The organism is Burkholderia cepacia complex sp. TUM26381 (assembly GCF_057439935.1).
This window is the reverse complement of sequence record NZ_CM172007.1, coordinates 1,591,891-2,510,259: the sequence shown is the minus strand read 5'-3', so window position 1 is coordinate 2,510,259 and position 918,369 is coordinate 1,591,891. Positions and strand designations below refer to the sequence as shown.

Sequence of the window (918,369 nt, the reverse complement as noted above, 5' to 3'; positions counted from 1 at the left end):
GCGCGATCAACAGCGAAGCCGTCAGCATCGAGCGTGACTCGCTGCCCGGCGTCTACCTCGCGTCGTCGCTGCGCGGTTCGGTCAACGAATCGTTCACGCTGCTGCAGCAGGCGACCTTCGTCGACACCGAGTCCGAAACCGTGCAGCGCGATCTCGCGAAGATCTCCGACGCGCTGAAGGACATCGAGTCGCTGTCGGTCGACTACCAGAGCACGACGTTCCGCGACGATGACCGGCAACGCTTCGCGACGTTCCGCGGCGCCTACGATCGCTACGTGCCGCTGCTGAACGAAGCCGTTCAGAAGAGCCGCGTGTCGCGCGAGGAGGCCGTCGCCGCGTACGCGAAAACGCTGCCCGCATGGACCGAGGTCGTGCGCAACGCGAACGTGCTGGTGCAGGAGAACCGCAAGTTCGCGGAACAGTCCGCGAAGATGATCCGCGAATCCGTGCAGGACACCGAAGTCGTGCTCGCGACCGCACTCGCGTTCGTGCTGCTGACCGCGCTCGGGCTGGGCTACGTGCTGTACCGTTCGGTCACCGTACCGATGGCGCGCCTTGTGGAAGTGCACGACGTGATGCGCACCGGCAACCTGACGCGCCGCCTCGACCTGCGCCGCCGCGACGAATTCGGCACGCTCGAGACGGGCTTCAACCGGATGGCCGACGAGCTGACCGAACTCGTCGCCCGCGCGCAGCAATCCTCGCTGCAGGTGACGACATCGGTGGCCGAGATCGCGGCGACGTCGCGCGAGCAGCAGGCGACCGCGAATGAAACGGCGGCGACGACGACGGAAATCGGCGCGACGTCGCGCGAGATCTTCGCGACGTCGCGCGACCTGCTGCGCACGATGAACGAGGTGGCCGGCGTGGCCGAGCAATCGGCGACGCTCGCGGGCGTGAGCCAGAGCGGGCTCACGCGGATGGGCGAGACGATGCGCAGCGTGATGGATGCGGCCGGCTCGGTGAACGCGAAGCTCGCGATCCTCAACGAGAAGGCGCTGAACATCAACCAGGTGGTCGCGACGATCACCAAGGTGGCCGACCAGACCAACCTGCTGTCGCTGAACGCGGCGATCGAGGCCGAGAAGGCCGGCGAGTACGGCCGCGGCTTCGCGGTCGTCGCGACCGAGATCCGCCGCCTGGCCGACCAGACGGCCGTCGCGACCTACGACATCGAGCAGACGGTGAAGGAAATCCAGTCGGCCGTGTCGGCGGGCGTGATGGGGATGGACAAGTTCTCCGAGGAAGTGCGTCGCGGGATGCTCGACGTGCAGCAGGTCGGCGGGCAGCTGTCGCAGATCATCGCCGAAGTGCAGACGCTCGCGCCGCGCTTCCAGATGGTCAACGAAGGGATGCAGACGCAGGCGAACGGCGCCGAGCAGATCACGCAGGCGCTGTCGCAGCTGTCGGAGGCTGCGCAGCAGACGGCCGAGTCGCTGCGCCAGTCGTCGCAGGCGATCGACGACCTGACGCTGGTGGCGAACCAGTTGCGTACCAGCGTGTCGCGATTCAAGGTCGACGCGTGACGCGCGCCGATCCGCAGGGCGGCGCCCATGCGCTGTTCCTGATGTTCGAGCTCGACGGCGAGCGTTACGCGCTCGACGCGGCCGGCATCGAGGAGGTGCTGCCGCTCGCCGTCACGAAAGCCGTGCCGGGCGCGCCCGACTGGATCGCCGGGCTGCTGATGCGCGGCGGCCAGCCGGTGCCGGTGATCGACGTGCCGATGCTGGCGCTCGGGCGGCGTGCGCATGCGCTGCGCTCGACGCGGCTCGTGATGGTCCGCTATCGCGCGGGCGAGGCCGACGGCGAGCGCACGCTCGGCCTGATCGTCGAACGCGCGACGCAGACGATGCGGATCGATCGCGCGGCGTTTCGCGCAAGCGGCGTCTCGACCGCACGCACGCGCTGGCTCGGGCTCGTCGCGAACACGCCTGACGGCGTCGTGCAGCAGGTGTCGGTGTCCGACCTGGTCGACGACGTTGCGCGCCTGTATCTGTTCGACGGCCTGCCGGGCCACGGGGAGGAGTCCGCATGAAAGAGTCCGAAGCGCGATTTCGCGGCTGGCTGCTGCGCGAGACCGGCATCGACCCCGATTCGCTCGGCAACGATTTTCTGACGCGGGCGCTGACGGATCGCGTGCACGCACTGCAGGCGGACGGCGAGCGCCTGCTGTCGGCGGCGCGGCCGCCCGTGACGCCGGAAGCGCTCGACGCGTACTGGCAGCAGCTCAACGCATCGGCCGACGAACGGCGCGCGCTGATCGAACTGTTCGTCGTCCCGGAGACATGGTTCTTCCGCGACCGCGAGGCCTTCGCGACGCTCGCGCGGCTGGCCGCGGAACGGCTTGCCGCGCTGCCCGGCCGTGTAATCCGCGTGCTGAGCGCGCCGTGCTCGACGGGCGAGGAGCCGTACTCGGCGGCGATGGCGTTGCTGGATGCCGGGCTCGACCCGGCCAGTTTCGCGATCGACGCGATCGACCTCAGCGCGCGCGCGATCGAGCAGGCGCGGCTCGGCTGCTACGGGCGCAATGCGTTCCGCGGGACCGCAACGGAGTTTCGTTCGCGCTACTTCACGCCAACCCGCGACGGCTGGCTGCTCGACGATCGCGTGCGCGCGTGCGTGCAGTTCAGTCATGCAAACCTTGTCGAACCGGTCGCGGATACGGGCATTCGCTACGATTTCGTGTTCTGCCGCAATGTGCTGATCTACTTCGACCGCGACGCGCAGGATCGCGTGATCCGCTCGCTCGACGAGCGTCTCGCCGACGACGGCACGCTGTTCGTCGGGCCGGCCGAAACGGGTGTCGCGATGCGGCACGGGATGCGCTCGGCGCGCGTGCCGCTGGCGTTCGCGTTCCAGCGCGAGCCGGCCGATGCGTGCGCGGCCCGGCCGGTCGCGCCGCTGTCGGCGGTGGCGCCGTACCGGTGTACGGAGCGCTTCACGGTCGCGCCGCTCGCGGCGACGCGCCCGGTGCTGGCCGTCGCGCCGCCGGCCTGGCTCGGCGACGTGGGTCAGCCGTTCGCAGCGCCGCTGCCGGCCGTGCGCACGGCCGCATTCGATGCGCGGGCCGACCTGTCGGTGGCGACGGCCGACCCGGCCGCACCGGTTGCCGAAGGCGTCGCGCCGACGCTGGAAGAGGCGCAGGCGCTCGCGAATGCGGGCGCGTTCGACGAGGCCGAGCGCGTGCTCGCGCAATTCTCGGCGCGCGTCGGGCCGCATGCCGATGCGTTCTACCTGAACGGATTGATTGCGGATGCGCGCGGGCGTGCCGCGGAAGCGGGCGACTTCTACCGGAAGGCGCTGTACCTGCGGCCCACGCATCACGAGGCGCTGACGCATCTTGCGACGCTGCTCGACGTCGGCGGCGATCGCGCGGGCGCGCAATGGCTGCTCGAGCGCGCGCGGCGCTCGGCCGGTTGACACGACGACGGGATAGGGACCGACACCGCGATGACCAGAGGAATTCATGAACCGCGACGCCGCTGCCACTGACGACACGACGATCGACGTCGACGATTGCTGGAACCGGATCGGCACGCGCGGCGACCGCTCGTGCAAGCGGTTGAACGACTGCCAGCGCTGCCTGAACTGTCCGGTCTACGCGTCTCACGCGGCGAAGCTGCTCGAGCGTCCGCTCGACGCCGCCGAGATGGCCGCCGCCACGCGCCGGATGAGCGCGTTCGACACGACACGCGCGGGCGACGACGACGGCGATACGCGCCACGCGGCGCTGGCGTTCCGCGTGGCCGACGAATGGCTGGCACTGCCGATCGGCGTGCTGCGCGAGATCGCGGGCACGCGTCCGATGCATTCGCTGCCGCATCGCCGCAATTCGGCCGTGCTCGGCGTGGTCAATATTCGCGGCACGCTGCGTATCGCGATCTCGATCGGCGCGCTGCTCGGCCTCGAGGCCGGCAAGCGCGGCAGCGACGACGGCCGTTTCACGCGGCTGCTGGTGGCCGCGCACCAGGGCGAACCGGTCGTGTTTCCGGTCGACGAGGTCGAGGGCGTGCTGCGCTTCGGCGCATCCGACTGGGTGCCCGTGCCGGCGACGGTCGGGCGCGCGAGCGCCGGCCTGTCGCGCGGCGTGCTGTCGTGGCGCGGCAAGTCGGTGGGCTTGCTCGACGACGATCGTCTGTTCGATGCCGTCACACGGAGCATGCGATGAGCGGCGATGACGACCTGAGCCACCTGTCGCTGCTCGAGCTGTATCGGGAAGAGACGCGCACGCAGACCCAGGCGCTGTCGGAGCGGCTGCTCGCGCTCGAATCGGGCGAGCCCGATTCCGTCGCGCTCGAAGCCTGCATGCGCGCCGCGCATTCGCTGAAGGGTGCCGCGCGCATCGTCGGCGTGCCGCTCGGCGTCGACATCGCGGGGCGGATGGAGGAGTGCTTCGTCGCTGCGCAGGCCGGCACGATCTCGCTGACGGCCACGCACGTCGATGTGCTGCTGGCCGGCGTCGATTTGCTGGTGCGCGTCGGCGATCCGCAGGCGCAGCCCGTCACGCCGACCGAGATCGACGTGTTCGCGGCCGCGCTGACGGGCGCCGACGGCGCACAGACCATGCAGGCGTCTTCGGCGGTGCCGCCGGTGCCGCCGCCGGTCATGTCGTATCGCGACCACGACGGCGCCGCGAACGAACCTGTCGGGGCCAGCGCGACCGTGCCGCCGCTCGCCGTGTCGGGCGCGGTGCCCGATCCGGCCCAGGCCGGCCGCGTGGCGGGCGCTGGCGCGATGCGCCGCGTGTGCGCCGATACGCTGAACCGGTTGCTGAGCCTGTCCGGCGAATCGCTGGTCGAATCGCGCTGGCTCAAGCCGTTCGCCGAATCGATGCTGCGCGTGAAGCGGGCGCAGCGCGATGCGGCCCGTTCGCTCGACCTGATGTACGAACAGTTCGCCGACGATCTCGACGCCGGCATGCTCGCGTCGATGAACGAAGTGCGGCACATGCTCAACGACCTGCAGCGTTCGCTCGCCGAGCGCATGGACGAGTTCGACCGGTTCGAGCGGCGCAGCACGCATATCGCCGAGCAGCTGTACGACGAGGCGCTGCAATGCCGGATGCGGCCGTTCGGCGATGCGACGCGCGCGTACCCGCGGATCGTCCGCGATCTCGCGCGCTCGCTCGGCAAGCAGGTGCGTTTCTCGATCGTCGGCGAAGGCACGCAGGTCGATCGCGACATCCTCGACCTGCTCGACGCGCCGCTCGGCCACCTGCTGCGCAACGCGATCGACCACGGCGTCGATTCGCCCGACGCGCGGCACGCGCGCGGCAAGCCGGCCGAGGCGAGCGTCACGCTCGAGGCGCGCCACAGCGCCGGCTCGCTGCTCGTCAGCGTGATCGACGACGGGCCGGGCGTCGACATGGACGCGCTGCGCGCAGCCGTCGTGCGCCAGCGCCTGACCGACGACGAGACGGCCGCGCGGCTGTCCGATCCCGAGCTGCTCGAATTCCTGCTGCTGCCGGGTTTTTCGATGCGCGACGCGGTGACCGACGTGTCGGGGCGCGGCGTCGGCCTCGATGCGGTGCAGGAGATGGTGCGCGGCGTGCGCGGCGCGGTGCGGATCTTCAACGAGCCGGGCGCGGGCATGCGTTTCGTGCTGCAACTGCCGCTCACGCTGTCGGTGATCCGCAGCCTGCTCGTCGAAGTCGGCGGCGAGCCGTACGCGTTTCCGCTCGCGCATGTGCGCCGCACGCTCGAGCTCGCGCATGACGACATCGACGTGCTCGAAGGGCAGCCGCATTTCCCGTTCGACGGCCGGCGCGCGGGGCTCGTCGCCGCGCACCAGCTGCTCGACGCGGGCGAGCCCGACGTCGCGCGCACCAGCACGGCGGTCGTGGTCGTCGGCGGCGAGCCCGAGCTGTACGGCGTCGCGGTCGACCGCTTCCTCGGCGAGCGGATGCTCGTCGTGCAGCCGCTCGACAGCCGCCTGCACAAGATCCAGAACATCGCGGCCGGCGCGTTGCTCGAGAACGGCGACCCGGTGCTGATCGTCGACGTCGAGGACCTGATCCGCTCGGTCGACAAGCTCGTGCGCGGCGGGCAGCTCGCACGGCTCACACGCGATCCGCAGCTTGCGCTGGCCGACCGGCGCCGCCGCGTGCTCGTCGTCGACGATTCGCTGACGGTGCGCGAGCTCGAACGCAAGCTGCTGGAAAAGCGCGGTTACGACGTGACGGTCGCGGTCGACGGGATGGAAGGCTGGAACGCGGTGCGCAGCGATGCGTTCGATCTGGTCGTGACCGACGTCGACATGCCGCGCATGGACGGGATCGAACTCGTCACGCTGATCAAGGGCGACCCGATGCTCAAGCGCGTGCCGGTGATGATCGTGTCGTACAAGGATCGCGACGAGGATCGCCGCCGCGGGCTCGATGCCGGCGCCGACTACTACCTCGCGAAGAGCAGCTTCCACGACGAGGCGCTGCTCGATGCCGTGCACGACCTGATCGGAGACTCGCGCGGATGAACATCGGCATCGTCAACGACTTGCCGCTGGCCGTGGAGGCGCTGCGCCGCGTGATTGCGCTGCGTGCCGACCACCGCGTGCTATGGGTCGCGACCGATGGCGACGAGGCGGTGGATTTCTGCGTCGCGCATCCGCCCGATGTCGTCCTGATGGATCTCGTGATGCCGAAGGTCGACGGCGTCGCCGCGACGCGCCGGATCATGGCGCGTGCGCCGTGCGCGATCCTGGTCGTGACGGCGAGCGTCAGCGCGAACACGTCGTCGGTCTACGAGGCGATGGGCGCCGGCGCGCTCGATGCGGTCGACACGCCGACGCTCGCGCTCGGGTTGTCGACCGACGCGTCGCCGCAAGCGCTGCTCGCGAAGATCGACCAGATCGGCCGGCTGCTCGAAAGCCGCACCGCGGCGCTGGTGCCGCCGGGGCCGACGCCCGCGCGCGGCCAGCCGACGCTCGTCGCAATCGGCGCGTCGGCGGGCGGGCCGACCGCGCTCACCGCGCTGCTGCGCGCGCTGCCGGAGGATTTTCCGGCCGCGATCGTGATCGTCCAGCACGTCGACCAGGCGTTTGCGTACGGCATGGCCGAATGGCTCGACGGCTATACGCGGCTGCCGGTGCGCGTCGCGCGGCAGGGCAGCGTGCCGCAGGCGGGCGAAGTGCTGCTCGCGGCGACCAACGATCACCTGACCCTGTCGCCGCGCGGCGTGCTCGGCTACACGCGGCATCCGGCCGAAACGCCGTACCGGCCGTCGATCGACGTGTTCTTCAACAGCGTCGCGGACGGCTGGCAGGGCGATGCGCTCGGCGTGCTGCTGACGGGCATGGGGCGCGACGGCGCGCTCGGCCTGAAGGCGATGCGTGCGAAGGGCTGCTACACGATTGCGCAGGACGAGGCGACCAGTGCCGTCTACGGGATGCCGAAGGCGGCCGCGGCGATCGGTGCGGCGTCGGCGATCCTGCCGCTCGAGCGGATCGCGCCCCACCTGATTTCGCGGATCGCGCTCGCGCCGCGCGACTGACGGCGCAGCGGGCGGGCGCCGGCGTTTCGCGGCGCCCCGGCGCGCGCATTGCGCGTGCTGCGCGGCGTCGCGTACAATGGCCGCCTGCGGAGATGGCATGCCTCCCTGCGGTCGTTCCCGGCGCGTTGCGCGCGCGGTGCGGCCCTCAACCGCCGGTTTGCCCGGCTGATGATGCCTGCGTGTTCCTGGGTCTTCAGGAGGTCGCAGGCCGTCCATGCGGTATTCTGCCGCCCAGGTTTTGATGTTCTGTCGAATCTGGAAATCATGTTTTTCACGACTTCTGCCGATCTTTTCGCGACCGTGCGCTATGTGTGCCGCTGGCTCGCGCTTTCAGCCCTGCTCGGCGCGCTGGCCGGCACGGCATCCGCGCTGTTCCTGATTGCGCTCGACTGGGCGACCGGCACGCGCGTCGCGCATCCGTGGCTGCTGTGGGGGCTGCCGGCCGCCGGTTTCGCCACCGGCTGGATCTATCATCGCTTCGGCCAGTCGGTCGCCCGCGGCAACAATCTGCTGATCGACGAGATTCACGACCCGAAGGCGCTCGTGCCGAAACGCATGGGGCCGCTCGTGCTCGTCGCGACCGTCGTCACGCACCTGTTCGGCGGCTCGGCCGGCCGCGAAGGCACGGCCGTGCAGATGGGCGGCGCGCTCGCCGATCGCATCACGCACGTGTTCCGTCTCGATCGCGAGCACCGGCGCGTGCTGCTGATGGGGGGCATCGCGGCCGGCTTCGCGTCGGTGTTCGGCACGCCGCTCGCGGGCGCCGTGTTCGGGCTCGAGGTGCTCGCGATCGGGCGCGTGCGGTACGACGCGCTGCTGACCTGCGTTGCGTCGGCGATCGTCGCGGACGTCGTGTGCCGCGCGTGGGGCGTGCATCACACGGCCTATGCGATCCCGTTCGTGCCGGCCGTGTCGGCGACGGGGCTGGCCGTGACGGTCGTCGCGGGCATCGCGTTCGGCGTGGCCGGGCGGCTGTTCGCATTCGCGACGCATGCGCTGACCGCGTGGTTCCGCCGCGTGATCCGCTATGCGCCGCTGCAGCCGGTGCTCGGCGGCCTGCTGGTCGCCGCGGCGGCCACCGTGCTGAACGTGCCGCAGTATCTCGGCCTCGGCATCCCGACGATCGAAGCCGCGTTTCACGGCCCGCTGCCGCTTTACGATTTCGCGGGCAAGTTCGCGTTCACGGTCGTCACGCTCGCATCGGGGTTCAAGGGCGGCGAAGTGACGCCGCTGTTCTACATCGGCGCGACGCTCGGCAACGCACTCGGCCAGCTGCTGGCGCTGCCGGTGCCCGTGCTCGCGGGGCTCGGCTTCGTCGCGGTGTTCGCAGGCGCCGCGAACACGCCGATCGCGTCGACGATCATGGCGATCGAACTGTTCGGCGCGGATATCGGCGTGTATGCGATCGTCGCGTGTGTCGTCGCGTACCTGTTTTCGGGGCACGCGGGGATTTACCGCGCGCAGCGCGTGGCGGTGGGGAAGGGGGCGCAGGCCGAGGCGGAGTGAGGCGGGCGCGGAAGGCGGATTCGTTGCGGCTTCTCCGGGAGCGCGATGCCTGCGATATCGGACGGGGAGCGTGTCGTTGCGGGTACATCTGATCGGACCGGGCGGCGCCGGCAAGACCACGGTCGGGGCGATTGTCGCGGCGCGCCTGAACTGGCGGTTCGTCGATGTGGATCAGTGCTTCCTGGCCGCGCACGGGAACATTGGCGATTTCATCCGCGATCGCGGCCATGCCGAGTATGCGTCGCACAACGTCCGGCTGTACGAGCAACTCGCACGCGGCATGTCGGCGCCCACGATCTGCGCGGTGTCGTCCGGTTTCATGCTGTATCCGGCCGATGTCGCGCCGGCCTATCCGGCACTTCGCCGCGGCATCGAGGAGGACGGATTCACCGCGCTCCTGCTGCCTTCGTTCGATCTCGAACGCTGCGTGAAACTGATCGTGGGCCGGCAAATGGCTCGGCCGTATCTGAATGCGAATGAAGCGGACGAGATGCGCAAGATCCGCGATCGGTTCCCTGCCTTCATGCGCCTGAACTGCAGGCGATTTGCGAGCGACGGCACACCTGGGCGCGTGGCGGCCGACATCGAACGCTTTATCGTGGCGTCGATGTCATCGGATGAAGACGATCCGTGTCCGGTCGCGGGCAAGTGGAACGGGCCCTGGCACGCCGGCATCCGTTACTGCTTCGGCAGGCGCGCAACATGGCGCGCCAGCAGTTCCTCGATATCGATGCCTTTTTCCGCCAGCAATGCGGTGACGACGCCGTTCAGTTCGCCGAGCGTTTCCTTGACCGATTCCCGGATCGTATCGACGACGACCTGGGTGCTGCGCTCGATCTCGATGTTGACCGTGTCGTTGACGCCCTTCGCATCGAAGGTCGTCGCGCGGCGCGTTTCGGGGATCAGCCAGACGTCGAACCAGCCTTCGTCGCGGTTGACGTCGGACACCGTCAGGCTGCAGCCGTTGATCGCGATATAGCCCTTCGCGAACACGTATCGCTTGAACGCTTCCGGCACGCCGATGCGCACCATCCGGTTGTGTTCGGACATCGCGATGTGCCGGATGGTCCCGGTGAAGTCGACATGGCCGGACAGCGGATGCCCGCCGATCTCCGCGCCGTCCTTCGCGGCCCGCTCCACGTTGATGTGCGCGCCCGTCGCGAGATCGGCCAGCGTCGTGATCCGCAGGCTCGGCAGCATCACGTCGAAGTCGATCAGCTCCGGCGAATGGATGGTCGTCACCGTCAGGCAGACGCCGTCGACCGACACGCTGGCGCCGATCTCGATGTCGTCGGTAAACCGCTCCGGGAATTCGATGCTGAAGGTTCTCAGTTCCCCGTGGTCGGCGATGGTCTTGATGGTGGCAACACCCTGGACAATTCCTGTAAACATGGTCGATCCCTAGTCGCAAATTTCCTGGTCGACATGATAAGGGATACCGGAAAAGGGCACGTCGTGGCGCGCGGCGTCAGGGCTGCGGGCGTGACGCGCGGACGTAAAAAAGGCCGTGCACCTGGCACGGCCTCGATCCGGATCCGTTTATCGACGCGTGCCGGCGGTGATGACCGCACCGCCGGCGCGTGCCGCGACGCACTTGCGTCAAGCCTCGGCCGGCTCCCCCAGCGGCCCGGCGTCATCGTTCGCCATGCGCCGCGGCGCATCCGCGAGCCCCTTCGCGAGCTCCAGCGCCTGCCGCTCGAACAGCCGGCGGTAGATGCCGCCGTCGATGCGGATCAGCGCGTCGTGGTTGCCTTCCTCGATCACCTTGCCGCGATCGAGCACGAGCAGCCGGTCGAGCGCGCGCACGGTCGACAGCCGGTGCGCGACCACGAGCGTCGTGCGGCCGACCATCAGCCGCTCCATTGCCTGCTGGATCAGCAGCTCGCTTTCGCTGTCGAGGCTCGACGTCGCTTCGTCGAGGATCAGGATCGGCGCATCGGCGAGGAACGCACGCGCGATCGCGACCCGCTGGCGCTCGCCGCCCGACAGCTTGATCCCGCGTTCGCCGACGAGCGTGTCATAGCCGTCCGGCAGCGCGACGATGAAGTCGTGCGCGCTGGCAAGACGCGCGGCGCGCTCGATGTCGGCGCGGCTCGCGTCGGGGCGCGCATAGGCGATGTTCTCCGCGAGCGTGCGGTGGAACAGCACGGGCTCCTGCTGGACGATCGCGATCTGGCTGCGCAGCGAATCCTGCTGCACGCGTGCGATGTCCTGGCCGTCGATCGTGATGCGGCCGCCCGACACGTCGTACAGGCGCTGGATCAGCTTGATGAACGTCGTCTTGCCCGACCCCGAGTGGCCGACGAGACCCACGCGCTCGCCGGGTGCGATCCGCATCGAGAAATCGTCGTACAGCGGCACCGGGTGGTTGCCGTAGCGGAACGTCACGTGCTCGAAGCGGATCTCGCCTTGCCCGATCCGGATGGCCGGTGCGTCGGGGCGATCGTCGATGCCGAGCGGCTGGCGCTCGAGCGCGACGAGTTCTTCCATGTCGTTCACCGAGCGCTGCAGGTTGCGGATGTGCATGCCGACGTCGCGCAGGTAACCCTGCAGCATGAAGAACATCGTCAGCGCGAACGCGATGTCGCCCACGCTCGCTTCGTCGTTCGCCCACAGCCGCAGCGCGACGCCGATCATCGCGGCCTGCATCGCGACGAGCATCGCGCCCTGCAACCCGCCGTTGAACGTGCCGCGCACCCACGTGCGGCGCGTGCGCTGCCGCCACTTGCCGATCACGCGCGCGAGCCGCGTTTCCTCGCGCGTTTCCGCGCCGAAGGCCTTGACCACGGCATTGCAGCTCACGGCGTCGGCGAGCGCGCCGCCCATGCGCGTATCCCACAGGTTGCCGAGCCGTGCGGCCGGCGCGACGATGCCGAGCGACACCGCGACCGTCACCGCGATGTACAGCAGCGAACCCGCGCCGACGACGAGCCCCATCACGGGCCAGTGCGAACCGAGCAGCACGGTGGCGCCGACCAGCATCGTGACCGACGGCAGCAGCGCGATCAGCACGGTGTCGTTGAGCAGGTCGAGCGCCCAGATCCCGCGCGTGATCTTGCGCACGGTCGAACCCGCGAAGCTGTTCGCGTGCCAGTCGGTCGAGAAACGCTGCACGCGGTGGAACGACGCGGCGGCGATCTCGCTCATCATCTTCAGCGTGAGCGTGATGATGTTCAGGTACACGCCCTGGCGCAGTATCGTCGCGCCGATGCCGAGCGCGGCGAGCGTGCCGAACGCGACGAGGGCCGCGTGCCAGGCGGCGGCGCGGTCGGTCAGGCCGGTCGACAGCGCGTCGATCAGGCGGCCGGCGAACAGCGGCGTGAGGACATCGGCGAGCGCGGCGAGCAGCGCGAAGCTCGCGACCGTGGCGGTGCGCGCCGGCTGCTTGCGCCAGTAGCGAATGGTGAAGCCGAAGACGGCCTGGAATGCGTGGCCGCCCAGATGGGTGGTTTTTCTGGTCATGTATCGTTGCCCGGCGCATCGCGCGACGGGACTTTCCGGTTCGGAGAACGTCGAAAACGCAACAGCCGGGCCGCGCGAAAGACGCGGGCGGAACGAAACGGGCTGTCGGGAAAAGCGCGGCTGACGGGTTAGCGGAAAACTCGGGAGCCTGCGCGGACGGCGGGCTGGATCAGCTGCGCCGTGGGACCACGTTCGGGAAGGTTGCTGGCATTCGGAACATCTGCACCTCCCTGAAGTGTGAACGGTTGAAAGGACGCCGAAAAGACGTGTAAAGATTCTATCAGCAGTGTCACGCGCGCTGCAACGTCTGACGAATGCGACGTTGCGGCGTCGATACGGTTAGTATTCAGGGTTTTGGCCCCTTTTCGCGTGCGTTCCGCCACGGCGGGTACGGGCCGGCGCGCGCATCGATTACACTTCGGCGTCCGCGGCGCGCGACGATGCGGCCCGTACAGATTTACTCCGAACCATTCCTGAGGAAACGATGAGCGACGTTCAGCAAGGCATCCTGGCTCCGATCGACACGGCAGCCCGATACCTCACTTTCACGATATCGAATGACGGCAATGTGGCAGCGGCGCTGGCCGCGCTGCGCGAGATCGTCGACGGGCGCGACACGGTCGTCGGTTTCGGACAGTCGCTGGCCGCGCACCTCGGGCGCCCGGTTCCGGGCCTGACCGGCTTCCCGGCGTTCGCGGTGAAGGACAGCACGCTGCCGGCGACGCCGGCCGACGTGTGGGTCTGGCTGCGCGCCGACGACCGCGGCGAGATCGTGCTGCGCGCACGGGCGATCGAACGCGCGCTCGCGCCGGCATTCGCGCTGCAGGATGCCGTCGACGGGTTCCGCTATTCGAACGATCGCGACCTGTCCGGCTATGAAGACGGCACCGAGAACCCGGAAGGCGACGACGCGGTGGCTGCGGCGGTCGTGACGGGGCAGGGCGCGGGGCTCGACGGCGCGAGCTTCGTCGCGGTGCAGCAATGGCTGCACGACTTCGACCAGATGGAACGCATTCCGTCGGGCGACATGGACAACATCATCGGGCGCCGCCGCTCGGACAACGAGGAACTCGACGATGCACCCGAGTTCGCGCACGTGAAGCGCACCGCGCAGGAAAGCTTCGAGCCCGAGGCGTTCATGCTGCGCCGTTCGTCGCCGTGGTCGGATGCGCGTCGCGCGGGCCTCTACTTCGTCGCGTTCGGCTGCTCGTTCCGCGCGTTCGACGTGCAGATGCGCCGGATGAGCGGTGCGGACGACGGGATCGTCGACGGCCTGTTCCGCTTCACGCGGCCGCTGACGGGCGCGTATTTCTGGTGCCCGCCGATGAAGGGCGGCAAGCTGGATCTGTCCGCGCTCGGCCTGTAAGCGCCACGCGGAATCGATGAACGGGCGGGTCGCGCATCATGCGCGGCCCGCCCGTTTTGCATGTCAGGCGGCGATCGCGTGCCGCCCGTCGCGTGCCGCCTGTATCAGTTCAACGTCGTTTCGATCCGCGTGCCGCGCTTGATGAACTGCGTCACCGGCGTCTTCTCGCAGATTTCCGCGAGACGCTGGCGTTGCGCGTCGTCGAGCGGGCCGTCGAGCGTGACGACGCGGCGCACGTATTGCACGCCTTCGCGATCCGCATGCAGCTCGGTGCGCACGGCGATGCGCACGGCCGGCCACGTCTTGCGCTGCATGACCATGCGCAGCGTCGCGGCCGTGCATTGCGCGAGCCCGGCCAGCACGAATTCGTACGGCGCGGGCCCGCGATCCTGGCCGCCTTCGCGCGGCGCTTCGTCGCCGGTCAGCGCGTGCGTGCCGGCCTGCAACTGGACGACGTAGTCGGGCGCGTCGGCCTCGAGGACGGCGGCGGCGTGGATGAGCGACATGACAAGTCTCCGGTGAGCAAGAAGGAAAGAGGGCGCCGCGTGGCGGCATGCAGCCGTCAGCATACCGTCCCGGGCGCGACGGCGCGCGCCGTGCCGCTATGCGTCGGTGATGCCGGCGCTGCTGCGGACGAGTGCGGCGACGCGTTCGCGCACCCACTGGTGCGCGCGATCGGTGTCGCGCGATTCGTGCCAGTACGCGAACAGTGGAAACGGCTTGAGCCGCAGCGGCAGCGGTTGCACGACGATCGGCAGCAGTGCGGCCATCCGCAGCGCATAGGTCTGCGGCAGCGTGACCAGCAGATCGCCGGCCGCGGCGATCTGGCATGCGGCGAAATAGTGCTGGCAGGTGAGCCGGATGTCGCGGAAGCGTCCGTCGTTGCCGAGCAGCACGTCGAGCGATTGCGGTTCGCCGAGCGACGACACCGCGATATGCTGCGCCGCGAAATAATCGCCGCGCCGCAGCGGGTCGCCCGCCAGCGGATGATCGCGGCGCAGCGCGACGACGAGCGAATCGTCGAGCAGGTGTTCGGTGGCGATGCGCGAGCCCGTCTGCACGCGACGGTCGACGACGAGATCGATGTTGCCCGACGCGAGTTCGCGCTCGATCTCGGATACCGCGACGCGGCGGCTCACGAGCCGCAGGCCCGGCGCTTCGTCGGCGAACGCGGCGACGATGCGCGGCAATGCAATCGATTCGAGCACGTCGCGAATGCCCACCGCGATGCTCAGGTCGAGCGTGGCGGGATCGAATGCCGACGGATCGCGCACGGCGCCTTGCAGGCCCTTCAGGTGCAACTGCACGTCCGCGATGATCGACCGCGTGCGCTCGGTCGGCACGACGCGGTTGCCCTGGCGCACGAACAGCGGATCGTCGAAATGCGCACGCAACCGGTTGAGCGCATGCGTGACGGCCGGCTGCGTGAGATGCAGCGCGCGGGCGGCCGCGCCGATGCCGCCGTGCACGTAGACGGCGTCGAGCACGCGAAACAGGTTCAGGTCGAGTCGATGATCGGCGGGCACGGCGCGCGGAGGGCGTGGTAAAGGACGGCTCGATTCTAAAGGATGCGCAGGCAACGGATGCGCTGGGGCCATCGCGTGCGTTCGATGCGTATCGATTCCGTATCGATTCCGTATCGAACCGATACGCGAGTGCCGCATTGCCCGATGCGCAATGCAATCGAACCCGGCCGTCATGACGCACGACAGCCGCAATAATCGACCGCATCGCGCACGCGATTCTGTGCTGGCATACCAGTGGCCGCCGACAGCCTGTAGTAATCCGCCATCATGCTGTCCACGTCGGCCATTTCGTGCCAAAGGCGCTACCCGTTCGGCTAAGATGCCGTCGCTTCATATTTCGGGATAGCCGTCCTGTCGCACGCATTCAAACCAAATATAAGCCTGACAGTTCGACGGTATTAGAAGAAGTCGAACAAGTCGGGGGCTTGGCCAGTGAATGCAGCAGATCAGCGGTGGGTCGTTATCTATTTGAGTACGGGGTTTTCGTTAGCCCAGGCCGCGCGCCTTGGCGAGGCCTTCAACCTGGCGAATCGCCTGCATGCGTACAGTGCGGATTACCAGTTGAAGTACGTATCCGAAAGCGGGGGACTGTTGCAGTCGTCGTCCGGCGTGAGAATCGCAGCGGATCCGCTCGGCGACGAGCACGGCCGTCGCGCGCTCGCGTTCTTTCATCTTCATGGCGATCGCGCGGCCGTCAACTGGGATGACGCGTTGCAGCGGCGCCTGACGGACATTCGTCATCATGCGCGGTGGATCGTCGACGCGATGGATCTGCCTGCGCTCGCGGCCACGCATCGGCCATCGGCGGCGCTCGACATGCGGCCGGGCCGGCGCCGTGCCGCCGCGACGATCGAACTGCAGGCCGGCGAGACCGACGTGTTTGCCGCCGCGCTCGACATGTTTCGCGCCGACCTCGGCGACAGCGCCGCGCAGGAGATCGCCAGCAACATGATGCGGCCGGTCGAGCAGCGCTATGCCCAGTCGATGTGGGCGTTCCGCGAACTGAGCGCGAGCCCGTCGATCCGGATGTCCGCGCAGCGGCTGCGCGCGCAGAGCGTGAACCGCATTTCGATCGCGAACGCTGCACAGGCGGCCGCGATGAGCGAGCGCAATTTCCTGCGGCGCTTCAAGAAGGAAATCGGCGTGACGCCGACCGAGTTCGTGCAGCACGTGCGGCTCGAGCGCGCGTGCCACATGCTGATCCATACGACGCTGCCGGCCGACAAGGTCGCGCGGCGCACCGGGTTCGGCAGCGGCGAGCGGCTCGCGAAGCTGTTTCGCCAGCGCCTCCTGATGTCGCCGACAGAATTTCGGCTGGCCGAACGGGACAGGATCCTGAATCACGGCACCATGCGGCCCGATGCGGACGACGGGCCTGCCCCGGCGTTTTGCGATGGCGACGGGGCGAGTTGCGACGCGTGTATCGACGCGCACGAGAAAACGGGACGGATACCCGTAAAATCGTCCTGTCGCGATCTCGATTCCCGGTTTCCATGCCCTTCCTCCCCACTACCGCCACCGCCCCTTTCTGCCCGTCGGAAGTAAAGGGCAGCATCACGATCGATGCCGCCGCGCCGCGCTGGCAGAAGCTCAAGCGCTTCTTCGGCCCCGGCCTGCTGGTCGCGATCGGCTACATGGATCCCGGCAACTGGGCGACCGACATTCAGGCCGGGTCGCAGTTCGGCTATTCGCTGCTGTGGGTCGTCGCGTTCTCGAGCCTCGCGGCGATCTTCCTGCAGATGCTCGCGGCACGGCTCGGCCTCGTCGCGGGCAAGGATCTCGCGCAGGCCAGCTATGACCGCTACGGCCGGTTCGGCCGCATCGTGCAGTGGATCACGGCCGAAGTGTCGATCATCGCGTGCGACATCGCGGAAGTGCTCGGTTGCGCGCTCGCGTTCAAGCTGCTGCTCGGCGTGCCGCTCGCGTGGGGCGTCGTGCTGACCGCGCTCGACACGGTGATCGTGCTCGGCCTGCAGGGCAAGGGCTTCCGGCAGATCGAGGCGATCGTGCTCGGGCTGATCGCGACGATGGCGTTCTGCTTCGTCGCGCAGGTGGCGATCACGCCGCCCGACTGGCACGCGGTGGTCGGCGGGCTCGTGCCGGGCGATCCGGGCCATGACCGCAAGGACGCGATCGTGCTCGCGCTGGGCATCGTCGGTGCGACGATCATGCCGCACAACCTGTACCTGCATTCGTCGGTCGTGCAGACGCGGCATGTGGTCGGCGGCGCGCGCGGCGTGATCCGCGACACGCTCGCGCTCGTGCGCATCGATACCTGCGTGTCGCTGTTCGTCGCGATGCTCGTCAATGCGGCGATCCTGGTCGTCGCCGGCGCGGCGTTCCACGCGACCGGCCAGCACAACGTGACCGACATCGAGCAGGCCTACAAGCTGATTACGCCGATCGCGGGCGGTGCGGCCGCGCTGCTGTTCGGCATCGCGCTGCTCGCGTCGGGGCAGAGCTCGACGCTGACCGGCACGATCGCCGGCCAGGTGATCATGGACGGCTTCCTGCATACGAAGATCCCGTGCTACCAGCGCCGGCTGATCACGCGCGGGCTCGCGCTCGTGCCGGCGCTGATCGGTGTGCTGTGGCTCGGCGACGGCTCGGTCGGGCAGCTGCTCGTGTGGAGCCAGGTGTTGCTGAGCCTGCAGCTGCCGTTCGCGATGTGGCCGCTGATCCGTTCGGTCAGCGATCGAAAGACGATGGGCGAACATGCGATCGGGCGCGGGATGCAGGTCGCCGCGTGGGCGCTGTTCGTCGTCATCGGCGGGACGAACCTGCTGTTGATTACCGGTGTCGCGGGCTGATACAGCCTGTCACAGGCGGACACAGACGCACGGCGCGCATGCGGTAAACTGCGCCCTTTCGATCGTCTGCGAAGTCCGTTATGTGGAGTGAAATCAGCAACATCGGCGATGCCGCGCTGACCTTGCCGATCGCGCTGACGTGCGCGGCATGGCTTGCGCTGACCGACTGGCGTCTCGCCGTCCGCTGGGGCGTGCTGCTCGCCGCCGGCATGGGCCTCGTCGGCGCAACGAAGATCCTGTATGCGGGGTGCGGCATCGAACTCCCGCAATTCGATTTCCGCGTGATCAGCGGCCATACGATGCTGTCGACGTCCGTGTGGACGGTCGCGCTGTCGATGCTGTGGCAGGCTTTCCTGCCGGGCAAGGCGCCGGGTATCGCGGCCGGGCTCGCGGTCGGCGCGGTCACGGCCGTCGCGCGCGTGTTCGATCACTCGCATACCGTCCCGGAAGTCGTCGTCGGCTGGATGCTCGGCGCGCTGGTCGCGCTGGTGTTCCTGCGCGGCTACGACGGCGCGCGGCAGCGCGCGTTCTCGCCGCGTGTCGCGGCGGTCTGCCTGCTGCTCGTGTCGGGCATCGCGTACGGGCACCGCGCGCCGTTCCAGCAGATGATCGACACGCATTCGCCGCAGCTCTGCGCGTTCGTGCGCGCACCGTCGGGCGACGGATTCTGACGGTTGCCGACGGCGGCGCGTTTGCGTCGCCTTCTGGCTGCCGGCAATCGTCCGGCGGTTGCACGACGCCATGCCCGTTCATCTTCCCGATGGCTTCCGCGCCTGCGCGGAACGCAACTTGCGTCATTTCCCCTGAAAAACGCTGCGCCAGCTGGCCGGCGTACCGGCCGGCGCATCGGCGCCGGTATGCGCAAGTCATGAACAGGGATGATGACCGGGCATAACGAATATTCATTTCATCGATTGGCGTCATTCGCGTACGCTGGCTGTCGTTCAACCGGGGCCGGCTGCCCGGCTTGCCCGGCGCGTGTCGCATTCATCTCGATATACTCGCGGAAATCGTAGCGTGCCTCGCAGCGCCGATGCATCGGCGAGCGGCCCGCGTCGGCGCGATACCTACGGACACACCCGTCGCGGCAACGTTGCGCGACGACGATTCACGACAGGAGCCAGTCACATGACAGTCGTTTCTTCGCGCCTCGCAGGCAAGTGCGCATACATCACGGGCGCCGCGGGCGGCCTCGGCCGCGCGATCGCGCGCCGGATGGTCGAGCAGGGCGCGCGCGTGTTCGTGACCGACATCGCCGAAGCGGCGGTGCTCGACGCGTTCGCGCAGGAACTCAACGCGGGCCACGCGACGCCGGTCGCGTTCGCCGCGACGCAGGACGTTCGCGACGAAGCGCGCTGGCAGGCGCTGCTCGCGCAGGCGGTCGACGCGATGGGCGGGCTGTCGGTGCTCGTCAACAACGCGGGCGTCGGCTCGATCGGCTCGCCCGCGCAGATCGAGCTGGACGAATGGCGGCGCGTGATGGCGATCAACGTCGAGAGCATCGTGCTCGGCTGCAAGCACGCGCTGTCCTATCTGGCTGAGAGCCACCCCGCGTCGATCATCAACATCTCGTCGGTCGCCGCGTTCAAGGTCGAGCCGGATTTCACCGCATACAACGCATCGAAGGCGGCGGTTGCGTCGCTGACGAAGTCGGTCGCGATCGACTGCGCGCGCCGCGAGATCGACGTGCGCTGCAACTCGATTCACCCGGCATTCATCCGCACGGGGATCGTCGAGCCGCTGTTCCAGTCGCTCGGCGAACGCGACGCGACGCGCAAGCTCGCGCGCGGCATTCCGCTGCGCCGGCTTGGCGAGCCGGACGACGTCGCGCATGCGGCCGTGTATCTCGCATCCGACGAGAGCCGCTTCGTGACGGCCGCCGAACTCGTGATCGACGGCGGCATGTGCGCGGTCTGACGCGCATCCCGAACCACAACGACCGGAGGAGAACATCATGTCCACACCCGTGAACCGCCAGCTGCTGCTGAAGACGCGCCCCGAAGGGCGGGTCGGCCGCGAACACTTTTCGCTCGTCGAGACGCCGGTGCCGGCGCTCGCGGACGGCGAGGTGCTCGTGCGCGTGCTGTACCTGTCGATGGACCCGACCAACCGCGTGTGGATGAGCGATGTGCCGCAGTACCTGCCGCCCGTCGCGATCGGCGACGTGATGCGCGCGCTCGGCATCGGGCGCGTGGTCGCATCGCGCCATGCGGGTTTCGCGGAAGGCGATCTCGTGCAGGGGCTCGTCGGCTGGCAGGACTATGCGGTCGTGCCGGCCGGACAGGTCGCGCAGCTCGTGAAGCTGCCCGTGCAGTCGGGCCTGCCGCTGCCGACGTTGCTCGGCGCGTGCGGGATGAGCGGGCTGACCGCGTACTACGGACTGACCGACATCACGCCGGTGCAGCCGGGCGAAACGCTCGTCGTGTCGGCGGCGGCCGGATCGGTCGGCTCGATCGCCGGGCAGATCGGCAAGATCCACGGCGCACGGGTGGTCGGCATCGCGGGCGGCGCGGACAAGTGCCGCTACCTGACCGAGACGCTCGGCTTCGACGCGGCCGTCGACTACAAGGCCGACGATTTCCGTCAGCAACTGAAGGCGGCCACCCCCGACGGCGTGCACGTGAACTTCGAGAACGTTGGCGGCGAGGTGATGCGTGCGGTGCTGTCGCGGATGGTGATCGGCGGCCGCGTCGCGTTGTGCGGCGTGATCTCGAACTACAACAGCGGCCGCGCGGCCGACGACTTCGGCGCGCTGATCTCGAAGCGGCTGACGATGCGCGGCTTCCTGATCCTCGACTACCGCAAGAGCCGCGAAGCCGTGCAGACGCTTTCCGGCTGGCTGCGCGACGGCCGGCTCAAGGCCGAGGAAACCGTCGCCGACGGCCTCGAAAATGCACCTGTCGTGCTGAATCGCCTGTTCGATGGCGACCACCGCGGCAAGCTCGTGCTGCGTGTCGATCCGGATGCGTGACGGGCATGCCACGCCGGTCGCGGGTTGCCGCGCGGTCGTGTCGGCGGCAGTGAGTACGATCCAGCGGGCTGCAATTTAGGACTTGTCCCATATATTGTCCGGGGCGCTCTCCCTACAGTGATTGCCAGCAAACAGGCGGTGTGACCGATGCGTCACGCCGCCTGTTTTTCTGGTGTTGCGACACAGGAGGGCGAGCATGCGAAACAAGGCGAAGAGGGCGGCACCGGTAACGGCAGACGTACGTGAGCGGGCGAGGCGGTGCGCAGATGCCGTGTGGACGGCAGCATTCGGACTCGGTGCGGTGCTGGCGATGCCGAATGCGATGGCGGCCGGACCGGCCGCGTCGGACGGCGTCGTACGGTTCACCGGCGCACTTGTCGATCGCTACGACGTGACACTCGATGCGCCGTCGGTCGCACGCCGTGACGCACCGGAGGGGGCCGGCAGCAATGCGACGGCCACGCTCCGGTTCGATGCGCATGGCCGGCGCTTGCCGGGTGCGCAGGTGACGCTGGTCGGGGCCGATGGTGTGCCGTTCGCGCCGGATGCCGGCGCGGGCATGCAGGCAACGTGGCGCGATGCGCGCGACGGGCGAAGCGTGCCGCTGGCGTCGGGCCGTGCCTATCGCGTGGGTCCGCATGGCGGCGTGATGACGGTTGCCGCGGATGAAGCAACGGGCGCCGTGGCGCCCGTCGTGATCAACATTCGTCATCCCTGACCGGCGATTGCCGCAGGTGTGCGGATTGCCGTCGGCCGGTGGCGCGGCACGCGGCCGCGCGGTGCGTCATTCGCCCTGTTCGGAGCGTGCGTAGATGTCCCAGCTCGCCATGAAGAGCGCTGCGACGAGCGGCCCGATCACGAAGCCGTTGATGCCGAACAGCGCCATCCCGCCGAGCGTCGAGATCAGCACGACCCAGTCGGGCATCTTCGTGTCCTTGCCGACGAGGATCGGGCGCAGCAGGTTGTCGACGAGGCCGATCACGCCGACGCAGAACGCGACGAGGATCACGCATTTCCAGACCGCGCCGATCATCAGGAAGTAGAGCGCGGCCGGCACCCACACGAGGCTCGCACCGATCGCTGGGAGCAGCGACAGGAACGCCATCAGCGCACCCCACAGCACGACGCCCTCGATCCCGAGGATCCAGAAGATCAGGGCGCCGAGCGCGCCCTGCACGAGCGCGACCGCGATGTTGCCCTTCACGGTCGCGCGTACGACCGTCGTGAATTTCGCGAGCAGCAGGTTCTTGTGTTCTTCGTCGAGCGGTATTGCGCGACGTACGCGGCGGCCGATCTCGCCGCCGTCGCGCAGCAGGAAGAACACCATGTACAGCATCACGCCGAAGCTCACGACGAACTGGAATGTGTTCTGGCCGATGCTGAGCGCCTGGGTGGCCGCGAACTGGCTGATCTGCGCGGCGCCGTCGGTCAGCTTCTTCTGGATGCCCGGGATGTTGGTCAGCCCGTACTTCTGCAGCAGGTGCTGGATCGACGACGGCAGCGCGTGAATGATGTCCTGGAAGTATTGCGAATAGTTCGGCTGCGCGGTCTTGATTTCCTGGTACACGTACGCGATTTCCTGCACGAGCGTCGCCGCGACGAACACGAGCGGCAGGATCACGATCAGGATGATCACCGACATCGTCACGAGCGCGGCCAGGTTGCGCCGCTTGCCGAAGCGCGCGGCGAGCCAGCGCTGCACGGGCTGGAACAGGATCGCGAGAATGGTGCCCCAGAACACCGCGCCGGAGAACGGCGCGAGGATCCAGCAGAGTCCGACGGTGACCGCGGCCAGCAGGAAATAGAAGAATTTTTGGTGATCGTGTCCGCTTTCCATGGATGGCGTTCGCGCAGATTGTTGCTTCGTTTGATTGAATTGCGTTGCCCGGGGCGCGATCGGCTCGCGAACGTCACGGGTTCGCGGCGGTACGCGGCGTGGGGCGGCCCGAACGGGAGTATGCCCGCAAAGGCCCCGCCATCATAGCCGCTGCGTGTGACCCATGCGAAAACGCCGCGGCCGGGGCCGCGGCGCTGCCGGGAAGCGGGCGCGGCGCACAGCCGCGCGCCGCATCGTCAGATGTTGAGCTTCGTGACCTTGGTGCCGTTCACCGACAGGTCGCCCATCAGGCCGGCGTTGGTCAGGACAAGCACCTCGACCGGGGCGGTGGCCGTGGTGGTGTCGACCGCGCCGTTCGCGCCGACCTTCACGACCGCGACCGATGCGTCGGCGCCGGCAGCCCAGCCTTCGGACTTGCGGAACGCGTCGAGCGCATCCTGCGTCATGAACAGGAACACGATCGCCTTCGATTGCGCGCCGGCCTGCAGGCCGACCGACAGCGACGACGTGTTGTAGTAGCCGACGGTGCTGCCGCCGACGCGCAGCGCGCCATTGCCGGACTGGCCGCCGACGATGAAGCCGGCCTGCAGCACGTTCGGGAACACGAGCGTGCCGCGCGATTTCGCGACGAGCTCACGCGAACCCGGCACCGTCGAATAGAGGCGCGACAGCGTGGCGTTCACGCTGGCGTCGATCGACTGGCGCTTCGACGCGCTGGTCGATGCGTTCTCGGGTTTGTCGGGCGTGGTCGTACAGCCGGCGAGCGCGAGGCTGCCGAGCATCACGGCAGCGGCGGCTTTCATGGCGAGGGATTTCTGCATGGCGGTTCTCCTTCGTTGTCTGATTGAGGACGGACGGTGCGGGCAGCGGGGCGGCCGGCCCCGTTCAACGGCGGGAAAGGAGCAGGCCCGCAACGAACGCGAGGCCCGCGACGACGCCGGCGGTTTGCCAGGGGTTGTCGTGCACGGCTTGCGATACGCGTTCGGCCGAATCGCGCAGCCGGGCGGCCGCGCTGCCCGACGCGTAGTCGAGCGCGCTGCGCGCTTCATCGAGCCGGGATTGCACACGCTTGCGCAGGGCGGCGATATCACCATCGCCATCGTTTTTCAGCAGATCTTCCAGTTCGTCGACCAGCCCGCGCAGATCGTCGGTCACGTCGGCATGCAGGTCGCGGGCGGCCGAGCGCGTCGTGCGCCCCACGCGCCGGCCGGTGCGACGGATGTCGGACAGGCCGCGGTCCAGCTTGTGTTCGATCGAGTCGGTAAGCGCCATGGTGTTTATCCTCCATTGATTCAAGGCAAGTTTGAAGATAAGACGAATCCCAGCAACTAATGTGATTCACTTGACCCGATTGAGTTTCGAGACAATTTTTCAATTTGTCGGCAGGATCGCCGCGAAGCCCCGTCGCGCGGGGCCGTGCGGCGGTTGAAAAAATTTCCCGATCGGGCGAAACGCGTACAACGGCCGGTGGTGCGAAGTGAATGTCCGGTAAATATGGCGTCGCCAGGGGTTTCAGGTAAATAGTGCCGTTGCAGGCGATGTGCTGATGCAAATGCACTAATCCACGGTGTATCGGCGAGCAGGGTTCGTGCCCGCGGCCGGTGCCGGGCCGCTGCCGCCCGGCGCAATGTCGATGACGACGGGATCGTGGTCCGACGAGCGGTATGCGTCGGGCGCGTAATAGGACAGCCGGTGCGCGGCCGTTTTGTAATCGGGCACCGGTTGCAGTGCAGCCGGTTCATCGGCATTGATGTGCCAGACATGCACGGCTTTGACACGCGCGGCGAGCGGTGGCGTGGCAAGCGCATGGTCGAGATTGCCGGCTTCACCGCGAAATACGTAGCTGTACGCAGCATCGCCGACGAAGCGGGCAACCAGGTTCGTGTAGCCGCGCGCTTCGAGCGTGCGGATCGGGTCTTCCTTCGCATAACTGTTCAGATCGCCGATCAGCAGCACGCCGTCGGCCGCGGCGCCCGTCGGAGACGTGGCGAGCCAGTCGGCGACACGCGCGGCTGCCCGCGTGCGCGCCGCATTCCAGCAACCCTGGCCGTCGGACTGGTCGAGGTCGGCCCCCTCCGCGCGAGGACAGTTCTTCGACTTCAGGTGATTGACCGCGACCGTGAGCGCACGCGTGCCGCCGATGCGCCGGAACGTCTGCGCGAGCGGAGGGCGGTGCCGGCCGCCGAGTGCGACGGTGGCGGGGCGCCCGACCGGTTCGACCGCGCGGCTGTCATACAGCAGCGCGACCGCGATCGCATCGCGCCCGAGCCGCGCGGTGCCGGGATCGACCGCGCGCCAGCCGTCGCCGAGTTGCGCGGCGAGACGCTGCACGGCGCTTGCGTCGCCGTAGCCGTTGTTCGCGATTTCCATCAGCCCGATCACGTCGGCCCGCAGTGCGCGCAAGGCTGCGACGATCTTCGCCTCCTGTCGGGCGAACGCGGCGGGTGTTTTCGCGCCGCGGCTGGTCGGTGCGCCGAATCCGCCGCCGTGGCCGTCGCCGCTGAAATAGTTGAACACGTTGAACGATGCGATGCGCACGTCGGCATCGGGATGCCGGGCCGGTGCCGCGGCACGCGGGTTCGCGGCGGCGTCGAACCTGGGCGTCTTGCCGGTAACCGGTTGCAGCCGCCACGTGCCGAAGCGCAGCTCGAGCACGCCTTCGACGCCGCGCACCGTGTAGCCCGCGCGTAGCGTGTTGGCGGCGCTCAGCGCGGGCGGCGGAAAGCGGACGGTCGCAGGGTGCGGGCGGAGCGAACCGTCGTCCAGCACGATGCGGTTGAGTGCATTGGCCGCTGCATGCACGGCCGCTTCGGCGGGTGGCGCGACGTGGGTCGGCGTGCGCAGCCGGCCGTTGCTGAGCACGACGCTGCCGTAGCGGCCGAGTTCGTAGGTATCGCTGACCGTCAGCGTTTGCGGCAGGCGCACGCGCATGGCTTCGTGCGCGGCCAGTACGGCCGGCGAGGCGAACGGCAGCGTGAGCGTTGCCGGGGTGACCGTCTGCCCGCGCGCGCAGACGGCAATGCCGCCCGACAGCGTGAATTGCGTGCGGCCGTATCGCTCGTCGACCTTGCCGGTGAGATGCACGAGATCGCCCGCCTTTGCGCGCGCGCCCGGCGCATACACGAACAGGCCTTCCGGGACGCCCGGCCTGCGCTGTCGCTGCGCGTCGGCCTGCTGGACGAAGAAGCCGCCGAGGCCGTCGGCGCTGCCGAACGCCGCGGTGACGACCGCTTCGATCGAGGTCGTCTGCCCGGCCAGCGGCGACGGGCCGCTGGCACGGCGGATCTCGGCAATCGCCGTGGTTGCGCCGCCGCAGCCCGCGCTGACCGGCAGCGCGGCGGCCGCCGGCCCGGCAAGGAGGGCAAGCGACAACGCAGTGGCAAGCAGCGGAAGCAGGCGTGACATGGGGCGGTCCACAGGAAGACAATTCGACGGTTCGGGCTCGCATCTTGAAGGCAAAATGTCAGGCTGCGGTCGAATTGGCCATCCGGCCAGTGTCGTTCGGCCAACGATGCCGGCAAGCCGCACCGCGGCTGTTACGCTCTCGCGTCGGGTGTCGCAGGCCGGGCGCCTGGTGAGTGCCGCCGCACCCCGTTCCCACAGGAGAAATCCATGTCTTACATGCTGTTGATTGTCGAACCGACCGAACAGCGCGCCGAGCGCACGCTCGACGAAGGTCAGGCGCTCTATGCGCGGATGGTCGATTTCGCCGAGTCGCTGAAGGCGCGCGGCGTGCTGCGCGGCGTCGAGTCGCTGGAGCGCTCCGAGCGCGGCACGCGCGTGCAGGTGCGCGACGGCGAGACGCGTTTGCTCGACGGCCCGTTCGCGGAGGCAAAGGAAATGGTCGGTGGCTTCTTCCTCGTCGACGTCGACACGCGCGAAGAAGCGATCGAGATCGCGCGTCAGTGCCCGGCCGCGCAATGGTGCACGGTCGAGGTTCGCGCGGTGGGGCCGTGCTTTCTGTGAGTGTCGCGGCTCGGTATTTACCCTGATTTGTCGTGGCGCGTGTCGAATCGGCGGTCTTCCGTCCGTCGTCCGGATAAGGCCCCGATGAACGGGCGCTGCCTTCCATCGACGACAAGGAGTGAACGATGCGATTCATGATCATGATCCGGGCGAACGCCGTCAGCGAATCCGACGCGTTGCCGGACAACCGGCTGGTCGAAGCCATGACCGTCTATCACGAGGAACTGGCCAAGGCCGGCGTGCTGCTCGACGCGAACGGGCTGCGGCCGAGCGCGCGCGGCTGGCGCGTGCGCTACACGGGCGGCAAGGGAACCGTGGTCGACGGCCCGTTCGCCGAAACGAAGGAACTGATCGCCGGCTATACGCTGATCCAGGTGCGTTCGCGTGACGAAGCGCTCGAGTGGACGCGGCGGTTCCCCGCGCCGTTCGGCGCCGAGATGGATTGCGAGATCGAGGTGCGTCCGCTGTTCGAGCTCGACGACCTCACGCCGAGCGACGCGGTCGAGCGGTTCCGCGACCTCCACGTCGGCCGCACCAACGCGTGAATGCCCACCTGAATCCAACCTCACCGGGAGCACCCGTCATGCACAAGATGGTTTTCATCAACTTGCCCGTGGCCGACCTGCCGCGCTCGAAGGCGTTCTACCAGGCGCTGGGCTTCGAGGTCGTGCCCGAATACACCAACGACCAGGCAGCCTGCATCAAGATCAGCGACACGATCTTCGCGATGCTGCTCGTGCGGCCGTTTTTCCAGTCCTTTACCGGCAAGACCATCATCGATCCTGCGACGCAGGTGCAGGTGCTGTCGTGCCTGTCATGCGAAAGCCGCGCCGAGGTCGACGCGATCGTCGCGAAGGCGCTGGCGGCCGGCGGGTCCGCGCCGCAAGCGCCGCGCGAGTATCCGAACATGTACGGCCACGGGTTCGACGATCCGGACGGCCACGCATGGGAGCTGATGGCCATGCCGCTGGATGCGTCCGCCCAGGGGCACGCGTCGTGACGCGTGAGGCGACTCACCGTGCGATCGAAGCGGTCTGGCGGATCGAGGCGCCGAAAATCATCGCGCGCGCTGCGCGCGTGGTGCGCGACGTCGGCGTGGCCGAGGAGCTGGCGCAGGACACGCTCGTCGCGGCGCTCGAGCACTGGCCCGTCGACGGCGTGCCCGACAACCCGGCCGCCTGGCTGATGACGGCCGTGAAGCGTCGCGCGCTCGATCGGGTCCGGCAGGAGTCGCTGCACGCGGCGAAGCGCGACCAGCTCGGCCACGAGATGGACGCGCTCGAAGCACATGTCGTCCCCGACATCGCCGATGCGCTGGCCGACGCGAGCGACGACGAGATCGGCGACGACCTGCTGCGGCTGATTTTCACGTCGTGCCACCCGGTGCTGTCGACCGATGCGCGCGTCGCGCTGACGCTGCGCCTGCTCGGCGGGCTGACGACGGGCGAGATCGCGCGCGCGTTCCTGACGCCGGAGCCGACGATCGCGCAGCGGATCGTGCGCGCGAAGCGCACGCTCGCGGCCGCGCACGTGCCGTTCGAGGTGCCGGCGGCCGATGCGCGGCCCGCGCGGCTCGCGTCGGTGCTCGAAGTGATCTACCTCGTGTTCAACGAAGGCCATGCGGCGACCGCCGGCGACGACTGGACGCGCCCGGCGCTGTGCGACGAGGCGCTGCGGCTCGGCCGCGTGCTGGCCGGGCTCGCGCCGGACGAAAGCGAAGTGCTCGGGCTCGTCGCGCTGATGGAACTGCAGACCTCGCGCATGCATGCGCGCACCGATGCGCAGGGCCGGCCCGTGCTGCTGCTCGACCAGGACCGCAGCCGCTGGGATCCGTTGCTGATCCGGCGCGGCCTCGCGGCGCTGGAGCGGGCGACGAAGCTCGGCGGCGTGCGCGGCCCGTATGCGCTGCAGGCCGCGCTGGCCGCCTGCCATGCGCGTGCGCGGCAGGCGTCGGATACCGACTGGGTGCAGATCGTCGCGCTGTATGACGCACTCGCCGAGGTCGCGCCGTCGCCGGTCGTCGAGCTGAATCGCGCGGTGGCGGTGGGGATGGCGTTCGGCCCGGCCGCGGCGCTCGAACTCGTCGACGTGCTGCGCGACGATCCTGCGCTCGCGCGCTATCACTGGCTGCCGAGCGTGCGCGGCGACCTGCTTGCGAAACTCGGCCGCGCCGACGAGGCCAAGCTCGAATTCCGCCGCGCGGCGGAACTGACGCGCAACGAGCGCGAACGCGAATTGCTGCTCAGGCGCGCGACGGACGCATGACGGACGCATGACGGACGCATGACGGGCGCATGACGGGCGCGGCGCGCGCAAGCGCGGCACCGTGCGCCGGACCCGTCTTCCCGATGATTCCCGCGGCCCGCGCCGGACACTATCGCGCGCATTGAAAAAGCCTATTGGGGGATGCGAACGCGAGCGCCTAGATTGGAGAGCACGATGCGCGCGCCCCGATGCACGCATCGTTCCCCACATATCTGATCGGCCCGGCTCTGCATGCGGCCGCGCCGACTCGAACGGAGGCGCAAATGGCTCAACTCAAGGGCAGCAAAACCGAAGAGAACCTGAAGGCCGCATTCGCGGGTGAATCGCAGGCGAACCGGCGCTATCTGTATTTCGCTTCGAAGGCCGACGTCGAAGGGCAGAACGACGTCGCCGCGCTGTTCCGCTCGACCGCCGAAGGCGAAACCGGCCATGCGCACGGCCATCTCGAATACCTGGAAGCCGTCGGCGATCCGGCCACGGGCTTGCCGTTCGGCTCGTCGCGGCTGAATCTCGAATCGGCGATCGCCGGCGAAACGCACGAATACACCGACATGTATCCGGGCATGGCGAAGACCGCGCGTGACGAAGGCTTCGACGAAATCGCGAACTGGTTCGAGACGCTCGCGAAGGCCGAACGCAGCCACGCGAACCGCTATACGAAGGCGCTGGACAGTCTCGTCGACTGACGGGCCGCCGCAGGCCGCACGGCATCGCCGTGCGATCGGCACGCGGCCGGCTGTTCGTTCATCGCTGCCCGCATCGCGCGGGCGGCGCGCTTGCGCACATGCGCGCCACGCTGGAGCGCCCCATGCCCCACAAGGAAGGCAGTCTCGAAGCCCCGACCCGGCATCCGCTCGACTGGCAGTCCGAAACGTTCTACGACCAGGCCGCGATCGACGCGGAAATGACGCGCGTGTTCGACATCTGCGCCGGCTGCCGGCGCTGCGTGTCGCTGTGCGGCGCGTTTCCGGCGCTGTTCGACCTGGTCGACGACACGCCGATGGGCGACATCGAGGAAGTGCCCAAGGAAGCGTTCGGCAAGGTCGTCGACCAGTGCTACCTGTGCGACCTCTGCTACATGACGAAATGCCCGTACGTGCCGCCGCACGCATGGAACGTCGACTTCCCGCACCTGATGCTGCGCGGCAAGGCCGCGCGCTACCGGCGCGGCGAGGTGGCGCTGCGCGACAAGGTGCTGTCGAATACCGATGCGCTCGGCCATTTCGCGGGCATTCCGATCGTCACGCAGACGGTCAACGCGGTGAACCGCACGCCGCCCGCGCGCCACGCGCTCGAAGCGGCGCTCGGCGTCGATCGCAACGCGTGGCTGCCGGAGTTCGCACCCCGCAAGTTCCGGCGTGCCGCGCAGCGTTCCGGCAACCCGCCCGTGCGCGACGGCGAACGCACGCCCGGCAAGGTCGCGATCTACGCGACGTGCTACGTGAACTTCAACGAGCCCGGCATCGGCCACGACCTGCTTGCGATCCTCGCGCACAACGACATTCCGTACGAGCTTGTCACGCGCGAAGCCTGCTGCGGGATGCCGTTGCTCGAGCAGGGCAACCTCGCCGGCGTCGCCGCGAAGAAGGCCGTGAACATGCCCGTGCTCGAACGCTATGCGCGCGAAGGGTATGCGTTGATCGGCGCGATTCCGAGCTGCGTGCTGATGTACAAGAGCGAGCTGCCGCTGATGTTCCCCGGCGACGAAGCGGTACGCGCGGTGGCCGATGCCTTCTGGGATCCGTTCGAATACGTGATTGCGCGGCATCGTGACGGGTTGCTGAAGACCGATTTCAAGACCGGTCTCGGCACCGTGTCGTATCACGTGCCGTGCCATGCGCGCGTGCAGAACATCGGCCGCAAGACCGCCGATGCGCTGTCGCTCGTGCCCGATACGCGCGTCAACGTGGTCGAGCGTTGTTCGGGCCACGCGGGCACGTTCGGCGTGAAGAAGGCATTCCATGCGGACGCAATGCGGATCGGCGCGCCCGTGTTCAAGGCGATGGCCGAGCCGCAACCGGATTTCGTGTCGTCCGACTGCGCGCTGGCCGGCCATCACATCGTGCAGGGCATCGACGAAAAGGGGCTGCCGCCTGCGCCGCTCGCGCATCCGCTGACGCTGTTGCGCCGCGCGTACGGCATCTGAGCCGATGCCGGCCACTCACGAGGACCTGCCATGACGCTGACCCGCGACTCCCTGCTGACGCTCGAGGCGTACGCGAAGATCCGCCGGACCGAACACGCGCGACTGGTCGCGTACAAGCGCCGCCGCGCGGTGGCGCTCGGCAATCACCTGCGCTTCCTGTTCGAGGACGAGACGACGATCCGCTATCAGATCCAGGAGATGCTGCACATCGAGAAAATTTTCGACGAGGCCGGCATCGAAGGGGAGCTCGAAGCGTATCTGCCGCTGGTGCCCGACGGCACCAACCTGAAGGCGACGATGCAGATCGAGTACGAGCACGAGATCGAACGGCGCGCGGCGCTCGCGCGGCTGATCGGTGTGGAAGATCGCGTGTACCTGCAGGTCGACGGGCATGCGAACGTCTACGCGATCGCCGACGAGGATCTCGAGCGTGACAATGCCGAGAAGACGTCGGCCGTGCATTTCGTGCGTTTCGAACTCGGCGCGCCGATGCGCGCGGCGCTCAAGGAGGGGGCGGCGCTGTCGATCGGCTGCGATCACCCGGCCTACACGATGCCGCCGCAGCGCGTCGAGGCGGACGTGGCCGCGTCGCTGGCCGGCGATCTGCGCTGACACGGCCGCCGCGCGTCCCGAACGCCGGTTTCCGCTTTTCCGTTCCGACCCGAAGCAGGATGTCCGCATGCGGCGCGGCGCTGCCGCGCGCTCATCGCCGCGAAGATGTAACAGGCGTGTCGAGTTTGCATGCGGGGACACACTGTGCATCGCGCGTCACCGTACTTTCATCACTCGCGGAGAAACAATTAAAAGATTGTGCACGGAGATAATTCGATTGAATCGATTTTGAATGATTTACCGATTCGTGAATATCTTGTTACGAATTTCGCCAGGATTTACCGATTTTAAGAAGCAATTCCGGGGATTGTTGCCGGCAAGGGTCGGATCAGGCTGTAACAGCTTATTTCAAGGCATTCTTCATACGCTGCAGAGCCCCGCCAGACGGGCCTTTGCAGCGACGGGCATAAAGATCTCGCAAAAAAATTCATGCGTAAATAGATTGCCTATCCATGGCAGGTTGTTTCAGTGCGTAACATTAAGTCATTGTCATATTGAGATAAACCCTGAGGGTGGTATGCTTCGTGCACAAAAATTCCCACATTGGAGTGAGACCGTGATTTGTGCGCCATTGCCGGGAATCGCGGCACCGTGAAAGTGCGGTGTCGGACCGGCATGCACAACACCGGATAACCATAATGTGCAACCTGGCTGCTCCGCGACGCGACGTGTCGCGACGGCGCCGCCAATCGCAGCCCGGCCTGGCTGCGTGGAGAGATCTACTATGTTCTTCGATGAGCTTAACGATGAAGAGTGGTTTCGTCTTTCAACGCTGATCGCCGATGAACCCATCCGGCTGAATCGTCGTGGGCGTCCACGTGCGGAGCCGCGCGTCGTTGCCAACGCCGTGCTCTGGATCCTGACGACGGGCGAAGCCTGGTCCAAGCTGCCCGGCCGCTATCCGTCCGGGCCGACGTGCCGCCGCCGCTATGAAGAGTGGCTCGCGAGCGGCACGCTGCTGCAGATGATCGACGTGCTGACCCAGTTCAGCGGGCGCGCGTTCGCGTACATTCCGCCGCCGCCGCTGCCGGTCGTTCCCGCGCACCGTGCGGAGCCCGTGCCCGACAACGACCGCTTGCGCGGCGTGTTCTGGCAGAACCCGGAATCGTGGCAATTGCCGGTTTCGCAGGCAAACGTTTGGGACGGCGAGGGCGCGTCGGTGAGCACGATGCCGGACGACCAGATGCTCGACGCGTCCGACGCGTCGTTCGTGGTGCCCGGTGCGCCGGCCACGGAACTGCGCCACGCGCATGCGTCGTCGGCGAGCTTCGCCGCGGCCGAACCGCAGACCGACGAGTATCGCGGCTATACGATCAGCGGCATTGCGCAACCCGTGCAGAACCTGATGTACCGCGCGTGGGCCGAAATTTCGCAGGACGAACGGCGCGTCGAACGCTCGGGCCTGATCGGTCCGCGCTTCACCGATGCCGAGGAAGCCGAGCAGTTCGCGCTCGACTGGGCGCGCCAATGGATCGATCGCCACGGGGCGAGCGACGAGCCGGCGCGCGAGCCGCAAGGCGAGGTGCTGGCCGGCTTGTCCGCATTGGCTCGCGCGGAATCGGACATCAAGCGCTTCATTGCCGAACGCCGCGCGGGCGCGTTGTCCGAAAGCCGCAACGATCCCGTGCAGGCGGAACGCCGCGAGTACGCGTACCGCGTAGGCTGATCGCCGTTTCAATGCAACGCGCGGGCCGTCGTGTGCCACGACGGCCGCGCGGAAGCGCCATCTCTCCAGGCCTGCCCAATCCGGGGGCGCCGCTGTCGAAGCGGCGCCCCCGGCTTTGCTGCGTCATTGCCGGCCGTAGGTATCGTCGAAGCGGACGATGTCGTCCTCGCCGAGATACGCGCCCGACTGCACTTCGATCAGTTCGAGCGGCATCTTGCCCGGGTTCTCCAGGCGGTGCGATACGCCGAGCGGAATGTACGTCGATTCGTTTTCGGACAGCAGGAACGTTTCGTCGCCGCGCGTGATGCGCGCGGTGCCGCGCACGACGATCCAGTGTTCGGCGCGGTGGTGGTGCATCTGCAGCGACAGTTGGGCGCCCGGCTTCACGACGATGCGTTTCACCTGGAAGCGCTCGCCCGTGTCGACGGAGTCGTAATGGCCCCACGGGCGGTGCACCTTGCGGTGATCGGTCGCTTCCGCGCCGCGTTGCGCCTTGATGCGCCCGACGATTTTCTTCACGTCCTGCACGCGCGACTTGTCGGCGACGAGCACGGCGTCGGGCGTTTCGACGACGACCAGGTTCTGCGTGCCGACGCAGGCGATGAGCCGGCTTTCCGAATGCGCGAAAGTCGATTCGGCGTCTTCGAACAGCACGTGGCCGCGGCCGACGTTTCCGGTATCGTCCTTCGGCGAGATCTGCCAGATCGCGTCCCACGAGCCGACGTCCGACCAGCCCGCGTCGAGCGGCACGACGACGCTCTCGCACAGTTGCGGCTGGCCCGCGAGCGGCTCCATCACCGCGTAGTCGATCGAGTTCGACGGCGAGGCGGCGAATGCGTCGCGATCGACGCGGAAGAAATCGCCGTCGGACTTGCCCAGTGCGACGGCCTGTTCGCAGGCCGCGTAGATCGCGGGTTCGAGATGCCGGATCGCCTTCAGCCAGACCGAGGCGCGGACGATGAAGATCCCGCTGTTCCACCAGTATTCGCCGGATGCGACGTACTGCTGAGCGAGTTCGAGATGCGGCTTCTCGACGAAACGGTCGAGGCGGCGGACGTCGAGGCTGCCCGTTGCGGCGTCGCCGAGCGGCGCGCCGACGCGGATGTAGCCGTAGCCCGTTTCCGCGTGCTTCGGCACGATGCCCATCGTCGCGATCTTGCCTTGCGCCGCGCAGTGCACGCCGGCCGCGACGGCCGCGTGAAAGCGCGGCAGGTCGGCGACCGCATGGTCGGCCGGCATCACGGTCATCACCGCATCGTTGCCGCCGGCGACGAGCCGCAGCGCGGCGAGCGTCAGCGCGGGCGCGGTGTCGCGGCCGAGCGGCTCGAGCATGATCGTCGCATCCTTGGCCGTCAGGCGCAGCTGTTCGGCGGTCGTGAAGCGGTGATCCTCGCCGCACACGATCACCACGTCGTCGTTCAGCGGATGGGCGGCCGCGAGGCCGTCGAGGCGCAGGGCGGTCGACTGCAGCAGCGAATGATCGCCGAGCAGGCCGATCAGCTGTTTCGGAAAACGTTCGCGCGACATCGGCCACAGGCGCGTGCCGGAACCGCCGGCAAGAATCACGGGCTGCACGGCGAGGCGCGTGCCGGCGGCGGGTGCGGCGGAAGAAGATTGGCGCGTTTCGGCGGCCACTGCCGGAGCATTCATGATGACACTCTCCACGGTTGAAGTCAGTGCCTGTCGTTGTAGCATGAAGTAAATCGACAATAAAACCGGATCCATTGGCGGATATTCGCCGCGCGTGCATCTGGGAAAATTTTCCTCGATAGCATCGGATGCCAATAAAAAAATAAAAAATAATTCCGTGCATCGACGGTCGGCGCCCGCCGGCAAAGGGTTCGCGGCGAACGTAAAGTTTCCGAAAAATTCTCGAATCCCGATCGATCCGGGAAAACGTGCCGATTTAATTAAAATAAATCGCGGCAAGAATTTCCGATTATTTTTCGAAATACTTGTGCGCTTGAGGGGCGATTTTCTTGCCGGTTCAATAGCGTCATGCAACGTTTGAATCGAATGTGCGGCACGGGTCGCATGAGGAGCTGTTCGGCAAACGCCTGTTCAAAGAGGAAGCAGACATGTTGAGCGTGCTGGCGAGAGTCATCGATATCGCGATGGTCGTGGCGGGAGCGCTGATCGCTGCCACGCTGCACGGCGGCAGCATCTGGCTCAACGACCTGCAGCGCACGACGGTGTTGTTCGACTGCCTGCTCGTCGTCGTGTCCTTCCCGGCCTTCGGCATTTACCAGTCGTGGCGCGGCAAGCGTCTCGTCGGGCTGATGGGGCGTGTCGTGTTCGCATGGCTCGCGGTCGAGCTCGCGGGCATCCTGATGAGCTTCAGCTTTCACCAGTCGGGCGACCTGTCGCGGCTGTGGCTGGGCTACTGGGCGCTCGTGACGATGACGCTGCTCGTCGGCTCGAAGGCCTGCGTGCACGTCGTGCTGCGGCAGTTGCGCCGTGGCGGCTACAACCTGAAGGCGGTCGCGATCGTCGGCGGCACGCCGGCGGCGCGGCGGCTGATCTCACAGATGCGGGCGCGTCCGGAAGCGGGCTTCAACCCGGTGTGCGTGTACGACGAAAGCGAGGCGCCGGGCGAAGTGGCGCTCGACGACGTGCGCATCGAGCGGCAGTTCGAATCGCTGGTGTGGCTGGTGCGCAGCCGCGCGATCAGCGAGCTGTGGCTCACGCTGCCGATCACTGAAGAGCGCCGGATTCATCAGATCGTGACGGTGTTCCGCCACGACTTCGTGAATATCCGCTTCATTCCGGACGTGCGCACGCTGTCGTTCTTCAACCAGGAAGTGGTCGAGGTGCTCGGCGTGCCGGCGATCAATCTCGCGGCGTCGCCGATCACCGACGTGCGGATCATGCCGAAGTTCGTGTTCGACCGGCTGTTCGCGCTGGCGGCGCTGGCGGCGCTCGCGCCGGTGATGGTGCTGATCGCGGGCCTGATCAAGCTGACGTCGCGCGGGCCGGTGTTCTTTCGCCAGAAGCGCAAGGGCATCGACGGGCACGAGTTCGAGATCTACAAGTTCCGCTCGATGAAAGTGCACCAGGAAGTGGCCGGGCAGGTCACGCAGGCGACGAAGAACGACACGCGCGTGACGCCGGTCGGCCGGTTCCTGCGCCGCACGAGCCTCGATGAGCTGCCGCAGTTCATCAACGTGCTGAAGGGCGAGATGTCGGTGGTCGGCCCGCGCCCGCATGCGCTCGCGCACGACGACATCTACAAGGATCTGGTCAAGGGCTACATGTTCCGCTACCGGATCAAGCCGGGCATCACCGGGTGGGCGCAGATCAACGGCTTTCGCGGCGAGACCGACCAGATCGAGAAGATGATGGGACGCGTGAAGCTCGATCTGTACTACATGCAGAACTGGTCGTTCTGGCTCGACATCAAGATCGTCGCGCTGACGCTCTGGAAAGGTTTCACCGGCAGCAACGCGTACTGACGGCGCGTCGCGCAGGCATTCCGGTTTTACGAATTTCGAATCATTGGTCACGAGGTCCGACACATCATGAATCTGACTATCATCGGCAGCGGTTACGTAGGTCTTGTCACCGGCGCCTGTCTCGCCGACATCGGGCACGACGTGTTCTGTCTCGACGTCGACCAGGCAAAGATCGACATCCTGAACAACGGCGGCGTGCCGATCCACGAGCCGGGCCTGAAGGAAGTCATCGCGCGCAACCGCTCGGCCGGCCGCCTGCGCTTCTCGACCGACGTCGAGGCGGCGGTCGCGCACGGCGACGTGCAGTTCATCGCGGTCGGCACGCCGCCCGACGAGGACGGCTCGGCCGACCTGCAGTACGTGCTCGCGGCGGCGCGCAACATTGGCCGCTACATGACAAGCTTCAAGGTGATCGTCGACAAGTCGACGGTGCCGGTCGGCACGGCCGAGCGCGTGCGCGCGGCGGTGGCCGAGGAGCTGGCGAAGCGCGGCGGCGACCAGATGTTCTCGGTCGTGTCGAATCCGGAATTCCTGAAGGAAGGCGCGGCGCTCGACGATTTCACGCGGCCGGACCGTATCGTGATCGGCTGTGACGACGACGTGCCGGGCGAGCGTGCCCGCGAGCTGATGAAGAAGCTCTACGCACCGTTCAACCGCAACCACGAACGCACGCTGTACATGGACGTGCGCTCGGCCGAGTTCACGAAATACGCGGCGAACGCGATGCTCGCGACGCGCATCTCGTTCATGAACGAGCTGGCGAATCTCGCCGACCGCTTCGGCGCGGACATCGAGGCCGTGCGCCGCGGGATCGGCTCCGATCCGCGCATCGGCTACCACTTCCTGTATGCCGGCTGCGGCTACGGCGGCTCGTGCTTCCCGAAGGACGTCGAGGCGCTGATCCGCACGGCCGACGAGCACGGCCAGTCGCTGCAGATCCTGAAGGCCGTGTCGTCGGTCAACGCGACGCAAAAGCGCGTGCTCGCCGACAAGATCGTCGCGCGCTTCGGCGAGGACCTGACGGGCCGCACGTTCGCGATCTGGGGCCTGGCGTTCAAGCCGAACACCGACGACATGCGCGAGGCGCCGAGCCGCGAGCTGATCGCCGAGCTGCTGTCGCGCGGCGCGCGCGTCGCGGCGTATGACCCGGTCGCGCAGCAGGAAGCGCGCCGCGTGATCGCACTCGATCTCGCCGATCACCCGAGCTGGCTCGAGCGCCTGACCTTCGTCGACGACGAGGCGCAGGCCGCGCGCGACGCCGACGCGCTCGTGATCGTCACCGAATGGAAGATCTTCAAGAGCCCCGACTTCGTTGCGCTCGGCCGCCTGTGGAAGGCGCCGGTGATCTTCGACGGCCGCAACCTGTACGAGCCGGAGACGGTGAGCGAGCAGGGCATCGAATACCACCCGATCGGCCGGCCGGGCTCGCGCCAGGCCGTCGCCGCCCGCGTGCCGGGCACCGCGCGCGCAAGCGCGTAACCCGTTTCCCGTCACTCGTTACGAGACACCATGTTCCGGAACATCCTGATCGTCTGCCACGCGAACGTCTGCCGCAGCCCGGCAGCGGAAATGCTGTTCAAGTCGCACGCCGCGTCGCGCGGCGGCCCGCGCCCGACGTTCCACTCGGCCGGCGTGCATGCGAATGACGGCGAGGGCATCGATCCGGTGATGCGGCAACTGCTCGCCGAGCGGGGCGTCGATGCGACGACCCACCGGTCGCGGCGGCTGTCGCGCCGGATCGTGCGCGACGCCGACCTGATTCTCGTCAGCGAGCGCGGACAGATTGCGGCCGTCGAAAAGGTCGATCCGTTCGCGCGCGGCAAGGTTCACCTGCTCGGCAAGTGGGAAGGGGCCGAGATTGCCGACCCGCACGGCGGCCCCGAAGCCGATTACCGCGAGAGCTACTCACTGATCGAACGCCTGGTTCAAGGATGGCTACAGAAACTATGCTGAAACGCCCGATGCGCCCAATGCGTCCGGTGGCGCTTGCCGTTGCGCTGACGACTTTCCTGTCAGCCTGTGCAACCGCTCCCGGCAACTACCTCGATTCGTCGAACCTGAAGGACGAAGGCCGGCAGGAAGCGGCCGAAACCTATCCGGTTCATTACATCGACGCCAAAGTGGTGATGGACCAGCTGCAGAAAGCGCAGGTCGACCATCCGCTGCCGCCTGGGCGCTATAGCGATCCGTCGCAGTACACGTATCGCGTCGGCCCGCAGGACATCCTCGGCGTCACCGTGTGGGATCACCCCGAGCTGACGACGCCGCAGGGCCAGTCGTTCTCGAGCGGCGGCAACACGACGCAATCGGTCGCGGGCGCGCTGCAGCAGCCGTATACGACGGCGCTGCCGGGCCAGGCCGATCCGTACGGCCAGACGGTCGGCGCCGACGGCACGATCTTCTTCCCGTTCGTCGGCCGCGTGCGCGTGGCGGGCAAGACGGTCGCGCAGATCCGCGAGCAGATGGCGTCCAGCCTGTCGCGCTACGTGAAGAATCCGCAGCTCGACGTGCGCGTGCTGTCGTTCCGCAGCCAGAAGGTGCAGGTGACGGGCGAAGTGAAGCAGCCGGGCCCGCTCGCGATGAGCGACGTGCCGCTGACACTCGTCGACGCGATCTCGCGCTCGGGCGGCTCGACCAACGAGGCCGACCTGCAGCGCGTGCGCCTGACGCGCGACGGCAAGCTCTACACGCTCGACGCGAACGGCGTGCTCGATCGCGGCGAGGTCAACAAGAACGTGATGCTGCAGGCGGGCGACATCGTCAACGTGCCGGACCGCAGCGACAGCCGCGTGTTCATCATGGGCGAGGTCAAGACGCCGGTCACGGTGCCGATGCTCAAGGGCAGGCTGACCATCGCCGACGCGCTGACGGCGGGCGGCGGCATCCTCGACACCGACGCGAACCCGCGCAAGATCTACGTGATGCGCGGGATGCGCGACAACCCGACGAAGCCTGAAGTGTTCCGTCTCGACATGACGCAGCCCGACGCGCTGATGCTGTCGAGCCGCTTCCCGCTTCAACCGCTCGACGTCGTGTACGTCAGCACGGCCAGCTCGGTGCAGTTCAACCGTGTGCTGCAGCAGGTGCTGCCGACGATCCAGACGATCTTCTACATGCGGCAAATCACACGCTGATAGCCCGCCGGGGCGGCGCCTCCGCCCCGGCACCACTCAAGCGGGAACGAATGGTGAACACGCAAGCGAAACACTCCTACGCGGATCTGACCGCGAAAACCGAGGAAGAGGACGTCGTCCTCGGCCAGTTGCTCCAGGTGATCATGGACGACATCTGGCTGCTGCTCGGCATCGCGGTGACGGTCATCGCACTCGCCGGCCTCTACTGCTTCATCGCCAAGCCGGTCTACCAGGCGGATGTGCACGTGCGCGTCGAGGGCAACGACAACACGTCGCAGGCGCTCACCCAGACGCAGACGGGCGCGATGATCAACAGCGGCCCGCAGCAGGCGCCGACCGATGCGGAAATCGAGATCATCAAGAGCCGCGGCGTCGTCGCGCCGGTCGTCGAGCAGTTCAAGCTGAACTTCTCGGTCGTGCCGAAGACGCTGCCGGTGATCGGCAGTCTCGCCGCGCGCCTCGCGACGACGGGCGAGCCGGCGCGGCCGTGGCTCGGCCTGAAATCGTATGCGTGGGGCGGCGAAGTCGCCGACGTCGACACGATCAACGTCGATCCCGTGCTCGAAGGCAAGAAGCTGACGCTGACGGCCGGCCCCAACGACACCTATTCGCTGGCCGACGAGAACGGGAAACGGCTGCTGTCGGGCCGCGTCGGCGAATCGGCACAGGGCGGCGGCGTGTCGCTGCTCGTGAAGCACCTCGTCGCGCGCCCCGGCACGCAGTTCACGGTGGTCCGCTACAACGATCTCGATGCGATCAGCGGGTTCCAGGCCGGCATCCAGGTGACCGAGCAGGGCAAGCAGACGGGTGTCGTGCAGATCTCGCTCGAAGGCAAGGACCCGGACCAGACCGCCGCGATCGCGAACGCGCTCGCGCAGTCGTACCTGAACCAGCACGTGGTCGCGAAGCAGGCCGAAGCGACCAAGATGCTCGACTTCCTGAAGGGCGAGGAACCGCGCCTGAAGGCCGACCTCGAACGCGCGGAAGCCGCGCTGACGCAGTACCAGCGCACGTCGGGCTCGATCAACGCGAGCGACGAGGCGAAGGTCTACCTTGAAGGCAGCGTGCAGTACGAACAGCAGATCGCCGCGCAGCGCCTGCAACTCGCGTCGCTCGCGCAGCGTTTCACCGATTCGCACCCGATGGTGATCGCCGCGAAGCAGCAGCTCGCGGAACTGCAGGGCGAGAAGGACAAGTTCAGCAACCGCTTCCGTAGCCTGCCGGCCACCGAAGTGAAGGCCGTCCAGCTCCAGCGCGACGCGAAGGTCGCCGAGGACATCTACGTGCTGCTGCTGAACCGCGTGCAGGAGCTGTCGGTGCAGAAGGCGGGCACGGGCGGCAACATCCACCTGATCGATTCGGCGCTGCGTCCGGGCGATCCGGTCAAGCCGAAGAAGGTGCTGATCCTGTCGGCAGCCGTGTTCCTGGGCCTGATTCTCGGCACGGGCGTCGTGTTCCTGCGCCGCAACATGTTCCAGGGCATCGAGGATCCGGACCGCATCGAGCGCGCGTTCAACCTGCCGCTGTACGGGCTGGTGCCGCAAAGCGCCGAGCAGGTGAAGCTCGACGCGGCGGCCGAGAAGGGCGGTGGCCGGGCACGGCCGATCCTCGCCAGCCTGCGTCCGAAGGATCTCAGCGTCGAGAGCCTGCGCAGCCTGCGCACCGCGATGCAGTTCGCGATGATGGATGCGAAGAACCGCGTGATCGTGCTGACGGGCCCGACGCCCGGCATCGGCAAGAGTTTCCTGACGGTCAACCTCGCGGTGCTGCTCGCCCATTCGGGCAAGCGCGTGCTGCTGATCGACGCCGACATGCGTCGCGGCTTGCTCGACCGCTACTTTGGCCTGACCGCGCAGCCGGGCTTGTCCGAGCTGCTGAGCGACCAGTCGGCGCTCGAGGATGCGGTGCGCGAAACGCCGGTGCAGGGCCTGTCGTTCATCGCGGCCGGCACGCGCCCGCCGAATCCGTCGGAACTGCTGATGTCGACGCGCCTGCCGCAATACCTCGAAGGGCTCGGCAAGCGCTACGACGTCGTGCTGATCGATTCGCCGCCGGTACTGGCGGTGACCGACGCGACCATCATCGGCCGCATGGCCGGCTCGGCGTTCCTCGTGCTGCGCTCGGGCATGCATACCGAAGGCGAGATCGCCGATGCGATCAAGCGCCTGCGCACCGCGGGCGTCGATCTGGAAGGCGGGATCTTCAACGGCGTGCCGCCGAAGGCGCGCGGCTACGGTCGCGGCTATGCGGCCGTGCACGAATACCTGAGCGCCTGATCCGCAACGCGCGTAACCGGGCGGGCAGCGCGTGCCGCCGGCCCGGCCGACTGGAGAACCATCGATGAAAATTTCCGTGCTCGTTCCGACCTACCGGCGTCCCGCCGACCTCGCGCGCTGCCTGTTGGCGCTGCAGCGGCAGCAGCGGCTGCCCGACGAGGTGATCGTCGTCGCGCGCCCGGAGGACGATGCCACGCATGAACGGCTCGCCGATCCGGCGGTCGGCGGCGCGCTGCCGCTGCGCATCGTGCCGGTCGACGTGACGGGGCAGGTCGCCGCACTGAACAAGGGGCTCGACTCGGTACACGGCGACGTCGTCGCGATCACCGACGACGATGCGGCGCCGCATCCCGACTGGCTCGCGCGCATCGAAGCCGCGTTCCTGTCCGACCCGCGTGTGGGCGCGGTCGGCGGCCGCGACTGGGTACACGAGAAGGGCCGCCTGCTCGACGAGTCGCGCGAGCTGGTCGGCCAGCTCACGCTGTCGGGCAAGATCATCGGCAATCATCACCTCGGTGTCGGCGGCGCGCGTGAAGTCGACACGCTGAAGGGCGCGAACATGAGCTACCGGCGCACGGCGATCGCCGGGCTGCACTTCGATACGCGGCTGCGCGGCGCGGGCGCACAGGCGCACAACGACACCGCGTTCAGCATGGAGGTGCAGCGTGCGGGCTGGAAGCTGCTGTACGACCCGGCGATCGCCGTCGATCATTTCCCGGCCGAGCGCTTCGACGACGACCGGCGCGATGCGGCATCGCTGAATGCGATCAGCAACGGCGCGTACAACCTGCAGCTGACGCTGCGCGAGCACCTGCCGCCGGTACGGCGCGAGATCGCGTGGTGGTGGTGGGCGCTGGTGGGCACGCGCGTCTACCCGGGCTTCGCGCACGTGCTGCTGTCGCTGCATACCGCACGGCGCGGCCGCGTGCTCGCGCACTGGCGCGCGGTGCGCCGCGGCGCGCGCGATGCGCGCCGCACGAACCTTGCCCCCCACCGTGCGGCGATGCCGCCGGTGACGTCTTGAACGGCTCGCGCGCATCGCGCACGGCCACGCCCGGAGGGCTCGAAATGAAACAATCCCCACGCTCACGCCGTTCGCATGGGGGGGCGCAGCCCCCCCGTCTCCGGAGGGCTTGTCCGTCCGACTGCCAGGCGGCCCGGCGGAGGCTGACATGACTGCAACGAACGTCCACGTCCACCTGTTTTACGGCGCCGATCCGCGTACCTACCGGAAAGGCGAGAACATCGGCTGCCTGTACGGCTATCACCATGCCGAATCCGACGAATTCCGGCTGACCTATTCGCAGGACGGCGGCGAGAACCGCGTCGCGAGCCTCGCGCGCCGTGCGCTGAAGGCGGCGCTCGGCTTCGATCTCGTGCATGCCTGGCGCAACCGCGCCGAACTGCTCAATACCGACGTGATCTGGACACACACGGAACAGGAGCACCTCGCCGCGTCGCTGATCCTGAAGCTCGCCGGCGCGCAGGGCAAGCGCCCGTTGCTGCTCGCGCAGAGCGTGTGGTTGTTCGACAAGTGGGGCAGCTTCGGCGGCCCGCGCCGCTGGCTGTACCGCAAGCTGCTCAAGCGCGCGGACGCGCTGACCACGCTCGCCCGCGACAACGCGGACCTGTGCCGCCGCTATCTCGGGCGCGAAGCCGAGTTCGTCTACTACGGGCTGAACACGCAGGATTTCCCGCCGACCGAGCCGCAGCAATGGAAGCCGAGCCGGCCGCTGCGGATCGCGGCGATCGGCAACGACCGCGATCGCGACTGGCGCACGTTCCTCGCCGCGTTCGGCGGCGACGAGCGTTACGACGTGCGGCTCGCGACGCGCCGCCGCGTGCCGCGCGAATGGCACGCGCCGAACGTGAAGATCGGCTCGGCGTCGGGGCTCGCGAAGCAGCACGAGCTGTATGCGTGGGCCGACGTGATCGTCGTGCCGCTGCGGCCGAATTTCCATGCGTCGGGCATCACCGTGATGCTCGAGGCGGCGGCCGTCGGCAAGCCGATGATCGTGTCCGACGTGGGCGGGCTCAGCGACTACTTCCCGCACGATACGGCCGCCTATGTGCCGGCGTTCGATGCGCAGGCGATGCGCCAGGCGGCCGACCGCTTCGTCGCCGATCCGGTTGCGGCGCTCGATTGTGCGCGGGCGGCTGCCGCGTGCCTGCGCGAACGCGACCTGACCACCCGGGCGTTCGCCGAGCAGCACGTGCGGATCACGCGCGACATGCTGCGCCGGCGCCGCACGCCGGCCGCGGCAGGCGTGACGATGCCGCTCGCGGATTCGCGTCCGTCGTCGCGTTGAGAGCGGATCGATGAGTACGATTACCGCCGAACGCGCCCCGTCGCGCAACCGCCGCTGGTTCGCCGAGCCGAAGCACTGGGCCGGGCAGGCCGGATTGTGGACGTTTACCGCAGCGCTGATCGCCATCCACCAGGGCAAGGTACTGACGCTCGCGTTTCCGGTGCTGGCCATCGCGGTCGGCATCTGGCTGTATTTCAAGAGCCCGGCGCGCTATGTCGGCTTCATGTGGTGGGTGTGGTTCCTGAGCCCGGAGGTGCGGCGTCTCGCCGACTGGTCGAAGGGCGCGTTCACGCCGACGAGCCTGATCCAGGTCGCGCCGCTCGCGGTGACGATGATCGCGGGCCTGGGGCTGCTCAGGCATTACCGCGCGCTCGCGCAGCGGCGCGGGATACCCGTGCTGCTGATGCTGTTCGGGCTCGCGTACGCCTATCTCGTCGGAATCGTGTCGAGCGGCGTGATGGCCGCGACCTACGACCTCGCGAACTGGGTGTACCCGGTGCTGATCGGCTTTCACATCATGGTCAACTCGCGCGACTATCCCGAGTACCGCGACGTGCTGCTGTCCACGTTCATGTGGGGCATGCTCGTGATGGGCGTGTACGGCGTCGTGCAGTACTTCGTGATGCCGCAGTGGGACGTGCTGTGGATGATCGGGTCGGACATGGGTTCGCAGGGCGAGCCGGTGCCGTACGGCGTGCGGGTATTCAGCACGATGAACTCGTCGGGGCCGTTCGCGTTCGCGATCATGGGCGCGCTGGTGTTCGTGTTCGCGGCGCCGCAGAAGATCCGCTGGTTCGCCGGGGCGGCCGGCTTCGTGTCGTTCGCGCTGTGTCTCGTGCGCTCGACGTGGGGCGGCTGGGTGATCGCGCTCGCGATCCAGCTGGCTCAGTCGAACAACCGCGTGCGGATGCGGATCCTCATCAGCGGCATCGTGCTGGTCGGGCTCTGCGTGCCGCTGCTGACCGTCGGGCCGGTGGCCGACCGTCTGGGCGCGCGTCTGCAGTCGATCACGAACCTGAAGGACGACCGGAGCTACGACGATCGCAACAAGTTCTACGCGACCTTCGCGCAGACCGCGTTCACCGACGTCGCCGGCGAAGGGATGGGCGCGACGGGGGCGTCGACGAAGCTGTCGAGCGACAGCGGCGAGCTCGGCAAGTACGGCAGCTTCGACAGCGGCGTGATGAACGTGCCGTTCGTGCTCGGCTGGCCCGGCACGCTGCTGTATCTCGCCGGCGTCGTGATGCTGTTCGGCCGCGCGCTGCGCGCGGCTTTCAAGCTGCGCAAGGACAAGTTCGTCGCCGCGTGCCTGAGCCTGTGCCTGTCGACCCTCGCGATGCTCGTGTTCACGAACTCGCTGATCGGCACGGGCGGCCTGCTGATGTTCACAGCCATTTTTTCGATACTTGCCGCGGCGCACTGGCAGAAGGCACAACGCCTGCTGGCCGCCGCGCGTTCACGGGGAGGCGACCATTGAGAATCGCGATCGTCACGCATGTCGTGCGACATAACGACGGGCAGGGCCGCGTCAATTACGAAATCGCGCGCGCGGCGCTGGCCGAGAACTACGAGGTCACGCTGGTCGCGTCGCATGTCGCGCCGGAGCTGCTGGCCGACCCGCGCGTGCGCTGGGTGCCGGTGAAGGTCGGCGGCTTCTGGCCGTCGAATCTCGTCAAGCAGCAGGTGTTCGCGCTGAAGAGCGCGGCCTGGCTGCGCGCGCACCGCGGCGAATACGACGTGCTGCACGTGAACGGCTTCATTTCATGGATCAAGGCCGACGTGAATACCGCGCACTTCGTGCACGGCGGCTGGTTCAAGAGTCCGTACTATCCGTTCGGCCCCACGAAGGGGGTGTGGTCGGCTTACCAGTATGTCTATACGCGCGTGAACACCGTGCTCGAGCGCTGGGCCTACCGGCGCTCGCGCGCGATTACCGCGGTGTCGCAGAAGGTGGCCGACGAGATCGCCGGGCTCGGGATCGACAGCCGCAAGATCAGCGTGATCTACAACGGCGTCGACGGCAGTGCGTTCGCGGGCGCGCAGGCCGATCGCGCGGCGTTCGAGCTGCCGGACGACGCGTTCCTGCTGCTGTTCGTCGGCGACCTGCGCACGCCGCGCAAGAACCTCGGCACCGTGCTGAAGGCGCTGACGAAGCTGCCGGCGAACGTGCATCTGGCGGTGGCCGGCTATCTGCCCGGCAGCCCTTATCCGGAAGAGGCGCGTGCGCTCGGCATCGATTCGCGCGTGCATTTCCTCGGTCTCGTGAAAAACATGCCGACGCTGATGCGTTCGGTCGACGCGTATGTCTTTCCGTCGCGCTACGAAGCGATGAGCCTGTCGCTGCTGGAGGCGATGGCGGCCGGGCTGCCGGTCGTCACCGCGCGCACGGCGGGCGGCGCGGAAATCATCACGCGCGAATGCGGGATCGTGCTGGAGGACCCGGACGATCCGGCCGCGCTCGCGCAGGCGATCGGCTCGCTCGCGGCCTCGCGCGGCACCTGCCGCGCGATGGGCGACGCGGCCCGCGAACTGATGACCCGTTTCGGCTGGGCGCACATGGGTGCCCAGTACGTCGCGCTCTACCGGCGCATCGGCCAACCCACGCAGCCGTCCGCCTTCGAGCGGGTCGAGCATGCAATCACGCAGGAGCAACCGTGATGTCTCAATCTTCCCGGCCGATCAAATCGTTGCAGATCGGCATGCACTGGTTCCCCGAACGCGCGGGCGGCCTCGACCGGATGTACTACTCGCTCGTCGGCGCGCTGCCGGGCGCGGGCGTCGAGGTGCGCGGGCTCGTTGCGGGCTCGCCGAAGGTCGCCGACGACACGGGCGGGGCGATCCAGGGCTTCGGTCCCGCATCGGAGCCGCTCGCGCGCCGGATGCTCGCCGCGCGGCGCGCGCTGCGCGAGGAGATCCGCAGCGAGCGGCCGGACGTGATTTCGTCGCACTTCGCGTTGTACACGTTCCCGGGGCTCGACGTGACGCGCGGGATTCCGCAGGTGTCGCACTTCCAGGGGCCGTGGGCCGACGAAAGCCAGGTCGAGGGCGCCGCATCGCTCGGGCAGCGCGCGAAGCGCTACCTCGAACAGGCCGTCTATACGCGCTCGTCGCGGCTGATCGTGCTGTCGCAGGCATTCGGCCAGATCCTGACGAACCGCTACGGGATCGATCCGTCGCGCGTACGCGTCATTCCCGGCTGTGTCGATACCGCGCAGTTCGACACGCCGCTCACGCCCGCCGAGGCGCGGCACAAGCTGCAGCTGCCGCAGGACCGGCCGATCGTGCTGGCCGTGCGCCGGCTCGTGCGGCGCATGGGGCTGGAGGACCTGATCGATGCGATCGGCCTCGTCCAGCACCGTCACCCGGACGTGCTGCTGCTGATCGCCGGCAAGGGCAAGATCGGCGAGGAGCTGCAGCAGCGCATCGACGATGCCGGGCTCCAGGACAACGTGAAGCTGCTCGGCTTCGTGCCCGACCATCATCTCGCGGCGCTGTACCGCGCGGCGACGATCAGCGTCGTGCCGACGGTCGCGCTCGAAGGCTTCGGGTTGATCACCGTCGAATCGCTCGCGTCCGGCACGCCCGTGCTGGTCACGCCGGTCGGCGGGTTGCCGGAGGCGGTTGCCGGGCTGTCCGACGATCTCGTGCTGCCGTCGACGGGCGCGGATGCGATTGCCGAAGGGCTCGGCGGCGCGCTGTCGGGCGCGATCGCGCTGCCCGACGAAGCCGCGTGCAAGCGGTATGCGCGCGATCATTTCGACAACGCGGTGATCGCGCGACGCGTCGCCGGCGTGTACGAAGAGGCGATCCAGGCGGCAGGCTGAGCGTCCGCGGCGCGTCCCTGGCGCGCCGAACCCGAAAGCCGGGCCGGCGCATGTTCGCGACCGGTTCGCGCGCCGGCCGCCCGACGAGGGCGGGCCGGCTTTTCCCGGTCGATCCACACCGATCCACACCGATCCACACGGCCGGCGCGCGTCACGCGCGCCGGAGCGTCACGGCCCATGCGCCGAACGCGGCCACGCTCACGACCGCGCCGAGCACGCAGACCCCCGTCCATCCGGCGCGTGCATACATCATCGTCGAGGCAATCGCGCCGAGCCCGCTGCCGACCGAGTAGAACAGCATGTAGCAGCCGACGAGGCGTGCATGCGCATCGGGCCGCGCGCCGAGAATCATGCTCTGGTTGACGACATGGACGGCTTGCCCGCCGACGTCCAGCAGCACGATGCCGACGATCAGCAGCGCAATCGACGTATTGCCGAACGCGAGCGGCAGCCACGAGCACGCGAGCAGCGCGAGCGCGGCGCCGGTCGTCGCTTCGCCGCGCCCGCGATCCGCGAGCCGGCCCGCGCGGGCCGCCGCCGCCGCACCCAGCGCGCCGACGAGGCCGAATGCGCCGATTTGCGTATGCGACATCGCGTGCGGCGGCGCGCTCAATGGCAGCACGAGCGCACTCCAGAAGATGCTGAACGCCGCGAACATCAGCAGCGCGATCGCACCGCGCACGTGCAGCACGCGTTCATGTCGCAGCAGCGACACCATCGAGCGCAGCAGCGCGACGTACCCGATGCGTTCGCGCGGCGCGTGCGTGTCGGGCAGCAGCCGCGACAACACCACGAGCATCGCGATCGTGAGCACGCCCGACACCAGGTAGACCGCACGCCAGCCCGCGATGTCGGTGACGATACCCGCCAGCGAGCGCGCGGCCAGCAGCCCGACCACGACACCGCCTTGCGCGGCGCCCACCACGCGGCCGCGTTCGCCTGCGCCCGCGAGGGCCGCCGAGCACGCGATCAGCCCTTGCGTCATCGCGGTGCCGAGCAGGCCGACGGCCACCATCCCCGCTAGCAGCGCAATGCGCGTCGACGACGCGGCCACGCCGATGCAGGCTGCCGTCAGCAGCAGAAGCTGCACGGCGATCAGGCGCTTGCGGTTCAGCAGGTCGCCGAGCGGCACGACGAACAGCAGCGCGAGCGCGCAGCCGAGTTGCGTCGCGGTGATGACGCCGCCGACGGCCGCCTGCGACACGCCGAAATCGCGCGCGATCGAATCGAGCAGCGGCTGCGCGTAGTACACGTTCGCGACGCTCGCCGCGCAGCAGGCGGCCAGCAATGCGACGCGTGCCGAAGACAGGCGGCCGTCTTCGGCCGGATGCGTTGCATGTGTCGGCCCGTTCGAAGCAACGGTGCCGGATTGACAGGAAGACGCCATGGGTTTCCTCACGCAAAGTAGTTGCAAAATGAAACTGGTGTGGAGTGTAGGAAAAGTAGTTTTAAAATGCAACCTGTTGTGCGGCGGGCGGCGGCTCGCGCACGGATGGCCGGCGCTGCCGCAAAGGCGGCCGGCACGATTGCGGAGAGGAACATGGCCAGGCAGAAAAGTCTTGCGGATTCGCCGTGCCCGGTGGCGCGGGCGACCGATATCGTCGGCGATCGCTGGGCGTTGCTGATCGTGCGCGATGCGTTCGACGGTGTGCGCCGCTTCGGCGATTTCCGCGCGAGCCTCGGCGTGGCGAGCAACATCCTGTCCGACCGGCTGAAGATGCTGGTGGACGCCGGCGTGTTCGACGTCGTGCCGGCGTCGGACGGCACCGCGTATCAGGAGTACGCGCTGACGAAAAAGGGCGACGGGCTGTTTCCGGTCATCGTGATGCTGCGGCAGTGGGGCGAAGCGAACCTGTTCGCGCGCGGCGAGCCGCATTCGGTGCTGGTCGATCGCAGCACGGGGCGCGCGATCCGCAAGCTTGCGCTGCGGCACGACGATGGTCGGCCTTTGAAGGCGGCCGAGACGGTCGTGAAGAAGATCGGCGCTGAAGCTGCGGTGGCGCGGCAGTGAGCGCGATGCGTGGCGGCCGGTCGGTCGGCTAGACTGTCGCGATCGTCGTCGACCGGAGTTGCTTCGCCATGACCCATCCGCTGGATTCCGCCGGTTATCGGCGGTTGCTCGATCTGCAGCGCCGTATTCACGACGCTTGCGAGCGAGAAGGCGCCGAGGACGGGCACGACCATTCGGATCCGGCGGAGCCGCTGTGGCTGACCGATTTCAACCATGTCGACGTCGCGCCGATGCGGGCCGGGCTGCATGTCCGGTATTTCGGCGAAGCGTGGGGCGAGCCGCTCGACCGGGTGCTGGCATGCCTGGCGGAACGGGAGGTCGCGAGCCTCGTGACCGATCTGGCGTTCAGCGGCCCCGACGAGGGGGCGAACGGCACGCGCGAATGGGATTTCGGTCCGCTGCTCGATTCGGATGCGCACTTTCCGATGCTGCGCTCGCTCTATGTGCGGCCCACCGAACCGGCCGATCACAACCTGTCGATGATCGTACGCCGCGGCCTCATCATGCAGGAGGGCGGCGAGATTGCCCGTTTCGTTGCGAAGGCGCCGTTCCTTGCCGAGCTGACGGTGCCGAATGCGCCCGATGCGCGCTTCTTCGACGTGCCGTTGCCGCACCTGGGCCGGCTGCGCATCGGTGGTAGCAGCGACACCCAGCAGTTCATCGACCGTCTTGCCGGCAGCGACAACCTGTCGTCGCTCGGCTGCCTCGACTTCTCCGAATCGACGGAACTGCATGCGGCGTGGAAGCACGAGCGCGGCGTCGGCAGCGTGACGTCGTTCGACGCTTACGAGCGTTTGCTGAGGAGCCCGGCCGGCCAGCGGCTCCATACGCTGCATCTGCGCAATACCTGTCTCGATCTCGAGGCGCTCGAAGCGCTGCAGGCGCTGCATCCGCGGCTGCAGTTCATGGTGATCCAGGCCAGCGGCGGCGGGTACGTGAGCCACTTCAAGCGCAACGTCTTTCCGTGGCGTCACCTGATCCAGCCCGATCCGGGCGACGCGTGACCGCCGGTGCTCAATCGGTCGCCGGCATCGCCCGATGCGCGCCCGAGGCGCCGCGATGCGCATCGGGCCGCACGCGTGTCGCGAGCAGCGCGGCGGCGACCAGCAGCGCGACCGACACGGCCGTTTCGATCCGTAGCCCGCTGACGACCTGCGATGCACCGCCACCGCCGGCAAGCGCGCCGAACGCCGCGACGCCCATCGCGCCGCCGGCCTGCCGCGCGGTATTCAGCACGGCCGACGCGATGCCGGCCCGTTCGGGCGCGACCGATGCGAGTACGGCGGTCGTCATCGCCGGCACCGCGAACCCCATGCCCGTCGGAATCAGCAGGAACGGCACGAGCAGCGCGGCAAGCGGTGTCGATGCGTCGACGAAATGCAGCGATCCGTAGCCGAGCGCGGCAACGAGCGCGCCCGCCAGCATCGGCGCGCGCGGGCCGTGACGCGCGACGACGCGCCCGCTCGCGAGATTCGCCAGCAGGAAGCCGCCCGTGAGCGGCAGGAACGCGAGACCCGCCTGCAGCGCCGATTCGCCGCGTGCGCGCTGCAGGTAGAGCGCGAGCACGAATACGGTGCCGTAGTAGGTGAGGTTCACGCAGATCCCGAACAGCACGGCCGCGCTGAACGTGCGATGGCGGAACAGCGACAGCGGCAGCATCGGCGTGGCCGTGCGCGACTCGACCGCGACGAACGCGAGCGCGGCCAGGGCCGCCAGCACGAAACCACCGGCCACGACCGGATGCGCGAAGCCGAGCGGCTGCCATTCGATGACCGCGCCGGTCAGCGCGGTCAGCATCGCGATCGCGATGAACTGGCCGCGCAGGTCGAGCGCACGGACCGGACGGGAAGGCACTGCCGGTTCGCGGCGCGCCGGCGCCCACGCGAACGCGGCCGCGAGCCCCGCCGCGCACAGCGGCAGGTTCACGAGGAAGATGCCGCGCCAGCCCCACGCGGCGATCAGCAGGCCGCCGACGACCGGGCCGGCCGCGATCGAGATCGACCCGGCGGCCGTCCACCAGCCGACTGCACGGGCGCGCAGGCGCGGGTCGTGCCGGCACGCGTCGTTGAGCAGCGCGAGCGAATTGGGCAGCATGGCCGCGGCGCCGACGCCCTGCAGCGCGCGGGCCGCGATCAGCATCGCGGGTGTGACGGCGGCGCCGCACGCAAGCGACGCGAGCGCGAACAGCACGAGGCCCGCGATGTACAGGCGGCGCGCGCCGAAGCGGTCGCCGAGCGCGCCGCCCGACAGCATCAGCACAGCGAACGCGAGCGTGTACGCATCGACGACCCACTGCAGGCCGGCCACCGGCAGGTGCAGGTCGGCCGCGAGATGCGCAAGCGCGATGTTGACGATCGTCACGTCGAGCTGCGTGACGACGAACCCGATGCTGACGGTTGCGACGACGCGTGCGAGCGTGGACGGGAAAGCGGGGGAGGGGGTGGTCGTATCCATGCACCCATCGTAGGACGCGACGGACGGGTGATGTTTCAGCGGGACGTGAAGCGTCGATACCTATGCCGACGCGGCTGCGTGTTCAGTGAGGCCGATGGGCTCAATGCCGTTCGCCGCGCCAGCGTCCGGGCGCGACGCCGAAGCGTTTCGTGAACGCATGCGTGAACGTGCTTTGGTCCGCGAAGCCGACCAGGCCGGCAATGTCGACGAGCGGGTGGCGGCCGTCGGCGAGCAGCACGACCGCCGCGTCGAGCCGCAGCCGCTGCAGGTAGCGATGGGGCGTTTCGCCGAACGCGTCGACGAACAGTTGATGAAACCGGCGCATCCCGTAGCCGCAATGCGCGGCAAGATCGGCGATACGCAGCGGCTCCGCGAGCCGCGCGCGCAGCCAGCGGTCGATGCGCGCGAAATCGAGGCCCGACGCGGGCGCGGCGATGCCGGCGTCGTCGAGCAGCGCGTCGCACAGGCGCGCGGCGGCCTGCCACTGGAAACGGTGCGCGGCGGCCTGCCGTGCGTCGCCGGCCGGCGCATCGTGTTGCGCGGCCGCCGCCGCGACCTGCGCGACGAGCGACGTGAGCGCCGGGTCGATCGCCACGGCGCGCGCGCGGTCGAACAGCCGTTGCGGCACCGCGAGCGACGTGGCGGGCAGGTCGATCACGAGCTGGCGATTGTCGCCGAGGCCCGCATAGTCGTGGCGCGCGCCGGCCGGTATCAGCCAGGCCGCGTGCCGGTCGATGCGCTGGCCGATTCCGTCCACCGCCATCACCATCGCGCCATCGACGCCGAGCACGACCTGGTGGAAGTCGTGCACGTCCGACGCTTCGCGCGTGTCGTAGCGGCGCAGCGCGATGGCGGGGGAGGCGATGCGTGGCATCGGACGGAAACGGCCGGGTGCGACGTCAGACGTCGAGCAGTTCGACTTCGAACACGAGCGTCGCGTTCGGCGGGATCACGCCGCCTGCGCCGCGCGGGCCGTAGCCGAGTTGCGGCGGAATCGTCAGGCGACGCACGCCGCCGACTTTCATGCCCTGCACGCCTTCGTCCCAGCCCTTGATGACCATGCCGCCGCCGAGCACGAACGCGAACGGGTCGTTGCGGTCCTTGCTCGAATCGAATTTCTGACCGTCGGTCAGCCAGCCCGTGTAGTGGACGCTGACGGTCTTGCCGGCTTGCGCTTCCGCGCCGGTGCCTTCGGTCAGGTCTTCGTATTTGAGGCCCGATTCGGTCGTGATGACAGACATGACTTCTCCTGAAAGAGGTTGCGTAAAACCGCTATTGTAGGCGAGCGCGCCGCGCGCCGTCGCAGGTGGCTTGCGGCTCGTCGCGCGCGTGCCGGAGCCGGCGGCGGGTTGCCGTGGCCGCGCTCGCTCGAAACGCCATTGGAACGCGCGTTTGAATTTTTCACGGGCTCCGCGATCGGGGTTGCACCGTTGCGGTGCGCCGCGCGTATGAATCGGCGCTACCGCTGCGATCCGCCACCTGTCGACCGCCCGCGGCGGATTCCGTCAAACGCCCGCCGCACGAGGCTGTCGGGCCGGCAGTGGGGCGCGACGCCGGGCGCCGCACATCGTCCGCCAGCCCGCCTGCGCGTTCGAATCGCGCCCTGTCCGGGCGCCGTTCGAGCGCCGTTTTTTGCGCCGTTTCGACCGTGCCCTGTTTGGAAGCGCGCATCTACCGCGCGGCTTGCATGCGCCGGCGCGGGCGGCCTATCTTTACATCTGTCGATGTCAAGATTTTGGCGGTGCGCGATGCGCCGCCCGGGCCCGCGCCGGCCGTGTCGGATGACGTGCCGGGCCGTCCGGAACCAGGAGAACCATGAACATGAAGTCAGCCGCTTCCGCCACCGCAGCCGGGATCATGCCGGTGCGCCGCGACCTGCGCTTCGACCTGCCGGTCGAACGCGCGAAGGACTGGCATGGACTCGGGTCGCATGTGACCCATTTCTTCAACGCGCTGTCGCTGCTGTTCCCGGCCGGCGAGCGTTTCTTCATGGATTCGGTGCGCAACTACCGCGACCGGATCGACGATCCCGTGCTGAAGCAGCAGGTGCTCGGCTTCATCGGCCAGGAGGCGATGCACACGCGCGAGCACATCGAATACAACGAGCTGATGCAGGCGAACCACCTGCCGGCGCGCAAGCTCGACAAGCGCGTGTGGGCGGTGCTCGGCTACATGAAGCGCAAGCTGCCGCATTCGGTGCAGCTCGCGCATACGGTCGCGGCGGAACACTACACGGCGATGCTCGCCGACTGGCTGCTGCGCGACCCGACGCGCCTCGAAGGCTCGGTCGAAGGCTACCGGCAGATGTGGATCTGGCACGCGCTCGAGGAAACCGAGCACAAGGCCGTGTCGTTTGACGTGTGGAATACCGCGATGAAACCGGGGCTGCGCCGCTATTTGATCCGCATCGGCGTGTATCTGCTGACGACGCTGACGTTCTGGCCGACCGTGTTCCTGATGCACGCGACGCTGCTGTGGCGCGATCGCGGTGCCGGCCATCACGTGCGCGGCATGCTGCGGATGATCGCGTTCCTGTACGGGCCGCGCCGCGGGCTGTTCCCGCGCATCGCCGGCGAATGGCTGAGCTTTTTCCGGCCGGGCTTCCATCCGTGGGACCACGACAATCACCATCATCTGGCGCGAGTCGACGCGCTGGCCGCCACATACGGCGAACACGCCGGCACGCCGGCCGGCCGCGGCCGCGCGAACGCACCGGCGCCGCTCGCATCGGGCCGCTGACACGATCCGCCGCGCGATCATGCGCGGCGTTGCGCGGAGCATGTTGCGTTCCCGCATCAACCGGCTTCGTCTGACGATTGACGGAAATCAACCGGAATCGGTTGCGCGGGTGCTCGCCTGTCCGGCCGACCGGCTGCACACGTGCGCACCGGCGCGCCGAATCTGCGTGCGTCACTTCATGCGCAAACGCTGCGCGCCAGCACCGGCGTGGCTTTGCGCGGCGGGCGCCTGCCCGCTCGGGTGTCAAGCCGCCCCGCCACCGGGATAACACCCATCTAGCCGCCGGCCGAACGCATCGATATACCGTTCATGAAAGCGTCCAACTCTCGTGCGATTCGTGCGCGGGGGGATTTTATTCGGACGGAAATACGGCCAATATGTCGGTTCGATCGTGGTCCGTCGTATGCGGCGGCGAGCCGGCGCACGATACCAACGCCAAGCGGGGAACAACGATGGTTGCAAGGTCACCCGACGCAAACGGGCAGGCAGCGCCCGAGATGACGGATGTCTCCGTCACCGCACCCGAGGCCGGGCGCAAGCTGTTCGTGATCATGCGCACGCCCGACGAGCCGTTGCTGGCGCAACTGCGCGGGCTTGGCTGGGAGATTGCGGTTGCAAAGACGGCCGGCGCCGCGCAGAACATGACGTCCGGCGTGAACGTCGCAGCCGGGCTGGTCGATTTCACCGGGTTCACGTCGCGCGACTATCCCGCGCTGAAGGCGTGCCTGAGCCAGCCGGCGATCGGCTGGATTTCCATCGCGCAGGCCGGCATCACGATCGGCCCCGCCGTGCGCGAACTGATCCGCAGCTATTGCTTCGACTACGTGACGCTGCCGCTGCCGTACGAATGGATTTCGCACGTGCTCGGCCATGCGCGCGGGATGGCCGCGCTCGATCGCGTCGACGGTGCCGCGTATGCGGCGTCCATCGGCGAACACGGGATGATCGGCAACTGCGAGGCGATGCAGCAGCTGTTCAGCACGATCCGCAAAGTCGCGAAGACCGACGCGAGCGTGTTCATCTCGGGCGAGTCGGGCACCGGCAAGGAACTGACGGCGCTCGCGATCCACGAGCGCTCCGTCCGCGGCAAGGGACCGTTCGTCGCGATCAATTGCGGCGCGATTCCGCATCACCTGCTGCAGTCAGAGCTGTTCGGCTATGAGCGCGGCGCGTTCACCGGCGCGAACCAGCGGCGCGCGGGCCGGATCGAATCGGCGAACGGCGGCACGCTGTTTCTCGACGAAATCGGCGACATGCCGGTCGAAAGCCAGGCGAGCCTGCTGCGCTTCCTGCAGGAGGGCAAGATCGAGCGGCTCGGCGGGCAGGAATCGATCGCGGTCGACGTGCGGATCATCTCGGCCACGCACGTCGATCTCGACGGCGCGGTCGAGGCCGCGCGCTTCCGTGCGGATCTCTATCACCGCCTGTGCGTGCTGCGCATCCACGAACCGCCGCTACGCGCGCGCGGCAAGGACATCGACATCCTTGCGCACTATGTGCTGCAGAAATTCAAGGCAGACAGCGGCCGCAAGATCAGCGGCTTCACGTCGGCCGCGCTCGATGCGATGCGGCGCTACGAGTGGCCCGGCAACGTGCGCGAGCTGATCAACCGCGTGCGGCGCGCGATCGTGATGGCCGAGAGCCGGCTGCTGACGCCGCACGATCTCGGGCTCGACACGCCCGGCGAAACCGAACCCGTGACGCTCGAACAGGCGAGGGCGCTTGCCGAACGCACCGCGATCGAAAACGCGCTGCTGCGCAACGACCACCGGATCAACAAGGCCGCCGCCGAACTCGGCATTTCACGCGTGACGCTCTACCGGATGATGATCGAGCACGGGCTGAACGACCACGACAACAACGGCGGGAACGGCGACAGCGGCGGGCACGACGGCGCGCCGTCCGGCGACGCCGGGCATCAGCGGGTCGGCTGAGCGGCGCGCGGTGCGTGCGAACCGGCTCAGCGATAGGTCCAGAGCCGGTGCAGCACGAACGTGACGGGCGGCACGCACAGCACGACCGCGACGATGCTCCATGCGCGGGCGAGCCCCAGCGCCTCGGTGCCGTGCGCCAGCAGCATCGTCACGACGAGGCCGGCCATCGCGACCGCGAGAAAGCGCACGAAGTTGCTCCACGTCACCGGCGACGAAAAACTCCACAGCGTATTGGCGAGATACGAGAACGCGGTCGAGCAGACGAACGCGGTTGCGTTCGCGACCACGGGCGTCGCGTCGAACAGCGCGAACATCGCGGCGGCGATCAGCGCATGCAGCGCGGTCGAGCCGAGGCCCGACACGCCGAAGCGGATCAGCCTGGCGCGTTCGGCGGCATAGAGGGTGCGGATCATCGTGGGCGGTCGTTCGGGCAGCGTGGCGTCGCGGGAAGCGGTGCCGCAGTATAGCCGCGCGAGCGGGCCGGCCCTGCGCCGGCCGCATGTAAAGCGCATGAAACGTTTCGCGCTGGCAACCGGGTGAATTTTCGCGGCGAACCGGGCCGGCCGGCTCGCTCCCCGTCGGTAAATTTTCCGCGCATCATTGTTCAGCCTTATCCCGCAAGGCCCGGCCGTCACGCGTCCGGCGAGCGCCGCGCATCGCATGTTTCAGTTTCGCAACTTCCGGCATTCCACACCCGCTCGAGCTGCCGGCCGGCCCGGCCGACCCCTTGTCCGGACGGGCTCGCGCGGAGCTGGCCCGCTCCTTGCGGAGAGTGTCGTGCGAGAGTCGACGACGCGAGGTCCGTCCGGTTCGGCGGCGAAGGCAGCCGGGTCCGGCCAGGACGCAGTCCGCGGGGATGCGGTGTCGGAGCGCGGTGCAGCGGCCGCGTGACGGCGAGCACGGCGCGTCGTCGCCCGATCGTCGGGGCACCGGCATGATCCGGTTGCCGGAACAAACATCACACTGCATACGGGGTAGAAAAATGAACGATCGCCACACGCCGCGGCTGGCAGGCCGCGATCGCAGTGATTCGGGACATCGCCGGTCGAACGTCGCACTTGCAGCCGGCCGGCATGCCTCGACAGGCCATCTCTCCGCGCCCGGTGCGAGGCGGATCCGGCTGGTTGCCGGTCATCCGCGCCGGGTCGGCACTTTCCTGCACGCCAACCCGATCCGCATGGGCATGTGTACACGGGCGCCGGTACCGCGACGCCCGATCTTCGCCTATTGACTCAAGCAGCACGACCTCCTTTCGCATTGCCCGTCGCTCCCGCGAGCGATTGATCTGCAATCCGAATGATGGTCGACACGTCGTGCCGCGGAGGCGATGCACGACGAGAAGGATTCGATGCGACGGCGAACCGCGCGATGCCGTTGCCATCCGGTTGAAGGGGAGGGGCGGTCGGACGCGCGCGACGGGAGCAGTACCCGTACGCGCGCGACGCCGTTTTTTCAACCGCCGTAGATGTCGAAGTCGAAGTACTTCGACGCGAGCCGCTTGTAGGTGCCGTCCTTCACCATGTCGACGATCGCGCGGTCGATCTTCGCCTTCAGGTCGGTGTCCTCCTGGCGCAGCCCGATGCCGGCGCCGATGCCGAGCACCTTCTCGTCGACGAGTTCGGGCCCGACGAACGTGTAGTTCGCACCGCGCGGCGATTTCAGGAACCCGATCGCGGCCTGCACTTCATCCTGCAGCGCCGCGTCGAGGCGGCCCGACGTCAGGTCCGCATACACGCCATCCTGGTTCTGGTACGACACGACGTTCGCGCCTTGCTTGCCCCAGTACGCCTTCGCATACGTTTCCTGCGTCGTGCCCTGCTCGACGCCGATCGATTTGCCCTTCAGCGATTCGGCCGTCGGCAGCAGCGGCGAGCCTTTCTTCACGACGAGCCGCGTCGGCTGGTTGTAGATCTTCGTCGTGAAGCCGATCTGCTGCGCACGCTGCGGCGTGATCGACATCGACGACAGCACCGCGTCGAACTTCTTCGCCTTCAGCGCCGGAATCATGCCGTCGAAATCGTTCTCGAGCCACACGCACTTCGCCTTCAGGCGTGCGCAGATCTCGTTGCCGAGGTCGATGTCGAAGCCGACGAGCTTGCCGTCGGGCGCCTTCGACTCGAACGGCGCGTAGCTGGCATCGGTGCCGAAGCGGATCGTGGTCCAGTCTTTCGCGACGGCGGGGCCTGCGGATACCGCGAGCAGGGCGATCGAAACAGCGGCAATCAGTCTCTTCATGGTGCGTTCCTTGGCGTGGTGCATCCGGTTTCTGTGCGACACGGTTTCCCGGACACGCGTCGCGTTCCGACGCGCTGTCCGCATGGCCATTAACGCAGAAAATAAAATCGGAGTCCAGAATGGACAAAAAATATCGTTTTGTCGGAGGCGTGGACCGATCGATGGGGGACGACCCTTGCAAAAATGCGAAAATGGACTAATCTTGTTAGTAAATTCATTTCGAGACTAACGATCATGTCACAGCCCGCCTACGATTCGCATTCCGCCCCGCCACAGGCTTCGGTCGCGCAGATGTCGGCGGCTGGCTTGCGCGCGTTTTTCAACATTGCGCGCGACTGGGAGCTGACGATCGACGAGCAGATCGTGCTGCTCGGGTCGCCCGGCCGTTCGACGTTCTTCAAGTGGAAGGCCACGCCGGAATCGGCGCGGCTGCCGCGCGATACGCTCGAGCGGCTGTCGCTGCTGCTCGGCATCTACAAGGCGCTGCAGATCCTGCTGCCGCAGCCGGCCGCGGCCGACGCGTGGGTCAGGCGGCCCAATGACGCGGCGCCGTTCGGCGGCAAGCGCGCGCTCGACCGGATGCTCGCCGGTAACGTCGGCGATCTGGTCGCCATCCGGCACTATCTCGACGCGATGCGGGGTGGCTGGGCGTGACGACACCGATCGAAACACGACAATGGCCCACGACCGCCGTCGACTGGGCCCCGGCCTACCGCGTGATCCCCACCCGTTTTCCAGCGATCAACCTGTTCGATCGCGTGGCGTCGGCAGACGATTTCGATGCGCTGTACGCGCTCGAATCGCTGACCAACGACCGCATCCGCGCCGAAGTCGGCACGCTCGGCCTCGTGCCGCCCGCCGAGCGCCGCTACGGGCAGGGCTGGGGGCCGATCATGGCCGCGTTCACGCACCTGAATCCGCTGGGCAGCCGCTTTTCCGACGGCAGCTACGGTGTGTTCTACTGCGCCCGCTCGCGCGACACGGCGATCGCCGAAACGCGCTATCACAGCGGGCTGTTCCTGGCCGCGACGAAGGAGCCGCCGATGCGCCAGCAGATGCGGCTCTATACCGTGCTCGCGCAGGGCGACGTGGCCGACGTGCGCGCGTGGCCGCAGCGCGATCCCGCCTTGTTGCATCCGCTCGACTACAGTGCGGGGCAGGCGCTCGGCCGCGCGGTGCGCAACGCGGGCGGTGCGGGGATCGTCTATCCGTCGGTGCGCGACCCGCGCGGCGAGTGCCTTGCCGCGTTCCGCACGACGTTGCTGCGCGACTGTCAGCACGCGGCCTATCTCGAATACAACTGGAACGGCTCGGCCGTCGATGCGGTGTTCGAACTGAACCAGGTCGGCTAGCGTTCGCGCGTTCGCGGGCGGTTGCGCGGCGAGGGCGCCAGCCGGTGCACCGGCGCGTCGGCGCATCAGGGTAGCGGCCAGTCGCCCGCGTGGCGCTCGCGCGCTTCGGCTTGCGTCATCGACCACGTGCTGCCGGTGCGCGGCTCGGCGAGCGTGAGCCGCCCGGACGGCGCGAACGCACCCGTATCGATGAACCATTGCGCGCCGATCCGCTGCGGCGCACGCACGGGCGTGTGCCCGGTGCAGGTCAGCGACAGCCCGGCCTGCCGCGCCGGATCGGCGAGCCCCTGAACGAGGTCGCGGCCCCAGATCAGCCGCTCGCGCACGTCGTGCGGATAGTTGCCCGCGTCGAGATCCGTGTCCGAGCCGAAGAATTCCGCATGCAGCACGTTGAAGCGGTCGGGGCCGTCGCCGATCACGCGCACCAGCGGCAGCGCATCGACGCGCGCCGCATGGGCGTGCAGCCGTTCGGGCGGCAGATCGGCGCCCCAGTCGCCGCCGATCCCGCGCCACGCATCGGGCGGCACCTTGCCGCGCGACACGAGGCTCAGCACCTCCTCGTGATTGCCGCGCACGACGTGGCACCACGGGCGGTCGAGCAGTTCGAGCGCGATTTCGGAGGCCGGGCCGCGATCGACGAGATCGCCGACCGAGAACAGGCGGTCGCGGGCCGGATCGAAGCGGATATCGTGCAGCAGCGCGCGCAGCACGTCCACGCAGCCGTGCAGGTCGCCGACGACGAAGTCGCGGCCGGACGTGTTCGCGGCGTGGCGGCAGAGGGGGGCGGTGGCAGTCATCCCCTTATCTTAGGCGCTCGTGCCCATCGCCACGTCACGATGGAATGGCGATAATCGGGGCGCGTTACCCGCCGGCACGGCACAGCGGGCCGTCCCGCGCGCCGGCCGAACCCTTTCCATCCGCTTTCGGAATGACACGATGACGTTTTATCCGCAGGTATTACGCAACCGGCCGCGCATGGTCGCGGCGTTCGTCGCCGGCGTGCTGTGCGCGGTGCTGCTGCCGTTTCCGATGCGTCCGGCCGTGCGGGCGCTGATCGGCTGGGATTGCGCGATCTGGCTGTATCTCGTGCTGATGTGGGTGCGCATGGTGACCGCGCATCATCACAAGGTGCGCGAAGTCGCGATCCGCGAAGACGAAAACGCGACGACCGTGCTGACCGTCGTGTGCTTCGCGACCGTCGCGAGCGTGGCCGCGATCGCGATCGAGCTCGCCACGGCCAAGAGCGTCGGCTTCAGCGCGGGGCTCAGCCACTACGCGATCACGGGCGCGACGCTGTTTGGCGCCTGGTTCCTGATCCCGACGATCTTCACGCTGCACTACGCGCGGCTCTATTACGGATCGCCATCCAACGACCGTGCGCTCCGCTTCCCCGACCGCAACCCCGAACCCGACTACTGGGATTTCCTGTATTTCGCGTTCACGCTCGCGGTCGCGTCGCAGACGGCCGACGTGTCGCTCGCGAACCGCTCCGCGCGGCGCTCGGTGCTCGCGCAGTCGATCCTGTCGTTCTACTTCAACATGGCCGTGCTCGGGCTGTCGATCAACGTGGCGGCAGGGTTGCTGAGCTGACGCCGGTTACTTGAGCAGGTCGTACGGGCCGCCGCGTTCCAGCGCCCGCTGGTACGCGGGCCGTGCGTGGATCGCGTCGAGGAAACGCGCGATCGCGGGATACCGGCTGCCGCCGCCGCGCGAGGTCGCGGCTTCGAGCGGAAAGCTCATCTGGATGTCGGCCGCGCTGAAGCCGTTGCCGACGAACCAGCCGGTGCGTTGCAGTGCGCTGTCGATATGACCGAGATGCAGCGCGATCTGCGGATCGACGAAACCCGACTGCAGTGTTTCAGCGATCTTGCGCGCGATCGGCCGCGCGAAGAACGGCATCGGCGCATGCGCGATCCGCAGCGCGACGAGCTTGAGCAGCAGCGGCGGCATCGCCGACCCTTCCGCGTAGTGCAGCCAGTACGTGTAATCGTGCCGCTCGGGTGAGCCGGGCGGCGGCGCGAGGCGCCCGTTGCCGTAGCGTTCGACCAGGTACTCGATGATCGCGCCCGATTCGGCGAACGTATGGCCGTCGTCGGTGACGACCGGCGACTTGCCGAGCGGATGGATCGCGCGCAACTCGGGCGGCGCGAGCATCGTTTTCGGATCGCGTTCGTAGCGCACGATCTCGTACGGCACATCCAGTTCTTCGAGCAGCCAGAGCACGCGCTGCGAGCGCGAGTTGTTCAGGTGATGGACGGTGAGCATGTCGAGGCCGGAAAGGGGCGGAAACGACATCATACCCAGCGCGTGTGGCGCGTACGCGAATCTAGTCCTGCGCCGCGCCGCGCCGCGCCGCGCCGAACCGCTACGCGCCCCGCACCGCGACCCACGCGCCCCAGAACAGGCTGGCGAAAAAGCGCAACGGCGCGTCGAAGCCCGCATCGCGCAGCAGCGCGAACACGGCTTCCTCGGAGGCGGGCGGATCGGCGCCCTGCAGGATCTTCGCGAGTTGCGCACGCACGGCGTCGGGCGTGGCGCCCTTCATGCGCCAGCGTTGCTGCCACGCATCGAGCAGGCGAGGGTGGTCCGCGTAGCGGCGATGGTTGCCGGCGAGCACGAGCGGCGCGCCGGGCTTCAGGCGCCGCGCGATCGCGTGCAGCAGTGCGGCCTTCGCTTCGTCGCCCGGCACGTGATGCAGCACGCCGATCAGCGTCGCGCCGTCGAACGCGGGGGTGTCGGGCAATGCGTCGACGCCGTCCTCGATGAACACCGTGCGCGCTCCGTGGCCGGCGGCCTCGACGTTCGAGTGCGCAAGCGCGAGCATCGGCGCAGACGGATCGACGGCCGTGAACTGCCAGCCCGGTTCGAGTGCGGCCGCGACGCAGATTTCCTGGCCCGTGCCGCCCGCACCTGTGACAAGGATCCGTGCATCGGTCACGCCGATCGCCGACGCGAGCATGCATGCGCTGAGTTCGTGGCACGCATCGTAGCCGGCGAGCGCGATGCGCGATTGCTCGGCATATTCTTGCGCGCGTGACGGATCGAATTTCGCGGCGCTGGCGGGAAGCGACATGGCGGGTTCCTTGGGTCGATGGCGGACGACGTGCCCGCGGGCATGACGCAGAGCGTAGGGGCGCGCGGCCGGCGCAACAAGGCGAGCGGTCATTCCGGTATGCCGACTACCCGACTCGCCGGCATGGGCCGGCGCACCCGATTCCCCGGGGTCGATTCGCATTTAAAAATGTCTGACCAGCCTGCATCGGGATGGCGAATCCGGCGCATACTCGGTTCTCTCCCCCCGCCTGGCCGTCGCATGCCGGGCCCCGATGCGCCGCGCCACGGGCGCGGCCATGCCGCTCGGCACGCACGAGGAGCGCATGATGTCCGATTGTCCGCACGATCCGTACGCGCAGCACTACATCCATTGCTTACCGTTTGGCGCGCAGCCCTGCGGCGCGCTCTCCACGACACCGCGCACGCATTTCCGCGTGTGGGCGCCGGGCAGTACACAGGTCCAACTCGAACTCGATTCCGGCTCCGACCCGACGCTCGTTCCGATGACGGCCGCCGGCCCGAACTGGTTCGAAGTCTTCGCCGACTGCGGCGCGGGCACGCGTTACCGCTATCGCCTCGACGACGCCGTGTCGATTCCCGATCCCGCGTCGCGCTCGCAACCCGACGGGCTCAACGGTCCGAGCGAGGTCGTCGATCCGCGCGCATTCACGTGGCGCAACACGTTTTGGCGCGGGCGCGCGTGGGAAGACATGGCGCTTTACGCGGTCCGTCCGCACGCGGTGGGCGGCTTCGACGGCGTGCGCCGCCGCTTGCCGCAGCTCGCACGTCTCGGCGTGACCGCGCTGGAATTGCTCGCGTCGCCGCACGACAGCCTGCCGTTCGCGCCGCTCGCGGCCGAAGGCGGCCCCGACGCGCTGAAGGCGCTGATCGACGACGCGCACGGCTACGGGCTCGCGGTGCTGCTGGAGCTCGACTACGCGCGCTTCGGCAGCGGCACCGATGCGCTGCGCCATTACGCGGTGCCGTTCTTCCATACGCGCGACGATCCGTTGCAGGCCGCGCCGCTGGCGCTCGATCATCCGGAAGTCTGCGATTTCTTCTGCGACAACGCGCTGTACTGGCTCGACGAATACCGGTGCGACGGGCTGCGCCTGCGCGAAGCCGACCGGATCGGCGTGTCGTGGCTGCGCGAGATCGCGGATCGCGTGCGCGCGGCCGTGCCGGCCGACCGCCTGATCCACCTCGTGCTCGGCAGCGAGCGGCATCCGGCGCATCTCGCCGATACCCATTTCGACGCGCAGTGGAACGGGTGCGGCGAACGTGCGCTGCACCGGCTGACGGGGCGCGATACGTCGGCCCACGAAGGCATTTCCACGCACCAGTCGATCCACACGCTCGCCCGCGCACTGACCGCGGCCGGCGCGGCATTTCAGCCGGCCGCGTCGGGAGAGGGCATGGCGGCCGACAGCGGGCTGGCGCTGACGTCGCTCGTGCTTTCCGATGGCGCGTGGCGCGACAGCGGCCCGGGCGATCAGGCGCAGGAGGCCGGCCTGGCCGCACTCGCGCTGTCGCTGCTCACGCCGCAGATCCCGCTGATCTTCGATGAAACCGCGCGCGACACCGATCGTGCGCATTTCGTGCAGTCGGCGCTCGCGGTGCGCGCGAAGCTGATCGCGCCGCGGCTGTCCGATTGCCGGCCGCAGGACGCGCATGCGCTGAAGGCGGACGGCGACGGCGATGCCGATGCGCTGCTCGCGTCCTGGCGGCTCGCCGACGACGAGACGCTGACGATTGCATTGAACCTGTCGCCCGATGCGCTGCGGTTCGACGCACCGGGAGGACGCGTCGTGTTCGAGACGCCGGCGCGCGCGCGCGATCGTGTCGATGAAGGGGAATTGCCGCCGTACTCGCTCGTTGCGTGGTTGACGGGTGACGTCAACCGCTATGCGCTGACGCACGATGCGCGACGCATCGATGACGGTTCGTGGCGCGGCATGCGTCCGAACCTGAACGCATGAGTAGATGACGGCGTGACGGTTGGAAGGCCGGGCGCATGCGCGCCCGGCTGTGCCGCAGGCAATCCCGGACTTACCAGAACCCGCGAATCCCCGCGATGCCGTGCGCGCCGTGGCGGCGCGCGTCGTCGAGATGCGTGCGCGTCATTCCGCCGAGCGCGAAGACGGGCATCGCGGCCTGGGCGGCCAGCGTATCGAACTGCGCCCAGCCGAGTGTCGGCGCACCGGGATGACTGAGCGTCGGCAGCACGGGCGACAGCGTGACGAAATCCGCGCCGGCGCGTGCGGCCAGCAGCAGGTCGTCTTGCGAATGGCAGGCGGCCGACACCCAACGGCCGGCTGGCAGCGGCCGCTGCGCGGCGGCGCGCAACGCGGTGCCGTCGAGATGCCAGCCGGCGCCGTCGAGCCGCATCACACCGGCGGCATCGATCGGGCCATTGAGCATCAGGTGGGCGCCGGCCGCGTCACAGCGCGCGAGCGCTGCGGCGGCAAGCGACGCGAACGCGGCCGCATCGAGCGATTTCACGCGCAGTTGCACGAGCGTTTCACCGCGCGCGAGCACGGCCGACAACCGGTCGAGGAATACCGCGCGATCGGCTGCCGACGCGGACGCCGGTTCGGGCGTGATCACGCAGCAGCGCGGCAGCATCGCGTTCATCGCGCGACGCAACGAGGGGCCGTCATTCGTCGGCCTCTTTCATGCCCTTCGGATAGACGCGCACGAGCACGATGCGCGGCCCGTTCATCTTCTTCACGACGACGTCGAAGCGGTCGAACGACACGCGTTGCCCTTCGGTCGGCAGGTCGCTGAGCGCCTGGATCACGAGGCCGCCGACCGATTCCGCGCGGCCTTCGTCGATGTCGATGCCGAGCGCCTGCTCGAGCGACACGACGGGCAGGCTGCCCTTGCCCATCAGTGTGCCGTCGTCGAGGCGGCTCCAGTCGGCATCGCCCTGGCGGAACTCGTCGTGGATCTGGCCGACCAGCGCGCCGAGCAGGTTGTCGAGCGTCAGGAAGCCGATCGGCTTCTCGCCCTTGTTGCCGACCAGCGCGAAGTGCGGGGCGCCCTTGCGGAAGCGGCGGAACAGGTCGAGCGCCGGGGTGTCGGGCTTCACGTACTGCACCGGGCGCACGTAGTCGGACAGGTCTTCGAGCGCGGCGCCCGCGTGACGCGCGAGCAGCAGGTCCTTCAGGTGGATCAGCCCGCTCACCTGTTCGCGCGACGCATCCTCGAACAGCGGATAGCGGCTGAAGCGGTGCCGCGCGACGATCTCCATGTTGTCGGGCAGCGGCAGGTCGCGTCGCAGGCCGATCATTTCATGGGCCGGCCGCATCAGGTCGGACACCGTCATCGACGAGAAATCGAGCGAATGCGCGAGCGTGTTCCACTCGTCGTTGCTGTACGTGCCGCGCGCCGGCTGCGCCGTGTTGCCGGCCGTGCTGCGGCGGCTGCGCAGGATCAGCTTCAGCTCGTCGGTCGAGTAGTGCGCGTCGCTGCCGTGGTCGGCCGACAGCCCTGCGAGCCGCAGCACCGCGTTGGCGCTGGAGTTGAGCACCCAGATCGCCGGATACATCGCCCAGTAGAACGCATACAGCGGCAGCGCGACCCACAGGCCGACCTTCTCCGACTGGCGGATCGCCATCGATTTCGGCGCCAGTTCGCCGACGACGATGTGCAGGAACGAGATCAGCGAGAACGCGAACACGAGCGAGATCAGGTGCACGACGCGTTCGGACTGCACGCCGATCAGGTCGAGCAGCGGGCCGATCAGTTGCGCGAACGCCGGCTCGCCGACCCAGCCGAGGCCGAGCGACGCGAGCGTGATGCCGAGCTGGCACGCGGAAAGATACGCGTCGAGCCGGCCGTGCACGATGCCGAGGATGCGCCCGCGCAGGCCATGCTTGCGGGCAAGGGTCTTGACGCGCGTCGCGCGCAGTTTGACGAGGCCGAATTCGGCTGCAACGAAGAACCCGTTGAGGGCCACCAGGAACAACGCGCCGATGAGCGCGAAGATCTGTAACAAAGAATCGCTCCGGTTATGACAGGCCCATCAGTATAGAGCCAGAAAGGAATTTGTAATGTATCGGGCGGCCGATTGCTTACACCGGCGCCTCGCAGGGAATGGAGAACGAGAGGGTGACGGCCGCGCCGTCGGCGAATGCGTCGTGCGTCAACGTGCCGCCGTGCGCGAGTGCGACGCGCTGGCACAGTGCGAGCGCCCAGGCGTTTCGTTTCGCGTCGCGCTGGCGCAACATCTCGCGCCGGGCGAACGCTTCGAACGCGTGCGGTAGCGCGGGATCGGCGAGCGCGTCGGCGTTCACGGTGCACGTGGCGCGCGCGCTGAACTGCACGCCGTCGCGTGCGCATGCGAAGGCGACGCGGCTGCCCGCGGCGCTCGCTTCGACGGCCGTCGTCAGCAGGGTCCAGAGCGCCTGGGCGACGCGTTCGCGGTCGACGACGAGCGTCGGTTCGCCGTCCGGCAGCGTCGCGTCGAGCGTGACGTGTCGTGCGTCGGCGAGCGCGAAACGGACGAGCGCGAGCGTGTCGTCGAGCAGCGCGCGCAACGCGAACGACCGTGGCGAGATCGCGAGCGTGCGCGTTTGCGCGCGCGGCGCGTCGAGCGCGTCGTCGATCAGCGCGACCTGCTGGTCGATGCCCGTGCGGATGCCCGCGAGCGCGCGCTGCAGGTTCGGGTCGGCGTGGGCGAGCTGGCGCTCGAGCACGTACGCCCAGCTGTGCATCGCGTTCAGCGGGCTGCGCAGGTCGTGCGACGCGGTGGAGAGCGCCTGGTCGCGCAGGAACAGGGCCGCCTGGGCAGCGTAGTGCGCTGCGCGTTCGCGCAGCAGGTCGGCGGCGGGATCGGCGGAAGTGGACGTCACGGAGCGGGCCTGTCGGAAGCGGTTGGCGTGGAAGTCACGCGAACCGCCATTATAGGGACGGTGCGTGTCACGCCGGCAGCGCGTCCTCGTCCTTTTTCCGGGCGTCGCCGTTCGGCAGCAACTGGCAGGCGAGCAGGCCGGCGAGCATCAGCGCGCAGCCGACGAGCGCGCGCAGCGTCAGCGTTTCGCCGAGCGCGGCCCAGCCGGCGATCGCCGCGAACACGCCTTCCATGCTGAAGATCACGGCCGCGTGCGCGGGCGCCGCGTCGCGTTGCGCGACCACCTGCAGCGTGTAGCCGACGCCCACTGACAACAGCCCGCCGTACAGCAGCGTCGGCAGCGCGCCGCGCAGCATCGCGACGCTGACCGGCTCGACGGCGAGGCCGACCGCGAGGCACGCGACACCGCACACGAGGAACTGCAGGAACGCGAGCACGAGCGGGTCGTGGCGCTTCGCGAGATGGCCGACGGCCATCACGTGCGCGGCGATGATGACGGCGCCCGCAAGCTGGAACCAGTCGCCGTAGAGCACCGAGAAGTGCTCGTCGATGCTGAGGAAATACAGGCCGATCGCTGCCAGCAATGCGCCGAACCACGTGCCCGCGCCGATCCGGTGGCGGGCGAACACGCCCATCAGCGGCACGATCACGACATACAGCGAGCTGATGAAGCCGGCATTGGCGACCCGCGTGTATTGCAGGCCGAACTGCTGCAGCGAAATCGACACCGCGAGCAGCCCGCCGAGCGCGAGACCCGGCAACAGCAGCGCCGGTTCGCGGCGGATCGCCGCGAGCTGCGCGCGCGACGCCGTATTCAGCATCAGCAGCGGCACCAGCACGAGCGCGCCGAGCAGGAAGCGCAGCCCGGTGAACAGGAACGGCCCGATCACGTCGAGACTCAGGCGTTGCGCGACGAAGGCCGAGCCCCAGATCGCGGCGGCGGCGAGCATCAGCAGGTTGGCGCGGACGTGCTTGCGGGCTTCGGGTTTCATCGGAATTCTTCAGGAGATTGCGGGCGACGGAACCCGCTAGTTTACGCCGAGATTGCAAGGCTGTCGGCAAACCTGCGCAGCGCGGCGGCGGCCCGGATGTCGCGTACGCGCGAATACAGCACGACCTGCGATTGCGGCAGCGGCGGCAGTCCGAATTTCGCACCGACGTCGACCAGCGTGCGCGGCGCGACACGCCGTGCGAGCGGGCAGACGGCGAGCCCTGCCGCGGCCGCGGCCGTGACCGCCGCGACCCCGCCGCCAATGAAGCGCTCGCGCCACGGCAGCCCTGCACGGTCGAGCGCGCGCAGCGCGGCGGCGCGCACGCCGCACGGGCCGGCGAGCACCGCGAGCGGCAGCGGCTCGCCCGCGCGCACCACCCAGTCGGGCGCGGCGAGCCAGGCCAGCGGCTCGGTAAACAGCAGCGTGCCGTCTTCGCGCGGCGGATCCTCGCCCGGTTCGTGCCGCACGATCACGGCATCGAGCCGGCGTTCGTCGTATTGCGCGAGCAGGCCGGTCGACGTTCCGAGATGCATTTCCAGCGACAGCCCGGGATCCTGCCGGTGCAGGCTCGTGAGCACGGCCGGCAGGTCGGGCACCGCGACGTGCTCGCTGACGCCGAGCGACAGGCGGTAAGTGCCCGCCGAGATCGCGCCGAGCGCGTGCTCGTGCGCATCGAGCAGCGCGCGGGCGGCCGGCAGGAAATTCTCGCCGTCCGCCGCCAGCTTGACGACGCGCGGCGTGCGCGCCAGCAGCGGTTTGCCGAGGTGGGCTTCCAGCCGCTTCAGCTTCAGGCTGACGGCCGATTGCGTGGTGCCGAGCGCATCGGCGGCGCGCGTGAAGCTGGCGAGATCGGCGACCAGCACGAACGCGCGGACAGCATCGAGATCGAGTACTTTCATTTCAAGTGTAAATGAATGAAATATCTATCAATGACTGTTCATTATAGATCGGCGGGCCTAACCTGACGCTGTGTTTCCGTTCTTCAACGTTACCCACCGACAGGAGCAGGACCATGCCATTCACCCGTATCGCCGTCCGCGAAGGCAAACCGGCCGCCTACCGCGCGGCACTCGTCGACGGCGTGCAACGTGCGCTGGTGCGCACGTTCAACGTGCCCGAGGACGACATCTTCATGGTCGTCACCGAGCATGCGGCCGAGAACTTCGTGTATGGCCGCCATTACCTCGACATCGAGCGCAGCGACGATCTCGTGATCATCCAGATCACCGCGAACAACACGCGCACGCTCGAGCAGAAGCGGGCGCTGTACCGGGCGATCGCCGACAACCTCGCGGAGCAGCCCGGCGTGCGGCAGCAGGACGTATTCATCAATCTTGTCGAGGTGCTGAAGGAGAACTGGTCGTTCGGCCATGGGCTCGCGCAATACGCCGTTTGACCTGCGACAGGCCGACAGGGCCAGACCGTCGCCGGCACGTTTTTGCGACGTGTACTATGGAAGCTGCTTCACGGGCGACGCCGGCGCGGATGATGCGCCGGCGATCCTTCATGTGCAGGAGCTTCCATGTCGCGTGTGCTGGAAATCGTGTTGTCGCTGTCGCTGGAAGGGTGGCCGGTCAAGGCTGCGAGTCGCACCCGCGGCACGCAGCGCGACTTCGGCGCCGAACTCGTGCGCGCGTGGCGGATCTGCCCGCAGGTGCGGATGCGTCGCGGCCATGAGCGCGTGACGATCGAGCCATGCCAGATCGAGGAGGCCGAAACGAGCCCCGGCGCGAGCTGGTGGACGTGGGTCGAGTCGAACGCGCACGGCAGGCGGGTCGTCGCGTCGCGTACGAAGGCGTTTGCGCCCGGCGTCACCGAGCGCGAACTGTTCGACGCGGAGCATGCGGGCATCGTCGTCGCGATGCCGTTACCCGTACCCGTGACGACGACCGCGGCCGATGCCGATGCACCGGCAGACGAAGTCAATGGCGTCGCGCCTGAGGCCGCCGAGCCTCCGGCTGCGGGTGCGCAGCCCGAAGCGTCGGCGCTGCGCCTCATGAGCGAACGGCGGCGCGGGCGGTGGGCCGACGACAGCGGCGTCGTGGTCGAGATGACGCTCGACGACATCACGCTGACCGGCGGCGGCGAGCCGCCGCGCCGCTACGTCGAGCTGCGCCTTGCCGCACCCGACTGGGAAACCGTCGCCGCACGCACGGCCGCGCTGCATGCGCTGTTCGCCGCGGCGCGCGAGCTGAGCGGCGCATGGCCCGCCTTCGTGCAACTGACGAGCGTGATCGACCGCGCCTGCGCGGGCGAGCCTGCGGCGGCCGGGCTGGTCAAGGCGCGACTCGTCGACCTGACCGGCATCCGCACGCAACGCGGCGCGTTGTTCGCGCTGGCCGGCGACATCACCGCGCAATGGCTCGGCAACGAGCGTGGTGTGCTCGACCACGACGATCCCGAATTCGTGCACCAGATGCGTGTCGCGCTGCGCCGCCTGCGCACGCTGATGCGCTTTTTCCCGCGCTTTGCCGACCGCGCATGGCAGGACACGCTCGGCGCCGACCTGCGCTGGGTCGCCGCGCTGCTTGGCACGGTGCGCGACTGGGACGTGTTTTCGACCGAAAGCCTCCCTGCGCTGATCGCGGCCGACGGCGGTGACGGCGACTGGGACGGCACGCTCGATGCCGCCCGCGCGCAGTCCATGGCCGCGCGCGTCGAGCTGCGGCAAGCGCTCCATTCGGCCCGCTATGCGCGGCTGACGCTCGGCTGGCTCGAATGGCTGGGCACGCTGGCGCTGCCGGCAGCCGAAGGCGACGACGCACCGTCGCTGCGGCGTCACGCAACCAAGCGCGTGCGTCGGCTGTTCGGCCATCTCTACGCGTCGCCGTCGCTCACGTCGCTCGATACGGCTGCGCGCCATCAGGTGCGGATCGACGCGAAGCGGCTGCGTTACGCACTCGAATTCTTCGCATCGCTGGCGTCGCGCCGCACGCGCAACGAGACGGTCAAGACGCTGACGCGCGTGCAGGGCGTGCTCGGCGAAGCGAACGACACGATGGTCGCACTGCATCACCTCGAGCAGCTGGCGGCGCCGCCGTACCAGCTCGGCTTCGTGCGCGGCTACGGCGCGGCGCTCGAACAGCGCGCCGCGCGCGACGCCGAGACGCTGCTCGCCAGCCTGCGTCCGCCGAAGCTCGACGGCAAGCCGGGCTGAGCGGCGCGCGCTGACTATAATGGCCGCCCGTTTCCCGAAGGCATGCCGATGACCGACGCACCGCATTCTTCCTCGTCCGCCGAACCGCTCGAACTGGGCGGCGAGCTATGGTTGCGCGCCGGCGAACAGACGCTCGGCGGCGCGACGCGCATCGCGCTGCTCGCGGCGATCGGCGACACCGGCTCGATCACGCGCGCGGCGAAGGCCGTCGGCCTCAGCTACAAGGCCGCGTGGGATGCAGTCGACACGATGAACAATCTCGCCGGCGAACCGCTCGTCGCACGTTCGACGGGCGGCAAGGGCGGCGGCGGCACGACGCTGACGCCGCGCGCGACCTCGCTGATCGCCGCATTCCGGACGATCGAGCGCGAGCATCGCCGCTTCATCGAGGCCGCGAGTGCGGCCGTTGCCGGCTTCGACGTCGACTGGGCGCTGATCGGCCGGATCGGGATGAAGACCAGCGCGCGCAACCAGTTGTTCGGCAAGGTCGCGTCGATCGTGCGCGGCACCGTCAACGACGAGGTGACGCTCGTGCTGCCGGGCGGGCAAGCGGTCGTCGCGGTGCTCACGCACGAAAGCGCCGATGCGCTCGGTTTGCAGGAAGGGGCGGACGCCTGCGCGCTGGTGAAGGCGTCGTGGGTCGTGCTGGCGGTGGACGATGCCGACCTGAAGGTGTCCGCGCGCAACCAGCTGAGGGGCAGCGTGGAAGCCGTGGCGGCGGGCGCGGTGAACAGCGAGGTGACGCTGGCGCTGGATGGCGGCGGGACGCTGACGGCCGTCGTGACCAACGACAGCGTTCAGGCGCTGCAACTCGACGCCGGCCGTCGGGCGATCGCGCTGTTCAAGGCGTCGAGCGTGATTCTCGCGGTGACGGGCTGACGCAGCAGGCAGGGCGGCGCGCGTCGACAATCGTGTGACGGACGGGGCGAAGCCGGCATCGCACAGCGCGTGCACGGCGCCGGCTTCGTTTCCGCTTTCAGCTTATGCCGCTACGCGCGGCTTCTCTCAGGCTCCAACGTGCCTGCCACGACCACGGCCTCGCGCGCTCAGGTGACGCGCGTCGGCCACTCGGCGTGCGGCGGGGTTGCCTGCACGCGTCCTTCGCTCAGCTGCACGACCTGGTCGCCGAATGCGGCGACGTCGTCGGGGTCGTGCGAGATCAGCACCATCGGGATATCGAGCCGCGCCTGCAGTTCGGCGAGCTCGTGGCGCATGCGCTGGCGCATCGCGCCGTCGAGCGCCGCGAACGGTTCGTCGAGCAGCAGGATCCGCGGTTGCGCGACCAGCGCGCGCGCCAGCGCGACGCGCTGTTTCTGCCCGCCCGACAGTTGCGACGGATACTGCCCTGCGAGCGTTTCCAGGTCGAACGCGCGCAGCCAGTACGCGACTTCCGGCGGCACTGTCTTCGCGCGCGGGTTGCGCAGCCCCGACGTGAGCCCGAACGCGATGTTCTGGCGCACGTTCAGGTGCGGAAACAGCGCGTAGTCCTGGAACAGGTACGCGACACGGCGGTCGCGGGTCGGCACGTCGATGTGGCGCGCGGCGTCGAACAGCGCTTCGCCGTTCAGCGTGATCGAGCCTTCGTCGGGCGACAGCAATCCGGCGATCGCCTGCAGCGTCATGCTCTTGCCCGCGCCGGACGGCCCGAACAGCACGACGCGCTGTGTCGTCGCGGTAAACGACATGTCGAGCGTGAAGCGGCGCTCGGCGTTCGCGTAGGTCTTGCGGATGTCGACGACGAGGCTCATGCGGGCCTCCGCCGAAGCCATCCGGCCGTGGAACGGAAAGAACGGAGCATGTGCTTCATGTCAGTTGGCTCCGCCGGGCGCGCGATGGCACGAGCCAGCCGGTCGCGAGCAGCACGAGCACGCAGGTGATCGACGTCACCAGCACGAGGAAGTTGGCCGTGTTGTCGTCGCCGGCCTGCACCGCCGCGTAGATCGCGACCGACAGCGTCTGCGTGCGGCCGGGCAGGTTGCCGGCGATCATCAGCGTCGCGCCGAATTCGCCGAGCGCGCGGGCAAACGCGAGCAGCGCGCCCGCGAGAATGCCGCGCGTGGCGAGCGGCAGCGTCACGCGGAAGAACACCGCGACTTCGCCGAGCCCGAGCGTGCGCGCCGCACGTTCCAGATGCGGATCGACGCCTTCGAATGCCGCACGCGCCGACTTCAGGATCAGCGGAAACGCGACGACCATCGACGCGATCACCGCGCCCTGCCACGTGAACACGAGCTCGATGCCGAGCCTGTCGAGCCACGCGCCGAACACGCCGCGCCGGCCGAGCAGCACGAGCAGGTAATAGCCGAGTACCGTCGGCGGCAGCACGAGCGGCAGCGTCAGGATGGAATCGACGACGTCGCGCAGCGGCGAGCGCCAGCGCGCGAGCACGAACGCGGCCGCGACGCCGAGCACGATGTCGAGCACGGTCGCCCAGCCGGCGACCTTCAGCGACAACAGCAGCGGTACCCAGGCGTCTTGCATCGCGATACGCTCACTTGCCAGCGGGCTTGAAGCCGAACGTCGACAGCACGGCCTGGCCCTGCGCCGACGCGACGAAGTCGATGAACGACTGTGCCTGCGCGGCGTGGCGGCTGTCCTTGACCACGGCGATCGGATAGGTGATGGCCGTCTTGGTCGGCACCGTCAGCGCAACTTTCACGCGGCCCGGCATGATCGCGGCGTCGGTGCCGAACACGAAGCCCGCGTCGACCTCGCCGCGCGCCACGTAGTCGAGGCTCTGGCGCACGTTGGCGGCCAGCACGCCCTTCGCGCTGACGGCATCCCACACGCCGGCCGCGCGCAGCGCGCCTTCGGTGTAGCGGCCGACCGGCACCGATGCCGGGTCGCCGTAGGCGATGCGCTTCACGCCGGGCGCGGTCAGGTCGTTCAGCGACGTCGGCGCGGCCGCATGGCCCTCCGCCGGCACGATCAGCACGAGCGAATTCGCCGCGAAATCGCGACGCGTGCCGGGCACGATCACCTTTTCGTCGGCCGCACGATCCATCGCCTTCTGGTCAGCCGACGCGAACACGTCGGCCGGCGCGCCCTTGGCGATCTGCTGCATCAGCACGTCCGATGCGCCGAAGTTGAACAGCACCTTGGTGTCCGGGTGCTGCTTCTCGTACGCTTCGCCGACGGCCTTGAATGCGTTCGTCAGGCTGGCGGCCGCCGACACGACCAGTTCGTCGGCGGCGGAAGCGGGCGCGCTGAATGCGATACCGGCAGCGGCAAGCGTGGCGATCGGCAGCAGACGGAGCAGGGTGCGGCGAAGCGGACGGACGGTTGAGCGCATGGTGGATTCGTTTTTGAATGGGTGGAAACCGTAATCGTAATATAGGGCGGGTTATAACGCTCGACATACCGTTCATGCGACGGCGCGCATGAAATGGTCAGACCTGAAAAGGTGCGGCCGGGCGGCCCGTCACGTACGGAGCGTGTGCGTCGACGATTCGGTGCGCTGCAGCGACGACGGCTGCGATGCGGGATGGTAGTTCGGGTTGGCTTTCCAGCGCGCGCGGACGAACGGGCGCTCGTGGCCCGACAGTTGCAGCGCGACCTTGGTGACCCAGCGATGCGACGGCACGGTGATGCCGTGCAGCGCGACGGTGACGATCGCGAGGCTCGCCACGACCGCCGGCACCGACCAGCGGTGCGGCACCGCGCGCCACGAGCCGGCGATGAACGCGAGCGCGGCGATCGCGCCGACGATGCAGCCGGTGATCGATTCGGACGGCGAATGCGCGTCGAGCGCGACGCGCGACACGCCAACCGCGATGCCGGCCGCGAGCCCGAGCGCGATCCCGGCGATGCGCACCGGCGTGCGCGTGCGGATCAGCGCGAGGAAGATCGCGACCGGATACACCGACGTCGACAGCATCGCATGGCCGCTGAACCCGGTGAAATCCCACGCGCGGATGCCGATGCCCCAGCCGAGGAACGCGATCTTCGTGAGCGCCACCACGCCGATCGCCGCCGCCAGCACGCCGAGCCATGCGGCCGCGCGCTGCCACGCGTAGCCGAGTGCAAGCCAGATGGCGATCGTGATCGCGAGCGGCAGGGTCAGGCCGGCGCCGCCGAACGCGGTGATCATGATCCACAGGTGAGACGACAGGTCGAACATCGGGAATGGGACGAACGAAGGCGGGGAGAATGCTTAAATCAACGCGCGAGCCGGAAAGAACGACTACAACGGATACAAGCGGCGAAACACCAGTATAGCGCCGCGTATGCATGAGGCCCGTTTTTTGCGCCGCCGGGAACTATCCGCATGCAGGAAAAATCCCAGAAACAATGTTATGGTGCATTGCACAAAGTCGAACGATGCATCCATTGCGGCGCCTTCATGGCGCCCCTATTTTTCCTGACTGCGAGCCCGATCGATGACCAAAAGTCTGACCAAGGTGTGGCTGGGCGGCATGAAACGCATGCTGTCTCCGGCCGCCAAGCGCGCGGCGCGCGATGCGCAGCGCATCACACGCGACGCACTCGAGGTTGCGGCCTCTCCGGCCGTATCCGATCTGTCCCCGCCACGCGAATCGCGCGTGCGTCCGCGTGCCGCCGCGTGGGCGGCGGGCGAGTGGACGCGCGGAGAACATCCGATGGCGCCCGCGCTCGGGCGTCTCGTCCAGAATCTCGCGTACGGCCTGTATGTGCCGCCGGGCCGCCGGCGCGGCGCGATGCCGCTCGTCGTGATGCTGCACGGCTGCCAGCAGTCCGTCGACGAATTCGTGCAGGGCACGCGGATGAATCTGCTGGCCGACAAACATGGTTTCGCGGTGCTGTATCCGGAGCAGTCGCTGCGCGCACACGCACATGGCTGCTGGCACTGGTATGAAGATACCGACCGCGCGGGCCGCGGCGAAGCGAACACGGTGGCGTCGCTGGTCGACGCGCTCGTCGACGCGCATGGTTTCGACGCGTCGCGTGTCTACGTCGCGGGGCTGTCGGCCGGCGCGGGCCTGGCGTCGCTTCTTGCACTGCACCATCCGGACCGCTTCGCAGCCGTGGCACTGCACTCGGGTCCCGCGTTCGGCGAGGCGAATTCCGGCATCGCCGCGATGGACGTGATGCGACGCGGCCTGCGGCAGAATCCGGCCGCGGTGGTCGATGCGCTGGTCGATGCGGCTGCGTATCCGGGCATGCCTGCGCTGATCGTCCAGGGTGACGGCGACCATGTCGTCGCGCCGAAGAATGCCGACCAGCTGACCGTGCAGTTCATGCGCCTGAACGGGCTGGCCGACGCCCGCGGCGCATTGCGCGGCGGCGAGCGCGTCGAGACGCGCGAAGCCGGTGCGCAGATCACCGACGTCTGCCGTGACGGCGAGCCGGTCGTACGGCTCTGTCATGTGAAAGGGCTCGATCACGCGTGGGCCGGCGGCGACGAAGCCGTGCCGTTTCATGCGGCGGTCGGCCCCGATGCAAGCGCGATGATCTGGGCTTTTTTCGAGGCGAATCAACGCACTGTGGCGAACGAACGACGCATCGGCTGATCGACGCTGGCCAAAGCCTAGGGTTTTCCCTATAATTCGGGAATACCCTAGTCAAAGAACCTTTGGATTGCGAGATCGACCATGTACCTGCTGAGCCACCTCTTCCTGATGCTGACCAAAAACGCTGAAAAGGCCTCGAAAGAGCGCGCCGAAGCGTACCTGGCCGATGCCACCGACATCTACGATCTCGAATTCCGCATGCGCAAGATCGATCGCGAAGCGGCGATGAACCGCCCGTACTCGATCGGCTCGCGCTAAGCAGCGCAGGCGGGCGCGCTAGCCCGCCGCTTCGGCGAATCGCGCAAAAGGGCGCGTGCGGCTACATGCCGCACGCGCCCTTTTCGCATGCGTGGTCCTGCGTCGCGTCAGATGACCGTCAGGCGTACCGGCACGTTGTTGCGCGTCGCGTTCGAATACGGGCACACGTGGTGGGCTTTTTCGACCAGCGCCTGCGCGTCGGCCTTGTCGAGCCCCGGCAGCGATACACGCAGCTCGACGTCGAGCCCGAAGCCGCCTGCGTCGTTCGGACCGATGCCCACTTCCGCCGTGACCTGCGTATCGGCCGGCAGTGCCTGCTTGTTCTGGCCGGCGACGAATTTCATCGCGCTCAGGAAACAGGCCGAGTAACCTGCGGCAAACAGCTGCTCCGGATTCGTGCCTTCCGCGCCCGTGCCGCCGAGTTCACGCGGCGCGGCCAGCTTCACTTCCAGCTTGTTGTCGGCGGATACTGCGCGGCCGTCGCGGCCGCCCGTGCTCGTGGCGCTGGTCTTGTACAGAATGTTCATCGTGCAGCTCCTGTCGGGAAAAGGGGAAAAGCGGTCCGGTCAAACGGGATGTCGCCGGCCACGAAGAAAATATAGAACACAAATCATTAGTGTGCAAATGAAATTTTGAAGAAAAAGCCCGGCGATGCCGGGCCGATCGGTCGGCGCGCGGGCTCAGCGTTCGTTGGCGGCCGACAGCGCGTCGCGCAACTGCTGGAGATCGGCGCGCAGCCTGACCAGGAATTCGGGTGTCTGCTGCATCGCGCAAAAGAGATCGGCGGGCACCGAGCGCGCGCGCTCCTTCAGCGCACGGCCTTCCGGCGTCACGCGCACGTTCACGACGCGTTCGTCGGCCGCGCTGCGCACGCGTTCGACGTATCCGAGCGCCTCCAGCCGCTTGAGCAGCGGCGTGACGGTGGCCGGATCGAGATCGAGCCGCGCGGCGATGTCCTTCACGGCGATGTCGTCGCGCTCCCACAGCACGAGCATCGCGAGATATTGGGGATAGGTCAGCGACAGCTTGTCGAGCAGCGGCTTGTACGCCTTCGTCATCGCGTGCGAAGTCGAGTAGAGCGCGAAGCACAGTTGCTCGTCGAGCGTCTGGGGCAGTGCGGGTGGGCGGTCCATGATTCCGGAGGCGCGACGGACGCGCGAACAATTTGTACGCAAATTATTTTGCGCGCAAAAGATCGGGTTGAACAGGGGCGCCCGGCGACGGGGCAGCCGGTGATCGATACGGGAAAAGGGGAGAGATCGGAAGCGCGCCGGGAGACGACCCGGCGCGGTGAACGACATGACGGCCGGCGACGCGCGCCGGCCGGAGAGGCGTCAGCGGCCCGACGTGGTGGTCGTCGCGCCCGGTTCCTGTATGCCGAAGCAGCCGCGATAGGTCGCGTAGAACGAGCAGTACAGCATCGTGACGATGATGATCGTCACCGGCATCATGATCGTCAGCGCATACGCGCCGGCGCCGAGCGCCTGCAGCAGCAGCGACAGCGCGAGCGATGTGCCGAGCGCGACGGCGAACCACAGCACGCCGTACACGACGAACGCGCCGCGATTGCGCCAGCAGCTGACGACGCTGAAGAACAGCGCCTTCGCGGGCGGGACGTCATGCCACGCGACCAGCACCGGTGCGAACCAGAACAGCATCGCGACCGGCAGATAGAGCAGCGTCGCGAAGAACAGCGCGCCGAGCGTGCCTTGCGCGGCAAGCGTCTCCGGCGTCGCGTTCGCTTCGTCGGCCGCGCCCATCATCACGTGGAACAGCGCGCCGCCGTCGACGAACGACGAAGCCGCGAACACCAGCACCATCGATGCGACGTAGATCACGCCGAGCACGAGCAGCCGCTGGGTCGCGACGGTGCCGTACGAGCGGAAGCCGTCGACGAGGATCGTCGGCATCACGGTCTTGCCGGCCACCGTGTCGCGGCACGCGGCCATGAAGCCGACCGCGATGCCGGGAATGAACACCAGCGGCAGCGCCGAGCCGATCACGGGCACCATCGACACCAGCGTAATGGCGAGCAGGTACGTGAAGAACAGCGTGATGAACGCGAGCGGATTCCGGCGGAACAGCCAGATGCCTTGACGGAACCAGACATAGCCCGTTTTCGCGGGCACTTCGATCAGTTGCATGCGGTGTGGATCTCGGGAAGCGCGGGCGTATGCGCGATACGCTCACGCAGGATGCGTTCGAAATGGCCGGGGTCGTGCGGCTTGAGCATCTCGGCCGCGCGCGGCAGGTAGAAGTCGTACAGGCGCGACACCCAGAAACGGTACGCGCCCGCGCGCAGCATGTCGCTCCAGTGGCGGCGTTCCTCGGCCGTGAACGGCCGGACCGTCTGGTACGCGCGCAGCAGCGCATCGGCGCGGGCGACGTCGAGCACGCCGGTCGCGAGGTCGACGCACCAGTCGTTGACGGTCACAGCGACGTCGAACAGCCACTTGTCGCAGCCCGCGAAATAGAAGTCGAAGAAGCCGCCGAGCCGCACCGCGTGGCCGGTGCCGGGTGCCGCGTGCGCGAACAGCACGTTGTCGCGGAACAGGTCGCAATGGCACGGACCGGCCGGCAGCGCGGCGTAGTCGTCCGACGCGAAGAAGGCCGCCTGGTGCGCGAGTTCGCCTTCGAGCAGCGTGCGTTGCGTGTCGGTGATGAACGGCACGATCGCCGGCACGTTCTCCTGCCACCACGGCAGGCTGCGCAGGTTCGGCTGGTTGTTCGGATAGTCGCGCCCCGCGAGGTGCAGGCGCGCGAGCATCTGCCCGACCTCGATGCAGTGTTCGACCCCCGGCGCGAGTTCGGCCGCGCCGTCGAGCTTCGTGACGATCGCGGCCGGCTTGCCGTGCAGCTCGCCGAACAGCGCGCCGTCGTCACGCGGAATCGGATCCGGCACGGGTACGCCGTGGCCGGCCAGGTGGCGCATCAGGTCGAGGTAGAACGGCAGCTGTTGCGCCGAGAGCTTTTCGAAGATCGTGAGGACGTATTCGCCGCGCGTCGTCGTCAGGAAGAAATTGCTGTTTTCGATACCGGACGGAATGCCGCGGAACGCAAGCACGTCGCCCAGTTCGTAGTGGCGCATCCATTGCGCGAGATCGGAGTCGGAAACAGCAGTGAAAACGGCCATGCGGAATGCGTCAGGTCAGGGTGTCGGCACGCGGGCGGCGTGCATCGCGACAGCAGGTGAAGGGGCGGCGCGGCGCGATCGGCGCGGCGCGCCACGGAATCAGTAGCGCAGGTTCAGCGACGGCAGGCGCGTGATCGGGATGCCCGCGTCGTGCGGCTTCGGCGACGTGTCGGGCGTCGAGCTCATCTGGTAGCGCGTGCCGAAGTTCGACTTCACGTCGATCTCGACCGGTTTGCCGCGGTCGCGATACTCGGTGACTTCGGTGCCGTTCTTGCTCTTTTCGTGGAAGCTCGGCGTGCGGCGGATGTCGGCGAAGTCCACTTTCGACGTGACTTCGGCGCCCGGCCGGTTGATCTTGCGGAGATCGGGCAGGCCGGCGGCCTCGTTGGCCTCGGCCCGGGCCTGCGCGTCGGCATCGGGCGTGCCGCCGGCGGCGTAAGCGGCGCTGGCGGCGGCAAACGCGGCGGCAGCGACGACGAGAATGAGCGGCTTCATGATGAGTCTCCAGTGAACCTAGCGATTTTAGCAAATACTGCGCGCCATCCGGCCCTGGCGTGCGCAGGGGCGGCCATGAGGGCGACCGGGTTCCGTGGTAATGTCGTCCGATCAGACGAGGTGATGAAAATGAAGAACGATTTGAGCCGCCGGCACCGAGTGCTGTCGCCCGAAAGCCCGTCGGTCGAGGCTTTCGACGATCCGATCGCCGCCGTTGCGCGGCTGTCCGCCATTTACGACACGAATACGGGGTTCCTGCGCGACGCCTTCGCGCGCTATCGCCGCCACGAACCGATCACCGAGCACGTGCGCGCGTGCTATCCGTTCGTGCGGATCCGCACCGACGTGAACACGCACGTCGATTCGCGCCGTTCGTACGGTTTCGTCGCAGGCCCCGGCGTATTCGAGACGACGGTCACGCGCCCCGATCTCTTCGCGAACTACTACCGCGAGCAGCTGCGCCTGCTGTCGAAGAACCATCATGTCAAGATCGAGATCGGCGTGTCGTCGCAACCGATTCCGATTCATTTCGCGTTTCCGGAAGGCATCCATCTCGAGGGCGAGCTCGATCGCGACCGCCTGCTCGCGATGCGCGACATCTTCGATACGCCCGACCTGTCGTACCTCGACGACCGCATCGTCAACGGCACGTTCGAGCCGGCGCCGGGCGAGCCGCATCCGCTCGCGCTGTTTACGGCCGCGCGCGTCGACTTCTCGCTGCACCGGCTGCGTCACTACACGGCGACGTCGCCCACGCACTTCCAGAACTATGTGCTCTACACGAACTACCAGTTCTACATCGACGAGTTCGTGAAGCTCGGCCGCACGGTGATGACGGAGAGCGACGACCCCGAGGTGCGTGCATACCGCAGCCAGTACAGCTCGTTTGTCGAGCCGGGCGATGTCGTCACGTACAACGCGAACCTCGGCAGCGAGCCGGCAGAGGGCGCCGCGCCGCCGCGCCTGCCGCAGATGCCCGCGTATCACCTGAAGCGCGCGGACGGCAGCGGGATCACGATGGTCAACATCGGCGTCGGTCCGTCGAACGCGAAGACGATCACCGATCACATCGCGGTGCTGCGCCCGCATGCGTGGGTGATGCTCGGCCACTGCGCGGGGCTGCGCAATACGCAGCGCCTGGGCGACTACGTGCTCGCACACGGTTACGTGCGTGAGGATCACGTGCTCGACGCCGACCTGCCGCTGTGGGTGCCGATCCCGGCGCTGGCCGAAGTGCAGCTTGCGCTCGAGCGCGGCGTGGCCGACGTCACGCGGCTGGAGGGGGTCGAACTGAAGCGCGTGATGCGTACGGGCACGGTCGCGAGCGTCGACAACCGCAACTGGGAGCTGCGCGACCATCGCGAGCCCGTGCAGCGGCTGTCGCAGAGCCGCGCGATCGCGCTCGACATGGAAAGCGCGACGATCGCCGCGAACGGCTTCCGCTTCCGCGTGCCGTACGGCACGCTGCTGTGCGTATCGGACAAGCCGCTGCACGGCGAGCTGAAGCTGCCGGGCATGGCCGACACGTTCTATCGCGGGCAGGTCGACCAGCATCTGCAGATCGGCGTGAAGGCGATGGAAATCCTGCGCACGAACGGGCTCGACAAGCTGCATAGCCGCAAGCTGCGGAGTTTTGCGGAAGTGGCGTTTCAGTGATAAGCCCTTGTTGTATAAGGCTCCCCGGCTAGGCTGGGGAGCCTTCGTGTCTAACGTGAGCATCGGTGTCTACCGGCCGAAGTACCAGTTTCCGAAGCGCCCGCGCCCGCTGCGAACATGAGCAGTCGACTGGTAGCAAAAAGCCGCCAGGCACTTCGGTGCCGGCGGCTTTTTTCGCCCATACTCATGCCCGTGCATGGCCGTGGCAGGTTTCCGCACCCTCAGAGTGGTCGGCCGCGCGGATGCGCGCCGTAGTTTCGCCGACATGCGGCATGCGCGTGAAGGGGCTGCTGACGCGCATGCAGCCTAGACGTGGCGGGTCTGGCCCCGGTGAGGCTCACGCAGGCCCGGCACGCGCAGTTGTGACCCCGCCCCACATGCCCGCAAAAACGAGTGGTTTTTTATGCACGCATGCACCGGCCGCTCGGGGCCGGCCGGCATGGACCGCGCGGCGATCGGCGGCCCGATTCCTCTATGCAATTTTATGCGCCTTGGTTATGTAGTTTCGGCGCTTTCAACGTTTCTCGGTGCGCTCGGTCACAGGCTGATGCCTGTCGCTTTAGGCGTCGTCTGTTTTTGTTGCGGCTCTAGCTGTGGCCCGTGTCCGGGACGCTTTTCTGGCTCCGTCTCGTTGTGTTGGCACTTCAATTTCACATGCCGCTTCAAACAAACGTTCGGCGTAGGCATATCCAATGCGTTTAAGGTGCGCTTCGGTGAAGTAGATCCATGTAAATAGAATTACTGTTGCGCCGAAAAGGGTAATTCCAGCTGCGGTCCCTGGTGTCAGAAGTTTTGATACCTGAATGTGAAGCGGCGTGAACTGTATGACCTGGCTTTGAAGAAGTCCGAAAAATATGCCAATTGAACTCGTGGAGAGGCCGATTGGTTTCATGGCAAGCATATTCCGGTGAAAGCCGTACGCAATATTTTCCTTCAATAAGAGAGAATATTTTATTCCGCGTGTCAGTTCCCGCAGGTGGCGAGTTACACCGCTATATAGTTGATCTGCTGAGGCTGGGTTGCGCGCTTCGTCTTCGGCGCTTGGTAGGGGAGTTTGTAGTTTTTCGCTGATAGCTTTGTGATAGCGAGACTTCGTGTAGTCGTCTAGATGGTGGTCGCGATGCCTCAAGATAATAGTTGTCGGCATCCCTCCCCATTTTTTGATTAACCTTTCTTCAAGTCTCTTCCCGAGCCCTCGTGCGCCGCTCGCCAAACCATATATTGCCCCGCAACTCGTTACGAGTGCGAGCAATGCCGTCAGAATTGGACTTCGCGGTCCAAGTATCCAGAGCAAAGGAATCAAGAGCGGTAGAACAGTGAGCAGGCCCGGGAAAACCCGGGCCGTGCGCTGGTACGGATCTCGAAGGTAGTCGATCAAGGAATCAATCGCCATGGCGGGATCAGTTCTCTTGTTCTTGAGGATATGCGACTTGCGGAATCGAAGTCCAACCTTCACGCGTGATTCCATTTGCGACGCAAATTGCGCGACCTTCAGTGGCGCCGAACCACCCACCTCGATGCATCATTGCACGGATTACGGATTTCCGCGGATGATGTTCATCCGCCTTTGCAGAACTACAGACCGCACTCCAATTGGTTTTCTCGGGAAGGCTTTCCAACCGTTGCCCCAGCCATCGGTCAAGCACATCCGTGCTGACGTTGTGCCTCCCACCATGGTGTGGAACTTGGAACACGTTAATTCCGGGCAATGTTAGTCCGACGTTCGGAGCATAGTCCGCAGCTTCGTTGAGGGCGTCTCTACCGGCGTCACCGGTCAGGAGTATGCGTTTGCCCTTAATTTCGGCGAATTGCACCACGCTCATTTCGTTTTCGTTGCTTGTACCTTCAGTCGGAAAGTATTCGTCACCCCAGGCGGCTTTAACGAAGTTTGCGACCGATTTTGCCGCTTTCATCATGCCGTCAAAAATATGGGCGAGTACGCCTTCGTCGACGTGCTCTGGCGTCTTATTCGATGTGACTACGAGATCTAAGTAACGCCCCAGAGTAGGTGCCAAGACCGTGAAGGGGCCGATACGCGCTCCTTGAAGAGGGTCTTGAATCGGGACGCCCTTTTCTATTGCCAAGTCTTCGAGCTCCGCAGTCGCGGAGTATACGGAGCGGAGTTTGCGTCGAAGCGCATCTACGGAGTTGTATGTCTCGAATCGAGGGAGGAGTTGGTCCGCATAGATCCACGGACGATTGATCCACAAGGTACCGACAGTGCATTCGGCGATTACTTTGCGAAGCCCGTTGGCGTGATCTTGATCGGGGTGCGTCAATACAACGTGATCGATGTGCGTCGCACCGTAGTGCGTCTTTATGTGTTCGATAACCTGGTCGCCGGTTTCGAGATAGCCCCCGTCGACGACATGAATTCCGGCAACTCCGTCGATCGAGTAGCGAAGGGTGATTGCATCTCCGCTTTTGCCGGTTTCGACGGCCAAAAAATCCAACTCGTAATAGTCAGCCATGATACCCCGTCCATCGTAATGTGGTCTTCTGATCTCGACCACATGCAAGACAAGTCAGTCGACCTGATAGGCACATAGTCGTATTGTATTTTTTGCGGTATCCGGACTCCGGATGCTGATTGATACCGCAACGTTACTAAAGCACCGGCATGTGTGGGTGTCAAGCGTTGGCAGGTACGTAGAAGTGCTAGGTCAGAGGATATAAATGCGCGGTCGTACCGACGCATTTCGGTCGCATTTCCATGCTGCATTTGAGCCCGAGTGGCAGGCGGAAGGATATGGTGGTAGACGTGTAGACGATCATACGGTTTGGCTTGCGGATATGACTCTGCAGCAAGTGGATGATTGGCGACATGAGTCGTCTAACTTGCTCCCAGATTGCTGCTGAAATCCACGTGAAATGGTGAGCCGTATTTCCGCAAAAAGTTTGAGAAAGTGACGGAACGCCTTGATTTAGTGTGATTTTGCGTCCGCAAACTGCGAAGCTTTGCGGAAGTGGCGTTCCAGTGAGGTGAACGCCGCCCCGGCTGCGGTGCGCATCGCGATGTGCGATGCGCGGCCAACCGGGGCGCGCGTGTCTTGTTCCTGCCACCCGCGACCGGCCGCGATCCGGTTGCGAACCGGCGTCAGCGCACCTCCCCGGCAACGGGTTCTCGCGACCCGTTCCGCTCCGTGTCCCGCATCGACTCGCGCGCCGCATCGACGACCCGGATCGCATCCGCGCGCCGCTTGGTCGCCAGCCGCCGTTCCCCGAGCGCACGCAGCGTCGCGCCGCCGAAATATTCCATGATGTCCGGCAGGCGGCGCACCGTGCCGCGACTCCCCCAGCAGCCATCGTCGATTTCCGTCGGAAAGACCCACACGCGCGTCGCGACGGCGTCGATCGGCACGCCTTCCGCGCGTGCGACGGCGGCGGTCACGTCGGCGATCAGCGCGGCGCGCGCGGCGTCCGTGTACTGTCCTTCCGGCACAGTCGGCACGATCCGGTAGATCGGCTCGGGCGCAATGGTGCCGGCGCGATACACGACCGCCGGCCGGTGAACGAAGATCCAGGTCACGTCGCGCACGCGCGGATCGTCGGGATCGAGTCCCTCGTGGCGGATCAGCGTCCCGGTCAGCGCGTTCATCAGTTGCGCTTCGGCGTGCGGCGCGAGCGCGCCTTCGGGGATAGTGATGTCGATCATCGGCATGACGGTGTCCTGGTTCGGTGGAGACGGCGTCGCTCCGGTTCCGGCGACGTGAATCCAGTGTATGAACCGCATGCCGATGCACGAAGTGGCGAAACTGCCATTCGACGATGCCATTCCCGACATCGCGTCCCGCGCCCGTTCCGGACGGCTAACGCGCGAATCGACGGCGATATTCGCCCGGCGAGATGCCGGTCTCGCGTTTGAACAGTTGCCGGAAACCACTGATGTCCGCGTAGCCGACGCGTTCGCACACCGCATCGATCGCGAGCTTCGTTTCCGCGAGCAGCCGTTTCGCAACTTCGATCCTGAGCGTCTGCAGATATCTGAGCGGCGGGGCGCCGACCGCATCCCGGAAGCGGCGATGCAGCGTGCGTTCGCTCATCGCGACATGGTCGCTCAGCCGCGCGAGGCTGAACGGTTCGCGCAGATGTTTTTCCATCCAGCGTTGCGCACGCGCGATGGCGGGATCGTCGTGTCCGCGGTGGCCCATCCGGTCGAGGTCGATGAACGAATCCTGCGAATCGCGGTTCATGTCGATCAGCATGAGTCTCGCGACGGACGCGGCCACGCGCGCATTCGCCAGCTTGTCGACGACCCGCAGCGCGAGATTCTGGTACGACGTGACGGCGCCGCCGCACAGAATGCCGTCCTGTTCGGTCAGCACGTCCGACGCGCGCAGCGCCACGTCCGGATAGCGGGCACGAAAGCTCGACGCTTTCGACCAGTGCGTCGTGGCGACGCGACCGTCGAGCAACCCGGCTTCCGCAAGCAGGAACGCGCCGGTGCAGTACGTCGCGATCAGCGTGCTGCGCGCGTGTTGTCGGCGCAATGCGTCGAACAGCGGGGCGAGCACCGCGGGCCGGTCGAGCAGACGGTCGAGGTCGGCGACGAACGGGCCCGTGAGCCAGATTGCGTCGGCGGCACTGCCGCCGTCGATCGCGCCGTCGACAGGAATGAGCTGGCCGGCGGCCGTGCGCACCGGGCGTCCGCCGATTGATTCGACACGCCAGCGGAACGGCGTTGTCATCCGGCCTTGCGGCGCTGCTGACGCGAGATGATTGGCCGCCGTGAAGATGTCGGTCGGTGCGGCGATACCGGACGCGAGGGCGTGGTCGACGGCCCAGATTCGGACGAGCGGCATGGATGGCGGGATTGGCATTGGACAAGGGCGATCCTACCACCCGGCGCCGTGCGGTCAGGCCTGCCGTTCATCCACGATATCGGCGGCCGGAAATCAAAAGGCCGCCCGGCGCCGAAGCGCGCGGACGGCCTTGCGTCGCGGGTGAAGGCGCGGTGTCGCTCAGCACTCGCCTTTCTTCGCGTGTCCCGGCGGGCAGTGATAGCCGCCATGACCACGATAGCGCTGGTGATCTTCCCATTCGCGGCGCTGCCAGTAGCGGTGGCCGTCCCAGTAGCGGTCGCCGTGCCAGCCGACGATGACTGCCGGCGCGGGGGCGACCATGACGGGCGCAGGCGCAACGACGACCGGCGCGGGCGTGCCGATGTTGACGTCGACGTTGACGGCGTGAGCGAGGCCGGACAGCGAGAGGCCGAGGCCGGCGAAGGCGAGGGCGATCAGCGAGCGTTGCATGTTCTTTTCCGTGATGTCGTTGTGAAGAGGCCGGCGCGACGCGATGGAAGCGAGGGGGCCGTTCCACCGGGGGAACGCCGCGCCGACACAATCAGTGTGCGGGCACATGACGGAAAAGGCGAGACGGGTTTATTACGGAGGGTTGCCGGCCGACAGAGGCAGGCTGCGGGTATGCGCCAGCGTCATTTGACAATGGTGGACCGCAGGTTCGGAAGGACACTCCGCATCGCACAGTGCGGGCTGCGCGGATTTGACATTCGGCGGCGCGCGGCCGCGAAGCCGGATTAACGGTGCGTTACAAAATGACGCGTGGCAGGCCGCCGAAGCGATACCTGCCGCACGTCAGGCAGCTCGCCGGCCGTCGGGCCGGCGCTCGCCACGGATGCGTTACAGATAGAACATCCGGTCTTCTTCGGGCCGCGGCGGATGATCGTCATCGTCCGAACCTTCCTCTTCGCCGCTGTCCTCGTAGAACGCGAGCACGGCGTCGAGCACCTGGTCGGGATCGTCGATCACCTGCATCAGGTCCATGTCTTCCGGATTGATCAGGCCCATCGGAATCAACTGGTCGCGGAACCATTGCAGCAGCCCCTGCCAGAACTCGCTGCCGACGAGGATGATCGGCACGAGGCGCGACTTCTTCGTCTGGATCAGCGTGAGCACTTCCGACAGCTCGTCGAGCGTGCCGAAGCCGCCCGGCATCACGATCACGGCATCCGAGTTCTTCACGAACGTGACCTTGCGCGTGAAGAAGTGGCGGAAGCGCAGCGAGATGTCCTGGTAGTGGTTGCCGGCCTGCTCGTGCGGCAGCTCGATGTTCAGGCCGACCGACGGCGCCTTGCCGGCGTGCGCACCCTTGTTCGCGGCTTCCATGATGCCGGGGCCGCCGCCGGAGATCACGGCGAAGCCGGCGTCGGACAGCTTGCGTGCGATCTGCGCGGCAAGCTTGTAGTGCGGCGTATCGGGTTTGAGGCGGGCAGAACCGTAGATGCTGACAGCCGGGCGGATCTCCGACAGGTACTCGGTCGCCTCGATAAACTCTGCCATAATCGTGAACATCTGCCACGATGCGCGCGCCTTCTTGGCCGTCGCGCGTTCTTGATCTGCGAGCGAACGCAGACTCGGAATCACTTTTCTCTTGTTCATAATGCCTGAAGAACGAAATCTGGAAGGTAAGACCCTGCTATTGGTTGATGGTTCGAGCTATCTCTATCGGGCTTACCATGCGATGCCTGATTTGCGTGGCCCTGGCGGGGAGCCGACCGGAGCGCTCTACGGAATCATCAACATGCTGCGCCGTATGCGCAAGGAAGTCAGTGCAGAGTATAGCGCTTGCGTGTTCGATGCAAAGGGCAAGACGTTCCGTGACGACCTTTATGCCGACTATAAGGCAAACCGTCCGTCGATGCCGCCCGACCTTGCCTTGCAGGTCGAACCGATCCACGGCGCCGTGCGCGCACTCGGCTGGCCGTTGCTGATGGTCGAAGGCGTCGAGGCCGACGACGTGATCGGCACGCTCGCGCGCGAAGCCGAACGGCACGGGATGAACGTGATCGTGTCGACCGGCGACAAGGATCTCGCGCAGCTCGTGACCGACCACGTCACGCTCGTCAACACGATGACCAACGAGACGCTCGACCGCGACGGCGTGATCGCGAAGTTCGGCGTGCCGCCCGAGCGCATCATCGACTACCTCGCACTGATCGGCGACACCGTCGACAACGTGCCGGGCGTCGAGAAGTGTGGGCCGAAGACGGCCGTGAAATGGCTCGCGCAATACGACAGCCTCGACGGCGTGATCGAGCACGCGGGCGAGATCAAGGGCGTGGTCGGCGACAACCTGCGCCGCGCGCTCGACTTCCTGCCGCTCGGCCGCACGCTCGTGACGGTCGAGACGGCCTGCGACCTCACCCCGCATCTCGAATCGATCGAAGCGTCGCTGAAGAGCGACGGCGAAGCGCGCGACCTGATGCGCGACATCTTCGCGCGCTACGGCTTCAAGACCTGGCTGCGCGAAGTCGACAGCGCACCCGCGGAAGGCGGCGGCGCCGATGCGCCGGAAGGCGAGCCGGCACCGGTGGTGGCGGCCGACATCGTGCGCGAATACGACACGATCCAGACCTGGGAGCAGTTCGACGCGTGGTTCGCGAAGATCGATGCGGCCGCACTGACCGCGTTCGACACGGAAACCACCGCGCTCGACCCGATGCTCGCGCGGCTCGTTGGCCTGTCGTTCTCGGTCGAGCCGGGCAAGGCGGCCTACCTGCCGGTCGGGCACCGCGGCCCCGACATGCCGGAGCAGCTGCCGATCGACGAGGTGCTCGCGCGCCTGAAACCGTGGCTCGAATCGGCCGATCGCAAGAAGGTCGGCCAGCACCTGAAGTACGACGCGCAGGTGCTCGCGAACTACGACATCGCGCTGAACGGCATCGAGCACGACACGCTGCTCGAATCGTACGTGGTCGAATCGCACCGCACGCACGACATGGACAGCCTCGCGCTGCGTCATCTGGGCGTCAAGACGATCAAGTACGAAGACGTCGCGGGCAAGGGCGCGAAGCAGATCGGTTTCGACGAAGTGGCGCTCACGCAGGCCGCCGAATACGCGGCCGAGGACGCGGACGTCACGTTGCAGCTTCATCACGCGTTGTATCCGCAAGTGGCGCGCGAACCGGGCCTCGAACGCGTGTACCGCGAGATCGAAATGCCGGTGTCGCTCGTGCTGCGCAAGATGGAACGCACGGGCGTGCTGATCGACGATGTGCGCCTGCAGGCGCAGAGCACCGAAATCGCGACGCGCCTGATCGAGCTCGAAGCACAGGCGTACGAACTGGCCGGCGGCGAATTCAATCTTGGCTCGCCGAAGCAGATCGGGCAGATCTTCTTCGAGAAGCTGCAGTTGCCGGTCGTGAAGAAGACGCCGAGCGGCGCGCCGTCCACCGACGAAGAGGTGCTGCAGAAGCTGGCGGAGGACTACCCGCTGCCGAAGCTGCTCCTCGAGCATCGGGGGCTGTCGAAGCTGAAGTCGACCTATACCGACAAGCTGCCGCGCATGGTGAACCCGTCGACGGGCCGCGTGCACACGAACTATGCGCAGGCCGTCGCGGTGACGGGCCGCCTCGCATCGAACGATCCGAATCTTCAGAACATTCCGGTGCGCACGGCCGAAGGCCGGCGCATCCGCGAGGCGTTCATCGCGTCGCCGGGCCACCGGATCGTGTCGGCCGATTATTCGCAGATCGAACTTCGGATCATGGCGCACATCTCGGGCGACGCGTCGCTGCTGCGCGCGTTCTCGCAGGGCGAGGACATCCACCGCGCGACGGCCGCCGAGGTGTTCGGCGTGACGCCGCTGGAGGTCAATTCCGACCAGCGCCGGATCGCGAAGGTGATCAACTTCGGGCTCATCTACGGGATGAGCGCGTTCGGCCTCGCGTCGAACCTCGGCATCACGCGCGACGCGGCGAAGCTCTATATCGACCGTTATTTCGCCCGCTATCCGGGCGTCGCGCAGTACATGGAAGACACGCGTTCGGTGGCAAAGGAGAAGGGCTACGTCGAAACCGTTTTCGGCCGCCGCCTGTGGCTGCCGGAGATCAACGGCGGCAACGGCCCGCGCCGCCAGGCGGCCGAGCGCGCGGCCATCAACGCGCCGATGCAGGGCACGGCGGCCGACCTGATCAAGCTGTCGATGATCGCGGTGGACGACTGGCTCACGCGCGACAAGCTCGCGTCGCGCATGATCATGCAGGTGCACGATGAACTGGTGCTCGAGGTGCCCGACGAGGAACTGTCGCTGGTGCGCGAGAAACTGCCGGAAATGATGTGCGGCGTCGCGAAGCTGAAGGTGCCGCTGGTCGCCGAAGTGGGCGCCGGCGCGAACTGGGAAGAGGCACACTGACGCACCCCCGTGCGGTTCGCGTTTCCCGCGGCATATTGTTGCAGGGATGCTGAATATCGAGATGGTTTGCTTGTGGTCAACGCGCAAGCTCCCGGACAATGCATGTCAGTCATGTCATTGACGCGGGGCGGCGCGTCCCGCGTTCCGGGACAGGACGCATCGAAGTGCTTCGAACTGCACATCGATGATGTCCGAACCGGTTAATCCACCGGGCGACGAGAATGCATCGCGTTTGCTTCGTCCGGCGGCAGCAGTTTCGAATCGCAAAGGGGAATCAGATGCATCGGATCATCATCGTAGGCGGAGGCGCGGGCGGCCTGGAACTGGCGACGCGGCTCGGCGACCAATACGGCGCGCGCGGCAAGCGTCCCGCGCGCGCGCTCGTCACGCTCGTCGACCGCAATCCGACCCACATCTGGAAACCGCTGCTGCACGAAGTCGCGGCCGGCAGCATGGATCCGTTCACGCAGGAGCTCGAATATGCGGCGCAGGCGCGCTGGCATGGCTTCGAGTTCCAGCAGGGCGGGCTGAACGGGCTCGACCGCACGGCGAAACGCATCGCGCTCGCACCGGTCAACGACAGCGACGGCGAGGAACTGCTGCCGGCGCGCGAGCTGGAATACGACACGCTCGTGATCGCGATCGGCAGCACGACACACTTCTTCGGCGTGCAGGGCGCGGCGGAAAACGCGATCGCGCTCGATACGGTGGGCGAGGCCGAGCGCTTCCGCAAGCGGCTGATCGCCGCGTGCATGCGCGCCGAGCACCAGAGCCCGGCGCCGGCCGCGCCGGGTGAAGCGGCAGAGCCGCGCATCCAGGTTGCGATCGTCGGCGGCGGCGCCACCGGCGTCGAGCTGTCCGCGGAGCTGCGCAACACCGCGCAGGTGTTGTCGGCCTACGGGCTGCACAAGCTCGATCCGCGCCACGACGTCGGCATCGTGCTGATCGAATCGGGGCCGCGGATCCTCCCGGCGTTGCCGGAGCGCGTGTCGTCTGCGACGGCCGAACTGCTCGAAAAGATCGGCGTGCGGCTGATGCTCGCCGAGCGCGTGACGGAGGTGGCGCCCGGGGCCGTCCACACGGCGAGCGGCAAGACGGTGCGTGCCGACCTGACGGTTTGGGCCGCCGGCATCAAGGCGCCGGCCGTGCTCGCGAATCTCGATGGGCTCCAGGTCAACAAGCTTGGCCAGCTCGACGTGCGCCGCACGCTGCAGACCTTCACCGACGACAACATCTTCGCGCTCGGCGATTGTGCGGCATGCGCATGGCCCGGCAACGAGCGCAACGTGCCGCCGCGCGCGCAGGCCGCGCACCAGCAGGCGAGCTTCCTGCTGAAGGCGATCGGCTGCCGGCTCGAAGGGCGTCCGCTGCCCGAATTCACGTATCGCGACCTGGGCTCGCTCGTGTCGCTCGGCCATTTCAGCGCGGTCGGCAACCTGATGGGCGGGCTGATCGGCGGCAACATGCTGATCGAAGGGTTGTTCGCACGCTTCATGTACATGTCGCTGTACCGGATGCACATCGCCGCGCTGCACGGCTATCCGCGGATGATGCTCGATACGGTCGCGCACTGGCTGCGGCGCACGACGCTGCCGCGCGTCAAACTGCACTGACCGCGCGTTCGCGCGTCGAGCGGGCGGGGAAGGCGCACGTCGTGCGTGTGCTGCGCCGGTTGTCTTTCGCGGTTGGCGGGGCGGTAGCGCGTGCGCTGACCCCGCGTTTTCCTTTTCGATTCGCAAGTATCCGGTCGCGCCACGACGATCGGCATGGGCTGTCGCGCCGTGTTTCGACAGGCCGCCGGCGGGCTTTTGCGTCGGGATCGAAGCGACCGGCGCAACGCGCCGTAATCGAGTCTTACACATCTGACAGTTGACGCGACAACGGATTATTGGGCATCGTGTCCGGGTTTCCGCTTGCGGCGGGGTGCCAACCGCCGCGACATCCGCGCCGCGCGCCGGTGCGATGCCCCGTCATACGTAACCGGAATCGTGACGGCGGCGCCCAATCGAGGAGTGCATTCATGTTGAAACCCGAAGTCGACAGCCTGGTCCCCCATATCCCGTTCTCGCGCCGCAAATTCATGCAGGCCGCGTTGGGCGGCACCTTCGCGGCGGCCGTGCTGCCCGTGTCCGCGCAGACGGTCACGACCGACAGCGCGGGGCTGGATGTCGACACCATCGAGATCCGCTCGGGCGACGCGAGCGTGCCGGCCTATCGCGCACAACCGGTCGACAAGACGAACCTGCCGGTCGTGATCGTGATTCACGAAATCTTTGCGGTGCATGCGCATATCGCCGATATCTGCCGCCGCTTTGCGAAGCTCGGTTATCTCGCGATCGCGCCCGACCTGTTCGCGCGGCAGGGCAACGTGTCGAAGTACCCGACGATCCAGGGGGGCGTCGACAACATCGTCAGCAAGGTGCCGGACCGGCAGGTCACGGAGGATCTCGATGCGACGGTCGCGTGGGCCGGCAAGAACGGCGGCGACCTGTCGCGTCTCGGCGTTGTCGGGTTCTGCTGGGGCGGCCGCCAGGCGTGGCTGTATGCGGAGCACAACCCGCACGTGCGGGCAGCCGTGGCGTGGTACGGGTTCGTGGAAGGCAAGACCGACGAGATGACGCCGTTCAACCCGGTCGATCATGCATCGTCGCTGAAGGTGCCCGTGCTCGGGCTCTATGGCGAAAAGGACGCGAACATCACGCAGGCGTCGCTCGCCGACATGCGCAAGGCGATCCAGGCGAGCGATTCGAAGCTCGCGCGCGAATCGGAGATCGTCGTGTATCCGGATGCCGGTCACGCATTCTTTGCCGATTACCGGCCGAGCTATGTGAAGGCCGATGCGGAGGAGAGCTGGAAGCGCGCGATCGCGTGGTTCCACAAGTACGGCGTGATGTAAACGACAAGCGGCGGCCCATGCCGCCGCTTTATCGCTGCTGCGCGGTGCTCGCGCTTACGGCGTCGGGCCGGTCGCGATCGGCCGCGACGGATCCGCGCTCCATTCGCTCCACGAGCCCGGGTACAGCGACGCGCCGTGCAGGCCCGCCACTTCCAGCGCCAGCGCGTTGTGGCACGCGGTGACGCCGGAGCCGCATTGCAGGATCACGCGGTTCGGTTCGGTGCCGGCCAGCACGGTGGAGAACGCTTCGCGCAATTCATGGCCGGTCTTGAAACGGCCGTCGGCGGTCAGGTTGTCCTTGAAGAAGCGGTTGCGCGCACCGGGGATATGACCGCCCACCCGATCGATCGTTTCGTTTTCGCCGCGGTAGCGGTCCGGTGCGCGCGCATCGATCACGACGCGCGTGGGCGATGCCACGTTCGCGAGCACGGCTGCAGCGTCGACCGTCGATTCGAGCGGCGCGGCTGCGCGGAAATCACCGGCGGCCGGTTGCGGCACGTCGGTCGTCAGCGGCTCGCCGGCCGCTTCCCAGGCCGGCAGGCCGCCGTCGAGCACGGCGACCGAATCGTGGCCGAGCCAGCGCAGCAACCACCACAGTCGCGCCGCAAAGGCGCCGCCTTGCGCGTCGTATGCAACGACCTGCTGGCCCTGCTTGAGACCGTGGCTGGCGAGCAACGTAGCGAGCGCGTCGCGGGTCGGCAGCGGATGGCGGCCGTTGGTGCCCGTCTTGCGGCCCGACAGGTCGCGGTCGAGATGAATATATTGTGCGCCGGGAATGTGGCCGGCCGCGTAGGCGGCTTCGCCCGCGCCGGGATCGGCGAGATCGAAGCGGCAATCGAACAGCGCGACGCTGCCGGGCGCCGCGGCCAGGCGCTCGGCGAGATTGGCGGCGGAGATGAGCGTGGTGTAATGAGTGTGTGGCATGACGACTCCCTGGAGTGCAAATGGCCTGACACTCCAAGTCTAAACAAAAAAAGACGGGCCGAAGCCCGTCTTTTCGTCTGCCGGATGCCGGGCGGCGTCAAAGCGCCGCACCGGTTGTCAGAGGTCGCCGAGGTGGCGGCGCAGGAACTCGTGGAAGTGCTGCATGCCGTCTTCCATCGGGCTCTGGTACGGGCCGACCTGCGACTCGCCGCGTGCCATCAGCGCACGGCGGCCTGCGTCCATCCGCATCGCGATTTCGTCGTCCTCGACGGCCGTTTCCATATAGGCGGCACGCTCGGCCTCGACGAATTCGCGTTCGAACAGCGCGATTTCCTCGGGGTAATAGAACTCGACGATGTTGGTCGTCTTTTGCGGCCCGCGCGGGATCAGCCACGACACGACGAGCACGTGCGGATACCACTCGATCATCAGGCCCGGGTAGTAGACCATCCAGATCGCGCCGAACTCCGGCGGCACGCCGTTGCGGAACTTCAGCACCTGTTCGTGCCATTTCTGGTAGGTCGCGCTACCGGGTTTCGCGAGGGCGTTGTGCACGCCGACCGTCTGCACGCTGTACCAGTCGCCGAACTCCCACTTGAGGTCGTCGCACGACACGAAGCTGCCGAGGCCCGGGTGGAACGGGACGACGTGGTAATCCTCGAGGTAGACCTCGATGAACGTCTTCCAGTTGTAATCGCACTCGTGCACTTCGACGTGATCGAAGTGGTACTCCGAGAAGTCGAAGTGATGCTTCGTGCCGAGGTTGGCGAGATCGCGCGCGACATGGCGGCCTTCGGCCTCGAACAGCAGCCCCTGCCAGTTCTGCAGCGGGCTCTTGCCGAGGTTCAGGCAGGGCTTGTCGGGGAAGTGCGGCGCACCCAGCAGTTCGCCTTCCAGGTCGTACGTCCAGCGGTGCAGCGGGCACACGATGTTCTGCGTGCGGCCGCGCCCGTTGAGCATGATCGCCTGCCGGTGACGGCAGACGTTCGACAGCAGTTCGATCTGGTTCGTCTGGTTGCGGACCAGCACGCGGCCTTCCTTCTCGGACGGCAGCGCAAAATAATCCCCCGCCTCGGGCACCATCAACTCGTGCCCGACGTAACGAGGTCCTTTCTTGAAGAGGGTTTCGATCTCGCGCTCGAGTAGCGCCTCATCGAAATATGCAGTGACTGGAAGCTGGCTGTGAGCCGACTTCAACTGAAGCGCATCGCTCAGATTGGACATTCCCACTCCCGGTGTTAGCGTGAAAGCAGTGAACAACCCAACCATCGAAAAATCGATTTAGGGAAACGGGGAATTATACCCGGTTCGTCTCGCAAGGCTAGGATTAAGTGCCTGATTTGTGTCAATTTTTTGTCGGGCAACCATCGGAAGGCGCACACTGTGTATCGAAGATGGGGCCGGAATTGTGTCCGGGTGCCCACGACGGCAGGTCGGAAAATTCTCTTTTGCCGTAGAATGTCCGACTTGTTTTGAAATTTGACACCCTCGTCCATGGCGAAAACCGCATCCCCAGGCGCCACGCCGCCCGGCAATGGTACCGAACCGTTACCGGACAATTACGAGACGGCGCTCGCGGAACTCGAGACGCTGGTTGCCCGGATGGAAGGCGGCGCGTTGAGCCTCGAGGATTCACTGGCGGCGTATCGCCGCGGTGCGACCCTCGTTGCGTTTTGCCAACAGCAGCTCGAGAAAGTGGAGCAGCAGGTTCGCGTGCTCGACGGCGCGACGCTGAAGCCGCTTTCGTCCGGAACGGCCGCCACGGACGGCGAAGACGACGATCTATGACATTCGAACAATGGATGCGGTCCGTGCTTGACCGCGTCGAAGACGCACTCGGCCATTATCTGCCCGCTGAAACCGCGATGCCCGCGAAACTTCACGAGGCGATGCGCTACGCAGTCCTCGGCGGCGGCAAACGCGTTCGTCCGCTGCTGTGCCATGCAGCAGGCGAGCTGACCGGTGCGACGGAAGCGGCGCGCAACGCGGCAGCGGCGGCGCTGGAGATGATCCACGTCTACTCGCTCGTGCACGACGACATGCCGTGCATGGACGACGACGCATTGCGTCGCGGCAAGCCGACCGTGCACGTGCAGTACGACGAGCCGACGGCACTGCTGGTTGGCGACGCCCTGCAGTCGCAGGCGTTCGTTGCGCTGACCGACGCCGATACGCTGTCGCCGGTGCAGCAGGCGGCGCTGGTGCGCGAGCTTGCGCTCGCGAGCGGCTCCGTCGGCATGGCCGGCGGGCAGGCGATCGATCTGGCGAGCGTCGGCCTGAAGCTGACGCGCGAACAGCTCGAGACGATGCACCGGATGAAGACGGGCGCATTGCTGCGCGCGGCCGTGCGGATGGGCGCGCTGGCCGGCGAGACGCCTTCGGCGGAAACGATGGCCGCGCTCGACGTGTACGCGGGGGCCGTGGGTCTGGCCTTCCAGGTCGTCGACGACATTCTCGACGTCACGACCGATTCGGCGACGCTTGGCAAGACGGCCGGCAAGGACGCGGCAAACGACAAGCCGACCTATGTATCGATCCTCGGCCTCGAGGCGTCGCGCGAGCTGGCAGCGCAGTTGCGCACCGAAGCGCACGACGCGCTGAAACCGTTCGGCGCACGCGCACAGCGTCTCGCCGAACTTGCCGACCTGGTAGTGAACCGGGTCAGCTGACGCGAAAGCCCGCCGCCGCGCACATGCTACGGTGCGTGCAACAGAATGCGGGCGCGTTTGATTTCCTACAATGGAACGACGATGTACGACTTGCTGAAAACCATCGACGACCCGGCGGATTTGCGCCGCCTCGATCGTCGCCAACTTCAACCGCTCGCGGATGAACTGCGCGCGTTCGTGCTCGACAGCGTGTCGAAGACGGGCGGCCATTTGTCGTCCAACCTCGGGACGGTCGAGCTGACGATCGCGTTGCACTACGTGTTCAACACGCCGAACGATCGCATCGTCTGGGATGTGGGTCACCAGACCTACCCGCACAAGATCCTGACGGGCCGCCGCGACCAGATGCATTCGCTGCGTCAGTACGACGGCATCTCGGGGTTCCCGCGCCGCAGCGAATCCGAATACGACACGTTCGGCACCGCGCACTCGAGCACGTCGATCTCGGCCGCGCTCGGCATGGCGATCGGCAGCCAGCTGAACGGCGACGACCGCTTCTCGATCGCCGTGATCGGCGACGGCGCGATGACGGCCGGCATGGCGTTCGAGGCGATGAACAACGCGGGCGTGTCGGAAGATGCGAAGGTGCTCGTGATCCTGAACGACAACGACATGTCGATTTCGCCGCCGGTCGGCGCGCTGAATCGCCATCTCGCCCGCCTGATGTCGGGCCGCTTCTATGCGGCGGCGCGTGCAGGCGTCGAGCGCGTGCTGAGCGTGGCGCCGCCGGTGCTCGAACTCGCGCGCAAGCTCGAGGAGCACGCGAAGGGCATGGTCGTGCCGGCCACGCTGTTCGAAGAATTCGGCTTCAACTACATCGGCCCGATCGACGGTCACGATCTCGATTCGCTGATCCCGACGCTGCAGAACATCCGCGAACTGCGCGGTCCGCAGTTCCTGCACGTGGTGACGAAGAAAGGCCAGGGCTACAAGCTCGCCGAAGCCGATCCCGTGCTCTATCACGGCCCCGGCAAGTTCAATCCGGCCGAAGGCATCAAGCCGTCGACCACGCCCGCGAAGAAGACGTACACGCAGGTGTTCGGCGAATGGCTGTGCGACGAAGCCGAGCGCGATACGCGCGTCGTCGGCATCACGCCCGCGATGCGCGAAGGCTCGGGCATGGTCGAGTTCGAGAAGCGTTTCAAGGATCGTTACTACGACGTCGGCATCGCCGAGCAGCACGCGGTGACGTTCGCGGGCGGCCTCGCGACCGAAGGGCTGAAGCCCGTCGTCGCGATCTACTCGACGTTCCTGCAACGTGGTTACGATCAGCTGATCCACGACGTCGCGCTGCAGAACCTGCCGGTCGTGTTCGCGATCGACCGCGCGGGCCTCGTCGGCGCGGACGGCGCGACGCATGCGGGCGCGTACGATCTCGCGTTCATGCGCTGCATCCCGAACATGACGATCATGGCCGCATCCGACGAGAACGAATGCCGCCAGATGCTGCACACGGCACTGCAACAGCCGAACCCGACCGCGGTGCGTTATCCGCGCGGCGCGGGCACGGGCGTGGCGACGGTGAAGGAATTCACCGAGATCCCGCTCGGCAAGGGTGAGGTGCGTCGCCAGTCGTCGCAGCCGGAAGGCAAGCGCGTCGCGATCCTCGCGTTCGGCACGATGGTCGCACCGTCGCTGGCTGCGGGCGACGAGCTCGACGCCACGGTCGCGAACATGCGTTTCGTGAAGCCGGTCGATACGGCGCTCGTGCGCGAGCTCGCCGAAACGCACGACTACCTCGTCACGGTCGAGGAAGGCTGCGTGATGGGTGGCGCGGGCTCGGCCTGCGTGGAAGCCCTGATGGAGAGTGGGGTTATCCGACCCGTACTACAATTGGGCCTCCCTGACCTGTTCATCGATCACGGCGACCCCGCGAAGCTGCTGTCGCAATGCGGCCTCGACGGCGCGGGCATCGCGAAATCGATTCGCGAACGCTTTCTGAACCCGGCGGCCGATGTCGCCGGTCAGGCAAAGCGCGTCGCATAAGCTGGCGCCGCCTGCGGGCGGTGCCGGTGCGACTGGCGCAACCGGTCTTCATTGATGCGGAAAACATGGGCCTGCGGGCCCATGTTGCTTTTCCGGCTGCCGCATGATGCGGCGTGCGCGTCGTCGAACGCGCGGCTTACAAGGATTGAACAAGATGAACCAGATGAATCCCGCCTTCGTGATGCCCGACGTGCAGAGCACGGTGGATACCCGTCAGATTCCGATTCAGCGCGTGGGCGTGAAGGCGGTGCGACATCCGTTGACGGTGAGTACCGAAAGCGGTGACGTACAGCCGACCGTCGGCGTCTGGAACCTCGATGTCCGCCTGCCCGCCGACCAGAAGGGCACGCACATGTCGCGTTTCGTCGCGTTGCTCGAAGAGAACCGCGCGCCGCTGACGGTCGAGCGCTTCCGCGCGATGCTCGCGTCGATGCTCGAGAAGCTCGAAGCCGAAGCCGGCCGCATCGAGGTCACGTTCCCGTACTTCGTGAACAAGACGGCGCCGGTGTCCGGCGTGCAGAGCTTGCTCGACTATGAGGTGACGCTCGCGGGCGAAAGCCGCAATGGCGACACGCGCCTGTTCCTGAAGGTGCTCGTGCCGGTGACGAGCCTGTGCCCGTGCTCGAAGAAGATCTCGCAGTACGGTGCGCACAACCAGCGTTCGCACGTGACGATCGATGCCGAGCTCGCGGCCGACCTGCCGGTCGAGGCGCTGATCCGCATCGCGGAAGAAGAGGCATCGTGCGAGCTGTGGGGCCTGCTGAAGCGTCCGGACGAGAAGTTCGTCACCGAGCGTGCATACGAGAACCCGAAGTTCGTCGAGGATCTCGTGCGCGACGTCGCGCAGCGTCTCGATGCGGACGAGCGCGTGGCCGCCTATGTGCTCGAAGCCGAGAATTTCGAGTCGATCCACAATCACAGCGCATATGCGCTGATCGAGCGGGACAAGCGCCAGGCGGCATAACGCTGCGTCTTTTTGCCGCGCCAATGAAAAAGGCCGCTCGAACGAGCGGCCTTTTTGTTGTCTTGCGTGCGGCGCTGCGTTGCGTGAATCAGCGTGCGAGCGACGCGAGATCCCAGCGCGGCTTCACCGTGAACGCGTAGTCCGCATTCGCCTGCTCGGGCCAGCGGCCGAGCCGCAGGGCGCCCGCGAGCGCGATCATCGCGCCGTTGTCGGTGCAGAGCGCGAGATCGGGGTAGTGCACGTCGAAGCCGCGCTTGGCCGCGGCGGCCGACAGTGCCGCGCGCAACTGGCGGTTCGCGCCGACGCCGCCTGCGACCACGAGGCGCTTGAGCTTCGTCTTCTTCAGCGCGGCGAGGGACTTCGCGACGAGCACGTCGACAGCCGCGTCGACGAAGCCGCGCGCGAGGTCGGCTTTCGCGCGGTCGAGCGCAACGCCCTCCAGCTTCGCTGCTTCGAACTTCTTCATCTGCGTGAGCACGGCGGTCTTCAGGCCGCTGAAGCTGAAGTCGAGATCGCCCGAATGCAGCATCGGGCGCGGCAGCACGACCGCGCCCGGCGTGCCCGTCTCGGCGAGCTTCGACACTTCCGGGCCGCCCGGGTAGCCGAGGCCGATCAGCTTCGCCGTCTTGTCGAACGCTTCACCGGCCGCGTCGTCGAGCGTTTCGCCGAGCGTCTCGTACGCGCCGACGTCGGTCACGCGCATCAGTTGCGTATGGCCGCCGGACACCAGCAGGGCGACGAACGGGAACGGCGGCGGTTCGTCGACGAGCAGCGGCGACAGCAGGTGGCCTTCGAGGTGGTGGATGCCGACGGTCGGCTTGTTCCACGCGAGCGCGAGCGCATTCGCGATGCTCGCGCCGACGAGCAGCGCGCCGGCGAGACCGGGGCCTTGCGTGAACGCGATTGCGTCGATGTCGTCGCGGCGCGTGCCGCTTTGCGCCATCACTTCCTCGAGCAGTGGCAGTGCGCGGCGGATGTGGTCGCGTGACGCGAGTTCGGGCACGACGCCGCCGTAGTCGCGGTGCATCGCGATCTGCGAATGGAGCGCGTGCGCGAGCAGGCCGCGCTGCGTGTCGTAGAGCGCGAGGCCGGTTTCGTCACAGGAGCTTTCGATGCCGAGAACGAGCATGGGTACGGGCAGGGCGCACCGTTTCGGGCGCGCCACAGGAAGGTCGACGTAACCGGAAAGTATAGCAGGCGAGGGCCGGCTGCCGCTGGCGGCGGCCCGGGGCCGATGCCGGGCAGGTACAATCCGCGCCATGGAAACTTATGACATCGCCGTGATCGGCGCGGGCGCCGCCGGGATGATGAGCGCCGCGGTCGCCGGGCAGCTCGGCCGCCGCGTCGTGCTGATCGATCACGCGCCGCGGCTCGCCGAGAAGATCCGCATTTCGGGCGGCGGCCGCTGCAACTTCACGAACCTGTACGCCGGCCCCGACAACTATCTGTCGTCGAACCCGCATTTCGCGCGCTCGGCACTGGCGCGCTATACGCCGCGCGACTTCCTCGGGCTCCTCAAGCGCCATCACGTGACCTGGCACGAAAAGCACAAGGGGCAGCTCTTTTGCGACCACGGCAGCGACGCGATCATCGACATGCTGAAGCACGAGTGCGACGCGGGCGGCATCGCGTGGCGCCGGCCGGTCGTCGTCGACGCGGTGCGCCATGCGCCGGCCGACGGCTTCGTGCTCGATACGCAGCAGGCGGGGGCGATCGGTGCGCGCGCACTGGTCATCGCGACGGGCGGATTGTCGATCCCCAAAATCGGCGCGACCGACTTCGGCTACCGGCTGGCGAAGCAGTTCGGCCACAAGCTCATCGATACGCGGCCCGCGCTCGTGCCGCTGACGTTCGCGCAGCAGGACTGGGAGCCATTCGCGGCGCTGTCGGGCGTGTCGCTCGAAGTGCGCGTGTCGACCGGCGACAAGAAGCGCGGCGGCGAATTCGTCGAGGATCTGCTGCTGACGCATCGCGGGCTGTCCGGGCCCGGCATCCTGCAGATCTCGAGCTACTGGCAGCCCGGCGACCCGATCCGCGTCGACCTGCTGCCGCAGCGCGATACGGTGGCCGACCTGCTCGACGCGAAGCGCACGTCGAAGCGCCAGATCGGTTCGCTGCTCGCCGACTGGGTGCCGTCGCGCCTCGCGCATGCGTGGCTCGACACGCACCGCGTCGCGGCCGACGCGCGGCTCGCGGACTTGCCCGACAAGACGCTGCGCCAGATCGGCGACGCGCTGTCCGGCTGGACGCTGACGCCGAACGGCACCGAGGGCTACAAGAAGGCCGAAGTGACGAAGGGCGGGGTCGATACGCGGGAGTTGTCGTCGGCGACGATGATGAGCGCACGCGTGCCGGGGCTGTTCTTCGTCGGCGAGGCGGTGGACGTGACGGGCTGGCTCGGCGGCTACAACTTCCAGTGGGCGTGGGCGTCCGGCACGGCGGCCGGGCAGGCCGCGGCGGAGTATGCACGCGGCGCCTGACGGGCCGGCCCCTGTAAGCGGGACCAGTCCCCGTGCCTTTGGACAATCCAATCGCTCTGCTATACTCGGTAGTCTTTCCCTGCAATCCTTTATTCGTGTCGGATCATGACGATCATTCGCGTTAAAGAGAACGAGCCGTTCGAAGTTGCAATGCGTCGCTTCAAGCGCACGATCGAGAAGAACGGTCTGCTGACCGAACTTCGTGCGCGCGAGTTTTACGAGAAGCCGACCGCGGAGCGCAAGCGCAAGAAGGCCGCTGCAGTGAAGCGTCATTACAAGCGGATTCGCAGTCAGACGTTGCCGAAGAAGCTGTACTGAACGATTGGGCGCCGCGCGGTTCGCTGAGCGGCGCACCGGCGACTCCGCGCGATCGGGTGCGATCGCGCAGCCGATCAGGCGGCGAGTCGCCGATGCCGGATTCGAGCAACCCGCTTGAGACACTGTCCCAAGCGGGTTTTTGTGTTGACGCCCATTCGCGGGCGTCGGATTCACGTTTCCATTCCGGGTGAAAGATGAGTTTGAAAGAGCAGATCAGCGAAGACATGAAGGCCGCAATGCGCGCGAAGGAAAGCGAGCGCCTGGCGACGATTCGCCTGCTGATGGCCGCGATCAAGCAGCGTGAGGTCGATGATCGGGTCACGCTCGACGACGCGGCCATCACGGCCGTGATCGACAAGATGATCAAGCAGCGCAAGGATTCGATCAGCCAGTTCGAGGCCGCCGGCCGCGACGATCTCGTCGCGAAGGAGCAGGCCGAGCTGACCGTGCTGGGCGGCTACATGCCCGCGCAACTGTCGGACGCCGAAGTGGCGGCCGAAGTCCAGGCAGCGGTCGCGCAAACCGGCGCAGCCGGCCCGCAGGACATGGGCAAGGTGATGGGCGTGCTGAAGGGCAAGCTCGCCGGCCGTGCCGACATGACGGCCGTTTCCGCGCAGGTCAAGGCCGCGCTCTCGAAGTAAAACCCGTTCCCGGCGCGCCCAGCGATGCGCGCGCCGGGCGTCGTTTCGTCTTTTTTCGCTCGATCCCACGGTGATTCCGCATTCGTTCCTGCAGGACTTGCTGAACCGCGTCGATATTGTCGACGTGGTGGGCCGGTACGTGCAGCTCAAGAAGGGCGGCGCCAACTTCATGGGGCTGTGCCCGTTCCATAACGAGAAGAGCCCGTCGTTTACCGTCAGTCCGACCAAGCAGTTCTATCACTGCTTCGGGTGCGGCGCGCACGGTACGGCGATCGGTTTCCTGATGGAACACGCGGGGCTCACGTTCCCGGAAGCCGTGCAGGAGCTCGCGCAGTCCGTCGGGCTGACCGTGCCGCACGAACCGTCGATGCGCGGTGGCGGCGGCGGTGGCGGTGGCGGCGATTATCCGGCGCCGGTGTCGAAATCGGTGGCGACCGCGCTGTCCGACGCGATGACGGCTGCATGCGACTACTACCGCAAGCAGTTGCGCGGCGCGACCGTCGCGATCCAGTACCTGAAGAACCGGGGCCTGACCGGCGAGATCGCCGCGCGCTTCGGTCTCGGCTATGCGCCGGACGGCTGGCAGAACCTCGAAACCGCGTTCCCGGACTATCGCGACGAGTCGCTCGTCGAGTCGGGGCTCGTGATCGTCAGCGAGAAAACCGACGCACAGGGCGTCGCGCGCCGCTACGACCGGTTCCGCGAGCGGATCATGTTCCCGATCCGCAATGTGAAGGGGCAGGTGATCGGGTTCGGCGGCCGTGTGCTCGGCAGCGGCGAGCCGAAGTACCTGAACTCGCCCGAAACGCCGCTGTTCAACAAGGGCAGCGAGCTGTACGGGCTGTTCGAGGCGCGGCTCGCGATTCGCGAGCGCAAGTACGTGCTGGTCGTCGAAGGCTACATGGACGTGGTCGCGCTTGCGCAGCTCGGGTTTCCGAATGCGGTCGCGACGCTCGGCACCGCGTGCACGCCGATTCACGTGCAGAAGCTGCTTCGCCAGACCGACACGGTCATTTTCAGTTTCGACGGCGATTCGGCCGGGCGGCGGGCGGCGCGGCGCGCGCTCGAGGCCTGCCTGCCGCATGCGGGCGACAATCGCACGATCCGGTTCCTTTTTCTGCCGACCGAGCATGATCCGGACAGCTATGTACGCGAGTTCGGCGCGGACGCGTTCTCCGAGCAGGTCGAGCGCGCGATGCCGCTGTCGCAATTTCTGTTGAACGAAGCAATTTCCGGCAAGGCGCTCGATCAGCCGGAAGGTCGCGCGAAGGCGCTGTTCGATGCGAAGCCGCTGCTGCAGGCGCTGCCTGCGAATGCGTTGCGTGCGCAGATCATGCACATGTTCGCGGACCGTCTCGATATCCCGTTCGAAGAGGTCGCGGGGCTGTCCGACGTCGATACGCGAATCGCGGCGCCGCCGCGCCAGGCGCCCGCGCGCAGCGAGCGGCGACGCGTGACGGACAGCGAAAAGCGTGCATTGCGTACGCTGGTGATGCATCCGCGCATCGCGTCGCAGCTCGACGACGAACAGATTGCGACCCTGCGGGCGTTGCCGCGCATCGGCGAATTGTTCGCGGAAGTCGTCGACCACGCGCGTGCGCTGGGCGACGGCGCGGAGTTCCGGCTGCTGTCGGATGTCCTGCGGACGTCCTCGAACGGGGCGACTTACGAGGAAATCTTCCGCGAAATTCTGGACTATGATGAAAACGTCCGCGACTTGCTGTTACAGAATCCGGAAGACGAGACGGTGCCCGAGCGGCAGCGTGAACAGGAACGGATCGCGGGGGAGGAACTGCAGGCGGCGGTGCTCAAGATGCGCTATGACGCCTGCTGCGACCGGCTTGACCGGCTGGCGCGGCAATCCACCTTCACACCCGAGGAATTGACCGAATTGACGGAATTGAACCAGCAGCGAACCGACATGAAACGTCGGCTCGGGCTGTAGGCGGCCGGGGCGCTTAGAGAGGGCTCCCCAGCGTGCTATAATATAAGGTTTCCAGCGGTTTGTTTTCTAAGCAGAGGCGAGAATCGCGATGGCAAAGACGACAGGCGGAAAGAAAGCAACAGGCAAGGGCTCGACGGAGCCGACCAAGAAGGTCACAGCGGCCAAGTCTGCTTCTTCCACCAGGACAACGTCTTCAGCCACGTCAGCCCCTGCAGGAAAGAAAACCGCGGCCGGCACTGCTCAGGCTGCGCCGGCGCCGGCAGCCAGAACACGGGCTGCCGCCAGACCCGACTCCGGGCCGGCCAAGCCGGCGGCGAAGCGGGCAAGTGCGAAAAGCGCAAGGGACACGACTGCCGACGCGGACGAAACGGCAGTACGTACTACTCATGCACCCACGGTTCAACCGGCTGTCGTCCAGCAGCCGCGAGTCGATATAGCCGGTACGGCGAACTCCATGACCAAAAAGCTGAACGAAGTATCCGTCGAAGACGACGCAAATCAGAGCGACGAGCAGCCCGCAGCCGCGGCTGCACCGGGCAAATCCAAGGTGCGCGATCGTCGCGCCAAGGAAAAGGCGCTGCTGAAGGAAGCGTTTGCGACGAGCACGCCGGGCACGGCCGAGGAGCTCGAAGAGCGCCGCGTGAAACTGCGCGCGCTGATCAAGCTCGGCAAGGAGCGCGGCTTCCTGACGTACGCCGAAATCAACGACCACCTGCCGGACAACTTCACCGAGACCGAAGCCCTCGAAGGCATCATCGGCACGTTCAACGACATGGGCGTGGCGGTTTACGAGCAGGCTCCGGACGCGGAAACGCTGCTCCTGAACGACAACGCGCCCGCCGCGTCGTCGGACGATGAAGTCGAAGAGGAAGCGGAAGTCGCGCTGTCCACCGTCGATTCGGAATTCGGCCGCACGACCGATCCGGTCCGGATGTACATGCGCGAAATGGGCACGGTCGAGCTGCTCACGCGCGAAGGCGAAATCGAGATCGCGAAGCGGATCGAGGACGGCCTGCGCCACATGGTGATGGCCATCTCCGCATGCCCGACGACGATCGCCGACATCCTCGCGATGGCCGAACGCGTCGCGAACGAAGAGATCCGCGTCGACGAGCTCGTCGACGGCCTGCTCGATCCGAATGCTTCGGACTCCGCCGACACCGACGGCTTCTCCGCGAAGGAAGCGGAAGCCATCGAGAACGAGAACGAGGAAGCCGAAGAGGAAGAGGAAGAAGAGGAAGAGGAGGAGGACGACGGTGCCGCCCAGGCATCGGCGAACGCCGCCCAGCTCGAAGCCCTCAAGCGTGCGTCGCTCGACAAGTTCTCGCAGATCAGCGAGTGGTTCGACAAGATGCGTCGCGCGTTCGAGAAGGAAGGCTACAAGTCGAAGGCCTACCTGAAGGCGCAGGAAACGATCCAGACCGAACTGATGACGATCCGCTTCACCGCGCGTACCGTCGAACGCCTGTGCGACACGCTTCGTGCGCAGGTGGACGAAGTGCGTCAGGTCGAGCGCCAGATCCTGCACATCGTCGTCGACAAGTGCGGCATGCCGCGTTCGGAATTCATCGCGCGCTTCCCGGGCAGCGAGACGGATCTCGACTGGTCCGAGAAGATCATGGCCGAAGGCCATTCGTACAGCGCGGTGCTGTCGCGTAACGTTCCGGCGATCCGCGAACAGCAGCAGCGCCTGCTCGACCTGCAGGCGCGTGTCGTGCTGCCGCTGAAGGACCTGAAGGAAACCAACCGCCAGATGGCGGCCGGCGAACTGAAGGCGCGCCAGGCGAAGCGCGAAATGACCGAGGCGAACCTGCGTCTCGTGATCTCGATTGCGAAGAAGTACACGAACCGCGGCCTGCAGTTCCTCGACCTGATCCAGGAAGGCAACATCGGCCTGATGAAGGCGGTGGACAAGTTCGAATACCGTCGTGGCTACAAGTTCTCGACCTACGCGACGTGGTGGATCCGTCAGGCCATCACGCGTTCGATCGCGGACCAGGCGCGCACGATCCGTATTCCGGTTCACATGATCGAAACGATCAACAAGATGAACCGCATCTCGCGGCAGATCCTGCAGGAAACCGGTCTCGAGCCGGATCCGGCAACGCTCGCCGAGAAGATGGAGATGCCGGAAGACAAGATCCGCAAGATCATGAAGATCGCGAAGGAGCCGATCTCGATGGAAACGCCGATCGGTGACGACGACGATTCCCATCTGGGCGACTTCATCGAGGACAACAACACGGTCGCGCCGGCGGATGCAGCGCTGCATGCCAGCATGCGCGACGTCGTGAAGGACGTGCTCGATTCGCTGACGCCGCGCGAGGCGAAGGTGCTGCGGATGCGTTTCGGTATCGAGATGAGCACCGACCACACGCTCGAGGAAGTCGGCAAGCAGTTCGACGTCACGCGCGAGCGGATCCGTCAGATCGAGGCCAAGGCGCTGCGCAAGCTGCGTCACCCGAGCCGTTCCGACAAGCTGAAGTCGTTCCTCGAAGGGAACTGATTTCCAGCGTCTCTCCTGCGAACGCCGCCGGCATCTGCGTGATGCCGGTGGCGTTTGTCCCCTTTGTTGTTACAATGCCGGCCCGGCTTCGTTGCCGGGGCGGCGTGTAGCACGCGTCGTATCTCATCAGGGCTTGTAGCTCAGCGGTTAGAGCAGTCGACTCATAATCGATTGGTCGCGGGTTCGAACCCCGCCGGGCCCACCATATTCCGTTCCAAGGTCAGCCGAGGAAAATTCCAAACCCGTGATGCCGCAAGGCTTCACGGGTTTTTTGTTTTTCAGGGTGTCCGGGTGGTTTCGTAGGCAGCCGGTATGCCTCTCACGCATCAGGCCATGCCGGTGTGGCATCACGCCGTCCGGTCCTATCGCTTAAGATCGACGACTGTCGGTAATCTCACGAACTCGACCAACTGGCTCCGCCCAACCGGACCCCGGCTCCATCAAGCCGATGCGTTGGCCCCAAGCCCTTCCTCCCGCAACAACTCAACGCTCCATGCCGGCTTACCTCGCGTCGATGCGACGATTGCATTCATTGCGTTTGAATTCTTCTCGTTAGGAAATATGTGATGCAGGCGAGTCGGAGCGAATCGGTTGATTCGATCAATTTCCTCGGAGACGTTTTGTTGCGGGTCCACGCGCTTTCGTGCGAAATTCCCGCCCCTTCCTTCATCGGCTCCGCGGTTTCACTTGTCAGTCAATCAATATCCTGTCGTTCCGCGTGGTGGGGGCTGGTTGGTCGTGGGGCCAATGAAGTCACACCGACGGTCTACAAGAAGGAATTGATCGGACTACCGGCGGACTTCGAGGAAAGGTGGCTTCTCATCTCGGCACAGGACGCATTCGCGATAGAAGTCGAACGCCGTATCGGGGAGGTTCATGCTTTTTCTACGGACGAGAACTACAGCGCTCCCGGGAAAACCGAGGAGGTCAGGGCTTTTTGCCGGGAATACGATCTGGCGCATGGCGTATCGGTATTGCTGAGTGAGCCGTTCACGAGGAATCATTTCTTTTGCACGCTGTACCGAGGGCAGGATGCGCAGCCGTTCGATGAAATCGACATGGCATATTTCGGGCAGATCATGAAGTACACACTGCAGATATGGCGAAAGAATCTTCAGCGCATGCTTTCCGTTCCAGCCGCAGACAACGTGCACTCGAGCGGGATTGCGGACAAGGACGGAAGAATTGTCGGCATAGGCGGAGGGCTGTGCGAGTTCATCTCCGTGAACTGGCCGACGTGGCGTGGCGGAACGCTGCCGCAAGAGTTCGTTCAGCTCTTCAACGACGCGCCTTGCCGTACGCGTCTGGGGGGAAGGGCGGTCGAGATCGGCTATTTCGGATCCTATCTGCATGTATCCCTTGCACCGGACGGGCATGGGTTCGTCCTGTCGCCCAAGGAGAGGGCGATTGCGCATCAGTTTGCTGCCGGTCGCTCGTACAAGGAAATTTCACGCGTGATCGGCCTGTCGCCCGCAACGGTCAGAACCTATTTGCAGCGTGTCTATGCGCACCTCGGGGTGAGCAACAAGGTCCAGTTGGGCAGGGTGCTCGCTCCGGATTCGGCAGATGGCCAGGTTGAGGGTTCCCAGCCATTCTGACCGCGGTACCCGCCCGCATGTCACCTGCCGACGCGTCCGAAGCCGCTGAATCCTGTCGCGGCGCGTCGCTTGACGCGGGGATGATCGCCGGTCATTGCTCGTTCCTCAACCGACCCTCGTGTATGCGAGTCACGATCGGAAAATGACGCTGGCGTCTCCGGCAAGGGTTGGATCTTTACCGGTCCGGCGTCATACCTGCTCGGACCATTTCCCCGATCGTTCCGGTTTTCTGCACGATGGGTAACTGCTGGGAATGCGCGTCTGCATTTGCAGAGTATCGAGTGCGGATCGTGCCATGGGAGAATACTTTCGGTTCGACAGCGGTTCAGGGGCAGCCGGCTCCGGCCAGCGACCGGATCCTGACCAGTTCGCCAGCATGCATTGGCGATGCAGGCCATGGTTCTCATCGCGACGGCGGCAGCATTGCGTTGTCCGAAAAAAACTGCTCATTGTCCGCTGTTACGCTTCCCCGGTTCAGGGCCGAATGTTCTAATTTTTGCATTGAGCAGGCAGTAGTCATTCGATACACGCGCGATCGATTGCGCGGAGGCTGGATGCGGTTCATGGAAGTTCTCGAGCCGTTGCATGTTGGCCTTTTTGCTTGACTGAGAAGGGCAATCGCATTGGTCAGAGTTCTAATGCCGATTAAAAAATTCGGATAACGAATTAACAGGAAACAAAAGATGCGCCGATTGTGAACGGCAGCGTTGCGACAGCGTTGTGGTTTGCGATGTCACGAAGCTGGCGTCGGGCATCGATTTCGTTGGAGAAGCATGTGTTGATCCGCGTCACCGAAGGGCGCGATGAACTCGGCGTATGACAGATACACGATGGACGACGAGTGAATGAAAGATGAAATGTCGGGTGCACGGCGTCATTGCATAGGGCACGGGAACGGAAAGAGAGGGTGGATGGATCACGTCGACACCATCGGATTCGATATCGAATGGCGGCCTCTCATCAATTATCTGAAGGAGAAGGGTGTCGCGATTCCCGATCTGTGGGGCGATTCCCGGTCGGCGGGGCGCTTGCCTAGCGGGCTGCTTTACGACTGGATTGCCCAGAACAGCATGTCGCCGCGGGAAGCGCTTCGCATCGGCGAGCACTATCGGCTGTCGGATTACGGCGTTGTCGGATTGGCTCTGAAGACTGCCGCCAACTTTGGAGAGGCGTTTCAAGTCGTCAGGACGTACATGCTGCCGCTTAACCAGAATATTCGTGGTGTGCGTGTCGACGCGTCCGATGCCGGTACCGTCGATGTCAGCATCGATTTGCGCGACAGCCCGGATTTACCCCCGGAACTGAGGCTTTTCAATGCCAATGTGGTTGCCGCGGCGTCATATGCGATCACCAGGAATTTGCTGCGCGACAAGATCGATTTGATTCGCCTGCGGCTTCCTGAAACGGCCGACGATCCGGGCCCGTATGAGGCGCATTTCGGTGTTCCGGTTCGGTTCGGTGGCCGGAGCATTGTTTTCACGTTACCGGGCGGTTGCTTCGATCAGGAGATACCGAGTGCAAACCGGGCGGTCTTTCAGGCAGCCATCGCGATGAGCGGAGAAGCGCTAGATACGATGCTCTCGCGGGAAGTGCGCGGATATCGCGAACGCATTCTCTCGTTGCTTGAATCCCTTCCCGATCAGTATCCGGACAGCAGTGATGTCGCCCGGCATCTTGGCATCAACGAGCGAACGCTGCGCCGGCGATTGACCGACGAAGGCTGCAGCTATCGCGAGGTCCTGGATATGGTGCGACAAAAAAGGGCCAAGCGCCTGCTGCTGGATAAGCGTTTGCGCATGGACGACATTGCCGAAAAGCTCGGTTACGCGGATACGTCGAGCTTCAGAAATGCGTTCCGCCGGTGGACCGGATGTAGCCCGAGTGATTTTCGGCGAGATGCCGGCGTCGTATAGCGTTCGGCGAGTCGAAGTTCGCGGTACCCGCGTATCGGCCGGTCGTGGCGCCGGGATCGCGCGGCGAGATATCTGGCCGACGGCTTTTGCGATCGATAGATCGCCGTGGAGCGGGGTGTGATTCCGTATCTGCGCGGATCGTCAGGGTCGTGATTCGGATGAGGGGGCGCAGAACCGAGCGATAGTCGGTCGATCTGCCGTGCGTGTCGAATTGAAGCGTCGAGGACGAAACGAGGTGGCCGCGTGATTTTGACGATGCCGAAGAAGAGGGCGGCAATTTTATCAAGAGATTCGAAAATAGAATCGTGGATTATTAAAAATCTGGAAGAGTCGGATTACGATTGCATATTTTTTATAAATTTCAACGATATATTAAGTTATGAGAACCCGGAAGATTTAAGCATTCTTGTAACTAGATTCGAGGATCTGGATTCCGTGTCGGGGCGGGTCTTGCTTCGCCGGAAAAATGGCGCGCTCGAAAAAACGCCGATTCTTTTCGTAACGTCGGGTGTGGAGAAATGGAAAATCGTGTCGATGCTGGACGCGGGTGCTGACGCATATATCGCGACCACCGCGTCACGTCCCGTTTTTCTGTCGTATGTCGATGCGCTCGTGAGGCGCGCGAGGGCGAGGAAGTCGCGTCCCAGCAGGGAAATTCACGGAGCGTACGAATTCGACCTGCTCAGCAAGAAGGTCCGGCGGCAGAGAACGAACATTCCGGTCAACGTGATGGAATTCCATATTTCTCTTTCGCTTTTTCGGAATCTCGGCGAGTCACTTTCGTTGAACTATCTCGAGGAAATGACTTGGGGCGTTTCGACCGGGGAAGCTCGCGGGAAGATAAGGACGCACGTGTCGAATCTGAAGAGGAAGCTCGACCTGACGCCGGAGAATGGCTACCTGCTCACCGCCGTGAGGGGATATGGGTATCGACTTGAATTGATTCCAGGTCGAGACCGGTTGTCGGGTAAATGCGACGAGGTTGAACTGGATTGGAGTACGTCCTGAACACTTCTTGAGGAGGTCAATGGCAGGAAAAGGCGCGTTGCGCCGTTGTACGAGCGCGAGGCGAAGATTCCGACGCCGGCATCGCAGCGTGATCCTGGCAGCGGACCAGCGCATACCCATCAACATCGATCTGAAAATTCCATGCTCTATCGTTATCGAAAGACATTCGGCTTGACGCTGATCGCGAGCCTGGCGTTGTCTGCCTGCGGCGGCGACGATGCGTCAGGCACCGGTGCCGCCGCGGGCAGCCGCGCCAACGGAAGCGACAGCACGGCGAAAATGGCTTGCCCATTCCAGGGCGCACTCGTTTTCGAGTGCGAGCCGCTTTTCAAATATCAATGGGCATTGAAGCAGCCAGGGAGCTATTTCGCGGACTTCCCGAACGTGGCCGACGGCGAGACGGACCTCGACATCGAGAGCGTATTTCGTGATGGGGTTTTGGGGCAGGGCGTCAATCTGCTGGTGCTGGACGACGGTATCGACATCGCACACGAAGATCTGGCGCCGAACGTCAAACGCTCGATGATGCATAACTTCTTCAACGATACGAACGACCCCACGCCAGACGATATCGAATCGGCTCACGGAACCCACGTCGCGGGAATAGCCGCAGCGGCAATGAATGGCAAAGGCATCGTGGGCGTTGCGCCGGATGTGAATCTGGGCGGTGCGCGCTTTCTCGGCTTCGACGATGACGTTTCGAATCAGGTCGCCGCTTACGGCGGCGTGTCGTGGTCGGAGAACGCTGACATCATCAATGCATCGTATGGGATCAATCCGCGGAGCCCGATTGAATACGATACCGACACGTCCAGCACGGAGGCCGTCCGGTCTTTTCCGGAGCGCCGTGACGGCAAGGGGCTCGTCATGCTCAAGGCGACGGGAAACGAATACACCGGAATTTATGATGAGGCGACCAGGACCACGCGCGATTGCCCGACGGTTGGAGGCAAGCGCGGCATGATTTCCTGCGAAAATCCGGCCAATGATCCGGAAGGACTCGAACCGGGCGTGATCATGGTGGCCTCCGCCAACGCGATGGGGAGAAAGGCAAGCGACTCGAATGCCGGCCCGGTCAACTGGATTACCGCTTTGGGAGGCGAAGACGGGGATAGTGGCGCGTACGGCGAGACAGTTCCTGGTCCGAAGATTTTCTCGACGGATTTGACAGGCTGTCACCGCGGTTACAGTCGCTACCGTTCTCCGGCTGACTCGAAGAACGAAGCGATGAACGACTTCGACACCGCCGGCAAGCGTGTCAACCTTCGCGAGAATCCTGACTGCAAGTACTCGAGCATGAATGGCACATCGGCGGCCACTCCGATGGTGTCAGGCATTGTGGCGTTGATGCTGTCGGTCAACCCGACGCTGACGTGGCGCGACGTCAGGGACATCCTGCGCACCACCGCGCGAAAGATCGATGCTGGTTATGGTTCGCGTGACGGACGTGACGCAAGGATCGATCTCGGCGACGGTAGCGCCTCGTACGACACCCGCTCGGACCTTGTCGACGGAGCGACCACCGCGCGTCTTGACTATGGCTGGCAGACGAATGGTGCCGGCAACGCATATTCGACATGGTACGGCTTCGGTCTGATCGACGCTGCGGCGGCGGTCCGGAAGGCGAGATCCTACACATCGCACGCCGCTGCCGATTTGACGATTCCTGGTTTCGCTCGGGCCTTTCCAGACGTCATGCAGATACGATACGGGCACGTTCAGAAGCTTGGCCAATTCAGCGTATCCGGCAACGACAACGTCGATCAGTTGCAGCTTCGCCTGACCGGGAGTGTCTGTATCGGCAGCATGGGTGTGTACGTCAAATCGCCGTCCGGTACGATTTCGACGCTTGCATTGCCGTATAACAGCTACTACACGAACAATGTTTCGGAGGTCAGCCACTACGGCCTCGGCAGCTACGCATTCTACGGTGAGCAATCCGCCGGAACCTGGGAAGTCTACGCGGTCAACGTAGTGCCTCAGCCCGAATGCAACAGCTCCCCCGGTAACCTCACGCGCCTGAGCAAACCGTTGTCCGTCGAATACCGCATCATCGCAGCTCGTTGAGAGACCCGGATCATGAGCCATCAATCTTTCATCAGGTACTGGATTTCAGGCGCGATGCTGTCGCTGCTCGCAACGCTGCATGTGAACGCGGCTGAATCGATCGCCGGCAAGCAATTGTCGCCGCAGGAGCTGGCGCAGTACGCGCATGCGCCGTCGGTGCGGCTGGATGGTCAGACCTTCAAGCATCTGAATGCGGGCGAAACTGCCAAATCCATGCGTGCCGGTTCGGCAGGCGATCGAGCGACGCTGCTTGTCAACGAGCGTGGCGTGGTGGGTGAGACCCGCAATGAACTGGTCGTCTCGCAAGTCGAACCGGATCGCGTGCGCGAGGTGGCCGGTCAGCTCGGCAAATCACCGGTGGCGACGGCCTACTTCGCGCCGGTGCGCATCAGCACGCTGCGCTTCGCATCGTTCGAGGACGCGGTCGAGGCACGGGCGAAGCTGATCAAGTTGCTGCCGCAGGCGAGAGTCAATTTGCCGATCCGATACGCGACATCGAAGGCGCGCTGATCGTGCAGAGGATGCTGTGCCGTGCGGTGGAGTATCCGGTATTTACCGAACAGCCCGCCGGATCTCGATGAGATATCGGTGTCAGGAACTACGTCTCGCGTGTCCGTTCGTGCTCTTTCCAGCAATCGGTGTGGATGATTTAATCGAGTCCGAACCGATTGAACGGAACAAGCCTGAAATCGGTAAGGAAGCGTTCAAACAAGTATCGTTTTCAATGCTGTCCATCAATTAATTCGTATTGCGAATCAAATTGATGACGTCGACGAACCTTTCAAGGTTCTGGTGCAGACGGCACTCGAATGGTTCGGGGTTTCGTTTGCGGATTGTCTGAATCGGCCCCGTCGCCTGGTTGGCGGTGGTGCCGGCGAGCGTTGTGCTTCCAGTTGTCAACCATGCAGTGATCAACTTAACCGGGGAAAAACATGAAGGCTCACTTGAAAGCTCTGCTTGCCGTCTCGTTCGCCGTGGCCGGCGGGCTTGCGCATGCGCAATCGAATCCGATCAACGGTACCGTCAATGCGCAGCTCGTGCTGACCAGCGGTTGCGCGATCAATGCCGGCAGCGGTTCGGTCAGCACGACCACCAATTTCGGTTCGCTCAACTTCGGCACGCAGCCGAGCGGCTTTACCGGGTCGTTGAATGCGCAAACGACCGGGACCGGAACGAGCACGACTCAGATAACCTGTTCGCCCGACGTGACCTCGGTGAAAGTCACGGTCGACGGCGGCAAGAACGCGGGGAAGGGGGCCAGCGTCGGAACGGGTACGCGCGCACTGGCGAACGGTACGTCTTACGTTCCGTACGAAGTCTATTCGGATAACGCGTTCAAGAATCAGTATGTGGCGAGTACCGCGCAGACCGTACCGTTGACTGCGGGCACGGCGCTCGCGCTGCCGATCTACGGTGTCGTGAACAAGACCAGCACGTCCGCTCTCGCGGCCGGTACGTATACCGACGTGCTGAACGTCACGGTCGGCTGGTAAGCGCACTCGCCAACCCTCTCCGGTCTTGCGGCGGCCGACGGTGCCGCAAGACGCGCATCTCACGACGGGATCGCTATGTGGCTCTGCAAAACCCGGGCTCTTCTGTTGAGTGCTGTCATGTTTCCGGTTACCGGCATGGCGGATACGCCGATACCGACGACGAAGACCTTCGCGATCAGCGCGCGGATCGTGTCGGGGTGTGGTGTGTCGGGCGGCGGTACCAGCGTCAATTTCGGGCTGCTGGACTTCGGCACCTATCCCGCCGTGTCGGCCGGGCAGGTCAATGCGGTCGCGACCGGTAGTGCACTGCAGATCCAGTGTTCGTCCGGCACGACGCTGAAGATCGCCGTCGACGGTGGACTCAATCCCTCGTCGGGCAATACGCAACGGAATCTGCAGGGACCGGGCGAAACGCTCATCGGTTATCAGCTCTATGCGGATGCCGCCCACACGCAAGCGCTCAACATCGGACAACCGGTATCGATGCCCGTGTCGGGCGTCGCGAGCTTGCCGATCTACGGCTCGCTCAGTCTGCCGGGCGGTTCCACGCCGGCCGGTACTTATACAGATACCGCCCAGGTCACGATCAGTTACTGAATCAGGATGGAATCCGAGATGAACGATCCGATTGCGACCGCTCGGCCGGGCCGCACGATGCGACGCGCGACCGCGATGGCGGTGTCGACGACGATCGCATGCACAGGCGCCGCTCATGCGGCCACGTCGGTGATGATCTGGCCGATCGATCCGGTGATCGAGAGCGACCAGCGCGCGAGTGCGTTGTGGCTCGAGAATCAGGATGTCAAGCCGGTCACGTTGCAGATTCGCGTGCTCGCGTGGCGCGAGGCCGACTGGAAGGAGCTTCATGCGGAGAATCAACGCCGCGTCGTGAGCAGCCCGCCGATGGCGACGGTGCTGCCCGGCAAGCGGCAGTTGATTCGCTTGACGAAGCTGGTCGATGTCGCGCCTGGAGCCGAGGACGCGTATCGGGTGCTCATCGACGAGATTCCCCAGGCCGAGGATTCCGGGGGGGAAGGCGGCAATACGTCGCTTGGCGTGCGGTTCCAGATGCATTACTCGATACCGCTGTTCGTCGACGGGAACGGCGTATGGACCAAGGAAGACCCGGACAAACGCCGCGATCCGGCCACGGCTTCGGCGCCGGTGCTCGGCTGGCATATCGCTCGCGAGGACGGCAAGCGCTGGCTCGTGGTGGCGAATCGCGGCGTCGTGCATGCGCGCATCACGCAGATTGCGTTCGAGTCGGGGGAACAGCGCACCGAGATCGAGCGGGGGCTGCTGGGCTACGTGTTGCCCGGTGCTCGGATGCGCTGGCCGTTGCCGCAGGACCTGAAGCTCGCCGCGCAGTCGAATCTGGTTGCCACGGTCAACGGCAAGACAGGCGTCGAAATGCGTCCGGATGACGCTGACATGCATCCGTAGTTTCACAGGTCGCTCGGAACGGACAATCACGATACTCGACGGGGGGCCGGTGCGAGATATTCGAGCAGGAAACGAGTGGATGCCGCGCATGCGTGGCACCGTATGGGTTACCGGGCTTGCATTCGCGGCGGCGGCGAGCGCGGCGCATGCGGGCGATGCGACGCTCGCGGAAAGCTACGCCACGGGACTGCCGCCGCCCACTCGGTTAGTTCGTAGCGGCACGCTGTTTCTCGAACTGGTGGTCAATCATCTGGCAACCGGACAGATCGTGCCGGTGCGCTATCTTGACGGGACCTATACGGTCCGGGCCGGAGACCTTGCGAAGGTTTCCGTCCGTACGGGAGCGTCCGCCGACGAAATGGTCGATCTCGCCAGGCTCGACGGCGTCGAGGTCGAATACGACGGCGCGGCACAGCGGTTGAACCTGACCGTGCCATCCGACTGGCTGCCGGAGCAGAGCGTGGGATCGGCGAGGGTGTACGACAGGACGCCTGCCGCGGTGAGTCGCGGCCTGCTGCTCAATTACGACGTCTACGCCAGTTCGCCGACGCGCGGCACGGGCTATACGTCGGCCTGGACCGAGCAGCGCCTGTTCGATCGCTGGGGCATCCTGACCAATACCGGCGTCTACCGGCGATCGTACGGTAGCGGCGCGGGCATGCGCGGCGACAATCGCTACCTGCGCTACGACACGACCTGGAGCTACTCCGATCAGAACCGGATGCTGACGTATACGGCGGGCGACCTTGTCACCGGGGCTCTTTCGTGGACCAGCGCCGTGCGTCTCGGCGGCATATCCGTGGCGCGCGACTTCAGCGTGCGTCCGGACATCGTGACGTATCCGCTGCCGCAGTTTTCGGGGCAGGCGGCCGTGCCGACTGCGGTCGATCTGTTCATCAACGGCAGCAAGGCGACGACCGGCCAGGTCAACCCGGGACCCTTCACGCTGAACAACGTGCCGTTCATCAACGGTGCGGGCGAGGCCACCGTCGTGACGACCGATGCGCTCGGACGTCAGGTTGCGACGACCATTCCGTTCTACGTCGCCAATACGCTGCTGAAGAAAGGATTGTCCGATTTCTCGTTGTCGGCGGGCGCCATGCGGCGCGACTACGGGATCAGCTCGCTTTCGTACGGCAAGTCTGCGGTGTCGGGAACCGTGCGTCATGGCCTGACGAACGCGCTGACGATCGAAGGGCACGTGGAAGGCGGCGAACGTTTCGCGCTCGGCGGCCTGGGTTTCGGTCTCGGCGTCGGCCGGCTCGGCGTCGCCAGTGTTGCCGCGAGCCAGAGCACGATGGGCGGAACGTCGGGGCAGCAATACGCGTTCGGTTACGGCTATTCGTCGCAACGCTTCAGCGTCTCATTGCAGCGAATCCAGCGAACCGGCGGATTCCGGGATCTGTCGGCATACGATCTGTCGGCGGGCCTCGTTTACCGACAGGTACGCAGCAGCACGCAGGCCACGGGCGCGCTGAATCTCGGTGCGATTGGCGGCGCGATCGGCGCGGGTTATTTCGACGTACGCGGCAGCGACGGCTCGCGCATGCGGATCGCGAACGTCTCGTACACGCGGCCGCTCTTTGACCGGGCGACGCTTTACGCATCGCTGAACCGAACGATGGGCAACCGCGGCATCGATGCACAGGTTCAGCTGATCGTGCCGCTCGGTGGCCGGGGCACGGTGAGCGTCAGCGCGTCGCGAGACGGCAACGACAACCGGAGCGAGCGCGTGCAGTACAGCCGCAGCGTGCCGAGCGATGGCGGCTTCGGCTGGAATCTCGCGTATGCCGGCGGCGGTTCCCGGTATCAGCAGGGCGACATGACGTGGCGCAATCGCTACTTCCAGGTGCAGGGCGGCGTCTACGGATACGGTTCGCGCGAGGGGTATACGCGCTGGGGCGACATGCAGGGATCGCTGGTCGTCATGGACGGTGCGGTGCTGCCGGCCAATCGCGTCGACGATTCGTTCGTGCTGGTCGACACCCAAGGGCAGAAAGGTATTCCGGTGCGCTACGAGAATCAGCGCATCGGCACGACGGACAACGGCGGCCATCTGCTGGTGCCGTGGGCGCCGTCCTACTACGGGGCAAAGTACGAGATCGACCCGCTTGGCCTGCCGGACGACATGCGGGTGTCGATGGTCGAACGGCGCGTCGCCGTGAGGCACCGTGCCGGCGCGCTTGTGACGTTTCCGATCGAACGTGTGGTGTCGGCCACCATCCTGCTGGTCGACGCGAATGGCAAACCGGTCAAGGTCGGCTCAACGGTGACGCACCGCGAGAGCGGGCAAACGTCGCTCGTCGGCTGGAACGGGGAAACCTATTTCGAAGGGCTCTCGAGCACCAATCATCTGAGCGTCGCATTGCCGGACGGCAAGCATTGCAGCGCGGCGTTTCCTCTTGATGTGAACGCCGCCGGGACGAGCCGTATCGGGCCACTGTCATGCAACGAGTCACTGTGAGGTCAATCCCATGAGATCGCTTCTCGGATTCATTCGACGTGCGGCATTCGTGGCGCTCATCGCGACGATTGCCCCGATACCCGCCTACGCGGACTGCACGACGGCCAATCCTTCGCCGGCGGCGTTCGGCTCGGTCACGTCGCTGAACCTGTCAAGCCAACAGCAATCCACGTCGTCGCCGAGCGCCGGGCTGTCGTGCGGTGGCGCGCTTTTTGCCTTTCTCGTGAGCGGAAATGCGATCAACGGAACGATCACGTCGGCCAACGGCGGCAAGCTGCGTGGTGCCGCCGGCGATGCAATCGCCTATACGATGTTCGCCGACAAGAATTACTCGCAGCCGTTGAACTTCGGGCAGCTCTATAACTGGGCCGATACCCAATTCGTGAGCTTTCTCGGTTTGGGCGGCGGTTCGAGCGTCGCGCTTCCGTTGTTTTTCCGAACCGCACTGGGAAGCAATGTTGCCGCCGGAACCTACACCGATACCTTAACGATTGCGTGGAACTGGCATGTCTGCAGTGGCGCCGGTTTCGGATCATTCTGCCTTGGATGGAACGACGGACAGAACACGGCGACGTTTCCGGTCACGCTGACGGTGACCAACGATTGCACGATCACCGCCCCCGACGTGAACTTCGGATCCGCGCCGACCGTAGCGAGTTTCGCGCAGGTCAACGGGAGTCTGTCGTTGACCTGCACGAAAGGCATGACCTATACCGTCGGCCTGAGCCCGGGCAGCCATGCCGCCGCGAACGGACGCAGGCAGATGACGAGCGGCACGAACGTCTTGCAGTACGACATCTATGCGGCCAATGGCGGCACGATCTGGGGGCAGGCAACGAATCGGGTCGGCAGCGGCGGGGCAGCGGACGGCACGGCGGTGCAGACATTTCCGTATGTCGCCCGAATTTACACCGATCAGTCGACCCCGCCGGTCGGTAGCTACACGGACAGCGTGATCGTCGATGTACGTTACTGATGGCCCGGACCTGGGTGGTTGACGTTACGTAACGCGCATTCGACTACATGCGCACGAATCGGGAGACGGGCGGAAGACTTCGGCCCGCGCCGTTCTTGCTGTCGACCCAGGGGGGCGAGCGGACTGACCGGGAGGCAACGCGGCGGGGCAGGGCTTCAACGACTTAATACGCTTGCCGGATATCGAAATGCGACATCGCTCGGATATCGCATCGATAGTCTATCGGGCAATTAAATAGTTCTTGGGATCCTTGTCTTTGAGCCACAAGGGCGTTCTCCCGCGGCCGCACCAGGTTTTGCCTGTTTCAGGGTCGCGGAACTTCGGGGTTAATTTAATACCATTTTTCGATTTATTCGCACCAAAGATTTCACGCGCGTTGATCTCGAATTCGATCACGAGCCGCCTTACTTCGTCGAGTACGGCAGCCCGTTCGCTCGATTTCACGGCATTTATCTGCCTTTCCAGCTCGGCTCGTTGCTCGATTAAATCGCGATATATGGACAAGTTGTTCTCCTGTTGAGGTGGTTGTTGATTTTCAGGCTATCGCATGATTTTTTTATGATGATGAATAAAAATTGAATGATGTGTTGATTTTTGTGCCAGGGGTGGATTTGACGATTGTTTATTATTGAATTGAATTGTTGTGGTAAATGTCGACTCGTGTCGATGATGGGTTAATCAGGAAGCGGAAACGTAAAGGCCACGCGCCGCGCACGAAAGGCGTGCCGACGTATCGCTATCTCGAGGCTTGGGCACGGCTGGATTGCTTCGCGAAGTCGTCCGAGGTTTCGCCACTACCGGGTAGTCGGCTGCTGCACGCGTGGCAATGAATGTGCGCGACTTTCGTGCAAGAAACGGAAGGTATGCCGCGTCGTGTCATGGCATGCCGAAAACCCGCGACGGCTTCATGCTTCGCGGGTTTTTCTTTGCGTGAGCGTACGTCCGGATCGGGAAAACACGGAGAGGGTGCCGCGCCGTCGGCAATCGAAGTATGCTGTAGCGCGACCGATACGCGCGACTACCGGACATCGGCCGCGCGCGGCGGATAACCGGCCAGCCCCGTGATTCATCCGGCGGCCAGAATAAACAACCTTCGCCCGCGAGTGGGGGGCGTCAATCATGACCATGCTGCGTTCGTGGGGTGCGATTCTTTCGTCGCTGGTGCTCGTTGCGTGCGCCAGCCTTCCGCCGCAGGCCGATCGTGTACCGACCCATGCGTTCACCGACACGGAAAGCACGCGGCTAGGCGCCGCGTTCCAGCAGCAGGCCAGCACGCATCCGGGGCAGGACGCGTTTCATGTGCTGACCGATCCGGTCGACGCGCTGGATGCGCGCGTGCTGCTTGCCGACCGCGCCGACCGTTCGCTGGACCTCCAGTACTACATCTGGCACGACGACCTGACCGGGCATGAACTGGCCGATGCGATCATTCGCGCGGCCGATCGCGGCGTTCGCGTGCGCGTGCTGCTCGACGATCTCGGCACGAACGCGGACGACCGCAAGCTGCTCGAGATCAGTTCGCACCCGAACATCGAGATCCGGCTGTTCAATCCGGTTGCCACGCGCCGGTTCAAGAAGATCGGCACGGTGTTCGAGTTCTCGCGTGTCAACCGGCGCATGCACAACAAGGCGATGATCGCGGACAACCAGGCGGCGATCGTCGGCGGCCGCAATATCGGCGACGAATACTTCGGTGCATCGACGATGCTGGAGTTCGGCGATATCGATGTCGTTGTCCACGGTCCGGCCGTGAAAGCCATCTCGACGGAATTCGACACGTTCTGGAATTCCCCGTATGCGTATCCGATCGACGCACTGGTCGGGCACGCAGCGGCACCGGGCGGGCTGGATCGCGAGCGCGAACGGTTGCGCGACTACCTGAGGACGATGGAAGACAATCCTTACGTGATCGAGGCCAGGCAGCGGCTCGACCGGATCGTTCACGGGCAGGGCACGGAACTGTCGTGGGGGCACGCGACGGTGCTGTACGACGATCCGTCGAAGATCGCGCATTCGCCGAAGGACAGCGACGGGCACCTGTTGCCGCAGTTGCGCGCCATCGTATTGCAGCCCGAACATGACCTGCTGATCGTGTCGCCGTATTTCGTGCCCGGCAAGGACTTCGTCGAGCGGCTGCGCGCGTATTCGGCGCGCGGCGTGCGCGTGACGGTGCTCACCAATTCGCTTGCGTCGACCGACGTGGCGGCCGTGCATGCCGGCTATCGGCGCTACCGGAGCGATCTCGTGGCGGCCGGCGTGCGGCTTTACGAACGGCGGCCGTCGGGCGACAAGAGCATTTCGAAGGACGTCATCATCGGGTCGTCGCGTGCGTCGCTGCATGCGAAGACCTACGTGTTCGACCACAAGCGCATTTTCATCGGATCGATGAATTTCGATCCGCGCTCGCTGAACCTCAATACCGAGATCGGCGTTTTCTGCGAGAGCCCGGCGATTGCGGCGCAGGTGGCGAACGATCTGGAATCGCGACTCGACCGGATCGCGTGGCGTGTCGAGCCGCGGACCGATCCGGCAGGGAAAGGGCGGCTCAAGTGGATTCAGACCGATTCGGACGGGAAGGTCACCGAGTTCGACCATGACCCCGAAGTGTCGACGGCGCGCCGGATGGAGGTGTGGTTTCTCGGGCTGTTTCCGATCGAATCGCAACTGTGAGCGGCGATGCGTCGTGTGACGCTCAGGGCCGCTTGCGTGCGTGCTGCTCGATGACGGTCGCGAACTGCATCGCCGCTGTCTCGATCGTCGCGTCGTTCAGCCCCGAATACCCGAGCACGAAGCCGTTGTAGCGGCGGCCGTCGCCGACGCCATAGCTGCTCAACGGCTGAAGCTGCAAGCCCTGCGCGGATGCGGCGCGGGCGATGTCGGTGTCGGTGTCGTGCAGCGCAATCGCGAGGTCCGCGGAAAGATGCATGCCGCCCGGGCTGGCCCGAATGCTCAGCGTGGTGCCGAGGTGGCGGGCGAGTGCCGCTTCGAGACTGCTCCGCCGGTCTGCGTAGAGTGCCCTCATCTTGCGCAGGTGCCGCGCAAACAGGCCGGTGTCGATGAATTCGGCCATCGCGAGTTGATCAGCCGAATGACCGCGATGGACGAGTTCGCGCAGCGTGCTGGTGAAGCGGTCGACCAGGATCGGCGGCACCACCATGAAGCCGAGCCGAAGGGCGGGAAACATCGTCTTGCTGAACGTGCCGAGATAGCAGACCGGCGCGTCGGCATGCAGGCCCTGGATCGCGGGCAGCGGCTGCCCGCCGTGGCGGAACTCGCTGTCGTAGTCGTCCTCGATGATCCACGCGCCGCACGTACGCGCGTGCTCGACGAGCGCCGCTCGCCGCCGGGGGCTCATCAGCGCGCCGAGCGGGTATTGATGCGAGGGCGTCGTATAGATCAGCCGGGGCGGTTGCGTGCGCCACTGTTCGCCGGTCGGCGCCATCCCTTCGTGATCGACGTCGATCGGCACGATATTCAGGCCGGTCGACTGGAATGCGGTACGGGCGCCGTTGTAGCAGGGGTTCTCGAGCCAGCCGAACTCGCCGGGATTCGCCAGCATGCGCGCGCACAATTCGAGGCTGCTTTGCGTGCCGTCGGTGATGAAGACCTGCCCGGTTTCGCAGCGCACGCCGCGCGAGACCCGGATATACGCGGCCACGGCGCGCCGCAATTCGGGCAGCCCTTCGACCGGGCCATACGCGAGCTGGGTGGGCTTGATGACTTTCCACGCGCGCTCGATGCAACGGCGCCACTGGGCAACGGGGAATTCGTCGAGTGAAGGGAGGCCGGGGACGAACGGCAGCATGCGTTCGGGTTCGGGGTGGGCGTTTTCGAGCCCGTGCACACGCTCGGACAGGCGAACCGGGGCCGGGCCGTTTTCGTGCGCGGCGCTCGGGCGGCCGCAACCGTCCCATAGCGTGATCGTGCCGTTACGCGTGGCGGCCACGAAGCCTTCCTCGGCAAGGCGCTCGTACGCATAGACCGCCGAATTGCGCGCGATACCCAGCTCCGCTGCGAGCACGCGTGTCGACGCGAGCCGCGTGCCGGGCGGAATGTGCCCGTCCAGCAGCATGTTGCGCAGGTTCCGGTAGAGGGCTTCCTGCTGGCTGTGCGTTGTCGTGCCGTCCTGTCGGGAAAACGATGAGATGAGCAGCGCGAGATCCATGGGCTGGTTCTAAAAAATATCCTTGAGCTGGTTCTTTTTAAGATTCGACGCGCATCGTATTGTTCACGTTCTCGCGGTGCAGGCCAGTACGCTGGCATTTCCGGTGGTCGTTTCGGTTCGCGGCCCACGCGTATTTTGATCGATTTGGCGAGCGGCTGTCGATAGGCCGATCGAGTGGTCGCTCAGGCGTGGATGCCGCACGATTCCGCTTCGATCCCGAATTCATGCAGTTCGCAGTACAAATATATGTTCGAGCGGATACCCGCGACTTGCCGAAATGCGGGCCGATCGATGCGCGCAAGGTCGTGCGAACAGGAAAACGAAACATGAAAGACCAGACCGTCCTCTCTCCCACATCCCGTACCACCATTCGCCGCCTGCCCGAACTGGCGAATCGCGATCGCGCGATGCTCTACCGCATCGTGGACGACGCGTACGTTTGCCACATCGCGTTCAGCGCCGGCGAGGACACGCATTGCATCCCGACCGCGCACTGGAGACGGGGCGACGACCTCTATATCCACGGGTCCAACGGCAGCAGGATGGTCAAGGCGCTGTCGGCGGGCGCACCGGCCTCCGTCGCCATCACGTTGCTGGACGGGCTGGTGTTGGCCAAGTCGGCCTTCAGTCATTCGATGAATTATCGATCCGCGGTGATCTACGGGCAGTTCGATGTGGTGGAGGGCAGTGCGGAGAAGCTCGAGGCGCTGGATGCCTTCATGGACAAGATCGCCGCGGGTCGCAAGCATGAAGCGCGGCCGGGCAATTCGAAGGAGCTCAACGCGACCAGCGTGCTGCGGATTGCTCTTGCGGAAGCGGCGGTGAAAGTCAGCGACTCGATGCCGTCCGACAAGGACGAAGATCTGGAGCTCGCTGTCTGGTCAGGGATCCTGCCGCTGAAGACGGCGCGCGGCACGCCCATTCATGCCGACGGCAACGTGCCCGTGCCGGACTACGTTCGCAACTGGGCAGATTGAATGGCGCGGCAGGGCCGAGAAGCGTTGACGCAGCAGGCGGCGCGCGTCGCGTGCGATACAAAAGGTGCGCGGCGCGATAGGCCGCGCCGTTTTCGCACCGCAGCGTGATCCGTGTCGTGCTGCCGTGGTGTGGCGTTGTCACTCCGGACGGTGTTCGCGCGACTCGTGCTGCGGCGGATGCGATTCCGCAGGGTGCGGATGCGGAGCGGGCGCGTGCTCGGGCGCCGGTTGCCGCGGCGGCGCGGCCGCGTGTTCCTGCGGGTGCGCTTCGTTGCGTGGTTGCGTCTCCTTGTGTTGTTGCTGCTCGGCCGCGTTACGTTGCTGCATTGCTTCGCGCTGTTGTTGCTGCGCCGCGTTGTGTTGCTGCATTTCCTCTCGTTGTTGCTGCTCCTGCCGTGCCGCGTCGTGCTGTTGCATCGCTTCGTGTTGCCGCTGCGCCTCGTTGCGCTGCTGTTGCTGAAGTTGCTGCTGCTGCACGGCCGCGCGATTTTCCGGCGCGGCGCGCTCCTGCTGCATCGCCTGCTGCCTCTCGTCGTGCATCGCGCCGGGCGGGTGCTGCGCCGGTGCGTCGGCATGCGGCTCATTCGCGCGGTGCTGCGCGAAGGCTTCCGGCGCCGGCCGCGCACCGGGGCGCGCGTCGTTCGCGGCGAAATGCGGCATCGTCATCGGCGCGGCGCCCGGGCGTTGCTCCATCGCCTGTCCGCGTATCGGCTCCGTACCCGGCTGCATCGTATTGCGTTCGATCGTCGTGTTGTTGGTGACGTTGCCGCCGTAATTGTTCGTGATGCGCGTGTTGCGGATGTTGGTGATGTTGTTGATCACGGTGGTCGACTTCGTCACGTACGTGGTGTGGTTGTACACCACGGCCGGGCGTTGCCAGCCGCCGTTCCAGCGCGGGCCGTCCGGATGCGGCGCGCCCCAGTTCATGCCCCATGCATGCCAGCCCCAGTCGTGGTGTCCGAAGATCGCGGCGCCGACGGCGATGCCGACGCCGAATGTGATCACGCCGGCCGCGACGATTTCGCCGGTGCTGTATGCGGGCGGCCGATACACATAACCGGGGTAGGCTGAAACCGGCTCGCCGTAGACGACGGTCGGGTTGTACGACGGGACGTAGACGACGTCGGGCTGCGCGGACTCGATCTCGATCGCCTGCTCGGGCGGCGGCACGATTGCCGGCCCGGCGTAGACCACGGGCGCGTCGGTGGCCGGCGTATAGCCGGCCGGCGCGGCCTGAGCGACTTGCGTGACCCGCATCTGGCCGCCGGAGCGGAGATGCCCGGACGTCTGCGCGCGCTGGCGCATCACCTGAATCGCGTTCATCACGTCGGTCGGATCGTTGTAGTACGCCTGGCCGAGCGACGTGGTCCAGGCCGGGTTCGACGCCATCTGCGCGAGCACCGCGGGGAACGCGGTCAACGCCTTGACGGACGGGTCCCACGGCTGCGTATCGGCGGCGGTCGCGAGCGCCGGCCCCTTCAGCGACGGATTCTGCGTCACCCAGGTATTGGCGCCCGTCACCTGGTCCGGATACGTTGCACCCGCCAGCACCAGTGCGACGAGCTTGTCGGGGAACAGCGCGATCGGCGCGACCATCTGGTAGAGCTGGTCGGCCGTCGGCGGCGTGTACGCGACCGGTGCCGACGCGGGCAGTGCCGCCGAGGCCGTGTTTGCGTCGCTGGCCGGTACGGCGGCGTTGCTGTCGCTGTTCTTGTTGCAGGCCGACAGGCCGAGCAGCGACACGATGATGGACGACGCGATCAGCGTTCTGACGGGGCGGTGATGTGCACGTGCGGTTTTCATGGTGTTGGTTCGGTGTGGTGCGGCGTTGTCGGGCACGCGGGCCGCGCGATCGGCATCAGCACTGTGCCGAGCCCATGTCCGCATGGCGGGTGTCCCGCGACGAATCGATATATTCAGTTAAACGCACGACACGCACGGAAGGTGTCAGCGGGTTGTGTAACAGTGTGTGTACCTTGCAGTCCGTAAGCGGGTGGGCGCCGGCCGGGTAAGCGATATGAAAGTTGCTTGCGCAACGATTGCAAGGTCGCGAGCGTATCGTCCCGGTGGCATGCTCCGCGAGATTACGCGGAATGCAGAAAACCCGCGACGGCTTTGCAGCCGTCGCGGGTTCTTGTTACGCGGGGGTATGCGGTTCCGGGCGCGCGAAGCGGCGCACGCCCGGAACCAGGCCGGTCAGCGGTCCATCAGCGCGCGAAATCCGACGTGCTCTGGATGAACGCGTTCAGCTTCGAGATGTTCACGCTGCCGAAGCCCGTCGTCGCGTCCCAGCCGGCCTTCGCCTTGTAGCCGTAGGTGCCGCTGCCGTTGTTGCCGGACGTGACGTCGTGCACCAGCGCCGCGTTGGACGGGAAGTACTTGTAGATGCTCGACGCGGGGAACCCGAGCGCATTGTTGTTGGCCGACTGCAGCCGCGCCCAGATGCCCGTGAAGATCGGCGCGGCGAGACTCGTGCCGCCTTCGTTGTTCAGGTAGCCCGAACCCCACAGCGTGTCGGACGTCTGGCCGTTCACGACGAGAATTGCGCCGGTGCGCAGGTCAGCGTCGAAGCCGACGTCGGGCAGTGCGCGCTTGGTCGACCCCGTGAGGCTCGACGACTGCCACGTCGGCGCGGCTTCGTACTTGCTGTACCCTCCGCCCGTCGACCACACGGTACCCGGCTGCCAGCTCGGATCGTTCCAGACGATCTCGCTGTTGTACGCGTTGGTCGACGAATTGGTGAACAGCGTCGTGCCGCCCACCGCGATCACGTACGGCGACGTGGCCGGTTCGCTCACAGTGTAGGTCGAACGCGACGGCGTGCCGCTCGCGCATTCGTACGCGCCGTGGTCGCCGGCGGAGACGGAGAAGGTTTGCCCCTGCGCGACCGCCTGCTTGAAGATGGTGTCGTCGGTGGCCTGCGAGCCGGTGCTGTTCGCGGACGATTCGCACACGCCGAGCGACACGTTGATCACCTTCGCGACGTTGTCGGTCACGGCCTTGTTGTAGGCGGCCGTGATCGCCGTGAGCGACATCGACGGCGCGGCGTAGAACACGACCTGCTTCACGCTGCCGCCGGCCGCGCCGACGATCGACTGGCTGTCGAGATTCCATTCGACGGTGCCGTCGGTGTCGGTGTACGAACTGCCGGCCGGGCCCGTCTTCACGATGCTGCTGCTGATCGAGCCGAGGCCGTTGTTCGCAGCGAACGTATTGAGGTCGCTCACCGTCTGCGACAGGTCGCCTTCGGAGATGATGCCGACCGTGGTCTGCGAGGCGGTCGGCGTGCCGTCGCCGCCGTAGATCGACGAGAACTCGGTCGGGTTGTGCGGCACGGCCGACGCGCCGGCCGGGATCGTCAGGTTGCTGGTGTTGCCTTGCGGCTTGCTGCCCGCGCCCGTATGCATCAGCTCGACGTTCTGCAGGCCGAGCACCGTACCGACGATGCCGCCGATCGCGTTCGGCACTTGCGCGGCATCGGTGTTCGCATAGACGCTGCGGCCGTTGCGCGTGAAGCGCTTGAGGGTCGTGCGGAACGCGGACTTGATGGTTGCCGCGGTGCCCGACGCGGACACCAGCAGCCGGTTCGGCGCGACCACGATATTCACGAAGCCTGCCTTGCGCAGGTGTGCGACGACGGATGCGACCTGCTGGTCGGTCGGCGCATATTGCGCGGCGAACTGCGCAGGCGTGAGGAACTGCCGGTAGTGCGGCGAGCCGGGCGTATGCAGGTCGCGCAGGTACTGGTCGAGCTGGGCTTCGTTGCGCAGGTTCAGCCCGAGCACGACGTCCACCGATTCGCCGGGCGCCATTTCGATGGCCGCAGCGGCAGCGGCGGCCGTGCTCGCGGCGGGCGCGCCGGCGGTGCCGGCTTCGTTTTGCTGCACGAGCGGCAGGAACCCCTTGGTGCGCGTTTCCGTCCAGCCGGCCGTGGGCGCGGCATGGGCGGTCGCCATGCCGAACGAAGCGGCGGCTGCGGCGGCGAATACGAGTTTCACGAGGCGAATGTGCTTTTGTTTCTTGTTTGCAACCTGATTCATTTGAATTACCCCTCCGGTTGAACATCGAACTGCACGAACAACAACGGTCGACAACGGTGCGGGTGATGCACCGCCGCTTTCTGCCGCATGCGTGCGGATGACACGGATGCGGCAGGGCCTTTCGCCCGATCCGGAAAGCGGTTTTTCTCCGGGGGCGAAATACGGAAAACGCGGTAACGGGGAGGCTGCGCCGCGCTGCGGGGCAGCCGTGCCGGACATGGCGCGGGCGGGATTGCTAGAGCAACAACTTCGTTGTCCTGCTCATTTGATTCGATCCTTCGGCCTGCTGCCGGATGGCAGCCGTCCAGTGAGAGGCATCGGAATGTTGCACGCGCCGGCGTGAAAACGTGTCATCCGGCGGTGAGCACGTCGGTGCAGCGGAAGCGAAAAAACGTGGAGCGGAATCGATTGCGTGGTGAGCAATTCGTCAGATTGCTTGCATCGGACGGTATCAAGAACGAAAGCGGGGTGTCAAACTTTTTTTGATTATATGAAACAAAATTAAATCGAATAAAGCGCAATGATTTTGAAAAGATCGGCGGCTATTTGTAATGTTCGAAACCGGCAAGGCAGGTAATGCCGAACGTGACTCGCCGATCCTTTCCGAGGCGTTTTGAAACGGGCAATCGCTATCGAGGAAATGCTCGAATGGCAGGGGCCCGTCGCGGGATGTCGAATTCGAGGACGGCATCGCCGCACAGCGACGCGAGATGGCGGACCTGTCCGCCGTGCGCTTCGACGACCGTGCGAACGACGCACACGCCGAGACCGGTTTCGTCGAACCGGCGCGTGCCCTGGTCTTCGATCCGGACGATCGCGCCCGCGGGCCGTTCTTTGACGGAGAGTTTCAGTTTGCCGGGGGTGGAGCGGCGCCGTACGTCGTCGAACAGCGCGAGCACGGCCTGCCGGATGCGTGCGCCGTCGCAGGCCAGGACGATCGTGTCGGCCTCCAGAGCGACGACGAACCCCGCTTCTCGAAGCGCGTCGCGTGCGGAATCGATGGCATGTTCGATCTCGCGGTCGAGTGCCGCCGGTTGCAGATCGAGTATCAGCGCAGCGGGTCGTTCGGCTAGCTGAAGATCGTCGACGAGCCGGAATAGCCCGTCGACATGATGCAGCAGCGCGTCGCGTGAAAGCGCATCGGCGCCGGCGGCGAGCGCCTTGATGGCATCGAGGCGGGTTTCGAGATCCGCGAGCGGCGTGCGCATGTCGTGGCGGATGGTGTCGTTGGCGGCGGCCGCATTGGATGAAGGGGCGTGTTTCAGTCGATGAGTCATCGCATTGAAGTGCTCGATGAAGCGCGACATGTCGGCCGGGCAGTCGTCGCGGGAAACTGCGCGCGCCGACGGATCGCCGGCGGCGATGCGGCCGGCGGAATCCGCAACCGCGTCGAGCGACCGGAGCGTGCGACGCATCAGCCTGACGAGGTCGAACGCGGCCGTCAGCAGGCAGACGAGCAGCGCCGTCGCGAGCACAAGGTAAGTGGACGCGCTGTGGATCATCGCGTCGGCCGTTGCGTCGTGCGGCAACGCGGCCGGCTTATGCAGCGCGTAGATGAAGAATGCAACGGTGCAGGCGATCAGCACGACGACGAGCGCGCCCGTGCCGATCGTCTGCCCGATATGCCGGCCGGGCCGCGCCGGCAGCGTCACTGCAAACCCCGCAGCCGGTAGCCGACGCCGCGCATCACTTCGGGCATGCCCGGCGCGCCGGCCTGTTCGAGCTTCTTGCGCAGCCTGCAGATGTGGCTGTCGACCGTGCGTTCCAGCGCGCTGACGTCGGCCATGCACGCATCGAGCAGTTCGCCGCGCGTGAACACGCGGCTCGGCGATCGCGCCATGTGCGCGAGCAGCCGGAACTCCGTCAGCGTCAGCGTGATCGGCACCTCGGCGGAACGCGTCCGCACGCGGGCCAGATAGCTGTCGGTGTCGATCTCCAGGTCGCCGACGCGCAGCACGCGTGTGGGCGGTGGCGCGGCCGACCGGCGCAGGATCGCGCGCAGCCGCGCGACGACCTCGGCCGGGTTGAACGGCTTGACGATGTAGTCGTCTGCGCCGGCATGCAGTGCCTGCAGCCGGTCGAGGTCGCGGTCGAATGCGGTGAGGACGACGACGGGCGTATTGCCGCGCTGCCGAAGCTCGGTGAGTACAGCCCAGCCGTTTTTCTGCGGCATCTTCACGTCGAGCAGGATCAGGTCGGGCTTCAGGCGCGGTTGTACATCGAGCACCGCCTGACCGTCGGCGACGCGGTAGGTGCGAAAGCCGTCGTGCTTCAGGTATGCATCGAGGATGTCCGAAATGTCGGGCTCGTCTTCTGCAATCAGTATCAGGGAATTCGTCATGGAGTTTGCCGTGCGATGTCGAACAATCGGGGCAGCCCGTTGCCGGGCCGGGTTGCACCGTACCGTCCCGCCGTCGTGCCGGACGGTACGGTGCCGTTCGTTCAGTCCTGCACCACGCTCTTCGACGCCGCGACGTCCTTGTCCGTCAGGCCGCCGCCGAGTGCCTTGTACAGCGCAACGGCGTTGCTGAGCTCGCTGCGGCGCAGGTCGAGCAGCGCCTGCCGTGCCGAATAGAGCTGCCGCTGCGAATCGAGCAGTTCCAGCCGTCCTTCGACGCCCGCGCGATAGCGCAGGTTCGACAGGTCGGTGCGGCGTTCGGCCGAGCCGACCACGCGCGTCTGCGCTTCGATCTGGCGGCCGAAGGTTTCGCGCCCGGCGAGACCGTCGGCCACTTCGCGGAACGCGGTCTGGATCGAGCGTTCGTACTCGGCGACGGCGCTGGACTTGCGCACTTCCGCGAGACGCAGTTCGGAACGCAGCCGGCCGCCCTGGAAGATCGGCACCGTGACCTGCGGCGCGAAGCTCCACGTGCGCTGTCCGCCGTCGAACAGGCTGCCCATCGCCGGGCTGAGGAAGCCGATCGACGACGTCAGCGACAGGCGCGGGAAGAACGCGGCGCGCGCGGCGCCGATATCGGCATTCGCAGCGACGAGATTCTGTTCGGCCTGCTGGAGATCCGGGCGGCGGAACAGCAGCTCGGACGGCAGGCCGGCCGGCAGTTGCGTCATCACGGGCTGCTGCTGAAGCGGCACCGGATCGGGCAGATCCTTCGGCAGCTCGGTGCCGACCAGCAGGCGCAGTGCGTTGCGTGCCTGCTCGACGGCGCGCGTGCGCGCTTCGAGATCGGCCGTGGCGCTCGCGACCTGGCCTTCGGCCTGTGCGATGTCGACGCCGCTCGCCTGATGCGCTTCCTTCAGGCGGCGCGCGAGATCGAGCGACTGCTGCCAGTCGGCGAGCGTGCGCTCGGACAACTGGCGTTGCTCCTGCGCGAGGCGTTCCGCGAAATAGGCATCCGCGACGCCGCCGACCAGCGAGATCTGCACCGCGCGGCGGCCATGATCGGTCGCGAGGTAGCGCGCGAAGGCCGCATCCGACATCGATTTCACGCGGCCGAACAGGTCGATCTCGAACGCGCTGATGCCGAGGTTCACGCCGTACTGGTTCTGCGTCGTGCCGAACAGCGGCGGACTCGACTGCGTGTCGTCCGACGTGCGCTGGCGCGTGAAGTTCGCACCGGCGCCGATCGACGGCAGGCGCGCGGAACGCTGGATGCCGTATTGCGCTTCGGCAGCTTCGACGTTCAGCGCCGCCAGGCGCAGGTCACGGTTGTGCTCGAGCGCCAGCTCGATCAGGCGCTGCAGGCGGCGATCGCCGAACATCGTGCGCCAGCCGAGATCGGCGGCGTTGGCCTTGAGGTCGGCGGCTGCGGCGGCCGTGTAGGCCGTCGGCACCGGCATCGAGGGTTTGACCAGCGTCGGCGCCAGCGAGCAGGCCGACAGGGCGAGGACGAGGGGAAGAATAAGCAATCGCATGGCATCAACCTTCCTGTCCGTGAGTCGGGGTGGCCGGCTGCTTGCGGGAAGCCCGCCATGCGCCGATGCGCTCCTGGATGCTCATCACGAACACAAAGAAAACAGGGACGAAGAAAATGGCCAGTACCGTGGCGGTCACCATGCCGCCGAACACGCCGGTACCGATCGCGTGCTGCGTTTCGGCGCTGGCGCCGGTCGCGATCATCAGCGGCACGACACCGAGGCCGAACGCGAGCGAGGTCATCAGGATCGGGCGCAGGCGCAGCTTCGACGCCTGCACGGCCGCTTCGATCAACCCCTTGCCTTCCTCGCGCAACTGCTTCGCGAACTCGACGATCAGGATCGCGTTCTTCGCGGACAGGCCGATCACGGTGATCATCCCGACCTTGAAGAACACGTCGTTCGGCATCCCGCGCAGCAGCACCGCACCGATCGCGCCGATCAGGCCGAGCGGCACCACCAGCATCACCGACAGCGGGATCGACCAGCTTTCGTACAGTGCGGCAAGCACCAGGAACACGACGATCATCGACAGCGCCATCAGCATCGGCGCCTGCGACGCCGACTGGCGTTCCTGCAGCGACTGGCCGGTCCACTCGACCGCGAAGCCCGGCGGCAGTTGCGCGGCGAGACGCTCCATCTCGGCCATCGCCGCACCGCTCGACTGGCCCGGGGCGGCGGTGCCCGAGATCCGCGCCGACGGATAGCCCTTGAAGCGCACCATCTGCAGCGGCGTCTCGGCCCACACCGGGCGCACCACCTCGGACATCGGCACCATGCCGCCGGCTGCGTTGCGCACGTACAGCTTCATCACGTTGTCGATCTGCATGCGCGCGGGTGCATCGGCCTGGATGATCACCTGCTGCATGCGGCCTGCGTTCGGGAAGTCGTTCACGTAGGTCGAACCCATTGCGGTCGACAGCGTGTCGCTGAGCGTCGTGAACGACACGCCGAGCGCCTGCGCCTTCGCGCGGTCGATCTCGAGGCGGATGCTCGTGCCGGCCGGCAGGCTGTCCGGATACACGCCGGTCACGACCTTGCTTTGCGCGGCGAGTTCGAGCAGCTTGGCTTCCGCCGCCTTGAGCGCGGCAGTGCCCTGGTTGGCGCGGTCTTCAAGGCGCATCGAGAAGCCCGAGCTGTTGCCGAGTTCGTCGATCGCCGGCGGCAGCAAGCTCATCACCGTGCCTTCGGTTACGCCGGCCATCGCCTGCTGCGCGAGCATGCCTTCCTCGATCGTCGACGAGCCGCCGCGGTTCTTCCAGTCCTTCATCACGGACCAGTTGATCGCCGCGTTCGGACCTTGGCCCGAGAAGCCGTAGCCGATCACGGAAATGCTCGACTGGATTGCCGGACGCGAAGCAAGATGCTTCTCCAGCGTCTTGACCACATCGTGCGTACGCTCGGCGGTAGCGTCTGCGGGCAGCAGAAAGCTGGTGATGAAGTAGCCCTGGTCCTCGTCCGGCAGGAACGACGATGGCAGGCTGCGGAAGCCGAACACCAGCGCGCCCGAAATCGCGACGAACACCAGCATCACGCGGCCCGTGCGGCCGACCAGGCGGCCGACGCGCGTCTCGTACCATTTCGTCAGGCGGTCGAAGCGGCGGTTGAACCAGCCGAAGAAGCCGCGCTTTTCGTGGTGGCCCGGTTCGAGCGGCTTGAGCATCGTTGCGCACAGGGCCGGCGTGAGCGTCAGCGCCAGCAGCGCCGAGAACAGGATCGACACGGCCATCGACATCGTGAACTGCTTGTAGATCACGCCGACCGAGCCGCTTGCCATCGCCATCGGCAGGAACACCGCGGTCAGCACCAGCGTGACGCCGACGATCGCGCCGGTGATCTCCTTCATCGCCTTCGACGTCGCGTCCTTCGGCGACAGTCCTTCCTCGGCCATCAGGCGTTCGACGTTCTCGACGACGACGATCGCATCGTCGACGATGATGCCGATCGCGAGCACCATGCCGAACATCGTCAGCACGTTGATCGAGAAACCGGTCAGCAGCATCACCGTGAACGTACCGAGCATCGCGACCGGCGCGACGATGGCCGGGATCAGCGTATAGCGCACGTTCTGCAGGAACAGGTACATCACGAGGAACACGAGCACCATCGCTTCGAGCAGCGTGTGCAGCACTTTCTCGATCGAGATCTTCACGAACGGCGACGTGTCGAGCGGGATCGAGTAGGTCATGCCCGATGGCATCGACTTGCTCAGTTCGGCCATGCGCGCACGGATCGCGTCCGCGGTCTTCACCGCGTTGGCGCCCGGTGCGAGCTGCACGCCGGCGAGGGTGGCCGGCTTGTTGTTCTCGCGGCTCACGAACGTGTAGTTCTGCGAGCCGAGCTCGACGCGCGCGACGTCGCCGAGCACGACCTTCGAGCCGTCCGCGTTCGCGCGCAGCACGACCTTCGCGAACTCTTCCGGCGTCGTGAGCTGGCCCTGCGCGGTGAGCGGCACGGTCACGCGCTGGCCCGGCAGCGCGGGCAGCGCACCAAGGCTGCCCGGTGCGATCTGGACGTTCTGCTGGCCGATCGCGGTCGTCAGGTCGCTCATCGACAGGCCGAAATTGATCAGCTTCTGCGGATCGACCCAGATGCGCATCGCGCGTTCGGAGCCGAACTGCAGCACACGCCCGACGCCGTCGACTCGCCGCAGCTCCTCGGACACGCTGCGCGCCATGTAGTCGGCGAGCGCGCTTTCGTCGAAGCGGCCGTTGTCGGAGCGCAGGCCGACGATCATCAGAAAGCCGGACGAAGCGGATTCGACGATCAGCCCGTTCTGGCGCACGGCCGCGGGCAGGCGCGGCTCGACCGACTTGATCTTGTTCTGCACGTCGACCTGCGCCAACTCCGGATTGGTGCCGGGCTTGAACGTCACGGTGATCTGCGCAGAGCCGGACGTATCGGCCGACGATTCGAAGTACAGCAGGTTCTTGACGCCGGACAGTTCGCGCTCGATGAGGCTCAGCACGCCGTCGTTCATCGTCTGCGGCGTGGCGCCGGGGTAGCTCGCGGTGATCGTGACGGACGGCGGCGCGACTGACGGATAGCGCGCGACCGGCAGTTGCGGGATCGCGATCAGCCCCGTCAGGATGATGAAGAGCGCGATCACCCAGGCAAACACCGGGCGTCGGATAAAGAATTCAGCCATGACTGGAGGCTCCTCGTGACTCAGTGCGCGGACGCGGTGGCGGCCGCGTCAGGCGACTTCCAGTCGGTCGCGGCGGCCGGCGCGCCGTCGATCAGGCGTTCCATGCCTTCGACGACGACCTTCTGGCCGGCCTGCAGGCCCGACTTGATGCGATAGCTGCGGTTCGTCAGTTCGCCGACTTCGACAGCCTTCAGATGCGCGGTACCCTTCGCGTCGAGCACCCATACCTGCGGCTTGCCGCCGGCGCGTACGACCGCCTGTTGCGGCACCATCACCGCGTTCGCGTAGTGCGCGCGCGGAATGCGGGCACGCACGTACATGCCCGGCAGCAGCTGGCGTTTCGGGTTGTCGACCAGCACGCGCAGCAGCACGTCGCCGGTGCCCGGATCGACGTTGACGCCCGAGAACAGCATGCGGCCCTTCACGTCGTAACGCGTGTCGTCGTCGCGCAGCACGTCGACCGGCAGGCCGTTGCTGTCCGACGTTCGCGGTTGCGCCGCAAGTGCGCCGCGCAACGATTCGAGCGACGCGGCGGGCTGGCGCACGTCCACGTAGACCTGGTCGATCTGCTGGATGCGCGCCATCGGCTGGCTGTCGCCGCTCGCCACCAGCGCGCCTTCGGTCACGAGCGCCTGGTCGATGCGGCCGGCGATCGGCGCTTCAACGGTCGCGAACTTCAAGTCGAGCTGGCGGCGCGCGAGCGTCGCGCGGGCCTGCGCCACGTCGGCAGCGGCCTGGTCGCGTTGCGAGACGGCGTCGTCGTACACCTGGCGACTGATCGCGTCGGCTTCGACGAGCGGCTTGAAGCGGGCCGTCTGCACCTTGGCGCGTTCGAGCGCGGCCTGCGCACGCTGCAGCGATGCCGCGGCCGTGTCCATTTCAGCCTTGAACGGGGCCGGATTGATCTGGAACAGCGGCTGGCCCATGCGTACTTCGGTGCCTTGTTCGAACAGGCGGCGCTGCACGATGCCGCTCACCTGCGGCCGGATCTCGGCCACCCGCACGGCCGCGACGCGGCCCGGCAGATCCTCGGTGACGTCGAGGGGCGTGGCTGCCACGGTCATGGCCGCAACCGGGGTGGCCGGTGCGGCGGCCTGCTGTTCGGAGGGCCCGCAGCCCGCCAGCATTGCCGCCACCAGCGCGCATACCGCGCTGTAGCAGCATCGTTTCTGATTTTTCATCGCGACTCCAGGAAACGCAGGCAGCCCACTGCCTGCTTTGACGGGGCGGAGTTTGCGTGGATTAGTTGGGGGCTTTTATGCGGAAAGATGGAGATTCGATGGAGCCGGCGAAAGGAATCGAAAAGAGGGTGTTAGCGAGCGCCGGAATGGTCGGACGAATGGGCGCGGCGCTGTATCATGCGCGCGGTGTCGTCGGCATTCCGCCTGTCGGCCCAGTCAACGAGGATCGACCGCGACGTGATCGATAACGACCCGCTCGGCAAGGACGTGCCGGTGGCGTGGCAGGCCAGGCTGGCCGGCTGCCGATGGACGCGACAGACGGACGGCCAGTCGGACGCCGTCGTGTTCCGGCTCGATGCGCGCGACGGCTCACGCCGGTTCGTGAAGACGGCGCCCGCGGGGCCGCTGGGCGAATTGCGCGACGAGGCGGCGCGGCTGCGCTGGCTGGCGAGCACGGGCCTGCCGGGCGCGCAGGTGCTCGACGTGGCGTCGGCGGCGGGGCGCGAGTGGATGCTGCTGAGCGCCGTGCGCGGCGACAACCTCGAAACGGCGCAGCTCGCGCCGGCCGAGAAGGTGGCGATCATGGCCGACGCGCTGCGTGCGCTGCATCGGCTCGATCCGGCCGCGTGCCCGTTCGATCACGGCGCCGCGCATCGCATCGAGCGGGCCCGCGCGCGGATGCATGCGGGGCTTGCCGACGAGGACAACCTCGACGACACGAATGCGGGCGTGCCGCTCGACGCACTGTTCGCGAGGCTTCTCGCGCACCGGCCGTCGACCGAGGACAGGGTCGTCACGCACGGCGACGCGTGCCTGCCCAACCTCATGGCCGACGACGGCCGCTTCTCCGGCTTCATCGACTGCGGACGCCTGGGGGTGGCCGATCGTTATCAGGATCTGGCGCTGGCGGCGCGCGATATCGAAGCGGATCTGGGCAGCGAATGGGTCGCGCGTTTCTTCACGCGGTACGGGATCGAACACCCCGATCCCGACCGGATTGCGTTCTATCGGCTGCTCGACGAGTTTTTCTGAGTGCGCAGGTGTTCACCGATGGTGAGCGAACGTCTTACTGCACCCTCTGCGTAACCACGTGCGCCCCGGAACTGCCGGCGGCCGGCTGATCGTTGTATGCCGAGAATCCATAGTTCAGCAGTTTGCCGGCGCCGACGATCCGGTCGTTCGCCGTGGGCGCCCCGAGCACGACCGCGAATACGCGTCGCGTCATCGGCGGAGATGCTTGCCGGCGCTTCGCAGTGGCCACGATGCAGTAGCCAGCCGCTTGCGTGTGGCCGGTCTTCATCCCGTCGACGGAAGGATCCTTTCCGAGCAGCCAGTTCTTGTTGCGCTTGCGGAATGAGCCGTACGAGAAATTCTGCTCGGACGAGAAGGTGTAGTACTCCGGAAAATCGTTCGTCAGGCGCAACGCCAGCACCGACAGGTCGCGTGCCGTCGTGGTGTTCCCCTGCGTCGTGATGCCGGACGGCGTCGTGTAGTGCGTGTGGTTCATCCCGAGCTGGTGCGCCATCGCGTTCATCTTCTGCTCGAACCCTTCGGGCGAGCCGCCGATGCGCTTCGCGAGCACCAGTGCCGCGTCGTTCGCGGACGCCGCGATGAGACCCAGGACGAGTTCCTTCACCGGGACATGCTGGCCGGGCACGAGATACATCCGTGCTTCATCGTTGCCGACCGAACCGATGTCGGCCGCGTCGACGGCCAGCTTCTCGTCCCATCGCACGGTGCCGTGCTTGAGCGCGTCGAGCACGAGATAGGCCGTCATCAGCTTGGTGAGCGAGGCGGGCTGGCGTTCGGCGTCGGCGTCATGTTCGACGAGCGTCTGGCCCGACTCGCCGTCGACGACGATCCACGATGCGGCGCGGACGTTGGGCGATGGGCTGGCGGCGGCGTGCCCCGTCGACATGGCGACACACGATGCGAAGGCTGCGACGAGCGTCGGCAGGCGGAGACGGAGTGAATGGTGATGCGACTTCAAGTTGCAACCTGTGTGGGGGGATGAATCGGTGTGCCGACGCGACACCATGAATCGATACTTGCTTCGGCCGGCTGGCCTCGATGTCGACTGTGGTGTTGACGATCGTCGTGCTTCGTCGGTCCGTATTTTACGAGATATGCATGCAGCGAGTCGTGGGCATTTCCGGACAAAAGTGCCTCGGCGATGCCGGTCACGAGCGTGAATAGGCGGCCGGCTCGGTTGGCGCCGCATTGTCCGGAACGAGGCCATCGAGTGGCCGGCCGATCTGCCTGCCGGCCGGCCGCGCTACTGCCTGGCACCGGCTTGCCGCAGCGCATCCGCGGCGTAAGTGTTGTCGTGCGTCAGCGCAAGCTGCAGCAGCGACTGTCCGCGCCGGTCGACATGGTTCGGATTTGCGCCATGCGCGACGAGCAGCGGAATCAGTTCGAAGCGATTGAAGAGCGTCGCGAACCCCAGCGCGGTTTCGCCGGCGCCGTTCGTCTGATCGATCGGGCAACGCGTGTCGAGCAGGCGCCGGGCGATGTCGGGCGCGTTCCTGAAGAGCGCACCCATCAGCGCCGTATTGCCGTGGCGATCGCCGATGCACGCGTTGGCGCCGGCCGACAGCAGGTAGTCGAGCGCGGCAGGCTGGCCGTCGTACGACGCGAGTATCACGGCCGTATAGCCGTGGCTGTCGGTGGCGTCGACGGGATAGCCGGCGTCGCGCAACGCGCGCAGGATATCGACGCGTCCGACGCGCGCAGCGTCGAACCAGTCGCCGTCGTAGCGGCGCAGTGCGGCGGGATCGGCCTTGCCGTACGTCGGCTGGTCGGGCAGGTGCGCGCAGCCGGCGATCGCGGCCAGCGCCACAGTCATTGCAGCCGCGCGGATCGCGCGTGTGAAGCGTTCTGAGCGCATGGGGGTGTCCTGATGAAGAAGTCAGGCCGACGTGCGCGGCACAACCGCGCACGTCGGCAGCGACCGGCGTCGCGGGATCAGTTCTCGCTCAGCTTCGCCGCGAGCGACTGCACCTGCTGGACATTTGCGTGAACGGCTTGCGCGAGACGCGTGCCGTAGTCCGCATCGGCCTTGTAGAAGTACGACAGCATCGCGTACTGGTTTTGCGCGTTCTTCACCTGGCCAAGATCGCCGGACAACGCAGTGACGAGATCGTCCTTGTCCTGCTGCGACAGGCCGCGGTAGTACTCGCCGGCCTGACGGAACAGCAGCTTCTTGTGGATCGCTTCCTGTTGCGTCGTGCCGTTGAGCGCCATGCGCACGGACTTGTACTGCGGATCCTGCGCAAGCTCGCGCTGTGTCGACGGCTCGTAGTTCACTTCGCCCTTGCGGTCGCCGGCATTCATCTTGCCGTCCTGGTTGTTGTTGACCACTGGCACGACAGGGCGGTTGACCGGCAGGTCCATGTAGTTCGCGCCGAGCCGGTACATCTGCGTGTCGGCGTACGCGAACAGACGATCCTGCAGCATCCGGTCTTCGGACGGCTCGATGCCCGGCACGAGCCGCGACGGTGCGAACGCCGATTCCTCGGTCGACTGGAAGTAGTTGTCGGGCACGCGATTGAGCGTCATCGTGCCGACCTTGCGTTCAGGTACGCCAGCCCAGACCTTCGTGTCGTCGAGTGCGTCGAAGTCGAAGCGGTTCAGGTCCTTCGGCGCGAGCACCTGCACATACAGATCCCATTTCGGGAAATCGCCTTGTTTGAGCGTGCCGTACAGGTCGTTCGTCATCATGTTCCAGTCGCGCCCGATCGAAGCGGCGATGTCCTGCGGACGCAGGCCATGCACGCCTTGCTGGCTCTTCCAGTGGAACTTCACGTAGTGCACGTCGCCTTGCGCGTTGACGAACTTGAACGCATGCACCGCGAAGCCGTCCATGTGGCGATACGAATCGGGCATGCCCGCGTTCGAGTACAGCATCGTCAGCATGTGGGTCGCTTCGGGCGTGTGCGCGAAGAAGTCGAACGCGAGGTTCGGATCCTGCACGCCGGTCACGGCGCTTGGCTTGTTCGCGTGAACGAAGTCGGGGAACTTGATGCCGTCGCGAATGAAGAACACGGGCAAGTTGATGCCGACCATGTCCCAGTTGCCCTGCTGCGTATAGAACTTCACCGCGAAGCCGCGCGGGTCGCGTGCCTGCTCGGGCGAGCCGCGATAGCCCATCACGGTGGAAAAGCGCACGAACACCGGTGTGCGGGTGCCCGGCGTGAAGACCTTCGCTTTCGTCAGGTCGGAGAGGTCGGCGCTCGGGACGAACTCGCCGAATGCGCCGGTGCCGCGCGCATGCACGACACGTTCCGGAATGCGCTCGCGGTCGAAGCGCTGCAGTTTTTCGATGAGCGCGGAGTCCTGCAGGAGCACGGGGCCGGCCGGGCCGGCCGTCTGCGAATTCTGGTTGTCGCCGATGGGTGCGCCGGTGTCGCGCGTGAGTTCGGCGGCATACGGAGAAGCGGAGAGGGCAACGCAGATGGCGGCAACTGCGTGCCGCAGCACGCGATTGGAGGATGAGGACATGACGATGGAACTCCTTGAATCCGATCGGTGGTGGGGAAGCCGACTGAATTAGAAGAGATCGTCAGGGGATTGGCTAATTGATATTCGATATGTCGTCGATAGCGGCGGAATCGACACGGCGAGAGCCCGTTCGTTGCGGACGAAACGAATCTGTATTGTTGCGTGCGCAATGAATGATTGCGGCACGCATGATGCGTCGATCGTGCATCATGCGCGCCGGCGCCGTCACGCGGCGTTCGTCTGCCAGCCGAGCCCGAGGCTCTTTTGCAGCGACACGTAGTCCTTGATCAGCTCGGCTTGCCCCGCAATCACGTTCTGTTGCGCGGACAGCGCTTCGCGTTGCGTATCGAGCAGGTCGATCATCGACGCGACGCCCGCGCGATAGCGCTGGTCCATCAGCGAGCGCGAACGCACGGCCGACGTTTGCACCTTCGTCAACGCGACGACGTGTTCGCGCTGATGCCCGTAACGCTGCAATGCGGTGTTGGCATCCTGCAATGCACCGAGCACGGCTTTCTGATAGTTGGCTTCCGCTTCGTCACGCGATGCTTCGGCTGCCCGCACTGCGCCGCGTGTGCGCCCGAAATCGAGGATGTTCCATTGCAGGTACGGCGCACCGACCCACGTGAAATTCTGCTTGCGGAACAGATGGCCGGGGTCCGTCGCGCTGAAGCCGAGATCGCCGAGCAGCGTCACCTTCGGGAAATAGTCGGCGACATGCTCGCCGATCTGCGCATTGCTCGAGGCGAGCCGGCGTTCGGCCGCGCGAATGTCGGGACGCTGTTTCAGCAGCGTGGCCGGATCGCCGATCGCGACGGTGCCGGGCAGCGTCGGCAGCGGGGCATCCGGTGTCGACAGCGCGGCGTCGAGCGCGCCCGGCGCGCGGCCCGTCAGGATCGCGAGCCGGTCGAGCGATTCGGTGACTTGCGCGTCGAGCGGGATCAGCGACGCACGCGTGTTTTCGACCTGCGTCGTCAGGCGTTCGAGGTCCGCATCGGCCGCGACGCCGCGCGCGCGGCGCTGCTGCGTGAGTTCGAGCATTTTCTGCTGCAACCCGGCGGTACGCTGCGACAGCGCGAGCCGTTGCTGCTGGTCGCGCAGGTCGACATACGCATTCGCGACTTCGGCCGCGATCGACACCTGCGTATCGGCGAGGTCCGCATCGACCGCTTCGGCCTGTGCGGACGCCGCTTCGACCGCGCGCCGCGTGCCGCCGAACAGGTCGATTTCCCAGGTTGCGTCGAAGCCCGCCGAATAGAGCTGCAACGGCCCCGAGCCGCCGAGCGACGGCGACGTGCCGCCCGACTGGTTCGAGCCGTTGGACGGCAGCAGTGAGCCGAGCGCGCTGACGTCCGGTTCGCGCATGCGGATGGCCGCGACGGTGGCCGACGATTTTGGCAGCTGCGCCGCGCGCTGTTGCGAGAGCTGCGCGCGCGCGGCGCGCAAGCGTGCCTGCGCGGCGTGCAGATCGGGGTTGTACACGAGCGCGGCAGTGATCAGGTCGTCGAGCTGGCGATCGTTCAACGCATGCCACCACGCGCTCGGCGCGGGCGCGGTGGCATCGATGCCGGCAGCCGGCGCGCGCACGAAGGCCGGTGCATCGGGTGCGGCGGGCGCGCCGGGGTAGTCGGGGCCGACCGTGCAGCCGGCGAGCAGGCACGCGGCCGCGCACAACGTGAGCACAGGGTGGCGGGGCAGGGAGAAGGGTTTCATCGCGTAAGACGGTTCAATGGCCGGACGACATCGGTTGCGGCCCGCGCGGCGTTCTCAGCAGCAGCGCGAGCGGCACGCAGGCGAGCAGCGCGAGGCCCAGCAGATAGAAGGTTTCGGAGTAGGTCATCACGACGGCCTGGATCTGGATCTGCTGCGCCAGTTGCCCGAGCGCGCGCATGTTCGAATACGCGAGGTCGCCGGTGTGTGCGAACCAGTTGGCCGCATAGGCGGACAATCGATCCTGCCCGATCAGCGAGTTCGCGGTCACCGATTCGCGGAGCGCGGCCGTATGGAAGGTCGTGCGCCGGTCGATCACGGTGCCGATGATCGCGAGCCCGATCGAGCCGCCGAGATTGCGCGCCATGTTGTAGAGCCCGGCCGCATCGCCCGAGTCTTCGCGTGCGACGGCCGCCATCGATGCCTGGTTGAGCGGCATCATCGCGAGCATCTGCGCGACGCCGCGGATCAGCTGCGACCACACGAAGTCATGGCCGACGCTCTGCGCGGTCAGGCTGATGTCGAGCATGCAGCTCAGGCAGAACAGCAGCAGCCCCGAGATCACGAGAATGCGGAAATCGACCTTGCCGAGCAGGCGCGGCAGGATCGGCATCACGAGAAAGGCAGGCAGCCCCGATAGCAGCATGATCGCGCCGGCCTGTTCCGCGTTGTAGCCGGCGACGATCGCGAGAAACTGAGGCAGCAGGTAGGACACGCCGTACAGCCCGGCGCCGACCGCGGACACGATCACGATCACGCTCGCGTAGCGCGGGTTGCGCATCAGCGACAGCCGCATGATCGGCCGCTTCGCGAAGCGCTGCGACAGCGCGATCAGGACCATTCCGGCAAACGACACGATGCTCAGCGTGACGATCATCTGCGATTCGAACCAGCGTTCGCGCTGGCCTTCCTCGAGCACGACGGTGAGCGAACTCAGGCCGATCGCGAGGCCGAGGATGCCGAGCCAGTCCGCGTTGAAGAACGAGTGCCATTGAGGTCGGTCCGACGGCAGCCCGAACACCAGCAACGCCATCAGCAGCAGGCACACGGGCAGGTTCAGGAAGAAGCACCAGCTCCAGTTCACGTTCTCCGCGAGCCAGCCGCCGAGCACGGGGCCGAACAGCGGCCCGAGCAGCACGATCAGGCCGAACAGCGTCATCCCGACCGGCAGTTGCGACAGCGGCAGCCGCGTGCGGATGATGGTCTGCGCGGTCGGAATCAGCGCGCCGCCCGTGAAGCCCTGGCCGATCCGGCCGGCGATCATCATCGGCAGCGAATGCGACCAGCCGCACATCATCGAGAACGCGATGAACAGCGCGGAGTTCGTCAGCAGGAAATTGCGCAGCCCGAACACACGCGTGAGCCATGCGGCGAGCGGGATCATCACGATTTCCGACATCAGGTAGCCGGTCGAGATCCACGTGCCTTCGGTGCCCGTCGCGCCAATTTCGCCCTGGATCTGCGGCAGCGCGGAGTTCGTGATCGAGATGTCGAGCGTCGCCATCAGTGCGCCGAGCGCGCCGGCAGCAACCGCGATCCAGTCGGTCACGCTCGCGCGGCCTTCGTGCGGCGGCGCGGGCATCGTGACGGGGGTGTCAGCCATGGCGCTTCTCGTCGCGGACCGAACGGGTATCGACGTCGACCGTCACGGACAGCCCCGGCAGCAGCATGCGTTGTGCGCGCGCATCGGCGGCAAGGCGGATGCGCACGGGCACGCGCTGGACGATCTTCGTGAAATTGCCGGTCGCGTTCTCGGGCGGCAGCAGCGCGAACTGCGCGCCGGTGCCGGGCGCGAAGCTGTCGACGACGCCGGACAGTGCGCCGTCCGGCAGCGCATCGACATGCAGTTCGACGGGCTGGCCGATGCGCATGTTGCCGATCTGCGTTTCCTTGAAGTTCGCGACGAGATAGATCGAGTCGACCGGCACGACGGTCAGCAGCCGCGTGCCGGGCTGCACGTACTGGCCGACGCGCACCGTGCGATCGCCGACGCGACCGGCGAGCGTGCTGCGGACGGTCGTGTTGTCGAGATCGAGTTGCGCCTGCGCGGCGCTGGCCTGCGCGGCCTCGAGCTGTGCGCGCGCCTGCTGGCGCTGCGCGGTGAACGACGCGATCTGCGTGCGCGCGGCGGCGATCGACGCGTTGTTCGCGGCCAGCGTCGCGGCTGCCTGGTCGCGCGTGCTCTTCAGGTCGGCGACGCGTTCGTGCGTTTCCGCGCCGGTCGCCGCGAGCGGTGCATAGCGCGTGTATTCGTCGCTCGCGTGCTGCGCGTTGATTCGCGACACCTTCGCCTGCGCATCGGCCTGTTCGAGATTCGCGTGCTGCTGGCTGATGTCGGCTTCTGCGCGCGCGATATCCGCGCGGCGGGCGTCGACGGTCGCGAGCGATTGCGCGAGCGCAACCTGGTACTGGCGCACGTCGAGCCGCACGAGCGGATCGCCGGCCTTCACGGGCTGGTTGTCGCGCACGTAGACATCGGTCACGTAGCCGGCGACTTTCGGCGCGGCAGTCATGCTGTCCGCCTGCAGGTACGCGTCGTTGGTGCTTTCGATGAAGCGGCCGACCGTCCACCAGCGGCCGAGCCAGACGGCGCCGCCGATGGCCGCGAGCACGGCGGCAATGAGCAGGATGCGCCGCTTTGTTCCGCCGTTCCCGTTGCGCGACGTTGTTCCGTTTTCCTGACGATCTGCTTTCTGTGGCGGGTCTTGCGGCGTCGACATGCTGAGTCCAATTTATTCCAAGTGGAAGAATTATTCCAGTTGATAAAATTGTGTCAAGTAGAATGTCGATCGAGCGAATGACGAGGAAGGCATGAACGAAGCGAAGAAGCTGCGCCGCACGTCGGCGGGCGGCTACGCGCGCGGCGACGAAACGCGCCAGCGGATCATCGAGGCGGCGATCGAGCTGTTCGGCGAACGCGGGTTCGCGGGCGCGTCGACGCGCGAGATCGCCGCGATGGCGGGGGTGAACGCGCCGGCGCTCCAGTACTACTTTGAGAACAAGGAAGGCGTGTACCGCGCGTGTGTCGAGACGATTGCCGAGAACGGCTGGGAAGTGTTCGCGCCGGCGGTCGGCCATGCGTGGGCGATGCTCGATGCGGACGCGGACGTCGACGTGCTGGTCGACGCGTTCATCGGGCTGCTGCGCGCGCTGTCGGACCGGATGTTTACCGCGCCGAAGACGATGAACCAGCGGATGTTCTTCGCGCGCGAGCAGGGCGGTCAGGAACCGGCGAGCGCGAGCGAAATCCTGATGACGCGCATGCGCAAGCCGCTGAACGACGTGAGCGCCGAACTGATCGGCCGCATCTCGGGGCGGCCGGGCGACGATCCTGTCACGCGGTTGCGCGCGCTGAGCCTGTTCGGGCAGCTCACGGTGTTCCATATCGCGCAGCGTTCGGCGCTGCAGTTGCTCGACTGGGAGGCTTTCGAGGGAGAACGCGCGGCGTTGCTGATCGAGACGATTACCGACCAGACGCGCGTGCTGCTCGAACAATGGCATGCGCAGCGCGATGTGCCGGCGGCCGGCTCGGAAACCGTGGCGAAGCGCGGGCAGGGTTCCGCCGCGTCGAAACGCACGGCGAAACCGGGGGCGGCAACGCCCGCGGCGAACAGCGCGGGGCGCGTGAAGAAACCCGCCGCGCGTTGAGCACGGCGCGTCACGCGCCTTGAATGGTCAGCCCGGCTTGTGCTCCCCGTTGCCGGGCGACGGCGGCCGGGCTGCCGTTGCCGGCGCGTTGCCGTTGTCGGTGGCGTGCTCGCCTTCACCATTGCCGGCAGGCCGGGATCCGTCCGCATAGGCCACCAGGCTGCGCTGCGGATTGGCGATCCGGATGCCGCGTTCGCGGAACGTCTCCGCGATCCGCCGGTTGAATTCGCGCTGCACGCTCCAGCGCGTCGCGTCCGTGCACTGCATCTGTCCGGCCAGCGCGAGCGCCGCGCCGTCGACCTGGTCGATGCCCCAGTAGCTGAAGTCCGACAGGATGCCGTCGTGGTACTTCGGATCGTCGCGCAATGCGGCGCCGATTTCCTTGAGCGTCGCAATCGCGCGATCGATGTCCTCGCCGTACGCGATGCTGACCTTGACGGCCGCGTTGCCGAGCCCGCGATTCGTGTTGTTGACGGTCGTCACCGAGCTGAACGGGATCGTGTACAGCGATCCGTCGCCCGCGCGCAGCCGCACGGTACGGATCGACAGGTATTCGACCGTGCCCGACACGCCGGCGAGCGTGACCCAGTCGCCGACCTGCATGGCGTTCTCCATCAGCAGGAAGATCCCGGTGATGAAGTCCTGCACGAGCTTCTGCGAGCCGAAACCGAGCGCGACGCCGAAGATGCTGGCGCCGGCCAGCAGCGGGCCGACGTTCACGCCGAGTTCGCTGAGGCCCGTCAGCACGACGACGAGCGCGATCATCACGAACAGCAGCGAACGCAGCATCGGTAGCAGCGTGCGCAGCCGCGCCGCGCGCACCAGGTTGCCTTCGCGCGTCCAGCGCTGCAGGCGGCGTTCGATCGCGATGTTGGCCGCTTCCCACACGACGAGCGCGACGATCGCCGCGATCGCGATCGTCACCAGCGCGGACGCGAGCCGGTGGCCGATCGTGCCCGTCTCGAACGCGCGGAAGACCGGTACGCCCCAGATCTGCAGCAGCAGCACGACGGTCACGATGCCGATCGCCCCCGACACGATCTGGCGCAGCAGCGGGTAATAGCGGTACGCGTGCAGATGGACGAGCGTGCGGTCTTCGTCGCGGCCCTGGAACAGCCGCGCGAGCGCGCCGAACACGACGATCGACACCATTCGCATCGCGATCATCACGGCGATCGAACGGCCGCCAAGAGTGATCAGCACGCGGTAGCCGTTGTGGACGTCGAGCGCCCAGACGAACCACAGGGCCATCACGATGAAGACCGATACGGGCGCCCAGGCATCCGCGAGCGCGTTGCCGACGACCGCGAAGGCCGGCCGGTCGGCGCCGGCGGCACGGATCCGTGCCGCGACCGGCTGGCGGCACTGGAGGATCAGCACCGAGATCATCAGGTGCCCGACGAGCGCGACGGCCTTCAGCAGCGCGACATGGCCGGCTTCGCTGAGGCCGAAGTTCGCGGCGATCTCGACGGCCGCCGTGCACGCGCCGACCACGATCGCGATCCGCGCGATCGAGCGTTGCGCGAAATCGGCCCATGCGTCGCTGATGTGCACGAGGCGCAACTGCCGCGCATCGGGCTGGAAGAACAGCCGGCTGACGATCGTGACGAGCCGGCAGATCACGTAGATGTCGATCAATGCTTCGAGTGCGGATTCGACCGGCGTGCCTGCGTCATCGATCAGCGACATCGTCAGGCTCGCTGCACCGACGAACACGAGCAGCGGCACCACGCGCAGCGCGAGGCTGACGAGCGCGCGCGGCATCCGGTGCAGCAGTGTGGTGTGCCGCCGCGCGTGGCCTCGTCCAGGCGACGCCGAGGGGGCTGCGTCCGGCGTGTCGGCGCCGGCAGCGTCGGGCGGGGGGGCGGTGTCTGCCGGCTCCGCGTCGTCCGCGTCCGGTGCGGCGGGATCGGATGCTGTTTGGCGCGATGCGTCGCCGCGCCGTGCGGCCACCGCGGCCAGCGCGCGTCGCAGCAGCCGCTTCGCGAGCCATTCGACGAAGAGCGCCGGCGCGAGCACGGCGAGCATGATCCAGATCGCGTGCGTGAGATTCGCGCGCTCGTCGGCGCGCACGAGCCTGTCATGCCACCAGCTTCCTACCGAACCGATATCGAGCAGCGAGCGTAGCGACTCCTTCAGTGCGCCGCCGATTTCGGTGGTCCAGCGCGATCCCTGGCGGACGAGCAGCGATGCGAGTCCGTTCGATGTGAGTGCGGTCGGGGCGGCGGCAGCCGATGCGCCGCTGGCGGCGGCCGCTTCGCTGGCCGCGACCGCAGGCGCACTCAAGGCGCCGACGGCTGCGATCGCGCGCAGCGTCGTTTCGACTTGCGCGCGATCGCGCGGGTTTTCGAGCACATTGAGTGCCTGCTGGGCCTGTTGCGGCGTCAGGGCGGGCGCGGTGCCGGAGGCGGCCGACGCCGCGGCCGGGGCGGGGGCGGCCGCATGGGCGGCCGAGACGAAGGCGGCAAGCAGCCAGCCGAGAAGGAAATGTCGCATGGAGTGGGCATGCGGGCGCGCATCGGCACGCGGCCCGCCAGGCTGAACGATGGACGGAAGTTAACATGATCGCGATCGGGACCGAATAGTTCCGTCGACGACGATTCGAATCGGGCATGCGCGAGGCGGCGCGGGCGTTGGCGGCGCGTTCGCGCAGGCAGGTGCCGGACGCAGGCGTGCGACCGACCGGAATGCGGGAGCAGCCTGCGTGCCCGGTCGTTAGGCGCCTGTAGCGCGTGTTGGCAGGCGCCGGCACCGGCACCGGCGCGCGGCGCATCGTTACGTGAGCGTTCGTCCGGTCACGATCGGCCTGTGTATCGCATCAAGTGGATTCGGATTCCTGATGAATCAGGCATTTTCGTCATGAAAGAACGGCAGCACGTGCTCCGCGATTTCTTCGATGACTTCCCGTACGGGCCGGTCCGATCCTGGGTTCAGCGTGACATGATGCGTACCCGCGGCACGCATGTCCCGCAGGATGTCGACCAACGCGCGGCGCCCGGTTGCGTAACCGAGCGGCAGCGCGGTGGCCGGCGCATCGGGGTCCGCGGCGAGATCGAGCCGCATCGACACGCCGAATGCACGAAAGTCCGGCGAAGCGAGCCGGTCGACCGCCGCGCGCCACATCGAATAGCGTGCGCGCTGCGTTTCCGGATCGCGGTGATACGTCATCCAGCCGATCGAATGCCGTGCGATCCAGTCGACGCTTTGTCCGCCCGAGCCGACGGCAAGCATCGGCACCGCGTCGTCGCCACGCGGCAGCAGCGTGAATTCGGGCGCATCGGGCGGCGCTTCGTCGGGCAATACGCGCGACGGCAGGCCGAGCGCGGCCGCGACGACGTCCCAGTGCGCGCGATAGCGGTCGCGCCGCGTTTCCGCGTCGACGCCGAACGCCGCGTATTCGGGCGGCCGGTCGCCGGAGCCGAGCCCGAGGATGAAGCGTCCGCCCGACAGCGTCGCGACCGACAGCGCGCCTTTCGCGATATGCAGCGGATGACGCAGCGGCAGCACGATCGCGCCGCTGGCGAGCACGATCCGGCGCGTGCGCGCCGCCAGTGCGCCGAGCAGCACCCACGGGTCGAGATGGCCGACCGGATCGGGATAGTCGGCGCTGTTCAGCGGCACGTCGCGAATCCACAGCGCACGAAAGCCGAGCGTATCGGCCAGCGCGGCGAGTTCGAGCTGTTCGTCGAAGTCGGCGACGATCTGGCCGCTGCGCAGCAGCGGAAGCGTGAGGCCGATCGACAGCCGCCCGGTGCAAAACACGCGATGCGTGACGTCGGGGCGGGCGGGAGCGAGGGGGGGCATGTCGGATCCTTTGGGGCGAGGCAGGGCGCACGTGTGGGGTGCCGTGTCGGAATGCTAGCGTGTTTGTGTCACGCGCGAGCGGGGCGGCCCGTGCCGTCCCCTCCGGTGCTACGTGACCCGCAGCGTCGTGCCGCGCAGCGCGAGCCCGAGGCGTGACGCCACGCGTTGCGACGCGCGGTTGTCGCGGTCGGTGCTGTAGAACAGCGTGCGCGTGCGAAGCGACGGCAACCGCGACCACGCGGCGGTAACGGCTGCCGCGAGGCCGCGCCCGCGGAACGCCGGGGCCGTTGCGAGACCGAGTTCGGCGCCGGTATCGGACAGCCGCGCGGCAAACGCGACCGACACGACTTCGCCGTCGACGACAGCCGCGCACCACGGCGCCCACAAATCGGCGATGCTGCACAAGCCCATCGAGCGCAGGCCGTCGGGCATTCCGTGCGCGGACAGCGATTGCCGCAATTGCCGGCCTGCGTCGCTGTTGCCGTCGACCAGCGCGACGTGCGCGCCGGTGTCGAATTCAAGCGCGTTCGGCAGCGCGTACACGAGGCCGATGTTCCAGTGCGAAACAGGCGCGAGCTGCGCGAGATAGCGTTCGAGATGCGCAGGCTGAACGCTGTCCGACAACGGCGGCTCGCTGTCGGCCATGCGCGTCAGTTCGTCCGCAAGGTCCGCAGACACGTCGGCGCGGACGCCCGCCAGCGTGCCGCATGCGCATCGGCCCAGCCAGAAGCGCGGCCCGGGCGAGCAGCCGGGATCGTTCTCGCGTTCGATTCGGCGATCCGGGCGCAGCCGGAACAGCGTCCGGTAGTCGATATCCAGCCAGTCGTTTGCGTCGGTCATGCGTCGGGTGGGGTCTCCGGTCAGGCGGCGAAGCGCCGCGCGCGCGAGGCAAGATCCGGCCCGCACATGCGCTCATGTGCGGGCGGCCATTGTGGGGCGATTGTAAGCCGGCCGGCGATGGCACGCAGATGCAACGCCGCGATCGCGGCCCGGGGCGTGAGTGAGCGCCGCGCAGGCAGGCACGACCGGACGTCCTCGACCGGACGCCACCCCCCCGCGTTTCAGTTTCGAAACGTTCACGCTTTCTGCTGGTGCGCGATTCGCGCCGGCAGCCGCGTATCCGCCCGCGCGGCCTTGCGGCGTGAAGCATGGTGCGCTCCTTGCATATCTGTAGGGGCCGTGAGCGCGATCGCGGGCGCAGTCGGCCCGGCAATCGCTTCAGTGGGTCGGACGTATCGAAGACGGGGACAAGAGAATGAAAAAAGACCGAAATGCAACATGTCGTGTTGCAAACATGAATCGCCGACCTGCCAGGGTGTTCGCTTCGCCGTTGATTGCGGCGACGTGAGCGGGCGGCTTTCCGTTCCATCCGAGCAATCGGGTTCGTTCTGAACGACGACGTGCATGCGTGACGCACGAGGCCGACCGGTCCCGGTCGGCCGTCGGGGATGAACCGCGAACGCGGGCGGATGGCCCCGGCCTGGATCCCGGATCGTCATGCCATGGCGCAACGCAAGTCGTCGCGCGGCGGATGCGTTCGCGCGCCGTGTATGGCATCGGCGTGACGCGTTCGAGGCGCCGGGGCGGATCGGCAAGCCGGTAACGCAGCGATGCGCGCGGCATCACGGAACACGCGTAGTCCGGGGAATGCGTCCTTCATGCTCGGCATGGCGGGCGCCGCAACGTTGTGCTGTCAGTTGATCCACTACCCCGATGGATCAATTGTTGAAGCGCCCGTCGCCGAGTGGCGATGGGCGTCTTTTTTTGTGCGCCGGTTTGCCGCGGGGGCGCCCGCCAGATCGCGCGGCGTTCTGTATCATGTGCTGGCGTGCCTGGCCGCCCGTGCGGGCGCACGGCCTGCCGGCGCACCCGATCACGCGTTGCCAACATGAACGATAAAGTCCTGCACGACCCCTCAACCGCTGGCGTCGATCCGGCCGCGCTCGATGCGCTGCACACGTTCGTCGAGCGTCATCCGCGCCTGCTCGTGCTGACCGGCGCGGGCATCAGCACCGATTCCGGCATTCCCGGCTATCGCGACCGCAACGGCCAATGGATGCGCTCGCCGCCGATCCAGCTCCACGAATTCCTCGGCTCCGATGCCGCGCGGCGGCGCTACTGGGCGCGCAGCATGATCGGCTGGCCCGTCGTCGGCCGCGCGCGGCCGAACGGATCGCATGTCGCGCTGGCGCGGCTCGGTGACGCGGGCCGGATCGAGCGCCTCGTCACGCAGAACGTCGACGGCCTGCATCAGCGCGCGGGCAGCGGCGACGTGATCGAGCTGCACGGCGGAATCAACGGCGTGACCTGCCTTGGATGCGGCGCGCATCACGCGCGGGCGACGATCCAGGCCGTGCTCGAAGCCGACAATCCCGAACTGCTGGGCGCGCAGGCCGAGCCGGCCGCGGACGGCGACGCGCACCTCGAATGGGCTGCGCTCGATTCGTTTCGCATTCCGGCGTGCCCCGAGTGCGGTGGACTGTTGAAGCCGGCGGTCGTGTTTTTCGGCGAGAACGTGCCGCGCGAGCGCGTCGCGCTGGCGTCGCAGGCGCTCGATGCGGCCGATGCGTTGCTCGTCGTCGGTTCGTCGCTGATGGTGTATTCCGGCTACCGCTTCTGCGTATGGGCGCAGGCGCAGCAGAAGCCGGTCGCCGCGCTCAATCTCGGCCATACGCGCGCCGATCCGATACTGACGCTGAAGGTCGAGGCGCCGTGCGCACCCGCGCTCGACGCGCTCACGGCGCGGCTGGGTCTGCGCGGCAACACACTGGAGCAGGCATCGTGACTGGCGCAAAACCTTCGCCCGATCCCGCCGCGCGGTTGCTGGCGCCCGCGGCCGAACGCAACCGCGAGCCGATCCTCGACGTGTTGCGCCGCGTGCTGCCGGCGAGCGGCAGCGTACTCGAAATCGCGAGCGGCACCGGCCAGCATGTCGTCCATTTCGCACACGCATTGCCGGATTTGCGCTGGCAGCCGAGCGACCCCGACGAACAGGCGCGGCACTCGATCGCCGCGTGGATCGCGCATACGGGCCTCGCGAACGTCGCCGGACCGCTGGCATTCGACGTGCGCGACGCATCGTGGCCGGTCGCGGCGCTCGACACGATCGTCTGCATCAACATGATTCACATCTCGCCGTGGGCCTGCACGGAAGCGCTGTTCGCGGGCGCATCGCGCCTGCTGCGGCCGGGCGGCGTGCTGTTCCTGTACGGCCCGTACCGTCGCGACGGCCGGCATACGGCGCCGTCGAACGAAGCCTTCGACCTGCAATTGCGCAGCCGCGACCCGTCGTGGGGCGTGCGCGATCTCGAGACCGTCGTCGCGCTCGGCCTCGATCGCGGGCTCGACTGCATCGAGATCGTCGAGATGCCGGCGAACAACCTGAGCGTCGTGTTCCGGCGGCTGCCGCACGCGGAGCAATGACACGCAAGCGCGCATCGCCGCCGGGTTTCCACTATCCTTTCGCCTGTGCGCGCGGCCCGGCTCGGGTCGCGCCCCGTTTTTTCCGGAGAATTGACTAATGGGCAAACAAGCAATCGGTGTGATCGGGCTCGCGGTGATGGGCCGCAATCTCGCACTCAATATCGAGAGCCGCGGTTACGCGGTGTCGGTGTACAACCGCAGCCGCGAGAAAACCGACGAACTGATCGCCGAATTCCCCGGCCGCAACCTGGTGCCGACCTACACGCTCGAGGCGTTCGTCGCGTCGCTCGAAACGCCGCGCCGGATCCTGATGATGGTGAAGGCCGGTGAAGCGACCGATGCGACGATCGCATCGCTCAAGCCGCTGCTCGAGAAGGGCGACGTACTGATCGACGGCGGCAATACGCATTTCACCGACACGATCCGCCGCAACCAGGAACTCGCGCAATCGGGCCTGCATTTCATCGGCACCGGCGTGTCGGGCGGCGAAGAGGGCGCGCTGCGCGGCCCGTCGATCATGCCCGGCGGCCAGCGCGACGCGTACGACCTCGTCGAGCCGATCCTCAAGCAGATCGCCGCGAAGGCGCCGTCGGACGGCGAGCCGTGCGTCGCATACATGGGCCCGGACGGTGCGGGCCACTACGTGAAGATGGTCCACAACGGCATCGAATACGGCGACATGCAGTTGATCGCCGAAAGCTACTCGGTGCTGAAGGACGTCGCGGGCCTGACCAACGACGAACTCGGCGCGGTGTACACCGAATGGAACCAGGGCGAGCTCGACAGCTACCTGATCGAGATCACGTCGAAGATCTTCGGCAAGAAGGATGAAGAGACCGGCAAGCATCTCGTCGACGTGATCCTCGATCGCGCCGCGCAGAAGGGCACCGGCAAGTGGACGAGCCAGAACGCGCTGGATCTCGGCGTGCCGCTGCCGCTCATCACCGAGTCGGTGTTCGCGCGCGTGCTGTCGTCGCTGAAGACCGAGCGCGTCGCGGCCAGCAAGATCCTGTCGGGCCCGGCCGCTGCGCCGTTCGACGGCGATCGCGCCGCGTTCGTCGAAGCGGTGCGCCGCGCGCTGTACCTGAGCAAGGTGATCTCGTACGCGCAGGGCTTCGCGCAACTGCGCACGGCGTCGGAAGAGTACGGCTGGAACCTCGATCTCGGGACGATCGCGAAGATCTTCCGCGCGGGCTGCATCATCCGCGCGCGCTTCCTGCAGAAGATCACGGACGCCTATGCAAAGGATCCGGCGCTCGCGAACCTGCTGCTCGACCCGTACTTCAAGGACATCGCCGCGAACTACCAGACGGCGCTGCGGGATGTCGTGGTCGCCGCGGTGAAGGCCGGCGTGCCGGTACCGGCGTTTGCGTCGGCAGTCGCGTACTTCGACAGCTACCGTTCCGAACGCCTGCCGGCGAACCTGGTGCAGGCGCAGCGCGACTTCTTCGGCGCGCACACGTTCGAGCGCACCGACAAGCCGGGCAGCTTCCACGCGAACTGGTCGTAACCGGCTCGTGGGGACAGCATTGTTGCGAAAATCTATTCTATGAATAGGGTTTCTCTATCCCGGATGCCGACATTGTTGGCTCCGGGGAAACAGTGTTTTCGTTCTTTCATGGTTTTCCCTAGGTGCTGCCGGGACTAAACTCTGTTCCATCGCTGCAGACATGGTGTGTGCGGCGGAGCAAAAAAATCCCGGAGGTAATCATGAAATCGCTGATCGCAACGTTCGCTGCAGCTGCTGTCCTCGCCGTTCCCGCCGTCTCGTTCGCCCAACAGAATGCGCCCGTCACCCGTGCACAGGTGAAGGCCGATCTCGTCGCCGTCCAGCAAGCCGGCTACAAGCTGGGCAGCGACCGCACGAACTACCCGGAAGGCATCCAGGCTGCTGAAGCGCGCCTGAACCCGCAACAAAACGTCGCCGCCGCCGACACGACCGGCTACGGCGCGCAACCGGCCGGTGCGCAAGAATCGGGCGCCCCGGCTGCTGCAAAGACCGGCTGGCAAGTCAAGCGTATCGCTGACGGCGCACCGGTCTACAAGGGTCGTTAATGATGCGGCCGCTCTGGCGGCCGGATCCGACCCCCGTAGTACAAACAGCCCGTCGTTCCGCATAGCGGAACGACGGGCTGTTTTCATGGGTGGCGCGCAACGCGCCGGCGCTCAGTGCAGCGAGCGTTTGCCGCGCCCGATATCGCGGAACAGCGCTTCGGCCGGTTCCAGCACCTGCAGCCACGTTTCGTCGTACCCGCTCAGCGTGTCGAGCGCATCGCGCAGCCGTTCGATCGCGAGGACCGGCAGCTCGACGCTGTGCCGCGTGGCGCCGGTCAGGTGCGTGACGCTCGCCAGCTGGACCAGCGCGTCCGCAGCTTCGGCGACGTCGGTCGCGAACAGCAAGTGCCGGTTGAGCAATTCGACCAGGCTGCTGGAACCGGCGAAATCGTCGGCGTCGAGCTGCACGGAGAGAAACGTCGCATTATTCATTGTCATGCTCCTCGTTGTCGTTGGCTTGTACGCTGCATCACCGAGTATAGGCGGCGATCGGAGCGGAGAATATGACGGGGCCGATACGGCGCGCGACGGCGGCCGGGCCGGCGAAAAAGCCGGCGGAAGCCCGCCGGGCGGCCCGCACGGCGGGCTGCGCAGCTTGCCCGCACCCCGGTGCGACGCCGCAAGATTGTTGCCGGATCGGGCAACTGTCGCGGCCTTGACCGCGACAAATGGTATCTTTGCCGATCGGGACGACGCGAAAAAGGGGCCGGTGAGCTCATTCGCGCTGACGTTCCGCTGTGGAAACTGACGGCCGCGAGAGCGGTCGGATACTGGTTGATCCGGCCGTTCGGCCGGACATCGTGCGTCGCGCGCCGGGGGGCGGTGGGCGGCGCAACGACGCAAATCCGGGAGGACCCTTGAGAGAAACTATTCCCATCCACGATGCGCTGACGCGCTGGCTGCCGCAGGCAGCGCTCGTTGCCGCGGCCATCGCGCTGACGGGCTGCACGATGACGCCGTGGACCGACAGCTGGCAGCCGGCACGCCAGTCGACCCCCACGTCGGTTGCGACGCCGGGCGTGATTGCCGGCTATTACCGCGTGAACCCGGGCGATACGCTGGCAGGCGTCGCGAACGCTTACGGGCAGCGCGTGCAGGACGTAGCCAGCTGGAACCACATGGCGCCTACCGACGCCGTGTCGCCCGGCCAGGTGCTGCGCGTCGCGCCGCCGCAGGCTGCGACCTCGCCCGGGCAGCCGCTGGCGGCGGCCCAGCCGGGCTCGCTCGCATGGCCGGCCACGGGTGTTGTCGCGACACCGTTCTCGGCCGGCAAGACGCGCGGCGTCGTGATCGCCGCCTCCGGGCCCGACCATTCGGTGCGGGCCGCTGCAAACGGGCGGGTGGTCTACGCCGGGTCCGGCGTCAAGGCTTACGGTCCGCTCGTGATCCTGAAGCACGACAACGGGCTCATCACGGCCTACGGGCACAACGGCAAGCTGCTCGTCAACGAAGGCGATGCGGTGCGCCAGGGCCAGCCGGTCGCCGAAATGGGCACCGACGCGAACGGTCGTTCGACGTTCGAGTTCGAAGTCCGCCAGAACGGCAAGGTCGTCGACCCGATGAACTTCCTGCCGCGCAACGGCGGCTGACGGCCTGCAGTATCCCGTGTGCGCCGGGCGGCGCACACGTTCTCGCTTTCATCCCTCCTTGAGTGTCGCGGTACCGGACTGTCTCGCGTGATTGCCGAGCCAGCGGATGCCCAATGCGAGCGCCGCCGCGCCGAGCGCGATCAGCGAACACTGGATCGCGACCGGCAGGTAGCCGTGTGGGCGCGGATCGACGAACGGGTAGGGATACCAGTTCTCCAGCGCGCCGCGCACGAGCGTATAGCCGAGATAGACGACCGGAAAACCGAGCCACACGAACGCGCTGCTTCGCGCGATCGGCCTGCGCGGCTCGACGTAGAGCCAGTCGCACAGCATCACGAGCGGCACGATCCGGTGCAGCACCCAGTTGTTGAACGCCGGCGTGACATGGCGCAGCGCATCGAGCCGCGCCAGCAGGAGTTCGTAGACGATCGCGGTGATCAGCACGTACAGCACGGCGGCGCCGCGCATCGATTCGTAGCGGGCCGAGCCGGGGCGCGCGATGCGCCAGAGCCCCGCAGCCAGCATCGCGGCCGCGTAGAGGCTGCTCAGTTGCGTGAAGTAGCTGAGATAGTTGCCGAGACGGAAGTCCGGCAGGTGCCAGTAGTCGGCGACGCTGTGCAGCGTGGTGGATACCGCGAGCAACGCGGCGGTCAGCCGGTAGGCCGCAACGAAGAACGCTTTGCTCATGATGCCCGCGCGCCGTCGCACCAAAACTTCATCGTGCCACAGCCGTTTGCGCGCGCGATGCGGACTTTCCATATGCGGGATGTCCACGGTGCGTGTCAACGATTCGTCGGATATTTGACCGTGCCGCGTAAAACCGGACGCCCGTGCGGCTACAATCGTGAAAGCTTTGCCAGGCGCAGGGCCTGGTTGCCATCTGCGCGCCTCCCCGCATACAACACGAGACGAAGCATGAGAAACATCCTCGCGAAACAGACGCGCTACAGCTCGCCCGCGATCTTCTTCCACTGGGCCATTTTCCTGCTGGTGGCGCTGGCCTACCTGGCCATCGAGATCCGCGGACCGAAAGGCAGCGACAGCCGGGTGTTCTGGATGAACGTGCACCTCACCGCGGGCACGTTCGTGCTCGTGCTGTCGGTGCTGCGCGTGTTGTGGCGGGTCGTCAGCCGCGTGCCCGAGGCCATTCCGCAGGCGGCGCTGCTGCGCTGGCTGTCGAAGCTCGCGCATGTCGCGCTCTATGTGTTCATCATCGCGCAGCCGCTGCTCGGCATCATGATGATCAACATGGGCGGCAAGCCGGTGTCGCTCGACTGGCTCGGCGTGTCGTTCACGCTGTTCGGCCCCGACAAGGCGCTGCGGCCGACGATCAAGGAAGCGCACGAGCTGATCGGCAACGCGTTCTACTTCGTGATCGGCCTGCATGCGCTGGCCGCGCTGTATCACCATTTCATCCGGCGCGACGACGTGCTGCGGCGCATGGCGCCGTAATCGCGGGATCCGGAAACGCCCGGCAGGCGGGGGCGCATGGTTGTGCTGACAACCATGCGCCCCCGGTCCGTTTACGGTCTGCCGTGCTGGTCATTGCGCTGAACATTCTGTAACATCTCGGCTGTTTTTACATTCCGCTTACTCGTCGCCGCGCATGCTGCACCGACATCGTCACCTGACTGCCTGGCTTGGCGTGCTCGCGATCTGGATCGCGATCGCGGCGCCGCTGGTGTCGCAGTGGCGCATCGCGCAGGCGGCCACACCCGACGCAACCGTCTGCAGTACAGAGCATGGTGCACATCGGTCGGTCGATGCGGGCAGCATGCACGATCACGCGCTGCATCTCGACGCGTGCGGCTACTGCGGCTTCTTCGCCCATAGCCCCGCGATCGGCGCGCCCGCCGCCGCGTCGTTCGGCTCCATTCCCGTCGTATCCGTTGCCGCCGCCGCGCCGCCTGTCGTCGCAGCGCGCGCCGACCGCTATCCGCGCGCGTATCCACGCGCACCGCCCGAGCGCGCCTGACGCGCTGTTATCCGTTCATACCACCGCCGATATCCGTGCGGCCCGTCGCGGCCGCGTGGAGGGCGTTACTCGGGCTTTCGATCATGACCAATTTCCAGTTGCGTGCGCCGCGGGCGTCACGCAATGCCTGTGCGCGGCGCGTGCCGCGCATGTTGAAACTTACCGTTCCTGCGCTGGCTGCCGGCGCGCTGGCAGCGAGTGCCGCGGCGGCCGAAACGGCGCGCGTGGACGCCACGCCCGTGAACGAGTCGGCCACGCTGCTGCCGCCCGTCGAAGTCGTCGCATCGCCGCTGTCGACGCCGCTCGTCGTCGTCACGGATCCGAAGGCGCCGCGCCAGCCGCTGCCTGCCAGCGACGGCGCGGATTACCTGAAGACGATCCCCGGCTTCACGTCGATCCGTAGCGGCGGCACGAACGGCGACCCCGTGCTGCGCGGGATGTTCGGTTCGCGGCTGAACATCCTGGCGAACGGGATGCCGACGCTCGGCGCGTGTCCGAACCGGATGGATGCGCCGACGTCGTACATCGCGCCGGAAAGCTATGACAAGGTCACCGTCGTGAAGGGGCCGCAGTCCGTGTTGTACGGTCCCGGCGCATCGGCCGGCACCGTGCTGTTCGAGCGCGTGACGCCGCGTTTCGAGCGCCCCGGCATGCGTTTCGACGGCAGCCTGGTCGGCGGGTCGTTCGGCCGCAATGACCAGAACATCGACCTGACGGCCGGCACGCCGGACGTCTATGGCCGCGTGACCGCGAACCACGCGCATTCGCAGGACTACAAGGACGGCAACGGCAACACGGTGCCGTCGCAGTGGGACAAGTGGAACGCTGACGCGGCGCTCGGCTGGACGCCTGACGACCACACGCGCGTCGAGTTGACCGCCGGCACCGGCGACGGCTATGCGCGTTACGCGGGGCGCGGGATGGACGGCGCGCATTTCCGCCGCGAGACGTTCGGGCTGTCGTTCGACAAGCGGCATCTCGGCGACGTGCTCGACCGGATCGAGGCACGCGTGTACTACAACGAAGCCGATCACGTGATGGACAACTACACGTTGCGGCAACCCGACCCGACCAGCAGCATGCCGATGCGAATGGCCGCCGATGTGCGCCGCCGCACGGTCGGCGCGCGTGCGGCCGCGACCTTCCGCTTCGGCGACGACTTCAAGTTTGTCACGGGTGTCGACGCGCAATCGAACCGGCTCGATTCGCGCTCGTCGATGGGGCAGCAGAACTATCGCGACCAGCCGTGGGATGCGCAGGCGACGATGTGGAATGCCGGCGTGTTCGGCGAGCTGACGTGGTACGCGAGCGAAGTGTCGCGCGTGATCGGCGGCGCGCGCATCGACTATGCGAGCGCCCGCGATAAGCGCGCGATGACGAGCGGGATGATGATGAGCAAGCCGAACCCGACCTTCGACGACGATCGTTCGCGCGTGTTGCCGAGCGGCTTCGTGCGCTACGAGCGCGATCTCGCGTCGCTGCCCGTCACGTGGTACGCGGGCATCGGCCACGCGGAGCGCTATCCCGACTACTGGGAGCTGTTCTCCGCGACGCGCGGGCCGGCCGGTTCGGTCAATGCGTTCTCGGCGGTGCAGCCGGAGAAGACCACGCAGCTCGACATCGGCGCGCAGTACAAGAGCGACCGGTTCGATGCCTGGGTGTCGGCGTACGCGGGCTATGTTCAGGACTTCATCCTGTTCAACTACGCGGCCGGCATGATGGGGCCGACCACGCAGGCGACCAACGTCAACGCGCAGATCATGGGGGGCGAAGCCGGCGTGTCGTGGCGGCCGGTTGCGCCGCTGCGCGTCGAGACATCGCTCGCGTACGCGTGGGGGCGCAACGTGGCGAGCGGCGATCCGCTGCCGCAGATGCCGCCGCTCGAGGCGCGCATCGGGCTCGAATACACGCGCGGCGCATGGTCGGCCGGCGGCCTGTGGCGAATCGTTGCGCCGCAGCATCGCTATGCACTGAATGAGGGCAACGTGGTCGGCAAGGACTTCGGCCCGAGCGCCGGTTTCGGCGTGCTGTCGCTGCATACGCAGTACAACGTGAGCAAGACCGTGCAGATCTCGGTCGGTGTCGACAACGTGCTGAACAAGGCCTACACCGAGCATCTGAACCTCGCCGGCAACGCAGGTTTCGGCTATCCGGCGAATGCGCCGGTGATGGAGCCGGGCCGGACCGCCTGGGTGCGCGTGAGCGCGAAGCTGTAGCCCGCAGCGCGTGTGCATTGCAGCATGCGTACGCGCGAACGCGGCCCCGCCCGAACGGGCGGGGCGCGTCAACCGATTAGAGAACCGTATCTAGTCGGGGCGCAAACGTTCGCGACTCGTGCTTCACTCCCGCATTCGACGCACACGGTGCTTGCGACGGTTGCGATGCATTGTGCGTGTCGATCCGGTTTCATTCTCACCGGCAGCACAATAATCAGGAGAACATGCATGGCCAGATCGATGCGTTCCAGGGTGGTGGCAGGGGCAGTAGCATGCGCGATGAGCGTCGCGCCGTTCGCGGGGACGACCGCGCTGATGACGCTCGCAACGACACACGCGGCGATGGCGGCGACCGCGCCCGCCGACAACTACGCGGCGACGCGCTATCCGATCATCCTCGTGCACGGGCTCACGGGCACCGACAAGTACGCCGGCGTGCTCGAGTACTGGTACGGTATCCAGGAGGATCTGCAGCAGCATGGCGCGACCGTCTACGTCGCGAACCTGTCGGGCTTCCAGAGCGACGACGGCCCGAACGGGCGCGGCGAACAGCTGCTCGCCTACGTGAAGACGGTACTCGCCGCGACGGGGGCGACCAAGGTCAATCTCGTCGGTCACAGCCAGGGCGGGCTGACGTCGCGCTATGTCGCGGCCGTCGCGCCCGATCTCGTCGCGTCGGTGACGACGATCGGCACGCCGCATCGCGGCTCCGAGTTCGCGGATTTCGTGCAGAGCGTGCTCGCGTACGATCCGACCGGGCTGTCGTCGACAGTGATCGCGGCGTTCGTCAATGTGTTCGGTATCCTGACGAGCAGCAGTCACAACACGAATCAGGATGCGCTCGCATCGCTGAAGACGCTGACGACTTCGCAGGCGGCGACCTACAACCAGAACTATCCGAGCGCGGGCCTTGGCGCACCGGGCAGTTGCCAGACCGGCGCGCCGACGGAAACGGTCGGCGGCAACACGCATCTGCTGTATTCGTGGGCCGGCACGGCGATCCAGCCGACGCTTTCGCTGTTCGGCGTGACGGGGGCGCAGGACACGAGCACCATTCCGCTCGTCGATCCCGCAAACGCGCTCGACCCGTCGACGCTCGCGCTGTTCGGCACCGGCACGGTGATGATCAACCGTGGCTCGGGCCAGAACGACGGGCTCGTGTCGAAGTGCAGCGCGCTGTACGGCAAGGTGCTGAGCACGAGCTACAAGTGGAACCATATCGACGAGATCAACCAACTGCTCGGCGTGCGCGGCGCGTATGCGGAAGATCCGGTCGCGGTGATCCGCACGCATGCGAACCGGCTGCAGCTCGCGGGCGTGTAATCGATGACGGCACGTGAAGGGCGCGCGCCGCTGGCGCGGCGCGCAGCAATCTATGGTGTCGTGGGGCTGGCGGCGGTCGCCGGCGTCGCGATGTTGAGCGGAGCGGCGTGGCATCGCGGCTCGGGTGCGGCGGGCGATTCGCCGGATGCGGCGGCGGTCGGTGGCGCGACGGCGGCACCGCCGCAGGCCGCCGTGCCGGCGAGTGCGGGCCTGCCGCCTTCGCTGGCCGGTTCCAGCGCGCCGCGGTTGCCGCTCGATGCAGGTGGCCATCTCGCGAAGTCGCGCGCGGTGCGCGATTTCTTCGACTACTGCCTGACCGCGCAGAGCGACCTGAGCGCGGCCGCGCTCGATGCATTTGTTGTGCGCGAGATCGCCGCGCAGCTCGACGGCACGGTCGCGCAGGTCGAGGCGCTCGACGTGTGGCACCGGTATCGCGCGTATCTCGACGCGCTCGCGAAATTGCGCGATGCCGGCGCGGTCGACAAGTCCGACCTCGGTGCATTGCAGCTTGCGCTCGATCAGCGCGCGTCGATCGCGTATCGCACGCTCGGCGACTGGAGTCAGCCGTTCTTCGGTGCGGAGCAGTGGCGGCAGCGTTACGATCTCGCACGCCTGAAGATCGCTCAGGATCGCTCATTGACCGATGCGCAGAAGGCCGAGCGGCTCGCGGCGCTGGAGCAGCAGATGCCGGCCGACGAACGCGCTGCGCAGGCGCGGGTTGAGCGGCAGCGCGCCGCGATCGACCAGATCGCGCAATTGCAGAAGAGCGGCGCGACACCCGATGCGATGCGCGCGCAACTGACGCAGACACTCGGCCCCGAGGCCGCCGCGCGCGTCGCGCAATTGCAGCAGGACGATGCATCGTGGCAGAGCCGTTATGCGGACTACGCGGCGCAGCGTGCGCAGATCGAATCGGCCGGCCTGTCGCCGCAGGATCGCGATGCGCAGATCGCCGCGCTGCGGCAGCGTGTGTTCACGAAGCCCGGCGAAGCCGTGCGCGCGGCTTCGCTCGATCGCGGAGCAGGTGGCTCGCAATGACGCGGGCGTTGCCGCGCGGGGCCGGCCTTATGCCGCGCGCGTGATGTCGCGCGGCAGATGCTGCTCGATGGTATCGCCGAGCGTGTCGAACGCGGGGCCGATGCCTTCGTGCGCGACGCACGCATAGCCGAGCAGCAGGCCCTGCCGCGCGGTGTCGAGGTTGCTGTAGTAGCTGGTGAGCGGGCGCACGATCACGCCCGCGTCGAATGCGCTCTGCGTGACCGCGCGATCGTCGCACGCATCGGGCAGGCCGAGCACGAGATGCAGGCCGGCCTCGTCGCCCATCACGGGCAGCGCATCGCCGAAGCGTGCGCGGATCGCGTCGATCATCAGCTGCCGGCGCTCGCCGTACAGCGTGCGCATCCGCCGGACGTGCGAAGTCAGGTGGCCGTCCATGATGAACTCGGCGAGCACCGCCTGCTGCATCAGCTGGCCTTCGCGGTACAGCTCCGACAACCCGGTGCGGAACGTATCGACCAGATGCTCGGGCACGACCATGTAGCCCATCCGGAGCCCCGGGAACAGCATCTTGCCGAGACTGCCGACGTAGATCACGCGGCCGCCGTCGTCGAGCCCCTGCAGCGACGCGAGCGGGCGGCTGCCGTAGCGGAACTCGCTGTCGTAATCGTCTTCGATGATCCAGCAGCGGTGCTGGCGCGCATATTCGAGCAGCATCCGGCGCCGCGCGAGGCTCATCACCATCCCGAGCGGGTACTGGTGCGATGGCGTGACGAGCACGAGCCGCGGCGGATGCTGCATGTCGTTGGCACGCGGGTCGAGCCCTTCCTGGTCGACCGGTACCGGCGCGAGCGTGAGGCCGGCCGCCTGCAGGACGCTGCGCACGCCCCAGTAGCACGGCTCCTCGACCCACGCGCGATCGCCGATGTCGGACAGCAGCCGCACCGCGAGATCAATTGACTGATGAATGCCCGTCGTGATGATCACCTGGTCCGGCGAGCATGTGACCGAACGCGCGACGCGCAGGTAATCGGCGAGCGCACGCCGCAATGGCCGGTAGCCGCCGCCCGGCGCATAGGTCAGCAACTCGGGGTTTGCTTCCTTCCACAGCCGCGCCTGCAGGCGGCTCCACGTGCGGCTCGGGAATTCCGACACGTCCGGCACGCCCGGCATGAACGCGCCCCACTGGCGTCGCGACACCCCCGCATGTTCGATCAGTTGCCGGCCGCGCGTCGACAGGCTGCCTTGCGCGTCCGGCAGCGGCAGATCGCCGGCGGCTGACGGCGCCGCCGCCGTGCCCGGCACGTGGATCGCCGCGGCGTCCGGCCGCGTGTCGGCCACGTAGGTGCCGCTGCCGGTCGTCGTCAGCACGTAGCCTTCGGCCGTCAGCTGGTCGTACACGTGCAGCACGGTATTCCGCGCGATCGACAGGTCGCCCGCGAGCGTGCGCGAGCTCGGCAGTTTCGTCCCTGGCCCCAATTCCCCGGTCAGGATGGCCTGCTGCATCAGTTGCAGCAACTGCCGGTACATCGGCTCCGGCGAGCTGCGGTCGAGGCGGGCGGAGAGCCAGTCGGCGACGATCACGGTATCCAAAGTGGTCCTACTTGGAATATTGAAATGGTTCCCTATTGTAGAACCGTGCGCGCCGTATAGTGGCTCGCATCTCAAAATCAATTGTCGCGAAGCAAGGGGACAGCCACGATGAAGTCCGATGATGTGATCGTCAGCTTTCGCGGCGTGCGGAAGACCTACGACGGCGAAACGCTGGTCGTCAAATCGCTCGACCTCGACATCCACCGAGGGGAATTCCTGACGCTGCTCGGGCCGTCCGGCTCGGGCAAGACCACCTGCCTGATGATGCTCGCCGGCTTCGAATTCCCGACCGGCGGCGAGATCCGCCTCGACGGCGAGCTGCTGAACAACGTGCCGCCGCACAAGCGCAACATCGGCATGGTGTTCCAGAACTACGCGCTGTTCCCGCACCTGACGGTCGAACAGAACGTCGCGTATCCGCTGACCGTGCGCAAGCTGCCGGCCGGCGAGCGTGCGGACCGCGTCGCGCATGCGCTGAAGATGGTGCAGATGGAGCGTTTCGCGAAACGCTATCCGGCGCAGTTGTCGGGCGGCCAGCAGCAGCGCATTGCCCTGGCGCGCGCACTCGTGTTCGAGCCGAAGCTGGTGCTGATGGACGAGCCGCTCGGCGCGCTCGACAAACAGTTGCGCGAACACATGCAGTACGAACTGAAGGCGCTGCACGAAAAGCTCGGCGTGACCTTCGTCTACGTGACGCACGACCAGGGCGAGGCGCTGACGATGTCGGACCGCGTCGCCGTGTTCGACAAGGGCATCGTGCAGCAGCTCGACACCGTCGATCGCCTGTACGAATCGCCATGCAACGAATTCGTCGCGAACTTTATCGGCGACAGCAACCGGCTGCGCGGCACCATCGCGCGCGTCGACGGCGATTTCTGCGAGTTCCGGCTCGACGACGGCACGAAGCTCGTCGGCCGCCATATTGGCGAAGCCGCCGAGGGCGCAGCGGCCGTCGCGTGCATCCGCCCCGAACGCATGAGCCTCGCTGTCAACGGCCACGCGAACGGCGCCGCCAACCGCCTGAGCGGCGAAGCACGCAGCCTCATCTATTTCGGCGATCACGTGCGCATGCGCTGCGCGCTGCCCGGCCAGGACGAATGCTTCGTGAAGGTGCCGCTCGGCACCGGTGCGCTCGACGCGTTCTCGCCCGGCGCACCCGTTTCGCTCGCATTCGCACCCGAACACCTGCGCGTGTTCGCGTAACCCCGGTTTCCCTGCTTTTCCGCCGCACGTCGTCAACAACAAAGCCCACTTCCACCACGAGAGGAGAGGAACCATCATGAAACGAGCAAGCTTTAACGCGCGCCGCACGGCACTCGCACTGGCGCTGATCGCGTTCGGTGCATCGGCATCGGCTGCGGAACTCACGGTCGTCAACTTCGGCGGCGCGAACGGCGACGCGCAGAAGGTCGCGTTCAACCAGCCGTTCGAGAAGGCGACCGGCAACAAGGTCACCGCCGTCGAGTACAACGGCGAGCAGGCGAAGGTGAAGGCGATGGTCGAGGCGAAGCACGTCAACTGGGACGTGGTCGAAGTCGAATCGGGCGACCTGAACCGCGGCTGCGACGAAGGGCTCTACGAGAAGCTCGACTGGTCGAAGATCGCGAAGAAGTCGGACCTGATTCCGGAATCGCCGCAAGTGTGCGGCGTGGGCTTCTTCGTGTGGTCGACGGCGCTGTCGTACAACGCGGACAAGCTGAAGTCGGCGCCGACCGGCTGGGCCGATTTCTGGAACGTGAAGAAATTCCCCGGCAAGCGCGGGATGCGCAAGGGCGCACGCTATAACCTCGAGTTCGCGCTGATGGCCGACGGCGTCGCGACGAAGGACGTCTACAAGGTGCTCGGCACGAAGGCGGGCCAGGACCGCGCGTTCAAGAAGCTCGACGAGCTGAAGCCGTACATCCAGTGGTGGGAAGCGGGCGCACAGCCGCCGCAGTTCCTCGTCGCCGGCGACGTCGTGATGTCGACCGCGTACAACGGCCGCATCGATGCCGCGCAGAAGGAAGGCAAGAACCTCAAGGTCGTGTGGAACGGCAGCATCTACGACCTCGACTACTGGGCGATTCCGAAGGGCTCACCGAACAAGGCGCTGGCCGAGCAGTACATCGCGTATTCGCTGACGCCGAAGCCGCAGCAGGCGTATGCGCAGCACATCGCGTACGGCCCGTCGAACATCGCGGCGATCAAGTCGCTCGACGCGAAGACGCTCGCGAACCTGCCGAACTCGCCGGCCAACGGCAAGAACGCGGTGCTGGAGGACATCGGTTTCTGGACCGATCACAGCGACGAGCTCGAGCAGCGCTTCGCCGCATGGGCAACGAAGTAACCGGTCAGGCATCCTGACAGGTGCCCTGATGCAACCGGCCGCGCGACGCGTCGAACGCGTCGCGCGGCATTCCGCCGGCGCGTGCCCGGCCGGAGAGAACCGTTGAATACGTTGACGATCGCACCTTCCTCGCCGTCGAACGCCGCGCTCAAGCGCGAGCTGAAGGCTGCCGAGGCCCGCAAGCGCACGATGGCGCTGCTGCTGGTCGCGCCGCTCGCGATTTTCCTGCTGCTGATTTTCGTCGTGCCGATCGGCACGCTGCTCACGCGTGCCGTGCAGAACCCCGAGATCGCGACCGCATTGCCGAACACGGTCGCCGCGCTGTCGGGCTGGGACCGCAAGGCGCCGCCGGCCGACGCCGCGTATGTCGCGCTCGCGGCCGACATGACGAAGGTGGCCGACAGCGAGGCGATGGGTGCGCTCGCGCGGCGCCTGAACACCGAGATTCCCGGCTATCGCTCGCTCGTCGCGAAGACGGCGCGCGCGATGCCGCTGAAGGGCGACAACGACGCGGCGCCGACGCCCGCGCAGACGCGCGTGAAATTCATCGACCTCGACTCGCGCTGGGGCGATGTCGCGTACTGGCAAGCGATCGCGAAGAACGGCAGCCAGGTGTCGCCGTTCTACCTGCTCGCCGCGCTCGACCACAAGCAGGACGGCTTCGGCCACATCGTGCAGGCCGATCCCGACCAGTCGATCTACCTCGCGATCTTCGGTCGCACGTTCGTGATCGGCATCGCCGTCACGCTCTTTGCGCTGCTCCTCGGTTATCCGCTTGCGTACTGGATCTCGACGCTGTCGGAGCGGCGCGCGAACCTCGTGATGATCCTCGTGCTGATTCCGTTCTGGACGTCGGTGCTCGTGCGCGTCGCCGCGTGGATCGTGCTGCTGCAGAGCGAAGGGTTGATCAACACGGCGCTGATCGGCAGCGGGCTGATCTCGCAGCCGCTGACGCTGCTGTTCAATCGCGTCGGCGTGTACATCTCGATGACGCACATCCTGCTGCCGTTCATGATCCTGCCGCTGTACAGCGTGATGAAGTCGATTCCGCCGACCTACCAGCGTGCGGCCGTGTCGCTCGGCAGCCATCCGTTCGCCGCGTTCTGGCGCGTGTACGTGCCGCAGACCTATCCGGGTGTCGGCGCGGGCGCGCTGCTCGTGTTCATCCTCGCGATCGGCTACTACATCACGCCCGCGCTGCTGGGCGGGCCGAATGACCAGATGGTCAGCTACTACGTCGCGTACTTCACGAACGTGACGATCAACTGGGGCATGGCGTGCGCGCTCGGCGGGCTGCTGCTTGCGGCGACGCTCGTGCTGTACGCGGTGTACGGGCGCTTCACGCGCACCAACGTGAGCCTCGGCTGAGCGTCCGGACCGGCACACGCAACGAAACGGGAAGGGGATTCCGATCATGAAACTCGCCAGGCCGCTGTTCGCGCCGCACATGTCGTTCGTCGAGCGCGCGTGGTACGTCGCATTGCGCGTGCTCGTCGTGCTGACGCTGCTGTACCTGATCCTGCCGGTGCTCGCGATCGTGCCGCTGTCGTTCTCGTCGAGCACGTTCCTCGTCTATCCGATCCCGGGCTTCTCGATGCGCTGGTACGAGAACCTGATCGCGTCGGACGAGTGGCGGATGGCCGCGAAGAACAGCTTCATCGTCGCGCCGTCGGCGACCGTCGTCGCGACCGTGCTCGGCACGCTCGCCGCGATCGGCCTCACGAAGGCCGACTTCCGCGGCAAGGGGCTGCTGATGGCCGTGCTGCTGTCGCCGATGATCGTACCGGTCGTGGTGGTGGGCGTCGGCATGTACCTGTTCTTCGCGCCGCTCGGGCTCGCGAACACCTATACGGGGCTGATTGCCGCGCACGCGGCGCTCGGCGTGCCGTTCGTCGTGACGACGGTCGCCGCGACGCTGCAGGGCTTCAACCAGAACCTCGTGCGTGCGAGCCTGTCGCTTGGCGCGAACCCGGTGTCGACTTTCTTCCGCGTGACGCTGCCGGTGATCGCGCCGGGCGTGATGTCGGGCGCGCTGTTCGCGTTCGCGACGTCGTTCGACGAAGTGGTCGTCACGCTGTTCCTCGCGGGCGCGGACCAGACGACGTTGCCGCGCCAGATGTTCACGGGTATCCGCGAGAACATCAGCCCGACGATCGCTGCGCTCGCCACGATCCTGATCGTCTTCTCGACGAGCCTGCTGCTGGCGCTCGAATGGCTGCGCGGGCGCAATGCACGGCGCGCGGTGAGCTGACACATCGAGTACGGCATTTGCTTTCATTTCGCTGACTGACGACGCGGCCGCCTGCACGTTCGATGCGGCTCTGCAACAATACGGGGCGCAGTGGCGTGCGCTCCGGGCGGTTCGGCCGGAACGCCGCCGCGAGTTCAATCCGCGACGCGGCGTCACGCGCCGCTCGTCAGCCGAGCCCGATCTTGTCCGAATTCGCTTCCCCCGCCGGCGCCCATGAGCCGGCCGTCAACTGGCGCGCGATGTCCGCGGTGCTGCTGGCCGTCGCGCTCGCGACGCTCGACACCGCGATCACGAACACCGCGCTGCCCGCGATCGCCACCGACCTGCATGCGTCGCCGGCCGCTTCCGTATGGATCATCAACGCGTATCAGCTTGCGATGGTCGCGACGCTGCTGCCGTTCGCGTCGCTCGGCGACATCGTCGGCCACAAGCGCGTGTACATCGCCGGGCTCGCGGTGTTCACGCTCGCATCGCTCGGCTGTTCGCTCGCGTCGACGCTGCCGATGCTGACGGCCGCGCGGATCGTGCAGGGTTTCGGCGCGAGCGCGATCATGAGCGTCAACGTCGCGCTGATCCGCGGGCTGTTTCCCGCGCACCGGCTCGGGCGCGGCGTCGGCTTCAACGCGCTCGTCGTCGGCGTGTCGTTCGCGGTGGGGCCGACGATCGCGTCGCTGATCCTGTCGGTTGCCGCGTGGCCGTGGCTGTTCGCTGTGAACGTGCCGCTCGGCGTATTCGCGCTTGCCGTGGCGATTCCGTCGCTGCCGCAGACGGCACGCGGCAAACATGCGTTCGACCCGGTTGCCGCGCTGTTCAACGTGATCACGTTTGCGTCGCTGATCTTCGCGCTCGGCGAATTCGCGCAGCGCGGGCCGCTTTCGATCGTGTTCGCGTCGGCCGCGGTTGCGCTCGCGTTCGGCTGGCTGCTGATCCGCCGCCAGGCCGGGCATCCGGCGCCGATGCTGCCGGTCGACCTGTTTCGCCGGCCCGTGTTCACGCTGTCCGCACTGACGGCCGTGTGCGCGTTCGCCGCGCAGGGGCTCGCGTTCGTGTCGCTGCCGTTCTATTTCGAAACCGTCCTGCATCGCAGCGCGGTCGAGACGGGCTTCCTGATGACGCCGTGGTCGGCGATCGTCGCGTTCGCCGCGCCGATCGCGGGCCGGTTGTCGGATCGTTATCCGCCCGGTCTGCTCGGCGCGATCGGGCTCGCGTTGCTGAGCGCCGGCATGGTGTCGCTTGCCGCGCTGCCGGTGTCGCCGAGCGTCGTCGACATCGGCTGGCGGATGATGCTGTGCGGGGCGGGCTTCGGCTTCTTCCAGTCGCCGAACCTGAAGGCGCTGATGTCGAGCGCGCCGCCCGAGCGCAGCGGCGGCGCGAGCGGGATCATCGCGACCGCGCGGCTGATCGGGCAGGCAACGGGAGCGGCGCTCGTCGCATTGTCGTTCGGGATCGCGGGGCGTCACGGGCCGACTCTTGCGTTGATGCTCGGTGCGGGGTTCGCCGGCGCGGCGAGCGTCGCGAGCGGGCTGCGGCTGTTTGCACCGTCGCATCGCAACGGTGCGCCGGCCACGTCGGCACGCGTGAAGGAGCGGGCGACGGAGTAGGGCGCGGGACGGTCACAAACCGGCGTGCGGCAAACGCCGCCGCGCGCCGGCCTTCATGCATCGCTCAGAACCCGCCCGACTTGATCAGCTGGTTGAGGTTCGCGATGTTCAGGCTGCCGAAGCCGGTCGTCAGATCCCAACCGGTGCCGGCGGTATAGCCATACCCCTGATAGCCGTTGTTGCCCGACACGACGTCATAGCGCACGAGCGACGGATGCGACGGCACGTCCGCATAGAAGTTGCCGGCCGGGAAACCGAGGCCCGTGCCGTTCGCCGCGAGCAGACGCGCCCAGAAACCCGTGAAGATCGGTGCGGCGAGGCTCGTGCCGCCGATCTGCTGCAACTGGCCGTAGTTGTAGATGTACGCCCCCGTGCTTTGCGCGGCGTCGAATGAAACGTCCGGCAACTGGCGGTTGCTGCCCGACTGCCACGACGGAGCCGGCAGGATCGTGCTGACGCCGCCGCCCGTCGCCCACAGCTTGCCGTTGCCGTCGAGCCCTTCGTTCCACACCGTCTCGTTCGAGAACGCGCCTGCCGACGTCGTGTAGAGCGTTGTGCCGCCGATCGCGAGGACGTGCGGCGACGAGGCCGGCCACGACACCGTGTAGTTCGAGCCGTCCGGGTAGCCGCGGTTGTTGCACTCGTACACGCCTTCGTCGCCCGACGACACCGAGAACGTCTGGCCTTGCGCCGCTGCCGTCGTGAAGATCTGCTCCTCGGCGTCGATCGTGCCGTCCGCGTTCGCGTCGGTTTCGCACCAGCCGAGCGACACGTTGATCACCTTCGCGGTGTTGTCCGACACCGCGCGGTTGAACGCCTGCGTGAGGCCCGTGTTGCCGGCGGCGTTGAGGTCCGCCATGTAGAACACGAGCTTGCCGACCTGACCGCCGGCCGAGCCGACGATCGACTGGCTGTCGAGATCCCATTCGCCCTGGCCGTCCTGGTCGTCGGTGTAGCTGCCGCCCGAGCCGTTGGTCTTGACGGTTTGCGTCGCGACCGCGCCATAGCCGTTGCTCGACGTGAACTGCTTCAGGTCCTGCAGCGTCTGCGACACGCCGCCGATCGTGATGATGCCGACGGTCACGCCGGCCGCGGTCGGCACGCCGGTCGCGTTGTAGAGGCCCGGGAATTCCTTCGGATAGTGGCCCGTCGCCGTGCCTGCCGCGAGCGCCTGCGGCTTGGCCACGTTGCCGATGCGCAGCATCGGCCGTGCGTGCGCGACGCTCTGCAGCCCGAGCACCGAGCCGACGACGTCGGCGAGGGCGCGCGGCACCTGCGCGGTCGACGCATTGGCGAAGCCCGAACGGCCCGCGTACTGGAAGTGCACGAGCGACGTATTGAAGGCCGTCTTCACCGTGCCGGCCGTGCCGCTGGCGGACACCAGCAGCCGGTTCGGCGCGACTTCGACGTTCACGAAGCCGCTCTTGTGCAGATAGTCGACGACCGACTTCACCTGCGCATCCGTCGGCGCGTAGTTGGCGAGGAACTGCTCGTGCGTCAGGTACTTGCGGTAATGCGCGCTGCCGGGCCGGTTCACGTCGCGCGCCAGTTGCTTGAGCTGCGCGGCGTTGCGCAGCTTCAGGCTGACGACGACGTTGGTCGTTTCACCGGCTGCCAGTTCGAGCGACGGCGCCGCACTGCGCGCCATCAACTGCGGGCCGGTCAGAAAGGCCTTCGTATGAGTATCGACCCAATCCGTCGCCGCATGCGCCGCGGCTGCGGCGAACACGAGCGGTGCCACGCACGCGAGGCGGCGGGGCGACGGAAGGGGAAGGGCAAACCAGGCGTTCCTTTTCATCGGGAGTCCTTTTTTAGGAGAGGCGACGTTACTGGAACCCCCGGCCCTTGTGGGGCCGCGAGCGGTGACGAGCGTAGGGCGTCGGTGCCGTTCGGGTAGCTGCCATTTTCCATAGCTGGTAGTTCTGACATCGTTGCGTGCGCACGCGCATGTCGCGTCGTGCGTGCAAGCGATGGCCGGTCCGGCGAACGGAACCGGTTCGCGGCACGGGGGCACGACGAGTCGCGACGTTCGCACGCACGAGTCATTCGTCGCGGCATCGGAACGTGCGCGATCGCGGAGCGGACCGACGCGCACATGCGTGGCGTTTGCGTGTCCGTTGCCACTCGCCGAGTCGCACTATGTGGTCAAGCGAAAGCACCTCGTCAGGAACGGATGCACGCATGCACAAAAACGGGGCCGGCTACACGCAAACGTTTCCCGAACTGTGGAACAGCGCGACGGGCAGTCTTGCAGGCGCCTTTCGGATCGCGTGCCGCGATTGCGGATTAGAGGAAACGCTCGAATTGGCCGACGCGCGCGAGCCGGCGTGACGTCCGCGCCACCCGCTCGCGATCGAATGACATCGTTCGCGAAATCCCGCCTTGACGTGCGCCGATCAGCGGATATCCTTCAATCCATAACCGGTTGGTTATGGATTTTGGACGACATGCAGAACGCTCACGACATGCTTTTCAGGACGCTTGCCGATCCGACGCGCCGCGCGCTATTCGAGCGGCTGTGCGCGGAGGGCGAGCTGACGGTCGCCGCACTGACGGCCCATGCGGGCGTCTCGCAGCCGGCCGTGTCGAAGCACCTCGGCGTACTGAAGCAGGCCGGTCTCGTGAACGACCGTCACGAAGGCCGGCAGACGCACTACAGCGCGCAGCCGCAGGCGCTGGCCCCGTTGATCGACTGGACGAGCCAGATGGCAGGCTTCTGGCAGAGCCGGTTCGATGCCCTCGAAGATTTGCTCAAAAGGATGGATCAGTAATGAACCAAGCCACGACCGAAACGCGCTCCGTCGTCGTCGACCGGGAGCTGCCGCATCCGCCGGAGAAGATCTGGCGCGCGCTCACGCAACCGCACCTGATCGAGGCGTGGCTGATGAAGAGCGACTTCGAGCCCGTCGCGGGGCGCGCATTCAGCTTTCGCGCGGACTGGGGCTCGGTCGACTGCACGGTGCTGACGATCGAGCCGCCGCGCACGCTCTCCTACACGTGGGCTGCGTACGGCCTCGACAGCGTCGTCACGTGGACGCTCACGCCGACGCCGGCCGGTACGCACCTGCGCATGGAGCAGGTCGGCTTCCGCGCGGATCAGGAGCAGGCGTACCGTGGTGCGCAGCACGGCTGGGTACGGTTCTTCGAGTCGCTCGAACAGGTGCTGGCGCGCCCGGACGAAGGCACGGAGGCGCGCGCATGAGCTCAACCGACCTCACGCCGTCGGAGCGCATCGACGCGCTGATTGCAGGCATCGCCGACTGGCGCGGCAAGACGATCGCCGACCTGCGCCAGACGATTCTCGCCGCGCAAGCGGGCATCGTCGAGGAATGGAAATGGATGGGCAGCCCCGTCTGGTCGTGCGACGGGATGATCGCGGTGGCGAACGCGCACAAGGGCAAGGTGAAAGTGACCTTCATGCACGGCGCGCAGCTGCCCGATCCCGAGAAGCTGTTCAACGACGGCCTGGAAGGCAATGCGCGGCGCGCGATCGATCTGTTCGAAGGCGACCGGATCGACAAGCAGGCGCTGAAGACGCTGGTGCGCGCGGCGATCGAATACAACCGCACGCATCTGAAGAAGAACGCGCGGGCGGGTGCCGGCGCGAAGGCGCGACGCAGCGATGCGGCGTGACGCGGCGCGGCGCCGTTACCGATCCTTGCGCCGGAACGTGAACACGGTTCCGCTACAGCAGTTGCTGTCCTGCAAGGAGACGTCGAAGGTCTTGTCGACGACGGCATAGCTGATGGTCGCGACGTCCAGGTGATCGTTGGGCAAAAAGCGACCCGACATCGCCGGGACGAAATCGATCTCGTCGCGCGCGAGCAGGTAGAGATGCTCGTCATGCACCGTCGTGGCGGGCGACAGGGCCGCGGTGTCGTCGTGGGGCCGGCCAAGCTCGTACTGCATGCCTGCGTCGCGGTACGGGATCGACAGCAGCACCTTGCCGTCGACGCTCAGGTGCGTCGCGAGCGCCCGGTCCACGGTGACGGTCATGCTGTCGAGCCGGTGCAGGTCCTCGCGTGTCAGGTTCACGTCCGAGAACTCGCGGCGCGCCATTGCGATGGCCGAAATGTTCGATTTCCATCGGCCTTTGTCGCGCCATGAATCCCACATCCCGTTGGCTCCGCCGAAGCCGGAGATGCTGTCGAGCACATACGTGCCGATCGCCTGCGTGAGAATCTCGCGTTTCGAGCCGATGACGATTTCCGACGTCTGGTGCGCGTCGACGGGCAAATGCCGGTCGCCGCGGGCCGATGCCCAGGTACCGTCGAGCGTGTCGTCGACCACCTTGCCCGTGAAGGTGCCGGTGCGCTGGCCGTCGCTTCCGGTCTCGTCCATCGTAAAGGCGCCCGCCGCATCGATGTTTCCGCTCAGCGACAGATCGATGCGCTTGCCTGCGTAGCGATAGCTTCCCGTCAGTCTTCCGTCGACATTCTTGAGATCCATCGTGAACGCATGGCGGCCGTCGATCCGGCCTGCAAAGCGCTTGTGGAAGTACTGACCGCCGGCCAGCGCCGTCGTGGCGGTCATCAAGGACAGAAGCACTGCGGCAAGTTGCAGGGCGGGACGGAGCATGGGGCGCAGCCGGGGTCGAGGGTGGTGCCATTGTGACACGGTGCCCTGCGTTGCAGCGCGGCTGTCCGTGTGCGTGGCGCGGCCAGTCGGCAGGGCGTCGATGCATCCGCGATGAACCAAAAAAAAGCCCGACCGAAGTCGGGCATCCAAATCGGCCGCAACCGCCGCGAGGCGGCTGCGACACCTGCAAAAGCAGGGCGCTTACGCTGCGAGCAGCGAGCGCAGCACGAACGGCAGGATACCGCCGTGCTTGTAGTAGTCGACTTCGATCGGCGTATCGATGCGCAGCAGCACCGGCACGCGTTGCGTTTCGCCGTTCTTGCGGTTGATCACGAGCGTGACGTCCTGCTGCGGCTTGAAGTCGTCGCCGAGGCCTTCGATGTCGTACGTCTCTTCACCGGTGATGCCGAGCGACTGGATGCTGTCCGCGCCCTTGAACTGCAGCGGCAGCACGCCCATGCCGACCAGGTTCGAGCGGTGGATCCGCTCGAAGCTGCGTGCGATCACGGCCTTCACGCCGAGCAGCTGCGTACCCTTCGCGGCCCAGTCGCGCGACGAGCCCGTGCCGTACTCTTCGCCCGCGAACACGACGGTCGGCGTGTCGGCGCCGACGTACTGCATCGCCGCGTCGTAGATCGACTGTTGTTCGCCGCTCGGCTGGTGGATCGTCAGGCCGCCTTCGACGCGCGTGCCGTCCGCCTTCGCCGGGATCATCAGGTTCTTGATCCGGACGTTCGCGAACGTGCCGCGCATCATCACGTCATGGTTGCCGCGGCGCGAGCCGTAGCTGTTGAAGTCGGCCTTCTGCACGCCGTTTTCCTTCAGCCACTTGCCTGCCGGCGAGTCTTCCTTGATCGAGCCTGCCGGGCTGATGTGGTCGGTCGTGACCGAGTCGCCGAAGATGCCCAGCGCGCGCGCGCCCTTGACCGTCGGGATCGACGCAGCCGGTTCCATCGAGAAGTCGCTGCCGAAGAACGGCGGCTCGGCGATGTACGTCGACTTCGGCCAGTCGTACACCTGGCCCGATTCGCCCTCGATCTTGCTCCAGAGGTCGCCCTTCTTGGTCAGCTTCGAGTAGTTGTCCTCGAACTTCTTCGGATCGAGCGCGAACTTGAGCAGCGCGTGGATTTCCTCGCTCGTCGGCCAGATGTCGCCGAGGTAGATGTCGCGGCCGCCCTTGCCCTTGCCGACCGGTTCCGTCATCAGGTCGCGCGTGATGTTGCCGGCGATCGCGTACGCGACGACCAGCGGCGGCGACGCGAGGAAGTTCGCGCGGATGTTCGGGTGGATACGCGCTTCGAAGTTGCGGTTGCCCGACAGCACGGCTGCCGCGACGATGTCGTTCTTCGTGATCGCTTCGTTCAGTTCCGGCGTGAGGTCGCCCGCGTTGCCGATACAGGTCGTGCAGCCGTAGGCCGCGACTTCGAAGCCGAGCTTCGACAGGTAGGGCAGCAGGCCCGTCTTCGTCAGGTACTCGGTGACGATGCGCGATCCCGGCGCGAGCGAGGTCTTGATCTTCGGATCGACCGTGAGGCCGGCTTCGACGGCCTTCTTCGCGAGCAGGCCGGCGGCCAGCAGCACGCTCGGGTTCGACGTGTTCGTGCACGACGTGATCGCGGCGATCAGGATGTCGCCGTTCTTCACGTCGACGCCGTTGCTCGTCGTGTACTGCGCGCCCAGGTCGTCCGCCTTCTTCGCGAAGCCGTTTTCCGCGACCGGCTTCGAGAACAGGTCGGTGAACGTCGACTTGACGTGACCGATCTCGATGCGGTCCTGCGGGCGCTTCGGGCCGGCCAGCGACGGGGCGACCGTCGTCAGATCCAGCGTCACGACCTTCGTGTAGTCGATGTCGCCGGCCTTCGGGATGCCGAACAGCTTCTGCGCCTTGAAGTAGTTTTCGAACGCAGCGATTTCGGCCTTCGTGCGGCCCGTGCCTTCGAAGTAGTCGATCGTCTTTTCGTCGACCGGGAAGAAGCCCATCGTTGCGCCGTATTCCGGCGCCATGTTGCCGATCGTCGCGCGGTCCGGCAGCGACAGCGACTTCGTGCCTTCGCCGAAGAATTCGACGAACTTGCCGACGACCTTCTCCTTGCGCAGCATTTCGGTGATCGTCAGCACCAGGTCGGTGGCCGTCACGCCTTCGCGCAGCTTGCCCTTCAGCTCGACGCCGACGACGTCCGGCGTCAGGAAGTACACCGGCTGGCCGAGCATGCCGGCTTCCGCCTCGATGCCGCCCACGCCCCAGCCGACCACGCCGATGCCGTTGATCATCGTCGTGTGGCTGTCCGTGCCGACGAGGGTGTCCGGGTAGTACACGGTGTCGCTGCCTTCGGCCTTCTTGTGGACGCCGCGCGCGAGGTATTCGAGGTTCACCTGGTGGACGATGCCGACGCCCGGCGGCACGACCTTGAACGTGTCGAATGCCTGCATGCCCCACTTCATGAACTGGTAGCGCTCGTTGTTGCGCTGGAATTCCAGTTTCATGTTCAGGTCGAGCGCGTCCTTCTGGCGGAAGTAGTCGATCTGGACCGAGTGGTCGACGACGAGATCGACCGGGACCAGCGGCTCGATCTTCTTCGGGTTCTTGCCCGTACGCTCGGCGACGCCGCGCATGGCCGCGATGTCGGCGAGCAGCGGCACGCCCGTGAAGTCCTGCAGCACGACGCGCGACACGACGAACGGAATCTCGTCGACGCGCTTTGCGGTCGGCTTCCAGTTCGCGAGCTGCTCGATGTGCTCTTCGGTGATTTTCTTGCCGTCGTAGTTGCGCAGCACGGACTCGAGCACGATACGGATCGACACCGGCAGGCGTTCGATCTTCGTCTTCAGCTCCTTGCCGAGCTGCGGCAGCGAGTAGAACTTGCCTTTGCCGGAACCGCTGTCGAATTCCTTGAGGGTCTTGTGGAGATTGTGGGCCATGGTGATTTTCCTGGGTTTAAGGCTAGGAAACTACGTGTCCTGTATCTGACGGCTATATCACATACAAGTCGACGTACTCATCGACCGGCATCGCTTCGAGCTTTGCCTGGTCCAGCGACACGTCGAGAATCGCTTGTTGCTGCTTTGCCGGGAAGCGGCGGGCGAGGTTGGTCCTGAACTTGTCGACCAGGAGCGGGATGCCGTCCGTGCGGCGCCGCCGATGGCCGAGCGGGTATTCGACCGCCACTTCGGCAAGCTTCGATCCGTCCGTGAACTCGATCGTCAGCGCATTCGCGATCGAGCGCTTGTCCGGATCGTGATAATCCTTCGTGAACTGCGGATCCTCGACGCATACGGTCTTCGCGCGCAGCGCGTCGATGCGGGGATCGGCGGCGGCCGAATCTTCGTAGTCGGCCGCGGTCAGCCGGCCGAATAGCAGCGGCACGGCGACCATGTACTGGATGCAGTGGTCGCGGTCGGCCGGATTGGCGAGCGGGCCCTGCTTGTCGATGATGCGGATCGCGGCCGCATGTGTGCGGATCGTGATCTTGCCGATGTCGTCGGTCGTGCGGCCGGCCGCGGCGAGCTGCGCGTGCAGCTGCAGCGCGGATTCGGCGGCCGTCTGCGCGTGGAACTCGGCGGGGAATGCGATCTTGAACAGCACGTTTTCCATCACGTACGTGCCGTACGGGCGCTGGAAGCGGAACGGCTTGCCGTCGAACAGCACGTCGTAGAAGCCCCAGGTTTTCGCGGTGAGTGCCGACGGGTAGCCCATTTCGCCCGTTTTCGCGATCAGCGCGAGGCGCACCGCGCGGGACGTGGCGTCGCCGGCCGCCCACGACTTGCGCGAACCGGTGTTCGGTGCGTGGCGATAGGTGCGCAGCGCGTGGCCGTCGACGAACGCGTTGGACACCGCGTTGATCAGCTCGTCGCGTGTGAGCCCGAGCAGCCGGCCGACGACTGCGGTCGACGCGACCTTCACGAGCAGCACGTGGTCGAGCCCGACCGCGTTGAATGAATTCTCGAGTGCGAGGCAGCCCTGGATCTCGTGGGCCTGGATCATCGCGACCAGGACGTCGCGCATCAGGAGCGGCTTCCGGCCGGCCGCGACGGCCGTGCGGGAGAGCCAGTCGGCCGTCGCCAGGATTCCGCCGAGGTTGTCGGACGGATGACCCCATTCGGCAGCGAGCCAGGTGTCGTTGAAGTCCAGCCAGCGGATCATCGCGCCGATGCCGAACGCGGCCTGGACGGGATCGAGCTGGAAGGACGTGCCGGGCACCTTCGCGCCGTTCGGCACGATCGTGCCGGGCACGACGGGGCCGAGCAGCTTGGTGCAGGCAGGGTAGGACAGCGCCTCGAGTCCACATCCGAGCGTGTCGATCAGGCAATGACGCGCCGTCTCCAGCGCGAGCGCGCTGTCGATGCCGGTGTTCAGCACGTAGTCGACGATATCGACGAGTACCGTATCCGGAGCAGGGCGGACGTTGGAGACCGGGGCGGACATCGAGGGGCCGAGGGGAACGCGCTTAGTTCGTTGCCGGCTTCAGCTCGTTCGATTGCGTCGGCGCTGCCGTGCCTTGTGCCATTTCCGGCGTCACGCATTCGTCCGCGAGGCGCTCGCCGCCGTTTGCGTCCGAGAACAGCATCGCCTTGGTCGGGATCACGACCAGCTTGAAGCCTGCTGCCGGATCGTAGAACGTGTCGGCGCCCGTCGTCGTGGCCTGACGCGGCAGCTTGTAGTTCTTCTTCGCCCAGTGAACCGTGACGACCTGGTCGCGCTTCATGTCGCCGGCGAGGTCGAACGACAGGCCTTCCTTACAGGCCCACTTGACCGCGCCGTCCGGTACCGGATCGACCTTGGCGGCTGCGCGTGCCTGCGCCTTCTTGCTGCGCGGGATGATGCGCTTGGCCGGCGCCGGGCGCTTGGCCGTTGCCTTCTTTGCGGTCGTCGTGGCCGTACCCTGGGCAAACGCGCTCGGAGCCGACACCAGCATCGTGGCGGACAAGGCGCCGATGGCGGTAGCGATCAGGAGTTTCTTCATGGAGTCAGAACCTTTCGATAATCAGTTGACAAGGGCCGGCAATCGAAGCTGCCGGCCGGTTTGAAACTGCACGCGCCCCGAAAGCGCGCAGCGGCCGCTATTTTCACCTATTTGGCCGCGCATATTTCAGGTTTTCGGGCTCCGTTACGTTTTTTGTCGTTTCGCAAACCTCTGACCGGTTTGCGCCCCGGCGAATGCATGAAACTCGTGTATCGGCGGGCGGCGCGCACTTACGGCGCGGGGCCTGCGGCGGCCGGGCCGAACAGCGGCGCGGCCTCGGCCGGTACGGGCTGGCCGGTGGCCCGCGCACGGCGCAGCACCGACCAGTAATAGCGATAACTCGCGCGATCGTGCAGCGTATCACCGTGGCGCGTCGGGCCCCAGTCGGCGGCCTGCGCGGCCAGCAGGATCTCGGCGGCCAGCGCGACTTCGTCGGTGCGCGGCGCGAATGCGTCGACGATCGGGCGGATCTGCGCGGGATGGATGCTCCACATCCGCGTGAACGCGAATTCGTCGCGCGCGCGGCGTGCATCGCCGGCCACGACGCGCATGTCGCGCACTTCGGTCGTCACGTTGTGCGACGGCGTCTTGCCGTGCGCGTGGCAGGCCGCGGCGATTTCCAGCTTCGCGCGGCGCACGAGCGGGTGTTCGAACTGGCCGGGCGAGCGCATCGCGGAATCGGGAATCGCGCCATGGTGCGCGGAGACGAAATCCATCAACCCGAAGCTCAGCGTGCCGACCGTCGGCAGCGCGGCGAGGGCCGCGGCTTGCGCCAGCGCGCTATGCGTCTCGACCAGCACGTCGACCGGAATCGGCTGCGCGATACCGAGCTCGCGGCGCGCACCTTCGATGAACGCGGTCATTTCCGCGGCATCGGCGGCGTTCGCGATCTTCGGGAGCGTGATGTAGGCCGGTGCGCGTGCGGCGCGCAGCACGATGCGGACATCGTCGCGCCAGTGCGGGTGGGAAAAGTCGTGGATCCGGACGCCGACGCGGCCGAAGCGGTTCTCGTCGCTGCCGAGCAGGTCGGCGACGAGCGCCGCGTGCGCGGCTTCCTGGCCGACGGCGGCGCCGTCCTCGCAGTCGAACGTGATGTCGAATACGGGACCCAGCTCGGCCTGTAGCGCGAGCGATTTGCGCATCAGCTTTTCGCTGCCCGCGTAATGATCGCAGCAGGGCAGGATCGCGGGCGGGGACGCCCCGTCGTACAGCACTTGTGCAGGAGTGAGCGCGGCCATCTCTTCGACGTCAGGGGAGCGTGTCAGCGTGGAGAAAATCGGATTCGGGCAGGTTCTGGGTCGGTACGCGGCGGGCGCGGGGCGGCAAAACGTGCGCGAATCGGATCGTTCGGCAAGGCCGGCGACAGGCCGGCCCGGACCGAAACCGGGTGGCCCGAGGGCCGCCCGGTCATGCGGGTGATGCTTAGTTCTTCAGCAGGTGGGCGACGCCATCGCGCTCTTCGAGCAGCTCGGCCAGCGTGCCGTCCATCTTCTCGCGCGAGAACGCGTCGATTTCCAGGCCTTCGATGCGCTTGTACTCGCCGTTTTCGCACACGACCGGCACACCGTAGATGATGTCTTCGGGGATGCCGTACGAGCCGTCCGACGGGATGCCCATCGTGACCCACTTGCCGTTCGTGCCGAGCACCCAGTCACGGACGTGGTCGATCGCCGCGTTCGCTGCCGACGCTGCCGACGACAGGCCGCGCGCTTCGATGATCGCCGCGCCGCGCTTGCCGACGGTCGGGATGAACGTGTCGCGGTTCCACACGTCGTCGTTGATCAGCTTCAGCAGCGATTCGCCTTCGGCGGTCGCGAAGCGGAAGTCCGGGTACATCGTCGGCGAGTGGTTGCCCCACACGGCGAGCTTTTCGATCGATGCGACCGGCTTGCCCGACTTGGCGGCGAGCTGCGACAGCGCGCGGTTGTGGTCGAGGCGCAGCATGGCCGTGAAGTTCTTCTTCGGCAGATCCGGTGCCGACTTCATTGCGATGTAGGCGTTGGTGTTCGCCGGGTTGCCGACGACCAGCACCTTCACGTCGCGGCTGGCGACTTCGTTCAGCGCAGCGCCCTGAACCGTGAAGATTTCAGCGTTTGCCGACAGCAGGTCCTTGCGCTCCATGCCCTTCGAGCGCGGACGTGCACCGACCAGCAGCGCGACGTCTGCATCCTTGAATGCGACCTTGGGATCGTCAGTGATCACGACGCCCGCGAGCAGCGGGAACGCGCAATCGTCGAGTTCCATCACGACGCCTTTGACGGCACCTTGGGCTTGCGGGAGGTCGAGCAGTTGCAGGATGACCGGCTGGTCCTTGCCGAGCAGGTCGCCGTTCGCGATGCGGAACAGCAGGGAGTAAGCGATTTGACCTGCGGCGCCGGTGACGGCAACGCGCTTTGCGGGCTTAGCCATTGAAAATCTCCAGGACGGGTGAAGCGTTGGACGCTAGCGAAAACGCCATTCTATGCGCGTTGTGCGTAGCGTTGCATTGAAGCAGGGCGGAGGACTCGCGATGGCAGACGCGGTGAACCTGGAGACGGCCGTGGCACGTAGCCGGGGACGCGCTGTTGCACCCGCGAACCCTTGCTCGACCCGGAGTGTAGGAGCCGTCACGCGCAAAGTCAAACGGTATCATATGTCTTATATAAGACAGATGTTTTGCGGAAATTGAGTGGACGAAAAAGTGCGGTTTGTGATGAAATGCGCGCCATGACATCGAACCAGGCGAATACCGCGAATCAGACCGGCGCAGGCAGCCCAGGGCAGCCGGGCGCGGGCGATCCCGCACCTTCGCCTGCGGCGCCGCCGTCGCCGACGTTCAGCCCGTTATACCAGCAGATTAAGTCATTGATCACGCAAAGTCTCGAAACCGGTGAATGGAAGCCGGGCGAGATCATCCCCAGCGAAGTGGAGCTCGCGGCCCGCTACAAGGTCAGCCAGGGCACCGTTCGCAAGGCGATCGACGAACTGGCCGCCGAAAACCTCGTGGTCCGGCGGCAGGGCAAGGGCACTTTTGTTGCAACGCACAACGAGGATCGCGCGCAGTTCCGCTTCCTGCGCCTGCTGGCCGACGACGGTGCCGAGCATCCGCACGTGAGCCGCCTGCTCGAATGCCGCCGCCTGCGTGCGCCGGCCGAGATCGCGCGGCAGCTCGACCTGAAGCCGGCCGATCCGGTCGTCCAGGTGCGCCGCCTGCTGGAGTTCGAGAACGAGGTGACGGTGCTGGACGAGATCTGGCTGCCGGGCGCGATGTTCCGCGGGCTCACGTTCGAGCGGCTGAGCGAGTACAAGGGGCCGCTCTACGCCATGTTCGAGACGGAGTTCGGCACGCGGATGATCCGCGCGACGGAGAAGATCCGCGCGGTCGCGGCCGAGCCGTCGGTGGCCGACCTGCTGCATGTGCCTGCGGGTTTTCCGTTGCTGTCGGTCGAGCGCGTGTCCTATACATACGGAGACCGGCCGGTGGAAGTGCGTCGCGGCTGGTATGTCACAACCGGGTACTACTATCAGAATGACTTGAGTTGACGTTGTTTCGGCTCAAGCCGAGTGCTTCGCGATTCCCACGCTCGCGAAGCACGTTTCGGGCCGCCTTTGTTCTTGTTCGCGCAACTATCCAGAGCAGACTTTCGCTGCAGCGCGATATAAAAAGGCGCTAAAATCGCGGATTAGTGTGACAACATAGTAGGGGTCTAGCATGACTGATGCAGTAAGAAAGCCGAGGCCGGAATACCGGAACATCGGATTCGGCGATATCACGATGAAATATCGCATGCCGCTGGCAGCGATATTGTCGATTCTCCATCGAGTCAGCGGCGCGCTGCTGTTCTTGTTCCTGCCGTTCCTGCTGTTCCTCTTCGACCAGAGCCTGACGTCCGAGCTCAGCTTCGAAGTCTTCAAGGCTTTCCTCTCCAACATCATCGTCAAGCTGATCGTCCTCGCACTGTCGTGGGCCTTCTTGCACCATTTCTGCGCCGGCATTCGCCACCTGCTGATGGACGTCAACCACGACGCCGTCACGAAGGAAGGCGGCAAGCGGACGGCAGTCGTCGTCTTTGTCGTCTCGATCGCCCTGACGATCGCCATGGCACTCAAACTGTTCGGAGCATTCTAAGAAAATGGCAGCCAATAACCGAATCGGCTCGAAGCGCCTCGTCGTCGGCGCTCACTACGGCCTGCGCGACTGGCTTGCGCAACGCATCACCGCCACGATCATGGCGGTCTACACGGTCATTCTGCTCGTCCTGTTCTTCGGCGCGCACGATTTCTCGTACGAAGGCTGGGCATCGATCTTCGCCGCGCAATGGATGAAGCTTGCCACCTTCGTGATGCTGCTTTCCCTCTTCTACCACGCATGGGTCGGCGTGCGAGACATCTGGATGGACTACGTGAAGCCCGTCGGTGTGCGCCTGCTGCTGCAATCGCTGACCATCGTCTGGCTGCTCGCATGTGCGGGCTACGCCGCGCAGATTCTCTGGAGAGTGTAAAGAATGGCTGCAATCAAATCTAATCTCCCGCGCCGCAAGTTCGACGTGGTGATCGTCGGCGCGGGCGGCTCCGGCTTGCGCGCAGCGCTGCAACTGTCGCGCGCGGGCCTGTCGGTCGGCGTGCTGTCGAAGGTGTTCCCGACGCGTTCGCACACGGTGGCCGCGCAGGGCGGTATCGGTGCATCGCTCGGCAACATGAGCGAAGACAACTGGCACTTCCACTTCTACGACACGATCAAGGGCTCCGACTGGCTCGGCGACCAGGACGCGATCGAATTCATGTGCCGTGAAGCGCCGAACGTCGTGTACGAACTCGAGCACTTCGGCATGCCGTTCGACCGTAACGCGGACGGCACGATCTACCAGCGCCCGTTCGGCGGCCACACCGCGAACTACGGCGAGAAGCCGGTCCAGCGCGCTTGCGCGGCCGCCGACCGTACCGGTCACGCGCTGCTGCACACGCTGTACCAGCAGAACGTCGAAGCGAAGACGCAGTTCTTCGTCGAATGGATGGCGCTCGACCTGATCCGCGACGCGGATGGCGACGTGCTCGGCGTGACGGCCCTCGAGATGGAGACGGGTGACGTCTACATCATGGAAGGCAAGACGACGCTGTTCGCGACGGGCGGCGCAGGCCGGATCTTCGCGGCGTCGACCAACGCGTTCATCAACACCGGCGACGGCCTCGGCATGGCTGCGCGTTCGGGCATCGCGCTGCAGGACATGGAGTTCTGGCAGTTCCACCCGACCGGCGTGGCCGGCGCGGGCGTGCTGATCACCGAAGGCGTGCGCGGCGAAGGCGGTATCCTGCGCAACGCGAACGGCGAGCGTTTCATGGAGCGCTACGCGCCGACGCTGAAGGATCTGGCGCCGCGTGACTTCGTGTCGCGTTCGATGGACCAGGAAATCAAGGAAGGTCGCGGCGTCGGTCCGAACAAGGATCACGTGCTGCTCGACCTGTCGCACATCGGCGCCGAGACGATCATGAAGCGTCTGCCGTCGATCCGCGAAATCGCGCTGAAGTTCGCGAACGTCGACGCGATCAAGGAACCGATCCCGGTCGTCCCGACGATCCACTACCAGATGGGCGGCATCCCGACCAACATCCACGGTCAGGTCGTCGGCACGTCGCGCGATCACAAGGAACCGGTCAACGGCTTCTACGCAGTGGGCGAGTGCTCGTGCGTGTCCGTGCACGGCGCGAACCGCCTCGGCACGAACTCGCTGCTGGACCTCGTGGTGTTCGGCCGCGCGGCCGGCAACCACATCGTCGAGCACGTGAAGAACCAGAAGGAACACAAGCCGCTGCCGGCCGATGCAGGCGAATTCTCGCTGGCGCGCCTCGCGAAGCTCGACAAGTCGACGTCGGGTGAGTACACGCAGGATGTCGCGAACGACATCCGCGCGACGATGCAGAAACACGCAGGCGTGTTCCGCACGTCGGCGCTGCTGAAGGAAGGCGTCGATCAGATGGCCGGCCTGGCTGCGCGCGTGGAAAACATCCACCTGAAGGACAAGTCGAAGGTGTTCAACACCGCGCGCGTCGAAGCGCTCGAGCTGGAGAACCTGATCGAAGTGGCCCGCGCCACGATGGTGTCGGCGGAAGCGCGCAAGGAAAGCCGCGGCGCGCACGCACACAGCGACTACGAACATCGCGACGACGAAAACTGGCTGCGCCACACGCTGTGGTACAGCGAAGGCGATCGCCTCGACTACAAGCCGGTTCAAATGAAGCCGCTGACGGTCGAATCCGTGCCGCCGAAGCCGCGCACGTTCTAAGCCGAGTCAAAGGAATCCGAAATGGCAAAACGCATTTTTGAAGTCTACCGCTACGATCCGGACAAGGACGCAGCGCCGCGCATGCAGACGTACGAGCTCGACATCCAGCATGAGCGCATGCTGCTCGACGCACTGGTGAAGCTGAAGGCACTGGACGAGACGCTGTCGTTCCGCCGTTCGTGCCGTGAAGGCGTGTGCGGTTCGGACGCGATGAACATCAACGGCAAGAACGGTCTCGCGTGTCTGACGAACCTGAACGACCTGCCGCAGAAGATCGTGCTGCGTCCGCTGCCGGGCCTGCCCGTCGTGCGCGACCTGATCGTCGACATGACGCACTTCTTCAACCAGTACCACTCGATCAAGCCGTACCTGATCAACGACGCGCCGCCGCCGGAGAAGGAACGCCTCCAGTCGCCGGAAGAGCGCGACGAGCTCGACGGCGTGTACGAGTGCATTCTGTGTGCGAGCTGCTCGACGTCGTGCCCGAGCTTCTGGTGGAACCCGGACAAGTTCGTCGGCCCGGCCGGCCTGCTGCAGGCTTACCGCTTCATCGCGGACAGCCGCGACACCGCCACCGGCGAGCGTCTCGACAACCTGGAAGACCCGTACCGTCTGTTCCGTTGCCACACGATCATGAACTGCGTCGACGTTTGCCCGAAGGGCCTGAACCCGACGAAGGCGATCGGCAAGATCAAGGAACTGATGGTCCGCCGCGCGGTTTAAGGCCGGGTGCAATGAGCGACGATTCGCATCAATCCGACCCGCACCGTCGCGCGCGCCTCCGCTGGCGCGCGCGGCGGGGTCTGCTGGAAAACGACATCATCTTCGAGCGTTTCTTCAGCAGATACGAGCATGACCTCACCGATGCAGACGTAGGCGCGTTGTCGCGCCTGCTCGATCTGAGCGACAACGACCTGATGGACTTGCTCCTCGCGCGCAAGGAACCAGAAGGCGACCTAGACAGCCCGGACATTCACCGGCTGTTGGAGATGCTGCGCAACGTGTAACGCCAAGGTGTGACACGCTGTGCCCGTTATCGAATCCCGTTTCTTTATTTCGATTGAGGATGTGCCATGACTCCGTCTGATGTTAAAGCCACGCTATCGTTCAGCGACAACTCGCCGAGCGTCGAACTGCCGATCTACAAGGGCACGATGGGCCCGGACGTAATCGACATCCGCAAGCTGTACGGCCAGACCGGCAAGTTCACGTATGACCCGGGCTTCATGTCGACGGCGGCTTGTAATTCGGCGATCACGTACATCGACGGCGACAAGGGCGAGCTGCTGTACCGCGGTTACCCGATCGACAACCTCGCGCAAAACGCGGACTTCCTCGAAAGCTGCTACCTGCTGCTGAAGGGTGAACTGCCGAACGCAGCGCAGAAGAAGGAATTCGTCGACACCGTCACGAAGCACACGATGGTGCACGAGCAGATGCACTTCTTCTTCCGTGGCTTCCGCCGCGACGCGCACCCGATGGCGATCCTGGTCGCCGCAGTCGGCGCGCTGTCCGCGTTCTACCACGACTCGCTCGACATCAACGATCCGCGTCACCGTGAAGTGTCGGCGATCCGCATGATCGCGAAGCTGCCGACGCTCGTCGCGATGGCGTACAAGTACAGCATCGGCCAGCCGTTCGTGTATCCGAAGAACTCGCTGTCGTACAGCGCGAACTTCATGCACATGATGTTCTCGAACCCGTGCGAAGAGTACAAGGTCAACGACGTGCTCGTCCGCGCACTCGACCGCATCCTGATCCTGCACGCCGACCACGAGCAGAACGCATCGACGTCGACCGTCCGTCTGGCCGGCTCGTCGGGCGCGAACCCGTTCGCGTGTATCGCTGCCGGTATCGCGTGTCTGTGGGGCCCGGCGCACGGTGGTGCGAACGAAGCCGCGCTGAACATGCTCGAGCAGATCGGTTCGCCGGACAACATCCCCGAATTCATCAAGCAGGTGAAGGACAAGAATTCGGGCGTGAAGCTGATGGGCTTCGGCCACCGCGTGTACAAGAACTACGATCCGCGTGCGAAGCTGATGCGCGAAACGTGCTACGAAGTGCTGAACGAACTGGGCCTGCACGACGACCCGCTGTTCAAGCTCGCGATGCAGCTCGAGAAGATCGCGCTGGAAGACGAATACTTCGTGTCGCGCAAGCTGTACCCGAACGTCGACTTCTACTCGGGCATCGTCCAGCGCGCGCTGGGCATCCCGACGTCGATGTTCACGTGTATCTTCGCGATGGCACGTACGGTCGGCTGGATCGCACAGTGGAACGAAATGATTGCCGATCCGGAACAGAAGATCGGCCGTCCGCGCCAGCTGTTCATCGGCGATTCGCCGCGCGAAGCGAAGCCGATCAGCGCACGTTAAGTCGTGTGCGGCGCGAACGGCCGGCAGGCCGCTCGCGTCGGGCGAAACGCAACGCCACGACACCCCGACGGGTCATCCCGTCGGGGTGTTTTCATTTGCGCGCCGGATCGGCGCGGCGCTCCAGCGATGGCGGACGTGTGTCGAGTGACGGCGCGTCGTCGTCGGGGGCATGACCGTGCTGCTCGAAGAACTGCCGGTACGCACCCGGCGTCATCCCGCGTGCGGCGAGGAACTGGCGGTTGAAGTTCGCGGCATTCGGAATGCCGCAGCGCGCGGCCACTGTCGCGATCGGCCAGTCGGTGCCAACCAGGTGGCGGCACGCGTGCGCGAGCCGCAACCGCTGCACGTAGCGGCCGACGCTTTCACCGAGGTGCCGGACGAACAGGCGCTGCAGCGTGCGTTCGGACATGTGCGCGGCAGCGGCGAGCGCGTCGATGCGCAGCGGTTCGTGAAAGCGCCGGTCGATCGCGTCGAGCACGCGGTCGAGGCGTTCGGCTTCGGGCGCGGCCGTATCGACGGAAGGTCTCGTGCCGTCAGGCCGGTCATACGCCTGCGCGGTGGCGAGCGGCTCGCCGCCGGCTTCCGCGAGATCGGCGAGTGTATCGAGCGCAGCCGCGAGCCGTGCGCGCGGTAATGGATCGAGCAATTGCGGCAGCCGCGCACGCATCGCGCGGGCGGCTGCCACGTCGAAACGCAGGCCCGGCGCCGCGCGTCGCAGCAGCGAGCGCAGCGGCGCGTATTCGGGGCAGCAATCGGCCAGCCGCCGCACCCAGTCGCCGTCGAACCAGACGACGAGCGCGACTTCGGGCGCCTCGCGATCGATCCGCGCGTTCGACGACCACGTATGCGGCAGGTTGGGCGGCACGAGCACGAGATCGTCGTCCGCGTAGCGCGCGACGTGATCGCCGATGAAGCGCTGGCCGCGGCTGTTGAGCGTCAACGTCAGTTCGTACTCGGGGTGGCGGTGCCATTCGAACGGGATGCGCGCGAGCTGGCGGTGATAGACGCGGATCGAACAGCCAGGCGCGAACGTCACGTGCTCGTACTGCGGTTTCATCGCGGCCTCCGATGGGGGTGGGCAGCGTGTCGTGGCATGATCGTGAGCGCGATCGTTACCACGGAGCGATGCCATGTTTTCACATGTCTGCGTGGGCGTCAGCGATACGACGCGCGCCTACGATTTCTACGCACCGCTGTTCGCGGCACTCGGGCTGCGCCTGAAATTCCGCGAGCCGGACGGGTGGTCGGGCTGGATGCCGGCCGATGCCGACCGGCCGCTGTTCTTCTTCGGCAAACCGCTCGACGGCCGCGCGCCCGAACCGGGCAATGGCCATACGATCGCGTTCGCTGCGCCGACCCGTGCGCACGTCGACCGCTGCCACGCGCTCGCGCTGCGGCATGGCGGCTCCTGCGAAGGGCCGCCGGGCCTGCGGCCGGACTATCACCGCGACTACTACGGCGCCTATTTCCGCGATCCGGACGGCAACAAGCTTTGCGTGGTCTGTCATCGTCCGGCGTAACGCGCGGTTGTCAGAATTGTATCGATAGTTGACCGGATAGTGGCAATGGCGGCCATGTGCCGGCCTTACGCTGACAGCACATCACGACACGCTTCAGCGAGGAGACCACGATGCAACTGACGATCGACGATCTGCCCGCCGCGATCCGGACGGCGAAACGGGCGCTGCGCGCCGACCTGCCCGGGTATGCGGCCACGTTCCGCGAACTGGCGGGCGACATCGCGCGGCAGGTCGACGCGATCCGCCGCGCGCAGGCGCACGGCCAAGACGTGATTCCGGTCGTGCCGTTCGCGGATATCGCGGGCGGGACGGTCGATCCGCGCGCGATTGCCGCGATCCGTACGCATGGCGCGGTCGTGATTCGCGGCGTGTTCGATGTACGGCAGGCGGACGACTGGAACGACGAGATTGGCGCGTATCTGGACGCGAACCGCTTTGCCGACCGGTTGAATGCGCGTGCGGAAGACCGCTATTTCGGCAATCTCGCATCGGGCAAGCCGCAGATCTACGGCGTTTACTGGTCGAAGCCGCAGGTGGCCGCGCGCCAGTCGCCGGCACTGACGCAGGCGCGTGTGTTCCTGAACCGTTTGTGGCGGCATGCGGACGCCACGTACACGCATTTCGATCCCGACCAGGTGCCTGCCTATGCGGACCGGATCCGCCGCCGGCCGCCCGGTTCGACGTCGCTCGGGCTGTCGCCGCACGTCGACGGCGGCTCCGTCGAGCGCTGGCTCGGTGCGAACTTCCGGCAGGTCTACCGTCACGTGCTGGCCGGCCGCTGGCGCGACTACGATCCGTTCGATGCGGCGTTCCGCGCTGACGTCGAGGAGATTCCGTCGCCGGCCGTGTGTTCGATGTTCCGCACGTTCCAGGGCTGGACCGCGCTGACGCCGCAGGGGCCCGGCGACGGCACGCTGCAGTTGATCCCGGTCGCGAACGCGATGGCGTACGTCGTGCTGCGCGCGCTGCAGGACGATGTCGCCGACGACGACCTGTGCGGCGCGCGTCCCGGCCGCGCGCTGTCGATCCGGCCCGAATGGCACGCGCTGCTGCTCGACGCGCTGGTGCCGATCCCGCACATGGAACCGGGCGACGCGGTGTTCTGGCACGGCGACGTCGTGCATGCGGTCGAGGATGCGCACCGCGGCAGCGGCGACAGCAACGTGATGTACATCGCGGCCGCACCGGGCTGTGCGAAGAACGCGGCGTACCTGCAGCGCCAGCGATCCGCGTTCCTGCGCGGCGAGAGCCCGCCCGATTTCCCGGCCGATCATTTCGAGGTCGAATTCGACGGGCGTGGCGAGGAGGGCGACCTGACGGCGCCCGGGCGCTCGCAGATGGGGTTCGGGCCGGGCGCGTAACGGCCCCGCCCACTGCGCAGACGGCCGTTCGCGATGCGACGAACGGCCGTCTGCCGAATCCGCTGCGTGCCGTGCGCAATTCGACGCAATCGGCTGTCAGCGCAGCCGAAATCGACACGAATTGCGCAATTTGGCTTCCGATAATGGTCCGGACACAACGCCGCTGGCCCGTGCGCCGCACGGGTGCGGCGCAGACCATGGAGGAGTCGATGCAATTCACGCAAGCGATCGTTCGCCGTCCCGCACCGTCCTGCGGCGCGGGCCTGACCACCGCCGAACTCGGCGCGCCCGACTACGACAAGACGCTCACGCAGTTCCACGCGTATTGCGACGCGCTGCGCGCACTCGGCGTCGAGCTGACCGAGCTGCCGCCGCTGGACGGATTCCCCGATTCGCATTTCGTCGAGGACGTTGCGGTCGTGACGCCTGAATTCGCGGTGATCACGCGCCCCGGCGCACCTGCACGGCGCGGCGAGACGGTGCATATCGAAGCGGCGCTCGCCGCGCACCGCGACCTGCTGCCGATGCAGGACGGCCGTCTCGACGGCGGCGACGTGATGCTGGTCGGCAAGCGCTTCTTCATCGGCCTGACGGGCCGCACCGATGCCGAAGGCATCGCCGCGTTCGACGCGCTGGTGTCACGCTATGGCTACTCGGTCGTCGCGGTGCCGGTCGGCGCCGGCCTGCACCTGAAGTCGGTCGTCAACGCGCTCGGCGACGACACGCTGCTCGTGACCGAGGCGCTGGCCGCGCATCCGGCATTCGCCGACTATCGCCGGATCGCGATCTCCGCTGCCGACGAATACGCGGGCAACACGCTGCGCGTGAACGGCACGCTGATCACGCCGGCCGGTTATCCGCGCGTCCATGACGCGATCGCGCCGCTCGGGTTGCCGCTGCACGTGATCGATACGAGCGAGTTCCGCAAGATGGACGGCGGCCTGACCTGCCTGTCGCTGCGGTTCTAGCCGATTGGCGCGCGGCCGCTTCGGCCGGATAATGTGGCCCCCGCGCGGAAATGGAGACGTTCCGCGCACCAGCCACGATCCGACCGGAGCGAACGCGGATGACCGACAAGAAGATGCAGCTCGACAAGATCGATCTCCGGATCCTCGACATCCTGCGTACCGACGGGCGGATTTCCTACCGGAAGCTGTCGGAGCGCGTGAACCTCACGCCGCGGCCCTGCCAGGCGCGCGTGGAGCGGCTCGAGGCGCTCGGCGTGATCGAAGGCTACCGCGCGGTGATCAAGGCGCCGCGCGCGACCAAGCCGATCGTCGTGATCGCGCAGATCGTGCTGGCCGACCACGGGCGTTCGCAGGCGCCGTTCGAGGACGAAATGCGCGCGAATCCGGCCGTGCTCGATTGCTGGCTCGTCAGCGGCACGTTCGATTTTCTGGTGCGGCTCGCGTGCGAGGATCTCGACGAGTACCGGCGCATCGCGAACGTGTGGCTGGAAAGCCCGCGATTCCGGATCGAGAAGATCGTGACGACGGCCGAACTGCAGGCAATCAAGCGCAGCGTCGTGTGAGACAACCGGCCGGACAGGGCCGGTTTCGAGGCGTATGACCCGGGCAATCGATTTGCATTCCGAATCGAATCGGCTGACCCGGATCCAATCAGGGTGAACACTATGGATGCTATGCAAGCGGCAGCGGAGACGGCCGCGCCGTCCGGGACGGCGCTCAAGCGCCGTCTGCAGGGCCGCCACATCGCGATGATCGCGATCGGCGGCTCGATCGGCACGGGGCTGTTCGTCGCGTCGGGAGCGTCGGTCGCGCAGGCGGGGCCGGGCGGTGCGATCGCCGCGTATCTCGCGATCGGGATCATGGTCTACTTCGTCGTCACCGGGCTCGGCGAGATGGCGGCGCTGATGCCGGTGTCGGGCTCGTTCGCGATCTACGGCGAGAAGTACGTCGACGAAGGCTTCGGCGTCGCGCTTGGCTGGACCTACTGGTACAGCTGGGCCGTGACGATCGCGATCGAACTGGTCGCCGCACAGATCGTGATGCGCTACTGGTTTCCGTCGGTGCCGGGCGTGTGGTGGGGCGCGGGCTTTCTCGTGCTGATCTTCCTGCTCAATACGCTGTCGGTGCGCGGCTTTGGTGAATCGGAATACTGGTTCTCGCTGATCAAGGTCGTCACCGTGATCGCGTTCATCGCGGCCGGGCTGCTGATCGCGGCCGGCGTGCTCGGCACCGGGCATCCGGTCGGCTGGCGCAACTTCACGACGGGCGACGCGCCGTTCGTCGGCGGCGTGCACGCGATGATGAGCGTCGCGCTGATCGCGGGCTTCTCGTTCCTCGGCACCGAGCTGGTCGGGATCACGGCCGGCGAATCGGAAAACCCGCGCAAGACGATCCCGCGCGCGGTGAAGCAGATCTTCTGGCGGATCATGCTGTTCTACGTGCTCGCGATCTTCGTGATCGGCCTGCTCGTGCCGTACACCGACCCGAACCTGCTGAAGAGCGACGTGACCGACATCGGCGTGAGCCCGTTCACGCTGGTGTTCAGCCACGCGGGCTTCCCGCTTGCCGCCGGTGCGATGAACCTGGTGATCCTGACGGCCGTGCTGTCGGCCGGCAATTCCGGCACCTATGCGGCGACGCGGATGCTGTACAACCTCGCAGCGGAAGGGCGCGCGCCGGCGATGTTCGCGACGCTGTCGCCGGGCGGCGTGCCGCGCAACGCGCTGTACGCGACGATGGCGGTCGGCGGGCTGTGCTTCCTCACGTCGCTGACCAACAACCAGAGTATCTATCTGTGGCTGCTGAATACGGTCGGCATCACGGGATTCATCGCGTGGCTCGGGATCGCGGTCTGCCATTACCGGTTCCGCAAGGGCTTCCTGAAGCAGGGCTACCGGCTCGACCAGCTGCCGTACCGCGCGAAGTGGTTCCCGTTCGGGCCGCTGTTCGCGATCGCGATCTGCATCGTGATTTCGCTCGGCCAGGATTACCAGGCGTTCTTCGCGGCCCGCATCGACTGGATGGAGGTGCTGTCGATCTACGTGTGGATTCCGCTGTTCGTCGCGATCTGGTGGGCGTATCGCCGCGTGCGCAAGAGCCGGCTCGTGCGCTATGAGGAGATGGACATCGGGCCGTGGCTGACGCGCTCGGTCGAGGCCGTCGACGCAGCGGCCGGGCAGCACGGGCAGTCGCACTGACTGCCCGCGGGCGACAGCGCTGTAACGGGAGCCGGCGGCATTGCGCGGCCGGCTTTGCTTCAGGCCCCCGGGCGGCGACGCGCGAATGGCGCGCTCAGCGCGCGGGCTTCAACTGCGCCTTCATGAAATCGACCCACGCGCGCACTTTCTGCGGCACGTGCCGTGTCGCGACGTACAGCGCATAGACGCTCTGTTGCGGAAACCGGTACGCGGGCAGCGCGTCGACCAGTGCACCGCTTTCGAGATCGTCGTGTACGAGCCATTCGGGCAGCAGCGCGACGCCACTGCCTTGCCGCGCGAGTTCACGCAAGACCGATGCGTTGTCGACGACGATGTGGGGCTTCGTGCGAGGCCGGAATGCATGCTCGCGGCCTGCGCGGTCGGTGAGTGCCCATTCGGCGATCCGCTCGAGCCGGCTGTGCCCGAGCTGCGGCAGGCGCGCCAGATCGTCAGGCGATGCCGGTTGCGGCACGCCGGCCCGCGCAGGCAGCCCGGGCGCCATCACGGGAAGCACGTCGTAGGTGGCGAGACAGATGCCGCGATAGGGCAGGTCGCGAAAATGCTCGTGGCGTCCGAGCCGGATCGCGACGTCGAAGCGGTCGCGCACGAGATCGGCCTGCGACGTATGCGTGTCGAGCCGCACGCGCAACGCGGGATGACGCGCGGTAAACGCATGCAGCGCCGGTGCGAGTACGCGTGCCGCATATTCGACCGTCGACGTCACGCGCAGGATGCCTTCCATCCCGCCATGTTCGCCGCGCGCGTCGTCGATCGCGCCTTCGGCTTCGTCGAGCACGCGCAGGCAGCGCTGGTAGAAGCGCTCGCCGGCATCGGTCAGCTCGACGCGCCGGGTCGTCCGCGTGAGCAGCGTGACGCCGAGCTCCGCCTCGAGCTGCTTGATGTTGAAGCTGACGGCCGCGCGGGCCTGGTTCAGTGCAGTCGCGGCGGCCGTGAACGAGCCGGCTTCGACGACGGCACGGAACACGACGAAACGATCGAGGCTCACCATGTCGAGTCGTGGGTCCTGTCTGTGCGTGGGATCGCTCGAAGGGTACCCGAATGTGCGGTCGCGTGCGGAGCGTCATGCATCGGGCTGCCCGGGCGCGCGCCGATTGTCAAAATTTTTCGACCGGACTGGTCGAATCCGGCCGCTTACGGATGCGGTTGCCGGCTTCTACACTGCGGCGTTTCGTGATGTCCCGGCCGCACCATGCCAGACCGTTCCAGAATTGCCGTCGTCTACCTGCTCGGATTCGCGATCGATCTCGCGAACATGTTCATGCTGAACGCCGCCTATCCGGCACTGCAGCGCGAACTGCACGCGTCGGTCGCGCAGCTCGCGTGGGTCGGCAACATGTACGTGCTCGGCCTGACCGTCGTGATTCCGTTCGGCACGTGGCTGGCGCGCCGCTGCGGCGAGCGTCGCGTATTCGTCGCGTCGTTGCTGTTGTTCGCGCTCGGCAGCGCCGCCGTCGGCGCGGCACCGTCAATTGAAGCGCTGCTGGCATCGCGGCTGGTCCAGGGGCTCGGCGGCGGGCTGCTGATTCCGGTCGGACAGACGATGGCCTATCGAGCGTATCCGCCGCACGCGCACGCTCGGCTCACGTCGATCGTGATGATGGTCGCGCTGCTCGTGCCGGCACTGTCGCCCGCGATCGGCGGTGCGATCGTCGATCGCGGGTCGTGGCGCGCGATTTTCTTCGCGATGGTGCCGGTTGCAGCCGCGACCTGCGCGCTTGCGTGTGCCTGGCTGCCGCGCGCCGGTGTACACGAGCGGCCGCCGCGTCTGGACTTGCCGGGGCTTGGCCTGAGCGCCGCGGCGCTCGTCGCGTTGCTGCTCGGGCTGACCGCGGCGGGGCAGCCCGGCGGCGCGGCCTTTCCGCTTGCGATGCTGGCGATCGCGGTGACCGCCGGTACCGGTTACGTGTGGCATGCGCGTCGTGCCGCGTCGCCGGTGCTCGACCTGAGCCTGCTCGCGCAGCCGTTGCTGCGCACCGGTGTCGCGGTCTATCTGTGTGTGCCGGGCATCTTCACGGGCGTCAATCTCGTCGCGTCGCTCTACCTGCAGAACGCGCTCGGGTTGAGCGCCGCGCATGCCGGCGCGCTGATGCTGCCGTGGGCAATCGCGGCGTTCTTCGCGATCGCGACGACACGCCGCTGTTTTCCTCGCCATGGCGCGAAGCCGCTGTTCGTGTGCGGGATCGCGATCGATTGTGGCGGCATCGCGCTGCTCGCGACGCCGTGGGCGAGCGTCGAGGCCGTGCGTATCGTGGCGTTCGTCGCGATGGGGTACGGCGCGAGCCTGTGCACGAGCACGTCGCAAAGCGCGGCGTTCACCGGGGTGCCGGCGGAGCGGATGGGCGACGCGAGTGCGCTGTGGAACATCAATCGCCAATTGAGCTTTTGCATCGGCGTGGCCGTGCTTGGCAGCGCGCTCAACGCGTTGCTGGCGTTCGATGCGGGCGGCCCGCCGCTCGCGCCGTACCGGTGGTGCTTCGGGCTGGCGGCGCTGCTGACGTTGCTGCCGCTCGGCCTGATCGCCCGGCTGCCCGGGCACCGCGCGCCGGTCGCGCAACCCGTTTCATCCCACTATTGAGAACCTGAGAGCCGTATGAATCTGCCGAATCCGTTTTTCAAGGAAGTCGTCGATACCGTCGCCGACATCGAATGCTGGCTGTCCGGCCGTGCGGGCCGCGAGCGGCTCGCGACGCTGATGGCGCGCTTTTCACCGGGATTTTCGATGATAACGATGTCGGGCACGGTGCTCGATTACGCAGGCGTCGATGCGCTGTTTTCACATGGGCACGGCGCGCGTCCCGGGCTGGTGATCGGCATCGACGAACTGCGCGCGCTTGCCGTGTGGTCCGACGGCGCGGCGATCGGCTATCGCGAGACGCAAACCGACGGAGAAGGGCGGCGCACGGTGCGGCGCTCGACGGCCATGCTCCGGCGCGAGGCCGATGGCTTGATCGCGTGGCGTCATCTGCACGAGACAGCGGTCGCCGCGTAAGCCCGAGCGCTCGCCGCGCCGCTATGCGTCCAGCTCCGGATAGTGCCGGAAGATCCCCATGTCGTTGAACGGGATGCGGCGTTCCGATTCGAGATAGCGCGCGACGGGCGGATGCTGCGCGACGCGATCATGCAGCGCAACGAGCGCCGGGATGTTCCGCTCCGCGCGCTTCATCGCTTTCGGAAACGCATAGCGCAGGCCCTCGACGATCTGGAATATCGACAGGTCCGCATAGCTCAGCGCACTGCCCGCGATATAGCCGCTCCTGTGCGGATTCTGTCCGAGCACGCGATCGAAGTAACCGAGGAATTTCGGTAGCCGGTTCTCGAGGAAATCGGCCGCGCGCTCGGCCGCTTCCGCCTTCTGGTCCTCGTAGTACAGGCCGCTGGCGATCGGGTGATGCGTGTCGTGGATCTCGGTGACGAAGTCGGCGGCGGTCAACTGGAGCTGGTGTACCCACAGGCGGCCGGCGTCGTCGTCGGGCGCGAGCCCGAGCCGTGCGCCGAGAAACAGCAGGATGTTCGCCGTTTGCCCGACGACCACGTCGCCGGCCTTCAGGAATGGCGGCGCGAACGGCACGCATTCGGCCTGCGTGCCGTTCATCATGCGCATCATTGCCGGTACGCCCATCCCGCGCCCCGACTCGCGCGCGACGTCGACGTAGTCGGCCTCGGCTGCCTCCAGCGCGAGCCGCACGTACTCGCCGCGACCCTGGATCTCGGGCCAGTAATAGAGTGCATATCGCATGCTGTCTTCCTGTTCGTTGAACCGGATGCTGCCGGCATCGTGACGACCGGGCGGCCGTGCGCCGCCCGTTGCGAATAGACAGTCTAGGCGATCGCGGGAAAAGCGCCGCGCGCATCGTGCGTCACGCGCGCTCGCCGCCTTCCGGGCCGTAGAAGAACACCCAGGTCGAGAAATCGTCGGAGAAGCCGACGAAGCGATGCGCCGCGCAGGCGGGGACGAATAGCGTGTCACCGGCCGCGACGTCGCATTCGCGGCCGTCGACGACGAAGCGCGACGTGCCGGTCGCGATCACGTAGACCTCGTCGCGCGAGTGCGGCGTCTGCAGGTCCTCGACGCGCGGCCGGTACAGCTCGACGTCGAGCGTGCCGTGGCGAAACAGTGTCGTGAACAGCGAGCCTTCGTCGTCGAGGCGCGCGAGCGATTCGTTCAGGCCGAGCTTCATCGTGGTGGGCTCCGGGTCCGGATCGTGGGGACGTGTGTTGCGCCATCGTAGCGCGGGTGTCGCGACATCGAAACCCCGTGCCTGTCGCGAGCGCTCCACCGGCGAAACAGGCAGGCGGTTCGCTCACCGTATGTGAAACAAAATCGTCCGCCGGCGAAACGGCGCGGCGATCAAGCGGATTCAGCCGGCGCTTTCACCGCAATTTAACCAACGCCGCCTAGGATCGCGCTTCGTCGATCGGTGGCGCACCGCGATTCCGGTTCGCGCGCGGTTGCCCGATTGCCTTTCCCCTTGACCCCTGCGAATGGCGTTGACCCTGCCTGTCCTCAGGCACGGTCGTCATTCGCATCATTGCGTATCGTGCTCATGAGTCAGCATTCCCCGGCTTCGTCCCGAAGAAAATTCCTCGCCGCCGCGCCAGCCGTCGCGGCGTCGTCACTACTGAGCGCATGCGGGGGCGACGACGTCACGCCGGCGCCGATCGCCGACAGCGCGCTCGCCGCGCAAATGTCCGCGAAACTGAACGCCCAGCTCGGCGATGCGGCGACGGTCAACGCGATCGTACCGGCGCTGACCGACGTCGGCTTCACGTGGGACCTGTCGACGGTGCCGGCCGCGCAGATCGGCGCGATCGTCGCATACAGCTTCGGCAACCGTCCGAACGCGGCGAGCGGCAACACGTCGAGCACTGGCGGCAACCAGTCGGCGCTGCCCGATCCGGGGCCCGTGAACGAAGCGCTCGCGGATGCCGTGTACCGCATCCGTCAGCTGAAGCCCGTCAAGGTCTATGCGCAGTGGGAAATCGCGCGTTTCCTCGTGTCGAAATACGGGATGGGCGCCGACGTGCTGTCGTCGGTCGAACCGGTGATCGCGAGCGACGGCTCGATCGTGTACCTGAGCACGGCGGGCGTCGCGGCCGTGGCCGTGTCACGCGCGGGTGGCGCGACGGCGATGGGCACCGTCGCGGTGGTCGGCCATCGCGATCACGCGAAGCGCTGCATCCAGACGTCGCAGCAGGCGGGCATGAAGGCGGCTGCGGTTGCCGAGGTGCCGCTGCCGACGACGTACGACCCGCAGTCGGGTCAGCCGTGGACGCGCAACCGCAGCCTCTACCTCGTGCACGACATGTATGCGCAGATGCTGACGCGCGCGATGACCGCGACGATGCAGGCGTACCCGAAGGGCTGATGCCTTCCGTTTCCCATTCGAATTCCGTGACCATGACGAACCGCCGCCATTTCCTGGCTTCCACTTCCTTGCTCGCCGCATCGTGCGCCGCCGCGGCGCCCGCTTTCGCGAGCGATGCCCCCGTTTCCGATGCGGAACTGCAGCGCCAGATGCTAGGCAAGCTGACGAACGAACTGAACGATCGCGCGACCGCCACCGACGAAACCGGCTATCTGCTCGACACGTTTTTCTCGTGGACGCCGCCGACCGTCGCCGTGGCCGCCATCAATACGATTGTCGCGTTCAGCTTTGGCAGTCGTGCCGGCGCATCGGCCGCCGCACCGGTGCCGGGTCCCGTCAACGAGGCGATTGCCGACGCCGTGTTCCAGCTTCGGCAGAAGGTCACGGCGCCGGTCTTCGCGCAGCAGGAGATCGCGAGCGTGCTCGCATCGAAATATGGCCTGACGGCCGGCGTGACGTCGATCGCGACACCTGCCGTGGCCGCCGGCAGCCCGATACCGACGCCCGACGGCGTCGCCGCCGCGATCGTCAAACAGGCCGGCTCGGCCTCGGCGCCCGGCAAGGTCGGCGTCGTCACGCATCTGGATCAGGCGTCGCTCGCCGTGCGCGTGTCGAATGCGGCGGGGATGCAGGCGGCGGTGCCGGCTGCCTTCGCGCTGCCGTCGCTCTACGATACGGCCGCGCAGATGCCGGCCATGCGGCGGCGCGATCTCTACCTGCTGAGCAACGCCGGCATGCAGCTCGCGATGCTGCGGCTCGACCTGATCAACCGCGAGTACCCGAACGGCTGACGCCGCCGGCCGCGGGGCACGGCGCGGGATCCGGGCGACGCGTTTGCGCGATCGCCGCCCGCCGGATCGTGCGTGCCCCGTTTTGCCGGGTAATGCCGATACAGGTATTGGCACTACCAGCCAAACCACTGTTTTTAATGGGTTTTTTCGCGTCCGGCCTGCGCCGCGACGCGCACTGCGTGGCATAATCGACTCCATCCGCAAGGCTTGTAGTCACAACGACCCCGCATACCCATGGCACAGACTCTCTACGACAAACTGTGGAACACCCACGTGGTCCACACCGAGGAAGACGGCACGACCCTGCTCTATATCGACCGTCAGCTGCTGCACGAAGTCACGAGCCCGCAGGCGTTTGAAGGGCTGAAGATCGCGCAGCGTCCGGTATGGCGCATCAGCGCGAACCTGGCCGTGTCGGACCACAACGTGCCGACGACGGACCGCAGCCACGGCATCGCCGATCCCGTCTCGAAGCTGCAGGTCGATACGCTCGACGCGAACTGCGATGCGTTCGGCATCACGCAGTTCAAGATGAACGACGTGCGCCAGGGCATCGTCCACATCATCGGGCCGGAGCAGGGCGCGACGCTGCCGGGCATGACGATCGTGTGCGGCGATTCGCACACGTCGACGCACGGCGCGTTCGGCGCGCTCGCGCACGGCATCGGCACGTCGGAAGTCGAACACGTGCTCGCCACCCAAACCTTGCTGCAGAAGAAGAGCAAGAACATGCTCGTGAAGGTCGAGGGCGCACTGCCGCGCGGCTGTACCGCGAAGGACATCGTGCTCGCGATCATCGGCAAGATCGGCACGGCAGGCGGCACGGGCTACGCAATCGAATTCGGCGGCTCGACGATCCGCGCGCTGACGATGGAAGGCCGCATGACCGTCTGCAACATGGCGATCGAAGCCGGCGCGCGCGCGGGCATGGTCGCCGTCGACGACACGACGATCGATTACCTGTTGGGCCGTCCGTTCGTGCCGACCGGCGCGGAATGGGACCAGGCCGTCGAATACTGGCGCCAGTTCAAGTCGGACGACGGCGCGCAGTTCGACCGCGTGGTCGAGCTGAATGCAGCCGAGATCGTCCCGCAGGTCACGTGGGGCACGTCGCCGGAAATGGTCACGTCGATCGACGGTCGCGTGCCCGATCCCGAGCGCGAGAAGGATCCGGTCAAGCGCGACGCGATGGAGCGCGCGCTGGCGTACATGGCGCTCGAGCCGAACACGCCGATCGAATCGATCAAGGTCGACAAGATCTTCATCGGCTCGTGCACGAACGCACGGATCGAAGATATCCGCGCGGCCGCGTACGTCGTGAAGAAGCTGAACCGTCGCATCGCATCGAACGTGCGGCTCGCGATGGTCGTGCCGGGTTCGGGCCTCGTGAAGGCGCAGGCCGAGCGCGAAGGGCTCGACAAGGTGTTCACGGACGCCGGCTTCGAATGGCGCGAACCGGGCTGCTCGATGTGCCTCGCGATGAACGCCGACCGGCTCGATCCGGGCGAGCGTTGCGCGTCGACGTCGAACCGCAACTTCGAGGGCCGGCAGGGCGCGGGCGGCCGCACGCACCTCGTGAGCCCCGCGATGGCGGCAGCCGCGGCGATCGAAGGCCACTTCGTCGACATTCGCCAGCTGGGGTAACGCGTGACGGTATCGAAGGTCATCGCGCGGCTGGTTGCCGCGCTGGCGCTGGCGGGGCTGGGCTTCGGCCTCGCGGGCTGCAATACCGTCCGAGGCTTCGGCGAGGACGTCAACGCCGCGGGCAACGCGCTTCAGCGCGCCGCGGACTGACACTGCCACCGAGAATTTGTCGATGTGTGCCGGCCGCGTGCCGGCCCTTCAACCGGATAGACGGATCATGGAAAAATTCACTGTACATACCGGCGTCGTGGCGCCGCTCGATCGCGAGAACGTGGACACCGACGCGATCATCCCGAAGCAGTTCCTGAAGTCGATCAAGCGCACGGGCTTCGGTCCGAATGCGTTCGACGAATGGCGTTACCTCGATCACGGCGAGCCGGGCCAGGACAACTCGAAGCGCCCGCTGAATCCCGACTTCGTGCTGAACCAGCCGCGTTACCAGGGCGCGTCGGTGCTGATCGCACGCAAGAACTTCGGTTGCGGCAGCTCGCGCGAGCACGCGCCATGGGCGCTGCAGCAGTACGGCTTCCGCGCGATCATCGCGCCGAGCTTCGCGGACATCTTCTTCAACAACTGCTACAAGAACGGTCTGCTGCCGATCGTGCTGACCGAGCAGCAGGTCGATCACCTGTTCAACGAGACGGTTGCGTTCAACGGCTTTCAACTGACGATCGACCTCGACGCACAGGTCGTGCGTTCAGGTGACGGCCGCGAGTATCCGTTCGAGATCGCCGCGTTCCGCAAGTACTGCCTGCTGAACGGCTTCGACGACATCGGCCTCACGCTGCGCCACGCGGACAAGATCCGCCAGTTCGAAGCCGAGCGGCTCGTCAAGCAGCCGTGGCTCAACACCAAGCTGGTCGGCTGATCGTGCCTTTCGGGCGGGCGCGCCGGCGGCGCGTTCGCCGGCCTGCCTCCATAACCACCTACCCAGTCAGGAATTTCGCATGAAGATTGCAGTGCTGCCCGGCGACGGCATCGGTCCGGAAATCGTCAATGAAGCCGTGAAGGTGCTGAACGCACTCGACGAGAAGTTCGAACTCGAACAGGCGCCGGTCGGCGGCGCGGGCTACGAGGCGAGCGGCCATCCGCTGCCCGACGCGACGCTGGCGCTCGCAAAGGAAGCCGACGCGATCCTGTTCGGCGCGGTCGGCGACTGGAAGTACGACTCGCTCGAGCGCGCGCTGCGCCCCGAGCAGGCGATCCTCGGGCTGCGCAAGCATCTCGAGCTGTTCGCGAACTTCCGCCCGGCGATCTGCTATCCGCAGCTCGTCGATGCGTCGCCGCTCAAAGCCGAGCTCGTCGCGGGCCTCGACATCCTGATCGTGCGCGAACTGAACGGCGACATCTACTTCGGCCAGCCGCGCGGCGTGCGCGCTGCACCGGACGGCCCGTTCGCGGGCGAGCGCGAAGGCTTCGACACGATGCGCTACTCGGAACCGGAAGTGCGCCGCATCGCGCACGTCGCGTTCCAGGCCGCCCGCAAGCGCGCGAAGAAGCTGCTGTCGGTCGACAAGGCGAACGTGCTCGAAACGTCGCAGTTCTGGCGCGACATCATGATCGACGTGTCGAAGGAATACGCGGACGTCGAGCTGTCGCACATGTACGTCGACAACGCGGCGATGCAGCTCGCGAAGGCGCCGAAGCAGTTCGACGTGATCGTCACGGGCAACATGTTCGGCGACATCCTGTCGGACGAAGCGTCGATGCTGACGGGTTCGATCGGCATGCTGCCGTCGGCGTCGCTCGACAAGAACAACAAGGGTCTGTACGAGCCGTCGCACGGTTCGGCGCCGGACATCGCGGGCAAGGGCATTGCCAACCCGCTCGCAACGATCCTGTCGGCTGCGATGATGCTGCGCTACTCGCTGAATCGTGCGGAGCAGGCCGATCGTATCGAGCGCGCGGTGAAAACGGTGCTCGAGCAGGGTTACCGTACGGGCGACATCGCCACGCCGGGCTGCCGGCAGGTCGGCACGACGGCGATGGGTGATGCGGTGGTCGCGGCGCTGTAACGCGATGCGGCACCGATAGTGTAGAAAGGGCGCGAACGGGCCGCGAAAATCGGCCGGTTCGCCCACGGTTGGCCGTTGTGCGGGCCACCGGCTTTGTGTAGACTCGAACGATGGCGCTGATTTCCCTGATCTCCCCGGTCCTGAAACTCCACGGCAACACTGCCCGTGCGGGTGCGCGCGCCATCGTCATCACGAAAACCATTACCACGAAAACGATCATTAAACGCTGATCGCCGTCGTGCCCGCCTGTTTCCCCGCGCGGTCACGCGGGGACGGAAATGGCGGGGAAGCTCCATTCAAAGCAAAGGGTTAGTCATGAACGTAGGTCTCGTAGGTTGGCGCGGCATGGTCGGCAGCGTCCTGATGCAGCGCATGCAGGAAGAGGGCGATTTCGACCTGATCGAACCGGTGTTTTTCAGCACCAGCAACACGGGCGGCAAAGCGCCGTCGTTCGCGAAAAACGAGACTACGCTCAAGGACGCGACCAACGTCGACGAGCTGAAGAAGTGCGACGTGATCATCACGTGCCAGGGCGGCGACTACACGAACGACGTGTTCCCGAAGCTGCGCGCGGCCGGCTGGAACGGCTACTGGATCGACGCGGCATCGTCGCTGCGGATGAAGGATGACGCGGTCATCATCCTCGATCCGGTCAACCTCGACGTGATCAAGGACGCGCTCGTCAAGGGCACGAAGAACTTCGTCGGCGGCAACTGCACGGTCAGCCTGATGCTGATGGCGCTCGGCGGCCTGTTCCGCGAGAACCTGGTCGACTGGATGACGGCGATGACCTACCAGGCCGCATCGGGCGCCGGCGCGCAGAACATGCGCGAGCTGCTGTCGCAGATGGGCGCGCTGAACGGCGCGGTGCAGGAACAGCTGGCCGACCCGGCTTCCGCGATCCTCGACATCGACCGCCGCGTGCTGGCCGCGATGAACAGCGATGCGATGCCGACGAGCCACTTCGGCGTGCCGCTGGCCGGCTCGCTGATTCCGTGGATCGACAAGGATCTCGGCAACGGGATGTCGAAGGAAGAGTGGAAGGGCGGCGCGGAAACCAACAAGATCCTCGGCAAGCCGGCGATGGGCGAGCCGGGTTCGATCCCGGTCGACGGGCTGTGCGTGCGGATCGGCGCAATGCGTTGCCACTCGCAGGCGCTGACGATCAAGCTGAAGAAGGACGTGCCGCTCGACGAGATCAACGGCATCCTCGCGTCGGCGAACGACTGGGTGAAGGTCGTGCCGAACGAGCGTGAAGCGTCGATGCGCGACCTGTCGCCGGCGAAGATCACGGGCACGCTGACGGTGCCGGTCGGCCGCCTGCGCAAGCTCGCGATGGGCGGCGAGTACCTGTCGGCGTTCACGGTCGGCGACCAGCTGCTGTGGGGCGCGGCCGAGCCGCTGCGCCGCATGCTGCGCATCCTGCTCGACAAGTAAGTACGCTGCCGGCCCGGCCTGCGGGCCGGGCGGCACATGACGACGCGCCGCGCCGGCCTCGAGATTCGAGGCTGGCGCGGCGCGTTTTCATGCGTGGATCAGCGCAGGTTCAGCAGCGTCTGGTCGACCGCCTGCTGGGTCTTGATCGTCTGCGCGTTGGCCTGGTAATTGCGCTGCGCAGTGATCAGGTTCACGAGCTCGGTCGTCAGGTTGACGTTCGAGTTTTCCTGCGCGCTGCCCTGCAGCGTGCCGTGATTCGTGCTGCCCGGCGCGGAGATCTGCGGGACGCCCGATGCGGCACTTTCCGCATACTGGTTGCCGCCGATGTTCACGAGCCCGTTCGGATTGTTGAAGTTCGCGAGCGCGATCAGGCCGAGCACCGCGCTCTGGCCGTTCGAGTAGTTGCCGGTCAGCTTGCCGTCGGTGCCGATCGAGAACGTCGTCAGCGTGCCGCTCGCGAAGCCATCCTGCGCGAGGTTGGTCACGCCGTCCTTGCCGCCGTACTGCGTGGTGCCGCCGAGGTCGAGCGTCAGGTTCTGCGGGTTCGCGCCGCCCGTCGTGTTCGGGATCGAGAACGCGAACTGGCCGAGGCTCGGCGTCGGCTGGCCGGTCGCGGCCGACGTCGTCGAGCTGATCCGGCCCGACGCGTCGAACGTGACGGTGCCGAGGTTGGTCGGCGTCTGGCCCTGCACGCCCGCGTAGGCCTGCCACGTGCCGGCAGCACTCTTCGCGAAGTACATCGTGACCTGCTGCGAGCCGCCGAGCGTGTCGTAGACCTGGATCGACGAGTTGTAGTTGTACGTGGTGTTGTCGCTCGCGTTGAACGGCGTCTTGGCCGGCACCTTGTCCTGCGAGTTCAGGTTGAACTGGCCGGTGATCTTGTTCGTCGCGCGCGGCGCGATGTTGTTGGTCGGCGCCTGCAGCGGCACGGTCTGCGCGGTGTTGATCACGCCGCCCGCGCCTGCCGCATAGCCCATCAGGTTGCGGCCTTGCGCGTCGACGATGGCGCCGTTCTTGTCGCGGTGGAACGTGCCGTCGCGCGAGTAGGTGGTCACGCCGTTGTTCGACATCTGGAAGAAGCCGTTGCCGTTGATGGCAACGTCGAGCGACGACTTCGTCGAATTGATCGACCCCTGGCTGAAATTCTGTTCCACCGATGCGAGGTGTGTGCCGATGCCGATCTGCGTGTTGACCGACGTCGCGACTGAATTCGCGTACATGTCGGCGAAGTGCGCGCGCCCCTGCTTGAAGCCAACCGTGTTTGCATTCGCGATGTTGTTGCCGATCACGTCGAGATTGCTCGACGCGCCGGCCAACCCGCTCAAACCCTGCTGATAGCCCATGTTCGATCCCCGTAACGAGCTGGTGAGTGAATGCAGTCGTGCGACTGCGCGATGACCCTCTGGCACTTCACGGCATCAGCCCGGCCGATCGTGCTCCCGCCTTTCCGGCATGTGCAGGCACGAAGGTCGAAATGTGCCGATTCCTGTTTGAAGACGATCCTAGCGACGGCAATTATTTGATCTGTGTAATTTTGTGTAATGTAATTGAATTGGTGAAGAAATGACCGCTTTTGTATGAGCAAAGGGTCGTGTGGTATCGGCTGAAAGCCTTATGGGGCGGGGGTTTGGCGGGGGAAATCTTCATTTCGCCGATAAGAGAGGAGAATTGCCTTCTTATCGGTGAATTGAAATGGATTGGAATGGAATTGGCGGCCGGTCGGGATTTTTTTGATTTCCGGCTGTTAATCCATTAACGGCAGGCGGCGCGAATTGTTGAGCGAACGCGTCCCGATTCTGCCGCCCTGGCCCTCCGGTCGATGTGCGGTGAACGCCGGCAAGCCGCGTCGTCCGGGCCGGCGGGCGATGCTGCCGCGACGGCTTCGGGCAATGGATGCGGGCGCGATCCGGCCGATCCGGTGCACAGGCTGCGGCATGCGGCATGCGGCATGCCGCGTGCGGACCGGGCGGCCCGCACGCCTGATCGCGCCGGTTGCACCTGCCGGCGAGGAATTCGGCCCGAACGTGAGCGCGTGAAGTAAACTACGCGGTTACGACGCACAGACCCGCCGAAAGCGTCGCGTTCCGCGCGACGCTTTTGCATTTCTGCGGCAACTTTATTGACGCTTCCAACCGCGAATCCGAGCCGCGCCCGCGCGCGGCGATAGAGCCAACGATGTCCCGAATTTCCTTGTTTCCGCGTCAGTCCCGTCTGTCGCGCGCCGTGCGTGGCGCGCTGGCGATCCTGGCGCTCGGCGCAGCTGCATCGGCCTGGGCGGCCGGCGCCGGCGAACTGCCGGCGTCCTCCGCTGCCGGCGCCACCGCACCGCTTACCGTGACGGTCCAGCCTGGCCAGTCGCTGAACGACATCGCGAAAGCGGCGACGCAATCGCACGATCCCGGCGTGCTCGCGCGCGCCGGTCGCGCACTGTTCGACGCCAATCCGCAGGCGTTCATGAAGCGCGACGCGAGCCGCCTGAAAGTCGGCGCGACGCTGACCGTGCCCGCGCTCGACGCGACCGGCGCGGCGCTCGTGCCGGCTGGCGCCTCCGCTGCCTCCGGTGCGGCGGCCGCTTCCGCACCCGCCGCCGCATCGGGCGGGGCGGCGCTCGCGCAGCATGGCGCATCCGCGCCGCATCCCGGCTCGGCCGTGCAGTCCGCGCCGCCGGTGCCGGCCGTGCATGCGGCGCCGGTGAGCGGTGCGAGTGTTGCGACGGCTGCGGGGGCGTCGGCTTCGATCGGCGCCTCGGCCGCGCATGGTGCCTCGGCCGTCGAAAGCACGCCGGCGGCGCCTGCCGCGGGTGCAAGCGGGCCGCATGTCTGGAGCGGTGCGATTCAGTCGGCGCCGTCGTCCGCGAGCGAGGCCGCGGTTCAGTCGATGCCGGGCAGCCAGGTTTCGGGTGTGCACGAACCGGCCGGCGCGGCGCCTGCCACGGGCGCGTCGCAACCGCGCCCGTCGAGCCTGCAGCAATTGCTGGCGCTGAAGAATCGTGTGCTGATGGAGTTGCAGAAGCACGGCATCGGCAAGCAGGCTACGACGACCGGCGTCGCGCCTGCGCCCGCGCCGGTGCCCGCCGCACCGCGTCCGGCCGCGAACGACACGGGTGCGCCGGCCGCTGCATCGACGGCAGGCGAAGCCGCGTCGGGTGCGGCTGCCAGCGCGCCGCAACCGGCATCGGCTTCTGCGCAGCCGGCCGCTCCTGTCGCCCCGGTTGCGACGCCCGCCCGCCGTACCGAGCAGATGGACTGGCGCCCGGCCGCCGTGGCCGGTGCAGCCGTGATCGTCCTCGCGGCCGGCTTTGCGTGGCGCAAGCGCCGGAAAGGCCGGCAATCGGGTGATGAGGGGGCGGCGGCTGCCGCTGTTGCAACGGGTGGCGGCGCGGCTGCGGAAGCCGCGCCGCCCGTCGAACGCGAACTGCCGATCCAGCCCGAAATGCCGGTCGCGCGCGACGCGGCTTCCGACATGAACCTCGCCGCGGCGACTGCCGCAGCAGCCGAGACGATCGAGCCGCTTGCGGCGGATGTATCGCCTGCGTCCGAAGTGACGACGCACGACGAGCCGCTCGGCTTGCCGTCTGCCCACGCTGCGGTATCGCCTGCGAACGAGGCGGTTTCGGCTTCGGCGCCGCATGACGCGGATCAGGCAGAACAAGCCGCTGCCGTGGACAAGCAGGCCGAGCAGGCCGAGCGGAGCGCCGTACCCGCCACGCCTTCCGTGACCGAAGCGCAGCACGCGACGCTGATGCAGAACGCGATCAGCGCGCTCAACAGTCTCGACATGCCGCTGCCGCCGCGCGCGATGGACGAACCGGCGTTGACGCCGGACGAGCTGTCCGCGCGGGCAGGGCAGTTCGACGCCGAGAAAATTGCAACTAACGGTCAATCCGCCCAGCACCTGCCGATTGGCTCGAACGATGCGGCCCTGGAACATCCGGCCGATCAGGACGACGAGTTCGACTGGGATCCGGACGCGGCGACGCCTGCCGGCCACGCGGGCAGCCCGCTCGCGACGTCGTCGCTGCCGCCGCTCGGCGGCGCGCAGTTCGGCGCGTTGAAGCTCGATTTCGATCTCGACCTGCCGTCCGCGCCGGGCGCCGCGCTGCCTGCGCTCACGCCGGACGAGCTCGCCCGCATTGCGCGCAACAAGCTCGATCTCGCGTCGGAGTACGTCGAACTGGGCGACCTGTCCGGCGCGCGGACGCTGCTGCAGGAAGTGGTCGACGCGAACGACACCGCGACGCGCGACGACGCGCGTGCGCTGCTCGCGAAACTGGCGGACGAGGCGTGAAGCGGATCGCGCTGGGTGTCCAGTACGACGGTGCGGCGTTTTGCGGCTGGCAGGCGCAGCCGCACGGCAAGACCGTACAGGACCGGCTCGAACATGCACTGGCCGAGTTCGCGCGGGTGCCGCTGCACACGACGGTGGCCGGGCGGACCGACACCGGCGTGCACGGGCTCGGGCAAGTCGTGCACTTCGACACCGACCTCGACCGTGAGGTGTTCTCGTGGGTGCGCGGCACCAACGCGTTCCTGCCGTCGACCGTGTCGGTGCAATGGGCGAAGCCGATGCCGGACACGTTCCACGCCCGGTTCTCGGCATTCGAGCGCACCTATTACTACGCGCTGTACGTGCATCCCGTGCGCTCGCCGATGCTGGCCGGTCGTGCGGGCTGGATCCACACGCCGCTCGACGACGATGCGATGCGCGCCGCCGCCGCGCACCTGATCGGCGAGCACGACTTCTCGTCGTTCCGGTCGTCGGAATGCCAGTCGAAGACACCGGTCAAACACCTGTATCGGATCGACGTGCGGCGCGACGGGCATTTCATCCATTTCCGCTTCCGCGCCAACGCGTTCCTGCATCACATGGTGCGCAACCTGATGGGCTGTCTCGTCGCGGTCGGGCGCGGCCGCTATCCGGCCGACTGGCTCGCCGACGTGCTGGCCGGGCGCGACCGCAATCTCGCGGCGCCCACTTTCATGGCCGACGGGCTGTACCTCGCCCACGTCGGCTACCCGGCGGAATTCGCCGTCCCGCCCGCGCAGCTCGGCAGCGTGCCGTGGAGCAGCGTCTGGGCCGATCTGGACCCTCAATCATGACGGATCACGCCGTGTCTTCCCCGACTTCCGCCGCGACCGGCCTGGCGCCGCGCACGCGCATCAAGCTGTGCGGGCTGTCGCGTCCCGAGGACGTGCTGCACGCGGCGGCGCTCGGCGCCGACGCGATCGGCCTCGTGTTCTATCCGAAGAGCCCGCGGGCGGTGACCATCGCGCAGGCGGCCGAGCTGGCGAGCCTCGCGCCGCCGTTCGTGTCGGTGGTCGGGCTGTTCGTGAATGCGACCGAAGCCGAGATCGAGGCCGTCGTGCGCGACGTGCCGCTGACGGTGCTGCAGTTCCACGGCGACGAGACACCCGGGCAGTGCGATGCGCTCGGTCGCGCGGCACGGCTGCCGTGGCTGCGCGCGGTGCGCGTCGGCCCCTCGACGCAGCCGTCCGATTTGGTAGAATCGGCTCTTCATTATTCGAAAGCGCGCGGCCTCCTGTTCGACACCCTGGTGCCGGATTACGGCGGTAGCGGCAAGGTCTTCGATTGGTCTCTTATTCCCGCAGAGCTCGCGCATCGGGCCGTTTTGAGTGGTGGCTTGAGCGCGCAAAACGTCGGTGATGCGATCCGCCAGCTGCGTCCGTTTGCTGTCGATGTCTCGAGTGGCATCGAAGTGGAGGGCGCAAAGGGCGTGAAGGACCACGCCCGGATGGCGGCGTTCGTACGCGCGGTGCGCGAAGCGGACGCCCGGTGATGCAAGCGGTGCGGCCCCGAAAACGGGGCGCGCCGACCGATCGAGAGAGACACCATGTACAACCTTCCTGATGATCGCGGCCATTTCGGCCCGTATGGCGGCGTGTTCGTCGCCGAGACGCTGATTCACCCGCTGGACGAACTGCGCGCGGCGTACGAAAAATTCCAGAACGACCCCGATTTCGTCGCCGAGTACGAGCGCGAACTGAAGTATTTCGTCGGCCGCCCGTCGCCGATCTATCACGCGCAGCGCTGGAGCGAGATGCTGGGCGGCGCGCAGATCTACCTGAAGCGCGAAGACCTGAACCACACGGGCGCGCACAAGATCAACAACGTGATCGGCCAGGCGCTGCTTGCGAAGCGCATGGGCAAGAAGCGCGTGATCGCGGAAACGGGCGCCGGCCAGCACGGCGTTGCAACCGCGACGATCTGCGCGCGCTTCGGGATGGAGTGCATCGTCTACATGGGCGCCGAGGACGTGCGCCGGCAGGCCGCGAACGTGTACCGGATGAAGCTGCTCGGCGCGACGGTCGTGCCGGTCGAGTCGGGCTCGCGCACGCTGAAGGATGCGCTGAACGAGGCGATGCGCGACTGGGTCACGAACATCGAAAGCACGTTCTACATCATCGGCACGGTGGCGGGCCCGCACCCGTACCCGATGATGGTGCGCGACTTCCAGCGCGTGATCGGCGACGAGTGCAAGGTGCAGATGCCTGAACTCGCGGGCCGGCAGCCCGACGCGGTGATCGCCTGCGTCGGCGGCGGCTCGAACGCAATGGGCATCTTCTATCCGTACATCGACGACACGTCGGTGCAGCTGATCGGCGTCGAAGCGGCCGGCGACGGCCTCGACACCGGCCATCACGCGGCATCGCTGATCGCCGGCAGCCCGGGCGTGCTGCACGGCAACCGCACGTACCTGCTGCAGGACGACAACGGCCAGATCATCGAGACGCATTCGGTGTCGGCAGGTCTCGACTATCCGGGCGTCGGCCCCGAACACGCATGGCTGAAGGACAGCGGCCGCGCGCAGTACGTGCCGATCACCGACGACGAAGCGCTGAAGGCATTCCACGATTGCTGCCGGATCGAAGGGATCATTCCCGCGCTCGAGTCGAGCCACGCGATCGCGTATGGCGTGAAGCTCGCGCCGACGTTGCCGAAGGACAAGATCCTGCTCGTCAACCTGTCGGGCCGTGGCGACAAGGACATGCACACGGTCGCCGAGCGATCGGGTATCGACCTCTGACCCCGACCGATGCGTGACCTGATCGAAGAACCGGGCGGCGGTGCCGCGAGCGAGGCGGAGGCGGTTCAGCCCGCCGTCGCGGTGCCGCGCGCGCTGCCGTCCGGGATCGAACTGCATAACCGCGATTTCCTGACCGATGCCGCGCACCTGCCGGATGCGTCGATCGACCTGATCGTCGCCGATCCGCCGTACGGGCTCGGCAAGGACTACGGCAACGACTCGGACAAGCGTTCGGGCGACGATTTCCTCGCGTGGACGCGCGAGTGGCTCGAGCTCGCGATTCCGAAGCTGAAGCCGAGCGGGTCGATGTACATCTTCTGCACGTGGCAGTACGCGCCGGAAATCTTCAGTTTCCTGAAGACGAAGCTCACGATGGTCAACGAGATCATCTGGGACCGGCGCGTGCCGAGCATGGGCGGCACGACGCGCCGTTTCACGTCGGTGCACGACAACATCGGCTTTTTCGCGGTTTCCAAGGCGTATTACTTCGATCTCGATCCGGTCCGCATCCCGTACGACGCCGATACGAAGAAGGCCCGCTCGCGCAAGCTGTTCGAGGGCAGCAAGTGGCTGGAGATGGGCTACAACCCGAAGGACGTCTGGTCGGTCTCGCGCCTGCACCGGCAGCACGCGGAGCGCGTCGATCATCCGACCCAGAAGCCGCTGGAAATCATCGAGCGGATGGTGCTCGCAAGCTGCCCGCCGGGCGGCCGCGTGCTCGATCCGTTCATGGGCAGCGGCACGACCGCGGTGGCCTGCGCACGGCAGGGGCGCAACTTCGTCGGCTACGAGATCAACGAAAGTTATTGTGCGATCGCGCACGAGCGCGTGAACGCGCTCGCTGCGCCGGCGTGCGCGTGAATCGCGCCGCCGCATCGCCGAACTCTAACTTTGTATGGGTCCGGAGTAAGCGCTGAAGCGCCAACTCCGGATCGACACAGGAAAATTGCCATGTCCCGTATTCAGCAAACCTTCGCCGCGCTCGCCGAACAAGGCCGTAAGGGCCTGATCCCGTTCATCACGGCCGGCGACCCCGATCCCGCGAAAACCGTCGAATTCATGCACGCGCTCGCCGCCGGCGGCGCGGACGTGATCGAACTCGGCGTGCCGTTCTCGGACCCGATGGCCGACGGCCCCGTGATCCAGCGCTCGTCGGAGCGCGCGCTCGCGCGCGGCGTCACGCTCAAGAGCGTGCTGGCCGACGTGAAGCGTTTTCGCGAGACCGACCCTAAAACCCCCGTCGTGCTGATGGGCTATGCGAACCCGATCGAACGGATGGGCGTCGACGCGTTCGCGGCCGAGGCGCACGCGGCCGGCGTCGACGGCGTGCTGGTCGTCGACTATCCGCCGGAAGAGGCGGGCGTATTCGCCGAAAAGATGCGTGCCGCGCAGATCGATCCGATCTTCCTGCTCGCGCCCACGTCGACCGACGAACGCATCGCCGACGTCGGCAAGATCGCGAGCGGCTACGTGTATTACGTGTCGCTCAAGGGGGTGACCGGCGCGGGAAATCTGGATGTTTCGAGCATTGCGGGTAAAATCCCGGCCATCAAGTCGCGCGTGCCGGTTCCGGTGGGCGTCGGCTTCGGTATCCGCGACGCCGAAACGGCGCGCGCGGTGGCCGAAGTGTCGGACGCCGTCGTGATCGGCAGCCGCCTCGTGCAGCTGCTCGAAAGCGCTGCGCCGGATGCTGCCGCCGCCGCGCTGAAGACCTTCATCGCCGAGCTGCGTGCCGCCCTGGACGGCGCGGGCAAGACGGCGCGATAAACACAACACAGGAAGCGGGCGGGCCAAGCGGCCCGTCCCGCCACGGAACAGGAAACCATACGATGAGCTGGCTCGACAAACTGTTGCCGCCGAAGATCAAGCAGACCGACCCGAAAAGCCGCAAGGGCATTCCGGAAGGCCTGTGGGTCAAGTGCCCGTCCTGCGAGGCCGTGCTGTACCGCAACGACGTGGATGCGAACCTGCACGTATGCCCGAAGTGCGATCACCACATGCGCATCGGCGCGCGTGAACGTCTCGACGGGCTGCTCGATCCGGAAGGCCGCTATGAAATCGGCCAGGAAATCGTGCCGGTCGACACGCTGAAGTTCAAGGACAGCCGCAAGTACCCCGATCGTCTGAAGGAAGCGATGGACGAGACGGGCGAGACCGACGCGATGGTCGTGATGGGCGGGGCGATCCACACGCTGCCCGTCGTCGCGGCCTGCTTCGAGTTCTCGTTCATGGGCGGCTCGATGGGTTCGGTCGTCGGCGAGCGCTTCGCGCGCGGCGCGCAGAACGCGCTGGAACAGCACGTGCCGTTCATCTGCTTCACCGCATCGGGCGGCGCACGGATGCAGGAAAGCCTGCTGTCGCTGCTGCAGATGGCCAAGACCACCGCGATGCTGACCAAGCTGGCCGAGGCGAAGCTGCCGTTCATCTCGGTGCTGACCGACCCGACGATGGGCGGCGTGTCGGCGAGCTTTGCGTTCCTCGGCGACGTCGTGATCGCCGAGCCGAAGGCGCTGATCGGCTTCGCCGGCCCGCGCGTGATCGAGCAGACGGTGCGTGAAAAGCTGCCGGAAGGCTTCCAGCGCGCCGAATTCCTGCTGAAGACGGGCGCGATCGACATGATCGTCGACCGCCGCAGGATGCGCGACGAAATCGCGCAATTGCTCGCGCTGCTGCAGCGACAGCCGGCCGACGCGCTGGCTTGACCGGCGCAAGGTTGTGAACTCTGCGCGTCGCCTGGCTTAAGCGTCAGGCGGCGCGCTTCGTTTTTTGGCGTAGTGGCGGTACCGATCCAGATTTGATCCGATGAGCACTTTTCCCACTCTCGACGCGTGGCTTTCGCATCTCGAACGCGCGCACCCGGTCGGCATCGACATGGGCCTGACCCGCATCGGGCAGGTCAAGGCGGCGCTGCAGCTTGAATTCGCATGCCCCGTCATCACCGTCGGCGGCACGAACGGCAAGGGCTCGACCTGTGCGTTCCTCGAGACGATCCTCGTGCGCGCGGGCTACAAGGTCGGCTGCCATACGTCGCCGCACCTGCTCGAATTCAACGAGCGCGCACGCGTGAACGGCCAGAACGTCACCGATGACGAACTGCTGCCGCATTTCGAGGCGGTCGAAGCCGCGCGCACGTCGCTGCCCGAGCCCGTGTCGCTCACGTATTTCGAATTCACGACGCTCGCGATCATGCACCTGTTCGCGTCGCGCGGGCTCGACGCGGTGATCCTCGAAGTCGGCCTCGGCGGCCGGCTCGATGCGGTCAACATCATCGATACCGATTGCGCGATCGTCACGAGCATCGACATCGACCACACCGAATACCTCGGCGACACGCGCGAGAAGATCGCGTTCGAGAAGGCCGGGATCTTCCGCGCGGGCAAGCCGGCAATCTGCGGCGATCCGGCCGCGCCGCAAACGCTGATCGATCACGCCGAAGCGATCGGCGCCGACCTGTGGCTGGTCGGCCGCGATTTCCGCTACGAGGCGCAGGCAGGCGCGGAGCGCCAGCAGTGGAGCTACCTCGGCCGCGAGAAGCGCTATCCGGCGCTCGCATACCCGGCGCTGCGCGGCGCGAATCAGCTGATCAATGCGTCGGCCGCGCTCGCCGCGCTCGAGGCGTTGCGCCCGGTGCTGCCGGTGTCCGCGCAGGACATCCGGCTCGGGCTCGCGAACGTCGAGCTGCCGGGGCGCTTCCAGGTGCTGCCCGGCAAGCCGGCGATCGTGCTCGACGTCGCGCACAACCCGCATGCGTCGGCCGTGCTCGAGCAGAACCTCGGCAACATGGGCTTCTTCCCGTACACGTACGCGGTGTTCGGCGCGATGCACGACAAGGACATCGACGGCGTGCTGCAGCACCTGAAGGGCGAGATCGACCACTGGTGCGTGACCGACCTGCCGCTGCCGCGCGCGGCCTCCGCGGAGCAGCTCGAAGCCGCGCTGCGCAAGGCAGGCGTGGAGGAGGGGCCCGATTCGAGCGTGACGCGTTACGCGTCGCCGGCAGAAGCGTTTCGCGATGCACTAAAAAGAGCATCCGAGAATGATAGAATCGTGGTTTTCGGCAGTTTCCATACGGTTGCCGGCGTGCTGGCCTACCGTAAATCGCAGCAACACTGACTGACGGGCAGTTTCGGACTCAGCCATTCATGGGAATTTTCTCGTTCGGCAAAAAAGACGACGACGCGCCCCTGCGGCGCGGCGGTCGCACCGGGACCTCCCGGAACGTGCGCACGGAGCGCACCACTGAACGCGTCGAGCGCCGCTCGCGCCGCACCGAGCGTCCGGAATCGGACGCGCTGCTCCTCGATCCGACCCTTCCAGAAAAGCAACGCGCACGCCGTCGCCTCGTGGGCGCGATCGCGCTCGTCGTGGCGGCCGTGATCGTGCTGCCGATGGTGCTCGATTCGCACCCGAAGCCGGTCACGGACGACATCGCGATCGACATCCCGAACCGGCCCGCGCACCAGGCGGTCGCGCCGCGCGACGATGATGCGTCCGACGTGCAGGCCGGCGTCGCGCATGACGAGCCGCCGGCATCCGACACGGCCGTTGTGGCCGCACCGGCACCTGTGCCGGCGCCCGCAGCCAAGCCGGCCGCGAAACCCGATACGACGACCACCGCGAGCGTGACGCCGCCGAAGCCCGCGCCGAAGCCGGCCGCCCCCGCGGCGAAACCGGCTGCGCCGAAACCCGCGCCCGCCACCGTCGCGAATGCCGACGCCGCGAGCCCGGACAGCGGCGACGCATCGTCGCCGGCCTCGCCGGCCGGTGCGCGCTTCGCGGTGCAGCTCGGGTCGTTCAAGGATGACGCGACGGCCCGTTCGTGGGCGACCAAATTGAAATCGGCGGGTGTGCCCGCATATGTCGAGCATCGCAAGCAGGCAGACGGCAGCACGGCTACACTGTTGCGTGCCGGCCCGTTCGCGGATCGCTCGGCGGCCTCCGCCGCGATCGCGAAGGTGCGCGAAGCCGGTCTGACGCAATAACGCACGATGCTGACGGCTTTCGACTACGCTGTATTGGCGGTGATCGTGTTGTCGGCGCTGCGCGGTGCGTGGCGCGGCTTCGTGTCGGAGATATTCGGGCTGATCGGCTGGATCGCGGCGATCGTGATCGCGGGCCGCTACGTCGGGCTGGTCGTGCCGTACATTCCGGCGAACTGGCCGGGCGGTGCGCTGACGCAATGGGTGATCGCCTTCGCGCTGCTCGTGATCGGCGTCGTGCTGGTCGCCGGTGTCGCAAACGCGTTGCTGTCGCGGATCGCGCAGGCGAGTGGCCTGGGCGGCGTCGACCGCTCGCTGGGCATGATGTTCGGGCTCGTCCGCGGCTGTGTGCTGGTGGTGCTGCTGGTCGCGGCGGCCGGGCTGACCGAACTGCCCAAACAGGATTTCTGGCGCAATGCGCTCTTGCGTCCTTTCGCCGAACAGGGCGTGCACGAGCTGAAGCAGCTCCTGCCCGACGGCATGGCCCAGTACGTACGCGTGTGACGACGCGGTCGGGCAGGACGGAACCGATTTTGTCATCTTGAAGGACATGCCATGTGCGGCATCGTAGGTGTTATCTCCCAATCCCCGGTCAATCAGCTGATCTATGACAGCCTGCTGCTGCTGCAGCATCGCGGTCAGGACGCGGCGGGCATCGCGACGGCGGACGGCAGCAATTTCCACATGTACAAGGCGAACGGCATGGTGCGCGACGTGTTCCGCACGCGCAACATGCGCAGCCTGCCCGGCACCTACGGCATCGGCCAGGTGCGCTACCCGACGGCCGGTTCGGCGTCGAGCGAAGCCGAGGCGCAGCCGTTCTACGTGAACGCGCCGTTCGGGATCATCCTCGCGCACAACGGCAACCTGACGAACTGGCAGCAACTGAAGGACGAGATGTTCCGGATCGACCGCCGGCACATCAACACCAATTCCGACAGCGAAGTGCTGCTGAACGTGTTCGCGCACGAACTGCAGCTGTCGACGACGGGCCTCGAGCTCGATCCGGCGTCGGTGTTCAAGGCGGTCTCGGGCGTGCATCGCCGCCTGCAGGGTTCGTACGCGATCGTGTCGCTGATCGCCGGCTACGGCCTGCTCGCGTTCCGCGATCCGTTCGGCATCCGCCCGCTGTGCATCGGCAAGCTCGAAACGGAACACGGCACCGAGTGGATGGTCGCGTCGGAGTCGGTGGCCGTCGAAGGCATCGGTTTCGAATTCGTGCGCGACGTGCAGCCGGGTGAAGCGATCTTCATCGATCCGGCCGGCAACTTCCACAGCCAGCAGTGCGCGGAGCAGCCGACGCTGAACCCGTGCATGTTCGAATACGTGTACCTCGCGCGTCCGGATTCGTGCCTCGACGGCGTGCCCGTCTACAACGTGCGCCTGCGCATGGGCGACTATCTCGCCGAGAAGATCAAGCGCGAGCTGCCGAACGTGCCGATCGACGTCGTGATGCCGATTCCCGATTCATCGCGCCCGGCCGCGATGCAGGTCGCCGCGAAGCTCGGCGTCGAGTATCGCGAGGGCTTCTTCAAGAACCGCTACGTCGGCCGTACGTTCATCATGCCGGGGCAGGCCGTGCGCAAGAAGTCGGTGCGCCAGAAGCTCAACGCGATGAGCATCGAGTTCAAGGACAAGAACGTCCTGATCGTCGACGACTCGATCGTGCGCGGCACGACCTCGCATGAAATCGTGCAGATGGCGCGCGATGCGGGCGCGAAGTCCGTGATCTTCGCGTCGGCCGCGCCGCCCGTGAAGTTCCCGAACGTGTACGGCATCGACATGCCGACGCGCGGCGAGCTGGTCGCACACGGCCGCACCGACGAAGAAGTCGCGAAGATGATCGGCGCCGATCACCTGATCTATCAGGACGTCGACGACCTGCGCCGCGCGGTGCGCGACATCAACCCGAAGCTCGAGCGCTTCGAGGCGTCGTGCTTCGACGGCAACTACATCACCGGCGACGTGACGCCCGAGTATCTCGATGCGATCGAGCGCGCGCGTCTCGCGCCGGCGTCGCAGGCCGATCGGGACACCGCCGGCGACACCGAGCGTTCGCAGATGAACCTGCAGTTGTCGGTCGAGTGACACCGGCGCACGCTTCTGGCGAAGCGTGATAGGATGTGGCCTTGCGTCGATTTGATATCAGCTTGCGGACGCGGGGCGACTTCCCAAAACAGCTAAAGCGAAGGCCGGCGACAGCCGGCCCGAGTCGATCGCTGTCGTACCGCACCGAAGCCCGCTGATGCAGACGCATAGCGGGCTTTTTGTTTTTGGGCCTGGTTTTGATCTGGCCTGCGCGACGCGCGTGGCCATCGGATACGGAAAACGGAACATGGACGACTCCCTCAACTTCGACACGCTTGCCGTGCGCGCAGGCACGCTGCGCAGCGACTTCAACGAGCACTCGGAAGCGCTGTTCCTCACGTCGAGCTTCTGCTTCTCGAGCGCGGCCGACGCGGCCGAGCGCTTCGCGAACTCGGAAGACTACTTCACCTATTCGCGCTTCACGAACCCGACCGTCACCATGTTCCAGGAGCGTCTCGCGGCGCTCGAGGGCGGCGAGGCGTGCATCGCGACGGCGTCGGGGATGGCCGCGATCATGTCGGTCGTGATGTCCGCGCTGCAGGCAGGCGACCACCTCGTCAGCTCGCGCAGCCTGTTCGGCTCGACGCTCGGGATGTTCTCGCAGATCTTCAGCAAGTTCGGGATCACGACGACCTTCGTCGACCCGACCGACCTGAACGCGTGGCAGGAAGCGGTGCGGCCGGAAACGAAGATGTTCTTCCTCGAGACGCCGTCGAACCCGCTGACCGAACTCGCCGACATCGAGGCGATCGGCAAGATCGCGAAGGCCGCGAACGCGCTGTTCGTCGTCGACAACTGTTTCTGCAGCCCGGTGCTGCAGCAGCCGCTGAAGCTCGGCGCGGATGTCGTGATGCACTCGGCGACGAAATTCCTCGACGGGCAGGGCCGCGTGCTCGGCGGCGCGCTGGTCGGCACGAAGGAATTCATCATGGGCAAGGTGTTCCCGTTCGTGCGCAGCGCGGGCCCGACACTGTCGGCCTTCAACGCGTGGGTGCTGCTGAAGGGGATGGAGACGCTGTCGCTGCGGGTCGAGAAGCAATCGGCGAATGCGCTGGAAATCGCGCGCTGGCTCGATTCGCATCCGGCCGTTGCGCGCGTGTTCTATCCGGGTCTCGAATCGCACCCGCAGCATGAGCTCGCGAAGCGCCAGCAGAAGGCGGGCGGCGCGATCGTGTCGTTCGAGCTGAAGGGCGACACGCCCGAGCAGCAGCGCGCGAACGCATGGCGCGTGATCGACGGCACGAAGCTCGTGTCGATCACCGGCAACCTCGGCGACACGCGCACGACGATCACGCATCCGGCCACCACGACGCACGGCCGTATCACGCCGGAAGCGCGCGCGGCAGCCGGAATCACCGAAGGGCTGATCCGCCTCGCGGTCGGCCTCGAGCACGCGAACGACGTCCGCAACGATCTCGCACGCGGTCTCGAAGGCTGAGCGCGCCGGCAGGCAGCCTTACAGCGATGCGACGGGGCGCGCCTGCACGGACGTCCTGTCGCCATCGGCGACATAGTCGCGCCGCACGCCTTCGCGCGTGCGCGATCCGTTCAGCGGGCGTGCGGATGCCGGCGGTGCGTCCGCCGGCAGGTCATTGCGCACCGCGCTCACCATCCATCGCAGCGTTTCATCGAGCGGCGTGACGGGCAGTTCGCCCACCGCGCGCCGCAGTTTGTCACGCGACCCGCTCAGGCTCTTCACCTCGTTGTGCCGCACGAAGCGCGGATCGATCGTCACGTCGATCACGTAGCCGGCGATGCGCGACAGGATCGCCAGCACTTCCTTCAGCGAATACGCGCGCTCCGAGCAGACGTTGAGTATCTCGCCGGCGGGCGCGGTTTCGATCAGCTTCAGGTACGCAGCCGTCACGTCGCGCACGTCGGAGAAATCGCGCCGCACGTCGAGATTGCCGAGCGAGATCCGCGGTTCGTTGCGCGCGTAGTGTGCGACGAGCTTCGGCAGCAGATACGCATCGCTCTGGCCGACACCCGTGTAGTTGAACGGCCGCGCAATCACGATCGGCAGCCGGTCGGCCCACAGCTTCGCCGCATATTCCATCGCGAGCTTGCTGATCGCGTAGTCGTTCGCGGGGGCGGGCGGGACGTTCTCGTCGAGCACGCCGGCCGTCGAGTTGCCGTAGATGTTCGCGCTGCTCGCGAGCAGCACGGCCGACGGGCGGCGGTCGAGACCCGCGAGCGCGGCCAGCAGGTTGCGCGTGCCGACGACGTTGACCGCGTAGGTTTGCGACGGTTCGTCGTGTGCGACGTGCGCTCGTGCGGCGAGATGCACGACCGCGTCGGGCTGGGCGTCGGCGGCCGCTGCGCGCACCGCGTCCGCGTCGAGCAGGTCGACCGGCAGCAGCGTGCAGTTCGCGAACACCGGATCGTCGGTGGGCGGCGAGCCGGGCGCGACCGTCCCCCAGACTTCGTAGCCGGCGGCTTCGAGATGCTGCGCCATGTAACGGCCGGTGAAACCCGTCAGGCCCGTGACGAATGCACGGCGCGGCGCGTGTTCGATATCAGAACGTGTCATGGTGTTGGTTCCGCGTCAGATCCGCCTCGACCATCATCTGGCAAAGCTGTTCGAGCGTCGTTTCCGGCGCCCAGCCGAGCTTGCTTTTGGCCTTGTCCGCGCAACCGATCAGCAGATCGACTTCCGCGGGGCGGTAGAACTTGGGATTCACTTCGACGAGCACATTGCCCGTCGCCACATCGAGGCCGCGCTCCTGCTCACCCTTGCCGGTCCACTCGATCTGATAGCCGGCCGCCGCGAACGCCATCCGCACGAAGTCGCGCACGGTCTCGGTCCGGTTGGTTGCCAGCACGTAGGTGTCGGGTTCGTCGACCTGCAGCATCCGCCACATCCCTTCGACGTACTCGAGTGCAAAGCCCCAGTCGCGTTTCGCGTCGAGATTGCCGAGCTCGAGGCGCGTCGCCTTGCCGAGCTTGATCTTCGCGACGGTGTCCGTGATCTTGCGGGTGACGAATTCGCGGCCGCGCAGCGGCGATTCGTGGTTGAACAGGATCCCGCTGCTGCCGAACAGGCCATACGACTCGCGGTAGTTCACGGTCATCCAGTGCGCGAACAGCTTCGCGACGCCGTACGGGCTGCGCGGATAGAACGAGGTCGTTTCCGTCTGCGGAATCGACTGCACCTTGCCGAACATCTCGGACGTCGATGCCTGGTAAAAGCGTGTCTTCGGGCTCACGACGCGGATCGCCTCGAGCAGGTGCAGCGGGCCGAGGCCCGTGACGTCCGCGGTCGTGGACGGTTGCTCGAACGACACGCCGACGAAGCTTTGCGCGGCCAGGTTGTACAACTCGTCGGGCTGCGTGCGTTCCAGCAGCCGCACGCTCGAGCCGGCGTCCGTCAGGTCATGTTCGACGAGCGTGAGGTTCGGGTGCGTGTTGACGCCGAGCTCGGCGATGCGCCACAGGTTGACCGAGCTGGTGCGGCGGTAAGTCCCCGTGACCTGGTAGCCCTTGTCGAGCAGCAGCTTGGTCAGGTAGGCGCCGTCCTGTCCCGTGATCCCCGTGATGATGGCCTTCTTGCGAGTTTGGGTCATGGCGTTGTCCTTGTCGAAATCGATAGATAGGGAAATTCAGGCAGTCGTGCTGGCGGCGGCCGGCAGCGTGCTGCGTGCGGGGCCGCGCGTCAGGCGTCGTTCGAAGCCGTACCAGCTCAGGGTTGCGTACGCGAGCGTGATCGCCAGTGCGAGCGCGGCCGTGACGAAGCGGTTCAGGTGCAGCGGCCAGAGCGCATACAGCACGCTCAGGTGAATCAGGTAGACGGTGTAGCTGACGGTGCCGACGTAGACGAGCATCGGGTTGGTCAGCACGCGTTGCACGAGGCCGCGGCCGCGCAGCGCGATCACGACGATCGACGTGCACAGCAGCAGCGAGATGCTGTAGAGCGCCGCGTTCGACAGCGGTGTGTTCGCGGCGCGAAAGCGCGGGAACGACAGGTGCAGCCAGCCGAGGATCGCGAGCGACACGAGCGCGCCGAGGATCGCGAGCGGATAGAACGGCTCCAGCGCGCGCCGGTCGCGGCGCAGCACGATCGCGAGCAGCGCGCCGGCCGCGAGCAGGTCCATCCGGAACGGCGTCAGGTAGTAGATCGGCCAGAACGAATCGAACCACGGCGTCGCGATCGCGCGCAGCACGGGTGCGGCGACGACCAGCGCGGCGGCGACCCACAGCAGCGCGCGCTCCGAGCACCACAGCACGACGAACGGCCAGAAAATATAAAACTGCTCCTCGACCGCGAGCGACCACAGCACGTTCAGGCTGTCGTGGCCGATGCTGCCGAGCGACAGCCCGATGTTGGTCGAGAAAAACGCGAACCACGGCCAGTGCGGCAGCCAGCTCGCGCCGAACAGGATCGTCGATACCACCAGCAGCAGCACGTACGGCGGCAGGATGCGGCGCACGCGGCGCGCGTAGAAGTGGCTGAAGTACGACTGCCCGCGCGCCTTGCGATCGAGCAGGATGCCGGTGATCAGCAGGCCGCTCAGCACGAAGAACAGGTCGACACCCATCCACAGCGGCGCCTTCAGCGCGTGCTGCAGGAACACGGCGCCCACCGCGATCGCGCGCAGCCCGTCGAGCTGCACGATGCGGCCGTGTTGCGGCGGGGCGAGGTCGGCGGGGCGCGAGCGGGCCGTCATCGCCCGGCTCCTGCGCGGCCTGTAGCCAATGCGTGTACGTATTGCATGCCTTTAAATGGGATATCGAATCGAAATTGATTCTAGGGAAAAGAAATCGGTAAAAAAACGCGCGTCATTTATCCGACGACAAACATTCAAATGTCGATTATTACGGTCATGAGATGAAAGGTTCGCGCCCGGGCACGTGCGACAGGCGGTGCGGAGCGGCATTTTCTACGTGACGGCGAGCGAAAGGCGGTCGTTATTGCCGTTTCCGGCTGCGATTTACTGCCTGTTCCGGTTCGATATTTCAGGCAGAAACATCCCCAAATATTTCCAAATTTCTTGTGATTATTTTTGCTTGTAACCTGCATCGCGACGTTTGAAACCTATTTAGCGACAGGGTGCGCCGGCGGCAATCCGCTGCGATACCGGTCGCGGTTGCATCAAGTCTGGAGAAGCGCATTGCGACGTCTGATTCTGGTTGGCATGACGGTATGCGCAGCGCTGCTGACGAGCGCTGCACCGGCCGAAACGGTGTTGCCCGCGACGACGTCGTGGATCGGCAACACGTTCGGCTATGGCGACGGCAGCTGGACGCAGATCGACATCCGCGCGATCGCGGTGACACCTGACGGCAAGGTGTATACGAATGCGCCGTGGGACGAGAGCGGGGCCGAGGCGAGCGTCTACCAGGACGGGAAGATGCTCGGCTTCGCCGGCGGCACGCACGGCTGGGGCAATCTCGGCGGCAACGCGATCGCCGTGAACAGCAAGTACGCGTATGTCGCGATCGGCGTCGGCAATGAGCGCGGCCACCTGCAATCCCCCGGCATCTGGCCGGACAAGGGCAAGCAGTGGTTCGGCATCTCGCGCCGCACGATCGGCGACATGAAGCAGCCCGCGCCGTTTCGCGCGTCGCCGCAGGTCGCGCCGGGCGGGCGCGCCGACGCGGGCCGCGCGCGGATGGCCGCGAGCTTCATGATGATGAACGAGGTGCCGGCCCCCGCTCGCCCGGAAGTCGGCGAGGCGAAGGCGGAAGTGGGCGGCCTCGCGGCCGACGACAAGACGCTGTTCGCGACGAATCCTTCGCGTGACGTCGTGGATGTCTACGACGCGGAGACGATGCAGCAGAAGGGGACGTGGAGCGCGCACGAGCCGGGCCGCATCGCGCTCGCCGGCGACGGCACGCTGTGGCTGCTGACCGATACGCTGAACGGGCCCGCGCATCTCGTGCACGTGCGAGCCGACGGCCGCAAGCTCGACGATGCGCCGGCGCTGCCGGAGGGCACCGATGCGGTGGACGTGGCGGTCGACGCGAAAGGGCGCGTGCTCGTCGCGGACAACGGGCTGCGCCAGCAGATCCTGATTTTCTCGAAAGGCGGCAAGGGCTATGCGCAGTCGGGCACGTTCGGCGAGCGCGGCGGCATCTTCGCGGGTCCCGTGCCGGGGCGGCCGGGGCCGCAGCGCTTCAACGGGCTGACGGGCGTCGGCGTCGACCGCGCGGGCAACATTTATGTGTCGATGAACGGCATCGGGCCGCGCCACGACATGATCGGCGCCGGGCTCGGCGCGGTACTCGAAAGCTATACGCCGGACGGCAAGCCGCGCTGGCAGGTGCAGGGGCTGCTGTTCGTCGATGGCGCGTGGCTCGACCCCGCGCGGCCGAACAGCGTGTACACGGGCAACAAGCGCTTCGAGCTCGACCTGTCGAAGCCGCCGGGCCAGGACTGGAAATACGTCGGCTTCCTGTCGAACCGCTTCAAGTATCCGGACGACCCGGTGTTCCACACCGACCAGTGGCCGGGCATGCCGATCGCGCGTCGTCTGGACGGCCGCACGTTCCTGTACCTGACCGACATGTACGCCGATCACCTGAAGATCTACCGCTTCGACGCGAAGCGCGACGGCGAGGTCGCGATTCCGTCGGGCCTGATCGCGGGCCGCGCGCGGCCGGTCGACAAGGTGCCGAACAAGCCGCCGGGCGGCGACTGGCTGTGGCGCGACGCGAACGGCAACGGCCGGATCGATCCCGACGAGGCCGAGATCAACACGACCGGCAAGGCGAAGGCGGGCGGCTGGGGCTGGTGGGTCGACACGAAGGGCGACATCTGGCGCACCAGCGACGTGCGCGGCATCCATCGCTTCCAGTACGGCGGCGTCGACAAGGCCGGCAACCCGATCTACGCGTATGACAAGGTCACGACCTACCCGATGCCGCAGCCGTTCACGCAGCTGCGCCGTTCGATCTACGAGCCGCAGACCGACACGCTGTACGTGACCGGCTACACGGCCGACGCGCCGCCGCAGCCGGGCATCAACAAGGAAGTGGGGCGCGTGCTGATCCGTTTCGACAAGTGGTCGACGGGCTCGCCGGTGATGCGCTACCAGGTGGCGCTGCCGTGGAAGCTCGATGCGAAGCCGATCTTCGACCTGATCGGGATCACGGTCGAGGGCCGTTACCTCTTCACCGTGGAGCCGGTCGGCAAGATCCACGTGTACGACAAGGACACCGGCAAGGAAGTGGGCGTGATGAGCCCGGGCACCGAGGTCGGCAAGGCATCCGGCTGGGTCGACGTGCCGTTCGGCATCAGCGCATTCCGGCGCGAGAACGGCGAATACCTCGTGTTCGTCGAGGAAGACGCGCGCGGCAAGGTGCTGATGTATCGCTGGAAACCGTGACGGGCGGCGCGCCGTCGTCGCCGTCGACGTCACTCAAGGCTTAAGCATGGACAAAGGCATACTCAAGAACGTTTCGATCAACTTCATCGGGCTGATCCTGCCGACCTTCGTGTCGCTGGTGACGGTGCCCGCCTATATCCACACGCTCGGCGTCGAGCGCTATGGCGTCGTCAGCCTCGTGTGGACGCTGATCGGCTATTTCGGGATCCTCGATCTCGGGATGAGCATGGCCGCGCAGAACCACATCTCGAAGGCGCTCGCGAGCGGCAACGCCGACGAAAGCGCGCGCGTGTTCTGGAGCGCGTTCTGGCTGAATCTCGGCACCGGCATCGTCGGCGGGCTGCTGATCTATTTCGGCGCGTTCATCTATACCGCGTACTTCACGAAGGTGTCGGCCGCGATGCAGCACGAGGTGTATCTCGCGCTGCCGTGGCTCGCGCTCGCGATTCCGCTCGCGAACGTGTCGTGGGTGTTCGCCGGCGCGATCAACGGCGCCGAGCGGTTCGGCGTGTTCAACACGAACCAGACGATCGGCACGTTCCTGTTCCAGCTGCTGCCGCTCGGCGCCGCGTGGTGGATCGCGCCGAACCTGCAGACGGTGCTCGCGGCGGCCGTCGTCGCGCGCCTGATCGCGGCGGTGATGCTCGGCCAGGCCAGCATCAAGGTGCTCGGGATCCGGCGCATCGACCCGCCGCAGTGGGGCACCGCGAAAGGGCTGTTCAACTTCGGCGGCTGGATGCTGATCGCGAGCACGACGAGCATGATCGCCGACACGCTCGACCGTGTGATGCTCGGCGCCGGCATGGGCGCGAAGTTCGTCACCTACTACACGGTGCCGCAGAACCTCGTCACGCGGCTGAACATGCTGCCGAACGCGCTCGTGCGCACGCTGTTCCCGCGCCTGTCGGCGGTCGGCCGCGACCATGCCGACACGCTCGCGCGCCAGTCGCTCGAATTCCTGAACGGCGTGTTCACGCCGGTTGGCATCGTCGCGATCTTCGCGCTCGCGCCGTTCCTCACGCTGTGGGTCGGCGCCGATCTCGCCGTGCATTCGGCGCCGGTCGGCCGCGTGCTGGTGGTCAGCGTGTGGCTCGTCGGCCAGGCGAGCGTCACGCGGATCCTGATCCAGTCGCAGGTCAATCCGGCCCGCGCGGCATTCGCCGGGCTGGTCGAGATGCCGTTCTTCGTCGGCGGCCTGTGGTTCGGCATTCATCACTTCGGGCTGATCGGCGCGGCGGTGGTCGTCGCGGCGCGCGCGCTCGTCGACTACGGCGTGCTGCTGTATCTGTCGGCGATCCGGATGCGCGCGATCGTGCTCGACATGCTCGCGCATCTCGCCTTCCTGCTCGCGAGCCTGTTTCTGGCGCAGGCATGGCCGGGGCTCGGCGAGTCGATCGGCATGTGCGCGGTCGTGCTGGTGCTGAACGTTGCGTGGTCGCTCACGATGACGCCGGGATTGCGCGCGCTCGTGCGCGACCTGTTTGTCCGTCTCAATGCGAGGAAAACCGTATGAATCGCGATCTGGCGGAACACGCCGTATTGAATCTCGCCACGGCCGATGCCGTCGTGGCCGAAGCCGGCGATGTCGCCACGCTGCGCCGGCCGGTGCCGGCCGAGCGGGCCGGCGCGCGGCAGCCGTCACGCGCGCTGCGCGTGGCGATCGTCCACGACTGGCTCGTCACCTATGCCGGGGCCGAGCGCGTGCTCGAACAGATCGTCGCGTGCTTTCCCGACGCCGACCTGTTCAGCCTCGTCGATTTTCTCGACGACCGCGCGTTCGTGCGCGGCAAGCCGGTGACGACGTCGTTCATCCAGAAACTGCCGTTCGCGCGCACCAAATACCGCAGTTACCTGCCGCTGATGCCGCTCGCGATCGAGCAGCTCGACGTGTCGGAGTACGACCTCGTGATCTCGAGCAGCCACGCGGTCGCGAAGGGCGTGCTGACGGGGCCGGACCAGGTGCACATCAGCTACGTGCATTCGCCGATCCGCTATGCATGGGACCTGCAGCACCAGTATCTGGAGCAGTCGAATCTCACGCACGGGCCGAAATCGCTGCTCGCGCGGATGATCCTGCATTACATCCGCAACTGGGACACGCGCACCGCGAATGCGGTGGACGGCTTCGTCGCGAATTCCGCGTTCATCGCGCGGCGCATCAAGAAGGTCTACCACCGCGACGCGGCGGTGATCTTCCCGCCGGTCGACGTCGACGCGTTTTCGCTGAACGCGGAGAAGGAGGATTTCTACCTGACCGCGTCGCGGATGGTGCCGTACAAGAAGATCGACCTGATCGTCGAAGCGTTTTCGCGCACGCCCGAGCGCAAGCTCGTCGTGATCGGCGACGGCCCCGAGATGCAGAAGATCCGCGCGAAGGCCGGCCCGAACGTCGAGATCATGGGCTACCAGCCGTTCGCGGTGCTGCACGACCGGATGCGGCGCGCGAAGGCGTTCGTGTTCGCGGCCGAGGAGGATTTCGGGATTTCAGTGGTCGAGGCGCAGGCGTGCGGCACGCCGGTGATCGCGTACGGCAAGGGCGGCGCGCTCGAGACCGTGCTCGATCCGCAATCGAACCTGAACCCGACCGGGCTGTTCTTCGACGAACAGACGCCGCACGCGGTTATCGCGGCAGTCGACGATTTCGAGCGGGCGCCGCAGCGTTTCACGCCAGTCGCCTGCCGCGCGAACGCGGCGCGGTTTTCCGCCGATACGTTCCGGCGGCGCTTCCTCGACTATGTGGAGGCGGCGCTGCCCGGCTCGACCGCGCAGCGCGGCGCGGCCGCACCGATGCCGGCCGCGCGCGGCCCGGCGACGCTCGTGCTCGACCAGAGCGGCGTGCTCGGCGGCGCCGAGCTGTCGCTGCTCGAGATCATGAAGCACATGCGCGCGAACGCCGACGTGCTGCTGTTCGACGACGGCCCGTTCCGCGCGGCGCTCGACGAGATCGGCGCGCGTGTCGACGTGGTCGAGCAGGGCGCGCTCGCGGGCGTGCGCAAGCAGGGCGGCGTGTCGCCCGGCGCGGTGAAGCAGCTTGTGCGGCTGGTGCGCGACGTCGCGCGCCGCGCGCGCCGCGCCGAGGTGATCTACGCGAACACGCAGCGTGCGATGGTGGTCGCCGCGCTCGCCGGGCGGCTCGCCCGCAAGCCGGTGGTCTGGCACCTGCGCGACATCGTCAGCACCGACCATTTCGGCAGCAAGCAGTTGCTGGCGATCAAGTACTGCGCGCGGCTCGGCGTCACGCGCGTGATCGCGAACTCCGACGCGTCCGCGCAGGCGTTCCGTGCGCTGACGGGCTTCACGCCGCAGCACGTCGACGTCGTGTTCAACGGTATTTCGGCCGAACCGTTCGATGCGCTGGACGGCGTCAGCCAGGCCTCGCTGCGCGCCCGCCTCGGGTTGCCGGGGGCGGCGTGGCTCGTCGGCTCGTTCAGCCGTCTCGCGCGCTGGAAGGGGCAGCACGTGCTGCTGGAAGCCGCCGCGCGGCATCCCGACATGCACGTGGTGCTGGTCGGCGCGCCGCTGTTCGGCGAGGACGACTATGCGGCGCAGCTGCACGAATACGTCGCGCGGCACGGGATGGACGAGCGCGTGCATTTCCTCGGGTTCCAGCGCGACGTGGCCGCCTGCATGACGGCGGTGGACGTCGTCGCACATACGTCGATCACGCCGGAGCCGTTCGGGCGCGTGATCGTCGAGGGAATGCTCGCGCGCCGGCCGGTTGTCGCGGCCCGCGCGGGCGGTGTCGTCGAGATCATCGAGGACGGCGACAACGGGCTGCTCTGCGAGCCGGGTGACGCCGCCGCGCTGGCCGACGCGCTGGCTACGCTGAAGCGCGACGGCGCGCTGCGCGAGCGGCTCGTCGCGAGCGGGCGCGCGACCGCGGTGCGCCGGTTCGGGACCGAAACCTACGTGGAGCGGGTCGAGAAGATCCTGTCGGATACGGCGAAAGCCGCGAAGGCCGCGAAGGCGAAGAAGTCGTAGCGGTAGCCGGCGCGCGCCGGCGGGAAACGGGCCCTCATGCGGTGTTGAGCCGCGTGGGGGCTTTGCTTTTCGGGGCGCGTGGCTTGCGGGCGAGTGGCGGGCGGGGTGGTTGGCAAGGCGCGGGAGAGGCGCGAGGTGCGAGGTGCGAGGTGCGAGGTGCGAGGTGCGAGGTGCGAGGTGCGAAATCGACCGGTCGCGTTTCGAGGGCGATCGTGAAGCGACATCCCGCGCGGGGGCAGTCATGCGGCGGAAACCGGCCAGAGGCAGCCCACGCGGGCCGTAGCGCGACCGGACCGCCGTAGGCTGCCCCATCCCGCGCAACCCGGCACGCAACCGCGTGCCGGCCATGAAAAAGCCCCCGCACGGCCCAATGCCGGACGGGGGCGTCGAAACCCGGCCAATTCCGTCAGACGGCCCGTTCGGGCGCCGGCGTGGCCACGCGGGCAGGGCGTGCGGGCTTGAAGCTGGCCGACCACAGCATCGCCGGCCGCTCGAACATCCGGTAGAACAGGTAGGCGACCGGGATCGCGGCGGCCATGAACGCGAACGACGGCCAGATCGACAGTTGCAGCTCGGAGTGGAACAGCACCGAGCCGAGGCAGACGAACAGCGGCAGGTGGACCAGGTACAGCGAATAGCTGAAGTCGCCGAACCAGCTCAGCACCCGCAGCGGCGGTGTCGGGCGCGGCGGGCGGGCGAGCGCGCGGTACAGGAAGCACGCGAAGCCGGCCGACCACAGCTGGAAGGCGCCGTACTGGCCGAAATGGAATGCGCCGCAGCCGGCGGCCAGCAGCACGGCGGCCGCGGCGTACCACGCGCGCGACGGTACGGTGGCCGCGCCGCGCGCCTGCTGCGCGCGCACATCGGCAATCCACGCGCCGATCGTCCAGGACAGCCAGTACGACGTGAAGAACTGCAGGTCGTGCCGTTCGAGCAGCCATGCCGACGCGACGTTGACGAGCGCGACCGCGGCCACCACGGCCGGCATGCCGATCCGGCGGCGCAGCGCGAACAGCAGCGGGTAGATCGCGTAGAACTGCACTTCGAGCGACAGCGTCCACAGTGCGCCGTTCGACCCGTACGTGTAGCCGGCCACGCCTTGCAGCGAGAACAGGTTCACGAGGAACGCGAGGAGGCCGACGTCGCGGATCTTGTGGCTGACGGGCTCGATTTGCAGGCTGACCGAGTCGAGCGCGAGCGTGAACAGCAGGGCGGCGAGCAGCACCGGGTAGATGCGCGCGAACCGGCGCACCCAGAAGTTGGGCGCGTCGAGACGGTACGCAGGATTGGCCGCGAGCTTGAGCGCCGCGTTGCGGTGGATGCAGTAGCCGCTGATCACGAAGAAGATCGGCACGCCGGCGGAGCCCCACGCGAACGGGAAGGTCAGGTAACCGGCGATCACGCCCGGGTTCAGTGCATGACCGTAAGCCTGATGGAAGCTCTGCATGCCGACCCAGACGATCTGGCGGCAGTGGAAATAGGCGACGAGCAGCGCCGCGAAACCGCGCATCGCGTCGATCACGTGTTCCTTGTGATCGGCGACGGGCGGCGCGGTCAGAGACGATCCGCTGAAAGCTTGCATGCGATTCGGTTCCTTGCGACGGATTGACGGGGAGTTTCATTCAATCGTAATGCGCAAGAATTCGATCAATGAATAAAAAAATCTCGCCGGGAAATATCGGTATTCCACATCATGGGTTTATCGCGATCCGAAAGCGGTTCCACGGGGGGCTTCAATTATTTGCCGATTTTTTTCTGATAGTTTGAAGCTCCAGATGATTGATGCAAGGAGCGGCAAGATGGACATGCATTGGATCGCGAGCGCTGCAGTACTGCTGGTCATGGCCGTGCTGTCGGCGTACCGCGAGGCGCTGAAGAACGAACCGATTCGGCCGGGCCTCGAGCGGGGCGGCGTGCCCTATATCGAGGAATTTGAATCGTAAGAATTTGTATCCGGAGAATCGGTAATTTGTTTCTGCGCCGGCATGCGATCCGGCAGTATCGACCGGATTGAAAGGATTATATTTTTTCCGGGATCATTGGGCATTCAGTCCATATCGAAAATGAGCGGAGTGGAATTGGCAGTGCCGTCGATTCTCGATATGCCGTTCGGAACACAATCGCGCCGGGTCGCTGGGCGACGCGGCGCAGTCAACGCAATCAGGATGCGAACATGTTGAAAGTCACCAAGGCCGTGTTCCCCGTTGCCGGTCTCGGCACGCGGTTCCTCCCGGCAACGAAGGCGAGCCCGAAGGAGATGTTGCCCGTCGTCGACAAGCCGCTGATTCAGTACGCGGTCGAGGAAGCGATCAACGCCGGTATCACCGAGATGATCTTCGTCACCGGGCGCAGCAAGCGCGCGATCGAAGATCACTTCGACAAGTCGTACGAGATCGAGGCCGAACTCGAGGCGCGCGGCAAGGAAAAGCTGCTGGAACTCGTGCGCGGCATCAAGCCGAGCAACGTCAACTGCTTCTACGTGCGCCAGCCGGAAGCGCTCGGTCTCGGCCATGCGGTGCTGTGCGCGGAGAAGCTCGTGCACGGCGAGCCGTTCGCGGTGATCCTCGCCGACGACCTGCTGCACGGCGAACAGCCGGTGCTCAAGCAACTCGTCGACGTGTTCGACCACTATCACAGCTCGGTGATCGGCGTCGAAACGATCGCACGCGAGGACAGCCGCTCGTACGGCGTCGTAGAAGGCCGTGAATGGGAAGAGGACGTCATCAAGCTGTCGGGCATCATCGAGAAGCCGGCGCCCGAGGACGCGCCGTCGAATCTCGGCGTGGTCGGCCGCTACGTGTTCATGCCGACGATCTTCGATCATCTGCGCAAGCTCAAGCCGGGCGCCGGTGGTGAACTGCAACTGACCGATGCGGTCCAGTCGCTGCTCGCGAACGAGCAGGTGCTCGCGTATCGCTACTTCGGCACGCGCTTCGACTGCGGCAGCAAGATCGGCTATCTCAAGGCAACCGTCGAGCTGGCGCTCCAGCATCCGGAAGTCAGCCGCGAATTCGAGGCGTACCTGCGTACCTGCTTGCCCGCGCTGGCTGCTGTCGCATAAGCAGCCGCGCGCTCCGTTGTTTCAGGTGGTGGTTGTTCCGTTGGCCCCGGCCGCTCAGGCGCCGGGGCTTTTTTGCATGTGCGGGCGCGCGATCCTGGTGCGTGCGTCCGGCGCGTCGTGCCGGATTCGGGTGGCGGGCGGTGCCGCGTGCGCAGCGGAGTGCGCCGGCGAAGTAGGGCGCCGCGCCTGAAACCGGTGCCGAAGCGTCCGTCCGGGCAAGCGGCTCGGCGAGTTCGCCGGCGCGATGCACGTCGATGCGCGCGCTGGATCCGGGTTCGCCGGAGGCGCGCGAGTACGCGGTGCGCATCGCCGGGATCGGCTCCCGGGCGTGACGGGGCGTGTTGTTTCCTTCCGCGCTCTTGTGCGTGTCCGCGCGACGCTCAGCGCGGCGACGCGCTCGGTTGCGCAGTGAAGTGCCGGGCGAGCATCGCGGCGATCGGCTTCTTGAAGTCGAGCAGCCGCTTTTCGAGATAGCGCCAGGACAAGTGCGCGAGCAGCACGGCCAGCGCGAATTGCAGCATTTCGGGCAGCGTGTCGCGGACGATTTCCGGCATCGGCACGTGCGCGAAGGACGCGGGCAGCACGCCGAAGCGCGTCGGAATCAGGTTGTGGAACAGGTAGAAGCCGTAGCTGATCGTGCCGAGATAGACGAGCGGGCCCCAGTCGAGCAGCGCGACGACGGGATGGTCGGGTTCGCTGACGATCCACAGCATCAGCGCGCCGAGCGACGCGGACAGGCCGAGATCCGCGAGCCCCGCGACTGCGTCCGGCAACGTCGTGCACGCGGGCAGCGCGAGGAAGAACACGACGCCTGCCGCGCCGAGCCAGCCGGGTGGAACACGGCGCACGGCGGCCGCGCCGCGGTCGGCAAGCGCCATCGCACCGACGCCGCCGAGCGCGATCAGTGCGAAATTCCACGGCGAAAACGCGTAGATCAGCACCGGCGACGCATCCGACAGGTAGAGCGCGAGATGCGCGACCGCGCACAGCGCGACGGCCGCGATACCGAGCGCGACGTGTCGCGCAGCAGGCACCGCGAGCAGCGCGAGCGGGGCGATCAGATAGAACTGCTGTTCAACGGCGAGGCTCCAGAAGTGCGAGGTGGAGCCCGGCCAGCCGTCCTTCACGACGCCGATCCAGTAATTCGACAGGAACGCCGCGTGCCACGCGAGCCCGAGGTTGACGCCGCGCTGGTAGAACAGCGCGTGCGCGATCGCGAGCGCGGCGAGCAGCAGGTAGTACACGGGAAAGATCCGCAGCGCGCGCTTCGCGAGGAACAGCGCGAACGCGTGGCGGCGCGTCATGGTGCCGCACTCGACGGCCTGGCGGTTGCGATGCAGCTCGCCGACGATCAGGAATCCGCTGATGAGGAAAAACGTCCACACACCAAGCTTGCCGACGTCGACGGCAAGGACGTGGCCCTTGTGGGACAGGAAAACGAGGATGACGGCGAGGGCTCGCAGGCCGTCGAGTCCTTTGACGTATCTGGCTTCGCGCATGGAGGCATCCGGGCATTGAGCGAGCCCAGTATAGGTGCGCAAATATCGAACGTAATTCGCGTTCGGGCTCGTTTGGACGTATACGTAAAGGCGTTTTTTGATGCTCGAGCGTCGATGAAGTCGGTCGTGTGCAACAAAACCTGCGGGAAACCCCGCGAAAACGCATAAAAGTACTGCACGAAGCGTCAAGGCGCTTGTAGAATCCGGCGTTGAAGCGCGCGCGTTGCACGCTTCGTGTATCCAACGACCACACCTGGTAGGAGAAACATGGCGACTTCCGCAAAAAAGGTGGCCAAGAAGGCTGCCGCACCGGCCACCAAGAAAGTGGCTGCCAAAAAGGCTGCGCCGGCGAAGAAAGTAGTGGCCAAGAAGGCTGTCGCGAAGGCAGCACCGGCTGCTCCGACGCCGCTGAAGGACAAGTTCACGAAGGCATCGCTCGCAACGCACATCGCTGAGCGCGCAGCTGTCGAAGTGAAGGCGGTCAAGGCAGTGCTCGTCGCACTCGAGAACGTCGTGCTGGGCTCGGTCCACAAGAAGGGCGCAGGCGAATTCACGCTGCCGGGTCTGCTGAAGATCACGGCGCAAGTCGTGCCGGCGAAGAAGAAGCGCTTCGGCAAGGATCCGTTCACGGGCGAAGAGCGCTGGTTCCCGGCGAAGCCGGCCAGCGTGCGCGTGAAGGCACGTGCGCTGAAGAAGCTGAAGGACGCGGCAGCGTAATGCTGCGCAACGGCTGCCGAATGCATGTCGGCAGCGGTTGCAGTGTCCTGCGATCCCCGTACGCGAAAGCGTGCGGGGATTTTTATTGCGCTGCGCAAATCGCGCGGCTGCGAATCTGCGGCGCGGCGGGGATGTGCAGCACGACGCACGATGCGCGATGCGCGACGCATCGCCGGTCGCAGCCGCACCTGCGTCATGCCGAACGGCGAATTGCAAACCGCGGTTGCTCGGGAGGCTGTCCCGCCGCAACCGTTGCACGCGTTGCTCCCGCGATACCCGTTGCGCGCGCATCGCAAGGCCCGCCGTCGTGACTGAATGCATCCCGGACGAAATCGCCGTACAGGTCGCGGCCGCACGCGCCGCGATCGAGCGGCATCTCGGCGCGACGCTGGAAGCCATCCACCTGTTCGGCTCGGCGCTCGACGGCGGATTGAAACCGCGCAGCGACATCGATTTGCTGGTGACGGCGGCGGCACGGCCCGCCGAAACAGTGCGACGTGCGTTGATGCGCGATCTGCTCGCTGCATCGGCGCCGCCCGGTTGTACCGGCGGCATGCGCGCGCTGGAGGTCACCGTCGTCGCACACGATGACGTGGTGCCGTGGCGCCATCCGGCGCGACGCGAACTGCAGTTCGGCGAATGGCTGCGCCGCGACCTCGAAGCCGGCATCGTCGAACCGGCGCGCGTCGATCACGATCTGGCGATTTTGCTGACGACGGCGCGACAGCACAGTGTCGCGTTGGCCGGGCCGTCCGCGGCCGTGTTGTTCGAGCCGGTGCCCGCACGCGATTTCGTCGCCGCGCTGCTCGCGACCGTTGCGCAGTGGGAGGCCGAACCGGACTGGCGCGGCGACGAGTGCAACGTGGTGCTTGCGCTCGCGCGCATCTGGTACAGCGCCGCGACCGGCAGGATCGCGCCCAAGGACGTTGCAGCGGCATGGGTGCTGGAGCGCTTGCCGCACGCGCACCGGCCGGTTGCGGCGGCTGCGCGCGACGCCTATCTCGGTGGCGAAGCGGGCGCGGCAATCCTGTCGGGCGAACCGCTTGCCGCATTCATCGGCTACGCACGGCGGACCGTCGAGGCGATGCTGTCGGCGTAGCCGCTTGCGTCGCGATGCACGCAGCCGGTGTGCGTGCCGGCTCGCCGGGAATCGTGAACGCTTGCGATGCGGCTGCACGCGCAAACCGTCGAGCCGGGTGGCCGTCGGCGCCCGGTGCGGCGTCACGCCGGCGCAGCCCGGCGCGTTTCGTCAGTCCGCCGTGCCTGCAAAGGCCGCCTTCAGCGCGGCGTCGTCGAACTTGATCATCTGCATCATCGCCGCTGCCACGCGCGCCGCCTTGACCGGGTCGCGGTCGGTCATCATCGGGATGAGCGCTTCCGGAACGATCTGCCACGACACGCCATAACGGTCCCTCAGCCAGCCGCAGGCGTCGGCCGTGCCGCCGTTGTCGAGCAGGGCGTTCCAGTAGCGGTCGAGTTCCGCCTGGTCGGCGCAACTGACCAGCAGCGAGATCGCGTGGTTGAACGACTCCGTGCGCGCGTGGCTCATCGCAAAGAACGGTTGCCCGAACAGTTCGAACTCGACCATCCGCGTGCCGTCGGTGCCCGGCACGGCGGTGACGCGCACGATGCGCGAATCGGGAAAGATGCCTGCATAGAAGGCCGCTGCTTCTTCGGCTTCCGTCGAATACCAGAGAAAAGGCGTGATCTTCTGAATCGTCATGACGAATCTCCTGTCTGTATGGGACCGGGGCAAATCATGTGCCGCCTTCGATACGACGGACGACGCCTGCCGAAATCGACACGCGGGGCAAACAATCGTCGTACCGGACGAGCCGGTCGACGCCGGCAGTGCGGATGGTAGTCGTCGTGCGGAGAAATGGCGAGCTGCCCGCGCTTCCGGAAACGGTGTTTCGGGTGCCTAGCAGCCGCCTGGTGCCGCTGGCGGCTGGCCGACGTATGCGGGGGCCGGTTTTTGCGCGGCGACCCGCGCAGGGCGTGCCGGCCTGTCTGCCGGGGGGACGAAAAAAAAGCCAGCCGCGGCCGAAACCGGGACTGGCTTTCCAGATCGGCGGCAAGGCGTCGGAGACGCCATGCACGCCGGAAACGTACTTCTTAGAACTTGTGGCGCAGGCCGAGAGCGACCAGCTCTTGCGACTTCGTGCCGGCGATGCCGTACGAGCCGATCGAAGCTTGCGCTGCCGACGTCGTGCCGTCTGCGTTCAGCTGCGTGCCGCTTGCGTGCTGATAGGCGCCGACCAGGTAGACGTCCGTGCGCTTCGACAGCGAGTAGTCCGCGCCCAGCGAAACCTGATGGTACTTGGCGTCCGTGTTGCCGCTAGCCTTCGTGTACGAGTAGCCGAGGCCCAGCAGCAGCGGCGGCGTGATCTGGTACGTCGCGAACGCGCGGCCCGTGTTGTACTTCTGGGTCGAGCTGAAGCCCGAGGCTGCATCCGGCTTGTACTGTGCGTTGCTGTAGCCGAGGCCGAGCGTCACCGGGCCGATCACGTACTGACCAGCAACTTGTGCGATCGCGATCGACTTCGCCGTCACGTAAGCTGCGTTGATCGGGCCGTCGACGATGTTGTCCGACGTCGTCGAGCCCCAGCCGCCGCGCAGGCCAGCGGTCGTCGGCGACGGGTTGTTCGCGTAGAAGTAGCCTGCAGCAACGCCGACCGGGCCGTTGTTGTATGCAGCCGCGACCGACCAGGTCTGGCCTGCGCCCGTCTTGCCTGCCACGCCGCCGAGGGCGTACATGCCTTCAGCCTGGAAGCCTGCGAACACCGGCGAGGTGTACTTGATCGCGTTGCTGACGCGCAGCGAGTTGTCGTTGTTGTCGACGTCGCCCGGCGTTGCGAACGTGCTGCCGAAGTAGTTGTCTGCCGTGACTGCCTGGACCAGGTCGACCAGCGGGTCGTACTGGCGGCCGAGCGTCAGCGTGCCGTACTGGTTGCTTTCGAGGCCGACGAATGCCTGACGGCCGAACATGCGACCGCCCTGGTTCAGGTGGCCGGTGCCCGGATCAAAACCGTTTTCCAACTGGAAGATCGCCTTCAGGCCACCGCCGAGGTCTTCTGCGCCTTTCAGGCCGAAGCGGCTGCCTTGCAGGTTGCCCGACAGCATTTGCCACGCGTTGTTGCCTTGGCCGTTATTGCCGTGAACATAGGCAATCGACGTGTCGATCACGCCGTACAGCGTCACGCTCGATTGAGCGTGGGCAGCGCCAGCGGCGCCCAGCAGGGCGAGCGAGAGGGTCGAGAGAGCAAGCTTCTTCATCGTTGAGTTTCTCCACGCAAATGATTCATCGTTATTTGTTGCGGATTGGAGAATAGCTCAGTGCCATACACGCAAGAAAGCTTAAAAAATAAAGTGTCTCGAAAAGGTAACAGCGTGAAAAAGTCCATATATATCAAGCACATCAGTGTCTGTTTCCATTTATGAAACAGTTGACAATTGCTGCGGTGCGATTGTTTCGGTAGTTGGTGCGCAGCGCGGCAACCCTTCTGTTTCGACCGGTTTGAGCAGGGAAACGAAGGTGTGCAAACGTTTGCGGTTGCGGGTGTGAGCGCGCCGGCGTGTAAAGAGCGCGTCAACGCCGCGCGAATGCGCGGCGGACAGCGGGGTTGCAAAGGGGCGGGCGGATGTGCCGGGTGTGCGAAAGCGCGATGCGCAGCCGTTTTGCGGAAGGCGCGCGGTTCAGTCGTTGCGCGTAAGGTCGTCGGCGTGACCGGGTTGAACGGATGCAGCCGGTGCGGCGCCGGCCGGCCGGTGCGCGTTGCCGCGCGCGGCTGCGAATTCCGCGCCGAGCAGCAGCACGATCGCGGAGAAGTACAGCCACATCAACAGGACCGCGAACGATCCGGCCGCGCCGAATGCGCTGGCCGTACCCGCATGCGCGAGGTACAGCGCGAACAGCTTCTTGCCGCCGGAAAACAGGATCGCGGACACGACCCCGCCGACCGCGGCGTCGCGCCACGCGACGCGCGCATCGGGCAGGAACTTCATCAGCGACGCGAACGCAGCCGCGAGCACCGCGATGCCGACGAAGAACTGCACGAGGTTCGTGACGATCACGTACGGCGAATTGCCCAGCAGCCAGGTGCCGACGAACGTGATCGCGGTGTCGAGCACGAGCGACACGATCAGCAGGAACGCGACGCCGAGCACGAGCCCGAACGAGATCAGCCGCACGCGCACGAGCCCGAGCATGCTCGACCAGCGGTTTTCGGTGGCGGGCCAGATCACGCTGAGCGCGGCGCTGAGCGATGCGAACGTGGCCGACGCGCCGATCGCGAGCGCCGCGAACGAGATCAGCGTGGCCAGCCCGCCGCGCTCGCCCGCGCGGTGCGCGTTCTGCACGATCGTCTGGATGCTGGCCGCCGCGTCGTCGCCGATCAGCTGGTGCGCCTGCTCGAACACCTGGCCGCGCGCGGCGTCGTCGCCGTAGAACCAGCCGGCCACCGCGATCACCATCACGAGCATCGGCGCGAGCGAGAACGCGGAGAAAAACGCGATGCCCGCGGCCATCGCGGAGCAGCGGTCGGACGAGAAGCGCCTGAACGCGGTGAGGGCCCAGTTGGCCTGTTGTTGCGCGAGACGGGTGGCTTCGGAGGTGATCTGTCGTTTCATGACGGTTCGGTGGCGCGCGGAACGCGGATCATCGTTGGTAATCAGACAATTCAGTATTGATCCGAGGATTCGAACATAGTTGCGCGAACTGTCTATAATTCCTTTCAGTTTCCCCACCCCCACAATAACGCCGAGACCAGCCATGCTACAAATGTCCCGGCGCCAGTTCCTGAAGGTGACGGCTACGTCGCTTGCCGGATCGAGTCTAGCCCTGATGGGCTTCTCTCCGTCCGAAGCGCTCGCCGAAGTCCGACAGTACAAGCTGGCGCGCACAGTCGAAACGCGCAACACCTGTCCTTACTGTTCAGTGGGTTGCGGCATCCTGATGTACAGCCTCGGAGACGGCGCGAAGAACGCGCAGCCGAGCATCATCCACATCGAGGGCGATCCCGACCATCCCGTCAATCGCGGCACGCTGTGCCCGAAGGGCGCGAGCCTGATCGACTTCATCCACAGCCCGAACCGCCTGACGCACCCCGAGTATCGGGCGCCCGGCTCGGACAAGTGGGAACCGATTTCGTGGAATGACGCGCTCGACCGCATCGCGAAGCTGATGAAGGCCGACCGCGACGCGAACTTCGTCGAGACGGCCGAAGACGGCTCGAAGGTCAACCGCTGGCTCACGACCGGCATGCTGGCCGCGTCGGCCGGCAGCAACGAGGTCGGGTACCTGACGCACAAGACTGTCCGCAGTCTTGGCATGCTCGCATTCGACAATCAGGCGCGTGTCTGACATGGCCCGACGGTGGCAGGTCTTGCCCCGACGTTTGGCCGTGGAGCGATGACGAACCATTGGGTCGACATCAAGAACGCGGACGTGATTCTCGTGATGGGCGGCAATGCAGCCGAGGCCCATCCGTGCGGTTTCAAGTGGGTAACGGAGGCGAAGGCGCACCGCAAGGCGCGGCTGATCGTCGTCGACCCGCGCTTCACGCGTACGGCCTCGGTGGCCGATTACTACGCGCCGATCCGCACCGGCACCGACATCGTCTTCCTGGGCGGCGTCATCAACTATCTGCTGACGAACGACAAGATCCAGCACGAGTACGTGAAGAACTACACGGACTTCTCGTTCATCGTGCGCGAGGATTTCGCGTTCAACGACGGCATCTATTCCGGCTATGACGCGGAGAAGCACGCGTACCCGGACAAATCGAGCTGGGACTACGAGCGCGGTGACGACGGCTTCGTGAAGGTCGACCCGACGCTGCAGCATCCGCGTTGCGTGTACAACCTGCTGAAGCAGCACTACGCGCGCTATACGCAGGACATGGTCCAGCAGGTCTGCGGCACGCCGAAGGAGAAATTCCTGAAGGTGTGCGAGATGCTCGCGACCACGGCCGTTCCCGGCCGCGCCGGCACGGTGCTGTACGCGCTCGGCTGGACCCACCATTCGATCGGCGCGCAGATCATCCGCACCGGCGCGATGGTGCAGTTGCTGCTCGGCAACATCGGCATCGCCGGCGGCGGGATGAACGCGCTGCGCGGGCACTCGAACATCCAGGGGTTGACCGACCTCGGGCTGATGTCGAACCTGCTGCCGGGCTACATGACGCTGCCGATGCAGTCCGAGCAGGATTTCGACGGCTACATCAAGAAGCGCGTGCAGCTGCCGTTGCGGCCGAACCAGTTGAGCTACTGGAAGAACTACAAGGCGTTCCACGTCAGCTTCATGAAGTCGTGGTGGGGCGATGCCGCGACCGCCGAGAACAACTGGGGCTACGACTACCTGCCGAAGCTGGACAAGCAGTACGACCTGCTGCAGGTGATCGAGCTGATGAATGCCGGCAAGATGAACGGCTACATCTGCCAGGGCTTCAACCCGCTCGCGGCGGCGCCGTCGAAGGTGAAGACGGCGGCAGGCCTCGCGAAGCTGAAGTGGCTCGTGATCATGGATCCGCTCGCGACCGAGACGTCCGAGTTCTGGAAGCATCACGGCGACTACAACGACGTCGATGCGTCGAAAATCCAGACCGAGGTGTTCCGCCTGCCGACCACGTGCTTTGCGGAAGAAAACGGCTCGCTCGTGAGTTCGAGCCGCGTGCTGCAGTGGCACTGGAAGGGCGCGGAGCCGCCGGGCGCGGCGAAGAGCGATCTCGAGATCATGTCGGGACTGTTCCTGCGCATGCGCAAGATGTACCAGACGGACGGCGGCAAGTATCCGGACCCGATCGTGAACCTGACGTGGCCGTACTCGAACCCGGAAAGCCCGACGCCCGAAGAGCTGGCAATGGAGTTCAACGGCAAGGCGCTCGCCGATCTGCCCGACCCGAAGGATCCGGCCAAGACGCTCGTGAAGAAGGGCGAGCAGCTTGCCGCGTTCGCGCAGCTGAAGGACGACGGCACGACCGCGAGCGGCTGCTGGATCTTCTGCGGTGCGTGGACGCAGGCCGGCAACCAGATGGGGCGGCGCGACAACTCCGACCCGACCGGCATCGGCCAGACGCTGAACTGGGCGTGGGCGTGGCCGGCGAACCGGCGGATCCTGTACAACCGCGCATCGTGCGACGTCGCCGGCAAGCCGTTCGACCCGACCCGCAAGCTGATCGGCTGGAACGGCAGCGCGTGGAAGGGCGCCGACGTGCCGGACTTCAAGGTGGACGAATCGCCCGAAAACGGGATGGGGCCGTTCATCATGAACCCGGAAGGCGTTGCGCGCTTCTTCGCCCGCGCGGGGATGAACGAAGGTCCGTTCCCCGAGCACTACGAGCCGTTCGAGACGCCGCTCGACGCGAACCCGCTGCACCCGAACAACCCGCAGGCGCTGAACAACCCGGCTGCCCGCGTGTTCGCGGACGACCGTGCGTCGTTCGGCAAGGTGGCGGAGTTCCCGCACGTGGCGACGACGTACCGGCTGACCGAGCATTTCCACTACTGGACCAAGCATGCGCGGCTGAACTCGATCATCCAGCCCGAGCAATTCGTCGAGATCGGCGAAGACCTCGCGAAGGAAGTCGGCGTCGCGCATGGCGAGCACGTGAAGGTGTCGTCCAAGCGCGGCTACATCATCGCGGTCGCCCTCGTCACGAAGCGGATCAAGCCGCTGACGGTCGACGGCAAGAAGGTCCAGACGGTCGGCGTCCCGTTGCACTGGGGCTTCAAGGGTCTGACGAAGCCCGGCTATCTCGCCAATACCCTGACTCCGTCCGTGGGTGACGGCAACTCGTACACACCGGAATTCAAGTCGTTCCTGGTGAAGGTCGAAAAGGCGTAAGGGGAAAGAGATGGCATTGCAATCGCTGGACATCAAGCGCGTCTCGGCCACCACGACGCCACCGCCCACGGTGCGCGAACCGGTGACCGGGAGCGTCGCGAAGCTGATCGACGTATCGAAGTGCATCGGCTGCAAGGCATGCCAGACGGCATGCATGGAGTGGAACGACCTGCGTGACGAGGTCGGCACCAACGTCGGCGTGTACGACAACCCGGCCGACCTGACCGAGCATTCGTGGACGGTCATGCGGTTCTCCGAATACGAGAACCCGGCGGGCGACCTCGAGTGGCTGATCCGCAAGGACGGCTGCATGCACTGCGAGGATCCGGGCTGCCTGAAGGCATGTCCGTCGCCGGGCGCGATCGTGCAGTACAACAACGGGATCGTCGATTTCCACGAGGAGAACTGCATCGGTTGCGGCTATTGCGTGACCGGTTGCCCGTTCAACGTTCCGCGGATCTCGAAGAAGGATCATCGCGCATACAAGTGCACGCTCTGTTCCGACCGCGTCGCGGTCGGCCAGGAACCGGCCTGCGTGAAGACCTGCCCGACGGGCGCGATCGTGTTCGGCACCAAGGAGGACATGAAGCAGCACGCGGCCGAGCGGATCGAGGACCTGAAGGAACGCGGCTTCGAGCACGCGGGGCTGTACGACCCGCAGGGCGTCGGCGGCACGCACGTGATGTATGTGCTGCACCACGCCGACAAACCGTCGCTGTATCACGGGCTGCCCGACAACCCGTCGATCAGCCCGATGGTGAAGCTGTGGAAGGGGATCGCGAAACCGCTCGCGGTCGCCGGCATCGCGCTGACCGCGCTCGCCGGGTTCTTCCACTACGTCCGCGTCGGTCCGAACGAGGTGAGCGACGCAGAGGAATCGGCCGCGCGCGACGAGGCCCGACGCATCAAGGAGGACGCGAAATGAGCCACGACGACCCCAACCTGATCGTCCGCTACTCGGCGAACGAGCGCACGAACCACTGGATCACCGCGATCACGTTCGTGCTGCTCGCGCTGTCCGGGCTCGCGCTGTTCCATCCGTCGATGTTCTGGCTGACCGCGCTGTTCGGCGGCGGCCAGTGGACGCGGATCCTGCATCCGTTCGTCGGCCTCGTGATGTTCGTGTCGTTCGCGATCCTCGTCGTGCGCTTCTGGCACCACAACGCGCTCGACGCGGACGATCGCCAGTGGCTGAAGCAGATCGGCGACGTGCTGACCAACCAGGAAGACAAGCTGCCGCCTGTCGGGCGCTATAACGCCGGGCAGAAGCTGCTATTCTTTACGTTGGTGGCGTGCCTGCTGCTGCTCCTGCTGTCGGGAGTCGTGATCTGGCGGCGCTACTTCTCGTTCTACTTCCCGATCGGGGTGATCCGCGCGGCCGCTGTCGTGCATGCCGTGGCGGCCTTCGTGCTGATCGCGAGCATCATCGTGCACATTTACGCGGCGTTGTGGGTGAAGGGCTCGATCGGCGCGATGGTGCGTGGCACCGTCACGCTGGGCTGGGCTCGCAAGCATCACCCGAAGTGGTTCCGTGAAAGCGTGAAATAACGCACCGGAGCGGGGCGGCTCGCCGATTGCGGCGGGCGGCCCCGTCGACCGTCGGAACCGCCTGAAAGCGCCGACCTGTCGGCGCTTGTTTATTTGGAAGACATATTTGTGACACAACGTATTCTCGAACCGACCGAGATCTCGGCACTCGATCATTCGGCCATTCCGCGCTTTCGCCTGCCGGAGCGCGCGACCGCGTTCGCGGCGCGCGCCGCGCGGATGCGCAAGCTTGCCGACCTGAACCCGATCAGCGGCTACCTGCGGCTGATGGCCACCGTCGCCGACGCGCAGCATGCGACGCTGCAAACGCTGGACCTGCCGCTGCCGTCGAAGGAAGCGATCGCGTGTGCGCAGCAGCATTCGATGCCGCTCGTGCCGGCACTCGACGGTGAGCGCGACGCGCGCTGGCGCGCCGTGCTGTACGAACTGCTCGACCGCGTCGAAGGCGCCGGGCTCGTCAACCCGCAGCTCGCGAAACTGCTCGACCGGCTGCGTCTGATGGCGCCGGCCGAACTCGACGCGCAGGCCGACGCGATCCTCGCGCTGCGCTTCGCTGAGGTCGACCCGGCTACCGCGCCGTTCCTGATGGCCGCGCTGCAGGTGGTCTGGACGGACCTCGCGAGCCGTGTGACACCGGCCGATGTTCCGTATCTCGACCAGCCGGGGCTGTGCCCCGTGTGCGGCTCGCATCCGGTCGCGAGCGTCGTGCGGGTCGGCGGCCAGTACCAGGGCTACCGTTTCCTGCAATGCGGGCTGTGCACGACCGAGTGGCACATGGTGCGCACGAAGTGCTCGCACTGCGATTCGACGAAGGGCATCGCGTATCACGGGATCGAGGGCGGCAGCGAAGCCGTTAAGGCCGAATCGTGCGACGAGTGCAAGACCTATCGCAAGATCGGCTATCAGGACAAGGACTACGAGTTCGAGCCGCTGGCGGACGATCTCGCGAGCCTCACGCTCGACCTGCTGATGAACGAGGCCGGCTACCAGCGCAGTTCGCCGAACCCGCTGCTGTGGCCGGACGTCGCGCGGGAAGCGGACTGACGGCACGAGGCCGGGGGCGGTGCGCGAGCGCCGGCGCCGGCCGACTGCGAAGCATGAGACTGGAGCCACCACTACGTGACCGAACCGGGTGTGAATGAATTGAATGCGGTGCTGGCGCGCGTGCCCTCCGTCGAGCGCGTGCTGTCGTCGGCACCGTTGCAACCGCTGATCGCGGACTATGGCCGCACGCGCGTGCTGAACGCCCTGCGCGCGGAGCTGGAACGCTGGCGTACCGCCGCGCAGCGCGATCCGGCAGCGGCCGAGCCGCTCGACGAGCCGCGCATCGCCGCCACCCTCGCGCGCACGCTGGCCGCACGGAGCACGGGCGCCGTGCGCGCCGTGTTCAACCTGACCGGCACCGTGCTGCACACGAACCTCGGGCGTGCGCTGTTGCCCGACGACGCGGTGCGCGCGGTGGTCGACGCGCTCACGCGGCCGGTCAACCTCGAATTCGATCTCGCCACGGGCCGCCGCGGCGATCGCGACGACCTGATCGACGATCTGCTGTGCGAACTGACGGGCGCGGAAGCCGCGACCGTCGTCAACAACAACGCTGCGGCCGTGCTGCTGACGCTGTCGGCGCTCGCGACGAAACGGGAAGTGGTCGTGTCGCGCGGCGAGCTGGTCGAGATCGGCGGCGCGTTCCGCATTCCCGACATCATGAGCCGCGCCGGCGCGAAGCTGCGCGAGGTCGGCACGACCAACCGCACCCATCTGCGCGACTACGCGGACGCAATCGGCCCGCGCACGGCGCTGCTGATGAAGGTGCACTGCAGCAACTACGCGATCAGCGGCTTCACGAAGGAGGCGACGCTTGCCGAACTCGCGCCGCTCGCGCGCGAGCACGGCGTGCCGGTCGCCGTCGATCTCGGCAGCGGCACGCTCGCCGACCTGTCGCAATGGGGCCTGCCGCACGAGACGACCGTGCAGGAAACCGTTGCTGCCGGCGCAAACGTTGTCACGTTCAGCGGCGACAAGCTGCTCGGCGGGCCGCAGGCCGGCCTGATCGTCGGCGATCGCGCGCTGATCGCGAAGATCAAGAAACACCCGCTCAAGCGTGCGCTGCGCGTCGGCAAGCTGACGCTCGCGGCGCTCGAGCCCGTGCTGCGTCTGTACCAGTCGCCGGAATTCCTGCGCGACCGGCTCACGACGCTGCGCCTGCTGACGCGCCCGCAGCGCGAGATCGCCGAAGCGGCCGAACGCGTGCGCCCGATGCTGCAGGCCGCGCTCGGCGGCGGTTTCGACGTGACGGTCGAGCCGATGTTCAGCCAGATCGGCAGCGGCGCGCTGCCGGTCGATCAACTGCCGAGCGCCGGGCTCGTCGTGCGCCCGGCGGACGGCAAACGCGGCGGCCGCGCGCTCGTGCAACTCGAGAAGCGGCTGCGCGAATGGCCGCGCCCGGTGATCGGCCGGATCGCCGACAATGCGCTGCGGCTCGACCTGCGCTGTCTCGAAGCCGCTGACGAAGCGGCGTTCGCCGCACAATGCGTGCCGCTCGCGGGGCCCGCCGCATGATCGTCGGGACCGCGGGACACATCGACCACGGCAAGACGACGCTGGTGCGCGCGCTGACGGGCGTCGATACCGACCGCCTGAAGGAAGAGAAGGCGCGCGGCATCTCGATCGAACTCGGCTATGCGTATACGCCGCTCGACAACGGCGACGTGCTCGGCCTGATCGACGTGCCGGGCCACGAGAAGCTGATTCATACGATGGCGGCAGGCGCGTGCGGGATCGACTTCGCGCTGCTCGTGATTGCCGCCGACGACGGCGTGATGCCGCAAACGCGCGAGCATCTCGCGATCCTGCAACTGCTCGGCGTCACGCATGGCGCCGTCGCGCTGACGAAATGCGATCGTGTCGACGCCGCGCGGGCCGCCGAGGTGCGCGACGAGATCGCCGCATGGCTGCACGATTCGACGCTGGCCGGCGTGCCGATTTTCGAAACGCGGGCGACGGTCGCGGACGATCAGGGTGTCGCAGCGTTGAAGCGTCACCTGGCCGATGCGGCGATCGCGTGGCGTGCGCGCCGCGACGACGGGCTGTTCCGGCTCGCGGTCGATCGCGTGTTCACGCTCGCGGGGCAGGGTACGGTCGTGACGGGCACTGCATTCGCGGGGCGCGTCGCGACGGGCGATACGCTCGCGATCGTGCGCACGGGCGGCGCGGCGCGAGTGCGCAGCATCCATGCGCAGAACCGGCCGGTCGAGGCCGGCCGCGCAGGCGAGCGTTGCGCGCTGAACCTGGCCGGCGTCGACAAGACTGACGTCGAGCGCGGCGATACCGTCGCCGATGCGCGGCTCGTCGCGACGTCGCCGCGCCTGGACGTCGAGCTGACGCTGCTCGCGGACGCCGGTCTGACGCTGATGCACTGGGCGCCGCTGCATGTGCATCTCGGCACGCTGCATCGCGTCGCACACGTGGCGCTGCTCGACGGCGACACGCTCGCGGCCGGCCAACGGATGCGTGTGCAACTGGTGTTCGACGAGCCGGTGTTCGCGCTGCCGGGCGACCGGTTCATCGTCCGCAACCCGCAGGCGACGCGCACCGTCGGCGGCGGTCGAGTGCTCGATCCGTTCGGGCCGGCACGCAAGCGCCGCACGCCCGCGCGCCGGGCATGGCTCGATGCGCTGGCGGCATGGCTCGACGAAGGGCGACTCGATGCGTTGCTCGCGCAGGCGCCGCTCGGCCTTCCGCGCGCGACGCTCACGCATCTGACGGGTTTCGCGCCGAATGCGCTGGCATTGCCGGACGACGCGCTGGCGATCGGGCAACGCGACACCGCGTCGAACGACGGCGCGGTAATTTCGCATGCACACTGGCGCGCGCTGCAGACGCGGGCGATCGATACGCTGCGCACGTATCACGAGCGCATGCCCGACGAGCAGGGGCTCGACGCCGCACGCCTGCGGCGGATGGCTGCGCCGCTCGTCGGCGACGCGCTGTGGCGTGCGCTGGTCGAGGCGCTGGTGGCCGGCGGCGAAGTTGCGCGCAGCGGGCCGTGGCTGCATCTGCCGACGCATTCGGTGAGCCTCGAGCCACGCGAGGAAGCGCTGGCGCAGCAACTGCTGCCGCTGATTCATGCGGGGCGCTTCGATCCGCCGTGGGTGCGCGACCTGGCCCGCGACACGGGCGCCGCCGAGGACGCGGTGCGTACGCTGCTGCGCAAGCTGGCGCGGCGCGGCGATGTGCACCAGGTCGTGCGCGACCTGTTCTATCACGCGGATGTTGCGCGCGAGCTGGCGGCGCTGGTCGCGCATCTCGCGCCGTCGCGCGGCGGCGGGCTCGATGCCGCGGCGTTCCGCGACGCGACGGGGCTTGGCCGCAAGCGCGCGATCCAGATTCTCGAGTTCTTCGATCGGGTTGGGTATACTCGCTTCCACCGCGATCTTCACTACCTGCGGCCTGACAGCGGTTGGGTGGGTATTCAGGCGTAGGCGCTCGTTGTTCTTTTGGTTCTTTTCCCCACGGAAGGCATTCGTATCCGGTGGTACGGCCGGGCTTCAAACCCGGTTGGGGGTGTCAGACACTCCCGGGTCAGTTCGACTCTGGCTGCCTTCCGCCATCCCGTTTTCTCGCGATTCGACCTGCTTCAGATGGCGCGCCTGCGTCACGGAGCGACGTCGTGCGACGGTCACGACCCGGCAAACTTGATCCGGAAAAGCACTAAAAGTCTGCGAATTATTTCCCGGCTATAGTGGAATCACTGAAGGTAGACGCGGCGCCTTTGCCGATACCGTTCAGGTAATGACTGTAGACGGGTGCTGTATGAAAAATAAAATCGAAAAGACCGCCGGACCGATCTGGGGCGTGGCAGCAGGATTGCTTCTCGCTGTCGCAGGATTGAGTCTCGGCATTTTCCCGAAGTCCCTGCACAGCTCGGGAAGCGCAAACGACTTCATGGCGTCCGGCGTGGCGATGCTGGGCATCTTCCTCGTCGTCTATTCCATGCACGAATTGCGCCGAAAGCGCATGCACTGAGCGTTCGCGCCGCCGTTCCGCGACAGTCGACTTGAGCCGGCCGACGGCTCACGCGTGCGCTCGCCGTCGGCGCGCTACGCCTTGCGGATTTCGTGGTTGTAGACGAGTTCGACGATTCGCTTCGTCGGAATACTCGCGCGCAATCCGTCGACGCTGTCGATCGGAAACCACTTGCATTTCTCGATCTCGTTGTTCGCTTGCGGCGTCTGGTCCGGGCCGACTTCCGCGAAGAACACGTGATGGACTTTCGCGAGCCCGGTGAATTGCATCGAGTACGTCAGATCCTGGCCGGTCATCCCGGTTTCTTCGCACAACTCGCGATGTGCGGCTTCGAGCGGCGTTTCCCCGCGCTTGATCGTGCCGCCGGGCAGCGCCCAGCGCGACGCCGCACGCGCGACGAGCAACACCTGCGCGTCGCGATAGCAGACGACGGTCGCGCGTTCCTTGACCGGGACGACGCTCGCTTCGGGAGCGGTGTTGGGTGCGGGGGCTTGGGGCATGCAGTGATTCTAACCAGCACAAATCGATCGGCCAAGGTGGCCTGACCGGGTTTGACGATTGATCGCCTCGGATGCGCAGTCGACCACGGCGCATGCCGAACGCGTGAGACGGGGTGCAGATCGCGTTGCCTGCACGGCGCCCCGATGTCGTTCGGCACGACGCGCGATGGGCCTGACAGGCGCACGCGCGTCGTGCGGTTCGTCCGGTTACTTCTTTTCCGGCAGGAACCAGTTCATCACGAGCGCGCAGATGCCGCCCGTCGCCACACCCGATTCCAGCACGTTCTTGAGCGCGTGCGGCAGGCTGTTCAGAATGTCCGGCACCTGCGACACGCCGAGGCCGAGCGCCAGCGACACCGCGATGATCAGCAACGCGCGTCGGTCGAGCTGGACGCCCGCGAGGATGTTGATACCCGATGCGGCTACCGCGCCGAACATCACCATCGCCGCACCGCCGAGCACGGGTTCCGGCACGGCCTGCAGCACGCCGGCGACGACCGGGAACAGGCCGAGCACCACCAGCATCCCCGCGATCCAGATGCCGACGTAGCGGCTTGCGACACCGGTGATCTGGATCACGCCGTTGTTCTGCGCAAACACCGAGCTCGGGAACGTGTTGAACACGCCGGCCAGCAGCGAGTTCGCGCCGTTGACGAGCACGCCGCCCTTGATGCGTTGCATCCACACCGGGCCTTCGACCGGCTCGTTCGAGATCTTGCTGGTGGCCGTGACGTCGCCGATCGCCTCGAGCGACGTGACGAGGTAGATGATCAGCATCGGCACGAACAGCGACCACGAGAAGCCGATGCCGAAGTGCAGCGGCGTCGGCACCTGGAACAGCGCGGCCTGGTGCATGCCGGTGAAGTCGAGGCGGCCGAGGAAGGCGGCCGCGAGATAGCCGATCACGAGTGCGATGACGAGCGCGGTGCTGCGCACCCAGACGATCGGTACGCGGTTCAGCAGGATGATCGTGCCGAGCACGAGCCCCGACAGCGTCAGGTTTTCCGCGCTCGCGAACGTGCCCTTGGCCATCGCGCCATAGCCGCCGCCCATGCTGATGAGGCCGACCTTGATCAGCGTGAGGCCGATCAGCAGCACGACGATGCCGGTCACGAGCGGCGTGATCAGGCGCTTCACGAACGGCAGGATGCGCGACACGCCCATCTCGACGAACGACCCGGCGATCACGACGCCGAAGATCGCGGCCATCACGGTCTCGACCGGCGTGCCTTGCTTGACCATCAGGCTGCCGCCGGCGATCAGCGGGCCGACGAAGTTGAAGCTGGTGCCCTGGACGATCAGCAGGCCGGCGCCCAGCGGGCCGAAGCGCTTGCACTGGACGAAGGTGGCGATGCCGGAAATCACCAGCGACATCGACACGATCAGGGTCGTATCGCGGCTGGACACGCCGAGCGCCTGGCAGATCAGCAGGCCGGGCGTGACGATCGGCACGATGATCGCCAGCAGGTGCTGCAGCGCGGCGACGAAGGCAACCATCGGCGCCGGCCGGTCGTTCGGGCCGTAGACGAGGTCGCGGGCCGATGCTGCGGCGTCGGCGCCGTGGGAGGCAGGTTGGGCGGAGGAGGCGGGTTGCATGGCGAGCGGGCCGGACAAGGTGGAAAGTGCGGCATTTTAGCCGAAGGGCCCGCCGGCGCCGCCGGCGCGCGCCGCAATAGTGGGGATTCGTTGGATCGGGGAAAGGGGGCGGATCGGTGCCGGGCGATCAGCGGGTTTGCCGCGTCGCGACCGTAGCCGCCGTGGCGGTCGCGCTGAAACCGGGCAGTTCCGGAATCCGCTGTTCCATGAACTGCAGGAAGGTGCGGGTCCGGAGCGGCAGATGCCGGCGCGACGCGTAAACGAGATGCAGCGCGTGCGCTGGCACCATGTCCCACTTCGGTAGCAGCCTGACGAGCTGTCCGGCGTCGATCAGGTCCTGGACGAGCCACGCCGGCGCGCTGCCGAGCGCGTGCCCGGCCAGGAAGCATTCCCGCAGCGCGATCGAGCTGTTCACGCGATACCGGCCGCGTACCGGAACGGCGACTGTCTCGTCGCCCCGTGCAAATGTCAGTTCGCTGCCGATGATGTCCGCGCGGGCGTAGCCGACATACGCGTGCTTCGTCAGATCTTCCGGGCGGCGGATCGTCGGCGTCCGCGCCACGTATGCGGGCGTGGCCACCAGCAGGCGCGGCGACGAAGCGATGTGGCGCGCGACGGCATCCGGCGGCAGCACCTGGCCGAGGCGAATCGCGACGTCGACGCCTTCCTCGACCAGATCGATCACGCGATCGGTCAGGTGCAGTTCGACATCGATCTCCGGCCACGCGGCGAGGAATTCGAGCACGAGCGCATTCAGCCTCAGCTCGCCCAGCCCGAGCGGCGCGTTGACCACCAGCTTGCCGACCGGGCGCAGCGTTTGTCCGCGCACGTCGGCCACCGCGCTTTCGTATTCGTCGAGTACGCGCTTGCAGCGGTCGTAGAACCGCCTGCCCTCGTCGGTCGGCGCGAGGCTCGTCGTCGAACGTTCGAGCAGGCGCACGCCCAGTTCCCGTTCGAATCCGGCGACGATCTTGCTGATCGTCGGCTGGCCGGTGTCTTCCTCGCGCGCGACCGCCGAGAAATTGCCCAGCTCGATCGCGCGGACGAACACGCGCATGGCACGCAGCGAATCCATCTTATTCCCTTATGGCATGAGCCCTATGCAAGTCTCCCATGTTCCGGCGAAATGGAGAATGACCTAACGTTCGTGGACCTTCACCCCCTGACGAGGAGTCGACATGAACGAGGTAACGCAATGTTCTGCGCTGGCGGGCGCGCACGTCGTGGTTTTCGGGGCGAGTTCGGGAATCGGACTCGCTGCCGCTGCCGTCGCGAAGGCCAAGGGCGCCAGCGTCACGCTGGTCGGCCGGACCCGCGCGAAGCTCGAGTCTGCCGCGCTGGCAATCGGCGGCGCGGGCATCGCGGTCGCCGATATCGCGGACCGGCACGCCGTGCGGGCCGTATTCGACACGTTGACGCGCGTCGATCACCTGGTCGTCACGGCCGGTCAATTCATTGCCGGGAAGCTGACCGAGACCGATCCCGACCAATTGCTCACCGCGCTGCACGAGCGCATCGCCGGGCCGGTGTATGCGATCCGGGCCGCGTTGCCGCTGATGCCCGCGACCGGCTCGATCGTGCTGACCGGCGGGCAATTGTCGGATCGGCCGGCCGCGCACGGCACGTCCGTCATTGCCGCCGCCGTACGCGGCGTCGAGGCGCTGGCGCAGTCGCTCGCACTGGAGCTGAAACCGATTCGCGTCAATGTCGTCGCGCCGGGCTTCGTCGAAACGCCGCTTTACGATGCGTTCGGCCCGGAAGCGCGTGACGCGATTCTCACGGGCGCTGCAGCGGCGTTGCCCGGCGGTCGTGTCGGACGGGCGGACGAAGTCGGGGAGGCGATCGCGTTCCTGCTGGGCAACGGCTTCATGAACGGCGAAATCCTGCACATCGACGGCGGCGGCCGGCTGGTCTGAGCCGCGTGACGTCAGCCGGCGGTACGCGGTCCGGCGCGGCGTGCGGTTGCGCGCGGCGCGCGGGAATCCGGATACGCGCGCTGGCAGACGGCAATGACGGCATCGCGCAGGCGGCGATGCACGGGGTCGCCGTGCATGCGCGGATGCCACAGCGCGGAAACGAGGATCGCCGGCAGGTGCACCGGGATCTCGAAACTGCGCAGCCCCAGGGCTTCCGTGAGTCCCGGCGAGAACGCGTTGCCGAGGCTCGAGCGCGGCACGAGCGCGATCAGGTCGGTGCTGGCGGCGACGCGCATCGCATCGGGATAGCCCGGCACGACGACGTGCACGGCGTGGCCCGGGCCGGCGCTGCCGGTCGCGTCGCCGGCCGGCCCGTCGAAATCGCCGAGTTGCGATGCGATCACGTGACGGCAGGCCGCATAGCGCGCCGGCGTGATCCTGGCCGATGCGAACAGCGGGTGCCCGGTGCGCGCCACCGCGACGTGCCAGTCGTGAAACAGCATGCGCGTGTGCAGCTCGGGCGCATCGTCGCCGCGTTTGCCGATTTCCAGGTCGATCGCCCCGTCGCGCAGCGCCTGCGGATCGCGGTCGGGTTTCGGGACGAAGCGGATGCGCACGTGTGGTGCGACTTCGCCGAGCGCGGTGACCACCGGACCCGACAGCATTTCCATGAACGACGCGGCCGCCCGGATGGTGAACGTGGCGGTGAGGGTGGCGATGTCGACGTCGGCCGTCGCCGGCCGGAGCACGGCGCGTGCGTCGAGCGCGATCGCATGCACGCGGTCGCGCAGCGCGGCGGCATGCGGTGTCGGCACGAGCTTGCGCCCGGCGCGCACGAGCAACTGATCGCCGGTGGAGAGCCGCAGCCGTGTGAGCGTGCGGCTCATCGCGGACGTGCTCAGGCCCAGCCGCCGCGCGGCGCCGGTCACGCTGCTTTCCGACAGCAGCGCGTCGAGCGCGGTGACGAGGTTCAGGTCGAGGTCTTCCATGCGGACAGGATACGCTTTTGCGTGAATGACAGGGCGTTCGGTGCAACTATCGGTTGCATCTGGTGCGTCTGGCGCCTGTCGTGGTGCGCGCCTATAGTGGCCGCATGACGAAACCAGACCAAGGCGGAAACCATGCAATCGACTGAATCGAATCGACACGTCCCCACGCTCCTGCTCGTCGCGGCCTCGCGCGGCCTGGGGCTCGCGATGGCGGAGGGTTTCCTGAACCAGGGCTGGAACGTGACGGGTACCGTGCGCGAAGGATCGGGGCGCACGAAGCTGCACGACCTGGCCGACCGGTTCGACGGCCGGCTCGATATCGAGATGCTCGATATCTGCGAGCCCGCGCAACTGGCCGCGCTGCGCGAGCGCCTGTCGGGCAGGCGCTTCGACATGCTGTTCGTGAACGCGGGGACGACCAACGATCCGAACGAGACGATCGGCGAAGTGGCGACCGACGAATTCGTGCGCGTGATGATCACGAATGCACTGGCGCCGATGCGCGTGATCGAGACACTGCAGGATCTCGTGACCGCGGAAGGCCTGATCGGCGCCATGTCGTCGGGGCAGGGCAGCGTTGCGAACAACGTCAGCGGGATGCGCGAGGTGTATCGCGGCAGCAAGGCGGCGCTGAACCAGTTCATGCGCAGCTTCGCGGCGCGTCAGGCCGATCCGCGTCGTGCGATGGCATTGATGGCGCCCGGCTGGGTCCGCACCGAACTTGGCGGGCCCGATGCGCGCCTGACCATCGAAGAGAGCGTGCCGGGCCTCGTCGACGTGCTGCTCGCGAAGCGGGCGCGGCCCGGGCTCGAATACCTCGACTACCTGGGGCGGACCGTGCCGTGGTAAACGCGCGGTTCGCGGTGCATTGCCCGCGTGCGAACGCCGTTGCGGGCGCAACGATTGCGCGACACGATGATGCGCCGCTCGCTGCAACGCACAACCGACCGCGCTTGACACAGGCCCGCTGCCCGCCGTAAATTGCGCTGGCAGATCTAGATAAGAGACTATCTGTAAGATGGTCTCTCCATGCGTCGATCGCATCTGCAATGTCGAGCCTCTTACAGAAAAAATATACGGAGGCCGATTGTGCAAACGATCGCAGTCAAGCTTCATGGCATTGAAGACGTCATCTCCTTTCTCGACGCGCGCCCCGGTATCACGGGCAGGGCGGGACTCGTCTGGTGGCTGTCGCTCGGCGGGCTGTTTCTCGACGCATTTTCCAACTCGGCACTGAGCGCCGGCCTTGGGCCGATGACACACGAATTGCATCTGTCGGCCGCGCAGGTCGCATGGATGACGTCGTTCGCATCGTGGGTCGCGATCGCGTTCAACCCGATCGGCGGCTGGATGGCCGACCGGTGGGGCCGTGTGCGGCCGCTGATCGCCGCGAAGCTGCTGTCGGTGATCGGTGCGCTGCTGGTGGTGTTCGCACCGGATTTCAACGCGATTCTCGCGGGCCGCTTCTTCGTCGGGATGGCGTACGGAATCGACTTCGCGATCGCGATGGCGATGCTCGCGGAGTTCACGCCGGGCCGCCTGAAGAGCCGGCTCAATACCTGGCAGGGCATGTGGTACACGGCCGTCTGCCTGAACCTGCTGCTCGCGCTGCTGTTTCATGCGTGGCAGGTCGGCGATTCGATCTGGCGCTACTCGGTGGCGGCCACCGCGGTATTCGGCGTCGCGATCCTCGCGCTGCAATGCGCGTACCTCGTCGAAAGCCCGATCTGGCTCGCACGCAAGGCGCGGCTCGACGATGCGGCGCGCGCGATGACACGCATCTACGGGCAGGGATTCATCGCCGCGCCTGCGCATGAACGCACGCCGGTCGTCAATCCGGCCACGCGCGGCCTCGCGAACGTGCTGCTGATCTTCCGCGGCGTCTACCTGCCGCGCACGATCCTGGCCGCGACCGTGCAGATCGGCCAGTCGATCGAATACTTCGCGATCGGCTGGTATCTGCCGCTGATCAGCGCCGCGCTGTTCGGCAAGGATTTCGTCTACGCGACGCTCGGCGCGCTCGTGTTCAACCTGTTCGGGATCGTCGGCGGCTTCTCGTCGTCGGCGGTCGGCCGCCGTGCCGGCCTGCGTCGTGCGTCGGCATTCGGCTTCGCGGCGGTCTGCGCGATGCTGGTTGCGCTCGGGCTGTTTCATGCGCGCATGCCGCTGTGGCTGTCGGTGGTCGTGCCGTCGCTGTTCATCCTGTTCCACTCGGCCGGCCCCGGCGCGAACGGCAAGAGCCTGTCGTCGCTGTCGTTTCGCGGCGAGCTGCGGGCGGGCGCGAACGGCATCGTCGGCGCGCTCGGGTCGATCGGCGCGGCGCTCGGCCTGCTGGTCTTTCCGCTGTTTCGTGCGCGCTACGGCCTCGAGCACACGTTCCTGATTCTCGCGATCGTGCCGTGCGTGGCCAGCGCGATCTGCTTCGCGATCCGCTGGGATCCAACCCGCACGACGATCAATCCCGACAACGAACCCGACGCGCCGCACTTCGGCGAAGACGCGCGCACCGCGTCGGCCTTCCTGAAACCCGCCATCGAGAAAACGCAGCGATGACCGAAACCCGAAACGCCATTCTCGCGATCGACGAAGGCACGTCCGGCACGCGCGCCGCGCTCGTCGACGCGAGCGGACACGTGTCGTGCCTGGAATACCTGCCGCTGTCGGTCGACAGCCCGCGGCCCGGCGTCGTCGAACAGGACGCGAACGCGATCCTCGACAAGACGCTCGCGGTCTGCCGCGCGACGCTTGCCCATGCGCATGAGCAGGGTGTGCGCATCGTCGCGCTGGCGCTCGCGACGCAGCGTGCGACCGCCGTGCTGTGGGACACGCGGACCGGGCGCGCGCTCGTGCCCGCGATGGTCTGGCAGGACACGCGTCATGCCGACGAGCTCGACCGTCTCGCGGCCGACTGGGATCGCGTGCTGGTGCCGCAGGTCGGGCGGCCGGCGGGCGTGCGCTCGCCGTATCTGTGGGCCGTGCACCAGTTGCGCACGTCGCAGGCGGTGGCCGACGCACAGCGCGCCGGCTGTCTCGCGTTCGGCACGATCGATACGTGGCTGCTGTGGCATCTGTCCGATGCGCGCGCGTGCGTGACGACGCCGACCAACGCAACTTCCGCGAGTGCGTACCGGCTCGGCGAACACCGCTACTTCGACCCGTGGCTCGATGCGCTCGGCTTTCCGCGCGAGCTGCTGCCCGCGCTGCGCGAGGATGCCGACGCGTTCGGCCGCACGCGCGAGGACGTGCTCGGCATCGACGTGCCGATTCTCGCGTGCGCGGGCGACCAGTTCGCGGGGGCAGTCGGCCTCGGCTGCGTCGAGCGCGGGCAGGCGATGTACGTGCACGGCACCGGCAGCTTCGTCGACCTGCTGACGGGTACGGCGCGCCCGGACGCCGGATCGCATGCGCAACCCGGTCACGCGCACGACGGCACGCTCGCGATGACTGCACGGCGGCACGGCGGCGTGTCGCATTACTCGCTCGAAACCTTTGTCGCGACGACCGGATCGGCCTTGCGCTGGGTCTGCGAAAAGCTGCGCTGGTTCGACGATCCCGCGCAGATCAGCGCGCTCGCGGGCACCGTGCAGTCGGCGCGCGGGGTGACGTTCGTGCCGGCGCTCACGGGCCTGCGCGTGCCGCGGATGGAGCCGAACGCGCGTGCGTTGCTGTCGGGCATCTCGATCGCGACGACACAGGCGGAGGTCGCCTATGCGGTGCTCGAAGGCATCGCGCATTCGGTTGCATCGTGCATGGAAGCCAACCAGGCGGTCGCGCGGGCCGACGTGTCCGAGCTGATCGTCGGCGGCGGCCTCGCGGGCAGCGACACGCTGCTGCAGATCCAGGCCGACGTGAGCGGCGTGCCGGTGCGCCGGATGCGCGAAGGCGACCGCGCGAGCCTGCGTGGCGCGGCATTCCTCGCGGGTGCATCGGGGTTGCTGTGGGATTCGCTCGACGCGGCCCGCGCGACGCTCGTCACCGACGCCGTGTTCGAACCCTCGATCGATGCGGACAGCCGGCAGCGCCGGCGCGCGGCCTGGCACGCTCGGATCGCGTCCGAGCTCGCGCACGCGGCCGATTTTGCTCATGCGTAAGCACGGAGAACGACCAGCATGATGTTTTTGCCATCCAGAAAGCCCCGGACGGACCGGGCCGGCATGACGGGCACGGAACCGTTGCGCGTGAACCGCGACGAGCATCTGGCACGACTCGAGACCGATACGTTCGACGTGCTGATCGTCGGCGGTGGCGTGACGGGCGCGTACGCGGCGTTCGATGCGAGCCTGCGCGGGCTGCGCGTCGCACTCGTCGAGAAGAGCGACTTCGCGTCGGGCACGTCGTCGAAATCGTCGAAGATGGTGCACGGCGGGCTGCGCTACATCGAGCAGGGCAATCTCGGGCTCGTGCGTCATTCGCTGCTCGAGCGGCAGCGGCTGCGGCGCAACGCGCGCCATCTCGTGCAGCGGCTGCCGTTCCTGTTTCCGGTGATGGAGCGCGAAGGCGTGTTCGACCGGCGCCTGGCGAAGGCCTTCGAAAGCCTGCTGTGGACCTACGACATCGCCGGCGGCTGGCGCGAGGGCATCCTGCACCAGAAGCTGACCAAGGCCGAGGTGCTGTCCCATTGCCCGACCTTCAACGAAACCCACCTGACGGGCGGCTTCCTGTACTTCGACGCGCGAGTCGACGATGCGCGCCTGACGCTGAACCTGGTGCGCACGGCCGCGTTTCATGGCGCGGCGGTCGCAAACCACGCGCGCGTGGTCGAGCTGACGCGCGACGGCCACGGCAAGGTCGACGGCGCGATCGTGCATGCCGACGGCCGCGAACGGCGCGTGCGGGCGCGGGTGGTCGTGATGGCGACCGGCGTCTGGCTGCGCGACTGGACCGGCGCGCGCAAGGGCGATGCGCCCGCGTTGCAGGTGCGGCCCGCGAAGGGCGTGCATGTCGCGATCCCGTGGCTGAAGATCCGCAACGACTGCACGGTGACGATCCCCGTGCCGGGCCGCAACCGCCGCGCGACGATCACGCGCTGGGGCAACGTGTCGTATCTCGGCACGACCGACGAGGACTACGACGGCGATCTCGACGACGTGCACTGCACGCGGCAGGAGCTCGATTTCCTGCTGGACGGCGCGCGTTCCGCGCTGAAGACCGACCTGAGCGCGGACGACGTGGTCGGCAGCATCGCCGGATGCCGGCCGCTCGTCGGGCCGCCGGGCGGCAAGACGATCGAGATGAAGCGCAATCACGAGATTCACGTCGCGCCCGACGGGCTCGTGACGATCGTCGGCGGCAAGCTGACGACGTCGCGGCACATGGCCGAGCAGACGATCGATACGGTCGGCAAGCTGCTCGGCCGCCGCGCACGCTGCCGCACGAAATCGGCCTACCTGCTCGGCGCGGCCGGCTACGACCCGCAGGCGATCGTCGCATCGGGCGGGCTTGCCGCGCATCTCGGCGAACGCTACGGCACCGAGGCGCGCTTCGTCGGCGACCTTGCCGATGCGGCGCCGTCGCTGCTCGCGCCGATCGTCGAAGGGCTGCCGTACAGCGAAGCGGAAGTGCTCTATGCGGTGCGTCACGAATTCGCGCGCAGCGTCGACGACGTGCTGTCGCGCCGCACCCGCGCGCGGCTGATGGCGCGCGATGCGTCGGCACGCGCGGCGCCGCGCGTCGGCGCGATCCTTCAGGCGGAGCTCGGTTTGTCCGATGCGGCCGTCGCCAGCCAGGTGCGCGACTACGTCGCCGCCATCGCACTCGAAAAAGCCATCCTCATGGGAGAACACGGATGATCAGCAAGGAAGCCATCAAGCGCGGCTACAACCGCGGTAACTACGTCGTCGGCGCGCATACGCCGCCGCCATACTCGCTGAACCTGGCGGCCGGCGGCGCGCCTGTCGAGGCCGGCATGCAGCGCGCGCCGGTCGCGGTATCGCCGCAGCAGGTCGACGCACTGCGCGCGGTGGCCGACGAGGTGCTCGCGCAGCCGGCCGACGTCGTCGCGTGGACCCGCGACTGGTGGGCCGCGTCGATGGTCGCGGAAACGGGCGGCCGGCCGGCGACGCCGCATGCGGTCGTCGTGCGCGTGTCGACGGTCGAGCAGGTGCAGGCCGTGATGCGCATCGCGCACGCGGCGACGATTCCGGTGACGGCGTCCGCCGGCCGCAGCAACGTGACGGGCGCGGCGCTGCCGGTGCGCGGCGGCATCGTGCTCGACGTGTGCGGGCTGAACCGGCTGATCGGTGTCGACACCGAGAGCCAGATCGTCGACGTCGAAGCCGGGATGTTCGGCGACGTGTTCGAGGACACGCTGCAACGCGAACACGGGCTGACGATGGGGCACTGGCCGTCATCGTTCGGGATCAGCACGGTGGGCGGCTGGATTGCATGCCGCGGCGCGGGGCAACTGTCGACGCGCTACGGCAAGATCGAGGACATGGTGTTCGGGATGGACGTGGTGCTTGCGGACGGCAGCCTCGTCACGCTCGGCGGCTATTCGCGCGCGGCGGTCGGCCCGGATCTGCAGCAACTGTTCATCGGCAGCGAAGGGACGCTCGGCATCATCGTGCGCGCGCGCCTGAAGCTGCATCGGCTGCCCGATTACGGCCGCGCGATCGCGTACGGCTTCGACACGTTCGCGGCCGGCCTCGACGCGTGCCGCGAGATCCTGCAACGCGGTGCGAACCCGGCGGCACTGCGGCTCTACGACGCGCTCGAGAGCGGCGTGCAGTTCGGCCTGCCCGACACGAACGTGCTGCTGATCGCCGACGAAGGCGCGCGCGAGATGGTCGACGCCGTGATGGCGATCGGCGCACGCGTCGGCGAGGAAAGCGGGCGCAAGCTCGACGGCGACGCGATCTTCGAGAAGTGGCTCGACACGCGCTACCTGACCGGCAAGAGCGCGGAAGGCTTCAAGCGCAGCCCGGGCTTCGTGGCCGACACGCTGGAGATGTGCGGTCGCTGGCGCGATCTCGCGGCGATCTATCGCGACGTGGTGGCCGCGCTGCAGGCGGTGCCGGGCACGCTGGCCGGATCCGCGCACCAGTCGCATGCATACGCGGACGGCGCGTGCCTGTATTTCTCGCTGCGCGGCGACGTCGCGGTGGCCGAGCGGGCCGCGTGGTACCGCGCCGCATGGGACGCGGCAAACGCGGTGCTGATCCAATACAATGCAGCGTTGAGTCATCACCACGGCGTCGGGCTGCTGCGTTCGCCGTACCTGCGCGATTCGCTGGGCACGGCGTTCCCGGTGCTGCAGACGGTGAAGCGCGCGCTCGATCCGAAACACATCCTCAACCCCGGCAAGCTCGGTCTCGGCGACGAGACCGGCCCGCACGTCGACCGGTAAACGTCATGGACAAGTCGCTGGGCGCGCGTCTCGCCCGTCATCCCGTCATCGCCACGTTGTATGGCGTCGAGCAGGCCGACAGCTTCATCGACAGCGAGGCCGAGGTCGGCATCGTCGCGAACGTCGACCTGCGCCGGCTGCAGGCGGTGGTCGCGGCGCTCGCCCGGGCCGGCAAGTTCGTGATCGTCAACATCGATAGTTGCGACGGGCTGTCGCAGGACAAGGGCGGCGTCGAATATCTGGCCGATATCGGCGTCGCGAGCCTGGTGTCGACGCGCGTCGCGACGATCCAGCGTGCGAACCGCGCCGGCCTGATCACGATGCAGAAGGTGTTCGTGACCGACCGCTCGACGTGGCCGCGCAGCGTGAAGGCGATCGAGCAGAGCGATCCGAACCTGGTGCAGCTGATGCCGGCGCCGATGCTCGCGCACCTGAGCGAAGCCGACCGGCAGGCGCTGCCGCCGATCGTCGCGTCGGGCTTCGTCGGCAACGCGGACGACGTGCGCAGCGCGAGGCGGCACGGGGCGGTCGCGGTGTCGACGAGCGACAGCGCGTGGTGGAATTTCGACCCGTCGGCGTGACGGGCCTCTGTCGAACACGGAGCGCAGCATGAACGAACCTTACCTGCAGGTGATCGCGCATTACTTCGCGAAGCCCGGCAACGGCGACCGCGTGGTCGAACTGCTCGCGGAACTCGCGCCGGCCACGCGCGCCGAGCCGAAGAACCTCGACTACGCGTATTTCCGGTCGCCGGAGCACCCCGACCACATCGTGATCCTCGAGCGCTACCGCGACGCGGACGGCCTCGACGCGCATCGGGAAACGCCGCATTTCCAGCGGATCGGGATCGGGGCCATCATTCCGTTGCTCGATCGCCGCGACGTGTCGCGCTACATGGTGCAGCCGGACACCGGCACGGCGACGCCACCGGGAGGCACCCGATGAACCCGTTTCAATTCCGTACCGTTCCGACGCAGATCGTCGAATTCGGCGCCGCGCGCCGGCTCGGCCCGCTGTTGCGCGAACGCTTTCCGGCGCTCGCGCGGCTGTGCGTCGTCACCGATGCGTTCCTGCATCGCAGCGGCGTGCTCGCGCCCGCGCTGGAGAGCCTCGCCGCGCACGGCTGGCAGGTGACGGTGATCGACGACGTGATCGCCGACCCGCCCGAGCACGTGGTGCTCGAGGCGACCGAACGGGCCGTCGCGGCCGATGCCGAGATCGTGCTTGGCCTGGGCGGTGGGTCGTCGATGGACGTCGCGAAGCTGATCGCGGTGCTCGCGCCGCGGCAGCAGGCGCTGGCCGACATGTATGGCGTCGACAAGGTCGCGAGCGCGCGGCTGCCGCTCGTGCAGATGCCGACGACGGCCGGCACGGGCTCCGAGGTCACGGCCGTGTCGATCGTCACGGTCGGCGAGGCGCGCAAGATGGGCGTCGTGTCGCCGCACCTGTTCGCGGACGTCGCGATTCTCGACGCCGAACTCACGCTCGGCCTGCCGCGCGCGGCAACCGCCGCGACGGGCATCGACGCGATGGTGCACGCGATCGAGGCCTATACGTCCGCGCGGCTGAAGAATCCGGTGTCGGACATGCTCGCGACGCACGCGCTCACGCTGCTGTCTCGCAACCTGCTGGCAGCGTGCGACGACGGCCAGAACCGGCACGCGCGCGAAGCGATGCTGGTGGGCGCGATGTTCGCGGGGCAGGCGTTCGCGAATGCGCCGGTCGCGGCCGTGCATGCGCTGGCCTATCCGGTCGGCGGCATTTTCCACGTGCCGCACGGGTTGTCGAACGCGCTGGTGCTGCCGCACGTGCTGCGCTTCAATGCGCCGGCGGCCGCGCCGCTGTATGCGGAACTCGCGGCGATCGTCGCGCCGTCGGCGACGGGCAGCGACGAAGCGCGCACGCACGTGCTGATCGCCGAAATCGACCGGCTGATCGTCGCGACGGGTATTCCGCGCACGCTGCGCGAAGTCGGCATCGGCGAGAGCGACCTGCCGCGCATGGCGTCGGATGCGATGCTGCAGACGCGCCTGCTCGTGAACAATCCGCGCGAGGTGACGGAGGCTGACGCGCTGGCGATTTACCGGCAGGCGTGGTGATGCGGCCGGTGCGCATGGCGCCGCCCGTCACGATTCACGAGGCGCGGGCGGCCTGCCGCGCGGGCCGTGCCGCAACGCACGCGCATGCCAGCGCGACGGCCACGAGCGCGCACCCGGCCCACGGCGTGACGAGCAGGGCATCGCGCCCGACGAGCACGCTGCCGAGCGCCGACCCGAGCGCGACGCCCGCATGCATGGCCGACACGTTGATGCCGACGCTCGCATCGGCCAGCGACGGCGCGGTGTGGATCAGGTAGTTCTGCACGATCGGCGAGATCGACCAGCTGATGCCACCCCACAGCATCATCGCGGGCACGAACGCGAGCGGCGATGCACCGGCCGCCGGCAGCATCGCCATCGCGACGAGAAACACGGCCGGGCATGCGCACAGCGCGCGTGACGCGCCGAGCCGGTCCGAGAAGAGTCCGCCGAGCCACGCGCCGGTCACGCCGGCGATCCCGAACGCCACGTACAACCCTCCGAGTGCGGCCGCACCGGGCGACAGCACGGCCTGCAGATACGGCGTGAGATACGCAAACAGCGTGAAATGCCCGCCGATCATCGCGATCGAGACGAGTTGCGCAGCCAGCAGGCGCGGCCGTGACAGTACCGCGCGATACGACGGCACGCCGGGCGCGCCGGCCGCGGCAGGCGCCATGCGCGGCAGCCGGCGGGCGAGCCGGATGCCGAGCGGCAGCGCGGGCACGGCGATCGACACGAACACTGCGCGCCAGCCGGCCCATTCGGCAATGCGCATCCCGATCGGTACGCCGAGCACGAGCGATGCGCTGATCCCCATGAATACGATGCCGATCGCGCGGCCGCGTTGCGCCGCCGGCGCGAGTTCGGCCGCGAACCGCGTCGCGACGAGGATCAGCGTCGCGCAACTCGCAGCCATCAGCACGCGCGCGGCGAACAGGCTCGCATAGCCGGGGCTCGCGGCAGCAAACAGGTTCGCGGCCGCGAATGTGCCGAGGGCCGCGAGCAGTGCGGTGCGCCGTTCGACGCGCGCGACGCAGCCGGCTGCCACGAGCGCGGCCAGTGCGAATACGGCGGAGAAAATCGTGGTGAGCTGGCCGGCGGCCGCAATCGACACGTGAAGGCCGGCAGAGATCGCCGGCAGGATGCCGACGCAGATGTTTTCGGCGACGCCGGCCAGGAATACGGCGGCGGCCAGCAGGTACACGCGAACGTCCATCGCAAACCCCTCCTGTACGGTCGACGCGACAGCGCCGGGCAGGGGCGGGGCCGCATCGGATCGAATCGACGGATGGGTTTCGAGGCGAGGCTTCGGTTATCCCGGAAAGGAGGACGGTAGCGCACGCCGGGGGCGCATGCAAGTGCCGCTCTCGTGTACGTTGTCGCGACGCAATCGCGGCCGCGCCGGTGCGATTTGCGCCGCCTGCGGCCACGCGCATCCGGTCCCCGTTCCCGCGCCCGCTCGTGCGATGGGCGGCGGTCTCGAAGAAGGGCCGTGAGCGGCGCGCGGCCGCCGGGCCGCCCTACGCGCGCGACGCGTCGGCGCCTGCCGCGACCACGTAGGCCGATGCCTGCTTCGTGCCGTCCGGCTTCGTCTCCAGGTACACGCCCTGGATTTCCGGCTCGAAGCCCGGCAGCGCGTTGATCCCGGCTTCCAGCGCACGGAAGTAATCGAGCGCCGGGCCGCCCCACGCTTCGCCGGGCACCACGCAGAAGATGCCGGGCGGATAGGGCAGCGCGCCCTCGGTCGCGATCCGGCCTTCGATGCGGTCGAGCGTGACGAGCTCGACGTTGTTGCGGATCAGCTCGGCGTTCGCGGCCTGCGGCTGCATCGCCTGCTTCGGGAACTGCGCGCGCCGGAACATCTGCTTCTGCAGGTGCTTCATGTCGTGGCTGCGGTAGAAGTCGTGCATGCGCTGGCACAGCTGTCGCAAGCGCATGGTGCCGTACAGCTCCGGATAGGCTTCGCACAGCGACGGAATCGCTTCGCGCAGCGGTGTGTCCTGGTCGAGATGGCGCTCGAACTGCGCGAGGTGCGCAACCAGATGCTGCAGTTTGCCGAAGCTCTCCGACGGCGTGAGCAGGAACAGGATCGTGTACAGGTCGGCCTTCTCGGGCACGACGCCGTGCTCGCGCAGGTAGCGCGCGAGGATCGGCGCCGGCGCGCCGAACGATGCGTACTCGTGCGTGTCGGGATCGATGCCGGGCGTCGTCAGCAGCAGCTTGCACGGATCGACGAAGTATTGGTCGTCCGCATAGCCTTCGAAGCCGTGCCACGTGTCGGCCGGGTGAAAGCGGAAGAAGCGCAGGTCGTCGACGATCTGCTCGGTCGGGTAGTCGGCCCACGGGCGGCCGTCGACCTGTTGCGGAACGAACGGGCGGATCTGGCGGCAGGTCTTCATCAGCAGCTTGCGCGCGTCGACACCGTGCGCGACGCAGTCGCGCCACAGGCGCTTGCCGGCCGGGCCCGCATGCATCTGCGCGTTCACGTCGAGCGCCGCGAACATCGGGTAGAACGGGCTCGTCGACGCATGGATCATGTACGCGTTGTTGAAGCGGCGGTGGTCGCAGAAGCGCTTCTGGCCTTCGATGTGGCTGTCCTTCTTGTGGATCTGCGACGTCTGCGAGAAGCCGGCCTGCTGCTTGTGCACCGACTGCGTGACGAAGATGCCGGGATCGTCGGGGCCGAGTGTCAGCATCAGCGGCGAGCAGTCCTGCATCATCGGGATGAACTGCTCGTAGCCGACCCACGCCGAATCGAACAGGATGTAGTCGCACAGATGCCCGATCCGGTCGACGATTTCGCGCGCGTTGTAGATCGTGCCGTCGTAGGTGCCGAGCTGGATCACGGCGAGCCGGAACGGGCGCGGCAGGTCGGCGCGCTCGGGCGCGACGTCGCGGATCGCGTCGCGAATGCGCGCTTCGCCGAGCGCCGCGCTGTCGACGCCGCCGATGAGGCCCCACGCGTTGCGCGCGGTTTCGAGGTAGACGGGCCGCGCGCCGGACAGCACGAGCGCGCCGAGGTGCACCGACTTGTGGTTGTTGCGGTCGAACAGCACGAGATCGCCGGGCGCGAGCAGCGCGCTGGTGACGACCTTGTTCGAGGTCGACGTGCCGTTCAGCACGAAGTAGGTCTTGTCCGCGTTGTAGATGCGCGCGGCGTTGCGCTGCGCTTCCAGCGCGGGCCCTTCGTGAATCAGCAGGTCGCCGAGCCGGACGTCCGCGTTGCAGAGGTCCGCCCGAAAGATCGTCTCGCCGAAGAAGTCGAAGAACATCCGGCCGAGCGGGTGATTCGAGAAGAACTGGCCGCCCTGGTGGCCCGGGCAGTCGAACTCGACGTAGCCGCGCTGCACGTATTCGCGCATGACCTTGAAGAACGGCGGCAGCAGATTCTCGCTGTAGATGTCGGCGGCGGCGGAAATCTGCCGGCCGTAATAGTGGCGCCCGCCGTGCCGGAGCTGGATCACGCCGCTCGCGCTCGGCAGGATCGACGGCGGCACTTCCTGGTCGGGCTCGACCGCGACGAAGAACGGAATCGCGAACCCGGTTTTTTCGACGGCTTTCAGCACTTTCTGCGCCGAATCGATTCCGACCACGATTGCCGCGATATTCGTGAAATCGGTCTGGAATACGTCGACCTGTTCGTGCGTGGTGAGGAAGGCGCCAATCAGCGCCGGCTCGACTGCGATTTTCAACAGACTCACGCGAACTCTCCCGTAAATGTGCGGAAGCGGGAGCGCGATTCGCGCCGGCGCGTCGTCCTGATCCGACATGCGCCGCAGCCGATTGAAACGCTCCCGCGAATGCTGAATGCCGAATGCGCGCGGCTCGATATAGCCTTGCGCGGTGCGGCACAGCCGCGATCGGACCATGCCCGGCGCAGCCGATCGTAGCAACAATAGGCCGCGAATTCAATCGACCGGAATCGATAATGTCATTGCAGGATGAGAATGATCAAATAATCGGGAATTGGCATGCTGCGGTGCACATAAAAATGATCCAATTATGAAATCCGATTTGAAAGGCGCCGATGGTTTCAACGAATCGTCAGCTTTTCATCGAAAAGCATCTATGGCATAGTCGGCTCCGAATTGGATGGCGAATCAAGCCGGAATTGCGAGCGTCTCATGCCGCTGCCCGTGACCTGCTGTCCGCGTGCTCGTGAGACGAACAATACCAATCGAAGCAACGCAACAGCGAGGGCAACAACATGAATACTTCTGTCGGTGGCATTCGTCGTCTCGGCATGCGTGCACTGCTGGTCGACGATGAAATCACGCAGGAAACCGCCACCGGGCGCGCGGTCCGCACGCTGAGTGCGGAGCTCGTGCAGCGCGGTATCGACGTGCTCACGGCGACGTCCACCGACGATGCAATCGTGCTGATCCGCTCCGACCCGTCGATCCAGTGCGTGCTGCTCGACTGGGATCTCGGCGTGGACGGCCACGGGCCGTCCGAGGCCGTGGTCGATGCGATCCGGCATCGCAACGCGAACGTGCCGATCTTCCTGCTGGCCGACCGCAGCGTCGCGTCGACGGTGCCGTCGGCGGTGATGGGCAAGGTCGACGATTTCGTGTGGCTGCTCGAAGATACCGCCGACTTCATCGGCGGGCGCATCCACGCGGCGATCGAGCGCTATCGCTCGACCGTGCTGCCGCCGATGTTCGGCGCGCTCGCGAAGTTCTCCCGCGTCTACGAATACTCGTGGCATACGCCCGGCCACACGGGCGGCACCGGCTTCCTGAAATCGCCGGTCGGCCGCGCATTCTTCGAATACTTCGGCGAAGCGCTGTTCCGCTCGGACCTGTCGATCTCGGTTGGCGAACTCGGCTCGCTGCTCGACCACTCGGGCCCGATCGGCGAAAGCGAACGCTATGCGGCGCGCGTGTTCGGCGCGCATCGCACGTATCACGTGACGAACGGCTCGTCGACGTCGAACCGCATCATCCTGATGGCGAGCGTGAGCCGCGACCAGATCGCGCTGTGCGACCGCAACTGTCACAAGTCGGCTGAACATGCGATGACGATGTCGGGTGCGATTCCGACCTACCTCGTGCCGACGCGCAATCGCTACGGGATCATCGGGCCGATCGCCTCAGAGCGCCTCACGCAGACGGCGATTCGCGAGGCGATCTCGTCGAACCCGCTCGCGGCCGGGCTGGCCGATCGCCAGCCGAAGCACGCGATCATCACGAACTCGACGTACGACGGCCTTTGCTACAACGTCACGCGCGTGGAAGAACTGCTCGGCGCGAGCGTCGATCGCCTGCACTTCGACGAAGCGTGGTATGGCTACGCGCGTTTCAACCCGATCTACCGCGACCGCCATGCGATGCACGGCGACCCGCGCGACCATCGCGCGGACCGCCCCACGGTGTTCGCGACGCAGTCGACGCACAAGCTGCTGACCGCGCTGTCGCAGGCGTCGTACATCCACGTGCGCGACGGCCGCAGCCCGATTCCGCATGCCCAGTTCAACGAAACGTTCATGATGCATGCATCGACGTCGCCGAACTACGCGATCATCGCGTCGAACGACGTGGCCGCGGCGATGATGGACGGCCCCGGCGGCGCCGCGCTGACACACGAGTCGATCGAAGAGGCCGTCGCGTTCCGCCAGATGATCGCGCGGATGAACGGCGAATTCGGCGCGAAGGGCGACTGGTTCTTCGAATGCTGGCAGCCCGACACCGTGCTCGAGGCGCGCACGGGCCGCACGCTGCCGTTCCACGATGCGCCGCCCGAACTGCTCGCGAGCGACCCGGCGTGCTGGGTGCTGCGCCCCGGCGCGCAATGGCACGGCTTCGGCAACATCGAGGACGGCTACTGCATGCTCGACCCGATCAAGGTGTCGATCGTCACGCCGGGCGTCGCACCGGCCGGCGGCCTGATGCCGGTCGGCATCCCGGCGAGCGTCGTCACCGCGTATCTCGACGCGCGCGGGATCGTCGTCGAGAAGACGACCGATTTCACGATCCTGTTCCTGTTCTCGATCGGCATCACGAAGGGCAAGTGGGGCTCGCTCGTCAGCGCGCTGTGCGACTTCAAGCGCGACTACGACGCGAACCTGCCGCTCGACATGGCGATTCCGTCGCTCGCGAAGGAGCATGGCTCGCGCTATGCGGGCATGGGGCTGAAGGACCTGGCCGACACGATGTTCGCGGCGATGGAGCAGCTCGGCACGACGCGGCTGATGTCGGAGGCGTTCTCGATCCTGCCGACGCCGGAGATGAGCCCGGTGCGCGCGTACGAGCATCTCGTGCAGGGCCGCGTCGAGCAGGTCGCGCTCGACGAGCTGGCCGGGCGCACGGTCGCCACCGGCGTCGTGCCGTATCCGCCGGGCATTCCGCTCTTGATGCCGGGCGAGAACGCGGGGCCGGCCGGCGGCCCGGTGCTCGGCTACCTGAAGGCGCTCGAAGCATACGACCGGCGCTTTCCGGGCTTTGCGCACGACACGCACGGCGTGGAAGTCGAGGACGGCACGTACCGCGTGTACTGCCTGACGGCGTGAGCGTCTGAGCGGACGAACGAGCGAATGGCCGCCTGGCGGCCTCACATCGAAGGATCGACACCATGGAAAACGCAGCGCGCATGACCGACGCGGCCCCGGCGGCCGCGCCGAAGAACCGGATGAACGTCTGGCAGCTGACCATCCTCACGGCGGTCAACATGATGGGCTCCGGCATCATCCTGCTGCCGTCGAAGCTCGCACAGGTCGGCACGATCTCGTTGCTGTCGTGGATCGTCACGGCCGGCGGCTCGCTCGCGCTGGCCTATGCGTTCGCGCGCTGCGGGATGCTGAGCCGCAAGCCCGGCGGGATGGGCGGCTACGCGGAATACGCGTTCGGCAAGGCCGGCAACTACATGGCGAACTATACGTACGGGCTGTCGCTCGTGATCGCCAACGTTGCGATCGGCGTCACGGCGGTCGGCTACGGCACCGTGCTGTTCGACGCGACGCTGTCGCCGCTGCAGACGGGCCTGTGGACGATCTTCCTGCTCGTGCTGACGACGGTCGCGAACTTCGGCGGCTCGCGCATCACCGGCCGGATCGGTGCGGTGACGGTGTGGGGCGTGATCATCCCGGTCGTCGTGGTGTCGCTGATCGGCTGGTTCTGGTTCAGCGGCGCCACCTGGGGCGCCGCATGGAATCCGAACAACATGCCGTTCGGGCCGGCCGTCGGCGGCTCGATCGCGGTGACGCTGTGGGCGTTCCTCGGCCTCGAATCGGCGTGCGCGAACTCGGACGCCGTCGAAAATCCGGAGCGCAACGTGCCGATCGCCGTACTCGGCGGCACGATCGCATCGGCGATCTTCTATATCGTGTCGACCAACGTGATCGCGGGCATCGTGCCCAACGCGATCCTCGCGAAGTCGAACGCGCCGTTCGGCATCGCATTCGCGACGATGTTCACGCCGACCGTCGGCACGATCGTCACCGCACTGATGGTGATCGCGTGCATCGGCTCGCTGCTCGGCTGGCAGTTCACGGTCGCGCAGGTGTTCAAGAGCTCGGCGGACGTCGGCTACTTCCTGCCCGTGTTCGCCCGTGCGACGCGCACGGGTACGCCGATCGTCGGCATGGTGATCCTGCTGGTCGCGCAGGTTGCGCTGGCGCTGATGACGATCAGCCCGGAACTGAGCAGCCAGTTCCAGAAGATCGTCGATCTCGCGGTCGTCACCAACATCGTGCCTTACGTGATGTCGATGGCCGCGCTGATCACGATCCAGAAGGTTGCGAAGGTGCCGCCCGGCAAGGCGCTGGTGACGAACGTGATCGCGATGGTCGCCACCGCGTACAGCTTCTATGCGCTGTTCAGCTCGGGCGAGCAGGCGCTGATGCTCGGCGGCCTGTGCGTGTTCCTGGGCTGGACGCTGTTCGGCTTCGTCAGCGCACGCTTCTACCAGATGGAAGTCGACGCGCACGTCAAGGAGCCGGGCAAGTCGCTGCAGGCGTGACGGCGGCGGCCGGTGGCCGGTGACGGCTACGGGCGGCGCTTCGCCAGCAGCGGCGGGAGTGCCTGCTTCAGCAGGTCGACGACGGTCCGCACGCGCGGCGGCAGCGGCCGCTGCGCGTGCACCAGCACATTCAACGCGAAGTCGGGGACGTCGTACTGCGGCAGGATCCGGACGAGCTGGCCACGCGCGAGCGCGTCGGCGCAAGCCGGTTGCTGGACCACGCCGATGCCGCCGCCTGCCGCGATCGTGTCGAACATCGGGCGCCAGTGGCTCGTGGTCATGATCGTCCGGATCCGTGCGTATTCGACCGCGCTGCCGTCACGTTGCAGCGGCACCTGTTCGCTCGCGAATACGCCTTTCACGCGGATGAACGGATGGTTCGCGAGATCGGCCTTCGTTTCGATCGGGCCGTGCCGGTCCAGATACGACGGTGCGGCGACGAGCACACGGCCGACCGCGCCGAGCGCGTACGCGACGAACCCGCCGTCGCCGAGCTGGCCGACGCGGATCGAAATGTCGACGCCCTCGGTGACCGGATCGACGATATCGTCGTTCAGCACCAGGTCGATATGCAGTTTCGGATACGCGGTGCGGATCTGCATCAGCACCCCCGGCATCACGGCCTCGCCGAAGCATTGCGGTGCCGCGAGCCGGATCGTGCCGTCGAGCGCGTTTTCCGTCTTCGATACCGATGCGACCGCCATTTCGGCCGCCTCGAGCAGCGCCTTGCTGCGTTCGTAGAAGAGGCGGCCTTCCTCGGTGCAGGCGAGGGTGCGCGCACTGCGCATCAGCAGCCGCGTGCCGAGATGCTTTTCGAGTTTCTCGATGCGTTCGCTGACGGCCGGTTGACCCATGTCGAGATCCCGCGCCGCGCCTGACATCGTTCCGCGCTCCACGACCCTGACGTAGATGCGCATCGCCGCCAACAAATCCATGAGATCGCGCCTTGTGTCGTCCGGTTCGATTTTTGCCGATCGACCGATGGTACCAAAGCAGCGGCGGCGCGACGGTGTGTACCGGACCGATACTCACTATCGGCCGTCGCGCGACCGGTGCCCGCGCGGGGGCGGGCGGCCGCGAAGCGGCGCCCGTCGCCGAAGCCGCGTGCGTTCGTCGGCATCGTGAGCGAAAATCGGCTTCCTTCCGCGCGACCGACAGGAGCCCACGAGATGACGCAACGGAACGAAGCCACACGCACGCACTGCGTCGCATGGCAGATCGTGCAGACGTGGCAGGCCGCCGAATGGTGCCGGCTCGTCGAATCGCCAGCGGGCATCGACCTGTCGGGTTCGGTGTCGGGCGCGATCGACGGCACGCCGTTTCGCATCGACTACGCGATCGCGTGCGGCATCGACTGGCTCACGCGCGCGGCGCGCGTGACACGGTGGAGCGGCACGGCGCCGCCACGGCAGATGGATATCGCCTGCGAGGCCGGGCAATGGACGATCGGCGGCGTCGATGCACCGGCGCTCGCGGGCGCAACCGACATCGATCTCGGCTTCAGCCCGTCGACCAATACGCTGCCGATCCGGCGGCTGGCGCTTGCCGTCGGCGAATCGGCCGCGATTCGCACCGCGTGGCTGCGTTTTCCGGATTTCGACCTCGTGCGCGGCGAACAGCGCTATACGCATACGGCGCCCCGCATGTATCGCTACGAGAGCGGCACGTATGCGGCGGATCTCGGGATCGACGACGCGGGCCTCGTCACCGACTACGACGAATGGCGGCGCATCGGCGCGACGCCTGCGTCGTGACGCATCAGCGCGCGCTGGCCACCGACAGCTTGCCCGGAATCAGCTTCAGCGCACTGAACGCGTCGGCGATGTTCTGCTGATACGCGACCGTCGCATCGGTGACGGGCTGCACGCCGTAGCCGGCGCGCTTGAGCGCGACTTCGAGCGTCGGCGCGTCGAGGCCGACGAGCGGCGACAGTTGCGCGGCGACCTCGGGAACGTGATCGCGCGCCCAGCGATCGACCGCGTCGACTTCATCGAGCAGGGCGCGCAACACCTGGGGATGCGCGGCCGCGTACTTGCGCGCCGCGAGGTAGTACTGCGTGTTGCGCACGAGCCCGTCGCCGTTTGCGACCACGCGCGCGCCGAGCTGCCGCTCGGCGGCGGCCAGGTACGGATCCCAGATCACCCACGCATCGACGCTGCGCTGCACGAATGCGGCGCGCGCGTCGGCGGGCGTCAGGTAGATCGGCTGGATGTCGGCATACGTGAGGCCCGCATGCTCGAGTGCCTTCACCAGCAGGTAGTGGACATTCGAGCCCTTGTTGAACGCGACCTTCTTGCCGCGCAGTTGCGCGAGGGTGCGGATCGGCGAATCGGGCAGCACGACGATCGCCTCGCCCTGCGGCGCGGGCGGCTCGTTGCCGATGTAGACGAAATCGACGCCGGCTGCCTGCGCGAAGATCGGCGGCGTTTCGCCGACCGTGCCGACGTCGATCGCGCCGGCGTTCAGCCCTTCGAGCAGTTGCGGGCCGGCCGGGAATTCGAGCCATTGCACGGTGACACCCTGGCTCGCGAGACGCTTCTCGAGCGTGCCGCGTGCCTTGAGCACCACGAAGTTGCCGTATTTCTGGAAGCCGATGCGCAGCCGCGTGCCGCCGTCGTCGGCCCGGGCGGGCAGGGCCGCGAGCGGCCCGAGCGCGAGCCCGGCCAGCCCGGCGGCCGCGCCGTGCAGCCACTGGCGGCGGCGCGGGTTCGCCGGGGTCGTTTCAACGTCTGCGTGCGGTGTGTCGTTCATCGGAGCGTCCTGCGAGCGGGTTCTCGGGCCGCGCACGAAGGCGGCGCGGCCGGCGCAGGACCGGGCCGGATGCGGGCGAGGCACGCAACGGGCCGGCCCGCGCCGGATTCAGGACGATACGGCGGCGCCGCCCGGCGGCCAACCAACGAATGCGTATATGCAAATCAGCGCTGCTCAATCCGCGCCGGCGGCGCTTTCCTCGATCGAGTCGACGCGATCGGGATAGAACGCGAGGTGTCCGCGAATCGCCTCGACGGCCGGATACGGATGCTCGTAGGTCCATACCGCGTTGACCGCACGTGCGCCGCCGGCGGGAATCGAGTAGTACGCGCAATCGCCCTTGTACGGGCAGTAGGTCGCATGGTCGGTGCGTTGCAGCAGCGCCATGTCGGCGTCTTCGCGCGGCAGGTAGAGCACGGCCGGATAGCTGGCTTCGCGCAGTGCCAGCGCGCGGCGCGTATCGGCGACGACCTTGCCGGCCACCTTGACCACCACGCGTGACGGATGCGGCTCGACCGTGATCGGATGATCGGGGCCCGGCGACTTCACGGGGCGAGCGGACGTATCGGGGCTGTTCGACATCGTGGGTTCTCCAGGAATCGGCGGCGCAGCCGTGCCGGGTGGATCCCGGCGCGCCGGTGCCGTCGTTTGCCAGCCGATACGATGCACCCATTCCGGAGAATCTGCAGGGGGCCGGAAGGCCGTGGCGCGAACGGCCACCGGGCCGTCGTCCGGCGCTTGCGTGGACGTTCCCGCGCACGGGCAGCGGGATGCAGCCGTGTCGATAAGCAACGCCGAATTAATTGGTAAGCGATCGGCGCGAGGCGCGCGAAGATCGGCCGTCGTCATTCGCATGACAGCCTTTCCTTCCCTCTGCCATCATGAAGAATCCTTTCGTTTCGTCAGCCGCGCGCCGGGTGCGCGGCGTATCGCATGCCGCGGTCGCGCTCCGCTGCATCGCCGCGTCGTTGCTGCTCGCGGGCGCAGCGACTCGCGCGTTCGCCGCGCCCGCGGGCAAGACGCTCGTGTACTGCACCGAAGGCAGCCCGGCCGGCTTCGATCCCGGCCAGCACACGACGAGCACCGATTTCGACGCGAGCACGTACACGATCTACAACGGGCTCGTGCAGTTCAAGCGCGGCACGCTCGATCTCGAACCGTCGCTGGCGACGAGCTGGGACGTGTCGCCCGACCAGCGCACGATCACGTTCCACCTGCGGCGCGGCGTGAAATTCCAGACGACCGCATGGTTCAAGCCGACGCGGCCGTTCCAGGCCGACGACGTCGTGTTCACGTTCCGCCGCATGCTCGATCCCGACGATCCGTTTCGCAAGGCCTACCCGGTCGTCTTTCCGTACTTCAGCGATCTCGGTTTCGACCGCAACGTCGAGCGCATCGAGAAGGTTGACGACTACACGGTGCGCTTCGTGCTGAAGACGCCCGACGTCGTGTTCGTACGCAATCTTGCGATGGCGTTCGCATCGGTGCTGTCGGCCGAATATGCGGCGCAGCTTGCCGCGCGCCATCGCGAGTCCGACATCAACCAGTTCCCGGTCGGCACGGGGCCGTTCCTGTTGCGCACGTACCAGAAGGATGCGTTGATCCGCTACGAAGCGAACCCCGACTACTGGAAACCGGACGACGTGAAGCTCGCACGCCTCGTGTTCGCGATCACGCCCGATCCGGCGGCGCGGCTGCAGAAGCTGGTGGCCGGCGAGTGCCAGGTGTCGGTGTTCCCGCGCCCGGCCGATCTCGAGACGGTGCGGCGCGACCCGAAACTGTCGCTGTTCTCGGGAATGGGGTTCAACGTCGGCTTCGTTGCGTACAACACGCAGCATGCGCCGCTCGATCGCGTCGACGTGCGGCGCGCGCTCGACATCGCGATCGACAAGGCGGCGATCGTGAAGACCGTGTTCAACGGCGACGCGAAGATCGCGACGAACCCGATGCCGCCCGCGCAATGGTCGTACAACCCGCGCCTGAAGGATGCGCCGCGCGACCCGGCCGCCGCGAAGGCGCTGCTCGCGCAGGCCGGCTTCCCGAACGGTTTCGACCTGACGCTGTGGGCGATGCCGGTTCAGCGCCCGTACAACCCGAATGCGCAGCTGATGGCGCAACTGATCCAGCAGGACTGGGCGAAGATCGGCGTGCGCGCGAAGATCGTCAGCTACGAATGGGGCGAATACAACCGCCGCGCGAAGCACGACGGCCAGCACGACGCGATCCTGTACGGCTGGTCGGGCGACAACGGCGACCCCGACAACTGGCTCGGCACGCTGCTCGGCTGCGACGCGGTGCACGGCAGCAACCTCGCGAAGTGGTGCAATCAGGATTTCGAACGACTCGTCGGCGCGGCGCGCTCGAACGCGGATGTCGCGAAACGCACGTCGCTGTACGAGCAGGCGCAGGTGGTGTTCAAGGACCAGGTACCGTTCACGCCGATCGCGACGTCGATCGTGTCGCTGCCGATCTCCAAGCGGGTTCACGGGCTGACGTTCTCGCCGCTCGGCGGACACCGGTTCGACGGCGTGTGGCTCGATTGACGGAGAAGGGGCCGGCGCGCCCGGGCGCGCCGGTGCCGATGGCGATCAGTTGAGCGCGACGGCCGCCGCCGTTTCGACCGGCGAGCCTTCGAGCGCGACCGACGGCCGGCCGTCGGGGCCGACCGGCACGTCGCCGGCCAGCGTCGTGCGGTACAGCTGGCGGTCGAAGTCGAGATCGAAGATGTCGACGGGCGCGAGATGCGCGGTCGCCCGGTTGTCCCAGAACGCGATGCTGCGCGGTTCCCACTTGAAGCGGATCGTGAATTCCGGCCGCGTCACGTGTTCCCACAGCAGTTCGAGCAACGCCTGGCTTTCGCGCGGCGCGAGCCCGACGATCGACTTCAGGAAGCTCGGGCTCACATACAGCGCACGTTCGCCGGTCTCCGGATGCACGCGCACGAGCGGATGCTCGGTCACGAGCGGGCGGCGTTCGACGGCCTCGTCGAACGCGCCGGTGGCGCGCGCACCGGCCGGCGGCGTGAAGCGGTGAATGCCGCGCAAGCCGTCGACGAAGCCGCGCAGCGGCGCGGACAGCGTTTCGTAGGCGCGCACGAGGTTGGTCCAGTGCGTGTCGCCGCCGTAGGGCGGGATCGTTACGCCGCGCAGGATCGACGCCCACGGCGGATTGACGGCTGCCGTCACGTCGGTGTGCCAGCCCGTCCACGGCCGGCGCACCGGTTCGCCTTCGAAGCGCGTCGCCTTGCGATGTTTCGCGATCGAATAGACGGCAGGGTGACCGTCGACGTGCCCGAACACCGGGTGGCCGACCGTCGGTTCGCCGAACTGCGCGGAGAACGCGACATGCTGCTCGTGCGTGAGGAATTGCTCGCGGAAGAAGATGACACGCCATGTCAGCAGCGCGGCGCGGATCGCCGCGATCTGCGGCGTGGTCAACGGTTGCGTGAGGTCGACACCGCGGATTTCCGCGCCGATATGGGCGGACAGCGGGATCACGTCGACCGGCTGGGCGGCGGGTTCGAGTAGGGCGCTCATGCGACGCTCCTGGCGGAAGTGGGCGGGATGGATGGCCGACATCGTTGCGCGTGCAAGCGTTGGGCCGGGGGCGGAAGGTTCATGGTCGGGTGTCCTGCAGGGAATCGCGCGGCGGCGCGCGGCAACGGGCGCCGCCGCGATCGGTGGGCGTTACTGCAGCGTCGCGCCCGGGCCCTTCAGCACGACGCTCTGGCGGCCGTCGATGCCGACCGGCACGTCGCCGTGCACGGTCGCGCGGCGCACGACGCGGCGCACATCGCCGTAGTCGTTGATCGCGTAGTGCTGCGTCGCGCGGTTGTCCCAGATCGCGACGTCGCCTTCCTGCCAGTTCCAGCGCACGGTGTTCTCGAGGCGCGTCACATGCTCGTGGAACACCTGCAGCAGGTGTGCGGAATCCTGCGACGACAACCCCTTGAGCCGCTGCACGAAGTGTCCGAGCACGAGCGTGCGCTCGCCGGTTTCAGGATGCACGCGCACGACCGGGTGCTCGGTTTCGTAGACGGTCGACGTGAACACTTCGCGATAGCGCTTCAGTTGCGTGTCGTCGGCATGCACGTGCGTCGACGCGTAGTCGTATGCGTTGGTGTGCAGCGCCCACAGCGTGTCGGCGAGCGCACGCAGCGGGTCGGGAAGGTGCGTGTACGCGGCGGCCGTGTTGGCCCAGACGGTATCGCCGCCGAACGGCGGAATCACGACCGCGCGCAGGATCGAGATCTTCGGGTACGCATCGACGAAGGTCACGTCGGTGTGCCACGAATTGGCGCGGGCGCCGTGCGCGGAATCGAGTTCGAGCAGGTGCGTGCTGCCGTCGACGGACGGCACGGTCGGGTGCGCGACCGTCTTGCCGAAGCGGCGTGCGAAGGCTTCCTGCGCGGTGTCGTCGAGATGCTGCTGGCCACGGAAGAACAGCACCTTGTGGCGCAGCAGTGCGGCCTGGATCGCGTCGAACGTCGCGTCGTCGAGCGCGGCCGACAGACGCACGCCGGCGATCTCGGCGCCGATCCGGCCGGCGACCTGGCGAAGCTGAAGCGGGACGGCGGCCGCACGCGGCGCGGCGTGCGAAGCATGCGAAGACGGGTGAGCGGCGTGCTGGACTTCGGACATCGGGAGTCTCCTGGAGTCGGGTCGGTCGAATCTCCATTCAAGCAGGGACCGTGCGGAACCGGAACCGATGAATCTTCACAACCTTAGCGTGCGCGCTGCGATGAACGATATGTGTCGTGGTGCTGAACGACGCGGCCCATCGCGCGCCTACCAGGCGAGCCGCCATTCTCCGATCCGGTGCGGGCGCGGCGTGTCGATGCGCTTGCCGCCCGTGCCGTCGTCGCGCGGCGGTTCGCTGTCGTCGAAATCGGCGAGCACCGTGTTGCGCAATCGCGCGAATTCAGGCGAATCGCGCCGGCGCGGCCGCGGCAGCGCGACGTCGACGATACGCTCGATGCGGCCCGGGCGCGGCGCCATCGTGACGACGCGGTCGCCGAGATAGACGGCTTCGTCGACATCGTGCGTGACGAGCATCATCGTGATGCGCTCCTGTTCCCAGATGCGCAGCAGTTCGTTCTGCATCCGAGTACGCGTCTGCGCGTCGAGCGCGCCGAACGGTTCGTCGAGCAGCAGCACGCGCGGGCGGTTCACGAGGCCGCGCGCGATGGCGACGCGTTGCGCCATCCCGCCCGACAACTGGTTCGGAAAGGCGTGCTCGAAGCCGTTCAGCCCGACGAGCGCGATGTGATCCGCGATCGCGCGCCGTTTCGCGGCGGCATCCAGCGGCGCGTTGCGCAGCGCGGCGCCGATGTTCTGCTCGACGGTCAGCCACGGGAACAGCCGATGATCCTGGAATACGATGCCGCGTTGCAGCGATGTGTCGCGCACGCGCTCGTCGCCGGCGCGGATTTCGCCCGTGTAGTCGGTGTCTAGCCCGGCGACCAGCCGCAGCAGCGTCGACTTGCCGCAGCCGCTGGCGCCGACGATCGTGACGAATTCGCCGGCGCGCACGTGCAGCGATACGTCGTCGAGCACGGCGAGCGCTGCGCCGCGTTGTGCGTAGTGCTTGCTCACATGGAGGATGTCGAGCGAATCGGAGGCGAGGGTCGTCATGGCGGTGCGAAGAGAGGAGCGGCAGGAAAGGAAAGGGCGATCAGCGCGACAGGTCGCCGCGCCGGGCCAGCACCGTGCGCTCGATCGCCCGCGCGATCGCATTCAGTGCCCAGCCTGTCACGCCGACGACGATGATCCCGAACAGCACGAGATCCATCCGGAACTGCTCGCTGCCGTCGATCAACGTGTTGCCGATCCCGCTGCCCGCGACGAGCAGGTATTCGGCGCCGAGCGTCGCGAGCCACGAATAGATCAGGCCGAGATACAGCCCGGTGAAGATCGACGGCAACGCGGCCGGCAGGATCACGTAGCGGACGAGCTGGAGCCGCGAGTAGCGCAGCGCGCGGGCCACGTCGACGTACGCGCGGGGCACCGCGTGAATGCCGTCGCAGGTGTGCGCGGCGACGGGCAGCAGCGCGGCGAGCGACAGGAACACGACCTTGGCGGCGTCGCCGAGGCCGAACCATACGGAAATCAGCGGAATCCACGCGAACAGCGAGATCTGCTTGAACGTGTCGAAGCTCGGGCCGACCGTCCGCGCGGCGACGCGCGACAGCCCGAGCGCGGCGCCGAGCAGCAACCCGCCCGTCGCGCCGATCGCGAAGCCGCACGCTTCGCGTGCGAGCGACGCGGATAGCGCGCGGCCGAGCGCGCCGCTCGTGGCCTGCGCCCAGGCGGTGTGCAGCACGTCGGCGGGGCCGACGAGCAGCCCGCTTTTCACGAGGTGTGCGGAAGCGGCGGCCCACCAGAGCGCGAACGCGACGAGCGGCAGCACGAAGCCGCGCCAGTCGGGCGCATGCAGGCGGCGGGCGGCCGTAGTGTCCGGCGTTTCGTCCCGCGTGGCGGAATGTGGCACGGGTGAGTCTCCTTCGATTGGGCGGGCAGGCCGGTTCAGCCGCGAAACGCGGAAGGCACGCCGCGGCGCAGGCGCGCTTCGAGCGCGTCGAGCGCCCGGTTGATCAGCAGGCCGACCGCGCCGACCACGACCACGGCCGCCATCACGAGATCGAGCTGGAACAGCTGCCGCCCGTACACGATCAGGTAGCCGAGCCCTTCGGACGAGGCGACGAGCTCGACCACGACCAGCGCGAGCCACGACTTCGTGAAGGCGAGCCGTACACCGGTCGCGAGCGTCGGAATCGCGGCCGGCAGTACGACGTGGACGATGCGTTGCCGGCGCGTGTAGCCGAACACGCGCGCGACTTCGTCGAGGGCGGGCGGCGTCTGGCGAAACCCTTGCAACGTGCTGAGCGTGACGGGGACGAGTGCCGCATGCGCGATCAGCAGGTACTTGAGCGGTTCGCCGACGCCGACGAGCAGCAGCAGGAACGGCAGCCAGCCGAGCACCGGAATCTGCACGAGCGCATTGAAGCTCGGCAGCAGGTAGGCTTCGAGCGTGCGCGACAGGCCGAGTGCGACGCCGATCGAAAAGCCGAGCAGCGAGCCGGCCGCGAAGCCGACGAGCACGCGCTGCAGGCTGATCAGCGTGTGGCGTGCGAGGTCGCCGCTCGTCGCGAGATCGTTCAGCGATTCGACCACGCGCTCGGGCGGCGGGAGGATTTGCGGCGCGATCCAGCCATGTGCGCTGCCGACGGTCCACAGTGCGAACAGCAGCGCGGGCAGCGCCCACGGCGCGAGTTGCCACGCGAGCCGCCGCACGCCTGCCGCGCGGCGCGGCTGCGCGGCGAGCGCGTGCGGCTCGGACGACGGGACGGGAAACGCGGTGTCGCTCATCGGGGCGGGTCCGGATCAGGAGAGGGGCTTGCCGGCTGCGTCGTATCGCTGCCAGTAGTGGTCGAGCTTCAGCGTGCGCAACGCATTGTCGAGATACTTCGGCTGGAACCAGCCATCGACGTCGACCGGCTGACGGATCAGCTTCAGGTTCAGCGCATCCTGTGCGACGGCCTTGTAGCGCGCGACGAGGAACGGGTCGATCAGCGGGGACAGGCGGTCCTTCAGGCGCTGGTTCGCGTAGTCGGCTTGCCACGACGCATACGGCACGCCGCTCTTCGCCCACAGCTTGAACAGCGCATCGCGGTTCGCCTCGTCGGACGACCATTGCGCGCCCTTCACGAACGCGGTGACGACGCGCTGCACGATGTCCGGGTGCGCGCGCTCGAAATCGTCGAGCACGAGCAGGTGAGTCTGGCGCGTCAGTTGCGGGCCGTCGTTCTGCGATTCGTAGATGATCTTCGCGAGCCCTGCATCGCGCAGCTTGTACAGCTGATAGTCGCCCACCGATGCGTCGATGCCTTTCGACGCGAGCGCGGCGAGCGAGCTGGCGGAGTCGAGATTGATCACGCGCAGGTCGCGTTCGCCGAGGCCGTTCTTCGCGAGCGCGTTATCGGCGACGAGCTGCAGGTTGGTGCCGCGGAAAATCGATACGCGGCGATCTTTCAGCTCGTTGATCGAACGGATCGTCGAATCGGGCGGCACCGCGATCTTGACGCCCGAGCGCACGCTCGCGGCGAGCAGCAGGCGCGTCCTGATCCCGTTCGAGCGGGCGAGCACGGCCGGCAGGTCGCCCTGGTACGCGAAGTCGAGCGCCTTGTTGGCGATCGCCTCGTTGACGGCGGGCCCTGCGCCCTTGAAGAACAGCCACTGCACCTTGATGCCGTCGGCGGCGAATTCCTTTTCGACCAGTTGCTGCAACTGCACGGTGGCGGCGCTCGATCCGCCGAAGGTCGGCGGATCGCCGGCGCCTTGCTGGGCGACGCCGATGCGGATGGTGGCGGGTTGACCGGCGTGCGCGGCAGCGGCCGGCAACGCAACGAGGGACGCGATCAGCAGCGATCGCAGCAGGCGCAGTGGAAGCATGAATCGTTGGATCCGGGACGTTGGGGGACGAGGCCGGGCCTGAGCCCGTCGGGTCATTCTCGATGACGTGCCGGGGGCGGACAAGCAACGATTTGAACTATGCTTATCGGCGCTTTGCGGACGGCCGTGCATGGCGTTCCGTCATGTGCGGACGAGCGCCGCACTCACATGCATTGGAAATCAATTCAGGATTCCAATCATATCGATTGAAGCAGGATGCTGAATCCGGCAATTGCCGAATGGAAAATCGCGATGCCGGCGAGCGTGAATCAGCGTGGAAATCGCTTGCCTAATCGGGGCGGAAAGACGGGGAAGGGTAATCGGGAAGACGTGATGCGAGCACGTCGTTTTTGCCGGATTGGCAGGACCGTCGCGGTGAGACAGGTGTATCTGGATCGGTTCCGCATGCCGATAAAGCGAATGGAAACGGTTCGGTTGCCGATCGGTAAATCATGCGCCTCAACAGACGCCTTGCCTGTTTCGGTGCGCGAATCATTCGAAGTGCCGCGAGAAAAAATGACGGTAAATGAGCGGCACGGCTTTCACCGTTGAAGGGGGAAATCCATAAATGCATTCCGACGCCAAATTATTTGAATTCGCCTGAAAAATTGTCTATACCCTAGACGAATCGGCGCGGTTGCTTCGTGTGGAACAGACCGCGCCAAGGGCGCAGGCACGCAACGATCGACGTCGTCGTTGCACGTCGCGCTTGCAGTGATCGGGAGGATTCCGGGGGGATGCGCGCGACCTCGTGCCAGGGTTGCGCGCATGGATCGCAATGGGCGAAGGTCCTGCGCAACCGCCGGAGCAACAGCGCGTCTTTTCGTTCAACGGTCGGTCACCGACCCGTTACACGGAGGTTGCCATGCTGCAATACGTCAAGTCCCTGCTGCGTGACGAGCGCGGCGTCAGCTCGCTCGAATATGCCGTGCTGGCCGGTATCGTCGTGGTCGCGCTGGCGGCGGTCGGCGTGATCCTCAGCAGCACCAGCGGCGGCTTGCCGAGCGTGTTCACAACGCTGATCAACAAGGTGACGAGCCTGATCTGATCCCCTGAACCCGCGCGCCGCCGACGAACACCGGGATCCGCAGCGGTAGAACGTATCCGGCCGGGGCGTATCGACGGACGGCTCTCCCATGCTCACGCTCGTGCAGTCGGTGGCCACAGTCTTGCTGGCCTCGCTCGCCGCGCAGGATCTGCGCGACCGGCGCCTGTCCAATCGCGCGGTGCTGGCGTTCGCGGCGCTCTATTTCGTCGCGGCGGCGCTCGCGCGTGACGGGTTCGCGCCACTGGCCGGGCATGTCGCGACCGGCGCGGCGGTGCTGCTGCTGTTCGGCGGCATGCGCCACGCGGGCTGGATCGGCGGAGGCGACGTCAAGCTGGCGGCGGCGGTATTCCTGTGGGCGGGCCCGGCACTGGTGTTTCCGGTGCTGACGAGTGTCGGCGCGGGCGGTCTCCTGTGCGGCCTCGCGTTGCTGGCGTCGCGGCCGCGCCGCGACGCGCCGGTCCGCGCGCTCGCCGCGCGCGGCGTGCCGTACGGCGTTGCGCTCGCGCTCGGCGGCACGCTGGCCGTCTGGGCGTCGTTTCCACATACGGTTTCGCTTACCTAGCCGGGGGACGCACGCCGCCATGCCCAAACCGTTGAGAATGGCCGTGCTCGTCGTTGCCGCCGGCATCGGTGCGTTCATTCTGCGCGAACTGTACGTCGCCGCGTCGACGCCGTCGGTGCCCGCGGAAACGGATCAGGCGCGCGTGCGGGTCGCCGCCGCCGATCTGCCGGAAGGGTTGCTGCTGCGCGACAACGATCTGGCATGGAAGCGCATGCCGCGCGCGCAGGTGCCCGCTGGCGCGTTCGTCGAGTCGCAGCCGGGCGCGGACCTGAAAGGCGCGCTGCTGCGCAACCATGTTGGCGCGGGCACACCGATTCGCGTCGAGAACGTGATTCCGGCCGGCGCGCCGGATTTTCTCGCGGCCGCGCTGCAACCCGGCATGCGCGCGATCTCGGTGCCGGTCGACGACGTATCTGGCAACGCGGGGCTGATCCAGCCGGGCGACTTCGTCGACGTATTGCTGACGCAGCAGATCGGCGGCTCGGCGACGTCGCCCGGCACGTTCGAAGCGGAGACGGTGGTGCGGCGCGCGCGCGTGCTCGCGGTCGGTTCCGAATTCCAGCGTGCGAAGCCGCCCGCGAGCGCGCCGGACGCGACGGCGCGCGCACGCACGGTCACGCTTGAGGTCGCGCCGCGCACCGCGCAGGTCGTGCTGGTGGCGACTCGCCTCGGCTCGCTGTCGCTCGCGCTGCGCAGTTTCGCGACGAGCGACCGGCGGCAACCGGCAGGCGGCGCCGAGCAGGAGCCCGATACGCAGCCCGTGTGGGCAGGTGACGTGTCGCGCGCGGCCCGCGAGGCTGCACGCGAGCCGTCCACCGGGCCGGATACGGGCGCGCGGCCGGCGTGGCGAAGCAACGCGGTCGTGATCTATCGCGGCTCGTCGGTCGACGACGGAGCGCGTGGCGGCGGGGCCGGCACGCCGGGCCTGCCGCCGCTGCCGTCCGGGCTGCCGTCCTGGCCGGCGATGCCCGCGACACCAGGCGGCGCCAACGTTGCGGCGGAGGCCGCCGCAACGCCGCCGGCAGCGGCGGTGCAATGACGGCTTGACGATTCGGGCCGCCCGCCCGGCGGCCGGCATTTGACGGGAACACGCATGGTGCGCATGGTTCGTTCGATCGCTTTCCTGGGCCTGGCCTGCGTCCTGGCGTCCGGGGGCGCGTCCGCGCAGGTCGCGCGGGCGCCGGCCGCGGGCGAGGCGCTGTCGATCGCGACCGGCAAAGGGGAGCTGCTGTCGCTGCCCGAGCCCGCGGCCGCGATGTTCGTCGCCGATCCGGCCATCGCGGACATCCAGGTTCCGTCACCGCGCACCGTGTTCGTGTTCGGCAAGAAGGCGGGCACGACGACGCTGATCGCGCTCGGCGCGAACCATCGCCCGATCCTGCGCAAGACGGTGATCGTGCAGGTCGACACGGCGTCGCTGCAGGGCGTGCTCGACAGCCGCTTTCCGCAGCTGAAGCTGGCGGTGTCCGGCGCACCGGGCTCGCTGATGGTGTCGGGCAAGGTGCCGGGCGCGGCCGACGCGGACGCCGTGATGCAGTCGCTCACGCCGTACCTGCACGACAAGGAAAAGATCGTCAACCGGCTCACGCTGTCGCGCCCGATCCAGGTGAACCTGCGCGTTCGGGTGACCGAGGTGAGCCGCAACATCACGCAGCAGCTCGGCATCAACTGGAGCTCGCTCGGCAGCGCCGGCAACTTCGTCGGCGGGCTGTTCAACGGACGCACGCTGTTCGATCCGACGACGAGCCTGTTCAACCTGTCGCCGGCGGGCGCGTTCTCGGTGCTCGGCGGATTTCGCGCGGGGCGCTGGTCGATCGACGTGGTGCTCGACGCACTCGACCAGGAGGGCCTGATCACGATGCTCGCCGAACCGAACCTGACCGCGATGTCCGGCGAAACCGCGAGCTTCCTCGCGGGCGGCGAGATTCCGATTCCGGTTGCGCAGGCCGGTTCGTCGACCGGTGCGATCACGGTCGAGTTCAAGCCGTTCGGCGTGTCGCTCGATTTCACGCCGACCGTGCTCGCCGACAACCGGATCAGCCTGAAGGTGCGGCCGGAAGTGAGCGAGATCGATGCGAGCAACAGCGTGACGACCGGCGGCGTCAAGGTGCCGGGGCTCACGGTACGGCGCGTCGAGACGACGGTCGAGCTGTCGAGCGGGCAGAGCTTCGCGATCGGCGGGTTGCTGCAGAGCCAGACGGCCGACACCGTATCGCAGATTCCGGGGCTCGGCCGGCTGCCGATCATCGGCCGCCTGTTTTCGTCGAAGAACTTCCAGGACAACAAGACCGAAGTGGTCGTCATCGTCACGCCGTACATCGTGCAGCCGGCCGGGCCCGGCCAGCTCGAGCAGGCGATCGACACCGTCGCGCGGCCGAGCAGCGACCTGGAGTTCGCGGTGCAGCGCAACCTGGGGCTCGACCTGCTGTCGGGCGACACGCCACGCCTCGTCGGCGCCGCGGGCTTCGTGTACTGAACAGGAGGAGCGCGCATGCGAACCCGATCGACCGTTGCCGCACTGCTACCGCTGGTGCTTGCGGGCTGCCTGTCGGCGCCGCCGCCGGTCAACCTGCCCGATGCGCGTGCGATCGGCTTCGACGGCACGCACGCGGTGCCGCCCGACTGCGCGAAGCTGATGCAGCCATCGCATCTCGTCGACGCGGGGTACGCGCGGCCCGGCGTGCCGTTCGGCTGCGCGACCTACGCGAACCTCGCGGCGATGCTCGCGCGGCCGGAGGATCTCGTCGCACCCGTGCCGTACGGCGGCGCGGACGCGCAGACCGCGGCCGACGCGGTGCGCCGCTACGTCGAGGATCGCGTGAAGGTGCCGACGCCGGGCAAAACGCAGACGACCGTCTCGCCCAGCCATTGACCGGACCGGATGCCATCACGATGCCGCCCATGAACCTCCTCGACCGTCAGAACGCCAGGCGCGCCACGTCCGCGGGCGCGGCCGATCTCGTCGCGGTCGTATCCGATTCGGGCAGCCACGACGTGATACGTCGCGTCACGCAGGAGCTGTCGATCACGCGCACTCAGCTGCAGCTGGGCACCTGCGACGATGCGATCCGGCTGCTGCAGCAGTACGAGCGTTCGCCGCGCCAACTCATCATCGACGTGTCGGATTCGGTGCTGCCGGTGTCGGACCTGATGCGTCTCGCCGACGTGTGCGACCCGTCGGTGCGGGTCATCGCGATCGGTACGCAGAACGACGTCGGGCTGTTTCGCAACCTGCTCGGCATCGGCGTGCAGGACTACATCGTCAAGCCGCTGACCGTTGAGTTGATGCGGCGCGCGCTGACGGCGACGGAATCGGTCGTCCAGGCGCGCACCGGCAAGGTCGTCAGCTTCGTCGGCGCCCGCGGCGGCGTCGGCGCGACCACGATCACGGTGAGCCTCGCGCGCTTCCTGGCGGGCGAGAAGCGCCGACGCGTGGCCTACGTCGACCTGAACCTGCATGGCGGCGGCGCGAATTCGATGTTCGGGCTGTCCAGCAACAACGGGCTGATCGAATTGCTGAACATGGGGCAGCGCCCCGACGACGCGTTGTTCGAGCGCATGTTCGTGACGAAGGGCGACCGGTTGCACGTCCTGTCCGCCGAACTGGCGTACGGCGCCGACGCGCCGTTGGGCGACGAGGCCGTCGCGCGCCTGGTCGACATGCTGAAGGACCGTTTCCACTACGTGCTGTTTGACGTGGGAAGCAGCGCCGGCAAGCTGCTCGAGGACGCGCTCGTCGCGTCCGATCTCGTCCATGTCGTGGTCGACCGCTCGGTGCACGCCGCATACGAGGCCGCGCGGCTCGTGCGTTTCGTGCGGGAGCTGCCCGGCGAGCGGCTGCTGTCGATGGTACTGAACAATCCGCTCGCGCCGGTCGCGGGCCGCGTCGAGCCGGTCGATTTCGAAGAGGCGTTCGGCGGCGCGAAGCTGCACGAACTGCCGCACGAGCCGCAGACGCTCGCCGTCGCCGAGAACCTCGGCGAGCCGATCGAAGGTGCGAAGCGGTATGGCTTCGTCGACCAGATCCGGCAGCTCGCGAACGGCATCACCGGCGAGCCGATGGTCGTCGCCGAGCCGTGGTATGCACGGTTCGCCAGGTGGAGGAAGGGATCGTGACGTTCGGTACCCGCAGCCGGCCGCCGGCGGACCGCGAGCCGGCCGCCACGCCCGCCGTGGCGCGCGAGCCCGTGCCGGCCCCGGTGGACGTGCCAGCGCCTGTGCCGGTGCCCGCGTCGGCGCCGGCCCGCGCGCCGGTGGCAGCGGATACCCACGAGGCGCTGATCCGGTCGAGCAAGTTCGATGCGATCCGCAGTGCGGTGTTCGCGTCGATGAACATGTCGGCGGCGCTGATGAAGACGCGCGACGAGGTGCGGGCGGGCATCGAGCAGGTGGCCGCGCACACGGTCGAGCGCGAGCGCCTGAAGATCACGGCCGGCGAGCAGGTGCTGATCGTCGATGCGATCCTGAACGACATGTTCGGCGTCGGGCCGATCGAGCCGCTGCTCGCCGACGATACGGTCACCGACATCCTCGTCAACGGGCCCGACCAGGTTTATGTCGAGCGAGCGGGCCGGCTCGAACTCACGGCGCTGAAGTTTCGCGACGACGCGCACGTGGCGAGCGTCGCGCAGCGGATCGCGGCGGCGGTGGGACGGCGCGTCGACGAGAGCAGCCCGATGGTCGACGCGCGACTCGCCGACGGCAGCCGCGTGAACGTCGTGCTGCCGCCGGTCGCGATGCGCGGCCCGTCGATCTCGATCCGCAAGTTCGCGAAGCGCGACATCACGCTCGCGCGGATGGCGCAGCAGGGCAACATATCGCATCCGATGTTGCAGGTGCTGAAGGTCGCGTGCGCGTGCCGGCTGAACATCGTGATCTCGGGCGGCACCGGCTCGGGCAAGACGACGCTGCTCAATGGGCTGTCGCAGCACATCGAGCAGCACGAACGGATCGTGACGATCGAGGATGCGGCCGAGCTGCAACTGCTGCAGCCGCACGTCGTCAGCCTCGAGACGCGGCCGGAGAATACCGAGGGGCTCGGCGGGATCTCGCAGCGCGATCTCGTGCGCAACGCGCTGCGCATGCGGCCCGACCGTATCATCCTCGGCGAGATTCGCGGCCCCGAGGCGTTCGACGTGCTGCAGGCGATGAACACGGGTCACGACGGCTCGATGACGACGATTCACGCGAATTCGCCGCGCGATGCGATCAGCCGGCTCGAGAGCATGGTCATGATGGCGAACGCGAACCTGCAGCTGCTGTCGATCCGGCGCCAGATCGCGAGCGCCGTGCACCTGTTCGTGCAGATCGAGCGGATGCGCGATGGCGTGCGGCGCGTGACGCGGATCACCGAGATCGTCGGGATGGAAGGCGAGGTCGTCATCACGCAGGACCTGTTCGCGTTCCGTCAGGAAGGCGACACGACGCGCGATGCGGTGAAGGGCGTGTTCGAGGCGTCGCCGTTGCGGCCGGGATTCGCGGCGCGTGCCGCGTATTACGGTGTCGAGGATGCGCTCGCCGAGGTATTCCGGCAATGAGGGCCGCCGACCTGTTCGCGGCCGGCGCGTTCGTGATGATCCTCGCGATCGGGCTCGTGCTGTCGTCGCTGTTCGACCGCGCGAGCCACACGCCGGCCCAGCGCATTCGCGCGCGGATGCGCCGGCTGTCGCCGTTGCTCGCCGGGCGCGCCGGGCACGGGTCCGCCGCGCCCGGCGTCGCGCTGTTCAACCTCGAGCGCCGTCAAGGCCGCCTGCGCGCCTGGCTGCAGCGCCGCGTGACGCGCGTGCGCGCGGTAGGCGGCAAGGGCGGCGTGAAGATCGTCGTCACGAGCACGATCGCCGGCGCGATCGCGGCGATCGTCGCGGTGAAGCTGATCGGGCCGCCGGGCTTCCTGCGTCCGCTGATCTACGCCGGATTGCCGCTGGTCGCGATGCGCGCCAGCTACCGTACGCTGGTGGAGCGCTTCCGGATCCGCTTTCTCGAAGCGTTCCCGGACGCGATCGACGTGATCGTGCGGGCAGTGCGCGCGGGCATTCCGGTCACGCAGGCGATCAGCATGGTCGGAGACAGTGCGGCCGAACCGGTGCGCGCGACGTTCCGGTCGATGGGCGACAGCCTGCGCGTCGGCGCGGATCTCAAGGACGTGCTGACACAGGCGGCGGACCGGCTGATGATCGCCGACTTCTCGTTCTTCACCGTCTACTTGCTGCTGCAGCGCGAAACCGGCGGCAGTCTCGGCGAAACGCTCGACGAGCTGTCGAGCATCATCCGCACGCGCCGCGACATCCGCCTGAAGACCCGTGCGCTGACCGCCGAAGGGCGCATCACGACGAACATCATTTCGGCGGTGCCGTTCGTGATGATCGGCGCGCTGTTCCTGGTGAACCGCGACTACGTGATGCTGCTGTTCAGGACGCACGCGGGGCACACGATGCTGACGATCGCGGCCGGGTTGCTGACGGTCGGCCTGCTGGTGATCCGCAAGATCTCGAGACTGGATACCGCGCGATGACGATGTCGATACTGGCCGCCCGCGGCCTCGAGTTGCTGTTGCTGCTCGCCTGTGTCGCGGTGGCGCTCGCCACGCCCGGCGGCGGTACCCGCCAGCGGATCGCCGCGCGCGTGCGGCAGGCTGCCGGGCAGCACCCGCCTGCACCGGTGGCGGGGTGGCTGCAGCCGGGCGGGGTCCGCCTTGACCTGACGCGCCGGCTCGCGCAACTGGGCGAACGGCTGCCGGTGCTCGACCCGATGCAGCGCGTCAAGCTCGGCCTGCAGCTGACGCGCGCGGGCTTTCGCGAGCGCCGTGCGGTGTCGTCGATGATCGGGATCAAGCTGAGCTGCGGCGTGCTGTTCGCGTGCGGCGCGATCGTGTTCAGCCCGCTCATTCCGCGCTTCGGCGAATACTTCGTGATCCGTGCGCTGGCGATGATCGCCGCGTTCGTGATCGGCGTGATCGTGCCTGAATACGTGCTCGGCGCGATGATCCGGCGGCGACGGCGGACCATCGCCGCGTGCTTTCCGGACGCGCTCGACCTGCTGGTGATCTGCACGATGGCCGGCAACAGCCTCGCGTCGGGCATCCGGCGCGTCGCGCACGAGCTGTCGCGCATCTGCCCGCCGCTCGCCGACGAGCTGACCGTATGCGCGGACGAGCTGACGCTGAGTGGCGACGTATCCGCGACGCTCGCGCATTTCGCGACGCGCGTCGATTTCACGTCGGCGCGCTCGCTCGCGACCACGCTGACGCAATCGCAGCGGTTCGGCACGCCGATCACGCAGGCGCTGCGCACGCTGTCGCGCACCGAGCGCACCGAGCAGATCGTCGCGCTCGAGGAGCGGGCCGCGAAGCTGGCGCCGAAGATCACGCTGCCGATGATGCTGTTCATCCTGCCGACGGTTTGCCTGATCGCGGCGGGCCCGGCGGCGATTCGCCTGCTCGAGGTATTCAGATGACACGATCCGTCGTACGCGCGTTCGCGCTCGCGGCCGTACTGCCGGTACTGGCCGGCTGCGGCACGCCGGGCATCCAGACGCGGCCGGTGCTGTCGCACCGGAGCGACGACCCGCAGGCCGAGCTGCGCATCGCGGACAGCGCGCTCGCGGGCGGCAACGTCGATCTCGCGTCGACGCTGTACGAGAAGGTGCTTGCGAAGCATCCCGATTCGCTCGCGGCGCGCCTCGGGCTCGGCGACGTCAACTACCGCGCGGGCGATCTGGAGCGCGCGCGGATCCTCTACGACGAAGCGCAGCGACAGGCGCCCGCGGAGCTCGGCCCGCGGCTCGGGCTCGCGCGCGTCGCGTTGCGGCAGCGCCGTCTCGACGAAGCCGCGCAGCGCTATCGCGACCTGCTGGCCGCGCAGCCGGATCATCCGCTCGCGGCGGAAGGGCTCGGTACCGTACTCGATCTGCAGGGGCGTCATGCGGATGCGCAGGCCGTGTATCGCGAGGCACTGCGTGCGCATCCGGACGCGCAGGGGTTGCGCGTCGACCTTGGGCTGTCGCTCGTGCTGAGCAACCGGCCGCGCGAGGGCGTGAACGTGCTGCTCGACGTCGCCGGGCTGCCGTCCGCGCCGTGGCAGGCGCGCCAGAACCTCGCGTTCGCGTACGGCGTGCTCGGCAACACCGATTCGGCGAAGAAGCTGCTGTCCGCGGATTTGCCCCCATCGGCGGTGGCCGACAACCTGCGCTTTTACCAGGCGGTGCGCGCGCGGCTTGCGTCGCGCGGGGGCGCAGGGGTTGCCGGAGGGGCCGGCAGCCCGCCGCCACTGTCCGGCGCGGCGCTGGAACCGGGCGTCGCACCGCCGGGTGCGGGGGCTGCAAAATGACACGCGGGGCGACGGGCGCGCGCCGCGCGCGCGGCGTCGTGTCCCTCGAGTTCGTGCTGATGCTGCCGTTCCTGCTGATGGTGCTGATCGGCATCATCGACACGAGCCTGATCCTGTGCGACAAGGCCGTCATCACGAACGCGAGCCGCGAGGCGGCGCGCGCCGGCGTCATGTTGCGGGTGCCGATGCTGACCACGACGCAGATCGCCGGCATCGCACAGACCGCCATGCAGAACAGCCTGATCACCGGCGGCACGGCGACGACACCGGCGGTGACCGTGACGCAGGCGAACGGCACGACGTCGGGCACCGCGCTGACGGTGACCGTGACCTACACGTACTCGGGGCTCGTGCTGGGGTCCGCGTTCAGCGCGCTGACCGGCCCTGTGACGGTCTCGGCGACGTCGGTGATGCTCTATGAATGACGTGACCGCCACGCAACCGGTCGACCCCGTGCGGCAGCGCGGTTCGGTCGCGCTGTTCTTCCTGCTGTTCCTGATTCCGCTGCTGTCGTTCGGCGCGCTGGCGATCGATATCGCGTGGGTGGTCACGGTGAACAACCAGCTGCAGAACGCGGCCGATGCGGCCGCGCTCGCCGGGGCCGATGCGATGATGTCGCCGAGCGGCGGTGCGGTGAACTGGTCGCAGGCCGCGCCGGCGGCGAACGGTGTGATCGCGCTGAACTCGGCGGCCGGTGCGGCGCTGTCGACCGGCACGGTGACCACCGGATACTGGAACGTCACGCGCAGCCCCGCGTCGATGCAGCCGACGACCATCACGCCCGGCACGTACGACGTGCCGGCGGTGCAGGTCACCGTGTCGCGCGCGCCCGGCGTGAACGGCGGCTCGATTCCGCTGCTGCTCGCCGGGCTGCTGGGGATTCCCGGCGCATCCGACAGCGCGACCGCGGTGGCGGTGCTGGCGGCGCCGGGCGGGATCGGGGCAGGCGGGCTGTTTCCGGTCGCGATCGACCAGTGCGTGTACAACCTGTACTGGAACGCGGCGACCAATCAGCCGCTGATCAATCCGCTGACGGGCCAGCCGTTTGAATTCTCGATCACGAACGGTCAGATCTATGGCCTGCTGTGCATGGGCGGGCAGTGGACGTCGTTCCAGTCGACCGCGACCGACACGTCGACGATTGCGGGGCTGATGGCGACCGGCAATCCGACGACGCTCAACATCGGCGACAGCATCAATCTCGCGACCGGCTCGAAGACGGCGCTCTACGCGTCGGTGCCGGTCGGCACGACGGTGGTGGTGCCGGTCGTCACGCAGACCGCGACCAGCACCACCGTGCCGATCGTCGCATTCGCGCCGTTCCATATCGACGTGTCGCTCGGCGGCTCGTCCAAGTACATCCAGGGCCATTTCGTCGCCGGCGTGAAGATGACGGGCGTCGCGACCGGCGTGGGGCCGTACTACGGCGTATACGTGCCGCCGCGCCTCGCGTTTTGAGCGCCCGGGCCGGCGCGGCGCAGCAGCACGAGCAGCGTGAACAGCGTGACGGCCGGGCCGACCTGCGGCCATTGCAGCCACGGGTTCAGGTATTCGACGGCCGGCAGCAGCCACATGAGCGCGATCGCGGTCTGCTCGCCGCGCCGCCAGCCGTCCTGCCAGCCGGCCGCCAGCATGCACGCGATCGCGATGCCGAGCCAGGCGAGCTCGTAGTGCCACACGTACGGGTTCGCCGCGAGGGTCGCGACCGCCAGCACCGCCGCGCGCAGGCGGACGTCGCGCGAGCGCGTCCATACGACGCAGGCGACGGCGATCGCCAGCGCCGCGACGCACGCCTGCGCGGCATACGCGATGCCAGGCGGCAGGCCCGCGAGACGGAAGGCGGCGAATGGCGCAGGCGACGCGAGCCAGAACACGACGCCTTGCTCGAGGAGGAGCGACCGCGCGAGCGCCGTACCGGCGACGAACAGGTGTAGCGACTCGACACCGCAGATCAGTACGCTCAACGCGGCGAACGCGGTGGTGGCGAGCGCGGCCCACGCGATCGTGCGCCATGCGCGCGTCGCGACCAGCACGAACGGGAACAGCAGCGCCATCTGCGGCTTGGCCGACAGCAGGCCGATGCAGAGGCCGGCCCACATCGGCCGGCGGTCCGCCCAGCGGACGGCCAGCGCCGCGCACGACGCGGTCAGGAACGCGTTCTGCCCGAACATCGCGGTGACGAACACGCACGGAGCGGCGACCAGCGCGATCCCGCCGGCACGTGCCGCGCCGGGGAGCGCGCCGAGGCCCGATACGCGCAATGCGGCGAAACCGAATACGACGACACCGAGCGCGACGAACAGCGGATAGCCGATCGCATGGGGCAGCAGCGCCAGCGGCGTCACGAGCAGCAGGTTGGTGGGCGGGTACAGCCACGCGACGAAGTTTTCGTGGCGGAACTGCGGGAACAGTTCGGCTGCCAGCCGCGCGAAGGTTGGCAAGTCGTACGCTTGCCACGGCGAGCCGTGCAGCATCACGTACGACGCCGTCCAGAACACCGCGTAGCCGGCGCCCGGACGTGACAGGGCGGTGGCGGGCGCGTGACGTATGACGGATATCCAGAGTGCGAGGAGTAGCGCGTAGCACGCGAGCGCGACGGCGCTGTACGCAACGACGCGCCGGGGTGTCAGCCAGGCGCGCAGGGGAGGGTCCGCCGATCGCGCCGATTGCCGGGGGAGATCCATGCGTCGCATGCGCGGTTACTTGGCGGAGGCTTTCCGCGCGCCGTGGCCGGCCACCGCCGCGGGTAGTGGCGTCCGGCGGCGGGCCGCGTGCGGGCGCTTGAGCGGGAACTGCAGCAGCGTCGACGCCGGATGCGCGGCTGCGTCACGCTGCGCGTGGAAGCGCTGCCGCACGAGATAGACCGGGCGCTGCTTCGATTCGTGATAGATGCGGCCAAGGTATTCGCCGATGACGCCGATGCCGATCAGCTGGATGCCGCCGACGAACAGCATCGCGGAGATGAGCGACGCGTAGCCGTGCACGGGATTGCCGAACAGCAGCGTGCGCATGACGATGTATGCGCCGTAGACGAACGAGAGCGCGGCGAACACGAGGCCGATGTAGGTCCACACGCGCAGCGGCACGGTGCTGAAGCTCGTGATGCCTTCGAGCGCGAAGTTCCAGCGTCGCCACCCGGAGAATTTCGAGCGGCCGCCGCTGCGTGCCGCGCGCGTGTATTCGATGATCTCGGTGCGGAAGCCGACCCACGCGAACAGGCCTTTCATGAAGCGCCGCCGCTCGGGCAGTGCGCGCAGCGCGTCGACGACCTGGCGGTCCATCAGCCGGAAATCGCCGACGTTCTCGGGCATTTCGACTTCGGAAAGGTGGTTGTGTACGCGGTAATAGAGTGCGGCGGCCACGCGCTGCATCAGCGGATCGCACATGCGGTCGGTGCGCTTCGCGGCGACGACCTCGGCGCCGGCGTGCCAGCGTTCGAGCATCGCGGGGATCAGTGCCGGCGGATCCTGCAGGTCGGCGTCGATCAGGATCACGGCCGCGCCGGCGGCTTCGTCGATGCCGGCCGTGAGCGCGGCCTCCTTGCCGAAGCGCCGGGTGAGATCGACGATGCGCACGCGCGGATCGCCGGCGGCGATGTCGATCAGCCTGTCCAGCGTGCCGTCGCGGCTGCCGTCGTTGATGCAGACGATCTCGAAACGGACCGACTCGACCGATTCGAGGATGGGCAGCGTGGCCGCAAAGAATGCGCCGATTGCTTCGTCCTCGTCATGGAACGGCACGACGAGCGATACCAGTGGTTTTCTGGCGTGCGCGGACATACGTCCCCCGAGAGATCCGGCCTGCGCTGCACCGTATGAATCCGGTTGTCGTCCGCTGCGGGCCAGACGATAGGCATTCTGATCATTGTAGGCAGGAATCGGAGATTCGTAACACGAAATGACGCGGGTGCGGCGGTGGGCGTACGAGCGTCAGGATGACGGGCTGGACATCGAGACCGGCGGCGGCGCCGCGCTGCGCTGCGCGGGCGCGATCCGGTGCGCAATCGTGTCCGGGATGACCCGGTTGGCTTGCCGCAGGACGGGAGGCGATGACGCGTGCGTGCACAACGGCGGCCCGATCGTCGAGCGGCTGCCGTTCGACGCGTTCGAGCGCGACGGCGGGTGGGGCCATGGCGTGCCGTGCTGCACCGGGCCGTGCCCGCCGCGGGCGAGCGCTGCACGTTCAACTGGTCGGGGCCGATGCTGCCGGTCGACGCGATGCGAACGCGCGTCGCGTCGACGTTTGAAGGCGACCTGCCGGACCTCGAAACGATTTGAACGATGCTTATCGCCGCTCGGGGGATGGCGGGAGCGCGCATGCGCGCTGCAGCAGCACGAGCAGCGCGATCGCCGTGACGGCGGGCCCGATCTGCGGCAGCTTCATCCACGGATTCAGAAACTCGTACAGCGGTAGCGCCCACATGGCGACGACGATGCATTGCTCGCCCCGCCGCCAGCCGTGCTGCGATCCGATGGTGATCATGCATGCGATCGGGATGCACAGCCAGGACAGTTCGTAGTGCCATACATAGGGATTCGCGGCCAGCGTCGCGACGACCAGCACCGCGCCACGCAGCCGTGCGTCCCGGCTCCGGCGCCAGACGAAGCACGCCGCGGCGATCGCGATCGCCGCGATGACCGCTTGCCCGGCGAAGGCGAGTGCGGGCGACAGGCCGGCGAGCCGGAACGCCGCGAACGGCGTCGGCGACGCAAACCAGAACGGTACGCCATGCTCGATGATCAGCGAACGCAGCGCGCCGGCATTCTGCAGGAACAGCCGGACCGATTCCATGCCGCCCGTCGCGATGCCCAGCACGGTGAACGCGGTCGCGAATGCCGCGGCCCACGCGAACGCGCGCCATGCGCGCGCGGCAATCAGCACGAACGGAAACAGCAACGCCAGCTGCGGCTTGACCGACAGGAGTCCGATGCAGAAGCCGGCCAGGATCGGCCGCCGGTCGACGCAATACACGGCGAACGCCGCGCATGCGGCGGTCAGCATGGCGTTCTGTCCGTACATCGCGGTCACGAGCACGCCCGGGCAGGCAAGCAGCGCGAGCCAGCCGATGCGTGACGCGCCGGGCACGGCGGCGAGCCCCGACACGCGCCAGGCCGCCAGGCCGAGCAGCACGATGCCAAGTGCGATGAACAGCGGATAGCTGATCGCATAGGGCAGCAGCGCGAGCGGCGCCACCACCAGCAGATACGACGGCGGATACAGCCACGGCAGGAACGCGAAGCGTCCGGTCGACGGGAACAGCCCGGCGAGCACGCGCGAAAACGTGGGGACGTCGTAGGCCTGCCAGGGCGAGCCGTGGAGCATCAGATGGGACGCGGACCAGAACACCATGTATCCCGAGCCGGGGCGGAACGTGCCCGGATCGGTCGAGCGAGCGCCGATCCAGACCAGGATCGACGCGAACAGCACGCCGACCGCCAGCATGACCACGCTGTAAAGCGCGATGCGTCCGGGGGTGAGCCAGACGCGGACGGGGCGCGCGTCGCCTTGCATCGACGAACCGGAAATATCCATGCGGCGCTACTTGACCGACAGATTGCGCGGCGTCTGCACGGCGAGGGTTGCCGCCTGCCGGCGCCGGGACGCGGCGACGCGCCGGACCGGAAACTGCAGCAGCTTCGAGCCGTCCGGCTGGGCGGCATGCCGCGCGGGCTGCTGGCCCGCATGGGCATCGGCGCGATAACGGCGCCGCACGAGATAGACCGGGCGCTGCTTCGATTCGTGATAGATGCGGCCGAGGTATTCGCCGATGACGCCGATGCCGATCAGCTGGATGCCGCCGACGAACAGCATCGCGGAGATGAGCGACGCGTAGCCGTGCACGGGATTGCCGAACAGCAGCGTGCGCATGACGATGTATGCGCCGTAGACGAACGAGAGCGCGGCGAACACGAGGCCGATGTAGGTCCACACGCGTAGCGGCACGGTGCTGAAGCTCGTGATGCCTTCGAGTGCGAAGTTCCAGCGTCGCCACCCGGAGAATTTCGAGCGGCCGCCGCTGCGTGCCGCGCGCGTGTATTCGATGATCTCGGTGCGGAAGCCGACCCACGCGAACAGGCCTTTCATGAAGCGCCGCCGCTCGGGCAGCGCGCGCAGCGCGTCGACGACCTGGCGGTCCATCAGCCGGAAATCGCCGACGTTCTCGGGCATTTCGACTTCGGAAAGGTGGTTGTGTACGCGGTAATAGAGTGCGGCGGCCACGCGCTGCATCAGCGGATCGCACATGCGGTCGGTGCGCTTCGCGGCGACGACCTCGGCGCCGGCGTGCCAGCGTTGGAGCATCGCGGGGATCAGTGCCGGCGGATCCTGCAGGTCGGCGTCGATCAGGATCACGGCCGCGCCGGCGGCTTCGTCGATGCCGGCCGTGAGCGCGGCCTCCTTGCCGAAGCGCCGGGTGAGATCGACGATGCGCACGCGCGGATCGCCGGCGGCGATGTCGATCAGCCTGTCCAGCGTGCCGTCGCGGCTGCCGTCGTTCACGCAAACGATTTCGAAGCGCGCGGTGCCGACCGATTCGAGGATGGGAAGGGTGGTCGCGAAGAATGCATCGATCGCTTCCGCCTCGTCGTGAAAAGGCACGACGAGCGATACCAACGGCTTCAGGGTGTGCCTGGACATACGTCCCCCTGTGAGATCCGGTCTGCGCCGCATTGTCTGGTCCTGTTGTCGCCGAACTTGTGGAAACGGGTCCGGATCGGCGCGCGTTTGTGTTTGTGATGGTCTGGCTGGCTGGCCGCGGGCCGGGCGGGCAGCCGTCAGATCATTCTACGCACGAATGACGCGCAGGTGACAGGGTGCGCGGGTTTGTGCGGGGGGAGGGGTTTCAGCGATGCGGCCGGCCGCCGGCGGGGCGCTGCAGCGCCGTCCCCGGGGCGGTTACGCGTGCGGGCGCAACGGTTAGCATGTCGACTGGAATGACGGTGACGGAGAGGGTTATGCAAGTTCAGGAACTGGCCGGCGGGCCGCTGGATTACTGGGTCGCGATCGCGGAAGGCCACGACGCCCCGCGTGCCGACGCGTCCGGATGCACGTCGATTCGCGTGGCGGGCGGCGTGCCGACGCCGTTCGCGCCATCGTCGTCCTGGGCGGACGGCGGCCCGATCGTCGAGCGGCTGCCGTTCGACGCGTTCGAGCGCGACGGCGGGCGGGGGCCATGGCGTGCCGTGCTGCACCGGGCCGTGCCGGCCGCGGGCGACCGCTGCACGTTCAACCAGTCGGGGCCGACGCTGCTGGTCGCCGCGATGCGCACGCTCGTCGCGTCGACGTTCGGCGACGACCTGCCGGACCTCGATATGGCGCTGCCGCGCTGAACGCCGCCACGCGCGGCAGCGCTCAGGACGACACGTTCCGGACCGCAATCGACGCGACGTCGACGCGCCGTGGCAGGATCGCGTCCGCCGCCGCGCGATCGGCGACGCGCTGCAGCACGTCGATGTCGGCGCCGCTGAGGCTGCGCTGCGCGAGCGCGGCCCGGCGGGCGATGTCGGTCGCCGCGTCGGGCGGCAGGCGCGTGAGCGACGCGTAGACGTTCGCGTAGTCGGCCGGGTGCGCGAGCGCCCATTGGCCGGCGCGGGTGAGCCGTGCGAGCACGTCCGCGAGCGCCGCGCGCTTCGCGCCGTCGTTCAGCGTCTCGACCGGCGACGTGAGGAACGCGAGCCCCGAATTGATGCCGCTGCCGTCGCGGACGATGCGTGCGCCGCGTCGTACCGCATGGCCGTAATACGGGTCGAACGTGGCCCAGATGCCGATCCGTTTCGCCTCGAACGCGGCGAATGCATCGACGGGCAGCACGAAGCGCACGTCGACGTCGCGCGGGGCGAGGCCGTGTTCGCGCAGCGAGCCGTACAACTGGTATTGCGAGATGCTGCCGCGCGCCGACGACACGACGACGGTTTACCCTTTCAGGCCGGCCACCGTGCGAATGGGCGAGTCGGGCTGGACGACGATGCCGAGCGACGCCGACGAGCCGACCCGCGTTGCGACGATCCGCAACGACGGATCGCCGAGCGCGGCCGTCAGTACCGGCAGGTCGCCGGCCGGGGCGAGATCGATCGCGCCCGCGCGCTGGGCCTCGAACAGCGGCGCGGCGCCCTGGAAATTGGCCCAGCGGAACCGGTAGGGCGTGCCGTCCAGCACGCGCGCGGCTTCGGCCAGCGCGCGCAGGCCGCCGGCCTGGTCGCCGAGCACGAGCGTGACGCTCGACAGGTCGGTGCCGGCCGCGCGGGCGGGCAGTGCGATGCCGCCCGCGAGCGGCGCGGCGGCGAGGGCGGCAAGACGCTGCAGCGCGCGGCGGCGCGCTGCAGCGGAAGAGCGATTCATCGGCGGCATGTCCTCGGTAACCCGCGCCCGTGCGGCGCGGCTGCCGGGCAGGTTACGGAATCGGTTTCCGGCCGACAAACATCGAATCGTGAAATGCATATTCGCGCGGCGAGCCCCGCTAGGGCCGGTAACGGCCCGGCGCCCGGGCGCTGTCGCGGATGCGTCGTGCGGATGCGTTAAGCGGCCGGCGGAACCGTGCGCAGGAATGCCCGCACCGCGGGCGCCTTTTCGAACCGCCGGTGCGCGAGCGCGAGCTCCGACGTGATCGGCTTGCCGGCAATCGGCCGGTACACGACACCCGGCAACGACACGCAGCCGGCGAGCGCATCGGGAATCACCGCGACCCAGCTGTTCACGGACACGCACGCGAGCACCGCGAGCAGGCCGCCCGGCCGCGCGGCGATGACCGGTGCGAAGCGGCCGCGGCGCGCGACTTCGAGCGTGCCCCGTTCCTGTTCGGGCACCGCGAAGCGTGCGTCGGCGAGATCGGCCGCGCGGACGGCCGTCATCGCCGCGTAGCGCGAATCGGCCGGTACGGCCGCGACGAACACGTCGCGCTGCAGCGTGACGATCCGCAGACCGCCGGGCAGCGGCAGCGGCGGACGGACGTAGGCGAGATCGAGCCGGCCCGCGTCGAGCTGGTTTGCGACGTCGTCCATCGGCACCTCGCGCAGGTTCAGTTCGATGCGCGGGTGCGCGGCGCGGAACGCGCCGACCGTGCGCTGCAGCGTGCCCGAATAGACGGCGGACGACACGTAGCCGATCTCGATCCGGCCGAGTTCGCCGCGTTCGGCGAGCGCGGCAAGTTCGCGGCCGCGCTGCAGATGCTCGAATGCGGCGCTCGCTTCGGCGAGATAGGCCTCGCCGGCCGCGCTCAGCGTGACTGCGCGGCGCGACCGGTGAAAGAGCCGCACGCCGAGCACGCGCTCGGCTTCCTGGATCTGCCGCGTGAGCGCGGGCGGCGCCATGTCCAGCGCTTCGGCCGCACGCGCGAAATGCAGGTGCTGCGCGACGCTCAGGAACGCACGTACGTGACGGAATTCGAGCCGGTCCATGATTGCAGTTTTCGTTAATAAAACAGCTTGGAAGTGTCAATGACAGGCAACACCGGGCAAGCCTAGCATACGGCTCGTTGATCCTGTTCCGGAGTTGCCGATGTCCCAGTCTTCACCGGCGTCGCGTACGGGCGCGGCTGCCGCCCCGCGCGCGGGCGCCCGCCTGCCGGCCGCCGCGACGCTTGCCGTCGCGTCCGCAACCTGTTCGCTGATCGTGCTCGACACGAACGTGGTGGCCGTATCGCTGCCGAGCATCGCGCGCAGCTTCCACGCGAGCTTCGCCGACATCGAATGGGTCGTGAGCGCGTACATGACCGCGTTTGCCGCGTGCCTGCTGCCGGCGGGCGGGCTCGCCGATCGCTTCGGGCGCAAGCGGATGCTCTTCACGGGGCTCGCGCTCTTCTTTCTCGCGTCGCTTGGCTGCGGCATCGCGCCGTCGGCCGGCTGGCTGATCGCCGCGCGCGCCGTGAAGGGCGGCGGCGCCGCGCTGCTGCTGACCGCGGCGCTTGCCGTGATCGCGAACCGGTTTCCGGACGGGCGCGACCGGGCGCGCGCATGGGCGATCTGGGGCATGTGCATGGGGATCGCGACGGCCATCGCGCCGCTCGTCGGCGGCGCGATCACCCAATGGATCGGATGGCGCTGGGTGTTCCTGCTGAACCTGCCCGTCTGCCTGCTGCTGGCAGCCGGCGCGTGCGTCGCGATCGACGAATCGAACGATCCGCATGCGAAACGCGTGGACGCCGCCGGCAGCCTGCTGTTCGGTGCGGCGCTCGCCTGCGGGATCGCGGCGCTGATCGGCGCACCGTCGCACGGCTGGCTGTCGGCCGCGACGCTGGGCCGGCTCGCGCTCGCCGCCGCGCTGCTGGCGGCGTTCATCGGCGCGGAGCGCTGGCAGGCGCGGCCGATGATCGATCTCGCGCTGTTTCGCCAGCCGCGCTTCGTCGGCGCGGTGCTCGCGATGTTCGGGTATGCGGCGTGCGCGCAGGTGATGATGACGTTCCTGCCGCTATACCTGCAGAACGCATTCGGCATGTCGGCGATCGATGCGGGGCTCGGGATGCTGCCGTTCGCGTTCGCGATGATCGCCGGCCCGTCGCTCGGCGCGGCGCTGGCCGCGCGCGTGTCGTCCGGCGGTGTGCTGGCGGGCGGGCTCGCGCTGATCGGCGCGGGCAACCTGGTGACCGCGGCGCTGACGGCCAGCGGCGACTACCGGCTCGTCGCGATCGGCATGTTCGTGACGGGGTGCGGCGCCGGCATCATGAACGGCGACACGCAGAAGGCGATCATGGCGTGCGTGCCACCGAACCGCACCGGCATGGCGTCGGGCATCAGCACGACGACGCGCTTCTCGGCGATCGTGACGGCCGTCGGCGTGCTCGGCGCAGTGCTGGCGGCGAGCACGCACGCGCGGCTCGACGACCTGCTGTCCGCCACGCCCGGCCTGCGCGCGTTCGCCGATGCGCCGTTCATGTCGAGCCTGCTGGCCGGCGATCTGGCGCAGGCGCTCGGCCGCGTGCCGCCGTCGGCCGCCGGCACGCTGGCGCGGGCGGCCCCCGTCGCGTTCTCGAGCGGGTTCGCCGATGCGTTGACGATGAGCGGCGTGCTCGCGCTCGGCGCGGCCGTCGTAGCATACAAGTTGCTTACGCAACCGATGCGCGATGGCGCGTAACGGGGAGTGACGGGGAGTGACGGGGAGTGACGGGCCGGCGTGCATGCGCTGCGTATTGGACGGGCTTTCACGGAACCATTAAGCTGGCGCGTTCCGGTTTCACGCAGCGTATTCAAGATGTCATCGACGATCGAGATTCTGTTGCCCGTGTTCGGGCTGATCGCGGCAGGGTTCCTGTGCCGCCGGCGCGGCGTACTCGGGCCGGCCGCAGCGTCGGAGCTCAACCGGTTCGTCGTGTGGCTCGCGCTGCCCGCGCTGCTGTTCCAGATCATGGCGCACGCATCGTGGCACCAGCTCTACCAGCCGGCGTTCGTGGCGACATTCGCGCTGACCTGTGCGCTCGTGTTCGGCGGCGTGCTCGCGTGGCGCCTGTTCGCGGGGCGCGGGCTGGCCGATGCGAGCATCGATGCGATCGCCGCGTCCTATCCGAACACCGGCTATCTCGGCTTTCCGCTGTGCCTGCTGGCGTTCGGTCCCGGCAGCCTCACGCCGACCACGATCGCGACCATTCTCGTCGCATGCGTGTTGTTCGCCGGTGCGATCGTGCTGATCGAGATCGGACTGCAGCGCGACCGCGCGCCGCTGAAGCTGATGTGGAAGGTGGCCGGCGCGCTGCTGCGCAACCCGCTGATCGTCGCGCCGCTGGTCGGCGTATGCGTGTCGGCTGCGCAGGTGCCGCTCGCTGCGCCCGTCGAGACCTTCCTGAAGCTGCTCGGGGCGGCCGCAAGCCCGTGTGCGCTGGTCAGCCTCGGGCTGTTTCTCGCGGAGAAGCGCGAGGGGGCCGGTACCGCGGCGCGCGGCAGCGTCGCGCTGACGGCGGTGAAGCTGTTCGTCCAGCCGGCGCTCGCATGGTGGCTCGGCGTGCGCGTGTTCGCGATGCCGCCCGTGCTCGCGCAGATCGCCGTCGTGCTCGCCGCGTTGCCGACCGGCACGGGGCCGTACATGCTCGCGGAATTCTACGGGCGCGAAGCGCAGGTGACGTCGCGCACGATCCTGCTGTCGACGCTCGGATCGGTCGTTTCGCTGTCGGTGCTGCTCGTGCTGGCGCGACACGTCTGACGCGGCACGCGGCTGCGATCTTTCAGCCTGTCAGCGCATCGCCGTCAGCCGGCTCGCCGGTCAGTGCGGCTTCGTCGCGATGCGATGGATGCGTGCCGCGTGCGCGACGCGCGCCGGGTGCGATGCGCGGCAATGCGTCGCCTGTCGGCGGCGAGTGCGCCGTGCGGGCTCCGGCGTGTCGGCGACGGGCGGCGTGGACATCCGGGCATCCGCGTCGGAACCGGCAGCGGCTACTGCGGTAACGGCCGGCAACCTGGCCTCGGCGTCGAGCCATGCGTGCGTCGCTTCCGCGATCAGCCCGCGCAGCCAGCACACGCCCTCGGCACACGATCCCGATTCGTTCCACGTCATCCGGTACACGATGTCAGGCGGTTCGGCCGGCAGCGTGACCGCAGCGAGCGGCAGCAGCTTCGCATAGTGCCGCGCGAGCCGGTACGTGGTGGTGAGGATCATGTCGGTGCGCACGAGCGCATGCGCGGCAAGTTCGAAGTGCGGCAGCGTGACGACGATGCGCCGCTGCAGGCCGACGCGTTCGAGCTGCCGGTCGATCGCGCCGGATGCTTCGAGCCACGACGGCGTCGGGCACAGCTGCGGCGCGGCTGCGAAATCGGCGGCCGTCATCGCGCCGCGCCTGGCGAGCGGATGCGTCGCGCGCATCAGGCACACGACGCGGTCGTCGAACAGGTCGTCCTGCCGGAAGCGCGACTGGCGTGCGGGGCGGTTGTCGATCACGACGTCGAGTTCGCCGTCGGCCAGCGCGCGCTCGTCGTCGAAACCGTCGCCGAGCGGATGGAACACGAGCTGCGCGTCCGGCGCGCGCTCGCGGAACAGCGCGACGAGCTTCGGCACGAACAGCACGTTCAGGTAGTCGGGGCAGCCGATCCGGTAGGTGCGCACCGACGTGCGCGCGTCGAACGTCGGCTGCTGGATGCGGATGAAGTCGATCACGCGCAGCGCGTTGCGCAGCGGCTCGATCAGCCGCGCGCCGAACTCGGTCGGCACCATCCCGTAACGGCTGCGCACCAGCAGCGGATCGCCGAGCAGCGTACGCAGCCGCTTGAGCGCCGCGCTCGTCGCCGGTTGCGACATGTTCAGGCGCACGGCCGCACGCGATACGGTGCGCTCGGTCAGCAGCACGAGCAGGATGCGCATCAGCCGTGCGTCGAGCACGTCGAGCGCGCCCGTGGCGTCGGCCGCGCCGCGGGGCAGGGCGGCCGGGTCTAGCGGGTCCCGCATGCCGATACGCCTCCCGGCGCCCCCGTGACCGCGCGCGACGCGACTGCCGGCCGGCGGCGCGTCATTTTGCGAAGGTTCCCGGCCAGCCGACGATCCGCTTCGGGCGCGGCGGCGCGTACGTGCGGACCTTCGACGTCTTCAGCTTCAGGCGCACCAGCGACTCGGCGAGTGCGACCGCGGCCGACACACCGTCGACGACCGGCACGCCCGTGCATTCCTCGATCTGCCGGTCGAGGCCGGCCATCCCGCCGCAGCCGAGGCAGATCACTTCCGCGTGATCGTCCTTCACCGCGCGCTGCGCCTGGCCGACGATCGACTCGATCGCGCGGGCCGGATTTTCTTCCAGTTCGAGCACCGCGAGGCCGCTCGCGCGCACCGATGCGCAGCGTGCGTCGAGCCCGGCGAGTTTCAGGCGATCCTCGATCAGCGGCACCGTGCGGTCGAGCGTCGTGACGACCGAGTAGCGATGGCCGAGCAGCATCGCGACGCTCGCGGCGGCTTCGGTGATGTCGACGACGGGTACCGTCAGCAGTTCCTGCAGGCCTTCGCGGCCGTGTTCGCCGTAGCCGGCCTGGATCACCGCGTCGTACGGCTCGTCGTAGCTCAACACGCGATCCATCACGGCGATCGCCGCGAGGTAGCTCTCGAAGTTGCCTTCGACCGATTCCGCGCCGAAGCGCGGCGTCAGCCCGACGATCTCCGTGCCGGGCGAGGCGGCGGCCTGCGCCTGCGCGGCGATTGCGTCGGTGATCGACTCGGTCGTGTTGACGTTGACTACCAGGATCCTCATCGGGGCTCTCCGTATGCGTGTGTGTCAGTGTTGCCCGCAGGCGACCGCGATATGTTCGCCCGAGCGCTCTTCGTAGTGCCGTTTGCGATCGGCCAGCAGCCAGTACACGCTGCCCGCGATGGCCGCGCCGAGCAGCCAGGAGAACGGCGTCATCGCGCTGAAGGCCGGCACGACGGCGAGCGTGATCGAGATCAGCGCGGACGGCACGAGCGCCGCGAGCGCCTTGCGGTTCACGCCGCGGGTGTAGAAATAGGCGCCGCCCGGCGCTTCGGTATAGAGGTCGGGCACGTTCACGCGCTGCTTGCGCACGAGCCAGTAGTCGACCGTGATGATCCCGTACAGCGGGCCGAGCAGCGCGCCGAGGCCGGACAGGAAGTAGACGATCACGATCGGGCTGTTGTACAGGTTCCACGGCAGGATCAGCACGGCGATCGTCGCGCTGATCAGGCCCGCGCGGCGGAACGACAGGCGGTGCGGCGCGAGGCTCGTCAGCACGAACGCCGGTGCCACGAAGTTCGCCATGATGTTCACGGCGACGGTGACGATCAGGAATGCGAGACAGCCGAGCACGAGGAACAGCTTGTTCGGCACCGTCGCGATGATTTCCGTCGGGCTGTGGATGATGTGGCCGTTCAGCTTGAACTGCGCGCCCGCGAGCACGAAGCTGATCGTCGCGAACACGAGGATGTTGACCGGCAGGCCCCAGAAGTTGCCGACGCGCACCGTCTTCGCGCTCGGCGACGAACGGGCGAAATCGCAGAAGTTGAGCACCAGCGTGCCGTAGATCGAGAGCCACAGCGAGCCGCCCGCGAAGATTTCCGTCCACATCCTGAAGCCGGTCATCGGCTTGCCGATCGACATCGCGAGATGGCCGCCCGTGCGGCTGATCATCCATGCGGCGAGCGACAGCGTCGTCACGAGGATCACCGGGCCGGCGAGCCCCTCGTACTTGCGGACCATCTCCATCCCGAACGTGAGGATGCCGATCTGCACGAGCCAGATCGCGACGAACGTGATCCAGCCGAGCGTCGACAGCCCGAAGATCGCATTCTGGTCGAACGCGGCGAGGCCGGGCCAGATCGCCGTGAGCAGCACGCGCAGCACGACGGACGCGAGATAGGTCTGGATCCCGAACCAGGCGATCGCGATCACCGCGCGGATCATCGCGGGCAGCAGCGCGCCGTAGATGCCGAAGCTCATCCGGCTGATCACCGGGAACGGCACGCCGGTCTTCTGGCCCATGTAGCCGGTGAGGTTCATGAAGCAGTACACGAGCACCGCGCCGATCGCGAGCGACGCGAGCATCTGCCAGCCCGACAGGCCGAGCGCGAACAGCCCGATCGCAAACGAGTAGTTCGCGATGTTGTGTACGTCGTTGGTCCACAGCGCAAAGATGCTGTAGCGGCCCCAGGTCCGGCCCTCGGTCTTGGTCGGCGCGAGGTCGGGATTGTGCAGCCGCGGGCTCAGCGCAGGGTCGCGCGTGGCCGAATCGGTTCGATACGATGCGTCGTCCGCGCCGAGCACGATGCCCGGGCGGTGGGTGGCTTCCAGTTGCACGCCGTTGTCTCCTTCCATGTGCGGGGCGCGAAACCGGCAGCGTGTGTACGCAGCGCCGGCCCGGCCGCCGTGGACGTTATGTCTCGGATTTGTTCGCGAGTATGGGTGGCGGCCACGGTCATGGGAAATTAAATATTCGGCTGGGCGTCATTTGAAAAATGAATGGAAGGCGTCGGCCAGCAGCGGCAGGGCGCGGCACGCAAATTGCTCGCAAGCGGGCTCCATCCACATCGACATCAGCGGAGGTGTCATGCAGCGATATTCCTTTCGTCATGTATCGCGAGCCGTCTTCGCCGGCATCCTGATTGCAGGGCTGGCGGCAGGTGCGGGCTGCCAGAAGAAGAGCGACAGCGACAGCGCCGGCGGCGCGAGTTCCGATTCGAGCGCGACGGGCGGCATGTCGGCCGCGCCGTCCACCGCAGCACCGGGTACGCCGGGCAGCGGCGCGGCCGGCAGCAGCGCCGACAGCGGCGCGAGCATGCCGGGTGCGGCCTCCGCGCCGGGCGGTGCAAGCGGCGGCTGATGCGCGGTTGGCCGGGTGGGCGGCGCGCCGGTTGCGTGCCGGCGGTCTGCCCGCTTTTTCGAGTGCCGTGCCGGCCGGGCACGTGCGCCGGCCGGCGTGTGTGCGCGCGGCCGGGCGCGTGAAAGATTTGCAAGGAGCGATGTAGCGATTCACGGACCGGCGCATGCCGGCCGGACAAGGAGGTGCGATGCAGAGCGATCAATCGAACCCTGACCCGAAGCAACCGCCAGCCGATTCCGGGCCTCCCGCGACGGCCCGGCGCCCGTTGACGCCGGAGGCCATCGCCGCGAAGACGCCGACCGGCCTGCCGCCGATCGAGCGCGGCACGCAGGCGGTCGGCAGCGGCGACCCGGTGCGGCGCGCGGCTGCCCGGATCCCGACGCTCGACAACGCGAACATGGCGATGACCGACAGCACCGTCGACGTCGACGGCAAGGGCATGGAAGCGGATGCGGGCGCGTCGAAGTGGCACGACAACGTGATCTACTCGAACGCGTCGCTCGACGAAGCGGTCGAGACGCCGGACGAAGGCCTCGGCGGGATCGAGAGCCGGCCGTCCGGCAACCTGCCGCAGATCGCGACGCGGCCGGGCTGGCGCGTGCGCCGTGTCGGCGAGGTCGATATCGAACGCGGCGACGGCACGCGCGCCGAGCATGTGATCCGCTTCGAGCGGGACGACTGATGCCGGTGTGCGAGGTCGCGGTGGCCGGCCCGATCGCGCCGGCCACCGCGACCGTTCGCTATCCTTACTGCGGGCCGAGTTCCTGCGCGGACGAATCGGCGTCGTTGCCCTGCGCGACGAGCACGTGAATGTCGTTCGGCGTCACGTCGCCGACGCCGCCCGACGGAATCGTCAGGAGCAGCCAGTCGGCGTTGTTGTTGATGGTGACCGGCGCGGTCTTGAGGATCGGCGACTTGCTGCCGGCCGTCGTGACGATCACCTGGTAGCTGCCGCCGTTCAGGTAGATCGAATCCTGCGTCGTGGCCGGCACCGCGTTCTGGTACGCCGCGCCCGCCATCGTCGGGCTTTGCGTCGTGATGTCGGTGCCCGGCGGGACGACGTACACGTCGACGTTCTGCGCATTCGGCGACGCGTTGAAGCTGCGCACGCGCGCCTTGTCGGACAGCAGGCCCTTGTCGTACGGATCGTCGACGATGGAGATCAGCGACGTCGTGCTCGGCAGCGCGATCGTCGTGTAGTGGTGGCCGTTCGCTGCGCCGAACGATTGGGACGCAATGGTCGTGGTCGTGCCCGAGACGTCGTAGCTCGCGGTCTGCGTGCCCGAATCGACGTCGTGATAGCGCGTCACGCCCTTGTAGGCGACGCCCGACTGGTCGATCTTCGCGTTCAGGTAGTAGTCGAGGTTCGGGCCGGCCGGCACCGCGTTGATGAAGCGTGCCTGCGGCTTCGAGATGCCGAGTTCGGTACCGACGTCGTTGCCGTCGCCGCCGCATGCCGCGAGCACGGCAATAACCGAGCACAAGGCCACCATCGTTCGTATTGATTTCATGTCGTCCTCTCGTTCAGGGAACCTGCTGGCGATGCAGGACCGCCGCGCGAGCGTTCGCGCAGTGTGCAGCGCCGGTTGGGGGAAGGCTGTCGACCGCCGGGGCGGCGGGCGCGTGGATGACGCAAGCGATGTGCCTGCGCAGCGGGAGACGATGAACGACGGCGGGGCGGTGGCGGGACGCGCGCACGCGCCGGTGCGGCGGCGTGCGCGGGAGGACGAGCGGCGGGGCGGACCGCGCGCGCGGCGCGGTTGTAAAAACGACAGCGCCGCGCGGCCTCAGCGGTTCACGAGCCGGGCCGGATACGCGAGCGCGAGTGCGCAGCCGACCAGCATGCACGCAGCGAACCCATACAGCCCCGCGCTTTGCGAGTGGAACGTGTCGCGCAGCCAGCCGATGAAATAGGTGCTGCCGAACCCGCCGAGGTTCGCGATCGAGCATGCGAACGCGATCCCGCCGGCGGCAGCCGAACCCTTCAGGAACGTCGAAGGCAATGCCCAGACGACCGGCATCGCGGCGGCCGCACCTGCGTTGATCAGCGAGAACAGCAGAATCGTGCCGAGCGTGCCGTGCGACGACGAAGCCGCGACCGCCAGCGCGACGGCCGACACCGTGAACGGTACGACGATATGCCAGCGGCGTTCGCGCGCGCGATCGGAGCTGGCGCCGCAGTACAGCGTGGCGAGCACGGCGGCGGCATTCGGGATCACCATCAGCCAGCCGATGTGATACGCGTCCTTCACGCCGGTGTCGCGCAGGATCGTCGGCAACCAGAAACTCACCGCGTACAGGCCGAGCAGCACGCACAGGTCGATCAGGCCGAGCGCCCACACCTTCGGATCGGAGAATGCCTTGCCGAGCGCGTGGCTCTTGTTGCCGGACGGATCGGCGTCGAGGTTCGCGCGCAGCGTGCGCTTCTCGTCGGCGTTCAGCCATTGCGCGGATTCGATGCCGTTGGGCAGCCAGCGCAGCACCGCGAAGCCGAGCAGCACCGACGGCAGCGCTTCGAGCAGGAACAGCCACTGCCAGCCGCCGAGCCCGTGCGCGCCGTCGAACGCACGCATGATCCAGCCGGAGATCGGGCTGCCGATCATGCTCGACAGCGGCAGGCCGACCATGAACAGCGCGACGATCCGCGCGCGGCGCGCATCGGGATACCACTGCGTCAGGTACAGCAGCACGCCCGGCAGGAAGCCGGCTTCGGCGGCGCCGAGCAGGAAGCGCACGATGTAGAACTGCATCGGCGTGTGCACGAACATCGTCGCACCCGACAGCAGGCCCCACGTGATCATGATCCGCGCGATCCACAGCTTCGCGCCCACACGTTGCAGCACCAGATTGCTCGGGACTTCGAACAGGATGTAACCGCCGAAGAACAGGCCGGCGCCGAGGCCGTACACGGTATCGCTGAACTTCAGTGCGTCGAGCATCTGGAGCTTCGCGAGGCCGATGTTGATGCGGTCGAGATAGGCCGCGAAGTAGCACAGGCAGAAGAGGGTGATGAGGCGTAGCGTGACCTTGCGATAGAGAGTGCCGTGCAGCGCGTCGTCGGGGGAAACGGCGGCGCTCGGGTGTGCGGTAGACATGGGACTGCCCCTGTTCGAGTGTGACGGATGAATGGGTGGCTCGATCGACGCGTGCGGAGGTTCCGCTGCGCACCGGAGTCTGTATATCACGGCAATTAAATAGCGTACACACTAGAAAATACCGAATCGCACAGGCATGAATCCGGCCAGCTTGAGGAAAGCGTTTGCGCGATAAAAACCGCGTTTATGAAGGGGATTTTGTCGATATGGAGTGCACGCTGAAAAGATCGGAACTGGCATCGGCGCATGCACGAAAGTCGTGCGTATGCGCTCAAAAATGAAGTGTGTGCGCGAAAGCATCCGGCGGCGCTCGAATGCGTGTGCGACAGCCGCCGCGAACGTGCGCGGCAGGCCGTCACGTCGGCGTCGCGATCGAACGATCCCCGTCTGTCGGGCGATCGTCGGGTGCGTTGCCTGCGCGGCGCAGCGAAACCCGATGCACCGCAATGACGCGGCCGCCCGGCCGCCGGCCGCGCCGATTTGAGGGTGTACACTGCTTGTCTTTCACCTACCTGCGGCGCGGGCCTGCACTTTCATGGCGTCTTCCAAGGATTCCTACGACTTTCACGACCAGGTCGGGCACCTGCTGCGCCGCGCGTATCAGCGGCACGTATCGATCTTCCAGGAAGCGATCCCCGATTCGGACCTCACGGCTGCGCAGTTCGTCACGCTCTGCGCGGTCAGGGAGCAGCAGGCGTGCTCGCTGAACGACATCGTCAAGGCGACGGCGATCGACCAGGCGACAATTCGCGGCGTCGTCGAGCGCCTGAAGACGCGCGCACTGATCGAGGTGCTGCCCGACCCGAACGACGGCCGCAAGCTGATCGTGCGCGCGACCGCGACCGGCCTCGCGCTGATCGATCGCACGGTGCCGTTTGCGCGGCAGGTCACGGAGCGCACGTATGGCGCACTCAATCCGGGCGAACGGGTCGCGCTGCAGTTCCTGCTGCGCAAGATGATGGAAGACGACGGCGACGCGTGACGCGCGAGCGGCGCAGGCGCGGCCTACGCCGCGCCCGCCGCGACGGATGCGCCGGCCTCGTCGGCGCGCATCAACCGGCCGGCCTCGCGCAATGCGGCACGCACCGTTTCGGGTGTAAAAGGCGGCGCGTAGAACCGTACGCCGGTGGCATCGAACAGTGCGTTCGCGACCGCGGCCGGGCCCGGCACCGACGCCGATTCGCCCGCGCCGAGCGGCGGTTCGCCTTGCCTCGGCATCAGCACGACATCGACATCCGGTACTTCCGCGAACGTCAGGATCGGGTAGCTTGCCCATTCGCGCGATGCGACCTTGCCGTCCGCGAACCGCACGCGCTCCTTCAGCGTGCGGCTCAATACCTGGATCACGTTGCCGTGAATCTGGTGACGCACGCCATCCGGGTTGATCATCGTGCCCGTGTCCTGGCCGACCGTCACGCGTTCGATGCGTATTTCGCCCGATACGCGGTCGACGCTCAGGTCGACGATCCACGCCGACCACGCCGCGCCGAACCCGGGGAAGCGGCTGTGCACGTAGCGGGCATAGGCGATCCCGCGGCCGCGTGCGAGCCGCGGCCCGTCCCGTTCGCGCGGCGGGCGCGGCGCACGCGGCGTCCAGCCCGCGCGCTCGGCCACGGCCTGCAGCAGCTCGATCGCGCGCGGGTCCTGCAGGTGGCGTAGCCGGAACGCGAGCGGATCGATGCCGGTCAATGCCGCACATTCGTCGGCGAATGCGTCGTGCGCGAACGAGTTCGGCAACGCCGACACGCCGCGCAGCCACGACGCGCGCACGAGCGGCGCGAGATCCTCGCAGACGAAGCGGCGATGCGGGCTCGCATACGGCGACACGGCCGTGCGGTCGCCCATCTCGAACACGCGCGGCTCGGGCGCGATCGCGCCGGTCAGCAGCGCCGCGAGCAGCGGCGCGTCGTTCGACGGATAGCGTGTCGTGAAGTCATAGCCGAGCAGGTGGCCGTCGCGCGTGACGGTGCCCGTTACCTGCATCGACTGGCCCGCGCCTTTCGGTTCCCACAGATGCTCGTCCGCGCGTGACAACTGCACGCGCACCGGGCGGCCGACTGCGCGCGACAGCAGCAGCGCGTCGCCGCATACGTCGTCGGCGCCGTTGCGGCCGTAGCAGCCGGCCGCCTCCATCCGTACGACGTCGAGGTCGGCTTCGTCGCGCGCGACGAGCGTTGCGAGGTCGCAGCGCAACGACACGGGGTTCTGCGTGCCGGACCACACGGTGATCCGTCCGTCGCCCGCTTCGCGATAGTCGGCGAGCGCGCAGGACGGGCCGATCGAGCCGTGCATCTGGAACGGCCACGCATAGGTGCGCGACAGCGTGATCGTATCGGGCCGGGTTCGCGCGGCATCGACGTCGCCTTCGTCGAGCAGCACGCGGCGCCTGGCCGGCGCGGCGGCGATGGCGGCAGCCGGCTCGTCGAGCGGCGGCAGCGCGGGAAGCGGCCGCCACGTCACGCGCAACTGGCGCGCCGCGCGGATCGCGTGCTCCTCGCGTTCGGCCACGACGCCGACGAAATCGCCGAGCACGACGACGGCCACGAGCCCCGGCACGTCGGCCACCGACGCGCGATCGACGTCGACGAGCGAGGTGCCGACGAATGCGCCGCTGTCGTGGCCCGCATACGGCGGCCGCACGACGCGGCCGTGCAGCATCCCCGGCACGCGCATGTCGTGCACGAACGTGAGCTGGCCGGTGGCCTTCGCGGGCAAATCGACGCGCGGCGACGAGCGGCCGACGATCCGGTAGTGCGCGGGGTCCTTCGTGCGGGTGTCCAGGTCGAGCGTCAGCGCGATCCGCTGCGCGGCGACGAGTGCGGCGAACGTGATCGCCTGCCCATCGGCCGAAATCGCGCCATCGTCGATGGCCAGCCGCGCCGCATCGACGCCGAACCGTTCGGCGGCGAGCGCCAGCAGCGCGTGACGCGCCTGCGCGGCCGCGCAGCGCAGCGGCGTCGCGGAAATCTGGATCGTCGCGCTCGCGATGGTCGGACCCTGGTTCGGTGTCGCGGCCGTGTCGCCGAGCACCATCGTCACGCGCGCGGCAGGCACGTCGAGTTCCTCGGCGACGATCTGCGCGAGCGACGTGCGGATGCCGGTGCCGAGATCGACGTGGCCGTTGAATGCGAGGATGCGGCCGTCGTCGAGAATCGCGACGAAGACTTCCGGCAGGGCCGGTACGTAGGACGACAGGCTGCCCGGCTGGCCGGGGGCCGGTTTGACGGGCGGCGCGGGCGGCCGGATCACGGTCAGGCAGCCGTCGCGCGCGAGCAGTTCGGAGCGGTTCACGGGGAGATGTCCTGTCGGGGGCGGCGCGGCCGGCGGGCGGTGGCGTCGGGGAGCGTTCGGGCGGCGGCGCGCGTGAAGCCAATCTAGGCCGCCAAAAGCGCAGCGTCAATCGCGGGCGGCACGACACATGCGCCGCCCGCGATCCGTCGCGACTCAGCGCGCGCGGGCCTGTACCGCGTCGATCGCCGCGATCGCGTCGTCGAGCGGCATCACGGCCGCGTATTTCTGCTGCATGTCGAACAGGTTCGCGTCGTGCGGCGCGATCGCGCGATCGCCGACGCAATCGGCGAGCACGAGCGGGCGGAACCCGTGGGACATCGCGTCGACGACGCTCGCGCGCACGCAGCCGCTCGTCACGGCGCCCGCGACGAGCAGCGTCTGCACCGCGCGCTGCGCGAGCCACGGCGCCAGCTGCGTGCCGAAGAACGCCGACGGCACGGTCTTGCGCACGACGAGTTCGCCTTGCGCGGGCGTGAGCTCGGGCACGATCGCGCTGTTCGGATGGTGCTCGGTCAGCGTCGCCATGCCGGGCACCTTCAGCGAGAACACGTTGTCGTCGCTGCCGTCGTCCGCATACACGATGCGGCTGTGCGCGACGGGCCAGCCGCGTTCGCGGGCCAGTGCGAGCGCATGCGTCGTGCGCGCGATCGCCGGCGCGATGTTGCCGCCGCCGAACGTCGCCGGATCGGCGAAGCCGACCACGAAATCGACGATCAGCAGGCCGATGTTGCCGTGTGGCGGCAGCGGCGTGCCGAAACCCTGCTGGCGGTACACGTTCGCTTCGGCGTGACGGAAAAGATCGTTCATGGTGTCGGGGGCTCGTCGGTCAGGCGGGTTGGTCGGTCACGCGGCCGTCGCGCACGACGGTTGCGCCGTCGAGTTCGACCGTGCAGCGGCGCAGCGGGATGTCGATGTGGCAGGTGGTCGTGCGGTTGCCGCCGCCTTCGTTGTTCGGTCCGAGCGAGAACAGGAAGTTGCCTTCGAACGCACGCGCATCCATCCCGATCGTCGCCTCGCGGTCGTACAGCCCGAGTGTCGACCAGCGCGCGCGCGGCTGCAGCCCCCAGCCGATATGCGAGATCGCATAGCCCTCGGGGTCGGCGAAGGTTTCCATGTAGTCGCGCAGCAGGTCGGCGTCGACGCCGCCTTCGATGCGCGTCGCATACCCGCCTTCGACGGTCAGCGCGATCGGTTCGCTCACGTAGTGTTTCTGCGGCAGCAGGATGTCGCCGCGATCGATCACGATCGTGCCGCGCGCGGTGCGGTCGTTCGGGTAGGTCAGCGCGAAGCCGCTCGGCCAGTGGTCCCAGCGGCCCGGCGCGTCGACGAAACCGTATTCGGCGGTCGGCGGGAATTCGCCGAGCGGGCACACGAGCGCGGTGCCGGCCGCCGAGGTCACGCGCATCTTGCGGGCGGCGGCGATGTGCTTTGCGGCGGCGAGCACGCGCGTGCGATCGGCCAGCGTCGGCACCATCCGGACCAGCACTTCGGGCGGCTCGACCGCGAGCAGGATCTTCGTGCCCGATTTCAGGATCTCGTGCTGTTCGGGCGAGAACAGCAGCGTCATCAGGTCGAGCACGAGATCGCTTTCGCGCAGCGCGGCGATCGCGGCCTTGTTGCCGGTCAGCGGCGTCGTGCCGAGATACGCGAGCGGGTCGCGGCTGAACGCCTTGTCGCCGTTCACCGGCGGCAGGTCGAGCCGGTTGACGATCGCGCCCATCGATTGCGTGGCGATCAGCGCGCACGACAGCGTCTGCGGGTGGGTGGCCGCGCTCGTCAGGATCGTGACGGTCTGGCCCGGTTCGAGGCGCGACAGCGTGAGGACCTGCTTCCACGCGTCGATCAGTTGGGTATCGCTGACTGGCATCGTCGGCTCCGGTAAAGGCGTGAAGGAAAAGGGGGCGGGTGCCGCGCGGTCAGGCCGCGAGCGGCGCGCCGAGGAAGTCGCCGAACGCCGCGTAGAAGCCCGCCGCGTTGTCCCACGGAATCATGTGGCCGGCATCGGGCACGCGCACGTGCCGCATCGACGGCGTCGCGCGCTGCAGTTCGGCGACGTCGTCGTCGCGCACCACGTCGCCGCGTTCGGCCGTGATCAGCAGCGACGGCACGGCCAGTTGCGCGGCGTCCGCATGGAAATCGTCGGCATGGAACCCTTCATAGGTTGCGCGCACCGCGCGCTCGTCGCACGTGTGCAGCCATTCGGCGCGCAACTGCAGTTCGGCGTCGGTCCAGGTCGGGCAGAACGCGCGCATCCCTTCGGCGTCCGTGCCGGCGCGTGCGAGCGCCATCGAGTCGATGTACCACGGCAGCTTGCCCGGATAGTCGCGGCGGTTCGGGCCCGATACGGGCGGATCGACAAGCACGACCGATGCGAGCCCGCGGATGTCGCGCCGGGCCGCGCGCGCGGCGATCCGCGCGCCCATCGAGTGGCCGACGAGGCTCGTGCGCGGCAGGCCGAGCGCCGCGACGAGCGCCGCGATGTCGTCCGCCTGCGCATCGAGGCCGTAGTCGAGCGCTGGCGACGCGTCCGACAGCCCGCGGCCGCGCACGTCGAGCACGTAGGTGTCGAATGCCGCGCCGAACGTTTCGCCGACGAAGCCCCACGTGATCGCGGGGCTCGTGATGCCGGGAATCAGCACGATCGCCGGGCGCGACGCGCGTGCGCCTGAAGCGCCGCCGTAGCGCAGGTAATGCTGGCGGATGCCGTTCGCGCGGATGTTCGCGCCGTACAGGAATGTCGAGGACATGAATGGACTCCGTCGGTAGGGCCGCGCTCAGTACGCGCCGGACAGCAGTGCGCCGGCGCCCGGCACGACGGGCTCGAGATCGAGCTCGCGCAGCATCGCGTAGGTGGTCGCGATCGCGGCCGTGATGACCGGCTTGCCCGTCATCGCCTCGACCTGCGCGACGGCCGGCAGCGACGGCATCTGCACGCACGCGGACAGCACGATCGCATCGGCATCCTGGTACGGCAGCGTCTTCACGATGCCGGGCAGGCGCGCCGGATCGTGGCGGCCGACGTCGAGGTTGTCGGGAATCTCCAGCGCGCGATAGGCGAGCACGTCGAAGCCTTCGTTGCGGATGTAGTCGACCACGAGTTCGGTGAGCGGCAGCATGTACGGCGCGACGACGACGATGCGCTTCGCGCCGATCACCTTCAGTGCGTCGACGAGCGCGCCCGCGCTCGTCAGCACGGGCGCCTGCGCGCCGTTGTCGGCCGTGTGCTTCGTCAGGCGCGCCTGCGACACGCGGTGGTAGCCGTGGCCCATCGCCATGATCGCGACGAGGCACGCGTAGCCGAGCACGTCGACGCGCGCATCGCTCAGCTCCATCGCGCAGCGGTCGGATTCGGCATCCATCGCCGCGAGCTCTTCCTTGACGACCTTCTTCATCCGCATCCGGCTCGAATGAAACGTGAAGCGTTCGGGGCGGATCGTTTCGCGCAGCCGCAGCATCGCCGGGATCTCGGTTTCCATCGTCGTGTTGGAACTCGGCACGATCTGGCCGATGCGGTAGGTCTTGCTCATGACGGGAGGCTCCGTGTCGGTAAGGGTGGGGCGGCACGCGGGTGCGGAACCGCCGGATGTCGAACAAAGTCTAGTGTGTACATTTGAAAATGGCAATGGATCAAAATGAGGTTAAACAGGGCTTGGCTGTTTGTTTACGGGGTGAATTGAGGATTTATTGGTGTTTTCCCGAATGCCGGGACGGCGACAAACAATCCGCTTGTCCTGAATAAATTGAGTGTGTACGCTATATAAACGCCATTCAATCCGCCCGTATCCGTGCCGCGTTCGGCAACGGGCCCACGATCAGGAGATCCGCATGAGCAAACCCCGTATCGCAATCATCGGCGCCGGTCTCGGCGGCACGGCCGCGGCTGCACTGTTGCAGCGCGGCGGTTACGACGTCGCGCTGTACGAGCAGGCGCCCGCGTTCTCGCGCCTCGGCGCGGGCATCCATCTCGGCCCGAACGTGATGAAGATCATGCGGCGCATCGGCTGCGAGGACGCGCTGGAGACGATGGGTTCGCATCCGGATTTCTGGTACAGCCGCGACTGGCAGACGGCCGACGTGCTGTCGCAGATTCCGCTCGGCGATTACGCGCGCAACGCCTACGGCGCGAGCTACCTGACCGTGCATCGCGGCGATTTCCATGCGTTGATGACGCAGGCGGTCACGCCCGGCACGATCCGATTCGGCAAGCGGCTCGCGGCAGTGGAGGACACCGGCGGCGCGGTGCGCCTGACGTTCACCGACGGCAGCGTCGAGACGGCCGACATCGCGATCGGCGCGGACGGCGTGAACTCGCGGATCCGCGAGCACCTGCTCGGTGCGGAACCGCCGCGCTACACGGGTTATGTCGCGCACCGCGCGGTGTTCCCGGCGTCGCTGCTCGGCAACAAGCCATACGACATGTGCGTGAAGTGGTGGTCGGAGGATCGTCACATGATGGTCTACTACGTGACCGAGAAGCGCGACGAGTACTACTACGTGACGGGCGTGCCGCAGGCCGAGTGGCCCGAGGGCGTGTCGATGGTCGACAGCAGCCGCGACGAGATGCGCGAGGCGTTCGCGGGTTTCCATGCCGACATCCAGCACCTGATCGACGTTTCGCCGTCGATCACCAAGTGGCCGCTGCTCGAGCGCGATCCGCTGCCGTTGTGGAGCCGCGGCCGTCTCGTGCTGCTCGGTGACGCATGTCATCCGATGAAGCCGCACATGGCGCAGGGCGCGGCGATGGCGATCGAGGATGCCGCGATGCTCGCGCGCTGCCTCGACGAAGTCGGCATCGGCGACTATGCGGGCGCGTTCGCGCTGTACGAGGCGAACCGCGCGGCACGCGCGTCGAAGGTGCAGCTCGTGTCGCACAACAACACGTGGCTGCGCACGAACGAGGATCCGTCGTGGGTGTTCGGCTACGACGTGTTCGATGTGCCGCTCGTGGCGCCGTCGCGCAACAACGTGGCGGCCGCGGCCTGACGCACCCGCGGCGCCCGCGCCGGGCTGGCGTTGTGCCGGCGCGGGGATCGAGGCGCGCGGGTACGCGCGCATTTCGGCGTGTTAATGTCGGGCGTGCGCCGGCAGGTGCCAGCCGGCGGCAGTGCCCGCCGCCGGCCGCCCCCGGCCCGCACGCCGCATTCCGGATCCCATTCATGTCCCATCCCGCTTCTCCGTCGCGGCCGCTGGCGTTTCGCGTGAACGGCACGCCGCGCCGCTTCGACGAGGCCGCGCCCGACGCGCCGCTGCTGCTGGTCCTGCGCAACGACTGCGCGCTCAACGGCCCGAAATACGGCTGCGGGCTCGGGCAGTGCGGTGCGTGCACGGTGCTGGTCGACGGGCAGGCCACGCGTTCGTGCGTCGTGCCGGCCGCCGCCGCGAGCGGGCGCGACGTCACGACGCTCGAAGGGCTCGGATCGCGCGACGCACCGCATCCGATCCAGCGCGCGTTCATCGACGAGCAGGCCGCGCAATGCGGTTACTGCCTGAACGGGATGATCATGAGCACGAAGGCGCTGCTCGACCGCAATCCCGCGCCGGACGATGCGACGATCCGCGATGCATTGCGTTTCAACCTGTGCCGCTGCGGCACGCATCTGGAGATCATTCGCGCGGTGCATCGCGCCGCACGCTATTTGCGAGACGGCGATGAAGCATGACGCGGGCCTGCCGGCGCACGCTGCGGCGCTCGATACGCGCGATGACGCTGCCGCCGACGCATTGCGCGCGCACCGCGCACGCTACGAATGGCCGATCGGCGATGCGCCCGCGCACGCATCGTTCGAGATCGAAACGCGGACCGCGCCCGACGGGCGGATGACGACCTGGCGCTATCGCGCGCAGGCGGCCGGCGCGGGCACGCACGAGTCTCGCGAGGCGGCGGCACCGGCGGATGCCGGCTCTGCGTCGCCGTTCGTCTACCGGCATGCGCAGACGTCGGTCGAACTGGCCGATGCCGACGGCGCGATTCCCGGTCACGCACACGTGTTTGCGCGCGAATCGTTCGTCGACGAACTCGCGGGCGCGTTGCGACGCGACCCGGTCGCGTTGCGGCTGCAGCACCTCGATGCCGCGCGGGATGCGGGGCCGCGCGAGACGATCCGGATGGTCAGCGAACGCGCCGCATGGGGCGCACCGGTCGCGGCCCGCGCGAATGCGCCGTCGCGGGTCAGCGGCCGCGGCTTTGCGTTCGATGGCGAGCCCGCGGGCGCGCCCGCTGCCCGATCCGGCGATATCCGCGATGACGGCGACCCGCACTGGACCGCCTGGGTCGTCGATCTCGACGTCGATCGCGCGACGGGCGACGTCGCGGTGCGACGCGTCGTGGCCGGGCAGGGCGCCGGCGAGCCGGGCGGCGCGTCGATGGCCGGCTTGCCCGCGTGGCAGATCGAGGCGGCGGTTTCGCGGGTGCTGGGCGCCCGGTTGTCCGCGCGGCCCGCGCACGACGAGACCGGGGCCGGCGCGCGGCCGGACGCGATCGCACACGAACTGGTGGCGTTCGACGCGGCGGCGCACCGTGCGCACGGCGAATTGTCCGTGCACGATGCGCGCCGGATCGAACAGGCGGCGGCGCCGGCCGCCGCGGCGATTGCCAATGCGCTGTACGACGCGACGGGCGTGCGTTTTCGTGCGCCGCCGTTCGATGCCGCGCACATTCGCGCGGCGCTTGCGCAACCGGTGCCGGTTGATGCCGGCGACGGGCTGCACGTGGCCCCGCGCCGCGCGTCGCGCTGGCGCCGCTGGCTGGCAGGCGGCGGCGCGGGCGGCGTGGTCGGCGGGCTGATCGGGCTGGCGTGCGCGATCCTGCCGGGCCCCGCGCCGATCGCGCCCGTTGCGTCCGGCGGCGCGGACGGCGCGATGTGGAGCGCGGCGATGCTCGAACGCGGCCGCCAGGTCGCCCTCGCCGGCGATTGCGCGGTGTGCCACACGGCGCCTGGCGGCGCGACCAACGCGGGCGGGCTCGCGCTCGATACGCCGTTCGGCACGATCTACACGACGAACCTCACGCCCGATCCGGAAACCGGCATCGGCGCCTGGTCGTATCCGGCGTTCGCACGCGCGATGCGCGAAGGCATCTCGCGCGACGGCACGCACCTGTACCCGGCATTTCCGTACACGGCATTCGCGAAGCTGAGCGAGCCCGACCTGCTCGCGCTCTATGCGTACCTGATGTCGCAGCCGGCGGTGAAGCACGTGCCGCCGAAGACGAAACTGCCGTTCCCGCTCGACCAGCGGCGTCTCGTCGCCGGCTGGAACTGGCTGTATCACGACACGCGGCCGTTCGCGCCGGATCCGGCGCGCTCCGCGATGTGGAATCGCGGCAAGTACCTGGTCGACGGCGCCGGGCACTGCGGCGCATGCCACACGCCGCGCAACGCGCTGGGCGCGGAGAAGGGCGGCCTGGCCTACCTGTCGGGCGGCGAAGCGGAAGGATGGGCCGCGCCGCCGCTCGTCGCGTCGCCGGCCTCGCCCGTGCCGTGGACCGAAGGCGCGCTGTTCGACTATCTGCGCACGGGCTTCTCGGCGCAGCACGGCGTCGCGGCCGGGCCGATGGCGCCCGTCGTCGCGGGGCTCGCGGCGCTGCCCGAGTCCGATGTCCAGGCGATTGCGCACTATCTGGCGTCGCTGTCGCCGCCGGTCGATGCGGCCGTCGCTGCGGACGCGGCAACCCGCCAGGCGCGCGGCGCGGAATCCGTCGCGACGCTCGGCCTCGAGAACGGCCGCCGCGCGTTCGACGCGGCGTGCGCGGTCTGTCATGCGGAATCGGGCGGTGTCGGGCATTTCGGCGTGCGCCCGCTGATGGGGCTCAACACGAGCGTCAGCCAGGCGACGCCGGACAACCTGCTGCGCGTGCTGCACCACGGGATCGACCAGCCGGCCACCGACGGGCTCGGCTACATGCCGGGCTTCGGCGACGCGTTCGACGACCGCCAGATGGCCGAGCTTGCCGCGTACATCCGGGCGCGCTACGCGCCGGGGCAGCCGGCGTGGCGGAACCTGGCGGAAGCATCGGCGCGGATCCGGCAGGCGGGCGCGCATTGAGCGCCGCGCCGGCCTGAACGCCCGGCGCGGCGTGCGGGCAGGGCGAAATGACCTGCAGGACGAGAACGGCGGCCGACGAGGGCTGTAAATCTTGCCTGAGCCGGCCATCGTTTAACCATTCGAAACAATGTGTTCACTGAAAGGGGCATGATCTCCGGCGATCGAGCAGGCATACTGACGCCTATGTTGCTCAATGCACGTCCAACGGCGTGCGCCTGCCCCCCACCATGTCCATTCCAGTCTCTTTTCGAACCCTGCGATGGTTGACCATTGCGGCTGCTGCATGCTTGCTCGCCGCGTGTTCGACCGCTTCCGACGTGGCCGCGACGTCGAACCCGAACGTTTTCACCGTGAAGACCCGCACGGTCGGCATGTCGACGTCGTGGGCCGACGCCCATGAAAAGGCTCTCAGCGAAGCCGCCAACTACTGCACGCAGCGCGGGATGCGCGCGAGCATGAAGCAGGAGTCGCTGTCCGGCCGCGCCAGCGTCGACGCGCGCTCCGAACTCGCGTTCGAGTGCCATCCGACCTTCGAGACGGCATCGAACCCGCGCGGTTGAACGACCGGCGGCGTGACGGTGCCGCCCGTGCCCGATTCGGCCCCGCGTTTTCCTTCCCCCGCATGCAAACCGGCCCGCGATGGCGTTGACGCACATCGCGGGCCGGCGTACGTCCGGCGTCGGCCGTTCGGATCAGGCCGGCTGCGCCTCGTACAGCTTCACGCACGCGGAGAAGTCGAGCGTGCCGAGCCCCTGCTGGCTCATCGACTGATAGAGCTGCTGCGCGAGCGCGCCCATCCACACCGGCTGATGCGCGCTTCGTGCGGCTTCGGTCGCGAGCCCGAGATCCTTCAGCATCAGGTTCGCCGCGAAGCCGCCCGCATAGCCGCGCGCGGCCGGCGCCGTGTCGCTGACGCCCGGATACGGGTTGTACGTGTCCGAGCTCCAGCAGCGGCCGGTCGACGTGTTGATGATGCCGGCCAGCACGGCCGGATCGATGCCGAGCGCCGCGCCGAGCGCCATCGATTCAGACACGCCCATCATCGAGATCCCGAGCAGCAGGTTGTTGCAGATCTTCGCGATCTGCCCGGTGCCGGTGCCGCCGCAATGCACGACGTTTTTGCCCATGTCGAGCAGCACGGGGCGGATGCGCTCGAACAGCGCGGCGTCCGCGCCGACCATGAAGGTCAGCGTGCCGGCCTGCGCGCCGCCGGTGCCGCCCGACACGGGCGCGTCGGCGAGCGGGAAGCCGCGTTGTGCCGCGGCTTCGGCCACCGCGCGCACGGTGCCGGGATCGATCGTGCTGCAGTCGATCAGCGTGGCGCCGGCGCGCGCGCCGGCCAGCACGCCGTCGTCGCCGAGGTAGACCGCGCGCACATGCTGCGCGGCCGGCAGCATCGTGATGACGACTGCGCCGCGTGCCGCCGCTTCGCGCGGCGAGCCGGCCGCCGTCGCGCCCGCGCGCACCGCGGCGTCGACCGCGTGCGCGTCGAGGTCGAACACCGTCAGCGCGTGGCCGGCCTTGAGCAGGTTGGCGGCCATGGGGCCGCCCATGTTGCCGAGTCCGATGAATGCGATTTCCATGTGCGGGCTCCCGGTCAGCGCAGCGCGATCGTCGTGTTCACGCCGCCGGCCGTCGCGTCGTCGTCGAACCAGCGGGCGGTGACCGTCTTGGTCTGCGTGTAGAACTGCACGACCTGCTTGCCGTACGGGCCGAGATCGCCGAGCTTCGAGCCGCGCGAACCGGTGAAGCTGAAGTAGGGCACCGGCACCGGAATCGGGATGTTGATGCCGACCTGGCCGATGTCGATCTCGCTCTGGAACTTGCGTGCGGCCGCGCCGCTCTGCGTGAACAGGCCCACGCCGTTGCCCATCGGGTTGCGGTTGACGAGCGCGATCGCTTCGTCGAGCGTGTCGGCTTCGAGCACGACCACCACCGGCCCGAAGATTTCTTCCGTATAGATCGACATGTCGGTCGTCACGCCCGAGAAGATCGTCGGGCCGACGAAGTTGCCCTGCTCGTAGCCGGGCACCTTCACGTTGCGGCCGTCGAGTTCGAGTTTCGCGCCGGCCTTCACGCCTTCGTCGATCAGCGCGGTGATGCGCGCGTGCGCGGCCTTCGACACGACCGGGCCGACATCGGTGCCGGGCTCATGGCCCGCGTTGATCTTCAGCGCCTTCGCCTTCTCGACGAGCTCGGGCAGCCAGTCGCGCGCCTTGCCGACCAGCACGACGACCGACGTCGCCATGCAGCGCTGGCCGGCCGCGCCGAAGCCCGCGCCGACGAGCGCGTTGATCGACTGCTCGCGGTGCGCATCGGGCAGCACCACCGCATGGTTCTTCGCGCCCATCATCGACTGCACGCGCTTGCCGTGCTGGCTGCCGAGGTTGTACACGTGCGTGCCGACGCGCGTCGAGCCGACGAACGAGATCGCCTTGATATCCGGGTGCGTGCACAGGCGGTCGACCACCGTCTTGCCGCCATGCACGACGTTCAGTACGCCTTGCGGCACGCCGGCCTCGATCGCGAGCTCGACGAGCTGCATCGTCGACAGCGGGTCCTGCTCCGACGGCTTCAGCACGAACGTGTTGCCGCAGACGATCGCCATCGGGAACATCCACAGCGGAATCATCCCGGGGAAGTTGAACGGCGTGATGCCCGCACACACGCCGATCGGCTGGCGCAGCGTGTAGGTATCGACGCCGCCCGCGACGTTCTCCGCGAATTCGCCTTGCTGCAGCGTGCCGATCGAGCATGCGTGCTCGACCACTTCGAGGCCGCGGAAGATGTCGCCCTGTGCATCGGGCAGCGTCTTGCCTTGCTCGGCCGTCAGCGTGTGCGCGATCCGCTCGAGATTGCGGCGCACGAGGTCCTGGAACTTCAGCATGATGCGCAGCCGCGCACCGATCGGCGTCGTCTTCCACGTCTGGAACGCGCGCTGCGCGGACGCGATCGCGGCGTCGACCTCGTCGAGCGTCGCATACGGCACGCGGCCGATCACTTCCTGCGTCGCGGGATTGACGATGTCGCCCCATTCGGCGCTTTGCGATTCGACGAACGCGCCGTCGATCAGCAGCTTGGCGGTGGGCAGGGCGAGGGTGGTCTGGGGAACTGCGGCGTTCATGGAACTCTCCGGAAAACGGTGTGGCGATGAAAAAGGGCGTCTGCTTGCGCCGCACAGTCACGCACGGCGGGCAGCAGGCTGAACTGAAATCGATCGGATGCGGCCGGCGAACTCACACGCGCGCCGGACGCATCAATGCGGTGCACACGAGCGCGAACACGCCGAAGCCGACGAGGTACGCGATCACGTAGTGCGGCTGGCCGCCGCCGGCCTTGAGCAGCGACGTCGCGATCATCGGCGCGAAGCCGCCGCCGATCACGCCGGCCAGCTGCACCGACAGCGAGATGCCGCTGTAGCGGATTTCCGCCGGGAACTGCTGCGCGAACAGCAGCGATTCCGGCGCATAGAGAATCGGGAACACGACGCCGAGGCCGAGCACGATCGCCCACCATGCGTACGACGTCTGCTGCGTGCCGAGCATCATGAAGAACGGCGCGGCGAACGCGCACATCAGCACGAGGCCGATCGCGAACATCCGGCGCTGGCCGATGCGGTCGCTCAGGTGGCCGCACAGCGGCATCGTCACGAGCGACAGCGCGGCGCCGGCCGTGATCGCATGCAGCATCTCGGCTTTCGGCAGGTGCAGTTGCTGCGTCGCGTAAGCGAGCGCGAACGTGACGACCATGTAGAACCAGGTGTTCTCGGCGGCGCGCGCGCCGACGATCGTCAGCACTTCGCGCGGATGGCGGCGCAGCGCGGCCGTCACCGGCGACTTCTCGGCCTTGCCCTGACGCTGCATTTTCTCGAAGTCGGGCGATTCGGGCACCTTCGCGCGGATGAACCAGCCGAGGCCGACGAGCGCGATGCTCGCGAGGAACGGCACGCGCCAGCCCCACGACAGCATGTCGGCTTCCGGCAGCGCGGCGACCGCGGCCATCGCGACCGACGACAGGATCAGGCCGAGCCCGACGCCCGTTTGCGGCAGGCTGCCGAACAGCCCCTTGCGGCCCTTCGGCGCGTGCTCGACGGCCATCAGCACCGCGCCGCCCCATTCGCCGCCGACGGCCATCCCCTGCAGGAAGCGCATCGCGATCAGCAGCGCGGCGGCCCAGTAGCCGATGCTGTCGTACGACGGGATCAGCCCGATGATCATGCTCGGCACGCCCATCAGCAGCAGCGTGATCATCAGCATCGACTTGCGGCCGATCCGGTCGCCGAAGTGGCCGAACACGATGCCGCCCATCGGCCGTCCGATGAAGCCGACCGCGAACGTGCCGAACGCGGCGAGCGTGCCGACGACAGGGTCCAGCGACGGGAAGAAGATGCGGTTGAACACGAGCGCGGCGGCCGTGCCGTAGAGGAAGAAGTCGTACCACTCGATCGTCGTGCCGGCCATGCTGGCCCAGCCGGCCAGCAGGTAGTGCTTCGCGGTGCGGGCAGGTGCCGGCGCCGCGACTGTCGCATGCTCATCGAGGGTGGATCGGGTCTGCATGGTGTCTCCGTGGTGGGTGCCGCGGCTCGTGGTCCGCAGGTCACGGTCGAGTATAGTTATGCGCAGATTCATCATGTACCGATAAAGAAACCGGTTGGATGTGCATTTATGCATATCGACGGCCGGCCCGGAGACTCCCGCCCTTTTTTCCTCGCCGATGCGACATGCCACCGAGCCGGTTTCCGGCAACCTGAACTGGGACGACCTGCGTTTCTTCCTCGAAGTCGCGCGCACGCAGCGTGCGAGCGGCGCCGCGAAGCGGCTCGGCGTCGACTACACGACCGTCGCGCGGCGCATCCGCGCGCTCGAGGCCGCGATGGGCACGCTGCTGTTCGACAAGTCGCGCTCCGGCGGTTTCACGCTGACGGCCGAAGGGCAGCGGCTCGTGGCCTACGCGGACGCGATGGAGACGACCGTGCAGTCCGCCTGCGACCAGGTCGCGAATACGGGCGAGGCGCTGTCGGGCCACGTGCGGATCGGGTCGACGGAAGGGTTCGGCTGCTTTTTCCTCGCGCCGCAGCTCGCGCAGTTTCGCGCCGAGCATCCGCACGTGACGGTCGACCTGCTGCCGGTCCCGCATTTCGTCAACCTGCCGAAGCGCGAGGCCGATCTTGCGATCACGCTCGAGCGGCCCGAGCGCGGGCCCTACGTGGTCACGAAGTTGTGCGATTACCAGTTGCGGCTCTACGCGACGGGCGACTATCTCGCGAACCACGCACCGATCACGTGCACGGACGATCTCGCGCAGCATGCGTTCATCAGCTATGTCGACGATCTCGCGTTCAGCAACGAACTGCTGTACCTGGACCGCGCGGTGCCGGGCGCGACGGCCGGGTTGCGCACGACGAGCGTGATCGCGCAGTATTTCGCGGCGCTGCAGGGCGGCGGGCTCGCGATCCTGCCGTGCTTCATGGCGGCCACGCAGCCGGCGCTGGTGCCGGTGCTGCCGGACGACGTGGTCGTCACGCGGTGCTTCTGGCTGACGTGCCGCGAGGATCTGCGCAAGCTGCGGCGCGTGACCGCGCTGTGGGATTACCTGCGCGCGGCGGCGGACGCGAACCGTGCGCTGCTGTCGGGCGAATCGGGCGCGATGAAGTTTGTCGGCGAGCCGGCATAGCAGGCGGCGTGCCGGTCGCGACGGCGGCGACACGTTTCACCTTGGATGAGAAAACGGCCGGCGGCGATTCGACCGGCTATCGGGGGAAAGGCAGATGGCTTTGACGCATGCGGGCAAGGTGTTCGTGGTCTGTGCGGTCGTATTCGGGGTGGCCGCTTACTGGCTCGCGTCGCGCATGGTGCGCCGGCAAACCGGCGGCAAGGGCGGGGCAGGCGGCGCGGTTGTGTTCTGGTGGCTCGTGTGCTTTTGCCTGGTGTCGCTGTGTTTCCCGTTCGCGTACTGGATCGGCGACGAACTCTACGCATTGGCGGTGTCGCCGAAATACGAGGCGACCGTCGTCTCCTACCAGTCCGAGTGGGACACCTGCGAGCGTCGCGACAGCAGCGGGCGGACCGAGCGCTACCGGTGCATCAAGTACACGTCGATCCTGGAAGCCGTGATGCCGGATGGCGAGCGGATCGTGCTGCCGGGCAACATTCGCTCGGGCGGCGTGCCGGAAATCGGCGAGAAGATCGATGTGGTGTTGCCGCCCGGCGCCAGTCAACTGCACGAACGCAGCGTGCGCAGTGTCGGCCTGCTGGCCGGCGGCGCGGTGATGGTCGCGATGCTCGGCTATTTCATTTACCTGATCGCGGCTTACGGGGCCGGGTGGAAGATCGACGGCGCGGCCCGCTTCGGCATGGCGGCCGTGCTGAACGGGTTCGTGCCGCTCGCTGTACTGCTGATGGAAATCGGATTCCTGAGCGTGCCTTACCGCTACTGGGCGCGGGGGAATCCCGAGGCGTGGCCGGTGTGGGTCCTCGCGCTGAGCCTGCTGTTCGCGCTGGCGCTGCTGCCGTTGCTGCTCGTCTATGCGCGCGGCGCATGGCGAGCGGTCGTGAAGTAACGGTGGCGTCGGGACGGTTGTGCCATCATGTGCGCACCGGCAGCCGTGAGGAGTGTGTCGTGGAAATTCATTCGCAATGGACGTTCGATTGCCGGCCCGAACATGTGTGGCCGCATTTCCTGCAGGCGCGAATGGACGGCACGCGGCCGCTGCTGTTCCGCCTCGGCGTGCCGAAGCCGGTCAGCTGCCGCGTGCTCGAAGGCACGCCGGCCGTCGGCAACACACGCCAGTGCACGACCGATCGCGGCACGATCGACCAGCGGATTCTCGTGCTCGACGAGAATCGCCGGCTGCGTTACCGGATGGTGGCGTCGACGGTCTGGTGCCGCGACTGGGTCGGGCTGCTCGAGGACGAATTCACGCTGACGCCCGTTGGCGACGGCACCACGCGGGTCGAGCGGCGCACCGTGTTCAGCGCGCGCGGCTTCTTCAGGCCGGTGCGGCAGATCGGCCTGTGGATCGCGTTGCGGCAGGCCCACCGGTATGCGGCGCGCAACTGGCGGCGCCTCGCGCTCGCGGCGAAGGGGCAGGCCGCGCAGCCGGCATTCAACCCGGGCAGCCGAGCCGGTCCGCGAGTTCGTTCAGGTTCCTGACGTCGAAATCCCACGCGTCGTCGGCTTTCAGATCGGTGGTCTGGGCGGGCCCGTGCTCGGTCGGCCGCAGCACGAACGCGGTCGACAGCCCGAGTTGCCGCGCGGCGGCGAGGTCCCCGTTGTGCGCGGCGACCAGGCACAGCTCGGCGGGCGCGATGCCGAGAATCTCGACCGCTTCGGTATAGACCTTCGGCGACGGCTTGTATGCGCGGGCGACTTCGGCGCCGAGAATCGCGTCCCACGGCAGCCCGCCGTGTTTCGCGACGTCGACCATCAGCCGGATATTGCCGTTCGACAGCGGCGCGATGATGTAGCGCTGCTTCAGCCGGTGCAGCCCGGCGACGGAATCGGGCCACGGGTCGAGCCGGTGCCATGCGGCCGTGAGCGCGTCGATCTCGGCGTCGGGTACCTCCGCGATCCCGAAGCGGTCGAGCGTGCGCACGAGGTTCTCGCGATGCAGCACGTCGAGCCGCACGTAGCGGCGGCGCCCGCTGCGGATTTCCTCCATCGACGGCGAATATTCGGCGCGCCACGCGTCGGCGAACGCGAACGGGTCGAGCGCCGGCGCGTGGCGGTCCAGGAACGCGGCGGCGCCGCGTGCGACACCGCTTCTCCAGTCGACGATCGTTCCGAAGACATCGAAAACGAGCGCCTTGATTTCGGCAGGGTTCGTCATGGTGATCCAGTGAAGGTCGTTCGATGAGGGGGCATATCGCCGTGCCGCCGGACTGCGCGGCGCCGGTTTCATCGACATTGAATCACGGATACGAAAACGCGGCCCGGGCGGCCGCGGCGGCGCTGACGAGCAGGGCGCGGGCACGGGCACGGGCGCGCGCCGCCGGCCGGCAAACACCGGCGGCCGCGCGCGCCCGGCTGGTCAGCTCTTGTCGTACGAGAACTGGATGCCGGCCGTTCCGCCGGTTTCGATGAACAGGTTGATGAACGCCGGCACGGTGGCGCTGCGTGCCCAGTCGCGCTGCAGCTCGCAGAACAGCTGCGCGACGCTGATCATCTGGCCGCCGGCCTGCTCGATGCGGCGCAGCGCGGCTTCGTGCGCGGCGACCGACGTGCCGCCGACCGCATCGACCACCACGTAGACCTCGTAGCCGGCCTTCAGCGCGTCGAGCGCCGGGAACGTCAGGCATGCCTCGGTCCACAGCGCGGTCATGATCAGTTTCTTGCGGCCGGTCGCCTCGACGGCCCGGCGGAATTCGACGTCTTCCCACGAGTTGATGCTCGTGCGGTCGTAGGTCGGATAGCCTTCGAGCGCCGCGCGCAGCTGCGGGATCGGCGGCTTGTTCAGGCCCGTCTTCACGTTGACGGTCGAGTGGACGATCGGCAGGCCGTACGCGACGGCCGCCTTCGACGCGCCGACGATGTTGTTGATCAGCAGTTGGCGATCCATCGACGCGATGGAGTTCACCTGGACCGGCTGGTAATCGATGACGATGAACGCCGCGTTCTGCGGGGTGAGCAGGTGGTCGTTCGCGGGGTCGCGAACCGGTTCGCTTGCCATGGTTGCCTCCAGAGACAGTGCAGGAAGTGAAGTGGAATCCCGTGGGGCCAGAGTGGCGCGGCCGCGGTGTCGGGACACTCGCCGCGGCTGCGCGATCGCGCCGTCGCAAACGTCCGGCGCCGGTTACGCGGCGGGCGAGTGCTTCAAGCGTAGTGAATCGATCGGGCCGGCGAGGGCGCCCGCTGAAAAAATCCCGGCCGCCGCGACGACATCGATCCACGTCGAATCAGGATGCTATTCGTGCAACAACCGGCGTTCCAGTCCCTTAAAATGCCGTCAGTGTTCTATGGGTGGAACAATCATGGATGACCTGAACGACCTCTACTATTTCGTGAAGGTGGTCGAGCACGGCGGGTTCACGCAGGCCGGGCGCGCGCTGGACGTGCCGAAATCGACGCTGAGCCGGCGCATCGCGGCGCTGGAAGCGCAGTACGACGTGCGGCTGCTGCAGCGCACGACGCGTCATTTCACGGTCACGGAAACCGGGCGCGAATTCTATGAGCGCTGTCTCGCCGTGCTGGTCGAGGCCGACGCCGCACGCGAGGTGATCGAGCGGCGGCACGCGGAGCCGCGCGGCATCGTCCGCGTCAGCTGCCCGACCGCGTTGCTCGAATACCGCGTGAGCGAGCTGGTCGCGCGCTTCATGGCGATTCATCCGCAGGTACACGTGCATCTCGAGGCGACGAACCGCCGCGTCGACCTGCTGAGCGAAGGATTCGATCTCGCGTTGCGCGTGCGTTTCCCGCCGCTCGAGGACAGCGATCTCGTGATGCGCGTGCTCGCCGACAGCCCGCAGCGGCTGGTCGCTGCGCCGCACTGGCTGGCCGGGCGCGCGGTGCCGTCCGACCCGGCCGAGCTGATCGGCGCGCCGAGCCTCGACTGGGGGCCGGCGCGGCATCACGTGTGGCACCTGGTCGGGCCGAACGGCGCGCACGCGCAACTGCGCCATCACCCGCGTTTCGTGACCGACGACATGCACGCGCTGCGCGACGCGGCGATTCACGGCGTCGGCATCGTGCAGCTGCCGTGCATGGTCGTCGAGGACGACCTGCGCAACGGCATGCTGGTCGACGTGCTGCCGGGCTGGGCGCCGAAGGGCGGCGTGGTGCACGCGGTGTTTCCGTCGCGGCGCGGGTTGCTGCCGCGCGTGCGCCTGCTGATCGACTTCCTGGCCGAACACATCCGGAAGGATTGACGGGCGGCGCGCGGTGTTCCGCGCGCCCTGGCCGGCTGCGTTCAGGCCGTCAGTGCCGCTTGCGGATCTGCACCTGCACCTTGCCGTCGCGGATCGGCATCACGTCGGGGCTGTCGTCGCCGACTTCGCTCGCGATCAGGTCGTTCAGGCGGCCGTTCATCGCGAGCAGCAGCTCGCCGTGCCGCTTGCGGTCGGTTGCGAGATTGCGCATCTCGCCCGGGTCGCTCGCGACGTCGAACAGCTCGACGTCGTTGCGCGCGAACAGCGCTTCGAGCGTCGTCGGCCGGTTGAATTCGAGCGGCGAGAAATAGCGCGTGAAGCGGTAGCGGCCGTCGAACACGCTGCGGATCGTGCCGCGCAACCGGAAATCCGGCTGTTGCGCCAGCGCGCGGCGCAGCAGCTCGTCCTCCGGCACGCCTTTCTGCCGCAGCGTACTCAGTTCCTTCAGCATCCATTCGCTGTCGTAGTACAGCAGCATCGCGTAGTTGAACAGCGTGGCGTCGCGCGCCGCATGCCGTTTCGCGTCGGCCGGCTTCGCGAGCCAGCGCGTGAGGTCGTGCCCCTTCAGCGCGCTGCCGCGGATCGTCGCGAGCCGTGCGTCGTCGAGGCCGGTGAGCCCGAGCAGCGTCGGCGCGATGTCGATGTGCGACGTCAGCGCATCGCACTGCATGCCGCCCGGATACGCGGGATGGCGGATCACGAGCGGTACGTGGTTCTGCGGCTGGTACGCGGTCGCGCCCTTGCCGACGAGCTGGTGCGCACCGATGTGATCGCCGTGATCGGCCGTCATCACGACGATCGTGCGCTCGTCGAGCCCCAGCGACTGCAGCGACTGCAGCAGGCGCACGACGTGCGTGTCGCAATCGCGGACGCAGTTGAAGTAGTTGTCCTGATAGATGCGCAAGCGTTCGTCGGTAAACGGGTAACGCCCGACGAGGTTCGCATGCGCGGCGTTGAACATCCCGTGCGCGGGTGGCCGCCCCGGCTCGTCGTACGGCTGCCGTCGCGATGCCGCGAGCGGCACGTCGCGCCATGACGTGCGGTACAGCGCGTCGTTCGGCGGCGGCGCGTTGCCGAGCATCGGATGGTTCGCATCCTGCACCGTCGAGCCGTTCGTGTCGGTGTTCACGAACATCGCGTCGTGCGGATTCACGAGATTCACCGCGAGGAACCACGGCTTGCCTTCCTTCGCGAGGCGCGGCGCATGGTTGCGCATCCAGCTCACCGCCGCCTCGGCCGTGATCCCGTCGTACTGGTAGCCGCCGCGCACCATGCCGATCAGGTCGCCCACGCCGAAATAGTCGTCGAAGCCATACGCGCGGATCGTACGGTTGTAGTCGGCCACCGGCGCCGTGTACGGGCTCGCGGTTTCGTGCATCGATGCGCTCAGGTGCCACTTGCCGAGATACGCGGCGTAGTAGCCCGCATCGCGCAGCATGTGGCCGACGGTGCGCACGTCCGGAGACATGTCCTTCTGCCAGGGCACGCCCGCGTTGTCGAGCACGCCGGTGTGCTGGATGTGCTGCCCGGTATAGACCGTCGAGCGCGACGGCGAGCACACGCAGGCGGCGATCTGGTGATGCATGAACGTGATGCCGTCGCGACGCAGCGCCTCGCGGCCCGGTACCGGAAACGGCCAGCGGTCGAAGTGGCGTTCCTGGTCGGTGAGGATGAACAGGATGTTGTAGCCGGCGGGCGGTGTGGCGGGTGCGGTTGCCGCGCCCTGGAACGCGGGCGCCGGATCGACGCCGGCGACGTTCGCGACGCCGGCGGCCGGTGCGCCGGGCGGCGGCGTCGCGGCCAGCGCGTCGGCGCCGAAACCGGCCGACGCGACCGCCGCGCCGGCCAGCTTGAGGAACTGACGCCGCGCGGTGGGCTCGGGGGCGGGGGTGTCCTGATCGTCTTTCACGTCGGTTGTCTCCTGGTCGTGCCGGCTCGTGCCGGGGGTTTTCATGCCGACGACTATGCGGCAGGATCGCGTATCGATCGATGAAAGATCGGGATCGATCGATAACCTGCCGAACATGAATGACGGAGACGCCCGTGACCTTCGACCCCCGCGCCCCGGCCGGCCGTACGCGCCCGGAACCGCTCGCGCCGCCCGGCGCACCGGCCCACGAGCAGCGCATCGCGCAGGCGCTGCGCCGGCTGCGCGTGCGTGACATGGAAACGCTCGACACGCTCGGGCGCACGCGCAGCTTCGCGCGCACGGCCGAGGCGGCGTCGATCACGCAGCCGGCGCTGTCGAAATGGCTGCGCGAGCTCGAGGAATCGCTCGGCCTGCCGCTGTTCGAGCGCACGTCGCGGCGTGTCGCGCCGACGGCGTACGGCGATGCGCTGCTCGAATGCATCGGCCGCGTGCTGACCGACATGCGCGGCGTCGCGCCGGCGTTCGACGCGCTGCGCACGGGCGCCGGCCGCCCGGTGTCGATCGGCCTGCTGCCGAACATGGCGCCGCAGCTGATTCCGGGCGCGCTCGCCTGGTTGCGGGAAGCCGGCCGCCCGGTGCAGCTCAACGTGCGGGAAGACACGCTCGACCGGATGCTCGCACAGGCGCAGCGCCGCGAGCTCGACCTGCTCGTGTGCCGGCTCGACGCGTCGGCGCTACGCGCGGGGCTCGACGTCGCGCCGCTGTACCGCGACGACATGATCGTCGTCTGCGGCCCGCGCCATCCGCTGCTCGGGCGCGCGCGGATCGGCTGGCGCGACGCGGCCGCGTTTCCGTGGATCGCGCCGCCGCTGGGGTCGCCCGCGCGCACGGCGCTCGACGCCGAGTTCGCGAAGGCGGGCCTGGCGCCGCCGTCCGTGCTGATGGAATCGGTGTCGTGGCAGACCAACCGCGCGGTCGCCGAACAGTCGCCGTGCCTGTTCGTGCAGTCGGCCCGCGCATTCGATCTGGCGACGCGAGCCGGCGAGCGCGTCGGCCGGCTGCCGCTGAAACTGTCGACGATGCCCGATACGGTCGGCGCGCTGTATGCGGCGCCCGCGAGCGTGTCGGTCGCCGCCGCGATCGATGCGCTGAAGGCCGTGACGCGCACGCCTCCCGGCGCCGGCGATTGACCGGGAACGGAGCCGCGCGCCGTCACAATCTGACGAACCGGTTTCGGCGCCGGCGCGCCGGGGCGCCCGAGGCCGTCGCGCGGCGCGCAAGCCTTCCGGCGAGCTGACCGCCGCGGGCGGGCGAGCGGCAACCGAGCGTAAGCCCTGATGTGTGCGGACACGCCGGTTGTCACGGATTGGTGTTAAATATATTTCGGCGCACCTTGGCTCGGCGCGCAAACGGGGCGCACCGGGCATCGGCGTAAACCCGGGGCGAAACAGGGCACGGAAGATCGATAACGAATCGGGCGCATCAGACCCGGTCGGACAGACGGCAGGATTCATCTTGAATACCGAACCGCAAAGTTCTCGTTACAGCCTCGGGCTCGCGGCGGAAGTGCTCGCGTCCGAACAAAGCGTGCTGCGACTGATCACGCGCAACACCCCGCTGCCGGAACTGCTGATCGAAGTTTGCCGGCGTGCCGAGGCTTTGCTCGGCGACGGCGCATCGTGCACGATCCTGCTGCTCGATACGGACGGCGTGCACGTGCGCGTCGGTGCGGCGCCGTCGTTGCCTGCGCAATACAGCGCCGCGATCGACGGTGCGCCGATCGGGCCTGCGGCCGGCTCATGCGGCACGGCGATGTACGAGCGCCGGATGGTCGCTGTCGAAGATATCGAAACCGATCCGCTGTGGGCCGACTACCGTGCCATCGCATCGCCGCTGGGCCTGCGCGCATGCTGGTCGGTGCCGTTTCTCGACGACTCGGGCGCCGTGCTCGGCGCGTTCGCCGTCTATCACCGCCGGCCGCGCCGGCCCAGCGACGAGGAAACCGAACTGTTGCGCGACATCGGCAACAGCGTCGGGCTCGCGGTGCACCAGGACCGGATCGCGCGGCAGCTGGCGCGCAGCGAGGAACATCACCGGCTCGTCGTCAACAGCCTGAACGAAGGGATTCTCGTCGTATCGCGCGACGGCGTCGTGGTCGCCAGCAACCCGAGCGCGAACCGGATGATGCGCGTGAAGGGCGACCTCGTCGGCCGCCGGCTGTCGACGGTGATCCTGCGCAAGCTGCGCGAGGACGGCACGCCGATCGCGCCCGATGCGTGGCCGAGCCGGCTCGCGCTCGAGACGGCCAGGCCGATGCTCGACTACACGGTCGGTTTCGGCCTGGCGGACGGCGACATCATCTGGGTGCGCGGCAACGCGGTGCCGATCGTGAGGCCGGGCGAGACGCAGGCCGACTCCGTGCTCGTGTCGTTCAACGATATCGGCCCCGTGCGCGAAGCGCAGCAGCAGCTGCGCTACCTGGCGACGCGCGATGCGCTGACGGGCCTCTACAACCGCCGCTGGCTCGCCGATCGCATGCGCGAGCTGTTCGGCGGGCACGATGCGGGCCGGCCGGCACGCGTCGCGATCCTGTTCATCGATCTCGTCGGCTTCAAGAAGGTCAACGACACGGCCGGCCACGACGCGGGCGACGCGCTGCTGCGCAGTGTCGCGGCGCGGCTCGCGGCCTGCGCGGGCAGCCGGTATGCGCTCACGCGCGTCGGCGGCGACGAGTTCGTGATTCTCGTCGACGACTGCGACGATCCCGACCGCCTCGCGGTGCTCGCGCGCGAGGTGATCGACGCGATCGCGAAACCGTTCGCGATCGCGAACAACGAGTACTGGCTCGGCGTATCGATCGGGATCAGCGTCGCGCCACGCGACGGCGACGATGCGGTCACGCTGATGCGCAACGCCGATTCGGCGATGTACGACGCGAAGCAGCGCGGCCGCAACCATTTCACGTTCTTCACCGCGCAGCTCAACCTGCGGCTGCAGCGCCGCTTCGCGGTCGAGCAGTCGCTGCGGCGCGCGCTCGCGTCGGACATGCTGCGGCTCGCCTACCAGCCCGTCGTCGATGCGCGCAGCGGGCGCACGGTCGGCGCCGAAGCGTTGCTGCGCTGGACCAGCCCCGAGCTCGGGCCGATGTCGCCGGCGGAATTCATCCCGGTGGCGGAAGATACCGGGCTGATCGTCGCGATCGGCCAGTGGGTGCTCGAAACGGCCTGCAGGCAGGCGGCCGAATGGCGCCGCACGATTGCGCCCGACCTGATGCTGGCCGTCAACCTGTCGCCTCGGCAGTTCCACGAAGGGCTCGTCGAATCGGTCGATCGCTGTCTCGCGCAAACGCGGCTCGATCCTTCCGCGCTCGAACTCGAGATCACCGAAGGACTGCTGATGAACGACACGGACACCGTGCTGCCGATGCTCGAAGCGCTCACGGACATGAACGTGCGGATCTCGGTCGACGATTTCGGCACCGGCTATTCGTCGCTCGCGTACCTGAAGCGCTTTCCGCTGCACAACCTGAAAGTCGACCGCTCGTTCGTGTCGGGCGTGCCCGATCATCACGACTCGGTCGCGATCACGCAGGCGGTTGTCGCGATGGCGCATTCGCTCGGGATGAAGGTCACGGCAGAGGGCGTCGAGACGCAGGCGCAGTCGTGGTTCCTGCAGCAGATCGGCTGCGACATGCAGCAGGGCTACCTGTTCAGCCGCCCGCTGGACCCGAACGACTACGCGCGCCGGCTCGGCGCCGCGTAAGCGCGGCGCGCACGGTCATTCGCCGCGCGGCGCGCCGAACCCGCCGCCGGGCGGCGTCGGTGTCGCATCGATCTCGACGCGGTTTTTGCCTTCGTGCTTCGCGCGATAGAGCGCGCGGTCGGCCGCCTCGATCAGCACGGTCGTCGGCAGGCCGGGCGCGGGCACGATGCTTGCGCCGCCGATGCTGATCGTCACCGTGTTGCCGGTCGACGAATGCGCGTGCCGCAGCCGCAGCGCCTCGACCGCGAGCCGGATCTTTTCGCCGAGCAGCCGCGCGGCGCCGGGCGACGTGGCCGGCATCACGACCGCGAATTCCTCGCCGCCGAAGCGCGCGGCGAGATCGCCCGACTGCCCGAGGCAGCGCTCGATCGTCGAGGCGATCTGCTTGAGCACGCTGTCGCCCGACACGTGCCCGTACGTGTCGTTGTAGAGCTTGAAGTTGTCGACATCGATCATCAGCAGCGACAGCTCGCTGCGCTCGCGCGTGCCGCGCCGCCATTCGGCAGCCAGGTATTCGTCGAGATAGCGCCGGTTCGACAGCCCGGTCAGGCCGTCCGAGTGCGTGAGGCGCCGCAGTTCGAGGTTGGCCTCGAGCAGTTGCTGCTGAGATTGCCGCAGCGCGCGATAGGCTTCGTCGCGCTGCAGCAGGTTCATGTACGAGCGCGAGTGGTAGCGGATGCGCGCGACGAGCTCGATGCGGTCGGGCAGCTTGACCAGATAGTCGTTCGCGCCGGACGCGAACGCGGCGCTCTTGATTACCGGCTCTTCCTGCGTCGACAGCACGATGATCGGCACGTCGCGCGTCGCCGGGTTCGCGCGGTACGCCTTCACGAGGCTCAGCCCGTCGGTGCCGGGCATCACGAGGTCCTGCAGGATCACGGTCGGCCGCGTCTCGATCGCGGTGGCCATCGCGTCGTCCGAGCGCGGGCAGTAGTGGAAGTCGATGCCTTCCTCGTCGACGAGCGCGCGGCGTATCGCTTCCGCGACGATCGTCTGGTCGTCGACCAGCAGCACCATCGCCGGCACGTCGGCGTGCGGCGCGGTCGGACCGCCCGGCGGGCGAGTCAGGTCAATGGTCATGGTCGATGCGGGTTGTTGCGGTTGTAGCAGGGGCCGGCATGGGTGTTGCGCATGTTCATCGTCGGGCTCAGATCCGCGTGAGCGCCGCCAGCTCGCCCGCGATGCGTCCGAGCGGCAGGATCGCGCGCGCCGCGCCGAGCGTCGCGGCCGCCTTCGGCATCCCGTACACGGCGCTCGTCGCCTCGTCCTGCGCGATCGTATGGTAGCCCTTCATCCGCAGCGCCTTCAGGCCGATTGCGCCGTCGCGCCCCATCCCCGTGAGCAGCACGCCGATCACGCGGCCGGGCCAGTGCTCGGTCAGGCTGTTGAAGAACACGTCGACCGACGGGCGATACGGCGTGGCGGCCGGCTCGCGCGTGTACTCGAGCGTGCCGGCGCGCGTGATGCGCAGGTGATCGTCGGTCGCGGCGAGCAGCGCGACGCCCGGTTGCGGGCGGTCGCCTTCGCGTGCGACGCGCACGGCGAGCCGGGTCTGACCGTCGAGCCATTGCGCCATGCCTTCGGCGAAGGCGCGGTCGACGTGCTGCACGATCACGATCGGCGCATTGAAATCGGCCGGCAGGCCGCCGAGGATCGACGCGAGCGCGCCGGGGCCGCCGGCCGAGGCGCCGATCGCGATCAGCGGGCCGCCGCCGGCGCGGGCGGCCGTGCCGGCGATGCGCGCGCCGCCCGGCGCGTCGAGCAGGCGGCCGATCTGGTCGATCTTCGCGAGCAGCAGCTTCGTCGTGTCGCCGGCCGCGCCGTCGCCGAGCCGCGGCGTATCGACTGCGTCGAGCGCACCGGCGCCCATCGCTTCGAACACGCGCCACGCGTTCGCGCCGATGCAGCTCGTCACGATCAGGATTGCGCACGGTCGTTCGGAGCGCATGATCCGCCGCGTCGCTTCGATCCCGTCGAATTTCGGCATGATCAGGTCCATCAGCACGATGTCGGGTGGCTGCGTGGCGCACAGTTCGACGGCTTGCGCGCCGTCGGTCGCGACCCACAGCACACGGTGCTCGGGCCGTCGCGCGATCGCGCGGCGCATCGCCTCGACGGCAAGCGGGAGGTCGTTGACGATGCCGATGTTCACAAGCGGAATTCTCCGGTCGGTTCGTAATGTTGGAGGGTGGCCGGGTTCATGGGAGGGCTTGCCTGTTCGGCGCCGCCGGGCGGCTTCGGCGGCCGGACGGCACGGCATTCTTTTGGGTTGGCGACGCCCCGCATGCTGTCATGCGGCGCGGGCGGCGGCAATCGAAAAATTCGCGCATTGTGCGGTTTCAGTGCGTTTCCTCTATGACTGTGCGGCATATCGCGGGCGGCCGACGGATCTCGGGCGGGCCAGGTGCGCCGCGGGCGCCTCGCGACAGCCGGTCGCCGCTGGCCCGTCGCCGGCATGCCGTGCGATCATGGCGCGCCGTGCGCCTGGAATCCCCGTCGAGCGAACCACACTGAACGACATGAACGAGACATCACGTTTTCAAATGCCCTTGCGGGCAATGGCCGCGTGGCTGTGCATCGCGTCCGCCGCGGCGGTTGCGGAAACGCCCGCCGCCGTCCCCTGGCCGTCGGGCTGGGAGGTGGCGGCCGGCCCCGCGCTGACGACCCGCGCGGGCAAGACGCTGCCCGGCTCGAATGCGGTCGCGCTGAAGCGCGACGCGACGGGCGCGGCCGAGGCCATGATTTCGTTGATGCAGATCGTGCGGACCGATCACGGTGCGGCCGGCCTCGATCGCGAATTCGACACGATGCAGCACGTGATCGTCGACGGCTACCGGAGTCGCGGCTGGACGACGCAATGCACGGCGGCCGGGCAGGCGCCGCTGGGCGGCCGCCCGGGGCTCGCGACGACCTGCGACATGCATCGTGCGGACGGCACGGCGATCCGGCAGATCCTCGTCGCGACGATGAGCGAGACGACCGTGTACGGGCTGTCCTATACGGCGCCCGCCGCGGGTTTCGACGCGCACAAGCCGGAATTCGACGCGATGCGCGCGGATTTGACCGTGCAATGACGGACGCCATGACGCCACCCGACACCCTGCGGCTCAGCCGCGACCCGTACGCGCCGATCGTGATCGAGCGGGACGGCCGGTTGCTGTACAGGATCGACATCGAGAGCGGGCATGCATCGTTCCACCGCGATTTCCCGATCGATTCCGATGCGCTGCGCGTGCTGAGCGACGATGCCGAACGCTACTACTTCCTGTTCGCGGCGCTTCATCATCCGTACCAGCTGAGCGCGACGAACCTGTCCGACGCGCAGCGCGAACGCTACTTCAGCACGATCCTGTTTGCCGGCCGCGACGAGGTCGAAGCCTTCATGACGGAATGCGACCGCGCCAGCAACGGCGCAGTGGCGAACCTGCTGAGGATCTTCACGCAGGCCGATTACCGGCAACTGCGCGAGGGCCGGTGGTTCGGCATGGGCGCCGGCACGCCGGCCGCGTAGCGGGCCGTACCGGGCATCGGGCCGCGCAGCGGCTGCGCGGCCGCGTCGTCAATGGCTGCGCGCGTAGCCCTGGATCAGCGCGCGCATCATCCCTTCGACCGTCGCGTCGCGCAGGTCGCCTTCCTGCTCGGCCTCCTCGACGAGCGCGGCATAGGCGGTCGCGAGCGTCACGCGGTCGACTTCATGGCGTTGTTCCATCAGCGTCACCATCCCGTCCTTCGCCAGATGAGCGGAGAACGCGCGGCTGCCGATGGTCTGGAATACGTCAATCATGGCGGCTCTCCCGTCCGTTGCCGATGCTTTCCAGTGTAGTCGGCGCACCCCGGCTCCGCCATGCGCGGCGGCCCGTTGCAGGCTTCCCCGCTGCGCGGTGTCACGACCGGCGGCCAACGTGCCCGCGATGGCTGGCCCGCCATCGATTCGTCCAATGAAACACGGCCGACACATGGCCCCGGCACGGTGCTTGCACGCTTCAACGTTTACCCGATCCGGCAAATTGTCGACTTTTTATCGATAAAGTCTCGTGTTAGATTTCGCCGTCCGAGCCCGGTCGAAACCGGGCCGGCAGCGCGTTGCCTGGGTGGCGCGCATCCGACACAAGGAGGGGAAATGCTGGTGCTGATTGGGGTGCCGATCGTCGTGATCGGTTTCGCGCTGCGCTTCAATGCGCTGCTGGTGGTCACGATCGCGGGGCTCGCGACGGGGCTCGCGGGCGGGCTGAATCTTGTCGACATCGTCAGTGCGTTCGGCAAGGCATTCACCGAAAACCGCTACATGGGGCTGATCTGGCTGACGCTGCCGGTGATCGCGCTGCTCGAGCGCAACGGGCTCAAGGAGCAGGCGAAGCGGATGATCTCGCGCGTGCAGGCGGCGACCACGGGCCGCGTGCTGATGCTGTACTTCGTGCTGCGCCAGGCCACGGCCGCGCTCGGCCTGACGTCGCTCGGCGGCCACGCGCAGATGGTGCGGCCGCTGATCGCGCCGATGGCCGAAGCCGCGGCCGTCAGCCGGCACGGCGAGCTGCCGGAGTCGGTCCGCCAGCAGATCCGCGCGCATGCGTCGGGCGTCGACAACGTCGCCGTGTTCTTCGGCGAGGACATCTTCATCGCGATCCAGTCGATCCTGCTGATCAAGGGTTTTCTCGAACAGAACGGGATCTCGATCGAGCCGCTGCAGCTGTCGGTGTGGGCGATCCCGACCGCGATCGCCGCGCTGCTGATCCACTGCACGCGCCTCGCGCTGCTCGACCGCCGGCTGACGCGCGGCTTCGGCCTGGTGAAGCAGGGGGGCGCGCGATGATCGGCCTCGAATCGCTGTACACGCTCGCGGGGCTGATGTTCGCCGCGTTCGCGTGCTTCAACCTGACGGACCGCACGAACCCGCGCCGGGTCGTCAATTTCGCGTTCTGGGCGATCTATGCGGTCACGTTCCTGTTCGGCGCGCTGCTGCCGCATTTCGTGACGGGCTGCCTCGCGATCGCGCTGGCGGTGATCGCCGGCTCCGGCAAGCTCGGGCGCGGCAAGTCCGACGAGGCCGGTGAAGCGGCGGCCGCGCGGCGCGAGACGTTCGCGCAGCGTTTCGGCAACCGGCTGTTCCTGCCCGCGCTGCTGATTCCGGTCGTCACGCTGATCGGCACGTTCGCACTCAAGCACGTCCCGTTCGTCGAAGCGAAGAGCGTGACGCTGATCTCGCTCGTGCTCGGCACGATCGTCGCGTTCGTGGTCGCGCTCGCGATGCTGCGCGATTCGCCCGTGCATGCGGTGAAGGAAGCGCGCCACACGATGGACGCGGTCGGCTGGGCCGCGATCCTGCCGCAGATGCTCGCGGCGCTCGGTTCGCTGTTCGCGGTCGCGGGCGTCGGCGGCGTGGTGTCGGGGCTCGTGAGGGAATGGGTGCCGATCGATTCGCCGTTCGCGGTGGTGGCGGCGTACACCATCGGCATGGCGCTGTTCACGATGATCATGGGCAACGGCTTCGCCGCATTTCCCGTGATGACGGCCGGCATCGGCCTGCCGCTGATCGTCCACCAGTTCCACGGCAACCCGGCGATCGTCGGCGCGATCGGGATGCTGAGCGGCTTCTGCGGTACGCTGATGACGCCGATGGCCGCGAACTTCAACATCGTGCCGGCGGCGCTGCTCGAACTGAAGGACAAGAACGGCGTGATCAAGGCGCAGTGGCCGACAGCCGTGCTGCTGCTCGCGGTGAACACGCTGCTGATGTATGCGTTCGTATTCCGCTTCTGACGAGATGCCCACATGACCGACCGACTTACCCCCGAACTCGCCTCGACATTCGCGTCGCTCGCGCTCGCGCACCTGACCCGCGAATATCCGAACAAGCTCACGCATTCACTCGAAGGGCCGCACGACGTGCAGGGGCCGCGCGCGCTGCACCCGATCTTCTACGGCAGCTACGACTGGCACTCGTGCGTGCACGGCTACTGGCTCGTGCTGAGCGTGCTCGAGCGCTACCCGGCATTGCCGGAGGCCGAGCGCATCGTCGCGACCGTCGATGCGCATTTCACCGACGCGAACGTCGCCGGCGAACGCGCGTATCTCGCGCTGCCGCACAACAGCGGCTTCGAGCGGCCATACGGCTGGGCGTGGCTGCTCGCGCTATCCGCGCAGCTCGAGCGGCTCGCGCTGAAGGGCGCGCTGCCGCAGGCCGCGCGCTGGGCGAAGACGATGGCGCCGCTCACCGACCTGTTCGTGTCGCGCTTCGAGACCTTCCTGCCGAAAGCGACGTATCCGCTGCGCGTGGGGACGCACTTCAACACCGCGTTCGCGCTGGCGCTCACGCTCGATTTCGCACGCGATACGCAGCGCGACGGGCTCGCGGCGCTGATCGTCGATACCGCGAAGCGCTGGCACCTGAACGACGTCGCGTGCCAGGCGTGGGAGCCGTCGGGCGACGAATTCCTGTCGCCCGCGCTGATGGAAGCCGAGCTGATGCGACGCGTGCTGCCGGCAGCCGAATTCGACGGCTGGTTCGCGCGCTTCCTGCCCGACCTCGCGCGCGGCGAGCCGGCAACGCTGTTCGAACCGGCGACGGTCAGCGATCGCAGCGACGGCAAGATCGCGCACCTCGACGGGCTGAACCTGAGCCGCGCGTGGTGCCAGCGCGCACTGGCCGGCGGGCTGCCGGAAGGCGATGCACGACGCGCGAAGCTGCTCGACGCGGCCGACCGGCACCTCGCGAGCGCGCTCGCGCACGTGGCCGGCGACTACATGGGCGAGCACTGGCTCGCGACGTTCGCGCTGCTCGCGCTCGACGCGTAGCGCGGGCGGGAAGGGCCGCGGCCCGGCGGTTCAGGTCCGCGGCCGCGCAATCGTGTCGTCGCCCGGCGACTGTAGCGACACGTCGAGTTTGTCCAGCATTTGCCGCCAGCCGATCGAGACGCCTTTGGGCGCAAGCTCGGACGGTACGCGCTCATGCGTCAGCACGAGTTCGCACAGGCCGTCGCGGTCGAACAGATCGATCGTGACGAGCGTTTCCTGCTGGTTCATGTAGGAGGACTGCCACGTGAATACCAGCTTCGACGGGCGCTCCAGCACCCGGTATTCGCCGGAGTGTGTGTACTCGATGCGCGACGAGCGCATGACGATGTGAAAGCGTCCGCCGACGCGCGGCTCCAGCATCGCGTCGCAATGCTTCATCGTGCCGGGCAGCATCCACGCGCACAGGCCGTCCGCGTCCAGCCATGCGTCGAACACGTCGTCGCGCGACGCATGAAGCAGCTTGCGGACCGTGATCGCATGACCGCTCATGACTGGGGCGGCTTCTGTTTTCGCTTGGCGGCGAGATGCCGGTCGAGCGCGTCGAGCCGCTCGCCCCAGAACTCGGCGTAATGGTCGAGCCACTGCTGGACTTCCTTGAGATTTGCCGCGTCGAGCTGACACGCGTGCTCGCGCCCCCGGATTTCGCGGCGGATCAGCCCCGCCTTCTCGAGCGTCTTGACGTGCTTGGAGATCGCATTGAGGCTCACGCCGTACGGCGCCGCCAACTCGCCCACGGTCAGGCTGCCGTCGCGCAGCCGTCCGAGTATCGACCGCCGGGTCGGATCGGCAAGCGCGCTGAAGATGGCGTCCAGCCTGTCGGGCGAACGATCGTGTGGATTCGTGGAGAGACTCATGGCGGCATTATATTCAACCCAAAGGTTGACAGTCAACCTTTGGGTTGAATAACATCGGATCGCTTTCAACCGGAGAATTCCGATGTTCAAGTTATTGCAAATCGATTCGAGCCCAATGGGCGATGCGTCCGTTTCGCGCCAACTGACGCAGGCGTATGCGCGTAACTGGCTGCGCGCGCGTCCCGGCGGGCGCGTCGTGGAACGGGATCTGTGTCGCATTGCGATGCCGCCGATCGACGCGGCGTGGATCGCGGCGAACTTCACGCCGCCGGACCTGCGTACCGGGCAGCAAAACGAGATGCTGGCATTGTCGACGACGTTCACGACCGAGCTGCGCGACGCCGACGAATACGTGATCGGCGTGCCGATGCACAACTGGGGGCCGTCCGCGCACTTCAAGCTCTGGCTCGATCACATCGTCAGGCAAGGGGAGACGATCGAAACGACGTCGTCCGGGCCGCGCGGGTTGCTCGGCGGGCGACGCGCGACCTTCGTGATCGCGGCGGGAGGGCTCTACGGGCCGGACGCGGAGCGGGCGCAGCGCAATTTCCTCGAGCCGTGGCTGCGAACGCTGTTCGGTTATCTGGGCGTCACGGACATGCGTTTCGTGATGGCGGACGGGGCAGCGGACGTGTTCACCGGCAAGACCGATAGCGCGGCGTTTCTCGCGCCGCACCTCGACGCGGTGCACGCGTTGTTCGGGTAGTCGACCGGCATCTCGCGCGCACTCGCGCACGTGGCCGGCGACGGCACGGGCGAGCGCTGGCGCGCGACGTTCGCGCCGGGCGCGCAGCGCGCGAATCCCCGTCGGCGGCAAGGTCTTCGGCGCGCGGCTATACTCGCCGCTCGGGCCGTTTCGCGCTGCATGCGTTGCGCGAAACGGCCATCCGCCAGTTCGCCGCCTCGCCATGGACAAGCTCATTTCCTACGTCGCCGCGATCCACGGGCTCGCCGGGCCGGTGCAGATCGTGTCGCACGCGACGTCGCACGACCGCTGGACCGACGACGAGGTCGAGGTCACGCGCGACGAAACCGAATACCGTTTCGACAACGGCGCGATCGTGCGCCGCTCGGTCGAGCAGGACCGCGCGCCGTCCGACCTGCTGTGCGCCGAATGCTGGATCGACTACGACGTGCTCCATCATCCCGATGCGCAGCCGATCAGCCCGTCGCGGCTGACATTCGACAACGCGTGCCGCGAAACCTTCTGGCTGCGCTACCACCTCGCATGAAGCGGTGAGCGCGTGCGGCCGCCTCAGCCCGGCGGCACGCCGTCGGCCCCATGCAGCAGCGGCGCGAGCCGCGTGGCCGCGTCGCGCATCTTCGGCACGTTCTCCAGCAGGTCGTTGAGCGTCGCACGCGCGGTCGGCGCATGCACGGCGAGCGCCGCGAGCACGCGGCCGCTCGCGGCATCCTTCACCGGCACCGCGACGGCCACCATTCCGCGCACGAATTCCTCGTTGTCGATTCCGACGCCACGCGCGGCGAGCCGGTCGAGCTCGGCCGCGAGCAACTGCGCATCGGTCAGCGTCCGGTAGGTCATCTTCTTCAGCGTGAGCCGCGCCAGCATCGCGTTGCGCTCCAGCGCATTCATCTGCGACAGGAACAGCTTGCCGCTCGCCGTGCAATGCAGCGGCACGCGCATGCCGGGCCGCATCTCGAGCCGCAGCGGCTCGGTCGTCTCGACGCGTTCGACGTACAGCACCGTGTCGCCGTCGAGCGCGGTGAGGTTGCAGGTCTCGCCGAGCACGTCGACGAGCGCGCGCAGCACCGACCGGCAACCACGCGTGAACGTGTTGTTCGACAGTGCCGCGAGCGCGAACTGCGCGGCGCGCGGCCCGAGCGCGATGCCGCGGTCGTGGCCGCGCGAGTCGGGCATGTGGATCACGTAGCCGCGCGTTTCGAGCGATTCGATCAGCCGCAGCAGCGTCGCCTTCGGGATGTGCAGCCGCGCGGCGAGCTGCGACAGCGTGTAGGGCTGCCCGGCCGAGGCCAGTGCTTCGAGCACGGCGAGCGCACGCAGCACGCGTGCGTCGTCGGCGGGCGCGCCATCGGGCGGCGCGGGGGCGGTGTCGCGCATGTGTCTCCTCCGTCGGGATCGGCGTGCGTCCCGGGATGGTCGTGTCCGGCAGAAATGAAACGAATTGAACGGTTTTTGTACCACATTCACGGCACGGACAATAAATCGGCTTGTACGCGCTTCGTGTGCTCCATAAATTTGGACGAAACATACCGGATTTTTCTCATACCCGGAACGGAGACACGGAATGACACGCAGCTTCGACTATGTCGTGGTCGGCGCGGGATCGGCCGGTTGCGTCCTCGCCAACCGGCTGTCCGACGGCGGCCGCCACACGGTGTGCCTGCTGGAGGCCGGCCCCGCCGACAACTACATGTGGATCCATGTGCCGATCGGCTATGGCAAGACGATGTTCCACCCGATCTACAACTGGGGCTTCCATACCGATCCCGACCCGAACATGCACAACCGCCGCCTGTACTGGCCGCGCGGCCGCACGCTCGGCGGCAGCAGCTCGATCAACGGGCTGATCTACGTGCGCGGGCAGCAGCAGGACTACGATCACTGGGCCGCGCTCGGCAATCGCGGCTGGAGCTGGCGCGAGTGCCTGCCGTATTTCCGGCGGCTCGAACACAACACGCTCGGCGACGGGCCGACGCGCGGCACCGGCGGCCCGCTGTGGGCGTCGGCGATCCGGCAGCGCCATGAACTCGTCGATGCGTTCGTCGCCGCGTCGAACCGGCTCGGCGTGCGCACGGTCGACGATTTCAACACGGGCGACCAGGAGGGCGTCGGCTACTACCAGCTCACGACGCGCAACGGGCTGCGCTGCTCGACGGCCGTCGCGTACCTGAAGCCCGCGCGCGGGCGGCCGAACCTGCACATCGAAACCGATGCGCAGGCGCTGAAGGTGCTGTTCGACGGCGCGCAGGCGTCCGGCGTGCGCTACGTGCAGCACGGCAAGGTGCACGAGGTGCGGGCGCTGCGCGAGGTGATCCTCGCGGCCGGGGCACTGCAGTCGCCGCAGCTGCTGCAGGTGTCGGGCGTCGGGCCGGCCGCGCTGCTGGACCGGCACGGGATTCCGGTCGTTGCCGATCGCAAGGGCGTCGGCGAGAACCTGCAGGATCATCTGCAGGTGCGATTGATCTACGAGGTGACGAAGCCGATCACGACCAACGACGCGCTGCATTCGTGGGTCGGCCGCGCGAAGATGGGGCTGCAATGGGCGCTGTTCCGCGGCGGCCCGCTCGCGATCGGCATCAACCAGGGCGGCATGTTCTGCCGCGCATTGCCGGACGAATCGGCGACGCCCGACATCCAGTTCCATTTCTCGACGCTGTCGGCCGATTCGGCCGGCGGCAGCGTGCATCCGTTTCCGGGCTGCACGTATTCGATCTGCCAGTTGCGGCCCGAATCGCGCGGCACCGTACGGATCATCAGCGACGATGCGCGCGACGCGCCGTCGATCCAGCCGAATTATCTCGATACCGAGCGCGACCGCCGCACGACGGTGGCCGGCGTGCGCTTCGCGCGCCGCGTCGCGGCCACCGAGCCGATGGCGCCGCTGATGAAGCGCGAGGTGCGGCCCGGCGCCGACGCGCGGACCGACGACGAACTGCTCGAGTTCTGCCGCGAATACGGCCAGACGATCTTCCATCCGTCCGGCACGGCGAAAATGGGTGTCGCGAGCGATCCGCTCGCGGTCGTCGACGAGCGGTTGCGCGTGTACGGCACGCGCGGGCTGCGCGTGGTCGACTGCTCGATCATGCCGACGCTCGTATCGGGCAATACCAACGTGCCGATCGTGATGGTCGCCGAGAAGGCGTCCGACATGATTCTCGAGGACGCGCGCGAGGCCGATCGCGGCCGCAGCGTCGCGCCGGCCGCCGAGGCAGTCGCGTAGGACAGGGCGCCCGCGCGGCCCGTGCTCCTGCGCCCGGACGGCCGCCGCGCGCTCATCGATGCCCCCGCCGGCACGGCGCCGGGGCAGGTTGCGGCGCATCCTTACCTGGAGAAGCTCGCATGGCAATCGATTCCCGGGTCGTCCGACGCGTGGCCGCGGCCAGCGTGATCGGCGCGACCGTCGAGTGGTACGACTTTTTCCTGTACGGCGTGGTCGCCGGCATCGTGTTCGACAAACAGTACTTTCCGGCGGACGACGCGTTCGTGTCGACGATGCTCGCGTATGCGACGTTCGCGGTCGGCTTCGTCACGCGGCCGCTCGGCGGCCTGCTGTTCGGCCATCTCGGCGATCGCGTCGGGCGCAAGTCCGCGCTGATCCTGACGATGCTGATCATGGGCGTGTCGACGGCCGGCGTCGCGTTCCTGCCGACCTACGCGCAGATCGGCATGTGGGCGCCGGTGCTGCTGCTGACGCTGCGCGTGCTGCAGGGCATCGGCCTGGGCGGCGAGTGGGGCGGCGCGGTGCTGATGGCGTACGAATATGCGCCGCCGCACCGGCGCGGGCTGTATGCGAGCCTGCCGCAGATCGGCCTTGCGATCGGGCTGTGCCTTGCGGCCGGCGTCGTCGCGCTGCTGTCGCGCGTGCTGCCGGACGCCGCGTTCCTCGCGTGGGGCTGGCGCGTCGCGTTCGCGGCGTCGCTGCTGCTCGTGGCGGTCGGCTTCTACATCCGCACGCGGGTGGCCGATACGCCCGAGTTCGTCGCGCTCAAGCGTCAGCGGCGCGACACGAAGCTGCCGGTCGTCGAGCTGCTCGCCAACTACCGGCAGGCGATCCTGCTCGGGATGGGGGCGCGTTATATCGACGGCGTGTTCTTCAACGTGTTCGCGGTGTTCTCGATCGGCTACATGACGCGCAACCTGTCGATCTCGCGCGGCGACGCGCTGCTCGGCGTGATGAGCGCGGCCGTCGTGATGTGCGTGTTCATCCCGGTGTTCGGCGGCCTGTCGGACCGGCTGGGCCGTGCGCGCGTGTACCGGTGGGGCGCGACGCTGTGCGGGTTGTCGGTGCTGCCCGCGTTCTGGCTGCTGCAGACGCAGTCGACGAACCTGCCCGCCGTGTGGCTCGCGCTGGTGATCCCGTTCGGGATCTTCTATGCGATGGCGTACGGGCCGGAAGCCGCGCTGTTCGCGGAGCTGTTCGACGCGAACGTGCGTTACACGGGCATTTCGTTCGTCTACCAGGTGTCGGGCATCTTCGCGAGCGGCCTCACGCCGATCGTTGCAACCGCGCTGCTGCGCGTGAACGGCGGCGCGCCCTGGCTCGTCGGGGTTTACGTGATGTTGTCTGCACTCCTGTCGATCGTGTCCGCGCGGGCGATCGAGAAACGCGGCAACCTGACCGGCGTCGCGGTGCGCGCGACGTGACGTTGCGCCGGGCGGGGCGGCGCGGCGCGCGGGGTCGTATCGGCGAACCGGTCGCCAGCGGCTCCGCGCGCCGCGCTGCCGTTCGCCGCCGGTCGCCCCGCGTTGGCTCGTATTGCCCGCCGCGCTGGTCCGCCCGCAGGCCCCGCACGCTGGTCCAAGCGAATGCGGTCCACTGGACCTACCTGCGAAAAATCGGCCTGCCTACACTTGCCTCGACAGATCGCCGCATTGAAGCATCTGCACACGATCGACCCGAAGAGCACGATCAGGAGACAGGCATGACCTACAGGCAGTCGGCAGCATTCGCCCGCGCGGCGGGCACGCGCCCCGCATCAGTCAGTCCAATCGCCTCGCGCGCCCGTTGCGGCGCAACAGGCACGCCCGTGTCGGAGGGCTGATCATGTCGACCCGTTCCATCGAAGGCACCGCGAGCGGCTTTGCCGGCGCCCGGCCGAACGATACGCGTTACGACCCGACCTACGATCCGCTCGTGTCGCCGGGCCCCGGGTGCGGCAAGCAGTACGCGCCGACCTACTGGGTCGCGACGGCCGGCACCCCGCCGCCCGACGACGGCCCCGTCACGCGCGATCTCGATGTCGACGTCGCGATCATCGGCGCCGGCTACACGGGCCTCGCAACCGCGCTGTGCCTTGCGCGGGATCACGGCATCAAGGCCGTCGTGCTCGAGGCCAACCGCACGAGCTGGGGCTGCAGCAGCCGCAACGGCGGGCAGGGGCAGAACGCGTCGGGCCGGCTGTCGCGCTCGCAGTGGATCGAACGCTGGGGCAAGGACGTTGCGCTGAAGATGCACGACGAGATCCTCGAGGGCTTCGAGCACTTCAAGTCGCTCGTGTCGGAAATCGACTGCGAACCGCAGCCGGGCGGCCATTTCCTGATCGCGCATCGCCCGCGCATCATGGCGAAGCTCGCGGCCGAGGCGAAGGTGTGGAAGGACGTGTTCGGCTATCCGTCCGAACTGCTGAGCGCGGAGACGTTCCGCCGCGAATTCATCGACGACCACGAGGCGGCCGGCGCGCTGCACGAGCCGGAAGGCATCGGCATCCATGCGCTGAAGCTCGCATTCGGCTACCTGCGGCTCGCCCGCGAAGCCGGCGCGAAGGTGCATACGAGCAGCCCGGTGCTCGGTTTCGAGACGATCGACGGCGTCCATCATCTGCGTACGCCGGGCGGCGTCGTGCGGGCCCGTGCGGTCGGCATCGCGACCGGCGCGTACACCGCGCAGACGCTGCATCCGTCGCTGCGCAGCAAGGTGATGCCGATCCTGTCGAATTCGATGGTCACGCGGCCGCTCACCGACGCCGAGATCGACGCGTGCAATTTCCGCACGACGCAGGTGCTGACCGATACGCGCACGCTGCGCTTCTACTACCGGTTCCTGCCCGATCGCCGCCTGCAGATCGGCAGCCGCAGCGCGATCACCGGCGACGATGCGCCGAACCCGCGCCACTTCGAATTGCTGAAGGAAGGGATGGCGCGCAAGTTTCCCGCGCTGCGAGGCGTACAGATCGATTATTCGTGGTGGGGCTGGGTCGACGTGAGCCACGACATGATGCCGCGCGTGTGCCAGCCCGATCCGCGGCAGTCGGTGTACTACGCGCTCGGCTATGGCGGCAACGGCGTGTCGTACTCGCAGCAGGCCGGCCGGCGCCTTGCCGAGCAGATCGCGGGGAAGGGCGCACGCCAGACGCTGCCGATCTTCACGTCGCCGCTGCCGGGCCACCCGTTCGCGCCGTTCCGGCGCCTCGGGCAGCGAATGCTCTACGTGTCGTACTTCAGGAACGACGAGAAACCCTGAACGCGGTGCATCCGGCCCGGCGCAGCGCGCTCGCACCGGGCCATCCAACACAAGAAAAGCAACGGAAATCCGTGCGGCCGGGGCTGCAGGCGCCCCTGCACGCGCCGTCGCCGGCGGCGCTCGCGTTCACCCGACGGTGATGCGCGGGCGGCGCCGGACAACTGGATATGGAGAAGACATGCAACCCTCGATGGAACAGAGTGACCTGAAATGTGGGCTCAAGCAGCGCCACATGACGATGATCGCGCTTGGCGGCGTGATCGGTGCCGGGCTGTTCGTCGGCAGCGGCGTGGTGATTCAGCAGACCGGGCCGGCCGCGATCCTGTCGTTTCTGATTACGGGCGGGCTGGTCGTGCTCGTGATGCGGATGCTCGGCGAGATGGCCTGTGCGATGCCGGCCGTCGGCTCGTTCTATGAATACGCGCGGCTCGCGTTCGGCAACTGGCGCGGGCCGGGCAAGATGGCGGGCTTCCTCACCGGCTGGATGTACTGGTATTTCTGGGTGATCGTCGTCGCGCTCGAAGCGGTGGCGGGCGCGAAGCTGATCCAGTTCTGGCTGCCCGACACGCCGGCCTGGATCATCAGTCTCGCGCTGCTGGTCGTGCTGACGCTCACGAACCTGATCTCGGTCGGCAGTTACGGCGAGTTCGAATTCTGGTTCTCGTCGATCAAGGTCGGCGCGATCATCGTGTTCCTGTTCCTCGGCGGCCTCTACGTGCTCGGCCTGTGGCCTGCGTCGATGCACACCACGGCCGTGCTGCCGACGCTGCTCGGCCACGGCGGCTTCATGCCGCTCGGCATCGGGCCGGTGATGAGCGGGGCGGTCGCGGCCACCGGGTTCTACTTCGGCGCCGAGATCGTGACGATCGCGGCGGCCGAGGCGAAGGAGCCGGCCAAGGCCGTTGCAAAGGCAACCAACTCGGTGATTACGCGCGTGCTGGTGTTCTACGTCGGGTCGGTCGCGCTCGTCGTCGCGCTGGTGCCGTGGAATTCCGCGCAGATGGCCACGCCGTACGTGAGCGCGCTGGAAGTGATGGGCCTGCCGGCCGCCGCCAACGTGATGAACGCGATCGTGCTGACGGCCGTGCTGTCCGCGCTCAACTCGGGCCTGTATGCGGCATCGCGAATGCTGTTCGCGCTGACCCGCCACGGCGACGCGCCGGCCGCGCTCGCGAAGGTCAACAAGCGCGGCGTGCCGGTGCGCGCGATCCTGCTCGGCACGGTGTTCGGCTACGCGTCGGTGGTGATGTCGTATGTGTCGCCCGACACCGTGTTCGCGTTCCTCGTCAATTCGTACGGCACCGTCGCGCTGTTCGTGTACGTGCTGATCGCGTTCTCGCAACTGCGCCTGCGCAAGCGTCTCGACCCGGTGGCCGCCAGCAAGCTGCGCGTCAAGATGTGGGCGTATCCGTACCTGACCTGGGTCGCGATCGTCGGCATGATCGGCATTCTCGTCGCGATGGCGTTCATCCCGGACCAGCGCAAGCCGTTGTGGCTCGGCGTCGCGAGCCTCGGCGTGCTGGTCGTCGCATACGGGCTGACGCGCCGCAGCCGTCGCGAGCATCTCGACGACAGCGAACTGCTTGCGTATCCGCCGCGGTAACGGGCGGTAACGCATGACGCCGAAGGCCCGGTGCGCGCGCCGGGCCTTCGCGCGTGCAGATCCGGCGGGCGATCCGATGGATGTCGCGGCCAACTATCAGGCCGCCCGATAGGACCGATCGGAGGATGCGACTTTATGTCGGCCGCCTGCCGGCATAGCATGGATGAACCGATTCACGGGTGCGCCCCGGCGGGGCGCACCGTCATCCGCGAACGAGGACAGACGATGGAACATCGGGCACGCGAGCGCGACGAGCAGGCCGACATCAAGACCACGACGTGCTACATGTGCGCATGCCGCTGCGGCATCCGCGTACACCTGCGCGACGGTGAAGTGCGCTATATCGACGGCAATCCGCAGCATCCGCTGAACCAGGGCGTCATCTGCGCGAAAGGTTCGTCGGGAATCATGAAGCAGTATTCGCCCGCGCGGCTCACGCAGCCGCTGATGCGCAAGCCGGGCGCCGAACGCGGCGATGCCCAGTTCGAGCCGGTGTCGTGGGAGGTCGCGTTCGACGTGCTCGAAAAGCGCCTGTCGCACCTGCGCGCGACCGACCCGAAGCGCTTCGCGCTGTTCACGGGCCGCGACCAGATGCAGGCCCTCACGGGCCTGTTCGCGAAACAGTTCGGCACGCCGAACTATGCGGCGCACGGCGGGTTCTGCTCCGCGAACATGGCGGCCGGGATGATCTATACGATCGGCGGCTCGTTCTGGGAATTCGGCGGCCCCGACCTCGACAACGCGAAGCTGTTCTTCATGATCGGCACCGCGGAGGATCACCATTCGAATCCGCTGAAGATCGCACTCGGCAAGTTCAAGCGCGCGGGCGGCCGTTTCATCGCGATCAATCCGGTGCGCACCGGTTACGCGGCGATTGCCGACGAGTGGATTCCGATCCGCCCGGGCACCGACGGCGCGCTGTTCATGGCGCTGATGCACGAGCTGATCGCGCGCGACGCGTTCGACATGGAATTCGTGTCTCGCTTCACGAACGCGGGCGAGCTGATCGACCTGCGTGCCGATGCCGACACGTCCGGGCTGTTCGTGCGCGATGCCGATGCGCCGGAGGTCAACCCGCTGTATCCGCAGAACCGGATGTGGTGGGACACGAAGACGAACCGCGCGGTGCTGCACCACACGGATGGCGCCGAGCCTGCGCTCGACGGCCGCTACACGCTCGACGACGGCACGCCGGTTGCACCGTCGTTCACGCTGCTGCGCGAACAGGTGGCCGATTGCACGCCCGAATGGGCGGCCGACATCACCGGCATCGCGGCGGATACGATCCGTCGCCTCGCCCGCGAGATGGAAACGGTCGCGCGCGCGCACGCGATCGAATTGCCGGTGCGATGGACCGATTCGTGGGGCAAGGAACATGCGACGGTGAAGGGCGTGCCGATCGCGTTCCATGCAATGCGCGGGCTCGCCGCGCACTCGAACGGCTTTCAGACGATTCGTGCGCTCGCGGTGCTGATGTCGCTGCTCGGCACGATCGACCGCCCGGGCGGCTTTCGCCACAAGGCGCCGTATCCGCGCGCGGTGCCGCCGTCGGCGAAACCGCCGAACGATCCCGACCAGATCAAGCCGAACACGCCGCTCGCGACCGGCCCGCTCGGCTGGCCGGCCGGCCCCGAGGATCTGTTCGTCCATCCGGACGGCACGCCCGCGCGGCTCGACAAGGCATTCTCGTGGGAATACCCGCTCGCGGTGCACGGACTGATGCATTCGGTGATCACCAATGCGTGGCGCGGCGATCCCTATCCGATCGATACGCTGCTGATCTTCATGGCCAACATGGCGTGGAATTCGTCGATGAATACGACGGAAGTGCGCAAGATGCTGGTCGACAAGCGCGACGACGGTGAGTACCGGATCCCGTTCCTGGTCGTGTGCGATGCGTTCGCGTCGGAGATGACGGCGTTCGCCGACCTGATCCTGCCCGACACGACTTACCTCGAACGGCACGACGTGATGTCGGTGCTCGACCGGCCGATTTCCGAATTCGACGGGCCGGTCGATTCGGTACGGGTGCCCGTCGTGCCGCCGACCGGCGAATGCAAACCGTTCCAGGAAGTGCTGATCGAGCTGGCGAGCCGGCTGAAGTTTCCGGCCTTCACGACCGCGGACGGGCAGCGCAAGTACCGCGACTATCCGGATTTCGTCATCAACTTCCAGACCGCGCCGAATTCGGGCACCGGCTTCCTGATCGGCTGGCGCGGCAAGGACGGCGACAAGGCCGTCGTCGGCGAGCCGAACCCCGACCAGTGGACGCGTTACGCGGAGAACAACTGCGTGTACCACCACCGGTTGCCGGAGCCGCTGCAGTACATGCGCAACTGCAACGGCCCGTACATGCAGTGGGCGGTCGACAACGGCATGCGCAAGTTCGGTGTGCCGATCGTGATCCAGCTCTACTCGGACGTGATGCAGAAATTCCGGCTCGCTGCGCAGGGCCGCACGTCGGGCCGCCAGCCGCCCGACCATCTGCGCGAGCGCATCGCGCGCTATTTCGATCCGCTGCCGTTCTGGCACCGGTCGCTCGAAAGCGGGCTGACCGATGCGAACCGCTATCCGCTCGCGGCGATCACGCAGCGGCCGATGGCGATGTACCACTCGTGGGATTCGCAGAACGCGTGGCTGCGGCAGATCCACGGCGAGAACCACCTGTTCGTGAACCCGGTGACGGCCGCCGCGCAGCAGATCGACGACGGCGCGTGGATCTACGTCGAATCTCCGTGGGGCAAGGTACGCTGCCGTGCGCGCTACAGCGAAGCCGTCGAGCCCGGCACCGTGTGGACGTGGAACGCGATCGGCAAGGCGTCGGGCGCATGGAATCTCGGGCCGGACGCGGGCGAGTCGCAGCGCGGCTTCCTGCTCAACCACGTGATCACCGACGAGTTGCCGGATGCGGCGCGCGCCGGTGCGCGCATGTCGAACTCCGATCCGGTTACGGGGCAGGCCGGCTGGTACGACGTGCAGGTGCGGATCTATCCGGCCGAAGCCGATGCGGCGACGACGCTGCCGCAGTTCGCGCCGATGCCGGCGCTGCCCGGCACGCCGCGCGTGCTGCAGCGCGTGCAGGCGTATTTCGCGGGAACCGGCGCATTCGCCGCGCGGCTGCGGCGCGCGGCGTCGGCCGGCCCGACGTCCGACGATCGTTGAACGAAGGAGCAGAACCATGACCCAGATGGCCCTCGTCATCGACCTGAACGTGTGCGTCGGCTGCCATGCCTGCGTGACGAGCTGCAAGGAATGGAACACGTCGGGCGAAGCCGGCAGTCTCGCCGATATGCGTCCGTACGACGACGATCCGTCCGGCACGTTCTTCAATCGCGTGCAGACGTACGAAGCCGGCGTGTTTCCGATGACCGACACGATCCACTTCCCGAAGTCGTGCCTGCACTGCGAGGACCCGCCGTGCGTGCCCGTCTGCCCGACCGGCGCGAGCTACAAGCGCAAGTCGGACGGGATCGTGCTGGTCGATTACGACAAGTGCATCGGCTGCAAGTACTGCGCATGGGCGTGCCCGTACGGCGCACGCGAGCTCGACGAAGGCCGCAAGGAGATGACGAAGTGCACGCTGTGCGCGGACCGCATCGACAACGACGCGCTGCCGGAACGCGACCGCAAGCCGGCCTGCGTGCTCGCGTGCCCGACGTCGGCGCGGCTGTTCGGCGACGTGCACGATCCCGAATCGGACGTGTCGCGCGCGATCCGCGAACGCGGCGGCTATGCACTGATGCCCGAATGGGGCACGCGGCCGTCGAACCATTACCTGCCGCGCGTGAAGACCGAAGCGTCGTGCGGTTGCGGGAGCAGCGGCGGATGCGGCAGCGCGTCGGACGGACGCAACGAGGACGATTCGTTCGAGGCACGTGCGTCGCGCGGCGACATCGATCTCGTGTCGCTGGCGACGCCGCGCTGAGCGCGACGCATTTCATTCAGAACCATACGGAGTTCCCATGCGCCCAGCCTTTTCGGTCGTTTTTCTCACCACGCTGTGCGGCGCCGCACAGGGCCTGCTGCTGACGCTCGTGATCGTCGAGGCGCTGGCGCGGCTGGCCGGCCTCGACGTGGCCGCCGCGTTCTATGTGACCGGCACCGCGCTGTCGGTCGTGCTCGGCGTGCTTGGCCTGTTCGCGTCGTTCTTCCATCTCGGCCACCCCGAACGTGCCTGGCGTGCGATCGCGATGTGGCGCACGTCGTGGCTGTCGCGCGAATGCATCGCGCTGCCGGTGTTTCTCGCATGCGCGTTCGCGTATGGCGCCGCGCACCTGTTCGGCTGGCCCGGCACGCTGTTGATCGGCGCGGCGGGCGCGCTCGCGAGCGTCGCGTTGTTCGTCTGCACCGCGATGATTTACGCGTGCCTGCGCTTCCTGCAGGAATGGGCGAGCCCGCTGACGCTGGTGAACTTCGTGCTGCTTGGCTGCGCATCGGGGTGCACGCTCGCGACGGCCTGCGCGGCATGGCTCGCGCCGGCGCTGGTCGGCCGGCTCGCGGTGGCCGCCTGCGTGCTGACGCTCGCGGGCTGCGTCGCACGGCTCGCGTCGCTCGCGCGCAATGCACGGCTGCGGCCGAAGTCGACCGTGCAGAGCGCGACGGGGATCCGCAGCGAGAAGGTCGAGCAGAAGTCGCGCGGCTTCACGGCCAGCGCATTCAACACGAAGGAATTCTTTCACGGGCAGGGCAACGGCACGCTGCGCGCGGTGAAGGCCGGTTTCCTGATCGGTGCGTTCGCGGTGCCGTTCGTGCTGACGGGGGCCGGCGCACTCGCGCCGACACCGGTCGCGGCGGCCGTCGCGCTCGGCGCGGCGTTCGTGATCCAGTATGCGGGGCTGGTCGCGGAACGCTGGTTCTTCTTCGCGGATGCGCGGCATCCGCAGAACATCTACTACCAGCGCGCGTCATGACGCTGGAAGCGAGCGGCCGCGCCGTACTAGAAGGTGTCCGCGAGCGCGCGGGCCGCTTCCTGCAGGCGCGGCACATGGTCGAGCAGCCGCGACAGCGGCGCGCGCGACACCGGCGCATGGACGGCGACCGCGGCGATGCACGCGCCGTCGTCGCCGAGGATCGGCGCCGCGATGCAGACGATACCCGCGACGAATTCCTCGTTGTCGATCGCGACGCCCTTGTGCGCGGTGCGGTCGAGTTCGGCTTCGAGCAGCTCGGGGTCGGAGATCGTGTTCGGCGTGTGGCGCGGCAGCGCCATCGCACGCACCAGCGCGGCGCGTTCGTCGCGCGGCAGCAGCGCGAGCAGCAGCTTGCCGCTCGCGCTGCAATAAGCGGGCACGCGCGAGCCCGGTTTCAGGTCGAGCCGCAGCGGCCAGTCGGCCTCGACGCGGTCGAGATAAACGACTTCGGTGTCGTGCAGCGCGGTCAGGTTGCAGGTTTCGCCGAGATCGGCGACGAGCCGCTCGAGGATCGCGTGGCGCAGCCGGCGCGCACCCGCATGCAGCATCACGCCGGTGCCGAGTCGCGCGAGGCGCGGCCCGATCGCATACGCGTTCTTGCGGCCCGGCTCGCGGATCACGAGGCCGCCGGCTTCGAGCGACGCGAGCATCCGGTGCAGCGATGCCTTCGGGATATCGACGTCGCGCGCGAGATCGGCGAGCGACACGGCGTCGCCGGCCTGGACGAGATGTTCGAGCAGCGCGAAGGCGCGCAGCGTGGGCGTATCCGCGGGCAGCATGTCGGGCGTTCCGGAAACTGGACTGCGGCCATTGTACCGAACGGCCCGGCAGGCCGGCCGCGCGGGGCGGCGGGCACGGCAACCCGGCACGCATTTTCGGCAACGGAACGAATCGTTCCGTAAACAGGATCGACGCAGGCGCGATCGACGCCTGCGCAACACGCAACGACAGGAGCGCAACGCAATGGATGGGGTGACGAACAAGCCGGACTGCATGGTGTCGGTCCGCGAACGGTTCGGTTTCGACTCGGACCTGATGGTGCCCGCATTCAGCGCGCGCGACGACCACGTGCCCGATGTCGACGATGCGTACCGCTTCAACCCGGACGTGACGCTCGCGATCCTCGCGGGCTTCGCGCGCAACCGCCGCGTGCTCGTGCAGGGGATGCACGGCACCGGCAAGTCCACGCATATCGAGCAGGTTGCCGCGCGGCTGAACTGGCCGTGCGTGCGCGTGAACCTCGACGGCCACATCAGCCGGCTCGACCTCGTCGGCAAGGACGCGATCGTCGTGCGCGACGACGTACAGGTGACCGAATTCCAGGAGGGGATCGTGCCGTGGGCGCTGCAGCGGCCGGTCGCGCTGATCTTCGACGAATACGACGCGGGGCGGCCCGACGTGATGTTCGTGATCCAGCGGGTCCTGGAGCGCGACGGCAAGTTCACGCTGCTCGACCAGAACCGCGTGATCCATCCGCACCCGTCGTTCCGGCTGTTCGCGACCGCGAACACGGTCGGGCTCGGCAATCTGAACGGGCTCTATCACGGCACGCAGATGCTCAACCATGCGCAGATGGACCGCTGGAACGTGGTCGCGACGCTCGACTACCTGCCGCGCGACGAGGAGATCGGCATCGTGCGCGCCCGCGTGCCGGAACTCGCGGACGAAGCCGGCCGCCCGCTGCTCGAATCGATGGTGAGCCTCGCGGAGTTGACGCGCAACGGCTTCGCGACCGGCGACCTGTCGACGCTGATGTCGCCGCGCACGGTGATCAACTGGGCCGAGAACTGCGAGATTTTCCGCGATCCGGCGCTCGCGTTCCGGCTCACGTTCCTGAACAAGTGCGACGACGCCGAGCGGCCGGTCGTCGCCGAGTATTACCAGCGCTGCTTCGGCGAGGAACTGGCGGTCGCGTCGCGTGCCGGCGGCGGCGAGCCGGGGGCGGGGCGGTGAGCGCCGGTCGCGATGCGGCACGCCGTGCCTCCGCGCGCGAAGCGCTCGGCGCGTCGACCGTGCGTGCGCTGACGCGCGATGCGGCGCTGCATTACCGCGCGGGCCGCGTGTGCCGCGACCTGCGGCCGTTGCCGATCCATGCGCCGCACCTGCGCGCGCAGGCCGCCGACGACGATCTCGCGTCGTGGCGCGGCGCGGCCGATGGCGTCGCGTTGCGCATCCTGCATTCCGATGCCGATTTGCATCGCGCGTTCTCTGGCAGCGATCCCGTCGAACGCGTGCTGTTCGAGATGCTCGAGCAACTGCGCTGCGAATCGCTTGCACCACCCGCGATGCGCGGCGTCGTGCAGAACCTGCGCCATCGCTTCGAAACCTGGTCGCGCGCGTTTCACCGGTCGGGACAGGCCGATACGCATGTCGGGATGCTGGTCTACACGGTCGCGCAGATCGCGTGGTCGCGGCTGACGGGCTGGCCGGTGCTCGAGGAAACGGAAGACCTGATCGAAGCGTCGCGCGCAGCGATCGTGCCCGAGATCGGCGTGCAACTCGCGGGGCTGCGCCGGTGCCGGCACGATCAGCGTGAATTCGCGGAACATGCGCTGGCGCTCGCGCGGCGCATTGCGTCGATGATCCGGGACGCGCGTGCGGCCGTCGTCGACCCGGAGACCGAAGACGCACGCGAGCAGGACGATGCGCTTACGAATTTCTCGTTGTGGGTCGATTTCGACGACACGGGCATCGACTTGCCGGCATTGGTGGAGACGGGCGACAGCGTCGTGCTGCACGGCGGCGGCGCCGTCTATCGCGCGTACACGACGCGCTACGACCGCGAGTTGCGGCCGGCCGCGCAGATCCGCGCGGCGTTGCTGCGCGAGTACCGCGACCGGCTCGATGCGCAGGTCGCCGCGCAGCGGATCAACGTCACCCGGCTCGCCCGCGTGCTGCGTGCGGCGCTCGTCGTGCCGCAGGCCGACGGCTGGTCGTTCGGCGAGGAGCATGGCCGCCTCGATGGCCGCCGGCTCGCGCAGCTCGTCAGCTCGCCGGCCGAACGGCGGCTGTTCCGGCTCGAACGCGTGCGGCCGCATGCGGACTGCGCGATTGCGTTCCTGATCGACTGTTCGGGCTCGATGAAGACGTGGATCGACGGCGTCGCGCTGATGGTCGACACGCTGGCCCGCGCGGGCGACGCCGCGGGGCTCGCGACCGAAGTGCTGGGCTTCACGACGCTCGCGTGGAACGGCGGCCGCGCGCGGCAGGCGTGGCTCGCGTGCGGCAAGCCGCGCCATCCGGGCCGGCTCAACGAAACCGGCCACCTGGTGTTCAAGGATGCCGACACGCGCTGGCGGCATGCGCGCACCGGCATTGCGGCGCTGTTCAAGGCAGACCTGTTCCGCGAAGGCATCGACGGCGAAGCGGTCGAATGGGCGTGCGCGCGGCTCGCGGCGCGGCCGGAGGCCAGAAAGATCCTCGTCGTGATCTCGGACGGCAGCCCGATGGACGGCGCGACGGCGCTCGCGAACGATCCGTTCTATCTCGACAACCATCTGAAACAGGTGGTTGCGCGACAGGAGGCGGCCGGCCAGGTCGAAGTGCTCGGGCTCGGCGTCGGGCTCGATCTCGGCCCGTACTACCGGCACCGGCTCGCGATCGATCTCGTGTCGGCGCCCGACATGAAGCGGCTCGTCGAAATCGCGCGCTGGATCGGTGCGCGGCGGTGAAAGAGACGGGGAATCAGCCGCGATGCAGCAGCGGCGGCAGCGACGTCGCGATCAGCCCGACACCGATCGCCATCAGCACGCCGAATGCGAGCCGTCGCAGCGCGACCGGCGACAGCGGCGGCGGGTAGTGGCGACCGGCGATCGTCGTCAGCATCACGACCGGCGTCGCGAATGCGGCCAGCAGCCAGATATCGCGATCGAGCTGGCCTTCGCATGCGCTGTACAGCACGCGCGTGGCCGAGGTCGTCGTGAACAGCACGATCAGCGCGCAGCGGATCTGCACGAGCGTCAGCGGCTGCCGGTAAAACTGGAAGATGAGCGGCGGGCCCGACACGCCGAACATCCCGCTCAGCAGTCCGCCGAACAGGCCGCTGACGAAGAAGCTGCGATTGTCCGAGCGCTCCGTCAACGGCGTCGGGCGCAGCGCCGCGCTCAGGCCACCGTACAGCACGACCGCGCCGAGGATCAGTTGCAGCAGGTCGGCCGCCGAGCGGCTCAGGCATTCGAGCAGCACCACGCCGGCGACGACCGACGGCAGGATGCCGAGCGTCGCGGCGCCGACCGCACGCCAGTCGATGTGATGCAGCCGGCCGGGTAGCGCGGTCGCGCCGTTCGCGAGCGACACGACGCTCATCAGCGTCGCGACGGTGGCGAGCGGCGCGAGCCCGAAGCCGCTCGTCGCGCCCATCACGATCATCCCGAGCCCGAACCCCGTGACGGTCTGGAAATAGCTGCCGGCGCCGATCACCGCGATCAGGATCGCCAGTTTGTCTGCCGTCATGCGTGTGCCGCCTCGCCGGCCGCGGCTCGCTGCGCGGCCGCGTGCGCCTGCACGGTGGTCGCCGCGATCACGTGATAGACGTCGTCGGCACTGCAGCCGCGCGACAGGTCGTTCGCGGGCCGGCGCAACCCTTGCAGCAGCGGGCCGACGGCCTTTGCGCGGCCGATCCGCTCGGCAAGCTTGTAGCCGATGTTGCCGGCTTCGAGGCTCGGGAACACGAGCACGTTCGCATGGCCGCCGACCTGCGAATGCGCGATCTTGCGTTCGGCAATCTCCGCGACGATCGCCGCGTCGAGCTGCACGTCGCCGTCGATCGCGAGCGCGGGGCGCAGTTCGCGCACGCGCGCCGTCGCGGCCGTCACCTTGTCGACCGCCGCATGGTGCGCGCTGCCGCTCGTCGAGAACGACAGCATCGCGACGCGCGGTGCCTCGCCGAGCAGCGCGTGCGCGCTGTCGGCAGCGGCCATCGCGATTTCGGCGAGCTGGCTGGCGTCCGGATCGACGACGAGCGCGCAGTCGGAGAAGATCAGCCCGCCCTTGATCGTGTGGAACGGCTCGCACAGCATCATCAGGAAGAAGCTCGACACGATCCGGAACGCCGGATCGACGCCGATCAGCTGGATCGCCGCGCGCACGACGTCGGCCGTCGCATGCACGGCGCCCGCGACCGAGCCGTCCGCGTCGCCGAGCCGGACCATCAGGTTCGCGTGGCAGAGCGGGTCGAGCACCGCGTCGCGTGCGGCGTCGGCCGTCATGCCCTTGTCTTTGCGCAGCGCATGGAGGGCATCGGCATACGCGTCGCGGTGCGCGGCGGCGGCCGGATCGACGAGCGTCGTGCCGTCGAGATCGATCGCGTCGCGCGCGGCCGCCGCATGGATGGCGGCACGGTCGCCGACGAGCACGATGCGGGCGATGCCGTCGCGCGTCGCGCGCGCGGCGGCGTGCAGCACGCGCGGATCGTCGGCTTCGCACAGCGCGATGCGCATCGGCTGGCGGCGCGCGGATTCGAGAATGCGGTCGAGGGCTTTCATCGGGAATTCGAAGTAAAAAAGGCCGGATGCGGCGGCCCGCACGGGGCACGGCGTCCGGCCGGGTGCCGGCCGTGCGGGAAGGGCACGGCCGGCAGCGCTTGCGTCAGCGACGCGGCATCACACGTAGTCCTTGTACTTGTCGAGCATGCGCACCGGCTTCGACAGCGCATCGCGGCGGAACGGATCGCCGAGTTCGCGCGTGCACATGATCTCGATGATCGTCGTCTTGCCTTCGTTCATCTGCATGTCGATCGCGCGCTTGAGCGCCGGGCCGACATCCTCGAGACGATCGACCGTGATCCCTTCGGCGCCCATCGCCCGCGCGATCGCCGCGAAGCTCTGGTTGTCGAGTTCGCCGGCGACGAAGCGGCGGTTGTAGAAGTCGACCTGGTTCTTCTTCTCCGCGCCCCATTGACGGTTGTGGAACACGACGGCCGTCACCGGGATGTTGTGGCGCACGCAGGTCATCGTTTCCATCAGGCTCATGCCCCACGCACCGTCACCCGCATACGACACGGCCGGGCGGTGCGGCGCGGCGACCTTCGCGCCGATGATCGTCGGGAACGCGTAGCCGCAGTTGCCCCAGCTCATCGCCGCGAAGAAGCTGCGCGGCTTGTTGAAGCGCAGGTAGCTGTTCGCGACCGAGTTGATGTTGCCGATGTCGGTCGACACCATCACGTCCTCGGGCATCGCCTTTTCCAGCTCGCGCAGCACCTGGCGCGGATGCAGGTAGCGGCCGCCGTTGAAGGTCTTTTCGTTCTTCTGCTCGTCGATCATGTCGAGGCTGTACGCGTCGCGTTCGTGCGTCCAGTCGTCGAGTTCCTTTTCCCACGCGGCCTTTTCGGTCGCGATCTGGTCGGCGCGGTCGCCGCGCGAGCCGTCGCTCGCGAGGGTGCGGCCTTCGAGGCGCTGCGTGAGCGCGACGGCGGCCGCCTTCGCGTCGCCGCAGATGCCGACCGAGATCTTCTTCACGAGGCCGAGCATCTTGTGGTCGGCGTCGATCTGGATGATCTTCGCGTCCTTCGGCCAGTAGTCCATCCCGTGCTGCGGAAGCGTTCCGAACGGCCCGAGGCGCGAGCCGAGCGCGATCACGACGTCCGCGCGCGACAGCAGCTTCATCGCGGCCTTCGAGCCCTGGTAGCCGAGCGGGCCGCACCACAGCGGGTGGTTCGCCGGGAACGAATCGTTGTGCAGGTAGCTGTTGACGACCGGTGCGCCGAGCCGTTCGGCGAGCGCCTTGCATTCCTCGATCGCGTCGGCCATCACGACACCGCCGCCCGAGATGATCACCGGGAACTTCGCCTGCGCGATCAGCTCGGCCGCGTCGTCGAGGCTCTGCTCGCCGCCGGCGCCGCGATCGAGGCGGCGCGGTTGCGGAATCTCGACCTTGACCTTGCCGTAGAAGTAGTCGCGCGGGATATTCAGCTGCGTCGGGCCCATCTCGGCCTGCGCGCGGTCGAAGCAGCGCGCGGTGAACTCGGCCATCCGCGCCGGGTGCGTGACGTGGCCCTGGTACTTCGTGAATTCCTGGAACATCGGCAACTGGTTCGCTTCCTGGAAGCCGCCGAGGCCGATGCCCATCGTGCCGGCTTCCGGCGTGACGATCACGACCGGGCTGTGCGCCCAGTAAGCCGCTGCGATCGCCGTCACGCAATTGCTGATGCCGGGGCCGTTCTGGCCGATCACGACGCCGTGGCGGCCCGACACGCGCGCATAGCCGTCGGCCATGTGGCCCGCGCCCTGTTCGTGCACGACCGGGATCAGGCGGATGCCGGCCGGTGCGAAGATATCCATCGCATCCATGAACGCGGAGCCCATGATGCCGAACATGTCGGTCACGCCGTTGGCCGCGAGGGTCTCGACGAAGGCTTCGGACGGCGTCATGTCCTGCGGGCCGCTGGTCGATGCACGCAGGGAAGTGGATTGTTCGCTCATGGGTTGTCTCCGATTGTTCAATTAACGGAACGTCTTGTTCCAGATGCTATTTGCTTGGGAAAGCCGGTCAAGCCATTCCACCTGCTACCGGGGAATGTGGAATGAAATGAAATGATTCGTTTCAAAATGCGCGCGGGGCATGGTGGCCCGGGGGGCGCGCTCAGGCCGGTTGCTTCGGCCGTTCCTTGCGGAAAGCGCGCTTGACGGCGATCAGTCCGTCGCGGAATTCGAACAGGTCGCAACCTTCGGCCTCGATGCGCCAGCCTTCGGCGTGCGTGCCCGTGAACACCCACTCGGAGACGCCGCGTTCGCCGGCGACGGTGTGGCGGCCGTGACCCCAGTGCGCGTCGGGGAAGGTCTTGAACACGGCCTCGAACGCGGCGCGTACCGCATCGCGGCCGACGAAGCGCGTACCGTGAATGTCGGGGCCACCGGCCGCGTCGAATACGCAGTCCTCGGTCATGAAGCCCATCAACGCATTGGCGTCGTGCCGGTTGAATGCGTCGGAAAATGCCGCGAGCGTGGCGGCCGTGACGGGGCCGGTGAGCGTGTCTGCCATAACGTGTCTCCTGTCGAATGGTGGGCGGTGCGCAAGGCGCGGGCGCGCATGCGGCACGCGGTATCGACACGTTAGTGAGCGCTCGTTTTTGGCGGTAGCGCCAGTCGGGAGGTTTCGCTTGGGCCAGGGGGAAAGCCGGGCCGGTGCGCCGGTCTACCGGTGCCCCGTGGGTTCCCGACGGCGGGTTCGTTGACGCGCATCGATGGAAATCATCGACGCGGAGCGATGAGCAAGAAGAGCTGCCGCCGGGGCATGTCGCGAAACCGTTGCCGTTGCGCGATGACGTCACGGCGGCCGGGGATCGCGTGACAGCAGCGCCGGCCGGCGAGGGGATAGATCGGGAGGCCCGATGTATCCCCGTCGGTCATGCGGGCGTCAGGATGCCGTCATGCCGATGCCGAACACGTGCATCTTGCCGGCGCTTACCTGGCGCGGCAGCACGATGCTCGTCACCATCTTGCCGGGCGGCACGGGAATCTTCTGCGCGAAGATGTAGGTCTTGACGTTGTCCTGCTGGCCGCTGCCCGAGTTGCGGTAAGCCATCGTGACGGCGACCGCCGCGCTGGCGTGTGCGCTGCCGCCGTTCAGGGTCCAGTCGTCGAAGGTCAGCGTGACGGCCTGACTCGAACCGTCCGCGAAATTCAGCTGCGCGGTGCCGCTGCTCGGGCCATTGTTGGACGAGCCGAGCACCACCACGCCGGTGCCGGCCGGTCCCGGCGGCAGCATCACGGTCTGGCCGACGGTCACGGTATTGTCGAGCGAGAGCGGCCCGCCGGCCACCGCCACGCTGGCGCCGGCCACCACGAACGGCTTGCCGGGCTGCACGCCCGCTGCTGCCAGCGCATTCAGCGAGTAGCTGAACAGGCTGCCGTCGAAGTCCGCGCCCTGGCCGTCGGGATTGGTCGCGCCGTCCGCGCTGAAGCCACGATTGTTGTAGCTGTCGACCGCGTTGATCGCCACCGGCACGCCGAACGACGGCGGTTGCTTCCGGCTGCCCCATTGCGACGGCGCGCTGCCCATCGCGAAGTGCAGCGTCGCGCCGTTCGCGATGTCGTCGTAGGCGATCCACGGTACATCGTGGGTGCGACCGTTGATCGACAGCGACTGCACATAATTGGACGCGGGCGCGCCCTCGGCGCGAATCCGCCACGTGCGGCCGTTGCCGAGCCGTACGTCGATCTGAGGGAACTGCGGACTGCCGATCGCCAGGCCCGCCACGCCGGGGATCTGCGGGTACAGGCCCAGCGCGCCCCAGACATACCAGCCCGACACGGCGCCGAGGTCGTCGTTGCCTGGCAGGCCGTCGGGGCCGGTGCCGAACGCGCTGCCCAGGATCTGCTGCACCACGCGCTGCGTACCCGACGGCTGCGCGGCCCAGTTGTAGAGCCAGGGCACCTCGAAGGTCGGCTCGTTGCCCATGTAGAAGTTGGGCAGGCTCAGGCCGGCATTGAGCACCGTGAAGAACTGGTCGAGCCGCGACGTCACCGCCGCATTGCCGCCGAGCTGTGCGAACAGGCCGGCGCCGTCGTACGGCACCATCCACGTGTACTGTTCGGCATTGCCTTCCACATAGTTGTCGCCGCTGCCCGGCGTTTCGGGAATCCACGCGCCGTTCGACTGGCGCGCCGCGATCAGCGGCGGCGTCAGCGCGGTGTCGAGCAGGTTCTGCCAGTAGGCCGAGCGGCCCAGCAGCATGCGCTGCGTGGCGGTATCGCCGAGTGCTCCCGCGAAGCGCGAGATCGCGAAATCGCTGCCCGTGTATTCGAGCGTGGACGAAGCCTGCCCCCACTCGCCGCCGGTGATGTAGCCGGTCTGCAGGTAGCTCGCGCGACCGCCGTTGGTGGTCACGTTGTTGCACGCCGTGCCGGGGAGGTTCGCCATCTTCACCATGTGCTGCAGGGCGGACCGCGTATCGAAGCGCCGCGCGCCGAACGCATAGGCATTCGAGACGATCAGCGAACCGGCGTCGCCGGGCATCACGCCGTCCTCGACGTTGTCGTTGACCCAGTGCGGAATCGCGCCGCATTGATCCGCGTCGTTGATCAGCGACTGGATCATGTCGCTGGTTTCGGACGGGTTGAGGATCGATTTCAGCTGGATCAGCGAGCGGTAGATGTCCCAGCCCGAGAACGACGAATACTGCGCGTGCTGGCCTTGGGCGACCTGATGCACGGTGTTGTCGAAGCCGATGTACTGGCCGTTCACGTCGCTGAAGGTACTGGGCGCCCACAGCGCGTGATAGAGCGCCGTATAGAATTTCTTCTTCGCGTCGAGCGTGCCGCCCGCCACGCGGATGCCGTTGAGGCGGTCGTTCCAGATGCGGTCGGCCTGCGCGCGTACGCCCGCGAAGTCCCAGCCGCGATTTTCCGCGTCGAGGTTGGCTTTCGCGTTGGCGACGCTGACGTAGGAGAGGCCGATCTTCATCCTGACCGTCTGGCCGGAGCGGAAGCCAAGCTGCGCCACGCCGTGCGAGATCGCGGCCGACGTGAAGGCCTGGTCGAAGGCGGCGTAGAAGTAGACGGGGACCGGCATCGAGTTGCCGCAGAAGCCGCCGCCGACCGTGCTGCCCGAGATCGCACTGCCGGAAACCTGCGTAATGGCGCCGGTGGTCGACGTCTTGGTATTGGTGCGGGTCGCGTCGAGCACCAGCAGCGCGGGTTTGCCGGCCGGGTACGCGAACTGGCCGAAGCCGGTGCGCAGGGTGGCGGTCAGCTCGACCTTGATCTGCGAGTCGAGCAGCACGGAATAGTAGCCCGGTCTGGCCGTTTCATTCGCATGACTGAAGGTTGGCGCAAGCTGCGCCGGGTCGGTGGTCGGCATGACCGGGAATTCGCCGTTGTTGCCGCTGCAACCGGCACCCGGCATGTGCGTCAGGCTGAAACCCTGGATCGAGTGGATGTCGTAGTAGTAGCCGGCGGGCGAGTTCGGCTCCTGGCTGCTGTTCGGCGCCGGCGTGGTGTTGGTGTCGGGCGCCCACTGCACCATGCCCGACGGCAGGCCGGCGGCCGGTTCGACACTGCCGGCCTGTCCCGCCGGTACCGGGTTCGGTGAATTGCTCGCGAGCGTGCCGATCAGCGGATCGACGTACTGCGTCAACGACAGGCTGCGGTTGTCGTCGAGATTCGTCGTGTCGGCCGCATCGGCCGAGGATTCCGCCGGATGGGCGGCCAGTATCGACGCCGCTGTTCCGTCGCTGCCGTCACCGCCACCGCATCCGCTCAACGCGCACGCCGCGGCCAGCAACGCCGCAAGCGTCGTGAATCGATTCATGATCGCCCCCTCCAGTCGGAGATGCATCTTTTGCCTTGACGATCCCGACGATCGAATCCCGGGATCGCTGTGGGTTGTTGCTGTCTGGTTGCGTCGTAACACTAGGATTCGTATGAATTCGTTGTCAATCCGAATAACGGGTTTGTAATGTTTTTATTAGATTTACTAAACGAATGGAAACGATGAACGGGTAGTGGCGCGGTATCGGCGAGCGAAACGGATTCGGAGCGCGAGCGGCGAACGCGGTGTCGTGCGACGAGGCGGGTAGCAATGTGCCGATCGAGTCGAGGCGTGTTGCGTGCGCGCGTGAGGGCGGCCGGTACTTGAAAGGCAGCCCGCGGGCGCGAGGCTGCGAGTTGCTCTTCAGGGCAGCGCGATCGGTCGTTGCGACGGGCATCCGCGCGCGTCGCAGGGGAGCGACGCGCGCGGCACGGATGACATGCTTCCAGTGCAACGAAAGTCGGGATCGTTGCCGGATGCGTGATGCTGATCGATGAGAGAGGGACGTCGCGCGATCCGCTGCGCGATACCTGTCCGCATCCGGTCAGGCGTCCGGCTTTTGCGACCGCATGCATTCCGCCAGCGCCCGCACGCCGGGTTCGATCCGCTCGAGCGGAATCGCGGAGAAGCCCATCCGGAAGCAGCGTCGCGCGTCGCCCGCGTCGTCCATGAAGAACACGTTCCCCGGCTCGATGAGGATGCCGGCTTCCTGCGCGTCGGTCGCGAGACGCGTGGCGTCGAGCCACGGCGGCCCCTCGACCCAGCACGAAGCCCCCCCCGTCACGCGCACATGGCGCGCTTCCGGCACATGCGCATCGAGCGCGGCCATCAGCGCCTGCGAGCGTTCGCTGTACGCATGGGCCAGCCGGCGCAGCAGCGCGTCGTGATGGCCGAGTGCGAGGAAGGTCGCGAACGCGCGCTGGATGTACGCGACCGGATGGCGCACCATCAGCCGCCGCAGCGCGCGCAGTTCGCGGATCAGCTCGCGCGGCCCGACCACGTAGCCGAGCCGCAGGCCCGGCGCGAACGTCTTCGACAGGCTGCCGACGTAGATCACGCGGTCGGCCGTATCGAGGCTCTTCAGCGCCGGATGCGGCGTGCCGGAGAACGTGTTCTCGCTCTCGTAGTCGTCCTCGATGATCACGAAATCATGCTGCTGCGCGCAATCGAGCAGCGCGCGGCGGCGCTCGACCGGCATCGTCGCGGTGGTCGGGCACTGGTGGCTCGGCGTCACGTACACGTAGTCGCAGCGCGACAGCGTGTCGCCGAGCGCGTCGGGCGCGATCCCGTGGCCGTCGACGGGCAGCGGCAGCAGCCGCGCATTGCGGTTCTCGAAGATGTTGCGCGCGTCGGGATAGCCGGGGTTTTCGAAGCCGACCGTCGTGTGCTTGCCGCACAGCAGGTCCGCGATCAGGTACAGCGCCTGCTGGCAGCCGTTCGTGACGACGATCTCGTCGGGCATCGCGAACACGCCGCGCCGCGGCAGCACGCGCGTGCGGATCTGCTGGATCAGCGATTCGTCGTCGCGCTCGATCAGGTCGGGCGCCCAGTTGCGGATCTCCATCACCGACAACGCCTTCAGGCAGCACTCGCGCCAGTCGTTGGTCGGGAACAGCGACTGGTCGAACTGCCCGTAGATGAACGGAAACTCATAGTGCTGCCAGTTCGCGGGCTTCACGATGTTGCGCTGCCTCGACGGCGGATGCGCGATGCGCTTCTCCCATGCGGGGCGGCCTGGCGTGTCGTCGTTGCCGGCAACCTGCGCATCGGGCTTGGCAGTCGCGAAGCCCGGTACGCCCTCGAGCATCTTCGGGTTCACGAAGTGCCCGCTGCGTTCGCGCGAGATCAGGTAGCCCTCTTCGACGAGCATCTGGTACGCGAGCACGACGGTGTTGCGCGCGACGCCGAGCTGGTCGGCAAGTTCGCGGCTCGACGGCAGTGCGGCATCGGGCGCGAGCTGGCCGTCGAGGATCGCGGCCACCAGCATGCGCCGGATCTGGTCCTGCAGGCTCGACGCCGACGACCGCCGGAACTGCTGGGCCCATAGGGCGGTCGGGGTACGACTCGGCATGCTTCCTCCTGTGATCGGTACGGAAAACGCGAGGCGGTGCGCGCGGTGGGGCGCAGGCCCGCGAGGGGCGCGGTGTCGCGAGAATACGCGTGTCGCGCCGCGGATGTGGACTCAATGAAATGTGCCGACTGGCACTACTGCGTGCCGACGTGGCAAGACGATACTCAACTCGTCGCGCCCGGACGATCCGGATAACTCCCCGGTACGGGGGCGCAGGGAGGCGTGCGCGTGTCGCGTTCGCCGGCATCGACATCCGGAGGGCGCCATGCACGTCGTCGTGTTCAGGGATCGCTGCGCGCGCGTGATCCGCATCGTGTTCGACGACGCGCGCGCGACAGCGGTCGCATATCGCGACGACGAGGCGATCGGCGAACTCGGTATCGACGACGGCGGTGGTGCCGCGCGATCGCCGTCGCTCACGCGGCTGTACGTCGAACCGGCCTACCGGCGCAGCGGCATCGCGCACACGCTGCTGGCGTGCGTGTCGCGCGAATTCGGGCGGCCGATTCGCATCGACGCCCGTGCGCGTGAATGGCCCGATACGCCGGCATGGGCGACGCTGTGCCGCTGCCTCGAATACGAAGGGCTGGTGGTGGTTCGCTAGCCCGCGCGGCAATCACTGCATTAGCCGAAAGCGTGGCCACGATCACGCGCCCCCAAGACGGAGACGACATGAGCACGGTCCTGAAACCGATTCCCGCATCCGGCGTGCGGCACGAAGCGTTGCGCATCGACGGGCAGCGCGTGTGGCGCGACGCAGTCATCGACGTGCGCAACCCGTACGACGGCACGCTGGTCGGCACCGTGCCGAAGGCGACGCTGGACGACGTGCGCCGCGCGTTTGCGGTTGCGTACCGGCCGACGCTTACGCGCCACGACCGCGCGGCGATCCTGCGCCGTGCGGCCGACATCGTGCGCTCGCGCACGGCGGAGATCGCGGCGCTGATCACGGCAGAGGCCGGCTTGTGCATCAAGGATTCGACATACGAAGCGGGCCGCGTGGCCGACGTGCTGACGTTCGGCGCCGGTGAAGTGCTGAAGGACGACGGGCAGATCTTTTCGTGCGACCTGACACCGCACGGCAAGAAACGCCGCGTGTACACGCAGCGCGATCCGCTGCTCGGCGTGATTTCGGCGATCACGCCGTTCAACCACCCGATGAACCAGGTCGCGCACAAGATCGTGCCGTCGGTCGCGACCAACAACCGGATCGTCGTGAAGCCGTCGGAGAAGGTGCCGCTGTCGTGTTACCTCTTTGCCGACATCCTGTATGAGGCCGGCTTGCCGCCGCAGATGCTGCAGGTGATCACCGGCGATCCGAGGGAGATCGCCGACGAGCTGATCACGAACCCGGCGATCGATCTCATCACGTTCACCGGCGGCGTGTCGATCGGCAAGTCGATCGCATCGCGGATGGGCTACCGGCGCGCGGTGCTCGAACTCGGCGGCAACGATCCGATCATCGTGATGGAAGACGCCGATCTCGACGAGGCGAGCACGCTCGCGGTGTCGGGCTCGTACAAGAATTCGGGGCAGCGTTGCACGGCGATCAAGCGGATGCTCGTGCACGAGTCGGTGGCCGATCGCTTCACCGAGTTGGTCGTTGAAAAAACGCGTGCGTGGTCGTACGGCAATCCATCCGATCCGTCGGTCGACATGGGCACTGTGATCGACGAGGCGGCCGCGAAGTTCTGCGAGCAGCAGGTGAATGACGCGATTTCGCGCGGGGCGAGGCTGCTGGTCGGCAACGTGCGCGACGGCGCGCTGTATTCGCCGACGGTGATCGACCGTGTGACGCCCGACATGCCGCTCGTGAAGTACGAGACGTTCGGCCCGGTGTCGCCGATCATGCGCTTTCGCGACATCGACGAAGCGATCCGGATGTCGAACAGCACCGACTACGCGCTGTCGTCGTCGGTGTGCACGAACCGCTTCGACCACATCACGCGCTTCATCACCGAGCTGGAAGTCGGCAGCGTGAACGTGCGCGAAGTGCCCGGCTACCGGCTCGAACTGACGCCGTTCGGCGGCGTGAAGGATTCGGGGCTCGGGTACAAGGAGGGCGTGCAGGAAGCGATGAAGAGCTTCACGAACGTGAAGACGTATTCGCTGCCGTGGTGAGCGAGGCGGGGAAGGGCGCATCGCCCCCTCCCGCCGCCATCGGCGTTACTGATAGAAGTTGAGCGTGACCATCGCCGAACGGCCCGGCGCCCACGTTGCGTAGATCGGGTACGCGCTCGCGTAATACTTCTTGTCGAACAGGTTCTGCACGTTCAGCTGCACGTCCATCGTCTTGTTCACGCGCCACGTCGCGGCCGCGTCGAAACGGGCATAGCCGGGCGTCCACTTCCTGGTCGTCGCCGACACGGACGCATAGGTCTGGCTCATCACCGTCGCGCCCGCGCCGAGCGTGAGCTTCGGCATCACGTCGTAGCTCGTCCACAGCGTGAAGTTGTGCTTCGGCACCATCACCATCGGCAGGCCCGAGGCGCCCGGGCTGCCGGGGCCTGCGTCGGTCGTGATCGCGTTCAGGTACGAGTAGCCGCCGAACACGTGCCACTTCGGCGTCAGGTTGCCCGCGAAGCCGAATTCGAAGCCGCGTACGCGCTGCTTGCCCGCGTTGACCGTATGACCGAGGCCGTCGCTCACGCGCGCGTTGGTCTTTTCGGTCTGGAACAGGGCCGACGTCAGCGACAGCTGGTCCTGCAGCACGTCCCACTTCGCGCCGATCTCGATGTTGCGCGAGCGCTCGGGCGCGAGGTCCTGGTTCGTCGCGGTGATCTGGTCGGTGCCGCCGCCGAGGCCGCCGTTCGAGCCCGGCGGGTTCGACGACGTGCCGTACGACGCGTACAGGCTCACGTTGGTCACCGGCTTGAACACGAGGCCGAACTGGTAGCTGAACAGGTTCGACGTATTCGACAGGTCGGCGACGCCGGCCTGCTTGCCGGTCGTGTCGTAACGATCGAAACGCAGCCCCGTGTTGAACTGCCAGCGTTCGGACAGCTTGACCGTGTCGAAGAGGTACGCGGACACCGTATCGGTGCGCGTGTTCGTCGTCGCGCCGGGGAAGCCCTTGTCGCCGTTCAGCACGATGTTGCCGGTCCACGGCATGTTCGGGTTCCAGCCGCCGGCGAGCGGCGTGCAGTTGCCGGCCACCGAGCACGGGCCGCCCGAGCGGATGTTGTTGCCGGCCGAATCCGACACGAGATAGCCCTCGTAGCGCGCCTGTTCGTGGCTGAACTCGACGCCGGCCGTCATCGTGTGCTTCATGCCGAACAGGCTCGCGCTGCCGGTGACTTCGGTCTGGTTCGAGAAGCCGTTGAGCGCGTACTTGCCGCTCTTTGCCTGCAGGCTCAGCATATTCGGGTTCGACGCGAGGATCTGCGGATTCGTCGCGACGTAATCGAGCGTCGAGCGGCCGAACATCGTCGTGTTCTTCAGCTTCCAGTCGTCGTTGATCTTGTGCTCGACGCGCACTTCGCCGGTGTCGGTCTGCCCGTAGCGGTAGTCGCGCGTGTTCAGCCCGAAGAACTGCCCGCGATCGGTCGGCACCGGCGTGCCGCCCGACGCGCGGAACGGCACGCTGAAGTCCGGCATGTCGTACGAGTTCATGTGGTAGTAGCTGACCGTGACCGTGGTCGGCGTGTTCAGCCCGAACACGATCGACGGCGCGACGCCCCAGCGCTTGTTGTACACGTCGTTGCGGCCGGCCTGGTTCGCGTCGTGCCCCATCACGTTCAGGCGCACGGCCGTCGTGTCGTTGATCTTGCGGTTCGCGTCGACCGTCGCGCGCTTGTAACCGTCGGTGCCGAAGCCGATGCTGCTGTTGATGAAATCGTCGTTCTTCGGCGTCTTCGTGACGATGTCGATGCTGCCGCCCACCGAGCCGCGGCCCGCGTAGACCGAGTCGGGGCCCTTGATCACGCTGATCTGCTCGACCGCGAACGTCTCTCGGTTCTGCAGCCCGGAGTCGCGCATGCCGTCGACGAAGATCGAGTTGCGCGATTCGAAGCCGCGGATCACCGGACGGTCGGCCGACGGGTTCGCGGCCGCGTCGCCGCCGAGGAACGTGATGCCGGGCACCGAACGCAGCGCGTCCGCGAACGACGTGACGTTCTTTTCCTTGATCAGCTGCTCGGGAATCACCGTGACCGAGCGCGGCGTGTCGAGCAGCGGCGCGGTGAACTTGTACGACGGCGAACGCTTCACCTGCATGTCCGACAGCGCGGACGACTGGACCGCGATCGTCGGCAGCGTCGCCGGTACGTCGGCGGCCGGCGCGGGCTGGTCGGCGGCAGGGGCGGGAACGGCAACGGGAGCGGTTGCGGCGGAAGCGAGCAGCGGCGTCAGGAAAACGGAGCAGGTCAGCGCCGACACGAGGGCGCGAGGCCTCGTCTTGAACTGGGCAGGCATATCGGGAAGCAGCGGAAGGTTCGGTGAACGGGCGCGTTTTCGCGATGCGGACAGCACAGTCCGCAGCATCGGAAAACGTCAATGTAAATGCGTATGATTCGCGTTTGCGGTCGCAATTGTACGGATTAGTACCAAATATGTAAACGATCGAATGGTTTTTGTACTAATTCAGTCAGGCATTCGTGGGGGCGCGATTGCCTTTGCGTCGTGTGCAACACCGCTTTCCATTGCACGGCCGGCGCGTGGCGGCGGCGACTCGCTACACTGCGGTACCGGTTGGACGGGCCCCGGCAGTCAGGCCCGGAGCAAGGAGACAAGACACGATGGACACCCCACGCGCAGCGGTCGTCACGTACCGCGGCAATACGATCGAGAACACGCACGTCGCCCATGTGGCGGTCGTGGACGCACGCGGCAGGTTGCTGGCCCGGTTCGGCGATCCGTTCCGGATGACGCTCGCGCGCTCGGCGGCCAAGCCGGCGCAGGCGTTGTCGGTGATCGAGACGGGCGCGGTGGAGCGCTTCGGCTTCGACGATGCGGACATCGCGCTGATGTGCGCGTCGCACAGCAGCGAGGACCGTCACATCGAACGCACGCGGGCCATGCTCGCGAAGGTGGCCGCGCACGAATCGGATCTGCGTTGCGGCGGCCATCCGCCGTTGTCCGATGCGGTGTATCGAGCATGGATCAAGCGCGACTACACGCCGACCGGCGTGTGCAGCAACTGTTCGGGCAAGCATGTCGGGATGCTGGCCGGCGCGCAGGCGATCGGCGCGGCAATCGCCGACTACCATCTGCCGGACCATCCGATGCAGGTGCGCGTCAAGCATGGGGTGGCCGACGCGTGCGGCCTGCGCGACGACGAGGTGGACTGGAGTATCGACGGGTGCAACCTGCCGACGCCGGCGTTCCCGCTGGATCGGCTCGCGCGTCTGTACGCGTCGCTGGCCGACGGCGCGGACGCGGTGGAGGCGGGCGGCGCGGTAACCGATCGCGTTCGCGCACTGGCGCGCATTCATCGCGCGATGACGGCCTATCCGGAACTGGTCGCAGGCGACGGCCGCTATTGCACGGTGCTGATGAACGCGTTCGACGGGCAGGTGGTCGGCAAGCTCGGCGCCGATGCGTGCTACGGGATCGGCGTGCGCGCATCGGAGCGCACGCGGCAGCTCGGCGCGGATGGCGCGCTCGGCATCTCGGTGAAGATCGAGGACGGCAATGTCGACGTGCTCTACATGGTCGTCAGCGAAGTCCTCGAGCGGCTGCGGATCGGAACGGCCGCACAGCGCGCGCAACTGGCCGGCTTCCACCGGCCGCCGATGCTCAACACGCAGGGCGTCGAGTTCGGGCACGCAACGTTCCCGTTCGAATTGCAGGCGGCCTGAGCGCCGTCGCCGCGCCGCTGCCGCCGGCCCGCGATCCGGGGCGCCTGCAGCGGCGCGCGCCCGCTCGCTGACCGGCTGGCGGGCGGGTGCGAATGAACGCGCGAGTTACACGCGCCCCCCGCGAATCCTCGCAAGCTCCAGTTCCGACAGCTCGCCGATCTGCGCGAGGTGTTCCGCGAGAAAATCCTTCAGCACGCGTAGCTTCGCCGAGCTGCGCCGGTTCGCCAGATACGCGATGTAGATGAATTCGCCCGTCAGCCGGTTCTGCAGCCGGTAACGCGGCAGCACGGCTTCGAGCCGGCCGCTCGCGAGCAGGTCGCGTACCAGCCAGATTTCGAACTCCGCGATGCCGAGCCCCGCGCTGGTCGCTTCGAGCAGCAGTTCCGAATGATCGGTGACGAGATTGCCGGCCGGCAGCACGCTGTGCTGCGCGTCGTCGCGCGCGAGATGCCAGCGCGGATCGCCTTCCGGGTGCGCGTAGCGCAGGCAGTTGTGCTGCTTCAGGTCGTCCGGCGTCGCGGGGCGACCGCAGCGATCCAGATAGCCGGGCGTCGCACACAGGATGCTGTCGTTGCGCGACAGCCGGTGGACGACCAGGTTGTCCAGGTAATTCTCGCCTTCGTGAATGTCGAGATCGAACCCGCCGGCCACGAGGTCGTTGTGGTTGTCGGTGAGCCGCACGTCGAGCTGGATCGTCGGATAGCGTGCGAGAAACGGCGCGACCAGCGGCGCGAGATGGCGGCGGCCGAACGCGACCGGCGCGGTGAGCTTCAGCGGGCCGCTCGGCTGCGCATTCAGCTCGGCGACGACACGCAGCGTGTCGTCGAGATCGGCGATCAGCGTGACCGCGCGTTCCAGGTAGATGTGGCCGGCTTCGGTGAGCGTCACGCTGTGCGTGGAGCGGTGCAGCAGCGCGACGCCGAGTGCGTCCTCGATCGCCGTGACCTTGCGCGCGACGGTCGACGTCGATACGTGCATCTCCTTCGCGACCGCCGAAAAACTCCCCGTTTCGACCACTTTCACGAACGCGCGCATCGCGCCCAGATGATCGATGCCGGTTTCTCTTGCGCCTTTCTTCATTCGATTCTCGCTGTTGCGTCCCACGCAAAACCGCTTTCGATAATACAGAGGCGAGCTTGTTTTTGCAAAGGCATAGAATGCGAACCCGTCGCGTCGGGAAGCGGTTCACGGCGAGCGGCACGAGACATTCAGGAGGGCACGATGACAGAAAACGGCTTCCGCGTCGAAGCGGATCTTTTAGGTAAACGAAGCATTCCGGTGGATGCCTATTACGGCGTCCATACGCTGCGCGCGAAAGAGAATTTCGACATTTCGGGCCGCACCATTGCGTCGCTGCCGTACCTCGTGATGGCGCTCGCGGCCGTGAAGGAAGCGGCGGCCGACGCCAATTGCGAACTCGGGCTGCTGTCGCGGCCACACCGCGATGCGATCGCCGCCGCGTGCGTCGAGATCCGTGAAGGGCGCCTGCACGACCAGTTCGTCGTCGACGTCATTCAGGGCGGCGCCGGCACGTCGACCAACATGAACGCGAACGAGGTGATCTGCAACCGCGCGCTCGAAATCATGGGGCACGCGCGCGGGCAGTACGAATACCTGCACCCGAACGAGCACGTCAATCTCGCGCAGAGCACCAACGACGTCTACCCGACCGCGATCCGCGTTGCGACGTGCTTCGCGGTCGAACACCTGCTCGAAGCGATGGCGCGGCTGCGCGATGCGTTCGCCGAACGGGCCGACGCATTCGCGGGCCTGCTGAAGCTCGGCCGCACGCAGTTGCAGGACGCGGTGCCGATGACGCTCGGTCAGGAATTCTCGACCTACGCGGTGATGCTGACGGAAGACATCGCGCGGCTGCAGGAAGCCGGCTGGCTGATTCGCGAGATCAATCTCGGGGCGACTGCGATCGGCACGGGGATCACCGCGCATCCGCAGTACGCGGAGAAGGCGCTGGCCGCGCTGCGGCGCCTCACCGGGCTCGACCTGAGCACAGCGCCGAACCTGATCGAGGCGACGCAGGATTGCGGCGCGTTCGTGCAGGTGTCGGGCGTGCTCAAGCGCATCGCGGTCAAGCTGTCGAAGATCTGCAACGACCTGCGGCTGCTGTCGAGCGGCCCGCGCGCCGGTTTCGGCGAGATCAACCTGCCGCCCATGCAGGCCGGCTCGTCGATCATGCCCGGCAAGGTGAATCCGGTAATTCCGGAGGTCGTCAACCAGGTCGCGTTCGAGGTGTTCGGCAACGACCTGACCGTGACCTTCGCGGCCGAGGCCGGGCAGCTGCAGCTCAACGCGTTCGAGCCGGTGATCGCGAGCGCGCTGTTCCGCAGCTTCAGCCATCTGACGGCCGCCTGCACGACGCTCGCGGAGCGCTGCGTGAGCGGGATCACCGCGAACCCCGAGCGGCTGCGCGACACGATGGAGCGCTCGGTCGCGCTGGCCACCGCGCTGAACCCGTACATCGGCTACAAGCGTGCGACCGCCGTCGCCGCCGAAGCGCACGCAACCGGCAAATCGATCCGCGAGGTCGTGCTGGAGCGCGCGCTGATGACCGTCGCGCAGCTCGACGAGGCGCTGCAACCCGAAGCGCTGATCCGGCCGCGCGTGCTTTGACGGCGGCCGGCGCATGGCCGGTCCGAAAGCGCCCCGGAGCGGGGCGCGACACACCAACAAACAACGGAGACTGACGATGAAACACACCAGCGAGCGCCCGGCCGATGCGGCCGGCGGCGCGGATTCCCGCCATGCCGATCCCGATGCGATGTTCGCGGCGCACGAAGCCGGCTATGCGAAACAGCTGAAGCCGCGGCACGTGCAGATGATCGCGATGGGCGGTGCGATCGGCACCGGCCTTTTTCTCGGCGCGGGCGGGCGCCTGCAAAGCGCGGGGCCCGCGCTGGCGCTCGTGTATCTCGTGTGCGGCGTGTTCGCGTTCCTGATCATGCGCGCGCTCGGCGAGCTCGTGATGCACCGGCCGACCAGCGGCAGCTTCGTGTCCTACGCACGCGAGTTCATGGGCGAGCGCGCGTCGTTCGTCGCCGGCTGGATGTACTACCTGAACTGGGCGACGACCGGCATCGTCGACATCACCGCGGTCGCGATCTACATGAAGTACTGGGCCGTGTTCACCGACGTGCCGCAATGGGTGTTCGCGCTTGGCGCGCTCGGGATCGTGTCGGTGATGAACATGATCGGCGTGAAGGTGTTCGGCGAGATGGAGTTCTGGTTCTCGCTCGTCAAGGTCGGCACGCTCGCGGTGTTCCTCGCGGTCGGCGCCGTGTTTCTCGCGAGCGGCCATCCGGTTGCGGGGCAGATGCCGGGGCTTCATCTCGTCGCGGATCACGGCGGGATCTTTCCGCACGGCATCCTGCCGGCCGTGCTGATCGTGCAGGGCGTCGTGTTCGCGTATGCGAGCATCGAGCTCGTCGGCGTCGCGGCGGGCGAGACCGCCGATGCGCGCAAGGTGCTGCCGAAGGCGATCAACAGCGTGATGTGGCGCATTGCATTGTTCTACGTCGGTTCGGTCGTGCTGCTGACGATGCTGCTGCCGTGGACCGCGTACAGCGCGCACGAAAGCCCGTTCGTCACGTTCTTCAGCAAGCTCGGCGTGCCGTACGTCGGCACGGTGATGAACGTCGTGGTGCTGACCGCCGCGCTGTCGAGCCTGAATTCCGGCCTTTATTCGACCGGACGCGTGCTGCGCTCGCTCGCGATGGGCGGATCGGCGCCGCGCTTCGTATCGCGGATGAATGCGCGCGGCGTGCCGTACGGCGGGATCCTGATCACGGTCGCGATCAATGCGATCGGCGTGCCGCTGAACTATATCGTCCCGGCGCAGGCGTTCGAGATCGTGCTGAACATGGCGTCGCTCGGAATCATCACGACGTGGGGCTTCATCGTGATGTGCCAGATCCTGTTCCGCCGCGCGGTCGATCGCGGTGAGTTGAAGGCCGTGTCGTTCCGGATGCCCGGCGCGCCGGTCACATCGTGGCTCACGCTCGCGTTCCTGGCCGGTGTGCTGGTGCTGATGGCGTTCGACTATCCGGGCGGCACGTGGACGGTCGCGACGATTCCGGTGGTGGTGCTAGCACTGGCGGTCGGCTGGAAGCTGGCGAAGCGCGGCGCCGAGCGCGAGCCGGCGGTTGCCGCGCCTGCCTCTGCGCGTGCCGTTGCCGATCCTGCGCATAACGCGTGACGGCATGCGCTGGCCCGTTCGCGGGCCGGCTTGCCGGCGCGGTCAGTTCAAGGTCGGTTCAGCCCGGTACGCTCGCCGACCCACCGACCGAAATCACCGGCCATTTCCGCAGTCAGTTCGTGCCCGGCCGCGTACAGGCGCGTATCGTGCGCGACGCCGAGCGCCGTGAGCTTCGCGTCGGCCGTGTCGGCCCAGGCGACGGGCAGCTTGTCGTCGAAGCGGCCGTGGACGATCAACGCATGGAGCGGGCGAAGCGCGTCGCGCGGTGCGATCAGCGGATCGATTTCCGGCAGGATGCGCCCGCACAGCACGGCGAACGCGGTGACGTCGTCCGGCGACGTGAGGCCGACGGCGGCGCTCATGATGCCGCCCTGGCTGAAGCCGGCGATCACGGCCGGCAACCGCGATGCCGCGCCGTCCTGCGCACGGAAGGCACGCAGCAGCGCGATCAGCTGCACGCGGCTCGCGTCCGCGCGGGCCGCATCGATTTCAGGGCCGTTCGGGCCGAAGCGCACCGGAAACCACGCATGCTGATTGGGCCCGAACGTGAGCGGGCCGCGCACGAACGCGATTTCGATGCGCGGATCGACCCCGTCGGCCACGTTCAGCAGGTTGGTTTCGTGGCCGCCGACGCCGTGCAGCAGCAACAGGCGTGCGACGGGGCGGCCGGCAGCCGGGCGCAGCCGGTACTGGAGGCCCGAATCGGGATCGGTGGTCAGCGGCAGGGCGTCGGTCATCGCGTGGGTCCGGAGAGAGAAACGATGCGACAGTCTAGATCGTGCGGACGGGGAGGTGAATCGCCGGGAGGCGATTGATTGTTTCCTGAATGGAATGAATCCGGTCGCGTGCGACGGGGCCGGAACGCTCGCGCGAACGACGCGCAACCTGAAACTTTTGCGCTTGCGCCGCAGCGGTTATAAAAAGATGCCAAAACAAACCGCCTCACGGATAATGCGCAAACGTTTTACCGGCATTCAATAAAATTGATTTTTCGGAACACGAATAAAACAACGAATATCCGCTACTTCGCCGATCCTGCAACCTCCACAGCCACACCGGCCTTGGCGGCCGGAAGTTAACGGCTAATCCGCAAAAAACTTTAGGCTTTTTCGGTCGCAATTATTCATTTCATTTTCGTCAATGACCGATTGATTTTCGGTCATCGGACAGTCATACACCATCCCCGATAATTCGGCGCTCACATTCTTTCAATAGACCAAAGGGCGATCGAAGCCGGATCGCTGCGGGGAGCTGTACTCATGACCATCCGTCATCGCATTACGCTGCTAGTCGTCCTGACGTTCTTCGCGCTGTCCGCGATCGGCATCTATGCCGTGTACCAGACACGCAAGAGCGCGTCCGAGGTGCGTCAGGTCACCCAGGGCATCGTGCCGAGCGCGCTCGCGTCGGCCGATCTCGTCGCCGATGTGAAGAACATCCAGATCGCGACGATGACGCTCGTCTACGCGCCCGACGCGAACACCGCCGCGCAGGCGCGCGACGAGCTGAAGGCGAAGCAGGCCGCGCTGCGCGCCGCGCTCGACGTGCAGGCGAAATCGGCGGTCGGCCGCGCACAGGAAGGCCTGGTCACGCAGGCGAAGGACAGCGTCGCGAACTATTTCGCGGCGATCGACGACACCGTGAAGATGAAGGCGGACGGCAAGGCCGAAATGGCGCAGGCGTACCTGTTCGCGAACGTCGCGCAGTATCGCGACGAACTCGAAAGCATCGTCGACACGCTGCGGGTCGAGAAGAACCGCCAGAAGGACGATGCGATCAGCGCGCTGAACGGGATGCTCGCAACCACGGCGACCGCGATCGCAGGCGTCGCCGGCACGGTGATCGTGCTGCTGACCGCGCTCGGCTTCGTGCTGTATCGCCAGATTACGCGCCCGCTGATCGGGATGCAGACGGCGATGAGCGAGATCGCGACGAGCCAGGATTTCACGCGCCGCGTGCCGGTGGGCCGGATGGACGAAATCGGCCATTCGATCGTCGCGTTCAACGGGATGATCGAGAAGATCCAGGAGAACGCCGCGCAGCTCAAGCAGAAGACGGCGGACATCCAGGCGATGCTGCAGAACATGCAGCAGGGGATCCTGACCGTCGTCGAGGGCGGTGTCGTGCATGCGGAGTATTCGGCGTACCTCGAAACCATCTTCGAGACGAACGACATCGCCGGCCGCGACCTGATGGCGCTCGTGTTCGACGATTCGGCGATCGGCGCCGATGCGCGCTCGCAGGTCGATGCGGCCGTGCATGCGTGCCTCGGCGAAGACAGCATGAACTTCGAATTCAACGAGCACCTGCTCGTCAACGAAGTCGCGAAGCGGATGCCCGACGGCCGCGAGAAGTGGCTCGACCTGAGCTGGTCGGCGATCACCGACGAGACCGACACGGTCGTGCGCCTGATGCTGTGCGTGCGCGACGTGACCGAAATCCGCGAGCTGACCGCGCAGGCCGGCGAGCAGCAGCGCCGCCTCGAGATGATCGGCGAGATCCTGTCGATCAGCCAGGACAAGTTCCACGACTTCGTGCACAGCGCGAAGGGCTTCCTCAGCGAGAACGAACGGATGATCCGCCAGCACGAGCGCGCCGATCATTCGATCGTCGCGGCGCTGTTCCGCAACATGCACACGATCAAGGGCAATGCGCGGACGTACAGCCTCCAGCACCTGACGAACATCGTCCACGAAGCGGAGCAGGCGTACGAATCGCTGCGCCGCGCGGACGGTGGCCCCGAGTGGAACCGCGACGCGCTGATGGACGACCTGGCGCGGGTGCGCGACGCCGTCGAACACTATGCGACGATCAATGCGGTCACGCTCGGCCGCAGCGGCGAACCGGTGCAGGACGGCGCCGACTTCCTGATGGTCGAACGCGCGCACATCAGCGAGAGCCTGCGCGTGCTCGACGGCGCCGATCCGGCGAACGCGTCCGACTGGCACGCGGCACGCGATGCCGTGCGCCGCATGCTGAGCCAGCTCGGCACGCAGGGCATCGGCGACGCGCTCGGCGGCGTGATCGAGTCGCTGCCGTCGCTCGCGGCCGAACTCGGCAAGCCGGCGCCCGTCGTGCATATCGACAGCCACGGCCAGCGCGTGCGCAGCGAGATCGCCGCGACGCTGAAGAACGTGTTCATGCACCTGCTGCGCAATTCGATCGACCACGGCATCGAATCGTCCGAAGAGCGGCGCGCGGCCGGCAAGGCGGCGTCCGGGACGATCGACATCGCGGTGGGCGTGGGCGGCGGCGAGCTGTGGTTCGTGCTCGGCGACGACGGCCGCGGCCTCGCGCTCGACCGGATTCGCGGGATTGCGCGCGAGCGCGGCTGGATCGATGCCGGCAACGAAGCGGCGCTGTCCGACGAAGACGTTGCCGAGCTGATCTTCCGGCCGGGCTTCTCGACCGCGCAAACGGTGACCGAAGTGTCGGGGCGCGGCGTCGGCATGGACGCGGTGCGCAACTTCCTGAAACGCGATGGCGGCGACATCGCGCTGCGCTTCACCGACGATCGCGCCGGCGCGCCGTATCGCGCGTTCGAGACGATCGTGTCGCTGCCGGCGCGTTTCGCGGCAGATGGTGCCGCTCACGGCACCGTGCACGAGCCGCGTGCGCGCATCGCGGATATCGGCGCAGCGGAGTGACGAAGTGATCGTGCAGGCTTGGATGATTCAGATGGCCGCCGCGCTGGCGGGCGGCGTGGTGGTCGCGGTGGTGGCGGCCGTCGTGTTCCGCGTGACGCGCACACGGCTCGTCGCTGCGCTGGAGCGCGATGCGGATACGTTGCGCGGCGCGCTCGACGCAGCCGACGCACGTGCGGAAGAGGCGGTGTCGGCGCATGCGGAGGCGGCCGACGCGTGGGCGCACCGTGAGGCGCAGCTTCAGGACGCGCTCGCGAGCGAGGTATCCGCGGCCGGCACGCAGCGCGATGCGCTGCAGGCGCTGTCGGCCGACCGCGCCGCACTCGCGCAGCATGCGATGAAGATCGCCGACGAAGCCGCGCGGCTGCGCGGGCTCGCCGGCACGTTCGAGCGCTGGCACGAGCAGATGATCTCGCTGACCACGCAGAACCATGACATGCGCACGAAGAACCTGGAGCTGTCGGCGATCGTCGCGCACGTGTCGATCGTGTCGCTCAACGCATCGATCGAGGCCGCCCGCGCAGGGTCGGCCGGGCGCGGTTTCTCGATCGTCGCGAGCGAGGTGCGCGGGCTGGCCGCGCGCTCGCAGCAATTGTCGAACAGCTATCGCGACAGCCTGAACCGCAACGATCTCGTGACGGCCGCGACGTTCCAGGACATCCAGGCCGGCGGCAAGATGATCACGGCCGCGCTCGCGACCGTCGAGACGCTGGCCGGGCAGTTGCACGCGCGCATCGAAGGAGAGGCGGCGTGATCAGCGAGCAGGCGAAGGCAGGCTTCGAACGGATCTTCTTCGACGCGGCGCGTACGCGGCTCGCGTCCGGCGGCGCGTGCGACATCCGGCCGTCCGCCGGCCACGAACATGACGGGCCCGATCGCTCGTCTGCGCGGCCGCGCTCGAAGCCGAAGGTGCCCGAGCATGTCACGGTGCTGACGATCTCCGCGCTGCATTTCCGCCTGTTGCTCGCGCTGCGCTTCAGTGACGACGACGCGACCCGCCGCCATTTCGCCGGCACGACGGCGGGCACGAGCAGCCAGCGGCCGCTGCCCGAAGCGTTCATGGAAGTTGCGAACCTGTGCTGCGGCGCGATCAACCAGGCGCTGACCACGCCGTTTCCCGATCTCGGGATGTCGACGCCGTATCTGCTGAGCGGTGCGAGCATCGACTACATGCCCGCGCTCGCCCCCGATTACGTGGCGGCATACGACCTGACGCTCGATGGCGACGTGCGGGTCGGTGCGACGCTGTGCGTGTGCGCGAACGCGCCGGTCGATTTCCATGTGCCGGAAACGGCGACGGTGGATTCCGGCGGCGAGCTCGAACTGTTCTGACCGACCATCAGGAAATCTTGAGATGACCGAAGACCAACCCGTCAGCAAGGTGCTCGTCCTCGACGACAGCCGCATGCATGCCGAAGCGATCAAGCGCTTCTGCGACGAGCACAACCTGGTCGGCCTGACCGTGCGGCGCAGCCGGCTGCTGAAGGTGCTGCGTTCGAACATCGATCTCGGCGCGATCCTGCTGGCCGAGGATTACGGCGGCTCGCCGGCCGAGAGCGCGATCATCGCGACGCAGATCGATGCGCTGCGCCCCGAATTGCCGATCATCCTGCGCCGCGAATCGCTCGCGTCGCGCGACGGGCTGCCGGATGCGCTCGCGCGCGTCGCGTGCGCGGCGTACGTCGCCGACGACATGACGCCGCTCAAGCGCGCAATCGACGAATACCTGTTCGGCCGCGATTATCCGAACGCGCTCGTGCGCGGCATTTCGGAGATCACCGAGGCGCGCATCGACAGCCTGTTCCCGGGCATGACGATCGAGCACGACACGCCGTGCATCGTCCGCGACCAGATCATCTTCGGCGAAGTGTTCAGCCTGATCGCGCTCGAAAGCGCATGGTGCCGCGGCTACATGCTGCTGCAGACGAGCGAGCAGCCGCTGCTCGACATGATCGGCGGCACCCGCGACGACGGCCGCGCGCCGGATTTCCGCGACGTGAACAGCGTGCTCGGCGAACTGACGAACCTCGTGTGGGGCGCGTTCAAGAACCGCTATCTCGGCGACGCCGAGGCACTGGCGCGCCATCCGGTGCAGGTGCCGCTCGTCGTCAATCACAAGCAGAAGTTCATCTCGTTCGGCGGCGACTGTCCGCAGCTCTGTTTCAAGTACCGGATGACCGATCCGCAATCGGGGCGCTCGGTCTGCCTCGACCAGCGTTTCGTGTTCAGCCTGAGCTGGTCGCCGGAGGATTTCCGCGAATCGGTGCAGGACGTGGGGCCGATGGTCGAATCGGGCGAACTCGAACTGTTTTGAAGTCAGCAACAAGGAAAGGGGAATACGACATGGCAAAGATTCTGGTGGTCGACGATTCGGGCACGGTGCGCGACGAAGTCGCGGGCTTCCTGCGCAATCACGGGCTCGACGTCGCGACGGCCGTCGACGGCAAGGACGGGCTCGCGAAGCTCAAGGCGACGCCCGGCGTGCGCCTCGTGATCAGCGACGTGAACATGCCGAACATGGACGGCCTGACGATGGTCGAGAAGATCCGCGGCGAACTGGCGAACGCGACGGTCAACGTCGTGATGCTGACGACCGAAAGCAGCCCGGCGATGAAGGAGCGCGGCAAGGCCGCCGGCGTGAAGGGCTGGATCGTGAAGCCGTTCAAGGGCGACGCGGTGCTCGACGCACTGAAGAAGCTCGCGGGCTGACGCACGTCCGGCCGCAGCGGGCCCGTCACCGTCGCCGTCAATGCTGCGGTTCGGGTTGCGCGGCCGCCGCGCTGCGCGCCGGAACCGGCGCGGGCGTCTGCCATTGCACGACGATCATGCCCGCGAAGATCAGCGCGACGCCCGCGATGCGGCCGGGCGTCGCGAGCCGTTGCGCGAGGCCCATCAGCCCGTAGTGATCGATCAGCAGCGACGCGAGCATCTGTCCGGCCACGACGCAGACGATGAAGGTCGTCGCGCCGAGCCGCGGCGTCAGGATCAGCGCGAGCGTGATGTAGATCACGCCCGCAAGGCCGCCGAGCCACATCCACAGCGGGCGCTGCAGCGCTTCGCCGACGAGCGGCGCGTTCGCGCGCGTCGCCAGCAGCACCGGCAGTACCGCGAGCAGGCTGACCGTCAGCGACGCGACGCTGGCCCATAGCGGGTGGCCGAGCGCCCGCCCGAGCGCGGCATTGCTGCCGCCCTGCAGCGGTACGAGCGCGCCGGCGACGAAAGCCGCGACGGCGAGCGGAAGGGTGGCGAAGGAAAGCGAAGTCGTCATCTTGGTCGGTCTTGAAAGGGTGTCGAAAAGATTGTCATCCATTAAGATGGCGAATGGAAATTCGTCTTTCGGATGCTTCATATTCGCCCCATGAATAACCTCGCCCGTATCGACCTGAACCTGCTCGTCACGCTGCATGTGCTGCTGAGCGAGCGTCACATCTCGCGCGCGGCGACCCGGCTGCACAAGAGCCAGCCGGCCGTGAGCCATGCGCTCGCGCGGCTGCGCGAGATTTTCGGCGATCCGCTGCTCGTGCGGCGCGCAGGCCGGCTCGAGCTGACTGCACGGGCGAACGAGCTGGTCGAACCGCTGAACGACGTCCTTGGCCGGCTCGGTGCATTGATCGAGCCGCCGGCGTTCGATCCGTCCGCGGCCACGCGCGTCTTTCGGATCGCGATGTCCGATTACGGCGCGCGGATCGTGCTGCCCACGCTCGTGAAGACGTTGCGCGCCGACGCGCCGGGCATCGAGCTGATCGTGTCGCAGGCCACGCGCGAGGCGATGCGCATGCAGCTGATGGATGGCGAGGTCGATCTTGCACTCGGCGTGCTGCCTGCATTGCAGCGCGACCTGCATGCGCAGCCGCTGTTCGTCGAATCGTTCGCGTGCGTGGCCGACGCGAGCCGCCTGCCGCGCCGCGGTGAACTCGCGCTCGACGCGTGGCTCGCGCGGCCGCATGCACTCGTCGCGATGCGCGACGGCATGGACAACGAGGTCGATCGCGCGCTCGCACGGCTGCGGCGCGAGCGGCACATTGCGGTGATCCTGCCGTTCTGGGGCGTCGCCAACGACTTGATCGCCGGCACGGATCTCGTGCTGACCGTCGCGCGCCGGAACCTCGATCGCGTGCGCGACGACGCGCGCCTGCGCGTGTTCGAGCCACCGTTCCCGATCGATTCGTTCGAGTTTGCGCAGCACTGGCATGAACGCCGGCATGGCGACGCCGCGCACGTCTGGCTGCGGCAGACGATCGCGCGCGTCGCGAGCGGCGGGTAGCGACGGGTAGCGGCACCGCGCGGCCGATTGCGGGCGCAACGATTTACAGTGCGCCGCGATGTCCGTATCCTGCCGGATGCCGAGGGCGGCGTGCCTGCGCGTCATGCGCAGCACGCCCGGCATCCATCGCAATCAGGAACAGGATTCCAATGACAACCAGGATCGACCGGGCAGCGCTCGTGCGCGGCGCATGCGTGACGCTGGTGGCCGCGCTGGCAGGCGGATGCGCCGGTACCGCGCAGCAGCATGCACAGCAGGCTGCCGTCGGCAACGGTTCGTCGTACACGTGCAATCCCACGCAGGTCGACGGGCAGGCAACGGCCGGGAAGGGCGCCAACGGGTGCTATTTCGTGCTGCACGATCCCGCGACGAAGCAGGCGCTGCCGAACACGCGCTATGCATTCGCGCTCTATACGAGCGCATCCCAGGACAACCGGGAACTCGAAGTCGAAGGCGCGACCGACGCGCAGGGACGCACGATTTTCATGCGTTCCGCCGCGCCGATCGATCCGGCGCGCATGATACTCGTGCGTATCGTCGGCGATGGCCCGACGGGGCGCATCCCGGTGTTGGTCCGGCCGACCGACGGCAAGCGCATTCCGTTCGCGCAATACAAGGTCATGGGCTGCAACGGCCCGTACGAAGGCGTGACCGACGAAACGGGGCGCGGCGTGATGTACCGTTGCAAGTCGCAGTCGAAGATCGACGTGTCGTTCTATCAGTCGCGCCCGTGAGGTGAGCGAGATGGTGTCCCGATCCGAAGGCGCCGCCAAGCCGCGCACGGAGACGCTGATCGCGAAAGGCGTCCTTTTTACCCTGGTCGGAGCGGGCCTGCTGATCGGCATCGCGCTGTACGCGCAGTCGACGCGCGAATTCCTGCGAACGTCGGTCGTCGTGCCGGGCCGCGTCATCAAGCTGAACGCCGGCAAGCATCATCCCGAGATCGCGTTCACGACGCTCGCGGGCGAGCATGTCGAATATGCGCAGGGCGGCCTGGTCAGCGAGCAGGACGGCGCGACGGTCGAGGTGCGCTACGCGCCGGACGAGCCCAGGATGACCGCACAGCTGAATACGTTCGGCGCGATCTGGGGCGACGTGCTGATCTTCGGCGCGATGGGCGCCGTCTTTTTCGGCGCGGGCGTCGGGCACCTGTGGTCGGGTGTGCGCGCGTGGCGCGGCGGGCGCCAGCCGGTCGCGCGCTGACGCGGAAGCCCGCTACCGGGCGGAAGGCCCGGCGGTCGCAAATTCGACGACGACGGCTTCGGTCGCCGCCGCACTCGCGCTGCGTGCGCCGTGGCCGGTGGTCCGGGCGGCGTTGATCGCATTCGGCACCGGGACCGCGTTGTCGGTAGCGCCGATGATCGCGACCGTGCTCGAACAGGTGCCCGCGGACGCGGCGGGCGCGGCATCGGAGGGCCTCAATGCGGCGAGGCAGGCCGGAAGCTTGTCCGGCGTGGCCATTGCAGGCGCCGCGACGATCCTGTTGCCGGATCGGAGCGACGCGCTGCGGGCGGTCGCGGCGCTCGGATGCGTCGCCTGTGCGACGGCCGCCTTTGCGGCACGGCGGGCCGCAAGACGAGTGGCACATGACTGGACGTCACACGGAATGTGGAGGACCATTTCGTCACGATGCTGCGAACGGACGCATGCCGTGGCCGTCCGTTCGTGCCGCACCGAATCCTGCCGAACGCCGCCGAGTGGAACATCATGGAACCCGATCAAGAGACTGCCGAGCCGATCCTGTTGCGCGACGCGCACGACGGCGTCGTCACGCTGCGGTTGAATCGCCCGCAGCAGTTCAACGCGTTGTCCGAGGCGATGCTTGCGAGCCTGCACGATGCGTTCGATACGCTGGCGGCCGATCCGCACGTGCGCTGCGTCGTGCTGGCCGCCGAAGGCAAGGCGTTCTGCGCGGGCCACGACCTGCGGCAGATGCGCAGCCGGCCCGAACTCGACTACTACCGCACGCTGTTCGCGCAGTGCAGCCGCGTGATGCTCGCGATGCGCGCATTGCCGGTGCCGGTGATCGCGCGCGTGCACGGCATCGCGACGGCGGCCGGCTGCCAGCTCGTTGCCGCGTGCGACCTTGCAATCGCCGCCGATACCGCGCGCTTCGCGGTATCGGGCATCAACGTCGGGCTGTTCTGCTCGACACCGGCCGTCGCGTTGAGCCGCAACGTCGCCGCGAAGCGCGCGTTCGACATGCTCGTGACCGGGCGTTTCGTCGATGCGGCGACGGCCGTCGCGTGGGGGCTCGTCAACGAGGCCGTGCCCGAGGACGCGCTCGATGCGGCCGTCGCGCGCAAGGTCGCGGAGATCGTCGCGAAGAGCCCGGCCGCGGTGCGATTCGGCAAGCAGATGTTCTATCGCCAGCGCGAGTTGCCGCTCGACGAAGCCTATGCGTATGCGGGCGACGTGATGGCGCGCAACATGATGGAAGAGGATGCGGGCGAGGGGATCGACGCGTTTCTCGAAAAGCGCCAGCCGACGTGGCGTTCGTGACGCGTCGGCGCAAGCGGGCAGCGTGCGGTTCGGAAGGAACGTCACGCGATTTCGTTGGTTTTGCCGGTTTGGCTCGCATGCGGTGCCGCTGCGCCGGAAAGCAAACGGGCCACCCGAGGCGGCCCGCAAGCAAGGCGTGCGGCACGCACGGCGACACGACAGCGCGCCGCCGCGTCGACGTGGATCAGCGGCCGTAGCTCCCGGTCCGCCGCGCCGGCTCCACGGCCGACACGCCGGGCGGCACGATCACGACCGGCACGCGGGGCGCGAGCGCGCACATCAGCTCGTAGCCGATCGTGCCGCTGGCTTCCGCGACGTCGTCCACCTTCACCTGGTCACCCCACAGCTCGACGCTCGATCCGATGCCCGCGTTCGGGCACGGCGTCAGGTCGACGGTCAGCATGTCCATCGACACGCGGCCGATGACGCGTGTCATCACGCCGTCCACCGCGATCGGCGTACCGGTCGGCGCGTGGCGCGGATAGCCGTCCGCGTAGCCGCATGCGACCACGCCGATCCGCATCGGCTGGTCGGTCGTGAAGCGGCGGCCGTAGCCGACGGTTTCCGCCGGCGACAGCGTCTGCACGCCGATGAGCTTGCTCGTCAGCGTCATCGAGGCCATCAGCGGCGTGTCGGCGATATGCCGCGACGCGCCCGTCGGCGATGCGCCGTACAGGATCGTGCCGGGCCGCACCCAGTCGCGGTGCGCGCGCGGATGCCACAGCACGGCCGCCGAATTCGACACCGAGCGCTCGCCCGGAATCCCGGCCGTGGTCGCGTCGAACTGGTCGAGCTGCCAGTCGACCTCGCCTTCGTCGGCGTTCGCGAAATGCATCATCAGCGTGATCTTGCCGATCGACGGTGCGCTCGCCGCGCGTTCCCATGCGGCGCGGAACACGTCGGGCCGATAGCCGAGCCGGTTCATCCCGGAGTTCATCTTGAGCTGGATGTCGATCGGCTGCTGCGGCTTCGCGGCGATCAGCAGGTCGAGCTGTTCGTCGCAGTGCACGCTGACCGTCAGCCGATGGCGATCGGCCAGTTCGACGTCGGCCGGCTCGAAGATCCCTTCGAGCAGCAGCACGGGCTTGTCCCAGCCGAGTTCGCGCACGCGCACGGCTTCGTCGAGATCGAGCAGCGCGATGCCGTCGGCGGCCGCGAGGCCCGGGTAGATCCGTTCGATGCCGTGGCCGTACGCGTTGGCCTTGATCACGGCCCACACACGCGATTGCGCGGCGGTGCGGCGGATGAAATCGAGATTGTGGCGGACGGCTTCGGGGCGGATATGGGCGACGATGGGACGGGGCATGGCGATGGCTCGGGTCGGATGTCGTTCGGTGCGCGGCGGCGCGGATTGAAACGGCAGGCTGGCGCGCGATAGCGCGTCAAGCCAGTGTTGAGCGCTATCTTATTGGTGTTCGACCAGTTTTAATTAACGTATTTGTCGACGATTTGGTGGAAATTGGGGTGGTCAAGCAGGCCGGTCGCGGCCGCCCGAGGCCCGCGTGGCCGAGTCTCCCGTCTAGAAAACCGGTGCGCGAACAGCGCGGCGCAATGCTAAGCTCTCGGCGATCTTGTCATTGATCAATGTAATCATAACGGAGGAGACTTAGATGACGACGTCCCAGCTGTGCCTGTTCATCGTGGCGCTGTTGCCGTTCCCGATGACGTTCCTGGCCAAGGCCCGCAAGGGCTACGACAACCGCGCGCCGCGCGATTACCTGGCGAAGCTCGAAGGCTGGCGCGCACGCGCGCAGGCCGCGCATCAGAATGCGTGGGAAGCGCTTGCGCTGTTCACGGCCGCGCTGGTGGTGGCGTGGCACAACGGCGCGAACGTGCATCGCGTCGACCAGCTTGCGATGGCGTTCGTCGCGATCCGCATCGTCTATGCGCTGATGTACCTGCTGAACTGGGCGTCGCTGCGTTCGCTCGTGTGGTTTGGCGGGATGGCGTGCGTCGTCGCGCTGTTCTTCGCCACGCCGTAAGCGGGCGTTCGGCGAAGGCGAGGGCCGGCTTCATATGCCGGCCCGTCACCCGTCACCCGTCAGGCGCCGCCCGCGCCGCGGGCGTGACTGTCGTTGGATGCGGGCGCAACCATCTTCGCGACGAACGGCGGTGCCTGCGCTTCGCTGCGCAGGAACGCGATCAACGGGTCGAGCAGCCGGTGCCGCGTCGACGGATGGCGGCGCAGCACGAAGCACCATGACGCATCGCGTGCGAGGCCCGGCACCAGCGGCACCAGACGCCCGCTGCGCAGTTCGGGCTCGATCAGCGGCACGCGGCCGAGCGCGATGCCCGCGCCGCCGACCGCCGCGCCGATCACCTGGCTGAAACTGCTGTAACGCACGATCTTCGTTTCGAAATCGCCGGGCAGGCCGAAGTCGGATGCCCAGTTGCGCCAGTCGATCTCCGGGCTGTCCTCGTGCATTTCCTGCAGGAGCCGCGAGCGGCACACGTGCCCAGATGCGTACGGAAACAGTTCGGGGCTGCAGACCGGAAACACGGTTTCCCGCATCAGCATGTCGTCGTCGGCCCGCAGCCGGTGCGCGGGCACGTGCACGATCGCCAGATCGATGCCGCTGCGTGCGAAATCCGGCTCGTCGTCGAGCACGACGGCATGCAGCGGCGTTTCGGGATGAAGTGAAGAGAATTCCGCAAGGCGCCGCGCGAGCCACATCGACGAAAACGGCGCGTTGGCGGAGACGGTCAACCGTTGTGCGGTGCCGCGAATCTCGGCGCAGGCGTCGGTCAGGCGCGACAACGCATCGCTGACGGCCGGCAGCAGGCGTGCGCCGGCCGGCGTGAGCCCGATGCCGCCAAGCCCGGTGCTGCGTTCGAGCAGCCGCGCCCCCAGCGATTCCTCGAGCGAGCGGATCTGGTGGCTGACCGCGCTGGTCGACACGTTCAGCTCGGCCGCCGCGCGCGCGAACCCGCCGAGGCGGACGGCCGCCTCGAAAGCACGCAGTGCGCTAAGGGGGGGAAGATGCGACATGGCGGGTATTGTAGTTGACTCAACACCCGTTGAAAAATCATCTTTTGCCGCGCGCGGGTGGCGCGGGTAGCCTCGATCCGGTCAAGAAAACAACTCAACGAAACACCGACCGGAGGGCTTCATGTATTTCGACCGACGACTATGGGCAATGATGGCGGGACTGCGCTGGCGGGTAGCCGCGGCAGTCGCGCTCGGGCTCGTCGCGATGGGTGTCGGCATCCTGCGTTTCGTATTTCTCGGCCGCGTGCTGGCGCTGGTTTTTACCGGTGCGCCGGTACGCAGCATCGGCGCAGCCGTCGTTGCAACGGCGGCCTGCGTGCTGCTGCGCGCGTGGCTCGATCATCGCCGCACCGTGCTCGCGCAACACACGGCCGGACGCGTGCAGGCCACGCTGCGCGCACGGCTGTTCGACCGGATCGCCGCGCTCGGCCCCGCGTGGTTCAGCGGCGAACGCACGGGCGGCGTGATGCTGGCCGTCGTCGACGGCGTCGAGCAGCTGCAAACCTTCTTCGGCGTCTACCTGCCGCAGCTCGTGATCGCCGCGTGCGCGCCGGTCATGATCTTCGCGGTGCTCGCATGGTGGGACGTGCCGACGGCCGCGATCCTGCTGGTCGCGGCGCTCGTGACGCTCGCGCTGCCGCAACTCGTGCATCGTGCCGACAAGCGCGCGGCGCTCGCACGGTCGGCCGCGTTCAAGGCATTCGGCGAGGAGTTTCTCGACGCCGTGCAGGGCTTGCCGACGCTGAAGGCGTTCGGGCAGAGCACCGCGTTCGGCGCGAAGCTGGCCGCGAAGGCGCGCGCGCTGTCCGACAGCACGTTCTGGGTGCTCGCGCTCGGCCTGCTGACGCGGCTCTTCACCGATCTCGGCACGGGTCTCGGCGCGGCCGCGGCGATCGCGGTGGGCGCGTGGCGCGTGCGGCATGGCGACATGAGTCTCGAAGCATTGCTGATCGTGCTGATGGCCGGCAGCGAAATCTTCCGGCCGTTGCGCGACCTGCGCGCGGTGCTGCACCAGGGGATGATCGGCCAGTCTGCGGCGAATGCGATCCATGCGCTGCTCGACGCGGGTAGCCAGGCGCCGGCAGCCGACGCACCGCGCGTGACGGGGCTGCGGCCGGAGATCGCGTTCGACGACGTCAGCTTCGCGTATCCGGGGCGCCGCGCGGATGCGCATGCGGCGTTGAGCTTCACGGTGCGCGAAGGCGAAACGGTCGCGATCGTCGGGCCGAGCGGCGCGGGCAAGTCGACCATCGTGCGGCTGTTGCTGCGCCAGCACGATGCGCAGGGCGGTGCGATCCGCATCGGCGGCCACGACGTGCGCGCGCTCGATGACGACCAGGTGCGCGACATGATCGCGGTTGTCGCGCAGGATGCGACGCTGTTCGACGGCAGCGTCGCCGACAACCTGCGGCTCGGCCGCCCCGACGCGAGCGATGCCGACATGATCGCGGCCGCGCGCGCCGCCAACGCGCACGATTTCATCTCTGCGCTGCCCGACGGCTACGCGACGCGCATCGGCGAACGCGGGCTCATGCTGTCGGGCGGCCAGCGCCAGCGTATTGCGATTGCCCGCGCGCTGTTGCGCGATGCGCCGATCCTGCTGCTCGACGAGGCGCTGTCGTCGGTCGATGCGGAAAACGAAGCGCTGATCCAGCAGGCGCTCGACCGGCTCACGCGCGGCCGCACGACGCTCGTGCTCGCGCACCGGTTGTCCAGCGTGATCGGCGCCGACCGCATCCTGGTGCTCGATCAGGGGCAGGTGGTCGATGAAGGCACGCACGCGGTGCTGATCGCGCGCGACGGTCCGTATCGCCGGCTGATGGGGCCGCAACTGGAGGCGGTCGCCGAATCCGTCGGCGCGACTGCGACGTCCGGGGCGACCGCGCGCGCGTCGTCGGGCCCGCAGGTGCGGCCGCTGAACGACGACGCGGCGACGATCGGCTGGCCGGAAACGTTGCGGACGCTGCTGCGCTTCGTGCAGCCGTGGAAGGGCAAGGTGGCGCTGACCGTGCTGTTCGGGATCGGCCGCGTGCTCGCGTTCATCGGCGTCGGCGTGATCGGTGCGATGGTGGTCGGCGCGGTGTCGTCCGGCCGGGTGAGCCCGGCGCTCGTCACCGCGCTGCTCGTGATCGCGCCGGTGGCGGCCGTGCTGCACTGGCTCGAATCGTGGCTTGCGCACGACATGGCATACCGGCTGCTCGCGGAAATGCGCATCGCGCTGTTCGCGACGCTCGAACGCCTCGCGCCGGCCGGGCTGCTGCGCCGCCGCTCCGGCGATCTCGTGTCGCTCGCGACGCAGGACGTCGAAACCGTCGAATATTTCTATGCCCACACGCTGGCGCCGGCGTTCGTCGCGGTGCTCGTGCCGGCCGGCGTGCTGGTGTTGCTGGCCTCGGTCGCGTGGCCGCTCGCGCTCGTGCTGCTGCCGTTCCTGCTGTGGGCCGGGCTCGCGCCCGTGCTGGCCCGGCGCGATGTCGACCGGCTCGGCACCGGCGCGCGCGAAGCGCTCGGCCAGCTCGGTGCACACCTGACCGAAACGATCCAGGGGCTTGCAGAGCTGACCGCGTTCCAGGCGATCGCGCGCCGGCGGGCAGCGTTCTTGGCCGAGGTCGATGCGTACCGCCAGCAGCGCGCGAAGCTGCTCGACGACCTGTCGACGCAAAGCGCCGCGCTGGAAGTCGCGAGCGGGCTCGGCGGGCTGGCCGTCGCGGCGCTCGGTGCGCTGCTGTGCGCACGCGGCTGGTTCCCGCGCGAATCGTTGCCGCTGCTGGTGCTGGTTGCGGTGGCGGCGTTCATGCCGGTGGCCGAAATCGGCCAGGTCGCGCGCCAGCTTGCCGACACGATTGCGTCGACGCGCCGCTTGCGCGCGCTGGAGAAGGAGCCAGTGACCGTGACGGACGGCACGCATGCGATGCCCGGCAATCCGGCGGTGCGTTTCGAGTCCGCGTCGTTCACGTATCCGGGCCGCAGCGTGCCCGCGATCGACCGCGTGAGCTTCGACGTGCCGCCCGGCAGCACGGTCGCGCTGGTCGGCGCATCAGGCGCCGGCAAGTCGACGGTCGCGAGCCTGCTGTTGCGCTTCTGGGATCCGCAGCAGGGCCGCGTGACGCTCGGCGGCGTCGACCTGCGCGACCTGCGGCTCGACGACTTGCGGCAGCACATTGCGCTGGTTGCGCAGGATACCTACCTGTTCAACGACACGCTCGAGGCGAACATCCGGCTCGCCGGGAACGACGCGTCCGACGCGGACGTGCAGCGCGCGATCGACCACGCGGCGCTCGGCGACTTCGTCGCACGGTTGCCGGACGGGCTCGCGACGCGCGTCGGCGAGCGCGGCGTGCAGCTGTCGGGCGGTCAGCGCCAGCGCGTGGCCATCGCGCGCGCGTTCCTGAAGGATGCGCCGGTGCTGATCCTCGACGAGGCGACGTCCCATCTGGACACGATCAGCGAACAGCAGATCCGCGCGGCGCTGGAAGACCTGATGACGCAGCGCACGTCGATCATCATCGCGCACCGGCTGTCGACCGTGCGCAATGCCGACCTGATCCTCGTGATCGAGCGCGGTGGCGTGATCGAAGCCGGAAGCCACGCGGACCTGATGGCGCGGCAGGGCGCGTATGCGCGGCTCGTGTCGCATCAGGCAAGCGGGGTGGCGGCGTGATCGACGCTGCACCGCCGCGTCGCCGGGCGACGCCGGCGAACCCCTTCCGCAACACGCGTTGAATCGCGCCGACGGTTGGCGGGACACGCGTTGTTGAACCGCTGACCGTCCGCGCGAACGAATGCGCGGGCCGCGCATGGCGCGTCGCCTTCGTTTGACAGCTGGCGCACGCCACCGTCCGCGACCCGCGCCAGCCACCACGATCCCTTCTGCACGCTCCCGCCTTGCGCGTACCCGCGAGTCGTGCGCCGGTCTGCATGCCTCGCCCGACCGTTCTCCCGTTTCCTCCGATCAATCCGCCCCGCACGGCTCGGGTTTGTCTCGATGCATTTACCCGTTGCAGACTTTTTTGTTGTCGTAGTATCGCCATTGACAACACTTGTTGCACTAAGGTCTAATTCGACATCGCATGTTGCGGTGCGGCTTGATGTCGTCGTTACCGCCGGCCGGCTGGCCGGTTACATCGCTCAATCATGCGGAGAGAAACCATGAGTCGCCGTTCCTTCCTGAAAGCCGTCGCGGTCGCCGCCGCGCTCGGCGCCAGCATCGCGCACGCGGACACCAAGACGCTCGTCGTCGGGACCGACACGTCGTTCATGCCGTTCGAGTTCAAGCAGGGCGACAAGTACGTCGGCTTCGATCTCGACCTGTGGGCCGAGATCGCGAAGGACCAGGGCTGGAAATACACGATCCAGCCGATGGATTTCGCGGGGCTGATCCCGGCGCTGCAGACGCAGAACATCGACGTCGCGCTGTCGGGGATGACGATCAAGGAGGAGCGCAAGAAGGCGATCGACTTCTCCGCGCCGTATTACGACAGCGGCCTTGCGGCGATGGTGCAGGCCGGCAACACGTCGATCAAGTCGATCGACGACCTGAACGGCAAGGTGATCGCCGCGAAGACGGGCACCGCGACGATCGACTGGATCAAGGCGCACCTGAAGCCGAAGGAGATCCGCCAGTTCCCGAACATCGACCAGGCGTATCTCGCGCTCGAGGCCGGCCGCGTCGACGCGGCAATGCACGACACGCCGAACGTGCTGTTCTTCGTGAACAACGAAGGCAAGGGCAAGGTGAAAGTCGCGGGCCAGCCGGTCAGCGGCGACAAGTACGGGATGGGTTTCCCGAAGGGCAGCCCGCTCGTGCCGAAGGTCAACGCGTCGCTCGTGAAGATCAAGGCCGACGGCCGCTACGCGCAGATCTACAAGAAGTGGTTCGGTGCCGAACCGCCGAAGATGTGAGCGTGACGCGGCAACAGCGCGCGGCCGGGCGGCCGCGCCGGTCTTGAATCGAACGGGGAGCGACAAGTGAATTTCGATTGGTCGGCGATCTGGGCGGCGTTGCCGGACCTGATGGACGGGGTCCGGTTGACGGTGTTCATCGCATTTTTCGGGCTGGCGGGCGGTTTCATCGTCGGGATGGTCGCGGGGATGTTCCGCGCATACGGACCGAAGGCGATGAACGTGCTCGTCCAGGTCTATATTGAACTGATCCGCGGCACGCCGATCGTCGTGCAGGTGATGTTCCTGTACTTCGCGCTGCCGTTGCTCGCGCATATCCGCATCGACGGCCTGACGGCCGCGATCATCGCGATCACGGTGAATTCCGGCGCGTATCTCGCGGAAGTGGTGCGCGGCGCGCTGCTGTCGATCCCGAAGGGGTTGACGGAAGCGGGGCTCGCGATGGGCTTGTCGATGCCGCGCGTGCTGCTGAAGGTGGTCGGGCCGCTCGCGTTCCGGCGGCTGATTCCGCCGCTCGGCAACCAGTGCATCGTGAGCCTCAAGGACACGTCGCTGTTCATCGTGATTGGCGTTGGCGAGCTGACGCGCAAGGGGCAGGAAATCATCGCGGGCAATTTCCAGGCGGTCGAGATCTGGAGCGCCGTGGCGGTCATCTACCTGTTGCTGACCGGCGCCATGACGTTGACGCTGCGGCTCGTCGAGAAGAGGATGCGGATCCTTTGACGTCCCTGTTTCCCCGAGGCGGAGCAATTCCCGCAACCGGCGATGCACGTCCGCATGTTGTTCCACTTGAGCGCGTGCTTCTGCGTGTCGTTGCAGAAGTTCCAGACGTCGTTCACCGCGCGGCTCTGCTGGTTCAGGAGGCCGTTGAGCGACTTCACCCGGCAGCGATAGACAAGAATCATGCCGGTTATGCTGGTCCGTGGAAGAAGCTGTCTGTCGACAACGCTTCTTTCCGCTTTGCCAAAAATTTCAGCGTTGACTGGAGCATCTTATGAGCATGATCGAATTCCAGAACGTGTCGAAGAGCTTCGGCCACGTGCCGGTGCTGAAGCATATCGACCTGAAGATCGACGCGGGCGAAGTGGTCGTCGTGATCGGCCCGTCCGGGTCGGGCAAGTCGACGATGCTGCGCTGTATCAACGCGCTCGAGAAAATCACCGGCGGCGAGTTGCTCGTCGACGGCCAGAGCGTGCGCGGCAACGCGACGACGATCCGCAACATCCGGCTCGAAGCCGGGATGGTGTTCCAGCAGTTCAACCTGTTTCCGCAAATGACCGCGCTCGAGAACGTGATGTTCGGGCCGATCCAGGTGCGTGGCGCATCGCGCGCCGACGCGCGCGACCAGGCGATGGCGCTGCTCGACAAGGTCGGCCTCGAATCGCGCGCGAATCACTATCCGTCGGAACTGTCGGGCGGCCAGCAGCAGCGCGTCGCGATCGCGCGTGCGCTCGCGATCCGGCCGCGGCTGATGCTGTTCGACGAGCCGACGTCGGCGCTCGATCCGGAATTGCGCCACGAAGTGCTGAAGGTGATGCAGGATCTCGCGACTGAAGGGATGACGATGATCGTCGTCACGCACGAGATCGGCTTTGCGAAGCGGGTCGGTACGCGGCTGCTGTTCATGGATCAGGGCGGCATCGCCGAGGACGGCCATCCCGTCGACCTGATCGACCGGCCGCCGACGCCGCGCCTGAAGGAATTCCTGAAACACGTGTCCTGAACCAAACCGAAATGGCCGACATGCCGCTTTCCCTTTCCCCCGTCATCGCCGGTGCGCCGTTCGACATCGGCGTGCGCCTCGGCGAACTCGCCCGCCCCGTATTCGACACGTACATGCAGCAGAGCAGCGCGTGGCAGGCCGTGCGCCGCTGGCGCGGCCATCCGTTCGTCGCTGCGCTGCGGCAGGCCGCGCTGGCCGCGTACCCCGATCTCGTCGCGGAACTGGACGGGATCGCGGCGGGCATCGGCTGGCCGGCCGACGACATTTTCCTGTGGAACTGCCGTGGCGAGCTGATCCACCACGCGCCGGACGGCTGCACGACGCTCGCCGCGCGCGACGCCAACGGCACACGCTGGATCGCGCACAACGAGGACGGCGATCCGTTCCTGCGCGAGCGGTGCCTGCTCGTCGACGTGCAGCCGGCGGGCAAGCCGGGTTTCATCAGTTTCTATTACCCCGGTTCGCTGCCGGGCCATACGTTTGCCGCGAACCGGGCGGGTATCGCGCAAGCGATCAACAACCTGCGAATCCGTACGCCGGCGCCGGGCGTGCCGCGCATGATCCTCGCGCGTGCGGTGCTCGACGCGACGTCGCTCGATGCGGCGGCCGACGTATTGCGCGCGCATGCACGCGCAAGCGGCTTTCATCACACGCTCGGCGCGACCGGCGATGGCCGCTTGCTGAGCATCGAAGCGAGCGTTGCGCGCTGCTCGGTCGTCGACGTCGCACGGCTCGCGGGCCATGCGAACCATCTCGTGCATCCCGGTTGCGATGCGCAAGCACAGATCGTCACGCAATCGTCGGCCGACCGCCAGCGCCGCGTCGACGCGCTGACGCCCGGCATCGACACGATCGACGAAGCCGCGCTGCTGGGCGTGCTCGGCGATCGCGCGCCGGAAGGGCTGCCGATCTACCGCGACGACCCGGCCGACCCCGACGACGAGAACACGCTGGCCACCGCCGTGTTCGCGATCGGTGCGGCCGCGATCGATTTCACCATTCACCAACACGGCACGCAGCGTTTTGCGACGCGCATCGTGCCGTCCGGACGCGCGCACGACGCGTCCTGATCCATGAGGCAACGCATGACGACCGTTTTCCATCGCGCTCCGCGCGCCACCTTGCCCGTTGCCGTTGCAGGCGACGGCATCGAGATCATCGATTCCACCGGCAAACGCTATATCGACGCGTGCGGCGGCGCGGCCGTGTCGTGTCTCGGCCACAGCAATCAGCGCGTGATCGACGCGATCAAGCGTCAGGCGCAGCAACTGGCGTACGCGCATACGTCGTTCTTCACGACCGACGTGGCCGAGGAACTCGCCGACCGGCTCGTCGATGCCGCGCCGGCCGGCCTCGAACACGTGTACTTCGTGTCGGGCGGTTCGGAGGCGATCGAGGCCGCGCTGAAGCTCGCGCGCCAGTATTTCGTCGAGAAGGGCGAGCCGCAGCGCCGGCATTTCATCGCGCGGCGGCAGAGCTATCACGGCAACACGCTCGGCGCACTCGCGATCGGAGGCAACGCATGGCGGCGCGAGCCGTTCCTGCCGCTGCTGATCGAGGCGCACCACGTGAGCCCGTGCTATGCGTACCGCGACCGGCAATCGGGCGAAACCGACGAAGCGTACGCACAGCGTCTGGCGGACGAGCTCGAACGGAAGATCGTCGAACTCGGCGCGGACAACGTTGCGGCATTCGTCGCGGAAACGGTGGTAGGCGCAACGGCCGGCGCGGTGCCGCCGGTGCGCACGTACCTGAAGCAGATTCGCGCGGTGTGTGACAAGTACGGCGTGCTGCTGATCCTCGACGAGATCATGTCGGGGATGGGGCGCACGGGCTACCTGTATGCGTGCGAAGAAGACGGTATCGCGCCCGACCTGCTGACGATCGCGAAAGGGCTTGGCGCGGGCTATCAGCCGATCGGTGCGACGCTCGTCAGCGACCGCATCTACCGGACGATCGTCGATGGCTCGGGCTTCTTCCAGCACGGCCATACCTACCTCGGCCATGCGACTGCGTGTGCGGCCGCGCTCGAAGTACAGCGCGTGATCGCCGAAGAGAAGCTGCTCGACAACGTGAAGGCGCGCGGCGAGCAACTGCGGGCGTCATTGCGCGAGCACTACGGCGCGCATCCGCATGTCGGCGACGTGCGCGGCCGCGGGCTGTTCGTCGGCGTCGAACTCGTGCGCGATCGCGACACCAAGGCGACGTTCGATCCCGCGCTGAAGCTGCATGCGGCGGTCAAGCGCGAAGCGATGCAGCGCGGGTTGATGGTGTATCCGATGGGTGGCACGATCGATGGCGTCCACGGCGATCACATCCTGGTGGCGCCGCCGTTCATCAGCACCGCTCAGCAGATCGATACGATCGTCGAGCGACTGTCGGGCGCGCTCGGCGCGGCGCTCGCGTCGGCCGGTGCATGAACTTTTTCGTCGAACCTGGTCCGGACCTTGCCATGACAAACAGATTGCCTCCGTTCGATCCCGCATCGGCCACCGATGAGCAGAAAGCCGTGCTGGCCGACATTCTCAGCGGCCCGCGCGGCAACCTGAACGGGCCGTTCCTCGGCTGGATCGCGAGCCCCGAGCTGGCGCAGCACGCGCAGAAGGTCGGCGCGTTCTGCCGCTATCGCACGGGCCTGCCGCTGCGGCTGTCGGAACTCGCAATTCTCGTGACGGCTGCACGCTGGCGCTCGCAGGCCGAGTGGCACATCCATCATCCGATCGCGCTCGACGCGGGCGTGCCGGCCGCGACGGCCGACGCGATCCGGCTTGGCGTCGCACCCGCATTCGAATCGGACGACGATGCGCTGATCCATGCGTTCGCGAGCGAGCTGTACGATACGCGGCGCGTCAGCGACGCGACGTTCTCACGTGCGCAAGCACGCTTCGGCCACGAAACCGTCGTGAATCTCGTTGCATTGCTCGGCTATTACGCGCTTGTCGCGATGACGCTCAACACGTTCGGCATGCGTGCGGACGGACAGACGGAATTGCCGTTTCCGGAGTAAAGGCGGCGCTTCGATCGGGCCGGAGCAGGGCGGCGATACGTCTGACGAACGTCACGCCGAGCGGCTCCCGGCACAATGCAACCAAATGTATTCATGCGGGATCGCCGGCCGATGGCCGCGTATGATGGCTTGTTCACGTCGACATGATCGGTGAGCAAGCATGACGAGTACCCGCAAGACCTTGATGATCGCCGGTGGGCTCCTGGTAGCCGCGGCCGGCACTGCCTACGTGATGCTCCTGCGCGCGGACCACCGTGCGATCGAAGACGCCGGTATCGGCGATTCGGCCGCGCCGGTTGCCGTGGCGCCCGCGAACAACGATCACGCGGTGCAGGGCACCATTGCGCCGCCGGCGCTCGCCGCCGCGGCGCCGCAGCAACAGGCTGCGGTTCCGCCCCCGTCACCCGCACCGGCGCCTGCGCCGGCCGCACCCGCGCGCGTCAGCGCCGCGCCGCCTTCTGCCCCGGCTGTACCGGTCGTCAGCGACAAAGCGCAGCCGGTGACGAAGCCGGGTGCGCCGCCGCCGAAGGTGAATGTCGTGACGGTCGATGCGCAGGATTCGACCCCGCCAGCGCCGCCGCCGGCCGCCCAGCAGGCACAGCCGGCCGCGCCGGCGCAGGCCACGCAACGTGCGCCGCGCAAGCGCGACGGCCTCGAACGTCACGCGACCGCTACGACGAAATCCGAAACGCCGGAGACGGCCGCGCTCGTCCGGGAATCGGCGAAGCTCGACCCGTCGTTGCCCGCGCCGCCGATGTCGTCGATGCCGGCAAGCGCCGGTTCGTACCGGCAGGGGAGTTCGTCGTCCGGCGCGAATCCGGTTGCCGCCGCGATGACCGAACAACTGGTCCGGGCGTCGAGCAACTTCAAGTCGACGACACCCGCGCCTGCGAACGGCGATCCGACCGCGACCAAGTAACCGCGATCGGTTTCGGAATAAAAAGGACCCCGCACGCCGACCAAAGCATGCGGGGCCAAGAGAGACAATCGGGTATGCCGACGGGCGTTATGCGGCGACCGCTTCCTCGGCTTGCGGCTGCGCAGCGGCGACCGGCGCCACGTCCTGGCGGATCAGGTGATCGAACGCGCCGAGCGATGCCTTCGCGCCTTCACCCACGGCGATCACGATCTGCTTGAACGGCACCGTCGTCACGTCGCCGGCGGCGAACACGCCCGGCACCGACGTCGCACCGCGCGCATCGACGACGATCTCGCCGTGCTTCGACAGTTCGACCGTCCCTTTCAGCCATTCGGTGTTCGGCACGAGGCCGATCTGCACGAACACGCCTTCGAGATCGATGCGCTGCGTGTCGCCCGAGCGCAGATCCTTGTAGACGAGCCCGTTCAGCTTGCTGCCGTCGCCGGTCAGTTCGGTCGTCTGCGCCTGCGTGACGATCGTCACGTTCGGCAGGCTGCGCAGCTTGCGCTGCAGCACTTCGTCCGCGCGCAGTTGCGCACCGTACTCGATCAGCGTGACCGCCTTCACGATGCCGGCGAGGTCGATCGCGGCCTCGACGCCCGAGTTGCCGCCGCCGACCACTGCCACACGCTTGCCCTTGAACAGCGGGCCGTCGCAGTGCGGGCAGTACGCGACACCGCGGTTGCGGTACTCGCGCTCGCCCGGCACGTTGATCTCGCGCCAGCGCGCGCCGGTCGCGAGCACGATCGTCTTCGCCTTCAGCACCGCGCCGTTCGCGAGGTGGATCTGGTGCACGTCGCCCGGAATCAGCGCGTCGGCGCGCTGCACGTCCATGATGTCGACGTCGTACTGCTTCACGTGCTGCTCGAGTGCCGTTGCGAACTTCGGCCCTTCGGTTTCCTGCACCGACACGAAGTTCTCGATCGCCATCGTGTCGAGCACCTGGCCACCGAAACGCTCGGCGACGACGCCCGTCGCGATGCCCTTGCGGGCCGAGTAGATCGCGGCTGCCGCGCCTGCCGGGCCGCCGCCGACGATCAGCGTGTCGAACACCGGCTTGTTTTCGAGCGACTTCGCGGCGCGTTCGCCGGCGCCCGTATCGAGCTTCGCGAGGATTTCCTTCACGCTGCTGCGGCCCTGTCCGAACGAGGCGCCGTTCAGGAACATCGTCGGCACGGCCATGATCTGGCGCGACTCGACTTCATCCTGGAACAGCGCGCCGTCGATCGCGACGTGACGGATGCGCGGGTTGATCAGCGACATCACGTTCAGCGCCTGCACGACTTCCGGGCAGTTCTGGCACGACAGCGAGAAAAACGTCTCGAACGCGTAGTCGCCGTCGAGCGCGCGGATCTGCGCGATGACATCGTCGTCGAGCTTGATCGGGTGGCCGCCCGTCTGCAGCAATGCGAGCACGAGCGACGTGAATTCATGGCCCATCGGGATGCCGGCGAAGCGGATGCCGGCCGGCTTGCCCGGCTCGCCGATCGAGAACGACGGCTTGCGCTCGGCGTCGTCGCGGCGCTCGGTCACGGTCACGCGATCCGTCAGCGACGCAATCTCGTTCAGCAGCGCCAGCAGTTCCTGCGATTTCGCGCCGTCGTCGAGCGAGGCGACGAGTTCGATCGGGCGCGTGATTTTTTCGAGGTACGCTTTGAGTTGGTTCTTGAGATTGGCGTCGAGCATGGCGTTTCGGATTCCGTATTGATTATGCTGGTCGGGCACGTCGTGCCGGAGGAGGGGGCGGGCCGCGCTGCGGCGGCCCGCCGTCGCGCGCCTCGTGCGAGGCGCGCGGCGCGATCGTCAGATCTTGCCGATCAGGTCGAGCGACGGGGTCAGCGTTTCCGCACCCGGCGTCCACTTGGCCGGGCACACTTCACCCGGGTGCGCCGCGATGTATTGCGCAGCCTGCACCTTGCGCAGCAGTTCGCCTGCGTCGCGGCCGATGCCGTTGTCGTGGATTTCGCACAGCTTGATCTCGCCTTCCGGGTTGATCACGAACGTGCCGCGCAGGGCCATCCCTTCTTCCTCGATCAGCACGTCGAAGTTGCGCGACAGCGTGAGCGTCGGGTCGCCGATCATCGGGTACTTGATCTTGCCGATCGTGTCCGACGTGTCGTGCCATGCCTTGTGCGTGAAGTGCGTGTCGGTCGACACGCCGTAGATTTCGACACCCAGCTTCTGGAATTCCGCGTAACGGTCGGCGAGGTCGCCCAGCTCGGTCGGGCAGACGAACGTGAAGTCGGCCGGGTAGAACACGACGACGGACCACTTGCCCTTGAAGTTCTCTTCCGAGACGGGCACGAAATCGCCGTTGTGGTAAGCGGTTGCCTTGAACGGCTTGATTTGGGTGTTGATGATCGGCATCTGGAGAATTCCTTTTCGTCAGTGGTGAGTGGAGTGTTGCCAGTATCCGGGTTCACCCTGAGTTTGGGAAATTGCTTGTTTCAATCCGGGGCATCGGGATTTTCTATCTGCTTCCGGCCCTTGATTGCGTGGAGTTGGCGGGATGCCTCCGCTCAAATCCCCGCCATCTTCCTCAGCCACGCCGCCAGCCGCCGAGCCCCGTCCGGCATATCCGCGTCTTCGCGCGTGCACAGGTAGTAATCGCGCCCGTCGTCGAGCGCGTGATCGAACAGCTTCACCAGTTCGCCGTTCGCCAGCTCGCGCTCGACCAGCGGCGCACGCAGCAGCGCCGCGCCGAGATCCGCACGCGCGGCGCTCAGCGTGAGCTGCCCATCCTCGAACATCGGTCCCACCGCGTGTGACACATGCCGCACGCCGGCGCCCTGCAGCCAGTTGACCCACGTGCTGCGGTCCTCGTCGTGCACGAGCGGCGCACGCGCGAGATCGGCCGGCGTGCGGAACGGCCCGTGGCGCTTCAGGAACGACGGGCTGCACATCGGCACCATCGCGCCCGGCAGCAGCCGCTCGCAGCGGTAGCCGGGCCAGTCGCCGGTGCCGAAGCGGATCGACAGGTCCGACGCATCGCTTCGGTAGTTGCGGTGATGTGCGTACAGCACCGTCACGTCGACATCCGTGTTGTCCGCGAGGAACGCGTGCAGCCGGGGAATGAACCAGCCGATGCCGAGCAGCGGAATCAGGCTGACGGTGATCTGCCGCAGCGACGAACGGTCGCGTACGAAGCGCGTCGCGCTGCGCAGCACCGAGAACGCGGCGCTGATCGACCGGTAGTAGTCGCGCCCTTCGTCGGTGAGCGCGAGCAGCCGACCCTCGCGCACCGTCAGCGGCGTCTGGATGAATGCTTCCAGCAGTTGCAGCTGATGACTGACCGCCGACGGCGTGATGTCGAGTTCGCCCGCCGCCGCGGTGACCGACCCGAGACGCGCAAACGCTTCGAACGCACGTACCGCGCGCAGCGGCGGATCGTGCGGCAATTGTTCGATATTTTTCATGTGTCGAATTTTATCGAAAAGTCAGGGAAAGCAACAACATGAAAATATCCTTTGTTTACAGGGTTATGCTTTAATGTGCCGAGAACGGCATAAGCATCCAACAATTGGGTATTTGGGGTTTGGGTGATGAATATTTAATATTTTTCATGTTTTGATCCGATTCACCGATCCCTCGCACATGAAAATCGCATTTCTCCACGCCAGCCTCGCATGCTCGGCGGCCGCCCTGGTCGCCTCCGTTCCCGCGTTCGCGCAATCCGCGCCGCAGACGATCCTGATCGGTCTCGCCGCGCCGCTTACCGGCCCGTCCGCGCGGATCGGCAAGGATCTGCAGAACGGCGCGCAACTCGCGATCGACGACGCGAACGCGAAACATCCGGCCATCGGCGGCAAGCCGGTCGTCTACAAGCTCGTCGCAGCCGACGACCAGTCCGATCCGCGCACGGCCGTCGCGGTCGCGCAGCAACTCGTCGACCAGCACGTGATCGGCGTCGTCGGTCACTGGAACACGGGCTGCAGCGTGCCGGCGTCGCGCGTGTACCGCGATGCGGGCATCCCGCAGATTGCGCCGGCGTCCACCGGCCATCAATACACGCAACAGGGCTACGCGACAGCGTTCCGCATCATGGGTCACGACGACGCAGGCGGCAATTTCACCGGCGCGTACGCGGTGAAGACGCTGAAGGCGAAGCGCATCGCGGTGATCGACGATCGCACGTCGTTCGGCGCGGGGCTGGCCGAGCAGTTCATCAAGGGCGTGCAGGCGAACGGCGGCACGATCGTCGATCGTCAGTACGTGAACGACAAGTCGACCGACTTCAGCGGCGTGCTGACCGCGATCAAGGGCAAGCGCGCGGATCTCGTGTTCTTCGGCGGCCTCGACGCACAGGCCGCGCCGATCTCGCGCCGGATGCGCCAGCTCGGCGTGAACGCGCCGCTGCTCGGCGCGGGCGGCTTCGTGAGCCAGACCTTCCTGTCGCTCGCGGGCAAGGACGGCGACGGCGTGACGGCGCTCGAGCCGGGCCTGCCGCTCGACCGGATGCCGGGCGGCAAGGCGTTCGACACGCAATACCAGGCACGCTTCCGTGCGCCGATCGAACTGCATGCGCCGTTCGCGTACGACGCGGCCGCCACGCTGATCGCGGCCGCGCAGAAGGCCGGCACGACACAGCCGGCGAAGCTGGTCGCGGCGGTGCGCGCGATCGAGCGGCCAGGCGTGACGGGGCGCATCGCGTTCGACGCCGAAGGCAACCTGAAGGACCCGGCTTTCACGATCTACCAGGTGCGCGGCGGCAAGTGGACCGTCGTCGATGTGCTCGGCGGCGCGCGCACCGCAGTCAAGTAAGCAACCGGACAACGAAGACGATCCCCATGACCGAAGCGACCCAGACATCCGCCGCCGCACCCGAGGACACGCGCCTCGGGATCCTCGCGCGGCGCCGCATCGAAGCGGAAATCATCAAGCCGATCTACGAAATCATGAAGCGCGAGTTCGGCGCCGAGCGCGCGCAGGGCGTGATCGCGGAAGCCGTGCGCGGCGCGGCCGTCGACGCGGGCCGCACGTTCGCCGCGCAGGAGCCTGGCGGCACGAGCGTGCAGTCGTTCATCGCGCTGCAGGTGCTGTGGGAGAAGGACGATGCGCTCGATGTCGAGGTGCGGCGTGCGGACGACGCGCACTACGACTACGACGTGCATCGCTGCAGCTACGCGGAGATGTATCACGCAATGGGGCTCGGCGAGATCGGGCACCTGCTGAGCTGCGCGCGCGACAGCTATTTCATCCAGGGCTATGCGCCCGACATCGCGCTCACGCGCACGAGCACGATCATGCAGGGCGGCAAGCGCTGCGACTTCCGCTACGCACGGCAAAGCGCGCCGGAGAACGGCGATGCGTGACGACACCGTGAATGCGCCGCGTGTCGACGGCGACCGTCTGTGGACGTCGCTCGAGCGGATGGCGCAGATCGGCGCGACGCCGAAGGGCGGCGTCTGCCGCCTCGCGCTGACCGATCTCGATCGCGAATCGCGCGACCTGTTCGTGCAATGGGCGCGCGACGCCGGCTGCACGGTGCGCGTCGACCGGATGGGCAACGTGTTCGCGCGCCGCGCGGGCCGCAACCCCGATGCCGCGCCGGTGATGACGGGCTCGCACGCCGATTCGCAGCCGACCGGCGGCCGCTACGACGGCATCTACGGCGTGCTCGGCGGGCTGGAAGTCGTGCGCGCGCTGAACGATGCGGGTATCGAGACCGAGCGTCCGGTCGACGTCGTGATCTGGACCAACGAGGAAGGCTCGCGCTTCGCACCGGCGATGGTGTCGGCCGGCGTGTTCTCGGGCGTCTATACGCTCGAATACGGGCTGTCGCGTACCGATGGCGCGGGCAGGACGATCGGCGAGGAACTCGAACGGATCGGCTACGCGGGCGCCGAACCCGTCGGCGGCTATCCAGTGCACGCGGCGTATGAACTGCATATCGAGCAGGGCCCGATTCTCGAACGGGCCGGCAAGACGATCGGCGTCGTGACGGCCGGGCAGGGGCAGCGCTGGTACGAAGTGACGCTGACCGGCGTCGACGCGCATGCGGGCACGACGCCGATGGAGGTCCGTCGCGATGCGCTGGTCGGTGCCGCGCGGATGATCTCGTTCATCGAAGTGCTCGGCCGCCGTCACGCACCGTATGCGCGCGCAACGGTCGGGATGATCGAGGCGCGGCCGAATTCGCGCAACACGGTGCCGGGCGGCTGTTTCTTCACGGTCGAATTCCGTCACCCCGACGATGCGGTGCTCGACGAACTGGATGCGGTGCTGCGTGCGGAGCTTGCACGCGTGGCCGACGAAACCGGGCTCGGCGCGCAGATCGAGCAGATCTTCACGTATGCGCCGATCCCGTTCGCGCCGCGCTGCATCGACACGGTGCGTGATGCGGCCGAGGTGCTCGGGCTGTCGCACATGGATATCGTGTCCGGCGCGGGCCATGACGCGTGCTATGTCGCGCGGGTTGCGCCGACCGGGATGATCTTCGTGCCGTGCGTCGACGGGCTGAGCCACAACGAAGCCGAAGCGATTACGCCCGAATGGGCGGCGGCGGGCGCCGACGTACTGTTGCGTGCGGTGCTGCAGAGCGCGCAGGAAGCCTGAGGGTGATGCGCGCGGCCCGGCGGGAAGGGGTTCGCCGGGCTGAACGTGCATCCTTCCGGCGCGGCGCCGCGCGCGGGTGGCGTCAGGCTGACGGCGAACGCCGATCGATGTAACGGCGCATCACATGGAACGCCGTATCGGTGCGGCCCGGCATCGTCATCAACGCGCCATCGGCCGCAAACCCGAGCTGTTCGTAGAACCGGTACGCCGCTTCGCGCGCCGTACACCAGACGAGCGCGGCGCCGCGTTGTTCCGCGTGCCGCACGCAAACCTGCACCAACACACGCCCGAATCCCATGCCGCGCACGGCAGGGTGGACGGCCATCCCGCGCAGCCGCCACGCCGGCCGCGCAGGGTCGTCGTCGCGCGGCTCCTCGCAGAGCGATGCGACTGCCACGATGCTCGACCGGCCGTCGCGCACGCCGACGTGCAGCGTCGTCGGCGCATGGTCTCCCGCCAGTTCGCACGCGGTCAGGTCGCCGTTCAGCAGGATCGTCGCCCTGAGCGGGTGCGTCTGCACGGCGTCGATCGGTGCGATGGTGAACAGCGTGTCGCGTGGCGCCATCAACGTCCCCTGGATGATCCGGCTGCCCGTTACTTGCCGGCCTTGCGCTTTGCCCTATCCGCGAGATACGCGACGATCTGGTCGAGTTCGCGGTCGCTCAACTGGTCGGGCGGAAACGCCGGCATGCTGCGGCCCGGCCAGTCGCGCACCGATGCCGGGTTGCGGATATAGCGGCGCAGCGCGGCCGGCTGGAAGTAGTCGACCGGATTCATCGGCGCGTTCAGGTCAGGGCCGGCGTGGCTGCTGCCCGCGCCGTCGAGCCGGTGGCACGCGAGACATTGCGTGACGAACAGCCGCTGTCCCGCGCGGGCCGGATCGTCGGCGGGCAATGCGGCATCGACGGCGAGCGACGGCCAGCGCGCGAGCGGCGACGATTCGATCGTCACGCGCACGATCTGGTACGGCCACTGCTCGCCGCGCACCGACGACGCATCCGGCCCGAGCCACACGAGGTAGAACGGCCCGGCGCTGACCTGCTTGCCGGGCAGCTTCGGCCACGGATGGGCCGGATCCTCGATCGCGAGCCACGGGACGGCGCGGGACGGTGCCTGGCGGCGCACGAGATCCATCGGCAGTTGCGCGGCGAAGCCGTCGGCCGCGCGGGTTTCGAGCACGCCGTCGGCCGGCAGCGGCGTATCGCCGAGCAGCGCGGCGAACGGCACCGCGCGGAACGTCATCGGCCGGCCATACGCGATGTCGCGCGGCACGTGGATGTCCGTGGCGTCGGGGCGCGCGAGCAGCGTCTGCCGGGTGAGGGTGCGGGCCGTGCCGTCGGTTTCGAGTTCGAGCGTGGACTGGGCCGACGCGCGTTGTCCGATCAGGCAGACCATCAGCAGCACGAGCGAAAACCACTGGCGCTTCAGCATTCGTTCTCCTGGGAAGGGCGTTCCGGCGGCGGCAGGAGGCGGGCGCCGCGGCCGATGGAAGGAATCGGGCGACAGTCTATCCGCTACGCGCGGCGCTGGCGAATTCTGCGACGGAGGGGCGATCGGAGCACGTGCGCGGTAGTATCGTGCTTCGGCACGTGCCCGACGCGGCCATCCGCCCCGGCGCCGGGCCGGCAACGCCACGATACCGTCGGCAACGTTCGACGCTACCGGACACCACGCATGGACACTGCCGCAGACCGGGCGCTCGCCCATATCCGACGATCCTGGCCGCCGCCGGAGCGGCTGGGCCCTGCCTTCCCCGTTACGCTCAATTTTCATCCGGATACGCTGGCCGCCGGCATCGGCACGCTCGAGCGGATTGTCCGCGACGGCATGTACCGGTCGCAGTTCGAAACGGCGACGAGCAATGGCGGCCTGACCGCGTATCCCGGCGGCGATCGCTGGCAATGGGAAAGCAGGATGTTCGGGCGGGCATACGATGATGCCGATCCCGCACTGCGGCCCAAGTACGGTGCGCTGAATCATCGGCTCGATCCGGTTGGCGGATCGAGACGCTTTGGATCCTGTCATTTGCGTCTGCGCAACGACGTGCACCGGCGAACGACCTTCTGCTATCCGGATAGCCATTACCAGCCCGCGCATTTCGCGATCCAGGACTGCACGGCGCTGATCCCGCTCGCGGCTGAAAACCGCGACGGGCTCGATGCGCTGCTCGACAACTACATCGAGGCGCAGGTCCACGGTGCGGTCAGTCTCGGCGACGATGTCGACGCGATCGTGCTCGATCCGAGCTATCGCGATACGCCGGTCGAGGCGGCGGCGGGGCGGTCGGGCTGCCGGGTCGAGTGGCACGGCGGTTTCCGGCTGTCGCTGGATCGGCTTGCCGAGTGCGAGCAGTTCCGCGGGCCGGCGGCAGCCGATGCCATCGCGCAGATTGCCGTCGACCGCGTCGTGACGCCGGCCGTGCTCGGCCGCGCGCGCGACGGCGTGCTCGACTACCAGACGGCCAAGTGGGTGTGGCATTGCGTGGCGCGGTTCGGCCAGGGTAGCGGGATCGCCGGCTGAACGGCTTCAACCGGGCGGGTCATGCGGCGTCAATGACTCGAACAAGGCACTTCGCCGTTCGGCATCGGCGTGTCGCGCTCCGCTTCGAAATCGGCTTCGCGCGTGCCCGACGGCGTCAGCGACACGAAATGCATCGCCGTGCCGCGCGCCGGGAACCCGGCGATACCGGTCGAGCCCCACGGAATCGGCGAACGCTGCATGCCACTTACCGAAATGTCCGATGCCCCAAGCGCCAGCGTCAGCAGCCGCCCGTCGCGGGTCGGTACGTACGCATGCGTGCCGGAGACCCCGATGCCGGCTTCGCGCACCGACGCCGGCAGGCAATCGAGCGTCGCCGTGCGGCGGCCGTCCGGGGCGATCAGGATCGCGACGCCGCGATCGTCCGCTGTCGTCGTGACGACGATGAAGCGATCGATTTCCGGCACATAGGCCGACGAGTACACGTAGTACCGGATCCTGTCGTTCAGCGTCCCGAGCAGGTCCAGCCTGGCCGTGACGGGATCGAACGTCGCGTACTCGAGCGTCGCGTCGGTGCTGCCTTCGATGAATTTCTGCCAGACGAGCAACGCGGTGCGCGGCGAGCCCGCGATCACGGGCCACCACTCGCGGCGGTGCGGCGCGACCGCCACGTGGTTCAGCACACGTCCGGCCGCGTCGTAGGTTTTCAGGTAGACGCCGTTGCCGGTGCCGAGATTGTCGACGCCGCCGCCGTCGACCCAGTCGGCCGAATAGAACACGACGAAGCGTTCGCCGACCGTTGCGACATGGCCCGAATGGCCGCCCGGCTCGACGTCGTTCGGGTAGGGCTTGACGGGCTTCAGGTCGCGTCGATAGACGCCATAGCGCTGGCTGACTTCCTGCGGTGCGTTCCAGCCGTCCTCGAACGTGACGAAGATGTCGCCGCGCGCGTTCTGCGCGATCGATACCGGTTCCTGTGCCTCGGGGCGGCTGATGAACGTGCGGACATGCAGCAGGCGCGGCTTGCCCGGCAGCCATTCGCCGACGTACACGTCATGCGGCCAGTTGCCGTTGCGCAGCGCGCCGCGCGGCACGATGCCCGAACTGCTGAAGAACACCCAGCGCTTGCCGTTGCCGGCATCGGCCACGCCGATGCCGTGCATGAAGCGGCGCGGGTCGCCGGTTTCCTGCGGCGTCGACGCCGCCGGCACGGCGACCGTATGCACGGCCGGCGCGACCGCGAGCGCGAACAGCGGCACCGCGCCGATGCAGCACGCGCCGCAGAGCGCGGCCGCGACGCGCTTCACGGCCGCCCGCGCCGGGCGCATTCGCCGCGTCATTCGACGGTCACCGATTTCGCGAGGTTGCGCGGCTTGTCGACGTCGGCGCCGCGCGCGCAGCCGACGTGATAGGCGAGCAGCTGCAGCGGGATCACGTTGACGATCGGCGACAGCAGGTCGCCCGACTCGCGTACGCGGATCAGGTGCGTGTCGCGGTCGGCGTCGATTTCGAGCTGGTTGCCGGCCAGCACGTAGAGCCGGCCGCCGCGCGCGCGAACCTCGGCCATGTTGGACTTCAGCTTCTGGAACAGGCGGTCGTCCGGCGCGATCGTGACGACCGGCATCGCGCTCGTGACGAGTGCGAGCGGGCCGTGCTTCAGCTCGCCGGCCGCATAGCCTTCCGCGTGGATGTACGACACTTCCTTGAGCTTCAGCGCGCCTTCCATCGCGATCGGGAAATGGATGCCGCGCCCGAGGAACAGCGCGTTCTCGGTGTGCGCGAACTTCGCGGCCCAGCCCATGATCTGCGTTTCCAGCGCAAGTGCGTGGCCGATGCGGTCGGACAGCGCACGCAACTGCTTCAGGTGCATCGCGACGTGCGCCGCGTCGAGCCGGCCGCGCTGTTGCGCCAGCGTCAGCGTCAGCACGAACAGCGCGACGAGCTGCGTCGTGAACGCCTTGGTCGACGCGACGCCGAGCTCGATACCGGCTCGCGTGAGAAACCGCAGCGGCGCGTTGCGCGCGATCGTGCTGGTCGCGACGTTGCAGATCGCCATCGACAGCGCCTGGCCCATCGCGCGCGCCTGTTCGAGCGCGCCGATCGTGTCGGCCGTTTCGCCCGACTGCGAGATGCCGACGACGAGCGTGCGCGGATCGGCCACCGTGTCGCGGTAGCGGAATTCGCTGGCGATCTCGACCTGCGCGGGAATGCCGGCGATGCTCTCCAGCCAGTATTTCGCGGTCAGGCCCGCGTAGTAGCTGGTGCCGCAGCCGAGCAGCAGCACGCTCCTGACTCTCGACAACAGCGCGTGCGCGCCGTCGGTCGCATCGAACAGCGCCGGCGAGATCGTGTCGATGCCGTCGAGCGTGCTGTCGATCGCCTTCGGCTGCTCGAAGATTTCCTTCTGCATGAAGTGCTGGTACGGACCGAGCGCGGCGTCGCCTTCGCGCGCCTTCACTTCACAGAGCGGGCGCCGGGCTTCATGCCCGCCCGAGTCGATCACGGCGATGCGGTCCGGCGTGATCAACGCGACATCGCCGTCTTCGAGGTAGACGAAACGGTCGGTCAGGTCGCCGAGCGCCGCGCAGTCCGACGCGAGGTAGTTCTGATCGGCGCCGATGCCGATCACGAGCGGCGAGCCGGCGCGCGCGGCGACGAGGCGTTGCGGCTCGCGTGCGCTCAGCACCGCGATCGCATACGCGCCGTGCAGCCGCTTGACGGCGCGCACGACCGCGTCGAACAGGTCGTCGCGATAGACGCTGTGGATCAGGTGCGCGATCACCTCGGTGTCGGTCTGGCCGCGAAACGTGTAGCCGCGTTCCCGCAGCTCGACGCGCAGCGCGTCGTGATTCTCGATGATCCCGTTGTGCACGACCGCGATCGTGTCGCCGGACATGATCGGATGCGCGTTCGTTTCCGACGGTGCGCCATGCGTCGCCCAGCGGGTATGCGCGATGCAGGTCTGCGCTTCCAGGCCGAGCGTCAGCACGCGCGCCTGCAGGTCCGTCACGCGCCGCAACGTGCGTTCGCTGCGCAGACGGCCGTCGCCCTGCACGGCGATGCCGCACGAATCGTAGCCGCGATACTCGAGCCGGCTCAACGCATTGACCAGTTGCGGCACCTGATTGTTCAGGCCGCTTGCTCCGACGATTCCGCACATGATTCACCTCGTCCAGAAGAAGTTGCCGGCCTGCCGGCGATGCATGGCAGCGCGGCGTCAGGAGCGGCGCCGCGCCGCACGGATGGCGTCCCGTGCGCGGCGGCGCGTCTCCGCTGAATTACTCGCGGGGCTGCGGCCCCGCGTGGGCGACCCATTCGATGCCGGAAATGGAGCCGTTCGCGTCGTGCGACGCGACGAGAATGCGTGTCGTGCGCCGCGCGCCACGCCGGCGGGCGCCGGCCAGCGCGGTGGCCGGCACCGAGCGCACCTTCGCGCTGGCCGAGCGCCGCAGCATCTTCGACACGCGCAGCCGGTAGGCGAGCGGATGCACGACGCGCCCCGCGATCAGCCACGTGACGATCGTGCCCGCGATGGTCGCGATCGCGGTCGCGTAGAACACCATCTGTTCGATCGGCATCTCGGCCTGGTTGAACGGCAGCAGGTAGCGGTACGTATAGATGCAGATCGACGCCCACACGGCTCCGACCAGCGCCGGCCGCACGAGGCGGAACCAGACGACCAGCACGGAGCCGGCGATGCGGCCGCGTTCGGCGATCATTTCGCGCGGCGTGCGCAGGGAAAGGTCAATAATCGGCGCGTTCTTCATGTTGAATGCCTCGGTCGGGGCTGACCCATACGGCCCGCTTGCCGCGGCCCCGCAGCACGACGGCCGGCAGGGCGACGACGGTGGTGATCATGCTGATCAGCCAGAAAGCAACGGGATACCAGATGGTGTCCAGGAAATACATCAGGAGTTTTTCGTCATACTGACGATCGATCATGCTGCCGATGATCAGCTGCAGGATGCAGGTGGCGACCAGCAGCATTCCGTGCCAGTGCGGCACGACCGATACGTGCCAGCTCGGCGGCAACGGGTAGACGACGTCGACCAGCGCGAGCAGCAGGATGAACGACATCGAATAGGCCCACGCGATGCCGATCAGGTATTCGACGAACAGCGGCCACATCATCATCTGCGTCGGCCGCGCGAGCGTGCCCGCATATTTCATCAGCACCTGGATGCCGCCTTTCGACCAGCGCAGCCGCTGCCGGTAAAGGCCCTTCAGCGTCTCGGGCATCAGGATCCAGCTCAGCGCATGCGGCTCGTACACGACGCGCCAGTCGCGGCACTGCAGCTTCCAGCTGATGTCGATGTCCTCGGTCAGCATGTCCGAGCTCCAGTAGCCGACGTCGGCGAGTGCGGTCTTGCGGAACATCGTGATGACGCCCGACACCGTGAAGATGCGGCCGTACACCTGCTGCGTGCGCTTGATCAGCCCGACGATCGACGAGAATTCGCCGACCTGCATGCGGCCGAGCAGCGACGTGCGCGTGCGGATGCGCGGGTTGCCGGTCACGGCGCCGACGCCCGGGTCGGTCAGGAAGTGCTCGAGCATCCAGCCGATCGCATCGTGCGCGAGCAGCGCGTCGCCGTCGATGCAGAGCAGGTACTCCGCGTTGGATATCGCGGCCGCGGTGGTGAGCCCGACCGCCTTGCCTTCGTTGCGTGCGTGATGGATCACGAGCAGCCGTGGAATCTCGACCGCCAGCTCGTTGAGGATCTCGCCGGTGCGATCCTGGCTGCCGTCATTGACCGCGATGATGTCGTAGTTCGGATACTGCATCCGGGTCAGGTGGCTGATCACGCTGCGCGCGTTCGCGGCTTCGTTGAAGCAGGGCACGATGATCGAGATCTTCGGGATGCCGCTCGACGCGATCGTCCGTGTCGACAGCTCGCGGCCTTCTTCCAGCAGGAAGTAGTGCACGACGCCGCCGATCATCCACAGATACGACATGAAGAACGGGTAGTAGAAGACGAAATCCTGCAGGCGCTGGATGATGCCGTGGGTGGTCATGGCGTCTTTGCTCCGTGCGACTGCTGCATCTGCATCAGCGCGTTGATCGAGGTGGCGTCGAGGCGTGACTTCAGCGACATCACGTCGCGCATCGTGTCGAGCTCCGGCTGGCCGTTCAGGAAGTTGTCCGGGTAGTACCCGAAGTTCACGGCGCCCTCGCTGCGTAGCCGTCGCATCTGGGCGAGCAGCGTGCTGGCCGGCACGTCCTTGTGTGCGTGCCAGTCGTACGACTGCAGTTCGAACACGGTGCGTTGCAGCCCGCGCTGCTTCGCGCGCACGGCCCGCACGAGCTGGTCCAGCCAGCCTTCGGGGTCCTTCGCCTGCTCCATGTACGGCATCGCCATCAGCGCGACGTAGTCGTAGGTGGCGAGGAAATCGTCGTAGTTCTGCGCATACCACGCTTCCGACTCGGGCTTGAGCACCGGCAGCGCGAAGATGTTGCGCGCGGTCAGCACGTCGCCGACGTTCTGGTGCGCCAGCACGATCTGCTCGAGCTGCCGGGTCAGGTCGATCAGATAACGCGATTTCTCGCGCGTCCAGCGCTTCATCAGGTCGGGGTTCTCGCGGATCTTGCCGACGTCGGCCGGCAGCCCCCATTGCGAATAGGTGCGCAGCGCGTGCTGGCCCGCATCCTCGTAGTCGTCGAGCACGGCGTCGTCGCTGAACAGGATGCCGCTGAACGACGCGTGCTTGCTGAGATCCTCGTAGATCTGCTGGATCATCAGCCGCGCATCCGGATCGAACGGGCTCAGCCGGAACACGCGCGTGCCGTTCTCGCGGGCCGGCGCGCCGCCGTATGCGCTGACGGCCTCGAGCCCGCGCTGCTTGTCGGCCGGCGGCCGGAACGCGAGCACCGGCATCCACGCGTACACCTGCACGTTGGAGCGCGTATTGAGCTGCCACGCGGCGCGCGAGAACAGGTCGGCGCGCATCGGCAGGTGCCGGTTCGGGAAATACACCGATTCGGCCACGCCGGTGCCCTTCGGGTCCGCAAACGCCTGCAGATACACCGATTTGGGCTGCATCCGGTAGATACGCTCGATCAACTTGCCGAGATTCGCTTCCTGGCGCGCGGGATCGGGATCGTAGACCTGGTCGAGATCGACCTGCACGGTGCGCTCCGGCACGTCGACGTCGCCGCGGTTGGACGCCGGCTCGCGCATCGAGCGTTCGAACCCGCCGATATCGACGTCGTACATCATCAGGATCCGTCTCAGCCGGTCCAGCGGCACGTCCGGCGTATTCGGGCCGGCATCGAGGCTGAACTGGATGTCCATGCCGAGCGACGTCGATATCTGGCGCACCGGCTGGTTTTCCGCGCCGTAGGGCCACACCATCGAGCGTGCGACGATGCCCGTGTGTTCGTGGATCTGCCGCACGCATGTCTGCAGGTCGTCGTGCACGCGCGCCTGGAATTCGGCATCGGTTTCATAACGTTTCTGGTCCTGCAGGTAGAGGTGCGAGGTGGTCGCCGGCAACTCGTTGCCTTGCGGATTCGCGATCGCGCCATGATGGAGGTTGTGGGTGTGGCAGCCGAGCTCGACGAGGTGCGACTGGCCGAGCTGCTTCACTTCGTCCCACGACATGAAGTAGTCGCGCGGCACCTGGACCTTGTCGCTGATGCGGATCGGCGTATCCGGTGGCGTATCGATCCACGCGGTGACGATGCCCATCACGGCCGGATACTTGAAGCGCTCGAGCAGCGGCAGCACCTTCGTGTAGTGGCTGCGAAAGCCGTCGTCGAACGTGAGCAGCACCGCGCGCGGCGGCAGCGGCCTGCCGCCGTGCCGCGACTCCTCGATCTGCCTGACCGTGACGGTGTGGTAGTTGTTGGTCTGCAGCCACGAGAAGATCGCGGTCAGCGTACCGGTATCGACCGCGAACGGATCGACCATCGCCGTCGGCGACGAAAACGACGCCATCAGGTTGTCGCGCACATCGTGCATGCAGATCACGCGGAATGTCTTGCCGTCGGCCGGATCGGACGGCGGCAGCAGGTCGATCATCTTGGCGTTCGTCACGCCCGGGAACATCGAACAGGCGGCAAACGTGCCGAGGCATCCGCACATGAAGGTCCGTCTGGTTTGCATTGCGCGATCTCCTTGCTAGAACGGCAGGTTGACCGACAGGAAGCCGGTTTCGGAGCGTTCGCGCTGGCCGTCGTACGCGTGGCTGCTGACTTCGACGCCGTAAGTCAGCGTGATGTCGTGCTTGAACGTCCACGCGTGCTCGAGGCGCGCGCTCCACAGCGGACTGGTGCCGAAGCCGCGCTCGTTGTACACGCCGCCGGACACCGACACGCGCTGCTGCAGCGACATGTCGCCTTTCTTCCACAGCGTCAGCTGGTGCATGGCGGTTGCCGCGGCCGCATAGTCGCGACCCGGGTTGAAGTAGGGCGCGTCCTGGCGCGTGTTGCTGTCGGTACCGAGATCCAGCGATACGTTGACGAGCTGGTTCGCGGACGTGTACACGCGCTGCGTGACGTTCGCCGCGATCTCCTGGTGCAGGTTCGAATCGCTGTAGCGGCTCACGCCGTAGCTCAGCTTGACCTGGCGGCGGTCGTTCTGGCGATACACGACCTCGACGTTCGCGGAGCGTCCCCAGATGTGAGCGGCATAGGCCTTCCACGGCAGCGAATTGTCGTTGGTGTCGAGCCCGGCGCTGACCGTCCAGTAGTCGTTCAGCGCATACGCGACCGTCCCGCGGCCGCCGGTTCGGCCGTCCGTGCCGAGCGAGCGCGTGACTTCGCCCTGCACGGTGAGCGGGCCGTGCCGGTAGTCGCCGCCGATGCCCGTCCGCGTGCGGCTGATGTTGCCGCTGTCGGTTTGCGCATAGCCGAAGAACGTATGCGAGAAGACCCGCCAGTTGTCACCGAACGGTTGCGAATACACATAGCTGTCGGACGAGAAGCTGTTGTCCGCCAGCGCGCTGTTGCCGTGCTCGTAGCTCAGGTCGGTCGTGAACACGGGGCTGCGGTACGCGTTGTAGTCGCGCTTGAAGCTGCGCACGGCGCCGCTGTCCGGGAACGTGTTGCCGAGGGTCTGGTCGACGGTCTTCGCGGCCGTGTAGTCGTCTGCCGTGAGCGACGCGCGACCGAGGCCCGCGAGCATCTCGACGCTGTCCGGATGATCGGTCAGCGATGCGCGATACATCGAGATCGCCTGACGCGGATGCGACTGGCCCGAGACCGCGTCCGCGTGCGCGGCGCGGATCTCCGCGTTGAACGGCACCTGTTTCTCGAGCTGTTCGAGCGCGGCGATCCCTTCGTCGACATGACCCGTGAAGATCAGGTATTGCGCGCGCAGCCGGTAGTAGCGCAGGTAGTCGCCTTCTTCCGGGCCGACGCTGGTCACCTGTTTGGCGGGCGGCAGCGACTTGCCCATCTCGTCGAGCGCCTGCTTTGCTTCCGGCGCACGCCCCTGGTCGACGTACGACCAGAACAGCCCTTCGCGCAGTTCGATCGGACGCGTGCGGGCGCCGTACTGGAAGCCGCGGGTCGCGCGGTCGGTCGGCGACGCGGTGGCCTGCTGCAGCGCGCGCCGGTACACGGCGTTGGCCTTGACCGGTTCGCTCAGGTACAGGTACGCATCGCCGACGGCGGCCAGCGCGTCGATCGAGATTTCCGCGTTGGAGGGAATCGTCTCGAACGTCGCGACGGCCGTCTTCATGTCGCCGCGTGCCGCATAGGCGACCGTGCGGTCGCCCGCGAGCGCCGTCCGGACCGGCGTGTATTCCGGCGTGGCCGGCATTCGCCTGTCGAGGTCGTCGGCCGCGCGCAGCGCGTTGTCGAGCCCGTCGAAGCGGTCCGAACTCGTCATCGAACGCGACTTGTCGCGTCCGCCGCGTACTTGCTGGCGAATCGACAGTTCTTCCAGTTGCGCGATGTCGACTGCGGAGAAGGCGTCGGGCCGGGCCTTCGCTTCATCGAGCGCCTTGACCGCGCCGCCGCTCGCCGCGAGGCCGAACACGTCGTTGCGCACCGTCGCGACATCGGCGGTATGAAGATTCGGCGCCTGCGCATTCGGCGTTTCGACGTCGGGTCCTTGCGATCGCTGGATCGTTTCGCCGGGTAGCTGCGCGCCGGGTGTCGCTGAATTCGGTGCCTGGGACGACGGCGGTTGCGAGCCGGGGGGCGGTGTGACGGGCGCAGGCGAGTTCGGCATCGGGGTGCCGGTGGCCTGCGCGGTCGGCGTCGGCGTGGTTGGCTGCGTGGCGGTCGCGGTCTGGGCGAACTGCGGCGGGGCGCCCGACGTGTGCTCGACCGGCGCCGGCGTCTCCGGCTGCGCGGTGCCGGATGCCTGGGCAAGCTGCATCGGGGCATTCGACGTCTGTGCGTGCGATGCGGACGTATTCGGAGGCGCGGTGTCGAAGGCCTGCGCAAGCCGCATCGTCGGGTTCGACGCCTGCGCGACCGGGGCCGGCGTATTCGGCGATGTCGCGCCCGGGCCCGGATCGCCCGGCTGCGGCGCGTCCGGGTCCACCACGACCGTGGTCGGCATCGCCGGGTTCGGTGCCGGTGCGATCTGCATCGACGCATCCGACGCCTGTGCGATCGGTGTCGGCGCATGAGGGGGCAGCGTGCCCGAACCCAGGGCGATCTTCATCGGCGTCCCGGCTGCTTGCATGTCGGGCGCAAGCGCGTCGGGGGCCGCCCCGGCGATTTCTCTCGCGCCGCCCGGTTCCGCGTCGCCTTCGGCGGCAAAGCAGGGGCCGGACGCGACGAGCAGGAGCAGCAATGGCGCATGCAGGAGGATCCGCCGGTTCGGCGGAGCGACGGTGGGGCATTGTTGTTTCCGATTGCTGTCCACGGTGTGTCCTCACTCTGAAACGATCACGTCGGTTGCACGCCCGACGACGCGCGTCGCCGGCCGTCGCACCGCCGGGCGGCGAGGCCCGGCGGCATCCGACCGGTTCACAGGCGATTGCGGATCGCTTGTCCAAGCAACGCGCGCGATTCGCTGTTCTTCGGGTCGATCGCGAGCGCACGGCTCGCGTTCTGCTCCACGCAGTTCCATTCGTCGATCTGCGCGCACGAGCGCGCCTTTGCCAGCGCACGCGCACCTTCCAGTTCCGCAGGTGTGACGCTTGCCGTCTGCATGCGCGCCGTGTCGGTGCCGTACGAGCGCGGCTTCGCCGTGTCGTCCAGGCGCTTTCTCGTGCCCGCCAGCGTTTCGGTTCGCTGCGCGTGATGCGCCGCGCCGTGCCGTGCGATGGCACGACCGGAGGCCGGCGCGGCACCCGTATTGGCGGCGAATGTCATGGGCGTCGCATGGGACGGTTGCCGGTGTTTTGCAACGATGTATGGCGTGGTTCGCGGCGCGGCTTCCGGCTCGACCACGATCGGGGCGGCCCGCACGGTCGACACCGCGCGTGCCGTCGACGCGGAGGGTCCCGGAATCGGCACCGGCGGCGCGGGCGGCATGACCGGTTGTGCAATCGTCGATGCGGGTGCGGTGGCGACCGTCGCGCCGGATGCACCGGTTGCGCGGGACGTCGCCGCCACGATCGCGTTGCGGTATTTCCCGACGGCGGTGGCGATCACGCGGGAGATGTCGTGCGCGATGCTCGCGTGGCCGACCACCGAATCCCGCTCGGCATACGCGAAGAGGCCGAAGATCGCGGCGAACGCGACGATGCTGAGTGCCGCGTTCTTTCCGGGCCCCCACGAGGGCTTCGGCTGGCGGGCGGGTGAGTCGTCCGGTCGTTCTGCACGAGTCATTCAATGCTCCTCGATTCGATACGCTGCGGTGAATGACGCGATCGGCGTGGATTCAGGCGACGTTCACCATCGCAACTGCGTGGTGAGCGCGCCCGTCTCGACGATCGCGAACTGGGTGGCGCCTTGATAGGTCCCTTCGACCCGATAGCTCGCATCCGGTACGCTGAACAGGCAGCGCGACCCCGATGCGTTGAATTCGACGAGTACGCGGCCATGTCGCCGCAGGCGTACCTGCACGTCGGCCAGCGGTTGCCCGGTACGGGCGGAAGCAAACGACACGCCCAGGTTGTAGGGCCGGCCGTCGGGGGGAAGCGGTGCCGTTCCGTCGATTCGTGCGTCGCCGCAGATATACGAGATCACGTAGCGGCCCGCGCCCGGACCGGACGCGGGGGCCTGGGCCATTGCATTGATGCAGAGCGCGGAGATGAAGACGCTCAGGAAAGGGCGAGCATGCTGTCGAAACGAGGAAGACATTGCAACCTCCCGTCTGGAGTCAATGACATGCATTTATTCCGAGTCAGATTTGCCGGCGTTTTTTTGCGACACGCTATTGATACACGATGACTTTTGAACCAACAACCGCGTGTGGCACGAATGGGACGAGGATGAATAATCCTATTTAAATAGGATAACGACGGATTCGTATGACTCGTTTAACGCTGAAGAAAGTCGATATTGCCGAATATGATTATTGCTCGTCGGCAGTGATGATCGAGCACGCATTGAATCACGTCGGAGGTATCGACGTTCGTGCCGAATAATAACGACTGATAAAAGGAATTTTTGCGGCTGTGTTCGCGGCGAATCAATGAAGGTCCGGATACAGGCCGCGCATTGTGAAAAGAGGGTGCGACGTCTTTGTAATTTTTGACTGCCGCAGGTAAATGGAAACTTTTGATTTGTTCTGTAACAGGGTATTTCTGTCCGAAAAATCAGGCTGAATATTCGGATGTAATGACGTGACAGTAAAAAATGCGATATTGAAACGCAAACGTTTGCATTTCGTCTGATATCGATTACGGGTCGGGCACAGGGATATTACGGACTGCGGCGGGAGTGCCGATTGCTGTCGAAAGGGCACTCGCGCGGCGAATCCGCACCGCGCGCATGCATAAGTCAGCGGCTGCCGCCGGCGATTCGCCGCGCGGTGCGCATCGCCGGCGCGGCGGCTTGCTCGGCGGCGACCGCACCTTCGACCGCCGCGCGTGGCCGGTTCATGATGTAGGTCCACAGCTGCTCGGCCGCGAGCCCGCGCTGGCGTGCCGATCGATACAGGCGGATTTCGAGTTCGGTGATCCAGTCCCCGGCGCCCGCGCACACGAGCGTGCCGTCCGCGAGCTCCTTCGCGACGCAGCTCTCCGGCAGCCAGCCGATCCCGTGACCGGCCACGACCATCCCTTTCAGCGCCTCGGACATGTGTGTCTCGAAGCAGCGGTGCAACACGTAAGGCTCGGTCGCATTCAGCAGCAGCATCTCGACGATGTTGCCGAGAAACGCGCCCGACGAATACGCGAGCAACGGCAGCGGGGCATCGGGTGTGCCGGGCAGCTGGAACACGGGCTTGCCGCGTGCATCGGGTGTCGATACGGGCAGGATCCGCTCGACGCCGAGGCTGACGAACGGGAAGTGGTTCGGGTCGAGCACGATCGGCAGTTGCGGATGGTGATAGCCGAGCAGCAGGTCGCATTCGCCTTCGACGAGCTGCTGCACGCCTTCCGGCACGTTCACTGCGTTCACGCGTGCCGTGACGTGGCCGACCTCGCCGTTGAGTTGCTTGAGCCATTCGGGAAACAGCGTGAACACGAGCGTATGCGCGACGGCGAAACGCACGACCTGGTCGCTGGCCGCGAACTGGTCATAGCCGTTCACGAGATTGCGCGCCGCATACATGCTGCGCAGGATGTCCGCGGCGAGCCCGCGGAACATCTGGCCGGCCGGCGTCAGCGCGACCGGATTGATGCTCCGGTCGACCAGCTTCGCGTCCATCCACGTTTCGAGTGCGGCGATTCGTCTGCTGAATGCCGACTGCGTGAGGTGCCGGTGACGTGCGGCCCGGGAAAAGCTCTTGGTATCCGCAAGGCTCAGGAAATCTTCCAGCCACTTTGCTTCCATTTCGATCGTCGCTTTTTATAGTCGGGCGCCTGAGGGCGGCGGCACCGTGTGCTGCACCAATTTTCTAGCGTACCGCGCCTCGCGTGGGTCGGCGCGATGTTTTTTTTCGATGGGTGTCAGTCGAAATATGCATGAGCGTTGTCGGCGGGATTACGGCTGCATAGCGTTGAGGTGCCGGACCCGGCTAACCGGACAGTTCACAGCGTCGAATTGCCGGCGCGCCGCAGACGGTACTTCCCCCAGGGCCGGCTGCGCTGGATGCGTGCCGGCCCGCCTCCATCGCGGCGGTCCGGTGCCCGGTCGCGCCGTTTTTTTGTGCAGTGCAGATTGCACAGTCGTGACACGCGGGGGAACTATGTTTGAAAGACGCGGCGCAGCATCGGCCGTGCGCGCTCGCGGCGCATGCGGGCGCACGTCGCGTCGGGCGCTGCACCGTTGTGGTGCGCAATGCCGCGCGGGCGTGCCTGGCGCGGCGCAAAAACGGGGGGATATCGAGGAGATTGCGCAAGGCACGTTCCTTGCGACGCATTGATTACGCCGGTCCGGCATGCGCAATGCCGGGGAAAACGATCGATGGAGAAAAGATCGATGAAGCCATTCGATGAAATGCTGCAATCCGGCGACATGGTAAGGGCGCCTTACGCGCGCCTGAAGCAATGGCTCGACACGCAGAATCCCGCGAGCCTCGCCCAGAAGGCCCACGACGCGGAGGGCGTGTTCCGCAAGACTGGCATCACGTTCGCCGTCTACGGCGACGCGGAGGCCGCCGAGCGGCTGATTCCGTTCGACATCGTCCCGCGGATCATCTCGGGCGCGGAATGGAGCCGGCTGTCGCTCGGCATCGAGCAGCGCGTGATGGCGCTGAACGCCTTCCTCGACGACATCTACCACCGGCAGGAAATCGTGCGCGCGGGCATCGTGCCGAAGCACCTGATCGCGCACAACGAAGCATTCATCCCGGAAATGATCGACTTCCGGCCGCCCGGCAACGTTTACACGCACATCATCGGCGTCGACATCGTGCGCACCGGCGAGAACGAGTTCTACGTGCTGGAGGACAACGCGCGTACGCCGTCCGGCGTGTCGTACATGCTGGAAAACCGCGAGACGATGATGCAGCTCTTCCCGGAGCTGTTCCAGCAGGTGAAGGTGCGCCCGGTCGAAACCTATCCGCAGATGCTGCGCCAGTCGCTCGCGGCCGTGTGCCCGCCGGGCGGCAACGCCGACAACCCGACCATCGCCGTGCTCACGCCCGGCATCCACAATTCCGCGTACTACGAACATTCGTTCCTCGCCGACCAGATGGGCGTGCACCTCGTCGAGGGCAGCGACCTGCAGGTGATCGACGGCCGCGTCGCGATGCGCACGACCGAAGGGTTCCGCCCGATCGACGTGCTGTACCGCCGCGTCGACGACGCGTTCCTCGATCCGCTCACGTTCCGCCCCGATTCGGTGCTCGGCGTCGCGGGGATCATGGACGTGTACCGCGCGGGCAACATCACGATCGCGAATGCGCCGGGCACGGGCATCGCCGACGACAAGGCGATCTACTCGTACATGCCGGAGATCGTCGAGTTCTACACGGGCCGCAAGGCGCTGCTGGAGAACGTGCCGACCTGGCGTTGCGGCGAGGCCGACAGCCTGAAGTACGTGCTCGAGCATCTCGACGAACTGGTCGTGAAGGAAGTGCACGGCTCGGGCGGCTACGGGATGCTGGTCGGGCCGTGCGCGTCGAAGGCCGAGCTCGAGGCGTTTTCCGCGAAGCTGCGCGCGCGCCCCGCGAACTACATCGCGCAACCGACGCTCGCGCTGTCCACGACACCGATCCTGACCGACGCCGGCCTGGCGCCGCGCCACGTCGACCTGCGGCCGTTCGTGCTGGTGTCGGACCGGATCCGCATCACGCCGGGCGGGCTCACGCGCGTCGCGCTGAAAGAGGGATCGCTCGTCGTCAACTCGAGCCAGGGCGGCGGCACCAAGGACACCTGGGTGCTGGCCGACTGAGCCGGACGCGACCGCGCGCGCCGGAGCCGGCGCGCCAACCGAACGAAGACGGAGTGGACACGAGATGCTTCTGGGACGTACTGCAAGCGGTCTCTACTGGATGTACCGCTATATCGAGCGCGCGGAGAACATCGCGCGCATCGTCGATGCCGGGCTGCGGATGGCGCTCACGCGCACGTCCGACGCGCCGGCCGAATGGTCGTCGGTGCTCGTCAGCTCGGGCACCGACGACGGCTACCGGCAGAAATACGATGCGTATGCGGCCGATACCGTGACCGACTACCTGCTGCGCGACCGCGACAACCCGTCGAGCGTGCTGGCGTGCATCGAGGCCGCGCGCTCGAACGCGCGGATGGTGCGCACGGCGCTGACACGCGAGGCGTGGGAGAGCGTAAACGGCGCGTGGCTCTCGCTGCGCCGCGCGCTTGCGCAGCCGGTGCCGGAGAGCGAGCTGCCGGCCGTGCTCGACCAGGTGAAGCGCGAAACCGCGCTGATCCTCGGCAGCTTCTACAGCACGATGCTGCGCAACGAGATCTTCGATTTCGCGCAGATCGGCGCATTCATCGAGCGCGCGGACAACACCGCGCGGATCATCGACGTGAAATACCACCTGCTGCTGCCGTCGGTGTCGCACGTCGGCACGATCCTCGACAACTACCAGTGGGAGACGATCCTGCGCTGCGTCGCCGCGCACCGGTCGTACCGCTGGGTGTACGACGTGCAGTACAAGCCGATGAACATCGCCGACTACCTGATCCTGAACGGCCGCATGCCGCGTTCGCTGCGCTATTGCTACGGGCGCGTCGTGTCGAGCCTGAACCTGCTCGCGAAGGATTACGGCGTGACACACCCGTGTCACGACACGGCCACGAAGATCCTGCAGATGCTGTCCGATACCTCGGTCGAGCGGATCTTCAAGAGCGGCCTGCACGAATTCCTGACCGACTTCATCGGCCGCAACAACAGTCTCGGGCTCGAAATCGCCCAGGCTTACAACTTCGACTGAGAACTTGCCATGCGACTCGCCATCCGACACATCTCGCGTTATCAGTTCGACGATCAAGCCACCCATGCGCTGCAACGGCTGCGGCTGCGCCCGCAGTCGGGCCCCGGGCAGACGGTGCGCGCGTGGCAGGTCACGATCGACGGCGTCGAGCCGTCGCTGTCGTACGCCGACGGGCTCGGCAACCGGATCGATCTCGTGCGTCACGACCGCGGTGCGAAGGCCGAGATCGTCGTCATCGCGGCCGGCGTCGTCGAGACGCAGGACCGCGCGGGCATCATCGGGAATCCTGAAGGCTATGCGCCGCCGTGGATCTTCGAGCGCGAGACCGCGCTCACGAAGGCGGGCGACACCGTACGCGCGCTCACGGCAGCGCTGCCGATCGAGCCGCTCGGCCTCGACGCATTGCACTGGCTGATGACGGAAGTGCACGGCCGCATCGCATATGCGCCGAACCTGGCCGCCGACGCGCCCGTCGACGCGGAAACCGCGCTGCAAAGCGGCGAGGGCACGAGCCGCGACCATGCGCATGCGTTCATTGCCGCCGCGCGTGTGCTGAAGATTCCCGCGCGTTACATCTCGGGCTACGTGCTCGCCGACAGCGCGATGCAGCGCATGGCCGATGCGAAGCAGAACACGGGCGACGTCGAGGAGGAGGAAGCGCTCGCGCTGCAGAGCGGCGAGGGCATGCAGCAGGCGCTCGGCGCGTCGCACGCCGCGCAATCGCAAGGGATGCCGCAACCGGCGCTCGGCGCGCAGCCGCAGGCTGCCGCGCTGATGCAGCAGCCGGCCGGCCATGCATGGGCCGAGGCGTATGTGGAAGGGCTCGGCTGGGTCGGGTTCGATCCGTTCATGAACCGCTGCCCGGACGAGCGCTACGTGCGCATCGCGGCCGGCCTCGATTATCGCGACGCGCAGCCGGTGACGGGGCTCGGCGCGACGGCCGTCGGCGTCGAGATCAGCGTCGTGCAGACGCCCGAGCTCGTCTGACCCGGCGCACGCTTTCGCCGAATCCGCCATGCCGGGCCGCCGCGTCGAGTGCGACGCGGCGTGCGCGGCCGGCCCAACCCGAACCGAGCTCCCATGTCCATCCACGTCGCGCTGCATCACACCACCCGCTATCGCTACGACCGGCTCGTCAATCTCGGCCCGCAGGTCGTGCGGTTGCGGCCCGCGCCGCATTGCCGGACGCCGATCCTCGCGTATTCGATGACGGTCGAGCCCGCGCAGCACTTCATCAACTGGCAGCAGGATCCGTTCTCGAACTATCTCGCGCGGCTCGTGTTTCCGGAGCGCACCGAGCATTTCGAAATCACGATCGATCTCGTCGCCGAGATGTCGGTGTACAACCCGTTCGACTTCTTCCTCGAAGCGAGCGCCGAGCAATACCCGTTCAGCTATGACGACGCGCTGAAGACCGAGCTCGCGCCGTATCTCGCGTGCGATCCGCAGACGAGCGCGTCGACGCTGTTCCGCACGTATCTGGACGGTGTCGACCTCACGCCGGCCGGCACCGTGAACTTCCTCGTCGCGCTGAACCAGCAGCTGCAGCGCGACATCGGCTATCTCGTGCGGATGGAGCCCGGCGTGCAGACGCCCGAGCAGACGCTCGAGCTCGCGTCCGGATCGTGCCGCGACAGCGCGTGGCTGCTCGTGCAGCTGTGCCGTCATCTCGGCATCGCCGCGCGTTTCGTGTCGGGCTACCTGATCCAGCTCACGCCCGACGTGAAATCGCTCGACGGCCCGAGCGGCACGTCGGTCGATTTCACCGACCTGCACGCATGGTGCGAGGTCTACCTGCCCGGCGCCGGCTGGATCGGTTTCGACCCGACGTCGGGCCTGCTTGCCGGCGAAGGGCATATCCCGCTCGCGTGCACGCCGCAGCCGACGAGCGCCGCGCCGGTCGAAGGGCTGATCGACGAATGCGAGGTGTCGTTCGAGCACGAGATGGGCGTGACGCGCGTGTACGAATCGCCGCGCGTGACGAAGCCGTATACGGAGTCGCAATGGGACGCCGTGCTGGCGCTCGGCGCGCAGGTCGACGGCGCGCTGGCGGCCGGCGACGTGCGGCTCACGCAGGGCGGCGAGCCGACCTTCGTGTCGATCGACGATCGCGACGGCGCCGAGTGGAACACCGATGCGCTCGGCCCGACCAAACGAGGCTACGCGACCGAACTCGTGCAGCGGCTGCGCGCGGAGTACGGCGACGGCGGTTTCCTGCACTTCGGGCAGGGCAAGTGGTACCCGGGCGAGCAACTGCCACGCTGGGCGCTGTCGATTTTCTGGCGCGCGGACGGCCAGCCCGTGTGGCACGATCCGTCGCTGTTCGCCGACGAGCGCGAGCCGTCCGCGTATACGACCGGCGACGCGAAGCGCTTCATCGATGCGCTTGCCGCGCGGCTGAACCTGACCGGCGAATTCATCCGGCCCGGCTACGAGGATGTCTGGTACTACCTGTGGCGCGAGCGCCGGCTGCCCGTCAACGTCGATCCGTTCGACTCGCGACTCGACGACGAGCTCGAGCGCGCGCGGTTGCGCAAGGTGTTCGATCAGCAGCTCGACAGCGTCGTCGGCTACGTGCTGCCGATGAAGCGCGTGGACGATGCACCCGGCCTCGACGGGCCGCGCTGGCAGACGGGCCCGTGGTTCTTCCGCGACGAGCGGATGTACCTCGTGCCGGGCGATTCGCCGATGGGCTATCGGCTGCCGCTCGATTCGCTGCCGTGGGTCGCGAGCGCCGACTATCCGTATCTGGTCGAACGCGATCCGTTCGCGCCGCGCACCGCGTTGCCGGACGCCGCCGCGATCCGTGCGCACTACGCGGGCCCGGCCGACGCGCCGCGCTACCTGTCCGGCGTGCATCGCGAAGCGTCCGCGCAGACGGTCATGCAGCGGCGCAGCGACGGCACGGCCGCGGGCGGTCGAGCCGCTGCGCACGATCCGCAGCGCCGGCCCGAGCGCTTCGAATCGGCCGCGTGGATCACGCGCACCGCGCTGTGCGTCGAAGTGCGCAACGGCATCCTGTACCTGTTCATGCCGCCGCTCGCCGCGCTCGAGGATTATCTCGACCTGCTCGGCGCGATCGAGCTGACCGCGCACGCGCTCGGCGTGAAGCTCGTGCTCGAAGGCTATCCGCCGCCGCGCGATGCACGGCTGAAGCTGCTGCAGGTGACGCCCGACCCCGGCGTGATCGAGGTGAACATCCATCCGGCCGCGAGCTTCGACGAACTCGTCGACCACACCGAATTCCTGTACGACGCCGCGTGGCAGTCGCGGCTGTGCAGCGAGAAGTTCATGGTCGATGGCCGCCACGTCGGCACCGGCGGCGGCAACCACTTCGTGCTCGGCGGCGCGACGCCGGCCGACAGCCCGTTCCTGCGCCGCCCGGATCTGCTCGCGAGCCTGATCGCGTACTGGCACAACCATCCGTCGCTGTCCTACCTGTTCTCGGGGCTGTTCATCGGACCGACGAGCCAGGCGCCGCGGGTCGACGAGGCGCGCAACGACCAGCTCTACGAACTCGACATTGCATTCGCCGAGATCCAGCGCAACAAGCTGCTGTTCGGGCAGGACATGCCGCCGTGGCTCGTCGACCGCGTGCTGCGCAACCTGCTGATCGACGTGACGGGCAACACGCACCGCAGCGAGTTCTGCATCGACAAGCTGTATTCGCCCGATTCGTCGACGGGCCGGCTCGGCCTGCTCGAACTGCGCGCGTTCGAGATGCCGCCGCATGCGCGGATGAGCATCGTGCAGCAACTGCTGCTGCGCGCACTGGTCGCGCGTTTCTGGGCCGCGCCGTACACGACGCCGCTCACGCGCTGGGGTACCGCGCTGCACGACCGCTTCATGCTGCCCGAGTTTCTTCAGATGGATTTCGACGACGTGCTGGCCGAACTGCGCGATGCCGGGTTCGCGTTCGATCCGGCGTGGTTCGCGCCGCACTTCGAATTCCGTTTCCCGCTGTTCGGCCAGATCGCGGTGAACGGCATGCAGCTGTCGCTGCGCGGTGCGCTGGAACCGTGGCACGTGATGGGCGAGGAGGGCGCGCCCGGCGGCACGGTGCGCTACGTCGATTCGTCGGTCGAGCGGCTCGAAGTGCGCGTGACGGGGCTGAACGACAACCGGCACGTCGTGACCGTCAACGGCCGGGCGCTGCCGCTGCAGCCGACCGGCACCGTCGGCGAGTACGTCGCGGGGGTGCGCTACAAGGCGTGGTCGCCGCCGTCCGCGCTGCATCCGACCATCGGCGTGCATGTGCCGCTCACGTTCGACATCGTCGATACGTGGCTGCAGCGCTCGCTCGGCGGCTGCCGCTATCACGTCGCGCATCCGGGCGGGCGCAACTACGCGACCTTCCCGGTCAATGCATACGAAGCCGAGAGCCGCCGGCTCGCACGCTTCGTCGAGATGGGGCATACGCCGGGGCGGATGGATGTCGCGGCGGCTGCGCCGAGCCGCGAATTCCCGTTCACGCTCGACTTGCGGCGGCCTTGATCCATCGATGACGGGGCGGACGACGATGCGCGGCTCGCGACCTCCCGGCGGCCTCGCCGGAATGCTAGGATGCGGGCAGATTGCGGCCGCGCACCGCAGCAGCTTGCCGCCGGTGCGGCGGCGCGCGTGCGCGGTTGCACCCTGACGACGGAACGACATCGTGCCGCCCATTGACACCGATCATCTCGCCGCCCCCGACGCGATGCCCACGCTTTTCGATTCCGGCGCGCAGCCGGACGCCGCCGAACTGGCCGCCGCGCTTGCGGCGCCGGCGGCGGCCGGCCGTTACGACGAACTGCGCGGCAGCGCCGCCGGCCTGAACGCGCCTGCGCTCGCGCCCGCATGGCGCAGTTTCTTCACATCGATCGGCAGCGACGGCGTGGCCGACCTCGATCGCCGCGCCGACGCGCTGCACCGGCGCATGCGCGAGAACGGACTGTTCTACCAGCTGCACGAGCAGCGCGCGGGCGACGGCGCGGCCGGCCCGTGGTCGCTCGACCTGCTGCCGCTGATCGTCACGCCCGAGGACTGGGTCGCGATCGAGCGCGGCGTGCTGCAGCGCGTGCGGCTGCTCAACGCGACGCTGGCCGACCTGTACGGGCCGCAGACGATCCTGCAGCGCGGGCTGCTGCCGCCTGCGCTCGTCACCGGGCATCCCGGCTACCTGCGCGCGATGCGCGGTGCGCGCGTGCCGGGCGACACGTGGCTGCACGTCGTCGCGTTCGATCTCGCGCGCGGCCCGGACGGGCAGTGGCGGATCGTCGCGCAGCACACGCAGGGCGCGGCCGGACTCGGCTACCTGCTCGAAAACCGGTTGATCGTGTCGCGGCTCTTTCCGCGCGGGTTTCGCGGGCTGCGCGTGCAGCGGCTCGCGTCCGCGTATCGCGCGCTGCTGCAGAGCATGCAGTCGCTCAGCCCGGCCCGCAAGAATTCGCGGATCGTGTTGCTGACACCGGGGCCGCACAGCGCGACGTATTTCGAGCACGCGTATCTCGCGCGCTACCTCGGCCTCACGCTCGTCGAAGGCGGCGACCTGACCGCGCGCGACAACCGCGTCTTCCTGAAGACCCTGCGCGGGCTCGAACCGGTGCACGGCATCCTGCGCCGCGTCGACGACGCGTGGCTCGATCCGCTCGAACTGCGGCCCGATTCGATGCTCGGCGTGCCGGGGCTGCTGCAGGCCGTGCGCGCGGGCAACGTGCTGCTCGCGAACGCGCCCGGCTCGGGCTTCCTCGAATCGCCGGCGATGCTCGGCTTCATGCCGCGCCTCGCGGAAGGGCTGCTCGGCGAAACGCTGACGCTGCCGGCCGTGCATTCGTGGTGGTGCGGCGAGGCGGCTGCCTGCGACGATGCGTTGCCGCAGCTCGCGCGCAGTATCGTCAAGGCATCCTATCCACCCGACGTGCAGGCCGGCGGCGCGTTCGAGCCGGTGATCGGCGCGCGGCTCACGCAGGCACAGCTGGCCGAATGGCGCGCACGTATCCTCGCGCGGCCCGAACACTACACGGTGCAGGCCGACCTGCCGCTGTCGCAGGCGCCGACCTGGCCGCGGCAAGACGCACCCGACGGCAACGGCAGTGCCCGCATCGTGCCGAAGCCGGTGCTGATGCGCGTCTTCGCGCTCGCTGACGGCGCACAGCGCTGGCGGCTCCTGCCGGGCGGGCTGTCGCGGGTCGGTACGCGCGACACGCTGTTCAATGCGCCGATGCCGCGCGGCGGCAGCACCGTCGATACGTGGGTGATGACCGAGGGCATCGTCGATTCGACGACGCTGCTGCAGACGCACCTCGGCCCTGACGACCTCGTCGAGCGGCCGCGCGCGATCGCGAGCCGTGCGGCTGAGAACCTGTTCTGGCTCGGTCGTTACACCGAGCGCGCAACCAACCTGATGCGGCTGGCGCGCGCCGCGCTCGAACGGCTGCGCGGCGAAGACGACGTCGACAGTCCCGCGCATCTGGAGCTGATCGACACGCTGTGCCGCGACACGGGCCTGATCGCGGCCGATGCGCCGAATGCCGTCGATGCGCCGCGCGCGTTCCAGCACGCGCTCGCGACGTCGCTGACGCGCGGCGCGGATCGCACGTCGGGCATCGCGTCGTGCCTGTTCGGGATGCGCGGTGCGGCTGCCGCGATCCGCGAACGGCTGTCGAGCGATCAATGGCGGCTGATCGACGACGCGACACAACTGTTCGCGGACAGTGCCGGTTTGCCCGAGGCCGAAGAGCAGATCGGCAACGAGGCGCTGCAGCTGCTGGAGCGCCTCGGCCTGCTGCTCGGCGCGATCACCGGCGCGCAGACCGACAACATGACGCGCGACGACGGCTGGCGCTTGCTGTCGATCGGCCGGCAGATCGACCGGCTGGACTTCCTGTGCAGCGTGCTGAAGTTCGCATTCGACGAAGGGGCGGTGCATCGCCAGGATGGTTTCGAACTCGTGCTGGAGCTGTTCGACAGCACGATCACGTTCCGTTCGCGGTTCCAGCGTGGCTTTGACGTCGCGCCGCTGCTGTCGCTCGTCGTGCTCGATACCGACAACCCGCGCTCGCTCGGCTGGGTCGTGCAGGCGCTGCGCGGCCGGTTGACGAAGGTCGAGCGCAGCGAAGGCTATGCGCTGTCCGAGCTGGCCGAGACGATTCCGGACGTGCCCGCGTGGTCGCTGCACGAGCTGTGCGAAACCGCGGAAGGCGGCCGGCACGACAGGCTGCTCGCCGCGCTCGACACGACCGTGAAAGCGGTCTGGGAACTGTCGAACCGGATCGGCGAGCGCTACTTCAGCCACGTGCGCGAGGCGGGCAGGACGCTATGGTGACAACGAAAGGCGCGGGAAAGGCGCCGCCTGGCGCCGGCAATGCACGACAAGCAGCGGCTGCACCCGCCGCCGTTGCACCCGGCCGGTTGCTGCGCGTCACGCACGACACCGAATACCGTTACGCGGCGCGTGTCGAATCCGCGCAGCACCAGGCGCGCCTGCAACCGCTCGTGACGCCGCGCCAGCAGGTGCTGTCGTTCTCGCTCGACATCGAGCCCGCACCGGAATCGGTCGGCACGGAGATCGACGCATTCGGCAATGCGCGTGCGTCGTTCGCGCTGAACCAGCCGCACGACGCGCTGCTCGTGCGCAGCCGCAGCACGGTGCGCGTGACGCCGCCCGTGTGGTCGCTCGGCGCGCGCGGCGAGCCGCCGCCCGCGATCGCGAATCCCGACGCAAGACGTGCGACCACGTGGGAGGCCGTGCGCGACCGCTTGCGGTTCCGCGCGGGGCAGCCGTACGACGCGGCGAGTGAATTCGTGTTCGCGTCGCCGCACGTCGCGTGCGATCCCGAACTTGCCGCGTATGCGGCCGCGAGCTTCACGCCGCAGCGGCCGCTCGTGCAGGCCGCCTGGGACCTGATGCGGTGCGTGCACGCCGATTTCGCGTACACGCCGAACAGCACCGACATCACGACGTCGGCGCTCGACGCGCTGCGGTTGCGCAAGGGCGTCTGCCAGGATTTCGCGCACGTGATGATCGGCGCATTGCGCTCGCTCGGGCTGGCCGCGCGTTACGTGAGCGGCTACCTGCTCACGCAGCCGCCGCCCGGTCAGCCTCGGCTGATCGGCGCCGATGCGTCGCATGCGTGGGTCGAGGTGTACGACCCGGCGTGGCCCGAGGACAACGGCTGGCTGCAGCTCGATCCGACCAACGATCGCGCGCCGGGCGACGACTACGTGATGCTGTCGATCGGCCGCGACTATGCCGACGTGACGCCGTTGCGCGGCGTGATTCGCGGCGGTGGCGCGGATCAGGAGCTGAAGGTCGGGGTGACGGTCGAACCGCTCGACGTCGATTGACGCGGGTCCGCAGCGCGGGCTCGCTGATCGGACCGGTCGTTGGTTGACTGCGGCGGGCGGGTGCATATGCCGATGACGGCGACACGAATTTGACAGTCGCAACCTCGTGGCTCGGTAGAGGCTTAGTACTCGACCGTGAGACATGACCGGAATGTCGGATGACATTCGCGGCAATTTAATCAGACGGGTTCAATTTCTTAGGAAAAGAGAAAACTGCACTTGTGCGCTGGTGCGCGGATTTCCGATGATCCGGGTCTACGTTCATGTACGGTCAGCTTGAATGACTGGCGGCAGAACGGCAGAACAACACCGAACCGCGCGCAGGAGCCAGGGTGACCCAGCTTTATCCCGATCTTGAATCGACGACGGCAGAACCCGTCGCACGATCGGTCGATGCAACCGAATCAGGCCGCACCGCGACGTCACGCAAGCCTCCACCGATCATGGTCGGCCGGGGCGAAGGGGGGGCGATGTTGACAAAGGACACCCGGCTGATTTGCATCAAGCAATTGCCGTTGCCCGGTATCGTCATCTTCGTACACGGTGTGAATTCCGAAGGCGAATGGTTCGCGGCATCCGAGCAGGGACTGTGCGACGTCCTGAATCGGCGGCTCGGGCGCCTGGACGATCAACTGAAGTATCGCGGCATCGATGCCGGGCAGTTGAAGCCTGCGAAGTACACGAAAAGCGTGACGCCGGACGGATTCCTGAATCCGAAGCTGCTTGCGGACAACTACGTCAAGCCGGATCCGTCGTTTTCGCCCGTCATCCATTTCCGGTGGGGCTACCGGGCGACAGCCGAAGAGCTGAAAGAGTACGGCGACAAGATTTTCCTGAACGAGAAGGACTATTGGGGCGGCGGTCCGTTCACGAATGGCTGTGCGAGTCTGCCCGATCTTTGGCACGGGGGCCTCGACGATCGCACGGCCGGATGGATGACCGTGCAGGGTATCAATCCGACCAACCGGCCCCTGTATCGCGCGCCGCCCCGCGCGTATGGCGTGCTCGCCGCGTTGCGCCTGGCCCGGCTGATCGAGTCGATTCGTCGAATGCAGGCCGACGTCCCGATTACCGTCGTATGCCATAGCCAGGGCAATATCGTGGGCCTGACGGCCGCGTTCTTCGGCGATGCGCTGCCGGATGCCGAAGATCCCTGGGGACGCAGCGGGCATTGCGTGGCGGACGCCTACGTGCTGGCGAATGCGCCGTATAGTCTGGCGCGCGCAGACGGCCCCAACCCATCCGATACGTTCATGGATACATGGTCGCAACGCGCGACGAAGGACGGCAGCGGCCGTCGCGGACGGCAGACCTACGCCGCGCGCGCGATAACGTTCGGCACGTTTCTGTCGATCGTCGGCACGCGCAAAGCCCACGGGCTACCCGCCAGCAGGATCGATGAAGAGATGGTCAACGAGCGGGTATCACCGACAAGCAACAGGTCTTACGCGACACAAGAGGATCGTGTGCGGTACGGCCTGAATGAATCGACGTATGGGCGCGTCACGGCCTATTGCTGCCCGCACGATCAGGTGATTTCGGCGGTGACGGTGCAAGGCATCGGCTGGCGCGGCATCGGCAAGCACGAACTCGACGATATCGGTGCGGCTGGCGTTCTGACGCAGCGCGTCTTTGCGTCTGGTTTCCCGGTTGGCGTGCAGAAGCCCTACCGGTATTGGGAAGATGACTGGCGGCGCGTGCAGAAGGGAAAGACGTCGGGATTCTGGTATCCGCCTTCGCCACCCGCCAAATTCAATCTCGTCGGTGCGCTCAAAGGGAACGAGACTGTCTGGGGCGTGGCGGCGACGCTAGCAACTGCGCCGCTCATGTTCGTCGTGACCGGGATCAGTTCGGCGTTGAATATGCTCCGCGTGAATGCCGATCCGCCGAAGGGCTGGACCGTGGTGGCGGACGCCCCGGCACTTGACGAGCCGTTCCAGCCGAAGGCGTTGCGGTTCGGCCAGCCGGTCGAAACGAAGGACGGCGACGCGACAAGCGATTTCAACGAAGGCAATGATCCGCCCGCTGCATGGCGCGACGCGAGCAAGACCGATACCGACAAGCGGGCCGACGATCCGTACGATCAGTACAAGGCAAGGAATCAGGACAGCGTCGCGCAAGGGACGGCAGAGAGTGAAGCCGGACAGCGCTATGAGGACCGCGCGCTGATGCGGATGGGGGCGCGGCGGACACTGAACACGGATTGGCTCGATGGCGAAGGCCGCGTGATCGGCGAGGACGGCAAGAGCGCAATGCCCGATGGCTACAAGGAATGGCGCGACAAGCAAATTGTCGATTGGCTCGATCGTGGCTCGACCAACAGCCCGACGAACCACTCCACGACGATGACCAATCCGGAGCATGCTGAAAAGGCGCTTGCGTACGACGTCGCGGTCGGGCTTTGCTATCTGACGCCGGATCAGCTCTACGACTTGCGGATTGAGGCAGATTGGAGGATGGGGGACGGCGTCCCCGATGACAATCCGAACAAGAAGTACTACGACTATTTTGCACGTGGTGAACTTGACGATCTATCGATACAGGATTGGATACATGAGGAGAACAGCGAAGGCAGGATGCCGACCGCAATCGTGGATGAACGCGAAGGGCAGTTTTATCTGAAGGTCGGTAGGGCGGTATGAAGGCGCTGATCGCTACATGGCCGCGACGTGTCGCTGTTGCGGTCGCAGCATGGACGATCGCGGCCCTGGTCATGGCCTCGCTGATGGCGCACGTAGAACAACCAGATCCAACACAATTGGAAGTAGGAGATTGGATGAAGCGATTTGTCGTTGTGCCCAGCCTGGTGGCGCTCATGGCGTTTCTGTTCACGACGGCCATAGTGCGTTCGGCACATTCCGCACCTGTCCCGGAGCCAGCGTCAAATGCAACCCCGACTGCAGAAGCGCCAGCGAAGCCATTTGTTGCACAGGTTGTCGGCCTGATCTGGTTGAATCCGTTGCAACGCATGGACTACCCAACCGAATGGCAATTGTTGTGGACACAGGGGCTTGCCGCGCCGAATACGAACGATGACATGGTTCGCACCGATCCGAAGTCATTTGCGAAGCTTCAATCAATTGGCGCGCTGGTATACGGTAATCGTGGAACGGAGACGTTCAAGGGTTTCTATCACAAGTACATGTACAAGTTTCCGCTGCTGCTTCGCTCACGCTATGCGAGCAACGCGAAATATTTCTACACGGTAAAACCTGACAATAAACACGACTGGCGCGAATTGGCTGGCATCCGTGTCGAACTTGCCATTCCGGAGCGACTTGACGCAACCGAGTCGCAAAGCTACTTGCGGGACTCAATTCGAAAGACCTTCTCGATCGGTAATCCAAATTTCCCGACGATGTGGAGCAGCGGCACGCTCCCCGATGTACAAATCACGCAAGGCGGTGCGAACGCCGGCTTCACATCGCTGAACAAGGCGTTGGACTACTTGCAGGCGAACCCCGACAAGAGCGTCTGGGTAATGAACTGGGATGCACCGAGCTTCCCGCCCACGGATGCGCAGATCAACGAAAACCTTGTCGTGCTGTTTCTCACGGGCCCAACCTTCAACACCGAGCGCGAACCGCTCGCCTGGATCGGCCGGGCCGCAACCGGCAACTCGCGTGACTTTCCGCCGAAGGTTGGCACGACGCGCATCGTGCAGGCGTGGAAGGCGACCATCGATCGAGCCGCACGCAATGCCGGTGTCGCGGTACCGGACCTCCATTTCATCGTTCACGACGCAGGTACAGGCAGCAATGCATCGTCGGCACGTCTTGCCGCGCTCGCCCAGACCTTGACGGAAACGATTCCCGAATACGACCACTCGAAGCAGTCGTTCAACACGGCCGCACTCCTCGGTGACATGGGTACAGGGAGCGCATTGACCGATGTTGCGCTCGCGATCGGGCGGATCAACCACTATGGCGGAAATGCGCTGGTCGCCGGTACGACCGATCCAGACCATCCGGTCGCGGTCGTCGTTTTGCCACCGTCGACGCTTACGACGATCGATCCGGACAAGGACTGGTTCCGCGCACGCGGCGGAAACAACGCCTACCTGCCGTGGTGGGGACGCCGGCACGACACCGACTACGGCATGCAGGGCTATTCGTGGTGAGTGTTGGCAGTGCAACGGCCGGCTGGTTTGGCTCTCCACCATGCTCGTCCGAGCGGCGCCGGATACCGGGCCGGTGCTTTAAGTCTTCGTTAATACTGCACGCCTAGCATGGTGATGCCGGTGAACGGTCCGGACCCTGGTCCGGCGCGCCGGCGGCACGCGCGGGTGCGTCGACGTCACGGCGCCGCGCCGTCGCGCGTCACCCTGTCCTTGCAACGGCGGCAGACCATGATCAAGCACTTCGACTACACGCTCGGCAGCGAGACGATTGCACTCTGCGCGAGTTTCGGCGCGGGGCCGGCGCTGCGCCGCGTGCTCGTGAGCCGCGCGGATTCGATGGAAACGCTGGTCGTGCTCGACGCGCGCGGCCTGTCGGGCTTGCTGAAGGTGGCGACCGAAGAACCGGAGGGGCTGCTCGACGACGCGATCCGCAAGGTCGGAGACGAACAACTCGTCGAGCGGGCAATCAGCGGCAGGACGATCGTCGAAACCGCGCTCTGACCGGGCGGCGCGTGGGCGTGCCGGCAGGCACGGCAGCACGCGCCGCGCCGCGTTGTGTTGCGCTTGTGCGGACTACGCGGCGAACCTGTCCGTCGCCGCGATCAACGCTTCCAGGATCCCCGGTTCGTTGTATGCGTGCCCGGCGCCGGGCACGATCTCGAACGTCGCCTCCGGCCACGCCTTCGACAGTTCCCACGCGGTGCGTGCGGGCGTCGCGACGTCATAGCGGCCTTGCACGATCACGCCCGGAATGCCGGCGAGGCGATGGGCGTCGCGCAGCAACTGACCTTCCTCGACGAAGCCCTTGTTCACGAAGTAGTGGTTTTCGATCCGCGCGAACGCGAGCGCGTAGTGGCCGTCCGCGAAATGCGCGGCGAGCCTGGGATCGGGCAGCAGCGTGATCGTGCGGCCTTCCCAGATGCTCCATGCGCGCGCGGCTTCGAGCTTGGCGACTTCGTCGTCGCCGGTCAGGCGGCGATGATAGGCGGCCATCAGGTCGCTGCGCTCGGCTTCCGGAATCGGCGCAAGGAAGTCTTCCCACAGATCGGGGAACAGCCACGATGCGCCTTCCTGGTAGTACCACAGCAGTTCTGCGCGGCGCATCGTGAAGATGCCGCGCACGATCAATGCGCTCACGCGTTCGGGGTGCGTTTCCGCGTACGCGATCGACAGCGCGCTGCCCCACGATCCGCCGAACACGAGCCATTGCTCGGCGCCGACCATCTCGCGCAGGCGTTCGATATCGGCGACCAGATGCCACGTCGTGTTGTTCTCGAGGCTCGCATGCGGCGTCGAGCGCCCGCAGCCGCGCTGGTCGAACAGCAGGATGTCGTAGCGCTCGGGATCGAACAGGCGGCGATGGTCGGGGCTGCAGCCGGCGCCGGGGCCGCCGTGCAGGAACACGGCGGGTTTGCCGGCCGGGTTGCCGCAGCGCTCCCAGTAGATGCGATGGCCGTCGCCGGTATCGAGGTGGCCGTGGGCGTAAGGTTCGATCGGTGGGTACACAGGCAGGCTCCGGGTGAGGGTCGACAGGGGGCGGGCGAGGCGCGGGCCGGTGCGCGGGCGGGTACGGTACGTCGGGTGTTGCTGCGCCGCAAAAATCGTTGCGTGGGCATCGGTCCGGCCGCCGCCGGGCAAGGCTAGTCATTATGCCCATTCGCCGCGCCGGACGTCGGGGCGTTGCGGCGCAGCGGTGCCTCCGGTATTTGCCCCGGGGATTTTTGAAGCAATTTCATTCCGATATTTTTCATACAAAATCCCGGCGGCATATCGGCGTGCCAGTCGGCGCGCCGGCCATCTCCTGCTCCTTTACCGTGCCAACGGGAACCAGCCGATGAACCATCGCGTCACGCAGTTGACCGGGTTGCGCGCCGTCGCGGTCGCGATGGTGGTGGTCGGACACGCCGAGCATGTACTGCCGGGCGGCTATACGGGCTGGTACGCGCCGTTGCGGCTGATCGCCGACGGCCGGCTCGGTGTGCTGATCTTCTTCGTCCTGAGCGGCTTCCTGATTACCAACGTGCTGCGCGCCGAGTTCGCGCGCACCGGCGGCATCGCGCTGACGTCGTTCTATGTGCGCCGCGCGTTGCGGATCTGGCCGGCTTGCTATGTCTATCTCGCGGCCGTCGCGATCGTGGCGTTTGCCGGCTGGTTCGACGTCGATCGCCGGCAGTGGCTGTATGCGGCGCTGCACCTGTGGAATTACTCGGCGTGGTTCGGGCTGACCGGCGACAACGCGCTGCATCCGGACGGTGCGTGGTATCTCGGCCATTTCTGGTCGCTCGCGCTCGAGGAACAGTTCTACTGGTTCTGGCCGCTGCTGTTTGGGTTCGGCATGCGCCGCCCTGGCACGCGCTGGCTGGCCGCGCTGATCCTGATCGTGCCGCTGGTGCGCGCCGTCACGTATTTCGTTGCGCCTGCGCTGCGCGGGCAACTCGGGATGATGCTCCACACCGGTGTCGATCCGATCCTGATCGGCTGCTATGCATCGCTCAACCGCGAACGGCTCGAAGCGTGGATCGGCTCGTGGCGCGGCGAGGCGCGCATCGTGACGGCGCTCGTTTTCATCGTGCTGCTCGGGATGCCGCTCGCCGAACATCGGCTCGGCGGGTTCTGGAATGCGACGTATGGTGTGACGCTCGAAGCCGCGCTGATCGCGATCGTGATCGTCGTGCTGAATTTCCGCAGCGAGTTCTGGTGCGCTCGCTGGCTGCGCGCGCGGCCGGTGGTGTTCGTCGGCACGATCTCGTTCAGCCTCTATCTGTGGCAGCAGCCGTTCGCGAACCCGGATCTGGCGGTTCCGCACGCGTTTCCGCTTGGCATCGTGTGGGCGCTGCTGGCCGCGACGGCCAGTTACTTCCTCGTCGAGAAACCGTTCCTGCGGTTGAAGGATCGCTATACCGCGCGCGAGGTGCGACGCGTGCGGGATGACGCGTTGCGGATGCCGGCGTCGGGCGATGCGATCGGGCCGAAGGTGGTGGAGTAGGCGGGCGGGGCGGCGGCGGGCCCCAGTCTCACTTGAAGCGCTTCATCGCGGCGGGGGAATACCAGAAGTTTCGGAACATATCGATGCCGTATGACTTGCCGTCGTAACGGACGACCGTGCGTGCAGTGCGTTTGCCCGCGTCCGAGTAGTCGTGGTCCTTGCGTTGGCTCCTGGTGATATGTGCAGTGATCGACAGATCTGCGAAACCGTGGCTGGCGGTCTTTTCGACGGCGATCGTCATGCGGGCGTCTTCGCTGACCGCGTCACCCAAACTGGCGCTGCAAGCCGCGCCTTCAACACTGACCCAGCCGTAGAGATTGGTGCCGAACACCGGACGGATACGGTTGCCTTCGCGCACCCACAGCGTCAATTCTTCGCTGGCGTCGGCATCGGGACAGCTCGGCCCGCGCGCGCTGCTCGTGAACACGACGCCGAATGCGCGCACCTCGGGAGACAGCCGGTACGGCGCCGTGTCGATTCGATAGCTGTTCTCGCCGATCTGGGTCGCTGCGTCTTCCTGAACCTCCGACCGCTCAGCTGCCACGACCTTGCCGCCTTCGACTAACGCGATGATCTGCAGCTTGCTGCTTTCGTCCGGGTTCTTGCTCTTTGGCAGCGAATCGAACGCAACGGCCGCGATCGTCGTTTCCGGCGCGTTCGGCATGACCTTGCACGCCGACGCGACGACGAGCCGGTCCGCGTCGCGCGTGGCGATGCGGGCGCTGGCGATGCCGGCCCAACGGGCGATGGTCGTGACGGTGTCGTCGCCGCACGGCTGGCTGTCGGTGGCGTGAACGACGGGGGCGGCGGCGAGCGCCAGTAATGGGGCGAAGCGCAGGATTCTCATTGTCGCGATCGGAAATGTTTCTTCATGGATGTTCGTGGGTGTTGCCTGCCGACCCTGAATGGCCCTTTAGATTTATCCAAAGCGGCCAATCGTTGTGACCTGCAGCGGGATTTTGTAGCCACGCTCGATGAGTATCTTGGCCTCGGCGCGACTGCGGAATCATTCCCGATTTAATCGCTTCTCCCACAGCGTGCCGTTGGAACCTTCAACGGAGTCGTTCTGCCAAGGGCGGCAAGAACGGACACAGCGTGTACGATCTGGTCTTCAAGAAAACCATCCAAGGAGAGAGGAATGAATCCGGAACAGGCCCGAGCCGAAGAAACCCAGGCGATGGAGCGCATGGTGGCCGCCACGCTGCGCGTGCAGAGTACGTTCGCCTCGATGCAAAAGCAATTTCCGCCGCAAGGCAGCGGCGAGCCTTCGCCGTTCGCGCTGCAAACCTTCGATGCCGCCCTGCAGGAACTTGAAGACGCACAGGCCGCGTTCGATGCGCTGCTGAACGATCTGATCGACGGTAACCGCTAAAGGCTACGCCCTTACCTTGTCTGCACCGATTGTCGACGATCTAAAAAGCAGTGTCGAACGGCCGTTTGTGGCCGGCAGCCGCCGCTTGCCCCCCAGCACCTGGCCGGATGGCAAACTTCGGACGATCCCGTCCAGCCCACTGGTAAACTCGGGCAGCCAAAGCAACTTTCCCCGGTCACATGAGCACGCAACCCGCAGCAGCACGTGCACCCGTCACTCCAATGATGCAGCAGTACCTGCGCCTTATCTGACAAAGGTTGGCGTAGAAAGTTACGCTGAGACCTACGCTCGCCGCTGTCGAGATCGGCCGTCACTTCATCTCGCGTTGCCCTTCAGCATCCCAATACGTCCAGTTCTCGGCTTCGGTTCCGTGATCGTAGTCCCCAAGGGCGGCTAGTTGTCCGTTTGGATGGAAATCCTTCCAGACTCCGTGCTCAACGCCGTGTTCGTAGGTTCCTTCAGACGCGAGAGTGCCGTCCTCTCTGTATTCAACGAAGAGGCCGTGCCGAATCCATCGCCGCCCATCAGCAGCCATGTATCTGCTGTAGCGGTATCTCAGCGCACTGCTTGGATACAAAACTTCCGCGATATTCAATTCCGCCATTGCGCCCCCCTTACCTACATCTGACGAGCGAGCTCATCATTGCTTTTCGCGATCCAGAGAAAGATCCATCCGAGCCCCCCGAAGATAACTTGAAATAGGATCACACCTGTAACTAGAACCGGCCACGGATCTCGACGGTGGATCATTGATACGGCAGCTAGTACAAGCGGAAAGCAGATCAGGCCCCATCCTAACAGACGTGCATTTCGTGCTCGTTCACGCACTCGTTGAGCCGTGAGCCCGCTTGCCAGGGCAAACTGAGCGCGGTTCAGACCTTGCGCCCGCGACTTGCGCCAACTATTCCATCGAACTATCGCCGAAATCAGGATTGCGGCGACGAAACCGAGTTGCCCGATAGAGGGTCCATTAGCGTTCATGATGGGAAAGTAGGCAGCCGTGCAAGCCGCCGCGTTGACTCGATGATGCAATTCTTGCCGATCCGGTACCGATTGTCGAATTGCCTTAGTTGGCCAAATGACTAGATTCGCGCGGCGCAGTCAGTGCCACTGGTAAACTCGGGCAGCCATAGCAACTTTTCCCGGTCACATGAGCACGCAACCCGCAGCAGCACGTGCACCCGTCACCCCAATGATGCAGCAGTACCTGCGCCTTATCTGACAAGGTCCGACGCACAAAGCTACGCTGAAACCTACGCCCGCACTTTTATGGATGGGCCGCTACCGACCCGTTACGGTCCTTCGGCGCCATCAAGCTTTGGGTATCCTTGATCCGCAAAGCGGACGATCACGATTGGTGGGGCCGGGAATGCCCGGTAAGAAGGGTTTCCTCTCGCCCGAGCGAGTCATCGCCCCAACACCGCACCCGTGTTCGGCAACATGCACCCAACGAAGCGATTCATGGCGAGTGCATCCTAACTCCACGGAATATGCGCGATACCTTCCGATTTATCTTCGTCGTAGTCATTTTCTTTGGTTCCGGGCTCCAGGCTGTGCGGTGGCTGTCCGGCTGGAAGGATCTTGAGCCGTACAAGACGAGGCGGGATGCCCCGAACGAAAGGCAAATCTCCAATGGATCCTATCGCTGGGTTTCATGCCGAATAAAATGGACCAGCTTCGCTGTGGCCGTTGAACTCTATCCTCAACACTTATGGCTACGACCCAGCTTTCCATTGAACTTGCGACTTCCCGCGATCTCCATACCCTGGGATGCCATCAGCGCATCACAAAGACAGATGTTCTTTTTACGCACGGTCACGTTACGTATCCACGGTTGCGCTACTGGGTTGCGCTTTTACGGCGCGGTAGGCCAGCGAATTCTGGCTGAAGTTGAAGCACAAAGGGCAAGGAATATCGCGCCTAAACCTGATAATCGCGTCGAGGGTCGCACAGGCTTTTGAATTTGCTGGCATCCTGTCGAATGATCGCTTTCAGTAGGAGCCGGGTGCTGCCACGGGTAAGTCCAGCGACTGCTCCTGGCCGGCAGGCGACGGCGAGATCGATGCAGCCGACCAGGTGGGATCGCGACTAGTCCTGGCGATTAGTCAGCTCGGTGCCACCGACCTGACTTGTCACACACGCTGACTCTTTCATCATTCAGCCGGACTTGCTCCTCATTTACCTTCAGCGAGGTCGAAAGATCAATGTCGAAGGCGACATTGAGTGCCTGCCTGACATGGATAGTCTCAACGGGAAGCTCCCAGGTCAGGAATAGCTGAGTGCAATCCTGGTCGGGCGGGAAGTCGTCCACGTCAAAACCGCTGCTGCCGCGCCGAATGACGCCATGAGACTGGCAGGTATCGAATATCAGAACCGAACCGCGGGTCAGGGGGATTCGAAGACCCAACGACGGAAAGTGTACGTCCTGACCCTTATCCTCGCTCAGGAAGAGATTGCAGAAGGCTGCGCCGCCATACTGCTCTCCGTCGTGGTGATACCTCGCGCCGCGGCAAGCCATGAGAGCGACGTCACTGGAGGCAAGTACTCCGGGCAGTCCAAGCTTGCTCGCCCAATCAGCCACTGCCTGCACGCAGTGCGAGTAGTCCGGCCAGCGCGCTCGTGCTCGTGCCAGAGGTAACGCCTCAACATCCCCAGGTTCCAGGGTCATGCGGGACGAAATCTCCCTGGCCCAATCCGCGAGCAGACGCGCCGGCGGCTCTGGCACGTCGACCGTGCCGGACAGCACGATGTCACTTACGCGCCGACTGCGGATGGCGTCGCCGCTCCAGAAATAGGAGGTGAGGACGTTTTGGGGCTGGGGTTGCAGGGAAGGGTAGCTCATTTGTTGCAGTGTAAAGCGGCTACCTTGGTCGCCGTGCCATCTCGCGCCAGCGAATGGCGCTTCCCGACCCAAAGCAGACGTCGTGCATTGCGCATGTTCAACTACACCCCGCCAAACGGGCCAGTGGCGGCGCCCGCGGGGTTAGGAGGTGCATGCTCGACCTGAGCGCTCACCTACAGACGTCCGCCAAGCGGATCCAGTCTGGACGCGGCGCCATAAACGGTTCGTGGTTTAGAGGAAGGACGGGGACCTCGTTGTTCCCAAACCGGTGCCGCGAGTTGAGCACCTGTCGATACACGTTGTAGACGCCCAAACCACCGTTCACCGGCAAGACGATGTTGAAGTACATGACGATGGCTACGACGCGCTTCGTTCCGCGCAGGAAGTCGAGCGCAGCTTGCTCCAGTATCGCAATTAGCGGCTTGATGTCGCCGTCGGGCGCCCAGGATTGCGGAAACTTGAGGAAGAATGCTCCCATTTGATCATTTGGCAGCTGTGTGCGCCCAGCTTTGAGGGTGTTCAGGATCGCGCTCGCACTGGGGGTGAGGTTGCTCTCAACTTTGCACTTGACGTCCGCACATACCTTGCCCGCTGGCGTCACGATCTCCAGGTCGTAGCTGCTGCCGCGGGGGCCGCCAGGTGTCACGAAATTGAACTGCGAACCTGCCAAAGCCAGCATCTTGCCCACCTCAAGCTCGGCAAAGCGGTCTTCGATGTGGCCCGACTTCATCGCGCGGAGAACGTCGATCAAGCCCGGAACCTTCTGAAGGTTGATGATGGTCTCGGCGAGATCAACCACGCGCGCGCGATGCAACGCCTCGTCTCCAGCTGCCGCCTCGAGATTGCGAAAGAAGGGGGATTGATCATCACTGGCTAGTACGTGACGGTCCACCCAGCCGTTGCCAAAGGTCGAGTTCAGGACTCTCACCGCCAAGGTATAGACGTGGTTCGCCGACGACTCGTTGGGCAGCGCTTCACGCACCTCTCGTGCGTACTGGCGGAACTGTTCGATCATTGAAGGCAGCGGCGGCGATGTCATGTCATTCTTCTGGAAGGAAGATGAGCGGATTCTCCTCGACGCTCATCTGGCGGTACATCCGACAGCATAACTTGCAATGACAGTTATGCCTCTGATGTCTGCTTTTGGCCGAATGGCGACAGCGTGTCTCATCTCCCGCCGAAATTTGCGAAGAACAAGAAAAAAGGCCCTTGCGGGCCTTTCATAGACGAAGGTACGAGCAACGCTTACCGCGTCAGCGCCGTAAACCCTTCCAGCAACCGCTCAACATCAGCCGCTTGAATCGCGCCCATCGTCGAAATCCGGAACAGCTCCTTCGACAACCCGCCTTGCCCCGCGTAGATCACGAAGCCACGCGCCTTCAGCCCGTCGTGCAGCGTCTCGTACGTGACGCCTTGCGGCAGCCGATACGCGCGCAGCACGACCGACGAAGCACCTTCCGGCAGCACCAGCGGCATTCCGCGCGCCGCCAGCCCGGCCTGCGCCTGATCGGCGAGCGCCTTGTAATGCGCGTGCCGCGCACGCCAGCCGCCAGCCTCGTCAAACTCGCGCAGTGCCTCGACAAGCGCGTAATACGCGTGCACGGAAGGCGTAAACGGCGTATTCCGCTGATCCTGCAGCTTCGCGAGACGACCGAGATCGAGGTAGTAAGTCCGGCTCGCAGCCTTCGCGAGCGCGCTGCGACGCACGATCACGAACGCTGCGCCCGGTACGCCATGCAGGCACTTGTTCGCCGTCGCAGCAACAGCGTCGATATCGCCGCCTGCAAAATCGATCGCTTCCGCGCCAAAGCTGCTGACGCCATCAACGAGCATCTTCACGCCACGCGCACGGCAGACTTCCGCAATCGCGCCGAGGTCGTTCAGCCGGCCCGTCGTCGTTTCGTGATGAATCACGGCGACGTGCGTATAACCGCCCGCATCGAGTCGCGCGCCGATCTGCGCGAGATCGGGCGCCTGCATCCACTCATGCTTCAGCACGTCGTGCGCGATCCCGTACTGCGTCGCGATCTGCGTGATCCGCTCGCCGTACACGCCGTTCTCGATCACGAGCAGCTTGCCGTCCTGCGGCACCAGCGCCGCGATCATGCTCTCGACGGCGGCCGTGCCCGAACCCGTCATCAGCACGGCCGACCATTCGGCCGGATCGAGCTCGTACGCGGCGACGAGGCGCGCACGCGCCTCATCCTGCAGATCGAAGAATTCGCTTTCGCGATGGCACAGATCGGGTTGCAGCAGGCTGCGGCGCACGCGTTCCGTGAGCGTGACCGGGCCGGGGTTCAGCAGCAGCATCAAAGGGCTCCTTCAACGTGGGCTTCGGTCTGCGCGGCGCCGATGTGCCGCATCAGACGGGTCTTGACCTCGACCGGCGTGACGGTCGGGCGGGGCAGGCCGTCGGGCACGCCCGTGCGGATCGCAACGCGCACGAACCGTGCACCATCGCTCGACTCAGCCAGCGTCGTATCGAGCACGTCGAGCGTGTCGCTTTCGACCGCCGACGCATAGCCGCACGCGGCAGCGACGCCCGCGAACGACACATGCTGCGACACCGTCGCCTGGCCACCCGTCGATTCGTGCGCGCCGTTGTCGAGAAGCACGTGCGTGAGGTTGGCCGGGCCGTAGGTGCCGAGCGTCGCGAACACGCCCATCCGCATCAGCGCGGCGCCGTCGCCGTCGACGGCCACCACGTGCAGGTCGGGGCGCGCGAGCGCGAGGCCGAGCGCGAGCGGCGTCACGCAGCCCATCGAGCCGACCATGTACAGCTGGTTCGGGCGATCGTCGAGCGCATAGAGTTCGCGGCCGCAGAAACCGGTCGATGCGAGCACGACGGTCGAATCGACCGGCGTGTGTGCGATCACGCGCTTCAATGCGTCGTGACGGGTCGGCCACGCATCGGCCGACGCTGCGCGCGACGACGATTGCGCGGCGACGTGTGCACGCGGCCGCACGGCCGGGTTCGCCTTCAGTTCATACGGCGCGACGCTGCCTTTCTGCATCACGAGCGCGTACGGGCGGCCCGTCGCGTCCATGTGCGCGATCGCGCGGTCGAGTGCCGGGCCGACCTGTTCGGGGTCGGTCGGGAACGTCTCCCACGGGATCTCCATCGTGTCGAGCATCGCGGGCGTGATCGGGCCCATCAGCGCATGCTGCGGCTCGTCGGCCACGCCCGGCTGCCCGCGCCACGTGACGATCAGCAGCTGCGGCAGGCGAAACGTCCAGGTCAGCGACGTGAGCGGGCTCACCGCGTTGCCGAGCCCGGAGTTCTGCATCATCGCGATCCCGCGCTTGCCGCCGAGCGTCGCGCCCGCGATCAGCGCGACCGCGTCGCCTTCGTTCGCGGCCGACACGTAGTTCAGCGTCGGGTCCTGCAGCACGTAATTGATGAACGGCGTCAGGTACGAGCAGGGCACGCCCGCGTACCAGTCGAAGCCGCGTTCGCGCGCGGCCTCGACGAACTGGGCCGCTTCGATCATTGCGCCCCCCCGTTGCCGGCGCCCGGTTCGGACAGCGGCGTCTGGCCGTGCGCGAAGTCGCCCGCGCGGCGGAAGTCTTCGAGATCGTTGACGCCGCGCCAGTGGCCGTGCACGTATTGCACTTCGATCTTCTCGCCGGCGGCGATCAGTTCGTTGAGCAGCGACGGGATGTCGAGCGTGTCGAAGTCGGGGCGTGCCTGCAGCGTCGCGAGCATCGCCTTCAGGCGATCGACACCGGCGCCGCGCACGTTCAGCAGGCCGATCCAGCGGCCGTGCGGCGTGCCCGCGGCGACGTCGCTCGACACGCGTTGCAGGTAGGTCTTCTGGCCGAACAGGCCGCGATCGTCGGCAGCCGAGCACAGCGCGAAGTCGCGCACGCTCTGGTTCGACGGCTCCGTCAGCGACGAATCGACGACGACGCTGAATTCGGCCTCGCTCTCCGCGAGGTCGCGCAGGATGTAGCTGCGGAACAGCAGGTCGCCGTACGAGATCACGGTGTCGCCCGTCAGGCGCTCGGCCGCGCATGCGAGCGACGCGAGTTCGCCCGTCTGCGCATGGCGCTCGTTGACGACGAGCTTGATGCCCGACGTGTCGATCGCGTCGGCGCGGTAACCGCCGACCACGGTGATGTCGTTCACGCCTTGCTTCTTGAAGCCGTCGACGAGCCAGCGCAGCAGCGGCTTGCCGGCAACCGGCAGCATGACCTTCGGCTTGTCTTCGGTAACGGCTTCGAGGCCCTTGCCGCGGCTGGCGGCGAGCACGACCGCCGCGTTCGACGCGCGCGACGACGACGACAGGTAGATGCGCTCGGCCGCCGAGTACTCGTCGGCGTCCTGCAGGCGGAAGATTTCGTTGACCGATGCGACGCGGTCTTCGACGTTGATCAGCGTTTCGTTCTCGTGGATCTCGCGCGCGACGGCCTGCATCGCCGACGCGGACGCGCGGATCAGGTGGTTCGCCCAGATCACGGTGCTGATGCCGGCCTGGCGGAACACGTCGGTCGGCGTGCTGTAGTACTTGGTCGGCACGATCACGAGCGGCGCCTTGCCGCTCCATTCGCGCGCGAACTGCAGGATCTCGTCCGGACGCGACAGCTTGCTGTGGATCAGGATCGCGTCGGCGCCGGCTTCCGCATACGCGTTCGCGCGGCGCAGCGCCTCGTCCATCCCCCAGCCCGCGATCAGCGCCTCGACGCGCGCGACGATCGAGAAGTCGGGATCGGTCTGCGAGTCCTTGCCGGCCTTGATCTTGCCGCAGAATTCGTCGATCTCGGCGAGCGGCTGGCGTTCGCCGTCGATGAAGCTGTTGGTCTTCGGAAACTGCTTGTCTTCGATACAGACGCCCGCGATGCCGCGCTGTTCGAGCTTTTTCACGAGGCGGCGCACGTTGTTGAAGTTGCCGTAGCCGGTGTCGCCGTCGAGCAGGATCGGCAGGTCGCTTGCGTCGGCCATGAATTCGAGCACGTCGACGACCTGCGTCCAGCTCGCTTCGTTGTTGTCGCGTACGCCGAACTGCGCGGAGATCGCGAGGCCCGATGCCCAGATGCCCTTGAAGCCGGCTTCGCGGACGATTCGCGCGGACAGGCCGTTGTGCGCTTCCATCAGGAATTCGAGGTCGCTGCTGACGAGCATGCGGCGCAGGCGTGCGCTGCGCGATTCGGTGAAGTTGGGTTCGCGTGCGTTCATCGTGCGGCTCCTGCGGTGGTGCGTTGAATCAGGGGGAGGATTTCTTGCGTGGCGCGGGCGACGTCGTTCGGGAAGTCGATCTCGATCCACGGCGAACCGGTGACGTCGGCGACGTCGAACGAATGACCGCCTTCGAGCAGCAGGTCGCGCACGGCTTCTTCGTGCGGCATGTTTGCGCGGCCGCTGTCGACGTAGCCCGCGACGATCGTCGCGAGGCGCCGCGCGGTACCTTCGGTGAAGCGGAAGAAGCCGACCGATTCGCCGATCGTGTCGTATTCGAGATCGACCGCGAGCTGCTTGCGCAGTTCGACCGGCACGCCGTTCTTCAGGCACAGCTTGACGGGCTCGTCGCCGGCTTCGAAGTCGCGGTCGATCAGCAGGCGGTCGACCGTCTTGTCGGAATCGGCCACCAGCGCGTGCAGGATGTTCTCGTCGTACAGCACGTCCGCGTCCATCAGCAGCACGTCGCCCCCGCGCGTCATCGCATCGGCGACGGTATGCACGGTCAGCACGCTGCCGAGGTCGTAGCGGTCGTTGATGACGATCTCGGCCTGGCGGCCGAGGCGCTTCAGTTCCTGCTCGACCTTCTCGTGCTGAAAGCCGAGCCCGAGCACGATCTCGTCGACGCCCGCGGCGTCGAGTACGCGCAGATGGCGCTCGAGCAGCGAAACGTCGTCAAAGCGCAGCAGGCACTTCGGGAACTGCGCTTCGGGCGGTTGTTGCAGGCGCAAGCCGAGGCCTGCCGCAAGAATGATGGCTCGCATGGGTTCTCCAACCAAAAAGCCGGCGATCTGAACGATCAGTCGGCGAGCGGCTGCGGCGCACGGCGCCGCTGCCAGTTTCTTTCACTGAAATGCAGATAGAGCAGGCCGGGCAGGCCGAGCGCGAGTTCGCGCGCGCGCTTCGCGAGCGACAGCGCGAGCGCCGCGTCGGGAGGCAGTCCGACCAGCGGGGCGAGCAGCAGGTAGCCGCCCTCCTGCGCACCGAGCGAGCCCGGGATCGCGAAGGCCGCACCACGGATCGCCTGGCCGACGCTTTCCAGCAGCAGCGCGTCGAGCCAGCTCACCGGGTGCCCGAGGAAGTGCAGCGCTAGCCACACTTCCGCGGTGCCGACGATCCAGCCGACGAGGCTCAACGCGAACGTCTTCGCGACTTTCGCGCGATCGCGGTACAGCGCGCCGACCGCGTCGTCGATTGCGTCGGCGCGCGTGGCCAGCGACGACCAGTCGCGCGGGCCGAGCAGCTTCGACGCGAGGCGCAGGCCGCGGCCGAACAGCCCGCGCCGCTGCGCCGCATAGAACAGCACCGCGAGCGCGCCGAGCACGCCGGTCGCGATCAGCGCGGGCGTGCGCAGGTGCGCGACCGACTCGTGCGTCGCATACAGGCTGAATGCGGCGATCCCGATCAGCGCGAACGCCATCTGCGCGAGCGCCTGCATCGTCGTGCTGACGGTCACGGCGGCGGCCGCGTCGGCCATCCGCGTGCCGCGCTGCGCGAGGTGGCGCACCATCAGCACGGGGCCGCCGATCTGCCCGGCGGGCAGCAGGCTGTTCACCGATTCGCCGACCCAGCGCGCGCGCAGTGCGTTGCCGAGCTCGGCGCCCGGCTGGCCGCGGCGGAACATCACGGAGATCGCGATGGCATCGATCACGAGGGGCACGACGTGGAACGCTGCGACGAGCGCGAGGCCCCAGCCGGCCGCGAGGAACGTGGACGCGACCGCGCCGACGCCCTGCCAGGCAAGGAGTGCGATGAAGAGTGCCGTCCCGAGGGACAGCAGGATGAGGCCCGCGCGTGTCATGATCCGGTCGTGCGCCGCGTGGCCAGCTGCTTGAACACCTGGCGGAAACCGAAATACGCGATCGCGTCCTTCATGTTCGAGATGAAGCGCTTCCACGGCCGCATGCCCGGGTTCGTCACGTATTCGAACGTGAGCGATACGCGCATCTCGTTCTGGCCGAGCGGCGTGATGCGGTGGCGCAGCTTGTCGCCGTCGAACAGCACGATGCCGCCGTCGGCGATCTGCACCGAGCCCGGTTCGTCGGCCACGTCGGGATTGCGCGTGTGCAGCTCGTAGTCGAGCCGGCACGACGATTCGTCGATCACGCCGATCAGCAGCGTGTAGCGGCGGCCGTCGTAGTACGACGTGTCGTAATGCCAGCCGATGTGGTCGCCGGGCTTCGTGTAGTAGTACAGCGCGTAGGCATGCGGATCGTCGTCCGGCGACAGCATCAGCTTGTCGCCCGTGACTTTCTCGAGGAACCCGATCAGCGCCTTCGAGCGATACAGCTCGGCGATGTACGGCGCCTGCTCGTCGATCGTATGGCGGCTCACGCTGCCGCCCTGCTTGTGGCCGGGCAGGTAATTGCGATTCAGGCCGGCCTGCATCGCGCGGGCGGCGTCCGCGAGCTTCGCGTGCGCGTCGGCCGGCAGGAAGGCATCGAGGTACAGGAACGAGCCCTGGCGCGTGTAGTCGCTGCGCAGGCGGTCGAGGTCGAGATGGCCGACGCGGTCGGCCACGGTGCGATCGGGGTCGGCCGCGGCCGCGCGCACGGGCGCGGGGCGTGCCGGGCTCAGCACGGAGTCGTCGCGCGTGCTAGGAGTCATTTGGAAGCCTGGATTTCAGTTGAATTCTGCGGGGCGTTGCCGCGGCGGACGATGCGCCACCAGTCGATCACGACCCATGCGGCGAACAGCGGGGCGCCGATCGACGCCGCGAGCAGGAACGGCTCGACGCCGTCCACGAGCGTCACGATCGGCAGCAGGTACAGCACGTCCTCGGTTTCGAAGCCGCCTGCGAATGCCTGCTTGGTGCCGGCCTTGCCGGCGATCGATTCGATCCGCATGCGCAGGAAGAAGATCAGCGCGACGGCCGCGCCGGCCACGGCGCCGAGCAGCACCGGCGATGCTGCCATCTGGCCGCCCTGGGCGACGATGCCGAGGCCCATGCTGACGAACAGCGCGACCGTCACGAGCGCATCGGCCGCGAGATCGTAAAAATGACCGATCTTGCTGGACTTGCCGCTGATGCGCGCGAGTTCGCCATCGGTGTGATCGACGAAGTTCGACAGCACGATCAGGAACGCGCCTGCGTTGCTCCAGCCGAAGCCGCCGTGCGCAAGGCACCAGGCGCCGGCGAGGCCGATCAGCAGGCGAACGGTAGTGAGGTGATTCGGGGTGACGGGTGTATCGACGAGCGGTCGGACAAGCGAGCGCGCGAGCCGCGCATCCCAGGTGCGTGGCAGGGGGGGCTCGGAGCGTGTGGCGGTTTTTCTTTGGTCCATCGGCGAAATATATACGGAATTGTAATTTGGTGCTTTTTATTCGATCAATGTCCTGACATGCGGGAGTGTTACCGCGTCTTGCGCGTATCGGCCGGTCGATCCCGGACGTGCGCAAGCGCGGGCGATCGGGACGGCAAACGGCGCGGCCGGACCCGTATTCCAGTGTGGCTCGCGTCACGCGGCTGTCAAGGACGGACGGGCCTCGCAGGCCGATCTGCCGGAGCTTTTCGAGCGAGCCGGCGGGCGGCGCGCAGCGCATGCGACGTTGATGTGCGTCAGGTCCGGAAAAGCCGCATCGGGTGACAATTGGCCGCGCCGCGGTTTCATCGGCGATTACCGATCGCCGGGCGGCAAATTGCAAAGAAAATCCGCCGATTGATGCGCGAAGGTTGGCGATCCGTGTCCGGTCATTCGTTCCGATGCTTTCGTGCACCTTTCGCGTGCATCCGGCGCGTGCGGATTGCCTGTCACAGAACGGTCGTTCGATACCCGGCATATTCGGCAAGGATCTTTTGCATCCAGCGGACATTTCGCGGCGATGGCCTCTGCGATACTCCGACCGTGCCTGTGGTGCCGGCCGCCCCGCGCGGCCCCAAGGGCTTCATGTCGCTCAGGAGACACCCCCCGCGACGTCAACGACAGATCAAAGCGTCAGAAACCAGCCATGTCTTCATCACGCATCCTCGCTCCCGCCCTGCGTTCGCTCGTCCGCACCGCCGACGAAGCCGCCGCGCTGATCCGTCCCGGCATGACCGTCGCCATGAGCGGCTTCACCGGTTCGGGCTACCCGAAGGCCGTACCGGCCGCGCTTGCCACCCATATCGACGCGGCGCACGCGCGCGGCGAGGATTTCCGGATCAACGTGCTGACCGGCGCATCGACCGCGCCGGAACTCGACGGCGCGCTTGCCCGCACCAACGGCATCTCGATGCGGCTGCCGTACCAGTCCGACCCGACGCTGCGCGACAAGATCAACAGCGGTGAAGTCGATTACCAGGACGTCCACCTGAGCCACGTCGCGCAGTACGCGTGGTTCGGGCTGTACGGCGATCTCGACGTCGCGATCGTCGAAGTCGCCGGCATCCGCGAGGACGGCCTGCTGATCCCGTCCGCGTCGATCGGCAACAACAAGACCTGGCTGGAGCGCGCGAAGCACGTGATCCTCGAGGTCAACTCGCGTCAGCCGCTCGGCCTCGACGGGATGCACGACATCTACTACGGCACCGCGCTGCCGCCGCACCGCAAGCCGATTCCGCTGACGAAGAGCGACGACCGGATCGGCGAGCCGTACCTGCGCTGCCCGGCCGACAAGATCGTCGCGATCGTCGAGACCGACGCGCCCGATCGCAGCAATGCGTTTTCCGCGCCGGACGCGACGTCGAAGCAGATCGCGCTGCAGCTGATCGACTTCCTGCGCCACGAAGTGAAGCGCGGCCGCCTGCCGGAAAACCTGCTGCCGCTGCAGTCGGGCGTCGGCAACATCACCAACGCGGTGCTCGCGGAACTCAGCTCGGCCGGCTTCTCGAACCTGACCGCCTACACCGAAGTGATCCAGGACGGCATGCTCGACCTGCTCGACGACGGCACGCTGAGCTTCGCGTCGGCCACTGCGCTGTCGTTGAGCCCGGCCGCCGTGCAGCGCTTCGCCGACGAAATCGCGACGTTCCGCGAGAAGATCGTGCTGCGCCCGCAGGAGATCAGCAACCATCCGGAACTCGTGCGCCGCCTCGGCTGCATCGCGATGAACGGGATGATCGAGGCCGACATCTACGGCAACGTGAACTCGACCCACGTGATGGGCACGAAGATCCAGAACGGCATCGGCGGCTCGGGCGATTTCGCGCGCAACGGCTACCTGTCGTGCTTCATGTCGGCGAGTACCGCGAAGGGCGGTGCGATCTCGCGGATCGTGCCGATGGCGAGCCACGTCGACCATACCGAGCACGACGTCGCGGTGGTCGTGACCGAGCAGGGCCTGGCCGACCTGCGCGGCCTGTCGCCGAAGCAGCGCGCGCGCAAGGTCATCGCGACCTGCGCGCATCCCGACTACCGGCCGATGCTCGAGGACTACTTCGAGCGCGCATCGCACGAGAGCTTCGGCAAGCACACGCCGCACCTGCTCGCCGAGGCGCTGTCGTGGCACGAGCGCTACGTGCGGACCGGCACGATGAAGGTCTGACGCGGCCACACGCGGATCGGGCGCGCGCCGCGCGTGCGCCCGTCAGTCCATCGCCGCGTGCGCAACGTCGACGCTCGCCGTTTTCTGCGGCGGGCGGATCAGCAGCAATAGCGGGATCATCAGCAGCGTCGCGACGAACATCAGCTTGAAGTCGTTCAGGTAAGCGATCATCGTCGCCTGCTGGTTGATCGTGCGGTCGAGCAGCGCGATGTCGAGGCGGCTGCCGGTCATCGCCTGCACGGCCGGGTTGAACGGCGTGATGTGGGTGGCGAGGTCGGCATGCGCGACCTGCGTGTTGCGCGTCATCAGCGTCTGCACGATCGAGATGCCGATACTGCTGCCGATGTTGCGCATCAGGCTGTAGGTGGCCGTGCCGTCCGCGCGCAGGTCGGGCGGCAGCGTCGAGAACGACAGCGCGCTCAGCGGCACGAACACGAGCCCCAGCCCGAAGCCCTGGACCACACCCGGCCACACGATGTCCGATTCGGACAGCACGACCGTGTACTGCATCATCTGCCACAGCGCGAGCGCGGAAATCGACAGCCCCGCGAGCAGCAGCATCCGCGCATCCACGTACTTCAACAGCCTGCCGACGAACAGCATCGCGATCATCGTGCCGGCGCCGCTCGGCGCGGTGACGAGGCCCGTCGTCGCGACCGGGTAGCCCATCAGGTTCTGCAGCATCGGCGGCAGCAGCGCACGCGTCGCGTACAGCACCGCGCCGACCACGAAGATGAACAGCGTGCCCGTCGCGAAGTTCGGGTCGCGCAGCAGTTCCGACTTGAAGAACGACGCCTTGCCGGCGGTCGCCGTGTGCACGAGGAAGAACGCGAAGCTGAGCGCGGCGACGAGCGCCTCGATGCGGATTTCGTACGAACCGAACCAGTCGAGCTGTTCGCCGCGGTCGAGCATCGCCTGGAACGCGCCGATCGCGAGCGCCAGCGTCGCGAAGCCGAACGCGTCGAATTTCACGTGCGGGCGCGGTGCGCGCGCCGGCAGGAAGGTCATCACGCCGGCGAGCGCGAACGCGCCGATCGGCACGTTGATGAAGAACACCCAGCGCCAGTTGTAGCTGTCGGTGAGCCAGCCGCCGAGCGTCGGGCCGAGGATCGGGCCGACCATCACGCCCATCCCCCAGATCGCCATCGCCTGGCCTTGTTTCTCGCGCGGGTTGATGTCGAGCAGGATCGACTGGGACAGCGGTACCAGCGCGGCACCGAACACGCCCTGCAGCAGCCGCGCGCCGACGATCTGCACGAGCGTCTCCGACAGCCCGCACAGCGCCGACGCCACCGTGAAGCCCGCGATCGACACGATCAGCAGCCGTTTGACGCTGAGCCGGTCGGACAGCCAGCCGGTGAGCGGCGTCGCGATCGCCGCGGCGACGATGTAGGAGGTCAGCACCCACGTGATTTCGTCCTGCGACGCGGACAGCGTGCCCTGCATGTGCGGCAGCGCGACGTTCGCGATCGTGCTGTCGAGGGTCTGGATCAGCGTGGCGAGCATGATCGACAGGGTCAGCATCGGCCGGTTCAGGGCGGGCGAGGCGGGGGCGTCGGCGGCGGGGTTCAAGCGGGTGTCTCCGTGGGGTGGTCGCCGTGGGCGGCGATCCGGTATGGCTCAAGTTATAAGCACGCTTATTATATAGCTGCTTATCGCCAGGGCGCGAGCCACGGCTGGTTGACGGCTTGACCCTATAATCGGCGGATGGACAAGACTTACGAGAACCGGATCGGTTACCTGATCGCCGACGTGGCCCGCCTGAACGGACGCCTGTTCGACCGGCGCGCGAAGCGCATCGGGCTGACGCGGGCGCAAAGCCGCGTGCTCGCGTACCTGACGTGGAAGGGCGAGATGAACCAGGCGCGGCTGGCCGAATGGCTCGAGATCACGCCGATCTCGCTCACGCGGCTGCTCGACCGGATGGAAAGTTACGGCTGGATCGAACGCGTCGCGAACGACGACGACCGGCGCGCGTTCGTGATCCGGCTGACCGACAAGGCGCGCGAGATCTTTCCGCAGATGCTGGAAGTGGGCGATACCGTCGCCGACGACGGGCTGCGCGGCTTCACGCCCGACGAACGCGATACGCTGGTGCGGCTGCTCGGCCGCGTACGCCACAACCTGATCGATTGCGGCGGGGAGTGACGTGGGCGCCTGCGCGGGGCGCCGGAGGGCTGGAAACAACGGGAGCGCCGACGGATCGCGCGTTTGCACGATGAACCGCCGACGGCTGCCGGTTGAATGCGCGCGGCCGGGCACCGCTCATGTGAAGCCGGATGTTCAACGGGCCAGCGCCGCGAGCGCGAAAGCCGCGAGATAGAGTCCCACCCCGTACGACAGATGCGTGACGAGGCTGCGCCGGCGCGCGATGCCCGGATGCGGCGTGCGCGATGCCGCGATGCCGAAACCGAATGCCGGCTGCATCACGAAGAACGGCGCGACTACGCTCGCGACGCCGGCGACGAGCGCGGGAAGGGGCGTCGGCGTGTCGATCCATGCCGTGCCCGCGATCGCGACGGGCAACGCCGCGAACGCGATGCCGATCGCGTAATGCGCGAGCCAGCCGAGCGCACGCTCGCCCGCCACGGGCGACGCGGCGACGATCGACGCATGCCGGAACCGGCCGTGCATCATGTGGCCAATCCAGCGGCCGACCAGTGCGTAATCGAGCGACGGAGTGCCGAATGCACGCCGCCGGAACAGCGTCCACAGATCCATCAAGAACGTCGCGCCCGCGCCGATCAGCAGCAGGTTCAACAGAACGTCGGACGAACTCATTGCGCACCTCCACGGCAGGCGGCGATGGCTGCGCGACGCAGCGGAATGCAAGGCGGTTTCAACGGTTTCATGGCGGTTCGTGCTTGTCTCGATGGAGTCGAGCGGTTATCTTGCAACTTCAAGTTCACTTGAGGTCAAGCATGAGCCGACTGGACATTGCGGACGTCGCGCGGCGCACGGGATTGCCCGCGTCGACGCTGCGCTACTACGAGGAAAAGGGGCTGATCGTGCCGATCGGCCGGCACGGGCTGCGGCGGCAGTACGACGAGTCGGTGCTGGAACGCCTGGCGTTGATCGCGCTTGGCCGCGAGGCCGGTTTCTCGCTCGACGACATCCTCGCGATGGTCGGCGCGGACGGCCGGCCCGCAATCGATCGCGCGAAGCTCGACGGCAAGGCCGACGAGCTCGACCGCACGATCCGCCGTCTCGGTGCGGTACGCGATGCGTTGCGGCATGCGGTCGCGTGCCCGGCGGCGAACCATCTCGAATGCCCGTCGTTCCAGAAACTGCTGCGCATCGCCGCGCATCGTCATCCGGCGCGCCGCACGAAGGCGGAAGGCGCGTAGGCCGCGAGCCCGCGCGATGCGCGGGGGGCGTAGCGGCCCGGCCGCAGGGGGCGCCGCCGCCATGCGCAGCCGGACGTCGCACACGAAAACAGAAACAACAGGGTTGCCACGTGTCGTTATTGCTTGCGCCATTACTTGTGCTTTACCTGCTTCCGGCCGCGTATGCGGCATCGAAGATCGGGCCGCATTACGGATTTCTCGCGGGGTGCGCAACGATGGCGGCCGTGCTGGCAGCGCAGACCGCGCTGCTGACGTGGAGCGTGGGCTGGTTGGAGCGGCGGCGCGGGGGCAGCGTCCAACCCGCAGCGCCGGCCGCGCCAGGCGACGATGCAGGGGCCGAGCCTGACGATGAGTCCGCGGACGAGCTGGGCGACGAACCCGACGTGCCGCTTCAATACGGCGAACACGCGCGATTCAAGCAACTGGTGCTGGTTGACGACGAGGCGCGATGCGGTATCACGCGCCGTTTCTACGACGGGTTGAAGGGGAGGATCGAAGCGTTCGTGGAGGTCGAGTCCGGTCGCGGCGGATCGGATGCGGCGATGGTGTCGGCGGCCGAACTGGCGGCGTCAGGGCACATGCTGGCCACGTCGACGGACGACACGCTGACGGTGTTCGCGTCGAACGACGGTGCGTGGTCGGGATTCCGCGCCGGCGATGACTGGTTCCGGTTCCGCCATGGTGCGATCACGAAGTTCCAGCTCGACTTGGTGATGCCGGTTCGCTGGGTCGGCGGCTACATGGTGTCGCTCACGTTCGACGTGCCGGAGCGGGGCAAGGCGGACGATTACGTGTCGCATTGGACATCGCTCAATCTCGACCTCGAACACGCACGTCGCCGTTCACGCACGCTCACCCGTGCATGTCGCGAGATCGCGTCGCTGCTCGACGCAGCGTTCGACGTCAGCGAATCCTCCGACGCATGATTCATCCCGCGTAATACACGCGGCATTCCATCTCGCGCCCGCGCACGATGCGCTTGCCGACGAGCGAGCCGAACGTTTCGGTGAACACGGTGCGCTGGTGCTCGCACTGCGCGGCGTCGTAGAAGTAGAGCGAAACCCAGTCCGTCGGGCGGACGGCTTCCGGCGTGCGCATCGACGCATGCAGGCTCAGCGCGGTGAAATGCCAGCCGCCCTTGGTCATGTGCATCACGGGCGGCGGGACGTACGCGTCCGCGTTCAGGCGCCGGTGCGCGAGCGTCGGCAGCACGCCGGCGGCGGCCTTGTTGCGGTACTGGCGATCGATGTAAAGCAGCAGTTCGACGGGCGGCTCCGTGCCCGGACCGGCGTTTTGCATGTGGCCCAGCCAGCGCCGCCGGCGGCTCAGCACGTCGTCGAGCGCGGCGCGGATGCCGACCGCACGCCGCGGGCCGACGCCCGCGATCGTTTCGAGCTGGCCGTTGCGGGCCGCGCGTTCGAGTTCCTCGAGCGTGTCGATGTGCAGTGCGTCGTGAATGCGCAGCGCGAGCGCGTGGCCGATGCCCGGCACCGCTTCGAAAGCGGACGTACGTTCGGCATCGCCGCGCAGGCGGTCGAGCTGGCGCCAGCGTCCCGTCACCAGCAACTCGGCGATCGCCTGCGCGACGCCCGTGCCGATGTCGGGCAGCGCGCCGAGCGTGTCGATGCCGCCTGACTCGAACAAGGTGCGGAGATCACGGTCGAGCGCGTCGACCGTATCGGCCGCCGCGCGATATGCGGCGACCCGGTACGGGTTCGCGCCCTGGTCGACGAGCCACTGCGCGGCCTCGCGCAGGCAGGCCGCGATATGCCGGTTTTCCTCGTGCGTTTGGCTGACGGCCGACTGCATGGCAAAGGACCCGGGGTAGCACAAACGGAATGGACGCGGCGAGCGATGCGCCGGTCGGCTTTCAACCATTGTCGCGACGCGCGATGAAGAAAACTTGATGCACGTCAATGGCAAACGTAGCACAGGCGCGAAGCGCACGGTCGTGCCATGAAGCGGCACGGCCGTGCGTCGCGTGGCGCGGTTACGCGTCGAGGAACGACTGCGCGTTTTCGGCCTCGGCGGCCGTGCGCAGCGCGGCGAGCGCCCGTTTCTCGATCTGCCGCACGCGTTCCCGCGACATCCCCGCGTCCTGCGCGATCGCGTCGTAGGTATCGGGTTCGGCGCCGCCAAGGCCGAACCGCCGGCGCAGCACGTCGGCTTCGGCCGGCGTGACCGACCGGAGCAGCGAGCGCACGCATTCGCGCATGCGAGTGTCGGCCAGTTGCTCGAACGGGCTGGCCGACGTCTGGTCCTCGATCAGCTCCACGAGGCCGGTGTCCGCGTCGGGCAGCGGCGTATCGAGCGAGAGCGGCTCGGCGGGCAGCGCGAGCACCGCGCGCAGCTTGTCCTCGTCGAGGCCGGTTTCGGCCGCGAGTTCGGCCGGCGTCGCCCGGCGGCCCGTACGCTGGCGAAAGCGCAGCGCATGCCGCTGCACGCGCTGGTACTGGTCGCCGACGTGCACGGGCACGCGGATCGTGCGGGAACGATCGGCGACCGCGCGCGTGATCGCCTGACGAATCCACCAGGTCGCGTAGGTCGAGAACTTGAACCCGCGCCGGTATTCGAACTTCTCGATCGCACGCATCAGGCCGAGGGAGCCATCCTGCACGAGGTCGGACAGGTCGACGCCGCGGTTCATGTACTTGCGCGCGATCGACAGCACGAGCCGCAGGTTCGCCTCGAGCATCGCGCGCGTCGCATCGCGCACTTTCTGCTGGCCGTCGTTCAGCGCCGCCGCGAGGGCCCGCCGTGCGACCGCGTCGAAGCGGGCGGCTTCGCCTGTTGCGTCGCCATGCGGCGCGGTTGCGAGCGTACGCACGACGCGGCCGGCATCGTCGACGGCCGGTGCCACCCACGCAAGCGAACCGAGCAGGGTGGCCACGCGGTTGCGCGCGTCGCGGTAGTCGTCCGAACGGAAGCCATGCGCCTGCAACGCGTCGCGCAACGCCGGGACAGCGGCCTGCAGCGCGTCGTAGCGGGCAGGGGCGGGCGTATCGGCAGCGTCGTCGTCGGCCGTGGCGGTTGCACCGGTCGCCCCCGTCGCGCCGTGACGCACCAGCAGCGCATCGACTGCCGCCGGATAGCCGGCAATCGCGTGCAGCATCTGGTGGCGGCCCGTCTCGATCTCTCGGGCGAGCACGATTTCGCCTTCGCGCGTGAGCAGCGGCACGGCCTGCATGCGCCGCATGTAGAGCGCGAGCGGATCGGTCGACGCGGCCGTGCCGCGTGTCAGGTCGCCGAGCATCGCGCGGCCTTCGTCGAGCGCGTCGCGATCGACGTCGACCGGCGCCGCGCCGGCGAACGGCGCGGGCGCGGCCGGCTCGTCGAGCACGGCGATGCCGATGTCGGCAAGCGCGGCGCGCACGACGTCGAGCGCGTCGGGGCTGTCGCTTTCCGGCGGCAGCGCGTCGACGAGATCGGCGTGCGTCAGATAACCCTGCTCGCCGGCGAGCGCCAGCAACTGGATGATCGGATCGAGCGGTGTGTCCGCCCGGGGAGTGGGGCGTGGCGTAGTCATGTCGATGGCGGCGCGAGCCGCGTTCCTGTCTGGGCGGGCCGAAGCTCGCCGGTTTGCGGTTGCCGGTTGCTCGCGAACGCTCGTCCGCGCCGGTCAGCCTGACATCGTTCAAGTTGAGGGCATTTGCGCCAACTTCAACGCCGGCGCGGTGGACGGGCCAGCACGCGGCGTGCCTGCGCGGCCGTCCGGGGCAGGAAACAAAAAGTAACCGATCATACGCGCGGAAATCTGCAGGGGACGTAAGCTAGAGTCAGGCGCGCGCCCGGCGGCGGCGCGCGGATTCTGCCGGAGCAACAGATGAACCCGATTCCCGCCGCGAGACCCGCCGTCATCGCGCTGGCCGCCCTGACGCTGGGCGGCTGCTACTACTCGAGTCCGTACGGCTATGCGCCTTATTACGCGCCGGTGCCCGCCACGGTGACGCAGCGTGAAATCCCGGCCGCACCGGCGACGCCCGGTCCGGCCCCTTCCACGATGCCTGTCACGCCAGACTACGTCGATGCGCAGGCGCCCGTGTATGTCGCACCGGCCTATGTGCCGCCGCCGTATCCGTACTACTACCCCGCGTATTACTCGGGCTGGTACGGGCCGCCCGTCACGATCGGCTTCTGGGGCCGCTGGGGCGGCGGATACTGGGGCGGGCGCGGCGGGTACTGGCATCGCCCGTGGGGCGGCGGGCATTGGGGCGGCGGCCACTGGGGCGGCGGCCATCGGCACTGATCGAGATTGACCGGCGCGCGGCGGCACCGCGCGGGAGAGCATCATGAGTAACACGATTGTCCGAAGTCTGTGCGTCGTCCTGGCCGGCCTTGCGGCCGCGCCGGGCATCGCCGATGCGCAGAGCAGCGCTTACACGAACTCGCCGGCCGAGCTGTTTGCGGGGCCGGCGCCCGATTATCCGGTGGTCGCGCAGATCCCGCCCGACACCGCGCTGGACGTATTCGGCTGCCTGAGCGACTACTCGTGGTGCGACGTCGCGCTGCCGGGCGTGCGCGGCTGGATCGATGCGCAGTTGCTCGAGTATCCGTATCAGGGCAACTACGTGCCGTTGCTCGAATACGGCGCGATCATCGGGGTCCCGGTGACGGGATTCGCGATCGCCGCGTACTGGGATCGCTATTACCGGCACCGCCCGTGGTATCACGACCGCGATCGCTGGGCGAATCGTCCGGAACCGAGGCTCGGCCCCGGGGGCAGGCCGCCGGGGCAAGGCCGGCCGCAACCGGGCGCGCCGATGCAGGTTGCGCCGGGCGGCCCGCCGCCCGTGCATGACGCGCGGCCGTCGGCTGCACGCGGCGGCTGGAACGGTGCGATCCGCACACCGCCGCCGGCAGCACCGGCGCCTGCGCCGATGCCGGGCGGGGCGGGCAATGCGCGTCCTGCCGGCCCGCCGCCGGCCGTGTTGCGCCCGCCGCCCGCACCGGGCGGCGAGGTCCGCACGATGCCGCCGGTGCGTCAGGGCGGTGGTGGCGGCGGCGGCGGCGGTTATGCGCGGCCGCAAGGCGGCGGAAACGGTGGCGGAAACGGGGGCGGTAACCACGGCGGCGGCGGGGGCGGCGGGGGAGGCGGTGGCCCCGAGGATTTCCGCCATTGATGTCGCCGGTGCCTGGATCTATCCGGGCACCGGACGAAAAAAAACCGCTCCGGAGAGCGGTTTTCGATTCGGGCGAGCGGTCGGCTGCGTAGCCTCCTTCCGGCCGTCGCCGGTCGCCCGCTGCGTCAGTCGTCGAGCAGCGACAGGTCGCGCACGGCGCCCTTGTCGGCCGACATGACCAGTTTCGCGTACGCCTTCAGTGCCGCGGATACCTTGCGCGGACGCGGCTGCGCCGGCTTCCAGCCCTTCGCGTTCTGCTCTTCGCGGCGGCGCGCCAGTTCCTCGTCCGACACCAGCACGTCGATCGTGCGGTTCGGGATGTCGATGCGGATCTTGTCGCCGTTGCGCACGAGGCCGATCGCGCCGCCTGCTGCCGCTTCCGGCGAGCAGTGGCCGATCGACAGGCCCGACGTGCCGCCCGAGAAACGGCCGTCCGTCAGCAGCGCGCAGGCCTTGCCGAGCCCCTTCGACTTGATGTAGCTGGTCGGGTAGAGCATTTCCTGCATGCCCGGGCCGCCCTTCGGGCCTTCGTAGCGCACGATCACCACGTCGCCGGCCTTGACCTTGTCGTTCAGGATGTTCTCGACCGCTTCGTCCTGCGATTCGGTCACGTGAGCCGCGCCCTCGAACACGAGGATGCTTTCGTCGACGCCGGCCGTCTTCACCACGCAACCGTCGAGCGCGATGTTGCCCGTCAGCACGGCGAGGCCGCCTTCCTTCGAGAACGCATGCTCGTACGAACGGATGCAGCCTTCGGCGCGGTCGAGGTCGAGGCTCGGCCAGCGCGTGTTCTGGCTGAATGCGACCTGGGTCGGGATGCCGGCCGGGCCGGCGAGGTAGAACGTGCGGACCGCGTCGTCCTGGGTGCGCACGATGTCCCACTGGTCGAGCGCATCTTTCAGCGTCGGTGCGTGCACGGTCGGTGCATCGGTGTGCAGCTTCCCGGCGCGGTCGAGCTCGCCGAGGATCGCCATGATGCCGCCTGCGCGGTGCACGTCCTCGATGTGGTACTTGTTCGTGTTCGGTGCGACCTTGCACAGCTGCGGCACGGTGCGCGACAGGCGGTCGATGTCCTTCATCGTGAAGTCGATGCCGGCTTCCTGTGCGATCGCGAGCAGGTGCAGGATCGTGTTGGTCGACCCGCCCATCGCGATGTCGAGCGTCATCGCGTTCTCGAACGCGGCGAAGCCGACCGAGCGCGGCAGCACGCGTTCGTCGTCCTGCTCGTAGTGCTGGCGCGTCAGTTCGACGATGCGACGGCCGGCGCGCTTGAACAGCTGTTCGCGATCGGCGTGCGTGGCGACCACCGTGCCGTTGCCGGGCAGCGACAGGCCGAGCGCTTCGGTCAGGCAGTTCATCGAGTTCGCGGTGAACATGCCCGAGCACGAACCGCAGGTCGGGCAGGCCGAGCGTTCGACTTCGGCGACTTCGGCGTCCGAATACGACGGGTCGACCGCGATCACCATCGCGTCGACGAGGTCGAGCTTCTTCAGTTCGACGGTCTTGGTGACCGGGTTCGCGAGGCGCGTCTTGCCGGCTTCCATCGGGCCGCCCGACACGAAGATCACCGGAATGTTGAGGCGCATCGCGGCCATCAGCATCCCCGGCGTGATCTTGTCGCAGTTCGAGATGCACACCATCGCGTCCGCGCAGTGCGCGTTCACCATGTATTCGACCGAGTCGGCGATGATGTCGCGGCTCGGCAGCGAATACAGCATGCCGTCGTGACCCATCGCGATGCCGTCGTCGACCGCGATCGTGTTGAATTCCTTTGCGACGCCGCCGGCGGCTTCGATCTCGCGCGCGACGAGCTGGCCGAGATCCTTCAGGTGCACGTGCCCGGGCACGAACTGCGTGAACGAGTTGACGACCGCGATGATCGGCTTCGAGAAATCGTCGTCTTTCATACCGGTGGCGCGCCACAGCGAGCGCGCACCTGCCATGTTGCGGCCGGCGGTGGAGGTTTTGGAACGGTAAGTGGGCATGGTGGTTGCTGAAGAAATATCGCGGGAAAAGGGTGGAGGCACGGGAATAAAGGCCTCTCTCGCGCCCGTGCGAACAACCTCTTGAGCTGCGCCCTGGGCAAACCCGGCGATTATCCCACAGCCGCCGCGGGCGTGGCGTTCACGGGGCCGGGGCGGGCGGGGCGGCGTGACGAACGGGGGCTGCGGGCTGCCCGCCTGGCCGGTTCGGGAGGCGGCCGAGGCGCCTTCGTGACGATGACGAGCGCGCGCCGCCCCCGGTGCCCCGCGTCAGTCGAGCAGCGTCAGGATCTCGTCGTACAGCGCCTGCGGAATCCGCACGCCGTTCGCGATGCTGCGCGCGCGGGCGTCGAAGCGCCGTTGCGACGGCAGCCGCGCACCCTGCGCGACGATCGATTCGAACATCCGTTCGCCGCGCTGGAGCCCTGCGTCGAGATCGTCGCCGAGGAACACCTTCGGGTCGAACGCGATCACGAGCTCGCCGTGGCACGGCGTTGCGCCGACGCCTTCGTCGAAGTCCATCGATTCCCGGCTCGTCATGTCGCCGATCAGCGCGCCGCCGAGCAGTTCGACCATCGCCGCGAGCGCCGAGCCCTTGTGGCCGCCGAACGTGCGCATCGCGCCCTGCAGCGCGGCCTTCGGGTCGGTGGTCGGCTGGCCGTCGGCGTCGATCGCCCAGTGCGACGGAATCGCCTTGCCTTGCTTCGCGTGCAGCTCGATGTCGCCGCGCGCGATCGCGCTCGTCGCGAAATCGAACACGAACGGCGTGCCGCCCGGGCGCGGCCATGCGAATGCGATCGGGTTCGTGCCGAACACGGGTTCGCGGCCGCCTTCCGGTGCGACCCAGCTATGGCTCGGGTTCATCGCGATGCCGACCAGCCCTTCGGCCGCGATTGCCTCGACCTCGGGCCACAACGCGGAGAAGTGGTAGCAGTGATTGATCGTCATCGCGGCGATGCCGTGCTGCTTCGCCATCTCGACGAGCACGGGCAGCCCGGTCTCGAAGCTCAGCAGCGAGAAGCCGCGATGCGCGTCGACCGAGACGATCGACGACGACAGCCGGCGCAGCGTCGGCACCGCTTGCGGATCGACCTTGCCCTTCTTCAGCGACCGCACGCAGACGAGCAGCCGGTACACGCCGTGCGAATGGCATTCGTCGCGCTGGCCTTGCGTGATGACGTTGGCGATGGCCCGCGCATGCGCGTCGGACATCCCGTGGTGCGTCAGCACGCGCAGCGCGAGCGCATGGACTTCATCGAGCGACAGGACGACTTCGGCGGTTTGCTCAGCCATGATTCACCTCGCGCGGCGCGGGCACGCCGTCGATGCGTTGCGGCACGTTTAGCGGATTGCCGCTGCGGATCGCGTCCGGCAGCAGCGCGTCCGGCAGGTCCTGGTACGACACGGGGCGCAGGAAGCGCTCGATCGCGCGTGCGCCGACGGATGTCGTGCGCGTGTCGGACGTCGCCGGGAACGGGCCGCCGTGCACCATCGCATGACCGACCTCGACGCCCGTGCCGAAGCCGTTGACGAGAATGCGGCCGGCCTTGCGCTCGAGCGTCGGGCGCAGCGCGGCGAACAGCGCCGCGTCGCCGTCGGCGAGGTGCGCGGCGATCGTCAGCTGGCCTTCGAGCGACTTCAGCACGCGATGCAGCGTGTCGGCATCCGGGCAGCGGACGATCAGCGACGCGGGGCCGAACACTTCGTCGCGCAGTTCGGGGCGCGCGACGAACGCGTCGGCGGACGTCGCGAACAGCGCTGCGCGGGCCTGAAGACGGCCGCCTTCGGCACCTTCCGCCAGTGGCTCGACCGCATCGTGATTGCGCAGCGCCGCGACGCCTTGCGCATAGCTCGCGTGGATATGCGGCGTCAGCATCGTCTGCGCGGCCGCCGCGCGCACGGCAACGGCCGCCGCGGCTTCGAACGCGCGCAGCGCCGGGCCGTCGACGGCGAGCACCAGGCCGGGGTTCGTGCAGAACTGGCCGGCGCCGAGCGTGAGCGATGCGACGAACTGCGGCGCGATCGCGTCGTGGCGCGCGTCGAGCGCGGCGGGGCACAGCAGCACGGGATTGATCGAGCTCATTTCCGCATAGACCGGAACCGGCTCGGGGCGCGCGGCCGCGATGTGCATCAGCGCGACGCCGCCGCGCCGCGAGCCGGTGAAGCCGACGGCCTTGATGCGCGGATCGGCGACGAGTGCCTGGCCGATCTCGCGCGATGCGTCGAACAGCAACGAGAACACGCCGGCCGGCATTCCGCATTCGCGCGCGGCCTGCTGGATCGCGCGGCCGACGAGTTCCGACGTGCCCGGATGCGCGGAGTGCGCCTTGACGATCACCGGGCAGCCGGCCGCCAGCGCCGACGCCGTATCGCCGCCGGCGACCGAGAACGCGAGCGGGAAGTTCGACGCGCCGAACACGGCGACGGGCCCGACCGCGACGTTGCGCAGCCGCAGGTCGACGCGCGGCAGCGGCTTGCGTTCGGGGCGCGCCGGATCGATCCGCGCGTCGAGAAAGCCGCCGTCGCGCACGAGCGCCGCGAACAGCGCGAGCTGGCCGACCGTGCGGCCGCGCTCGCCTTCGACGCGTGCGCGCGGCAGCCCCGTTTCGATGACGCAGCGCTCGATCAGGTCGTCGCCGAGCGCCATGATGTGGCGGCCGATCGCATCGAGAAACGCGGCGCGGGCTTCGAGCGACGTTTCGCGATAGCGGTCGAACGCGTCGTCGGCGAGCGCGCAGGCCGTCTCGAGGTCATGCAGGCTTGCGCCGCCGAAAGCGGGTTCGAGCGGTTCGCCGGTTGCGGCGGCGATCGCATGGAGGGTGCCGTTCTGTCCGGCGACGGCCGACTGGCCGATCAGGAGCTGACCTGTGAGTTGCATGGTGTGCCTCGGAAAAAGCAGGGGCCGGGCGTGGAGCGCCCGGCCGATGGAAAGGGGAAAAGGGCGCGGGCGCGTCAGTCCTCGTCGTCGTCGAGCTGCAGCTTGTCGGCGCGCACGCCGGTGTTGGCGCCCCAGTAGTAGATGACGAGCGCGACGGCCGCGACGACGCCCGTGTCGTACGGATGCGCGAGGCGGCCCGTGCCGCCGAAGCCGCCGAGATACGACAGCACGATCATCGCGGCATAGAACGCGATCAGCCACGCCGACGAGCGCACCTGTTCGGCGAGGCTCAGGTGCGCGGTCGGCACCCAGCGGCGGCACGCGAGATAGATGACGAACATCGCGATCTGCAGGCCGAGCAGCCAGGACACCGTGCTCCAGCCCGACCAGTAGACGATCAGCGCGGCGATCACGAACGACGCGGGGCCGGTGATGCCGAACGCGCTCGCGCGGAACGGCCGTGGCAGGTCGGGCGCGGTGCGGCGCAGCGCGGCGACCGACACCGGCGCGACGGCATAGCTCAACACGAGCGCGGCCGACACGATGTTGATCAGCGCTTCCCACGACGGGAACGGCAGCGTCCAGAAGATCGCGAGGCCGAACGTGAGCCACAGGCCCGCGCGCGGGATGCCCGACGCTTCGTCGACGCGCGTGAACACCTTGAAGAACGTGCCCGTCTTCGCCCAGCCGTAGATGACGCGCGGCGTCGCGTTCATGTAGATGTTGCCGCAGCCGCTCGGCGAGATCATCGCGTCGGCGACGACCATCACCGCGAGCCAGCCGACGCCGAGCGCGAGCGCGATGTCGCGGTACGGCAGCGAGAACGCCTTGCTCACGTCGTGCCAGCCGGCGGCGAGCATCGCGGTCGGGATGCTGCCGATGAACGCGAGCTGCAGCAGCACGTAGATCAGCGTCGACAGCAGGATCGACAGGATCAGCGCGATCGGGATCGTGCGTTGCGGATTGCGCACCTCGCTCGCGACCGACACGATCGGCGTGAGCCCGAGGTACGCGAAGATGATGCCGCCGGCGGACACGGCCATTTCGATGCCCGGCATGCCGAACGGCGCGAAGCCGTGCACGGTCAGGTTCGCGGGCTTGAAGAACGTGAACAGCACGCCGATCACCGCGAGCGGCACGATGAACTTGAAGATGCTGATGATGTTGTTCGCTTTTGCGAACGTCTTCACGCTCGAATAGTTCAGGTAAAAGAAGAAGCAGAGCAGCGCGGCCTGCACGAGCCAGCCGAGCGTGGTCGGGTCGCTCGATCCTTCGGCCGTCAGGCCCGGAAACCACGCGGCCGCATACTGGCGCGCGGCGACGACCTCGATCGCGATCAGGCTCGAAAAGGCGATCAGCGTGATGAAGCCCATCAGGTAGCCGAGCAGCGGGCCGTGCGAGAACACCGGATAGCGCACGACGCCACCGGCGCGCGGCAGCGCGGCGCCGAGTTCGCAGTAGACGATGCCGAGCAGCAGCACCGCGAAGCCGCCGAGCAGCCACGAGAAGATGCCGGCCGGGCCCGCGATCGTCGACACGTGACTCGCGGCGAACAGCCACCCCGAACCGAAAATGGCGCCGAGACCGATGAACGTGAGATCGGTCAGCGACAGCTGTTTCTTGAACTTGCCGTGACCCGCGTCGGGGTGCGCGGAACGGGAAAGCGGGACAGACGGGTGAGCGTTGCCTTGGCCTGGCATGGGCTTGTCTCCTAGGGGGAATATCGGCACAGGCTTGAGGTGCGCCGCGCTCCGACGGAGCAGCGGCGCTTGCCTGCCGGCCGGCGTCGCCCGGTTCGAACGACCGGGGCGGGGCTCGGGCCGTTCACGCGCGGCGCGGGCTGGCGCCGGGGCGAACGGGTCCGCAGGCCATGCTGGACCGGAGACGGCGGCGTGCAGGGGAAGCCTGCGCGCCGCCGCAAGGGAGTCGATCAGAGACCGACGTCGGGCAGTACCGGGCGCGTTTCGAGCGCCTTCGCGACGATCGCCTTCACTTCCGCGAGCGTGTCGCCCTGCAGCGCGAGGCGCGGCGGACGCGTGATCGCGCTGCCGCGGCCGACCAGTTCTTCGCACAGCTTGATGCACTGCACGAGGTCGGGGCGTGCATCGAGGTGCAGCAGCGGCATGAACCAGCGGTACAGCGCGAGCGCTTCGTCGAAGCGCTTCTGCTTCGCGAGGCGGAACAGCGTCTCGCCTTCCTTCGGGAACGCGTTCGACATGCCCGACACCCAGCCTTCGGCGCCGACCGCGATGCTCTCGACCACGACGTCGTCGAGGCCAGCGAACAGCACGAAGCGATCGCCGACCGCATTGCGCAGGTCGATGAAGCGGCGCGTATCGCCAGACGAATCCTTGAAGCAGACGATGTTCTCGCAATCCTGCAGTGCGATCAGCACGTCGGGCGTCACGTCGTTCTTGTAGATCGGCGGGTTGTTGTAGACCATCACCGGCAGGTCGGTGCTCGTCGCGACCGCGCGGAAGTGCGCGGCGGTTTCGTGCGGCTTCGCCGAGTACACGAGCGCGGGCATCACCATCACGCCGTCGACGCCGACGCGCTGCGCTTCGCGCACCGTGTTGCGCGCGAATTCGGTCGTGAATTCGGCGATGCCGGCGATCACCGGAATCTTGCCGCCGGCCGCGTCGCGCGCAGCCTCGATCACCTGGAGCTTCTCGCTCGTCGACAGCGACGTGTTCTCGCCGACCGTGCCGCAGACCACGAGGCCCGACACGCCGTCGTTCACCAGGTTCTTGACCACGCGGTGCGTGGCGTCGATGTCGAGGGAAAAGTCCGGCTTGAACTGGGTGCTGACGGCCGGGAAAACCCCGGTCCACTGAATGGCGTTTCGGCTCACTGAAATCTCCTACGTTTGTATCGGTCGGCCGACAGGTGTGTCGGTGTGGCAACCAGTATCGCCGCGCAAATGCCCATCACGCTTGAGTCGTATCGCGGAGCAAAATGACGAAATCGGCACAGCGGCCGGCAGGGGCGCGGCGGGCGCGTTGCACTATGCCGATTTCGTCGTCGTCCTCATCGAAAAGCCACAAGCGGGCGGACGCGCGACGGAGGAAGCTATGCTCCTTTCCCCACTTCGGACGGCTCATGATGAAGCGCATCCAGATCATCGATTCGCACACGGGCGGCGAACCCACTCGGCTCGTCGTGTCCGGCTTCCCGTCGCTCGGCAGCGGCACGATGGCCGAGCGACGCGACGTGCTCGCGCGCGAGCACGACCGTTACCGCACCGCGTGCATCCTCGAGCCGCGCGGCAGCGACGTGCTGGTCGGCGCGCTGCTGTGCGAACCCGTATCGCCCGACGCGGCGGCCGGCGTGATCTTCTTCAACAATAGCGGCTATCTCGGGATGTGCGGGCACGGCACGATCGGTGTCGTGCGCACGCTGCATCACATGGGGCGCATCGCGCCCGGCATGCACCGGATCGAAACGCCCGTCGGCACCGTCGAGGCGACGCTGCACGACGACCTGTCGGTCAGCGTGCGCAACGTGCCTGCATATCGTCATGCGCAGGACGTCGCGCTCGACGTGCCGGGATACGGCCCCGTGAAGGGCGACATCGCGTGGGGCGGCAACTGGTTCTTCCTGATCAGCGACCATAGGCAGCGCGTGACCGGCGACAACGTCGCGGCGCTCACTGCGTACGCGTCGGCCGTGCGCGAAGGGCTCGAACGTGCGGGCATCACCGGCGCGAACGGCGGCGAGATCGACCACATCGAGCTGTTTGCCGGCGACCCCGAGCACGACAGCCGCAGCTTCGTGCTGTGTCCGGGCCTTGCATACGACCGTTCGCCGTGCGGCACCGGCACCAGCGCGAAGCTCGCGTGCCTTGCGGCCGACGGCAAGCTTGCGCCGGGTGCCGTGTGGCGGCAGGCGAGCGTGATCGGCAGCGTGTTCCACGCGAGCTACGAGCAGGCCGACGGCGGCATCGTGCCGACGATTCGCGGCAGCGCGCACCTGAGCGCGGAAGCGACGCTGCTGATCGAGGAAGACGATCCGTTCGGCTGGGGCATCGGGTCGTGAGCGAAACGAAGACCGACGTCGTCGTGATCGGCGCCGGCATCGTCGGCGCGGCGTGCGCGCACGAACTCGCGCAGCGCGGGCTGCGCGTGCTGGTCGTCGACGACGCGAGCGGCGGCGCGACCGGCGCGGGCATGGGCCACCTCGTCGCGATGGACGACAACGCGGCCGAGCTCGCGCTGAGTCACTACTCGATCGAATTGTGGCGCGCGTTGAGCGGCGAGATGCCCGAAGGCTGCGCGTACCGCAACTGCGGCACGCTGTGGCTCGCGGCCGATGCGCACGAGATGGATCTGGCACGCGCGAAGCAGGCGACGCTCGCCGCACACGGCGTGGCGGGCGAACTGATCGACGCGACGGCGCTCGCGCAACTGGAGCCGATGCTGCGCGCGGGGCTCGGCGGTGCGCTGAAGATTCCCGGCGACGCGATTCTTTACGCGCCCGTCACCGCGAACTGGCTGCTGCAGCGCGCGCCGCGCATCACGTTGCGTCGCGACCGGGCCGTCGCGGTTGACGGCCCGGGCGTGGTGCTTGCAAGCGGCGACACGCTGTGCGCCGAACGCGTGGTCGTCGCGAATGGTGTCGCGGCACGCACACTGTTGCCCGAACTGCCGCTGCGCCCGAAAAAGGGCCACCTGCTGATCACCGACCGCTATCCGGGGCACGTGTCGCACCAGCTCGTCGAACTCGGCTATGCCGCAAGCGCGCATGCGAGCGACGGTACGTCGGTCGCGTTCAACGTGCAGCCGCGGCCGACCGGCCAGTTGCTGATTGGTTCGTCGCGCCAGTTCGACACCGAGGATGCGCGTGTCGAGCCGCCCGTGCTCGCGCGGATGCTGCGCCGCGCGGTCGGCTACCTGCCGGATCTGGCTGACCTGAACGGCATCCGTTCATGGACAGGATTCCGTTCCGCGAGCCCCGACGGCCTGCCGCTGCTCGGCGAGCACCCGGCGCGGCCGGGCGTGTGGCTCGCGGTCGGGCACGAAGGGCTCGGCGTGACGACCGCGCCGGGCAGCGCGCGGCTCATTGCCGCGCTGATGGCCGGCGAGCGGCCGCCGATCGATATCGAACCGTATTTGCCGGGACGCTTCCTGACCGCGTCCCCCGTCGCCGGAGCGCTGACATGATCATTCATCTGGACGGCCGCGCGCTGACGGTGGCCGACGGCGCGACCGTCGCGGCCGCTGTCGCGGCGAGCGGCGACGACACGACACGTGTGTCGTGCACGGGCGCGGCGCGCGCGCCGTTTTGCGGAATGGGCGTCTGCCAGGAATGCCGGATGACGATCGACGGCCGGCGCCGGCTGGCTTGCCAGACATTGTGCCGTGACGGGATGCAGGTGGAGCGTACGCGATGAAACAGGAACGACTGAGCGTCGACGTCGCGATCGTCGGCGCGGGCCCGGCCGGGTTGTCGGCCGCGCGGGCCGCGGCGAAAGGCGGCGCGACGGTCGCGATCGTCGACGACAACCCGCGGGCGGGCGGGCAGATCTGGCGGCAAGGCGTAGCGGCCACACCGGTACCGGTCGCCGCTGAACGCCTCGCCGTGCTGCGGCAGCCGGGCGTCACGCATCTCGCAGCGACGCGCATCGTCGCCGAAACGCAGCCGGGCACGCTGCTGCTCGAGGACGACGAGCGCGGGCTGCTGCTCGATTTCCGGACGCTGATTCTTTGCTGCGGCGCACGCGAACTGCTGCTGCCGTTTCCGGGCTGGACGCTGCCCGGCGTCACCGGCGCGGGCGGTTTGCAGGCGTTGATCAAGTACGGCCTCGATGTGCGCGGGCAGCGCACGGTGATCGCGGGCAGCGGGCCGCTGCTGCTGGCGAGCGCGGCGACGGCCCGTCAGTCCGGGGCACGTGTGTCGCACGTGCTCGAGCAGGCCGCATGGGGCGACGTGGCGGGCTTCGGCGCGGGGTTGTGGCGCTGGCCGTCGAAGCTCGCGCAGGCCGCGAAGCTCGTCACGGCGGCTTACCGGCCCGATGCGCACGTCGTCGAGGCGTTCGGCGACAAGCGGCTCGAACGTGTCCGGATCCGTCAGGGCGATCGCGAGTTCGACGTCGATTGCGAGCGGCTCGCGTGCGGCTTCGGCCTCGTGCCGAATACCGTGCTGCCGAGCCATCTCGGCTGCCGGATCGACAACGGTGCGGTGGCGGTCGATGCGCACCAGCGCACGAGCCGCGACGGGGTTTTCGCGGCGGGCGAGTGTACGGGCGTCGGCGGCAGCGAACTGGCGATGGTCGAAGGCGAAATCGCCGGTTACGCGGCGACCGGGCAAACGGCGCCGTTGGCTGCGCTCGTCGCGCGGCGCGCGCACTGGCAGGCGTTCGCGGACGCGGTACGCGAGCGCTTCGCGATCCGCGAGCCGGTCCGCCGGCTCGCGCGGCCCGATACGCTGCTGTGCCGTTGCGAGGATGTGCGTGTCGATGCGGTCGTGCAGGAGCCCGGCTGGACGGCCGCGAAGCTGCAGTCGCGTTGCGGGATGGGCGCGTGCCAGGGCCGCGTCTGCGGTGCGGCCGCGCAGGCGCTGTTCGGCTGGACGCCGCCGGTGCCGCGTACGCCGCTCGTGCCTGCGCGGGTCGGCACGCTGATGCTCGACGGCACGGCATCCTGCGACGGCGCGTGACGTGCCGCCTCCAGGCGGCCCGGTTCGCGCCGGGCCGCGCCATTCACTCCACCTTCACTTTCTCCCAGCCGCCGACTTGCGGCGCCGCACAGGCGCGCAGGCACTCGATCGTCGCGGCCACGGCCGCGCGGTTCGCGCTGTCGGGGTGCCAGTAGATCGACACCGCGCCCTGGCCCTCGAGCTCCATCGGCAGAATGCGGATCGCGTTCAGTTGCGCGAAACGCCGCGCGGCACGATGTGACGCGACACCGAGCAGGTCGGTGTTGTTCAGCAGCGTGAGGTTCAGGATCGACGAATTCGATTCGACGCAGTGCGGCGGCTGCACGCGGCCGGCGGCATTCAGTGCGGCTTCCAGCGCGTTGTGCACGGGCGTGCCGGACGGCCACACGATCCACGGGTAGGCGAGCACGTCGTCCCAGCCGACCGACGTCGCACCGGCGAGCGCATGGCCGGGCCGCGCGACGAACACGACCGGATCGACATACAGCGCTTCGGCATGCAGCAGCGGATCGACGTAGGTCGAGCCCGAGCGGCCGACGACGATATCCAGTTCGCTGCGTGCGAGCTGCGGCATCAGCTGGTTCATCGTGCTTTCGGTGAGCCGCACCTGCGCGCGCGGCATCCGCTTCAGCAGTTGCGACACTGCGAGCGGCACCGTATCGGCCGCCGCGACGCCCGATGTGCCGATCGTCACGAGGCCGCTGCCGCCTTCGCGCAGCGCGGCCATGTCGTCGCGCGCGATGTCGAGCTGCGCTTCGACGCGGCGCGCGTGCTCGATCAACGCTTCGCCGTAGGGCGTCGGCCGCAGGCCGCGCGCATGCCGCTCGAATAGCGGCAGCCCGACATCCTCTTCCAGCTCCTTCAGCCATTTCGACAGCGCCGGCTGCGTGGTCGCGAGCGCCAGCGCCGACTGGCTCAGGTTGCCGGTGCCGGCCAGGCTCAACAGTACCTGCAGATGCCGCAGCCGCAGCCGGTGGGTCCAGTCCATAGCATGCCTCGTCTCGAGAAGGTATATCCAGAATTATATGGATCAGATGATTTGATCATTTTACCGGGTATGGCTGCGTCGAATATAAATCCACTCACGGACCGCAGCACGGTCCCCGACCCGACAGACCTGGCGCCGACGCCGATCGGCCGCCTGCAAGGAGACATCATGACGACCCATCCGGACGCGTCGCGCGCCGCCTACTACGCACGGATCGCCGAGCAGCGCCTCGCGCCGCTGTGGGAATCGCTGCACAACCTCGTGCCGAAATCGCCGCAGCCGGCTGCGCAGGCCGCGATCTGGAAGTACGCGCAGATACGCGACCTCGTGATGCAGGCCGGCAGCGTGATCAGCGCGGAAGAAGCCGTGCGCCGCGTGCTGGTGCTGGAGAACCCGGGGCTGCCCGGCAAGTCGAGCATGACGCCGAGCCTGTATGCGGGGCTGCAGCTGATCCTGCCGGGCGAGATCGCGCCGAGCCACCGCCATACGCAGTCGGCGCTGCGGTTCATCGTCGAAGGGCGCGGCGCATGGACGGCCGTGAACGGCGAGCGCACGACGATGCATCCGGGCGACTTCATCATCACGCCGTCGTGGGCGTGGCACGACCACGGCAATCCGTCGGCGGACGAGGGCGGCGAGCCGGTCGTGTGGCTCGACGGGCTCGACATCCCGCTCGTCGCGAATCTCGACGCCGGTTTTGCGGAGAACTACCCGGAAGCCGTGCAGCCCGTGAATCGCCCGGAAGGCGACAGCTTCGCGCGCTTCGGTCACAACATGGTGCCGGTGCGGCATCGCGTGAGCGACCCGACGTCGCCGGTGTTCAGCTATCCGTATGCCCGTACCCGCGAGGCGCTCGACGCGCTGTACCGGAACGGCGAGATTGACGCGTGGGACGGCGTGAAGCTGCGCTACGTGAACCCCGCGACGGGCGGCTGGCCGATGCCGACCATCGCCACCTTCATGCAGTTCCTGCCGGCCGGCTTCGACGGCCGCACGTACCGCAGCACCGACGCGACGATCTACTGCGTCGTCGAAGGCTCCGGCACCGCATGGGTCGGCGACAGCGCATTCGCGTTCGAGCCGCACGACATCTTCGTCGCGCCGTCGTGGGCGCCGGTGCGGCTGTCGGCGTCGTCCGACAGCGTGCTGTTCAGCTATTCCGACCGGCCCGTGCTGTCCGCGCTGAATCTGCTGCGCGAAGCGCGCGACTGACGCCGGCGCTTTCAACGATCCGTTTTCCGTGCGCTGCCGCGGCGGCGCGCCCCTTCATTCATGTCTAAGCTGGAGCCGTTCATGACTTTCGTTTTCCCGCCCGAAGCACCCGTGGCGCTGCCTGTTGCCGGCAGCGATGCCCAATTCGCCGTGCGCCGCGTCTATTGCGTCGGCCGCAACTACGCGGCTCATGCGCGTGAAATGGGCTTCGATCCAGATCGCGAGCCGCCGTTCTTCTTCTGCAAGCCGGCCGATTCGATCGTGCCGGTCGCGTACGGCGAAACGCTCGACCTCGCGTATCCGTCGCAGACGCAGAACTATCACTACGAAGCCGAACTCGTCGCGGTGATCGGCAAGGGCGGTTCGGACATCCCGCTCGAGCGCGCGCTCGAACACGTGTGGGGCTATGCGGTCGGCATCGACATGACGCGCCGCGACCTGCAGATGAAGATGCGCGAAATGGGCCGGCCGTGGGAAATCGGCAAGGCGTTCGACCGCTCGGCGCCGATCGGGCCCGTGCATCCGGCCAGCGACGTCGGTCATTTCGAGCAGGGCGGCCTGTGGCTGACGGTCAATGACGCGACGAAGCAGAAGAGCGACGTGTCGCACCTGATCTGGTCGGTTGCGGAGACGGTGGCCGACCTGTCGAAGTTCTTCCGCCTCGAACCGGGCGACGTGATCTTCACGGGTACGCCCGAAGGTGTCGGCGCGGTGGTGGCGGGCGACGTGATGAAGGTCGGCGTCGAGCGTCTCGGCGAACTGACCGTGCGCGTGGTCTGACGCGTTTCCCCGAAAGGTCACATCGTGCAACTGCATAGCTTCTTCAACAGTTCGACATCCTACCGGGTGCGCATTGCGCTCGCGCTGAAAGGGCTGCCGTACGACACGCTGCCCGTGAACATCCGCACCGGCGAGCAGCGCGACGCCGCTTACGTCGCGCAGGTGAACCCGTCGGCCGCGGTGCCGGCGCTGGTTGACGGCGATTTCCGCCTCGGCCAGTCGCTTGCGATCCTCGATTACCTCGACCGGATCCGGCCGGAACCGCGGCTGATTCCGCTCGAGCTGCGCCGCCGGGCGCGCGTACTGGAACTGGCGACGTTGATCGCGTGCGACATCCATCCGGTCAACAACCTGCGCGTGCTGCGCTATCTCGACAGCGAACTGAAGGTCACGCCGCAGCAGAAGACCGCGTGGTACCGGCACTGGATCGCGGAAGGGATGGCCGGCGTCGAGCGCCTGCTGGCCCGCGCGGACGAGGGCCCGTGGTGCTTCGGCGACACGCCGACGCTCGCCGACGTGTGTCTCGTGCCGCAGGTCGCGAACGCATTGCGGATGGATTGCGACCTGAGCGCGTTTCCGCGCAGCCTCGCGGTGTTTGAACACGCGCGGCACGAGCCGGCTTTCGAGGCCGCGCAACCGCAGCGGCAACCGGATTACGTCGCGTAACACAAAGCAGGAGACAAACATGGGTGAGACACACCACAACGGCCGGCGCGTTCTCGTGATCGGCGGCGGTATCGGCGGGCTGGCAGCGGCGCTGGCGCTCGCGCGCCAGGGTATCCGCGTGAAGCTGCTCGAACAGGCCGGGCAGATCGGCGAGATCGGCGCGGGAATCCAGCTTGCGGCGAACGCATTCAACGCGCTCGATGCGCTCGGTGTCGGTGAGGCGGCACGCGGTCGCGCGGTGTTCACCGACTGGCTGCAACTGATGGACGCGATCGATGCACGCGAAGTCGCGCGCATCGATACGGGGGCTGCGTATCGCGAACGGTTCGGCAATCCGTATGCGGTGATCCATCGCGCGGACATTCACCTGTCGATCTACGAAGCGGTCCGGGATCACCCGCTGATCGAATTCCGGACGAGCACGCAGGTGTGCGGGTTCGAGCAGGACGGCAACGGCGTGACCGTGATCGACCAGCACGGCGAGCGCTATCGTGCCGACGCGGTGATCGGTTGCGATGGCGTGAAATCCGCGATCCGTCAGGCGCTGATCGGCGATGCGCATCGCGTGACGGGCCACGTCGTGTATCGCGCGGTGGTCGACGTCGACAACATGCCGAAGGATCTGCAGATCAATGCACCGGTCGTGTGGGCCGGCCCGCATTGCCATCTGGTTCACTATCCGCTGCGCGGCGGGCAGCAGTACAACCTCGTCGTCACGTTCCACAGCCGTGAGCAGGAAACCTGGGGCGTGCGCGAGGGCAGCAAGGAAGAGGTGCTGTCGTACTTCGACGGCATTCATCCGCTGCCGAAACAGATGCTCGACCGGCCGACGTCGTGGAAACGCTGGGCGACCGCCGACCGCGATCCGGTGGAGGGCTGGAGCGCGGGCCGTGCGACGGTGCTCGGCGATGCGGCCCATCCGATGACGCAATACATCGCGCAGGGCGCATGCCAGGCGCTCGAGGACGCGGTGACGCTCGGCGCGGCCGTTGCGCAGACCGACGGTGATTTCGAGGCCGCGTTCGCGCGGTACGAACGCGTGCGGATTCCGCGTACCGCACGCGTGCTGTATTCGGCACGGGAAATGGGGCGGATCTATCACGCGAAAGGCGTCGAGCGGCAGGTGCGCAACGGGCTCTGGGTCGGCCGCACGCAGGCGCAGTTCTACGACGCGCTCGACTGGCTGCACGGCTGGCGCGCGGAGGATTGCCTGAAGACTGTCGCATAACGCATACATTCAGCCCGATTCCGGCGGCGCGCATTCCAACGACATACGACGCGCGACCGCCTTCCTGGAGGAGACACCCTTATGGCCGATACGCTGTCCATCGACGTCAGCGAATGGATCGACCGGCATCGCGTGGCGCCGTTTCAGGCCGCGATCGTCGTTCTGTGCTTTCTGATCGTCGCGATCGACGGATTCGATACCGCATCGATCGGGTTCATCGCACCCGTCATCCGTACGGAGTGGGGCCTGTCGCCCGCGCAGCTCGCCCCGGTGTTCGGCGCGGGGCTCGCCGGGCTGATGGCCGGCGCGCTCGTGTTCGGGCCGTTCGGCGACCGGTTCGGCCGCAAGCGCCTGCTGCTCGCGTGCGTCGCGTGCTTCGGCATTGCGAGTGCTGCGTCGGCAAGCGCCGGCGGCCTGACCGAGCTGATCGTGTGGCGCTTCGTGACCGGGCTCGGGCTCGGCGGCGCGATGCCGAATGCGATCACGCTGACGTCCGAATACTGTCCGGCGCGCCGCCGTTCGCTGCTCGTGACGACGATGTTCTGCGGCTTCACGATCGGTTCCGCGCTCGGCGGGCTCGCGGCCGCGTCGCTGATCGAGCACCACGGCTGGCGCGCGGTGCTCGTCGTTGGCGGCGCCGCGCCGCTGCTGCTCCTGCCGGTGCTGGCATGGCGGCTGCCGGAATCGGTGCGCTATCTCGTCAACCAGGGCGCGCCTTCCGCGCGGATCGCGGCAATGCTCGGCCGCATCGCACCGGATCCGCACCTCGTGCACGCGTCGTTCGTCGCACCGGCCGGCAAGCCGGCCGGGTCGCCGCTCGGCCGGCTGTTCGGCGCCGACCTGCTGCGCGGCACGCTGCTGCTGTGGCTGACGTTCTTCATGAGCCTGCTCGTCATCTACCTGCTGTCCAGCTGGCTGCCGACGCTGCTGCGCACGACCGGTGCAACGCTGCAGACGGCCGCGCGCGTGACCGCGATGTTCCAGGTCGGCGGCACGTTCGGCGCGATCGTCCTCGGCGGGTTGATGGACCGCTTCGATCCGCATCGCGTGCTGGCCTGCAGCTATGCGGCGGCCGGTATCTTCGTCGCGGCGATCGGCGTGTTTGCCGCGTCGCCGTCAGGCGCCGCGCTCGCGGTGTTCGCCGCCGGCCTCATCGTGTCGGGCATGGCCAATCCGCAGAAGGTGCTCGGCTTTCTGGACCTGGCCGGCCATTGGGATCCGTCGCTTGCGTTCGTGATGGCGGGTGCGACAGGTGTGGCGGTATTCGCGTTCGCGTGGGCAAAGCGCCGGACACGGTCATGGCTCGGCCTGCCGATGCAGTTGCCGGCGTTGCGCGCGATTACCGTGCGCCTCGTCGCAGGCAGTGCGGTGTTCGGCATCGGCTGGGGAATTGCCGGGTTCTGTCCGGGGCCCGCGATCGTGTCGGTCGGCTTCGGGTCGGCCAAGGGGATCGGGTTCGTCGCCGCGATGCTGGTGGGGATGGCCGTATTCGAGTGGATCGAGCGTCGCCGGAGCGCACGGTGAGGCGGTGGCCGCCGCGATGCCGGGAAGGCTGCGGTGGTCGAATGGTGGGCGATGGGGACGCTCCGGTGAGGGTGGCCGGCAAAGCGTGCGTTCGCCGGTTGCAGTGACAATGGGGGAGGTGCGCGGTGCGACGCGGCAAGTCGCGGCAAGTCGCGATGTCAGGAATGCCCGCGCACATGAGTGCCGCCGCGCACTCGCCCGGACAGCCGGCGCAGGATGCGTCGCCACGCCGCGCGCATGCCGTTCCGGCCCGCAGGTTCCACGACCGTTGTACGGACCGCGCCGGCGCTGCCAGCCGACAGCGCCGCGTGACCGGCCGTCTCGAACGTCAGGCATTCGCCTTCGTCGAGTTCGCGGCGTATGTATTGCGGCGCGTCGGGCAGCCAGTCGAGCGCGCCGTGACGCAGCGTGACCGCGAGTGCGCCGTCCAGCACGATCACCTGGCTACCCTTGTCGAACCACGCAAAGTGGCTTTGCCCGGCGTCGAGCCGGATGTGTTGCGTTCGCATCGCGATTCCTTTTCCCGGTGGCCCCGGTTGCGCGGCCTCGTGACGGCGAGGCGCTGGCGTGCAATCAGGTTAGGGAAACGGGCACAGGCGCGACAGATTCAGGGGACGGGAATCTGTTGCGGTGCAGGCAGCGATTTCGAGCGGCTGTATCGGTGGGTTTTCCCCGAATCTGTATCTGGCGAGCGCCTGGGCGAGCGGGCACGATGATCCGCATGACGCCTTTCGCCGACGCATCCCGCACGCCTTTGCCGCTGGACGGCGAGCCGCTTTACGAACGGCTCGCCGAACATTACCGCCGGATCATCGCGGCCGGCACGCTGTCGCCCGGCGACCGGATGCCGTCGGTGCGCGCGTTCATGGCGCAGCACGGCGTGAGCCTGTCGACCGCGACCCAGACATTCAGGCGGCTCGAGGATACGGGCTGGTGCGAGGCGAAGCCGCGTTCCGGTTACTTCGTGCGCCGCCGCGCGGCGGCCGCGCTTGCAACACTGCCGGAAAGCGACGGGCCGCCGCTGAGCGTCGAGCCGCCGTTCGCGGGGCTGCACGAGCGCGTGTCGCGCGTGATCGACCGCGCGAATGCGGCGACCGATGCATTGAATCTCGGCGGCGCGTCCGCGCTCGCCACGCTGTATCCGGCCGAGCGCCTGCAGACGCTGGCGATCCGGCTGCTGCGGCGCAAGCCCACGTTGCTGACCGATGCGGGGCCGGTCGGCGGTTCGCCCGAATTCCGGCAGACGATGGCCAAACGCGCGCTGTCGTATGGCGTGACGGTGACGCCGGACGACGTGATGTCGACGAGCGGCGGCGTCGATGCCGTGAATCTCGCGTTGCGTGCGGTGGCGCGCCCCGGCGACACGATCGCGATCGAATCGCCGGCCTTCTTCGGGCTGATCCAGTTGCTCGAAAGCCTCGGCCTGCGTGCACTCGAAATCCCGGCGAGCCCGACGGCCGGCCTGTCGATCGAGGCGCTCGAAGTGGCGCTGGCCGCGTATCCGGACATTCGGGCCGTGGTGGTCGTGCCGAACCTGCAGAACCCGCTCGGCTGCGTGATGCCCGACGAGCGCAAGGCGGGGCTTGTCGCGCTCTGTTCGCGCCACGGTGTGGCCGTGATCGAGGACGAGCCGTATCGCGAGCTCGTCGAGGCGCCGCAGGCGGTCAAGCCGGTCAAGGCATGGGACCGCGACGGCACGGTGATCTACTGCCCGTCGTTCAACAAGGTGCTGGCCCCCGGGATGCGGCTCGGCTGGATGACTGCGGGCCGCTGGCAGGCGCGTGTGAGGATGCTGAAGTTCGCGCACAGCCGGCACAACGCCGCATTGCTGCAGGCCGTTGCGGCCGAATTCGTCGGCTCGGGCGCGTTCGACCGCCACCTGCACCGGTTCCGCGAACAGTTGCGCGTGCAGCGCGACGTGACGATCGACGCGATAGCGCGGCATTTCCCCGCCGGCACGCGGATGAACCAGCCGCCGGGCGGAATGCTGCTGTGGATCGCATTGCCGGACGGCGTGCGCTCCGATGCGCTGTTCGACGCCGCACTGGCGCACGGAATCAGGATCGCGCCCGGGTCGATCTTCTCGAATTCCGACCGCTTCGACGGCTATATCCGGCTCGCTTGCACGCGCGTGTTCGATGTGGCGCACGAAGCGGCATTCGAAACGCTCGGCCGCCTCGTACGGGAAGCCAAGGCGGCTGCGTAAGCGTGGCGGCGACGGGCCGGGCTTGCGAATAGGCGAGCGACCCGGCTTGCCAAGGCACCGACGCGGCAAGCCGTCGCCATTTCATCGGCTGGCCGAGTGCGACGCGAGATGCTGGCGGATCAGCGACAGGTAACGATCGCCCACCGAGAAATCGCGCGCGGCGCGCGGCCGGGCCGCCGGACGCAGCGTGGCCGGCGCGCTCATGCCCAGATACCGGCAGACGGCAGACGGAAAGGGCTTGCGTGTATGCCCGAGCTGACGCGCCGCGCGTTCGACGCGGGCATCGCCGACCTGGGAACGCAGCCACGCCAGCACTTGGCGATCGGTGTCGTTGACGATACGGACCAGATGTTCCATCGCGCACCTCACTGTTCATAAATACAGTACTGTAAATATAACCAGTGTTTTCGCTGTCCGCAAGCGGGTGCGCATCCGGCTGGCCGTTCGGCCAGGGTCAGCGTGCCGGCGCGGCGGTCCGGGCGAGGCGGGCAGCAGGGGCCGCGACCCCCGTATAGCGCGCGTCGGTCAGCGTGCCGAGGAATGCGACGATGTCGTCGATTTCCGCGTCGGTCAGCGCGGGCGGCGTGCCGGGCCGGCGGTTCATCGGCGTCGAGTTGACGTTGATGTTGCCGCGATAGGCGGCGGGCACGTCGTCGAACGTTTTGGCGCCGTGATACCAGAAGCCGGGGTCGGTCGAACGCGTGTTGTAGAACGCGACCGCGTCGCGCAGCGTCGTGAACACGCCGTTGTGCATGAACGTCTGCTTGACCGCGACGTTGCGCAGCCCCGGCGTGCGCAGGTAGCCACACCATTGCGTCGGTTCGGGCCAGCGCAACCGCCGCGCGGTGTCGCACAGCCCGTTGTCGAAATGGCGCGGATCGCGGTTCGCCGGCAGCGCGCGGTTGCGCGGCACCGCGATCGCGTCGTAGCCGAAATCGGTGAACAGCGAGCGCTCCGGGCGGCTCGATGTCTCCGACAGCGTGTGGCAAGTCATGCAATTGCCCTTGTCAGGATTCCGGAACAGCGCGAGGCCGCGCATCTCGGCCGGCGCGAGCGGCTTGCGCGTGCGCAGGAATGCGTCGAAGCGCGACGTGAACGGCGCCATCTCGTCGCTCTGCAGATACGCCTCGACAGCCGAACCCAGTGCGCGTACCAGTTGCTCGGGATCGCGCCGCACCGGCGCGCCGAAGCGCGCGGCGAGATCGGGCGCGAGTTCGGTCGCGTTGACCTTGCGCAGCAGCGCGGCCGGCGACCGGTTGTTCATCTCGTTCGGATCGAACAGCGGCCCGCGGATCTGCTCGGCGAGCGTATCCGCGCGGCCGTCGATGAACAGCCCGCCGAACGGCGACGGCGCGGGCGCATCGTCGTCCTGGTAGAAGTGGCGGCGCGGCACGTAGCGCACGTAGAGCAGCGACGGTGCATTGCGCTGGCTGAAGCGCCCGGGCCGGCTGCCTTCCGGCACGCCGGGCCCCGCGAGCGAGGCCGCCGACAGCGTCGGCGCGAACGCGCGGCCGGGATCGTGGCAGCTCGCGCACGACATGCCGCGCGGCTCGGACAGCCGCGGATCGAAGAAGATCCGGCGGCCGAGCGCGACGAGCGTCGGGTCGGGCGCGAAGCGCGCGGTGGCCGCGTCGATCTTGCCCGTCACCTGCGGCGTGCCGTTGCCGATCGTGTCGACGACCCGCGACGGCGGTGCGCCGGGAAGCAGCACCGTTTCGGCCGGCGCGGCGTGGGCCGCGAGCGTCAGGCCGGCGAGCACGGTTGCGGCAAGCGCGTACCGCTTTTGCCGGCCGCGCACCCCGCGGCCGTCACATCGGACTGCTTCACTCACGGTGCGATGAACCCCGTCTTGTCGCAGGCGAGCGTCGTGCCCGACTGGTTGCACGACGCGAGCAGCTTGCCGGCCGCCGAATACGCACGGTATACCCAGCCCGTTGCCGGCGCTGCGCTGCGTTCCATGATCAGGAACCCGAAGCTGTTGTTGTGCGACAGCCGATCGATCACTGCGCCCGGTGCGGGCGTCAGGCCGGCCGGGAACGGGTCGGGCAGCGCGACGTCGAGGTTGTCGCCGCCGTTGCCGGACACGATCGTCGCCGGGTGCCCGGACGAGAAGTTGATCGCCTGGAAATCGTGCACGTGACCGTGCAGCGCGACATGCACGCCCGGCGGGTAGTATGCCTGCGCGTTGAGGCTCGACATGACCGATTGCAGCGCGAGGTTGCCCGGCGCGGGCGTGCTGCCCGCGATCGGCGCGAACGCGAGGATCGGATGATGGTTCGTGAAGATCGTCGTCGTCATGCCGGCCTTCGACGCGAGCGATGCGACCGTCTGGAACTGCTTCTGGTAGATGCCGAATTGCGCGTCGGTCGTCTTGAGCGGCGTGCGGCCGACCTTCGCGGTATCGAACACGATCACCTGCGAGCCGCCGCCGAGCGACACCGCATAGGGTTCCGAATAGTTCGCGTTGTTGTCGTTGGCCGGATCGTCGCACGAGCGGGCCGCCGAATACGGGCGCGGATCGAGGAAGCGGAACCAGCCCTGGCCCGCGCGCGCGCATTCCTCGTGGTTGCCGCGCACGACGACCCACGGGGCCTTCGCGAGCAGCGGCGCGGCCGGGCGGAACAGGTCGGCCTGCCACGTATCCCAGCCATAGCCCCACGGGCTGTCCTTGCAGCCGGCGATGTCCGGCGGGCACGCGTTCTCGCGATAGTGGTAGTCGCCGATGTGCAGCACGAGATCGGGCGACAGCTTCGCGACGCTGGCCGCGATCGTGGCCAGCGGCCAGACCGATGCGTCATTGCACGCCTGCCATGCGTTGTCGGCCTTCTTCATCCGGCAGCCCGTGTCGGCGATGATCGCGACGCGTTGCGGCTGCGCTTTCGGCAGCGGCAGCGTGCGGCCCGCGACGCTTGCGGCCTGAGCGCCGGCCGGCAGTGTCGTTTCGCACACGGAGACCGGGAAGCTGGACGGTTTCGATTCGGCCGGATCGCTGGCGGTCGGCCGCTGGGCGACGGTCGCGGCGCCTGCGCGCAGCGCCATGCGCGACAGCTTGCCGTCGACGGTCAACTGCGGGCACAGCGGATCGCTGGCCGACGCGGGCGTGTAGTTCGTGATGACGCGCGCGATCGCCTGGTTCGCGTCGCCGATTTCGACCCATGCGGCCTGGACGTTGACCGATGCGCTGGCCGGATCGTCCGGCGTATCGATGTGATTCGAGCACGCGGACAGCGCGGCGAGGGCAACAAGGGGAGCGCAGCGCATGAGCAGCGTGCGCGTGAGGAGTCGTCGCATGGGAGGCACCGTAGGAAAGTCGTCAACGATACGCAGCGTGAATGTAAGAAATGTGAAAAGCGGGGCGCGACGGCGGGCGCAACCCGGCCGGCCTTGACCTCAAGCCGGCTTGAAGCAGCACAGTGCGGTTCATCATCCATGAACCAGAAGGAGATCGACGATGGAAACCAACCGGCCCAACGCAGCGCAATCCGCGTTGTGGAACGGCCCGTCGGGGCGCGCATGGGTCGATGCGCAGGCGCCGATGGACCGGATGTTCGAACCGTTCGAGACGCTGCTCGCCGATGCAGCGGCCGCGTCGTCGGCCCGCAGCGTGCTCGACGTCGGCTGCGGCACGGGCGCCGTCACGCTCGCGGTCGCACGACGGCTGGGGGCGAACGCGCGTTGCACGGGCATCGATATCTCGGCGCGGATGATCGACGCCGCGCGGGGGCGCGCCGGACGCAGCGGCCTGGACGCCCGTTTCGTGTGTGCGGACGTGCAGACGCATGCGTTCGAGCCCGCGAGCGTCGACCTGATCGTGTCGCGCCTTGGCGTGATGTTCTTCGACGATCCGGTCCGCGCATTCGCGAACCTGCGGCATGCGGCGCGGCCGGGCGCGCGGATGCAGTTCGTCGCGTGGCGCGGGCCGGCCGACAACCCGTTCATGACGACGGCCGAGCGGGTGGCCGCGCCGTTGCTGCCGAACCTGCCCGCCCGGCAGCCCGGCGCGCCGGGCCAGTTCGCGTTCGGCGACCGGCAGCGGATCGCGTCGGTGCTGTCGGACAGCGGCTGGACCGGCATTGTGATCGAACCGGTCGACAGGGCGTGTGCGCTGCCTGAGGCCGCGCTGGACGACTACATTGCGCGGCTGGGCCCGGTGGGCCTTGCGCTGCTGGAGACGGACGAAGCGACGCGGCGGCGCGTGGTCGATGCGGTGCGTGCGGCGTTCGAGCAATACGTGCACGGCGCCGAGGTGCGCTTCGACGCGGCGTGCTGGCTCGTGACGGCGCGCGCGCCGTCCGCATGACGTAGTGCGGCAGAGAAGCGGATCGGGGAAGGCGCGGCTGCCGGTTCGCCGCGCGCGTTGCCGTTCGCGCGTGACGAAGCGGGGCCGTGCGGTGCGCGCGTCAGCGTTTCCGCGCGCGCAGCATCAGCCAGGCGCAACCGCCGGCAACCAGCGCGAGACCGAGCAGGACGGCCTCGGCGCCGAGCGCGAAGCCGGGCGGCATTTCGCCGCTGTCCGGCACTGGCGACAGGTTGCCGCCCATCGCGATGGCGCCGCCGGCGAGCAGCGCCGCGCAGGCGATCCAGTAGATCTTGCCGCGCGGCGCCGCGGCCCGGATCCGCCACAGCGCGATGCCGGAGCCGCCGAGGTAGAGCACGGCGAGCGTGCCGAGCGCGATGACGTCGGACGCGCGGCTTTGCAGGAACCCGTTCATTCGGCCTCCGTGGCATGTCCCGGCGCGCGGCTCAGCAGATGCGTGCGTTTGTCGGCCGCGAGCGACACATAGCGTTCGTACTGGCGCAGCACGTCGGCGATCACCTCGTCGCCGCGCAGGTATTCGACGTCGTAGCCGAGCCGGCCGTCCTCGAAGAACGTGACGATCCCGTATACGTGCTCGCGTGCCGGATCCGGCTCGGCCGCCTCGCGCACCAGGAAAGCGGCCGCGGATTTCACGGTCACGCGCACGCCGTACACGAAGTCGCGATGCTCGGCGGTCGGCACGGTGAGCCGCACCGCATCGTCGCTGTCGCGCTGCACGTGCGCATCGACGCCGCTCGCGCGCAGTTCGTCGGCGACCTTGCGCAGCGCGGGCTCGACCGTTTCCGCGACGAACTGGCGCGCCTCGGCTTCGGTCGTCTGCCGCAGGATGTGCGTGAGGCGATGGCGCCAGTGCTGGCCGGTCCAGAAGCTCGTCGCGGGCGCGACGTCCTGCGAATAGTGCGCGCGGTCGGCTGCAAGTCCACGCCATAACCCGTAGCACAGCGCGAGCATGATGATCGCGACCGGCAGCGCGGCGATCAGCGTCATCGCCTGCAGCGCGCCGAGGCCGCCCGCGACGAGCAGCACCGCGGCGGTCACGCCGAGCAGCGCGGCCCAGAACAGCCGCTGCCACACGGGCGAATGCGGGTTGCCGCGCGTCGCGATCTGGTCGATCACGAATGCGCCCGAATCGGCGGACGTGACGAAGAACACCGCGATCAGCACGATCGCGGCGATCGACAGCAGTTGCGGGAACGGCAGGAAATCGAAGAAGCGGAACAGCAGCGCGTCGACGTTGGTGGCCGTTTGCGCGAGCGCGCCGGCCGCGCCGTGCGTGTCGAGCCAGATCGCGCTGTTGCCGAACACGGTCATCCACACGAGGTTGAACGCGGTCGGCACGAGCAGCACGCCGATCACGAACTGGCGGATCGTGCGGCCGCGCGAAATGCGTGCGATGAACATGCCGACGAACGGCGACCACGACACCCACCACGCCCAGTAGAGGATCGTCCAGCCGCCGAACCAGCCTTCCTCGCGCGGCGGTGCGTACGCATACGTGCGGAACGACAGGTCGACGAGGCTCGACAGGTACTGGCCGATGTTGTCGCCGAGCGCGCGCAGCAGGAACGCCGTCGGGCCGGCGACCACCACGAAGGCGAGCAGCAGGAACGCAAGCAGCAGGTTCAGCTCGGACAGCCGGCGCACGCCCTTGTCGAGGCCGGTCGCGGCCGACACGCCCGCGAGGATCACGACGATTGCGACGAGCCCGATGCGGAACAGGTTGCTGCCGGTATCCCAGCCGCCGACCGTATGCAGGCCCGCGCTCAGCTGCATCACGCCGTAGCCGAGCGTCGTCGCGATGCCGGCGACCGTGCCGACCAGCGCGAACGCGTCGACCGTGTGGCCGATCCAGCCGTTGATGCGCTCGCGCAGCACCGGATACAACCCCGAGCGCAGCGTCAGCGGCAGGTTGTAGCGAAAGCCGAAATACGCGAGCACGAGCCCCATCAGCCCGTAGATTGCCCACGCATGGAAACCCCAGTGGAAGAAGGTCATCAGCATCGCCTCGCGCGCGGCGGCGGGCGTGCCGGGATCGACGGTCGGCGGCTTCAGGAAATGCTGCATCGGCTCGCCGACGCCGAAGTACATGAGGCCGATGCCCATGCCGGCCGCGAACAGCATGGCCGTCCACGACACGAAGCTGAATTCGGGCTCGGCATCGTCGGGGCCGAGGCGGATGTTGCCGAAGTCGCTTGCGGCGATCAGCACGAGAAACACGAGGAAGCCGGTGACGGCGAGCACGTAGAACCAGTCGAAGCGTGCGATGACCCATTGCTGGCCGGCGGCGAACAGCGCGCCGGCTTCGCTCGGGCGCAGCGCGCACACGACGAGCAGCGCGCCGATGACCGCGAGCGCGGGCAGGACGACCTGCGGCTTGAAGGTCGTGCGGGGCGAGGGGCGGGAATCTGGCATGGCGGGCATCCAGTTGTGGGCGCAACGAGGCGCGACGCCGCCCGGCGCGCGCGTCGCGCGTCGGACCCTGATACGGCGTGCGTCGAGTGTACCGCGGTGTCAGGACTGCAAGAAGGGGCATGCAGAAGGGATGAACCTGACGAATTGTAAGATATCGGGGCGATCGGGAAAACCCGCGCGATTTGCCGGGTGGGCCGGCGGGACGCGGAAGACGTCGTGGCGGACGGACATCGGGCGCCCGGACGGCGCGCGCGGAACGCGCATCGTCCGGGGCATGGGCTGCGCGCCGAAGGCGCTGCGGGGCGGGTTCAGAACGTGACGGCGATGCCGGCCATGCCGACGAACTGGCCGTGCGTCGTCGACGGCGTGAGCTGCTGCGAATCGCCGACGATCGGCGCGGCGTCGATGACGTGGCCGGCGCCTTGCGCGCCGAGCGTCTGGCCGCTCGAATGCGTGTACGCCTGCAGCGCGTAGAGCGTCGTGCGCTTCGACAGGCTGTACGACTCCTTCAGCGAATACTGCTGGTAGCGGGCCGCGTTCGCGACGCCGTTCGCCCTCGACGCCAGCGTGTACGCGAATGCGCCGGCCACCGAGAACGCCGGCGTGAAGCGGTATGCGGCAAGCGCGCCGTAGGTGTTGAACACGGCCGTGTCGGTGAACGCGGAGCCGTTGCCGGGCAGGTACTTCACGTTCGAATAGTTGAGACCCATCGTCAGGTCGCCGAGCGTGTAGTTGCCGGCTGCCGCGACCTGCTCGACGGCTTTCGCGGTCAGGTAGCCCTGGTTCAGCACGGACACCGCGAAGCTGCCCGACGGCGCGGTGGCCGGATTCAGGAAGCCCGCGGACGAGCCCGAACTGTTGATCCGCAGGTAGCCGGCCGCGATCCCGATCGGCCCGTTCGCGTAGCGCAGCGCGGCGCTGAACGTGTTGCCCTTGCCGGTCGCGCCGGCGATGCCGCCGAATGCGTACATCGCGCTCGCGGTCAGCCCGGCGAAGGTCGGCGACGTATAGGTGACCGAGTTGTTCACGCGGATCGTCGTGTCGAGGCCGTCGATGTCGCCAGGATGCGCGCCCGTCGCGCCGGTCAGCCAGCTGCTCGACGCGTACGGGCCGACGAACAGGAAGTAGGGCGTGTACTGGCGGCCGGCCGTCATCGTGCCGTAGCGATCGTTGCGCAGGCCGACGAAGGCCTGGCGGTTGAACATCGTGCCGGCGGCGGCCTGCGCACCCGTGTTCAGGTTGAAGCCGGACTGCAGGTCGAAGATCGCGTGCGTGCCGCCGCCGAGATCTTCGTCGCCGCGCAGCCCGAACTTCGACGCGTACAGGTTGCCGTCGCGCATGTAGAGGTTCGAATGGCCCTGCTGGTTGTTCACGTACGCGAGCGAATCGTCGACGACGCCGTACAGCGTCACGCTGCTCTGCGCGTGGGCGGCGGTCGCGCCGAGCGATGCGGCCGATAAAATCAGGATTGCATAATGGTTGACGGGTGCTTTCATGGGCGATCTCCAGGGCTCATCATCTTTTCAACGGGGCGGGAGGCTGCAGCGCCTCCTCTATGGCGGGCCGCGCGAACGGCCCGCCTGATCGGGCTTGCTTCAGTTGTCGAACGTCACGACGAGGCGGCGCCATGCGCCGTCCTGCGTGTCCTGTTCGGCGCGGGCGCCGCGGACGGCAACCGGGCCTTGCAGCGACGCGGGCAGCAGGATCTCGACGCGGCTGGCCGGGCGGCCCGGGTGGCCGTCCCAGCGGACCGACACGCCGAGCACGCCCGACGCCTCGCGGCCGGTCTCGATGCGCCACAGTCCGTATTCGCCGTCGCGCCACGCTTCCGTTTCGCCGTCGTCCTCGACGCATTCGCCGTATGCGACGCCGTCCTCGATGCGGGGCGCGACGAGGAAGCCGCGTGTGTCGGCGCGCGCGCCGAAATGCTGTGCCGCGACGTTCAGCGGCAGCACGCGGCCTTCACGCAGCAGCATCACCGGCGTGTCGAGCGGTGCGGGCAGCGTCACGCTCGCGCCGCCGTCGAACGCCTGCGCGCTCGCACAGCACATCCAGCGCGCGCCCGACGGCAGGTAGACCGTACGCTCGGTCTGGCCGGGATCGACGACCGGCGCGACGAGCAGCGCGTCGCCGAGCATCATGTCGTCGCACGCGTCGTAGCAGCGCGCATCGCCGGGGAAATCCGCAAGGGTCGGCCGCAGCACGGGCTCGTAGCGTGTCGTCGACAGCCACAGCAGGTGATAGAGGTAAGGCAGCAGCCGGTAGCGCTGCTTGATCAGCGTCGCGATCTGCGCGGTGATCTCCGGATACATCCACGGCTCGTTGACGGTGCCGTCGTCGTTCCACGAATGGATGCTGAAGCGCGGCATGAAGATGCCGAACTGCACCCAGCGCAGCAGCAGCTCGGGCGACGGCGCGGGGCCGGAGAAGCCGCCGATGTCGTGGCCGATGTTCGATACGCCCGACAGCGCGAGCCCAAGGCCCATCTTCAGGTTGTAGCGCAGCGTTTCCCACGACGTGTAGTTGTCGCCGGACCAGGTCTGCACGTAGCGCTGCATGCCGGCGCCGCCGGAGCGCGACACGAGGAACGGCCGCTGCGCCGGTGCATGCGCACGCTGCGCTTCGCGCGACGCGCGCATCATCAGCATCGTCTGCAACACTTTTGCTTCGCGTGCCGGGAACGATCGGCCGAAGCCGTGCGCGATCGCATCGGGCGACCAGATCTCGTATTCGTTGTTGTCGTTCCAGGTCGATTCGATCCCGTACTCGAGCAGTGCCGATGTGACCTGTTCGCGCCACCAGCGGTACGCGTCCGGCTGCGTGAAGTCGATGTACGCGCCGACCTCGTCCCAGAACTGCACCCACGCGGGTTCGCCGGATGCCGAGCGGATCAGCAGGCCGCGTTGCGCGGCATCGTCGAACGCGGGATGGTCGCGCAGCAGGCACGGCTTGATGTTCGCGCACAGGCGGATGCCGTGGTCGCGATAGTGCTTCGCGAAGCCCTTCGCGTCGGGAAACTTGTCGCGGTTCCAGTTGAATACGTAGCGCTTCGCGCCGATCGACGTATAGCCCGACGACAGGTGGAACGAATCGCACAGGATGTCGTGCGCGTCGCACTGCTCGACGAACCGGTTCATCTGCTGCTGTGCATCCGGCGCGTCGGTATAGCTCATCGTCGAGCCCGAATAGCCGAGCCCCCATTTCGGCGTGCGCGCGGGGCGCCCGGTGAGCCACGTGAAGCGCCGCGCGGCCGCGAGCGGCGTATCGGGCGATGCGATGAAGTAGTAGTCGAGATCGCCATGCTCGGCGACGAAGTAGCGGTACGGGCCGTGATAGTTGTCGAGCTCGCGGCCCATGTCGAACGAGCAGTCCGACAGCGTGTCGTAGAACAGCCCGAAGCCCTGGCACGCATCGGGCGACCACGTGATGTAGAACGGGATGTGCTTGTACAGCGGGTCGGTATGCTTCGCGCTGTAGCCCATCGCGTCGATGTTGCGCATCTCGAAGCGCGCGCCCGTGCGGTCGAGTTCGCCCGCGCGTTCGCCGAGGCCGAACACCTTGTCGCCGCGTTCGCGGGCGACGTAGTGATAGGCGCGCCCGTCCCACCAGCCGAAGTTGTACGCCTGCGTCGCGCGATCGGCGAGCGCGACGCGCCACGTACCGTCCGCGCCGCGCATCGACCACGTGCAATGGCCGCCTTGCCAGCGCACGGCGAGCCGGATCTGCGCGGTTTCGACGTGCAGGCCGTCGTCGTCTTCGGCGAGGGTAAAGGCGGGCAGCGTGAAGCCGTCGAGGTCGAGGCGATCGCGCCCGTCGAGCGGCACGTCGTCGAGGCCCGGCGCGATCGTCCATGTGCGCGGGGTGTGCGCCGTCGCGTCGGGCAGCACGCGTACCCGCACGATGTCGTCCTCGAGCACGAAGATCTCGAGGGTGGCGCCCGCATCGGACGCGAGCAGCACGCGGTTCGCATGCTTGCCGGCGACGCGGAACACGGGCGGATGAAGGAGCGAAGTCATGAATGCGATTCCTGGTGAGGGCAAATGTCAGGCGTGCCGCGCGAGCAGGCGTTCCTGCTTCGACTGCCCGCGGATCAGCACCGCGAGCAGCGTGACGCCGATGATGTCGAACAGGCCGAGGCACGCGAACAGCGGCGCATAGCCGATCTTGTCGGCGAGCGCACCGACCAGCAGCGAGAAACCGAGGCCGCCGATCCACGCGGCCATCCCGGCGAAGCCGCTCGCGGTGCCGACTTCCTCGGGATCGAATACGTCGGCCGACAGCGTGTTGACGAGCGCGGAGATCATCTGGTGCGCGAAACCGCCGACGCAGAACAGCGCGATGGCCGTGTACGGCGACGACACGAGGCCGATCATCGCGGGCCCGAGCATCAGCACCGCGCCGAGCGCGACGCCGGCGACGCGCGACCACACGAGCGGAAGCTTGTAGCGTTTCGCGAGATACGGCGACAGGTAGCCGCCCGCGATGCCGCCGAGGTCGGCCGCGAGAAACGGCATCCACGCGAAGATCGCGATCTGCGCGAGCGCCATGTGGCGTTCGGTCGCGAGGTACAGCGGAATCCAGAAGCTGAAGGTTTGCCACGCGGGCTCCGCGAAGAAGCGCGGCAGCGCGATGGCCCAGAAGCGCCGCGCGGTGACGACGTCGCGGATCCGGCGCGTCGACACGGCCGGCATCGTGGCCTGGCCGTCGCGGATCAGCGCGCGCTCCTGCGGCGTGATGCGCGGGTGATCGGCCGGCGACCGGTACTGCGTGTACCAGAGCGCGGCCCATACGAACCCGAGCGCACCGGTGGCCATGAACGCGGCCTGCCAGCCGAACCGCATCGACAGGAACACGACGAGCGGCGGCGCGATCGCGGCGCCGAGCGACGTACCCGCGTTGAAGTAGCCGACCGCGACGGATTTCTCGCGATCGGGAAACCATTCGGCGACGGCCTTCATCCCCGACGGAATCGCGGCGGCCTCGAACAGCCCCAGAAAGCCGCGCAGGATGCCGAGCGACAGCCAGCCCGACGCGAAGCCGTGCGCGACGCCGACCACCGACCACAGCATCGCGAACAGCGCGAAGCCGAGCCGCAGCCCGATCAGGTCCACGACGAACCCGCACACCGGCTGCATGATCGTGTAGCCGATCTGGAATGCGCCGACGATGTACGAATACTGCTGCGTCGAGATCGAGAACACCTGCTTGAGCTCGGGTGCCAGCACCGCGAGGGAATTCCGTGCGAGGTAGTTGAGGATCGTGCCGAGACACACGAGCACGATGATCCACCAGCGCAACGCCTTGACTGTCTTCACTGCTGTCTCCTGTCAGACAGGGCGGGCGCGCGGCGCCTGCCCGATCCATGAGGGCCATCCGTCCGGGATGGCTTGTTTCGCTCTATTTGTACGATGTCCGATCTTGATGCGCGCCGTTTTTCCTCGGTTATGCCGAAAATACGGTGTTCAAGCGAACATTTATCTGTCATTCAATCGCCATGTTATCTGACGACTGATCATTTTCGAACATCCTATGTTCGAATTCGAATCCGGTCAACGTGAATCTGCATTCGAACGAACTTGCTCGGGGTTTTCCCGATGAGCTGGTGAGTGCGGCGTGTGCGGCGACGCATCGAGATCGCGCGCCAAAGGCCCGCGCGACGGGGCTGAGCGGTTTCCGGACGAACGCCGGACGCCGGGCAGGGCGTGACAACCCTGATGAAAATTTATTTCTTTTCTGGAGGCAGATTGTGTAAATTGATTTTCATTCACCTTGCAATGACCCTTCGCATGACGCCTCTCGTTCCGCACGACGCCAGTCACGACGAACCCGCGATCGCCGAGCGGATCGCGTCGGCGATGCCGTTGATGACGCCGATTCACCGGCGCATGGGTGAATTCGTGCTCGCGAACCCGTTTCGCGCGGCGACGATGCGGATCGACGAACTCGCGCAGGCCGTGAATGCGTCGATCGCGACTGCGAACCGCTTCGCGAAGGCGCTTGGTTTCGACGGTTATCCGGCGATGCGCGCGGCGCTCGTGAGGGGCTTCGAAGCGACGCTCGGGCCGGTGGAGCGGTTGCGTTCCGCGCAGGAGCAGGAGCCCGGCGTACGCGGCGCCGCGTGGATCGACGCGGTATTCGACCAGGCTGTCGCCAACATCGAGGGCACGCGCGCGCAACTCGACGCGGCCGATGTCGAGGCCGCGGTCGAGGCGATCGTCGGCGCGCGGCGCGTGCTGATCCTCGGCGCGGGGTCGAGCGCGTTTCTGACCGGGCTGATGGAGCACGGGCTGTCCGTGTGCCACGACAGCGTGCAATCGCTCGCGCTGCTCGGCGGCCCTTCGCACGCGGCGCGGCGCCTGTACACGGCCGATTCGCGCGATCTCGTGATCGCGCTCGCGTTTCCGCGCTATGTGAAGGACACGATCGAGCTGGCCCGGCGTGCGGCGGCGCGCGGTGCGCGCGTGCTCGGCATCTCCGACGGGCCGCAATCGCCGCTGGCGCCGATCGCGTCGCTGAACCTGTACGTCAAGGCCGAGAGGCGTTTCGCGGCCACGTCGGAAGCCGCCGTGCTCACGATGATCGAGGCGCTGATCGATGCAGTCGCGCTGCGCACGCACCGGTCCGCGAAATCCGCCGCCGAGATGACCGAATTCCTGCTGCCGTGGCTCGTGCAGCCGCAAGCGGCGTTGCCGGCCGCCAACCCTTCTTCCCCACGTCCGAAAAAATCATGACTTCATCCGCGATCGTCGCAATTCACGGCGGCGCAGGCACGATCCTGCGCGAAGCGATGGATACCGACACCGAACGTCGATACCGTGCCGAACTGACCGCGATCCTGCAGGCCGCGCAGCAGGTGCTGGCCGACGGCGGCAGCGCGCTCGACGCCGTCACGGTCGCGGTGCGCATGCTCGAAGACTGTCCGCTGTTCAACGCCGGACGCGGCGCCGTTTATACGGCAGAAGGCAAGCATGAACTCGACGCGGCGGTCATGGACGGCGCGACGCTCGGCGCCGGCGCGATCTGCTGCGCGACGCGCGTGCGCAATCCGGTGCTGGCTGCACGACGCGTGATGGAGGTGAGCGAGCACGTGCTGTTCGCCGGCGCGGGCGCCGATGCGTTCGCCGCCGCGCAGGGGCTCGAACTCGCGGAACCCGGCTACTTCGATACCGAGTCGCGGCATGCGCAGTGGGTCAAGGCGCGTGCGGCGGCCGGTGCGATGCTCGACCACGATGCGGCGACGTTTGCGTTCGGCAAGTCGCAGTCGCAGCCGCAGCCGGCCGAGCCGCTCGATCCGGACCGCAAGCACGGCACGGTCGGTGCGGTCGCGTGCGACCTGAACGGCCACATCGCGGCGGCGACGTCGACGGGCGGCATCACGAACAAGCAGCCCGGACGGGTCGGCGATTCGCCGATCATCGGGGCCGGTTGCTATGCGGACGACGCGACCTGCGCGGTATCGTCGACGGGCACGGGCGAAATGTTCATCCGGCTCGCGACCGCGCATGACGTGGCCGCGCAGATGGCCTATCGCGGCGCGTCGCTGGCCGATGCGGCACACGACGTCGTGATGAACAAGCTGCCGCGCCTCGCGGGCCGCGGCGGGATCGTCGCGGTCGACGCACAGGGCAACGTCGCGATGCCGTTCAACACCGAAGGGATGTACCGCGGCTACGCGCGCGTCGGTGAGGCGCCGGTCGTCGGCATCTACAGCGACGATGCGGCCTGATGCCGGATCGCACGAGGAGACACGCATGACTTCGAGCCGTAACCCGTCGACCCTGGCGCTGCCCGAGCAGCGCGTGGTGGCCGTCGACGACCTGTCGGTCACGTTCCGCCGCGAAGGCGCGACGTTCGACGCGGTGCGCAACGTGTCGTTTCACGTCGATCGCGGCGAGACGCTCGCGATCGTCGGCGAATCGGGCTCGGGCAAGTCGGTCACGTCGCTTGCGCTGATGCGGCTCGTCGAGCACGGCGGCGGCGCGATCACGGGCGGCCGGATCGCGTTCCGGCGCCGTGGCGGCGCGCTCGTCGATCTGGCCCGGGCCAGCGCCGCGACGATGCGCGGCATCCGCGGCGCGGACATCGCGATGATCTTCCAGGAGCCGATGACGTCGCTGAACCCGGTGTTCACGGTCGGCGACCAGATCAGCGAAGCGATTGCGCTGCACCAGTCGAAGGGCGCGGCCGAAGCCCGCGCGGAAGCGCTGCGGCTGCTCGATCTCGTGCGCATCCCGGAAGCGCGCCGTGTGTTCGCGCGCTATCCGCACCAGCTGTCGGGCGGGATGCGGCAGCGCGTGATGATCGCGATGGCGCTGTCGTGCCGGCCCGCGCTGCTGATCGCCGACGAGCCGACGACCGCGCTCGACGTGACGATCCAGGCGCAGATCCTGCAACTGGTGCGCGGGCTGCAGGACGAAATGAACATGGGCGTGGTCTTCATCACGCACGACATGGGCGTGGTGGCCGAAGTGGCCGACCGCGTGCTCGTGATGTATCGCGGCGAGAAGGTCGAGGAGGGCGAGTCGGACCGCCTCTTCGCGGCGCCCGCGCATCGCTACACGCGCGCGCTGCTCGCCGCCGTGCCGCGGCTCGGCTCGATGCAGGGCACCGACGCGCCCGAGAAATTCCCGCTGCTGAAGGTGGACGCGAACACGACGGCGCCGGCCACGGCGCCTGCCGCGAACGACGATGCGCAGCCGCCCGTCGATCGGGCGGCGCCGCCGATCCTGCGCGTGAGCGATCTGGTCACGCGTTTCCCGGTGAAGAGCGGCGTGTTCGGCCGCGTGTCGCAATACGTGCATGCGGTCGAGCGCGTGAGCTTCGAGCTGCGCGCGGGCGAGACGCTCGCGCTCGTCGGCGAATCGGGCTGCGGCAAGTCGACCACCGGCCGTTCGCTGTTGCGCCTCGTCGAATCGCAGAGCGGTTCGATCGAATTCGACGGCCGCGACATCAGCGCAATGAAGGGCCCGGACCTGCAGGCGCTGCGCCGGAACATCCAGTTCATTTTCCAGGACCCGTTCGCGTCGCTGAACCCGCGCCTGACCGTCGGCTTCTCGATCATGGAGCCGTTGCTCGTGCACGGCGTCGCAACCGGCAGCGAGGCGCAGGCGCGCGTCGACTGGCTGCTCGACAAGGTCGGCCTGCCGCCCGAGGCCGCGCGCCGCTATCCGCACGAATTCTCGGGCGGGCAGCGCCAGCGGATTGCGATTGCGCGTGCGCTCGCACTGAATCCGAAGGTCGTGATCGCCGACGAGTCCGTATCGGCGCTCGACGTGTCGGTGCAGGCGCAGATCGTCAACCTGATGCTCGACCTGCAGCGCGAGCTCGGCGTCGCGTACCTGTTCATCTCGCACGACATGGCGGTGGTCGAGCGCATCAGCCATCGCGTCGCGGTGATGTATCTCGGCCAGATCGTCGAGATCGGCCCGCGCCGCGCGGTGTTCGAGGCGCCGCAGCACCCGTACACGAAGAAGCTGATGAGCGCGGTGCCGGTGGCCGACCCCGCGCGCCGGCATGCGCCGCGCCAACTCGCGGCGGACGAGATTCCGAGCCCGATCCGCACGATCGGCGACGAACCGGTCGTCGCGCCGCTCGTCGCGGTCGGCCCCGATCATTACGTTGCGACGCATCGCGTCGGCGGCGCGTATTGAGGTGCACCCAGATCCATCGCTTTATTGAGTGCGTGCGCCGCGATGACGGCGCGCGAACCAGCAGGCAGTCGAAACCGAAACGCCCGTGAGGCGTCACCGATTCACCGATAGGAGCCCAGCAAAATGACCAAGCAGCATCCGTTCCCGATGTTTCGTCCGCGCGCATGCTTCGTTGCGCTCGCCGGCGCGTTCGCGCTGTCGGCCGCGCTGCCCGCGTACGCGCAGCAGACCGCGGTGATGGCGGTGGATTCGACCTTCACGACGATGGACCCGTACGACGCGAACGACACGGTGTCGCAGGCCGTCGTCAAGTCGTTCTACCAGGGGCTGTTCGGCTTCGACAAGGACATGAAGCTCGTCAACGTGCTGGCGACGAGCTACGACGCGAGCGCCGACGCGAAGACGTACACGATCAAGCTGCGCCAGGGCGTGAAGTTCCACGACGGCACCGATTTCAACGCGGCGGCCGTGAAGGCGAACTTCGACCGCGTGACCGATCCCGCGAACCACCTGAAGCGCTACAACATGTTCCGCGTGATCGAGAAGACCGAGGTCGTCGATCCGGCCACGGTGAAGGTGACGTTGCGCGAGCCGTTCTCGGCGTTCATCAACACGCTCGCGCACCCGTCGGCCGTGATGATCTCGCCGGCCGCGCTGAAGAAGTGGGGCCGCGACATCGCGCTGCATCCGGTCGGCACCGGGCCGTTCGAGTTCGTCGAATGGAAGCAGACCGACGACCTGAAGGTGAAGAAGTTCGCCGGCTACTGGAAGAAGGGCTACCCGAAGATCGACGCGATCGACTGGAAGCCGGTGGTCGACAACAACACGCGCGCGGCGCTGATGAAGACGGGCGAAGCCGATTTCGCATTCCGCATTCCGTTCGAGCAGGCGGCGGACCTGAAGGGCAACGCGAAGGTCGACGTTGTCGAGCGGCCGTCGATCGTGCAGCGCTATGTGTCGCTGAACATGCTGCAGAAGCCGTTCGACAACCCGAAGGTGCGCCAGGCGCTGAACTATGCGGTGAACAAGGAAGCGCTCGCGAAGGTCGCGTTCTCCGGTTTTGCGACGCCGTCGACCGGTGTGGTGCCGCAGGGCGTCGATTTTGCGACGAAGCTGGGCCCCTGGCCGTACGACCCGGCGAAGGCGCGTGCGCTGCTGAAGGAAGCCGGTTATCCGAACGGCTTCGAGACGACGCTGTGGTCCGCCTATAACAACTCGACGTCGCAGAAGGCGATCCAGTTCGTGCAGCAGCAACTCGCGCAGGTCGGCGTGAAGGTGCAGGTGCAGGCGCTGGAAGCCGGCGAGCGCGTCGCGAAGGTCGAGAGCGCGCCGGATCCGGCGAAGGCGCCGGTGCGGATGTACTACATCGGCTGGTCGTCGTCGACGGGCGAGGCGAACTGGGCGATCACGCCGCTGCTCGCCGGCGCGTCGGCGCCGCCGAAGCTCGTCAATACCGCGTACTACAAGAACGACACGGTCGACGGCGATCTGACGAAGGCGCTGGAGACGGTCGACCGGACGAAGAAGACCGAGTTCTACGCCGACGCGCAGAAGCAGATCTGGGCCGATGCGCCGTGGATCTTCCTCGTGCAGGAAAAGATCGTGTATGCGCGCAGCAAGCGGCTGCAGGGCGCGTACGTGATGCCGGACGGCTCGTTCAACTTCGACGAGATCTCGCTGAAATGACGGCGGTTTGCCCGCCACGCGGTGCCGGCGGCGCACGCCGCCGGTACGCTGATTCGATCGGTGCCCCATGCTGAATTTCCTCGTCAAACGCCTGTTCGGCCTGCTGCCCACGCTCGCGATCGTCGCGGTGCTGGTGTTCCTGTTCGTGCATCTGCTGCCGGGCGACCCGGCGCGGCTCGCGGCCGGCCCCGAAGCCGACGACGCGACGATCGCGCTCGTGCGTGCCGATCTCGGGCTCGACCGGCCGTTGCCCGCGCAGTTCGTGAACTTCTTCACGAAGATCGCGCACGGTGACTTCGGCATGTCGACCCGCAGCAAGCGGCCGGTCTCGACCGAGATCGGCGAACGCTTCATGCCGACGCTGATGCTGACGCTCGTCAGCATGGTGTGGTCGACGCTGTTCGGCATGGCGATCGGGATTGCGTCGGCGGTGTGGCGCAATCGCTGGCCCGACCGTCTCGGCATGACGGTCGCGGTGTCGGGCATCTCGTTTCCCGCCTTCGCGCTCGGCATGCTGCTGATGGAAATCTTCTCGGTGAAGCTCGGCTGGCTGCCGGTCGTGCCGGACGGTACCTGGAAAAGCTACGTGCTGCCGTCGCTGACGCTCGGCGCCGCGGTCGCGGCCGTGATGGCGCGTTTCACGCGCGCGTCGTTCGTCGAGGTGCTGAACGAAGACTTCGTGCGCACCGCGCGGGCGAAGGGCGTGCACGAGCCGATGGTCGTGCTCAAGCACTGCCTGCGCAACGCGATGATCCCGGTCGTCACGATGATGGGGCTGCAGTTCGGCTTCCTGCTCGGCGGCTCGATCGTCGTCGAGGTCGTGTTCAACTGGCCGGGGCTCGGCCGCCTGCTCGTCGATGCCGTGACGATGCGCGACTACCCCGTGATCCAGGCGATCGTGCTGCTGTTCTCGCTCGAATTCATCCTGATCAACCTGACCGTCGACGTGCTGTACGCGGTCATCAACCCGACCATCCGGTTCAAGTGAGGCGCGTATGAACGCGACTGTCCAGACCGCGGCGCCGGCCGCACCGACTGCGATCCGCACGCCGTGGCGCGAATTCTGGCGCAAGTTCCGCAAGCAGACCGTCGCGCTCGTCGCGGGCGGCTTCGTGCTGGCGCTCGTCGTGCTGGCGTTCGTCGGCCCGCACATCGTGCCGTTCGACCCGGAGAACTACTTCGACTACGACGCGCTGAACGCGGGGCCGTCGGCCGTGCACTGGTTCGGTGTCGATTCGCTCGGCCGCGACATCTTCAGCCGGATCATCGCGGGCACGCGCATTTCGCTCGCCGCCGGTTTCTTCTCGGTTGCGCTCGGCGCGGTGATCGGCACGTTTTTCGGGTTGCTCGCCGGTTACTACGAAGGCTGGTGGGACCGCATCACGATGCGCGTCGCCGACGTGCTGTTCGCGTTCCCGGGCATCCTGCTCGCGATCGGCGTGGTCGCGATCCTCGGCAACGGGATGGTCAACGTGATCTGCGCGGTCGCGATCTTCAGCATCCCGGCGTTCGCGCGGCTCGTGCGCGGCAACACGCTGATGCTCAAGCACATGACCTATGTCGAGGCCGCGCGCAGCATCGGCGCGTCGGACTGGACGATCATCATGCGGCACATCCTGCCGGGCACGGTGTCGTCGGTCGTCGTCTACTTCACGATGCGCATCGGCACGTCGATCATCACGGCCGCGAGCCTGTCGTTCCTCGGGCTCGGCGCGCAGCCGCCGACGCCGGAGTGGGGCGCGATGCTCAACGAAGCGCGCGCGGACATGGTGACGGCGCCGCACATCGCCATTTTCCCGAGCCTTGCGATCTTCCTGACCGTGCTCGCGTTCAACCTGCTCGGCGACGGGCTGCGCGACGCGCTCGATCCGAAACTGGAGCGCCGCTGATGCATGCTGCTCCGATGTGGAGTGCGACGCTGCCGGCCGGGCCGCGCGGCACGATCGCCGACGTGCCGGGCGTGACGGTCGGCCATTGCACGCTCGATGCCGGCAACGTGCAGACGGGCGTGACCGTCGTGAAGCCGCATCCGGGAGACGTGTACCGCAGCAAGGTGCCGGCGGGCGCTGCCGTGATCAACGGGTTCGGCAAGAGCGTCGGGCTCGTGCAGGTCGACGAGCTCGGCACGCTCGATACGCCGATCGCGCTGACCAATACGTTCGGCGTCGGCGCGGTCGCGCAGGCGCAGATCCGCGCGGCGATCGCCGCGAATCCGCAGGTCGGCCGCGACTGGTCGACCGTCAATCCACTCGTGTTCGAGTGCAACGACGGTTACCTGAACGATATCCAGGCGTTCGCGGTCACCGCCGCGCATTACGACGATGCGTGCCGCACCGCGTCGCGCGACGTCGCACGCGGCGCGGTGGGCGCCGGGCGCGGGATGTCGTGCTTCGACCTGAAAGGCGGGATCGGCTCCGCGTCGCGCGTCGCCGTCGCGGCCGGCCGGCCCTATACGGTCGGTGCGCTCGTGCTCGCGAATTTCGGCCGGCTGCCGATGCTGACGCTCGGCGGCGTGCCGCTCGGGCGCATCGTCGCGCAACGGCGCGCGGCTGAAGCCGCGCATGCGGCGCCGCCCGAGCAGGGCTCGATCATCCTGTTGCTCGCCACCGACGCGCCGCTCGATGCGCGGCAGCTGTCGCGGCTCGCGCGTCGCGCGGGCGCGGGGCTGGCCCGCACGGGTTCCGTCTACGGGCATGGCAGCGGCGACATCGCGCTTGCCTTCTCGACCGCCTACACGATCGCGCACGACGCATCGACGATCGCGCTGCCGGCCCTCGTGGCCGATGCGGCGCTCGACCCGCTGTTCATGGCCGCGGCCGAAAGCGTCGAGCACGCGATCGCCGACGCGATGCTGCAGGCCGTGACGGTCGCCGGGCGCGACGGCCACGTGCGGCAAGCGCTGCGCGACGCGGTGCCCGATCTCGACCGGTTGTTCAACGAACCTAACGAAGGGCTGTGAACCAGTCATGAAGATCCTGATCTCGACCGACATCGAGGGTGTCGCCGGCGTATTCGCCACCGAGCAGACGCGCGCCGGCAATCCGGAGTACGAACGGGCGCGCCGCTGGATGACCGCCGAGGCGAACGCGGCGATCGAAGGCGCATTCGCGGGCGGTGCGCAGAGCGTCTGGGTCAACGATTCGCATGGCGGCTTTCGCAACCTGTTGCCCGACGGGCTCGATGCGCGTGCGCGCGTCGTGCTCGGCAAGCCGCGCATGCTCGGGATGATGGCGGGCGTCGAACAGCAGCCCGACCTCGTGTTCATGATCGGCTATCACGCGAAATCGCAGGCGCGCGGCGTGCTCGCGCACACGATCAACGGCTTTGCGTTCACGCAGGTGTGGCTGAACGGCGTCGAGCTTGGCGAAGCCGGGTTGTACGGCGCGCTGGCGCGGGAATATGGCGCGCACGTCGCGCTCGCCACGGGCGACGACGTGTTCGCCGAGGAAACGCAGCCGCTGTTTCCGGATGCGCGTTTCGAGACGGTCAAGACGGCCGGCGGCGCCTCGAGCGGCGATACGCTCACGCCCGCCGCGTCGTGTGCGCGGATCGCGACCGCGGCGCGCGAAACGGTTGCGCGGGCGCTGTCGGCCGGCGTGCGCGCCGGCGCGCATCGGCCGGCACCGGCCGCCTGCACGTTGCGCGTGCAGACGGCCGCGCTGGCCGACCTGTTTTGCGTGCTGCCGTCGCTCGAGCGTGTCGACGCGGTGACGCTGCGCTTCGACGGGCCGTCGGTCGAGCACGTGGTGCGCACGCTGAACAGCCTGTCGGCGATGTCGTTCATGCTGCGGTGATGCGTGCCGCGGCCATGCCGCCGGCGCGCGGCCGGTCAGTCGATGGCGGCGGGGCGAGCCGTCGCGGCGAGCAGGAACGCTTCCATCGCCGCGACCAGCGCGAGCGGCGTCTCGTTCATCGGATAGTGGCCTGCATTGCGCAGCACGTCGACGGTGGCGAGCGGGTAGCGTTGCAGGTAAGTGCGCGCCATCAGCGCCATGTCGAAAGCGGGATCGTGTTCGCCGATCAGCACTTTCACCGGATGGCGCCCCGCGATCTCCCCGCTGAAATCGGTATCGGCCCACGCACGGAAGTACGCGCCGAATGCCTGCGCCGACGAACAGGCGGCCGAATACGCGGCTTTCCACTCGACCCAGGCGGCCGGCAGCCGGTTGCCGGTGCTGCGATCGATGATGGTCCTGCGATCGGCAAGGTGGCCGGCGGCACGCTCGAATAGCGCGCGTCGCACGGCGTCGAACGGCAGGCCGCCGCACGGCACGGGCGCGATCGGTACCAGCGCGCGCACGCGGTCGGGCGCGATGGCGGCAATCTTCTCGATCGCCATGCCGCCCATCGAATGGCCGACGAGGCTGAAGGTCGGGAAACCGAGTGCGTCGGCGAGCGCGAGCGTGTCGGCGGCAATCTCGTCGATCGTGTAGTTGCCTCGTGCGTCGCGCATGCGGCCGTAACCTCGGTAGTCCATGAATACATAGCTGAAATGCTCGCGCGACAGCCAGGCTTCGACGGGCTCGAACGCGCGGGCGTCGCCGAACCAGCCATGCAGCACGAGAACAGGGTGGGGGCCGTCCCCCACGCGATGAAACGTATTCGGCATCTCCGCTCCGATGAGGTTGCAATCCGGCCGATCGGGCCGACGGGTCTTGCGGCCGCGAGGTCGCGCAACGGTGGAGCGGATCGTAGATCGATCGAAGGCGACCCGCCTTCGATATCGGGTCATTGATGATGGAATTCGGGCCGTGAGAAATACGCAGCTAGATCCCTACGAACACATTCCCCGGAGCGTGGTCGTGACCGCCAACGACTTTGCGGCGGGCACGACGTTTCCGGAGCACGCGCACGTGCGCGGGCAATTCGCGTTTGCGTCGCGCGGCACGATCAGCGTGTCGACGCCGCACGGGCGCTGGCTGGTGCCGCCGCAGCGCGCGTGCTGGGTGCCGGCCGGCGTGCGGCACGAAATGACGATGACCGGGCCGGTCACGATGCTCAACACGTTCGTGTCCGCCGACGCCGCGCAGGCTGCCGGGCTGCCCGCGCAGTGCGGCGTGCATGGCGTGTCGCCGCTGCTGCGGCAACTGATCGACGATGCGATCGACCTGCCGGCCCTGTACGACGTCGACGGGCGCGCGGGCAAGCTGATGGATCTGCTGGTTGCGGAAATCGCGACGATGCCGCGCCTGTCGCTGCATGCGCCGCTGCCGGCCGACGCACGGCTGGCGAAGGTGTGCCGGCACCTGTTCGCGTCGCCGTCGATCGCGGCCGATCTCGACCGGGTCGCGGCCGATGCCGGTGTGAGCCGGCGGACGTTCACGCGGCAGTTCCGCGCGCAGACGGGCGTGAGTTTTGCCGCGTGGCGCCAGCAGGTGTGCATGCTCGCGGCGATTGCCCGCCTGACCGACGGGCAGCCGGTGACGCGCGTCGCGCTCGATCTCGGGTACGCGAGCGCAAGCGCGTTCACGTCGGCGTTTCGCCGCATCCTGGGCGACACGCCGAGCCGGTATCTGGAGATTCGCCGCTAGCGGGGCCGGCCAGGAAAAAAAATACGCGTCCGCCAAATTCGGTCAGACGCGTTTAAAGGCACCCGGTCAGAAAAAATGCGCGAACGGCCTGCCGGGCAGTGTCGCGCATGACTCATGTAATTGTTGCCTCGTCCGATTCAATCCCGCTGACTCGTTGCAGATAGCGAAGGATACGCCGCATAACGCGCAAACGATATCCTGTCGGCCCGACGATTCATGTGCGGTCGCAGCATGCGTTTCAAACGATCGTTTGATATTGGGGCGGGAAGCCTTGGTCAACAGGCATCCGTCGTCGCAATGCGCCACGATGCGACGCATCATCGAATGATGGCGACGGCGCATGAAAAACGCCGTGTGGCGCGATGCCTGTCGGTATCGCGCCACACGGCGTGGATGCTGTCGACACCGGCGAGTGCCGGCGCATGCGTCAAACGTCGAAGAATACGGTTTCGTCCGGCCCCTGCATGCGGATGTCGAAGCGGTAGACGACCGGCCGGCCCGGCTGCGCGTCGCGTTTCGCGACGAGCGTCGCGCGGCGTTCGGCCGGCACGGCGTTCAGCACGGGGTCGGCCGCGTTCGCGGCGGCTTCGTCGTCGAAGTACACGCGGGTGAACGCATGCGTGAGGATCCCGCGCATCATCACGGTCACGTTGATGTGCGGTGCCTCGTCGGCGGCGAGGCGGCCCGGCTTCACCGTCTCGACGACGAAGCGCTGCTGCGGGTCGGTGCCCGTGCCGACCCGCGCGAAGCCCGTGAAGCCGGATTTCGCGATGTCGTCGCGCGAGGCGGGGTAGCGGCCCGCGCCGTCCACCTGCGTGAATTCGAGCACCGCGTCGCCGACCACGTTGCCGTCGCCGTCGAACACCTGCCCGACCAGCAGCACGTGCTCGCCTTCGGCGTGCGCCGCGGCGATCGTCGGCGTGAACAGGCTCTTCAGGTCATAGTCGTATTGCTGCGGGCACAGGCCGTACGCGAAGTACGGGCCGACCGTCTGCGAAGGGGTTTGCTTCAGCGTCGTCATGGTTCAGCGCTCCATCGGGGTGGCGTCGCGGCCGCGCAGCACGATGTCGAATTCGTAGCCGAGCGCATAGCCTTCTTCGGTGATGTCCATCGAGAAGCGCGAGATCAGGCGATCGCGCGCGGCCTCGGGCGTGCCCTGGAAGATCGGGTCGTACGCGAGCAGCGGATCGCCGGGGAAGTACATCTGCGTGACGAGACGCGAGCCGAAGTAATCGCCGAACAGCGAGAAGTGGATGTGATTCGGGCGCCACGCGTTCGGGTGGTTGCCCCACGGATACGCACCGGGCTTGATCGTCAGGAAGCGGTAGCGGCCGTCGTCGTCGGTCAGGCAGCGGCCCGCGCCGAGGAAGTTCGGGTCGAGCGGCGCGTCGTGCTGGTCGACCTTGTGCACGTAGCGGCCGGCCGCGTTCGCCTGCCACACCTCGACGAGCGTGTTGCGCACGGGCTTGCCGCCTTCGTCGAGCACGCGGCCGGTGACGACCATGCGCTCGCCGAGCGGCTCGCCGTTCTTCACGGCGTTCTTCGTCAGGTCGTGGTCGAGCGCGCCGAGATCTTCGGCGCCGTAGACGGGGGCGTACTGGTCGCGCAGTTTCTCCTTCAGCGGGATCAGCGCTCGGGTCGGGCCGCGCTTCACGGACGAACGGTATTCGGGGTGGACATAGGCCGGATGCGACGGCCAGTCGCGCGGCGTGAGGATCGTGGGGGAATCCATCGGGCGTCTCCTGATAGGTTTTTCGCAAAGTGGATGGCACGACTTTAGCCAATCCGGAAAGTTATGCAAAATGACCTTTTTTCGCGAATCGCATAACCATTCGTTATGTTCGGCGCGCCCATGAAAAATCCGCCGGACAGGATGCCTGTCCGGCGGAAAAAGCGATCGGGCTTCGCGTCGTCGGTGACGACCCCGTGCACGGCCCTCCAGCCAGCCCGTCGCTATTTCTTGTCTTTTGTTCTTGTCGTTATCCGGTCTCCCCGAGCGTGCCCGTTATCAGCGGCGGCCGGGATCGAACACGATCCCGTCGAATTCGAGTGTCAGCGCGCCGCTGCGCAGCAGGGCGGCCGGCGTCGCAGCCTGGTCCATGCCGAGCACGTCGCTTACATATCGCGCGCAGAACCCGCGCCGCACCCGCAGGTTGAAGCGGTTGCCGAGCAGCGCGTCGATTCGCTGTTCGGCCGCGGCATGGACCTGGCGCTGCGCATCGGCGGTGGGTGCCGCGATGCGGCGTGCCAGTGCGATGCGTCCGCCTGCGGTGCGGGCGACGAAGCGCGACAGCGGCGAGAGCTTCGTCCACGCCAACGCCGCGGATTCGGCGATCAACGGTTCGTCGCCCGACGTATCGACGACGATCCCGCAGCGATTGGCCCACGCGCCGGCCGGGCCCGTCGTGCCGGCCGCGTCGCGCGGCGCCCCGGCCGGCACGCGGATGAACACGAGATCGCCGACATGCACGCTGGCGGCCAGCGTGCGGACGGTCGCGAGTGGCATCGTGCGATCGGTGTCGCGTGCATCGCGTGGTGCGGTGTCGTGCGGTTCGTACGCGGCGGTTTCGGTCCGGGTGGTCATTTCGGCTCCGTCGTTGAGTGACAGGACGGAGCGGATTATGCGGGTAAGTAACGAAAAGTGTTCATTTGCCTGCGCAGGTAGCCTAACATTCGACCGTGAGCACCATTTTTCGATACCAACATGACCGAAACCGCCCAGCTCATCGAAACGCTGAAGCGCCAGTTGAAGGCGCAGGGCATGACCTACCGCGACGTCGCGCGGTCGCTCGACGTCTCCGAGACGAGCGTGAAGCGGCTGTTCGCCAGCGGCCGCTTCACGCTCGAGCGGGTCGTGGAGATCGCGCAACTGCTCGGCTATACGCTGGCCGAGCTCGTGCAGGAGGCGTCCGCTTCGGCGCCGAGGCTGCACGTGCTGACCGAACAGCAGGAGGCGCTGCTCGTGTCGGACGAGAAGCTGCTGCTCGTTGCCGTCTGCGCGATCAACTACTGGACCGTGCAGGACATCGTGTCGGCGTATCGGGTGTCGCAGGCCGAGTGCGTGAAATACCTGCTGATGCTCGACCGGATGAACGTCGTGGCGCTGTTGCCGGGCGACCGGATTCGCGTGCGTGTCGCCCGCGATTTCGACTGGCTGCCGGGCGGGCCGATCCGCCGTTACTTTCATACGCATGCGCTCGGCGATTTCCTCGACAGCCGCTTCGACGGCGCGGGCGAGACGATGACGTTCTCGCAGGGGATGCTGACCGAAGCCGCCGCCGCGGAGCTGGAACTGGAGTTGCGCCGGCTGCGCAGCAAGGCGGCCGCGCTGCATGCGGAATCGGCGTCGGCGCCGCTCGGGCAAAAGCACGGAACGGGCTTGCTGATCGCGAAGCGGATCTGGGAGCCGACGGGTTTCCAGGCGCTGCGACGGAAAGCATGACGGATCACCGAGTGCTTGGGACTCTCCGGAAAGTTATGCAAAATGGCATTTCATCGTCATCCGCATAACCGTTCGTTATGAATAATCGTATTGCCGACGGCCGCGTCAAATTCCGGCACCTGCAGTGCTTTCTCGCGGTCGCGCAGCTGGGCGGCGTGCAGAAGGCGGCCGAAAGCCTGTCGATCACGCAGCCGGCCGTGTCGAAGACGATCGCCGAACTGGAGGCGATCCTCGGCGTGAAGCTGTTCGAACGTGGCCGGCAGGGCGCGCAGCCGACCCGCGAAGCGCAGTTGTTCATGCCGCACGCGAATGCGTGCGTGCTCGCGTTGCGGCAGGGCGTCGGGCTGCTCGCGCGCGAGGGCGGGGCCGCGGCGGCGACGCTCGAAGTCGGCATGCTGCCGACCGTCGCGGCCTCGCTCGCGCCGGCGTTGATGAAGGCGTTGGCCGAACGCTGGCCGCGCATCGTCGTACGGATCGCGACGGCCGCGAATGCCGAGCTGCTCGAGCGCCTGAAGTCCGGTGCGATCGAATGCGCGATCGGGCGGCTGTCGGAGCCTGAGCGGATGATCGGGCTCGCGTTCGAGCAGTTGTACAACGAACCGCTCGTCGCGGTCGTGCGTGCCGGGCATCCGCTGCTCGCAAGCGCGGCGCCGGCTGCCGAGCTTGCACGCTATCCGGTCGTGCTGCCGCCGTTCGGCACGCTGATCCGGCAGTCGGCCGAACAACTGCTCGGCGCATGCGGCGCACCGCCGCTGGATTCGTTCATCGAGGTATTGTCGGTCTCGGTCGCGCGTGCGCTTGCGCTCGAGAACGACGCGGTCTGGTTCGTGCCGCTCTACGCGGCCGAATACGATCTGTCGGCCGGTGCGCTGGCGCGCCTGCCGCTGCCGTCGGCGGGCACCGACGAGCCGGTCGGGCTCGTGCTGCGGACCGATGCGCAGCCGTCGCCGGTGGCGCGAACGCTGATCGACGCGGTGCGCGACATCGCGCGGTCGCGCTTCGGCGACACACGCCCGCACCGGGCGCCTCGGGCGGCGCGCAAGCCGGCCCGCGGCAACCGTTGACCCGTCGGGCGCAGCTCGATCCCTTTCCTTGCCGCAGGACTGGCCATCCGGTCAGTAGCCGCCACCGGGGCACTTGGCATATCGTACCGTTTTTGGTACGATTGGCGACAAGACGATGGCGAGACAGCAGATACAGGTCACGCTCGGCGTGCGGTTCTTCCGGACGGCCCGTGGCAACGAGCCGGTGCGCGAATGGCTCAAGGCGCTCGGGCAGGCGGAGCGAACGGCGATCGGCGAAGAGATCAAGACCGTTCAACTCGGCTGGCCGCTCGGCATGCCGCTGGTCCGGAAGATGGCGAAGGATCTGTGGGAGATCCGCGTGATGCTGCCGGGGCGAAGCGCTCGCGTGCTGTTCACGGTCGCCGGCGACACGATGGTCCTGCTGCACGGCTTCTTCAAGCAATCGCGGGCCACGCCGTCGGACGATCTCGACGTCACCGTCGCGCGCCTGAAGGTGCTGACGCACGCCATCTGAATTCCCCGGTTGTGCCGGAACGCGCCGTCTCCGACGGTCGGGCAGCCGGCAACGCCATGCACCTGGAGTACGACATGACGACCACGAACAACCCGCATATCGGCAGCGATTTCGATCGCTTCCTCGAAGAAGACGGCAATCTCGAAGCGGCCACCGCCACGGCAATCAAGCGCGTGATCGCGTGGCAGATCGGGCAGGAGATGAAGGCGCAACACATCACGAAAACCGCGATGGCCGCGCGGATGAAAACCAGCCGCGCCGCACTCAACCGCCTGCTCGACGAAACCGACACGAGCCTCACGCTGGCGACGCTCGCGAGCGCGGCCGCCGCACTCGGCAAACGGCTCAGCTTCGAACTGGTGCCGGCCTGACCGGCGCGACGAAACGGCGCCTGGCCGGATCGGCGTGACCCGGCAAGCGCCGTGCGCAGCGAGCGGGCGGGCGATGCCCGTGCACGCGCCAGGTCATTTGCGCGGGCCGGTCACTTGCAGATAAAGCAGTGCGGCGCCTGCGAGCAGCAGCGGGAACAGGAAATACCATCCGGTCGTCAGGAACAGCCCGGCGACCGCAATCAGCGAAACCCATGCGCAACGGTGGGCGATGCTGCCGCGCGGCAGCAACTTCAACGCGGCGGCTGCGCCGAGCCCGTACACCATCACGAAACATCCGGACGTGACGAGCACGAGCGGTTTCGGCCCGACGTCCGAGAGCGTCGTTGCAGCGAGCGCGACGGCCGCGAGCAAGGCGATCACGCCGAGGCTGCGGCGCGGCACGCCGCCGATCTGGCTGCCCTGCGCGAGCCACGCCGGCAGCGCGCCGTCGCGACCGAGCGCCGCGCCGAGCTTGGCCGCGCCCGCGAAATACGCGTTCATCGTGCCGAGCGTGAGCAGCAGCGCGGCCGCGGCCGCCAGCACCTGCGCGTGGCCGCCGATGCCGCCTGCGATCAGTTCGGCGAGCGGGGCACCCGATGCGCCGGCCGATGGCCCGAGCACCATCACGCTCGCGGCGGCGACCGACAGGTACAGGAATCCGACGACCACGACCGCGATGCCGGCCGAGCGCGGCATGTCGTGCGCGGGCCGGCGGAATTCGGCCGCGAGATGCGTGATCGCTTCCCAGCCGGCGAAGCTCCACACGAGCAGCGCGGCGGCCTGGCCGACCGCGAGCCAGCCATGCGGCGCGAACGGATGCAGGTTCGCGGGGCGCGCATGCGGCGCGGACGCGAGCACCGCGACGAGCAGCAGCGTGACGAGCAGCGCCGACAATACGAGTTGCATGCGGCCCGACACGGTGACGCCGAATGCGTTCGCGGCCGACACGGTCGCGATCAGCGCGGCGGCCGTGACGATGATCGTCGTGTGCCCGCCGCCCGTGACGGCCGCAACGTATGCGCCGCCGAACATCGCGGCGGCCGGCGCGCCGGCCGGCACCGCGAAATAGAAGCACCAGCCGACGATGGCCGCGGCCTTCGGGCCGAATGCGCGCCGGGCGTAGGTCGATACGCCACCGGCATCGGGATAACGGGCGCCGAGTGCGGCGAAGGTGGCAGCGAGCGGCCCGGACAGCACGACGAGCGCAGCCCACGCGAGCAGCGAGGCCGGCCCCGCGACTTCGGCGGCAAGCGCGGGCAACGCGATCACGCCGGTGCCGAGCACCGCGCCGATATAGAGTGCGGCGCCCTGGAAAATGGTCAGTGAACCCGCGTGATGAGCGACGGGCGAATCGGCATGCGAAGCCATGAGCGGCAGTCTCCGGAAGTCTTGTTTTGTCTGGGCGACGCGCGGGAGCCCGCGCAGTCAATCGTCCGATGCTACCTGAACGATGGCGGCTGCGCGGCCCGGCGATCAATAGTCTGTGCGGCGCGCGTGTCAGCCGATGTCAGCAGTAACGCGCGAGCCGCAGGCGCGCATCCTCGCGGGCGGCGGGCGGCAGGTCGGGGGCGTAATGGAACGTGCCGGATACCAGCGATGCAACGGGCACGCCGTCGCGGAACAGCACGCGATTGCCGGCGAGCGCCGGCACCTTGTCGCCAGGCAGCAGCGTGCCGGCGAGGTTCAGCGGATCGGCGCCCGTCACGCACACGTACTGTCCGTCGCCCGGTTGCCGCCGCAGTTCGCGCAGGATCGGGATCGCTTCGGGCAGCGCGAACTGCTCGCCCGCGAGCCCGGCAACGAAGCGTCCGCCGCGAATCTCGCCGCGCGCTTCGAGCCGTTGCAGCACGCGCACGAGTTCGCGCCAGCTCGGCAGCCAGTCGGCTTCGCGTTCGAGCAGCCGCCAGAACACGACGCCGTAACGGCGCAGCAGCGTCCACACGATGTGCTCGAGCGCGTCGGGATCGGTCGCCGCCGGGCCGCGCTTCGGCGCGGGCGCATCGTCCCGCGGCGCCTGACGCTGCACGAGCGCCCAGCGGCCCGCGTCGTCCATTCCGCCGATCAGCGCGCCGCCGCGTCGCGTGCGCGGGGCATAGGTTGCGCTGCGCTTGACGGCGGGCTTCAGCAGCGCGCGCAGTCCCGCGTAGCTGTCCGCATTCACGAGGCCGGCCGACACGAGTTCGCCGAGCGCCTGTTCGAGTTCGACGGGCAGCACGTGCAGGTCGTCGAGCAGCGCATCGAAGAACATCGCGCCGTGCGCGGCGAGTGCGTCGCGCACCTGCGTGGCGCGCGCGGACAGCGCCGGTTGCGCATCGGGATCGCGCAGCGCCTGCCACGCGGAGAGGTGGCGGCGCGGCAGCAGCACGATCGGCGTCGTCTTCACGGGTGTGCCGGCCGCGCGCGCCGGCGCGCCGATGCGGGTCCAGACGAGTTTGCCCGAGCGGCACAGCTCGTCGAGGCCGCCGGCCATGTAGTCGGTGAGCCGCGCGGGCAGCAGCGCGTCTTCCCACGCGCTTGCCGCGGCCTCGTAGCCTTCGAGCTGTTCGACCACGGCCGCGAGTGCGTCGCGGCCCGTGCCGCGCGTGTCGGGCGTCAGGTGCTGCCAGTGGAACAGGAAGCGCATGAAGTCGGCGCGCTCGACCGGTTCGATTTCGCGGCGCAGCCGCTTCACCGTATAGCGGTGAATGCGCGCCAGCAGATGGCGTTCGCACCATTCGTCGGTCGTCGCGCCCGGCGTGAAGCGGCCGCGCATCACGTAGCCTTCGCGCTCAAGCGCCGCGAGCGCCGTCGCGACCGACGCGGGCGGCAGGCCAACGGGTGTCGCGATCGCGTCGAGCGTGAGCGGCCCGAAGCCGGTCAGCCGCGCGCGGATCACATCGACGAGTGCCGCATCGGCTTCCCACGGCTGCGCGCATGCGGCCGGCACCTTGAGCGCCGGCATGGGGCGCGCGTCGGGATGCAGCGCACGCAGGCATACGAGCCGTTCGACCGGCGCCCACAGCGCGGTACCGCCCGGCGCGACCAGTTTCGTCGCGCGGCGGCGATCCGCGAGTTCCGCGAGCCGGTCGGGCCAGCCTGCGTGGGCTTGTGCTTCGCTGTCGGCGATGCAGGCGAGCGTGAGCAGCGCATCGTGCATTTCGTCGGCGTCGCGTACGAGCGGCCATGCTTCGTCGCGGACTGCATCGATCGCGTCGGCGTCGAGCGCGCCGAGATCGTCGGCCGATTCGGGATCGCTCCACCGGCGCGACTGAACGGCCTGCGTGCGGCGCTCCTCGAGCGGTGCGTCGTCGAGGAACGCGTAGGGTTTCGCGTTCAGGATCTCGGCCGCGAGCGGCGACGGTGCGGGCAGGTCGCGCGCGACGAGTTCGATCGCGCCGCTTTCGATCCGGCGCAGCAGCGCGAGCCAGCCGTCAGTGTCCATTGCATCGTGCAGGCAATCGTCGAGTGTCTGGTCGACGAGCGGATGATGCGGAATCTCGCGTTCGCCGACGATGTTCTCGAGGCACGCGACCTGATCGGGGAATACGGTCGCGAGCAGATCCTCGCTCTTCATCCGCTGCAGTTGCGGCGCGGTGCGCCGGCCGCCGGTGAAGCGCGGCAGCGCGAGCGCGGTCGTCGCGTTCCAGCGCCAGCGCACGCCGAACATCGGCGCGTCGAGCAGCGCCTGGACCAGCACGTGCTCGGCGCTGGCCGAACGCAGGTAGCGCCACACCTCGTCGAGCGCGAAGCTGTGCGCGAGCGACAGCGACAGGATGATCGCGTCGTCGGTCGCGGCGGCCTGCAGCTCGAAGTTGAAGCTGCGGCAGAAGCGCTTGCGCAGCGCGAGCCCCCAGGCGCGGTTGATGCGGCTGCCGAACGGCGAATGGATCACGAGCTGCGTGCCGCCCGATTCGTCGAAGAAACGCTCCATCACGAGCGTGTCCTGCGTCGGCAGTGCGCCGAGCGCGGCGCGGGTGCGGGCGAGGTAGTCGGCGATCTGGCGCGCCGCGTCCGGCGACAGGCGGAGCTCGTCGACGAGCCAGCGCAGCGCCGGCGCGAGGCGGCTTTCGGCGGAGGCGCGTGCCGTGCCGGTTTCGCCATTCGCTTTGGCTTCGGCGTTGCTGCCCGCACGATTGCGTCCACCGGCACCGGCACCGGCACCGGCACCGGCCTGCCGGTCGCCGTCCGCGAACAGCCCGTCGAGCCGTGCACGCAGCCGGCCGACCGCCGCCGACAGTTCGTCGCTGCGCCCCGGCGCCTCGCCGAGCCAGAACGGAATGTTCGGCGACTGGCCTTGCGCGTCCTCGACGCGCACGCGGCCCGTTTCCACGCGAATGATCCGGTACGACTGGTTGCCGAGCTGGAACACGTCGCCGGCCAGGCTCTCGATCGCGAAATCCTCGTTGACGGTGCCAACCTGGATGCCTTGCGGTTCGAGCAGCACCGCATAGTCGGCCATGTCGGGGATCGTGCCGCCCGACGTGGTCGCGGTCATCATCGCGTTACGGCGCCCGCGCACGGTGCCGCCGACCACGTCGCGATGCAGGTACGCACCGCGCACGCCGCGCCGGCTCGTGAAGCCTTCGGCGAGCATCTTCATCACTTCGTCGAAGCGTTCGCGTGTCAGCCGTGCGTACGGCGCCGCGTGCGTGAAGCGCGCATACAGCGCGTCTTCCTGCCATTCCGTGCACGCGACTTCGGCGACGATCTGCTGGGCGAGCACGTCGAGCGGCGCTTCGGGAATCCGCAGCGCATCGAGCTCGCCGCGTTGCACGCAATCGAGCAGCGCCGCGCATTCGACGAGTTCGTCGCGCGACAGCGGGAACAGCCGGCCCTTCGGCACGCCGCCGACATGGTGCCCCGAGCGGCCGACGCGCTGCAGGAACGGCGCGATGCCACGCGGCGAGCCGACCTGGCAGACGAGATCGACGTCGCCGATGTCAATGCCGAGTTCGAGCGAGGCCGTGGCGACGAGCAGCTTCAGTTCGCCGCGCTTCAGGCGTTGCTCGGCATCGAAGCGGTGTTCCTTGGCGAGGCTGCCGTGATGCGCGGCGATCGCGTTCTTGCCGAGCCGGTCGGCGAGATGGCGCGCGATGCGCTCGGCGGTGCGACGCGTGTTGACGAACACGAGCGTCGTGCGATGCGCGGCCGCGAGCCCGGCGATGCGGTCGTACACCTGTTCCCACACGTCGGTCGCCATCACGGGTTCGAGCGGCACGTTCGGCAGTTCGAGCGCGAGATCGCGCTCGCGCGTGTGGCCCGTGTCGACGATCGTGCAGTCGCGCGGCGCATCGGCCGGCCCGCCGACCAGGAAGCGCGCAACCGCGTCGATCGGCTTTTGCGTGGCCGACAGCCCGATGCGCGGCAATGCGCGGCCGGACAGTGCATCGAGGCGCTCGAGCGACAGCGCGAGATGGCTGCCGCGCTTGGACGACGCGAGCGCATGGATCTCGTCGACGATGACCGAGCGCACGTTCGACAGCATCTGGCGCCCCGACGTGGACGACAGCAGCACGTACAGCGATTCGGGTGTCGTGACGAGGATGTGCGGCGCACGCTTGCGCAGCGCGGCGCGTTCCGCTTGCGTCGTGTCGCCGGTACGTACCGCGGTGCGGATCGTCGGCACCGGCAGGCCGAGGTGCGCGAGCGATTCGGCGATGCCGGCGAGCGGCGCGTCGAGGTTCACGTGGATGTCGTTCGACAGCGCCTTCAGCGGCGACACATAGACGACCAGCGTCGCGTCGGGCAGCGTGCCGTCGTGCGCCAGCGCATCGCGCACCAGATCGTCGAGCGCGCACAGGAAAGCGGTGAGCGTCTTGCCGGAACCGGTTGGCGCGGCGACGAGCGTCGAGCGGCCGGCCTTGATGTGCGGCCACGCGAGCGCCTGCGCGCCGGTCGGCGCGGCGAACGTGCGCTGGAACCATGCGGCGACGGCCGGGTGGAACACGTCGAGCGCACGGGCGGCAGGGCGGATAGCGGTGACGTCCATCGGAGCGTTGAAATGGGGTGCGAGTGCGCGGACGAACCGCGCCTGAATCGAATCGTCAGTGTGCCAGACGTCGCGCGTGCGTGCCGGGCATGCATGTCGACGAAGCCAATTCAGTTGGGGGCTCGCGCCACACTTTCAACGGACGGAAAGTTGCGTGCCATTCGGTGCGCCGATATCGCGCCGAATTGCTTCGAATCGCAACTAGACGCGATTCAGCCAGCCGAGCCAGTGTTCGAGCAGCGGTGCGCGCGACCACAGCGACTGCGCGAGCCACAGCGTGCCGCCCCATGCAGCGGCCACGACGATCAGGTCGCAATTCCCGCTGTTCCACAGGTTGAGCGAGTGGCGCCGCCAGATCCACGGCACGCCGAGCGGGTTCGGCCAGTCGGCGAGCAGGTGCATCAAACCGCCGCATGCGAAGCCGAACAGCGGTGCGGCCCACAGCGGATGCGGATGATGGATGAGCCCGTGCCACCCGAGCGCAAGCAGCGCGATCCAGCCGATGCCCCAGTGCGTGACGGTGCGATGCGTGATCCACAGGCGGCGCTTGCGGCTCCACCAGGCGACTTCGAGCCAGTCGGGCGCGGTGCCGCCCGCGACGCCCGCCGCGAACGCGGCGAGCATGCCGGTGTGCCACGGGCCGGTTGCCCCGGTTTGAGCGACGAGGACGGCGGCGGCGACGCCGGCCGCGAAGCCGGACGCATGATGCGCATTGTGTGATGCCATAGGGAGCGAGACGAAGAAACGTGAAGCGGCACGTGAACGAAACGGTGATGCCGTGCGAAAGGGGCGCTATCTTCTCAGATCGACCCGCGCTGCGGGAGGGGCGTTTGCAGATTTTTTTGCACGTGCTGCATGGCATGCCGCGAGGTTCGCAACTTTCGGTTTTGTGCGCTGCGTGATGACGTGCATCGCATGCCGTTTCGGCCGATGCGTTTGCACGTCGCGGCGCTGCAACGTGACCGGGCGCACCCGATCGGCATGCTTTCGTGGCATGCCACGTGTTCGACCCTTTTTGTCCCCCTATACTACGAAGCCGGCATATGGCCGTTGGCGTGCCGGCGGCCATCCGCGGATCAGGCGCTTTTCCTGCCTGAAGGAGATCCACATGGGGGACATGCAATGACTACGCTGAATCGCTTCAAATCATCCGCTGCCGTGCTTGCGGCGGTGGCCGGCATCGGGTTCCTGCCGAACGCGCCCGCGTATGCGAAAGGGCCGCAGCCGGCAGTCCTGACGAGCTCGGCAGTGGCGGTGGCCGACAAGTACAGCGCGGATGCCGCGGAGCGGATCTTCAAGGAGGGCGGCAACGCGATCGACGCGGCCGTCGCGATCGCATTCACGCTCGCCGTCACGTATCCGGAAGCCGGCAACATCGGCGGCGGCGGCTTCATGACGATCTACAAGGACGGCAAGCCGTACTTCATCGACTACCGCGAGCGCGCGCCGCTTGCCGCGACGAAGGACATGTACCTCGACAAGGACGGCAACGTCGTCAAGGGCATGAGCCTGTACGGTCCGCGCGCGGTCGGCGTGCCGGGCACGGTGGCCGGCATGTGGGAAGCGCAGAAGCGCTTCGGCAAGCTGAAGTGGAAGCAGGTGCTCGCGCCGGCGATCCACTATGCGCGCGACGGTTTCGTCGTCGACGAGCAACTCGCGCAGCGCGGCGTCGATGCATCGAAGGAGTTCGGCGGCAAGACCAACTTCGACAAGTATTTCGCCGGGCTGAAGGCCGGCGTGAACTTCAAGCAGCCGGACCTCGCCGACGTGCTGACGCGGATCGCGAACGACGGCGCGGAAGGCTTCTACAAGGGCAAGACGGCCGAGCTGATCGCCGCGTCGATGAAGACCGGCGACGGCAACGGGCTGATCACCACCGAGGATCTTGCGCAGTACCGCGCGGTATGGCGCCAGCCGGTGCAGGCGAAGTGGAACGGCTATGACGTGATCACCGCGCCGCCGCCGAGCTCGGGCGGCATCGGCCTTGTGCAGTTGCTGAAGATGAAGGCCGACCTCAAGCAGGATTTCGAGGGCGTGAAGCTCAACTCGCCGCAGTACATCCACCTCGTCGCGGAAATCGAGAAGCGCGTGTTTGCGGATCGCGCGCAGTATCTCGGCGATCCCGACTTCTACAAGGTGCCGATCGCGCAGCTGACCGACAACGCGTACATCGCGAAGCGTGCGGCCGAGGTCAACCCGAAGGAGCCGTCGGACACGAAGAGCGTGCAGCCGGGCCTCGGCACGACGATGCCGGAGAAGGCCGAAACGACGCACTTCTCGGTGGTCGACAAGTGGGGCAACGCGGTGTCGAACACGTACACGATCAACGGCTACTTCGGCTCGGGCGTGATCGCCGACGGCACCGGCATCGTGCTGAACGACGAGATGGACGACTTCTCCGCGAAGCCGGGCGTCGCGAACATGTTCGGCGTGGTCGGCAGCGACGCGAACGCGATCGAACCGAAGAAGCGCCCGCTGTCGTCGATGTCGCCGACGATCATGACGAAGGACGGCAAGGTGTCGCTCGTGATCGGCACGCCGGGCGGCTCGCGCATCTTCACGTCGATCTTCCAGGTGATCAACAACATCTACGACTTCAAGATGCCGTTGAAGGAAGCGGTCGGTGCGATGCGCTTCCATCACCAGCTGCTGCCGCCGAACACGATCTTCTGGGAGCCGTACCACCCGATCGAAGGCGAACTCGCGAAGCAGATCGAGGCGCGCGGCTATACGCTGAAGGGGCAGGATTTCAGCGGCGACATCCAGGTCATCAAGATCGACGGCAAGACGCCGGAAGCGATGGCCGATCCGCGCGGGCGTGGCGTGACGCGGATCATCCGCTGACGTGAAGCAATGCGTGCGCGCTGGCGAAAGCGGTGCGCACGCCGTTCGGCAGCCGGGTGTGTCGGTCCGGCTGCCGATTTTTTTAGCCGGTCGTCCGGATGAAACCGGCGATCCGCGCGGCAATGGTGTCGGGCGCATCCTCGAAACAGTAGTGTCCGACGCCCGCCAGCCGCTCGACGGGCGCGGCCGGAAACAGTGCGGTAAAGAGCGGCAGGAAGTGTTCTGCGCCGAGCGTTCGATCGGCGTTTCCCCAGATCGCGAGCGCGGGTTTGTCGCGTATCGCGCGCCGTGCCGCCGCATCGGGTGCCTCGAACCGGTGCGCGCCGGCCGCGAACCCGCGTGCCCATCCAATCGCGCCGAGACAGTCGGCCGGTTGCGCGAACGGCGTACCGTACGCGGCGATCCACGTGTCGTTGACGATCGCGTGATTCTCGAAACCGTTCAGCTTCAGCGTGCTCAGGATGTTGAAGCCGAGCTGCCCGAGCACGGTTTCGAGCGTGTCGTCGGCCGCTGCACGCATGATCCACTGGAACCACGGCGCATCGCGGCCGTTCGCCGTCAGTCGCTCGACCAGGTCGGGCTGGCCGAACGGCGTTGGCCCGTTCGCCGAGACGATACGGCGAATCCGGTCCGGATGCCGTGCGGCGAGCCCCATGCCGACCGGGCCGCCGAAGTCGTGCATCACGAGCGTGATGCGGTCGAGGCCACGGGCGAGCACGAAATGCTCGAGATTGTCGATGTGGTCCTGCAGCCAGTAGCTGCGGTCCTGCGGCGTCGCACTTTTGCCGAATCCCATGTGATCGGGCACGACGACGCGGTAGTGGGGACGCAGTGCCGTCACCAGATGACGGAACAGATAACCCCACGTGGGTTCGCCATGCAGGCACAGAACGGTTTCGCCGTCGCGCGGGCCTTCGTCCACGTAATGCATCCGGAAGCCGGATGCGTCGTCGAAATGCGGGGCGAAAGGAAAGGTGCCGTCGAACGTGGCATCGGACCGGATCATCGAGCGCTCCTTCGGTAGTCGGATAGATTGGTTTCAAGTTGAAACCAAGTCGAAGCGTAGGATATGCGGTTTCAAGTTGCAACCTATTCGATCGTCGGTCCACTTGCCGAATGGCGAGGGCGATGGCGCGGGAGGGCGCGACGGAGGGCGAAAACGCGGGGGGAATATCGCCTGAATATGATCGCTGCGCGCATCAATCCGGGATGAAGCCGTCGTGCCGTTCATCGTTCGTGAACAGTCGGGCTCCCGGAATGGATCTTTTGCTGAACGGGTTTTATATTGCAACTATTTATGTCAACGGAAACGACTGCCATCCAGCCCGCGCTCCGGGAACGGCATCGCCGCACGCATCGATGAACAGACGAACCACGCACGAAGATTCCCTTTGCGGCGTTGCCCGCCCGCTCGACGCGATCGGCGACTGGTGGTCGCTGCTGATCGTGCGCGACGCGTTCGACGGGCTGCGCCGCTTCGGCGAATTCCAGAAGAACCTCGGCCTCGCGAAGAACATCCTGGCCGCCCGCCTGCGCAACCTGGTCGCGCACGGGATCATGGACATCGTGCCGGCCGTCGACGGCGGCGCGCATCACGAATACGTGCTGACCGAGAAGGGGCGCGGGCTGTTTCCGCTGCTGGTCGCGCTGCGGCAGTGGGGCGAGGATTTCTTCTTCGAACCGGACGAAGCGCACGTGCTGCTCGTCGACCGGAAGGCCGGGCTGCCGGTCAGGAAGCTGGAGCTGCGTGCGCAGGACGGGCGCGTGCTCGGGCCGGAGGACACGGTCGTGCTGCCGCCGCCGGACTGACGCGCGGCGCACGGGCAGGGATCACCGCTTCAGCAGCGCATGCGCCTGCACGATCTGCTCGGCGAGCTGGTTGATCGAGATGCGCCGCTCCATCGCCTGCGAGCGGATCTGCTGGTACGCCTCTTCCTCGCTGATCGCGTTGTGCTGCATCAGCAGCGTCTTCGCTTCCTGCAGCGTGCGCACGGACATCGCGCGCTGTTCGAGCTGCGCGATGCGGCGCCGGTATTCGTCGTGCCGGCGGCTCTGGTGGCACGCGAGCGCCATCGCGCTCAACAGGCCGAACGAGCGGACGGGCGTCGTGACCGCGCTCTGCGCATCGATGCGCAGCATCAGTTCGAGGATCGTGGGGCTTTCGTAGGTCGTGACGGCGATGAGGGGCGGCCGCGCGTCGTCCTCGAGCCACGGGATCGACAGGTGCAGCAGGTCCGGCCGGACCGCGAGAATCACGAGATCGACGCTCTCCGGCAGCGCCGCGGGCGGCGGCCAGCGCTGCTCGGTCGGGCAGCCGATGCGCGACAGCTGCTCGACGAGCAGCAGGCCGTTGTCGTCGTCCGGGTAGTACACCATCACGCGGAGCGAGCGCAGTTCGGCGAGCAGGCGCGGCGTCGAGCGGATCGGGGTGCGGGCGCGCATCGTCGGTTACGCCTTCAGTTCGTCGGGCGTGTGCACGCGGTCGCCGAGCGAATGCGTGACGAGGTACGGATCGGGATGCACGCGGCGCGTCGCTTCGCGCACGATCGTGAAGTTGCCGTCGGCCGTCGCGCAGCCGATGCGCGGGTACAGGCACGTGTGCTGCGTGAGCCGGTCGATCTTCACGCGCCCCTGCGGCGCATCGAACTCCGCATCGGCGAGATGTTCGACGAGCCGGTCGCGCTGGTCGGTGCCGGCCCGCGCGAGTGCGTTGGCGAACAGGTGGACCTGGAAATACGCGGCTTCCCACGGCGCGGACGCGCTCGCATCGTCGCCGAAGCGCGCCTTGAGCTGTGCAATGCAGCGGCGGTTCACGTCGGAATCGATCGTCTGGAAATACGGCGACGACGTGTAGTGGCCGGCCGCGGCCGCGCCCATCTGGCCGAGTTCGATCTCGGATGTCGTCAGGCTCGCGATCGGCATCTTGCGTGCATCGAGGCCGGCCTGCGCGTATGCGCGGTAGAACGCGGCCGTGCTGTCGCCGACGAGCGTGCTGAACACGAAGTCGGGCGCCTTCGCGCGAATGTCCTCGACGACCGCCGCGAAATCCTGCTCGGATGCGACGAGCGGCATGTACACCTCGCCGAGGATCTGGCCTTCCGGATGCTGCGTGACGAGGTCGATCATGATGCGGTTCGACTCGTACGGGTAGATGTAGTCGGACCCGACCAGGTACACGCGCGCACCGAACTGCGCGGTCATGAACGCGGCGAGCTGCACGCTGTTCTGGTTCGGCGCGGCGCCCGTGTAGATCACGTTCGGCGAGAACTCGAAGCCTTCGTAGAGCGTCGGGTAGAACAGCAGCTTGTCCCACTTCTCGACGATCGGTATCAACGCCTTGCGGCTGCTCGACATGTATCCGCCGAACAGCACGTTCACGCGCTCGGTGGCGATCAGCTCCTCGGCGAGGCGCGCGTAGACGGCCGGGTCCGAGCACGCGTCGCGCACGACGGGCACGATCTCGCAGCCGTTCGCGCCGCCCGCTTCGTTGATTTCGGCGATCGCCTGCAGCGTGCCGCGCAACTGGCTCTGGCCAAGGTGCGACGTGCATCCGCTCTGCGAGAACAATACGCCAACCTTCACACTGTTCATTCGTCCATCCTGATGCTTGCGGGTAGGGCCGTCACGCGGTCAGCCGGCCGGCCGCGTGCGCGACGACGGCGGGCAGGGCGTCGCCGTTCGCCGCGTGCACGCAGCGCGGGCCGATGCCAAGTATTGTAGACAACCCGGGCGGCGCGCCGAACGACAAACCGGCGATCGCGACGCCGCGCTGCCGGCCCTGGCGTGCCGCGTAACGTGCATCCTCGACGAGGTAGCGCGGGTCGAACACGTCGATGTCGGCCGCTTCGCCGTCGCCGATCATCAGCACGGCGGCGCGCGCGCAGGCCGCTTCACGCCGCAGCAGCGCCAGCGCATGACGCAGCGCCGCACCGGTGCGCGTGCTCATCCCGGCGTCGGCCGCGAGCAGCGCCGCGCGGCGGCCGGCGTCGAACGCATCGCCGAAATCCTTGAAGCGGGCGTAGTACACGCGATGCCGGCCGTCCGACGTGTAGCCGTGCACCGCCCAACGCCGCCGCTGCCGGTCGAACAGGTCGCCGAGCACGAATGCGGCGCGTTTTTCGAGCGCGGCGACGTGCGCGGCCGTCGACGCCGACAGGTCGAGCAGGATCAGCACGGGCCCGTGCGCATCGTGCGGCACGCGGTGGCGGAACACGCGCGGATCGGGAGCATGCCCGGCGCGGCGCGCGATGCGTGCGGCAATCGCGGCATCGACGTCGAGCGCGTCGCCGTCGAGCTGGCGGCCGACGCGTCGCATCGGCTCCGACGCGCGCGGGGACGGCAGCCGTTTCGCGGCGCGCCGGTCGGCTTCGATCAGCGTGGCCAGCGAGCGCGGCGGCGCCGACGTGACGGGCGCGCGTTCGACGACGGTCGCCCAGTCGCGGCGCTCGCGTTGCGTGTGGCAATTCCATTCGGGATAGCGCGGCGCGTCGGGTGCCGGGTGCGGTTCGTCGTCGGGTTCGTCGCTGTGGCCGCCTGTCGCGGCCGACGTCTCGACGCCTTCGTTGCCCGCTCGTTCCGACGCGGCAGCCGGTTGCGCCCACAGCCACGCGTTGTCGTCGCGATAGCGCAGCCATGCGCCGTCGTCGGGCTCGAAGCGCACGCGCATCTGGCCGAGATCGTTCGCGAGCCGCGACGCGATCGAGCGGAATGCGCGGTAGTCGTCGAGTGCATCGCGTTTCGCGTTGAACAGCTGCACACCCTTGTCGACCCACGGATTGCCGTCGCGATACGACGGATCGAACAGCGCCTTCGCGAGCCGCGCGCACAGGCAACCGAACGTGAGCCCTTCGCGGTCGATCGGCGTGAACGCCGGTGCCCAGAAGGTCGTCAGCCCCGGCCATGTCCGGGCGAGCAGCGTCTCGACACGCGCATCCTCGATCAGGCCGGCAACCGCGATGCCGATCGGCGTCAGTGTGTCGGCCGGTTCGCCGGGCGGCGAATGCCGCCAGTGCGCAAGCGCGTGCGCGGCCGCCGCGATGCGCGCATCGGGCGGTAACGTGCCCGGCACGCGCAACGCGGCGTGACCGAGCGTCGCGCGCAATGCCGCATCGTCGAGTCGCACGTCGGTCTCCTGCGCGCTCATTCCGTGCAGGAAGCGGGCGAGGTGCAGCGCGCTCATGTCGCGAAGTGCGCGGCGGCCATCGTCTGCAACGCGGCGCGCGTGTCGGCGTCGTCGGTTGCCGCGTCGCTGATCGCGATCCGGCACGCGTCGAGCGGCGCGAGCCCCGCGGCGATCAGCCGGGCCGCGTGCACCAGCAGGCGCGTCGACGCGCCTTCGTCGAGGCCGTTGCCGGCCTGCGCCAACGCACGCGTGCGCTGCGCGAGATCGACGAGCCGGCGTGCGGTGTCGCGGTCGGCGCCGCTTTCGCGCACGACGACATCGGCCTCGTGTGCGGCATCCGGATAGCCGAAGTCGATCGCGACGAAGCGCTGCCGCGTCGACGGCTTCAACCGCCGGTGTTCGCCGTGATAGCCGGGGTTGTACGAGATCACCAGATGGAAATCCGGATGCGCGTGCACGACCTCGCCGAGCCGGTCGAGCGGCAGCACGCGCCGCGAGTCGGTCAGCGGGTGGATCACGACCGTCGCGTCGGGGCGCGCTTCGACGATCTCGTCCAGATAGCAGATCGCGCCATGCCGCGCCGCGAGCGTGAGCGGCCCGTCGGCCCAGTAGGTGCCGTCGGCGTCGAGCAGATGGCGGCCCGTCAGGTCGGCCGCCGACGTGTCGTCGTTGCACGCGACCTGGATCAGCGGCAGGCCCATGCGCCACGCCATGTATTCGACGAACCGCGTCTTGCCGCAGCCGGTCGGCCCTTTCAGCAGGATCGGCAGGCGATGCCGGCAGGCCGTCTCGAACCAGTCGGCTTCGGCGCCGGCCGCCTGGTAGAACGGCGCGTCGGCGATGCGGTGTCCGGCGAGCGGATCGGCGGCGAGCGGCGTATCGCGTGCGCTCATTACCACCTCCCCGTCATCATCAGCATGCCGGGCAGCCAGCAGGTACCGACGCCGATCGCGATCGTGTAGCCGGGCAGGAAGCGTACGGTCCGCTTCAGGCCGAGCGCGACGAAGAACAGGAACCACAGGCTCGACCACAGCAGCCACATCGCACCGAAACGCATGTCGTTCGACGTGCCCGCATAGACGAGCGCGCTGATCGCGACGAACAGGCAGTACCAGCCGAGGCCGGCGCCCTGCAGCCCGCGCCACTGGACGGCCGCGAGGTACAGGTACGTGAACGCGAACAGCAGGCCGCCCGCGCTCGAGAAATATTGCGGCGGCGCGGATGCCTGCACGAGGCCGGCGAGGTTGATCAGCAGCGCAAGCAGCCCGACGAGCAGGTTCAGGCCGGCCGCGTCGCGCGGTTCGATGCGGCCGGTGAGCGCGACGCCGTTGACGACCAGCACCGCGCCGATGAAGAAGAGAGCGACACCGAGCATGATGAGGGCTCCAGAGTGAGGCGGAGCCGTTCGCGCAGGTGGCGCGAACGGCCGGGCGGGGCGCGGGCTCAGCGGTGCGCGGGCGCTTCGGACGGAATGCCTTCGATCGGGCATTCAGGTGTGCCGGGTGTCGCGCGCGTCAGGCGCTCGACGGCCTTGCGCGTGCCGTCCGGGTCGTTCACCCAGTTCGCGTAGAACTCGAACGGGCATTGCGCGACGCCGTTCGGCGATTCGCCGGAGCCGATCTTGCCCGTGTAGCCGCGGTGCAGCAGCTTGTACAGGTGGTTCTGCGACTGCATGTTGCGGCGCGCGTCGCGGATCAGGCTCACCGACAGCTCCGCATACTGCACGCCGTTTTCCTCCTCGCCGCATTCGCCGAGCGTGCGGCCGTCGAAGCCGACGATCGCCGAGTGGCCGAAATACGAATACACGCCGTCGAACCCGGCCGCGTTCGCGACCGCGACGTAGCAGTTGTTCATGAACGCCATCGCCTTCGACACGAGCACCTGCTGGTCCTTCGCCGGGTACATGTAGCCCTGGCAGCGCACGACGAGCTCGGCGCCGCGCATCACGCAGTCGCGCCAGATTTCCGGATAGTTGCCGTCGTCGCAGATGATCAGGCTGATCTTGAGCCCCTTCGGCCCGTCGGCGACATACGTGCAGTCGCCCGGATACCAGCCTTCGACGGGCACCCACGGCATGATCTTGCGGTACTTCTGCACGATCTCGCCCTGGTTGTTGATCAGCACGAGTGTGTTGTACGGCGCCTTGTCCGGGTGTTCCTCGTGGCGCTCGCCGGTCAGCGAGAACACGCCCCACACGTTCGCCTTGCGGCACGCAGCCGCGAAGATGTCGGTTTCCTCGCCGGGGATCGTCGATGCCGTGTCGTACATCTCCTTCGCGTCGTACATGATCCCGTGCGTCGAATACTCGGGAAACACGATGAGGTCCATGCCGGGCAGGCCGCGCTTGATGCCGACCACGCGCTCCGCGATTTCGCGGGCGTTCGCGATCACGTCGGCGCGGGTGTGCAGGCGCGGCATCTTGTACTGGACGACGGCGACGCCGACGGCGTCGTTGCTGCTGGAAATATCGCCATGACGCATGGTGTGCTCCTGGTTCAGGTGAAGACGTGCGTTTTCGAAAGACAAAAAAAAGCCCTTGCCTCGACGAGCGAGGCAAGGGCTTCTTTGCCGGTCCGTTCATCCGACAACGCTGTCGGATAACGGGAATGCGGATGGGTGGCCGGATGCGTGGCCAGCGTAGCGCGGGCTATCGGGATCGCGCTGCGCACGATCGTGGGACGTCTTTGTCCACCGGATCGATGGGAAGCACTCTATGCAAAGTTTTTTTTCGACGCAACACCGCGTATACCCCTGCACGTCGTGAACGGGCGGCGGCCGGTGTCATGCGCGGTCGGGACCGGACATTGCGCGGCACGAACGTGCAGGGTCGGACGCAAGCTTGCGGGAAGCGACGAGACGGAATCGCGATGCGCGGGTGCCGATGAAGCGACCGGCCGGCGCATCGGCCTTCCTCGATAACGTTGCGTACACAACGTTATATGGCATGTGCGACAGGCATCGAATTGCGTTCAGCTCCGGTCGGTCGCCGCGTTGCTTTCGAGGAAGCCGTCCACCGCGATCAGCGATTGTTCGTCGAGCGTGCCGAGCACGCTTTTCAGCTTCAGTTGCAGCTTCAGCGCATCGAGGTAGCTGTCGAACAGCTTCTGCCGGATGCCCGAGATGTCGCGTCGCAGGTTCAGCGTTTCGTACGTCGTGCTGTAGCCGACCTGATGCGCCTTCATCGACGAATCGTACGCGAGCCGTGCGGCCTGCAGCGACTGCTGCAGCGCGCGGATGCGCTTGCCGACCGATTCGAGCGCGGACAACGCCTCGCGATGATCGGTGCCCAGTTGCTCCTCGACCTCGCGCAGCCGGTTGCGGTATTGCTCGGTCACGTGCTCGGCTTCCACTTGCCGGTAGTACACGCTGCCGCCGGAGAAGATCGGGATCGTCACCTGTACGCCGAATGCGCTCTGATGGAAGTCCGAACGATCGGTGAGCCCGCGCAGGTTCGGGTTGAGCCCGCGCGAATACGACGCGAACAGGTCGACGGTCGGCAAATGCTCGGCGCTGACGCGTTTCGCCGCGAGCCGCGCGACCTGGACGTCGCGATACGCCTGCCGGTACGCGGGGTTGTCCTGCGGCGCGTACTCGCCCGACGGAATGCGCGGCGACGACCCGCGCATCGCGAGCCGAGGCCAGCGCGTGAAGTCGATCGTCGAGCCGAGCAGCGTCTCGTAGCGGGCGCGACGCGCGTCGACGTCGGTCTGCGCAAGTGCCTCGTCGGATTGCGCGAGGCTGCGGCGCGCCTCGATCTCGGCCGTATCGCCGATCGTCTTCATGCCGAGCTGCGCCATGCGCCGCGTATCGCTTTCGAGCCGCGTGAGCGCGCTGACCTCGTCGTCGGCCGACTGCAGTTTCTCGCGCGCACTCAGCAGGTCGAAACACGCGTTCGCGACGCGCAGGATCAGGTCCTGCTTCGCGACCTCGAGCTTCTGCTTCGCCGATTCCTCGTACTCCGTCGCACGCCGCATGTCGTACAGGTAGGGCACGTTGAACAGCGCCTGCGTGACCTGCGCGGAACCGTACGCGGCATTGCTCGAGCCGCTGACGTCGATGCCGAACAGGTTCGCGTGCGTGCCGTAGCGCCCCCATTCGAGTTGCGCGGCGGCCTGCGGCAGCATCTGCGCGCGCGCTTCGGGGAATTTCTGGCGAGCCGCATCGTATTCGCTGCGCGCCTGCAGGTAGCGCGGATCGTGCACGGCCGCGTACTGGTAGGCCGTATCGAGGCAGAACGCATGCGTGCTTGCCGACATGCCGGCCATCGTTACAGCGAACGCTGTCATGGTTGCAAGTCGGGGATTCCACCTAGTCGAAAATCTTGATAGGGAATTACCCGTATCCGGTGCCGCCGATCCGCGATTCGCGCGCCTCGTTTCAAACATGGCCGTCTCCGTCTCCTGCCCGTGCCGCAATGCATTGCGGCGGGATTTAAACGTTTTGAAATTGAAATTCGAACAGCGTGAATGTCTGCCACCTGTCACACATCGGAAAACGCACCTGTAAGAGTGTGTCCTCCATTGAATTCCGATGCGACCGCATGATAGCCTGATTTCGGCTCGTAATCGCAGTGATTATTAGATTAACAAGTCGCTAGGGATTAAAGGCCGTTTGTCTTTCAATGAAGGTTCTTTGCATCATCTTTATTTTTACGAGGAGAGAATGATGAAGGTCATGACGACGGAACAGGTCAGGAATGTGCATGGCGGCGGTGCGATCAGCTCGCTGGGTAGCCTCGCTGTCGACGCCGCGCCGGTGGTAACCGCGCTCGGCCAGTTCCTGCCGAGCCTCGGCAATTACCTGCAGAACCCGAAGACGTTCAATAACACCGGCAAGTAACCGCCGTGCGCGGGGAGGCGCCCCCCGCGCGAAATGCTGCGAAACAGAAGGAAAAGAATCGATCGCCGCAGTGGAAATAAAGCGACTCCGAAATGCATTGTTTCGGGATCGGGCGATTATCGGGAGGCAGGAGTGCCGGATTATCTCCGTAATAAAGCAAACGGCCATTGGGTTTGCGATTGGCTGACAGCTGAAGGCATTCCGAAAATATAAAGGCCACAACAAATGCGAGACATCACGGAAGAACAGGCCCGCCAGATTCGCGGCGGCGCGTCGCTTTACTCCAATTCGGCTGCCTATACGGTCGATCTCGTCAATCAGTCGATCGGGACCACGCTGCAGGGCCTGATGACCCAGTACCAGACCCGCGCCGTCGAACAGTTCCGGATGTCGCTCGGTTCGTCGCGCTGAGCGGCCGGTAACACCGATCTTCCGTCGCAGCCGGCAGCGTGCCGGCTGCGCCCATGCGTATCGCGCACGATCCGCCGCGGGCCCGCACCGTCAGGCCCGGGCGGCGCGTCGTCGCGCCCCGGGTGCCCGACCATGCTCTTCAATACGCGTAAAGTCCGTCCGGTCCTGCAGGACGAAGTGACGGAGTGCGGCCTCGCCTGCCTCGCGATGATCGCGTCGTGGCATGGGCGCGAAACGACGTTGCGCACGCTGCGCAACCGCTATCCGGTCCGGATCGATTCCGGGCTGTCGTTCTTCGACCTGATGGAGATCTCGAACGATCTCGGCTTGCGCGCCCGCGGGCTGCAGTTCGACGCGGGCGAACTCGACGCGCTCAAGACGCCGTGCATCCTGCACTGGGGAATGAACCACTATGTCGTGCTGACGAAGGTCGGCTACGGCAGCGTGCACATCGTCGACCCGGCGCTCGGCGAGACGAAGCTGCCGCTCGCACAGGCGCTCACGCACATCACAGGCTATGCACTCGAGCTGAATCCGGACATCGGCTTCACGCGGGCGGGGCAGGCCGACCGGATCCGGCTGCGCGACTACCTCGAAGGGCTGACGGGCATCCGCAAGAGCCTCGCGATCGGGGTTGCGGGCGGCGTCGCCGCGCAGCTCCTGCTGCTGCTCGGCCCGTCGTACGTGCAGTTGACGATCGACGAGGCGCTGAAGAAGACCGACGTCGACATCCTGTACCTGCTGACGATCCTGTTCGCGATCGTGTTCCTGTTCGACACGCTGTATGCGAACCTCGTCGGCAACATCAAGAGCTACCTGCGCAACATCGTGTCGCAGCAGCTGTCGGCGAACATGGTCGGCCATCTCGCGCGGCTGCCGATCGGTTATTTCCTGTTCCACAACACCGGCGATTCGATTTCGCGCGTGTCGTCGGTGTCGGAGGTCGGGCGCTTTCTCGTCGACGGGCTCGTCGGCGGGCTGCTCAATATCGTCACCTGCACGCTGACGCTCGTGCTGATGCTGTACTACAGCCCCGTGCTGGCCGGCATCAGTCTCGCCGGGATGGTGCTGTTCGCGCTGAGCCGGCTCGCGATCCAGCCGCAACTGCAGGACGCGATGTCGCAGATCCTCACGCGCGGCGCGGAGGCCGATGCGCTGCTGATCGAGAACATCCGTTCCGCGCATTCGATCAAACTGCTGTCGGCCGAGACCGCGCGCAGCAGCCTGTGGGTCAACGCGTTCACGCAGAAGCTGCAGGCGATGCGCCAGCAGGAACGGCTGCAACTGCTGTTCGATGCGATTTCGAAGGGGATCGTGCACGTCGAGCAACTGGTGATCGTGACCTACGGCGCGTGGCTCGTGATGCACGGCCAGAGCACGATCGGCGTGATCTATGCGTTCATCCAGTACAAGAACCTGTTCGCGGACAAGTTCATCGATTCGATCCAGCTCTACGTGCGCCGCAAGGTGCTGCAGGTGCACATGGACCGCGTCGCGGACGTGCTGCAGACCGAGACCGAGGAGCCCGCGCCGGATGCGGTCGTGCGGCCGGTCGACGGGTTCGACGGCACGCTGGCGATCCGCGCGCTGTCGTACACGCCGAAGGGCGGCAACCGTCCGATCCTGCGCGACGTCGCGCTCGACGTGCCGGCCGGCAGCAAGATCGCGATCGTCGGCCGCACCGGCAGCGGCAAGACGACGCTGCTGAACCTGATCTGCGGGCTCGTGCGGCCGGACCCCGGCACGCTGTTCGTCGGCGGCGTCGATCTCGCGGAAGTGAACCTGCGGCAATACCGCAAGCATCTGGCGGCCGTCACGCAGTCCGACCAGCTGTTTCGCGGGACGATTCGCGACAACATCACGAACTTCGCGCCGGCACCGCGGATCGGCGCGATGTTCGACGCGGCGAAGCTCGCGTGCATCCACGACGAGATCGAGCGGCTCGACCATCGCTACGACACGCCGCTCGGCGATACGCAGAAATTCCTGTCGGCCGGCCAGATGCAGCGGCTGCTGATCGCGCGGGCGCTGTATTGCGAGCCGCGCCTGCTGATCCTCGACGAGTTTTCGTCGAATCTCGACCAGGCGACGACGCACGAGATCTGCCGCAACGTGCTGACGCTGCCGTCCACGATCGTGCTCGTCACGCACGATGCGTCGATCCTGTCGATGGTCGACCGCATCTACCAGATGCACGAGGGCGTCCTGACCGATGCGACCGGCGCGTGGCGCATGAACGAGGAGAGGCGGTGATGCTCGGGCGACTCTTTCTGCTGAATCCGTTCTCGTATGCGTTCCTGGTGCGTCGCGCGGTGCGTGCGGTCGCGCTGCGCACGTCGCCCGCGCGCGGGCTGCGGCTGATGCGCTGGTGCTCGGGGGCATGCCTGCGCTGCTTTCCGTGCATTCGCGAATCGATCGAGCGCGCGGTCGCCTACATGCTGAGCGCGCACCTGAACGACGATCCGCGGCGCGTGCGGGAAGTGTCGGCTGCGGTCGTGCGCGAGCTGTTCGAGGCCGAGTTCGCCGGCCTCAAGCTGCGCACGCACAGCCTCGCATCGATGAAGTCGATGATCGACGGGATGGCGTGCGAAGGCGACGAGCAGCTGCGGGCGGCGCTTGCACGCGGCGGCCCGCTGATGCTCGCGGGGCTGCACTTCGGCAACCTGATGCTGTTCGTCACGAAGCTGCGCTTCATGATTCCGGACGACCGCAAGCTGATGGTGATCATGCACCGCGATGCGCCCGGTGCGTTCTTCGACGATGCGCTGCGGCTCGTCGCCGAATACGGCGCAGGTGAGGTCGAGTTCATCGACATCGAGGAGCGCGTGCACCTGCGGCGGCTGATCACGAGCCTGCGGCGCGAGGCACCCGTGTTCCTGCTGTTCTCCGACCTGCACGGCAAGTTCGGCAAGACCAACCGCTGCCGGCTCGGCGGGCGCTGGGTGCGGATGGCCGGCGGCGGCGTGAAGCTCGCGGTCGAGCAGGGGATTCCGCTGCTTGTCGCGTATGCGACGGGCGTGCCGTTCCGCGATCGCTGCGCGGTGCATTTCACCGAACTCGCGGCCAGCCCGCTCGCGCCGATGCTCGGCGCGGACGACGACGCGTCGCCGGTGCGCGCGACACACCAGCGGATCGTCGACCGCCTCGAGCAGGCGCTCGTGCGCCAGCCCGAGCAATGGCATTTCTGGGAACACTTCACGCCTTACCTGATGCCGACGCCGCTGCTCGATGCGGTCGCGCGGCGTCGCTCCTGACGAGCCTGCCCCATGCCGACCTGGAACTCCGTCCTCCGAGAACAGAAGCCGTCGCGCAAGCTCGCGCGCGGCACGACCTTCGGCACCGTGATCCACGGCGTCGTCGACGTGCCGGTGTCGATGCGGTTCTTCTGCTACCTGTCGCTCGCGATGTTCGCGATGTTCGTGACCGCGCTCGTCGAACTGAGCTACGCGAATACCGAGAGCGTGTCGGGGATGCTGACGCCGCGCTCGGGGCTGATCGGCGTCAGTGCGCCGCCGGGCTGGGCCGTGCGCGACATCTACGTCGGCAAGGACCAGCACGTGAAGGCCGGCCAGAAGCTGCTCGCGGTGACGCGCGACACGAGCTTCGTCAGCCAGGCGAACAACGTGCAGGGGATGCGCATGGCGCTCGACCGGCAGCGCGTCGAGGTGAAGCAGCAGATCGACGCGGCGCAGCTCGAATACCGGTCGACGGTGCAGCAGATCAACCAGCAGATCGCCGCGCAGGGCGAGAGCCGCGGGTTGATCGACCGGCAGATCCAGGACCAGAAGCGCATCGTCGACGAGTACGGCGAACGGCGCGCACGCGTGAAGCAGCTGCTCGACGAACAGGTCGTGACGCTCGAGCAGTACAACCAGGTCAACACGCAGTACCTGCAGGCCGGGCAGGCGTACCAGGACCTGCTGCTGCGCCGCGCCGAGCTCGCGAAGAACGCGATGAAGCTGCGCGGCGACCTCGACACGATGCAGAGCAAGTACGACGGCGCGAACGCGGAGCTGAAGATCAAGCAGGAGGAGCTGAACGCAAAGGAATACAACATCGACGAGAACGTGAACCAGGTGCTGTACGCACCGGCCGACGGGCAGATCGTGCGGCTCGACGTCGTGCAGGGTGGCGTGATCGACCCGCCGGGCACGCGCGTCGTCGAGATCCTGCCCGCGAAGGCCGACGGGCTGATCGCCGAGGTCTACATTCCGTCGTCGAAGGCCGGCTTCGTAAAGAAGGGGCAGGAGGTGAAGGTTGCGTACGCAAGCTATCCGGTCGAGAAATTCGGCACCTATCGCGGCAAGGTGCTGTCGATCTCGCCCGTCGCGTTCTCGGCGAAGGAGCTGAACCTGCCCGGCGACGCGGCTGCGCCGCAGACCTACTTCAAGACCTGGGTCGAACTCGCCGATCGCGCGCCGTCGTTCGACGGGCGGCCGCTGTCGCTGCGCGCCGGGATGATGCTGAAGGCCGACGTCGTGCTGGAGCGGCGCAGCCTGCTCGAATGGCTGTTCGAGCCGTTGTACCGGATCCGCCAGCGCCTGTTCGGCGTGCCGGCCTGAGCCGATGACGACTCGCGATACGACCCGCCGCCGCGCGCGGCCGGGCACCGTGCGCCCGCTGTCGCGCTGGCTCGGCGCGACGCTGTTCGCGTGCGCGGCCGCCGCGCACGGCGCGCCGCAGCCGGACGGCGACACGCAACCGCGCTGGCAGGCGGGCGCCGACGGGATCGGCTTCTGGCCGGGCGGCGATGCGGACGGGTTCGATGCGAGCGCGTGGGCAACCGATGCAGGGCCGGCGCGCGACGGTGCGTCCGTCGACGTGCCGCCGGCCGACCCCGTTCCGCTGACCGCCCGCAAGATCACGCTCGGGCAGCGAACCGGCGGAGCGGGGCGTGCGTGCGCGACAGCGCGCGACGATGGCGTGGACGGTATCGGCTTCGACGACAACGGTGCGCCCGGCGGCTGCGATCCGGCCGCGCCGCGCGATGCAGCGGCGGATGGCGCACCGGCCGGCGGCGTCGTCCACGCCGACCGGATGCCGTACGAGCTGCATCCGGTCGATCCGTCGCGGCTGCCCGATCTGCCGGCCGCGCAGGCACCGCCGTTGCTCGAGCAGCTGATGGGCGACGACCGCAACATGGTCGGCCTTGGCTGGCACTTCATCGCGACGACTGGCCGGTCGACGCCCGTGACGACGCATACCGACGCGCTCGGGCTGAACAGCTTCCAGAACGCGGGGTCGAGCCTGTCGCTCAGCAACTCGAACACGCTGGCGTTCACGTTCACTCACTTTTTCTCGGAGAACTGGGCGGCCGAACTCGGTGGCGGCATTCCGCCGGTGCTGACGCTGCGCGGACACGGCAGCATCGCGCTGCCGCTCGATCGCATTTTTGCCGGCGTCCAGGGGCGCTTTCCGCTGATCGACCTCGCGAACACGCAAAGCAACCCGCTCGCGACCACGCGCGCATGGCTCGGGTCCGTCGTGTTCAAGTACTACCTCGGCGAGCGCGACGATCGTTTTCGCCCATTTGCGGGCATCGGCATCAGCTATACACGCTTCACGAACACGAACCTGAACCCCGTGTTCCAGCGCAAGCTGGCATCGCTCGGCGGGCTGCTCGCGGCGGGCGGGGACATCGGCAGCCTGCAGTCGCTGCTGCTCGACCCGGCGCTGTTCCAGCGGATCTGGGACGCGGGCGGCGACCTGCTGCTGTCGGGGCGGACCAACGTGTCGGCGAAGGTGAAGAGCGTGTGGGAGCCGGTGTTCACCGTCGGCGCGAGCTACCAGATCACGCGCCAGCTCTGGGTCACCGGAATGGTCACCTACATCCCGCTGCGCACGAAGATCACGCTCGACATCAGCCAGCCGAACCGGACACTCGCATCGAACACGTTCGACATTTCGGCGAACCCGGTGCTGGCCAGCGTGCTGCTGAACTTCCGCTTCTGACGGGGGTGGCCGCCCATTTTCATGAATTTGACGCGCGACACTGGGATAATGGCCGAGTTTGGCTGCGTCAATGATGGAAGGAGGCCCCATGGGCGACAACGATACCCGCACCGAGACCGACGACCGCGCCGACATGGCGTCGATGGAGTCGCGCCAGCGCCGCTTCGAGGAAGATCTCGTCGACGCCTACGACGAAGAACTCGAGATGGAGCTTGACGACCGCCGCTTCGACGAGGGCGACGACCTGCTGTTTTCGCAAGAGCGTCGCGAGGCGCGCAAGGAATATTTCCGCGAACTGTTCCGGCTGCAAGGCGAGCTCGTGAAGCTGCAGGACTGGGTCGTGAGCACGGGTCACCGGCTCGTCGTCATTTTCGAAGGGCGCGATGCGGCCGGCAAGGGCGGCGCGATCAAGCGCATCACGCAGCGCCTGAACCCGCGGGTGTGCCGCGTCGCGGCGCTGCCCGCACCGAGCAACCGCGAGCGCACGCAATGGTATTTCCAGCGCTACGTCGCACATCTGCCGGCCGGCGGCGAGATCGTGCTGTTCGACCGCAGCTGGTACAACCGTGCGGGCGTCGAGCGCGTGATGAATTTCTGTACCGACGACGAGTACGAGGAGTTCTTCCGGTCGGTGCCCGAGTTCGAGAAGATGCTCGTGCGCAGCGGGATCCAGATCGTCAAGTACTGGTTCTCGATCACCGATCATGAGCAGGAGCTGCGCTTCCAGAGCCGGATCGAGGATCCGCTGAAGCAGTGGAAGCTGAGCCCGATGGACCTCGAAAGCCGTCGCCGTTGGGAGGCTTATACGGCCGCGAAGGAAGAGATGCTGCAGCGCACGCATATTCCCGAGGCGCCGTGGTGGGTCGTGCAGGCCGTCGACAAGAAGCGCGCGCGGCTGAACTGCATCCACCACCTGCTGGGCCAGGTGCCGTATCACGAGGTGTCGCACCCGCCGATCGACCTGCCGCCGCGTGAACATCACGAGGATTACATCCGCCGGCCGGTGCCGGACAACATGATCGTGCCGGATACTTACTGACCGGTTCGCCCCGGCCGGGTTTGATGTGAAGAAGCGCGCCGCGTCATGCGGCGCGCTTTTTTTGCGTCTTCGCCGGGCGCGGGCGATTCGCCTTGACGGGTTTTACAGTCTTTCGCGAGGTCGGATTGACAGCTTCGAAAGCGTGCCGTAATGTGCGCGTCGATGAGCGTCGTCGATGTCGAAACGGGCAGTCCGGACGCGCTGAAGAATATGATCGCACCGGGAAATCCATGCGGTCGCGAGAACCTGAGAGCCTGCATAAAAAGTGAATGAACCGGAGCGTGTCCGCATGGCCGCGGCGCGGTTGCAGCGTGTCGACGCTAGCGATCGCAGCGGCGATCCCCATGAAGAAGCGCCTGCCTGCGCGATTGCGCAAGGCAACGCGAACGGGATTGCCCGATGAACCCGGCACGCAGACGTTTCGTCGTCGCAGGCGCTATTGCGGTCGGCGCGCTTTCCGTCGGCGCCTGCGCGCCGCACATGACCAAGGATCTGTTCTCGGATCATCCGTACACCGAGCAGATCGAGACCTTCGCGATGACCGGTGATCGGTCGAAGCTCGTCGTTATCGGGCAGACGCGTCACTACATCTTCGATATTCCGCCGAATCTGGCGAACATCCTCGAATCTCCCGTTCGCGAGTACCTGACGGCCCGGTTCTGGACCTTCACCGTCGATGCCGGCGCGGTATCCGGATCGTTCACGTTATCGCTCAGGAAAGACGCACCGGACGACATCCGACGTCGCGCTGCGGAACTGGGATTTGCCCGCTCGGGTCAGTTGCTGACGCTGGACGAGGAGATTGCCGGAAAGGTGTTCAATGCGGGCAACGACAACGTCGCCGCGCATGTCCAGCGTTTCAACCGGCCGTACAGCATCCAGGTCCGGCAGCGGCTGAGTGCAGGGCAGAAGATCGCGTTGCTGCCGTTGACGCCGCTGACCCTTGCAGCCGATGGCGTGGTCGTGATCGGCCAGGTGCCGTTGATCATCCTGATTGCGCCGTTTCTTGCATTCTCGGGGCCGTGGCCGGCTTTCCGTTGAAGTCTCCGGATGGGCGGTCGCACCCGCGCGGGCCTGCCGTCGCAATGACTTAAAGGTCCGGAAACCCTGAGCGCCCCTGCGTCAGATCGAACAGTTCGGTTTTTGCATCGGCCTGGGCGGTTTCCGGCAGCTTGATCACGAGCTTCACCGTCATGCCGTACGCGCTGTCGACCAGTTCATACCCGGCCTGTTCGATCCAGCGGCGCACGCGCGCTTCTTCCGGGTAGCCGATCTCGATCGCGAGGCGTGCGTAGCGAATGCGTTCGACGCGCTCGGCATCGAGCAGCGCCGATGCGATCGCATCCGTGTACGCGCGCACCAGCCCGCCCGCACCGAGCTTCACGCCGCCGTAGTAACGCACGACCGCGCCGAGCACGCCGTCGAGATCGTGATGGCGCAGCACTTCGAGAATCGGCCGGCCCGCGGTGCCCGACGGCTCGCCGTCGTCCGACATGCCCGACTGGCCGCCCGCCAGCAGCGCCCAGCACACGTGAGTGGCCGCCGGATGCTCGTCGCGCAGGCGTTGCAGCACCTGCATGGCGGCGTCGCGGTCGTCGACGGGAAGCGCATACGCGATGAAGCGGCTCTTGCGGATCTCGAGTTCGCTGATGTAGGTGGTGGCGAGCGAGTAACTCATGCGCCGCAAGATGAAAAGTACAAGGAAATCAACGCGATGACGGCTTTGATGTTGACCCGGGCAGGCATGGCTGGCCGGCACGGGCGGGTGACATGAACGGGGAATTTTACCGTGGCGCGCATCGAAGCAGGTCGACGAGGTCAAAACGCGACCCGGCGGCGGCATCGCGCTGGATCCCGGCGCCCGGATACCCGATCACGGTTGCCCTGATGCCACGGGACCGGCGCCGATCTGGAGCGCGTACACCTCGGAAACGTCGACCGCCCGACGGCTGCTGTGCTCGACCGAGCCTTCTTTCGTCCACAAGAACGGATAGAAGCTGAAGCATTGGTCCGTCGTCAGGCCCTGAACATCGGCTTGCCAGCCGGGCCAGCGCATGCTCGCGTAGAAGTCGTGCAGCCTGTCGCCGAGGGACCATCGCACGAAGTCGCCGTAGCCGATCTCAAGGGGCTCCCATCCCCGCGTGTCCGGTGCAAAGTAGTACACCGAACCCGTGTCCTCCCCGAGTGCGCCCCCGTTCAGCGCGAAGAATCCGCCGACGGCATCGTCCGCGACCAGCAGAAAACCGGAAGACCGTCCGTCATTCCAGCCGACGATGTCCCTGCGCATCTTGTGATGGCCCGAGCCGAGCAGACGGAGGTAGCCGCCGTCCACGAGCACGCCGCCCGTCGAATAGGCGATGGTCCCCAGGGGCGAGCGCGTGGTGACCTGAAGGGCGGAGAGAATCTCGCCGTTCCGATCCGAGGGCGGCAATATTTCGCAACGATGGCCCGCTGCCGCCGCCCACTCGAGCAGTGACGGCAGAGCGGACTCGCGTTCGTCGACCAGTTCTTCCAGCGGACGCATGTTTGTTCTCTCCGAGAGGGGCGGTTCGGAATCGGCCAGGCGTGAGCGATACGACCAGCACCCACGCGTGCGACCTCAACGCGTGCCGACCGATGACCTGAGCGCCGCGCCCAGCGTGCGCAATGCCTGCCGTGCGCGTGCATCGGTCAGGTTCGAATGAAGCACCACGTCGCGCGTCGGCAACGGCGGCAACCCGTATCGCGCACCGACGTCGACCGTGCCGGCGGGCGCCACGCGATGCCCGAGCGCCGCGACGGCCAGCCCCGCGGATACCGCCGCGCCGATCGTCGCCACGCCGCCGCCGACGAAGACTTCCGTCCACGCGACCCCGGCTTCGTCCAGCGCGCCGACCGCCATGCGGCGCACGCTGCACGGCTCGGCTTGCGTGGCTAGCCGCAACGGCTGCGGCGGATGGTACTCGAAATCGGCCGCGGCCATCCAGCCGAACGACTCCGACAGGAGGGTTTCGCCGTCGAGCCGCCGGCTGTCGTGTTGCAGCGCGACGGCCGCGTCGAGCTGCCCGCGATCGAACGCATCGAGCACGTCGCGCGACGCGGCGACGCGGATCTCGAGCACGAGCGTCGGCTCCGCCTCGCTCATGCGCCGCAGCAGCATCGGGAGATCGGCGCCGACGACATGGTGGCTGACGCCGATCACCAGCCGCCGCTGGCCGGTGCCGAACGCGCCGACCGCACCATGGTGAGCCGCCACCAGTTCGCGCGCCGGTTCCAGGAACGCGGTGCCGTCGGCCGACAGGCGGACCTGCCGTGGCGTGCGCTCCAGCAGGCGGCGGCCGAGCCCGTCTTCCAGCCGCTTGATCTTCAGGCTCACCGCGGACTGCGTCGTGTCCATCGCTTCCGCGGCCCGCGTGAAGCTCTTGAGGTCGGCGGTCAGCACGAACGCCTGCACGGCTTCGATGTCGAGTGTTTTCATCGCACACGCACCCATTTCAAAATCGAATCATTGAAATATTCTGCCATCGTCTTTTCAAATGATTCAAGGTCTTCTACGCTGTTTCCAGGCTGTCCCGAATTCCCGCCTTTCTTTTGCCAGGAGCCGATCATGCTGACCGCGTACTACGTGCACCGCCTGCCGGTGGATTACGACCTCGAGATCATCCGCCAGCGCGTGCGCGAGCGCGGCAGGCTGTGGGACGACACGCCGGACCTGCTGTTCAAGGGATTCCTGCTGCGCGAGGCCGGCCGCTACGGCGCGACGGAAAACGGCTATGCGTCGTTCTATCTGTGGCGTAACGAGCAGGCGTTCGCCGGTTTCGTGACCGACGGCCGCTATCGGGTCGTGACGGACAGCTTCGGCCGCGCGCCGATCGACACCCAGGTTGCGCTCGATGCGCGCAAGGGCAGTGCGTCGACGGGACGGTTCGCGCGCCTGGAAACCATCGAGATTCCGGCGGATGCCGACCTCGATGCGACGCTTGCGCGGGAGGTTGCGCGCAATCGCGACGTGGCGGCACGGCGGGGTGTGGTTGCGGCGGCCGTCAGTCTCGACCCGCTGCGCTGGCGGCTGACGCGTGCCGTCGTCACGGAACACGAACCGGACGACGACGGCGGCGGCGCGGGCACGGTGTACCAGGTCCTGCATCTGGCGAGGCCGCTGCTCGATACGCTGGACGCGGGCGGCGCGTGATGGCCGGCGTCGCCTCCCGATTGCCGGCCGGCCTGGTGGTTGCCGCGCATCTGGCGGGTGTGGTGGCGGGAATCGCCGCGATTGCGGCGCTCGCGACGATGCTGGCACTGCTGGCACTGCTGGTCCGCTAGACGCGATTCGCGGATCGGCCAGCGCGGGGGACGCCGGGCATGCGATGCCCGGCGTCCCCCGTCGATTCATCGGCGATCAATGGCCTTGAAGGCGGATATCGCGCGACGAAGCACCGACATACACGGTTCCGCCCGGCACGACTCGCCAGCCGTTACGCGACGTCTCCCACACGCTCTGCATCCGCGGCGATACGGTCACGCGCACGCGCCGCGCTTCGCCCGGATTCAGCCGGATCTTCTCCCAGCCGACCAGCCGCTTCGGCGGTTCGTCCTTGTACGGCACGCCGAGATAGACCTGCGGCGTTTCCGCGCCGGTGACGCGCCCGTCGTTGCGCACGGTGAACGCGACGCTCAGCGAACCGTCCCATTGCTTCGACACCGACAGCCCGGAATACGCGAAGTGCGTATAGGACAGCCCGTAGCCGAATTCGAACATCGGCTTGATGTTGCGCGCGTCATACCAGCGATAGCCCATGTTCAGCTTTTCCGCGTAGACGGGATCGTTGTCGAACGCGCCGTTCTGCCCCCAGGTCGGCGAATCCTGATCGCGCGCGGGGAACGTGACGGGCAGCTTGCCTGACGGATTGACCGCGCCGAACAGCACGTTCGCGATCGCCTTGCCGCCGGCTTCGCCCGGATACCACGCCTCGACGATGGCAGACACGTTGTCCTTCCACGGCATCAGCACCGGATTGCCGCTCTGGACGACGACGATCGTATGCGGATTCGCACGCGCGACGGCTTCGACGAGCGCGTCCTGGTTCGACGGGTTCGCGAGGCTCAGGCTCTGCAGATCGCCGAAATCCTCGCCGGCCGGCTGCGCGACCACGACGATCGCGACATCCGAGCGGCCGGCGAGCGCTGCGGCCTGGTCGATTTCCTGCTGCGTGTACGCGCGGAACGGCGACTGCTGGTCGCTGTTGCCCGCGTACGTGACCTGCGCGGCCGGCGCAAGCGCACGGATGGCCGCGACGATCGGCACGTCGACCTTGAGCCACGGATTGCGCCACCAGCTGCAGCCGGTCGACGACCCGAACGTCAGGCCGCCGCAGCCTGCAAACGACCCCGATACGGGATCGCGCGTGTTGCCCGAGCCGCCGCCGGACAGAACGGCCGCATCCGCATGACCGCCGATCACGGCAATACGCGACAGCGCCGACGCGGCCAGCGGCAACTGGTTGCCGTCGTTCTTCAGCAGCACGATCGACTGCTCGGAGGCCGCCTGCGCGAACCGGTTCGCGGCCGCGAAATCGATCGTGCCGCCGCCCTTGGCCGGATCGTCCATCACGCCGACGCGGATCATCACGGCGAGCTTGCGGCGCACCATGTCGTCGAGGCGCGCGGTCGATACCGAGCCGTTCGCGATCGCCTGCTTGACGGCCGCCGGCGTCAGATACACGGTCGAGCCGACGTCTTCTTCCTCGTCGAGCCCGGCGTTGATCGCGGCGGCGGTGCTGTGCGTGGCGCCCCAGTCGGACTGGACCTGGCCCTGGAAGCCCCATTCGTTCTTCAGCACGTCGTTCAGCAGGTGATTGTTTTCGCACGCATACGCGCCGTTCAGGCGGTTGTAGCTGCACATCACGCTGCCGGGCCGCCCGCGCTTCGCAGCGATCTCGAACGGCAGCAGGTAAAGCTCGCGCAGCGTGCGTTCGTCGATCTGCGTGTTGCCGCCCATCCGGCCGTGCTCCTGCTCGTTGCCGGCGTAGTGCTTGATCGTCGCGATGACTTTCTGCCGCTGCGTGGCGAGCGTGCGTTCGGCGAGCAGGTCGCCGGCGAGCAGCGGATCTTCGCCGAGATACTCGAACAGGCGGCCGCCGCGCGGCTCGCGCGCGAGGTTGGTGCCGCCGCCGAGGCCCATGCCGAAGCCTTGCGCGCGCAACTGGATCGCGACCTGCTTGCCGTAGTCGTACGACAGCCGGCGATCCCAGCTCGCGGCGACGGCGATCGTCGCCGGGAACGTCGTGCTGGCTTGCGACGTGCTGCCGGAGCCGGTCGACGAATCGGCCATGTTGAGATCGGGAATGCCGAGCCGCGGCACGCCTTGGATATAGCCGGCGCCGCCACCCGGCACCTTGGACATTTCGTATTGCGAATGAATAAACTGGAGCTTCTCGTCGAGCGTCATCTTGCGCACGAGCAGGTCGGCGCGCCGTTGCGCGGCGGCCGACGCGAATGCGTCGGTGGCGTCGCCCGGTGAGTTGAAACCGGCGTCGCCGGCGTAGGCGGTGGTGCAGAGGGTCGCTGCCAGCACGACGGCCGGCCAGAGTTTGTCCCGCATGTTGCTCTCCATGATCGTATTGCCGGTTGTTCGAATGATGTCTGGAGCTGCGCTCGTCCGATGGATTCGCACCGGACGCATTCGGCTGGCGATGCAGGGTGGTTGCGCGTCGGCATGCCAGGCCAGGCGGGGAATCGTTACGGCCGGTTGGGCCCGACCGGGCATCGAGGACGGCGACGCGGACCGTCCGACACTGCCGAATCGGATGTAGCGATTCTCTGCAGCGACCAATCGTACGAATGTAGTTTGACTACAGCATCGGTGTTTCTACCGATACGTACGATCTTTTTTCGACGCGGTGGCGCGGCAGGGTGGAAAGGCGGTCATCGTTCCCGATGGCGCGGGGGCGGCCGGGTAAGAAGTACCTGGGGGTGCGCGTTTTTGCGGGGAAGCCGATCGAGGCGGGCGACCCGGTTCGTTGCGTGCGCATCGAACCGGGCCGGTTGAAACACGCGGCGGCTTACTTCGTCACGAGCGCGCCGGTCAACCCGGCGCTGATCGCCGGCAGCAGCAGGTTCAGCACGCGGCTCGCACGGACGAGCCCGGTGTTGTCGACATAGACGACGTCCTTCGACGCAAGCGGAAACTGGTTCGCGAGCAGCATCGATACCGGCGACTGCATGTCGAGGTGATAGATGACGGGCGCGCTGTCGGCGGCCTTGCGCAGCACGAACACCTGCTTGGCATTCGAGGTCTGCTGGTTGAGCTGGCCGGCCTGCGTGAGCGCTTCGCTCAGCGTGAGCGAACCGTCGCGCAGCGGCGCGACGGCTTGCGGCCTGACCACTTCGCCCATCACGTACACGGGATTGTCGTCGCGTGCGCTCACATGCAGCATGTCGCCGGGTTTCAGCATGATGTCCGCCGGGTTCTTCCCCGTCTTCATCATCTGCGCGACGTTCAGCGGATAGATCGTGCCGTTGCGGGTGATCGTGACGCGGCTCTGATCCGCGGTCGGCGCGAATCCGCCGGCGCGGCTCACGGCTTCGATCAGCGTCATCGGAATGTCGTTGATCGCCTGCGCGCCCGGGTTGCGCACTTCGCCGTCGATGTAGACCTGCGTCGCACGGAACGACGCGACCCGCACCGTGACCTGCGGCTTGACGAATACCTTGGCGAGTTCGGTCCCGACCTCGTGCTGGATCTGCGCGACGGTTTTCCCGGCTGCGCGGATCGGCCGCGGGACGTATGGAAACTGCACGTTGCCGTTGCCGTCGACGACGAAGCCCGGCGCGGCGTCCGCGGCTTTCGTGTTCTGCACGGGTTGCCCGGCGGCCGTCGCGAATTCCGGGTGATCCCACACGGTGATCTGCAGCACGTCGCCGGCGCCGAGCCGGTACATGTCCGACTTCGCGGACAGGTTCGGCGGGATGGACGCGGCAGGCGCGCGCTTCTGCTCGGCGCGGATCTGCTCGATCTGCGTCAGGTCGATCTGCCTGACCGGCACCTGCATGTCGCTCGTCACGTCGCCGTTGTCGGCGGTCGTGACCGGCAGTGCGGTCGAACTCATGTGCTGCCCCGGCACCACCGTGCATGCGGAAAGCATCGCGACGGTCGCGAAGGAGAGCGCCATGCACATGCCGCGCATGGCAGTGCGAGTGTGGCCCGGCGCCACGGAATCGAACGGTAGAGCGTTTGTCATTTTTGTGTCCAGCATCGATGAATCGATTGATACGGTATCCGGATCGAATGCGGGCCGGTCATTGCGTGCCCGCTTCGTTCCGCACATCGTGATGACGCTTCCTGGCGGCATTCCGGCACCGATCGACCGGCGCGTGTTCCACCGCGGCATCGCTCCGGAAAGCGATTGTCAAAAATTGGCAATGACGGAAGGGCGTCGTCGTGCGCGGCCGGTGACGTATCGGCGATGTCCCCGCCGGTTCGCACGTCGCCGTGCCGACCGCGAACAGAGCGTAACGCAGGTTGGGCGCTTCGATTTCGCGGCGGCGGCTTAATGTAAGCCATCGCACGCAGCGTCCCGGACATCTATCGCATAGTGGCGCCAACGAACATGGCCGTGCATTCCCGGCGGAATGTGCGGGGGCGGGAACGGCATCGTGCCGGCGTCCGGCTCATTGTCTGCGAGAGATTTCATGACACGCTTCATTGCCCGTTCGAGGGCGCCTTTGCGGTTGGGGCTGGGCGGCGGCGGAACCGACGTGCCGCCTTATTCGGACCGGTTCGGCGGTCTGGCGCTCAATGTGACGATCGAGAAGTTTGCGTACGCGTCGATCGCGCCGCGCGACGACGCGAAGGTCGAACTGGTGGCGGCCGATACGGATACCCGATGGATCGGCCCCGTGTCGCCGGTGCTCGAGGTGCAGAACGGGCTCGGGCTGCATGTCGGCGTCTACAACCGGATCGTCCGCGACTTTCACGGCGGTCACCCGCTGGCCGTCACGATCACGACGTGTTCCGAAGCGCCGCCGGGTTCCGGGCTCGGATCGTCGTCGACGATCGTCGTCGCGCTGGTCAGGGCCTTCTGCGAGCTGCTGTCGCTGCCGCTCGGCGAATACGACATCGCGCATCTCGCACACGACATCGAGCGCGAGGATCTGGGGCTTGCCGGCGGCAAGCAGGATCAGTATGCGGCGACGTTCGGCGGGCTGAACTTCATGGAGTTCTACGGCGATCGCGTGATCGTCAATCCGCTGCGGATCAAGCAGGAAATCAAGGCCGAGATGGAGGCGTCGCTCGTGCTGTATTACACCGGCGTATCGCGCGAGTCGGCCAACATCATCAAGGAACAGAGCAGCAACGTGACGGAAGGCGTGGTCGATTCGCTGGCCGCGCTGCACGAAGTGAAGGACGAGGCCGTGCGCATGAAGGAAGCCGTGTTGCGCGCCGACTTCGACGCGTTCGCCGCGTCGATGCGCGACGCGTGGGAATCGAAGAAGCGCATGGCGAAGAACATCTCGAACGCGATGATCGACGATCTGTACCGGGTCGCGGTGCGGGCCGGCGCGAAGGCCGGCAAGGTATCCGGCGCGGGCGGCGGCGGCTTCATGATGTTCTTCGTCGATCCGGTCGAACGGCCGGCCGTGATGCGTGCGCTCGATGCATACAACGGGATCAATGGCCAGGTGCTGAACTGTACGTTCACGGACATCGGCGCCCAGTCGTGGAGAAAGAATCAATGACGATCGGAGTAGAGAGCGAAATTCGCCAGACGCTGTCGGTCCTGACGGCGCTCGTATCCGACCGCGAGCAACTGGCGCGCATCGAGCAGGTGGCCGAGCGCGTGACGGAGGCGCTGCGCACGGGCAACAAGATCCTGCTCGCGGGCAACGGCGGCAGCGCGGCGGACGCGCAGCACATCGCCGGCGAATTCGTCAGCCGTTTCAACTTCGACCGGCCGGGTCTCGCCGCCTTTGCGCTGACCGTGGACAGCTCGGTCATGACGGCGATCGGCAACGACTACGGCTACGAGAAACTGTTCGAGCGCCAGATTCAGGCGACCGGGCGCCCCGGCGACATCTTCTGGGCGTATTCGACGTCCGGGCGTTCGCCGAACATTCTCCGTGCGCTGGAAGTGGCCAGGACGGCCGGCATGTTGTCGGTCGGGTTCACCGGCAACGGGCCGGGCGCCGCCGAGATGCGCGGGCGTGCCGACATCTGCATCGAGATTCCGTCCGCATCGACCCCGAAGATCCAGGAAGGGCACCTCGTGTGCGGCCACATCATCTGCGGCATCGTCGAAGAGCGGATCTTTGCATGAGCGCGATGCTGCCTTGCCTGATCCTCGCCGGCGGCCTCGGCACGCGGCTGCGCCCGGTGCTGGGCGACGCGTTGCCGAAGGCGCTCGCGTCGATCGACGGCGAGCCGTTCCTGTGCTGGATGCTGAGAGCGCTCCTGCAGCAGGGGGTCGCCGAGGTGGTGCTGTCGCTCGGCTACGGCAGCGGCCCGATCAAGGCGCTCGTGGCGTCGCGCGACTTCGGCATCGCGATTTCCGTGATCGAGGAGGACGAGCCGCTCGGTACCGGCGGTGCGATCGTTCACGCGCTGAAGGCATACGGCGCGAACGACATGATCGTGATGAACGGCGACACGTTGTCGAATCTGGATCTGCGCGCGTTGTCGGCGTTCTATCGCGCGACATGCCCCGATCTGGTCGTCGCGGCAACCCGGGTCGACGATGCGTCGCGCTACGGCACGCTCGATTTCGACGCGACGTCGCGCAGGCTGTCGGCATTCCGGGAGAAGCGCCCGGCGCAGGGCTACATCAATGCGGGCACGTATGTCGTCAACGCGCGCAAGCTGCTCGGTTTCGCGCTGCCGGCGACATTTTCGTTCGAGCAGGATTTCCTGGGCGAACGGGTCGAGGCGCTCGACATCCGTGTGTTCCCGGAAGTCACCGAGTTTATCGACATCGGCGTACCGGCGGACTACCGGCGTGCGCAGACTGTCATTCCGCTCATGCTGGAGACGCGAACCAGTGAAGCGTAAAGCCCTGTTCCTGGATCGCGACGGCGTGATCAATGTCGACTACGGCTACGTCCACCGCCAGCAGGACTGCGTATTCGTCGACGGCATCTTCGATCTCGTGCGGCTGGCGAATGCGACCGGTCACCAGGTGGTCGTCGTGACGAATCAGGCCGGAATCGGCCGCGGCTATTTTTCGGAATCGCAGTTCGTCGCGTTCATGGACTGGATGCGCCGCAGGTTCGACGAGCGCGGCGCGAGAATCGACCGCGTCTATTTCTGCCCGCATCACCCGGTGGCCGGGATGGGCCGCTACCGGCAGGCGTGCGCATGCCGCAAACCGCAGCCCGGGATGCTGCACGACGCGCGGCGCGACCTCGGCCTCGACCTGTCCGCGTCGATCCTGGTCGGCGACAAGCGGTCCGATCTCGATGCCGGCGCGCGCGCCGGCGTCGGGCGTCGCTTCCTGTTCGTGGGCGACCGGGCCGGCGATGCGGATGCCGATCCGTCTGCCGAGGTCGTTGCACGGCTGGCGGATATCGGCGCGGCGCTGCAAGGCAGGGGAATTGCCGCCATGCGTGCGTAGCCGGCGGCGGCATCGACGGCTGCAGGCCGGAATGAATCGTACGACGCCTTCGAAACGAACCGCCGGCCGTGGCGCCGGCCGGGCGGAAACGCGCGGGGAATCCCAATTCCCGGCGCAGCGGTTTCCCGAGCGGCACTGAAGGGCTTCCAGCCGGATTTTCAATGAAATGAATGTGAACCAACACGCGCGTAAAGCGGCGAAGCCAGCCGGATCTTCCATTCTGGAGTTCAGCATGAAGATGGACCGACCTGCATTGACCGGACACCAGAACGAACCGAAACAGGCTGCCGGGCCTGCGACGCGGTTGTCGCCGATCGATTTGCTGGAGAACGTGCTCGACCACGGTCGCCTCTTCGTCGCCGTGTTCGCGGCCTGCCTGCTGCTGGCGATCGTCTATGCGGTCGCGGCAACGCCGGTGTATTCGGCCGACACGCTGATCCAGATCGAGGAGAACAAGGCCAGCGCGCTGGGCTCGCTGTCGTCGATCTCGAAGGCGCTCGACATCCAGAATTCGGCCGTGGTCGGCGAAATCGACATCGTCCGCTCGCGCGCGGTCGTCATGGACGCAATGAACGCGACGGCCGCACAGGCCGAAGTGTCGGTCGAGAGCCGGTTTCCGCTCGTGGGCGGCCTCATCGGGGCGTTCATGCCGAAGGACGCGAACGGGCTCGTCGACGCGCCGCTCGGGATGTCGTCGTGGGCATGGGGCGGCGAGCGCCTCGAGTTCCGCACGTTCGAGGTTCCGCCTGCGCAGATCGGCAAGCCGCTGACGTTCGACTATCTCGACGGCAACCGGTTTCGGCTGACGGATCGCAGCGGCCAGGAAGTGCTGAGCGGCGCGGTCGGCGTGCCGGCCGCAAGCAACGGCTATCGCGTCGACGTGGCGCGGATCGTCGCGCGCCCCGGCGCGACATTCCGTGTGCGGCGCATCGCCACCGACGTGCGGCTCGAAGCCATCCTGAAGAAACTCGGCGTGACCGAGACGAAGCGGCAGTCGGGCATCATGCAGCTGAGTTTCGAGGACGCCGATCCGGACTTTGCCGCGCGCATGCTCAATGCGATCGCGGCCGCCTACCTGAACTTCAACGCGAGACGCCGCGCCGACGATGCCGAGCGCAGTCTCAAGTTCCTCAACGCACAGCTGCCGATCGTGAAGGCACGGCTGCAGCAGGCCGAGCAGGCGCTGAACGCGTTTCGCAACCAGCAGGGGTCGATCGACGCGCAGGGCGACATCCGGCTGCTCGTCGAGCAGCTGGCTTTCGTCGACAAGTCGCGGCTCGAGACCAAGCTCGCGTACCAGGACCTGTTGTCGAAGTACGTGCCGGGACAACCGCAGGTCGTGGCGGCGGCCAACAAGCTGAAGGAACTCGACAAGCAGGCCGCGGTGCTGAAGGACAAGGCTGCGCGCCTGCCGTCGCAGCAGCAGACGTACCTGCGGCTGGCGCGCGACGTCGAGGTCAACAATCAGCTCTATGTCGGGCTGCTGAACAACACGCAGCAGTTGCAGATCGCGGAAGCCGGTACGGTCGGCAACGCGTCGATCGTCGACAAGGCGGTCGTCAGCGACAAGCCGGTCCGGCCGAAGCGCCTGGTCGCGATCCTCGCCGGTGCGGTGATCGGACTGATGCTGGGCTTTCTCGCGGCGCAGGGCCGTGCATTGCTGGCCGGGCGCATTCGCGATCCGCATGACCTGGAAGCGGCGCTGGGCATCCCGATGCTCGGCATTCTCCCGAATTCGCGCCGCCAGGCGGACGCGGATGCGAACCGCACGCCGGCCTTCATCGCGACGAAGGAGCCAGCCGACGAGCCGCTGGCCGACGCGATGGACAGCCTGGCGCTGACGTTGCGGCACCGGCTGGCGGCGTATGGCGGCGACGCGAAGGTCGTGCTGGTGTCGTCCGCGTCGCCCGCGCAGGGCAAGTCGATGATTGCCGCGAATCTCGCGTACCTGTATGCCGAGAAGGGGCTCAGGACGGTGATCGTGGATGCCAACCTGCGCGCACCGGCGCTGCATCGCTATCTGCCGGTCACGGCGACGAAAGGCCTGTCGGACGTACTGAAGGGCGCGCTGCCGGCCGACGAGGCGATCACTCGCGTCGCCGGCCAGCTCGATGCGCTGTCGGCCGGATCGCCGGGCGCGTCAACGCGCAACCTGTTCGACCTCGCGCGTCTGGACAAGCTGGCCGCGTCGTTGCGGAGCCAATACGACATGGTCGTCGTGGATGCGCCGTCCGCGCTGCCGGTGGCCGATCTCGCCGCCTTGTCGCGCGTCTCCGACATGACGCTGCTGGTGGCGCGCCAGGGTTCGGCGAGCGCGGCCGGCGTGACGGACGCGCTCGACAGCCTCGGCAAGATCGGCGTGCGCATCGACGGACTGGTGTTCAACGGCTTCGTGCCGTCGCCGCTGCGCGGCGTTCGCCGGATCGGCGCCGGCTTCGCAGCGGCGCGCGCCTGATCGCACGGAGGATTCGATGCAATTGGGCAAGGAGCGCAGCGCATGAGCAATTCGATGGCAGGCAAGGGCGGGTTGCGGCGCGCGTCGCACGCGGTGCGGGTCGTGTGGTTTCTCGGGCCGCGCCCGGTGAGCTGGAACGGCGTCATGCGATACAGCCTCAAATGCATCGACTTCATTCCGGCAATGGCGGGATTCGACGTGGAGCCGGTCGATATTCCGGCCGAGCCGCGTTCGTTCCGGCGCTACTGGACGCAGTTCGTGCTGTACCCGCTGCGCGCGGTCGCGGCGGCGCGTGCCGGGCACTTCGTCATGCTGTATCAGGAGGACCTGGCCTTCATGATTCCGCTGATCCGCTGGGCGGGCGGCCGGGTCGGCATCGTGCTGCATCACGTGCAGCGTCCGGGGCAGGTGCGCGGCGTGGTCGAGAAGCTGAAGAACGCGTACATGAGGCTCACGCAGTCGCTGATCGCGACCGCGGACGTCGTGCTCGCGCCCTCGGACGTGACGGCGCAGGAAGCGCTGGCGGACCTTCGCCTGCGCGCCGACCGGATCCAGGTCGTGCCCAATGCGTTCGACGATCGCTATGCGCCGGCTGACGCTGCCGTGCGCGAACGGGCGCGCGCGACGCTGCTGGCACGCTTCGGCATCCGTATCGACGACGCGCTGGTCGTGCTGAACGTCGGTTCCGACGAAACGCGCAAGAACAACGCGACGCTGTTTCGCGCGCTGGCGTCGCTCGGGCGCAAGGACGTGATGGTGCTGCGGGTGGGCAGCGCGCAAAACCAGACCAACCGCGACGAATGCCGGGACATTGCCGCCCAGGCGGGAATCGCCGCCCATTTCGTCGAGAACGTCGGCGACGAGGATCTCGGCTATTTCTTCCAGGCCTCGGACCTGTACGTGTCGCCGACGCTGCACGAAGGCTTCGGCCGCACGGTGATCGAAGCGCAGTTCGTCGGCGTTCCCGTGGTCGCGTCGGATCTGCCGGTGTACCGCTACACGATGGGCGAGTCGTTCGTGGCCGTCGCCGACGCGATGGATGCCGCCGAATGGGGCCGGCAGATCGAACGCGTCGCGGGCGACCCGTCGCTGCGGGACGCGCTGGTGAGCGCCGGGCGGGTCAACGCCCAGCGCTTCTCGTCGCGCGCGGTCAGCGCGCAACTGCACGGTGCGCTCGACCGGGCCGTGCATGAGCGGCCGCGCGCGGGCCGGGCGCAAGCGTGAAAGAGGCGGCGATGCGAGCGAGGCAAGCCGACGGCCGCGCGGCGGCGGTGACGGGATTGACCGTGGCGACGCTGTTCGCGCTCGCGCTGACACTCAACGCGATGCTGCCGGCGCTTGGCGCGATGGCGCCGAGCGCGACCTGCACGTTGCTGGTGGCGGTGGCGGGCGTGATCGCGCTGATCGTCGCGCGCCCGGTGTTCGCGGTGTCGGCGCTCTACACGCTGGTGATCGGGTTGACCGCATTCGTCGCCGGCGTGGGGATCGAATCCGGCGGATTCCTGCGGGAAACGGACATCTTCGGCGTCGCGAACGGCGCGTTCAGCCGGCTGCTGTCGTTCTACGTGATTTTCGTCGCATGTGCGCTGTTCGCATTCGGCCGGTTTCTGAACGAGCGCGCCGTGCACGAACCGATCCGCGCGCGGATGACGCGCGTGCCGGTCAGCCTCGCGCTCGGGTTCGGGCTGGTCGGCGCGATCCTCGCGACGGGCGTGCTGGCGGGCCTGACGGGCGGCTTCGCGGTGCTGAGCGGCGTCAACCGCTACGCGCTGCGCAACGACGCGTCGAACAGCACGCTGTTCAACCTGTTCCTGAACAACCAGACGTTCGTCGCCGTGCTGCTCGGCACCTTCTGCACGAGCACGAACAAGACGGTGCGATCGGTGTCCGTCGGCATGATCGTCGCCGATCTGGTGCTCGAGGCGTTGCACGGCGAGCAGTTCATGGCCGTACTGCATGTGTGCCTGACCTTTCTGATCCCGTTTATCGCCATCCATGCGATGAACGGCAAGCCGGTAATGCGCTATCTGGGGATCGGCTCGGTCATCGCGCTCGTGATCGGCAGCGTGTCCGTGTTCTACGCGTACCGGGGGCAGGGGCTGGACATCGCGGAGACGGTGGTGTCGCGATTTCTCGAACAGGGGCAGGCGTGGTACGTGGTGGACGGCGACGCGCACCTGTTCGGCGCGCCGGCGTTCGGGGGCATGGCGGCGTTCGGACGCTTCATCGGTTCGCTGGGCTCGTTCACCGAACCGACCTTCTTCAGCGATGCACCCGTGAGCGGCCTGCGCGACCTGATGCTGTCGTACGGCACGCCCGAGATCCTGAAAGCCTACGTGTTCGACGATGTCACGTTCACGATGGGCAACGTGGCGGTGCCGGTCTACTGGTTCGGCTACGCGGGCGGCGCGCTCTTCGTCGCGTTGACGGGCGCGGTCTACGGCGCGGCGAGCGCGATGCTGATCCAGGTCGCGATGCGCGGCGGGGTCGTGATGCTGTGGCTGACCGCGAAGGTGTTCGCTTACGCGACCTATGCGATCCAGCAAGGCGACTACTGGACGCTGTTCGGCGCGCGCACGTTGTTCTACCTGGCGATCGCACTGATCTGGTGGCATTGCATCGACGCGAGGCGCCAGCGCGCCGGCGCGACGCGGACGGGGACATCTTGAACGCGTTCGTCAGGCTGCTGTTTTCGTCGTTCGCGGGCGTGGTGTGCGAAAAGATCATCGGTGCGCTCGCGGCAATCGCGAGCAATCACCTGTTTGCGAACATCTACGGCGCACGCCTGTTCGGCGAGCTGCAGTTCGCGTTGTCGCTGGCCTACGTGATCGGCAGCGTCGCGCTGATTTTCGGCGCACAGGTGATCCAGCCGATCCTCGGCAAGCACCCGCGCCTGCGGCACATGGTCGTCTACCGCGCGTTCCGCCTGCGGCTCACGCTGACGCTGACCGTGATGCTGCTGTTCATGGGCGTCGTGGTGATCGTCATGCGACCGTCGAGCGTGTCCGAACTCACGCTGATCGCGGCTTTCGCGTTGATCGTGGAGCCGATCGCGCTCGGTTCGCTGATGGCCTATGCCGAATCCAGGCCGTGGGTCATCACGCGGGCGCGGGCCTATGCAAGCTGTGTCCGCGTGCTGTGGCTGTACGTCGCGGCACACGCGTCGATGGGCGTGATCGTCGCCGCGTTCGCGTGGCCGCTCGAGGCATGCGTGGCGGCCGCGGCACCGTTCAGCCGCTATCGCGCGCTGGCGTTGAAGTCGCCGAAATCGTTTCGCGGCAGCGCGGCCGTCACGAAAGCGCTGGTCGTGCGCGGGCTGCGGATCTGGCCGGCCATTGCGGCCAGCGTGCTGGTATTGCGGATGGACCGGTTGTTGCTCGGCGTGCTGGTCTCCAAGGCCGATCTCGGCATTTACGCGTCGGCGGCGTCGCTGGTCGAGCAGTGGAATTCGGTCGGCACGACGTTGGCGCTGGCATTGGCGCCGAGCATGGTCTTTTCGGCGCGGACCGAGTCGCTCGTGCGTGCCAAGGCGTTGAAGCTCGGCCTGTATCTCGGCCTCGTCGGCTGCGTCGCATGGGTCGGCAGCTATTTCGTCGGCCGCAAGGTATTCCTGATGATCTACGGGCCGGCATTCGTGCAGGGCGTGCCGATCATGATCTACGCGACCGGCTGCGCGATCGCCACGTTCGTCGACGCGGGGCTGAGCACGTGGCTGCTGGCCGTGCGCCGCTACCGGCTCATCATGATCAAGCAGGTGCTGATCGTCGCGGCGATCGTCGCCGCGCCGTTCGTCATGCCGCGCACGCTGGTGATGTATGCGCCTTCGACGGGCATCGCGGTATCGCTCGTCGCGTTCTGGTGCGTGGTGCTCGGGAATCTCGTCTTCAACCGGGCGCGGCCGTGAGCAGCCGGGCCGGTGCGGGCGGGGAATGGAATCGGGAAAGTTTCGGATCGACGGGGAGGCCACTCGTGAAAAGCCGGGTGCTGATGGTGATGACGCGGGACATTCCGCAAGACGTATCGAACGGGCGGGAGCGCACGCTGAGCTTCATCCGCCAGGCAATCGGCGACCACATGGACGTGACCGAATTCAAGATCCGGTCGGTGTTCGAGGACGGCGGCTGGCGCGCAAAGGTCGGCGCGGCGGTGCGGGTCGGATGGAGCGTGTTGCGCGGCGCGCCGTGCGCGCTTCAGGTGGCGATGTTCTCGCACCCGAGCAAGCGGGCGGCGCTGCTTCGCGCCGTCGACGCGTTCAAGCCGGACGTGATCTATTTCGACGGCATCCGGCTCGTGGACTACGCGATCCTGGTTCGGCGCAGCGTGCCTGGCTGCCGGATCGTCGTGGATTTCGACGACCTGATGTCGCGCCGCGCGAACATCCTGCGCGAACAGGATTTTCCGTTGTCGGCCGGGTATCTGGAAAAGTCGATTCCGCGGCCGTTCGTCAGGCTCGCCAACGCGAGGCTGGTCCGCAACGCATTCCTGGGCTATGAAGCGTTCGCGCTGAAGCGGCAGGAGCGTGCGGCGATCGGGTCGTCGCATGCCGTCACGCTCGTTTCCACGGAAGACGCGCATGCGCTGCGGCAGTCCCTCACGCGCGACGAAGCCATGAAGACGCACGTGATCGCGCCGCCGATGAATGCGCTGATGCCGATGCGGTATCCGGCGGCGCCGTTCCGGTTCGTCTTCATCGGTTCGGACCGCCAGTTGCAGAACCGGCTCGCGATCGAGTACCTGGTGGCGCTGTGGGCGCGTGTCAGGCCGGCCACGCCGCTGGTGATCTACGGGCGCATGGCCGGCCGCTACGCAGCCGTTCCGAACGTCGAATTCGCCGGGTTCGCGCCGACGCAGGCCGATGTCTACACCGGGTGCTCGATTGCGTTGTGCCCCGCATTCCTGCGCGGCGGCATCAAGTCGAAGGTACTGGAAGCCGTGTCGTACGGTTGCGTGCCGGTCGGAAACGAAGCCGCCTTCGAGGGGCTCGGGTTCCACGACGACGCGCTGGCGATGAGCGAATCGCGACTCGAGCGGCTCGTGGCCGAGCCGGCCGCGGAGCTGGATCGGGTCGTGGCAGCGGCGACGCGCTTCGCCGCGTACTGCGAGCAGCATTTCAGCATGCCGGTATTCGATCGCCGGTGGCGCGCGCTGATCGCGCCGCCGGCAGGCAGCCCGTCGTGACGGGCGGCGCAACGGACAGGAGGGCCTCGATGGCGTGATCCGAACGGCTCGCGGCCGGCCGGCTTCCGGACCTTGCATGTGCAGCGGGGATGCCGGAAAGAGGAAAGGCTTCCGCGAGCGATTTGCCGTCCTGCGGCCGATCGATTCAGCAGTCCGGCCGAAGGACGCCGTACCCATTCTTCACCGATACCTAATAGAAAATGAGACCGATCATATTTGGCGGACGGTTCGGATGGCTGCATCCGGGCAACGGGACGCGGGGCGTCGTCCTGTGCAACGCTTACGGGCACGAATCCGTCTGGAGTCACGGCGGCATGCGGAACCTGGCGGACCGCCTGTCCGCGAGCGGGATGCCGGTGCTGCGTTTCGATTACCGCGGCACGGGCGATTCCGCCGGGGCGGACGGCGCGAGCGACCAGTTCGAGACGGCCGTCGACGACGTGTGCGCAGCCATCGCGCAATTGCGCGAGGCAACCGGCGTGACGCGGGTGACGCTGTGCGGCCTGCGCCTGGGCGCGGCATTCGCGCTGCTTGCGGCGAACTCGCGCGACGTCGATCAGCTCGTGTTGCTGGCGCCGGTGGCCAGCGGGCGCAGCTACGTGCGCGAGCTGTCGATCATGCGCAATATCTGGCTCGACCAGCTGGCCGCGCCATTGCGCGCGGCCCAGCCGAAAGACGCGCCGTTCAACGTGCTCGGACAGGTCTACAGTGCGGCGTTCCGGACGCGGCTCAATGCGTTCGACGCCGTCGACGCGTTGAAGGACGGCGCAGGCGCGCCGGCCTCGGGAACGCTGATCGTCGACGTGACGGCCGGCGCCAGCGAACCGCTGCAGAAGCGGCTCCAGGCGCTGGGCGGTACTGTCGAGCAACGGTCTTTCGACGGCTATGCGGCGTTCATGCAGGAAACGACTTTCTCGAGCATGCCGACGCGCGTTTTCGACGCGGTCGTCGACTGGATCGCGGCCACCGGGGGCCAGCACGACCCGGCGCCGCGCGCCGCGTCGAACCTGGACTGGGATGCTGGCCTGATGCTCCGGACGCCGGAAGCCTGCGAACGGCCGGTCCGGTTCGGCGTCGCCGGCCTGTTCGGCATCCTGTGCACACCGCACGCGTTGCACGACCGTGGGCCGGTGCTGCTGATCACGAACACGTCGGCGAGTCCGCATGTCGGCGACAGCCGGCTGTCGGTGCGGATCGCCCGCGAGCTCGCGCGCCGCGGCATCGCATCGCTGCGGTTCGACGGGCGCGGGATCGGCGACAGTGCGCCGGTGCGCGGCGGCAGTGCGCCGGAAGACGCGCTTCAGCCGGTCTATTCGAGTGCCGTCGTCGAGGATGTCGCGACGGCTGCCCACTGGTTGAAGGAGCAGGGGTACCGGCAGGTCGTGTCCTTCGGCATCTGCTCGGGCGCGTACAGTGCGCTGCGTGCGGCGCTCGTGGGGCGGGCGCTGTCGGGCGTCATCTCGGTGAACCTGCAGCGTTTCCACATGCCCGACGGCATCTCGACCGACGCACTGCGCCAGCACCGCCCCAATTCGATGGCCGGGTACCGGTCGTCGTTCTTCGAACTGAAGAAATGGAAGCAGGTGCTGAGCGGCGACCGGAAGATCATGCCGTTCGTCCGGCTGGTGCTGAAGCGCATGGCGATGCTGGTGTCGGTCCGCACCGGCGCGTGGCGGCGCCGGATCGCCGGATGGTCGTGCGCGGAGACGATGCCGGTCGATCCGCATGACATCCTGCGTACCTTGCAGCGCAAGGAGGTAAGCACGCTGTTCGTCTGCGGCGGATTCGACAGCAGCCTCGACCTGATGACGATGTATTTCGGCCCGCGCGGAAAGCGGCTGTCGCGCTTCGCCGGTGCGCGCGCCGTCGTGCTCGACGATCTCGATCACAGCCTCTTCAGCGCGCATGCTGTCGAGGCCGTGGTCGGGTTGTGCAGCGAATTCGTCAAGGGGCTCGACGCGCGTCGTGCGACGACGGGGAGGATCGTCAACGCGGAATCGCCCGCGTGATCCGGGGCAGGCGGGGCTGTGTCAGATGTCGCACAGTCGGCGCGCAGGGGCGGTGATACGGTAACTCGCCTGTCTTCTGGCGAACCCGCCCGGCCTCTGCGCGACCCTTACGATGCCCTCCGAAAACACCGGACGTCTTGACCATATCGACGCGATGCGCGCCGTCGCGGTCCTGCTCGTCATCTGGACGCACTACGCCGAACGGTTCGTGGCGCTGGCGGGCGCCCAGCAGTGGCTCGACACGCTGCAGCGCTCCGTCAACTTCGGACGGATCGGCGTGGTGGTCTTTTTCGGCATCAGCGGCCTGCTGATTCCGGTCAGCCTGCGCGGCCCCGCCGGACCCGGCACGCGGCGCTTCCTGATCCGCCGCTTCCTGCGCTTGTATCCGGCATTCTGGCTGTCCATTCCGGTGGGCTGCGTCGTCTTCTGGACGTTGTTCGGCAAGCCGGTGAGCGCGGCGTTGCTGGTTGCCAATGCCACGATGATCCCGACCGCGTTCGGGCAGGAGCCGGTGATGGGCCATTACTGGACGCTCGAAACGGAACTGTATTTCTACGGGCTCTGCCTCGTGCTGTTCTGGTGGGGCGGGCTGCACCGGATGCGCGATCTCGCGCTCGCCTGCATCGCGCTGTGCGCGGTGTTCGTGATCACGCTCGGGTTGCGCGTTTTTCCCGAGAACACGCTGGGCCAGTACAAGGCGATGCCTTACCACCTTGCGATCATGTTCTGGGGCGCGTGTTTTCGTCAGGCCTACGACCGTCCGTTCGAAACGGTGCGCGTGACAGGGCGGCGCGGCGGACACGGCGGCGTCGCGTTGACGTACCGGTCCGTCGCGGGCCTGCTGACGGCGATGCTTGTCGGCGTTGCGCTCGCCGGCGCTGCCAGCGACTGGCGGCATCGCAACATGGCTCATCTGCCGTCGTCGCTGGCGTATGTGGCCGGCATCGCGATCTTCGTGACGATGGCGACGGTATTGAAAATCCGCCTGCGCGTGATGGCGAAGCTGGGCGAGGTCAGTTATTCGATTTACCTGTTTCATGCGATCCCGCTGTTCGGGTTTTACTGGCTGTGCGAACACTACCGATGGACCGGGTGGCCGCTGGGCGTCTACATGATCGTTCCCGTCGTGCCGTTGATCGCATTGTCGTATGCAAGCTACCGGTATTGCGAAGCGCCCTGTGTGCGGCTCGCGCACCGCCTGACTGCGTCGCGGCAACGCGGCGACCTGCCGGCCGGCAATCGTCCGGTCAACGCGACGCAAGACCCGGTCCGCAACTGACCGGCCCGGACGATCGACGGCTTGAAACGGCAATCCCGGGTTGCCGACATGAATGGAATGGACCGTACGGAATGCAAATGATGATGACGAATGCGATGGTGGTTGACGGTTGCGGCGGCATGCCTCGATGCCGGATTGTTGAACCTGCGTTCGGGATGCCGAATTGAACGGCTTCCCGTCGACCGGTTCCCGCGCGGAAACGACGCGCATCGTCGTGATCAACGACTACGCGAGAAAGGGCGGCGCGGAGGAGGTCTACCAGACTTCCATCGAAGTGCTGCGCAACATGCCGGACGTCGACGTGTACTCGTTCGACGAGACGAATTTCCCGCCGGGCGAAGGCTCGCTCACGCGCGGCTGGAACCGGGCCGCGGCGAGTGCGCTGGCGACGTTGCTCGACGAAGTGCGTCCGCATCGCGTTCTCGTGCACAACTACCACAATCTGCTGACGCAATCGATCCTGCCGGTACTCGCGCGGCGGCGCCGCGAGCAGGGCTTCCGCACGTATCTCACGTGCCACGACTACCATCTGGTCTTTTACAACCCGAATCTGCTGGCCTATCGCAACGGGCAACCGGTGCCCGTCCCGGTCGATGCGCTGTCGAATCCGGCGCGGCTGTTCGCGCTTGCGAGCCCGCGCGGGCGTCTCTACGACACGGTGAAGAAGCTGCACTGGCATGCCGTGTACGCGTACTGCAATCCGCGAAACGTATTCGACCTGTTCCTGTGCCCGAGTCCCTACATGCGCACGGCGCTGGCGCAGCGAGGCATCACGAAAAGCGCATTGTTGCCGAACCCGGTGAGCACGCTGGCCGAGCCGTTTCCGCCGCGCGTATGCGATCGCGAACGGTTCGATCTGGCCTACGTGGGGCGCCTCGATGCGGAGAAGGGTATCCACGAGTTCATCGAACTGGCGCGCCAGACGGATTTCCGTCGTATCGGCAGCCTGACGCTCTACGGCGACGGGACGCAGCGCGCGCAGCTCGAAACGCGCCACCAGGATCTGGTGCAGGCCGGCCGGCTGCGCTTTGCGGGCCGGCTCGGCCACGGCGAGCTGTTTCATGCGCTGCGCGCTCACGATGCGCTGGTGCTGCCGTCCGTCTGGGCCGAGAACGCGCCGCTCGTGGTGGTCGAGGCCGCCACGCTGGGGTTGCCGGTGCTCGCGCACGAAATCGGCAGCCTGGCGACGTTCGGCAGCGAGATCGGCAACAAGATCCTGTACCGGAATTCGCCGGCCGGCCTGACGAGCGCGCTCGGCGAGTTGAACCGTCACTTGCGCACCGCCGGCCGGCACTACGATTGTTCGGCCTACACAACGTCGCGCTACGCGGCGCAGCTTGCGTCGTGGCTGGGGCTCGGCGGGCACCCTGGCCGCTAGGGCGCGACGCGGAGGCGTCGCATCGGACAAGGCCAGCACGACCATACGGGCCGCGCGCGCGCCGCGCGGCCGCGATACTCACGCAAGAGGAATGTCATGCGGGCATTGAGACGCATCGCGGCGGTGGCGCTGGGCGCACTGGCGTTGTCGGCCGGTCGCGGCTATGGCCATGACAGCGGGCGGGTGGCGGCGATCGCGCCGGCCAATACGTCCGGCAGCCGCGATTTCAAGGGATCGTCGAACGGGCTGCTCGCCGGCACGTCGTCGATATCGAAAGTCGACGTGCATACGTTGCTGTATCCGGGCAGCACGACGCAGGTGCTGGCCCACTACCTGCCGTGGTGGGGCCCCGACCCGCGCGGCGTGAACGTCGGCTATCGATCCGACGATCCGCACCAGGCCTTCCGTACCTTCGCCGACATGCGTTCGAGAGGCATCGACGGTGTGATCGTCGACTGGTACGGCGAGGGGCATTTCGTCGACACGGCCTGGCGGGCGTCCGTGCCCGAACTGGCGAAGTTTCCCGGGATGACGTTCTCGATCATGATCGACAGCGGCTCCTTCAAGTTCAATGCGTGCCGCGGCTGCGACCTGACCGGGACGATCCTGCACAACCTGGCGTACATCAGCCGCGAATACTTCACGTCGGATCAGTATCTGCGTTACGACGGCCATCCGGTCGTGTCCGAGTTCGGGATGGATGCGGTCGGGAAGGCCGACTGGGCGCGCATTCACGCGGCGTACCCCGACATCTACTGGATTCATACGCTCGCGCAAGGCTTCGACCTTCCGTACAGCAAGGGCGCGTATGTCTGGGCGCAACCGTCGTCGTGGGCCACGCCGCAAGCCACCGGCACGCGGCACGACCTGCTGTATCGCGAGCGTTTCTACACCATCGCGCGCAACCAGCCGCCCGGGACGATTACGGTCGGTGGCGCGTGGAGCGGGTTCGACGATACGAAGGCATCGTGGGGCGCCGCGGCGCCGCGATTTCTTGCGCCATCGTGCGGCCGGACCTGGCTCGACACGTTCAGGAGCATCAACGAGCGCTACAGCGTGCGGCAGCAGCTGCCGTTCGTCCAGCTGATCACGTGGAACGACTACGAGGAGGGCAGCGCGCTCGAAACCGGCATCGCCAGTTGCACCGCGATCGACGCGCAGCCGGTGGGCGCGAGCGTGACCGTCCGGATCACCCATCCGGACACCGTGGACCATCTCGAGCTGTACGAGCAGGTCGGCGACGCGACGTTCAGGCTGGCGGGCCGCTATCCGGCCGATGCGACGAGCCTCCCGCTTCCGGACGGCCGCGCGGGTACCTATTTCATCAAGGCGGTAGGCAAACCGTTCATCGAGAACGTCGTGTCGGCGGCGATCGTCGCGCGCTGACGCACGCGGGGCCTGCGGGCGCCGGCCGCGCGGTCAGCGCGCATCGTTCGCCGTCGGCAGCGCGAGCGCGGGCGGCGTCGGCGCATCCGGTTCCGGCGGTGCGCAGGTCGGCCGGCCATACTGGTCGTCGAAGCGGACGATATCGTCTTCGCCGAGATAGTCGCCCGATTGCACCTCGATGATTTCGAGCGGAATCCGGCCGGGGTTCTCGAGACGATGCACTTCGCCGACCGCGATATACGTCGACTCGTTCTCGCAGAGCAGGAACGTCTCGTTGCCGCGCGTCACCTTCGCGGTGCCGCGCACGACGATCCAGTGCTCGGCGCGGTGATAGTGCATTTGCAGCGACAGCCGCTTGCCGGGCTCGACGACGATCCGCTTCACCTGGAAGCGCTCGCCGAGATCGATCGAATCGTAATGACCCCACGGCCGTTGCACCTTGCGGTGCTCGCTCGCCTGCGGGCGCCGGTCGGTCTTCAGGCGCGCGACGATGTTCTTCACGCGCTGCACGTCGTGCTTGTTCGCGACCAGCACCGCATCGGGCGTCTCGATCACCACGACATCCCTCATCCCGACGCAGGCGACGAGGCGGCCCTCCGAGCGCACGAGGCTGTCCTGCGTGTCCTCGAACACGATCGGGCCGCGTGCGACGTTGCCGTGATCGTCCTTCGGCATGATTTCCCAGATCGCGTCCCACGTGCCGACGTCCGACCAGCCGGCCGCGAGCGGCACCACGATGCCTTCGATGCCGAGTTCGCCGTGCTCCGCGAGGCGCTCCATCACCGCGTAGTCGATCGAATCCGACGGGCACGCGTCGAAGGCCGCCGAATCGATCCGGAAGAACGGATCGTCGGCGACACCCGCGCGCCAGGCCGCTTCGCAGGCCGCGTGGATATCCGGTGCGAGCGCACCGATCGCCGTCAGCCAGACCGAGGCGCGCGTGACGAAGATCCCGCTGTTCCACCAGTAGTCGCCCGATTGCAGGTAGCGCTCGGCGAGCACCGCGTCGGGTTTTTCGACGAAACGCCCGATCGCGTAGCCGCCTTGGCCGCCGTGGCTGCCGGTGCGCGGCTCGCCGACCTGGATGTAGCCGTAGCCGGTCTCCGCGCGACGCGGCAGCACGCCGAGCGTGACGATCGCGCCTTCCTGCGCGTAACGTGCCGCGCGTGCGATCGCGTCCTGAAACGCACCGACGTCGACGATCACGTGATCGGCCGGCATCACCGCGAGCACCGGATCGTCCGCGAGGGCGCTCGCGTCGAGTGCGGCAAGCGTCAATGCGGGCGCGGTGTTGCGCGCGGCCGGTTCGAGCAGGATGCGGGCCGGCGCCGAGCGGCCGAGCACCTGCTCCGCGCTCATGAAGCGATGCTGCTCGCCGCACACCAGCAGCAGCGTGTCGCCGAGCGATGCATTGGTGATGCCGTTCAGGCGGCGCGCGGTCGCCGACAGCGGCGACTCGTTCGAGATCAGCTCGATCAGCTGCTTCGGATACTGCTCGCGCGACAGCGGCCACAGCCGCGTGCCGGAGCCGCCGGCGAGGATCACCGGCAGGATGCTCGGCAGATCGGGTTCGGGAACCGGGCGAAGGGTGCGGGTCATCGGTTGGCTCCGGTATCGGCGGGCAGCCGGCTGTGAGCGCGCCCGTCCGCATGCGTGTCGTCGCTGCGCGAGCGCGAGGCCGACACGGCCCGGGACAGCAGGTGGCGCAGTGTGCCGGCCGCGCGGTCGGCCGACCGGACCAGGCCGATGAACGGCGCACCCTGTTCGAGATACGGGCCGTAGGCCTTGCGGAAACCGAAACGCTTGTAGAACGCCTGACGCGGCGCGGGGACGTGCGTGCGCACGGCGGTGTCCGGCCACGCGGCCTGCGCGGCCGCGAGCGCGCGTCCGATCAGCCGCTCGAGCGTGTCGTCGTCGCGACAGTGCTCGCTCGTCAGTACCTTGTCGATCACGACGTCCGGATCGATGTCGTCGCCGGGCAGGATGCGCGCGTAGGCCGCGACTTCCGTCGTGTCGCCGTCGCGCACGCTCGCATAGACATGCAGCGCGCCTGCGTCCTTGCCGTCGATGTCGAGATGCGTGTGCGCGTCCTCGACCACCAGCACGGCGTTGCGCGCGCGCAGGATTGCATAGAGATCGACGGCGCTCAGATGTTCGAATTCACAACAATGCCATTCCATGATGCGGTCCTCGCGTGATGCCTTCGGCACGCCGCGCCGCACGGACGCGATCGTTCCGTGCTGCGCGGCGATCTTCATCATCCGGCTGCGCGGCGCACCGGTCTGTTCGAAAGCGTACTCACGCTCCGGATCCGCGCTGCCGGCGCGGGATGCGGGGCGATGCGCGCGCCACGGGAGTGGCGCAATGTGCGGTAGCACACATCGTCGAGGCCGGCGCTTTTTCATAATTGATTCATCGTGGCGGCCCGCGGCGATGCACGGCTGGCTGACATCGCATGCGAATGACGCACCCGGGGGCAGGACTTGAAGATTGCGATCGTTCACGACGGACCGGTCGTGCATGACGGTGCCGGCTGTGGCGCTGGCTGCGTTGGCCTCGTCGAATTCCATCGGAACCCTGCGTGCCTGAGCGGCACGTACGTCCTCCATCCACAAGCTGCCGTTCGCGCGCAGATGTGGCCGCAGCAATTTGCCGTTGCTTCCGCTCGCGGCGGGCCCCGCGATCTGACCGGTCACGGCCGCGGGTCGCCGCCGGTGTGCCGGGGCCATGCTGCATTGCGGGAAGCGGCGGCCGGCGCCACCGGTTTCTCGCCGTGCAACGGCAAGTCGCCACAAAATGGCAGGCACGGGCCCGGCATTGCGAGCAGGCGGCGTGCCGCGACGCGGTTGATTACGACGTGTAACGGCCGAGCGTGCCGCATGCCGCTGCGATGCGAGGCGGCGGCCCGGCGGTGCGCGTGATTATGCGGTGCGTGGCATGCGGTGCCGGCCGTTTTCGGGGATTTCGATGAGAATCGCAGGCAATCGGCAGTGCCAATCTTGCGGAAAAGTAGTATTTGCCACTGATTGACGGCAATGGTCGTAGATAATCAAATCTCAGTGATCAAATACGCATGGCGCGGGGTGACCGGTGGTGTAACCGCCTGATTCAGGATTATCTTTTGGTAACAAGACCATCTCGAAACGGGGTGTAAATTCAGGGGCGAATGAAATGGGGCAGTCAATCCGAGTGCGGTTTGGCGGCCATCCGGTTCAGCATCGGGCGCGACTGTCGTGTACGACGCGACGCACATGCGGACGGCATTTCCGTTTGCCGTGGTGTCCTGCCTGACGGCGGGTCGTTTCAAAGCCGGAATGTCGCGACTCCCGCAGCCGCGCATTCCGTTCGAGTTCGATGACAACGAGGCCGGATGACATCCGGCTCGACCTCCGGGGGTTCTCGCCGTGTGCAGTTTCGATCTTCGCCAAGGCTGCGGAAACGCAGCGCGGACAGGTGGCCATGCGCCGCCGGCCGCAGCGCACGCGAACGGTTCGCGGAGTGGAGATAGTGATGGTTCGTTATGAATATGCCAATAACGCGCGATAAGAGCGCCGGCGCGGGGAGCGGTAACGGGCAACGTCCGCTGATCTACTGGACGCAGGCGCCGTCCGTGATGCTGCGAAAAGAACTGTCGCGCCGCGACTGGAAGGTGTCGATCGTCGCGCATGCGAACGAGTTGCGCGACACGTCCGGTGAAATCACCTGCGGCATCCTCGACCTGAGCGGCGGTCATGCCGATGCGATCGGCAGCATCGCGTCGACCTGCGCGTCGATGCGAGACGTCGTCTGGGTGGCGCTCGTGGACGTCGGCCAGACCGCGTCGCCGAACGTGCGCGCGCTGTTGCGCGACTACTGCTTCGACTACGTCACGTTGCCCGCGTCGCACCAGCGGATCGCCGATACGGTCGGCCACGCGTACGGCATGGAATGCCTGTTCGCACGCGATCGCGAGCAGCTCGAATCGGAAGAAAAGGGCATCGTCGGCACCTGCAGCGCGATGCTGCGGCTGTTCGATACGGTGCGGCGTTTCGCGCGCACCGACGCACCGGTGTTCGTGTTCGGCGAAACAGGAACGGGCAAGGAGCTGACGGCCGTCGCGATTCATCGTCATTCGGAGCGGCGCAACGGCCCGTTCGTCGCGGTCAATTGCGGCGCGATTCCGCCGCATCTGCTGCAATCCGAACTGTTCGGCTATGAGCGCGGCGCGTTTACCGGCGCGAATGCGCGCAAGATCGGTTATGTCGAAGCCGCGAACGGCGGCACGCTGTTGCTCGACGAGATCGGCGATCTGCCGCACGAGAGCCAGGCGAGCCTGCTGCGGTTTTTGCAGGAGCGTGCGATCCATCGTCTCGGCGGCAGCGATCCGGTGCCGGTCGACGTCCGGATCGTGTCGGCGACGCACGTCGACCTGCGCGACGCGATGGAGGAAGGGCGTTTTCGTGCCGACCTGTTCCACCGCCTGTGCGTGATGCGCATCGACCAGCCGCCGCTGCGCGCACGCGGCAAGGACATCGAACTGCTCGCGCATCACATGCTCGAGCGCTTCCGCGGCGACGCGCGCCATCGCGTGCGCGGGTTCTCGACGGATGCGATCACGGCACTCTACAAGCACGACTGGCCGGGCAATGTCCGCGAACTGATCAACCGCGTGCGCCGCGCGGTCGTGATGACCGAGGGGCGCCTGATCACCGCGCAGGACCTCGAACTCGAATACTGTCTCGACGCGGCGTCGCCGTCGGTGGCGGACATCCGCAAGTCGATCGAGCGCGAGGCGATCGAAACCGCGTTGCTGCGCACGCGCGGGCGCGTCGCGGCTTCCGCGCGCGAACTCGGCGTGTCGCGCGCAACGCTGTATCGCTGGATGGAGGCGTACGGCATCGAGCGGCCGCGCGGGACGGGCTCGTCCGACTGAGATTCGACGGCGCGACGCTCGCGGGGCTGCGCGCGTCGCGTCAATCCGCCTGCGTGGCGCGCACCGCGCGCGCGGCGTTCACGGCGCGGATGTCCACCGCAGGCGGTACGTTGGCGTCAGCGGCCGGTTGCTTTCCGCCGGTTCCCAGCGGCATGAGCGCGATGCGCGCCGGCATGCCGGGCGCGAGATGGAACCAGTCGTCGCTCGGCATGAAACCCGGTGCGTCGATTTGCACATGGCGCGCAACGTGCCGCGTGTCGATGTCGACGTGCCAGGTATCGCCGGTGCGCGACACGCATGCCTCGATGCCGGGTTCGCGGCGCGCCAGCACGGCCGGATGCGTGCGGGACGGGAAATGGAACGCCTGCGACAGCAGCGTGCCGTCGTCGGCGCGAAGCGTCGCGACGACCGTATCGTGTTCGCAGGGCCCGAAACGGTACGCGTAGGTCCAGTCGAAGAAACGGCCGAGCAACTCGGCCGAGCCGAGCCGCACCGTATCGTGCGCGGCGATCCGCACCGGGCAGCCGGCCCGCGCGACCGGCGTGCGGCCGTCGCGCAGCGCGACCAGCTCGATCGCCGCCGACAGCGGCGCCGGGCGCTCGTTGATCACATGCACGTCGAGCCCGTTCAAGCCTTCGTCGACGAGCAGCACCTGAACCGGCTGCAGCACCTGGCGCAGTGCGTACCACGCCGATTTCGGCCGGTGCGCGGCGTCGATCACGCCCCATCCGGCGCCCGGCATCGCATCCAGGAACTGCCACACGAGTGCGCCGGCGCACCGCGAGCCGGCCCGTCGCCATTCGGAAAACGTCTCGCGCATCAGGTCAGCGATCACCGCGCGCGACAGTTCGAAGTAGCGGGCCGGATCCTCACGCCGCAGCCGGTCGGGCGCAACGTCGTACAGCGTTTGCAGATAGTGGTCGCGGATATCGTCGAAATCCCACGACGTGCCGGGGTCGCGCGGCACGGCCGCCTTCCAGCGCGGCTCGTGCACGCCCGGCCAGCCGAGTTCGGCGAGCGTTGCATCGCACGGTACGTTCGCGAACGCGAGGCATTCGCTCGCGAAGCGCACGTCCGCGCGGCGCGCGTCGTCGAGCGGGCGCAGGTAGGCGCCGACGCCGTAGTAGTGCGACACGCGTTCGCGCGGCGTGAACGGCAGCACGCCGCCGTCGGGCGAATCGGGCACGTACGGGACATCGGGGCGGTGCGAGGCCGCGTGGCCGGCCAGCCGGTCGGCGGTCAGCTCGACGAAGCGCTGCTTCGGCCCGAGCCCCGACATCGCCGCCTGCTGCGCGATCTCGCTGCCGCCGCACAGCACCGCAAGCGACGGCGATGCGCGATGACGCACGAGGAATTGACTCGCTTCGCGATCGATGTCGTCCGCGAACGCGGGATCGTCGAGCGCGTAGTCGAAGTTCGCGAACATGAAGTCTTGCCAGACCAGCAGGCCGAGCCGGTCGCACCACGCATGGAACGCGTCGGCTTCGTAGGTCATCGTGCCGCCAACGCGGATCATGTTGAAGCCGGCGTCGCGCGCGAGCCCGAGCAGGCGGCCGTAAGTTGCGTCGTCCGCGTGCAGCGCGAGCGGCGCGGCGCTGCTCCAGCACGCGCCCCGCGCGAACACGGGCACGCCGTTGATGCGCAGCCCGAAGCCCTTGCCGTCGGCACCGGTGTCGATCTCGATCGTGCGGAAACCCGTCGAGCCGAGCGGCCGGCGTGCGTCGCCGAGATGCAGCGTGACCGCGTAGAGGGCCGGCTCGCCGTGCGTATGCGGCCACCAGCGACGCACGTTCGGTACCGCGACGCTCGCGCGCAGCCGGTCGGCGCCGGCCCGTTCGAGCGTCACGTGATGTTCGCCGCACGACAGCCGCGCGGCGAGCGTGTCGGGCAGCGGTGTGGCGAACGTCAGTTCCGCGTCGAGCCAGCCCGTGTCGCCTTCGACGCGCGCGTGCAGGTTGCAATCGGCGAGAACGGGCCCGTCGGCCGGATCGAGCACGTCGACCGGGCGCCACGGGCCAGCCGGCACATACGGCGGGAACCAGCCGGGCATGTGCCCGAACAGCGACGTGCGGACCGTGCGCAGCGCGGCCGGCTCGGCCAGCCGCGTGCGCCAACGCGCACGGCGCGGCGCGCGCGCGTCGCGCAGGTGCGGCGCGAGTGCGCGGAAACAGAGGGTCAGCCGGTGTGTGCCGTCGAGCGACACGGGGATGTCGTGCGCGACGAACATGCTGTCCGAGCGGAGGAGCGGCGTGTCGTCGAGCCACGCCTGCGCGAGCGTCGCGAGGCCGTGGAAGCGCAGGATGCGCGGCCCGCGCCCGCGCAATTCGATCCGGTACCAGTGGTCGCGCTCGTCGAGCGACCCGGCTTCGTCGAGCCGGCCGGCCAGCGCAAGCGCCTGCGCGACCGTGCCGGGCACCGGCGCCGCGATCCAGCCGCCGTGGTCGGCCGGAAGGTCGCGTGGTGCCTGCAGGGCGCCCGCGGCCGTCGCCAGCATCGACCATGCGGGCAGGGTCCGTGCGCGCGTCACCGCATGGCCGGCACGGGGGCCGCGTCGTAATGGACGGGCGTCACGTGGCGCAGCGGCGAACCGATTTGCCGCGCGCACGCGACGACGTCCGCATACGCGGCCTCGATGGCTTCGAGTGTCGAATCGCCGCGCTCTTCCTTGCCGCGCGCGCAGGCGCGCGCGAGCCGGAATTCCAGCACCATCGCTTCGGACGCGATGCGATCGCACGCGGCGCGGATCTCGGCGAACGGTCCGACGCAGCCGCTGGCCTGCAGCCAGCGGGCATAGTGGCCGAACAGTTCGAAGTTCGCGCCGAGCTGCCGCACCGAGTTGAACGAATACGCATGGAAGTGTTCGAGCGGCGAATCGGCGAGGGTCCGCGCATCGGTCTGCAACTGCCGCCGGAATGCCGCGATCGGATCGACGACCGGCAGGCGCCGCAGGTGGCGCTGCAGCGCGGCGAGCGACGCTTCGCAGAGCGCGCGTTCGTCGAGTGGCGCAAAGCGTCGCTTCGCGCACTCGACGTACGGCGGCAGCGTCATCGGCGAACTGGCGCCGACGAGCCCGTTGTAGTCGAAATCCTCGGCGACGTAATAGCCGCTGTTGTGGAAATAGCCGATCTGGCGCTTCGCACGGTCGATCGCATCGATGCCGATCGTCGTCTTCGTGTGCTGCGTGCGGTAGCTGCTGCCGCGCGTGTCGGGCAGGAACCATGCGTCGACCTCGACGATCATCAGGTGCCCGCGCGCGACCTGCGTTTCGATGTGCTGGTCGAGCGGTTCGTAGATCGAATGTTCCTGCACGACGATCCCGTAGAGCCGCTCCAGCTCGTCGTGCGGAAACTTGAAGAACGTGAACTGGTCGCCCTCGAAATCGAGCGCGATCGTAAACGGCAGTGCCGCATACGGATTGAAGCCCCACCACCGGAGCACCTCGAGCCACATGTCGACGTAGCAGTTGGTCTGTTTCCAGACCATTTCCTGGCTGTGCAGCGGGTGTGGCCGGTAGTGGCGCGCGCGGTGGCGCACGTCCTCGAACGACGCGTCTTCGCCGTCGCGGGAAACGAATCTCATGGCGTGCCCCACAGCACGTCGCGGACTTCGCGCGGCCATGCGTCGATATCGAATCCGTGGTGGCGGAACAGCGCGAGCGTGAGCCGTTCGAGGCCGAAGCCGACGCAGCCCGTGTGCGCGACGTCGTCCGTCGCGGTGCGGATGTCCCACAGCAGCCCGAAGTGGTCCATGTGATAGTTGAAACTCAGGCACGCGGTCTGGCGGCCGTCGTGCTCGATCGGGATCAGCAGCTCGAACTTCAGGTTCTGCTCGCGCTGGCTGTTCGCGACGATCTTGCCGCCGCGCCCGAAGAACGGATCGTTCGCGAGGTCGATCGCGTTCGGCAGGCGCAGCGCGTCGATCATGCGCGTGCCGCGCTCGATCCACGTTTCGCGGAACGCGACGATCTGCTCGGGCGTGCCGATCCGCACGTACTCGCGCATCCTGAACAGCTGCATGCGGGTCGGGTCGAGCGACGGCTCGTGACGGAAGCAGTACGAGAACACGTCGACGATCCGGCCGTCGGCGGGCAGCGCGCCCGCGCGCGCGACGACCGGATAGACCGGATAGCACGCGGCCGGCGTCATCACGACGTAGGTCGGCTTCTGGTTTTCCGTCCAGTCGTCGCCGCGATCGAGGCATTGCAGCACGCGCTGGTGCTGTCGTTCGTCGCCGCAGAACGCGTGCACGCTGCCCGCGAGCTGCGGGAAGCTCTTCATGTATTCGCTGCGTTCGAATTCGGGGCGGCTCATCGCCGGCGGGAAACGCAGCACTTCGGCCTGTTGGTCAGCCCCGAGGCGCGTGACGAACGCGTCGAGCGCTTCGACGACGCGCTCGAACCGTTCGCTGCGGCCGAACAGGCCCTGGATGCCGGTCGAGACCAGCAGGCCGGCGTCGATCAGTTCGTCGCGCAGCGGGTTGACGCCCGCACGGTCGAGCGGTGCGTCGGCGGGAAGGGAGGCGGTGGAGGGCACGGCGAGGCGGTCGTTCACGTATGTTTCTCCAGCGTCGCAGGACGCAGCGCGAGCAGCAGGCTCGCAGTGTTGGCGGCAATGCGGTCGTTGCTGATCATCAGCGGCGCCGCGTGCAGGTCGCGAATGTGGCGGCCGATGCTGAACGGCGAGCCTTGCTTGTAGCCGGCCATCCCGCAGATCATCATCGCCTGGTGCGCGACTTCGAGCGCGCTCGCCGACACGTAGGTCTTCAGCGTGTTGATCTCGGCGGCCCAGGCCATGCCGGCCGACCACGAGCGGGCCGACGCGTTCGCATGGAGGCGCAGCACGTTGTCGACGCGGGCCTGCATCGCCTGCATCAGCGCGAGCGATTCGGCGATGCGGCGCGCCGCGGGCGACGGTGCGCCGTCGGTCTGGCGAGCCTGCGCGCGGAAGAACTGGTGTGCGCGATGGAACGCGTCGCCGGCCACGCCGATCCAGACCGCGGCCCACAGGATGTGCGAGACCGGCACCATCGTTTCTTCGGCGATCTTCGCGAACGGCACCGGCAGGCATTGCACGGCGGCGCCCTGCGCGTCGAGCTCGAAGCCGTTGCTGCACGTGCCGCGCATCCCGAGCGTGTCCCATTCGCCGCGGCGCGTGAGCGTATAGCCGTCGCGCAGCAGCGTGACGAGCACCTGCTCGGACGCTGGTGCGTCCGCGTCGCGCCGCGCGGTCGCGAGGATGCCGTCCGCATAGTCGCCGTACGAGATCGTCGGCGCGGATTTGCGCAGCCGGAACCCGCCGCCGTCGGTTTCGAGCGCGCACTGGCTCGCGCGCAGGTTGCCGCCGACGCCGTCTTCCGACGTGGCCGACGCGAGCAGCCACTGGTGGCGCACGAGCTGCTGCAGGAACAGCTTGTGCCAGCCCTGGTCGGCGGCGTGGCTGACGATGCAGGCGACCTGGATCTGGTGCATCGCGAACACCATCGCCGACGATGCGCACGCCTGGCCGAGGATCGAACAGGCCGACGCAATGTCGTCCAGCGACGCGCCTGCGCCGCCGAGATGGGTCGGGACCATCGCGCCGAGCAGCCGGCGTGCGCGCATCGCCTCGATCGCCTCGACGGGGCAGCGCGCGTCGCGATCGACCGCATCCGCATGCTGGGCGGCGATCTGCGCGACGGCGTGCGCGGCCTCGTCGAGCCGATGCGAATCGCTGTCGGCCGCGAGTTCGGGGAGCAGCGCGCTCATGCGGAATGCTCGGTGCGTTGCAGCGTGGCGATGGTGTCCGCGAGTGCGTCGATGCTGCGGAACAGGTTGCGGTTCAGCATCTCGTCGGGAATCTCGATGTTGAACTGCTTCTCGATCGCGAGCATCAGCTGGATCGTGTCGAGCGAGGAGAGGCCCGCTGCGTAGAGGTCGTCCCCGTCGCCGATCGAATCGATCGCGGCTTCGAGATGGGCGACGTGCTTCAGGATGGTTCTGATTTCGTTTTTCACGTGCTGCTCCGGCGTGCGTGGTGTCGTCCGCTCGGGCAAACGCGCGATAGGCGCTGACGTCCCCCCGGCAGTCCGGCATCAGTAGACCATTGGCAGGCACGACGTTCTGTTCGCCACCCTACAAACAGCTAACCCGGAACCCGGACGGCGCCGCGGCGCCGTTCCGGTCCGGCACGCCAATCAGGCGCGCGAGGCGGCCGGTACGCCCGAATCGGCCGACAGGATGCGCTTCATCTCGTCGCGCACGATCGCGCGGCAGCCGCACGACATCTTTTCGAGGCCGTCGAGGTCGGCGAGCTCGATCGAGCTCCGGTATTGCCGGATCAGGCCGAGCTTCTGGATTTCGCCGGCGGCATCCGTGACCGTCTCGCGCCGCACGCCGAGCATTTGCGCCAGCATGCTGTGCGTGACCTGGATCTCGATGCTGCGCGTGCGGTCGAACGCGAGCAGGAACCATCGGCATAACTGATGTTTCAGCACGTGATGGCGGCTGCAGAACGTGATCTGCGAGACCTGCGCCATCAGCAGCCGCACGCAGACGAACACGAGGTGACGGATCACCGGCGATGCATCGAACGCGGCGGCGAACACGCGCCGGTCGAGCCGGTAGACGAAGCCGTCGCGGCATGCGACCGCCCGGCAGGGCATCCGGCCGCTGCCGCCGATCACGTCGTCGCAAACCACGCTCTCGCTGCCGATCTCCGCGACCTCCAGCGTCATGCCGCCGGACGACACGTACTGCAGCGAAATCGCGGTCGTGACGGGCAGGTAGACCGCGGCAAGCATTTCGCCGGGTTCGCAGAGCACTTGCCCCGATTTCAGGTGAACCAGTTGAAGGTGGGGCGTGAGCGTGGCGAGCTCGTCGCGGTCGATGGCCGCGAGAAACCGGTTGGCTTCGAAGCTGTGGGAAAGCTCGATCATGCCGTTCGCGTACGCGACGGCGTCAGGGGCCTGGTGAGTCACGGCACATCCTCGCAGGGTGGCGGTCGCGCGTCGTCGCGGCGATATCCCCGGGCGGGAATTTCGCACGATCGTGCGGACTTGTGTTCATCGAAAACAGAATGACGATGCTGGCAAAAAGGCTAGCACGCAATTGAATTCAGGCAATTGCGCATGACGTCATTTCACAAAGTTTGACGATTGCGATTGGGTGAAAACGTCATGCGGATTTAATGATTCATTTTCATGGAATTAATCATCTGGAAATGGAATGGCCTGCGTTCCTGTCATTCAGCTCCGAGCGGGAATCAATCGCGCAATGCCGCGCATCGTACTGCGAAAGTGTCGGTTGGACATTGAACATTATTTGACAAATAAACGGGTGTCGCAAGATTGTTTATTTAAATCAATGGCTTGCGTGGCATATGTGCGGTAGATGACAGAGCCGGATATGAGTGCGTCGATTCAGGCCTGAGACAGTTTCAAACGAGCGTGTGAAGCGTGGCGGCGCTCGAAAATACCGCCCGGTTCATCACGGAAACAATTGAAAATCGACTGTAAGTAATTGACCGGTAAGCGTTGCGGGGCAATGCGGTTGTGCCGCCGCGACGTGCGGGAATTAGTCAGTCGAATGGCGTTCTGTGTCCATCGCATGGAAGAGTGTCCGGAAATGAGACGCTTTTTACGGTTTGAGGCCGGTTATTCGGTCGATTTAAATCGGATGTGATTCATATATTAAGGATGGGCGGGTATTGGCACGTAAATCGCTTATTCGGGCTCGCGTGCCGAAACGGGACGGTCGACTCAATCCGGTGATGACAAGCCGACGGTCAGTCGGATTCAGGGTTGTGGGCCGCAACCGCTGTCAACGTCCGGGCGCGCATCGCGATAACGAGTTCCGTGCATGCGGCTGCAGGCGGCGCGGACAATAAAAGGGATACAGACATGCTTCATCTTCACTCGAGCTACTCGGCGAATGCCATCCTCGCTGCCCTCCCGGAGGACAGCATCCGCACCATCGCACCGCATCTCGAACTGGTCAGGATCAAGGCCGGGATGCTCGACCGGGTCGGCGAGCCGATGCGCCATCTGCATTTTCCGACGACGGCGATGATGTCGGTGCAGCACCTGATGGAGGATGGTGCGATGGTCGAGGTGGCGGTGGTCGGCCGCGAAGGCGTGGTCGGGCTGGGGACGCTGGTCGGGGGCGTCGCGGCGTCGAACCGGGTCGAGGTGCGCATCGGCGGGATGGCCTATCGTGTGCCGAGTTGCGTGATGCGCGCCGAGTTCGAGCGATCGCCGCAGACGTACCGGCTGCTGCTCAACTACTGCCAGGCGGCGATGGCGCAGATCTCGCGCAGCGCACTGTGCAACCGGCATCACTCGGTCGGCGAGCAGTTGAGCCGCTGGCTGCTGCTCGCGCACGACCGTATCGACGGCGACGAGCTGGCCGTCACGCAGCAGACGATCGCGAACATGCTCGGCGTGCGGCGCGAGGGCGTGACGGAGGCAGCGGGGAACCTGCAGGAAGCCGGGCTGATCCGGCAGCGCCGCGGCCGCATCACGGTGCTCGATCGCGACGGCCTCGAACATCACGCGTGCGAATGTTACGACCTGATCCGCGCCGACTATCGTCGCTTGCTCGGCACGCGCGGGAATGTGCGGCCGGCGCCGGTTCGCCCGCGCCTGCAGGAGGGGCGTTGCGGATTCCCGGCACATGGTGCGTGACGATGCCGTCGATGTCCGGTGGAACGAATGCGATGCGGCGTGCCGCGATCGCGGCGGCCGACGTCGTGCTCGTGCTGGCCGGGGCGCTTGCCGCGCAGGCGGCGTCGGGGCTGGCGTGGCGCGAACTGTCCGACGCGCAGCGCGGCGCGATCGCGCTGCTGTGTGTGCTGACGGTGGCGCTGCTGCCGCGCTACCTGCGCACCGTGCGCGGCGGCGTGGCGGCGCAGGGCGGCGCGCACGTGCTGACGCAGACGATGGTGGCGGTCGTGTGCGCGAGCGTGCTGACGGTGGCCGCCGCGATGTGGATCATGAATCGCGGCGGCACGGTCACGACCCGCTGGATCGTGCGCACGGTGCTGGCCGGCGACACGGCGCTGCTGCTCGGCCGCGCGGCGCTGCTGGCCCTTGCGCTCACGCGTGACGGTCCGCGCGCACGGCAGCGCCGCGTCGCTGTGGTCGGTGCAACCGCATACGGGCGCGTGGCAATCGAGCGGATGCAGCTCGCGCCGAATGGCCCGTTCATGGCCGCATGCGTATTCGACGACGATGCCCAGGCTGCCGCGGGCGGCATCGGCGGCATCGGCGGCGTCCCGGTGATCGACGACTGGAACGCGTTGCGCGACCTGATTCGCGGCGGCGGGATCGACGAGGTGTGGCTCACGTTGCCGATGTCGCATGAATGGCGGATCCAGCGCATCGTGCGCGAGTTGCGCGACGAATTCGTCGAGTTGCGGCTGTTGCCCGACGTCCGGCAGATGGCGGTCGTCGATCGCTCCGCGACCGACGTCCTCGGCATGCCGGCGATCAATCTCGCGACCACGCCGCGCGCGGCGCCGGAGCTGTGGGCGAAGTTCGCGTTCGACCGGCTGTTCGCGTTCGGCGTGTTGATTCCGTTGCTGCCGCTGCTGTCGATGCTGGCGATCGCGGTCAAGCTGTCGTCGCCGGGGCCCGTGCTGTTCAGGCAGCGCCGCAAGGGTGTCGACGGCCGCGAGTTCGACATCCTGAAGTTCAGGACGATGCGCGTGCATCGCGCGCAGCCGGGCGTCGTGCGGCAGGCGTCGCGCAACGATGCGCGCATCACGCGCGTCGGCGCGTTCCTGCGGCGCACGTCGCTCGACGAGCTGCCGCAGTTCTTCAACGTGCTGTTCGGGCAGATGTCGGTGGTGGGCCCGCGTCCGCACGCGATCGAACACGACGACTTCTATCGGCAACTGATCGATTGCTACATGTACCGCTACCGCGTGCGCCCGGGCATCACCGGGTGGGCACAGGTGAACGGCTATCGCGGCGAGACCCGCAAGGTCGAGGCGATGGCCGCGCGCGTGAAGTTCGACCTGTTCTACATGCAGAACTGGAGCTTCTGGTTCGACATGAAGATCATCCTGCTGACGGTCGTGCGCGGCTTCATCGGGCGCAATGCTTTCTGAGGATGACGAATCATTGAGGAGGCGGCGCGCTGCGCGAGCGATCCGGTCGACGGATGGATGCCGGGCCGCGCGCGCCGAAGAAGCAATGGGCCGCACGGAAAATTGCTGCGCTGCGGTTGCGCCGACGGGCTGCGCGGCGAGCGTGGCCGGCCGCGATTTCGCGTCCGTCCCCAGTTTTCGCGCGCCGGCCGCGCGCGCGACCGGCGGGCTGATTCCGGTCAACACACGCGTGTTCAATGGGTTTATCCTGCGTCGAAGGCGTCCGGTGCTTCGTGCTGCCGGGCGCACATCCGGACGCGGCAGCGGCGGTGGCGCCTGCCTGCCGCGCACCGGCGCGATACCGCGCGCCGCATTTTTCCGCGCGGAACCCGGAACAGGAGAGACGGCCATGTCGCTCGACCAACAACAACGGCAGACGCTCAAACAGCGGCTGAGCGAGAGCGAGCAGGCGCTGCGTGCGGAGATCCGCACGAGCGAAGACCATCGTGCGTCGGAATCCTATGCGGACCTTGCCGGCGCGGCGCCGGACGAAGGCGACGAGGCGAACGCGGATCTGTTCGTCGACGTCGATCATGCATTGATCGGCATGAAGCTGACCGAACTGCGCGCGATCGGCCGTGCGCAGCAGCGGATGCGCGACGGCAGTTACGGCGAATGCATCGACTGCGACAGCTCGGTCGGCTACGAGCGCCTGCTCGCGCGCCCGACCGCCGAACGCTGCACGCATTGCCAGTCGATCTACGAGCGGCACTACGCGACGACACCGCGCGCGTCGCTCTGACGTCGCGGCCGCAACGGCGCTGCACGCGGCGCGCCGGCGGCGTACGATGACGAACGGGCGCCCGGCGGCGTCGACATGCGGCGCCGGGCGGGCAGACGCCGTCGCGCACGCGTGCGGCGCCATCCACGTGGAAGGGAGCCACGCCGATCATGCCGATCCACAATGCCGAGTGCGCGGCCGTGTTCGCCGAGATCGCCGACATGCTCGAGATCCAGGGCGCCAATCCGTTTCGCGTGCGGGCGTACCGCAATGCCGCGCGGACGATTGCCGACTACGGTCGCGATATCCCGGCGATGATCGCGAACGGCGACGATCTCGGGAAGATTCCGTCGATCGGGCCTGATCTCGCATCGAAGCTGCGCGAGATTGCCGCGACCGGTACCTGCGAACTGCAGCAGACGCTGCGCCAGGCGCTGCCGGGCGCGATCGTCGAGCTGCTCGATGTGCCGGGGCTCGGTGCCAAGCGCGTGAAGGCGCTGCATGACGCGCTGCACGTCGATTCGCTCGAACAGCTGCGCGCCGAAGCGAAGAGCGGGCATGTGCGCGAACTGCCGGGCTTCGGCGCAAAGACCGAGGCCCATCTGCTCGAAGCGATCGACGACCGCCTGCAGCGCGAACCGCAGCGCTTCCTGCTGCCCGACGCCGCGCATGCGCTGATGCCGTTGCTCGAACGCCTGCGTGCGGTCGCCGGCGTCGGCAAGGTCATGCCGGCCGGCAGTTTCCGCCGCCGCCGCGAGACGGTCGGCGATCTCGACATCCTCGTTACCGCGAGCGACCCGGTGGCGGTTGCCGAAGCGTTCGTCGGCTACGGCGACGTGGCGCGCGTGCTCGCGCACGGCAAGACGAAATCGAGCGTCGTGCTCGCCAGCGGGTTGCAGGTCGACCTGCGGGTGGTCGATGCCGATGCGTTCGGTGCGACGCTCGTCTACTTCACGGGATCGAAGGCGCACAACATCGCGCTGCGCAGGATCGCGCAGGCCGGCGGCCTGAAGATCAACGAATACGGCGTGTTTCGCGGCGACGAGCGGATTGCCGGCGACACGGAGGCATCGGTGTACGCCGCCATCGGGCTGCACGACGTGCCGCCCGAGCTGCGCGAGGATCGCGGCGAGATCGACGCGTCGCGTGCCGGCACGCTGCCGGCGCTGGTCGAGCGCAAGCACGTCCGCGGCGACCTGCATGCGCATACCGACGTGTCGGCCGGTCGCGACAGCCTGCGCGCGATGGCCGATGCGGCCCGTGCGCGCGGGCTTGCGTACCTGGCCGTCACCGACCGCGCACCGCCTGCCGGCGGCGGCCGCAACGACTTCGACTGGCTCGCGCGGCAGCTCGACGAGATCGATCGCGTCAACGCGTCGTTCGACGATTTCGTGCTGCTCAAGGGCGTGGAAGCCGGCATTCGCGAGGACGGCAGTCTCGACGTGCCCGATGCGATGCTCGGCCGGCTCGATCTCGTGGTCGGTGCGGTGCGCGACGGCTTCGACCTGCCGCGCGACGCGCAGACCGGGCGCATGCTGCGCGCGATGGACCATCCGCATTTCACGATTCTCGCGCACCCGACCGGCCGCGTGCTCGGCGAGCGCGATGCATGCGAACTCGACGTGCCGCGCGTGATCGCGCAGGCCGCGGCGCGCGGCTGCTTCGTCGAGCTCGATGCACAGCCGCGGCGGCTCGATCTGCCGGACATCTGGTGCCGCGAGGCTGCGCAGGCCGGCGTGGCGGTCGCGATCGGTTCGGATGCGTGCAGTGGCGACGAACTCGACAATCTCGCGTATGGGGTCGATCAGGCGCGACGCGGCTGGCTCACGCGGCAGGATGTGCTGAACACGCGCACGCTCGCGCAACTGCGGCCGTTGCTGGCCCGCACGATGGGCGCGGGCGGCGGGGCGAAGCGGAACCGGTCGAAGGGCGCGTGAACGCGGCCGGCGGCGCGTGCCGCCAGCCGTGCATCCAGGTCAGGCCGGCACGGTCATGCCAGCACGCCGGCCGCCGGTACGTAGGGCAGGCCGAGCGCCTGCGCGACCGCTTCGTACGTGATGTGCCCGTCGCAGACGTTCAGCCCCGCGCGCAGATGCGGATCGTCGGTCATCGCCTGTTTCCAGCCCTTGTCGGCGAGCGCGAGCGCGTGCCCGAGCGTCGCGTTGTTCAGCGCGAAGGTCGACGTGCGCGCGACGGCACCGGGCATGTTCGCGACGCAGTAGTGCACGACGCCGTCGACGACGAAGGTCGGATCCGCGTGCGTCGTCGCGTGCGATGTCTCGAAGCATCCGCCCTGGTCGATCGCGACGTCGACGACGACCGCGCCGGTACGCATCGTCGCGATCATGTCGCGCGTGACGAGCCGCGGCGCCGATGCGCCCGGCACGAGCACCGCGCCGATCACGACGTCGGCATCGCGTACGGCTTCGTCGACCGTATGCGCATTCGAACAGACCGTCGCGATCCGGTTGGCGAACACGAGGTCGAGCTGGCGCAACCGGTTCACGTTGTTGTCGAGCACGGTGACGCGCGCGCCGAGGCCCACCGCCATCTGCAGCGCGCCGGTGCCCACGACGCCCGCGCCGAGCACGACGACATGCGCGGCCGGCACGCCGGGCACGCCGGCGATCAACAGGCCGCGGCCGCCGCGCGGGCTTTCGAGGTGGGTCGCCGCAACCTGGATCGACATGCGTCCGGCCACTTCGCTCATCGGCGCGAGCAGCGGCAGGCCGCCGCCGGGGCCCGTCACGGTTTCGTACGCGATGCAGACCGCGCCGGATTTCACCAGCGCAGCCGCCTGGTCGGGATCGGGCGCGAGATGCAGGTACGTATAGAGGATCTGGCCGCGCCGCAGCATCGCGCATTCGGCCGGCTGCGGCTCCTTGACCTTGATGATCATGTCGGCCCGCGCGAAGATTTCGTCGGCGCCGTCGCCGAGCGTCGCGCCCGCGGCCGTGTAGTCGTCGTCGAGCAGGCCGATCGCCGTGCCCGCACCGCGCTGCACGAGTACGCGATGGCCGTGCCGCGTGAGTTCACGCGCGCCGGCCGGCGTGAGGCCGACGCGGTATTCGTGGTTCTTGATCTCTTTCGGCACACCGATCAGCATGAGTCGCCTCCTTGGCCTTCGTTATCGTTGTCGTGCGGGCAGCCGGTTGCGCAGCGGCGTGCCGGCGCAGCACTGGAATAACAGGGTAGTAGTGCGCGGAGGGAAGTCAAGCGGCCGGCCCCCGCGGCGATGCGTGCGCACTGCATCGCACCATGCGCTGCCGCGGGTTGCGACCGGACGTCGCAATGCACGCCATGCCGGGTTTCGGTATCGTCATGCGTGGCGCGGGCCGGGGCCGCGTGCCGGAACCGTTCCGGCAGAACAACGAGACGAGGACATTTACCGACATGACCGGTGCGTATTTCAGCGTGCCGACGCTTTGCGCGATCGCGCTCGTGCACGTCTACTGGGCGTTGGGCGGGCGGCGCGGCAAGCGTGCGGCGATTCCGGAACAGGATGGCGTGCCGCTGCTGCGGCCGACCGCCATTGGCACGCTTGCCGTCGCGGTGGCACTGCTGGGCGGTGCGTGCGTGGTTGCTGCGCGGGCGGGCTGGCTGGGGCGCAACGCGTATCCCGGCACGATCGCATTCGCAGTCGTTGCGTTCGCACTGATTTTCGCGGTGCGTGCCGTCGGCGATTTCCGCTACGTCGGCTTCTTCAAGCGGATTCGCGGGTCGCGTTTCGCGCGGATGGACACGCTGTATTACTCGCCGCTTTGCGCGGCGCTGTCGCTGTCGATCGCGTCGATGTTCTGGCCGCGGTGAGGGGCGGACGGTTCAGCCCGCCTGCGTACCGATCGCCGTAAGGCAATCGGCCGGCACGGCATCGGTTAGCCAGACGCCGTTTTCGGCGATGAAGAACGCGTGGCCCTGCCGGTGCATGCGTTGCGCAGCGACTTCGAGAATCACCGGCACGCCGTAGCGCGCGCCGACAGCCAGCGCAGTCCGGATGTCGGCCGACAGGTGCACGTGGTGCCGGGTGCCGGGTTTCAGTCCTTGTGCACGAATCGAATCCAGGAAGCGTGTCGCCGTGCCGTGACAGAGGCGCTCGGGCGGTTGCACGGCCGGATACCGGCGCGGAACATACGCGCCCGCGACCTTCATCCGCTTGTGATCCCGCCATTCTTGCCCATTCCGGCTTCCGGATTTTTCAATTGTTGCGAATTTCGATGCATTGAATTGCATTGATCCCCCTCGTAATGGAACCGGTTCCATATATAATTCGCGGCACTCGTCGCCGGACCCGGAAGAGGGTCGTGCACGTTGCGCTTGCTGTCGGCAAACGCGACGTCTAAGTTGAATGAGGGTCATGGGCGATGAGGGGCAGATGCAGGCCGATGCCGGCATTTGTCAGACGATAAGGCTCGCGAAGAGGCCGATCCGCGCAGCGCCGCCGGAACCGGCGCGATGTGCGGCTGCATGAAGGCGCCGTTGCAGATAGCGCGGCGGGCGCCCGCATCGAGGTTGTTCGCAACACACGAAAGAACAGGACGGCCGGCCGCGCGCGGCATGGCTGCCATGCCGGACATGCCGCATGCGGAGTGCGCGCGTCCGGACCCCGATCCCCAACGATCAACATCCGACCATGTCCACGCCACCTGACAAACCCAACTCGCGCCGCCGTTTCCTGCGCACGTCGGTCGCGCTCGTGCCGATCGCGTCGGTCGCGGGTTGCGACCTGCGCTCGTCGTCGCAATCCGCGACGACGGCCGGCAACGCGCCCGCCGCATCGGCCAACGCCGAACGCGCCCCGTACAAGCCGACCTTCTTCGATGCGAAGGAGTGGGCGTTCGTCCAGGCCGCCGTCGACCGGCTGATCCCGGCCGACGCCGAAGGCCCCGGCGCGCTCGAATCGGGCGTGCCCGAATTCATCGACCGCCAGATGGAGACGCCGTATGCGCACGGCGCGACGTGGTACATGCAGGGGCCGTTCCAGCAGGGCGTACCCGAACTCGGCTACCAGCTGAAGCTGGTGCCGCGCGACATTTACCGGCTCGGCATCGCGGCGGTCAACCGCTATTGCGAGAAGGCGCACGGCAAGGCGTTCGCGGATCTCGACGCACCGACGCGCGACGCGGTGCTCGGCGCGCTGGAGAAGGGCGGCGCGCAGATCGACGACGTGCCGCCCGGCGTGTTCTTCGGCCAGTTGCTGCAGAACACGCGGGAAGGCTATTTCTGCGATCCGGTGCATGGCGGCAATCGCGACATGGCCGCGTGGAAGATGATCGGCTTTCCGGGCGCGCGCGCCGACTTCATGGATTTCGTCAACCAGAGCGGCAAGGCCTATCCGTACGGCCCCGTCTCGATCAACGGGGAGCGCAGCTGATGGCCGCAGAGAAAAAACCGCATGTCGATGCGGTGATCGTCGGCTTCGGCTGGACCGGCGCGATTCTCGCGAAGGAACTGACCGAAGCGGGCCTGAAGGTCGTCGCGCTCGAGCGCGGCGAATATCGCGACACCTATCCGGACGGCGCGTATCCGAACACGATCGACGAGCTGACCTACAACATCCGCAAGAAGCTGTTCCTCGACCTGTCGAAGACGACCGTGTCGATCCGCCACGGCCTGCAGGACACCGCGCTGCCGTACCGGCAGCTCGCCGCGTTCCTGCCGGGCGAAGGCGTCGGCGGCGCGGGGTTGCACTGGTCGGGCGTGCATTTCCGGATCACGCCGGAAGAGCTGCGCCTGCGCAGCCACTATGAAGAGCGCTACGGCAAGAAGTTCATCCCCGAAGGGATGACGATCCAGGATACCGGCGTGACCTACGACGAGCTCGAGCCGTATTTCGACTTCGCCGAGAAGGTGTTCGGCACGTCGGGTCAGGCGTACAAGGTCGGCGGCAAGGTGGTCGGCGACGGCAACGTGTTCGAAGCGAACCGCAGCGACAACTTCCCGCTGCCCGCACAGCTCAATACGTATTCGGCGCAGCGCTTCTCCGATGCCGCCAAGTCGCTCGGCCTGCATCCGTACCGGCTGCCGTCGGCGAATACGTCGGGCCCGTACACGAACCCGTACGGCGTGCAGATGGGCCCGTGCAACTTCTGCGGCTATTGCAGCGGCTACGCGTGCTACATGTACTCGAAGGCGTCGCCGAACCTGAACATCCTGCCCGCGCTGAAGCAGGCGCCGAACTTCGAGCTGCGCTCGAAGTGCCACGTGCTGCGCGTCGATCTCGACGACACGAAGAAGCGCGCAACGGGCGTGACCTACGTCGATCCGGCCGGGCGCGAAGTGCACCAGCCGGCCGATCTCGTGATCGTGGCCGCGTTCCAGTACCACAACGTGCACCTGCTGCTGCTGTCGGGCATCGGCAAGCCGTACGATCCGGTCTCGGGCGAGGGCGTCGTCGGCCGCAATTTCGCGTACCAGAACCTGTCGACGATCAAGGCGTTCTTCGACAAGGACACCTACACGAACCCGTTCATCGGCGCGGGCGGCAACGGCGTCGCGGTGGACGATTTCAACGCGGACAACTTCGACCACGGCCCGCTCGGCTTCGTCGGCGGCTCGCCGCTGTGGGTGAACCAGGCCGGCGTGAAGCCGATCAGCGGCATCGCCACGCCGCCCGGTACGCCGCAGTGGGGCTCGGCGTGGAAGAAGGCCGTCAAGGACAACTACGCGCACACGATTTCGATGGACGCGCACGGCACCAACATGTCGTATCGCGACGTCTATCTCGACCTCGATCCGACCTATCGCGATTCGTACGGCCAGCCGCTGTTGCGGATGACGTTCGACTGGAAGGACAACGACATCAAGATGGCGCAGTACGTGACCGGGCAGATGAAGAAGATCGCGGAAGCGATGGGGCCGAAGGCAATCGGCGTGTCGACGCGCGAGTTCGGCAAGCACTTCGATTCGCGCGCGTACCAGACGACTCACCTCGTCGGCGGCGCGATCATGGGCACCGACCCGAAGACGAGCGTGCTGAACCGCTACCTGCAGTGCTGGGACGTGCACAACGTGTTCGTGATGGGCGCGTCCGCGCTGCCGCAGGGCATCGGCTACAACCCGACCGGGATCATCGCGGCGCTGGCCTACTGGTCGGCACGTGCGATCCGCGAGCAATACCTGAAGAATCCTGCCCCGCTGGTGACCGTATGAAGAGGACGATGAACTCCCTCGCCACGCGCCGTATGTCCCCGTTGTGGCGCGCACTGGCGGCCGGTGCGAGCTGGGCCGTGTTCGGCCTGGCCGGCACGACGGCCTTCGCGCAACCGGCGGCGCCCGCCGCGGCTTCCGGCCCGGCGGCTGCACCGGTGGCCCAGTCCGCCGACGCGAACCTGATCAAGCGCGGCGAATACCTCGCGCGCGCCGGCGACTGTATCGCGTGCCACACCGCGAGCGGCGGCAAGCCGTTCGCGGGCGGGCTGAAGTTCGACACGCCGATCGGCGGCATTTACTCGACGAACATCACGCCGGACCCGAAGACGGGCCTCGGCGGCTGGACCTACGAGGACTTCACGCGTGCGGTGCGCGAAGGCGTGCGCAAGAACGGTGACACGATGTATCCGGCGATGCCGTTCCCGTCGTACGCGCGCGTCACCGACGACGACATGAAGGCGCTGTACGCGTACTTCATGCACGGCGTCGCGCCCGTCGAGCACGAGAACCGCGCCGTCGACATCGTGTGGCCGCTGTCGATGCGCTGGCCGCTCGGCATCTGGCGCAAGATGTTCGCGCCGACGCCGAAGCCGTTCGATACGGCGCCGTACACCGATCCGGTGGTCGCGCGCGGCGCGTATCTCGTGCAGGGCCTCGGCCACTGCGGCGCGTGCCACACGCCGCGCGCGCCGACGATGCAGGAGCGCGGGCTGACCGACGCGGACGGCCCGGACTTCCTGGCCGGCGGCGCGGCGATCGACGGCTGGGTGCCGACGAGCCTGCGCGGCGAGCCGCGCACGGGCCTCGGCTCCTGGAACGAAGCGGAGATCGTGCAGTTCCTGAAGACGGGCCGCACGCTGCGCACGGCCGCATTCGGCGGGATGACGGACGTGGTCGGCCACAGCATGCAGCACATGACCGACGGCGACCTGAACGCGATCGCGCGCTACCTGAAGACGCTGCCGCCGCGCGTGCAGGGCGAGCAGCCGCACGTGTACGATGCGGCCGCCGCGAAGGCGCTGCAGACCGGCGATGCGAGCAAGCCGGGCGCGGCCGTCTATCGCGACAACTGCATGGCCTGCCACCGCAGCGACGGCCACGGCTACACGCGCGTGTTCCCGGCGCTGGCCGGCAACCCGGTCGTGCAGGGCGACGATCCGACCTCGCTGATCCACGTCGTACTGGAAGGCAGCGCGCTGGAGGGGACGCGCACCGCGCCGTCGACCTTCACGATGCCGCCGTTCGGCTGGCGCCTGTCGGACCAGGAAGTCGCGGACGTGTCGAACTTCGTGCGCACGAGCTGGGGCAATACCGGCGCGCCGGTGACGGCCGCGCAGGTCGCGAAGGTGCGCAAGAGCGTGCCGTCGACGCGGCCCGAACCGCCGCCGGGCGCGCGGTTCCCGCAAGCGTCGCGTTGACGCCGGCGGCGGGGCCCCGGCCCCGCCAGCCCGGCCCGTTTCAGGGCGCCGGCCGCGACGTGCGGCGCCTGCCGTTCCGCCGGGGTTGCACCCCGCAAAGGCGCGCCGCCGCGTGATATTTTCGTGGCCGCGCGCCATTCTTCCGCCTCATCCCTTATCCTCTCACTCTTGAACCTTACTAAATAGTTACAAGAACTTGGGAGGGGGGATGCCTCATGACGTCAGCCTGATTGCGTTGCTCGCGGCCGGTTTCGGTCTCGCGATGATCTTCGGTTACCTCGCGTCGCTGCTGAAAATGCCGCCGCTCGTCGGCTATCTGCTCGCCGGGATCGTGATCGGCCCCGGCACGCCCGGTTTCGTCGGCGACCTGTCGCTCGCGCAGCAGCTCGCGGAAGTGGGCGTGATGCTGCTGATGTTCGGCGTCGGCCTGCATTTTTCGCTCGGCGATCTCCTCGCGGTGCGCAAGATCGCGCTGCCGGGCGCCGTCGTCCAGATTACCGTCGCGACGCTGCTCGGCGGCGGGCTCGCGCTCACGTGGGGCTGGAGCCTCGGCGCGGCGCTCGTGTTCGGGCTCGCGTTGTCGGTCGCGAGCACCGTCGTGCTGTTGCGCGCGCTGGAAGGGCGCGGGCTCGTCGAGACGGTCAACGGGCGCATCGCGGTCGGCTGGCTGGTCGTCGAGGATCTCGTGATGGTGCTCGTGCTGGTGCTGCTGCCGCCCGTCGCGGGGCTGCTCGGCGGCACGCCGCCCGGCGATACGCAGGCGGCCGGCGGCAGCGTGTGGGGCACGCTCGGCGTCACGATGCTGAAGGTCGCGGCATTCATCGCGCTGATGCTGGTGGTCGGCAAGCGCGTGTTCCCGCGCATTCTGTGGCTCGTCGCGCGCACCGGTTCGCGCGAGCTGTTCACGCTGTGCATGATCGCGGCCGCGGTCGGCATCGCGTTCGGCGCGGCGAAGCTGTTCGACGTGTCGTTCGCGCTCGGCGCGTTCTTCGCCGGGATGATGATGCGCGAGTCGGAATTCAGCCGGCGCGCGGCCGACGAGACGCTGCCGCTGCGCGACGCGTTCTCGGTGCTGTTCTTCATCTCGGTCGGCATGCTGTTCGACCCGAAGGTGCTGCTCGACGAGCCGCTGCACGTGATCGAGGTCGCGGCGATCGTGCTGGTCGGCAAGACGCTCGCGGCCGTCGCGCTCGTGATTGCGTTCCGCTATCCGCTGAACACCGCGCTGACGGTCGGCGCGGGCCTCGCGCAGATCGGCGAATTCTCGTTCATCCTCGCGGGGCTGGGCCGGGCGCTCGGGCTGCTGTCGGCCGAGGGGCAAAGCCTGATTCTCGCGGTCGCGCTGATCTCGATCGCGATGAACACGCTGCTGTTCGCGATGATCGACCCCGCACTCGCGTGGATCCGCAAGCATTCCGCGTTCGCGCGCAAACTCGAGGCGCGCGACGATCCGCTCGCCGCGCTGCCGATGTCGACGCCGCAGACGCACCTGACCGGGCAGGTCGTGATCGTCGGCTACGGCAAGGTCGGCACACGGATCGCACATGCGCTGGACGAGCGCGGGATCGCGTACGTCGTCGTCGAGCAGAATCGCGAACTCGTCGAGAAGCTGCGCGCGGACGGCATTGCGGCCGTATCGGGCGATGCGATCGAGCCGATCGTGCTCGTGCAGGCGCATATCGCGCGCGCCGGGATGCTGGTCGTCACGCTGCCCGACGTGTTCGACGTGCGGCAGATCGTCGAGATCTCGCGCACGCTCAACCCGACGCTCGAGGTCGTGCTGTGCACGAACAGCGGCGACGAGGCCGCGCTGCTGTCGCACGAAGGAATCGGCACCGTATTCATGGGCGAGACCGAACTCGCACGCGGGATGACCGAGCACGTGCTCGGCCGGATGGTGAAGCCGGTCGCGGCCGCGCACTGATGGCGCGCGGCATCGCGCCGCGTATCGGGCCGCGTATCGGGCAGGGCGCGGCGGCCCGGGCGGCCGCTGGCCCTGCGGGCCGCTTCACGATCGCTCAGTAAAACGTCTCGAGCGTCAGTTCCTGCGCCATCACGCGATTGCCGGCCAGCAGGCCGCCGTCCACCGGCAGCGCGACGCCGGTGATGATCCGCGCGGCCGGCGAGCACAGGAACAGCGCGGCCTGCGCGACGTCGTCGGGCGTCGCGAAATCGTCGAGCGGATACCACTTCCTCAATTGCTCGAACACCTGCGGGTTGCGCTGCACGCGCGCTTCCCAGGCGGGCGTCTTCACCGTGCCCGGCAGCACGATGTTCGCGCGCACGCCGTCGCGGCCGTATTCGATCGCGAGTGATTTCGTGTAGCTGATCAGCCCGGCCTTCGCCGCGCTGTAGGCCGGATGCCCGAGCGCGTGCACGCCGTTCACCGAACCGATGATCGCGATCGCGCCGCGCCGGTTCGCGCGCATGGCGGGCAGCACGGCCTCGACGCTCACGTAGGTGGCCGTCAGGTTCGCATCGAGATCGGTGCGCCAGCTGGCGGGCGTCGTGTCGCGCAGCGTGGTCGATGCGGCCGTGCCCGCGTTCGCGACCAGCACGTCGGCCGGCGGATGGGCTTCGAGCACCGAGCGCAGCCGTTCGGCGTCGGTCAGGTCGTCGACGACCGGTGTCGCGCGCGCGTCGCCGAGCGTATCGATGAAGCCGTCCAGCGCCGCGCGGTCGCGATCGAGCGCGAGCACGCGGTCGCCGGCAGCAAGAAAGGTACGGCACAGCGCCTGGCCGATGCCGCCGGCGGCGCCCGTCACGAGGGTAGTGCGTGTCATGTCGGCTCCTGGTGCAGGCTCACAGGCCGAGCGCGGCGCGCGCCTGCTTCTCGTTGTCGCGCGTGATCAGCGTGCCGGACGTCAGCACGAGCGGCGGCGGCGCCTGGTTCTTCGTAATCCAGTCATACATGTCGATGCTCGTCTGGTAGCCGTGCTGGCGCGGATTCAGCAGGATCGAACCGTAGAAACCGGTCGGTTTCGGCTTCGCGAATTCGTTGAGCGCGACCTGGCTGCCGTTGATGCCGACCGCGACCATCGCGTCCGCGCCGATCCCGCGCCCCTCGGCGGCGCGCACTGCGCCGACCGTCGTATCGTCGTTCGAGCCGAACGCGACCCAGCGCTTGAAGTTCGCATGCTTGGTGAGCGCGATGTTGGCCGCGTTGAACGCGCCTTCGGTATCGGCTGTCATTTCGGGCGCGTCGATCACGTTCGCGGCCGGAAATCCGGCGGCCTTCAGCGCATCGACCGCGCCGGCCGTGCGTTCGCGCGCGGTCGGCAACTGGTCGTAGGCAATCCGGATAATGCCCACTTCGGCCGGGTTCCAGCCGCGCCGCCTGGTCTCGTCGGCGATCGCCTGACCAACCTGCTGGCCGATCCTGTACGCGGAGATGCCCATGTGCGGCACGCCCGGGAGCGGCGCGCCGTGGCCGTCGACGAGCTGGTCGTCGACCGACATCAGCTTCATCCCCGCGCGTTTCGCTTTTGCCGCGATGCCGGGGCCGAGCTTCACGTCGGGCGCGCAGACGATCACGCCTTGCGCCTTCTGCGCGGCGAGGCTGTCGAGCGCGGTCGATACTTTCTCGCCGCTCGGCGTCGCGATCTTGATCAGCGTGAAGTGTTTTTCCTTCGCGGCCTGCTCGGCGAAGCGCCATTCGTCCTGGAACCACGGATCGTCCGGCTGTTTGACGAGGAAGCCGATTTTCACGTCGGTGGCATCGGCGGCCCGGGCCGGGGCGCCGCCCAGCAGCGTGACGCTCGCGGTAGCCAGCACGAGCGTTTTCCAGTGGAATCGCATGCGTCTCTCTCCGTTTTTGTAGTCGGGCGCGCAGGCAAGGCCGCCTGCGGCGCGCAAAAATTGTAGGAGGACGCGGCGGGAACGCTCAAATAATGCGGCGCATTCCTAGAAAGTGGGATGAAAGCGGGGGCGAGGAGGGAGCGGGCGACGCGCATGCAGCATCGCCCGAGCGGCTTCTTCAGCTTGCGGCAGCAGTCTTCGCCGGCGCAGCCGTAGCAGCGTGCGCGGCCGTCCTGAGCGGGGCCGGTTTCTGCGAGACGGCCGTCCTGGCCGGGGCCGCCGCCTTCGGCGCAGCCACCGTCTTCTGCGGCGCAGCAGCCTTCGCCGGCGCATTCTTCTCGGGCTCGACGGGTGCATCGGGCGGCACGCCGAGCAGTTGCAGCGAGCCGCTCGTGACCGACGCGAATACCGGGCCGGCCACCGTGCCGCCGTAGTAGCCCTTGCCGCGCGGCTCGTCGATCATCACCGCGACGATCAGGCGCGGGTTGCTCATCGGCGCCATCCCCGCGAACAGCGCGCGGTACTTGCCCTTTGCATAGGTCGCGCCAACCTGCTTGCGCGCGGTACCGGTCTTGCCGCCGATCCGGTAGCCGTCGACGCGCGCGCGGCGCCCCGTGCCGCCTTCGCCGACCGCCATCTCGAGCATCGAGCGGATCGACGCGGCCGTCTGCGGCGACGTCACGCGGTGGCCGCGATGCGCGTCGATCGTCTGCTGGTCGGTGCCGTTCTTCAGCAGCGACACCGGGTGCAGCGTGCCGTCGCCCGCATAGGCCGTGTAGGTCTGCGCGATCTGCAGCAGCGACATCGACAGCCCGTAGCCGTACGCCATCGTCGCCTGCTCGATCGGCCGCCAGCGCTTGTAGCCGCGCAGCCGGCCCGACGCGACACCCGGGAACGTCAGTTCCGGCGCTCGGCCGATCCCGTACTCCTGGTATTTGTTCCAGATCGTTTCGGCGGGCAGGTTCAGTGCGAGCTTCGCGAGCGCGACGTTGCTCGACTTCTGCAGCGCCTGCGAGACGGTCAGCGACCCGTGGTTCGACGTGTCGTGAATCACGGCCGGGCCGATCTTGTAGGTGCCCGGCGACGTGTTGATGATCGTGTTCGGCGTGACCTTGCGTTCGTCGATCGACAGCGCGACGACGAGCGGCTTGATCGTCGAGCCCGGCTCGAACGTGTCGATCACCGCGCGGTTGCGCAATTGCTGGCCGGTGAGGCGCGCGCGGTCGTTCGGGTCGAAAGTCGGGTAGTTCGCGAGCGCGAGGATTTCGCCGTTCTGCGCGTCGAGCACGACGACGCTGCCGGCCTCCGCGTTGTTCTCGACCACGGCCGCCTTGAGCTGGCTGTACGCGAGCTGCTGGATCCGGCGGTCGATCGTCAGTTCGATCGTCGCGCCGTGCTGCGCTGGGACGAGCGGGCGCGTATCCGACACGATGCGGCCGAGCCGGTCGCGGATCACTTCGCGCTGCCCGGACGTGCCTTGCAGGCGGGCGTTCGCCGCGAGCTCGACGCCTTCCTGGCCCTTGTCCTCGACGTTCGTGAAGCCGACCACGTGCGCGGCCGATTCGCCTTCGGGATAGAAGCGCTTCGAATCGGCGATCTGCGTGATGCCGTCGATCGCGAGCTTGTCGAGGCGGCCCGCGGTATCGGCGTCGACCTGCCGCTTGAGGAGCACGAAGGTCTTCTCGTTGCCGAGCCGCCGCTTCACCTCGACGAGCGGCATGTCGAGCAGCTTCGCGATCTGCGGATAGTCGGTATCGGCGACCTGTTTCGGGTTCGCCCAGATTTCATAGGTCGACAGGCTGACCGCGAGCATCGCACCGTTGCGGTCGACGATGCGCCCGCGCATTGCATCCAGCTCGATCGTGCGCTGGTAGCGCTTCTGGCCCTGGCCGACGTAGAAATCCTGGTTCGCGACCTGCACCCAGAAAGCCCGCGCGATCAGCGCGGCGAACGCGAGGAACACGATGACCACGATGAACCTCGAGCGCCACATCGGCAGGCGCGACGCGAGCATCGGATTCTTGGTCGCAGCCGCGTACGGATCGGCGGGGTGGGTCTTCTTTTTCACGCTCATGCAATGGCCGGGTCAGGCCGCCGGGCGGCGGCAAATCAGTCTGGATAATGCGATTGTAATAAATGAGTAAACACCGTGTGGGGAAAGTGTGTTCCGGCCCCGTGAAAAAACGTTAAACGGCGATTCGGCCGTACGCGGAAACGGGGGCAGGAACGGCGCGGGGAACGCGGGATGTCGGTGTGGCGGCAGGCGATGAGGCGAGCGTCCGGCCGCGCGTCGATCCGCGTATGCGGATGCCGGCGCCGGTCGATCGCGGCCGTCGGCGCAACGCGATCAATTGCCCGGGCCTCGATTATTTCTTTATGCCCGAAAATGAAAAACGCCCCGAAAAGGGGCGTCGTTAATACTGAATATCGAAATGAATATTACCGAGACCGGAATAAACCCGAAAACCGCAGACGATTCACGTCAATAAATCCTAGCGTGCAACGGAAATGAATTCGCGGTATTCCGGCTGGGTCGTGCAGCGATCGATTTCCTGCAGCCGCCACGCACCGGCATGATCGCCGGCGAGCACGGCGGGGCCCTGTTCGCGCTGGGTCGCGTCGAACGACAGCCCCTTCAACTGGCACACGGCGTTCCCGCTGTCGGCCGCGCAGAGCGCCATTGCGCCCTCGACGTCGCGGACCTTGCCCCAGGTCGGAAGATCGATGCCCTGATGTGCCTCGCGCGACCACAGCCCCTCGTCGGTGTCGACCCACAGTACCGCGAAGGAATGCCGGGTTGCCGATTCGCTGCCATTAATCCGAATGGTGAGGCGCATTGTGATCGTCTCCTAGAAAATGACACATTGGACCGTTTTGACTTGATCAGTCTAGATAGACTGGTGTGAAACGCAAGTGTTAATCCGCAATAAGTCCGTATTGAGTCTATTGCGGTTTCAGATGAAACGACGTCTGACGATTCGTGGTCATTCCGGAGGCTTGCGCAGTGACGGGCATCACGGGCGGCCGTTCCGCCGATGCGCCCGTCGATGGTGCGCGAGACATGGGATGACATGGCGGCGGGGCGCGTCGATCTGTCGCGCGCGATGTGCCGCCGGACACGGTGCCGACGGATGCGGCAAGACCGGGCCCGGACGCTGCCCGGACGGATGTTTCAGCGTGTTGACGGTGCGGCCGGCCTGACACACTCCGACAATCGCGTACAAATCGGCACACTTTCACGAAACTTTCGGGACAGACTTGCATTCGGTCGGGCCCCACACTGGGAACTTCCCGATCCGGTGCCGCGGACGCCCGTCCGCGGCGGCTGCCGCCGCCTCGTGCCAGAGCGCGATCGACGCGATCGCAGGCCGCACGCCCGATCGGGGCTGCCAGGGCGCGCGTCAGCCCCGGCCCGGCCGGTGTGCCGTGCGCAGCCCGCAACCGCGGGTGCCGCGCCGCCCGGCCGATTCTTCGAAGGAGACTATCGTGCTGATCTGGAAAACCGCGTTGTCGCTTAACTGGCGGACGAGCCTCGTGTCGCCGGCCAGCGCACCGGTCGCGGCGGCGAACGTCGGACGGCTGGTGCTGACCGGCGCGACCGGCTTCATCGGCAGTACCGTGCTGACGGCGCTCGTGAATGCTGGGCTGCTCGACCGCATCGTCTGCGTCGTGCGTGCGCAGGACCGCGGCCATGCGGTCGCGCGGCTGCGCGAAGCGGCATTGCGCGCCGGGCTCGCGCCGTATTGGGCATCGCGTCTGACCGACGCGAACGTGATCGTCGGTGCGCTCGGCGACGTATGGCGCGGCGCCGATGCACCGCGCCTCGCCGGCGCGACGCATGTGATTCACTGCGCGGGCCATGCATCGCCCGCAGACGGCGCGCACCTGCAGGCCGACATCGCCGATGCGGTGCACTTCGCCGAACGCTTTGCACGCGCGCCGCGCCTGCAGCGCTTCGTGTACGTCGGCACGGCCTATGCGCATGCGGGCCGCGGCGGGATCGTGCAGGAGGAAGCGATGGGCGACGCGTTGAACGACACGGCGCACAACGACGAAGGCCTGCCGGGCGCGGTGCTCGCGGCCGGCTACCTGCACGCGAAGGCGGAAACGGAGCAGCGCCTGCGCGCGCTCGGGCTGCCGCTCGTCGTCGTGCGGCCGTCGCACGTGGTCGGCCATACGGTGCTCGGCACGCGGCCTGCGCCGAATTCGTTCTGGATGTTCCGGCTGGCGCATGCCGCGCGCCGCTTCACCGCGCGGCCGATGACGCGCATCGACATCGTGTCGGTGGACGACGTGGCGCGCGCGACGATGCTGCTGGCCGTGAAGCCGACGCTCGCGCACGACGTCTATCACGTGTCGGCCGGCGACGAGGCGCCGCAGGTCGCGCAGATCGTGCGCGCGATGGACGAGGCGGCGGGGATGACGGGGGCGCCGCGCTACGCGGCGTGCGCGCCGGCCGAACTGCCGCTCGTGGTGCGCGATGTGCTCGGGCGGCCCGATCCGGCGCTCGAGCGCGTGATCGGCCGGGCGCTGCAGCGCTGCGGGGAATTCGCGACGGTCGATCGCGTGTTCGACAACCGCCGCGTACGCGACGAAATCGATTTCGAGCCGTTGCCGTTCATCGATTACGTCGAGGAATGCATGCGCACGTCGCGTGGCGTCGCCGTGACCGAGCTGATGCGCGGCGCGGTGCACTGACCGCCCGCACCGGGCCGGTGCCCGTTCCCGTGCGTGACGGGAGCGGGCGCCGCCATCACGCGTTGCCGCCGAGCTCGATGAGCCGGTCGAGCGCGCGGTAGATGTCTTCGAGGCCGTCCTGGCCGAAGCGCGACTCGAGCTGCCGGTATTGCTCGTCGATGCGCGGACCGATTTCCGTCACCAGTTTCCTGCTTTGCGGCGTCAGGCTGACCAGCAGCCGGCGCTGATCTTCCTGCGCGCGCGTGCGCGTGATCAGGCCGTCGCGCTCCATCCGTTCCAGCACGCCCGTGAGGCTCGGGCTCAGGATGCAGCAGCGCCTGGCGATCTGTCCTGCCTCGAGCGCATGCGCCGGTTCGCCGTCGAGCACGCGGATGATCCGCCATTGCTGTTCGGTCAGCGCGAATTCCTTGAGAATGGGGCGAAACAGACCCATCAGCGTTTCGCGGGCCTCGAGCAGCAGCATGGCCAGGTTGCGATGGTCGAGCGTACGGTTCATCGGGGTGGGTAGAGGACGGGGACGCATCAATCTTAACAGCCGAAGGTGATGAATTTCGCATCTCAGGGTAATCGAGGTTGCCAGCGCCCGATTGTTTACTTAAGATATTAACTATTGACGATGCGCCGCGACGCGCGGCAGGGGAATGACGCATGGAGCTGTCTTGCACGACCGCCGCGGCACCGCCGTTGCCGGTCGCCATCGGTACCGTCTACGGGGCGCTGCTCAACGAGCGCGCGGCGCTCGACGCGCTCGGCGATGCCGTGAACGCACCGCCTTACGGCCGCCCGCCGCAGGCGCCGATCCTGTATATCAAGCCTGCCAACACGCATGCGGCCGACGGTGCGGCCGTCGTCGTGCCGGCCGGCGTCGATGCGCTCGAGATCGGCGCATCGGTGGCCGTCGTGTTTGCCCGGCGCGCGACGCGCGTGCCGGCCGAGCAGGCGCTCGACTACGTGCACGGTTTCACGCTCGCGAGCGACGTCTCGGTGCCGCATCCCGATTACTACCGTCCGGCCGTGCGCTTCAAGTGCCGTGACGGCTTCTGCCCGCTGGGCCCGGCCATCGTGCCGGCCGCCGCGCTCGGCGATGTCGACGCGATCGGCCTGACCGTGTGGATCGACGGCGAGGTGGCGGTGTCCGGATCGACCGCGACGCTGGTCCGCCCGGTGCGCGAGCTGATCGCCGAGGTGACGGCGTTCATGTCGTTCGACGCGGGCGACGTGCTGTTGCTCGGCGTCGCGGGCGGCGCACCGCGCGCCCGCGCGGGCAGCACGATCGAGATTTCAGCCGCCGGCATCGGCACGCTGCGGCATACGCTGGTTGCGGAGGAAGCACGATGAAGACGGCGCGCGTGATCTACAACGGCGCACTGCATGCGGCCGAACCGGCCGGCGACGGCATGATCCGCCTCGATACGGGGCGCGTGGTCGCCGAGGACGTGGTGGCGTGGCTGCCGCCCGTCGCGCCGCGCACGACGTTCGCGCTCGGCCTGAACTATGCCGACCACGCGAAGGAACTCGCGTTCAAGGCGCCGAGCGAGCCGCTGATCTTCCTGAAGGGGCCGAACACGTTCGTCGGCCACCGGTCGCGCACCGTGCGCCCGGCGGACGCGACGCACATGCACTACGAGTGCGAACTGGCCGTCGTGATCGGCCGGCCCGCGCGCAACGTGGGCCGTGCGCAGGCGATCGACTACGTGGCCGGCTATACGGTCGCGAACGACTACGCGATCCGCGACTATCTCGAGAACTACTACCGCCCGAACCTGCGCGTGAAGAACCGCGACACCTGCACGCCGCTCGGGCCGTGGTTCGTCAGGCGCGACGAGATCGGCGACGCAGGCGACCTGATGCTGCGCACGACCGTGAACGGCCAGGAGACGCAGCGCGGCAGCACGCGCGACATGATTTTCGACGTGCCGGCGCTGATCGAGCACATCAGCGGTTTCATGACGCTCTCGCCGGGCGACCTGATCCTGACCGGCACGCCCGAGGGGCTGGCGGACACGAAGCCGGGCGACGAGGTCGTGACCGAGATCGAAGGGATTGGCCGGCTCGTGAACACGATCGTCGGCGAAGCAGACTACTATCGCGCCGGCTGAGCCCGTCGCCCAAGGAGAGCACATGACCATCAAGCACTGGATCGGCGGCCGCGAAGTGGAGAGCCGCGAAACCTTCACGACGCTGAACCCCGCGACGGGTGACGTCATCACCGACGTCGCGTCGGGCGGCGAGGTCGAGGTCGACGCGGCCGTGCGCGCGGCGAAGGAAGCGTTTCCGAAATGGGCGAACACGCCCGCGAAGGAGCGCGCGAAGCTGATGCGCAAGCTCGGCGAGCTGATCGAGAAGAACGTGCCGATGCTCGCGGCGCTGGAGACGCAGGACACGGGCCTGCCGATCGCGCAGACGAGCAAGCAGCTGATTCCGCGTGCGTCCGAGAACTTCAACTTCTTCGCGGAAGTATGCGTGCAGATGAACGGCCGCACGTATCCGGTCGACGACCAGATGCTGAACTACACGCTGTACCAGCCGGTCGGCGTGTGCGCGCTGGTGTCGCCGTGGAACGTGCCGTTCATGACCGCGACGTGGAAGACGGCGCCGTGCCTCGCGCTCGGCAACACGGCCGTGTTGAAGATGTCGGAACTGTCGCCGCTGACGGCCGACCAGCTCGGCCGGCTCGCTCTTGAAGCCGGCATTCCGCCCGGCGTGCTGAATGTCGTGCAGGGCTATGGCGCAACCGCCGGCGACGCGCTCGTGCGGCATCCGGACGTGCGCGCGGTGTCGTTCACCGGCGGCACCGTCACCGGCAAGCGCATCATGGAGCGTGCCGGTCTCAAGAAGTATTCGATGGAGCTGGGCGGCAAGTCGCCGGTGCTGGTCTTCGACGACGCCGATTTCGATCGCGCGCTCGACGCGTCGCTGTTCACGATCTTCTCGATCAACGGCGAACGCTGCACCGCCGGATCGCGGATCTTCGTGCAGCGCACGATCTACGATCGCTTCGTGCAGGAATTCGCGCGCCGCGCGAACAACCTGGTGGTGGGCGATCCGGCCGATCCGGGCACGAATCTCGGCGCGATGATCACGCGCCAGCACTGGGAGAAGGTGACGGGCTATATCCGCATCGGCGAGCAGGAAGGCGCGCGCGTGGTCGCGGGCGGCGCGGACAAGCCGGCCGGGCTGCCCGACCATCTGCGCAACGGCAACTTCGTGCGTCCGACCGTGTTCGCCGACGTCGACAACCGGATGCGCATCGCGCAGGAAGAGATCTTCGGGCCGGTCGCCTGCATCATCCCGTTCGAGGACGAAGACGACGGGCTGCGGCTCGCGAACGACACGGCGTACGGCCTCGCGTCGTACATCTGGACGCAGGACGTCGGCAAGGTGCATCGTCTGGCACGCGGGATCGAGGCCGGCATGGTGTTCGTGAACAGCCAGAACGTGCGCGATCTGCGCCAGCCGTTCGGCGGCGTGAAGGAGTCGGGCACCGGGCGCGAAGGCGGCGAATACAGTTTCGAGGTGTTCGCGGAGATCAAGAACGTGTGCATCTCGATGGGTTCGCATCACGTCCCGCGCTGGGGCGTGTGACGGGCGCGGGCCGAGTCGCTGCAAAGACCATACGGAGACTAAACGATGGGCAAATTGTCCCTCGCCGCGAAAATCACGCACGTGCCGTCGATGTACCTGTCGGAGTTGCCCGGCAAGCATCACGGTTGCCGTGAGGCGGCGATCCGCGGCCACCAGCTGATCGGCGAGCGCTGCCGTGCGCTCGGCGTCGACACGATCGTCGTGTCGGACGTGCACTGGCTCGTCAACGCGGGCTATCACGTGAACTGCAATGCCCGGTTCTCGGGCACCTACACGAGCAACGAGCTGCCGCATTTCATCCGCGACATGCAGTACGCGTATCCGGGCAATCCGGCGCTCGGCCGGCTGATCGCCGAGACGGCGACCGGGCGCGGCATCGCGACGCGCGCGCACGAGATCGACAGCCTCGAACTCGAATACGGCACGCTGGTGCCGATGCGCTACATGAACGCCGACCAGCATTTCAAGGTCGTGTCGATCGCCGGCTGGTGCATGTGGCACCAGCTCGACGAAAGCCGCCGCTTCGGCGAGGCGCTGCTCGAAGCGATCGAGCAGAGCGATTCGAACGTCGCGTTTCTCGCGAGCGGTTCGCTGTCGCACCGCTTCAACGACAACGGCAGCCCCGAGGAATCGATCCACCAGATCAGCCGCGAATTCTTCCGGCAGGTCGACCTGCGCGTGGTCGAGCTGTGGAAGCAGGGCGATTTCAAGACCTTCTGCGCGATGCTGCCCGAGTACAACACGCACTGCCACGGCGAAGGCGGGATGCACGATACGGCGATGCTGCTCGGGCTGCTCGGCTGGGACCGCTACGACAAGCCCGTCGAGATCGTCACCGACTATTTCGCGAGTTCGGGCACCGGGCAGATCAACGCGATCTTCCCGCTGTCCTGAGCGCCGCGCACCCGACATCCGACCGGAGGTTTTCCATGCCACACATCGTCGTCGAATACACCGCGAACATCCGCGACGACGCGCGCATTCCCGCGCTGCTGCGCACGATCAACGCGACGCTGATCGCGCAGGGCGGCGTGTTCCCGACCGGCGGCATCCGTTCGCGCGCGATCGAACTGCAGGACTACTGCGTCGCCGACGGCACGGAGGACGACGCGTTCGTCCACGTGACGCTGAAGATCGGCTCGGGCCGCACCGACGCGCAGAAGAAGGCCGCGTGCGACGCGCTGTTCGACGCGATCAAGCTGCATTTCGCCGAACTGTACGCGCAACGCACCCTCGCGCTGTCGATGGAACTGACCGAGTTCAGCGAAAGCGGCTCGTACAAGCACAACAACATTCACGCCCGCTACAAGCGGGCCGGCTGAACCCCATTCCCGATCCGACCATGCTCGAACCCGCCATCATCGACCAGCTCGCGCAGCGTCTGCACGACGCCGAGCGCGAGCGCAAGCAGATCCGCCAGATCTCGCTCGACCATCCCGACATCACGATCGACGACGCGTATGCGATCCAGCGCGCGTGGGTGACCCTCAAGCTCGCGGAAGGCCGCACGCTGAAGGGGCACAAGATCGGCCTGACGTCGAAGGCCATGCAGAACACGTCGCAGATCGACGAGCCCGACTACGGCGCACTGCTCGACGACATGTTCTTCGAAGACGGCGGCACGATCCCGACCGGCCGCTTCATCGTGCCGCGCGTCGAGGTCGAGCTCGCGTTCGTGCTCGGCAAGCGGCTCACCGGCCCGAACTGCACGATCTTCGACGTGTACGACGCGGTCGACTACGTCGTGCCGGCGCTCGAGATCATCGACGCGCGCAGCCAGTCGATCGACCCCGATACGAAACGGCCGCGCAAGGTGTTCGACACGATCGCCGACAACGCGGCGAACGCGGGCGTCGTGATCGGCGGCCGGCCGGTGCGGCCGCAGGACGTCGACCTGCGCTGGGTCGCGGCGATCATGTCGCGCAACGGCGTGGTCGAGGAAACGGGGGTCGCGGCCGGCGTGCTGAACCATCCGGCGAACGGCGTCGCGTGGCTCGCGAACCGGCTGTCGCGCTTCGACGTCGCGCTGGAACCCGGGCAGATCGTGCTCGGCGGCTCGTTCACACGGCCGTGCGCGGCGCGCTCGGGCGACACGTTCAGCGTCGACTACGGCCCGCTCGGGACGATCCAGTGCTATTTCGAGTGAGGTGAGCGAACGATGCAGATTCCGTCGAATGTGTTCAAGGCCGCGCTGGCACGCGGCGATGCGCAGGTCGGGCTGTGGCTCGGGCTCGCGAATCCGTACAGTGCCGAAGTCGTCGCGGGCGCCGGTTTCGACTGGCTGCTGATCGACGGCGAGCATGCGCCGAACACGGTGCCGACGATCCTCGCGCAGCTGCAGGCGATCGCGCCGTACCCGTCGCATCCGGTCGTGCGCGTGCCGTGGAACGATCCGGTGATCGTCAAGCAGGTGCTCGACCTCGGCGCGCAGACGCTGCTCGTGCCGATGGTGCAGAGCGCCGACGAAGCGCGCGCGGCCGTGGCCGCGACACGTTACCCGCCGCACGGGATTCGCGGCGTCGGCAGTGCGCTGGCGCGTGCGTCGCGGTGGAATCGTGTCGGCGACTATCTGCATCGCGCGAACGACGAAATGGCCGTGCTCGTGCAGGTCGAGACGCGGGCGGGGCTCGATGCAATCGATGCGATCGCGCGGGTCGAGGGGGTCGACGGCGTGTTCATCGGGCCGGCCGATCTCGCCGCCGACCTCGGGCATCTCGGCAATCCGGGGCATCCGGACGTGCAGGCCGCGATCGACGGCGCGATCCGGACGATCAAGGCGGCCGGCAAGGCGCCGGGCATACTCAGTGCCGATGAAACGGCCGCGCGGCGTTACCTGGCAGCGGGTGCGCGGTTCGTCGCGGTCGGTGTCGATACGACGCTGCTCGCGAGAAGCGCGGAGCGGCTGGCCGCGCAGTTCAAGGGGAACGGCGGCGAGGCCGTGAAGCAGGGCGACGGCACGTATTGACGCGGCGGCGGGGGGCTGGGTTCGACCTGTCGAACGGTCCGCCTTCCGCCGTGCATCGCTGCACTTATTCTTCCGTGCGCCGTCCCGCCTCCATATATCTTCCCGGCGTCGTTCCCAGCGCACGCCGGAACATGTCGATGAATGCGCTCACGTTGTCGTACCCGAGATCGAGCGCGATCGTCGTCACCGGCACGCCGTCGGCAATGCGCTCCAGCGCCCGCAGCAGCCTGGCCTGCTGACGCCACTGCGCGAACGTCAGCCCCGTTTCGGCGACGAAGCGGCGGCTCATCGTCCGTGCGCTGATGCCGGCCCATTCGGCCCATTCCTCCAGCCGCCGGTTGTCCGCGAGATCCGCGGCCAGCGCATCGGTGATCTTCACGAGCCGCGGATCCTGCGGCCGTACCAGCCCCAGCGCCTCGACCTCCGACGCCGCGATTTCATCGAGGATCACGTCGGCGATCCGCGTCTGCGCGGCGTCCAGTTCCGAATCGCCCCAGCTTGCCGCGCGCTGCACGGCTTCGCGCAGCAGCGGCGTCGTGCGGAGCGCGCGCGGCGTGGCCGGCAGCGCCGCGCAGCGCGCCTCGGCGATGAACGCCGACCAGCCGGCAATCGGCCCGAACGAGCGCAGCGAATGCCGGCAATGCGGCGGAATCCAGATCGCGTGGATCGCCGGCACGACCCAGTCCTGATCGTCGAGACCGATCGTCACCAGCCCGCTCAGCGCGCCGACGAGCTGGCCGCGCGCATGCGAATGCGCGGCTGTCACGCGCGGGTCGCGTTGCGACAGCACGGCGGCGACCACGAACGGGCCGTCGTCGGACGTGATGAATCGGGCGGGCAGGAGCGGATCGGACATGGCCGGAAATCGGTATCGAATGGCTGTTATACCGGAGATCGGCCGGCTTCGCACGCCTACACTGCGTCCATCGATGACAACCGGAGTACGACGCGATGCGAGCCGAACAGATGCTTCCCGACCAGACCGACCGGATGACGATCGGCGGAACGACGATCCGCAAGGGCACCGTCGGCGCGTTCCTGGTCAACGCGCGTGTGTTGATCGACCCGAGCGCAGCACCCGCCGACCGGGCGCGCGCGGAGGCCGACGCGATCGACGCGTTGCCCGCACTGCGGGCGCTCGGCCTGTTCGACGTGCTCGAAGTCCGCGATCCCGCGCTGCGCGCATGGCTCGACGCACGCTGATGCGCCCCGGAACCGTCGATCGAGATCCCCGAATCAAGGAGTCACCATGAAAGCAGCAGTCGTGACGGGCGCCGGCGAGCGTCCCGTTCATATGGAATTCGATGCGCCGCGCGCAATGCCGGGCCACAGTCTGATCGACGTGACGGCATCCGCATTGAGCCGGATCGCGCAGGCGCGTGCGTCCGGCAAGCATTACTCGTCGGACGCACGCTATCCGTTCGTCGTCGGCGTCGACGGTGTCGGCCGCCTCGACGACGGTCAACGCGTCTACTTCTTCGGCGCTGCCGCGCCGTTCGGCGCGCTGGCCGAACGCACGATCGCGCCCGATACGCAGTGCGTGCCGTTGCCGGATACGCTCGACGACGTCACGGCTGCGGCGATTGCGATTCCCGGGATGTCGTCGTGGGCGGCGCTGACCGAACGCGCGCGGCTCGTCGCGGGCGAGACGGTGCTCGTCAATGGCGCAACCGGGACGTCGGGGCGGCTGGCGGTGCGGATCGCGAAACATCTCGGCGCCGCAAAGGTGATCGCGACGGGCCGCAATGCGGCGGTGTTGCAGGGGCTACTGAATGCCGGTGCGGATGCCGTCGTGTCGTTGCAGCAGGACGACGCACATCTGGCACGGGCGCTCGAACCGCATTTCCGTGAAGGCGTGGATGTCGTGCTCGACTATCTGTGGGGGGCCAGCGCGCAGACGCTGCTGGTGGCCGCCGCGAAGGCGACGCCTGATGGTCGGCGGCTGCGTTTCGTGCAGATCGGCTCGATCGGCGGTGCGGACGTGTTGCTGCCGGGCGCGGTACTGCGTGCGACTGCCATTGAACTGATGGGCAGCGGCCTCGGCAGCGTGTCGCTGCCGCGCTTGCTGGCGTCGGTGCAAGGCGTGTTCGATGCGGCCGGGCCGGCGGGCTTCGCGATCGGCACGCGCACGGTGCCGCTGTCGGCGGTCGGCGAGCACTGGAGCGAAGCAAACAGTCTCGTGCGCCCGGTGTTCACGATGCGCAGTGAGTGAGCGGCGTATCGAAACGCCGCCAGCCGGAGACGGCGCGGGGTGGCGAGCTGCGCGGCAGCGATCGGCCGTTCGCCGTCATGCCGCCGCGCGTGGCGTGAAGAACGGGCGGCCGACCGCTGCCGCCCGTCGAGCCGGCGTCAGAACCGCTGCTGAATCCCCGCCGTGACACCGACCTGCGTGGTGCCGTAGCCCGCGAAATCGCGCGACACGCCGACCTTCTGGTCATGTTTCGCGATCGCGAACGCGCCTGCCGCGTAAAGCACCGTGCGCTTCGACAGCGCGTAGTTCGCGCGCATCGACACCAGCGTCGGATCGGCATCGCTGCCCCCCTTGATGTTCTGGTGATAGACGGCCGCGATCAGCGAGAACGCCGGCGTGAACTGATACGACCCGCCGAGCCAGACCGTGTCGCTCAACTGGTTCGCCGCCGTGGTGTGGAACGTGCGCTTGTAGTTGCGATAGCCGGCCATCGTCTTCAGGTTGCCGAAGTCGTAGCTCAGGCCCGCGTGGATGCCCTGGATATAGTTGACGGTATCGGCCGGCGTGACGCTGTCGGCCGCGCCGTTCTGCCGGTCGAACGTGACGACCGCCGCGAACGGGCCTTTCTCGTAGCCGACCGCGAAGTCGTATTTCGAGCTGGTCTTCATGCTGCCCGGCACGTTGCCGAAGCCGTACATCGCGCCGAACTTGAAGCCGCTGAACTCGCCGTCGTAGCGCACCGCGTTCGACGAGCGCGTGAACATGCCGTCCTTGCGGCCGCCCGTCGCCATCGACGACGTGGCCCACGAATAGTTCTGCGCGTAACCCATCGGGTCGAACGGCAGCATGTAGTCGTACGTGACGGTGTAGTTGCGGCCGAGCGTCAGTTCGCCCCATTTGCTTTTCAGGCCGACCGTCGCGCGGCGCGCGAAGATCGAGTCGGGGCCGTCGTCGAATGCGCCGTTCGCGAGGTCGATCCCGCTTTCGAGGCGGAACACGGCCTTCAATCCGCCGCCGAGATCCTCGACGCCGCGCAAGCCCCAGCGCGACGTGTTCTTGTTGCCCGACTTCAGCTTGACCGAGCTGCCGCCTTCCGGCGCCGCATGGTTCGTGTATTCGATGCCGGCGTCCATGATCCCGTACATCGTGACCGACGACTGCGCGTGCGCGGCGCCTGCCGCGAGGCCGGCGACGGCGGCCGATCCGGTCAGGACGGCGGCGCGAAGGGAGCGTTCTGCGCGTGACTTCATTGACGGTGTCTCCTTGTTTCTTGTGGGTGGGGTGAAACGGGGGCGGCGCGCAACCGGCCGCGGCGGACGCGGCCAGGCGTCCGCCGGACAGGCGTGTCATCGCATGGCGGGATGCGCGCGGCGTGCATGCGCGGCGGCACGTGGGCCGCCGCGACCGGGTCAGCCCGCTTTCGCGAACGCCCAGCAGTCGTTGGTCGGGAATTCGATCCAGTGCTTGCCGGCCGCGCGCGGTACGTGGCCGAACGCGCGCAGGCGCATGTCGCCGCAATGGAACAGGTATTCCCAGCGGTCGCCGAGATACATCGACGTGACGAGGTCGGCCTGCAGCCGGTTCGCGCCCGGGCCGTCGGTGACCTGCACGCGTTCGAGACGGATCACGGCCTGCGCGTCCTGGCCCGGCGCGAGCGTGTCGCGGGCGAGGGCGCGCAGCTCCCAGCCGTCGCCGGCGAGCGTCACGCATTCGCCGTCGATCGCCGCGACACGCGCGTCGATCCGGTTGTTGCTGCCCATGAACTCGGCCGTGTACAGCGAGCGCGGCGCGCCGTACAGCTCGGCCGGCGTGCCTTCCTGCTCGATGCGGCCGTTGCGCAGCAGCAGGATGCGGTCGGACATCGCCATCGCCTCGGTCTGGTCGTGCGTCACGCACAGGGCCGACAGCCCGAGCGACACGATCAGCTCGCGCAGCCACGCACGCGCTTCCTCGCGCAGCTTCGCGTCGAGGTTCGACAGCGGCTCGTCGAGCAGGATCACCGGCGGGTTGTAGACGAGCGCGCGTGCGATCGCGACGCGCTGCTGCTGGCCGCCCGACAGCTGGTGCGGAAAGCGTTCCGCGAGATGGCCGAGGCCGAGCTGGTCGAGTGCGCTCTGCACGCGGCGCTTCTGTTCGGCCGGGGCGACGCGGCGCAACTTCAGCCCGTAGCCGACGTTGTCGGCGACGGTGCGGTGCGGCCACAGCGCGTACGACTGGAACACGAGGCCGAGCGAGCGCTGCTCGACGGGCAGGTCGACGCGCCGCGCGCCGTCGAAGAACACGCGGTCGTCGAGCTGGATACGGCCGTCGGACGGCTGTTCGAGGCCGGCCACCGCGCGCAGCAGCGTGGTCTTGCCGCTGCCCGACGCGCCGAGCAGGCACACGACTTCACCGGCCTTCAGTTCGAACGACACGCCCTTGAGGATCGGATTGGCGCCGTAGCTGAGATGCAGGTCGTCGACGATGAGCTTATCCATGAAGTTTCACTCCGAAGCGCAGGGCCACGCCGAGACCGGCGCCGACCATCGCGATGTTGATGACAGAAAGCGCGGCAACCTGGTCGACGGCGCCGGTCGCCCACAGCGACACGAGCAGCGCGCCGATCACTTCGGTGCCGGGCGACAGCAGGTAGACGGCCGTCGAGTATTCGCGCTCGAAGATCATGAAGATCAGCAGCCACGCGGCGAGCAGGCCGAAGCGCACGAGCGGCAGCGTCACGTCGAGCGATACGCGGCTGCGCGTCGCGCCGACGCTGCGGCCGGCTTCCTCGAGCTCGGGGCCGACCTGCAGCAGCGCGCTCTGGATGAGGCGCATCCCGTATGCGAGCCACACGACCGTGTACGCGATCCAGATGCTCCACATCGAGTTCTTCAGCTCGCGCAGGCCCGGCACGAACAGGAAGATCCACAGGAACGCGAGGCCGGCGAGCAGGCCGGGCACCGCGCGCGGCAGCAGCACGAGGTAGTCGAGCAGCCTGGTCGCCCAGTCGGGGCGGCGGTGGCCGGCGAACGCGACGAGCGAGTAGAAGCCGATCGCGAGCGCGCCGCCGATCACGCCGATGCCGAGCGTGTTGACGATCGCGCGCACCAGGTTGTCCTGTTCGAACAGTTCGACGAAGTTCGACAGCGTCAGCACCTCGGCGAGCGCGACGCCTTCGCCCCAGTTGGTCACGAACGCGCGCAGCACGATGCCGGAGATCGGCACGATCACGGTCAGCATCAGCCACAGCGCGACGATCGCGAGCGCGATCCAGCGCCACACGCCGAGCGGCAGCACCGTCGCGCGGCCGGCCTTGCCCTTCACGGTGACGAAGCGGTTCGCGGTTTTCAGCAGGCGGCGCTGCAGCAGCACGAGCGGGAACGTGATCGCGACGATGCACACGGCGACCGCGGCCATCAGGTGATACGACGGCACGCCGAGCTTGTTGGTCAGCTTGTACAGGTAGGTCGCCAGCACGAGGTGGCCTTCCGGATCGCCGAGCACGAGCGGCAGCCCGAATACCTCGAAGCCGAGGAAGAACACGAGCACGCCGGCGAACAGCAGTGCGGGCATCGTCATCGGCAGGCTCACGTCGAGTGCGACGCGGAACGGGCGGGCGCCCGTCACCCGCGCGGCTTCCTCGACGTCCGAACCGAGGTTGCGCAGCGCGGCCGACGAATACAGGTACACGTGCGGCACGTGCGTGAGGCCGACGATGACCGTGATCGCGAAGATCGAATACACGTTCCAGGGCACGTTCTGCACCCCGAACAGTTCCTTGAACCACACCGAGTAGAAGCCGACCGGGCCGGCCGCGACCACGTAGCCGAACGCGAGCACCATCGGCGACACGAACACGGGCGTGAGCAGCAGCGGTTCGAGCCAGCGGCGGCCGGGCAGGTCGGTGCGCACCATCAGGAACGCGAGGATGCCGCCGAGCGGGATCGAGATGAACAGCATCCCGCCGGCGATGATGAACGAGTTCTTCACCGCCGACCAGAAGTCGGGATCGCTGAAGATGAAGCGGAAGCCTTCGATGCCGAGCGTCTTGTTCGCGTCGAAGAACGGCGCGGACAGCAGGCTCTGGAACAGGATGAAGCCGAGCGGCAGTGCGACCGCGATGGTCAGTACCGCGACGACGATCCAGCGCAGCATGCCGGCGAGCGGCTGCAGGCTGTTGACCGGCAGCGCGGGAATCGCGTCGCGCGGGCCGGTGGCGGGTGGAACGGCCGGTGCCGTGCCGCGTGTGCTGGTTGAAAGCATGAGTTCGCCCCTGCGGCCATCCGGATGGCCGCCTCAAGGAAGTCGGTAAGGGGAAGGGGCCGCCCGCGCGATGTGCGGCGGGCGGCCGGCAGTCAGCGGATCAGCGCTTGATCGCCTGCTGCCATTGCTTCAGGAAGGCGAGGCGTTTCGACTGGTCGAGATAGACGAGCAGGCCGGTGCCGATCTGGATCGGCTTCAGCGAATCGCCGAGTTCCTTCGTGAGGCTGGCGGCCGACGTTTCGCCGCTCACGTCCGCGCGGATCGCGTACAGGTTCGCCTGGTTCGCGATCAGCGTCTGGCCGCGCTTCGACAGCAGGTAGTCGACCCACAGCTTCGCGGCGTTCGGGTTCTTCGCCTTCTTCGACACGGTGGCGAGGCGGCTCACGACCTGCGTGTAGTCCTTCGGAAACACGTAGCCGATCGACTTGTCCTTCTTCGCCTTCGCATAGGCATACGAACCGATGATGTTGTAGCCGATCAGGTTCTCGCCCGACGAGATGCGTTCCATCATCGCGCCGGTGCTCGACTGCAGCTTCGGGCCGGTCGCGCCGATCGCCTTCACGAGCTCCCACGTGACCTTCTCGTTCACGTGCGCGTCCTGCGTCAGGTAGTTGAAGCCGACGCCCGATTTCTCGATGTCGTAGGTCGTGACCTTGCCCTTGAACTTGTCGGCCTGCGTGGTGAGCAGCTTGATCAGGTCGGCGCGCGTCGTCGGCACTTCGTTCTCGGGGATCAGGCGCTTGTTGTAGACGATCGCGAGCGGCTCGAACGTCGTGCCGTACGCCTGCTTCTGGTACTGCGCCCATTGCGGCACGTTCGGGCTTTCGGGCGAATCGTACGACGCCATCAGGCCGTCGTTGACGAGCTTCACCTGCAGGTCCATCGCCGAGCTCCACAGCACGTCGGCGCTGGTGCTGCTTGCCGCGTTCTCGCTGATGTAGCGGTTGTACAGCTCGGTGCTGTTCATGTCGTTGTACTCGACCTTCACGCCGTACAGGCTTTCGAAGTCCTTGAGCAGCGGACGCACGAGGCCCGTGTCGGTCGTCGAGTAGACGATCAGCTTGCCTTCCTTCTTCGCGGCGTCGATCACGCCCTGGTAGTTACCCGGATACCCGGCCGGAACCTGCGCGACGGCGCTGCCGGCGGCAGTGCCCAGGACGATCGCCAGCGCGGCGGCGAGGTGCTTCGGTGCAAACGGCATGTCTTCCTCCAGTTACGCATAGTGTTGTTCGAGTGACGCGGATGTTAATTGCGAGGCACTTTCAGCCTGCTTTCATTCCGGTTCACAATCGTGTCGTTTGTGTCATGGATTTCCCGAGGTCGAAGCGGCGGCGGCCGCGGGTTTCGCGGCGCGCGGCACGGTTCGACAGGGGAAGAAAGCGGTGCGCAGGCGGGCGCGGACGCCCTTGTTGGCGGCGGGCTACGCGGCGGCGGCCAGCAGCTTGCCGAGGAGGCGGCCGCCATGCCGCGCGTGCGCGGCGGTCAGCGCGGAATACCCGACGACGACGCCCGCTTCGCGCCGGGCGCTGCGACAGAATTCGCGGATCGGCTGCAACGCGACGCCGGCCGCGCGGGCCTGTGCGACACAGGTCGCGTCGTCGATCCCGGGCGGCAGCCACAGCACGAAATGAAAGCCCACGTGCTCGCCGGACACCGTGTAGCGCCCGCCGGCGTGCTTCGCCAACTGGTCGAGCACGATGTCGCGACGCTGGCGGTACGCATGGCGGGCGGCGCGCAGGTGCTTCGCAAAATCGCCGTTTGCGATGAAGCGGGCGAGCGCCAGCTGGGGTGCCACGCCGACCGCACGCGCAGTCGCGTGCCACACGGCCGACAGCGCCGGCCGCAATGCTTCCGGCACGACCATGAAGCCGATACGCAGCCCCGAAAACAGCGTCTTGTTGAACGAGCCGCAGTAGATCACGCGATCGCACGCGTCGAGCGATTTCAGCGCGGGCAGCGGGGCGGTCTGGTAGCTGAATTCGCCGTCGTAGTCGTCTTCGATGATCCACGTGCGGTGGCGCTGCGCCCGGTCGAGCAGCTCGAGGCGGCGCGATACCGACATCGTGATGCCGAGCGGCGCCTGATGGGCCGGTGTCACGTAAGCGGCACACGCATCGGGATAGCGGTCCAGCGCCGCGGCGTCGATCCCCTCGCGATCGACCGGCACGTCGATCACGGTCGCCCCCGCGATCGTGAAAATCTGCCAGGCCGACGCGTAGCCGGGATCTTCCATCAGGACCGTCGAGCCGGGCGTGAGCAGCGTGCGCGCGACGAGATCGATCGCGTTCCGGATGCCGGTCGTGATGAAGATGTCGCCGGCTTCGCACGGGATGCCGCGGTATTCCCGCAGGTACGCGGCAATTTCGCTGCGCAGGCCCTCGACGCCTTGTGCCGGCGTCGCCCCGAGGTCGTCAGCCGTTGCGGCAAGCAGGCTCGCGCCGAGTGCCTTCTTCCATTGCTGCATCGGCATCAGGCCGGGATCGGCGAGCCGCGCGACGAACGGGACGCCCGGGCGCACGCCATGTTCGGGCTCGGCGGCGGCCGGCGCGACGGACTCCGCGGTGACGCGCGGGGTGCCGTCGCGCGACTGCGCGGCCGCGCGCAGATAGCTGTCCGGCACCACCGCGCAGACCCGCGTTCCGGACCCTTGCGTGCGCGCAATGTAGCCCTCGGCGCACAGGATGTCGTAAGCCGCTTCGACGGTGCCGCGCGCGATGTCCCAGCGCGCGGCCAGCGTCCGGCTGGACGGCAGCGGGCTGTCGCCGGGCAGCAGGCGCTTCAGGATCGCATCGCGAATCGTGTCGGCGATGCACTCCTGTTTCGATTGCGGACTGCCGGCCGACAACCCGGCGGGGCGCGGCAGATCAAGCGGAATCGCGGCTTTGCCTCGCGGCATAGTGGTCCAGTCAATGGTGGATTTAATGGCCCTTCAGCTTATATCACTTTCCTCATAAATTGCGATCGATCCCACCCATCCGGACTGAAACGGACTTATCGCATGAAGACGCGTTCCTTGGCCCAATGGGGCTGGCTGTTCCTGTTGATGCTCGTCGTGTGCCTGCCGCGCGTCACGATCGATGCGTATCTGCCGTCGCTGCCCGCGATGGCGGACGCGCTGCATGGCACCGACGCCCAATTGCAGCTGACGCTGACCCTCTACATGGTCGGCTATGCACTGTCGATGCTGGTGTCGGGGCCGTTGTCCGACCGCTACGGCCGCCGTCCCGTGCTGCTCGGCGGCCTGGGCCTGTACGTCGTCGCGAGTGTCGCCTGCGCGCTGTCGACCAGCATCCCGGCGCTGATCGCCGCGCGCGTGTTCCAGGCGCTGGGCGGCTGCAGCGGCACCGTGATCGGGCGCGTGATCGTGCGCGAGCGCTTTCCGGCCGCGACGCAGGCCACGATGCTCGGCCACATTTCGGCCGGCATGGCGCTGTCGCCGGTGGTCGCGCCGCTGGCAGGCAGCGCCATTGCCGAGTGGCTCGGCTGGCGCGGCGTGTTCGGGTGGCTCGCGGCGGGCGGGCTGGTCGCAACCGCGATGGTGCTGCGTTACCTGCCCGAGACCCGCGAGCGCGATGCGGGGCCGCAGGCCGGCCCCGGGCTCGTGCGGATCTACGCGGGCCTGCTGCGCGAACGCCGTTTCCTGCGTTACTCGCTGGCGATCAGCTTCGTTTACTGCACGTACTATCCGTTCATCGCGGAATCGTCGACGCTGTTCCAGCGGCAAATCGGCGTGTCCGGCCCGGTCTATGCGGCGATTTTCGGCGTGACCGTGCTCGGCTACCTGATCGGCTCGAGCGCGTTCGCGCGGGCCAGCAGGCGCTGGAACGCCGATGCCGTGATCGCGGCGGCGGCAGCCGTCAATCTGGCCGGCGCCGCCGTGCTGTGGATCGGCGGCGCGGTCGCGCCGATGGCGGTCACGGCCCTCGTCGTGCCGATGTTCGTCGTGATGATCGCCGTCGGGATCGCGATCCCGGCCTGCCAGTTCGCGGTGATGCAGCCGTACACGAAAATCGCCGGCACGGCGTCGGGGCTGTTCTTCTTTATCCAGATGGGGATCACGGCCGCGTGCGGCGGCGTGCTGGCGTGGTTGTCGGACGGTACGGCGCACCCGATGATCGTCGTCACGGTCGGCGCGAGCGTCGCGTTCCTGGCGGTGGTGGTCGGTTTTCGCGAACGGAGCGGGGTCGGCAAGGCGCGTTTCGCGACGGGCAACCGTTCCGCCGCCGAGCGCTGAGCCGCAGCGTCGGGGCCGCGCGCGGCGGCTTGGTGGCACCCGCGCAACCCGTGTTTCCGCGAGGCGTCGGCATGGAAAGGATCATGTAATGTAGCGGCCTGTCGCTGACCTTACTGGAATCCCCATGCGTGTGCTGCTCGTCGAAGACAATCCGAACCTCGCCCAGTCGCTGAGCGACGCGCTGAGCGCCGCGCGCTTCGCGGTCGATCACATGGCGGACGGCGAGGCGGCGGACCACGTGCTGCGCACGCAGGATTACGCGCTGGTGATCCTCGATCTCGGGCTCCCCAAGCTCGACGGGCTGGAGGTGCTGCGGCGGCTGCGCGCGCGCCGCAACCCGGTGCCGGTGCTGATCCTCACCGCGCACGGGTCGGTCGAGGACCGCGTGAAGGGGCTCGATCTCGGCGCCGATGACTATCTCGCGAAGCCGTTCGAGCTGACGGAGCTGGAGGCGCGCGCCCGCGCGCTGATCCGGCGCAGCCTCGGCCACGAGCATTCGCGCGTCGAATGCGGGCCGCTTTTGTATGACAGTATCGACCGCAGCTTTCACCTCGCGGGCGAGCCGCTGTCGCTCACGCCGCGCGAGCGCTCGGTGCTCGAGGTGCTGATCCTGCGCAACGGCCGCGCGATCAACAAGGACACGCTGTCGGAGAAGATCTTCGGGCTCGACGAGTCGGTCAATGCCGATGCGATCGAGATCTACGTGTACCGGTTGCGCAAGAAGCTGGAGAACACGGGCGTCGCGATCGTCACGTTGCGCGGCTTGGGCTACTTGCTCGAAGCGAAGGTGGAGCGCGCTGAATGACCCGCCCGAACCTGCGCGCGCAGGTCGCGCTGTGGCTGCTGCTGCCGCTGCTCGGGCTGCTCGCGCTCGACTCGTGGCTGACGTACCAGCGCGCGATGAGCGCCGCGCACGTCGCGTTCGACCGCACGCTGTCGTCGTCGCTGAAGTCGATCCGCGAAGGCGTGCGCCTCAACGACGGCGAGATCGAGGTCGACCTGCCGTATCTCGCGCTCGAAATGCTCGAATCGAGCGACGGCGGCAAGATCTACTACCTGATCCGCGAAGACAACGGCCACACGATCACCGGCTATCCGGACCTGCCGTTGCCGCAGGGGCGCGACGCGGGCGACGGCGCGCTGTTCGTCACGCGCTACTATGACGTCGTCTATCGCGGCGAACAGTTGCGGATGGCCGCGCTGCGCATCCCGGTGCACGACGTGCCGACCGCGCAGTCGCGCATCGTGTGGGTGATGGTCGGCGAGACGATCGAGGCGCGCCAGGCGCTCGCACGCGAGATCCTGATCGGGTCGCTGCTGCAGGAAGGGCTGCTCGTCGTGCTCGCGCTCGGGATCGTGTGGCTCGGTGTCGGGCGCGGGCTGCGGCCGCTGAACCGGCTGTCGGCCACCGTCGCCGCCCGCAGCGAGGACGACACGACGCCGCTCGACACCGGCGCGATCCCGAGCGAGCTGGCGCCGCTCGTCGATTCGATCAACCAGTACATCGGTCGCACACAGCGGATGCAGGTTGCCCGGCGCCGCTTCTTCGCCGATGCGGCGCATCAGTTGAAGACGCCGCTCGCGGCCGTGCAGGCCGGCGTCGAGCTCGCGCTGCGGCCCGACGAGCAGCCGCGCGCGAACGGGCACCTGCGGCGCGCGAACGGTGCGGTGCGGCAGGCGGCGAAGATCGTCCAGCAACTGCTGTCGCTGTCGCGGCTCGATTCGGACAGCGGCCATGCGGTCGCGCACAAGCCGGTTGCGCTGCACCGGCTCGCGCGCAGCGTGACGCTCGACTGGTCGCCTGTCGCGCGTGCGCGCGACATCGATCTCGGCTTCGAGCACGAGACCGACGTCGACGTGCACGGGCAGTCCGACCTGCTCGGCGAGATGATCGGCAACCTGATCGACAACGCGATCCGTTATGCGGGTGACCATGCGGTGATCACGGTGCGCGTGTCGCGCGACGGCGAGCAGGCGCGGCTCGACGTGATCGACAACGGGCCGGGCATCCCGATGGACGAACGCGATGCCGTGTTCGAGCGCTTTCATCGCGGCAGCAAGACGCAGACGGTCGAAGGAACGGGGCTCGGGCTGTCGATCGTGCGGGAAATCGCACGCGTGCATCAGGGCAGCGTCACCCTTGCCGATGCGGCAGGCGGCGGGCTGGTCGTGACGATCCGGCTGCCGGTGGCGGTGAAGGAGGCGGTGGTGTCACGCGCCGCGTGAGGGTGCGTGACGCTGCGGGACCGGAAGGGGGAACTGCCCGGCTCAGTCGCCGAACCCGATTTCCGCTTCGACCGGCTGGCCGATTTCCAGCCACGCACCGGCGCCTTCGACGACGATCGCATTGATGCCGAACGTCAGCGCGTCGTCGTAATTCGGGTTCGCGCGATAGGTCTGCATCGTGTCGGTCGGCTCGTGCGGCCACGCCGGATCGGGTGCGCCGGTGGCCTGGTCGATCGTCGGCATCGGGCAGCGCGTGCACAGCTTCACGAGGCGCAGCCGCACCGGCGTTTCGCCGTCGGTGTCGAGGTGTTCGACGAAATCCTCTTCGTATGCATCGAGATCCGACACGACGATGTTCGGGCGGAAGCGGTTCATCGGAATCGCCGGCGCGCCTTTCGCGGCGAGCCGCGCGTTCAGGTCGTCGAGCGACGACTGGCCGATCACGAGCAGCGGATAGCCGTCAGCGAACTGCGTATGCGTGTCGATCTCGCCAGTCCATTTGCGGTTGCAGCCACGGCGCGAGTCGGACCCGAAGCGCGCGAGCTTCGTCGGCGTGCCGAGGTATGCGGTGAGCCACGCGGCCGTTTCGGCGCCCGTGTCGATCGCGTCGACGGTGTCGCGCCAGACGGTCGCGGCAATCTTCGGCGTCGCGGGCGATGCGTCGCCGTCGAGCGGCGTGCGGATCTCGGGCATGCCCGGCGCGTTCAGTACGAGCGCATCCTGGTCGAGCGCGGTGCGGATCAGCGCGAGGCGCGGATGCGTGCGCTGCGTGATCATCTGCCCGTCGGGATCGGTGATCAGCCAGTGGCGGTCGTACGCGAGGCCCGTTTCGAGCAGTTGTGCGCGCGTCAGCGCGATGCCGGCGCAGGATTTGATCGGATAGACGAAGAGTTCGGTGATGGCTGGCATGACGCTGGCTGAACGCGGGATGGTCGAATCGCGATTGTGCCAGATCGTGCCGATGCCGTTTGGGCCGCTGCACGCTGCCGCGCCGCGGCTCAGGCGAGCGGAAACCCGGTGTCGAAGGTCGTGCGCACGTCGAGCGGCTGGCGCAGCAGCCCGGCCTTCAGGTAGAAGTCGGCCGTGCGCTGCTGTTCGGCGATCACCGTCGCGTCGATCGGCAGCCAGCGCGTGTTGCGGCGCTCGAACTGCAGCTTCGCGGCGGCCGGCGGAATGCCGATGATGCGCGCGAGCGCCGCCGAATACGCGTCGGCATGCCGGTAGGACCACGTCTGTGCGCGCACGACGCGCCGCAGGAAATCGTGCAACGCGTCGCGCTTCGATGCGATCGCCGCGTCGGTCGCCGCGAGATAGCTGAGGCCCGACCACAGCCCGCGGCCGTTGACCAGCACGCGCGCGCGGCCGCTCGTTTCGGCGAGCGCGGTATAGGGCTCCCACGTCGCCCACGCGTCGATCGACCCGGTGGCGAGCGCAAGCATCGTGTCGGCCGGCGGCAGGAAGCGGAACGACACCGCATCGGGCGGCAGGCCGGCGGCGTCGAGCGCCTTCAGCGTGACGAAATGGCCGATCGAACCGCGCGTGGTGCCGATGCGCTTGCCCTTCAGGTCCGCCGCGCCTTTCAGTGCGGCGTCGGGGCGCACGAGCACGGCCGTGCCGTACGGATCGGAACGGTTCACACCGATCACCTTGATGCGGGCGCCCGACGCGAGCGCGAAGATCACCGGCGCGTCGCCGATCGGCCCGCAGTCGACGGCCGCCGCGTTCAAGGCTTCGGCGAGCGGTGCGGCAGCCGGGAACTCGGTCCACGCGATGTCGTACGCGAGGCCGTTCAGTTCGCCGGCCGCTTCGAGCAGCGCGCGCAGGCCGCCTTTCTGGTCGCCGGCGCGTAGCAGCGGCCGTGAACCCGATTGCGCGCGCAGTGCGGCAGGCACGGCGGCGATCGTGGCGAGGGCGCTCGCTTGCGCGAGGAAATGGCGTCGGGTCGGATTCATCGTGAAGGTCGGTCGGAAGAAGGATTCGAGGAGGTCAATGCGGGAGTCCGGCCTGCACGTCGCGCACGGGTTCGGTGTCGACGCGCAGCAGCAGGGCGCTCAGCGCGTCGCCACCGGCGGTCGAGGCAGCCGGCCGGGCGCCCGCATCCGAGCGGCACAGCAGGTCGGCGTCCGACCAGCCGGCGCTGCCCGGCAACGCGCGTGCCCGCAGCCAGCCTCGGCGATCGGCGAGCAGTTGCGTGCCGCCGAGCGCGTCGGGCGCGACGCCGGCAATCGTTGCGAACGCGAGCCATGCGTCGGGCGTCGTCGCGACGCAGTTCGCGCGCGTGGCGGTCGAGGGCGCCACGGACGCCCCCTGTTCAGTGACGAGCAAGGTTTGCCAGCGCGCGTCTTCGGGGGGCGCTGCCGCACCCGGCGCGAGCGCAACGATGCGCACGCGCTGGCCTTCGCGCCAGCGGTCGAGCGATTGCGGCGCGGCGTTGCCGCAGCGCACGTCGAGCGCCGGCAGCGGGACGGGTACCGGCCATGCGCCGTCCGCCTGCGCGCCGCTGCCCGCAGCCAGCGCCTTCAGGTAGTCGAGCACGGCCCACGTGTCCTGCGCGCCGAGTGTCGCGGAGAACCCGGGCATCGTCGACACACCCCGTTCGTCGTGCGTGCCGTTCCGCACACGCCAGAACAGTTCGCCGTCGAGACGACGCGCGAGCAGCGCGCCGGCAAAGGTTGGCGGCCAGTGCGTGAGCGTGGCCGCGAGCGGTCCTTCGCCACGCCCGTCCGCGCCGTGGCAGGCCGCGCAGTGCTGCGCATACAGGTGCGCGCCGCGCATCACGTTCGATACGGAAAACGGCGCGGGATCGCGCTGAAAACTCGTCGGCACGGCGGGCGCGAGCCACAGCGACGACGGCGGCCACGGCGCGAGCCATGCGACTGCCAGAGCGGCAATCGCAGATGGCACGCGCCACTTGCGCGCAGCGAGCGCGACGCCGGCGAGCACGACGGCCAGCGCCGTCACTGCGCAGGCGAACGCGAGTTGTCGCGTCAGTCCGGCATCGATGCGCAATGTTTCGAGCGCAATACGGTGCGTCCACGGCCACGCGGCCTGGCCGTCGGCGTCACCCGTCAGGCCAACTGCGTGCAACACGTGCGCCAATGCGATTTGCGCGCGATACAGCAATTGCAGGAATGCGATCGCCCAGTCGGAGAACGGCGGCGCATTCATCGCACGCGTCTCCGCCGTGTCACAACCCGTCGTCGAACGGCACCTCGCATCTACCAGCTCGCGTCGAGCCCGAGATGCCGCAGCGCGTCGTGGCGCAGTTCGGCGAGGCGCGGGTCGCCGCGATGGCGCGGGTAGGGCAGGTCGACGCGCAATTCGGCGACGATCCGTGCGGGGCGCGGCCCGAACACGATCACGCGTTGCGCGAGGAACAGCGCTTCCTCGACATCGTGCGTGACGAGCAGCGCCGAGAACCCGTCGCGTTGCCACAGCGCGGTCAGCTCGGCCTGCATCGTGAGCCGCGTCAGCGAGTCGAGCTTGCCGAGCGGCTCGTCGAGAATCAGCAGACGTGGATCGTTGACGAGCGCGCGGGCGAGCGCGACACGTTGCGCCATCCCGCCGGACAACTGATGCGGGAACACGTTCGCGAAGTCCTGCAACCCGACGCGCGCGAGCGCATCGTCGACGCGGTGCTGCGCGGTTCGCGCCACGCCGCGCGCTTCGAGGCCGAGCGAGACGTTCGCGCGCACGCGCCGCCACGGGTACAGCGTCGGGTCCTGGAACACGACGATGCGCGACGGATCGGGTTGCTCGATCGGCACGCCGTCCTGCGCGATTCCGCCTTGCCGCGCGGCATCGAGCCCCGCGACGAGGCGCAGCAGCGTCGATTTCCCGCAGCCGCTCGGGCCGAGCAGCGCGACGAATTCGCCGGCCGCGACCGACAGCGTGACGTCGTCGAGCACCGGCAGCGCACCGCCGGGGCCGTCGAACGCATGGCTTACGCGGCGGATGTCGATGCGTGCGCCGCGCGGCGCAGTGCCGGCGGGTGCAGCGGCATCGGATGATTCGAGTACGGCGGCGCTTACCATTTGACGGTTCCTTTCTGCCACGCGAGCGCGCGGTCGCGCACCGCGAACAGCAGCGCGATCAGCCCGGAAAACAGCAGCGCCATCACGATCAGCGCCGCGTACATGTTCACGTACGACGCCCAGCCCTGCGCCCAGCTCAGGTACCAGCCGAGCCCCGACTTCACGCCCATCATCTCGGCGACGACCAGCACGGTGAACGACGCGCTCAGCCCCATGAAGATGCCGACGAACACGTGCGGCAGCGCGGCCGGAATCGCGACGCGCAGCACGAGGAAGCGCGCGTTCGCGCCGAGCGTGCGGGCGACGTCGTAGTACTGCTTGTTCACGCTCGCGACGCCCGACCACGTGAGCACCGCGACCGGGAAACCGGTTGCGAGCGCGATCAGGAACGCGGCGGCCGAATAGCTCGACGGGAAGAAGTAGAACGTGAGCGGCAGCAGCGCGGTGGCCGGCACGGGGCCGAGCACGCGCAGCACCGGATGGATCCAGTAGCCGATCCGGCGCGACCAGCCGATCGACACGCCAACCGCGAAGCCGACCGCGACGCCGTATGCGAACCCGAGCGCGAGCAGCTTCAGCGTGTTGCCGGCGCTGCCCAGCAGGCGCGGCCAGTCGTCGACGTAGACCTCGATCAGCGCCTGCGGCGGCGCGAAGAACGGCGTCGGCAGCCAGCCGGTTTTCGCGGTGACGATTTCCCACGCGGCGAGCACGAGCGGCAGCGCGACGAGCCACGGGCCGGCCGGGCGCACGCGCGCGAGCCGCGTGCGCGTCGCGGGGACGAGATGGCCGAGCGTCGCGGCGGCCAGCAGCAGCGCGGCGATCGTCCATGCGGCGGTGCCGAACGTGTCGGTGTACGCCCAGTCGCTGAAGCCGACGATGCGGTTCGGCCACAGTTGCGTGAGCGCGCCGAGCGCGGCCCACGCGAGCGAGGCGGCGATCCCGGCCGGCCAGATGCGCGCGCGGCGCGCTTCGGCGGCCAGCGTGGCTTCGCAGGCCGTGCAGGCAACGCGCGCAGACGTGGCGCTACTGCCGCCGGCGGGTGCCGCGGCGGTGCGGGCCGTGGAAGCGTGTTCGATCGTCGACATCGCGTTACCCCAGTACGTTGGCATAGACCTGCTGCGCGAAACGCTGCGGGTCCGTGCTCTTCTTCAACACGCTGATGCGGCGGAAATCGTCCGCATAGAACGCGATTTCCTGCTGCAGGTCGACGTTGGTCGGGTGATGCGTGTAGGTAAGCGTCGCGTACAGCTTGCGCAGGTCTTCGGGGCTGATCTTCGGCGAATACTTCGCGAACACCTTCGCGGCTTCGTTCGGGTTGTCGTGCGTGTACTCGGTGGCCTGGACGATCGAGCGCGCAAGCGCGGCGGCCGACGGCCGGTCGTTGCGTACGAGGTCGCCGCGTGCGCCGATCACGCAGCACACCTTGCGCGCGTATTCGCCGGACAGGTTCGTCGCGAGTTCCGTATACGCGCCGTTGCTGCGCTTTTCGAGCAGATAGAGATTCGGGTCGCCGTCGGCGATCGCATGAATTTCGCCCTTGTCGACCGCGACGCCGAGCAGGTCGGCCGGATACTGCCGCCACGTGATGTCGCGCTCGGGATCGATCCCGTTCCTTGCGAGCAGGATCGAGAAGAAATGCTTGCCGGGCGCAGCGAGATCGCTGACGCCGACGGTCTTGCCCTTCAGCGCCTGCAGCGTCGTGACGCCGGCCGCCTTCGCGCCGAGCAGCCGTACGCAGCCGCCGTGCGAGCTGCCGATGATCTTCACGTCGAAGCCGGCTTCGAGCGGCTTCAGCCAGCGGTGGATCATCCCGACCGCCGCATCGGCCTTGCCGGTCGCGATCGATTCGAGCAACTGGTCGGTCGATCCGCTGTAGTTGACCAACTCGACCTTCAGGCCGTTTTTCTCGAAGAAGCCGCGCTCCTGCGCGACGACGATCGGCGTCAGGCAGAACGCGTTCTGGTTCCACGCGAACGTGAGCTTCTTCAGTGGCGGCGCGGACCATGCCTTGCGGCCGAGCGTGATCGCCGGCACGGCGAGCGCGGCGACGCCGGCCGCGCGCAGCAGGCGGCGGCGCTTGTCGTCGTGCGCGCCGGCGGGAGCGGGAGCGGTGGGGTGGGTCATTGTCGGGTCTCCGGTCTTGCGGAAAGGCGCTCAGTCGAGCAGGTCGGGTTCGTCGGCGACGACGCGCGCGAACAGGCTGTCGAACGCATGCAACGCACCGTCGGGGCCGCCGATCTGCCCGTGCGTGTGGCGGGCGGTGGCGTGATCGATCGGCTGCGGCGTGCCGGCCGCTTCCGCGAGCAATTGCGTGTGCGCGGCGTTGTCGAGCGCGATGTACCACCACGCGGCGGCCTCGACCGTCGGGCCGGCCGTCAGGATCCCGTGGTTCTTCAGGATCACGCCCTTGTGCGTGGTGCCGTCCGGTTTCGCGAGCGCACCGGCAATCCGTGCACCTTCGCCGGTGTCGACGACCATTCCCGTGAAGTCGTCGAACAGCGCGTGATCCTCGTAGAACACGCAAGCGTCCTGCGTGAGCGGATCGAGCGGGCGGCCGAGCGTCGACCACGCCTTGCCGTAGGTCGAATGCGTGTGCGCGGCGGCGACGACGTGCGGATGGGCTTCGTGGATCGCCGCATGGATCGCGAATGCGGCCTTGTTCAGCGGCCGCGTGCCGATCGCGGTTTCGCCGCGTGCGTTGACGAGCAGCAGGTCGGACACCTTGATTTGCGAGAAATGCACGCCGAGCGGATTCACCCAGAAGTGATCGGGCAGTTCCGGATCGCGCGCGGTGATGTGGCCGGCGAGGCCCGACGCGAAGCCGAAGCGCGCGAACAGGCGGAACGCGGCTGCGAGCCGCTCCTGACGGTGGCGGCGTTCGGCGGCGACGTCGATGCGCGGTGCGGCCGGGTCGAACCAGAAATGCTGGCGCGGTGCTTCGGCAAGTTCGAGGCCCGATGCGGTGCGGACGAGCGAGGAAAGGACGGCGGACATGATGGCGGGTTGCTCCGTTGGGCTCAGGCGGCGCGGCGTGCTGCGTCGCGTGCGGCGACGGCGCTGCGCACGCGTGGAATCAGTTCGCGGCCGTAGTCGATCGCGTCTTCCAGCGGGTCGAAGCCGCGGATCAGGAAGGTCGTCACGCCGAGGTCGTAGTAGTCGAGCAGCGCGTCGGCGACCTGTTCGGGCGTGCCGACGAGCGCCGTCGAGTTCGAGCGCGCGCCGGTGAGCTTCGCGATCTCGGTCCACAGCCGCTTGTCGACACGCGAGCCGCGATCGGCCGCGGCCAGCAGGCGACGCGCGCCTTCGCTCTGCTGCGGGCCGCCGGCGCCGAGACCGGCGGCTTCGCGCAGCCGGCGCGTTTCGTCGAGGATGCGATGCGCGCGCGCCCACGCTTCGTCTTCGGTCGCGGCGAGGATCGGGCGGAACGACACGGAGAAGCGCACCTGCCGGCCGTGCTTCGCGGCTTCGGCGCGCACGCGTGTCGTCAGGTCGCGCACCTGGTCGAGCGACTCGCCCCACAGCGCGTACACGTCTGCGTGTTTGCCGGCCACCGCGAGCGCGGCTTCCGACGCGCCGCCGAAGTAGATCGGCACATGCGGCTGCTGGAACGGCTTCACTTCCGAAAAGCCCTGCGTGAACCGGTAGTGCGCGCCGTCGTGATCGAACGGCTGCGCTGCGGTCCAGATCCGCCGCAGGATGCCGAGATATTCGTCGGTGCGCGCATAACGCGCATCGTGGTCGAGGAAATCGCCGTCGCGCTGCTGCTCGCTGTCCGAGCCGCCGGAGATGAAGTGCACGGCGAGCCGGCCGCGGCTGAACTGGTCGAGCGTCGCGATCTGCCGCGCGGCGAGCGTCGGTGTGGTGAAGCCCGGACGATGCGCGAGCATGAAGTGGATGCGCTCGGTCGCGGCCGCCGCGAACGCGATCGTCAGCGTGGCCGACGGGCCGGTCGAATGGTGCGGCACGAGGATCCGGTCGAAGCCGGCCGTTTCGTGGGCGCGCGCGAAGTCGCGCACATAGTCGGGGTCGACCACGGGGCCGGATGCCGGGTGGATCTCCGACTGCTTCTGGCTCTGGATCATGCCGATGAATTCGACGCTCATCTGGGTCTCCGGTGCAGGGATATCCCGGCGCACGGCCGGGCAGGAATGGAGCGCAGGTTAACGCCGCGATCATGCGGAATGGAAATAATCAATCCCGATTTGAATATCAGATTTGCATGGTTTGGGGCCGGTTGCGTTGCGCATACGCTGTGGGCTCGTGAATGATCGGGCGCGCGTTGGCGCCGTGTTTGCACTCCCCAGGGAATCCGTCTCGATGTCCGCCAGCCTTGCCGCTTCCTCGCCGTCCCCGCAGCCTGCGCTGCGCCTCCTGCCTGCCGACGATGCCGGCGACGCCGACCGGGCGAACGACGCACGCGTCGCCGCGCTGCTCGACCGTCTCGCCCCCGAGCTTGCCGACGATGCGGCCCGCAACGACGTTGAAGGCCGTTTTCCGCACGAGAACTTTGCGCGGCTGCATCGCGCGGGGCTGATCGCGCAGGTGGTGCCGCGCGAGCATGGCGGCGCCGGTGCGACGCTCGCGCAGGCGAGCCGGATCGTGGCAGCCGTCGCGCGGTCTGATCCGGCCACCGCGCTGGTACTGACGATGACGTACCTGCAGCATCGCGCGCTTGGCCGCGCCGACAACCGCTGGCCGGCCCAGGTGCGGCGCGCGGTGTTCGACAGCGCGGTCGCGCACGGCGCGCTGATCAACGCGCTGCGCGTCGAGCCGGCACTCGGCTCGCCGTCGCGCGGCGGGCTCCCGGCAACCATCGCGCGTCGCGACGGCGACGGCTGGCGGCTGTCGGGCCACAAGCTGTACAGCACCGGCATTCCGGCACTGCGCTGGCTGGCCGTGTGGGCACGCACCGACGAACCGGAGTCGCGCGTCGGCGTGTTTCTCGTTCCGCGCGACCGCGACGCGGACGGCGACCGCATCCGCGTGATCGAAAGCTGGAACCACCTCGGTTTGCGCGCATCGGGCAGTCACGAAGTCGTGTTCGACGATGCGTGGGTGCCGCCCGATCACGCGGTCGACGTGCGCGCGCCGGACGCGTGGGCCGTGTCGGGCGCGACCCATGCGGATGCCGACGCGCAGGCCGACCAGCAAGCGTGGATGGTCGCGCTGCTCGGCAGCCTGTACGACGCGGTTGCGCGCGCGTCGCGCGACTGGCTGGCCGGATTCGCGACGACGCGTGCGCCGAGCGGGCTCGGCGTGCCGCTCGCGACGCTGCCGCGCGTGCAGGAAGCCGTCGGCGAAATCGAGGGCTGGCTGCACACGAACCGGGTGCTGCTCGACGATCACATCGCACGTACCGACGCGGGCAACGCGCCGTCCGTGACGACGAGCGGCCTCGTCAAACGCGCCGTGACCGGGCACGCGATCCGCGTGGTCGAGCAGGCGCTGAAGCTGTCGGGCAATCACGGGCTGAGCCGCGCCAATCCGCTCGAACGCCACTATCGCGACGTGCTGTGCAGCCGTGTGCATACGCCGCAGGACGACGCGATCGCGGTGGCGGCGGGGCGGGCGGCGCTTGATGCGGCAAGCGCGAGCGAAACGAGGATCGAGGCGGGAGACGCGTCACGCAGCGAGGTCGAACGCGATCGACACGATGCATGAGCGAGGCTGGGGTGTCGCGCGTGACGACCGGGCGGCGCGGTGGACGTGCCGCCCCGCCGGGTTAAGCGGCCTTGCCGTGCGATTGCCCGGGCACGGCAAACGCCGCGCGTGCATGTGTGGCGATGGCCGTGAGCGGCGCGTCGAAGCGGGCCGCATCGCGCCGGCGCAGCAGCCACAGATCGATCTGCGGCTTGAAATCGGCGAGCGGCACGATGTCGAGCGCATCGCGCAGCGGGCTGCCTTCGACGAGCGGCAGCGGCATCAACCCCAGGCCGAAGCCATTCGCGACGCTCTGCAGTTGCAGGTCGCGGCCGTAGGTGTCGAGCGTGACCGGCATCGGCAGGCCTTGCGCGTCGAGCGCGCGCCGCAGCCCCGCGCGAAAGCCGCAGCCGTCCGGATTGAGCACCCAGCCGCGCGCGTGGCAATCGGCGAGCCGGTAGCTGCGGCGCGGCCAGTCGCCCCGGCGGCCGACCGCAACGAGCCGCGTGGCCAGCAGCCGTTCGCCCTCGACCTGCGCCGGCAACACCATTTCGCGTGCGAGGAACACGAGCGCCGCATCGAGTTCGCGGCGGGCGACACGCTCGACGAGCATCCCGCCCCAGGCCGTCGTGACCTGCGTCGCGAGCGCGGGCCACTGCGCGGCGAGATCGGCGATCAGCGCCGGCAACATCAGTTCGCCGAGCCCCTGCGTGAGCCCGATCCGGAATTCGCCGGCGGGCGGCTGCTCACCGGCCGTCAGCTCGCGCAGCGCATCGACCTCGCGCAGGATCGCGCGACACTGCTCGAAGACCTGCCGGCCGATGTCGGTCGGGCGCGGCGGCTTCGTGTTGCGGTCGAGCAGGATCACGCCGAGCGCTTCCTCGAGATTCTGGACGCGCCGCGTGATCGCGGGCTGCGTCATCCCGAGCTCGGCCGCGGCCTGGCTCAGGGTCTGGCAGCGGACGACCGCTGCAAAAGCGTCGATATCGCTAATTTTCATGTTTGTTCTGCATGGTCTTTCGGGTGCATCATGACGATCCATCATATTCGGCATCATATTCGAGGAGACAGCCGATGAGTACGCTTTCGTTGCAGCAGACGCCGCTGCGTCCGTTCGTCGACGGTCTGGGCGCGCTGCTCGCGTCCGGCGCGAACGAGGCGCGCATTCTCGACGAGGGCGGCGCATTGCTCGCCGCGCTCGTCGAACACGACGACTGGTTGCCCGACGCGTTCGCGCAGCCCGATCCCGAGCGCTATCGGCAATACCTGCTGCATCTCGATCCGGACGAGCGGTTCTCGGTCGTCAGCTTCGTGTGGGGCCCCGGCCAGACGACGCCGATCCACAACCACACGGTGTGGGGGCTGATCGGGATGCTGCGCGGCGGCGAGTTCTCGCAGCCGTACCGGTTCGACGCAGCGGGCAAGCCGGTGGCCGCGGGCGATGCCGTGCGGCTGGCGCCCGGCGAGGTCGAGGCCGTGTCGCCGCGCATCGGCGACGTCCATCGCGTGACCAACGCATTTGCCGACCAGGTGTCGATCAGCATTCACGTGTACGGCGCGAACATCGGCAAGGTCGAGCGCGCGGTGTTCCTGGACGACGGCACCGTGAAGCCTTTCGTGTCGGGCTATTCGAATGCCTGACGCAACGCCCGTCGTCGCGGCCCGTTGCGGGCGCGTGCCGGCAGGCCCAAGATTGATCCGTTCCGCTTTCTTCACCGACTTCAACGTATTCAACCCAGAGACATCGTGACGCAATCCGCCGATTCCACCTCCCGTTTTCCCGTCGCGTCGTATCAAGACGTGCGCGCACGCCTGCTGGCCCGCGACGAGCTCGCGCTGATCGACGTACGCGAGGAAGATCCGTACGCGCAGGGCCATCCGCTGTGGGCTGCCAACTTCCCGCTGTCGAAGCTCGAACTCGACGCATGGACGCGGATTCCGCGCCGTGACACGCCGATCGTCGTGTTCGGCGACGCGGGCGGCGAGGATCTCGCGCCGCGCGCGGCCGCGAAGCTCGCGGCACTCGGCTACACCGATGTGCGGTTGCTCGACGGCGGTCTTGCCGGCTGGCAGGCTGCGGGCGGCGAGCTGTTCATCGACGTGAACGTGCCGAGCAAGTCGTTCGGCGAATGGGTCGAGGCCGAACGCCATACGCCGTCGCTGTCCGCGCAGGAAGTCCAGGCGCTGATCGATGCGAAGGCCGATGTCGTGATCGTCGACGCACGCCGGTTCGACGAATACCAGACGATGAACATCCCGACGTCGACGAGCGTACCGGGCGCGGAACTCGTGCTGCGCGTGCGTGCGCTCGCGCCCGATCCGGCGACGCAGGTGGTCGTCAACTGCGCGGGCCGCACGCGCAGCATCATCGGCACGCAGTCGCTCGTCAACGCGGGGCTGCCGAATCCGGTCGCGGCACTGCGCAACGGCACGATCGGCTGGACGCTCGCGGGCCAGGCGCTCGAACGCGGCGCCGCCCGCCGCTTTCCGGACGAGATCGACGCGACGCAGCGCGCCGACGCGCGTCAGGCTGCACGCGCGGTGGCCGAACGTGCCGGCGTGCCGCGCATGGCGCTGGCCGACGTCGCCGCGCTCGACGAGCCGGGCCGCACGCTGTACCGCTTCGACGTGCGCACGCCGGAGGAATATGAAGCCGGCCACCTGCCGGGCTTCCTGAGCACGCCGGGCGGCCAGCTCGTGCAGGAGACCGACCATCACGCGGCCGTGCGCGGTGCACGGATCGTGCTCGCCGATGACGACGGCGTGCGCGCGGACATGACCGCGTCGTGGCTCGCGCAGATGGGCTGGGACGTGCGTGTCGTGGAACCGGCCGGCGAGGCCGCGTTCGGCGAGCGCGGCCAGCCGCCGCGCGACGTGCCGGCAACGCCGCCTGCGACCGACGTGTCGCCCGCGACGCTCGCGGGCTGGCTGAAGGAAGCGGCGCCCGGCGAACTCGCGATCGTCGACGTGACGGCCAGCGCGAATTACGTGAAGCGCCATATTCCGGGCGCGTGGTTCGCCGTGCGCGCGCAGTTGCGCGATGCGCTTGCGGCGATCCCGCCCGCGAAGCGCTATGTGTTCACGTGCGGATCGAGCCTGCTGGCGCGGTTCGCGGCGGACGATGCACGCGCGTTGCTGCCGGCGTCGGCCGACATCTCGGTGCTGACCGGCGGCACGGCCGCGTGGATCGACGCGGGGCTGCCGCTCGAAAGCGGCGAGACGCATCTCGCGTCGCCGCGCGTCGACCGCTACCGGCGCCCGTACGAAGGCACCGACAACGCGGCGGCCGCGATGCAGGCGTATCTCGACTGGGAATACGGGTTGGTCGACCAGTTGAAGCGGGACGGCACGCACCACTTCAACGTGATCTGACCGATACGGTGCAACCGGGCGCGGTGCGTGCGACGTGCGCCGCGCCCGGGTCGCGCGTGTCAGCGCTTGAACGTATCGACGGCCGTGCGGCCGACGGCCGGATCGTCGGTGAAGAAGCCGTCGATGCCCGCGCGCAGGTACGCCTGGATCTCGCGCACCGAGCCGGCCGTATTGCGCGTGGCCGGCGTGCCGCCGTCCTTCAGCGACGCGGGCAGGAAGTTGTTCTCCGGACGGAACGTGTACGGATGCACGACGAGGCCGGCCTCGTGCGCGTAGCGCACGTACGGCGTCGGTTGCTGCAGCGTGCCGTCCGCGGCGACCGCGATGATCGACGTCTTGTACGGACCGACGCCGTTCGCATAAGTCGCGATCTCGCGCATGCCGTCGCGCGTCGACAGGTCGCCGTAGGTGCGCTTGTCGTTGGCCTTGACGAAGTCGTACGGGCGCTGGCCGGCTTCGTCCATCAGCTGCACGAGCTTCCAGTTCGGCTGGCTCGACCTGATCCGGTTGCGGATCGTCTTCAGGTTCGCGACCTCGAACGACTGGATGTAGACGGTCGCCGTGCGCGACGTGTACGTATCCTTCAGCAGCGCGTCGACGAGACGGTCCTCGAGCGGCAGATTGATCGACTGGAAGTAGGTCGGATGCTTGGTTTCCGGATACAGGTGGATCGTGCGGCCGGTCTGCGCGGACATCTGCTTCGCGAGCGCGACGATCTCGTCGAACGTCGGAATCTCGAACTGGTCGTTGTACGCGGTGTTCGCGGGGCGGACCTGCGGAATGCGCTCGCGCGCCCGCAGCGTCTTCAGCTCGGCGAGCGTGAAGTCCTCGGTGAACCAGCCGGTCAGCTGGGCGCCGTCGATCGTCTTGGTCGCCTTGCGGCTCGCGAACTGCGGCAGCACCGACACGTTCGTCGTGCCCGAGATCTCGTTCTCGTGGCGCGCGACGAGCACGCCGTCGCGCGTCGACACGAGATCGGGCTCGATCACGTCCGCGCCGTCCTCGACCGCCTTGCGGTACGACGCGAGCGTGTGTTCGGGGCGCAGCGCGCTCGCGCCGCGATGGCCGACCACCTGGACCTTCGCGGAAATCGGCTGCGTGGGATCGGACGCCACATCGTCGTCGCCGCCGCACGCGGCGAGCAGGAACGCGGCGGCACAGGCGAACGGGACATAGCGCAGGGAGGTCGGGCGCTTGAAGAGCATGTCGATGAACCTTCGAAACGGGAGTCGGAAAAGGGCGGTCGTTCCGGCGGCGCGGCCGGGGGGCCGTGCCGCACGGGATCGAACGGTGCGCGATCGTCGCACCGAATAATTACATATGTATTACTTTGACCTTTCCGTTCTGATTTTTTAGGGTGCGATGCCCGTGACAGGCGCGTTGACGATGGCCTGGCGTATGCCGCAATCCGGCCGCCGCAGGCAGGCCGCGCGCCGGATGCACTAAACTTGCGGGAATTTTGCATCGCCGCGCCGGGGGCCGACGCCCGCCCGGCGCGACGATGCGGCGACTCGCGGACGGCGCGGGCGCCCGGCGCCCGAGTGCGTCCGGGGTTCGCGCCGGCCGATTTTTCCCGACCCATGACGACCCATACCGATCCCGCCTATCTGCTCGGCGAGCTGCTGAAGAACGTTTCCCGCTCCTTCTACCTGACGCTGCGCGTGCTGCCCGACGGCATGCGCGACCCGGTCGGCCTTGCGTACCTGCTCGCGCGCGCGGCCGACACGATCGCCGACACCGCGCTCGTCGCGCCCGGTCGCCGCGCGGCGTTGCTGACCGGCCTGCGCGACGAGATCGAGCGGCTCGGCGACGGCGCGGCGCTGTCGCGTTCGCTCGAGGACGTGACGCGGATGCAGACCGATTCGCACGAGCACGTGCTGCTCGGCTCGATGGAGCCGATGCTCGCGCTGCTGCGCGCGCAGCCGGATGCGGATCGCGCGTCGATCCGCAAGGTCGTCGCGACGCTGATCTCAGGGATGGAATTCGACCTGCACACGTTCCCGGACGAGCAGTCGGGGCAGGTTGCGTCGCTGCCGACGCGCGACGAACTCGATCGCTACACGTACCTCGTTGCCGGCTGCGTCGGCGAGTTCTGGACCGTCATGACGGGCGCGCACACGCGCGCCGCGCGCGGCTGGGACCTGCCGGACATGCGGGAGAAGGGCATCCGCTTCGGCAAGGCGCTGCAGATGACCAACATCCTGCGCGACTGTGCGAAGGACCTGCGCATCGGCCGCTGCTATCTGCCGGACGCCGTACTGGGCGCGCACGGGCTCGGTGTGGCCGACCTGATGCAACCCGGTGCGTCGGCGCGTGCGCGCGGCGTGCTGGTCGACCTGTTGCGCGTGACGCTCGACCAGTATCGCGACGCGTGCCTGTATACGCTCGCGATTCCGCGCCGTTACATGCGGCTGCGGCTCGCGTGCCTGTGGCCGATCATGATCGGCCTCGAAACGCTCGAGCTGCTGGCCGGCCACGATGCGTGGCTCGATCCGGCGAAGCCGGCCAAGGTGCCGAGAAAGCGCATCTACCGGATCATGGCGTCGTCGCTTGCGCTGGTCGGCTCGAACACGGCGATCCGTGCGCGCATGGCCGCGCTCACCGATGCGGTGAACGCGCGGCTCGCCGGTCCGGCGTCGCGCTGAATATCGCCGGCGCACTGCGCCGGCATCCCCCTCGGCCCGCGTTCGCCGGGCCGCGCCCGTCCGGTTTCCCGCCGATCGACTAAAACGTTTTCATGATTTCGCTTCCCGAAATGTGGGTGTCATGAATGTCAGCGATCCTGCGCGGCGGCGTGAATCGCAGTGTCAGCTGCGACTGCGCATTTGTAAGATGATTTTTTGCCGAAGGCGTCTGACGACATCGGACGGTCGTGTTGCACCAGTAAAAATGTAAAGCTAGGGTTTTCACCGGGAAATGCCGGAAAGGCCCGCTGCATAAGCGTTTCAAGGTGTTATGTAACCGCTTGGTGAACCCGTGCGTTGCGTCGATCATACGATGACCGACTGCACGTATTGGGAAACAATTGGTAATCCGTCAGAATCGCGTCGGCATGTACTCGCACATGTGTCAGTCATAAAACCACACCAGAAAAGAAATCATTCTTTGAGGACGGAGAATCAATGAAAAAGCGCGTCGCTTTCGCCATGACGGCAGTGGGCCTTGCAGCCGCTACCGCTGCCCACGCCCAGAGCAGCGTGACCCTGTACGGTATCGTCGACAACGGTATCGCTTACCAGAACAACTCGTCGGCCACGGGCGCGACGACGGGTGGTCACTCGAAGGTGCAAATGTCCACCGGCGTGTGGGCAGGCAGCCGCTTCGGCCTGAAGGGCAGCGAAGATCTCGGCGGCGGCACGAAGGCGATTTTCCAGTTGGAAGCCGGCGTCAACACGGCTAACGGCTCGTCGCAGTGGACCAACGGCATCTTCACGCGCCAGGCATGGGTTGGGATGACCAACGCCACGTACGGTACGCTGACGGCCGGCCGCCAGTACACCGCGTACTACACGCTGCTGTCGCCGTACAGCCCGACGACCTGGCTGACCGGCTATTACGGCGCGCACCCGGGCGATATCGATTCGCTGGATACCAGCTACCGCGCGAACAACTCGCTCGTGTACATGTCGCCGAAGTTCTACGGCTTCACGGTCGGCGGTTCGTACTCGTTCGGCGGCGTCGCAGGCGCGACGAACCGCGGCTCGACGTGGAGCGCGGCGATCCAGTACCTGAACGGCCCGGCAGGCATCGCCGTCGGCTACCAGAAGGTCAACAACGCGACGCTGGGTGGCGGCGTGTGGGGCGCGAACTCGACGGTCCAGAACGGCCTGACGGCAACGGGCGACGGCAACCAGCCGGCAGTCTCGTCGATCAACAACGGCTACGCGACCGCGCAATCGCAGCAGCGTATCGCCGTGACGGCGGGTTACCAGTTCACGCCGGCATGGGACATTTCGGCGTCGTACTCGAACGTGCAGTACACGCCGGGCGTTGGCTCGTCGTTCCGCAACACGGCCATCTTCAACACGGCAGGCGCCGTGCTGCACTGGAAGGCAGCGGCTCAGTGGGACTTCGCGGCGGGCTACTCGTACACGGCGGCAACGCAGTCGAACGGCATCACGAGCTCGGCCAAGTACCACCAGGTCACGCTGTCGCAGTACTACAGCCTGTCGAAGCGCACGGGCCTGTACGCAGTCGAGGCTTACCAGCATTCGAGCGGCAACACGCTGAACGCAGGCAAGATCATCGCGGCAACGACGTCGATCGGCGACGGCGTGGGCGCAGGTTCGAAGCAGAACCAGATCGGCCTCGGCGTCGGCCTGATCCACCGCTTCTGATGTCGCGCGGCGCGCGAGCGCCGCTTGCGGCATGCGGTATGAAAAACCGGCCTTCGGGCCGGTTTTTTTTATGGGCGGCACGCTTGATGCGTCAGCCGTCGTGCGGCATCGGCCAGGTCGTGCGCGGGCGGCGCCACGGCCCGATCACTGTGTCGCATCGTCCGTCCAGCTTCCCGCCAGCGCCTGAAACAGCGCCGCCGTGTCGGCCAGCCGGTCGGCCTGCGCGCGCGTGCGGTCGAGCGCCGTCTGCAGCGCCTGCCGCTGCGTGTCGAGCAGGTCGAACGTGCTGATTCCGCCTGCCGCGTAACGGTCACCGGCAATCGCGTGGCTTGCCGCCGCTTCCTGCGCGGCCGTGTCCCGTGCCTGCAAGGCAGCCGCATCGTGCTCGACCGCGCGCATCGCGTCGGCCACCTGTTGCAGCGCCAGCAGCACGGTGTCCCGATAACTCGCGAACGCGGCGTCGTATGCCGCTTCGGCCGCGCGTTTCTTCGCGCGCAGCTCGCCGCCGTGAAAGAGCGGCTGTGTGAGGCCGAGACCGACATTCCACACATTGAGCCCGCTGACGATATCCGCGATGCGCGTGCGCTCCGAACCGATTCCCGCCGAAATCGACAATCGCGGATACAGGTTCGCGGCGGCCACGCCGACGTTCGCGCTCGCCTGGTGCAGCACGGCTTCCGCCGCGCGGATGTCGGGCCGTTCGCGCGCGAGCGTCGACGGCAGTGCGACGGGCAGCGTGCGCGGCAGCGCGAGCGCATCGAGCGCGAGGTCGGGCAGCGTGGCGTCGGACGGCGGCGCGCCGAGCAGGATCGCAAGCCGGTGGCCGGCCTGTGCGAGACGGGCCGCGAGCGGCGGCAACGACGCCCGCGTCTGCGCGAGCAGCGCGCGTTGCGCGTGCACGTCGGCTAGCGATACGCCGCCCGCCGCGTAGCGCGCTTCGACGATCCGCAACTGGCGTGCCTGCGCGTCGAGGAGCTGCCGCGTGAGCGCGACCTGTTGCGCAAGCGATGCACGCAAGATCGCGGTGGCGACGACATTGCCCGCGAGTGTCAGTCGCGCGGCGTCGAGCGTGAAGGCCTGGTAGTCGACCTGCGCGCGCAGCGCTTCGAGCGCACGCCGATTGCCGCCGAACACGTCGAGCACATACGACACGCTCACCGACGCGTCGTACAGCGTGAACGGTCCCGGGCTCGGCACGCTGGCCGGCAGCCCGAACGCGGTGGTATCGACTTGCTCGCGCGTGGCGGACAGGTTCGCGTCGACACGCGGCAGCATCGTCGCGCCGGCTTCGGCGGCGTGGTTCTGACGTGCCTCGTCGAGCCGCGCGCGTGCTTCGGCGAGCGTCGGGCTGTTTTGCCAAGCGGTGTCGACGAGCCGGTTCAACGGTTCGGAGTGGAACTGCGTCCACCAGCGTTGCGGCGTGTGGGCGGCTGGCGCGAACGTCTGCGCGTCGCCGGCCGGGCCGCTGGCGGCAACCGTGGTCGCGGGGGGCTCGCCCAGTGTGTACTGCTGCGTGGCCGGTGCATCCGGCGTGTAGAAATCCGGCCCGGCCGCGCATCCGGCGACGAGCAACGCGGCGGCGGCCAATGCGCAGCCGTGGGCAGTGCGGGCGGGGCGACGCGAGGCCGGTTTCATCGCGGGCCGCCTAATCGAGCGTGCGCCGGTAGAAGCGCAGCGCGATGCCCATCACGACGACCGTGAACAGCGCGACCGGCCACACGGACGGCCACAGGTCGGCCCAGCCGTTGCCTTTCAGCAGGATGCCGCGCACGAGGCGGTTGAAGTAGGTGAGCGGCAGCAGGTTGCCGATGAACTGCGCCCACTTCGGCATCCCGGCGAACGGGAACATGAAGCCCGACAGCAGGATGTTCGGCAGGAAATAGAACACCGCGAGCTGCATCGCCTGCAACTGGTTCTGCGCGAGCGACGACAGCGTGATGCCGACCGTCAGGTTCGCGGCGATGAACAGCAGCGCGGACAGGTAGAGCGCGAACACGCCGCCGACGAACGGCACCTCGAACACGAACCGCGACGCGGCGACGATGATCGACACCTGGATCAGCCCGATCAGCACGTACGGGACGATCTTGCCCGTCATCACCTCGAGCGGCCGCACGGGTGTCGCGAGCAGGTTCTCCATCGTGCCGCGCTCGCGTTCGCGGGTGATCGCGAGGCCCGTCATCATGACCATCGTCATCGTCAGGATCACGCCCATCAGGCCCGGCACGACGTTGTACTGCGTGATGCCTTCGGGGTTGTAGAGCCGGTGCAGCACGACGTCGAACGCGGCCGGGCGGCCGTTCAGGCGCGCGAGCGGGCCCGTCAGGTCCTTGTCCGCGACCGGCTGCACGAGGCCCGGCAGCGCGCCGATCGCCGACGCGGTGGCGACGGGGTCGGTGGCGTCCGCTTCGACGAGCAGCGACGGGTGCTCGCCGCGCAACAGCCGCCGGGAGAAATCGGCCGGCACGCTCAGCACGAACTGCACGTCGCCGCGGGCGAGCGCATGGCGGCCGGCCGCTTCGTCGGGCAGCGTCGCGACGATGTCGAAGTACGCGGAATGGCGCATCGCGGCGATGAAGCTGCGCGCGAACGGGCTCGCGTCGGCGACGATCACGGCGGTCGGCAGGTGCTTCGGATCGGTGTTGATCGCGAAGCCGAACAGCGCGAGCTGGATGATCGGCACGCCGACGATCATCGCGAACGTCACGCGGTCGCGGCGCAGCTGCAGGAACTCCTTCAGCACGATGCTCCACCAGCGCGCGACCGAGAACGATTCGCGCAGGCTCGACCACGCGTTCATGACGACACCCCGCCGGGCGGCGCGGACGCGCGGCCCATCATGTAGATGAACACATCCTCGAGCCCGGTGTCGATCGGCGCGACGTGCAGAGCGGTATCGCGCGCAACCTGTTCGAGCGTCGCGTCGAGCCGCGCGCGATCGCGGCCGCTCACGTGCAGCGCCGAACCGAACACGACCGTCTGGTCGATGCCCGGCATCGTGCGCAGCCGCGCGGACAGTTCGGCCAGGCGCTCGCCGGTGATCGCGCGCGTCGACAGGTGCTGCGACGCGACGATCTCCGCCGCTGTGCCCTGCGCGAGCAGTTCGCCGTACGCGATATACGCGAGCTTGTGGCAGCGCTCGGCTTCGTCCATGTAGTGCGTGCTGACGAGCACCGAGATGCCCTGCGCGGCGAGCCGGTGCAGTTCCTCCCAGAAGTCGCGGCGCGCGGCCGGATCGACGCCGGCGGTCGGCTCGTCGAGCAGCAGCAGCTCGGGCTCGTGCAGCATGCACGCGGCCAGCGCGAGACGCTGCTTCCAGCCGCCCGACAGCGCGCCCGTGAGCTGGTCCGCGCGGCTCGCGAGGCCGAGCCCGTCGAGCGCACGCGCGACGGCCGCCTTGCGGTCGCGCATCCCGTACACGCGCGCAACGAAATCGAGGTTCTCGCGAATCGACAGGTCTTCCCAGTACGAGAAGCGCTGCGTCATGTAGCCGACGCGCCGCTTGATCTGCGCGCTGTCGCGCACGATGTCGTAGCCGAGGCAGGTGCCGCTGCCCGAATCGGGCGTGAGCAGCCCGCACATCATCCGGATCGACGTCGTCTTGCCGCTGCCGTTCGGCCCGAGGAAGCCGAAAATCTCGCCGCGCGCGACGCGCAGCGACACGTCCTTCACGACGTGCTTGTCGCCGAACCGCTTGTTCAGCCGGTCGACGTCGATCGCGTACGGGGCAGACGGCGCGTTCATCGCACGCTCACGGCAACGGGCTGGCCCGGATGCAGTTTCGGTGCGTCAGCGGCGGCGGGGCGCGCCTCGATCATGAACACGAGCTTGGTCCGGCTCTCGTTGCTGTAGATCACGGGCGGCGTGTATTCGGCCTCGCTCGACACGTAGGTGATGCGCGCGGGCACGTCGGCCGCACAGCCGTCGCAATGGATCGCGACCGTGTGCCCCGGCGCGAGCGAGGCGATGGCGGCTTCCGGCACGAAGAAGCGCACCTTCAGGTTCTGCGGCGGCAGCATCTGCACGACCGGATTGCCGGCCTGCACCCATTCGCCGACCCGGTACAGCGTGTCGTACACGCGCCCGGCGGCCGGTGCGGCGACACGCTTCTGGTCGAGCTTCCATTGCGCTTCGGCCACCGCCGCCTGCGCGGCGTCGACCTGCGCGGCCTGTGCCGCGACCTGTTGCGCACGGCCCGGCAGGCGCGCGACGTCGACCTGTTTCTGCAGTTCGCGCATCTGCGCGGCCGTCGTCTGCGCGGACGTGCGCGAATCGTCGAGCTGCTGCTTCGACAGGCCGCCGGCCGCGTACTGGTGTTCGTCGCGCGTGAGTTGCGCGGCGGCCCGTGCCGCTTGCGCGCTGGCTTGCGCGAGCTGTGCCTGAGTGACCGCGATTTCCGGCGGACGCTTGCCGGTCTGCAGGTCCGCCAGCTGCGCGCGGGCGGCCGCAAGCTGATGCTGCGCCTGCAGCAGCGCGGCCGTTTCGCTGGCGGCTTCGAGCGAGAATGCAGGCGCGCCGGCGGCGATGGCCTGGCCGCGTTCGACCGGCAACTGCGTCAGCGTGCCCGACTGTGACGACGACAGGTACACGAATTCGCCTTCGACATAGCCCTGGTAGGTCGCGCCGTTGTCCGTCGAGCGTCCGCAACCGGCCAGCAGCGCGACGGCGGCGGTCAGCGCGAGCGGCAGCACGTGAGCCGCGTTCACGACGGCCTCCGAGGCGACGGGGCCTGCGGCGTACGCGGCGCGGCGGCGGGCGGCTGCACGCCCGAGCCGAGCAGCGCGCGGACATGCCGGTGCAGCGCGTCGCGGTCGATCGGCGGCAGGCCGCGCGCGCTTTGCCACAGTTTCGCGGTGGCCAGAGGGAGCATCACGAGCGCGATGATCGAGTGGAACAGGAACGCCGGTTCGAGCGCGGGGTTCAATGTGCCGGCTTGCTGCGCGGCGCGGATGCGTTCGGCGAAGCGTCCGATGTGTTCGAGCGGAATGCGCCGCACCATCCGCTCGCGCAGCAACCCGCCTTCGTGGACGATCTCGCGCAGCCAGATCGACGGCAGCCAGGGCATGCGGTGCGTGACGTCGAAGAAGCGGTCGACGAGTTCGGCGACGAGCGCGAACGGATCGTTCTCGATCCGCGGTTCGGTCGGCCGCCAGACGAACGCGATGACCTGCGCGAGCCGCTCCTCGACGATCGCGTCGAGCAGTTGCTCGCGGTTCGTGAAGTAGTAGTGGACCATCGCCGACGTGACGCCGGCGGCGGCGGCGATCTGCGCGACCGTCGTCGCGGCGATGCCGCGCTCGGCGAACAACTGGATCGCGACGTCGAGCATGTGGCCGCGCAGGTCGAAATCGTCCACCGACGGGCGGCGCCCGCGCGGCTTGGGGTCTGTCGATTTCGCGCTCATGAAATCGACGCTAATTGATGAGTTAGTTAATTTCAAGGAAGGGTTTTCGCCGCGCTTGACCGGGATCGGACGGGCGTCGAAGCGGCGCGCGGGCGAGCGCGGTGCGACGTGGCCGCGGGCCGTGCGCGGCCGGTGTCGTGTAGGGAGCAGTTAACGGGAAACGGTGACGAACCGGCGGGGAAGCCGGTGGCGGAGCGGGGCGCGCACGAGGTGTCGCACGCGCCCCGGAACGGGATTACTGATCGATCGGCGACGTTAGCGGCGCGTGCTCGCCGGTCAGCCCGAACACGACGAGCTGCGCGGGCTCGGTCGCGCTCGCGTTGCGCGACACCTGGTGGCGCGAGCCGGGCGCCTCGTACCAGCCTTCGCCGGCGCGGTAGCGGTGCAACGGACCGCCGTTCACCTGCGACAGCACTTCGCCTTTCGACACGACGGCAAATACCGAGCCGAGGTGCTTGTGCGCGTCGGACGCCTGACCGGGCGCATAGTCGACGGTCGCGACGACGACGAGCTTGCCGGGCGCTTCGGGCACGGCCTGCTGCATGACGGCATGCACGTTGTCGCCTGCGTCGTGCGCCTGGGCGGCGGCCGGCAGCGCCGCGCCGAGCACGAGCGCGGCGCACGAAACGACGCGATGGAGCGGGGAGCGGATCATCGTCGCCCCCTTACTCGGGCATCTTGCGGAACGCGATCGCGAAGCGGTTCCACGAGTTGATCGTCGCGATCAGCATCGACAGGTCGAACAGCTCCTCGTCGGTGAAGTGCGGCTTCACGGCTTCCCAGATGGCGTCCGGCACGTGGTTGCTGGCCACCAGCGTCAGCGCCTCGGTCCATTCCAGCGCCGCGCGTTCGCGCTCGGTGAAGAACGGCGTTTCGCGCCAGGTGACGACGGTTGCAAGACGGCGGTCGGTTTCGCCGCCCTTGCGCGCGTCGGTCGTATGCATGTCGACACAGAACGCGCAGCCGTTGATCTGCGACGCGCGCAGGCGGACGAGTTCGGCGAGCGGCTTCTCGATCGAGCTCTTCGCGAGGAATTCCTCGGCGTTGCGCATTGCCTTGATTGCATTCGGGCTGGCGGCATAAAAGTTCAGGCGCGGTTGCATGGCAGGTCCTTGTTCGGTTGGGTAGCGCCCGGGTGGCGCGACAGGACCCACTTTAAGACTCGGACTGGCCTGCTTGAATAGCCAATTTTGCGGAAATTCAGGTAACCAGTGACGGCTCGCCGGCGATGCCCGAACCGAGCAGCCCGGCCAGCTTCGCGAGTGCCGTGTCGATGCGCAGCGCGTCGATGCCGCCATAGCCGAACAGCAGCCCCGCGCGGACCGGCACGCCGACATGGAACGTCGAGATCCCGTACAGGCCGATGTCCTGCGCACGCGCTGCGCGGACCAGCGCCGCTTCGTCGATCCCCGGTTTCAGGTGCGCGGCGAGGTGGATGCCGGCCGTCGGCATGATCGTGTCGAACCACGGCGCGAGTTCGCCCCGCAGGTGCGCGATCAGCATCTTGCGGCGCGCGTCGTAGTGCTTCTGCACGCGCTTCAGGTGCCGGGCGAAATCGCCTTCGAGCATGAAGCGCGCAAGCGCCGCCTGCGTCAGCGTGCAGGTGTGCCAGTCGACGATCTGCTTCGCCTTGGCCAGCGCGCCGCGCAGCGCGCGCGGCGGAATCGCGTAACCGATCCGCAGTTCGGGAAAGATCGTCTTCGAGAACGTGCCGACGTACGCGACGAGGCCGGTGCGGTCGAGGCTCTTCAGCGATTCGACCGGCCGGCCTTCGAAACGGAATTCGCCGTCGTAGTCGTCCTCGATGATCACCGCGCGGCGCCGCTGCGCCCATTCGAGCAGCGCGACGCGGCGATCGAGCGTCATCGGCATGCCGAGCGGGAACTGGTGCGACGGCGTCACGTAGACGAGCCGCGCTTCGTCGGGCAGCCGTTCGGTGACGAGGCCGTGCGCATCGACCGGCACGCCGATCACCGTCGCGCCGAGCGACGCGAACGCGGCGCGCGCGGGCGGATAGCCGGGATCCTCGACCGCGACGACGTCGCCGGGGCGCACGACGACACGCGCGAGCAGGTCGAGCGCCTGTTGTGCGCCTTGCGTGACGAGCACGTCGTCCCAGCTGCACCCAACCGCGCGGCTGAACGCGACGTAGCGCGCGATCGCGCCGCGCAGCTGCGGATCGCCGGCCGGGTCGTGGTACTGGCCGGGGCCGCGCGCCTGCTGGCGCAGCGCGTGATGCAGGCAGCGCCGCCACGCATCGAACGGGAACAGCGTCTTGTCGGTCACGCCGCCGCGGAAGTCGAAGCCCGGCGAATCCTGCGGCGTGGGCATCGCGAGCGCGTCGGGGAGGTCGTTCCACAGCGCGCGTGCGTCGACCGCGCTGACGCGCGGCGTGTCCTCGACGATCGACGGTGCCGATGTGGCCGCGGCGTGCGGCACGCGCGCGAGGCCATCGGCGACGAACGTGCCGTCGCCCGCGCGCGTATTCAGGTAGCCCTCGGCGACCAGGCGCTCGAACGCATCGAGCGTCGTCTTGCGCGACACGCCGAGCTGTTTCGCGAGGTCGCGCGTCGACGGCAGCCGCGCGCCGCTCGCGAGACGCCCGTCGACGATCGCGGTGCGCAGTTGCCGGAAGATTTGCCCGGTCAGGTCGTGACGGCCTTCGATGCGGATCGCGATGTCCATCGCAGTGGTTACCTCGATCAGGGTGATTTGGTGCCGATCAGCATACCGGAAGTCGGCTGCGCCAGCGGCGGTTCGGGGTGGCGAGCGGCTTGGCGCGATGCCGGCCGGGCCGCTCATTCCCGCGACGGGCGCCAGCCGCCGCCGGCCGATTGGACCGCAGCCCGCGGCTGCCTTACGATCCACGACAACCTCACCCCGGAGCGACCTCATGCTGTCCGAAGACGAACTGGCGCTGCTCGATGCGATCCGTGCCACCGGCAGCCTGTCGCGTGCGGCCGCGCGGCTCGGCAAGGCGCCGTCGACGGTGTCGCACGCGGCGCGCCAGCTCGAGACGCGGTTCGACGCGCTCCTGTTCGACCGGCGCGGCTACCGGTTGCAGCTCACGCCGGCCGGGCACGTGCTGGCCGACGAGGCGGTGCGATTGGCGCTGGACGTCGCGCGGCTCACGCAGCGTGTGCGGCAGGTCGCGAGCGGCTGGGAGGACCGGCTGTGGATCGTCAGCGACGAGGTTCTGGAGTTCGATACGCTGCTGCCGGTCGTCCGCGCATTCGACGCGCTCGATTCGGGCGTGTCGCTGCGTTTCACGCACGAGGTGCTCGGCGGCACCTGGGAAGCGCTGCGCGACGGCCGCGCGGATCTGGTCGTCGGCGCGACCAACGAGCCGCCGGCGATTCCGGGCTTCAAGTGGTTCGAGCTCGGCGCGATGGAGTGGGTGTTCGCGGTGTCGCCGCGCCATCCGCTGGCATCCGCGAGCGGCGTGCTGACGCGCGACGCGATCGGCGCGCATCGCGCGGTCGTCGTCGCCGATTCGTCGCGGCGGGCGGCCGGCCGTGCGTACGGGCTGCTCGGCGGGCAGCCCGTGCTCGCGGTGCCGTCGATGCGCGCGAAGATCCTCGCGCAGCGCGACGCACTCGGCGTCGGCTGGGTGCCGCGCCGGCGCGTGACGTCGTTGCTCGCGCGCGGTGATCTGGTCGAGAAGCAGACGGCCGATCCACGCGAGCCGAACCTGCTGTATGTCGCGTGGCACGGTGACCGCGACGGCCGTGCGCTGCAATGGTGGCTCGAGCAACTGCACGAGCCGAGACTCGCGCAGCGGCTGCTGGACGGGATCGACGTGACCGGCTGAATCGGCGCGCCCAAACATGTTCGATGTTTTCGAACATGTCCGTCGCGCCCGTCGTACGGCACGGCCGGGCGCCGCGCGCATCCTGTGTTCACGGTCAACTCACCGGTTCACAGGAGAACATCATGCAACGCTTCGAAGGAAAAACGGTCCTCGTCACGGGCGGCAACAGCGGCATCGGCCTGGCAGCCGCCCGGGCATTCGCGGCTGAAGGTGCGCGGGTCATCATCACCGGACGCGACATCGAGATGCTGGAAGCCGCCCGGCAAACGCTCGGCGAAGGTGCGCTGGCGATTCGCAACGACGCCGGCAGCGTCGCGTCGGCCCGCGCGCTGGCGGACGCGATCGCGACGGCCGGCGCACGGCTCGACGCCGTGTTCATCAACGCGGGCGTCGCGAAACTCGCGCCGTTCGCCGACAGCGACGAGGCCATGTGGGACCTCGTGTTCAACACCAACGTGAAGGGCGCGTATTTCCAGATCCAGTCGCTCGTGCCGCTGCTGAACCGCGGCGCGTCGATCGTGATCAACGGCTCGATCAACGCGCACATCGGGATGCCCGGCTCGTCGGTGTATGCGGCGAGCAAGGCGGCGGTCAATTCGTTCGCGAAGACGCTGTCGACGGAGCTGCTGCCGCATGGCGTGCGCGTGAACGTCGTCAGCCCGGGGCCGGTGCAGACGCCGCTGTACGGCAAGCTCGGGCTCGATGCAGCGACGCTCGACGAGACGGCGGACAAGATCAAGGGCCTCGTCCCGGTCGGCCGCTTCGGCACGCCGGAAGAAATCGCGTCGACGGTGCTGCACCTGAGCGCGGCGGAATCGGCGTTCATCGTCGGCGCAGAAATCATCGCGTCGGGCGGAATGGGGTTGCTCTGATCCGCGACACGGACGGGGCCGTCACCGGGCGATGCAACTCCCCGGGCGGACGGTCCCCGTCATCTGCCGGACGGGAGCGTGCGAACCGCGCCTGTCGGGACGCACAGGCGCCCGCCATCGAGGCACGCGACACCGACGGCCCGCTGCACGGCCAGCCGGCGCGGGAGCGCGGCGGAATCGGCCGCGAACGTTGCCGGGCGGTGTCCCGCGTTCCGCGCGGGTCGACGAAAAGGCCATGACGCCGGCAGGGGCGAATGCCCGTTGCGCTAGACGACCGGTCTAATTCGACGCTATCATCCGTCCCGTGAATGCGACGACGTATTCGGGCCCGGACAGCCAAGACGCGAAAATGCCATGTCGCGCTGCGATGCTGTCCAGGCAGCGAGACGCCGTCGTTTTATTTGGTTTGCTCCTAGACGACTGGTCTAATAGGTGCGGAGGGCATTCGACTCGATGAATCGCACGTTGACGCGCCAGCGCTGACTAACCGACAGGCGTGCCGCGCCGACCGGCCGACTCCGGTTGCGCGGCCCCGTTCCCCCGTTCAATTTCGAAGGAGTGTCCGATCATGAAGATTCTGGTTGTCCTGACCTCGCACGACACGCTCGGCGACACCGGCAAGAAGACCGGCTTCTGGCTCGAGGAACTGGCCGCGCCGTACTACACGTTCAAGGATGCGGGCGTCGAGCTGACGCTCGCGTCGCCGAAGGGCGGCCAGCCGCCGCTCGACCCGAAAAGCAGCGATCCGTCTGCGCAGACCGATGCGACGCGCCGCTTCGACGCGGATGCGGCGGCCAAGGCCGAACTTGCGTCGACGCACAAGCTGACCGACGTGTCGGTGGACGACTACGACGCCGTGTTCTACCCGGGCGGCCACGGCCCGTTGTGGGATCTCGCCGAGGATCTGCATTCGATCGGCCTGATCGAGCGTGCGCTCGCGGCCGGCAAGCCGGTCGCGACCGTCTGCCATGCGCCGGGCGTGCTGCGGCACGTGAAGAACCCGCAGACCGGCGAGTCGGTCGTGCGCGGCAAGCGCGTGACGGGCTTCACCAACAGCGAGGAAGCCGCGGTCGAGCTGACCGAAGTCGTGCCGTTCCTCGTCGAGGACATGCTGAAGACCAACGGCGCGGAATTCGAGCGCAGCGCCGACTGGGCGCCGCATGTCGTCACCGACGGTCTGCTGATCACCGGGCAGAACCCCGCGTCGTCGGAGCCCGCCGCCGAGGCGCTGCTCGCGAAGCTCGGCCGCCGGTAATGCATGACGCCGGCCGGGCCGGCGCCGTTTCCCCTCCGTCGCCGGGCGCAACCGGCCCGCCGACGGCCCGAATCGTTGCGTCGCGCGCACCGCGCGCCGCATTTCCAGCCGTTTTGCAGAACCAAGCAAAGGAGTCGTGGATGTCTGCCCTGTTCGAACCGTTCAAACTCAAGGATGTCACGCTGCGCAACCGCATCGCGGTGCCGCCGATGTGCCAGTACGTCGCCGAAGACGGTGTCGTCAACGACTGGCATCACGTGCATCTGGCCGGCATCGCACGGGGCGGCGCGGGCCTCGTGATCGCCGAGGCGACGGCCGTGTCGCCGGAAGGACGCATCACGCCGGGCTGCGCCGGGCTGTGGAACGATGCGCAGGCCGAAGCGTTCGCGCCGTCGGTCGCGGCGATCAAGGCGGCGGGCTCGGTGCCCGGCATTCAGCTCGCACACGCGGGCCGCAAGGCGAGCGCGAACCGGCCGTGGGAAGGCGACGACCATATCGCCGACGGCGACCCGCACGGCTGGCCGACCATCGCGCCGTCGGCCGTACCGTTCGGTGCGCACCTGCCGAAGGTGCCGCGTGAAATGACGCACGACGACATCGCCCGCGTGCAGGCCGACTTCGTCGCATCGGCGAAGCGTGCGCGAGACCTCGGCTTCGAGTGGCTCGAACTGCATTTCGCACACGGCTATCTCGGCCAGAGCTTCTTCTCGGTGCATTCGAACCAACGCACCGACGAATACGGCGGTTCGGCCGAAAACCGCGGCCGCTTCCTCGTCGACACGCTCGCGGCCGTCCGCAAGGTCTGGCCCGAACATCTGCCGCTGACCGCGCGCCTGGGCGTGATCGAATACGACGGCCGCGACGAAGAGACGCTCGCGGAATCGATCGCGTTGACGCAGCGGATGAAGCAGGAAGGGCTCGACATGCTGAGCGTGTCGGTCGGCTTCTCGACGCCCGCCGCCCAGATTCCGTGGGGGCCGGCCTTCCTCGCGCCGATCGCCGAGCGCGTGCGCCGCGAGGCCGGGCTGCCGGTGTCGTCCGCGTGGGGGATCGACACGCCGCAGCTGGCGAACCGCGTGGTCGCCGAAGCGCAGCTCGATCTCGTGATGGTGGGCCGCGCGCACCTGGCCGATCCGCACTGGCCGTACTACGCAGCGAAGCAGCTCGGCGTCGAACGCCCGTCGTGGACGCTGCCTGCGCCGTACGCGCACTGGCTCGAGCGTTACCGGATCGCCGACAAGGTGGCCTGAGCGGCGCATCGACGGAGCGCCGGGGCGGCCCGCGTGTCACGCGTGTCGCCGCCGATCCGGCGCCGATGGATAGAATGGCGGTTCGTGCCGGCCGGATGCCTGCGCGAACCGCCATTTTTCCATTTCGACAGAGGTGCCATGGGCGCACATGTCCCGTCGTCTCACGATTCCGCCACGCGGCCGCGCGTGCAGCAGATCGCCCGCGTCGCGCTGTATGCGGCGCTGCTGGTGCTCGCGCTGTGGGTGATCCGCGATTTCCTTCCTGCCATCGCGTGGGCCTGCGTGATCGCCATCGCGATGTGGCCGCTGCTGAAGCGCTTCGAATCGCACCGGCTGTTCCGTGACCGGCCGACGCTGATCGCGACCGTCATCACCGCAGGGATTTCGCTGCTCGTCGTGCTGCCGGTGGCGGTCGCGGCGACCCAGGCGATCGCGCAGGCGCATGACCTGCGCGAGTGGCTGCGCACGATCCAGGACAACGGCATCCCGTTGCCGGATGTGGTCAGCCGGTTGCCGTACGGCGCGGCGCAGATCACCGAATGGTGGCAGGCCAATCTCGGCCATCCGCTGCACGCAGCCAGCGCGATGCACGGCGTCAACGGCGAGAAGTTCATCGCGTTCGGCCGGCAGTTCGGCACGAAGCTCGCGCACGGGCTGCTCGAATTCGGTTTCATGCTCGTTACGCTGTTCGTGATCCTGCGTGCCGGCCACAAGCTGTCGGGGGCGTTGCTGCAGGGGGCGCGGCGCGCGTTCGGGCGCAACGGCGCGGAACTGATCGAGCGCATGGTCGCGGCCGTATTCGGCACGGTGACGGGGCTCGTCGTCGTCGGGCTCGGCGAGGGCGCGCTGCTCGGCGTCGCCTATGCGCTCGCGGGCGTTCCGCACGCGGCGCTGCTCGGCCTCGTCACGGCGGTCGCCGCGATGCTGCCGTTCTGCGCGCCGGTCGTGTTCTGCGGTGCGGCGCTCTGGCTGTTCGTACAGGGGGCGACCATGTGGGCCGTCGTGGTGGCGGCGCTCGGGTTCATCGTCGTGTTCATCGCCGAGCATTTCGTGCGGCCGGTGCTGATCGGCAGTTCGGCGCGGCTGCCGTTCCTGCTCGTGCTGTTCGGCATCCTCGGCGGCGCCGAGACGTTCGGCCTGATCGGGCTGTTCGTCGGCCCGGCGCTGATGACGGTGCTCACGATGCTGTGGGCCGAATGGATCGCCTGAAGAGGCAGGCCGTCGCGCCGCTTTGACGAAGCGGCGCGGCAGGATCGATGCGTGTACGCGCATCGATCCTGCCGGAACGGTCGGTCGCGATCCGGTTTGCGCGAAAGCCGGCAATGCAGGAATTCGTATACGGTTCTCTATATTTCTTTTCGATCCGGACCCAAAGGTCTAGTAGCATGGGGCTTTCGATCACGCCGGCATGGCGCAGCAGATTTTCCCAAGCATGCGATTGATTCCGATGTCCCGTCCCGCGGCAACGCTGTCCCTGGCCGCCAGTTGCCTGATGTTGCACGGCTGCGCGTGGTTCGACTCGTGGCTGCCGTTTTCGTATTCGCGCACGCCGCTTGCACGGGCCGCGTCGCGGCACGGCGCGACGCGCGCCGACGTCGTCCGCGCCGCCGGCAACCCGCGCAGCGTCTGGATGGTCCGCAACGGCAGCGGCGTCTGCTACAACTACTTCATCGAGCACGGCAACGATCACCGGTCGTACTTCGTCGTCTTCGACAAGGCCGGCGTCGTCACGCAGTACGGCTTCGATTCCTGCATGGACGCCGACCGCAAGGGCACGCTCCAGCCGGGCAAGGCCGCCTCGCGCTAGCGCGGCGGCGCGCGCCGCCCCCGCGCAACGCGCCGGCTGGCGTCATGCGATCGTGTCGAGCACGCCGCCGTCGGCGCGCAGCGCGGCGCCCGTCGTCGCCGAAGCCAGCGGCGAACACACGTACACGACCAGGTTCGCGATTTCCTCGGGCAACGCCGGCCGCTGGATGATCGAGGTCGCCCGCTCGGTGCGCACGAAATCGACCGCGACGTCGTCGATGCTGCGGCCCGTTTCGTCGGCCTGCGCCTTCAGCATCGCGCGCACGCCTTCCGACATCGTCGGCCCCGGCAGCACCGAGTTGACGGTCACGTTCGTGCCGGCCGCGAGCTTCGCGAGGCCGCGCGCGATCGATAACTGCGCGGTTTTCGTGAACCCGTAATGAATCATGTCGACCGGGATGTTCAGGCCCGATTCCGACGAAATGAACACGATGCGACCGGCATTGCGTTCGATCATCCCTTTCAGGTAATGCCGCGCGAGCCGCACGCCGGACATCACGTTCATCTGGAAATAATGTTCCCATTCTGCGTCGTCGATGTCGAAGAACGCCTTCAGGCCGTAGATGCCCGCGTTGTTGACGAGGATGTCGGCATCGGGCGTGTGCTGCGTGACGCGCGCGACGCCGGCTGCGTCGGACAGGTCGGCGGCGACCCCGTCGAAGCTTGCGCCGGGCACGGCGTCGCGCAGTTTCGCGAGCGCGGACTGCACCGACGCGTCGCTGCGGCCGTTGACGACGACGCGCGCGCCGGCTTGGGCGAGCCCTTCGGCGATCGCGAGCCCGATGCCGGCGGTGGAGGCGGTGACGACCGCGGTCTTGCCTTTCAGATCGATTTGCATGTGCGTGACGGGGGAAGGGTGAACGGGACCCGGCGCGCGTGCCGCGGCGGCCGGAACTCAAAGCTTAGGCGAAACGGCGCGGTCCGGTGTCGAAGCCGGCGGTCCGGCGGTCCGGCGGTTCGGCGGTTCGGCGATCCGGCGATCCGGCGATCCGGTTGCGCGGCGTCGCACAGTCTTGTACGGTGAGCGTTCGCCGTCCGAACCGGGAGCCCGCCGCGTGAGCCGTACCGCCAACCGATCCATCGACCCGTCGCCGTTCTGGCGCGACGCCGCGCTGCCGTTCATCGAGGCGCGCACGGTCGATGACGGGCGCGAGATCTGTTACGCGAAGCACACGCACGACACGTTTTCGGTGGGCGCGATCGTCGGCGGTACCAGCACCTACATGAACGGTGCGACGAACGAACAGGTCGGGCGCGGCGTGCTCGTGATCATCGATCCGGAACAGGTGCATGCGTGCAACCCGTACGGCCCCGATGCGTGGGCGTACCGGATGGTCTATGTCGACGTGCCGTGGCTCGCGCGGCTGCAGCATTCGCTGGGCGACGATCCGAACACGGATTTTCGCGGCTTTTCACCGAAGTTGACCGAGCGGGGCGACCTGTTCGCGCAATTTGGCGGTTTCTACCGCACACTCGTGTCGCCTGCCGCCGAGCCGCTGGGAAAGGAGAGCGCGGCCGTCGAATTCTTCACCGCGCTGCACGGCGCGCTCGATCGCGAGCTGCCCGACCCGCGGCCAGGCGACGACAACGCCAAACTCGCGCGCGCGGCCGACTACATCGCCGCGCATTGCCGCGAGGGCGTCACGCTCGATGCGATCTGTGCGGCGGCCGACCTGTCGCCGTCCTACCTGATCCGCGCTTTCAACGCGCGCTACGGGATGACGCCGCATGCATTCCTGATCGATCGCCGCGTGCAGTACGGCCGTACCGAGCTGCGTCGCGGCCGGCCGATCGCCGAAGTCGCGCTCGATGCCGGCTTTGCGGACCAGGCGCATTTCCAGCGCGCATTCCGGCGGATTGCCGCCGCGACGCCCGGGCAATACCGCAGCGCGATGCGCTGAGTTGCGCGGCTGCAGCTACACGTCGAGCAGAAACAGCGCGCTGCCCGCGAGCAGCAATGCCATCAGCCGGTTGAATACGCGCATGCGCCGTGCGTTCGCGAGCCGGTGCCGCAGCGACGCGCCCGCATACGCCCAGCAGGCGATCGACGCGAAGCAGATCACCAGATACAGCGCGGCGAATTGCCAGACCTGCGCGCGGTCGCCATCGGCCGCATACGCGCCCATCGCGGCCACGCACGCGAGCCACGCCTTCGGGTTGAGCCACTGCATCGCTGCGCCGGCCGCCGCCGACGGGCCGGCCACGTCCGGATCGGCTGACAGCCGGCCGTCGTCGAGCGCGAGCCGCAGCGCCATGTATAGCAGGAATGCGATCCCGGCCCATTGCGTGGCGGTCGTCAGCACGGGCCAGCGCGCGAGCGCCGCGTGCAGGCCGAGGCCGATCAGCAGAAAGAGCGCGACGAAGCCCAGCGTCGCGCCGGCCGCGTAGCGCAGGCTCGCGCCGAGCCCGTGGCGGGCGCCCGCGCTGAGCGCGACGATGTTGACGGGACCGGGGGTGATCGAAGAGGCGAGCGCGAACGCGGCCATCGAAACCAGCATGCTCATCAGGGGTCTCCATGCGAAATGTCGAAAGTCGCATCGAGACTACGGGAGCCGTTTCGGCCCGTATTGAAGAAAACTGCCCTCGGCGGCGTGTGGCCGCCGTCAGTGCAGGGCGCGCGGCGCGTGGGCCGGCCGCGCATCGTGCGCATCGGCCGGACCGGCTGCGTCGGCCGGGCGCAGCGGGCCGCCCGAGCAGGGTTGCGTCGACACCGAGAAGCCGAACGTATTGACGCCGCCCGCGCACGCGACGAACACGCCGCCGCCGTGCATCTCGGCCACGGCCTTGACGATCGACAGGCCGAGCCCGTGGTTCTCCTTGCTGTTCGCGCGTGCTTCCTCGAGCCGGTAGAAGCGCTCGAACACGTGCGAGCGCTGTACCGGGTCGATCGGTTCGCCGGGGTTCGACACGGCCATGTCGATGAGCGTGTCGCGGCGCGTGATCGTTACGTTCAGCGTCGCGCCGGGTGCCGAATGCTGGATCGCGTTGATCAGCAGGTTCGTCATCGCGCGGCGGAACAGCGACGGATCGACGGCCGCGCGCGCATCGCCGTGCAGTTCGGCGTGCAACTGCGCCTCGTCGAGCGGGATTTCGAGGAAGTCGAGCATGCGCCGCACCTCGTCGGCGAGCGACACGTCCTTCAGGTCGGTCGCGCGTTCGCCGCGGTCGCTGCGCGACAGGAACAGCATGTCGTTGATGATCACGCGCAGCCGCTCGAATTCCTCGAGGTTCGACTGCAGCGTCTGGCGCATCCGGTCGACCGAGCGGTCGCGACTCGTCAGCGCGACCTGGGTCTGGCCGATCAGGATGCTGATCGGCGTGCGCAGCTCGTGCGCGACGTCCGCGTTGAACGCTTCGAGCCGCGCGTAGGTTTGCTGGATGCGTTCGAGCGCGCCGTTGAACGACGTCGCGAGATCGCGCAGCTCGGTCGGCAGCGCATCGGTCTGCAGCCGCTGGCGGCGGTTCGTCGCGCTGACGCTCGCCGCGTCCTGCGACAGCCGGTCGAGCGGCGCGAGCCCGAAGCGCGCGACCGCGCGGCTCAACAGCAGCGTGATGACGGTGGCCGTCGCGATCAGCGCGGCGAGCGTCCAGCCGAAGCGGCGCAGCATCCGCTGCGTCCGCTCGCACGACGTCGCGACGACCAGTTGCAGCGTCGGCCGTTCGCCGGCGCCGGCCAGCGTGATGGTCTTCGTCATCACCGCGTAGCTGCTGTCGTTGAGTTCGTAGCGCTGGAATGCGCCGAACGGCGGGTCGAGCGGCACGCCGTTGACGGGGTTGCCGAAGCGGAACGCCGGGTTGTCGCTGATGATCTGGTAGTGCGTCGAGCCGTCGGGCGGTTCGAGATCGGCGAGTTTTTCCTGCATCAGTCGGCCGCGTGCAGCCGTGGTCGCGTGCGACACGATCATCTCGGCGACCTTCGCGCGCGTGTCGATCGTCGCGCGCAACTCGGCGAACAGCTGGCGCTCCATCATCACGAACAGCCCGCAGCCGACCAGCGTGAACACGAGCAGCGACACGATGCCGAACATCGCCGAGAGCCGCAGGATGATCGAGCGTTTCATGCCCGCCGCTCCGTGTCGCCGTCTTCGCGCGCCTCGAGCACGTAGCCCATGCCGCGGATCGTGTGCAGCAGCTTGTCCGCGAACGGGCCGTCGAGTTTTGCGCGCAGGCGCTTGATCGCCGTCTCGACGACGTTCGCGTTGCTGTCGAAGTTTACGTCCCACACGAGTTCGGCGATCGTCGTCTTCGACAGCACTTCGCCGCTGCGCCGCGCGAGCACGCCGAGCAGCTGGAATTCCTGCGCGGTCAGGTCGAGCCGCGTGCCGTCGCGCGTCGCGCGGCGGCCGATCAGGTCGACGCGCAGGTCGCCGATCGAGATCAGCGTCGATTCCTGCACGCGTGCGCGGCGCGTGAGCGCGCGCAGCCGTTCGATCAGTTCGAGGAACGAGAACGGTTTGGTCAGGTAGTCGTCGGCGCCGCCGCGCAGCCCGCGCACGCGATCGTCGACACGGTCGCGCGCGGTCAGCATGATGACGGGCGTCTGCTTCTGCGCGCGCAACGCGCGCAGCACGCCGAAGCCGTCGAGCTTCGGCAGCATCACGTCGAGCACGACCACGTCGTAGTCGAATTCGACGGCTTTCCATGCGCCGTCCTCGCCGTCGAGCGCGGTATCGACGACCCAGCCTTCCTCGGTCAGGCCGCTCTTCAGGTATTCGACGACTTTCGGTTCGTCTTCGACGATCAGCACTTTCATGTTCGTATTCCGCGTAACCGGGTTAAGGGCCGACGCCCGCGGTGCGCTGCGGGCCTGCCGCCGCGACGTCGGACGGCGCGGGGCCGTTCGTCGCAGCGCCGTCCCAGCCGCCGCCGAGGGCCTTCGCGAGAAACACGACAAGCGCCGCGCGCTGGCCCTGGATCTGCACGGCCTGGCGCTCGCTCGTCAGCAGTTGCTGCTGGGCCGTCAGCACGTCGATGAACGGCGTCAGGCCGCCCGCGTAGCGGTCCTGCGCGAGCGATACGAGCTTGCGCGCGTCGTCGACGGCCGCCGATGCCTGCTGCGCGGCTTCGGCGAGGACCGACAGGCCCGTGACCGCATTTTGCACCTCCTGGAACGCGGTGAGCACGGTCTGCCGGTAGCTGGCCTGCGCGGCAACGTAGCCGGCCTGCGCGAAATCGACGCCGGCCTTCAGCTTGCCGCCTTCGAACAGCGGCTGGCTGAGCGACCCGCCGATCGACCACAGCAGCGCCGGCACGGTGAACAGGCCCGCAAAACGCGTCGCATCCCAGCCGATGTCGGGCGACAGCGTGATGCGCGGGAAATACGCGGCGCGCGCGACGCCGATCTGCGCATTCGCGGCGGCCATCGCGCGTTCGGCCGATGCGACGTCGGGCCGCCGCTGCAGCAGGTCGCTCGGCATGCCGGTCGGCAGCGCCGGCGCATTGATCGGCACCACGCGCGGCGGCAGCGAGAATCCGGGGGCCGGCGTGCCGACCAGCGTCGCGATCGCGGTTTCGACCTGCACGCGCTGCTGGAGCAGCAACTGCGCCTGCGTGCGCGTCGCGTCGAGTTGCGAACGTTGCTGCAGCAGATCGAGGCCCGACACCGCGCCGAGGTCGTGGCGCGCGCTCACGTAGTCGAGCGCCTTCTGCTGCAGGTCGATCGAGCGCTTGACGACGTCGATTTCGCTGTCGAGCTCGCGCAGCGCGAAATAGCTCGATGCGAGATCGGCGGTCAGCACGAGGCGCGCGTTCGCGAAATCGTCGCGCGCCTGCTCGGTGGTCGCCTGCGCGGATTCGACGCTGCGCCGCACGCGGCCGAACAGGTCGAGCTCGTAGCTGACGGCGGCGCCGACCTGGATGTCGTTCTGCACGGTCGACATGCTTTGCGTCGCGTAATTGGTCTGCGGCCGGTCGGCAGAGATCTTGAAGCGCTGACCGCTCGCGTTCAGGCCCACCGCCGGATACTGCGCGGACGCGACCGACGCGAGCGTCGCCTTCGCCTGGTCGTAGCGCGCGGTCACCGCCTTCAGGTTCTGGTTGTTGCGCAGTGCATCGGCTTCCAGCGCGTCGAGCTGTGGGTCGCCGAACGCGCTCCACCATGCCGGATCGAGCGGCGCACGGGCGGGCGCGGCCGGGTGCCAGTACGCATCGGCCGGATCGAGCCGCCACGCGGCCGGCGTGTCGACGGCCGGGCGCTGGTAGTCCGGGCCGACGGCGCAGCCGGCGAGGGCCGCTGCCGCGACGGCGGCGAGCGCCACGGGCCGCACGCGGGCGCGCATCGCGATCACGACTTGGCTCCCGCGACGGAAGAGGCGGGTTGTGCCGGCGGCGCCTGCACGACCACCTTGTCGCCGTTCGCGAGCGCGTCGCTCGGGTTCGCGACGAGGCGATCGTTCGGCGTGAGCGGGCCGTCGACTTCGAGCGTCTGGCCGATCGTGCGCACGACCGTCACCTGCTTCAGATGGACCAGCCCGTTCGCATCGACGGTCGCGACGGTCGGGCCTTCACCGCGGAACAGCAGCGTATTGGCCGGCACCTGCAGGCGGCCGATCGGCGTCATCGGCAGCGTGGCCTGCACGTAAGCGCCGGGCAGCAGCCGGCCGTCCGGGTTCGGCAGCGTGATCTCGCTCTGCAGCGAGCGCGTCGCGACGTCGATCGCCTCGGACGTGCGCGTGATCGTGCCGTCGAAGGTCCGGCCCGGCAGCTCGGCCTGCGCGACGCTCACGTGCTGGCCGACCTTCACCTGCTGCGCGTAGGCCTGCGGCACCTGCACGTACAGGCGCAGCCGGTCGGCCTGCACGACCGTGAACAGCGAGCGGCCCGCGTTGCCGGAGCTGACGAGATCGCCGACGTCGACGTTGCGCTGCGTGACGATCCCGTCGATCGGCGCGACGATCCGCTGGAACCCCTTCAGCTCGGTGAGCCGGCGCATGTTCGCATCGGCCGCGGCGAGGTTCGCGGTGCCCTGGTTGAACGCGCCTTGCCGGTCGTCGAGTTCCTGCTGCGACACGGCATCGCGCTGGCGCAGTTGCTGTGCGCGGTCGAACGACGTCTTCGCGAGCGCGAGCGCGGCCTGCGCCTGCTGGCGTTGCGCGGTGGCCTGCGCAAGTTCCTGGTTCAGCTCGGGCGTGTCGAGTTCGGCGAGCGTTTGCCCCTGCTTCACGTGCGCGCCGATGTCGGCCTGCCAGCGCAGCACGTAGCCGCTCGCCCGCGCGTAGATCGGCGCCTCCACGAAGCCGCGCAGCGTGCCGGGCAGCGTCAGCTTGCCGCCGGTCGCCGCGTCGACCGGATGCACGACGCTCACGTACTGGCGCGTGTTCTGCTCGGCGACCGCGTCGAGCCGGTTGCGGTTCAGCACGTTGACGACGATCGTGCGCGCGGCACCGGCGGCCAGTAGCACGCCGATCACGATCAGGACGATGCGCCCGCGCCGCGACACCGACGTGCGCGTCGGCAGGTGCATGCCGTGTTCGTCCACCTGGATGCCGACGGAGCTGTGATGTTTCTCTTCCATGAATTCAACCAATTCAACCGGGTAGTGGGGCGAAAGTCAGTGTCCGGCCCGGCGCGCGCGCCGGCGGGCCAGCCGCGCATGCACGCCGCCGAACACGAGCGGCACGAACAGCAACGTCGAAACGGTCGCGAACAGCAGCCCGCCGATCACCGCGCGGCCGAGCGGCGCGTTCTGCTCGGCGCCTTCGCCGAGACCGAGCGCCATCGGCACCATCCCGATGATCATCGCGAGCGCCGTCATCAGCACCGGCCGGATCCGCGTCGCGCCGGCTTCCAGCGCGGCGGTCAGCGGCGGCGCGCCGGCCGCGAGGCGCTGGCGCGCGAACGACACGACCAGAATGCTGTTCGCGGTCGCGACGCCGACCGTCATGATCGCGCCGGTCAGCGCGGGCACGCTCAGGTGCGTGCCGGTGATGAACAGCATCCATGCGATGCCGGCGAGCGCGGCCGGCATCGCGCTGATGATGATCAGCGGGTCGAGCCACGACTGGAAATTGACGACGATCAGCAGGTAGACGAGCACGATCGCCATCGCGACGCCCGCGCCGAGGCCGATATACGACGTGCGCATCGTCTCGATCTGGCCGCGCATCGTCAGGTCGGTGCCGCGCGGCAGCGTCGCGCGCGCGTCGGACACGATGCGGTCGATCTCGCCCGCGACCGCGCCGAGGTCGCGCCCCTCGACGCTCACGTACACGTCGATCGCCGGGCGGATGTTGTAGTGCGTGATCACCGCCGGGCTGGAGACGCTGCGCATCTGCACCAGGTTGCCAAGCAGCTGCAGCGGCATGCCCGCGCGGCCGCTCGCCGAGATCGGCGTGCCGAGCAGGTCGTCGACCGACGAGATGTTGTATTGCGGGGTCTGGATCTGCAGCGGGTACTGGACGCCGGTGCGCGGGTTGATCCAGAACGACGGCGTCGTCTGCGAACTGCCGGACAGCGAGATCAGCATGTTCTGCGCGACGTTCTGCGCGGAGAGGTTGAGCTGCTGCATGCGCGTACGATCCATGTCGGCCAGCAGGGTCGGCTCGTCGTTGCGTTGCAGCACGTGCACGTCGACGGCGCCGGGGATTTGCCTGAACTTTTTCATCAGGCTGCTCGCGATAGTCATGTTACTCGCGAGATCGTTGCCGAGCACCTGCACGTCGATGGCGGCCGGCTGGCCGAAGTTGAGGATCTGCGTGATGATGTCCGACGGCTGGAAGAAGAACTCGACGCCCGGGAAGCGCTGGGGCAGCAGCGCGCGCAGCGTCTGCACGTAGTGCTGGGTCGCGCGGTGGCCGGGCTTCAGCGCGATCAGCAGCTCGCCGTCGAGCGTGCCGATCGTGCCGGCGTTGCTGTACGACAGGTTGATGCCGCTCACCGGCAGGCCGAGGTTGTCGACGATCGCGCCGAGCTCGTCGGGCGGCACGGTTTCGCGGATCACGCGTTCGACCTGATCGGCGAGGCGAGCGGTTTCCTCGATCCGGAAGCCGGTCGGCGCGCGCATGTGCAGCCGGATGTTGCCGGAATCGGCGTTCGGGAAGAAGTCGCGGCCGAGCACGAATACCAGGCCCGTCGACAGCACGCAGAAGCCGAGGAAGCACATCGCGTAGAAGCGGCGGCGCACGAGCAGGATGCTGAGCAGCACGATGTACCACGCACGCAGCCGCTCGAACGCGTTGTTGAACGCGTGATGGAGGCGCGCGAACCGCGACGTCGAATGGTCGGGGCCGGTGCTCGCCTGCTGCGGGCGGAACAGCAGCATCGCGAGCGTCGGCACCAGCGTGCGCGACAGCACGTACGACGCGAGCATCGCGAACACGACGGCTTCCGCGAGCGGCACGAACAGGAAGCGCGCGACGCCCGTCAGGAAGAACATCGGCACGAACACGATGCAGATGCACAGCGTCGACACGAACGCGGGCACCGCGATCTCGCCGGCGCCTTCGAGGATCGCGTCGTGCAGATTGGTGCCGAGATGCAGGTGCCGCTCGATGTTCTCGATCGTGACGGTCGCATCGTCCACCAGGATCCCGACCGCGAGCGCGAGCCCGCCGAGCGTCATGATGTTGATCGTCTCCCCGAGCGCGGACAGCGCGATCAGCGACGTGAAGATCGACAGCGGGATCGAGATCGCGATGATCAGCGTGCTGCGCCAGTTGCCGAGGAACAGCAGGATCATCATCGCGGTCAGCACCGCGGCGATCAGCGCTTCGTGGATCACGCCCTGGACGGCCGCGTCGACGAATACCGACTGGTCGAACAGCGGCGTGATCGTGAGTCCTTCGGGCAGCGTCGGGATCACCTTCGGCAGCAGCGCCTTCAGGTCGGACACGACCTTGAGCGTCGATGCATCGCCGCTTTTCAGGATCGAGATGAGCACGCCGCGCTGGCCGTTCTGGCGCACGACGTTGGTCTGCGGCGCGAAGCCGTCGCGTACCGACGCCACCTCGCGCAGGTAGGTCGTCGCGCCGTTGACGGTCTGGATCGGCAGGTCGTTGATGTCGGCGATCGTGTCGGCCGACGCGTTCGTGTCGATCCGGTATTCGGTCTGGCCCATCTTCGCGGTGCCGGTCGGCAGCACGAGGTTCTGCGCGTTGATCGAGTTGACGATGTCGGCCGGCGTGAGGCCCTTCGCGAGCAGCGCCTGCGGATCGAGGTCGATCGCGACCACGCGCGTGCGGCCACCGTACGGGAACGGGATCTGCACGCCCGGCACCGTGATCAGTTGCGGCCGCAGGAAGTTGAGCGCGATGTCGGCGAGCGACTGTTCGCTGAGCGTCTTGCTCGACAGCCCGAGCTGGATCACCGGGATGCTCGACGCCGAATAGGTGATCACGAGCGGCGGCGTCGCGCCCTGGGGCATCTGCCGCACGATCGCCTGCGCGGACGAGACCGTCTGCGCGATCGCCGTCTGCACGTTCGCGCCCGGCTGCAGGAACACCTTCACGACCGCGATGCCGGGCAACGACGTCGATTCGACGTGCTGGATGTTGTTGACGGTCGTCGTCAGGATCCGCTCATGGACGGACGTGATCCGGCTGGTCATCTCCGTCGCGGAGAAGCCGTTGTAATTCCAGATCACGCTGATCACGGGGATGTTGATCGCGGGCAGCACGTCGACCGGTGTGCGCATCAGCGCAAGCGGCGTGGCCAGCACGATCATGATGGCCATGACGATGAACGTGTAGGGGCGCTTGAGCGCGAGATTGACGATCCACATGGAGGCAGCGGGACAGGCGGTGATCAGGCGTCGGTGAAGGGAACCCGAATGATAGGCGTCGGCGTGGAACGGGTTACTGTCGCGAAACTGGCGGAACTGTCAGGTTGGGGGCGCGAGCGGCTCGCCGATTCTGCAGACGGAATGCACGCGTCGCGATGGCGACGGTTTCGCTGATCGCGCTGCGTTCAAAGCTGCTCCATCCCGAAGCGTGCGAGCGCCGCCAGATCGACGACCTCGATCTGGTTGTACGCGAGCCGCAACGCACCGAGCTTCTCGAGCTGCTGCAACGCCTGGTTGATCCGCTGCCGCGATACGCCGACGAGCATGCCCAGTTCCTCCTGCGAGATCGACAACGACGGGCCGGTATCCGGGTACAGGTCGGGATTGAAGAGCTGCGCGAGCGCCTGCGCGACGCGCGCGTCGACGTCGAGCAGCCGGCTGTTCTGGATCGACGCGATGAATTCGCCCATCCGGTTGTTCAGCTGGTGGATCACGAAACGCGTGAACGGCAGGCTGGTATCGAGCAGCGCATGGAAGGTGTCGACCGGCACGAACAGCACGGTCGAGCGCTGGATCGCGACGACCTCGTACTTGCGCAGCTCGCGCTTGATCACGCTGCCTTCGCCGAACCAGCCGCCCGACGGCACGCCGGAAAACGTGCAGCCGCGGCCCGATACGTTGAAGATCGCGAGCTTCAGCAACCCCTGGTGCACGCCGATCCAGTATTCGGACGGCGCGAGCCGGTGTGCGATCACGTCGCCGGCCTCGCATTGCTCGACGTGCGACTGCGCGAGCACGAGCGCCTGGTGTTCGGGCGCGAGCGTGCGGAACCATGCGCACTGGCCGAACAGCGTCGACGGCGGCGCAAGCGGGCCGGGTTCCGGAAGCGTATCGGCCGGGTGGGCGGCCGCGTCGGGCGGCGCAACGTGTTGGTCGTGCATGGGTGCGGGTTTGCGAGGATAGGGATAACGCGCAACGCTCGAAAGGCACTCTGTCGTTTCGATGACAGACGGCTCACAATAGCGCCCGTTAGGCTGTCGGCAATTGAACCACATCAAAACGATCCGGGGTGGATGCACGCCGGTCGACAGGACACGGGAGACAGGATCATGACGCAGATGTTCGAGGCCGGACTCGGCCGCCGCGACGCCAATTACGTGCCGCTCACCCCGATCGACTTCCTGGTCCGGACGGCCGAAGTCTACGGGGCGCGCCTTGCGATCGTGCACGGCGACGTGCGGCGCACGTGGGGCGAGACCTACACGCGTTCGAAGCAGCTGGCGAGCGCGCTCGCGCAGGCTGGCGTCGGCCGCGGCGACACCGTCGCGGCGATGCTGCCGAACATCCCGGCGATGGTCGAGGCGCACTTCGGCGTGCCGATGGCCGGGGCGGTGCTGAACACGATCAACACGCGCCTCGACGTATCGTCGGTGCTGTTCATGCTCCGTCACGGCGAGGCGAAGGTGCTGATCGTCGACACCGAATACGCGGAATTCGCGCATCGCGCGGCGCTCGAGGTGCCGGGCCTGAAGATCGTCAGCGTGGCCGATGCGATGCCGGCCGACCCCGACCGGTTCGCGGGCGCGACCGACTATGAGGCGTTCCTGGCGGGGGGCGACGCCGACTACGCATGGACGCCGCCCGCCGACGAATGGGATGCGATCGCGCTGAACTACACGTCCGGCACGACCGGCGATCCGAAGGGCGTCGTCTACCACCATCGCGGCGCGTATCTCGCGGCGATCAGCAACCTCCTCGAATGGGACATGCCGAAGCACGCGGTGTATCTGTGGACGCTGCCGATGTTCCACTGCAACGGCTGGTGCTTCCCGTGGGCCGTCGCGGCGCGCGCGGGCGTGAACGTGTGCCTGCGCAGGTTCGACGCGAAGACCGTGTTCGACCTGATCCGCCGCGAACGCATCACGCATTATTGCGGCGCGCCGATCGTGCAGAGCGCGATCGCGAACGCGCCGGCCGAATTCCGTGAAGGAATCGACCATACGGTGCACGCGATGGTCGCGGGTGCGGCGCCCGCGCCGGCCGTGATCGCGAAGATGAAGGAGATCGGTTTCGACCTGCTGCACGTGTACGGGTTGACCGAGGTGTATGGCCCGGCGACCGTCTGCGCGAAGCAGGCGCACTGGGAAGCCGTGTCCGACGAGGAACGCGCGCGGCTGAATGCGCGGCAGGGCGTGCGTTACCACCTCGAAGCAGGCGCGACGGTGCTCGATCCCGACACGATGGCGCCGGTGCCGGCCGACGGCGAGACGCTCGGCGAGATCATGTTCCGCGGCAACATCTGCATGAAGGGCTACCTGAAGAACCCGAAGGCGACCGACGATGCGTTCCACGGCGGCTGGTTCCATACCGGCGATCTCGCGGTGCTGATGCCGGATGGCTATATCCGGATCAAGGATCGCAAGAAGGACATCATCATCTCGGGCGGCGAGAACATTTCGAGCATCGAGGTCGAGGACGCGCTGTACCGCCATCCGGCAGTCGCCGTCGCGGCCGTCGTCGCGATGCCCGACCCGAAATGGGGCGAGGTGCCGTGCGCGTTCGTCGAGCTGCGCGAAGGCGCGAGCGCGACCGAGGAGGAGATCGTCGCGCACTGCCGGCAACTGCTCGCGGGCTTCAAGGTGCCGAAGGCCGTGCGCTTCGGCGAGCTGCCGAAGACGTCGACCGGCAAGATCCAGAAGTTCCAGCTGCGCAATGCGGTCGGCTCCGACAAGGCGATCGACCTGGCGGGCGACAAGAAGTAGGCGAGGCGCCCGGCCCTGGTCGATCATCCGTCGTCCGTTACGCGTCGCGGCCGAGCCGGAACACGCTGACCGCGTCCGACAGCTGCGCGGCCTGGTCGCGCAGCGCGACGGCCGCGCGTTCGGCATCCGAGATCAGCGTCGCATTCTGCTGCGTCGCGTTGCCGATCTGCGTGACGGCCAGGTTCACCTGCTCGATGCCGGTCGATTGCTCGCGGGATGCGGCGCTGATCTCGCCGATCAGCGTGCGGACCTGGTCGACTCGCGCGACGATGTCGCGCATCGTGCCGCGCGCGGCGTCCGCGATCCGGTAACCCTGTTCGACGGTCGTCGACGATTCGGCGCTCAGCGCGTCGATCTCCTTGACCGCGGCCGCGCTGCGCTGCGCGAGCGCGCGCACTTCGGCCGCGACCACCGCGAAGCCCTTGCCGTGCTCGCCCGCGCGGGCGGCCTCGACGGCCGCGTTCAGCGCGAGGATGTTGGTCTGGAACGCGATGCCTTCGATCGCGCCGGTGATCTCGGCGATCCGGCGCGTCGCGCGGCCGATGTCGTCCATCGTCGCGACCACGCGCTGCACCGCGGCGTCGCCGTTCGTCGCGGCGGCCGACGCGTCCGCCACCAGCGCATTGGCCTGCGCCGCATGCTCGGCGTTCTGCTGCACGGCGGCGGTGATCTGTTCCATGCTGGCCGCCGTCTGTTCGACGCTGCTCGCCTGCGTTGCGATCCGTGCGGCGATGTCGCCGCTGCCGGCCGCGATGTCGACCGTGCCGCGCGCGATGTCGGCCGAGCTGTTGCGCACCTGCGCGACGATCCGCGCGAGGCCGTCGCCGATTCCGTCGACCGCCTGCACGAGCCGGCCGATTTCGTCGTGGCCGGCGCCGCCGTGCGCATCCGCGCCGTCGCGGATGCGCACGCTGAGATCGCCCGCCGCATAGCGTTCGGAGGCCCGGGCCGCGGCATCGAGCGGCCGGCTCACGACGCGGCGCACCACGATGACGAACAGCGTCGCGAACGCCGCGACGAGCACGGCGCCGATCATCAGGAAGTGGTTGCGCGTGGCGCGCATGGACGCGAGCAGTTCGTCGTCGAGCGCGATGCCGCCGACGAGCCATTGCCACTGCGGAATCGTCGTGAACGACACGAATTTGGCGGTCGCCCGGACGTCGTGCGCGGCCGGGTCGGTCGACGTGTAGGCGAGCCGGCCCTCGCCGGCGGCGAGCATGCGCGCGTACGGTGCGCGCGCGTCGTCGGCAGGCTGGCCGGCCGCGTCGGGATGCACGACGAAGGTGCCGCGCGCCGGGCCCTGCGACGCATCGAGCACGAAGTAGTACCCGTTGTCGCCGATCTTCAGCGAACGGATGCCGTCTTCGACGAGCTTGAGCTCGGCGCCGATGTCGAGGCCGACGAACAGCGCGCCGATCACGCGGCCGGTCGCATCGGTCACCGGCTTGTACTGCGTGATGTACGGCCGGCCGAACAGCTTCGCGAGGCCCGTGTAGCTGCGCCCGGCGACGAGCGGCGCGTACGCGGGGCCGGCGCGGTCGAGCTTCGTGCCGACTGCGCGCGCGCCGTCCTGCTTTTTCAGCGACGTCGTGATGCGCACGAATTCGTCGCCGTCGCGCGCGAAGATCGTCGCGATCGCGCCGCTTTTCTTCAGGAACTGGTCGGGAATCGAGTAATCGAGGTCGAGCGGCTGGCCGCCCGCATAGAGGGTTGGCGCGGCGACGCCGCCGATGTCGACGGTGCGCGCCGGGTCGAGCGAGAAATCGGCCGGCAGAAAGCTCGCGAACAGCGACATCGAACGGTCGGCTTCGGTGGACAGCGCCTTGTCGAACAGGTCGACCATCGCGCGGATCGACCGTTCCTTGTCGACGATCCGCATGTGTGCTTCTTCGGCGAGCTGTTGGCCGGCGAAATGAGCGAGCGTCCACGCGAACACGGTGAACAGCAGGGCGACCAGCGCGCACGCCAGCGCGGCCAGACGCGCGCCGACGCTCACCCGGCCCAATTGGGGCAATCTCATGAAACATCCTGAGTGGGGAGGGAGAGGGGGCGGAACGCACGCGTCACCGCTTGGGTTCCGTTAATACGGCAACTTCGGCGATTTCTTTAGGGCGCGTCGTCGATGGCGGCCCGGGCGGGCGGAGGGCGGGGCAGCGAAAGTCAGTGCGTCACGAGCCACGCGATAACCAGGTAACGGCCGACCTTCGCGATCGTCACGATGACGAGAAAGGTCGGCAGCGGCTCGCGCAGCACGCCGGCGATCATCGTCAGCGGATCGCCGATCACCGGCGCCCAGCTCAGCAACAGCGACCAGCGGCCGTAGCGCCCATACCAGCGCTCGGCGCGCGCGAGCGCGGCCGGTTTGACCGGGAACCAGCGGCGGTCGCGGAAGTGCTCGATGCCGCGCCCGAGCGCCCAGTTGATCGCCGAGCCGGCGACGTTGCCGATGCTCGCGACGAGCACCAGCGCCCACACGGGTTCGCGCCCGGCGAGCAGCAGGCCGGCGAGCACGGCCTCGGACTGGAGCGGAAACAGGGTCGCGGCGACCATCGACACGGCGAACAGGCCGCCGTAAGTGAGCAATTCGGACATCGCGCGATTGTACCGGCCGCACGCGGGCCGGCCCGGGTCATACGGTCACAGGCGCGCGGCGCCCGCCGGCGTCACGCGGCGTCGGCCGTGCCGAACAGCAGATGCGAGATCACCGACTTGTCGACCGGCTCGTCGTTGAGCGTGCTGGCGAGCAGTTCGCCCGCGAGCTGCTGCGGCGAGAACACCATGTCGGGTTTCAGCAGGCGCAGCCGTTCGAGGTTGCGCTGCTGGTTCACGAGCGCGACCGTGCGCACCGTCGGCGCGATCTCGCGGATCGCGAGGATGATGAATGCGTTTTCGGCGTCGTCGGAGCGCAGCGCCAGCACCGCGCGCGCGGTCGCCGCGCCGGCGCTGTCCAGCACCGCATGGTCGGTCGCGTCACCGACGATCAGATCGGTCGAGGCCGCATAGTTGTGCTCGACACCGGCCGGCACGATCACGGTCACCGCGTAGCCGCGCTTGCGCAGCCCGTCGTGGACCGCGTGCGCAACCGGCGTCGCGCCGACGATCAGGAAATGATGCTTGCGGATCACGTTCGAAAGGCCTCCCTTGACGATCCGTTTCAGATTGCCGCCGATCACGGGGCCGACGACCGCGCTGATCGACGTCGCGAACACCGTGATGCCGAGCACGATCACCGACGCGGTGAACAGGCGCGCGGTCGGCACGTGCGGGACGATGTCGCCGTAGCCGACCGTCGACATCGACACGATCGAGAAATAGACGGCGGTGGCGAGATCGTGGACCGGCGGCGTGAATTCGTCGCCGAGGTACAGCACGCCGAAGGTCGCGTAGATCAGCAGCGACACGATGCTCAGCAACGCGAACAGGCTGCTCGCGGCGACGCTCGCGCGGTCGAAGTGCCGCCAGTAATAGAGCAGCGCGACGACCAGCACGGCCGTGTAGACGAACACGGCGTGGCTTTGATAGCCGCCGAGCACGCTGATCGCGGCGGCCGCGACCAGCAGCACGATCGACAGCACCCACGCGACGCGGGCGCGCAGCACGATGCCGATGGCCATCGTCGCGAGGCCGGCCGCGACGACGACTTGCGGCAGCACGACGAGCCCCGCGTTGTCGACGAGGTTCAACGCATCGGCGAGCCATGCATGGTGCAGGCCGAGCCTGGCACGTGCGACGACGGGGCGCAGCACCATGAACGCATCGAGCGCGAGAAGGAGGGCGAGATACCAGTGCAGGCCGATCGGCGCGAACAGGCGCCGCAGGCGGGTAGTCACGTGCTTCATTCAGTCGCCCGGCGGGCCGGGCATGTCCAACGAACCAGCCGCTACCCTAAAGCATTCGGCGATCGGCTGCTTTTTCGCGGGGCCCGGCGGCCGCCGCGACGAAGCCGGCAGGCCCGGCCGCTCAGTTCCAGCCGACCATGATCGCGCCCATCCCGACGAGCAGCCCGCCGGTCACGCGATTCATTGCGCGCATCCGCGCCGGCCGCTGCAGCGCGCGGCTCAGCCGGTGCGAGAACAGCGCCATCGACGCGACCCCGCCCGCGAACAGCAGCGCGAACGTCGTCGCGAGCAGCAGGAATTGAAGGTTCAGGCTCCAGTCGGCATTCGGGCTGATGAACTGCGGAAAGAACGACGGAAAGAACAGCAGCGTTTTCGGATTCAGGCCGGAGGTGGCGACACCGCGCCAGAACAGCGCACGGTCGGTGTCGGTGTCCTGCCGACCGATTGCGGTTTCCGCGTCGGCCGATGCGGCGGGCGCGCCAGCCGGCGCACGGCTGAGCCATTGCCTGGCCCCGAGCCACACGAGATACGCGGCGCCGGCCCAGCGCAGCACGGTCAGTGCGTGTTCGTTGAGATGCACCAGCGAATTCAGGCACAGCGCGGTCAGCGCGAGTTGCAGCAGCACGGCGAGCGTGCCGCCCCACACGCACGGCAGCGCACGGCGCCAGCCGGCGCGCAGCGCCTGGTTCATCGTGAGCAGGTTGACGGGACCGGGGGCGTAGATCAGGACGACGGAAGCAGCGAGGAACGACAGATAAAGCTTGAACGACATGACGGAAGTGCAGGAACAGGGCCGCAGGCACCGGCCCCGCACGCGGTCGGATAGGCGTGCGGGCGGCGGGGAATCGCATGCCTGCCGGCCGGCACCGCAACTCGTGATTGCGGCCGTGCGTCCCGGTGCGAAGGGGTTGTCGCGGGGAGCGTGCCGGACAGCAGGCATGGAGAAAATGTATCAAGCGGCCCGGTTAAAAGGCTTCCTGTTTTCAGGCAAAACGGGCCTGAAACCAGAATTCTGTTCAGATAGAATGCCAGTTTTCAGAAGAAGATTCTTCTCATCATGGCTACCCGCGAACGCACGCCGAAAACGCTCGACAATCAGGATCGCAAGATCCTTGGTGCATTGCAGAAAAATGCGCGCCTGTCGAACGCCGAACTCGCCGAACAGATCGGCGTGTCGACCACCGCATGCTGGAACCGCACGCGGCAGCTCGAACTCGATGGCTACATCGACGGTTACGTCGCATTGGTCAACCAGCGCATGCTCGGCTACGCCGACATCGTGATCCTCGAAGTCACGCTCGATCGCCATGAGGACGACGCGCTCGCGCGTTTCGGCTCGGAACTGGCGGCGCTGCCGGAGGTGCTCGAGGCGTATCTGGTGTCGGGCGAGTACGACTACTGGATCAAGGTCGCGGTGGATGGCACGGCCGGCTACGAACGCTTCCTGCGCGAAAAGCTGTACCGGATTTCAAGCATCCGTCACAGCCGCTCGATGTTCGCGCTGCGGTGCATGAAGGACGTGCCGTCGATCCAGGTGTGACGGGGGCGGAGATGGGGGGCGGCCGTCGCTGAAACGGCGGCGCGTGCGGCGGCGCGGGGGCGCGGCGAAAACCGCCAAAGGGCCGACAGGAAAGGCTCGCCGGGCGACACGGCAGGCGGCCGCGAAAAACGGATGAATCTTCCGTTAGCGGCGGTACGGCGCAATCGTGCGCCCGATATCGGCCATGAAGCGGCCTCAAGACGACTTTCAAACGCGCCCGACGCGGTGAGCCCATTCAGCCGGGACAAGCCCGGGGAGTTTCCACGTCGGCACCACCGTTTCCCGATGCCCGACGCAGCGGCCGCTGGCGGCGCGCGTCCGGGCAAGCGGATCGGGCGGGGAGTGTGCCGCTGGGCGGCGGCCGGTCGTGCTGCTCAGCGCGGCAGGCGCGCGTGTGCTTCAGCGATGACTTCGCAGGTCTCGAGGTGGAGCGCCCACGCTTCTGCAAGCAGCTCGCTCACACGTGCGAGCCAGCCAGTGGATTCGGTGGAACGGTTGGAGACGTTAGACGTTTGCATGACGAAGCCCCATATAGGTGGCGAGTTAGGGATAACCCTAATCATAGCGAAACATCACCGCCTTGTGAAATGCGATTTCGTTATATGAGAATTACTGACACTTTATGTTGCTGCCACGCAACATGAATATTGGCTGCCTTTGCGTGATGCACAGGCGTGCCGAGGCCGTGCCGGCACGGCCTCGCGGGTAGAAAGAATGGCGGAGTCGAGTGTCGGGGAAAGGGCGCGCGATTACCGGCCGATCCACCCGAACCGCCAGGACAGCCGCCGCGCCGCGGCCAGCAGCGTCTGCGCCAGGTCGCTGTTCGGCCCGCGCGGGAAGCCGCGCGACGAGCCGATGATCGCGATCACGAGCCGGATGCTGCCGGTGTGATCGAACACGGGGGCCGCGACCGTGCCGATGCCCGGCACCGGCGCGTCGAACGCGAAATCGAGTTCATCCGCGCGGATCGCCGCGAGCCGCGCGCGGAACGCGGCGTCGTCGGGTGCGGCGCGGCTGCCCGCGAGACGCACGGGTTCGTTGGCGAGCAGGTCGGCGAGTACGTCGTCGGACATGCCGGACGCAAAGATCCGGCCGATCGCCGTGTTGACGAGCGACATCACGGTGCCGACCTGCAGGCTCACGTGCTGCGGCCGCGCCGATTCTTCCAGACGGATTACCGTCGGGCCGAGGGGGCCGAGCGTCGCGGCGGCGACACTCATGTCGGTCGCGCCGGCCAGCGCGACGATCTCGGCTTCCGCGTCGCGCGTCGGCGACACACGCTGCATCGCGATCAGGCCGAGCGCCTGCGCGAGCGGGCCGCCATCGAAGCAGCCGGCGTCGTCACGGCTCAGCAGCCCGATCTTCTGCAGGCTGACCAGATGCGGAAACGCCTTCGCGGCCGGCATGCCGGCTGCCGCGGCGAGATCGCGCAGCGGCAGCGCACGGCCCGCCGACACCAGCGAGAGCAACAGTTCGCCGGTGCTGTCGAGCGCATTGATCCCGCGCTGCGCCTTCGCGTCGTCGGCCAGTGCCGGTGGCACGCGAGTCGCGCCCGCCGCCGGCGCGGGCGGCGGTTCGGCCGGATTCGACCTTTCCGCGCCGAGCGACGCGGTGGCCTGCCGTGCCGCTTCGCGCAAGGCCGTCGCGATCGGACCGTCCCAGTCGACATCGATCGACCCGCTCGAACCGATTACCGTCAACGCAAGCTGTAGGCTGCCGTACGCGTCGAAAACGGGCACGCACATCGCGCTGACGCCGGGGCTCGGCCGGTCGATGCTGCGTTCGAGGCCGCGCGCGCGGATCGCATCGCGTTCGGCCCGTTGCGCGTCGGCGTCCGGCGCGGCGTGCCCGCCTTCGGCACCGGCAAGCGTCGCGCCCGCGCCGGCCTGACTGGCCGCCATCGCGTCGAGTTGCGCGGGATCGCCGAATGCGCGGAACACGCGCCCGGTCGCCGTCGTGTCGAGCGACATCACCGAGCCGACGTGCAGGTTCACGTGCAACGGATAGCCGCCGTGCTCGATGCGCACGATCGTCGGGCCGAGCGCGCCCGGCACCGACAGCGCGACGCTCAGCCCCACGGCTTCCGCGAGTTGCACCGCGTGCGGCAGCGTCGCGCGGTAGGCCGGCTGGCGCTCGATCGACATCAGTCCGAGCCGCAGCGACAGCGGGCCGGGCTCGTAGTTGCCGGTGAGCGCATCGCGCTTCACGAGCGCGAGCCGCGTCAGGCTGACCAGATAGGTGTGTGCCTGCGCGGTCGACAGGTCGGCCGCCGCGGCCAGCTCCGACAGCCCGAGCGGCTTGCGCCGGCGCGCGAGCGCGTCGAGCAGCCGTCCGCCGACCTCGACGCTCTGGATCCCGCGCTGCGCCTTGGGCGCCGCGTCGTCTGCGCTGACTTCGTGGTTCTGCACGCGATGATTCTTCCGTTGACGAAACCCCGCATGGTATCCGACGCCATTTACCGCGCCAGCCCGCAGGTTTACCCGTATTAAACAATAGCAAGCGTATTTGCCATTGACAAATATTCGGCGCGGGCAGATGATCCGCTCACTCCCCTCAACACATGGCTCGCAGCCACGGAACGCAACATGGCCAAAGCATTCGCCTCCCAAGCCGATCTGGAAGAGAAGAAAGTCACCTGGACGAAGCTGTCCGAGAACGCATACGCGTATACCGCCGAAGGCGACCCGAACTCGGGCGTGATCATCGGCGACGACAGCGTGCTGATCGTCGACACGACCGCGACGCCCGCGATGGCGCAGGACCTGATCGCGAAGATCCGCAGCGTGACCGACAAGCCGATCAAGCACGTGGTGCTGTCGCATTACCACGCGGTGCGCGTGCTCGGCGCATCCGCGTATTTCGACGAAGGCGCGCAGCAGGTGATCGCGAGCCGCGGCACGTACGAGATGATCGTCGAGCGCGGCGAGGCCGACATGAAGTCGGAGATCGAACGCTTCCCGCGCCTGTTCGCCGGTGTCGAGACGGTGCCGGGGCTGACCTGGCCGACGCTCGTGTTCGAGCGCGAGATCACGCTGTTCCTCGGCAAGCTCGAAGTGAAGATCATGCACGTCGGCTCGGGCCACACGAAGGGCGACACGATCGTCTGGCTGCCGTCGCAAAAGGTGCTGTTCTCGGGCGATCTCGTCGAATACGACGCCGCGTGCTATTGCGGCGACGCGCAGCTCGAACAGTGGCCGGCCACGCTCGAGGCGCTGCGCGCGCTCGGCGCCGAGAAGCTCGTGCCGGGCCGCGGCCCCGCGCTGCTGAACCCGGCCGAGGTCGACAAGGGCCTCGACTACACGAAGGATTTCGTCACGACGCTGCTCGCACAGGGCCGCAAGGCCGTCGAGCGCAATCTCGACCTGAAGGCGGCGATGGCGCTCACGCGCGAAGCGATGGACCCGAAGTTCGGCCACGTGTTCATCTACGAGCACTGTTTGCCGTTCGACGTGTCGCGCGCCTTCGACGAGGCGAGCGGCATCGCGCATCCGCGCATCTGGACCGCGCAGCGCGACAAGGACATGTGGGCCGCGCTGCAGGACTGAGCGGCACACGGCGGCGGGGCGTTCACCTGAACGCGCCGCCGTTTCCCTGAAGGCTGCGGCATCCGTGGCGGCAGAGCGCCGCGGTGCCGGCAGCCGTATCCGGTCTCACAAGAATGCAGGGCGCATGCACGCCCTCGGAGACTGCTGCGCGCTCGACATCGCGCGGCCCGTTTGGAGAGAGACATGCCCCAATCGCTTCCCGCCGAAGCGACGCTCGCGCACGCGGGTGCTTCGGCGCCGACTTCCGTATCCGCATCCGAATTCGAATCCGGCGACACGCAGCTGTTCCGCAAGATCGCGTGGCGGATCGTCCCGTTCCTGTTCCTCTGTTACGTCGTGTCGTTTCTCGACCGCATCAACATCGGCTTCGCGCAGCTGCAGATTAAGCACGACCTCGGCTTCAGCGATGCGATGTACGGTCTCGGCGCGGCGGTGTTCTACGTCGGCTACGTGTTCTGCGAAGTACCGAGCAACATGCTGCTCGCCCGCTTCGGCGCGCGCCGGACGTTCACGCGGATCATGCTGCTGTGGGGCATCGCGTCCACCGGGATGATGTTCGTGTCGCAGCCGTCGCATTTCTACGTGCTGCGCTTCCTGCTCGGCGTGTTCGAGGCCGGCTTCTTTCCCGGCATCGTGCTGTACCTGACCTACTGGTTCCCGGCGAACCGGCGCGCGGCGGCGATCTCGGTGTTCTTCGCGGGCGTCGCGGTGGCCGGCGTGCTCGGCGGCCTGATGTCGGGCTGGATCATGCGCGACATGAGCGGCGTGCTCGGGCTGCACGGCTGGCAATGGATGTTCGCGATCGAAGGCGCGCCGGCGATCCTGCTCGCGTTCGCCGCGTTCACGTTCCTCGTCGACCGGCCGCAGGACGCCGCGTGGCTCACGTCCGATGAAAAGGCGCGCGTCGCGGCGCTGTGCGCCGAAGGCCGCGGGCACGGCAGCGCGCACGACGGGCGCAGCGTGATGGCCGCGCTCGCGAATCCGCGCGTGTACCTGTTCGCGTTCATCTATTTCTCGCTGACCTGCGCGTCGCTGACGCTCAACTTCTGGATGCCGCTGATGATCCGCGACTTCGGCGTGACCGACGTCGTCGCGGTGAGCCTCTACACGGTCGTGCCGAACGCGGTCGGCGCGGTCGGGCTGGTGCTGATCGCGCGCCGCTCGGACCGCACCGGCGAGCGCCGCAAGCACTTCGCGTGCTGCACGATCGGCGGCGGCCTCGCGCTCGCGGCGCTGACGCTGCACCTGCACAGCTTCGCGGCGATGCTCGCGTGCCTGTCGATCGCGGCGACGCTGATCTTCGCCGCGCTGCCGATCTTCTGGTCGGTCCCGACCCGTTACCTGTCGGGCAACGCGGCCGCGGCCGGGATCGCGCTGATCAGCAGCATCGGGATCACGAGCGGGATCGTCAGCCCGTGGGTCATCGGGATGATCCGCACGCGCACCGGCAGCATGGATCTCGCCGTGTACCTGCTGGCCGCGCTGCTGGTGGCCAGCGGCGCGGCGCTGATGCTCGGCGTGAAGGGCGAGGCCGCACAGCGGGGCTGAGCGAACCGCGGCCGGTCGCTGCGCGCGGGCCGCGGCAACCGGCGCTTCATGTCCGTCCGCATCCGAATCCATCGAGGAGACGATCGATGTCAGCCCCTCTTCAAGCGCACGCCGCACCGGCCGTTGCGTCCGGTGCCGGTTCCACGGACGCGACCGGCGACGATGCGCTGTACCGTCGTATCGGCCGGCGGATCGTGCCGTTCCTGTTCATCTGCTACATCGTGTCGATCCTCGATCGCAGCAACATCGGTTTCGCGCAGTTGCAGATGCGGCAGGACCTCGGACTGACCGATGCGATGTACAGCCTCGGCGCGGTGCTGTTCTTTGTCGGCTACGTGCTGTTCGAGGTGCCGAGCAACGCGTTGCTGCGCCGCTTCGGTGCGCGCCGCACGTTCGCGCGGATCATGTTCCTGTGGGGCGCGGTGTCGGTCGCGATGATCACCGTCGACAGCGCGAAGCACTTTTACGTGCTGCGTTTCCTGCTCGGGCTGTTCGAGGCCGGGTTCTTTCCGGGCGTGGTGTTCTACCTGACCTACTGGTATCCGGCGCGGCGGCGCGCGTCGGTGCTGTCGATCTTCTATGCGGGCGTCGCGGTGGCCGGGATGGTCGGCGGCCTGCTGTCGGGCTGGCTCATGCGCGGGATGTCCGGCGTGATGGGGCTGCACGGCTGGCAATGGATGTTCGCGATCGAGGGCGCGCCCGCGATCCTGCTCGGCGTGATCGCGTGGTTCTGGCTGTGCGATCGTCCCGAGCACGCGCACTGGCTGTCCGACGCCGATCGCCGGCAGCTCGCGGCCGACCTGGCCGCCGACCACGCCGGCGCCGGCACGGGCACGCAGGCGCCGCGTTCGCTGCGGCAGGTGCTGGCCGAACCGCGCACGTACCTGTTCGCGTTCATCTATTTCTCGCTGACGACCGCGCTGCTGATGCTGCTGTTCTGGATGCCGCTGATGATCCGCGAATTCGGCATCCACGACGTCGTGCAGATCAGCCTGCTGTCGGTCGTGCCGAACGCGATCGGCGCGGCCGGCCTGATCGCAATCGCGCGGCGCTCGGACCGCAAGCGCGAACGGCGCCGGCACTTCGCCGCGTGCGCGGTCGGCGGCGCGGTGGCGCTTGCGCTGCTGACGCTGCACCTGCCGAGCATCGTCGCGATGATGGCGCTGCTGTCGATCGCGGCGATGCTGATCTTCGCCGCGCATCCGGTGTTCTGGGCCGTGCCGTCCGCGTATTTCTCGGGCGCCGGCGCAGCGGGCGGGATCGCGCTGATCAGCAGCATCGGCGTGTCGAGCGGGATGATCACGCCCTGGCTCGTCGGGCTGATCCGGACGCGAACCGGCAGCATGGATCCGGCGATGCTGATGATCGCGGCGTTGCTGGCCGCATGCGCGGCCGCGATGCTGCTGGGCGTGCCGCGCGACGACACGGGCGCGCGAGCGGACGCACCGCATTGACGGGCAGGTTCGGCGCGCAGGCGGCGGCGCGTTGCCGTCGTCCCGTTCGCGGCGAAGGCGCGCGACACGGCTACCCGCGATAGACCTCGATCCGGTTGCGGCCGCGCTCCTTCGCGAGATAGAGCGCCTTGTCGGCGCGCGACAGCGACTGGTACGCGCCGAAGTCCGACGCGCGCATCGCATCGATGCCGATACTCACGGTCAGCTCGACCTGCTGATCCTCGTGCATGAGCCGCGCCTGTATCGCACGCTGCTGCACGCGCCGCGCAAAGGCGAGCGCCATCTCGAGATCGGACCGCGGCAGCACGATCGCGAATTCCTCGCCGCCGACCCGGCCGACGACGCAGCCAGGCGCCGTTTCCGCGAGCAGCAGCCGCGCAAAGTGCCGGAGTGCGCGGTCGCCGAGCGGATGGCCCCAGCGGTCGTTCAGCGCCTTGAAGTGATCGAGGTCGAGCATCAGCACGGCGGCAGGCAGGCCGGTCGCGCGCATGTCGTACAGCGCGGCTTCGCTTTGCCGCATGAACGCATGGCGGTTCGACAACTGCGTCAGGTGGTCGGTCGTCGCCATCCGGTGTAGCTCGGCTTCGATGTGCTTGCGCTCGGTTGCATCGGTGATGAAGCCGTGCCACACGGTGCCGCCGTCCGCCATGCGCTGCGGGCGCGCATCGCCTTCGCGCCAGCGCAAGCCCTGGCCAGGCAGCAGCACGCGATATTCGAGCCGCCACGGCGTCAGTTGCACCGACGATTCGTGCAGCGACTGCCGATAGGCGACCAGGTCGGCCGGATGAATGCGCGTCTCGACCGCTTCCGCGTTGCGGGCGAGCTGCCCGGGCGTCAGTTCGTAGATGTCGCCCGTTCCCGCGCTGGCGTAGGAAAAGAAGCGGCGTCCGCCAGCCGTCTGCCGCAACTGGAACACGAGCCCGGGAACCTGGTTGGTGAGGTCGGTGACGAGCGCGGCCGAATCGCGCAGTCGCTCGGCGAGCTCGCGCAGCGCGGTGACGTCGGTGGTCGTGCCGACCATGCGCAAGGCCCGGCCGTTGCCGTCACGGGCGATTACCTTGCCGCGGCTGCGGATCCATTTGTAGCTGCCGTCCTTGCAGCGGATGCGGTGCTCGACCTCGTAGCTGTCGGTCCGGCTCTCGAAGTGCGCGAGCATCGTGGCTTTCACGTCGTCGACGTCGTCCGGATGCAGCCGTTCGTACGCCTCCTCGATCCGGTTGCTCAGTTCGTGCGGCGCATAGCCGAGCATCGCCTTCCACGCCGGCGAGTAATGAATCTCGCCGGTTGCGACGTTGCGGTCCCACACGCCGGTGCCGCTTTCGGTCAGTGCGAGCGTCGTCAGCGTGCTGTGCTCCTCGACGACGGCGAGCCGTTCGCGCATCGCGGTTTCCGCGAACGCGCGGGCGAGCACATGTCCGGCGAGCCCGGCGAGGTCGCGCAGCAGCGCGGATTGCGCGGCGTCGAGCGTCAGGCGGGTGTCGTTGACGATGCCCAGCAGCAGCGTGCCGGGCGACAGGCCGTCGGGGGCGGCCAGTTCGCAGGCCGCGACGATCCGCGGTGCGCAAGGCATCCCGTCGTCCCGTTGCGGAATGTGTACGGCGTGCCGTCTTTCCGTAGACGAATGCGGTTCGATGTGCGGTGGAAAAAGATCGGCAGGAAGCGGGGCGGGCAGCGTTCCATCGGCCGCCAGCACGCGTGGCATGCCGGCTTCGGCATGCGCGACGAACGCGACGAACGCGCCGGACGCGCCGAAGTGCGCACGCGCGACGCGGCAGACGATTTCCAGTTCGGGCAACGGCGGAAGGGCCGGCTGGCTGTCGGCGTCGCGCGCGGCGGCCGGCGCGTCGCCGGCCCCGGTGATGAACATACGGAGCCGCATGGTCGAATTCCGCAATGAACGATTGCGCTCGTGATCGGACGAGTGCCGATCGAATGTGACTGCCTGGGGACTGCAATCGCAGAGCTTACTGTTGTGCGGAATGCGTGGCAAGCGAAGCGGAATCGGCTTGCGGCATCGCGCATTGGCGCCGGTCGGGAGCGAATCTGAGGGATGCGGGCGGCAGCTCGCCGCCCGCATCGTTTGCGCGCGACCGGCGCTGTCAGCGCCGGGCCGGAAACGTGTCGCCGAACATCGGATATCCGCCGGCCGATTCGTCGCGCGCCGCTTCGTCCTGCAGTACGTCCCAGTGCTCGACGAGCCTGCCGTTCTCGACCCGCAGGATGTCCACCGCGATCAGCGCAACCGCGCTGGCCGCATGCGTGTAGCGGCTATGCACCCAGACGAAGTCGCCGTTGGCGGCCACGCGGTCGTATTCGAAACGCAGGCCGGGCATCGACGCGACCAGGCCGAACAAGCCGTCGCGCCCGGCCGGCACGTGCCGGCTGTGCTGGATGTAATCGTCGGCCCAGAATTGCGCGGCGCGATCGTAGTCCTTCCGGTTGAACAGCGTATCCAGCGCTTCGAGAACGAGGGCCGTATTCTTTTCTTCCAGTGCCGTGGTCATGACGCGTGCTCCCAGTGTCTGATCGGTTCGGGGGGGCGGCGTCAATGCGTCGTCGCGTAGCGCGGCGCGGGCGTATCGGCCGACAGGTGCGGCACCATCGTGCGGCGTGCGGCCTCGTAGGCATCCCATTCGTGGCCCGCATGCAACGGCGGGATCGTGACGAGTTCGCCGCGATCGAAGCCGACCAGCGCGGCATCGACCATGTCCTGCGCGGTCATCACGATTTCCTTCGGCAGGTGTTCGAGCGGCAGGCCGCCCGTCTGCCAGAAATCGGTGGCCGTCGCGCCGGGCAGCACCGCTTGCACCTGCACGCCCTTGCCGGCGAGTTCGTGATGCAGCGACTGGCTGAACGCGAGCACGAACGCCTTGCTGCCGCCGTACACGCCGTTCAGCGTTTCCGGCGAGATCGCGACGATCGACGAAATGTTGATCACGGCGCCGCGGCCGCGGGCAACGAAGCCGGGTACGGCCGCGTAGGTCAGGCGCGTGAGTGCGGTCACGTTCAGGTCGATCATCCGCGTCATCGCGTCGACGTCGCTGTCGAGCAGCGGCGCATGCGTGCCGATGCCCGCGTTGTTCACGAGCAGCGTGATGCTCGCGTCCTGCTTCAGCTTCGCTTCGACGGCGGCGAGCGCCGCACGGTCATTGAGGTCCGCGTCGACGATCTCGACACTGCGCTGCGTGTCGTTCGTGATGCGCTCGGCGAGCGCGCTCAGCCGGTCGCGGTTGCGCGCGACCAGGATCAGGTCGAAGCCGCGGCGCGCGAGGCGGTCCGCGTAGACGGCGCCGATGCCCGACGATGCGCCGGTAATGAGGGCGGTACCGCGATGTGCTTGCGTCATGATGTGCTCCGTTTCGGTGGGAATGGCCGGATGGCGTGAAGGCATTCTGGTCTCGAACCGTTGCGACACAAATGACGTAGATGGGTATGATTCAGGACATCGGGCCGACCGACCCGGAACCGGAGAATGCACATGCACCGAATCGGCTTTCTGATCAGCGACGGCTTCCAGATCATGGCGCTCGCCGCGCAATCGGTGTTCGAGTACGCGAACATGGGCATGAACGAGCCGTTCTACGCGATCGACAATTATTCCGTCGAAGGCGGCGACGTGCGCTCGTCGCTCGGGCTGTCGGTTGCCACGCGTGCGCTGCGCGGGCGGATCGACGTCGATACGTGGATTGTCGCGGGCGTCAACGATCCGTTCGCCGCGCCGGCGCCGCCCGGCGTCGTCGCGTACCTGCGCCGCGCGAATGCGCGCGCGCGGCGGATTGCCGGGATCTGCACGGGCGCGTTCGTGCTGGCCGAGGCCGGGCTGCTCGCGCAGCGCCGCGCGACCACGCACTGGGCGTATGGCCGCGACATGCAGCGGCATTACCCGGAGATTCGCGTCGAGGAGGACCGGATCTACATCGTCGACGGCCCGATCTGGACCTCGGCCGGAATGACGGCCGGCCTCGACCTCGCGCTCGCCATGGTGGAAAAGGATCTCGGCGCCGATGCCGCGCGCTCGGTCGCGCACAAGCTCGTGATGCACCAGCGCCGCGCCGGCGGCCAGTCGCAGCATTCCGAAATGCTCGATCTCGCGCCGAAATCCGACCGGATCCAGAACGCGCTGAACTACGCGCGGCAGAACCTCGGTCGCGCGCTGACCGTCGAGGATCTGGCCGAGGCCGTCCATCTGAGTCCGCGCCAGTTCAGCCGGGTGTTCACGTTGGAAACGGGACAGTCGCCCGCGAAGGCGATCGAGCGGCTGCGGCTCGAATCGGCGCGGTTGATGATCGAACAGAGCCGCCATCCGCTCGACGTGATCGCGAAGGAGAACGGTTTTCGCGATCGCCGGCACATGCGCGAGGCGTTCGTGCGCGGATTCGGCGTGCCGCCGCAGGCGATGCGGCGCGACGCGCGGGTGGACGAGCGGGAAACGGGCTGACGCCCGCCGGTGCGGGACGCCAGCGCGGGTCGGAAAAATCGAGCAGAATCCCCGGCATGCTTCCCGAGGAGACACCATGCACGCCACGCCGTTCGACATTGCGATACCCGATCACGCGCTAGACGACCTGCGCCGGCGCTTGCGCGACCGTCGCCCGCCGACGCTGACACCCGCTGAGCCGTGGCAGCAGGGGGTGGACGGCGCGTGGCTGCGCGAACTGGTTGCGTACTGGGCCGAGCGATTCGACTGGCGTGCGGTGGAGCGTGCGCTGAACCGGCTGCCGCAGTTCGTCGCGGATGCAGGCGGGCAGCGCGTGCATTTCATCCATCGGCGCGGGGCGGGACCGAACCCTTATCCGCTTGTCATCACGCACGGCTGGCCGGGCTCCGTCTTCGAATTCGACGCGCTGATCGATCGCCTGTGCGATCCCGCGGCATTCGGCGGCGATCCTGGCGACGCGTTCGACGTCGTCGTGCCGTCATTGCCCGGCTTCCTGTTTTCGCCCGCGCCGGCAGCCCCGGGCATGTCGGCGCTTCAGGTTGCCGACTGCTGGGCGGCGTTGATGACCGGCCTCGGCTATCGACGCTTCGGCGCGCAAGGCGGCGATCTCGGCGCAGGCGTGTCGATCGCGCTCGGGGTGCGACATGCCGACCGGGTGGACGGCGTCCACCTGAATTACCTGCCCGGTAGTTTCGAGCCGCCGGCCGACGCGGCCTTGCCGCTGACCGAGGACGAACGGGCCTTCGTGACGCAGCGCGGCGAGTGGGCCGCGCTGGAAGGCGGATACGCACATGTGCACACGACGAAGCCGCAGACGCTGGCCGTCGCGCTCAACGATTCGCCGGCCGGGCTGGCCGCATGGATCGCCGAGAAATTCCGCGCGTGGAGCGATTGCGACGGCGATGTTGCACGGCGGTTTTCGTTCGACACGCTGCTGACCGGAATCTCGCTCTACTGGTTCACCGGCTGCATCGGTTCGTCAATGCAGATGTATTGGGAGAACCGGCTGCAGCCGATACGCTTCGCGGCCGGGCAACGCATGGCGGTACCCGTCGCGTTCGCGCGCTTTCCGAAGGAAATCAGCCGACCGCCGCGCAGCTGGCTCGAACGCGTGTTCGACGTCGCGCAATGGAGCGACATGCCGGCCGGCGGCCATTTCGCGGCAGTGGAAGAGCCGGACCTGCTGGCCAGCGATATTCGGCGTTTTTTTCGGCGCTTTCGGTGATGCGCGGGGCGGCCGGCGCAGCGCATCGGCCGTCATCCGCACCACGGGAAGCGCTGGCGCCACGCGGGTCGTGACGCGACGCAGACGCCTGCGTTACCGCGTGACGAACGGCGCGGCGGCATCCGGCGCCGTCCGCGCATGCTTGCGCTGGCGCAGCAGCGCGACGCGGCAGTTCTCGCGCGCCGTTTCGCGACCCTCATCGTCGAGCAGCACGAGATCGCCGCGCATCACGTTCAGCGTGATCACGTCCTCGCCCGGCGCGCCGAGCGTTTCCGGCGTATGCACCGAGCCGGCCGGTTCGAGCACCGTCGAGCCGGCGTGCGCGATCCAGTCGTATTCCCGGTAGCGCCACGCCCCCTGCAGCGTATGGACGAACACCTCGCCGTCGTGACGGTGGCGCGGCAGCGTGCCGCCGGCCGGCATCTTCAGCAGCGCGGTGAGCGTGTCCTCGGCCGCATTGATGTGCAGGTACTTGATCGCGAGCCCCGGCAGATCGGCGCTCATCGGCAGCCACGGCAGCGCATCGCCGGGCAGGCACGAGATCGGCGGCAGGTCGGTGGAGAGCGGGGCGGACGGCTGCGTCATGGCGGAAGGCGGAGCGGAAATGGGGAGCCCGCATTATCGCAGAGCCGGATCGCGCGGCCGAGCGCGCCGGTTCGCATCGGCGCGGGCACAGCCGGCGGCATGATCCTTACAGTCTGAAATGTGCAGTCAAACTGTACAGTTAAACTGTCGATATGCTATCGTGGCGCCATGAACACGCGATCGCCCCCCGCCGAAACGCTCCCCTTGGCCGGTCTCGCCGGCGAACTCCGCATCTCGGTCGGCAAGCTGATGCGACGCATGCGGGAGCAGACCCACCCGAACGACATCACGTCTTCGCAGAAATCGGTGCTGTTGCGGCTCGACCGCGACGGTCCGGCAACCGTGTCGGCGCTCGCACGCGCCGAAAGCGTCCGCCCGCAGTCGATGCGCGTGACGGTCGCGACACTCGAGGCGCTCGGCGCCGTCAGCGGCGCGCCCGATCCGACCGACGGCCGGCAGACGCTGATCGCGCTCACGCCCGGCTTCCGCAAGGTGCTGCAGGCCAATCGCGCGGCCAAGGACGACTGGCTGTTCCGCGCGCTGCACGCACAACTGTCGGCGGCGGAGCAGGCCGAGCTGGCATCGGCCGTGAAGCTGCTGCAGCGGCTCGCCGAATTCCAGGACCCGGCGCGCTCGTGAACCGTATCGATCCGCTCGACGAAAGGGCATCCCGAACATGAACCTCCTGCACCTCGTGTCGTACTTCTTCGGCGGCGCATTCCTCGCGAACGTCGTGCCGCATCTCGTCAGCGGGCTGCGCGGCGAGCCGTTCCAGACGCCGTTCGCGAATCCGCCCGGGCGCGGGCTGTCGTCGTCGGTCGTGAATGTCGTGTGGGGTTTCGTGAATCTCGCGATCGGCTACGTGCTGGTCTGCCGGGTCGGCGCATTCGACCTGAAAACCACTGCCGACGTGGCCCCGCTCGGCCTTGGCGGGCTGGTGCTCGGCCTGTATCTCGCGCGGCACTTCGGCGCGCTGCACGGCGGCAACGATCCGGAGCGGGAGCGGCCATGAGCGTGCCGGCGGCGGGCGTGTTCCGCTCACTTCGCAGTTTCAACTATCGCGTGTGGGCGATCGGTTCGCTGGTGTCGAACATCGGCACCTGGGTTCAGCGCACCGCGCAGGACTGGCTCGTTCTCACGCAGCTCACGCATCACGACGCATCGGCCGTCGGCACGGTGATGGCGCTGCAGTTCGGGCCGCAGTTGCTGCTGTTGCCGTGGACCGGCTACGCGGCCGACCGCTTCGACCAGCGCAAGCTGTTGATGGTGACGCAGGGGCTGATGGGCGTGCTGGCGCTGTTACTCGGCGCGCTGACCGTCGCGGGCGTCGCACAGCTCGAACACGTGTACGTGTTCGCGTTCCTGTTCGGCTGCGCGTCGGCGTTCGATGCGCCGGTGCGGCAGACCTTCGTCGCGGAACTGGTCGGCGACCGCGAACTCGCGAACGCGGTCGCGCTCAATTCGACGTCGTTCAACGCTGCGCGGATGATCGGCCCGGCGGCGGCCGGGTTCATGATCGCGTCGGTCGGCACCGGCTGGGCGTTTGTCGCCAACGGGCTCAGCTTCTTCGCGGTGCTGGCGTCGCTGCTGCTGCTCCGCGAGGACGAACTGCGCGCGAACCTGCGCGCGGGCCGCTCGCGCGGCGGCCTGCTCGACGGGTTCCGCTACGTGTGGCGGCGCGACGACCTGAAGGCGATCCTCGTGATGCTGTTCCTGATCGGCACGTTCGGGCTCAATTTCCAGCTGTTCATCTCGACGATGGCGGCCAGCGTGTTTCACGTCGATGCGCGCGGTTTCGGCGTGCTGTCGTCGATGATGGCGGTCGGCACGGTGTCGGGCGCGCTGCTCGCCGCACGCCGCGAGCAGCCGCGCTTCCGCCATCTGTGGTTCGGCGCGGCGTTGTTCGGGCTCGGCTGCACGCTCGCCGCGCTGGCGCCGGGCTACTGGCTGTTCGGGGCCGCGCTCGTGCTGACCGGGATCGCCGCGATCACCTTCATGAACTCGACCAACAGCCTGATGCAGCTGTCCACCGAACCGGAGATGCGCGGCCGCGTGATGGCGCTGCGCCTCGCGGTCGCGCTCGGCGGCACGCCGATCGGCGCACCGGTCGCGGGCTGGGTCGCAAACCATCTCGGCCCGCGCTGGGCGCTCGGCGTCGGTGCCGCGTCCGGTTTCGCCGCGGCGCTCGTCGCAACACATTTCGTGAAGCGCACCCGTGCGCAAGCACGGGCCGACGGCGCGCTCGACCGGTTCGACGGCGTGTGACCGGGTGTCAGGGTGTCCGGGCACGGCACCGCGAGGGGCAGCCGCCGCGCTGCGCAGTCCGTTGACGACCGGTCGCGCGATGGCTTACAGCGAAGGGCCGGGAGCCCGATTCGTCGCGTGAATCGTCTACGCCGCCGGCCGCGCCGCCGCATGCGCGGCTTCGAGACAAGACTGGAACAGCAGCGCGGCCCGCGACGGCCGCGGCGAGCGCCGCAGCAGGCTCACGAACCGGCACCGGTAATTGAACCGCTGCGGCGCGATCGGCTGCATCAGCCCCTTGTTTTCGAAACTTTCCGCGTAATGGTCGGGCAGGAAGCCGAGATAGCGGCCCGACAGGATCAGCGTCGCGATCGATTCCTGGTCCGACGCGGTCGCGCTGCGCGTGAGCTTCGCGCGATGGCTCAACTCCATGTTCGGCGAATGGAAGCCGAGCCCGGCGAACGCGTGGTTGCGGATCGTCGTCCACGTGAGCTTGCCGTGCGGCGCATCGAAGAGCGGATGCTGGCGGCCGCAGTAGAGCAGCATCCGTTCGTCGAACAGGTCCGCATACTCGAGGCTGCCCGAGTTGCGGTGCGCGGGAATGATCCCGACCTGGTAACTGCCGTCGATGATGCCGCGCTCGACCTCGTTGATCGACGCGACATGCAGGTTCAGTGCAACGTCGGGCGCTTCGTCGGCGAACTGGCGGATCGCGTCGCCCAGGCGCGCGTTCACGTTGGTGGCCGTCTTGTCGAACACGGCGATGTGCAGTTCTCCGCCCATCTTGTCGTGAATGCCGTCGATCCTGCTGCGAAATGCCTCCATCGACGCGAGTAGTCGCAGCGTTTCCTCGTACACCGTCTGGCCTTCCGGCGTCAGCGTGAAGCCGGCGCGGCCGCGCCGGCACAGCACGAGGCCGAGGCGCGTTTCGAGATCCTTCACGTGCCGGCTGATCGTCGAGATGCCGATATTCAGTTCCAGTTCGGCCGCGGCCATCCCGCCGCACTGCACGACGCCCTTGAAGACCCGCAGCAGGCGGAGATCCATGTCGCTGAGCTGCCCGAGCAGCGCGCGGCTCTTCGGTTTCTTTGCTTGCATAGTTGAGCAAGTGAACATTGATATTGCGATATTCAAAAGACTAATTGGCGTCCCGACAATGTGCAACATCAACACAAGGAGGAGGGGCGCGCCGCGCCGACCGACATGACCGACATCACCACCGCCCAGCACGACGACACGAACCTCCGCACCGACGCCGCGTGGCTCGACGCGCACTGGATGCCGTTCACGGCCAACCGCCAGTTCAAGGCCGATCCGCGCATGATCGTGTCGGGCCAGGGCGCGTATTACACGGATGGCGAAGGCCGCAAGATTTTCGACGGCCTGTCGGGCCTCTGGTGCACGGGCCTCGGTCATGGCCGCACGGAAATCGTCGAAGCCGTGAGCCGCCAGGTCGCTCAGCTCGACTACGCGCCGGCATTCCAGTTCGGCCATCCGAAATCCTTCGAGCTGGCGAACAAGATCAAGGAGCTGACGCCGGCCGGCCTCGACTACGTGTTCTTCACGGGCTCGGGTTCGGAAGCGGCCGACACGTCGCTGAAGCTGGCCCGCGCGTACTGGCGTGCGAAGGGCAAGGGCACGAAGACGCGCCTGATCGGCCGCGAGAAGGGCTACCACGGCGTGAACTTCGGCGGCATCTCGGTTGGCGGGATCGGGCCGAATCGCAAGCTGTTCGGCCAGGGTCTCGACGCCGATTTCCTGCCGCACACGCAGCTCGCCGAGAACAAGTTCTCGCGCGGGATGCCCGAGCACGGCGCCGAGCTGGCCGACCGCCTGCTCGAGCTGATCGCGCTGCACGACGCATCGAACATCGCGGCCGTGATCGTCGAGCCGTTCTCCGGCTCGGCGGGTGTGGTCGTGCCGCCGAAGGGCTACCTGAAGCGCCTGCGCGACATCTGTACCGCGCACGACATCCTGCTGATTTTCGACGAGGTCATCACGGCCTTCGGCCGCGCCGGCGCGATGACGGGCGCCGACGCGTTCGGCGTGGTGCCGGACATCATGAACTTCGCGAAGCAGGTGACGAACGGCGTGCAGCCGCTCGGCGGCGTGATCGCGACGAAGGAGATCTACGACACGTTCATGGCCGCAGGCGGCCCCGAGTACATGCTCGAGTTCCCGCACGGCTACACGTATTCGGCGCACCCGGTGGCGTGCGCGGCCGGCGTCGCGGCGCTCGACCTGCTGGTGAAGGAAGACGCGGTGGCCCGCGTGCGCGATCTCGCGCCGCATTTCGAGGCGGCCGTGCACGGGCTGAAGGGCCAGCGCCACATCGCGGACATCCGCAACTACGGGCTGGCTGCCGGCCTGACGATCGCGGCGCTGCCGGGCGAACCGGCGCGGCGCCCGTACGAGATCGCGATGCGCTGCTGGGCGAAGGGCTTCTACGTGCGCTACGGCGGCGACACGATCCAGCTCGCGCCGCCGTTCATCGCCGAAAAGCGCGAGATCGACAACCTGGTCAACGCGCTGTCCGACGCACTGAACGAAGTGGACTGAGCCGCAGCTCGCCCCGCGATAACCGAATTCACGAAAGAGCCTCAACGATGAAACACGACAGCAATGTGACCTCCACCATCGGCCACCTGATCGACGGCAAGCGCGTCGACGGCGGCAGCCGCGTCCAGCCGGTGTTCGACCCGGCCACCGGCGAATCCAACAAAAGCGTCGCGCTTGCCGACCAGCTGACCGTCGAAGCCGCGATCGCGTCCGCGCAGGCCGCGTTCCCGGCGTGGCGCAACACGCCGCCGCTGAAGCGCGCCCGCGTGATGAGCCGCTTCAAGACGCTGCTCGAGGAGCACGCCGACGAGCTGTGCGCGCTGATCACCGCCGAGCATGGCAAGGTGCTCGCCGATGCAATGGGCGAACTGCAGCGCGGGATCGAGAACGTCGAATACGCGACCTACGTGCCCGAGCTGCTGAAGGGCGAGCACAGCAAGAACGTCGGCCCCGCGATCGATTCGTGGAGCGAATTCCAGGCGCTCGGTGTCGTCTCCGGCATCACGCCGTTCAACTTCCCGGTGATGGTGCCGCTGTGGATGTGGCCGATGGCCGTCGCCTGCGGCAACACGTTCGTGCTGAAGCCGTCCGAGCGCACGCCGTCGTCGACGCTGCGCATGGCGGAGCTCGCGCTCGAAGCCGGCCTGCCGCCGGGCGTGCTGAACGTCGTGAACGGCGACAAGGAAGCGGTCGACACGATCCTGACCGACCCGCGCGTGAAGGCGGTGAGCTTCGTCGGCTCGACGCCGATCGCCGAATACATCTACTCGACCGGCTGCGCGCACGGCAAGCGCGTGCAGGCGCTCGGCGGCGCGAAGAATTTCGCGGTCGTGATGCCGGACGCCGACATCGGCAATGCGGTGAACGCGTTGATGGGCGCCGCGTACGGTTCGTGCGGCGAGCGCTGCATGGCGATTCCGCTGGTCGTCGCGATCGGCGACGAGACGGGCGACAAGGTCGTCGCGGGGCTGAAGGCCGAGATCGAGAAGATGAAGGTCGGCCCGGGCAACGGCGCGGGCGTCGACATGGGCCCGCTCGTCACGCAGCAGCATTTCGAGAAGGTGACGGGTTTCGTCGAAGCGGGCGTGGAAGCCGGTGCGACGCTGGTCGTCGACGGCCGCAGCGTGAAGGTCGACGGCCACGACGGCGGCTACTACCTCGGCCCGTGCCTGTTCGACAACGTGAAGCCCGGCATGCCGATCTACCAGCACGAGATCTTCGGGCCCGTGCTCGGCGTAATCCGCCTGAAGTCGCTCGACGAGGCGATGGCGCTGATCGATGCGCACGAGTACGGCAACGGCACGTGCCTGTTCACGCGCGACGGCGAGGCCGCACGCTACTTCGGCGACAACATCCAGATCGGCATGGTCGGCATCAACGTGCCGCTGCCGGTGCCGGTCGCGTACCACTCGTTCGGCGGCTGGAAGCGTTCGCTGTTCGGCGATCTGCACGCATACGGCCCGGACGCCGTGCGCTTCTACACGAAGCGCAAGACGATCACGCAGCGCTGGCCGTCGGCCGGCGTGCGCGAAGGCACGGTGTTCAGCTTCCCGTCGAGCCGCTGACGCGCGAGCCGGCTGCGTGCAGCCGGCCGGACGTGCCAAGCCGCAAAGGCCCGCTTCGATCGACGATCGGGGCGGGCTTTTTCATGTCTGCCCGGACAGGGCGGAAGGCAGCAGGACGCTTACGGTGCCGCAACGTGCCACATGTTCTTGAAGTTGTCGCCGTTGCGGTCGCCCTGTTTCATGTCCTTCGAGAAGAAGTACAGCGGCTTGCCCTTGTAGGCCCATTGCGGGCTGCCGTCGTCGCGCTTGACGATCGTGTAGGGGCCGACCGGGACGTCGGTCGCGCTGGCCTTGTACGGCGGCCAGAAGGATTCGCACTGGCCCGTGCAGGCGCTGGTGCCGGCGTTGGGCTTGTCGTGGTCGAACGTGTAGACGGTCATCCCGTTTGCGGCGACGAGCGCGCCGTTTTCTTCCTTCGTGATGGAACCCTGGGCCATCGCCGAAGCGGATGCAATGGCGAGCAGAGCGGAGCTGACGAGCAGCACGGCTTTCATGTGTGCCTCCTGGTTATCCGGTGGGCGGTGCGATCGTGTGCACGGGCGAGCATGCGCAGGGATCGCGATGAATGGTGCCGGAACGCGATGTCGTTGCCGCCCGTGCGAGCGACGCGGGGCCGAAGGGCGGCAAACGGGGCGCCTTCTTCACGATAGGCGGTTTTGGGCGGGGCTGCGAGAAGATCGGGGGGCGTATCGGCCGAAGCGTATGCGTCACACAACGGCGTTGCGATCGCCGCCGAGCCGGTATTCGGCGTCCGTCCCCGTACGCAGGATGTGCGCCGGTGCGTCAGCGTTTCGCGCGATTGGTCAGCGCGACGCCTGCGATCACGAGCGCGCCGCCGGCCAGCATCGACGGCGACAGCGGTTCGCCGAGCAGCGCGACCGACAGCAGCACGCCGAACACGGGCACCAGGTTGGTGAACACGGCGGCGCGGGCCGGCCCGAGTTCGCGGATCCCCTGCGAATACCAGACGAACGCGACCACCGTGCCGATGGCACCGAGGTAGAGCATCGACGCGATGGCCTGCCACGTCAGCGGCGTGCCGCCGTTCGCAGACGGGCTGAACAGGTGCGTGACGATCAGCAGCGCGAGGCCCCACAGTGCCGCGTACGTCGTGGCCGCGAGCGGCGACAGCCCGTCGAGCGCGCGCCGGCCGATTACCGTATAGGCGGCCCAGCTCAGCACCGCGCACAGCATGAAACGTTCACCGGCGCCGAACGTGTTGCCGAGATCGGTCAGTACGCGCAGCAGATCGCCGCGGCTGATCACGACGAGCGCACCGAACAGCGCGACGGCGATGCCGGCCCAGCGCGACAACGACAGGCGCTCGCGCGCGACGACCGACAGCAGCACGGCCGTGGCGACCGGATTCAGCGCGACGAACAGCGCGGTGCGGCCTGCCGGCATCCGCGCGAGCGCAGCGAAGAAGCAGACGTTGTACAGGAAGATGCCGGTCGCGCCGAGGCCGAAGGTCGTCACGATCTGGCGGCCACTCAGTTTCGGCAGCCCGCCTTCGATTTTCCATGTCAGGACGACCAGCAGCAGCGCGGCGATCGCGAAGCGGCCGGTCGCCGCCGAGGTCGCGGACATCGTTGCGGCGAGGATCCGGCCCGCGATGAACGTCCCGCCCCAGAACAGCGCGACGAGCGTGAGCTTGACGTAGATGGCCGCGTGCGGCCGGGTGGCGACGACGCGGGCGGGCGGGGCGGGAGCGTGCATGGGGCGTGGGTTCTCGAAACGAAAGCGTCTGCGGCCATGCGTACGTGACCGAGCGGCGCGTTGGCCGGCCGGCAGACTGATTCAGGGAGACGGGGCTGCTCGCGGCGCCGTCAGCGAAACGCCGGCGCCGACGCGAGCGCGGTCAGCACGACCGGCATCGCGAAAGCGGCGGCAATCGTCTGGAATGCGGTGATGCCGGCCATCAGCGGCGCATCGCCGCCGAGCTGGCGCGCCATGATGTACGACGCCGACGACGTCGGCAGCGCCTGGAACAGCAGCGCGACCGTCAGCGCCGCATCGCCGAGCCCGAACAGGTGGCCGGCCGCGAGCGTGAGGAGCGGCATCGCCATGAACTTGAACGCCGACGCAACGCACACCGGCTGCAGCCATGCACGCGCCGCATCGAATTTCAGCGCCGCGCCGACGCACATCAGGCCGAGCGGCATCGATGCGGCGCCGAGCGCGCGCACGGCCGGCTCGACGGCAGCCGGGAACGCGACGCCACCGGCCTGCATCGCGATCCCGAGCGCGCATGCGACGACGAGCGGATTCGACAGGATCTGCCGTGCGAGCGCCGCCGCACCGAGCCGCGTGTCGCCGTAGCGCGCGAAGACCAGCACGCACATCAGGTTGACGGTCGGGACGATCGCCGCGACGCACACGGCTGCGAGCGCGATCCCTTTCGCGCCGAGCAGCCCGGCGGCCAGCGCGGTGCCGACGTAGTTGTTGAAGCGCACGGCGCCCTGGAACACCGACGTGAAGCCGGCGCCGTCGACCCGGACGAACGGGCGGACCAGCAGAAGAAGCGCTGCGGCGAGTGCGGTCGAACCGACCAGCGCCGCCGCGAGCGGTAAAACGGGCAGCGATTGCAGCCGCGCATTCGCGAGGCTGTCCGCGAACAGCGCGGGCAGCAGCATGTAGTAGCAGAGCCGCTCGGCGTGCGGCCAGAACGCGTCGGCGATGAAGCCCGTGCGTCGCAGGCCGTGACCGAACGCGACCAGCAGCGCGACCGGCGCGAGCGCGAGCAGGATCGGGCCGATCACCGGCGTACCTTCACACCGATTGGCGGGGAAAGGCGGCGGAACGAAGCGGGAATCCATCCGGCGGGCAACATGGCGACACGCAATCGAAAGAGTGACGATGCCGCCAAGTTAACACGCGCAAGCAACAGGAATAATTGTTAATTATCGGGTGTTCAATGAGAAATTCTCATTGATGACGCAGTGATTTCGGCCGCCAGCGCGCGGGCGAAACGTTCGCCCGGGCGCGACTGGTGTTCGAGCAGCACGACCGCGCGCCCCATCTGCGGCTGGCCGAACGGCAAGCGCGTGACCGGCGGCAGGCGTGCAAGCGTCGCATCGGGGAGCGCGACGATCGCCGCGCCGAGCCCGCGCGCCACCATGCGCGCGATCGTTTCCGCGCTGTCCAGCACCATCTCTTCGCGTACGCGCACGCCAATGCGGCGCAGCTCGGCAGCAATCATCCGGCCGGCCCACGCCTGCGCGTCGAAGCGGATGAACGGCAGCGCGTCGAGCAGCGCGCCCGCGTCGCGTTCCGCATGGTCGGGCGGCGCGAGCAGCCAGAAGCGGTCCTCGTACAGCGTGGTCCACGTCAGTTCGGCCGGATGCGGGCGTACCGGGCGCGTCGTGATCGCCGCGTCGAGCTCGCCGGCCGCAACGCGGTTCGCGAGTTCCGCCGACATGCCGGCCGACACGTGCACGCGCAACGACGGATGCGCCGCACGCAAAGCAAGTAGTGCGTCAGGCAGCGGGCCGGACAGCGCGGTCTGGATCGCACCGATCCGCAGGCGGCCGACGAGCTTTTTCTCGTCGCTGAGCGCATCGGGAATCCGGTCGACCATCGCGAGCACCTGCTCGGCCTGCGCGAGCAGGATGGTACCGGCTTCGGTGAGCACCGGCTGCCGGCGCGAACGGTCGAACAACTGCACGTTGTATTCGCTTTCGAGCGTCTTGATCTGCAGGCTCACCGCCGATTGCGTGAGGCCGATGGCTTCGCCGGCGCGCGCGAAGGTCCGGTATCGGGCGATGGCGACCAGCGTTCTGAATGCGCGTAATGACATGGGCGAAGTGGCGTGAGCGGCAGGGCCGGCATGCAGATTGCTCGCGTGACGGGCCGCATGGAGGCGGTGAACCCGGCGAGATGCGCAAGCGGACAATGCAACCGGCCAGTTCGCGGACATCATGCCCGTGGCCGCCGAATCGGGCAACCGCGGCATCGCCGGCGTGCGACGGCCCGGTCGGGCTGCCCGCGGGGACGCTAGTCGGGGCGGTTGCCGCCGGGCGTGTTCCGCCGCACTATCCGAAGCGACGCGAGCGACGCTTGCGCCGATCGTTGAAGGAGGGCCCGACGATGCTGCAGAATCCCGGCGACGTGGCGCGTGCGTGCTACCGCGCATACGCCGACAAGGACCGCGACGCGATTGAAGCGCTGATTGCGCCGGACTTTCATTTCACGAGCCCGCTCGACAACCGGCTCGACCGCGACACTTATTTCGCGCGTTGCTGGCCGAACAGCGCGATGCTCACGTGCTTCGACTTCATCGACGTCGTCGCGCACGGCGAATACGTATTCGTCGTGTACGAGGCCGAAACGCGTGGCGGCAAGCGGTTCCGGAATGCGGAGCGGCTGCGTGTCCGCGATGGCCGGATCGTCGAGGCCGAGGTGTATTTCGGCTGGAACGTGCCGCACGATGTGCGTGACGGCACGTTCGTCGAACCGCGCGGTTGAGCGCGGGCTACACCCACAACCGGTACATCCAGAACGATTCGTCGTCGATGAAGCGCTGCGTGAATTCGTTCGGCGAGAATCCCGTGATGCGCTTGACCTCGCGGCTCAGGTGCGCCTGGTCGGCGAATCCTTCGTCCAGCGCCAGCGTGGCCCAGTTGAAGGGGGCGCCGGCTTCGAACCGGTCGCGCGCCGCGAAGAATGCGCTTTCCGTCCGGACGAGCGCCTGCCATTCGCGCAGCGATCGACCGCTGTATGTCTTGATGCGCCGTTCGACCTGACGCGGGCTGTGCGTGCCGCGCCATTCGCGCGCCTGCAGCGCGAGGCGCTCGACCCAGCTGCGCCCTGCGTTGCGGAGCGACGACAGCGCTGTCGCAGGCCGCAGCGCCTGCCAGCGAGGCGCCAGATGGCGATCGATCGTGGCCAGCACGTCGGCGTCGCGATCCACGCCGATCAGGGCATCGAGCAGCGGATGCCAGTCGTGGCCGAGGCACGCGTGCGCGTCGAGAACGCGGTCGTGGATGTCCGGCAGCGCGATGCCGAACAACGTCCGCGCGGCATCGGCGGTGAAACAGATCATGCCGATCAGCCCGCCCGTCGGCGCCCACGCGACGGTGGGGGCCGAATGGCTGCCCGACAGCGTCGCCGTCGCGCCGAAGGGGCGCCATTGCGAGCCGTCGGGCGAGGGTGCGATGAAGCCCACGTCGAGATCCCGGTACCAGGACACGCAGACGAGCGGTGTGGCCGGAAAGTGCGAAAGCCGTTGCGCGTCGCTCAATGCGACGCCGCGCGTGTCGCACAGGACGATCGCGACCACCGCGCCCTGCAGCGCGGCCGGTGCGGGATGCAGCCGCGCATGCGGCGACCGCCCGCCGCCCGCCACGCGGGGCGCGCGCGCAAGCGGATCGGGACATGACAGCGGAATCGATGGCGGACCGGAGAACATGACGCCGCAGTATAGGGACCGGTCCGGCGCGTGTCGATGTCGTTTGCGTTCAAGACCAGCGGCGCGCCGATGGGGAGAATCCGGCACATGAACACACGATCCTCTTCCCAATGTCCATTTCACGCGGGCACGGCTGCGCCGGCGCCCGTGCTTCATCCACCCGGCGTATGGCCGCCGGGGCCACCCGCCGGCCTGACGGGATGGGGGTTGCTGCGCACGATGTCGCGCGACCTGATCGGCACGCTTGGCGGCTGGCAGCGCACCTACGGCGACGTCGTGCACTTGCGCGTGTGGCCCGAGCATGCCGTGGCCGTGACCGATCCGGCGCTCGTGCGCGAGTTGCTGGTCACGCATCACGATGCGCTCGGGCGCTGGGAGCGCGCCACCCGCGTCTTCGCGCAGGTCCACGGCCAAAGCGTGCTGGTCGCGGAAGGCGAGGCGTGGCGCGACAAGCGGCAGGCGCTGCAGCCGAATTTCATGCCGAAGCCGGTTCAGGCGTTCGTTCCGGCGATCGCGGCCACGGCCGGTCATGCTCTCGCGCAATGGCCCGCGCGCGATCCGGACTGGCCGATCGAAAGCGCGCTGACGTCGCTGGCGATGGACGTGATCATGCGCACGATGTTCTCCGATACGATCGGCGACGATGCGCGCGCAGCCGAGGAGGCGGTGCGCGTGGTGAGCGCCGCGGCCAACGCGGCGTTCTACCAGCCGGTGAACACGCCGAACTGGGTGCCGTGGAAGCACCGCACGGCACGCGCGATGGCGGTGCTCAAACGGCTGATCGACCGGCAACTGCACGCACGCCTCGACCGGTCCGAGCATGCCTGGCCCGACGATCTGCTGTCGCGCCTGTTGCGGCTGCATCGGGCGGATGCGCGGAAATGGCCGCTGCAGGCCGTGCACGACGAATGCGTGACGGCGTTCCTGGCCGGCCACGAGACGACGGCCGGGGCGCTGACCTGGTGGGCTTGGTGCATGGCCGCGAATCCGGCCGTGCAAGCCGCCGCGCGCGACGAGGTGTCCCGCGTGCTGGGTGGCCGCGCGCCGTCCGCGGAGACGCGCTCGTCGTTGCGCTACCTGTCGCAGACACTCGACGAAACGCTGCGTCTGTATCCGTCCGCGCCGATCCTGATCAGCCGTCGCGCATCGCGGCCGATCGCGCTGGGCGCGTGGCAGTTTCCCGCGCGCACGCTGTTCATGCTGCCGCTGCAACTGATGCAGCGCGATCCGCGATGGTTCCCGGAGCCCGGTACCTTCCGCCCGGAGCGCTTCGCCGACGATGCGCCGGCGCTGCCGCGCGGCGCGTACATGCCGTTCGGCACCGGCCCGCGCGTGTGCCTCGGGCAGCATCTGGCGATGACGGAGATGACGGTTGTGGCCGCAATGGTTCTGCAGCGCTACGTGTTGTCGGTGCCGCCCGGCATGGCGCCGCCGCGCGAGGTGCTGAACGTGACGCTGCGGCCGCAGCAGTCGTTGCATCTGGCGATCGCGCCGCCGGAGCTGGCGGCCGATGCGATCTCCAAATGATGGAGGCATGAAAAGTCGATTCGACCCGGCCTGCACCGCGCGAGCGATTGCCGTTCGCGCGATGCGGTGTCATCGAATCGTCGGAATGTGAATGCGTGCCGGCAACGGCTTTCGGTCCCACTGGCGCGGCGTCGCGCAGCACCTATGCTTGAAGGGCCCACGCCGGGCGGAGCCCAAGGAGGATGGTCATGCGCATGCTTCTCAACATACGAATCCCTCACGAACCGTTCAACACGCTCGTGCGCGACGGCAGCGTCGGCGACGTGATCTCGCGAATACTCGAAGCGGTCAAGCCGGAGGCCGTGTATTTCACGGAGCAGAGCGGCCACCGCGGCGCGGTCGTGATCGTCAATCTGGATGACCCGTCGCAGATCCCGGCGCTCGCGGAACCGTGGTTCCTGATGTTGAATGCGGACTGCGAGTTCCGCGTGGTGATGCTGCCGGACGATCTCCGCAACGCGGGGCTCGCGCAACTCGGCGCGAAGTGGAAGTAACAGGACGCCGCGCATGACCGTGCCCCTGCCCGCAAACCGGGCGGGCGGCATGGCGCGGCGTTCGCGCGCCGGCTAGCGCGCAGACTGCGAGGGCTCGACGTTTGCCGCTTGCCTGTCTTTCGGCCGCAGCAGCAACAGCAGCCCGCTCAGCGCAGCCGCGCCGAGGAAAACGAAGAAACACCGCTCGATCCACGTCGTCAGGCCGTCGGACGCCACGCCGCCTGCGTTTCCGGCCGTGGCGCCGGCTTCCAGCAGGAACGTGAAGACCGCCGGTACCGGCGCGGAGCCTAGGTAGGCCAGGAACGCGACCTGCAATCGGCCGCGCGTCAGGATCGACCAGACGTCCTTGCCCATCAGACAGGCGACCAGCACCACGGGCGGCACGAGCACGATCGATGCGGCGCTGATCGCGCACAGAAACAGCCAGCCGATGCCTATGAGCGGAATGAGTGACATGGGTCGGGATTCCTGTTTTCGGGCAATCGTGTTGTCGACCGGGTATCCGCACCGGCACCGGCACCGGCACCGGCAGGGTACGCGGCGCTTGACGGATAGTGCCCGATTTCGCGCCCGTTGCCATCCGTCCTGATCGGGCGCTCACCCGGCCGCATCTTCCCCCAGTGCCTGTATGAACCGCGAAAACAGCTCGGGCTGCGACGAAATTCCGAGCTTCGCGTACAGGTGGCGCCGGTGCACCTTAACCGTTTCGGGGGATATCGCCAGCCGCTCGGCGATCGCCTTCGACGAATTGCCGCGCAGCACCATGCGTGCGATCGACATCTCGCGGTCGGTCAGCACGCCCGCGCCGAAGCGCGCGAGCGCCTGTTCGACACGCGCACCGAGATCGGCATCGGGCGTCGCGCGTGCGGCGTCGCCCACCAGCCGCCAGTGCTGCCGCATCGCCGCGAGCACCCACGGCATCGCGGCCGTCAGCTTGCCGAGCGGCTCGACGTCGAAGCGCGCGGCCGCGCCGAGCGACAGCGACAGCAGCGTGTCGGCGTTCGGCCGCACGAGAATCTGGATTTCGTCGTCGCCGACCGCATCGCGGAAGTAGCTGAGGAAATACTCGCTTTGCCGGAACAGGTCGGGCGCGACTTCCTCGAGCCGGTAGCAGCCGTCGGCGAGCCCGTCGTGCGCGGCCTGCAGGAACGGGTCGAGCAGATAGACGCCGTTCAGGTAGAGCGGCACCGGCGATGCGCTGTCGGTGCCGCCCGCGTCGTATTCGTCGAGCACGAGCGGCACGCCGTCGCGGCCGACCGCGGTCGCGAGCGCGTTGTCGAACGGCACCATTTCATTGAGCAGCAGCACCAGGAAACGCCAGAAGCGCGGCTGGCCGAGATGATCGATTGCGCGGCCAAGCGCCTGGTGCATCGCGATTTCGGAGAAGAGACGATCCATACCACCACCGGAAGGGCGTAACACGAAGGGGGAATAGCGGTCCTGAAATTGGCTTCCTAGACTGCCACGCAATCAATCGGGCCCGAGTATGGGTGTTCAAAAAAGAGCAGCAAAGGAGCACAGGAGAACGAAATGGCGATGATGTCGGAATCGACGGGTAGCCTGCAAGCGGCGCCTGCAACGGAGGACGCGCCGCGCGCGCTGTCGCAGACGCTCAGTGTGCGCGATGCGGTGATGATCACCGTATCGGGCGTGACGCCCGCAAGCTCGATCTTCGTGATCGCGCCGTTCGCGATCCAGCAGGCCGGCAGCGGCGCCGTGCTGTCGTTCGTGCTCGGCGGCGTGCTCGCGCTTGCATTCGCGCTCTGCTACGCGGAGCTTGCCGCCGCGCACCGCAGCGCGGGCGGCGAGTACGTGATGGCCAAGCGCGTGTTCGGCACGCTGCCCGGGTACCTGACTTTCATCACCGTGCTGTCCGTCAGCGTGTTCATCCCGGCCGTGCTCGCGAGCGGCGCCGCGCCCTACCTGAACAACGCGCTCGGCACGCACTTCAGCAACCAGTCGGTCGCGCTGACGATCGTACTGCTCAGCTATCTGCTCGGCATGCTGAACATCAAGACGAACGCGTGGATCACCGGCGCGTTCCTCGTCGTCGAGATCGGCGTGCTGATGCTGATCGCGGGCCTCGGCTTCGGTTCGCCGCATCGCGGTGCCGACGTGCTGATCGCACCGGTCGTCGCGAGCGGCAACGCGCTCGTACCGGCGACGCTCGCGGCCATCGTGCCGGCGATCGGCACCGCGATCTTCTGCTACAACGGCTTCGGCTCGGCCGCCTATCTCGCGGAGGATCTGCGCGGCGGCAACCGCAACGTCGCGAAGGCGGTGATCTATTCGCTGCTCGTGATCCTCGTCGTCGAACTGGTGCCGCTCACCGCGATTGTGCTCGGCGCACCGTCGCTGACGGAGCTGACGAAGAGCGCCGACCCGATCGGCTATGTCGTGCGCTCGCTGAGCAACCCGGCGGTGTCGCGCGTGGTCAGCGGCGGGATCTTCCTGTCGGTGTTCAATGCGATCATCGCGATCGTGATCACGATGGGCCGCCTGCTGTACAGCAGCGGCCGCCACGCGCTCTGGTCGCGCACCTGCAACCGTGCATTCTCGACGATTCATCCGCGCCTCGAATCGCCGTGGCTTGCGACGATCGCGTTGGCCGTACCGTCGGCGGGGCTCGTCTTCGTGTCGAGTCTCGACGAACTGACGGCGTTCACCGTCGACCTGCTGCTGCTGATCTACCTGGTCGTCGGGCTGGCCGCGCTCGCGAGCCGGTTCGTGCGCCGCGACGTCGAGCATCACTACCGGATGCCGCTGTGGCCCGTGACGCCGCTCGTCGCGGTGGCAGGCGCGGCCTACACGCTGTACACGACGCTGGCGACGGCAACGAAGTCGACCGACCTGATCATCATCGCGGGGCTGCTGGTTGCCGCACTCGTGATGTACGTGGTGTGGGCGCGCCACAGCGAAGCGTTCCGCGCGCTCTGAGCACCGGATCAATATCTTGCAACATCGACTGACCGAACCACTGAAAGACTGGAGGAATTGCATCATGCGCACGAGGGATCTCGGCATCCGCATCGGACTCGGCAAGCCGGGCCGCTTCAACGCGATCACGGACGTACCGGGCGTGCGGGTCGGACATTGCACGCTGAACGTCGAGAACGGCGACGCATCGATCCGCACCGGCGTCACCGTCATCGAGCCGCGCGCGGGCGCCGCGCACGATTCGCCGTGTTTTGCGGGCGTGCACGTGCTGAATGGCAACGGCGACGCGACGGGGCTCGAATGGATTCGCGAGGCCGGCCTGCTGACGACGCCGATCGCCTATACGAACACGCACAGCGTCGGCGCGGTGCGCGACGCGCTCGTCGCGAACGAGCGCGAAGCGGCGGCCGGCCGCGTGTACTGGTGCATGCCGGTCGTGATGGAAACCTACGACGGGCTGCTGAACGACATCTGGGGGCAGCATGTGAGCGCCGCGCACGTGCAGCGCGCGCTGGCGGCCGCTCAGTCGGGGTCGGTCGCCGAAGGCGGCGTGGGCGGCGGCACGGGCATGATCTGCCACGAGTTCAAGGGCGGCATCGGCACCGCGTCGCGCGTGCTGGCGGACGACGCGGGCGGCTGGACCGTCGGCGCGCTCGTGCAGGCGAACTACGGCGTGCGCGAGCTGCTGCGCGTCGCCGGCTATCCGGTCGGCGAAGTGCTGCGGCACGTGCATTCGCCGTTCCGCGAACACGACGCCAAAGGCGAGCCGGGCATGGGGTCGATCGTCGTGACGATCGCGACGGACGCGCCGCTTCTGCCGCATCAATGCACGCGCCTCGCGCAGCGCGCGAGCGTCGGGCTCGCACGCGTCGGCGGCGGCACCGAGGATTCGAGCGGCGACATCTTCCTGGCATTTGCAACGGGCAACGAACGCTTGCCGGCAGCGAACTACGGCAGCAAGGGCGCGCCGACCACCGATCTGAAGATGGTCAACAACGACCACATTTCCGCGCTGTTCGCCGCGGCGGCGGAAGCGGTGGAGGAGGCGATCGTGAATGCGCTGGTGGCTGGCAGCAACGTCGAGTCGCGCGGGGCGCGGGTCGAAGGGCTCGGGCAGGCGCGCTTGCTGGATGCGTTGCGCGAAGTGGGCTGGCGGCCGGGGCGCGGCGCCTGAAACGGCAAGCGCCGCTTCAATCGAAGCGGCGTGGGGCGGGGCGGCGATGCGGCGATCGGCCGGGCCGCCGTCCGCCCGCGCATGCGACGCATGCGGTGCGGGCGGCACGGGCCTGGCCGTGACGACGCGGCGTCATGCTCAGCTGCCGAAGTAGATGTTGCAGAAGCTGACGGGGCCGACACAGGCGTTCGGGTCTTCCTGCTTCGTTTGCGCACGATCGACGCGGCCCGCGGCCTTGACGGCTTCGGCGCGGTTCACCTGTTGCTGTGCGACGTCTGCCGGTGCCGGCTGTGCGTGGGCGACAGCAGCGGTGAGCGACAGGGCAACGAGGGCGAGGTGCAGCGGCTTCATTTGAGTTTCTCCTGGGTGAGTGCCAGTCTCGCTGGCAGTGAGGAAACTATAGGCTCGCACTGCTTAAAGATTAATCACCGCGGCTGTAGAGCATATTTCCATCCGGAACAAGGATCCCGTTGCGCGCGCACCCGTTTTCAATGGCGGTGCCGGTTGAACGGCGCATCCTTGTCCAGCAGCGCGCTGCGCATGAAATGCAGGCAGCCGACGATCCGCTGCATGCTTCGGCGCGCATCGGGCACCGCGTACCACGCCTGCAACGTGTGTTGCGCCGTGCGAATCGCGAGATTCACCGATTTCAGCGTGCGTGCATGATGGCCGGGCGTCGGGTCGTCGAAAAAGCGCGGCAATTCGTGCAGTACCGCGTCGATCGAGCCGGTCCAGCGCAGCGTCTGCGGCGGTTTCGATGCACTGAACGCATGCAGTTCGTCGCGCAGGTCGATCACGGCGTGGCCGACCTCGAGCGTCGCCAGCATCCAGCGCATGGCGTCGCGGTGCTGCCGCGTGCGCCTGACGAGCAGCGTGCGCAGCTGTGCCATCAGGTCGTGCGTGCTCGACTGGAAGCGTTGCGCGAGGCCGTCCGGTGCGCCTTCGCATGCGAGCGTGACCTGGCGGCGCAGGTCGTGCGCGATGCGGCCGGTGAGCCACGGCATGTGGGTCGGGAACACGACCGCGAACACGAGCGAGCATGCGAGCATCGCGATGACGATCGCCAGCCCGTTGTTGATCAGCACTTCGGGCGTATAGGCCATCGCGTTGTCCGGTCCCGCGAGCAGACAGAAGAACACCGCGAAGCCGATTCCGTAACCGGACAATCCCGGCCGCATCGCGAGAAACGCACCGAGGCCAAGCACCGGCGCGAGCGTCGCGCACAGCAGCGGGAAGCCGTCGATGTTCGGATACACGTAGCACAGGAACACGTAGCCGACGGCGGTCGCGAACGCCGCGCCGACGCTCATCTGCGCGACGAACTTCGGCGCGCGCGGCGACGTCGAGCTGAGCGCGCATGCGATCGCGGTGGCGATCACGGCTAACGAGCCGCTCGGCCATTCGGACGCGATCCAGAACGCGCTCATCGCGCCGACGGCGACGACCGTACGCAGGAACGCGAAGCCGACGAAAAACGAATTGGTCTTCACCGCGTAATGCGTGACGGAGCGCTCGAACGCGTGATCGTCCTGGTCGAGCGACGCATAGGTATCGGCGTAGCCGAGATATTCGCCGATGAAGCGGTACAGCAGCTCGATCGCGGTATCGAAGTCGAGCAGGCCGCCGGCCGCGTGCGCTTCGAGGTTTCGCCGCGACGCGCGCGCAGCCTTCGGCAACGCACCGTGGAAGCGGTGCAGTTCGAGCAACGCGCCGGTGGCTGGCGCGATGCTGCGCTGGCGTTCGTCGCGCAATGCGGCGAACCGAAGCGCCAGCGCGTCGACGTGCGGTGCCAGCGCGTCGAGCACCGCATCCGAATGATTCGCGCGCAGGCGCTTGACGAGCTGGTGCAGCGCATGCAGCCGTGTGCACGCGTTCATGAACTCGCTGTTCAGCCGCGCGAGCCGGCGGCTGCGCGCGCGAATGTGCGGATCTTCGAACGACGCGAATGCGCGGTTGGCCTCGAAGCCGACGATGTCGTCGACGAAATCGGCGAAGCGCCGCTCGAAATCGCCGCGCGCGACCTCGCCCGAGAGCGCGCCGGCCGTGAACGCCGCGAACGTTGCGTGACGCGCGCTCAGCGAGCGCATCAGCGCCTTCGCGGAACTGAGCGGCAGGATCAGCGCGCTGACCGCGCCCGAGCACGCGATGCCGAGCGCGACTTCCGCGGCGCGCGTGAGCGCGGACTGGAACAGCGTCTGCGGCGTCATCACGGCCGGCAGGCCGATCAGCGCGGCCGTGTAGCCGGCGAGCACGAAGCCGTACCAGCGGAAGTGCCGGTTGCGTACCGCGAGCGCGATGCAGCCGCCGATCCACAGCGTGATGCCGGCCATGTACAGCTCGGGTTGCTGCGCGAACAGCCCGCCGAGCGCGAGCGCGGCGACGAGGCCGGCCGCCGTGCCGAGTACCCGGTAGAAGCTTTTCGCGAACACCATCCCCGACAGCGGCTGCATCAGCACGAACACGGTCGTCATCGCCGTGCGCGGCTGCGACATCTCGAGGCGCATCGCGATGCCCATCGCGAGCAGCGCCGCGAGCACGGTTTTCGCGAGGTGCAGCCAGATCAGCCCGTCGCTGGCGGCCCAGTCGCGCGCCGCGTCGCCGAGCGGATCGAGCCATGCCCTCCATCGTGCCGGTTCGATGGAAGGTCGCTCGATCGCAGGTTGTGGCTTCATGAAAAAAGGGGGCCGGTGCGGGGCCGGGGCAGGTGCCGCGGCGCTTCCGAACGGTCCGTTCGACTGGTGAGGCGCCGATTGTAGGAGTGCGGCGCCCGCGCATTAACGCAGCTGCGGGGAAACGATAGTTGCAGCCGGAGTAACAATCTGTCGCATCCAGTGGAGGAAAATAGCGGCTCCGCTACAGGTCGCTCACAGGAATGGATACCCTACAAAACATGCGGGTGTTTTCGCGCGTCGTCGAGACAGGCAGCTTCACGGCCGCCGCGCAATCGCTGAATTCGACGACAGGCGCGATGTCGCGCGCGGTGTCGGAGCTCGAGGCGCGGCTGCGCACCCGTCTGATGAATCGCTCGACGCGCCGTCTCGCGCTCACGTCGGCCGGCGAAAGCTATCTGCGGCGCTGCCGCCAGATCCTCGCGGACGTCGACCGCGCGGAAGAAGAGGCGAGCTGCGCGCATGAGCGTCCGGCCGGCGTGCTGCGCATGCACAGCTTCGCGAGCGTCGGTCACCACTACGTATTGCCCGCGCTGACGCGCTATCACGCACAGTTCCCGGACGTGTCGATCGAGCTGTCGCTGTCGCAGCGCATGCCCGACCTGTTCGACGGCACGAGCGACATGGCAGTCGTCACCGCGTCGTCGCTGCCCGATTCGGAGCTCGTATCGCACCTGCTCGGCTCGACGTTCAGCATCCTGTGCGCGTCGCCCGACTACGTGAAACGGCACGGCGTGCCGGGCCGCCCGCAGGATCTCGCCGCGCACGCGTGCCTGACGCTGTGTACGCCGGCGTTCCCGACGCACGAGTGGGTGCTCGAAGGGCCCGAGGGCGTCGAGCAGATCCACGTCGCGGGGCCGGTACAGACGAACACGGCCGAATCGCTCGCACTCGCGATCCGCGACGGCATCGGAATCGGCATGCTGCCGCTGTACTCGGCGATCGATGCATTGCGCGACGGCACGCTCGTGCGCGTGCTGCCCGCCCACATCCTGCAGAAGATGAACGTCTATGCGCTGTATCCGTCGCGCCGCTTCGTCGATGCGAAGGTGCGGACCTGGGTCGAGATGTTGCGCGCCCAAGTGCCGGGGATGATCGCGCGCGACGTCGAGATGCTGAACGCAATCGGCCGCGAGCCGCAGGCCGCCTGAACGGCGGGCGCGCATCCGCGTGCTGCCGGTGTTTTCATGCAAACGCGACGTGCGCCACGCCCGTCGACGATCCTTTGCGCGGGCGGGGCGCGTCGTCGCGCCGTCATTGCGCGGGCCTGGCTGCCGCGCCCGATTCGGTTGCCGGCGCACCGGTCGGGCCGTACGCAGCCTGCGCGGCTTTGCGCTCCGCGAGACGCTTCGCCTGCAGCCGTTCCTGCGCGGCCATGATGTCCTCGGGATAGTTGTCGGCTTCGCCGCGCGCCGGGTTGTAGCCGACCGATTCCAGATCGATCAGTTCCTGCAGCACCTGCGCGCGCGTGACGGGCGACGGTGCCTGCTGGGCGAACGACAGGGCCGGTGCGGCGAGCAGGACGGCAGCGGCGGCGGTAACGACGAGCGATTTCACGAGGTTCTCCTGAATACGGGGTGGGTGGCCGGATCGATGCGTGACGCATGCCCCGAGCCTTCGACGCCAGTCTACGTAGCGGCCGCGCGCGCAAAAACCCCGATTCCAGGCAGGCTGCCTTCCAGATGGCACAACATTGCGGCCCGTCGCCCGCGGCGAACGAATCCGTGTGCGAACACGGATTCATTGCAGACGGACAACGGTGCGATGCCGGTCAGAAGCGCGTGCGCATGCCGATCGTGCCGACGACCTGGTTCGCCGTGCTCGACGCGCCGCCCGACGTGTTGATGAACGCCTGGTAGCCGCGCCCGGACGCGTGCTGGACCATCGCTTCCGCGTACAGGTCGGTGCGGCGCGACAGCTTGTACACGGCCTGCAGGTTGACCTGGTGCCACTTCGGATCGGTGCCGTGCTTGCTGTCGGGATTCGACACGCTGGCGTCCGTGTAGACGTAAGCCGCGCCGAGGCTGACGGCCGGTGTCACCGCGTAGCGCACGTTCACGTCGTAGTTGTTGAACGCGATCTGGCCGGTGGAGCCGAACGACCCCGTGTTGTCGTACTGCGAGCGCGTGTAGACGAAGCCGACGGTTGCCGGCCCGAACACGTAGCTGACGCCGCCGCCGTACGAGCGCATGCGGTCCGAGCCGATCGACCAGCCGCCCTGGCTCACGCTCTTCGCTTCGGCCGAATCGGTCGCGCCGGGGCTCGCGCTCGTCGAGCCCTTGGTGCCGTTCATCTGCAGGTACGCGCCGGCCAGCTTCAGCGGGCCGTTCGTATAGCTCGCCGCGATGCTGTACGCGCGGTTGGCGCTGAAGTTCGCCGAGTTCGAGAACGCGTACATCGCGCCGACCTTGAAGCCCGCGATCGACTCGCTCGTGTACTTGACCGCATTGTTGATGCGCAGCGAGTGGTTCAGGTTGTCGTTGTCGAACGGGTGCGCGAAGCCCGCATCGCCGAGGTCGCCGGCCGTCGCGGACAGCGGCGCGACGAAGTCGACCATCGTGTCGTACTGGCGGCCGAGCGTCAGCGTCCCGTAGCCGGCCTGGCTCAGGCCGACATACGCATGGCGGCCGAACAGCTTGCCGTCCTGGCCGAGCCCGCCGTTGTTCACGTTGAAGCCGTTTTCGAGCACGAACAGCGCCTTCAGGCCGCCGCCGAGATCCTCGGTGCCGCGCACGCCGAAGCGGCTGCCGTTGACCGTGCCGCTGGCCATGCGCCACTGCGACGCGCCGTTCACGTTGTTGGTGTACGCGATGCCGGCGTCGATCAGGCCGTACAGCGTGACCGAGCTTTGCGCGTGGGCGAGCGGCGCGAACAGGGCGGCGGTGCATGCGCCGGCGATCAGGGTTTTTTTCATGGTGAGGCTCCTGCGTGTGGGACTGGAAACAAAAGTTCGGCGCAAGTGTAGGGGCGCGGTCGTCCGGTTCCGTGGCGCCGGCGTGCGAGCGCTCCTTTGCGTGTTGCGCAAGAGTCCGTCACATCGTCTTCACAAAGCGACGCAAGGGCCGCTCGCCGGGCGTTCTCGCCGGCTGTCCGCCGCGCCGCGCGGGTTGCCCGAGCGGGGCATGTCGCGCATCGACAACACGCGGGCCGCCAAGGCCGGAGTTGATCGCCGCGCGGCGGACGCGGAAAATGGGCACTCCGATGCCGAGATCCGGAGTCAACCCATGGCCACCTCCCGCCGTCCGTCGTTCAGCTCCGCCCTGTGCTACCGCAATCCGAAAGCCGCGCTGGACTGGCTCGAGCGCGCATTCGGCTTCGAACGCTTCATCGTCGTGACCACACCCGACGGCGAGATCGCGCATGCCGAGATGAAGTTCGGCGATGGCATCGTGATGATCGGCGGCGCATGGGCCGACTTCATCGCGTCGCCGGAAGACACGGGCGATCGCAATACGCAGAACGTCCACGTGCATCTTCCCGACGATGCGGACATCGATGCGCATTGCGAACGTGCGCGTGCCGCCGGCGCGGAGATCCTGCAAGCGCCGGCCGACCAGTTCTACGGCGAGCGTGTGTACCGCGCGCGCGACCCCGGCCGGCATGTGTGGACCTTCGGCCGGCACGTGCGCGACGTGACGAACGACGAGATGAGCGCGGCGACCGGCCTGAAGATCGACGATTTCAGGTAAATGCCGGCGCGCGTCGCCCGTATTCCCATTTCTTAACGTGCGGCCCACCGCGGCCGCCTGACGACCGGACCCACATGAATCTGTTCAACGTACGCCTGCGTGGCCGCGACGGCCTGTTCACGATCGGCCTCGACGGCGGCAAGATCGCGCGCATTGACGCACAAGCGGCGCCGATCGCGCCGACGAACTCCGACGATATCGACGGGAGCGGCCGTCTCGCGATTCCGCCGCTCGTCGAACCGCATATCCACCTCGATGCCGTGCTGACGGCAGGCGAGCCTGCCTGGAACATGAGCGGCACGCTGTTCGAGGGCATCGAACGCTGGGCCGACCGCAAGGCGACGATCACGCACGAGGACACGAAGACGCGCGCGCATGCGGCCATCGGCATGCTGCGCGATCACGGAATCCAGCACGTGCGCACGCACGTCGACGTGACCGATCCGACACTCGCCGCGTTGAAGGCGATGCTGGAAGTGAAGGACGAGGCGCGCGGGCTGATCGATCTGCAGATCGTCGCGTTTCCGCAGGAAGGCATCGAATCGTTCGACGGCGGCCGCGCGCTGATGGCGCAGGCGATCGACCTCGGCGCGGATGTCGTTGGCGGGATTCCGCATTTCGAGAACACGCGTGAGCAGGGTGTCAGCTCGATCCGCTTCCTGATGGATCTCGCGGAACGCACCGGCTGCCTCGTCGACGTGCACTGCGACGAGACCGACGATCCGCATTCGCGCTTTCTGGAGGTGCTGGCCGAAGAGGCGCGCGTGCGCGGAATGGGGGCGCGCGTTACCGCGAGCCACACGACCGCGATGGGTTCGTACGACAACGCATACTGCTCGAAGCTGTTCCGCTTGCTGAAGCGCGCGGGCCTGAACTTCATCTCGTGCCCGACCGAGAGCATCCATCTGCAGGGGCGTTTCGACACGTTTCCGAAGCGGCGCGGCGTGACGCGAGTCGCGGAACTCGACCGCGCGGGCCTCAACGTGTGCTTCGGGCAGGATTCGATCAAGGACCCGTGGTATCCGCTCGGCAACGGCAACATCCTGCGCGTGCTCGATGCGGGCCTCCATATCTGCCACATGATGGGTTACCAGGATCTGCAGCGCTGCCTCGACTTCGTGACCGATCACAGCGCGACGACGATGCAGCTCGGCGACGGCTACGGGATCGCGGTCGGGCGGCCGGCGAATCTCGTCGTGCTCGACGCGGACAGCGATTACGAAGCCGTGCGCCGGCAGGCGAAGGCCACGCTGTCGATCCGCGGCGGGAAGGTGATCATGCGGCGCGATCCGGAGCGCATCACGTACCCGGATTGACGGGGCAGACGGGCCGCGACGGCCTGTTCGGTGCCGAGTATTCGTAAAATGCATGAGTCAATTCGAAAAATACGTTTGTCTCATGAGAGGTGCCGGCCTACGATGCGGTCCTGACGACGGTGCGCGTGATGCGCGCCGTTCTTTCGATCTCCGTTCGCCGACCTCATGCGCCTCGATCTTCCGTCCGCTCCCGCATCGTCCTCGCCACCCGCCAGCCCGTTCGCTCGCCTGGCCGTCGTCACGGTCCTGACCGGCGTCGGCGCGGGCCTCGGCGGCATGCTGCTCGCGCTGCTGCTGCACGCGATCCAGCACATCGCGTACGGCTACGGCGTCGCACACGTGATCGGGTCCGAGAGCTTTCTCAGCGGCGTGACGGGTGCCGATCCGCTGCGCCGGCTGGCGGTGCTGATCGTCTGCGGGATCGTCGCCGGCGGCGGCTGGTGGGCGCTTTACCGGTATGGCCGGCCGCTCGTCAGCATCCGCCGCGCGGTGCGCGCGGCTGATCCGCGGATGCCGTTCGTCAGCACGACGGTGCACGCGCTGCTGCAGATCGTGACCGTCGCGCTCGGCTCGCCGCTCGGTCGCGAAGTCGCGCCGCGCGAGATCGGTTCGCTGCTGGCCGGGCGGCTGGCCCATGCGGCGGGGCTCACGCCCGACGACTGCCGGCTGATGGTTGCATGCGGCGCCGGCGCGGGGCTCGCGGCCGTCTACAACGTGCCGCTCGGCGGTGCGGTCTTCGTGCTCGAGGTGCTGCTCGGCACCTTCGAGCTGCGTGCGCTGGTCGTGGCGGTCGTGACGTCGGCGATCGCGGCGGCAGTCGCATGGCTCGGCCTCGGCAACGAGCACCAGTACACGATCCCGGCGTTCGTGCTGAGCACGCCGCTCGTTGCGTGGTCGGCCGTCTGCGGGCCGCTGTTCGGCTTCGCCGCGTACGGCTTCGTGCGGCTCACGACCCGCGCGCGGGCGAACGCGCCGAAGGACTGGCGGCTGCCCGTGTTCGCGCTGGTCAACTTCGCGGTGATCGGCGTGCTCGCGATGCGGTTTCCGCAACTGCTCGGCAACGGCAAGGGCCCGGCATCGCTGGGTTTCGACGGAACGCTGACGATCGGCCTCGCCGCCGTGTTGCTCGTGCTGAAGGTGCTGATCGAGGCCGGCAGCCTGCGGGCCGGCGCGGAAGGCGGGCTGCTGACGCCGGGCCTCGCGAACGGCGCGCTGATCGGCGTCGTGCTTGGCGGGCTGTGGAGCCTCGTGTGGCCGGGCGCATCGATCGGCGGCTGTGCGCTGATCGGCGCGACCGCGTTTCTGGCTGCGTCGATGCAGATGCCGATCACGGCCGTCGTGCTGCTGCTCGAATTCACGCGCGCGAATCACGACAGCCTTGTGCCAATGCTGCTGGCCGTGGCCGGTTCGCTTGTTGCATACCGGTTCGCGCAGCGGTTGGCCGAGCGGCGGGCGAGTGCGGTGGTGGCCGTGAATACGCCGGTGACGGCGGTGCGCTGACGGGGGCGAGCGGCAAAAGCCGGGGCGCAATGGAACGCAGTGTCCGCAAGCCACCAGGAATTAACAATCTGCATCCGTTCCGAGGCATATCGCTGCGATGGCGCATTCGTGCGGATCAACGAAGCTGTAACGGTCGGAATCGCAAGCAGAAAGGCACTTCGGAAAGGCTGTACGAGATCAATCAATTGCATCCGGACAGGCTCCCGTCGGGGCACTAGACCGATGAACGTGCTGTTTCCGATTGGCCACTCACGCTAGTCTTGCCTGCTCGTTCAAATTCAAACCATCTGAGAGAAAACGGCGAATACGTACAGGTATGGTGTTCATGAGGGCTTGAGCCGCGAAGCCTTGCTCTTTCTAATCTTTATCGAAGAGACCGGCAAGGCATTGGGCGTAGACGATGCCGTCGGCATCGCGATGGTGTTGTTGGGGCAGCGCTTTATCCCGACGCGAGGCAAGTTCGCGAACGCGGTCAAAGGCACGTCCATCGCGTCCGTCGTCGCGCGGCGGATGCTGCCATACGAACTGAAGCACCGGATTTTGCCGACCGTGACCTCGTTTACGAGCCTTATCATGTTGCGCATCAAGTTCACGCAGAATATTGGCGCATTCGTCGGGCGGGCGATTCCCGGAGTCGGTTGGGTGATCCTGGCAACGGATGTCACGCTGATCACTTATCGCACGGTTGGCGCATACAACCGCATGGTGAAGCCCGAGGATCGCCTATATGGCTGACACATGGAAACGTCTCGAAGCATTCATCGCGACCGATATCGAAAAACTGCCGGTCGATCGCATCGAACTGTCTCGGGATACGGATCTTTATCACGATCTCGACCTGGAACCGAGCGACATCGACAGAATCGTCCGGCAATGGGCCGGGACGTTCGGCATCGATCTGTCCGCGTTTGACATCCACTATTACTACCCGTCAGCGAAACTCGGCATCGGGTCGTTTCTCGCAACGGTGGTCAAAGCGCCGTTCAGCACCGAGGCGCGCGAGACGTTGGGTGGCCGGTCACTGACGCTGGGAATGATGGAGGAGGCGATGGAGCGAGGGCGCTGGGAACCTTGATTCGCCACCTCCTGGCCACGTCAAACCCGACTGCCTGAGAGATGGGTATGAATTTTTGTCAGACCATATTGTGGTTTTCTCGACCAAGGTACGCTCTCATGACCTGTCGACGTCGCTAAAATTGCGGCGATATAACGGGGGAAGCCGTTCCCGTGAGAGCGTAGGCCGTTGAGCCTGCAAAAAACAAGAAGATGGATAACGCATGAACATGACCGAAGTGGCTCAGGCGATTCGTGGCGGCCTGATCCAGCAAGATCGCCTGCTCAAGACGAGCATTCCGTCGCTGCCGGAGAACGCGCTTGTTCCGCGCCGAGCCGTGACTTACTCCGAGCTTGGCCGTGACTTCAGTGTCACGCTCGACATGGTATCCACAGCAGGCGATATTGAGCTCAAAACGTTGATCGCTCAGCCGATGACCCTTTGGTTGCAGCAAGCGAACAAGTCTTATTTACCGATCAACGGATACATCCATACAGCTCGTAGACTTGGTGCTGACGGAAGTCTTTCAAGTTACCAATTATCTTTCGCTTCATGGATGCATTTCCTAAAGTTCCGCAGCGATATGCGGTACTGGCAGGACAAGAGCGTTGACGCCATCCTCACCGATGTATTCAATGCGCATCCACAAGCGCGAGGGCAATTCGAATTCGCCTTGCTGAAGACGTTACCCTCGCGCTCGTACTGCCGTCAGAGCGAGACGGACTGGAATTTTGTCCATCGATTGATGGAAGAAGAAGGCTTGTTCGGCTTTTGGCGTCAGGACAACGAGGGGAAGTCGCATAGGTTCGTCGTGACCGACGATATTTACTCGCTTGATGAGGTCTCGCCCAAACAGGTCGGATTCTCGAGGTCGGGCACAAGTAGCGAAACGGGCGCATTTACGCAATGGGCAGGGTCGCGGACGTTGCAGAGTACCGTGTACACGACGCGCACGTTTGACTATAAGGCGCCGTCCTCGTTGGCCAATCCCAAAGGTACGACGTTGCCGACGATGGCCGGTCAAGGAAATTTACCGGAGCAGACTGAAGTCTACGAATATACCGGTGCCTACACATATTTGAACCAGGATCGCGGTGAGCATCTTTCGAGGATTCACCTAGAAGAATGGGAGTCGAGGGCAAAGCGATTCCTTGGTATCGGAGGTGTTCGGACTATCGATGCCGGCCGTCGATTCATACTGACGGGCCATCCTGAGCACGATCATGATCAAGCCGGGCAGCGAGAATTCACTGCGATCAAAGTGCGTCAGTACATTGAGAACAACCTGCCGTTATCGAATCACGAAGCGAACTTTCCGTATAGCTTGCAGAGCGAACTAGCCCAGGCGAAGCTCGAACAAACTGGAGAAGTCGTCACTCACGAAGACGGCTCGGCTGGTTTTTATCTAGTCGAAGTCGAGGCGCAGCGCGTGACGGTTCCGTATAGGAGCCCGTTCGAGCACAAGAAGCCAGAGATGGAGTTAGAGACGGCAATCGTCGTTGGGCCGCAGGGCGAAGAGGTGTACACGGATGCACTGAATCGCGTAAAGGTCATGTTCGTTTGGGACCGACAGAACTCAGGTAACGCAAATGCCTCGTGCTGGGTGAGAGTCGCGCAGTCAGACACAGGCGGCGGTTTCGGAAGCGTGCACGTTCCGAGAGTCGGTGAGGAAGTCCTAGTGGGCTACATAGGCGGAGATTGTGATAGGCCTATAGTCCTGCATCGTGTCTACAACGGTAGCGTTCAGCCGCAATGGCATAGCAATGGCATCTTGTCCGGTTACCGTTCGAAGGAGTATTCGGGGAGCGGTTATAACGAGATGGTCCTTGACGATGCGACAGGACAGAATCGAGCCAGATTGTTCAGCAGTACAGGGAACAGCTTGCTTCACCTCGGATATCTGATCGAGCAAAACGGCAACACACGCGGTGCAATTCTTGGTTCAGGCTTCGACTTGAAGACGGACTTGTCTGGTGCCGTACGTGCCGCGCAGGGGCTGTACGTCACTACGTATCAGAAACAGGCAAATAGCCAGCAGCTCGATGTGAGTGAGGCGCAGCGACAGCTCACTGGAGCTGAGGGTGCCATTGAGGCTATGTCGCAGAACACCAAGCGGAAAGTCTCGGTGTTGGCCGCGAGGCGTTGAAGACATTTACCAACGCGACTCAGGGCACCGTACAGGGCTCACAATCAGGTGGCAGGACCGGAGACGGTGGCAAGGGCAGCGCGAACGCGTTCAAGACTCCCGTCATGTTGTTCGCAAGTCCATCGGGAATTGCGTTATCGACGCCGCAATCGGTGCATATCGCGAGCGATCAGCAAACCAATATCGTCAGCGGGCAGAGTACATTTATCGCCAGTCGAAAGTCGCTGGTGGCGAGCGTTGCGGAGAAGATAAGTCTGTTTGTGCAGAACGCTGGGATGAAACTGTTTGCAGCCAAAGGGAGGGTGGAAATTCAGGCACAGGGGGCCGAATTGGACATGGCGTCGCAGAAGGACCTCTCAATCAAGAGTGTGGGAGGTAAGGTTGTAATTGCGGCGGCACAGGAAATTGGACTCTATGTGGGTGGCTCGTATATTCGCATCACTTCGTCGGGTATCGAGAACGGTACGGTAGGACAGATCAGGGAGCGTTGCTCATCCTGGAACGTTGAAACCGCTGATTCAAAACAGGTACCTATGCCGTCGTTTTCTTCGGGCGAAGTTGCAAACACATATCTCCATTCCCTGTAATTTTATCTGACAGAGTCGCCATGATTATTAGTCCGCCTTTTGTGAATTCGGCTCAGCCTGATAGCGATCCAAACGTCGATCCCGCTCGGGATTCGTTCCCTATGCTGGAGTGTGGTCCTGGAAACGGGGCATTTCCCGTCAGTTTTAATCTCGGATGGCACGGCGGAGCGCATCTGGAAGCTCCGGTCGATAATCAGGGGCATCTACTTCCGGTTAGAGCGATTGCAGACGGTACGATTGTTTTCGTTCGTGCCACGGATACGAAGAACAAACCTGAATTGAACTATGCCGGCGTACGAACTGACGACGGTTGTGTAGTCATTCGGCATGACACGGAGATCGGGGACGGCGAGCAATCAAAGGTCACCTTCTTTTCCGTGTATATACATCTGCAAAGTGTGGAACCACTGACGGCAGGAAAAAAAGTACACCGCAAGGACAAGCTAGGTTTGCCGGGGATTGTGTATGGTCGGCCGGGGCGCATCCACTTCGAAATTGTTTGCGACAGTCAAAACATGACGAAGTTACTCGGACGTACCCCGGGGCCAGTGGGGAGTTCGGGCCGCACTGATGCGATTTATGGGGACATTTGGTTTTATGTTCCGGCTGGAGCGAATTTATATTCGAATGAGCCGCATCCTGCTCAGAGTGATGGTGGTGTTTCGTTAGGTGGAACGGCACCGCAGGTTGCAGTTTCTCAGACGGCGAGTCCGCTTGCTGTACGGATGCGCTATGACAGGGGATGTACCCTGACAACATATCAATGTACCGCCGATGGTAGTTGGGAAGTTTGCGCTGAAACGCCGCCGGAGCAGGATGATGAAGATCATCTTTATAAGAAATCGGAGAAAATCAGCGAAAAATATTCTCAAGGAACACCTCCGTCAATCAGCGCAATATTTGAGGTGTTGCGTTTCGGGCGATGTATAAACGAACAGGCTAGTGCGAATTTTAACCATTGGCGAAAAGTGAATACTCCTGCCGGTCAGGGGTGGATCAACCTCTCTGGCCAAGGGGTGCAGGCATATAGTGATGCGGATTTTCCAGAATGGGCGGGCTGGAATTTTATACAAGACGATTCGACGAAGACTAATCTTTGTGATTCGCCAACCTTAAGGAAATGGTTGCTGGATGCTTCTGGGGAAGCGCAAATTGACCACGCCGGAATGGTGGGGGCGCTGCAGAATGTAGCTCTCAGAAAGCGTCTTACGCAAGTGGTATGTCGATTTTCTACCGAGTGGTCTGCTAGCAATTTGGACGAACTCTACGGTTGGTTAAAGACTGAACATGAGGCGTTGAGTTCACCTCTGTCCGATGACGATTTCAAGTTATTTGAAGGGCATGTTCACGCTTTGGCATTTTGGGAAGAAGTTCAAGGTGAGAAGCCGGCGGCTGATGATTGTTGGCATTGGCCGCCTACGGAGTTTATTCGCCATCTCATGAAATGTAAATGGTTTAGTGAAGGCGAGTTTAAGCAAATTTATCCATCTGCTTCCGCGAGCTCGGTTCAGAGGTACCGAGTAAACATCAATAAGGCTGTGGTTAAATATTGTTTGACGACTACACTCAGGCTGTCTCACTTCTTTGGCCAGGCATCCGTCGAGTCGGGTCAGCTTCGTTATATGGCCGAGCTTTACAATGGTGACCCATTCGAATATTTCAGAAAATATGAAAGAGCCAAGAATTATAAAGGGTGGCTTGGTAATGTGGAGTGGAATGATGGTGGGAAATTCATGGGTAGAGGGTTCAAGCAGCTGACCGGAAGAGGAAATTATTCTAAATATTTTGTTTATCGAGGATGGCTGCAAAAATCCTCCTTCACAGAGGTGTGGTGGACTGATGCTCACTGGTGGGGGTTCACGCCGCCGTATCATCCGGCCCAACATCAGAATTTGCTGCCGATTCAAAATGCAGCGACTGTTTCTCAATTGATTTCGACCTTGAGGCCGGCAATAATTTCAAATCCAAATATTGTATCGGATGATGCCTATGCTTGCATTGATACGGCAGGATTTTTTTGGGCGATAAATTCGCTGCTTGGTATTGCTGACAGGGATGATGCAATAACTTTGACAAATAAGATTAGAGGGGATCATGCATCTACAGCGGCGGATTTTCCTGCTGATGCACATTTTCCTCAAAGGTTGTCGGAGACGAACAGGGTTAAGGGGGTTTTATCTTGAGATCAAATTTTTTGTTTATCGCAGTTCTTTTTTTTGCGGAATTGCGTGGAGTTCTGGCTGCGAGTCCGTCTGATGTCACTGTTTTGGCTAAATCGGGCGATGCTTTTTTTACATTTGTCTGTGAGGTAGATCGACCCGAAATTAAGGTGTTCGCTGGTGATAAGGTTGGCGGAAAGGCGGATGCATTAATTGATCAGGAGTTGGATGATTCAGATAATTGCTCTGGGGCGGAGTGGGGCGTAGATCACCTGGCTGAATCTGATGTAACGCTGGTTATGATTAATCCTGGAAGATTGGGAGATAATGTCCAGATGAATGTCTATACGCTGCAGGCTGGTAAGGCAACATTCGCTGGATATTTGCCCGTCGGGGCAGATTATGTTGGGAAGGCAGAGTATTTCTTTGATTTCGATCAGGCCGATGGGTCGTGGAGAAGGGTTTATAAGGTGGCCGACGGAAGGATAAATTTGCAAAGAGAAATTCATCTTATGCCGTCCGGGAGTGTGTGTGTCGATAAGAGTGGAGTGATAACCACTGATTCCGTATGTGGTGGCCGGAGATTGGCGGCTAGCGCAAAGAAGCCGCTGTGTATTGTGTATGAGAAGCAAGTTGGAAAAATTTCGCCAATCAAGGAATGTTCGCAACTGACTGGCCGAACTGAGTAATTTATAGGATGCAAGGGGGCAGATTTTTCTCGATTTCTATTTCGTGATATTTTTTAACGAAGGGGTGGAGGTGTGCTAAATGCTATTCGAGTGGGGGATTCAACTGACCACGGCGGGGAAGTTATTGAGGCGTCGCGGGTTATGGCAATAAATGGACGGGGGGTTGCAAGAAAGGGAGATAAAATAACGTGCCCTTTACATCCCGACGTTGATCCAAACGTAATCGAAGAGGGCGATCCGAATATCAAGGATCATGGTGTTCCGATTGCGCGACAGGGGCATCTTGGTACATGTGGTTGCCATTTGATCTCAAGCCTTGGCTGACATAACACGGGGTGTGTTGCAGTGTTTTGGATTCCCGTTGAATGTTTAAATTTGATCGTGCAGTAGATCGCCTTTGACACATGCAACGCTTCATTATCGATGAATGGACGCCGGCAAGATCGTATCTCAAATATTCGCGAGTACCTCGCAACCGCAGGATTCGCGCTGTTAACTCGTGCGTGGCAGAGGGAGCCTAGCCAGTACCGGTTCCGTTGCAAGAACAATCACGATTCTTCCCAGTCAGGAGCAAGTCTTTAGCGCCTTATCCGTGGGACGCGAGGCCCACTGCGATGTCGTCAATGCTGGGTTGAGCAGGCGATGACTCGAATCCACGAGACTGCAAGCTCGGCTGGAGGCTGGCGCCTGAGTGGAGTTGCCCCTGTAACTCAGGACACGCGGACACCGTTAGGTTGATGACGCGCCCGCCTGAACTCGCGAGGCGAGCGGTATTTCAGGGTTTTGTGCGGGTGACGCTCGTTGTAATGCTCAAATGCAGCCGCCAGACGTGAGAGCGCCGTTGGCGCGTCGGGCTTGTCCATACAGGCGACGTAATTGTGCTTCATGGTCTTCACGAACGACTCGGCCATGCCGTTGCTCTGCGGTGAACGCACCGGCGTGGGCCTGTCAGTAATTTCGTGTTCAAGGCATATGATTCTTCTCAGGAGAAGATATGCCCCGCAAACCGAAGACCCCGCCGGTGGAGCTACCGACTATTCCCGCTGAACTGCTGGAGCAATTCGGCAGCGGCCCGATGACGGCCGAAGCCATCAATGCCGCGACGCTCGCGCGCAAGAAGGCGCTGATCGAGCGGGCGCTGGGAGGCGAGATGAATCATCATCTCGGCTACGCGCCAGGCAGCGCCAAACCGTCCAGCGTGACGAACCAGCGCAATGGCCGTGGTGCCAAGACCGTTCTGACTGAAGACGGCCCGATTCGCATCGAGGTGCCGCGCGACCGCGACGGCAGCTTCGAACCGCTGCTGATCCCCAAACACGAACGACGCTTCACGGGCTTCGACGACAAGATCGTAGCGATGTACGCCCGAGGCATGACCGTGCGTGAGATTCAAGGCTTCATGCTGGAGCTGTACGGCACCGAGGTCTCGCCCGATTTCATCAGTTCCGTGACCGACGAGGTGATGGCCGAAGTTACGGCATGGCAAGCCCGGCCACTCGAACCGATGTATCCGGTCGTATTCTTCGACGCGCTGCGCGTGAAGATTTGCGAAGACGCCGTCGTGCGCAACAAGGCCGTCTATCTGGCGCTGGGCATTCTGCCCGACGGCACGCGCGACATTCTGGGCCTGTGGATCGAGAGCACCGAGGGCGCCAAGTTCTGGATGAAGGTGTTCAATGATCTGAAGACACGAGGCGTGGCGGACATCCTGATTGCCGTAACCGACGGACTCAAGGGCATGCCCGAAGCGCTGGCAGCGGTGTTTCCAGCCACGACGCTGCAAATCTGCATCGTCCACCTGATCCGAAACAGCCTCGATTACGCGAGCTGGAAAGATCGCCGATCGCTTGCTGCCGCGATTCGGCCGATTTATACCGCCGCGAGTGCAGAAGCCGCGCAGGCCGAACTGGATGCGTTCGCCGAAGGGCCGTGGGGCCAGAAATTCCCGCCGGTCGGCGCAGCGTGGCGAAATGCATGGGATCGCGTGATTCCGTTCTTTGCATTCCCTCCGGGCGTGCGCAAGATCATCTACACGACGGATGAAATACACAAGCCCCCACGCCGTACTTCGCTCGTTCGCTATGTCCGCGCTTCCGGCCACCGTATCGGCGCACTGTCCGATTTGCGGCGCGACTGCTTCCATCGGTTAAACAGTCTCTGATAGGTTCGTTCGGACTGCTCAGCCACGGCTCGTTCCTGCTGGCGGACGCTCTTCAGACTGTAGGCGGTAGCCGAACCTTTCACGGCTGACTGGGGGCGTGCCGCTCACGACGGGAAGACAGCCATGAACCAGTTCGCTATCCTTTATGCGGATCGATTCATTCGATCATCTGTCTGAATCTCAACCCTGCCTTGAACACGGAAATTCTGCCCCCCCTTCGCGCCTCGTTCTCGCGCGACGTCCGTCACTCGTTCCGTCCACGTTCATCGACCTGCCACCCGGTGTCCTGACCTGGCGGCGGCCAACTGGCGAACTCGACGGCCCGATATCGGCTAACGCAATGATCGGCACGGACATCAAAGCAGGCGATACGGTTCTGTGCAAGAATCCGCGCGTTTCCGCGCATCAACCAACAACGACACGCGCGGATGTCCCTATCAGGAAACGAGGAGCTCAAGTTGATCCAGCGCATTTCCCGCTTCTTCACGCAGGTGGTTCACCGCGTGTTGCCCGACCCGTTGATTTTCGCGATCCTGCTGACGATCGTCACGTTTGCGCTTGCGTTCGGCCTCACGCCGAATACGCCCGCGCAACTCACGACGATGTGGGGTTCGGGTTTCTGGAACCTGCTCGCGTTCTCGATGCAGATGGTCATGATTCTCGTGACGGGCCACGCGCTGGCGAGTTCGCCGCCGGTGCGGCGCCTGCTCGTCGCGCTCGCGAGCACCGCGCGCACGCCGGGGCAGGGCGTGATGCTCGTCGCGTTCGTCGGTGCGCTCGCCTGCGCGATCAACTGGGGCTTCGGCCTCGTGCTCGGCGCGATGCTGGCGCGCGAAGTGGCGCGCCGCGTGCCCGGCAGCGACTACCGCCTGCTCGTCGCATCCGCGTACATGGGCTTCCTGAGCTGGCACGGCGGGCTGTCGGGTTCGGTCCCGCTCGTCGCGGCCACGAAGGGCAATCCGATGGAGAAGACCATCGGGCTGATTCCCGTGTCCGACACGATCTTCACCGGCTACAACGCGTTCATCACGATCGGGCTGATCGTGATGCTGCCGTTTCTCGCGCGCATGATGATGCCGAAGCCGGGCGACGTCGTCAGCGTCGATCCGGCGCTGCTCGCCGAGCCGCCGAGCGTCGAGCGCAAGCTCGGGCCCGATGCGACGTTCGCGGAGCGGATGGAGGAAAGCCGGCTGCTGTCGATCTTCGTCGCGGCGCTGTGCGCGGCTTTCCTCGTGCTGCGTTTCGTGCAGAAGGGCTTCGCGCTCGACATCGACACCGTGAACCTCGCGTTCCTCGCGGCCGGCATCCTGCTGCACCGGACGCCGATGGCCTACGCACGCGCGGTGGCCGGCGCGGCGCGCGGTGCGTCCGGGATCATGATCCAGTTCCCGTTCTACGCGGGCATCCAGGCATTGATGGATCACTCGGGGCTGGCGGGCGTGATCACGAAGTGGTTCGTCGATATCGCGAACGTGCACACGTTCCCGCTGCTCGCGTTCCTGAGCTCGGCCGTGATCAATTTCGCGGTGCCGTCGGGCGGCGGTCACTGGGTCGTGCAGGGCCCGTTCGTGATGCCGGCCGCGCAGGCGCTCGGCGCCGATCTCGGCAAGGCTGCGATGGCGATCGCTTACGGCGAGGCATGGACCAACATGGCCCAGCCGTTCTGGGCACTGCCCGCACTGGCGATCGCCGGGCTCGGCGTGCGCGACATCATGGGGTATTGCGTGACGACGCTGCTGTTCTCGGGCGTGGTGTTCGTCGCGGGAATGTATCTGTTCTGATCGAGCGAGGCGCGAGGCGGGTGGCGTGCTCCGCCCGCATCGCGCCAGCCCGAATCCAGTGCGATGTCAGCCGCGCGACCGCGCGTCGGGCCGCTCGTGCCCGTGACGCAACGCGAGGCTCGCGAATGCCGCGACGAGGAGTGCCGCGGCTAGCAGCGTCAACCCGTTCTTCGCATTGCCGGTCGCCTGTTCGATCGCGCCGACAACGGTCGGCCCGACGAAACCGCCGAGCAACCCGCAGGTATTCACGAGTCCGAGTCCGCCGGCCAGCGCGCTACCGGCGAGCCGCGACGCGGGAAACGTGAAGACGATCGACTGAACGACGAAGAACATCGACGCGGCCACGCACACGCAAAGGAGCCCCGCGACTGGCGACGCGTGCGCGGCGCCGACCATCCCGATCGCCATCACGACCAGCCCCGCACACAGCATCCGGCGGGAATGACGCGACTCGCGCGCGAAGCGCGGAAGCGTCCCGGCCCCGAGCGCTGCGGCGAGCCAGGGCAGCGCGGTCAGCAACCCGACCGCGAACGGGGAGAGGCGTCCCGACGCACCGATGATGCCCGGCAGGAAGAAGATCACCGTGTAGATGGTCAACTGGTGGCAGAAGTACACGAAGATCGCAAGCCAGATCTGCGGATCGCGCAGTGTGGCGCCGAACGCATGCCCGCCGTGCGTGGCAACGCCCGCGTCCTGCTCCGCGGCCAGCGTACGTTCGAGCGCGCGGCCCGTTTCCGGAGAGAGCCACGGTGCGGCGCTCGGACGATCCGGCAACCGTGTCCACACGACGAACGCAAGCAGGATCGCCGGAATGCCTTCGACGACGAACAGCCATTGCCAGCCGTGGAAGCCTAGCGTTCCGTCGAGCTCGATCAATGCGCCGGCCAAGGGTCCGCCAACGATGTTTGCGATGCACACGCCGAGCAGGAAGTAGCCGGTTGCGCGCGCACGCTCCTCGCGGCCGAACCAATACGTCAGGTACAGCATCACGCCGGGAAACAGGCCGGCTTCGGCAGCGCCGAGCAGCAGCCGCATCACGTAGAACGAGGTCTCGCCGCTGACGAACGCCATGGCGACCGACAGCACGCCCCACGTGATCATGATCCGCGTGATCCAGAAGCGCGCGCCGACGCGATGCATGATCAGGTTGCTCGGGATCTCGAAGAACGCATAGGTCAGGAAGAACAGCCCGGCGCCGAGTCCGTACGCGGCCGAAGAAATGCCGAGGTCGACTCCCATCGAATGTTTCGCGAACGCGATGTTGGTGCGGTCGAGAAAGCTGATCACATAGGCCGCGATCAGCAGCGGCATGAGTTTGCGGAACAGCAGCCGGTTCAGCGACGCGCTCGCGTCGCTGGCGGCGGAAGGCAGGGCCTGAGCGTGATGAGTGGACATGCGGACGACTCCGGTAAGGGCGAACCGGCGCGCACGGCAAGCACGGTGCGCCGCGTTCGGCAGATGCCGCTGCGAAGCATGCAGCGGATGGGCAGACGACGGAGCCGCGCCGGCGGCGCTCGATCGGAGCGGGGCGATGATGGGCGTCCTGGCGCCGGCCGGCTCGGGCCGGCGCCTTGTCACTGCGCTTGCGGGTTCTGGTGTTGGGGGGCTACCCGGCGATCAGAAATTCACCGCGTCGCCGCCCTTGAGTGCGAGCATCGCGCGCGCCTCGGCCGGCGTCGCGATCTCCAGCGACAGGCCTTCGAGCACCTGACGCATTTTCAGTACCTGCGCGGCGCTCGATTCCGCGAGCTTGCCGGGCGCGATCCACAGCGAATCCTCGAGCCCGACGCGAACGTTCGCGCCCTGTGCTGCGCCGATCGTCGCGAGCGGAATCTGGTTGCGGCCGGCGCCGAGGATCGACCACACGTAATCGCTGCCGAACAGGCGGTCGGCCGTGCGGCGCATGTGCATCAGGTCCTCCGGGTGTGCGCCGATCCCGCCGAGCAGGCCGAACACGCTTTGCACGAAGAACGGCGGTTTCGCGAGTCCGCGGTCGACAAAATGCGCGAGGTTGTACAGATGCGAAATGTCGTAGCACTCGAATTCGAAACGCGTGCCGTTCGCCCCGCAGCGCGTGAGGATCGTCTCGATATCGGCGAACGTGTTCTTGAATACGAGATCGCGGCTCTTCTCGAGATGCTCGCGTTCCCACGGATGCTTCAGTTCGCGAAAGCGCTCGAGCATCGGGTACAGCCCGAAGTTCATCGAGCCCATGTTCAACGATGCGACTTCGGGCTGGAAATGCAGTGCGGGCTGCAACCGTTCGTCGACCGTCATGTGCGGGCTGCCGCCCGACGTGAGGTTGATGACGGCGTCGGTTTGCGCCTTGATGCGCGGCAGGAATTCGGCGAACACGGCCGGATCCTGCGTCGGTTTGCCGTCGGACGGATTGCGCGCGTGCAGGTGCAGGATCGCGGCACCGGCCTGCGCGGCCGCGACGGCGGCCGTTTCGATTTCGTGCGGTGTCACGGGCAGGTACGGCGACATCGACGGCGTATGGATCGCGCCGGTCGGCGCACAGGTGATGATGACTTTGCGAGCGTTTGCCACGGATGGATTCCTTTCGGTGAGCGATGCAGGAGGCGTCACAGCACTTCGACGTTGCCGCAGACGGAGATCGCCTGCCCGGTGATCCCGTGGCCGCCCGGCGAGCACAGGAACAGCGCGGTGGCGGCAATCTCGGCCGGATCGGTCATGCGCCGCAGCGAGATCTTCTCCAGATAGCGCTTCTCCATTTCGTCGTAACCGATGCCGAGCTGCTGCGCACGCGCGTCGATCACGCGGCGCATCCGGGGCCCGCGCACGATGCCGGGCTGAATCGCGTTCACGCGGATGCCGAGCGGGCCGAGTTCGATCGCGAGGCTCTTCACGAGGCCGACCACGGCCCATTTCGTTGCCGCATAGGGGGTGCGGAACGCGTAACCGAGCCGGCCCGCGACCGACGACAGTGCGATGATCGCGCCGCCGTGTTTCGAATCGCGCAGGAGCGGTACCGCGTGGCGCGCGAACTGGAATTGCGCGTTCAGGTTGATCGCGACGGTTTGTTCCCATTGCACGGGGTCGATTTCGTCGATGCCGCCGGTCGGACCGGCGATGCCGGCGTTGTTGACGAGCACGTCGAGGCCGCCGAGCCTGGCCGATACGTCGGCGAACACGCGTTCGACCGCGGCCGGATCGGATACGTCGGCCAGCGTCGCACTGATCGCGCCGGCCCCGGCGCGTGGCGGCCGGTCGGCGAGCGCCGCGATCGCAGCGTGCGATGCGTCGCATACAAGCACGTGCGCGCCGCATTCGGCGAACGCATCTGCGATTTCAAGACCGATGCCCGACGCACCGCCCGTCACGAGGACGCGCAGGCCGTCATAGGGTTTCAGCAGGTCGGAAGCTGTCATGCCGGGTTGTCTCCATCGTTGGTGTTGTGGGATTGCGGCCGCGCGCGATCGGGCGATTGCGGCGCGCAGCCGCTACGGTTTTGCGTTCACGGTTCGCGGAGTCTGTTCGGCCCGCAGCGTTTCGGCGAGATCGTGTGCGGCGCCGCCGATGTCGAGCGCGATACCGGCCCGCACGCCTGCACCGTCGCGCCGTTCGAGCGCATCGACGATTGCGCGGTGCGCATCCATCGAGCGCCGCATGTGCGGAATGTCGAGCGCGACCATGTTGAGGAAGGGGCCGACGCGCATCCACAGGTTCTCGACGATCGCGAGCGTGCTTTCGCTTGCGCCATGCGCGTAGATCGCGCTGTGGAACGCGAAATTGCTTTGCAGGTAAGCCCGCGAGCGGCCTGCCTCGACGTGCGCCTGCATCGTCTCGCAGGTCTTGCGCACGGCCGCGATCTGCGTGTCGGTCATCCGGCCGCACGCACGCTCGGCGATGCAGCCTTCGAGTGCGATCCGCACGTCGCGCAGTTCGTCGAGCATGTCGAGCGTCATCGGCGGCACGACGAGCGCGCGGTTCGGGCCATCGACCAGCGCGCGCTCGGCGCGCAACCGCGTGAGTGCGGCGCGCACGGGCATCGTCGACGAGCCGACGGCCTCGGCGACGCTGCGCAGGCTCAACGCCTGGCCGGGCGCGAAACGGCCGCTCATCAGCGCTTCGCGCAGTTGCTGGTAGACCTTGTCGGCCATCGTTTCCTGTTCGATGGCTTTCAGTGCGGGCGGAACGATACGAGGCGCCAAGACGGGGTTCTCCGAGGTTTGATCTGCGATCTGTGATCACACTTGCGATGTGCGAAGTGTTGACGATCCGAGGAACCGAGTCAAGTCGAACGGGATCGGGGAAAACGAGGGGGAGAGGGATGCGAAGCGGGGAGGCAGGCCGACAGGGCGTCATCCTGTTCGACGTGTGCGGGTGGAGCGATGCACCGGGGCATGCCACGCTGTTCAACGGGCGTACCTGTTACGACCACTGCCAATTCAACGAACCGGGCGCGCGGTATCGTACGGATCGCGGAAATTTCTGTACTGCGGCAAGGAACTGGACGTCGTCGCCAAGCAGCTCGCGTTGCGCCCGAACCGGACCTATCGGAGCGAGACTTCGCCGAAGTCGCGGTAGCGTCCAGACACCGTTGCGCAACGCAACGGCGCACCGTCTGCAATCTCGCGCGCGCTACTCGAGCGTCCGGATCGAGTTACTGATGCCGCGCGCGCAGTCGATCACGGCCGGCGCGAGCTTGCGGCGCGCGTCGTCGAACGTCCAGCGGCTCGTCGGCGCAACCACGTGCACGGCCGCGACCGGCTGCCCCTGGCTGCCGAGCACGGGCGCCGCGATCGACATGTCACCGATGAACAGTTCTTCCTGGTTGGTCGCGTAGCCGTCGAGCCGCGCGCCGTCGAGCAGCGCGACGAGTGCGTCGAGCGCCGTGACCGTACGCGGCGTGTGCGGTGCGCGCACCATGCCGTCGAGCCGCGCGCGCGCGTCGCCGGGTGGCAGCGCGCTCAGGAACGCGCGGCCGCAGCCGGTGCAATACATCGGGATGCGGCTGCCGATCGGCATGTGGATCGGCACGAACTTCGTCGACACGAAACGCGCGACATACACCATCTCGTCTTCGTCCGGCTCCGTGAGATTGGTGGTTTCGCCGGTCACGTTCGTGAGCTCGGACAGAAATGGATTCGCCACGTCGATCAGCGTATCGGCCGCGAGATAGTTGAAGCCGATCCGCATCACGTGCGGCGTGAGCTGGTAACGCCGCGTGACCGGATGCTTGCGAATGTAGCCGAGCTTCTCGAGCGTATAGACCATCCGCTGCGCCGAGCTTTTCGTCATCCCGGCCGCGTCGGCCACTTCCGCCAGCGTCATCGTGCGCCGCTTCGCGCTGAACGCGCGCAGCACGTTCAGCCCTTTCTCCAGCGACTGGTTGAACAGCAGGTCGTTTGACTGATCGGACGATGTTTCCATGGCAAGGGGCGGGATCGATTCGATATCAAATCATAGTGTATCGAATATCGATACTCAAAAATCTTTTTGCGATGTTTTCGATTCGTTTTAAGATCGAGTCATCGTCGCAGTGTCGATCAGCGGCCGGCCGGCGCACCGGATTATCGAGAAGGAGACACCATGGTTCCGTTCATCAAGCGGTTCGGCGCACTGGCCGCCGGTTTCGCCGCCTGTATCGTCCTCTCCGCGGCTTCGGCGAGCGCCGTTGCGGCCGAGCCCACGCTGAAGGTCGGCGCGACAGCCACCGGCGTGCCGTTCACGTTTCTCGACGTCAAGAGCAATTCGATCCAGGGGATGATGGTCGATGCCATCACCGCGGCCGGGAAATCCGCCGGGTTCCGCGTCGACGTGCAGCAGACCGTGTTCTCGGCGCTGATCCCGTCGCTCACCACGCAGAAGATCGACATCATCTCGGCCGCGATGCTGAAGACGCCCGTGCGTCAGCAGGTGGTCGATTTCTCCGACACGGTCTATACGTTCGGCGAGGGCCTGATCGTGAAGGCCGACGACCCGGGCCGCTATACGTCGATGGACGATTTCAAGGGGCAGGTGGTCGGCGCGCAGGTCGGCACCGCGTTCGTCGATGCGCTCAACAAGAAGGGCATCTTCAAGGAAGTCCGGACCTACGATTCGATCGCCGACATCATGCGCGACGTCGCGCTCGGGCGCATCAAGGCCGGCTTCGCCGACCAGCCGATCGTCGCGTACCAGATCGAGCACGGCGTCAACCGCCAGGTACGGCTCGTGCCCGAATACCAGAGCGTCGTGAAGGGGCAGGTCTGCTTCATCGTCCGCAAGGGCGACACCGCGACGCTCGAGCAGCTCAACGGCGCGATCCGCAAGATGAAGAGCGACGGCACGCTGCAGCAGATCCTGCAGAAGTGGCACATGAGCTGAGCCTCCGGCCCGGATTCCCGAACGATTCCGCCCGCGTCGTGCGGGCATCTGCTGCGGCGCGCCGTCCGGACGTCGCATAGGAGACCTCATGTTTTTTCAGAATGCGATCGATTTCCTGCCGATCCTGCTGAAGGGCGCGGTGGTCACGATCGAGATCACGGCATGCGCGTTCGTGCTCAGCTCGGTGCTCGGGCTGGCCCTCGCGTTGCTGAAGGTGTCGCGCAATCGTGCCGTGTCGGCCGCCGGCAGCACGATCGTCAACGTGATTCGCGGGCTGCCGATCATCGTGCAGCTGTTCTACATGTATTTCGTGCTGCCCGATCTGGGTGTGCAATTGTCGGCGTTCCAGGCCGGCGTGCTCGGTCTCGGCATCGCATACTCGGCCTACCAGGCCGAGAACTTCCGCGCCGGCATCGAGGCGATCGACCGCGGCCAGATCGAGGCCGCGCACGCGATCGGCATGCGCGGCCCGATGATCATGCGGCGCGTGGTGCTGCCGCAGGCGTTCCGCATCGCGCTGCCGCCGTACGGCAACACGCTCGTGATGCTGCTCAAGGATTCATCGGTCGCGTCGACGATCACGGTCGCCGAAATCACGCGCGCCGGCCAGCTGATCGCGTCGTCGACGTTCCAGAACATGAGCGTCTATACGCTCGTCGCACTGCTGTATCTCGCGCTCGGCCTGCCGCTGATGTTCGGCGTGAACCGGCTCGGCAAGCGGCTCGCGCTGAGGAGAGGCGCATGATCCGGATCGATTCGCTACACAAGCGGTTTCATCAGCACGCGGTGCTGAAGGGCGTGAGCCTCGACGTGCAGCAGGGCGAGGTCGTGTGCCTGATCGGGCCGTCCGGCTCCGGCAAGTCGACCGTGTTGCGCTGTATCAACGGCTTCGAGACTTACGACGAAGGCGCGATCACGATCGACGGCGTGAAGGTCGACGCGCATTCGAAGCGGATCCACGAGCTGCGGATGCGGGTCGGCATGGTGTTCCAGCGCTTCAACCTGTTCTCGCACCGCACGGCGCTCGAGAACGTGATGGAAGGGCCCGTGCACGTGCGGCGCAGGCCGGCCGCACAAGCGCGCGAGCAGGCCCGCGCGCTGCTCGACAAGGTCGGGCTCGCGCACCGGATGAATGCATACCCGTCCGAGCTGTCGGGCGGGCAGCAGCAGCGCGTCGCGATCGCACGCGCGCTGGCGATGGAGCCGCAGGCGATCCTGTTCGACGAGCCGACGTCGGCGCTCGATCCCGAGCTTGTCGGCGAAGTGCTCGGCGTGATGCGCGGGCTCGCGCGCGACGGGATGACCATGGTGGTCGTCACGCACGAAATGGCGTTCGCGCGCGAGGTGGCCGATCGCGTGTGCTTCCTGCACGACGGCACCATCTGCGAAAGCGGGCCGGCGCGCGACGTGCTCACGCAGCCGACGCATCCCCGCACGCAGGAATTCCTGCGTCGTCTGCTGGCAGCGGACGGCGCCGACACCCCGGATCGAACATGAGCGCAAGGAACGCGGTACCCGGATGGCCCGATTCCCAGTGGCCGGATTCGTTGTGGGCGGCGACCGCCGCACCGGCGCCCGATACGCCCGCGCTCGACGCCTCCGTGTCGTGCGACGTGGCGATCATCGGCGCGGGCTTCACCGGTCTGTCGACCGCACTTCACCTGGCCGAACGCGGCGTGAACGTGCGCGTGATCGAGGGGGCGCAACCGGGCTGGGGCGCGTCGGGCCGCAACGGCGGGCAGGTGATCCCCGGGCTGAAATACGACCCCGACGAACTGGTTCGCCGGTTCGGCGACACGGCCGGCGAGCAGCTTGCCGGCATTGTCGGCGGCGCGGCCGACACGGTGTTCGACCTGATCGCGCGGCACGCGATCGACTGCGATGCGCGCCGCACCGGCTGGATCCAGCCGGCGCCGACCGCCGCGATGCTCGAGACGGTCGCACGCCGTGCGCAGCAGTGGGCCGCGCGCGGCGCGCCGGTCGACGTGCTCGGCCGCGACGACGTCGCGCGTCGGCTCGGCACGCAAGCGTATGCGGGCGGCTGGATCGACCGCCGCGCGGGCAGCGTGCAGCCGCTTGGCTATACGCGCGGCCTCGTGCGCGCCGCGCAGGCGAGCGGGGCGGTCGTACACGGGCTGACGCGCGCCGTCGGGCTGACGCGTGCTGACGGCCGCTGGCGGATCGCGACGTCCGGCGGCGCGACGCTGTCGGCGGAGCGCGTCGTGATCGCGACCAACGGCTACACGGATGGGCTATGGCCCGGCTTGCGCCAGTCGGTGATCGCCGCGAACAGTTTCATCGTCGCGACGCAACCGCTTCCGCCGGATCTCGGCCGCGACATTCTGGCGGGCGGAGAAGTCGCATCCGACGCGCGGCGCCTGCTGCTGTATTTCCGTCGCGACGCGGCCGGCCGGCTGCTGATGGGTGGCCGTGGCCCGTTCGCTGAGCCGCGTGCGACGAGCGACTGGCGTCATCTCGAGCGTGCGACGCTGCTGCTGTATCCGCAACTGAAGGGCGTCCGGTTCGAATACCGCTGGGCGGGGCGCGTCGCGATCACCGCGGATTTCCTGCCGCACGTGCACGAACCCGCGCCCGGCGTGACGATTGCGCTCGGCTACAACGGGCGCGGCATCGCGATGGCGACGACACTCGGCAAGCATCTGGCCGCACACCTGTCCGGCGATGCGCAATTGCCGTTGCCGTTCCGGGTCACGCCGGTCCGCCCGATTCCGTTTCACGGGCTGCAGCGCTTCTATATCGCGGCCGGGGTCGCCTGGTATCGGTTGCTCGACAGCCTGTCCTGACGCAGGCACGAGGGCAGGTCGCCATCCGTCGTCCGATCGGGCAGAATCGACACGCCCGATTCCTGCCGACGGATGCCGCATGACCGACCCGAACGACCCGAACGATCCTCCCGGCCGCCGCGCCTATGCGAGCTTCGCGCAACGCTATGCGGACATCGCGCCGACGAAGGCGCACAACGCGCTCTACGAACGGCCGGCGACGATGGCGCTGCTCGGCGATGTCGGCGGCCTGACGGTGCTCGACGCCGGCTGCGGGCCCGGCATCTGCAGCGAGCATCTGGCGCGCCACGGCGCGGCCGTGCATGCGTTCGACGTCACGCCGGAGATGGTCGCGCTTGCACGAACGCGCTGCGCCGGGCTTGCTGTCGACGTCATGGAAGGCGACCTGGAGGCGCCGCTCGCCTGGCTGCCCGACGAGTCGGTCGACAAGGTGCTGTGCTCGCTCGCGCTCGACTACGTGCGCGATCTCGCGCCGACGCTGCGCGAATTCCGGCGCGTCGCGCGGCCGGCTGCCACGCTGGTGTTCTCGATGGCGCATCCGATGCGAGACTGGATGGACGAACGCACGCGCGGTGACGGCACGTACTTCGACACGTCGCGCTTCGGCTTCCACTGGTCGGGGTTCGGCGAGCCGAGGCCCTACGTCGAAGCCTGGCGGCGGCCGCTGGCCGAGATCCTGAATGCCGTCGCGGAAAGCGGCTGGCGGCTCGACCGGTTCGTCGAACCGACGCCGCTGCCGGAGATGCAGGCCGTGTCGGAACGGCTCCATGCGGAGCTGTCGCTGGCGCCGGCCTTCCTGTGCATCCGCGCGCGCCGCTGATGCGGCGCGGCGCACGATCGGCGCTCAGCGCTGCGCCGGCTCGTCGTTCAGCGTGCCGAGAAACGCTTCGATATCCTTGATGTCCTGCGCCGTCATCGCGGGTTTGTCGCCCGGCTTGCGGTCGAACGGCGCATCGGTCACGTCGACGTTCGCGCGGTATTTCGGCGGAATGTCGTCGTACTCGTCGACCTTGCCGTCTGCACCGCGCGAATAGAACTTCTGCGGTGAGATGCTGCGCTCGTTGTAGAACGCCATCACCTGGTCGAGCGTGTGGAACACGCCGTTGTGGAAGAACACGTGGCGCGTCGCCGAGTTGCGCAGCGTCGGCGTCAGGAACATCGCGCAATACTGTGTCTGGTCCTTCAGGTCGTCGCGGAACGGCCCGCACACGCCGAGATCGTAGAACGCCGGATTGCGGTTCTGCGCCAGGTCCTTGTTGCGCGGCGCGCCGAGCGCCTCGTACTGGTAATCGGTAAACATCGGCGGCAGCCCGTCCTTGCCGGGCTTCGACAGGTGGCAGCCGGCGCAATTCGCCTTGTCCGGATCGTTGAACAGGCGCAGCCCGCGCAGCTCGGCCTGCGTGAGGCGCGCGCGGCCTTCGAGCCAGCGGTCGTACTTGCTGTTGTACGGGTGGAACGACGGATCCTCGACCTGGTAGCGCGCGATCGCGAACATCGCCTCCGACACCGCGAGCTGCGGACTGTCGAACACGCGCGCGCCGAACAGTTTTTCCAGCTGCGCACGGTGCGACGACTGCGCGAGCTTGTGCGCGACATCATCGATGCTCGCGTTCGCCATCTCGACCGGATTCAGCAGCGGGCCGAACGCCTGCTGCTGCAGCGTATCGGCGCGACCGTCCCAGAACATCCCGCCCTGCGGCACGAGCTGCGGTGCGGCCGACGTGCCGGCCACCTTCTGCGCCTTGACGACGCCGGCCGCCGACGCGGCCTGTTGCGCGACGCTCGGCGCGGCGTCGTTTTCACCGGCGTCGGGGCCGATGCTGAAATTCGGCTGGCGGTACAGGTACATCAGCGATGGCGGCGGGCGATACCCCTGCTGTGTCATTGCGAGGCCGCCCGGCTGCACGTCGAGCGCATTCGGCGGGCCGTACGCGTGATCGGGGCTGTGGCACGACGCGCACGACTGCTTGCCCGACGCGGACAGCGACGGGTCGTGGAACAGCGCGCGTCCGAGCTGCGCGACCGCCGACAAAGGTTGCGCAGCGGGTCGCTGCAGGACGACCGGATGCGGATTCGCGCCCGTCCAGTCGGCTACGACGGTGCCGATCGCCGCCGGCACCTGCGCGGGAAACGCGATCGCGAACGCGCCGTAGCCGATCACGGCCGCGCCGAGCACGAACGCCGTGCGGCGCAGCAGGCGGGAAGGGGCGCGCGGCGCGGGGTTGCCGGAGGCGTCGGGAGACGGGAACGCGGGGCGAGCTGTCATGCTGTCGGTCGAAAATCGGGCGCCGCGTGAGGCGGCGCGTTAAACGGAAACGGCCGGCGCACGATGCGCCGGCCATGCGGTCATGCCGTGACGGTCAGATCGACGGTGCAGCGCTCAGCGCGGTGCCCAGCGTCGGGTCGAGGTAGAGCGGCGTCGTGTTCGGCTTCGACGTGAAGTCGAACAGGTTGCGCAGGTCGCCCGCGGTCGCATCGAACGAACCGCCGCCGATACGCTGGCCGCCGAGCCAGTTGTCCTCGATGAAGCGCACGACGGACGACTGGTCGATCATCGTGTGGTCGACGTAGTTCTGCTTCGCGTACGGCGAGATCACGACCAGCGGAATGCGCACGCCCGGGCCGCAGCGGCCGTTCACGGTTGCGCCGTTCACGCCGGTGGTGCCGCCCGTGCCGCACTTGCCGGCGCCGTTGAGCTGGTCGACCGGGTCCGACGATGCACGCGTCGGCGGCGTGTACACGTGGTCGTACCAGCCATCCGAGTCGTCATAGGTGACGATCACGGCCGTGTTCTGCCAGTCCGGCTGCTGCTGCAGGAAGTTGACGACCTTCGTCACGAACGCCTGCTCGTCGAGCGGATCCGAATAGCCTGCATGCCCGTCCTGCGCGGCCGGCGCCTTCAGGTAGCTGACCGACGGGAAGTTGCCGGCCTTCACGGCCGCGAAGAAGTCGTCGGTGTCGTACTGGTGGTTCGCGGGTTCGGCGGTCTTGCCGTCGGCCTGGAGGCTCGACCCGATTGCCGCGACCGAGCTGGGGCGCGTGTGCTGCGGGTTCGCGGTCGACGCGTAGTACTGGAACCAGTTGTGGTGCGGGATGTAGTCGGACGTCGCGGCGTTCACGGCGGTGGCGACCGTGCTGCGCGCGCAGCCCGTCGTGCCGTTGCCGTTCGTCGTCGACAGGTTGAAGCCGCCCATGAAGCCGCCCCACGTGATCTTCGCGCCGTTCAGCAGGTCGCCGATGTTCTTGCCGGCCATCATCGCCTGGTCGGTCGTGCTCGAACACACGTCGAAGCCCGGGTCGACGTCGTTGATCATCGTGAAGCCGCCCTGGCCGTCATTGATGTAGTACGAGCTGGACGCGAGCGTCGACGGCTGCTTCGACGACTTGACGATCTGCATCCCGTTGGTCTGGCCCGCCACGACGTTCAGCGCACCCGGCGTCGACGGACCGTACGACGTCGTGTACATGTTGTCGCTCATCGCGAAGCGTTGCGCGTAGTTCCACAGCGCGGTCACGGTGTTGCCGTCGAAGTAGCCCATCACCTGGCCCTTCGTGCCGAACGCGCCGGCGCCGCCGGACGAGCCCTTGCCCGTGTATTTCGGGAACAGGTCGGCGAGGCCGTTGTCCTCGGCCTGTTCCTCGGCCGTATACGCGTGGTTCTGGTCGGCGGTCGCGGCCTGCGTGCGGTCGAGACGGAACGGGTTCGCGGCGTCGGTGCCGTTGGCCGTGTTCGTGAAGTTCGGGTTCGCAGCAAGCAGCGTGCCCGTCAGCCCGTTCGGCGTCGGCGTGCCGGACTTCGCGTTGAATGCCGGTTCGCCCGACGGGTTCGTCGCGTTCGGGTAGGTGCCGAAGTAGTGGTCGAACGAGATGTTTTCGCCATAGATCACGACGACGTGCTTGATCGGCGTGGCGGTCTGCAGCGCATCTTGCGACGACACGGCAGGCGTCGACGTGGGATCGTCGCTGCCGCCGCAGGCGAACAGCGCCAGCGCTGCGGCTGCGCAGGCGGTGACGAGCATGGCTTGACGGAACATCGGGAAACTCCAGGTAAGGTCTTCGATGGTGGAGAGCGGCCCCGTCGCCGTGTCGGTTCGGCGCGGAGCTCGTGAGAGAGCACGCGCATTGAAACAGCCGCGTATGAAGATATGGGGACGGAGTGTTTTCGCGATGGTTGCGTTGCGGTATCGATTTCATTACGACGCAACGGGATGCGAAAGAGAACGGAAAGGGGCGGGCCGGGTGCCACCGCCGCGTCACATTCGACGGCAGGTCGGGGGCAACTGCCGAAGCCATGCAGGACGGGCGAAACGGCGTGGCGGGCCCATTCGTCCATGCGACGCCGTGCGTCGCTTTTTTGACAATTCGGTTACGCATTCCTACGATGAACGCCTGTCGCGCCCGCCGCGTGATTTCCAACCGTCAATGAGGTTTCAGCGTGCCGATCCCCGTTCTGTTTGCCGTTCTGTGCGCGGCGTTCCTGCATGCGTCATGGAATGCGCTCGTCCGCAGCAGCGGCGACCGGTTGCGGTCGGCCACGGTGCTGCAGATCGCGATCGGGGTGTTCGCGCTGTTGTTTCTGCCGGCCGCCGCGCCGATCACGCCCGCGAGCTGGCTTTACGTGGTCGCGTCGGCCTTGATCCACGTCGTCTATACGTTGCTGCTCGTGCGCGCTTATGAGCACGGCGACCTGACCGTCGCGTACCCGGTTGCACGCGGCACCGCGCCGCTGCTCGTCACGCTCGGCGCGGCGGCGTTCGCGGGCGAGCACCTGAACGCCGGTGCGCAAGGCGGGCTCGTGCTGATCTGTGCGGGGATCCTGGCGATCGGGCTGGAGCGCGGGCGCGACGCGAAGCACCGGGTGACGCAAGTGCTGCCGACCGCGTTCGCGACGGGCGTGTCGATCGCGGCGTACAGCGTGGTCGACGGGATCGGTGTGCGGGAGAGCGGCAACACGGTCGGCTATACCGCATGGATGTTCGTGCTGACGGGCGCGATGATGGCTGCGTACTACCGGCTGCGCGCGGGGCCGCTGCGGCTGACGCAGGACGTCGGCGAAACGGCGAAGGCCGCGTGCGGCGGCGTGTTCGCGGCGCTCGCGTACGGCATCGTGATCTGGGCGATGGATCGCGCGCCGATGGGCCCCGTGTCGGCGCTGCGGGAGACGAGCGTAGTGTTCGCGGCGCTGATTGCGCGCGTCTATCTCGGCGAACGGCTGACAGCGCGCCGGGCGGCCGGGTGCGCGGTGATCGCGGCGGGGGCGTTGCTGATCAGTGCGTTCGAAGCGATGCGGTGAACAACTGCGATGATCACCGGTCCCGGCAATCCGAATGGGGCCGTTGTAGATGCAACATCACTGGAACTGTCGCCGACAAGGATTGCTGAAACGGTCGAAACAGCGTGCCAACGAAATTGCGCCGCTTCGACAATCCGGCTTAATTGAAGATGCCGAGCGCGGGTGCCGCGTAGGTTCCGAGATGAAAAAGGACGACAAACAGCGTCGCAGCAACGAAGGTGACTCCCCATTTGCGCAACGACCAGCGGCGGTAAGCCAGGGCGTTGATTAGCGCAAGGACGACCGAAGGCCACAAGGTCAGCACGAGCAGGCCCGCGATGAACATTGCGTGAGGTGCGCAGTGTTCCATGTCGTTACAGCCGGTCGAACGCGCTGGCGTAGCTGGCCAGTGAATTCGGCTGAACGTGTAAAGCGACAGCCAAGTGACGAGCACACCCCAAAGGAATCCGGGAACAGCGACTGCCAGTCGTTTCATTTAACTTCCCAGAAGAGAATCTCTTTCGAGTCCGCCAGGTCTGAATACCAATTCCCGCGTCTTCCCCGAAGATAATCAACGGGGTTAATCATGCGTCGTACGCCGATGCGAAACCGCCAGAACGACACTGCCGATGGCGTAAGCGTGTCGTTGTTCCACAGGTCGATATGGCCACCGCTCAGTGCATCGGCAGGGTCACCGTCTTGTCGCCAGTAGCCGAAAAAGTAGATGATACCGGTTCGACCTTTTATCCTGTCTTGCCAATCCTGGCCGGTGATGTTTTCCGGCTTGCCCAAACCGAGAAACGGTCGAAGTTTCAACCACGCGGCCAACTCGTAAGCACGCGTCGCGGTTGCCTTGCCATTGAGAATCAGTCGTCCCAGCGTGCGCTTTCCTGGCATGGGTTCCAGAACTTTTTGCGAAAACGACTTCATGTCGCTTCCAATCGAATGAAACGTTACGCTCATCCGGATTGCGCATTGATTTTCGTACTCGCCAGTAGGGTCGTCGTATGGATCTTTGGTCGGGTATGCACGCCAAAGCTCCTGAAACGTCAGCACTTTGAGCGCTACGTCTTTTTGGGATAGCGGTGTGTTGTTCGTACGGACTTTCGTGGGTGAATTTGGCATCGATCACGCCCCGTACTGTTTTGCGATGGCTTCGTCGCCCCAATAGACGACGTAATCGTCCGCTGCGGCGCGGGTGTCAATGCGCGGGAGCGAATCGCTGTCGTTGATGCGGCCGGAATATGTTCTGCCGTCTGCTGTCTCGACGTAATACGGATATCCCGCGACCGTTGACGCGCGCGCCGTACACTTGATCTTCTCATCGAATCGGGGCGGAACGGTCGGGGGAGGTGGCTGCGCGTCGATCGAAGCTGCTAAAGACGTCGAGGTGTTGTCTTCTTCATAGAAAATCATGCTGTCGTCGCCCGCAATGACGTTGTTCCGTCCGCACGGGCAACGTACCGGGTCGCCATTTAGAACGATCTTCCGGCCATGGCAGCTCATACGCTTTGCGCTGCCGATGATCCGGAACGCTCCTTTGCAGTTGCCGCACGTTGCTTCGTCTCCATCTATGGCAACGTGCTTTCCGTTATCGAAAATTGTTGAACTGACGGCTATGACGAATCCACCAGTCGTGGTGCGGTCGCCGTTTCTCACTGCTGTTCTGCGCATGGTCGCGTCCTCTTGAATTAAGGAAGCGACGACAATCGCCGGTAAGAAACAAGTTGTCTATCGGACGTGTACGGTTCTTGAAATACGGATGCCTTTGCCAGACCAGCATAGGCGGCAACGCTGCTGCCGAGCACGCATGTGCCCGTCACTGAAGTAACCTGCAGGCGTACCGGCCCTTATACTTCAACCGGCATCGCACTCGTGCACTTGATCTCGTCGAGGCACACGCTCGAATGCACGCCGTTCACGCCGGGAATCCGCATCAGCGTCTCGAGCAGGAACCGTGACAACCCCTTCAGGTCGTGCGCGACGACCTTCAGCACGTAGTCGATGTCGCCCGTCACCGAGAAACACTCCTGGATTTGCGCGAGCTCGGACACCAGTTTCTGGAACTTCGACAGGTCGCGGATGTGCCCGCGCTCCATCGTCACGTGTACGAACGCGGTGACGCCGAAGCCGAGCGTATCGGGGCACAAACGGGTTTCATAGCGGCGGATCGCGCCGATTTCCTCCAGCCGCCGGTGGCGCCGCAGCGTCTGCGCGGGCGACAGGCCGACGGCCTTCGCCAGATCGAGGTTCGACGCGCGGCCGTTTTCCTGCAGGATCGAGAGCAAATGGCGGTCGATGCGGTCAAGAACCGGTTCAGGCATTTTTGTTTCCTCGTTTGTCTCCTCGATGCAATCTTATCTCATAATGTAGGGTTTGCATGAACGGGTTACGAAACCCGATTTCGCCGTCGCGACGCTAAACTGACGCCGGATTTTCGTGTGCGGCCGCAGCAATGCGGATGCGGCGACAGTCGGCGGCCGGTCTGGCGGGCACGCCGACGCGAATCGGGCGCCGCCACGCGAGGATTGCAGTCCCCCAACCCGGTGGCTCCACGAACGGCCGCCGGCACAGCAAAACAGCGCCCGGCACACCGAGGCGCGCCGCACCCCGCTGCAGGCGGAGGCGGACAGAGTGGAGAAGACATGGTTTCTGGAAACGAGAGCGACGGCCTGCAGCGCGGGCTGAAGAACCGGCACATCCAGCTGATTGCGCTCGGCGGCGCGCTCGGCACGGGGCTGTTCCTCGGCATCGCGCAGACCATCAAGATGGCCGGTCCGTCCGTGCTGCTCGGCTATGCGGTGGCCGGCATCGTCGCGTTCTTCATCATGCGCCAGCTCGGCGAGATGGTCGTCGACGAGCCCGTCGCGGGGTCGTTCAGCTACTTCGCGAACAAGTACTTCGGCCACTTCACCGGCTTCCTGTCCGGCTGGAACTACTGGGTGCTGTACATCCTCGTCAGCATGGCCGAACTGTCGGCCGTCGGGATCTACGTGCAGTACTGGTGGCCGGGCGTGCCGACCTGGGTGTCGGCGCTCGTGTTCTTCGTCGTCATCAACCTGATCAACCTGACCAGCGTCAAATCGTACGGCGAGACGGAATTCTGGTTCTCGATCATCAAGGTGGCCGCGATCGTCGGGATGATCGGCTTCGGCGGCTGGCTGCTCGCGAGCGGCCATGCCGGGCCGGAAGCCAGCGTCCGGAACCTGTGGCAGCACGGCGGCTTCTTCCCGAACGGCGTGTCGGGCCTCGTGATGTCGATGGCCGCGATCATGTTCTCGTTCGGCGGGCTCGAGCTCGTCGGCATCACGGCGGCGGAGGCCGACGATCCGAAGCGCAGCATCCCGCGCGCGACCAACCAGGTCATCTACCGCATCCTGATTTTCTACATCGGCGCGCTCGCCGTGCTGCTGTCGCTGTATCCGTGGGAGAAGGTCGTCAGCGGGGGCAGCCCGTTCGTGCTGATTTTCCACGCGCTGAGCAGCAACCTGGTCGCGAACGTGCTGAACGTCGTCGTGCTGACGGCCGCGCTGTCGGTCTACAACAGCGGCGTGTACTGCAACAGCCGGATGCTGTTCGGCCTCGCGCAGCAGGGCAACGCGCCGAAGGTGCTGTGCTCGGTGAACAAGCGCGGCATTCCGCTCGCCGCGCTCGGCGCGTCGGCGCTCGCGACCGGCGTGTGCGTGCTGGTCAACTACTTCATGCCGGGCAAGGCGTTCGAGGTGCTGATGGGCCTCGTCGTGTCGGCGCTGATCATCAACTGGGCGATGATCAGCCTGATCCACCTGAAGTTCCGCCAGGCCAAGCGTGCAGCCGGGGAGGAGACTTCCTTCCGCAGTCTGGGCTATCCTTTCACGAATTACCTGTGCCTGGCATTCATGGCCGGCATTCTCGTCGTGATGTACCTGACGCCGGATCTCCGCCTGTCGGTGTACCTGATCCCGGTTTGGCTCGCGGTGCTCGCGGTCGGGTATCGCTTCCGTCAGAAGAATGCAGGCTATGCGGTGCGCGACGGCGCATCCGCGCGCTGACGCAGGCCACGACCGATCATTCTTCCAAACGAGACCGACATAGCCATGTTCGAACACATCGACGCATACCCGGGCGATCCGATCCTGACGCTGAACGAGAACTTCCAGAAAGATCCGCGAGACCAGAAGGTCAACCTGAGCATCGGGATCTATTTCGACGCCGAAGGCCGGATTCCGGTGATGGGCGCCGTGCGCGAAGCCGAAACCGCGCTGCAGCGCGAGAGCGGCCCGAAGCCGTACCTGCCGATGGTCGGCCTGGCCGCGTATCGCGACGCCGTGCAATCGCTCGTGTTCGGCGCGGATCACCCGGCCCGTGCGGCCGGCCGCATCGCGACGCTGCAGACGCTCGGCGGCTCGGGCGCGCTGAAGGTCGGCGCCGACTTCCTGAAGCGCTACTTCCCGGATGCGCAGGTGTGGCTGAGCGATCCGAGCTGGGAAAACCACCGCTTCATCTTCGAGCGCGCCGGCTTCACGGTGAACACGTATCCGTACTACGACGAAGCGACGGGCGGCCTGAAGTTCGACGCGATGCTCGCGGCGATCGACGCGCTGCCGGCGCGCAGCATCGTGCTGCTGCATGCGTGCTGCCACAACCCGACCGGCGTCGACCTCGACGAAGGCCAGTGGCAGAAGCTGATCGACGTGATCGAGGCGCGCGGGCTGCTGCCGTTCGTCGACATGGCGTACCAGGGCTTCGGCGCAGGCCTCGACGCGGACGCGTTCGCGGTGCGCGAACTGGCCCGCCGCGGCGTGCCGACGCTCGTCGCGAACTCGTTCTCGAAGAACTTCTCGCTGTACGGCGAGCGCGTGGGCGGCCTGAGCGTTGTCTGCGAGGATGCGGCCGCGGCCGAGCGCGTGCTCGGCCAGCTGGCCGGCGCCGTGCGCTCGAACTACAGCAACCCGCAAACCTACGGCGCGAAGGTCGTGGCGGCCGTGCTCGGCACGCCGGCGCTGCGCAAGCAGTGGGAAGAGGAGCTGTCGGCGATGTGCCGCCGCATCGCGCGGATGCGCCAGTCGATCCACGACGGCCTGCGCGACCACGTCACCGGCGAAGCGCTCACGCGCTACGTGAAGCAGCGCGGGATGTTCACGTACACGGGCCTGACCGAATCGCAGGTCGACGCGCTGCGCGAAGTGCACGGCGTGTACATCCTGCGTTCGGGCCGGATGTGCGTGGCGGGCCTGAACGACTCGAACGTCGGTATCGTCGCGGACGCGATCGGCAAGGTGCTGAAGAGCGGCGTCTGAGCGCGGCGCGCCCCGGCGCGCAACGAATGACGCTGGATGAACCGGCTGTTTCCCGTCACGGGAACAGCCGGTTTGTCATTGCGCGCCGGCAACGTGCGCCGGCCGACGGACGCGATGGCGCTTGCGGCGGTACGATCGCGGCATCGGACGCAACACACAAGGAGCGACATGGGCATCCGGATCATCCAGCTCGGCACGCCGCGCGCGGCCGGCGAGGGCCTGCGGATCGGCACGGTGCGGCGGCCGCCGCGTGGCGTACCGAAGGCGGAATTCGCGTCGCGCAACTACTATGATGTATGGTTGCCGACGCTGTCGCCGAGTGCCGAACTCGTTGCCCAGGCACAGGCCGCCGAAACCGACGCCGAATGGCATGCGTTCAAGCGCCATTTCCGCGCGGAGATGGCGCATGGCGATCCGGCGAAGGTGCTGGACCTCCTGGCGGCGCTGTCCGCCACCACGGCGTTCTCGATCGGTTGCTACTGCGACGACGAGCGCCATTGCCACCGCAGCGTGCTGCGCGAACTGCTCGCGGAGCGCGGCGCGGCGATCGAGCCCGACGCAGGCTGAAACCGCGTCGTCCTGCTGCACCAGGATCGTGCGGTGCAGCGACCCGGTTGACGTGGGTCAAGCGCGCGGCCGCGCGCGCCACTATGCTCTCGTCATGGAGCCATCACGACGATGACAGACCGACAGATGCACATTGTTTTTCCGCCCGAGCCGCCGGAGTATTGCGCGCGCGACCTGGTCGTCGCGTTTTCGGCGCTGGTCGACGGGCGTTGCGTACAGTGCGCGGTCACGGCCGAGGCACTGGAAGATCATTTCGGCGCGCGGTCGCTGCTCGAGCGCGACCTGCTGGCCGCATTCGACGGGCACCGGCGGGCGATCGAGGCGATGGCGCGACGGATGCTCGAGGAAATCGGCGGCCGGCCGGTGCTGCTGCACAGCGGTCACTTCCGGCTCGAAGACTGATACCGCAGGAGGGCGCATGACACTGCAGGGCAACATTCACGAACGCGACTGGTCGGTCGAAGTCGAGACGCGCCCGTGCGAATCGGGCGAGTTCCGCTGCCGCGTGTCGGTCGAGCACGGCGTCGGCGCCGCGCGGTTTCATCACACGTTCGAGCATAGTCACGCGTATCCGACCGAGCGCGAGGCCATGATCGAAGGACTGCGGGCCGGCATGACCTGGATCGAGATGAAGACGTCGCAGGTTTTCAACGTATGAACGGTCCCGCGCCGGCGACGGCGCGGGCGGAGTGTCGGCCGGGCCGTGATCGAAGAATCGCGCCGCGCCACGGGAAACGCGTGCCGCCGCATCGTGATGCGCGCGGCGCATGCAAGGCGGTCGACGAGCGGGCGGCCCCGTCAGGAGACACGACATGGGCGTGGGCATGCAGATCGCCTGCCTTGGATTCACGGGGTCCGCTGCAATCGAAGCCGAAGCCGGCGCACAGCTGGTGCGGCTCGAACGGTTTCGCGCGCTGATCGGCGGCTGCCATCTCGCGATCGAATCGCGCGCGGCGGCCGATGGCGCCCGCCTGTATCACGCGCGGCTCGATCTGGTGATGCGCGACACGGCGCTCAGGCCGCTGCCGCCGTGCGTCGGCGCCGACGTGGACGACGCGCTGCGGCGTGCATTCGCACAGGCCGAACAGGCGCTGATCGCGTGGCAGGCAGGCGGAGCTAGGGTGGCGCTGCGCGACGCCGCGACGGGCGACGCGGCGCGATGACGCCGCGCGGGCGTCCGGCGCGGTGCGTCAGACCCGCGCGAGCGCTTGTGCGTCGATGATGCGCACGCGCTTGCCGCGCGTTTCGACCAGCGCTTCGCGATGGAACCGCGAGAACATCCGGCTGACGGTTTCGAGCTTCATCCCGAGATAGCAGCCGATTTCCTCGCGCGTCATCCGCAGGTTGAATTCGGTTGCCGAATAGCCGCGCGCCTCGAACCGCGACGACAGGTTCAGCAGGAAATGCGCGACGCGCTGTTCGGCCGACATCGTGCCGAGCAGCAGCATCTGGCTCGATTCGCGGACAATTTCACTGCTCAGCATCTGGTAGAGGAAGTGCTGCATCGGCTTCATCTCGCGGCACGCCGCTTCGAGCGCGCCGAACGGGATGATGCACACGACGCTGTCCTCCAGCGCGATGGCGTCGCAGCAGTGCTGGCCGCCGCCGATGCCGTCCATGCCGAGCGTTTCGCCGGCGATCTGGAAGCCCGTCACGTGCTCGCGCCCGTCGCGATGCATCATCACCGTCTTGAACGAACCCGCGCGCACCGCGTAGATGCTCTGGAACGGATCGTCGGTACGGAACAGCGCGTCGCCCTGGCGAACCTGCCGGGTCGTGCAGATGATCGCGTCGAGGCGGCCGTATTCGGCGGCCGTCAGGTGCGGCGGCAGGCACATCGAGCGCATCGCGCAGACCGAGCAGCGCGCGGCCGGATGTTTGGCGGCGTCGGCGCGCGCGACCGTGCGCAGCGGAATCGTTGGCCGGGGTACGACGGACACGTCGGCGGCGAAGGCGGTGGCGGTGGACATGAGTCGCTCCGGCTCGTCAGGGGTGGCGCACGCGTGCGTGCACCAGGGATTCGATCACACGGCATGCGGCGTCGAATTCGACCGTCTTGTCGAAGAAGTAGTCGGCTCCGGCCGCGGCGCATGCCTCTCTGAATGCCAGCGCCGAGTGGTTCGTCAGCACGATCGTGACGATGCGCGGCGCGGCTTTCGACAGCATCCCGATCAGGTCGAGACCACTGCCGTCCGCAAGCCGCAGGTCGACGATCACCACGTCCGCATGACTGCTGCGGATATGCGTCCACGCGTCCTGGCCGTCTTCCGCTTCGCCCACGACGGCGACGCCGCGAATCGCGCCGACGAGCAGCGCGATTCGCTGCCGGACGGCGACGGCGTGATCGACGAGGAACACCCTGAGCGCGGCGGGTGACAGGCTGGCATTCATGCCGGCAGTATCGTGTTGCGCCGCCGAAAATGAAATCGGCCGAATTGGAAGTTCGTGTAGGCCGCTTCGACGCGTTGTAGGGCGTTTCCTACAACGCGTACGGGAATCCGCCGGAGCGGCTTCGATGTTGCGATGCCGCATGCGTGGCTGAAGGAGGGGCGGTGCCCGGTCAGCCGGCCCCGCGCGCGGCGAGCGCATCGCGCGCCGTGCGGCACGCGGCCAGGTCCCACGCGGCACAGCCGACGCTCTTGAACAGCAGTGGCCCGCCGAGTGCGAAGGTGCCGTTCAGCACGTCGGCGAGCGACGCGACCTGCTGCCAGTCGATCTGCGCGACGATCAGGTCGCCGGCTTCGTGGCGCGCGCCGGCGGGATCGTCGACGACGAGCCGGCTGCCACGCACCGTGCTCGCGTCGATCTCGGCGGCATCCGCGGTGAACGCGCCGACGCCCACCACAAGCCGGCCTTCGCGCGCGGCTTCGCGGTAGACGGGCGTGCGGCTCGTCGTCAGCGTGACGACCACGTCGATCGTGTCGGGAATCGACTCGCTGCCGAGCGGCGCGAGTCGCGGCGCCTGCGCGCGATGCGCCGCGCAGAAGGCGGCCTCGCTGTCGGCGCCCGTGCCGCGTACGTGGACGCGCGCTTCCGGAAAGATCGCCGCGAGCGCTTCCGCATGATTGGCGGCCTGCTTGCCGGTGCCGATCAGCAGGATGTCGCGCGGCGCGGCGCCATGCAGCGCCTGGACGCCGAGCGCGGTGATGGCGGCCGTGCGGCGGCCGGTGACCGTCGGGCCGTCGAGCGCGAAGCGCATCTCGCCCGTGGTCGCGTCGTACGCGGTCACCTGGCCGAGGATCGTCGGCAGCCCGCGTGTGCCGTTGCCGGGGCACACGTTCACGAGCTTGTGGCTCGCCAGGTCGCGCGCGCTCGACGGCATCGACAGCATGACGCCGCCGCCCTGCAGGGGGACGACCATGCGCTCGGGGCTGACGATCTCGCCTGCCGCATACTCGGCGACGACTTGCCTGAGCGTGGCGAGCAGCGCCGGGTAGTCGAGCAGCGCGGCCGTGTCGGCCGCATCGAAAACGGGAATCGGGGAAAGGGCGGTCATCGTGTACGTCGCATGCGTCGGTGAGCGTGAAGGGCGGACGCGTGCCGCGCCCGCCACAGGGCTGCCGGATACCGTGACACAGGGCAGTGTGGATCGAATCTATACCACTTTCTGGCGCACCTGCAACCCAGAAAATAAAACGTCTTGCCGGTTTTGGTTCTAATATCTGTCCAGAAGGGCTGCGATGGCACGATACCGGCGCCGCTCCGGTATAGTGCGAACCCATTCCAGATCCACGCCCGTGACCGGGCAGGAGCCAAACGATGATGTCCGCGCGTCCCGAATCACTCGAAGGCGGTTTCCGGCCGCTGCAGATCTACGAGCAGGTGGCCGAGAAGATCCGCGACGAAATCCGCGCCGGGCGCTACGCGGCGGAGTCGCGGCTGCCGTCCGAGCGCGAACTCGCGGGACTGTTCCAGGTCGGCCGGCCGGCCGTGCGCGAGGCGCTGGGCGCACTGCAGAACGAAGGGCTCGTGTTCACGAAGCGCAATTCGGGCACCTATGTCGTCGCGTCGCCGCTCGACGTGCTCGCACAGCGTGGCGACATGCGCGCGGCGTCGGAGGCCGACTTCAGCCCGACGTCGACGCTCGACGTGCGGCTGATCCTGGAGCCTGCGATCGCGCGCCTCGCCGCGGCCCATGGCCGCGCCGATCCCGGCGCCGAGCGCTATCTCGCGCAGATGGAAACCATCACCGACGTCGACGATCCGCACCAGCGCGCGCTCTGGAACGAGAGCGACCGGCTGTTCCACCGGCAGCTCGCGCTGATGACGGGCGATGCGCTGATGGTGAAGATCGCGGACGAAGTCGCGAAGACGATGGACCAGCCGCTGTGGAAACGCCTGAAGGACGACGGCATCTACGATGCGGGCCGGATCCGGCTCTACGTGTCCGAGCACCGGCTGATCTACGAGGCGATCGTGTCGGGCGACGCCGATGCGGCCGCGTTCTACGTCCAGCAGCACATCCTTCGCGTGCGGCGGGACATCGCGCCGAAGTAAGACGAATCCACACCAATTCGCTTTGGTCTTAAATATGACCAAAATGCCAGAAATTATTTTGAAATTGCTTGCGATGTGACCACGCGTGTCCTACATTGGTTTCACTCAAAACCAATCAGGAGACATCATGCGACACCTCGTTACCGCGCTCTCGGTGGCTGTTGCCGCCGGCGCGCTGACTTCCGCGCACGCGCAGGAAGTCGTGATGATCGGCCATTCGGCGCCGCTGACGGGCCCGCAGGCCGCGAACGGCAAGGACAATGAAAACGGCGCGCGGCTCGCCGTCGACGAACTCAACAAGGCCGGCATCAAGGTTGCCGGCAAGGCCGTCACGTTCAAACTGGTTTCCGAAGACGACCAGGCCGACCCGAAGGCCGGCGTGCAGGTCGCGCAGAACCTCGTCGACAAGGGGGTCGTCGCGGTGCTCGGACCTTACAACTCCGGCGTTGCGATTCCCGCGTCGCGTGTGTATTCGACGGCCGGTGTGCCGATCCTGCCGGTCGCGTCGAACCCGGCGCTGACCAAGCAGGGCTTCAAGAACATCTTCCGGATCGGCGCGAGCGACGAACAGCTCGGCGGCACGATGGCCACGTTTGCGGCCAAGACGCTGCATGCGAAGACGGCCGCCGTGATCGACGATCGCACCGCATACGGGCAGGGCGTCGCCGAACAATTCATGAACGTCGCGAAGGCCAACGGAATCAAGATCGTCGACCAGGAATACACGAACTCGTCGGCGACGGATTTTCTCGGCATTCTCACCAAGATCAAGGCCAGCAACCCCGACGTGATCTTCCTCGGCGGCTACGCGGCGCAGGGCGCGCCGATGGCCAAGCAGATGAAGCAGCGCGGGCTGCGCGCGAAGCTGCTCGGCGGCGACGGCATCTGTTCGGCGGACATGGGCAAGGTCGCGGGCGACGCGGCCTCGATCGTCTACTGCGCGCAGGGTGGCGTCGCGCTCGAGAAGACGGCGGCCGGCCGCGAATTCCTGAAGAAGTACCACGACGCGTATCACACCGATACGCAGGTCTATGGCGTCAACTACTACGACGGGATGAAGTTGCTCGCCGACGCGATGGTCAAGGCCGGCACGACCACCGACAAGGCGAAGTTGACCGCGCAGCTCGCGAAGTCGAACTATGCCGGCGTCGCGGGCACCTATTCGTTCGACGCGAACGGCGACCTGAAGGGCGCGCCGACCACCGTCTACGTGATCCGCAACGGCCTGCCGGAGCCGTACGCGAAGTAACTTCGCCACCGGCCTGTCACCGGACGGCGGCCGGCCCGCCGTCCTTCGTTTCAACGCATCCGATTCGACATGAAAATTTCCCGATCCCTTTCCACCGTCGAAGTCCATACGGGCGGCGAAGCGTTCCGTATCGTCACGAGCGGGTTGCCGCGCTTGGTCGGCGACACGATCGTCCAGCGCCGCGCGTGGCTCAAGGAGAACGCCGACGAGATCCGCCGCGCGCTGATGTTCGAACCGCGTGGCCACGCCGACATGTACGGCGGCTACCTGACCGAGCCGGTGTCGCCGAATGCCGATTTCGGCGTGATCTTCGTGCACAACGAAGGCTACAGCGACCATTGCGGACACGGCGTGATCGCGCTGTCGACCGCCGCGGTCGAACTCGGCTGGGTGCAGCGCACGGTGCCGGAAACGCGGGTCGGCATCGACGCGCCGTGCGGTTTCATCGAGGCCTTCGTCAAATGGGATGGCGAGCACGCGGGCCCGGTGCGCTTCGTCAACGTGCCGTCGTTCATCTGGCAGCGCGACGTGTCGGTCGAGACGCCGTCGTTCGGCACCGTGACGGGCGACATCGCGTATGGCGGCGCGTTCTATTTCTATGCCGACGGCGCGCCGTTCGACCTGCCGGTGCGCGAATCGGCCGTCGAAAGGCTGATCCGCTTCGGCGCGGAAGTGAAGGCCGCCGCGAATGCGAAGTATCCGGTCGTCCATCCGGAGATCCCGGAAATCAACCATATCTACGGCACGATCATCGCGAACGCGCCGCGCCACCCGGGCTCGACGCAGGCAAACTGCTGCGTGTTCGCGGATCGCGAGGTCGACCGCTCGCCGACGGGCTCCGGCACCGGCGGCCGCGTCGCGCAGCTGTACCAGCGCGGGCTGCTCGCGGCGGGCGACACGCTCGTCAACGAGTCGATCGTCGGCACGGTCTTCAAGGGGCGCGTGCTGCGCGAAACGACGGTCGGCGACATCCCGGCCGTGATTCCGGAAGTGGAGGGCAGCGCGCACATCTGCGGGTTCGCGAACTGGATCGTCGACGAGCGCGATCCGCTCACGTACGGATTCCTCGTGCGCTGAGCAGCGGCGCCGATCGGCCGCCGTCGCGCGGTTTCCCGGTTGTTGTACCAGGTTTGGCGCGTCGTTCCCGTTGCGGGGCACGCGCCTTTTTTGCGTGTGCGGGGCCACGCACCCGCGCGAGTCTCGGCCGGCACAACGCCGCAGCGGGCCGGCGGGGCGTGCGAGTTTGGTACGATGCACCCTTTTCAGCCGAGCTCCACCCGCGTGAATCGCCGAAACGTGTCGTCAGTGCGTGACTTTTGTGCCAGATGGGCCGCGCGCGCCCAACCCGTCGCGGCTGCCGCCGTCGCGCGGGTCAAGCCTCTCGCCGCCACCGCGTGGCATCATGTCCGCCACCCGACGCGCCGCGGCGTGCTGCTCACGGCCGCCGCCGTGCCGACGCTGTTCGTCGTGTACGTGGTCGTGCTGATCCCGTTCACGCCGGGCATCGGCGACATCCGCAAGGCGCGCGTCGACCAGCCCGCGCAGGTGCTGTCCGCCGACGGCAAGCTGCTGGCCGAATTCAAGCCGTCGAACCGCGAGTGGGTGCCGCTCAAGCAGATCTCGCCGCACATGGTCGACGCGCTGATCGCGACCGAGGATCACCGCTTCTACGAACACCACGGCCTCGACTGGAAGCGCACGGCGTCGGCCGCGCTCCACACGTTCTCCGGCAGCCGCCAGGGCGGCTCGACGATCACGCAGCAGCTCGCGCGCAACCTGTATCCGGACGAGATCGGCCGCGCGCCGACGCTCACGCGCAAGGTGAAGGAAGCGATCACCGCGCTGAAGATCGAAGCGGTCTACAGCAAGGACCAGATCCTCGAGACCTACCTGAACACGGTGCCGTTCCTGTACAACGCGTACGGCGTCGAGATGGCCGCACGGACCTATTTCGACAAGTCGGCCGATGAGCTCGACGTGCTCGACAGCGCGACGCTCGTCGGGATGCTGAAGGGCAACAGCTACTACAACCCGGTGCTGAACCCCGAGCGCGCGCTGCAGCGGCGCAACACGGTGCTCGGCCAGATGGTGAAGTACGGCAAGCTGTCGCCCGCGCAGTTCGCGCAACTGCAGCGCCGGCCGCTGCGCATCGACTTCGAGCGCCAGAAGGAGCCGCCGGGGCCGGCGCCGCATTTCGCGCAGCAATTGCGCAAATGGCTGATCGCGTGGGCCGACCGTAACGACTACAACATCTACTCGGACGGGCTGATCGTGCGCACGACGATCGACTCGCGGCTGCAGCAGATGGCGACGCAGGCGCTCATGCTGCAGGGCAATCAGCTGCAGGGCATCGCGAACAACGCGTGGAGCGGCCGCGACGGCTGCGGCACCGACAACGAGGTGTTCCGCACCTTCATGCGCGAGTCGCCCGAGTACAAGGCCGCGCAGGATGCCGGCAAGGACGATGCGGCCGCGATGAAGCTGCTCGCGGCCGACCGCGGCTTCATGCGCGCGCTGTGCAAGGCGAAGACCGACGTGCAGGCCGGCTTCCTCGCGATCGATCCGCGTGACGGGCAAATCCGTGCATGGGTCGGCAGCCGCGATTTCACCAGCGAGCCGTTCGACCACGTCGCGCAGGCGCGGCGCCAGCCGGGCTCGACGTTCAAGCCGTTCGTCTATGGCGTCGCGTTCGCGAGCGGGATGAAGCCGGACGACACGTTCATCGACCAGCCGGTCGAGATTCCGCTGAAGGGCGGCGAGATCTGGCGGCCGAACGACGACGTGCCGCCGACCGGCAAGCCGATGACGCTGCGCGACGCGGTCGCGCTGTCGCGCAACCGGATCACCGCGCAGGTGATGGAAAAGGTCGGGCCTGGCGCCGTCGCACGGCTCGCTCGCGACATGGGCGTGCGCGAAAGCCCGCTCGAACGCGTGCCGTCGCTGGCGCTGGGCACGAGCCCGGTCACGCTGAAGGAAATGGTCGCGTCGTACGCGACGATCGCGAACGGCGGGCTGTACGTCGAGCCGCAGATGGTGACGCGCATCGAGAACCGCCAGGGCGAAGTACTCGCCGAGTACGCGCCGGCGCCGCCCGAGCGCGCGCTCGATGCCGAAACCGACAAGACGCTGCTGAGCGTGATGCGCGATGTCGTGACGCGCGGCACGGGCGGCAGCATCCGCACGCGTTTCGGGATCCGCGGCGACGTGGCCGGCAAGACGGGCACGACGCAGGACAACGCGGACGGCTGGTTCATCCTGATGCAGCCGGGCCTCGTCGCCGGCGCGTGGGTCGGCTTCGACGACGGCCGCGTGACGCTGCGCAGCGATTACTGGGGGCAGGGCGCGCACAGCGCGCTGCCGATCGTCGGCGATTTCTTCCAGCGCGCGCAGCGCGCCCGGATCGTCGACACGAAGGCGAAATTCGATACCGAGCCGTCGCCCGGCTGGTTCGCGTCGCTGCGCGAGCGCGTGACCGACCTGTTCGACACATGGTTCCCGCCCGAGCAGAAGAAGGCGCCTGCGCCGGTCAGGACGCAGCGTATCGAGCGGCCGGCCGAGGCCGACGAAGGCTCGGCAGCGGCGGCTTCGGCCGCGTCGGCGCCCGAAGCCGTGTCCGGCGGCATGGTCGAGGAATGGGTGCCGGCGTCCGAAGTCGCCGCATCGGCCGCGGCCTTGTCGGCCGGCGCATCGCAACTGCAGCCCGCGCAGCCGCCGACGAGCGCCAGCGTGACGAGCGGGAGCAGCGCGGGCGCCGGTGCCGCGCCTTCCGCCTCACCGGTCCCGCCCCCCGCGCCGTCCGCTCCCGACGCGAGCGGCGCTTCGCAGTAACGAAGCCGTTCAGATTCTGCGCGATGCTGCCGTAATCAAGTTGTCACGACAGCTCGCGCGGTCGCTCCGCGCCTTTCCGATGCGGCTTCCCACCGACTACGTCGCGCTCGCGCGCGACGATCTCTCCGCCGGCATCCCGCTCGGCTTCGATCTCTACGATGCCGACGGCGCTGCGCTGATGCCGGCCGGCACGACACTGAGCGATGCCGCGCAGCACGCTTTCCTGTTCGACCATTTCCGCCCCGTACGCCGGCGCGAGGATGCCGACACCGATCCGCCCGGCGCGGCCGCGCCGGCCACGCGCATGGGCCTGTCGGTGGGCGCCGCGATCGGCATCCGCCGCCGGGTCGGCACGACCCGCGCATTGCAGCGCTGCCGGCTGATCGGCGTCGCTGCGTCGGGCGCGCTGTTCGTCGAACCGCAGCCGGCGGCCGTGCTCGAATTCACGCGCGGCGACGACGTCGAAGCGGTGGCGATCGGCCGTGCCGCGGTGTCCCGTTTCGGCGCAACCGTCGAGTTCGTGCAGGCGTCGGGCGGCGTGCCGTTCATGACCCTGTCGCCCCCCGGGTTCGTCGACCGGTTGCGTACGCGCGCGGAGCCGCGCGTGCCGGTGCGGATCGCGGCCTGCTGCAGCGGCGAAACGGCGGGAGCGGAACGCATCGGGATGGTGCATGACATCAGCCTGAGCGGGCTGTCGATTGCCGTCGACCGGCCGATCGCGGCAACCGGCGAGCCGTTGCGCGTGCTGCTGCCGTTCGAAGCGGACGGACGCGTCGAGCTGCTGGCGCTCGACGGCACGGTGCGGGCCGTCCATGCCGACCCGGCGCTGCCGGCGCTGACGCTGCATCACGCGGCGTTCGGCGAAACCGCTGCCGATGACCGGATCCGCCTCAAGGCATTGCTGTTCGACCGGCAGATGGCGCTGGCGGATACCGATTCCGTACGCTGACGGGCGGGCGGCGCGCGCCGGGTCACGCATTGCGGTATTCGGTGCGCGAACACCGATAATCATCTGATGAATCGGCTTATTCCCGCGAGATTGTACGGTTTCCGTCAACAGTGAATTTGCGATTTAAGTATTTACCCTGATAGCCGAGACTCCTAGACTTCTACTCATGCGCAACGACCCCGAGTCCGAAGCGCCTGACAAAACAATCCTGGAGGTAACGCATCATGAAATCGCTGATCAAGGCAGTTGCACTGGCCGCTCTGGTGGCCGCACCGGTCGTCTCGTTCGCTCAATCGAACCAGCAGCCGCTGACGCGCGCACAAGTGCGCGCCGAACTGGTCCAGCTTGAAAAGGCCGGTTACAACCCGAACGACTGGATGAACTATCCGGAAAACATCCAGGCCGCCCAGGCCAAGATCGCCGCCGCGCAGAACACCGGCGCGCAAGCCGACGCAACGGGTTACGGCGCGAATGCCGCCGCCACGTCGCAGTCCGGCCAGCGCGTGGTCGTGCCGGCCGCCGCCGATCGCTCGTCGGTGTACTTCGGCCACTAAGCAGATCGCTGCATCGCGGTCTTCGGAGTCGTAACCGGAGGCCGTATCGAAAAAGCCCGCACGCTGTCGCGTGCGGGCTTTTTTGCGCCGTCTTCATTGAGTGGCCCAGCGCACATCCCGATCCCTGGTTTCGACGTTTTAATACGGCCGGAAATTAATACCGAGCGACGGGGGGATCATGCGAGTGTCGGTGCTTGCCTGGAAACAGGCGTTCTTGTGGGCGTGTGCGTCGTTTTTCGTTGCGTGGTGGCCATCGAGCGCCGCGGCGGCGGTCACGGCTGCCTATTCGGACCTCGTGTCGGCAGACAGCGGCCAGTGCGTCGCGATCGCAGGCAACTCGGGCGCATCCGGCGCGGGCATCGTGCAGGTCTCGTGTGCGGGACAAGGCAACACGACGTGGTCGTTCGTGCCTGTCGGCGCCAACTATCACATCGTGTTGCAAGGCAGCGGTCTGTGCCTGAACGTACCGGGCGGCTCGCGCACCAGCGGCACGCCGCTGATCCAGTATCCGTGTCAGGGCGACAGCCTGACCAATGACCAATGGACCATCACGGCCGTCGGGGCAAGCTACCGGATCGTGTCGGTCTCGAGCGGCATGTGCGTGAACGTCAATGGCGGCTCGCGCGCATCTGGCGCGCAGTTGATCCAGTATCCGTGCCAGGGCGCCAGCGCGCTGAACGATCAGTTCAACCTGTATCTACCCGTCGCCGCGTTCTCCAACATCGCGTCCGCGGGCAGCGGCCGTTGCCTGACGATCAGCGGCAACTCGACCGGGGCGGGCGCGGCGATCGTGCAAGGCGCGTGCTCGACCCAGAGCAATGCAGGGTGGTCGTTGCTGCCGGCCGGCAGCGGCTACCACGTCGTGTCCCAGCGCACCGGGCAATGCCTGAACGTGGCGGGCGGAGCCGGCGGGAGCGGAACGCCGGTGATCCAGTATCCATGCCAGGGCGATGCTCAGACGAACGACCAGTGGACCGTCGCAGCCGCGTCGGGCTCGTACTACCGGCTCATGTCGGTGGCGAGCGGAATGTGCCTGAACGTGAGCGGCGGGGCGCTGTCGGACGGCGCCGCGCTGATCCAGTACCCGTGCCAGGGCGCGGGTGCGCTGAACGACCAGTTTACGCTTGGCTTGCCGCAAAGTTTCCCGGTCACGCTGCCGTCCGCGTGGAGTGCCGTCATTCCGTTGCCGGTCAATCCGATCGGGATTGCGAACGTGCCGAACGGCAAGCTCGTGATGTGGTCGGCGGACCAGACCCTCAGCTTCCAGAATGACGTCGGCAGCAAGGCTACGCAGACGCAGACCGCGCTGTTCGATCCGGCGACGAACCGGGCAACGCAGTTCCTGGAGACATCCGCGGGCTCGGACATGTTCTGCCCGGGCACCGCGATGCTGTCCGACGGCAGGTTGCTCGTCAACGGCGGCGACAGCAGCCCGAAGACGACGCTGTACGACTGGAACAGCAACACGTGGAGTGCGTCGGCGACGATGAACATTCCGCGCGGCTATCAGGGCGACACGCTGCTGTCGAATGGCTCGGTGCTGACGCTCGGCGGTTCGTGGAGCGGTGGCCAGGGCGGCAAGAGCGCGGAGATCTGGAACGGCGGCAGCTGGACGGTGTTGCCCGGCGTACCGGAAACCGGCATCGTTGGCCCTGATCCGCAAGGCATCTACCGGGGCGACAACCACCTGTGGCTGTTTGCGCAGGGCAACGGCAGCGTGTTCCACGCCGGCCCCAGTGCGCAGATGAACTGGATCTCGACCACCGGCAGCGGCGCAATCCAGTCCGCCGGCACGCGCGGGACCGACCCGTACAGCATCAACGGCACCGCGTCGTTGTACGACATCGGCAAGATCCTGAAGGCTGGCGGCGCGAAGTCGTACCAGCAGAACGGCAGCGCGTCGACTTATGCGTCGAACGCGGTCTACGAGATCGACATCACGCGCGGGCCGAACCAGCCGGTTGCGGTGCAACGGCTGAACGGGATGACCTACCAGCGCGCGTTCGCGAACAGCGTGATCCTGCCGGACGGCAGCATCGTGATGATCGGCGGCCAGAGCTTGCCGATGCCGTTCACCGACACCACGGCGATCATGGTTCCGGAGATCTGGAGTCCGAAGACCCGGCGCTTCAACCTGCTGAAGCCGATGCAGACGCCGCGCACCTATCACAGCACCGCGATTCTGCTGCCGGACGGCCGTGTGTTCGCCGGCGGCGGAGGGCAGTGCGGCAGCGGCTGCGCGACCAATCACCTGAACGCCGAAATCCTCACACCGCCCTACCTGCTCAATGCGGACGGCTCGCCGGCCGCGCGGCCCGCGATCGCGAGCGCGCCTGCGGCGGCGACTCGCGGCGCGTCGATCGATGTCGCGACGCGCGGCCCGGTCGCGTCGTTCGTGCTGATGCGCCTGTCGTCGGTGACGCATACGACGAACAACGATCAGCGCCGCATTCCGCTGTCGATCGCGGCAGTGACCGGAACGTCGTACCGGCTCGCGATCCCGTCGGACGCGGGCGTCGTGCTGCCCGGCTATTACATGCTGTTCGCGCTCGATGCGAACGGCGTGCCGAGCGTATCGACGTCGCTGCAGATCTCGTGACGCCTCCGTCGCGATTCGGGCGGCGGATCGCCGCTTGCGTGGCGGCTGCCGGCATCGTCACGGCAATGTCCGGCGGGCGCGCTGCCGCGGCAGACGACGTCACACGCGGCCACGCGCTTTTCGGCGGCGAGGCGCCGCTGCACGGGCGGCTGTCGACCCATCCGGACAGTCTGCCGCCGCAGGTGGTGCACTGCGCGAACTGTCATGCGGCGGGCGCAGGGCCGGCCGTGCCGAACTCGCTTGCGCCGCGTCTCACGCCCGACGGGTTGACCGCGCTGCGCGCCCGGCGGGGCGGCCCGCCGACGCGCTACGATCGCGACGCCTTCTGCGCGCTGCTGCGCACCGGGCTCGATCCGGCCTATGTCCTGATCAACGTCGCGATGCCGCGCTACACGCTCAGCGAGCGCGACTGCACCGCGCTGTGGCGATATCTGAATGGAGGCGTGACGTGAGCACATTCGATGAGCGTGCCCGGCAACGGCGCGCGTGGCTGGCCGCGCTCGCACTGGCGGCGCTGCGGCCCGGCGCGGCGCGCGCCGCGCCGATCGTCGGCTATCACGGCGGGCGTGTCACGCCGTCGGTACCGGTGCCGGACGTGCCGGTGCGCACAGCGGACGGCCGCGCGACCCGCTTGCACACTTTGCTGAACGGCCGGGTGAGCGCATTGCAGCTGTTTTTCACGAGCTGTTCGTCGACCTGTCCGATCCAGGGAGCCGTGTTCCAGCGCGTGCAAGGGTTACTCGGTTCGAACCGACACCGCGACGTGCAGTTGCTGTCGCTCAGCATCAGCCCGCTCGAGGACACGCCCGCGCGGATGCGCGCGTGGCTCGCGCGTTTCCACGCGGGGCCGGGCTGGATCGCGGCCGCACCGGAGCTGCGGGATGTCGACGTGTTGCAGGCGTTGTTCGGCGGTGGTCTCACGGGACTGGACAATCACAGCACCCAGGTCCAGGTGATCGACCGGCGTGGCATGCTGATCTGGCGGACCTACGAATTGCCGTCGGCCGAATCGGTCGCGGACATCCTGCGGCGCGCATGACCGACGCGCCGGCTGACTGTCCGCCGTACGCGCTGGCATCGCGGACGGGGCGGTCGCGGTACGACGCGAGATTCGCGTCACGGCGGCGCGACGTCCGCCCTGCGGGCCCGGCTCGCGAGCACGGCGGCGACGCCGCCGAGGATCGCGGCCGACGCGAGCGCGAGCCGCCAGGTCGGCTGTTCCGACAAAAACAGCACGGCGCCGCATGCGGCGATCGGCGGCACCGACAACTGGACCGCCGCGGCGCGCATCGCGGTCAGGTACCGCAGCGCGGCGTACCAGATCACGTAGCCGATCCCGGAAGTCAGTGCGCCGGACAGCACGGCGAGCACGATGCCGGCCGGCGTCAGGTGAATGCGGGCGGCGAGCACGACGCTCAACGCGAGCGCCAGCGGCGCGGCCCGCATGAAATTGCCGGCGGTCGCCGCGACCGGATCGGTTGTCCGGCGGCCGCGTATCGAATAGATGCCCCACGCAATACCGGCGACCGTCATCAGCGCGGCGCCGCTCGGCGTCGGCGCGGCCAGCCCCGGCGAGACGAGATACAGCAGCCCGGCCAGCGCCGCGCCAAATCCGGCCCAGCCCAGGGGAGCGAACCGTTCGCCGCCGCGCCATCCCGCCGCGAACATCGTGAGTTGCACCGCGCCGAACAGGATCAGCGCCCCGGTGGCGGCGCTGACGGTCAGGTACGCGAACGAGAAGCACACGACGTACGCGAACAGCATCGCCGCCGCGGGCCAGTCCGCCGGCTGGGCGGGCCGCCGCGCACCTGCGCGCGCGACGAGCGCGAGCATCAGCGCGCCCGACACGAGGCGCACGCTGCCGAAACTGGCCGCGTCGATCCGTCCGGCCTGCAGCGCGAGCCGGCACAGCAGCGAATTCGATGCGAATGCAAGCATCGCGACCGACGTCAGCGCGGCGACGCGCACGCCCGGCCGCATGTTCGACGCGAGTGCGGAAGCGGGCGGACGCATCGCGGGCTCACGCGTGGCCGGCGACGATCAGCACGGCCGCGCCGAACAGCGCGGCGCCGAGCGGCGCGGTGAGTTGCCGTCCCCACACGGCGTTCTTCTCGATGGCCATCAGCGCGGCGAGCGCCAGCATCCAGCCGAGGCTGCCGGCCCCGACGACGAACATCAGCAGCATCAGCGCCCAGCAGCACCCCACGCAGAACAGCCCGTGACTCGCGCCCAGCGCGAATGCGTGTCGCCACGGCGTGCGGCCGCGCCAGTGGCCGATCACGAAACCGAGCGGCGTGCGGCAACGCTCGAGGCAGCGCGCCTTCAATCCGCTGAACTGAAACGCGCCGGCGAGCGCGAAGACGGCCGCGCCGATCAACCAGCCGCGCCACGCAAGCGCCGGCACGTGTGCGACACCGGTCAGCAGCAGCGCGTGCAGGCCGTGCGCGACGAGACCGAAGCCGCTCCATGCCGCGACGTAGCCGAGGCCGACGAGGGCGAGCAGCCACGTGCGGTCGGGGCGGCCCGACACGACGCGCGCGAATGTGTCGAACAGCGTCAGCGTCGTCGGCAGCATCATCGCGAGGATCATCAGCGTCCAGGCTGCTGCGTCGAACGCGGCCGGCAGCCACAGTGCCCCGCCCGGCAGCGCGCGGCACAGCGTGCTGAACGGCAAGGACGACGCGTCGTCGCCGTGTTCGAGATAACGCCCGTACGGGCTGCGCGTCCACGCCCACAGCGTGACCCACGCAAACCCGACGAGGCTCGCGAGCACGAACGGAAACAGGCGCCGGTGCAACCGCGCGGCCATGGCCGTTTATGTACGATCGTGATTCATGCGTCGAACAGGAACGTGCTCTGCAGCGCGTTGTGATCCTTCAGATCGACGTCGATGCCGATCGCCGCGTTCTTCGACCGGTAGACGGGCGCCTTGCCGACGAACACGGGGGCGCCGGGTACCGTCGAGAACACCGTGTCGGCCAGCGTCGTCTGCGCGCCGGTCGGGCCGAGATACGGCTCGAGTTCCGCGTGGTAGTCGGTGCCGATCGACAGCGTGCCGCGGGCGCCGACGACATCGAACGTGATCGGCGCGCGCTCGACCGACACGACCTTGCCGATCAGTTTCGCGAGCTCGGCGATCGGGCCGCCGGCCTGGCCCGTATAGACCTTGAGCAGCGCCTGTTCCTGCGCCTCCGACGCCGTGTCGCTGACGAAGATCGCGGCCGTCCAGTTGCCTTGCAGGATGTTGCCCGGCACGCGGCACACGGCGGCGATCGTGTTGCCGCCGACGTCGACGCCGTCGACGGTGCCCTTGTCGACATGCCAGGCGACGATGGTGTCGCAGACGCCGAAATCCGGATCTTCACCGATCCAGCACGGGCACAGCACGCGACAGTTGCAGACCTCGAGCAGACGGCCTTCCAGGTGATAGCTCATGATTTCCTCCAGGTGAGCGACGGCGCTTGCGCGTTGTGCTGGGCGGAGGAAACCGGCTGACGAAACGTCACGCCCGCTCGGCGTCGCGAACGCGAAATGCGCTGAGGAATGCGGCGGAAGCGAAGACGGGATGGATGCGATAGCGCGGCCTGAAACGGCGTATCGATTTTCCAGTGTAGGCGTGCGGGGCCGATATGCAAGGCGCCGGCTGACAACCGTTCGCGCGTGCGCTAGCATCGCGGACGGTGTCGCCGCGCGCCGAGGCGCGGCAGGGCAACCGGCCCGGCACCGGGTTCCACATTTCAACGAACAACAAGGAGCATCCATGCGTGTCTTGACCGGTCTGCTGTGCTCGCTGGCGCTGCTGGCGAACGTCGCCCATGCACAAGCGAATTGTGCGGACGCGACGGATCAGGCGACGATGACGGCGTGTGCCGATCGCGCGTACAAGAAATCCGACGGGGAGCTGAACCGGACCTACCAGGCTGTGACCGGGCGCCTGCGCGATGCGCGGCCGCTCGCCGACAAGCTCGTGAATGCGCAGCGCGCATGGATTGCGTACCGCGATGCCGAATGCAATTTCTCGAGCGCGAACGCAGAGGGCGGCAGCGTGTACCCGATGGTCGTATCGACCTGCCTCGATGATCTGACGAAAGCGCGCACCGAAACGCTGAAGGGCTATCTGTCCTGCGAGGAGGGCGACCTCGCGTGCCCGGTGCCCGCGAAGTAAAGGGCATGCGCGGGCCCGGCCGGGCCCGCGATACCGGGCTAGACGTCGTCCGTTTCGTCGAGCAGCTTGTGCCGCATCGCGTAACGCACCAGTGCCGCTTCGTGCGGCATCTGCATCTTTTCCAGGATCCGGGTCTTGTAGGTGCTGACCGTCTTCGCGCTCACGCATAGCGCGTTCGCGATCTCGGTCAGCGTCTGGCCGGCGGCGATGCGCCGGAACACGTCGAATTCCCGGTCGGACAGCCGCTGGTGCGGCAGCGTCTCGGCCGGCTCGTTCAGGCTCTGTGCGAACTGCTCGGCCATCGCGAGGCTCACGTAAACGCCGCCCGACGCCACCTTCGTGACCGCGCCGACCAGCTCCGCGCTCGCGCTTTCCTTCGTCAGGTAGCCGGACGCGCCCGCGCGGAACGCGCGCACCGCGTATTGCTGCTCCGCGTGCATCGTCAGCACGAGCACGCGCAGCGCGGGCTTCTCGTCCTTGATCTGCTTGATCAGTTCGACGCCGTTGCGGCCCGGCATCGACAGGTCGAGCACGAGCACCTGCGCGGGCGTCGCGCGCACGAGCGCGATCGTCGACGGGCCGTCGCAGGCTTCGCCGGCCACCTCGAATCCGGTGGCGTTCTGGAGAATGTGCCGCAGACCGTCGCGTACGAGCGTATGGTCGTCGGCGATGAGCACCTTGATCATGTGATGAGCGTTTCCTGTTGAACGGTGCTGAGCGGAAATGCAACGGTAATCGAAAAACCGCGCGCGAGCGCGGTGTCGATCGTCACGGTGCCGCCCAGCATGTGTGCGCGTTCGCGAATGCCGATCAGGCCGAACGATTTGTCCTCGTGGGCCGGACCGCCGGGCGCCGCGCCGCGGCCGTTGTCCGCGACGCGCAGCACGCAAAAGCCTTCCTCGATGTCGAGCCGCAGCGCCACGCGCGTCGCATCCGCATGGCGTGCGACGTTCGTCAGCGCTTCCTGGACGATGCGGAACAGCGTGGTCGCGCCTGCGCTGGTGAACGTGAGGCCGCCGGTTTCGATGTGGCGCTCGACATCGATGCCGTAGCGGTTCGTGAAATCGTTCGCGAGCCATTCGATCGCCGGCACGAGGCCGAGATCGTCGAGCATCACCGGCCGCAGGTCGGCCGCGATGCGCCGCACCGACGCGACCGTCGCGTCGATCAGCCGCCGCATGCCCTGCAGGTGCGACTGCACGCCTTCGCCGGGCTGCGCGTGGCCGGGCATGCGCAATTGCTGCTCGACGACCGACAGGTCCATCTTCAGCGCAGTGAGCTGTTGCCCGAGGTCGTCGTGCAGTTCGCGCGCGATGCGCGTCTTTTCCTCTTCGCGCACGTTCTGCAGGTTCGCCGACAGTTCGCGCAACTCCTCGCGCGACTGCTTCAGCGCGTTCTCGGCACGCAGCCGCTCGGTGATGTCGCGCAGCATCACCGTATAAAGCTTGCCCGACGCGTCGCGGATCTGCGAGATCGACGCCTCGATCGGAAACTCCTCGCCGTTCGCGCGCAGCCCGAACAGCACGCGCTGGCGGCCCATCTGCCGCTCGGACACGCCCGTCACGCCGAACTGGTCGACGTGCTTCGCGTGCGCGGCGCGGAACCGCTCGGGGATGAAGCGCGACAGCGGCGCACCGATCGCTTCCATCGCGGACACGCCGAACACCTGCTCGGCCATCGGATTGAAGATCACGACCGTCTGCTTCTCGTCGATCGTGATGATCGCTTCCATCGACGAACGGATGATGCCCATCATCCGCGCCTCGTTGAGGATGCCGCGGCTGCTCGCGCCGGCATCGGCGGCCGCGCCGGCGCGGCCGCGCACCAGCGCATGGACGAGCACCGCGAATGCGATCGACGCGATCAGCCCCGCGCCGAGCACGGTGCCGGCCGCGCGCTGCGCGCCGGTCGCGCTCGGGCGGCCGTCGGCGGAATAGGCGAGCGTCAGCACGGTGCCGCCGAAATTCAGCACGTCGGTGCGCCGCAGCAGGTCGGGCGATGCCGACGCCTCGTCGGTCGTCGTCTCGAGGCTGCCGATTGCGCGCGAATCGCCGCCTGCGGTCATCCACAGGTCGATCCCGCGTTCCGCGTCGAGCGCGCGCTCCACCAGCCGCCGCGGGCTCAGCGCCGCGAACAGCACGCCGTCGGCACCGGCTTCGCGCGTGCCGGACGGCGTGGCGGCCGCGCGCGGCGACGTGGTCACGGGCAGGAACAGCGTAAGGGTGCGTGCGTCGCGCGAGGTATCGTCGTCGACCGGGTGGACGCCGAGCGCGATGTCGCTGGTCTGAAGCGCGCGCGTCAGCGGCGCCGCGTCGGACGCGCCGAAGCGGACGACCGGCGAGTTCGACGCGGGCGCGCTGAGCGCCGCGGCCGCGAGCGGACCGGGCGGCAACGGCTTCGCGCCGGCGAGGGCGCTGCGGGTGGCGGGCGACAGCGGTGCATAGCCGATCTGACGGACCGGCGAGCGGCCGCTGTCGAGATCGAGCGTCTCCGCATAGCGGCGCCATTGCTCGGGCGTCATGTCCGGGACGAGGCCGAACGCGCCGCGCGCGCCTTCGAGCACGGCGACGCCGGCCTGCAACTCGTGGCGCAGCATCGCGGTCACGTGCGTCGTGCGGCGTTCGAAACGCGTACGGACGGCGCCTTGCCACTGCTCGCGCACCAGCAGCGCGACGCCGAGCGACAGCACGGCGCCGGCGCACAGCGCAACGACGCCGGCCGCGAGCGGCTGGCGTAACATGATCTGGAGGCGCGTGGGCCCTCGGGCGTCACGCGTCGGGGTTCCACTGGCGGTCATTCGATGGCCATTCTGTTGTTCGGGCTGCCCGGGGCACTCGGGCAGCGCGGCAAAACCGGGGAAAACTCGCACCGGCTGCGTGCAACGACTATTTTCAAGATGAAATTGTGCGCGTTTTACACGTTTTTTGTAATGGGGTCAGCAGAAATTGCGGCAAATGGCGTGAAGCAGCGGGCGCGCCGGCCGCGCTTGACGCGCATCAACGCGCGCGTCGGCACGTGGGGCAGACTGTTCGGCAGGCGAGCCGGCATCGGGCCGGCTTGCGGTAACGGGCCGCCGTGGCGCCAGGCGCGACGCGTGCCCGGTCGGAGGGACGGACCATGTACAAGCGGATTTTCGTCGGGCTCGACGGCAGCCCGAGCGCGCGTCTCGCGCTGAACGAGGCGATCCGGATCGCGGCGGCGTCCGGCGGTGAAGTGACCTGCGCGTATGTTGTCGAACATCGGCCGCAACTCGTCGATGTGGACGCAGGTTTCGCGGCCGAGCGCGACGGCGATGCGGCCGCGACCGATGCCGCGACGCCGGTGCTCGACGATGCGAAAGCGGTGCTCGCGCAGCAGCATGTGCAGGGCACCGTGCGCGCGCTCGATGCGTACGGCGAGGACGTCGCGACGGTGCTGATGCGCACGGCGGCCGAAGCCGACGCCGACCTGATCGTGATGGGCACCAGCGGGCGGCACGGCCTGCGCCGGCTGTTGCTCGGCAGCGTCGCGGAATCGCTGCTGCGGGCGGCCGACCGGCCCGTGTTGCTGGTGCGGCACGGCGAGCCGGGCGCGACGGCGGCCGCGTAGCCGTACGCGGTACGCGTCGATGCATGCACTGCCCGAGCAGGACGCAGCTGTATGCATTTGTGCCGCACATCTGCCCGATGAAACACGCGAAGCGCTGGCCGGCGCTTCGCGCGCAAGCGCGGCTGTCGCCGCTGTCGCAGCGCGCCGGAAGCGGGCGCCGCGAACCCGCCCGCAGGACCGGGATTGCACGCGCGAGGTTGCATCCCTGCATGCAGTTCTGGCAGCATCGGCCGGTGTCCGCTTGTTCGCCGCGTGCATGGCCGCGGCGATCGACGCAGGGGCATCCGGCTGGAACCGGTCGCACGGGTAATGACCCGGGCCGGCCGCCGGATGCCGGTTTCCTACCTTACCGACGTCATCCGCCATGCCGATTTCCGCCACCGACCTGATTCGCCAGTTCGACCTGCAGCCGCATCCCGAAGGCGGCTATTTCCGTGAAACCTACCGCGCGGCCGATCCGGTCGTGCGTCCGGCCGACGGCGCGCCACGCGCTGCGTCGACCGCGATCTACTACCTGTTGTGCGACGGCGCGTATTCGTCGTGGCACCGGATCCGTTCCGACGAAGTCTGGCATTTCTACGCGGGCGACCCGATCGAAGTGTGGGTGCTCGACGAGCGCGACGGGCTGACGATCCACCGGCTCGGTAACCCGCTCACGCATCCGGGCACCGTGTTCCAGGCGGTCGTGCCGGCCGGCAGCTGGTTCGGTGCGCGTTGCGCGTCGCCGGAGCATGTTGCGCTCGTCGGCTGCACGGTTGCGCCGGGCTTCGAGTTCTCGGAATTCGAGCTGGCGGATGCGGCCGCGCTGGCCGCCGCGTTTCCCGACTACGCGGAGCATGTCGCCCGGCTCGCGCCGCGTCCCGACGTGTGACTGTCACGGAAGTGCCGCCATCGGCGCAAAGCCCGCGCCGATGGCCGGTGTTCCGCGCGATCGCGGCCAAACCCGTTTAGAATGCGCGTGATGCACCGGTCGGTCGCGGACGTGCCGCGGCGACCGTTGCGCAGCCGTCCGACGGCCTCGTCGCGCGGCCCGCATGTCTTCCAGGAGCGCCGCCGTGTGGCACTTTCCGATTGCTATTCCATCGTCGCTCGGCCCATGGGCCGTGTTCGCGAGCGTGTTGATCACGCAGCTCGGCGTGCCGGTGCCGGCCGTACCGATGCTGATTCTCGGCGGCACGATGGCGGCAATGGGGCAGGCATCCTGGGTCAGCATGTTCGCGGCGGCGATCGGCGCGACGATGCTGGCCGATTCGCTGTGGTTCTTCATGGGCCGCACGCGCGGCCGGCGCCTGCTGAATGGCCTCGTGCGCTTCTCGCTGTCGCTCGACACGACGCTGCGCTTTGCCCGTAACGTATTCGAAAGGTATGGCGCACCGCTGCTCGTGCTGTCCAAATTCCTGCCCGGCCTCGGCCTCGTGTCGGCGCCGCTGCTCGGCACGACAGCGATCGGCGTCGGCGTGTTCCTGTTCTGGGATCTGGCTGGCGCGTCGCTGTGGGCTGCGTTCTGGCTGGTCGGCGGCGCGGCCATTCACGACCAGATCGTCCAGTTCGTGCTGTGGGTGCGCGCGAGCGGCGGCACGATCCTCGACGCGTTCCTCGCGATCTTCATCACGTTCCTGCTGTACCGCTGGGTGCGCCGCGTGCAGTTCCGCCGCTATCTCGCGCAGGTGCGCATCTCGCCGCCGCAGCTCGTCGAGATGATGACGTCGGACGAACCGCCGCTGATCTTCGACGCGCGGCCGAAAGCGATCCGCGAGCGCGAGCCGTACCGGATCGCCGGCGCGGTGCCGGTCGATCTCGATTCGCCGGACCTGCTCGATCCGGAATTGCTGAAACGGCCGATCGTCGTCTATTGCGTGTGTCCGAACGAAGCCACGGCCAAGCGCCTGATCGCGAAGATGCAGCGCAAGAAGATGATCCACAACATCCGGGCGCTGAAGGGCGGCCTCGATGCGTGGGAGAAGCACGGCTTCCCGGTCGAACCGATGCCGGCCGATCTCGATGCATCGCGTTATTTCGTGCGGCCGGATCACGGTGCGCTCGAAGGCGAATATACGGTGCGGGCGACGTTGTCCAAGTGACGCTCGAAAAGGTCATTTCTCACGCCCGAGCGCGTGCCGTGTTGCCCCCACGCCGCCTCGATTAACGGCTTCATAACCTGCACCGCCGCTTCCGGACAGATCGCCGCGCGCCTTTCAGGCTGCGACGATAGCGACCTTATCCGCGACGTCATTTCCCGCAGTTGGTCAGCGGACAGCGCAGACAGGGTTTTCAGTTGTTCACAAAGTTCACACGCTTGCGGATTATCTTGCGCGACGCCGGTGAGCCTGTATCCAGTCGTTTTCCCGGGTGGAACGCCCGCTGCAGTTGCGTCTCGCGCATTGACTGCGCCGATTTTCATTCATGCAGTCATTGAGTATCGTAGACGGCGAAAAGGTGTTGCCGGTATTGCGTTGGGCGTTCGACCTTCGGCCTGATATGGCGTTGCCAATTTGTCGATCGATGATTTGATCGTTGCTCGCGTTAATGCTGAAAGTAGACCCCGCGCAAATTCTTGGTGACAGCGACGTGTAAATGATTGCCTGACGTTCGTCGCTTGAGTTTCATTAATCTGAGATAAACTCGGGCAAGAGCGACTTTACGTCGCCACCGGCTGACCGTCTGTTTTTGTGTCGCTGTCGTGACGGTCGAACCTGAGAGAGAAAACGACAATGGATATCAGACCGTCCGCACTCGGGGACCTGGCATCGCGCGACCTCCGTGAGGCGATCAACAGGGGCGTTTTGCAGCAGGGGCGTCTGTTGATGCTCGATACGCCACTTGGCAAGAACACGCTGGTGCCATTACGGGCACGCGGATCGGCCAGAATCGGGCGCGATTATTCGTATACGATCGACGTTGCGTCGACACGCGACGATACTGCGCTGCTGTCGCTGATGCACCAGCCCGTTACGCTGCAGATTCAGCAGGTCACTGCGCCCTTTGCCGTTCCCGTTTATCGTCCGGTCCATGGTTTCGTGCATCGGGTCGCCTATCTGGGCGGAAACGGTGGACTTTCGACGTACCAGATCGAGTTTTCGTCGGCGCTGGTCTTCCTTGAAAAAACCCACAACGAAGAAGGCTGGCTCGAGAAAGACGCCCGGGAAATCATTTCCGACGTGCTCGATCGGTATCCACAATTGCGCGGGCAGTATCGTTTCGCACTGTCGTCCGATCCCGCCAAGCGTTCATGGTGCAGGCAGAGCGAATCCGATCTTCACTTCGTGAACCGTTTGGCTGAGGCCGAGGGTTGGTATTTCTACTGGGTCCACGAAAGCGGTGACACACCCAAGACGACGCTCGTCGTCGTGGACCGCGTCTCGACACTGCCTGAAGCAAAGCCGGTCGAATTTATCCGCGCAAACGACAGCAACGAGTCCGACGGTTTCGCCCATTGGGCCGCCGTGCAGACGATGCAGAGCACGCGATACATGTCACGTGCGTTTGACTACAAGCGGCCCGCTTCCGATTTTCAGGTTGAGAGTGCACTCGCCGCGACAAGTTTTGTTGTGGACGAGCCTCGTCAGAACGCCGAGCAAAGCGTTCCTGACGCGCCGATGACGGTTTATGAATCGACGGCCTACGGATATTCCAGCTCGGACACGGGTGAGGCGCGCGCGAGGCGGCGCGTGCAGGTATGGGATGCGCGTGCAAGCCGATATTTCGGTGTAGGCGGCGTGCGTTGGCTCGATGCCGGTTCGAGGTTTGTGTTGAACGGACATCCCCGTCACGGAGACGGCGACGCGAAGAAGCGGGAGTTTCTGACCGTTGAGGCGCGCTGGTACATCGAGAACAACGTGCCGGTCGGCCAACAGATCGTCGAGTTTCCGCAAAGTCTTCGCGCAACGCTCGCCGAACAGCAGGCAATTCACCACGAGCGATTCAATACACCCGGACATGAGGCCGATGGCTCGGCAGGATTTTTCGTGCTTGAAGTCGAGGCGCAGCCCGCGACGGTCGAATACCGGAGCCCGCTGGATCATCCCAAGCCGGTCATGGCCATCGAACATGCGCTCGTCGTGACGCCGGACGGTGCGGAAGCGTGGACGAACGACCGGAACCAGATCAGGGTGCATTTCGCGTGGGATCACAAGAATCCGGCGGACACCTTCAATTCGTCGCCATTGCTGTCGTCGCTTCAATCCGATACGGGCAATGGTTACGGCGCGGTTCACGTTCCAAGAGCGCGCGAATGGGTCATCGTCGGCTACTGGAACGGTGACTGCGACAAGCCGTTCGTATTGGGACGTATCAATGGCGGCACGACGCCGTCTCAATGGCATTCAAATGCGTTGATGTCCGGGTTCCAGTCGGAGGGGTTCGGCAAGACCGGCGCCTACAACTCGCTTGTCCATGACGATTCCACGAATCAAAGCGGGACGCGGCTGGTCAGCTATACCGGCAAAAGCTATGCGGCCCTGACGCAGGGCTACCTGATCAAGCACGACGGCAACACGCGTGGCCAGTATCTGGGTGCCGGTTTCATCCTGCACGCTGACGAGTTCGGTGCGGTTCGTGCCAGTAAGGGATTGTCCATCAGCGCCCATTCGAAAGCCTACGACGACGAACAAATGGGCGTGGAAGAGGCGCGATCGCGGTTGCAGCAGGCGGAGATGCTGATCGAATCGCTGTCTAGCGCAAGCACGACCGCTCAGGCGGAATCGCTGCAAACCGGACAGGACGCGCTCAAGACGCTGTCGAAGGATATCCGGCACCCGGTGTCGGGAGATACGTCAGGCGGGATAACGGCGGGCGGTGGCACCGGCAGCGCCAACGGATTTGCGCAACCGAACATCCTGGTATCGACGCCGAAAGACATTGCACTGGTCGCGGACAACTCGGCGCATATCGTGGCGGAGAAAGAGGTCAACGTCGTCAGTAACGAGAATACGTATGTTGCAACGGGGAAGTCGCTCGTTGTGGCGGCCGCGGAAAAGGTCAGCTTCTTCGCGCAGAAACTGGGGGCATTCTTCGTCACGGCGAAAGGTCCGATCAAGCTCTCGGCCAATACGGACGACGTGAACGTCAACGCGGGCAAAGACGTGACCGTGAAGGCCAAGCGCATTGTGCTCGATGCCGACGAAATCATCGTCAAGGCGGGGGGCTCGTACACGAGATGGGTGGCGGCGGGTATCGAAGACGGCACGCAAGGTCCGCGCACGATCAAATCGGCGTCGCTCAGCAGGCAAGGGCCGAGTTCGATTGCGCAGCATATGAACAGCCTGCCGCAGACCAAATTCAACGATCCGTACGTATTGCGCGATCGTATCTCCGGCGAAGTGCTGAAGAATCACCCCTATGAACTGGTGCGGGGCGACGGCACTCGTATCAAGGGAGTGACGAATGAGTTGGGCCACGTTGCCGAACAGAAAAATGAGGATATCGAGACGCTGAAATTGCATGCGCTTCGACCGGAACCGCCCGCGAGCCCGAGCAACGGCTCGGAGTGAGCCCTTCTTGAACGATTCAAACTGATCCAGAAAACTCTATGAGCGACAATCAGGCAGGCAATCAAGGGGGCGACTCGCCGTTCAGCGACGATGCCGAGCAAGAAGTTGTGCGACAGATGGGGCGGACTGCGCCGGACGGCTCGTCGTATGGAACGTTTACGCTCACCCCGGCGAGCGATACGCGGCAAAAGGAGTTGCTTTGCGATGTGCGACCGATTATTCCGGTGATTTTTCTACCAGGTATCATGGGATCGCTCTTAGCGAACAAGAAGACCGGTGAGGAAATGTTCTATGCGCCGAATACGGACGGCATGCTGGGAAATCTCGCAGCACTGCCCGCTCTTATCGGGTTATGGTGTCAAGGGCCCTCTTCGCGACAAACCGATTTCAACCCGGAAAACGCCGCAGTTACCCCGCTCGGGCCGATTAATGTCGGCAAGCATGGCAACAACAACGCGCCCGAGCAATCCATCGACGAAGCAGAAGCGAGGCGACGTGGCTGGGGCTCGATCCATCGCACAAGCTACCACCCGGTATTGGCGTGGCTCGAAGAAACGCTGAATCAACCGAAGATGCTCGGCGAGCCACATGGACCTTGGATCAACCCCGACCCCAACGGCGAGAAGTGGACGCTTTCCCCAGTGATCGGAACCGATCCGGCAAAGTACGGCGCCTTTGGTGGCGGCGGTCCGATTGAACTGGATTCCCTGGAGTTTGCTCATTTCACAAAATTCCGATATCGCGTGTATGCCATCGGCTACAACTGGCTACAATCGAATGACGCTTCCGCGAAACAAGTCGTCGATGGTTCCGATTACGAAGACCCGCAGACCAAGAAAAAGACGCGCCTGATGGGTATCAAGGAGATTATCGCTGAGAATCATAGCGACAAGGCGATCATACTGACGCATTCCATGGGAGGGCTGGTGGCTCGGTTTGCGCTCGCGAATTGTGACGCTGAGAATTTGATTCACGGTGTCTTCCATAACGTTCAGCCTGCAACGGGCGCGCCAATTGTGGCGAAGAGGTTCAGAACCGGTGGTGGAAATGAAGGCGGGATGAACAGCTTCATCAACGGTGCACTTGCTGGACCGACGGCGAAGAGCTTTGCGGGGGTAGCGGCAAATTCGCCAGGAGCGCTGGAGTTGCTGCCAATGCCGGATTATCGCGAAAAGGAGCCGTGGTGGATATTTGCACGAATCAATGGTGATCCTGTCATGCAATTGCCTCAGAATGGAAGTGCGTTCAAGGAAATCTATGCAAATAAAAAATGGTATGGATTGGCGCCTGAGGAAGAATTGCTTGATCCCACCGGGAATGTTAAAGAGCGACTCAATCTGGCGGGTTATGGCCAGACGGTTTACGAGAACTTCGTAACCACTCTGGGCTTGGTAACTGATAGTCAAATCCAAATAACCAACAGATACCACGCACAAACATACGTGTCCTATGGGAATGGTGGATTGCCTCCTGGGATGCCGGAGGATGAAGGAAAGAACGCTGCGGGCAAGCAAAAAATCGAGAAAGGCCAGAAGCTGGGCGAGCTACTTTCATGGGGGAAAGTGGTTTGGACCGGAAATGTGCCGATGGACGTAACAGAGGACGAGTTGCGCGCCGCGACTTTTCTCTCCGACTCGTACAGTGGGAAATACAGCGGGAAAGTCCGTGTGCATTTGGAGGCGCGTAACCTGACCGTAGAGTTTGAGGTGCAGAAGGTTGCGAAACTACCTAACGGGACTGGCGCCGTCTGCATCTCGCTCGAAGATACCAAAAATGGAATTATTCCAGGTGACGGTACCGTGCCTGTATGGTCGGCTCGCAGCCAGGCGCGCGGGGTCAAACCGGGTGTAAAAGGTGACCCAGCCAAGGGTGTGCAGATGGTATTCGAGCAGGGTGGCTATCCTCATCAATTTAGCTACGAGCACCCGTGGGCGCGATGGGCGTTACTCTATAGCATTGTGCAGATCGTAAAAAATGTGAAGGAGCCTTCATGTTGAAATTCGGTGGAAGACTATTTTTATTTGCCATTTGCATATCTGCTTATTCAGTCGCGCATTCTGGGGAATCAAGTATGTCAAATCCTTTGTGGTCCAAGTTGCGGCCATGGTGTATCGGTCGATTCGTATTCGATAGGCCGGTAGCAAGTGAGATATCCAATCAAAAATATCAATATCGCGGGGACGTGCTGGATGCCAGGCGCGGCGTGTCATCTGGTGTTTTCAGGGAACACATTAGCTCTTTGGAAACTAGTCTGAAGTCAAAGATGCGTACTGACCCTGGTGGCGGCAAGGCTGGTGGTCATGCATGGTTAGAGAAAGTGCTTTCACCGACAGCAAGTTCTCGGGTTTTTGTATATCAAAAGATCTCGACCGAAGGTGTGACGTTCGCATATGACACGGAAGGGTATATTTACGCCGATGATGTGCTGTTTCATACTGTCGGTAGAATTGGTTCGTCGGCTCTTGGGCGCGTTGACGAGCTTTATAACGATACTTACAGAAGAGTTGAGGCTCGTGACAACTGGTCTGTTCCGAGGCAGACCGGATTCTGTATCGATAACGGAATTATCACGGGATCGTCAGTCTATACAGAGGAGGTGAGTCAATCCTTTGCGCTGATGCCGGGGCGCCCCGCATTGCTGGTCATTCAGATGCGAAACGCATTGAATTCGGATCAGAAGCAATCGCTGACTAAAACACTTCCCGAGTTGCGAGCGCAACTGGATAGGTTGCCGGGGAGTTATCGGATTCTGCGTGAAGGTAAACGCACGATTGCAGGAATAGAGGCGGAGGAGGTGTTGTTCGCAGTGAAGGCTGGCGATATCACGGCTTATAGGTTCTATTTGTTTGCGCCGGGCAATCCGGGCACGTTGGCCAAACCGAATACGTCGGTTCAATTGCTGTTCGGGGCGGTACGTTCGGATATGGCGCCGGAAGAGGCGACGTCACCAGTAGACGAAACTGGCGCCCTGCAAACATGGGACACGCTGCTGAACAGCCTGCGACTCCGTCCTGGCGCGGTGTGAGCGAGGGCGCCATGCGACGCTACGACATTGTGAAAGGCGACACGACGACGGTCGGTGGCATCGTGCAGGGCGGTGACGGACAGGACGTGCTGCACGGTCGCGAACAAGCGTATGAACACGATCCGGTGTGGTGCCCGGTGTGCAAGACACTCGGCGTGATCGTGTGCGACGGCCCACGTCATTCGAGCACCGGGCCGGATGGCCGACAGTCGGCGCTAAGCGACGATCTCTGTCGGTGCGCATGTCCGACGCCGCCAAAGCTGGTGGCGTCGCAATCGGTCTCGTATATCGAGATCTGAGCCTCCGAACGCGCGTGGCATCGCGCACATTCAAATTCGGCTCCCGGTTTCACGCTTCACGATCTCTACGAAAATCGGCTGGCGTGACGGAGGAAGAGCTACGCGCTGCAAGGTTCCTCGGTGAGAAACACGATGATTCTCACACCAGGACGCTGCGCGTTCGCTCGGGTTCGCGCAACGTCACGGTCGAATTCGAGGTGCAGAAGGTAGCGAAACTACCGCCGGGCAGCGACGCTGCCTGATCCCAAAAAACGGCATCGTGCTAGGTGACGGAACGGTGCCGGTCTGGTCGGCGGAGGCCCCAGCCCGCGGCGCAGAAGGTAGCGCGGCTCACGGCGTACAAATGGCGTTTGACCAAGGAGGCTATGTGCATCAGGAAAGCTATAACCATCCGTGGGCGCGCTGGGCGCTCCTCTACAGCATCGTGCAAATCGCGCAAGATGCCCCGGAGCCGAAATGTTGACGAGAATTGGCCGACTCCTGTTCTTAATGATGGGCGTGTGCGCCTGTTCGATGACCTTTTCAGTGGAACCAACGATGACGAATCCCTTGTTGTCCAAGCCACGCCCGTGGTGCATCGGCCGCTTTGTTTTCGGCCGGCCTGCAGCAAGCGAAATCTCGAATCAGCGGTACGCGTTTCGAGGAGAGAAACTGGAGACGCAACACAATGCGTCAATTACCACATATCGAGCAAAAATAGGCGATTTGGAAAAATCCCTGATCACAAACAAGCGTATCGATCCGAGCGACAATAATAAACCGACGAATCATTCCTGGCTGGAAGCGGAGGTTTCGCCACGAGGCGACTCCAAAGCTTTTGTTTATCAGATGTCACACACCGATGGAATAAAGCTGTCGTTTAAATCTGAGGGTTTCGTTTTTGACGGCGAGGAAATATTTCATACAACCGGATCATTTGGCCCGGATGCATTGAGTAAATTCAAGGGGTTTTATACTGATCTCTATCCGCGCATCAAGTCGCGCGACAACTGGTCGGTTCCAACCGAATCGGGCTTCTGCTTCGATGGCGGAATCGTCACGGGGTCTTCAACCTATCCTGAAGAAGCCAGCCAGTCGTTCGCGCTGATGCCGGGACGGCCGGCATTACTCGTGATCCAGATGCGCAAATCGATGAGCGAGGACCAAGGTCAACCATTGACCAAGACGCTTCCTGAACTGCGCGCGAAGATGGATCAGGTATCGAGCGGCAGCTACCGAATCCTGCGACAAGGCAAACGCACGGTGGCCGGGATGGATGCCGAAGAAGTGCTGTTCGCGCTGAAGGAAGGCGAGATCACGTCCTACCGCTTCTACCTGCTCGCGCCGGGCGATCCGAGCACGTTGGCAAAGCCGCACACGGCCATTCAGTTGCTGCTCGGTGCGAGCAGTCCTGATTTGAAGCCTGACGAAGCGACGTCCCCGGTGGACGAAACTGGCGCCCTGCAAACGTGGGACACGCTGCTGAACAGCCTGCGACTCCGTCCTGGCGCGGTGTGAGCGAGGGCGCCATGCGACGCTACGACATTGTGAAAGGCGACACGACGACGGTCGGTGGCATCGTGCAGGGCGGTGACGGACAGGACGTGCTCCACGGTCGCGAACAAGCGTATGAACACGATCCGGTGTGGTGCCCGGTGTGCAAGACACTCGGCGTGATCGTGTGCGACGGCCCACGTCATTCGAGCACCGGGCCGGATGGCCGGCAGTCGGCGCTAAGCGACGATCTCTGTCGGTGCGCATGTCCGACGCCGCCAAAGCTGGTGGCGTCGCAATCGGTCTCCTGTATCGAGATCTGAACCTCCGAATGCGCGCAACATCGCGCGCATTCGAATTCGGCTTCCGGCATTTCACGTACAACGATTCCTACGAAAATCGGCTGACACGAAACCGCTGATCCTCCCTATAATCCCGCCTGCATATTGTGTGCGCTCGATTGCGCACATTCGACGCGTGTTCGTTCACGCCGAAATCGATTGATCCCGTTGTCGCCCGACACGTGCACAGCCGCGTCACACGGGCCGCTCGGGCGTATTCCGTGAAAGGCCCGATCCGTTTTCCGGATTGTTCCGGGAAGTGCGGATAATCCGCGGCGATTCCGATCGGATTGACGCAATATCCACGTCGTTTCTTATTTGGAAAATGACAGCGGAGATTATTTCGTTTTCGGCAGCCGAAATCGGCATGAACGGTCGCGCATTGACATCGACACAATGACGGCGGCCCGTTCGCGGCTGCCAGGAGACGGATTTGAAACAACCAGAAGACCAGCTTCACCGCGGGCTGGAAGAACGGCACATCAACCTGATGGCGCTCGGCGCGACGATCGGCGTCGGCCTGTTCCTCGGCTCGGCCACCGCGATTCGTACGGCCGGCCCGGCCATTCTGCTGACCTATCTGCTCGGCGGCATCGCGATCTTCCTGATCATGCGCGCACTCGGCGAAATGGCGATCACCAACCCGGTCGCAGGCGCATTCAGCCGCTACGCGCGCGACTACCTCGGGCCGCTCGCCGGCTACCTGACCGGCTGGACCTACTGGTTCGTGTGGATCGTCACCTGCATGGCCGAAATCACGGCGGTCGGCGTCTACATGCACATGTGGTTTCCCGGCGTGCCGAACTGGATCTGGGCGCTCGCGGCGCTCATGGCGATGGGCTCGGTGAACTTCATCGCGGTCAAGCTGTATGGCGAATTCGAATTCTGGTTCGCGCTGATCAAGATCGTCACGATCGTGCTGATGATCATCGGCGGCGGGCTGATGATCGCGTTCGGCATCGGCAACGGCGGTATCGCGACCGGCATCTCGAACCTGTGGTCGCACGGCGGCTTCGCCCCGAACGGGATCAGCGGCGTGATCGCCGCGCTGCCGATCGTGATGTTCGCGTATCTCGGCGTCGAAATGCTCGGCCTCACGGCCGGCGAGGCGCGCAACCCGGAAAAGTCGCTGACGAAAGCCGTGAACTCGGTGTTCTGGCGCGTGCTGATTTTCTACATCGGCGCGCTGTTCGTGATCATGTCGCTCTATCCGTGGGACCAGATCGGCACGCAGGGCAGCCCGTTCGTGATGACGTTCTCGCGGCTCGGCATCCCGGCCGCCGCCGGCATCATCAATTTCGTCGTGCTGACCGCGGCGCTGTCGTCGTGCAACAGCGGCCTGTTCAGCACCGCGCGGATGCTCTACAACCTCGCGCAGCAAGGCCAGGCGCCGGCCAAGCTCGGCCGGGTGAACCGCAACGGCGTGCCGGTGTATGGCGTGATCGTGTCGGTCGCGCTGCTGCTGATCGGCGTGCTGCTCAACTATCTCGCACCGCAGCACGTGTTCACGTGGCTCACGTCGGTGTCGACGTTCGGCGCGATCTGGACGTGGTGCGTGATCCTGATCGCGCAGATGCGTTTTCGCCGGACGCTGTCGGCCGACAAGGTCGCGCGTCTGCCGATCCGCGTGCCGTTCTATCCGCTCGGGTCGTTCGTCGCGCTCGGGTTTCTCGCGCTGGTCGTCGTGCTGATGGCATTCACGCCCGATACGCGCGTCGCGCTCGTGATCGGGCCGGTATGGATCGTGCTGCTCGGCATCGCGTACGCGCTGTTCTACGCGAACCGTCCGGCCGCCTCGGTGCCGACCAAGTCGTAAGCAGGGCGGGCGGGGTGCCGCGCGATCGTTGATCGCGATCATGCACGCACGGGCCGGACGACCTATGCTGAACGAACGCATCGCTTGTCCGCGCTTCGCGTGGCATCCCGCCGATCCCTGCGATCGCGGCGCCTGTCCGGCCGCCGCGCGCCGCTTCCGCGCGAAGCTCCCGTCGTCGTCCGGCGACGACGCGCACGCACGGAGGCCTTCGCCATGCAGCCTGCCCAGTCCATCCCGACGCTCGCGCGGATCGCGCTGGCTGTCGATTCGACGCCGGAATCCCTGTCCGCCGCGCACTATGCGCGCACGCTGATACGCCCGGGCATGCGATTGCGCATCGTCTGCGCGATCGACAACCCGCGTCTCGTCCTGCCCGACATTCCGCGCATCGACGCGTTGCTGACATCCGCACGCGAGGACATGACACGCGAAGCGCAGGCCATCAGCGCGAAAATCGCGGCGCTGTTCGCCGACAGCGGCGTCGAGGTCGAGCAGGTCATCGTCGATACGTCGGTCACGGGTGGCACGGTTGCCGATGCGCTGGTGAACGATACGTCGACGTGGCACGCGGACGTACTGGTGGTCGGTGCGAATCCGCATCACGGGCTGTTGCGGCTCGTCGAAGGCGCGATGTCGGACACGCTGACCAAACGTGCGCGCTGCGCGTTGCTGATCGTGCCGGCCGCCTATGCGCGGCCGTCGGACGGCACGCTGCAGCGGCTGATGTTCGCGGTCGACGGCAGCGAGCCGTCGCTGCACGCGGTGCACGTCGGGCTCGGGTTCGCCGCGCCGACGACGCTGCTGTATGCGGCGTACGTGATCGATCGCGCGGTTCGTCTGACCGATGTCGTGCCGGTGCGCGCGCTCGAGGACGCCTACCGCGCGGAGGGCGAGGATGCGCTCGCGAAGATCGGCCCGCTGTTCCATGCGACCGGGAATCCGACCAAGCGCGGCGTCGTCGAAACGCATCCGACCAGCGACGACGTGGCCCATGCGCTGATGCGCGATGCCGTGCACTGGCGCGCGGAGCTGCTGGTGGTCGGCACGCATGGCCGCCGCGGCATCGCTGCCTGGCTGATCGGCAGCGTGGCGCGGCGCGTGGCGCACCTCGCACAGGTGCCCGTGCTGCTGGTGCGCGGCGCCGGGTGAATCGCGCGTCGATGCGAGCGAAGCGGGGTTGGATTGACCTGCATCAGAAACGGCACGCACATCGCGTGAGACAGTGACGGAACATCCGGCGACGCAGCCGGTCTGTCGTGCAGGTGCGACGACGACCGCGCATGCCGCGCGCGACGATCCTCGTCGCATTCGACGCCGTCACATCATTTTCGGGAGCCGCGCCGCGCGTTTGTCCGGCGCGTCATCCGACCGGGAACTCTCTGGCACGAGGGTAGGCAGCCGATGGCTGCCTTGGAGGACGGGCGGGGTGCAAGTCACCCCGTCCGCTTTCCGCCTGGCTGGCCCCGTCGGATTCATTTCCCCGCAGGATTTTTTATATGGGCGGCCGCAAGGCGCGGCGCGTCATGGCGCGCGGTCGTGTCGATACGAACCGCGGTGAAGATGCACGCAGGCACACCGGTGCTGCATTCGTGCGGCAGCGACGTCGCGGTGCGCGCGGCCATGGCGCGGCCTCGTGCCGCGCGTTGGCTGCCTGCGCGTTCAGCAGGTACGAAGAATCGATCGCAGGTCGTGACGGCGGGCTGCGCCGCGCCGTACCCGCGAACGCGGGCGTACGACATGCAGTGGCGCGCATGCGCTGCACGTGCGACTGCGCAGACGGTTTGCATGCGGCCAGCCGGGGCGCGCCTTGCGACGTGGCTCCGATACGGCCGGCGCGTCGGCTGCGTTTCGCGCGCAGAGTGCCGCCGCGAATCGTTGCAACGCGAGGACCGACCCCGCGACGCTCTGGTACTTTTCGCGGCCGATCTGCCCGTCGAGCGTGACGAGCAACCCGGCCTCGCGTGCGAGCGCGAGCAAGGTGTCGAGGTCGTCGGGCGGGCGGTTGCCGGCCGACCCGGTCCGGGCGGGCAGGGCGCGCGCGTTGCCCGACGCGCGCCGCTGGCCGTCCCGGCCGGTGAAGTTGCGATGTGCCATGGCTGGTCTCCTGCGCCAGAGACCCCGCGTGCCGGCTCGATGGCCGGCTGGGCGATGTCCCGGTATGAACCTCTCGTTCATGTGATCAGTATCGTGTGGCGGTGGCGCGCTGCCAAGCGGCGCGCGCTGAAGTCGCTGTCAGGAAATTGCGCGACCCGTATCGGAATCCGCTGACACGCGCGGCGGTCGATCGCCCGCTTTGGTCGTTCGCTCCGACGAATGAACGGCGTGCGCAGGGCGTCGCTTGACGCATGATTTCGGCCGGTCTAAGTTTCCCACTGCATCGACGCAGCCCGGCACGCCATTCGCGGCCCGGCGCCGGTGCCGCGCCCCGGGGTGGCGTGGCAGGATATCCAGTCTCGTTCGCGGGCAGTTTGCGCCGCGAATCATGCGCGGCCGGTTCGGGGACGGACCGGCACGGCGGCACGCAACGTGCCATTGATCGCGCGCAAACTCGCGCCGGCGCATCGCACGCCGCGCGGCCGACCCGTCTTTAAGCTTCCAGTACCGTCGTTTTTTCCATTCCTCGACTGTCAGGAGTCCGTCGATGTCCAAGGACAATTTGCTCGATTCACTCAAGGAAGCCGCCGAACAGCGCGCGATCGGCGCGGATCAGTTGCGTGCGATGCTCGACGATGAAGTACGCGCCCTGTCGTCCGGGGCGCGCGTGCACGACTACATCCACGTGTTCGCGATCCGGAACCTGCGCGAACGGATGCGCCAGCGGGACGATTTCGACGCCGACACGCAGGCCGGTGCCGCGCCCACGGACGCCGATCCGCGACCGAGCCATCGTCTGTGAGGAGGGGCCGGGCCCGGTGCCCGATGGGCCCGCAGGCCCCGGCCATCCTGACGATCCGCTGACGGCCGTCAACGTCTTTCGTCATACGTTTCACTGAATTGTCACAACGACCTCAAGTAAGCGGCGCGCGTGCCGTTTACCCGGTGAATTGGTCCACCGGGCGTTCGCGCTCCCTTACCGAGTCGTTGCCATGCTCTCGTCCATTCGCGCCCGCATCCTTGCTGCGTGCGTCGCCATTGTCGTATTCGCGCTCGCCGCCACCACGCTGATCAACTATTTCATCGCGCACTCGTACAACGACGACGCGATCGACCGCAACCTGACCTCCGTCGCGAGCGGCCACGTGGTCGGGATCGCCGACTGGGTCGCCACCCGCAGCCGGATGATCGCGTCGCTGCAGGATGCGGCGCTCGCGCCCGATCCGCTGCCGGTGTTCAAGCAGATGGCCACGGCCGGCGGCTTCACGAACGTCTATGCGGGGTACGCCGACAAGGCGTTCCACTTCTCCGACCCGACCGGTATCCCGCCCGACTACGACCCGACCGGCCGCCCGTGGTACAAGCAGGCCGCGCAGGCCGGCAAGCCGGTCGTCACGCCGCCTTACGTCGATGCCGGCACGGGCAACCTCGTCGTCACGTTCGCGGTACCGATCCTGAAAGACGGCGCGCTGAAAGGCGTCGTCGCCGCGGACGTCTCGATGGACACCGTGATCGCCAACGTGAAGTCGATCCGCCCGACACCTGCGAGCTTCGGGATGTTGATCGACAGCAGCGGGCACGTCGTCGCGCATCCGGACGCGAAGCTCACGCTGAAGCCGGTGGCCGACGTGTCGCCCGAACTCGGCACGCTGGGCGCCGCATCGATCGCAGCCGCGAGCGCGCCGGTCGAGGTGAGCGTCGGCGGGGACGCGAAGCTGGTGCGTGCGAAACCCGTGCCGGGCACCGACTGGTACGCGCTGGTGCTGCTCGACAAGACCGAGGCGACGGCCGGGATGCGCTCGCTGCTGACCGCGTCGCTGATCACGCTGGTCGTGATCGTCGGTATCGCGTCGCTGATCATCGGCGCGATCACCGCCACCGCATTCCGCCGCCTGTCGCAGGTGCGCCAGGCGATGGCCGAGATCGGCTCGGGCGCAGGCGACCTGACGCACCGCCTGCCGGCGGACGGCCGCGACGAAGTGGCCGACATCGCGCGCTCGTTCAACAGCTTCGTCGACAAGCTGAACGACGTGATGCGCCAGATCCGCGACGCCAGCGAATCGGTGCGCACGGCCGCGAACGAGATCGCGGCGGGCAACCAGGACCTGTCGTCGCGCACCGAATCGGCAGCGGCGAGCCTCGAGGAAACGGCGGCATCGATGGAAGAGATCACCGCGACCGTCGGCCAGTCGGCGGCAGCCGCCGGCCAGGCCGACGAACGCGCGGCGGCCGCGTCGCGGATCGCGTCGCACGGCGGCGTGGTCGTGTCGGACGTCGTCGCGACGATGGAGAAGATCGAGGAAGCGTCGGGCCGGATCGGCGACATCATCGGTGTAATCGACGGGATCGCGTTCCAGACCAACATCCTCGCGCTGAACGCGGCCGTCGAAGCGGCACGCGCAGGCGAGCAGGGCCGCGGCTTCGCGGTCGTCGCGCAGGAGGTGCGCAGTCTCGCGCAACGCAGCGCACAGGCCGCGCGCGAAGTGAAGGTGCTCGTCGAATCGACGGTCGCGAGCGTGTCGGCCGGGTCCGGGCAGGTGCGCCAGGCCGGCGACACGATGCGCGAGATCGTGTCCAACGTGTCGAACGTGACGACCATCATCTCCGAGATCACGCACGCGGCGAACGAACAGACGCGCGGCATCCAGGAAGTGAACCGCGCGGTGACGCAGCTCGACGAAATGGTCCAGCAGAACGCGGCGCTCGTCGAACAGTCGACCGCTGCCGCCACGGCGCTGCAGTCCCAGGCGAATGCGCTGGCGACGACGGTCGGGCAGTTCAAGGTCGCGTAACGCGGCCAGGCGGGGGCGCGGCCGCGCCGCTCAGGAGCGGCCGCCGTCGCGCATCAGCGCGAGCCGGTTGTAGAGCGTCTTCAGGCTGATGCCGAGCGCCTTCGCCGCGCGCGGCTTGTTGCCGTCGAAATGGCGCAGCGTCGCCGCGATGAAGCGCTGCTGCGCATGATGCAGCGTCGCGCCGAGCGGCAGCGCCATCGCGCTCTCCGACGTGCGGTCGGGCGGTATCGTCTGCTTCGGCAGCGCGACGTCGATGCCGTCGTCCGACAGGATGTACGCGCGCTCGATCGCGTTGTGCAGCTCGCGCACGTTGCCGGGCCACGGGTACGCGCGCAACGCCGCGATCGCCGCGTCGGTCAGCCGTTTGTGCGAGCTGTGCCGCGCGTTCAGCGACTCGACGAACTCCTGCGCGATCGTCTCGACGTCGCCGTCGCGCTGGCGCAACGGCGGCACATAGAGCGCGAACGCGGCGAGCCGGTAGAACAGATCCTCGCGCAGCCGGCCGTCGCGCACAGCTTCGGCCGGGTTGTGGCGGGTGGCCGACACGATGCGCACGTCGAGCGGAATCGGCTCGGTGCCGCCCACCCGCACGATCGCATTCGACTCGATCGCCCGCAGCAGCTTCACCTGCAGCGCCGCGGGCATTTCCGCGATCTCGTCGAGCAGCAGCGTGCCGCCGCGTGCAGCTTCGAAGAATCCTTCCCGCTGCGCGATCGCGCCGGTGAAACTGCCTTTCTCGTGCCCGAACAGTTGCGACTCGGCAATATCGGGCGGGATCGCACCGCAGTTCACGGGCACGAACGGGCCATCGCGCCGCGCACTGAGATCGTGCAGTCGGCGCGCGACGATATCCTTCCCGACCCCGCTTTCGCCGGCAATCATCACGCTGGCGCGGGTCGGCGCGATCTTCTCGATGCGGCCGATCAGCATGCGCATCGCGGCGGAACGGCCGGACAGCCGGCGTCCGTCTGCGCGTTGCTTCGACCGGTTTGCGGTTTCAACCATCGGTATCGGGGGGAACGGCGGGCCGTTTTGAAAATCGGCATCGCACGTTCCGTTCATTGCAATATTTATCATCGACAGCGAAACGACCGCGAAGGTGCCGCTGTATAGAAAATTCCAATGTGTGCGGCGGGGACGGAAGAGGGCGTCCATCGGTCTTTTCGCGTACGGAGCCGTACCGGTGCGTTTTTACAGAGACCCGATGAAAAAGCCGGTCACGGCCGCATTGCGCCGGGAGGGCCGGCGCCGTCGATCGCTGCATGCCTTTTCCATGCCCCGACGGACAACCGGCGCGACGCACCGTCCGGCCATTTGGCGCCCGCGCCGGGCATAGCGTTTGCTGATGCCACCAAGCCCGCCCGGCACGCTCGACGGCATGCCGGATGGCCGACACACGGCGTGACGCCGTGCGACGGGAGCCGGCGCGAGGCAAGGATGCGATGAGGAACCTGACCCGTGAGCTGTTACGGCAGGGTGCATGGGTCGTGCTGGCCGTCGGGCTGGCGTCCGCGCTGCAGGCGTGGGCGATTCGCGCCGTCGGCGAGCACGCGCCGTTTGCGCCGCTGCCTTTCTATGCAGGCGTGGCCGCTGCCGCATGGCTGACGTCGTTCGGCGGCGGCCTGGCCGCGATCGGCGCGAGCGTGGCCGTGATCGGCACGCTGTGGTGGCGCGATATCCCGCCGGCCGCGCTGCTCGTGCACGCCGGCACGTTCGTCGCGACCGGTTTCGCCGAGTGCGTGCTCGTGATGACCGTGAAGCCGCTGCTGGCGGACGATCGCCTGCATGCCATCGATGACGACGGCGACGACGCCGAACGCGCGCCGCATCGCGAACCCGTGCCCGCCGCGCGCGTGCCGGACGACAGTGTGTTGCGCCGGGTGGTCGACGCGTCGCCCGACGCGATCGTCGGCGTCGATGCCGCGCTGCGGATCACGAGCTGGAATCCGGCTGCCCGGCGGATCTTCGGCATCGACGCGGCGCAGGCCGCCGGACGCGACGTCGCCACGATGATCGCGCCGCGCTGGTTGCGGCGGTATCCGGTGCCGGTGTCGTTCGCCGACATGCAGGCGCCGATCGGCCCCCTCGACGTGCTGTGCGTGCGCAGCGGCGGCGGCCGGTTCCGCGCCACCTTCGCTGCTTCGCCGATCGTCGATGCGCACGGCAACTGCACGGGCCTGTCGATGACGCTGCGCGAAGCGCGCGAACGCCGCCGCGGCGAGCGGCGCGACCTGCGCCGCGCACGCGATGCGCGCATGCAGGCCGACGCGTCGAACCGGCTCAAGGACGAGTTGCTGGCCACGGTGTCGCACGAACTGCGCACACCGTTGAACGTGATCTACGGCTGGGTCGAGGTGCTGCGCAACGTCGACGGTCACGGGCTCGCCGAACAGGCGGTCGACGCAATCGATCGCAGCGCGCGGTCGCTGTCGCTCATGGTCGCCGACCTGCTCGACGCGTCGTCGCTCGCGACGGGCCGGCTGCGCCTCGAACGCGTGCCGGTCGATCTCGTGCGGGTCGTGGGCGATGCCGCGCGCGAACTCGACGCAACGGCGCAGGCGAACGGGCTCGAGCTGTCGACCGAGCATGCGATGCCGACCTGCGTGATTCCGGCCGACGGCGAGCGCGTGCGCCAGGTGCTGTCCAACCTGCTGTCGAACGCGATCAAGTTCACGCCGCCAGGCGGACGCATCACCGTGTCGCTGACGCGGGCGGGCGAGCGTGTGCGGCTGTCGGTCGCCGACACGGGGCAAGGCATTGCGCCGGAATACCTGCCGCACCTGTTCGAGACATTCAGCCGGCCCGAGGGCGCGTTCGCGTCGCCGAAACGCGGGCTGGGCCTCGGCCTGTCGATCGTGCGCAACATCGCGCAGTTGCACGGCGGCGACGTCGTCGCGACGAGCGAGGGCGCCGGGCGCGGGACGACCGTGACGGTCACGCTGCCGGCCGGCTGGGACACCGACGATCCGGCCGGGAATTTCGCGCGCCCCGCAGGGGCCTCGGACACGCTGACGCTCGACGGCCAGCGCGTGCTCGTCGTCGACGACGACGCCAGCTCGCGCGCGAGCCTCGCCGTGGCGCTCGAAACGATGGGCGCGCAGGTGTCGACCGCGCAATCGGGACACGACGCGCTCGATGCGGTGGCACGGCATCCGCCGAGCGTCGTGCTGTCGGATCTCGCGATGCCGGACGGCGACGGTTTCTGGCTGCTCGACCGCATCCGCCATTTGCCGGACGGCGGCGGGCATCTGCCGGTCGTTGCCGTCACCGCGCATGCCGGCAACGCCGACCGCCATCGCGTAATGGCCGCCGGCTTCGACGCGTATCTGTGCAAGCCGGTCGACATGCCGACGCTCGCGAGCGTGATCGTCGACGTCGCGCCGGACGATGTGCACGGCGGGAAAGGGCGCGGCTGAGCGCCCGGTCACACTGGAGCAAAGGAGGCCCGATGGATGCAACGAAAACCATGCGGCGCGACGGCACGGGCCGCAAACCAGCTCGACCGAAGCGCATGACGCCGGTCGTGTCGATCGCGAGCATGCTGATGCTGTCGTGTGCAGGGTTCGCGGCGGCACCCGGCCAGGCATCGGCCGAGGAAGGCGTCGGCGCGAAGCTCGCGAACCAGGCGTCGGCGGTCGGCGGCCAGATCCGCGACGCGACGCTCGCGTCCCGTGTGAGGGCGGCGCTCGTCGCTGAACGCGGGCTGGCGTCCGGCGACATCGATGTCCAGGTTCGCCATCGCGTCGCCGAACTCACGGGCAGCGTGCCCGACGAGCGACAACGTGCGACCGCGCTCCGCGTCGCGCACGACGTCGACGGCGTGAGCGGCGTGCGCGACAGGCTGCAGATCCGCCGGAAGTAACGGGATGCGCGGGGCAGCGCCAGGCCGAGCGGGCGTCGCGCGCCCGCGGCCCGGCGTGTCGCCGGGCAGGAGGGCGCGACATGGACACCATCATCGCGGGCCGATTTTCGCGGCTCGAACAGGCGGAACGCTGCGCGGAGCAACTGCGCGGCCACGTCATGCAGCGTGACGACGTCAAGGTTTTCTTTCTCGATCCGCCTGGCCAGCACGCGCTGTTCCGGCTCGGTGGCGATGCCTGTGCAGACACCGCCGCGCGGCCGGGCCGCATCGGTGCGCTGGAAGGCGTGGCCATCGGCGCGCTCGCCGGGCTTGCCGGAGCCGCGCTGCTCGACCTGGGTGGGCTGCATTCGCCGCACGTGTGGATCGGTGTGCCGCTCGTCGGCGGTTACGTCGGCGCATTGTGCGGTGCGCTCGGCAGGATGCGTGGCGATGCGCCCGAGGGCCACGGCGCGCTGAAGCAGCGCGAGAACGGCGTCGGGCTGGCCGCGCATGTGACGCGGCGCACGATCGCGTTCGCGGAGCGGACGATGCTCGCGGCCGGTGCGCTGTCGGTGGAGCGTACCGAGGGCGCGTGGCACAACGGCGCATGGACCGATTTCTTTTCGTCGTCCCGGCGGCCCGCGTGACGGCAACCCGCGCGGCCGGCCCGCTCCGTCGCGAAACCGCGAGGCCCGAATGACAACGAACCGGAAAAGGCGCCACGGTCGCCGCCGGGCGGCAATCGCACTGGCGGCCCTCGTTGGCGCTCTGGCCTTCGCGCGTTCGCACGCGCAGACGCCGCCCGCTTCGTCGGTGCAGGTCGCACCGGGTATCGTCCGCCCCGGCACGACCGCCGACGAGGCCGGCATGACGCAGCGGCCGACCGGCATCGATGCGGAGTTCGTCGACAAGGCCGGCATGCTCGACAAGGTCGAGCGGCAGGCCAGCCAACTGGCGCTCGACCGCTCGTCGAATCCTGACGTGAAGGCGTTCGCGCGCCGGATGGTCGACGATCACGCCCGCATCGCCGGCGATTTGCGGCAGCTCGGCACGCAAAAGGGCGTGCCGGTCCAGGCGCGGATGCTGGTCGATCCGGCCGTCACGGCGTTGCGAACGAAGGATGGTCATGCGTTCGACGCGGCGTATGTTGCGCTGGCGGGCCCGCGTGCGCACGAGTCGGCGATCCGGCTCTACGAAACCGAAGCGCGAATCGGCCGCGACCCGCAGCTGCGCGCATTCGCGGCCGGCACGCTGCCGACGCTGAACGCGCATCTGGCCGCCGCGCGGCAACTCGCGCGGACGATCGCGGCCGCGCACTGACCCGCGTCAACGTTGCCGCTTGCCGTTCTCGGGACCGTCCGGCGACGCCTCGTGCGGCGGCGAGTCGAGCGCCGTTTCGCCTTCCTCGATCAGCCAGTACGGCGCACTGCCGTAATACGCGTGCAGCGCGCCGGCCCAGTCCGGATCGGCCATCGCCGGCCAGCGGTCGCGGTCGAAGCCGGGTGCGTCGCGCACGTGCGCGGTCGCCACCGGCAGCACGAAGCATTTGCGCTCGATGTCGAGCACGAGCGCGTTCCACGGCACCGCGAGCAGCTTGTCGCCGAGCCCGCGCACGCCGCCCGACCCAACCACCGCATACGCGATCCGGCCGGATCGCACGTCGAGCATGATGTCGGCGACGTTGCCGATGTCGTCGCCATCCATCGTCAGCACGCGATCGCCGACGAGCGTGCGGGCCGCCATCACGTCGGGCCCGGGGCCGCTGCCGGCCGCGCCGCGGCGTTCGCCGACGATGCGCGTGTCGTCACGCGGCATTCTGTCCGTTGTCATCGAAAACCTCCTGGTCGAAGCGGCACCGCGGCGGCCCGCGCGAAACGAGCAGGCGCCGGTCAGCGCCGCCGCGGCAGCGACACGTCCTCGAGCGTATTGGCCAGTTCGTCGCGCTCGGGGCCGCCCGCGCGCGTCGCGATGTCGCCGAGCGACACCATGCCGACGAGCCGCAGGCCGCGGTCGAGCACGGGCAGGCGATGCAACTGCACATCGGCCATCCGCTGCTGGACGTCGCCGACACCGTCATCCTCGACGCACCACTGCACGGGCGTGGACGCGACGGCCTGTACGGGTGTATCGGGCGAATGGCCGTGCGACAGCCCGCGTATCGCGAGATCGCGGTCGGTCACGATCGCGACGAGTCCGGTGCCGTCGCAAACGGGCAGCACGCCGATATCGAAGCGCTGCATCAATTCGGCCGCATGCCGAATCGTGTCGGTCGGCGCGACGCACACCACGTCGCGCGACATGATCTCGTTGACGCGATACATGAGCGCCTCCTTTGTGAGCGAGACGATTCGGGAGCAGATTGCGTGCCGCGCGCGCGCCGTGCACGCCGGGCCTCGACGGCCGGGCGACGGAGAAATTTGCCAGCCCGCTTGTACATCTTCCACGGCGGCAGCCATGGGCGGGCGGTGCGGGACGTCAGTGGCCGATGCCCGTCATCACGACGATCACCAGTACCACCGCGCTCTCGATGGCGGCCAGTGCAGCGACGCCGGCGGCGCCGCTGATTTCATGCCATCTGCGTTCAAGGCGTTTCATCGGTTCACTCCGGATTGCTCCGGCGCGCGCATGCGCCGCCGCGCACTGCGGGCCGGTTGCCGCCGTCAGCCGTGATCGCGGGGCGGTGAAGGGACGTGCGGCGCGCGACGGTCCTGCTCGCCGGACGGTCTGGCGGGGTCGATACGGGTCGCACCGCCCACGGCGGGCGGGTCGCTGGCCGGAAACGTCTCCTCGAGGCCTTCGTCGATGCGCTCCTCCGTCTTGTCTTCGGACGGCGGGCGGGACGTGGCGATCCGGAGCAGTCCGGCAGCCGGTGACACGGCGTCGTGGCGGCCGGTGGCGTAAACGGTCATGGTCGAACCTCCTTGGTCGTGACTGCAGGCGCAAGCGCCGTGCCGGCGACGCAGCAGCGGCACGACGCTCGCGCGCCGGGGGCGCCGGGCCGGTACGCAGGCCATGCGTCGCGCGCCGTCGGCATGGACGAGAGGACATCGTGATGCATGCATCCAGGGAAAGGATACGTTACGACGCGAACGTATGCGGCGGCGATTTCGGCCACGTGCGCGGGCGCTTCGACGCGTGGAAGCGCGAATCGCGGGTCTGTCGGCCCGAACGGCGCCTGTTCGACGGCAGGGACGGAGGACGCGAACTGACCGACACCGTCTACGACGGCCCGGAGCGCGCACAGCGGGCGCTCGCCGCGCAATGCGTGCCGTCCGCCCGGTTCGCGGTCGCGGTGCCGCTGACCGCGGACGGCCGCGCGATGTGGCCGGTGATGGCGGCCTACGGCGACTGAACGCGCCGGCCGATGTTCACGGTGCGGCAGCGGGCACGCCGCTTGCGCGCGATCGCGACGCCATCGAGAGGCGCGCCGTCGCGCAGGAGTGACATGAAGATGCGATCCACGCTGCACCGCCCCGAGCCGACGACACCCGACGTCGACCCGGACCCGCCGCCGCCCGGGCACGACGATCCGGTCGATCCGCCCGTGCCGGAAGGGTTGCCGCAAGGCGACCCGCCGTCGCATCCGCCGCCGATGCGGATGCCGGGCGGGAACGGTGCGCCACGACTGCCGCACGAACACTGAAAAGGAGGACCGTCATGGACATTCACGTGCAATCGCCAGACAAGCGCGCGATCGCTCAGGTGCTGGGCCGCTATTTCGAATCGCGTTCGCTGCGCTATCACATCGAGGAATTGCCGGGCGGCGTGCTGCAGATCGGCTTTCGCGCCAGCGGCCGCCCGGTCGCCGTCACCGTTTCGTTCGACGATGCCGCGTACGACACCTACACGCACTGGGACGCCAGCCAGAAACAGCTCGCGCTCGGACGGCTCGCCGACGGCTTCACGCGGATGATGTCGTCGCGCAGTCCGGCCACGCCGGCTGGCGACTATCACGTCGAACGTTTCTGATTCCGCAATCAACGACCGTCTCATGCCGGAATCCGGCAATGTGCCCGCCCACAACGGGCGCTTTGCGTCTGCGCGCGTGTCGCGTAGGATGTCCGTTAATTCAGCGCACGCTACGTTCGCGCAGCAGGCTGCCCGCTGTTGCAGCCGATGAAGCGCGACGCGCTTTCCTTCAGGTTCGTTTCGCGCAACCGACGGAGACCGCCTTGACCACAGTTGCTCGCCCGTTGCTGTCCCCCGGCGCACGCCGGTTCGTATCCGGCCTGTCGGCATGCGCGGCGCTCGCCGCGGCCGGCGCCCGCGACGCGTCGGCCCAGACACCTTCGCCGCTCGGCGAGTGGCAATACTCGGCGGGCGTGCCGCTCGAGAAACTGTTCGACCCGACCATCTCCACCTGGCAGGTCAGCGTCGGCGCCGCGATGACGCTGCAGCCGCGCTATGCGGGCTCCGACCGCTATCGCGTGATGGGCGGCCCGAATTTCGACATCCGCTATCGCGACCTGTTCTTCCTGTCGACGGGCGAAGGGTTGGGCGCGAACGTGCTGCGCGGGCCGAACTGGCGCGTGAGCCTGTCGGTCGGCTATGACCTCGGGCGCCGCTCGGCCGACGATCTCGGCCACCTGAACGGCCTCGACAACATCAATGCGGCACCCGTGATGAAGCTGGCGGCCGATTACGTGATCTCGAAGGAATTCCCGCTGGTGCTGCGCGCGGACGTCCGGCGCAGCATCGGCGGCTCGAACGGCTGGACCGGCGATTTCTCCGCGTACATGCCGATGCCGGGCAGCAACGAAAACTTCTTCTGGTTCGCCGGGCCGACCGTGTCGTTCGCCGATTCGCGTTACATGAACAGCTGGTTCGGCGTAAGCCAGGGCGCCGCCGCGCGCTCGGGGCTGCCGGCCTACTCGTCGGGGGCGGGGATCAAGTCGGCCGGCCTCGGCGTGACGATGGTGTGGTTCGTGAACAAGCACTGGTTCGTCACGATGGACGGCGCGATCGAGCAGCTCGTCGGCCGCGCGGCGCGCAGCCCGATCACGCAGCAGTCGACCAACGGCGTGTTCGACATGTCGGTGAATTACCAGTTCTGACCGGGGCGGGCAGCGGAGGGCAGATGCCGCACACGGCATCTGCCGTCACATTTGATATGATTCGAACCTGTACAAATGTACAGTGATCGATTTCCGTGACGCCTGCCTCGCCGACGCCCCCGGCGTTTTACTACCTGACCAATTTCGAACGCGCGCTGGCCTGGCTCGGCGAGCGTTACGACGACCTGTTCGACGCGCACGAGCACGCGTTCGTCCGGCAGTTCGCGACCTTGCCGCAGGCGTCGCGCGCGCTGCTCGTGCGGATGCTGATGCGCAACGGGTCCGACTTCCGCGCCAGCAAGCTCGTGTACGACGAAATCGGCTGCACGCTCGACGCGGCCGCGCCGCTCGTCGAACTCGGCTGGGTCGACCCGGCGCCCGCACTCACGCTCGACGAATTGTTCGCGCTGTCGACCAAGGCCGACCTGCTGCGCATCTTCCCGGCGCTCGCCGCGCATGCGGGCGAGCGCAAGCCCGAATGGCTCGAGCGGCTGCGGCCCGCGCACGACACCGCGCAGCCGCTCGACGCGTGGTGCGCGCAGGCCGGCGACCGCGTGCTGCGCGTGACGGTCGGCGCGCTGTGCGACCGGCTGCGGCTGATGTTCTTCGGCAATCTGCATCAGGACTGGAGCGAGTTCGTGCTTGCCGATCTCGGCGTGTTCCAGTACGAAAGCGTGCCGATCGCGCCGTCGTCGCGCGCGTTCCAGCAGCGTGGCGACGTCGACGCGTATCTTGCGCTGCAGATGTGCCGCGACGCGCTCGACGTGTGGCCCGACGATCTGCCGTTCGACGACCTGATGCGCGCGATCGACGCGGCCGGCTGCGCACAGCCGTGGCTCGCGACGCGCCGTGCGAAGCTGCTGTTCGCGCTCGGGCAGACCTGCGAGCGCCGTGCCGACTGGGATGCCGCGCTCGACGCGTACGCGCGCAGCGCGTGGCCCGGCAGCCGCCACCGGCGCATCCGCGTACTCGAACGCGGCGGGCGCGACGACGAGGCGCTCGCGCTGGCGCTCGATGCACGCGCCGGTTTCGAGAGCGACGAGGAACGCCAGCGCGTCGAGCGCATGCTGCCGCGTCTGCAGCGCCGCGCAGGCCAGCGCGTCGAACGCGCGGCCGCAGCGGCCGACGTGCCGCGCGAGACGCTCGTGCTCGCCCGTCCCGACGCGTTCGTCAACGTCGAATTCGCGGTGCGTGACCATCTCGCGGAGCCCGCTTCGCCGGTCCATTACGTCGAAAACACGCTGATCAACTCGCTGTTCGGGCTGCTGTGCTGGGAGCCCGTGTTCGCGGCCGTGCCCGGCGCGTTTTTCCACCCGTTCCAGCGCGGCCCGGCCGACCTGCACGCGCCCGATTTCGGCGCGCGCCGGGCGGCTGCATTCGACGCATGCTTCGCGCAGCTCGATTCGGGCGCGTACCGCGACACGATCCGCCGCCATTTCGCGACGAAGGCAGGGCTGCAATCGCCGTTCGTGTTCTGGGGCGTGCTGACCGACACGCTGCTCGACGAAGCGCTCGCGTGCCTGCCGCCCGAGCACCTGCGGCTGTGGTTCACGCGCCTGCTCGCCGATATCCGCAGCAACCGCTCGGGACTGCCCGATCTCGTCCGCTTCTGGCCCGGCGAACGCCGCTACGAGCTGATCGAGGTCAAAGGGCCCGGCGACCGCCTGCAGGACAACCAGACGCGCTGGCTCGCGTATTGCATCGCACACGGCATGCCGGTGCGCGTCGTCGATGTCGAGTGGGCCGGCGAGGGCGTCGCGTACGCCGAAGCGGCAGGGCTGTCCGCATGAGCTACGTCGTCGCGGTGCGGGCGATGTGCGAGTTCACCGCGCGGCGCGGCGACCTCGACCTGCGCTTCACGCCCGCGCCCACGGCGCTCGAAGGCATCGCCGGCCACGGCGCGGTCACGTCGAAGCGCGGCGCGCGCTACGAAACCGAAATCGCGCTGACGGGCACGTGGGGCACGCTCACCGTGCGCGGCCGCGCGGACGGCTACGATCCGGTCGCGAACCGTCTCGAGGAAATCAAGACCTACCGCGGCAGCCTCGACGCGATGCCGGACAACCACCGCGCGCTGCACTGGGCACAGGCGAAGGTCTATGCGCACCTGATGTGCGACGCGCGCGGCCTCAAGGAAATCGACGTCGCGCTCGTGTATTTCGACATCGTGTCCGAACGCGAGACCAAGCTGACGGAAACGCTGGATGCCGGCACGCTCGCGACGTTCTTCGCCGAGCAGTGCGCGTGCTTCGTCGGCTGGGCCGAGCGCGAGACGGCCCATCGCGCGGCGCGCGATGCGGCGCTGCGCGCGCTCGCGTTTCCGCACGGGCGGTTCCGCAGCGGCCAGCGCGAACTGGCGGTCTCGGTCTATCGCGCCGCACGCGACGAACACTGCCTGATGGCGCAAGCGCCGACCGGCATCGGCAAGACGCTCGGCACCGTGTTTCCGATGCTGAAGGCGTGCGGCGAGGGCGAGCTCGACCACGTGTTCTTCCTGACCGCGAAAACGCCCGGCCGCGCGCTCGCACTCGAAGCGGCGACGACGCTCGGCGCCGGCACGCCCGCGCTGCCGTTGCGCGTGCTGGAACTCGTCGCGCGCGACAAGGCGTGCGAGCATCCGGACAGCGCGTGCCACGGCGAATCGTGTCCGCTCGCGAAAGGCTTCTACGACCGGCTGCCCGCCGCGCGCGATGCGGCGATCGAGGCCGGGCTGCTCGATCGCGATGCCGTGCGTACGGCCGCGCTCGCGCACGACGTCTGTCCGTACTACCTGTCCCAGGAACTCGCGCGCTGGTCGGACATGGTGATCGGCGACTACAACTACTACTACGACGGCAGCGCGATGCTGCATACGCTCGCGCAGCAGAACCAGTGGCGCGTCGGCGTGCTGGTCGACGAAGCGCACAACCTGCTCGACCGCGCGCGCAAGATGTACAGCGCGTCGCTCGATCCGTTCGCGTTCGCGGCCGCACGCGAAGCCGCGCCGACGGCGCTGCGCAAGGCATTCGACCGGCTCGCCCGCGCGTGGGGCACGGTCAATCGCGCGCAGACCGAGCGCTATGCGGCCTATCCCGATGTCCCGGGCCCGATCGTGTCGGCCGTGCAGAACCTCGTCGCGGCGATCGGCGAACACCTGACCGACGCGCCGCGCGCGAACGGCGACGCGCTGCTGCGGTTTCATTTCGAGGCGATCCAGTTCGGCGTGCTCGCCGAAGCCTTCGACAGCGCCTCGATCTTCGACGCAACCCTGCATGGCGAGCCGATGCCGCGCCAACCGGCGCTCGACGGGGTCGTATCGGCGAATCGACGCCGCCGCGTCCAGTCGACGCTGTGCGTGCGCAACGTGATCCCTGCCGGTTTCCTGGCGCCGCGCTACGACGCCGCGCGCGCGACCGTGCTGTTCTCGGGCACGCTGAGCCCGTTCCATTTCTACCGCGACACGCTCGGGCTGCCTGGCGATACGGGCTGGCTCGACGTCGACGGGCCGTTCCGCGCCGAACAACTGACGGTACGCGTCGCGAGCCACGTGTCGACGCGCTGGCGCGACCGCGACCGGTCGCTCGAACCGATCGCCGACCTGATCGCGGCGCAATACGCGACACGGCCCGGCAACTACCTCGGTTTCCTGAGCAGCTTCGACTACCTCGGGCGCGTGGTTGCGCTGATGCAGACGCGCCATCCGGACGTGCCCGTGTGGGCACAGGCGCCCGGCATGGCCGAAAGCGAGCGCGACGCGTTTCTCGCGCGCTTCGACGCAGGCGGGCGGGGCGTCGGCTTCGCGGTGCTGGGCGGGGCGTTTTCGGAAGGTGTGGACCTGGTCGGCGAACGGCTGATCGGCGCCTTCATCGCGACGCTCGGGCTGCCGCAGGTCAACGACGTCAACGAGCAGATGCGGCAAGCGATGGAGGCGCGCTTCGGCAACGGTTACGACTACATGTACCTGTATCCGGGCTTGCAGAAGGTCGTGCAGGCTGCCGGGCGCGTGATCCGCACCGAGCATGACGAAGGCGTCGTGCACCTGATCGACGACCGTTACCGAAGGCGCGAAGTGCGCGACCTGCTGCCGCGATGGTGGCGAATCGGGTGACGGTCAAGGCGAGGCCGCCTGCCGCTACAGCACGTTGAGCATCGCGAGCGCGGCTTCCTGCAGATGTGGCAGCACACGCCGCACGGCCGCGTCGGCCGTCTCCGCGCCGATCGGCATGTTCGTGCTCAGCGCGGCGACCACTTCGCCGTGACGGTTCTTCAGCGGCACCGCGATCCCGCGCACGCCGACCTGCAATTGCTGTTCGATCGCCGCGAAACCGGCGTCGCGCGCCTGGTCGACCTGTTCGAGCAGGCGCGCCTTGTTGGTGATCGTGTGCGGCGTGAACGGCGGCAGTTCGGTGTCGTCGAGCCACGCGCGGACGGCTTCGCGATCGGGATGATGGGCGAGCAGCACGACACCGGGTGACGTGAGCGGCGCCGGCACGCGCGCGCCGAGCACGAAGCCCGTCGTCATCACCCGCGACACGCCGTTGCGTGCGATGAACACCAGTTCCCAGCCGTCGAGCACGCTCACGTACGCCGATTCGTTCAGCGACGCGCTCAGTTGCTGCAGATAGGGCTGGACCGTGCGCGGCAGCCGCGCCGAATCGAAGTACGACCAGCCGACCCGCAGCACGCGCGGCGTGAGGCCGTACAGCTTGCCGTCGGTGTACACGTAGCCGAGCGATTCGAGCGTCAGCAGGTAGCGCCGCGCGGCCGTGCGTGTGAGGCCGGTGCGCGCGGCGGCCTGCGTGGGCGTCATGCGCGCGTGCTGGCTGTCGAACGCTTCCAGGATCATCAGGCCTTTTTCGAGGCCGGCAATCCAGTCGCGTCGGTCGAGATCGGGCTTTTTCATCGTCAGGTCGCTGAAGGCTGGTGTGCGGTGAACGCGCAGAATCGGGCGATTATCGCGCAGATCAACCACGCTGGCGAAGCCGCGCTAGAATCGCCGGTCCGACTGGAACAGAACAATGACAATCCGAGAATCCGCCCTGGCCGTGCTCGTCGCGGCCGTGCCGCTGCTTGCCGCGGCGAACCCTGCAACTACCGGCGCAACACTCCCCAAACCGGCCGTCGACATCCGTGCGTGGCCGCGCATGACGTCGCCCAGGTTCGGCTGCTACGTCGAAACGGCGCTCGGCTATCGTGACAAGCGCTTCAATTGCGCGCTGAAGAAGTACCGGAACACCGGCGACGCGTGCAAGAACACGAAGGCGTACTACGAAGGCCCGGCGTTCCCCGACCGGCTCGCGGCCAGCGTGCATCCGCTCGCGACGAAGGTCGACCTGAGCTGGGAGCATGGCGAGCTGCAGATGGTCACGGTCACGCTGAAGGGAACGTGGAACGCGGCAGAGGTGCGCAAGGCGTTCGGGCTGCCGCGCGCGGAGGGGAGCAAGCTGACCGAAGCAGAACTGCGGTCGCAGCCGGGCAACGTGATGGATACGAGCGTCCAGTATCCGTCGGACGCGCTCGATGAAAGCCTCGCGAAACGCCCGAGCAACCCCGCACGCGGCACGACGGCCGTGATGCTTTACGGGTTCGACCACATGGGCGCCGGTGATGTCGATTGCGGGGAGGGCGGGTAACGCGGGAGAGGAGCGGCCGGCGCAATGGCCGGCCGATTGCGGGGGCGCCATGCGACGCTTGCGTCACGTGCGCGGCCCCGTCAGGGATTTACTCGCTGCTCGTCCACTCGACGTTCGCACCGACCGAACGCAGGTTTTCGACGAAATGCGGATGCGCGCGGCGGATCGGCAGCGCATTCATGATTTCCGAACGGCCTTCGATGCTCGCGGCCACCATCAGCAGCGCGATCGCGACACGGATGATGTACGGGCTTTCGACGCGTGCGGGCGTCAGTTGCAGCCCGCCGAACGTGATCAACCGGTGCGGATCGGACAGCAGCACGTGCGCGCCGAACTTCGACAGTTCGCCGGACCAGCCGAGCGCGCCGTCGTAGACCTTGTTCCAGAACATCGCGCTGCCTTCCGCGCGCACGCCGAGCGCGATGAAGATCGGCAGCAGATCGACCGGCAGGTACGGCCACGGCGCCGCTTCGACCTTGGTCAGGATGTTCTGCGTGAACGGCCGGCGCACGCGCAGCGGGCCGTCGCGTTCCGCACGCGACCAGCCGTCGCTGTGCGTGACGTTGACGCCGAACTTCGCGAACGTGCGGTCGATCAGCGGGAAATGTTCGGGCGACGAGTTACGCACGGTGATGTCGCCGCCGGTGATCGCGCCGAGCGCGAGGAACGTCGCGATCTCGTGGAAATCCTCGGCGAAGCGGAACTCGCCGCCGCCGAGCTTGCCGCCGCCCGTCACGCACAGCCGCGACGTGCCGATCCCCTCGATCGTGACGCCGATCATCGCGAGAAACTGGCAGAACTCCTGCACGTGCGGCTCGGACGCCGCGTTCATCAGCGTCGACGTGCCGCTCGCGGTCGTCGCGCACAGCGCGAAGTTCTCGGTAGTCGTCACCGATGCGTAGTCGAACCAGTGATCGTTGGCCGTCAGCGGGCCGTCGGTACGGACGATCAGCGAATCGGGCGTGCGCTCGATGTGCGCGCCGAAACGCTCGAACACCTCGACGTGCGGGTCGATTTCGCGCACGCCGAGCGTGCAGCCTTTCACGTCGTTCTCGAGGCGCGCGACGCCGAAACGCGCGAGCAGCGGCGGAATCAGCATGATCGACGAGCGCATCGCCTCGGGCAGCCGGTGGACGGCCGGATCGAACTTCGTGTTGCGATGGTGGAGTTCGAGCAAACCCGTCGTGAAGTCGACCGACACATCGCTGCCGAGCGTGCGGAAGATGTCGAGGATCTTGCGCACGTCGGTGATGTCCGGCACGCCGATGAGGCGCAGCGGCTGATCGGTCAACAGGGTGGCGCACAGAATCGGCAGGACGGCGTTCTTGTTCGCGGACGGCTTGATGTCCCCGCGCAGCGGAGTGCCGCCGTGGACGATGAGATTCGACATGATATGGGGGCGTATCGGTGACTGACGTAGGCCCATATGATGCCATTGGTCGGCCGGCGGCGTGGAATGTTCAGAGGGGAAAAGGGGGATCGGGGGCGTGCGATTGACAGTGTTTGACGTCGCCCCTGCGCTGCAGCAGGTCGATTGCCTGCCGGCGTGGAGAATGGGCCGGCCGCGAGTCGGGCCGGCCACGCGCTCATTCCGTCACTGCGCCGCGCGCATCCGTGCGGCGACCGCCAGCGAGATCAGGCAGCCCACCGCGAGATAACCGGCGACGAAGTGCCACGACCCGCCCGCCAGGCTGACGAGGCCGACCGCGATGAACGGCGTGAACCCGCCGCCGACGACGCTCGCGAACTGGTAGCCGACGCCCGCGCCGCTGTAGCGGTATTCGGCGCCGAACAGCTCGGTGAACAGCGGCTGCTGGACGCTCACGACCATGTCGTGCGCGGCGTTCGCCAGCAGGATCGAGAAGATCACGATCCACGCGATCGACCGCGCTTCCAGCGCGACGAAGAACGGCACCGCGGACGCGACGCCGATCACCGCGCCGATCAGGTAGATGCGGCGCAGGCCGTAGCGGTCGGCCAGCCACGCGAAACACGGGATCGTCACGCAGCTCACCGCGCCGACCAGCAGGCCGATGTTCAGGAACAGGTCGCGCGACATGCCGAGGTTCGTCGTCGAATAGCTGAGCGCGAACGCGGTGACGATATACATCGTGAACAGTTCGGCGAGCCGCAGCGCGATGATCAGCAGGAACGCCTTCGGATGGCGCGTCAGCGCTTCCAGCACCGGCAGGCGCAGCTTGCGGTTGCCGTGCTCGACCTTCTCGACGAACTCCTGCGACTCGTCCATGTTCTTGCGCACCCACAGCCCGATCAGCACCAGCACGATGCTGAACACGAAGGGCAGGCGCCAGCCCCACGACTTGAACGCGGCCTCGCCGAGTGTGTGGCTCAGGATCGATACGATGCCGGTGGCCAGGACGAGCCCGACACCGTAGCCGACCTGCACGCCGCTGCTGTAGAACGCCTTCTTCTGCTTCGGCGCGCTCTCGACGGCCATCAGCGCCGCGCCGCCCCATTCGCCGCCGACCGCGAAACCCTGGATCGCGCGCATCAGCACCAGCAGCACCGGCGCCCACCAGCCGATCGTCGAGAACGCCGGCAGCAGGCCGATCGCGACCGTCGACAGCCCCATCAGCATCACGGTCAGCACGAGCATCCGCTTGCGGCCGAGCCGGTCGCCGTAGTGGCCGAACACGACGCCGCCGAGCGGCCGGAACAGGAAGCCGACGCCGAACGTCGCGAACGCCGCGAGCGTGCCCATCGTGGGGCTGACTTTCGGAAAGAACTCGGAATTGAATACGAGCGCGGCGACGATCCCGTACAGCAGGAAGTCGTACCAGTCGACGACGGCGCCGACGAAGCTGCCGATCGCGGCCTTGCGGGCCTGGCTGCGCGCGCGGGCGCCGGCGGCGGCGTCGAGGGTGTCGAAGGTTGGGGTCATGGCGGTGTCTCCTGGCACGGCGCATCGTGGAATCGTGGCGGCGCCGCGTCCGATGCTGCATTGAAGTCGATGGGTGAACGGAGAATAGGGCGCGCGCCGCACGGCGGCAATTGGCCAATCGGACAAAATGCGCGATTATCGTTCAAGTTCGTGCGATTATCGAACGCTTTTCGGGTTTGCACTAGGCGGCGCGACGATATCCCGTTCGGCCAGGGTGTGCCGCCGTGAACGATCTGGTTAAAATCTGCAGCATCGACAATTCGCCCGTTCGGGGCGGATGCGCGGCCGCCCCGTCGGCCGCGCATGCCGCACGCGACGGGCGCCTTCCCCATCGACCGCCTGTCCCCGGAGACTGGAATGCCCGGCAATTCCCCCCCCCTGTCCAGCGATACGCCGCCCGTCGCCGATCCGGCCGCCAATCCGCTCGGGATGGCCGGCCTCGAATTCGTCGAATTCGCGGCGCCCGTGCCGGAAGCGCTGGCCCAGCGCTTCGGGCAACTCGGGTTCAAGGCGATCGCACGGCACGTCAGCAAGAACGTCACGCTGTACCGGCAGGGGCAGATGCATTTCCTGATCAACGCCGAGCCCGATTCGTTCGCCGCGCGCTACGCGGAGGAATACGGGATGGGCGTCTGTGCGATCGGGCTGCGCGTGGCGAGCGCCCGGCGCGCGTTCGAACGGGCGATCGAGCTCGGCGCGTGGGCGTTCGAGGGCGAAAAAGTGGGTGTCGGTGAGCTGAAGATCCCGGCGATCCAGGGCATCGGCGATTCGCACCTCTATTTCGTCGACCGCTGGCGCGGGCGGGACGGCCAGCGCGGCGGCGTCGGCGACATCTCGATCTTCGACATCGATTTCCGGCCGATCGACATCGCGACCGCGCATACCGATCTCGACTGCGTGGGCGTCGGCCTGCAGCAGGTCGACCACTTCACGCAAACCGTCGGCGCGGGGCGCATGCAGGAGTGGCTGGATTTCTACCACGACCTGCTGCATTTTCGCGAGATCCACGAAATCGATGCGCACTGGCATGTGTCGGAGGAATCGCGCGTGATGGTGTCGCCGTGCGGCGCAGTGCGGATTCCGGTCTACGAGGAAGGCACGCGGCGCACCGAGCTGATGCACGCATACCTGCCCGATCACCCGGGTGAAGGCGTGCAGCACGTCGCGCTGGCCACCGACGACATCCTATCGTGCGTCGATGCGCTGCGCGCGAACGGCGTCGAATTCATCGAGCCGCCGGCACGCTACTACGACGACGTCGATGCGCGGCTGCCGGGGCACGGCCTCGATCTCGACGCACTGCGCCGCCGCGCGGTGCTGGTCGACGGCGAAATCGGCAGCGACGGCGTGCCGAGGCTGTTCTTCCAGACCTTCGTCAAACGGCTGCCCGGCGAGATCTTCTTCGAGATCGTGCAGCGCAAGGGGCACCACGGGTTCGGGGAAGGCAACCTCGCGGCGCTCGCCCGCGCGCGCGACGCCGGCTGAGCGGTCACGGCGCCCGCGTTACGCGTCGCATCCAGACGTCAAGCGCCGGCGGCCGGCACGCGGTTCGGCGCGGGGTCGTTCGGCTCGCGCAGCACGCACGCGGTGCCGCCGGGCGTGTACATCGACACGACGCAGCGGTTGCACGACGTGCAGCCCGATTGCACGAGCCTGCCGTCGCGCAGTCCGTTGACGAAACCCGGTTCGAACACGAGCGCACGCGCGAGCGCGACCGCGTCGAACCCTTCACGCATCGCCCGTTCGACGTTGTCGCGCGAACGCACGCCGCCGAGATACGCGAGCGGCATCCTGACGGCCGCGCGCACCTGCTTCGAATGCTCGAGGAAATACATCTCGCGAAATGCGCCCATCTTCGGTTCGGTGAGCTTCTGCAGCGTCATCGCGGCCCGCACGATCGCGTTGTCGGCATTCGCACGCGCGTCGCCGGGCAACGGGCTGCCGAACAGTTGCCACACCGATTCGACATTCATTCCACCGCTCAGCACCAGCAAGTGCGCACCTTCCGCTTCGAGGCGCCGCGCGATCTCGCATGCGTCGTCGGCCGTGCCACCGCCGCGCACGCCTTCGGTCACGCCGATCTTGCAGACCACCGCGAGATCTCGACCCACCGCGTCGAGCACGCGGCGCAGCACCTCGACCGGGAACGCTGCCCGGCTCGCCGCGTCGCCGCCGTATGCATCGCGGCGGCGGTTATACAGCGGTGACAGGAACTGGCTCAGCAGGTAGCCATGCCCCATGTGGATCTCGACCGCGTCGAAGCCGGCGTCACGTGCATGCCGGGCCGCCTGCGCGAATTCGCCGGCGATCGTCGTCATCTGGTCACGCGTCATCGCCTGTTTCAGGAAACGGCCGCTCATCACGCCGACCTTGTTGAAGCCGCCCGACGCGCTCAACGGCCGTTTCGTCGACAGCGACGGCAGGAACGTGAAGCAGCCGCCGTGCGTGATCTGCGCGGAAGCGGCCGCGCCGTGGCGATGAACGGCATCGGTCAGCGCGCGAAATTGGCGGACCGTCGGCACGTCGAGCCGTGCCTGGTCGACGAACGTGCGGCCATCGTCGCTGACCGCGCAGTACGCGACGGTGGTCAGCGCGGCGCCGCCTTCGGCAATGCGCTCATGAAAGCCGACGAGCGCACGCGACGGCACGCCGTTCGGCGTCATGCCTTCGTTGGTGGCGGACTTGATCAGGCGGTTGCGCAGCGTCAGCGGGCCGATCTGCAGCGGGCTGAATGCGGTCGTGAGGTCGGCAGATTCCATGAGGGCGCGGGCGTCGGCAATGGGCACGGCGACCATTGTGGGGCGGTGGTGCGGGCTCGCATCGTCCGGGTGGATGAGTCATGGCGCGAGGCGGCGGCAAGCCGGCATCCCGCTGGACATGAACGTCGGCATGCGTCGGCGAAATACCGACCCGAGGCGGCATTTCGCGAAAACAAACGATAGCCTGTCGAGCGTCCACCCGGCCGACCATCCCGCATCAGGCGTCGCGCACGACGCCCGTGCATCGACGCATCAAGCGGCCCGCAGCGGACTCCCGTGCCCGCCCCGTGCGCTTTCCGGATCGTCGTCCCCGAGCGGGATGAACGCCATGATCTCCAGGTCGTGCCCCGACAGCGCCGGCAGCCGGAACGGGCTCGACAGCACGTTCAGCCGCCGCACGCCGACGTCGCGCAGGATCTGCGATCCGATCCCCGTCACACGCCCGTCGCGGCGCACCGTGCCGGATGGCACCCGCATCGCGTCGCCGCGCATGTCGCAATCGAGCAGCACCGCCACCCCGCAACCGGCCGCGTCGATGCGCTGCAGCGCCGCATGCAACGGCCACGAATGCGCGGACGGCTCCGCGTCGAGCAGGTCGAGCAACGAATGGCATTCGTGCACGCGCGTCAGCACGGGCGTCGCGGGATCGGGTTCGCCGCGCACGAGCGCGAGATGCGGTGCGCCGTGCACCGCGTCGCGATACTCGATCGCGCGAAACCGCCCCCACGGCGTATGCAGCGGCCGCTCACCGACGCGCTCGACGAGCGATTCGTGCTCGCGGCGGTAGTGGATCAGGTCGGCGATCGTGCCGATCTTCAGCCCGTGATGCGCGGCGAACGTCTTCAGCTCCGGCAGGCGCGCCATCGTGCCGTCGTCGTTCATCACTTCGCAGATCACCGACGCCGGCGTGAGCCCGGCCAGCGCCGCGAGATCGCAGCCGGCTTCCGTGTGACCCGCACGCACGAGCACGCCGCCCGGGCGCGCGGCGATCGGGAACACGTGGCCGGGCTGCACGAGATCGTCGGGGCGCGCGCCTTCCCGCACCGCCGCGCGGATCGTATGCGCACGGTCGGCCGCCGAAATGCCGGTCGTCACGCCTTCGGCCGCCTCGATGCTGACGGTGAACGCGGTGCCGAACGGCGTGCCGTTGTGATCGGCCATCGGCGGCAGCCGAAGTTGCTCGCAGCGCTCGGCGGTCAGCGTCAGGCAGATCAGCCCGCGCCCGAAGCGCGCCATGAAATTGATCGCGTCGGGTGTCACGTGATCGGCGGCGATCACGAGATCGCCTTCATTCTCGCGATCCTCTTCGTCGACGAGCAGGACCATGCGGCCCGCACGAAGCTCGTCGACGATCTCCAGCGTGCTGGCGAGCGTCATTGCGACTCCGTGGCGTCGAACGCGCGGCGCAGCGCGGCGGCGCCGAACGTCAGCACGCGATCGGCCGCGTCGACGGCGCCGAGCATACTCGCGAAACCGTGCAACTGGCCCGGCCAGCGCACCAGGGTCACCGGTGTGCCGGCCTGCGCGAGGCGCAGCGCATACGCTTCGGCCTCGTCGCGCAGTGGATCGAATTCGGCGCTGACGATCGTCGCCGGGGCAACGCCCGCGACGTCCGGCGTGGCGAGCGGGCTGGCGAGTGGCGACGCGCGATCGGCGCCGTCGTCGAAGTAGTGATGCTTGAACCAGCGCATCATGTCGGCCGTCAGGAAATAGCCGTCGCCGAGCGATTCGTACGAAGGATGCTCGGTCGCGCAATCGACGACCGGATACAACAGCAACTGGTGAGCGATCGCGACGCCCGAGTCGCGCAGTTGCAGCGCGGCGACCGCCGCGAGGTTGCCGCCCGCACTGTCGCCCGCCACGGCCACCGCACCGGCACGCGCGCCGAGATCGCGTGCACTGGCCGCCGCCCAGCGCACGGCGTCGCATGCGTCGTGTGCGGCGGCCGGGAAGCGTGCTTCGGGCGCGAGCCGGTAGTCGACCGACAGCACGAGCGTACGCGCGCGCCGCGCGAGGCTGCGGCACAGGTTCGCGTGCGAATCGATGCCGCACGACACGAAGCCGCCGCCGTGGAAGAACACGGTCAGCGGCAAGGGTCCGTCGGCGTCGGGCCGATACAGCCGTGCGGACAACGGGCGGCCCGATGCCGGGATCTGCCAGTCCTCTTCGGCGGCAATGGTGTCGCCGGGCGCGAAGGCGCCGCCCGCGGCGAGACTCGCGCGGTACGCGGGAACGGTGAGCTGCGCGAAATCGATCGCGGGGGCCTGGGCGAATGCGGCAAGCAGCGCCTGCGCCTGAGGGTCGAGCGGCATGGGAACTCCTGTCTGAATCGGAAGCGGTCTGAATCAGGTAAACCCGTGTCGCGGTTTTCCCTGAGTCCGCGCCGGATGCTTGCCGGCACGGCCTGACGGGCATTCCAGCGCAGCAGGCAGGGCGCCACATCATCCGATTGGACGATGGTTCGTCTGCGCGAATGACCAATTCTCACCATTCAGTGAATCTCCCGATGACGCCGGAATTTAGACGCGTCTTAATCATGGCGGCGCGGGTGGTCGCACCGGAAACATGTCGTATGGAGGATGGAGCGTGCTGATGGAGACGAGATGGGCTCCGCAAGAGAGCCAGGCAACAAGTGACGAGGCCGATATCGGCGTCGCGGATTTCAGCGAGCTGATGGCACGCATTTACCAGGGGCCGCTGGAGACGCCGCCGTGGGCCGGTGCGCTCGAGCTCGTCCGTCGCTGGCTGCAGGCGAACTACGTGACGCTGATCCTGCGCGCGGCCGCGAGCGATCGCCGCGCGCCGCTGTCCGTGCACGCCTCGGAATTCGGCCCGGTCGTGCCGGGCGACGGCGAGGCGTCGTACAACAACTACTACTATTCGCTCGACCCGTTCGTCGGCCTGCCGGCCGATCGCGTGGTCACGGTCGACGACGTGTTCGGCGACACGGGCTGGCTGTCGAGCGAACTGTACAAGCAGTTCCTGAAGCCGCAGGACGTGCGCTATATCCTCGGCGCGGACCTGCGCACGCCGTCGGGCGTCGAATGCCGGTTCCGCGTCTGCCGCAACCATGCGTCGAAGCAGTTCTCCGCGCGCGACAAGGCGATCTGCGCGCTGCTGCTGCCGCACCTGAAGCGCGCGGTGGAACTGCATTCGCGGCTCGATTCGGCCGAGGTCGAACGCTCGATCTACGCGAATGCGATCGACCGCATGCAGGTCGGCACGATCGCGCTCGACGAGAACGGCACGATCATCGACATGAACAGCGTCGCCGACGAGATCCTCAAGCAGAACAACGGTCTGACGATTGCGCGCGGCACGATCGAGGCGACCGACGCGCAGGAGAACCGCACGCTGAAGCGGCTGATCCGCCATGCGGTGATGGGTCACCACGGCACGGCCGCGGCAACCGTCGAGGCGATGCCGATCACGCGCAGCTTCGACAAGCCGCGCCTGGGTCTGCTGGTGCGCACGGTGCTGCTGTCCGACTGGTCGGAAGACAACAAGCGGCGGCCGGCCGTCACGCTGTTCCTGCGCGACCCTGACCGCAAGCCGCAGGGGGCGCAGGAGATCATCCGCAAGCTGTTCGACCTGACCCCGGCCGAGACGTCGCTCGCGCTGCTGCTGACGAACGGGCTGACGCTCGAGGAAGCGGCCGAGGAATCGGGGATCAGCAAGAACACGGCGCGCACCCACTTGCGCGCGATCTTCTCGAAGACGGGCGTCACGCGTCAGGCGACGCTCGTGCGGATCCTGCTCGGGAGTGTCGTGCCGCTCGGGTAAGCCGCAGGCTCGATGCCGACTGATCGGCCAGGGATGCATTCGTCTGGCAATACATCGACACCGGCCGATGCGTCCTGCGCCGAACGGCGGTGACGACATCACGCAAAAGAGGCTCGCGCAACGCGAGCCTCTTCTTCATTCTGCGCCGCCCGAAGCGGGTAGCGGCGCTCAATGCACGCCGATGCTGCCCGCGTTCACGACCCGCGCGTCGAGCGATCGGCCCATGCGGCCAACGCCGGCCATTGCGCGCAGCCGCGCCGGATGAAACCGGCGCCCGTGCGGATCACGAGCGCGCCGATCGCGAGCGCGGCCAGATCGTCGAGGCGGCCGAAACCGACCAGCGCCGCACTCATCGCGAGCGCCGCCAGCAACGACGACAGCGCATCGGTACGCACGTGCCAGCCGCTCGCCTCGAGCAGCGCGGAACCGGTCTCGCGCGCCTTGCGCAGCATCCAGTGCGACAGCACGGCCTTGCCGGCAAGCGCGACGGCGACGAGCGCGAGCGCCGTCGCGCCCGGCTGCACGACGGGTGGCGTCGCGAAGCGGCTCATCGCCTGCCAGATCATCTGCGCGCCGGTCGCGGCGAGCAATGCGCCGAGACCGGCGAGCGCGAGCGGTTCGTAGGTCGGTCGCCGCTCCGGCGGCAGGCGGGCATCGAGCCGGCAGGCAACGAGGATCAGCGCATCGGCCGCGAGGTCGATCGCCGCATGCGCGACGTCCGCGAGCAGCCCCGACGAATGCGCAGCCGATGCCGCGGCCGTTTCGACGGCAAGCAGCAACAGGTTGACCGCGAGGCTGATGGCGAGGGCGCGGGACGTGGCCGCATAAACGTGGGGCGTGGCGCGCGACGTGCGCTGCATGGCGGATTCGTCTGTCGATAGCGTGGGTCAGCCCCGAACGCTACCGGTCGACGGTGGCAGATCCATGACAGCCCAGGGATGCGGCGCGACCGGTCCACGCTGCGCGTGCGCCGGCGCGTTACCGCGCCCGCTGTGCCGCAAGCATCGCAGCACGCGTCACGGCGCGAACATATCCCGACTCCGAGGCATTGTCCGGGATCACGTCGAATGCCACGTGGGGCCGGATTCCCCGTGCTTCGTACGACACGCCTACCGCATCGCGCGTCACATGATTGGCGATGCCCATCATCCAGCCGTTCGGCAACCCTTTGCCGAAGCCGCCGGACAACGCCCCCTGCGTGGTCTGTCCGGCCTGGACCGCGTGCGGCAGCGTGCGCATCATCAGCACGAGGTATTCACCGGCGCTGACGGTGACGTCGCTCGTCAGCACGACGACCGGCTTCGCGTAGCGCACGGCGCCGCCCGGTTCGACGTGGAACGGCTGCGGCGCGACGCCGGCCGCCTGCGGCAGCGCACGCGTATAGGCGAGCCGCTTGCGGTCGGCGAAGCGGGCGGCGATGTCGTGCGCGATCTCGGCCGCGCCGCCCTGGTTGAACGCGAGGTCGAGCACGAGCGCACGCGTCTCCTTGAGCCGCTCGAACACGGCATCGAGCTTGCCGGCCAGCCGGGCCCGATCCTGTTCGATGTCGGTGATCGGAGCGCCCGCGAAGCCGCCCATCCGGTCGATCGCGAGATAGCCGATATTGCCGTCTAGCACGCCCCAGACCACGCTGCCGTCGAATTCGATGCCGCGCGCATCGGCGCGCAGCAAGCCGAGCCGTGCCTGCGTCTGGCGCGCATGCCAGACGCCGAGCCAGGCCGGAAACGGCGTATCGGGCGCCTCCTGCGTCCACGCGTGGCGCAACCGGCGAAACGTCTGCTGCGGCGCGTTTTCGTCGCGCCAGCCGAGCGTGAACGAATCGCTTTCGTCGCCGATGCTGGTATGCGCATCGACCGGTGCGGCGAGCAGCGCGTCGAGCACGGGCGCGAGCGCCGCGTCGCTGCCGGCCGCGGCCGCCTGCGGACGCAGCCGCGCGATGCGCGCTGGCCAGTCGATGTCGTAGTCGGCCGCGAACGAGTAGTAATCGAGCAGCAGGGCCGCGACCGCGTCGTAAGTCGCAAGCGGCGACGACGCGCCGCTGCCCGCCGTGCGGCACGCGTCGGGCAGCGCGGCCAGTGGGCGCGCATGCAGTTGCAGCCCGTCGGGCGAATCGGTGAAGATCATGTCGCCGCGCCAGTGCGCATACATCCCGATCAGGGCGGCAGTCGCCTTCGTGCTCGCGTTGTACGCGGGATCGCGCCAGCACAGGTTGCCGGTGCGCGTCGTGGTGTAGATGACGGCGCCGTGCGGTCCAATCTCGGCGATGGCGCCGGTGCCGGCGAGCGCCCAGATGCCGTGCGTCTGCGGCACGAATGCGTCGTCCTGCAACGCGGCGCGCAGCCTCTCGCGCGGCGCCGGCGGCAGGCCGCCCGGCACGGCGGGTTCGTTGGCGTCGCCGCCGCAGCCGGGCAGCCAGCCGGAAATGCCGAGGCTCCATATCAGGGTCGCGAAGAGGCGCATGTCACGCTCCCGTACCCGGACAGCGATAGACGCTGCCGGTCAGCGTGACGCCGGTCTGCCGCAGGTAGCCGCCGTCGAAGCTGCCGCTTTGCACGCCGCGCTGCGTGAGCAGCACCACGACGTTGCCGCCGAGTTCGGCCGCCCGGTTCTTCAGGTCGTTGCGCGCGCCGGTCTCGAGCGCCGCGTCCGGGATGAAGCCGCCGATCAGGAAGTTGCCGCGGCTGCCGGTCACGTCGCCGAGATGACGGCAGGCGCTGCCGGGGTCGCGCATAACGATGCGCACGTCGCGGCCGGCGGCGGAAGGCTCGGGCGACGCGCACGCCGCCAGCGCGACAGGAAGGAACAGCAGCCAGGCAGGTCTCATGGTTTCGCCGTAACGAATGCGCTCGATCGCGCGACAGCGTCACTTTAGGGACGCCATCCGCGCCGCACATCGGGCGAAGGTCCTGTCGTTGCGGGGGAATGCATGCGACCAAAGTCGCAGACGCGGCAAGCGCCGCCGGGGAGCGCGCGAACGGCGGCTGGCGTTTCGCCGCCACCGAGAGCCGGCGAACCGGCGAACCGGCGGCTGTCAGGATTTCGGCGCCATCAGTCCTTCGCGCCATGCCAGCGCGACGGCCTGCGTGCGGTCCGACAGGTGCAGCTTCGACATCACGTTGCCGAGATGCGTCTTGACGGTCTTTTCGGTGATGCCGAGCGTCGTCGCGATGCGCGCATTGCTGCCGCCCTCGGCCAGGCAGCGCAGCACTTCCAGCTCGCGCGCGGTCAACGCGGCGAACGGGCTGCGCGGCGGCTTGCGCAATGCGCCGATCATGCGCTGCGCGATGCCCGGGTGCAGCGTCGGTTCGCCGTGGACGGCCGCGTGGATCGCCTGCAGCAGACGCTCGCCGCGCATCGATTTCAGCAGGAACGAATCGGCGCCGGCGTCGATCGCGGCGAGCGCCAGCGCATCGTCGTCGGACGAGGTCAGCACCATGATGTGCGTATCGCCGCTGGCCGTGCGAATCGCGCGGATGACGGCGGGCGCGCCCGCGTGGCCCATGCCCGGCATCATCAGGTCGAGCAACAGCACGTCGGGGCGATGCGCGCGCACCTGCTCGATCGTCGATGCGCCGTCGTCCGTTTCCGCGACGATCTCGAACGATGCATCGAGCCGTAGCAGTCCGCGGATGCCTTCGCGCACGACCGCGTGATCGTCGGCGATGAGGATGGTGGTCATGCCGTCTCCATCGGATTGAAATGAACGGTCACGCGCGTGCCGTCCGCGCCCGACACGATGTCGAGCATGCCGCCTGGCAGCGCGTCCGCGCGCCAGCGCAGGTTGCCGAGCCCCATGCCGACGGGCACGGCGGCCGGATCGAAGCCGCTGCCGTCGTCGCGCACGACCCATCGCCAGCGCGGCGGCGGCGAACCGGTCGATGCGCGCCCGGCAGTACCGGGTTCGCACGCGATGTCGATCCGGCGGCAGCCGCTATGACGCAGCGCATTCGCGGCTGCCTCGTGCGTGATCATCAGCAGTTCGTGCGCGGCTGCCGGATGGGCATCGAGCGCGCGCGTCGCGGCTTCCGGCAAGTCGAGCGACCAGTCGATGCCCGAACCGGCCAGCAGGTCGTGCACCGCGTGCGAAACGGCCGCGTGCAGGCCGTCCTCGGCGATCGCGGGCAGGCTGAAGCCGGTCACCACGTTGTCGAGATCCTGCTGCAGATGATCGGCCAGGCGCCGCGCCGCGCCGACGGTCGGCAGCAAGTCGGGGTGGCGCTGCGCCTCGTATTCCAGTTCGGTCAGCTTGAGGCCGAGCACGAAGCTGCGCTGCTTCGCGGTGTCGTGCAAATCGCGCGCAATGCGGGTGCGCTCGACCGACACCGCGAGCGCCTTCTGCGTGCCGAATGCACGCGCGAGCGCATCGGCCATCCGGTTGAAATGCGCGGCCAGCGCGCCAAGCTCGTCGCGCGACGCATCGGCGATCCGCGCCGACAGGTCGCCGGCCGCCCAGCGGTCGGCCGCGGCCGTCATCCGCCGCACGCGCCGCACCAGCAACCAGACCAGCAGTCCCGCGAAGCTCGCGCCCATCGCGCCGAGATACAGCACGGTGCGCATCAGGTCGTAGGCCGATGCATCGTCGGCGATCTCGTAGTGGAGTTGCCAGCCCGGCCAGTAATGCACGCCGATCCGCGCGATCGCGCCGCCGGCCAGCGCGACGCGCGTGACGATCGCCCAGTCGCCGTCGCGATGCAGCATCGTGTCGGGTGCGGCGGAATCGGCCGGGGTCGCCGCGAACGCATCGGACAACAGCGGCGACGCGGCCGGCGACGTCTCGCATCCCGCGCCATCCGGCCGCGCGATGCGCACCTGCAGCCGGCCGGCGCCGAAGAAGCCCATCATCGGCGCGAAATCCATCACGTCGCGCGCGCCGATTCGCGCGATCTGCCAGAACATCGCGTCGGCCGCGGCGCGGCAGGCGACCGGGTCGCGCCAGTCGACGGCGCCGGCCGCGCCGGCCAGTGCAGGGCGGTCGAGGTTGCCGAGAAAGCGGCGGATGTCGCTTTCGGCATGCGTGCGCCACAGCACGCTCGTCAGTACCGACGACAGCACCATCGCGACGAACCCCACGACGATGAACGTCGGCACGAGCTTGACGAACAAGCCACGGAAGCCGATCCGGAATGTGCGCAACGCGGGCTCCTGGTTCTTCTGTTTTCCTGGCGGATGCAGCGGATGGATGCCGACGACACGGCAGGGCAGCGCAACCGGCTTTCAATGGCGCAATGTTGACGGTTTTCGGGGGCGGCTGCAGGGGCGTTTCGCGCCGGGCGGGCGGCTCGGCGCCCGCCGTGCATTCAATATCGGTGGGACCCTTTCACCAGCAGTCCGTCGGGTCGGTGCCGTCCGGTGTCGAGCGTCCCCAGAAGCATCGTGCGCGGAGGTGGCCCCTCCGGGTCGTTGTAATGAACGATGCGTTGCTGGATCCCCGTGATGACGATCACGTGACCGATTTCAGTCTGGTCAGGCCTGTCCAGGAAGTGCCCGGCGGCCCAGATCGGACCGAATTTCGTCAGTACCGTGGCGAGCCATTCGGGCGTAATGGTCGTCGGCTGAAAGAGCGGCACGAGTCCCTCGTTCGCGCACAAGTCGGGGATCCTCGACTGAGGAAGCCCCTGGTCCGCGCGCCAGAGCGACGGTATGCCCACACGCGGCCCGGGGCGGTGGAAGTACGAAACCATGCACGCCGCCGCATACCAGCAGGCGTTGTTCAGTGCTTTGGTTCCTGATTTGGTCTTCTTTACGCCGCTCTGATCGACCATCGGTACGTTCAATCTGACGTCCACCATTTCGGGTCTCCCGGCAGGCGTGATTCCTAAGCGTATGAAGAACCGGGCGTGACGACAACCATTGCGACCGTCGCCCCCATCAATCTCGACATTATAGAAATAATGTCAAATTCAACCGGACGAATGATTGGATATTTAACGGTTTACGTTATATTATTCATCAAATTCCCGACGAAACCCGCCATGTCCGATCTCGCTGCCGACGAACCCCGCCTGACCGCCGAAATCGAGCGTCTCAAGGCCGATTTCCCGAAAACGCGCGAGCTGTATCGCGAAGCGTGCGCGCTGCTGTTCTTCCGGTTCGGCATCACGCCCACGGCCAACCGCCTGTACCAGCTCGTTCGCAAGGGCAGCATGAGCACGCCGACGGCCGTCCTCGGCGAGTTCTGGGCCGAGCTGCGGGAAAAGAGCCGCGTCCGGATCGAGCATCCCGACCTGCCGGCCGATCTGCAGGCGGCGGCCGGCGAACTGGTCGCGGCATTGTGGAACCGGTCGAGCGCCGCCGCGGCCGCCGCGCTCGATGCACTTCGTACGGAAGTCGAGGCCGCGCGGGCAACCGCGCACGCGGAAGTCGCGACGCTCCAGGCCGAACTGGCCCGCACCGAAACCGCGCTGGAACAACGCACGGCTGCGTTGCTGGCCGCGCAGGTCCGCATTCAGGAGCTGGAGCAGGCGAGGGCGGCCGACGATGCATCGCGGCAAGCGCTGCAAGCAGAAATCGAACGCGTGACGGCCGACAACGCGGAAGGCGACCGCGCGCTCGCGCAGGCCCGCGCGGATTTCAGTACCCAGCTCGACCGGCTGCGCGACGATGCGGGCCGCGCCGAGGAGCGCTTGCGTGCATCGGAGAAGCGGGCGCTGCAGGAAATCGATCGCGAGCGGCTCGCGGCCGCGCGGTTGCAGAAGGAACTCGACGCAGCGACGTCGCGCACCGAACAACGCGATGCGCAGCAGCGAAAGGACCAGACCGCGCTGCAGGTGCAACTTGGCGACGCGCTGCATCGATGCGGCGTGCTTCAGGGGCAGCTCGACGGCGCACTGGCGACCGATGCGGCGCGCGGCAAAGAGCTCGATGCGCTGAGGCGGGAGATGACGGTGCTCGCACGCCGGGCGCCGCTGCGCGGCGTCAAGACGGCGCCGGCCGCCCAGCGCGAGGGCCGCAAGGCCCGCACGAGAAAGCGCACCGACGAGGCCTCGCGCTGACGATCGGTCCGCAGGCGTGCGCCGACCGGTATCGACGCACGCCGAACGAGCACGCCGGCCCGTGAGCAGGCCCGACGGCACGCGCCTGAACGCGTGCACGCCCGATTCAACTCAGCTCGTCACATATCGCGACGGCAACGGCGGCGCATCGGCCGGAATCGTCACGAGCGACGTATTCAACCAGCCCTGCGGCGTACCGTTCGACTGCGCATACGCACCGACGTACGGCATCATCCGCGTCGTCTGATAGACCTGCGGCGTCCAGCCGGCCGGCGCGAGGAAGATCGATGTCGCGCGCTTCTCGCTGTACGCGGATGCGCCGTACGTCGAGATGTTCCACAACGTCTGCTGATAGGTCGCGTAGTCGGCGTTGTGACGCGAGCCGCCGGCCTGCCAGCCTTCGAGCTGGATGAACGTGTTGTACGTACCGGCGCCCGCGAGCAGGTTGTTCACCGTGCGCCCGTACAGGAACGACAGGATCAGCCCGCAGTTCGCCGGCGCAAAATCGCTGCCGACGCTCAGGTAGTAGCGGCCCGTCGTGTTCACGACCGAAGCGTAGTGCGAGTTGCCGATATCCGTCGACGTCGCCAGCCCGCTCGCCCCCATGAAGCGGTCGAACGCCTGCATCGTGACGCCCGCCGGCAGGTCGCCGGTCGCGCTGATCGCGACGAGGTGCGAGCCGGCCGCCAGCAGCGTGAGGAACGCGGACACCGTCGCCGCGATCCAGCTGCCTTGCGCATCGACGAACGGAAACGCGCGATAGCCCGTCAACGCGAAAACCGCCGGGTCCGTGCCGGCCTGCCACGCGATCTGCGGCGCCCACATCGTCAGCGGGCCGGCATTCGACGCACTCGATACATACTGCTTCAGCGCATCGATCAGCTGCGCGTCGGCGCCGGGCAGCACGGTGTACGACGCGCCGTTCTGCCAGCGCTGCACCCATTGCGCGACGAAGCCCGCGAGCTGGCCGCCCGTGAAATCCGCGGGCGGCACATAGCCGAGCGGGCCCGTGCTCTGATAGGCGGACTGGATGGCAGCGGCCGTGCGCACGTTGCTGCCGAACATGCTGTTCGCGAAATCCTGACCGTTGTTGGCCGGCGGCGTCGCGAGCTGCGCGAGCGGGACGACCCATGCGCCGTTCGCGGTCGCGACGCCGCGATACAGGTTGAGATTCGCGACCGAGTCGTGACCGGGAAACGTCGCGCCGTCGGCGCCCGCGACGTAGCCGGCCGACGGCGAGACGCTGACGGTGGTCGGCTGCGAGCCGAACGGATGCGTGTACGCAATCGCGAACGAGGCGTCGCCGCCGGCGAGGCTGAACGATCCCGTGCAATCGCCCCAGCTGTTCGAGGCACTGACGGCCGTCGACTGTCCGGTCGCGATCAGGGCTTGCGACGCCTGCGGCGTCGAGCCGCTCTGGCTCGCGGCGCTGCCGAACGCGAGCGTCGTCGACGGGATCGCGTTGACGACATTGATCGTGATCGAGCGATCGGCAATGCCGAAGCTGCGTGCGGACGTATTGGAGGCGCCGGTTGCGGCAAACGACGACGCAGACGTCGTATTGCCGTCGCCGCCACAGGCGGCCAGCGTACCGACGAGCGGCGACAGGGTCAGCGCGGCGCCGCGCTGGATGAAGCGCCGGCGGTTCGGCGCAGGCGGGCGAGCGGGTTTCGAAGCGGTCATGGGGCGTTCCTGGTCACGGGTTCGAGAGGAGGCAACGACGTTCCGGCGCATTGCACACGTGTGCAATGCTGGCCGCCATTTTGCGACCGCCGGCACATACGCCGGGCGTATTTAAGCGGGAAATCGATGAAACGCCTGCGACGAAATCGAGTCGCTCGTGTGACGCCGTGCACGCAACGGGGCAGGGGATTGCCGGCCGGCCATTGGGCGCGCGACGGGGATCGGGTAAAGTGCCGCTCAACATGCCGGTTCGACGTTACTAGACGACCGGTCTAATCGTTGCTACCATACGCCATCATGAATGCATCTTCAGGCGCGGAAGTCCGCCAGCACATCCTGAATATCGCGAAGCCGATCATGCTCCACAAGGGGTTTTCGGCGGTCGGTCTGAACGAGATTCTCGCCGCGGCGGGCATCCCGAAGGGCTCGTTCTATCATTACTTCGGCTCGAAAGAGGCATTCGGCGAAGCGCTGCTCGAATCGTATTTCGAGGGGTATCTCGCGCATCTCGACAACCTGCTCAAGCATCAGGCCGGCACCGGCGCCGAGCGCCTGATGACGTACTGGGGCAACTGGCTGCACACGCAGTGCGCGGACGATCCCGAAGGCAAGTGCCTCGCGGTGAAACTCGGCGCGGAAGTGTCGGACCTGTCGGAAGCGATGCGCGCGGTACTGCGGCGCGGCACCAGCCAGATCATCGAGCGGCTTGCGGGCGGCATCGAAGCCGGGCTCGCCGACGGCTCGCTCGGCCAGGTCGACGATCCGCCGCACGCCGCCGCGATCCTGTACGAGCTGTGGCTTGGCGCGACGCTGCTGGAAAAAATTCACCGCACCCGCATACCGCTGGAAAGGGCCATGGCCGAGACGCGGCGCATGCTGAACCTGCCACCGGTTGCAAACAACGGAGCGCAGTCGTAATCCGGGCGCGCATCGGCGCGCCTTGTTTTTGCCCGTATTCTAGACGACTGGTCTACTCAGACAATCAATGACGAATGCCTTGCTCCGCGTTACGCTGTCCCGATTGCTCCATCCGCCTGCTTGCGACCACGACGGCCTGACCGCTGCCGCTATCGCGGGCGCGCACTTCCTGCTGGTCCATCCCTGATCCGTTCGTGCCCACGAAGCACGTTCATTCCTGTTGACGGAGGCTTACATGCCGCAAAGCAAGACCGCAAACCGCCAGATCATCCTGACTTCGCGCCCGGTCGGCGCACCGACGCCGGGCAACTTCCGCGCCGAAACCAGCACCGTGCCGACGCCCGGCGCCGGCCAGGTGCTGCTGCGCACGGTCTGGTTGTCGCTCGACCCGTACATGCGCGGCCGGATGAGCGACGCGCCGTCGTATGCGCCGCCGGCCGAACTCGGCCAGCCGATGGTCGGCGGCACGGTCAGCCGTGTCGTGTCGTCGAACCTGCCCGCGTTCCGCGAAGGCGATCTCGTGGTCGCCGGAGCCGGCTGGCAGGACTATGCGCTGTCCGACGGACGCGACCTGATCCCGCTCGGCCGCGACTTCGCACATCCGTCGTACGCGCTCGGCGTGCTCGGCATGCCGGGCTTCACCGCGTACACGGGGCTGCTGAAGATCGGCGAACCGAAAGCCGGCGAAACGGTGGTCGTCGCGGCGGCGAGCGGCGCGGTCGGCGCCGTGGTCGGCCAGATCGCGAAGCTGAAGGGCTGCCGCGTGGTCGGCGTCGCGGGCGGCGCCGACAAGTGCGCGTACGTGACCGACTCGCTCGGCTTCGACGCGTGCGTCGACCATCGCGATCCGGCGTTCGCCGCGAAGCTGAAGGAGGCGTGCCCGAACGGGATCGACGTCTATTTCGAGAACGTCGGCGGCGCCGTGTTCGACGCGGTGTGGCCGTTGCTCAACGAGCATGCGCGCGTGCCGGTCTGCGGTGTCATTGCGCATTACAACGACACCGAACTGCCGGCCGGCCCCGACCGCGTACCGCTGCTGATGTCGACGATCCTTCGCAAGCGCATCCGCGTGCAGGGTTTCATCATTCTGGATCACTATGCAACCGGCTATGCACCGTTCCTGAAGGAAATGAGCGAATGGGTCGCGCAGGGCAAGGTGAAGACGCTCGAGGACGTCGTGCCTGACCTGGCCGACGCGCCGGAAGCGCTGATCGGCTTGCTCGCCGGCAAGAATTTCGGCAAGGTCGTCGTACGCGTGGGCCCGGACGAACTGGCCTGATACGACGGCACCGCTTTGCCGCAACACATGGCCGCTCGCCGGCGTCGCACGACACCGGCGGGCGGCTTTTCCGATTCCGTTTCGAAAGGAGTGACACGATGGCGCTTCACGTAATTGCTTCCCTGTTCCTGAAACCCGAACACGCGCAGGCCGCCGAGGCCGAGCTGCGCAGCATGGTCGCCAAGACGCGCACCGAGCCGGGCAACCGGCGCTACGACCTGTTCCGCGAGCAGGACGGCTCGCCGAACCTGCACCTGTACGAGATCTACGACGACCAGGCTGCATTCGACGCGCACCTCGCGAGCCCGTATTTCGGCGAATTCCGCACGAAGTCGGCCGACTGGTTCACGGCGCCGCCCGTCATCAAGGTGCTGTCGGGCATCGACGTGGCAGAGTAAGGACGTAGTAGCAACACCACCGCCGCGGCTCGCCCCACCCGGGCTGCACGGCACCCGTTGCGCACGACGCACCGGCGATGACGACGACGACACGGCGCAGCGCATCGTTCGCGCCGCTTCCCCAATACACCGGCCCGGAGGCTGAATGGTCACCCTCAACATCAACGGCGAAACCCGCACGGTCGACGCCCCCGACGACATGCCCTTGCTCTGGGTGCTGCGCGACGTCGTCGGCCTCACCGGCACCAAGTTCGGCTGCGGGATTGCGCAATGCGGCGCGTGCACCGTGCATCTCGACGGTGTCGCCGCGCGTTCATGCGTGCTGCCGGTCGCAGCCGTCGCGGGCCGCAAGATCACGACGATCGAAGCCGTCGGCGCGACGCCGGCCGGCCACAAGGTCCAGCAGGCGTGGCGCGAGCTCGACGTCGTTCAATGCGGCTACTGCCAGTCGGGGCAGGTGATGGCCGCCACGGCGCTGATCGCGTCGAACCCGAACCCGAGCGATGCCGACATCGATGCGGCGATGGCCGGCAACATCTGCCGCTGCGGCACGTACAACCGGATTCGCGCGGCGGTGAAGCAAGCCGCGAAGGGGGCCTGACATGTCACGCGGACTGATCGAAGCAGGTCGGGCCGGCGCAGGCGTGTCGCGCCGGTCGTTTCTGAAACTCGGCATGTCGCTCGGCGCGGCGGCCGGCGGTGGCTTGCTGCTCGGCTTCAGCCTGCCGGCGGCGGGCGACGACGCACGGCGCTCGGTGATCGGCGGCGATGCGGCCGAACCCGCGCAGCCGGGCGTATTCGCCCCGAACGCGTTCGTGCAGATCGACCGCGCCGGCCGGGTCACGCTGGTGATGCCGAAGGTCGAGATGGGGCAGGGTGTCTATACGTCGCTGCCGATGCTGATCGCCGAGGAACTCGAAGTGCCGCTGTCGAGCGTGACGCTCGATCATGCGCCGCCGAACGAGAAGCTGTTCCTCGATCCGCTGCTCGGCGGCCAGCTCACCGGCGGCTCGACGTCGATACGCTATGCGTGGGAGCCGATGCGCCGTGCGGGCGCCACGGCGCGCACGCTGCTGGTGGCCGCGGCGGCCAAGCAATGGAACGTCGATCCGGCCAGCTGCCGCGCGGCGAACGGCGAAGTGCAGCATCCGCCGAGCGGCCGCCGTGCGTCATACGGCCAGTTGGCCGATGCCGCCGCGAAGCTGCCGGTGCCGAAGGACGTCGCGCTGAAGAAGCCGGAAGATTTCAAGCTGATCGGCACGCCCGCGAAGCGCCTCGATTCGCCGGAGAAGGTCGACGGCACCGCGCAGTTCGGGCTCGACGTACGCCTGCCCGGCATGCTGTACGCGGTGATCGTGAACAGCCCGGTGTTCGGCGGCACCGTCGCGAGCGTCGACGATACGGCCGCGAGGAAGATTCCGGGCGTGCGCCAGGTCGTCCGCGTCGACAATGCGGTCGCGGTGGTCGGCGATCACACGTGGGCCGCGAAGCGCGGCGCATCGGCGCTCGTCGTGAAATGGAACGAGGGCGCGGGCGCGAAGGTATCGACGAAGGATCTGTTCGCGGATCTCGCGCAAGCGGCGGCGACCGGCAAGGGCGCGGTCGCTCGCAAGGAAGGCGACGTCGGCAAGGCCTTCGCGAACGCGAAGACGCGTGTCGACGCCGTCTACGAACAGCCGTTGCTCGCGCACGCGACGATGGAACCCGTGAACTGCACGGTGCACGTGCGTGGCGACGGCTGCGACATCTGGGTCGGCACGCAGGTGCCGACCCGGGTCCGCGACACGGCGCAGCAACTGACCGGGCTGTCGCCGGACAAGATCGTCGTGCACAACCACCTGCTCGGCGGCGGGTTCGGCCGGCGGCTCGAAACGGACATGGTCGGCCAGGCCGTGAAGGTCGGCAAACAGGTCAATGCGCCGGTGAAGGTGATCTGGACGCGCGAGGAGGATGTCCAGCACGACATGTACCGGCCGTGCTACTACGACAAGATCTCGGCCGGCCTCGACGCGAACGGCAAGCCGGTCGCGTGGCAGCACCGGATCGTCGGCTCGTCGATCATGGCGCGCTTCGCGCCGCCCGCGTTCCAGAACGGCGTCGATCCCGATGCGGTCGAGGTCGCGGCCGAACTGCCTTACGACCTGCCGAACCAGCTCGTCGACTACGTGCGGCAGGAACCGCGCCACGTGCCGACCGCGTTCTGGCGAGGCGTCGGGCCGACGCGCGGCACGTTCGTCGTCGAGAGCTTCATCGACGAACTGGCCACCCAGACCAGGACCGACCCGGTGCAATACCGCCGCGCACTGCTCGACAAGACGCCGCGCGCCCGCAACGTGCTCGACGTCGCGACGAAGGCCGCCGGCTGGGGCGCGTCGCTGCCGAAGGGGCAAGGGCGCGGCGTCTCGGTGATGCACGCATTCGGCAGCTTCTTCTCGATCGTCGTCGACGTCGCCGTGGACGGCGGCGAGGTGCAGGTCAAGCGCGTCGTGTGCGCGGTCGATTGCGGGATGTTCGTGAATCCGAACACGATCGAAGCGCAGGTGCAGGGCGGCATCATCTTCGGGATCACGGGCGCGCTGTACGGCGAGATCACGATCGAGGACGGCCGCGTCGTACAGGGCAACTTCACCGACTACCGGATGATGCGGATCAACGAGACGCCGCCGATCGAGGTCCATCTCGTGAAGAGCGGCGAGGCGCCGGGCGGGATCGGCGAGCCGGGCACGGCGGCAACCGCGGCGGCGCTGTCGAACGCGATCTTCGCGGCCACCGGCACGCGCCTGCGCAAGCTGCCGGTCGGCAACCAGCTGAAGACGGCTTGAGGGGAGGCGACGATCATGCGAAACCTCACCCTGAACACGCTCCGCGCGTCACTGCTGGCCCTGTCTGCGCTGCTCGCCGGCACGGCCGCGCATGCGGCACCGACGGCGCCGGCCGACAACGCGCTCGTCGCACGCGGCGCGTACCTCGCGAAAGCCGGCGACTGCGTGGCGTGCCACACCGCGCCACACGGTACGCCGTTCGCGGGCGGCCTGAAGATGGTCACGCCGATGGGCGCGATCTACACGACCAACATCACGCCCGACCCGGAAACCGGCATCGGCGGCTACACGGAAGCCGACTTCGCCGGCGCACTGCGCAAGGGCGTCGCGAAGGACGGTCACAACCTGTACCCGGCGATGCCGTATCCGTCGTACGCGAAGCTGAAGGACGACGACGTGAAGGCGCTGTACGCGTACTTCATGCACGGCGTCGAACCGGTGAAGCAGGCGAACCGGCCGTCCGACATCCCGTGGCCGCTCAACATGCGCTGGCCGCTCGCGTTGTGGAACATGGTGTTCCTCGACACGGCGCCTTACGCCGACAAACCGGCCAAGGACGCGATGTGGAACCGTGGTGCGTATCTCGTGCAGGGGCTCGGACACTGCGGGTCGTGCCACACGCCGCGCGGCGTCGGCTTCCAGGAAAAGGCGCTCGACGAAAGCGGCGCGGCGTTCCTGTCGGGCGCGCCGATCGACAACTGGTTCGCGTCGAACCTGACCGGCGAGCACAACACCGGGCTCGGCCGCTGGAACGACGCCGACGTCGCGCAGTTCCTGAAGACCGGCGCGAACCGGCATGCGACCGCGTTCGGCTCGATGGTGAGCGTGATCAACCACAGCACGCAGGCACTGACCGACGACGATCTGGCCGCAATGTCGCGCTACCTGAAATCGCTGCCGCCCGCGGGCGGGACGGGCGCACCGCCGTACAGCTACGATCCGAAGGCGACACAGGTCGCGCTGGGCCGGCCCGCTGCCGATCCGGGCGCGAAGGTGTATAACGCTTACTGCCTGCATTGCCACGGTGCGGACGGGCGCGGCTATGCACCGCTGCTCGCGCCGCTCGCCGGCAATCCGAACGTCCTCGAGGCCGATGCATCGTCGCTGATCAACGTGACGCTGAACGGCAGCGACACGCTCGTGATCGGCGGCGTGCCTTCCGCGTATCCGATGCCGGCGTTCTCGAACCAGCTGAACGACCGGCAGATCGCCGACGTGCTGACGTTCATGCGCGCCGGCTGGAACAACTGCGCGCCGGCCGTGCAGGCGGCAGACGTCGCGAAACTCCGCAAGGCAACGGCGGCCGCGCGCTGAGCGCGGCGCGAGGCGGACTGACGGCGGGCCCGCGTGCCGGCCGTCGGCGCCGCCGGGTGCGTGCCTGCCCCGGCGGCTTTGCTCTTTCTGTCAACCGGCGCGCGGCCGTTCGCGGTAGCGCGCGTTTTATCGACGCAATGTAGGGGTGTCTGGATGGCTAACGTGACTTATACGGATACGCAACTGCTGATCGACGGCGAGTGGGTCGACGCCGCGAGCGGCAAGACGATCGACGTCGTGAACCCGGCGACCGGCCAGCCGATCGGCAAGGTGGCCCACGCGGGCATCGCCGATCTCGACCGGGCGCTCGCCGCCGCGCAACGCGGCTTCGAAGCATGGCGCAAGGTGCCTGCGCACGAGCGCGCGGCGACGATGCGCAAGGCGGCCGCGCTGGTGCGCGAACGCGCCGACGCGATCGCGCAGCTGATGACGCAGGAACAGGGCAAGCCGCTCACCGAGGCGCGCGTCGAAGTGCTGTCGGCGGCCGACATCATCGAATGGTTCGCGGACGAAGGCCGCCGCGTGTACGGCCGGATCGTGCCGCCGCGCAACCTCGGGGCACAGCAGACGGTCGTGAAGGAGCCGGTTGGTCCGGTCGCCGCATTCACGCCGTGGAATTTCCCGGTCAACCAGGTCGTGCGCAAGCTGAGCGCGGCGCTCGCGACCGGCTGCTCGTTTCTCGTGAAGGCGCCGGAAGAAACCCCGGCATCGCCGGCCGCGCTGCTGCGCGCGTTCGTCGACGCAGGCGTGCCGGCCGGCGTGATCGGCCTCGTGTACGGCGATCCGGCTGAAATCTCGTCGTACCTGATCCCGCACCCGGTGATCCGCAAGGTCACGTTCACGGGTTCGACGCCGGTCGGCAAGCAGCTTGCCGCGATGGCCGGCCTGCACATGAAGCGCGCGACGATGGAGCTGGGCGGCCACGCGCCGGTGATCGTCGCCGAGGATGCGGACGTCGCGCTCGCGGTGAAGGCCGCCGGCGGCGCGAAGTTCCGCAACGCGGGTCAGGTCTGTATTTCGCCGACGCGCTTCCTCGTGCACAACAGCATCCGCGACGAATTCACGCGCGCGCTGGTCAAGCATGCGGAAGGGCTGAAGGTCGGCAACGGCCTCGAGGAAGGCACGACGCTCGGCGCGCTCGCGAACCCGCGCCGCCTCACCGCGATGGCATCGGTCGTCGACAACGCGCGCAAGGTCGGTGCACGCATCGAAACCGGCGGCGAACGGATCGGCTCGGCAGGCAACTTCTTCGCGCCGACCGTGATCGCCGACGTGCCGCTCGAGGCGGACGTGTTCAACAACGAGCCGTTCGGCCCGGTCGCCGCGATCCGCGGCTTCGACAAGCTCGAGGACGCGATCGCCGAAGCGAACCGTCTGCCGTTCGGGCTGGCCGGCTACGCGTTCACGCGTTCGTTCGCGAACGTCCATCTGCTCACGCAGCGGATGGAAGTCGGGATGCTGTGGATCAACCAGCCGGCGACGCCGTGGCCGGAAATGCCGTTCGGCGGCGTGAAGGACTCGGGTTATGGCTCGGAAGGCGGGCCGGAAGCGCTGGAACCGTACCTCGTCACGAAGTCGGTCACGGTGATGGCGGTCTGACGATCGGCCGTCCGTCGCCCCATGCCGCCGTTCCCGCGTCAGCGGGGCGGCGGTTTTTTTTTCGGGCCCGCAACGGAATCCGGCGCCGCATCGAACCGCATTGCGGAGCATCGGCCCATCGCCTATCCTCAGATCAATACAACTACCGGACTGGACGGACGGCAGGGACGCCGGTAGCAGAGCAACGACAACCGCGCGCGAAGCGCGAACCGAGAGGCTGCGCCCGTGACCGGGCGACCGGCAGGCGGTTCCCATGACTTTCCGACACCCGGGCCCGGCCCCAGTGCTTTCCACGCACAACGCAAAACACAAAGCGGGAGCAGTTCGGTCAACCACCACTACGGAGATATCGTCATGGGCAATTCGGTAGCAAATCAATTCGTCGATTGGGGTTCCGAATACCACGCGCCACCCTGGCAAGCGAACGACAACATCGCGATTGCGCCCGGCGCGACGACCGTATTCGATCTCCTGACCGCCGACGGCGTGTCGCCCGCCCTCAACCCGCAATCGCAGGGATCGGGCGCAAGCCTGTTCGTGACGGCCCTGGGCGGCGTGGAAGCGAACCAGGGCGGAAACGGCTACTGGTGGGTGTATTTCGTCAACGGTCAGATGCCCGACGTCTCCTGCGCGGTCTACACGCTGCAACCCGGCGATAGCGTGGCCTGGGACTACAAGCACTACTCGAGCGGCCTGAAGCAGGCCGTTCATCCGCCGCTGGCCTGACGGCTGCGGGCGCGGCACGGGCGGGAAGGCGAATCGTCTTCCCGCGCCTCCGCTTCGTCAGTGCCGCCCGCTGCCGCGATAACTTTCCACTTCGGCGTCGTATGCGGCCAGGAACGCCTTGCCGAACACCGACGCGAAATCGTCCTCGATCGCGAACACCGTGTCGCGATGGGTTGCCGCGTAGCGATCCCACATCCTCGCCTTGTACAGCGACGGCACGCGCTTCTCGTACCAGCGCATCGCGTCGTCGCGCTCGCGCAGCCGCTGCGGCGAAAAGCGCGTGAGCAGATCCATCAGCGCGGCGCGCATGCCGGCGACCATGCCGATCTGGTGCGCGTGCAGATCCTGGAACGCGTCGCTGACCGCGCTCTGCGGCGACATGAAGCCCGGCAGCGGCAGCCCGAACATCTGACGCAGCACCGCGCCGCCGTCGGGCAACAGTTTCAGCGGATTGTTCTCGCGATCGAGCAGCATTGTCATGTGCGCCTTCACCTCGCGCTTCAGGATGCTGCGCGACGACAGCAGTTCGACCGTGCCGTTCGCGAACAGCGCCAGCAACTGGCCGGCGATGTACAGCTGTTCGGCCGACCACTGGTGCGATTCAGCCGCCGTATCGAGCCCCGCGCCTTCGAAGAAGGCACTCAGCAGTTCGTCCGGCGTCGGCGGTGTCGGCCTCGCTCGCTCGGCATGCGGCGCCGGTTCGTCGGCCGGCCGTGCGCCGGTGTGCGCAGCCGCCGGATGCACGCGCACGTGCTGGGCCCACTCGGGCGCGTGGTCGGCCTGGGCCGGGTGCGAGGCGTCGCGCTCCGCCTGCGCCCCCGCGCCCGGCCCACCGATACCGCCCGACGACTGCGCGAACAGGTCGAGCGGATCGGTCGACAACTGGTTCAGGTCCCGCGGTGACGGCCCGGACGGTGCGGCCTGCGCGGCCCGGCGATCCGGTTGCGGCGTGTCCGCACGCGCCGGACCGCCCGGCCGGGTGCCGGCATCCGCCCGGGTGCGCGGCGCGAGACGATCCTGGAGCAGCCCCCAGAGCCGGATGCCGGCGCCTTTCGTATCGACGCGCGAAGGCGCCGGTTGCGCGGGGGCGGCGGCCGAGCGCGTGTGCGGCGGGTCCGCCTGCACACCGGTGTCGGGCGCCATGTCGATGACCGGCGCGTCGTCGCCGTCATCGCGTTCCGCGCGCAACACGTAAGGCCCGATGCGAATGATGTCGCCCGTGTTGAGCGGACGCTCCTGCGCATAGCCGACCGGCTCGCGGTTCACCTCGATCGTCGATACGCTGCTCAGGTTCTTCAGCAGGCACGTGTCGTCGCCGACCTGCAGCAGGGCCTGCAAGCGCGAAATCTGCCGGGTGTCGTCGTGCAGCACCAGATGGTTGTCGCTGGCTCGGCCGATGGTGCCGCCCGGCGGATGAAACACGACGGCGTCATAGGAGTCGTTTTCGACCGGCTCGCCGGCATGTTCGATCACGATCAGTTGCATGTCATACGTCGCTCGGTGAGTGAGGCGCGCGCGGAATCCGTCCCGTTCAGGATGTCGACGCGTGCCTGCGGCGCGCGAATTCGAATGCGGGCCCCCAGATCGGATGCCCCTTTTCGGCGGGGGACAAGTCGAAGCGCGGGTTGAGGTCGAGGATCTTCGAGAACTCGGCGCGGCACGGCGCAATGCGGTTCGTCACGCAATAGCTGAACGCAAGGAGCTTGTGCGCGGCGACCTGCGTATCGGTGTCGGCGCCGTCGATCTCCTTCGCGTGGCTCAGGAGCGCGATCGTGCGCCCATAGTCGCCGGCGGCGTACGCGGCACGCGCGCTGTCGACCGTTGCATGCGCGGCCGACTGCGTCGGGGACGTGCTGCATCCGCCGGCCCCCAGCAACCACGCGCCGAGGAAAACAACAATCGATGCACGGCCTTTCATTATTGAAATTAAGAATTCGCGTAATTGGAAGGGGGCGCACAAGCGCTGTTGGATTCTAGTGCCAATCATCGATACCGATGTTGCTGTTACGTTTTGTTTCAAGTGGCCGATCGGATTCCATTAAAGCCTGAAAATAGACTACGAATTTCAGTGCTTGTTAATCCGGAAAAACGACCTATAGTTCGCTGTGTTTTTCGGATTTGTCAGTTGTTTGGCCAGTGCTCGTCAATGCCGGAAAAAACGGGACATCCGTTCAGGCAGCACGAATAGCCTGGCACATCGTCAGGGCCGCGCGACCCTTGTCCGGCGGCCGGCCGGCTCGTGCCTCCGAGCCTATCCGAAAGATATCGACGCAATAGAACCGGGCCGCCCAGACGAACCGGTCTGATTAACTTTTTCCGTCAAATGATCAATATCAATTCAATTACCTGTCATCCCGCCAAATCAACTTTCAAAAACCCTGAATGATTTGACCCGGCTTCCGACAAGAACAATTTGCCGACACCATTTTCAATGGATGGATTTGACAGCCACATAATTACCGGTCAATTAGTTGTCCCTTTTTTAATCCGGTCAACCGGTTTCGCACTCGGAAACCAGCGGATGGCTATTGGGTGGCGAGGGTGGAATATGCAATGGCGGTCGAGCAGTTTCATCGTATGGGGATGCGTCTTGCTGTTTCCGGGGTGCGGCGCGACGGAGCACGCGGCCGCGGTCCCGTATGCGATCACGGTCGACGTGGCGCCTGATGTCAACCCCGACATGAATCGCAAGCCCTCACCGATCGTACTGAAGGTGTTCCAGCTTCGCGCGGCGTCGGGGTTCGACAGCGCGGACTTCTTCTCGCTGCAGGACAAGCCCGAGAACGTGCTCGGCGCGGACCTGCTCGGCACCGACCGCGTGATCCTGCGGCCGGGCGAATCGCGCACGCTGCACTATCGCGGCAATGTCGAGGCCGGCGCGATCGGTGTCGTCGCCGAATACCGGATGCTCGAAAAGAACCGCTGGCGGCTGACGGTGCCGCTGCCGCGCGCGAAGCAGCTCAACCTCTACAAGTTCTGGCAGACGTCGCCGGGCGAACTGAAGCTGTCGATCGCGGTCAGGAACGGCGGCATCGCGCTGAACAATCCGCAGGGGCGCCCATGACCGAACCGACGATGTCCGCGACGCCGGTCGCGGCGCTCCGCCAGCGCGTGGTGTGGACCGAGGGAATGTTCCTGCGTCCGCAGCATTTCCAGCAGCTGGAGCGCCACTGGGAACGCTACGTCGCGCTGCGCTGCCTGCCGCTGCAGGGCTTCTACTGGGGCTTCGACGCGCTGGAACTCGATCGCGAGCAACTGGCGCTCGGCAAGGTCGCGCTGCGTGCCGCGTCGGGCGTGATGCGCGACGGCACGCCGTTCGACCTGTCGCATCCGGACGATCTCCCCGCACCGCTCGACGTGCCGGCCGACGCGAAGGACCAGCTCGTCGTGCTTGCGCTGCCGCTGTGGCGCGGCGGCGGCGAAGAGGTGTCGTTCGGCGCAGGCGCCGCTAACGGCGCAAGCGGCGCAAGCGACGGCGCGGACGTCGCGCGCTATGTCGTGCGCGAATACGAGGTGGCCGACGCGAACGCGGTCGCGCTCGGACCCGCGCTGCTGCAGACGGGCCGCCTGAACGTGCGGCTGATGCTCGACGCCGAATTGACCGGCGACTGGCACGCGCTCGGCGTTACGCGCATCGTCGAACGGCGCACCGATTCACGGCTGCTGGCCGACGACGGCTATATTCCGCCGCGGCTCGTCGCGCAGCGCGATCCGGTGCTGCTCGCCTATGCGCGCGAACTGCACGGGCTGCTCACGCAGCGCAGCGAGGCGCTCGCGGCGCGGCTGTCGGAGCCCGGGCGCGGCGGCGTGTCGGAAGTCGCGGATTTCCTGCTGCTGCAGCTCGTGAACCGCTATCTCGCGCTGACCTGGCATGCGCAGCAGCATGTGTCGACACATCCGGAAGCGCTGTTCTGCGACTGGCTGAAGCTCGCGTGCGACCTGAGCACGTTCACGGCGGCGGGCCGGCGCCCGCAGTCGCTTGCCGTGTACGTGCACGACGATCTGGGCACGAGCTTCGCGGAACTGATGACGGAACTGCGCCGGTCGCTGTCGACCGTGCTGGAGCAAAACGCGATCCAGATCGAGCTGCGCGATGCGGGCAACGGGATCCGCGTCGCGACGCTCGCCGATCCTGCGCTGCGCGATACGGCCGGCTTCGTGCTCGCGGTGCGCGCCGACGTGCCGGCCGACAGCCTGCGCACCCGTTTTCCGGCGCAAGCGAAGCTCGGGCCCGTCGAGCGGATCCGCGATCTCGTGCAGTTGCAGCTGCCGGGCATCACGATGCGGCAGTTGCCGGTCGCGCCGCGGCAGATCCCGTATCACGCGGGCCATACGTACTTCGAGATCGACAAGGGCAGCGACCTGTGGAAGCAGCTGGCGCGCTCCGGCGGTCTCGCATTTCATTTTGCCGGCGAATTCCCCGGACTCTCGATGGAGTTCTGGGCGATACGCGGGTGACGGCGGGGCGACGCGATGAACTCTTCTTCCGATCCGATCTCCGCCGGCGCCGGCGGATTCGTGCCGCCGAATCCGGGCGGCATGCATCCGGCTGCCGCGTCGGGTACGGCCGGGCCGACGGCCACGCAACCGCGCCCCGGCCGCTGGGCCGCGAGCGGCACGAACCCGCTCGTCGCCGCCGCCAACCCGCTGCTCAACCTGGTGCCGCAGATCCGCTCGACCGTCCACCATCCGAATCCCGCGTGGCTGCGCGAGCATCTCGTCGTCGAGATCCGGCAGTTCGAGGCGCGTGCGCAGGAAGCCGGCGTGCCGTCCGAGGCGATCATCGGCGCGCGCTACTGCCTGTGCACGGCGCTCGACGAGGCGGCCGCGCTGACGCCGTGGGGCGGCAGCGTATGGTCGTCGCACAGCCTGCTGGTGTCGTTCCACAACGAGACGTGGGGCGGCGAAAAGTTCTTCCATCTGCTCGAACGCCTGTCGCAGCAGCCGCGCCAGCATCTCGACCTGCTCGAACTGCTGTATTTCTGTCTCGCGCTCGGCTTCGAGGGCCGCTATCGCGTGCTCGACAACGGCCATGCGGAACTCGATGCGCTGCGCCGCCAGCTTGCGCTCACAATCCGCTCGGTGCGCGGCGAATTCGAACCCGCGCTGTCGCCGCACTGGCGCGACGTCGTCACGCGCGACGTCGCGCGCCGCTTCGTCGTGCCGCTGTGGGTGTGCGTGGCGCTCGCGCTGCTGATCGGCTTCGGCGTGTTCGTCGGGCTGCGCATCGCGCTCGCCGGGCATTCGGACCAGCTGTTCGCGTCGATCGACGCACTCCATGTGCCGAAGCTGCAGCCCGCACAGGCGCCACCGCGCCCGGCGCCGGCGCCGCGCATCGCGCAGTTCCTCGCGCCCGAGATCGCGGCCGGCCTCGTGTCGGTGCGCGACGACGCCGATCGCAGCGTGATCGTGCTGCGCGGCGACGGGCTGTTCAAGTCCGGCTCGACGTCGGTGATCGACCGTTACGCACCGGTGCTCGCGCGCGTCGCCGATGCGCTGAACAAGGTGCCCGGCAACGTGCGCGTGACCGGCTATACCGACGACACGCCGGTGCATACGGCGCGCTTCGCGTCGAACTGGGATTTGTCGCGCGAACGCGCGGAAGCCGTGCGCACCATGATCGCGGCGCGGCTCGACCATCCGGAACGGCTCGCGGCGGAAGGGCGCGGCACGCTCGATCCGGTCGCGCCGAACGATTCGCCCGCGAACCGCGCGCTGAACCGGCGCGTCGAGATCACGCTGCTGCCGGCGCCCGGCAGCGCCGCCGTCGGCGCGACGCAGGGGGCGAACTGACATGAACCAGGCTGTCGCGCGTTTCGTCCGGCCATTGCCGTCGCGGGAAATCTGGACCTTCGCCGGTCTCGTCGTGCTCGCGTGCTTCGTGTGGCTCGCGGGCCCGCTGTTCGCGTTCGCCGAGTTCCGGCCGCTTGAAAGCAGCTGGGCGCGCGGGCTGACGATCGCGGTGCTGTTCATCGCGTGGGGCGCACGCGTCGCATGGCGCAGTTGGCGCGCCGGCCGCCTCAACGCACAGTTGCTGAACCAGCTGCGCGAAGCCGCACCGGGGCCGGCCACCGCCGGCGATCCGGCGAAAGCGCAGCTCGACGAGTTGCGCAGCCGCTTCGACGAAGCCGCGACGCTGCTGAAGAAAGTCCGCTTCGGGCAGGCCGATACCGTGCGCCGCGGCCTGCCGCGCTGGTTCGACCGGGTCTCGCGCCAGTATCTGTACCAGTTGCCGTGGTACGTGTTCATCGGCGTGCCCGGTTCGGGCAAGACCACCGCGCTCGTGAATTCCGGGCTCAGCTTTCCGCTTGCCGAGCAGTTCGGCCGCGCGGCGATCCGCGGCGTGGGCGGTACGCGGCACTGCGACTGGTGGTTCACGAACGATGCGGTGCTGATCGACACGGCCGGCCGCTACACGACGCACGAAGGCAACCGCGCGCTCGACGAGGCCGAGTGGAAAGGCTTCGTCGAGCTGCTGAAGAAATACCGCACGCGCCAGCCGCTGAACGGCGCGATGCTGACGATCAGCGTCGCCGACCTGCTCGGCGCATCGGAGGCCGAACGCACGCAGCACGCGATGGTGCTGCGCAAGCGGCTGCTCGAACTGCGCGCGCAGCTCGGCATCCGCTTTCCCGTGTACCTGCTCGTGACGAAGGCCGACCTGCTGGCCGGCTTCGCCGAATATTTCGGAGCGTACGGCCGCGCGGAATGTGCGCAGGTATGGGGCTTCACGTTCCCGCTCGCGCAGAGCGAGGCGCCGGGCTTCGACCTGCGCGCGGCATTCGACCGCGAATACCGGCTGCTGCACCAGCGGCTGAACGACGGTCTGCCCGAGCTGCTCGCCGCGCAGACCGACGCGCGCCAGCGCGAGATGACCTACCTGCTGCCGCAGCAGATCGCCGACTTGCAGGACATGCTCGGCCAGTTCGTCGCCGAAGTGTTTTCGGTGTCGAGCTACGAGCCGATGCCGATGCTGCGCGGCGTCTACCTGACGAGCGGCACGCAGGAGGGCACCGCATTCGATCGGGTGATGAGCGGCATCAAGCGCTTCCTGAAGATCGAGGGCGTGCCGCCGGCCGCGCAGGTCGGCTCGACCGGGCGCAGCTTCTTCCTGAAATCGCTGCTGCAGGAGCACATCTTCCGCGAAGCCGCGCTCGCCGGCAGCGACCTGCGCTGGCACCAGAAGCGGCGCGTGCTGCAGATCGCCGGCTACGTGCTGCTCGCACTGGTGTGTGTCGCCGTGCTGGCCGCGTGGCTGCGCAGCTATGCGAACAACCGCGCGTATCTCGACCAGATCTCCGCGCGCGTGCCGGCCGTCGATTCGCAGATCGCCGGCGCGAAATTCTCCGGTGCGTCCGACATCGCGCGGCTGCTGCCCGTGCTCGACGCGCTCGGCGGCCTCGCGAATGCGGGCGGCGTCGATCTGCAGCATCCGCCGCTCGCGTACCGCTGGGGGCTGTTCCAGGGCGAGAAGATCGACGAGGCCGTCGAGGCCGTGTACCGGCGCGCGCTCGACGACGTGCTGCTGCCGATCGCCGCGAGCCGCATGGAGGCCGCGCTGCGCGACGCACGGCCCGACGAAACCGAATACGCGTATGCGGCGCTGAAGGCGTACCTGATGCTGTACGACAGCGCGCACTACGATCCCGCGTTCGTGCAGGCCGTCGTCGACCTCGAAATGGAACGCTCGCTGCCGCCCGATTTCTCGCCGGCCGAACGCGCCGCGCTGCGCGCGCATCTCGCCGCGCTGTTCGGCAGCCGCGTCGCGGTGTCGCCGTATCCGATGAACGAGCGGCTCGTGGCCGACGTGCGCGACCGGCTGCGGCAGGTGCCGTTCTCGCAACGGCTGTACCGGCAGCTCACGCGCACGCTGCGCCCGGCCACGGCGGCGTTCGACTTCAGCGTCGTCCGCGCGGTCGGCCCCGACGCGTCGCTGGTGTTCCGTCGCCAGAGCGGCAAGTCGTTGTCGGAAGGCGTGCCGGGCCTCTATACGCGCAACGGCTATCGCAACGTGTTCGCGCCGCGTCTGGCCGGCGAGGTCGAAGCGTACGGGCGCGAGGAAGTGTGGGTGCTGAACCTCGGCCTGTCCGAGATCCCCGGGCCGAACGACGCGGCCGCCTGGGCGCGCGACATCCGCCAGCTCTACCTGAACGATTACCTGAAGATCTGGGACGACTATCTCGCGGACATCAAGCTGCAGCGCACGGCGACGCTCGCGCAGAGCATCCAGGTCGCGCGCGCGCTGTCGTCGGCCGATTCGCCGCTCACGCGGCTGATGGTGGCGCTCGCGCGCGACACGGCGCTCGGCGATGCGCCGGGCGGCGCGCGCAATCTCGCGTCGCGTGCGCAGGACAAGGTCGACGAAGCGCGCAGTTCCCTGTCGCAGATCTTCGCGGGGCAGGCCAGCGACGCCAATCCGTCGGCAGCGGCACCCGCGAGCCCCGAACAGGTGGTCGACAGCCATTTCGCCGGGCTGCGCGCGTTCGCCCCGGGTAGCGGCGACCAGGCGCAGGCATTCGACGCGGTGCTGAAGTCGATCGACGCGCTGTACACGTACCTGACGGCCACCGACGACGCGCTGAGGAGCGGCGCGCAGCCGCCGCCGTCGGACGCCCCCGCGCGGCTGCGCGCGCAGGCGGGCCGCCTGCCGACGCCGTTCCGGGAAGTGCTCGACGACCTGTCGAACGTCGCGAACGGCAGCGTCGCGACCGTCGAGCAGCGCAGCGTCGCGCAGCGCGCCGGCGCGAACGTCGGCGACTTCTGCCGGCAGGCGATCGCGGGCCGCTATCCGTTCGCGCGCGGTGCGTCGCGCGACGTCGCGCCGGCCGATTTCGCACAGATGTTCGCCCCGGGCGGGCTGATGGACGATTTCTTCCAGAAGAACCTGCAGTCGATCGTCGATACGACGTCGCACCCGTGGCGCTTCGCGAACCGCAATGCGGACGCCGATCCGTCGGCCGCCGCGATGCTCGCGTCGTTCGAAAAGGCCGCGGTGATCCGCGACGTCTATTTCGGCGGCGGCGCGCGCACCGCGCAGTTGAAGGTGCAGATCCAGCCGCTCGAAATGGACCCGTCGATCACGGAGATGGTGCTCGACGTCGACGGGCAGATCGTCCGCTACGCGCACGGTCCGCTCGTGCAGAGCGCGGTGGACTGGCCGGGCCCGCGCGGCAGCAACCAGGTGCGGCTGCAGGTGTCGGGCCAGGCCGGCGCGTCCGATGGCTTCGCGGCCGACGGGCCGTGGGCGCTGCACCGGCTGTTCGACCGTGCGGCCGTGTCGGCCGGGCGCGGTTCGGACCAGATGATTGCGCGCTTCACGGTCGACGGCAAACCGATCGTGCTGCAGGTGAATGCGGGCAGTGTCCGCAATCCGTTCCGGCTGCCCCAGATGGAGTCCTTTACATGCCCTCCGAAGCCATGAGCCCGACGCCGCCGCTCGCGCGCGCCGACGGCGACGCGCCGGCCTGGTACGGGAAGATTCCCGGCGCCGGCGACTTCGTGAACAGCCGGCTGCCGCATGCGCTCGCGCTGTGGTGGGAACGCTGGCTCCAGCAGGGGATGGCCGCGATGCGCCAGCACGGCACGGACGAGATCGAGCGCCACTACACGGTCGCGCCGGTCTGGAACTTCCTGATCCCGGCGGGCGCCGGCGCGTCGTGCGTGCAGCCGGGCTGCCTCGCGCCGAGTTGCGACCGCGTGGGGCGCTACTACCCGGTGATCGTCACGCTGCCGATGCGCGCGGCCGATTACTGGAACGGGCTGCCCGACGCCGCCGGCGCGTTCTACTGGCAGATCGGCCACGCGCTGCTCGACGCGATCCGCCATGCGCGCGCGCCGGGCGATCTCGATCGGACGCTCGAACGCGTGCGGCTCGCACCGGGCGGCGGCCGTTACGCGGACATCGACGAACGCTCGTCGGCAGCGCTGCCGGCGCAGCCGGCCGCGGCCGCATGGCCCGGGCTGTCCGGCTATTTCGATCCGCACGGCGGCACCAGCTTCTGGTGGACCAACCGCGCCGACGGATCACCGCTGCGCACGCATGCGCATACGGGCACGCCCGACAACGCGCTGTTCCTGACGCTGTTCGGCGGCGGCTAGCGGCCCGGAGGAAGGCCGGCGGGGCAACACGCAGTTTCGAGAGGTGGTGGAGATGAAGGACGCTGGATCGAGAGATCACGAGCACGACACCGCGACACGCGGCGACGCATCCGAATTCACGGTGCGGCCGCTGCCGCTCGGCCATCGCCTCGGCGAGCTTCAGCTCGACGAGGTGCTGGGCATTGGCGGTTTCGGCATCGTCTATCGCGCGTTCGACCGCACGTTGCGGCGCGCGGTCGCGATCAAGGAGTACATGCCGTCGATGCTGGCGACGCGCGGTGGCGACTATACGGTGTCGCTGCGTTCCGAGCGGTTCGCGCAGGCGTTCGACGCGGGGCGCGGCGCGTTCCTCAACGAAGCGCGCCTGCTCGCGCAGTTCGACCATCCGGGGCTCGTCAAGGTCCTGCACTTCTGGGAAAGCCACGGCACCGCCTACATGGTGATGCCGTTCTACGAAGGGCGCACGCTCAAGCAACTGCTCGACGGCGGGATGCGGATCAGCGAGACACAGTTGCGCAACATCGTCGGCGCGCTGCTCGGCGCGCTCGATACGTTGCACCGCGCGCAGTGCTTCCATCGCGACGTCGCGCTCGACAACGTGCTGATCCGCCCGAACGGCAGCGCGATCCTGCTCGACTTCGGCGCGGCGCGCAAACGGATCGGCGACCTGGTCGACGACGGCGCGATGATGATCAAGCCGGGCTACGCGCCGATCGAGCAGTACACCGACGATCCCGCATTCAGCCAGGGGCCGTGGACCGACCTCTATGCGCTCGGCGCGGTGATGCACGCGATGATCACCGGTGAGTTGCCGCCGGCGGCCGTCGTGCGCAGCATCAAGGACACGTACCGGCCGCTCGCGTCGCGCGAACTGCCGGCCGGCGAGGTGTACAGCCCGGCGTTCCTCGCGGCAGTCGATCATGCGCTGCAGTTGCGGATACCGGACCGGCCGGAATCGGTCGCGGCGTTCGCGGCGGAGCTGGGGTTGCGGGGCGTCGACCGGACAGGAAGCGGGTATGGCGCGGCGGTCGTGCCACCGGCGGGCGATGCGGGCAGGGGCGGGGAAGGGAAGGCCGAAACCGCTTCCGCCGCGTCCGGTACCGCATCGACTACGGGTGCGTCGGCGACAGGCGAGGGCGGGACGGCTTCGGGCAAGGCCGATTCCGAGGTGCCGTCGTCGCCACCAGCGCGTCCGGACAACGGGTCGACGCCATCGGAAACCGCATCCGCTTCGTCAGTCATGTCGGGCGCGAAACCTGAGTCGGACGGATCTTCTACGTCGAAGGCGGCGGTACAAGGCGCCGCGATTGGCGCTACGGGGACGCCGGCAGCTTCGGCGGCAATGCATGCGGCGAAGCCTGCGGGATCCAATGCGCCGGACGGAGTTGTCGAACGCGCAAAGGAACCGCCCGCAGCGAGAACCGGAGCACACGACGATACCGGCACGCAACCGGCAAGTGCCGACGCAGGTATCCGCAGGGGTGACACCGCGCCGCGAGCCGGAAATGCCGACGGAAATGCTGCCCCGATTGCCGGAGTCGCTGGAGCGACCGCGCCGCGGCCCGCCGCAGCGGCCGCAGCGCCTGACGGCGCATCACCGCCGACCGGCACCCCGCGTGCGGCGGCAGCCGCCGGATCGCGCAACCGCCGCATCCCGGTCTACGCCGGCGGCGCGCTCGTCGCACTGATCGTGGTCGGCCTTGCCGCGACCTATCTGTCGCGTCCGGCCCGCGTCGCCGACGAAGCCGCGCCCGCCGCGAGCCAGCCGCTGGCCGGCACGTCGCCGCTTGCGAGCACGCCGGGCGCCACGCTGGCCCAGCAGGGGCCGACACCGACCGTCGTGCCGCCGTCGAGCCTGCCGGCCGGTTCGTCCGCGGAGGTTCCGCCGCCGCCCGCCGCTGCCGCGCCGGGCAGTGCGCCCGCCGTCGAAACCGCCACGCCCGCGCCGCAGGTCGCGACGACCGTGACGAACCCGCCTGCGCCGCAAGCCGGTTCGAGTTCAACCATCGCACCCGCCGGCAGCCTCGACGCATCGGAGCGGATCGTCAACGTGCCGCCGTCGGAAGCGGCCGGGGCCCAGCCAACCACGCCTTCGCCCGCGCGCAGGACGCAGGCGGAAGCCGAGCCGGCCGTCGCCGCCGTGAACGCGCCGACGGCCGAGTCGCAGCCGCGTCCGCCGAAGACGCAGGAAACCGTCCAGGTGCGTTTCAACGTGCGGCCGTGGGGCGACATCTACGTGAACGGTGCGCGGCGCGGCGCGAGCCCGCCGCTGCGCTCGGTGTCGCTGACGCCGGGCGTCTATGTGATCGAAATCCGCAACGGCTCGCTGCCGCCGTTGCACCGCACTGTCGCGATCGACTTCGGCAGCAAACCGGTCAACATCGACTATGCATTCGAATGACGTCAGCCAGGCGGCGCTGGCCGCCGCCGAATCTTCCGCGGCATCGCCCGGCGTGCCGGCATCGCCGCACGCCGACCTGATCGGCCGGCTGCTCGCGGACGTCGCGCCCGATGCGCCGTGCGGCGCGAACCTCGAATACGACGCCGAGTTCCTGCAACTGCAGGAGCGTGCGACGCCGCGCGCCGAGCAGCAGTACGGCGACACCGTGATCCCGGCCGAGGCGCCCGACTGGCGTACGGTCGAGCGGCTTGCACTTGCGCTGTCCGCGCGCACGAAAGACCTGCGCGTCGTCGCATATCTCGCGCGCAGCTGGACCGAGCAGCACGGCATTCCCGGCTATGCGGACGCGCTCGCAGTCGTCGCGGACCTGCTCGAACACCGGTGGGACGACCTGCATCCGCGGCTCGATGCGGACGGCGAGCCGGACCCGACACCACGGATGAACGCACTCGCCGACGTGGCCGGCGCGCACGACTGCGCACGCGCGGCGCGCCGCCAGCCACTGTTCGACGGCGGGCCGACCGTGCGCGACGCCGAACGACTGCTCGACGGCCGCGACGAAACCGGCGCCGTCGCAACCGGCAGCCGCGAAAGCCTGATCGCCGCGCTGTCGGCCGCGCGCGACGACGGCACGACGCCGCTCGACGCAACCCGCACCGCGTTGCGATCGCTCGATGCGATCCGTGCGTGCGTCGCGGACAAGCTCGGCCGCGAATGGGTACCCGATGAGGGCGATGCGGAAAAGGCGTTGCGGCGGATCGTGCAGGAAGTCCCGCTGCCCGAGCCGTCGCAGCACGTACCGGAAGGCGCGACGCCCGCACGGCAGGCCACGCCTGGCAGCGCGGCAACCGCTGCACCGGCGGCCACGCCGAACGCTCACGCATGGCGCGACGCCGAGATCACGAGCCGCGACGACGTGCGCATCGGCCTGGACAAGATGTGCCGCTATTTCGCGCAGCACGAGCCGAGCCATCCGGCGCCGCTGCTGTTGCGGCGCGCGCAGCGGCTGCTCGCGCTCGACTTCTACGACATCATCCGCGACCTCGCGCCGGAAAGCCTGCCGAAGCTGGACCTGCTGAGCGGCGAGCGAAGCGAATGAAACGAACCGGCGGCGCCGCCATGCGGGCGGCGGCGGCGACCTGCGCAACCTGATCGATGTAAAGGAGTGGACGATGACGGACAGAACCAAGGCGGCGGGCAGCGGACAGAAATTCATCGCACGCAATCGGGCGCCGCGCGTGCAGATCGAGTACGACGTCGAGACTTACGGCGCGGAACGCAAGGTGCAGTTGCCGTTCGTGATGGGCGTGATTTCGGACCTGGCCGGCAAGCGCGCCGAGCCGCTGCCGGACCTGCCGGAGCGCAAGTTCCTCGAGATCGACGTCGACAACTTCGACGAGCGGATGAAGTCGGTCGCACCGCGCGTCGCGTTCCAGGTGCCCAATACGCTGACGGGCGACGGGATGCTCAACGTCGACATGACGTTCGAGCAGATCGACGATTTCTCGCCGGCCGCGATCGCACGCAACGTCGATGCGCTGCGCCGGTTGCTGGAGGCGCGCACCGAGCTGTCGAACCTGCTGTCGTACATGGACGGCAAGCACGGCGCCGAGCAGCTGATCGAGCGCGCGATCAACGATCCCGACCTGCTGAAAACGCTCGTGCGCGAGCCGCGTGAACCCGCGCAGGGTGGCGATGCGACCCAACCGGAGGCCCGCGATGAATGATCCCGTCCAAGCCCGCGCCGATACGCGCCAGCCTGCGCAGCCGGCCGTCGCGCACGACGAATTCGCTGCGCTGCTGCAAAAGGAATTCAAGCCGAAAACGGCCGAGGCACGCGAGTCGGTCGAGCGCGCGGTGCGCACGCTCGCGCAGCAAGCGCTCGAACATACGGTCGGCATGACGAACGACGCGTACGGCAGCGTGAAGCAGATCATCGCGGAGATCGATCGCAAGCTGTCCGAGCAGATCAACCAGATCCTGCACCACAACGAATTCCAGACACTCGAAGGCGCGTGGCGCGGGCTGCATTACCTCGTCACGCACACCGAGACCGACGAGCTGCTGAAGATCAAGGCGCTGCCGGCATCGCGCAACGAAGTCGCGCGAATGCTGAAGCGCTACAAGGGTGTCGCGTGGGATCAGAGCCCGTTGTTCCGCAAGATCTACGAGGAGGAATACGGGCAGTTCGGCGGCGAGCCGTTCGGCTGCCTGGTCGGCGATTTCCATTTCAACCACAGCCCGCCGGACGTCGAGATGCTCGGCGAGTTGTCGAAGATCGCCGCGGCCGCCCATGCGCCGTTCATCGCCGGGGCGTCGCCGGAGCTGATGCAGATGGATTCGTGGCAGGAATTGTCGAACCCGCGCGACCTGACGAAGATCTTCCAGAACACCGAGTACGCGGCGTGGCGCAGCCTGCGGCAATCGGAGGATTCGCGTTACGTCGGCCTCGCGATGCCGCGCTTTCTCGCGCGGCTGCCGTACGGCGCACGCACCAACCCGGTCGACGAATTCGACTTCGAGGAAGACACCGACGCCGCGAATCACGACCGCTACACGTGGGCGAATTCGGCCTACGCGATGGCCGCGAACATCAACCGTTCGTTCAAGCAGTTCGGCTGGTGCTCGTCGATTCGCGGCGTCGAATCGGGCGGGGCCGTCGAAGGGCTGCCGAGCCACACGTTCCCGACCGACGACGGCGGCGTCGACCAGAAATGCCCGACCGAGATCGCAATCAGCGACCGCCGCGAGGCCGAACTCGCGAAGAACGGCTTCATGCCGTTCGTGCACCGGAAGAACTCCGATTTCGCGGCGTTCATCGGCGCGCAGTCGCTGTACCAGCCGGCCGAATACCACGATCCCGACGCGACCGCGAACGCGCGGCTGTCCGGCCGCCTGCCGTACCTGTTCGCGTGCTGCCGCTTCGCGCACTACCTGAAGTGCATCGTGCGCGACAAGATCGGCTCGTTCCGCGAACGCGACGACATGGAGCGCTGGCTGAACGACTGGATCATGAACTACGTCGACGGCGATCCCGTGAACTCGTCGCAGGAAACCAAGGCGCGCAAGCCGCTCGCGGCCGCGCAGGTGGTCGTCGACGAGGTCGAGGACAACCCCGGCTACTACACGTCGAAATTCTTCCTGAGGCCGCACTACCAGCTCGAAGGGCTCACCGTGTCGCTGCGGCTCATCTCGCGGCTGCCGACCGCGAAGGCGGCGAACGAGTGAGCGGCGGCACGCGCAACGATCGGCATTCATCCTGACATCGCACCGAAACGGAGACGGCAATGGGCGTGGCAATGTTTATGAAGGTGGACGGCGTGACCGGCGAATCGGCGGACGCGCAACACAAGGGCTGGACCGACATCCAGTCGTTCACGTGGGGCGCAAGCCAGCCGGGCGCGATGGCAAGCGGCAGCGGCGGCAACGCGGGCAAGGCGAGCTTCAACGATCTCGTCGTCGCCGCGTACATGGATAAAGGCGCGCCCGCGATCATCAAGAACTGCGCGAACGGCAAGCATCTGTCGTCGGTCGAGATTTCCGCATGCAAGACCGGCGGCACGCAGGTCGAGTTCATGCGCGTGACGCTGCAGGAGGTGCTCGTCACGTCCGCGCAGGTCGCGGGCATCGATCCGGGCGACGTCGCCGACCGGTTGATGATGCACTACGGCTTTCAGGCCGCGAAGGTGAAGAAGCAGTACTGGCAGCAGAACGACAACGGCGGCAAGGGCGCCGAGGTAACGGTCGGCTGGAACATCAAGGAAAACACCGAAATGTGACGGCGCGGAGACGACCATGGACGACCCGCGAACCCGCGACGGCCGGGAGGGCAACCTGCGCGACCGGCTGCAGCCGGCGTTGCTCGACCGGCTCACCGACGACGCGCCGCAGCGCGCAGCCGAAGCGCACGGCGCGCAATGGATCGGCACCGAACGGCTGCGTGCGGCCGTGCTGCGCGATCTCGCGTGGCTGCTCAACACACGCAACGCCGAGGACGGCTTCGTCGACTGGTCAGCGTTCGCGCACGCGCAGGCATCGGTGCTCAACTACGGGATGCGGCCGCTCGTCGGCAAGCCGATGTCGGGCGTCGAGCGGATGTCGGTCGAGGCGTCGATCCGGGACGCGATCGTCCGCTTCGAACCGCGCATCGCACCCGACAGCGTCGACGTCCGCAGCGTGATCGACGCGCCGGACGGCCGCGCCGGCGAACGGCGCCACAACGTGCTGCTGTTCGAGATCCGCGGCACGCTGTGGTCGATCCCGCATCCGCTCGAATTCGTGCTGCGCTCCGACCTCGATCTCGAGACCGGTGCAATGTCGCTGCAATCGGTGGCGGGGGGCTGACGCGATGGATACGCGCCTGCTCGACTACTACAACCGCGAACTCGCGTACCTGCGCGAGCTTGGCGGCGAATTCGCGCAACGGTTCCCGAAGGTCGCCGCGCGGCTGCGGCTCAATGAATCGGGGCCGCCCGACCCGTACGTCGAGCGGCTGCTCGAAGGCTTCAGCTTCCTCACCGCGCGCGTGCAGCTGAAGATGGACGCCGAGTTTCCGCGCTTCACGCAGGCGTTGCTCGATGCCGTGTATCCCGGCTATATCGCGCCGCTGCCGTCGATGGCGATCGTGCGCTTCGCGCCGCTGATGAACGAAGGCAGCCTCGCGCAGGGCTGGCACCTGCCGGCCGGCACCGCACTGCGCGCACGGCCGGTTGCGTCCGAGCAGACCGCGTGCGAATTCCGCACCGCGCACGACCTGACGCTGTGGCCGCTCGAACTGACCGCCGCGACCGTCACCGGTGCGCCATCGTGGCTGCCGCGTGGCGCCGTCGCCGCCCGCCAGGACGTGCGCGGCGCACTGCGCATCCGGCTGAAGGCGCACGGCGGCGCCAGACTGTCGCAATTGCCGCTCGACCGGCTGACGTTCCATCTCGCCGGCCCCGAGCGCGACGCGCTGCATCTGCTCGAACTGATCGCCGCCCATGCGCTCGGCGTCGTGTGCCACGACCCGGGGCAGCCGCCGCGCTGGCTGCATACGCTCGATGCCGATGCGATCGTCCACGAAGGCTTCGATCCGGCACAGGCGATCCTGCCCGACGACGGCCGCAGCTTCCACGGTTACCGGCTACTGCGCGAGTATTTCGCGTTTCCGGCGCGCTTCCTGTTCTTCAGCATCGGCGGGCTGCGCGCCGCGCTCGCGCGTGCGACCGGCGACGAGTGCGAGCTGACCGTGCTGTTCGACCGGCACGACGCGGCGCTCGAAGCGGCCGTCGACGCACGCCATCTCGCGCTGAACTGCACGCCGGCCGTGAACCTGTTCGCGCGCCGCGCGGATCGCATTCCGCTGCAGCCGGGCGCGCGCGAACACCATGTCGTCGTCGATCGCAGCCGGCCGCTCGACTACGAGGTCTATGCGCTGCAGCGGCTCGCAAGCGAACAGCGCGACGATGGCCAGTCGCGCGAATTCAGGCCGTTTCACGCATCGTTCGCCGGCGACGACGGCAATTACGGCGCGTACTACACGGTGCGGCGCGAGCCGCGGCTGGTGTCCGCGCAGGCGCGCGCGAACGGCACGCGCACCGGCTACGTCGGTAGCGAGACCTATGTGTCGCTCGTCGACAGCCAGTGCGCGCCGTACGACGAGACGATGCGCTACCTGGCCGCCGACACGCTGTGCACGAACCGCGATCTCGTGCTGCTGCAGCCGCCCGGAGACGCGAACACGTTCACGCTGCGCGTGTCGGCGCCGGTCGAGCGTGTCGTCGCGATCCGCGGCCCGTCGCGGCCGCGCCCGCCGATCGCCGACGCGCAAACCGCGTGGCGCCTGATCCGCCATCTCGGGCTCGCACGCCACACGCTGACCGATCTCGACGACGACGAGGGCGCACATGCGCTGCGCGAACTGCTCGGCCTGCATGCGGATCCCGCCGACGCCGCGATGCGCCGGCAGATCGACGGCGTGCAGCGCGTCGCGTTCTCGCCGGTATTCCGCCGCCTGCCGGCATCCGGGCCGTTGATGTTCGGGCGCGGCGTGCAGGTCGACGTGACCGTCGACGACCATGCGTTTTCCGGCGACAGCCCGTTCCTGCTCGGCGCGGTGCTCGAACAGTTCTTCGCGCGTCACGTGTCGATCAACGCGTTCGCCGAATGCGTGCTGACCAGCGCGCAGCGCGGCACGCTCGCGCGCTGGCCCGCACGTATCGGCAGGCGGCCGGCGATATGAAGCGCGAACCGCCACCCGGTATGCAACCGGACGCCGAATCCGCACGCCGCGACGCGTGGTGGGCGCGGCTGCGTGCCGCGCCGCACGGCTACGACCTGTTCCAGGCGCTGCGCTGGCTCGACGCACTGTCGCCGGGCCGCGCGCCGCTCGGGCGGGCCACCCGGCCGCGCGACGAACCGGTGCGGCTCGGGCAACAGCCGTCGCTTGCGTTCGCCGCGTCGATGCTGGCCGGCATCCACGACGAGGACGGCGCCGTGCCGCCGCGCATCGCGGTCCACGGTTTCGGGCTGTTCGGCCCGAACGGCCCGCTGCCGACCCACCTGACCGAATACGCGCACGAACGCGCAGCGCAGCACGACGATCCGACGTTTGCCGCATTCGCCGACCTGTTCCATCACCGGCTGATCCTGCTGTTCTACCGCGCGTGGGCCGACGCCCAGCCGACGGTGAGCCTCGATCGCCCGGAACGCGCGCGGTTCGACGGCTATATCGCGAGCCTGATCGGGCGCGCGGCGCATCCCGACACACCTGCCGCGCCAACCGCCGCCGACACGCTGGCGCCGCATGCGCGCTATTTCCATGCTGGCCATCTCGTGCGGCATACGCGTAACCCGGAAGGACTCGTGCAGATCCTGCGCCGGCATTTCGGCGTCGACGCGCGCATCGTCGAGCACGTGCCGCAGTGGGTCGCGATCGAGCGCTCGCAGCGCTGCACGATTCGTGCGACACGGCCGACGATGCGGGTCGGCGCCGTCGCACTCGGCGTCGCGGTGCGCGATGCGCAGTCGCGCTTCCGGATCGTGCTCGGCCCGCTGTCGCTCGACGCGTACCGCCGCTTCCTGCCGGGCGGGCCGCACGCGCGGCAGCTCGCGCAATGGGTGCGCGAATACGTCGGCATCGAGTTCGACTGGGACGTGCAGCTCGAACTGGCAGCCGACGCGGTACCGGCCATCGCGCTCGGCATGCGGCAGGGCATCGGCCGGACTGCCTGGCTCGGACAGCGGCTCGAACCCGGCCCCGCGCGCGATCTCGTCGTCCGCTACGACGTGCGGCGCGGCGGCACGCCCCTTCATCGCGAAACCGCCTAACCGGGAACCGTCATGTCCGATATCGGCCGCGTCAACCTGTTCGGGAAACTGAACCCGTTCCTCTACGAAACGCTCGAGCAGGCGACCGGGTTCTGCCGGCTGCGCGGCAACCCGTACGTCGAACTCGCGCACTGGTTCAAGCAGATGTTGCAGCGGCCGGACGGCGACCTGCAGCGCGTGCTGCGCCGCTTCGGGATCGACGAAGCCGTGATCGACCGCGGGCTCGTCGCCGCGCTCGACAAGCTGCCGCGCGGCGCGGGCTCGGTGTCGGACCTGTCGGTGCACATCGACGACGCGGTCGAGCGCGCGTGGGTCTATGCGACGCTCAGATACGACGCGACGCGCATTCGCGGCGCGGTGCTGCTGCTCGCGATCCTGAAGACGCCGCAGTTGCGCAACGTGCTGGTGGCGATCACGCGCGAATTCGAGCGCATCGTGCCCGACGTGCTCGCCGACGAGCTGGCGTCGATCGTCGAAGGTTCGCCGGAGGCGCAACCGGCTTCGCAGGATGACGACACGGCGTTGCAAGGCGCGACCGCCGCCGAAGGCGCCGCGCTCGCTCGCTTCGCCGTCGACCTGACCGCGCGCGCACGGGCCGGCGAGATCGATCCCGTCGTCGGCCGCGACGCCGAGATTCGCCAGATCGTCGACATCCTGCTGCGGCGCCGGCAGAACAACCCGCTGCTGGTCGGCGAGGCCGGCGTCGGCAAGACGGCCGTCGCGGAAGGCTTCGCGCTGCGGATTGCGGCCGGCGACGTGCCGCCTTCGCTGCGCGGCGTCGCGCTGTACCTGCTCGACATCGGGCTGCTGCAGGCCGGCGCGAGCGTGAAGGGCGAGTTCGAGAGCCGGCTGCGCGGCGTGATCGACGAAGCGATGTCGTCCGAGCGGCCGGCGATCCTGTTCATCGACGAAGTGCATACGCTCGTCGGCGCGGGCGGCGCAGCCGGCACCGGCGATGCCGCGAACCTGCTGAAGCCCGCGCTCGCGCGCGGCCTGCTGCGCACGATCGGCGCGACCACATGGTCCGAGTACAAGCAGTACATCGAGAAGGATCCCGCGCTGACGCGGCGTTTCCAGCTCGTCCACGTGCATGAACCGGAAGAAGCGGCCGCGCTGACGATGTTGCGCGGCCTGGCCGCGAAGCTCGAGGCGCATCACCGCGTGCTCGTGCTCGACGATGCGCTGCAGGCGGCCGTCACGCTGTCGCACCGGTACATCCCCGCGCGGCGGTTGCCCGACAAGGCGATCAGCCTGCTCGATACGGCCTGTGCGCGCGTTGCCGTCAGCCAGCACGCGGTGCCCGCGCCGATCGAGGATGCGCGCCGCCGCATCGACAGCCTGCGTGTCGAACGAGCGCGGATCGGGCGCGAGTGCGCGCTCGGCACCGGCGATGCCGCACGGCGCGATGCGATCGACACCGAGATTTCGGCTGCGCAGGCGGAACTCGACCGGCTCGACGCACGCTGGCAAACCGAGCGCGATGCACTGGCGTCGATCGACGAATCGCGTGCCTTGTTGCTCGACGATGGTTCGTCGCATGCGCTCGATGCGGACGCCCGCGCCGCCGCGCAAGCCCGTCTCGCCGCCGCCCAGCAGGCGCTAGCGGACCTGCAGGGCGATGCGCCGCTCGTGCTGCCCGCCGTCGACACGCACGCCGTGGCGGCCGTCGTCGCCGACTGGACCGGCATTCCGCTCGGCCGGATGGTGCGCGACGAAACGCAGGCCGTGCTGAAGCTCGCCGATACGCTCGGCGAACGCGTCGTCGGCCAGCGCCATGCGGTCGAACTGATCGCCGAACGGATCCAGACCGCGCGCGCGAAGCTCGACGATCCGACCAAACCGCACGGCGTGTTCCTGCTGTGCGGCCCGTCCGGCGTCGGCAAGACCGAGACCGCGCTCGCGCTGGCCGACACGTTGTACGGCGGCGAGCACAACGCGATCACGATCAACATGAGCGAGTTTCAGGAAGCACACACGGTGTCGACGCTGAAAGGCGCGCCTCCCGGCTATGTCGGCTACGGGCAGGGCGGGGTGCTGACCGAGGCCGTGCGCCGCCGGCCGTACAGCGTCGTGCTGCTCGACGAGATCGAGAAGGCGCACCGCGACGTGCACGAGATTTTCTTCCAGGTGTTCGACAAAGGCTGGATGGAGGACGGCGAGGGGCGCGACATCGATTTCCGGCACACCGTGATCCTGCTGACGTCGAACGTCGGCGCCGATCGCATGATGGCGCTGTGCCGCGACCCCGAGCGCCTGCCCGACGTGCAGACGCTTGCCGATGCGCTGCGCGCGCCGCTGCTCGACGTGTTCCCGGCCGCCTTGCTCGGCCGGCTCACCGTCGTGCCGTACTACCCGCTCACCGACGCGACGCTCGCGCGCATCGTCGCGTTGCAGTTGCGGCGGATCGAGCAGCGGATCGACGCGCATCACGGCATCCGGCTGCGGTGCACCGACGCGGCGACCGCGCTGATCGTCGAACGCTGCCGGACCATTGAATCCGGCGGCCGCATGGTCGACGCGATTCTCACGCACACCGTGATGCCTCGCATCAGCCGCGCGATCCTGCAGGCCACGCTCGAAGCGCGCGCGCTGGCGTCGATCGAGGTGAGCGCTGCCGACGGCGAATTCGCTTACCGGTTCGACGAGGAGGCCATGACGTGAATCGCGTATTCACCCTCGACAGCCCGCACGGCGACGACCTGAAATTTCACACGCTCGACGGCAGCGACGAACTCGGCCGGCTGTTCGAATTCCGGATCGAGGCGCTCGCCGACAGCCACAGCCTGTCGCTGAAGGACATGCTCGGCAAGCCCGTGACGGTGCGGATCGAGCAGCAGGACCAGTCGACGCGCTATCTCAACGGCATCGTTGCGCGCGCCTCGCTGGCCGGCCGGCGTGCCGAGCGGTACTACGGCTACGAGCTGATCGTGCGCCCGTGGCTGTGGCTCGCGACGCGCCGCTCCGATTGCCGGATCTTCCAGAACAAGACCGTGCCCGAGATCGTGCAGGACGTGCTGTCGACGTACGGATTTCCGATTGAAAACCATCTCGTCGAATCGTACGTGCCGCGTGAGTTTTGCGTGCAATACAACGAGACCGACGCCGCGTTCGTGTCGCGGCTGATGGAGTTCGAGGGTATCTATTACTGGTTCAGGCACGCCGACGACACGCATACGCTGATGCTCGGCGACGCGATGTCGTCGCATGCGGCGCTGCCCGGTTACGAGACGATTCCGTACATCGCGCGTGACCGTACGGCGATCGCCGACGAGGAACACATCGACGGCTGGCTGCCCGCGCAGGCGGTGAGCGTCGGCAAGCACCAGACCACCGACTACGACTACACGAAGCCGCGCGCCGATCTTTCTTCACAGAAGGTCGATCCGCGCGGCCACGATCACGACAGCTTCGCGTCGTTCGAATGGCCGGGCGGGTATCGCGACGATGCGCCCGGTGCGCATTACAGCCGCGTGCGGCTCGAGGAACAGCAGGCCGAGCACGAGCGGGCGAGTGCGGATACCGACGCGCGCGGTGCCGCGCCGGGGTACCTGTTCACACTTGCGCATTGCCCGCGTGCGGACCAGAACCGTGAATACCTGATCGTGCGGTGCCAGTACCGGTTTCAGGAGAACGCGTATGCGAGCGACCAGGGCGCGGAGGCCGTCGTGCATCAGACGATGATGCTCGTGCAACCGTCGAGCCTGCCTTACCGGTCGCCGCGCGATACGCCGCGGCCACGGACCAACGGGCCGCAAACGGCAACCGTCGTCGGGCCGCCGGGCGAGGAAATCTGGACCGATCAGTACGGGCGCGTGAAGCTGCAGTTTCGCTGGGACCGGTACGGGCAAAGCAATCAGGATTCTTCGTGCTGGGTGCGGGTGTCGAGCCCGTGGGCCGGCGGTGGGTTCGGGGGCGTGCAGGTTCCTCGCGCAGGCGACGAGGTCGTCGTCGATTTCCTGAATGGCGATCCGGATGAGCCGATCGTGACCGGACGGGTTTACAACGGCGAGAAGATGCCGCCGTGGGGGCTGCCGGGGAGTGCGACGCAGAGCGGGTTGCTGTCGAGGTCGTCGCCAGGCGGGACAACCGAGCACGCGAATGCGTTCCGGTTCGAGGACAAGAAGGGCGCCGAGCAGCTGTGGATGCATGCGGAACGGAATTTCGATGCGGAGACGGAGGCCGATCACACGCTGTCGGTGGGGAACAACCATATGCATACGGTCGGGAACGACGAGACGATGCAGGTAAAGAACAACCGGCAGAGGCGTGTGGGGCAGAACGAGACGGTCAATATCGGGCAGAACCGGGTCGCGCAGATCGGCGCGAACGAGACGCATGGGGTGACGGGGAATCGCAGCGTGTCGGTCGACGGGAACAGTTCGCATACGGTGACGAAGGGGAATCACAACCTGGCCGTGGTTGCCGGCACGCATGACGTTTTCGTCGAGGGAAACAGCACGCATGTCGTCGGCACCGGGTCGTATGCGACGAAGGTCAATACGGGAAACCATTCCGTTGACGTCGCCAAAGTCTCGTCACTGGCAGCGGGCCAGTACATCGACATGGGTTCAGGAAAGAGTGGCGTGTCGATCAACAAGGACAACATCGGCGTCTCCATCGGCGGAACCGGAGGCGATACCGGTGTCGGGATCAACGGCCAGGGTGGCGGTGTGGCCATCGCCGGATACGGCAAGGGCGTCAACATTGCGGGCTATGCACCGGGCGTAACGATTTACGGCGAAAACGATCTCAATCTTTCCGGAAAGTCGACCGCCAATCTACAGGCGCCGACGGTCAACATCGACAACGGCAAGGCCAGTTGCACCGTCAATGTCACCGCGACGAGGATTGTCCTGTCGACCGGCGGCGGATCCATCACGCTCGACGGATCGGGCGTGACGATCCAGGGAACGATTGCCCACATCAATTGATTTCGACCGGCAGCCTGCCGGCTGCCCGATTGCATTCGAAGCATGGGAGACATTCGATGGAAAACGAATCGGATCAGATGATGGTTGATGAAACGCTCGAAGCGGAAACGGTCGAGGCATTGCGCCGGTTGTTCGCCAACGATCCGACACCGGATCGCACGCCACCTGCCGACCGCCGCGAATCGTCGACGATGATCGGCGAAGTGACCGATACGCACCATCCCGACGCGATGGGGCTCATTCGCGTGAAGTGGACATCGCAGGACGACGCCACATACGAACGCTGGCTCGACTGTGTGGATGGCATGAAACCGCGAATCGGCGATCGCGTGCTCTTGCAATCGCCGGCGAACTGGCCCGAGTACCTGATCGCCGGGCTGCTGACGCGAAAAGGGCATGGTGAACCGGTCGAACCGGTGGTCGAGCCCGCGATGGCGCTTTCGCTCGAAGCCGACAAGTGCGTACAGATCGCGGATGCATCGGGCTGCCCGCTGCTGCAGGTACGGGCATCGCCGGACGGGCCTGTCGTGACGCTGCTGAACCGGAACGTGAACATCGAAGTCGCCGGCAAGCTGCGGTTGAGTGCACAGACGCTCGAACTGGAGGGCGGGCGAGGCGGTGTCGATATCCGGACCGAAGCGGACACCGTCGTGCGCAGCCGGTACGTTCGCCTGAACTGAGAGGCGGCCTGACGTCATGCATCGTGAATTCTCCGCCATCGAATCGTCGATCGAAGCGTTCGTCGATCAGCCCGACGATCCGACGCTGTTGATCGAGGCAACCGACAACGATGTCGTGCCGGTTCTGAAGATGATGCAGTCGCTCGACGAGCGTGTTGGTGATGCCGTTTTCCTAAATTTTCCGTTTCCTTGCGACTCTGCCGATGCGTATTTGCAGACATGCATGGAGGCGCTTGCACGTCAGATCGACGAAGCGAGCAGCGCGCGCATCGGGCGTGGCGAAACAGGATGGCTGCCGTTGCCACTGACCTGTATCGACCCGAGGCGCGCGCCGGTGATGCGACTGCGCGATGCCGTCATGCACGTCCGCACGCTGATGCCGGAAGGCACCAAGGTCGTCTGGGCATGGTTGCCATCGCCGCTTGGCGATTTCGGCGGGTTCGCGAAGCTGGTGCTGCAATGCCTGGCGCTGAACGGTTTTGAGGAATGGATGGAAGGGCATCGGTTTTGTATCCGCGATGACCGGAAACATCCGTGCCTGATTCCGCTTGCGCGCGACAGAAAGGCCGAGCATGTGCTGATTCTTCCGGTCGATTTCTCGTCAGAGAAGGCAACCCGCCATCTGGTCGACATCGCGAATGATGCCGCTCATCCGATCGAGCAGCGCATGGGTGCCCTGATGCAGATCGCCGGGATCGACCTTGCGCACGGCAGGCTGCCCGATGCGCAGCGCAAGTACTACGCGCTCTTTTCATTTCATGCGGAGCGGAAGGATTCGACAGGTTGCGCTGTCGCGTTGCATGGCTTGGGCGACGTCGCATTGCGCCACGGATCGCCGCGCGATGCGAAGGACTGGTACCTGCGTGCACTGCCTGCAGCACTCGATGGCCGGAATTTGCTGGTCGTGCTCAACGCGCTGATGGCGACAGGTGGCTGTTTCAACCAGCTTGGCGAACATGCGAAGGCGGCGACTTATTTCGGTCTGGCAAGCGATGCGGCCGGCAGGCTGATGCTCGTGCATACGAAGATCGAGGCAATGGAGAAGGGCGGTATCGCGTTGCTGGCATGTGGGCAAGCAGCCGAAGCCGCGAAAAGCTGGATCGCCGCGAAGGGATTGTGCGAGCAGTTCGGCTGCGAACGGCAGCGCATCAGCCTCCTTGATCGACTCGTATCGCTTTATGGAAACGCCGGACTGAAAACCGAGGCGAGGGCGTATGAGTTGGAAAAGGATCCGCGGTACATGGCCCGGTTGCGGGAAGCCATAGCACCGGGCATACGCGACGCGACGGCTGGATACGAGGGAGTAAGACCATGAGTGAAACGGCAAGCCGTTTGACGCGTGCGTCCGAACCCGCCGAGAGCCATACCGTTTCGTCTGAATCGAAGACGGATACCGCGTGCGATTCGCTGCTCGGAACGGTCAAGTCAACCTTCGATCCGTTCAAGCAGACGTTCTCGTCGGAAGGCGGCGCACTCCACCATGTCAGCGAGGCGGTGAATGCGCTTGCCTCCGTACAGGGTATGCCGTCGCAGTTGCTCAACACCGGTATTGCGCAGATTCCGCTGCTCGACAAAATGCCGGGGATGCCGGCGGCGACGATCGGCGTTCCCCACCTCGGCACGCCGCATGCGCATGCTCATCCGCCAAGCAACGGCTTTCCGTTGCCCAGTGTCGGCCTGACGATCGGCAGCGGTTGTTTGAGCGTGTTGATCGGCGGTATTCCGGCCGCCCGTGTGCTGGATATCGGCTATGCACCGACTTGCGGCGGATTGACGCCTTACTTCGATATTCAGACGGGATCGAGCAATACGTTCATCGGCGGAATGCGTGCCGCGCGCATGGGAATCGATATGACGCGGCACTGCAACCCGATGGGGCATGTCGGGAAGTCGGGTGGTGAAGCGGCGAGTGCTGCCGGGAAAAGCGAAGAGGTCGCGAGTGAGGCGGCGCAGGTGACCGGCCGGGCGAAAGCGTTTGGGCGGGCAGGGAAGGCGTGGTCGGTCGGTAACGCGGCAGTCGGGCCGGCGTCGGGGGGGGCGACTGCGGCCGAAGACGCATCGCAAGGGGAGATCGCCGCGGCGGCAATGATGGCTGCGCAGACGGCCGCGGATCTCGTGTTCATGATGCTGAGCAATCTGATGGGCAAGGATCCCGGTGTCGAGCCGAGTATGGGGACGTTGCTGCTGGGGAATCCGACGGTGTTGATCGGCGGGTTTCCGCTACCGGACTCGCAGGTGATGTGGCATGGGGCGAAGCATGGGGTCGGGAAAAGAGTCGAGCCCAAGTTGCCAAAGCGGCCTCAGGAATTGAAATGCGAGTTTCGAGGTGAGCCGATCAATCCCGTGACCGGGGATGTGCGAAACGACTTCGTCGATTACGAAACCAAGGGGGCGATGCAGTTCCGATGGGCTCGATATTACAGCAGTGGCAAGCACGGGCACATTCAAACGCTTGGGCGTGGATTTCGTCACTCGTGGCAACACGAGCTTCACATTCTCCGAACTAGAATTATCTACGTGAACCCCGATGGAACTGAACACCACTTCGACAAAAGGAGCGACGGAAATTACCGCAGCCATGCCCAAGGCTACAAACTTGAGCAACTGGACGATCTACGTTTTATCGTTCGACATCGAGACGCTGGCGATGTCGAATTCAAGAAGGAAACGGAATCGGCTGCCCATTGCATCAAGCACGTCTTCAACAACGTACATAGCATCCTGCACCGGGGTGAGAACGGTCTCCTGAAAACAATCGAACAATTTCACGAGCACGATCAAACCCGGCGTGTCATTGCATTCAAATACGGCGACTTCGAAAGAATCGTCCGTGTCGATCTGATAGACATCGACGGATCAAGCAAGCAGATTGCACGATACGAATATGACGAACGCGACTGCCTGATACGTTCCCACGATGCTCTCGGGGCCGTTTCGACATACGAGTACGAGGAGAATTTGCGAATCGCGCGACTCGTGGACGCAAACGGGTACGCGTTTTCATACCGATACGACAGTAGCGGCCGATGCGTTGAAAGCACCGGGCAGGACGGCATGTGGCATGTACGATTCCAGTACCACCCTGGAAGAACGATCGTCACCGAGGGCAACGGCGGGAAGTGGACGATTCTTTGTAACGAAGCAGGGACGATTACCCGCGTCGTAGATCCGTATGGAGGAGCAACGGAATACCACCTGGACCGTTACGGAAGCGTTGTCAGGGAAACGGACTCAGGTGGCCGCGTGCTGCGCTGGCTCTATGACGCCAGCGGGCACAACGTCGGTCGAATGGACCATTGGGGAAATATCGTCCCGCCCAAGGACGACGCACCGAATTTGCCGAACTCATTGGCTCACCAAGTTCCCGATACCACGATCGGATTGCACTGGGGAGAAGAGGAGACGATCAGTACCGCCGGCAGCATATTATTGCCGCCCGATCTCGACTACGACGGTTGGCAAATAACGTCGGTTTTCGCAACGTCCGAAGATCCGCCGGGAGAGCGGCATGACGCGATGGGGCGATTGGTTCAGCGTACCGATCCGCATGGCCACGTCGAACGCTTCGAACATGATGCCACCGGTATGTTGAAAGCCCGGCACGACCCCGGCGGTGGAACATATCGATATTCGGCCGCGTCGTGGCATCTCCGCGGCAGTGAAACAAATCCGATGGGATCGACCACGTCCTTTCGCTATTCACCGAATCGTAGAATTTCCACGATCGTCGACCCGAATGGCAACGAAAGTGCATACACGTACGATTTCAAGAACCGTATCACAAGCGTCGTGCGTCACGGCACACTGCGCGAGACCTATGTCTATGATGCCGGCGACCGGCTGATCGAAAAACGCGACGGTGCCGGTAACACGCTGCTTCGACTGCAGGTGGGGAATGATGGCCTGTACAGCAAACGGCTGCTTTCGACTGGAGAGACGCATTTCTACGGCTACGATGCGTTCGGCAACGACACGATAGCGTCGACCGACCGATTCGATGTTACGCGGACGTTCGATGATGAGCATCGCCGAACCTCCGATAAACGCGACGGCATGGGTATCGAGCATATCTATGGGGAAGACGGTCTTTCGCGAACCACTTACCTGGGAAAATTCCAGGTCCGCTACGAAATGGTCGGTTCAGGCCGGAAGCGAATCATTACGCCGACCGGGGGCATCCATCATGTATCTCGCGAAGCCGATACGAAGATGCTCGTGCAGTTGGGCAACGGCACGAATTCGGCCTATACCTTTGACGCCGCGGGTCGATGTACGGGAAGACTGATCTGGCCGGAGGCCTGTTCAGTCAGGAAGAATCATGCGAGTTACCAATATAGCGAAACGGGGGAGCTTCTGCGCACAATTGACGGCAGGAGCGGTGTCATCGATTTCTACTACGATGCGGCACACCGCCTGATTGGCGAGAGGCGCGATGGGTGGCCCAGCCGTCAATTTGCATACGATCCCGGCGGGAACGTGCTATCGATGCCGACTTGCTCATGGATGCGCTATTCGGAAGGCAATCGTCTCTCCACCGCGTCGTCCGGCATCTTTCGCTATAACGATCGCAACCATCTTGCCGAACATTTAACGGGTGACGGACGGCGGCAAACGTACCACTACGACGGAATGGACCTGTTGGTCAGGGTGGAGTGGAGTGACAGGCCGCATTCATGGACTGCTGCATACGACGGGCTTTGCCGGCGTGTGGAAACGACCGTTCGCGACCAGCGGACTTCGTATTACTGGGACAACGATCGGCTGGCGGCCGAAATCGGTCCCACAGGCGCAGTGCGAATCTACGTCTACGTCAACGAGGTGGCACTCCTTCCTTTCATGTTCGTCGACTACCCGAACGTCGATGCTGCCCCCGAGACGGGCCGCGCTTACTTCGTATTCTGCAACCAGGCGGGCCTCCCGGAATGGATCGAAGACGAACGCCAGAATGAGGTCTGGCGAGCCGACGATCTTGATCCATACGGCACGATCCGGGTCGCCGATGGGCACTCGATTGAATACGATCTTCGATGGCCGGGACATTGGTTCGATAGAGAAACCGGACTGCACTACAACCGATTCCGATCTTATAGCCCGACACTGGGTCGATACCTTCAATCCGATCCAATGGGGCAGGCAGGTGGTATCAATCTCTATGCCTATCCGGCAAATCCCCTTGTCCTGGTTGACGTACTTGGACTGCACGCGCGGCATGCCCAAACCAACGACCCCGCTCCCAAGGGTCGTGATGCCCGTGGAGGGGAGGCCGAATCGACGGAGCTACATCACGCGGACCCGCCAAAGATTAAAAGGGGCGCAAAGAACAAATACCCGGCGCGAACCAAAGAAGCTCACGATGCCTGCCTGCAGGTGTATGACGCGCTTCTGGATACAGGTGTGTCCAAGAGAAAGATGCCCGGGTCGATCGCGGTCTATACGCACCAGGATGGAACCCGGTCGGTCGGCTTGTCTGGGCAAAAATTTTCAAATGAAGACGCCGCACGAATCCAGGACCATCTCAATCGGGACAGTCCGGGTACCTGGCGAGTTTCCGCGTCAACCGAACCGATGAATACGAACCATTTGGGATCCTCTCCTGAGAGGCCTGGAGGAATAGCCAAGGACAACTGTGCGGAACCGCGAGCCGCCGCTGCAGCTCACCAGACAAACAGCAAAATCACGGGCTTCGATAATGTCAACGGACCATACAATGAAAATCAATGGCCCCTCGACGAAAATCATCCGGGCAAGCAAGAGGTTCCGCAACGATACAAGGATAAGGAAGGCGTTTTCGAGCCAACCCAGATGGAACCGTGCGACAATTGCAGCTTGAATGAGGGAGTTATCAATCGATTTGCCAGAAGAACTTCCCGAGAGGTGTGGCATTAATGGACGACAACAACTGGATCAATGAACTGATCGCCTATATTTCTCGATTCGATTCAGAATATGGCGTCGCAATAAAGGCAGCCAGGGAAAGCGAGATCTCGGCTCTTGAGGACGTTATTGGTGAAAGGTTGCCGGCCGCGCATCGCGCATACCTGATGCATCTGGGAGATAGTGACGGCGGCTTGCTCAACAGGCTACGTGCCGACTCTCGAGCAAGAACAGTCACCACCTACTGCCAAGACCTGCGTGAAGATATCCCTGGCATAAAATTCGAACGTTGCATTCCATTTGCGACTGGCGATGTATTTGAAGGAATAGGATTGTGGGTGGAGCAGGACTCCGTCAATCCACCCGTCGTCTTTTTGAATGACGGCCTTCCTGGTGATATTTTATGCGGAAATCTGCCGTCTTTTTTGTATCAGCGCGCATTCCTATACGAGCGAACAACACTGGATTTGACTGCGCATTATGAAAATTTCAACAGTGAAATCACGATTGACGCGATCAAATCAACCCTGGCCGATATCGGATATTTGGAAGAATGGTTCTCCGATACTCGACTCTATTGCGGGCGCAAGGAAAATTCATTGTTGCTGGCCTACGCAGGCGCACCGAACAACGGCCTGAAGATCGAGATATCGTGCAACAGCGAAATAACGGCGTTCGAGGAAGGCGATCGCATTCTGGAAAAAACAGGCACGGGAAGCTTGAGACGAGTGGTCAAAGAGCCGACGCTTCCGGAAGTTCGCGCTCGTGGCGGGGTCAGGGTGAGAGTGATTCGCGACATCGACATTTGAGCTTCAGTACGGAGTCGAGCGCGTACGAGTTGGAAAGCATTCGCTTGACGCAACTTGGCCGTGTAGTGCCTTGTACAGGTATTGCGCAGATCCCGCAGCTCAACAAGATGCCGGGGATGCAGGCTGCCGTGATCGGCGCGCCCCATCTCGAGCCGAACAAAACTGATTTTACATAACGTGAATTATCAACGTCAAATTGTGTAGTGGCTAGATTGAAATGTCCGCTTTGGGGGTGCGGCGGAATTCTTGGACTATCAGGAGCTAGTCCATGTACTCATACGAAGAACGCATCCGAGCAGTCAAGCTCTACTTGAAGCTTGGAAAGCGCCTTACCGCGACCGTTCGTCAACTAGGCTATCCGACAACGAAATCGCTCGAACGCTGGTATCAGATGTACGAGCGATGTCTGGACTTGCCGAAGGAACGTATCTGCCTGAGGCCCCGCTATTCGACAGAACAAAAAAAGGCGGCCACAGACCACTATATGACCCATGACCAGTGTCTGGCAGCAACGACAAAGGCTTTGGGGTATCCGGGACGCGGAACGCTCGTCGCCTGGCTCGACGAGCTGCATCCTGAGCGAAAGAAACGCGTTCTTGGGAAGGCGTCGGGTATTCGGTATGCACCAGAGCTCAGGCAGACAGCGGTCATCGATCTATGCACTCGACGAGAAAGCGCAGAGGAAGTTGCTAAAAAGATTGGCGTGAGCCGCCCAACGCTGTACAACTGGAGAAATCGGTTACTCGATCAGGAGGCCGTTTCAGCCATGACACGCCGCAACGATCCGCCGCAAACCTCGGAGAAAGCGACGCTGGAGCAGCAGATCGAATCACTCCGACGAGACATTCGAAAGCTCCAGATCGAACACGACATTCTGAAGAAGGCCAACGAAATAATAAAAAAAGGCCTGGGCGTCGACCCGCAACTCCTGACGAATCGGGAGAAGACGGCGCTGGTTGATGCCCTGATGTTGATGTCCACGCAGAACTGACCCACCTGAGGCAGTAATTTTCATCGAATTTTGACCCACGTGATTGAATGCCCTGCTCAATCTTTGAGCAGGGGATACAGAGGTGATCACGGTGGGCATATTGGCCAAGATCAGGCGGATGTATTTCCGCGAGAAGGTCCCGCTGCGCGAGATTGCTAGGCGCACGGGCCTGTCCCGGAACACGGTGCGCAGCTGGCTTCGGCAAACGGATGCCGTTGAGCCGAAGTACCCGAAGCGCGTCAGCCCGAGCGTCGTCGACGAGTGGGCCGCGCAGCTGACGGGCTGGCTGCGGGCGGACAGCCATCGCCCGAAGCGTGACCGGCGCACGGCGCGGTTCATGTTCGAGGCCATCCGCGGCGAGGGCTACGCCGGCAGCTACGGCCGCGTCAGCGCCTTCGTGAGACGCTGGCACGAGGAGCAGGCTGAAGCCCCGCGCAGGAAGGCCTATGTACCGTTGGCCTTCGAACCCGGCGAAGCATTCCAGTTTGACTGGAGCTGCGAATACGCCTTCATCGGCGGGTTGCGGCGACGCCTGGAGGTCGCCCACGTCAAGCTCAATGCCAGCCGGGCGTTCTGGCTGGTCGCCTATCCGACCCAGAGTCACGAGATGCTGTTCGATGCGCACGCCCGCGCATTCGCCGCGTTTGGCGGCGTTCCGCGCCGCGGCATCTACGACAACATGAAGACCGCCGTGGACAAGGTCGGCCGCGGCAAGGAGCGCGCGGTCAACGCCCGCTTCGAGGCAATGTGCGGCCATTACCTGTTCGAGCCGGAATTCTGCAACCGTGCCGCCGGCTGGGAGAAGGGCATCGTTGAGAAGAACGTGCAGGACCGGCGCCGCCAGATCTGGCACGAGGCCGCGCTACGACGCTGGGAAACGCTGGAGCTTCTGAACGAATGGGTCGCGGGCCAGTGTCGTCAGGCCTGGCAGATGCGGCACCCGCAGTGGCCCGAGCTGACGGTCGAGGACGTGCTGCAGGACGAGCGCACCAGGCTGATGCCCAATCCACGCCCGTTCGACGGCTATGTCGAGCAGACGCTGCGGGTGTCGTCGACCAGCCTCATCCACTTCCAGCGCAACCGCTACAGCGTGCCCACCGAGTACACGAACCAGCTGGTGAGCGTGCGCTGCTATCCGGCATATCTCAGCGTCGTCGCCGACGCCCAGGAGATCGCACGCCACGAACGCAGCTTCGAGCGGCACATGACCTTCTACGACTGGCGCCATTACATCACGCTGGTCGAACGCAAACCCGGCGCGTTGCGCAACGGTGCTCCGTTCGTCACGATGCCACAGCCGCTGCAGCAGTTGCAGCGGCACCTACTGAAGCACCCGGGAGGTGATCGCATCATGACGCAGGTGCTCGCCGCGGTGCGCGAACACGGACTCGATGCCGTGCTGCTTGCTGTGCAGGCAGCGCTGGACTCGGGACGCCCTAGTGGGGAGCACGTTCTGAACGTGCTGAGCCGGTTGAAGGCACCCACCACGAGCACCAACCTCGCGACGACGAAACTCCAGCTTACCGAAGAGCCGGCCGCCGACGTGAGCCGCTACGAAACCCTGCGTGCCAACCCACCGGAGGACCGTCATGTCTAACGACATCGCCGCCCAGCTCAAGGGGCTCAAACTGCATGGCATGGCGAGCACCTGGCCAGAGTTGCTGGCGCAGTCGCGTCACACGGAGTTCGACCCGGAGCGCTTCATGAAGCAGTTGCTGATGGCTGAGACGGCGGAGCGACAGGTGCGCTCGATCGCCTATCAGATGACCGCCGCTCGCTTCCCAGCTCACCGCGACCTGAAGGGCTTCGACTTCGCGCAGGCGCACGTCGACGAAGCGCTGGTTCGAGAACTCAGTGACCTGTCGTTCCTCGCAAGCGCACACAACGTCGTGTTCATCGGTGGCCCCGGCACTGGCAAAACGCACCTCGCCTCAGCGATCGGAATTGAGGCCGTGCAGCGCCATGGCAAGCGCGTGCGCTACTTCTCGACCGTCGAGCTGACCAACGCACTGGAGCAGGAGAAGTCCATCGGCAAACAAGGCCAGATCGCCCATAAGCTAATGTACGTCGACCTGGTGATCCTCGACGAACTGGGCTACCTGCCGTTCAGCCAGACCGGTGGCGCATTGCTGTTCCACTTGCTCTCGAAGCTGTATGAACACACGAGTGTCGCGATCACCACCAACCTCAGCTTCGGTGAGTGGGCGACCGTGTTCGGGGACGCAAAGATGACGACGGCGCTGCTGGACCGCGTCACCCATCACTGCCACATCGTCGAAACGGGCAATGAATCCTGGCGCTTCAAGTCCAGTTCTGCCAAGGCGAAGGCAACCAGAAAAAGAGCAGCAAAAGCAGCAGGCAGTGAGGAGTTATCCACACCGGAATAGATGTACTACGCTGTCTCGGGGTGGGTCAGATTTAGATGAAAACGGTGGGTCAAGATTCGGTGGAAATCAACACCCTATGCGCATCACGCCCGGCTTGCCTCCGCTTCCTGATCGATCGAATGACGCAGTGCCCCAGACGGGAACGTCCGCCACGGCGATCGGCGAATCGCCTCCTCGCGACGGCAACGCCCAATCGCCGGACTACCCTCTCCGTCCGCGCCAGCATTCGCTACGGCGCGCGGCCACGCTGCCCTCGATTCGACACCTGCCCGACGCCGATGGTGCGCTGTCGACAGACCTCAGGCACAACTTTGCTCGTCAGCGTGTGTACGACCACGCCGTAGCGATCGATCAACTCAGCATGAATTCCTACGCCGCCCGACGCAGGAAAACGCTGAACGCATTGCCCGGCGCAGAAGCGATAAGCGCGCAGTACGGAATCAGTCTGGCCAGCTACCGCGAAGATCGGAATACGCTTGCGGAACTGCGCTTCGACAGCCCCTACACCGGGAAATATCAGCGCGAATTCCAGTCGGAGCGGTTTCACGCGGATTGCCTTGCGCTTTATGAAGCGCAAGGCGGCAACCCCAATGACAACGTCGTCTTTGTCCATAGCGACGATGCCGCCTGGCAGATGATGAGCCGAGTCGAAACGATAACGGGCCGGGTCGAATCGGCGCGCATGCCCATCATCACGATCGCACCAGGGCTGACAGCGATTCGATGCGGTTCTGCGGACGATGCCGACATTCTGGACAAGTGGACCACGATGATGGGTGCCCGGCCGTCCGCGTATCGGATCGCCAGCCTCACGTGCCCCCTCGTTCGAGACGAGGTCATGGATCCCGGGATCAGCAATCGCCGCCTCCTCGCGCGCCTTCGCAATGAAACGCCCGGGCTTTGCATCGCGGCGCTGCGCGCCATCCCCGAACACCACTCGGCCCATGCGCTCGCACAAACCAGCGCGGCGCTGATCACGGACATGGCCGAGGTTCTCGAACGCAGCGGAAAGGCGGAAGCACTCGAGCACTCAGCGATTCTCGCCAGCGGTCTTCAATCACTGATCGCCATTGCGGAGGCAATGCCGCCCCTCGCCCAGCGCAGCGATCGCTTCGCGAATGCGTACCAGGCCATGATCGAGGAATTGCAGGTTGTCCTGATGGCTGCGCGCCCCTATGGCGAAGCGGATTTCAAACAGGCCGCTCACGACCAGTTCGCAACACGCATGGGCACGGTTGCCGGACAGAACGGCATTGCCGCGCCCGAGATTTTCCTGACCTCGAGCGGCATGGGCGCACTGGCGTGGGCATTCGAGTTGGCCGCGGATCTGAGTGGCCACGACAAAGTCAGACTGGCGTCGTCGGCGCCGACGAAGGTTGCGCCCGATTATTACGAAATCATGCAGTTGCTCAGGCTTGACAATATCGTCGAAGACAGCGATGTCGTAAGCGCGACACTCAATCCCAGCACCACGGAGAAACGCGGCCCCGACGACCAGGAACGCGCGTGGAACGTGCACGTGTTGATCGGGAAACTCGACGGCCTGCTGCACGAGCGGCAGACCGTCCGCGCGGAAACGCCCCTCACGGTTGTGCTCGACACGACGATTGAACGTCGCGGCGACATGCAGGCGTTACTGGACCGCTTCTCGCCCGATATCGCCGCGGGACGGGTACGCTTCTTGATCTGCAAGAGCTACCAGAAGTACGCGAATCTGGCCACGGCGAAGGTCATGGCGGGAAGCATCGCCCTGCTCTCCGCCGACGACGCAACCAGCGACGAAGCCCGGCACCAGTTGCGTCTGCGCGAACGTGCGACCGGCTGGGCCGGCAACGACGAAATGCAACTGCTGATTCACTTCTTGCGCAGCGGCGATCCGCATGAATTCACGTTGTTGGAACGCGCGGCAAGCAACGCCGATTTCGTTCGGACTGCCTGCTTTGGCGCAAGCGCGGAGCACCTGGGATTCGATACGTACGACGAAGGCCTTCCCCTTGCCCGAATGCAATACGCCCAGACGCCCGATCAGTACTTTCGATTCGCCAGCGGCAGGCCGACGGTTTTCACCCGGCCGGGCCACCTCATGGACTCGATTGCGACACGCGACAGCTTCGCCTTCGCGTCGACGACGAAGATCAATGTCGAGTCGAGCATCCGGCTGTCGTTCGGTCTGGAGTCGCGCGGCGAACTGATGGAGATGTTTTACACACCTGGCCTGCTCATGCGCACGCCCCGCAGCGCCTGGGGCACCCTTGAGGCACGCAAGCACGTGATGGCGCTCGTCGATAGCGCAATGAAGGAGATCGATCCGGACGGCGCAGCGCGTACTCCACCGCTACCGCTGCAGGACAAGATCGCACGAATCGGCGTCGCGGAAGCCGAATCTCAGGACATGGAGGCGAGCCTGTCCGCGACGACACAGCGCATGCGCGCAAACCTGCATCGCGACAACGCCCGGAGCAGATTTACAGTCAACCGGATCGCCTCGGTAGTGGAACACATGGCGCGCGTGATCGCATTCGACGAACATTCATTGACGCGATTTCGTACAGGCGAACCAGATCGCAAAATTGCCGACGAGCTGCTCGACGGGCTGATCAATGCAGGAATGCCCGGTGTATCGGAAAGGACGCGCACTCGAATCGTCGCTTTTCGAGCGACGCTCGCAGCGCTCGACTGGACGTCCGACGATCCGTCGATTCGCTTGCGCGGCGTGCAATCGCTGCTGCAGGGGGTGCGCCGGCTCGCCGACGCCGACAAGCGTGCGAAATATCTGGCCGGAATTCCAGACGCCATCTTCAGGGAAGTACCTGACGCGACGCGCGCACAGTTGATCGATCAGATGTTCCGTCCGCTCGATGCTGACTCGCGGCAAGCCTTCCTCGACAGACGCCCCCGTGGCGACGTCGCAAACGCCTGCAAGGCGGCGATGGGCTTGGGTGTCCAATCCGCGCAGGATTGAAGGTGCGAGCTTTTGCGCGTCGAGACGCTTGGCGCGCAAAAGCTCGACTGGCGCGTGTCATCCACTTTTCATCGGCACCGCCACCCGAAGGGGATGAAGAACGCAGCGCCGACCCAAGCGATTCCCACGTGGCCAAAACAAGACTCCCCGCCACCCGCAGCGGGGAATCCCCATCACGTCACAGCTGCTGATTCTGTTTCGTCGCATTTTTCATGCGCATGATGTGCTGCGGCGTTCGTTCAGACATGAACCGCAGCACGTCATCGAGCCGGACATAACCCGTCCCTGCACGGTCGATCTCCGAAAAATGGTCACTGACCAGCCCCCAGCCAGCCGCCTTGGCCTGCTGCTTCGACAAGAGTCCGTCGGGATTGCCGCCGGTGGCGGCGGTAAAACGCTGGGCGACCTGGTTATCGACGTCTCGCGTCACGGAGCCCTCCGATTGCTTGGGCGGTTGAACCCAGCCCTCGGGCGGCGGCGGCGGCTTCGGCAAATCGTCGTAGGCAAGCGCTGCGCCGATGCCCGACATCGAAATGACGGAGGCGGCTACGGTGAAACCAACATAAGTCACGATTTTCATAGCTGTCCTCGGCTTACAGTAAGGAACCGTCCGCGATACGCGCTGGCGACTTGTAATAGCTGTCGATCGCTTGTTTCAGCGGCGCGCGCGATGCCTCGGTGTTGTAGATCATGTGCCCGCCTTCGAACCATTTGACCGGGATGCGATCGCTCAGGTTCACCCCCTCGAGATCCAGCTCGGTCTGGAAACCTGGCGTCGCGATATCTTCATAACCGTGAAGAATTAGCAGTTTGGCATCGGGGTCCGCGGTGAGAACGGCTTGAATATCGGTAATGCTCTGCGGGTAATAGTATTTGCTCCCCGCCCGCTTCCATTTCCAGTTCGAGATCGTCGCACTATTGAGTGGTTCGTAGCTCGACTGGGTCTTGTAGTTGACGAAATCGGGGAAATACGTCTTGAGTTGATTGAGGAAGGCCACGTCGATGTAGCTGTCCGCCGTGAAGCTGTTGCCGTTCGGTACCTTCATGCGCGCATCGTAGCGCCCGAGGTTGTAACCGGGAACCAGCGCGCTTCGGAACGGCCCCGGCGTGTAGTTGAACGCGCTCTTCCAGGTCGACGCGGGAATCCCGGTATAGTCGGCCATCCGGTTCAGGAGCGCTTGTCCGGCCGTGCTTGCCGCGTACGCATTCCATTGGTTGTTCGGCCGGCCGTTGGTGAAATAGGCCCCGTAGGTCGTCTGGAATGTCGCCCTCGCCAGCGTGCGCAGCTCGCCAAGATACTGCTCCTGCGTTTGCGTACCGCGCTTGACGGATTTCTTGAAGTAGTCTGCCGTCATCGCGTAGGACGGGATGTAACCCTCGCAGGTCACCGTCCCGCGCATCATGTCGCAATTGGAGTTGTAATCGACGAGCGGCGAATTGAGGATGAACCCCGCCAGGACCTTGGCCGGCTTGCCCGACGGATCGGGGGCGTAGCCGCTGGTACCCGCCTGCTCCAGCAGATTGGCGACGATCGGTGTGCGGATGCCGCCGTAGGATTCGCCGTACAGGTACTTCGGCGAGCTCTGCCGGTTGTACTTGTTCGTATAGCTCGTGATGAAGTCGGCAACGACCTGGGCATCATCGTCGGTGCCCCATAGATCGCCGTTCTTGAGCGGCTCGATGGCCGTGGAGAGGCCGGTACCTGGCGGATCGACGAAAACGATATCCGACTGGTCGAGCAGCGAAATCGCATTGTCCTCGAACGGGAAGCTGTCGGGCTGTTTCGTCGGATCGGCCATGTTCGGTGCGTCGGATTTGAGCCGTTTCGGGCCCCACGATCCCATGTGCAGCCAGATCGACGCCGAACCGGGGCCGCCGTTCCACAAGAACGTGACCGGGCGATTCTCCTTGGGCAGCGCGTCACGCGTGTACGCCGTGTAGAAGATCGCCGCCTCGGCCTTCTTGCCCGACCCGTTCTGCCGGTAGGCAACGAGGTGCCCGGCGCGCGCAACATACGGCAACACCTTCCCGTTGATCGTGATCGTGTGACGCTTGACCGACGAATCCTCGTTGATCCTGGACAACGCGATCGATCCGTTGAGCGTCGTGTCGTAGGTGTTGCCGTCGTTCAGCACCTTGTCGGCCGGCGCGACTCTTGCAAACACATCCAGCTCGGACTCCTCTGACGCGGTGACCGGCGTTGACGGCGAGGTGACTGTCGTGTTCGCCGCGCTCACGGCAGTGGACGACGGGTCGTCACCACCGCATGCTGCCAGTACTGCCGTGGCGAGCGCAGTGGCCACGGCCCAGACTGGAATTCTTATCGTCATCGATCAATCTCCTGAACAGTTCAATTCATTAGATATGCTTAGAAACACACAACGACTTCGATCAACCCGAACAACCTTGCGTCGCATACCGCGTCATGCCCGATAGCGTCGGCGAGACGTCCCGCCGCCGGCTATCGATTCACAACGTGCCCCGCCTGCTACTTCGCCATCATGACTGCCGCGACGCGTGCCTTCGGAACAACCGGCATCGAGAGCACCGTGTGCGACAGGTCGAGCGTCACCAGTGACGTGCCCTGGTAGCCCTCCAGCTTCAACTTGACCTTGCTGCCCGGCAGTACCGTGAAATCGCGCGGCATCATCTCCAGCGAAAAATCGTAGTCCGTGTTCGGCGCGATCGGTTGTGCGACCTCCAGCCCCTTGTAGAAGCGCGGATTTGCCCAACCGTAGGTCACGTCGTGCCCGTCCACCGACAACGTGGCCTTGATGTTGGTGACGGCCGGCGCAAACCGGCCACGCATCGCGACCCGGATCGCGCCGGCGTAGCGGGTCGCGTTCGCGAGCGATTTCGTCTCGTAAGTCACGGCCGTGGCGTTGCTCAAATCGACCGACGCAGCCGGCGTGCCCTCCGCCGTATTCGGCGTCAGCAATCCTCCCGCCCGTCCGTCGCCGCGCAGGTAGTAGGACGTGTCGGCCGTCTTGGGCCATGCATCCTCCTTGATGAACAGCTCACCCGTCGGAATGCAGTCGCGCGGATTGTGGCCTGAATGGCAGTGGCCGATCAGCGTGTCGTCCGTGTTGTTCGGATCGGGAGGCAGCGTTGCGCCAACCGGGATGTCACCCGCCGGCGTCTCCCGAACGTACGTCGGCTGCGTCTCGACGCCATTGTTGACGCCGAACAGATAGCGTGAGTACCACATCGCGATCTGCTTCTGCCATTCCTTTTGCCACGCGGGATCGTCATGGTTTCGGCTGTGCAGCCAGAGCTGCACCGGCTTCTTCGCGCGATACAACGCGTCGTACAGTTGCGTCGCGTTCTTCGTCTTGACGTTGTTGTCGGCCTGCCCCTGTGCAATCAGCGTAGCGGCCTGAATCCGGTCGACGAGCGACACCGTGTTGCGCGCCTTCCAGAAATCGTTGTACGCATAGGTCGTGTTGTCGGAAGCCGTGACGGCTGCGACGCGCGCGGGTTCGCAGATTGGCGCACGAGCGGACGCCTGCTGGGATTTCATGTAGCTGCCGAGCGATACCGTGTTGTCGATATCCGCGATCACGCCGTTGTAACGGAAATAGTCGTACCCGCTACTGATGCCCTCCACCGGCACGATCGCCTCCAGCCCCGGCACCCCCGTCGCTGCGACCATCGTGGGCAACGTGCCGCCATAGGAAATCCCCTCCATCGCGACGTGCCCGGTCGACCAGGATGCCGCAACCTGTTTGCCCTGCAGGTCGAAACCCGGTGCGACCGGGTCGCCCGTCAACCAACGCACGACGCTCGCCATCGCGTCGCGTTCGGTACGGTCCATCACCGACCAGCAGCCGTCCGACTGGTTGGTGCCGATCGAATCCGCGTAGACGATCGTGTAACCCATCCGCAGATACTCCGCCTCGCCGAGAAACGGCGCGCGCGCCTGCGTCGCGTAAGTCGGATCCGCGTAGTACACCGACGGCCGCACGATGACCGGCGTCTTGAGCCCCTCCGCCACTTCGGCAGGCTGCACGATGCGCAGCGCGATCCGGTCGGGTTTGCCGTCCGCGTCCGTGTCGAACGGAGTCTGCACCATCACGTTCAGCTTCAGTGGCGGCCGCATCGACAGCCAGGGCAAGATCATGCCGTTCTCGACAGTCGGGCCATCGTGTCCCGGATACAGCGCAGCCAGCTTCGGATAGGACAACCCGGTCGGCGAGCGCTCGTACTGCGCGCCGACTTCGGGCACCGGCGTGGGCGGCGTAAAGGGTGCCGGCACGGGGGCCGTCGTCACGGTGCCGGGTTGAGTCGATTGGCCGCTCCCGTCGTTCGATGCGCGCGGCGAAGCCGAATCATCCCCGCCGCATCCGGCCAGCTGGATTGCAATCGGCACCAGCAGACTCAGCAGCCGGGCATTGCTCCCAAAAAAAGGACGATCCCCCGCCCATTGTGTTTTTTTCATGTTCTCCGACACCCTGTTTATTGAGGAAAACTAAACTAATGAGTCGAATTCTTTGTAACACTGTGAAATATTTCAGACCGTATGAAATGACATCCGTATTACGGATGTCAAGGAAATTCTTAAAAGAGTGACAACTTCCATGCCGGAATGCCGACGTGGGGATTACGTCGTTGGCACTCGCGGCACAGGTCGGACCGGCCAACGATGTCGGCGTGCCGTGTGTCCGCACGCGTGGACCATTCCGCTGTCGCGAGCCTTGTCGGACATGGAAAAGCACGGAGACGACCGGGTCGCCGAACGGGAGGGTGTTCGATGAGATCCGCCACCGTGGCGGGTTTCCGGAACCGGACGCAGTGGCCGTCGGCGCCTGTCGCGGCGTGCCGTCAAACCGGAACCGGCACGTTTTGGCGCGCGGTTACTTTCGGCCAGGCAGGCGATGCGGGAGCGGCAGTTTTGCCGCTCGGTGTGATTCCATGCTTTATTTCTCGAATCGATTTAATTGATCAATTCAAAGCCGAATCCGAAATATTTCGACCGGAATTCGAGAAAATTCCGCCTGCACTCGCAATGCATTGACGTTTGCATGTGGTATCCCTGCTATCGTCGCATCAGCCGCATCGTGGATGGCGGCTGATGTCCGCAGAGCCATTTTTCACGGTGAAAAGTCAATTCAGTTGAAGCGGAAAATCGGTGATTTTTCGTGTATCCGGATCATATTGTCGCCGACTCATCCCACCACCCTGCTGCGCCGATCTCCACGCGTCAACACGGAACCCGACCGCCGACGCCATTGCCCATCATCGTGCACCAGCGCTGCGTCTCCTGTGCCGGCGGCGGATACGGCAACCCGGTCCGCGGATTGATCGAGTCAAGCGGATCCGGCCCCGGCGGGCGGTTTGCCGCTCTGCGCGCGGCGGTCTCTGCCATCAGTTTCGCGTTCGCTGCATTCTGTCGAGCAAGGTCTGCCTTCTGCGCGTCGTCCACTTTCTTGGTCATGGTCACCAGCCGCGCGAACTGGGGATCGCGAACGTCCTGCAACGGTGGAAAAGGCGGCGCAACCGGCATGAACAGCAACGGTCCGTTGTATTTCGGAACCGCCAGTTTCGACGGCTTGCCGAAATCCGCCGCCATGCCGATCTCCCACATGCCGGCGTTCATCTCGAGCGCATGCTCGTAGTGCCGGTTCACGTCCGCGATACCGACCGGGCCGGACGGTGCAGGCAACGGCTGCAGGGACGGCGGCAGCGTTTGCCGGGCGGCCGGATAAACCGTGCGGATATAGCTGACCGCGGCGACCGAGTATTGATAAAGCATCGCGTCGTACTTCGCCAGCACTTGCGCGCGACTGAAACTGCCGGGATTCTCGAAAGCGGGCTTGTACGCGGCCAGGCTTTGGAGGTACAGCATGTTGGCGTTTCGCTGCTCCGTCACGAACTGCTGCTCGGGATCGGCCGGAACGGATGAAGTCATCGCGGCGCACCCCGTGAGCAGGCTGACGACGCAAGCGACGCCCGCCGTCGTTCGTGGTGCCGACCGGAATAGACGCAGGATAGTGGCCATCTGGAACGCCTGGAGACGAGTTGGATTGTCATGAATCGGCGATCGGCCGACAACGGCCGGCATTCGCCACGTTCGCCCTATTCTGCCCCGCCCCACGCCGTTCCAGGTGGATTTGCGTCTCGTCCTGGTGGATTTCGATCTCGGGATGTCATCCGGCCACGCGAGGCTCAGACATCCGCCCACATCCTCAACAGGTTGTGATACGCGCCGGTCAGTTGCAACAACGACTCCGCATCTGCGTCCTGCTGCGTCAACCGCTGGATCGCGACATCCATATCCAGTAGCAGGCTCCGCTGCGCATCCTCGCGCACGAGGCTCTCGACCCAGAAAAACGACGCCAGCCGCTCGCCGCGCGTCACCGCTTCGACCTTGTGCACGCTCGATCCCGGGTACAGGATCATGCTGCCAGCCGCGAGCTTGGCGCGATGCTCGCCATACGTGTCGCGCACGACGAGCTCACCGCCATCATAGCTCGCCGGGTCGTTCAGGAACAACGTGGCCGACAGGTCCGTGCGCACACGTTCGCGCGACGCGCGAACGCCGCGCACTGCATTGTCGACGTGATAGCCGAACGACTCGCCGCCGGCATATCGGTTGAACAGCGGCGGATAAATCCGCCTGGGCAACGCCGCCGACATGAACACCGCATTCTGTGCGAGACGGCGAATGATCTCGTCGCCGATCTCGCGCGCGAGCGGATCGTCGCCGTCGAGTTGCCGGTTCTCCTTCACGCGCCGCGATTGCGCACCGGCCGTCGCACGCCCGTCGACCCATTGCGCAGCGCGCAGCCGCTCGACGAGCCGGGCGGCCTCTGCCGGGCTGAACACACCCGGAATCTCGATCATCATCGTGTGGTTTCCTTCGAAATGAATGCGGACACGCGCAGGCGTCAGAACCGGATATCGGCGGTTGCCATCACGGTGCGCCCGGCTCCCGGCACGCCATACAGCTGGAAGCCGTCGAGCGAAGCGCCGATCGCCGAGTAGTAGAACGTGTCGAACAGGTTCTGCACGTTGAGCCCCACTGTCAGATGCTTGTCGACCTCGTAGCGTGCGGCGATCGAATGCAGCCAGAACGACGGTGCCTTTTCGCCGTCCGCGACGTAGACGGGATGCTTGCCGCTCGCGCCGTTCACGGTACTGCTGTTGTTGTTCTGACCGCCGACGTAGCCGTTGTCGGTATAGCGTCGCGTGCCGACGTACTGCGCGCCGTAGCTGACCGACAGCTTCGGCGTGACGGCATACGTCGTCCACAGGTTGAACGTCGCGTTGGGCACGTTGGCCGGCCGCAGCCCGGCATTCGCGCCCTTCGTGATGCGGCCGCGCATCGCGGCGAATCCCGCGAACGCGGACCATCGTTCGGTCAGGTTGCCCGACACGCCGAGCTCGAGGCCGTCCACCCGGCGCGGCGGCAGCGCACGAACGACCGTCGTCGTGCCGTCGCCGTAATCCCACGAATCGGACAGTTCCGTGCGAAACAGCGCCCCCGTCACCGACAGCCGGTGATCGAACAGATCCCATTTCGAGCCGACTTCCCACGTCTGCGCGACGGCCTCCTGCAGGTCCTGGCTCGACGTGTTGCCGTAGATCACGTTGTTGGTCGTCGCGCCCACCGCGGACGGCTGCGCGGCCCGGCTGTAGGTCGCGTAGAGGCTGCCGAACGGCACCGGCTTGTACGTGATGCCGATCCGGCCGCTCAACGCGCCGTCGTTGCTGCGCGCGACCGTGTGCGCGTTCGCCGCGCCGTTGACCTGCTTCAGCGAGAAACGGTCGTAGCGCACCGCGCCCTCGACGATCCACTTCGGCGTGACGGTCACGGTATCGCGCAGGTACACGCCCGCATCGGTCAGCGACGCATAGTCGCCCGCGCCGCCTTCCAGCGTCGGCACGCCGCCCATGCTCGTGCCGTATGCGTTCGTCAGGTTCATCACCGGGTTCACCGACGGCGCGAGAATCGTGCGCGCAAGATCGCCGTAGCGCTCGTGATAGACCTCGGCGCCCGCGACGACGTCGTGATGCAGGCCGCCCGTGTCGAACGAGAGATTCAGGTTGGTTTCGTTCGCCACGATGTCGTAGCGCTTCGACGTGCCGTAGTTGCTGCCGCGCAGCACCGCCAGCGGCGACGCGTTCGCGAGCGGCGCATAGCCGCTGTACGACGCGAGCCCTGCGCCGCTCGTGACGAGCGGCCCGGTGCCGCCATAGCCGTACGACGTGCCGCCGGTCGAATTGAAGCGCGCGGGCGACAGCACGGTGATGCGGTCGGTCTGCTCGAAGCGGCTGAGGTTGGAAATCCGCACGTTGTCGTTGAAGTCGTGCTCGACCTTGACCGTCGCGCGGTCCGTCACTTCGCGATCGGTGAACAGGTTCGGATCGCCGTACCAGCCGTTGCGCGGCACGCCCGGCATCCGCGCGCCGCCGGTGCCGCGCGCGATCGGCACGCCGGTGTCGGGCGTGTTCACGTCGTTCTGGTGCAGATAGTCGATCGTCACGCGCGTCGGCGTGCCGAGACCGAGCGCCAGCGAGCCGGCCACGCCCCAGCGGTCGTAGTCGGTCACCGCTCGGCCGTCGACCGCGTTGTAGTGGCGCATCAGGTTCAACCTGAACGCCGACGTCGGCGTCAACTGCTTGTTGAGGTCGGCCGTCACGCGGCGGTAGCTGGCGGTGCCGAGCGTCGTCGAAAAGTGGTACGCGTCGCCGGCATGCGCGTCCTTGCTGACGAGGTTCACGCTGCCTCCGGGCGCGGCGACGCCGGACTCGATCGTGCCGGTGCCCTTGAACACTTCGACGCGCTCGACGTTGAACGTATCCGTGCGTCCGGCGAGGCCCGCGTCGCGAATGCCGTCGACGGTGATGCTCTGCTCGCCCGAAAAACCGCGGATCGTGAACATGTCACCCCAGCCGAGGTTGCCCTCGCCCGACGTGAACGTGATGCCGGGCACGTTCTTCAGGATGTCCTGCAGGCTCTGTGCCTGCTGCTCGTCGAGCACCTTCTTCGGGATGACCGCGACGCTCTGTGCGATGTCCAGCAGCGGCGCAGTGAACTGGTCCGATTGCAGGAATTCGGTGCGGTACGGCGACGAATGCGCGTGGATGTCGATCGCGGGCAGCGTGGCGCCCGGCGACGACGACGCATCCGGCGCGGCGGCCGGCGTACCCGGCTGCGCATGCGCGGCCGACAGCATGGCCAGCCCGAGCGTGGCACCCAGCAGGTTCGACAGCAAGGCCGACGGCGATCGGCCGGCCCGTTGAAGAGACGACGACATGAATCCTTCCGGTGATGAGAGTAATGAAGAGGCGGGTTAGCGCGCGGCGGCGGCAACCGGATCGTTCGACGCGAGCCCGTCGATCAGCACCTGGAGCTGGCCGCGCGAGCAGCGTTCGATGCGCGCGGCGACGCCGAACACGTCGGCGAGGCTGACGGGCGTCACGACGTCTTCCGGCATCCCGAAGCGCACGATGCGGCTACGGTGCAGCAGCATCGCGCGGTCGCAACCGCGCAACGCGGCGCTGATGTCGTGCAGCACGACGACCGTCACGAGCTGCCGCTCGCGCGTGATGTCGCGCAGCGCGGCCATCACCTGGTGCTGGTGATTGAGGTCGAGCGCCGACAACGGCTCGTCGAGCAGCAGCACTTGCGGATCGCGGGCGAGCGCCTGGGCGAGGCCGACGAGCTGACGCTGGCCGCCGGACAGTTCGTCCAGCGTGCGCAGCGCGAGCGCTTCGATGCCGAGCCGTGCGAGCACCGCGAGGGCCGCGGTGCCGTCATCCTCCGCGCCCGCGTGGCGGCCGGCCGGCATGAACCCGTGCCGCGTCGCACGGCGCGCGACGACGACCGATTCGAGTACCTGCAGGCGCACGCCGGCCGGCAACGCCTGCGGCAGGTACACGACACCGTGCGCGCGCGCATCGCGCGGCCCCGGCACGAACGCCGCGCCGTCGAGCGCGAGCGAGCCCGATGCAGCACGCGTCAGCCCCGCCAGCGTGCGCAGCAGCGTCGACTTGCCGCTGCCGTTCGGGCCGAGCAGCGCGGTGATGCAACCGCGCGGCAGCGGTCCCGCGCCCAGGGACACAAGCACGTTGCGCCGCCCGTAATGCACGGTCAGTCCGTCGATCGTCAGCCCGCTCATGCGTGACCTCCCTGCGAACGCACGACGATGCCGAGGAACAGCGGAATGCCCACGAGCGCGGTGACGATCCCGACCGGGATCAGCACGCCCGGCACGATCAGCTTCGACGCGATCGACGCGAGCGACAGCATCAGCGCGCCGAGCAGCACGCTGCCGGGCAGATAGAACCGGTGGTCCTCGCCGAACAGCGTGCGGGCCAGATGCGGCGCGATCAGCCCGACGAAGCCGATCGTGCCGACGAACGACACCGCGAGCGCCGACAGCACCGACACGCGCAGCAGCGTTGCGAGCCTCACGCGCTTCACGTCGATGCCGAAGCTCGCCGCGCGATCCTCGCCGAGCCGCAGCGCGGTGAGCGTCCATGCGTTGCGCATCGACAGCGGCAACGCCAGCGCGAGCGCCGCGGCGAGCACCGCGAGCTTGGGCCAGTCGGCGCGCGCGAGCGAACCGAGCGTCCAGAACACGAGCCCCTGCAGCGCGTCGGCCGACGCGATGAACTGCATCAGCGAGACGAGCGCGTGGAACGCAAACACGAGCGCGATGCCCATCAACACGACGCCCGTGGTGTTCATCCCGCGCCAGCGCGCGACCGCGTCGAGCAGCAGCGCGGACAGGAACGCGAAAACGAACGCATTCGCCGATACGACCCAGGTTTGCGCAACACCGGGAATCGTCACGTCGAGGACGATCGCGAGCGACGCGCCGAATGCGGCAGCGGCCGACACGCCGAGCGTGTACGGGCTCGCGAGCGGATTGGCGAGGATCGTCTGCATCTCCGCGCCGGACAGGCCGAGCGCCGCGCCGACGAGCACGGCCATCGCCGCATACGGCAGGCGGATCTGCCAGACGATCACGCGCGCGGCCGGATCGGCGCCCGCGCGCTCGACGAGCGTGCGCAGCAGCGTCGCGACCGGCATGCCCGATGGCCCGGACGACAGGTCGAACAGCACCGACACGACGATCAGCAGCGCAACGGCGACCAGCGCGGCCGCGCGCCGCCGCACGAGCCGGCGGTAGTCGCGCAGGCTCGCCGCCTGCACACGGCCGGCTGCCTGGCCGGGCGCGGTGTCCCGAAGCACGGCGTCGCTCATCGTGCCGCCTGCGACGAAGCGGCCGGCAGCGGCGCGTCGACCCACTCGGCGCCCTGCGGCGCGATCGCGAGGAAGCGGCGATGCAGCTCGGCCTGCGTTGCCTTCACATCGAGATCCCTGAACTGCTGCGGATAGAACCACTTCGCGAACGCCTCGATCGCGAGGATGTTGTATGGCGAGTCGTAGTAGTTGTGCGAGATGCCGTGCACGCGGCCGTCGTGAATCGCCTTGATCGCATCGAATCCCGGCCGCGCGGCGAGCTGCGCGAGGCTGGCCGCGGCATCATGCGCGCTCGTCCGTGCGCCGACCCGCAGCGACGCGAGCCCCGGCTTCGTGCGGCTGCCGGTCGCGATATACACGTCGGGCCGCGCGGCGATCGCCTGCTCCATGCTGATGTCGCCGAGCACGCCGGGCAGCAGGCCCGCCGCGATGTTGCGGCCGCCCGCGGCCGTCACGAATTCGCCGAAATTGCCGTTGCCGGCGGTGTGGCAGCAGCCGGCGTCCCACACGCCCGCGAGCAGATCGACGAACACTTTGGGCCGCTGCGCGTCGGGAATCCGGTTCACGACCGCCTCGACATGCGCGAGATGTGCCCGGTAGAACGCCGCGTACGCATCCGCCTGCTCGGGTCGATGCATGACCGCGCCGAGCAGCGCGATGCTCGGCAGCGTGTTCTGCAGCGGATGCAGCCGGAAGTCGACAAACACGACCGTCGTCCCGGTCGCCTCCAGTTGCTTCACGAGCGCGTTGTAGCGGCTCGGCCCGTGCCCGCCGAGGCTGAAGATCGCAAGGTCCGGTTTCACGCTCAGCGCCTTCTCGGCACTGATGCTGTCCTCGGTCGCCTGGCCGATCAGCGGAATCCGGCGGATCTGCGGGAATGCCTGCGCGTATGCATCAAAGGTCTGCGGGTCCATCAGCGGCAGGTCGCCCTGCCAGCCGACGATACGCGCGAGCGGCTGCTTGCCGTCGAGCAGCGCGACGGCCGACAGCAGCCGGCTCTCGCCGAGCAGGATCCGGCGCGGCGCCTGAGCCGGCACGCGAACCGTGCGGCCCGCGAGGTCGGTCACGGTCGCCGGTGCGGGCGACATCGCGGCAACCGGCACACTCGTCGCCGTCACTGCGTGCGCAGCGGTCACGCCGATCACCCATGCGACGGCGCCGAAGCCCGCACGTCGCACCCACGAATGCCTGAAAATTGCCATAATGTCGCCTCTGAATGAGAATCATTGCCATTTGAAGGGCGACACTGTAATCACGGCGTGTAATGGCGATGTGTTGGAAGCACGGCCTTTTGTAATGGAATGTGTTGGCGCGACATTCCTTTCAGATTCATTTCGATTGATCCGGAAGCACCTCCCGATGGACCACATTCTTGTCGTCGACGACGATCCGAACCTCCGTACGCTGCTCGGCGACTACCTGCGCGCGATGAACTACCGCGTCACGCTGGCCGAGAACGGCTTGCAGCTCAGGCAGGCGCTCGGTACGGCGACCGTCGATCTCGTCGTGCTCGACCTGATGCTCGACGGCGAGGACGGCCTCGACCTCACGCGCGACCTGCGCCAGCGCCACGACGTGCCGATCGTGATCCTGAGCGCGCGCGGCGGCCTGCTCGACCGGATCCTCGGCCTCGAGATGGGCGCGGACGATTACCTGCCGAAACCGTTCGATCCGCGCGAGCTCGTCGCGAAGATCAAGGTGGTGCTGCGCCGTACGCGCGCGGTTCCGGGCGCGCGGCGCACCGAGGCATCGTCCCGCGTCAGCTTCGCCGGCTGGCATCTCGATACGCGGATGAAGCAGATGATGTCGCCGGACGGCGTCGTCGTATCGCTCGGCGGTTCCGACTACCGCACGCTGCGCGCGCTCCTCGATCACCCGAACCGCCCGCTGTCGCGCGAGTTCCTGCTCGACCGCGTGTTCGGCAAGGAGCTGGCGCCGCTCGATCGCTCGATCGACGTGTGCGTGAGCCGGCTGCGCCACCACCTGAAGGACGCCGCGCGCAACGCGGCACTGATCCGCACGGTTCGCAACGAGGGCTACATGCTCGTCGCGGACGTCGTGCACGAAGCGTGATGGGCACGCGGCGCCCGGCGCTGCGCATCTGGCCCGACTCGCTGTTCGGGCGGCTCGTCGCGATCCTTGCGGCCGGGATGTTCGCCGGCCAGATGCTGACCGGCACGATCTGGTTCGACACGCACGACAACCGCATGCTGGAAATTCCGGCGCGGCTGTTCGCGAGCCGGCTCGCCGATACGCTGCGGCTCGTCGACGCCGCGCCGGATGCTCAAGCGCGCGACGCGATCATCGCCGCGCTCGGCGACGCACGCTACCGGCTGCGCCATGTCGATGCGCCCTCGCCCGCCGGCACGCTGACGTTCGCGCAGCATGCGACGGCCGGGCTGATCGCCGGGGTCCTGTCGACCCGGCTCGGTGCCGATCCGCCGTTTCGCCTCGTCGATGCCGAACTGCACGACGACACGGGCCGCCATGCGGGCCCGCTGAGCCTGTTCGATTCACGGATGCCGACCGGCGAATTCCACGTTCAGGTCGGCCTGCCGTCCGGCGGCTGGCTTGACGTGCAGGCCGACGAAGGCCAGGCGGGCATGCATGCGATGCCCGCGTCGCTCGTGGCCGACTACCTGCTGCGGCTCTACCTGATCCGCTTTGTCGCCGTCTGCGCGGTTGCGTTCGTTGCCGTGCGCTTCGCGCTGAAACCGCTCACGCAGCTCGCGCGCGCGGCCGAAGCGCTCGGTCGCGACATCCACCGGCCGCCGCTGGCGGTCGACGGACCGTCGGAAGTGCGCAGCGCCGCGGAGTCGTTCAACGCGATGCAGCGGCAGTTGATCGACAGCTTCGCCGGACGCGCACGCTTGCTCGGCGCGGTGTCGCACGACCTGCGCACACCGCTCACGCGCCTGCGGCTGCGCACCGAGATGCTTCCGGATCCCGAATGGCGCGACCGCCTGCGCGGCGATCTCGACGAGATGGAATCGATGGTCCGCGGCGCGCTCGACGCCGTGCGCGGCGTGGAAGTGACGGAGCCGCGCTGCGGGATCGACCTCGACTCGATGCTCGAAGGGCTGGCCGAGGATGCGCGCGACACGGGCCAGGCGGTCGCGGTCCGCGGGCACGCGACGGCGCCGGTCTCGGGCTTCGCGCGCAACCTGAAGCGTTGCCTGCAGAACCTCGTCGACAACGCCGCGCACTACGGCGGCGGCGCACCGGTGACGATCGACGTGCGCGACGGCAAGGACGCCGTGCGCATCGTCGTCGGCGACAGCGGCCCCGGCCTGCCGGACGACTGGCTCGAACGCGTGTTCGAACCGTACCGGCGCGGCGAGCACGCGGACCGCGACGACGGCGGCACCGGGCTCGGGCTCACGATCGCACGCAGCATCGCGACGCTGCACGGCGGCACGCTGATCCTGCGCAATCGCGACGGCGGCGGGCTCGATGCGATTCTCACGCTGCCGCGCGACGCCGCGTAACCGTCACGCATGCGACCGCCTCAACCGCCCGCGTCGCCCCACCGTTCGCAGGTGCGAAGTGGCCCCTGCGGGCAATCGTCGATCGTGTGCGCATCGCTCGTCAGCACGTAGCGGTTGGGCGCGTTGTACGGGTAGCTGGGCGGCAGTTGCAGCGCGACCCACGCGCCCGCATGCCGGCTCCACAGAAACAGCGGGCTGCGCAGCCCGAAATCGCCGACCAGGATCCGGTCGCCGTCCGGTGACACCGACGCCACCTTCGGCGCATCCCAGAAGTCGTTCGGCAACGGCAGCGCGGCCAGCACGGGCGACGATGGCGCGGCCCCATTCGCGACGACGACCCAGCGGCCGTCCCGCCTGACGACAGCCGGACATCGCGCGGCATCGGCGCCCATCGTGAGCACCGCGGTCGCCGGCTCATCGTCCAGACATTGCAGCCCCGGCTGCGCGGCCAGCTCGCCGCCGCCGTCGGCCAGCCGCTCGAGCCGGATGTGTTCGACGGGCGTGTCGCACGGATGCACGTCGCTGATCCAGCGCTGGCCGAGCCAGCCCGTATGCTCGACGAAACAGGTTGCGCCGTCGCCGGACGGGCCGCCGGGCGACGGCACGCGCTCCATCCCGCGGCCAGCGGCATCGGCGAACAGCAGCCCGCCGGTCGTATAGCTGTGGCGCGGAATATTCTTCCCGCCGCCCGTGGTGGCCTGCCAGCGATACGACCTCGCAACGACGCTGCGGACATGCTTCGTACGCTCCGCCATCCGGTTGAGGGTCGCGGTATTGAAAAGCAGCGTAACCATCACGAAGATCGCGCCGTTCAAAACCAGCACGAACCACGCGATCAGTTGACGGTCCTGGTTGACGATCCCGGGAAAATACAGCTGATTGTGACGGGCCGGACGCACGATCCACACCCAGCCGAGCAGCGCGTAAAGGACGATCACGCAGGTTTGCACGCCGATGACGTAAGGATTGCCTGCCTGCGTGTCGATCGTCCCCGTGCGGTCGACGCGGTAGAGCATCACCAGCGTGACCGCCATCGTCGCGAAGGTGAACGCGAACAGCAGGGCCGCGCGTTTCCCGAGGGAAAAGTGACGAGGCGTGATCAGTCGCATGAAGGAAACCGGGCGGTGTGGGTTGCGCGCAGGATGCCGGACCACCCGGATTCTAGCGATTGACGCCCGGAGCGTCACGCGGGCCACGGCGTTGCACGGGCCGCCCGATTCGTTTGTAGAATCGGCCTGTTCGCCGTTGACGAGCCGATCTGCGGCATGAGTCTCGGCCGCCGCTGCGGCCGATATCGGGCAGACGAGCGAAGCGGTCGAACCCGATGGAATGCAGCGGCATTACACGGCGCTTCCGTCCGGCACGCAGCACCACATTGGCGTCGGGCGGCCACCACGACATTCGCGATGCACTACCACCCAGACGACATCCGCCGGCTGTTCCGGAGCATTCCGACGCTGCAGTTGAACCGCCCGGCCCCGGCCGAACGGTTTCTTTCCGCCGCCGTCGATACCGGCAACGAACTCGAACAGGTGTTGCGCGACTACCCGCAGGTCCGCTACCAGCCGCTCGACTTCCACTATTTGTGCCAGCAAAGCCTGTCCGTACTCGACGACGCACTGCTGGCCGACCTGACCTCAGACGCGGACTTCGGGTGGTACGGCGCACAATGGGCCGCGCTGCTGATCGCGTTGTCGGGAGAGGCACGCTACCTGCCGCACCTCGACGACGCCAGGCACCATCGCGGCGTCGCGTGGACGGCCGAGCTGGCCGAGGCCGCGGCGGGCCCCGATGCGGCTTCGTCGGCCTGTCGTTGCTGCCGGTCGATCGTGCTGCTGCGCAATCAGCTGGCCGCATTGCCGCGCGTTGCCGTCCGGTTGAGACCCTGGCTGTCGCCCGAAGCGCTCGAAGCCAGGGCCAGCACCGTTCGCGCCGCGTATCGCAGCGGTGGCGCCGACGCCGCCTTGCCGCTCGCCCGCCGCTGAGCGTTCGATCGAACCCTCGCGCGATCGCGGCCTGAACCGCCACGCGCAGCGCGACGCACGCCCCTTCCCGACTGAATCCCCGCAGTCGACGCACCGCGATTCCGTGCGATTCCGCAGAGGACCTTTCCTGTGCAACGCCTTAATCGACCGCCGCAGGATCTCCAATAATGGCCGCTCGATCCGCCAGCCGCCACACCCGGCCGGCCAAACAACAAAAACTCCTATGCATTCCTACCAGATTCACCAGCATGCCGGCGCACGCGTCGCGGGGACCGTCATTGCCGCATGCCTGACCGGCCTCGCACCGGGCCTCGCGCACGCACAAAGCAGCGTGACGCTGTACGGCCTGATCGACACGTCGATCACCTACTCGACCAACCAGCGCACGCACGGTGCCGGCTCGCCGGGCAGCGGCAGCGTCGCGATGACGAGCGGCGCGCTGAACGCGTCGCGCTGGGGGCTGCGCGGCCGCGAGGATCTCGGCGGCGGGATGGCCGCGGTCTTCGCGCTCGAGAACGGCTTCTCGGGCACCACCGGCAAGCTGTCGCAGAAAGGCGTCGACCTGTTCGGCCGCCAGGCGTGGGTCGGCGTGAGCTCGAAGACGGCCGGCACGCTCACGTTCGGCCGCCAGTACGACCTGATCCTCGATTTCGTGACGCCGCTCGGTGCGTCCGGCCCCGGCTGGGGCGGCAACCTCGCGGTCCATCCGTACGACAACGACGATTCGAACCGCAACCTGCGCATCAACAACGCGGTCAAGTACACGAGCCCGACGTATCGCGGGCTGACGTTCGGCGCGATGGCTGGTTTCTCGAACACGGCTGGCCAGTTCGCCAACAACGCAGCGTGGAGCGCGGGGGTGTCGTATGCGAACGGGCCGCTGAAGCTCGGCGCCGGCTACCTGAAGATCAGCCGCGACCGCAATGCGCCGAATCCGGACGGCGCGCTGAGCACGGTCGACGGTTCGGCGACGATCACGGGCGGCAACCAGCAGATCTGGGCGATGGCCGGCCGTTATGCATTCGGGCCGCACTCGGTCGGCGCCGCCTGGTCGCACTCGACCACCGACGGCGTGACGGGTGTGCTCCAGGGCGGCAACATCGCGCCGCTGAAGGGCGAATCGCTGGTGTTCGACAACTTCACGATCGACGGGCGCTACTTCGTCACGCGTGCGCTGAGCGTCGCCGCCGCCTACACGTACACGATGGGCCGCTTCGACACGCGCACGGGCCAGACGCGCCCGAAATGGAACCAGGTGGTCGCGCAGGCCGACTATGCGCTGTCGAAGCGCACGGACGCGTATCTCGAAGGCACCTACCAGAGCGTGAGCCGCGGCAACGGCAATCCCGCGTTCAACGCGACCGTCTGGACGCTGACGCCGTCGGCGAACAGCAACCAGGCCGTCGTCGCGCTGGGGCTGCGACACAAATTCTGACGACGCGGCGCGTCGCTGCCGAACGGCTCGGCCGGTTGCATCCGGTACGCGTTGCCGGCACCGCCCGATCGTCGCGATCCGCACTTGATAAGGCCGCGCCCGTGCGCGGCCTTATCGCTGTGGCGTCGCGTACCGCACCCGGCAGGCGGGAGCAAGAATGTCTCCCCGAGTGTCGCGTCTGCGCAAAAAATGCGGAGAAACTGGTCACGTTGTGACATTTTTCCTAATCTATTTGCAGCGACACCGTTATTCGACGTTCCGGCCGCAACACACTTTCATCTGGCGCACCACTGGCTTACGAACCTGCATCATGCCGGCGAAGCCGGACCTTTCGCGCCATGACGGCCGGACTGGCGCGTGCAGACGGCACGCGCCGCGCTTTCAACGCAGTCAACCGCTGGAGACGAACGATGAGCAAAATGAACCGATTTGCGGTCCTGGCAACCTTCGTACTACTGGCCGGTTGCCACAACGCGGCGAAAACGCCCGAGAATGCCGGCATGGCGCCGACGCCCTCGAGCGAAGCCGTCGCGACGGTGTCCGCCGACGATCTCGACAATCCGAACAGCCCGCTCGCGAAGCGCAGCATCTACTTCGATTTCGACCAGTATTCCGTGAAGCCCGAATTCCAGTCGCTGCTGCAGGCGCACGCCGACTACCTGCGCAGCCATCCGTCGCGGCGCGTGCTGATCCAGGGCAACACCGACGAACGCGGCACGTCGGAATACAACCTCGCACTCGGTCAGCGCCGCTCGCAAGCGGTGTTCAGCGCGCTCCAGACGCTCGGCGTGCCAGCCACGCAGCTCGAGGCCGTCAGCCTCGGCAAGGAAAAACCGGTCGCGCTCGGTCATGACGAGGACGCGTGGGCGCAGAACCGCCGCGCCGATCTCGTCTATCGTTGATTGGCCGCCGCCGCGACGGCGGCCCACGCATGACGGAAAGCCACGCAGGCCGCTGACCGTCGTCACGGCCGCGCGGTGCCGTCCCGGATTGCCCGGTTGATACGCATCATCGGGCAAGCGCTCGATGGCGCTTCGCGTCGTGCTCAACCCCGGCGTTCGAACTGCCGGCGCAACCGGTACGACATCACCGCTGACGTCGCGATCGAATCGAGGATCGCAACGCCGTCGATGCCGACTACTCCGTCCATGCCAAGCAGGACTGCGCTCAGAAACGCCTATCCGGTCATCGCGCCCGCGCCGATTACCCCCAGCAATACGAGTCGGCATCGTCGTACGCGCATGCCGATCGCGCCCATGATGCCGCCGGCCACGATCGCAGGCAGGACATCGCCGAACCCGAACGACGCGACGCAGATCATCGGCACCCTGCCCGCGCAGAGTGCCCGCGTGTCCCATTGCGGCCCGTGGATGACGGACCACGCAACCAGCATCACGAGCGGCCATGCGAGTGCGGCCATCAACGGGCCGCCGATGGCGAACGACACGCAGCCGAACAAGACCGGACGGGACGTTCGCAACGGCTCGCGAGACGCTCGCTCGGCGATGGCACGCATGGCTGTTTTTGTCGGAATCGGAATGGCGGCGTGCCGGGGTGTATCAAGTCGCCGCGCCATGCCGTCGATCCGGCCCCTTCGCGCGCGACGATACGCAAAAAGCATGGAATAAACGGCCCGTCGAAACGTCTTTTCATCGCGCAGACGCGCGGTTCACGCGAACCGGCCTTTCCTGCGGCCTGCGCGCTGCAAGGAGATTGCAATGAAATCGGCAACGTTGGCCGCGGCGCTGGTCGCGGCGCTGATGCTCGTGCTGTCGGCGGGATGTACGTCGTCGGGCAGCGGCGTGTCGCAAGGACCGGGCATGAGCCGGTACGGCGGCGGCTCCGGAGGGAGCGGAGGCGGTGGCGGTGGCGGCGGCTACTGAAGCGCCGCAGCAATAGACGGGGCGACGCATCGCGCGCAAGCGCCGGAAACCGGCTGCCTCGCGCGCGACACCCCGCCCCGCGGTACGACTTAACGCATCGCCTTCACGTCGGCCGGCGTGACGCTCGCGGGCTGGCCGCCCCACGTCGCGCGCAGGTAATTGGCGAGCTGCGCGAGTTCATCGTCGCTCAGCGTGTGCGCGAAGCCCGGCATCGGCTGCAGGTTTTCGAAGCCGGCGAACTTCTGCTCGCCGATGCCGTCGAGCATCGCGACCAGCAGGTTGCGCGGATCGCCCTGGCGCACCGTCGAGTTGCCGTTCATCGGCACCGCCACGTGCGGCTTGCCTTCGCCGTTGAAGCCGTGGCAGCCCGCGCACACCGCGAGATACACCGAGCGTCCGGCCGCCAGCTGCGCGGCATCGGCCGACACCGGCTTCACCGGTTCCGGCGCGGGCGGCTTGTCGCCAAGCAGGTACACCGACAGCCCGCGCAGGTCGTCCTTCGTCAGGTACTGCGTGCTCAGGTGCACGACCGGATACATCTCGCCGAACGCGGAGCCTTGCGGCGCGATGCCGACGCCGAAGAACGTCTGCAGGTCGGTGCCCGTCCAGCCGCGCGCGGCGAGGCCGGCCGGCGTGATGTCCGGCGCGGCCACGCGGCCGAGCGCGGCACCCGCGAACGGCTTCGCACCGTCGAGCTGGCCCGTGAATGCGCGCGGCGTGTGGCATTCCGCGCAGTGGCCGAGCGCACCCGCGAGATAGCGGCCGCGCTGCCAGTCGGCGGATTGCCCGGCCGACGCATCCGGCAGGCTGTCCTTCAGGAACACCATGTCCCAGAAGACCATGCCGAAGCGCAGGTTGTACGGGAACTTCAGGTCGTGCGCGCGGTTTTCCTGTGCGACCGGCTTGACCGTCATCAGGTACGCATACATCGCGTCGGCGTCGGCGCGCGTGAGCTGCCGGTACGACGTGTACGGCATCGACGGATACAGGCGCTTGCCGGGCGCCTTGCCGTCGTGCAGCGCGGCGTAGAACTCGTCCGCGCTCCAGTTGCCGATCCCGTGATCCTTGTCGGGCGTGATGTTCGAGCCGTAGAACGTGCCGAACGGCGATTCGAGTGCCGCGCCGCCGGCGAACGGCGCGCCGTCCTTCGCGGTGTGGCACGCCGCACAGTCGGCGGCCTTGACGAGATAGCGGCCGCGCGCGACCTGGTCGGCGCCGGGCGCGCCGGACGCAGCGTTCGAGGCCGGTGCGTCGTGGCCGCCGCATGCGGCGAGCAGCAGCGCGCAGGCCGCTGCGAGTGCGGGCAGGCCCGCAGCCCGCGCGACGCGATGAGCGAGTGTGCGTTTCATGCGGCGTCCTTCACGAGTCCCGGCGTCGTCAGCACCACGTCCTTGACGGCTTCGTAGTAGCGGACATAGCCCGTGCAGCGGCAGATGTGCGCGTCGAGCGCGTCGGTGATCGTGCGTTCGACGTCGGCCTTCGCGATCGGCTCGCGCTTCAGGCGTTCGATCAGCACGGTCGCCGCATTGACGAAGCCCGGCGTGCAGTAACCGCACTGGAAGCTGAAGTGCTCGAGGAATTTCTGCTGGATCGGCGACAGCTCGACCACCTCGCCCGCTTCATTGCGCTTCGCGTGGCCTTCGATCGTGCGGATCGAGCGGCCGTGGAAGAAGTGCGCGCCGGTAATGCAGGTGCGCATTTCCTCGCTCGTGCCGTCCGGCTTGTCGACGATCACGACGCACGCGTGGCAGATGCCCTGCCCGCAGCCGAGCCGCGAACCGGTGAGGCCCGCGTACTCGTGCAGGAACTCGATCATCATCAGCCCTTCCGGCACCTGCATCGGGCCGACGGACTTGCCGTTGATGTTCACCGACAGCGGCTTCTGCTGGAAGCGGACAAGCGGACGCTCGACGGCGGCCGGCGCCGATGCCGGCGTAGCCGGCGCGGCAGGAACGGATGCCGGTGCGGCCGAAGCCGCCGCCGGCGCGGAAGCGCCGGTCGCAGCCGCGCTGGCGCTCGCGGCCGAAGCCGCGGTTTGGGCGGTCGTCATGCGAGCACCTCCTGAATCTTTTGCGGGGTCACCGGCAGGTCGGTGAAACGATGGCCGATCGCGTGCGCGATGCCGTTCACGATCGCGCCGACGACGGGAATCATCACCACTTCGGCGACGCCCTTCGGCGGATCGGTCTCGGACAGCGGCGGCAACACGTCGCCCGTCTGCGTCCACACGGCGACATCCGACGCGCGCGGCAGCTGGTAACGGTTGAAGTTCCACGTGCCGTTGCCGGGGCCGTCCTCATAGAGCGGCAGGTACTCGTGCAGCGCGTGACCGATGCCCATCGCGAGACCGCCCTGCAACTGGCCCGACACGAGCTGCGGCGAAATCTGGTTGCCGCATTCCATGATCGAGTGGTGCGTGAGCAGCTCGACCTTGCCGGTCGCTTCGTGCACGGCCAGCTCGACGAGCGTGCCGACCGCCGTGTAGTACGTGACGGCCGCGTTGTTGCGGCTCGTCGGCGGGATGAACACGCGCTTGCGGTCCAGCACGCGATAGCCGTTCGCGGTCGGCGCCAGCGTGACGCGCATCGCGGTCGCGCCGGCCGGCGCGGCCGTGCCCGGCACCGGGCCGTTGTCGGCGCCCGTCTTCGGCGCGCCGACGCGCAGCGACAGCGCGTCGATCGGCAAGCGCTCGACCGCACCGCCCACTTCGAACTCGGCTTCGGTCCACTGCCAGCGGTTGAACACGTGCACGGCGGCGCCGGTCGGCAGGCCGAGCGCATGCGCCTGTTTCGCAAGCTGTTCGAACGTCAGCGGCTCGAGGCCGTCGGCGGTCAGCTTGCCGTCGACCCAGCGCGCGTCCTCGATACGGATCGTGTACGGCGCGGCCTGACCGCCGCCGAGGCCGCGCGTCCAGATCGACATCGCGGCCGGCCACAGGCCGTAGCGGAACACCGCACGGGCGGCTTCGCGCGTGCTGTGCGTGAAGTAATATGCCGAGTTCGTCGCGCTCGACGGCGACGCATAGCCCGGCGACCAGCGCGGGTTCGCGCTCAGGCGATCCTGGTCGGCCTGCGACATCAGGTACGGATCGCCGCTCGTCTCGACCGGCAGGTCCGGCCATTCGGTCTGGGCCACGAGCACGTCCGTCGCCGGACGGCCGAGCCATTTCGCGACCGCGACGGCCTGCGACGTCGACATCCCGGTGCCGATCTCGGCCGCCGTGTGCCGCAGTGACACCTTGCCGTTCTCGTCGAACTCGACCTTCGCGAACGACGCTTCCGCGCCCGTGCCGAAATCCTTCTGCACGCACGCGAAGCCGACGCCGTAGCGCTTGCCCGGATGCGCCGCCTCGAATTCGGTCTTGCGCGCGGCACGGCGCGTCCACAGCGGATGCTGCTTCGCGCGCTCCAGCACTTCGTCGACGCGCAGCGCGCCGGCGGGAATCGCACCCTGCGTGTTCTTCATCCCCGAACGCAGCGCGTTGCGCAGACGGAAATCGATCGGGTCGATGTTCAGCTGCGCGGCGATCTCGTCGATCGCCATCTCGGTCGCGGCCATGCTCTGCAGCGTGCCGTAGCCGCGTGCCGAGCCGGCGTCGATCGCGCGCGTCGCGATCGCGACCGAAGCCAGGTCGCTCTTCGGGAAGTAGTAGATCGATTGCGCGGCCGTGGCGCCGACCATCGCGACCGACGGCGAGAAGTTCATGCGGCCGCCGCCGTTCGCCTCGAAGTCGCCCTTGAACGACTGCAGCAGGCCCGTATTGCGGTCGACCGCGATCCGGTAATGCATCTTGAACGCGTGACGCTTCAGCGACGTCTGGAACTGCTCGTAGCGGTCGTTCGCGAAACGTACCGGGCGGCCGTCCGCGTACAGCGCGCAGACGAGGCCGTAGAACGGCACGTTGAAGTGATCCTTCGAGCCGTAGCCGACCGTGTAGCACGGATGCACGAACAGCTTCTTCACCGGGAAGCGGCATTTCGCGACCATCGCGGCCGCGTTCTCCGACACTTCGAGCGGCGACTGCGTCGGCACGACGAGGTGCAGCGACTGCGTCGCGGCGTCGTACCAGCAGTTCGCGTTGTCGGGCTCGAGCGCGGCCGTATCGACCGACTGCGTGTTGTATTCGCGGTCGAACACGAGCCAGTCGGCCGTCGGATGATCGAGCTCGCTGGCGATCTGCCCGGCCAGGAACATGCCCTGCTCGTCCAGCTTGCCGTGTTCCTTGCCGTCCGGCCAGACCGGCAGGTGCTTGCGCATCATGCTCGGGAAGATCGGCGCGTCCTTCAGGCTCGAATAGACGTCGTCGTCATAGGCCGTCTTGCCACCCACGCGCACGTAGCGGAAGGTACCCCACGGATCGCGCTCGAGCGGGCCCGTGACCGCGCCGTAGCGGATCACGTCGTCGCGGAACTTCAACGCGTTCTTCGCGAAACGGAAGCGCGCGAAGTCGTGATAGATGAGGATCGCGACCGCATGGCCGAGATACGCGGGCGTCTTGCCGGCCGGCAACAGCATGTCGTCGCCGTAGAACGCCGGGAACGCGACGCCGTCGCGCGCGAGATCGTCAGCCGTGACCACGCGGTCCGGCTTCAGGTCGTCGCCGAGCAGCGACAGGTCGAAGCCTTCGTACGTGCGGTCGGCCTGCGTGACGCGCAGGATCAGCGCATGCGACTGCTGCTGGGGCCAGTGCGGCATGTCGGCCGCGCGCACGTCGCGGGCGAACACTTTCGAGCCCGTGACCTTCGCGATGCCGTCGATGCGGAATTGGGGGATGCCGGTGACGCTATCCCATTTGACGGGGGTAAGGAGTTTTTCTTCGAAGAGCGCCGCGAATGCGCGGCTGCCCAGGGGCGCGACATACACTGCGACGCCCGCCAGCACGCTGGCTTTCAGAAAACCCCGCCGTGACAGGCCGTGGTTTTTCATTGGGGGGAACCTCCTGATGCGGCTCGGACGGCGATAGGGTGTCGCGGCGTTCGGAGCGGCGCGCATTCTGGCATTGTTTTAGATATATCGCCTATAGTATTTCTCGCATGAAATACTTATTGAATTTCTTATAACGGGATTCAGCCGGGCTGCGGCGGGCGGTCGCGGGCAGCGATTCGTCTGCGTTTAACCCGGATTCGCACGGGCTTTGGCCGTGTCGACCTCACCCGACGAGCACGCGCGCCACGCATTGCAGCCGGTCTCCGGTCGGCCCTCGCGCATCGTTCCGTTCGCAACGATGCTGCCCTCGCGCCGTCGAATGCGCAAGCCTTTCGCAGGCGTGGTTTACGACTAGCGCGCGGCGCGGCCGGCTGCCCCGCGCTGTCTATTTTTCATGGTAATGTCGTGCGCATCCGGCTCGGCCGGTGCTTCCGCCACGTGCCGTGCGGGCGCCGCCAGCCATCCCGACAGCGTGTCGAGGTCAAAAACCATGGCAGTCAGGGCATCTCTCCTGAACTCCGTTCTCGCCACTCCTCCCTCCGGCAACCACCGTGTGACGGCTGCGCTGCGTCCGTCGATGCTCGTGACGCTGTTCGAGGACGTGCGTCCGATGGCGCTGTCCGGGCTCGCGAGCGGCTTCGTCGCGGCCGTGGCGCTGATCCGGCTACAGCAGCTGTGGTGTCTCGCGTGGCTGATCGTCGACGTCGGCCTGCTCGTCGCGCGCCTGTCGATCGCACGGGCCTACGCGGTACGGCGCAACGCCGGCGACGACCGCGCCGAATTCTGGGCGGCGCGCTATGCGCCGGTATCGCTCGTCGCGTGCTTCGTGCTCGGCCTCGGCGTGATGGGCTGCGTGCAGGCCGTCGACGTCGAGCTCGGCACGCTGTCGGTGATGGTTGCGGGCGGCGTGTTCGGCGGCATCGCGTCGCGCAATTCGGCGCTGCCGCGGCTCGCGATGACGCAGGTCGCACTCGGCGTGCTGCCGATCGGCGTCGGCGCACTGCTCGCTCACCGGTCCGGCGCGTGGCTGCTGCTGCCGCCGCTCGCGATCTATCTTGCGGCCATGCGCACGGTCGTCCAGCGCCACTACCGCGTGCTCGTTGCGCTGATCGCCGCACGCCAGCGCAACGCCGAACTCGTCGCGCGCTTCGACGCCGCCCTGACCTACATGCCGCACGGCCTGTGCATGATCGACGGCGACAGCCGCGTGATCGTCGCCAACCGGCGCACCGCGCAACTGTTCGGCTCGCCGCGCGAAATCATGCTCGATACGCCGCTGCCGGCCGTCGTCGCGGCGCTCGGCACGAACGCCGTGACCGATCCCGGCGGCCTCGGTCTCGCCGCGCAGTGCGACGCGTGGCTGAGCCGCAACGAACCCGGGCCATTCGACATCGCGCTCGTCGACGGCCGCCAGCTCGAACTGACGCGTCACCGCGTGCCGGACGGCAACGCGGTGATCATCGTCGAGGACGTCACCGCGCGCCGCCAGACCGAACAGCACATCCGGCACCTCGCGCGGCACGACGCGTTGACGGGTTTGCCGAACCGCCACGAACTGCATGCAGAGCTCAAGCGGATGCTCGCGCGCCGGCCGCGCCTGCCGAGCCCGGCCTTCGCCGTCATGTATCTCGACCTCGACGGTTTCAAGTCGATCAACGACCGGTGCGGCCACCAGGCCGGCGACGAAGTGCTCACGCAGGTCGCCGAGCGCCTCGGCAAGACGCTGCCGCGCGGCGAGTTCGCCGCGCGTATCGGCGGCGACGAGTTCATCGTCGCGATCGACGACACGACGATGCAGGCGTGCTCGATCCTCGCCGCGCGGATCATCCGGCAGATCTCGGCGCCATACACGCTGTCGATCGGCGAGACCGTCTGCATCGGCATCAGCATCGGCATCGCGCTCGACGACGGGCACGGCTCGCCCGACGAACTGATCCGGCAGGCCGACAGCGCGCTGTACGACGCAAAGTCGGCCGGCAAGGGTATCTACTGCTTCTATTCGAGCGGCAGCCGCCGCATGGCGCCGGCCGCCACAAACTGAGCCCGCGACACTCGTGTCGCCCACTGCCTCTCCGTCTTTTCCCCGCCTGCCGCATCCTCCTGACGATTCAGTTTCGCAACGCTTTGCGGGTTCGCACGTGGCGCCGCACGTTCGCGTGTCACGTGACGTGTTCCGTAACACCGCCGTTCGCCACGCATCACGTTGGCCGCAGAAGCCCGCACGATCGACGCAGCGCAAGGCTTTTCATGGTTGGCACTCTTATTGCTCTCTGTCAGGGAAACAGGTTGTCAGGGAGACCCAACATGAATACCGTCGAAGTCCTCAGCCGCAGCGATACCATCGACGAACTGGACGTGATCGACGGCGCATCGCTGATCCGCCGGCTCGTGTCCGAACGCCGCATGCCGGTCACGCGCGAAGCTGCCTGCGTCGACAATCCGCCGCTGACGCTGTACGGCGCGTTTCGCCAAGGCATCGCCGATCACGGCACGCGACGCGCAAATCCGTATCGCGCCGGCAGCCGTTTCTGGGCTCTGTGGGAAGAGGGGCGTCTCGAAGCTGAAACATCGGGACGGTAAACCGGTTACGCGCGCCGGCCCTGTCGCAGCAAGGGACCGGCGCGAAATTCGGCACACGAATGCAGGCGGCCCGCGTGCCGGCATGTGTTCACAGCTGCAACATCCGCGTGGTCTCGCGTGCCGTTCTCGCCGCTCGGGGCGAGAAGGTTGATCCGGCCGCCATGCCTTGTCACGTGATCTGCTGAACCCATTGCCTCCGCCAATCCGGCGCTTCGAACGGATCGGAAAAATACTGGGTCTCGCGAACGACCTTGCCGTCGCGGAACACCATGATGCTGACCGTGCAAGTCGGCCGGCCGTTATAGGTGATCGCGTATTCCGTGACCCATAGATTGCCTTCTCCTTGAATTCGCCTGACGTCGAAACCTGCCGGTTTGCCGGGATGATGACCCCGCAATGCCTGCAGATTCATTCGTCCCAGGATGCGTTCCCCTGATTGCGGATAGTCACAGACGACATCGTCATCGTAAATATCGTGTTCCGCGTCGAGATCGCCGGCCGCGGACGCTTGCCAGTGCGCATTCAGCGCTTCGCGTATTCCCTCTTCCTGCATGGAATGCCTCCGGATACCGTTTCACGCGTGTCGTGGAACACACCCGCCGCCTCCCGTCTCGATGACGTCGAGACTCCACATTGGATGTGCTCTTGAGTGTCCTGGCTCGGGAAAGCAGCGGCCGCCACGTCCTCATGATAGGTAGTGGCCCGCCAGGGCGCGAATGCGCGATCAGATGTCGCGCGTCCGCGGGATGACAACCGCCTGGCCATGCAGTTTGCCGTCCGCGTCGAGAAGTTGCCACAGGGTCGCTTCCTCGATGATGAAGCGCTGGCCTGACTTGGTGACACGCACGCCCTTGTAACCCGTCTCGTAGCCCAGCCGCTGTACGCGTGCCAGGAATTGCTGCCGCTCCTCGCGATTCGGGGCCTCCGCGGAGAGTCGGGACGGAAGTCGGGTGATTTCATCCCAGCTGTATCCAAAGCGACGCTGCGCGGCCTTGTTGCCGTAAATGAAGAGCGGGTCCGAGTCGGTGTTGTGCGCGAGTACTGCGAACGGGGCACGCTCGTAAAGCCACGCGGTAGCTTCGTCCGCCGGCACGGCCTCGGGCACCAGCGGGAGACCAAGCAGCCGCGTGTAGCTGTCGGCAAGGAGCTGATAGAACGCTGAACTGCTGTGGAGTGGAATGATCCGAGACATGTCAACGGAGATCGTTGGTCGATGCAATGGGCGAAGACGCTCAGGATATAGCATCTGCAGGTGACGTTTCCTGGTCACCCTGCGTCCACCGGTGGCGTGAGCGGTGTTTGAACAATCGACGGTCAAGCCGAGCGATGCGGACACGCCGCTGTCCGACGTACGGACGCGACCAAGGACCGCTTGTGCGCGCGACCTCCCAACTGCACCACCTCCGTCATGTTCGACACCAGGTGGTTTTGCAACCACCCGGCTCGAACGCGGCCGCATCTTGTTATGTCGACACGACGCCCTTGAAAGGCTGCGGCACCCTGCCCGCCTCCTGACGATCGATCATCCAGCCCGGATATGCGGGCGGTAACGCACTCACTGCGTCCAGACTCGCAAGCTCGTCCGCGGTCAGCACGACATCGACCGCGCCGAGATTGTCTTCGAGCTGCTCGACCCGTTTGGCGCCGACGATGACGCTCGTGACATGCGGTTTCGCCAGCAACCAGGCAAGCGCGATCCGGGCAACCGAGACCCCGTGCGCGTCGGCGATGGAACGCATCGCGGCAACGCACGGCCACGCTCGCTCGAGGTCGACCGGCGGAAAGTCGAAATGGCTGCGTCGCGCGCCTTCCTCGTGGGGCGCACCGGGGCCGAACTTCCCCGAAAGCAGCCCGCCGGCGAGCGGCGACCAGACCAGGAGGCCCATCTGCTCGTCGATCGCGAGCGGCACCAGTTCGCGCTCCACGTCCCGTCCGGCGATGGAATAGTAGGCCTGCAGCGTCTCGAAGCGCGTCGCATGGAGCCCCTGGCTAATGCCCAGCGCCTTGCCGATTTTTCCGGCGCGCCAGTTCGAGACGCCGACATGGCGAACCAGCCCCTGGCGCGTCAGATCGTCGAGCGCCCGCAGTGTCTCTTCGATCGGCGTGACGGAATCGCTGGCGTGTATCTGGTAAAGGTCGATATGGTCGACCTGGAGGCGTTCCAGGCTGCGCTGCACGGAATCCATGATGTGACCGCGCGACGCCCCCTGATCGTTGGGCTTCGGGCCCATCGCGCCGGCCGTCTTGGTCGCCAGCACGATTTCGTTGCGCGGGACGCCGAGGTCCCGGAGCGCCTGTCCGACGAGGCGTTCGGACTGACCGAACGAGTAGATGTCGGCGGTATCGATGAAGTTGATTCCCGCCTCCAGCCCACGGGAAATCAGCCGGGTCGCGTCGCGCCGATCCAGTGCGCCGATCGCCGCCCACATGCCGGCATCCGCGTTGCCACCGAGTGTCATCGTGCCGAGGCACAGCTCCGAGACATACAGGCCGGTGCGGCCCAGTCGCTTGTATTTCATGATCGATTTCCTTCAGGCTCGGCTGGAAAAAAATGCGGCGTCGTCCGGTCCGGTGCACGGTGCACGGTGCACGGTGCACGCCAGGACTTCCGTTGATTCAGGACTGCCCGGCCCGAAACTGTCCCGCGATCGTCGCAACGCGTGCGCCATAGCGGCGTGCGGTCTCGAGATCCCCCGGCGACATCTCGTCCGGCGACGCGTCGGCCGGCGTCTGCGCCATCGGCGCGATATAGGAGCCCATGCGGTTCAGGTCGTCGCGCGCCGACGCCTTCAGGTTCGCCGGCTTGATGTCCATGCTCACCCAGATACCCCCGTGCTGCCCGGCCAGCAAAACGAAGTATTCGAGCGTATTGAGCTTGTCGCCGTTGATGCTCGCGCTGTTGGTAAAGCCGCCGAAGATCTTGTTGCGCCACGCGCCGTCGAACCAGGCCTTCGACGACGCATCGGCAAACTTCTTGAACTGCCAGCTGGGCCCGCCCATGTAGGTCGGCGAGCCGAACAGGATCGCGTCGGCGCCGGCCAGCGTGTCCCACGCGCCGTCCGCGAGGTTGCCGTCGGCGTCGATGGCGACGAGTACGGCGCCGGCGCCCTCGGCGACCGCCGCGGCCAACCGTTGGGTATGTCCATAGCCGGAGTGGTAGACCACGGCTGTCTTAACCGGAGAAGTGAGTTGCGTCATGGTTGCGCCCTTCCGTTGAGGTTGTCGTCGGGTGACGACGTCGGAAAGCACTCTACTGGGTCACAACTGAGTTATAAATGACGATCGATTGAACGTTCTGTTACTCCGTGGGTGAACAATGCAAAACCTCGATGCGCTTTTGATCTTTGCGCGTGTCGCCGAAATGACGAGCTTCACGCGGGCAGCCGAAAGCCTGGGCATCCAGAAAGGACGTGTCTCGATGGTGATCCGGCAACTCGAGCGCGACGTGGGCGTTGCGCTGCTGCATCGAACGACGCGGAGCGTGCAGTTGACCGACGACGGCCGCGCGTTCTATTCGCGCGCACGGGACCTGCTGGCCGACGTCCAGGCGCTGCAATCGATGTTCTCCGGCGACAGCACACGCCTCCGGGGACGGTTGCGCGTCGACATGCCGACCGAGCTGGCACGCAGCGTCGTGGTGCCCGCGCTCCCGCAACTGATGGCGGCACATCCGGAGCTGGAACTGGAGCTGTCGAGCACCGACCGGCGTGTCGACCTCGTGCAGGAAGGATTCGATTGTGTGATCCGCATGGGTCCGATCGTGGACGAAACGCTGATTGCCCGGCCGTTGGGCCGGCTGCGCATGATCAATGCGGCAAGTCCCGATTATCTGGCGCGGCATGGCGTGCCGCATACGCTCGACGATCTGCTCAGCCAAGGGCACTGCATGGTCCACTACTCGCTGACGCTCGGTGCCAGACATGCCGGCTGGGAATATCCGAGCGGCGACGGCTATGCGACGCTTGCGCTGCCGAGCGCGATGCAGGTCAACAACGTGCAGACCTATCACGCGGCCGGGCTTGCCGGCATCGGGTTGATCCAGGCCGGCTATTCAGGGGTCGCGAATTACGTCGCCAGCGGCGCGCTGGTGGAGGTGCTGCCCGACCTGCGTCCGGAACCGCTCGCCGCGTCGCTCGTCGTGGCCCATCGGCGCAATCTCTCGCCGCGCGTCCGGGCGTTCATGGATTGGATCGAACCGGTATTGGAACCGTATTTCGATTGAGGGCGTGAGAACGGTCGAGGTTGCACGCGCCCGGCGCGCCGCGCGGCCGTCGTTTCCCGATAAGATGGCAGATTCCGTTCATCGAACGACGCTGCCATGACCGCCTCCTCCTCACACCGAAATCCCATTCACTGCGAAATCGATCTCGACGCGCAAGGCAAGCACGCGGGCTACCTGCGGCTGCCGCACTCCGTGCACCGCTCGGCATACGGCTGGCTGCCGATCCCGATCGCGTCGATCCGCAACGGCGACGGCCCCGTCGCGCTCGTGATGGCCGGCAACCACGGCGACGAGTACGAAGGCCAGATCATCGTGTCGCAACTGATGCGCGAGATCGAACCCGAGATGGTCAGCGGGCAACTGATCCTGCTGCCGATGGCGAATTTCCCGGCGGCGGATGCGGGCCTGCGCGTGTCGCCGCTCGACGAAGGCAACCTGAACCGCAGCTTCCCCGGTGACCCGGCCGGCACGCCGACGCAGATGATCGCCCATTACATCGAGCATGCACTGCTGTCGCGCGCGCAGTATCTGGTGGACCTGCATTCGGGCGGCAGTTCGCTGCTGTATCAAGGCGGCAACATGCTCGCGATCGATCCGCTCGACGCCGACGAAGCCGCGAAGCTCAACGGGCTGCTGGTCGCGTTCGGGTTGCAGAATGCGCTGCTGCATGCGCCGAATCCGGTGCATTCGGCGTCGGCCGCGCGCCGGCAAGGCGCGATCTCGATCGTGACCGAACTCGGCGGTGCCGGCATGGCCGATCCGTCGCTGATCCGGCTCGGCCGCCACGGGCTGCTGCACTACCTCGGCTACATCGGCCTGCTGCACGGCGCGCTCGTGCCCGACGCGCCGCCAACCGTCACGCGCTTCATGCGCGTCGACGGCGATCGCCATTTCGTCTATGCGTACGAGCGCGGGCTGTATGAGCCGCTCGTCGAACTCGGCGATCAGGTGAAGGCCGGGCAGCCGGCCGCGTGGGTGCATTTCCCCGATACGCCGCTGCGTGAACCGGTGCTGCATCGGTTCAAGGGCGATGGTGAGGTGGTGTGCAAGCGCGTACCCGCGCAAGTGCAGCGTGGGGATTGCATGTTTCAGTTGGCGGAGTTGTCCACGCCGCCGCGTGTCATCGCGTGATGAATCCGGTAGACGCGTTCGGGAAGATCGGCGTTCGAGGGAATCATTTGACCGGGCCTTCCACTTCCCGACCGCTTCGCCATTGAGGAAAAAGGCCGGCTCGGTCCGTCACTGCCCCTTGTCCATCTAGACACGCACCCGAAGGATTGGAAAGCATCTTCCCGGAATGACGGTCGACGCTTTCTCTCCCACTTTTTCCGCACCCAGCGACAAATAGAATGGCACGGCATTCGGATCTGCTTCGATCACGAAGCACCTGATTCCCCTTTCGGCGGCGTCCTTCCTCAGTTCGGACCATAACGCACGGGCGACGCCCTGCCCCATATGGTCAGGATGAACGAATAACCACCCGGGGGTAGGCTCATCGGAATCCATCAAGGCTCTCATCCAGAACCCGATTATCTGCTCGTCGGTTTCGGCGACGTAGGCCATTGAGCCTTCGATCATCTCGGGCGTAATCGTAAGATCGGCCTGCCACAGATCCAGCCATTCCCTGGGGTAACCCCAGTGCGCCTTCGAAAGAAAGGCGAGCTGCGTCAGTTGGCCTGCATCCGAAGAGCGGCCGGCGCGTATCACAAACCGTCGGTGCGTCGAATCTCCCATGTCGCGCATTCTAGCGGGCAACATCCGGAAGCGCATCGTGGTCGTGCCCGGTGTTTGCGCGACGAGGTTTCAGGAATGGCCCCGCCTCATCGCCTACGGGTCGGCCGCGGCCGCGGTCGCGGTCGCGCGTCATCGCCAACAACGGGCCGAACCCGGTCGGTGCCCGCTGCGGCCATTCGCGGCCGGCACAACCCGCCCCGCGAACGCTATCGACAACGCTTCGCAACCGTCGTGCGCCGGCGCCAGCCCGTATTGCAAACACGCTGACCGTCAGTCGGACGACACGGGCAACTCGTTTCCCTGCGCAGCACCGCATTGATGGCAATGCGGGAAGAAGAAGAAATTCCGGCCACCGCATTCGCATACATTGAAAAGCCTCAATCCGCAATGGACGCAGAACGTGGAGTCGTCGCCGCCGAGATTCCATTGTTTGTCGCATGACGGGCAGCGCTTTTTTTCGAGTGACCGCACGGCTTTTTCGTATCCGATCGTGCGCGCACGCTCTCCCCGATCCTGCTGCAATTCGAGCCGTTTGCGTTCGGCATAGCGCTGAAATGCCTTCATCATGTAAAGGCCGGCGAATACCGTGAGCGCAATGCCGACCAGGACCCGGACATAGCCGCCGAAATTCGGCAGGTACGGGACCAGTTCGATGAAAAACGCGCTCAGTGCAAACAGGCCAAAGCCATACACGAAAGGCCAGTAGCGCATCTTGCGGTAGCGTATGAACAGCCAGATCGCAACCAGCAGTATCGGTAACGTCAGCGCAAGCCGCAGTCCGAACACCTGCATCTCGTAATGCCGTGTTGCCGCGTCGAGGCGCCGTTCGGCCGCCGCGTCCGCTTCGGCGATTTGCGTGTCTACTTGAGTCTGCTGCGACGTCAGTGCCCGTTGCTGGTCGCCGATCGCATCGATCTGACGCTGCCAGCTGACCACCACGGCCTGGAGCGTATCCAGCTTGTGCGTTCTCGCCAGAATGTCCGGGTCCCGCGCACTGTCTCCCGTCACCGAGCGGGTTGCCAGCCAGTTGCGGAAACTTTCCTTCTCGGCCGCGTACTCCTTCGCGGCGCGGCCGCGCGCGACTTCCATGGTGTCGACCTTCTCGGCAAGCGCGTCGTGCTGCGCCTGCAGTTGGCGCCGCGCCGCGTCCAGCCGCGCTTTTGCCGGCGCATCGGCGAATTGCTCGATGACGGGCGAGCCCCCGCTCGGGGCGAACGCCATGTCGCGGATCACGAGACTGCCGAGCATGTTCAGAAAGACAGCGAAGACGATCGCAATCACCCATGAGGCGAGTCGCAGGAGCCGCGCTGGACTGGTCAGGCCGTCGCCGGAAGTCATCATTGTTTTTTTCCTTGGTTGGAATGGTTTCCATTGCCATCAATCGCGATGCGACCGTCGATTGTCTCTTTCTCGCCGATTACAACCCGACACTGCCCTGATGCCGCATGCCGCCCCGTCGCCGCCGCTTGCATGCGCTGGATCGAGGGCCAGAAACCGGACGTTCGAAAACGCCTGCGGTCAGCCCATCGACTCCGCTCCGGGCGGAGCAAGCTCCGTCGGCACAACATTTCCGGGATGAAAACCGGTTGCACGTGACAGCGCGATGCGACGCTGAACACGCATCCGTTGCAATTGGGAGCGGATTCGCGCAAGCCGACTCGCGTCTGCCGGGAACTTTACCGCAGACTTGCCGGGCTGCCGCACGAACGCGCGCTTCCGCTGCCGGCCGGGAACGTCAACGTCATATAGAATGGTGCGCTTTGCCTGCCCTCCTATGTGGTTCAAGAATCTTCAGCTTCATCGTCTTCCGGCACCTTGGGCCGTTACCCCCGACCAGATGGAAAAGTGGCTGGCGCCTCACGCGTTCCAGCCCGGCAACAGCGTCGACATGCAGAGCGCCGGATGGGCGTCGCCGCGCGACGACGGCGCGCTCGTGTATTCGATCAACCGGCAGATGCTGCTGGTGTTTCGTGCCGAAAAGAAGCTGCTCCCGGCGTCGGTCGTCAATCAGGTGACCAAAGCACGTGCGGTTGAAATCGAGGAGCAGCAGGGCTTCAAGGTAGGCCGAAAACAGCTGCGCGAACTCAAGGAGCAGGTTGTCGACGAACTGCTGCCGCGCGCGTTCAGCATTCGCCGCGATACCCGCGTGTGGATCGATACGGTGAACGGCTGGCTCGTCATCGATGCGGCGTCACAGGCGCTGGCCGACGACGTTCGCAGCCTGCTCGTCAAATCGATCGATCAGTTGCCGCTCGCCGGCGTTCATGTGGCGCGTTCGCCGGTCGCCGCGATGACGGATTGGCTGCTGTCCGGCGAGGCGCCGGGCGGATTCACCGTGGACCAGGATGCCGAGTTGCGCTCGAGCGGCGAAGGCGGCGCCACGGTGCGATACGTCGGCCACGCGCTGGAAGCGAACGACATGCGCCGGCACATCGAAACCGGCAAACAGTGCATGCGCCTCGCGATGACCTGGGACGACCGAATCTCGTTCGTGCTGACACCGTCGCTGACAATCAAGCGTGTCACGCCGCTCGACGTCATCAAGGAAGCGACGGATCCCACCGCGCAGAATGACGATGAACGCTTCGACTCGGATGTCACGCTGATGACGGGTGAATTGGGGCGGATGCTGACCGATCTTGTCGAGATCCTGGGTGGCGACCGGCACGAATCGGTTCATCAGGCGGCAGCAGCCTGATCGCCGTCGTCGTCGAGGATCATCGCCCCGCGACGGCGGGGCTTCGCGCCGGCGCGACAATTCGATCAGGACCGCCGCCACCGAGGCGGCGGGTCGCGGCCGGGCGCTCGCGCCCCTGAAGAGACAGTCTCGAATCGGCATGGCCGGCGGACCATCGAAACAACAACACCCTGCCGATCCGCGGCGTTCATATGCGTCGCCCGCACGCCGAACGGGCGCTGCTCCCCACCGCCCCGTTCTCCTCGCCCTACCCCGCGCCCCCTGCAAGCCTTCTGACGCTTCCCGCGAAATCCTTATCGAAATTGCTTCGTTCGCCTTTGCCGGCCGCGCCGCTAACGTGTTCAAAACGGCGGCGGCCCGCCAACCGCATCGCAGGATGCGCAGCGGCCGCCGCCATCACGACAACAATGTCGCGATAGCGGAACAGACCGGACGGGCCGCGTGCCCGCACCCCGCCAGGAACGTCCGCATCGTGCGCCCTTCGCGATGCCCATGGCCACGAACGACCGCATCATCGATACGACGCCGCTCGACGTCCGCGCGCAGCCGCTGATCGACGCGCTGATCGACGAGTATTCGACCCGTTACGACGCGTACCGCCCCGACAGCCGCGCGTCCGCCCGCGACGAACTCGCGCGCTATCCGGCCGAACTGTTCGCACCGCCCGAAGGCGCGTTCGTGCTGCTGCTGCGCGACGGCGAAACGGTCGGCGGCGGCGCGTTCAAGCGCTACGACGCACAGACCGCCGAGCTCAAGCGCATCTGGACACACGGCGACCTGCGTCGCCAGGGCCTCGCACGGCTCATCGTCGCGGCGCTCGAACTGCGCGCCGCGCAGCAGGGCTACCGCCGCCTCTACCTGACCACCGGCTTTCGCCAGCCCGAAGCGTGGGCGCTCTACGACCGCACCGGCTATACGCGGCTGTTCGATTCGTCGATCGACCCCGAAGCGTATTTCCACCTGCGGTTCGGCAAGGATCTCGTCGATCCGTCACGCACGTCGACGCTCGCCGACCTGTGGGCACCGGTGCCGGAACCGGCGCTGCCGCGCTGACGGCGCAACGCCCCGCATTTCACCTCGCACCCTCCGCTTTCCACGACAGGACGTTTTCATGCAACGAGCCGTATCGCTTTCTTCCCGTGCCGCGCGCACGCTGGCCGCCACGCTGATCGGCCTGACCGCATTCGCAGCCGCGGCCACCGCTGCGACGTTCGACCTGAGCCCCGAACAGCGCGGCCGTCCGCGCGGCACGGCTGACGCAGCGGTCGAACGCGCGGTGCCCGCATCGTTCAAGTTCGCCGAACCCGGCACGCTGACGATCGGCATCGCGCCGAGCCTGCCGCCGATCAGCTCGTATGCGACCGACGCACGCACGGTAATCGGCTTCGACGCCGACATCGGCCAGCTCGTATCCGACAGCCTCGGCCGCAAGCTGAAGATCGTCGCGCTCGCCTGGGCCGACTGGCCGCTCGCGCTCGAATCGGGGAAAGTCGACGCGGTGATCTCGAACGTCACCGTCACCGAGGAACGCAAGCAAAAGCTCGATTTCTCGACCTACCGCAAGGACCAGGTCGGCTTCTACGTGCGCAACGACAGCAAGATCCAGGCGATCCGCGAGCCGAAGGACGTCGCGGGGCTGCGCATCGTGACCGACGCCGGCACCAATCAGGAAAAGATCCTGCTCGCCTGGGATCGCGAGAACGTCGCGCACGGGCTGAAACCCGTGCAGATCCAGTACTACGACGATCAGGCGATGCGCATCGTCGCCGTGCAGTCGGGTCGCGCCGACGCGGTGTTCAGCGTGAACTCGGTGCTCGCGTACCAGAGCGCGCAGCAAGGCAAGACGCGGCTCGTCGGCGCGATCAGCGGCGGCTGGCCGCGCACGGCCGACATCGCGATCGCGACGCGCCGCGGCAGTGGCCTGGCCGATCCGCTGACCGTCGCGCTGAACGGGCTGATCAAGACCGGCCGCTACCAGCAGGTGCTCGACCGCTGGAATCTCGCGTCCGAGGCGATCGACCAGTCGCGCACGAATCCGCCGGGGCTGCCGAAGAGCTGAACGCCGCGCCCGCCCACCGTCCATCCACGCTTACGCAGGAACGCCGCCCATCATGTCTTATTCGCTTTCGCTGCTGGACAAGAGTCCGATCGCCGACGGCGCGACCGCCGCCGACGCGCTGCGCTTCACCACGACGCTCGCGCAGCGTGCCGAACGGCTCGGCTACGAACGCTTCTGGGTCGCCGAGCATCACGGCACGCCGGGCTTCGCCAGCTCGGCGCCCGAAGTCGTCGTCGCGCACCTGCTCGCGCATACGTCGCGCATCCGTGTCGGCTCGGGCGGCGTGATGCTGCAGCACTACAGCCCGTTCAAGGTCGCCGAGACGTTCAAGCTGCTGGCCGCGCTCGCGCCGGGCCGGGTCGATCTCGGCATCGGCAAGGCGCCCGGCGGGTTGCCGCTGACCACGCGCGCGCTGCAGTGGTTCCACGACAAGGCGCGCAAGCCCGACTTCGCGGGCCAGCTCGCCGAGCTCGACGCGTTTCTCGGCTGGGGCGTCGAGGAAGATCATCCGCTCGCCGGCGCGGTCGCGATGCCGGTGCCGCCGCAACTGCCCGAACGCATCCTGCTCGGCGGCTCGCCGGACAGCGGTGCGCTCGCCGCACGCAACGGCTGGCGCTTCTGCTACGCGGGGCATTTCAACGGCGACGACGCGAATCTCGAACGCTCGCTCGATGCGTATCGAAGCGCAGGCGGCACGAAACCGCTCGTCGCACTGTACGCGGTCGCCGCGCCGACACGCGACGCCGCCGAACAACTGATCGGGCCGCTGAAGATCTTCAAGCTGCAGTTCGCGGGCGGCCAGAGCTTCAACCTCGCCAGCGCGCAGGCGGCCGCCGAGTTCGCACGGCAAAGCGGCGCGTCCGACTACCGGATCGACGAGTTGCGCCCGACGGTCCTGGCCGATACGCCCGAGCGCATCCACCGCGCGCTCGACACGCTGAGCCGGCGGCTCGACGTCGACGCGTTCGTGATCGATTCCCCGGTGACCGACTACGCGGCGCGGCTGGCATCGGCCGAATGGCTCGGCGGCGCGCTGTCGGCCACGCCATTGCAGGCGGCCCTCGCGGCCGACCGCTCCTTCTCCCCTGACCAGAACGCGTGACGCTCCCATGACGACCCGACGATCGATCCCCTTCGGCCTGATGCTGCAAGGCGCAGGCAGCCACATGAATGCATGGCGGCATCCGAGCAACCCGCCGGACGCGAGCATCAACCTCGATTTCGCGATCGGCGTCGCGCGCAAGGCGGAAGCGGCCGGCATCGCGTTCGCGTTCGTCGCGGACGGCCTCTACATCAACGAGAAGTCGATCCCGCACTTCCTGAACCGCTTCGAGCCGCTGACCGTCCTGTCGGCGCTGGCGGTCGCGACGAAGAAGATCGGGCTCGCGGGCACGATCTCGACGTCGTACAGCGAGCCGTTCACGGTCGCGCGCCAGCTCGCGTCGCTCGACGCGATCAGCGGCGGCCGCGCGGGCTGGAACGTCGTGACGACGCCGCTCGAAGGCACCGCGAAGAATTTCGGCAAGGCGCACCCGGATCACGAACTGCGCTACGAGATCGCCGACGAGTACCTCGACGTCGTGCAGGGCCTGTGGGACAGCTGGGACGACGACGCTTTCGTGCGCGACCGCGCAACCGGCCGCTTCTTCGATCGCGACAAGCTCCACACGCTCGATCACCACGGCCGCTTCTTCCAGGTCGCGGGCCCGCTGAACATCCAGCGCTCGCCGCAGGGGCAGCCGGTGATTTTCCAGGCCGGTTCGTCCGACACCGGGATCGGCCTCGCAGGCAAATACGCGGACGCCGTGTTCACGCATTCGCCGTCGCTCGAGGAAACGGCCGCATTCACGCGGCGCGTGAAGCAGAGTGCGATCGAACACGGCCGCCAGGCCGACGACGTGAAGATCTTCCCCGGTGTCGGGCCGATCGTCGGCCGCACGGCCGCCGAAGCGGAAGACAAGTACCAGGCGATCCGCGACCTGCTGACGATCGACGAGGCGCTCGCGTACCTCGGCCGCTATTTCGACCACCACGACTTCACGCAGTACGCGCTCGACGCGCCGTTCCCGGAACTCGGCGAGCTCGGCCGCAACAGCTTCCGCTCGACCACCGACCGGATCAAGGCCGACGCGAAGCAGAAAGGCCTGTCGCTGCGCGAGACGGCACTCGCGGTCGCCACGCCGCGCCCGAACTTCATCGGCACGGCCGAGCACGTCGCCGACGAACTGATCCGCTGGCACGACGCGGGCGCCGGCGACGGCTTCATCCTCGGTTTTCCGGTGCAGGCGCAAGGCGTCGACGATTTCGTCGAACTCGTGATTCCGGCGCTCGAGGCGCGCGGTCGCTACAGCCGCGACCTGCCCGGCTCGACGCTGCGCGACCACCTCGGCCTGCCGCGCAAGGCGAGCCGCCACGCGACGCCCGGCGCCGCGCACGAAACGGCGGCCGAAGCACACGCGTGACGCCACCGCGCCGCCCCTGCGCGGCGCGCCTGCCCGACAGATTCGAGGAATTCCAGAAAACATGAGCGACACGACCCATCTCGGCGGCGCGCTGCCGCCGCTCTCTTCCCCCGTCGCGCGCGACGCCGGCACGCGTTTCCGGATCGTGCCCGCACGCCACCGGTCGCGCACGGCCGGCACCGTGCTCGCGCTCGTGCTGATCGCGATCACGCTGCATTCGATCCTCGGCAACCCGCAATGGGGCTGGCCGGTGTTCGCCGAATGGTTCCTGTCGCCTCCGGTGCTGTCGGGGCTCGCGCGCACGCTGGTGCTGACGCTGCTCGGCGCGGTATTCGGCCTCGTGCTCGGCGCGTTCGTCGCGCTGGCCCGGCTGTCGCGTTCGCGGCTGCTGTCCGCAAGCGCATGGACCTTCGTGTGGCTGTTCCGCTCGATACCGCTGATCGTGCTGCTGCTGATCCTGAACAACCTCGGCTACCTGTACGAGCATGTGCGGCTCGGCGTACCGTTCACCGGCATCGTGTGGTTCGAGACGCCGACGACCGACCTGATCAGCCCGTTCCTCGCGGCCGTGCTCGGCCTCACGCTGCACCATGCGGCGTTTTCCGCCGAAGTGATCCGCGGCGGCATTCTCGCGGTCGACCAGGGCCAGCTCGAAGCGGCGGCCGCGCTCGGGCTCCCGCGCGGCCGCCAGACCACGCGAATCGTGCTGCCGCAGGCGATGCGCGCGATCCTGCCAACTGCGTTCAACGACCTGATCATGCTCGCGAAAGGCACGTCGATGGTGTACGTGCTCGCGATGCCGGAGCTGTTCTACACGGTCCAGGTGATCTACCGGCGCAACCTCGAAGTGATTCCGCTGCTGATGGTCGCGACCGTCTGGTACCTGATCATCCTGACCGTGCTGTCGGCGATCCAGGTGCAGGTCGAGCGGCACTATGCGCGCGGTGCGTTGCGCAATCCGCCGCCGTCGGTGCTCACGTTCGCGCTCGCGCGTATCGGCGTGCTGTGGCAGCGTGTCATCCCGCGCCGCGCCGCATCGATCGCACCGGCCGAAAGCGATGATGCGTATGCAGGTGCCGGCGCCGCTACCGCCGCGTCGCGCACCGGCGGCGAAGTGGCCGTGCACGGCGTGTCGAAGCAGTTCGGCATGCAGCGCGTGCTCGACAACGTCTCGTTCGTCGCGCCGCGCGGCAGCGTGACCGTGATCGTCGGGCCGTCGGGCTCCGGCAAGTCGACGCTGCTGCGCACGATCAACCATCTCGAACGCGTCGACGACGGCTTCATCGACATCGACGGCGAACTGCTCGGCTATCGCCGCGACGGCGACGTGCTCTACGAGCTGAAGGAGCGTGACGTGCTGAAGCGGCGCACGGCCGTCGGCATGGTGTTCCAGAACTTCAACCTGTTCCCGCACCTGACGGTGCTCGAAAACCTGATCGAAGCACCGGTCGCCGTCGGCGGCGCGACGCGCGACGCAGCCGAACGCACGGCGCGCACGCTGCTCGCGCGTGTCGGCCTCGCGGATAAAGCCGATGCGTACCCGCGCCAGTTGTCCGGCGGTCAGCAGCAGCGCGTCGCGATCGCGCGGGCGCTCGCGTTGCGTCCGAAGGTGCTGCTGTTCGACGAACCGACTTCCGCGCTCGATCCCGAACTCGTCAACGAAGTGCTCGACGTGATCAAGGAACTCGCGCGCTCGGGCACGACGCTCGTGATCGTCACGCACGAGATCGGCTTCGCCCGCGAAGTCGCGGACACCGTACTGTTCATGGAGCGCGGTCGCATCGTCGAGGCCGGGCCGCCGGCCGTCGTGCTCGACGCGCCGTCGCATCCGCGCACGCGCGCGTTCCTGTCGCGGGTGCTGTGATGCGCATCGCCACCAACCTGCGAGGGCCCGCGCGATGACCGACCGGCGCCAGTTCATCACCGCCGCGCTGGCTGCGGCAGCCGTCCTGCCGTGGCAAGCCGCGCACGCCGCTGCCGCAACGGCCGATCTCGACCCGCGCCAGGCCGGCCGCCTGCGTGCCGGGCGCGACGACGCGGCAATTCATGCGGCAAGCGGCTACCACTGGGTGCGCGACGGCGCGTTCACGGTTGCGATTTCACCGCATGCGCCGCCCGTATCGACCTACGCGACCGACGCGCGTACCGTGGTCGGCGCCGATCCCGACTATGCGCAGCTCGTCGCTGACGCACTCGGACGCACGCTCGTGCTGGTACCGATCGCATGGGCCGACTGGCCGCTGGGGCTGGCGTCCGGCAAGTACGACGCGGTGATCTCGAACGTCGGCGTGACCGAGAAGCGCAAGGAGAAATACGACTTCACGACCTACCGGCTCGGGTTGCACGGCTTCTATGTGCGCACCGGCAGCCCGATTGAGAAGATCGCCGGGCCGAAGGACGTCGCGGGCCTGCGGATCATCACCGGCGCCGGCACGAGCCAGGAGCGCATCCTGCTCGAATGGAGCAAGCGCAACGTCGCGCAGGGGCTGAAGCCGGCCGAACTGCTCTATTTCGACGACGATGCCACGGCACGTGTCGCGCTGATGTCGGGCCGCGCCGATGCGGAGCTGAACCCGAACGCGTCGCTCGCGTACGAGGCCGCGCGCAGCGGCAAGATCCGCCGCGTCGGCGTCGTCAATGCGGGCTGGCCCGCCAATGCCGACGTCGCGATCGCGACGCGCCGCGGCAGCGGGCTCGCACCGGCGCTGACGCTCGCGACGAATGCGCTGATCGGCAGCGGCCGCTACGGGCAGGCGCTCGCACGCTGGGGCTTGCAGAGCGAGGCCATCGCGCGTGCGGAAACCAATCCGCCGGGGTTGCCGTCGTTCTGAAGCATGAAGGCAATCGCCCCCGCATGCCGCGATGGACATGCCGGGGCGATTCAATCGACAGCTTGTCGATTTACGCCGGCACCGCCGCCCGATACCGGTCGAGTTCCGCAATCTGCGCGTGTATCGCCGGAATCAGGTCGCGCCCGTAGGCCAGCGCATCCGCGAGCGGATCGAACCCGCGAATCAGGAACGTCGATACGCCGAGCCGGTAGTACGCGCCCAACGCCCGCGCAACCTGTTCCGGCGTGCCGACCAGCGCGGTCGAATTCCAGCGCGCGCCGGTCAGGTTCGCGACGCCCATCCACAACCGCTCGTCGAGCACGTCGCCCTGTGCGGCGGCCGCCATCAACCGCTGCGAACCCGCATTCTGCGGCGCATGGCCTGCGATCGGCAGGCCATGCGCGAGCCGCGCCGCGCGCACGCGCTCGCGGATCGCCTCGGCCTTCTCCCATACGGCGGCCTCGGTATCGGCAACGATCGGCCGGAACGACACGCTGATGCGTGGCGCACGCCCGAACGGCGCGGCGGCGGCCCGCACGCGCGCGATCTGCTCGCGCACCGCGTCGAGCGGCTCGCCCCACGTCATGTAGACGTCCGCATGCTCACCCGCGACCGTCAGCGCAGCCGGCGACGATCCGCCGAAATAGATCGGCACATGCGGCCGCTGCGCGCCCTTCACGAGCGGCGACGCGCCGCGCAGCCGGTAGAACGCGCCGTCGTGATCGACCGGTGCATCGGCCTGCCAGATCCGCTTCAGCACGTCGAGGTATTCGCCGGTGCGGCGGTAGCGCGCATCGTGCGGCACGAAATCGCCGTCGCGCTGCAGGTCCGTATCGTCGCCGCCCGATACGACGTTCAGCGCGAGCCGGCCGCCGCTGAACACGTCGAGCGTCGCGATCTGCCGCGCGGCGGCCGACGGCACGATCACGCCCGGCCGGTGCGCGAGCAGGATGCGGATACGCTCGGTCGCCGCCGCTGCGAACGACGCGACGATGAAGCCGTCCGCCGCGTTGCTGAAATGGCCGACCAGGATCTGGTCGAAGCCCGCTGCCTCGTGCGCCTGCGCGAAACGGCGCACGTAGTCGGGCTGGACGGCCGCGCCGCCCGGTACGTCGACCTCCGCGCCGGGTGTCGCGGTGATCATGCCGATGATGTCGACTGGCATGTCGGGATGTCCTCTTAGCGTTCGATGGGGAATCGCGGCAATGGCCGCACGCTCATTGCGCGGCGGCCGTCTTCTGCGCAGGCGCCGCGAACGCCCCCGCATACGAGCGGTCGAGCAGCTTCGACGTGTCGTACGCAGCCGGAATCACACCGGCCTTGTGCAGGAAGTCGGCCGTGTTCTGCGCGTCCTTCGCGGCCGTTTCGTCGACCGGGCCCACGCGCTGCTTCGCGTTGTTGAGCCAGCGGTACGCAACGTCGGGTTCAAGCTTCGCGCGCTTCGCCCACAGGTCCGCGTACTCGCGCGGATGGCTGTCGACCCACTGGCGCGCGGCCACCACGCGCCGCAGGAAATCGGTGATCTCGGCGCGCTTGCCCGACGCCGCCTGCTCGTTCGCGGCGACGAAGCTCAGCGCCGGCATCAGCCCCTGCGCGGTCGTCACGGGCCGCGCGCCTTGCCGCAAGGCGAGCGTGCTGACGAACGGCTCCCACAGCGACACGGCGTCGACCGAGCCGTTCGCGAGCGCGTTGGTCGCATCGATCGGCATCAGGTACGCGAACTTCACCGAATCGGCGCGCAGGCCCGCGTGTTCGAGCGCGCGCAGCACGAGCTGCTGGCTCCATGCGCCGCGCCAGACCGCGATGGTCTTGCCCTGCAGATCGGCCACGGTACGCACCGGCGAATGCTTCGGCACGAGGATCGCGACGCCGTCGAGGCTTTGCCGCGATACCGCGACGACCTTGACCGGCGCGCCGCGCGCGGCCAGCGTCAGCAGCGCGGAATCGCCGAGGAAGCCGATGTCGATTGCGTTGCCGTTCAGGCTTTCGGCGACGGGTGCGGCGGCCTGGAAATGCTTCCACTCGATCGTGTACGGCAGGTCCTTCAACACGCCGGACGCCTCCATCGAGGCCTGGATGTTGAAGTAGTTCTGTTCACCGACGCGCAGCGTGACGGTGTCCTTGGCAATGCCCGGCTGCGCGGCAAGCGCCAGCAAGAGCGCCGTGACGATTCGGCTCAACAACGTGATCTCCCGGAAGGTTGGCAGGCTGCCGCGCGATGGCGGCGCCCTTTGTCCGCCGTGCGCGATGGCCGGCGAAACCGATGCAACCGATGCAACCGATGCAACCGATGCAACCGATGAAGATACGTCGATCCACTTCATGAGACAAACGCAATATTCTTCTATGGAAAGATGCAAATATTTTATGAAGCAACCGACCACGCCCTCGTGCTCGCCACCGGCCTCCGTCACGTGTCGTTCGAATGATTCCTCGATAGATATTTCGTGCGCGAAATAAATCCCGGACTATATTTCGCATACGAAACAACTACCCGGAACGAGGACGCCCATGACCGCCCAACCCATCGAGTTTTCGGCCGCCGACGGCTACGTGCTGCACGGCACGCTGTGGTCGCCGGACGCCGCGCCGCGCGCGCTGGTGCTGATCCATCCGGCGACGGCCGTGCCCGAGCGGCTGTATGCGGGCTTCGCACGCTTCCTGACCGAACGCGGCTTCGCGGCGCTGACCTACAACTATCGCGGCATCGGCGCATCGCGGCCCGCGCGCCTGGCCGCGCTGCGGTCGCGCATGCGCGACTGGATGGAGCTCGACGTGGGCGCCGCGACCGCATGGGCGCGGCAGGCGTATGAAGGGTTGCCGCTGCTGGCGGTCGGCCATAGCGTCGGCGGGCATGCGATCGGGCTGTCCGCAAGCACGCCGCATCTGCGCGCCGCCGTCCTCGTCGCCGCGCATGCGGGCAGCACGCGGCTGATCGCGCAGGCGGCCGAGCGCCTGAAGGTACGGCTGATCCTGCGTGTGCTCGGACCGCTGATGTCCGCGCTGCTCGGCTACGTGCCCGGCAAACGGCTCGGGCTCGGCGAGGATCTGCCGGCCGGCGTGTT

At 67.2% G+C, this 918,369-nt stretch carries 785 protein-coding genes, 2 tRNA genes, 10 pseudogenes and 1 riboswitch (2 of these 798 cut by a window edge); of the genes and pseudogenes, 460 read left to right on the top strand and 337 right to left on the bottom strand.

All coding sequences use genetic code 11. From position 1 onward, the window contains the following. The 8 genes and pseudogenes from ACWMMN_RS27880 to ACWMMN_RS27845 form a co-directional block, all read left to right on the top strand. On the top strand, positions 1-1,526 hold the 3' portion of the coding sequence (locus tag ACWMMN_RS27880) for a methyl-accepting chemotaxis protein (RefSeq protein WP_059237386.1). Its footprint begins 151 nt before the window's first position; 1,526 of the gene's 1,677 nt are visible here — the last part of the coding sequence; its start codon lies beyond the left edge, outside the window; its stop codon occupies positions 1,524-1,526. Continuing rightward, on the top strand, positions 1,523-2,035 hold the full coding sequence (locus tag ACWMMN_RS27875; protein ID WP_059237385.1) for a chemotaxis protein CheW: 513 nt from the start codon (positions 1,523-1,525) through the stop codon (positions 2,033-2,035). Before ACWMMN_RS27880 ends, ACWMMN_RS27875 begins: the two co-directional genes overlap by 4 nt. Beyond that, positions 2,032-3,420, top strand: a complete 1,389-nt coding sequence (locus ACWMMN_RS27870; RefSeq protein WP_486423425.1) for a CheR family methyltransferase — start codon at positions 2,032-2,034, stop codon at positions 3,418-3,420. Before ACWMMN_RS27875 ends, ACWMMN_RS27870 begins: the two co-directional genes overlap by 4 nt. 46 nt (positions 3,421-3,466) lie before the next feature. Next, entirely contained in the window at positions 3,467-4,168 is a 702-nt protein-coding gene (locus ACWMMN_RS27865; protein WP_059237383.1) for a chemotaxis protein CheW, read from the top strand. Further along, positions 4,165-6,471: a response regulator gene (locus tag ACWMMN_RS27860; protein ID WP_486423424.1), complete on the top strand. Its 2,307-nt coding sequence runs from the start codon at positions 4,165-4,167 to the stop codon at positions 6,469-6,471. Before ACWMMN_RS27865 ends, ACWMMN_RS27860 begins: the two co-directional genes overlap by 4 nt. Then, a complete protein-coding gene (gene cheB, locus ACWMMN_RS27855) occupies positions 6,468-7,487 on the top strand; it encodes a chemotaxis response regulator protein-glutamate methylesterase (protein WP_059237381.1) in 1,020 nt (339 codons plus the stop codon). The genes ACWMMN_RS27860 and cheB (ACWMMN_RS27855) overlap by 4 nt, the downstream gene beginning before the upstream one ends. Before the next feature lie 79 nt (positions 7,488-7,566). Further along, positions 7,567-7,672: riboswitch (Fluoride riboswitch) on the top strand. Positions 7,673-7,751: 79 nt separating this feature from the next. Next, positions 7,752-8,993, top strand: a complete 1,242-nt coding sequence (locus ACWMMN_RS27850) for a voltage-gated chloride channel family protein (RefSeq protein ID WP_059237380.1) — start codon at positions 7,752-7,754, stop codon at positions 8,991-8,993. Next, a pseudogene (locus ACWMMN_RS27845) lies at positions 8,887-9,519 on the top strand (shikimate kinase); the annotation flags it as partial. The gene ACWMMN_RS27850 and the pseudogene ACWMMN_RS27845, both read left to right, overlap by 107 nt. 152 nt (positions 9,520-9,671) lie before the next feature. Here the strand turns inward: ACWMMN_RS27845 and ACWMMN_RS27840 are convergent. Together ACWMMN_RS27840 and ACWMMN_RS27835 are read right to left on the bottom strand one after the other, a co-directional pair. Further along, positions 9,672-10,385: a riboflavin synthase subunit alpha gene (locus ACWMMN_RS27840; protein WP_174993113.1), complete on the bottom strand. Its 714-nt coding sequence runs from the start codon at positions 10,383-10,385 to the stop codon at positions 9,672-9,674. A 207-nt stretch (positions 10,386-10,592) separates the two neighbouring features. Further along, on the bottom strand, positions 10,593-12,455 hold the full coding sequence (locus ACWMMN_RS27835; RefSeq protein WP_174993114.1) for an ABC transporter ATP-binding protein: 1,863 nt from the start codon (positions 12,453-12,455) through the stop codon (positions 10,593-10,595). A 484-nt stretch (positions 12,456-12,939) separates the two neighbouring features. Here ACWMMN_RS27835 and ACWMMN_RS27830 point away from each other — a divergent pair, with 484 nt between their 5' ends. Then, complete coding sequence (locus ACWMMN_RS27830) at positions 12,940-13,821, top strand: Dyp-type peroxidase (protein WP_059237377.1); 882 nt, start codon at positions 12,940-12,942, stop codon at positions 13,819-13,821. A gap of 104 nt (positions 13,822-13,925) precedes the next feature. On the opposite strand, the gene ACWMMN_RS27825 is transcribed toward ACWMMN_RS27830, so the two are convergent. After that, complete coding sequence (locus tag ACWMMN_RS27825) at positions 13,926-14,327, bottom strand: OsmC family protein (protein WP_059237376.1); 402 nt, start codon at positions 14,325-14,327, stop codon at positions 13,926-13,928. A gap of 96 nt (positions 14,328-14,423) precedes the next feature. Continuing rightward, a complete protein-coding gene (locus ACWMMN_RS27820) occupies positions 14,424-15,347 on the bottom strand; it encodes a LysR family transcriptional regulator (protein WP_486423423.1) in 924 nt (307 codons plus the stop codon). A gap of 468 nt (positions 15,348-15,815) precedes the next feature. Between ACWMMN_RS27820 and ACWMMN_RS27815 the strand changes: the two genes are divergently transcribed. From ACWMMN_RS27815 to ACWMMN_RS27790, 6 genes are all read left to right on the top strand, one after another. Further along, entirely contained in the window at positions 15,816-16,892 is a 1,077-nt protein-coding gene (locus ACWMMN_RS27815; RefSeq protein WP_059237374.1) for a helix-turn-helix domain-containing protein, read from the top strand. Further along, complete coding sequence (locus tag ACWMMN_RS27810) at positions 16,841-18,157, top strand: Nramp family divalent metal transporter (RefSeq protein WP_174993119.1); 1,317 nt, start codon at positions 16,841-16,843, stop codon at positions 18,155-18,157. The genes ACWMMN_RS27815 and ACWMMN_RS27810 overlap by 52 nt, the downstream gene beginning before the upstream one ends. 80 nt (positions 18,158-18,237) lie before the next feature. Then, the gene (locus ACWMMN_RS27805; RefSeq protein ID WP_486423422.1) at positions 18,238-18,828 is read left to right on the top strand and encodes a phosphatase PAP2 family protein; all 591 of its coding nucleotides are present in this window, start codon (positions 18,238-18,240) and stop codon (positions 18,826-18,828) included. 457 nt (positions 18,829-19,285) lie between these two features. Further along, on the top strand, positions 19,286-20,074 hold the full coding sequence (locus ACWMMN_RS27800; RefSeq protein ID WP_046549465.1) for an SDR family oxidoreductase: 789 nt from the start codon (positions 19,286-19,288) through the stop codon (positions 20,072-20,074). 37 nt (positions 20,075-20,111) lie between these two features. Then, the gene (locus ACWMMN_RS27795; RefSeq protein WP_342705858.1) at positions 20,112-21,128 is read left to right on the top strand and encodes an NADP-dependent oxidoreductase; all 1,017 of its coding nucleotides are present in this window, start codon (positions 20,112-20,114) and stop codon (positions 21,126-21,128) included. 196 nt (positions 21,129-21,324) lie between these two features. Beyond that, entirely contained in the window at positions 21,325-21,846 is a 522-nt protein-coding gene (locus ACWMMN_RS27790) for a thioesterase (protein ID WP_486423421.1), read from the top strand. A 66-nt stretch (positions 21,847-21,912) separates the two neighbouring features. Here ACWMMN_RS27790 and ACWMMN_RS27785 read toward each other — a convergent pair whose 3' ends face one another. From ACWMMN_RS27785 to ACWMMN_RS27770, 4 genes are all read right to left on the bottom strand, one after another. Next, positions 21,913-22,965, bottom strand: coding sequence for an AI-2E family transporter (locus tag ACWMMN_RS27785; RefSeq protein WP_059237369.1), 1,053 nt, complete (start codon positions 22,963-22,965; stop codon positions 21,913-21,915). Between the two features lie 236 nt (positions 22,966-23,201). Next, the gene (locus ACWMMN_RS27780; protein ID WP_059237368.1) at positions 23,202-23,786 is read right to left on the bottom strand and encodes a BPSL1445 family SYLF domain-containing lipoprotein; all 585 of its coding nucleotides are present in this window, start codon (positions 23,784-23,786) and stop codon (positions 23,202-23,204) included. Positions 23,787-23,850: 64 nt separating this feature from the next. Continuing rightward, positions 23,851-24,237 (bottom strand): ElaB/YgaM/YqjD family protein, encoded by a 387-nt coding sequence (locus tag ACWMMN_RS27775; protein ID WP_006487804.1) that lies wholly within the window; start codon positions 24,235-24,237, stop codon positions 23,851-23,853. Between the two features lie 285 nt (positions 24,238-24,522). Further along, positions 24,523-26,370: an ExeM/NucH family extracellular endonuclease gene (locus ACWMMN_RS27770; RefSeq protein WP_256086637.1), complete on the bottom strand. Its 1,848-nt coding sequence runs from the start codon at positions 26,368-26,370 to the stop codon at positions 24,523-24,525. Between the two features lie 207 nt (positions 26,371-26,577). Between ACWMMN_RS27770 and ACWMMN_RS27765 the strand changes: the two genes are divergently transcribed. From ACWMMN_RS27765 to ACWMMN_RS27730, 8 genes are all read left to right on the top strand, one after another. Continuing rightward, a complete protein-coding gene (locus ACWMMN_RS27765) occupies positions 26,578-26,931 on the top strand; it encodes a YciI family protein (RefSeq protein WP_006482933.1) in 354 nt (117 codons plus the stop codon). A gap of 125 nt (positions 26,932-27,056) precedes the next feature. Further along, positions 27,057-27,476 (top strand): YciI family protein, encoded by a 420-nt coding sequence (locus ACWMMN_RS27760; protein ID WP_059237366.1) that lies wholly within the window; start codon positions 27,057-27,059, stop codon positions 27,474-27,476. Between the two features lie 38 nt (positions 27,477-27,514). Next, positions 27,515-27,931 (top strand): VOC family protein, encoded by a 417-nt coding sequence (locus ACWMMN_RS27755; protein WP_059237365.1) that lies wholly within the window; start codon positions 27,515-27,517, stop codon positions 27,929-27,931. After that, positions 27,928-29,196 (top strand): RNA polymerase sigma factor, encoded by a 1,269-nt coding sequence (locus ACWMMN_RS27750; RefSeq protein ID WP_174993123.1) that lies wholly within the window; start codon positions 27,928-27,930, stop codon positions 29,194-29,196. Before ACWMMN_RS27755 ends, ACWMMN_RS27750 begins: the two co-directional genes overlap by 4 nt. A 263-nt stretch (positions 29,197-29,459) precedes the next feature. Continuing rightward, complete coding sequence (locus ACWMMN_RS27745) at positions 29,460-29,882, top strand: rubrerythrin family protein (protein WP_006497294.1); 423 nt, start codon at positions 29,460-29,462, stop codon at positions 29,880-29,882. Positions 29,883-30,004: 122 nt separating this feature from the next. Next, positions 30,005-31,342 (top strand): heterodisulfide reductase-related iron-sulfur binding cluster, encoded by a 1,338-nt coding sequence (locus ACWMMN_RS27740; protein ID WP_486423420.1) that lies wholly within the window; start codon positions 30,005-30,007, stop codon positions 31,340-31,342. Between the two features lie 30 nt (positions 31,343-31,372). Further along, positions 31,373-31,954, top strand: a complete 582-nt coding sequence (locus tag ACWMMN_RS27735) for a DUF3501 family protein (protein ID WP_174993124.1) — start codon at positions 31,373-31,375, stop codon at positions 31,952-31,954. Between the two features lie 724 nt (positions 31,955-32,678). Then, positions 32,679-33,620, top strand: coding sequence for a transposase (locus ACWMMN_RS27730; protein ID WP_059237362.1), 942 nt, complete (start codon positions 32,679-32,681; stop codon positions 33,618-33,620). A gap of 123 nt (positions 33,621-33,743) precedes the next feature. Here the strand turns inward: ACWMMN_RS27730 and ACWMMN_RS27725 are convergent, their stop codons facing one another. Continuing rightward, positions 33,744-35,270 carry a mannose-1-phosphate guanylyltransferase/mannose-6-phosphate isomerase gene (locus ACWMMN_RS27725; protein WP_059237361.1) on the bottom strand — a complete coding sequence of 509 codons (1,527 nt, stop codon included), beginning with the start codon at positions 35,268-35,270 and terminating at the stop codon, positions 33,744-33,746. A 428-nt stretch (positions 35,271-35,698) separates the two neighbouring features. Between ACWMMN_RS27725 and ACWMMN_RS27720 the strand changes: the two genes are divergently transcribed. The 10 genes from ACWMMN_RS27720 (at position 35,699) to ACWMMN_RS27675 (ending at position 48,615) form a co-directional block, all read left to right on the top strand. Then, on the top strand, positions 35,699-37,072 hold the full coding sequence (locus tag ACWMMN_RS27720) for an undecaprenyl-phosphate glucose phosphotransferase (protein WP_342705863.1): 1,374 nt from the start codon (positions 35,699-35,701) through the stop codon (positions 37,070-37,072). Between the two features lie 66 nt (positions 37,073-37,138). Beyond that, positions 37,139-38,551: a UDP-glucose dehydrogenase family protein gene (locus ACWMMN_RS27715; protein WP_486423419.1), complete on the top strand. Its 1,413-nt coding sequence runs from the start codon at positions 37,139-37,141 to the stop codon at positions 38,549-38,551. Between the two features lie 30 nt (positions 38,552-38,581). Next, positions 38,582-39,025, top strand: a complete 444-nt coding sequence (locus ACWMMN_RS27710; RefSeq protein WP_486423418.1) for a low molecular weight protein-tyrosine-phosphatase — start codon at positions 38,582-38,584, stop codon at positions 39,023-39,025. Next, positions 39,004-40,206 (top strand): polysaccharide biosynthesis/export family protein, encoded by a 1,203-nt coding sequence (locus ACWMMN_RS27705; RefSeq protein ID WP_404823493.1) that lies wholly within the window; start codon positions 39,004-39,006, stop codon positions 40,204-40,206. Before ACWMMN_RS27710 ends, ACWMMN_RS27705 begins: the two co-directional genes overlap by 22 nt. Before the next feature lie 50 nt (positions 40,207-40,256). Further along, on the top strand, positions 40,257-42,482 hold the full coding sequence (locus tag ACWMMN_RS27700) for a polysaccharide biosynthesis tyrosine autokinase (RefSeq protein WP_059237358.1): 2,226 nt from the start codon (positions 40,257-40,259) through the stop codon (positions 42,480-42,482). 64 nt (positions 42,483-42,546) lie between these two features. Beyond that, positions 42,547-43,506, top strand: coding sequence for a glycosyltransferase family 2 protein (locus tag ACWMMN_RS27695; protein WP_059237357.1), 960 nt, complete (start codon positions 42,547-42,549; stop codon positions 43,504-43,506). Positions 43,507-43,654: 148 nt separating this feature from the next. Continuing rightward, the gene (locus ACWMMN_RS27690; protein ID WP_059237356.1) at positions 43,655-44,791 is read left to right on the top strand and encodes a glycosyltransferase family 4 protein; all 1,137 of its coding nucleotides are present in this window, start codon (positions 43,655-43,657) and stop codon (positions 44,789-44,791) included. A gap of 10 nt (positions 44,792-44,801) precedes the next feature. Then, positions 44,802-46,268: an O-antigen ligase family protein gene (locus ACWMMN_RS27685; RefSeq protein WP_059237355.1), complete on the top strand. Its 1,467-nt coding sequence runs from the start codon at positions 44,802-44,804 to the stop codon at positions 46,266-46,268. Then, a complete protein-coding gene (locus ACWMMN_RS27680) occupies positions 46,265-47,449 on the top strand; it encodes a glycosyltransferase family 4 protein (protein ID WP_486423417.1) in 1,185 nt (394 codons plus the stop codon). The genes ACWMMN_RS27685 and ACWMMN_RS27680 overlap by 4 nt, the downstream gene beginning before the upstream one ends. Beyond that, positions 47,449-48,615, top strand: a complete 1,167-nt coding sequence (locus tag ACWMMN_RS27675) for a glycosyltransferase family 4 protein (protein WP_486423416.1) — start codon at positions 47,449-47,451, stop codon at positions 48,613-48,615. The genes ACWMMN_RS27680 and ACWMMN_RS27675 overlap by 1 nt, the downstream gene beginning before the upstream one ends. 151 nt (positions 48,616-48,766) lie before the next feature. Here the strand turns inward: ACWMMN_RS27675 and ACWMMN_RS27670 are convergent, their stop codons facing one another. Then, positions 48,767-50,002: an MFS transporter gene (locus tag ACWMMN_RS27670; RefSeq protein WP_486423415.1), complete on the bottom strand. Its 1,236-nt coding sequence runs from the start codon at positions 50,000-50,002 to the stop codon at positions 48,767-48,769. A 153-nt stretch (positions 50,003-50,155) separates the two neighbouring features. On the opposite strand from ACWMMN_RS27670, the gene ACWMMN_RS27665 reads away from it, so the two are divergent. Then, entirely contained in the window at positions 50,156-50,626 is a 471-nt protein-coding gene (locus tag ACWMMN_RS27665) for a winged helix-turn-helix transcriptional regulator (protein ID WP_486424102.1), read from the top strand. 68 nt (positions 50,627-50,694) lie between these two features. Beyond that, positions 50,695-51,630, top strand: a complete 936-nt coding sequence (locus ACWMMN_RS27660; protein ID WP_486423414.1) for a hypothetical protein — start codon at positions 50,695-50,697, stop codon at positions 51,628-51,630. 10 nt (positions 51,631-51,640) lie between these two features. Here the strand turns inward: ACWMMN_RS27660 and ACWMMN_RS27655 are convergent, their stop codons facing one another. From ACWMMN_RS27655 to ACWMMN_RS27645, 3 genes are all read right to left on the bottom strand, one after another. Continuing rightward, complete coding sequence (locus tag ACWMMN_RS27655; protein WP_256086634.1) at positions 51,641-53,080, bottom strand: MFS transporter; 1,440 nt, start codon at positions 53,078-53,080, stop codon at positions 51,641-51,643. A gap of 100 nt (positions 53,081-53,180) precedes the next feature. Further along, the gene (locus tag ACWMMN_RS27650) at positions 53,181-53,954 is read right to left on the bottom strand and encodes an AraC family transcriptional regulator (protein WP_059237348.1); all 774 of its coding nucleotides are present in this window, start codon (positions 53,952-53,954) and stop codon (positions 53,181-53,183) included. Between the two features lie 25 nt (positions 53,955-53,979). Then, complete coding sequence (locus ACWMMN_RS27645; protein WP_006479474.1) at positions 53,980-54,321, bottom strand: FKBP-type peptidyl-prolyl cis-trans isomerase; 342 nt, start codon at positions 54,319-54,321, stop codon at positions 53,980-53,982. 580 nt (positions 54,322-54,901) lie between these two features. Between ACWMMN_RS27645 and ACWMMN_RS27640 the strand changes: the two genes are divergently transcribed. Together ACWMMN_RS27640 and ACWMMN_RS27635 are read left to right on the top strand one after the other, a co-directional pair. Next, complete coding sequence (locus ACWMMN_RS27640) at positions 54,902-55,819, top strand: metal-dependent hydrolase (RefSeq protein WP_256086632.1); 918 nt, start codon at positions 54,902-54,904, stop codon at positions 55,817-55,819. 452 nt (positions 55,820-56,271) lie between these two features. Then, positions 56,272-57,753, top strand: coding sequence for a sigma-54 dependent transcriptional regulator (locus ACWMMN_RS27635; RefSeq protein WP_059237347.1), 1,482 nt, complete (start codon positions 56,272-56,274; stop codon positions 57,751-57,753). Between the two features lie 26 nt (positions 57,754-57,779). Here ACWMMN_RS27635 and ACWMMN_RS27630 read toward each other — a convergent pair whose 3' ends face one another. Next, positions 57,780-58,166 carry a GtrA family protein gene (locus tag ACWMMN_RS27630; RefSeq protein ID WP_059237346.1) on the bottom strand — a complete coding sequence of 129 codons (387 nt, stop codon included), beginning with the start codon at positions 58,164-58,166 and terminating at the stop codon, positions 57,780-57,782. 569 nt (positions 58,167-58,735) lie between these two features. Here ACWMMN_RS27630 and ACWMMN_RS27625 point away from each other — a divergent pair. Next, complete coding sequence (locus ACWMMN_RS27625; RefSeq protein ID WP_081051935.1) at positions 58,736-58,984, top strand: hypothetical protein; 249 nt, start codon at positions 58,736-58,738, stop codon at positions 58,982-58,984. A 221-nt stretch (positions 58,985-59,205) separates the two neighbouring features. On the opposite strand, the gene ACWMMN_RS27620 is transcribed toward ACWMMN_RS27625, so the two are convergent. Further along, positions 59,206-59,988, bottom strand: a complete 783-nt coding sequence (locus tag ACWMMN_RS27620; RefSeq protein WP_059240775.1) for an ABC transporter substrate-binding protein — start codon at positions 59,986-59,988, stop codon at positions 59,206-59,208. Positions 59,989-60,222: 234 nt separating this feature from the next. Between ACWMMN_RS27620 and ACWMMN_RS27615 the strand changes: the two genes are divergently transcribed. Both ACWMMN_RS27615 and ACWMMN_RS27610 read left to right on the top strand, forming a co-directional pair. Further along, the gene (locus tag ACWMMN_RS27615) at positions 60,223-60,642 is read left to right on the top strand and encodes an MbcA/ParS/Xre antitoxin family protein (protein ID WP_059237345.1); all 420 of its coding nucleotides are present in this window, start codon (positions 60,223-60,225) and stop codon (positions 60,640-60,642) included. Further along, on the top strand, positions 60,639-61,340 hold the full coding sequence (locus ACWMMN_RS27610; RefSeq protein WP_486423413.1) for an RES family NAD+ phosphorylase: 702 nt from the start codon (positions 60,639-60,641) through the stop codon (positions 61,338-61,340). Before ACWMMN_RS27615 ends, ACWMMN_RS27610 begins: the two co-directional genes overlap by 4 nt. A 65-nt stretch (positions 61,341-61,405) precedes the next feature. On the opposite strand, the gene ACWMMN_RS27605 is transcribed toward ACWMMN_RS27610, so the two are convergent. Then, on the bottom strand, positions 61,406-62,137 hold the full coding sequence (locus ACWMMN_RS27605) for a metallophosphoesterase (protein ID WP_059237343.1): 732 nt from the start codon (positions 62,135-62,137) through the stop codon (positions 61,406-61,408). Between the two features lie 139 nt (positions 62,138-62,276). Here ACWMMN_RS27605 and ACWMMN_RS27600 point away from each other — a divergent pair, with 139 nt between their 5' ends. Continuing rightward, a complete protein-coding gene (locus ACWMMN_RS27600) occupies positions 62,277-62,930 on the top strand; it encodes a DUF1345 domain-containing protein (RefSeq protein WP_059237342.1) in 654 nt (217 codons plus the stop codon). 6 nt (positions 62,931-62,936) lie between these two features. On the opposite strand, the gene ACWMMN_RS27595 is transcribed toward ACWMMN_RS27600, so the two are convergent. Continuing rightward, positions 62,937-63,605, bottom strand: a complete 669-nt coding sequence (locus ACWMMN_RS27595; protein ID WP_059240774.1) for a glutathione S-transferase — start codon at positions 63,603-63,605, stop codon at positions 62,937-62,939. Between the two features lie 100 nt (positions 63,606-63,705). Beyond that, a complete protein-coding gene (locus ACWMMN_RS27590) occupies positions 63,706-64,413 on the bottom strand; it encodes a class I SAM-dependent methyltransferase (RefSeq protein WP_486423412.1) in 708 nt (235 codons plus the stop codon). 307 nt (positions 64,414-64,720) lie between these two features. On the opposite strand from ACWMMN_RS27590, the gene ACWMMN_RS27585 reads away from it, so the two are divergent. Then, entirely contained in the window at positions 64,721-66,373 is a 1,653-nt protein-coding gene (locus ACWMMN_RS27585; protein WP_342705984.1) for a DUF3459 domain-containing protein, read from the top strand. Positions 66,374-66,443: 70 nt separating this feature from the next. Here ACWMMN_RS27585 and ACWMMN_RS27580 read toward each other — a convergent pair whose 3' ends face one another. The 5 genes from ACWMMN_RS27580 to ACWMMN_RS27560 form a co-directional block, all read right to left on the bottom strand. After that, on the bottom strand, positions 66,444-67,028 hold the full coding sequence (locus tag ACWMMN_RS27580) for a thiamine phosphate synthase (RefSeq protein WP_342705871.1): 585 nt from the start codon (positions 67,026-67,028) through the stop codon (positions 66,444-66,446). Positions 67,029-67,050: 22 nt separating this feature from the next. After that, on the bottom strand, positions 67,051-68,394 hold the full coding sequence (locus tag ACWMMN_RS27575; RefSeq protein WP_059237339.1) for a hemolysin family protein: 1,344 nt from the start codon (positions 68,392-68,394) through the stop codon (positions 67,051-67,053). Positions 68,395-68,470: 76 nt separating this feature from the next. After that, entirely contained in the window at positions 68,471-69,250 is a 780-nt protein-coding gene (locus tag ACWMMN_RS27570; RefSeq protein ID WP_486423411.1) for a sensor histidine kinase, read from the bottom strand. A 67-nt stretch (positions 69,251-69,317) separates the two neighbouring features. Next, positions 69,318-70,241 carry a DMT family transporter gene (locus ACWMMN_RS27565; RefSeq protein WP_059237337.1) on the bottom strand — a complete coding sequence of 308 codons (924 nt, stop codon included), beginning with the start codon at positions 70,239-70,241 and terminating at the stop codon, positions 69,318-69,320. Positions 70,242-70,282: 41 nt separating this feature from the next. Next, complete coding sequence (locus ACWMMN_RS27560) at positions 70,283-71,140, bottom strand: LysR family transcriptional regulator (RefSeq protein WP_059237336.1); 858 nt, start codon at positions 71,138-71,140, stop codon at positions 70,283-70,285. 113 nt (positions 71,141-71,253) lie between these two features. Between ACWMMN_RS27560 and ACWMMN_RS27555 the strand changes: the two genes are divergently transcribed. The 3 genes from ACWMMN_RS27555 (at position 71,254) to ACWMMN_RS27545 (ending at position 74,277) form a co-directional block, all read left to right on the top strand. Next, positions 71,254-71,637, top strand: a complete 384-nt coding sequence (locus ACWMMN_RS27555) for a tautomerase family protein (RefSeq protein WP_174992788.1) — start codon at positions 71,254-71,256, stop codon at positions 71,635-71,637. Positions 71,638-71,763: 126 nt separating this feature from the next. Further along, positions 71,764-73,398, top strand: a complete 1,635-nt coding sequence (locus tag ACWMMN_RS27550) for a CHAD domain-containing protein (RefSeq protein WP_059237334.1) — start codon at positions 71,764-71,766, stop codon at positions 73,396-73,398. A 48-nt stretch (positions 73,399-73,446) separates the two neighbouring features. Further along, entirely contained in the window at positions 73,447-74,277 is an 831-nt protein-coding gene (locus ACWMMN_RS27545; protein ID WP_174992786.1) for a TOBE domain-containing protein, read from the top strand. Positions 74,278-74,444: 167 nt separating this feature from the next. Here ACWMMN_RS27545 and ACWMMN_RS27540 read toward each other — a convergent pair whose 3' ends face one another. The 4 genes from ACWMMN_RS27540 to ACWMMN_RS27525 all read right to left on the bottom strand — a co-directional run bounded on the left by ACWMMN_RS27540 (position 74,445) and on the right by ACWMMN_RS27525 (position 77,518). Beyond that, on the bottom strand, positions 74,445-75,146 hold the full coding sequence (locus ACWMMN_RS27540) for a sulfate/molybdate ABC transporter ATP-binding protein (protein ID WP_486423410.1): 702 nt from the start codon (positions 75,144-75,146) through the stop codon (positions 74,445-74,447). Between the two features lie 55 nt (positions 75,147-75,201). Continuing rightward, positions 75,202-75,879: a molybdate ABC transporter permease subunit gene (gene modB / locus ACWMMN_RS27535; protein ID WP_174992785.1), complete on the bottom strand. Its 678-nt coding sequence runs from the start codon at positions 75,877-75,879 to the stop codon at positions 75,202-75,204. A 10-nt stretch (positions 75,880-75,889) separates the two neighbouring features. Then, positions 75,890-76,690, bottom strand: coding sequence for a molybdate ABC transporter substrate-binding protein (modA, locus tag ACWMMN_RS27530; RefSeq protein WP_059237331.1), 801 nt, complete (start codon positions 76,688-76,690; stop codon positions 75,890-75,892). A 129-nt stretch (positions 76,691-76,819) separates the two neighbouring features. Continuing rightward, complete coding sequence (locus ACWMMN_RS27525) at positions 76,820-77,518, bottom strand: phosphatase PAP2 family protein (protein ID WP_486423409.1); 699 nt, start codon at positions 77,516-77,518, stop codon at positions 76,820-76,822. Positions 77,519-77,777: 259 nt separating this feature from the next. Here ACWMMN_RS27525 and ACWMMN_RS27520 point away from each other — a divergent pair, with 259 nt between their 5' ends. Continuing rightward, complete coding sequence (locus ACWMMN_RS27520; RefSeq protein WP_486423408.1) at positions 77,778-78,887, top strand: extracellular catalytic domain type 1 short-chain-length polyhydroxyalkanoate depolymerase; 1,110 nt, start codon at positions 77,778-77,780, stop codon at positions 78,885-78,887. 81 nt (positions 78,888-78,968) lie between these two features. Further along, positions 78,969-79,145 (top strand): DUF3563 family protein, encoded by a 177-nt coding sequence (locus ACWMMN_RS27515; RefSeq protein WP_081051934.1) that lies wholly within the window; start codon positions 78,969-78,971, stop codon positions 79,143-79,145. Positions 79,146-79,252: 107 nt separating this feature from the next. Here the strand turns inward: ACWMMN_RS27515 and ACWMMN_RS27510 are convergent, their stop codons facing one another. From ACWMMN_RS27510 to ACWMMN_RS27490, 5 genes are all read right to left on the bottom strand, one after another. Then, a complete protein-coding gene (locus ACWMMN_RS27510; RefSeq protein ID WP_059237328.1) occupies positions 79,253-79,672 on the bottom strand; it encodes an organic hydroperoxide resistance protein in 420 nt (139 codons plus the stop codon). Between the two features lie 153 nt (positions 79,673-79,825). Next, the gene (locus ACWMMN_RS27505; RefSeq protein ID WP_174992784.1) at positions 79,826-80,278 is read right to left on the bottom strand and encodes a MarR family winged helix-turn-helix transcriptional regulator; all 453 of its coding nucleotides are present in this window, start codon (positions 80,276-80,278) and stop codon (positions 79,826-79,828) included. Positions 80,279-80,479: 201 nt separating this feature from the next. Further along, positions 80,480-81,289, bottom strand: coding sequence for a BPSS1780 family membrane protein (locus ACWMMN_RS27500; RefSeq protein WP_059237326.1), 810 nt, complete (start codon positions 81,287-81,289; stop codon positions 80,480-80,482). After that, the gene (locus ACWMMN_RS27495) at positions 81,280-82,278 is read right to left on the bottom strand and encodes a homoserine kinase (RefSeq protein WP_174992783.1); all 999 of its coding nucleotides are present in this window, start codon (positions 82,276-82,278) and stop codon (positions 81,280-81,282) included. Before ACWMMN_RS27495 ends, ACWMMN_RS27500 begins: the two co-directional genes overlap by 10 nt. Positions 82,279-82,377: 99 nt before the next feature. After that, positions 82,378-82,773 carry a hypothetical protein gene (locus ACWMMN_RS27490; protein ID WP_021160838.1) on the bottom strand — a complete coding sequence of 132 codons (396 nt, stop codon included), beginning with the start codon at positions 82,771-82,773 and terminating at the stop codon, positions 82,378-82,380. 129 nt (positions 82,774-82,902) lie between these two features. On the opposite strand from ACWMMN_RS27490, the gene ACWMMN_RS27485 reads away from it, so the two are divergent. Next, positions 82,903-84,429, top strand: a complete 1,527-nt coding sequence (locus tag ACWMMN_RS27485; protein WP_059240771.1) for an AMP nucleosidase — start codon at positions 82,903-82,905, stop codon at positions 84,427-84,429. A gap of 559 nt (positions 84,430-84,988) precedes the next feature. On the opposite strand, the gene ACWMMN_RS27480 is transcribed toward ACWMMN_RS27485, so the two are convergent. From ACWMMN_RS27480 to ACWMMN_RS27455, 6 genes are all read right to left on the bottom strand, one after another. Further along, positions 84,989-85,822: a hypothetical protein gene (locus ACWMMN_RS27480; RefSeq protein WP_486423407.1), complete on the bottom strand. Its 834-nt coding sequence runs from the start codon at positions 85,820-85,822 to the stop codon at positions 84,989-84,991. A 7-nt stretch (positions 85,823-85,829) separates the two neighbouring features. Then, positions 85,830-86,900 carry a ComEC/Rec2 family competence protein gene (locus ACWMMN_RS27475; RefSeq protein ID WP_486423406.1) on the bottom strand — a complete coding sequence of 357 codons (1,071 nt, stop codon included), beginning with the start codon at positions 86,898-86,900 and terminating at the stop codon, positions 85,830-85,832. 626 nt (positions 86,901-87,526) lie between these two features. Further along, the gene (locus ACWMMN_RS27470; RefSeq protein ID WP_486423405.1) at positions 87,527-88,312 is read right to left on the bottom strand and encodes a tautomerase family protein; all 786 of its coding nucleotides are present in this window, start codon (positions 88,310-88,312) and stop codon (positions 87,527-87,529) included. Next, positions 88,239-89,231, bottom strand: coding sequence for a GlxA family transcriptional regulator (locus ACWMMN_RS27465; RefSeq protein ID WP_486423404.1), 993 nt, complete (start codon positions 89,229-89,231; stop codon positions 88,239-88,241). The genes ACWMMN_RS27470 and ACWMMN_RS27465 overlap by 74 nt, the downstream gene beginning before the upstream one ends. Positions 89,232-89,390: 159 nt before the next feature. Then, positions 89,391-89,681 carry a hypothetical protein gene (locus ACWMMN_RS27460; RefSeq protein WP_059237323.1) on the bottom strand — a complete coding sequence of 97 codons (291 nt, stop codon included), beginning with the start codon at positions 89,679-89,681 and terminating at the stop codon, positions 89,391-89,393. Positions 89,682-90,068: 387 nt separating this feature from the next. After that, positions 90,069-90,827, bottom strand: a complete 759-nt coding sequence (locus ACWMMN_RS27455) for an LOG family protein (protein WP_059237322.1) — start codon at positions 90,825-90,827, stop codon at positions 90,069-90,071. Between the two features lies 1 nt (position 90,828). Between ACWMMN_RS27455 and polA the strand changes: the two genes are divergently transcribed. From polA to ACWMMN_RS27440, 3 genes are all read left to right on the top strand, one after another. After that, positions 90,829-93,582 carry a DNA polymerase I gene (gene polA, locus ACWMMN_RS27450; protein WP_486423403.1) on the top strand — a complete coding sequence of 918 codons (2,754 nt, stop codon included), beginning with the start codon at positions 90,829-90,831 and terminating at the stop codon, positions 93,580-93,582. A gap of 278 nt (positions 93,583-93,860) precedes the next feature. After that, a complete protein-coding gene (locus ACWMMN_RS27445) occupies positions 93,861-95,195 on the top strand; it encodes an NAD(P)/FAD-dependent oxidoreductase (protein ID WP_059237320.1) in 1,335 nt (444 codons plus the stop codon). Between the two features lie 407 nt (positions 95,196-95,602). After that, the gene (locus tag ACWMMN_RS27440) at positions 95,603-96,478 is read left to right on the top strand and encodes a dienelactone hydrolase family protein (RefSeq protein ID WP_486423402.1); all 876 of its coding nucleotides are present in this window, start codon (positions 95,603-95,605) and stop codon (positions 96,476-96,478) included. A 54-nt stretch (positions 96,479-96,532) separates the two neighbouring features. Here ACWMMN_RS27440 and ACWMMN_RS27435 read toward each other — a convergent pair whose 3' ends face one another. Together ACWMMN_RS27435 and ACWMMN_RS27430 are read right to left on the bottom strand one after the other, a co-directional pair. Beyond that, positions 96,533-97,402, bottom strand: coding sequence for a sulfurtransferase (locus ACWMMN_RS27435; RefSeq protein ID WP_486423401.1), 870 nt, complete (start codon positions 97,400-97,402; stop codon positions 96,533-96,535). A 117-nt stretch (positions 97,403-97,519) separates the two neighbouring features. After that, positions 97,520-98,626, bottom strand: a complete 1,107-nt coding sequence (locus ACWMMN_RS27430; protein WP_174992775.1) for an aromatic ring-hydroxylating oxygenase subunit alpha — start codon at positions 98,624-98,626, stop codon at positions 97,520-97,522. 270 nt (positions 98,627-98,896) lie between these two features. On the opposite strand from ACWMMN_RS27430, the gene ACWMMN_RS27425 reads away from it, so the two are divergent. The 4 genes from ACWMMN_RS27425 (at position 98,897) to folE2 (ending at position 103,021) form a co-directional block, all read left to right on the top strand. Next, positions 98,897-99,190 carry an exodeoxyribonuclease VII small subunit gene (locus tag ACWMMN_RS27425; protein ID WP_040139363.1) on the top strand — a complete coding sequence of 98 codons (294 nt, stop codon included), beginning with the start codon at positions 98,897-98,899 and terminating at the stop codon, positions 99,188-99,190. Next, positions 99,187-100,071, top strand: coding sequence for a polyprenyl synthetase family protein (locus ACWMMN_RS27420; RefSeq protein WP_486423400.1), 885 nt, complete (start codon positions 99,187-99,189; stop codon positions 100,069-100,071). Before ACWMMN_RS27425 ends, ACWMMN_RS27420 begins: the two co-directional genes overlap by 4 nt. Positions 100,072-100,152: 81 nt before the next feature. After that, positions 100,153-102,057, top strand: a complete 1,905-nt coding sequence (gene dxs / locus ACWMMN_RS27415; RefSeq protein ID WP_486423399.1) for a 1-deoxy-D-xylulose-5-phosphate synthase — start codon at positions 100,153-100,155, stop codon at positions 102,055-102,057. A 154-nt stretch (positions 102,058-102,211) separates the two neighbouring features. Next, entirely contained in the window at positions 102,212-103,021 is an 810-nt protein-coding gene (gene folE2, locus ACWMMN_RS27410) for a GTP cyclohydrolase FolE2 (protein ID WP_174992773.1), read from the top strand. Between the two features lie 88 nt (positions 103,022-103,109). Here folE2 and tsaD read toward each other — a convergent pair whose 3' ends face one another. Further along, on the bottom strand, positions 103,110-104,150 hold the full coding sequence (gene tsaD / locus ACWMMN_RS27405) for a tRNA (adenosine(37)-N6)-threonylcarbamoyltransferase complex transferase subunit TsaD (protein ID WP_486423398.1): 1,041 nt from the start codon (positions 104,148-104,150) through the stop codon (positions 103,110-103,112). Between the two features lie 130 nt (positions 104,151-104,280). On the opposite strand from tsaD, the gene ACWMMN_RS27400 reads away from it, so the two are divergent. From ACWMMN_RS27400 to ACWMMN_RS27325, 16 genes are all read left to right on the top strand, one after another. Next, complete coding sequence (locus ACWMMN_RS27400; RefSeq protein ID WP_059237312.1) at positions 104,281-105,501, top strand: BaiN/RdsA family NAD(P)/FAD-dependent oxidoreductase; 1,221 nt, start codon at positions 104,281-104,283, stop codon at positions 105,499-105,501. Positions 105,502-105,606: 105 nt separating this feature from the next. After that, on the top strand, positions 105,607-105,819 hold the full coding sequence (rpsU, locus tag ACWMMN_RS27395) for a 30S ribosomal protein S21 (protein WP_006479415.1): 213 nt from the start codon (positions 105,607-105,609) through the stop codon (positions 105,817-105,819). A 194-nt stretch (positions 105,820-106,013) separates the two neighbouring features. Further along, the gene (locus tag ACWMMN_RS27390) at positions 106,014-106,460 is read left to right on the top strand and encodes a GatB/YqeY domain-containing protein (protein ID WP_256086623.1); all 447 of its coding nucleotides are present in this window, start codon (positions 106,014-106,016) and stop codon (positions 106,458-106,460) included. Positions 106,461-106,530: 70 nt separating this feature from the next. Next, positions 106,531-108,405, top strand: coding sequence for a DNA primase (dnaG, locus tag ACWMMN_RS27385; RefSeq protein ID WP_256086622.1), 1,875 nt, complete (start codon positions 106,531-106,533; stop codon positions 108,403-108,405). Between the two features lie 88 nt (positions 108,406-108,493). After that, positions 108,494-110,911: an RNA polymerase sigma factor RpoD gene (gene rpoD / locus ACWMMN_RS27380; RefSeq protein ID WP_081051933.1), complete on the top strand. Its 2,418-nt coding sequence runs from the start codon at positions 108,494-108,496 to the stop codon at positions 110,909-110,911. Between the two features lie 129 nt (positions 110,912-111,040). Further along, a tRNA-Ile gene (locus ACWMMN_RS27375) sits at positions 111,041-111,116 on the top strand. Positions 111,117-111,477: 361 nt separating this feature from the next. Then, positions 111,478-112,509, top strand: a complete 1,032-nt coding sequence (locus ACWMMN_RS27370) for a response regulator transcription factor (protein WP_342705881.1) — start codon at positions 111,478-111,480, stop codon at positions 112,507-112,509. Between the two features lie 911 nt (positions 112,510-113,420). Further along, positions 113,421-114,422, top strand: coding sequence for an AraC family transcriptional regulator (locus tag ACWMMN_RS27365; protein ID WP_486423397.1), 1,002 nt, complete (start codon positions 113,421-113,423; stop codon positions 114,420-114,422). Positions 114,423-114,665: 243 nt separating this feature from the next. After that, entirely contained in the window at positions 114,666-115,430 is a 765-nt protein-coding gene (locus tag ACWMMN_RS27360) for a response regulator transcription factor (RefSeq protein ID WP_342705882.1), read from the top strand. A 141-nt stretch (positions 115,431-115,571) separates the two neighbouring features. Next, entirely contained in the window at positions 115,572-117,497 is a 1,926-nt protein-coding gene (locus tag ACWMMN_RS27355) for a S8 family serine peptidase (RefSeq protein ID WP_174992769.1), read from the top strand. Positions 117,498-117,551: 54 nt separating this feature from the next. Beyond that, positions 117,552-118,007 carry a hypothetical protein gene (locus tag ACWMMN_RS27350; RefSeq protein WP_486423396.1) on the top strand — a complete coding sequence of 152 codons (456 nt, stop codon included), beginning with the start codon at positions 117,552-117,554 and terminating at the stop codon, positions 118,005-118,007. Between the two features lie 422 nt (positions 118,008-118,429). Beyond that, positions 118,430-118,990, top strand: coding sequence for a spore coat protein U domain-containing protein (locus tag ACWMMN_RS27345; protein WP_059237303.1), 561 nt, complete (start codon positions 118,430-118,432; stop codon positions 118,988-118,990). A 75-nt stretch (positions 118,991-119,065) separates the two neighbouring features. After that, complete coding sequence (locus ACWMMN_RS27340) at positions 119,066-119,587, top strand: Csu type fimbrial protein (RefSeq protein ID WP_059237302.1); 522 nt, start codon at positions 119,066-119,068, stop codon at positions 119,585-119,587. A gap of 18 nt (positions 119,588-119,605) precedes the next feature. Further along, on the top strand, positions 119,606-120,433 hold the full coding sequence (locus ACWMMN_RS27335) for a fimbrial biogenesis chaperone (RefSeq protein WP_059240769.1): 828 nt from the start codon (positions 119,606-119,608) through the stop codon (positions 120,431-120,433). Between the two features lie 79 nt (positions 120,434-120,512). Then, on the top strand, positions 120,513-122,897 hold the full coding sequence (locus tag ACWMMN_RS27330) for a fimbria/pilus outer membrane usher protein (protein ID WP_486423395.1): 2,385 nt from the start codon (positions 120,513-120,515) through the stop codon (positions 122,895-122,897). A 10-nt stretch (positions 122,898-122,907) separates the two neighbouring features. Next, entirely contained in the window at positions 122,908-123,873 is a 966-nt protein-coding gene (locus ACWMMN_RS27325) for a Csu type fimbrial protein (protein ID WP_174992766.1), read from the top strand. Between the two features lie 219 nt (positions 123,874-124,092). Here ACWMMN_RS27325 and ACWMMN_RS27320 read toward each other — a convergent pair whose 3' ends face one another. Continuing rightward, on the bottom strand, positions 124,093-124,377 hold the full coding sequence (locus ACWMMN_RS27320) for an H-NS histone family protein (protein WP_340625182.1): 285 nt from the start codon (positions 124,375-124,377) through the stop codon (positions 124,093-124,095). A gap of 615 nt (positions 124,378-124,992) precedes the next feature. Between ACWMMN_RS27320 and ACWMMN_RS27315 the strand changes: the two genes are divergently transcribed. Next, positions 124,993-126,543 carry a phospholipase D family protein gene (locus ACWMMN_RS27315; protein ID WP_174992764.1) on the top strand — a complete coding sequence of 517 codons (1,551 nt, stop codon included), beginning with the start codon at positions 124,993-124,995 and terminating at the stop codon, positions 126,541-126,543. 22 nt (positions 126,544-126,565) lie between these two features. Here the strand turns inward: ACWMMN_RS27315 and pdxR (ACWMMN_RS27310) are convergent, their stop codons facing one another. Beyond that, positions 126,566-128,038 (bottom strand): MocR-like pyridoxine biosynthesis transcription factor PdxR, encoded by a 1,473-nt coding sequence (pdxR, locus tag ACWMMN_RS27310; protein WP_486423394.1) that lies wholly within the window; start codon positions 128,036-128,038, stop codon positions 126,566-126,568. A gap of 326 nt (positions 128,039-128,364) precedes the next feature. On the opposite strand from pdxR (ACWMMN_RS27310), the gene ACWMMN_RS27305 reads away from it, so the two are divergent. Next, complete coding sequence (locus ACWMMN_RS27305; protein ID WP_486423393.1) at positions 128,365-129,015, top strand: pyridoxamine 5'-phosphate oxidase family protein; 651 nt, start codon at positions 128,365-128,367, stop codon at positions 129,013-129,015. Between the two features lie 138 nt (positions 129,016-129,153). On the opposite strand, the gene ACWMMN_RS27300 is transcribed toward ACWMMN_RS27305, so the two are convergent. The 6 genes from ACWMMN_RS27300 to ACWMMN_RS27275 form a co-directional block, all read right to left on the bottom strand. Next, the gene (locus ACWMMN_RS27300) at positions 129,154-130,818 is read right to left on the bottom strand and encodes a DUF3300 domain-containing protein (protein ID WP_486423392.1); all 1,665 of its coding nucleotides are present in this window, start codon (positions 130,816-130,818) and stop codon (positions 129,154-129,156) included. A gap of 404 nt (positions 130,819-131,222) precedes the next feature. Further along, positions 131,223-133,055, bottom strand: coding sequence for a S53 family peptidase (locus tag ACWMMN_RS27295; protein WP_486423391.1), 1,833 nt, complete (start codon positions 133,053-133,055; stop codon positions 131,223-131,225). A gap of 1,648 nt (positions 133,056-134,703) precedes the next feature. Beyond that, the gene (locus tag ACWMMN_RS27290; protein ID WP_340625177.1) at positions 134,704-135,396 is read right to left on the bottom strand and encodes a response regulator; all 693 of its coding nucleotides are present in this window, start codon (positions 135,394-135,396) and stop codon (positions 134,704-134,706) included. Between the two features lie 101 nt (positions 135,397-135,497). Then, positions 135,498-136,928: an efflux transporter outer membrane subunit gene (locus tag ACWMMN_RS27285; protein ID WP_174992758.1), complete on the bottom strand. Its 1,431-nt coding sequence runs from the start codon at positions 136,926-136,928 to the stop codon at positions 135,498-135,500. A gap of 4 nt (positions 136,929-136,932) precedes the next feature. After that, positions 136,933-140,076, bottom strand: a complete 3,144-nt coding sequence (locus ACWMMN_RS27280; RefSeq protein ID WP_486423390.1) for a multidrug efflux RND transporter permease subunit — start codon at positions 140,074-140,076, stop codon at positions 136,933-136,935. 20 nt (positions 140,077-140,096) lie between these two features. Beyond that, positions 140,097-141,257, bottom strand: a complete 1,161-nt coding sequence (locus ACWMMN_RS27275; protein ID WP_486423389.1) for an efflux RND transporter periplasmic adaptor subunit — start codon at positions 141,255-141,257, stop codon at positions 140,097-140,099. Positions 141,258-141,494: 237 nt separating this feature from the next. On the opposite strand from ACWMMN_RS27275, the gene ACWMMN_RS27270 reads away from it, so the two are divergent. Beyond that, complete coding sequence (locus tag ACWMMN_RS27270) at positions 141,495-142,289, top strand: APH(3')-II family aminoglycoside O-phosphotransferase (protein WP_059240768.1); 795 nt, start codon at positions 141,495-141,497, stop codon at positions 142,287-142,289. A 34-nt stretch (positions 142,290-142,323) separates the two neighbouring features. On the opposite strand, the gene ACWMMN_RS27265 is transcribed toward ACWMMN_RS27270, so the two are convergent. The 6 genes from ACWMMN_RS27265 to ACWMMN_RS27240 all read right to left on the bottom strand — a co-directional run bounded on the left by ACWMMN_RS27265 (position 142,324) and on the right by ACWMMN_RS27240 (position 150,187). Continuing rightward, positions 142,324-143,175, bottom strand: a complete 852-nt coding sequence (locus ACWMMN_RS27265) for a D-alanyl-D-alanine carboxypeptidase family protein (protein ID WP_486423388.1) — start codon at positions 143,173-143,175, stop codon at positions 142,324-142,326. A 357-nt stretch (positions 143,176-143,532) separates the two neighbouring features. Beyond that, positions 143,533-144,144 carry an ankyrin repeat domain-containing protein gene (locus ACWMMN_RS27260; RefSeq protein ID WP_486423387.1) on the bottom strand — a complete coding sequence of 204 codons (612 nt, stop codon included), beginning with the start codon at positions 144,142-144,144 and terminating at the stop codon, positions 143,533-143,535. A 77-nt stretch (positions 144,145-144,221) separates the two neighbouring features. Further along, positions 144,222-145,757, bottom strand: coding sequence for a catalase (locus tag ACWMMN_RS27255; protein ID WP_342705889.1), 1,536 nt, complete (start codon positions 145,755-145,757; stop codon positions 144,222-144,224). Positions 145,758-145,982: 225 nt separating this feature from the next. After that, on the bottom strand, positions 145,983-147,470 hold the full coding sequence (locus tag ACWMMN_RS27250) for an efflux transporter outer membrane subunit (RefSeq protein WP_342705890.1): 1,488 nt from the start codon (positions 147,468-147,470) through the stop codon (positions 145,983-145,985). A gap of 13 nt (positions 147,471-147,483) precedes the next feature. Further along, positions 147,484-149,070 (bottom strand): MDR family MFS transporter, encoded by a 1,587-nt coding sequence (locus tag ACWMMN_RS27245; RefSeq protein ID WP_342705891.1) that lies wholly within the window; start codon positions 149,068-149,070, stop codon positions 147,484-147,486. After that, complete coding sequence (locus tag ACWMMN_RS27240) at positions 149,063-150,187, bottom strand: HlyD family secretion protein (RefSeq protein WP_486423386.1); 1,125 nt, start codon at positions 150,185-150,187, stop codon at positions 149,063-149,065. The genes ACWMMN_RS27245 and ACWMMN_RS27240 overlap by 8 nt, the downstream gene beginning before the upstream one ends. Positions 150,188-150,278: 91 nt before the next feature. Between ACWMMN_RS27240 and ACWMMN_RS27235 the strand changes: the two genes are divergently transcribed. Further along, on the top strand, positions 150,279-151,115 hold the full coding sequence (locus ACWMMN_RS27235; protein ID WP_486423385.1) for a CerR family C-terminal domain-containing protein: 837 nt from the start codon (positions 150,279-150,281) through the stop codon (positions 151,113-151,115). 27 nt (positions 151,116-151,142) lie between these two features. Here the strand turns inward: ACWMMN_RS27235 and ACWMMN_RS27230 are convergent, their stop codons facing one another. The 3 genes from ACWMMN_RS27230 to ACWMMN_RS27220 all read right to left on the bottom strand — a co-directional run bounded on the left by ACWMMN_RS27230 (position 151,143) and on the right by ACWMMN_RS27220 (position 155,759). Then, positions 151,143-153,611, bottom strand: coding sequence for a mechanosensitive ion channel family protein (locus ACWMMN_RS27230; RefSeq protein ID WP_486423384.1), 2,469 nt, complete (start codon positions 153,609-153,611; stop codon positions 151,143-151,145). Between the two features lie 348 nt (positions 153,612-153,959). Beyond that, a complete protein-coding gene (locus ACWMMN_RS27225; RefSeq protein WP_486423383.1) occupies positions 153,960-154,919 on the bottom strand; it encodes an LLM class oxidoreductase in 960 nt (319 codons plus the stop codon). Positions 154,920-155,027: 108 nt separating this feature from the next. Continuing rightward, positions 155,028-155,759: a GNAT family N-acetyltransferase gene (locus tag ACWMMN_RS27220; protein WP_486423382.1), complete on the bottom strand. Its 732-nt coding sequence runs from the start codon at positions 155,757-155,759 to the stop codon at positions 155,028-155,030. Between the two features lie 1,048 nt (positions 155,760-156,807). Here ACWMMN_RS27220 and ACWMMN_RS27215 point away from each other — a divergent pair. The 4 genes from ACWMMN_RS27215 to ACWMMN_RS27200 all read left to right on the top strand — a co-directional run bounded on the left by ACWMMN_RS27215 (position 156,808) and on the right by ACWMMN_RS27200 (position 160,397). Further along, positions 156,808-157,704, top strand: a complete 897-nt coding sequence (locus ACWMMN_RS27215; RefSeq protein ID WP_486423381.1) for an NAD-dependent protein deacetylase — start codon at positions 156,808-156,810, stop codon at positions 157,702-157,704. Continuing rightward, the gene (locus ACWMMN_RS27210) at positions 157,701-158,342 is read left to right on the top strand and encodes a DUF938 domain-containing protein (RefSeq protein ID WP_486423380.1); all 642 of its coding nucleotides are present in this window, start codon (positions 157,701-157,703) and stop codon (positions 158,340-158,342) included. The genes ACWMMN_RS27215 and ACWMMN_RS27210 overlap by 4 nt, the downstream gene beginning before the upstream one ends. A 97-nt stretch (positions 158,343-158,439) precedes the next feature. Further along, complete coding sequence (gene gndA / locus ACWMMN_RS27205) at positions 158,440-159,852, top strand: NADP-dependent phosphogluconate dehydrogenase (protein ID WP_059237279.1); 1,413 nt, start codon at positions 158,440-158,442, stop codon at positions 159,850-159,852. Positions 159,853-160,052: 200 nt separating this feature from the next. Beyond that, positions 160,053-160,397: a DUF4148 domain-containing protein gene (locus ACWMMN_RS27200; protein WP_174992744.1), complete on the top strand. Its 345-nt coding sequence runs from the start codon at positions 160,053-160,055 to the stop codon at positions 160,395-160,397. Between the two features lie 111 nt (positions 160,398-160,508). On the opposite strand, the gene ACWMMN_RS27195 is transcribed toward ACWMMN_RS27200, so the two are convergent. Beyond that, positions 160,509-160,829, bottom strand: a complete 321-nt coding sequence (locus tag ACWMMN_RS27195; RefSeq protein WP_059237277.1) for a hypothetical protein — start codon at positions 160,827-160,829, stop codon at positions 160,509-160,511. A gap of 425 nt (positions 160,830-161,254) precedes the next feature. Here ACWMMN_RS27195 and ACWMMN_RS27190 point away from each other — a divergent pair, with 425 nt between their 5' ends. Then, on the top strand, positions 161,255-161,986 hold the full coding sequence (locus tag ACWMMN_RS27190; RefSeq protein ID WP_059237276.1) for a peptidoglycan DD-metalloendopeptidase family protein: 732 nt from the start codon (positions 161,255-161,257) through the stop codon (positions 161,984-161,986). A 48-nt stretch (positions 161,987-162,034) separates the two neighbouring features. Here the strand turns inward: ACWMMN_RS27190 and ACWMMN_RS27185 are convergent, their stop codons facing one another. Further along, positions 162,035-162,673, bottom strand: coding sequence for a Pr6Pr family membrane protein (locus ACWMMN_RS27185; RefSeq protein WP_059240766.1), 639 nt, complete (start codon positions 162,671-162,673; stop codon positions 162,035-162,037). Positions 162,674-162,901: 228 nt separating this feature from the next. On the opposite strand from ACWMMN_RS27185, the gene ACWMMN_RS27180 reads away from it, so the two are divergent. From ACWMMN_RS27180 to ACWMMN_RS27160, 5 genes are all read left to right on the top strand, one after another. Continuing rightward, complete coding sequence (locus ACWMMN_RS27180) at positions 162,902-163,438, top strand: cytochrome b (protein WP_256086600.1); 537 nt, start codon at positions 162,902-162,904, stop codon at positions 163,436-163,438. A gap of 154 nt (positions 163,439-163,592) precedes the next feature. After that, positions 163,593-163,961: a DUF2946 domain-containing protein gene (locus ACWMMN_RS27175; protein WP_174992742.1), complete on the top strand. Its 369-nt coding sequence runs from the start codon at positions 163,593-163,595 to the stop codon at positions 163,959-163,961. A gap of 83 nt (positions 163,962-164,044) precedes the next feature. Next, entirely contained in the window at positions 164,045-166,177 is a 2,133-nt protein-coding gene (locus ACWMMN_RS27170) for a TonB-dependent copper receptor (protein ID WP_174992741.1), read from the top strand. A 228-nt stretch (positions 166,178-166,405) separates the two neighbouring features. Next, a complete protein-coding gene (locus tag ACWMMN_RS27165; protein ID WP_486423379.1) occupies positions 166,406-167,500 on the top strand; it encodes an alpha/beta fold hydrolase in 1,095 nt (364 codons plus the stop codon). A 3-nt stretch (positions 167,501-167,503) separates the two neighbouring features. Next, the gene (locus tag ACWMMN_RS27160; protein WP_486423378.1) at positions 167,504-168,538 is read left to right on the top strand and encodes a lipase secretion chaperone; all 1,035 of its coding nucleotides are present in this window, start codon (positions 167,504-167,506) and stop codon (positions 168,536-168,538) included. Positions 168,539-168,565: 27 nt separating this feature from the next. Here ACWMMN_RS27160 and pdxR (ACWMMN_RS27155) read toward each other — a convergent pair whose 3' ends face one another. Continuing rightward, on the bottom strand, positions 168,566-170,089 hold the full coding sequence (gene pdxR / locus ACWMMN_RS27155) for a MocR-like pyridoxine biosynthesis transcription factor PdxR (protein WP_486423377.1): 1,524 nt from the start codon (positions 170,087-170,089) through the stop codon (positions 168,566-168,568). Between the two features lie 108 nt (positions 170,090-170,197). Here pdxR (ACWMMN_RS27155) and ACWMMN_RS27150 point away from each other — a divergent pair, with 108 nt between their 5' ends. From ACWMMN_RS27150 to ACWMMN_RS27130, 5 genes are all read left to right on the top strand, one after another. Beyond that, positions 170,198-171,292, top strand: a complete 1,095-nt coding sequence (locus tag ACWMMN_RS27150; RefSeq protein WP_059237269.1) for an ABC transporter ATP-binding protein — start codon at positions 170,198-170,200, stop codon at positions 171,290-171,292. A gap of 76 nt (positions 171,293-171,368) precedes the next feature. Then, positions 171,369-172,415, top strand: coding sequence for an ABC transporter substrate-binding protein (locus ACWMMN_RS27145; RefSeq protein ID WP_059237268.1), 1,047 nt, complete (start codon positions 171,369-171,371; stop codon positions 172,413-172,415). Positions 172,416-172,526: 111 nt separating this feature from the next. Continuing rightward, entirely contained in the window at positions 172,527-173,783 is a 1,257-nt protein-coding gene (locus ACWMMN_RS27140) for an ABC transporter permease (protein WP_340625749.1), read from the top strand. A gap of 46 nt (positions 173,784-173,829) precedes the next feature. Further along, the gene (locus ACWMMN_RS27135; protein WP_059237266.1) at positions 173,830-174,666 is read left to right on the top strand and encodes an ABC transporter permease; all 837 of its coding nucleotides are present in this window, start codon (positions 173,830-173,832) and stop codon (positions 174,664-174,666) included. Between the two features lie 182 nt (positions 174,667-174,848). After that, entirely contained in the window at positions 174,849-176,267 is a 1,419-nt protein-coding gene (locus ACWMMN_RS27130; protein WP_486423376.1) for an MFS transporter, read from the top strand. A gap of 64 nt (positions 176,268-176,331) precedes the next feature. Here the strand turns inward: ACWMMN_RS27130 and ACWMMN_RS27125 are convergent, their stop codons facing one another. Further along, positions 176,332-178,065 (bottom strand): S53 family peptidase, encoded by a 1,734-nt coding sequence (locus tag ACWMMN_RS27125; protein WP_059237265.1) that lies wholly within the window; start codon positions 178,063-178,065, stop codon positions 176,332-176,334. 649 nt (positions 178,066-178,714) lie between these two features. Here ACWMMN_RS27125 and ACWMMN_RS27120 point away from each other — a divergent pair. The 3 genes from ACWMMN_RS27120 to ACWMMN_RS27110 are packed head-to-tail and all read left to right on the top strand — an operon-like array spanning position 178,715 to position 179,900. Beyond that, positions 178,715-179,038 (top strand): ArsR/SmtB family transcription factor, encoded by a 324-nt coding sequence (locus ACWMMN_RS27120; RefSeq protein WP_059240764.1) that lies wholly within the window; start codon positions 178,715-178,717, stop codon positions 179,036-179,038. Beyond that, positions 179,038-179,469, top strand: a complete 432-nt coding sequence (locus ACWMMN_RS27115; RefSeq protein WP_059237264.1) for an SRPBCC family protein — start codon at positions 179,038-179,040, stop codon at positions 179,467-179,469. The genes ACWMMN_RS27120 and ACWMMN_RS27115 overlap by 1 nt, the downstream gene beginning before the upstream one ends. Next, positions 179,466-179,900, top strand: a complete 435-nt coding sequence (locus tag ACWMMN_RS27110) for a DUF1801 domain-containing protein (protein ID WP_340625163.1) — start codon at positions 179,466-179,468, stop codon at positions 179,898-179,900. Before ACWMMN_RS27115 ends, ACWMMN_RS27110 begins: the two co-directional genes overlap by 4 nt. 15 nt (positions 179,901-179,915) lie before the next feature. Here ACWMMN_RS27110 and ACWMMN_RS27105 read toward each other — a convergent pair whose 3' ends face one another. From ACWMMN_RS27105 to ACWMMN_RS27080, 6 genes are all read right to left on the bottom strand, one after another. Further along, positions 179,916-180,995: a hypothetical protein gene (locus tag ACWMMN_RS27105; protein ID WP_486423375.1), complete on the bottom strand. Its 1,080-nt coding sequence runs from the start codon at positions 180,993-180,995 to the stop codon at positions 179,916-179,918. A gap of 51 nt (positions 180,996-181,046) precedes the next feature. Beyond that, complete coding sequence (gene acnA, locus ACWMMN_RS27100; RefSeq protein WP_059237261.1) at positions 181,047-183,764, bottom strand: aconitate hydratase AcnA; 2,718 nt, start codon at positions 183,762-183,764, stop codon at positions 181,047-181,049. Between the two features lie 52 nt (positions 183,765-183,816). After that, positions 183,817-185,268: a bifunctional 2-methylcitrate dehydratase/aconitate hydratase gene (locus ACWMMN_RS27095; RefSeq protein WP_256086596.1), complete on the bottom strand. Its 1,452-nt coding sequence runs from the start codon at positions 185,266-185,268 to the stop codon at positions 183,817-183,819. Between the two features lie 22 nt (positions 185,269-185,290). Continuing rightward, positions 185,291-185,806: a hypothetical protein gene (locus ACWMMN_RS27090; RefSeq protein WP_059237259.1), complete on the bottom strand. Its 516-nt coding sequence runs from the start codon at positions 185,804-185,806 to the stop codon at positions 185,291-185,293. Between the two features lie 230 nt (positions 185,807-186,036). Then, positions 186,037-187,044, bottom strand: a complete 1,008-nt coding sequence (locus ACWMMN_RS27085; RefSeq protein WP_486423374.1) for an HpcH/HpaI aldolase/citrate lyase family protein — start codon at positions 187,042-187,044, stop codon at positions 186,037-186,039. A 184-nt stretch (positions 187,045-187,228) separates the two neighbouring features. Next, complete coding sequence (locus tag ACWMMN_RS27080) at positions 187,229-188,215, bottom strand: malate dehydrogenase (protein ID WP_059237257.1); 987 nt, start codon at positions 188,213-188,215, stop codon at positions 187,229-187,231. Between the two features lie 288 nt (positions 188,216-188,503). Here ACWMMN_RS27080 and ACWMMN_RS27075 point away from each other — a divergent pair, with 288 nt between their 5' ends. From ACWMMN_RS27075 to gltA, 7 genes are all read left to right on the top strand, one after another. Beyond that, positions 188,504-189,328, top strand: a complete 825-nt coding sequence (locus ACWMMN_RS27075; RefSeq protein WP_081051930.1) for a GntR family transcriptional regulator — start codon at positions 188,504-188,506, stop codon at positions 189,326-189,328. A 169-nt stretch (positions 189,329-189,497) separates the two neighbouring features. Further along, positions 189,498-189,914, top strand: coding sequence for a succinate dehydrogenase, cytochrome b556 subunit (gene sdhC, locus ACWMMN_RS27070; RefSeq protein ID WP_486423373.1), 417 nt, complete (start codon positions 189,498-189,500; stop codon positions 189,912-189,914). A 4-nt stretch (positions 189,915-189,918) separates the two neighbouring features. Beyond that, complete coding sequence (gene sdhD / locus ACWMMN_RS27065) at positions 189,919-190,287, top strand: succinate dehydrogenase, hydrophobic membrane anchor protein (protein WP_011355745.1); 369 nt, start codon at positions 189,919-189,921, stop codon at positions 190,285-190,287. Positions 190,288-190,290: 3 nt separating this feature from the next. Further along, positions 190,291-192,066, top strand: coding sequence for a succinate dehydrogenase flavoprotein subunit (gene sdhA / locus ACWMMN_RS27060; RefSeq protein ID WP_059237256.1), 1,776 nt, complete (start codon positions 190,291-190,293; stop codon positions 192,064-192,066). Positions 192,067-192,087: 21 nt separating this feature from the next. Beyond that, positions 192,088-192,789: a succinate dehydrogenase iron-sulfur subunit gene (locus ACWMMN_RS27055; RefSeq protein WP_059237255.1), complete on the top strand. Its 702-nt coding sequence runs from the start codon at positions 192,088-192,090 to the stop codon at positions 192,787-192,789. Between the two features lie 11 nt (positions 192,790-192,800). Continuing rightward, positions 192,801-193,073 (top strand): FAD assembly factor SdhE, encoded by a 273-nt coding sequence (locus ACWMMN_RS27050; RefSeq protein WP_011355742.1) that lies wholly within the window; start codon positions 192,801-192,803, stop codon positions 193,071-193,073. Positions 193,074-193,139: 66 nt separating this feature from the next. Further along, on the top strand, positions 193,140-194,441 hold the full coding sequence (gltA, locus tag ACWMMN_RS27045) for a citrate synthase (protein WP_048250513.1): 1,302 nt from the start codon (positions 193,140-193,142) through the stop codon (positions 194,439-194,441). Positions 194,442-194,532: 91 nt separating this feature from the next. Here the strand turns inward: gltA and ACWMMN_RS27040 are convergent, their stop codons facing one another. Continuing rightward, the gene (locus tag ACWMMN_RS27040) at positions 194,533-195,498 is read right to left on the bottom strand and encodes a helix-turn-helix domain-containing protein (protein ID WP_059237254.1); all 966 of its coding nucleotides are present in this window, start codon (positions 195,496-195,498) and stop codon (positions 194,533-194,535) included. A 73-nt stretch (positions 195,499-195,571) separates the two neighbouring features. On the opposite strand from ACWMMN_RS27040, the gene ACWMMN_RS27035 reads away from it, so the two are divergent. From ACWMMN_RS27035 to ACWMMN_RS27015, 5 genes are all read left to right on the top strand, one after another. Continuing rightward, complete coding sequence (locus tag ACWMMN_RS27035) at positions 195,572-195,961, top strand: VOC family protein (protein ID WP_059237253.1); 390 nt, start codon at positions 195,572-195,574, stop codon at positions 195,959-195,961. A 110-nt stretch (positions 195,962-196,071) separates the two neighbouring features. Further along, positions 196,072-197,322: a DUF1479 domain-containing protein gene (locus ACWMMN_RS27030; protein ID WP_486423372.1), complete on the top strand. Its 1,251-nt coding sequence runs from the start codon at positions 196,072-196,074 to the stop codon at positions 197,320-197,322. Between the two features lie 209 nt (positions 197,323-197,531). Further along, positions 197,532-198,290, top strand: coding sequence for a dimethylarginine dimethylaminohydrolase family protein (locus ACWMMN_RS27025; protein ID WP_059240762.1), 759 nt, complete (start codon positions 197,532-197,534; stop codon positions 198,288-198,290). 98 nt (positions 198,291-198,388) lie between these two features. Then, entirely contained in the window at positions 198,389-198,853 is a 465-nt protein-coding gene (locus tag ACWMMN_RS27020) for an Lrp/AsnC family transcriptional regulator (RefSeq protein ID WP_049028515.1), read from the top strand. Between the two features lie 102 nt (positions 198,854-198,955). After that, the gene (locus tag ACWMMN_RS27015) at positions 198,956-200,488 is read left to right on the top strand and encodes an amino acid permease (RefSeq protein ID WP_486423371.1); all 1,533 of its coding nucleotides are present in this window, start codon (positions 198,956-198,958) and stop codon (positions 200,486-200,488) included. A 94-nt stretch (positions 200,489-200,582) separates the two neighbouring features. Here ACWMMN_RS27015 and ACWMMN_RS27010 read toward each other — a convergent pair whose 3' ends face one another. Beyond that, entirely contained in the window at positions 200,583-201,497 is a 915-nt protein-coding gene (locus ACWMMN_RS27010) for a LysR family transcriptional regulator (RefSeq protein ID WP_256086590.1), read from the bottom strand. 201 nt (positions 201,498-201,698) lie between these two features. Between ACWMMN_RS27010 and ACWMMN_RS27005 the strand changes: the two genes are divergently transcribed. Together ACWMMN_RS27005 and ACWMMN_RS27000 are read left to right on the top strand one after the other, a co-directional pair. Continuing rightward, on the top strand, positions 201,699-203,084 hold the full coding sequence (locus ACWMMN_RS27005) for an MFS transporter (RefSeq protein ID WP_486423370.1): 1,386 nt from the start codon (positions 201,699-201,701) through the stop codon (positions 203,082-203,084). Between the two features lie 15 nt (positions 203,085-203,099). Continuing rightward, complete coding sequence (locus ACWMMN_RS27000) at positions 203,100-203,498, top strand: DUF4440 domain-containing protein (protein ID WP_486423369.1); 399 nt, start codon at positions 203,100-203,102, stop codon at positions 203,496-203,498. Positions 203,499-203,519: 21 nt separating this feature from the next. Here ACWMMN_RS27000 and ACWMMN_RS26995 read toward each other — a convergent pair whose 3' ends face one another. Together ACWMMN_RS26995 and ACWMMN_RS26990 are read right to left on the bottom strand one after the other, a co-directional pair. Next, on the bottom strand, positions 203,520-204,245 hold the full coding sequence (locus ACWMMN_RS26995) for a glutathione S-transferase (RefSeq protein ID WP_486423368.1): 726 nt from the start codon (positions 204,243-204,245) through the stop codon (positions 203,520-203,522). Positions 204,246-204,366: 121 nt separating this feature from the next. Beyond that, positions 204,367-204,687: a cupin domain-containing protein gene (locus ACWMMN_RS26990; RefSeq protein ID WP_174992729.1), complete on the bottom strand. Its 321-nt coding sequence runs from the start codon at positions 204,685-204,687 to the stop codon at positions 204,367-204,369. A gap of 366 nt (positions 204,688-205,053) precedes the next feature. Here ACWMMN_RS26990 and ACWMMN_RS26985 point away from each other — a divergent pair, with 366 nt between their 5' ends. The 8 genes from ACWMMN_RS26985 to asd all read left to right on the top strand — a co-directional run bounded on the left by ACWMMN_RS26985 (position 205,054) and on the right by asd (position 211,762). Beyond that, entirely contained in the window at positions 205,054-205,875 is an 822-nt protein-coding gene (locus ACWMMN_RS26985) for a hypothetical protein (RefSeq protein ID WP_486423367.1), read from the top strand. A 32-nt stretch (positions 205,876-205,907) separates the two neighbouring features. Beyond that, the gene (locus ACWMMN_RS26980; RefSeq protein ID WP_059237244.1) at positions 205,908-206,666 is read left to right on the top strand and encodes a hypothetical protein; all 759 of its coding nucleotides are present in this window, start codon (positions 205,908-205,910) and stop codon (positions 206,664-206,666) included. 234 nt (positions 206,667-206,900) lie between these two features. Further along, positions 206,901-208,310: a 3-isopropylmalate dehydratase large subunit gene (leuC, locus tag ACWMMN_RS26975; protein ID WP_059237243.1), complete on the top strand. Its 1,410-nt coding sequence runs from the start codon at positions 206,901-206,903 to the stop codon at positions 208,308-208,310. A gap of 3 nt (positions 208,311-208,313) precedes the next feature. Further along, on the top strand, positions 208,314-208,460 hold the full coding sequence (locus tag ACWMMN_RS26970) for an entericidin A/B family lipoprotein (protein WP_059237242.1): 147 nt from the start codon (positions 208,314-208,316) through the stop codon (positions 208,458-208,460). Positions 208,461-208,527: 67 nt separating this feature from the next. Next, entirely contained in the window at positions 208,528-209,178 is a 651-nt protein-coding gene (leuD, locus tag ACWMMN_RS26965) for a 3-isopropylmalate dehydratase small subunit (protein WP_059237241.1), read from the top strand. 79 nt (positions 209,179-209,257) lie between these two features. Continuing rightward, on the top strand, positions 209,258-210,325 hold the full coding sequence (gene leuB / locus ACWMMN_RS26960; protein WP_059237240.1) for a 3-isopropylmalate dehydrogenase: 1,068 nt from the start codon (positions 209,258-209,260) through the stop codon (positions 210,323-210,325). A 110-nt stretch (positions 210,326-210,435) separates the two neighbouring features. Then, positions 210,436-210,555 (top strand): hypothetical protein, encoded by a 120-nt coding sequence (locus ACWMMN_RS26955; RefSeq protein WP_006756675.1) that lies wholly within the window; start codon positions 210,436-210,438, stop codon positions 210,553-210,555. 85 nt (positions 210,556-210,640) lie between these two features. Next, the gene (gene asd / locus ACWMMN_RS26950) at positions 210,641-211,762 is read left to right on the top strand and encodes an aspartate-semialdehyde dehydrogenase (RefSeq protein ID WP_059237239.1); all 1,122 of its coding nucleotides are present in this window, start codon (positions 210,641-210,643) and stop codon (positions 211,760-211,762) included. 98 nt (positions 211,763-211,860) lie between these two features. Here the strand turns inward: asd and flgE are convergent, their stop codons facing one another. Continuing rightward, positions 211,861-213,105 (bottom strand): flagellar hook protein FlgE, encoded by a 1,245-nt coding sequence (gene flgE / locus ACWMMN_RS26945; RefSeq protein WP_059237238.1) that lies wholly within the window; start codon positions 213,103-213,105, stop codon positions 211,861-211,863. Between the two features lie 26 nt (positions 213,106-213,131). Here flgE and ACWMMN_RS26940 point away from each other — a divergent pair, with 26 nt between their 5' ends. From ACWMMN_RS26940 to ACWMMN_RS26880, 13 genes are all read left to right on the top strand, one after another. After that, entirely contained in the window at positions 213,132-213,329 is a 198-nt protein-coding gene (locus tag ACWMMN_RS26940) for a hypothetical protein (RefSeq protein WP_155627210.1), read from the top strand. Between the two features lie 608 nt (positions 213,330-213,937). Beyond that, complete coding sequence (locus tag ACWMMN_RS26935; protein WP_486423366.1) at positions 213,938-216,049, top strand: motility hub landmark protein FimV; 2,112 nt, start codon at positions 213,938-213,940, stop codon at positions 216,047-216,049. Beyond that, positions 216,046-216,861, top strand: a complete 816-nt coding sequence (gene truA / locus ACWMMN_RS26930; RefSeq protein WP_059237236.1) for a tRNA pseudouridine(38-40) synthase TruA — start codon at positions 216,046-216,048, stop codon at positions 216,859-216,861. The genes ACWMMN_RS26935 and truA overlap by 4 nt, the downstream gene beginning before the upstream one ends. After that, positions 216,858-217,559 carry a phosphoribosylanthranilate isomerase gene (locus tag ACWMMN_RS26925; RefSeq protein ID WP_059237235.1) on the top strand — a complete coding sequence of 234 codons (702 nt, stop codon included), beginning with the start codon at positions 216,858-216,860 and terminating at the stop codon, positions 217,557-217,559. The genes truA and ACWMMN_RS26925 overlap by 4 nt, the downstream gene beginning before the upstream one ends. 54 nt (positions 217,560-217,613) lie before the next feature. Then, entirely contained in the window at positions 217,614-218,807 is a 1,194-nt protein-coding gene (gene trpB / locus ACWMMN_RS26920) for a tryptophan synthase subunit beta (protein ID WP_486423365.1), read from the top strand. A 9-nt stretch (positions 218,808-218,816) separates the two neighbouring features. Continuing rightward, on the top strand, positions 218,817-219,668 hold the full coding sequence (locus tag ACWMMN_RS26915) for a DNA-methyltransferase (RefSeq protein WP_059237233.1): 852 nt from the start codon (positions 218,817-218,819) through the stop codon (positions 219,666-219,668). A 90-nt stretch (positions 219,669-219,758) separates the two neighbouring features. Then, positions 219,759-220,574 (top strand): tryptophan synthase subunit alpha, encoded by an 816-nt coding sequence (trpA, locus tag ACWMMN_RS26910; protein ID WP_059237232.1) that lies wholly within the window; start codon positions 219,759-219,761, stop codon positions 220,572-220,574. A 62-nt stretch (positions 220,575-220,636) separates the two neighbouring features. After that, on the top strand, positions 220,637-221,509 hold the full coding sequence (gene accD / locus ACWMMN_RS26905) for an acetyl-CoA carboxylase, carboxyltransferase subunit beta (protein WP_059237231.1): 873 nt from the start codon (positions 220,637-220,639) through the stop codon (positions 221,507-221,509). Between the two features lie 100 nt (positions 221,510-221,609). Then, positions 221,610-222,920 (top strand): bifunctional tetrahydrofolate synthase/dihydrofolate synthase, encoded by a 1,311-nt coding sequence (folC, locus tag ACWMMN_RS26900; protein ID WP_059237230.1) that lies wholly within the window; start codon positions 221,610-221,612, stop codon positions 222,918-222,920. A gap of 29 nt (positions 222,921-222,949) precedes the next feature. After that, on the top strand, positions 222,950-223,789 hold the full coding sequence (locus ACWMMN_RS26895; RefSeq protein WP_486423364.1) for an SPOR domain-containing protein: 840 nt from the start codon (positions 222,950-222,952) through the stop codon (positions 223,787-223,789). A gap of 6 nt (positions 223,790-223,795) precedes the next feature. Next, positions 223,796-224,290: a CvpA family protein gene (locus ACWMMN_RS26890; RefSeq protein WP_027782633.1), complete on the top strand. Its 495-nt coding sequence runs from the start codon at positions 223,796-223,798 to the stop codon at positions 224,288-224,290. A gap of 51 nt (positions 224,291-224,341) precedes the next feature. Continuing rightward, positions 224,342-225,874: an amidophosphoribosyltransferase gene (gene purF, locus ACWMMN_RS26885; RefSeq protein WP_059237228.1), complete on the top strand. Its 1,533-nt coding sequence runs from the start codon at positions 224,342-224,344 to the stop codon at positions 225,872-225,874. 247 nt (positions 225,875-226,121) lie between these two features. Continuing rightward, entirely contained in the window at positions 226,122-227,312 is a 1,191-nt protein-coding gene (locus tag ACWMMN_RS26880) for an O-succinylhomoserine sulfhydrylase (protein ID WP_059237227.1), read from the top strand. A 132-nt stretch (positions 227,313-227,444) separates the two neighbouring features. Here the strand turns inward: ACWMMN_RS26880 and ACWMMN_RS26875 are convergent. The 3 genes and pseudogenes from ACWMMN_RS26875 to ACWMMN_RS26865 form a co-directional block, all read right to left on the bottom strand. Next, positions 227,445-228,404: pseudogene (locus ACWMMN_RS26875) on the bottom strand (NAD-dependent epimerase/dehydratase family protein); the annotation flags it as partial. Further along, on the bottom strand, positions 228,391-229,437 hold the full coding sequence (gmd, locus tag ACWMMN_RS26870; RefSeq protein ID WP_059237226.1) for a GDP-mannose 4,6-dehydratase: 1,047 nt from the start codon (positions 229,435-229,437) through the stop codon (positions 228,391-228,393). The pseudogene ACWMMN_RS26875 and the gene gmd, both read right to left, overlap by 14 nt. Before the next feature lie 36 nt (positions 229,438-229,473). Then, positions 229,474-230,538, bottom strand: coding sequence for an acyltransferase family protein (locus tag ACWMMN_RS26865; protein ID WP_059237225.1), 1,065 nt, complete (start codon positions 230,536-230,538; stop codon positions 229,474-229,476). 468 nt (positions 230,539-231,006) lie between these two features. Between ACWMMN_RS26865 and ACWMMN_RS26860 the strand changes: the two genes are divergently transcribed. Genes ACWMMN_RS26860 through ACWMMN_RS26850 form a run of 3 tightly spaced genes read left to right on the top strand, consistent with a single transcriptional unit; the run spans position 231,007 to position 237,180 of the window. Then, positions 231,007-233,199, top strand: coding sequence for an NHL repeat-containing protein (locus tag ACWMMN_RS26860; protein ID WP_486424101.1), 2,193 nt, complete (start codon positions 231,007-231,009; stop codon positions 233,197-233,199). Between the two features lie 46 nt (positions 233,200-233,245). Then, positions 233,246-234,712, top strand: a complete 1,467-nt coding sequence (locus ACWMMN_RS26855) for a flippase (protein WP_059237223.1) — start codon at positions 233,246-233,248, stop codon at positions 234,710-234,712. Continuing rightward, positions 234,709-237,180 (top strand): glycosyltransferase family 4 protein, encoded by a 2,472-nt coding sequence (locus ACWMMN_RS26850; RefSeq protein WP_486423363.1) that lies wholly within the window; start codon positions 234,709-234,711, stop codon positions 237,178-237,180. The genes ACWMMN_RS26855 and ACWMMN_RS26850 overlap by 4 nt, the downstream gene beginning before the upstream one ends. A 406-nt stretch (positions 237,181-237,586) precedes the next feature. On the opposite strand, the gene ACWMMN_RS26845 is transcribed toward ACWMMN_RS26850, so the two are convergent. Next, positions 237,587-238,762 (bottom strand): acyltransferase family protein, encoded by a 1,176-nt coding sequence (locus ACWMMN_RS26845; protein WP_256086581.1) that lies wholly within the window; start codon positions 238,760-238,762, stop codon positions 237,587-237,589. Positions 238,763-238,979: 217 nt separating this feature from the next. On the opposite strand from ACWMMN_RS26845, the gene ACWMMN_RS26840 reads away from it, so the two are divergent. Beyond that, a complete protein-coding gene (locus ACWMMN_RS26840; protein WP_006479318.1) occupies positions 238,980-239,123 on the top strand; it encodes a hypothetical protein in 144 nt (47 codons plus the stop codon). A gap of 230 nt (positions 239,124-239,353) precedes the next feature. Beyond that, positions 239,354-240,241, top strand: coding sequence for a UTP--glucose-1-phosphate uridylyltransferase GalU (galU, locus tag ACWMMN_RS26835; protein ID WP_034185830.1), 888 nt, complete (start codon positions 239,354-239,356; stop codon positions 240,239-240,241). A 380-nt stretch (positions 240,242-240,621) separates the two neighbouring features. Here the strand turns inward: galU and ACWMMN_RS26830 are convergent, their stop codons facing one another. Continuing rightward, the gene (locus ACWMMN_RS26830) at positions 240,622-241,740 is read right to left on the bottom strand and encodes an acyltransferase family protein (RefSeq protein WP_059237219.1); all 1,119 of its coding nucleotides are present in this window, start codon (positions 241,738-241,740) and stop codon (positions 240,622-240,624) included. 267 nt (positions 241,741-242,007) lie between these two features. On the opposite strand from ACWMMN_RS26830, the gene ACWMMN_RS26825 reads away from it, so the two are divergent. Together ACWMMN_RS26825 and ACWMMN_RS26820 are read left to right on the top strand one after the other, a co-directional pair. Then, a complete protein-coding gene (locus tag ACWMMN_RS26825; RefSeq protein WP_011548077.1) occupies positions 242,008-242,457 on the top strand; it encodes an HU family DNA-binding protein in 450 nt (149 codons plus the stop codon). A gap of 307 nt (positions 242,458-242,764) precedes the next feature. Beyond that, on the top strand, positions 242,765-243,556 hold the full coding sequence (locus ACWMMN_RS26820) for an AadA family aminoglycoside 3''-O-nucleotidyltransferase (RefSeq protein ID WP_486423362.1): 792 nt from the start codon (positions 242,765-242,767) through the stop codon (positions 243,554-243,556). Between the two features lie 150 nt (positions 243,557-243,706). Here ACWMMN_RS26820 and ACWMMN_RS26815 read toward each other — a convergent pair whose 3' ends face one another. From ACWMMN_RS26815 to ACWMMN_RS26805, 3 genes are all read right to left on the bottom strand, one after another. After that, positions 243,707-244,180, bottom strand: coding sequence for a VOC family protein (locus ACWMMN_RS26815; protein ID WP_059237217.1), 474 nt, complete (start codon positions 244,178-244,180; stop codon positions 243,707-243,709). A gap of 392 nt (positions 244,181-244,572) precedes the next feature. Then, complete coding sequence (locus ACWMMN_RS26810; RefSeq protein WP_059237216.1) at positions 244,573-245,733, bottom strand: porin; 1,161 nt, start codon at positions 245,731-245,733, stop codon at positions 244,573-244,575. A 420-nt stretch (positions 245,734-246,153) separates the two neighbouring features. Then, positions 246,154-247,086: a YihY/virulence factor BrkB family protein gene (locus tag ACWMMN_RS26805; RefSeq protein WP_256086580.1), complete on the bottom strand. Its 933-nt coding sequence runs from the start codon at positions 247,084-247,086 to the stop codon at positions 246,154-246,156. A 142-nt stretch (positions 247,087-247,228) separates the two neighbouring features. On the opposite strand from ACWMMN_RS26805, the gene fdnG reads away from it, so the two are divergent. The 8 genes from fdnG to ACWMMN_RS26765 all read left to right on the top strand — a co-directional run bounded on the left by fdnG (position 247,229) and on the right by ACWMMN_RS26765 (position 256,873). Then, the gene (fdnG, locus tag ACWMMN_RS26800; protein WP_486423361.1) at positions 247,229-250,300 is read left to right on the top strand and encodes a formate dehydrogenase-N subunit alpha; all 3,072 of its coding nucleotides are present in this window, start codon (positions 247,229-247,231) and stop codon (positions 250,298-250,300) included. A 10-nt stretch (positions 250,301-250,310) separates the two neighbouring features. Continuing rightward, complete coding sequence (gene fdxH, locus ACWMMN_RS26795) at positions 250,311-251,225, top strand: formate dehydrogenase subunit beta (protein WP_059237213.1); 915 nt, start codon at positions 250,311-250,313, stop codon at positions 251,223-251,225. Then, positions 251,222-251,848, top strand: a complete 627-nt coding sequence (locus ACWMMN_RS26790; RefSeq protein ID WP_059237212.1) for a formate dehydrogenase subunit gamma — start codon at positions 251,222-251,224, stop codon at positions 251,846-251,848. The genes fdxH and ACWMMN_RS26790 overlap by 4 nt, the downstream gene beginning before the upstream one ends. 108 nt (positions 251,849-251,956) lie before the next feature. After that, positions 251,957-252,892 carry a formate dehydrogenase accessory protein FdhE gene (gene fdhE, locus ACWMMN_RS26785; RefSeq protein WP_174992716.1) on the top strand — a complete coding sequence of 312 codons (936 nt, stop codon included), beginning with the start codon at positions 251,957-251,959 and terminating at the stop codon, positions 252,890-252,892. A 75-nt stretch (positions 252,893-252,967) separates the two neighbouring features. Continuing rightward, positions 252,968-254,407: an L-seryl-tRNA(Sec) selenium transferase gene (selA, locus tag ACWMMN_RS26780; RefSeq protein WP_059237210.1), complete on the top strand. Its 1,440-nt coding sequence runs from the start codon at positions 252,968-252,970 to the stop codon at positions 254,405-254,407. Then, entirely contained in the window at positions 254,404-256,329 is a 1,926-nt protein-coding gene (selB, locus tag ACWMMN_RS26775) for a selenocysteine-specific translation elongation factor (protein ID WP_486423360.1), read from the top strand. The genes selA and selB overlap by 4 nt, the downstream gene beginning before the upstream one ends. Positions 256,330-256,361: 32 nt before the next feature. Continuing rightward, positions 256,362-256,457 (top strand) — tRNA-Sec (locus ACWMMN_RS26770). A 203-nt stretch (positions 256,458-256,660) separates the two neighbouring features. Continuing rightward, entirely contained in the window at positions 256,661-256,873 is a 213-nt protein-coding gene (locus ACWMMN_RS26765; RefSeq protein WP_059237208.1) for a hypothetical protein, read from the top strand. Between the two features lie 74 nt (positions 256,874-256,947). Here the strand turns inward: ACWMMN_RS26765 and ACWMMN_RS26760 are convergent, their stop codons facing one another. From ACWMMN_RS26760 to ACWMMN_RS26750, 3 genes are all read right to left on the bottom strand, one after another. Then, a complete protein-coding gene (locus tag ACWMMN_RS26760) occupies positions 256,948-257,373 on the bottom strand; it encodes an NUDIX hydrolase (RefSeq protein ID WP_059237207.1) in 426 nt (141 codons plus the stop codon). A 207-nt stretch (positions 257,374-257,580) separates the two neighbouring features. Next, positions 257,581-258,969: a nucleobase:cation symporter-2 family protein gene (locus tag ACWMMN_RS26755; RefSeq protein ID WP_059237206.1), complete on the bottom strand. Its 1,389-nt coding sequence runs from the start codon at positions 258,967-258,969 to the stop codon at positions 257,581-257,583. Positions 258,970-259,096: 127 nt separating this feature from the next. Continuing rightward, positions 259,097-260,044: a LysR family transcriptional regulator gene (locus ACWMMN_RS26750; RefSeq protein WP_486423359.1), complete on the bottom strand. Its 948-nt coding sequence runs from the start codon at positions 260,042-260,044 to the stop codon at positions 259,097-259,099. A gap of 103 nt (positions 260,045-260,147) precedes the next feature. On the opposite strand from ACWMMN_RS26750, the gene ACWMMN_RS26745 reads away from it, so the two are divergent. Beyond that, positions 260,148-260,885: an SDR family oxidoreductase gene (locus ACWMMN_RS26745; protein WP_256086575.1), complete on the top strand. Its 738-nt coding sequence runs from the start codon at positions 260,148-260,150 to the stop codon at positions 260,883-260,885. An 11-nt stretch (positions 260,886-260,896) separates the two neighbouring features. On the opposite strand, the gene ACWMMN_RS26740 is transcribed toward ACWMMN_RS26745, so the two are convergent. Next, the gene (locus tag ACWMMN_RS26740; RefSeq protein ID WP_174992710.1) at positions 260,897-261,874 is read right to left on the bottom strand and encodes a LysR family transcriptional regulator; all 978 of its coding nucleotides are present in this window, start codon (positions 261,872-261,874) and stop codon (positions 260,897-260,899) included. Positions 261,875-262,006: 132 nt separating this feature from the next. Here ACWMMN_RS26740 and ACWMMN_RS26735 point away from each other — a divergent pair, with 132 nt between their 5' ends. The 8 genes from ACWMMN_RS26735 (at position 262,007) to ACWMMN_RS26700 (ending at position 271,318) form a co-directional block, all read left to right on the top strand. After that, entirely contained in the window at positions 262,007-262,723 is a 717-nt protein-coding gene (locus ACWMMN_RS26735) for an SDR family oxidoreductase (RefSeq protein WP_486423358.1), read from the top strand. A gap of 240 nt (positions 262,724-262,963) precedes the next feature. Then, on the top strand, positions 262,964-264,427 hold the full coding sequence (locus tag ACWMMN_RS26730) for an MFS transporter (protein ID WP_059237201.1): 1,464 nt from the start codon (positions 262,964-262,966) through the stop codon (positions 264,425-264,427). Continuing rightward, positions 264,424-265,965, top strand: a complete 1,542-nt coding sequence (locus ACWMMN_RS26725) for an FGGY family carbohydrate kinase (RefSeq protein WP_486423357.1) — start codon at positions 264,424-264,426, stop codon at positions 265,963-265,965. The genes ACWMMN_RS26730 and ACWMMN_RS26725 overlap by 4 nt, the downstream gene beginning before the upstream one ends. A gap of 18 nt (positions 265,966-265,983) precedes the next feature. Beyond that, positions 265,984-267,663, top strand: a complete 1,680-nt coding sequence (locus tag ACWMMN_RS26720) for a glycerol-3-phosphate dehydrogenase/oxidase (protein ID WP_174992706.1) — start codon at positions 265,984-265,986, stop codon at positions 267,661-267,663. Further along, positions 267,660-269,219: an FAD-binding oxidoreductase gene (locus tag ACWMMN_RS26715; RefSeq protein ID WP_174992705.1), complete on the top strand. Its 1,560-nt coding sequence runs from the start codon at positions 267,660-267,662 to the stop codon at positions 269,217-269,219. Before ACWMMN_RS26720 ends, ACWMMN_RS26715 begins: the two co-directional genes overlap by 4 nt. A 5-nt stretch (positions 269,220-269,224) precedes the next feature. Beyond that, positions 269,225-269,800 (top strand): glycerol-3-phosphate responsive antiterminator, encoded by a 576-nt coding sequence (locus ACWMMN_RS26710; RefSeq protein WP_059237197.1) that lies wholly within the window; start codon positions 269,225-269,227, stop codon positions 269,798-269,800. Positions 269,801-269,828: 28 nt separating this feature from the next. Then, complete coding sequence (locus ACWMMN_RS26705) at positions 269,829-270,164, top strand: putative quinol monooxygenase (protein WP_059237196.1); 336 nt, start codon at positions 269,829-269,831, stop codon at positions 270,162-270,164. Further along, complete coding sequence (locus ACWMMN_RS26700) at positions 270,161-271,318, top strand: iron-containing alcohol dehydrogenase (protein ID WP_486423356.1); 1,158 nt, start codon at positions 270,161-270,163, stop codon at positions 271,316-271,318. The genes ACWMMN_RS26705 and ACWMMN_RS26700 overlap by 4 nt, the downstream gene beginning before the upstream one ends. Before the next feature lie 34 nt (positions 271,319-271,352). On the opposite strand, the gene ACWMMN_RS26695 is transcribed toward ACWMMN_RS26700, so the two are convergent. Together ACWMMN_RS26695 and ACWMMN_RS26690 are read right to left on the bottom strand one after the other, a co-directional pair. Next, positions 271,353-272,516 carry an MFS transporter gene (locus tag ACWMMN_RS26695; RefSeq protein WP_486423355.1) on the bottom strand — a complete coding sequence of 388 codons (1,164 nt, stop codon included), beginning with the start codon at positions 272,514-272,516 and terminating at the stop codon, positions 271,353-271,355. Between the two features lie 304 nt (positions 272,517-272,820). After that, positions 272,821-275,001, bottom strand: coding sequence for an ornithine decarboxylase (locus ACWMMN_RS26690; protein ID WP_174992702.1), 2,181 nt, complete (start codon positions 274,999-275,001; stop codon positions 272,821-272,823). A 506-nt stretch (positions 275,002-275,507) separates the two neighbouring features. Here ACWMMN_RS26690 and ACWMMN_RS26685 point away from each other — a divergent pair. Next, complete coding sequence (locus ACWMMN_RS26685) at positions 275,508-277,808, top strand: Orn/Lys/Arg family decarboxylase (protein ID WP_486423354.1); 2,301 nt, start codon at positions 275,508-275,510, stop codon at positions 277,806-277,808. Positions 277,809-277,870: 62 nt separating this feature from the next. Next, positions 277,871-279,256 (top strand): putrescine-ornithine antiporter, encoded by a 1,386-nt coding sequence (gene potE / locus ACWMMN_RS26680; RefSeq protein ID WP_486423353.1) that lies wholly within the window; start codon positions 277,871-277,873, stop codon positions 279,254-279,256. Positions 279,257-279,282: 26 nt separating this feature from the next. Here potE and ACWMMN_RS26675 read toward each other — a convergent pair whose 3' ends face one another. Beyond that, a complete protein-coding gene (locus ACWMMN_RS26675; RefSeq protein WP_059237191.1) occupies positions 279,283-280,191 on the bottom strand; it encodes a LysR family transcriptional regulator in 909 nt (302 codons plus the stop codon). 234 nt (positions 280,192-280,425) lie between these two features. On the opposite strand from ACWMMN_RS26675, the gene ACWMMN_RS26670 reads away from it, so the two are divergent. After that, positions 280,426-281,010, top strand: coding sequence for a putative glycolipid-binding domain-containing protein (locus ACWMMN_RS26670; RefSeq protein ID WP_059237190.1), 585 nt, complete (start codon positions 280,426-280,428; stop codon positions 281,008-281,010). A gap of 4 nt (positions 281,011-281,014) precedes the next feature. Here the strand turns inward: ACWMMN_RS26670 and ACWMMN_RS26665 are convergent, their stop codons facing one another. Next, positions 281,015-282,007 carry a sulfonate ABC transporter substrate-binding protein gene (locus ACWMMN_RS26665; RefSeq protein WP_059237189.1) on the bottom strand — a complete coding sequence of 331 codons (993 nt, stop codon included), beginning with the start codon at positions 282,005-282,007 and terminating at the stop codon, positions 281,015-281,017. 174 nt (positions 282,008-282,181) lie between these two features. Then, positions 282,182-282,589: a DUF427 domain-containing protein gene (locus tag ACWMMN_RS26660; protein ID WP_059237188.1), complete on the bottom strand. Its 408-nt coding sequence runs from the start codon at positions 282,587-282,589 to the stop codon at positions 282,182-282,184. 299 nt (positions 282,590-282,888) lie between these two features. Between ACWMMN_RS26660 and ACWMMN_RS26655 the strand changes: the two genes are divergently transcribed. Beyond that, positions 282,889-284,550, top strand: coding sequence for an ABC transporter substrate-binding protein (locus tag ACWMMN_RS26655; RefSeq protein WP_486423352.1), 1,662 nt, complete (start codon positions 282,889-282,891; stop codon positions 284,548-284,550). A 45-nt stretch (positions 284,551-284,595) separates the two neighbouring features. On the opposite strand, the gene ACWMMN_RS26650 is transcribed toward ACWMMN_RS26655, so the two are convergent. The 6 genes from ACWMMN_RS26650 to ACWMMN_RS26625 form a co-directional block, all read right to left on the bottom strand. Further along, complete coding sequence (locus tag ACWMMN_RS26650) at positions 284,596-285,543, bottom strand: TauD/TfdA dioxygenase family protein (RefSeq protein ID WP_486423351.1); 948 nt, start codon at positions 285,541-285,543, stop codon at positions 284,596-284,598. Positions 285,544-285,693: 150 nt separating this feature from the next. Next, positions 285,694-286,647: a TauD/TfdA dioxygenase family protein gene (locus tag ACWMMN_RS26645; protein ID WP_486423350.1), complete on the bottom strand. Its 954-nt coding sequence runs from the start codon at positions 286,645-286,647 to the stop codon at positions 285,694-285,696. A 147-nt stretch (positions 286,648-286,794) separates the two neighbouring features. Beyond that, entirely contained in the window at positions 286,795-287,640 is an 846-nt protein-coding gene (locus tag ACWMMN_RS26640) for an ABC transporter ATP-binding protein (protein WP_174992698.1), read from the bottom strand. 40 nt (positions 287,641-287,680) lie between these two features. Next, a complete protein-coding gene (locus tag ACWMMN_RS26635) occupies positions 287,681-288,496 on the bottom strand; it encodes an ABC transporter permease (protein ID WP_486423349.1) in 816 nt (271 codons plus the stop codon). A 35-nt stretch (positions 288,497-288,531) separates the two neighbouring features. Next, the gene (locus ACWMMN_RS26630; RefSeq protein WP_340625136.1) at positions 288,532-289,374 is read right to left on the bottom strand and encodes an ABC transporter permease; all 843 of its coding nucleotides are present in this window, start codon (positions 289,372-289,374) and stop codon (positions 288,532-288,534) included. Positions 289,375-289,389: 15 nt separating this feature from the next. Next, positions 289,390-290,457, bottom strand: coding sequence for an ABC transporter substrate-binding protein (locus tag ACWMMN_RS26625; protein ID WP_340625135.1), 1,068 nt, complete (start codon positions 290,455-290,457; stop codon positions 289,390-289,392). Positions 290,458-290,673: 216 nt separating this feature from the next. Between ACWMMN_RS26625 and ACWMMN_RS26620 the strand changes: the two genes are divergently transcribed. From ACWMMN_RS26620 to ACWMMN_RS26560, 13 genes are all read left to right on the top strand, one after another. Continuing rightward, positions 290,674-291,009, top strand: coding sequence for a hypothetical protein (locus ACWMMN_RS26620; RefSeq protein ID WP_155627206.1), 336 nt, complete (start codon positions 290,674-290,676; stop codon positions 291,007-291,009). A gap of 313 nt (positions 291,010-291,322) precedes the next feature. Next, positions 291,323-291,505, top strand: coding sequence for a Flp family type IVb pilin (locus tag ACWMMN_RS26615; protein WP_041493341.1), 183 nt, complete (start codon positions 291,323-291,325; stop codon positions 291,503-291,505). Positions 291,506-291,593: 88 nt separating this feature from the next. Further along, positions 291,594-292,067 carry an A24 family peptidase gene (locus tag ACWMMN_RS26610; RefSeq protein WP_059237180.1) on the top strand — a complete coding sequence of 158 codons (474 nt, stop codon included), beginning with the start codon at positions 291,594-291,596 and terminating at the stop codon, positions 292,065-292,067. Between the two features lie 19 nt (positions 292,068-292,086). Beyond that, a complete protein-coding gene (cpaB, locus tag ACWMMN_RS26605; protein ID WP_486423348.1) occupies positions 292,087-293,106 on the top strand; it encodes a Flp pilus assembly protein CpaB in 1,020 nt (339 codons plus the stop codon). A 54-nt stretch (positions 293,107-293,160) separates the two neighbouring features. Next, on the top strand, positions 293,161-294,543 hold the full coding sequence (locus tag ACWMMN_RS26600; RefSeq protein WP_174992693.1) for a type II and III secretion system protein family protein: 1,383 nt from the start codon (positions 293,161-293,163) through the stop codon (positions 294,541-294,543). A gap of 15 nt (positions 294,544-294,558) precedes the next feature. Beyond that, positions 294,559-294,939, top strand: coding sequence for a CpaD family pilus assembly lipoprotein (locus ACWMMN_RS26595; RefSeq protein WP_059237177.1), 381 nt, complete (start codon positions 294,559-294,561; stop codon positions 294,937-294,939). A 20-nt stretch (positions 294,940-294,959) separates the two neighbouring features. Beyond that, a complete protein-coding gene (locus ACWMMN_RS26590) occupies positions 294,960-296,183 on the top strand; it encodes a CpaE/TadZ family protein (RefSeq protein WP_059237176.1) in 1,224 nt (407 codons plus the stop codon). Next, positions 296,180-297,604, top strand: a complete 1,425-nt coding sequence (locus ACWMMN_RS26585; protein WP_486423347.1) for a TadA family conjugal transfer-associated ATPase — start codon at positions 296,180-296,182, stop codon at positions 297,602-297,604. The genes ACWMMN_RS26590 and ACWMMN_RS26585 overlap by 4 nt, the downstream gene beginning before the upstream one ends. Next, positions 297,601-298,578 (top strand): type II secretion system F family protein, encoded by a 978-nt coding sequence (locus ACWMMN_RS26580; protein WP_486423346.1) that lies wholly within the window; start codon positions 297,601-297,603, stop codon positions 298,576-298,578. Before ACWMMN_RS26585 ends, ACWMMN_RS26580 begins: the two co-directional genes overlap by 4 nt. Next, a complete protein-coding gene (locus ACWMMN_RS26575; RefSeq protein WP_059237174.1) occupies positions 298,575-299,519 on the top strand; it encodes a type II secretion system F family protein in 945 nt (314 codons plus the stop codon). The genes ACWMMN_RS26580 and ACWMMN_RS26575 overlap by 4 nt, the downstream gene beginning before the upstream one ends. Then, positions 299,516-300,391, top strand: coding sequence for a tetratricopeptide repeat protein (locus ACWMMN_RS26570; protein ID WP_174992688.1), 876 nt, complete (start codon positions 299,516-299,518; stop codon positions 300,389-300,391). Before ACWMMN_RS26575 ends, ACWMMN_RS26570 begins: the two co-directional genes overlap by 4 nt. Next, a complete protein-coding gene (locus ACWMMN_RS26565) occupies positions 300,388-300,816 on the top strand; it encodes a TadE/TadG family type IV pilus assembly protein (protein WP_059237172.1) in 429 nt (142 codons plus the stop codon). The genes ACWMMN_RS26570 and ACWMMN_RS26565 overlap by 4 nt, the downstream gene beginning before the upstream one ends. Continuing rightward, complete coding sequence (locus tag ACWMMN_RS26560) at positions 300,809-301,849, top strand: TadG family pilus assembly protein (RefSeq protein ID WP_486423345.1); 1,041 nt, start codon at positions 300,809-300,811, stop codon at positions 301,847-301,849. The genes ACWMMN_RS26565 and ACWMMN_RS26560 overlap by 8 nt, the downstream gene beginning before the upstream one ends. On the opposite strand, the gene ACWMMN_RS26555 is transcribed toward ACWMMN_RS26560, so the two are convergent. Both ACWMMN_RS26555 and ACWMMN_RS26550 read right to left on the bottom strand, forming a co-directional pair. Continuing rightward, the gene (locus ACWMMN_RS26555; RefSeq protein ID WP_256086564.1) at positions 301,813-303,075 is read right to left on the bottom strand and encodes a glycosyltransferase family 87 protein; all 1,263 of its coding nucleotides are present in this window, start codon (positions 303,073-303,075) and stop codon (positions 301,813-301,815) included. The two genes, ACWMMN_RS26560 and ACWMMN_RS26555, sit on opposite strands and share 37 nt — an antisense overlap. Before the next feature lie 15 nt (positions 303,076-303,090). Beyond that, positions 303,091-304,170 (bottom strand): glycosyltransferase family 2 protein, encoded by a 1,080-nt coding sequence (locus ACWMMN_RS26550; protein ID WP_486423344.1) that lies wholly within the window; start codon positions 304,168-304,170, stop codon positions 303,091-303,093. A gap of 118 nt (positions 304,171-304,288) precedes the next feature. Between ACWMMN_RS26550 and ACWMMN_RS26545 the strand changes: the two are divergent. After that, positions 304,289-304,668: pseudogene (locus ACWMMN_RS26545) on the top strand (phage protein NinX family protein). A 7-nt stretch (positions 304,669-304,675) separates the two neighbouring features. Here ACWMMN_RS26545 and ACWMMN_RS26540 read toward each other — a convergent pair. Both ACWMMN_RS26540 and ACWMMN_RS26535 read right to left on the bottom strand, forming a co-directional pair. Then, positions 304,676-305,923, bottom strand: a complete 1,248-nt coding sequence (locus ACWMMN_RS26540) for a glycosyltransferase family 87 protein (RefSeq protein WP_174994766.1) — start codon at positions 305,921-305,923, stop codon at positions 304,676-304,678. Between the two features lie 6 nt (positions 305,924-305,929). Next, positions 305,930-307,027, bottom strand: a complete 1,098-nt coding sequence (locus ACWMMN_RS26535) for a glycosyltransferase family 2 protein (RefSeq protein ID WP_486423343.1) — start codon at positions 307,025-307,027, stop codon at positions 305,930-305,932. Positions 307,028-307,344: 317 nt separating this feature from the next. Between ACWMMN_RS26535 and ACWMMN_RS26530 the strand changes: the two genes are divergently transcribed. Continuing rightward, positions 307,345-307,719, top strand: coding sequence for a phage protein NinX family protein (locus ACWMMN_RS26530; RefSeq protein ID WP_059237166.1), 375 nt, complete (start codon positions 307,345-307,347; stop codon positions 307,717-307,719). A 22-nt stretch (positions 307,720-307,741) separates the two neighbouring features. Here ACWMMN_RS26530 and ACWMMN_RS26525 read toward each other — a convergent pair. Both ACWMMN_RS26525 and ACWMMN_RS26520 read right to left on the bottom strand, forming a co-directional pair. Continuing rightward, a pseudogene (locus ACWMMN_RS26525) lies at positions 307,742-308,728 on the bottom strand (ABC transporter substrate-binding protein). Between the two features lie 176 nt (positions 308,729-308,904). Next, complete coding sequence (locus ACWMMN_RS26520; RefSeq protein ID WP_256086559.1) at positions 308,905-309,783, bottom strand: LysR family transcriptional regulator; 879 nt, start codon at positions 309,781-309,783, stop codon at positions 308,905-308,907. Positions 309,784-309,883: 100 nt separating this feature from the next. Here ACWMMN_RS26520 and ACWMMN_RS26515 point away from each other — a divergent pair, with 100 nt between their 5' ends. Next, the gene (locus ACWMMN_RS26515; RefSeq protein WP_174991942.1) at positions 309,884-311,455 is read left to right on the top strand and encodes an MFS transporter; all 1,572 of its coding nucleotides are present in this window, start codon (positions 309,884-309,886) and stop codon (positions 311,453-311,455) included. 117 nt (positions 311,456-311,572) lie between these two features. Continuing rightward, positions 311,573-312,514, top strand: a complete 942-nt coding sequence (locus ACWMMN_RS26510) for an AEC family transporter (protein WP_486423342.1) — start codon at positions 311,573-311,575, stop codon at positions 312,512-312,514. 60 nt (positions 312,515-312,574) lie between these two features. Here the strand turns inward: ACWMMN_RS26510 and ACWMMN_RS26505 are convergent, their stop codons facing one another. The 3 genes from ACWMMN_RS26505 to ACWMMN_RS26495 all read right to left on the bottom strand — a co-directional run bounded on the left by ACWMMN_RS26505 (position 312,575) and on the right by ACWMMN_RS26495 (position 316,115). Then, positions 312,575-313,750 (bottom strand): LysR family transcriptional regulator, encoded by a 1,176-nt coding sequence (locus ACWMMN_RS26505; protein ID WP_486423341.1) that lies wholly within the window; start codon positions 313,748-313,750, stop codon positions 312,575-312,577. A gap of 61 nt (positions 313,751-313,811) precedes the next feature. Then, positions 313,812-314,540, bottom strand: coding sequence for an aspartate/glutamate racemase family protein (locus ACWMMN_RS26500; RefSeq protein WP_048025762.1), 729 nt, complete (start codon positions 314,538-314,540; stop codon positions 313,812-313,814). Between the two features lie 24 nt (positions 314,541-314,564). Further along, positions 314,565-316,115, bottom strand: coding sequence for an NCS1 family nucleobase:cation symporter-1 (locus ACWMMN_RS26495; RefSeq protein ID WP_486423340.1), 1,551 nt, complete (start codon positions 316,113-316,115; stop codon positions 314,565-314,567). 232 nt (positions 316,116-316,347) lie between these two features. Here ACWMMN_RS26495 and ACWMMN_RS26490 point away from each other — a divergent pair, with 232 nt between their 5' ends. Next, a complete protein-coding gene (locus ACWMMN_RS26490; protein WP_155627205.1) occupies positions 316,348-316,620 on the top strand; it encodes a hypothetical protein in 273 nt (90 codons plus the stop codon). Positions 316,621-316,807: 187 nt separating this feature from the next. Beyond that, a complete protein-coding gene (locus ACWMMN_RS26485; RefSeq protein WP_486423339.1) occupies positions 316,808-317,302 on the top strand; it encodes a DUF3005 domain-containing protein in 495 nt (164 codons plus the stop codon). A gap of 64 nt (positions 317,303-317,366) precedes the next feature. Here ACWMMN_RS26485 and ACWMMN_RS26480 read toward each other — a convergent pair whose 3' ends face one another. Together ACWMMN_RS26480 and ACWMMN_RS26475 are read right to left on the bottom strand one after the other, a co-directional pair. Then, on the bottom strand, positions 317,367-318,131 hold the full coding sequence (locus ACWMMN_RS26480; RefSeq protein WP_059237160.1) for a DUF4397 domain-containing protein: 765 nt from the start codon (positions 318,129-318,131) through the stop codon (positions 317,367-317,369). 276 nt (positions 318,132-318,407) lie between these two features. Continuing rightward, complete coding sequence (locus ACWMMN_RS26475) at positions 318,408-319,715, bottom strand: MFS transporter (protein ID WP_059237159.1); 1,308 nt, start codon at positions 319,713-319,715, stop codon at positions 318,408-318,410. A 535-nt stretch (positions 319,716-320,250) separates the two neighbouring features. Between ACWMMN_RS26475 and ACWMMN_RS26470 the strand changes: the two genes are divergently transcribed. Further along, positions 320,251-320,697, top strand: coding sequence for a MarR family winged helix-turn-helix transcriptional regulator (locus ACWMMN_RS26470; protein WP_059237158.1), 447 nt, complete (start codon positions 320,251-320,253; stop codon positions 320,695-320,697). A gap of 23 nt (positions 320,698-320,720) precedes the next feature. Here the strand turns inward: ACWMMN_RS26470 and ACWMMN_RS26465 are convergent, their stop codons facing one another. From ACWMMN_RS26465 to ACWMMN_RS26445, 5 genes are all read right to left on the bottom strand, one after another. Further along, a complete protein-coding gene (locus ACWMMN_RS26465) occupies positions 320,721-323,006 on the bottom strand; it encodes a xanthine dehydrogenase family protein molybdopterin-binding subunit (protein ID WP_486423338.1) in 2,286 nt (761 codons plus the stop codon). A 153-nt stretch (positions 323,007-323,159) separates the two neighbouring features. After that, positions 323,160-323,813, bottom strand: a complete 654-nt coding sequence (locus ACWMMN_RS26460) for an isochorismatase family protein (protein ID WP_486423337.1) — start codon at positions 323,811-323,813, stop codon at positions 323,160-323,162. A gap of 19 nt (positions 323,814-323,832) precedes the next feature. Next, positions 323,833-324,873: a 2,5-dihydroxypyridine 5,6-dioxygenase NicX family protein gene (locus tag ACWMMN_RS26455; protein ID WP_486423336.1), complete on the bottom strand. Its 1,041-nt coding sequence runs from the start codon at positions 324,871-324,873 to the stop codon at positions 323,833-323,835. Positions 324,874-324,922: 49 nt separating this feature from the next. Further along, a complete protein-coding gene (locus ACWMMN_RS26450) occupies positions 324,923-325,753 on the bottom strand; it encodes an alpha/beta fold hydrolase (protein WP_059237154.1) in 831 nt (276 codons plus the stop codon). Between the two features lie 27 nt (positions 325,754-325,780). Next, positions 325,781-326,533, bottom strand: a complete 753-nt coding sequence (locus tag ACWMMN_RS26445; RefSeq protein ID WP_059237153.1) for a maleate cis-trans isomerase family protein — start codon at positions 326,531-326,533, stop codon at positions 325,781-325,783. Between the two features lie 298 nt (positions 326,534-326,831). On the opposite strand from ACWMMN_RS26445, the gene ACWMMN_RS26440 reads away from it, so the two are divergent. The 4 genes from ACWMMN_RS26440 to ACWMMN_RS26425 all read left to right on the top strand — a co-directional run bounded on the left by ACWMMN_RS26440 (position 326,832) and on the right by ACWMMN_RS26425 (position 331,609). Next, a complete protein-coding gene (locus ACWMMN_RS26440; RefSeq protein ID WP_486423335.1) occupies positions 326,832-327,989 on the top strand; it encodes an FAD-dependent monooxygenase in 1,158 nt (385 codons plus the stop codon). Between the two features lie 173 nt (positions 327,990-328,162). Beyond that, entirely contained in the window at positions 328,163-328,666 is a 504-nt protein-coding gene (locus ACWMMN_RS26435; protein WP_486423334.1) for a (2Fe-2S)-binding protein, read from the top strand. Next, complete coding sequence (locus ACWMMN_RS26430; protein ID WP_486423333.1) at positions 328,656-331,049, top strand: c-type cytochrome; 2,394 nt, start codon at positions 328,656-328,658, stop codon at positions 331,047-331,049. Before ACWMMN_RS26435 ends, ACWMMN_RS26430 begins: the two co-directional genes overlap by 11 nt. Positions 331,050-331,276: 227 nt before the next feature. Beyond that, entirely contained in the window at positions 331,277-331,609 is a 333-nt protein-coding gene (locus tag ACWMMN_RS26425; protein WP_059237149.1) for a hypothetical protein, read from the top strand. Positions 331,610-331,741: 132 nt separating this feature from the next. Here ACWMMN_RS26425 and mmsB read toward each other — a convergent pair whose 3' ends face one another. From mmsB to ACWMMN_RS26410, 3 genes are all read right to left on the bottom strand, one after another. Then, positions 331,742-332,632: a 3-hydroxyisobutyrate dehydrogenase gene (gene mmsB / locus ACWMMN_RS26420; protein ID WP_174991932.1), complete on the bottom strand. Its 891-nt coding sequence runs from the start codon at positions 332,630-332,632 to the stop codon at positions 331,742-331,744. A gap of 14 nt (positions 332,633-332,646) precedes the next feature. Then, positions 332,647-334,173 (bottom strand): CoA-acylating methylmalonate-semialdehyde dehydrogenase, encoded by a 1,527-nt coding sequence (locus tag ACWMMN_RS26415; protein ID WP_059237147.1) that lies wholly within the window; start codon positions 334,171-334,173, stop codon positions 332,647-332,649. A gap of 112 nt (positions 334,174-334,285) precedes the next feature. Next, a complete protein-coding gene (locus ACWMMN_RS26410) occupies positions 334,286-335,605 on the bottom strand; it encodes an MFS transporter (protein ID WP_486423332.1) in 1,320 nt (439 codons plus the stop codon). 157 nt (positions 335,606-335,762) lie between these two features. On the opposite strand from ACWMMN_RS26410, the gene ACWMMN_RS26405 reads away from it, so the two are divergent. From ACWMMN_RS26405 to ACWMMN_RS26395, 3 genes are all read left to right on the top strand, one after another. Next, positions 335,763-336,722, top strand: a complete 960-nt coding sequence (locus tag ACWMMN_RS26405) for a LysR family transcriptional regulator (RefSeq protein WP_486423331.1) — start codon at positions 335,763-335,765, stop codon at positions 336,720-336,722. Positions 336,723-336,816: 94 nt separating this feature from the next. After that, positions 336,817-337,608, top strand: coding sequence for a uracil permease (locus ACWMMN_RS26400; protein WP_486423330.1), 792 nt, complete (start codon positions 336,817-336,819; stop codon positions 337,606-337,608). 59 nt (positions 337,609-337,667) lie between these two features. After that, positions 337,668-338,201: an SRPBCC family protein gene (locus tag ACWMMN_RS26395; protein ID WP_256086549.1), complete on the top strand. Its 534-nt coding sequence runs from the start codon at positions 337,668-337,670 to the stop codon at positions 338,199-338,201. On the opposite strand, the gene ACWMMN_RS26390 is transcribed toward ACWMMN_RS26395, so the two are convergent. Continuing rightward, the gene (locus tag ACWMMN_RS26390; RefSeq protein WP_059237142.1) at positions 338,155-338,877 is read right to left on the bottom strand and encodes a haloacid dehalogenase type II; all 723 of its coding nucleotides are present in this window, start codon (positions 338,875-338,877) and stop codon (positions 338,155-338,157) included. The two genes, ACWMMN_RS26395 and ACWMMN_RS26390, sit on opposite strands and share 47 nt — an antisense overlap. 201 nt (positions 338,878-339,078) lie before the next feature. Next, a complete protein-coding gene (locus tag ACWMMN_RS26385; RefSeq protein ID WP_059237141.1) occupies positions 339,079-339,717 on the bottom strand; it encodes a hydrolase in 639 nt (212 codons plus the stop codon). A gap of 301 nt (positions 339,718-340,018) precedes the next feature. Here ACWMMN_RS26385 and ACWMMN_RS26380 point away from each other — a divergent pair, with 301 nt between their 5' ends. Further along, entirely contained in the window at positions 340,019-340,912 is an 894-nt protein-coding gene (locus tag ACWMMN_RS26380; RefSeq protein ID WP_486423329.1) for a LysR substrate-binding domain-containing protein, read from the top strand. 49 nt (positions 340,913-340,961) lie between these two features. Here ACWMMN_RS26380 and ACWMMN_RS26375 read toward each other — a convergent pair whose 3' ends face one another. After that, positions 340,962-342,821, bottom strand: coding sequence for a sulfatase family protein (locus ACWMMN_RS26375; protein WP_486423328.1), 1,860 nt, complete (start codon positions 342,819-342,821; stop codon positions 340,962-340,964). A 134-nt stretch (positions 342,822-342,955) separates the two neighbouring features. Between ACWMMN_RS26375 and ACWMMN_RS26370 the strand changes: the two genes are divergently transcribed. Together ACWMMN_RS26370 and ACWMMN_RS26365 are read left to right on the top strand one after the other, a co-directional pair. Then, positions 342,956-343,972, top strand: coding sequence for a LysR substrate-binding domain-containing protein (locus ACWMMN_RS26370; protein WP_059240755.1), 1,017 nt, complete (start codon positions 342,956-342,958; stop codon positions 343,970-343,972). Positions 343,973-344,297: 325 nt separating this feature from the next. Then, complete coding sequence (locus ACWMMN_RS26365; RefSeq protein ID WP_256086546.1) at positions 344,298-346,544, top strand: putative bifunctional diguanylate cyclase/phosphodiesterase; 2,247 nt, start codon at positions 344,298-344,300, stop codon at positions 346,542-346,544. Between the two features lie 15 nt (positions 346,545-346,559). Here the strand turns inward: ACWMMN_RS26365 and ACWMMN_RS26360 are convergent, their stop codons facing one another. Both ACWMMN_RS26360 and cheB (ACWMMN_RS26355) read right to left on the bottom strand, forming a co-directional pair. Further along, on the bottom strand, positions 346,560-347,624 hold the full coding sequence (locus ACWMMN_RS26360) for a diguanylate cyclase (protein ID WP_059237138.1): 1,065 nt from the start codon (positions 347,622-347,624) through the stop codon (positions 346,560-346,562). 67 nt (positions 347,625-347,691) lie between these two features. Further along, the gene (gene cheB / locus ACWMMN_RS26355; protein WP_059237137.1) at positions 347,692-348,696 is read right to left on the bottom strand and encodes a chemotaxis response regulator protein-glutamate methylesterase; all 1,005 of its coding nucleotides are present in this window, start codon (positions 348,694-348,696) and stop codon (positions 347,692-347,694) included. Between the two features lie 391 nt (positions 348,697-349,087). On the opposite strand from cheB (ACWMMN_RS26355), the gene ACWMMN_RS26350 reads away from it, so the two are divergent. Further along, positions 349,088-349,618: a DUF4946 domain-containing protein gene (locus ACWMMN_RS26350; protein WP_174991924.1), complete on the top strand. Its 531-nt coding sequence runs from the start codon at positions 349,088-349,090 to the stop codon at positions 349,616-349,618. An 8-nt stretch (positions 349,619-349,626) separates the two neighbouring features. After that, complete coding sequence (locus ACWMMN_RS26345) at positions 349,627-350,055, top strand: hypothetical protein (RefSeq protein WP_059240754.1); 429 nt, start codon at positions 349,627-349,629, stop codon at positions 350,053-350,055. Between the two features lie 48 nt (positions 350,056-350,103). Here the strand turns inward: ACWMMN_RS26345 and ACWMMN_RS26340 are convergent, their stop codons facing one another. Then, positions 350,104-350,328: a hypothetical protein gene (locus tag ACWMMN_RS26340; RefSeq protein WP_027782734.1), complete on the bottom strand. Its 225-nt coding sequence runs from the start codon at positions 350,326-350,328 to the stop codon at positions 350,104-350,106. Positions 350,329-350,664: 336 nt separating this feature from the next. Here ACWMMN_RS26340 and ACWMMN_RS26335 point away from each other — a divergent pair, with 336 nt between their 5' ends. From ACWMMN_RS26335 to ACWMMN_RS26325, 3 genes are read left to right on the top strand one after another with little or no spacing between them, the layout of a single operon-like run. Then, on the top strand, positions 350,665-351,354 hold the full coding sequence (locus tag ACWMMN_RS26335) for a DUF969 domain-containing protein (RefSeq protein WP_174991922.1): 690 nt from the start codon (positions 350,665-350,667) through the stop codon (positions 351,352-351,354). After that, a complete protein-coding gene (locus ACWMMN_RS26330) occupies positions 351,351-352,301 on the top strand; it encodes a DUF979 domain-containing protein (protein ID WP_486423327.1) in 951 nt (316 codons plus the stop codon). Before ACWMMN_RS26335 ends, ACWMMN_RS26330 begins: the two co-directional genes overlap by 4 nt. Before the next feature lie 12 nt (positions 352,302-352,313). After that, positions 352,314-353,336 carry a DUF2891 domain-containing protein gene (locus tag ACWMMN_RS26325; RefSeq protein WP_340625114.1) on the top strand — a complete coding sequence of 341 codons (1,023 nt, stop codon included), beginning with the start codon at positions 352,314-352,316 and terminating at the stop codon, positions 353,334-353,336. Between the two features lie 30 nt (positions 353,337-353,366). Here the strand turns inward: ACWMMN_RS26325 and ACWMMN_RS26320 are convergent, their stop codons facing one another. Both ACWMMN_RS26320 and ACWMMN_RS26315 read right to left on the bottom strand, forming a co-directional pair. Further along, positions 353,367-353,825, bottom strand: coding sequence for an SRPBCC family protein (locus tag ACWMMN_RS26320; protein WP_174991920.1), 459 nt, complete (start codon positions 353,823-353,825; stop codon positions 353,367-353,369). Beyond that, on the bottom strand, positions 353,822-354,190 hold the full coding sequence (locus tag ACWMMN_RS26315; protein WP_059237131.1) for an ArsR/SmtB family transcription factor: 369 nt from the start codon (positions 354,188-354,190) through the stop codon (positions 353,822-353,824). Before ACWMMN_RS26315 ends, ACWMMN_RS26320 begins: the two co-directional genes overlap by 4 nt. 82 nt (positions 354,191-354,272) lie before the next feature. Between ACWMMN_RS26315 and ACWMMN_RS26310 the strand changes: the two genes are divergently transcribed. Continuing rightward, positions 354,273-354,896, top strand: a complete 624-nt coding sequence (locus ACWMMN_RS26310) for an FMN-dependent NADH-azoreductase (RefSeq protein ID WP_340625112.1) — start codon at positions 354,273-354,275, stop codon at positions 354,894-354,896. Between the two features lie 202 nt (positions 354,897-355,098). Further along, positions 355,099-355,422 carry a hypothetical protein gene (locus ACWMMN_RS26305; RefSeq protein WP_059237129.1) on the top strand — a complete coding sequence of 108 codons (324 nt, stop codon included), beginning with the start codon at positions 355,099-355,101 and terminating at the stop codon, positions 355,420-355,422. Between the two features lie 23 nt (positions 355,423-355,445). Here the strand turns inward: ACWMMN_RS26305 and ACWMMN_RS26300 are convergent, their stop codons facing one another. After that, on the bottom strand, positions 355,446-356,270 hold the full coding sequence (locus ACWMMN_RS26300) for an IclR family transcriptional regulator (protein WP_059237128.1): 825 nt from the start codon (positions 356,268-356,270) through the stop codon (positions 355,446-355,448). A 187-nt stretch (positions 356,271-356,457) separates the two neighbouring features. Here ACWMMN_RS26300 and ACWMMN_RS26295 point away from each other — a divergent pair, with 187 nt between their 5' ends. The 7 genes from ACWMMN_RS26295 to ACWMMN_RS26265 all read left to right on the top strand — a co-directional run bounded on the left by ACWMMN_RS26295 (position 356,458) and on the right by ACWMMN_RS26265 (position 367,866). Beyond that, positions 356,458-358,113, top strand: a complete 1,656-nt coding sequence (locus ACWMMN_RS26295) for a GMC family oxidoreductase (RefSeq protein ID WP_174991917.1) — start codon at positions 356,458-356,460, stop codon at positions 358,111-358,113. A gap of 119 nt (positions 358,114-358,232) precedes the next feature. Further along, entirely contained in the window at positions 358,233-359,537 is a 1,305-nt protein-coding gene (locus tag ACWMMN_RS26290; RefSeq protein WP_174991916.1) for an MFS transporter, read from the top strand. A 400-nt stretch (positions 359,538-359,937) separates the two neighbouring features. Continuing rightward, positions 359,938-361,353, top strand: a complete 1,416-nt coding sequence (locus ACWMMN_RS26285; protein ID WP_174991915.1) for an NAD(P)/FAD-dependent oxidoreductase — start codon at positions 359,938-359,940, stop codon at positions 361,351-361,353. 178 nt (positions 361,354-361,531) lie between these two features. Continuing rightward, positions 361,532-362,956, top strand: coding sequence for an amino acid permease (locus ACWMMN_RS26280; RefSeq protein WP_059237124.1), 1,425 nt, complete (start codon positions 361,532-361,534; stop codon positions 362,954-362,956). A gap of 225 nt (positions 362,957-363,181) precedes the next feature. Continuing rightward, the gene (locus ACWMMN_RS26275; protein WP_486423326.1) at positions 363,182-366,118 is read left to right on the top strand and encodes a molybdopterin oxidoreductase family protein; all 2,937 of its coding nucleotides are present in this window, start codon (positions 363,182-363,184) and stop codon (positions 366,116-366,118) included. A 16-nt stretch (positions 366,119-366,134) separates the two neighbouring features. Next, positions 366,135-366,881 carry a 4Fe-4S dicluster domain-containing protein gene (locus ACWMMN_RS26270; RefSeq protein ID WP_059237122.1) on the top strand — a complete coding sequence of 249 codons (747 nt, stop codon included), beginning with the start codon at positions 366,135-366,137 and terminating at the stop codon, positions 366,879-366,881. A gap of 37 nt (positions 366,882-366,918) precedes the next feature. Next, a complete protein-coding gene (locus ACWMMN_RS26265; protein WP_342705949.1) occupies positions 366,919-367,866 on the top strand; it encodes a dimethyl sulfoxide reductase anchor subunit family protein in 948 nt (315 codons plus the stop codon). Positions 367,867-367,892: 26 nt separating this feature from the next. Here the strand turns inward: ACWMMN_RS26265 and ACWMMN_RS26260 are convergent, their stop codons facing one another. After that, positions 367,893-368,645 carry an IclR family transcriptional regulator gene (locus ACWMMN_RS26260; protein ID WP_059237120.1) on the bottom strand — a complete coding sequence of 251 codons (753 nt, stop codon included), beginning with the start codon at positions 368,643-368,645 and terminating at the stop codon, positions 367,893-367,895. Positions 368,646-368,829: 184 nt separating this feature from the next. Here ACWMMN_RS26260 and ACWMMN_RS26255 point away from each other — a divergent pair, with 184 nt between their 5' ends. Beyond that, on the top strand, positions 368,830-369,819 hold the full coding sequence (locus ACWMMN_RS26255) for an AAA family ATPase (RefSeq protein ID WP_256086539.1): 990 nt from the start codon (positions 368,830-368,832) through the stop codon (positions 369,817-369,819). After that, positions 369,816-371,537, top strand: coding sequence for a cobaltochelatase CobT-related protein (locus ACWMMN_RS26250; RefSeq protein WP_486423325.1), 1,722 nt, complete (start codon positions 369,816-369,818; stop codon positions 371,535-371,537). Before ACWMMN_RS26255 ends, ACWMMN_RS26250 begins: the two co-directional genes overlap by 4 nt. A gap of 13 nt (positions 371,538-371,550) precedes the next feature. On the opposite strand, the gene ACWMMN_RS26245 is transcribed toward ACWMMN_RS26250, so the two are convergent. The 6 genes from ACWMMN_RS26245 to pdxR (ACWMMN_RS26220) all read right to left on the bottom strand — a co-directional run bounded on the left by ACWMMN_RS26245 (position 371,551) and on the right by pdxR (ACWMMN_RS26220) (position 381,184). Then, positions 371,551-372,318 (bottom strand): sulfite exporter TauE/SafE family protein, encoded by a 768-nt coding sequence (locus ACWMMN_RS26245; RefSeq protein ID WP_059237117.1) that lies wholly within the window; start codon positions 372,316-372,318, stop codon positions 371,551-371,553. Continuing rightward, positions 372,315-373,349 (bottom strand): phosphate acetyltransferase, encoded by a 1,035-nt coding sequence (gene pta, locus ACWMMN_RS26240; protein ID WP_174991911.1) that lies wholly within the window; start codon positions 373,347-373,349, stop codon positions 372,315-372,317. The genes ACWMMN_RS26245 and pta overlap by 4 nt, the downstream gene beginning before the upstream one ends. Before the next feature lie 117 nt (positions 373,350-373,466). After that, positions 373,467-375,284, bottom strand: a complete 1,818-nt coding sequence (gene xsc / locus ACWMMN_RS26235) for a sulfoacetaldehyde acetyltransferase (RefSeq protein WP_059237115.1) — start codon at positions 375,282-375,284, stop codon at positions 373,467-373,469. Positions 375,285-375,444: 160 nt separating this feature from the next. Next, positions 375,445-375,843, bottom strand: a complete 399-nt coding sequence (locus tag ACWMMN_RS26230) for a nuclear transport factor 2 family protein (protein WP_047850193.1) — start codon at positions 375,841-375,843, stop codon at positions 375,445-375,447. A 375-nt stretch (positions 375,844-376,218) separates the two neighbouring features. Next, positions 376,219-379,113, bottom strand: coding sequence for a GH92 family glycosyl hydrolase (locus tag ACWMMN_RS26225; RefSeq protein WP_486423324.1), 2,895 nt, complete (start codon positions 379,111-379,113; stop codon positions 376,219-376,221). Positions 379,114-379,657: 544 nt separating this feature from the next. Further along, positions 379,658-381,184 (bottom strand): MocR-like pyridoxine biosynthesis transcription factor PdxR, encoded by a 1,527-nt coding sequence (gene pdxR / locus ACWMMN_RS26220; RefSeq protein WP_486423323.1) that lies wholly within the window; start codon positions 381,182-381,184, stop codon positions 379,658-379,660. A 265-nt stretch (positions 381,185-381,449) separates the two neighbouring features. On the opposite strand from pdxR (ACWMMN_RS26220), the gene ACWMMN_RS26215 reads away from it, so the two are divergent. Together ACWMMN_RS26215 and phnY are read left to right on the top strand one after the other, a co-directional pair. Further along, positions 381,450-381,788, top strand: a complete 339-nt coding sequence (locus tag ACWMMN_RS26215) for a GNAT family N-acetyltransferase (protein ID WP_174991908.1) — start codon at positions 381,450-381,452, stop codon at positions 381,786-381,788. A 68-nt stretch (positions 381,789-381,856) separates the two neighbouring features. Continuing rightward, a complete protein-coding gene (gene phnY, locus ACWMMN_RS26210; RefSeq protein WP_486423322.1) occupies positions 381,857-383,305 on the top strand; it encodes a phosphonoacetaldehyde dehydrogenase in 1,449 nt (482 codons plus the stop codon). A gap of 45 nt (positions 383,306-383,350) precedes the next feature. Here the strand turns inward: phnY and ACWMMN_RS26205 are convergent, their stop codons facing one another. Further along, on the bottom strand, positions 383,351-385,597 hold the full coding sequence (locus ACWMMN_RS26205) for a TonB-dependent receptor (RefSeq protein ID WP_486423321.1): 2,247 nt from the start codon (positions 385,595-385,597) through the stop codon (positions 383,351-383,353). Between the two features lie 323 nt (positions 385,598-385,920). Here ACWMMN_RS26205 and ACWMMN_RS26200 point away from each other — a divergent pair, with 323 nt between their 5' ends. Next, positions 385,921-386,982, top strand: coding sequence for an asparaginase (locus ACWMMN_RS26200; RefSeq protein WP_059237109.1), 1,062 nt, complete (start codon positions 385,921-385,923; stop codon positions 386,980-386,982). A 105-nt stretch (positions 386,983-387,087) separates the two neighbouring features. Here ACWMMN_RS26200 and ACWMMN_RS26195 read toward each other — a convergent pair whose 3' ends face one another. Next, entirely contained in the window at positions 387,088-388,062 is a 975-nt protein-coding gene (locus ACWMMN_RS26195) for a LysR family transcriptional regulator (RefSeq protein WP_174991906.1), read from the bottom strand. A 141-nt stretch (positions 388,063-388,203) separates the two neighbouring features. Here ACWMMN_RS26195 and ACWMMN_RS26190 point away from each other — a divergent pair, with 141 nt between their 5' ends. Together ACWMMN_RS26190 and ACWMMN_RS26185 are read left to right on the top strand one after the other, a co-directional pair. After that, positions 388,204-389,610: an aspartate ammonia-lyase gene (locus ACWMMN_RS26190; RefSeq protein WP_059237107.1), complete on the top strand. Its 1,407-nt coding sequence runs from the start codon at positions 388,204-388,206 to the stop codon at positions 389,608-389,610. Between the two features lie 76 nt (positions 389,611-389,686). Then, a complete protein-coding gene (locus ACWMMN_RS26185) occupies positions 389,687-391,192 on the top strand; it encodes an amino acid permease (RefSeq protein ID WP_059237106.1) in 1,506 nt (501 codons plus the stop codon). 47 nt (positions 391,193-391,239) lie between these two features. Here ACWMMN_RS26185 and ACWMMN_RS26180 read toward each other — a convergent pair whose 3' ends face one another. Continuing rightward, positions 391,240-391,929: an alpha/beta hydrolase gene (locus tag ACWMMN_RS26180; protein WP_059237105.1), complete on the bottom strand. Its 690-nt coding sequence runs from the start codon at positions 391,927-391,929 to the stop codon at positions 391,240-391,242. 522 nt (positions 391,930-392,451) lie between these two features. Here ACWMMN_RS26180 and ACWMMN_RS26175 point away from each other — a divergent pair. From ACWMMN_RS26175 to ACWMMN_RS26155, 5 genes are read left to right on the top strand one after another with little or no spacing between them, the layout of a single operon-like run. Then, positions 392,452-394,839, top strand: a complete 2,388-nt coding sequence (locus ACWMMN_RS26175) for an MCP four helix bundle domain-containing protein (protein ID WP_059237104.1) — start codon at positions 392,452-392,454, stop codon at positions 394,837-394,839. Positions 394,840-394,861: 22 nt separating this feature from the next. Further along, positions 394,862-395,590, top strand: a complete 729-nt coding sequence (locus tag ACWMMN_RS26170) for a methyl-accepting chemotaxis protein (protein WP_059240753.1) — start codon at positions 394,862-394,864, stop codon at positions 395,588-395,590. After that, a complete protein-coding gene (locus ACWMMN_RS26165; RefSeq protein ID WP_059237103.1) occupies positions 395,587-396,168 on the top strand; it encodes a hypothetical protein in 582 nt (193 codons plus the stop codon). The genes ACWMMN_RS26170 and ACWMMN_RS26165 overlap by 4 nt, the downstream gene beginning before the upstream one ends. 22 nt (positions 396,169-396,190) lie before the next feature. Next, the gene (locus ACWMMN_RS26160; protein WP_059237102.1) at positions 396,191-397,150 is read left to right on the top strand and encodes a chemotaxis protein CheX; all 960 of its coding nucleotides are present in this window, start codon (positions 396,191-396,193) and stop codon (positions 397,148-397,150) included. A gap of 29 nt (positions 397,151-397,179) precedes the next feature. After that, entirely contained in the window at positions 397,180-397,545 is a 366-nt protein-coding gene (locus ACWMMN_RS26155; protein ID WP_031401467.1) for a response regulator, read from the top strand. Between the two features lie 37 nt (positions 397,546-397,582). Here ACWMMN_RS26155 and ACWMMN_RS26150 read toward each other — a convergent pair whose 3' ends face one another. Beyond that, positions 397,583-398,104 carry a DMT family transporter gene (locus ACWMMN_RS26150; RefSeq protein ID WP_059237101.1) on the bottom strand — a complete coding sequence of 174 codons (522 nt, stop codon included), beginning with the start codon at positions 398,102-398,104 and terminating at the stop codon, positions 397,583-397,585. A 90-nt stretch (positions 398,105-398,194) separates the two neighbouring features. Between ACWMMN_RS26150 and ACWMMN_RS26145 the strand changes: the two genes are divergently transcribed. The 3 genes from ACWMMN_RS26145 to ACWMMN_RS26135 all read left to right on the top strand — a co-directional run bounded on the left by ACWMMN_RS26145 (position 398,195) and on the right by ACWMMN_RS26135 (position 400,303). Continuing rightward, complete coding sequence (locus ACWMMN_RS26145) at positions 398,195-399,100, top strand: LysR family transcriptional regulator (protein ID WP_174991901.1); 906 nt, start codon at positions 398,195-398,197, stop codon at positions 399,098-399,100. Between the two features lie 149 nt (positions 399,101-399,249). Beyond that, positions 399,250-399,834, top strand: coding sequence for a hypothetical protein (locus tag ACWMMN_RS26140; RefSeq protein ID WP_059237099.1), 585 nt, complete (start codon positions 399,250-399,252; stop codon positions 399,832-399,834). Positions 399,835-399,844: 10 nt separating this feature from the next. Beyond that, the gene (locus tag ACWMMN_RS26135; RefSeq protein ID WP_059240752.1) at positions 399,845-400,303 is read left to right on the top strand and encodes a DUF3592 domain-containing protein; all 459 of its coding nucleotides are present in this window, start codon (positions 399,845-399,847) and stop codon (positions 400,301-400,303) included. A gap of 12 nt (positions 400,304-400,315) precedes the next feature. Here the strand turns inward: ACWMMN_RS26135 and ACWMMN_RS26130 are convergent, their stop codons facing one another. Then, complete coding sequence (locus ACWMMN_RS26130; RefSeq protein WP_486423320.1) at positions 400,316-400,561, bottom strand: hypothetical protein; 246 nt, start codon at positions 400,559-400,561, stop codon at positions 400,316-400,318. A gap of 246 nt (positions 400,562-400,807) precedes the next feature. Here ACWMMN_RS26130 and ACWMMN_RS26125 point away from each other — a divergent pair, with 246 nt between their 5' ends. Then, positions 400,808-401,602, top strand: coding sequence for an enoyl-CoA hydratase (locus ACWMMN_RS26125; RefSeq protein WP_486423319.1), 795 nt, complete (start codon positions 400,808-400,810; stop codon positions 401,600-401,602). A 184-nt stretch (positions 401,603-401,786) separates the two neighbouring features. On the opposite strand, the gene alr is transcribed toward ACWMMN_RS26125, so the two are convergent. Then, positions 401,787-402,908 carry an alanine racemase gene (gene alr, locus ACWMMN_RS26120; protein ID WP_174991898.1) on the bottom strand — a complete coding sequence of 374 codons (1,122 nt, stop codon included), beginning with the start codon at positions 402,906-402,908 and terminating at the stop codon, positions 401,787-401,789. 304 nt (positions 402,909-403,212) lie between these two features. Here alr and ACWMMN_RS26115 point away from each other — a divergent pair, with 304 nt between their 5' ends. Next, complete coding sequence (locus ACWMMN_RS26115; protein WP_059237096.1) at positions 403,213-403,584, top strand: MAPEG family protein; 372 nt, start codon at positions 403,213-403,215, stop codon at positions 403,582-403,584. Positions 403,585-403,643: 59 nt separating this feature from the next. On the opposite strand, the gene ACWMMN_RS26110 is transcribed toward ACWMMN_RS26115, so the two are convergent. Next, entirely contained in the window at positions 403,644-404,591 is a 948-nt protein-coding gene (locus tag ACWMMN_RS26110) for a LysR family transcriptional regulator (protein ID WP_486423318.1), read from the bottom strand. Positions 404,592-404,712: 121 nt separating this feature from the next. On the opposite strand from ACWMMN_RS26110, the gene ACWMMN_RS26105 reads away from it, so the two are divergent. From ACWMMN_RS26105 to glnP, 3 genes are all read left to right on the top strand, one after another. After that, entirely contained in the window at positions 404,713-408,252 is a 3,540-nt protein-coding gene (locus tag ACWMMN_RS26105) for an ABC transporter ATP-binding protein/permease (protein WP_486423317.1), read from the top strand. 488 nt (positions 408,253-408,740) lie between these two features. Beyond that, complete coding sequence (gene glnH, locus ACWMMN_RS26100; protein WP_059237093.1) at positions 408,741-409,493, top strand: glutamine ABC transporter substrate-binding protein GlnH; 753 nt, start codon at positions 408,741-408,743, stop codon at positions 409,491-409,493. 66 nt (positions 409,494-409,559) lie between these two features. Continuing rightward, positions 409,560-410,216: a glutamine ABC transporter permease GlnP gene (gene glnP / locus ACWMMN_RS26095; RefSeq protein WP_059237092.1), complete on the top strand. Its 657-nt coding sequence runs from the start codon at positions 409,560-409,562 to the stop codon at positions 410,214-410,216. A 59-nt stretch (positions 410,217-410,275) separates the two neighbouring features. On the opposite strand, the pseudogene ACWMMN_RS26090 reads toward glnP, so the two are convergent. Beyond that, a pseudogene (locus ACWMMN_RS26090) lies at positions 410,276-410,398 on the bottom strand (RNA-guided endonuclease InsQ/TnpB family protein); the annotation flags it as partial. An 89-nt stretch (positions 410,399-410,487) separates the two neighbouring features. On the opposite strand from ACWMMN_RS26090, the gene glnQ reads away from it, so the two are divergent. From glnQ to ACWMMN_RS26065, 5 genes are all read left to right on the top strand, one after another. Further along, entirely contained in the window at positions 410,488-411,216 is a 729-nt protein-coding gene (glnQ, locus tag ACWMMN_RS26085; protein ID WP_059237091.1) for a glutamine ABC transporter ATP-binding protein GlnQ, read from the top strand. A gap of 20 nt (positions 411,217-411,236) precedes the next feature. Continuing rightward, positions 411,237-412,286 carry a C45 family autoproteolytic acyltransferase/hydrolase gene (locus ACWMMN_RS26080; protein WP_486423316.1) on the top strand — a complete coding sequence of 350 codons (1,050 nt, stop codon included), beginning with the start codon at positions 411,237-411,239 and terminating at the stop codon, positions 412,284-412,286. A gap of 15 nt (positions 412,287-412,301) precedes the next feature. Continuing rightward, positions 412,302-413,636: an aspartate aminotransferase family protein gene (locus ACWMMN_RS26075; protein WP_059237090.1), complete on the top strand. Its 1,335-nt coding sequence runs from the start codon at positions 412,302-412,304 to the stop codon at positions 413,634-413,636. Positions 413,637-413,668: 32 nt separating this feature from the next. Further along, positions 413,669-414,223 carry a carboxymuconolactone decarboxylase family protein gene (locus ACWMMN_RS26070; protein WP_486423315.1) on the top strand — a complete coding sequence of 185 codons (555 nt, stop codon included), beginning with the start codon at positions 413,669-413,671 and terminating at the stop codon, positions 414,221-414,223. A 160-nt stretch (positions 414,224-414,383) separates the two neighbouring features. After that, complete coding sequence (locus ACWMMN_RS26065) at positions 414,384-415,142, top strand: extensin (protein ID WP_486423314.1); 759 nt, start codon at positions 414,384-414,386, stop codon at positions 415,140-415,142. Positions 415,143-415,229: 87 nt separating this feature from the next. On the opposite strand, the gene ahpF is transcribed toward ACWMMN_RS26065, so the two are convergent. The 3 genes from ahpF to ACWMMN_RS26050 all read right to left on the bottom strand — a co-directional run bounded on the left by ahpF (position 415,230) and on the right by ACWMMN_RS26050 (position 418,558). Next, positions 415,230-416,828 carry an alkyl hydroperoxide reductase subunit F gene (gene ahpF / locus ACWMMN_RS26060; RefSeq protein WP_486423313.1) on the bottom strand — a complete coding sequence of 533 codons (1,599 nt, stop codon included), beginning with the start codon at positions 416,826-416,828 and terminating at the stop codon, positions 415,230-415,232. 117 nt (positions 416,829-416,945) lie between these two features. Next, the gene (gene ahpC, locus ACWMMN_RS26055) at positions 416,946-417,509 is read right to left on the bottom strand and encodes an alkyl hydroperoxide reductase subunit C (RefSeq protein WP_006488685.1); all 564 of its coding nucleotides are present in this window, start codon (positions 417,507-417,509) and stop codon (positions 416,946-416,948) included. A gap of 152 nt (positions 417,510-417,661) precedes the next feature. Beyond that, a complete protein-coding gene (locus ACWMMN_RS26050; protein WP_059237086.1) occupies positions 417,662-418,558 on the bottom strand; it encodes a LysR substrate-binding domain-containing protein in 897 nt (298 codons plus the stop codon). 178 nt (positions 418,559-418,736) lie between these two features. Here ACWMMN_RS26050 and ACWMMN_RS26045 point away from each other — a divergent pair, with 178 nt between their 5' ends. From ACWMMN_RS26045 to ACWMMN_RS26035, 3 genes are read left to right on the top strand one after another with little or no spacing between them, the layout of a single operon-like run. Further along, positions 418,737-419,903 (top strand): branched-chain amino acid ABC transporter substrate-binding protein, encoded by a 1,167-nt coding sequence (locus ACWMMN_RS26045; protein WP_059237085.1) that lies wholly within the window; start codon positions 418,737-418,739, stop codon positions 419,901-419,903. A 26-nt stretch (positions 419,904-419,929) separates the two neighbouring features. Then, positions 419,930-420,454 (top strand): L-2-amino-thiazoline-4-carboxylic acid hydrolase, encoded by a 525-nt coding sequence (locus tag ACWMMN_RS26040; RefSeq protein ID WP_174991889.1) that lies wholly within the window; start codon positions 419,930-419,932, stop codon positions 420,452-420,454. Continuing rightward, on the top strand, positions 420,447-421,697 hold the full coding sequence (locus tag ACWMMN_RS26035) for a Zn-dependent hydrolase (RefSeq protein ID WP_486423312.1): 1,251 nt from the start codon (positions 420,447-420,449) through the stop codon (positions 421,695-421,697). Before ACWMMN_RS26040 ends, ACWMMN_RS26035 begins: the two co-directional genes overlap by 8 nt. Positions 421,698-421,779: 82 nt before the next feature. Here the strand turns inward: ACWMMN_RS26035 and ACWMMN_RS26030 are convergent, their stop codons facing one another. Beyond that, positions 421,780-422,262, bottom strand: coding sequence for a GNAT family N-acetyltransferase (locus tag ACWMMN_RS26030; RefSeq protein WP_486423311.1), 483 nt, complete (start codon positions 422,260-422,262; stop codon positions 421,780-421,782). A 29-nt stretch (positions 422,263-422,291) separates the two neighbouring features. Further along, entirely contained in the window at positions 422,292-423,128 is an 837-nt protein-coding gene (locus ACWMMN_RS26025; protein ID WP_340625084.1) for a c-type cytochrome, read from the bottom strand. Between the two features lie 243 nt (positions 423,129-423,371). Between ACWMMN_RS26025 and ACWMMN_RS26020 the strand changes: the two genes are divergently transcribed. Then, a complete protein-coding gene (locus ACWMMN_RS26020) occupies positions 423,372-424,217 on the top strand; it encodes a DUF3626 domain-containing protein (protein ID WP_059237080.1) in 846 nt (281 codons plus the stop codon). A gap of 29 nt (positions 424,218-424,246) precedes the next feature. Here the strand turns inward: ACWMMN_RS26020 and ACWMMN_RS26015 are convergent, their stop codons facing one another. The 9 genes from ACWMMN_RS26015 to ACWMMN_RS25975 form a co-directional block, all read right to left on the bottom strand. Further along, positions 424,247-425,515, bottom strand: coding sequence for a hypothetical protein (locus ACWMMN_RS26015; RefSeq protein ID WP_420874387.1), 1,269 nt, complete (start codon positions 425,513-425,515; stop codon positions 424,247-424,249). Further along, positions 425,512-427,335 carry a glutamine--fructose-6-phosphate transaminase (isomerizing) gene (gene glmS / locus ACWMMN_RS26010; protein WP_486423310.1) on the bottom strand — a complete coding sequence of 608 codons (1,824 nt, stop codon included), beginning with the start codon at positions 427,333-427,335 and terminating at the stop codon, positions 425,512-425,514. The genes ACWMMN_RS26015 and glmS overlap by 4 nt, the downstream gene beginning before the upstream one ends. Before the next feature lie 118 nt (positions 427,336-427,453). Further along, the gene (locus tag ACWMMN_RS26005; RefSeq protein WP_059237077.1) at positions 427,454-427,942 is read right to left on the bottom strand and encodes a hypothetical protein; all 489 of its coding nucleotides are present in this window, start codon (positions 427,940-427,942) and stop codon (positions 427,454-427,456) included. Next, entirely contained in the window at positions 427,920-429,191 is a 1,272-nt protein-coding gene (pgaC, locus tag ACWMMN_RS26000; protein WP_174991886.1) for a poly-beta-1,6-N-acetyl-D-glucosamine synthase, read from the bottom strand. Before pgaC ends, ACWMMN_RS26005 begins: the two co-directional genes overlap by 23 nt. After that, on the bottom strand, positions 429,188-431,281 hold the full coding sequence (gene pgaB / locus ACWMMN_RS25995; RefSeq protein WP_486423309.1) for a poly-beta-1,6-N-acetyl-D-glucosamine N-deacetylase PgaB: 2,094 nt from the start codon (positions 431,279-431,281) through the stop codon (positions 429,188-429,190). The genes pgaC and pgaB overlap by 4 nt, the downstream gene beginning before the upstream one ends. Before the next feature lie 15 nt (positions 431,282-431,296). Then, complete coding sequence (gene pgaA, locus ACWMMN_RS25990) at positions 431,297-433,999, bottom strand: poly-beta-1,6 N-acetyl-D-glucosamine export porin PgaA (RefSeq protein WP_174991884.1); 2,703 nt, start codon at positions 433,997-433,999, stop codon at positions 431,297-431,299. A gap of 104 nt (positions 434,000-434,103) precedes the next feature. After that, a complete protein-coding gene (locus tag ACWMMN_RS25985) occupies positions 434,104-434,910 on the bottom strand; it encodes a hypothetical protein (RefSeq protein WP_174991883.1) in 807 nt (268 codons plus the stop codon). Between the two features lie 63 nt (positions 434,911-434,973). Continuing rightward, positions 434,974-435,384: a hypothetical protein gene (locus ACWMMN_RS25980; protein ID WP_059237072.1), complete on the bottom strand. Its 411-nt coding sequence runs from the start codon at positions 435,382-435,384 to the stop codon at positions 434,974-434,976. 642 nt (positions 435,385-436,026) lie between these two features. Beyond that, positions 436,027-437,022 (bottom strand): LysR substrate-binding domain-containing protein, encoded by a 996-nt coding sequence (locus tag ACWMMN_RS25975; RefSeq protein WP_059237071.1) that lies wholly within the window; start codon positions 437,020-437,022, stop codon positions 436,027-436,029. A 588-nt stretch (positions 437,023-437,610) separates the two neighbouring features. On the opposite strand from ACWMMN_RS25975, the gene ACWMMN_RS25970 reads away from it, so the two are divergent. The 9 genes from ACWMMN_RS25970 to ACWMMN_RS25930 all read left to right on the top strand — a co-directional run bounded on the left by ACWMMN_RS25970 (position 437,611) and on the right by ACWMMN_RS25930 (position 452,978). Then, positions 437,611-439,026: a circularly permuted type 2 ATP-grasp protein gene (locus tag ACWMMN_RS25970; RefSeq protein ID WP_059237070.1), complete on the top strand. Its 1,416-nt coding sequence runs from the start codon at positions 437,611-437,613 to the stop codon at positions 439,024-439,026. A 64-nt stretch (positions 439,027-439,090) separates the two neighbouring features. Continuing rightward, positions 439,091-440,032, top strand: a complete 942-nt coding sequence (locus ACWMMN_RS25965; RefSeq protein WP_059237069.1) for an alpha-E domain-containing protein — start codon at positions 439,091-439,093, stop codon at positions 440,030-440,032. Between the two features lie 9 nt (positions 440,033-440,041). Then, positions 440,042-441,019, top strand: coding sequence for a transglutaminase family protein (locus ACWMMN_RS25960; RefSeq protein WP_486423308.1), 978 nt, complete (start codon positions 440,042-440,044; stop codon positions 441,017-441,019). A 93-nt stretch (positions 441,020-441,112) separates the two neighbouring features. Beyond that, positions 441,113-444,526, top strand: coding sequence for a transglutaminase family protein (locus tag ACWMMN_RS25955; protein WP_486423307.1), 3,414 nt, complete (start codon positions 441,113-441,115; stop codon positions 444,524-444,526). A gap of 202 nt (positions 444,527-444,728) precedes the next feature. Beyond that, positions 444,729-447,335, top strand: a complete 2,607-nt coding sequence (locus tag ACWMMN_RS25950; RefSeq protein ID WP_486424100.1) for a circularly permuted type 2 ATP-grasp protein — start codon at positions 444,729-444,731, stop codon at positions 447,333-447,335. Next, positions 447,329-448,357 (top strand): transglutaminase family protein, encoded by a 1,029-nt coding sequence (locus ACWMMN_RS25945; protein ID WP_486423306.1) that lies wholly within the window; start codon positions 447,329-447,331, stop codon positions 448,355-448,357. The genes ACWMMN_RS25950 and ACWMMN_RS25945 overlap by 7 nt, the downstream gene beginning before the upstream one ends. 443 nt (positions 448,358-448,800) lie before the next feature. Continuing rightward, on the top strand, positions 448,801-450,999 hold the full coding sequence (locus tag ACWMMN_RS25940; protein ID WP_486424099.1) for a T6SS effector phospholipase Tle3 domain-containing protein: 2,199 nt from the start codon (positions 448,801-448,803) through the stop codon (positions 450,997-450,999). Continuing rightward, positions 450,996-452,477, top strand: a complete 1,482-nt coding sequence (locus ACWMMN_RS25935) for a virulence factor (RefSeq protein WP_226195975.1) — start codon at positions 450,996-450,998, stop codon at positions 452,475-452,477. The genes ACWMMN_RS25940 and ACWMMN_RS25935 overlap by 4 nt, the downstream gene beginning before the upstream one ends. A 228-nt stretch (positions 452,478-452,705) precedes the next feature. Continuing rightward, the gene (locus tag ACWMMN_RS25930) at positions 452,706-452,978 is read left to right on the top strand and encodes a hypothetical protein (RefSeq protein ID WP_048251347.1); all 273 of its coding nucleotides are present in this window, start codon (positions 452,706-452,708) and stop codon (positions 452,976-452,978) included. Between the two features lie 72 nt (positions 452,979-453,050). Here ACWMMN_RS25930 and pip read toward each other — a convergent pair whose 3' ends face one another. Beyond that, positions 453,051-453,983: a prolyl aminopeptidase gene (gene pip / locus ACWMMN_RS25925; RefSeq protein WP_059237063.1), complete on the bottom strand. Its 933-nt coding sequence runs from the start codon at positions 453,981-453,983 to the stop codon at positions 453,051-453,053. 328 nt (positions 453,984-454,311) lie between these two features. On the opposite strand from pip, the gene ACWMMN_RS25920 reads away from it, so the two are divergent. After that, the gene (locus ACWMMN_RS25920) at positions 454,312-455,463 is read left to right on the top strand and encodes an acyltransferase family protein (RefSeq protein WP_059237062.1); all 1,152 of its coding nucleotides are present in this window, start codon (positions 454,312-454,314) and stop codon (positions 455,461-455,463) included. 28 nt (positions 455,464-455,491) lie between these two features. Here the strand turns inward: ACWMMN_RS25920 and ACWMMN_RS25915 are convergent, their stop codons facing one another. Further along, a complete protein-coding gene (locus ACWMMN_RS25915) occupies positions 455,492-456,310 on the bottom strand; it encodes a PA3715 family protein (RefSeq protein ID WP_059237061.1) in 819 nt (272 codons plus the stop codon). A gap of 291 nt (positions 456,311-456,601) precedes the next feature. Here ACWMMN_RS25915 and ACWMMN_RS25910 point away from each other — a divergent pair, with 291 nt between their 5' ends. Beyond that, positions 456,602-456,835 carry a hypothetical protein gene (locus tag ACWMMN_RS25910; protein WP_011549124.1) on the top strand — a complete coding sequence of 78 codons (234 nt, stop codon included), beginning with the start codon at positions 456,602-456,604 and terminating at the stop codon, positions 456,833-456,835. Between the two features lie 310 nt (positions 456,836-457,145). On the opposite strand, the gene ACWMMN_RS25905 is transcribed toward ACWMMN_RS25910, so the two are convergent. The 10 genes from ACWMMN_RS25905 to ACWMMN_RS25860 all read right to left on the bottom strand — a co-directional run bounded on the left by ACWMMN_RS25905 (position 457,146) and on the right by ACWMMN_RS25860 (position 468,137). Beyond that, positions 457,146-457,439 carry a toxin-antitoxin system YwqK family antitoxin gene (locus tag ACWMMN_RS25905; protein WP_256086513.1) on the bottom strand — a complete coding sequence of 98 codons (294 nt, stop codon included), beginning with the start codon at positions 457,437-457,439 and terminating at the stop codon, positions 457,146-457,148. Between the two features lie 1,497 nt (positions 457,440-458,936). Further along, a complete protein-coding gene (locus tag ACWMMN_RS25900) occupies positions 458,937-459,677 on the bottom strand; it encodes a hypothetical protein (protein WP_486423305.1) in 741 nt (246 codons plus the stop codon). Positions 459,678-459,846: 169 nt separating this feature from the next. Then, entirely contained in the window at positions 459,847-460,716 is an 870-nt protein-coding gene (locus ACWMMN_RS25895) for a hypothetical protein (RefSeq protein WP_486423304.1), read from the bottom strand. A gap of 206 nt (positions 460,717-460,922) precedes the next feature. Continuing rightward, positions 460,923-461,987: a 2-aminoethylphosphonate aminotransferase gene (locus ACWMMN_RS25890; protein ID WP_059237058.1), complete on the bottom strand. Its 1,065-nt coding sequence runs from the start codon at positions 461,985-461,987 to the stop codon at positions 460,923-460,925. After that, entirely contained in the window at positions 461,987-463,168 is a 1,182-nt protein-coding gene (gene aepY, locus ACWMMN_RS25885; RefSeq protein ID WP_342705973.1) for a phosphonopyruvate decarboxylase, read from the bottom strand. The genes ACWMMN_RS25890 and aepY overlap by 1 nt, the downstream gene beginning before the upstream one ends. Continuing rightward, entirely contained in the window at positions 463,165-464,853 is a 1,689-nt protein-coding gene (gene aepX, locus ACWMMN_RS25880; RefSeq protein ID WP_034205044.1) for a phosphoenolpyruvate mutase, read from the bottom strand. Before aepX ends, aepY begins: the two co-directional genes overlap by 4 nt. Next, a complete protein-coding gene (locus ACWMMN_RS25875; protein WP_059237056.1) occupies positions 464,850-465,617 on the bottom strand; it encodes a phosphocholine cytidylyltransferase family protein in 768 nt (255 codons plus the stop codon). Before ACWMMN_RS25875 ends, aepX begins: the two co-directional genes overlap by 4 nt. A 35-nt stretch (positions 465,618-465,652) precedes the next feature. Further along, positions 465,653-466,654, bottom strand: coding sequence for an HpnL family protein (locus ACWMMN_RS25870; RefSeq protein ID WP_059237055.1), 1,002 nt, complete (start codon positions 466,652-466,654; stop codon positions 465,653-465,655). After that, positions 466,651-467,460 (bottom strand): HalD/BesD family halogenase, encoded by an 810-nt coding sequence (locus ACWMMN_RS25865; protein WP_059237054.1) that lies wholly within the window; start codon positions 467,458-467,460, stop codon positions 466,651-466,653. Before ACWMMN_RS25865 ends, ACWMMN_RS25870 begins: the two co-directional genes overlap by 4 nt. Continuing rightward, positions 467,457-468,137: a CDP-alcohol phosphatidyltransferase family protein gene (locus tag ACWMMN_RS25860; protein ID WP_059237053.1), complete on the bottom strand. Its 681-nt coding sequence runs from the start codon at positions 468,135-468,137 to the stop codon at positions 467,457-467,459. The genes ACWMMN_RS25865 and ACWMMN_RS25860 overlap by 4 nt, the downstream gene beginning before the upstream one ends. A 664-nt stretch (positions 468,138-468,801) precedes the next feature. Between ACWMMN_RS25860 and scpC the strand changes: the two genes are divergently transcribed. Further along, entirely contained in the window at positions 468,802-470,316 is a 1,515-nt protein-coding gene (gene scpC / locus ACWMMN_RS25855; RefSeq protein ID WP_174991876.1) for a succinyl-CoA:acetate CoA-transferase ScpC, read from the top strand. Positions 470,317-470,358: 42 nt separating this feature from the next. On the opposite strand, the gene ACWMMN_RS25850 is transcribed toward scpC, so the two are convergent. Then, positions 470,359-471,888, bottom strand: coding sequence for a DHA2 family efflux MFS transporter permease subunit (locus ACWMMN_RS25850; RefSeq protein WP_059237051.1), 1,530 nt, complete (start codon positions 471,886-471,888; stop codon positions 470,359-470,361). Between the two features lie 135 nt (positions 471,889-472,023). On the opposite strand from ACWMMN_RS25850, the gene ACWMMN_RS25845 reads away from it, so the two are divergent. Next, positions 472,024-472,464, top strand: coding sequence for a MarR family winged helix-turn-helix transcriptional regulator (locus ACWMMN_RS25845; protein ID WP_059237050.1), 441 nt, complete (start codon positions 472,024-472,026; stop codon positions 472,462-472,464). A gap of 135 nt (positions 472,465-472,599) precedes the next feature. On the opposite strand, the gene ACWMMN_RS25840 is transcribed toward ACWMMN_RS25845, so the two are convergent. Beyond that, positions 472,600-473,097: a DUF2938 domain-containing protein gene (locus ACWMMN_RS25840; RefSeq protein WP_486423303.1), complete on the bottom strand. Its 498-nt coding sequence runs from the start codon at positions 473,095-473,097 to the stop codon at positions 472,600-472,602. 140 nt (positions 473,098-473,237) lie between these two features. On the opposite strand from ACWMMN_RS25840, the gene ACWMMN_RS25835 reads away from it, so the two are divergent. Further along, the gene (locus ACWMMN_RS25835; RefSeq protein ID WP_059237048.1) at positions 473,238-473,663 is read left to right on the top strand and encodes a helix-turn-helix domain-containing protein; all 426 of its coding nucleotides are present in this window, start codon (positions 473,238-473,240) and stop codon (positions 473,661-473,663) included. 215 nt (positions 473,664-473,878) lie between these two features. Beyond that, the gene (locus ACWMMN_RS25830; protein ID WP_486423302.1) at positions 473,879-474,589 is read left to right on the top strand and encodes a hypothetical protein; all 711 of its coding nucleotides are present in this window, start codon (positions 473,879-473,881) and stop codon (positions 474,587-474,589) included. Between the two features lies 1 nt (position 474,590). On the opposite strand, the gene ACWMMN_RS25825 is transcribed toward ACWMMN_RS25830, so the two are convergent. Both ACWMMN_RS25825 and ACWMMN_RS25820 read right to left on the bottom strand, forming a co-directional pair. Continuing rightward, positions 474,591-475,472 (bottom strand): helix-hairpin-helix domain-containing protein, encoded by an 882-nt coding sequence (locus ACWMMN_RS25825; RefSeq protein WP_059237046.1) that lies wholly within the window; start codon positions 475,470-475,472, stop codon positions 474,591-474,593. A gap of 181 nt (positions 475,473-475,653) precedes the next feature. Continuing rightward, positions 475,654-477,189, bottom strand: a complete 1,536-nt coding sequence (locus tag ACWMMN_RS25820; protein WP_059237045.1) for a sigma-70 family RNA polymerase sigma factor — start codon at positions 477,187-477,189, stop codon at positions 475,654-475,656. Between the two features lie 297 nt (positions 477,190-477,486). On the opposite strand from ACWMMN_RS25820, the gene ACWMMN_RS25815 reads away from it, so the two are divergent. Further along, a complete protein-coding gene (locus ACWMMN_RS25815) occupies positions 477,487-477,909 on the top strand; it encodes a hypothetical protein (protein WP_486423301.1) in 423 nt (140 codons plus the stop codon). A gap of 43 nt (positions 477,910-477,952) precedes the next feature. Then, the gene (locus ACWMMN_RS25810; protein WP_486423300.1) at positions 477,953-478,783 is read left to right on the top strand and encodes an SH3 domain-containing protein; all 831 of its coding nucleotides are present in this window, start codon (positions 477,953-477,955) and stop codon (positions 478,781-478,783) included. A 125-nt stretch (positions 478,784-478,908) separates the two neighbouring features. On the opposite strand, the gene ilvD is transcribed toward ACWMMN_RS25810, so the two are convergent. The 5 genes from ilvD to ACWMMN_RS25785 all read right to left on the bottom strand — a co-directional run bounded on the left by ilvD (position 478,909) and on the right by ACWMMN_RS25785 (position 486,494). Continuing rightward, positions 478,909-480,768 (bottom strand): dihydroxy-acid dehydratase, encoded by a 1,860-nt coding sequence (gene ilvD / locus ACWMMN_RS25805; protein WP_174991871.1) that lies wholly within the window; start codon positions 480,766-480,768, stop codon positions 478,909-478,911. 267 nt (positions 480,769-481,035) lie between these two features. Beyond that, on the bottom strand, positions 481,036-482,058 hold the full coding sequence (locus ACWMMN_RS25800; RefSeq protein ID WP_059237041.1) for an Ldh family oxidoreductase: 1,023 nt from the start codon (positions 482,056-482,058) through the stop codon (positions 481,036-481,038). Continuing rightward, a complete protein-coding gene (locus ACWMMN_RS25795; protein ID WP_059237040.1) occupies positions 482,051-483,643 on the bottom strand; it encodes an aldehyde dehydrogenase (NADP(+)) in 1,593 nt (530 codons plus the stop codon). The genes ACWMMN_RS25800 and ACWMMN_RS25795 overlap by 8 nt, the downstream gene beginning before the upstream one ends. Before the next feature lie 74 nt (positions 483,644-483,717). Continuing rightward, positions 483,718-485,343: an APC family permease gene (locus ACWMMN_RS25790; RefSeq protein WP_059237039.1), complete on the bottom strand. Its 1,626-nt coding sequence runs from the start codon at positions 485,341-485,343 to the stop codon at positions 483,718-483,720. 230 nt (positions 485,344-485,573) lie between these two features. After that, complete coding sequence (locus ACWMMN_RS25785; protein WP_059237038.1) at positions 485,574-486,494, bottom strand: dihydrodipicolinate synthase family protein; 921 nt, start codon at positions 486,492-486,494, stop codon at positions 485,574-485,576. Between the two features lie 251 nt (positions 486,495-486,745). Between ACWMMN_RS25785 and ACWMMN_RS25780 the strand changes: the two genes are divergently transcribed. From ACWMMN_RS25780 to ACWMMN_RS25765, 4 genes are read left to right on the top strand one after another with little or no spacing between them, the layout of a single operon-like run. Then, positions 486,746-487,678, top strand: coding sequence for a 4-hydroxyproline epimerase (locus ACWMMN_RS25780; RefSeq protein ID WP_174991945.1), 933 nt, complete (start codon positions 486,746-486,748; stop codon positions 487,676-487,678). Next, positions 487,675-488,802, top strand: coding sequence for an NAD(P)/FAD-dependent oxidoreductase (locus ACWMMN_RS25775; protein WP_174991869.1), 1,128 nt, complete (start codon positions 487,675-487,677; stop codon positions 488,800-488,802). Before ACWMMN_RS25780 ends, ACWMMN_RS25775 begins: the two co-directional genes overlap by 4 nt. After that, positions 488,799-489,032 carry a 2Fe-2S iron-sulfur cluster-binding protein gene (locus ACWMMN_RS25770; protein ID WP_011355492.1) on the top strand — a complete coding sequence of 78 codons (234 nt, stop codon included), beginning with the start codon at positions 488,799-488,801 and terminating at the stop codon, positions 489,030-489,032. The genes ACWMMN_RS25775 and ACWMMN_RS25770 overlap by 4 nt, the downstream gene beginning before the upstream one ends. Further along, entirely contained in the window at positions 489,029-490,297 is a 1,269-nt protein-coding gene (locus tag ACWMMN_RS25765) for an FAD-dependent oxidoreductase (RefSeq protein WP_486423299.1), read from the top strand. The genes ACWMMN_RS25770 and ACWMMN_RS25765 overlap by 4 nt, the downstream gene beginning before the upstream one ends. A 43-nt stretch (positions 490,298-490,340) precedes the next feature. On the opposite strand, the gene ACWMMN_RS25760 is transcribed toward ACWMMN_RS25765, so the two are convergent. Continuing rightward, positions 490,341-491,285 (bottom strand): LysR family transcriptional regulator, encoded by a 945-nt coding sequence (locus ACWMMN_RS25760; RefSeq protein WP_174991868.1) that lies wholly within the window; start codon positions 491,283-491,285, stop codon positions 490,341-490,343. 168 nt (positions 491,286-491,453) lie between these two features. Between ACWMMN_RS25760 and gtdA the strand changes: the two genes are divergently transcribed. The 5 genes from gtdA (at position 491,454) to ACWMMN_RS25735 (ending at position 496,695) form a co-directional block, all read left to right on the top strand. Continuing rightward, entirely contained in the window at positions 491,454-492,497 is a 1,044-nt protein-coding gene (gtdA, locus tag ACWMMN_RS25755; protein WP_059237034.1) for a gentisate 1,2-dioxygenase, read from the top strand. 81 nt (positions 492,498-492,578) lie between these two features. Next, positions 492,579-493,277: a fumarylacetoacetate hydrolase family protein gene (locus ACWMMN_RS25750; protein WP_486423298.1), complete on the top strand. Its 699-nt coding sequence runs from the start codon at positions 492,579-492,581 to the stop codon at positions 493,275-493,277. Positions 493,278-493,301: 24 nt separating this feature from the next. Then, positions 493,302-493,943: a maleylacetoacetate isomerase gene (maiA, locus tag ACWMMN_RS25745; protein ID WP_059237032.1), complete on the top strand. Its 642-nt coding sequence runs from the start codon at positions 493,302-493,304 to the stop codon at positions 493,941-493,943. Positions 493,944-493,962: 19 nt separating this feature from the next. Further along, complete coding sequence (locus ACWMMN_RS25740) at positions 493,963-495,171, top strand: 3-hydroxybenzoate 6-monooxygenase (RefSeq protein ID WP_174991866.1); 1,209 nt, start codon at positions 493,963-493,965, stop codon at positions 495,169-495,171. An 81-nt stretch (positions 495,172-495,252) separates the two neighbouring features. Further along, positions 495,253-496,695: a DUF6691 family protein gene (locus ACWMMN_RS25735; protein WP_486423297.1), complete on the top strand. Its 1,443-nt coding sequence runs from the start codon at positions 495,253-495,255 to the stop codon at positions 496,693-496,695. Between the two features lie 158 nt (positions 496,696-496,853). Here ACWMMN_RS25735 and ACWMMN_RS25730 read toward each other — a convergent pair whose 3' ends face one another. Then, positions 496,854-497,204 carry a hypothetical protein gene (locus tag ACWMMN_RS25730; RefSeq protein ID WP_486423296.1) on the bottom strand — a complete coding sequence of 117 codons (351 nt, stop codon included), beginning with the start codon at positions 497,202-497,204 and terminating at the stop codon, positions 496,854-496,856. 212 nt (positions 497,205-497,416) lie between these two features. Between ACWMMN_RS25730 and ACWMMN_RS25725 the strand changes: the two genes are divergently transcribed. After that, positions 497,417-498,901, top strand: a complete 1,485-nt coding sequence (locus tag ACWMMN_RS25725; protein ID WP_486423295.1) for an aminotransferase-like domain-containing protein — start codon at positions 497,417-497,419, stop codon at positions 498,899-498,901. A gap of 81 nt (positions 498,902-498,982) precedes the next feature. Here the strand turns inward: ACWMMN_RS25725 and ACWMMN_RS25720 are convergent, their stop codons facing one another. The 3 genes from ACWMMN_RS25720 to ACWMMN_RS25710 form a co-directional block, all read right to left on the bottom strand. Further along, on the bottom strand, positions 498,983-499,258 hold the full coding sequence (locus ACWMMN_RS25720) for a CppA family protein (RefSeq protein WP_059237024.1): 276 nt from the start codon (positions 499,256-499,258) through the stop codon (positions 498,983-498,985). A gap of 97 nt (positions 499,259-499,355) precedes the next feature. After that, complete coding sequence (locus tag ACWMMN_RS25715) at positions 499,356-500,732, bottom strand: cytochrome-c peroxidase (RefSeq protein WP_486423294.1); 1,377 nt, start codon at positions 500,730-500,732, stop codon at positions 499,356-499,358. Continuing rightward, positions 500,729-502,192: a metallophosphoesterase family protein gene (locus ACWMMN_RS25710; protein ID WP_256086499.1), complete on the bottom strand. Its 1,464-nt coding sequence runs from the start codon at positions 502,190-502,192 to the stop codon at positions 500,729-500,731. The genes ACWMMN_RS25715 and ACWMMN_RS25710 overlap by 4 nt, the downstream gene beginning before the upstream one ends. Positions 502,193-502,352: 160 nt before the next feature. Here ACWMMN_RS25710 and ACWMMN_RS25705 point away from each other — a divergent pair, with 160 nt between their 5' ends. Next, on the top strand, positions 502,353-503,201 hold the full coding sequence (locus ACWMMN_RS25705; protein ID WP_059237021.1) for a class I SAM-dependent methyltransferase: 849 nt from the start codon (positions 502,353-502,355) through the stop codon (positions 503,199-503,201). Between the two features lie 100 nt (positions 503,202-503,301). Here ACWMMN_RS25705 and ACWMMN_RS25700 read toward each other — a convergent pair whose 3' ends face one another. The 5 genes from ACWMMN_RS25700 to ACWMMN_RS25680 form a co-directional block, all read right to left on the bottom strand. Further along, positions 503,302-503,613: a hypothetical protein gene (locus ACWMMN_RS25700; protein ID WP_059237020.1), complete on the bottom strand. Its 312-nt coding sequence runs from the start codon at positions 503,611-503,613 to the stop codon at positions 503,302-503,304. Then, positions 503,610-505,631: a BCCT family transporter gene (locus ACWMMN_RS25695; RefSeq protein WP_342704617.1), complete on the bottom strand. Its 2,022-nt coding sequence runs from the start codon at positions 505,629-505,631 to the stop codon at positions 503,610-503,612. The genes ACWMMN_RS25700 and ACWMMN_RS25695 overlap by 4 nt, the downstream gene beginning before the upstream one ends. A 308-nt stretch (positions 505,632-505,939) precedes the next feature. Next, positions 505,940-507,127, bottom strand: a complete 1,188-nt coding sequence (locus tag ACWMMN_RS25690; RefSeq protein WP_059237018.1) for a porin — start codon at positions 507,125-507,127, stop codon at positions 505,940-505,942. Positions 507,128-507,226: 99 nt separating this feature from the next. Further along, positions 507,227-509,647: a glycoside hydrolase family 31 protein gene (locus tag ACWMMN_RS25685; protein WP_059237017.1), complete on the bottom strand. Its 2,421-nt coding sequence runs from the start codon at positions 509,645-509,647 to the stop codon at positions 507,227-507,229. Between the two features lie 27 nt (positions 509,648-509,674). Further along, positions 509,675-510,946 (bottom strand): MFS transporter, encoded by a 1,272-nt coding sequence (locus ACWMMN_RS25680; protein ID WP_059237016.1) that lies wholly within the window; start codon positions 510,944-510,946, stop codon positions 509,675-509,677. A 471-nt stretch (positions 510,947-511,417) separates the two neighbouring features. On the opposite strand from ACWMMN_RS25680, the gene ACWMMN_RS25675 reads away from it, so the two are divergent. The 8 genes from ACWMMN_RS25675 to ACWMMN_RS25640 all read left to right on the top strand — a co-directional run bounded on the left by ACWMMN_RS25675 (position 511,418) and on the right by ACWMMN_RS25640 (position 520,761). Then, positions 511,418-512,362: a MurR/RpiR family transcriptional regulator gene (locus ACWMMN_RS25675; RefSeq protein ID WP_059237015.1), complete on the top strand. Its 945-nt coding sequence runs from the start codon at positions 511,418-511,420 to the stop codon at positions 512,360-512,362. Beyond that, positions 512,359-513,357 (top strand): isoaspartyl peptidase/L-asparaginase family protein, encoded by a 999-nt coding sequence (locus ACWMMN_RS25670; protein ID WP_342704620.1) that lies wholly within the window; start codon positions 512,359-512,361, stop codon positions 513,355-513,357. Before ACWMMN_RS25675 ends, ACWMMN_RS25670 begins: the two co-directional genes overlap by 4 nt. Before the next feature lie 25 nt (positions 513,358-513,382). After that, positions 513,383-515,281: a dipeptide ABC transporter ATP-binding protein gene (locus ACWMMN_RS25665; RefSeq protein ID WP_256086496.1), complete on the top strand. Its 1,899-nt coding sequence runs from the start codon at positions 513,383-513,385 to the stop codon at positions 515,279-515,281. A gap of 123 nt (positions 515,282-515,404) precedes the next feature. After that, positions 515,405-516,967, top strand: coding sequence for a glutathione ABC transporter substrate-binding protein GsiB (gsiB, locus tag ACWMMN_RS25660; protein ID WP_174991853.1), 1,563 nt, complete (start codon positions 515,405-515,407; stop codon positions 516,965-516,967). 67 nt (positions 516,968-517,034) lie between these two features. Further along, complete coding sequence (gene gsiC / locus ACWMMN_RS25655) at positions 517,035-517,955, top strand: glutathione ABC transporter permease GsiC (protein WP_059237011.1); 921 nt, start codon at positions 517,035-517,037, stop codon at positions 517,953-517,955. Positions 517,956-517,962: 7 nt separating this feature from the next. Continuing rightward, positions 517,963-518,856, top strand: a complete 894-nt coding sequence (gene gsiD / locus ACWMMN_RS25650; protein ID WP_174948792.1) for a glutathione ABC transporter permease GsiD — start codon at positions 517,963-517,965, stop codon at positions 518,854-518,856. Beyond that, the gene (locus ACWMMN_RS25645) at positions 518,856-519,926 is read left to right on the top strand and encodes a DmpA family aminopeptidase (RefSeq protein ID WP_059237009.1); all 1,071 of its coding nucleotides are present in this window, start codon (positions 518,856-518,858) and stop codon (positions 519,924-519,926) included. The genes gsiD and ACWMMN_RS25645 overlap by 1 nt, the downstream gene beginning before the upstream one ends. Positions 519,927-519,933: 7 nt before the next feature. Continuing rightward, positions 519,934-520,761 carry a M55 family metallopeptidase gene (locus tag ACWMMN_RS25640; RefSeq protein WP_340625060.1) on the top strand — a complete coding sequence of 276 codons (828 nt, stop codon included), beginning with the start codon at positions 519,934-519,936 and terminating at the stop codon, positions 520,759-520,761. 35 nt (positions 520,762-520,796) lie between these two features. Here the strand turns inward: ACWMMN_RS25640 and ACWMMN_RS25635 are convergent, their stop codons facing one another. After that, entirely contained in the window at positions 520,797-521,576 is a 780-nt protein-coding gene (locus ACWMMN_RS25635) for an alpha/beta fold hydrolase (RefSeq protein ID WP_486423293.1), read from the bottom strand. Between the two features lie 142 nt (positions 521,577-521,718). Here ACWMMN_RS25635 and ACWMMN_RS25630 point away from each other — a divergent pair, with 142 nt between their 5' ends. After that, entirely contained in the window at positions 521,719-522,498 is a 780-nt protein-coding gene (locus ACWMMN_RS25630) for an AraC family transcriptional regulator (protein ID WP_059237006.1), read from the top strand. Between the two features lie 427 nt (positions 522,499-522,925). On the opposite strand, the gene pcaG is transcribed toward ACWMMN_RS25630, so the two are convergent. The 3 genes from pcaG to ACWMMN_RS25615 form a co-directional block, all read right to left on the bottom strand. After that, complete coding sequence (gene pcaG, locus ACWMMN_RS25625) at positions 522,926-523,519, bottom strand: protocatechuate 3,4-dioxygenase subunit alpha (RefSeq protein WP_059237005.1); 594 nt, start codon at positions 523,517-523,519, stop codon at positions 522,926-522,928. A 3-nt stretch (positions 523,520-523,522) separates the two neighbouring features. Then, positions 523,523-524,230, bottom strand: a complete 708-nt coding sequence (pcaH, locus tag ACWMMN_RS25620; RefSeq protein ID WP_059237004.1) for a protocatechuate 3,4-dioxygenase subunit beta — start codon at positions 524,228-524,230, stop codon at positions 523,523-523,525. 276 nt (positions 524,231-524,506) lie between these two features. Further along, positions 524,507-525,082 carry a YiiX/YebB-like N1pC/P60 family cysteine hydrolase gene (locus ACWMMN_RS25615; RefSeq protein WP_342704630.1) on the bottom strand — a complete coding sequence of 192 codons (576 nt, stop codon included), beginning with the start codon at positions 525,080-525,082 and terminating at the stop codon, positions 524,507-524,509. 120 nt (positions 525,083-525,202) lie between these two features. Between ACWMMN_RS25615 and ACWMMN_RS25610 the strand changes: the two genes are divergently transcribed. From ACWMMN_RS25610 to ACWMMN_RS25595, 4 genes are all read left to right on the top strand, one after another. Beyond that, positions 525,203-525,940, top strand: a complete 738-nt coding sequence (locus tag ACWMMN_RS25610) for a helix-turn-helix domain-containing protein (RefSeq protein WP_059237002.1) — start codon at positions 525,203-525,205, stop codon at positions 525,938-525,940. A 77-nt stretch (positions 525,941-526,017) separates the two neighbouring features. Next, positions 526,018-527,004 carry a pca operon transcription factor PcaQ gene (pcaQ, locus tag ACWMMN_RS25605; RefSeq protein WP_059237001.1) on the top strand — a complete coding sequence of 329 codons (987 nt, stop codon included), beginning with the start codon at positions 526,018-526,020 and terminating at the stop codon, positions 527,002-527,004. A gap of 115 nt (positions 527,005-527,119) precedes the next feature. After that, positions 527,120-527,479, top strand: coding sequence for a type II toxin-antitoxin system RelE/ParE family toxin (locus ACWMMN_RS25600; RefSeq protein ID WP_174991849.1), 360 nt, complete (start codon positions 527,120-527,122; stop codon positions 527,477-527,479). A 74-nt stretch (positions 527,480-527,553) separates the two neighbouring features. Continuing rightward, positions 527,554-527,850 (top strand): XRE family transcriptional regulator, encoded by a 297-nt coding sequence (locus ACWMMN_RS25595; RefSeq protein WP_059240747.1) that lies wholly within the window; start codon positions 527,554-527,556, stop codon positions 527,848-527,850. Between the two features lie 93 nt (positions 527,851-527,943). Here ACWMMN_RS25595 and ACWMMN_RS25590 read toward each other — a convergent pair whose 3' ends face one another. The 3 genes from ACWMMN_RS25590 to ACWMMN_RS25580 form a co-directional block, all read right to left on the bottom strand. Continuing rightward, complete coding sequence (locus ACWMMN_RS25590) at positions 527,944-529,218, bottom strand: APC family permease (RefSeq protein WP_059236999.1); 1,275 nt, start codon at positions 529,216-529,218, stop codon at positions 527,944-527,946. Positions 529,219-529,357: 139 nt separating this feature from the next. Then, a complete protein-coding gene (locus ACWMMN_RS25585) occupies positions 529,358-533,818 on the bottom strand; it encodes a DEAD/DEAH box helicase (protein WP_486423292.1) in 4,461 nt (1,486 codons plus the stop codon). Positions 533,819-534,019: 201 nt separating this feature from the next. Further along, positions 534,020-534,544 (bottom strand): metal-dependent hydrolase, encoded by a 525-nt coding sequence (locus tag ACWMMN_RS25580; protein WP_059236997.1) that lies wholly within the window; start codon positions 534,542-534,544, stop codon positions 534,020-534,022. A gap of 396 nt (positions 534,545-534,940) precedes the next feature. On the opposite strand from ACWMMN_RS25580, the gene ggt reads away from it, so the two are divergent. After that, positions 534,941-536,662 (top strand): gamma-glutamyltransferase, encoded by a 1,722-nt coding sequence (gene ggt, locus ACWMMN_RS25575; RefSeq protein ID WP_174991847.1) that lies wholly within the window; start codon positions 534,941-534,943, stop codon positions 536,660-536,662. Between the two features lie 82 nt (positions 536,663-536,744). On the opposite strand, the gene ACWMMN_RS25570 is transcribed toward ggt, so the two are convergent. Next, on the bottom strand, positions 536,745-537,668 hold the full coding sequence (locus ACWMMN_RS25570) for an alpha/beta fold hydrolase (RefSeq protein WP_256086489.1): 924 nt from the start codon (positions 537,666-537,668) through the stop codon (positions 536,745-536,747). A gap of 353 nt (positions 537,669-538,021) precedes the next feature. Here ACWMMN_RS25570 and ACWMMN_RS25565 point away from each other — a divergent pair, with 353 nt between their 5' ends. Continuing rightward, on the top strand, positions 538,022-538,471 hold the full coding sequence (locus ACWMMN_RS25565; RefSeq protein ID WP_059236994.1) for a winged helix-turn-helix transcriptional regulator: 450 nt from the start codon (positions 538,022-538,024) through the stop codon (positions 538,469-538,471). Positions 538,472-538,492: 21 nt separating this feature from the next. Here ACWMMN_RS25565 and ACWMMN_RS25560 read toward each other — a convergent pair whose 3' ends face one another. The 7 genes from ACWMMN_RS25560 to ACWMMN_RS25530 all read right to left on the bottom strand — a co-directional run bounded on the left by ACWMMN_RS25560 (position 538,493) and on the right by ACWMMN_RS25530 (position 546,070). Continuing rightward, positions 538,493-539,104, bottom strand: coding sequence for an ANTAR domain-containing response regulator (locus ACWMMN_RS25560; RefSeq protein WP_059236993.1), 612 nt, complete (start codon positions 539,102-539,104; stop codon positions 538,493-538,495). 6 nt (positions 539,105-539,110) lie between these two features. Then, entirely contained in the window at positions 539,111-540,253 is a 1,143-nt protein-coding gene (locus tag ACWMMN_RS25555; protein WP_059236992.1) for a transporter substrate-binding domain-containing protein, read from the bottom strand. A 31-nt stretch (positions 540,254-540,284) separates the two neighbouring features. Beyond that, the gene (locus ACWMMN_RS25550; protein WP_486423291.1) at positions 540,285-541,841 is read right to left on the bottom strand and encodes a nitric oxide reductase activation protein; all 1,557 of its coding nucleotides are present in this window, start codon (positions 541,839-541,841) and stop codon (positions 540,285-540,287) included. Further along, complete coding sequence (locus ACWMMN_RS25545) at positions 541,838-542,677, bottom strand: CbbQ/NirQ/NorQ/GpvN family protein (RefSeq protein WP_059236990.1); 840 nt, start codon at positions 542,675-542,677, stop codon at positions 541,838-541,840. The genes ACWMMN_RS25550 and ACWMMN_RS25545 overlap by 4 nt, the downstream gene beginning before the upstream one ends. After that, the gene (locus tag ACWMMN_RS25540; RefSeq protein ID WP_059236989.1) at positions 542,677-543,159 is read right to left on the bottom strand and encodes an AmiS/UreI family transporter; all 483 of its coding nucleotides are present in this window, start codon (positions 543,157-543,159) and stop codon (positions 542,677-542,679) included. The genes ACWMMN_RS25545 and ACWMMN_RS25540 overlap by 1 nt, the downstream gene beginning before the upstream one ends. Before the next feature lie 68 nt (positions 543,160-543,227). Then, positions 543,228-544,265 carry an aliphatic amidase gene (locus tag ACWMMN_RS25535; protein WP_256086487.1) on the bottom strand — a complete coding sequence of 346 codons (1,038 nt, stop codon included), beginning with the start codon at positions 544,263-544,265 and terminating at the stop codon, positions 543,228-543,230. A 488-nt stretch (positions 544,266-544,753) separates the two neighbouring features. Next, the gene (locus tag ACWMMN_RS25530) at positions 544,754-546,070 is read right to left on the bottom strand and encodes a TolC family protein (RefSeq protein WP_486423290.1); all 1,317 of its coding nucleotides are present in this window, start codon (positions 546,068-546,070) and stop codon (positions 544,754-544,756) included. Between the two features lie 376 nt (positions 546,071-546,446). Here ACWMMN_RS25530 and ACWMMN_RS25525 point away from each other — a divergent pair, with 376 nt between their 5' ends. From ACWMMN_RS25525 to ACWMMN_RS25490, 8 genes are all read left to right on the top strand, one after another. Then, complete coding sequence (locus tag ACWMMN_RS25525) at positions 546,447-546,623, top strand: hypothetical protein (protein ID WP_006479216.1); 177 nt, start codon at positions 546,447-546,449, stop codon at positions 546,621-546,623. Positions 546,624-546,848: 225 nt separating this feature from the next. Then, positions 546,849-547,034 carry a hypothetical protein gene (locus tag ACWMMN_RS25520; RefSeq protein WP_027791386.1) on the top strand — a complete coding sequence of 62 codons (186 nt, stop codon included), beginning with the start codon at positions 546,849-546,851 and terminating at the stop codon, positions 547,032-547,034. A gap of 132 nt (positions 547,035-547,166) precedes the next feature. Next, on the top strand, positions 547,167-549,287 hold the full coding sequence (locus ACWMMN_RS25515; protein WP_059236986.1) for a peptidase domain-containing ABC transporter: 2,121 nt from the start codon (positions 547,167-547,169) through the stop codon (positions 549,285-549,287). Further along, the gene (locus tag ACWMMN_RS25510) at positions 549,284-550,288 is read left to right on the top strand and encodes a lysophospholipid acyltransferase family protein (protein WP_256086484.1); all 1,005 of its coding nucleotides are present in this window, start codon (positions 549,284-549,286) and stop codon (positions 550,286-550,288) included. The genes ACWMMN_RS25515 and ACWMMN_RS25510 overlap by 4 nt, the downstream gene beginning before the upstream one ends. Before the next feature lie 12 nt (positions 550,289-550,300). Continuing rightward, the gene (locus tag ACWMMN_RS25505) at positions 550,301-551,596 is read left to right on the top strand and encodes an HlyD family secretion protein (RefSeq protein ID WP_256086483.1); all 1,296 of its coding nucleotides are present in this window, start codon (positions 550,301-550,303) and stop codon (positions 551,594-551,596) included. 4 nt (positions 551,597-551,600) lie between these two features. Continuing rightward, positions 551,601-552,986, top strand: a complete 1,386-nt coding sequence (locus ACWMMN_RS25500; RefSeq protein WP_486423289.1) for an OmpW/AlkL family protein — start codon at positions 551,601-551,603, stop codon at positions 552,984-552,986. Positions 552,987-553,074: 88 nt separating this feature from the next. Then, the gene (gene ppk2 / locus ACWMMN_RS25495; protein WP_059236982.1) at positions 553,075-554,025 is read left to right on the top strand and encodes a polyphosphate kinase 2; all 951 of its coding nucleotides are present in this window, start codon (positions 553,075-553,077) and stop codon (positions 554,023-554,025) included. 399 nt (positions 554,026-554,424) lie between these two features. Then, entirely contained in the window at positions 554,425-555,066 is a 642-nt protein-coding gene (locus ACWMMN_RS25490) for a hypothetical protein (protein WP_486423288.1), read from the top strand. A gap of 49 nt (positions 555,067-555,115) precedes the next feature. On the opposite strand, the gene ACWMMN_RS25485 is transcribed toward ACWMMN_RS25490, so the two are convergent. The 4 genes from ACWMMN_RS25485 to ACWMMN_RS25470 all read right to left on the bottom strand — a co-directional run bounded on the left by ACWMMN_RS25485 (position 555,116) and on the right by ACWMMN_RS25470 (position 557,613). Continuing rightward, positions 555,116-555,703: an IMPACT family protein gene (locus ACWMMN_RS25485; RefSeq protein ID WP_256086480.1), complete on the bottom strand. Its 588-nt coding sequence runs from the start codon at positions 555,701-555,703 to the stop codon at positions 555,116-555,118. Positions 555,704-555,898: 195 nt separating this feature from the next. Then, entirely contained in the window at positions 555,899-556,549 is a 651-nt protein-coding gene (locus ACWMMN_RS25480; protein WP_486423287.1) for a DUF2625 family protein, read from the bottom strand. A gap of 75 nt (positions 556,550-556,624) precedes the next feature. Beyond that, positions 556,625-557,482, bottom strand: coding sequence for a LysR family transcriptional regulator (locus tag ACWMMN_RS25475; RefSeq protein WP_059240746.1), 858 nt, complete (start codon positions 557,480-557,482; stop codon positions 556,625-556,627). Beyond that, positions 557,479-557,613, bottom strand: coding sequence for a hypothetical protein (locus ACWMMN_RS25470; RefSeq protein ID WP_256086478.1), 135 nt, complete (start codon positions 557,611-557,613; stop codon positions 557,479-557,481). Before ACWMMN_RS25470 ends, ACWMMN_RS25475 begins: the two co-directional genes overlap by 4 nt. On the opposite strand from ACWMMN_RS25470, the gene ACWMMN_RS25465 reads away from it, so the two are divergent. Together ACWMMN_RS25465 and ACWMMN_RS25460 are read left to right on the top strand one after the other, a co-directional pair. Beyond that, entirely contained in the window at positions 557,612-558,196 is a 585-nt protein-coding gene (locus ACWMMN_RS25465; RefSeq protein WP_486423286.1) for a DUF4865 family protein, read from the top strand. The two genes, ACWMMN_RS25470 and ACWMMN_RS25465, sit on opposite strands and share 2 nt — an antisense overlap. Further along, entirely contained in the window at positions 558,196-558,327 is a 132-nt protein-coding gene (locus ACWMMN_RS25460; RefSeq protein ID WP_486423285.1) for a hypothetical protein, read from the top strand. Before ACWMMN_RS25465 ends, ACWMMN_RS25460 begins: the two co-directional genes overlap by 1 nt. A 76-nt stretch (positions 558,328-558,403) precedes the next feature. Here the strand turns inward: ACWMMN_RS25460 and ACWMMN_RS25455 are convergent, their stop codons facing one another. Together ACWMMN_RS25455 and ACWMMN_RS25450 are read right to left on the bottom strand one after the other, a co-directional pair. Then, positions 558,404-560,605, bottom strand: a complete 2,202-nt coding sequence (locus ACWMMN_RS25455; protein ID WP_059240745.1) for a glycoside hydrolase family 3 C-terminal domain-containing protein — start codon at positions 560,603-560,605, stop codon at positions 558,404-558,406. Between the two features lie 460 nt (positions 560,606-561,065). Beyond that, positions 561,066-562,244: a polysaccharide biosynthesis/export family protein gene (locus ACWMMN_RS25450; protein WP_404823505.1), complete on the bottom strand. Its 1,179-nt coding sequence runs from the start codon at positions 562,242-562,244 to the stop codon at positions 561,066-561,068. Here ACWMMN_RS25450 and ACWMMN_RS25445 point away from each other — a divergent pair. From ACWMMN_RS25445 to ACWMMN_RS25380, 14 genes are all read left to right on the top strand, one after another. Further along, positions 562,174-562,557: a hypothetical protein gene (locus ACWMMN_RS25445; protein ID WP_196486662.1), complete on the top strand. Its 384-nt coding sequence runs from the start codon at positions 562,174-562,176 to the stop codon at positions 562,555-562,557. The two genes, ACWMMN_RS25450 and ACWMMN_RS25445, sit on opposite strands and share 71 nt — an antisense overlap. A gap of 138 nt (positions 562,558-562,695) precedes the next feature. Next, positions 562,696-563,742 carry a GHMP family kinase ATP-binding protein gene (locus ACWMMN_RS25440; protein ID WP_059236976.1) on the top strand — a complete coding sequence of 349 codons (1,047 nt, stop codon included), beginning with the start codon at positions 562,696-562,698 and terminating at the stop codon, positions 563,740-563,742. Continuing rightward, the gene (locus ACWMMN_RS25435; RefSeq protein ID WP_059236974.1) at positions 563,739-564,320 is read left to right on the top strand and encodes a D-sedoheptulose-7-phosphate isomerase; all 582 of its coding nucleotides are present in this window, start codon (positions 563,739-563,741) and stop codon (positions 564,318-564,320) included. Before ACWMMN_RS25440 ends, ACWMMN_RS25435 begins: the two co-directional genes overlap by 4 nt. Next, positions 564,317-565,048: a sugar phosphate nucleotidyltransferase gene (locus tag ACWMMN_RS25430; protein WP_486423284.1), complete on the top strand. Its 732-nt coding sequence runs from the start codon at positions 564,317-564,319 to the stop codon at positions 565,046-565,048. The genes ACWMMN_RS25435 and ACWMMN_RS25430 overlap by 4 nt, the downstream gene beginning before the upstream one ends. After that, entirely contained in the window at positions 565,038-565,610 is a 573-nt protein-coding gene (gene gmhB, locus ACWMMN_RS25425; protein WP_059236969.1) for a D-glycero-beta-D-manno-heptose 1,7-bisphosphate 7-phosphatase, read from the top strand. Before ACWMMN_RS25430 ends, gmhB begins: the two co-directional genes overlap by 11 nt. 232 nt (positions 565,611-565,842) lie before the next feature. After that, positions 565,843-568,065: a GNVR domain-containing protein gene (locus ACWMMN_RS25420; RefSeq protein ID WP_340625047.1), complete on the top strand. Its 2,223-nt coding sequence runs from the start codon at positions 565,843-565,845 to the stop codon at positions 568,063-568,065. Positions 568,066-568,107: 42 nt separating this feature from the next. Then, positions 568,108-569,289, top strand: a complete 1,182-nt coding sequence (locus tag ACWMMN_RS25415; protein WP_059236965.1) for a glycosyltransferase — start codon at positions 568,108-568,110, stop codon at positions 569,287-569,289. An 11-nt stretch (positions 569,290-569,300) separates the two neighbouring features. Continuing rightward, the gene (locus ACWMMN_RS25410) at positions 569,301-570,734 is read left to right on the top strand and encodes a DUF6418 domain-containing protein (protein WP_342704678.1); all 1,434 of its coding nucleotides are present in this window, start codon (positions 569,301-569,303) and stop codon (positions 570,732-570,734) included. Then, a complete protein-coding gene (locus ACWMMN_RS25405; protein WP_486423283.1) occupies positions 570,731-571,969 on the top strand; it encodes a hypothetical protein in 1,239 nt (412 codons plus the stop codon). Before ACWMMN_RS25410 ends, ACWMMN_RS25405 begins: the two co-directional genes overlap by 4 nt. Positions 571,970-572,034: 65 nt before the next feature. Continuing rightward, the gene (locus ACWMMN_RS25400; protein ID WP_196486626.1) at positions 572,035-573,243 is read left to right on the top strand and encodes a glycosyltransferase; all 1,209 of its coding nucleotides are present in this window, start codon (positions 572,035-572,037) and stop codon (positions 573,241-573,243) included. 314 nt (positions 573,244-573,557) lie between these two features. Further along, positions 573,558-575,252, top strand: coding sequence for an alpha/beta hydrolase (locus tag ACWMMN_RS25395; protein ID WP_486423282.1), 1,695 nt, complete (start codon positions 573,558-573,560; stop codon positions 575,250-575,252). A gap of 112 nt (positions 575,253-575,364) precedes the next feature. Beyond that, positions 575,365-576,531 (top strand): acyltransferase family protein, encoded by a 1,167-nt coding sequence (locus ACWMMN_RS25390; protein WP_256086473.1) that lies wholly within the window; start codon positions 575,365-575,367, stop codon positions 576,529-576,531. 163 nt (positions 576,532-576,694) lie between these two features. Beyond that, positions 576,695-577,909: a glycosyltransferase family 4 protein gene (locus ACWMMN_RS25385; protein ID WP_059236953.1), complete on the top strand. Its 1,215-nt coding sequence runs from the start codon at positions 576,695-576,697 to the stop codon at positions 577,907-577,909. 96 nt (positions 577,910-578,005) lie between these two features. Continuing rightward, positions 578,006-579,295: a glycoside hydrolase family 71/99 protein gene (locus ACWMMN_RS25380; RefSeq protein ID WP_486423281.1), complete on the top strand. Its 1,290-nt coding sequence runs from the start codon at positions 578,006-578,008 to the stop codon at positions 579,293-579,295. Positions 579,296-579,328: 33 nt separating this feature from the next. On the opposite strand, the gene ACWMMN_RS25375 is transcribed toward ACWMMN_RS25380, so the two are convergent. Both ACWMMN_RS25375 and ACWMMN_RS25370 read right to left on the bottom strand, forming a co-directional pair. Beyond that, the gene (locus tag ACWMMN_RS25375; RefSeq protein ID WP_486423280.1) at positions 579,329-580,894 is read right to left on the bottom strand and encodes a mannose-1-phosphate guanylyltransferase/mannose-6-phosphate isomerase; all 1,566 of its coding nucleotides are present in this window, start codon (positions 580,892-580,894) and stop codon (positions 579,329-579,331) included. Beyond that, positions 580,891-581,475, bottom strand: a complete 585-nt coding sequence (locus ACWMMN_RS25370) for a GNAT family protein (RefSeq protein WP_486424098.1) — start codon at positions 581,473-581,475, stop codon at positions 580,891-580,893. Before ACWMMN_RS25370 ends, ACWMMN_RS25375 begins: the two co-directional genes overlap by 4 nt. A 1,340-nt stretch (positions 581,476-582,815) precedes the next feature. Here ACWMMN_RS25370 and ACWMMN_RS25365 point away from each other — a divergent pair. Continuing rightward, positions 582,816-584,207, top strand: a complete 1,392-nt coding sequence (locus ACWMMN_RS25365) for a sigma-54 dependent transcriptional regulator (RefSeq protein WP_174991824.1) — start codon at positions 582,816-582,818, stop codon at positions 584,205-584,207. A gap of 40 nt (positions 584,208-584,247) precedes the next feature. On the opposite strand, the gene ACWMMN_RS25360 is transcribed toward ACWMMN_RS25365, so the two are convergent. The 6 genes from ACWMMN_RS25360 to ACWMMN_RS25335 form a co-directional block, all read right to left on the bottom strand. Next, positions 584,248-586,701, bottom strand: a complete 2,454-nt coding sequence (locus ACWMMN_RS25360) for a glycoside hydrolase family 2 protein (protein ID WP_486423279.1) — start codon at positions 586,699-586,701, stop codon at positions 584,248-584,250. Positions 586,702-586,730: 29 nt separating this feature from the next. Beyond that, positions 586,731-587,786 (bottom strand): DUF1839 family protein, encoded by a 1,056-nt coding sequence (locus ACWMMN_RS25355; RefSeq protein WP_059240743.1) that lies wholly within the window; start codon positions 587,784-587,786, stop codon positions 586,731-586,733. Next, positions 587,783-588,757 carry an amino acid--[acyl-carrier-protein] ligase gene (locus tag ACWMMN_RS25350; RefSeq protein WP_174991822.1) on the bottom strand — a complete coding sequence of 325 codons (975 nt, stop codon included), beginning with the start codon at positions 588,755-588,757 and terminating at the stop codon, positions 587,783-587,785. The genes ACWMMN_RS25355 and ACWMMN_RS25350 overlap by 4 nt, the downstream gene beginning before the upstream one ends. After that, positions 588,754-589,950 carry an acyl-CoA dehydrogenase family protein gene (locus ACWMMN_RS25345; protein WP_059236940.1) on the bottom strand — a complete coding sequence of 399 codons (1,197 nt, stop codon included), beginning with the start codon at positions 589,948-589,950 and terminating at the stop codon, positions 588,754-588,756. Before ACWMMN_RS25345 ends, ACWMMN_RS25350 begins: the two co-directional genes overlap by 4 nt. Next, positions 589,947-590,198: an acyl carrier protein gene (locus ACWMMN_RS25340; RefSeq protein WP_059240742.1), complete on the bottom strand. Its 252-nt coding sequence runs from the start codon at positions 590,196-590,198 to the stop codon at positions 589,947-589,949. The genes ACWMMN_RS25345 and ACWMMN_RS25340 overlap by 4 nt, the downstream gene beginning before the upstream one ends. 180 nt (positions 590,199-590,378) lie before the next feature. After that, positions 590,379-591,161 carry a Crp/Fnr family transcriptional regulator gene (locus ACWMMN_RS25335; RefSeq protein WP_226195986.1) on the bottom strand — a complete coding sequence of 261 codons (783 nt, stop codon included), beginning with the start codon at positions 591,159-591,161 and terminating at the stop codon, positions 590,379-590,381. A 921-nt stretch (positions 591,162-592,082) separates the two neighbouring features. Here ACWMMN_RS25335 and ACWMMN_RS25330 point away from each other — a divergent pair. From ACWMMN_RS25330 to polX, 4 genes are all read left to right on the top strand, one after another. Beyond that, entirely contained in the window at positions 592,083-592,865 is a 783-nt protein-coding gene (locus ACWMMN_RS25330; protein WP_059240741.1) for a Crp/Fnr family transcriptional regulator, read from the top strand. An 11-nt stretch (positions 592,866-592,876) separates the two neighbouring features. Further along, positions 592,877-594,292: an undecaprenyl-phosphate glucose phosphotransferase gene (locus ACWMMN_RS25325; protein ID WP_486423278.1), complete on the top strand. Its 1,416-nt coding sequence runs from the start codon at positions 592,877-592,879 to the stop codon at positions 594,290-594,292. Positions 594,293-594,680: 388 nt separating this feature from the next. After that, positions 594,681-595,073, top strand: coding sequence for a TraR/DksA family transcriptional regulator (locus ACWMMN_RS25320; RefSeq protein ID WP_486423277.1), 393 nt, complete (start codon positions 594,681-594,683; stop codon positions 595,071-595,073). Positions 595,074-595,222: 149 nt separating this feature from the next. Further along, positions 595,223-596,989: a DNA polymerase/3'-5' exonuclease PolX gene (gene polX / locus ACWMMN_RS25315; RefSeq protein ID WP_486423276.1), complete on the top strand. Its 1,767-nt coding sequence runs from the start codon at positions 595,223-595,225 to the stop codon at positions 596,987-596,989. 53 nt (positions 596,990-597,042) lie between these two features. Here polX and ald read toward each other — a convergent pair whose 3' ends face one another. Further along, positions 597,043-598,158 carry an alanine dehydrogenase gene (ald, locus tag ACWMMN_RS25310; RefSeq protein WP_059240739.1) on the bottom strand — a complete coding sequence of 372 codons (1,116 nt, stop codon included), beginning with the start codon at positions 598,156-598,158 and terminating at the stop codon, positions 597,043-597,045. 287 nt (positions 598,159-598,445) lie between these two features. Between ald and ACWMMN_RS25305 the strand changes: the two genes are divergently transcribed. Continuing rightward, on the top strand, positions 598,446-598,862 hold the full coding sequence (locus ACWMMN_RS25305; protein ID WP_059241004.1) for a DUF3995 domain-containing protein: 417 nt from the start codon (positions 598,446-598,448) through the stop codon (positions 598,860-598,862). Between the two features lie 12 nt (positions 598,863-598,874). Here the strand turns inward: ACWMMN_RS25305 and ACWMMN_RS25300 are convergent, their stop codons facing one another. Then, a complete protein-coding gene (locus ACWMMN_RS25300; RefSeq protein WP_486423275.1) occupies positions 598,875-599,312 on the bottom strand; it encodes an RNA 2'-phosphotransferase in 438 nt (145 codons plus the stop codon). 370 nt (positions 599,313-599,682) lie between these two features. Here ACWMMN_RS25300 and ACWMMN_RS25295 point away from each other — a divergent pair, with 370 nt between their 5' ends. From ACWMMN_RS25295 to ACWMMN_RS25280, 4 genes are all read left to right on the top strand, one after another. Further along, positions 599,683-600,423, top strand: a complete 741-nt coding sequence (locus ACWMMN_RS25295) for a gluconate 2-dehydrogenase subunit 3 family protein (RefSeq protein WP_059240738.1) — start codon at positions 599,683-599,685, stop codon at positions 600,421-600,423. After that, the gene (locus ACWMMN_RS25290) at positions 600,423-602,201 is read left to right on the top strand and encodes a GMC family oxidoreductase (RefSeq protein WP_059240737.1); all 1,779 of its coding nucleotides are present in this window, start codon (positions 600,423-600,425) and stop codon (positions 602,199-602,201) included. The genes ACWMMN_RS25295 and ACWMMN_RS25290 overlap by 1 nt, the downstream gene beginning before the upstream one ends. Continuing rightward, positions 602,198-603,619, top strand: a complete 1,422-nt coding sequence (locus tag ACWMMN_RS25285) for a c-type cytochrome (protein ID WP_256086462.1) — start codon at positions 602,198-602,200, stop codon at positions 603,617-603,619. The genes ACWMMN_RS25290 and ACWMMN_RS25285 overlap by 4 nt, the downstream gene beginning before the upstream one ends. A gap of 208 nt (positions 603,620-603,827) precedes the next feature. Beyond that, on the top strand, positions 603,828-605,543 hold the full coding sequence (locus ACWMMN_RS25280; protein WP_059240735.1) for a cation:proton antiporter domain-containing protein: 1,716 nt from the start codon (positions 603,828-603,830) through the stop codon (positions 605,541-605,543). Between the two features lie 94 nt (positions 605,544-605,637). Here ACWMMN_RS25280 and ACWMMN_RS25275 read toward each other — a convergent pair whose 3' ends face one another. From ACWMMN_RS25275 to ACWMMN_RS25260, 4 genes are all read right to left on the bottom strand, one after another. Then, positions 605,638-606,402 carry an SDR family oxidoreductase gene (locus ACWMMN_RS25275; RefSeq protein ID WP_486423274.1) on the bottom strand — a complete coding sequence of 255 codons (765 nt, stop codon included), beginning with the start codon at positions 606,400-606,402 and terminating at the stop codon, positions 605,638-605,640. Between the two features lie 19 nt (positions 606,403-606,421). Next, entirely contained in the window at positions 606,422-607,417 is a 996-nt protein-coding gene (locus tag ACWMMN_RS25270) for an arabinose ABC transporter substrate-binding protein (protein WP_486423273.1), read from the bottom strand. A gap of 178 nt (positions 607,418-607,595) precedes the next feature. Beyond that, the gene (locus ACWMMN_RS25265) at positions 607,596-609,491 is read right to left on the bottom strand and encodes a peptidoglycan D,D-transpeptidase FtsI family protein (protein WP_174991811.1); all 1,896 of its coding nucleotides are present in this window, start codon (positions 609,489-609,491) and stop codon (positions 607,596-607,598) included. Between the two features lie 418 nt (positions 609,492-609,909). Beyond that, positions 609,910-610,254 (bottom strand): DUF3564 family protein, encoded by a 345-nt coding sequence (locus ACWMMN_RS25260; RefSeq protein WP_059240731.1) that lies wholly within the window; start codon positions 610,252-610,254, stop codon positions 609,910-609,912. A 649-nt stretch (positions 610,255-610,903) separates the two neighbouring features. On the opposite strand from ACWMMN_RS25260, the gene ACWMMN_RS25255 reads away from it, so the two are divergent. Further along, positions 610,904-612,115 (top strand): SDR family oxidoreductase, encoded by a 1,212-nt coding sequence (locus ACWMMN_RS25255; RefSeq protein WP_059240730.1) that lies wholly within the window; start codon positions 610,904-610,906, stop codon positions 612,113-612,115. Between the two features lie 55 nt (positions 612,116-612,170). Here the strand turns inward: ACWMMN_RS25255 and hpaR are convergent, their stop codons facing one another. Continuing rightward, positions 612,171-612,611 carry a homoprotocatechuate degradation operon regulator HpaR gene (gene hpaR, locus ACWMMN_RS25250; RefSeq protein WP_034179682.1) on the bottom strand — a complete coding sequence of 147 codons (441 nt, stop codon included), beginning with the start codon at positions 612,609-612,611 and terminating at the stop codon, positions 612,171-612,173. A gap of 152 nt (positions 612,612-612,763) precedes the next feature. Between hpaR and ACWMMN_RS25245 the strand changes: the two genes are divergently transcribed. Genes ACWMMN_RS25245 through hpaI form a run of 7 tightly spaced genes read left to right on the top strand, consistent with a single transcriptional unit; the run spans position 612,764 to position 618,665 of the window. After that, positions 612,764-613,453: a fumarylacetoacetate hydrolase family protein gene (locus ACWMMN_RS25245; RefSeq protein ID WP_340625035.1), complete on the top strand. Its 690-nt coding sequence runs from the start codon at positions 612,764-612,766 to the stop codon at positions 613,451-613,453. After that, a complete protein-coding gene (locus ACWMMN_RS25240) occupies positions 613,450-614,214 on the top strand; it encodes a fumarylacetoacetate hydrolase family protein (RefSeq protein ID WP_340625034.1) in 765 nt (254 codons plus the stop codon). The genes ACWMMN_RS25245 and ACWMMN_RS25240 overlap by 4 nt, the downstream gene beginning before the upstream one ends. A 22-nt stretch (positions 614,215-614,236) precedes the next feature. Beyond that, positions 614,237-615,700: a 5-carboxymethyl-2-hydroxymuconate semialdehyde dehydrogenase gene (gene hpaE / locus ACWMMN_RS25235; protein ID WP_174991808.1), complete on the top strand. Its 1,464-nt coding sequence runs from the start codon at positions 614,237-614,239 to the stop codon at positions 615,698-615,700. A 45-nt stretch (positions 615,701-615,745) separates the two neighbouring features. After that, positions 615,746-616,594: a 3,4-dihydroxyphenylacetate 2,3-dioxygenase gene (gene hpaD / locus ACWMMN_RS25230; RefSeq protein WP_059240726.1), complete on the top strand. Its 849-nt coding sequence runs from the start codon at positions 615,746-615,748 to the stop codon at positions 616,592-616,594. A 35-nt stretch (positions 616,595-616,629) separates the two neighbouring features. Further along, positions 616,630-617,022, top strand: a complete 393-nt coding sequence (locus ACWMMN_RS25225) for a 5-carboxymethyl-2-hydroxymuconate Delta-isomerase (protein ID WP_059240725.1) — start codon at positions 616,630-616,632, stop codon at positions 617,020-617,022. A 20-nt stretch (positions 617,023-617,042) separates the two neighbouring features. Then, a complete protein-coding gene (gene hpaH / locus ACWMMN_RS25220; protein WP_059240724.1) occupies positions 617,043-617,846 on the top strand; it encodes a 2-oxo-hept-4-ene-1,7-dioate hydratase in 804 nt (267 codons plus the stop codon). Between the two features lie 12 nt (positions 617,847-617,858). Further along, positions 617,859-618,665, top strand: coding sequence for a 4-hydroxy-2-oxoheptanedioate aldolase (hpaI, locus tag ACWMMN_RS25215; protein ID WP_059240723.1), 807 nt, complete (start codon positions 617,859-617,861; stop codon positions 618,663-618,665). A gap of 64 nt (positions 618,666-618,729) precedes the next feature. Here hpaI and ACWMMN_RS25210 read toward each other — a convergent pair whose 3' ends face one another. Then, the gene (locus ACWMMN_RS25210) at positions 618,730-619,521 is read right to left on the bottom strand and encodes an AraC family transcriptional regulator (protein ID WP_059240722.1); all 792 of its coding nucleotides are present in this window, start codon (positions 619,519-619,521) and stop codon (positions 618,730-618,732) included. 95 nt (positions 619,522-619,616) lie between these two features. Here ACWMMN_RS25210 and ACWMMN_RS25205 point away from each other — a divergent pair, with 95 nt between their 5' ends. Both ACWMMN_RS25205 and ACWMMN_RS25200 read left to right on the top strand, forming a co-directional pair. After that, a complete protein-coding gene (locus ACWMMN_RS25205) occupies positions 619,617-619,868 on the top strand; it encodes a hypothetical protein (RefSeq protein WP_059240721.1) in 252 nt (83 codons plus the stop codon). Positions 619,869-619,914: 46 nt separating this feature from the next. Further along, positions 619,915-620,877, top strand: a complete 963-nt coding sequence (locus tag ACWMMN_RS25200; protein WP_486423272.1) for a quinone oxidoreductase family protein — start codon at positions 619,915-619,917, stop codon at positions 620,875-620,877. 137 nt (positions 620,878-621,014) lie between these two features. On the opposite strand, the gene ACWMMN_RS25195 is transcribed toward ACWMMN_RS25200, so the two are convergent. The 5 genes from ACWMMN_RS25195 to pdxR (ACWMMN_RS25175) form a co-directional block, all read right to left on the bottom strand. Further along, positions 621,015-622,106, bottom strand: a complete 1,092-nt coding sequence (locus ACWMMN_RS25195; RefSeq protein ID WP_174991805.1) for a porin — start codon at positions 622,104-622,106, stop codon at positions 621,015-621,017. A 159-nt stretch (positions 622,107-622,265) separates the two neighbouring features. Then, positions 622,266-623,333 (bottom strand): ABC transporter ATP-binding protein, encoded by a 1,068-nt coding sequence (locus ACWMMN_RS25190; RefSeq protein WP_059240718.1) that lies wholly within the window; start codon positions 623,331-623,333, stop codon positions 622,266-622,268. Next, on the bottom strand, positions 623,326-625,098 hold the full coding sequence (locus tag ACWMMN_RS25185) for an ABC transporter permease (RefSeq protein WP_486423271.1): 1,773 nt from the start codon (positions 625,096-625,098) through the stop codon (positions 623,326-623,328). The genes ACWMMN_RS25190 and ACWMMN_RS25185 overlap by 8 nt, the downstream gene beginning before the upstream one ends. Positions 625,099-625,198: 100 nt before the next feature. After that, positions 625,199-626,299, bottom strand: coding sequence for an ABC transporter substrate-binding protein (locus ACWMMN_RS25180; RefSeq protein ID WP_059240716.1), 1,101 nt, complete (start codon positions 626,297-626,299; stop codon positions 625,199-625,201). 219 nt (positions 626,300-626,518) lie between these two features. Continuing rightward, on the bottom strand, positions 626,519-627,994 hold the full coding sequence (gene pdxR / locus ACWMMN_RS25175) for a MocR-like pyridoxine biosynthesis transcription factor PdxR (protein WP_486423270.1): 1,476 nt from the start codon (positions 627,992-627,994) through the stop codon (positions 626,519-626,521). 102 nt (positions 627,995-628,096) lie between these two features. On the opposite strand from pdxR (ACWMMN_RS25175), the gene ACWMMN_RS25170 reads away from it, so the two are divergent. The 3 genes from ACWMMN_RS25170 to ACWMMN_RS25160 all read left to right on the top strand — a co-directional run bounded on the left by ACWMMN_RS25170 (position 628,097) and on the right by ACWMMN_RS25160 (position 631,558). Beyond that, positions 628,097-629,332: a multidrug effflux MFS transporter gene (locus ACWMMN_RS25170; protein ID WP_486423269.1), complete on the top strand. Its 1,236-nt coding sequence runs from the start codon at positions 628,097-628,099 to the stop codon at positions 629,330-629,332. 124 nt (positions 629,333-629,456) lie between these two features. After that, the gene (locus ACWMMN_RS25165) at positions 629,457-630,137 is read left to right on the top strand and encodes a response regulator (protein WP_059240713.1); all 681 of its coding nucleotides are present in this window, start codon (positions 629,457-629,459) and stop codon (positions 630,135-630,137) included. Further along, complete coding sequence (locus ACWMMN_RS25160; protein ID WP_059240712.1) at positions 630,134-631,558, top strand: sensor histidine kinase; 1,425 nt, start codon at positions 630,134-630,136, stop codon at positions 631,556-631,558. Before ACWMMN_RS25165 ends, ACWMMN_RS25160 begins: the two co-directional genes overlap by 4 nt. Before the next feature lie 42 nt (positions 631,559-631,600). On the opposite strand, the gene ACWMMN_RS25155 is transcribed toward ACWMMN_RS25160, so the two are convergent. The 8 genes from ACWMMN_RS25155 to ACWMMN_RS25120 all read right to left on the bottom strand — a co-directional run bounded on the left by ACWMMN_RS25155 (position 631,601) and on the right by ACWMMN_RS25120 (position 639,695). Further along, positions 631,601-632,467, bottom strand: coding sequence for an MOSC domain-containing protein (locus ACWMMN_RS25155; RefSeq protein ID WP_486423268.1), 867 nt, complete (start codon positions 632,465-632,467; stop codon positions 631,601-631,603). An 89-nt stretch (positions 632,468-632,556) separates the two neighbouring features. Further along, positions 632,557-633,510 carry an ABC transporter substrate-binding protein gene (locus ACWMMN_RS25150; RefSeq protein ID WP_174991799.1) on the bottom strand — a complete coding sequence of 318 codons (954 nt, stop codon included), beginning with the start codon at positions 633,508-633,510 and terminating at the stop codon, positions 632,557-632,559. A 34-nt stretch (positions 633,511-633,544) separates the two neighbouring features. After that, entirely contained in the window at positions 633,545-634,726 is a 1,182-nt protein-coding gene (locus tag ACWMMN_RS25145; RefSeq protein WP_174991798.1) for a c-type cytochrome, read from the bottom strand. 50 nt (positions 634,727-634,776) lie between these two features. Further along, positions 634,777-635,592, bottom strand: coding sequence for an ABC transporter ATP-binding protein (locus ACWMMN_RS25140; protein WP_174991797.1), 816 nt, complete (start codon positions 635,590-635,592; stop codon positions 634,777-634,779). Then, on the bottom strand, positions 635,586-636,677 hold the full coding sequence (locus tag ACWMMN_RS25135; protein WP_486423267.1) for an ABC transporter permease: 1,092 nt from the start codon (positions 636,675-636,677) through the stop codon (positions 635,586-635,588). The genes ACWMMN_RS25140 and ACWMMN_RS25135 overlap by 7 nt, the downstream gene beginning before the upstream one ends. Before the next feature lie 4 nt (positions 636,678-636,681). Continuing rightward, complete coding sequence (locus ACWMMN_RS25130) at positions 636,682-637,716, bottom strand: ABC transporter substrate-binding protein (RefSeq protein WP_340625026.1); 1,035 nt, start codon at positions 637,714-637,716, stop codon at positions 636,682-636,684. Between the two features lie 30 nt (positions 637,717-637,746). Further along, the gene (locus ACWMMN_RS25125; RefSeq protein ID WP_486423266.1) at positions 637,747-638,586 is read right to left on the bottom strand and encodes a class II aldolase/adducin family protein; all 840 of its coding nucleotides are present in this window, start codon (positions 638,584-638,586) and stop codon (positions 637,747-637,749) included. Positions 638,587-638,609: 23 nt separating this feature from the next. Then, positions 638,610-639,695, bottom strand: coding sequence for an LLM class flavin-dependent oxidoreductase (locus ACWMMN_RS25120; protein ID WP_059240704.1), 1,086 nt, complete (start codon positions 639,693-639,695; stop codon positions 638,610-638,612). Positions 639,696-639,909: 214 nt separating this feature from the next. Here ACWMMN_RS25120 and ACWMMN_RS25115 point away from each other — a divergent pair, with 214 nt between their 5' ends. After that, positions 639,910-641,253 (top strand): acyl-CoA dehydrogenase family protein, encoded by a 1,344-nt coding sequence (locus tag ACWMMN_RS25115; RefSeq protein WP_486423265.1) that lies wholly within the window; start codon positions 639,910-639,912, stop codon positions 641,251-641,253. Between the two features lie 61 nt (positions 641,254-641,314). Here the strand turns inward: ACWMMN_RS25115 and ACWMMN_RS25110 are convergent, their stop codons facing one another. Further along, the gene (locus ACWMMN_RS25110; RefSeq protein WP_486423264.1) at positions 641,315-642,289 is read right to left on the bottom strand and encodes a LysR family transcriptional regulator; all 975 of its coding nucleotides are present in this window, start codon (positions 642,287-642,289) and stop codon (positions 641,315-641,317) included. Positions 642,290-642,306: 17 nt separating this feature from the next. Here ACWMMN_RS25110 and ACWMMN_RS25105 point away from each other — a divergent pair, with 17 nt between their 5' ends. After that, positions 642,307-642,873: a cysteine dioxygenase family protein gene (locus ACWMMN_RS25105; protein WP_059240701.1), complete on the top strand. Its 567-nt coding sequence runs from the start codon at positions 642,307-642,309 to the stop codon at positions 642,871-642,873. A gap of 105 nt (positions 642,874-642,978) precedes the next feature. After that, positions 642,979-644,604, top strand: a complete 1,626-nt coding sequence (locus ACWMMN_RS25100; RefSeq protein WP_059240700.1) for a rhodanese-related sulfurtransferase — start codon at positions 642,979-642,981, stop codon at positions 644,602-644,604. 59 nt (positions 644,605-644,663) lie between these two features. Here the strand turns inward: ACWMMN_RS25100 and ACWMMN_RS25095 are convergent, their stop codons facing one another. Beyond that, positions 644,664-645,809: a glycerophosphodiester phosphodiesterase gene (locus tag ACWMMN_RS25095; protein ID WP_059240699.1), complete on the bottom strand. Its 1,146-nt coding sequence runs from the start codon at positions 645,807-645,809 to the stop codon at positions 644,664-644,666. A gap of 375 nt (positions 645,810-646,184) precedes the next feature. Between ACWMMN_RS25095 and ACWMMN_RS25090 the strand changes: the two genes are divergently transcribed. Both ACWMMN_RS25090 and ACWMMN_RS25085 read left to right on the top strand, forming a co-directional pair. Further along, complete coding sequence (locus ACWMMN_RS25090; RefSeq protein WP_486423263.1) at positions 646,185-647,249, top strand: phytoene/squalene synthase family protein; 1,065 nt, start codon at positions 646,185-646,187, stop codon at positions 647,247-647,249. A 477-nt stretch (positions 647,250-647,726) separates the two neighbouring features. Then, complete coding sequence (locus ACWMMN_RS25085; protein ID WP_059240697.1) at positions 647,727-648,941, top strand: porin; 1,215 nt, start codon at positions 647,727-647,729, stop codon at positions 648,939-648,941. 144 nt (positions 648,942-649,085) lie between these two features. Here the strand turns inward: ACWMMN_RS25085 and ACWMMN_RS25080 are convergent, their stop codons facing one another. From ACWMMN_RS25080 to pdxR (ACWMMN_RS25045), 8 genes are all read right to left on the bottom strand, one after another. Then, entirely contained in the window at positions 649,086-650,576 is a 1,491-nt protein-coding gene (locus ACWMMN_RS25080; RefSeq protein ID WP_486423262.1) for an efflux transporter outer membrane subunit, read from the bottom strand. A 10-nt stretch (positions 650,577-650,586) separates the two neighbouring features. Continuing rightward, the gene (locus ACWMMN_RS25075; protein ID WP_059240695.1) at positions 650,587-651,741 is read right to left on the bottom strand and encodes an ABC transporter permease; all 1,155 of its coding nucleotides are present in this window, start codon (positions 651,739-651,741) and stop codon (positions 650,587-650,589) included. After that, positions 651,738-652,685 (bottom strand): ABC transporter ATP-binding protein, encoded by a 948-nt coding sequence (locus ACWMMN_RS25070; protein ID WP_174992257.1) that lies wholly within the window; start codon positions 652,683-652,685, stop codon positions 651,738-651,740. The genes ACWMMN_RS25075 and ACWMMN_RS25070 overlap by 4 nt, the downstream gene beginning before the upstream one ends. Beyond that, a complete protein-coding gene (locus ACWMMN_RS25065; RefSeq protein WP_486423261.1) occupies positions 652,682-653,647 on the bottom strand; it encodes an HlyD family secretion protein in 966 nt (321 codons plus the stop codon). The genes ACWMMN_RS25070 and ACWMMN_RS25065 overlap by 4 nt, the downstream gene beginning before the upstream one ends. Then, positions 653,644-654,345, bottom strand: a complete 702-nt coding sequence (locus ACWMMN_RS25060; RefSeq protein ID WP_174992255.1) for a TetR/AcrR family transcriptional regulator — start codon at positions 654,343-654,345, stop codon at positions 653,644-653,646. Before ACWMMN_RS25060 ends, ACWMMN_RS25065 begins: the two co-directional genes overlap by 4 nt. Before the next feature lie 235 nt (positions 654,346-654,580). Further along, positions 654,581-655,000, bottom strand: coding sequence for a cupin domain-containing protein (locus ACWMMN_RS25055; RefSeq protein ID WP_059240692.1), 420 nt, complete (start codon positions 654,998-655,000; stop codon positions 654,581-654,583). A 10-nt stretch (positions 655,001-655,010) separates the two neighbouring features. Further along, entirely contained in the window at positions 655,011-655,448 is a 438-nt protein-coding gene (locus tag ACWMMN_RS25050; RefSeq protein ID WP_342704743.1) for a carboxymuconolactone decarboxylase family protein, read from the bottom strand. A 97-nt stretch (positions 655,449-655,545) separates the two neighbouring features. Next, positions 655,546-657,030 (bottom strand): MocR-like pyridoxine biosynthesis transcription factor PdxR, encoded by a 1,485-nt coding sequence (gene pdxR, locus ACWMMN_RS25045; protein ID WP_486423260.1) that lies wholly within the window; start codon positions 657,028-657,030, stop codon positions 655,546-655,548. 208 nt (positions 657,031-657,238) lie between these two features. Between pdxR (ACWMMN_RS25045) and ACWMMN_RS25040 the strand changes: the two genes are divergently transcribed. The 6 genes from ACWMMN_RS25040 to ACWMMN_RS25015 all read left to right on the top strand — a co-directional run bounded on the left by ACWMMN_RS25040 (position 657,239) and on the right by ACWMMN_RS25015 (position 663,340). After that, positions 657,239-658,156 carry a LysR family transcriptional regulator gene (locus ACWMMN_RS25040; RefSeq protein WP_486423259.1) on the top strand — a complete coding sequence of 306 codons (918 nt, stop codon included), beginning with the start codon at positions 657,239-657,241 and terminating at the stop codon, positions 658,154-658,156. Between the two features lie 122 nt (positions 658,157-658,278). After that, positions 658,279-659,028 carry an SDR family oxidoreductase gene (locus ACWMMN_RS25035; RefSeq protein WP_059240688.1) on the top strand — a complete coding sequence of 250 codons (750 nt, stop codon included), beginning with the start codon at positions 658,279-658,281 and terminating at the stop codon, positions 659,026-659,028. A gap of 568 nt (positions 659,029-659,596) precedes the next feature. After that, entirely contained in the window at positions 659,597-660,283 is a 687-nt protein-coding gene (locus ACWMMN_RS25030) for a type 1 glutamine amidotransferase domain-containing protein (RefSeq protein ID WP_059240687.1), read from the top strand. Positions 660,284-660,423: 140 nt separating this feature from the next. Beyond that, a complete protein-coding gene (locus ACWMMN_RS25025; protein WP_059240686.1) occupies positions 660,424-661,533 on the top strand; it encodes an NADH:flavin oxidoreductase/NADH oxidase in 1,110 nt (369 codons plus the stop codon). 138 nt (positions 661,534-661,671) lie between these two features. Further along, the gene (locus ACWMMN_RS25020) at positions 661,672-662,742 is read left to right on the top strand and encodes an AI-2E family transporter (protein WP_059240685.1); all 1,071 of its coding nucleotides are present in this window, start codon (positions 661,672-661,674) and stop codon (positions 662,740-662,742) included. Between the two features lie 223 nt (positions 662,743-662,965). Next, a complete protein-coding gene (locus tag ACWMMN_RS25015) occupies positions 662,966-663,340 on the top strand; it encodes a hypothetical protein (RefSeq protein WP_059241002.1) in 375 nt (124 codons plus the stop codon). Positions 663,341-663,382: 42 nt separating this feature from the next. Here ACWMMN_RS25015 and ACWMMN_RS25010 read toward each other — a convergent pair whose 3' ends face one another. Then, positions 663,383-664,177, bottom strand: coding sequence for an SDR family NAD(P)-dependent oxidoreductase (locus ACWMMN_RS25010; RefSeq protein ID WP_059240684.1), 795 nt, complete (start codon positions 664,175-664,177; stop codon positions 663,383-663,385). A 217-nt stretch (positions 664,178-664,394) separates the two neighbouring features. Here ACWMMN_RS25010 and ACWMMN_RS25005 point away from each other — a divergent pair, with 217 nt between their 5' ends. Continuing rightward, on the top strand, positions 664,395-665,240 hold the full coding sequence (locus ACWMMN_RS25005; protein ID WP_059240683.1) for an AraC family transcriptional regulator: 846 nt from the start codon (positions 664,395-664,397) through the stop codon (positions 665,238-665,240). A gap of 15 nt (positions 665,241-665,255) precedes the next feature. Here ACWMMN_RS25005 and ACWMMN_RS25000 read toward each other — a convergent pair whose 3' ends face one another. The 7 genes from ACWMMN_RS25000 to ACWMMN_RS24970 all read right to left on the bottom strand — a co-directional run bounded on the left by ACWMMN_RS25000 (position 665,256) and on the right by ACWMMN_RS24970 (position 674,997). Further along, positions 665,256-665,843 (bottom strand): LysE family translocator, encoded by a 588-nt coding sequence (locus tag ACWMMN_RS25000; RefSeq protein WP_059240682.1) that lies wholly within the window; start codon positions 665,841-665,843, stop codon positions 665,256-665,258. A 99-nt stretch (positions 665,844-665,942) separates the two neighbouring features. Continuing rightward, positions 665,943-667,400 (bottom strand): heavy metal sensor histidine kinase, encoded by a 1,458-nt coding sequence (locus ACWMMN_RS24995; RefSeq protein ID WP_059240681.1) that lies wholly within the window; start codon positions 667,398-667,400, stop codon positions 665,943-665,945. Then, positions 667,397-668,092 (bottom strand): heavy metal response regulator transcription factor, encoded by a 696-nt coding sequence (locus tag ACWMMN_RS24990; protein WP_009688307.1) that lies wholly within the window; start codon positions 668,090-668,092, stop codon positions 667,397-667,399. The genes ACWMMN_RS24995 and ACWMMN_RS24990 overlap by 4 nt, the downstream gene beginning before the upstream one ends. 22 nt (positions 668,093-668,114) lie before the next feature. Continuing rightward, entirely contained in the window at positions 668,115-669,617 is a 1,503-nt protein-coding gene (locus ACWMMN_RS24985; RefSeq protein ID WP_486424097.1) for an efflux transporter outer membrane subunit, read from the bottom strand. Between the two features lie 5 nt (positions 669,618-669,622). Further along, entirely contained in the window at positions 669,623-670,852 is a 1,230-nt protein-coding gene (locus tag ACWMMN_RS24980; protein WP_059240680.1) for an efflux RND transporter periplasmic adaptor subunit, read from the bottom strand. Positions 670,853-670,888: 36 nt separating this feature from the next. Beyond that, positions 670,889-674,056, bottom strand: a complete 3,168-nt coding sequence (locus ACWMMN_RS24975; RefSeq protein WP_059240679.1) for an efflux RND transporter permease subunit — start codon at positions 674,054-674,056, stop codon at positions 670,889-670,891. A 185-nt stretch (positions 674,057-674,241) separates the two neighbouring features. Then, a complete protein-coding gene (locus ACWMMN_RS24970) occupies positions 674,242-674,997 on the bottom strand; it encodes a Crp/Fnr family transcriptional regulator (RefSeq protein WP_256086436.1) in 756 nt (251 codons plus the stop codon). A gap of 168 nt (positions 674,998-675,165) precedes the next feature. Between ACWMMN_RS24970 and ACWMMN_RS24965 the strand changes: the two genes are divergently transcribed. After that, positions 675,166-676,818 carry an acyl-CoA synthetase gene (locus ACWMMN_RS24965; RefSeq protein ID WP_059240677.1) on the top strand — a complete coding sequence of 551 codons (1,653 nt, stop codon included), beginning with the start codon at positions 675,166-675,168 and terminating at the stop codon, positions 676,816-676,818. Between the two features lie 37 nt (positions 676,819-676,855). On the opposite strand, the gene ACWMMN_RS24960 is transcribed toward ACWMMN_RS24965, so the two are convergent. From ACWMMN_RS24960 to ACWMMN_RS24945, 4 genes are all read right to left on the bottom strand, one after another. Then, positions 676,856-678,838 carry a methyl-accepting chemotaxis protein gene (locus ACWMMN_RS24960; protein ID WP_059240676.1) on the bottom strand — a complete coding sequence of 661 codons (1,983 nt, stop codon included), beginning with the start codon at positions 678,836-678,838 and terminating at the stop codon, positions 676,856-676,858. Between the two features lie 140 nt (positions 678,839-678,978). Further along, positions 678,979-679,410, bottom strand: coding sequence for a YqaA family protein (locus tag ACWMMN_RS24955; protein WP_340625012.1), 432 nt, complete (start codon positions 679,408-679,410; stop codon positions 678,979-678,981). 71 nt (positions 679,411-679,481) lie between these two features. Beyond that, complete coding sequence (kch, locus tag ACWMMN_RS24950) at positions 679,482-680,657, bottom strand: voltage-gated potassium channel protein (protein ID WP_486423258.1); 1,176 nt, start codon at positions 680,655-680,657, stop codon at positions 679,482-679,484. A 121-nt stretch (positions 680,658-680,778) separates the two neighbouring features. Continuing rightward, entirely contained in the window at positions 680,779-681,429 is a 651-nt protein-coding gene (locus tag ACWMMN_RS24945) for a LysE family translocator (RefSeq protein WP_342704759.1), read from the bottom strand. A 285-nt stretch (positions 681,430-681,714) separates the two neighbouring features. Here ACWMMN_RS24945 and ACWMMN_RS24940 point away from each other — a divergent pair, with 285 nt between their 5' ends. Further along, complete coding sequence (locus ACWMMN_RS24940; RefSeq protein WP_486423257.1) at positions 681,715-682,197, top strand: Lrp/AsnC family transcriptional regulator; 483 nt, start codon at positions 681,715-681,717, stop codon at positions 682,195-682,197. A gap of 374 nt (positions 682,198-682,571) precedes the next feature. Here the strand turns inward: ACWMMN_RS24940 and ACWMMN_RS24935 are convergent, their stop codons facing one another. Continuing rightward, complete coding sequence (locus ACWMMN_RS24935; protein WP_174992244.1) at positions 682,572-682,715, bottom strand: hypothetical protein; 144 nt, start codon at positions 682,713-682,715, stop codon at positions 682,572-682,574. A 231-nt stretch (positions 682,716-682,946) separates the two neighbouring features. Continuing rightward, entirely contained in the window at positions 682,947-684,605 is a 1,659-nt protein-coding gene (locus ACWMMN_RS24930; protein WP_486423256.1) for an IclR family transcriptional regulator, read from the bottom strand. 177 nt (positions 684,606-684,782) lie between these two features. On the opposite strand from ACWMMN_RS24930, the gene ACWMMN_RS24925 reads away from it, so the two are divergent. The 3 genes from ACWMMN_RS24925 to ACWMMN_RS24915 all read left to right on the top strand — a co-directional run bounded on the left by ACWMMN_RS24925 (position 684,783) and on the right by ACWMMN_RS24915 (position 688,744). Further along, a complete protein-coding gene (locus ACWMMN_RS24925) occupies positions 684,783-685,742 on the top strand; it encodes an MBL fold metallo-hydrolase (RefSeq protein WP_174992242.1) in 960 nt (319 codons plus the stop codon). A 183-nt stretch (positions 685,743-685,925) separates the two neighbouring features. Further along, positions 685,926-687,290 carry an MFS transporter gene (locus tag ACWMMN_RS24920; protein WP_486423255.1) on the top strand — a complete coding sequence of 455 codons (1,365 nt, stop codon included), beginning with the start codon at positions 685,926-685,928 and terminating at the stop codon, positions 687,288-687,290. An 86-nt stretch (positions 687,291-687,376) separates the two neighbouring features. Next, positions 687,377-688,744 (top strand): MFS transporter, encoded by a 1,368-nt coding sequence (locus tag ACWMMN_RS24915; protein ID WP_340625009.1) that lies wholly within the window; start codon positions 687,377-687,379, stop codon positions 688,742-688,744. Positions 688,745-688,814: 70 nt separating this feature from the next. Here ACWMMN_RS24915 and ACWMMN_RS24910 read toward each other — a convergent pair whose 3' ends face one another. The 3 genes from ACWMMN_RS24910 to ACWMMN_RS24900 all read right to left on the bottom strand — a co-directional run bounded on the left by ACWMMN_RS24910 (position 688,815) and on the right by ACWMMN_RS24900 (position 692,090). Next, a complete protein-coding gene (locus ACWMMN_RS24910; protein WP_486423254.1) occupies positions 688,815-690,623 on the bottom strand; it encodes a sensor domain-containing diguanylate cyclase in 1,809 nt (602 codons plus the stop codon). A 220-nt stretch (positions 690,624-690,843) separates the two neighbouring features. Next, a complete protein-coding gene (locus ACWMMN_RS24905; protein ID WP_059240666.1) occupies positions 690,844-691,248 on the bottom strand; it encodes a nuclear transport factor 2 family protein in 405 nt (134 codons plus the stop codon). 41 nt (positions 691,249-691,289) lie between these two features. Then, entirely contained in the window at positions 691,290-692,090 is an 801-nt protein-coding gene (locus ACWMMN_RS24900; protein WP_486423253.1) for an SDR family NAD(P)-dependent oxidoreductase, read from the bottom strand. Between the two features lie 132 nt (positions 692,091-692,222). On the opposite strand from ACWMMN_RS24900, the gene ACWMMN_RS24895 reads away from it, so the two are divergent. Both ACWMMN_RS24895 and ACWMMN_RS24890 read left to right on the top strand, forming a co-directional pair. After that, the gene (locus ACWMMN_RS24895; RefSeq protein WP_059241000.1) at positions 692,223-693,182 is read left to right on the top strand and encodes a GlxA family transcriptional regulator; all 960 of its coding nucleotides are present in this window, start codon (positions 692,223-692,225) and stop codon (positions 693,180-693,182) included. Between the two features lie 76 nt (positions 693,183-693,258). Then, positions 693,259-694,407, top strand: coding sequence for an epoxide hydrolase family protein (locus ACWMMN_RS24890; protein WP_486423252.1), 1,149 nt, complete (start codon positions 693,259-693,261; stop codon positions 694,405-694,407). Between the two features lie 93 nt (positions 694,408-694,500). Here the strand turns inward: ACWMMN_RS24890 and ACWMMN_RS24885 are convergent, their stop codons facing one another. Continuing rightward, positions 694,501-694,992 (bottom strand): 2,4'-dihydroxyacetophenone dioxygenase family protein, encoded by a 492-nt coding sequence (locus ACWMMN_RS24885; protein WP_059240663.1) that lies wholly within the window; start codon positions 694,990-694,992, stop codon positions 694,501-694,503. 168 nt (positions 694,993-695,160) lie between these two features. On the opposite strand from ACWMMN_RS24885, the gene ACWMMN_RS24880 reads away from it, so the two are divergent. From ACWMMN_RS24880 to ACWMMN_RS24870, 3 genes are read left to right on the top strand one after another with little or no spacing between them, the layout of a single operon-like run. Further along, positions 695,161-695,631: a MarR family winged helix-turn-helix transcriptional regulator gene (locus ACWMMN_RS24880; RefSeq protein WP_174992237.1), complete on the top strand. Its 471-nt coding sequence runs from the start codon at positions 695,161-695,163 to the stop codon at positions 695,629-695,631. A 37-nt stretch (positions 695,632-695,668) separates the two neighbouring features. Then, complete coding sequence (locus ACWMMN_RS24875; RefSeq protein WP_340625004.1) at positions 695,669-696,004, top strand: hypothetical protein; 336 nt, start codon at positions 695,669-695,671, stop codon at positions 696,002-696,004. After that, positions 696,001-697,257: an MFS transporter gene (locus ACWMMN_RS24870; protein WP_059240660.1), complete on the top strand. Its 1,257-nt coding sequence runs from the start codon at positions 696,001-696,003 to the stop codon at positions 697,255-697,257. Before ACWMMN_RS24875 ends, ACWMMN_RS24870 begins: the two co-directional genes overlap by 4 nt. A 126-nt stretch (positions 697,258-697,383) precedes the next feature. Here ACWMMN_RS24870 and ACWMMN_RS24865 read toward each other — a convergent pair whose 3' ends face one another. After that, on the bottom strand, positions 697,384-698,334 hold the full coding sequence (locus ACWMMN_RS24865) for a LysR family transcriptional regulator (protein WP_059240659.1): 951 nt from the start codon (positions 698,332-698,334) through the stop codon (positions 697,384-697,386). Positions 698,335-698,439: 105 nt separating this feature from the next. On the opposite strand from ACWMMN_RS24865, the gene aptA reads away from it, so the two are divergent. Further along, complete coding sequence (gene aptA / locus ACWMMN_RS24860; RefSeq protein WP_059240999.1) at positions 698,440-699,795, top strand: omega-aminotransferase AptA; 1,356 nt, start codon at positions 698,440-698,442, stop codon at positions 699,793-699,795. A gap of 47 nt (positions 699,796-699,842) precedes the next feature. Then, positions 699,843-701,360, top strand: a complete 1,518-nt coding sequence (locus ACWMMN_RS24855; protein ID WP_059240658.1) for a CoA-acylating methylmalonate-semialdehyde dehydrogenase — start codon at positions 699,843-699,845, stop codon at positions 701,358-701,360. A 119-nt stretch (positions 701,361-701,479) separates the two neighbouring features. Here ACWMMN_RS24855 and ACWMMN_RS24850 read toward each other — a convergent pair whose 3' ends face one another. From ACWMMN_RS24850 to ACWMMN_RS24835, 4 genes are all read right to left on the bottom strand, one after another. Beyond that, a complete protein-coding gene (locus ACWMMN_RS24850) occupies positions 701,480-701,854 on the bottom strand; it encodes a COG4315 family predicted lipoprotein (RefSeq protein ID WP_059240657.1) in 375 nt (124 codons plus the stop codon). Positions 701,855-702,143: 289 nt separating this feature from the next. Next, positions 702,144-703,076, bottom strand: coding sequence for a DMT family transporter (locus ACWMMN_RS24845; RefSeq protein ID WP_256086429.1), 933 nt, complete (start codon positions 703,074-703,076; stop codon positions 702,144-702,146). A gap of 110 nt (positions 703,077-703,186) precedes the next feature. After that, the gene (locus tag ACWMMN_RS24840; protein WP_196486624.1) at positions 703,187-704,119 is read right to left on the bottom strand and encodes an AEC family transporter; all 933 of its coding nucleotides are present in this window, start codon (positions 704,117-704,119) and stop codon (positions 703,187-703,189) included. 152 nt (positions 704,120-704,271) lie between these two features. Further along, a complete protein-coding gene (locus tag ACWMMN_RS24835; protein WP_486423251.1) occupies positions 704,272-705,156 on the bottom strand; it encodes a LysR family transcriptional regulator in 885 nt (294 codons plus the stop codon). 290 nt (positions 705,157-705,446) lie between these two features. Between ACWMMN_RS24835 and ACWMMN_RS24830 the strand changes: the two genes are divergently transcribed. Beyond that, on the top strand, positions 705,447-705,824 hold the full coding sequence (locus tag ACWMMN_RS24830; protein ID WP_486423250.1) for a nuclear transport factor 2 family protein: 378 nt from the start codon (positions 705,447-705,449) through the stop codon (positions 705,822-705,824). Positions 705,825-705,831: 7 nt separating this feature from the next. Here ACWMMN_RS24830 and ACWMMN_RS24825 read toward each other — a convergent pair whose 3' ends face one another. Beyond that, on the bottom strand, positions 705,832-706,767 hold the full coding sequence (locus ACWMMN_RS24825; protein ID WP_486423249.1) for a helix-turn-helix domain-containing protein: 936 nt from the start codon (positions 706,765-706,767) through the stop codon (positions 705,832-705,834). Positions 706,768-706,854: 87 nt separating this feature from the next. Here ACWMMN_RS24825 and ACWMMN_RS24820 point away from each other — a divergent pair, with 87 nt between their 5' ends. Together ACWMMN_RS24820 and ACWMMN_RS24815 are read left to right on the top strand one after the other, a co-directional pair. After that, entirely contained in the window at positions 706,855-708,294 is a 1,440-nt protein-coding gene (locus ACWMMN_RS24820; protein WP_486423248.1) for a cytochrome P450, read from the top strand. A 188-nt stretch (positions 708,295-708,482) separates the two neighbouring features. Then, a complete protein-coding gene (locus tag ACWMMN_RS24815) occupies positions 708,483-708,788 on the top strand; it encodes a hypothetical protein (protein WP_059240997.1) in 306 nt (101 codons plus the stop codon). Positions 708,789-708,860: 72 nt separating this feature from the next. On the opposite strand, the gene ACWMMN_RS24810 is transcribed toward ACWMMN_RS24815, so the two are convergent. Together ACWMMN_RS24810 and ACWMMN_RS24805 are read right to left on the bottom strand one after the other, a co-directional pair. Then, entirely contained in the window at positions 708,861-709,244 is a 384-nt protein-coding gene (locus ACWMMN_RS24810; RefSeq protein WP_486423247.1) for a hypothetical protein, read from the bottom strand. Positions 709,245-709,385: 141 nt separating this feature from the next. Beyond that, on the bottom strand, positions 709,386-710,186 hold the full coding sequence (locus ACWMMN_RS24805) for a helix-turn-helix transcriptional regulator (protein WP_059240650.1): 801 nt from the start codon (positions 710,184-710,186) through the stop codon (positions 709,386-709,388). 132 nt (positions 710,187-710,318) lie between these two features. On the opposite strand from ACWMMN_RS24805, the gene ACWMMN_RS24800 reads away from it, so the two are divergent. Beyond that, positions 710,319-711,725 (top strand): APC family permease, encoded by a 1,407-nt coding sequence (locus ACWMMN_RS24800; protein ID WP_174992231.1) that lies wholly within the window; start codon positions 710,319-710,321, stop codon positions 711,723-711,725. 64 nt (positions 711,726-711,789) lie between these two features. Continuing rightward, positions 711,790-712,899, top strand: coding sequence for a DmpA family aminopeptidase (locus ACWMMN_RS24795; protein ID WP_174992230.1), 1,110 nt, complete (start codon positions 711,790-711,792; stop codon positions 712,897-712,899). A 138-nt stretch (positions 712,900-713,037) separates the two neighbouring features. Here the strand turns inward: ACWMMN_RS24795 and ACWMMN_RS24790 are convergent, their stop codons facing one another. Next, positions 713,038-713,250 carry a hypothetical protein gene (locus ACWMMN_RS24790; RefSeq protein WP_059240647.1) on the bottom strand — a complete coding sequence of 71 codons (213 nt, stop codon included), beginning with the start codon at positions 713,248-713,250 and terminating at the stop codon, positions 713,038-713,040. Positions 713,251-713,387: 137 nt separating this feature from the next. Next, positions 713,388-715,571 (bottom strand): FUSC family protein, encoded by a 2,184-nt coding sequence (locus tag ACWMMN_RS24785; protein WP_342704765.1) that lies wholly within the window; start codon positions 715,569-715,571, stop codon positions 713,388-713,390. Between the two features lie 200 nt (positions 715,572-715,771). Between ACWMMN_RS24785 and ACWMMN_RS24780 the strand changes: the two genes are divergently transcribed. Then, positions 715,772-716,719 carry a LysR family transcriptional regulator gene (locus tag ACWMMN_RS24780; RefSeq protein ID WP_059240645.1) on the top strand — a complete coding sequence of 316 codons (948 nt, stop codon included), beginning with the start codon at positions 715,772-715,774 and terminating at the stop codon, positions 716,717-716,719. Positions 716,720-716,822: 103 nt separating this feature from the next. On the opposite strand, the gene ACWMMN_RS24775 is transcribed toward ACWMMN_RS24780, so the two are convergent. Together ACWMMN_RS24775 and ACWMMN_RS24770 are read right to left on the bottom strand one after the other, a co-directional pair. Continuing rightward, entirely contained in the window at positions 716,823-717,125 is a 303-nt protein-coding gene (locus ACWMMN_RS24775; protein ID WP_059240644.1) for a DUF4148 domain-containing protein, read from the bottom strand. A gap of 214 nt (positions 717,126-717,339) precedes the next feature. Then, on the bottom strand, positions 717,340-718,482 hold the full coding sequence (locus tag ACWMMN_RS24770) for a porin (RefSeq protein WP_486423246.1): 1,143 nt from the start codon (positions 718,480-718,482) through the stop codon (positions 717,340-717,342). Positions 718,483-718,792: 310 nt separating this feature from the next. On the opposite strand from ACWMMN_RS24770, the gene ACWMMN_RS24765 reads away from it, so the two are divergent. From ACWMMN_RS24765 to ACWMMN_RS24725, 9 genes and pseudogenes are all read left to right on the top strand, one after another. Then, on the top strand, positions 718,793-719,257 hold the full coding sequence (locus ACWMMN_RS24765; RefSeq protein WP_059240642.1) for a VOC family protein: 465 nt from the start codon (positions 718,793-718,795) through the stop codon (positions 719,255-719,257). Between the two features lie 74 nt (positions 719,258-719,331). Then, positions 719,332-720,573: a cytosine deaminase gene (gene codA, locus ACWMMN_RS24760; protein WP_174992228.1), complete on the top strand. Its 1,242-nt coding sequence runs from the start codon at positions 719,332-719,334 to the stop codon at positions 720,571-720,573. Positions 720,574-720,738: 165 nt separating this feature from the next. Beyond that, the gene (locus ACWMMN_RS24755) at positions 720,739-722,073 is read left to right on the top strand and encodes a chloride channel protein (protein ID WP_340624996.1); all 1,335 of its coding nucleotides are present in this window, start codon (positions 720,739-720,741) and stop codon (positions 722,071-722,073) included. A gap of 333 nt (positions 722,074-722,406) precedes the next feature. After that, positions 722,407-722,808, top strand: coding sequence for an STM2901 family protein (locus tag ACWMMN_RS24750; RefSeq protein ID WP_340624995.1), 402 nt, complete (start codon positions 722,407-722,409; stop codon positions 722,806-722,808). Then, positions 722,801-723,148 (top strand): DUF1493 family protein, encoded by a 348-nt coding sequence (locus tag ACWMMN_RS24745; protein WP_340624994.1) that lies wholly within the window; start codon positions 722,801-722,803, stop codon positions 723,146-723,148. The genes ACWMMN_RS24750 and ACWMMN_RS24745 overlap by 8 nt, the downstream gene beginning before the upstream one ends. A 202-nt stretch (positions 723,149-723,350) precedes the next feature. After that, positions 723,351-725,860: pseudogene (locus ACWMMN_RS24740) on the top strand (type VI secretion system Vgr family protein). 20 nt (positions 725,861-725,880) lie between these two features. After that, entirely contained in the window at positions 725,881-728,043 is a 2,163-nt protein-coding gene (locus ACWMMN_RS24735; protein WP_486423245.1) for a hypothetical protein, read from the top strand. Continuing rightward, positions 728,040-728,708 (top strand): hypothetical protein, encoded by a 669-nt coding sequence (locus tag ACWMMN_RS24730; RefSeq protein ID WP_486423244.1) that lies wholly within the window; start codon positions 728,040-728,042, stop codon positions 728,706-728,708. Before ACWMMN_RS24735 ends, ACWMMN_RS24730 begins: the two co-directional genes overlap by 4 nt. Before the next feature lie 72 nt (positions 728,709-728,780). Further along, a complete protein-coding gene (locus tag ACWMMN_RS24725; protein ID WP_340624991.1) occupies positions 728,781-729,032 on the top strand; it encodes a PAAR domain-containing protein in 252 nt (83 codons plus the stop codon). Between the two features lie 386 nt (positions 729,033-729,418). Here the strand turns inward: ACWMMN_RS24725 and ACWMMN_RS24720 are convergent. Next, positions 729,419-729,649 (bottom strand): annotated as a pseudogene (locus ACWMMN_RS24720) (integrase core domain-containing protein); the annotation flags it as partial. 53 nt (positions 729,650-729,702) lie between these two features. Between ACWMMN_RS24720 and ACWMMN_RS24715 the strand changes: the two are divergent. Both ACWMMN_RS24715 and ACWMMN_RS24710 read left to right on the top strand, forming a co-directional pair. Next, positions 729,703-731,046, top strand: a pseudogene (locus ACWMMN_RS24715) (IS256 family transposase). Positions 731,047-731,327: 281 nt separating this feature from the next. Continuing rightward, positions 731,328-732,650 (top strand): TIGR00366 family protein, encoded by a 1,323-nt coding sequence (locus ACWMMN_RS24710; protein WP_174992263.1) that lies wholly within the window; start codon positions 731,328-731,330, stop codon positions 732,648-732,650. Between the two features lie 66 nt (positions 732,651-732,716). Here ACWMMN_RS24710 and ACWMMN_RS24705 read toward each other — a convergent pair whose 3' ends face one another. The 5 genes from ACWMMN_RS24705 to ACWMMN_RS24685 all read right to left on the bottom strand — a co-directional run bounded on the left by ACWMMN_RS24705 (position 732,717) and on the right by ACWMMN_RS24685 (position 738,047). Then, positions 732,717-734,045 (bottom strand): MFS transporter, encoded by a 1,329-nt coding sequence (locus ACWMMN_RS24705; RefSeq protein WP_059240636.1) that lies wholly within the window; start codon positions 734,043-734,045, stop codon positions 732,717-732,719. 222 nt (positions 734,046-734,267) lie between these two features. Continuing rightward, positions 734,268-735,200 carry a 3,5-dioxohexanoate:acetyl-CoA acetone transferase gene (gene kce / locus ACWMMN_RS24700; protein WP_006482842.1) on the bottom strand — a complete coding sequence of 311 codons (933 nt, stop codon included), beginning with the start codon at positions 735,198-735,200 and terminating at the stop codon, positions 734,268-734,270. 35 nt (positions 735,201-735,235) lie between these two features. Next, complete coding sequence (locus ACWMMN_RS24695) at positions 735,236-736,042, bottom strand: SDR family oxidoreductase (RefSeq protein ID WP_486423243.1); 807 nt, start codon at positions 736,040-736,042, stop codon at positions 735,236-735,238. 72 nt (positions 736,043-736,114) lie between these two features. Further along, positions 736,115-736,825: a GntR family transcriptional regulator gene (locus tag ACWMMN_RS24690; protein ID WP_059240634.1), complete on the bottom strand. Its 711-nt coding sequence runs from the start codon at positions 736,823-736,825 to the stop codon at positions 736,115-736,117. A 430-nt stretch (positions 736,826-737,255) separates the two neighbouring features. Beyond that, positions 737,256-738,047, bottom strand: coding sequence for an IclR family transcriptional regulator (locus ACWMMN_RS24685; protein WP_059240633.1), 792 nt, complete (start codon positions 738,045-738,047; stop codon positions 737,256-737,258). Positions 738,048-738,206: 159 nt separating this feature from the next. On the opposite strand from ACWMMN_RS24685, the gene ACWMMN_RS24680 reads away from it, so the two are divergent. The 5 genes from ACWMMN_RS24680 (at position 738,207) to ACWMMN_RS24660 (ending at position 742,607) form a co-directional block, all read left to right on the top strand. Further along, complete coding sequence (locus tag ACWMMN_RS24680) at positions 738,207-738,983, top strand: ABC transporter substrate-binding protein (protein ID WP_059240632.1); 777 nt, start codon at positions 738,207-738,209, stop codon at positions 738,981-738,983. Between the two features lie 88 nt (positions 738,984-739,071). Next, positions 739,072-739,728 carry an amino acid ABC transporter permease gene (locus ACWMMN_RS24675; protein ID WP_059240631.1) on the top strand — a complete coding sequence of 219 codons (657 nt, stop codon included), beginning with the start codon at positions 739,072-739,074 and terminating at the stop codon, positions 739,726-739,728. After that, entirely contained in the window at positions 739,725-740,480 is a 756-nt protein-coding gene (locus ACWMMN_RS24670) for an amino acid ABC transporter ATP-binding protein (protein WP_059240630.1), read from the top strand. The genes ACWMMN_RS24675 and ACWMMN_RS24670 overlap by 4 nt, the downstream gene beginning before the upstream one ends. Beyond that, complete coding sequence (locus ACWMMN_RS24665; protein WP_059240629.1) at positions 740,477-741,787, top strand: NAD(P)/FAD-dependent oxidoreductase; 1,311 nt, start codon at positions 740,477-740,479, stop codon at positions 741,785-741,787. Before ACWMMN_RS24670 ends, ACWMMN_RS24665 begins: the two co-directional genes overlap by 4 nt. Positions 741,788-741,866: 79 nt before the next feature. Beyond that, complete coding sequence (locus ACWMMN_RS24660; protein WP_486423242.1) at positions 741,867-742,607, top strand: class I SAM-dependent methyltransferase; 741 nt, start codon at positions 741,867-741,869, stop codon at positions 742,605-742,607. Positions 742,608-742,631: 24 nt separating this feature from the next. Here ACWMMN_RS24660 and ACWMMN_RS24655 read toward each other — a convergent pair whose 3' ends face one another. Then, positions 742,632-744,053, bottom strand: coding sequence for a cytochrome-c peroxidase (locus tag ACWMMN_RS24655; RefSeq protein WP_174992217.1), 1,422 nt, complete (start codon positions 744,051-744,053; stop codon positions 742,632-742,634). A 94-nt stretch (positions 744,054-744,147) separates the two neighbouring features. Beyond that, positions 744,148-745,821, bottom strand: coding sequence for a phospholipase C (locus ACWMMN_RS24650; RefSeq protein ID WP_486423241.1), 1,674 nt, complete (start codon positions 745,819-745,821; stop codon positions 744,148-744,150). A 401-nt stretch (positions 745,822-746,222) separates the two neighbouring features. On the opposite strand from ACWMMN_RS24650, the gene ACWMMN_RS24645 reads away from it, so the two are divergent. Then, on the top strand, positions 746,223-747,080 hold the full coding sequence (locus tag ACWMMN_RS24645) for an EamA family transporter (protein WP_340624986.1): 858 nt from the start codon (positions 746,223-746,225) through the stop codon (positions 747,078-747,080). 139 nt (positions 747,081-747,219) lie between these two features. Here the strand turns inward: ACWMMN_RS24645 and ACWMMN_RS24640 are convergent, their stop codons facing one another. From ACWMMN_RS24640 to ACWMMN_RS24625, 4 genes are all read right to left on the bottom strand, one after another. Continuing rightward, positions 747,220-747,555: a hypothetical protein gene (locus ACWMMN_RS24640; protein ID WP_256086418.1), complete on the bottom strand. Its 336-nt coding sequence runs from the start codon at positions 747,553-747,555 to the stop codon at positions 747,220-747,222. Then, positions 747,552-748,184 (bottom strand): type VI secretion system amidase effector protein Tae4, encoded by a 633-nt coding sequence (locus ACWMMN_RS24635; protein WP_256086417.1) that lies wholly within the window; start codon positions 748,182-748,184, stop codon positions 747,552-747,554. Before ACWMMN_RS24635 ends, ACWMMN_RS24640 begins: the two co-directional genes overlap by 4 nt. 3 nt (positions 748,185-748,187) lie before the next feature. Continuing rightward, positions 748,188-748,733, bottom strand: coding sequence for a PAAR domain-containing protein (locus ACWMMN_RS24630; protein WP_256086416.1), 546 nt, complete (start codon positions 748,731-748,733; stop codon positions 748,188-748,190). 176 nt (positions 748,734-748,909) lie between these two features. Continuing rightward, positions 748,910-749,383 (bottom strand): Lrp/AsnC family transcriptional regulator, encoded by a 474-nt coding sequence (locus tag ACWMMN_RS24625; protein ID WP_342704778.1) that lies wholly within the window; start codon positions 749,381-749,383, stop codon positions 748,910-748,912. 321 nt (positions 749,384-749,704) lie between these two features. Here ACWMMN_RS24625 and ACWMMN_RS24620 point away from each other — a divergent pair, with 321 nt between their 5' ends. From ACWMMN_RS24620 to ACWMMN_RS24595, 6 genes are all read left to right on the top strand, one after another. After that, positions 749,705-751,090 carry an amino acid permease gene (locus tag ACWMMN_RS24620; RefSeq protein WP_059240623.1) on the top strand — a complete coding sequence of 462 codons (1,386 nt, stop codon included), beginning with the start codon at positions 749,705-749,707 and terminating at the stop codon, positions 751,088-751,090. 45 nt (positions 751,091-751,135) lie between these two features. Continuing rightward, positions 751,136-752,338 (top strand): amino acid aminotransferase, encoded by a 1,203-nt coding sequence (locus ACWMMN_RS24615; protein ID WP_059240622.1) that lies wholly within the window; start codon positions 751,136-751,138, stop codon positions 752,336-752,338. 168 nt (positions 752,339-752,506) lie between these two features. After that, entirely contained in the window at positions 752,507-752,905 is a 399-nt protein-coding gene (locus ACWMMN_RS24610; RefSeq protein ID WP_059240621.1) for a DUF488 domain-containing protein, read from the top strand. A 111-nt stretch (positions 752,906-753,016) separates the two neighbouring features. Beyond that, a complete protein-coding gene (locus ACWMMN_RS24605; RefSeq protein ID WP_059240620.1) occupies positions 753,017-753,307 on the top strand; it encodes a DUF1488 family protein in 291 nt (96 codons plus the stop codon). Positions 753,308-753,323: 16 nt separating this feature from the next. Further along, positions 753,324-753,563, top strand: a complete 240-nt coding sequence (locus ACWMMN_RS24600; RefSeq protein WP_059240619.1) for a hypothetical protein — start codon at positions 753,324-753,326, stop codon at positions 753,561-753,563. A 154-nt stretch (positions 753,564-753,717) separates the two neighbouring features. Then, complete coding sequence (locus tag ACWMMN_RS24595) at positions 753,718-754,068, top strand: metal ABC transporter ATPase (protein WP_256086414.1); 351 nt, start codon at positions 753,718-753,720, stop codon at positions 754,066-754,068. Positions 754,069-754,095: 27 nt separating this feature from the next. On the opposite strand, the gene ACWMMN_RS24590 is transcribed toward ACWMMN_RS24595, so the two are convergent. The 3 genes from ACWMMN_RS24590 to lhpI form a co-directional block, all read right to left on the bottom strand. Continuing rightward, positions 754,096-754,875, bottom strand: coding sequence for a helix-turn-helix domain-containing protein (locus ACWMMN_RS24590; protein WP_059240617.1), 780 nt, complete (start codon positions 754,873-754,875; stop codon positions 754,096-754,098). A gap of 16 nt (positions 754,876-754,891) precedes the next feature. Continuing rightward, positions 754,892-755,296: a response regulator transcription factor gene (locus ACWMMN_RS24585; protein WP_059240616.1), complete on the bottom strand. Its 405-nt coding sequence runs from the start codon at positions 755,294-755,296 to the stop codon at positions 754,892-754,894. Positions 755,297-755,465: 169 nt separating this feature from the next. Continuing rightward, entirely contained in the window at positions 755,466-756,401 is a 936-nt protein-coding gene (gene lhpI / locus ACWMMN_RS24580; protein WP_342704783.1) for a bifunctional Delta(1)-pyrroline-2-carboxylate/Delta(1)-piperideine-2-carboxylate reductase, read from the bottom strand. Positions 756,402-756,664: 263 nt separating this feature from the next. Here lhpI and ACWMMN_RS24575 point away from each other — a divergent pair, with 263 nt between their 5' ends. The 9 genes from ACWMMN_RS24575 (at position 756,665) to ACWMMN_RS24535 (ending at position 767,620) form a co-directional block, all read left to right on the top strand. Beyond that, positions 756,665-757,402 (top strand): FadR/GntR family transcriptional regulator, encoded by a 738-nt coding sequence (locus tag ACWMMN_RS24575; protein ID WP_059240614.1) that lies wholly within the window; start codon positions 756,665-756,667, stop codon positions 757,400-757,402. 127 nt (positions 757,403-757,529) lie between these two features. Then, a complete protein-coding gene (locus ACWMMN_RS24570; protein WP_059240613.1) occupies positions 757,530-758,651 on the top strand; it encodes a branched-chain amino acid ABC transporter substrate-binding protein in 1,122 nt (373 codons plus the stop codon). A gap of 69 nt (positions 758,652-758,720) precedes the next feature. Then, positions 758,721-759,728, top strand: coding sequence for a trans-3-hydroxy-L-proline dehydratase (lhpH, locus tag ACWMMN_RS24565; RefSeq protein ID WP_059240612.1), 1,008 nt, complete (start codon positions 758,721-758,723; stop codon positions 759,726-759,728). Between the two features lie 174 nt (positions 759,729-759,902). After that, positions 759,903-762,479, top strand: coding sequence for a penicillin-binding protein 1A (locus tag ACWMMN_RS24560; RefSeq protein ID WP_486423240.1), 2,577 nt, complete (start codon positions 759,903-759,905; stop codon positions 762,477-762,479). Between the two features lie 79 nt (positions 762,480-762,558). Continuing rightward, positions 762,559-763,428, top strand: a complete 870-nt coding sequence (locus tag ACWMMN_RS24555) for a PilZ domain-containing protein (protein WP_256086410.1) — start codon at positions 762,559-762,561, stop codon at positions 763,426-763,428. Positions 763,429-763,652: 224 nt separating this feature from the next. After that, positions 763,653-763,982 (top strand): DUF4148 domain-containing protein, encoded by a 330-nt coding sequence (locus ACWMMN_RS24550; protein WP_034191417.1) that lies wholly within the window; start codon positions 763,653-763,655, stop codon positions 763,980-763,982. Positions 763,983-764,172: 190 nt separating this feature from the next. Continuing rightward, positions 764,173-766,581: an RICIN domain-containing protein gene (locus ACWMMN_RS24545; protein WP_425394785.1), complete on the top strand. Its 2,409-nt coding sequence runs from the start codon at positions 764,173-764,175 to the stop codon at positions 766,579-766,581. A gap of 26 nt (positions 766,582-766,607) precedes the next feature. After that, complete coding sequence (locus ACWMMN_RS24540; protein WP_486424096.1) at positions 766,608-767,033, top strand: hypothetical protein; 426 nt, start codon at positions 766,608-766,610, stop codon at positions 767,031-767,033. Then, complete coding sequence (locus ACWMMN_RS24535) at positions 767,030-767,620, top strand: SCO family protein (protein WP_486423239.1); 591 nt, start codon at positions 767,030-767,032, stop codon at positions 767,618-767,620. Before ACWMMN_RS24540 ends, ACWMMN_RS24535 begins: the two co-directional genes overlap by 4 nt. Before the next feature lie 77 nt (positions 767,621-767,697). Here the strand turns inward: ACWMMN_RS24535 and ACWMMN_RS24530 are convergent, their stop codons facing one another. Genes ACWMMN_RS24530 through ACWMMN_RS24520 form a run of 3 tightly spaced genes read right to left on the bottom strand, consistent with a single transcriptional unit; the run spans position 767,698 to position 770,016 of the window. Next, positions 767,698-768,594 carry a DMT family transporter gene (locus ACWMMN_RS24530; protein ID WP_486423238.1) on the bottom strand — a complete coding sequence of 299 codons (897 nt, stop codon included), beginning with the start codon at positions 768,592-768,594 and terminating at the stop codon, positions 767,698-767,700. Between the two features lie 7 nt (positions 768,595-768,601). After that, positions 768,602-769,390, bottom strand: coding sequence for a DUF2182 domain-containing protein (locus ACWMMN_RS24525; RefSeq protein ID WP_059240607.1), 789 nt, complete (start codon positions 769,388-769,390; stop codon positions 768,602-768,604). 23 nt (positions 769,391-769,413) lie between these two features. Continuing rightward, complete coding sequence (locus ACWMMN_RS24520; protein WP_059240606.1) at positions 769,414-770,016, bottom strand: DUF1326 domain-containing protein; 603 nt, start codon at positions 770,014-770,016, stop codon at positions 769,414-769,416. A 325-nt stretch (positions 770,017-770,341) separates the two neighbouring features. On the opposite strand from ACWMMN_RS24520, the gene ACWMMN_RS24515 reads away from it, so the two are divergent. Then, positions 770,342-770,746 (top strand): lysozyme inhibitor LprI family protein, encoded by a 405-nt coding sequence (locus tag ACWMMN_RS24515; RefSeq protein WP_059240605.1) that lies wholly within the window; start codon positions 770,342-770,344, stop codon positions 770,744-770,746. Positions 770,747-770,784: 38 nt separating this feature from the next. On the opposite strand, the gene ACWMMN_RS24510 is transcribed toward ACWMMN_RS24515, so the two are convergent. Beyond that, positions 770,785-771,432: a response regulator gene (locus tag ACWMMN_RS24510; protein WP_006483707.1), complete on the bottom strand. Its 648-nt coding sequence runs from the start codon at positions 771,430-771,432 to the stop codon at positions 770,785-770,787. Beyond that, positions 771,429-773,543 (bottom strand): PAS domain S-box protein, encoded by a 2,115-nt coding sequence (locus tag ACWMMN_RS24505; RefSeq protein ID WP_486423237.1) that lies wholly within the window; start codon positions 773,541-773,543, stop codon positions 771,429-771,431. Before ACWMMN_RS24505 ends, ACWMMN_RS24510 begins: the two co-directional genes overlap by 4 nt. Positions 773,544-773,863: 320 nt before the next feature. On the opposite strand from ACWMMN_RS24505, the gene ACWMMN_RS24500 reads away from it, so the two are divergent. The 12 genes and pseudogenes from ACWMMN_RS24500 (at position 773,864) to ACWMMN_RS24445 (ending at position 787,926) form a co-directional block, all read left to right on the top strand. Beyond that, positions 773,864-774,334 (top strand): universal stress protein, encoded by a 471-nt coding sequence (locus ACWMMN_RS24500; RefSeq protein WP_059240602.1) that lies wholly within the window; start codon positions 773,864-773,866, stop codon positions 774,332-774,334. A 364-nt stretch (positions 774,335-774,698) separates the two neighbouring features. Beyond that, positions 774,699-775,205 carry a cupin domain-containing protein gene (locus ACWMMN_RS24495; RefSeq protein ID WP_174992205.1) on the top strand — a complete coding sequence of 169 codons (507 nt, stop codon included), beginning with the start codon at positions 774,699-774,701 and terminating at the stop codon, positions 775,203-775,205. Positions 775,206-775,389: 184 nt separating this feature from the next. Beyond that, complete coding sequence (locus ACWMMN_RS24490; RefSeq protein WP_059240600.1) at positions 775,390-776,415, top strand: DedA family protein/thiosulfate sulfurtransferase GlpE; 1,026 nt, start codon at positions 775,390-775,392, stop codon at positions 776,413-776,415. Between the two features lie 630 nt (positions 776,416-777,045). Further along, positions 777,046-779,823, top strand: a complete 2,778-nt coding sequence (locus ACWMMN_RS24485) for a type VI secretion system Vgr family protein (RefSeq protein ID WP_486423236.1) — start codon at positions 777,046-777,048, stop codon at positions 779,821-779,823. Between the two features lie 38 nt (positions 779,824-779,861). Continuing rightward, complete coding sequence (locus ACWMMN_RS24480) at positions 779,862-781,820, top strand: lipase family alpha/beta hydrolase (RefSeq protein ID WP_226195999.1); 1,959 nt, start codon at positions 779,862-779,864, stop codon at positions 781,818-781,820. Beyond that, positions 781,814-782,848 carry a T6SS immunity protein Tli4 family protein gene (locus ACWMMN_RS24475; protein ID WP_486423235.1) on the top strand — a complete coding sequence of 345 codons (1,035 nt, stop codon included), beginning with the start codon at positions 781,814-781,816 and terminating at the stop codon, positions 782,846-782,848. Before ACWMMN_RS24480 ends, ACWMMN_RS24475 begins: the two co-directional genes overlap by 7 nt. A gap of 11 nt (positions 782,849-782,859) precedes the next feature. Next, positions 782,860-783,147 carry a PAAR domain-containing protein gene (locus tag ACWMMN_RS24470; RefSeq protein ID WP_340624976.1) on the top strand — a complete coding sequence of 96 codons (288 nt, stop codon included), beginning with the start codon at positions 782,860-782,862 and terminating at the stop codon, positions 783,145-783,147. 80 nt (positions 783,148-783,227) lie between these two features. Next, a pseudogene (locus ACWMMN_RS24465) lies at positions 783,228-783,610 on the top strand (alpha/beta hydrolase); the annotation flags it as partial. 74 nt (positions 783,611-783,684) lie between these two features. Beyond that, positions 783,685-784,644, top strand: coding sequence for a T6SS immunity protein Tli4 family protein (locus ACWMMN_RS24460; RefSeq protein WP_174992201.1), 960 nt, complete (start codon positions 783,685-783,687; stop codon positions 784,642-784,644). An 11-nt stretch (positions 784,645-784,655) separates the two neighbouring features. Further along, positions 784,656-784,943: a PAAR domain-containing protein gene (locus ACWMMN_RS24455; protein ID WP_059240597.1), complete on the top strand. Its 288-nt coding sequence runs from the start codon at positions 784,656-784,658 to the stop codon at positions 784,941-784,943. A 451-nt stretch (positions 784,944-785,394) separates the two neighbouring features. Continuing rightward, positions 785,395-786,777, top strand: coding sequence for an amino acid permease (locus ACWMMN_RS24450; protein WP_059240596.1), 1,383 nt, complete (start codon positions 785,395-785,397; stop codon positions 786,775-786,777). Positions 786,778-786,990: 213 nt separating this feature from the next. Next, positions 786,991-787,926: a universal stress protein gene (locus tag ACWMMN_RS24445; RefSeq protein ID WP_174992199.1), complete on the top strand. Its 936-nt coding sequence runs from the start codon at positions 786,991-786,993 to the stop codon at positions 787,924-787,926. 323 nt (positions 787,927-788,249) lie between these two features. On the opposite strand, the gene ACWMMN_RS24440 is transcribed toward ACWMMN_RS24445, so the two are convergent. Further along, positions 788,250-788,399 carry a hypothetical protein gene (locus ACWMMN_RS24440; protein WP_340624975.1) on the bottom strand — a complete coding sequence of 50 codons (150 nt, stop codon included), beginning with the start codon at positions 788,397-788,399 and terminating at the stop codon, positions 788,250-788,252. A 37-nt stretch (positions 788,400-788,436) separates the two neighbouring features. Next, complete coding sequence (locus tag ACWMMN_RS24435; protein ID WP_059240594.1) at positions 788,437-788,871, bottom strand: hypothetical protein; 435 nt, start codon at positions 788,869-788,871, stop codon at positions 788,437-788,439. A 547-nt stretch (positions 788,872-789,418) separates the two neighbouring features. Here ACWMMN_RS24435 and ACWMMN_RS24430 point away from each other — a divergent pair. Continuing rightward, positions 789,419-789,673, top strand: coding sequence for a DUF3562 domain-containing protein (locus ACWMMN_RS24430; RefSeq protein ID WP_059240593.1), 255 nt, complete (start codon positions 789,419-789,421; stop codon positions 789,671-789,673). Between the two features lie 190 nt (positions 789,674-789,863). Continuing rightward, positions 789,864-791,663, top strand: coding sequence for a methyl-accepting chemotaxis protein (locus ACWMMN_RS24425; RefSeq protein WP_059240592.1), 1,800 nt, complete (start codon positions 789,864-789,866; stop codon positions 791,661-791,663). 30 nt (positions 791,664-791,693) lie between these two features. Here the strand turns inward: ACWMMN_RS24425 and ACWMMN_RS24420 are convergent, their stop codons facing one another. Beyond that, on the bottom strand, positions 791,694-792,740 hold the full coding sequence (locus ACWMMN_RS24420; protein WP_059240591.1) for a sigma-54 interaction domain-containing protein: 1,047 nt from the start codon (positions 792,738-792,740) through the stop codon (positions 791,694-791,696). A 365-nt stretch (positions 792,741-793,105) separates the two neighbouring features. Between ACWMMN_RS24420 and ACWMMN_RS24415 the strand changes: the two genes are divergently transcribed. The 4 genes from ACWMMN_RS24415 (at position 793,106) to ACWMMN_RS24400 (ending at position 796,824) form a co-directional block, all read left to right on the top strand. Next, a complete protein-coding gene (locus ACWMMN_RS24415; protein WP_486423234.1) occupies positions 793,106-795,079 on the top strand; it encodes a hybrid sensor histidine kinase/response regulator in 1,974 nt (657 codons plus the stop codon). 32 nt (positions 795,080-795,111) lie between these two features. Beyond that, a complete protein-coding gene (locus ACWMMN_RS24410) occupies positions 795,112-795,525 on the top strand; it encodes a BON domain-containing protein (RefSeq protein ID WP_059240589.1) in 414 nt (137 codons plus the stop codon). Positions 795,526-795,605: 80 nt separating this feature from the next. Continuing rightward, on the top strand, positions 795,606-796,151 hold the full coding sequence (locus ACWMMN_RS24405) for a hypothetical protein (protein WP_059240588.1): 546 nt from the start codon (positions 795,606-795,608) through the stop codon (positions 796,149-796,151). A 49-nt stretch (positions 796,152-796,200) separates the two neighbouring features. Continuing rightward, positions 796,201-796,824: a DUF4142 domain-containing protein gene (locus tag ACWMMN_RS24400; protein WP_174992193.1), complete on the top strand. Its 624-nt coding sequence runs from the start codon at positions 796,201-796,203 to the stop codon at positions 796,822-796,824. 6 nt (positions 796,825-796,830) lie between these two features. Here ACWMMN_RS24400 and ACWMMN_RS24395 read toward each other — a convergent pair whose 3' ends face one another. The 3 genes from ACWMMN_RS24395 to ACWMMN_RS24385 form a co-directional block, all read right to left on the bottom strand. Further along, on the bottom strand, positions 796,831-797,334 hold the full coding sequence (locus ACWMMN_RS24395; protein ID WP_486423233.1) for a PRC-barrel domain-containing protein: 504 nt from the start codon (positions 797,332-797,334) through the stop codon (positions 796,831-796,833). Between the two features lie 59 nt (positions 797,335-797,393). Then, entirely contained in the window at positions 797,394-797,825 is a 432-nt protein-coding gene (locus ACWMMN_RS24390; protein WP_059240585.1) for a CBS domain-containing protein, read from the bottom strand. A 339-nt stretch (positions 797,826-798,164) separates the two neighbouring features. After that, positions 798,165-798,413, bottom strand: a complete 249-nt coding sequence (locus ACWMMN_RS24385) for a hypothetical protein (protein WP_059240584.1) — start codon at positions 798,411-798,413, stop codon at positions 798,165-798,167. A gap of 143 nt (positions 798,414-798,556) precedes the next feature. Between ACWMMN_RS24385 and ACWMMN_RS24380 the strand changes: the two genes are divergently transcribed. From ACWMMN_RS24380 to ACWMMN_RS24355, 6 genes are all read left to right on the top strand, one after another. Continuing rightward, positions 798,557-798,856, top strand: coding sequence for a hypothetical protein (locus ACWMMN_RS24380; protein WP_486423232.1), 300 nt, complete (start codon positions 798,557-798,559; stop codon positions 798,854-798,856). A 93-nt stretch (positions 798,857-798,949) separates the two neighbouring features. Next, a complete protein-coding gene (locus tag ACWMMN_RS24375) occupies positions 798,950-799,147 on the top strand; it encodes a hypothetical protein (RefSeq protein WP_059240582.1) in 198 nt (65 codons plus the stop codon). A 14-nt stretch (positions 799,148-799,161) separates the two neighbouring features. Beyond that, positions 799,162-799,473 carry an ATP-binding protein gene (locus ACWMMN_RS24370; RefSeq protein WP_059240581.1) on the top strand — a complete coding sequence of 104 codons (312 nt, stop codon included), beginning with the start codon at positions 799,162-799,164 and terminating at the stop codon, positions 799,471-799,473. A 203-nt stretch (positions 799,474-799,676) separates the two neighbouring features. After that, complete coding sequence (locus ACWMMN_RS24365; RefSeq protein WP_059240580.1) at positions 799,677-800,558, top strand: MipA/OmpV family protein; 882 nt, start codon at positions 799,677-799,679, stop codon at positions 800,556-800,558. A 95-nt stretch (positions 800,559-800,653) separates the two neighbouring features. Further along, the gene (locus ACWMMN_RS24360) at positions 800,654-802,348 is read left to right on the top strand and encodes a VRR-NUC domain-containing protein (protein WP_059240579.1); all 1,695 of its coding nucleotides are present in this window, start codon (positions 800,654-800,656) and stop codon (positions 802,346-802,348) included. Further along, positions 802,345-804,645: an ATP-dependent DNA helicase gene (locus tag ACWMMN_RS24355; RefSeq protein WP_486424077.1), complete on the top strand. Its 2,301-nt coding sequence runs from the start codon at positions 802,345-802,347 to the stop codon at positions 804,643-804,645. Before ACWMMN_RS24360 ends, ACWMMN_RS24355 begins: the two co-directional genes overlap by 4 nt. Before the next feature lie 24 nt (positions 804,646-804,669). Here ACWMMN_RS24355 and ACWMMN_RS24350 read toward each other — a convergent pair whose 3' ends face one another. Continuing rightward, positions 804,670-805,440 carry an IclR family transcriptional regulator domain-containing protein gene (locus tag ACWMMN_RS24350; protein ID WP_059240577.1) on the bottom strand — a complete coding sequence of 257 codons (771 nt, stop codon included), beginning with the start codon at positions 805,438-805,440 and terminating at the stop codon, positions 804,670-804,672. A 115-nt stretch (positions 805,441-805,555) separates the two neighbouring features. Between ACWMMN_RS24350 and ACWMMN_RS24345 the strand changes: the two genes are divergently transcribed. Beyond that, positions 805,556-806,170, top strand: a complete 615-nt coding sequence (locus ACWMMN_RS24345; RefSeq protein ID WP_174992187.1) for a hypothetical protein — start codon at positions 805,556-805,558, stop codon at positions 806,168-806,170. An 88-nt stretch (positions 806,171-806,258) separates the two neighbouring features. On the opposite strand, the gene ACWMMN_RS24340 is transcribed toward ACWMMN_RS24345, so the two are convergent. Then, positions 806,259-807,560, bottom strand: coding sequence for a UDP-N-acetylglucosamine 1-carboxyvinyltransferase (locus ACWMMN_RS24340; protein WP_059240575.1), 1,302 nt, complete (start codon positions 807,558-807,560; stop codon positions 806,259-806,261). A 204-nt stretch (positions 807,561-807,764) separates the two neighbouring features. Beyond that, positions 807,765-809,072, bottom strand: coding sequence for a shikimate transporter (shiA, locus tag ACWMMN_RS24335; protein WP_174992186.1), 1,308 nt, complete (start codon positions 809,070-809,072; stop codon positions 807,765-807,767). Between the two features lie 357 nt (positions 809,073-809,429). On the opposite strand from shiA, the gene ACWMMN_RS24330 reads away from it, so the two are divergent. Further along, on the top strand, positions 809,430-810,557 hold the full coding sequence (locus ACWMMN_RS24330; protein ID WP_486424076.1) for a 4-hydroxyphenylpyruvate dioxygenase family protein: 1,128 nt from the start codon (positions 809,430-809,432) through the stop codon (positions 810,555-810,557). A 38-nt stretch (positions 810,558-810,595) separates the two neighbouring features. Here ACWMMN_RS24330 and ACWMMN_RS24325 read toward each other — a convergent pair whose 3' ends face one another. The 3 genes from ACWMMN_RS24325 to ACWMMN_RS24315 all read right to left on the bottom strand — a co-directional run bounded on the left by ACWMMN_RS24325 (position 810,596) and on the right by ACWMMN_RS24315 (position 814,143). Then, a complete protein-coding gene (locus ACWMMN_RS24325) occupies positions 810,596-811,831 on the bottom strand; it encodes an NADH:flavin oxidoreductase (RefSeq protein ID WP_174992184.1) in 1,236 nt (411 codons plus the stop codon). A gap of 252 nt (positions 811,832-812,083) precedes the next feature. After that, positions 812,084-813,208 carry a bifunctional 3,4-dihydroxy-2-butanone-4-phosphate synthase/GTP cyclohydrolase II gene (ribBA, locus tag ACWMMN_RS24320; protein WP_342704839.1) on the bottom strand — a complete coding sequence of 375 codons (1,125 nt, stop codon included), beginning with the start codon at positions 813,206-813,208 and terminating at the stop codon, positions 812,084-812,086. Beyond that, on the bottom strand, positions 813,205-814,143 hold the full coding sequence (locus tag ACWMMN_RS24315; RefSeq protein ID WP_486424075.1) for an alpha/beta hydrolase: 939 nt from the start codon (positions 814,141-814,143) through the stop codon (positions 813,205-813,207). The genes ribBA and ACWMMN_RS24315 overlap by 4 nt, the downstream gene beginning before the upstream one ends. 280 nt (positions 814,144-814,423) lie before the next feature. On the opposite strand from ACWMMN_RS24315, the gene ACWMMN_RS24310 reads away from it, so the two are divergent. Next, positions 814,424-815,614 (top strand): helix-turn-helix transcriptional regulator, encoded by a 1,191-nt coding sequence (locus ACWMMN_RS24310; protein WP_059240569.1) that lies wholly within the window; start codon positions 814,424-814,426, stop codon positions 815,612-815,614. A 194-nt stretch (positions 815,615-815,808) separates the two neighbouring features. Here the strand turns inward: ACWMMN_RS24310 and ACWMMN_RS24305 are convergent, their stop codons facing one another. The 6 genes from ACWMMN_RS24305 to ACWMMN_RS24280 all read right to left on the bottom strand — a co-directional run bounded on the left by ACWMMN_RS24305 (position 815,809) and on the right by ACWMMN_RS24280 (position 821,403). Beyond that, a complete protein-coding gene (locus ACWMMN_RS24305; protein ID WP_174992181.1) occupies positions 815,809-816,474 on the bottom strand; it encodes a cation diffusion facilitator family transporter in 666 nt (221 codons plus the stop codon). A gap of 118 nt (positions 816,475-816,592) precedes the next feature. Then, positions 816,593-818,074: a S41 family peptidase gene (locus ACWMMN_RS24300; RefSeq protein ID WP_486424074.1), complete on the bottom strand. Its 1,482-nt coding sequence runs from the start codon at positions 818,072-818,074 to the stop codon at positions 816,593-816,595. A 1-nt stretch (position 818,075) separates the two neighbouring features. Continuing rightward, complete coding sequence (locus ACWMMN_RS24295; RefSeq protein WP_486424073.1) at positions 818,076-818,438, bottom strand: DUF4156 domain-containing protein; 363 nt, start codon at positions 818,436-818,438, stop codon at positions 818,076-818,078. Between the two features lie 207 nt (positions 818,439-818,645). Continuing rightward, positions 818,646-819,293, bottom strand: a complete 648-nt coding sequence (locus ACWMMN_RS24290) for a response regulator (RefSeq protein WP_256086391.1) — start codon at positions 819,291-819,293, stop codon at positions 818,646-818,648. Continuing rightward, positions 819,290-820,747 (bottom strand): sensor histidine kinase, encoded by a 1,458-nt coding sequence (locus ACWMMN_RS24285; protein ID WP_256086390.1) that lies wholly within the window; start codon positions 820,745-820,747, stop codon positions 819,290-819,292. Before ACWMMN_RS24285 ends, ACWMMN_RS24290 begins: the two co-directional genes overlap by 4 nt. 164 nt (positions 820,748-820,911) lie before the next feature. Continuing rightward, positions 820,912-821,403 (bottom strand): papain-like cysteine protease family protein, encoded by a 492-nt coding sequence (locus tag ACWMMN_RS24280; protein ID WP_059240564.1) that lies wholly within the window; start codon positions 821,401-821,403, stop codon positions 820,912-820,914. Between the two features lie 183 nt (positions 821,404-821,586). Between ACWMMN_RS24280 and ACWMMN_RS24275 the strand changes: the two genes are divergently transcribed. Then, positions 821,587-822,606: a DNA-binding protein gene (locus ACWMMN_RS24275; protein WP_486424095.1), complete on the top strand. Its 1,020-nt coding sequence runs from the start codon at positions 821,587-821,589 to the stop codon at positions 822,604-822,606. Between the two features lie 111 nt (positions 822,607-822,717). Here the strand turns inward: ACWMMN_RS24275 and ACWMMN_RS24270 are convergent, their stop codons facing one another. Next, the gene (locus tag ACWMMN_RS24270; protein WP_486424072.1) at positions 822,718-824,289 is read right to left on the bottom strand and encodes a hypothetical protein; all 1,572 of its coding nucleotides are present in this window, start codon (positions 824,287-824,289) and stop codon (positions 822,718-822,720) included. A 297-nt stretch (positions 824,290-824,586) separates the two neighbouring features. Between ACWMMN_RS24270 and ACWMMN_RS24265 the strand changes: the two genes are divergently transcribed. The 8 genes from ACWMMN_RS24265 (at position 824,587) to ACWMMN_RS24230 (ending at position 833,345) form a co-directional block, all read left to right on the top strand. Then, a complete protein-coding gene (locus ACWMMN_RS24265; RefSeq protein ID WP_059240561.1) occupies positions 824,587-825,207 on the top strand; it encodes a TetR/AcrR family transcriptional regulator in 621 nt (206 codons plus the stop codon). A gap of 235 nt (positions 825,208-825,442) precedes the next feature. Then, positions 825,443-826,486: an NADP-dependent oxidoreductase gene (locus tag ACWMMN_RS24260; RefSeq protein WP_059240560.1), complete on the top strand. Its 1,044-nt coding sequence runs from the start codon at positions 825,443-825,445 to the stop codon at positions 826,484-826,486. Positions 826,487-826,584: 98 nt separating this feature from the next. Then, a complete protein-coding gene (locus tag ACWMMN_RS24255) occupies positions 826,585-826,884 on the top strand; it encodes a putative quinol monooxygenase (RefSeq protein WP_006482784.1) in 300 nt (99 codons plus the stop codon). A 145-nt stretch (positions 826,885-827,029) separates the two neighbouring features. Beyond that, the gene (locus ACWMMN_RS24250) at positions 827,030-827,485 is read left to right on the top strand and encodes a (2Fe-2S)-binding protein (RefSeq protein WP_048244466.1); all 456 of its coding nucleotides are present in this window, start codon (positions 827,030-827,032) and stop codon (positions 827,483-827,485) included. A gap of 1 nt (position 827,486) precedes the next feature. Further along, positions 827,487-829,706, top strand: a complete 2,220-nt coding sequence (locus ACWMMN_RS24245) for a xanthine dehydrogenase family protein molybdopterin-binding subunit (RefSeq protein WP_486424071.1) — start codon at positions 827,487-827,489, stop codon at positions 829,704-829,706. Between the two features lie 15 nt (positions 829,707-829,721). Next, complete coding sequence (locus ACWMMN_RS24240) at positions 829,722-831,020, top strand: c-type cytochrome (RefSeq protein WP_486424070.1); 1,299 nt, start codon at positions 829,722-829,724, stop codon at positions 831,018-831,020. Between the two features lie 153 nt (positions 831,021-831,173). After that, complete coding sequence (locus ACWMMN_RS24235; RefSeq protein ID WP_059240557.1) at positions 831,174-832,619, top strand: NAD-dependent succinate-semialdehyde dehydrogenase; 1,446 nt, start codon at positions 831,174-831,176, stop codon at positions 832,617-832,619. 354 nt (positions 832,620-832,973) lie between these two features. Next, entirely contained in the window at positions 832,974-833,345 is a 372-nt protein-coding gene (locus ACWMMN_RS24230) for a DUF4430 domain-containing protein (protein WP_059240556.1), read from the top strand. 57 nt (positions 833,346-833,402) lie between these two features. On the opposite strand, the gene tagH is transcribed toward ACWMMN_RS24230, so the two are convergent. Continuing rightward, positions 833,403-834,830: a type VI secretion system-associated FHA domain protein TagH gene (gene tagH / locus ACWMMN_RS24225; protein ID WP_486424069.1), complete on the bottom strand. Its 1,428-nt coding sequence runs from the start codon at positions 834,828-834,830 to the stop codon at positions 833,403-833,405. A 46-nt stretch (positions 834,831-834,876) separates the two neighbouring features. After that, positions 834,877-835,263, bottom strand: a complete 387-nt coding sequence (locus ACWMMN_RS24220) for a TssQ family T6SS-associated lipoprotein (RefSeq protein WP_059240554.1) — start codon at positions 835,261-835,263, stop codon at positions 834,877-834,879. Between the two features lie 630 nt (positions 835,264-835,893). Here ACWMMN_RS24220 and tssJ point away from each other — a divergent pair. The 23 genes and pseudogenes from tssJ (at position 835,894) to ACWMMN_RS24105 (ending at position 871,786) form a co-directional block, all read left to right on the top strand. Then, entirely contained in the window at positions 835,894-836,409 is a 516-nt protein-coding gene (gene tssJ, locus ACWMMN_RS24215) for a type VI secretion system lipoprotein TssJ (RefSeq protein ID WP_059240553.1), read from the top strand. Further along, on the top strand, positions 836,406-837,803 hold the full coding sequence (gene tssK / locus ACWMMN_RS24210) for a type VI secretion system baseplate subunit TssK (RefSeq protein ID WP_486424068.1): 1,398 nt from the start codon (positions 836,406-836,408) through the stop codon (positions 837,801-837,803). Before tssJ ends, tssK begins: the two co-directional genes overlap by 4 nt. A 15-nt stretch (positions 837,804-837,818) precedes the next feature. Continuing rightward, positions 837,819-839,138 (top strand): DotU family type VI secretion system protein, encoded by a 1,320-nt coding sequence (locus ACWMMN_RS24205; RefSeq protein WP_059240551.1) that lies wholly within the window; start codon positions 837,819-837,821, stop codon positions 839,136-839,138. 1 nt (position 839,139) lies between these two features. After that, on the top strand, positions 839,140-842,766 hold the full coding sequence (tssM, locus tag ACWMMN_RS24200; protein WP_486424067.1) for a type VI secretion system membrane subunit TssM: 3,627 nt from the start codon (positions 839,140-839,142) through the stop codon (positions 842,764-842,766). Continuing rightward, complete coding sequence (gene tagF, locus ACWMMN_RS24195; protein WP_407045096.1) at positions 842,763-843,443, top strand: type VI secretion system-associated protein TagF; 681 nt, start codon at positions 842,763-842,765, stop codon at positions 843,441-843,443. The genes tssM and tagF overlap by 4 nt, the downstream gene beginning before the upstream one ends. Before the next feature lie 52 nt (positions 843,444-843,495). Next, positions 843,496-845,844 (top strand): serine/threonine protein kinase, encoded by a 2,349-nt coding sequence (locus tag ACWMMN_RS24190; protein ID WP_486424066.1) that lies wholly within the window; start codon positions 843,496-843,498, stop codon positions 845,842-845,844. Further along, positions 845,831-846,943 carry a type VI secretion system protein TssA gene (gene tssA / locus ACWMMN_RS24185; RefSeq protein ID WP_486424065.1) on the top strand — a complete coding sequence of 371 codons (1,113 nt, stop codon included), beginning with the start codon at positions 845,831-845,833 and terminating at the stop codon, positions 846,941-846,943. Before ACWMMN_RS24190 ends, tssA begins: the two co-directional genes overlap by 14 nt. Positions 846,944-847,016: 73 nt before the next feature. Continuing rightward, complete coding sequence (tssB, locus tag ACWMMN_RS24180) at positions 847,017-847,571, top strand: type VI secretion system contractile sheath small subunit (protein ID WP_059240547.1); 555 nt, start codon at positions 847,017-847,019, stop codon at positions 847,569-847,571. Then, a complete protein-coding gene (tssC, locus tag ACWMMN_RS24175; RefSeq protein ID WP_059240546.1) occupies positions 847,564-849,072 on the top strand; it encodes a type VI secretion system contractile sheath large subunit in 1,509 nt (502 codons plus the stop codon). Before tssB ends, tssC begins: the two co-directional genes overlap by 8 nt. A gap of 59 nt (positions 849,073-849,131) precedes the next feature. Next, positions 849,132-849,623, top strand: a complete 492-nt coding sequence (locus ACWMMN_RS24170) for an Hcp family type VI secretion system effector (protein WP_027791618.1) — start codon at positions 849,132-849,134, stop codon at positions 849,621-849,623. A 16-nt stretch (positions 849,624-849,639) separates the two neighbouring features. Beyond that, positions 849,640-850,188 (top strand): type VI secretion system baseplate subunit TssE, encoded by a 549-nt coding sequence (gene tssE / locus ACWMMN_RS24165; protein ID WP_174992165.1) that lies wholly within the window; start codon positions 849,640-849,642, stop codon positions 850,186-850,188. Positions 850,189-850,192: 4 nt separating this feature from the next. Beyond that, positions 850,193-852,064 carry a type VI secretion system baseplate subunit TssF gene (gene tssF, locus ACWMMN_RS24160; protein WP_486424064.1) on the top strand — a complete coding sequence of 624 codons (1,872 nt, stop codon included), beginning with the start codon at positions 850,193-850,195 and terminating at the stop codon, positions 852,062-852,064. Between the two features lie 20 nt (positions 852,065-852,084). Then, positions 852,085-853,152: a type VI secretion system baseplate subunit TssG gene (gene tssG, locus ACWMMN_RS24155; RefSeq protein WP_486424063.1), complete on the top strand. Its 1,068-nt coding sequence runs from the start codon at positions 852,085-852,087 to the stop codon at positions 853,150-853,152. A gap of 12 nt (positions 853,153-853,164) precedes the next feature. Continuing rightward, the gene (gene tssH, locus ACWMMN_RS24150; protein ID WP_486424062.1) at positions 853,165-855,813 is read left to right on the top strand and encodes a type VI secretion system ATPase TssH; all 2,649 of its coding nucleotides are present in this window, start codon (positions 853,165-853,167) and stop codon (positions 855,811-855,813) included. Further along, a complete protein-coding gene (locus tag ACWMMN_RS24145) occupies positions 855,810-858,083 on the top strand; it encodes a type VI secretion system Vgr family protein (RefSeq protein ID WP_338083551.1) in 2,274 nt (757 codons plus the stop codon). Before tssH ends, ACWMMN_RS24145 begins: the two co-directional genes overlap by 4 nt. 56 nt (positions 858,084-858,139) lie before the next feature. Next, a complete protein-coding gene (locus ACWMMN_RS24140) occupies positions 858,140-858,763 on the top strand; it encodes a hypothetical protein (protein ID WP_256086376.1) in 624 nt (207 codons plus the stop codon). 16 nt (positions 858,764-858,779) lie between these two features. Continuing rightward, positions 858,780-860,078, top strand: a complete 1,299-nt coding sequence (locus tag ACWMMN_RS24135; RefSeq protein ID WP_486424061.1) for a hypothetical protein — start codon at positions 858,780-858,782, stop codon at positions 860,076-860,078. Further along, the gene (locus ACWMMN_RS24130) at positions 860,075-864,649 is read left to right on the top strand and encodes an RHS repeat-associated core domain-containing protein (protein ID WP_486424060.1); all 4,575 of its coding nucleotides are present in this window, start codon (positions 860,075-860,077) and stop codon (positions 864,647-864,649) included. Before ACWMMN_RS24135 ends, ACWMMN_RS24130 begins: the two co-directional genes overlap by 4 nt. After that, the gene (locus tag ACWMMN_RS24125; RefSeq protein ID WP_486424059.1) at positions 864,649-865,446 is read left to right on the top strand and encodes an SMI1/KNR4 family protein; all 798 of its coding nucleotides are present in this window, start codon (positions 864,649-864,651) and stop codon (positions 865,444-865,446) included. The genes ACWMMN_RS24130 and ACWMMN_RS24125 overlap by 1 nt, the downstream gene beginning before the upstream one ends. A 268-nt stretch (positions 865,447-865,714) precedes the next feature. Continuing rightward, a pseudogene (locus ACWMMN_RS24120) lies at positions 865,715-866,413 on the top strand (transposase); the annotation flags it as partial. 142 nt (positions 866,414-866,555) lie between these two features. Then, positions 866,556-868,034, top strand: a complete 1,479-nt coding sequence (gene istA / locus ACWMMN_RS24115) for an IS21 family transposase (RefSeq protein WP_233621336.1) — start codon at positions 866,556-866,558, stop codon at positions 868,032-868,034. Next, positions 868,027-868,824, top strand: a complete 798-nt coding sequence (istB, locus tag ACWMMN_RS24110) for an IS21-like element helper ATPase IstB (protein WP_175223704.1) — start codon at positions 868,027-868,029, stop codon at positions 868,822-868,824. Before istA ends, istB begins: the two co-directional genes overlap by 8 nt. 76 nt (positions 868,825-868,900) lie before the next feature. Beyond that, positions 868,901-871,786, top strand: coding sequence for a hypothetical protein (locus tag ACWMMN_RS24105; protein ID WP_486424058.1), 2,886 nt, complete (start codon positions 868,901-868,903; stop codon positions 871,784-871,786). 178 nt (positions 871,787-871,964) lie between these two features. On the opposite strand, the gene ACWMMN_RS24100 is transcribed toward ACWMMN_RS24105, so the two are convergent. The 3 genes from ACWMMN_RS24100 to ACWMMN_RS24090 form a co-directional block, all read right to left on the bottom strand. Beyond that, positions 871,965-872,366 carry a hypothetical protein gene (locus tag ACWMMN_RS24100; protein WP_059240535.1) on the bottom strand — a complete coding sequence of 134 codons (402 nt, stop codon included), beginning with the start codon at positions 872,364-872,366 and terminating at the stop codon, positions 871,965-871,967. Positions 872,367-872,379: 13 nt separating this feature from the next. Further along, complete coding sequence (locus tag ACWMMN_RS24095) at positions 872,380-874,116, bottom strand: S10 family serine carboxypeptidase-like protein (RefSeq protein WP_486424057.1); 1,737 nt, start codon at positions 874,114-874,116, stop codon at positions 872,380-872,382. Between the two features lie 158 nt (positions 874,117-874,274). After that, entirely contained in the window at positions 874,275-876,224 is a 1,950-nt protein-coding gene (locus ACWMMN_RS24090) for a Xaa-Pro dipeptidyl-peptidase (protein WP_486424056.1), read from the bottom strand. A 312-nt stretch (positions 876,225-876,536) separates the two neighbouring features. Here ACWMMN_RS24090 and ACWMMN_RS24085 point away from each other — a divergent pair, with 312 nt between their 5' ends. Then, a complete protein-coding gene (locus tag ACWMMN_RS24085) occupies positions 876,537-876,800 on the top strand; it encodes a hypothetical protein (protein WP_486424055.1) in 264 nt (87 codons plus the stop codon). A gap of 186 nt (positions 876,801-876,986) precedes the next feature. On the opposite strand, the gene ACWMMN_RS24080 is transcribed toward ACWMMN_RS24085, so the two are convergent. From ACWMMN_RS24080 to ACWMMN_RS24055, 6 genes are all read right to left on the bottom strand, one after another. Beyond that, a complete protein-coding gene (locus ACWMMN_RS24080; protein WP_233464162.1) occupies positions 876,987-877,784 on the bottom strand; it encodes a hypothetical protein in 798 nt (265 codons plus the stop codon). A 167-nt stretch (positions 877,785-877,951) separates the two neighbouring features. Then, positions 877,952-878,632: a Fe2+-dependent dioxygenase gene (locus ACWMMN_RS24075; protein ID WP_486424054.1), complete on the bottom strand. Its 681-nt coding sequence runs from the start codon at positions 878,630-878,632 to the stop codon at positions 877,952-877,954. 41 nt (positions 878,633-878,673) lie between these two features. Beyond that, positions 878,674-881,046 carry a TonB-dependent receptor gene (locus ACWMMN_RS24070; RefSeq protein WP_486424053.1) on the bottom strand — a complete coding sequence of 791 codons (2,373 nt, stop codon included), beginning with the start codon at positions 881,044-881,046 and terminating at the stop codon, positions 878,674-878,676. Between the two features lie 36 nt (positions 881,047-881,082). After that, the gene (locus ACWMMN_RS24065) at positions 881,083-881,910 is read right to left on the bottom strand and encodes an ABC transporter ATP-binding protein (RefSeq protein WP_486424052.1); all 828 of its coding nucleotides are present in this window, start codon (positions 881,908-881,910) and stop codon (positions 881,083-881,085) included. Beyond that, on the bottom strand, positions 881,907-883,001 hold the full coding sequence (locus ACWMMN_RS24060) for a FecCD family ABC transporter permease (RefSeq protein WP_174992151.1): 1,095 nt from the start codon (positions 882,999-883,001) through the stop codon (positions 881,907-881,909). Before ACWMMN_RS24060 ends, ACWMMN_RS24065 begins: the two co-directional genes overlap by 4 nt. Then, positions 882,998-884,203, bottom strand: coding sequence for an ABC transporter substrate-binding protein (locus tag ACWMMN_RS24055; RefSeq protein ID WP_059240529.1), 1,206 nt, complete (start codon positions 884,201-884,203; stop codon positions 882,998-883,000). Before ACWMMN_RS24055 ends, ACWMMN_RS24060 begins: the two co-directional genes overlap by 4 nt. 157 nt (positions 884,204-884,360) lie before the next feature. Here ACWMMN_RS24055 and ACWMMN_RS24050 point away from each other — a divergent pair, with 157 nt between their 5' ends. Together ACWMMN_RS24050 and ACWMMN_RS24045 are read left to right on the top strand one after the other, a co-directional pair. Further along, positions 884,361-885,074, top strand: coding sequence for a response regulator (locus tag ACWMMN_RS24050; RefSeq protein WP_059240528.1), 714 nt, complete (start codon positions 884,361-884,363; stop codon positions 885,072-885,074). Then, complete coding sequence (locus ACWMMN_RS24045; RefSeq protein WP_340624933.1) at positions 885,074-886,489, top strand: ATP-binding protein; 1,416 nt, start codon at positions 885,074-885,076, stop codon at positions 886,487-886,489. The genes ACWMMN_RS24050 and ACWMMN_RS24045 overlap by 1 nt, the downstream gene beginning before the upstream one ends. 20 nt (positions 886,490-886,509) lie before the next feature. On the opposite strand, the gene ACWMMN_RS24040 is transcribed toward ACWMMN_RS24045, so the two are convergent. Next, positions 886,510-887,598, bottom strand: coding sequence for a hypothetical protein (locus ACWMMN_RS24040; protein ID WP_486424051.1), 1,089 nt, complete (start codon positions 887,596-887,598; stop codon positions 886,510-886,512). A 297-nt stretch (positions 887,599-887,895) separates the two neighbouring features. Here ACWMMN_RS24040 and ACWMMN_RS24035 point away from each other — a divergent pair, with 297 nt between their 5' ends. The 3 genes from ACWMMN_RS24035 to pal all read left to right on the top strand — a co-directional run bounded on the left by ACWMMN_RS24035 (position 887,896) and on the right by pal (position 890,811). After that, positions 887,896-888,474, top strand: coding sequence for a hypothetical protein (locus ACWMMN_RS24035; RefSeq protein ID WP_059240525.1), 579 nt, complete (start codon positions 887,896-887,898; stop codon positions 888,472-888,474). A gap of 223 nt (positions 888,475-888,697) precedes the next feature. After that, positions 888,698-889,909, top strand: a complete 1,212-nt coding sequence (locus ACWMMN_RS24030) for a porin (protein WP_486424050.1) — start codon at positions 888,698-888,700, stop codon at positions 889,907-889,909. A 410-nt stretch (positions 889,910-890,319) separates the two neighbouring features. Continuing rightward, positions 890,320-890,811, top strand: coding sequence for a peptidoglycan-associated lipoprotein Pal (gene pal / locus ACWMMN_RS24025; RefSeq protein ID WP_256086361.1), 492 nt, complete (start codon positions 890,320-890,322; stop codon positions 890,809-890,811). A gap of 275 nt (positions 890,812-891,086) precedes the next feature. Here pal and ACWMMN_RS24020 read toward each other — a convergent pair whose 3' ends face one another. Further along, a complete protein-coding gene (locus ACWMMN_RS24020; protein WP_486424049.1) occupies positions 891,087-891,485 on the bottom strand; it encodes a hypothetical protein in 399 nt (132 codons plus the stop codon). A 142-nt stretch (positions 891,486-891,627) separates the two neighbouring features. Here ACWMMN_RS24020 and ACWMMN_RS24015 point away from each other — a divergent pair, with 142 nt between their 5' ends. Further along, the gene (locus tag ACWMMN_RS24015; protein WP_340624928.1) at positions 891,628-891,792 is read left to right on the top strand and encodes a hypothetical protein; all 165 of its coding nucleotides are present in this window, start codon (positions 891,628-891,630) and stop codon (positions 891,790-891,792) included. 89 nt (positions 891,793-891,881) lie between these two features. Here ACWMMN_RS24015 and ACWMMN_RS24010 read toward each other — a convergent pair whose 3' ends face one another. From ACWMMN_RS24010 to ACWMMN_RS24000, 3 genes are read right to left on the bottom strand one after another with little or no spacing between them, the layout of a single operon-like run. Beyond that, a complete protein-coding gene (locus ACWMMN_RS24010) occupies positions 891,882-893,141 on the bottom strand; it encodes a cytochrome c (protein ID WP_174992144.1) in 1,260 nt (419 codons plus the stop codon). Further along, positions 893,138-893,842, bottom strand: coding sequence for a (2Fe-2S)-binding protein (locus tag ACWMMN_RS24005; protein ID WP_059240521.1), 705 nt, complete (start codon positions 893,840-893,842; stop codon positions 893,138-893,140). Before ACWMMN_RS24005 ends, ACWMMN_RS24010 begins: the two co-directional genes overlap by 4 nt. Further along, positions 893,839-896,718: a xanthine dehydrogenase family protein molybdopterin-binding subunit gene (locus ACWMMN_RS24000; protein WP_486424048.1), complete on the bottom strand. Its 2,880-nt coding sequence runs from the start codon at positions 896,716-896,718 to the stop codon at positions 893,839-893,841. The genes ACWMMN_RS24005 and ACWMMN_RS24000 overlap by 4 nt, the downstream gene beginning before the upstream one ends. 490 nt (positions 896,719-897,208) lie before the next feature. Here ACWMMN_RS24000 and ACWMMN_RS23995 point away from each other — a divergent pair, with 490 nt between their 5' ends. Next, positions 897,209-898,759: a sensor domain-containing diguanylate cyclase gene (locus ACWMMN_RS23995; RefSeq protein ID WP_059240519.1), complete on the top strand. Its 1,551-nt coding sequence runs from the start codon at positions 897,209-897,211 to the stop codon at positions 898,757-898,759. A gap of 263 nt (positions 898,760-899,022) precedes the next feature. Further along, a complete protein-coding gene (locus tag ACWMMN_RS23990; RefSeq protein ID WP_059240518.1) occupies positions 899,023-899,298 on the top strand; it encodes a hypothetical protein in 276 nt (91 codons plus the stop codon). Between the two features lie 169 nt (positions 899,299-899,467). On the opposite strand, the gene ACWMMN_RS23985 is transcribed toward ACWMMN_RS23990, so the two are convergent. From ACWMMN_RS23985 to ACWMMN_RS23970, 4 genes are all read right to left on the bottom strand, one after another. Beyond that, positions 899,468-899,851 (bottom strand): nuclear transport factor 2 family protein, encoded by a 384-nt coding sequence (locus tag ACWMMN_RS23985; protein ID WP_059240517.1) that lies wholly within the window; start codon positions 899,849-899,851, stop codon positions 899,468-899,470. Positions 899,852-900,022: 171 nt separating this feature from the next. Next, the gene (locus tag ACWMMN_RS23980; RefSeq protein ID WP_174992139.1) at positions 900,023-900,490 is read right to left on the bottom strand and encodes an MEKHLA domain-containing protein; all 468 of its coding nucleotides are present in this window, start codon (positions 900,488-900,490) and stop codon (positions 900,023-900,025) included. A gap of 271 nt (positions 900,491-900,761) precedes the next feature. After that, the gene (locus ACWMMN_RS23975) at positions 900,762-901,817 is read right to left on the bottom strand and encodes an aldo/keto reductase (protein WP_486424047.1); all 1,056 of its coding nucleotides are present in this window, start codon (positions 901,815-901,817) and stop codon (positions 900,762-900,764) included. A gap of 97 nt (positions 901,818-901,914) precedes the next feature. After that, a complete protein-coding gene (locus tag ACWMMN_RS23970; RefSeq protein ID WP_486424046.1) occupies positions 901,915-902,496 on the bottom strand; it encodes a flavodoxin family protein in 582 nt (193 codons plus the stop codon). A 118-nt stretch (positions 902,497-902,614) separates the two neighbouring features. On the opposite strand from ACWMMN_RS23970, the gene ACWMMN_RS23965 reads away from it, so the two are divergent. Beyond that, the gene (locus ACWMMN_RS23965; protein ID WP_059240513.1) at positions 902,615-903,520 is read left to right on the top strand and encodes a LysR family transcriptional regulator; all 906 of its coding nucleotides are present in this window, start codon (positions 902,615-902,617) and stop codon (positions 903,518-903,520) included. Positions 903,521-903,616: 96 nt separating this feature from the next. After that, positions 903,617-904,651 carry a succinylglutamate desuccinylase/aspartoacylase family protein gene (locus ACWMMN_RS23960; RefSeq protein WP_059240512.1) on the top strand — a complete coding sequence of 345 codons (1,035 nt, stop codon included), beginning with the start codon at positions 903,617-903,619 and terminating at the stop codon, positions 904,649-904,651. Positions 904,652-904,777: 126 nt separating this feature from the next. On the opposite strand, the gene ACWMMN_RS23955 is transcribed toward ACWMMN_RS23960, so the two are convergent. Both ACWMMN_RS23955 and ACWMMN_RS23950 read right to left on the bottom strand, forming a co-directional pair. After that, on the bottom strand, positions 904,778-905,254 hold the full coding sequence (locus ACWMMN_RS23955; RefSeq protein WP_059240991.1) for a GNAT family N-acetyltransferase: 477 nt from the start codon (positions 905,252-905,254) through the stop codon (positions 904,778-904,780). Positions 905,255-905,524: 270 nt separating this feature from the next. Then, positions 905,525-906,592, bottom strand: coding sequence for a hypothetical protein (locus ACWMMN_RS23950; protein ID WP_486424094.1), 1,068 nt, complete (start codon positions 906,590-906,592; stop codon positions 905,525-905,527). Positions 906,593-907,028: 436 nt separating this feature from the next. Here ACWMMN_RS23950 and ACWMMN_RS23945 point away from each other — a divergent pair, with 436 nt between their 5' ends. The 7 genes from ACWMMN_RS23945 to ACWMMN_RS23915 all read left to right on the top strand — a co-directional run bounded on the left by ACWMMN_RS23945 (position 907,029) and on the right by ACWMMN_RS23915 (position 915,304). Further along, positions 907,029-907,952 carry a recombination-associated protein RdgC gene (locus ACWMMN_RS23945; protein WP_059240511.1) on the top strand — a complete coding sequence of 308 codons (924 nt, stop codon included), beginning with the start codon at positions 907,029-907,031 and terminating at the stop codon, positions 907,950-907,952. Positions 907,953-908,444: 492 nt separating this feature from the next. After that, positions 908,445-909,005 carry a GNAT family N-acetyltransferase gene (locus ACWMMN_RS23940; protein WP_256086354.1) on the top strand — a complete coding sequence of 187 codons (561 nt, stop codon included), beginning with the start codon at positions 908,445-908,447 and terminating at the stop codon, positions 909,003-909,005. 58 nt (positions 909,006-909,063) lie between these two features. After that, positions 909,064-910,011, top strand: a complete 948-nt coding sequence (locus ACWMMN_RS23935) for an ABC transporter substrate-binding protein (protein WP_256086353.1) — start codon at positions 909,064-909,066, stop codon at positions 910,009-910,011. Positions 910,012-910,063: 52 nt separating this feature from the next. Beyond that, positions 910,064-911,113, top strand: a complete 1,050-nt coding sequence (locus tag ACWMMN_RS23930) for an LLM class flavin-dependent oxidoreductase (RefSeq protein ID WP_340624925.1) — start codon at positions 910,064-910,066, stop codon at positions 911,111-911,113. Between the two features lie 7 nt (positions 911,114-911,120). Then, complete coding sequence (locus ACWMMN_RS23925) at positions 911,121-912,473, top strand: LLM class flavin-dependent oxidoreductase (protein ID WP_059240507.1); 1,353 nt, start codon at positions 911,121-911,123, stop codon at positions 912,471-912,473. Positions 912,474-912,534: 61 nt separating this feature from the next. Continuing rightward, positions 912,535-914,337, top strand: coding sequence for an amino acid ABC transporter permease/ATP-binding protein (locus ACWMMN_RS23920; protein WP_342704897.1), 1,803 nt, complete (start codon positions 912,535-912,537; stop codon positions 914,335-914,337). A 34-nt stretch (positions 914,338-914,371) separates the two neighbouring features. After that, the gene (locus ACWMMN_RS23915; protein ID WP_486424045.1) at positions 914,372-915,304 is read left to right on the top strand and encodes an ABC transporter substrate-binding protein; all 933 of its coding nucleotides are present in this window, start codon (positions 914,372-914,374) and stop codon (positions 915,302-915,304) included. A gap of 70 nt (positions 915,305-915,374) precedes the next feature. Here the strand turns inward: ACWMMN_RS23915 and ACWMMN_RS23910 are convergent, their stop codons facing one another. Both ACWMMN_RS23910 and ACWMMN_RS23905 read right to left on the bottom strand, forming a co-directional pair. Further along, positions 915,375-916,469: an LLM class flavin-dependent oxidoreductase gene (locus ACWMMN_RS23910; protein WP_486424044.1), complete on the bottom strand. Its 1,095-nt coding sequence runs from the start codon at positions 916,467-916,469 to the stop codon at positions 915,375-915,377. A 52-nt stretch (positions 916,470-916,521) separates the two neighbouring features. Next, positions 916,522-917,487, bottom strand: coding sequence for an ABC transporter substrate-binding protein (locus tag ACWMMN_RS23905; protein ID WP_486424043.1), 966 nt, complete (start codon positions 917,485-917,487; stop codon positions 916,522-916,524). Positions 917,488-917,815: 328 nt separating this feature from the next. Between ACWMMN_RS23905 and ACWMMN_RS23900 the strand changes: the two genes are divergently transcribed. Next, a protein-coding gene (locus tag ACWMMN_RS23900; protein ID WP_174992129.1) for an alpha/beta hydrolase family protein crosses the window boundary here: on the top strand, positions 917,816-918,369 show its 5' portion. The gene runs 364 nt beyond the window's last position; 554 of the gene's 918 nt are visible here — the first part of the coding sequence; it begins with the start codon at positions 917,816-917,818; its stop codon lies off the right edge, out of view.

Excerpts from the sequence above, each read along its gene's own strand:
- ACWMMN_RS26330 (WP_486423327.1), top strand. The coding sequence starts at position 351,351 with ATGATCGGCCTCGAATCGCTGTACACGCTCGCGGGGCTGATGTTCGCC.
- ACWMMN_RS24735 (WP_486423245.1), top strand. The coding sequence starts at position 725,881 with ATGATTATTAGTCCGCCTTTTGTGAATTCGGCTCAGCCTGATAGCGAT.
- ACWMMN_RS25275 (WP_486423274.1), bottom strand. The coding sequence starts at position 606,402 with ATGACACGCACTACCCTCGTGACGGGCGCCGCCGGCGGCATCGGCCAG.
- ACWMMN_RS24680 (WP_059240632.1), top strand. The coding sequence starts at position 738,207 with ATGGTTCCGTTCATCAAGCGGTTCGGCGCACTGGCCGCCGGTTTCGCC.
- ACWMMN_RS25670 (WP_342704620.1), top strand. The coding sequence starts at position 512,359 with ATGACTTCATCCGCGATCGTCGCAATTCACGGCGGCGCAGGCACGATC.
- ACWMMN_RS27185 (WP_059240766.1), bottom strand. The coding sequence starts at position 162,673 with ATGAGCAAAGCGTTCTTCGTTGCGGCCTACCGGCTGACCGCCGCGTTG.
- glnH (WP_059237093.1), top strand. The coding sequence starts at position 408,741 with ATGAGTCGCCGTTCCTTCCTGAAAGCCGTCGCGGTCGCCGCCGCGCTC.
- ACWMMN_RS24745 (WP_340624994.1), top strand. The coding sequence starts at position 722,801 with ATGGCTGACACATGGAAACGTCTCGAAGCATTCATCGCGACCGATATC.
- ACWMMN_RS24475 (WP_486423235.1), top strand. The coding sequence starts at position 781,814 with ATGTTGAAATTCGGTGGAAGACTATTTTTATTTGCCATTTGCATATCT.
- ACWMMN_RS24460 (WP_174992201.1), top strand. The coding sequence starts at position 783,685 with ATGACGAATCCCTTGTTGTCCAAGCCACGCCCGTGGTGCATCGGCCGC.
- ACWMMN_RS23910 (WP_486424044.1), bottom strand. The coding sequence starts at position 916,469 with ATGCCAGTCGACATCATCGGCATGATCACCGCGACACCCGGCGCGGAG.
- ACWMMN_RS27800 (WP_046549465.1), top strand. The coding sequence starts at position 19,286 with ATGACAGTCGTTTCTTCGCGCCTCGCAGGCAAGTGCGCATACATCACG.
- ACWMMN_RS27025 (WP_059240762.1), top strand. The coding sequence starts at position 197,532 with ATGCAATTCACGCAAGCGATCGTTCGCCGTCCCGCACCGTCCTGCGGC.
- ACWMMN_RS27505 (WP_174992784.1), bottom strand. The coding sequence starts at position 80,278 with ATGGACCGCCCACCCGCACTGCCCCAGACGCTCGACGAGCAACTGTGC.
- ACWMMN_RS25180 (WP_059240716.1), bottom strand. The coding sequence starts at position 626,299 with ATGCCGTTTGCACCGAAGCACCTCGCCGCCGCGCTGGCGATCGTCCTG.
- ACWMMN_RS27430 (WP_174992775.1), bottom strand. The coding sequence starts at position 98,626 with ATGTCCAATCTGAGCGATGCGCTTCAGTTGAAGTCGGCTCACAGCCAG.
- ACWMMN_RS27705 (WP_404823493.1), top strand. The coding sequence starts at position 39,004 with ATGGCTACAGAAACTATGCTGAAACGCCCGATGCGCCCAATGCGTCCG.
- ACWMMN_RS23940 (WP_256086354.1), top strand. The coding sequence starts at position 908,445 with ATGGCCACGAACGACCGCATCATCGATACGACGCCGCTCGACGTCCGC.
- ilvD (WP_174991871.1), bottom strand. The coding sequence starts at position 480,768 with ATGCCCACTTACCGTTCCAAAACCTCCACCGCCGGCCGCAACATGGCA.
- ACWMMN_RS25225 (WP_059240725.1), top strand. The coding sequence starts at position 616,630 with ATGCCACACATCGTCGTCGAATACACCGCGAACATCCGCGACGACGCG.
- ACWMMN_RS23955 (WP_059240991.1), bottom strand. The coding sequence starts at position 905,254 with ATGGGAGATTCGACGCACCGACGGTTTGTGATACGCGCCGGCCGCTCT.
- ACWMMN_RS24480 (WP_226195999.1), top strand. The coding sequence starts at position 779,862 with ATGAGCGACAATCAGGCAGGCAATCAAGGGGGCGACTCGCCGTTCAGC.
- ACWMMN_RS24515 (WP_059240605.1), top strand. The coding sequence starts at position 770,342 with ATGCGTGTCTTGACCGGTCTGCTGTGCTCGCTGGCGCTGCTGGCGAAC.
- hpaE (WP_174991808.1), top strand. The coding sequence starts at position 614,237 with ATGACCATCAAGCACTGGATCGGCGGCCGCGAAGTGGAGAGCCGCGAA.
- ACWMMN_RS24955 (WP_340625012.1), bottom strand. The coding sequence starts at position 679,410 with ATGTCCGAATTGCTCACTTACGGCGGCCTGTTCGCCGTGTCGATGGTC.
- ACWMMN_RS24550 (WP_034191417.1), top strand. The coding sequence starts at position 763,653 with ATGAAATCGCTGATCAAGGCAGTTGCACTGGCCGCTCTGGTGGCCGCA.
- ACWMMN_RS27280 (WP_486423390.1), bottom strand. The coding sequence starts at position 140,076 with ATGGCTGAATTCTTTATCCGACGCCCGGTGTTTGCCTGGGTGATCGCG.
- gtdA (WP_059237034.1), top strand. The coding sequence starts at position 491,454 with ATGACGACCCATCCGGACGCGTCGCGCGCCGCCTACTACGCACGGATC.
- ACWMMN_RS27465 (WP_486423404.1), bottom strand. The coding sequence starts at position 89,231 with ATGCCGCTCGTCCGAATCTGGGCCGTCGACCACGCCCTCGCGTCCGGT.
- ACWMMN_RS24865 (WP_059240659.1), bottom strand. The coding sequence starts at position 698,334 with ATGCAAGCAAAGAAACCGAAGAGCCGCGCGCTGCTCGGGCAGCTCAGC.
- ACWMMN_RS27650 (WP_059237348.1), bottom strand. The coding sequence starts at position 53,954 with ATGCCACGCATCGCCTCCCCCGCCATCGCGCTGCGCCGCTACGACACG.
- scpC (WP_174991876.1), top strand. The coding sequence starts at position 468,802 with ATGTCTTCATCACGCATCCTCGCTCCCGCCCTGCGTTCGCTCGTCCGC.
- ACWMMN_RS26200 (WP_059237109.1), top strand. The coding sequence starts at position 385,921 with ATGGACACCCCACGCGCAGCGGTCGTCACGTACCGCGGCAATACGATC.
- ACWMMN_RS27805 (WP_486423422.1), top strand. The coding sequence starts at position 18,238 with ATGTGGAGTGAAATCAGCAACATCGGCGATGCCGCGCTGACCTTGCCG.
- ACWMMN_RS26245 (WP_059237117.1), bottom strand. The coding sequence starts at position 372,318 with ATGACGGCAGACAAACTGGCGATCCTGATCGCGGTGATCGGCGCCGGC.
- ACWMMN_RS26570 (WP_174992688.1), top strand. The coding sequence starts at position 299,516 with ATGACACGATCCGTCGTACGCGCGTTCGCGCTCGCGGCCGTACTGCCG.
- ACWMMN_RS26495 (WP_486423340.1), bottom strand. The coding sequence starts at position 316,115 with ATGGAAGGAGACAACGGCGTGCAACTGGAAGCCACCCACCGCCCGGGC.
- ACWMMN_RS27625 (WP_081051935.1), top strand. The coding sequence starts at position 58,736 with ATGAACGATCGCCACACGCCGCGGCTGGCAGGCCGCGATCGCAGTGAT.
- ACWMMN_RS26470 (WP_059237158.1), top strand. The coding sequence starts at position 320,251 with ATGGCGTCTTCCAAGGATTCCTACGACTTTCACGACCAGGTCGGGCAC.
- ACWMMN_RS24130 (WP_486424060.1), top strand. The coding sequence starts at position 860,075 with ATGAGTGAAACGGCAAGCCGTTTGACGCGTGCGTCCGAACCCGCCGAG.
- ACWMMN_RS26040 (WP_174991889.1), top strand. The coding sequence starts at position 419,930 with ATGACCGAAGCGACCCAGACATCCGCCGCCGCACCCGAGGACACGCGC.
- ACWMMN_RS25695 (WP_342704617.1), bottom strand. The coding sequence starts at position 505,631 with ATGCCAGATTCCCGCCCCTCGCCCCGCACGACCTTCAAGCCGCAGGTC.
- ACWMMN_RS26185 (WP_059237106.1), top strand. The coding sequence starts at position 389,687 with ATGAAACACACCAGCGAGCGCCCGGCCGATGCGGCCGGCGGCGCGGAT.
- ACWMMN_RS26490 (WP_155627205.1), top strand. The coding sequence starts at position 316,348 with ATGCAGCGATATTCCTTTCGTCATGTATCGCGAGCCGTCTTCGCCGGC.
- tssG (WP_486424063.1), top strand. The coding sequence starts at position 852,085 with ATGCAACCGGACGCCGAATCCGCACGCCGCGACGCGTGGTGGGCGCGG.
- ACWMMN_RS24945 (WP_342704759.1), bottom strand. The coding sequence starts at position 681,429 with ATGTCGTTCAAGCTTTATCTGTCGTTCCTCGCTGCTTCCGTCGTCCTG.
- ACWMMN_RS24570 (WP_059240613.1), top strand. The coding sequence starts at position 757,530 with ATGCGACACCTCGTTACCGCGCTCTCGGTGGCTGTTGCCGCCGGCGCG.
- ACWMMN_RS25875 (WP_059237056.1), bottom strand. The coding sequence starts at position 465,617 with ATGCGAGCCATCATTCTTGCGGCAGGCCTCGGCTTGCGCCTGCAACAA.
- ACWMMN_RS26755 (WP_059237206.1), bottom strand. The coding sequence starts at position 258,969 with ATGCAACCCGCCTCCTCCGCCCAACCTGCCTCCCACGGCGCCGACGCC.
- ACWMMN_RS24125 (WP_486424059.1), top strand. The coding sequence starts at position 864,649 with ATGGACGACAACAACTGGATCAATGAACTGATCGCCTATATTTCTCGA.
- ACWMMN_RS26765 (WP_059237208.1), top strand. The coding sequence starts at position 256,661 with ATGAAAAATAAAATCGAAAAGACCGCCGGACCGATCTGGGGCGTGGCA.
- pdxR (WP_486423394.1), bottom strand. The coding sequence starts at position 128,038 with ATGGATCTCGCGCTGCTCATCTCATCGTTTTCCCGACAGGACGGCACG.
- ACWMMN_RS26135 (WP_059240752.1), top strand. The coding sequence starts at position 399,845 with ATGGTGTCCCGATCCGAAGGCGCCGCCAAGCCGCGCACGGAGACGCTG.
- ACWMMN_RS27825 (WP_059237376.1), bottom strand. The coding sequence starts at position 14,327 with ATGTCGCTCATCCACGCCGCCGCCGTCCTCGAGGCCGACGCGCCCGAC.
- ACWMMN_RS26175 (WP_059237104.1), top strand. The coding sequence starts at position 392,452 with ATGACCATCCGTCATCGCATTACGCTGCTAGTCGTCCTGACGTTCTTC.
- ACWMMN_RS27095 (WP_256086596.1), bottom strand. The coding sequence starts at position 185,268 with ATGTCCGCCCCGGTCTCCAACGTCCGCCCTGCTCCGGATACGGTACTC.
- ACWMMN_RS27195 (WP_059237277.1), bottom strand. The coding sequence starts at position 160,829 with ATGAATAATGCGACGTTTCTCTCCGTGCAGCTCGACGCCGACGATTTC.
- hpaI (WP_059240723.1), top strand. The coding sequence starts at position 617,859 with ATGCAGATTCCGTCGAATGTGTTCAAGGCCGCGCTGGCACGCGGCGAT.
- ACWMMN_RS26430 (WP_486423333.1), top strand. The coding sequence starts at position 328,656 with ATGAAGCATGACGCGGGCCTGCCGGCGCACGCTGCGGCGCTCGATACG.
- ACWMMN_RS26075 (WP_059237090.1), top strand. The coding sequence starts at position 412,302 with ATGACGACCGTTTTCCATCGCGCTCCGCGCGCCACCTTGCCCGTTGCC.
- ACWMMN_RS26125 (WP_486423319.1), top strand. The coding sequence starts at position 400,808 with ATGGAACCCGATCAAGAGACTGCCGAGCCGATCCTGTTGCGCGACGCG.
- ACWMMN_RS27260 (WP_486423387.1), bottom strand. The coding sequence starts at position 144,144 with ATGCGCTCAGAACGCTTCACACGCGCGATCCGCGCGGCTGCAATGACT.
- ACWMMN_RS27075 (WP_081051930.1), top strand. The coding sequence starts at position 188,504 with ATGCGCGCCATGACATCGAACCAGGCGAATACCGCGAATCAGACCGGC.
- ACWMMN_RS26505 (WP_486423341.1), bottom strand. The coding sequence starts at position 313,750 with ATGCGGGACCCGCTAGACCCGGCCGCCCTGCCCCGCGGCGCGGCCGAC.
- ACWMMN_RS24810 (WP_486423247.1), bottom strand. The coding sequence starts at position 709,244 with ATGTCACTCATTCCGCTCATAGGCATCGGCTGGCTGTTTCTGTGCGCG.
- ACWMMN_RS25870 (WP_059237055.1), bottom strand. The coding sequence starts at position 466,654 with ATGACACGCGCGGGCCTCATCCTGCTGTCCCTCGGGACGGCACTCTTC.
- ACWMMN_RS26225 (WP_486423324.1), bottom strand. The coding sequence starts at position 379,113 with ATGAATCGATTCACGACGCTTGCGGCGTTGCTGGCCGCGGCGTGCGCG.
- ACWMMN_RS25380 (WP_486423281.1), top strand. The coding sequence starts at position 578,006 with ATGCGGGCATTGAGACGCATCGCGGCGGTGGCGCTGGGCGCACTGGCG.
- ACWMMN_RS27475 (WP_486423406.1), bottom strand. The coding sequence starts at position 86,900 with ATGGCTGACTATTACGAGTTGGATTTTTTGGCCGTCGAAACCGGCAAA.
- ACWMMN_RS24080 (WP_233464162.1), bottom strand. The coding sequence starts at position 877,784 with ATGGCCACTATCCTGCGTCTATTCCGGTCGGCACCACGAACGACGGCG.
- ACWMMN_RS27110 (WP_340625163.1), top strand. The coding sequence starts at position 179,466 with ATGAGCTCAACCGACCTCACGCCGTCGGAGCGCATCGACGCGCTGATT.
- ACWMMN_RS26160 (WP_059237102.1), top strand. The coding sequence starts at position 396,191 with ATGACCGAAGACCAACCCGTCAGCAAGGTGCTCGTCCTCGACGACAGC.
- gndA (WP_059237279.1), top strand. The coding sequence starts at position 158,440 with ATGGGCAAACAAGCAATCGGTGTGATCGGGCTCGCGGTGATGGGCCGC.
- ACWMMN_RS25970 (WP_059237070.1), top strand. The coding sequence starts at position 437,611 with ATGAAGCCATTCGATGAAATGCTGCAATCCGGCGACATGGTAAGGGCG.
- ACWMMN_RS25140 (WP_174991797.1), bottom strand. The coding sequence starts at position 635,592 with ATGGTAAGCGCCGCCGTACTCGAATCATCCGATGCCGCTGCACCCGCC.
- ACWMMN_RS25770 (WP_011355492.1), top strand. The coding sequence starts at position 488,799 with ATGATCATTCATCTGGACGGCCGCGCGCTGACGGTGGCCGACGGCGCG.
- ACWMMN_RS27765 (WP_006482933.1), top strand. The coding sequence starts at position 26,578 with ATGTCTTACATGCTGTTGATTGTCGAACCGACCGAACAGCGCGCCGAG.
- ACWMMN_RS24050 (WP_059240528.1), top strand. The coding sequence starts at position 884,361 with ATGGACCACATTCTTGTCGTCGACGACGATCCGAACCTCCGTACGCTG.
- ACWMMN_RS27605 (WP_059237343.1), bottom strand. The coding sequence starts at position 62,137 with ATGACTGCCACCGCCCCCCTCTGCCGCCACGCCGCGAACACGTCCGGC.
- ACWMMN_RS26840 (WP_006479318.1), top strand. The coding sequence starts at position 238,980 with ATGGACATGCATTGGATCGCGAGCGCTGCAGTACTGCTGGTCATGGCC.
- ACWMMN_RS26670 (WP_059237190.1), top strand. The coding sequence starts at position 280,426 with ATGACGCAACGGAACGAAGCCACACGCACGCACTGCGTCGCATGGCAG.
- ACWMMN_RS26880 (WP_059237227.1), top strand. The coding sequence starts at position 226,122 with ATGGACGACTCCCTCAACTTCGACACGCTTGCCGTGCGCGCAGGCACG.
- ACWMMN_RS26825 (WP_011548077.1), top strand. The coding sequence starts at position 242,008 with ATGGCGACTTCCGCAAAAAAGGTGGCCAAGAAGGCTGCCGCACCGGCC.
- ACWMMN_RS24405 (WP_059240588.1), top strand. The coding sequence starts at position 795,606 with ATGGACACCATCATCGCGGGCCGATTTTCGCGGCTCGAACAGGCGGAA.
- ACWMMN_RS26005 (WP_059237077.1), bottom strand. The coding sequence starts at position 427,942 with ATGAAGAACGCGCCGATTATTGACCTTTCCCTGCGCACGCCGCGCGAA.
- ACWMMN_RS23945 (WP_059240511.1), top strand. The coding sequence starts at position 907,029 with ATGTGGTTCAAGAATCTTCAGCTTCATCGTCTTCCGGCACCTTGGGCC.
- ACWMMN_RS27305 (WP_486423393.1), top strand. The coding sequence starts at position 128,365 with ATGAAAGACCAGACCGTCCTCTCTCCCACATCCCGTACCACCATTCGC.
- ACWMMN_RS25435 (WP_059236974.1), top strand. The coding sequence starts at position 563,739 with ATGACGATCGGAGTAGAGAGCGAAATTCGCCAGACGCTGTCGGTCCTG.
- ACWMMN_RS27735 (WP_174993124.1), top strand. The coding sequence starts at position 31,373 with ATGACGCTGACCCGCGACTCCCTGCTGACGCTCGAGGCGTACGCGAAG.
- ACWMMN_RS25590 (WP_059236999.1), bottom strand. The coding sequence starts at position 529,218 with ATGGCTTCGCATGCCGATTCGCCCGTCGCTCATCACGCGGGTTCACTG.
- ACWMMN_RS27460 (WP_059237323.1), bottom strand. The coding sequence starts at position 89,681 with ATGCAACGCTCGCTGATCGCCCTCGCCTTCGCCGGCCTCGGCCTCTCG.
- ACWMMN_RS24375 (WP_059240582.1), top strand. The coding sequence starts at position 798,950 with ATGAAGATGCGATCCACGCTGCACCGCCCCGAGCCGACGACACCCGAC.
- ACWMMN_RS24305 (WP_174992181.1), bottom strand. The coding sequence starts at position 816,474 with ATGCAGCGCACGTCGCGCGCCACGCCCCACGTTTATGCGGCCACGTCC.
- tssF (WP_486424064.1), top strand. The coding sequence starts at position 850,193 with ATGGATACGCGCCTGCTCGACTACTACAACCGCGAACTCGCGTACCTG.
- ACWMMN_RS25535 (WP_256086487.1), bottom strand. The coding sequence starts at position 544,265 with ATGCGTCATGGCGATATTTCCAGCAGCAACGACGCCGTCGGCGTCGCC.
- ACWMMN_RS26340 (WP_027782734.1), bottom strand. The coding sequence starts at position 350,328 with ATGATTGACGTATTCCAGACCATCGGCAGCCGCGCGTTCTCCGCTCAT.
- ACWMMN_RS27220 (WP_486423382.1), bottom strand. The coding sequence starts at position 155,759 with ATGACCGACGCAAACGACTGGCTGGATATCGACTACCGGACGCTGTTC.
- ACWMMN_RS27665 (WP_486424102.1), top strand. The coding sequence starts at position 50,156 with ATGGCCAGGCAGAAAAGTCTTGCGGATTCGCCGTGCCCGGTGGCGCGG.
- kch (WP_486423258.1), bottom strand. The coding sequence starts at position 680,657 with ATGAAGCACGTGACTACCCGCCTGCGGCGCCTGTTCGCGCCGATCGGC.
- ACWMMN_RS26865 (WP_059237225.1), bottom strand. The coding sequence starts at position 230,538 with ATGACGGCCCGCTCGCGCCCCGCCGACCTCGCCCCGCCGCAACACGGC.
- ACWMMN_RS26455 (WP_486423336.1), bottom strand. The coding sequence starts at position 324,873 with ATGCCAGTCAGCGATACCCAACTGATCGACGCGTGGAAGCAGGTCCTC.
- folE2 (WP_174992773.1), top strand. The coding sequence starts at position 102,212 with ATGAACCAGATGAATCCCGCCTTCGTGATGCCCGACGTGCAGAGCACG.
- ACWMMN_RS23995 (WP_059240519.1), top strand. The coding sequence starts at position 897,209 with ATGGCAGTCAGGGCATCTCTCCTGAACTCCGTTCTCGCCACTCCTCCC.
- ACWMMN_RS27235 (WP_486423385.1), top strand. The coding sequence starts at position 150,279 with ATGAACGAAGCGAAGAAGCTGCGCCGCACGTCGGCGGGCGGCTACGCG.
- ACWMMN_RS27265 (WP_486423388.1), bottom strand. The coding sequence starts at position 143,175 with ATGTCGACGGGGCACGCCGCCGCCAGCCCATCGCCCAACGTCCGCGCC.
- ACWMMN_RS27870 (WP_486423425.1), top strand. The coding sequence starts at position 2,032 with ATGAAAGAGTCCGAAGCGCGATTTCGCGGCTGGCTGCTGCGCGAGACC.
- ACWMMN_RS25720 (WP_059237024.1), bottom strand. The coding sequence starts at position 499,258 with ATGGAACATCTGGTCCGTATCGTCAACGACACCGATCGCCAAGTGCTG.
- ACWMMN_RS26480 (WP_059237160.1), bottom strand. The coding sequence starts at position 318,131 with ATGAAATCAATACGAACGATGGTGGCCTTGTGCTCGGTTATTGCCGTG.
- ACWMMN_RS24995 (WP_059240681.1), bottom strand. The coding sequence starts at position 667,400 with ATGAAACGCTCGATCATCCTGCGGCTCTCGGCGATGTTCGGCATCGTG.
- ACWMMN_RS25420 (WP_340625047.1), top strand. The coding sequence starts at position 565,843 with ATGAAGATGGACCGACCTGCATTGACCGGACACCAGAACGAACCGAAA.
- ACWMMN_RS24220 (WP_059240554.1), bottom strand. The coding sequence starts at position 835,263 with ATGAAAGGCCGTGCATCGATTGTTGTTTTCCTCGGCGCGTGGTTGCTG.
- ACWMMN_RS24240 (WP_486424070.1), top strand. The coding sequence starts at position 829,722 with ATGCGAAACCTCACCCTGAACACGCTCCGCGCGTCACTGCTGGCCCTG.
- ACWMMN_RS26265 (WP_342705949.1), top strand. The coding sequence starts at position 366,919 with ATGCGCCCAGCCTTTTCGGTCGTTTTTCTCACCACGCTGTGCGGCGCC.
- ACWMMN_RS27500 (WP_059237326.1), bottom strand. The coding sequence starts at position 81,289 with ATGCAACTGATCGAAGTGCCCGCGAAAACGGGCTATGTCTGGTTCCGT.
- ACWMMN_RS27050 (WP_011355742.1), top strand. The coding sequence starts at position 192,801 with ATGAGCGACGATTCGCATCAATCCGACCCGCACCGTCGCGCGCGCCTC.
- tagF (WP_407045096.1), top strand. The coding sequence starts at position 842,763 with ATGAGCCCGACGCCGCCGCTCGCGCGCGCCGACGGCGACGCGCCGGCC.
- trpA (WP_059237232.1), top strand. The coding sequence starts at position 219,759 with ATGTCCCGTATTCAGCAAACCTTCGCCGCGCTCGCCGAACAAGGCCGT.
- asd (WP_059237239.1), top strand. The coding sequence starts at position 210,641 with ATGAACGTAGGTCTCGTAGGTTGGCGCGGCATGGTCGGCAGCGTCCTG.
- ACWMMN_RS25240 (WP_340625034.1), top strand. The coding sequence starts at position 613,450 with ATGAAGACGGCGCGCGTGATCTACAACGGCGCACTGCATGCGGCCGAA.
- ACWMMN_RS24310 (WP_059240569.1), top strand. The coding sequence starts at position 814,424 with ATGGAGACGAGATGGGCTCCGCAAGAGAGCCAGGCAACAAGTGACGAG.
- ACWMMN_RS24030 (WP_486424050.1), top strand. The coding sequence starts at position 888,698 with ATGCATTCCTACCAGATTCACCAGCATGCCGGCGCACGCGTCGCGGGG.
- ACWMMN_RS24420 (WP_059240591.1), bottom strand. The coding sequence starts at position 792,740 with ATGATAAATATTGCAATGAACGGAACGTGCGATGCCGATTTTCAAAAC.
- ACWMMN_RS25780 (WP_174991945.1), top strand. The coding sequence starts at position 486,746 with ATGAAGCGCATCCAGATCATCGATTCGCACACGGGCGGCGAACCCACT.
- ACWMMN_RS26170 (WP_059240753.1), top strand. The coding sequence starts at position 394,862 with ATGATTCAGATGGCCGCCGCGCTGGCGGGCGGCGTGGTGGTCGCGGTG.
- ACWMMN_RS25975 (WP_059237071.1), bottom strand. The coding sequence starts at position 437,022 with ATGGAAGCAAAGTGGCTGGAAGATTTCCTGAGCCTTGCGGATACCAAG.
- ACWMMN_RS26600 (WP_174992693.1), top strand. The coding sequence starts at position 293,161 with ATGGTGCGCATGGTTCGTTCGATCGCTTTCCTGGGCCTGGCCTGCGTC.
- ACWMMN_RS26735 (WP_486423358.1), top strand. The coding sequence starts at position 262,007 with ATGCAATCGACTGAATCGAATCGACACGTCCCCACGCTCCTGCTCGTC.
- ACWMMN_RS25525 (WP_006479216.1), top strand. The coding sequence starts at position 546,447 with ATGATGAAGGTCATGACGACGGAACAGGTCAGGAATGTGCATGGCGGC.
- ACWMMN_RS25150 (WP_174991799.1), bottom strand. The coding sequence starts at position 633,510 with ATGAATCCGACCCGACGCCATTTCCTCGCGCAAGCGAGCGCCCTCGCC.
- ACWMMN_RS25410 (WP_342704678.1), top strand. The coding sequence starts at position 569,301 with ATGCGAGCGAGGCAAGCCGACGGCCGCGCGGCGGCGGTGACGGGATTG.
- ACWMMN_RS24385 (WP_059240584.1), bottom strand. The coding sequence starts at position 798,413 with ATGACCGTTTACGCCACCGGCCGCCACGACGCCGTGTCACCGGCTGCC.
- ACWMMN_RS26260 (WP_059237120.1), bottom strand. The coding sequence starts at position 368,645 with ATGCTGCCCGCGGATACGCCCACGCTGCGCGCCTTCGCGCTGCTCGAA.
- ACWMMN_RS24000 (WP_486424048.1), bottom strand. The coding sequence starts at position 896,718 with ATGAAAAACCACGGCCTGTCACGGCGGGGTTTTCTGAAAGCCAGCGTG.
- ACWMMN_RS26855 (WP_059237223.1), top strand. The coding sequence starts at position 233,246 with ATGGACAAAGGCATACTCAAGAACGTTTCGATCAACTTCATCGGGCTG.
- ACWMMN_RS24415 (WP_486423234.1), top strand. The coding sequence starts at position 793,106 with ATGAGGAACCTGACCCGTGAGCTGTTACGGCAGGGTGCATGGGTCGTG.
- ACWMMN_RS24100 (WP_059240535.1), bottom strand. The coding sequence starts at position 872,366 with ATGAAAATCGTGACTTATGTTGGTTTCACCGTAGCCGCCTCCGTCATT.
- ACWMMN_RS24370 (WP_059240581.1), top strand. The coding sequence starts at position 799,162 with ATGGACATTCACGTGCAATCGCCAGACAAGCGCGCGATCGCTCAGGTG.
- pal (WP_256086361.1), top strand. The coding sequence starts at position 890,320 with ATGAGCAAAATGAACCGATTTGCGGTCCTGGCAACCTTCGTACTACTG.
- ACWMMN_RS27350 (WP_486423396.1), top strand. The coding sequence starts at position 117,552 with ATGCTGTCGCTGCTCGCAACGCTGCATGTGAACGCGGCTGAATCGATC.
- ACWMMN_RS27015 (WP_486423371.1), top strand. The coding sequence starts at position 198,956 with ATGGATGCTATGCAAGCGGCAGCGGAGACGGCCGCGCCGTCCGGGACG.
- gltA (WP_048250513.1), top strand. The coding sequence starts at position 193,140 with ATGACTCCGTCTGATGTTAAAGCCACGCTATCGTTCAGCGACAACTCG.
- ACWMMN_RS26575 (WP_059237174.1), top strand. The coding sequence starts at position 298,575 with ATGACGATGTCGATACTGGCCGCCCGCGGCCTCGAGTTGCTGTTGCTG.
- ACWMMN_RS24970 (WP_256086436.1), bottom strand. The coding sequence starts at position 674,997 with ATGCACGACCAACACGTTGCGCCGCCCGACGCGGCCGCCCACCCGGCC.
- ACWMMN_RS24300 (WP_486424074.1), bottom strand. The coding sequence starts at position 818,074 with ATGCGCCTCTTCGCGACCCTGATATGGAGCCTCGGCATTTCCGGCTGG.
- ACWMMN_RS25010 (WP_059240684.1), bottom strand. The coding sequence starts at position 664,177 with ATGCAAATCGATCTGAAAGGCAAGACCGCGGTCGTCACCGCCTCCACC.
- ACWMMN_RS27275 (WP_486423389.1), bottom strand. The coding sequence starts at position 141,257 with ATGAAAAATCAGAAACGATGCTGCTACAGCGCGGTATGCGCGCTGGTG.
- ACWMMN_RS27455 (WP_059237322.1), bottom strand. The coding sequence starts at position 90,827 with ATGAACAAGAGAAAAGTGATTCCGAGTCTGCGTTCGCTCGCAGATCAA.
- ACWMMN_RS23925 (WP_059240507.1), top strand. The coding sequence starts at position 911,121 with ATGACGACCCGACGATCGATCCCCTTCGGCCTGATGCTGCAAGGCGCA.
- ACWMMN_RS24135 (WP_486424061.1), top strand. The coding sequence starts at position 858,780 with ATGCATCGTGAATTCTCCGCCATCGAATCGTCGATCGAAGCGTTCGTC.
- polA (WP_486423403.1), top strand. The coding sequence starts at position 90,829 with ATGCCTGAAGAACGAAATCTGGAAGGTAAGACCCTGCTATTGGTTGAT.
- ACWMMN_RS25075 (WP_059240695.1), bottom strand. The coding sequence starts at position 651,741 with ATGAACGCGTGGTCGAGCCTGCGCGAATCGTTCTCGGTCGCGCGCTGG.
- ACWMMN_RS24830 (WP_486423250.1), top strand. The coding sequence starts at position 705,447 with ATGCTGCAGAATCCCGGCGACGTGGCGCGTGCGTGCTACCGCGCATAC.
- ACWMMN_RS25730 (WP_486423296.1), bottom strand. The coding sequence starts at position 497,204 with ATGCGAACGCAACACATCCGGCTCGACGCCGGGCAAAGCCACTTTGCG.
- ACWMMN_RS24520 (WP_059240606.1), bottom strand. The coding sequence starts at position 770,016 with ATGAGCTATCACCTGGAAGGCCGTCTGCTCGAGGTCTGCAACTGTCGC.
- ACWMMN_RS25000 (WP_059240682.1), bottom strand. The coding sequence starts at position 665,843 with ATGAGCATGCTGGTTTCGATGGCCGCGTTCGCGCTCGCCTCTTCGATC.
- ACWMMN_RS24650 (WP_486423241.1), bottom strand. The coding sequence starts at position 745,821 with ATGTTCCGTCAAGCCATGCTCGTCACCGCCTGCGCAGCCGCAGCGCTG.
- ACWMMN_RS25320 (WP_486423277.1), top strand. The coding sequence starts at position 594,681 with ATGTCGCTCGACCAACAACAACGGCAGACGCTCAAACAGCGGCTGAGC.
- ACWMMN_RS25030 (WP_059240687.1), top strand. The coding sequence starts at position 659,597 with ATGAAGATTCTGGTTGTCCTGACCTCGCACGACACGCTCGGCGACACC.
- ACWMMN_RS24455 (WP_059240597.1), top strand. The coding sequence starts at position 784,656 with ATGCGACGCTACGACATTGTGAAAGGCGACACGACGACGGTCGGTGGC.
- ACWMMN_RS26740 (WP_174992710.1), bottom strand. The coding sequence starts at position 261,874 with ATGGAAGACCTCGACCTGAACCTCGTCACCGCGCTCGACGCGCTGCTG.
- ACWMMN_RS26745 (WP_256086575.1), top strand. The coding sequence starts at position 260,148 with ATGAACGAGGTAACGCAATGTTCTGCGCTGGCGGGCGCGCACGTCGTG.
- folC (WP_059237230.1), top strand. The coding sequence starts at position 221,610 with ATGAGCACTTTTCCCACTCTCGACGCGTGGCTTTCGCATCTCGAACGC.
- ACWMMN_RS25955 (WP_486423307.1), top strand. The coding sequence starts at position 441,113 with ATGTCCATCCACGTCGCGCTGCATCACACCACCCGCTATCGCTACGAC.
- lhpI (WP_342704783.1), bottom strand. The coding sequence starts at position 756,401 with ATGACCGCCCTTTCCCCGATTCCCGTTTTCGATGCGGCCGACACGGCC.
- ACWMMN_RS24005 (WP_059240521.1), bottom strand. The coding sequence starts at position 893,842 with ATGACGACCGCCCAAACCGCGGCTTCGGCCGCGAGCGCCAGCGCGGCT.
- ACWMMN_RS26110 (WP_486423318.1), bottom strand. The coding sequence starts at position 404,591 with ATGTCGCATCTTCCCCCCCTTAGCGCACTGCGTGCTTTCGAGGCGGCC.
- ACWMMN_RS26710 (WP_059237197.1), top strand. The coding sequence starts at position 269,225 with ATGGACAAGTCGCTGGGCGCGCGTCTCGCCCGTCATCCCGTCATCGCC.
- ACWMMN_RS26980 (WP_059237244.1), top strand. The coding sequence starts at position 205,908 with ATGACGAACCGCCGCCATTTCCTGGCTTCCACTTCCTTGCTCGCCGCA.
- ACWMMN_RS24620 (WP_059240623.1), top strand. The coding sequence starts at position 749,705 with ATGGTTTCTGGAAACGAGAGCGACGGCCTGCAGCGCGGGCTGAAGAAC.
- ACWMMN_RS24625 (WP_342704778.1), bottom strand. The coding sequence starts at position 749,383 with ATGCCTGAACCGGTTCTTGACCGCATCGACCGCCATTTGCTCTCGATC.
- xsc (WP_059237115.1), bottom strand. The coding sequence starts at position 375,284 with ATGAGCGAACAATCCACTTCCCTGCGTGCATCGACCAGCGGCCCGCAG.
- ACWMMN_RS27790 (WP_486423421.1), top strand. The coding sequence starts at position 21,325 with ATGCGAAACAAGGCGAAGAGGGCGGCACCGGTAACGGCAGACGTACGT.
- ACWMMN_RS27745 (WP_006497294.1), top strand. The coding sequence starts at position 29,460 with ATGGCTCAACTCAAGGGCAGCAAAACCGAAGAGAACCTGAAGGCCGCA.
- ACWMMN_RS24400 (WP_174992193.1), top strand. The coding sequence starts at position 796,201 with ATGACAACGAACCGGAAAAGGCGCCACGGTCGCCGCCGGGCGGCAATC.
- ACWMMN_RS26015 (WP_420874387.1), bottom strand. The coding sequence starts at position 425,515 with ATGACGCGGCGAATGCGCCCGGCGCGGGCGGCCGTGAAGCGCGTCGCG.
- ACWMMN_RS23930 (WP_340624925.1), top strand. The coding sequence starts at position 910,064 with ATGTCTTATTCGCTTTCGCTGCTGGACAAGAGTCCGATCGCCGACGGC.
- ACWMMN_RS26645 (WP_486423350.1), bottom strand. The coding sequence starts at position 286,647 with ATGTCCGAAGTCCAGCACGCCGCTCACCCGTCTTCGCATGCTTCGCAC.
- ACWMMN_RS24590 (WP_059240617.1), bottom strand. The coding sequence starts at position 754,875 with ATGTCCACCGCCACCGCCTTCGCCGCCGACGTGTCCGTCGTACCCCGG.
- ACWMMN_RS24790 (WP_059240647.1), bottom strand. The coding sequence starts at position 713,250 with ATGAAGCCGCTGCACCTCGCCCTCGTTGCCCTGTCGCTCACCGCTGCT.
- codA (WP_174992228.1), top strand. The coding sequence starts at position 719,332 with ATGAATCTGTTCAACGTACGCCTGCGTGGCCGCGACGGCCTGTTCACG.
- ACWMMN_RS25505 (WP_256086483.1), top strand. The coding sequence starts at position 550,301 with ATGCCGACCTGGAACTCCGTCCTCCGAGAACAGAAGCCGTCGCGCAAG.
- ACWMMN_RS27055 (WP_059237255.1), top strand. The coding sequence starts at position 192,088 with ATGGCAAAACGCATTTTTGAAGTCTACCGCTACGATCCGGACAAGGAC.
- ACWMMN_RS25520 (WP_027791386.1), top strand. The coding sequence starts at position 546,849 with ATGCGAGACATCACGGAAGAACAGGCCCGCCAGATTCGCGGCGGCGCG.
- ggt (WP_174991847.1), top strand. The coding sequence starts at position 534,941 with ATGACTACGCTGAATCGCTTCAAATCATCCGCTGCCGTGCTTGCGGCG.
- ACWMMN_RS27490 (WP_021160838.1), bottom strand. The coding sequence starts at position 82,773 with ATGAAGCCGCTCATTCTCGTCGTCGCTGCCGCCGCGTTTGCCGCCGCC.
- ACWMMN_RS25750 (WP_486423298.1), top strand. The coding sequence starts at position 492,579 with ATGACTTTCGTTTTCCCGCCCGAAGCACCCGTGGCGCTGCCTGTTGCC.
- ACWMMN_RS24980 (WP_059240680.1), bottom strand. The coding sequence starts at position 670,852 with ATGGAAGAGAAACATCACAGCTCCGTCGGCATCCAGGTGGACGAACAC.
- ACWMMN_RS25690 (WP_059237018.1), bottom strand. The coding sequence starts at position 507,127 with ATGAAAGCACCCGTCAACCATTATGCAATCCTGATTTTATCGGCCGCA.
- ACWMMN_RS26705 (WP_059237196.1), top strand. The coding sequence starts at position 269,829 with ATGAACGAACCTTACCTGCAGGTGATCGCGCATTACTTCGCGAAGCCC.
- ACWMMN_RS26350 (WP_174991924.1), top strand. The coding sequence starts at position 349,088 with ATGCCCTTGCGGGCAATGGCCGCGTGGCTGTGCATCGCGTCCGCCGCG.
- ACWMMN_RS24265 (WP_059240561.1), top strand. The coding sequence starts at position 824,587 with ATGAATGCATCTTCAGGCGCGGAAGTCCGCCAGCACATCCTGAATATC.
- ACWMMN_RS27355 (WP_174992769.1), top strand. The coding sequence starts at position 115,572 with ATGCTCTATCGTTATCGAAAGACATTCGGCTTGACGCTGATCGCGAGC.
- ACWMMN_RS27835 (WP_174993114.1), bottom strand. The coding sequence starts at position 12,455 with ATGACCAGAAAAACCACCCATCTGGGCGGCCACGCATTCCAGGCCGTC.
- ACWMMN_RS27860 (WP_486423424.1), top strand. The coding sequence starts at position 4,165 with ATGAGCGGCGATGACGACCTGAGCCACCTGTCGCTGCTCGAGCTGTAT.
- ACWMMN_RS24895 (WP_059241000.1), top strand. The coding sequence starts at position 692,223 with ATGCACCGAATCGGCTTTCTGATCAGCGACGGCTTCCAGATCATGGCG.
- ACWMMN_RS27340 (WP_059237302.1), top strand. The coding sequence starts at position 119,066 with ATGTGGCTCTGCAAAACCCGGGCTCTTCTGTTGAGTGCTGTCATGTTT.
- lhpH (WP_059240612.1), top strand. The coding sequence starts at position 758,721 with ATGAAAATTTCCCGATCCCTTTCCACCGTCGAAGTCCATACGGGCGGC.
- ACWMMN_RS27595 (WP_059240774.1), bottom strand. The coding sequence starts at position 63,605 with ATGCTCACCGTCCATCACCTGAACAACTCGCGCTCGCAGCGCGTGCTC.
- ACWMMN_RS25555 (WP_059236992.1), bottom strand. The coding sequence starts at position 540,253 with ATGAACAGTGTGAAGGTTGGCGTATTGTTCTCGCAGAGCGGATGCACG.
- ACWMMN_RS26520 (WP_256086559.1), bottom strand. The coding sequence starts at position 309,783 with ATGGACCGGCTCGAATTCCGTCACGTACGTGCGTTCCTGAGCGTCGCG.
- ACWMMN_RS26300 (WP_059237128.1), bottom strand. The coding sequence starts at position 356,270 with ATGCGCGACACCGCCCCCGCGCCGCCCGATGGCGCGCCCGCCGACGAC.
- ACWMMN_RS24245 (WP_486424071.1), top strand. The coding sequence starts at position 827,487 with ATGTCACGCGGACTGATCGAAGCAGGTCGGGCCGGCGCAGGCGTGTCG.
- glnQ (WP_059237091.1), top strand. The coding sequence starts at position 410,488 with ATGAGCATGATCGAATTCCAGAACGTGTCGAAGAGCTTCGGCCACGTG.
- cheB (WP_059237381.1), top strand. The coding sequence starts at position 6,468 with ATGAACATCGGCATCGTCAACGACTTGCCGCTGGCCGTGGAGGCGCTG.
- shiA (WP_174992186.1), bottom strand. The coding sequence starts at position 809,072 with ATGACCCCAACCTTCGACACCCTCGACGCCGCCGCCGGCGCCCGCGCG.
- ACWMMN_RS26445 (WP_059237153.1), bottom strand. The coding sequence starts at position 326,533 with ATGAGCAAGACCTACCGCATCGGCCAGATCGTGCCGAGTTCCAACACG.
- ACWMMN_RS26255 (WP_256086539.1), top strand. The coding sequence starts at position 368,830 with ATGGATGGGGTGACGAACAAGCCGGACTGCATGGTGTCGGTCCGCGAA.
- ACWMMN_RS27230 (WP_486423384.1), bottom strand. The coding sequence starts at position 153,611 with ATGCGACATTTCCTTCTCGGCTGGCTGCTTGCCGCCTTCGTCTCGGCC.
- ACWMMN_RS27730 (WP_059237362.1), top strand. The coding sequence starts at position 32,679 with ATGTTCTTCGATGAGCTTAACGATGAAGAGTGGTTTCGTCTTTCAACG.
- ACWMMN_RS27760 (WP_059237366.1), top strand. The coding sequence starts at position 27,057 with ATGCGATTCATGATCATGATCCGGGCGAACGCCGTCAGCGAATCCGAC.
- ACWMMN_RS27480 (WP_486423407.1), bottom strand. The coding sequence starts at position 85,822 with ATGGCGATTGATTCCTTGATCGACTACCTTCGAGATCCGTACCAGCGC.
- ACWMMN_RS25040 (WP_486423259.1), top strand. The coding sequence starts at position 657,239 with ATGCTGTCCGAAGACGAACTGGCGCTGCTCGATGCGATCCGTGCCACC.
- ACWMMN_RS26140 (WP_059237099.1), top strand. The coding sequence starts at position 399,250 with ATGACAACCAGGATCGACCGGGCAGCGCTCGTGCGCGGCGCATGCGTG.
- ACWMMN_RS27695 (WP_059237357.1), top strand. The coding sequence starts at position 42,547 with ATGAAAATTTCCGTGCTCGTTCCGACCTACCGGCGTCCCGCCGACCTC.
- ACWMMN_RS26630 (WP_340625136.1), bottom strand. The coding sequence starts at position 289,374 with ATGAGCGACACCGCGTTTCCCGTCCCGTCGTCCGAGCCGCACGCGCTC.
- ACWMMN_RS26195 (WP_174991906.1), bottom strand. The coding sequence starts at position 388,062 with ATGAAGAAAGGCGCAAGAGAAACCGGCATCGATCATCTGGGCGCGATG.
- ACWMMN_RS27200 (WP_174992744.1), top strand. The coding sequence starts at position 160,053 with ATGAAATCGCTGATCGCAACGTTCGCTGCAGCTGCTGTCCTCGCCGTT.
- ACWMMN_RS25810 (WP_486423300.1), top strand. The coding sequence starts at position 477,953 with ATGAGTAACACGATTGTCCGAAGTCTGTGCGTCGTCCTGGCCGGCCTT.
- ACWMMN_RS26215 (WP_174991908.1), top strand. The coding sequence starts at position 381,450 with ATGCACGTCGTCGTGTTCAGGGATCGCTGCGCGCGCGTGATCCGCATC.
- ACWMMN_RS24835 (WP_486423251.1), bottom strand. The coding sequence starts at position 705,156 with ATGTCATTACGCGCATTCAGAACGCTGGTCGCCATCGCCCGATACCGG.
- ACWMMN_RS25485 (WP_256086480.1), bottom strand. The coding sequence starts at position 555,703 with ATGAGTTACTCGCTCGCCACCACCTACATCAGCGAACTCGAGATCCGC.
- ACWMMN_RS27685 (WP_059237355.1), top strand. The coding sequence starts at position 44,802 with ATGAGTACGATTACCGCCGAACGCGCCCCGTCGCGCAACCGCCGCTGG.
- ACWMMN_RS24315 (WP_486424075.1), bottom strand. The coding sequence starts at position 814,143 with ATGCCGCTCGACCCTCAGGCGCAGGCGCTGCTTGCCGCATTCGCCCAG.
- ACWMMN_RS25540 (WP_059236989.1), bottom strand. The coding sequence starts at position 543,159 with ATGCTCGGTGTCGCTCTCTTCTTCATCGGCGCGGTGCTGGTCGTCAAC.
- ACWMMN_RS27030 (WP_486423372.1), top strand. The coding sequence starts at position 196,072 with ATGCAACTGACGATCGACGATCTGCCCGCCGCGATCCGGACGGCGAAA.
- ACWMMN_RS24610 (WP_059240621.1), top strand. The coding sequence starts at position 752,507 with ATGGGCATCCGGATCATCCAGCTCGGCACGCCGCGCGCGGCCGGCGAG.
- ACWMMN_RS24695 (WP_486423243.1), bottom strand. The coding sequence starts at position 736,042 with ATGACAGCTTCCGACCTGCTGAAACCCTATGACGGCCTGCGCGTCCTC.
- ACWMMN_RS27525 (WP_486423409.1), bottom strand. The coding sequence starts at position 77,518 with ATGTTCGACCTGTCGTCTCACCTGTGGATCATGATCACCGCGTTCGGC.
- ACWMMN_RS25360 (WP_486423279.1), bottom strand. The coding sequence starts at position 586,701 with ATGCTGGCGACGGCCGCGGGCGCCCTGCAGGCACCACGCGACCTTCCG.
- ACWMMN_RS26070 (WP_486423315.1), top strand. The coding sequence starts at position 413,669 with ATGACAAACAGATTGCCTCCGTTCGATCCCGCATCGGCCACCGATGAG.
- ACWMMN_RS25080 (WP_486423262.1), bottom strand. The coding sequence starts at position 650,576 with ATGAAACCGGCCTCGCGTCGCCCCGCCCGCACTGCCCACGGCTGCGCA.
- ACWMMN_RS23990 (WP_059240518.1), top strand. The coding sequence starts at position 899,023 with ATGAATACCGTCGAAGTCCTCAGCCGCAGCGATACCATCGACGAACTG.
- ACWMMN_RS27545 (WP_174992786.1), top strand. The coding sequence starts at position 73,447 with ATGACCGACGCACCGCATTCTTCCTCGTCCGCCGAACCGCTCGAACTG.
- ACWMMN_RS24675 (WP_059240631.1), top strand. The coding sequence starts at position 739,072 with ATGTTTTTTCAGAATGCGATCGATTTCCTGCCGATCCTGCTGAAGGGC.
- ACWMMN_RS25685 (WP_059237017.1), bottom strand. The coding sequence starts at position 509,647 with ATGACTTCGCTCCTTCATCCGCCCGTGTTCCGCGTCGCCGGCAAGCAT.
- pdxR (WP_486423260.1), bottom strand. The coding sequence starts at position 657,030 with ATGGACATCGCGATCCGCATCGAAGGCCGTCACGACCTGACCGGGCAA.
- alr (WP_174991898.1), bottom strand. The coding sequence starts at position 402,908 with ATGCCCCGTCCCATCGTCGCCCATATCCGCCCCGAAGCCGTCCGCCAC.
- ACWMMN_RS25920 (WP_059237062.1), top strand. The coding sequence starts at position 454,312 with ATGAACCATCGCGTCACGCAGTTGACCGGGTTGCGCGCCGTCGCGGTC.
- ACWMMN_RS25155 (WP_486423268.1), bottom strand. The coding sequence starts at position 632,467 with ATGCCAGCCATCACCGAACTCTTCGTCTATCCGATCAAATCCTGCGCC.
- ACWMMN_RS24985 (WP_486424097.1), bottom strand. The coding sequence starts at position 669,617 with ATGCGCGCCCGCGTGCGGCCCGTGGCGCTCGCCGCCGTCGCGGCAGCG.
- ACWMMN_RS25295 (WP_059240738.1), top strand. The coding sequence starts at position 599,683 with ATGTCCACGCCACCTGACAAACCCAACTCGCGCCGCCGTTTCCTGCGC.
- ACWMMN_RS24355 (WP_486424077.1), top strand. The coding sequence starts at position 802,345 with ATGAGCTACGTCGTCGCGGTGCGGGCGATGTGCGAGTTCACCGCGCGG.
- ACWMMN_RS25910 (WP_011549124.1), top strand. The coding sequence starts at position 456,602 with ATGAATCCGGAACAGGCCCGAGCCGAAGAAACCCAGGCGATGGAGCGC.
- ACWMMN_RS26890 (WP_027782633.1), top strand. The coding sequence starts at position 223,796 with ATGCTGACGGCTTTCGACTACGCTGTATTGGCGGTGATCGTGTTGTCG.
- ACWMMN_RS24600 (WP_059240619.1), top strand. The coding sequence starts at position 753,324 with ATGACACTGCAGGGCAACATTCACGAACGCGACTGGTCGGTCGAAGTC.
- ACWMMN_RS25710 (WP_256086499.1), bottom strand. The coding sequence starts at position 502,192 with ATGCGACGACTCCTCACGCGCACGCTGCTCATGCGCTGCGCTCCCCTT.
- ACWMMN_RS24965 (WP_059240677.1), top strand. The coding sequence starts at position 675,166 with ATGACGCAGATGTTCGAGGCCGGACTCGGCCGCCGCGACGCCAATTAC.
- aptA (WP_059240999.1), top strand. The coding sequence starts at position 698,440 with ATGACCGACATCACCACCGCCCAGCACGACGACACGAACCTCCGCACC.
- gsiC (WP_059237011.1), top strand. The coding sequence starts at position 517,035 with ATGCTGAATTTCCTCGTCAAACGCCTGTTCGGCCTGCTGCCCACGCTC.
- ACWMMN_RS24205 (WP_059240551.1), top strand. The coding sequence starts at position 837,819 with ATGAACTCTTCTTCCGATCCGATCTCCGCCGGCGCCGGCGGATTCGTG.
- ACWMMN_RS27335 (WP_059240769.1), top strand. The coding sequence starts at position 119,606 with ATGAACGATCCGATTGCGACCGCTCGGCCGGGCCGCACGATGCGACGC.
- ACWMMN_RS27580 (WP_342705871.1), bottom strand. The coding sequence starts at position 67,028 with ATGAACGCGATGCTGCCGCGCTGCTGCGTGATCACGCCCGAACCGGCG.
- ACWMMN_RS26065 (WP_486423314.1), top strand. The coding sequence starts at position 414,384 with ATGACGAGTACCCGCAAGACCTTGATGATCGCCGGTGGGCTCCTGGTA.
- ACWMMN_RS25135 (WP_486423267.1), bottom strand. The coding sequence starts at position 636,677 with ATGTCGACGATCGAACACGCTTCCACGGCCCGCACCGCCGCGGCACCC.
- ACWMMN_RS27810 (WP_174993119.1), top strand. The coding sequence starts at position 16,841 with ATGCCCTTCCTCCCCACTACCGCCACCGCCCCTTTCTGCCCGTCGGAA.
- ACWMMN_RS25375 (WP_486423280.1), bottom strand. The coding sequence starts at position 580,894 with ATGACCCGCACCCTTCGCCCGGTTCCCGAACCCGATCTGCCGAGCATC.
- ACWMMN_RS25950 (WP_486424100.1), top strand. The coding sequence starts at position 444,729 with ATGCCCACGCTTTTCGATTCCGGCGCGCAGCCGGACGCCGCCGAACTG.
- ACWMMN_RS26560 (WP_486423345.1), top strand. The coding sequence starts at position 300,809 with ATGAATGACGTGACCGCCACGCAACCGGTCGACCCCGTGCGGCAGCGC.
- ACWMMN_RS26335 (WP_174991922.1), top strand. The coding sequence starts at position 350,665 with ATGCTGGTGCTGATTGGGGTGCCGATCGTCGTGATCGGTTTCGCGCTG.
- phnY (WP_486423322.1), top strand. The coding sequence starts at position 381,857 with ATGAGCACGGTCCTGAAACCGATTCCCGCATCCGGCGTGCGGCACGAA.
- ACWMMN_RS26315 (WP_059237131.1), bottom strand. The coding sequence starts at position 354,190 with ATGAGTCTCTCCACGAATCCACACGATCGTTCGCCCGACAGGCTGGAC.
- ACWMMN_RS24670 (WP_059240630.1), top strand. The coding sequence starts at position 739,725 with ATGATCCGGATCGATTCGCTACACAAGCGGTTTCATCAGCACGCGGTG.
- tssH (WP_486424062.1), top strand. The coding sequence starts at position 853,165 with ATGTCCGATATCGGCCGCGTCAACCTGTTCGGGAAACTGAACCCGTTC.
- ACWMMN_RS26530 (WP_059237166.1), top strand. The coding sequence starts at position 307,345 with ATGCAAGTTCAGGAACTGGCCGGCGGGCCGCTGGATTACTGGGTCGCG.
- ACWMMN_RS24780 (WP_059240645.1), top strand. The coding sequence starts at position 715,772 with ATGGATACCCTACAAAACATGCGGGTGTTTTCGCGCGTCGTCGAGACA.
- ACWMMN_RS24105 (WP_486424058.1), top strand. The coding sequence starts at position 868,901 with ATGCGCATCACGCCCGGCTTGCCTCCGCTTCCTGATCGATCGAATGAC.
- ACWMMN_RS27840 (WP_174993113.1), bottom strand. The coding sequence starts at position 10,385 with ATGTTTACAGGAATTGTCCAGGGTGTTGCCACCATCAAGACCATCGCC.
- ACWMMN_RS25480 (WP_486423287.1), bottom strand. The coding sequence starts at position 556,549 with ATGCGTCCGCTGGAAGAACTGGTCGACGAACGCGAGTCCGCTCTGCCG.
- ACWMMN_RS24505 (WP_486423237.1), bottom strand. The coding sequence starts at position 773,543 with ATGACCGCCAGTGGAACCCCGACGCGTGACGCCCGAGGGCCCACGCGC.
- ACWMMN_RS25845 (WP_059237050.1), top strand. The coding sequence starts at position 472,024 with ATGGACAAGACTTACGAGAACCGGATCGGTTACCTGATCGCCGACGTG.
- ACWMMN_RS27755 (WP_059237365.1), top strand. The coding sequence starts at position 27,515 with ATGCACAAGATGGTTTTCATCAACTTGCCCGTGGCCGACCTGCCGCGC.
- ACWMMN_RS27775 (WP_006487804.1), bottom strand. The coding sequence starts at position 24,237 with ATGGCGCTTACCGACTCGATCGAACACAAGCTGGACCGCGGCCTGTCC.
- ACWMMN_RS25430 (WP_486423284.1), top strand. The coding sequence starts at position 564,317 with ATGAGCGCGATGCTGCCTTGCCTGATCCTCGCCGGCGGCCTCGGCACG.
- ACWMMN_RS26810 (WP_059237216.1), bottom strand. The coding sequence starts at position 245,733 with ATGAAGAAGCTTGCTCTCTCGACCCTCTCGCTCGCCCTGCTGGGCGCC.
- ACWMMN_RS26830 (WP_059237219.1), bottom strand. The coding sequence starts at position 241,740 with ATGCGCGAAGCCAGATACGTCAAAGGACTCGACGGCCTGCGAGCCCTC.
- ACWMMN_RS27365 (WP_486423397.1), top strand. The coding sequence starts at position 113,421 with ATGGATCACGTCGACACCATCGGATTCGATATCGAATGGCGGCCTCTC.
- ACWMMN_RS26045 (WP_059237085.1), top strand. The coding sequence starts at position 418,737 with ATGAAAATCGCATTTCTCCACGCCAGCCTCGCATGCTCGGCGGCCGCC.
- ACWMMN_RS24660 (WP_486423242.1), top strand. The coding sequence starts at position 741,867 with ATGACCGACCCGAACGACCCGAACGATCCTCCCGGCCGCCGCGCCTAT.
- ACWMMN_RS27660 (WP_486423414.1), top strand. The coding sequence starts at position 50,695 with ATGACCCATCCGCTGGATTCCGCCGGTTATCGGCGGTTGCTCGATCTG.
- istB (WP_175223704.1), top strand. The coding sequence starts at position 868,027 with ATGTCTAACGACATCGCCGCCCAGCTCAAGGGGCTCAAACTGCATGGC.
- gmd (WP_059237226.1), bottom strand. The coding sequence starts at position 229,437 with ATGACCCAAACTCGCAAGAAGGCCATCATCACGGGGATCACGGGACAG.
- ACWMMN_RS24340 (WP_059240575.1), bottom strand. The coding sequence starts at position 807,560 with ATGTCGAATCTCATCGTCCACGGCGGCACTCCGCTGCGCGGGGACATC.
- ACWMMN_RS27565 (WP_059237337.1), bottom strand. The coding sequence starts at position 70,241 with ATGAAACCCGAAGCCCGCAAGCACGTCCGCGCCAACCTGCTGATGCTC.
- ACWMMN_RS26580 (WP_486423346.1), top strand. The coding sequence starts at position 297,601 with ATGAGGGCCGCCGACCTGTTCGCGGCCGGCGCGTTCGTGATGATCCTC.
- ACWMMN_RS24815 (WP_059240997.1), top strand. The coding sequence starts at position 708,483 with ATGCGCATGCTTCTCAACATACGAATCCCTCACGAACCGTTCAACACG.
- ACWMMN_RS26700 (WP_486423356.1), top strand. The coding sequence starts at position 270,161 with ATGAACCCGTTTCAATTCCGTACCGTTCCGACGCAGATCGTCGAATTC.
- ACWMMN_RS27540 (WP_486423410.1), bottom strand. The coding sequence starts at position 75,146 with ATGAGCCTCGTCGTCGACATCCGCAAGACCTACGCGAACGCCGAGCGC.
- ACWMMN_RS27770 (WP_256086637.1), bottom strand. The coding sequence starts at position 26,370 with ATGTCACGCCTGCTTCCGCTGCTTGCCACTGCGTTGTCGCTTGCCCTC.
- ACWMMN_RS27160 (WP_486423378.1), top strand. The coding sequence starts at position 167,504 with ATGACGGCACGTGAAGGGCGCGCGCCGCTGGCGCGGCGCGCAGCAATC.
- ACWMMN_RS23960 (WP_059240512.1), top strand. The coding sequence starts at position 903,617 with ATGACCGCCTCCTCCTCACACCGAAATCCCATTCACTGCGAAATCGAT.
- ACWMMN_RS25640 (WP_340625060.1), top strand. The coding sequence starts at position 519,934 with ATGAAGATCCTGATCTCGACCGACATCGAGGGTGTCGCCGGCGTATTC.
- ACWMMN_RS26270 (WP_059237122.1), top strand. The coding sequence starts at position 366,135 with ATGACCCAGATGGCCCTCGTCATCGACCTGAACGTGTGCGTCGGCTGC.
- ACWMMN_RS27290 (WP_340625177.1), bottom strand. The coding sequence starts at position 135,396 with ATGACGAATTCCCTGATACTGATTGCAGAAGACGAGCCCGACATTTCG.
- ACWMMN_RS23950 (WP_486424094.1), bottom strand. The coding sequence starts at position 906,592 with ATGACTTCCGGCGACGGCCTGACCAGTCCAGCGCGGCTCCTGCGACTC.
- ACWMMN_RS26615 (WP_041493341.1), top strand. The coding sequence starts at position 291,323 with ATGCTGCAATACGTCAAGTCCCTGCTGCGTGACGAGCGCGGCGTCAGC.
- ACWMMN_RS25895 (WP_486423304.1), bottom strand. The coding sequence starts at position 460,716 with ATGACATCGCCGCCGCTGCCTTCAATGATCGAACAGTTCCGCCAGTAC.
- aepY (WP_342705973.1), bottom strand. The coding sequence starts at position 463,168 with ATGATCGAAGCGGCCCAGTTCGTCGAGGCCGCGCGCGAACGCGGCTTC.
- ACWMMN_RS23975 (WP_486424047.1), bottom strand. The coding sequence starts at position 901,817 with ATGAAATACAAGCGACTGGGCCGCACCGGCCTGTATGTCTCGGAGCTG.
- ACWMMN_RS24270 (WP_486424072.1), bottom strand. The coding sequence starts at position 824,289 with ATGACCGCTTCGAAACCCGCTCGCCCGCCTGCGCCGAACCGCCGGCGC.
- ACWMMN_RS27510 (WP_059237328.1), bottom strand. The coding sequence starts at position 79,672 with ATGAACATTCTGTACAAGACCAGCGCCACGAGCACGGGCGGCCGCGAC.
- ACWMMN_RS27300 (WP_486423392.1), bottom strand. The coding sequence starts at position 130,818 with ATGAAAACCGCACGTGCACATCACCGCCCCGTCAGAACGCTGATCGCG.
- ACWMMN_RS24800 (WP_174992231.1), top strand. The coding sequence starts at position 710,319 with ATGGCGATGATGTCGGAATCGACGGGTAGCCTGCAAGCGGCGCCTGCA.
- sdhC (WP_486423373.1), top strand. The coding sequence starts at position 189,498 with ATGACTGATGCAGTAAGAAAGCCGAGGCCGGAATACCGGAACATCGGA.
- ppk2 (WP_059236982.1), top strand. The coding sequence starts at position 553,075 with ATGGGCGACAACGATACCCGCACCGAGACCGACGACCGCGCCGACATG.
- ACWMMN_RS27715 (WP_486423419.1), top strand. The coding sequence starts at position 37,139 with ATGAATCTGACTATCATCGGCAGCGGTTACGTAGGTCTTGTCACCGGC.
- ribBA (WP_342704839.1), bottom strand. The coding sequence starts at position 813,208 with ATGACGCTCGCCAGCACGCTGGAGATCGTCGACGAGCTTCGTGCGGGC.
- ACWMMN_RS25935 (WP_226195975.1), top strand. The coding sequence starts at position 450,996 with ATGAAGGCGCTGATCGCTACATGGCCGCGACGTGTCGCTGTTGCGGTC.
- ACWMMN_RS24325 (WP_174992184.1), bottom strand. The coding sequence starts at position 811,831 with ATGGAATCTGCCGACCTCACGACCGCATTCAGCCCGCTGCAGATCGGC.
- ahpF (WP_486423313.1), bottom strand. The coding sequence starts at position 416,828 with ATGCTCGACGCCAATCTCAAGAACCAACTCAAAGCGTACCTCGAAAAA.
- ACWMMN_RS25160 (WP_059240712.1), top strand. The coding sequence starts at position 630,134 with ATGACCCGCCCGAACCTGCGCGCGCAGGTCGCGCTGTGGCTGCTGCTG.
- ACWMMN_RS25330 (WP_059240741.1), top strand. The coding sequence starts at position 592,083 with ATGCTTCATCTTCACTCGAGCTACTCGGCGAATGCCATCCTCGCTGCC.
- ACWMMN_RS24040 (WP_486424051.1), bottom strand. The coding sequence starts at position 887,598 with ATGCGACTGATCACGCCTCGTCACTTTTCCCTCGGGAAACGCGCGGCC.
- ACWMMN_RS24500 (WP_059240602.1), top strand. The coding sequence starts at position 773,864 with ATGTACAAGCGGATTTTCGTCGGGCTCGACGGCAGCCCGAGCGCGCGT.
- tssJ (WP_059240553.1), top strand. The coding sequence starts at position 835,894 with ATGCAATGGCGGTCGAGCAGTTTCATCGTATGGGGATGCGTCTTGCTG.
- pdxR (WP_486423323.1), bottom strand. The coding sequence starts at position 381,184 with ATGCCGAGTCGTACCCCGACCGCCCTATGGGCCCAGCAGTTCCGGCGG.
- ACWMMN_RS26655 (WP_486423352.1), top strand. The coding sequence starts at position 282,889 with ATGAAGAATCCTTTCGTTTCGTCAGCCGCGCGCCGGGTGCGCGGCGTA.
- ACWMMN_RS26415 (WP_059237147.1), bottom strand. The coding sequence starts at position 334,173 with ATGAACGCCGCAGTTCCCCAGACCACCCTCGCCCTGCCCACCGCCAAG.
- ACWMMN_RS27485 (WP_059240771.1), top strand. The coding sequence starts at position 82,903 with ATGAAGAACGATTTGAGCCGCCGGCACCGAGTGCTGTCGCCCGAAAGC.
- ACWMMN_RS27125 (WP_059237265.1), bottom strand. The coding sequence starts at position 178,065 with ATGAAAAGGAACGCCTGGTTTGCCCTTCCCCTTCCGTCGCCCCGCCGC.
- selB (WP_486423360.1), top strand. The coding sequence starts at position 254,404 with ATGATCGTCGGGACCGCGGGACACATCGACCACGGCAAGACGACGCTG.
- ACWMMN_RS27150 (WP_059237269.1), top strand. The coding sequence starts at position 170,198 with ATGAAGTCCGATGATGTGATCGTCAGCTTTCGCGGCGTGCGGAAGACC.
- ACWMMN_RS24350 (WP_059240577.1), bottom strand. The coding sequence starts at position 805,440 with ATGAAAAAGCCCGATCTCGACCGACGCGACTGGATTGCCGGCCTCGAA.
- ACWMMN_RS26345 (WP_059240754.1), top strand. The coding sequence starts at position 349,627 with ATGACGCCACCCGACACCCTGCGGCTCAGCCGCGACCCGTACGCGCCG.
- ACWMMN_RS25015 (WP_059241002.1), top strand. The coding sequence starts at position 662,966 with ATGCGATTGATTCCGATGTCCCGTCCCGCGGCAACGCTGTCCCTGGCC.
- ACWMMN_RS27555 (WP_174992788.1), top strand. The coding sequence starts at position 71,254 with ATGCCATTCACCCGTATCGCCGTCCGCGAAGGCAAACCGGCCGCCTAC.
- rpsU (WP_006479415.1), top strand. The coding sequence starts at position 105,607 with ATGACGATCATTCGCGTTAAAGAGAACGAGCCGTTCGAAGTTGCAATG.
- ACWMMN_RS26390 (WP_059237142.1), bottom strand. The coding sequence starts at position 338,877 with ATGACGAACCCTGCCGAAATCAAGGCGCTCGTTTTCGATGTCTTCGGA.
- ACWMMN_RS23985 (WP_059240517.1), bottom strand. The coding sequence starts at position 899,851 with ATGCAGGAAGAGGGAATACGCGAAGCGCTGAATGCGCACTGGCAAGCG.
- ACWMMN_RS24915 (WP_340625009.1), top strand. The coding sequence starts at position 687,377 with ATGTCAGCCCCTCTTCAAGCGCACGCCGCACCGGCCGTTGCGTCCGGT.
- ACWMMN_RS25765 (WP_486423299.1), top strand. The coding sequence starts at position 489,029 with ATGAAACAGGAACGACTGAGCGTCGACGTCGCGATCGTCGGCGCGGGC.
- ACWMMN_RS27315 (WP_174992764.1), top strand. The coding sequence starts at position 124,993 with ATGACCATGCTGCGTTCGTGGGGTGCGATTCTTTCGTCGCTGGTGCTC.
- ACWMMN_RS24705 (WP_059240636.1), bottom strand. The coding sequence starts at position 734,045 with ATGTCCACTCATCACGCTCAGGCCCTGCCTTCCGCCGCCAGCGACGCG.
- ACWMMN_RS26190 (WP_059237107.1), top strand. The coding sequence starts at position 388,204 with ATGACAGAAAACGGCTTCCGCGTCGAAGCGGATCTTTTAGGTAAACGA.
- ACWMMN_RS25900 (WP_486423305.1), bottom strand. The coding sequence starts at position 459,677 with ATGAGCTACCCTTCCCTGCAACCCCAGCCCCAAAACGTCCTCACCTCC.
- ACWMMN_RS27700 (WP_059237358.1), top strand. The coding sequence starts at position 40,257 with ATGGTGAACACGCAAGCGAAACACTCCTACGCGGATCTGACCGCGAAA.
- ACWMMN_RS24250 (WP_048244466.1), top strand. The coding sequence starts at position 827,030 with ATGGTCACCCTCAACATCAACGGCGAAACCCGCACGGTCGACGCCCCC.
- ACWMMN_RS25270 (WP_486423273.1), bottom strand. The coding sequence starts at position 607,417 with ATGCGATTCCACTGGAAAACGCTCGTGCTGGCTACCGCGAGCGTCACG.
- ACWMMN_RS25280 (WP_059240735.1), top strand. The coding sequence starts at position 603,828 with ATGCCTCATGACGTCAGCCTGATTGCGTTGCTCGCGGCCGGTTTCGGT.
- ACWMMN_RS24425 (WP_059240592.1), top strand. The coding sequence starts at position 789,864 with ATGCTCTCGTCCATTCGCGCCCGCATCCTTGCTGCGTGCGTCGCCATT.
- sdhA (WP_059237256.1), top strand. The coding sequence starts at position 190,291 with ATGGCTGCAATCAAATCTAATCTCCCGCGCCGCAAGTTCGACGTGGTG.
- ACWMMN_RS25945 (WP_486423306.1), top strand. The coding sequence starts at position 447,329 with ATGGTGACAACGAAAGGCGCGGGAAAGGCGCCGCCTGGCGCCGGCAAT.
- pgaB (WP_486423309.1), bottom strand. The coding sequence starts at position 431,281 with ATGCAAACCAGACGGACCTTCATGTGCGGATGCCTCGGCACGTTTGCC.
- ACWMMN_RS25820 (WP_059237045.1), bottom strand. The coding sequence starts at position 477,189 with ATGACTACGCCACGCCCCACTCCCCGGGCGGACACACCGCTCGATCCG.
- ACWMMN_RS25475 (WP_059240746.1), bottom strand. The coding sequence starts at position 557,482 with ATGAAAACACTCGACATCGAAGCCGTGCAGGCGTTCGTGCTGACCGCC.
- ACWMMN_RS24330 (WP_486424076.1), top strand. The coding sequence starts at position 809,430 with ATGCCCGGCAATTCCCCCCCCCTGTCCAGCGATACGCCGCCCGTCGCC.
- flgE (WP_059237238.1), bottom strand. The coding sequence starts at position 213,105 with ATGGGCTATCAGCAGGGTTTGAGCGGGTTGGCCGGCGCGTCGAGCAAT.
- ACWMMN_RS24920 (WP_486423255.1), top strand. The coding sequence starts at position 685,926 with ATGCCCCAATCGCTTCCCGCCGAAGCGACGCTCGCGCACGCGGGTGCT.
- ACWMMN_RS25830 (WP_486423302.1), top strand. The coding sequence starts at position 473,879 with ATGGCGGCCGTGCTGGCAGCGCAGACCGCGCTGCTGACGTGGAGCGTG.
- hpaR (WP_034179682.1), bottom strand. The coding sequence starts at position 612,611 with ATGAACCGTACGCTCGACCATCGCAACCTGGCCATGCTGCTGCTCGAG.
- ACWMMN_RS25185 (WP_486423271.1), bottom strand. The coding sequence starts at position 625,098 with ATGCTTTCAACCAGCACACGCGGCACGGCACCGGCCGTTCCACCCGCC.
- ACWMMN_RS24495 (WP_174992205.1), top strand. The coding sequence starts at position 774,699 with ATGCCGATTTCCGCCACCGACCTGATTCGCCAGTTCGACCTGCAGCCG.
- ACWMMN_RS25165 (WP_059240713.1), top strand. The coding sequence starts at position 629,457 with ATGCGTGTGCTGCTCGTCGAAGACAATCCGAACCTCGCCCAGTCGCTG.
- ACWMMN_RS26985 (WP_486423367.1), top strand. The coding sequence starts at position 205,054 with ATGAGTCAGCATTCCCCGGCTTCGTCCCGAAGAAAATTCCTCGCCGCC.
- ACWMMN_RS26685 (WP_486423354.1), top strand. The coding sequence starts at position 275,508 with ATGAATACTTCTGTCGGTGGCATTCGTCGTCTCGGCATGCGTGCACTG.
- ACWMMN_RS24015 (WP_340624928.1), top strand. The coding sequence starts at position 891,628 with ATGAAATCGGCAACGTTGGCCGCGGCGCTGGTCGCGGCGCTGATGCTC.
- ACWMMN_RS27440 (WP_486423402.1), top strand. The coding sequence starts at position 95,603 with ATGTTGAAACCCGAAGTCGACAGCCTGGTCCCCCATATCCCGTTCTCG.
- ACWMMN_RS25445 (WP_196486662.1), top strand. The coding sequence starts at position 562,174 with ATGCACATGCCGCGCATGGCAGTGCGAGTGTGGCCCGGCGCCACGGAA.
- ACWMMN_RS27090 (WP_059237259.1), bottom strand. The coding sequence starts at position 185,806 with ATGAAGAAACTCCTGATCGCTACCGCCATCGGCGCCTTGTCCGCCACG.
- ACWMMN_RS24595 (WP_256086414.1), top strand. The coding sequence starts at position 753,718 with ATGGGCGTGGGCATGCAGATCGCCTGCCTTGGATTCACGGGGTCCGCT.
- ACWMMN_RS26915 (WP_059237233.1), top strand. The coding sequence starts at position 218,817 with ATGCGTGACCTGATCGAAGAACCGGGCGGCGGTGCCGCGAGCGAGGCG.
- ACWMMN_RS27495 (WP_174992783.1), bottom strand. The coding sequence starts at position 82,278 with ATGGCCGTTTTCACTGCTGTTTCCGACTCCGATCTCGCGCAATGGATG.
- ACWMMN_RS26550 (WP_486423344.1), bottom strand. The coding sequence starts at position 304,170 with ATGTCCGCGCACGCCAGAAAACCACTGGTATCGCTCGTCGTGCCGTTC.
- ACWMMN_RS24430 (WP_059240593.1), top strand. The coding sequence starts at position 789,419 with ATGTCCAAGGACAATTTGCTCGATTCACTCAAGGAAGCCGCCGAACAG.
- ACWMMN_RS25290 (WP_059240737.1), top strand. The coding sequence starts at position 600,423 with ATGGCCGCAGAGAAAAAACCGCATGTCGATGCGGTGATCGTCGGCTTC.
- ACWMMN_RS25565 (WP_059236994.1), top strand. The coding sequence starts at position 538,022 with ATGAACAGACGAACCACGCACGAAGATTCCCTTTGCGGCGTTGCCCGC.
- ACWMMN_RS26750 (WP_486423359.1), bottom strand. The coding sequence starts at position 260,044 with ATGGATTCGCTGCGTGCCATGCGCGTGTTCGTCCGCGCGATCGAGCTG.
- ACWMMN_RS26280 (WP_059237124.1), top strand. The coding sequence starts at position 361,532 with ATGCAACCCTCGATGGAACAGAGTGACCTGAAATGTGGGCTCAAGCAG.
- ACWMMN_RS27010 (WP_256086590.1), bottom strand. The coding sequence starts at position 201,497 with ATGGTGAGCCTCGATCGTTTCGTCGTGTTCCGTGCCGTCGTCGAAGCC.
- ACWMMN_RS25865 (WP_059237054.1), bottom strand. The coding sequence starts at position 467,460 with ATGACTCCTAGCACGCGCGACGACTCCGTGCTGAGCCCGGCACGCCCC.
- ACWMMN_RS24230 (WP_059240556.1), top strand. The coding sequence starts at position 832,974 with ATGGGCAATTCGGTAGCAAATCAATTCGTCGATTGGGGTTCCGAATAC.
- ACWMMN_RS24910 (WP_486423254.1), bottom strand. The coding sequence starts at position 690,623 with ATGCGGCTCCGTATGTTCATCACCGGGGCCGGCGACGCGCCGGCCGCC.
- ACWMMN_RS27560 (WP_059237336.1), bottom strand. The coding sequence starts at position 71,140 with ATGAAAGTACTCGATCTCGATGCTGTCCGCGCGTTCGTGCTGGTCGCC.
- ACWMMN_RS26295 (WP_174991917.1), top strand. The coding sequence starts at position 356,458 with ATGACACGCAGCTTCGACTATGTCGTGGTCGGCGCGGGATCGGCCGGT.
- ACWMMN_RS24770 (WP_486423246.1), bottom strand. The coding sequence starts at position 718,482 with ATGAAAAAAACCCTGATCGCCGGCGCATGCACCGCCGCCCTGTTCGCG.
- trpB (WP_486423365.1), top strand. The coding sequence starts at position 217,614 with ATGTACAACCTTCCTGATGATCGCGGCCATTTCGGCCCGTATGGCGGC.
- ACWMMN_RS26565 (WP_059237172.1), top strand. The coding sequence starts at position 300,388 with ATGACACGCGGGGCGACGGGCGCGCGCCGCGCGCGCGGCGTCGTGTCC.
- ACWMMN_RS27325 (WP_174992766.1), top strand. The coding sequence starts at position 122,908 with ATGAGATCGCTTCTCGGATTCATTCGACGTGCGGCATTCGTGGCGCTC.
- ACWMMN_RS24235 (WP_059240557.1), top strand. The coding sequence starts at position 831,174 with ATGGCTAACGTGACTTATACGGATACGCAACTGCTGATCGACGGCGAG.
- ACWMMN_RS24825 (WP_486423249.1), bottom strand. The coding sequence starts at position 706,767 with ATGTTCTCCGGTCCGCCATCGATTCCGCTGTCATGTCCCGATCCGCTT.
- ACWMMN_RS25905 (WP_256086513.1), bottom strand. The coding sequence starts at position 457,439 with ATGGCGGAATTGAATATCGCGGAAGTTTTGTATCCAAGCAGTGCGCTG.
- ACWMMN_RS27640 (WP_256086632.1), top strand. The coding sequence starts at position 54,902 with ATGAAGTCAGCCGCTTCCGCCACCGCAGCCGGGATCATGCCGGTGCGC.
- ACWMMN_RS27245 (WP_342705891.1), bottom strand. The coding sequence starts at position 149,070 with ATGGCTGACACCCCCGTCACGATGCCCGCGCCGCCGCACGAAGGCCGC.
- ACWMMN_RS27830 (WP_059237377.1), top strand. The coding sequence starts at position 12,940 with ATGAGCGACGTTCAGCAAGGCATCCTGGCTCCGATCGACACGGCAGCC.
- ACWMMN_RS26925 (WP_059237235.1), top strand. The coding sequence starts at position 216,858 with ATGACGGATCACGCCGTGTCTTCCCCGACTTCCGCCGCGACCGGCCTG.
- ACWMMN_RS25035 (WP_059240688.1), top strand. The coding sequence starts at position 658,279 with ATGCAACGCTTCGAAGGAAAAACGGTCCTCGTCACGGGCGGCAACAGC.
- ACWMMN_RS24640 (WP_256086418.1), bottom strand. The coding sequence starts at position 747,555 with ATGAAACGACTGGCAGTCGCTGTTCCCGGATTCCTTTGGGGTGTGCTC.
- leuC (WP_059237243.1), top strand. The coding sequence starts at position 206,901 with ATGGCACAGACTCTCTACGACAAACTGTGGAACACCCACGTGGTCCAC.
- ACWMMN_RS27120 (WP_059240764.1), top strand. The coding sequence starts at position 178,715 with ATGCAGAACGCTCACGACATGCTTTTCAGGACGCTTGCCGATCCGACG.
- ACWMMN_RS24885 (WP_059240663.1), bottom strand. The coding sequence starts at position 694,992 with ATGACGCAGCCGTCCGCCCCGCTCTCCACCGACCTGCCGCCGATCTCG.
- ACWMMN_RS26675 (WP_059237191.1), bottom strand. The coding sequence starts at position 280,191 with ATGGATTTGTTGGCGGCGATGCGCATCTACGTCAGGGTCGTGGAGCGC.
- ACWMMN_RS27250 (WP_342705890.1), bottom strand. The coding sequence starts at position 147,470 with ATGAAACCCTTCTCCCTGCCCCGCCACCCTGTGCTCACGTTGTGCGCG.
- ACWMMN_RS27795 (WP_342705858.1), top strand. The coding sequence starts at position 20,112 with ATGTCCACACCCGTGAACCGCCAGCTGCTGCTGAAGACGCGCCCCGAA.
- ACWMMN_RS27515 (WP_081051934.1), top strand. The coding sequence starts at position 78,969 with ATGTACCTGCTGAGCCACCTCTTCCTGATGCTGACCAAAAACGCTGAA.
- ACWMMN_RS27780 (WP_059237368.1), bottom strand. The coding sequence starts at position 23,786 with ATGCAGAAATCCCTCGCCATGAAAGCCGCCGCTGCCGTGATGCTCGGC.
- ACWMMN_RS27725 (WP_059237361.1), bottom strand. The coding sequence starts at position 35,270 with ATGAATGCTCCGGCAGTGGCCGCCGAAACGCGCCAATCTTCTTCCGCC.
- ACWMMN_RS26540 (WP_174994766.1), bottom strand. The coding sequence starts at position 305,923 with ATGGATATTTCCGGTTCGTCGATGCAAGGCGACGCGCGCCCCGTCCGC.
- tssK (WP_486424068.1), top strand. The coding sequence starts at position 836,406 with ATGACCGAACCGACGATGTCCGCGACGCCGGTCGCGGCGCTCCGCCAG.
- ACWMMN_RS24390 (WP_059240585.1), bottom strand. The coding sequence starts at position 797,825 with ATGTATCGCGTCAACGAGATCATGTCGCGCGACGTGGTGTGCGTCGCG.
- glmS (WP_486423310.1), bottom strand. The coding sequence starts at position 427,335 with ATGTGCGGAATCGTCGGAGCAAGCGGCCTGAACAATCAGGTGCCGCAA.
- ACWMMN_RS24070 (WP_486424053.1), bottom strand. The coding sequence starts at position 881,046 with ATGTCGTCGTCTCTTCAACGGGCCGGCCGATCGCCGTCGGCCTTGCTG.
- ACWMMN_RS24795 (WP_174992230.1), top strand. The coding sequence starts at position 711,790 with ATGCGCACGAGGGATCTCGGCATCCGCATCGGACTCGGCAAGCCGGGC.
- ACWMMN_RS27740 (WP_486423420.1), top strand. The coding sequence starts at position 30,005 with ATGCCCCACAAGGAAGGCAGTCTCGAAGCCCCGACCCGGCATCCGCTC.
- ACWMMN_RS26025 (WP_340625084.1), bottom strand. The coding sequence starts at position 423,128 with ATGCTGAAGCGCCAGTGGTTTTCGCTCGTGCTGCTGATGGTCTGCCTG.
- ACWMMN_RS25210 (WP_059240722.1), bottom strand. The coding sequence starts at position 619,521 with ATGTCCGATCCGCTCCTGCCCGCCCGATTCATCACGTCCGACGACGGC.
- ACWMMN_RS25890 (WP_059237058.1), bottom strand. The coding sequence starts at position 461,987 with ATGCTGCTGCTGAACCCCGGCCCGGTCACGCTCACGGAACGCGTGCGC.
- ACWMMN_RS24395 (WP_486423233.1), bottom strand. The coding sequence starts at position 797,334 with ATGACAACGGACAGAATGCCGCGTGACGACACGCGCATCGTCGGCGAA.
- ACWMMN_RS24665 (WP_059240629.1), top strand. The coding sequence starts at position 740,477 with ATGAGCGCAAGGAACGCGGTACCCGGATGGCCCGATTCCCAGTGGCCG.
- ACWMMN_RS26440 (WP_486423335.1), top strand. The coding sequence starts at position 326,832 with ATGAGCAAACCCCGTATCGCAATCATCGGCGCCGGTCTCGGCGGCACG.
- ACWMMN_RS27295 (WP_486423391.1), bottom strand. The coding sequence starts at position 133,055 with ATGAATCAGGTTGCAAACAAGAAACAAAAGCACATTCGCCTCGTGAAA.
- purF (WP_059237228.1), top strand. The coding sequence starts at position 224,342 with ATGTGCGGCATCGTAGGTGTTATCTCCCAATCCCCGGTCAATCAGCTG.
- ACWMMN_RS25645 (WP_059237009.1), top strand. The coding sequence starts at position 518,856 with ATGCATGCTGCTCCGATGTGGAGTGCGACGCTGCCGGCCGGGCCGCGC.
- ald (WP_059240739.1), bottom strand. The coding sequence starts at position 598,158 with ATGCTGATCGGTGTGCCGAAAGAGATCAAGAACCACGAATACCGCGTC.
- ACWMMN_RS24295 (WP_486424073.1), bottom strand. The coding sequence starts at position 818,438 with ATGAGACCTGCCTGGCTGCTGTTCCTTCCTGTCGCGCTGGCGGCGTGC.
- ACWMMN_RS25840 (WP_486423303.1), bottom strand. The coding sequence starts at position 473,097 with ATGAGTTCGTCCGACGTTCTGTTGAACCTGCTGCTGATCGGCGCGGGC.
- polX (WP_486423276.1), top strand. The coding sequence starts at position 595,223 with ATGCCGATCCACAATGCCGAGTGCGCGGCCGTGTTCGCCGAGATCGCC.
- ACWMMN_RS27655 (WP_256086634.1), bottom strand. The coding sequence starts at position 53,080 with ATGGATACGACCACCCCCTCCCCCGCTTTCCCGTCCACGCTCGCACGC.
- ACWMMN_RS25090 (WP_486423263.1), top strand. The coding sequence starts at position 646,185 with ATGACGACCCATACCGATCCCGCCTATCTGCTCGGCGAGCTGCTGAAG.
- ACWMMN_RS25960 (WP_486423308.1), top strand. The coding sequence starts at position 440,042 with ATGCGACTCGCCATCCGACACATCTCGCGTTATCAGTTCGACGATCAA.
- ACWMMN_RS26405 (WP_486423331.1), top strand. The coding sequence starts at position 335,763 with ATGCGACATGCCACCGAGCCGGTTTCCGGCAACCTGAACTGGGACGAC.
- aepX (WP_034205044.1), bottom strand. The coding sequence starts at position 464,853 with ATGAACGCACGCGAACCCAACTTCACCGAATCGCGCAGCGCACGCCTG.
- ACWMMN_RS25125 (WP_486423266.1), bottom strand. The coding sequence starts at position 638,586 with ATGTCCGCCGTCCTTTCCTCGCTCGTCCGCACCGCATCGGGCCTCGAA.
- ACWMMN_RS26360 (WP_059237138.1), bottom strand. The coding sequence starts at position 347,624 with ATGACCATTGACCTGACTCGCCCGCCGGGCGGTCCGACCGCGCCGCAC.
- ahpC (WP_006488685.1), bottom strand. The coding sequence starts at position 417,509 with ATGCCGATCATCAACACCCAAATCAAGCCGTTCAAGGCAACCGCTTAC.
- ACWMMN_RS26695 (WP_486423355.1), bottom strand. The coding sequence starts at position 272,516 with ATGGACGTTCGCGTGTACCTGCTGGCCGCCGCCGTATTCCTGGCCGGC.
- ACWMMN_RS25305 (WP_059241004.1), top strand. The coding sequence starts at position 598,446 with ATGACCGGTGCGTATTTCAGCGTGCCGACGCTTTGCGCGATCGCGCTC.
- ACWMMN_RS24345 (WP_174992187.1), top strand. The coding sequence starts at position 805,556 with ATGACAATCCGAGAATCCGCCCTGGCCGTGCTCGTCGCGGCCGTGCCG.
- ACWMMN_RS25195 (WP_174991805.1), bottom strand. The coding sequence starts at position 622,106 with ATGAAGTCACGCGCAGAACGCTCCCTTCGCGCCGCCGTCCTGACCGGA.
- ACWMMN_RS26205 (WP_486423321.1), bottom strand. The coding sequence starts at position 385,597 with ATGCCTGCCCAGTTCAAGACGAGGCCTCGCGCCCTCGTGTCGGCGCTG.
- ACWMMN_RS25490 (WP_486423288.1), top strand. The coding sequence starts at position 554,425 with ATGAACCCGGCACGCAGACGTTTCGTCGTCGCAGGCGCTATTGCGGTC.
- ACWMMN_RS24630 (WP_256086416.1), bottom strand. The coding sequence starts at position 748,733 with ATGCGCAGAACAGCAGTGAGAAACGGCGACCGCACCACGACTGGTGGA.
- ACWMMN_RS25300 (WP_486423275.1), bottom strand. The coding sequence starts at position 599,312 with ATGGAACCGGTTCCATTACGAGGGGGATCAATGCAATTCAATGCATCG.
- ACWMMN_RS24440 (WP_340624975.1), bottom strand. The coding sequence starts at position 788,399 with ATGGCCGCGCGCACCGCGACGTCGCTGCCGCACGAATGCAGCACCGGT.
- ACWMMN_RS24855 (WP_059240658.1), top strand. The coding sequence starts at position 699,843 with ATGAAACACGACAGCAATGTGACCTCCACCATCGGCCACCTGATCGAC.
- ACWMMN_RS24635 (WP_256086417.1), bottom strand. The coding sequence starts at position 748,184 with ATGCCAAATTCACCCACGAAAGTCCGTACGAACAACACACCGCTATCC.
- mmsB (WP_174991932.1), bottom strand. The coding sequence starts at position 332,632 with ATGGAAATCGCATTCATCGGACTCGGCAACATGGGCGGCCCCATGGCC.
- ACWMMN_RS25115 (WP_486423265.1), top strand. The coding sequence starts at position 639,910 with ATGTCCGCCAGCCTTGCCGCTTCCTCGCCGTCCCCGCAGCCTGCGCTG.
- ACWMMN_RS27620 (WP_059240775.1), bottom strand. The coding sequence starts at position 59,988 with ATGAAGAGACTGATTGCCGCTGTTTCGATCGCCCTGCTCGCGGTATCC.
- dxs (WP_486423399.1), top strand. The coding sequence starts at position 100,153 with ATGTACGACTTGCTGAAAACCATCGACGACCCGGCGGATTTGCGCCGC.
- ACWMMN_RS26515 (WP_174991942.1), top strand. The coding sequence starts at position 309,884 with ATGTCCCAGTCTTCACCGGCGTCGCGTACGGGCGCGGCTGCCGCCCCG.
- ACWMMN_RS27690 (WP_059237356.1), top strand. The coding sequence starts at position 43,655 with ATGACTGCAACGAACGTCCACGTCCACCTGTTTTACGGCGCCGATCCG.
- tsaD (WP_486423398.1), bottom strand. The coding sequence starts at position 104,150 with ATGCTCGTTCTCGGCATCGAAAGCTCCTGTGACGAAACCGGCCTCGCG.
- ACWMMN_RS24555 (WP_256086410.1), top strand. The coding sequence starts at position 762,559 with ATGCGGCTTCCCACCGACTACGTCGCGCTCGCGCGCGACGATCTCTCC.
- ACWMMN_RS25570 (WP_256086489.1), bottom strand. The coding sequence starts at position 537,668 with ATGATCCGGTCCGATGCCACGTTCGACGGCACCTTTCCTTTCGCCCCG.
- ACWMMN_RS25610 (WP_059237002.1), top strand. The coding sequence starts at position 525,203 with ATGACCGAAACCGCCCAGCTCATCGAAACGCTGAAGCGCCAGTTGAAG.
- ACWMMN_RS24275 (WP_486424095.1), top strand. The coding sequence starts at position 821,587 with ATGTCCGATCTCGCTGCCGACGAACCCCGCCTGACCGCCGAAATCGAG.
- ACWMMN_RS26815 (WP_059237217.1), bottom strand. The coding sequence starts at position 244,180 with ATGACGATTCAGAAGATCACGCCTTTTCTCTGGTATTCGACGGAAGCC.
- ACWMMN_RS26650 (WP_486423351.1), bottom strand. The coding sequence starts at position 285,543 with ATGAGCGCCCTACTCGAACCCGCCGCCCAGCCGGTCGACGTGATCCCG.
- ACWMMN_RS25790 (WP_059237039.1), bottom strand. The coding sequence starts at position 485,343 with ATGCCAGGCCAAGGCAACGCTCACCCGTCTGTCCCGCTTTCCCGTTCC.
- hpaH (WP_059240724.1), top strand. The coding sequence starts at position 617,043 with ATGCTCGAACCCGCCATCATCGACCAGCTCGCGCAGCGTCTGCACGAC.
- ACWMMN_RS27720 (WP_342705863.1), top strand. The coding sequence starts at position 35,699 with ATGTTGAGCGTGCTGGCGAGAGTCATCGATATCGCGATGGTCGTGGCG.
- ACWMMN_RS24095 (WP_486424057.1), bottom strand. The coding sequence starts at position 874,116 with ATGACGATAAGAATTCCAGTCTGGGCCGTGGCCACTGCGCTCGCCACG.
- ACWMMN_RS25095 (WP_059240699.1), bottom strand. The coding sequence starts at position 645,809 with ATGCTCTTCAAGCGCCCGACCTCCCTGCGCTATGTCCCGTTCGCCTGT.
- ACWMMN_RS25860 (WP_059237053.1), bottom strand. The coding sequence starts at position 468,137 with ATGGACCAAAGAAAAACCGCCACACGCTCCGAGCCCCCCCTGCCACGC.
- ACWMMN_RS24905 (WP_059240666.1), bottom strand. The coding sequence starts at position 691,248 with ATGACCACGGCACTGGAAGAAAAGAATACGGCCCTCGTTCTCGAAGCG.
- ACWMMN_RS26660 (WP_059237188.1), bottom strand. The coding sequence starts at position 282,589 with ATGTCGAACAGCCCCGATACGTCCGCTCGCCCCGTGAAGTCGCCGGGC.
- ACWMMN_RS25980 (WP_059237072.1), bottom strand. The coding sequence starts at position 435,384 with ATGTCTTCCTCGTTTCGACAGCATGCTCGCCCTTTCCTGAGCGTCTTC.
- ACWMMN_RS27145 (WP_059237268.1), top strand. The coding sequence starts at position 171,369 with ATGAAACGAGCAAGCTTTAACGCGCGCCGCACGGCACTCGCACTGGCG.
- ACWMMN_RS26995 (WP_486423368.1), bottom strand. The coding sequence starts at position 204,245 with ATGCGATATGCACTCTATTACTGGCCCGAGATCCAGGGTCGCGGCGAG.
- ACWMMN_RS26285 (WP_174991915.1), top strand. The coding sequence starts at position 359,938 with ATGTCGACCCGTTCCATCGAAGGCACCGCGAGCGGCTTTGCCGGCGCC.
- ACWMMN_RS25415 (WP_059236965.1), top strand. The coding sequence starts at position 568,108 with ATGAGCAATTCGATGGCAGGCAAGGGCGGGTTGCGGCGCGCGTCGCAC.
- ACWMMN_RS25365 (WP_174991824.1), top strand. The coding sequence starts at position 582,816 with ATGAATATGCCAATAACGCGCGATAAGAGCGCCGGCGCGGGGAGCGGT.
- ACWMMN_RS26325 (WP_340625114.1), top strand. The coding sequence starts at position 352,314 with ATGACCGACCGACTTACCCCCGAACTCGCCTCGACATTCGCGTCGCTC.
- ACWMMN_RS25825 (WP_059237046.1), bottom strand. The coding sequence starts at position 475,472 with ATGCAGTCGGCCGTCAGCCAAACGCACGAGGAAAACCGGCATATCGCG.
- ACWMMN_RS24560 (WP_486423240.1), top strand. The coding sequence starts at position 759,903 with ATGCACCCTTTTCAGCCGAGCTCCACCCGCGTGAATCGCCGAAACGTG.
- ACWMMN_RS26725 (WP_486423357.1), top strand. The coding sequence starts at position 264,424 with ATGACCGAAACCCGAAACGCCATTCTCGCGATCGACGAAGGCACGTCC.
- hpaD (WP_059240726.1), top strand. The coding sequence starts at position 615,746 with ATGGGCAAATTGTCCCTCGCCGCGAAAATCACGCACGTGCCGTCGATG.
- ACWMMN_RS24060 (WP_174992151.1), bottom strand. The coding sequence starts at position 883,001 with ATGAGCGACGCCGTGCTTCGGGACACCGCGCCCGGCCAGGCAGCCGGC.
- pdxR (WP_486423270.1), bottom strand. The coding sequence starts at position 627,994 with ATGCCGCGAGGCAAAGCCGCGATTCCGCTTGATCTGCCGCGCCCCGCC.
- ACWMMN_RS26275 (WP_486423326.1), top strand. The coding sequence starts at position 363,182 with ATGGAACATCGGGCACGCGAGCGCGACGAGCAGGCCGACATCAAGACC.
- ACWMMN_RS26555 (WP_256086564.1), bottom strand. The coding sequence starts at position 303,075 with ATGGATCTCCCCCGGCAATCGGCGCGATCGGCGGACCCTCCCCTGCGC.
- ACWMMN_RS25725 (WP_486423295.1), top strand. The coding sequence starts at position 497,417 with ATGACGCCTTTCGCCGACGCATCCCGCACGCCTTTGCCGCTGGACGGC.
- ACWMMN_RS26610 (WP_059237180.1), top strand. The coding sequence starts at position 291,594 with ATGCTCACGCTCGTGCAGTCGGTGGCCACAGTCTTGCTGGCCTCGCTC.
- ACWMMN_RS24445 (WP_174992199.1), top strand. The coding sequence starts at position 786,991 with ATGCAGCCTGCCCAGTCCATCCCGACGCTCGCGCGGATCGCGCTGGCT.
- ACWMMN_RS26590 (WP_059237176.1), top strand. The coding sequence starts at position 294,960 with ATGCCGCCCATGAACCTCCTCGACCGTCAGAACGCCAGGCGCGCCACG.
- galU (WP_034185830.1), top strand. The coding sequence starts at position 239,354 with ATGTTGAAAGTCACCAAGGCCGTGTTCCCCGTTGCCGGTCTCGGCACG.
- ACWMMN_RS26425 (WP_059237149.1), top strand. The coding sequence starts at position 331,277 with ATGTCCATTCCAGTCTCTTTTCGAACCCTGCGATGGTTGACCATTGCG.
- ACWMMN_RS25020 (WP_059240685.1), top strand. The coding sequence starts at position 661,672 with ATGGGCGCACATGTCCCGTCGTCTCACGATTCCGCCACGCGGCCGCGC.
- ACWMMN_RS24870 (WP_059240660.1), top strand. The coding sequence starts at position 696,001 with ATGAGCGTGCCGGCGGCGGGCGTGTTCCGCTCACTTCGCAGTTTCAAC.
- ACWMMN_RS26155 (WP_031401467.1), top strand. The coding sequence starts at position 397,180 with ATGGCAAAGATTCTGGTGGTCGACGATTCGGGCACGGTGCGCGACGAA.
- ACWMMN_RS25190 (WP_059240718.1), bottom strand. The coding sequence starts at position 623,333 with ATGGATAAGCTCATCGTCGACGACCTGCATCTCAGCTACGGCGCCAAT.
- ACWMMN_RS26310 (WP_340625112.1), top strand. The coding sequence starts at position 354,273 with ATGTTCAAGTTATTGCAAATCGATTCGAGCCCAATGGGCGATGCGTCC.
- ACWMMN_RS26320 (WP_174991920.1), bottom strand. The coding sequence starts at position 353,825 with ATGAGCGGTCATGCGATCACGGTCCGCAAGCTGCTTCATGCGTCGCGC.
- ACWMMN_RS25700 (WP_059237020.1), bottom strand. The coding sequence starts at position 503,613 with ATGAACGGGTTCCTGCAAAGCCGCGCGTCCGACGTCATCGCGCTCGGC.
- ACWMMN_RS25105 (WP_059240701.1), top strand. The coding sequence starts at position 642,307 with ATGAGTACGCTTTCGTTGCAGCAGACGCCGCTGCGTCCGTTCGTCGAC.
- ACWMMN_RS24485 (WP_486423236.1), top strand. The coding sequence starts at position 777,046 with ATGGATATCAGACCGTCCGCACTCGGGGACCTGGCATCGCGCGACCTC.
- ACWMMN_RS25120 (WP_059240704.1), bottom strand. The coding sequence starts at position 639,695 with ATGAGCGTCGAATTCATCGGCATGATCCAGAGCCAGAAGCAGTCGGAG.
- ACWMMN_RS27670 (WP_486423415.1), bottom strand. The coding sequence starts at position 50,002 with ATGGCGTCTTCCTGTCAATCCGGCACCGTTGCTTCGAACGGGCCGACA.
- rpoD (WP_081051933.1), top strand. The coding sequence starts at position 108,494 with ATGGCAAAGACGACAGGCGGAAAGAAAGCAACAGGCAAGGGCTCGACG.
- ACWMMN_RS24820 (WP_486423248.1), top strand. The coding sequence starts at position 706,855 with ATGAACACACGATCCTCTTCCCAATGTCCATTTCACGCGGGCACGGCT.
- ACWMMN_RS24090 (WP_486424056.1), bottom strand. The coding sequence starts at position 876,224 with ATGAAAAAAACACAATGGGCGGGGGATCGTCCTTTTTTTGGGAGCAAT.
- ACWMMN_RS27175 (WP_174992742.1), top strand. The coding sequence starts at position 163,593 with ATGCTGCACCGACATCGTCACCTGACTGCCTGGCTTGGCGTGCTCGCG.
- ACWMMN_RS26050 (WP_059237086.1), bottom strand. The coding sequence starts at position 418,558 with ATGAAAAATATCGAACAATTGCCGCACGATCCGCCGCTGCGCGCGGTA.
- ACWMMN_RS26485 (WP_486423339.1), top strand. The coding sequence starts at position 316,808 with ATGCAGAGCGATCAATCGAACCCTGACCCGAAGCAACCGCCAGCCGAT.
- ACWMMN_RS25355 (WP_059240743.1), bottom strand. The coding sequence starts at position 587,786 with ATGAGATTCGTTTCCCGCGACGGCGAAGACGCGTCGTTCGAGGACGTG.
- ACWMMN_RS27035 (WP_059237253.1), top strand. The coding sequence starts at position 195,572 with ATGTTTTCACATGTCTGCGTGGGCGTCAGCGATACGACGCGCGCCTAC.
- ACWMMN_RS23965 (WP_059240513.1), top strand. The coding sequence starts at position 902,615 with ATGCAAAACCTCGATGCGCTTTTGATCTTTGCGCGTGTCGCCGAAATG.
- ACWMMN_RS24585 (WP_059240616.1), bottom strand. The coding sequence starts at position 755,296 with ATGAATGCCAGCCTGTCACCCGCCGCGCTCAGGGTGTTCCTCGTCGAT.
- ACWMMN_RS24045 (WP_340624933.1), top strand. The coding sequence starts at position 885,074 with ATGGGCACGCGGCGCCCGGCGCTGCGCATCTGGCCCGACTCGCTGTTC.
- ACWMMN_RS27005 (WP_486423370.1), top strand. The coding sequence starts at position 201,699 with ATGCCAGACCGTTCCAGAATTGCCGTCGTCTACCTGCTCGGATTCGCG.
- ACWMMN_RS25500 (WP_486423289.1), top strand. The coding sequence starts at position 551,601 with ATGACGACTCGCGATACGACCCGCCGCCGCGCGCGGCCGGGCACCGTG.
- pta (WP_174991911.1), bottom strand. The coding sequence starts at position 373,349 with ATGAAAGCCCTCGACCGCATTCTCGAATCCGCGCGCCGCCAGCCGATG.
- ACWMMN_RS26665 (WP_059237189.1), bottom strand. The coding sequence starts at position 282,007 with ATGAACGACACACCGCACGCAGACGTTGAAACGACCCCGGCGAACCCG.
- ACWMMN_RS25530 (WP_486423290.1), bottom strand. The coding sequence starts at position 546,070 with ATGACAGCGTTCGCTGTAACGATGGCCGGCATGTCGGCAAGCACGCAT.
- ACWMMN_RS24280 (WP_059240564.1), bottom strand. The coding sequence starts at position 821,403 with ATGGTGGACGTCAGATTGAACGTACCGATGGTCGATCAGAGCGGCGTA.
- potE (WP_486423353.1), top strand. The coding sequence starts at position 277,871 with ATGGAAAACGCAGCGCGCATGACCGACGCGGCCCCGGCGGCCGCGCCG.
- ACWMMN_RS27080 (WP_059237257.1), bottom strand. The coding sequence starts at position 188,215 with ATGGCTAAGCCCGCAAAGCGCGTTGCCGTCACCGGCGCCGCAGGTCAA.
- ACWMMN_RS24065 (WP_486424052.1), bottom strand. The coding sequence starts at position 881,910 with ATGAGCGGGCTGACGATCGACGGACTGACCGTGCATTACGGGCGGCGC.
- ACWMMN_RS25245 (WP_340625035.1), top strand. The coding sequence starts at position 612,764 with ATGGAGCTGTCTTGCACGACCGCCGCGGCACCGCCGTTGCCGGTCGCC.
- ACWMMN_RS23915 (WP_486424045.1), top strand. The coding sequence starts at position 914,372 with ATGACCGACCGGCGCCAGTTCATCACCGCCGCGCTGGCTGCGGCAGCC.
- ACWMMN_RS25205 (WP_059240721.1), top strand. The coding sequence starts at position 619,617 with ATGCGAGCCGAACAGATGCTTCCCGACCAGACCGACCGGATGACGATC.
- ACWMMN_RS26385 (WP_059237141.1), bottom strand. The coding sequence starts at position 339,717 with ATGGCAAGCGAACCGGTTCGCGACCCCGCGAACGACCACCTGCTCACC.
- ACWMMN_RS24805 (WP_059240650.1), bottom strand. The coding sequence starts at position 710,186 with ATGGATCGTCTCTTCTCCGAAATCGCGATGCACCAGGCGCTTGGCCGC.
- ACWMMN_RS25545 (WP_059236990.1), bottom strand. The coding sequence starts at position 542,677 with ATGAGCGCACGCGATACGCCGCTCGCCGCCGATCCGCTCGCCGGACAC.
- ACWMMN_RS27445 (WP_059237320.1), top strand. The coding sequence starts at position 93,861 with ATGCATCGGATCATCATCGTAGGCGGAGGCGCGGGCGGCCTGGAACTG.
- ACWMMN_RS27590 (WP_486423412.1), bottom strand. The coding sequence starts at position 64,413 with ATGTCGCTTCCCGCCAGCGCCGCGAAATTCGATCCGTCACGCGCGCAA.
- ACWMMN_RS26720 (WP_174992706.1), top strand. The coding sequence starts at position 265,984 with ATGATGTTTTTGCCATCCAGAAAGCCCCGGACGGACCGGGCCGGCATG.
- ACWMMN_RS25370 (WP_486424098.1), bottom strand. The coding sequence starts at position 581,475 with ATGGAATGGCATTGTTGTGAATTCGAACATCTGAGCGCCGTCGATCTC.
- ACWMMN_RS26790 (WP_059237212.1), top strand. The coding sequence starts at position 251,222 with ATGAGCCACGACGACCCCAACCTGATCGTCCGCTACTCGGCGAACGAG.
- ACWMMN_RS27180 (WP_256086600.1), top strand. The coding sequence starts at position 162,902 with ATGAGAAACATCCTCGCGAAACAGACGCGCTACAGCTCGCCCGCGATC.
- ACWMMN_RS25595 (WP_059240747.1), top strand. The coding sequence starts at position 527,554 with ATGACGACCACGAACAACCCGCATATCGGCAGCGATTTCGATCGCTTC.
- ACWMMN_RS25265 (WP_174991811.1), bottom strand. The coding sequence starts at position 609,491 with ATGAGCGTGAAAAAGAAGACCCACCCCGCCGATCCGTACGCGGCTGCG.
- ACWMMN_RS27330 (WP_486423395.1), top strand. The coding sequence starts at position 120,513 with ATGCCGCGCATGCGTGGCACCGTATGGGTTACCGGGCTTGCATTCGCG.
- ACWMMN_RS24925 (WP_174992242.1), top strand. The coding sequence starts at position 684,783 with ATGGCCAAAGCATTCGCCTCCCAAGCCGATCTGGAAGAGAAGAAAGTC.
- ACWMMN_RS27285 (WP_174992758.1), bottom strand. The coding sequence starts at position 136,928 with ATGCGATTGCTTATTCTTCCCCTCGTCCTCGCCCTGTCGGCCTGCTCG.
- tssB (WP_059240547.1), top strand. The coding sequence starts at position 847,017 with ATGACGGACAGAACCAAGGCGGCGGGCAGCGGACAGAAATTCATCGCA.
- tssM (WP_486424067.1), top strand. The coding sequence starts at position 839,140 with ATGAACCAGGCTGTCGCGCGTTTCGTCCGGCCATTGCCGTCGCGGGAA.
- ACWMMN_RS26380 (WP_486423329.1), top strand. The coding sequence starts at position 340,019 with ATGGATGACCTGAACGACCTCTACTATTTCGTGAAGGTGGTCGAGCAC.
- ACWMMN_RS24435 (WP_059240594.1), bottom strand. The coding sequence starts at position 788,871 with ATGGCACATCGCAACTTCACCGGCCGGGACGGCCAGCGGCGCGCGTCG.
- ACWMMN_RS26290 (WP_174991916.1), top strand. The coding sequence starts at position 358,233 with ATGGCAATCGATTCCCGGGTCGTCCGACGCGTGGCCGCGGCCAGCGTG.
- ACWMMN_RS26500 (WP_048025762.1), bottom strand. The coding sequence starts at position 314,540 with ATGAGGATCCTGGTAGTCAACGTCAACACGACCGAGTCGATCACCGAC.
- ACWMMN_RS25985 (WP_174991883.1), bottom strand. The coding sequence starts at position 434,910 with ATGACTCGTGCAGAACGACCGGACGACTCACCCGCCCGCCAGCCGAAG.
- modB (WP_174992785.1), bottom strand. The coding sequence starts at position 75,879 with ATGCAAGACGCCTGGGTACCGCTGCTGTTGTCGCTGAAGGTCGCCGGC.
- ACWMMN_RS24935 (WP_174992244.1), bottom strand. The coding sequence starts at position 682,715 with ATGCAAACGTCTAACGTCTCCAACCGTTCCACCGAATCCACTGGCTGG.
- ACWMMN_RS24655 (WP_174992217.1), bottom strand. The coding sequence starts at position 744,053 with ATGACAGCTCGCCCCGCGTTCCCGTCTCCCGACGCCTCCGGCAACCCC.
- ACWMMN_RS26080 (WP_486423316.1), top strand. The coding sequence starts at position 411,237 with ATGCCGCTTTCCCTTTCCCCCGTCATCGCCGGTGCGCCGTTCGACATC.
- ACWMMN_RS27520 (WP_486423408.1), top strand. The coding sequence starts at position 77,778 with ATGACCAAAAGTCTGACCAAGGTGTGGCTGGGCGGCATGAAACGCATG.
- ACWMMN_RS27710 (WP_486423418.1), top strand. The coding sequence starts at position 38,582 with ATGTTCCGGAACATCCTGATCGTCTGCCACGCGAACGTCTGCCGCAGC.
- ACWMMN_RS24530 (WP_486423238.1), bottom strand. The coding sequence starts at position 768,594 with ATGCGTCCGCCCGCTTCCGCACTCGCGTCGAACATGCGGCCGGGCGTG.
- istA (WP_233621336.1), top strand. The coding sequence starts at position 866,556 with ATGTATTTCCGCGAGAAGGTCCCGCTGCGCGAGATTGCTAGGCGCACG.
- acnA (WP_059237261.1), bottom strand. The coding sequence starts at position 183,764 with ATGGCCCACAATCTCCACAAGACCCTCAAGGAATTCGACAGCGGTTCC.
- ACWMMN_RS24975 (WP_059240679.1), bottom strand. The coding sequence starts at position 674,056 with ATGTGGATCGTCAATCTCGCGCTCAAGCGCCCCTACACGTTCATCGTC.
- ACWMMN_RS26715 (WP_174992705.1), top strand. The coding sequence starts at position 267,660 with ATGATCAGCAAGGAAGCCATCAAGCGCGGCTACAACCGCGGTAACTAC.
- ACWMMN_RS25325 (WP_486423278.1), top strand. The coding sequence starts at position 592,877 with ATGTCCGGTGGAACGAATGCGATGCGGCGTGCCGCGATCGCGGCGGCC.
- ACWMMN_RS25740 (WP_174991866.1), top strand. The coding sequence starts at position 493,963 with ATGGGTGAGACACACCACAACGGCCGGCGCGTTCTCGTGATCGGCGGC.
- ACWMMN_RS25815 (WP_486423301.1), top strand. The coding sequence starts at position 477,487 with ATGAACCCGATTCCCGCCGCGAGACCCGCCGTCATCGCGCTGGCCGCC.
- ACWMMN_RS24785 (WP_342704765.1), bottom strand. The coding sequence starts at position 715,571 with ATGAAGCCACAACCTGCGATCGAGCGACCTTCCATCGAACCGGCACGA.
- ACWMMN_RS26230 (WP_047850193.1), bottom strand. The coding sequence starts at position 375,843 with ATGGCAGACACGCTCACCGGCCCCGTCACGGCCGCCACGCTCGCGGCA.
- ACWMMN_RS23980 (WP_174992139.1), bottom strand. The coding sequence starts at position 900,490 with ATGTCTCGGATCATTCCACTCCACAGCAGTTCAGCGTTCTATCAGCTC.
- ACWMMN_RS25800 (WP_059237041.1), bottom strand. The coding sequence starts at position 482,058 with ATGGCTGAGCAAACCGCCGAAGTCGTCCTGTCGCTCGATGAAGTCCAT.
- ACWMMN_RS25835 (WP_059237048.1), top strand. The coding sequence starts at position 473,238 with ATGAGCCGACTGGACATTGCGGACGTCGCGCGGCGCACGGGATTGCCC.
- ACWMMN_RS24470 (WP_340624976.1), top strand. The coding sequence starts at position 782,860 with ATGCGACGCTACGACATTGTGAAAGGCGACACGACGACGGTCGGTGGC.
- ACWMMN_RS25735 (WP_486423297.1), top strand. The coding sequence starts at position 495,253 with ATGGCCGATACGCTGTCCATCGACGTCAGCGAATGGATCGACCGGCAT.
- ACWMMN_RS26150 (WP_059237101.1), bottom strand. The coding sequence starts at position 398,104 with ATGACGACTTCGCTTTCCTTCGCCACCCTTCCGCTCGCCGTCGCGGCT.
- ACWMMN_RS24615 (WP_059240622.1), top strand. The coding sequence starts at position 751,136 with ATGTTCGAACACATCGACGCATACCCGGGCGATCCGATCCTGACGCTG.
- ACWMMN_RS24605 (WP_059240620.1), top strand. The coding sequence starts at position 753,017 with ATGACAGACCGACAGATGCACATTGTTTTTCCGCCCGAGCCGCCGGAG.
- ACWMMN_RS25070 (WP_174992257.1), bottom strand. The coding sequence starts at position 652,685 with ATGAACGCGCCGTCTGCCCCGTACGCGATCGACGTCGACCGGCTGAAC.
- ACWMMN_RS24410 (WP_059240589.1), top strand. The coding sequence starts at position 795,112 with ATGGATGCAACGAAAACCATGCGGCGCGACGGCACGGGCCGCAAACCA.
- ACWMMN_RS24140 (WP_256086376.1), top strand. The coding sequence starts at position 858,140 with ATGGAAAACGAATCGGATCAGATGATGGTTGATGAAACGCTCGAAGCG.
- ACWMMN_RS24055 (WP_059240529.1), bottom strand. The coding sequence starts at position 884,203 with ATGGCAATTTTCAGGCATTCGTGGGTGCGACGTGCGGGCTTCGGCGCC.
- ACWMMN_RS25585 (WP_486423292.1), bottom strand. The coding sequence starts at position 533,818 with ATGGACGTCACCGCTATCCGCCCTGCCGCCCGTGCGCTCGACGTGTTC.
- ACWMMN_RS25025 (WP_059240686.1), top strand. The coding sequence starts at position 660,424 with ATGTCTGCCCTGTTCGAACCGTTCAAACTCAAGGATGTCACGCTGCGC.
- pcaQ (WP_059237001.1), top strand. The coding sequence starts at position 526,018 with ATGAATAATCGTATTGCCGACGGCCGCGTCAAATTCCGGCACCTGCAG.
- ACWMMN_RS27585 (WP_342705984.1), top strand. The coding sequence starts at position 64,721 with ATGTCCGATTGTCCGCACGATCCGTACGCGCAGCACTACATCCATTGC.
- ACWMMN_RS25915 (WP_059237061.1), bottom strand. The coding sequence starts at position 456,310 with ATGAGAATCCTGCGCTTCGCCCCATTACTGGCGCTCGCCGCCGCCCCC.
- ACWMMN_RS25930 (WP_048251347.1), top strand. The coding sequence starts at position 452,706 with ATGATCAAGCACTTCGACTACACGCTCGGCAGCGAGACGATTGCACTC.
- ACWMMN_RS25515 (WP_059236986.1), top strand. The coding sequence starts at position 547,167 with ATGCTCTTCAATACGCGTAAAGTCCGTCCGGTCCTGCAGGACGAAGTG.
- ACWMMN_RS25460 (WP_486423285.1), top strand. The coding sequence starts at position 558,196 with ATGGCCGGCGTCGCCTCCCGATTGCCGGCCGGCCTGGTGGTTGCCGCG.
- ACWMMN_RS26895 (WP_486423364.1), top strand. The coding sequence starts at position 222,950 with ATGGGAATTTTCTCGTTCGGCAAAAAAGACGACGACGCGCCCCTGCGG.
- ACWMMN_RS27370 (WP_342705881.1), top strand. The coding sequence starts at position 111,478 with ATGCAGGCGAGTCGGAGCGAATCGGTTGATTCGATCAATTTCCTCGGA.
- ACWMMN_RS25440 (WP_059236976.1), top strand. The coding sequence starts at position 562,696 with ATGACACGCTTCATTGCCCGTTCGAGGGCGCCTTTGCGGTTGGGGCTG.
- ACWMMN_RS25055 (WP_059240692.1), bottom strand. The coding sequence starts at position 655,000 with ATGATCCGCTCCCCGCTCCATCGCGTCGTTTCGTGCGCCGCGCTCGTG.
- ACWMMN_RS26955 (WP_006756675.1), top strand. The coding sequence starts at position 210,436 with ATGGCGCTGATTTCCCTGATCTCCCCGGTCCTGAAACTCCACGGCAAC.
- ACWMMN_RS25085 (WP_059240697.1), top strand. The coding sequence starts at position 647,727 with ATGAAAAAGCGCGTCGCTTTCGCCATGACGGCAGTGGGCCTTGCAGCC.
- ACWMMN_RS27345 (WP_059237303.1), top strand. The coding sequence starts at position 118,430 with ATGAAGGCTCACTTGAAAGCTCTGCTTGCCGTCTCGTTCGCCGTGGCC.
- ACWMMN_RS27170 (WP_174992741.1), top strand. The coding sequence starts at position 164,045 with ATGACCAATTTCCAGTTGCGTGCGCCGCGGGCGTCACGCAATGCCTGT.
- ACWMMN_RS27115 (WP_059237264.1), top strand. The coding sequence starts at position 179,038 with ATGAACCAAGCCACGACCGAAACGCGCTCCGTCGTCGTCGACCGGGAG.
- ACWMMN_RS26850 (WP_486423363.1), top strand. The coding sequence starts at position 234,709 with ATGAATCGCGATCTGGCGGAACACGCCGTATTGAATCTCGCCACGGCC.
- ACWMMN_RS25560 (WP_059236993.1), bottom strand. The coding sequence starts at position 539,104 with ATGCGCGCCCGCACCCCGATCCGCTCGACGCCGCGCCTGCTCGCCGAA.
- ACWMMN_RS27865 (WP_059237383.1), top strand. The coding sequence starts at position 3,467 with ATGAACCGCGACGCCGCTGCCACTGACGACACGACGATCGACGTCGAC.
- leuB (WP_059237240.1), top strand. The coding sequence starts at position 209,258 with ATGAAGATTGCAGTGCTGCCCGGCGACGGCATCGGTCCGGAAATCGTC.
- ACWMMN_RS27435 (WP_486423401.1), bottom strand. The coding sequence starts at position 97,402 with ATGCCACACACTCATTACACCACGCTCATCTCCGCCGCCAATCTCGCC.
- ACWMMN_RS24085 (WP_486424055.1), top strand. The coding sequence starts at position 876,537 with ATGAGATCCGCCACCGTGGCGGGTTTCCGGAACCGGACGCAGTGGCCG.
- cpaB (WP_486423348.1), top strand. The coding sequence starts at position 292,087 with ATGCCCAAACCGTTGAGAATGGCCGTGCTCGTCGTTGCCGCCGGCATC.
- ACWMMN_RS24875 (WP_340625004.1), top strand. The coding sequence starts at position 695,669 with ATGAACCTCCTGCACCTCGTGTCGTACTTCTTCGGCGGCGCATTCCTC.
- ACWMMN_RS25285 (WP_256086462.1), top strand. The coding sequence starts at position 602,198 with ATGAAGAGGACGATGAACTCCCTCGCCACGCGCCGTATGTCCCCGTTG.
- gsiB (WP_174991853.1), top strand. The coding sequence starts at position 515,405 with ATGACCAAGCAGCATCCGTTCCCGATGTTTCGTCCGCGCGCATGCTTC.
- pcaG (WP_059237005.1), bottom strand. The coding sequence starts at position 523,519 with ATGACGACGCTGAAGCAAACCCCTTCGCAGACGGTCGGCCCGTACTTC.
- ACWMMN_RS24900 (WP_486423253.1), bottom strand. The coding sequence starts at position 692,090 with ATGACGCAAGCACATCGCGGTACCGCCCTCATTACCGGCGCATCGTCG.
- ACWMMN_RS26180 (WP_059237105.1), bottom strand. The coding sequence starts at position 391,929 with ATGACCGACGCCCTGCCGCTGACCACCGATCCCGATTCGGGCCTCCAG.
- ACWMMN_RS27040 (WP_059237254.1), bottom strand. The coding sequence starts at position 195,498 with ATGAAACCGCAGTACGAGCACGTGACGTTCGCGCCTGGCTGTTCGATC.
- ACWMMN_RS24290 (WP_256086391.1), bottom strand. The coding sequence starts at position 819,293 with ATGACCACCATCCTCATCGCCGACGATCACGCGGTCGTGCGCGAAGGC.
- ACWMMN_RS25940 (WP_486424099.1), top strand. The coding sequence starts at position 448,801 with ATGGTCGGCCGGGGCGAAGGGGGGGCGATGTTGACAAAGGACACCCGG.
- ACWMMN_RS24940 (WP_486423257.1), top strand. The coding sequence starts at position 681,715 with ATGGCTACCCGCGAACGCACGCCGAAAACGCTCGACAATCAGGATCGC.
- ACWMMN_RS27240 (WP_486423386.1), bottom strand. The coding sequence starts at position 150,187 with ATGTCGACGCCGCAAGACCCGCCACAGAAAGCAGATCGTCAGGAAAAC.
- ACWMMN_RS25615 (WP_342704630.1), bottom strand. The coding sequence starts at position 525,082 with ATGACCACCCGGACCGAAACCGCCGCGTACGAACCGCACGACACCGCA.
- ACWMMN_RS24890 (WP_486423252.1), top strand. The coding sequence starts at position 693,259 with ATGCACGCCACGCCGTTCGACATTGCGATACCCGATCACGCGCTAGAC.
- ACWMMN_RS25675 (WP_059237015.1), top strand. The coding sequence starts at position 511,418 with ATGACGCCTCTCGTTCCGCACGACGCCAGTCACGACGAACCCGCGATC.
- ACWMMN_RS25260 (WP_059240731.1), bottom strand. The coding sequence starts at position 610,254 with ATGCGCCTCACCATTCGGATTAATGGCAGCGAATCGGCAACCCGGCAT.
- ACWMMN_RS26805 (WP_256086580.1), bottom strand. The coding sequence starts at position 247,086 with ATGAAACGACAGATCACCTCCGAAGCCACCCGTCTCGCGCAACAACAG.
- ACWMMN_RS24255 (WP_006482784.1), top strand. The coding sequence starts at position 826,585 with ATGGCGCTTCACGTAATTGCTTCCCTGTTCCTGAAACCCGAACACGCG.
- ACWMMN_RS24850 (WP_059240657.1), bottom strand. The coding sequence starts at position 701,854 with ATGAAAGCCGTGCTGCTCGTCAGCTCCGCTCTGCTCGCCATTGCATCC.
- ACWMMN_RS26030 (WP_486423311.1), bottom strand. The coding sequence starts at position 422,262 with ATGGCGCCACGCGACACGCTGTTCACCATCGCACCGATCGACGCCGTG.
- ACWMMN_RS25110 (WP_486423264.1), bottom strand. The coding sequence starts at position 642,289 with ATGATGCCGAATATGATGGATCGTCATGATGCACCCGAAAGACCATGC.
- ACWMMN_RS25060 (WP_174992255.1), bottom strand. The coding sequence starts at position 654,345 with ATGAGCGCGAAATCGACAGACCCCAAGCCGCGCGGGCGCCGCCCGTCG.
- ACWMMN_RS24010 (WP_174992144.1), bottom strand. The coding sequence starts at position 893,141 with ATGAAACGCACACTCGCTCATCGCGTCGCGCGGGCTGCGGGCCTGCCC.
- ACWMMN_RS24170 (WP_027791618.1), top strand. The coding sequence starts at position 849,132 with ATGGGCGTGGCAATGTTTATGAAGGTGGACGGCGTGACCGGCGAATCG.
- ACWMMN_RS25795 (WP_059237040.1), bottom strand. The coding sequence starts at position 483,643 with ATGCAACTCACAGGTCAGCTCCTGATCGGCCAGTCGGCCGTCGCCGGA.
- ACWMMN_RS26625 (WP_340625135.1), bottom strand. The coding sequence starts at position 290,457 with ATGCTTCCACTGCGCCTGCTGCGATCGCTGCTGATCGCGTCCCTCGTT.
- ACWMMN_RS27785 (WP_059237369.1), bottom strand. The coding sequence starts at position 22,965 with ATGGAAAGCGGACACGATCACCAAAAATTCTTCTATTTCCTGCTGGCC.
- ACWMMN_RS26105 (WP_486423317.1), top strand. The coding sequence starts at position 404,713 with ATGTATTTCGACCGACGACTATGGGCAATGATGGCGGGACTGCGCTGG.
- ACWMMN_RS26460 (WP_486423337.1), bottom strand. The coding sequence starts at position 323,813 with ATGAACGATCTTTTCCGTCACGCCGAAGCGAACGTGTACCGCCAGCAG.
- ACWMMN_RS25345 (WP_059236940.1), bottom strand. The coding sequence starts at position 589,950 with ATGAGCGCGCTGCTCCCCGAACTCGCGGCCGACAGCGATTCGCATCGG.
- ACWMMN_RS25760 (WP_174991868.1), bottom strand. The coding sequence starts at position 491,285 with ATGGACTGGACCCACCGGCTGCGGCTGCGGCATCTGCAGGTACTGTTG.
- ACWMMN_RS27255 (WP_342705889.1), bottom strand. The coding sequence starts at position 145,757 with ATGTCCTCATCCTCCAATCGCGTGCTGCGGCACGCAGTTGCCGCCATC.
- ACWMMN_RS26535 (WP_486423343.1), bottom strand. The coding sequence starts at position 307,027 with ATGTCCAGGCACACCCTGAAGCCGTTGGTATCGCTCGTCGTGCCTTTT.
- pcaH (WP_059237004.1), bottom strand. The coding sequence starts at position 524,230 with ATGGATTCCCCCACGATCCTCACGCCGCGCGACTGGCCGTCGCATCCG.
- ACWMMN_RS24020 (WP_486424049.1), bottom strand. The coding sequence starts at position 891,485 with ATGGCGCGGCGACTTGATACACCCCGGCACGCCGCCATTCCGATTCCG.
- ACWMMN_RS25450 (WP_404823505.1), bottom strand. The coding sequence starts at position 562,244 with ATGACAAACGCTCTACCGTTCGATTCCGTGGCGCCGGGCCACACTCGC.
- tssA (WP_486424065.1), top strand. The coding sequence starts at position 845,831 with ATGCATTCGAATGACGTCAGCCAGGCGGCGCTGGCCGCCGCCGAATCT.
- ACWMMN_RS24525 (WP_059240607.1), bottom strand. The coding sequence starts at position 769,390 with ATGGCCGCGCGGTTGCACCGGCGCCTGTTTCCGTTCGTGCTCGCGAGC.
- ACWMMN_RS27615 (WP_059237345.1), top strand. The coding sequence starts at position 60,223 with ATGTCACAGCCCGCCTACGATTCGCATTCCGCCCCGCCACAGGCTTCG.
- ACWMMN_RS25390 (WP_256086473.1), top strand. The coding sequence starts at position 575,365 with ATGCCCTCCGAAAACACCGGACGTCTTGACCATATCGACGCGATGCGC.
- ACWMMN_RS27390 (WP_256086623.1), top strand. The coding sequence starts at position 106,014 with ATGAGTTTGAAAGAGCAGATCAGCGAAGACATGAAGGCCGCAATGCGC.
- tssC (WP_059240546.1), top strand. The coding sequence starts at position 847,564 with ATGAATGATCCCGTCCAAGCCCGCGCCGATACGCGCCAGCCTGCGCAG.
- tagH (WP_486424069.1), bottom strand. The coding sequence starts at position 834,830 with ATGCAACTGATCGTGATCGAACATGCCGGCGAGCCGGTCGAAAACGAC.
- fdxH (WP_059237213.1), top strand. The coding sequence starts at position 250,311 with ATGGCATTGCAATCGCTGGACATCAAGCGCGTCTCGGCCACCACGACG.
- ACWMMN_RS24035 (WP_059240525.1), top strand. The coding sequence starts at position 887,896 with ATGCACTACCACCCAGACGACATCCGCCGGCTGTTCCGGAGCATTCCG.
- ACWMMN_RS24880 (WP_174992237.1), top strand. The coding sequence starts at position 695,161 with ATGAACACGCGATCGCCCCCCGCCGAAACGCTCCCCTTGGCCGGTCTC.
- ACWMMN_RS26475 (WP_059237159.1), bottom strand. The coding sequence starts at position 319,715 with ATGTCTACCGCACACCCGAGCGCCGCCGTTTCCCCCGACGACGCGCTG.
- ACWMMN_RS25550 (WP_486423291.1), bottom strand. The coding sequence starts at position 541,841 with ATGAGCGCGCTGCACCTCGCCCGCTTCCTGCACGGAATGAGCGCGCAG.
- ACWMMN_RS26035 (WP_486423312.1), top strand. The coding sequence starts at position 420,447 with ATGCGTGACGACACCGTGAATGCGCCGCGTGTCGACGGCGACCGTCTG.
- ACWMMN_RS24510 (WP_006483707.1), bottom strand. The coding sequence starts at position 771,432 with ATGATCAAGGTGCTCATCGCCGACGACCATACGCTCGTACGCGACGGT.
- ACWMMN_RS26860 (WP_486424101.1), top strand. The coding sequence starts at position 231,007 with ATGACGGTATGCGCAGCGCTGCTGACGAGCGCTGCACCGGCCGAAACG.
- ACWMMN_RS25465 (WP_486423286.1), top strand. The coding sequence starts at position 557,612 with ATGCTGACCGCGTACTACGTGCACCGCCTGCCGGTGGATTACGACCTC.
- ACWMMN_RS25965 (WP_059237069.1), top strand. The coding sequence starts at position 439,091 with ATGCTTCTGGGACGTACTGCAAGCGGTCTCTACTGGATGTACCGCTAT.
- ACWMMN_RS26400 (WP_486423330.1), top strand. The coding sequence starts at position 336,817 with ATGGCTTTGACGCATGCGGGCAAGGTGTTCGTGGTCTGTGCGGTCGTA.
- ACWMMN_RS27550 (WP_059237334.1), top strand. The coding sequence starts at position 71,764 with ATGTCGCGTGTGCTGGAAATCGTGTTGTCGCTGTCGCTGGAAGGGTGG.
- ACWMMN_RS24960 (WP_059240676.1), bottom strand. The coding sequence starts at position 678,838 with ATGAGATTGCCCCAATTGGGCCGGGTGAGCGTCGGCGCGCGTCTGGCC.
- ACWMMN_RS26450 (WP_059237154.1), bottom strand. The coding sequence starts at position 325,753 with ATGTCCTCGACATTCCTGTACGGCGCGAACATCCGCGCGAACGGCATC.
- sdhD (WP_011355745.1), top strand. The coding sequence starts at position 189,919 with ATGGCAGCCAATAACCGAATCGGCTCGAAGCGCCTCGTCGTCGGCGCT.
- ACWMMN_RS27165 (WP_486423379.1), top strand. The coding sequence starts at position 166,406 with ATGGCCAGATCGATGCGTTCCAGGGTGGTGGCAGGGGCAGTAGCATGC.
- ACWMMN_RS27675 (WP_486423416.1), top strand. The coding sequence starts at position 47,449 with ATGTCTCAATCTTCCCGGCCGATCAAATCGTTGCAGATCGGCATGCAC.
- pgaC (WP_174991886.1), bottom strand. The coding sequence starts at position 429,191 with ATGACCACCCACGGCATCATCCAGCGCCTGCAGGATTTCGTCTTCTAC.
- ACWMMN_RS26145 (WP_174991901.1), top strand. The coding sequence starts at position 398,195 with ATGAATAACCTCGCCCGTATCGACCTGAACCTGCTCGTCACGCTGCAT.
- leuD (WP_059237241.1), top strand. The coding sequence starts at position 208,528 with ATGGAAAAATTCACTGTACATACCGGCGTCGTGGCGCCGCTCGATCGC.
- ACWMMN_RS26020 (WP_059237080.1), top strand. The coding sequence starts at position 423,372 with ATGGACACTGCCGCAGACCGGGCGCTCGCCCATATCCGACGATCCTGG.
- tssE (WP_174992165.1), top strand. The coding sequence starts at position 849,640 with ATGGACGACCCGCGAACCCGCGACGGCCGGGAGGGCAACCTGCGCGAC.
- ACWMMN_RS26595 (WP_059237177.1), top strand. The coding sequence starts at position 294,559 with ATGCGAACCCGATCGACCGTTGCCGCACTGCTACCGCTGGTGCTTGCG.
- ACWMMN_RS25395 (WP_486423282.1), top strand. The coding sequence starts at position 573,558 with ATGCGGAACCTGGCGGACCGCCTGTCCGCGAGCGGGATGCCGGTGCTG.
- ACWMMN_RS26305 (WP_059237129.1), top strand. The coding sequence starts at position 355,099 with ATGGACAAGCTCATTTCCTACGTCGCCGCGATCCACGGGCTCGCCGGG.
- ACWMMN_RS25200 (WP_486423272.1), top strand. The coding sequence starts at position 619,915 with ATGAAAGCAGCAGTCGTGACGGGCGCCGGCGAGCGTCCCGTTCATATG.
- ACWMMN_RS26990 (WP_174992729.1), bottom strand. The coding sequence starts at position 204,687 with ATGAAGCTCGGCCTGAACGAATCGCTCGCGCGCCTCGACGACGAAGGC.
- ACWMMN_RS24845 (WP_256086429.1), bottom strand. The coding sequence starts at position 703,076 with ATGCACGCTCCCGCCCCGCCCGCCCGCGTCGTCGCCACCCGGCCGCAC.
- ACWMMN_RS25130 (WP_340625026.1), bottom strand. The coding sequence starts at position 637,716 with ATGACCCACCCCACCGCTCCCGCTCCCGCCGGCGCGCACGACGACAAG.
- ACWMMN_RS27020 (WP_049028515.1), top strand. The coding sequence starts at position 198,389 with ATGACCGACAAGAAGATGCAGCTCGACAAGATCGATCTCCGGATCCTC.
- ACWMMN_RS24575 (WP_059240614.1), top strand. The coding sequence starts at position 756,665 with ATGATGTCCGCGCGTCCCGAATCACTCGAAGGCGGTTTCCGGCCGCTG.
- ACWMMN_RS24260 (WP_059240560.1), top strand. The coding sequence starts at position 825,443 with ATGCCGCAAAGCAAGACCGCAAACCGCCAGATCATCCTGACTTCGCGC.
- ACWMMN_RS24685 (WP_059240633.1), bottom strand. The coding sequence starts at position 738,047 with ATGGAAACATCGTCCGATCAGTCAAACGACCTGCTGTTCAACCAGTCG.
- ACWMMN_RS26435 (WP_486423334.1), top strand. The coding sequence starts at position 328,163 with ATGTCCCATCCCGCTTCTCCGTCGCGGCCGCTGGCGTTTCGCGTGAAC.
- ACWMMN_RS23920 (WP_342704897.1), top strand. The coding sequence starts at position 912,535 with ATGAGCGACACGACCCATCTCGGCGGCGCGCTGCCGCCGCTCTCTTCC.
- ACWMMN_RS25580 (WP_059236997.1), bottom strand. The coding sequence starts at position 534,544 with ATGGCATCACACAATGCGCATCATGCGTCCGGCTTCGCGGCCGGCGTC.
- ACWMMN_RS27600 (WP_059237342.1), top strand. The coding sequence starts at position 62,277 with ATGACGTTTTATCCGCAGGTATTACGCAACCGGCCGCGCATGGTCGCG.
- ACWMMN_RS25705 (WP_059237021.1), top strand. The coding sequence starts at position 502,353 with ATGGAAACCAACCGGCCCAACGCAGCGCAATCCGCGTTGTGGAACGGC.
- ACWMMN_RS26510 (WP_486423342.1), top strand. The coding sequence starts at position 311,573 with ATGTCATCGACGATCGAGATTCTGTTGCCCGTGTTCGGGCTGATCGCG.
- ACWMMN_RS25665 (WP_256086496.1), top strand. The coding sequence starts at position 513,383 with ATGACTTCGAGCCGTAACCCGTCGACCCTGGCGCTGCCCGAGCAGCGC.
- ACWMMN_RS24190 (WP_486424066.1), top strand. The coding sequence starts at position 843,496 with ATGAAGGACGCTGGATCGAGAGATCACGAGCACGACACCGCGACACGC.
- ACWMMN_RS27085 (WP_486423374.1), bottom strand. The coding sequence starts at position 187,044 with ATGGCCGCGCTCACTCCTGCACAAGTGCTGTACGACGGGGCGTCCCCG.
- ACWMMN_RS24075 (WP_486424054.1), bottom strand. The coding sequence starts at position 878,632 with ATGATGATCGAGATTCCGGGTGTGTTCAGCCCGGCAGAGGCCGCCCGG.
- ACWMMN_RS24755 (WP_340624996.1), top strand. The coding sequence starts at position 720,739 with ATGCGCCTCGATCTTCCGTCCGCTCCCGCATCGTCCTCGCCACCCGCC.
- ACWMMN_RS25455 (WP_059240745.1), bottom strand. The coding sequence starts at position 560,605 with ATGCGGGACAAACTCTGGCCGGCCGTCGTGCTGGCAGCGACCCTCTGC.
- ACWMMN_RS26935 (WP_486423366.1), top strand. The coding sequence starts at position 213,938 with ATGTCCCGAATTTCCTTGTTTCCGCGTCAGTCCCGTCTGTCGCGCGCC.
- gsiD (WP_174948792.1), top strand. The coding sequence starts at position 517,963 with ATGAACGCGACTGTCCAGACCGCGGCGCCGGCCGCACCGACTGCGATC.
- ACWMMN_RS26640 (WP_174992698.1), bottom strand. The coding sequence starts at position 287,640 with ATGACGACCCTCGCCTCCGATTCGCTCGACATCCTCCATGTGAGCAAG.
- ACWMMN_RS25600 (WP_174991849.1), top strand. The coding sequence starts at position 527,120 with ATGGCGAGACAGCAGATACAGGTCACGCTCGGCGTGCGGTTCTTCCGG.
- ACWMMN_RS26410 (WP_486423332.1), bottom strand. The coding sequence starts at position 335,605 with ATGCAGACCCGATCCACCCTCGATGAGCATGCGACAGTCGCGGCGCCG.
- ACWMMN_RS27135 (WP_059237266.1), top strand. The coding sequence starts at position 173,830 with ATGAAACTCGCCAGGCCGCTGTTCGCGCCGCACATGTCGTTCGTCGAG.
- ACWMMN_RS27215 (WP_486423381.1), top strand. The coding sequence starts at position 156,808 with ATGAACGATAAAGTCCTGCACGACCCCTCAACCGCTGGCGTCGATCCG.
- ACWMMN_RS27420 (WP_486423400.1), top strand. The coding sequence starts at position 99,187 with ATGACATTCGAACAATGGATGCGGTCCGTGCTTGACCGCGTCGAAGAC.
- ACWMMN_RS27630 (WP_059237346.1), bottom strand. The coding sequence starts at position 58,166 with ATGATCCGCACCCTCTATGCCGCCGAACGCGCCAGGCTGATCCGCTTC.
- ACWMMN_RS27425 (WP_040139363.1), top strand. The coding sequence starts at position 98,897 with ATGGCGAAAACCGCATCCCCAGGCGCCACGCCGCCCGGCAATGGTACC.
- modA (WP_059237331.1), bottom strand. The coding sequence starts at position 76,690 with ATGCGCTCAACCGTCCGTCCGCTTCGCCGCACCCTGCTCCGTCTGCTG.
- ACWMMN_RS26130 (WP_486423320.1), bottom strand. The coding sequence starts at position 400,561 with ATGGCCACGCCGGACAAGCTTCCGGCCTGCCTCGCCGCATTGAGGCCC.
- ACWMMN_RS27400 (WP_059237312.1), top strand. The coding sequence starts at position 104,281 with ATGGAAACTTATGACATCGCCGTGATCGGCGCGGGCGCCGCCGGGATG.
- ACWMMN_RS26845 (WP_256086581.1), bottom strand. The coding sequence starts at position 238,762 with ATGCAAGCTTTCAGCGGATCGTCTCTGACCGCGCCGCCCGTCGCCGAT.
- ACWMMN_RS26115 (WP_059237096.1), top strand. The coding sequence starts at position 403,213 with ATGACGACGTCCCAGCTGTGCCTGTTCATCGTGGCGCTGTTGCCGTTC.
- ACWMMN_RS25050 (WP_342704743.1), bottom strand. The coding sequence starts at position 655,448 with ATGCAACCGCGCCTGAACTTTTATGCCGCCAGCCCGAATGCAATCAAG.
- ACWMMN_RS27645 (WP_006479474.1), bottom strand. The coding sequence starts at position 54,321 with ATGTCTGTCATCACGACCGAATCGGGCCTCAAATACGAAGACCTGACC.
- ACWMMN_RS27850 (WP_059237380.1), top strand. The coding sequence starts at position 7,752 with ATGTTTTTCACGACTTCTGCCGATCTTTTCGCGACCGTGCGCTATGTG.
- ACWMMN_RS26620 (WP_155627206.1), top strand. The coding sequence starts at position 290,674 with ATGCTGAATCCGGCAATTGCCGAATGGAAAATCGCGATGCCGGCGAGC.
- ACWMMN_RS23935 (WP_256086353.1), top strand. The coding sequence starts at position 909,064 with ATGCAACGAGCCGTATCGCTTTCTTCCCGTGCCGCGCGCACGCTGGCC.
- ACWMMN_RS27000 (WP_486423369.1), top strand. The coding sequence starts at position 203,100 with ATGAATCTGCCGAATCCGTTTTTCAAGGAAGTCGTCGATACCGTCGCC.
- ACWMMN_RS24990 (WP_009688307.1), bottom strand. The coding sequence starts at position 668,092 with ATGAAAGTGCTGATCGTCGAAGACGAACCGAAAGTCGTCGAATACCTG.
- ACWMMN_RS25470 (WP_256086478.1), bottom strand. The coding sequence starts at position 557,613 with ATGATCGGCTCCTGGCAAAAGAAAGGCGGGAATTCGGGACAGCCTGGA.
- ACWMMN_RS24765 (WP_059240642.1), top strand. The coding sequence starts at position 718,793 with ATGGCCACCTCCCGCCGTCCGTCGTTCAGCTCCGCCCTGTGCTACCGC.
- ACWMMN_RS27225 (WP_486423383.1), bottom strand. The coding sequence starts at position 154,919 with ATGCCCCCCCTCGCTCCCGCCCGCCCCGACGTCACGCATCGCGTGTTT.
- ACWMMN_RS25145 (WP_174991798.1), bottom strand. The coding sequence starts at position 634,726 with ATGAATGCGCCGCCGTTCTCCGACTGGGCGATCGCATTCCTGCAATTG.
- ACWMMN_RS26760 (WP_059237207.1), bottom strand. The coding sequence starts at position 257,373 with ATGCCCCAAGCCCCCGCACCCAACACCGCTCCCGAAGCGAGCGTCGTC.
- ACWMMN_RS25635 (WP_486423293.1), bottom strand. The coding sequence starts at position 521,576 with ATGCCGAATACGTTTCATCGCGTGGGGGACGGCCCCCACCCTGTTCTC.
- ACWMMN_RS25170 (WP_486423269.1), top strand. The coding sequence starts at position 628,097 with ATGAAGACGCGTTCCTTGGCCCAATGGGGCTGGCTGTTCCTGTTGATG.
- ACWMMN_RS23970 (WP_486424046.1), bottom strand. The coding sequence starts at position 902,496 with ATGACGCAACTCACTTCTCCGGTTAAGACAGCCGTGGTCTACCACTCC.
- ACWMMN_RS24380 (WP_486423232.1), top strand. The coding sequence starts at position 798,557 with ATGCATGCATCCAGGGAAAGGATACGTTACGACGCGAACGTATGCGGC.
- ACWMMN_RS27635 (WP_059237347.1), top strand. The coding sequence starts at position 56,272 with ATGGTTGCAAGGTCACCCGACGCAAACGGGCAGGCAGCGCCCGAGATG.
- accD (WP_059237231.1), top strand. The coding sequence starts at position 220,637 with ATGAGCTGGCTCGACAAACTGTTGCCGCCGAAGATCAAGCAGACCGAC.